The organism is Pseudoalteromonas rubra (assembly GCF_005886805.2).
Taxonomy (GTDB): Bacteria; Pseudomonadota; Gammaproteobacteria; order Enterobacterales; family Alteromonadaceae; genus Pseudoalteromonas; species Pseudoalteromonas rubra_D.
The window spans coordinates 457,844-1,380,589 of record NZ_CP045429.1; the positions used below are offsets into that span (position 1 = coordinate 457,844).

The 922,746-nt window shown below is 48.5% G+C and carries 731 protein-coding genes, 38 tRNA genes, 2 other RNA genes, 2 pseudogenes and 2 riboswitches (2 of these 775 only partly in view); of the genes and pseudogenes, 467 read left to right on the forward strand and 306 right to left on the reverse strand.

The genetic code is table 11. From position 1 onward, the window contains the following. The 7 genes in view from CWC22_RS02050 to murA are tightly spaced (at most 14 nt apart) and all read left to right on the forward strand, a layout consistent with a single transcriptional unit that may run on beyond the window. A protein-coding gene (locus CWC22_RS02050; RefSeq protein WP_081694300.1) for an ATP-binding cassette domain-containing protein crosses the window boundary here: on the forward strand, nucleotides 1–606 show its 3' portion. Its footprint begins 201 nt before the window's first position; only the last 606 of its 807 coding nucleotides appear in the window; its start codon lies beyond the left edge, outside the window; its stop codon occupies nucleotides 604–606. Then, the gene (mlaE, locus tag CWC22_RS02055) at nucleotides 606–1,382 is read left to right on the forward strand and encodes a lipid asymmetry maintenance ABC transporter permease subunit MlaE (RefSeq protein ID WP_010386614.1); all 777 of its coding nucleotides are present in this window, start codon (nucleotides 606–608) and stop codon (nucleotides 1,380–1,382) included. Before CWC22_RS02050 ends, mlaE begins: the two co-directional genes overlap by 1 nt. Nucleotides 1,383–1,396: 14 nt before the next feature. After that, complete coding sequence (mlaD, locus tag CWC22_RS02060; RefSeq protein ID WP_125558531.1) at nucleotides 1,397–1,942, forward strand: outer membrane lipid asymmetry maintenance protein MlaD; 546 nt, start codon at nucleotides 1,397–1,399, stop codon at nucleotides 1,940–1,942. Nucleotides 1,943–1,947: 5 nt separating this feature from the next. Next, the gene (locus CWC22_RS02065) at nucleotides 1,948–2,631 is read left to right on the forward strand and encodes an MlaC/ttg2D family ABC transporter substrate-binding protein (protein ID WP_171045066.1); all 684 of its coding nucleotides are present in this window, start codon (nucleotides 1,948–1,950) and stop codon (nucleotides 2,629–2,631) included. Next, a complete protein-coding gene (locus CWC22_RS02070; RefSeq protein ID WP_010386611.1) occupies nucleotides 2,624–2,917 on the forward strand; it encodes an STAS domain-containing protein in 294 nt (97 codons plus the stop codon). The genes CWC22_RS02065 and CWC22_RS02070 overlap by 8 nt, the downstream gene beginning before the upstream one ends. A gap of 5 nt (nucleotides 2,918–2,922) precedes the next feature. Further along, on the forward strand, nucleotides 2,923–3,180 hold the full coding sequence (locus tag CWC22_RS02075) for a BolA family protein (RefSeq protein ID WP_010386610.1): 258 nt from the start codon (nucleotides 2,923–2,925) through the stop codon (nucleotides 3,178–3,180). 12 nt (nucleotides 3,181–3,192) lie between these two features. Then, nucleotides 3,193–4,458, forward strand: a complete 1,266-nt coding sequence (gene murA, locus CWC22_RS02080; protein ID WP_125558529.1) for a UDP-N-acetylglucosamine 1-carboxyvinyltransferase — start codon at nucleotides 3,193–3,195, stop codon at nucleotides 4,456–4,458. A gap of 69 nt (nucleotides 4,459–4,527) precedes the next feature. On the opposite strand, the gene CWC22_RS02085 is transcribed toward murA, so the two are convergent. The 3 genes from CWC22_RS02085 to CWC22_RS02095 all read right to left on the reverse strand — a co-directional run bounded on the left by CWC22_RS02085 (nucleotide 4,528) and on the right by CWC22_RS02095 (nucleotide 7,800). Next, the gene (locus CWC22_RS02085) at nucleotides 4,528–5,610 is read right to left on the reverse strand and encodes a trypsin-like peptidase domain-containing protein (protein ID WP_138538342.1); all 1,083 of its coding nucleotides are present in this window, start codon (nucleotides 5,608–5,610) and stop codon (nucleotides 4,528–4,530) included. Nucleotides 5,611–5,883: 273 nt separating this feature from the next. Beyond that, nucleotides 5,884–7,236 (reverse strand): DegQ family serine endoprotease, encoded by a 1,353-nt coding sequence (locus CWC22_RS02090; RefSeq protein ID WP_138538341.1) that lies wholly within the window; start codon nucleotides 7,234–7,236, stop codon nucleotides 5,884–5,886. 111 nt (nucleotides 7,237–7,347) lie between these two features. After that, nucleotides 7,348–7,800 (reverse strand): YhcB family protein, encoded by a 453-nt coding sequence (locus CWC22_RS02095; RefSeq protein ID WP_138538340.1) that lies wholly within the window; start codon nucleotides 7,798–7,800, stop codon nucleotides 7,348–7,350. A gap of 143 nt (nucleotides 7,801–7,943) precedes the next feature. Here CWC22_RS02095 and zapE point away from each other — a divergent pair, with 143 nt between their 5' ends. The 8 genes from zapE (at nucleotide 7,944) to CWC22_RS02135 (ending at nucleotide 14,453) form a co-directional block, all read left to right on the forward strand. Then, nucleotides 7,944–9,038: a cell division protein ZapE gene (gene zapE, locus CWC22_RS02100; protein WP_125558647.1), complete on the forward strand. Its 1,095-nt coding sequence runs from the start codon at nucleotides 7,944–7,946 to the stop codon at nucleotides 9,036–9,038. Nucleotides 9,039–9,298: 260 nt separating this feature from the next. Further along, the gene (gene rplM, locus CWC22_RS02105) at nucleotides 9,299–9,727 is read left to right on the forward strand and encodes a 50S ribosomal protein L13 (RefSeq protein ID WP_010386604.1); all 429 of its coding nucleotides are present in this window, start codon (nucleotides 9,299–9,301) and stop codon (nucleotides 9,725–9,727) included. A gap of 12 nt (nucleotides 9,728–9,739) precedes the next feature. Next, complete coding sequence (rpsI, locus tag CWC22_RS02110) at nucleotides 9,740–10,129, forward strand: 30S ribosomal protein S9 (protein WP_049862864.1); 390 nt, start codon at nucleotides 9,740–9,742, stop codon at nucleotides 10,127–10,129. A gap of 504 nt (nucleotides 10,130–10,633) precedes the next feature. Beyond that, a complete protein-coding gene (petA, locus tag CWC22_RS02115; RefSeq protein WP_010386601.1) occupies nucleotides 10,634–11,224 on the forward strand; it encodes a ubiquinol-cytochrome c reductase iron-sulfur subunit in 591 nt (196 codons plus the stop codon). Then, nucleotides 11,224–12,516 carry a cytochrome b gene (locus tag CWC22_RS02120; protein ID WP_049862863.1) on the forward strand — a complete coding sequence of 431 codons (1,293 nt, stop codon included), beginning with the start codon at nucleotides 11,224–11,226 and terminating at the stop codon, nucleotides 12,514–12,516. Before petA ends, CWC22_RS02120 begins: the two co-directional genes overlap by 1 nt. Beyond that, complete coding sequence (locus tag CWC22_RS02125) at nucleotides 12,513–13,250, forward strand: cytochrome c1 (protein ID WP_040644677.1); 738 nt, start codon at nucleotides 12,513–12,515, stop codon at nucleotides 13,248–13,250. The genes CWC22_RS02120 and CWC22_RS02125 overlap by 4 nt, the downstream gene beginning before the upstream one ends. Before the next feature lie 127 nt (nucleotides 13,251–13,377). Beyond that, complete coding sequence (gene sspA / locus CWC22_RS02130; RefSeq protein ID WP_010386598.1) at nucleotides 13,378–14,004, forward strand: stringent starvation protein SspA; 627 nt, start codon at nucleotides 13,378–13,380, stop codon at nucleotides 14,002–14,004. Beyond that, nucleotides 14,004–14,453 (forward strand): ClpXP protease specificity-enhancing factor, encoded by a 450-nt coding sequence (locus CWC22_RS02135; protein ID WP_138538339.1) that lies wholly within the window; start codon nucleotides 14,004–14,006, stop codon nucleotides 14,451–14,453. Before sspA ends, CWC22_RS02135 begins: the two co-directional genes overlap by 1 nt. Before the next feature lie 54 nt (nucleotides 14,454–14,507). On the opposite strand, the gene dolP is transcribed toward CWC22_RS02135, so the two are convergent. The 4 genes from dolP to CWC22_RS02155 are packed head-to-tail and all read right to left on the reverse strand — an operon-like array spanning nucleotide 14,508 to nucleotide 17,925. Continuing rightward, a complete protein-coding gene (dolP, locus tag CWC22_RS02140) occupies nucleotides 14,508–15,074 on the reverse strand; it encodes a division/outer membrane stress-associated lipid-binding lipoprotein (protein ID WP_125558519.1) in 567 nt (188 codons plus the stop codon). A gap of 3 nt (nucleotides 15,075–15,077) precedes the next feature. Next, nucleotides 15,078–15,662: an SIS domain-containing protein gene (locus tag CWC22_RS02145; RefSeq protein ID WP_010386593.1), complete on the reverse strand. Its 585-nt coding sequence runs from the start codon at nucleotides 15,660–15,662 to the stop codon at nucleotides 15,078–15,080. A gap of 1 nt (nucleotide 15,663) precedes the next feature. Continuing rightward, nucleotides 15,664–16,029 (reverse strand): YraN family protein, encoded by a 366-nt coding sequence (locus tag CWC22_RS02150; RefSeq protein ID WP_138538338.1) that lies wholly within the window; start codon nucleotides 16,027–16,029, stop codon nucleotides 15,664–15,666. A gap of 3 nt (nucleotides 16,030–16,032) precedes the next feature. Beyond that, on the reverse strand, nucleotides 16,033–17,925 hold the full coding sequence (locus CWC22_RS02155) for a penicillin-binding protein activator (protein ID WP_138538337.1): 1,893 nt from the start codon (nucleotides 17,923–17,925) through the stop codon (nucleotides 16,033–16,035). 63 nt (nucleotides 17,926–17,988) lie between these two features. Here CWC22_RS02155 and rsmI point away from each other — a divergent pair, with 63 nt between their 5' ends. The 6 genes from rsmI (at nucleotide 17,989) to secF (CWC22_RS02185) (ending at nucleotide 30,401) form a co-directional block, all read left to right on the forward strand. Continuing rightward, nucleotides 17,989–18,852, forward strand: a complete 864-nt coding sequence (gene rsmI, locus CWC22_RS02160) for a 16S rRNA (cytidine(1402)-2'-O)-methyltransferase (protein WP_138538336.1) — start codon at nucleotides 17,989–17,991, stop codon at nucleotides 18,850–18,852. A gap of 59 nt (nucleotides 18,853–18,911) precedes the next feature. Next, nucleotides 18,912–19,294: RNase P RNA component class A (rnpB, locus tag CWC22_RS02165), an RNA gene on the forward strand. A gap of 275 nt (nucleotides 19,295–19,569) precedes the next feature. Beyond that, on the forward strand, nucleotides 19,570–26,745 hold the full coding sequence (locus tag CWC22_RS02170) for a LamG-like jellyroll fold domain-containing protein (RefSeq protein WP_138538335.1): 7,176 nt from the start codon (nucleotides 19,570–19,572) through the stop codon (nucleotides 26,743–26,745). A 263-nt stretch (nucleotides 26,746–27,008) separates the two neighbouring features. Next, nucleotides 27,009–27,569, forward strand: a complete 561-nt coding sequence (locus CWC22_RS02175; protein WP_138538334.1) for a hypothetical protein — start codon at nucleotides 27,009–27,011, stop codon at nucleotides 27,567–27,569. A gap of 113 nt (nucleotides 27,570–27,682) precedes the next feature. After that, nucleotides 27,683–29,497 (forward strand): protein translocase subunit SecD, encoded by a 1,815-nt coding sequence (secD, locus tag CWC22_RS02180; protein WP_138538333.1) that lies wholly within the window; start codon nucleotides 27,683–27,685, stop codon nucleotides 29,495–29,497. Nucleotide 29,498: 1 nt separating this feature from the next. Beyond that, nucleotides 29,499–30,401 (forward strand): protein translocase subunit SecF, encoded by a 903-nt coding sequence (secF, locus tag CWC22_RS02185; RefSeq protein ID WP_138538332.1) that lies wholly within the window; start codon nucleotides 29,499–29,501, stop codon nucleotides 30,399–30,401. 56 nt (nucleotides 30,402–30,457) lie between these two features. On the opposite strand, the gene CWC22_RS02190 is transcribed toward secF (CWC22_RS02185), so the two are convergent. Beyond that, nucleotides 30,458–32,566, reverse strand: a complete 2,109-nt coding sequence (locus tag CWC22_RS02190) for a winged helix-turn-helix domain-containing protein (RefSeq protein WP_138538331.1) — start codon at nucleotides 32,564–32,566, stop codon at nucleotides 30,458–30,460. Nucleotides 32,567–32,770: 204 nt separating this feature from the next. Further along, complete coding sequence (locus CWC22_RS02195; RefSeq protein ID WP_138538330.1) at nucleotides 32,771–33,793, reverse strand: dTDP-glucose 4,6-dehydratase; 1,023 nt, start codon at nucleotides 33,791–33,793, stop codon at nucleotides 32,771–32,773. Nucleotides 33,794–33,976: 183 nt separating this feature from the next. Here CWC22_RS02195 and CWC22_RS02200 point away from each other — a divergent pair, with 183 nt between their 5' ends. Next, a complete protein-coding gene (locus CWC22_RS02200; protein ID WP_138538329.1) occupies nucleotides 33,977–34,414 on the forward strand; it encodes a hypothetical protein in 438 nt (145 codons plus the stop codon). Nucleotides 34,415–34,452: 38 nt separating this feature from the next. On the opposite strand, the gene CWC22_RS02205 is transcribed toward CWC22_RS02200, so the two are convergent. Beyond that, nucleotides 34,453–37,257 carry a PqqD family peptide modification chaperone gene (locus CWC22_RS02205; RefSeq protein ID WP_171045065.1) on the reverse strand — a complete coding sequence of 935 codons (2,805 nt, stop codon included), beginning with the start codon at nucleotides 37,255–37,257 and terminating at the stop codon, nucleotides 34,453–34,455. Nucleotides 37,258–37,266: 9 nt separating this feature from the next. Next, nucleotides 37,267–38,205, reverse strand: coding sequence for a GlcNAc-transferase family protein (locus CWC22_RS02210; protein WP_138538327.1), 939 nt, complete (start codon nucleotides 38,203–38,205; stop codon nucleotides 37,267–37,269). 293 nt (nucleotides 38,206–38,498) lie between these two features. Here CWC22_RS02210 and CWC22_RS02215 point away from each other — a divergent pair, with 293 nt between their 5' ends. The 4 genes from CWC22_RS02215 (at nucleotide 38,499) to CWC22_RS02230 (ending at nucleotide 40,902) form a co-directional block, all read left to right on the forward strand. After that, nucleotides 38,499–39,389 carry a PD40 domain-containing protein gene (locus tag CWC22_RS02215; RefSeq protein ID WP_138538326.1) on the forward strand — a complete coding sequence of 297 codons (891 nt, stop codon included), beginning with the start codon at nucleotides 38,499–38,501 and terminating at the stop codon, nucleotides 39,387–39,389. Nucleotides 39,390–39,562: 173 nt separating this feature from the next. Beyond that, nucleotides 39,563–40,072 carry a hypothetical protein gene (locus tag CWC22_RS02220; protein WP_125558493.1) on the forward strand — a complete coding sequence of 170 codons (510 nt, stop codon included), beginning with the start codon at nucleotides 39,563–39,565 and terminating at the stop codon, nucleotides 40,070–40,072. After that, a complete protein-coding gene (locus tag CWC22_RS02225; RefSeq protein ID WP_125558491.1) occupies nucleotides 40,065–40,289 on the forward strand; it encodes a helix-turn-helix transcriptional regulator in 225 nt (74 codons plus the stop codon). Before CWC22_RS02220 ends, CWC22_RS02225 begins: the two co-directional genes overlap by 8 nt. 151 nt (nucleotides 40,290–40,440) lie before the next feature. Beyond that, the gene (locus CWC22_RS02230) at nucleotides 40,441–40,902 is read left to right on the forward strand and encodes a hypothetical protein (protein WP_138538325.1); all 462 of its coding nucleotides are present in this window, start codon (nucleotides 40,441–40,443) and stop codon (nucleotides 40,900–40,902) included. Nucleotides 40,903–40,946: 44 nt separating this feature from the next. Here the strand turns inward: CWC22_RS02230 and CWC22_RS02235 are convergent, their stop codons facing one another. Further along, nucleotides 40,947–41,516 (reverse strand): DUF4879 domain-containing protein, encoded by a 570-nt coding sequence (locus CWC22_RS02235; protein ID WP_230090613.1) that lies wholly within the window; start codon nucleotides 41,514–41,516, stop codon nucleotides 40,947–40,949. A gap of 274 nt (nucleotides 41,517–41,790) precedes the next feature. Here CWC22_RS02235 and CWC22_RS02240 point away from each other — a divergent pair, with 274 nt between their 5' ends. From CWC22_RS02240 to CWC22_RS02250, 3 genes are all read left to right on the forward strand, one after another. Beyond that, entirely contained in the window at nucleotides 41,791–44,613 is a 2,823-nt protein-coding gene (locus tag CWC22_RS02240; RefSeq protein ID WP_138538324.1) for a WD40/YVTN/BNR-like repeat-containing protein, read from the forward strand. Between the two features lie 212 nt (nucleotides 44,614–44,825). Further along, nucleotides 44,826–45,686, forward strand: coding sequence for a PD40 domain-containing protein (locus CWC22_RS02245; RefSeq protein ID WP_138538323.1), 861 nt, complete (start codon nucleotides 44,826–44,828; stop codon nucleotides 45,684–45,686). A 110-nt stretch (nucleotides 45,687–45,796) separates the two neighbouring features. After that, nucleotides 45,797–45,949, forward strand: coding sequence for a hypothetical protein (locus CWC22_RS02250; RefSeq protein WP_155946254.1), 153 nt, complete (start codon nucleotides 45,797–45,799; stop codon nucleotides 45,947–45,949). 64 nt (nucleotides 45,950–46,013) lie between these two features. Here the strand turns inward: CWC22_RS02250 and CWC22_RS02255 are convergent, their stop codons facing one another. After that, nucleotides 46,014–46,331, reverse strand: coding sequence for a putative quinol monooxygenase (locus CWC22_RS02255; RefSeq protein ID WP_138538322.1), 318 nt, complete (start codon nucleotides 46,329–46,331; stop codon nucleotides 46,014–46,016). Then, the gene (locus tag CWC22_RS02260) at nucleotides 46,321–46,542 is read right to left on the reverse strand and encodes a DUF2798 domain-containing protein (RefSeq protein ID WP_125558481.1); all 222 of its coding nucleotides are present in this window, start codon (nucleotides 46,540–46,542) and stop codon (nucleotides 46,321–46,323) included. Before CWC22_RS02260 ends, CWC22_RS02255 begins: the two co-directional genes overlap by 11 nt. 86 nt (nucleotides 46,543–46,628) lie before the next feature. Between CWC22_RS02260 and CWC22_RS02265 the strand changes: the two genes are divergently transcribed. Continuing rightward, on the forward strand, nucleotides 46,629–47,483 hold the full coding sequence (locus CWC22_RS02265; protein WP_138538321.1) for a LysR family transcriptional regulator: 855 nt from the start codon (nucleotides 46,629–46,631) through the stop codon (nucleotides 47,481–47,483). Nucleotides 47,484–47,645: 162 nt separating this feature from the next. Here the strand turns inward: CWC22_RS02265 and CWC22_RS02270 are convergent, their stop codons facing one another. Further along, nucleotides 47,646–48,677 carry an energy transducer TonB gene (locus CWC22_RS02270; protein ID WP_125558477.1) on the reverse strand — a complete coding sequence of 344 codons (1,032 nt, stop codon included), beginning with the start codon at nucleotides 48,675–48,677 and terminating at the stop codon, nucleotides 47,646–47,648. Nucleotides 48,678–48,960: 283 nt separating this feature from the next. Between CWC22_RS02270 and CWC22_RS02275 the strand changes: the two genes are divergently transcribed. The 3 genes from CWC22_RS02275 to mutM all read left to right on the forward strand — a co-directional run bounded on the left by CWC22_RS02275 (nucleotide 48,961) and on the right by mutM (nucleotide 51,985). Then, nucleotides 48,961–50,604, forward strand: a complete 1,644-nt coding sequence (locus CWC22_RS02275) for a methyl-accepting chemotaxis protein (RefSeq protein WP_125558475.1) — start codon at nucleotides 48,961–48,963, stop codon at nucleotides 50,602–50,604. 83 nt (nucleotides 50,605–50,687) lie between these two features. Then, nucleotides 50,688–51,176, forward strand: coding sequence for a hypothetical protein (locus CWC22_RS02280; RefSeq protein ID WP_125558473.1), 489 nt, complete (start codon nucleotides 50,688–50,690; stop codon nucleotides 51,174–51,176). Next, nucleotides 51,176–51,985 (forward strand): bifunctional DNA-formamidopyrimidine glycosylase/DNA-(apurinic or apyrimidinic site) lyase, encoded by an 810-nt coding sequence (gene mutM, locus CWC22_RS02285; RefSeq protein WP_010383384.1) that lies wholly within the window; start codon nucleotides 51,176–51,178, stop codon nucleotides 51,983–51,985. The genes CWC22_RS02280 and mutM overlap by 1 nt, the downstream gene beginning before the upstream one ends. Here the strand turns inward: mutM and CWC22_RS02290 are convergent. Then, nucleotides 51,982–53,112, reverse strand: a complete 1,131-nt coding sequence (locus CWC22_RS02290; RefSeq protein ID WP_125558471.1) for a M20 family metallopeptidase — start codon at nucleotides 53,110–53,112, stop codon at nucleotides 51,982–51,984. The genes mutM and CWC22_RS02290 overlap by 4 nt on opposite strands. A gap of 189 nt (nucleotides 53,113–53,301) precedes the next feature. Between CWC22_RS02290 and CWC22_RS02295 the strand changes: the two genes are divergently transcribed. The 5 genes from CWC22_RS02295 to CWC22_RS02315 all read left to right on the forward strand — a co-directional run bounded on the left by CWC22_RS02295 (nucleotide 53,302) and on the right by CWC22_RS02315 (nucleotide 61,182). Next, nucleotides 53,302–54,249 carry an ATP-grasp domain-containing protein gene (locus CWC22_RS02295; protein WP_010383382.1) on the forward strand — a complete coding sequence of 316 codons (948 nt, stop codon included), beginning with the start codon at nucleotides 53,302–53,304 and terminating at the stop codon, nucleotides 54,247–54,249. Nucleotides 54,250–54,307: 58 nt separating this feature from the next. Then, the gene (locus CWC22_RS02300) at nucleotides 54,308–55,702 is read left to right on the forward strand and encodes an ATP-grasp domain-containing protein (RefSeq protein ID WP_058797074.1); all 1,395 of its coding nucleotides are present in this window, start codon (nucleotides 54,308–54,310) and stop codon (nucleotides 55,700–55,702) included. A 75-nt stretch (nucleotides 55,703–55,777) separates the two neighbouring features. Continuing rightward, complete coding sequence (locus tag CWC22_RS02305) at nucleotides 55,778–58,369, forward strand: M14 family zinc carboxypeptidase (RefSeq protein ID WP_138538320.1); 2,592 nt, start codon at nucleotides 55,778–55,780, stop codon at nucleotides 58,367–58,369. 82 nt (nucleotides 58,370–58,451) lie between these two features. Further along, complete coding sequence (locus CWC22_RS02310) at nucleotides 58,452–60,926, forward strand: cation:proton antiporter (RefSeq protein ID WP_138538319.1); 2,475 nt, start codon at nucleotides 58,452–58,454, stop codon at nucleotides 60,924–60,926. Nucleotides 60,927–61,008: 82 nt separating this feature from the next. Beyond that, the gene (locus CWC22_RS02315; RefSeq protein ID WP_164517486.1) at nucleotides 61,009–61,182 is read left to right on the forward strand and encodes a hypothetical protein; all 174 of its coding nucleotides are present in this window, start codon (nucleotides 61,009–61,011) and stop codon (nucleotides 61,180–61,182) included. A gap of 59 nt (nucleotides 61,183–61,241) precedes the next feature. On the opposite strand, the gene CWC22_RS02320 is transcribed toward CWC22_RS02315, so the two are convergent. From CWC22_RS02320 to CWC22_RS02330, 3 genes are read right to left on the reverse strand one after another with little or no spacing between them, the layout of a single operon-like run. Continuing rightward, nucleotides 61,242–61,697, reverse strand: a complete 456-nt coding sequence (locus CWC22_RS02320) for a DUF3299 domain-containing protein (RefSeq protein ID WP_416365151.1) — start codon at nucleotides 61,695–61,697, stop codon at nucleotides 61,242–61,244. A gap of 52 nt (nucleotides 61,698–61,749) precedes the next feature. After that, complete coding sequence (locus CWC22_RS02325) at nucleotides 61,750–63,246, reverse strand: ABC transporter permease (RefSeq protein ID WP_195879845.1); 1,497 nt, start codon at nucleotides 63,244–63,246, stop codon at nucleotides 61,750–61,752. Beyond that, nucleotides 63,243–63,929: an ABC transporter ATP-binding protein gene (locus CWC22_RS02330; RefSeq protein WP_010383374.1), complete on the reverse strand. Its 687-nt coding sequence runs from the start codon at nucleotides 63,927–63,929 to the stop codon at nucleotides 63,243–63,245. The genes CWC22_RS02325 and CWC22_RS02330 overlap by 4 nt, the downstream gene beginning before the upstream one ends. 195 nt (nucleotides 63,930–64,124) lie before the next feature. Between CWC22_RS02330 and CWC22_RS02335 the strand changes: the two genes are divergently transcribed. From CWC22_RS02335 to CWC22_RS02360, 6 genes are all read left to right on the forward strand, one after another. After that, nucleotides 64,125–65,228: a phosphoribosylaminoimidazolesuccinocarboxamide synthase gene (locus CWC22_RS02335; RefSeq protein WP_138536705.1), complete on the forward strand. Its 1,104-nt coding sequence runs from the start codon at nucleotides 64,125–64,127 to the stop codon at nucleotides 65,226–65,228. A 150-nt stretch (nucleotides 65,229–65,378) separates the two neighbouring features. Next, nucleotides 65,379–66,164 carry a methylamine utilization protein gene (locus tag CWC22_RS02340; RefSeq protein WP_138536707.1) on the forward strand — a complete coding sequence of 262 codons (786 nt, stop codon included), beginning with the start codon at nucleotides 65,379–65,381 and terminating at the stop codon, nucleotides 66,162–66,164. Continuing rightward, nucleotides 66,154–68,469 (forward strand): putative bifunctional diguanylate cyclase/phosphodiesterase, encoded by a 2,316-nt coding sequence (locus CWC22_RS02345; protein ID WP_125558452.1) that lies wholly within the window; start codon nucleotides 66,154–66,156, stop codon nucleotides 68,467–68,469. The genes CWC22_RS02340 and CWC22_RS02345 overlap by 11 nt, the downstream gene beginning before the upstream one ends. Beyond that, nucleotides 68,456–69,298 (forward strand): DUF3034 family protein, encoded by an 843-nt coding sequence (locus CWC22_RS02350; protein WP_138536709.1) that lies wholly within the window; start codon nucleotides 68,456–68,458, stop codon nucleotides 69,296–69,298. The genes CWC22_RS02345 and CWC22_RS02350 overlap by 14 nt, the downstream gene beginning before the upstream one ends. A gap of 81 nt (nucleotides 69,299–69,379) precedes the next feature. After that, nucleotides 69,380–69,760 carry a group I truncated hemoglobin gene (locus tag CWC22_RS02355; RefSeq protein ID WP_138536832.1) on the forward strand — a complete coding sequence of 127 codons (381 nt, stop codon included), beginning with the start codon at nucleotides 69,380–69,382 and terminating at the stop codon, nucleotides 69,758–69,760. A 161-nt stretch (nucleotides 69,761–69,921) separates the two neighbouring features. After that, complete coding sequence (locus tag CWC22_RS02360) at nucleotides 69,922–70,563, forward strand: beta/gamma crystallin-related protein (protein WP_138536711.1); 642 nt, start codon at nucleotides 69,922–69,924, stop codon at nucleotides 70,561–70,563. 364 nt (nucleotides 70,564–70,927) lie between these two features. Here the strand turns inward: CWC22_RS02360 and CWC22_RS02365 are convergent, their stop codons facing one another. The 3 genes from CWC22_RS02365 to CWC22_RS02375 form a co-directional block, all read right to left on the reverse strand. Then, complete coding sequence (locus CWC22_RS02365) at nucleotides 70,928–71,767, reverse strand: glycosyltransferase (protein ID WP_171044997.1); 840 nt, start codon at nucleotides 71,765–71,767, stop codon at nucleotides 70,928–70,930. 376 nt (nucleotides 71,768–72,143) lie between these two features. Further along, on the reverse strand, nucleotides 72,144–72,884 hold the full coding sequence (locus CWC22_RS02370) for a glycosyltransferase family 25 protein (RefSeq protein WP_230090614.1): 741 nt from the start codon (nucleotides 72,882–72,884) through the stop codon (nucleotides 72,144–72,146). 50 nt (nucleotides 72,885–72,934) lie between these two features. After that, a complete protein-coding gene (locus CWC22_RS02375; protein WP_138536715.1) occupies nucleotides 72,935–73,939 on the reverse strand; it encodes a glycosyltransferase family 9 protein in 1,005 nt (334 codons plus the stop codon). Nucleotides 73,940–74,034: 95 nt separating this feature from the next. On the opposite strand from CWC22_RS02375, the gene CWC22_RS02380 reads away from it, so the two are divergent. Next, entirely contained in the window at nucleotides 74,035–74,865 is an 831-nt protein-coding gene (locus tag CWC22_RS02380; protein ID WP_138536717.1) for a sulfurtransferase, read from the forward strand. Nucleotides 74,866–74,877: 12 nt separating this feature from the next. On the opposite strand, the gene CWC22_RS02385 is transcribed toward CWC22_RS02380, so the two are convergent. Further along, complete coding sequence (locus CWC22_RS02385; protein ID WP_138536719.1) at nucleotides 74,878–76,059, reverse strand: ROK family transcriptional regulator; 1,182 nt, start codon at nucleotides 76,057–76,059, stop codon at nucleotides 74,878–74,880. 294 nt (nucleotides 76,060–76,353) lie between these two features. Here CWC22_RS02385 and CWC22_RS02390 point away from each other — a divergent pair, with 294 nt between their 5' ends. The 6 genes from CWC22_RS02390 to CWC22_RS02415 all read left to right on the forward strand — a co-directional run bounded on the left by CWC22_RS02390 (nucleotide 76,354) and on the right by CWC22_RS02415 (nucleotide 86,463). Further along, the gene (locus tag CWC22_RS02390; protein WP_230090615.1) at nucleotides 76,354–77,439 is read left to right on the forward strand and encodes a substrate-binding domain-containing protein; all 1,086 of its coding nucleotides are present in this window, start codon (nucleotides 76,354–76,356) and stop codon (nucleotides 77,437–77,439) included. 8 nt (nucleotides 77,440–77,447) lie between these two features. Continuing rightward, nucleotides 77,448–78,416: an ABC transporter permease gene (locus CWC22_RS02395; RefSeq protein WP_138536721.1), complete on the forward strand. Its 969-nt coding sequence runs from the start codon at nucleotides 77,448–77,450 to the stop codon at nucleotides 78,414–78,416. Continuing rightward, nucleotides 78,409–79,182 (forward strand): ATP-binding cassette domain-containing protein, encoded by a 774-nt coding sequence (locus CWC22_RS02400; RefSeq protein WP_010383357.1) that lies wholly within the window; start codon nucleotides 78,409–78,411, stop codon nucleotides 79,180–79,182. The genes CWC22_RS02395 and CWC22_RS02400 overlap by 8 nt, the downstream gene beginning before the upstream one ends. Before the next feature lie 197 nt (nucleotides 79,183–79,379). Continuing rightward, a complete protein-coding gene (locus CWC22_RS02405) occupies nucleotides 79,380–80,978 on the forward strand; it encodes a glycoside hydrolase family 3 protein (RefSeq protein WP_138536723.1) in 1,599 nt (532 codons plus the stop codon). 166 nt (nucleotides 80,979–81,144) lie between these two features. Beyond that, nucleotides 81,145–83,748, forward strand: a complete 2,604-nt coding sequence (locus CWC22_RS02410; protein WP_138536725.1) for a TonB-dependent receptor — start codon at nucleotides 81,145–81,147, stop codon at nucleotides 83,746–83,748. Between the two features lie 540 nt (nucleotides 83,749–84,288). Continuing rightward, nucleotides 84,289–86,463, forward strand: coding sequence for a carbohydrate-binding protein (locus CWC22_RS02415; protein ID WP_138536727.1), 2,175 nt, complete (start codon nucleotides 84,289–84,291; stop codon nucleotides 86,461–86,463). An 87-nt stretch (nucleotides 86,464–86,550) separates the two neighbouring features. Here CWC22_RS02415 and CWC22_RS02420 read toward each other — a convergent pair whose 3' ends face one another. Together CWC22_RS02420 and CWC22_RS02425 are read right to left on the reverse strand one after the other, a co-directional pair. Further along, nucleotides 86,551–87,459 carry an immunity 49 family protein gene (locus CWC22_RS02420; RefSeq protein ID WP_138536729.1) on the reverse strand — a complete coding sequence of 303 codons (909 nt, stop codon included), beginning with the start codon at nucleotides 87,457–87,459 and terminating at the stop codon, nucleotides 86,551–86,553. 107 nt (nucleotides 87,460–87,566) lie between these two features. Beyond that, nucleotides 87,567–88,535: a class 1 fructose-bisphosphatase gene (locus tag CWC22_RS02425; protein WP_125558429.1), complete on the reverse strand. Its 969-nt coding sequence runs from the start codon at nucleotides 88,533–88,535 to the stop codon at nucleotides 87,567–87,569. Nucleotides 88,536–88,694: 159 nt separating this feature from the next. Between CWC22_RS02425 and CWC22_RS02430 the strand changes: the two genes are divergently transcribed. Continuing rightward, nucleotides 88,695–91,121 carry a zinc-dependent metalloprotease gene (locus CWC22_RS02430; RefSeq protein WP_138536731.1) on the forward strand — a complete coding sequence of 809 codons (2,427 nt, stop codon included), beginning with the start codon at nucleotides 88,695–88,697 and terminating at the stop codon, nucleotides 91,119–91,121. A gap of 58 nt (nucleotides 91,122–91,179) precedes the next feature. Here CWC22_RS02430 and CWC22_RS02435 read toward each other — a convergent pair whose 3' ends face one another. From CWC22_RS02435 to argE, 6 genes are all read right to left on the reverse strand, one after another. Beyond that, nucleotides 91,180–92,157, reverse strand: coding sequence for a heme-binding protein (locus tag CWC22_RS02435; protein ID WP_138536733.1), 978 nt, complete (start codon nucleotides 92,155–92,157; stop codon nucleotides 91,180–91,182). A gap of 169 nt (nucleotides 92,158–92,326) precedes the next feature. Further along, nucleotides 92,327–94,300 carry an alkaline phosphatase family protein gene (locus tag CWC22_RS02440; protein ID WP_138536735.1) on the reverse strand — a complete coding sequence of 658 codons (1,974 nt, stop codon included), beginning with the start codon at nucleotides 94,298–94,300 and terminating at the stop codon, nucleotides 92,327–92,329. Nucleotide 94,301: 1 nt separating this feature from the next. Continuing rightward, a complete protein-coding gene (locus CWC22_RS02445) occupies nucleotides 94,302–95,390 on the reverse strand; it encodes a ferritin-like domain-containing protein (RefSeq protein WP_138536737.1) in 1,089 nt (362 codons plus the stop codon). Nucleotides 95,391–95,403: 13 nt separating this feature from the next. Next, a complete protein-coding gene (locus tag CWC22_RS02450; protein ID WP_138536739.1) occupies nucleotides 95,404–97,239 on the reverse strand; it encodes a GMC family oxidoreductase in 1,836 nt (611 codons plus the stop codon). Between the two features lie 10 nt (nucleotides 97,240–97,249). Continuing rightward, entirely contained in the window at nucleotides 97,250–97,738 is a 489-nt protein-coding gene (locus CWC22_RS02455) for a hypothetical protein (protein ID WP_138536741.1), read from the reverse strand. Between the two features lie 413 nt (nucleotides 97,739–98,151). Beyond that, nucleotides 98,152–99,315, reverse strand: coding sequence for an acetylornithine deacetylase (gene argE / locus CWC22_RS02460; protein ID WP_138536743.1), 1,164 nt, complete (start codon nucleotides 99,313–99,315; stop codon nucleotides 98,152–98,154). Between the two features lie 173 nt (nucleotides 99,316–99,488). Here argE and argC point away from each other — a divergent pair, with 173 nt between their 5' ends. From argC to CWC22_RS02490, 6 genes are all read left to right on the forward strand, one after another. Continuing rightward, nucleotides 99,489–100,499 carry an N-acetyl-gamma-glutamyl-phosphate reductase gene (gene argC, locus CWC22_RS02465; protein ID WP_138536745.1) on the forward strand — a complete coding sequence of 337 codons (1,011 nt, stop codon included), beginning with the start codon at nucleotides 99,489–99,491 and terminating at the stop codon, nucleotides 100,497–100,499. Nucleotides 100,500–100,502: 3 nt separating this feature from the next. Then, on the forward strand, nucleotides 100,503–101,285 hold the full coding sequence (gene argB / locus CWC22_RS02470) for an acetylglutamate kinase (protein ID WP_125558412.1): 783 nt from the start codon (nucleotides 100,503–100,505) through the stop codon (nucleotides 101,283–101,285). Between the two features lie 8 nt (nucleotides 101,286–101,293). Further along, complete coding sequence (locus CWC22_RS02475; protein WP_010383340.1) at nucleotides 101,294–102,214, forward strand: ornithine carbamoyltransferase; 921 nt, start codon at nucleotides 101,294–101,296, stop codon at nucleotides 102,212–102,214. A gap of 31 nt (nucleotides 102,215–102,245) precedes the next feature. Continuing rightward, nucleotides 102,246–103,460: an argininosuccinate synthase gene (locus CWC22_RS02480; RefSeq protein ID WP_138536747.1), complete on the forward strand. Its 1,215-nt coding sequence runs from the start codon at nucleotides 102,246–102,248 to the stop codon at nucleotides 103,458–103,460. Between the two features lie 24 nt (nucleotides 103,461–103,484). Further along, nucleotides 103,485–105,350 carry an argininosuccinate lyase gene (gene argH, locus CWC22_RS02485; RefSeq protein ID WP_138536749.1) on the forward strand — a complete coding sequence of 622 codons (1,866 nt, stop codon included), beginning with the start codon at nucleotides 103,485–103,487 and terminating at the stop codon, nucleotides 105,348–105,350. Between the two features lie 273 nt (nucleotides 105,351–105,623). Next, nucleotides 105,624–106,139, forward strand: a complete 516-nt coding sequence (locus tag CWC22_RS02490; RefSeq protein ID WP_125558404.1) for a hypothetical protein — start codon at nucleotides 105,624–105,626, stop codon at nucleotides 106,137–106,139. 44 nt (nucleotides 106,140–106,183) lie between these two features. Here CWC22_RS02490 and CWC22_RS02495 read toward each other — a convergent pair whose 3' ends face one another. Beyond that, the gene (locus CWC22_RS02495; RefSeq protein ID WP_138536751.1) at nucleotides 106,184–107,548 is read right to left on the reverse strand and encodes a capsule assembly Wzi family protein; all 1,365 of its coding nucleotides are present in this window, start codon (nucleotides 107,546–107,548) and stop codon (nucleotides 106,184–106,186) included. Then, nucleotides 107,545–108,027 carry a pantetheine-phosphate adenylyltransferase gene (coaD, locus tag CWC22_RS02500; RefSeq protein ID WP_138536836.1) on the reverse strand — a complete coding sequence of 161 codons (483 nt, stop codon included), beginning with the start codon at nucleotides 108,025–108,027 and terminating at the stop codon, nucleotides 107,545–107,547. The genes CWC22_RS02495 and coaD overlap by 4 nt, the downstream gene beginning before the upstream one ends. A 174-nt stretch (nucleotides 108,028–108,201) precedes the next feature. Here coaD and CWC22_RS02505 point away from each other — a divergent pair, with 174 nt between their 5' ends. Together CWC22_RS02505 and thiI are read left to right on the forward strand one after the other, a co-directional pair. Then, nucleotides 108,202–108,858: a TetR/AcrR family transcriptional regulator gene (locus CWC22_RS02505; RefSeq protein WP_125558398.1), complete on the forward strand. Its 657-nt coding sequence runs from the start codon at nucleotides 108,202–108,204 to the stop codon at nucleotides 108,856–108,858. Nucleotides 108,859–108,983: 125 nt separating this feature from the next. Beyond that, on the forward strand, nucleotides 108,984–110,441 hold the full coding sequence (thiI, locus tag CWC22_RS02510) for a tRNA uracil 4-sulfurtransferase ThiI (protein ID WP_138536753.1): 1,458 nt from the start codon (nucleotides 108,984–108,986) through the stop codon (nucleotides 110,439–110,441). 51 nt (nucleotides 110,442–110,492) lie between these two features. Here the strand turns inward: thiI and CWC22_RS02515 are convergent, their stop codons facing one another. From CWC22_RS02515 to CWC22_RS02545, 7 genes are all read right to left on the reverse strand, one after another. Beyond that, nucleotides 110,493–111,506 carry a twin-arginine translocation signal domain-containing protein gene (locus tag CWC22_RS02515; protein WP_138536755.1) on the reverse strand — a complete coding sequence of 338 codons (1,014 nt, stop codon included), beginning with the start codon at nucleotides 111,504–111,506 and terminating at the stop codon, nucleotides 110,493–110,495. Between the two features lie 3 nt (nucleotides 111,507–111,509). Then, nucleotides 111,510–112,442: a hypothetical protein gene (locus CWC22_RS02520; protein ID WP_138536757.1), complete on the reverse strand. Its 933-nt coding sequence runs from the start codon at nucleotides 112,440–112,442 to the stop codon at nucleotides 111,510–111,512. A 70-nt stretch (nucleotides 112,443–112,512) separates the two neighbouring features. Further along, the gene (locus tag CWC22_RS02525; RefSeq protein ID WP_138536759.1) at nucleotides 112,513–114,207 is read right to left on the reverse strand and encodes a thiamine pyrophosphate-binding protein; all 1,695 of its coding nucleotides are present in this window, start codon (nucleotides 114,205–114,207) and stop codon (nucleotides 112,513–112,515) included. A gap of 17 nt (nucleotides 114,208–114,224) precedes the next feature. Then, entirely contained in the window at nucleotides 114,225–115,718 is a 1,494-nt protein-coding gene (locus CWC22_RS02530) for a flavin monoamine oxidase family protein (protein WP_138536761.1), read from the reverse strand. 24 nt (nucleotides 115,719–115,742) lie between these two features. Next, nucleotides 115,743–116,573 carry an alpha/beta hydrolase gene (locus CWC22_RS02535; protein WP_125558386.1) on the reverse strand — a complete coding sequence of 277 codons (831 nt, stop codon included), beginning with the start codon at nucleotides 116,571–116,573 and terminating at the stop codon, nucleotides 115,743–115,745. A gap of 595 nt (nucleotides 116,574–117,168) precedes the next feature. Beyond that, a complete protein-coding gene (locus tag CWC22_RS02540) occupies nucleotides 117,169–118,077 on the reverse strand; it encodes a ketopantoate reductase family protein (protein WP_138536763.1) in 909 nt (302 codons plus the stop codon). Continuing rightward, nucleotides 118,070–118,423 carry a VanZ family protein gene (locus tag CWC22_RS02545; RefSeq protein ID WP_171044998.1) on the reverse strand — a complete coding sequence of 118 codons (354 nt, stop codon included), beginning with the start codon at nucleotides 118,421–118,423 and terminating at the stop codon, nucleotides 118,070–118,072. The genes CWC22_RS02540 and CWC22_RS02545 overlap by 8 nt, the downstream gene beginning before the upstream one ends. Before the next feature lie 169 nt (nucleotides 118,424–118,592). Between CWC22_RS02545 and CWC22_RS02550 the strand changes: the two genes are divergently transcribed. Both CWC22_RS02550 and CWC22_RS02555 read left to right on the forward strand, forming a co-directional pair. Beyond that, nucleotides 118,593–119,075 (forward strand): YajQ family cyclic di-GMP-binding protein, encoded by a 483-nt coding sequence (locus CWC22_RS02550; RefSeq protein ID WP_010383320.1) that lies wholly within the window; start codon nucleotides 118,593–118,595, stop codon nucleotides 119,073–119,075. A gap of 100 nt (nucleotides 119,076–119,175) precedes the next feature. Then, nucleotides 119,176–119,363, forward strand: a riboswitch (cobalamin riboswitch). Nucleotides 119,364–119,400: 37 nt separating this feature from the next. Beyond that, a complete protein-coding gene (locus CWC22_RS02555) occupies nucleotides 119,401–121,272 on the forward strand; it encodes a TonB-dependent receptor domain-containing protein (RefSeq protein ID WP_138536765.1) in 1,872 nt (623 codons plus the stop codon). A 58-nt stretch (nucleotides 121,273–121,330) separates the two neighbouring features. Here CWC22_RS02555 and msrA read toward each other — a convergent pair whose 3' ends face one another. Genes msrA through CWC22_RS02570 form a run of 3 tightly spaced genes read right to left on the reverse strand, consistent with a single transcriptional unit; the run spans nucleotide 121,331 to nucleotide 126,027 of the window. Beyond that, nucleotides 121,331–121,864 (reverse strand): peptide-methionine (S)-S-oxide reductase MsrA, encoded by a 534-nt coding sequence (gene msrA, locus CWC22_RS02560; RefSeq protein ID WP_138536767.1) that lies wholly within the window; start codon nucleotides 121,862–121,864, stop codon nucleotides 121,331–121,333. After that, nucleotides 121,864–124,974, reverse strand: a complete 3,111-nt coding sequence (locus CWC22_RS02565) for an efflux RND transporter permease subunit (protein WP_138536769.1) — start codon at nucleotides 124,972–124,974, stop codon at nucleotides 121,864–121,866. The genes msrA and CWC22_RS02565 overlap by 1 nt, the downstream gene beginning before the upstream one ends. Before the next feature lie 3 nt (nucleotides 124,975–124,977). Continuing rightward, the gene (locus CWC22_RS02570; protein WP_138536771.1) at nucleotides 124,978–126,027 is read right to left on the reverse strand and encodes an efflux RND transporter periplasmic adaptor subunit; all 1,050 of its coding nucleotides are present in this window, start codon (nucleotides 126,025–126,027) and stop codon (nucleotides 124,978–124,980) included. A 245-nt stretch (nucleotides 126,028–126,272) separates the two neighbouring features. Between CWC22_RS02570 and CWC22_RS02575 the strand changes: the two genes are divergently transcribed. The 5 genes from CWC22_RS02575 to CWC22_RS02595 all read left to right on the forward strand — a co-directional run bounded on the left by CWC22_RS02575 (nucleotide 126,273) and on the right by CWC22_RS02595 (nucleotide 130,601). Beyond that, nucleotides 126,273–126,989 (forward strand): DUF2982 domain-containing protein, encoded by a 717-nt coding sequence (locus tag CWC22_RS02575; protein WP_125558374.1) that lies wholly within the window; start codon nucleotides 126,273–126,275, stop codon nucleotides 126,987–126,989. A gap of 12 nt (nucleotides 126,990–127,001) precedes the next feature. Beyond that, the gene (locus tag CWC22_RS02580) at nucleotides 127,002–127,334 is read left to right on the forward strand and encodes a hypothetical protein (RefSeq protein ID WP_010383311.1); all 333 of its coding nucleotides are present in this window, start codon (nucleotides 127,002–127,004) and stop codon (nucleotides 127,332–127,334) included. Nucleotides 127,335–127,474: 140 nt separating this feature from the next. Continuing rightward, the gene (locus CWC22_RS02585) at nucleotides 127,475–129,160 is read left to right on the forward strand and encodes a DUF1566 domain-containing protein (RefSeq protein ID WP_138536773.1); all 1,686 of its coding nucleotides are present in this window, start codon (nucleotides 127,475–127,477) and stop codon (nucleotides 129,158–129,160) included. Further along, on the forward strand, nucleotides 129,160–129,699 hold the full coding sequence (locus tag CWC22_RS02590) for a DUF1566 domain-containing protein (protein ID WP_138536775.1): 540 nt from the start codon (nucleotides 129,160–129,162) through the stop codon (nucleotides 129,697–129,699). The genes CWC22_RS02585 and CWC22_RS02590 overlap by 1 nt, the downstream gene beginning before the upstream one ends. Nucleotides 129,700–129,875: 176 nt before the next feature. Then, on the forward strand, nucleotides 129,876–130,601 hold the full coding sequence (locus CWC22_RS02595; protein WP_138536777.1) for a YggN family protein: 726 nt from the start codon (nucleotides 129,876–129,878) through the stop codon (nucleotides 130,599–130,601). On the opposite strand, the gene CWC22_RS02600 is transcribed toward CWC22_RS02595, so the two are convergent. From CWC22_RS02600 to zapB, 7 genes are read right to left on the reverse strand one after another with little or no spacing between them, the layout of a single operon-like run. After that, nucleotides 130,588–131,430 carry an amidohydrolase family protein gene (locus CWC22_RS02600; protein WP_138536779.1) on the reverse strand — a complete coding sequence of 281 codons (843 nt, stop codon included), beginning with the start codon at nucleotides 131,428–131,430 and terminating at the stop codon, nucleotides 130,588–130,590. The two genes, CWC22_RS02595 and CWC22_RS02600, sit on opposite strands and share 14 nt — an antisense overlap. Further along, complete coding sequence (locus CWC22_RS02605; RefSeq protein ID WP_138536781.1) at nucleotides 131,427–132,155, reverse strand: SDR family NAD(P)-dependent oxidoreductase; 729 nt, start codon at nucleotides 132,153–132,155, stop codon at nucleotides 131,427–131,429. Before CWC22_RS02605 ends, CWC22_RS02600 begins: the two co-directional genes overlap by 4 nt. A 9-nt stretch (nucleotides 132,156–132,164) precedes the next feature. Beyond that, complete coding sequence (locus tag CWC22_RS02610) at nucleotides 132,165–132,659, reverse strand: FKBP-type peptidyl-prolyl cis-trans isomerase (RefSeq protein WP_138536783.1); 495 nt, start codon at nucleotides 132,657–132,659, stop codon at nucleotides 132,165–132,167. A gap of 41 nt (nucleotides 132,660–132,700) precedes the next feature. Beyond that, a complete protein-coding gene (locus tag CWC22_RS02615) occupies nucleotides 132,701–134,194 on the reverse strand; it encodes a transglycosylase SLT domain-containing protein (protein WP_230090616.1) in 1,494 nt (497 codons plus the stop codon). Nucleotides 134,195–134,243: 49 nt separating this feature from the next. Beyond that, nucleotides 134,244–135,212 carry a hypothetical protein gene (locus tag CWC22_RS02620; protein ID WP_138536785.1) on the reverse strand — a complete coding sequence of 323 codons (969 nt, stop codon included), beginning with the start codon at nucleotides 135,210–135,212 and terminating at the stop codon, nucleotides 134,244–134,246. Beyond that, nucleotides 135,213–135,500, reverse strand: a complete 288-nt coding sequence (locus tag CWC22_RS02625) for a cell division protein ZapA (RefSeq protein WP_125558356.1) — start codon at nucleotides 135,498–135,500, stop codon at nucleotides 135,213–135,215. Beyond that, entirely contained in the window at nucleotides 135,500–135,727 is a 228-nt protein-coding gene (gene zapB / locus CWC22_RS02630) for a cell division protein ZapB (protein ID WP_010383296.1), read from the reverse strand. Before zapB ends, CWC22_RS02625 begins: the two co-directional genes overlap by 1 nt. A gap of 223 nt (nucleotides 135,728–135,950) precedes the next feature. Between zapB and CWC22_RS02635 the strand changes: the two genes are divergently transcribed. Next, a complete protein-coding gene (locus CWC22_RS02635) occupies nucleotides 135,951–136,787 on the forward strand; it encodes a 23S rRNA (adenine(2030)-N(6))-methyltransferase RlmJ (protein WP_125558354.1) in 837 nt (278 codons plus the stop codon). A 3-nt stretch (nucleotides 136,788–136,790) separates the two neighbouring features. Here CWC22_RS02635 and CWC22_RS02640 read toward each other — a convergent pair whose 3' ends face one another. Beyond that, nucleotides 136,791–137,594 carry a substrate-binding periplasmic protein gene (locus tag CWC22_RS02640; RefSeq protein ID WP_138536787.1) on the reverse strand — a complete coding sequence of 268 codons (804 nt, stop codon included), beginning with the start codon at nucleotides 137,592–137,594 and terminating at the stop codon, nucleotides 136,791–136,793. Nucleotides 137,595–137,743: 149 nt separating this feature from the next. Here CWC22_RS02640 and CWC22_RS02645 point away from each other — a divergent pair, with 149 nt between their 5' ends. Next, nucleotides 137,744–139,021, forward strand: a complete 1,278-nt coding sequence (locus tag CWC22_RS02645; RefSeq protein ID WP_125558350.1) for an EAL and HDOD domain-containing protein — start codon at nucleotides 137,744–137,746, stop codon at nucleotides 139,019–139,021. Between the two features lie 25 nt (nucleotides 139,022–139,046). On the opposite strand, the gene CWC22_RS02650 is transcribed toward CWC22_RS02645, so the two are convergent. From CWC22_RS02650 to CWC22_RS02660, 3 genes are all read right to left on the reverse strand, one after another. Continuing rightward, nucleotides 139,047–140,534 carry an exopolyphosphatase gene (locus CWC22_RS02650; RefSeq protein ID WP_138536789.1) on the reverse strand — a complete coding sequence of 496 codons (1,488 nt, stop codon included), beginning with the start codon at nucleotides 140,532–140,534 and terminating at the stop codon, nucleotides 139,047–139,049. 10 nt (nucleotides 140,535–140,544) lie between these two features. Continuing rightward, nucleotides 140,545–142,632 (reverse strand): polyphosphate kinase 1, encoded by a 2,088-nt coding sequence (ppk1, locus tag CWC22_RS02655; RefSeq protein WP_125558346.1) that lies wholly within the window; start codon nucleotides 142,630–142,632, stop codon nucleotides 140,545–140,547. A 209-nt stretch (nucleotides 142,633–142,841) separates the two neighbouring features. Continuing rightward, nucleotides 142,842–143,345 carry a glycine cleavage system protein R gene (locus tag CWC22_RS02660; protein WP_010383290.1) on the reverse strand — a complete coding sequence of 168 codons (504 nt, stop codon included), beginning with the start codon at nucleotides 143,343–143,345 and terminating at the stop codon, nucleotides 142,842–142,844. A 455-nt stretch (nucleotides 143,346–143,800) separates the two neighbouring features. On the opposite strand from CWC22_RS02660, the gene CWC22_RS02665 reads away from it, so the two are divergent. The 8 genes from CWC22_RS02665 (at nucleotide 143,801) to CWC22_RS02700 (ending at nucleotide 152,886) form a co-directional block, all read left to right on the forward strand. After that, nucleotides 143,801–146,035 (forward strand): ABC transporter permease subunit, encoded by a 2,235-nt coding sequence (locus CWC22_RS02665; protein ID WP_138536791.1) that lies wholly within the window; start codon nucleotides 143,801–143,803, stop codon nucleotides 146,033–146,035. Between the two features lie 15 nt (nucleotides 146,036–146,050). After that, the gene (gene pstA / locus CWC22_RS02670; protein WP_138536793.1) at nucleotides 146,051–147,700 is read left to right on the forward strand and encodes a phosphate ABC transporter permease PstA; all 1,650 of its coding nucleotides are present in this window, start codon (nucleotides 146,051–146,053) and stop codon (nucleotides 147,698–147,700) included. A gap of 29 nt (nucleotides 147,701–147,729) precedes the next feature. Next, nucleotides 147,730–148,557 (forward strand): phosphate ABC transporter ATP-binding protein PstB, encoded by an 828-nt coding sequence (gene pstB, locus CWC22_RS02675; protein ID WP_010383287.1) that lies wholly within the window; start codon nucleotides 147,730–147,732, stop codon nucleotides 148,555–148,557. An 82-nt stretch (nucleotides 148,558–148,639) separates the two neighbouring features. Continuing rightward, nucleotides 148,640–149,341 (forward strand): phosphate signaling complex protein PhoU, encoded by a 702-nt coding sequence (phoU, locus tag CWC22_RS02680; protein WP_125558340.1) that lies wholly within the window; start codon nucleotides 148,640–148,642, stop codon nucleotides 149,339–149,341. Nucleotides 149,342–149,435: 94 nt separating this feature from the next. Next, complete coding sequence (locus tag CWC22_RS02685; protein WP_164517484.1) at nucleotides 149,436–149,588, forward strand: hypothetical protein; 153 nt, start codon at nucleotides 149,436–149,438, stop codon at nucleotides 149,586–149,588. A 303-nt stretch (nucleotides 149,589–149,891) separates the two neighbouring features. Beyond that, a complete protein-coding gene (locus tag CWC22_RS02690; RefSeq protein WP_010383283.1) occupies nucleotides 149,892–150,569 on the forward strand; it encodes a TIGR00153 family protein in 678 nt (225 codons plus the stop codon). Nucleotides 150,570–150,619: 50 nt separating this feature from the next. Continuing rightward, nucleotides 150,620–151,888 carry an inorganic phosphate transporter gene (locus tag CWC22_RS02695; RefSeq protein WP_125558338.1) on the forward strand — a complete coding sequence of 423 codons (1,269 nt, stop codon included), beginning with the start codon at nucleotides 150,620–150,622 and terminating at the stop codon, nucleotides 151,886–151,888. A gap of 77 nt (nucleotides 151,889–151,965) precedes the next feature. Next, a complete protein-coding gene (locus tag CWC22_RS02700) occupies nucleotides 151,966–152,886 on the forward strand; it encodes a hydrogen peroxide-inducible genes activator (protein WP_125558336.1) in 921 nt (306 codons plus the stop codon). A gap of 291 nt (nucleotides 152,887–153,177) precedes the next feature. On the opposite strand, the gene CWC22_RS24395 is transcribed toward CWC22_RS02700, so the two are convergent. Further along, nucleotides 153,178–153,381 carry a hypothetical protein gene (locus tag CWC22_RS24395; RefSeq protein WP_010383280.1) on the reverse strand — a complete coding sequence of 68 codons (204 nt, stop codon included), beginning with the start codon at nucleotides 153,379–153,381 and terminating at the stop codon, nucleotides 153,178–153,180. A gap of 164 nt (nucleotides 153,382–153,545) precedes the next feature. Next, nucleotides 153,546–156,056, reverse strand: coding sequence for an EAL domain-containing protein (locus CWC22_RS02705; RefSeq protein WP_138536795.1), 2,511 nt, complete (start codon nucleotides 156,054–156,056; stop codon nucleotides 153,546–153,548). A 267-nt stretch (nucleotides 156,057–156,323) separates the two neighbouring features. Here CWC22_RS02705 and queA point away from each other — a divergent pair, with 267 nt between their 5' ends. The 8 genes from queA (at nucleotide 156,324) to CWC22_RS02745 (ending at nucleotide 165,336) form a co-directional block, all read left to right on the forward strand. Further along, nucleotides 156,324–157,364, forward strand: coding sequence for a tRNA preQ1(34) S-adenosylmethionine ribosyltransferase-isomerase QueA (queA, locus tag CWC22_RS02710; protein ID WP_125558332.1), 1,041 nt, complete (start codon nucleotides 156,324–156,326; stop codon nucleotides 157,362–157,364). Between the two features lie 188 nt (nucleotides 157,365–157,552). Further along, complete coding sequence (gene tgt / locus CWC22_RS02715; protein ID WP_010383277.1) at nucleotides 157,553–158,677, forward strand: tRNA guanosine(34) transglycosylase Tgt; 1,125 nt, start codon at nucleotides 157,553–157,555, stop codon at nucleotides 158,675–158,677. A gap of 33 nt (nucleotides 158,678–158,710) precedes the next feature. Beyond that, nucleotides 158,711–159,049 (forward strand): preprotein translocase subunit YajC, encoded by a 339-nt coding sequence (gene yajC, locus CWC22_RS02720; RefSeq protein WP_125558330.1) that lies wholly within the window; start codon nucleotides 158,711–158,713, stop codon nucleotides 159,047–159,049. Between the two features lie 21 nt (nucleotides 159,050–159,070). Then, complete coding sequence (secD, locus tag CWC22_RS02725; RefSeq protein ID WP_010383274.1) at nucleotides 159,071–160,930, forward strand: protein translocase subunit SecD; 1,860 nt, start codon at nucleotides 159,071–159,073, stop codon at nucleotides 160,928–160,930. A 9-nt stretch (nucleotides 160,931–160,939) separates the two neighbouring features. Then, a complete protein-coding gene (gene secF, locus CWC22_RS02730; RefSeq protein WP_138536797.1) occupies nucleotides 160,940–161,881 on the forward strand; it encodes a protein translocase subunit SecF in 942 nt (313 codons plus the stop codon). A 66-nt stretch (nucleotides 161,882–161,947) separates the two neighbouring features. Further along, on the forward strand, nucleotides 161,948–162,541 hold the full coding sequence (locus tag CWC22_RS02735) for a hypothetical protein (RefSeq protein ID WP_138536799.1): 594 nt from the start codon (nucleotides 161,948–161,950) through the stop codon (nucleotides 162,539–162,541). A gap of 87 nt (nucleotides 162,542–162,628) precedes the next feature. Further along, nucleotides 162,629–164,416, forward strand: coding sequence for a bifunctional diguanylate cyclase/phosphodiesterase (locus CWC22_RS02740; RefSeq protein WP_138536801.1), 1,788 nt, complete (start codon nucleotides 162,629–162,631; stop codon nucleotides 164,414–164,416). Between the two features lie 128 nt (nucleotides 164,417–164,544). Beyond that, nucleotides 164,545–165,336: a substrate-binding periplasmic protein gene (locus CWC22_RS02745; protein ID WP_138536803.1), complete on the forward strand. Its 792-nt coding sequence runs from the start codon at nucleotides 164,545–164,547 to the stop codon at nucleotides 165,334–165,336. A 1-nt stretch (nucleotide 165,337) separates the two neighbouring features. Here the strand turns inward: CWC22_RS02745 and CWC22_RS02750 are convergent, their stop codons facing one another. From CWC22_RS02750 to CWC22_RS02770, 5 genes are all read right to left on the reverse strand, one after another. Beyond that, nucleotides 165,338–165,961, reverse strand: coding sequence for a hypothetical protein (locus tag CWC22_RS02750; protein WP_138536805.1), 624 nt, complete (start codon nucleotides 165,959–165,961; stop codon nucleotides 165,338–165,340). Nucleotides 165,962–166,028: 67 nt separating this feature from the next. Next, a complete protein-coding gene (locus CWC22_RS02755; protein ID WP_010383265.1) occupies nucleotides 166,029–166,649 on the reverse strand; it encodes a hypothetical protein in 621 nt (206 codons plus the stop codon). A gap of 461 nt (nucleotides 166,650–167,110) precedes the next feature. Next, a complete protein-coding gene (locus tag CWC22_RS02760) occupies nucleotides 167,111–168,742 on the reverse strand; it encodes a methyl-accepting chemotaxis protein (protein WP_021032737.1) in 1,632 nt (543 codons plus the stop codon). Nucleotides 168,743–168,868: 126 nt separating this feature from the next. Further along, nucleotides 168,869–169,579 carry a pseudouridine synthase gene (locus CWC22_RS02765; protein WP_138536807.1) on the reverse strand — a complete coding sequence of 237 codons (711 nt, stop codon included), beginning with the start codon at nucleotides 169,577–169,579 and terminating at the stop codon, nucleotides 168,869–168,871. A gap of 82 nt (nucleotides 169,580–169,661) precedes the next feature. Further along, entirely contained in the window at nucleotides 169,662–169,994 is a 333-nt protein-coding gene (locus tag CWC22_RS02770) for a 5-carboxymethyl-2-hydroxymuconate Delta-isomerase (protein WP_125558315.1), read from the reverse strand. A 125-nt stretch (nucleotides 169,995–170,119) separates the two neighbouring features. Between CWC22_RS02770 and CWC22_RS02775 the strand changes: the two genes are divergently transcribed. From CWC22_RS02775 to CWC22_RS02795, 5 genes are all read left to right on the forward strand, one after another. Further along, entirely contained in the window at nucleotides 170,120–170,917 is a 798-nt protein-coding gene (locus tag CWC22_RS02775) for a hypothetical protein (protein WP_125558313.1), read from the forward strand. Then, nucleotides 170,898–171,521, forward strand: coding sequence for a LysE family transporter (locus CWC22_RS02780; protein ID WP_138536810.1), 624 nt, complete (start codon nucleotides 170,898–170,900; stop codon nucleotides 171,519–171,521). Before CWC22_RS02775 ends, CWC22_RS02780 begins: the two co-directional genes overlap by 20 nt. Nucleotides 171,522–171,538: 17 nt before the next feature. Further along, nucleotides 171,539–172,039, forward strand: coding sequence for a gamma-glutamylcyclotransferase family protein (locus CWC22_RS02785; RefSeq protein ID WP_138536812.1), 501 nt, complete (start codon nucleotides 171,539–171,541; stop codon nucleotides 172,037–172,039). Nucleotides 172,040–172,054: 15 nt separating this feature from the next. Further along, complete coding sequence (locus CWC22_RS02790; RefSeq protein WP_138536814.1) at nucleotides 172,055–173,632, forward strand: serine hydrolase; 1,578 nt, start codon at nucleotides 172,055–172,057, stop codon at nucleotides 173,630–173,632. An 87-nt stretch (nucleotides 173,633–173,719) separates the two neighbouring features. Next, complete coding sequence (locus tag CWC22_RS02795; protein ID WP_125558303.1) at nucleotides 173,720–174,637, forward strand: histone deacetylase family protein; 918 nt, start codon at nucleotides 173,720–173,722, stop codon at nucleotides 174,635–174,637. A 10-nt stretch (nucleotides 174,638–174,647) separates the two neighbouring features. Here CWC22_RS02795 and CWC22_RS02800 read toward each other — a convergent pair whose 3' ends face one another. Then, nucleotides 174,648–174,941 carry a DUF4144 family protein gene (locus CWC22_RS02800; protein WP_138536816.1) on the reverse strand — a complete coding sequence of 98 codons (294 nt, stop codon included), beginning with the start codon at nucleotides 174,939–174,941 and terminating at the stop codon, nucleotides 174,648–174,650. Between the two features lie 76 nt (nucleotides 174,942–175,017). Here CWC22_RS02800 and CWC22_RS02805 point away from each other — a divergent pair, with 76 nt between their 5' ends. After that, nucleotides 175,018–177,570: an EAL domain-containing protein gene (locus CWC22_RS02805; protein WP_138536818.1), complete on the forward strand. Its 2,553-nt coding sequence runs from the start codon at nucleotides 175,018–175,020 to the stop codon at nucleotides 177,568–177,570. A 15-nt stretch (nucleotides 177,571–177,585) separates the two neighbouring features. Here CWC22_RS02805 and CWC22_RS02810 read toward each other — a convergent pair whose 3' ends face one another. The 12 genes from CWC22_RS02810 to rsmD all read right to left on the reverse strand — a co-directional run bounded on the left by CWC22_RS02810 (nucleotide 177,586) and on the right by rsmD (nucleotide 190,332). Continuing rightward, nucleotides 177,586–178,413 (reverse strand): DUF2797 domain-containing protein, encoded by an 828-nt coding sequence (locus CWC22_RS02810; RefSeq protein ID WP_138536820.1) that lies wholly within the window; start codon nucleotides 178,411–178,413, stop codon nucleotides 177,586–177,588. Nucleotides 178,414–178,529: 116 nt separating this feature from the next. After that, nucleotides 178,530–179,813 carry a phosphoribosylamine--glycine ligase gene (gene purD / locus CWC22_RS02815; protein WP_138536822.1) on the reverse strand — a complete coding sequence of 428 codons (1,284 nt, stop codon included), beginning with the start codon at nucleotides 179,811–179,813 and terminating at the stop codon, nucleotides 178,530–178,532. Nucleotides 179,814–179,828: 15 nt separating this feature from the next. Further along, nucleotides 179,829–180,653: a class I SAM-dependent methyltransferase gene (locus CWC22_RS02820; protein ID WP_138536824.1), complete on the reverse strand. Its 825-nt coding sequence runs from the start codon at nucleotides 180,651–180,653 to the stop codon at nucleotides 179,829–179,831. Between the two features lie 103 nt (nucleotides 180,654–180,756). Further along, a complete protein-coding gene (gene purH / locus CWC22_RS02825) occupies nucleotides 180,757–182,343 on the reverse strand; it encodes a bifunctional phosphoribosylaminoimidazolecarboxamide formyltransferase/IMP cyclohydrolase (protein ID WP_138536826.1) in 1,587 nt (528 codons plus the stop codon). Between the two features lie 239 nt (nucleotides 182,344–182,582). Next, nucleotides 182,583–182,873, reverse strand: coding sequence for a DNA-binding transcriptional regulator Fis (fis, locus tag CWC22_RS02830; RefSeq protein WP_010374122.1), 291 nt, complete (start codon nucleotides 182,871–182,873; stop codon nucleotides 182,583–182,585). Between the two features lie 15 nt (nucleotides 182,874–182,888). Then, nucleotides 182,889–183,860 carry a tRNA dihydrouridine synthase DusB gene (gene dusB / locus CWC22_RS02835; protein ID WP_125558292.1) on the reverse strand — a complete coding sequence of 324 codons (972 nt, stop codon included), beginning with the start codon at nucleotides 183,858–183,860 and terminating at the stop codon, nucleotides 182,889–182,891. Between the two features lie 242 nt (nucleotides 183,861–184,102). Further along, nucleotides 184,103–184,975 carry a 50S ribosomal protein L11 methyltransferase gene (prmA, locus tag CWC22_RS02840; RefSeq protein WP_138536828.1) on the reverse strand — a complete coding sequence of 291 codons (873 nt, stop codon included), beginning with the start codon at nucleotides 184,973–184,975 and terminating at the stop codon, nucleotides 184,103–184,105. Between the two features lie 90 nt (nucleotides 184,976–185,065). Continuing rightward, on the reverse strand, nucleotides 185,066–186,910 hold the full coding sequence (gene rpoD / locus CWC22_RS02845; protein ID WP_058797168.1) for an RNA polymerase sigma factor RpoD: 1,845 nt from the start codon (nucleotides 186,908–186,910) through the stop codon (nucleotides 185,066–185,068). 103 nt (nucleotides 186,911–187,013) lie between these two features. Then, the gene (gene dnaG / locus CWC22_RS02850) at nucleotides 187,014–188,771 is read right to left on the reverse strand and encodes a DNA primase (protein WP_138536830.1); all 1,758 of its coding nucleotides are present in this window, start codon (nucleotides 188,769–188,771) and stop codon (nucleotides 187,014–187,016) included. A 73-nt stretch (nucleotides 188,772–188,844) separates the two neighbouring features. Further along, nucleotides 188,845–189,291 carry a GatB/YqeY domain-containing protein gene (locus CWC22_RS02855; RefSeq protein ID WP_010383241.1) on the reverse strand — a complete coding sequence of 149 codons (447 nt, stop codon included), beginning with the start codon at nucleotides 189,289–189,291 and terminating at the stop codon, nucleotides 188,845–188,847. Between the two features lie 18 nt (nucleotides 189,292–189,309). Beyond that, nucleotides 189,310–189,525, reverse strand: coding sequence for a 30S ribosomal protein S21 (gene rpsU / locus CWC22_RS02860; RefSeq protein WP_010362466.1), 216 nt, complete (start codon nucleotides 189,523–189,525; stop codon nucleotides 189,310–189,312). Between the two features lie 228 nt (nucleotides 189,526–189,753). After that, on the reverse strand, nucleotides 189,754–190,332 hold the full coding sequence (gene rsmD / locus CWC22_RS02865; RefSeq protein WP_125558286.1) for a 16S rRNA (guanine(966)-N(2))-methyltransferase RsmD: 579 nt from the start codon (nucleotides 190,330–190,332) through the stop codon (nucleotides 189,754–189,756). A gap of 288 nt (nucleotides 190,333–190,620) precedes the next feature. Here rsmD and ftsY point away from each other — a divergent pair, with 288 nt between their 5' ends. The 7 genes from ftsY (at nucleotide 190,621) to CWC22_RS02900 (ending at nucleotide 198,440) form a co-directional block, all read left to right on the forward strand. After that, on the forward strand, nucleotides 190,621–192,906 hold the full coding sequence (gene ftsY / locus CWC22_RS02870) for a signal recognition particle-docking protein FtsY (RefSeq protein ID WP_195879846.1): 2,286 nt from the start codon (nucleotides 190,621–190,623) through the stop codon (nucleotides 192,904–192,906). A gap of 80 nt (nucleotides 192,907–192,986) precedes the next feature. Continuing rightward, entirely contained in the window at nucleotides 192,987–193,679 is a 693-nt protein-coding gene (ftsE, locus tag CWC22_RS02875; protein WP_138536066.1) for a cell division ATP-binding protein FtsE, read from the forward strand. Further along, nucleotides 193,676–194,662 carry a permease-like cell division protein FtsX gene (gene ftsX, locus CWC22_RS02880; protein WP_125558280.1) on the forward strand — a complete coding sequence of 329 codons (987 nt, stop codon included), beginning with the start codon at nucleotides 193,676–193,678 and terminating at the stop codon, nucleotides 194,660–194,662. The genes ftsE and ftsX overlap by 4 nt, the downstream gene beginning before the upstream one ends. 312 nt (nucleotides 194,663–194,974) lie before the next feature. Continuing rightward, the gene (gene rpoH, locus CWC22_RS02885; RefSeq protein WP_010383230.1) at nucleotides 194,975–195,838 is read left to right on the forward strand and encodes an RNA polymerase sigma factor RpoH; all 864 of its coding nucleotides are present in this window, start codon (nucleotides 194,975–194,977) and stop codon (nucleotides 195,836–195,838) included. A gap of 135 nt (nucleotides 195,839–195,973) precedes the next feature. Next, entirely contained in the window at nucleotides 195,974–196,711 is a 738-nt protein-coding gene (locus tag CWC22_RS02890) for a 1-acylglycerol-3-phosphate O-acyltransferase (RefSeq protein WP_164517483.1), read from the forward strand. Beyond that, entirely contained in the window at nucleotides 196,686–197,021 is a 336-nt protein-coding gene (gene rraB, locus CWC22_RS02895; RefSeq protein ID WP_010383227.1) for a ribonuclease E inhibitor RraB, read from the forward strand. Before CWC22_RS02890 ends, rraB begins: the two co-directional genes overlap by 26 nt. 165 nt (nucleotides 197,022–197,186) lie before the next feature. Beyond that, the gene (locus tag CWC22_RS02900; RefSeq protein WP_125558629.1) at nucleotides 197,187–198,440 is read left to right on the forward strand and encodes an HD-GYP domain-containing protein; all 1,254 of its coding nucleotides are present in this window, start codon (nucleotides 197,187–197,189) and stop codon (nucleotides 198,438–198,440) included. On the opposite strand, the gene CWC22_RS02905 is transcribed toward CWC22_RS02900, so the two are convergent. After that, nucleotides 198,400–198,711, reverse strand: coding sequence for a hypothetical protein (locus tag CWC22_RS02905; RefSeq protein ID WP_010383225.1), 312 nt, complete (start codon nucleotides 198,709–198,711; stop codon nucleotides 198,400–198,402). The genes CWC22_RS02900 and CWC22_RS02905 overlap by 41 nt on opposite strands. 293 nt (nucleotides 198,712–199,004) lie before the next feature. On the opposite strand from CWC22_RS02905, the gene CWC22_RS02910 reads away from it, so the two are divergent. After that, nucleotides 199,005–200,261 carry an outer membrane protein transport protein gene (locus CWC22_RS02910; RefSeq protein WP_138536068.1) on the forward strand — a complete coding sequence of 419 codons (1,257 nt, stop codon included), beginning with the start codon at nucleotides 199,005–199,007 and terminating at the stop codon, nucleotides 200,259–200,261. Between the two features lie 42 nt (nucleotides 200,262–200,303). On the opposite strand, the gene mutS is transcribed toward CWC22_RS02910, so the two are convergent. Then, nucleotides 200,304–202,889 carry a DNA mismatch repair protein MutS gene (gene mutS / locus CWC22_RS02915; RefSeq protein WP_138536070.1) on the reverse strand — a complete coding sequence of 862 codons (2,586 nt, stop codon included), beginning with the start codon at nucleotides 202,887–202,889 and terminating at the stop codon, nucleotides 200,304–200,306. Between the two features lie 24 nt (nucleotides 202,890–202,913). Between mutS and CWC22_RS02920 the strand changes: the two genes are divergently transcribed. Beyond that, nucleotides 202,914–203,405, forward strand: coding sequence for a CinA family protein (locus tag CWC22_RS02920; protein WP_138536072.1), 492 nt, complete (start codon nucleotides 202,914–202,916; stop codon nucleotides 203,403–203,405). 65 nt (nucleotides 203,406–203,470) lie between these two features. Next, nucleotides 203,471–204,523 carry a recombinase RecA gene (gene recA, locus CWC22_RS02925; protein WP_010383217.1) on the forward strand — a complete coding sequence of 351 codons (1,053 nt, stop codon included), beginning with the start codon at nucleotides 203,471–203,473 and terminating at the stop codon, nucleotides 204,521–204,523. Between the two features lie 1,069 nt (nucleotides 204,524–205,592). On the opposite strand, the gene CWC22_RS02930 is transcribed toward recA, so the two are convergent. Together CWC22_RS02930 and CWC22_RS02935 are read right to left on the reverse strand one after the other, a co-directional pair. After that, nucleotides 205,593–207,536, reverse strand: a complete 1,944-nt coding sequence (locus tag CWC22_RS02930) for a hypothetical protein (RefSeq protein ID WP_138536074.1) — start codon at nucleotides 207,534–207,536, stop codon at nucleotides 205,593–205,595. Nucleotides 207,537–207,779: 243 nt separating this feature from the next. Continuing rightward, entirely contained in the window at nucleotides 207,780–208,436 is a 657-nt protein-coding gene (locus CWC22_RS02935) for a Crp/Fnr family transcriptional regulator (RefSeq protein ID WP_125558268.1), read from the reverse strand. Nucleotides 208,437–208,745: 309 nt separating this feature from the next. On the opposite strand from CWC22_RS02935, the gene CWC22_RS02940 reads away from it, so the two are divergent. Then, complete coding sequence (locus CWC22_RS02940; protein ID WP_138536076.1) at nucleotides 208,746–208,976, forward strand: YgjV family protein; 231 nt, start codon at nucleotides 208,746–208,748, stop codon at nucleotides 208,974–208,976. 53 nt (nucleotides 208,977–209,029) lie between these two features. Here the strand turns inward: CWC22_RS02940 and CWC22_RS02945 are convergent, their stop codons facing one another. Continuing rightward, nucleotides 209,030–210,673, reverse strand: coding sequence for an amidohydrolase (locus tag CWC22_RS02945; protein WP_125558264.1), 1,644 nt, complete (start codon nucleotides 210,671–210,673; stop codon nucleotides 209,030–209,032). A 134-nt stretch (nucleotides 210,674–210,807) separates the two neighbouring features. Here CWC22_RS02945 and CWC22_RS02950 point away from each other — a divergent pair, with 134 nt between their 5' ends. Beyond that, the gene (locus CWC22_RS02950) at nucleotides 210,808–211,308 is read left to right on the forward strand and encodes a DUF1543 domain-containing protein (RefSeq protein ID WP_125558262.1); all 501 of its coding nucleotides are present in this window, start codon (nucleotides 210,808–210,810) and stop codon (nucleotides 211,306–211,308) included. Nucleotides 211,309–211,326: 18 nt separating this feature from the next. Here the strand turns inward: CWC22_RS02950 and CWC22_RS02955 are convergent, their stop codons facing one another. Continuing rightward, nucleotides 211,327–211,530, reverse strand: coding sequence for a hypothetical protein (locus tag CWC22_RS02955; protein ID WP_138536078.1), 204 nt, complete (start codon nucleotides 211,528–211,530; stop codon nucleotides 211,327–211,329). A 178-nt stretch (nucleotides 211,531–211,708) separates the two neighbouring features. Here CWC22_RS02955 and proB point away from each other — a divergent pair, with 178 nt between their 5' ends. From proB to gltX, 4 genes are all read left to right on the forward strand, one after another. Next, nucleotides 211,709–212,833, forward strand: a complete 1,125-nt coding sequence (proB, locus tag CWC22_RS02960; RefSeq protein WP_138536080.1) for a glutamate 5-kinase — start codon at nucleotides 211,709–211,711, stop codon at nucleotides 212,831–212,833. Between the two features lie 128 nt (nucleotides 212,834–212,961). After that, a complete protein-coding gene (locus CWC22_RS02965) occupies nucleotides 212,962–213,915 on the forward strand; it encodes a GGDEF domain-containing protein (protein ID WP_125558256.1) in 954 nt (317 codons plus the stop codon). A 69-nt stretch (nucleotides 213,916–213,984) separates the two neighbouring features. Further along, complete coding sequence (locus CWC22_RS02970) at nucleotides 213,985–214,350, forward strand: glutaredoxin family protein (protein ID WP_010383201.1); 366 nt, start codon at nucleotides 213,985–213,987, stop codon at nucleotides 214,348–214,350. Between the two features lie 101 nt (nucleotides 214,351–214,451). Next, nucleotides 214,452–215,939 (forward strand): glutamate--tRNA ligase, encoded by a 1,488-nt coding sequence (gene gltX / locus CWC22_RS02975; protein WP_138536082.1) that lies wholly within the window; start codon nucleotides 214,452–214,454, stop codon nucleotides 215,937–215,939. Nucleotides 215,940–216,031: 92 nt separating this feature from the next. Here the strand turns inward: gltX and CWC22_RS02980 are convergent, their stop codons facing one another. The 3 genes from CWC22_RS02980 to CWC22_RS02990 form a co-directional block, all read right to left on the reverse strand. Next, on the reverse strand, nucleotides 216,032–216,475 hold the full coding sequence (locus CWC22_RS02980; RefSeq protein ID WP_138536084.1) for a MarR family winged helix-turn-helix transcriptional regulator: 444 nt from the start codon (nucleotides 216,473–216,475) through the stop codon (nucleotides 216,032–216,034). Nucleotide 216,476: 1 nt separating this feature from the next. After that, the gene (locus tag CWC22_RS02985) at nucleotides 216,477–216,959 is read right to left on the reverse strand and encodes a glutathione peroxidase (RefSeq protein WP_138536086.1); all 483 of its coding nucleotides are present in this window, start codon (nucleotides 216,957–216,959) and stop codon (nucleotides 216,477–216,479) included. 85 nt (nucleotides 216,960–217,044) lie between these two features. After that, nucleotides 217,045–217,914: a LysR family transcriptional regulator gene (locus CWC22_RS02990; protein ID WP_138536088.1), complete on the reverse strand. Its 870-nt coding sequence runs from the start codon at nucleotides 217,912–217,914 to the stop codon at nucleotides 217,045–217,047. Nucleotides 217,915–218,066: 152 nt separating this feature from the next. Between CWC22_RS02990 and CWC22_RS02995 the strand changes: the two genes are divergently transcribed. The 3 genes from CWC22_RS02995 to CWC22_RS03005 all read left to right on the forward strand — a co-directional run bounded on the left by CWC22_RS02995 (nucleotide 218,067) and on the right by CWC22_RS03005 (nucleotide 220,823). Further along, the gene (locus tag CWC22_RS02995) at nucleotides 218,067–219,221 is read left to right on the forward strand and encodes an iron-containing alcohol dehydrogenase (RefSeq protein WP_138536090.1); all 1,155 of its coding nucleotides are present in this window, start codon (nucleotides 218,067–218,069) and stop codon (nucleotides 219,219–219,221) included. A 129-nt stretch (nucleotides 219,222–219,350) separates the two neighbouring features. Beyond that, nucleotides 219,351–219,995, forward strand: a complete 645-nt coding sequence (locus CWC22_RS03000; protein WP_138536092.1) for a cytochrome b/b6 domain-containing protein — start codon at nucleotides 219,351–219,353, stop codon at nucleotides 219,993–219,995. A gap of 135 nt (nucleotides 219,996–220,130) precedes the next feature. Further along, on the forward strand, nucleotides 220,131–220,823 hold the full coding sequence (locus CWC22_RS03005) for a DUF3581 family protein (RefSeq protein WP_138536094.1): 693 nt from the start codon (nucleotides 220,131–220,133) through the stop codon (nucleotides 220,821–220,823). A 237-nt stretch (nucleotides 220,824–221,060) separates the two neighbouring features. Here the strand turns inward: CWC22_RS03005 and CWC22_RS03010 are convergent, their stop codons facing one another. Beyond that, the gene (locus tag CWC22_RS03010) at nucleotides 221,061–222,239 is read right to left on the reverse strand and encodes a DcaP family trimeric outer membrane transporter (RefSeq protein ID WP_125558241.1); all 1,179 of its coding nucleotides are present in this window, start codon (nucleotides 222,237–222,239) and stop codon (nucleotides 221,061–221,063) included. 323 nt (nucleotides 222,240–222,562) lie between these two features. On the opposite strand from CWC22_RS03010, the gene acs reads away from it, so the two are divergent. Further along, nucleotides 222,563–224,500, forward strand: a complete 1,938-nt coding sequence (gene acs, locus CWC22_RS03015) for an acetate--CoA ligase (RefSeq protein WP_058797189.1) — start codon at nucleotides 222,563–222,565, stop codon at nucleotides 224,498–224,500. A gap of 86 nt (nucleotides 224,501–224,586) precedes the next feature. Next, nucleotides 224,587–225,240 (forward strand): response regulator transcription factor, encoded by a 654-nt coding sequence (locus CWC22_RS03020; protein WP_138536096.1) that lies wholly within the window; start codon nucleotides 224,587–224,589, stop codon nucleotides 225,238–225,240. Between the two features lie 56 nt (nucleotides 225,241–225,296). Here CWC22_RS03020 and purU read toward each other — a convergent pair whose 3' ends face one another. Then, entirely contained in the window at nucleotides 225,297–226,127 is an 831-nt protein-coding gene (gene purU, locus CWC22_RS03025) for a formyltetrahydrofolate deformylase (protein ID WP_125558235.1), read from the reverse strand. A 271-nt stretch (nucleotides 226,128–226,398) separates the two neighbouring features. Between purU and CWC22_RS03030 the strand changes: the two genes are divergently transcribed. Further along, nucleotides 226,399–229,962 carry an amino acid adenylation domain-containing protein gene (locus tag CWC22_RS03030; RefSeq protein WP_138536098.1) on the forward strand — a complete coding sequence of 1,188 codons (3,564 nt, stop codon included), beginning with the start codon at nucleotides 226,399–226,401 and terminating at the stop codon, nucleotides 229,960–229,962. Nucleotides 229,963–230,033: 71 nt separating this feature from the next. Next, the gene (locus CWC22_RS03035) at nucleotides 230,034–230,522 is read left to right on the forward strand and encodes a DUF1579 domain-containing protein (RefSeq protein WP_138536100.1); all 489 of its coding nucleotides are present in this window, start codon (nucleotides 230,034–230,036) and stop codon (nucleotides 230,520–230,522) included. 43 nt (nucleotides 230,523–230,565) lie between these two features. On the opposite strand, the gene folE2 is transcribed toward CWC22_RS03035, so the two are convergent. Then, entirely contained in the window at nucleotides 230,566–231,468 is a 903-nt protein-coding gene (gene folE2 / locus CWC22_RS03040; protein ID WP_138536102.1) for a GTP cyclohydrolase FolE2, read from the reverse strand. 16 nt (nucleotides 231,469–231,484) lie between these two features. After that, nucleotides 231,485–232,816 carry a dihydroorotase gene (locus CWC22_RS03045; RefSeq protein ID WP_138536104.1) on the reverse strand — a complete coding sequence of 444 codons (1,332 nt, stop codon included), beginning with the start codon at nucleotides 232,814–232,816 and terminating at the stop codon, nucleotides 231,485–231,487. A 198-nt stretch (nucleotides 232,817–233,014) separates the two neighbouring features. Here CWC22_RS03045 and CWC22_RS03050 point away from each other — a divergent pair, with 198 nt between their 5' ends. The 3 genes from CWC22_RS03050 (at nucleotide 233,015) to CWC22_RS03060 (ending at nucleotide 236,967) form a co-directional block, all read left to right on the forward strand. Continuing rightward, nucleotides 233,015–235,168 carry a M3 family metallopeptidase gene (locus CWC22_RS03050; protein ID WP_138536106.1) on the forward strand — a complete coding sequence of 718 codons (2,154 nt, stop codon included), beginning with the start codon at nucleotides 233,015–233,017 and terminating at the stop codon, nucleotides 235,166–235,168. Between the two features lie 120 nt (nucleotides 235,169–235,288). After that, a complete protein-coding gene (locus tag CWC22_RS03055; protein WP_138536108.1) occupies nucleotides 235,289–235,963 on the forward strand; it encodes a DUF1826 domain-containing protein in 675 nt (224 codons plus the stop codon). Between the two features lie 101 nt (nucleotides 235,964–236,064). Further along, the gene (locus CWC22_RS03060; protein ID WP_138536110.1) at nucleotides 236,065–236,967 is read left to right on the forward strand and encodes a GTP-binding protein; all 903 of its coding nucleotides are present in this window, start codon (nucleotides 236,065–236,067) and stop codon (nucleotides 236,965–236,967) included. 26 nt (nucleotides 236,968–236,993) lie between these two features. Here CWC22_RS03060 and CWC22_RS03065 read toward each other — a convergent pair whose 3' ends face one another. The 3 genes from CWC22_RS03065 to CWC22_RS03075 all read right to left on the reverse strand — a co-directional run bounded on the left by CWC22_RS03065 (nucleotide 236,994) and on the right by CWC22_RS03075 (nucleotide 239,577). After that, the gene (locus CWC22_RS03065) at nucleotides 236,994–237,383 is read right to left on the reverse strand and encodes a MerC domain-containing protein (protein WP_058797198.1); all 390 of its coding nucleotides are present in this window, start codon (nucleotides 237,381–237,383) and stop codon (nucleotides 236,994–236,996) included. A 154-nt stretch (nucleotides 237,384–237,537) separates the two neighbouring features. Continuing rightward, nucleotides 237,538–237,909 carry a hypothetical protein gene (locus CWC22_RS03070; protein ID WP_138536112.1) on the reverse strand — a complete coding sequence of 124 codons (372 nt, stop codon included), beginning with the start codon at nucleotides 237,907–237,909 and terminating at the stop codon, nucleotides 237,538–237,540. Nucleotides 237,910–238,077: 168 nt separating this feature from the next. Further along, a complete protein-coding gene (locus CWC22_RS03075; protein WP_138536114.1) occupies nucleotides 238,078–239,577 on the reverse strand; it encodes a calcium-binding protein in 1,500 nt (499 codons plus the stop codon). 222 nt (nucleotides 239,578–239,799) lie between these two features. Between CWC22_RS03075 and CWC22_RS03080 the strand changes: the two genes are divergently transcribed. After that, nucleotides 239,800–241,092: an FG-GAP repeat protein gene (locus CWC22_RS03080; RefSeq protein ID WP_138536116.1), complete on the forward strand. Its 1,293-nt coding sequence runs from the start codon at nucleotides 239,800–239,802 to the stop codon at nucleotides 241,090–241,092. Between the two features lie 113 nt (nucleotides 241,093–241,205). Here CWC22_RS03080 and CWC22_RS03085 read toward each other — a convergent pair whose 3' ends face one another. Beyond that, nucleotides 241,206–241,532 carry a hypothetical protein gene (locus tag CWC22_RS03085; RefSeq protein ID WP_138536118.1) on the reverse strand — a complete coding sequence of 109 codons (327 nt, stop codon included), beginning with the start codon at nucleotides 241,530–241,532 and terminating at the stop codon, nucleotides 241,206–241,208. 129 nt (nucleotides 241,533–241,661) lie between these two features. Further along, nucleotides 241,662–242,048, reverse strand: a complete 387-nt coding sequence (locus CWC22_RS03090) for a hypothetical protein (protein WP_138536120.1) — start codon at nucleotides 242,046–242,048, stop codon at nucleotides 241,662–241,664. Nucleotides 242,049–242,146: 98 nt separating this feature from the next. Here CWC22_RS03090 and CWC22_RS03095 point away from each other — a divergent pair, with 98 nt between their 5' ends. Further along, nucleotides 242,147–243,382: an AraC family transcriptional regulator gene (locus tag CWC22_RS03095; protein ID WP_171044979.1), complete on the forward strand. Its 1,236-nt coding sequence runs from the start codon at nucleotides 242,147–242,149 to the stop codon at nucleotides 243,380–243,382. A gap of 147 nt (nucleotides 243,383–243,529) precedes the next feature. Here CWC22_RS03095 and gorA read toward each other — a convergent pair whose 3' ends face one another. Further along, nucleotides 243,530–244,888, reverse strand: coding sequence for a glutathione-disulfide reductase (gene gorA, locus CWC22_RS03100; protein WP_138536124.1), 1,359 nt, complete (start codon nucleotides 244,886–244,888; stop codon nucleotides 243,530–243,532). 253 nt (nucleotides 244,889–245,141) lie between these two features. Here gorA and prlC point away from each other — a divergent pair, with 253 nt between their 5' ends. From prlC to CWC22_RS03130, 6 genes are all read left to right on the forward strand, one after another. Further along, nucleotides 245,142–247,187 (forward strand): oligopeptidase A, encoded by a 2,046-nt coding sequence (gene prlC / locus CWC22_RS03105; RefSeq protein WP_138536126.1) that lies wholly within the window; start codon nucleotides 245,142–245,144, stop codon nucleotides 247,185–247,187. Nucleotides 247,188–247,346: 159 nt separating this feature from the next. Beyond that, complete coding sequence (locus CWC22_RS03110; RefSeq protein WP_138536128.1) at nucleotides 247,347–248,486, forward strand: response regulator; 1,140 nt, start codon at nucleotides 247,347–247,349, stop codon at nucleotides 248,484–248,486. 82 nt (nucleotides 248,487–248,568) lie between these two features. Continuing rightward, complete coding sequence (locus CWC22_RS03115; RefSeq protein ID WP_138536130.1) at nucleotides 248,569–249,324, forward strand: class I SAM-dependent methyltransferase; 756 nt, start codon at nucleotides 248,569–248,571, stop codon at nucleotides 249,322–249,324. Between the two features lie 419 nt (nucleotides 249,325–249,743). Next, nucleotides 249,744–251,669, forward strand: a complete 1,926-nt coding sequence (locus CWC22_RS03120; protein WP_049863609.1) for a methyl-accepting chemotaxis protein — start codon at nucleotides 249,744–249,746, stop codon at nucleotides 251,667–251,669. Between the two features lie 139 nt (nucleotides 251,670–251,808). Continuing rightward, nucleotides 251,809–252,816, forward strand: coding sequence for a DUF4350 domain-containing protein (locus CWC22_RS03125; protein ID WP_138536132.1), 1,008 nt, complete (start codon nucleotides 251,809–251,811; stop codon nucleotides 252,814–252,816). A gap of 123 nt (nucleotides 252,817–252,939) precedes the next feature. Next, on the forward strand, nucleotides 252,940–254,499 hold the full coding sequence (locus tag CWC22_RS03130; protein ID WP_138536134.1) for a bifunctional GNAT family N-acetyltransferase/carbon-nitrogen hydrolase family protein: 1,560 nt from the start codon (nucleotides 252,940–252,942) through the stop codon (nucleotides 254,497–254,499). Nucleotides 254,500–254,588: 89 nt separating this feature from the next. On the opposite strand, the gene CWC22_RS03135 is transcribed toward CWC22_RS03130, so the two are convergent. Further along, the gene (locus CWC22_RS03135; RefSeq protein ID WP_010383134.1) at nucleotides 254,589–255,014 is read right to left on the reverse strand and encodes a hypothetical protein; all 426 of its coding nucleotides are present in this window, start codon (nucleotides 255,012–255,014) and stop codon (nucleotides 254,589–254,591) included. A gap of 11 nt (nucleotides 255,015–255,025) precedes the next feature. Next, nucleotides 255,026–256,834, reverse strand: coding sequence for a S8 family peptidase (locus tag CWC22_RS03140; protein WP_138536137.1), 1,809 nt, complete (start codon nucleotides 256,832–256,834; stop codon nucleotides 255,026–255,028). A gap of 273 nt (nucleotides 256,835–257,107) precedes the next feature. Between CWC22_RS03140 and CWC22_RS03145 the strand changes: the two genes are divergently transcribed. Further along, nucleotides 257,108–259,516 carry a PAS domain-containing hybrid sensor histidine kinase/response regulator gene (locus CWC22_RS03145; protein WP_138536139.1) on the forward strand — a complete coding sequence of 803 codons (2,409 nt, stop codon included), beginning with the start codon at nucleotides 257,108–257,110 and terminating at the stop codon, nucleotides 259,514–259,516. A 112-nt stretch (nucleotides 259,517–259,628) separates the two neighbouring features. On the opposite strand, the gene CWC22_RS03150 is transcribed toward CWC22_RS03145, so the two are convergent. The 3 genes from CWC22_RS03150 to pepA form a co-directional block, all read right to left on the reverse strand. Continuing rightward, a complete protein-coding gene (locus tag CWC22_RS03150) occupies nucleotides 259,629–262,475 on the reverse strand; it encodes a valine--tRNA ligase (RefSeq protein ID WP_138536141.1) in 2,847 nt (948 codons plus the stop codon). Between the two features lie 23 nt (nucleotides 262,476–262,498). Then, on the reverse strand, nucleotides 262,499–262,945 hold the full coding sequence (locus CWC22_RS03155) for a DNA polymerase III subunit chi (RefSeq protein ID WP_046004999.1): 447 nt from the start codon (nucleotides 262,943–262,945) through the stop codon (nucleotides 262,499–262,501). Between the two features lie 147 nt (nucleotides 262,946–263,092). Then, entirely contained in the window at nucleotides 263,093–264,604 is a 1,512-nt protein-coding gene (pepA, locus tag CWC22_RS03160; RefSeq protein WP_010383127.1) for a leucyl aminopeptidase, read from the reverse strand. Between the two features lie 231 nt (nucleotides 264,605–264,835). On the opposite strand from pepA, the gene lptF reads away from it, so the two are divergent. Both lptF and lptG read left to right on the forward strand, forming a co-directional pair. After that, nucleotides 264,836–265,948 carry an LPS export ABC transporter permease LptF gene (gene lptF, locus CWC22_RS03165; protein WP_040645066.1) on the forward strand — a complete coding sequence of 371 codons (1,113 nt, stop codon included), beginning with the start codon at nucleotides 264,836–264,838 and terminating at the stop codon, nucleotides 265,946–265,948. After that, the gene (gene lptG, locus CWC22_RS03170) at nucleotides 265,945–267,015 is read left to right on the forward strand and encodes an LPS export ABC transporter permease LptG (protein ID WP_125558180.1); all 1,071 of its coding nucleotides are present in this window, start codon (nucleotides 265,945–265,947) and stop codon (nucleotides 267,013–267,015) included. Before lptF ends, lptG begins: the two co-directional genes overlap by 4 nt. 65 nt (nucleotides 267,016–267,080) lie before the next feature. Here lptG and CWC22_RS03175 read toward each other — a convergent pair whose 3' ends face one another. After that, nucleotides 267,081–267,578, reverse strand: coding sequence for an RDD family protein (locus CWC22_RS03175; protein ID WP_138536143.1), 498 nt, complete (start codon nucleotides 267,576–267,578; stop codon nucleotides 267,081–267,083). Nucleotides 267,579–267,828: 250 nt separating this feature from the next. Between CWC22_RS03175 and CWC22_RS03180 the strand changes: the two genes are divergently transcribed. From CWC22_RS03180 to CWC22_RS03190, 3 genes are all read left to right on the forward strand, one after another. After that, a tRNA-Leu gene (locus CWC22_RS03180) sits at nucleotides 267,829–267,913 on the forward strand. A 743-nt stretch (nucleotides 267,914–268,656) separates the two neighbouring features. Further along, nucleotides 268,657–269,058, forward strand: a complete 402-nt coding sequence (locus CWC22_RS03185) for a DUF6746 family protein (protein WP_021032861.1) — start codon at nucleotides 268,657–268,659, stop codon at nucleotides 269,056–269,058. A gap of 277 nt (nucleotides 269,059–269,335) precedes the next feature. After that, entirely contained in the window at nucleotides 269,336–269,764 is a 429-nt protein-coding gene (locus tag CWC22_RS03190) for a BLUF domain-containing protein (protein ID WP_164517481.1), read from the forward strand. Between the two features lie 72 nt (nucleotides 269,765–269,836). On the opposite strand, the gene CWC22_RS03195 is transcribed toward CWC22_RS03190, so the two are convergent. From CWC22_RS03195 to CWC22_RS03205, 3 genes are all read right to left on the reverse strand, one after another. After that, nucleotides 269,837–271,081 (reverse strand): uracil-xanthine permease family protein, encoded by a 1,245-nt coding sequence (locus CWC22_RS03195; RefSeq protein WP_138536145.1) that lies wholly within the window; start codon nucleotides 271,079–271,081, stop codon nucleotides 269,837–269,839. Between the two features lie 10 nt (nucleotides 271,082–271,091). After that, on the reverse strand, nucleotides 271,092–271,721 hold the full coding sequence (gene upp, locus CWC22_RS03200) for a uracil phosphoribosyltransferase (protein WP_010383109.1): 630 nt from the start codon (nucleotides 271,719–271,721) through the stop codon (nucleotides 271,092–271,094). Between the two features lie 132 nt (nucleotides 271,722–271,853). Continuing rightward, the gene (locus tag CWC22_RS03205) at nucleotides 271,854–272,714 is read right to left on the reverse strand and encodes a hypothetical protein (RefSeq protein ID WP_138536148.1); all 861 of its coding nucleotides are present in this window, start codon (nucleotides 272,712–272,714) and stop codon (nucleotides 271,854–271,856) included. Nucleotides 272,715–272,855: 141 nt separating this feature from the next. On the opposite strand from CWC22_RS03205, the gene CWC22_RS03210 reads away from it, so the two are divergent. From CWC22_RS03210 to CWC22_RS03230, 5 genes are all read left to right on the forward strand, one after another. Then, on the forward strand, nucleotides 272,856–273,248 hold the full coding sequence (locus tag CWC22_RS03210) for a hypothetical protein (protein ID WP_125558168.1): 393 nt from the start codon (nucleotides 272,856–272,858) through the stop codon (nucleotides 273,246–273,248). A 154-nt stretch (nucleotides 273,249–273,402) separates the two neighbouring features. Continuing rightward, nucleotides 273,403–273,891, forward strand: coding sequence for a DUF411 domain-containing protein (locus tag CWC22_RS03215; RefSeq protein WP_138536150.1), 489 nt, complete (start codon nucleotides 273,403–273,405; stop codon nucleotides 273,889–273,891). After that, the gene (locus CWC22_RS03220; protein WP_138536152.1) at nucleotides 273,891–275,225 is read left to right on the forward strand and encodes a TolC family protein; all 1,335 of its coding nucleotides are present in this window, start codon (nucleotides 273,891–273,893) and stop codon (nucleotides 275,223–275,225) included. The genes CWC22_RS03215 and CWC22_RS03220 overlap by 1 nt, the downstream gene beginning before the upstream one ends. After that, the gene (locus tag CWC22_RS03225) at nucleotides 275,218–276,921 is read left to right on the forward strand and encodes an efflux RND transporter periplasmic adaptor subunit (protein WP_138536154.1); all 1,704 of its coding nucleotides are present in this window, start codon (nucleotides 275,218–275,220) and stop codon (nucleotides 276,919–276,921) included. Before CWC22_RS03220 ends, CWC22_RS03225 begins: the two co-directional genes overlap by 8 nt. A gap of 15 nt (nucleotides 276,922–276,936) precedes the next feature. Then, the gene (locus CWC22_RS03230; RefSeq protein WP_138536156.1) at nucleotides 276,937–280,086 is read left to right on the forward strand and encodes an efflux RND transporter permease subunit; all 3,150 of its coding nucleotides are present in this window, start codon (nucleotides 276,937–276,939) and stop codon (nucleotides 280,084–280,086) included. A 5-nt stretch (nucleotides 280,087–280,091) separates the two neighbouring features. Here the strand turns inward: CWC22_RS03230 and CWC22_RS03235 are convergent, their stop codons facing one another. Further along, nucleotides 280,092–281,213: a TRAP transporter substrate-binding protein gene (locus CWC22_RS03235; RefSeq protein WP_171044980.1), complete on the reverse strand. Its 1,122-nt coding sequence runs from the start codon at nucleotides 281,211–281,213 to the stop codon at nucleotides 280,092–280,094. A 239-nt stretch (nucleotides 281,214–281,452) separates the two neighbouring features. Here CWC22_RS03235 and CWC22_RS03240 point away from each other — a divergent pair, with 239 nt between their 5' ends. Continuing rightward, nucleotides 281,453–283,264: a sensor histidine kinase gene (locus CWC22_RS03240; RefSeq protein WP_138536160.1), complete on the forward strand. Its 1,812-nt coding sequence runs from the start codon at nucleotides 281,453–281,455 to the stop codon at nucleotides 283,262–283,264. Nucleotides 283,265–283,281: 17 nt separating this feature from the next. Here the strand turns inward: CWC22_RS03240 and CWC22_RS03245 are convergent, their stop codons facing one another. The 7 genes from CWC22_RS03245 to CWC22_RS03275 form a co-directional block, all read right to left on the reverse strand. Next, nucleotides 283,282–285,120: a DUF885 domain-containing protein gene (locus CWC22_RS03245; RefSeq protein WP_138536162.1), complete on the reverse strand. Its 1,839-nt coding sequence runs from the start codon at nucleotides 285,118–285,120 to the stop codon at nucleotides 283,282–283,284. A 131-nt stretch (nucleotides 285,121–285,251) separates the two neighbouring features. Continuing rightward, nucleotides 285,252–286,388 (reverse strand): radical SAM family heme chaperone HemW, encoded by a 1,137-nt coding sequence (gene hemW / locus CWC22_RS03250; RefSeq protein WP_138536164.1) that lies wholly within the window; start codon nucleotides 286,386–286,388, stop codon nucleotides 285,252–285,254. After that, nucleotides 286,385–286,978: an RdgB/HAM1 family non-canonical purine NTP pyrophosphatase gene (gene rdgB, locus CWC22_RS03255; protein WP_138536166.1), complete on the reverse strand. Its 594-nt coding sequence runs from the start codon at nucleotides 286,976–286,978 to the stop codon at nucleotides 286,385–286,387. Before rdgB ends, hemW begins: the two co-directional genes overlap by 4 nt. A 1-nt stretch (nucleotide 286,979) precedes the next feature. Further along, on the reverse strand, nucleotides 286,980–287,426 hold the full coding sequence (locus CWC22_RS03260; protein ID WP_125558147.1) for a DUF4426 domain-containing protein: 447 nt from the start codon (nucleotides 287,424–287,426) through the stop codon (nucleotides 286,980–286,982). Nucleotides 287,427–287,444: 18 nt separating this feature from the next. After that, nucleotides 287,445–287,978 (reverse strand): YggT family protein, encoded by a 534-nt coding sequence (locus CWC22_RS03265; protein ID WP_125558145.1) that lies wholly within the window; start codon nucleotides 287,976–287,978, stop codon nucleotides 287,445–287,447. A 10-nt stretch (nucleotides 287,979–287,988) separates the two neighbouring features. Next, entirely contained in the window at nucleotides 287,989–288,810 is an 822-nt protein-coding gene (proC, locus tag CWC22_RS03270) for a pyrroline-5-carboxylate reductase (RefSeq protein WP_138536168.1), read from the reverse strand. A 15-nt stretch (nucleotides 288,811–288,825) separates the two neighbouring features. Then, complete coding sequence (locus CWC22_RS03275) at nucleotides 288,826–289,509, reverse strand: YggS family pyridoxal phosphate-dependent enzyme (protein ID WP_125558141.1); 684 nt, start codon at nucleotides 289,507–289,509, stop codon at nucleotides 288,826–288,828. 29 nt (nucleotides 289,510–289,538) lie between these two features. On the opposite strand from CWC22_RS03275, the gene CWC22_RS03280 reads away from it, so the two are divergent. Genes CWC22_RS03280 through CWC22_RS03290 form a run of 3 tightly spaced genes read left to right on the forward strand, consistent with a single transcriptional unit; the run spans nucleotide 289,539 to nucleotide 292,641 of the window. Continuing rightward, entirely contained in the window at nucleotides 289,539–290,585 is a 1,047-nt protein-coding gene (locus CWC22_RS03280) for a type IV pilus twitching motility protein PilT (protein WP_010383085.1), read from the forward strand. Between the two features lie 15 nt (nucleotides 290,586–290,600). Further along, the gene (locus CWC22_RS03285) at nucleotides 290,601–291,725 is read left to right on the forward strand and encodes a PilT/PilU family type 4a pilus ATPase (protein WP_125558625.1); all 1,125 of its coding nucleotides are present in this window, start codon (nucleotides 290,601–290,603) and stop codon (nucleotides 291,723–291,725) included. Next, nucleotides 291,697–292,641 carry a hypothetical protein gene (locus tag CWC22_RS03290; RefSeq protein ID WP_230090617.1) on the forward strand — a complete coding sequence of 315 codons (945 nt, stop codon included), beginning with the start codon at nucleotides 291,697–291,699 and terminating at the stop codon, nucleotides 292,639–292,641. Before CWC22_RS03285 ends, CWC22_RS03290 begins: the two co-directional genes overlap by 29 nt. Here CWC22_RS03290 and ruvX read toward each other — a convergent pair. The 6 genes from ruvX to CWC22_RS03320 form a co-directional block, all read right to left on the reverse strand. Next, a complete protein-coding gene (ruvX, locus tag CWC22_RS03295) occupies nucleotides 292,604–293,050 on the reverse strand; it encodes a Holliday junction resolvase RuvX (RefSeq protein WP_010383082.1) in 447 nt (148 codons plus the stop codon). The genes CWC22_RS03290 and ruvX overlap by 38 nt on opposite strands. A gap of 75 nt (nucleotides 293,051–293,125) precedes the next feature. Continuing rightward, a complete protein-coding gene (locus CWC22_RS03300; RefSeq protein ID WP_010383081.1) occupies nucleotides 293,126–293,683 on the reverse strand; it encodes a YqgE/AlgH family protein in 558 nt (185 codons plus the stop codon). An 18-nt stretch (nucleotides 293,684–293,701) separates the two neighbouring features. Beyond that, the gene (gshB, locus tag CWC22_RS03305; protein WP_049863824.1) at nucleotides 293,702–294,661 is read right to left on the reverse strand and encodes a glutathione synthase; all 960 of its coding nucleotides are present in this window, start codon (nucleotides 294,659–294,661) and stop codon (nucleotides 293,702–293,704) included. Nucleotides 294,662–294,736: 75 nt separating this feature from the next. Next, nucleotides 294,737–295,471: a 16S rRNA (uracil(1498)-N(3))-methyltransferase gene (gene rsmE, locus CWC22_RS03310; RefSeq protein WP_138536170.1), complete on the reverse strand. Its 735-nt coding sequence runs from the start codon at nucleotides 295,469–295,471 to the stop codon at nucleotides 294,737–294,739. A gap of 63 nt (nucleotides 295,472–295,534) precedes the next feature. Next, nucleotides 295,535–296,017, reverse strand: coding sequence for a hypothetical protein (locus CWC22_RS03315; RefSeq protein ID WP_164517480.1), 483 nt, complete (start codon nucleotides 296,015–296,017; stop codon nucleotides 295,535–295,537). A 12-nt stretch (nucleotides 296,018–296,029) separates the two neighbouring features. After that, nucleotides 296,030–296,923, reverse strand: coding sequence for a hypothetical protein (locus CWC22_RS03320; RefSeq protein ID WP_010383075.1), 894 nt, complete (start codon nucleotides 296,921–296,923; stop codon nucleotides 296,030–296,032). A gap of 71 nt (nucleotides 296,924–296,994) precedes the next feature. Between CWC22_RS03320 and glnE the strand changes: the two genes are divergently transcribed. Next, on the forward strand, nucleotides 296,995–299,790 hold the full coding sequence (gene glnE, locus CWC22_RS03325; RefSeq protein WP_138536172.1) for a bifunctional [glutamate--ammonia ligase]-adenylyl-L-tyrosine phosphorylase/[glutamate--ammonia-ligase] adenylyltransferase: 2,796 nt from the start codon (nucleotides 296,995–296,997) through the stop codon (nucleotides 299,788–299,790). 38 nt (nucleotides 299,791–299,828) lie between these two features. Here glnE and CWC22_RS03330 read toward each other — a convergent pair whose 3' ends face one another. From CWC22_RS03330 to tolC, 3 genes are all read right to left on the reverse strand, one after another. Continuing rightward, a complete protein-coding gene (locus tag CWC22_RS03330; protein ID WP_125558129.1) occupies nucleotides 299,829–300,437 on the reverse strand; it encodes a TcpQ domain-containing protein in 609 nt (202 codons plus the stop codon). A 28-nt stretch (nucleotides 300,438–300,465) separates the two neighbouring features. Beyond that, entirely contained in the window at nucleotides 300,466–301,392 is a 927-nt protein-coding gene (lpxL, locus tag CWC22_RS03335; RefSeq protein ID WP_138536174.1) for an LpxL/LpxP family Kdo(2)-lipid IV(A) lauroyl/palmitoleoyl acyltransferase, read from the reverse strand. A 164-nt stretch (nucleotides 301,393–301,556) separates the two neighbouring features. Then, nucleotides 301,557–302,903, reverse strand: a complete 1,347-nt coding sequence (gene tolC / locus CWC22_RS03340) for an outer membrane channel protein TolC (protein ID WP_125558125.1) — start codon at nucleotides 302,901–302,903, stop codon at nucleotides 301,557–301,559. Nucleotides 302,904–303,138: 235 nt separating this feature from the next. On the opposite strand from tolC, the gene CWC22_RS03345 reads away from it, so the two are divergent. The 7 genes from CWC22_RS03345 to CWC22_RS03375 all read left to right on the forward strand — a co-directional run bounded on the left by CWC22_RS03345 (nucleotide 303,139) and on the right by CWC22_RS03375 (nucleotide 310,809). After that, complete coding sequence (locus CWC22_RS03345) at nucleotides 303,139–303,768, forward strand: NUDIX domain-containing protein (RefSeq protein ID WP_125558123.1); 630 nt, start codon at nucleotides 303,139–303,141, stop codon at nucleotides 303,766–303,768. A gap of 24 nt (nucleotides 303,769–303,792) precedes the next feature. Further along, on the forward strand, nucleotides 303,793–304,233 hold the full coding sequence (locus tag CWC22_RS03350; RefSeq protein ID WP_138536176.1) for a DUF1249 domain-containing protein: 441 nt from the start codon (nucleotides 303,793–303,795) through the stop codon (nucleotides 304,231–304,233). Next, a complete protein-coding gene (locus CWC22_RS03355) occupies nucleotides 304,220–304,993 on the forward strand; it encodes a metallophosphoesterase (RefSeq protein WP_138536178.1) in 774 nt (257 codons plus the stop codon). Before CWC22_RS03350 ends, CWC22_RS03355 begins: the two co-directional genes overlap by 14 nt. After that, the gene (locus tag CWC22_RS03360; protein ID WP_138536180.1) at nucleotides 304,978–305,574 is read left to right on the forward strand and encodes a YqiA/YcfP family alpha/beta fold hydrolase; all 597 of its coding nucleotides are present in this window, start codon (nucleotides 304,978–304,980) and stop codon (nucleotides 305,572–305,574) included. Before CWC22_RS03355 ends, CWC22_RS03360 begins: the two co-directional genes overlap by 16 nt. Further along, complete coding sequence (gene parE, locus CWC22_RS03365) at nucleotides 305,571–307,460, forward strand: DNA topoisomerase IV subunit B (RefSeq protein ID WP_010383065.1); 1,890 nt, start codon at nucleotides 305,571–305,573, stop codon at nucleotides 307,458–307,460. Before CWC22_RS03360 ends, parE begins: the two co-directional genes overlap by 4 nt. Before the next feature lie 80 nt (nucleotides 307,461–307,540). After that, the gene (gene parC, locus CWC22_RS03370) at nucleotides 307,541–309,847 is read left to right on the forward strand and encodes a DNA topoisomerase IV subunit A (protein WP_125558115.1); all 2,307 of its coding nucleotides are present in this window, start codon (nucleotides 307,541–307,543) and stop codon (nucleotides 309,845–309,847) included. 386 nt (nucleotides 309,848–310,233) lie between these two features. Next, nucleotides 310,234–310,809, forward strand: coding sequence for a hypothetical protein (locus CWC22_RS03375; protein ID WP_138536182.1), 576 nt, complete (start codon nucleotides 310,234–310,236; stop codon nucleotides 310,807–310,809). Here the strand turns inward: CWC22_RS03375 and CWC22_RS03380 are convergent. From CWC22_RS03380 to CWC22_RS03395, 4 genes are all read right to left on the reverse strand, one after another. Then, the gene (locus CWC22_RS03380) at nucleotides 310,790–312,028 is read right to left on the reverse strand and encodes a sensor histidine kinase (protein WP_171044981.1); all 1,239 of its coding nucleotides are present in this window, start codon (nucleotides 312,026–312,028) and stop codon (nucleotides 310,790–310,792) included. The two genes, CWC22_RS03375 and CWC22_RS03380, sit on opposite strands and share 20 nt — an antisense overlap. Next, a complete protein-coding gene (locus CWC22_RS03385) occupies nucleotides 312,018–312,725 on the reverse strand; it encodes a response regulator transcription factor (RefSeq protein WP_138536186.1) in 708 nt (235 codons plus the stop codon). The genes CWC22_RS03380 and CWC22_RS03385 overlap by 11 nt, the downstream gene beginning before the upstream one ends. Nucleotides 312,726–312,737: 12 nt before the next feature. Beyond that, entirely contained in the window at nucleotides 312,738–314,051 is a 1,314-nt protein-coding gene (locus tag CWC22_RS03390) for a serine hydrolase domain-containing protein (protein WP_138536188.1), read from the reverse strand. A 361-nt stretch (nucleotides 314,052–314,412) separates the two neighbouring features. Continuing rightward, on the reverse strand, nucleotides 314,413–315,315 hold the full coding sequence (locus tag CWC22_RS03395; protein ID WP_138536190.1) for a LysR family transcriptional regulator: 903 nt from the start codon (nucleotides 315,313–315,315) through the stop codon (nucleotides 314,413–314,415). Nucleotides 315,316–315,415: 100 nt separating this feature from the next. Between CWC22_RS03395 and CWC22_RS03400 the strand changes: the two genes are divergently transcribed. Next, the gene (locus CWC22_RS03400; RefSeq protein WP_138536192.1) at nucleotides 315,416–316,528 is read left to right on the forward strand and encodes an FAD-dependent monooxygenase; all 1,113 of its coding nucleotides are present in this window, start codon (nucleotides 315,416–315,418) and stop codon (nucleotides 316,526–316,528) included. A gap of 57 nt (nucleotides 316,529–316,585) precedes the next feature. Here CWC22_RS03400 and CWC22_RS03405 read toward each other — a convergent pair whose 3' ends face one another. Next, nucleotides 316,586–316,843 (reverse strand): hypothetical protein, encoded by a 258-nt coding sequence (locus tag CWC22_RS03405; protein ID WP_228553056.1) that lies wholly within the window; start codon nucleotides 316,841–316,843, stop codon nucleotides 316,586–316,588. A 314-nt stretch (nucleotides 316,844–317,157) separates the two neighbouring features. Between CWC22_RS03405 and CWC22_RS03410 the strand changes: the two genes are divergently transcribed. Beyond that, complete coding sequence (locus CWC22_RS03410; RefSeq protein WP_125558101.1) at nucleotides 317,158–318,654, forward strand: Calx-beta domain-containing protein; 1,497 nt, start codon at nucleotides 317,158–317,160, stop codon at nucleotides 318,652–318,654. A 46-nt stretch (nucleotides 318,655–318,700) separates the two neighbouring features. On the opposite strand, the gene CWC22_RS03415 is transcribed toward CWC22_RS03410, so the two are convergent. The 3 genes from CWC22_RS03415 to CWC22_RS03425 form a co-directional block, all read right to left on the reverse strand. Beyond that, complete coding sequence (locus tag CWC22_RS03415; protein WP_138536194.1) at nucleotides 318,701–320,293, reverse strand: hypothetical protein; 1,593 nt, start codon at nucleotides 320,291–320,293, stop codon at nucleotides 318,701–318,703. Nucleotides 320,294–320,342: 49 nt separating this feature from the next. Continuing rightward, nucleotides 320,343–321,488, reverse strand: a complete 1,146-nt coding sequence (locus tag CWC22_RS03420; protein WP_125558097.1) for a hypothetical protein — start codon at nucleotides 321,486–321,488, stop codon at nucleotides 320,343–320,345. A 260-nt stretch (nucleotides 321,489–321,748) separates the two neighbouring features. Then, complete coding sequence (locus CWC22_RS03425) at nucleotides 321,749–322,288, reverse strand: DinB family protein (RefSeq protein ID WP_138536197.1); 540 nt, start codon at nucleotides 322,286–322,288, stop codon at nucleotides 321,749–321,751. Nucleotides 322,289–322,527: 239 nt separating this feature from the next. Here CWC22_RS03425 and CWC22_RS03430 point away from each other — a divergent pair, with 239 nt between their 5' ends. Continuing rightward, nucleotides 322,528–323,091 (forward strand): phosphoribosyltransferase, encoded by a 564-nt coding sequence (locus CWC22_RS03430; RefSeq protein ID WP_046003029.1) that lies wholly within the window; start codon nucleotides 322,528–322,530, stop codon nucleotides 323,089–323,091. 116 nt (nucleotides 323,092–323,207) lie between these two features. Then, a complete protein-coding gene (glsB, locus tag CWC22_RS03435) occupies nucleotides 323,208–324,137 on the forward strand; it encodes a glutaminase B (protein ID WP_125558094.1) in 930 nt (309 codons plus the stop codon). Nucleotides 324,138–324,183: 46 nt separating this feature from the next. Here glsB and CWC22_RS03440 read toward each other — a convergent pair whose 3' ends face one another. Next, entirely contained in the window at nucleotides 324,184–325,488 is a 1,305-nt protein-coding gene (locus CWC22_RS03440; RefSeq protein ID WP_138536199.1) for an inosine/guanosine kinase, read from the reverse strand. Between the two features lie 170 nt (nucleotides 325,489–325,658). On the opposite strand from CWC22_RS03440, the gene tadA reads away from it, so the two are divergent. After that, on the forward strand, nucleotides 325,659–326,180 hold the full coding sequence (gene tadA / locus CWC22_RS03445) for a tRNA adenosine(34) deaminase TadA (protein ID WP_125558092.1): 522 nt from the start codon (nucleotides 325,659–325,661) through the stop codon (nucleotides 326,178–326,180). On the opposite strand, the gene CWC22_RS03450 is transcribed toward tadA, so the two are convergent. Further along, entirely contained in the window at nucleotides 326,171–326,335 is a 165-nt protein-coding gene (locus CWC22_RS03450) for a hypothetical protein (protein WP_010383038.1), read from the reverse strand. The genes tadA and CWC22_RS03450 overlap by 10 nt on opposite strands. A 118-nt stretch (nucleotides 326,336–326,453) precedes the next feature. Further along, nucleotides 326,454–327,842 carry a membrane-bound lytic murein transglycosylase MltF gene (gene mltF / locus CWC22_RS03455; protein ID WP_138536201.1) on the reverse strand — a complete coding sequence of 463 codons (1,389 nt, stop codon included), beginning with the start codon at nucleotides 327,840–327,842 and terminating at the stop codon, nucleotides 326,454–326,456. Between the two features lie 183 nt (nucleotides 327,843–328,025). On the opposite strand from mltF, the gene purL reads away from it, so the two are divergent. The 5 genes from purL to CWC22_RS03480 all read left to right on the forward strand — a co-directional run bounded on the left by purL (nucleotide 328,026) and on the right by CWC22_RS03480 (nucleotide 336,376). Then, nucleotides 328,026–331,910: a phosphoribosylformylglycinamidine synthase gene (gene purL, locus CWC22_RS03460; protein WP_138536203.1), complete on the forward strand. Its 3,885-nt coding sequence runs from the start codon at nucleotides 328,026–328,028 to the stop codon at nucleotides 331,908–331,910. Nucleotides 331,911–332,582: 672 nt separating this feature from the next. Beyond that, nucleotides 332,583–333,125, forward strand: a complete 543-nt coding sequence (locus CWC22_RS03465; RefSeq protein WP_138536205.1) for a hypothetical protein — start codon at nucleotides 332,583–332,585, stop codon at nucleotides 333,123–333,125. A gap of 135 nt (nucleotides 333,126–333,260) precedes the next feature. Then, on the forward strand, nucleotides 333,261–335,852 hold the full coding sequence (locus CWC22_RS03470; RefSeq protein WP_138536207.1) for an intermembrane phospholipid transport protein YdbH family protein: 2,592 nt from the start codon (nucleotides 333,261–333,263) through the stop codon (nucleotides 335,850–335,852). 12 nt (nucleotides 335,853–335,864) lie between these two features. After that, nucleotides 335,865–336,044 (forward strand): YnbE family lipoprotein, encoded by a 180-nt coding sequence (locus CWC22_RS03475; protein ID WP_010383032.1) that lies wholly within the window; start codon nucleotides 335,865–335,867, stop codon nucleotides 336,042–336,044. Nucleotides 336,045–336,055: 11 nt separating this feature from the next. Beyond that, on the forward strand, nucleotides 336,056–336,376 hold the full coding sequence (locus CWC22_RS03480; protein WP_010383031.1) for a YdbL family protein: 321 nt from the start codon (nucleotides 336,056–336,058) through the stop codon (nucleotides 336,374–336,376). Nucleotides 336,377–336,406: 30 nt separating this feature from the next. On the opposite strand, the gene CWC22_RS03485 is transcribed toward CWC22_RS03480, so the two are convergent. Next, nucleotides 336,407–336,952, reverse strand: coding sequence for a DUF1415 domain-containing protein (locus CWC22_RS03485; protein ID WP_138536209.1), 546 nt, complete (start codon nucleotides 336,950–336,952; stop codon nucleotides 336,407–336,409). Continuing rightward, on the reverse strand, nucleotides 336,953–338,224 hold the full coding sequence (gene waaA / locus CWC22_RS03490) for a lipid IV(A) 3-deoxy-D-manno-octulosonic acid transferase (RefSeq protein ID WP_138536211.1): 1,272 nt from the start codon (nucleotides 338,222–338,224) through the stop codon (nucleotides 336,953–336,955). 147 nt (nucleotides 338,225–338,371) lie between these two features. Between waaA and CWC22_RS03495 the strand changes: the two genes are divergently transcribed. The 3 genes from CWC22_RS03495 to hldE all read left to right on the forward strand — a co-directional run bounded on the left by CWC22_RS03495 (nucleotide 338,372) and on the right by hldE (nucleotide 341,942). Then, on the forward strand, nucleotides 338,372–339,820 hold the full coding sequence (locus CWC22_RS03495; protein ID WP_230090618.1) for a capsule assembly Wzi family protein: 1,449 nt from the start codon (nucleotides 338,372–338,374) through the stop codon (nucleotides 339,818–339,820). An 89-nt stretch (nucleotides 339,821–339,909) separates the two neighbouring features. Continuing rightward, nucleotides 339,910–340,503 carry a D-sedoheptulose-7-phosphate isomerase gene (locus CWC22_RS03500; RefSeq protein ID WP_138536213.1) on the forward strand — a complete coding sequence of 198 codons (594 nt, stop codon included), beginning with the start codon at nucleotides 339,910–339,912 and terminating at the stop codon, nucleotides 340,501–340,503. Further along, nucleotides 340,500–341,942 carry a bifunctional D-glycero-beta-D-manno-heptose-7-phosphate kinase/D-glycero-beta-D-manno-heptose 1-phosphate adenylyltransferase HldE gene (hldE, locus tag CWC22_RS03505; RefSeq protein ID WP_138536215.1) on the forward strand — a complete coding sequence of 481 codons (1,443 nt, stop codon included), beginning with the start codon at nucleotides 340,500–340,502 and terminating at the stop codon, nucleotides 341,940–341,942. The genes CWC22_RS03500 and hldE overlap by 4 nt, the downstream gene beginning before the upstream one ends. Before the next feature lie 30 nt (nucleotides 341,943–341,972). Here hldE and CWC22_RS03510 read toward each other — a convergent pair whose 3' ends face one another. Beyond that, nucleotides 341,973–342,707, reverse strand: coding sequence for a 3-deoxy-D-manno-octulosonic acid kinase (locus CWC22_RS03510; protein WP_138536217.1), 735 nt, complete (start codon nucleotides 342,705–342,707; stop codon nucleotides 341,973–341,975). A gap of 134 nt (nucleotides 342,708–342,841) precedes the next feature. Here CWC22_RS03510 and CWC22_RS03515 point away from each other — a divergent pair, with 134 nt between their 5' ends. From CWC22_RS03515 to glpG, 6 genes are all read left to right on the forward strand, one after another. Continuing rightward, nucleotides 342,842–343,885, forward strand: coding sequence for a glycosyltransferase family 9 protein (locus CWC22_RS03515; RefSeq protein WP_138536219.1), 1,044 nt, complete (start codon nucleotides 342,842–342,844; stop codon nucleotides 343,883–343,885). Next, nucleotides 343,882–344,439 (forward strand): D-glycero-beta-D-manno-heptose 1,7-bisphosphate 7-phosphatase, encoded by a 558-nt coding sequence (gmhB, locus tag CWC22_RS03520; protein WP_125558070.1) that lies wholly within the window; start codon nucleotides 343,882–343,884, stop codon nucleotides 344,437–344,439. The genes CWC22_RS03515 and gmhB overlap by 4 nt, the downstream gene beginning before the upstream one ends. Before the next feature lie 172 nt (nucleotides 344,440–344,611). Continuing rightward, entirely contained in the window at nucleotides 344,612–345,808 is a 1,197-nt protein-coding gene (locus CWC22_RS03525) for a glycine C-acetyltransferase (protein ID WP_138536221.1), read from the forward strand. 78 nt (nucleotides 345,809–345,886) lie between these two features. Then, on the forward strand, nucleotides 345,887–346,912 hold the full coding sequence (gene tdh / locus CWC22_RS03530; RefSeq protein WP_138536223.1) for an L-threonine 3-dehydrogenase: 1,026 nt from the start codon (nucleotides 345,887–345,889) through the stop codon (nucleotides 346,910–346,912). 87 nt (nucleotides 346,913–346,999) lie between these two features. Next, complete coding sequence (gene glpE / locus CWC22_RS03535; RefSeq protein ID WP_010383018.1) at nucleotides 347,000–347,317, forward strand: thiosulfate sulfurtransferase GlpE; 318 nt, start codon at nucleotides 347,000–347,002, stop codon at nucleotides 347,315–347,317. Continuing rightward, nucleotides 347,314–348,135, forward strand: a complete 822-nt coding sequence (glpG, locus tag CWC22_RS03540) for a rhomboid family intramembrane serine protease GlpG (protein WP_138536225.1) — start codon at nucleotides 347,314–347,316, stop codon at nucleotides 348,133–348,135. The genes glpE and glpG overlap by 4 nt, the downstream gene beginning before the upstream one ends. Nucleotides 348,136–348,159: 24 nt before the next feature. Here the strand turns inward: glpG and CWC22_RS03545 are convergent, their stop codons facing one another. Further along, complete coding sequence (locus tag CWC22_RS03545) at nucleotides 348,160–348,555, reverse strand: flagellar basal body-associated protein FliL (protein WP_049863946.1); 396 nt, start codon at nucleotides 348,553–348,555, stop codon at nucleotides 348,160–348,162. A 155-nt stretch (nucleotides 348,556–348,710) separates the two neighbouring features. Here CWC22_RS03545 and CWC22_RS03550 point away from each other — a divergent pair, with 155 nt between their 5' ends. Both CWC22_RS03550 and ubiA read left to right on the forward strand, forming a co-directional pair. Then, entirely contained in the window at nucleotides 348,711–349,238 is a 528-nt protein-coding gene (locus CWC22_RS03550) for a chorismate--pyruvate lyase family protein (protein ID WP_171044982.1), read from the forward strand. Continuing rightward, complete coding sequence (gene ubiA, locus CWC22_RS03555; RefSeq protein ID WP_138536229.1) at nucleotides 349,235–350,101, forward strand: 4-hydroxybenzoate octaprenyltransferase; 867 nt, start codon at nucleotides 349,235–349,237, stop codon at nucleotides 350,099–350,101. Before CWC22_RS03550 ends, ubiA begins: the two co-directional genes overlap by 4 nt. Before the next feature lie 185 nt (nucleotides 350,102–350,286). Here ubiA and CWC22_RS03560 read toward each other — a convergent pair whose 3' ends face one another. From CWC22_RS03560 to CWC22_RS03570, 3 genes are all read right to left on the reverse strand, one after another. Then, complete coding sequence (locus tag CWC22_RS03560) at nucleotides 350,287–351,192, reverse strand: LysR family transcriptional regulator (RefSeq protein WP_010383012.1); 906 nt, start codon at nucleotides 351,190–351,192, stop codon at nucleotides 350,287–350,289. A 109-nt stretch (nucleotides 351,193–351,301) separates the two neighbouring features. Next, complete coding sequence (locus tag CWC22_RS03565; protein WP_125558059.1) at nucleotides 351,302–352,828, reverse strand: DUF3369 domain-containing protein; 1,527 nt, start codon at nucleotides 352,826–352,828, stop codon at nucleotides 351,302–351,304. Nucleotides 352,829–352,887: 59 nt separating this feature from the next. Beyond that, on the reverse strand, nucleotides 352,888–353,286 hold the full coding sequence (locus CWC22_RS03570) for a DUF2721 domain-containing protein (protein ID WP_010383007.1): 399 nt from the start codon (nucleotides 353,284–353,286) through the stop codon (nucleotides 352,888–352,890). A gap of 63 nt (nucleotides 353,287–353,349) precedes the next feature. Here CWC22_RS03570 and CWC22_RS03575 point away from each other — a divergent pair, with 63 nt between their 5' ends. The 3 genes from CWC22_RS03575 to tsaD are packed head-to-tail and all read left to right on the forward strand — an operon-like array spanning nucleotide 353,350 to nucleotide 355,313. Next, entirely contained in the window at nucleotides 353,350–353,682 is a 333-nt protein-coding gene (locus CWC22_RS03575; RefSeq protein ID WP_125558057.1) for a DUF2007 domain-containing protein, read from the forward strand. Next, the gene (locus CWC22_RS03580; RefSeq protein WP_138536231.1) at nucleotides 353,666–354,262 is read left to right on the forward strand and encodes a YjaG family protein; all 597 of its coding nucleotides are present in this window, start codon (nucleotides 353,666–353,668) and stop codon (nucleotides 354,260–354,262) included. The genes CWC22_RS03575 and CWC22_RS03580 overlap by 17 nt, the downstream gene beginning before the upstream one ends. Nucleotides 354,263–354,299: 37 nt before the next feature. Further along, nucleotides 354,300–355,313 carry a tRNA (adenosine(37)-N6)-threonylcarbamoyltransferase complex transferase subunit TsaD gene (gene tsaD / locus CWC22_RS03585; protein WP_010383001.1) on the forward strand — a complete coding sequence of 338 codons (1,014 nt, stop codon included), beginning with the start codon at nucleotides 354,300–354,302 and terminating at the stop codon, nucleotides 355,311–355,313. A gap of 10 nt (nucleotides 355,314–355,323) precedes the next feature. On the opposite strand, the gene plsY is transcribed toward tsaD, so the two are convergent. Continuing rightward, nucleotides 355,324–355,914, reverse strand: coding sequence for a glycerol-3-phosphate 1-O-acyltransferase PlsY (gene plsY, locus CWC22_RS03590; RefSeq protein WP_138536234.1), 591 nt, complete (start codon nucleotides 355,912–355,914; stop codon nucleotides 355,324–355,326). Between the two features lie 109 nt (nucleotides 355,915–356,023). On the opposite strand from plsY, the gene folB reads away from it, so the two are divergent. From folB to CWC22_RS03605, 3 genes are read left to right on the forward strand one after another with little or no spacing between them, the layout of a single operon-like run. Next, nucleotides 356,024–356,374, forward strand: a complete 351-nt coding sequence (gene folB / locus CWC22_RS03595) for a dihydroneopterin aldolase (protein ID WP_010382997.1) — start codon at nucleotides 356,024–356,026, stop codon at nucleotides 356,372–356,374. A 1-nt stretch (nucleotide 356,375) separates the two neighbouring features. After that, nucleotides 356,376–356,864 carry a 2-amino-4-hydroxy-6-hydroxymethyldihydropteridine diphosphokinase gene (gene folK, locus CWC22_RS03600; protein WP_138536236.1) on the forward strand — a complete coding sequence of 163 codons (489 nt, stop codon included), beginning with the start codon at nucleotides 356,376–356,378 and terminating at the stop codon, nucleotides 356,862–356,864. After that, complete coding sequence (locus CWC22_RS03605) at nucleotides 356,861–357,664, forward strand: undecaprenyl-diphosphate phosphatase (RefSeq protein ID WP_125558051.1); 804 nt, start codon at nucleotides 356,861–356,863, stop codon at nucleotides 357,662–357,664. Before folK ends, CWC22_RS03605 begins: the two co-directional genes overlap by 4 nt. Nucleotides 357,665–357,700: 36 nt before the next feature. Here CWC22_RS03605 and CWC22_RS03610 read toward each other — a convergent pair whose 3' ends face one another. Together CWC22_RS03610 and CWC22_RS03615 are read right to left on the reverse strand one after the other, a co-directional pair. Next, nucleotides 357,701–358,237 (reverse strand): GNAT family N-acetyltransferase, encoded by a 537-nt coding sequence (locus CWC22_RS03610; protein ID WP_138536238.1) that lies wholly within the window; start codon nucleotides 358,235–358,237, stop codon nucleotides 357,701–357,703. An 11-nt stretch (nucleotides 358,238–358,248) separates the two neighbouring features. After that, nucleotides 358,249–358,602 carry a hypothetical protein gene (locus CWC22_RS03615; RefSeq protein ID WP_125558047.1) on the reverse strand — a complete coding sequence of 118 codons (354 nt, stop codon included), beginning with the start codon at nucleotides 358,600–358,602 and terminating at the stop codon, nucleotides 358,249–358,251. Nucleotides 358,603–358,750: 148 nt separating this feature from the next. On the opposite strand from CWC22_RS03615, the gene CWC22_RS03620 reads away from it, so the two are divergent. From CWC22_RS03620 to CWC22_RS03640, 5 genes are all read left to right on the forward strand, one after another. Continuing rightward, on the forward strand, nucleotides 358,751–359,419 hold the full coding sequence (locus CWC22_RS03620; protein WP_138536240.1) for a tRNA-uridine aminocarboxypropyltransferase: 669 nt from the start codon (nucleotides 358,751–358,753) through the stop codon (nucleotides 359,417–359,419). A 720-nt stretch (nucleotides 359,420–360,139) separates the two neighbouring features. Beyond that, entirely contained in the window at nucleotides 360,140–361,144 is a 1,005-nt protein-coding gene (locus CWC22_RS03625) for a Fe(3+) ABC transporter substrate-binding protein (RefSeq protein WP_125558043.1), read from the forward strand. Next, nucleotides 361,145–362,776 (forward strand): ABC transporter permease, encoded by a 1,632-nt coding sequence (locus tag CWC22_RS03630; protein WP_138536241.1) that lies wholly within the window; start codon nucleotides 361,145–361,147, stop codon nucleotides 362,774–362,776. Next, nucleotides 362,776–363,807 (forward strand): ABC transporter ATP-binding protein, encoded by a 1,032-nt coding sequence (locus CWC22_RS03635; protein ID WP_125558039.1) that lies wholly within the window; start codon nucleotides 362,776–362,778, stop codon nucleotides 363,805–363,807. Before CWC22_RS03630 ends, CWC22_RS03635 begins: the two co-directional genes overlap by 1 nt. Nucleotides 363,808–364,137: 330 nt before the next feature. Next, nucleotides 364,138–365,052, forward strand: a complete 915-nt coding sequence (locus tag CWC22_RS03640; protein ID WP_138536243.1) for a Dyp-type peroxidase — start codon at nucleotides 364,138–364,140, stop codon at nucleotides 365,050–365,052. 6 nt (nucleotides 365,053–365,058) lie between these two features. Here CWC22_RS03640 and argR read toward each other — a convergent pair whose 3' ends face one another. Then, nucleotides 365,059–365,526, reverse strand: a complete 468-nt coding sequence (argR, locus tag CWC22_RS03645; RefSeq protein WP_125558035.1) for a transcriptional regulator ArgR — start codon at nucleotides 365,524–365,526, stop codon at nucleotides 365,059–365,061. 272 nt (nucleotides 365,527–365,798) lie between these two features. On the opposite strand from argR, the gene mdh reads away from it, so the two are divergent. Then, nucleotides 365,799–366,731 (forward strand): malate dehydrogenase, encoded by a 933-nt coding sequence (gene mdh / locus CWC22_RS03650; protein ID WP_125558033.1) that lies wholly within the window; start codon nucleotides 365,799–365,801, stop codon nucleotides 366,729–366,731. Between the two features lie 95 nt (nucleotides 366,732–366,826). Here mdh and serA read toward each other — a convergent pair whose 3' ends face one another. The 5 genes from serA to CWC22_RS03675 form a co-directional block, all read right to left on the reverse strand. Beyond that, the gene (gene serA / locus CWC22_RS03655; RefSeq protein ID WP_138536245.1) at nucleotides 366,827–368,056 is read right to left on the reverse strand and encodes a phosphoglycerate dehydrogenase; all 1,230 of its coding nucleotides are present in this window, start codon (nucleotides 368,054–368,056) and stop codon (nucleotides 366,827–366,829) included. Nucleotides 368,057–368,068: 12 nt separating this feature from the next. After that, nucleotides 368,069–368,722 carry a ribose-5-phosphate isomerase RpiA gene (rpiA, locus tag CWC22_RS03660; RefSeq protein WP_138536247.1) on the reverse strand — a complete coding sequence of 218 codons (654 nt, stop codon included), beginning with the start codon at nucleotides 368,720–368,722 and terminating at the stop codon, nucleotides 368,069–368,071. Between the two features lie 133 nt (nucleotides 368,723–368,855). After that, on the reverse strand, nucleotides 368,856–369,482 hold the full coding sequence (locus tag CWC22_RS03665) for a 5-formyltetrahydrofolate cyclo-ligase (protein ID WP_138536249.1): 627 nt from the start codon (nucleotides 369,480–369,482) through the stop codon (nucleotides 368,856–368,858). Then, nucleotides 369,482–370,018 carry a hypothetical protein gene (locus CWC22_RS03670; RefSeq protein ID WP_125558027.1) on the reverse strand — a complete coding sequence of 179 codons (537 nt, stop codon included), beginning with the start codon at nucleotides 370,016–370,018 and terminating at the stop codon, nucleotides 369,482–369,484. The genes CWC22_RS03665 and CWC22_RS03670 overlap by 1 nt, the downstream gene beginning before the upstream one ends. A 222-nt stretch (nucleotides 370,019–370,240) precedes the next feature. After that, complete coding sequence (locus CWC22_RS03675) at nucleotides 370,241–371,767, reverse strand: S10 family peptidase (RefSeq protein ID WP_138536251.1); 1,527 nt, start codon at nucleotides 371,765–371,767, stop codon at nucleotides 370,241–370,243. Nucleotides 371,768–372,102: 335 nt separating this feature from the next. Between CWC22_RS03675 and CWC22_RS03680 the strand changes: the two genes are divergently transcribed. From CWC22_RS03680 to mrcB, 4 genes are all read left to right on the forward strand, one after another. Beyond that, nucleotides 372,103–373,338, forward strand: coding sequence for a diguanylate cyclase (locus tag CWC22_RS03680; RefSeq protein ID WP_049863930.1), 1,236 nt, complete (start codon nucleotides 372,103–372,105; stop codon nucleotides 373,336–373,338). Nucleotides 373,339–373,530: 192 nt separating this feature from the next. Then, on the forward strand, nucleotides 373,531–373,869 hold the full coding sequence (locus CWC22_RS03685; protein ID WP_010382970.1) for a P-II family nitrogen regulator: 339 nt from the start codon (nucleotides 373,531–373,533) through the stop codon (nucleotides 373,867–373,869). 11 nt (nucleotides 373,870–373,880) lie between these two features. Then, complete coding sequence (locus tag CWC22_RS03690) at nucleotides 373,881–375,110, forward strand: ammonium transporter (RefSeq protein ID WP_138536253.1); 1,230 nt, start codon at nucleotides 373,881–373,883, stop codon at nucleotides 375,108–375,110. Nucleotides 375,111–375,216: 106 nt separating this feature from the next. Continuing rightward, nucleotides 375,217–377,559 (forward strand): penicillin-binding protein 1B, encoded by a 2,343-nt coding sequence (gene mrcB, locus CWC22_RS03695; protein WP_138536255.1) that lies wholly within the window; start codon nucleotides 375,217–375,219, stop codon nucleotides 377,557–377,559. Between the two features lie 23 nt (nucleotides 377,560–377,582). Here mrcB and CWC22_RS03700 read toward each other — a convergent pair whose 3' ends face one another. From CWC22_RS03700 to CWC22_RS03720, 5 genes are all read right to left on the reverse strand, one after another. Further along, nucleotides 377,583–379,421: a methyl-accepting chemotaxis protein gene (locus CWC22_RS03700; protein WP_125558018.1), complete on the reverse strand. Its 1,839-nt coding sequence runs from the start codon at nucleotides 379,419–379,421 to the stop codon at nucleotides 377,583–377,585. Nucleotides 379,422–379,560: 139 nt separating this feature from the next. Next, nucleotides 379,561–380,847, reverse strand: coding sequence for a glutamate-1-semialdehyde 2,1-aminomutase (gene hemL, locus CWC22_RS03705; RefSeq protein ID WP_138536257.1), 1,287 nt, complete (start codon nucleotides 380,845–380,847; stop codon nucleotides 379,561–379,563). Between the two features lie 76 nt (nucleotides 380,848–380,923). Next, the gene (locus tag CWC22_RS03710) at nucleotides 380,924–381,940 is read right to left on the reverse strand and encodes an aspartate carbamoyltransferase (RefSeq protein WP_138536259.1); all 1,017 of its coding nucleotides are present in this window, start codon (nucleotides 381,938–381,940) and stop codon (nucleotides 380,924–380,926) included. 171 nt (nucleotides 381,941–382,111) lie between these two features. After that, nucleotides 382,112–382,546 (reverse strand): CopD family protein, encoded by a 435-nt coding sequence (locus CWC22_RS03715; RefSeq protein WP_138536261.1) that lies wholly within the window; start codon nucleotides 382,544–382,546, stop codon nucleotides 382,112–382,114. A gap of 28 nt (nucleotides 382,547–382,574) precedes the next feature. Further along, entirely contained in the window at nucleotides 382,575–384,257 is a 1,683-nt protein-coding gene (locus tag CWC22_RS03720; protein ID WP_125558014.1) for a chloride channel protein, read from the reverse strand. A gap of 339 nt (nucleotides 384,258–384,596) precedes the next feature. On the opposite strand from CWC22_RS03720, the gene erpA reads away from it, so the two are divergent. Next, nucleotides 384,597–384,935: an iron-sulfur cluster insertion protein ErpA gene (gene erpA, locus CWC22_RS03725; RefSeq protein ID WP_010382953.1), complete on the forward strand. Its 339-nt coding sequence runs from the start codon at nucleotides 384,597–384,599 to the stop codon at nucleotides 384,933–384,935. Between the two features lie 159 nt (nucleotides 384,936–385,094). Here the strand turns inward: erpA and CWC22_RS03730 are convergent, their stop codons facing one another. Continuing rightward, on the reverse strand, nucleotides 385,095–385,271 hold the full coding sequence (locus CWC22_RS03730) for a hypothetical protein (RefSeq protein WP_010382951.1): 177 nt from the start codon (nucleotides 385,269–385,271) through the stop codon (nucleotides 385,095–385,097). A 339-nt stretch (nucleotides 385,272–385,610) separates the two neighbouring features. Here CWC22_RS03730 and CWC22_RS03735 point away from each other — a divergent pair, with 339 nt between their 5' ends. Beyond that, entirely contained in the window at nucleotides 385,611–385,856 is a 246-nt protein-coding gene (locus CWC22_RS03735; RefSeq protein ID WP_010382949.1) for a helix-turn-helix domain-containing protein, read from the forward strand. Nucleotides 385,857–385,946: 90 nt separating this feature from the next. On the opposite strand, the gene CWC22_RS03740 is transcribed toward CWC22_RS03735, so the two are convergent. Genes CWC22_RS03740 through CWC22_RS03755 form a run of 4 tightly spaced genes read right to left on the reverse strand, consistent with a single transcriptional unit; the run spans nucleotide 385,947 to nucleotide 389,753 of the window. Next, a complete protein-coding gene (locus CWC22_RS03740; protein WP_138536263.1) occupies nucleotides 385,947–387,329 on the reverse strand; it encodes an AmpG family muropeptide MFS transporter in 1,383 nt (460 codons plus the stop codon). Nucleotides 387,330–387,385: 56 nt separating this feature from the next. After that, nucleotides 387,386–388,012 carry a peptidylprolyl isomerase gene (locus tag CWC22_RS03745; RefSeq protein WP_125558010.1) on the reverse strand — a complete coding sequence of 209 codons (627 nt, stop codon included), beginning with the start codon at nucleotides 388,010–388,012 and terminating at the stop codon, nucleotides 387,386–387,388. Between the two features lie 11 nt (nucleotides 388,013–388,023). After that, nucleotides 388,024–388,587: a YajG family lipoprotein gene (locus CWC22_RS03750; protein ID WP_138536265.1), complete on the reverse strand. Its 564-nt coding sequence runs from the start codon at nucleotides 388,585–388,587 to the stop codon at nucleotides 388,024–388,026. Nucleotides 388,588–388,589: 2 nt separating this feature from the next. Next, a complete protein-coding gene (locus CWC22_RS03755) occupies nucleotides 388,590–389,753 on the reverse strand; it encodes a methyltransferase (RefSeq protein ID WP_138536308.1) in 1,164 nt (387 codons plus the stop codon). Between the two features lie 85 nt (nucleotides 389,754–389,838). Here CWC22_RS03755 and CWC22_RS03760 point away from each other — a divergent pair, with 85 nt between their 5' ends. From CWC22_RS03760 to ung, 21 genes are all read left to right on the forward strand, one after another. Continuing rightward, nucleotides 389,839–390,441 carry an alpha-ketoglutarate-dependent dioxygenase AlkB family protein gene (locus CWC22_RS03760; protein WP_171044983.1) on the forward strand — a complete coding sequence of 201 codons (603 nt, stop codon included), beginning with the start codon at nucleotides 389,839–389,841 and terminating at the stop codon, nucleotides 390,439–390,441. A 55-nt stretch (nucleotides 390,442–390,496) separates the two neighbouring features. Continuing rightward, nucleotides 390,497–390,814 carry a BolA family protein gene (locus CWC22_RS03765; RefSeq protein WP_010382937.1) on the forward strand — a complete coding sequence of 106 codons (318 nt, stop codon included), beginning with the start codon at nucleotides 390,497–390,499 and terminating at the stop codon, nucleotides 390,812–390,814. A 72-nt stretch (nucleotides 390,815–390,886) separates the two neighbouring features. Then, nucleotides 390,887–392,077 carry an enoyl-ACP reductase FabV gene (fabV, locus tag CWC22_RS03770; protein WP_138536267.1) on the forward strand — a complete coding sequence of 397 codons (1,191 nt, stop codon included), beginning with the start codon at nucleotides 390,887–390,889 and terminating at the stop codon, nucleotides 392,075–392,077. A gap of 381 nt (nucleotides 392,078–392,458) precedes the next feature. Next, nucleotides 392,459–393,802 (forward strand): Na(+)-translocating NADH-quinone reductase subunit A, encoded by a 1,344-nt coding sequence (locus tag CWC22_RS03775; protein WP_010382933.1) that lies wholly within the window; start codon nucleotides 392,459–392,461, stop codon nucleotides 393,800–393,802. A 1-nt stretch (nucleotide 393,803) separates the two neighbouring features. After that, complete coding sequence (locus CWC22_RS03780; RefSeq protein ID WP_010382931.1) at nucleotides 393,804–395,003, forward strand: NADH:ubiquinone reductase (Na(+)-transporting) subunit B; 1,200 nt, start codon at nucleotides 393,804–393,806, stop codon at nucleotides 395,001–395,003. After that, nucleotides 394,996–395,742 carry a Na(+)-translocating NADH-quinone reductase subunit C gene (locus CWC22_RS03785; protein ID WP_010382929.1) on the forward strand — a complete coding sequence of 249 codons (747 nt, stop codon included), beginning with the start codon at nucleotides 394,996–394,998 and terminating at the stop codon, nucleotides 395,740–395,742. Before CWC22_RS03780 ends, CWC22_RS03785 begins: the two co-directional genes overlap by 8 nt. Next, nucleotides 395,742–396,374: an NADH:ubiquinone reductase (Na(+)-transporting) subunit D gene (locus CWC22_RS03790; protein WP_010382928.1), complete on the forward strand. Its 633-nt coding sequence runs from the start codon at nucleotides 395,742–395,744 to the stop codon at nucleotides 396,372–396,374. The genes CWC22_RS03785 and CWC22_RS03790 overlap by 1 nt, the downstream gene beginning before the upstream one ends. 10 nt (nucleotides 396,375–396,384) lie before the next feature. After that, on the forward strand, nucleotides 396,385–396,993 hold the full coding sequence (nqrE, locus tag CWC22_RS03795) for an NADH:ubiquinone reductase (Na(+)-transporting) subunit E (protein ID WP_010382927.1): 609 nt from the start codon (nucleotides 396,385–396,387) through the stop codon (nucleotides 396,991–396,993). A 20-nt stretch (nucleotides 396,994–397,013) separates the two neighbouring features. Beyond that, a complete protein-coding gene (nqrF, locus tag CWC22_RS03800) occupies nucleotides 397,014–398,240 on the forward strand; it encodes an NADH:ubiquinone reductase (Na(+)-transporting) subunit F (RefSeq protein WP_125558002.1) in 1,227 nt (408 codons plus the stop codon). 131 nt (nucleotides 398,241–398,371) lie between these two features. After that, a complete protein-coding gene (locus tag CWC22_RS03805) occupies nucleotides 398,372–399,400 on the forward strand; it encodes an FAD:protein FMN transferase (RefSeq protein ID WP_138536312.1) in 1,029 nt (342 codons plus the stop codon). Nucleotides 399,401–399,509: 109 nt separating this feature from the next. Further along, nucleotides 399,510–399,722 (forward strand): (Na+)-NQR maturation NqrM, encoded by a 213-nt coding sequence (gene nqrM, locus CWC22_RS03810; protein ID WP_010382924.1) that lies wholly within the window; start codon nucleotides 399,510–399,512, stop codon nucleotides 399,720–399,722. 150 nt (nucleotides 399,723–399,872) lie between these two features. Beyond that, entirely contained in the window at nucleotides 399,873–400,400 is a 528-nt protein-coding gene (locus tag CWC22_RS03815) for a histidine phosphatase family protein (RefSeq protein WP_230090619.1), read from the forward strand. 29 nt (nucleotides 400,401–400,429) lie between these two features. Then, nucleotides 400,430–400,549: riboswitch (cobalamin riboswitch) on the forward strand. Between the two features lie 81 nt (nucleotides 400,550–400,630). Then, complete coding sequence (locus tag CWC22_RS03820) at nucleotides 400,631–401,428, forward strand: ABC transporter ATP-binding protein (RefSeq protein WP_138536271.1); 798 nt, start codon at nucleotides 400,631–400,633, stop codon at nucleotides 401,426–401,428. Continuing rightward, entirely contained in the window at nucleotides 401,425–402,417 is a 993-nt protein-coding gene (locus CWC22_RS03825) for a FecCD family ABC transporter permease (protein WP_138536273.1), read from the forward strand. Before CWC22_RS03820 ends, CWC22_RS03825 begins: the two co-directional genes overlap by 4 nt. A 16-nt stretch (nucleotides 402,418–402,433) precedes the next feature. Next, a complete protein-coding gene (cobT, locus tag CWC22_RS03830) occupies nucleotides 402,434–403,501 on the forward strand; it encodes a nicotinate-nucleotide--dimethylbenzimidazole phosphoribosyltransferase (RefSeq protein ID WP_138536275.1) in 1,068 nt (355 codons plus the stop codon). Further along, nucleotides 403,494–404,270: an adenosylcobinamide-GDP ribazoletransferase gene (locus CWC22_RS03835; protein ID WP_138536277.1), complete on the forward strand. Its 777-nt coding sequence runs from the start codon at nucleotides 403,494–403,496 to the stop codon at nucleotides 404,268–404,270. Before cobT ends, CWC22_RS03835 begins: the two co-directional genes overlap by 8 nt. Further along, entirely contained in the window at nucleotides 404,267–404,806 is a 540-nt protein-coding gene (gene cobU / locus CWC22_RS03840) for a bifunctional adenosylcobinamide kinase/adenosylcobinamide-phosphate guanylyltransferase (RefSeq protein WP_138536279.1), read from the forward strand. Before CWC22_RS03835 ends, cobU begins: the two co-directional genes overlap by 4 nt. Before the next feature lie 2 nt (nucleotides 404,807–404,808). Further along, entirely contained in the window at nucleotides 404,809–406,290 is a 1,482-nt protein-coding gene (locus CWC22_RS03845; RefSeq protein ID WP_138536281.1) for a cobyric acid synthase, read from the forward strand. After that, nucleotides 406,287–406,886 (forward strand): cob(I)yrinic acid a,c-diamide adenosyltransferase, encoded by a 600-nt coding sequence (cobO, locus tag CWC22_RS03850; RefSeq protein WP_138536283.1) that lies wholly within the window; start codon nucleotides 406,287–406,289, stop codon nucleotides 406,884–406,886. The genes CWC22_RS03845 and cobO overlap by 4 nt, the downstream gene beginning before the upstream one ends. After that, complete coding sequence (locus tag CWC22_RS03855) at nucleotides 406,886–407,764, forward strand: cobalamin-binding protein (protein WP_171044984.1); 879 nt, start codon at nucleotides 406,886–406,888, stop codon at nucleotides 407,762–407,764. Before cobO ends, CWC22_RS03855 begins: the two co-directional genes overlap by 1 nt. A 2-nt stretch (nucleotides 407,765–407,766) precedes the next feature. Further along, nucleotides 407,767–408,426 carry a uracil-DNA glycosylase gene (ung, locus tag CWC22_RS03860; RefSeq protein WP_138536285.1) on the forward strand — a complete coding sequence of 220 codons (660 nt, stop codon included), beginning with the start codon at nucleotides 407,767–407,769 and terminating at the stop codon, nucleotides 408,424–408,426. A 45-nt stretch (nucleotides 408,427–408,471) separates the two neighbouring features. Here the strand turns inward: ung and CWC22_RS03865 are convergent, their stop codons facing one another. Both CWC22_RS03865 and tal read right to left on the reverse strand, forming a co-directional pair. Further along, the gene (locus tag CWC22_RS03865; protein WP_010382909.1) at nucleotides 408,472–408,663 is read right to left on the reverse strand and encodes a DUF3545 family protein; all 192 of its coding nucleotides are present in this window, start codon (nucleotides 408,661–408,663) and stop codon (nucleotides 408,472–408,474) included. 308 nt (nucleotides 408,664–408,971) lie between these two features. After that, entirely contained in the window at nucleotides 408,972–409,922 is a 951-nt protein-coding gene (gene tal / locus CWC22_RS03870; protein ID WP_138536287.1) for a transaldolase, read from the reverse strand. Between the two features lie 301 nt (nucleotides 409,923–410,223). Between tal and yaaA the strand changes: the two genes are divergently transcribed. The 3 genes from yaaA to CWC22_RS03885 are packed head-to-tail and all read left to right on the forward strand — an operon-like array spanning nucleotide 410,224 to nucleotide 412,520. Continuing rightward, nucleotides 410,224–411,003: a peroxide stress protein YaaA gene (gene yaaA, locus CWC22_RS03875; RefSeq protein ID WP_138536289.1), complete on the forward strand. Its 780-nt coding sequence runs from the start codon at nucleotides 410,224–410,226 to the stop codon at nucleotides 411,001–411,003. 49 nt (nucleotides 411,004–411,052) lie between these two features. After that, a complete protein-coding gene (locus tag CWC22_RS03880; RefSeq protein ID WP_125557975.1) occupies nucleotides 411,053–411,289 on the forward strand; it encodes a hypothetical protein in 237 nt (78 codons plus the stop codon). A gap of 55 nt (nucleotides 411,290–411,344) precedes the next feature. After that, on the forward strand, nucleotides 411,345–412,520 hold the full coding sequence (locus CWC22_RS03885) for an MFS transporter (RefSeq protein ID WP_138536291.1): 1,176 nt from the start codon (nucleotides 411,345–411,347) through the stop codon (nucleotides 412,518–412,520). On the opposite strand, the gene CWC22_RS03890 is transcribed toward CWC22_RS03885, so the two are convergent. Next, nucleotides 412,498–413,292 carry a hypothetical protein gene (locus tag CWC22_RS03890; protein ID WP_138536293.1) on the reverse strand — a complete coding sequence of 265 codons (795 nt, stop codon included), beginning with the start codon at nucleotides 413,290–413,292 and terminating at the stop codon, nucleotides 412,498–412,500. The genes CWC22_RS03885 and CWC22_RS03890 overlap by 23 nt on opposite strands. A 134-nt stretch (nucleotides 413,293–413,426) precedes the next feature. After that, entirely contained in the window at nucleotides 413,427–414,659 is a 1,233-nt protein-coding gene (srmB, locus tag CWC22_RS03895) for an ATP-dependent RNA helicase SrmB (protein WP_010382902.1), read from the reverse strand. A gap of 67 nt (nucleotides 414,660–414,726) precedes the next feature. On the opposite strand from srmB, the gene CWC22_RS03900 reads away from it, so the two are divergent. Together CWC22_RS03900 and CWC22_RS03905 are read left to right on the forward strand one after the other, a co-directional pair. After that, nucleotides 414,727–415,425, forward strand: coding sequence for a tRNA1(Val) (adenine(37)-N6)-methyltransferase (locus CWC22_RS03900; protein ID WP_138536295.1), 699 nt, complete (start codon nucleotides 414,727–414,729; stop codon nucleotides 415,423–415,425). A gap of 134 nt (nucleotides 415,426–415,559) precedes the next feature. Continuing rightward, complete coding sequence (locus CWC22_RS03905; RefSeq protein WP_138536297.1) at nucleotides 415,560–416,093, forward strand: hypothetical protein; 534 nt, start codon at nucleotides 415,560–415,562, stop codon at nucleotides 416,091–416,093. Nucleotides 416,094–416,158: 65 nt separating this feature from the next. Here CWC22_RS03905 and CWC22_RS03910 read toward each other — a convergent pair whose 3' ends face one another. Further along, complete coding sequence (locus tag CWC22_RS03910; RefSeq protein WP_010382895.1) at nucleotides 416,159–416,392, reverse strand: helix-turn-helix domain-containing protein; 234 nt, start codon at nucleotides 416,390–416,392, stop codon at nucleotides 416,159–416,161. 514 nt (nucleotides 416,393–416,906) lie between these two features. Here CWC22_RS03910 and CWC22_RS03915 point away from each other — a divergent pair. From CWC22_RS03915 to CWC22_RS03930, 4 genes are all read left to right on the forward strand, one after another. Continuing rightward, nucleotides 416,907–418,328 (forward strand): hypothetical protein, encoded by a 1,422-nt coding sequence (locus tag CWC22_RS03915; RefSeq protein WP_138536299.1) that lies wholly within the window; start codon nucleotides 416,907–416,909, stop codon nucleotides 418,326–418,328. A 1-nt stretch (nucleotide 418,329) separates the two neighbouring features. Beyond that, nucleotides 418,330–429,366, forward strand: coding sequence for a SpvB/TcaC N-terminal domain-containing protein (locus tag CWC22_RS03920; RefSeq protein WP_138536301.1), 11,037 nt, complete (start codon nucleotides 418,330–418,332; stop codon nucleotides 429,364–429,366). Nucleotides 429,367–429,374: 8 nt separating this feature from the next. Further along, nucleotides 429,375–429,815, forward strand: a complete 441-nt coding sequence (locus CWC22_RS03925) for an SMI1/KNR4 family protein (RefSeq protein ID WP_230090620.1) — start codon at nucleotides 429,375–429,377, stop codon at nucleotides 429,813–429,815. 168 nt (nucleotides 429,816–429,983) lie between these two features. After that, nucleotides 429,984–430,955 (forward strand): transposase, encoded by a 972-nt coding sequence (locus CWC22_RS03930; protein ID WP_195879848.1) that lies wholly within the window; start codon nucleotides 429,984–429,986, stop codon nucleotides 430,953–430,955. A gap of 273 nt (nucleotides 430,956–431,228) precedes the next feature. Here the strand turns inward: CWC22_RS03930 and CWC22_RS03935 are convergent, their stop codons facing one another. The 11 genes from CWC22_RS03935 to xseB all read right to left on the reverse strand — a co-directional run bounded on the left by CWC22_RS03935 (nucleotide 431,229) and on the right by xseB (nucleotide 442,782). After that, entirely contained in the window at nucleotides 431,229–431,567 is a 339-nt protein-coding gene (locus CWC22_RS03935) for a hypothetical protein (protein ID WP_125557953.1), read from the reverse strand. A 371-nt stretch (nucleotides 431,568–431,938) separates the two neighbouring features. Beyond that, nucleotides 431,939–434,554, reverse strand: a complete 2,616-nt coding sequence (locus tag CWC22_RS24530) for a fibrinogen-like YCDxxxxGGGW domain-containing protein (protein WP_195879849.1) — start codon at nucleotides 434,552–434,554, stop codon at nucleotides 431,939–431,941. Nucleotides 434,555–434,855: 301 nt separating this feature from the next. Continuing rightward, on the reverse strand, nucleotides 434,856–435,473 hold the full coding sequence (locus CWC22_RS03945) for a phage tail protein (protein ID WP_138539668.1): 618 nt from the start codon (nucleotides 435,471–435,473) through the stop codon (nucleotides 434,856–434,858). 313 nt (nucleotides 435,474–435,786) lie between these two features. Further along, on the reverse strand, nucleotides 435,787–436,407 hold the full coding sequence (locus tag CWC22_RS03950; RefSeq protein WP_138539667.1) for a phage tail protein: 621 nt from the start codon (nucleotides 436,405–436,407) through the stop codon (nucleotides 435,787–435,789). Between the two features lie 120 nt (nucleotides 436,408–436,527). Further along, nucleotides 436,528–437,028, reverse strand: a complete 501-nt coding sequence (locus tag CWC22_RS03955; protein ID WP_010382871.1) for a hypothetical protein — start codon at nucleotides 437,026–437,028, stop codon at nucleotides 436,528–436,530. A gap of 220 nt (nucleotides 437,029–437,248) precedes the next feature. Beyond that, complete coding sequence (locus CWC22_RS03960; RefSeq protein ID WP_138539666.1) at nucleotides 437,249–437,566, reverse strand: hypothetical protein; 318 nt, start codon at nucleotides 437,564–437,566, stop codon at nucleotides 437,249–437,251. Nucleotides 437,567–437,781: 215 nt separating this feature from the next. Then, nucleotides 437,782–438,510: a purine-nucleoside phosphorylase gene (gene deoD / locus CWC22_RS03965; protein WP_138539665.1), complete on the reverse strand. Its 729-nt coding sequence runs from the start codon at nucleotides 438,508–438,510 to the stop codon at nucleotides 437,782–437,784. Then, nucleotides 438,510–439,274: a deoxyribose-phosphate aldolase gene (gene deoC / locus CWC22_RS03970; protein ID WP_138539664.1), complete on the reverse strand. Its 765-nt coding sequence runs from the start codon at nucleotides 439,272–439,274 to the stop codon at nucleotides 438,510–438,512. The genes deoD and deoC overlap by 1 nt, the downstream gene beginning before the upstream one ends. Nucleotides 439,275–439,601: 327 nt before the next feature. Beyond that, nucleotides 439,602–441,461 (reverse strand): 1-deoxy-D-xylulose-5-phosphate synthase, encoded by a 1,860-nt coding sequence (dxs, locus tag CWC22_RS03975; RefSeq protein WP_138539669.1) that lies wholly within the window; start codon nucleotides 441,459–441,461, stop codon nucleotides 439,602–439,604. 187 nt (nucleotides 441,462–441,648) lie between these two features. Continuing rightward, on the reverse strand, nucleotides 441,649–442,536 hold the full coding sequence (ispA, locus tag CWC22_RS03980) for a (2E,6E)-farnesyl diphosphate synthase (protein WP_138539663.1): 888 nt from the start codon (nucleotides 442,534–442,536) through the stop codon (nucleotides 441,649–441,651). A 3-nt stretch (nucleotides 442,537–442,539) separates the two neighbouring features. Beyond that, the gene (gene xseB, locus CWC22_RS03985) at nucleotides 442,540–442,782 is read right to left on the reverse strand and encodes an exodeoxyribonuclease VII small subunit (RefSeq protein ID WP_125557933.1); all 243 of its coding nucleotides are present in this window, start codon (nucleotides 442,780–442,782) and stop codon (nucleotides 442,540–442,542) included. 241 nt (nucleotides 442,783–443,023) lie between these two features. On the opposite strand from xseB, the gene pomA reads away from it, so the two are divergent. The 3 genes from pomA to CWC22_RS04000 all read left to right on the forward strand — a co-directional run bounded on the left by pomA (nucleotide 443,024) and on the right by CWC22_RS04000 (nucleotide 445,423). Continuing rightward, a complete protein-coding gene (pomA, locus tag CWC22_RS03990; protein WP_049865534.1) occupies nucleotides 443,024–443,791 on the forward strand; it encodes a flagellar motor protein PomA in 768 nt (255 codons plus the stop codon). Nucleotides 443,792–443,793: 2 nt separating this feature from the next. Continuing rightward, complete coding sequence (locus CWC22_RS03995) at nucleotides 443,794–444,726, forward strand: flagellar motor protein MotB (RefSeq protein WP_125557931.1); 933 nt, start codon at nucleotides 443,794–443,796, stop codon at nucleotides 444,724–444,726. 169 nt (nucleotides 444,727–444,895) lie between these two features. Then, the gene (locus CWC22_RS04000; RefSeq protein ID WP_323744707.1) at nucleotides 444,896–445,423 is read left to right on the forward strand and encodes a hypothetical protein; all 528 of its coding nucleotides are present in this window, start codon (nucleotides 444,896–444,898) and stop codon (nucleotides 445,421–445,423) included. A 36-nt stretch (nucleotides 445,424–445,459) separates the two neighbouring features. Here the strand turns inward: CWC22_RS04000 and CWC22_RS04005 are convergent, their stop codons facing one another. From CWC22_RS04005 to putA, 3 genes are all read right to left on the reverse strand, one after another. Beyond that, nucleotides 445,460–446,344: a hypothetical protein gene (locus tag CWC22_RS04005; protein ID WP_138539662.1), complete on the reverse strand. Its 885-nt coding sequence runs from the start codon at nucleotides 446,342–446,344 to the stop codon at nucleotides 445,460–445,462. A gap of 91 nt (nucleotides 446,345–446,435) precedes the next feature. After that, nucleotides 446,436–447,635, reverse strand: coding sequence for an aromatic amino acid transport family protein (locus tag CWC22_RS04010; protein ID WP_138539661.1), 1,200 nt, complete (start codon nucleotides 447,633–447,635; stop codon nucleotides 446,436–446,438). Nucleotides 447,636–447,823: 188 nt separating this feature from the next. Then, the gene (gene putA, locus CWC22_RS04015; RefSeq protein ID WP_138539660.1) at nucleotides 447,824–451,627 is read right to left on the reverse strand and encodes a bifunctional proline dehydrogenase/L-glutamate gamma-semialdehyde dehydrogenase PutA; all 3,804 of its coding nucleotides are present in this window, start codon (nucleotides 451,625–451,627) and stop codon (nucleotides 447,824–447,826) included. A 368-nt stretch (nucleotides 451,628–451,995) separates the two neighbouring features. Between putA and CWC22_RS04020 the strand changes: the two genes are divergently transcribed. The 6 genes from CWC22_RS04020 to CWC22_RS04045 all read left to right on the forward strand — a co-directional run bounded on the left by CWC22_RS04020 (nucleotide 451,996) and on the right by CWC22_RS04045 (nucleotide 465,210). Next, nucleotides 451,996–452,484 carry a winged helix-turn-helix transcriptional regulator gene (locus CWC22_RS04020; RefSeq protein WP_010382851.1) on the forward strand — a complete coding sequence of 163 codons (489 nt, stop codon included), beginning with the start codon at nucleotides 451,996–451,998 and terminating at the stop codon, nucleotides 452,482–452,484. A 132-nt stretch (nucleotides 452,485–452,616) separates the two neighbouring features. Next, a complete protein-coding gene (locus tag CWC22_RS04025; RefSeq protein WP_171045150.1) occupies nucleotides 452,617–455,841 on the forward strand; it encodes a S41 family peptidase in 3,225 nt (1,074 codons plus the stop codon). 95 nt (nucleotides 455,842–455,936) lie between these two features. Next, nucleotides 455,937–456,683: an SDR family oxidoreductase gene (locus CWC22_RS04030; RefSeq protein WP_138539658.1), complete on the forward strand. Its 747-nt coding sequence runs from the start codon at nucleotides 455,937–455,939 to the stop codon at nucleotides 456,681–456,683. Nucleotides 456,684–456,746: 63 nt separating this feature from the next. Continuing rightward, nucleotides 456,747–457,139, forward strand: coding sequence for a hypothetical protein (locus CWC22_RS04035; protein WP_125557919.1), 393 nt, complete (start codon nucleotides 456,747–456,749; stop codon nucleotides 457,137–457,139). Nucleotides 457,140–457,469: 330 nt separating this feature from the next. After that, nucleotides 457,470–464,882 (forward strand): FG-GAP-like repeat-containing protein, encoded by a 7,413-nt coding sequence (locus CWC22_RS04040; protein ID WP_138539657.1) that lies wholly within the window; start codon nucleotides 457,470–457,472, stop codon nucleotides 464,880–464,882. Beyond that, complete coding sequence (locus CWC22_RS04045; protein WP_138539656.1) at nucleotides 464,857–465,210, forward strand: hypothetical protein; 354 nt, start codon at nucleotides 464,857–464,859, stop codon at nucleotides 465,208–465,210. Before CWC22_RS04040 ends, CWC22_RS04045 begins: the two co-directional genes overlap by 26 nt. A 540-nt stretch (nucleotides 465,211–465,750) precedes the next feature. Here CWC22_RS04045 and CWC22_RS04050 read toward each other — a convergent pair. From CWC22_RS04050 to CWC22_RS04090, 9 genes are all read right to left on the reverse strand, one after another. Then, nucleotides 465,751–466,812, reverse strand: coding sequence for a hypothetical protein (locus CWC22_RS04050; RefSeq protein WP_138539655.1), 1,062 nt, complete (start codon nucleotides 466,810–466,812; stop codon nucleotides 465,751–465,753). A gap of 133 nt (nucleotides 466,813–466,945) precedes the next feature. Next, nucleotides 466,946–467,449 (reverse strand): CC0125/CC1285 family lipoprotein, encoded by a 504-nt coding sequence (locus CWC22_RS04055; RefSeq protein WP_138539654.1) that lies wholly within the window; start codon nucleotides 467,447–467,449, stop codon nucleotides 466,946–466,948. Between the two features lie 57 nt (nucleotides 467,450–467,506). Continuing rightward, nucleotides 467,507–468,445, reverse strand: a complete 939-nt coding sequence (locus CWC22_RS04060; RefSeq protein ID WP_138539653.1) for a hypothetical protein — start codon at nucleotides 468,443–468,445, stop codon at nucleotides 467,507–467,509. Between the two features lie 558 nt (nucleotides 468,446–469,003). Further along, on the reverse strand, nucleotides 469,004–470,041 hold the full coding sequence (locus CWC22_RS04065; RefSeq protein WP_138539652.1) for an IS110 family transposase: 1,038 nt from the start codon (nucleotides 470,039–470,041) through the stop codon (nucleotides 469,004–469,006). Between the two features lie 252 nt (nucleotides 470,042–470,293). Further along, on the reverse strand, nucleotides 470,294–470,803 hold the full coding sequence (locus CWC22_RS04070; protein WP_138539651.1) for a hypothetical protein: 510 nt from the start codon (nucleotides 470,801–470,803) through the stop codon (nucleotides 470,294–470,296). A gap of 13 nt (nucleotides 470,804–470,816) precedes the next feature. Next, on the reverse strand, nucleotides 470,817–474,542 hold the full coding sequence (locus CWC22_RS04075) for a DUF637 domain-containing protein (RefSeq protein WP_171045149.1): 3,726 nt from the start codon (nucleotides 474,540–474,542) through the stop codon (nucleotides 470,817–470,819). 12 nt (nucleotides 474,543–474,554) lie between these two features. Then, nucleotides 474,555–477,170, reverse strand: coding sequence for a hypothetical protein (locus CWC22_RS04080; RefSeq protein WP_138539649.1), 2,616 nt, complete (start codon nucleotides 477,168–477,170; stop codon nucleotides 474,555–474,557). Nucleotides 477,171–477,430: 260 nt separating this feature from the next. Continuing rightward, nucleotides 477,431–477,955, reverse strand: coding sequence for a GNAT family N-acetyltransferase (locus tag CWC22_RS04085; RefSeq protein WP_138539648.1), 525 nt, complete (start codon nucleotides 477,953–477,955; stop codon nucleotides 477,431–477,433). Continuing rightward, entirely contained in the window at nucleotides 477,939–478,205 is a 267-nt protein-coding gene (locus CWC22_RS04090; protein WP_138539647.1) for a helix-turn-helix domain-containing protein, read from the reverse strand. The genes CWC22_RS04085 and CWC22_RS04090 overlap by 17 nt, the downstream gene beginning before the upstream one ends. A 518-nt stretch (nucleotides 478,206–478,723) precedes the next feature. Here CWC22_RS04090 and CWC22_RS04095 point away from each other — a divergent pair. Next, nucleotides 478,724–479,068, forward strand: a complete 345-nt coding sequence (locus CWC22_RS04095; RefSeq protein ID WP_138539646.1) for a hypothetical protein — start codon at nucleotides 478,724–478,726, stop codon at nucleotides 479,066–479,068. Between the two features lie 31 nt (nucleotides 479,069–479,099). On the opposite strand, the gene lnt is transcribed toward CWC22_RS04095, so the two are convergent. Genes lnt through miaB form a run of 5 tightly spaced genes read right to left on the reverse strand, consistent with a single transcriptional unit; the run spans nucleotide 479,100 to nucleotide 484,586 of the window. Then, a complete protein-coding gene (lnt, locus tag CWC22_RS04100) occupies nucleotides 479,100–480,680 on the reverse strand; it encodes an apolipoprotein N-acyltransferase (protein WP_138539645.1) in 1,581 nt (526 codons plus the stop codon). Next, entirely contained in the window at nucleotides 480,658–481,536 is an 879-nt protein-coding gene (corC, locus tag CWC22_RS04105; protein ID WP_058797374.1) for a CNNM family magnesium/cobalt transport protein CorC, read from the reverse strand. Before corC ends, lnt begins: the two co-directional genes overlap by 23 nt. Nucleotides 481,537–481,558: 22 nt before the next feature. Then, on the reverse strand, nucleotides 481,559–482,017 hold the full coding sequence (ybeY, locus tag CWC22_RS04110) for an rRNA maturation RNase YbeY (protein WP_046002926.1): 459 nt from the start codon (nucleotides 482,015–482,017) through the stop codon (nucleotides 481,559–481,561). Next, the gene (locus CWC22_RS04115) at nucleotides 482,017–483,099 is read right to left on the reverse strand and encodes a PhoH family protein (protein WP_138539644.1); all 1,083 of its coding nucleotides are present in this window, start codon (nucleotides 483,097–483,099) and stop codon (nucleotides 482,017–482,019) included. The genes ybeY and CWC22_RS04115 overlap by 1 nt, the downstream gene beginning before the upstream one ends. 53 nt (nucleotides 483,100–483,152) lie before the next feature. After that, nucleotides 483,153–484,586: a tRNA (N6-isopentenyl adenosine(37)-C2)-methylthiotransferase MiaB gene (gene miaB / locus CWC22_RS04120; RefSeq protein ID WP_125564387.1), complete on the reverse strand. Its 1,434-nt coding sequence runs from the start codon at nucleotides 484,584–484,586 to the stop codon at nucleotides 483,153–483,155. Between the two features lie 326 nt (nucleotides 484,587–484,912). Between miaB and CWC22_RS04125 the strand changes: the two genes are divergently transcribed. Further along, the gene (locus tag CWC22_RS04125) at nucleotides 484,913–486,076 is read left to right on the forward strand and encodes an FAD-dependent oxidoreductase (protein ID WP_138539643.1); all 1,164 of its coding nucleotides are present in this window, start codon (nucleotides 484,913–484,915) and stop codon (nucleotides 486,074–486,076) included. A 128-nt stretch (nucleotides 486,077–486,204) separates the two neighbouring features. Here the strand turns inward: CWC22_RS04125 and CWC22_RS04130 are convergent. The 18 genes from CWC22_RS04130 to lolB all read right to left on the reverse strand — a co-directional run bounded on the left by CWC22_RS04130 (nucleotide 486,205) and on the right by lolB (nucleotide 492,987). Next, a tRNA-Leu gene (locus CWC22_RS04130) sits at nucleotides 486,205–486,289 on the reverse strand. Between the two features lie 139 nt (nucleotides 486,290–486,428). Then, a tRNA-Leu gene (locus tag CWC22_RS04135) sits at nucleotides 486,429–486,513 on the reverse strand. Nucleotides 486,514–486,550: 37 nt separating this feature from the next. After that, a tRNA-Gln gene (locus CWC22_RS04140) sits at nucleotides 486,551–486,625 on the reverse strand. Between the two features lie 117 nt (nucleotides 486,626–486,742). After that, nucleotides 486,743–486,827: transfer RNA gene (locus tag CWC22_RS04145), tRNA-Leu, on the reverse strand. A gap of 27 nt (nucleotides 486,828–486,854) precedes the next feature. Next, a tRNA-Gln gene (locus tag CWC22_RS04150) sits at nucleotides 486,855–486,929 on the reverse strand. Between the two features lie 42 nt (nucleotides 486,930–486,971). Continuing rightward, a tRNA-Leu gene (locus tag CWC22_RS04155) sits at nucleotides 486,972–487,056 on the reverse strand. Between the two features lie 4 nt (nucleotides 487,057–487,060). Continuing rightward, nucleotides 487,061–487,135: transfer RNA gene (locus CWC22_RS04160), tRNA-Gln, on the reverse strand. A gap of 39 nt (nucleotides 487,136–487,174) precedes the next feature. Then, a tRNA-Leu gene (locus CWC22_RS04165) sits at nucleotides 487,175–487,259 on the reverse strand. A gap of 4 nt (nucleotides 487,260–487,263) precedes the next feature. After that, nucleotides 487,264–487,340, reverse strand: a tRNA-Met gene (locus tag CWC22_RS04170). Between the two features lie 2 nt (nucleotides 487,341–487,342). After that, nucleotides 487,343–487,417 (reverse strand) — tRNA-Gln (locus CWC22_RS04175). Nucleotides 487,418–487,453: 36 nt separating this feature from the next. Continuing rightward, nucleotides 487,454–487,538 (reverse strand) — tRNA-Leu (locus CWC22_RS04180). Between the two features lie 39 nt (nucleotides 487,539–487,577). Further along, nucleotides 487,578–487,654, reverse strand: a tRNA-Met gene (locus CWC22_RS04185). Nucleotides 487,655–487,898: 244 nt separating this feature from the next. Beyond that, entirely contained in the window at nucleotides 487,899–488,990 is a 1,092-nt protein-coding gene (gene ychF / locus CWC22_RS04190; RefSeq protein ID WP_049864749.1) for a redox-regulated ATPase YchF, read from the reverse strand. A 117-nt stretch (nucleotides 488,991–489,107) separates the two neighbouring features. Beyond that, nucleotides 489,108–489,692 (reverse strand): aminoacyl-tRNA hydrolase, encoded by a 585-nt coding sequence (pth, locus tag CWC22_RS04195; protein ID WP_010386547.1) that lies wholly within the window; start codon nucleotides 489,690–489,692, stop codon nucleotides 489,108–489,110. Nucleotides 489,693–489,711: 19 nt separating this feature from the next. Beyond that, nucleotides 489,712–490,320, reverse strand: a complete 609-nt coding sequence (locus CWC22_RS04200) for a 50S ribosomal protein L25/general stress protein Ctc (protein ID WP_010386545.1) — start codon at nucleotides 490,318–490,320, stop codon at nucleotides 489,712–489,714. 199 nt (nucleotides 490,321–490,519) lie between these two features. Further along, complete coding sequence (locus tag CWC22_RS04205; protein WP_010386544.1) at nucleotides 490,520–491,467, reverse strand: ribose-phosphate pyrophosphokinase; 948 nt, start codon at nucleotides 491,465–491,467, stop codon at nucleotides 490,520–490,522. Nucleotides 491,468–491,545: 78 nt separating this feature from the next. Beyond that, nucleotides 491,546–492,403, reverse strand: a complete 858-nt coding sequence (ispE, locus tag CWC22_RS04210) for a 4-(cytidine 5'-diphospho)-2-C-methyl-D-erythritol kinase (protein ID WP_138539642.1) — start codon at nucleotides 492,401–492,403, stop codon at nucleotides 491,546–491,548. Further along, complete coding sequence (gene lolB, locus CWC22_RS04215; RefSeq protein ID WP_138539641.1) at nucleotides 492,400–492,987, reverse strand: lipoprotein insertase outer membrane protein LolB; 588 nt, start codon at nucleotides 492,985–492,987, stop codon at nucleotides 492,400–492,402. Before lolB ends, ispE begins: the two co-directional genes overlap by 4 nt. 83 nt (nucleotides 492,988–493,070) lie before the next feature. On the opposite strand from lolB, the gene hemA reads away from it, so the two are divergent. The 12 genes from hemA to rlmM all read left to right on the forward strand — a co-directional run bounded on the left by hemA (nucleotide 493,071) and on the right by rlmM (nucleotide 504,641). Continuing rightward, the gene (gene hemA, locus CWC22_RS04220; RefSeq protein WP_138539640.1) at nucleotides 493,071–494,327 is read left to right on the forward strand and encodes a glutamyl-tRNA reductase; all 1,257 of its coding nucleotides are present in this window, start codon (nucleotides 493,071–493,073) and stop codon (nucleotides 494,325–494,327) included. 7 nt (nucleotides 494,328–494,334) lie between these two features. Then, nucleotides 494,335–495,420: a peptide chain release factor 1 gene (gene prfA / locus CWC22_RS04225; RefSeq protein WP_125564399.1), complete on the forward strand. Its 1,086-nt coding sequence runs from the start codon at nucleotides 494,335–494,337 to the stop codon at nucleotides 495,418–495,420. Continuing rightward, nucleotides 495,420–496,268 carry a peptide chain release factor N(5)-glutamine methyltransferase gene (gene prmC / locus CWC22_RS04230; protein WP_138539639.1) on the forward strand — a complete coding sequence of 283 codons (849 nt, stop codon included), beginning with the start codon at nucleotides 495,420–495,422 and terminating at the stop codon, nucleotides 496,266–496,268. Before prfA ends, prmC begins: the two co-directional genes overlap by 1 nt. Before the next feature lie 160 nt (nucleotides 496,269–496,428). Continuing rightward, nucleotides 496,429–497,970: a DUF3369 domain-containing protein gene (locus tag CWC22_RS04235; protein ID WP_125564403.1), complete on the forward strand. Its 1,542-nt coding sequence runs from the start codon at nucleotides 496,429–496,431 to the stop codon at nucleotides 497,968–497,970. Between the two features lie 25 nt (nucleotides 497,971–497,995). Further along, nucleotides 497,996–498,370, forward strand: a complete 375-nt coding sequence (locus CWC22_RS04240; RefSeq protein ID WP_125564405.1) for a SirB2 family protein — start codon at nucleotides 497,996–497,998, stop codon at nucleotides 498,368–498,370. 142 nt (nucleotides 498,371–498,512) lie between these two features. Next, nucleotides 498,513–499,316, forward strand: a complete 804-nt coding sequence (locus CWC22_RS04245) for a tetratricopeptide repeat protein (RefSeq protein ID WP_125564407.1) — start codon at nucleotides 498,513–498,515, stop codon at nucleotides 499,314–499,316. A 101-nt stretch (nucleotides 499,317–499,417) separates the two neighbouring features. Next, nucleotides 499,418–500,668: a DUF819 domain-containing protein gene (locus CWC22_RS04250; RefSeq protein WP_125564408.1), complete on the forward strand. Its 1,251-nt coding sequence runs from the start codon at nucleotides 499,418–499,420 to the stop codon at nucleotides 500,666–500,668. 33 nt (nucleotides 500,669–500,701) lie between these two features. After that, nucleotides 500,702–501,556, forward strand: coding sequence for a 3-deoxy-8-phosphooctulonate synthase (kdsA, locus tag CWC22_RS04255; RefSeq protein ID WP_010386533.1), 855 nt, complete (start codon nucleotides 500,702–500,704; stop codon nucleotides 501,554–501,556). Nucleotides 501,557–501,618: 62 nt separating this feature from the next. Further along, the gene (locus CWC22_RS04260; protein WP_125564410.1) at nucleotides 501,619–502,512 is read left to right on the forward strand and encodes a transcriptional regulator GcvA; all 894 of its coding nucleotides are present in this window, start codon (nucleotides 501,619–501,621) and stop codon (nucleotides 502,510–502,512) included. Beyond that, nucleotides 502,509–503,171, forward strand: coding sequence for an alpha/beta family hydrolase (locus CWC22_RS04265; protein ID WP_138539638.1), 663 nt, complete (start codon nucleotides 502,509–502,511; stop codon nucleotides 503,169–503,171). The genes CWC22_RS04260 and CWC22_RS04265 overlap by 4 nt, the downstream gene beginning before the upstream one ends. Next, the gene (locus tag CWC22_RS04270) at nucleotides 503,164–503,532 is read left to right on the forward strand and encodes a DUF423 domain-containing protein (RefSeq protein ID WP_138539637.1); all 369 of its coding nucleotides are present in this window, start codon (nucleotides 503,164–503,166) and stop codon (nucleotides 503,530–503,532) included. The genes CWC22_RS04265 and CWC22_RS04270 overlap by 8 nt, the downstream gene beginning before the upstream one ends. Nucleotides 503,533–503,555: 23 nt before the next feature. After that, a complete protein-coding gene (gene rlmM, locus CWC22_RS04275) occupies nucleotides 503,556–504,641 on the forward strand; it encodes a 23S rRNA (cytidine(2498)-2'-O)-methyltransferase RlmM (RefSeq protein WP_125564416.1) in 1,086 nt (361 codons plus the stop codon). Nucleotides 504,642–504,727: 86 nt separating this feature from the next. Here the strand turns inward: rlmM and CWC22_RS04280 are convergent, their stop codons facing one another. Then, nucleotides 504,728–505,180 (reverse strand): hypothetical protein, encoded by a 453-nt coding sequence (locus CWC22_RS04280; RefSeq protein WP_138539636.1) that lies wholly within the window; start codon nucleotides 505,178–505,180, stop codon nucleotides 504,728–504,730. Between the two features lie 248 nt (nucleotides 505,181–505,428). On the opposite strand from CWC22_RS04280, the gene CWC22_RS04285 reads away from it, so the two are divergent. Beyond that, on the forward strand, nucleotides 505,429–505,941 hold the full coding sequence (locus tag CWC22_RS04285; protein WP_138539635.1) for an AAA family ATPase: 513 nt from the start codon (nucleotides 505,429–505,431) through the stop codon (nucleotides 505,939–505,941). On the opposite strand, the gene CWC22_RS04290 is transcribed toward CWC22_RS04285, so the two are convergent. After that, nucleotides 505,927–511,479 (reverse strand): response regulator, encoded by a 5,553-nt coding sequence (locus tag CWC22_RS04290; protein WP_138539634.1) that lies wholly within the window; start codon nucleotides 511,477–511,479, stop codon nucleotides 505,927–505,929. The two genes, CWC22_RS04285 and CWC22_RS04290, sit on opposite strands and share 15 nt — an antisense overlap. Before the next feature lie 154 nt (nucleotides 511,480–511,633). Here CWC22_RS04290 and CWC22_RS04295 point away from each other — a divergent pair, with 154 nt between their 5' ends. After that, complete coding sequence (locus tag CWC22_RS04295) at nucleotides 511,634–513,163, forward strand: response regulator (protein ID WP_125564426.1); 1,530 nt, start codon at nucleotides 511,634–511,636, stop codon at nucleotides 513,161–513,163. 43 nt (nucleotides 513,164–513,206) lie between these two features. Here the strand turns inward: CWC22_RS04295 and cysZ are convergent, their stop codons facing one another. Then, a complete protein-coding gene (gene cysZ / locus CWC22_RS04300) occupies nucleotides 513,207–513,935 on the reverse strand; it encodes a sulfate transporter CysZ (RefSeq protein ID WP_125564427.1) in 729 nt (242 codons plus the stop codon). 255 nt (nucleotides 513,936–514,190) lie between these two features. Here cysZ and CWC22_RS04305 point away from each other — a divergent pair, with 255 nt between their 5' ends. Both CWC22_RS04305 and CWC22_RS04310 read left to right on the forward strand, forming a co-directional pair. Next, complete coding sequence (locus CWC22_RS04305) at nucleotides 514,191–514,466, forward strand: hypothetical protein (protein WP_138539633.1); 276 nt, start codon at nucleotides 514,191–514,193, stop codon at nucleotides 514,464–514,466. A gap of 221 nt (nucleotides 514,467–514,687) precedes the next feature. Then, nucleotides 514,688–515,290: a CBS domain-containing protein gene (locus CWC22_RS04310; RefSeq protein ID WP_125564431.1), complete on the forward strand. Its 603-nt coding sequence runs from the start codon at nucleotides 514,688–514,690 to the stop codon at nucleotides 515,288–515,290. 81 nt (nucleotides 515,291–515,371) lie between these two features. Here CWC22_RS04310 and CWC22_RS04315 read toward each other — a convergent pair whose 3' ends face one another. Continuing rightward, nucleotides 515,372–515,668, reverse strand: a complete 297-nt coding sequence (locus CWC22_RS04315; protein ID WP_125564433.1) for a hypothetical protein — start codon at nucleotides 515,666–515,668, stop codon at nucleotides 515,372–515,374. Between the two features lie 134 nt (nucleotides 515,669–515,802). Between CWC22_RS04315 and CWC22_RS04320 the strand changes: the two genes are divergently transcribed. From CWC22_RS04320 to msrB, 6 genes are all read left to right on the forward strand, one after another. Further along, nucleotides 515,803–516,534, forward strand: a complete 732-nt coding sequence (locus CWC22_RS04320; protein WP_138539632.1) for a TrmH family RNA methyltransferase — start codon at nucleotides 515,803–515,805, stop codon at nucleotides 516,532–516,534. Between the two features lie 48 nt (nucleotides 516,535–516,582). Next, nucleotides 516,583–519,990, forward strand: a complete 3,408-nt coding sequence (locus CWC22_RS04325) for a chromosome segregation SMC family protein (protein ID WP_138539631.1) — start codon at nucleotides 516,583–516,585, stop codon at nucleotides 519,988–519,990. Between the two features lie 16 nt (nucleotides 519,991–520,006). After that, nucleotides 520,007–520,711 carry a cell division protein ZipA gene (gene zipA, locus CWC22_RS04330; protein ID WP_138539630.1) on the forward strand — a complete coding sequence of 235 codons (705 nt, stop codon included), beginning with the start codon at nucleotides 520,007–520,009 and terminating at the stop codon, nucleotides 520,709–520,711. An 81-nt stretch (nucleotides 520,712–520,792) separates the two neighbouring features. Further along, nucleotides 520,793–522,814 carry an NAD-dependent DNA ligase LigA gene (gene ligA, locus CWC22_RS04335; RefSeq protein ID WP_125564440.1) on the forward strand — a complete coding sequence of 674 codons (2,022 nt, stop codon included), beginning with the start codon at nucleotides 520,793–520,795 and terminating at the stop codon, nucleotides 522,812–522,814. Nucleotides 522,815–522,858: 44 nt separating this feature from the next. Beyond that, nucleotides 522,859–523,344 (forward strand): DUF2919 family protein, encoded by a 486-nt coding sequence (locus tag CWC22_RS04340; protein ID WP_125564442.1) that lies wholly within the window; start codon nucleotides 522,859–522,861, stop codon nucleotides 523,342–523,344. Between the two features lie 170 nt (nucleotides 523,345–523,514). Continuing rightward, entirely contained in the window at nucleotides 523,515–523,970 is a 456-nt protein-coding gene (gene msrB / locus CWC22_RS04345; protein ID WP_138539629.1) for a peptide-methionine (R)-S-oxide reductase MsrB, read from the forward strand. Between the two features lie 24 nt (nucleotides 523,971–523,994). Here the strand turns inward: msrB and CWC22_RS04350 are convergent, their stop codons facing one another. The 7 genes from CWC22_RS04350 to CWC22_RS04380 all read right to left on the reverse strand — a co-directional run bounded on the left by CWC22_RS04350 (nucleotide 523,995) and on the right by CWC22_RS04380 (nucleotide 527,070). Beyond that, nucleotides 523,995–525,629, reverse strand: a complete 1,635-nt coding sequence (locus tag CWC22_RS04350) for a response regulator (protein WP_138539628.1) — start codon at nucleotides 525,627–525,629, stop codon at nucleotides 523,995–523,997. A gap of 606 nt (nucleotides 525,630–526,235) precedes the next feature. Next, nucleotides 526,236–526,311: transfer RNA gene (locus tag CWC22_RS04355), tRNA-Val, on the reverse strand. A gap of 40 nt (nucleotides 526,312–526,351) precedes the next feature. Continuing rightward, a tRNA-Val gene (locus CWC22_RS04360) sits at nucleotides 526,352–526,427 on the reverse strand. 22 nt (nucleotides 526,428–526,449) lie between these two features. Continuing rightward, a tRNA-Val gene (locus CWC22_RS04365) sits at nucleotides 526,450–526,525 on the reverse strand. A gap of 114 nt (nucleotides 526,526–526,639) precedes the next feature. Next, nucleotides 526,640–526,715, reverse strand: a tRNA-Val gene (locus CWC22_RS04370). A gap of 68 nt (nucleotides 526,716–526,783) precedes the next feature. Beyond that, nucleotides 526,784–526,859 (reverse strand) — tRNA-Val (locus tag CWC22_RS04375). 135 nt (nucleotides 526,860–526,994) lie between these two features. Continuing rightward, nucleotides 526,995–527,070, reverse strand: a tRNA-Val gene (locus CWC22_RS04380). Nucleotides 527,071–527,717: 647 nt separating this feature from the next. On the opposite strand from CWC22_RS04380, the gene CWC22_RS04385 reads away from it, so the two are divergent. From CWC22_RS04385 to zigA, 13 genes are all read left to right on the forward strand, one after another. Then, a tRNA-Ala gene (locus tag CWC22_RS04385) sits at nucleotides 527,718–527,793 on the forward strand. A 72-nt stretch (nucleotides 527,794–527,865) separates the two neighbouring features. Further along, nucleotides 527,866–527,941 (forward strand) — tRNA-Glu (locus tag CWC22_RS04390). Nucleotides 527,942–528,093: 152 nt separating this feature from the next. Next, a tRNA-Glu gene (locus tag CWC22_RS04395) sits at nucleotides 528,094–528,169 on the forward strand. Nucleotides 528,170–528,237: 68 nt separating this feature from the next. Beyond that, nucleotides 528,238–528,313, forward strand: a tRNA-Glu gene (locus tag CWC22_RS04400). A gap of 68 nt (nucleotides 528,314–528,381) precedes the next feature. Beyond that, nucleotides 528,382–528,457, forward strand: a tRNA-Glu gene (locus CWC22_RS04405). 68 nt (nucleotides 528,458–528,525) lie between these two features. Continuing rightward, nucleotides 528,526–528,601, forward strand: a tRNA-Glu gene (locus CWC22_RS04410). A gap of 68 nt (nucleotides 528,602–528,669) precedes the next feature. After that, nucleotides 528,670–528,745: transfer RNA gene (locus CWC22_RS04415), tRNA-Glu, on the forward strand. Between the two features lie 76 nt (nucleotides 528,746–528,821). Further along, nucleotides 528,822–528,897 (forward strand) — tRNA-Glu (locus CWC22_RS04420). 209 nt (nucleotides 528,898–529,106) lie between these two features. Then, complete coding sequence (locus tag CWC22_RS04425; RefSeq protein ID WP_138539627.1) at nucleotides 529,107–530,687, forward strand: methyl-accepting chemotaxis protein; 1,581 nt, start codon at nucleotides 529,107–529,109, stop codon at nucleotides 530,685–530,687. Between the two features lie 124 nt (nucleotides 530,688–530,811). Further along, entirely contained in the window at nucleotides 530,812–531,366 is a 555-nt protein-coding gene (locus CWC22_RS04430; protein ID WP_138539626.1) for a hypothetical protein, read from the forward strand. A gap of 58 nt (nucleotides 531,367–531,424) precedes the next feature. Continuing rightward, nucleotides 531,425–532,222, forward strand: coding sequence for a hypothetical protein (locus CWC22_RS04435; protein WP_138539625.1), 798 nt, complete (start codon nucleotides 531,425–531,427; stop codon nucleotides 532,220–532,222). A gap of 149 nt (nucleotides 532,223–532,371) precedes the next feature. Then, a complete protein-coding gene (locus tag CWC22_RS04440; RefSeq protein ID WP_138539624.1) occupies nucleotides 532,372–532,815 on the forward strand; it encodes a TraR/DksA C4-type zinc finger protein in 444 nt (147 codons plus the stop codon). A gap of 54 nt (nucleotides 532,816–532,869) precedes the next feature. Further along, nucleotides 532,870–534,081 (forward strand): zinc metallochaperone GTPase ZigA, encoded by a 1,212-nt coding sequence (zigA, locus tag CWC22_RS04445; protein ID WP_138539623.1) that lies wholly within the window; start codon nucleotides 532,870–532,872, stop codon nucleotides 534,079–534,081. Here zigA and CWC22_RS04450 read toward each other — a convergent pair. Beyond that, the gene (locus CWC22_RS04450; RefSeq protein ID WP_138539622.1) at nucleotides 534,078–535,658 is read right to left on the reverse strand and encodes an L-lactate permease; all 1,581 of its coding nucleotides are present in this window, start codon (nucleotides 535,656–535,658) and stop codon (nucleotides 534,078–534,080) included. The two genes, zigA and CWC22_RS04450, sit on opposite strands and share 4 nt — an antisense overlap. Before the next feature lie 310 nt (nucleotides 535,659–535,968). On the opposite strand from CWC22_RS04450, the gene CWC22_RS04455 reads away from it, so the two are divergent. Beyond that, the gene (locus CWC22_RS04455) at nucleotides 535,969–536,646 is read left to right on the forward strand and encodes a hypothetical protein (RefSeq protein ID WP_138539621.1); all 678 of its coding nucleotides are present in this window, start codon (nucleotides 535,969–535,971) and stop codon (nucleotides 536,644–536,646) included. 58 nt (nucleotides 536,647–536,704) lie between these two features. On the opposite strand, the gene nth is transcribed toward CWC22_RS04455, so the two are convergent. From nth to CWC22_RS04515, 12 genes are all read right to left on the reverse strand, one after another. Beyond that, nucleotides 536,705–537,337: an endonuclease III gene (gene nth / locus CWC22_RS04460; protein WP_138539620.1), complete on the reverse strand. Its 633-nt coding sequence runs from the start codon at nucleotides 537,335–537,337 to the stop codon at nucleotides 536,705–536,707. A gap of 81 nt (nucleotides 537,338–537,418) precedes the next feature. After that, nucleotides 537,419–538,117 (reverse strand): electron transport complex subunit E, encoded by a 699-nt coding sequence (locus CWC22_RS04465; RefSeq protein WP_138539619.1) that lies wholly within the window; start codon nucleotides 538,115–538,117, stop codon nucleotides 537,419–537,421. Continuing rightward, nucleotides 538,110–538,751, reverse strand: coding sequence for an electron transport complex subunit RsxG (gene rsxG, locus CWC22_RS04470; protein WP_138539618.1), 642 nt, complete (start codon nucleotides 538,749–538,751; stop codon nucleotides 538,110–538,112). Before rsxG ends, CWC22_RS04465 begins: the two co-directional genes overlap by 8 nt. Then, nucleotides 538,748–539,806 (reverse strand): electron transport complex subunit RsxD, encoded by a 1,059-nt coding sequence (gene rsxD / locus CWC22_RS04475; protein ID WP_138539617.1) that lies wholly within the window; start codon nucleotides 539,804–539,806, stop codon nucleotides 538,748–538,750. Before rsxD ends, rsxG begins: the two co-directional genes overlap by 4 nt. Further along, nucleotides 539,803–542,643, reverse strand: a complete 2,841-nt coding sequence (gene rsxC, locus CWC22_RS04480) for an electron transport complex subunit RsxC (protein ID WP_195879850.1) — start codon at nucleotides 542,641–542,643, stop codon at nucleotides 539,803–539,805. Before rsxC ends, rsxD begins: the two co-directional genes overlap by 4 nt. Before the next feature lie 9 nt (nucleotides 542,644–542,652). Next, the gene (gene rsxB / locus CWC22_RS04485) at nucleotides 542,653–543,210 is read right to left on the reverse strand and encodes an electron transport complex subunit RsxB (RefSeq protein ID WP_138539783.1); all 558 of its coding nucleotides are present in this window, start codon (nucleotides 543,208–543,210) and stop codon (nucleotides 542,653–542,655) included. A 1-nt stretch (nucleotide 543,211) separates the two neighbouring features. After that, nucleotides 543,212–543,793, reverse strand: a complete 582-nt coding sequence (gene rsxA, locus CWC22_RS04490) for an electron transport complex subunit RsxA (RefSeq protein ID WP_049865909.1) — start codon at nucleotides 543,791–543,793, stop codon at nucleotides 543,212–543,214. 172 nt (nucleotides 543,794–543,965) lie between these two features. Further along, entirely contained in the window at nucleotides 543,966–545,909 is a 1,944-nt protein-coding gene (locus tag CWC22_RS04495; RefSeq protein WP_138539782.1) for an EAL domain-containing protein, read from the reverse strand. A gap of 202 nt (nucleotides 545,910–546,111) precedes the next feature. Next, nucleotides 546,112–546,188, reverse strand: a tRNA-Asn gene (locus CWC22_RS04500). 21 nt (nucleotides 546,189–546,209) lie between these two features. Next, nucleotides 546,210–546,286, reverse strand: a tRNA-Asn gene (locus CWC22_RS04505). Between the two features lie 35 nt (nucleotides 546,287–546,321). Beyond that, nucleotides 546,322–546,398 (reverse strand) — tRNA-Asn (locus CWC22_RS04510). Nucleotides 546,399–546,417: 19 nt separating this feature from the next. Beyond that, nucleotides 546,418–546,494: transfer RNA gene (locus CWC22_RS04515), tRNA-Asn, on the reverse strand. Nucleotides 546,495–547,632: 1,138 nt separating this feature from the next. Here CWC22_RS04515 and CWC22_RS04520 point away from each other — a divergent pair. Further along, nucleotides 547,633–549,012: an MATE family efflux transporter gene (locus tag CWC22_RS04520; protein ID WP_138539184.1), complete on the forward strand. Its 1,380-nt coding sequence runs from the start codon at nucleotides 547,633–547,635 to the stop codon at nucleotides 549,010–549,012. Further along, complete coding sequence (gene uvrB / locus CWC22_RS04525; protein WP_138539185.1) at nucleotides 549,009–551,021, forward strand: excinuclease ABC subunit UvrB; 2,013 nt, start codon at nucleotides 549,009–549,011, stop codon at nucleotides 551,019–551,021. Before CWC22_RS04520 ends, uvrB begins: the two co-directional genes overlap by 4 nt. Before the next feature lie 42 nt (nucleotides 551,022–551,063). Here the strand turns inward: uvrB and CWC22_RS04530 are convergent, their stop codons facing one another. Beyond that, entirely contained in the window at nucleotides 551,064–551,660 is a 597-nt protein-coding gene (locus tag CWC22_RS04530; RefSeq protein ID WP_125564473.1) for a porin family protein, read from the reverse strand. A gap of 121 nt (nucleotides 551,661–551,781) precedes the next feature. Continuing rightward, complete coding sequence (locus CWC22_RS04535; RefSeq protein WP_125564474.1) at nucleotides 551,782–552,618, reverse strand: LysR substrate-binding domain-containing protein; 837 nt, start codon at nucleotides 552,616–552,618, stop codon at nucleotides 551,782–551,784. 104 nt (nucleotides 552,619–552,722) lie between these two features. Here CWC22_RS04535 and CWC22_RS04540 point away from each other — a divergent pair, with 104 nt between their 5' ends. Together CWC22_RS04540 and CWC22_RS04545 are read left to right on the forward strand one after the other, a co-directional pair. After that, nucleotides 552,723–553,376 carry a glutathione S-transferase family protein gene (locus CWC22_RS04540; protein ID WP_138539186.1) on the forward strand — a complete coding sequence of 218 codons (654 nt, stop codon included), beginning with the start codon at nucleotides 552,723–552,725 and terminating at the stop codon, nucleotides 553,374–553,376. A gap of 101 nt (nucleotides 553,377–553,477) precedes the next feature. Further along, nucleotides 553,478–553,954 carry a GNAT family N-acetyltransferase gene (locus CWC22_RS04545; RefSeq protein ID WP_125564478.1) on the forward strand — a complete coding sequence of 159 codons (477 nt, stop codon included), beginning with the start codon at nucleotides 553,478–553,480 and terminating at the stop codon, nucleotides 553,952–553,954. An 11-nt stretch (nucleotides 553,955–553,965) separates the two neighbouring features. Here the strand turns inward: CWC22_RS04545 and CWC22_RS04550 are convergent, their stop codons facing one another. The 5 genes from CWC22_RS04550 to CWC22_RS04570 all read right to left on the reverse strand — a co-directional run bounded on the left by CWC22_RS04550 (nucleotide 553,966) and on the right by CWC22_RS04570 (nucleotide 560,485). Beyond that, entirely contained in the window at nucleotides 553,966–555,162 is a 1,197-nt protein-coding gene (locus CWC22_RS04550) for an iron-containing alcohol dehydrogenase (protein WP_138539187.1), read from the reverse strand. Between the two features lie 145 nt (nucleotides 555,163–555,307). Beyond that, the gene (locus tag CWC22_RS04555; RefSeq protein WP_138539188.1) at nucleotides 555,308–555,667 is read right to left on the reverse strand and encodes a hypothetical protein; all 360 of its coding nucleotides are present in this window, start codon (nucleotides 555,665–555,667) and stop codon (nucleotides 555,308–555,310) included. 158 nt (nucleotides 555,668–555,825) lie between these two features. Beyond that, the gene (locus CWC22_RS04560; RefSeq protein WP_138539189.1) at nucleotides 555,826–556,590 is read right to left on the reverse strand and encodes a YdcF family protein; all 765 of its coding nucleotides are present in this window, start codon (nucleotides 556,588–556,590) and stop codon (nucleotides 555,826–555,828) included. An 82-nt stretch (nucleotides 556,591–556,672) separates the two neighbouring features. Further along, nucleotides 556,673–557,560 (reverse strand): LysR family transcriptional regulator, encoded by an 888-nt coding sequence (locus CWC22_RS04565; protein WP_040645583.1) that lies wholly within the window; start codon nucleotides 557,558–557,560, stop codon nucleotides 556,673–556,675. A 534-nt stretch (nucleotides 557,561–558,094) separates the two neighbouring features. Beyond that, nucleotides 558,095–560,485, reverse strand: coding sequence for an EAL domain-containing protein (locus CWC22_RS04570; protein ID WP_171045124.1), 2,391 nt, complete (start codon nucleotides 560,483–560,485; stop codon nucleotides 558,095–558,097). A 193-nt stretch (nucleotides 560,486–560,678) separates the two neighbouring features. Between CWC22_RS04570 and pyrC the strand changes: the two genes are divergently transcribed. Beyond that, nucleotides 560,679–561,716: a dihydroorotase gene (gene pyrC, locus CWC22_RS04575; RefSeq protein ID WP_138539190.1), complete on the forward strand. Its 1,038-nt coding sequence runs from the start codon at nucleotides 560,679–560,681 to the stop codon at nucleotides 561,714–561,716. Between the two features lie 180 nt (nucleotides 561,717–561,896). Here pyrC and CWC22_RS04580 read toward each other — a convergent pair whose 3' ends face one another. Continuing rightward, on the reverse strand, nucleotides 561,897–562,727 hold the full coding sequence (locus tag CWC22_RS04580) for a substrate-binding periplasmic protein (protein ID WP_125564488.1): 831 nt from the start codon (nucleotides 562,725–562,727) through the stop codon (nucleotides 561,897–561,899). Between the two features lie 234 nt (nucleotides 562,728–562,961). Here CWC22_RS04580 and CWC22_RS04585 point away from each other — a divergent pair, with 234 nt between their 5' ends. Then, nucleotides 562,962–563,267 carry an FHA domain-containing protein gene (locus CWC22_RS04585; protein ID WP_138539191.1) on the forward strand — a complete coding sequence of 102 codons (306 nt, stop codon included), beginning with the start codon at nucleotides 562,962–562,964 and terminating at the stop codon, nucleotides 563,265–563,267. 69 nt (nucleotides 563,268–563,336) lie between these two features. Here CWC22_RS04585 and folD read toward each other — a convergent pair whose 3' ends face one another. Continuing rightward, nucleotides 563,337–564,191: a bifunctional methylenetetrahydrofolate dehydrogenase/methenyltetrahydrofolate cyclohydrolase FolD gene (gene folD, locus CWC22_RS04590; protein ID WP_125564492.1), complete on the reverse strand. Its 855-nt coding sequence runs from the start codon at nucleotides 564,189–564,191 to the stop codon at nucleotides 563,337–563,339. A gap of 394 nt (nucleotides 564,192–564,585) precedes the next feature. On the opposite strand from folD, the gene CWC22_RS04595 reads away from it, so the two are divergent. From CWC22_RS04595 to CWC22_RS24590, 15 genes are all read left to right on the forward strand, one after another. Further along, nucleotides 564,586–564,662, forward strand: a tRNA-Pro gene (locus CWC22_RS04595). Nucleotides 564,663–564,732: 70 nt separating this feature from the next. Further along, a tRNA-Arg gene (locus CWC22_RS04600) sits at nucleotides 564,733–564,809 on the forward strand. A 23-nt stretch (nucleotides 564,810–564,832) separates the two neighbouring features. After that, nucleotides 564,833–564,908: transfer RNA gene (locus CWC22_RS04605), tRNA-His, on the forward strand. 19 nt (nucleotides 564,909–564,927) lie between these two features. After that, nucleotides 564,928–565,004, forward strand: a tRNA-Pro gene (locus CWC22_RS04610). A gap of 19 nt (nucleotides 565,005–565,023) precedes the next feature. After that, nucleotides 565,024–565,100, forward strand: a tRNA-Pro gene (locus tag CWC22_RS04615). Nucleotides 565,101–565,431: 331 nt separating this feature from the next. Next, entirely contained in the window at nucleotides 565,432–566,739 is a 1,308-nt protein-coding gene (gene tig / locus CWC22_RS04620; RefSeq protein WP_125564494.1) for a trigger factor, read from the forward strand. Nucleotides 566,740–567,018: 279 nt separating this feature from the next. After that, on the forward strand, nucleotides 567,019–567,636 hold the full coding sequence (gene clpP, locus CWC22_RS04625) for an ATP-dependent Clp endopeptidase proteolytic subunit ClpP (RefSeq protein ID WP_010386465.1): 618 nt from the start codon (nucleotides 567,019–567,021) through the stop codon (nucleotides 567,634–567,636). Between the two features lie 143 nt (nucleotides 567,637–567,779). Further along, nucleotides 567,780–569,063, forward strand: a complete 1,284-nt coding sequence (gene clpX / locus CWC22_RS04630; protein ID WP_125564497.1) for an ATP-dependent protease ATP-binding subunit ClpX — start codon at nucleotides 567,780–567,782, stop codon at nucleotides 569,061–569,063. A 183-nt stretch (nucleotides 569,064–569,246) separates the two neighbouring features. Continuing rightward, the gene (gene lon / locus CWC22_RS04635) at nucleotides 569,247–571,610 is read left to right on the forward strand and encodes an endopeptidase La (protein ID WP_125564498.1); all 2,364 of its coding nucleotides are present in this window, start codon (nucleotides 569,247–569,249) and stop codon (nucleotides 571,608–571,610) included. 224 nt (nucleotides 571,611–571,834) lie between these two features. Next, entirely contained in the window at nucleotides 571,835–572,107 is a 273-nt protein-coding gene (gene hupB, locus CWC22_RS04640) for a nucleoid-associated protein HU-beta (RefSeq protein WP_010386462.1), read from the forward strand. 330 nt (nucleotides 572,108–572,437) lie between these two features. Then, a complete protein-coding gene (locus tag CWC22_RS04645; RefSeq protein ID WP_138539192.1) occupies nucleotides 572,438–574,351 on the forward strand; it encodes a SurA N-terminal domain-containing protein in 1,914 nt (637 codons plus the stop codon). An 830-nt stretch (nucleotides 574,352–575,181) separates the two neighbouring features. After that, on the forward strand, nucleotides 575,182–575,328 hold the full coding sequence (locus CWC22_RS04650; RefSeq protein ID WP_164517640.1) for a hypothetical protein: 147 nt from the start codon (nucleotides 575,182–575,184) through the stop codon (nucleotides 575,326–575,328). Nucleotides 575,329–576,811: 1,483 nt separating this feature from the next. Beyond that, complete coding sequence (locus CWC22_RS04655; RefSeq protein WP_155946429.1) at nucleotides 576,812–576,958, forward strand: hypothetical protein; 147 nt, start codon at nucleotides 576,812–576,814, stop codon at nucleotides 576,956–576,958. Nucleotides 576,959–576,993: 35 nt separating this feature from the next. Next, entirely contained in the window at nucleotides 576,994–577,548 is a 555-nt protein-coding gene (locus CWC22_RS04660) for a hypothetical protein (RefSeq protein ID WP_125564502.1), read from the forward strand. A 1,131-nt stretch (nucleotides 577,549–578,679) separates the two neighbouring features. Further along, a complete protein-coding gene (locus CWC22_RS24590; RefSeq protein ID WP_125564504.1) occupies nucleotides 578,680–579,357 on the forward strand; it encodes a helix-turn-helix transcriptional regulator in 678 nt (225 codons plus the stop codon). A gap of 77 nt (nucleotides 579,358–579,434) precedes the next feature. On the opposite strand, the gene CWC22_RS04670 is transcribed toward CWC22_RS24590, so the two are convergent. Then, nucleotides 579,435–581,570 (reverse strand): winged helix-turn-helix domain-containing protein, encoded by a 2,136-nt coding sequence (locus CWC22_RS04670; protein ID WP_138539194.1) that lies wholly within the window; start codon nucleotides 581,568–581,570, stop codon nucleotides 579,435–579,437. A 409-nt stretch (nucleotides 581,571–581,979) separates the two neighbouring features. Beyond that, on the reverse strand, nucleotides 581,980–583,074 hold the full coding sequence (locus CWC22_RS04675) for a hypothetical protein (RefSeq protein ID WP_125564507.1): 1,095 nt from the start codon (nucleotides 583,072–583,074) through the stop codon (nucleotides 581,980–581,982). Nucleotides 583,075–583,270: 196 nt separating this feature from the next. Between CWC22_RS04675 and CWC22_RS04680 the strand changes: the two genes are divergently transcribed. The 15 genes from CWC22_RS04680 to CWC22_RS04750 all read left to right on the forward strand — a co-directional run bounded on the left by CWC22_RS04680 (nucleotide 583,271) and on the right by CWC22_RS04750 (nucleotide 653,134). After that, nucleotides 583,271–583,465 carry a hypothetical protein gene (locus tag CWC22_RS04680; protein ID WP_138539195.1) on the forward strand — a complete coding sequence of 65 codons (195 nt, stop codon included), beginning with the start codon at nucleotides 583,271–583,273 and terminating at the stop codon, nucleotides 583,463–583,465. 93 nt (nucleotides 583,466–583,558) lie between these two features. Continuing rightward, a complete protein-coding gene (locus CWC22_RS04685) occupies nucleotides 583,559–586,012 on the forward strand; it encodes a penicillin acylase family protein (RefSeq protein WP_171045125.1) in 2,454 nt (817 codons plus the stop codon). A gap of 3 nt (nucleotides 586,013–586,015) precedes the next feature. Next, nucleotides 586,016–587,749 carry a cyclic peptide export ABC transporter gene (locus CWC22_RS04690; RefSeq protein WP_125564512.1) on the forward strand — a complete coding sequence of 578 codons (1,734 nt, stop codon included), beginning with the start codon at nucleotides 586,016–586,018 and terminating at the stop codon, nucleotides 587,747–587,749. Nucleotide 587,750: 1 nt separating this feature from the next. Continuing rightward, nucleotides 587,751–594,161, forward strand: coding sequence for a non-ribosomal peptide synthetase (locus tag CWC22_RS04695; RefSeq protein ID WP_195879851.1), 6,411 nt, complete (start codon nucleotides 587,751–587,753; stop codon nucleotides 594,159–594,161). After that, complete coding sequence (locus CWC22_RS04700; RefSeq protein ID WP_195879852.1) at nucleotides 594,158–604,096, forward strand: non-ribosomal peptide synthetase; 9,939 nt, start codon at nucleotides 594,158–594,160, stop codon at nucleotides 604,094–604,096. Before CWC22_RS04695 ends, CWC22_RS04700 begins: the two co-directional genes overlap by 4 nt. Beyond that, the gene (locus tag CWC22_RS04705) at nucleotides 604,096–614,058 is read left to right on the forward strand and encodes a non-ribosomal peptide synthetase (RefSeq protein ID WP_195879853.1); all 9,963 of its coding nucleotides are present in this window, start codon (nucleotides 604,096–604,098) and stop codon (nucleotides 614,056–614,058) included. Before CWC22_RS04700 ends, CWC22_RS04705 begins: the two co-directional genes overlap by 1 nt. A gap of 65 nt (nucleotides 614,059–614,123) precedes the next feature. Then, entirely contained in the window at nucleotides 614,124–615,107 is a 984-nt protein-coding gene (locus CWC22_RS04710) for a TauD/TfdA family dioxygenase (protein WP_138539532.1), read from the forward strand. A 51-nt stretch (nucleotides 615,108–615,158) separates the two neighbouring features. Continuing rightward, the gene (locus tag CWC22_RS04715) at nucleotides 615,159–618,605 is read left to right on the forward strand and encodes a non-ribosomal peptide synthetase (RefSeq protein ID WP_138539531.1); all 3,447 of its coding nucleotides are present in this window, start codon (nucleotides 615,159–615,161) and stop codon (nucleotides 618,603–618,605) included. Then, nucleotides 618,602–628,573 carry a non-ribosomal peptide synthetase gene (locus CWC22_RS04720; RefSeq protein ID WP_195879854.1) on the forward strand — a complete coding sequence of 3,324 codons (9,972 nt, stop codon included), beginning with the start codon at nucleotides 618,602–618,604 and terminating at the stop codon, nucleotides 628,571–628,573. The genes CWC22_RS04715 and CWC22_RS04720 overlap by 4 nt, the downstream gene beginning before the upstream one ends. Nucleotides 628,574–628,618: 45 nt before the next feature. Continuing rightward, complete coding sequence (locus tag CWC22_RS04725; RefSeq protein WP_195879855.1) at nucleotides 628,619–639,919, forward strand: non-ribosomal peptide synthetase; 11,301 nt, start codon at nucleotides 628,619–628,621, stop codon at nucleotides 639,917–639,919. A gap of 328 nt (nucleotides 639,920–640,247) precedes the next feature. After that, the gene (locus tag CWC22_RS04730) at nucleotides 640,248–647,690 is read left to right on the forward strand and encodes a non-ribosomal peptide synthetase (RefSeq protein ID WP_195879856.1); all 7,443 of its coding nucleotides are present in this window, start codon (nucleotides 640,248–640,250) and stop codon (nucleotides 647,688–647,690) included. After that, nucleotides 647,668–648,639: a TauD/TfdA family dioxygenase gene (locus tag CWC22_RS04735; RefSeq protein WP_138538954.1), complete on the forward strand. Its 972-nt coding sequence runs from the start codon at nucleotides 647,668–647,670 to the stop codon at nucleotides 648,637–648,639. The genes CWC22_RS04730 and CWC22_RS04735 overlap by 23 nt, the downstream gene beginning before the upstream one ends. Before the next feature lie 98 nt (nucleotides 648,640–648,737). Next, entirely contained in the window at nucleotides 648,738–649,997 is a 1,260-nt protein-coding gene (locus tag CWC22_RS04740) for an efflux RND transporter periplasmic adaptor subunit (RefSeq protein ID WP_138538953.1), read from the forward strand. A 9-nt stretch (nucleotides 649,998–650,006) separates the two neighbouring features. Then, nucleotides 650,007–650,714 carry an ABC transporter ATP-binding protein gene (locus CWC22_RS04745; protein WP_049863393.1) on the forward strand — a complete coding sequence of 236 codons (708 nt, stop codon included), beginning with the start codon at nucleotides 650,007–650,009 and terminating at the stop codon, nucleotides 650,712–650,714. Nucleotides 650,715–650,725: 11 nt separating this feature from the next. Beyond that, on the forward strand, nucleotides 650,726–653,134 hold the full coding sequence (locus CWC22_RS04750; protein WP_138538952.1) for an ABC transporter permease: 2,409 nt from the start codon (nucleotides 650,726–650,728) through the stop codon (nucleotides 653,132–653,134). 63 nt (nucleotides 653,135–653,197) lie between these two features. Here CWC22_RS04750 and CWC22_RS04755 read toward each other — a convergent pair whose 3' ends face one another. Genes CWC22_RS04755 through pspF form a run of 6 tightly spaced genes read right to left on the reverse strand, consistent with a single transcriptional unit; the run spans nucleotide 653,198 to nucleotide 659,602 of the window. Then, nucleotides 653,198–653,959, reverse strand: a complete 762-nt coding sequence (locus CWC22_RS04755) for an ATP-binding cassette domain-containing protein (protein WP_125562182.1) — start codon at nucleotides 653,957–653,959, stop codon at nucleotides 653,198–653,200. Then, nucleotides 653,944–654,951: an oligopeptide/dipeptide ABC transporter ATP-binding protein gene (locus tag CWC22_RS04760; RefSeq protein ID WP_049863396.1), complete on the reverse strand. Its 1,008-nt coding sequence runs from the start codon at nucleotides 654,949–654,951 to the stop codon at nucleotides 653,944–653,946. Before CWC22_RS04760 ends, CWC22_RS04755 begins: the two co-directional genes overlap by 16 nt. After that, nucleotides 654,951–655,844: an ABC transporter permease subunit gene (locus CWC22_RS04765; RefSeq protein WP_125562180.1), complete on the reverse strand. Its 894-nt coding sequence runs from the start codon at nucleotides 655,842–655,844 to the stop codon at nucleotides 654,951–654,953. The genes CWC22_RS04760 and CWC22_RS04765 overlap by 1 nt, the downstream gene beginning before the upstream one ends. After that, complete coding sequence (locus tag CWC22_RS04770) at nucleotides 655,831–656,865, reverse strand: ABC transporter permease (protein WP_010386728.1); 1,035 nt, start codon at nucleotides 656,863–656,865, stop codon at nucleotides 655,831–655,833. The genes CWC22_RS04765 and CWC22_RS04770 overlap by 14 nt, the downstream gene beginning before the upstream one ends. Before the next feature lie 2 nt (nucleotides 656,866–656,867). Next, entirely contained in the window at nucleotides 656,868–658,499 is a 1,632-nt protein-coding gene (locus CWC22_RS04775) for an ABC transporter substrate-binding protein (RefSeq protein WP_419144614.1), read from the reverse strand. Between the two features lie 38 nt (nucleotides 658,500–658,537). Then, nucleotides 658,538–659,602 carry a phage shock protein operon transcriptional activator gene (pspF, locus tag CWC22_RS04780; RefSeq protein ID WP_138538951.1) on the reverse strand — a complete coding sequence of 355 codons (1,065 nt, stop codon included), beginning with the start codon at nucleotides 659,600–659,602 and terminating at the stop codon, nucleotides 658,538–658,540. 181 nt (nucleotides 659,603–659,783) lie between these two features. On the opposite strand from pspF, the gene pspA reads away from it, so the two are divergent. From pspA to CWC22_RS04820, 8 genes are all read left to right on the forward strand, one after another. Continuing rightward, a complete protein-coding gene (pspA, locus tag CWC22_RS04785; protein WP_138538950.1) occupies nucleotides 659,784–660,443 on the forward strand; it encodes a phage shock protein PspA in 660 nt (219 codons plus the stop codon). Nucleotides 660,444–660,518: 75 nt separating this feature from the next. Then, a complete protein-coding gene (pspB, locus tag CWC22_RS04790; RefSeq protein ID WP_010386732.1) occupies nucleotides 660,519–660,752 on the forward strand; it encodes an envelope stress response membrane protein PspB in 234 nt (77 codons plus the stop codon). After that, the gene (gene pspC, locus CWC22_RS04795) at nucleotides 660,749–661,165 is read left to right on the forward strand and encodes an envelope stress response membrane protein PspC (RefSeq protein ID WP_125562176.1); all 417 of its coding nucleotides are present in this window, start codon (nucleotides 660,749–660,751) and stop codon (nucleotides 661,163–661,165) included. The genes pspB and pspC overlap by 4 nt, the downstream gene beginning before the upstream one ends. A gap of 76 nt (nucleotides 661,166–661,241) precedes the next feature. Beyond that, a complete protein-coding gene (locus CWC22_RS04800; RefSeq protein ID WP_138538949.1) occupies nucleotides 661,242–662,648 on the forward strand; it encodes a YcjX family protein in 1,407 nt (468 codons plus the stop codon). Further along, nucleotides 662,645–663,721 carry a TIGR01620 family protein gene (locus CWC22_RS04805; protein ID WP_138538948.1) on the forward strand — a complete coding sequence of 359 codons (1,077 nt, stop codon included), beginning with the start codon at nucleotides 662,645–662,647 and terminating at the stop codon, nucleotides 663,719–663,721. The genes CWC22_RS04800 and CWC22_RS04805 overlap by 4 nt, the downstream gene beginning before the upstream one ends. Before the next feature lie 200 nt (nucleotides 663,722–663,921). Next, nucleotides 663,922–665,100 (forward strand): trans-sulfuration enzyme family protein, encoded by a 1,179-nt coding sequence (locus CWC22_RS04810; protein WP_125562170.1) that lies wholly within the window; start codon nucleotides 663,922–663,924, stop codon nucleotides 665,098–665,100. 213 nt (nucleotides 665,101–665,313) lie between these two features. Continuing rightward, complete coding sequence (gene phhA, locus CWC22_RS04815; RefSeq protein ID WP_138538947.1) at nucleotides 665,314–666,111, forward strand: phenylalanine 4-monooxygenase; 798 nt, start codon at nucleotides 665,314–665,316, stop codon at nucleotides 666,109–666,111. Nucleotides 666,112–666,121: 10 nt separating this feature from the next. Next, entirely contained in the window at nucleotides 666,122–666,466 is a 345-nt protein-coding gene (locus tag CWC22_RS04820; protein ID WP_010386740.1) for a 4a-hydroxytetrahydrobiopterin dehydratase, read from the forward strand. Between the two features lie 87 nt (nucleotides 666,467–666,553). Here CWC22_RS04820 and barA read toward each other — a convergent pair whose 3' ends face one another. Beyond that, the gene (barA, locus tag CWC22_RS04825; protein ID WP_125562165.1) at nucleotides 666,554–669,331 is read right to left on the reverse strand and encodes a two-component sensor histidine kinase BarA; all 2,778 of its coding nucleotides are present in this window, start codon (nucleotides 669,329–669,331) and stop codon (nucleotides 666,554–666,556) included. An 82-nt stretch (nucleotides 669,332–669,413) separates the two neighbouring features. Between barA and rlmD the strand changes: the two genes are divergently transcribed. The 6 genes from rlmD (at nucleotide 669,414) to CWC22_RS04855 (ending at nucleotide 677,380) form a co-directional block, all read left to right on the forward strand. After that, nucleotides 669,414–670,739, forward strand: a complete 1,326-nt coding sequence (gene rlmD / locus CWC22_RS04830) for a 23S rRNA (uracil(1939)-C(5))-methyltransferase RlmD (RefSeq protein ID WP_138538946.1) — start codon at nucleotides 669,414–669,416, stop codon at nucleotides 670,737–670,739. A gap of 4 nt (nucleotides 670,740–670,743) precedes the next feature. Continuing rightward, nucleotides 670,744–672,900, forward strand: a complete 2,157-nt coding sequence (gene relA, locus CWC22_RS04835; protein WP_125562161.1) for a GTP diphosphokinase — start codon at nucleotides 670,744–670,746, stop codon at nucleotides 672,898–672,900. Between the two features lie 2 nt (nucleotides 672,901–672,902). Further along, entirely contained in the window at nucleotides 672,903–673,703 is an 801-nt protein-coding gene (gene mazG, locus CWC22_RS04840) for a nucleoside triphosphate pyrophosphohydrolase (protein WP_138538945.1), read from the forward strand. A 103-nt stretch (nucleotides 673,704–673,806) separates the two neighbouring features. Beyond that, nucleotides 673,807–675,441: a CTP synthase gene (locus CWC22_RS04845; protein WP_125562157.1), complete on the forward strand. Its 1,635-nt coding sequence runs from the start codon at nucleotides 673,807–673,809 to the stop codon at nucleotides 675,439–675,441. A 185-nt stretch (nucleotides 675,442–675,626) separates the two neighbouring features. Next, the gene (eno, locus tag CWC22_RS04850) at nucleotides 675,627–676,919 is read left to right on the forward strand and encodes a phosphopyruvate hydratase (RefSeq protein WP_138538944.1); all 1,293 of its coding nucleotides are present in this window, start codon (nucleotides 675,627–675,629) and stop codon (nucleotides 676,917–676,919) included. 110 nt (nucleotides 676,920–677,029) lie between these two features. Beyond that, nucleotides 677,030–677,380, forward strand: coding sequence for a hypothetical protein (locus tag CWC22_RS04855; protein ID WP_125562150.1), 351 nt, complete (start codon nucleotides 677,030–677,032; stop codon nucleotides 677,378–677,380). Nucleotides 677,381–677,417: 37 nt separating this feature from the next. Here CWC22_RS04855 and mutH read toward each other — a convergent pair whose 3' ends face one another. Beyond that, a complete protein-coding gene (gene mutH / locus CWC22_RS04860; protein WP_230090648.1) occupies nucleotides 677,418–678,053 on the reverse strand; it encodes a DNA mismatch repair endonuclease MutH in 636 nt (211 codons plus the stop codon). A 470-nt stretch (nucleotides 678,054–678,523) separates the two neighbouring features. Here mutH and rppH point away from each other — a divergent pair, with 470 nt between their 5' ends. The 15 genes from rppH to CWC22_RS04935 all read left to right on the forward strand — a co-directional run bounded on the left by rppH (nucleotide 678,524) and on the right by CWC22_RS04935 (nucleotide 692,831). Next, on the forward strand, nucleotides 678,524–679,042 hold the full coding sequence (gene rppH, locus CWC22_RS04865) for an RNA pyrophosphohydrolase (RefSeq protein ID WP_010386751.1): 519 nt from the start codon (nucleotides 678,524–678,526) through the stop codon (nucleotides 679,040–679,042). Between the two features lie 93 nt (nucleotides 679,043–679,135). Beyond that, nucleotides 679,136–681,415 (forward strand): phosphoenolpyruvate--protein phosphotransferase, encoded by a 2,280-nt coding sequence (gene ptsP, locus CWC22_RS04870; protein ID WP_138538943.1) that lies wholly within the window; start codon nucleotides 679,136–679,138, stop codon nucleotides 681,413–681,415. A 66-nt stretch (nucleotides 681,416–681,481) separates the two neighbouring features. Further along, the gene (locus CWC22_RS04875) at nucleotides 681,482–682,294 is read left to right on the forward strand and encodes a sulfite exporter TauE/SafE family protein (RefSeq protein ID WP_125562144.1); all 813 of its coding nucleotides are present in this window, start codon (nucleotides 681,482–681,484) and stop codon (nucleotides 682,292–682,294) included. 9 nt (nucleotides 682,295–682,303) lie between these two features. After that, nucleotides 682,304–683,098, forward strand: coding sequence for a prolipoprotein diacylglyceryl transferase (gene lgt / locus CWC22_RS04880; protein WP_138538942.1), 795 nt, complete (start codon nucleotides 682,304–682,306; stop codon nucleotides 683,096–683,098). Between the two features lie 152 nt (nucleotides 683,099–683,250). Continuing rightward, nucleotides 683,251–684,084 (forward strand): thymidylate synthase, encoded by an 834-nt coding sequence (locus CWC22_RS04885; protein ID WP_125562140.1) that lies wholly within the window; start codon nucleotides 683,251–683,253, stop codon nucleotides 684,082–684,084. A gap of 69 nt (nucleotides 684,085–684,153) precedes the next feature. Beyond that, the gene (locus tag CWC22_RS04890; protein WP_138538941.1) at nucleotides 684,154–684,768 is read left to right on the forward strand and encodes a hypothetical protein; all 615 of its coding nucleotides are present in this window, start codon (nucleotides 684,154–684,156) and stop codon (nucleotides 684,766–684,768) included. Between the two features lie 237 nt (nucleotides 684,769–685,005). Next, entirely contained in the window at nucleotides 685,006–685,578 is a 573-nt protein-coding gene (locus CWC22_RS04895; RefSeq protein WP_228553458.1) for a DUF4402 domain-containing protein, read from the forward strand. Between the two features lie 35 nt (nucleotides 685,579–685,613). Beyond that, a complete protein-coding gene (locus CWC22_RS04900) occupies nucleotides 685,614–686,069 on the forward strand; it encodes a DUF4402 domain-containing protein (RefSeq protein ID WP_138538940.1) in 456 nt (151 codons plus the stop codon). 63 nt (nucleotides 686,070–686,132) lie between these two features. Next, the gene (locus tag CWC22_RS04905; protein ID WP_138538939.1) at nucleotides 686,133–686,945 is read left to right on the forward strand and encodes a molecular chaperone; all 813 of its coding nucleotides are present in this window, start codon (nucleotides 686,133–686,135) and stop codon (nucleotides 686,943–686,945) included. 14 nt (nucleotides 686,946–686,959) lie between these two features. Beyond that, nucleotides 686,960–689,935, forward strand: coding sequence for a carboxypeptidase regulatory-like domain-containing protein (locus CWC22_RS04910; protein WP_138538938.1), 2,976 nt, complete (start codon nucleotides 686,960–686,962; stop codon nucleotides 689,933–689,935). A gap of 12 nt (nucleotides 689,936–689,947) precedes the next feature. Next, nucleotides 689,948–690,634, forward strand: coding sequence for an SPOR domain-containing protein (locus tag CWC22_RS04915; RefSeq protein ID WP_138538937.1), 687 nt, complete (start codon nucleotides 689,948–689,950; stop codon nucleotides 690,632–690,634). Between the two features lie 68 nt (nucleotides 690,635–690,702). Beyond that, complete coding sequence (locus CWC22_RS04920) at nucleotides 690,703–691,299, forward strand: FlgO family outer membrane protein (protein ID WP_125562125.1); 597 nt, start codon at nucleotides 690,703–690,705, stop codon at nucleotides 691,297–691,299. An 11-nt stretch (nucleotides 691,300–691,310) separates the two neighbouring features. Further along, a complete protein-coding gene (locus CWC22_RS04925; RefSeq protein WP_138538936.1) occupies nucleotides 691,311–691,964 on the forward strand; it encodes a FlgO family outer membrane protein in 654 nt (217 codons plus the stop codon). 2 nt (nucleotides 691,965–691,966) lie between these two features. Continuing rightward, on the forward strand, nucleotides 691,967–692,626 hold the full coding sequence (locus tag CWC22_RS04930) for a FlgO family outer membrane protein (RefSeq protein WP_138538935.1): 660 nt from the start codon (nucleotides 691,967–691,969) through the stop codon (nucleotides 692,624–692,626). A 130-nt stretch (nucleotides 692,627–692,756) separates the two neighbouring features. After that, nucleotides 692,757–692,831: transfer RNA gene (locus tag CWC22_RS04935), tRNA-Arg, on the forward strand. A 131-nt stretch (nucleotides 692,832–692,962) separates the two neighbouring features. Here CWC22_RS04935 and CWC22_RS04940 read toward each other — a convergent pair. Next, nucleotides 692,963–694,153, reverse strand: a complete 1,191-nt coding sequence (locus CWC22_RS04940) for a flagellar assembly protein T N-terminal domain-containing protein (protein WP_010386768.1) — start codon at nucleotides 694,151–694,153, stop codon at nucleotides 692,963–692,965. A gap of 135 nt (nucleotides 694,154–694,288) precedes the next feature. Here CWC22_RS04940 and CWC22_RS04945 point away from each other — a divergent pair, with 135 nt between their 5' ends. From CWC22_RS04945 to CWC22_RS04955, 3 genes are all read left to right on the forward strand, one after another. Then, on the forward strand, nucleotides 694,289–694,783 hold the full coding sequence (locus tag CWC22_RS04945; RefSeq protein WP_125562116.1) for an LPP20 family lipoprotein: 495 nt from the start codon (nucleotides 694,289–694,291) through the stop codon (nucleotides 694,781–694,783). A 131-nt stretch (nucleotides 694,784–694,914) separates the two neighbouring features. Further along, nucleotides 694,915–695,406: an ImmA/IrrE family metallo-endopeptidase gene (locus CWC22_RS04950; protein ID WP_138538934.1), complete on the forward strand. Its 492-nt coding sequence runs from the start codon at nucleotides 694,915–694,917 to the stop codon at nucleotides 695,404–695,406. After that, nucleotides 695,406–695,747, forward strand: a complete 342-nt coding sequence (locus CWC22_RS04955) for a hypothetical protein (RefSeq protein WP_125562112.1) — start codon at nucleotides 695,406–695,408, stop codon at nucleotides 695,745–695,747. The genes CWC22_RS04950 and CWC22_RS04955 overlap by 1 nt, the downstream gene beginning before the upstream one ends. Before the next feature lie 23 nt (nucleotides 695,748–695,770). Here the strand turns inward: CWC22_RS04955 and flgN are convergent, their stop codons facing one another. The 3 genes from flgN to flgA all read right to left on the reverse strand — a co-directional run bounded on the left by flgN (nucleotide 695,771) and on the right by flgA (nucleotide 697,315). Further along, on the reverse strand, nucleotides 695,771–696,199 hold the full coding sequence (gene flgN, locus CWC22_RS04960) for a flagellar protein FlgN (protein WP_125562110.1): 429 nt from the start codon (nucleotides 696,197–696,199) through the stop codon (nucleotides 695,771–695,773). Nucleotides 696,200–696,206: 7 nt separating this feature from the next. Next, complete coding sequence (gene flgM, locus CWC22_RS04965) at nucleotides 696,207–696,530, reverse strand: flagellar biosynthesis anti-sigma factor FlgM (RefSeq protein ID WP_049864732.1); 324 nt, start codon at nucleotides 696,528–696,530, stop codon at nucleotides 696,207–696,209. 71 nt (nucleotides 696,531–696,601) lie between these two features. Continuing rightward, a complete protein-coding gene (gene flgA / locus CWC22_RS04970; RefSeq protein ID WP_138538933.1) occupies nucleotides 696,602–697,315 on the reverse strand; it encodes a flagellar basal body P-ring formation chaperone FlgA in 714 nt (237 codons plus the stop codon). A 139-nt stretch (nucleotides 697,316–697,454) separates the two neighbouring features. Between flgA and CWC22_RS04975 the strand changes: the two genes are divergently transcribed. The 5 genes from CWC22_RS04975 (at nucleotide 697,455) to CWC22_RS04995 (ending at nucleotide 702,226) form a co-directional block, all read left to right on the forward strand. Then, nucleotides 697,455–698,387, forward strand: a complete 933-nt coding sequence (locus tag CWC22_RS04975) for a chemotaxis protein CheV (protein WP_010386777.1) — start codon at nucleotides 697,455–697,457, stop codon at nucleotides 698,385–698,387. A 17-nt stretch (nucleotides 698,388–698,404) separates the two neighbouring features. Beyond that, nucleotides 698,405–699,238 (forward strand): CheR family methyltransferase, encoded by an 834-nt coding sequence (locus CWC22_RS04980; RefSeq protein WP_049864740.1) that lies wholly within the window; start codon nucleotides 698,405–698,407, stop codon nucleotides 699,236–699,238. 194 nt (nucleotides 699,239–699,432) lie between these two features. After that, nucleotides 699,433–699,684, forward strand: a complete 252-nt coding sequence (locus tag CWC22_RS04985; protein WP_010386779.1) for a hypothetical protein — start codon at nucleotides 699,433–699,435, stop codon at nucleotides 699,682–699,684. A 196-nt stretch (nucleotides 699,685–699,880) separates the two neighbouring features. Further along, a complete protein-coding gene (locus CWC22_RS04990) occupies nucleotides 699,881–700,753 on the forward strand; it encodes a helix-turn-helix domain-containing protein (RefSeq protein ID WP_138538932.1) in 873 nt (290 codons plus the stop codon). A 78-nt stretch (nucleotides 700,754–700,831) separates the two neighbouring features. Beyond that, nucleotides 700,832–702,226, forward strand: a complete 1,395-nt coding sequence (locus CWC22_RS04995) for a S41 family peptidase (protein ID WP_138538931.1) — start codon at nucleotides 700,832–700,834, stop codon at nucleotides 702,224–702,226. A gap of 69 nt (nucleotides 702,227–702,295) precedes the next feature. Here CWC22_RS04995 and CWC22_RS05000 read toward each other — a convergent pair whose 3' ends face one another. Together CWC22_RS05000 and CWC22_RS05005 are read right to left on the reverse strand one after the other, a co-directional pair. Beyond that, nucleotides 702,296–703,180, reverse strand: a complete 885-nt coding sequence (locus tag CWC22_RS05000; protein ID WP_230090621.1) for an ABC transporter substrate-binding protein — start codon at nucleotides 703,178–703,180, stop codon at nucleotides 702,296–702,298. Nucleotides 703,181–703,532: 352 nt separating this feature from the next. Beyond that, nucleotides 703,533–704,495 carry an aspartyl/asparaginyl beta-hydroxylase domain-containing protein gene (locus tag CWC22_RS05005; RefSeq protein ID WP_138538929.1) on the reverse strand — a complete coding sequence of 321 codons (963 nt, stop codon included), beginning with the start codon at nucleotides 704,493–704,495 and terminating at the stop codon, nucleotides 703,533–703,535. A gap of 138 nt (nucleotides 704,496–704,633) precedes the next feature. Here CWC22_RS05005 and CWC22_RS05010 point away from each other — a divergent pair, with 138 nt between their 5' ends. The 3 genes from CWC22_RS05010 to CWC22_RS05020 are packed head-to-tail and all read left to right on the forward strand — an operon-like array spanning nucleotide 704,634 to nucleotide 707,443. Continuing rightward, the gene (locus CWC22_RS05010; RefSeq protein WP_125562098.1) at nucleotides 704,634–705,470 is read left to right on the forward strand and encodes a MipA/OmpV family protein; all 837 of its coding nucleotides are present in this window, start codon (nucleotides 704,634–704,636) and stop codon (nucleotides 705,468–705,470) included. 22 nt (nucleotides 705,471–705,492) lie between these two features. Beyond that, on the forward strand, nucleotides 705,493–706,167 hold the full coding sequence (locus tag CWC22_RS05015) for a response regulator transcription factor (protein WP_138538928.1): 675 nt from the start codon (nucleotides 705,493–705,495) through the stop codon (nucleotides 706,165–706,167). After that, entirely contained in the window at nucleotides 706,154–707,443 is a 1,290-nt protein-coding gene (locus CWC22_RS05020) for a sensor histidine kinase (RefSeq protein ID WP_171045104.1), read from the forward strand. The genes CWC22_RS05015 and CWC22_RS05020 overlap by 14 nt, the downstream gene beginning before the upstream one ends. Nucleotides 707,444–707,478: 35 nt before the next feature. On the opposite strand, the gene CWC22_RS05025 is transcribed toward CWC22_RS05020, so the two are convergent. Both CWC22_RS05025 and CWC22_RS05030 read right to left on the reverse strand, forming a co-directional pair. After that, a complete protein-coding gene (locus CWC22_RS05025) occupies nucleotides 707,479–707,733 on the reverse strand; it encodes a hypothetical protein (protein ID WP_125562092.1) in 255 nt (84 codons plus the stop codon). Between the two features lie 124 nt (nucleotides 707,734–707,857). Beyond that, nucleotides 707,858–708,313 (reverse strand): hypothetical protein, encoded by a 456-nt coding sequence (locus CWC22_RS05030; RefSeq protein ID WP_138538926.1) that lies wholly within the window; start codon nucleotides 708,311–708,313, stop codon nucleotides 707,858–707,860. A 705-nt stretch (nucleotides 708,314–709,018) separates the two neighbouring features. Here CWC22_RS05030 and CWC22_RS05035 point away from each other — a divergent pair. Continuing rightward, nucleotides 709,019–710,596 (forward strand): S8 family serine peptidase, encoded by a 1,578-nt coding sequence (locus tag CWC22_RS05035; protein WP_138538925.1) that lies wholly within the window; start codon nucleotides 709,019–709,021, stop codon nucleotides 710,594–710,596. Nucleotides 710,597–711,324: 728 nt separating this feature from the next. After that, nucleotides 711,325–712,137, forward strand: a complete 813-nt coding sequence (locus CWC22_RS05040) for an arylamine N-acetyltransferase family protein (RefSeq protein ID WP_171045103.1) — start codon at nucleotides 711,325–711,327, stop codon at nucleotides 712,135–712,137. 188 nt (nucleotides 712,138–712,325) lie between these two features. Here CWC22_RS05040 and CWC22_RS05045 read toward each other — a convergent pair whose 3' ends face one another. After that, nucleotides 712,326–712,820 (reverse strand): MarR family winged helix-turn-helix transcriptional regulator, encoded by a 495-nt coding sequence (locus CWC22_RS05045; protein WP_125562084.1) that lies wholly within the window; start codon nucleotides 712,818–712,820, stop codon nucleotides 712,326–712,328. A 251-nt stretch (nucleotides 712,821–713,071) separates the two neighbouring features. Here CWC22_RS05045 and CWC22_RS05050 point away from each other — a divergent pair, with 251 nt between their 5' ends. From CWC22_RS05050 to CWC22_RS05085, 8 genes are all read left to right on the forward strand, one after another. Next, on the forward strand, nucleotides 713,072–716,947 hold the full coding sequence (locus CWC22_RS05050) for an amino acid adenylation domain-containing protein (protein WP_138538923.1): 3,876 nt from the start codon (nucleotides 713,072–713,074) through the stop codon (nucleotides 716,945–716,947). A 20-nt stretch (nucleotides 716,948–716,967) separates the two neighbouring features. Next, on the forward strand, nucleotides 716,968–717,192 hold the full coding sequence (locus CWC22_RS05055) for an indigoidine synthase IndC (RefSeq protein WP_010386797.1): 225 nt from the start codon (nucleotides 716,968–716,970) through the stop codon (nucleotides 717,190–717,192). Between the two features lie 28 nt (nucleotides 717,193–717,220). After that, nucleotides 717,221–718,168, forward strand: coding sequence for a pseudouridine-5'-phosphate glycosidase (locus tag CWC22_RS05060; RefSeq protein ID WP_010386798.1), 948 nt, complete (start codon nucleotides 717,221–717,223; stop codon nucleotides 718,166–718,168). A 144-nt stretch (nucleotides 718,169–718,312) separates the two neighbouring features. Beyond that, nucleotides 718,313–719,434 carry an efflux RND transporter periplasmic adaptor subunit gene (locus CWC22_RS05065; protein ID WP_138538922.1) on the forward strand — a complete coding sequence of 374 codons (1,122 nt, stop codon included), beginning with the start codon at nucleotides 718,313–718,315 and terminating at the stop codon, nucleotides 719,432–719,434. Then, on the forward strand, nucleotides 719,431–722,520 hold the full coding sequence (locus CWC22_RS05070; protein ID WP_138538921.1) for an efflux RND transporter permease subunit: 3,090 nt from the start codon (nucleotides 719,431–719,433) through the stop codon (nucleotides 722,518–722,520). Before CWC22_RS05065 ends, CWC22_RS05070 begins: the two co-directional genes overlap by 4 nt. 472 nt (nucleotides 722,521–722,992) lie before the next feature. After that, on the forward strand, nucleotides 722,993–723,256 hold the full coding sequence (locus CWC22_RS05075) for a hypothetical protein (RefSeq protein WP_138538920.1): 264 nt from the start codon (nucleotides 722,993–722,995) through the stop codon (nucleotides 723,254–723,256). Nucleotides 723,257–723,493: 237 nt separating this feature from the next. Beyond that, complete coding sequence (locus CWC22_RS05080; protein WP_230090622.1) at nucleotides 723,494–723,718, forward strand: hypothetical protein; 225 nt, start codon at nucleotides 723,494–723,496, stop codon at nucleotides 723,716–723,718. A 187-nt stretch (nucleotides 723,719–723,905) separates the two neighbouring features. Further along, a complete protein-coding gene (locus tag CWC22_RS05085) occupies nucleotides 723,906–724,346 on the forward strand; it encodes a hypothetical protein (protein ID WP_138538919.1) in 441 nt (146 codons plus the stop codon). A gap of 258 nt (nucleotides 724,347–724,604) precedes the next feature. On the opposite strand, the gene CWC22_RS05090 is transcribed toward CWC22_RS05085, so the two are convergent. After that, on the reverse strand, nucleotides 724,605–725,567 hold the full coding sequence (locus CWC22_RS05090) for a transposase (RefSeq protein ID WP_138538918.1): 963 nt from the start codon (nucleotides 725,565–725,567) through the stop codon (nucleotides 724,605–724,607). 261 nt (nucleotides 725,568–725,828) lie between these two features. Here CWC22_RS05090 and CWC22_RS05095 point away from each other — a divergent pair, with 261 nt between their 5' ends. Together CWC22_RS05095 and CWC22_RS05100 are read left to right on the forward strand one after the other, a co-directional pair. Then, nucleotides 725,829–726,437, forward strand: a complete 609-nt coding sequence (locus CWC22_RS05095; protein ID WP_138538917.1) for a hypothetical protein — start codon at nucleotides 725,829–725,831, stop codon at nucleotides 726,435–726,437. A gap of 111 nt (nucleotides 726,438–726,548) precedes the next feature. Continuing rightward, entirely contained in the window at nucleotides 726,549–726,872 is a 324-nt protein-coding gene (locus tag CWC22_RS05100; protein ID WP_138538916.1) for a hypothetical protein, read from the forward strand. Between the two features lie 259 nt (nucleotides 726,873–727,131). On the opposite strand, the gene CWC22_RS05105 is transcribed toward CWC22_RS05100, so the two are convergent. The 5 genes from CWC22_RS05105 to CWC22_RS05125 form a co-directional block, all read right to left on the reverse strand. Continuing rightward, on the reverse strand, nucleotides 727,132–728,454 hold the full coding sequence (locus CWC22_RS05105) for a sensor histidine kinase (protein WP_138538915.1): 1,323 nt from the start codon (nucleotides 728,452–728,454) through the stop codon (nucleotides 727,132–727,134). A gap of 5 nt (nucleotides 728,455–728,459) precedes the next feature. After that, nucleotides 728,460–729,842 (reverse strand): sigma-54-dependent transcriptional regulator, encoded by a 1,383-nt coding sequence (locus CWC22_RS05110; RefSeq protein ID WP_138538914.1) that lies wholly within the window; start codon nucleotides 729,840–729,842, stop codon nucleotides 728,460–728,462. 88 nt (nucleotides 729,843–729,930) lie between these two features. After that, nucleotides 729,931–732,366, reverse strand: a complete 2,436-nt coding sequence (locus tag CWC22_RS05115) for an ADOP family duplicated permease (protein WP_138538913.1) — start codon at nucleotides 732,364–732,366, stop codon at nucleotides 729,931–729,933. Between the two features lie 10 nt (nucleotides 732,367–732,376). After that, nucleotides 732,377–733,105, reverse strand: a complete 729-nt coding sequence (locus CWC22_RS05120; RefSeq protein WP_138538912.1) for an ABC transporter ATP-binding protein — start codon at nucleotides 733,103–733,105, stop codon at nucleotides 732,377–732,379. A 9-nt stretch (nucleotides 733,106–733,114) separates the two neighbouring features. Continuing rightward, a complete protein-coding gene (locus CWC22_RS05125) occupies nucleotides 733,115–734,365 on the reverse strand; it encodes an efflux RND transporter periplasmic adaptor subunit (RefSeq protein WP_138538911.1) in 1,251 nt (416 codons plus the stop codon). A 982-nt stretch (nucleotides 734,366–735,347) separates the two neighbouring features. Here CWC22_RS05125 and CWC22_RS05130 point away from each other — a divergent pair. The 3 genes from CWC22_RS05130 (at nucleotide 735,348) to CWC22_RS05140 (ending at nucleotide 737,474) form a co-directional block, all read left to right on the forward strand. Further along, nucleotides 735,348–735,854, forward strand: coding sequence for a hypothetical protein (locus CWC22_RS05130; protein ID WP_138538910.1), 507 nt, complete (start codon nucleotides 735,348–735,350; stop codon nucleotides 735,852–735,854). Between the two features lie 105 nt (nucleotides 735,855–735,959). Next, nucleotides 735,960–736,430: a hypothetical protein gene (locus CWC22_RS05135; RefSeq protein ID WP_138538909.1), complete on the forward strand. Its 471-nt coding sequence runs from the start codon at nucleotides 735,960–735,962 to the stop codon at nucleotides 736,428–736,430. Between the two features lie 447 nt (nucleotides 736,431–736,877). After that, the gene (locus CWC22_RS05140; RefSeq protein WP_138538908.1) at nucleotides 736,878–737,474 is read left to right on the forward strand and encodes a hypothetical protein; all 597 of its coding nucleotides are present in this window, start codon (nucleotides 736,878–736,880) and stop codon (nucleotides 737,472–737,474) included. Nucleotides 737,475–737,727: 253 nt separating this feature from the next. Here the strand turns inward: CWC22_RS05140 and CWC22_RS05145 are convergent, their stop codons facing one another. The 7 genes from CWC22_RS05145 to CWC22_RS05175 form a co-directional block, all read right to left on the reverse strand. Then, nucleotides 737,728–738,816 carry an alkene reductase gene (locus CWC22_RS05145; protein ID WP_138538907.1) on the reverse strand — a complete coding sequence of 363 codons (1,089 nt, stop codon included), beginning with the start codon at nucleotides 738,814–738,816 and terminating at the stop codon, nucleotides 737,728–737,730. 31 nt (nucleotides 738,817–738,847) lie between these two features. Beyond that, nucleotides 738,848–739,756 (reverse strand): EamA family transporter, encoded by a 909-nt coding sequence (locus CWC22_RS05150; protein ID WP_125562048.1) that lies wholly within the window; start codon nucleotides 739,754–739,756, stop codon nucleotides 738,848–738,850. Further along, on the reverse strand, nucleotides 739,753–740,451 hold the full coding sequence (upp, locus tag CWC22_RS05155) for a uracil phosphoribosyltransferase (protein WP_125562046.1): 699 nt from the start codon (nucleotides 740,449–740,451) through the stop codon (nucleotides 739,753–739,755). Before upp (CWC22_RS05155) ends, CWC22_RS05150 begins: the two co-directional genes overlap by 4 nt. 63 nt (nucleotides 740,452–740,514) lie before the next feature. Next, on the reverse strand, nucleotides 740,515–741,201 hold the full coding sequence (locus tag CWC22_RS05160; protein ID WP_228553552.1) for a phosphoribosylanthranilate isomerase: 687 nt from the start codon (nucleotides 741,199–741,201) through the stop codon (nucleotides 740,515–740,517). A gap of 445 nt (nucleotides 741,202–741,646) precedes the next feature. After that, complete coding sequence (locus tag CWC22_RS05165; RefSeq protein ID WP_138538906.1) at nucleotides 741,647–742,396, reverse strand: substrate-binding periplasmic protein; 750 nt, start codon at nucleotides 742,394–742,396, stop codon at nucleotides 741,647–741,649. A 174-nt stretch (nucleotides 742,397–742,570) separates the two neighbouring features. Beyond that, nucleotides 742,571–743,716 (reverse strand): acyltransferase family protein, encoded by a 1,146-nt coding sequence (locus CWC22_RS05170; RefSeq protein WP_138538905.1) that lies wholly within the window; start codon nucleotides 743,714–743,716, stop codon nucleotides 742,571–742,573. Nucleotides 743,717–743,944: 228 nt separating this feature from the next. After that, on the reverse strand, nucleotides 743,945–744,544 hold the full coding sequence (locus tag CWC22_RS05175; RefSeq protein ID WP_138538904.1) for a nucleotidyltransferase family protein: 600 nt from the start codon (nucleotides 744,542–744,544) through the stop codon (nucleotides 743,945–743,947). A gap of 210 nt (nucleotides 744,545–744,754) precedes the next feature. Between CWC22_RS05175 and CWC22_RS05180 the strand changes: the two genes are divergently transcribed. Beyond that, entirely contained in the window at nucleotides 744,755–745,057 is a 303-nt protein-coding gene (locus CWC22_RS05180; protein WP_010385282.1) for a hypothetical protein, read from the forward strand. Between the two features lie 115 nt (nucleotides 745,058–745,172). Here the strand turns inward: CWC22_RS05180 and CWC22_RS05185 are convergent, their stop codons facing one another. The 5 genes from CWC22_RS05185 to CWC22_RS05205 form a co-directional block, all read right to left on the reverse strand. Further along, complete coding sequence (locus CWC22_RS05185) at nucleotides 745,173–746,468, reverse strand: sensor histidine kinase (protein ID WP_138538903.1); 1,296 nt, start codon at nucleotides 746,466–746,468, stop codon at nucleotides 745,173–745,175. Continuing rightward, the gene (locus CWC22_RS05190) at nucleotides 746,468–747,148 is read right to left on the reverse strand and encodes a response regulator transcription factor (RefSeq protein ID WP_138538902.1); all 681 of its coding nucleotides are present in this window, start codon (nucleotides 747,146–747,148) and stop codon (nucleotides 746,468–746,470) included. Before CWC22_RS05190 ends, CWC22_RS05185 begins: the two co-directional genes overlap by 1 nt. After that, complete coding sequence (locus CWC22_RS05195; protein WP_138538901.1) at nucleotides 747,126–750,269, reverse strand: efflux RND transporter permease subunit; 3,144 nt, start codon at nucleotides 750,267–750,269, stop codon at nucleotides 747,126–747,128. The genes CWC22_RS05190 and CWC22_RS05195 overlap by 23 nt, the downstream gene beginning before the upstream one ends. Then, nucleotides 750,262–751,455, reverse strand: a complete 1,194-nt coding sequence (locus CWC22_RS05200) for an efflux RND transporter periplasmic adaptor subunit (RefSeq protein ID WP_138538900.1) — start codon at nucleotides 751,453–751,455, stop codon at nucleotides 750,262–750,264. Before CWC22_RS05200 ends, CWC22_RS05195 begins: the two co-directional genes overlap by 8 nt. 213 nt (nucleotides 751,456–751,668) lie before the next feature. Beyond that, entirely contained in the window at nucleotides 751,669–753,966 is a 2,298-nt protein-coding gene (locus CWC22_RS05205) for a cytochrome-c peroxidase (RefSeq protein WP_138538899.1), read from the reverse strand. A 308-nt stretch (nucleotides 753,967–754,274) separates the two neighbouring features. On the opposite strand from CWC22_RS05205, the gene CWC22_RS05210 reads away from it, so the two are divergent. Beyond that, complete coding sequence (locus CWC22_RS05210) at nucleotides 754,275–754,433, forward strand: hypothetical protein (protein WP_155946265.1); 159 nt, start codon at nucleotides 754,275–754,277, stop codon at nucleotides 754,431–754,433. Nucleotides 754,434–755,056: 623 nt separating this feature from the next. On the opposite strand, the gene CWC22_RS05215 is transcribed toward CWC22_RS05210, so the two are convergent. From CWC22_RS05215 to rapA, 3 genes are all read right to left on the reverse strand, one after another. Further along, entirely contained in the window at nucleotides 755,057–755,278 is a 222-nt protein-coding gene (locus tag CWC22_RS05215; protein ID WP_138538898.1) for a hypothetical protein, read from the reverse strand. Nucleotides 755,279–755,305: 27 nt separating this feature from the next. Beyond that, the gene (locus tag CWC22_RS05220) at nucleotides 755,306–755,953 is read right to left on the reverse strand and encodes a hypothetical protein (RefSeq protein ID WP_138538897.1); all 648 of its coding nucleotides are present in this window, start codon (nucleotides 755,951–755,953) and stop codon (nucleotides 755,306–755,308) included. Nucleotides 755,954–756,135: 182 nt separating this feature from the next. Next, a complete protein-coding gene (gene rapA, locus CWC22_RS05225) occupies nucleotides 756,136–759,030 on the reverse strand; it encodes an RNA polymerase-associated protein RapA (RefSeq protein ID WP_138538896.1) in 2,895 nt (964 codons plus the stop codon). 386 nt (nucleotides 759,031–759,416) lie between these two features. Here rapA and CWC22_RS05230 point away from each other — a divergent pair, with 386 nt between their 5' ends. From CWC22_RS05230 to CWC22_RS05305, 16 genes are all read left to right on the forward strand, one after another. Then, complete coding sequence (locus CWC22_RS05230; protein ID WP_058797530.1) at nucleotides 759,417–760,817, forward strand: PhoH family protein; 1,401 nt, start codon at nucleotides 759,417–759,419, stop codon at nucleotides 760,815–760,817. An 801-nt stretch (nucleotides 760,818–761,618) separates the two neighbouring features. Next, complete coding sequence (locus tag CWC22_RS05235; RefSeq protein ID WP_171045102.1) at nucleotides 761,619–764,642, forward strand: efflux RND transporter permease subunit; 3,024 nt, start codon at nucleotides 761,619–761,621, stop codon at nucleotides 764,640–764,642. After that, nucleotides 764,643–765,404, forward strand: a complete 762-nt coding sequence (locus CWC22_RS05240) for an efflux RND transporter periplasmic adaptor subunit (RefSeq protein WP_138538894.1) — start codon at nucleotides 764,643–764,645, stop codon at nucleotides 765,402–765,404. A 2-nt stretch (nucleotides 765,405–765,406) separates the two neighbouring features. Further along, nucleotides 765,407–777,745: a non-ribosomal peptide synthetase gene (locus tag CWC22_RS05245; protein WP_138538893.1), complete on the forward strand. Its 12,339-nt coding sequence runs from the start codon at nucleotides 765,407–765,409 to the stop codon at nucleotides 777,743–777,745. Between the two features lie 112 nt (nucleotides 777,746–777,857). Beyond that, the gene (locus CWC22_RS05250) at nucleotides 777,858–779,141 is read left to right on the forward strand and encodes an ATP-grasp domain-containing protein (RefSeq protein ID WP_125562016.1); all 1,284 of its coding nucleotides are present in this window, start codon (nucleotides 777,858–777,860) and stop codon (nucleotides 779,139–779,141) included. Nucleotides 779,142–779,180: 39 nt separating this feature from the next. Next, nucleotides 779,181–780,041: an isocitrate lyase/PEP mutase family protein gene (locus CWC22_RS05255; RefSeq protein WP_125562014.1), complete on the forward strand. Its 861-nt coding sequence runs from the start codon at nucleotides 779,181–779,183 to the stop codon at nucleotides 780,039–780,041. A gap of 157 nt (nucleotides 780,042–780,198) precedes the next feature. Continuing rightward, complete coding sequence (locus CWC22_RS05260; RefSeq protein ID WP_171045101.1) at nucleotides 780,199–784,779, forward strand: non-ribosomal peptide synthetase; 4,581 nt, start codon at nucleotides 780,199–780,201, stop codon at nucleotides 784,777–784,779. Between the two features lie 11 nt (nucleotides 784,780–784,790). Further along, nucleotides 784,791–786,053 carry a lysine N(6)-hydroxylase/L-ornithine N(5)-oxygenase family protein gene (locus CWC22_RS05265; RefSeq protein WP_164517576.1) on the forward strand — a complete coding sequence of 421 codons (1,263 nt, stop codon included), beginning with the start codon at nucleotides 784,791–784,793 and terminating at the stop codon, nucleotides 786,051–786,053. A gap of 10 nt (nucleotides 786,054–786,063) precedes the next feature. Beyond that, nucleotides 786,064–787,617 (forward strand): class I tRNA ligase family protein, encoded by a 1,554-nt coding sequence (locus tag CWC22_RS05270; protein ID WP_138538891.1) that lies wholly within the window; start codon nucleotides 786,064–786,066, stop codon nucleotides 787,615–787,617. A 7-nt stretch (nucleotides 787,618–787,624) separates the two neighbouring features. Continuing rightward, nucleotides 787,625–787,960 (forward strand): cupin domain-containing protein, encoded by a 336-nt coding sequence (locus CWC22_RS05275; RefSeq protein WP_125562006.1) that lies wholly within the window; start codon nucleotides 787,625–787,627, stop codon nucleotides 787,958–787,960. Then, nucleotides 787,957–788,982, forward strand: a complete 1,026-nt coding sequence (locus CWC22_RS05280) for an NAD(P)/FAD-dependent oxidoreductase (RefSeq protein ID WP_138538890.1) — start codon at nucleotides 787,957–787,959, stop codon at nucleotides 788,980–788,982. Before CWC22_RS05275 ends, CWC22_RS05280 begins: the two co-directional genes overlap by 4 nt. A 12-nt stretch (nucleotides 788,983–788,994) precedes the next feature. Continuing rightward, nucleotides 788,995–790,176, forward strand: coding sequence for a CaiB/BaiF CoA transferase family protein (locus CWC22_RS05285; RefSeq protein WP_138538889.1), 1,182 nt, complete (start codon nucleotides 788,995–788,997; stop codon nucleotides 790,174–790,176). 5 nt (nucleotides 790,177–790,181) lie between these two features. Next, nucleotides 790,182–791,465 (forward strand): NAD(P)/FAD-dependent oxidoreductase, encoded by a 1,284-nt coding sequence (locus CWC22_RS05290; protein ID WP_171045100.1) that lies wholly within the window; start codon nucleotides 790,182–790,184, stop codon nucleotides 791,463–791,465. A gap of 79 nt (nucleotides 791,466–791,544) precedes the next feature. After that, nucleotides 791,545–792,858, forward strand: coding sequence for a hypothetical protein (locus CWC22_RS05295; RefSeq protein WP_138538887.1), 1,314 nt, complete (start codon nucleotides 791,545–791,547; stop codon nucleotides 792,856–792,858). Between the two features lie 241 nt (nucleotides 792,859–793,099). Next, a complete protein-coding gene (locus tag CWC22_RS05300) occupies nucleotides 793,100–796,804 on the forward strand; it encodes a PAS domain-containing hybrid sensor histidine kinase/response regulator (RefSeq protein ID WP_138538886.1) in 3,705 nt (1,234 codons plus the stop codon). Between the two features lie 4 nt (nucleotides 796,805–796,808). Then, the gene (locus CWC22_RS05305; protein WP_138538885.1) at nucleotides 796,809–797,711 is read left to right on the forward strand and encodes a diguanylate cyclase domain-containing protein; all 903 of its coding nucleotides are present in this window, start codon (nucleotides 796,809–796,811) and stop codon (nucleotides 797,709–797,711) included. A 43-nt stretch (nucleotides 797,712–797,754) separates the two neighbouring features. Here CWC22_RS05305 and CWC22_RS05310 read toward each other — a convergent pair whose 3' ends face one another. Both CWC22_RS05310 and CWC22_RS05315 read right to left on the reverse strand, forming a co-directional pair. After that, on the reverse strand, nucleotides 797,755–798,120 hold the full coding sequence (locus tag CWC22_RS05310; protein WP_125561990.1) for a DUF3192 domain-containing protein: 366 nt from the start codon (nucleotides 798,118–798,120) through the stop codon (nucleotides 797,755–797,757). Nucleotides 798,121–798,494: 374 nt separating this feature from the next. Further along, nucleotides 798,495–799,442 carry a D-2-hydroxyacid dehydrogenase gene (locus CWC22_RS05315; RefSeq protein WP_138538884.1) on the reverse strand — a complete coding sequence of 316 codons (948 nt, stop codon included), beginning with the start codon at nucleotides 799,440–799,442 and terminating at the stop codon, nucleotides 798,495–798,497. A 132-nt stretch (nucleotides 799,443–799,574) separates the two neighbouring features. On the opposite strand from CWC22_RS05315, the gene zntR reads away from it, so the two are divergent. The 3 genes from zntR (at nucleotide 799,575) to CWC22_RS05330 (ending at nucleotide 802,427) form a co-directional block, all read left to right on the forward strand. Continuing rightward, on the forward strand, nucleotides 799,575–799,988 hold the full coding sequence (zntR, locus tag CWC22_RS05320; protein ID WP_138538883.1) for a Zn(2+)-responsive transcriptional regulator: 414 nt from the start codon (nucleotides 799,575–799,577) through the stop codon (nucleotides 799,986–799,988). Beyond that, on the forward strand, nucleotides 799,975–801,195 hold the full coding sequence (locus CWC22_RS05325; RefSeq protein WP_138538882.1) for an SO_0444 family Cu/Zn efflux transporter: 1,221 nt from the start codon (nucleotides 799,975–799,977) through the stop codon (nucleotides 801,193–801,195). The genes zntR and CWC22_RS05325 overlap by 14 nt, the downstream gene beginning before the upstream one ends. 134 nt (nucleotides 801,196–801,329) lie before the next feature. After that, nucleotides 801,330–802,427: a lysophospholipid acyltransferase family protein gene (locus CWC22_RS05330; protein ID WP_138538881.1), complete on the forward strand. Its 1,098-nt coding sequence runs from the start codon at nucleotides 801,330–801,332 to the stop codon at nucleotides 802,425–802,427. A 195-nt stretch (nucleotides 802,428–802,622) separates the two neighbouring features. Here CWC22_RS05330 and ssrS read toward each other — a convergent pair. After that, nucleotides 802,623–802,805: non-coding RNA, 6S RNA (gene ssrS, locus CWC22_RS05335), on the reverse strand. 220 nt (nucleotides 802,806–803,025) lie between these two features. Between ssrS and CWC22_RS05340 the strand changes: the two genes are divergently transcribed. The 5 genes from CWC22_RS05340 (at nucleotide 803,026) to CWC22_RS05360 (ending at nucleotide 809,172) form a co-directional block, all read left to right on the forward strand. Then, the gene (locus tag CWC22_RS05340; protein WP_010385254.1) at nucleotides 803,026–803,583 is read left to right on the forward strand and encodes a UPF0149 family protein; all 558 of its coding nucleotides are present in this window, start codon (nucleotides 803,026–803,028) and stop codon (nucleotides 803,581–803,583) included. A 5-nt stretch (nucleotides 803,584–803,588) separates the two neighbouring features. Beyond that, the gene (gene pepP / locus CWC22_RS05345; protein WP_125562195.1) at nucleotides 803,589–804,905 is read left to right on the forward strand and encodes a Xaa-Pro aminopeptidase; all 1,317 of its coding nucleotides are present in this window, start codon (nucleotides 803,589–803,591) and stop codon (nucleotides 804,903–804,905) included. A 19-nt stretch (nucleotides 804,906–804,924) separates the two neighbouring features. After that, a complete protein-coding gene (gene ubiH, locus CWC22_RS05350; protein ID WP_138538880.1) occupies nucleotides 804,925–806,097 on the forward strand; it encodes a 2-octaprenyl-6-methoxyphenyl hydroxylase in 1,173 nt (390 codons plus the stop codon). A 9-nt stretch (nucleotides 806,098–806,106) separates the two neighbouring features. Then, entirely contained in the window at nucleotides 806,107–807,273 is a 1,167-nt protein-coding gene (locus tag CWC22_RS05355) for an FAD-dependent monooxygenase (protein WP_138538879.1), read from the forward strand. A gap of 318 nt (nucleotides 807,274–807,591) precedes the next feature. After that, entirely contained in the window at nucleotides 807,592–809,172 is a 1,581-nt protein-coding gene (locus tag CWC22_RS05360) for a hypothetical protein (RefSeq protein WP_138538878.1), read from the forward strand. A 242-nt stretch (nucleotides 809,173–809,414) separates the two neighbouring features. On the opposite strand, the gene CWC22_RS05365 is transcribed toward CWC22_RS05360, so the two are convergent. Beyond that, nucleotides 809,415–810,260, reverse strand: a complete 846-nt coding sequence (locus tag CWC22_RS05365; protein WP_125561976.1) for a LysR family transcriptional regulator — start codon at nucleotides 810,258–810,260, stop codon at nucleotides 809,415–809,417. Nucleotides 810,261–810,389: 129 nt separating this feature from the next. Between CWC22_RS05365 and CWC22_RS05370 the strand changes: the two genes are divergently transcribed. The 4 genes from CWC22_RS05370 to gcvP all read left to right on the forward strand — a co-directional run bounded on the left by CWC22_RS05370 (nucleotide 810,390) and on the right by gcvP (nucleotide 815,684). Beyond that, on the forward strand, nucleotides 810,390–810,980 hold the full coding sequence (locus tag CWC22_RS05370; protein WP_125561974.1) for a hypothetical protein: 591 nt from the start codon (nucleotides 810,390–810,392) through the stop codon (nucleotides 810,978–810,980). Nucleotides 810,981–811,058: 78 nt separating this feature from the next. Then, nucleotides 811,059–812,141 carry a glycine cleavage system aminomethyltransferase GcvT gene (gene gcvT / locus CWC22_RS05375; protein WP_138538877.1) on the forward strand — a complete coding sequence of 361 codons (1,083 nt, stop codon included), beginning with the start codon at nucleotides 811,059–811,061 and terminating at the stop codon, nucleotides 812,139–812,141. Between the two features lie 62 nt (nucleotides 812,142–812,203). Beyond that, entirely contained in the window at nucleotides 812,204–812,593 is a 390-nt protein-coding gene (gene gcvH / locus CWC22_RS05380) for a glycine cleavage system protein GcvH (protein WP_010385245.1), read from the forward strand. 193 nt (nucleotides 812,594–812,786) lie between these two features. Continuing rightward, the gene (gene gcvP, locus CWC22_RS05385; RefSeq protein WP_138538876.1) at nucleotides 812,787–815,684 is read left to right on the forward strand and encodes an aminomethyl-transferring glycine dehydrogenase; all 2,898 of its coding nucleotides are present in this window, start codon (nucleotides 812,787–812,789) and stop codon (nucleotides 815,682–815,684) included. Between the two features lie 79 nt (nucleotides 815,685–815,763). Here the strand turns inward: gcvP and CWC22_RS05390 are convergent. Further along, nucleotides 815,764–816,723, reverse strand: a pseudogene (locus tag CWC22_RS05390) (integron integrase). Nucleotides 816,724–816,966: 243 nt separating this feature from the next. Here CWC22_RS05390 and CWC22_RS05395 point away from each other — a divergent pair. The 4 genes from CWC22_RS05395 (at nucleotide 816,967) to CWC22_RS05410 (ending at nucleotide 820,985) form a co-directional block, all read left to right on the forward strand. Next, complete coding sequence (locus CWC22_RS05395; protein ID WP_138538875.1) at nucleotides 816,967–817,395, forward strand: hypothetical protein; 429 nt, start codon at nucleotides 816,967–816,969, stop codon at nucleotides 817,393–817,395. A gap of 129 nt (nucleotides 817,396–817,524) precedes the next feature. Continuing rightward, nucleotides 817,525–818,037 carry a hypothetical protein gene (locus tag CWC22_RS05400; protein WP_138538874.1) on the forward strand — a complete coding sequence of 171 codons (513 nt, stop codon included), beginning with the start codon at nucleotides 817,525–817,527 and terminating at the stop codon, nucleotides 818,035–818,037. A gap of 134 nt (nucleotides 818,038–818,171) precedes the next feature. Beyond that, entirely contained in the window at nucleotides 818,172–818,399 is a 228-nt protein-coding gene (locus tag CWC22_RS05405; RefSeq protein WP_138538873.1) for a hypothetical protein, read from the forward strand. A gap of 2,244 nt (nucleotides 818,400–820,643) precedes the next feature. Then, nucleotides 820,644–820,985: a hypothetical protein gene (locus CWC22_RS05410; protein WP_138539858.1), complete on the forward strand. Its 342-nt coding sequence runs from the start codon at nucleotides 820,644–820,646 to the stop codon at nucleotides 820,983–820,985. A gap of 292 nt (nucleotides 820,986–821,277) precedes the next feature. Here the strand turns inward: CWC22_RS05410 and CWC22_RS05415 are convergent, their stop codons facing one another. Next, the gene (locus CWC22_RS05415) at nucleotides 821,278–822,909 is read right to left on the reverse strand and encodes a hypothetical protein (protein WP_138539857.1); all 1,632 of its coding nucleotides are present in this window, start codon (nucleotides 822,907–822,909) and stop codon (nucleotides 821,278–821,280) included. 433 nt (nucleotides 822,910–823,342) lie between these two features. On the opposite strand from CWC22_RS05415, the pseudogene CWC22_RS05420 reads away from it, so the two are divergent. The 13 genes and pseudogenes from CWC22_RS05420 to CWC22_RS05480 all read left to right on the forward strand — a co-directional run bounded on the left by CWC22_RS05420 (nucleotide 823,343) and on the right by CWC22_RS05480 (nucleotide 835,627). Then, a pseudogene (locus CWC22_RS05420) lies at nucleotides 823,343–824,319 on the forward strand (transposase). Between the two features lie 200 nt (nucleotides 824,320–824,519). Then, a complete protein-coding gene (locus CWC22_RS05425; protein WP_230090623.1) occupies nucleotides 824,520–824,984 on the forward strand; it encodes a VanZ family protein in 465 nt (154 codons plus the stop codon). A 105-nt stretch (nucleotides 824,985–825,089) separates the two neighbouring features. Continuing rightward, entirely contained in the window at nucleotides 825,090–825,578 is a 489-nt protein-coding gene (locus CWC22_RS05430; RefSeq protein ID WP_138539856.1) for a hypothetical protein, read from the forward strand. 262 nt (nucleotides 825,579–825,840) lie between these two features. Then, the gene (locus CWC22_RS05435) at nucleotides 825,841–826,347 is read left to right on the forward strand and encodes a hypothetical protein (protein ID WP_138539855.1); all 507 of its coding nucleotides are present in this window, start codon (nucleotides 825,841–825,843) and stop codon (nucleotides 826,345–826,347) included. Between the two features lie 1,052 nt (nucleotides 826,348–827,399). Next, nucleotides 827,400–829,040, forward strand: coding sequence for a methyl-accepting chemotaxis protein (locus CWC22_RS05440; RefSeq protein ID WP_125561937.1), 1,641 nt, complete (start codon nucleotides 827,400–827,402; stop codon nucleotides 829,038–829,040). Nucleotides 829,041–829,422: 382 nt separating this feature from the next. Beyond that, on the forward strand, nucleotides 829,423–830,016 hold the full coding sequence (locus tag CWC22_RS05445; protein ID WP_138539455.1) for a Crp/Fnr family transcriptional regulator: 594 nt from the start codon (nucleotides 829,423–829,425) through the stop codon (nucleotides 830,014–830,016). A gap of 168 nt (nucleotides 830,017–830,184) precedes the next feature. After that, a complete protein-coding gene (locus tag CWC22_RS05450) occupies nucleotides 830,185–830,613 on the forward strand; it encodes a hydrogenase (protein WP_230090624.1) in 429 nt (142 codons plus the stop codon). A gap of 661 nt (nucleotides 830,614–831,274) precedes the next feature. Next, nucleotides 831,275–831,634 carry a hypothetical protein gene (locus tag CWC22_RS05455; protein ID WP_138539454.1) on the forward strand — a complete coding sequence of 120 codons (360 nt, stop codon included), beginning with the start codon at nucleotides 831,275–831,277 and terminating at the stop codon, nucleotides 831,632–831,634. 205 nt (nucleotides 831,635–831,839) lie between these two features. Then, nucleotides 831,840–832,274, forward strand: a complete 435-nt coding sequence (locus CWC22_RS05460; protein ID WP_125561929.1) for an acyl-CoA thioesterase — start codon at nucleotides 831,840–831,842, stop codon at nucleotides 832,272–832,274. A gap of 373 nt (nucleotides 832,275–832,647) precedes the next feature. Continuing rightward, a complete protein-coding gene (locus CWC22_RS05465) occupies nucleotides 832,648–833,973 on the forward strand; it encodes a hypothetical protein (protein ID WP_138539453.1) in 1,326 nt (441 codons plus the stop codon). Nucleotides 833,974–833,983: 10 nt separating this feature from the next. Continuing rightward, a tRNA-OTHER gene (locus CWC22_RS05470) sits at nucleotides 833,984–834,059 on the forward strand. A 101-nt stretch (nucleotides 834,060–834,160) separates the two neighbouring features. Then, nucleotides 834,161–834,871: a type II secretion system protein GspG gene (locus CWC22_RS05475; RefSeq protein ID WP_138539452.1), complete on the forward strand. Its 711-nt coding sequence runs from the start codon at nucleotides 834,161–834,163 to the stop codon at nucleotides 834,869–834,871. Nucleotides 834,872–834,925: 54 nt separating this feature from the next. Continuing rightward, nucleotides 834,926–835,627: a hypothetical protein gene (locus CWC22_RS05480; protein ID WP_138539451.1), complete on the forward strand. Its 702-nt coding sequence runs from the start codon at nucleotides 834,926–834,928 to the stop codon at nucleotides 835,625–835,627. 147 nt (nucleotides 835,628–835,774) lie between these two features. Here CWC22_RS05480 and CWC22_RS05485 read toward each other — a convergent pair whose 3' ends face one another. The 3 genes from CWC22_RS05485 to CWC22_RS05495 all read right to left on the reverse strand — a co-directional run bounded on the left by CWC22_RS05485 (nucleotide 835,775) and on the right by CWC22_RS05495 (nucleotide 837,719). After that, nucleotides 835,775–836,089 carry a hypothetical protein gene (locus CWC22_RS05485; RefSeq protein ID WP_138539450.1) on the reverse strand — a complete coding sequence of 105 codons (315 nt, stop codon included), beginning with the start codon at nucleotides 836,087–836,089 and terminating at the stop codon, nucleotides 835,775–835,777. 326 nt (nucleotides 836,090–836,415) lie between these two features. Beyond that, on the reverse strand, nucleotides 836,416–837,159 hold the full coding sequence (locus CWC22_RS05490) for a helix-turn-helix domain-containing protein (RefSeq protein ID WP_138539449.1): 744 nt from the start codon (nucleotides 837,157–837,159) through the stop codon (nucleotides 836,416–836,418). A gap of 224 nt (nucleotides 837,160–837,383) precedes the next feature. Next, nucleotides 837,384–837,719, reverse strand: coding sequence for a DUF3703 domain-containing protein (locus tag CWC22_RS05495; protein ID WP_138539448.1), 336 nt, complete (start codon nucleotides 837,717–837,719; stop codon nucleotides 837,384–837,386). Between the two features lie 215 nt (nucleotides 837,720–837,934). On the opposite strand from CWC22_RS05495, the gene CWC22_RS05500 reads away from it, so the two are divergent. Both CWC22_RS05500 and CWC22_RS05505 read left to right on the forward strand, forming a co-directional pair. Then, nucleotides 837,935–838,237 (forward strand): hypothetical protein, encoded by a 303-nt coding sequence (locus CWC22_RS05500; protein WP_138539447.1) that lies wholly within the window; start codon nucleotides 837,935–837,937, stop codon nucleotides 838,235–838,237. Between the two features lie 357 nt (nucleotides 838,238–838,594). Next, nucleotides 838,595–840,049, forward strand: coding sequence for a serine hydrolase domain-containing protein (locus CWC22_RS05505; RefSeq protein WP_230090625.1), 1,455 nt, complete (start codon nucleotides 838,595–838,597; stop codon nucleotides 840,047–840,049). Between the two features lie 203 nt (nucleotides 840,050–840,252). On the opposite strand, the gene CWC22_RS05510 is transcribed toward CWC22_RS05505, so the two are convergent. The 4 genes from CWC22_RS05510 to CWC22_RS05525 all read right to left on the reverse strand — a co-directional run bounded on the left by CWC22_RS05510 (nucleotide 840,253) and on the right by CWC22_RS05525 (nucleotide 844,939). Continuing rightward, nucleotides 840,253–840,567: a DUF6172 family protein gene (locus CWC22_RS05510; protein ID WP_138539445.1), complete on the reverse strand. Its 315-nt coding sequence runs from the start codon at nucleotides 840,565–840,567 to the stop codon at nucleotides 840,253–840,255. Nucleotides 840,568–840,842: 275 nt separating this feature from the next. Then, nucleotides 840,843–841,346 carry an RNA methyltransferase gene (locus CWC22_RS05515; protein ID WP_125562220.1) on the reverse strand — a complete coding sequence of 168 codons (504 nt, stop codon included), beginning with the start codon at nucleotides 841,344–841,346 and terminating at the stop codon, nucleotides 840,843–840,845. 320 nt (nucleotides 841,347–841,666) lie between these two features. Further along, nucleotides 841,667–843,937: an amidohydrolase gene (locus tag CWC22_RS05520; RefSeq protein WP_138539444.1), complete on the reverse strand. Its 2,271-nt coding sequence runs from the start codon at nucleotides 843,935–843,937 to the stop codon at nucleotides 841,667–841,669. Nucleotides 843,938–844,177: 240 nt separating this feature from the next. Then, the gene (locus CWC22_RS05525) at nucleotides 844,178–844,939 is read right to left on the reverse strand and encodes a substrate-binding periplasmic protein (RefSeq protein ID WP_171045139.1); all 762 of its coding nucleotides are present in this window, start codon (nucleotides 844,937–844,939) and stop codon (nucleotides 844,178–844,180) included. 125 nt (nucleotides 844,940–845,064) lie between these two features. Here CWC22_RS05525 and CWC22_RS05530 point away from each other — a divergent pair, with 125 nt between their 5' ends. Beyond that, on the forward strand, nucleotides 845,065–845,271 hold the full coding sequence (locus CWC22_RS05530) for a hypothetical protein (protein ID WP_138539442.1): 207 nt from the start codon (nucleotides 845,065–845,067) through the stop codon (nucleotides 845,269–845,271). A gap of 165 nt (nucleotides 845,272–845,436) precedes the next feature. Here CWC22_RS05530 and CWC22_RS05535 read toward each other — a convergent pair whose 3' ends face one another. From CWC22_RS05535 to CWC22_RS05545, 3 genes are all read right to left on the reverse strand, one after another. Beyond that, nucleotides 845,437–845,745, reverse strand: coding sequence for a hypothetical protein (locus CWC22_RS05535; RefSeq protein WP_138539441.1), 309 nt, complete (start codon nucleotides 845,743–845,745; stop codon nucleotides 845,437–845,439). Between the two features lie 251 nt (nucleotides 845,746–845,996). Beyond that, nucleotides 845,997–846,899, reverse strand: a complete 903-nt coding sequence (locus tag CWC22_RS05540) for a hypothetical protein (protein WP_138539440.1) — start codon at nucleotides 846,897–846,899, stop codon at nucleotides 845,997–845,999. Between the two features lie 225 nt (nucleotides 846,900–847,124). Beyond that, on the reverse strand, nucleotides 847,125–847,925 hold the full coding sequence (locus CWC22_RS05545; RefSeq protein WP_010385198.1) for an ion transporter: 801 nt from the start codon (nucleotides 847,923–847,925) through the stop codon (nucleotides 847,125–847,127). Nucleotides 847,926–848,320: 395 nt separating this feature from the next. Between CWC22_RS05545 and CWC22_RS05550 the strand changes: the two genes are divergently transcribed. Both CWC22_RS05550 and CWC22_RS05555 read left to right on the forward strand, forming a co-directional pair. Further along, nucleotides 848,321–849,262, forward strand: coding sequence for a hypothetical protein (locus CWC22_RS05550; RefSeq protein ID WP_138539439.1), 942 nt, complete (start codon nucleotides 848,321–848,323; stop codon nucleotides 849,260–849,262). Between the two features lie 486 nt (nucleotides 849,263–849,748). Beyond that, nucleotides 849,749–850,588: an alpha/beta hydrolase gene (locus CWC22_RS05555; RefSeq protein ID WP_138539437.1), complete on the forward strand. Its 840-nt coding sequence runs from the start codon at nucleotides 849,749–849,751 to the stop codon at nucleotides 850,586–850,588. A gap of 179 nt (nucleotides 850,589–850,767) precedes the next feature. On the opposite strand, the gene CWC22_RS05560 is transcribed toward CWC22_RS05555, so the two are convergent. Continuing rightward, entirely contained in the window at nucleotides 850,768–850,986 is a 219-nt protein-coding gene (locus CWC22_RS05560; protein ID WP_138539436.1) for a hypothetical protein, read from the reverse strand. A gap of 231 nt (nucleotides 850,987–851,217) precedes the next feature. On the opposite strand from CWC22_RS05560, the gene CWC22_RS05565 reads away from it, so the two are divergent. Together CWC22_RS05565 and CWC22_RS05570 are read left to right on the forward strand one after the other, a co-directional pair. Beyond that, a complete protein-coding gene (locus CWC22_RS05565; RefSeq protein ID WP_171045138.1) occupies nucleotides 851,218–851,721 on the forward strand; it encodes an RNA polymerase sigma factor in 504 nt (167 codons plus the stop codon). After that, on the forward strand, nucleotides 851,721–852,266 hold the full coding sequence (locus CWC22_RS05570; RefSeq protein ID WP_138539434.1) for a hypothetical protein: 546 nt from the start codon (nucleotides 851,721–851,723) through the stop codon (nucleotides 852,264–852,266). The genes CWC22_RS05565 and CWC22_RS05570 overlap by 1 nt, the downstream gene beginning before the upstream one ends. On the opposite strand, the gene CWC22_RS05575 is transcribed toward CWC22_RS05570, so the two are convergent. The 4 genes from CWC22_RS05575 to CWC22_RS05590 form a co-directional block, all read right to left on the reverse strand. Then, a complete protein-coding gene (locus CWC22_RS05575; protein WP_125562244.1) occupies nucleotides 852,267–853,733 on the reverse strand; it encodes a sensor histidine kinase in 1,467 nt (488 codons plus the stop codon). Further along, on the reverse strand, nucleotides 853,730–854,458 hold the full coding sequence (locus CWC22_RS05580; RefSeq protein ID WP_138539433.1) for a response regulator transcription factor: 729 nt from the start codon (nucleotides 854,456–854,458) through the stop codon (nucleotides 853,730–853,732). The genes CWC22_RS05575 and CWC22_RS05580 overlap by 4 nt, the downstream gene beginning before the upstream one ends. A 76-nt stretch (nucleotides 854,459–854,534) precedes the next feature. Continuing rightward, nucleotides 854,535–855,341 carry a spondin domain-containing protein gene (locus CWC22_RS05585; protein WP_125562248.1) on the reverse strand — a complete coding sequence of 269 codons (807 nt, stop codon included), beginning with the start codon at nucleotides 855,339–855,341 and terminating at the stop codon, nucleotides 854,535–854,537. Nucleotides 855,342–855,351: 10 nt separating this feature from the next. Continuing rightward, the gene (locus CWC22_RS05590; RefSeq protein WP_125562250.1) at nucleotides 855,352–856,053 is read right to left on the reverse strand and encodes a spondin domain-containing protein; all 702 of its coding nucleotides are present in this window, start codon (nucleotides 856,051–856,053) and stop codon (nucleotides 855,352–855,354) included. A gap of 607 nt (nucleotides 856,054–856,660) precedes the next feature. Between CWC22_RS05590 and CWC22_RS05595 the strand changes: the two genes are divergently transcribed. Continuing rightward, a complete protein-coding gene (locus tag CWC22_RS05595; RefSeq protein WP_125562252.1) occupies nucleotides 856,661–856,852 on the forward strand; it encodes a hypothetical protein in 192 nt (63 codons plus the stop codon). A gap of 365 nt (nucleotides 856,853–857,217) precedes the next feature. Here the strand turns inward: CWC22_RS05595 and CWC22_RS05600 are convergent, their stop codons facing one another. Together CWC22_RS05600 and ettA are read right to left on the reverse strand one after the other, a co-directional pair. Continuing rightward, on the reverse strand, nucleotides 857,218–857,580 hold the full coding sequence (locus CWC22_RS05600; protein WP_125562254.1) for a PilZ domain-containing protein: 363 nt from the start codon (nucleotides 857,578–857,580) through the stop codon (nucleotides 857,218–857,220). A gap of 289 nt (nucleotides 857,581–857,869) precedes the next feature. Then, the gene (gene ettA, locus CWC22_RS05605; RefSeq protein WP_010385184.1) at nucleotides 857,870–859,534 is read right to left on the reverse strand and encodes an energy-dependent translational throttle protein EttA; all 1,665 of its coding nucleotides are present in this window, start codon (nucleotides 859,532–859,534) and stop codon (nucleotides 857,870–857,872) included. A 546-nt stretch (nucleotides 859,535–860,080) separates the two neighbouring features. Between ettA and CWC22_RS05610 the strand changes: the two genes are divergently transcribed. The 41 genes from CWC22_RS05610 (at nucleotide 860,081) to CWC22_RS05805 (ending at nucleotide 891,934) form a co-directional block, all read left to right on the forward strand. After that, nucleotides 860,081–860,356, forward strand: coding sequence for a helix-turn-helix domain-containing protein (locus tag CWC22_RS05610; protein WP_125562256.1), 276 nt, complete (start codon nucleotides 860,081–860,083; stop codon nucleotides 860,354–860,356). Next, the gene (locus CWC22_RS05615) at nucleotides 860,331–860,693 is read left to right on the forward strand and encodes a hypothetical protein (protein ID WP_125562258.1); all 363 of its coding nucleotides are present in this window, start codon (nucleotides 860,331–860,333) and stop codon (nucleotides 860,691–860,693) included. Before CWC22_RS05610 ends, CWC22_RS05615 begins: the two co-directional genes overlap by 26 nt. Nucleotides 860,694–860,704: 11 nt before the next feature. Then, nucleotides 860,705–861,124, forward strand: a complete 420-nt coding sequence (locus CWC22_RS05620) for a glycoside hydrolase family protein (RefSeq protein ID WP_138539432.1) — start codon at nucleotides 860,705–860,707, stop codon at nucleotides 861,122–861,124. Nucleotides 861,125–861,160: 36 nt separating this feature from the next. Continuing rightward, nucleotides 861,161–861,406: a hypothetical protein gene (locus tag CWC22_RS05625; protein ID WP_010385180.1), complete on the forward strand. Its 246-nt coding sequence runs from the start codon at nucleotides 861,161–861,163 to the stop codon at nucleotides 861,404–861,406. 129 nt (nucleotides 861,407–861,535) lie between these two features. Beyond that, the gene (locus CWC22_RS05630) at nucleotides 861,536–862,357 is read left to right on the forward strand and encodes a baseplate assembly protein (RefSeq protein ID WP_125562260.1); all 822 of its coding nucleotides are present in this window, start codon (nucleotides 861,536–861,538) and stop codon (nucleotides 862,355–862,357) included. A 9-nt stretch (nucleotides 862,358–862,366) separates the two neighbouring features. Continuing rightward, complete coding sequence (locus CWC22_RS05635; protein WP_138539431.1) at nucleotides 862,367–863,281, forward strand: phage tail protein I; 915 nt, start codon at nucleotides 862,367–862,369, stop codon at nucleotides 863,279–863,281. Nucleotides 863,282–863,295: 14 nt separating this feature from the next. Further along, nucleotides 863,296–863,853: a phage tail protein gene (locus CWC22_RS05640; RefSeq protein ID WP_125562264.1), complete on the forward strand. Its 558-nt coding sequence runs from the start codon at nucleotides 863,296–863,298 to the stop codon at nucleotides 863,851–863,853. A 33-nt stretch (nucleotides 863,854–863,886) separates the two neighbouring features. After that, nucleotides 863,887–864,159, forward strand: a complete 273-nt coding sequence (locus CWC22_RS05645) for a hypothetical protein (RefSeq protein WP_125562266.1) — start codon at nucleotides 863,887–863,889, stop codon at nucleotides 864,157–864,159. A 34-nt stretch (nucleotides 864,160–864,193) separates the two neighbouring features. After that, nucleotides 864,194–865,009 carry a hypothetical protein gene (locus CWC22_RS05650; protein WP_125562268.1) on the forward strand — a complete coding sequence of 272 codons (816 nt, stop codon included), beginning with the start codon at nucleotides 864,194–864,196 and terminating at the stop codon, nucleotides 865,007–865,009. A gap of 9 nt (nucleotides 865,010–865,018) precedes the next feature. Continuing rightward, nucleotides 865,019–865,471, forward strand: coding sequence for a hypothetical protein (locus CWC22_RS05655; RefSeq protein WP_138539430.1), 453 nt, complete (start codon nucleotides 865,019–865,021; stop codon nucleotides 865,469–865,471). A 69-nt stretch (nucleotides 865,472–865,540) separates the two neighbouring features. Continuing rightward, entirely contained in the window at nucleotides 865,541–866,530 is a 990-nt protein-coding gene (locus CWC22_RS05660) for a baseplate assembly protein (protein ID WP_138539429.1), read from the forward strand. Then, nucleotides 866,523–867,332, forward strand: a complete 810-nt coding sequence (locus CWC22_RS05665; RefSeq protein ID WP_138539457.1) for a phage tail protein I — start codon at nucleotides 866,523–866,525, stop codon at nucleotides 867,330–867,332. Before CWC22_RS05660 ends, CWC22_RS05665 begins: the two co-directional genes overlap by 8 nt. A gap of 11 nt (nucleotides 867,333–867,343) precedes the next feature. Continuing rightward, entirely contained in the window at nucleotides 867,344–867,892 is a 549-nt protein-coding gene (locus CWC22_RS05670; protein WP_125562276.1) for a phage tail protein, read from the forward strand. Further along, nucleotides 867,889–868,803 carry a hypothetical protein gene (locus CWC22_RS05675; RefSeq protein ID WP_138539428.1) on the forward strand — a complete coding sequence of 305 codons (915 nt, stop codon included), beginning with the start codon at nucleotides 867,889–867,891 and terminating at the stop codon, nucleotides 868,801–868,803. Before CWC22_RS05670 ends, CWC22_RS05675 begins: the two co-directional genes overlap by 4 nt. 39 nt (nucleotides 868,804–868,842) lie before the next feature. After that, a complete protein-coding gene (locus CWC22_RS05680; RefSeq protein ID WP_125562280.1) occupies nucleotides 868,843–869,811 on the forward strand; it encodes a hypothetical protein in 969 nt (322 codons plus the stop codon). Beyond that, nucleotides 869,811–870,104, forward strand: coding sequence for a tail fiber assembly protein (locus CWC22_RS05685; protein WP_125562282.1), 294 nt, complete (start codon nucleotides 869,811–869,813; stop codon nucleotides 870,102–870,104). The genes CWC22_RS05680 and CWC22_RS05685 overlap by 1 nt, the downstream gene beginning before the upstream one ends. A 164-nt stretch (nucleotides 870,105–870,268) precedes the next feature. After that, nucleotides 870,269–871,105 (forward strand): baseplate assembly protein, encoded by an 837-nt coding sequence (locus CWC22_RS05690; protein ID WP_125562284.1) that lies wholly within the window; start codon nucleotides 870,269–870,271, stop codon nucleotides 871,103–871,105. Continuing rightward, nucleotides 871,090–871,941 carry a phage tail protein gene (locus tag CWC22_RS05695; protein WP_138539427.1) on the forward strand — a complete coding sequence of 284 codons (852 nt, stop codon included), beginning with the start codon at nucleotides 871,090–871,092 and terminating at the stop codon, nucleotides 871,939–871,941. Before CWC22_RS05690 ends, CWC22_RS05695 begins: the two co-directional genes overlap by 16 nt. A gap of 20 nt (nucleotides 871,942–871,961) precedes the next feature. After that, nucleotides 871,962–872,441, forward strand: a complete 480-nt coding sequence (locus tag CWC22_RS05700) for a hypothetical protein (protein ID WP_138539426.1) — start codon at nucleotides 871,962–871,964, stop codon at nucleotides 872,439–872,441. Nucleotides 872,442–872,449: 8 nt separating this feature from the next. Then, nucleotides 872,450–874,426: a DUF4815 domain-containing protein gene (locus CWC22_RS05705; protein ID WP_138539425.1), complete on the forward strand. Its 1,977-nt coding sequence runs from the start codon at nucleotides 872,450–872,452 to the stop codon at nucleotides 874,424–874,426. Further along, complete coding sequence (locus tag CWC22_RS05710; RefSeq protein ID WP_138539424.1) at nucleotides 874,426–875,613, forward strand: hypothetical protein; 1,188 nt, start codon at nucleotides 874,426–874,428, stop codon at nucleotides 875,611–875,613. Before CWC22_RS05705 ends, CWC22_RS05710 begins: the two co-directional genes overlap by 1 nt. 9 nt (nucleotides 875,614–875,622) lie before the next feature. After that, on the forward strand, nucleotides 875,623–875,841 hold the full coding sequence (locus CWC22_RS05715) for a hypothetical protein (RefSeq protein ID WP_138539423.1): 219 nt from the start codon (nucleotides 875,623–875,625) through the stop codon (nucleotides 875,839–875,841). A 45-nt stretch (nucleotides 875,842–875,886) separates the two neighbouring features. Beyond that, a complete protein-coding gene (locus CWC22_RS05720; protein ID WP_138539422.1) occupies nucleotides 875,887–877,356 on the forward strand; it encodes a hypothetical protein in 1,470 nt (489 codons plus the stop codon). Between the two features lie 9 nt (nucleotides 877,357–877,365). After that, nucleotides 877,366–877,791 carry a hypothetical protein gene (locus tag CWC22_RS05725; RefSeq protein ID WP_138539421.1) on the forward strand — a complete coding sequence of 142 codons (426 nt, stop codon included), beginning with the start codon at nucleotides 877,366–877,368 and terminating at the stop codon, nucleotides 877,789–877,791. A gap of 595 nt (nucleotides 877,792–878,386) precedes the next feature. Then, nucleotides 878,387–879,268: a baseplate assembly protein gene (locus CWC22_RS05730; protein ID WP_138539420.1), complete on the forward strand. Its 882-nt coding sequence runs from the start codon at nucleotides 878,387–878,389 to the stop codon at nucleotides 879,266–879,268. Continuing rightward, nucleotides 879,261–880,388: a phage tail protein I gene (locus tag CWC22_RS05735; protein WP_138539419.1), complete on the forward strand. Its 1,128-nt coding sequence runs from the start codon at nucleotides 879,261–879,263 to the stop codon at nucleotides 880,386–880,388. Before CWC22_RS05730 ends, CWC22_RS05735 begins: the two co-directional genes overlap by 8 nt. Beyond that, nucleotides 880,388–880,945, forward strand: coding sequence for a phage tail protein (locus tag CWC22_RS05740; protein ID WP_138539418.1), 558 nt, complete (start codon nucleotides 880,388–880,390; stop codon nucleotides 880,943–880,945). The genes CWC22_RS05735 and CWC22_RS05740 overlap by 1 nt, the downstream gene beginning before the upstream one ends. A gap of 33 nt (nucleotides 880,946–880,978) precedes the next feature. Beyond that, entirely contained in the window at nucleotides 880,979–881,812 is an 834-nt protein-coding gene (locus tag CWC22_RS05745; protein WP_138539417.1) for a hypothetical protein, read from the forward strand. A 2-nt stretch (nucleotides 881,813–881,814) separates the two neighbouring features. Continuing rightward, complete coding sequence (locus CWC22_RS05750; protein WP_138539416.1) at nucleotides 881,815–882,060, forward strand: phage tail assembly chaperone; 246 nt, start codon at nucleotides 881,815–881,817, stop codon at nucleotides 882,058–882,060. 77 nt (nucleotides 882,061–882,137) lie between these two features. After that, nucleotides 882,138–882,719: a hypothetical protein gene (locus tag CWC22_RS05755; protein WP_138539415.1), complete on the forward strand. Its 582-nt coding sequence runs from the start codon at nucleotides 882,138–882,140 to the stop codon at nucleotides 882,717–882,719. Continuing rightward, nucleotides 882,716–883,459: a phage baseplate assembly protein V gene (locus tag CWC22_RS05760; protein WP_138539414.1), complete on the forward strand. Its 744-nt coding sequence runs from the start codon at nucleotides 882,716–882,718 to the stop codon at nucleotides 883,457–883,459. Before CWC22_RS05755 ends, CWC22_RS05760 begins: the two co-directional genes overlap by 4 nt. A 2-nt stretch (nucleotides 883,460–883,461) precedes the next feature. Then, entirely contained in the window at nucleotides 883,462–883,779 is a 318-nt protein-coding gene (locus tag CWC22_RS05765) for a PAAR domain-containing protein (RefSeq protein ID WP_125562313.1), read from the forward strand. Next, nucleotides 883,776–884,111 (forward strand): GPW/gp25 family protein, encoded by a 336-nt coding sequence (locus tag CWC22_RS05770; protein ID WP_125562314.1) that lies wholly within the window; start codon nucleotides 883,776–883,778, stop codon nucleotides 884,109–884,111. Before CWC22_RS05765 ends, CWC22_RS05770 begins: the two co-directional genes overlap by 4 nt. Before the next feature lie 114 nt (nucleotides 884,112–884,225). Further along, the gene (locus CWC22_RS05775; protein WP_125562316.1) at nucleotides 884,226–885,386 is read left to right on the forward strand and encodes a phage tail sheath C-terminal domain-containing protein; all 1,161 of its coding nucleotides are present in this window, start codon (nucleotides 884,226–884,228) and stop codon (nucleotides 885,384–885,386) included. Beyond that, nucleotides 885,386–885,895: a phage major tail tube protein gene (locus CWC22_RS05780; RefSeq protein WP_010385144.1), complete on the forward strand. Its 510-nt coding sequence runs from the start codon at nucleotides 885,386–885,388 to the stop codon at nucleotides 885,893–885,895. The genes CWC22_RS05775 and CWC22_RS05780 overlap by 1 nt, the downstream gene beginning before the upstream one ends. A 102-nt stretch (nucleotides 885,896–885,997) precedes the next feature. Further along, nucleotides 885,998–886,255 carry a phage tail assembly protein gene (locus CWC22_RS05785; RefSeq protein WP_010385143.1) on the forward strand — a complete coding sequence of 86 codons (258 nt, stop codon included), beginning with the start codon at nucleotides 885,998–886,000 and terminating at the stop codon, nucleotides 886,253–886,255. 5 nt (nucleotides 886,256–886,260) lie between these two features. Further along, nucleotides 886,261–886,386, forward strand: coding sequence for a hypothetical protein (locus CWC22_RS24535; protein ID WP_268253660.1), 126 nt, complete (start codon nucleotides 886,261–886,263; stop codon nucleotides 886,384–886,386). Between the two features lie 158 nt (nucleotides 886,387–886,544). Continuing rightward, nucleotides 886,545–890,216, forward strand: a complete 3,672-nt coding sequence (locus CWC22_RS05790) for a hypothetical protein (RefSeq protein WP_138539413.1) — start codon at nucleotides 886,545–886,547, stop codon at nucleotides 890,214–890,216. A 27-nt stretch (nucleotides 890,217–890,243) separates the two neighbouring features. Then, nucleotides 890,244–890,699 (forward strand): phage tail protein, encoded by a 456-nt coding sequence (locus tag CWC22_RS05795; RefSeq protein ID WP_125562320.1) that lies wholly within the window; start codon nucleotides 890,244–890,246, stop codon nucleotides 890,697–890,699. 9 nt (nucleotides 890,700–890,708) lie between these two features. Then, entirely contained in the window at nucleotides 890,709–890,921 is a 213-nt protein-coding gene (locus tag CWC22_RS05800; RefSeq protein WP_010385140.1) for a tail protein X, read from the forward strand. A 2-nt stretch (nucleotides 890,922–890,923) separates the two neighbouring features. Then, entirely contained in the window at nucleotides 890,924–891,934 is a 1,011-nt protein-coding gene (locus CWC22_RS05805) for a phage late control D family protein (RefSeq protein ID WP_138539412.1), read from the forward strand. A gap of 151 nt (nucleotides 891,935–892,085) precedes the next feature. Here the strand turns inward: CWC22_RS05805 and CWC22_RS05810 are convergent, their stop codons facing one another. After that, entirely contained in the window at nucleotides 892,086–892,436 is a 351-nt protein-coding gene (locus CWC22_RS05810; RefSeq protein WP_125562324.1) for a hypothetical protein, read from the reverse strand. Between the two features lie 117 nt (nucleotides 892,437–892,553). Beyond that, nucleotides 892,554–893,645: a response regulator transcription factor gene (locus CWC22_RS05815; RefSeq protein ID WP_138539411.1), complete on the reverse strand. Its 1,092-nt coding sequence runs from the start codon at nucleotides 893,643–893,645 to the stop codon at nucleotides 892,554–892,556. A gap of 140 nt (nucleotides 893,646–893,785) precedes the next feature. On the opposite strand from CWC22_RS05815, the gene CWC22_RS05820 reads away from it, so the two are divergent. From CWC22_RS05820 to CWC22_RS05885, 14 genes are all read left to right on the forward strand, one after another. Continuing rightward, the gene (locus CWC22_RS05820) at nucleotides 893,786–894,730 is read left to right on the forward strand and encodes an ABC transporter substrate-binding protein (protein ID WP_138539410.1); all 945 of its coding nucleotides are present in this window, start codon (nucleotides 893,786–893,788) and stop codon (nucleotides 894,728–894,730) included. Continuing rightward, nucleotides 894,727–897,918 (forward strand): hybrid sensor histidine kinase/response regulator, encoded by a 3,192-nt coding sequence (locus tag CWC22_RS05825; protein WP_138539409.1) that lies wholly within the window; start codon nucleotides 894,727–894,729, stop codon nucleotides 897,916–897,918. Before CWC22_RS05820 ends, CWC22_RS05825 begins: the two co-directional genes overlap by 4 nt. A gap of 112 nt (nucleotides 897,919–898,030) precedes the next feature. After that, nucleotides 898,031–898,978 carry a homoserine O-succinyltransferase gene (locus CWC22_RS05830; RefSeq protein WP_125562332.1) on the forward strand — a complete coding sequence of 316 codons (948 nt, stop codon included), beginning with the start codon at nucleotides 898,031–898,033 and terminating at the stop codon, nucleotides 898,976–898,978. A 55-nt stretch (nucleotides 898,979–899,033) separates the two neighbouring features. Beyond that, nucleotides 899,034–900,056 carry a homocysteine S-methyltransferase family protein gene (locus CWC22_RS05835; protein WP_230090649.1) on the forward strand — a complete coding sequence of 341 codons (1,023 nt, stop codon included), beginning with the start codon at nucleotides 899,034–899,036 and terminating at the stop codon, nucleotides 900,054–900,056. 11 nt (nucleotides 900,057–900,067) lie between these two features. Next, nucleotides 900,068–902,698, forward strand: coding sequence for a methionine synthase (metH, locus tag CWC22_RS05840; protein ID WP_138539408.1), 2,631 nt, complete (start codon nucleotides 900,068–900,070; stop codon nucleotides 902,696–902,698). Nucleotides 902,699–903,120: 422 nt separating this feature from the next. Beyond that, nucleotides 903,121–903,291, forward strand: coding sequence for a hypothetical protein (locus CWC22_RS05845; protein ID WP_164487836.1), 171 nt, complete (start codon nucleotides 903,121–903,123; stop codon nucleotides 903,289–903,291). Between the two features lie 183 nt (nucleotides 903,292–903,474). After that, nucleotides 903,475–904,548, forward strand: a complete 1,074-nt coding sequence (locus CWC22_RS05850; RefSeq protein WP_138539407.1) for a YjgN family protein — start codon at nucleotides 903,475–903,477, stop codon at nucleotides 904,546–904,548. Continuing rightward, the gene (locus tag CWC22_RS05855) at nucleotides 904,548–905,561 is read left to right on the forward strand and encodes a M48 family metallopeptidase (protein WP_138539406.1); all 1,014 of its coding nucleotides are present in this window, start codon (nucleotides 904,548–904,550) and stop codon (nucleotides 905,559–905,561) included. The genes CWC22_RS05850 and CWC22_RS05855 overlap by 1 nt, the downstream gene beginning before the upstream one ends. Before the next feature lie 510 nt (nucleotides 905,562–906,071). Continuing rightward, nucleotides 906,072–906,959, forward strand: a complete 888-nt coding sequence (locus CWC22_RS05860) for a hypothetical protein (RefSeq protein WP_138539405.1) — start codon at nucleotides 906,072–906,074, stop codon at nucleotides 906,957–906,959. Continuing rightward, complete coding sequence (locus CWC22_RS05865; protein ID WP_138539404.1) at nucleotides 906,956–908,794, forward strand: GGDEF domain-containing protein; 1,839 nt, start codon at nucleotides 906,956–906,958, stop codon at nucleotides 908,792–908,794. The genes CWC22_RS05860 and CWC22_RS05865 overlap by 4 nt, the downstream gene beginning before the upstream one ends. Before the next feature lie 104 nt (nucleotides 908,795–908,898). After that, nucleotides 908,899–911,037, forward strand: a complete 2,139-nt coding sequence (locus CWC22_RS05870) for an EAL domain-containing protein (protein ID WP_138539403.1) — start codon at nucleotides 908,899–908,901, stop codon at nucleotides 911,035–911,037. A 210-nt stretch (nucleotides 911,038–911,247) separates the two neighbouring features. Then, nucleotides 911,248–914,730, forward strand: a complete 3,483-nt coding sequence (locus CWC22_RS05875; RefSeq protein WP_138539402.1) for an ATP-binding protein — start codon at nucleotides 911,248–911,250, stop codon at nucleotides 914,728–914,730. A 67-nt stretch (nucleotides 914,731–914,797) separates the two neighbouring features. Beyond that, complete coding sequence (locus tag CWC22_RS05880; RefSeq protein ID WP_138539401.1) at nucleotides 914,798–917,536, forward strand: CHASE domain-containing protein; 2,739 nt, start codon at nucleotides 914,798–914,800, stop codon at nucleotides 917,534–917,536. 102 nt (nucleotides 917,537–917,638) lie between these two features. Further along, entirely contained in the window at nucleotides 917,639–918,571 is a 933-nt protein-coding gene (locus tag CWC22_RS05885) for a diguanylate cyclase (RefSeq protein ID WP_138539400.1), read from the forward strand. Between the two features lie 31 nt (nucleotides 918,572–918,602). Here CWC22_RS05885 and CWC22_RS05890 read toward each other — a convergent pair whose 3' ends face one another. Beyond that, nucleotides 918,603–919,151: a metal-dependent hydrolase gene (locus CWC22_RS05890; RefSeq protein WP_138539399.1), complete on the reverse strand. Its 549-nt coding sequence runs from the start codon at nucleotides 919,149–919,151 to the stop codon at nucleotides 918,603–918,605. A 291-nt stretch (nucleotides 919,152–919,442) separates the two neighbouring features. On the opposite strand from CWC22_RS05890, the gene hrpB reads away from it, so the two are divergent. Both hrpB and CWC22_RS05900 read left to right on the forward strand, forming a co-directional pair. Then, a complete protein-coding gene (gene hrpB, locus CWC22_RS05895) occupies nucleotides 919,443–921,887 on the forward strand; it encodes an ATP-dependent helicase HrpB (RefSeq protein WP_138539398.1) in 2,445 nt (814 codons plus the stop codon). Nucleotides 921,888–922,048: 161 nt separating this feature from the next. Continuing rightward, nucleotides 922,049–922,746, forward strand: partial view of a diguanylate cyclase gene (locus tag CWC22_RS05900; protein WP_138539397.1) — the 5' end (the start) only. The gene runs 961 nt beyond the window's last position; the window shows 698 of its 1,659 coding nt (coding positions 1–698); it begins with the start codon at nucleotides 922,049–922,051; its stop codon lies beyond the right edge, outside the window.

Consider the following 922,746-nt stretch of genomic DNA (forward strand, 5'->3'; position numbering starts at 1 on the left):
AGTATTCCATCTATGTCCCGCCAGGCACTGTATCAGGCGCGTAAGCGAATGAGCATGTTGTTTCAAAGTGGTGCCTTGTTCACGGACATGTCTGTATTTGACAACATTGCTTTTCCACTCCGAGAGCACACTAAGCTCAGTGAAGAATTAATTCGCCTGGTGGTGCTGATGAAATTACAGGCGGTTGGTTTGCGTGGTGCACGCGATCTTATGCCATCAGAGTTATCCGGTGGCATGGCACGGCGTGCCGCTTTGGCCAGAGCCATTGCACTTGACCCTGAGTTGATCATGTATGACGAGCCGTTTGCAGGGCAAGATCCGATATCCATGGGCGTGCTGGTGCGTCTGATTAAATCACTCAATGAAGTGCTGGGTTTGTCGTCTCTAATCGTCACCCACGATGTAACTGAAGTACTCAGTATTGCCGATCATGTTGTGATCATCGCTGAACAAGGCGTGATTGGTAGCGGTACTCCTGAACAAATGCTGGCGCATGACTCGCCACTGGTACAGCAGTTCCTGCAAGGCCACTCCGATGGGCCGGTGCCATTCCACTTCGATGCGGCACCGTATGAGGATGAGTTACTGGCAGGAGGAAGCCATTAATGGATTTTTTGCAGAAGTTAGGTCACAAAACACTGAGCCGCTTTGCGTCGTTAGGCCGGGCAACTCGCATGTTATTGGGGGCCTTGTGCAGCATGCCCAATTTCAGAAAAGGTGGCCCTTTACTGATCCGCCAACTGTATATGGTTGGCCATCAGTCGTTGCTTATTATTATGGTATCAGGCCTCTTTATCGGCATGGTACTGGCGCTACAGGGCTACACTGTATTGGTCGACTATGGGGCAGAAGACAGTCTGGGGCCGCTGGTGGCACTGAGTTTGTTACGTGAACTGGGACCTGTGGTCACTGCATTATTGTTTGCCGGCCGGGCAGGTAGTGCGTTGACTGCGGAGATTGGTCTGATGAAAGCCACTGAGCAACTTTCCAGTCTGGAGATGATGGCCATTGATCCACTGAAACGCGTGATTTCTCCCCGTTTTTGGGCAGGCTTTATTAGTATGCCGCTGTTAGCGTTAATTTTCTCAGCTATTGCGATTCTCGGTGCACATCTGGTTGGTGTGGACTGGTTAGGGGTCGATTCAGGTAGCTTCTGGTCCATTATGCAATCTCAGGTGTCCTTTGAGCAGGATATTGTCAATGGGCTGATTAAAAGTTTTGTATTTGCGCTCATCGTGACCTGGATTGCGCTATACAAAGGGTATGACTGTATCCCAACGTCCGAGGGGATCAGTAAAGCCACCACAGAAACGGTGGTTCATTCTTCTCTTGCTGTTCTGGGCTTCGATTTTGTTCTGACAGCAGTGATGTTTTCAAGTTAAGGGTTTGTAGAAACATGAATACACGGAAAATAGAAATACTGGTCGGCCTGTTCGTGGCTTTAGGTGTGGCCGCCTTCGTAATGCTGGCACTAAAAGTGGCCAATGCAGGGATTAGCGGCAATGGTGAAACCTATACCTTAGAGGCCAAATTTGACAACATCGGCTCGCTTAAAACGCGTGCGCCAATCAAAGTAGGCGGCGTGGTGATAGGCCGCGTTGAGGGGATCAGCATCCACCCGCAAGAGTTTGTGCCGGTTGTAAGCATGAGCATTGATAGTCACTATGAGTGTCAATTTTCGGATACCACGTCTGTGTCGATCCTGACATCGGGCATTTTGGGTGAACAGTATCTGGGTATTTCTCCGGTGATTGCGTCTCAATCTGCGAAACAGACTTGCCTGGGTGAAGAGGTGGTAAGCAATGATGAGCTCGATTTGGGCGACTTGTTTGGTGTTGAAAGTGCAGCCCTGAAAAATGGTGACATGATCACAGATACTAAGTCGGCATTGGTTCTGGAAGAACTGATTGGCCAATTCCTGTTTAATCAAAGTAGTGAGTAATAACCATGATGGCGAAAGTTTTGGGTTTCTTCGCAAGTGTTTTTCTAATTGGACTTGCCAGCACAGTATCTGCCAGTGAGGTAGATATGACCAACCCTTATACTATGGTGCAACAAGTTGCAGACAATACCTTTAAACGCGTGACCAAAGATCAGAATAAGATTGAGCAGGACAAAGAACACCTGCGCGTGATTGTGGAAGAAGAGCTACTGCCTTATATCGACTACAAATATGCCGCTTATCGCGTACTGGGCAGCCACATCCAGAAAGTCCGTAACATTGAGGACAAAGAAGAGAAACGCCAGGCAATCGAGCACATCCGTACGTTTATCGACGTGTTTAAGTCTTATCTGGTTGCGACTTATGCAGGGGTGTTTACTCAGTACACAGATCAGAAGGTTGAGTTTGAACCGGCTCGCGATGCCGATGGTGATAAAATCGCCATAGTTAAAACTAAGATAATTGAAGCGGGTAAACCGGATATTAAAATTGATTTCAAAGTGCGTCGCGACAGTAATGGAGAGTGGCGTGCCTTTGACATGATGGCAGAAGGGATCAGTCTGCTTGACGCAAAGCAATCTGAACTGCATGGCATTTTGCGCCAGCAGGGCATTGTGCGTGTGATTGAGTTACTGGACAAGAAAAGCAAGCTGCCTGTGCAGTTTCGAGGTGACGACGGCAATGCCTAATTTGCAATTTAATAAACCCGCGGCTGACACAGTCGCGGTGGTCGGTGAACTCACACGAGATAGCCTGACAAATGAATCGCTTCTTAACCAGTTGTTAGAAAATGCGCAGTCAGTCCTGTATTTTGACCTTTCTGAGGTATCCAGGGTTGACACCGCGGGCTTAGCTTGGTTAATTCACTCTTTAGGCAAATTAAAACAGCAAGACGTGCGTCTTGAGTTAAAAAACGTGCCTGACCAGCTACAAAATCTGATGGCGCTGGGACAGGTCAGCAACCTATTTGAGTGAGTCCAATGGAAACAAACCAAGTCGAAGCTTTACTACAAGAAGCGCTGGAACTTGACGAAGTCAAAGTTAAATCAGAAGGCAGTCATTATGAAGTGATCGCGGTTGGCGGCTGCTTTGAAGATTTGCGCCGAGTTAAGCGCGAGCAAATGGTCTACGCCCCGCTGATGGAAGTGATTAAAGACGGCACTATTCATGCCGTCAGTATTAAGGCCTTTACGCCAACTGAGTGGCAACGCGAGCGCAAATTTATCTTACCTCAATAATCTGGAGCCACAATGGATCAGTTTGTTATCCAAGGTGGCACCACTTTAAACGGTGAAGTCACTATTTCCGGGGCCAAAAATGCAGCCCTGCCAATTCTCTTTGCGGCGATTCTGGCCGATGGAAAAAGCACATTCAGTAATGTACCCAGACTCAGGGATATAGGGACTACAGAAGCCTTGCTGCGCACCTTAGGGGCTGAGGTAAACTGGCGCGGTCAGTTGTTGGAAATTGATGGTGCCAAAGTCGATAAAGTACTGGCTCCTTACGAATTAGTTAAGCAGATGCGGGCATCCGTGCTGGCCCTGGGTCCACTCCTTGCTCGGTTTGGGAAGGCGCAAGTGTCATTACCGGGGGGGTGTGCTATTGGTGCACGGCCTGTGGATTTACACATCGCCGGACTGGAAAAAATGGGCGCGACTATTCGTGTTGAGAATGGCTATATCAATGCGCATATCGCACAAGGTGAGCGCTTGCATGGTGCTGAAGTCTTCATGGAAACCGTATCAGTTGGTGCGACTGAAAACCTCTTAATGGCAGCAACACTGGCTGAGGGTAAAACGGTACTGGAAAACGCCGCGCGCGAGCCTGAAATTGTCAATTTGGCTGAGTGTCTGGTTGCCATGGGGGCCAAGATTTCTGGTGCCGGTACGAGTCGGATCGAAGTCGAAGGGGTAGAAGCCCTGCAAGGGTGTGAACACAAGATCCTTCCTGACAGAATCGAGACTGGTACCTTTTTGGTGGCGGCGGCGATGAGTCAGGGTGAAGTACTGTGTAAAAACACCGACTACCACAGCTTGGAACCTGTGCTGGATAAATTGCGCGATGCCAATGCATTGGTTGAGGTATCACAAGACAGTATTTTTGTCAGTATGCGTGGCCGGGAATTGCAGGGGGTGAATATCAAAACCATGCCTCATCCGGGTTTTCCAACCGATATGCAGGCGCAGTTTACCGCGCTGAATGTGGTCGCAAATGGCAGTGCAACCATCACTGAAACCATCTTTGAAAATCGCTTTATGCATGTCCCTGAACTGCAACGTATGGGGGCCAATATTCGCCTTGAAGGTAATACTGCGTATTGTGGTGAGACGGCGTTTTTGTCTGGTGCACAGGTGATGGCGACCGATCTGCGGGCGTCGGCCAGTTTGATCTTAACCGGGATCGTGGCCGAAGGTGAAACAGTGGTTGACCGTATTTATCATGTTGACCGCGGTTATCAACGCATTGAAGATAAACTCAGTCAACTGGGTGCTAAGATAAAGCGACGCCATAATTAGGCTGAACAGGTATGCTAAAAAAAGCGAGCAATGCTCGCTTTTTTTGTTGCCTTAAAATTGGTTTAAGGACTAATAAATTGGGGTTTCCAGTTCAGCTACTTCCACCATGAAGGTGAGGTGACGATTGCCCCGATACACTTCAAATTCCAGTTGTGTGCCTGGTGCTGTGTTGCCTATTTTACGCAAAGTCTGCTGCGGGTTTTTAACGGGCTCACCTGCCACTTTTGTGACTATGTCATTTTCTTTCATACCGGCTTGCCAGGCTGGGCCCAGCGGGTCCAAGTCGCTGATCCGTAAACCCACAATAGTGGTGTAGACATTCGTTACTTCCTGACCTGTATTATCGACTGGTGTGCCTCTGAAGCCCAGGTAGCCACGGATAACCCGGCCATCTTTGATCAGTTTAGCCATCACATCTTTGGCCAGCGAGTAAGGCACGGCAAACGAAATGCCCTGAATATCGATATTGTATCGGGCTCTGAATTGTGCAGATGTGATCCCGACTAGATCGCCATTGGAGTTGACCAGTGCCCCACCTGAGTTGCCCATGTTTACCGCCGCATCCATTTGTAGCAGGCTGTTGTACTGGCTGTCAGTCAGGGTTTGCTTACCGGTGGCACTGATGATCCCCTGAGTGATGGTTTGTCCCAAGTTTAACGGGTTACCGATGGCCAAAACAACATCTCCGACTTGCGGGGTAAAAGCATCGTCAACCGGGATAACGGGTAAGTGCTCAGCCTTAATTTTTAACAGCGCGAGGTCTGTAATAGTGTCATACCCGACCAGTTGTACCTCGTTGAATAAACGCCCATCCGGCAGCAACACAATGATTTGATCAGCATTATTTACAACGTGATAGTTAGTCAGGATATAGCCTTCTCGGCTCATGATCACGCCAGAGCCAAGCTCCTGGACGGTATTTTGCCGTTTGAATCTTGGTTGATTACTGAAGCTTTCAGAAAAAATCGATACCACGGCCGGGGCTGCGCGATTCACACCGGATGCAAAGCTCATATGCTGCGCTGTGTAATGACCGTTAAGGTCAAGGCGCAGAGCATTCTGGCGCAACTCGGGCGTGAACCAGATGATAATCAATGCCAGGCCTAAACCGACCAAGACAGGTGGAAGAATGAGCTTGAGTAATTTGAACACGGTTATTTTTTATCTAGTTATCTGTGTAGAGGGTAATAATGGCATAATTAACAGCAATCTGCATTAATACAATCGTTGATTGGAGGCCTAAGACGATCATCAAATGTATAAAAATCACTCATCAGAACAAACGAATAGAAAATTGCCGGGGACCTACCATCACGCTTTTGTCGCCTAAAGGTGGATTGTTTACTGCGGCGGAAAAATAAAAACACAGCGACAAGTGCCGCTGTGTTTTTTGTTACATGTGGTGAAGGGGATGGGATCAGTACATTACTGAATAAGGTAAAATACTGAATCACGCCCGCGTTTAATGCCCAGTACAATATTGCCCTGAATGTCGTCAATCAGGCGCTTCATATCCCGCACTGAGGCAACACGTTGGCGGTTAACCTGCATAATGACATCGCCTTCTTGCAGACCCACTCGGGCGGCAGGTGAGCGCTCTTCGACAGAGACAACGACTATGCCCTGATTACCATTACGTTCACCGCTTTCCAGCACGGCGCCTTGCAGGCTTGGGTGGATACGGTCGGCTTCGGCGCGTTGTTCACTCTGACCTTTTAATTCAACCTTAAGCGTTCGGGTATCGCCATCACGATAGACGTCAATCTTGACTTTTTTACCTTCGCCGAGGGTGGCAATCTTGCCGCGCAGCTCTTCAAAGCTCTCAATCTTGTCGCCATTAAGGGCGATGATCACGTCATTGGCTTTAATGCCCGCTTCATCTGCGGCTGAGTCTTTAACGACCTCCTGAACAAAGGCACCTTGTTTGACATCAAAGCCTTGTGCTTTTGCCAGGCCTGCGTCCAGGGTTCGGCCTCGGATCCCCAGTGAGCCACGACGTACCTGACCATATTCAATAATTTGGTCGACCAGGTTTTTCATCATATTTGAAGGAATAGCAAAGCCGATGCCGACATTCCCGCCTGAGGCACCCAGGATTGCGGTATTAATACCAATGAGTTCTCCACGCAAATTAACCAGTGCGCCACCTGAGTTGCCCTGGTTAATGGCGGCATCGGTCTGAATAAAGTCTTCGTACCCTTCGATGTTCAGTCCACTGCGGCCCAGGGCACTGACGATGCCTGAGGTCACGGTGTGGCTGAGGCCAAATGGGTTACCAATAGCTACTGAGAAGTCACCGACTCTGAGCTTGTCAGAGTCTGCCAGCTTCACTTCGGTGAGATCTTCACCTTCAATTTGTAATAATGCAATATCTGATTCTTTGTCTGTACCAACCAGCTCTGCTTTAAACTCTCGGCCATCTTTGAGGGTGACCACGATATTGTCTGCTTCGTCGATAACATGGTTGTTGGTAACCACATACCCTTCATCTGCATCTATGATGACGCCGGAGCCCAGGCCACTGAAGGGACGCTTTTGAGAGCGCGGGGCAGGGTTACCAAAAAAGAAATCAAATGGATCAACGCGTCGGCGTACTTCTTTGGCACCAGAGACCTGGATGCTGACCACCCCAGGGGTGACCTTTTCCAGCATTGGAGCCAGCGTTGGCAGCTGTTGGCCATCAACGGCCACCGGCAGGCGCGCATGAGCGGTTTCTGGTAATAAAAATAAGCTTGAAGAAAGTAGCGCTGCGGTAAGTAATGATAATTTCAGTTTCATAGTCGTGGAATTCTCCTGGAAACAGCGTTAGTCCGTTGGGCGATGCGCCTTTGCGCATCTCCCATTATTCAATTGCTATTTCTACTGACTATGGGGTCAAAAAAAAGTTCATCAAGAGGCTTTTAATTGCTCACTTTGTGACCCTTCTCCTTTGAACAGGCCGCTTTCTCCTTCAACATAATCACTTGGCGGGGCATCGTGTGTTTGCTCATTGGCACGACGTTTCTCGCCTCGCATGTGTAATGAAGCGTGGAGTTGCTCGGTGGTCTCTTTCGAGAAGAAAGGTTCACTTGGCGCTGATTTTTCCTGGCTAAGGAGCTGTTTACCGTCTTCAAAGTGACGGTTCAGCAGGGTGTAGTTTTCTTCCAGTTTAGCCATCAGCTTTTTGCTGTCTGCAAGATGATCGCTGACATCCTGACGATACTGTTCCAGTGCATGCTGTGCTTCTTGCGCTTTTTGTTCCAGCTCGTCGTGCTTGAAGCGTTTTTTAGTCAATTGCGTACCGGCAATAAATGCGGCCACTGCAACGAGTACAAGGATCCCGAACCAGGCGATTGTCGTCATAAAATACTCCTGTTGATGATGCGACTAAGTGGCGCACCGAATGCAAAAAAATAATCGACTTAGATAGCTTAAATATACGCTGAGTTTCGATGCGTGTTAATATAGCGGGCAAATAAAACTGCTCTTCGACAATAAAAAAGATGATGACGCCCTGGGAAAAGTACCAACAAGACTTACAGCGTGATGATTTTCACCACGACAGCGCGCAGGAAAATGCCGTCCGGCACCTGCAAAGACTTTATGATGATCTGGTCAATCAGGTGCCGGTCAAAAAAAGCCTGCTGGGCAGCCTGTTTGGACTGAAAAAGACACAACAGCCCAAAGTCAAAGGGTTATATTTCTGGGGCGGCGTAGGGCGCGGGAAAACCTATCTGGTTGATACGTTTTATGAGGCTTTACCGACTGAGCGCAAGATGCGGGTCCATTTTCACCGCTTTATGCATCGTGTTCATGATGAACTTAAGAAACTCAAAGAAGTGAAAAACCCACTTGAAGTGGTGGCAGACATTTTTAAAGCTGAAACCGATATCATCTGTTTCGATGAGTTTTTTGTTCAGGACATTACCGATGCCATGTTGCTCGGTGGCTTAATGGAAGCGCTGTTTGAGCGTGGTATTGTGCTGGTTGCGACGTCCAATATCATTCCTGATGAGCTGTACCGCAATGGCTTGCAACGTGCACGCTTTTTACCGGCAATTGCGCTGGTGAATGAGAATACGGAAGTGGTCAATGTGGATTCGGGGATCGATTACCGTTTGCGAACCCTGGAGCAAGCCGAAATCTTTCACAGTCCGCTGGGTAAAGAAGCCGACGATAACCTGTTTGAGTATTTCGATAAATTGTCGCCTGAACCAGGCAAACTGGACGAGCCGATTGAGATTGAAGGGCGTCTGATCCAGACCCGTAAAGTGTCTGATTGCATTGTGATGTTCGATTTTAGTGCGCTGTGCGAAACGGCGCGCTCTCAGGTGGATTATATGGAGATCAGTCGCCTGTATAACACCGTTATCTTGTCTGATGTTAAACAGATGGGGCAGAACAACGATGATGCGGCAAGGCGTTTTATTGCGCTGGTGGATGAATTCTATGAGCGCAACGTGACGCTGATTATTTCTGCAGAGGCACCCATCACAGAATTATACACCGACGGAACACTGAACTTTGAGTTTAAGCGTTGCATCAGCCGTTTACAGGAAATGCAATCGCTGGAGTATCTCGCCCGCGAGCACCTTGCTTAAGGCCCTAATACCGTGAGGTTCACACTCATTTCAGAGAATGGCATGTTTTTTGTGGAAAAAACAGCCATCCCCTAGCATCGTGGCAAAACCCTTGCTATAATCCGCGGCCTGCCACGTTGCGTTACTATTGCCCTCGTCGGCTTAGCCACTGACTTGAGCGGCAAAAAAGTCTTAAACTCGAAGGGGTTAAAGCACCAAAAAGTAGAGCGGTAGTCATTCGGACTACCTGTGGTTTTAACTGAAAACTTTGGATTTTTATAATGAAAACGTTTGTTGCTAAACCAGAAACTGTAAAACGTGACTGGTACGTAGTTGACGCTGAAGGTAAAACTTTAGGTCGCATTGCTACTGAAATCGCTTCTCGCCTACGCGGTAAGCATAAAGCTGAGTACACTCCACATGTTGACACTGGTGATTACATCATCGTTATCAACGCTGAGAAAGTTACTGTAACTGGTAACAAAGCTCAGGACAAAATGTACTATGCACACTCTGGTTACCCAGGTGGCCTTAAATCTGTAAACTTCGAAAAACTTCAAGCTAAAAAGCCTGAAATGATCATCGAAAAAGCAGTTAAAGGCATGTTACCTCGCGGTCCTCTGGGTCGTGAAATGTTCCGTAAACTGAAAGTTTACGCTGGTAACGAGCATAACCACGCGGCTCAACAGCCTCAGGTTCTAGACATTTAAGGAGCACTACTCATGGCAAATCAATACTACGGTACAGGTCGTCGTAAAAGTTCAAGTGCTCGCGTATTCCTACGCCCAGGCACTGGCAACATCGTAATTAATCAGCGTTCTATCGAAGAGTACTTCGGTCGTGAAACTTCTCGCATGGTTGTTCGTCAGCCTCTAGAGCTAGTTGAAATGACAGAAAAGTTTGACCTATACATCACTGTTGCAGGTGGTGGTATGACTGGTCAAGCTGGTGCTATCCGTCACGGTATCACTCGTGCACTAATGGAGTTTGACGAGTCACTACGTCCTTCTCTACGTAAAGCTGGCTTTGTTACTCGCGATGCTCGTCAAGTTGAGCGTAAGAAAGTTGGTCTTAAGAAAGCACGTAAGAAGACTCAGTTCTCAAAACGTTAATTTATTACGTTTCAGAATTGCAAAAACCCAGCCTCGTGCTGGGTTTTTTGTTTTTTGCAGTCATAAATCTTCGCAATTTTTGCTGTCCATTTTCCTTCTCAATGCCACGTTTAATCCTTCGGCCAAATTTATGGTCAAAAAAGTTCAATAATTATAATAATTAGTCGAGTTCGGACGATATCTCAGCGCATTTTTTTGCTACAATTGCGGGGCAAGTAATGAGTCGCGAAAACACTGGTTAAATTTTGATAGCTCGCCTGCTGAGCTTGATCTTAGTCAGTGAAAGGTCGCGTATGACGTTTTACCATAGTAAATCGGCTTCATGCTCGAAGTAACCAATCCCCTAATATTCGTGGGTTTATTCGGGCATGGTGCTGGAATAACCTTGTTTTAATCAAGGGATTTATTTATGATCGCGTCTATTTTGTAGTTTCTTAAAATTAACCTGCTGTAACTGATGTTCTCAATATAGCAAGTGTTGAGATTCATAGTGGAGATAAGTGGATGAGCAATGCGCCTGTAGACAACAGCCGACGTCGCTTCTTAACTATCGCTACCTCTGTCGTAGGTGGCGTTGGTGCGGTTGGAGCTGCTGTTCCTTTTATTGCGTCTTGGAATCCGAGTGAGCGAGCTAAATCTGCAGGTGCGCCTGTAGAAGTAGATATCAGCAAGCTTGAGCCTGGACAATTGATTCGTGTTGAGTGGCGAGGCAAACCTGTATGGGTTGTGTATCGTACGCCTACGATGTTGGATGAAATGAAAAAACACGAAGGAAACCTTCGTGATCCTAACTCAGAAGAGCCACAACAGCTCGACTCTGCCAAAAACCCTCATCGTTCTAAGCGCCCTGAGATTTTTGTCGCAGTCGGTATTTGTACTCACTTAGGTTGTTCTCCGTCGTTCCTCAATGGTGGTTTTGGTGAGAAGGTTGAAGGAACGGAGCACGGCTTCTTCTGTCCTTGTCACGGTTCTAAGTTTGATATGGCCGGCCGGGTATTCCAGGCTGTACCAGCTCCTCTGAACCTGGAGATCCCACCTTATACCTTTATTGACGACACTACCATTTTGGTAGGTGAAGAAGAAGGGGTTGCATAATGACTGCGAAGGTTGATAAGCCAGGCGCAATCGGCGCTGTGATGAACTGGATTGACGATCGTATTCCAATGACTCGTGTCTGGAATATGCATATCGCGCAATACCCAGCACCTAAGAACTTTAACTTCTGGTATCTGTTTGGCTCACTGGCTATCCTGGTACTGGTAAACCAGATCCTGACGGGTATCTGGTTGACTATGAACTATGTTCCTTCAGGCGAAGGCGCGTTTGCGTCAATTGAATACATCATGCGTGATGTAGAGTACGGTTGGTTACTTCGTTACTTGCACTCGACAGGGGCGTCGGCATTCTTCGTCGTTGTCTATTTGCACATGTTCCGTGGCATGATCTACGGCTCTTATCAGAAGCCGCGTGAGTTGCTGTGGGTCTTCGGTATGCTTATCTTCCTGGCGTTGATGGCTGAAGCATTCATGGGTTACCTGTTACCTTGGGGCCAGATGTCATTCTGGGGTGCTCAGGTAATTATTTCACTGTTTGGTGCAATCCCAGTTATTGGTGAAGACCTGACGTTGTGGATCCGTGGTGACTACGTAATCTCAGGTGCTACTCTGAACCGTTTCTTTGCATTGCACGTAATTGCACTGCCTCTGGTACTGGTTATCCTGGTATTCCTGCACATTGTTGCGCTACACGAAGTGGGTTCAAATAACCCTGACGGTATCGACATCAAGCGTAAAAAAGGCACTGTTGCTGAAGAAGACAAGCCTAAATTCAAGTTCCACGAGTACTATACAAGTAAGAAAGACATCGTTGATGCGATCCCTTTCCACCCGTATTATACCGTTAAAGATATTCTGGGTGTGGCTGGTTTCTTAATTCTGTTCTGCTGGGTAGTATTCTTCATGCCAGAAATGAACGGTTTCTTCTTAGAAGCGCCTAACTTTGAAGCGGCTAACCCGCTGAAAACACCAGAGCATATTTTCCCAGTATGGTACTTCACGCCTTTCTACGCCATCCTGCGTGCAATCCCTGATAAGCTGCTGGGTGTTATTGCGATGGGTGTGTCTATCGTGATGCTGGCATTACTGCCTTGGCTAGACCGTGGTAAGGTTCGTTCAATCCGCTACCGTAGTGGTATCCACAAACTGAACATTGCTCAGTTCGTTGTTACCTTCTTCATCCTGGGTTGGGCTGGTGCAACACCGCAGACAGTGACTTCAACAATTCTGTCGCAAATTTGTACCGTAACTTACTTCATGTTCTTCGTACTGCTGTTTGTGTACTCGAAGAATGAAACTACTAAGCCATTGCCTACGAGGTTGACGAAATGATGAAAAAGCTACTAATTGGTTTATTCGCATTGCTGCCTACCTTTGCAATGGCAGCCGGTCCGTCGGTTCCTTTACTGGAGTCGAACCATGACCTGACTGATAATGCGTCTTTGCAACGCGGTGCTAAGTTGTTCATGAACTACTGCTTGGGTTGTCACCAGATGCAGTATCAGCGTTATGAGCGTACTTTCCGTGACATCGGTATCCCGGTTGATATTGGTAAAGAGACCCTAATTTTTGATGGTTCAAAAGTGGGTGGTCACATTCTGAATGCCATGGATACAGATGACGCAGCAAAATGGTTTGGTGCTGCGCCACCAGATCTCACTTTGGTTGCTCGTGTACGTGGTGCTGACTGGATCTATACTTATCTGAAGTCATTCTACGTTGACGAAAGCCGTCCGTTTGGTGTGAACAACTCAGTGTTCCCACTGGTTGGTATGCCACACGTACTGCAAGAGTTACAAGGTGTGCCTACTGCGGAATTTGAAGAAGTAGAAGAGAACGGCGTAGTCGTTCAGAAAGTGAAAAGCATCTCAACAGATGGTTCAGGTGAGCTAAGCTCAGATGAATATGATCAGGCCGTTCGTGACCTGACTAACTTCATGGCCTATGTTGGTGAGCCTTCACGCCTTCAATCAGAAGCAATGGGTATTAAAGTACTTGGCTTCCTGGTTATCTTCTTCATTCTGGCATTCCTGCTGAAGAAAGAATACTGGAGAGATGTCCATTAATCTGGACATTTACCAGCAATTGATGCAATAGGGGCTTAAGCCCCTATTGCTGTTTTTATCGATTTTATTACATAAAATTGGTATTAAAGTGATTTTATTACTTTGTCATTAATTTATGGAGGTAGGCATGGCCGTTGCTGCCAATAAGCGCCCTGTTATGACTCTTTTCTCCGGTGCAAACTGTATGTACAGCCATCAGGTTCGTATCGTATTGGCCGAGAAAGGGGTAAGTGTCGATATTCATCTGGCCGAAAAGGACAACTTGCCAGAGGCACTACATGAGATTAACCCTTATGGTACAGTTCCCACTCTGATCGACAGAGAATTAGGCCTGTATCAGGCAAATATCATAATGGAATACCTAGATGAGCGTTTCCCTCATCCTCCATTAATGCCTGTCTACCCTGTTATGCGTGGTCGCAGCCGTCTAATGATGCACCGTATCGAAACAGACTGGTATAGCCTTGCAGAAAAGATTGCGCAAGGTGGCGCAGATGCTGAACAGGCACGCAAAGAGCTGACAGAAGCGTTACTTGCAATCGCACCTATCTTCAGTGAAGCACCTTACTTCATGAGTGAAGAGTTCAGCCTGGTGGATTGTTACCTGGCACCTCTATTATGGCGTTTGCCACAGCTTGGCATCGACCTGTCGGGTGCTGGTGCAAAAGAGCTGAAAGAGTACATGCTGCGTTTATTCGAGCGCGATTCATTCCAGGCTTCTTTAACTGAAGCTGAGCGAGAGATCCGCAGCTAATGACTTCAAATCGCCCCTACCTATTACGTGCTTTCTACGACTGGATTGTCGATAACCAGTGTACACCCCATATTGTGGTTGATGCTGAGTTTCCGACGGTTGAGGTACCACGTCAGTTTGTTCAGCAGGGGCAGATAGTGCTGAATGTTAGCCCTTCAGCAGCTGCTAACTTTTTAATGGACAATGACGCACTGAGCTTCAATGCGCGTTTCTCTGGTCAGCCCATGCAGGTTTATGTACCAATTGGTGCTGTGCTGGCAATTTATGCGCGTGAGAATGGGGAAGGTACGATATTCTCTGAGCCGGAACATCCGCAGGATGATATGCTCTCAGAAGGCGATGATCAGACTCTTACAGAAGAGCGTGAGGAGTCAGTTGAAGCCACTTCAGCCGATAAAGAAACGCCTGAAAAGGCGAAGAAAACCTCGCATCTGAGAGTGATAAAGTAGCACGTCAAATCATAAAAAAACCTGCCATAGGGCAGGTTTTTTATTATTTATTTCCTATAAGATTTCAAAAGCCTTCACGACTTTCAGCACCCCGTGCACATTGCGTGCAATATCAACGGCCCGTTCGGCTTCTGTTTGATTGACCAGGCCCATCAGAAAGACTTCGCTGTTTTCGGTAACTACTTTAATATTGCTGCCATCTATGTGATCGTCGGCAATCAACTTGGTTTTTACCTTAGTGGTTAACCAGCTGTCATTTGTCTGAGTGGTGATACCAATGTTGCTGCCGATCCGCAGCTGATTGTAAATCTGCTTAATGCCCTGAACACCTTGCAGGGTGCTGTGAGCTTGCTGTTTCATTTCTGTGGTGCTCACCTGGCCCACCATCAGTACGTGGCCGTTGACACTCACCAGGCTAATATTAGCGTGGTTAGCCAGTGCCGGAATGCGCTTAAGTGCCAGGGTTCCTTTGATCTCGATATTGTTATCATCAATTTGTGAGCCCAGTGTTCGTCTGTCATTGGCTGACGTGACAGCGCCAGCGGTACCGGCCACAACCGCGGCTGCGCAGCCCTGGATCAGTAACACGGAGCAAAGTATCAGTGCAGGTCGTTTTAACATCTTTTATGCGTCCTGTGGGAAGAGAATATTGTCGATTAACTGGCTCAGGCAGTGTACGGTAAATAAATGGGTCTCGAGAATGCGGCTGGCACGTTTACTGGGTACGCGTATTTCTACGTCATTGGGTCCCAGCAGTCCCGTTAGCTCGCCACCATCATCGCCGATCAGCGCAATGACATTGAGATCATTGGTCAGCGCTGCCTCTACCGCACTGATCACACTCTTTTCATGTCCGTCGATGGCCACAACAAACAATAGATCATTTTCATTTGAGATAGCGCGAACCTGGCGGGCAAAATAATCTGATCCCTGGTTCTCGTCGTTGTTGCTGAGGTTGATCTGAGTCTGGCTCAGGGTCAGTGCAGGCAGACACGGGCGCTCAGTCTCAAAGTAATTCACCAACAGATTGCTGAAGTGTTCCGCCATCATGTGGCAGCTTGGTACGCCACAACAGATCAGTTTATTGCCGTTGATGAGGCACTGTGCAATTGCATAAGCCGTTGATTCAAGTACCTCAGGGAGCGCTTCACCTGCGGCAATTTGTGCTTGAATACTTTCGGTAAAGATCTCTTTAATTGATTCTTGCATACTAAGTTATATTTCTAATCCATCGGATATCTGGGTTTATATCGCCTTGAATTGCTACAAAGTCGATTCGGACAGGGACATTGTGCAAAGCAGATTGTTGCAGGTAATTATATATACTGCGACGCAATTTTTGTAACTTACTTTGACTCAGCGCCTGTATTGCGCCACCAAAGCCTCCGCCACGGCGGAATTTTACTTCGACGAACACCCAGGTATCGCCTTCTTTCATGATCAGGTCTATTTCACCATAGCGGCATAAATAATTACGCGTTATGGCTTTAAGACCCTGCTTTTTAAGATAAGTTTCAGCAACCTTTTCATAGTGTTGGCCTTTTTCTCGGCTATGACTGAACAGGTTGCCAAACATCGTTTACTGCTGTGCCTGATAATTGTCATACAGCTGTTTCATAAACAGCGGCGTAGGTGGGCGCTGGTCCAGGCTCACCAGTCTGATCTGCTTTTTGTGATATTGTGCCCAGCTCAGCTGACGATCAATCCGGTTCGCTTCTTTGATGGTGAGTGCGCCAGTCAGGCCGTCAAATTCTTTGCCTGGTATTTTACTCAGCTGCTTAATTTCAGGGAGCAGGTTTAGGGCATCATAGGCCATGGCAAACAGGCGTTGCTCAATGTCTGATTGTTCCGGCCATAAGACAGAGTGTTGTTCGCGCAAGTTTTGCAACTTTACCGCACCGGGCAGCATCCAGGGTACTTCAGTGAAAAATAGCCCTTCAAGATCCCCTTTGTCTGTTTTGTCTATCTGCTTGCTGTAACTCCGCGAGCTGGCATAGAGCGGAATACGATCGGCAAAGGTACTGACATTGACGTCCAGATAAGGCTTGAGTAAGCGGGTTTCAATGGCATCCCCTAAGATATAGATGGCATCTATATCACGACGCGAGCGGGTCTCGCTTTCCAGCTCTTTGCGAAACATACGTTTGATGGTGTTGATCCGCTGTTTTGAGCTGTCTACTTCAAGCAGTTGGCCAACCACTTCGGCCATGTTTTCACTGTCTGAGTAAAAGCCGACTTCCGGGCGGGTTTCGCTATAACGCTGCCACTGGGTTTCAAAGTGGCTGATCAGGCGTTTACCAGATGCAGTATCGGGCGCCAGTAGCATCGGCTTTTGATAGCCTTTGGCGAGAAAGTGCACCATGGCCTGCTCAACTTCATGCTCGGGGTCCAGCGCAAAGTAATAATGGTCTGGATTCCCGGCCTGTGAAGCGGTATCCAGGGTATTTAAAAACAGGGCAGGTGTGGTTGTTAAATATGTACTGGCGGTGAGCTTTTCTACATTGCTTTTGAGTAACGGACCAATGACAAATTCAGCCTGACTTTGTTGCAGCTCTTTATCAATTTGTGCAACATCCAGCGTTTCATCAATAAAGAAAATTTCTTCAACCCGGTTGTTGTCCATTGCGGCCAGGAAGCCATTTTTGAGGGCTCTGCCCAGGCGTTCACTGCTGCCAGAGGTTGGTAATAAAACCGCGATGCGGGTCACGTTATAGGGCGCGAGGTCCAGCGTGGTTTTTACCTCAGTGGGGATAATCTCACTGCCCGGATGACTGGTATATCGGCGTTGCCAGTTATTTAACGCCTGATGAAGTTGTACCGTCGACCCGAGGTAGATCTGATGATATTTGGCCAGTTTAACCCAGCCTTGTTGGATAACCGTGCCGCGATCGAAGCGCTCCAGCGCATAGGAGGACAACTGCTGCAATGCCTGCCAGATGTCCTGATTCAGACCGGCAATCGACACTTGGTGTTTGTTGGCCAGGTCGGCACTTTTAAAATAATGGACCAGTGCTTTTTTGGGCAACTGCTGGGCGGCATACACGCTGCCCATTAAATACTGATGCCAGGCCTGATGTTCTGGCAGTTTTAATTTGCTCTCTAACGTTTGCAGTAAGGCCAGCGCGCTGCTGAATTTCTGCTGTTGTTGTCGGGCCAACGCGGTATACAGCTTGTTTTGTACATGATCGACACTGGCTTTGCTTTCAAGTTCGCTACAAGCCTGTTCCAGAATGGACCAGTTTTGCTCGTCAATGGCGGCTTGCCTTGCCAGATAGAGCAACTGGATTTTACTAGCGCCTTGTTTGCTGCTGGCCTTATCGAACAGACCTTGCGCATCCAGTTGTTCAGCTGGTGCGGTAGAGGCTGTGGCCAATGTCTGTTTGTCTTGCGTTGATGCCGTTTTAGGGGTTGTGCCGCAGGCCGATAACCCTGACAATACCGCAATCACTAGACTTATATTTTTCAGTCTCACTCGCAAACCTATACTCATACCTTTTGTTTGTGGATATCTTACTGACTGACCCTGGAGAGCTCAATGACAAATGCCGAAATCTCAGACAAAATTGGCACCTTGTATATCGTTGCCACACCCATAGGCAATTTAGAAGACATCAGTGAACGTGCGCTGAAAGTGCTGGCAGACGTCGATTTAGTGGCTGCCGAGGACACGCGTCACACAGGTAAATTATTGAGTCATTTCAGCATAAAAGCAAAAACCTTTGCTTTGCACGACCACAACGAGAAACAAAAAGCGCAGCAGGTTCTGGATTGGCTGGAGCAGGGCATGGACATCGCGCTGGTATCTGACGCTGGCACACCGCTGATCAGCGACCCTGGCTATGCAGTGGTGAACTTATGTCGTGAAGCCGGCGCTCAGGTTACCCCTGTGCCTGGCGCCTGTGCTGCAATTGCGGCAGTGAGCTGCTCAGGTTTGCCAACGGATCGCTTCCAGTTTGTTGGTTTTACGCCTGCTAAAAGCCAGGCTCGCCAGAGTTTCTTTAAAGAGGCACATGAGTCCGGCATCACCAGCATTATGTATGAAAGCACCCACCGTATCATGGCCAGTCTGGCTGACTTGCAAACAGCACTGGGTGAGCAGCAGCAGGTAGTGTTCGCCAAAGAGCTGACTAAAACGTATGAAACCTTTTTCAGTGGGCCAGTGTGTGAGCTGATTGCTTTTCTTGAAAACGAACCTGAGCGTCAGCGGGGCGAGCTGGTACTGATGCTGCCGGGTAAAACCCAGGTGAGCAGCGAAATGTCGCCGGAAGCCAAACAACTGATCGGCTTGCTGGAAGGGGAAATGCCGTTGAAAAAAGCCTGCGGCATTGCCGCTGAGTACTTCGGATTGAAGAAAAACGCCCTGTATAAAGCCATTATCGCCGAGCGCGAAGGGGAATAATGGTAAGTAACGCAAATTAATGCTGCGTTTTATGGCAAAGGTGCGTATAATCGCCCGCCTGAGTCAGCCGGATAATCGCTGCCTGTGACGAAAATGATCAGGGGGAGGAAAGTCCGGGCTCCATTGGGCAGGGTGCCAGCTAACGGCTGGGGGGCGTGAGCCTACGACAAGTGCAGCAGAGAGAAGACCGCCTAAGTTCTTCGGAACCGGTAAGGGTGAAAGGGTGCGGTAAGAGCGCACCGGGCCACTGGTAACAGTTGGTTGCAAGGTAAACTCCACCCGGAGCAAGACCAAATAGGGTTCCATCTTTTTAATAAGAACGTGTGGCCCGCACGGGAACCGGGTAGGTTGCTCGAGCCTAGCAGCAATGCTAGGCCTAGACGAATGATTATCGATCTCCCTCGGGAGAGAACAGAACCCGGCTTACAGGCTGACTCACCCTTTTTTATATTAGCAAACGCTTGTGCTTGCAAGCGTTTGCTAACCTGCTTTTAAAACCTCTCGGTATTTATACGCCTTAGCAAGCCAACACATTACGTTAAAATGTGCTGGTACATGCCACTATTTTACTTCGGTTAACTTTAGCTTTTAGACATGTTTAAGAAGCATAGAGCTAATGAGAAACGTCTACACTTCCTTATTTTATACATATTTAAATCTCATTTTTGTGAGATAAATTCATATCTTAAGCTGTATTTACCGACTAGGTAGAGGGGTATGAATACTATAATGCGGAACAAACTGTACTTGGCATTACTGACTGTGGGGACTAGTTTTCCCAACTTTGTTCAGGCAACGCCGGCCCCATTGACAATAAATGTTGATGAAAATACTAAAGCGAACACGATCATTGGTACTGTTAGCTTCCTTGATGGCGAATCAGACAAAAAGGTACGTTTAGAAGTTGGTAAAACTGAGATAAAAAACTGGGTAACAAATGGTGAGGCGTTTGAACCCATTTCATTTACTTCAACCTTTACACAAGCACCAATCGTGTTTGGTCAGATCCAGTCAAACAGTGACTATCAGGTAGAGTACGAAGTAAGTACTTATTCTTATTCTGGCGTAACAAGCAAGAACAATAATCGCTTGTTAATGCGCCATCGTTTAGACAATGTGACTGCACTTGGCTTTGAAGCGGTGCTTGAATCAGAGTTAGATAAAAAAGGCACGAGTGTTATACAAAGCTTCCTTGATACTGGTGAAGGTGAAACGCTAGGTTGGATTGCATTTGCTGAGCCTATTTCAGCTTTTTGGAACGACAAGCCTATCGACGTGTCAAGCACAGGCACTTCGGTAACACACAATACCCACGGTCACGCGTTTAGCGTGCCGATGACAGACACTCCGAATATTTTAACTTCTTTATCGACGTACAACGGCACTTCGCAAAGTGGCGTGGCAATTGATGAACTGTCTGCAAATAAAGTAAAAGTTCATATTGATAATCTTGATGATGCTTCACACGCTGCGGAAAACGTAAACGTATTTGCATTACAAGGTACAGGTTTATTGTTTACTGAGACGATGGCTATTGTTGGTGAAACAGGTGTTATCACGGTTGATGATAACGACATCGAAAATCCATTCTCAATTACTTTCTCAAAATCGTATAACAATCCGGTTGTATTCGTTCAAGCGGTTGGTAAAGACAAACAGATTTTTGACGCTGCTGTGCGCTTAAATTTCGTTGCACCTATGATGCTAGAAGGTTACTTGCATTCAAATAACGAGAACATCGTTCCAAATCGTTTTGGCGAGTTTGAACTGCATTATCAAATTTTTGAAGCCGGTCGTTGGGATATCCCCCTTGAGCATTATACATATTCTATCGTGTCTGGTAACGACGCAGGGGTATTCTCAGTTGATCCGATTAAAGGTGAAATTAAAGTTGCTGACCAAACGCAATTAGATTTTGAACTAGGTAATAACCAGTATTCACTGACTGTTCGAGCTACAGATGGCGCGGGTAATTATTATGACACGCCAGTTACGATTAATGTTACTGACATTAACGATTCACTAAACAACAATGCGCAATCCATTGATGGTCTGGCAGCGGATGACTGGGCTGGTTGGTCAGTAGCTCCTGCTGGAGACGTAAACGGTGACGGTTTCGACGATATCATTGTAGGCTCTCCACAAGCAGATGTTTATAGAAATGACGGCACCTTTATGTACGAAGATAATGGTGCTGCTTACGTTCTGTTCAGTGATGCAACGGGCACATTCCCATCACTAACAGAAGTGATCGGTGGTACTCGCGGTTTTGGTATCATGGGGGCAGAGTCTGGCGACAACGCAGGTTTTGCTGTTGCTGGTGGTGTTGATATTAACGGTGACGGATTATCAGACGTAGTAGTTGGTGCTCCTTATGCGGGAACTAATGGCGATAACTCTGGTTCAGTATATGTTGTATTTGGTAAAGCTGGTACTAACTATGTGCCATTATCTGATATGAATGCTGGCGGGAGCGACTATGGCTTTGCTATTCACGGTGCATACACAGAAGATTATGCAGGTGGTACGTTAGTTGTTGGTGACGTTAACGGTGACGGTCTGGGTGATATTGTTATTGGTGAAACGGTTACTCGTTTCTTAGCGGGTACAGGCTCTTTTGCATTAAGAGATTTACTTGAAGATGGTACAGCTGATCCAAACCTAGCGTATGTTGTTTACGGTAAAAAAGACAACAATGTTGTTCAGTTAGCTAACGTTGCGACTGACTACAACGAGCAAGGTTTTGCGATTACGCGTCCAAGCAGAAAGTTATTTAGCGACTGGTATTATGGCGCACAAGTTTTACCAACGGGCGACTTTAATAGCGATGGCTTAACAGATTTTATTGTTAGCCACGGTTTATTTGTTGATACCTCTGGTACAAGTTATGTTGTTCATGGCCGTATCGGCGGAGAGGCTGTTAAATATAATAGTATTAAGTCCGCAGGCAACGGCATCAAGATCACGCCACAAGGCAGCGGCAATTATGGTTTCGATTTTGGTGATGCAACTCTTGATGCACTTCCTTCATTTACTACTTCTCATGTAGGTGACGTAAACGCAGATGGTGTTGACGATATCGCATTATTATTGACAGACACAGGGTGTTGCTCTGGTATTGAACACCCTCGTGCATACATCTTATTTGGCGGTGTTGACGTTGCTGATGAAATCAATCTTGCGGATATTGCCAATGGCAATGGCGGTTTTGTAATTCACAATGACGCGTCAAATATCGACCACAGTGACCTACAAGTTATTTTAGGTTCAATCGGTGGTGCAGGCGACTTAAATGGCGACGGCTTTGATGACATCATCATCGGTGACCCATTTGCAGAGGACAACAAGGGTCGTGTATACGCTGTTTATGGCCGCGCAGGTACAGAGCCTGTTTATCTTAGTGAGATCATTGAAACCCAACAAGGTTTTTACTCTGAAGGTAATGGTGGTGAGCAACTTGGGCAATTCATTGCAAGTGCAGGTGACATTAATGGCGACGGTATCAAAGACATTCAATTTGGTACGCCTTCTGCGAACAAAAACAATTTAAACAACACAGGTGCTGTGTATGTTCTAAATGGTGACGGCAAGTTAGTAACTCTTTGGGGGACTGAAGGTAACGACACAATCACAGGTACTGCTTCTGCAGATAATATTGCCACTGGTACAGGTGACGACGTCATTCGAACTAACGGTGGCACTGATGCCGTTTACGCAGGTCCAGGTGAAGATACTATTTACATTTCTGATAACACCTTCACTCGTATTGATGCAGGCGGTAACACAGATACATTAGTATTTGACGGTTCAGGTATTAATCTAGACCTTGCAACTCAAGCTTCTCGTGTTCGTAACGTTGAAGTATTTGATATCCGTGGTTCAGGTGCTAACTCAATTACGCTTAATAAGAGCGTGAGCAGTAACTCAAACTTACGTATTTTAGGTGACAACGACGACTATGTTGGTGCAGCAAATAACCAATGGGTTGACTCTGAAACAACACAAGTTATCGATAATGTAACTTATAAAGTATTTACGTCTGGCTCAGCGACTATGTTGGTGCAAGATGGTTTAACAGTTACGGTTAATAATGCCCCAACGATAGAAGATCAAACGTTTACTGTCAGTGAAATTGCTGCCAGTGGTACAGGAATTGGCATACTTGCAGCCGATGCAAATGATGTTGGTGACTTCGTTACGTTCCAAATCTTGAGCGGTAATGAAGATGGTGACCTCGTATTAGATGCACAAACAGGTGTATTAAGCATTAGCCCGACTATCTCCCGTTTAGATTTTGAAAAAACCGCAACTTACACATTACAAGTGATTGTGTATGACCAATACAATACGACTGACACCGCACAGATTACTGTTGACGTATTAGATATGGACTCAATGGAAATTACGTTGGAAGGTGATGTAAGTGGTGAAGGTAGCTATTGGGGTGATAACACTGTACTTGAATTATTAGGTATGAGCTCTCCTCAGTGGGCATCAACTGAAACGAAGCATACTTGGAATGTGCCAGAAGAAAATCTGCCGGATGATCCTGCGATTATTCGAATTGAATCACATGGTAAAATCCATTACGTGGGCGGCATGGACCTTTTCGGTGGATGGGTTGAAGCTGACATTCCTCTTGAGATGGATTTACGATTCCCGGATGAAATTGCAGCAGGTCAGCCGGTTAATTTAGCAACCAAGTTTACCGTTGGTGAAAACGCAAACTTCATTGCGTCGTCTCCTGGTGTGCAAATCTCTGCTGAGTTAATTTTTGAAGACTATTTAATTAAATATGAATCAGCGCTGTTTGAAAAACTAAATGGTCAAACCAAAATTGATTATGCTTCTTATGAGAAAGTCGTCGGTTCAGAATCGTTTGGTGTATACGGTGACAACTGTGCCAATGCGCTTAATCGTGCCGATTGCTATGAATTGGAAGACGGTGTAGAAGTTTACGATTTAACGCGTGAGTTGACTGATGAGAAAATAACTTCATTAATTGAAAACAACTTTTATGAGTTATCTGTTGTTACAGCGGAAGATCACGCTAGAGGTGTTAGTGACAATATCACTCATGGTACGAGTTTTGTTAATGGCGTTGATATTATTGATGTTGTATATGCTCACAAAGGTGCAGTTGATGGTATTGAAATTATCAGTACTGATGTCTCAGATCCAACAGCCACAACAATCTCTTTCATTCCTGCAAACATGACGAATGAACAGATCATCTATTTCATTAAGAATCTAACACGTGACTCTTTAGCTGAGGTGCCTTCAAACGCAAGAAAGGCGATTGAAAAAGCGATTGGTTTAGAAGTAGATAAGCTGCGTTTCTTAGCTGGTCACGATTTAACTGACTGGGTATCCGAAGAAATTTACTGGGGCTCTAACTGGACTAAGTGGCACGCACAAGCTGGCATGGAGTCGATGGAAGGCACGTCTGAACAATGTATTGATAACTATTTTGCACCTGCTGGTGAAGATTTATATCGCAGATACAAATTCAGTACACTTGATACTTTTGTAAGTGCAGCGCTTGATTTACACCAAGACTTTGAGTTGAACATTGAATCTACGGCTATTTTAGTTCTTGAAGATGGCACTGAGGTTTACTTTGACCCGGAAGAAGACATTACCTTTACGCCAGAGCTTACGCATGACGTTAATAACGACGGTATGATTGACGCGACATTAACCGTCAATGCTGCATCAAAATTTGTTAACAACACAAAAATGAATGCATTCTTTAGAATGCCATTTAAATTGCTTGAGTTTGAATACAATGTCCAAGAGGCCGTTTGTACCGCAGATAACATCTACACTATGGGTAACCAAGGTTTGATGTTTGAAAAAGGTTCTTACGGGCCATTGTTAGACAGTGAGAAAGAGATCCAGTTTGACACCACAGACTTTGGTGGACCAACGGAAATCACTATCGCGCAAAACTCATTCACAACGGCGTTATCATTTGACTTATGTAGTAACAGTGCAGCATGTGGTGAACCGGTATTGTCATATGGCAACAATGCCCCAGTGGCTTCTGAGGTAACATTAGCTGGCGATTTCATCGGTAAATCTACAGTATCTGCGTCATACACTTATACTGATCATGAAAGTGATATTGAAGAGAGCTCACGTTATCAGTGGTATCGTTCTGCGACCGGCAGTAATGATGATGCGCAAGTGATTGAGGGTGAATTCTATCAATCATACACCTTGTCATTGGAAGACATTGATAGCTATGTTGCTTTTTGTGTAACCCCGCATGATGGTACTGATTTTGGTAACCCTGAGTGTAGTGAGTGGAGCCCTGTTGAAAGCCCGTATCATCAAGACTTATCTATCATGAGCGGTTTTGGCCAATCTATTGTAATCAACGGTACTGATCAGAGCATGGTTCAAACTATGGACTCTGGTTTTAATCCAAATAGTTCATACACGATTGAAGCGTGGGTAAAAGTGAACTCGTTGAATCCAGAGGAAAACTCTAATTTATTCACTTTCTCAGAAGACGCAAACTCTTCAAAGGCTGCGGTGAGAATATTCTCTGATGGTCGTTTACGTGTGAAAGCAACAAACACCACGTTTAAGTCGACTAAAACAATCACTGTTGGTCAGTGGCAGCACTATGCTGTGAGTTATGATCAGCCGACTCAGCAGTTGTCAGTATACTTAGACGGTGAACTAATCATTTCTGAAATAGATGCTGCAAAAGATAGTAACGTTTACTTTGTGTGGGGTTCTGGCAACGATGGTATTAGCAAGAAGTTAGATGCGAATATTGACGAAGTTCGTATTTGGGATTACGCAAAATCACAAGAGTCTATCGCTGCAAATCGTTACTTAGGCGCTTCGTTAAGTAACTCAAACCTAGTTTCTTACTATCACTTTGACAGTATGGTTAACGGTGAATTAGAAGATCTAACAGGCGAGAGTACGATGACGTTAGTGAACGGCCCAGAGCTTGAAAAGCATAATACATATTTAACGTTTGACGGTAATGGTGATTATGTTGACTTTGGTGACCCTGTCGATGGTTCACTTGACTTCGGTGGTGACAACTTCACAGCACAAGCTTGGATCTATTTAGAACCAGGTTCTGGCAACCAAACTCGCATTATCCTCAATAAAAAAATTGGTGGTGCCAATGGTTATAAAGGCTGGACGTGGAGTGTTAACACAAGAAATCGTTTAACGTGGAATCATGATGCGTACAACAATGGCAAAAAAGGATATGAAGCGACGGGTCAAAAACTTACTACCGGACGCTGGTACCATGCTGCAGTTGTTGTTGATTGGGAAAATGCCGCTAAAGTGACAATGTATCTAGACGGCAAGAACGTTGGTAGCAGTGGTTTAGGTACAAAACGTAACTTGAACAACCACGTACCACTTCGTATTGGCGCTTACAGTTCGACAGATACAACAACAAACACCTTTAAAGGTCACATTGACGATGTTGCGATATGGACTCGTGCACTATCTGAAGATGAGATAAATGCTTGTAAAGAGGAAATGGCACTAGGCTGTCAACAAGATTTACTCTTGTATCACGACTTCGAACAAGATGTCCGAAAAAATAAAGCGATTGATAGATACAACGGTACTATTTTTGGCGCGGTTGAAGTAGATAACAGCCTTGATGTTAAGTTTACAACGACTGAATATGCTACTTTTGCTGGCAAGCTACCAGGTGGCAATGGGGTGACATTTGGGTTGGCAGATGCGCCAGCCTTTGGCGACGTCGCCATCAGTGAATACTCTGGTGAATTTATTTATACACCAAATGGCAGTGCAAATGGCGCAAGTGACTCATTTAGTTATTACATTTACACTAGTAGCAATGGTCAAAGCCAGAAGCAGATTGTCACTATTGAGTTTGAATAAGCTCATTAGCGTATAAAAAGTTTGAAGCCGCGATACCAAAAAGTGTCGCGGCTTTTTTGTTTCGATAATATTTATGAGATCGTTACGCTAAAAGCTGTGATTTATTTGGGCCGTTGGTAGGGCATATTTTTGTACTAAATGCGTGCGCAGAACAGGGGGTAATCGAATGGTGCATGGTGGTTTTGACTAAGATTAAGCGCAACATAATTTCTCGTCAATTTTACGCTGCTATGCTTTGCCCGGTATCACGGTCATTTTTTGTGATGGCTATTGAAAAACCGTTTTGCCGTCTATATCTTCACCCCATGAGTTATGAGACATTTGCCAAAATACTGCGGTGTTTAGTGCCGCTTTTGCTACTATGTACGCTACTGAATATGGGTAGTCGTGATGCCGTGGCCGCAGATTGGCAAACCCAGAACGTTTCATTGACAGTGTTGTCACTGGCTGTGAGTGTTGATACCGAACCTGACACCAATGACCTCTGGCATAAAGCCACCGACACTGCGCTGGTAAAGCACTTGTCTGCGCCAGGTAGTGAGGTGTCGCATTCACAACCGGCAAGCTATCCCGCGCAACTGCCGTCACAGAGCCGATTAACGCATCCCAGTTACTTTCTGCATCCGGACCAACAGCCAGATTATGATCTGCTCTATGTCTTTGCTGATCCCGACTTGTACCGGGTGAGCCAGCAATATATTCACCAACCTTTAACACGACCCTGGCATCAGTGTGCCTCGCGTATGCGCACAGGTCTTATTAATGACTGCCAGCCTGCTAATTTAACTTACCGTGCAAGACTGACTTATCAGCTGAGCACCTGATCTCACGATACGCAGCGACCAGAACTCTGGTTGGGCTGCGACATGTTTTATCAGGTAAATAGCTAAAGTGTGAGCTGCTCAGCGGTGCAGCTCACCGATAAGTGAGTCTAATTATGAATAGAAGAACGAACGCTGCGAGTGCGGCCTGGCCGGCGCGGCTCAAACGGTTGTTGGTGGTGGTTGTGATCCTTGTATTGGGTCTGTGTGCTATGCCCAATTTATATCAAAACAAAACCCAACTCAGTATCAGTGCGCTGCCACAAGCGCAGACCTTGCCCAGTCCCGACACGCTCGTGCAACTGCTACAAAGCCACGGCTTTAGCGTTGCACAGATAGCTTCGGGCGAGCCAACGTTGGTGACGTTAACGTCACAGACTGCCTCAGCCTCAGCACAAGCGGTGTTGGCCGAGGCGTTGCGGGATCAGGCGTCTGTAAAAGTGGTTGAACAAGCCACTGCGCCATATTGGTTGCAACGGCTGGGGTTATCACCCATTAAGCTGGGCCTGGATTTAAATGGTGGGGTGCTGTTCGTGTTGAAAGTCGATACCGACAAAGCACTGGAAAAGCGCATGGAAAATATCGCGCTGGAAGCAAAGTCTCAGCGCATCCGCGATAAATTAAAAGGCGTGCGTATTGAACGCAGTTTGGTTGCAGGTCTTGAGTTGGTGGCGCTCCCCCAGGGAGCAGCGGCATTGCAGCAGTTACAGACGGCATTGCTGGCCCAGTTTCAGCACCTGAGCGTCCAGACACATAAACACGGTAATTTATTGCGGGCAACACTCAGCTACGATGAGGCTGGCAAAGCAGCCTTTGAAAAACAAACCATGACCCAGGCGCTGACCACACTCAGATCGCGGATCGAAGAGTTGGGCATTACAGAAGCTGTGACCCAGCTTCAGGGGGCCAATTACATTCGTATTGAACTACCCGGGGTTCAGGATCCGGCGGCAGCAAAACGGATCATCGGTGCGACAGCACAACTGTCTTTCCATGCGTTGCAGGAGTTCGGTGGCAAGCGCGTCAAAGCTGAGCATGGCATGGTGGGGTTAGACCCGCTGGCTATTTTTACCGGGGCTGATATTGACTCGGCGCAGGCTGGCCGTGACGAGTATGGTAAACCTCTGGTGCAGTTATTTTTATCATCCCGGGGCGGCGATAAAATGTTGCGTTTTTCCCGTGCCAATGTGGGTCAGCCTATGGCGACTATGTACAGTGAGTATATCGCCGATAGCCGGGGTGAGATCCACCAAAGTAGTCAGGTGATTTCAGTCGCCACCATTCAACAGGTGTTGGGACAACGCTTCAGCATAACGAACCTGGGGTCGTGGCAAAAGGCACAGGATCTGGCGCTGTTATTGCGGGCAGGATCTTTAGATGCGCCCTTAACCATAGTAACCGAACGCACCATAGGGCCTAACCTGGGTGCGCAAAACATCGCAAGTGGTTTTGGTGCACTGGCACTGGGCCTGTCGCTGACATTGGGGTTCATGTTGTTGTGGTATCGCAAGCTGGGTGTCATTGCCTGCATGGCGCTGGTGGCGAATCTGGTATGTTTAGTGGGCCTGATGTCGTTACTACCGGGCGTTGTGCTGACCTTACCCGGCATTGCCGGCCTGGTCCTGACGATAGGTATGGCGGTCGATACCAATGTGATTATCTTTGAGCGGATCAAAGAAGAAAGGCGACAGGGAAGCAGCATGCGCGCGGCGCTAAAACGTGGTTATCAGCAAGCGCAAAGCAGCATCATAGATGCCAATTTGACGACCATGATCACCGCGCTGGTGTTGATGTCCATTGGCTATGGCCCGGTTAAGGGTTTTGCCATCACTCTGGCACTGGGGATCATCACCAGTATGTTTTGCGGTGTAGTGGTCTCCGGCCAATTGTCGCAGTGGTTCTATCGCACCAAATCGGAAAAAGGAGCCTGATATGCATAAACTCTGGCAAACACTTCGCACCTCAGGATTACTACTCAGTCTGATAGCGGTCATACTCAGCGCGGTGCTCATCAACCAGCATGGACTGGTGTTTGGACAGGACTTTACGGGTGGCTATGTTAGTGAGTTCCAGCTCGCTCAGGATATCTCCAGCAGTGAGTTACGCGACCAGCTGACGCCCTATGTTTCCGGGGAGTTTCGATTATCTGAGCAAGGGGCGCTTCATTGGCAATTATTTCAGCCACCGCACAATAACAGCCCGACACCGCTCGATTGGCACACTCAGTTGTCCGATGATCTGGGGATGGAGATCCTTGACAGCCGCTATGTGGGTGCGCAGATAGGCGCAGAGCTTATCGATCAGGGCGGGCTGGCATTGCTCGTAAGCCTGTTGGCAGTGGGCCTGTATTTGATAGTACGATTTGAATGGCGACTGGCTGTGTCGGCAAGTCTGGCCTTGCTACATGACGTGCTTATCACACTGGGCTTTTTCGCTGCGACCGGAATGGAATTTGACCTGACAGTACTGGCCGCCTTGCTGGCCATCATTGGCTACTCATTGAATGATTCTATTGTCATTGGTGACAAGGTCAGAGAGCTGGTTCGTGCCCGTCCTGATAGCACCGTGAGTAACACCATTAATGCGGCGTTGGGCAGCACATTGGGCAGAACCGCCATCACCTCGCTGACGACACTGACTACCATAGCCGCACTTTGGTGGCTCGGTGGGGCCAGTTTGCAGGGATTTGCGAGTGCTTTATTCATTGGGGTTGCAGTAGGGACCTGGTCTTCCGTTTTTGTCAGTGCAACCTTACCGCAGTGGCTGGGCCTGAGCCACAGTAACTATCAACGCACGCTTAGCGAGCAGGAAAAGCAACAGCTTGCCGAGCCTTAACCCGTGCATTGTGTTGCTCAAGGGGCTGATCGTAGCCCGCCCCTTGAGTAATGCTGTTAATCAGCCAGTAGTAACTCCACCACTTCTTTACGCGATGTAAGTTGTTTGATGAGGAGGATTTGCGCATCGTTGACGGCTGAAATGCGGATAATATCGTTTGCCACAGTGGTGATGATCTCAAAATCACCGCTGTGCAGATCGTAAGACCACAATTGGGCATCCTCGTTGATCCCATACAAGGTATTGCCAAACGCGGTAAACAGTCGCTCGCTGCCTTGCGTCAATAGCGGCTCAATCAGTTGGTCTTCAACCGGGCCGGATCGCCAGAAACGATCCATGTGATCGGTATAAATCAGGCTCCCGTCGGCGGTTTTGAGTGCCCAGGTTACGTCGCGGTCTTTGAGAATACGCACATCAGCGGTGTTCAGATCCAGCTCTGCAAAGGTGAGTATGCCATTGACCCGGATCAGAGATAAGGCTGTCTGGTTGCGACTGTCCCAATGAAACAACTGCACCACCGGGTAGTCCAGTGGCACAGTGTGTTGGCTGCCATCGAGGTTGAAACGCACCAGTGTTTTGTCGGTATTGGCTAACAGCTGTGTCCCATCGGCGGACCAGTGGGTTTCATATAAAGAGGTGTCCATAGGGAAATTGCTAAGCTGACAGGGGACTTGTCCGTCACTGAGCCAGATCTGCATTTGTCCGGAGCGCGCAGAATTAAAGGCGAGCAGATCGCCCCCTGGCTGAAATAGGGCGTTGCTTTCTTCCCGGTTCGAGCGTTCTAAAATTTGATGTGTTTGTGCCTGTGTTGCCTGGTGTAAAGGCATGGCATAAATATCGCTGTCGTATTGTCCCTTGATCACCAGCATACGGCTGCCACTGGGATGAAACACCGGTGAGCCCATAGGTTCATCCACTGGCAGGGTCACCGGGTTAACCTGCCCCTGATAGGTTAGGGTGTATAACTGGCGGCCGGTGCTGAAGGCGAGTTGATTTTCATAGGGCGAAAAGTTGGGGTAGATAGACTTAAAGGGGGCAATGGTATTGGGGTAGTGAATGCGGTGGCTGGATACCTGCTCGCCATTGGGCTTGAGCATATCAAGATAATGATGTGACCCTTCGCCGAGGCGCACAACCGCCAGCAGGCCGTCTTTACGCGAGTAATCATAGCTGATGATATCGCCATCGCTGACCTCATAAAGAGGGGTGCTGGTGTTATCTTTCAGAGAATAGCGAATTAACTTCCAGCGCTCATGGGTTTTTTGCAGCAGCGCAATGTGGTCGCTGTCCAGCCATTGCGGCTCTCTGATCTGCGAGTTTTTGCACTCCAGCACGCGAGTCGGCGTTTGTGGTGTTTGCAGTGCTTTATCGAAATCCAGCGTCATCAGGTGATAGCAGAGCTTTTGTGTTACGGGCTGAATACAGTTAGAGGTTTGTACGAAGGCCAGCGTTTTGCCATCGGGCGAAAACTGATGTTGTCCGTTGATATCCAGGTTGTCCGTGAGACGAAACTCCTGCTGGGTATCGATGCGTTTTGCCCAGATATTATTACGGCATACTTCCGTGGAATAACGGTGAAATACAATATATTCGCCGTCTGGAGAATATATTCCGGCCACTTCTCGGTTATCTGTGGCAGTCAGTGGCCGGAATTCGCTGATAGTAAGCTGTGCGCTTGAGCTTGGTTCGAATAAGACCGATGCTGCGAGGCCAACAATAAAAAACGCCGCTGCAAACAGGGCAAAACCAAATTGAGAGCGGGAGCGTACCTGAGCGGGCGCAGGTGTGGGGTTTGGTTCGGGTTGAGTGCTCTCTGTGTGCTGTTCAGGTGTCGTACTTTGCGGTTGTGCTTGCCAGCGTACTTCGCATTCCAGGCTGTAGCCCTTCTTGGCATGGGTCTTGATGATATGCTGTTCTTTGCCATCATCACCTAATGCTTTTCTTAACTGCGCAATGCAACGCTGAAGGGTGTTAGGCGAGACCACTGTATCTTGCCACACGTGATCCAGTAGCATGTCCTGACTGAGCACTTGCCCCTGATGTTTTGCCAGCACCGTGAGTACAGACAGTGCCTTGGGCGCTAAGGTTTTTATCTCTTCTTCGACGGTGATTTGATTACGTGATAAGTCTACAAAAAACTCACCTATCCAGTATTGCTGTGTCATAACATCCCTAATGCGCCTGGCGCTTTTACTACTCACCCACCGACGTTTGGTCAATGCGGATTTTCTTATGTTTATTCTTATTGTGTGTTTGGCTCACCCATTATCCTAACTCGGTGATTTGTTCAGGTTGTGAATAAGCGCACCACAGCAGAATATAACATCGGCGTTGAATTACCAGTGTTACCCTGTCTCATTTTTCATAAGCTAACACCATCTGGGATTAAGTAAGGTCCAATGTACAACTTGTTCTAAGCGGCTGAGTAAGTCAACTTTTGGTGTCCAGCCTAATTGCTTCATTTTTTCACCGCATAAGGCGTACCTCAGATCGTGTCCGGGCCGCGAAGAGTGAAAGTCGACGAGTTCGTAACGCAGCGGTTTGTTTTGCACCTGTGCAATGATTTGGGCCAGCTCCAGGTTATTTAGCTCCCTTGCGCCAACGATATTGAATTTAGGGCAAAGGGTTTGTTCATTGTCTGTCTTCTCAGACCAGTTGCTATCAACCAGAAAGAGCAGGGCATCGGCAACATCCTGCGCATGAATATAAAAGCGAGAGCCTGGGATGGTACAGGTTTTGTCACTGTGGATCGTGACGGTTTCTCCTTGTTGTATTTTTCTGATGCTTTGCGGAATAAATTTCTCCGGGTGTTGCCGCTGACCAAAAACATTCATGGTATGGGTGATCACGACAGGTACTTTATATGTGTTGTGGTAGGCTACTGCAAGTTCCTCACCTCCAGCTTTGGTTGCCGAGTAAGGATTGGTGCTGTTATAGCGGTCATTTTCTTTGTAGCGCACCTCGGCGGGGGCCGGACCAAACACTTCGTCTGTACTGAAGTAAAAAAACCGTTTGAGGTTATCCTGGCTACGGGCAAAGTCCAAAATGTTACAGGTGCCCACGACGTTATCCAGCACAAAGCTCATTGGATAGGCAATGCTTCTGTCTACATGAGATCCTGCAGCCAGATGAAAGACATAATCTACCCGGCCAATTTCCTGAATAATTTGTGGGTTTAATGCCGCTTTTAAATCGTGAAAAACGATTTTTACCCGGCGTGTCACAGCCGGAGGAAGCTCACTCAATGCATCCTGCAGTCGGTTGAGGTTACCGCTGTAGTCGAGCCTGTCCAGTGTAGTAATGTGCCAGTCTGTTCGCCGCAGGATCTCCAGCACCAGATGGTGGGCAATAAATCCGGCACCCCCAGTGATTAAAACACGCGTTTCAGCCATAAATATCGCTCGGTGGATAAGTGATATGTCTAACTATAGCTGCTCATTACGGGTGTACAGATCAAACTGTAATCGGAAGCGACTAAGTAAATAGACCATGCAAAAGATTGTTCAGTTTTTTGCATTGAACTTGGCGAATTATTGGCCATACTGTATGAGTACCCAATTACCTTGGAGGTACTCATGAACTCAAACCTAACACGTGTTGCAGTGGCCGTGCTGATGGCAACATCGATGCAAGTCGCCGCCAAAGGCGAAAAAATCGATGTGTGCCACCACAGTCGCTATGATGTACACGTGATCACGGTATCGATTAAAGCGGCGAATAAGCTGATACGTCGCGGGGATTTTTTACCCTACACACTCTATCAGGATAGTGATTATGATGGTTTTGGTAATGCGGATGTCAGTATTCAAAGCTGCGTAGATTACGTAGATGGGTATGTTGATAACGATACCGATCTGGATGATACAGACCCTAATGTGACTGACCAGCCTGTGGTGACGCCCCCTCCACCACCTGCACCCACAGCCATGCCGCCACCACCGCCAACCACATTTGGCATACCACCACCTCCGCCGCCCACAACCTTTGGCGGGGCACCGCCTCCACCAGTATAACTTAGCAAAGCATCATTCGTTGTAATGGTGCTTTCTTATTATTGCTTTTTATTAAATGGTTTTTCTCTAAACCAGGCGCTAATGATGTATTTAAATCCCGACTCAACCGGCTGGCCGCAGTGGTAGGTGTATTCGTTGGGCTTACCAAGCGGTGACAAGTTGTTCCAGCACAAGGCCATGCCGGTGCGGGGCGTGACCGTGATATCCAGCTGGGTAAAGTGCGTGTTTCCGCCGCTAAAATCATCGTTTAAATAGACAACGCATGTCCAGGTACGCTGGCCGACACTGTCGATGCATTTTTGGTAGCTGGGGGACGACTCGTGAAAGAAATCGCAGTGCACTTTGTACTCTTGCCCGGTGCCATAGCGCTGGATCTGTAAAGACTCCAGATACGCGCTATCAATACCCATCAGGGCACTGATTTTATTTTTTATTTTGATATTTTCCTGGTGACTGATCTGTTCCAGGCAGGCGGTGCAGGAGGTACGGTAACCCTGATTGCTGTCGCCCTGCTGGTCAACGACGGTCGAGGGCTGAAAGTGGCCCTCCAGGCGGGTAATCAACGACTGGCATTCCTGCTCAGAGAAAGCTCCCTCAAAACGGAAAATTTGTGCGCGTACATCTGCAATGCGGATGCTTTTTGGGTTTTGCGTGATGGCGATGTTGGCAAAAGCAAAATAGAGACTCGGTTTGGTGTGTGTGCTTTCACGCAGGCTGGCATCTTCTATTTGCTCGGTCTTTATTTTCGGCTTGAATCCATACATGGCTTTTTCGGCCATTTCCATGGCGTAGCCAGATTCAATCAGATCTCTGTATACCTGCGCCTTGCTTTCACCGGCCTCAAGCTTTTGGCTAACCCATTCAATTAAGTCAACAGAGGGGTTGATGTTAACCTGGGCATACCGCTGTCTGTTGTCTGCTCTTTGTTGATTTGTGGGCAAAACGCCGGGTAAAGTCAGCTGAGTGCGTTGTTTATCAAAGCGCTTAAACTGGGGGATCTGCAAAGGAGACAGCGCAGAGCTATCGGTTTGGGCTGTATCCAGGCGTAGTGGCAGCGTGCTGAGCGTCAGAGCATCGGGCGTAACGGCGACGGGATGGGCTGAGACTAACCAGCTGAGCAGGTGCGCTGTCTGAGTCTGACTCAAATAAGGGCTTCGGATCAGCCCTTCGTTTAAAAGTATTGATAACGCCTGCGCGGCAGCGCACTGACCTGAAGGCAGATGTTCAGTGGCAATAATACAGTGATCAACCTGATAGCGCGTTTGCTCGTCGCAGGGCAGGGGCTCACAGATATGATGCAACTGGTCATTAAAATAGGCGCTGGTAACGGGTTGGATGTGCAATGCTTTGCGCTGTTGCGCAGGGATTATGTGTGGGGCGCGAACGGCCTGAACATCGCCATTAGTGGTTAACTGAAAGCGGCCGTAGCTTAGGACCTCGACTTGCTGTGCATCCAGGGTCTCAAGGCTGACAGCGTGGTGGCTGAGATCCGAGTGGCAGATAGCAATCACCTGATTGTTTACCCTAAGTAACAGACCTTGGAGGTAAGTGGCATGTTGCGTGGTTGAGGCCTGGAACGTCTGCAGCAATTCAATTAAACGGTACAGGGCCTGATCTGCGTAGAGTAACTCCGCATCCTGTTGAGCATCCAGATACACACTATAAAATTCCCGCTCTTCGCGCAGCTCTAGAAGGTGATCCCAGTTGACGGGCCAGTCACACTGGAGCTGGGTAAAGAGACGCTTAAAGTCATTGCGCAGCCTGTCCTGCTGGATGACCACGACGACGGCTTGCCCTGCCACATCGAGCCAGAGCGGTTCGCACCAGTCGCGCAATAAGCCTTCCTGGCTAAAGTTTGCCGTAATAGCTTGGATATCGGCTTTGGCATGGACCACATCGGTCCTATACTGACGATGTAACGTGAGCGCGATGTCGGATACTGACTGATTCGATTGCAGCCCCTGCCAGATGGTGCTCGCTAAGGGGTCGAGTAAAAACCAGGTGTCGTGAAGTGGGCTGTTAATAAACACCTGTTCGTCAATCTTAAAACCCCGGGTGACAAGGCACGTGTTTGGCTGCGTCTCGGTTACATATGGCGGCGATGGTGAGCGGGTCGGAATACTGGCACACCGACTGAGTGCAACATAATCTCTTTGCCAGTGAGGCTTAAGCTGTACGTCTCCCAATGGCAGTTTCCCCGAGATGGCCAGCTGATTAACAATATAGCCGGCATGATCGCTGATACTGGCGCAATGTCCGCCGACCTCGGATGCATGAAAAGCGCCTGATGACTGCCAGCGATACACATAAAAAATATCCTCTTGCGGTAATGTTTGCGTGTGTTCATTACCTCCCAGCGCACGAAACAGCGCCAAATCAATTGCACTGACATCATGCTCTAAATAGCCGCCAATTTGCTGCCAAACAGTGCGTTCAATCGCCAGGTTACACTGATAGAGGTTTTCAGAATATTCAAGCTCATGGTCGCTGTTTTCCAGCCAGGCCTGACGGGTATGGAAAACGCCATCACGGATCTGCGCAGCACTGACGCTGAGCCGCCAGGGCAGATAAATGTCATCGTCCTCCCAGGGCATTAAGATGTCACCCGTGCAGTAACTTGCCGCCAAATTGAATTTTTTACCCAGGGGAACAACGCGGACCGGCAGATTGATAACGGTCACTTGCGGGTGTTCGAACAGTAAGCGATGCCCGCTGAAGTCATTGAGAACAATCAGCTCTTTCTCACCGGCATAATCCTGGCGCAGAAACGATTCAATGGCCTCTTCTAACAAATGTGGGCGACCAAAGGTACAGCAAAAGCAGGAAATTTTAGGTAATGACATAGTGCTCATCTAACGCGTCGCCTTAGTATCTGTGCCTAAAGGGCAAAGCTCGCCATTTCGGTATTCGAGTGCCAGCAAAGACAGAAATTGCGAGGTTGTTCGGGTCTTTCCCAGCGGGAAGTGTTCGACAGGAAAGCTGTCATGGGCTGGGTCAAACGTATGTTCAATCAATGCACGTAGGCGGATCTGTGCGCGGGTATTCAGCGCCACCCATTTAGTGTCGTCATTCCAGTGTACATGCTGCTCGAACACGGGTTTTTCTTTACCGTATTGATGTAATACAAGGTGCTGAGACGGGATAAAACAATCGTACCCTAAGGTCCAGAGTTTCAGCGAATGGGTAAATTCTTCCTGATTAAAGTACATGACAGGGTCTATCGGTAAATCGTGATTGAGCTGGCCCTGTGCGAAGTAAAAACCACAGGCACACAAGTGACTGGCAATGGGGCTTGTGTGCTGTGTCGTATCAGCGTCAAAAAAAGGCTCGAAACGGACACTGCCATCCATGATTGGCCCCACTTTTAATCGGGCAATGGGCGTATCTGCGAGGGACGTCTGCGCCCGAAAAGGGGCTGGATAGGTGGTGAGCACAGGTTTGTCACTCGGGCAGCGTGCTAACTCTTCTATCATGAGCCTGTCCCAGTCGGCGACGAATCGGGTGTGACTGTCTATGGAGAGTACATAATCTTCGTTGCGATATAAGTTTTGTGCTACATGGCGTGCCCAACATACGCCTTGCGCTTGCTCAACGGGCACCGCAACCAGTCTGATATCGGCATCAAGCTCAGAGGGGAACAACAAGTACTCATCCAGCCCCGGGATATATTGCCAGCACACACCAAAAACAAGCCGCTGCGGGTTGCTTGCATTATCGACAGCGCTCCTTATGGTGGCCAGTAATTCAGGATCCCGATAGGCCGCAATTTGCACGAAAATAGACGCATTCATAACAGAGTTACCCTATCTACTGTACATAAAGCGTAGATTAAAAAACCACTGGCATCACGGTGTGTGTTTGCGTTCAGTTGTTTACCCCCCACTCGATTTTTTTGCTAACAGCATCTGCATATCTCAACTCATACCAGTAGAAGCATCACTCTGAAGTTTAATAAGGTTTTGATAAATATTATTTTAATTATGTGAAGGACAAAATCAGCGAGAAGTCATCGTCAGGTCCGGTGTTTGGCTCAGCCATGGGTAATGTAAGGGGGATATTTATCCATTTACCAGGAGAACACAGAATGAAGCCTCAACGACTTACGTTAATTTTGCCCACCGTGAGCTTGTTGTTATGCAGTAACAGCGATGCACAACATGTCTTTTCTGATTTGCGCGGCCCTTACCTGGGTCAGGAGCCACCCGGATTAACCCCAAAAGTGTTTGCTCCGGGGATAGTGTCTACACCCGACTGGGGGGATGCGGTGCATTTCGCGCCTGATAAAGACGTGCTCTATGTGTCTCGCTGGCGGATGAACAATGGGCAGCGTGAAACGGCATCTGTGACTTTTAGCCGGGTGGCTGGTGGTTGGCAGAAGGTCATTAATACGCAAACGGGAAGAGCGCCTTATTATGCGCCGGATGGACAACGGGTGTTTTACGGCAAGCAATATAAAACGCGCACCCCGGACGGGTGGTCTGAGATGAAAAAGCTGGGTCCGGCCTTTGATGATATTCCGATGATGGGCCTGAAAATGTCGCTCAAGGGCACAATTGTGTTTGACGAGTTTACCCGGGATGGTAAGGGAGTACTGAGGTACTCTAAATGGGAAAATGGTGAGTGGCAGGAGCCAAGGGCCCTCAGCACAGTAATCAATACTGGTAAATGGAATGCGCACCCCTTTATCGCCCCAGATGAATCTTATGTGATGTGGGATGGTCATCGGGAAGCCGGGTTTGGCAGTGCTGATCTGTATATCAGTTTTCGCCAGCCTGATGGGTCATGGGGCGCGGCGATTAATCTGGGGGAGCAGGTCAACACGGCCGCCGAGGAAGGTGGACCACAGGTAACTCCTGATGGCAAGTACCTGTTTTTCAATAGAATGGTTAAGGCTGACGGAAAGCAGAGCCAAGCGCAGTCCGACTTATTCTGGGTCGATGCAAACATCATCGAAGCGCTCAGGCCCACTCAATAAGCCAATTCAATAGGGTAATAAGGGTTGCAATGGCCGGACGTGCGCAGTCAATACGCTTTGAACACCTGATGTAGTCATGTATTTCTAACCAAAGGAAAAAGATATTTGACATTGGGTGAAGTTTTAACCAATATGGGTCAAAGATTTTTTACCTTGAGTTAAGGATGGTATTCATGACAAGCAATGAAAAACTGAAAGTGCTGAAAGCATTACTCGACTCTCTGAGTTTTCGGGACCTGACGCTGACGTTAGATCTGCTGGTGACCGGAGCTGTGGTGTACTTCTATGCCACCAGCCTGATGGCGGCCAGTGCTGAGCAGCTGGCCAGTGGCACCTGGATATCTCAGTTGTTGATTAAGGTGGTAGGGATCTCTATCGTCCTGTCAATTATCAGTCAGTTGTTGCTGGAGCTGGTCAGCGACGGGGATGTCGAAAAACCGCTGGATGAGCGTGAAAAACAGGTGTCGCTGGTAGGCAATAAGTATGCGCTTTGGATCCTCCAGGCTGGGGTGTGTTTTGCAATTGGCCAGTATGCATTTGAGCAAAACGGCCTGGGTGCTGCGCAGCGTGCGGAGCTGCCGTTTCTGACTTTGCACATTATGGTAGGTGCATTTTTACTGGCGGAATTGGTCAACTATGGCACTCAACTTATCCAAAATCGGATGGGAACCCTCCATGGCTGAATGTGTAATCACTAACCAGATCAGAATGTTGCGATTTATGGCCGGTGAGATGACCCAGAAGGAACTCGCTGAGCGTGTTGGGGTAACCCGCCAAACCATCATGGCGATTGAAGCAGCCAAGTACTCACCATCACTGGAAGTGGCATTTAAAATTGCTGAGGTTTTCGATCAGCCACTGGAGTCTGTCTTTCAGTATAAACACCGCACCGAGCCGTGAAAAAGGTTTGTATCAGGAGGTACGTTGATCGGTAGAATGTATGATATTTCTGGCACTCTAATTGCATTAACAGAATGTAAATAGCGGGCCTGCTTAGTGTGCTGTAGAGAGATGACCCGCCTTAATCTCCCCCAAAGGAAGGATATCATCTATGAATGCAATCAACGCAAGCGCTGGCGCCAGCGCAGCCAGCCAGGTCTACGCAACACGTAATACTTATACCGCCGAGGAACCATCTGACAATCCGCACAAAGCTGGCGCAACAAGTGACACGGTCACACTCAGTGACAAAGCCCGGCAAGCGGAAAATAAGTGGCAAGAACTTGCAGCCAAGTATGATGTGCATAACATGTCGGCAGGTGAAATGCGCAGCTTGTCCAGAGAATTATTTGATGGTGGATTTATTGGTACGGGTGAAATGATGGTCATAGGCGCACCCACCTCGATGAATGAAGATCCGTTCAAGAAACACGATCTGCTGAATGATATGAAACATACCTATCAGCTGTCATCAGCTATGGGTGGGCATAGCAAAGAATCGAGCGAGTTGTATCTGAAGTCCATTGAGATAATTCAAAGGCTGGGTCAAACCAGAAATGGCTCAGTAGCCTAATCAGATGGGTGCATAACTGCACTATGCACCCGTGCTACTCTGTATTAGTTGATATACAAAGAGTCACTCCAGTAACCAAACGGGGAGGCAACCGAGTTGGCAGAGGCTTTCACCTGACCTGCAGACTGGCCGGTGAAGTCCCAACCGTATAACCAGCCTGTGACTGTTTCACCAGCCTGGCAACGGTGCAGGTCTGAGCCACATCGTGCTTCTCTGAGCGCCGCAGACTTTGACACACCATTCATGGTTGCGTTGTTTGGATTGCCGTAGCCGACTTGCCAGGCATATACATACAAGTAGCTACCACCGTGATTGGTGCCCGTAGAAAAATCTCCGGCAAGAATCCTCTGATCGCCACCAAGCTGTGAGCGAACCAGGCCAAATTCAAAGTAGGAGATGCCTGTGGCAGGAGCCATTGGTTGAACATCAAAGCGTGGATATTGCTGAGGTGCTGTTTTGTACTCAGGTGCGTGTTTAGCAATATCGGCAACCTGGTGCGCGACGCCGTAGTAATTCTCTGCATTTTTCATAATGCCATTTTCAATATCACCTGCCAGTGCTGATCCTGACATGACGGCAACTAACCCTAATACTGCATTTCGTAGATTGTTCATTAAATTATCCTTTTACAAAGTGTGTTTCACTGCGAGGCAGAACACCCCGCAGAGTTCTATTGTTTACTTTTTGTGAATCTTTTTAAACTTTTATTTTACATTTTTTGTGCGGGATTGTTTTGGATCAACAAAGCTGTGGTGTCTGAGCCCGAGCGCAGAGGCGGTAACGCGTTGCTTAATCGGTATACAGAAATGTTAAGTATCTGATAAGGTGACAAGTGGCCTGTCTGTCAGGTAGTCATAACAGGATAACAACACATAAAAAGGAGTGGATATGAGTGATAAAACAAAAGTAGGCTTGTTCGGTGGTATTGCCCTGTCGGCGATTGCTGTTGCCGTACTTTATGCCAGTAACAAGCCATCTATCAACGATATAACCCCAAAAATCAAAGTACACGAGAAAAATATTCGTGAACCGGATAAGTCGATGCAGGGCCTTATTCGGGTGAATCCGGCACATCAGTTAGATATGCAGGCTAAGTATGATGAAGCATTCAGACAGGTTCAGGCATATCGTGCGCGTGAGTCATCAGAGTATCAGTGGGAGAGCCTGGGTCCTGAGCGTGTGGGTGGGCGTACGCGTACTTTGGTATTTCACCCGCAAAACCCCGACATTTTGTTTACGGCAGGTATTTCCGGGGGAATATGGAAGTCTGTGAACGCCGGTGAAAGCTGGCAACCTGTTGCCAGTGAATTGCCCAGTATGGCGATTGGTACCTTGGTCTTTGACCCCGATGACAGTGAACGCTTGTTTGCAGGCAGTGGTGAAGGTGTTTATGTTGGGCGTGGTTTTACTAACAGCATCGGGTTTGCCGGTGATGGCATTATGACGTCTGAAGATGGCGGTGAAACCTGGTATCAGCTCGAAAGTACCAATAACAATGTCAATTTTCAATATGTGAACAAGCTACGCTTTGGTGCGCAAGGTCGTCTGTATGCAGTCACAAATACGGGGATCTGGGTGTCTGATGACAAAGGAGAGCACTGGCAGTTGGCGCTCGATCAAAGTGATGTACTGGGTGGATGTCTGGAGTTGGCTGTGAGTCCTTTAAGTGCTGAGCAGGATCGGGTCCTGGCCAGCTGTGGTAACTTTGGTGAGGGCGGCGCGGTTTATCTGAGTCAGGATTCCGGGCAAAGCTGGCAGCCCGTGATTGCCGAGCTTAATCAGGGCCGTACAACGCTGGCTTTTGCCCCATCAGATCCCTCTATTGTGTATGCGCTGGCAGCTTTTAATGCCCAGGGGGATATACCGCATGCGTTGCAAGGTCTCTACAAGTCAGTGGATGGTGGCGAAAACTGGGCACTGGTGACCGGACCACAACACCCGGACATATTTGGACGCTATGTGCTCTCAAATCCCAACGGTTTGTATTGTCCCGATCCGGAACAAAGCTTCATTTATGGTCAGGGGTGGTTTGATAACACACTCACCATAGATCCTACCGATGCCAGTGTGATCTGGGTGGGTGCTGTTGAATTGATGCGCTCAGAAGACGGCGGCCAAAATTGGCAACAGATGTCCTTCTATTACGGTGACGCTGATGCACCGCATGTCGATCACCATGGCTTATATTTCCATCCAGAGTATGACGGCGTGAATGAAACGCGCTTATATAATGTCAATGATGGTGGTATTGCATTGACCAGCAATCCTTTTGCGACAGGCATGAGTGCCTGTAGTGAAGAGCCCGCAGAGATTGTCTGGCGTTCGTTGAATTCAGGCTACAATGTGACCCAGTTTTATCATGGAGATGTTTCTCACGATGGCAGCCGGTTAGCCGGTGGCGCCCAGGATAACGGTAGCTGGCTATATTCACCAGATGCGGGTTGGCAAGATGTTGGACCTGGTGATGGCGGTTATGCCTTTTTTATTGATGAGGCGCGAATGCTGGTATCAAGTCAAAATGGCAGCTTGTTCCTGCGGGAAAATGGTGAAAATCGTTACCTGGAAAAGGCCGAGTACGAAAGTGGTCTTTTTATCGCGCCCTATGCCGTGGATCCAAATTACCCCGACCGTATCTGGTTGGGTGGGCAAAGTTTGTGGCGGCTGGATGAGTTGTCAGACGGGATGTTCGAGCGTGCTTCAGAGCGCTTTACTGAAGAGTATCGCCGGGGGATCACGGCGTTAGTGGTGAAACCAGGCGACAGTAATACCGTGGTTTATGCACAGACGGATGGCGCGCTGAAACGTCTTAACAATGCGCTGAGCTCCGACAGTACAACCACACCACAAGATATCAGTTTCTCCGATACCGCCTACGTACGCGAATTACACTACAGCATGCACAATAGTTCGGACATGTATGCGGTTGTGTCAACGTTTGGCGAAAAGCACATCTGGAAAAGTGAGGACGAAGGGTCCAGCTGGCGTGCACTCGATGGTGAAGGCGAGGGAGCGTTTCCAGATTTACCGGCGCATACCCTGGTAGAGCTAAGAGAAGATCCGGACACCTTATTTGTGGGCACTGATTATGGTGTATATCACACAGATGATGGAGGAGTGAGCTGGCAGCCCTTCATTCATGGTCTGCCCAATGTAGCGGTATACCGCATGGTGTTAAGACGGATTGAGCACGTTAACTACCTATATGCCTTTACCTATGGCCGTGGGGTGTATCGTATCGCATTGGATGTCGCTAACCAGGCACCGCAGTGGCGTCAACAGCCTGATGCACTCAGTGTTAAGCCTGGTGAAGCCATATCCATGGAACTGATTGAGCTGGTGGTTGACCGCAATGGTGACAACTACTTCTTCAGTGCGCCCGAGCTACCTGAGGGCTTTGAGCTGACGGACTGGGGTAAACTGACCGGACAGTTTGCGAGCGCGGGAGAATACCCGGTACATATAGAGGTGAGTGATGGCCAGCTGAGCCAGCAACTGACATTGCTTTTTGAAGTGGAAACATCGAATGATGATTCAGGCGGTGACTCAGATGGTGATTCAGGCGGTGATTCAGCAGATAACCCGGATACGCCGAGACCGGACGGAAGCAGCGGCATGTTAGCGTATCTGCTTGGATTGCTCAGTGTTGTATGCTGGCAGCGCAGAAGAAGCACGCGGCGTGCTGCGAATACGAAATCGCCATCGCTTCAGTAGACATTGCTAAACTCGGTATAGATTGGCTAAGCCACCTTATAGCTGGGTGGCTGGCCTATGATATTGCTGTAATATATCAATAACTATCTAATTTAATTGCTTTTTAACTTTTCAGCGAAACATCAGCAAAACTTCAAGTTATCTCCGGAGCAGTCGGTAAGCTGGGTCTGTGTGACAGAACATTAGGGCGGCTTAGCCAAAGGAATTTTATTATGAAGTTAACCAGATTACTGCTGATGCTGTTTTCAGCGTCACTGACGAGTACCATCAGCCAGGCCGAGCAGGTTTCTGATGTGCTAACTGGCCCTTATCTGGGTCAACAAAAGCCAGGTACTACGCCACAAGTTTTTGCGCCGGGTGCCGTATCAACACAACATCGTGATTACAACGCGTTCTTTTCACCCGACATGAAGGAGTTTTATTTTACCCGCAGGGATAACCACACTGGGAGGTGGACTTTAATATCTTACATCCAACGTAACAATCAATGGCACGAGCAGGTGGTGGGTCCACGGGTGGGGCGTCCGTTTTTAGCGCCTGACGGGAAAACCATGCATTTGGGAAAATACTATATGACCCGTACAGCCTGTGGCTGGGGGTCGTTGCAGGTATTGGGCCCAATGTTCGACAGGGATGACTGGGGGATTATGCGTCTGACATCATCCAGCAAAGGCACGTATATACTGGATGATTACAAGAGCGGTGATGTGATCCGCATCTCTGAAGTTGTCAACGGCAAGCGCCAGCCGGCGAAGGCTTTGGGTCCCGAGGTGAATACGGGTAAATACAATGCACACCCGTTTATAGCGCCGGATGACTCCTACATTATTTGGGATGGCCAGAGAGAATCCGGTTATGGAGAGAGTGATTTGTATGTCAGTTTCCGTCAAAAAGACGGTAGCTGGGGTGAGGCGATTAACCTGGGGGATAAAGTGAATACGTCCGGCCGGGAGGCATCAGCCAGCGTGACCCCGGACGGTAAGTATCTCTTTTTCAATCGTGATACGGGCGATGAAGAAGGGGATGTTTACTGGGTTGATGCTCAGGTCATTGAGGTGCTCAGGCCTCAATAAGATCCCGCCGAAGTAGAGTATGTGTGTTCTTTTTTTGTACCATTTTACTTGGGCCTGTGTTAAATCTGGATGGCCCTCTGAGGCACTAACATTAAGATTAAGGACAGAATATGAAACTGAAATTAAATAAAAAAGCAGTGAAAACCTTACAGAGCAAAGGGTTAAATACAGAGCAGACACAAGCTATCGCGGGTGCTGGTAATCAGGCCAGTGTTGATATTTGCTGGACACACCCGGCCTATGCCGCTTGTCGAATGCACTAAGCTGTAAACGCAATAAATTAAGTATGATGCCCGCGATTTTCGGGCATTTTACCGTGCGTTAAACCTAGGCTTCTGTCAAAAAGTGCAGTTCCGGAGGACACGTTAATGCGTCCTGATATAGTCGATATACAGCCTGGGTATACGGCTGGCGGTGATGGAAATCAAATGCGCTTTGCCGGGCAAATCGTTCTATCAGGATCAGCTGAGTGTGCGTTGTGTTTTCATACAATTCAAAGCGCTGGCACCCGGGCTCCTGTCGTGTTATCTCCATGATCTCTTCTATCGCAGACTTACAGTTTTGGTAGTAGGCGGCTTTTGGATTAATATAAGCAACCAAATTGATGGCATCGTCGTTCGGGGTGTGTTCAGTGTCATTTGACATGGTTTCGCTCCAGAATAAAGTGAGTGAGGGAGTGGATTGGTCCGCTGAGCAGATAAGCCGTGACTAAAGCAACGGGCCAGGCATGAACAAACGCCCTGAACCAGTGCTGCAAAAATCCGGGCGCTACACCCAGATTGACATAGGTGACCCAACCCGACACCAGTGTCGACAGGCAAAATGAAAATAAAGTCGTGAATATCAGTTTTCGCATCGCGTTCCTCCGTTTCATGCCCATCATAGCGGGCGCGAGCAGAAGCGGAATGTCAGAATAAGCAAGCTAAGATTAAGGAAAACCACATGCTCGATAATCTGCTGCTCTTTGTTGAAGTGGCTCGCCGGGGCAGCTTTGCGAAAGCTGCTGATGCGTTAAGTCTCAGCGCACCAACCATTTCTAAACGGATTGCCGCGCTGGAAGCTCGGCTTGGTTATAGTCTGTTGAATCGCTCAGCGCGCGGTGTGTTAGCCACATCTCATGGCCAGGCCGTCTATGAAAAAATGGCCCCGTCGCTGCTGGCCCTGCAAGCTGACTGCACCGCGTTGTTAAGCCCGCAAGTCAGCGCATTTCACTTATTGTGTCCGCAGAATTTGATCAATGGCCCTTTATATCCTGTGGTTGAGTCTTTTCAGCGCACCCATCCGGACCTTGTGCTGCACATTGAACCGGACAATACCAATGTGTTGCTGAGCCAGAAGCGTTTCGATGTGATTATTCGGGTAGGCACATTGCAGGATTCCAACTGCTATCACACGCGTATCGGCGAGATTGCACTAAAGTGTGTGGTGCCAGAGCAGGCTAAAGAAACGAACACTTTGTTCATGCCATTTAAAAAGGATCAAATTCCGGATTCTGCACTGTGGCGCGATCTATTGTCCCGCTTTGACCAGTTCTCTTACGTGGGAGACATCACATTAGCCAGGCAAATGGTTGCATCCGGCCTGGGGGCGGCCGTCTTGCCGATGACAGAAGTCGCTGAACTGGACAAACCGTTTTGCTATGTGGGTGAGTGGCAACATATGCGCCCGGTTTATGCATTGTGGGCCAACGCGCAGCAACCGCCCCCTCTTACGCAGGCGTTTATTACTTTGTTGCGTCAGGCGGGTCAGTGCTCAACTGTGCTTCGGGGTAATCTGGTTGATGTGGTGAGCAAATAAGTTTTTATCGCTTTGATAAAAGAGAAAACGCGCACTTAAAGTGCGCGTTTATCAGTGCCGTCGCGAAGGGGATAGTTTGGTACACCGTACCGCGAACCCTTCATCTTATAAAACGAGCGGCCTGGATATTCGGATCACTGGTTTTTCATTTTTTTGTCAAAATTACAGATAAAGTCCAAAGCGGGCATCACCCTCTTCGCGATAGGTGATTTGAGTATCTGTCTCACCTTGCACTGCCAGATAGCAGCTCCCGTAAGCTTCAGGAACTTGATAGTTTTTCACCGGCAGCTCGTTAAAGCGCTGATAGCCATTTTGACAGTACAAAGCGACAGTGCTCAGATTACCGTTTTCTGCACTGAATGTGATGGTGCTGCGATTAAGCGTATGGCGCCAGGTGCGTAATTCGGTCAGTTTGGCTGTAACCGTGATGACCGGGTTGTCGGTGAGTTGTGCCTGTAATTGGTCTTTAAACTCGGTGATGGTCTGTTTAGGCAGTTGCTTGCCTTTGATTTGCTCCATACAGATCAGCGTTTGAAACGCATCACCGTATTGCTTGTGATAGACCTCTAAGTTCATCAGGCTTTGTGTCGACATCAATGCCATGTCTGGTGTCAGTAACTTGCGCAGCTGTACCGCCTCCCTAAGATGATACTCATACTGATGCCAGTCCTGTACATTGTAATAATACGCACTCAGTAACCAGGCTGTATAGGCTTGTTCCGTAAGGTTCTTGGTGTGAGCCTCTAACAGGCTATCTAGCGCGGGCTTGGCTTTGGTCATTTGATTACTGACCACCAGGCGTTTTGCCTCGTCAAAGTACTTAGCAAACACAGTGGAGACATTGTTGTTGGTAAACTGCCTGAAAGCTTTATTAAAGTGCATCGGTATTTGTTTGGAAGAAGCAACGGCCTTGCCATAGAGACGGGCTGGTTCATAGGCCCGTTGAGAGAGAACTGACTGTGCTCTGTGAGCCATGCGTGGCGACGACCCTTCGACCAAAACATGTATGGATTGACCTTGCTCGTCTACGACATAATCGACCAAAGCCCAGTGTTCCCGTCGAGTGTTTTCTAGCGCACTTGAGTGGGGCCCTGAATCGTTGTGAGTAAGCAGTTTGGCTGGCACAAATCGCGCATCGGCAAATGTAGGTGAAGAGAGTAGGCCCGTGATCAGGCAAAGTAGTGCTTTTTTCATTGTGAGTATTCCAAATTCTTGCTCCGACAACCATATCAGAGCATAGCGCCAGATATGCTGGTTAGGCGCGAAGCGAAAATTATACACATGTCATCCGTGTGCGATAAGTAAAACTCATAACTAAGTTCCTAATATAGTTTCAACTGGATCTTGCAGTTTAATGTCTGTGGCTAAAGCAACCAGCTGTTTTTTCTATCATAGTAATTCGTTTTATCCACTTTACAGCTTCATTTCCTGCGACTAACTTTGAACTTTCAGTATGTTGCTATCATGGAGGCACAATATGGTGCAGTGGTTAATGGGATTGTCGGTAAAAAGCCGATTGGTGGTCGGGTTTGGTATTGCGCTGGCATTATTGGTCGTGATGACCATTATTGGCAGTAATCGCGTGGCATTTATCGATCAGACGCTCACAGAGATCACGGACGTCAATTCGGTGAAGCAACGTTATGCAATTAACTTCCGAGGCAGTGTGCACGATAGGGCAATTGCTATTCGGGATGTTGCGATTGCCAGAAGTGCATCTGAAATAGCTGAATATGAAAGGGAAATTGATCAGCTCGCCCGTTTCTATCAGGATTCAGACGCAAAAATGACGCAAATGATCAATTCAGGCGGGCACTTTAGTGCTCAGGAGCGTGAGATCCTGACCCGAATAAAGCGCATAGAAGCTCGGACATTACCGCTTATCCGCACCATACTGAGCAATAAAAAAGCCGGCCAGAGCGTCGATGCCCTGGTACTGGATGAAGCGCGCCCGGCCTTTATCAGCTGGCTTAACGTGATCAATGAGTTTATTGATTACCAGGAGCAGCAAAATCAAACGCTGACCCCTGCAGCGCGTGAAGCCGCGGGTGGATTTTCCCAACTTATGTTGTGGTTCACCTTTATTGCCGTGGCCATTAGTGTGCTGGTGGGCTGGGCGATAGAGCGTAGTTTCCAGCGCTCACTTGGCGGTGAGCCTCAGGATGCGGCGGCTGCGGTTACGCGGATCGCAGGGGGCGACCTGACTATGCAGATTGACACCGACTATCCAGATAGCATGTTGGATTCTGTCTGTCGAATGTCTGGTGAATTAACGCGGATCGTCACCAGCATTAAAGAGGTGTCTGAGCAGCTTTCAGTGCAGGCCAGCACCGTGACTGGCGCATCTGGAGAGATTTATGATGCCGCGCAGCACCAGGCAGAAGCCACCAGTAATACGGCGCAGATGCTCGACTCGTTGCGGGAAAATATGATGCGGGTGAGTGACATTGCTAAGCAAACGGAAGAAAATTCAACACAAACGGTGACTTTTGCTGATCAGGGGCGCCAGGCCATTCGTAATACAGCTGATGCAATGGATACCATTGCCCAGACGGTTGACGGCACAGTATCGCAGATCCAAAAGCTGGCAGAGCAGACCAAACAGATAGGTGGCATCGCCAATGTGATCAGTGGTATTTCTGAGCAGACCAACTTGCTGGCACTGAACGCTGCCATAGAAGCGGCACGAGCCGGTGAGTCGGGGCGCGGGTTTGCGGTGGTGGCAGATGAAGTCCGGCAGCTGGCGCGCAGAACCTTTGAAGCGACGGATCAAATAGAAACCATGATCCGGGAAGTGCAAAGCGAGACCGCTGCCACGGTTGCTGCGATGGAAAAGACGCAACCTCAGGTAGAGCATGGCCGTACACTGACGTTTGAAGCCACTGAGCTACTTGAACAGATAGATACTCAGGCACAAAATTCACTGTCTCAGGTGGGCGAAGTGGCCAGTGTTGCACAGCAACAAGCATCGGCCATTAATGACGTGGCATCGAATATGGAAGAGATCACCCTGGCAGCTCAGGATGCGATGAGCGCTTTGAATGACAATAAACAGGCCACCGGAAAACTGTCGGAAATGTCTGGTGTATTGAGTAAAAACATCGGCTTCTTTCGGATCTGAGTGTACTTAACTGACAGCGCAGGATATGATCCAGAACCTCATCAACCCGCAATATTGCGGGGTAAACAAGCCGTGGAGTAGTTATGCGTTTGAGCCGTAAAGCATGGAATAATGTGGTGATCTTCTCTATGTTGATCATGATCTTTTTCCTTAACGGCATACACCAGAAAATTAATCCGCCAGCGGAAGAGCGCGGGAGCATGCCGCTTTTTGAACAGCAAAGTTTCGTACTGGCACTGGGTTTTCCTGGCTATAAGATTGAGCGTATAGGTACATCCTGGCGACTGAGTGCCGATGCTCAGGCCGATTGGCAGGCGCAACCGAGTACCTTAGAGGCGTTGATCACCCAGTGGCAGGAAAGCGAGCTGACTGTCACTGATAACCCAGGCTTGCCAGCCAGCGCTGCACTGAGTGTTGCTCAGTTCTGGCTGGCCGGCAGTGAACTGCCGATCGGTTTTCAGCTGTATCATCAGCAACAAAGCTATTATCTTTTTGCCAGACAATCACAGCGTTGGTTTAGTATCAGTAAAGCACAGGCGCAACAGCTATTTGCCCCAATTGAGTTGAAGTAATGCCAGAATTACCAGAAGTCGAAGTCAGCCGTTTAGGCATTGAACCCCATATCCTGAGCCAGGGTGTCAGTAAAGTTATTGTGCACCAGCGTCAGTTGCGCTGGCCGGTCCCTGAGCAGGTAAGCCTGTTAGAAGGGCAAGTCATCAGTGCCGTGAAACGCCGGGCAAAATATTTACTGCTGGAAAGCCCGCTGGGCACGGCCATCTTACACCTCGGCATGTCGGGCAACCTGCGCGTTGTGGCGCAGGATACGCCGTTAAAAAAGCACGATCACATTGAGTTTCATTTTACCAATGGGCTGGCACTGCGCCTGAATGACCCGCGGCGTTTTGGCGCCTGCCTGTGGCAAGGGGCTGCTGAGGAACACAGCGTATTTGCAAAACTGGGACCGGAGCCGCTTACGGAAGCGTTTACCGCCGATCACTTGTATGCAGCCAGTCGTGGTAAAAAGGTGGCAATCAAACAATTCATTATGGACAACCATGTCGTCGTCGGGGTGGGTAATATCTACGCCAATGAATCTTTGTTTAAGGCCGGGATCCACCCTAAACGGGAAGCCGGTAAAGTGTCATTGCAGCGCTACCAGCGCTTAACTCCCATCATTAAGGAGACCCTGGCCAGTGCCATAAAACAAGGTGGCACCACCCTGAAGGATTTTGCGCAAAGTGACGGTAAACCGGGCTACTTTGCGCAAGAGTTACTGGTCTATGGACGCAAGGGCGAACCTTGTGTCAGCTGCGAAACAACCCTGAAGGAGATCCGTCTGGGTCAACGCAGCACGGTATATTGCCCACAGTGCCAGCGTTAATCGTTGTCGCTTAGTGCAGCTTCTGGCTCGGCCTGATAGCACAGGCTGGCCAGGATCTGTGTTACTTGTTCAATACGCAGTGCAAAGCTGGACTTCAGTGCCCGCTCATGGATGGTGTGATCGCCATCGCCGTAGGGCCCAAAACCATCCAGGGTTGGCGTCCCTGTTGCGGCTGCGGTGTTTGCGTCGGATACCCCACCGCGATGTTCCACTGGCAGCTCGTATCCCAGGATCTCATTGATCTCAGACAGTAAAGCGGATTGTTTATCCGTTGGTGCCATCACACCGCGTTGCAACCCGCCCTCTAACTTAACCGATACACCGGTCACTTCAATGGCCAGACAAATGTTCTCTATGCCTTCGAGTAAGCGTTGCTGTTCAGAAGCTTTGGTGAAGCGGGCTTCGACGACCATAGTGGCAGAAGGTGAAATGGTGTTGGCACCAATGCCACCCTGGATTTTGCCCACATTGACCGTGCTGCCTCGTTTCAGGTCGGTCAGGGCGGACATTTCCATTAGCATGTTTGCCAGTGCGAAGTTGGCATCAATGCCATCCCGATAGTGGTTACCTGCATGAGCTGCTTTGCCGGTAATGGTGATGGTAAAGGTCGCAATGCCTTTGCGGGCCACAACCAGTTCATGATTTTTACCTGCAGCTTCAAAGACCAGACAGGCATCATACTGCTTGGCGATTTTTGTCGTCAGTGCTTTGCTGTCATCGCTGCCAATTTCTTCATCGCTGACCAGCAACCAGTCAATGTTATGGAGCTTGCCATATGTGCGTTTAAGCTGGCGCAATGCGTTCAGTGCAACCCAGTTGCCGCCTTTCATATCACAGACACCGGGACCATAAACACATTCTTCGTCCTGGCTAAATTCGACAAACGTTTCTGGCGGATACACAGTGTCCAGATGGCCCAGTAACAGGATCTGTTTGCCTGCGCCTCTGGGGGCGCGCAATAACAGATGATCGCCAATATGCTCCCTTTGATATCGAGTCAGTGTGTAGCCCAGAGGGGCGGCCAGTTCAATCATCTGCTCGCCGTGTGCATCAACACCCGGTTTGTGTTTACTGTAAGAATTACAACGAATTAAAGACGCGAGCTCATTAAAGTCAAGACTATCCATAACAGGTCCCTGCGGTAATTTTGGGCCCATCGTGGCGATTTTCGATGACAGTTGGGTGACGGAATTATGAACAGTTTTTGGATCCCGGGAGGTACAGAGGAACGATCAAAAATCTGTCACACAGTGCCCTGTAGAATAGCCTTCCTGACCAAATTTTATGCACCTGTTCAAGGACCAAGGAGACACTTTATGACACGCTCTGTTGCGGCGCCGCACGTTGGCATCTGGATGTACGAAAATGGTGGAGGGCGCGAGATTGAGCAGCGCCTGGTTCACGCTCTGGCTGAGCGTGGGATCCAAACCAGTACCGGGCTCAATTTACGAGATGCCCGGGCAAAAGATGGCCAGATAACCTGTAATGGTGTTGTGATGGAACAGCTGGATACGTTTTTGAGTTACAACGCCGGCCAGCAAACCCAGTTTCAGGTGTATCTCTATCAGGCGCTGAGCCAGGCCATTCCCACGTTAAACAACTATGATGCGTTTGCGCTTGCCGAAGACAAATTTCGCACCTCGCACCTACTCAACAGCCAGGGGATCTGCACCGCAGACTATCGTCTGTGTCACAAAAACGACATGGATGGGTTGAAGCACGCACTCAGAGACTTTGGTGGCAAGCTGATCTATAAGCCCACAGATGGCTGGGGTGGCGTCGGCATTGTCAAAATCGACAGTGAGCAGGCGCTGGACATGTTGTTGCCATTTCTGAGTCGTACCGACTTACGTTACTTTTATGTTGAGCGGTTTATTGACTACGACAATACCGACTTCCGTATCGATGTGGTGGATGGCAAGTTTGTCGGCTGTTATGGCCGAAAAGCGCCCAAGGATGACTGGAAAACCAATATCACCAGTGGTGGCTCTGTGTTTGTCCGTGAGCCAGACGACGAAGTGGTCGATCTGGCTATCCGCGCCGCGAACACATTAGGTCTGGAGATAGCGGGCGTTGATCTGATCTACGATCGGGAGCGGGAGGAATATGTGGTGCTGGAAGTGAATACCATACCGGCTTTCGCAACACCTGAGCAAGAAGCACTGGGGATCAATTTTAACCAGGCCAAGATCGACGCCATGGTGGATTTGATTGAGCGCACTGCGACTCAAAAGCATGCCCTGCATACGCACAAAGTGGCCTGATGGCCAAATTACTGACCCATTTTACTAACCCATTAATTTTGCCAAGGTGGCCCGAGCAATGACTGCAAAACCCAAACTCCCAAAGATTGGACTTCTCTATCTGGATTACGTGTTACGTTTTTTTGATAAATCCAACTTCAAAGGTTGGCCAGATAAAATCGAAACTGTGGTATATCACTGGGGCAATGACAAAGCGCGCTTTATTGCCGAAGTGAAACAAAAGCAAATTGATGTGCTGATTGGCAATATACCCGCAACGGCCTATGAAACGTTCCGCGAAATTGCCCGTGCCTTGCCGCATGTGCGCTTTTTGCCCTCGCTGGACAGTCAGTTTTCCAATAAGTCAAAAGAGAACGTGACGCACTTTTGCCGTAAGTACAAGTTACCGGCACCGCATACCGAAATTTTTTACGTACCTGAAAAAGCAAAGCGTTATCTCAGTCAGGCCACGTATCCTAAGATCATCAAGCGCTCGTATGGTCCGTCCAATTACGGCGGCTACTTTGTGCATAAAGTGGATAACTACGATGAAGCGATGGCATTGCTGACGGAGAAAAAATACTACCCGGCTTATGTACAAGATTTTGTACCGATGGAAGCAGATATTCGTGTCATGCTGGTGGGTCATAAACCCGTATGTGCTTTCTGGCGTCGTCCTCCTGAAGGAGAGTGGTTAACCAACACCAGCCAGGGTGGCAGCATGGATTATCAGGCAGTCCCTAAGTCGGTACTTAAGCTGGCGACCGCAGCGTCAAAAGCTGCCAATGCGGAGTACTGGGCCTGCGATATTGCGCTGGGCAAAGATGGCAAGCTACGCATTTTGGAGTGTGCCACGGCATTTGCTGCATTCCCTTACATTCGAGATTGGATAGGCCAGTATCTGATGTGGCTGCTCTCGGATGGTCACTTCCGCAAGCCAACGATCCCGCTGTATAACTGGGAAGAGCTTGGCAAAATCGATTCACGTCTGCTGCGTACGATGCGTCATATCGGGTTTTCCAGTTATACACCAAGCCAGGACTGTGGCGAGGTATTTCATGGTATGGATGAGCAGCATTTTCCTATCCTGGATACCCAGTATCAGCGTCTTGAAGAGTGGCCAAGTGAGATCTGGAATTTGCAGGACAACTTTGTGTTACACGCTAAGTCGGCCGCAGCCAAAGCCTGTCAGCCCATTCCTGGCAGTGATGAGCAGGCTGGCCTGGAGCTGAATAGTTACCCTGCGCCGGTGTTCGATGATGCTCAGATCCGGGAGATCCTGGCACAGGTGAAAGGCATTGGCGACAAGATGATCGATGAGATCATGTCGACCTTTGGTGCACATGGTGTCGTTGAAGCACTGAACACTGAGCCGCAACAACTTTGTGTGGTGAAAAACCTTAAGGACAAAAAACTAGAAAAGATCGTCGCACACTGGCAACAAGTCATGCCGTCTGGAATGACCACACATTAGTGTCTCTTGCTGTACCGGATCAGGTTGGCCTGATCCGGGTTATAGCTTTTCGTTTTCCGCAACTGAGCAACCGCTATGAAAATCCAATACGCGTCCTATCAGGACACCATAGAGTTCCTGCAAAGCGCCATGAGCGCGCACCCCCATTTGATCCGTTTACAGAGCATAGGTGAAACCTGGGAAGGTCGACCGATCATGCTGGTGACTATTTCGCTGGATGTCACCTACGCCGATGATAAACCTGCGTTACTGTATACTGGGTCGATCCATGCGCGGGAGTGGATTGGCAATGAGCTGGCGGTAAAGTTTGTTCAGTATGTGATTGATAACTATCGTTTCAACCCGAAGCTGCAAAATGCTTTGACCCGTAATACTTTGTATATGGTGCCGTGCCTGAATCCAGATGGTTTTGAGTACTCCCGTAACCATTTCTCATTCTGGCGCAAGAATCGGCGTAACAATGGCGATGGGACGTTTGGGGTGGACTTAAACCGCAATTTTGATGCGAAGTTTATGCGTAATCAGAACACAGGATCGAATACCTATGGCGGGCCTCACGCGTTTTCTGAGCCAGAAACGTGTGCCATTCGTGATTTTGTAGAAAGCCACGAGAACATTCGTATCGCACTGGATTATCACTCCCAGGGCAATGTGTTTTTTCCGGCGCATAAGTTCAATCATGAAGTAGAAATCGAAGGGACCGATCTGAATGTGCTGTGCGCCAATATGAATCACGAGATCAAAAAGGTGACTGGCCGCCAGTATGGGATCCACCGGGGCAAACCGCCGGCTCAGCTGATCCACGGCAGTGGCCGCGAGTACTATTATCGCAAGGGGATCATTGCCACCGTAGTGGAAGTGGGCACGCGTAATATTCCGGATTATATGAAAAATATGTCTGAGAGTGTGGCCGAGAATATTCCGGCCGTACAATATGCGCTGAGTGAGGCGATCAATTACTCGCCGCTGGCCCCCAAGCGAGTGGAAGGCTTTACCATCAAATCCGTGTCCCATGACAGTGTTGAGCTGGAATGGCAATATGAGGATCGTGATGACATCTATTTTGAAGTCTATCGCAGTCAGCATAACAAAAACCCATGTGGCGAAGAGACCTTAGTCGCCATTACTAAAACGCTGAGCTTTACGGACAGTCAGCTGCTCAGCGGACACAGTTATTTTTACAACATTCGTGCCGTGGATAAGGTGACCAAGATAAAATCGCCATTCAGCCCTGAGCTGCGGCTGAAAACCCGTCTGGCACGAACCGAAAGCGCCCGTACTTTATTCCCTGCCCGTGAGTCGGTGGGCTACTTATCGCAAAATAATCAGGTCAAAAATAAAGAACACTTTGGTTATAACTCTATGTTTATCGGGGTTGATAAGAAGCGTGGTGTTAGCATGGGCGTGGTGCAGTTTGATCTCAGCAGTATCAACGCAGGATCGCAGATCTTAAGCGCTCAGTTCTTTATCTATCCCATGAATCGGGTGGCGGCCAAAATTGAAAAATATGGTGAATGGTCGGTGGCGATCCTTGATGCTGATCAGATTGAAGACATCTATGACTACGCTGCCATTGCAGAGGCTAAGCCTTTGCATACGCTGGGGCAAACCATTGAGTCTGACAAACTGACTCAGGGGATCTGGCTGAAATGGCAGTTTAATGGCGTTGAGCGTAGCTTGCTGGCCAAACTCTTAAAACAGCAGCGTCTGTTACTGCGGTTGCAGGGGCCTAAAAAATTGCCGCTGGGTAAAGACTCTCAGGTGATGCAGTTTGATATCGGCTATGGGCCATTTGGTAGCGGCTTACATTATCGGCCCAATCTGGAGCTGGTTTATCAGTTGCCCGAACAGCAACTGGTCCTGAGTCCATTGGCCTGTAATACCATTTATAAAGACAAGGTGGTGGCCGACAAATTGGCATCTGGGTTCGATACCGAAGGCGATATTGTGTACGGACAGATGTCGTTTGACTTAAATGTGGACTTGCCTGTGGAGCGTACCGTGTTTACTAATGCCTGTCTGACGGTGCGCTCGTGCAATTCCATCGCATCCGCGCGGGACGTGCGCTTTACCATAGAATTGGTGGAATTGCGGGACGTGGATTATCAACACGTTAAACAACGGCAGAAAATAGAGTATATCGGCTATGAGGTCAGCAACGAACAACTCAGAGAGCGTGCAGAACATCACTTTATTTTCGATAGCTACAGCTTGCAGGAGCTGGAGCGTTTGCATCAGGCACAGACGCCTTTTTACTTTATTATTCGCGCCACGGCGGAGTCGCAGGCAACGGATGCACTGGTAAACTGGACTAACTGTCAGGATCAGCAACCCGCGCAGCTGAAAATAGACTATATCGCACGACGCAAACATCCGGTGGCTGCACCACATAATCTACAAACTCAGGTCGAAAACGGCGTGGTGAAACTGACCTGGGACAATGAAGAGGATGAGGATCTGGTGGGCTTTTTCGTGGTACGAAACCGCTTCCATCCGCCACGTTCTCCGTTTGATGGCGTAAAGCTGTATGGCGGTCGAGACAACTATACCCTGGATAATTTTGGTACGCCGGATATTGCTAAGTACTATGCGGTGTTTAGCTATGATGATGTGCCCAATTACTCGCAGCCAGTGACGATTTACTATCCAGGCAAAGCTGAGGACTGAGTTTTTTGCCCATAAACTAACAGGGCCAGCCTGAGTGAACTAAGCTTACTGCATTCTGAGCCTATCGGTTAAGGTGGCTGGTATGCAGTTTGAATCTGGCATTCTGGTCCTGGTTTTTTTGATCCTGGCCCTGTTTATAGGGGCGCTGACCCGGCATGTCCTGAAAAATACCCAGATCCCCTATACCGTAGCGCTGTTGGTGATTGGGATCTGTATTGGTCTGGCACAGCGCGGCGATGTCTTTAGTGGTGACACTCAGATGGTCGGCGATACCTTAGCCCTGGTTGCCGACATTGAACCGCACCTGTTTTTATTTTTATTCCTGCCTACGCTTATCTTTGAGAGCGCTTTTGCGATGGAAGTGCACTTATTCCGCCGCATGTTTACCCAGATTGCTATTTTGGCCGTGCCTGGCCTGATGCTGGCCATCTGGCTGACGGCCGAATTATTACATATGAGCGTGCCTGAGCACTGGCAATGGAGCTGGGCCATGTGCCTGATGTTCGGTGCCCTGATCAGTGCTACCGACCCGGTTGCTGTGGTGGCCTTACTGAAGGAAGTGAGTTCGCGTAAACGCCTCGAAACCCTGATTGAGGGCGAGTCTTTGCTCAATGATGGTACCGCCATCGTGTTTTTCAGTTTGTTCTATGTCTGGGTGCTGGCCAGCAGCGGCGGAGAGGGAGCCATGATGGCTTCACCGTTGCAAGCTGTCGGGCAGTTTGCCGGTGTGGTACTGGTCGGTTTGGCGATAGGTCTGGTACTGGGTGGGTTATGCATTATATGGATCGATCGGGTATTTAACGATCCTATGATAGAGATCACGCTAACCATCGCGGCGGCATATTCAGCCTTTTTTATCTCCGAGTCGTTTCATGTCTCCGGTGTAGTGGCTGTGGTGACGCTTGCGCTGGTACTGGCTAGTGTGGGACGAACCCGAATCAGCCCGGAAGTAGCTGGGTTTTTACATCATTTCTGGGAAATGATGGCGCACATTGCCAATACCTGTATTTTTCTGCTGGTGGGGATCCTGGTGGCCATTCGGGTGCCGCTGGATGATCTACAGGCGTGGCAGACCCTGGGCATTTTATATGTTGGGATCATGCTGATCCGCGCGACATCCATCACTGTGTTTACACCGCTGTTGAGCCGCATAGGGGTCGGTATTACTTTTGAAAAAGCCAGTGTCTTATGTTGGGGCGGGTTGCGAGGGGCTGTGTCACTGGCGCTGGCTTTGACGGTGGCTGCGAGCGAGGCGATCCCAAAAGAGATCAGTGATCGCATGTTGTTTTTATGTGCCGGGATTGTGGTTCTGACGATTTTAATCAATGGGGGCACTATGGGCATGTTGCTGAAGTTCCTGCGCCTCGACAGCCTGCCTCCAGCCAAACAGGCTACGGTTGACAAAGCCAATCAGCAAGTGGCCAATACCCTGCAAACCATGCTGCCGACTATGATGGACAGCCCATTTTTACGTGGGGCTGACTGGCAGCAGGTGAAAACCCAGGTCAAGCTCGGGGCTATGGCACAAACAGATGCAGATGCGCCGATCGATCAGTCGGACTTAGACACGGCTTTTTTGCGTCGTTTACTGGAAACCGAACGTAAACACTACTGGACTCAGTTTGAGCAAGGTACATTGGGTAAACGGGCAACCAATTTGCTGGTTGAAGCGGTTGAACTGGCACTGGATGGTGAGCCCTGCATCGGTCAGCGTGATAGCTTGTTGGCAACCTGGCAAGTACCCGGCTGGCTAGAGCGAATGCGGGGTATCGCCTGGTTAGAGCGGACGTTATTACGGTTGTATTTTGAGCGTTTGGTAGTGGGGTATGATGTGGCCAGGGGCTTTATTCAGGCGCAGGAAGCGCTGGAAAGTCATATTGATACTTTGTCGCCGAATGCACAGATAGCGACACATGTGCGCCAGCAGGTGCAGGATAATATGGCTCAGACCATCGCGCGGATCAATGAGCTTCAGGAAACGTTTCCGGATATAGTGCAGGCGCTTCAGTCACAGGCTGCAATCCGGTTACTGCTGAACCGTGAGCGGGCTGTGATTAAAGAGCAGCTCAAGCTGGCGGTGCTCGACAAACCCGAAGCCAGCCGGTTGCTGGAAGATGTCGAAAAACGTATGGCGGCGCTGCAACAGGTATCGATTTTTCGCCAGACGGAGGCGGCACAATTGGATCAGCAGATCCCCTGGTTACATGGCGTCACACAGAGCACCCGCGAACAGATCAGCAGCTGCCAGGAGCGCGGTATTTATGATGTGGGTCAGGTGTTGATAAGGCAAGGTAAAGCGCTGAATAAACTGGGTGTGATTTACCGGGGCAGTGTACGTGAAGTGGTTGCCGGTAAGCAGGGTAATAGCCAGGTTGTTGTCAGAGGGCCGGGCGAGACACTTGGCATAACGGCTTTACTGACGGGGTCATCTGCTCTGGATTATCTGGCTGAAACGCCCTGTGAAGTGGTGTGGATCCCGGTTGATAAGCTGAAAGCACTGATGCAGGAAGACCCCACATTGATGTATATCCTCTGTCAGCAGCTGGCTCAGAGGTAACTTTACATTTGACTAAAATGTGTGCAAAAGTGGAAAGGTGCTAAACAGCACATCTTTAAAGACAACAATAAGGAAATACACTATGAAATTACAATTAAACAAAAAATCGATCAAGCAGTTGGGTGGCCAGACGCGTTTACTGGATGGTGCACAAACACCGCAGGTTGCCGGTGGCGTGCGTTATACTGAGCGTGACTCGTGTAACACGATTGCTGTTATATGCGATACCTATCATTTCAGAAGCTGTCTGTGCTAAGGCTGGACTGACTATCTTGTGGCTCATCATTGAGCCACTTTCAGACTGATAACCGACGTTTATAATTCAAACGGCGCGACGCCAACTGCTTCCATTTTATAACCGGTTTGTGCCAGATCGCCTTTCCAGGTGGCGACCTTCATAGTACCCGTCACGGTAATCGCATCATACAGGCTGTCGATGGGCACCCCATTCTTGATTTTGACATGCACGATCTGGTTGGGCGGCGGTGGTGGCACGTGAATACAGGCTCCGAAGTAAGGCACCAGTAAGAACTCAGTGATCACTTCACTGTCTCCTTCAAGCGGGACTACAAACCCGGGTAAGCTCACCTGTTTACCATCTAAGCTTTTAACAACCGGGGCATCGAGATCCGGCTGTACCCAGTTTTGCTGATCGCCATCATGACTGGCCGCGGCGTCCTGATTGCTGATTTGGACATGGCCTTTTGGGATCAGATCATCCCAGAAAATTTCTTTAGGCGGTGCTGCCTGCGCCTGCACGCAAAACAGCATCAGCGTTGTGCAAAGCCAGAAAATAGTGCGTAATGGTGTCATTCAAAACCTCTTATAGCTTGATGCTCATGCCATCGCTGAGCGAATAGAAATAGGCTCGGGTTGCAGGCAATATGCCCATCAGTGTGCCGGCCGCCATAATAACCCCGATCAACATGAGTTCATAGTGACTGAGCAGTGAAATGCTCAGGCTAATTCCGAACTGACTTTGCAGCGTGCCTTGTGCCAGTGCAATCAGGGCGTAAAACAAGGCAATGCCTAATGTGCAGCCTGCTGCGGTAATTAAGATAGCTTCGCTGCTCATTAGAGTGAAAATGTGTCGTGGTCGCGCGCCCACAGAGCGCAAAATGGCCAATTCTCGGCGGCGCTGGTTCAGCGTCGCCAACAAGGTGGTCAGCATGCCCAGAAGGCTGATCAAGACCACCACGGCAGAAAACAGCAGCAGGATCTTTTCTACCAGGCCCAGCATGCGCCACAGCTCACGTAATGTAACGCCGGGCATGATGGCCAGCAGCGGCTCTGCTTTGTAATTATTGATATTACGGCGGATCTGCAAAGTGTATAGCGGGGAGTCCAGCCCCATTAAAAATGCCGTGATCTGTTTGGGTTCACCAATCAGATCGCCATGCAGATCTGCGGGGGCTGGTACCGCAACTGCGACGGTGTCGGGTTTATCGTGTCCATGACCGTGGTCATGGCTGTCATGGTGCTCATGTCCATCTGCATGGCCGTGGTCATGGCTGTCATGGTGCTCATGTTTATCTGCATGACCCTGGTCATGGCTGTCATGGTGCTCATGTTTATCTGCATGGCCGTGGTCATGGCTGTCATGGTGCCCATGTTCATCTTGATGGTCATGCTTGTGTCCAGCAGGCTGTTTTGGCTTACCTAGCATGCGGGGAGTTGATTTAGGCTGGCTATGCATGGCCTCGATGGCCGCCAGTGGCACATGCACGGTTTTATCGACCGGCGTGCCGGTCGGTGCCAGGATCCCAACTATAGTCATCGGATTATCATCGTGATGATGGAAGCTGGTATTGCCCATACCGTGTGAAATCACAATTTGCTGACCAAGCTGGTAATGCATTTTTTGGGCGACGTCACTGCCCAGCACCACTTCCTGTGCATTAACAAAAGCGCGGCCTGCGGTGAAAGCCAGTGTTTGTTTCTTACCATAGCGAAAGTGTTCAAAGTAAGCGCTGTTGGTGCCCAGTACCGCATGACCTTTGTGGCTGTCGCCCAGGCTGATGGGAATAGTCCAGCTCACACCTCGCTGAGCTTTTATGTCCTGATAGCTGTCCCAGCTTACACTATTATTGGCATGACCAATGCGAAAGACACTGGAGAGCAGCAGCTGGATGTCGCCACTTCGGGCACCGACGATAAGATCGGTACCTGATACGGTATTGCTAAAGCTGCTTTTCGCTTCCTGACGCACCCTTTCAATGGTCAGCAGCAGCATCACACTGATGGCAATGGTGAACAGGGTCAGCAGCACGCTGGCCTTGCGGTTGAGCATACTTTTGCTCGCCAGACTGATTAATCTCATTGGCTTGCTCCGTTTAATTCAACCAGACTCAGGTGTTTGTCAAACAAAGGGGCCAGGCTGCTGTCATGACTGACGAACAAAATGGTTGCGCCATATTGGCTGGCCTCTTTAAATAGTAACTCGATAAAGGTATTGCGATTGTCGGCATCCAGTGCGGAGGTGGGCTCGTCAGCAATGATCAACTCAGGCTGACCAATAAAGGCCCGGGCTGCGGCAACACGTTGTTGCTGGCCAATACTCAGCTGAGCCACAGAGCGCGACATGATGCTGGCATCCAGACCAAGTTCCTGTAACAACAGTTCGGCCTGCTGAGCCAGGGTTTTGCCCGACGTCTTAATACGGTCGGTACGGCTGCGAGAAAAATGGCAGCCGAGCATGACATTTTCAACCGGACTGAGGTAAGGCAGTAAATTGAAGTTCTGAAAGATTGTGCCGATGTGATCGGCTCTGAATTTGTCTCTGGCGGCATCGCTGAGCTGTGCCAGATCACTGTTAAGCAAGCGGATGCTGCCGGCTTCTGGCTTGTTAATTCCGCTCAGCAGTCCCAGCAGCGTTGATTTACCACTGCCGCTTGGGCCATGTAAAAAGACCCGCTCACCGGCGGCGACTTCAAGTTTGGGTATGTTGAGGGTGGCGTCGGCGGCACCGGGCCAGCGAAAAATCAGGTCGTTAATCTCTAACATAGTCTCACATCAATGGCGGATCACGCCCGCATCATAAAATACTTGCGCCGCAAGCTAAACCCACCTGCGGCATATCGCTGTTCAGTGCGGTAAAGCAATTGTGATTTGTTGGCTGCTCGACTATCATACACCGCTCTAACCCCCTCTGTATTTTGCGTCCTTTAGCAAGACGCAGCCGTTCTCTATGGAGATACAATGAGTAGCTACAAAGTTCTAGACGTCAATGACGATCTACCCATTCGCACCAAAGGTGCTGTGCACAGTGGTAAAGTACGTTCAGTTTATTGGTTAACCGACCAGGACAGTGCCCGTTTGATCGAAGAAAAAGGCTATGATGTGCCTGCCGGAACAGAGCTGGCGATCATGGTGATCTCGGATCGCATCTCGGCCTTTGACTGCATCTGGCAGGGCGAAAATGGCCTCAATGGTGTACCGGGCAAAGGTATCGCACTGAACAGTGTCGCCGCCCATTGGTTTAAACTATTCGATGAAGCGGGTCTGGCAGGTAATCACATTGTGGATATACCTCACCCATACGTGTGGATCGTGCGTAAAGCCAGCACCGTGCGCGTCGAAGCCATCGCCCGCCAATATATCACCGGCAGCATGTGGCGCGATTACAGCAAAGGTGTGCGCGAGTTCTGTGGGATCAGTTTGCCAGAAGGCCTGACTGCGCATCAAAAGCTTGACGATGTGCTGATCACGCCGTCAACAAAAGGGATCATTCGTGGCCTGCCAGATGTGCCGGAAGTCGATGATGTGAATATCACACGTCGCAATATCACGGATAACCTGGATGCGTTTAACTTTAAGTCAGACGCCGATGTGGCCCGCTATGAGCAGCTGCTGAGCGAGGGCTTTGCGTTGATCTCTAAAGAGCTGGCCAAGCTGGATCAAATCTTTGTGGACACCAAATTCGAATTTGGTTACGTAGAAGATAAAGATGGCAGCGAACGTTTGATCTACATTGATGAGGTAGGCACGCCGGATTCATCACGGATCTGGGATGGCCCGGCATACCGTGACGGTAAAATTGTGGAAAACTCTAAAGAAGGCTTCCGCCAGTTATTGATCAATAATGTACCGGACAGCGATGTTTTGCTGAACAAAGACCGCATGAGCGAGCGCGAACAGCTGGCTGCCAGTTATAAGTTGCCTGAGCTGGTGATGATGTCGGTGTCAGATACGTATGTGGGCATCGCCAGTAAAATTGTTGGCCAACAGCTTAGTATTCCTCAGAACCCACGTGATGAGGTGATTGCCGTACTGGATAAAGAGTATGGTCTGATCGACGCCTGAGCCGTCTGAAAAACATAAAAAAAGCGGCGATAAGCCGCTTTTTTTATGGCTGTTTAACCGCTGGATGCAGGCGTGAATGTGTATTCGTCCTTGCTTTTCTTTTCAGCGTCACTTTTACTTAAGGTAAGCAAGTGGCTCAGGCAAATTTCCATGAACGTCAGCGGGCATAACCCGGTAAGGATCGCACAAGGGCACCTGATCTTGATCAGGCGAGCGCTGGGGTGTGCACGAAAGATAGTTGGCGTGCGTATTTTTGCCTGGTCTGTGTGCGCCTGGATACTTGCCGGCTTAGGTGGTCCTGTTTATGGGGCTGATAATGCACTCGACAATAGTGCAGGTAAGGGGGGCGGTAACGGCTCCGGTAACGGATACACCCTTCAATTGCGTGATCAGCACAGTGCACCCTTATCCGGTGTGGTGGTTGAAGTGGTTGCCCCCTTACGTGCGGGCCAGGTGCAGCAAGTTGCCGTAATGGATCAGGTCAATAAGCAATTCCATCCCAGACTACTGACCATAATGCAGGGTCAGGCGGTGAGCTTTCCCAACAGTGATGATATTCGTCATCATGTCTATTCTTTTTCTGAGACCAAGCGTTTTGAGCTTAAATTATATGCGGGTACACCTATTCAACCGATACGATTTGAACAACCGGGTGTCGTTGTTCTAGGATGTAATATTCATGATTCAATGGTGGGCTATATCTATGTTTCTCAATCAAAAGACGTGCTTACCAGCGATCAATCGGGCACAGTGCAGTTACCTGCTTATGCGCAGCAAGTGGCTATCTGGCATGCACAACAAACACAGGATATCGACACTCGCAGGATAGTGACGGTGACAGAATTACAACAATCCGGGTCTGCTATTGTAGAAACACAGGCACCGGCACCCAGAAACACATTCTCGGAGATGTTTAAGGATCATCATGGGCACTAGTTTTAAAAATCGTATTATCGCCTTGTGCGTCGGGTTGGTACTGCTGACAGCGGTTGCCAGCTTAGCCAGCTTCTGGTGGTCTACCAGCCAATTCAATGAGCGCAAGGTGCAGCAGGATATTCAGACGGCGCAAAATGTCTATCAGCAATATCTCAGTGCTAAAGAGCGTTTGCTGGTGACCGCCGCTACGGTACTGACGCAAGATTTTGGCTTTAAACAGGCGGTTGCAACGCGCGATGCACCGACCATTGAAAGCGTGCTGTTTAATCACAGTCAGCGTATCGATGCTGATCTGATGTTGCTGCTGGACGTGCGCGGTCAACTGATCTCTGCCAATCAGGCCGAAATTGAGCTGGCTGAAGATCTGCGCCCGTTGCTCAGAGAGTTGTTAAATCATACCGAACAGTCTGCTTTTGTCAGCCTGGATAAACAATTGTATCAGGCCATTATTTTGCCCGTGAAGGCACCACGTACCATTGCTTTTGCGATTGTTGGCTTTGCCGTTGATACGGAAGTGGCGGGTCAGCTGCGTGAACTGACTGGAATGGAAATGAGCTTTATTGGCCATGGTGAGCAGATCAAAGCCAGCTCGTTGCGTTTGCCCGAATCCCAGGATCTGTTCGCCTATCTACATGAGCAAAAAATCACCCGCTGGCTGAGCGAGTTTCCGGTTTATATTAATGCGGAGGTTGCTTTGCCCGCGTTGAACTCTTCTCCGGTTAGTTTGGTATTAAGCGCTGATATGACCAAAGACTATCAGGAATTCGATCAGCTGGTGTTGACCATTATTTTATCGTCCTGTGTGACCATGCTGTTTGGCTTTGTGGCCAGTGGCTTTTTAGCGCGGAACCTGGCCACCCCGTTACAGCAGTTAACGGTGATGGCACGTCGATTTGCTTTGGGTGACTACGAAGCCACCGTACACGAATCGAGACCGACTAAAGAGATCTGCCAGCTGGTTGATGCCTTCCATGAAATGGGCGATGACATTCAGGCGCGGGAAAAGCAAATTCGTTATCAGGCCAGCCACGATGGTCTGACACGCTTTTACAATCGGGCGGCCGCCATGGAGAAGCTTACCCGCTTGTTGCAAGATGGCCGTGTCTATTACCTGCTGGTCGTGGATATTAAAGGTCTCAGGCACATTAACGATAAGCTGGGTCCACGTGTGGGCGATAGCTGTATTCAGGCCGTTGCACAGCGGATTGAACAAATCGGTGCCAGTTTTGAAGGGCTGAATGCCCGGCTCGGTGGGGATGAGTTTTTAACTGTGCTGGCGGCCAAAGAAGACAGTTCAATGGAAGGCTGTGTCGCGGGATTTCTGAGTGCGCTGAACCAGCCCTACCAGGTACAGAAACTGGAGATCAATCTGCGCTTTAGTGTGGGGGTAGTCCATTACCCGGAGCAGGCAGACGATCCGGAAGATCTGGTACGCCGTGCTTTGATTGCAGCAGACAATGCGGCGCAGCAGGGCAGTAATTCAGTGTATTTTTATCAAACCGGCGAAGACGAAGCCTACCTGGAGCGCTTATTGATCATTGATGAGCTCAAAGCGGCGCTGCAAAGTGACGACGGCCAGCTGTTTATGACTTATCAGCCTAAGCTCAACATGCACAGTCAGCAGGTCGATAAGGTGGAATCACTGATCCGCTGGCAGCGGCGCAATGGCGAGTGGGTCTCGCCTGAGTTTTTTATTGATCTGGCAGAGCAGTCTGGGCTGATCGTCGAGCTGACTCAGTGGGTGCTTAAAACGGTGGTAGCGCAGGTTGCCAACTGGGTTGAGCAAGGGATCACCATGAAAGCGGCCATCAATGTGTCGGCACAGGATATTGCGGATCCCGACTTTGTACCCCATCTGGAAGCCATGCTGGATCGCTATCAGATATCGCCTTCATTGATCACCATAGAGCTGACAGAGCGAGATATGATCGAGAATGAAGAGAAAGGGATTGCCGCACTTAAAGTGCTCAAAGAGATTGGTGTACATATTTCACTGGACGATTACGGTGTCGGGCAGACCTCACTGGGCCGCTTAAAAATGCTACCGATTGATGAGCTCAAGCTGGATAAGGTGTTTATTCTGAAGCTGGCCGAAACACATCAGGATCAGTGTATTGTGCGCTCCACTATCAGTCTGGGTCATCAACTTGGTTTCTCTGTGGTTGCTGAAGGGGTCGAAGATAAAGCGTCTTTGGAGCTGCTCAAAGAAATGGGGTGTGATTATGCTCAGGGGTATTATCTGAGTAAACCACTGAAGGCGGAGCTGTTGACACAATGGCTTGGCCAGTATCATGAAGCAGGCTAGTCTCTGTTTAGTCGTTTTATCAGGCTGCGCACTATGGATAAGTGCCACCTGTATGGCAGGCTCCGGTAAGTTACTGGCCACACCCGGTGTTTCTCAGGTAGAAGGCAGTGCGGGTGGCGGCATTGTGCCCTGGGCACAGCTGTCGGGGTATGCGAGTGACGAACAATGGAGTCTTGGCGGCTTTTGTAGCCGCGCCAGCGTCGATGATTATCGACTGGATGTGTGCGGTATTCAGGCCAACCTGTTTGACCGTGTCGAGCTGAGTTATGCCGAACAAGCTTTTGCTGTGCCTGCACTCAATACAGAAATAGAACAGTCTGTAAGCGGCGTTAAAGTACGCCTGTATGGGGATATCGTCTACAGTGCCTGGCCACAGTTGAGTCTGGGGATGCAACATAAATCACTCAAAGATGATGCCGTTGCCGCTTTGCTGGGCGCCGAGGAAGACAGTGGCACCGATATCTATCTGGCTGCCAGCAAGCTGCACCTGGGGGCACTGGGCGGCTTGAACGCATTTTGGAATATCACGGCGCGCCATACCGAGGCCAATCAACTAGGTTTGCTGGGCTATGGTGGTCAGCAGGGCAGTGAACGCATTTACCTCGAAGCCAGTGCGGCCATTTTTCTCAACAGGGAGCTGGCGCTGGGCTACGAGTATCGCGAAAAGCCCGACAACCTCGGGTTGGGTGAGCAGGCATGGCGGGATGTATTTGTTGCCTGGTTTATCAATAAGCAGGTTAATGTCACCGCGGCCTGGCTGGATCTGGGCAGCATTGCCGGTCAGCCAGATCAGACCGGTTGGTATGTTTCTGTCACCGGCTATTTTTAAGGAGTTAGGGTGTATCAGCGCATCACATACTATGCTCGCAACGCACTGTGTAGTTTGATAATACTACTGACCGGTCTTTCCATGGGAGGATGTCAGTCCAGTACCACACCAAGCTTATATCAGCAGATTGGTGGTCAAGCAGGGTTGGAGCGCCTGGTCGATTTGTTCATTCAGCAGATAGGGCGTGATAAAGCCATTCTGCCTTATTTTGCCAAAGCTAATGTGAGCCATTTCCGCCAGGGTTTTATCACTCACTTATGCGATACCCTTGATGGGCCCTGTGAGTATCAGGGCGATTCTATGGTCCAGATCCATACCGGAATGAAGATCACCGAAGCTGATTTTAACCGTGTGGTTGAGCTGTTGATCAATGCCATGACCGAAGCCGGAATAGCCCATACTACGCAAAACCAAATCCTCTCAAAGTTGGCACCATTACGCAGTGAAATGATAAAAATATAGATATAAAATCCGATGATTTTTACCTTTTTTTAATTTCAATCCATAAAAATACATTTTTTGGTTTTTTTATTTAATATAAAAATAATCATATTGATGTTGCAATATGGGTACACGTTCTCTAGAATTGCGCCCCCAATTTGTAGTAATAAAGGAAACATGGAATGAAATATTCATTGGCAGCTTTGTTGGCGACTCTGTCTTTTGGTGCGACCGCAGGCGCAACAATTTATGAGCACGGTTACTTTAAAGGTAAGTCAAGTTACATTGGCGATGGGGAAATGATTGATGAGCTGAATAAGCGTCGTATCTTCGCGAATGACAGTGTCTCATCCTTAAAAGTAGATCACGGTACTTGTGTTGTTCTGTATAAGAATGCAGGTTACAGCTCAACTGCGAAATACTTTTCTGGCGGAGAGTATGCAGACTTGGTTGACTACCGTTTTAATGATGAAACCACGTCAATTCAGGTATTTAAGAGCCACCGTTGTGAAAGTGCTATCATGACTCACTTCTACAACCATGGTGATTACAATACACGTGGCGGACATTTCTCATTACCACCAAATTCTTTCATTCGTGATTTGGACAAGGGACACGATGCTACATACTGGCACAAAGAGTGGCATGCAAATGATGTGGTTTCTTCTATAAAAGTTGGCATTAACTCATGTGTTACACTGTACAGAGATCATCACTTCAGAGGTGCGAGTAAAAAGGTTGGTAAAAACGCGCCGACATTGCGCGCATACAACTTTAACGATGAAGCTTCCTCTATTCGAGTAACATCGGGCTCTTGTAAGTAACGACAAGAGTTTAAAGTAATGAGTATGGGCGTATTGCCCGTACTCATTCTTGCCCTACCTATATTCATTATTTTTTCTGGCGTTGTTGTATTCTCTGTGACTTAGTGATCCGCTACTGCCCTTTTATCAATATACTCACATCATAAACAGAGTGAACATGCCGGCACCGTGGCTCTATAGCATGATACTCTATACTTTTTCGCCAACAGCACTGTTTTTACTGTGAAGTTACTTTTCTCAGTGACCCCACATAGTCCGCTCTGTCTAAGTCATGCTTTCGTCACTAAATAAAACGCGCAAGTATCAGAGCCAAATTGCTTAATCACTATGACCGGGAGTGGCAATAAAAATGCCTTGCTTCCAATTATCTGGGTACATACCATTGACACAGTTGAGTTAAAATGAAGTTTGGAAGTGGGTACTTCTTGTGGATCTTTTCCAGGTAAAGAGTCCAGGCGTGTGCCTTTAGTGTCGCTATTTCTGCGTCATCTACGATTCCCTTGTAGAACTGAGCGAAGTCCCGGATAAACTGTACATCCCGACGGCGGTTATTTTTTGCGTAGCCTTTACCTGCGTAGTGAATAAAATCAGCTTCAAGGTAGTCATCATGACCGAACATATCCATACGATTAAATGACCTGTCGAGTGTTTCATGAGCAATGTTATGTCTATGCAAAGTGTAGTTAAAATAGCTTTGGTCATAGTGAGTGATCTTGTTACAGATTTTTTGTAAGTCATTCAATTCAGTTTTTTTGAAAAGTTCGCACTGTTTTGAAGTAAGAATGATTCCGGCATTGTAGTAGACAGGGCGATTGTCTTGCTGTGGCCAGTTAACCTTGCCGAGTTCCTGTTGGATCATCTCAATATCAGGCGCTCGCTCTTGTTTTACCCCTTCGTTAAACCAGTACGCTTTACTCGTATCAGGGTAAAGTTCAAACACATCCCTTGCATGAGGCGTGATCAACACGTCGGCATCAACGTATAGCACTCTGTCATATTCCTCAAGGAGCGCGCCAATTCTTAACTTCTCAGTCCAGGCCGGGCTGGCGTTATATCGTGGGTTATCTATTTTGATGGGGTAGCGCAATGAGTCTGAAATGATGAGATCAGCACCTACCTTTTTAGCATATATTTCGAAGGTTTTAAGTGCAGCACGATACATAGGGTTATTACCTATGGCCAATGTAAATATTGCTTTTTTCAAGTGTTTTCCCCTGATATTGATGTGAATGCTGCTGTATTGTACCTGTGCTTTGCACAAGGTTGTCATTAGATATGAAAATGCTCATTTTGGCAATGTTGTAACTGAACATCCCAGTTTAGCGTTCATTAGAATGACATAGGGCTAAAATAGTTCAGATAACGAAGTGCAAATAAGTTATCACACTCCGCCAGTTCATAGTCGTATTTATATCCGTATCGCAGTTGGATTTGCGACACATGTTCAGTGGGTAGCCAAAGTAGGATGCTGTAACTAAGTTTGCAAAGTCTATAAACTTAGCGCCAGTATCCTAATGAGGGGACTAGCCTAATGGGAGAGGCGTGACTAGATGCTAAAGCAGGTCGTTACGCAGCGGATATCAGAGAATATCCTTCAATGTCGCTGAGCGAAATTGTCTTTGCAAAAATAATCTGATCCGGTGTTTTGCGTTCCGAGTAAAGGTGCTTCTGCCGGAATGTTGTCCTTTGTTCAGGATGGCAATCTCACTTTCGAAGCTAATATCTTCTGAGACGGGATACGGTTTGATACCGACTACGCGTAGTCCGATTTCACCGTGAAATTGCAGGTCGACATCCACAGGTCGATAAAAAGGCTTGCGGTTGAGTAATTTCTTAGCGCCAGCCAGGCTGATAAGATAGCCTTGAGTGCCGTTTGGTACTTTCTTGTAGTTACCTAGGGTAAATTGTTCATTGAGCGCTCGCGTATCAATAAAAGGGTTGGCGCGATTATCGGATAATTTGATCATATCCCAGCCTTTCAGGTCTGGAATGAGAGCCAACAATGGTGCCAGGCTGTCTTCAATATGCAGATCATCTTCAAGTACGAGCGCATAAGGCAGGTTTTCGTTGACTACTTTTTCATAGATACGATAGTGGCTAATGTAGCAGCCAATTTCACCTGGTGTCAGGTGTCTGTGATAGCGTTGCAAATTAGCTTCTTGGTCATACCAGGTTGCTACTTCTGATTCAGGCAGCTGCTTGCCGTTGGTGGCAGAAAAACGGCTAGCATCCAGCCCTACTTCTTGTAAGCGAGTATAGGTTGTTTGCCATCTGTCTTCACAGCCATCCATATTGATAATAAAAATAGGAGGTTGCATCATTGTGTTTACTACGAAATTACTCAGGACGATGTCATTAAAGTGTCACCTGCTTATTTGAACAGATCCAGGTATCGTTCGGCAAGGTATTCTGGCTCTATTGCGCAAATAATCTCAGCTTCATTAAGGCTTGTTGAGTGACTGGTAATAACTTGACAATGGGTCGTTAGAGGGGCGACCAGTGAAAAAGGAGAAGTGCCCAGACCAACTAATGCCAGCGTCGGTATATTGCATGCGGATGCAATATGCATTGGTCCTGAATCTATAGTAATCATTGCATCCATGGCTGAGATTGTATCGACTAGCTCGCCTAATGAGGTTGTACCGGCGAGATTAGTTGCTTCAATATTTTTTCTAGCAAGCTGTTGCCTCAACTCTTCAGCGTCATGGTGTTCGCTGCTATCGCCCAGTAAATACAAATGTGTCTGAGTCTGAGCAACAATTTTCGTCAACGCGTTTGCTGCAAGATGCACCGGGTAGTGACGCGTGGCCTTGTTCTTGCCGCCAATATAAACTGCGGTTGCATGAGGCTCCGGGTGTGTCAGTTGAGCTTTGTTTGCTCTAAGTCGCGGTAAAGAGAAACTCTGCAGTGGTTTCCCATGTGCGTCATTTACCAGACGACAATAGCGAAAGATATAATGATGACATTCATTGAGTTTAAGCGGATGAGAAAGTAAAGGTTTGCGGCCATTCTGAGCATAGCCAACCACATAACGGATCCCTGCCAGTTTTGCCAATACTGCTTCTATGAATGAACCACGTAACAGTACCGCCATGGAGAATTGAGAGGCTTTCAGTGTTTTGGCGAAGCGATATAAACCGATACGCTCATTTGGATGATAGCGAGCATCTTCTATCAACTCAAAGTCATATCCTTCAGCCCTTTCCAACACGTCGCGCATGTAGGGGCGAATAAGTAAGCACACCTTTTTTCCTGGATACAAGTTATTGAGCAGCTCGATCGCAGGTAATGAGTTGATAGCGTCGCCAATAAAGCGAGGAAGTATCACTAAAATGGGACCATTGATGTTATTAGGCTCGATGGCTTTCTTGGACATGGGTTTTCTTGTTATGGGCACTGATCCAAACTAGTATACCCAAAGCGAATGAACAAAATCATCCTTGTCCTACAAATTTATACAAAAGTTAAAAAATGAAAAACACTAAAAGTTGTCACTGGTTACTGAAAAACCTCAGTCGCGTCACTGTGCTTGATTGCGGCATGCTCAAACCAGGAACAAAAGGAAATTATGTGCCATCGGGGATCATTGCGGGGGCAAAACGTTTTGATATCAGCCACGCCTTTAGTGATGTCACTGGCGCATGTCCCAATACAATGTGCAGCGCAGCGCAATTTCAGCGTGGCGTCAGGGCATTGGGAATTAACCAGCAGGATACTGTGGTTGTTTACGACAATTTTGCTTTATTCAGTGCTGCCCGGGCCTGGTGGATGTTTAAGGCTATGGGGTTTGAGCAGGTTTATGTGCTGGACGGGGGCTTAGTCAAGTGGCTTGAACTGGGCTTACCTGTTGCTACTGACTATGGGCATAGCAGTGAACCCGGAGATTTCGTCGCCGATCCTCAAAGAGGTTACTTCATTGATAAGCATGACGTGTTAGAAGCGATAGATAGCCCTGAAGTATTATTACTGGATGCACGCAGCCCGGCGCGGTTTAGCGGCCAGGAACGAGAACCCCGCGTGGGGATACGCAGTGGCCATATTCCGGGCAGTGCGAATGTCCATTATGCGAGCGTGCTGGATGACAGTGGGTTAATTAAACCGAAAGCGCAGTTACGGGCTTTATTAACGGAAGCCGGGGTTATTAACCAGGCCTTACAATTTAGCTGTGGCTCCGGGGTCACGGCCTGCATTTTGGCCATGATTGCGGATGAGTGTGGGTTTTACCCTTTATCTGTTTATGACGGGTCCTGGAGTGAATGGGGGCAAGACGCAAGTCTGCCTGTTGCCACTTGCCCCACATAACACTTTACTAATCTAGTAGACCAGCTCCTGAAGTTCACTGGGCTGGTTGAGAGCTGGAAAGTACAAGGTCTGCATGTTTTTAGCGCTGAGTGCACTGTGCAACGGCAAGGTAGCAATGCCCTTGAGGGCAATGTTGGCGACGTCCGGGGTTTTGACCAGTCGCACCACCTGGCGTTCGCCAAACTGCGCAATGGACGGAATGAACGGGCGTAATTCAGATGTGAGCTTATCAAGCAGCCAGTCATTGATGTCACCGCCCAAAATGATGGTTTGGGTATTCAGCAGGGACTCAATGCTGTGGATTGCTATTCGCATCGGCTCCGCAGCCTGTTCGAGCCAGCGCTCTATCACCGGGTGTTCCTGTAGTTGGTGATGCAGCTCTTCGGTACTGCAACCTGGGCGTCCGAGGCTGTTTTTTAGGGCACTTAACGAGGCAAAGTCGTTCAGCCGACCCAGTTCAGCGGTGTCATCATCTGTTTCAGGGGTCACAAACAGCTCACCCAGTGCGCCGGTCAGGCCATTCTGACCGAGCAGGATCCGTCGATCGTATACCACCGCCGACTCCACCTGGTTACCCAGATGTACATAGACAAAGCTGTCCAGCAGCCGGGCTTCGCCAAACAACATCTGAAAACTGGCGCAGGCAGATGCCGTTGTTTCCAGTGCCACGGGTACGCCCAGCGTATCGGCCAGTTGCTGCTGAAGTTCCCGATTGTGGGCAAAAATTTCGACGCCTTTAAGATGGCTCAGTTGTACCGATAGGCCGCAGCCAAGCACCTGAGAAACGCTCAGGTTGGCGACGGTCAATAAGGTGTCAATCAGATATTTGGCCTTATCGAGCAGGGTATCGCCTGTATCAAGGTGGGTGTGTAGTCGGTTGAGTAGTTCACCGTTGAGATAAAACAGGCCAACTTCCAGCTCGCGATCAACGATGCGTATTGCCAGCGTATATGCCGCCTTTTTATTCAGAATCAGCATTTTTGAAGGCTTACCCGCACCTTCTGATTTTTTTATACCGGTTTCTTCAACAAGTTGAACGCTCAGCAGTTCTTCCACCATGTTGGTTATGGTTTGTTTGGTCAACTGGGTATTGCGGGCAATCTCAACACGGGAGATTGGCCCCTGAGTGACAATCTGAGAGAGTACAAGACGCAAATTTATCGATTTATTCTGTTTTGCGTTGGAGCCTTTCAATGTGTTCGCCTTACTATTTGAATCTAATTTGGGGGTTTTATCATGATATCACCCCAGTCAATGTGCCGTATGTACCTGCTTACACAACACATTCTCCCTGAACTAAGCCGATTATCTTACTCGATCATGAGGCTAAACCGAATAAAAAATAATTAGTCAAACTAATTGACATAAACGGTTTGTTGGCTGAATATGACTATAAATACAACAAAACAGATCCTAAATGCCAGTATAAAAATGGCAGTTAGGGCGTTCGCAAGCGCGAATTTTAATAATCAACAGCAGGATCTACCTATGTCTACAGGAACTCAGATGAATGGCCACCGCCGTCGGACGTGGTTTAGCGGGATGTTTGCCGCTGCTGCGCTCTGTGCAACGTCGATGAGCTGGGCAGCACAAAGTATAGACTGGAGCAAAGCGGCAAAATCCAGTGATATCCACCTGACAGAGCAGCAGAGTGAGCAAATTAAATCAAAAGATTTGACTGCCGCGCTTGTTTGGCATGGAGCCAGTCCGTGGGTGGCTGCAGTATCGCGCGGCGCACGTGCCGAATTTGAAAAACTAGGCATTAGAGTGGTGGCTGCGACTGACGCCCAGTTTGATCCTGCGAAGCAAGTGGCCGATCTGGAGAACATTGCCGCGCTGAAACCCGATATTATTCTTTCGCTCAGTGTTGATGGAGTTAGTACCAAGCAAAGTTATACCAAAGCCATTGAGCGTGGCGCTAAACTGGTATTACTGAGCAACCCCATCCCGGGTTTTGAGCAAGGCAAAGACTTCGTCGGTATCGTGACGGATGACATGTTTGGTATGGGCAAAGCGGCGGCTGATCTGACGGCCAATGCGTTGGGAGATAAAGGCAAAATCGGCATGATTTACCACGATGCCAGCTATTTTATCACCAATAATCGTGATAATGCCTACCGCAAGGGACTAACAGCTTACCCCGGGTTGAATGTGGTTATCGAAAGGGGATTCATTAAAGAGCATGAGACCAGTAATGTCGCCGCGGCGATGGTACTGCAACACCCTGAACTGGAGGCCATTTATGTGTCCTGGGATGCCGCCGCGGAAGGGGTGGTAGAAGCACTGCGTTCTTTAGGTCGACGCGACATTAAAGTGATCACCCATGATCTGGGAGTGAATAACCTGCTGGATATGGCGATGGATGGCAATGTGTATGGCACCATTGCAGACAGGCCATTCGACATCGGGCAGACCATGGCCCGACTTGGCGCTGCCTCTACATTGGGTTTACCGGCGCCACACTTTACCTTAGTGCCGTTTGACACCGTTAAGCGAGACAACATTGCTGAGATCTGGCAGCGCGCATTTCAGTCGCCACTGCCAAGACTCCTGAATTTAGCGTTAAAACAATAAGGAATACCATGAGCGTTAATCAACTACCTATGCAGCAACTCAAGTTGCTGGCTGTGAAACGAGAGTTTTTTATCTACTATATATTCCTTGCGGTGATGCTGATTTTTGCAGTCGCACTGCATGATACAGGCTTTTTTAGCCTGACCAACTTTATGAACATCGTGCGTCAAACTGCGCCTATTACGGTGATGGCCGTGGGGCTGACCTTTGCGCTGGCAGTAGGTCATATTGACTTATCAATAGGCTCTGTGGTGGCGCTATCTGCCCTGGTTGGTGCCTTGTTGTTACAACATGTGGGCATTCCTCTGGCCGTGCTGGGGGCACTCAGTGTCGGTTTGATCGTCGGCCTGATCAACGGTTTGCTGATTGAGCGTTTGCAGGTGTCATCTTTGTTGATCACCCTGGGCACTATGGGCGTGATCACCGGTTTGTCGCGCCAGCTCACGAACCTGGAGTCTGTGCCAATCATAGATCAAACTTTTACCGCCTTTTTTGGTGCGGGTGAACTGTTTGGTATTCCTTCCTTATTTATCTGGACTCTGGTAATTGCGGCACTGGGTTATGTAGCCCTGACTAAGCTCGCCTTTGGTAAGCACTTACTAGCAGTGGGAGGAAGCCCTAAAGCGGCTCTGGCCATGGGGATTAAAGTGACTCAGGTGCGTATTTATGCCCTGGTTATTTCCTCTATGGCGGCAGCGCTGGCCGGACTCTTGTATGCGGGACGTCTGCATGGCGCGCGTTATACCCTGGGTGAGGCAGATCTGCTGACCGTTATTGCAGCAGTTGCGATTGGTGGCACCAGCTTGTTTGGTGGCCGCGCGTGTATTATCGGCGCCATTCTGGGGTCCTGGTTAATGGGCATGATCAACAACGGTCTGATCTTGTCTGGTTTTTCCACAAACGAACAAATGATAGCGCGCGGTGCCATCTTGATTGTGGCTGTGGCAATTGGTGTCAAGGAGTTGAAAAATGGTTAGAAGTGCATTGGATCAAATCGCCCTCGAAGTGAGGGACGTACATAAGCGTTTTGGTGGTGTACATGCGCTTAAAGGCGTGAGCTTTACCATCAACAAAGGCGAAGTTGTGGGATTGCTCGGCGACAATGGTGCTGGTAAATCAACTCTGGTGCGCTGTATCTCTGGGATCCATCCACCCGATGAAGGGGCCATTCTGGTCAATGGTCAGCCGGTACATATTGACTCTCCTTTGGCATCACGTGAAGCGGGAATAGAGACGGTGTTTCAGGATCTGGCCATGGTGCCGGAGTTCGATATCACAGAAAACCTGTTTCTTAACCGAGAGATCCGCCATAAGAATCCAATCTTACGCCGACTTGGTTGGCTGGATAAAAAAGCCATGGAGAAGCGTGCGAAGAAAGCCCTGAACCGACTGAACAGTCGTATCCCCAGTTATCAGGAACAGATCCATCGTCTGTCTGGTGGTCAGCGTCAGGCTGTTGCCATTGCTCGTGCGGTGAACTGGGGAGCTGATATTGTGATCATGGATGAGCCGACGGCAGCGCTGGGAGTTGAGCAGAGTGCGCAGGTCAATGAACTGATCAATGTGATCAGCTCTCAGGGGGTTGCTGTGCTGCTGATCAGTCACAACATGCAGCATGTGGTTGAAACCTGTGATCGTGCGGTGGTGTTGTATCAGGGGCAATCGGTGGCAGATGTGTCGGTCAGCGATGTGACCAAAGAAGATCTGGTCGGACTGATCACGGGCGCTAAGTCCGCAGCCTAACATACTATCTGTCCGGGTTCATGCCTGGCCAACGAGCTAAAGGTGGGTGTGTATTGCTCCGCCTCCTGCTCTGGCCTGGCATATAAACGGATCAGTTTCACCCGCGAGGTGCCAGACAGGCGCTTCCTTATCTGAACGAATAATAAATCGGCGCCGTGGCGCTGAGGGCTTTGTTTTGCCAAAAAATCGAGGGCAGTATGGATATTGAAAAGAAAGTAGCACAGCTTATCGACACACTTTCTATCGAAGAAAAAGTCGGACAGCTGTTTGTTCTGGCATTTGCCGGAGAAGACCGTGACTACGCAAAGACGCTGGTCAAGGAGCGGCATATCGGCGGCTTTTACATTACGGATGATAATGCTGCTAACCCGACTAGCGCGGCGCAGTTAGCTCATGAGTTACAGCATGAAGCAGCGTTGAGAGCCTGTGATGCCCCTTTATTGTTGGCTGTTGATCAGGAAGGTTCCTGGGGGATCCTGACTCAGTATACCGATCTGGGCCCGGGTAACCTGGGCCTGGGTAAGGCGGACAACACGGCACTGACTGCAGATATGTATCAGGTGTTTGCCGAGCAGATGCAGCAAGTTGGCTACAATACTCTGCTATCACCCTGCGCTGATGTGAATGCTAATCCGGATAACCCGATCATTGGACTGCGCGCCTTTGGCGAGCAGACCCATCACGTTGCTCGCCATGTTGCTGCTGCGGTTCGTGGTGTGCAGCGCAGCGGCAGTCTGAGTTGTGCCAAACATTTTCCGGGTCACGGAGACACCCACAATGACTCGCACCAGACACTACCTGTAGTAGACAAGTCTTTGCAGCAATTGATGCGTGAAGATCTGCTGCCTTTTAAGGCGGCGATTGAGTCTGGTGTTCCGCTGATCATGACCAGTCATATCAGCTACCCGCAAATAGATGCCGACTATCCGGCGACCTTATCGTCCACAATTTTGCAGGGGGTCTTGCGCCAGCAGTTGGGGTTTAACGGCATTATTATCACCGACAGTATGAATATGTGGTCCATGCGCAAAAACTATGCGCCAGAAGAAGCAGCTATCCTGGCATTGCAAGCAGGCGCCAACCTGGTAATGCTCAGTGAAGAGCACTACGAAAACAGCACCACCCCTTACAAAGCGATTCAGGCACAAACCATTGATGGCGTTATCGCTGCGGTTAAGCAGGGTAGCTTAAGTGAATCGGTTATTGATGCTCGCTTGCAACAGGTTCTGGCATTTAAGTACCAGCATTTTGCAACCTCATCACAAACATCGGCCAGTGTACTGGAAAGTGCGAATGAACTGGCGCGAGAGGCGGCAAATTCGGCCATTCGAGTATTACGCAATGACGACCAGCTATGGCCACTCGAAGGGCGCGCCTTTACGTTGGCGTTTGCTGCTGATCCCAAAGGGTACGACAACATTGTCAACAGCCGGGGGATAGGTCCTAACGACCCGAATTCGGCCCGGGATGTGATTCTGGAGACACTGGCAGAGCGTGGGCGGGAATATCGACTCTGGCAGCATGATCAGTTTATGGCGGCGCTACAGGCCCCTACTGAACCTCTGGCTGAACCCTTAGTGCTGATCACTGAAGATTACCCCTTGCCAGGAGAAAGCTTTGACGTGGCAGCCCAACAGCAACGTGTCCAACAGGCGCTACAAAAATGGCCTGACAGGGTCATTGTGGTTGCCATGCGTTCTGATTACGAAATATCGCAATATGCTGATCTATCAACTTATGTTTGTGCTTACTCGAGCAGGGCCGTGAGTGCCCGAGCCATCGCAGAGCAACTTTAAAAAGATCAGTAAAACGGAATAATAAGTGCTTGACAATTAGTCAAAATGATTTAATAAATACTTAGTATATCAATTTTACTAATAAAAAATGACAGTTTGATAATAACACAAGCCAGTCGACTCACTGGGAATGAACGGCTTGGGATAAGGCAAAGGGGAGAAGAGCATGAAAAATCAGGGCTCAAAGGTAAAAACCAAGTATCTGAATAACTATCTGAAATCCAGTTACGTGGCAGTATGTGTGGCAACAGCGTTGTCGGGTATGTCGTTTGGTGCTGCGGCAGAGGAACAGGATGGTGCGAATCAGGCAATCGAAACCATTGAAGTCAGAGGGATCAGACGGAGCCTGACTGAGGCGCTAAATACCAAGCGCTTTGCAAACTCTGTTGTTGACTCGATTTCGGCTGAAGACATAGGTAAATTCCCCGACAAGAATATCGGTGATGCGATGCAGCGTATTCCAGGGGTGACCGTAGTCAGAACCTTTGGTGAGGTAAGTGGTGTGACTGTGCGTGGTACTGCGCCTGAGCACAGCATGGTGTTGCTGAACGGTCAGAACGTTGCCAGTGTTGGTTGGTTTGATTTGGGTGGTGTGAACCGTAGCTTTAACTTTGAAATGCTTGCCTCAGAGCAAATCTCCGGTATGGATGTCTACAAGTCGGTTGAATCGGATATTAACGAAGGCGCGATGGGTGGTACGGTTAACCTCAAGACTCGCAAGCCCCTTGATATGGATTCAGGTACTGTGTTTGCATCTGTAGAAAATGCCTATCATGGTAATGCCAAAGAGTGGTCGCCAGCCTACTCTGGTTTGGCAAGTTGGAAAAACGAGCAGGAGAACTTTGGTATTCTTGTTGCCTATTCAAATGAAGAGTCGAAAGTATATCGTGAGACGTTATCCACATTCGGACCACCTGGTGCAACGGAGCTGGAAGACAGTAATGGCGTGCTCAGAAAAACGTCTTGTTGTGCGGCATCTATTCTGTTCGATGAGGACAGAGAGCGCAGCAGCAGCCAGATCAGTGTTCAGTATGCGCCGAGCGATGCGCTGACACTAGGCTTGGATTACAATTTGTTTGAACTGGAAAACGACCACATTAACTCGGCTTTGTTCACCATCATGGGCTACGGTACCTTGCAGGGAGATTCGGTCAGAGTGAATGAGCAAGGGATTGTTACTGCTGCAACGGTCACAGCCTCAGGCCCGGGTCGCGCACCACTTTTCAACAACACGGTATTGCGTACTCCGGATATGCAAACGGATGTCATTAACTTTACTGCAAATTATCAAGCTGAAGCCTGGTCCGCCGACTTTGTTATTGGTCAGTCAACTGCTGAAGGCCGTATTGGCCAGACAAGTACGTGGTGGGGCGATATCAGTGAGCGTGCCAATTCCGGTTTTTCTTACGATGTTAGCGGCCCGCTGGAGCTTATTCCGGTTAACCCAGACTATATGAGTAGTCATGATAATTTTGAACTGTTCCATGAATATACCTATATCAATTATCAACGCGATAATGAAATAGATTACATTCAGGCCGATTTTACCTTTGAGCTGGATTCACCTGTGATGACCTCAATCCAGGCTGGCATTAAGTTCCAGGAACAAGTGTTTTCATACCAGGAAAATAACCAGGATCTGAATGTTGACGCCATCCGTGAAGGAGGTGAGCGACTGACACTTGGCGACTTTAACGGTGGTTTTGTGTCGGGCCTGCATAGTGCCGAAGGGCGTGCGGGTAGCTTGTCAGGTTTTCCAATCGGTACTCGCGGGTTGTGGGATTATGCGCGTAGCAATGCACCGGGCACTGTCACAGTGAAAGATGCCTTCTCTATTGAAGAGGACATTGCCGCTGCGTACGTCAAAGCCAACTTCTCAGGAGAAGGCTTCCGAGGTAACTTAGGCTTGCGTATAGTCGAAACCGATATTCTCTCCAAAGGTGAAATTAATGGGGTGAAGGGAGAAGTCGATAAAAGTTATACGAATTATCTTCCCAGCCTGAACCTGGCGATCGATCTGAGCGAAGATATGATCTTCCGATTTGCGGCGGGATCAACGGTATCACGACCAGACTATGACGACATGAAAGTCGCGGACATTATTTCAGAGAGCTTTAAAACAGCAAACGTCGGTAGCCCGGACCTGGACCCGTATAAGTCAGACCAATATGACATGGGTGTTGAATGGTACTTTAATCCGTCTTCCGTGCTAGGTGCGACCTTGTTTGTGAAGAACATCAGTGACTATATTGAGCAAACGACCGCTGCTGAATTCTACCCTGGATGTGGTGAAGGGTGTCTGGTGACGCGCTCGCGTAATGTAGGTACAGCCGATGTACGTGGTATTGAATTACAGTATCAGCATGCGTTTGAAAGCGGCTTTGGTATACAGGCAAACTACACCTACACCGATAGCAGCCGCACTGACTCAACGGGTAAGGAAATGCCCATCGAAGAAGTATCACAAAACTCCTACAACTTGTCGGGTTACTACGAAAATGACCTGTTTAGTGTGCGCCTGGCTTACAACTACCGTGATGACTGGGTACGCCAGTATAACGGCAGCAGCCTGGATAGCCTGAACGATGCATACGACCAGGTTGATGCTTCTGTGGTGTGGCATGTCACGGACAACGTTGATGTGTCATTTGAAGCGATTAACCTGCTCAATGAGGCGCTGGTGCTAAGACAGCCAACAGCAGGCAATATCGTCCACGCTGTTGATGAGTTTGGTACGCGTTACTTTGTGGGTGCCAGCGTTCGTTTCTAATACTGACCTTCCGCATGGCTCCCATACTGTGCGGCCTCAGAATAAGGGAAGTGCCCGCTTCCTTTAGGCCAGTTCGGTTTTAACTGGTCAATCTGCACATCACCTGGCAAGGAAGGTTGCCCAGGTGTGCGGATAAGGGGACATACACTCAATACCCAGGCCCTGTTTGCCGGGAAGGTGCGATGTGCCCACACTTCTACTCGGTTAAGGCGAGTTTGCCCGGCTTGCCTTATTTCACCTGTTATTGTCTGATCCTACGCATGAAACTTTATTGCAATAAATTTTGTAAAAACAATTGACTTATTATTTTGTGAACGCTAGCTTGTATATTAGTTGAGCAAATAGAAATGCCTGTTTTGCAGATTCAGCAAGATAGGTTAGCTCACTGCTTCAGCGATATAAACCCGGTGTGGATAATTAATGCGGGTTTATTGGTAGGCGGCTTAGGGTTGGGTCGCGGATGTTCATTAAAATTGTTGCTCTGATCGGGTTGATATTGCTGGATTTGTTTCGATTAAAAAAATAATGAGGAAACACCTAATGAAATTGAAAATGACAGGATGTGCAGTAGCCGTAATCTTAAGTTGTTCTGCGTCAGCGGGAACAGGCGTACAGGACTTTTTGGATAGCTTAAGAAACTTCGAATCGGGAATTAACCCTGCTCTGGCAGATTTTTACCTTGAGAACCTGAATAACCCGGTTTACAAGTATGCCAAAGTGTCAGCGCCAGGTCGTATGGTACGTGACTGCTCAACAGGCAGCATGATCCCGGAAGATACCACCATTAATCAATTCTTCACTAAGCTGGGCATTGACGGCATCTATAACTCACAAACTCCGTATAGTGCTGAGATGTTCAAAACCATGCAGTATAACTCTATGAATGCCTGGGGTTTCGTGGGTTATCAGCTGGGTGAAGCGGTACTGATCGATGCCGGTTACTATAGCCCGAAAGTGGTGACAGTGGATGGTAAAGAATACGACAGTTTCTATGTGTTTGTGGAAGACAGCACCTGGATTGGCTGTAAAACAGAAGCCCTGGTTGAGATCGTCGGCTCGGGCGGTAACCAAATCCAGGCAACAGATGTAAACCGCTGGGAAGGGACCTTTGTTGGTAAGAATGGCGTCAATTCGTTTGCTGACCTGTTGATCCCGGATAATCAGGAATTGGTTATGCGTGATGCCATGCGTTTCAATTATGGCGTGATGACGCAGTTGCTGACCGATGCCAACATGACCTGGGAGCAGGCACTGGCGAAGAGCTGGCCTGGCACAGACGACAATGGTAACGCCATCACAGTACAAGCAACCATGTCTGGCCTGCTGGCTGCGGCACACTTACGTGGTGCCTGGGGTACAGCACGCCTGTTGACCAAGGATGAGATCACTTGTGATGAACTGGGTACCTGTATCACCAAATATGTACACAAGTTTGGTGGCTACAATACCATCTTCGACACGCCAGCGGATGACGTTATCGAAGGTTCTAAATACGATGAAAAGCTCTCCGCTGGTTGGGGTAACGACTTAGTACTGCCTGGCGGTGGTGCAGATACCATTGAACTGCATGAGCAAAGCGGCTCAGTGACCACAGTACGTGACTTCACTGTTGGCGAAGATCGCATCATCTTGCGTGACTGGCAGGCTGCTGCACCACTGAGTAACCTGTCTGTGTCAGATGTACCAGCAGGTGTTGAATTAGCGTTCGCTGGTCAGCGTGTGGTGCTCGAAGGCGTGTCGGCTGCGGCTGTGAACGTCAATACCGAAGCGGTGATCGCCCAGTCGGATATCTATGAAATTGCGTGGTCAGGTAAGCAAACCGTAACAGGCTTTAACCCTCAGCTGGATAAGATCCGTGGTACCGCTGGGATTGGCTTTAAGCACCTGAAAGCATACGAAACAGACACTGCTTTGGTCGTCGGTGTACAGGCTAAAGATGGTGGTATTTACAGCTCGGTTGAGCTGGTCGGTCTGACAGTAGCTGATCTGACGCCTGAGATGTTTGATAACGTCACCGGTGGTTATGACCGCCTGGGCTTCATCGTGCCGCTGAACAGCCAGAACTGGGGCTGGAATATGGCGCTGACAGTGAACAGCTTTGACCCGGCAAAAACCGTGATCAGCATGCCACTGTTCAACTATACCTTCTCTATGTTGGTGCTGACGCAGGAAGGTGCTGATACGGTGATCACGCTGGATGAGACCGCATCAAAAGGTGATCAGAAGCGTCTGGTACTGAAAAACACCGATGTGAACAGCCTCAGCGCTGCAAACTTCGATTATGTATCGGGTAACTTTGTCGATGCAGTGATTGACGTACCGGTATTCTACGATATCACGGCGACGGTTGTAGGCACGGGTGGTAGCATTTCACCAGCGCCGGATGCAAGCGGTGTGATCAGCGCTAAAGGCAACACCGACTTTACCCTGACCTTTGTACCAGACAGCGGCTATCGTGTTGCTACATTGAAAGTCGATGGCGTGAGCGTGACAGCGCAGTCAAGCTACACTTTCCCGGCACTGTCTGCTGCACACAGCGTACAGGTGACCTTTGAACCTGGCAATTCTTGCCCTGCCCCCTGGAATGAAACTCAGGTATACACCGGCGGTGATCAGGTGACATTTGGCGGTAAAACCTATGAAGCGAAGTGGTGGACTCAGGGTAACAACCCGGCCTCACTGGGCCCATGGAAAGAAATTGCACCTTGTCAGTAACGACACGCTAGCATGGTTTGATTAAGCACACGCCATGGTACGCGCAAGCGGCCATGGCTTTTTTGTTTTGTGTGGCAAGGTACCCGCTTACAGCGAATCTGGCTGAGGTGGGGGTGCCATTTCGTGGAGATCCTCGGTGATCAGCCATTGCGGCAGATAAGGGTGATCCGGGATCAGATAGCCTTTATTACGATAGGCTAGGCGAGCTGGCCCGAGTAGTGCTAGGGCAAAGTCCGGGAACAGGTCGTCATCTTGGTCTGCTTTTTTTGCGCTTGCTGCAAACTTATCTAGAGCGTCATTCATTTTTTGCAGATAGGTTTGTTCGTCCTCATGGCAGAAAACACTGAGCAAGCAGTCGATCTTAGGCAATGAGTGGTTGTGTGCATAGAATGCATCTTTGTCCGCTCCTCCTGAAACATCAACTTGCATATAGGCCTGGATGGTTTGCACCAGATCCCGGGACTGCGGTTTTAAAATGGCTTTAACAATGTGAAACTCAGCCAGTTGTAAGGGCTGTATAAACCGGGCATTGGCATCGTAGTCCATTGCCTGCTTGTCAAATTTATCCAGCCAGGCTAGTGCCTCACCTTCGTTGTAAGCCAGTGCAAGCATAATGGTATCGTACCAGTCAGACGGGTGAATACCATGACTGAGCCTTTCTCCCGGGCGATTGATTGTTACGTCCTCAATACGCAGTTCATGGCTCTGTTGCGGGAATAAATGACGCTTAAAGTGCACTAGTCGGTAATTGTAAGCTTGACGTAAAAACCAGCGTGCTTCGTTGTGGTGACGCTGGGCATGCAGGGCAAAGTTAAATCCACTCTCCCAGTCTTTAGCTTGAGAATACTCCCAGCTATCGCCAGTCATGGACTCCAGGTGTGTCTTATGCGCGATAAAAGCATTTTTGGCGAAATATGCACTTCTAACGTAGGAACGATAACGTTCAATATAAAAGTCCAGCTCTTTGGCACTGCCATAATGGTGTACTTGTGTCATTGAGTCTCCAGGCTGCAAGAGCAGGTGATGATGAAATAAAAGGGGAGAAACAAAAACGCCATGGCGAGCTCACCATGGCGTGTAAAGTATGTAGCTAGATAAGGGTCTTATTTATGATACCCAATACACGCTTCGACTTCGTTTTTCGAGCCTAAGATCACGGCTACGCGCTGGTGGATATGCTCCGGGTCGATATCCAGAATGCGTTGCTCACCGGTATGGGCCAGACCGCCGGCTTGCTCTACCAGCATGGCCATCGGATTGGCTTCGTACATCAGGCGCAGTTTGTACGGTTTTTCCGGGTTTTTAGTGTCTGCCGGGTAAGTAAACAGGCCGCCGCGACATAGCACGCGGTGTACATCACCTACCATGGCAGCAATCCAGCGCATGTTGAAGTTTTTACCGCGCGGGCCTGTGTCGCCTGCCAGCAGGTCGTTGATGTAGTTTTGCATGGCCGGTTGCCAGTGACGCTGGTTTGACGCGTTGATGGCAAACTCCTGAGTGTCGGCCGGTACTTTGGCAAACTCTTCGGTCAGCAGGAAGCTGCCGTGGGTTTTATCTAGCGTGAAGATACGCGTGCCTTTACCTGTGGTCAGGGCCAGCGTGGTGCACGGGCCATACAGGACGTAGCCTGCGGCTATTTGCTTGTGGCCCGGCTGCATAAAGATAGCCGGATCAGCCGGATCGGCATCTTCCGGGGCTTCCATGATAGAGAAGATGGTGCCTACCAGAGAATTGATATCAGTATTAGATGAACCATCCAGCGGGTCGAATGCGACAATAAATTTGGCATCCGGGCTGCCCGCTACCGTGCCTTCTTCTTCTTCTGAGGCAATGGCTTTTACATAGCCAGACTCCAGCAGAATGTCTTTGAGTAGCTGGTTAGACAGTACGTCGAGTTTCTTCTGAGTTTCGCCCTGAATGTTTTCATCCAGTGTTGAGCCCAGCACGCCTGACAGCGCGCCCTGACCTACGCGGAAAGAGATTTCTTTACAGGCAGCCAGAATGGTTCGGATCAGAGAAACCAGTTCACGGGAACAGCCGTCTTCAATTAACACCGGTGGAAGTCTACGCATAAATTTTAGTCCTGATAACGGTTATGTTGCAGCCCTGATAGAGTGAGAGAGCAGGCCACAAACAGCGCTGAATTTTGTCCTAAATAACTGTATTTTGTATACGATTTAATATACAAATGAGGTACCAGTCATCTAACCTAACACAACAAAGATAAGAAAATGCGAAAAACACGCTTTGCACCTCACATGCTCTCGGCTTTGCTGCTGGCTATGATACCCCAAGCGCACGCTGCAATTAAGTCTATTGATGAATTTACTGACAAACTCAACCATTTCCCCGGGTTTTATGCGTTCTATAGCGACCCTGCCAGTGGCAAAATTTACCTGGATGTGGATAAACTCTCGCAGCCGTTCTTACTTCAGCATAGCCTGCCGTATGGCGTCGGATCCAACGACATAGGGTTAGACCGCGGCCAGCTGGGTAGTACTTACCTGGTGCAATTCGAGCGCTTTGGTGACAAGGTGATGTTGCGCGCACTGAATACCTATTTTCGTGCCAGTGCCGATAATTCGGCGGAGCAGCAAAGCGTCAAAGAGGCGTTTGCCTCCAGCATTTTAAATGGCTTTAAAGTGGTCGCCGAAGATGATGACAGTGTCTTGATCGATTACACCCCTTATCTGTTGTCGGATGTCCACGGTGTGTCCCGGACGCTGGCGGCGCGCAAGCAGGGCAGTTACAGCCTGGATGCCAGCCGCAGCGCCACTTATATGCCACGTTCCAAAGCCTTTATGAAAAACACCGAGCTGGAAGCGGTCCTGACCTTTAAGGGCAGCAAGCCTGGTGAGTATGTGAAGCAGGCGACGGCCAACCCTTATGCGGTGACGATCCATCAGCACCACTCGCTGATTGAGCTGCCGGATGAAAATTATCAGCCCCGCGCATTCCATCCGCAGTCAGGTTACTGGAGTATTGAGCACAAGGACTACTCGGCACCGCTGAGCGAGTCTATGTATGTGCGTTATATTCCGCGCCATCGCTTAAATAAAAAGGACCCGACTGCAAAAGTCTCTGAGCCGGTCGAGCCGATTGTGTATTACCTTGACCCGGGTGTGCCCGAGCCGGTGAAGACTGCATTACTGGATGGTGCACGCTGGTGGGATCAGGCTTTTGAAGCGGCGGGTTACAAAAATGCCTTTCAGGTCAAAGTGCTGCCGGAAAATGCTGATCCCATGGACATTCGTTACAACGTGATCCAGTGGGTTCACCGCGCGACCCGTGGCTGGTCATATGGGGCATCGGTGATAGATCCGCGTACCGGCGAGATCATTAAAGGCCATGTCACCCTGGGCTCATTGCGCGTGCGTCAGGACATCTTGATTGCCGAAGCGTTAGCTGCGCCATTTGTAAAAGGTGATGAAGTGACCGCGCATCTGCACGCCATGGCGCTGGACCGTATTCGCCAGCTCAGTGCCCACGAAATTGGCCACACGCTGGGGATTGCTCATAACTTTTCGGCGTCTGTGAAAGACCGTGCCTCCGTGATGGATTATCCGCATCCGCTGGTGGGCATGAACGATCAGGGTGAGCTGGATATCAGCAAAGGCTACGCATCAGGCATGGGGGAGTGGGATACCCAGGTGATCAAGTATGGCTACAGCGACTTTACCGCGGTGGATGAATCCCAGGGGCTGGCTGCTATTTTGGCAGAGAACAAGAGCAAAGGGCTGGAGTTTATCTCGGATGCCGATGCCCGTCCTAAAGGCGGTGCACATCCGACTGCCCACCTGTGGGATAACGGCGGTGACCCGGCAGCTGAATTAACGCGAGTGCTGGATATTCGTCGTAAAGCGCTGGCCCGTTTTGGCCTGAATAACATCAAAACCGGTGAGGCCTTATCTCAGCTGGAAGAAAAGCTGGTGCCGTTGTACTTGTTCCACCGTTATCAGGTGGAATCGGCAGTGAAACTGATCGGTGGCGTAGACTACGACTATGAAGTGCGTGGCGCGCAGACTGCCAAAGGCGCACAAGTGGTAGGTAAGGCACAGCAGCAGGCAGCACTCTCGGCTCTGCTGGATACCTTATCTCCTGAGCAACTGATGATCCCGGAATCAGTGCTGGCGTTGATCCCGCCTAAAGCCTATGGCGAGTATAAAACCCGTGAAAGCATCAAAGGGCGTACCGGTCTGACACTGGATGCGATGGCGTTGCCAGAAGTGGCGGCTCAGCATACCCTGAGTTTATTGCTGAACCCGCAGCGGCTAAATCGATTGGCGCAACAGGGGGCTCGTAATCATGCCAACCTGAATAGCGATGATCTGCTGAACACGGTTTATCAGCATGTTTTTCAGCCGAAAGCGGAGTCGGGCATGGCAACAAAACTGGCGCAGCGTGTGCAGTTTTTAACAGCCTATCGTCTGGCAGAGCTGGGTAGCAGCGATAAGCTGGCACCGGAAGTCCAGGCCCAGTTGCGTTACTACCTGAGTCAGCTGGTAGAGCAATACAGTGACGACTCTTTGTTTGGTGGCAGCAGCAAGGCCGATGCATTCGACACCTATCTGGCAGACTTAGTGGCGCAGTATCTGGAAAGTGGTCAATGGCCGCAAGGCTTTAAAGCCTTGCCGATGCCGCCAGGCTCGCCTATCTAAATCTTGCAAAAGAGAAAACCGGACTGACATCAGTCCGGTTTTTTTATGCCCGCTGTACTTAGGCCTTTTTGACTAAGGTATTGGTAGTGATGTGCGGGAAGGTGACGGTTTGCCCCTGAATAGGGATCTCCATGGTAATATTTTGCGAGTACTGAAGCTGAGTGAAATTATCACTGCCATCGAGTGACTCGAGCCAGTAGCTGATGGCATAACGGCTGACGTTGGCATGCTGTTGCTCAAAGCCAATATTAGTTACGGGGATGCCCGAGTGGGCGGTATCCACTTCCAGTAAAATGAATTTCTTCGGTGGAGATACTTCCAGTGCATTATTCAGTGGCTGATTGGGGTTCAGGGTAAAGTCTGGGTTCAGGTTACCAACACTTTTGGTGCTGTACTGATCGGTGCTGACATCATGGGGCAGACCCATAGGGAGCACGTCACTTTTGCTCAGCATCGGAATGGTGGGCACACCTGTACCTGACTGGAAATGCCCGCTGGCCAGAATTGAGTTACCATGTGGTACCGACATTTGCTTGATAAAGTCATAGTTTTGCGTCGGTGGCACACTGTTAGGCACAGTTTCAGTTCCGATCCCCGGCTTTTCTCCGTTGCCATAAGGCCCCAGCAATTGTTTTCGATCGGTCAGGAACAGCAGTGAGCCATTTTCGGCATGCACCAGCTGATCTTTTGCCGGGCCATCGGCAAAGTAAACGCGCTGCTCGTAAAACAGGGTGTTGGCAACTTGCGTGCCTAAGCCACCGCGGTTGGGCGCTGTGCCGTGAATGGCTGAAAAAGTTAATTCTTCATAGTAAGCAAAGTTTTTCAGGATATAGCTGGCTTCCTGAGGCAGAGGCATCAGGCAGTAAGAAAACGGTTTGTCCGTTCCCCCCATACCAGAGTTACCCAGAGGTTGATTGGTCCAGGTGCCGACCAGGTGTTGTAGCGGGCCCAGCTCTGTTGTCGGCGCTGGCGGGTTTTCCTGTGCCGGGTCGATCAGCAAAGGTCTTGAAAGATCAGGGGGCGTTACGTCAGTCATGATGGTTTCCTCATTAATTGCTACTGGCATCCCATGGGTTATTCCAAAGTGCCGTAGGCTTGATCCCTACAGTGACTGCTCGAAGGCGGCGGGATCCCTGGCTGCCTTCGTCTGTACTTAATGGTTCATCTTAAATTGATCGTCATTGTCCGTTGCCTCTGCATGCGCTTTATGTGGCGCGACAATCTGTCGATAAGTAAGCGGCTACATGGGCCCGCAGCTGCTGGTCATGGCTACTCAGATAGAAGCACCAAAGCTGGTCCTGATAGCGCGTAGCGCACAGCGGGGTGCCTGGATCCCGATGGGCATTGTTGAGCATCTGTTGCTCACTCCAGCCTGCTTCGGCCATGGTGCCATAGCCGTTGCTGGTGGTATCGGCTTTGGCTGGATCGTAGGAGACAGCCTGCTGACTGGTGAGTACACCTGGAATAGAAAAGCAGGCGCTCAGTAGCTGCTGGCTGTTGGGGGCATTGTGAAACAAGTGGATCACGCCATCGAGCGTCGCTGCGGCCAGGCTGCCTTCACTTTGATAACTGTGTTCCTGTGGCTCTGGCTCATCGGGCGTCAGTTTGCTGGGGGCCTGGGAGAAATGACCAATGCCAAACCCATTGGTCGACCACTGATGACTCACTGCATTGTCTTGTGGTCCGGCATAGGTGCTGTTACTCACATCGGTGACATTAAATTCTGCACTGTTATAGCTCAGACAGGCCTGCGCCTGACTATTGCCTTCGCGATATATCAGCAGGGTATTGCTGCCCAATGAGGCTAAAGTGAATGGGCCTGTGGGTTTGCACACCAGTGGTTGCGGCTTAGGTTGCCACGTTTGCTGGGTATAACGCTGTGCTAGCATGCAACTCTGCTGATCGCGATACACCAGTAACAGATCGTGGCTATCTGGCAACACCTGTAATGCCAGGGCTGATATGCTTTCATTGCTGGGAGCAGGTAAGGTTTGCCAGCCCTGATTGGTCGTTAGGGTGTGCAGGGTAATACGTAAGTCCAAATCACGGTATCCCAGCACCAGTATATTGTCCTGCGCACTGAGCTGAAGTTGATCTTTGCAATTTGCCTGAAGTCGCAATGCTGATGACCAATTATGGCCGTCAAAACTGGTGCAGTACAACTGACCGGGCTGATCATGCCGTGTATAGAAGAGGTAAAGTAGCTCACCCAGGCTGGCGGCTTGCAAATCGCAGATCTGTTCCAGGTGCGGCACGGACTGAGCTCGTTGCCAGTGCAGCGATTCATCCCACAAAAAGCGGAAATAGTTAGCATGGCGGTCGTTCTTGCCCAGCGTACCGAGCGAAAAGTTCTCTTCAATGGTCCGCAACAAAGAGTAATGGTTGTACCCTTCGTGTTGCTTTGAGGGTGTCAGGGTATCGCCCAGTAACACCGTATAAATCTGATTCGGCCCGTCGTAGTAATATTTGTACTTTTGGCTGGTGTCATAATCCGACTCAAAATCGGCCTCGTCGTAGGTGACGACCACCAGGGTGTTATCGGGGAGCTTGCTATCCGGACCGGGGAAATTAATCGAGGCAAAAAACGACTTCAGCCAGTCTGCTTGCTGATCCACCAGCACGGGCGCGCGTTCGCCTTTGAGGTCATTGTCTTTGGTGCCAAGCAAATAATGCCCATCGTGCCACATGTTGGGTGTAAACCAGGCAAACTCGGGCAGGTTATCGTTGAGTAAATCCTGGTAGAACTGTGCCTCATTGCCAATTTTCTGCCAGCGCGCTTCGCTGTCGAGAATGCGGGAAAATGATGAAAAGGGGTCGTGCTTGAGTACATACGGATAGCTGTTTACGGGCGTGAAGTTGTTCGCTTTCCAGGGCGTCCACCCTGCCACATAGCTTTCCATGTAGGCACGCCAGTCAAGGTTTTGCGCTGAATCTTCTATCAGGTCCACCAGGGTGCGTTGCGGCAACCTGGGTGGCACCTCATCGTCGGTCACATTGCACAGCTCACCCGCGAGTGAGGCGATATAATTGGTTTGCGACGGGTGCATCACGCCAAAACTGTTGGTCAGCTCAATGCCCTGGGCGGCGAGGTTGCGCATGTAAGGGTTATTCATCACATAACCGCGATACTGGTTTTCAAACATGATCACGATAATGTGATCGAAGCGTCTTGTGGTCATATCAGCATGCTCCAGGGCGTTTATCTATGGGGATGTAGCGCCAGGTGGGGGCTGCGTGGTGACCGCTGCCATCAGGCAGTGGCACGCGCATCATATTCTGGGCTTTCTCTTTGAGTCCAAACATGGTGCCTACCGCAGCAACCAAGATGTCAGGCTGGCCATTGAAGGCAAGGTGAAGTTGATCCAGTAGCAGGCTTAGGGTCAGGTTAAATTCTGTATCCAGCCGGGCAATGGCCCCGAAGGCATGATAGTTTTCTGGCTGAGGGTTTTTCAAAACCGGATAAACTTGCCGATAATCAATGGGAATCGCGGGGCCTGTTGGTCCCGAATCGGGCGTATCTCCTTGCACATAGCGATAACCCAGCAGTAATTCATTAAAGCGATAATAATGAGACAGCTCTCTGGGTTGCATGAAGAGCTGATGGTCGCCGCTGTCTATGCCAGTGGTTTCACCGAGCGGGAAAGGCTGGGTTGGGTTCCAGTGTTTTTCTGGTACGCCTTCACCCTGGGCAACGATGGCATTGAGTGCAAAATTGGCTGAATCCAGATCAGTGATCGGTGTGATCTCTCCGCCGCCACCATAGTAATACTTATGCGCGATTTGCTTGTCATGACAATCTGCGGGGAACAGCGCGGGACCATAGCGGTTATGCAGAGTTTCTAAGCCTTTTTCAATGCCGACATAAAACTCGCCTATGGTGATATCATCGGCTTTTGCCAGATCGGCAGGCATTTCAATTTTGAGGAAGTTTCGCAGTGCTGCTGGACTGAATGGTTGCAGATCTGCTTCAAACCAGGTTTCCCCGTCAGGCAGTTTAGTTGGAAAGGTGGGCAGAAACTCTGGGTTGTTAATTGCCGGACTGCCTCCGGTGGCGATCAACAGATTTGCGGCATTGGTCAGGTGAAACATCTCCTCCATCACGACTGAGCGGATCACGGTATAGGCACACTGATTGGTGCCTTCCCTTATGGAGTATAAGGCGCTGAGGTAGACCGGTAGTGTAGAGAACTCCAGTTCAATGGCCAGTTGCAGGTCATGATGCAGCTGTTCGAGCGTTTCTATTGGGCGTTTTTGTAGTTTGTGATACATGGCTGGTCCCTCCTCAATACTGGTCGAGTGCGTTTAACACGTTGTCAGCAGCCCAGAAGGTCAATGCTGCCATGGTCAAAGTTGGATTACTGGTCGCAATGGTGGGCATATTGCCGCAGCCAACCAGGTAGAGGTTGGGGTGATCCCAGCTGCGCTGGTCGCGATTAACCACAGAGTCTTTCGGGTCCTTACCCATCAGGTGTGTCCCGACCAGGTGTCCGGCACCGTTGTAGACATAGCCTTTGCCCTGATATTGCACATAGCCCGGATCGCTGGTTTTGTATTGGGTGAAGGGTTCAACACCGAGCCGCTGGAAAATGGCATCCGACACTTCTTTGGCCTGTGCCATACCGGCGCGGGTGTAGTCTGTCACTTTGTAATGGATAACGGGCCGATAGTTGCCCAGCTGATCCCGGTATTGATCGTCTATGGTGACGCGGTTATCAGGATCCGGTAACTGCTCGACCAAAAAACCAAAGCGGAACATGCGCGGGTATTCCTCTGCGATTTTGTGCCGCAGCGCCGGGCCAAACAACCCGTGTTTGTCGATCAGATCAGGTACTGTGGCAATGGGGGCGCCTTCCGGCCAGCTCCAGCCCCAGTTGCCTATCTCAATGCGAAATGCAGCTTGATCGGCACGAAATGCGCCACCGCGCAGCGACGGGATCCCGGAGGTCGAACCAGGTCCCCGGAATGCGCCAATTTTGCACGGCATCAGACCCCAGGTCAGCATAGTTGGATGGTCCATCAGATTGCGACCAACCTGATCACTGGAGTTCGCAACATTGGAAGCCAACAGGAGTTTGGCATTTTCGACGGCATGGGCAGCGAGGACCACGATTTTGCCTGTCACGGCTTTATCTTCGAAAGCTGCAGAATCTGAAGAGTGGTAGCGCTTGTAGTGCACTTTGGAGATGTTCTGGGTGTTGTCATCTACGGCCAGGTGATAGGCCACGGCCTGTGTTTCTATGGTCACATTGCCGGTCTGTTTGGCCTGTTCCAGTGTTTTTAAGGCAGAATATTTAGCCTGAATAGGGCAAATGGGCACACAGTTTGAGTTACCTGCGCAGCGCTGGCCAAGGTCAGGGTTACCGACAGCTCCCACCGGGCGATAATCCCCGCGTGGCATGCCGTTGCGCCCTTGTGGTGTGGCAACCACATCAATGGGGTAGGTTTGATTATCAATGTTAACTTGCATACCCTGAAGCCCTTTGGCGAGGTACTGATCAAGAAAACTTTGTGGTATTTGCTCCATCGGGTAATTGTAATTTTCTTCAAATGGCAGCTGCACACTGGGATTGTCAATTTGATGATAGTTTTGCACGTCGGCATTTGCCGAGACCCCAATATGCTGCTCTGCTATTTCGTACCAGGGTTGTAATTCCTGATAGCTGATTGGCCAATCCCGGCCCCGACCGAACCGGCTTTGTAGTTCAAAGTCTTCGGGCAGCATACGCAAACAGGTGCCCAGCCAGTGTAAAGTCGTGCCGCCTTCGCTGCGGGTGTAGGTGCTGGCAAAGGGATCCGGGCCATACTGGACAAAATACCCATGGTCGCTAACGGGTTTATCGAGCGGTGGTTTCTGAATATCTGTCACTAAGGGTTGAGGGGCATTGGGGTTATTAGGATAGGGCGCATTTGGGATTTTGGCCATGGCTGTGAAAAAGCGCTCCATGTAGGATTCATAGCCCTGCTCTTTACCCTGATCGAAGAAACGCCCGTCAGTGCCTGTACCGGCTTCTAAGATCAAGACTTGTTTGCCTTGTTCACCCAGTTGTTTAGCCATAATGGCACCTGCAATACCGGCACCGACGATGACGACGTCGTAGTCGTTATGATGATGTGTCATGTTTGGCTCCTTAATCCAGGTTATGTGTTTTTGCTGTGTGCCCGGGGAAGGCCCAGGTACCATATCCAGGCTGCTTGGCACCCATAGGGTGACTGCCCAACGCATTCCAGACCAGGCCCTGAATATAGGCATTGCTTGAAATCACATAGTCTTCAACGGGCGGTTTATCGGCGCTGAAGTCATCGACTCCATAGAGGGCATTCCAGTCAGCTGGCAGCTGATACCAGATGGAGAGGTACCACATCTTGATGATGTTTCTGGCAACGGGCCCGAGTTTGGCACTATTCCAGATCTGGTCGTAAAAGCGCGCCTGATTGGTATCATTGTCGAGTGCACCAATCTGCTCTGCCTGAGCGTAAAGTGCTTCAATTACGTCCTGACGGACCCATTTACTGAGTGTCTGACAGTAAACCGGACCGACGCCCGTGCCTTGTAACTCGACTTCTTGGTAGCCAGTCAGTGCGGCACTGAGGCGATAAAAGTCGCTCAGTCTGTACATAAGTTTGCCCCTGATAGTGTAATGAGAAAAATCTGCGAGCGGCACGCATCAAAGGAGGGAGACAAACGTAACTGACAGCGATATGCCTGCCGAGACAAGCACGGCTAAACACATAGCAGATACTATCTGGATTGTGATAATAAGAGAGTAGATTGCACATCTTTTGCCCCTTCCTTGTCAGTAGACAGATACTGCGGCGTCCTATGCTGACAGTCGATGGCCCCGAACGGCCCTAGGTGCATCCATGGCGGACCATACCGCGCAAATGGGCACACCTTCACGGATGGCGACCTGTTGCGCTTGACGGGGCGCATATTGACAGGCCGTTACCGATCTTGTGTTACATCTGTTCAGGTATAGTGTCTGGTTGAGTTTTGTGCAAATTACACCTTATTACACGGGAGCTGAATGATTCAGCTAAAGCATTGTTGGCGGATTAATTCAGTCAGAATTTGCTGACTGGGTTTGATTTTTTCCATTGCGAGATATTCATCTGGCTGATGTGCCTGAGCAATTGAGCCCGGTCCCATGACAATGGTCTCGCATCCAAGCTGCTGTAAAAAGGGCGCTTCTGTACAGTAATTCACGGCAACGGCCTGTTGACCTGAAATTTTTTCAGCCAGCTTCACCAGTGCGCAATCCCGGGTGCCATGAAATGCGGGAATGGGGTCATGCAGATCTATGACAGACACGCTATCTGGATAGCGCTCATTGATAGGGGCTACAGCCTGCATTAATAAGGCCTGCAGCTCGGTAATGCTGAGTCCGGGCAGTGGACGCAGGTCGATATGTAACTCGCAACAGCCGCAAATGCGGTTGGCATTGTCACCTCCATGAATATGACCTAAATTCAAGGTAGGGTAGGGAATGACGAAATCAGATAGTGAATATTTATTCTTTAAATCTTCTTTTAGTTGTAACAGATTGGTAATCACTTGCTGCATGACTTCAATGGCATTGAGACCTCGTTCGGGATCTGAGCTATGGCCAGATCGACCGGTGATCCGAATGGCCGAAGACATGTGCCCTTTGTGCGTATAAACCGGCACCATATCGGTTGGTTCACCGATAATACAGCGTGCCGGTTTGAGGTTTGCGTGGCGCGCGATTTCTTGTGCACCTGCCATGGTGATCTCTTCATCTGCGGTGGCCAGGATCATCACCGGAGCACTTTGCTGTACTTCTTGCAGCTCCTCCAGTGCTTTCAACACAAAGGCAAAAAAGCCCTTCATGTCAATGCTGCCTAAGCCATACAAGCGATTGTCTTTTTCACTGAGCTGGAAAGGGTCAAAATTCCAGCAGCTGTCGTCAAAGGGCACCGTATCTGTGTGTCCGGCCAGCATCAGCCCCCCTGCTTGTTCTGCCATACCGGGCGGGCACTTGCGGGCGAGCAGATTGAATTTACCGGGTGCGCTGTGTAGCTCGGTGATTTCGGTACTAAAGCCCAGTTGTTCACACCAATGTGCAAGCAGCTCAATGACTGCGCGGTTACTTTGATTAAGACTGGGATCGAGCGCACTGACTGAGGGGCGGGCGATGAGCTCGCTGTACATAGTTTTAAAGTCGGGAAGTGGCATGTATTTATCCTAAAATATTTATTCAAACCTGTTGCATAAAAATCTATATGTATGTAAGGTGAATATCAATTCATTTTTTTAGCATAAATATAGAGGGTGCAACAATGCGACGATAACATCATCAATAGCAGATTTATATGGTCTTTGTGTTTACTAATTTATAAGAGTTATCGATGTTTAACGTAGCAATTGTTGGCGCCAGCGGATATAGCGGCGCAGAGTTGGCCAGTTTGGTGGCCCGTCATCCGGGTTTGCACCTCAGTGGCTGTTATGTGTCCGCACAGAGTTTAGATAAAGGGAAGTATCTGAGTGAGTTATATCCTGAACATACAGGTTTACTTGATGTCTCCCTGCTCCCTTTGACGGATGAGACGTTTGCAGACATAGCCGACAGTGATGTCGACTATGTCTGCCTTTGTACCGATCACAAGGTAAGCGTTGAGCTTGCCCAGACTTTTCTTGCCATGGGTAAAAAGGTCTTCGACCTGTCCGGTGCTTACCGGCTCAAAAGCAGTGCTGATTACGAACAATATTATGGATTTAGCCACCCTTATTCGCAGTGGCTCGATAAAGCACAGTATGGTCTGGTTGAATGGTACGGTGACGTTTTGAGCGAGGCCCAGCTGGTGGCTGTGCCCGGCTGCTATCCAACCGCCGCATTAAATGCGCTGAAACCTCTTAAACAGGCCGATTTACTAAGCGATGACACCATTATTATTAATGCGGTCTCAGGCGTCACGGGTGCCGGGCGTAAAGCGAGCCTCACAACGCATTTTTGTGAAGTTTCTCTGGCGCCCTATGGTTTGTTTAATCACAGACATACACCTGAAATTGAGCGCTATCTTGCGCATCCCGTTTTGTTTACGCCACACCTGGGAAATTTCCCCCGTGGGATCCTCGAAACTATTTATGTTTCGCTCAAGCCAGGTGTATCTGCACATCAGGTAGCACAGGCCTATCAGGTGCTGGCAGACGAGCCATTGATCCGGCTTAAAGGTGATGCGCTGCCTTCTATCAAAGGGGTGGCAAACCGGGCCTTTGTCGATATTGGCTGGCAACAACAGGGGCAACAACTGATTGTCACAGTGGCCATAGATAATTTATTGAAAGGTGCGGCAGGACAGGCGCTGCAATGTATGAATCTGGCCAGTCAGTATCCGCATGAACAAGGGTTGATGGGGTAATTCATGACAGATAAAAAAACCTGGGTGATCAAACTTGGTGGTGCTGTGCTGAATTCAGAGCACGCCGCGCATGATTTATTTATCGCGCTGAAATCACTGGCTCAGCAAGGTGATAAAGACAACTTTGTAGTAGTGCATGGCGGTGGTGCATTAGTAGACCGCTGGCTCAGTGATGCCGGGTTTGCGACCGCTAAACATCAGGGGCTGCGGATCAGTCCCAAAGAGCAGATGCCTTACATAGTCGGTGCATTAGCTGGGTGCGCAAACAAACAGTTAATGGCACAGGCAATTACAGCGGGTCTGGTGCCGGCAGGGATCAGTTTATACGAAGCAGGCCTGCTGACTACGCAGAAACTCAAGGCGTTGGGGCAGGTTGGCACCTGTGAAGCAGCGCACGAAAGCCTGATCCCCGAGCTGCTGGCTGCTGGAAGAATCCCCTTAGTTAGCTCGATTGGCATTGGTGCAGACGGCGCGCTGTTTAATGTCAATGCGGATGAAGCAGCAGCTGCGCTGGCACATCAACTCGGTGGTGAGCTGATTTTTATGACGGATGTTGAAGCTGTGCTGGATGGCACAGGTCAGCCATTAGCGCAACTCAACAGTGACCAGATAGAACAACTGATAGCACAGAAGGTGATTGTGGGCGGGATGGAGGTCAAAGTTAAGACCAGTCTTCACGCTGCCCGACATTTACGACGTGGGGTGTATATCTCAAGCTGGCAGAAGCCAGATAACCTGCTTGCCCTGATTGAGGGCCAGCACGTCGGAACCCATATTCTACCGTAGGAAGCCTTATGTCGAGTCATTTTATTACTGGTCTAGAGTTGGATAAAAGCCAGATCCTAAAACTGCTTGCGCTTGCAAGTGACATTAAACAACAGCCGCAGGAATTTGCCCACGCACTGGCGGGTAAATCTGTGGTCACTTTATTTGAAAAGCCCAGCCTCAGAACCCGTTTGTCATTTGATATTGGGATCAACAAACTCGGAGGACACGCCGTTTATCTGGATCAGCAAAACGGTGCTATGGGCAGCCGTGAGTCTGTGCAGGACTTTGCATTGAACATCGCCACCTGGGCAGATGCACTGGTCGCTCGTGTTTCGTCTCATCACACTTTAGAGGTGCTGGCTGAATACTCTGATATCCCGGTGGTGAATAGTCTCTGTGATTTGTATCACCCTTGTCAGGCGCTGGCCGATTTTTTGACGTTGCAGGAGGTGTTTGGCGATGTTAGCCAGATCAAGCTGGCCTACCTGGGCGAAGGCAACAATGTTTGCCAGTCATTATTATTGCTGGCCGCGACTCTGGGGGCCGATTTTGTTGCGGTTTGTCCCAAAGGACACTCTCCTGATGCCCAGATTGTTAAGCAGGCAGAGCAAATTGCGGCGGTAAACGGGGCATCGGTGCTGATCAGCGATCGTATCGAAGCGGCGGCAGGTGCCAATGTGTTGTACACAGATACCTGGGTGTCTATGGGGAGTGATACCTCACTGGAACAGGCGAAAGCGACCTTTATGCCGTATCAGCTCAATCAAACATTACTCGAACAGACCGGGGCCAGCACGGTACTGCATTGCCAGCCTGCTCACCGTGGTTATGAGATCACGTCTGAGGTGATGGACGGGCCTAAAGCACGGATCCTGCAACAGGCTGAGAACCGCATGCATGCGCAAAATGCCCTGTTACTCGCGCTCATGAACAAACAGATCGTCTGAGCCAATCGATTTAAGTATTAAGGTAAATATTATGGAAAACATTAAAAAAGTAGTGCTGGCTTATTCCGGTGGTCTGGATACCTCAGCGATTGTGCCCTGGTTAAAAGAAAACTATGGCTGTGAAGTGGTCGCGTTTGTAGCCGATGTGGGCCAGGGTGATGAGGAGCTTCAGGGCGTGGAAGAGAAAGCCCTGGCGTCGGGGGCCAGTGAATGTCATATCGTTGATCTCAAAGCTGAACTGGTCAGTGAGTATATTTATCCTACTTTACAAAGTGGTGCGGTGTACGAGGGTACCTATTTACTGGGTACTTCAATGGCTCGACCTATTATTGCTAAGGCACAGGTAGAAATTGCGCGCAAAGTGGGCGCGGATGCACTGTCTCATGGCTGTACGGGTAAAGGCAATGATCAGGTGCGGTTTGAGTCCTGTTTTGCCGCACTAGCACCCGATCTGGCAGTGATTGCGCCATGGCGTGAGTGGTCTCTGTCCAGTCGTGAGTCTTTGCTGGATTATCTGGCTGAACGCAATATTCCGTGTGCAGCTTCTGCAACTAAAATTTATAGCCGTGATGCCAATGCCTGGCATATTTCCCATGAGGGAGGCGAACTGGAAGATCCCTGGAATCAACCGAGTGATCAGGTCTGGACCTGGACGGCTTCGCCTGAGCAGGCACCCAATGAAGCCGAGCTGGTGAGTGTGCAAATTGAGTCTGGGCAGGTGGTGGCGGTTAATGGTCAAGTCCTGACTCCCTATCACTGTTTGCTCACGCTCAATGAAATTGCTGCAAAGCATGGCGTGGGGCGAATTGATATTGTCGAAAACCGCCTGGTGGGTATGAAGTCACGGGGTTGTTATGAAACGCCGGGAGGCACAGTAATGGTGGCCGCATTACAGGCTATTGATGAGCTGGTGCTGGATAAAGCGAGTCGCAAATGGAAAGAAACAGTCGCCAATGAATTTGCCCACTTGGTATATGACGGGCGCTGGTTTACGCCGTTGAAAGATTCTCTGTTGGCTGCGGCGCAATCTCTGGCCCAGGTTGCGACGGGTGAAGTGGTACTGAAGCTATACAAAGGACAGGTCAGTGCCGTGCAAAAACGTTCTGTGAACAGCCTATATAGTGAGGACTTTGCAACCTTTGGCGAAGACGATGTGTACAATCAGTCTCATGCCGAAGGTTTTATTCGCCTGTTCTCTTTGTCCAGCCGTATTGCGGCATTGAACAAACAAAAGTCAGTCAAGTAAAGGTAACCAGAGGAGTAAAGTAACATGGCATTGTGGGGTGGGCGCTTTTCGTCTGGGCCGGATGAGGCCTTCAAACAATTTAATGATTCCTTGCCGTTCGATTATCAGCTGGCTGAGCAGGATATTGTTGGTTCGATTGCCTGGGCTGGGGCACTTAAGCAGGTTCAGGTCCTGACTGGCGATGAGCATGCCCAACTGGTCGCGGCGTTGCAGGCGCTACTCGAGGAAGCCAGTGCTGATCCGCGTGCCATTGCTACGGCCGGCTATGAAGACATTCATTCTTATGTCGAGGCGCGCCTGATTGAAAAAGTCGGCGATCTGGGTAAAAAGTTACACACAGGTCGTAGTCGTAATGATCAGGTGGCCACCGACTTTCGCTTATGGTGCCGTGATAGTGGTTACAAAATCCTGGACGCACTGACGACGTTAAAAACGGCTTTCGTTGCATTGGCAGAGCGTGAGCTGGGCACTATTTTACCAGGTTATACCCACTTGCAGCGGGCACAACCTGTGCTGTTCAGTCACTGGTGCATGGCCTATGTGGAAATGCTGGAGCGCGATACGTCGCGCCTGCAAGATGCCATAACACGGTTGAATGAATGTCCACTTGGCAGTGGGGCGCTGGCAGGCACAGCCTATGCTATCGACAGAGAACGGCTGGCTGCTGAGCTGGAGTTCAACTGTGCCACCCGCAATAGCTTAGATGCCGTGTCAGATCGGGACTTTGTCCTGGAGTTGCTGAGTTGTGCCTCGATCTCTATGCTGCACCTGTCACGTCTGGCCGAGGATATGATTTTTTATAACTCCGGCGAGGCGGGCTTTATTGACCTCGGTGACAATGTGACATCCGGCTCCTCTTTAATGCCACAGAAGAAAAATCCCGATGCACTGGAGCTTATTCGGGGCAAAACGGGGCGTGTATTTGGGGCCTTCAGCGCCATGATGATGACGTTGAAAGCCTTGCCACTGGCTTATAACAAGGATATGCAGGAAGACAAAGAAGGGGTGTTCGACGCCATGCCAACCTGGCTGGCGGCACTGCATATGGCGCAGTCTTGCATTGAAAGTGTGAAGGTAAACGCCGATAAAACCAAACAGGCGGCACAAGGTGGTCATGCCAATGCCACAGAGCTGGCCGATTATCTGGTTGCAAAGGGGATCCCTTTCCGTGAAGGCCATCATATTGTGGGTCAATTGGTACAGCTGGCGCTGAGTGAACAAAAAAACCTTGAAGATCTTAGTCTTGCACAGTTTCAGTCGGTGTGTCCGCACATTGAGCAGGATGTTTATCCGGTATTACAACTTGATGCCTGTATTGCAGCACGCAGTGCGAAAGGTGGTACGTCGGTGACTCAGGTTTCTGCGGCCATCGGTGTGGCGAAAAAAAAACAGCGAATCACGGTGCGTGATGCCTCTTTAAACGATGTAGAGGCCATCGCAGGGTTGATCCAGTACTGGGCCAAAGTGGGCGAAAACCTACCGCGTGCCAAAAGTGACATGATCCACAGTATCAATGAGTTTGCTGTGACTGAGGTCGATGGCAAGGTCACCGGTTGTGCATCGCTTTATATTTACGATACGGGGTTGGCTGAGATCCGCTCCCTGGGCGTCGACCCGTCGATACCAGTAAAAGGACAGGGGCAGCTGCTTGTAGCGCACCTGCTTGCCAAAGCCAAGCGTCTGGCGTTAAAGCGTGTCATTGTGCTGACCCGGGTGCCAGGTTTTTTTGATAAGCAAGGGTTCAGTGGGTGTAACAAAGACAGCCTGCCCGAAAAAGTCATGAAAGACTGTGAACTGTGTTTGCGTAAAAACAACTGCGATGAAGTGGCTATGGAATACATGTTACAGGTTGCAGAACCTGCACGTATACCCTGTCAGTTTGTGGCGTGAGTGACAGAACATTGATTTAGCGAAAGTGTCTTGCGGGCACTTTTTTCATTTCTGCGCCCATCTGCACCAGGGATCGTTTGTTAGCCATGGCACTCAAAGTCAGTAAAGTCCTCCCACAAAGCTGGTCAAAGTGTGGCAGTGTTTGATAGAGTAGCGCCACACAATAAGAGTTTGAAATACTTGACGAAGTCTTATACCAATTTCACTTAATTAAGCAAATTTGTATTAAATGGCTTGGTCTATGTTCGCACAAACCACAAAACAGCGATACTTATGATATTTGATTATTTTGGCTTAAGTACCGGTGCCATGGTGCTCTGGGGCTTTTATATGGCTTTTTTGCTCAGTGCCGGGCTGGCAGTACTGGGTATAAACATTAACAAGCAAGTTCTGTCTGCTTCTCTGATCCTATCGTTGTCGTACAGCCTGAGCGATCTTTTTATGTCTATCGACATGGTCGCCAGCGATTTTATCTACTGGGCGAGTTATGATGTCCTGACCGTGGTGGCTTTGTTCATTGCCCGGTATAGGTGGTTCAGGCATGCACCGCTGCAACCCGCTTTTTTTTATTGCGTGCTAGCGCTAAGCATAAATGCCTCGATGTTTTTCATGATGTACGTGGACTCCTACATACTTGGTACGATGGATCCCTGGCTGTTGTGGTACATTTATTCGTGGACAGTGATCAGTGCAGACTTTGTGATGGTGGGGGCTCTGATAACGAATCGTGATTTTTTAGCATTGTATCGTTTGTTTTATCCGCAACCGTATACGGCACAAAAAGCGTGATGACAAGCGTTGGTACCGCCCGAATAGGATCGGGCGGAAAAAGCTTAGAATCGATACTCCCAACTGACGGATGCTGACGTTTCGTTGTTTGAATCGGTCGTACCTTTATCACGCCAATACGCCAAATCCAACTTTAGCAAGCCGCTAAACAGACCTTGTTGATAACCAACCTGAATTAAATCCCGATCGAGATTGAGCGTCTCAAATTCTAGTCGTTTTAGCTTGGCGTAACCGCCTATGCCGCCCATACCGTAATAGTTTGCGCCTAAGCTGACAGAGGTTGCCTGTGGTCCCATGTGTGCACCCAGCCAGCGGCCCCGTTCGCGGTAATCAGCGCCTTTGCCAGTGGTGGCAAAGTCACACTGAAAACTGGCTTGCTGAGCCTGGCAATCCGTTTCTGTATCACTGTATTCAAGATAGGATTTAATGCGATATTCTGATGTGCTCCAGAAAGCTTCTGCGCCTAAGGTGAAAGCCCCATTGTCTGGTAGCGCCCCTTGGTCATTGTCGCCACTTACTTCACCGTAGAAAGCCACAGGCACACCTGCAATACGTGAGGCGTATTTGACATCCATGCTGCTCAGGCGTTGCTGGTTCTGAGTTTTATCCTCCGGGTCTGTTCGGTATACGAAATCGCTGGCTGTGGTGGCATAAGATACTTCCAATCCCGGTAAAGGAAAGGCCGACACTCTGACGCCCCAGAAGTCTTTTTCGCTGGCGTCAGCTAACTGCGGACGCTGCTTTGCTGCGATTGCGGTAATTTGCCAGGGGCCAATAAATGATAAGAAGCTTGGGCCGCTGTAATTGGTATTGGCCCGGCTGATACGCAACGCTTTCATCGGGGCCGCGTTATTAGAGAGTAACAAGGCGTTTTCATTACCCGGACCCCACCAGTAATCGAGTCGCTCTGCGCTAAACGCCCAGTCTCCCAGCAACACTGCCAGATGGCTGCCATGATGATTGACCTTTTTGCCGTCTTGTGGGTCTTCGGCATAGTTAACTTGTACGCGTGCACTGACATTGCTGCCGGTGATCTGACCATAACTGCTAACCCCGCCGCGAGAGCGGGATTGCTGACCAAACCCCGCCGGCATCGTTTGTTCATCACCATAATGCGTGACTATGCCTGAGTGCTTGTCATTCTTGGCCTGATCCAAGGCATGGTTTACATGTTGCAGCGCAAACTGAGCATCTTCGGGCAGCTGAGCCGGATCTGCTTTGGCCAGATCATCCACCAGGCCATTCCACATCAAAGGGTACTGGTTAACTGGGCGTTGAATCACGCCTGCGCTGACAAGCAAGTCAATCGAATGCTTAAGATGGCTTTGCCCGGCATCAATCCAGGGAGCAGAATAGGCAGATGCTGAGGCCAGTGCCAGACTGCTTAACATAAAACAGGAGCGCATCATCCGTGTAATTTTTCCTCTAGAGCTTTAGCCACTAATGGGCTGACAAATTCGCTGACATCACCATGATGTAAAGCGACTTCTTTGACCAGTGTAGAAGAGATAAAAGAGTTTTTCTCAGAAGGCGTCAGAAACACACTTTCCAATTCAGGAAATAAGCGACGATTCATGTTTGCCAGCTGAAATTCATAATCGAAATCAGAAACCGCTCTGATCCCACGGATCAGCACATTGGCTTGTTGCTGACGGGCCAGGTCGACGAGTAGTCCGCTAAAGCCAATGACTTTAACATTGTCATGTTCCGCCAATACATCTTTTGCCAACGCAACACGTTCATCCAAAGTAAAGCAGGGTTTTTTGTTTGGGTTATGTGCGATGGCTAAAATGACAGTGTCGAACATTTTGGCCGCGCGTTTGATTAAATCGGCGTGTCCATTGGTGAGCGGATCAAAGGTGCCCGGATATAAAGCGGTTACTTGCATGTCTGGATCATAAAAGTTCAAATTCGCTCTATATTATCAAGCTTACGGCACAATATCACTGGTCTGATTTCAAAATGAAAATTTAATGTTATTCCCATTTAGTGCTATTTTCACTGGGCGTTATAACCGAAAGGTTACTTGCTTCATTAATTACGTGTTATCAGAGAACCGAATATGAATACCAAGGAAAAAATTATTCGTACCAGTATCGCCTTGTTTAATTTACATGGCGAGCGAACAATCACCACCAACCACATCGCTTCTAATATGGGGATCAGTCCTGGCAATCTGTATTACCATTTTAAAAATAAAGAAGACATTATTCGCAATATTTTTGCTTTGTATAGTGAGCACTTAAGTACCCACTTCAAGCCATTAGAAGCCCATGATGAACCCGTTGAACAGTTGACCCAGTATCTCGATTCGCTGTTTGAGCTGATGTGGCGTTATCATTTCTTCTACGATAACCTCAACGATATTTTGGTGCGCGACGATGTCCTTAAAAAAGACTATATTGCGTTTCAGGCGCGATTGTTTGAGCAGGTGAAAGCAGTCGTTATTGGTCTGCGACAGGCCGAAGTCATCGCGATCAGCAATGAGGATGCCAATGAGCTGGCACACATGCTGAAAATGGTGGTGAGCTTTTGGACACCTTACGTGAAAGCCCGCAGAATGACCGGGGTATTGGAGCAACAGGATATCTACAATGGCATTGTGAAGGTCTTGATGCTGTTTAAACCCTATGCCACCTCACTGAGCCGGGACAAAATCCAACATCTACAGCAACACTATCAGGCAATGGCGGATGCGTCTTTACCCAGCATAGCTTGATCCCACAGACCAGAAAAGCTGGTTATCCTCTGTATATTTCCTAGTCTTTAATAAGTCTGCTATAATCGCGCGCCCGTTGTCGGCGCGCCAATTGCGCATTCATGTCCAAACCAAGAGTGACTTCTATGTTTAAATTTATCGTCAAATTGCACCCTGAAATCGTGATCAAAAGTAAATCGGTTCGCAAACGCTTTACTATGGTACTCGAACGAAACATCAAACTGGTGCTGAGCCGCTTTGACGAAAAAGTGACGGTAAAAAATAACTGGGACAACATCACAGTGGTAACGCACAGCGAAGATCCTAAGATCCGCCAAGCGTTTATCAGTGGTTTGGGCCGCATTCCAGGCATTGTGCAGTTTCTTGAAGTGCAGGAAACCACTTTTGAAACACTGGACGACATTTATCAAACCGCACTGCCTTTGGTGGGCCCGCAAATCGAAAATAAGACGTTCTGTGTTCGGGTGAAACGTCAGGGGGATCATGACTTTACTTCCAGTGACGTAGAAAGGTATGTCGGCGGTGGTTTGAACCAGAACGTGCCGGGCGCACGGGTGCAATTACGCAAACCTGAGGTCACGGTTAAAATTGAAGTAAAAGGCGATCGTGCTTATATTGTCACAACCAAACATTTGGGTATGGGTGGTTTCCCATTGCCAACACAAGAAGACGTGTTGTCTCTGATGTCGGGTGGCTTTGACTCGGGTGTGGCCAGCTACCAGATGATCCGTAAAGGCGCGAGAACCCACTTCTTGTTCTTCAACCTGGGTGGTGCGGCACATGAGATTGGTGTAAAGCAGGTGAGTCACTACTTGTGGAAGCAATACAGCTCAACGCATAAGGTACGTTTTATCACGGTAGACTTTGAACCTGTGGTGGCAGAGATTTTGGAGAACATCGAAAGCAGCCAGATGGGCGTCGTGCTCAAACGTATGATGATGCGTGCTGGTTCCGCCGTTGCTGAGCGCTTTGGTATTCAGGCATTAGTGACTGGTGAGTGTATTGGTCAGGTGTCGAGTCAAACGCTGGCAAACCTGAATGTGATTGATCGTGTCACCGAAACCCTGATCTTACGCCCTCTGATCCAATATGATAAAGAAGAGATCATTCGCATTGCGCGCCAGATTGGCACCTGTGAAATGGCGGAGTCCATGCCTGAGTACTGTGGTGTGATCTCGAAAAAGCCGACGGTTAAAGCGAAGCTGGAAAAAATCGAAGCTGAAGAAGGCAAGTTTGACTTTGATGTGCTGGATACCGTGGTGGAAAACGCCATCGTGAAAGACATTCGCGAGATTGAGGCTGAGGCAAAAGAAGAAGTTAAAGAAGCTGAAAATGTCAGCGATCTGCCTGCGGGTGCCGTGGTGGTTGATATTCGCTCTCCGGAAGAGGAAGATGCCGATCCACTTGAGCTGGAGGGAATTGAAGTGATCCACTTGCCATTTTTCCGCCTCGCGACGAAGTTTGGCGATTTACCACAGGACAAAGATTACTACCTCTATTGTAATAAAGGCGTGATGAGCCAGTTGCAGGCCCTGATCCTGCACGAAAATGGCTTTGCCAACGTCAGAGTCTATCGCCCATAAGGGTTTACCCCCTACAGGTGTGGCTGAGCAACGGCTCAGCCACACCACATGTTACCCCAGCGTTACCTTTTTCAATGCCACACCGGAACGGCTCAGAGCTGATTCAACCAACCGGATAGTCAGCGGATCGCGGCTACTCCCTTGTTGCATCCAGACTAATGACTGAGCAGTGCGCGCTGTGACCTGTGTCTTATCGTGCAGCGCACTGAGGTAATGACGCGCGAATATCGCCTGGCTGGTCATATCATTAGAGATATTCAGGATCCCCGGATGGACACATTTTTCCTCGCACTGCGCAGTATCAGTGGTTGCGACAAATCGCGTTGCGTTGTTCGCCACTAGCCTGACTTTGGCAAACACCGCGCGGTTGAGCACGGAGATTTTGGTGACATCATCCAGTTGCCCGGCATACTGAGCCAGCCCATCAGCAGCCAACAGGGTTTGTGCAATGGCATGTTCGGGGATGACAGGCTGACCATGCTGATCGGTCAGCTGGCCCAGGTATACGATATGATCGGCACGCTTAGCACTGTGCAAAACGCGTAAAGCCGGTAAACCCTGAGGGAGCGTCAATGTCTCCCAGTGTGTATTGCCCAGGGTATTAACAAAATGTTCCGGTTTAAATGCCTTGCCCAGCGCCTTGCTTGCCGAGACCACCAGTGACGAGGTTGTCTGGAGGTCGTGTTCACTGCGATAAGCAATGGTGATTTGCTGCGCCTTCACCCCTTGTGCCAGCAGATGCTTCAGGCTTGCATGCAGGAGTTTGCTGTCAACACTGTAAGGAAATGGTTTATCCGACACGACACCCAGAACAATCAGAACCTGATGGCCTGTCCGGATCGGCAAATCCAGCGTGTCAGCCAGTGCCATGTACTGATCCTGCATGTGGGCTTGTTCTTGTAAGCCAGCATTTTTCAGCGTGGCTGTGGCGACGACGCCCTGATGCACATCAATGGTGTTTTGCCAGGCAAACGTGGGGGTGCTGGTTGCCAGCGCGCCCAGTCCCAGTCCGGTCCCTTTTAAAAAGGAACGCCTGGACACAGTGGTGTGTTGCTGATTTTTCATAGATTAAGAAACCTTTTGATAGAGAGCCAGGTATTCAGGAAGCGCCTGGTGTGAGTTCAGCGCGTGCATATCGACCAGTTTGAACCCATATTGCGCAATTTCCCGGTGCCATGTTGTTGCGGAGCGCAGTCGTGTGCGTTGCGCGGCAGCTTGCTGCCAGGGTTGCCCTTCAAACAGATTGGTCCAGTCATTCAGCACTGCCGCAAAGTGCTGTTGCACAGGTTTTTGTACGTCATAGAGGCGCATGGCAAGGTGACCACCAGAGGTCATTTTTCGACTCAGCCCTGACATCATCCCGGTAAACATCCCTTGGCTGTAACAGTGTGGGCCGTCATAAATGGCAGCCAGTTGCAAATGGGTGTCTTCGTTCAGCGCCTGTGCGTGTTGATCTACTTCAGTGGTTGTGGTGATACTGATCACATCGGATCGCGCGATGGGACTGTAACTTGCCGGCATAGGCCGGGTAACAGTCAATTTGCGACCACTCACTTGTGGCAACTGAGCAATGGGATCAAAGCTGCTGTTGGGTAAGCCAAAACTGATGTAACCGTCTACCGGGACTGCAGTGATGAGATCTTGTAATGACTCAATACACTGGATTTGACGATCCTGATAGCGATGCATGTTGATCAGATTCAGGTTCATTGAGTCCTGCGTCACTAGTTCGTTAAGGCGCGTGTAGATAGCGTGTTCACTCTCTAGTTGCGCGATACATTGGATCGCCTGTGTATGGATCTCAGCATCCTGATAAAGGTGTAGTTGCTGAGCCAGAATGGGCAGCAATTCAGTCAGTCGATTTTTGTCCAGGTAGAGTGCATGATAGCTATTCTCCTGATTTAACAAGGCCCTGACTAACGGAGAGGCTGCAACCTGACAACCAGTCAGTCCTGCAAGTGCGAAACTGCTTTTTAAAAACGTACGCCGCGACAATGTCATCCTTATACCCTTGTGCTGAAGAGGCGTAAACGCCTCTTGAAACGATTAAAAGAATAAATACCTGATTGGCTTAAATACCCAAGAAAGCACGGTTTTCGGCCGGCAGATCTTTCATTGGGATCTGTGCTGCAATAACGCAGGGTTGATCCGGACGAGCATGTGCGTGATGCAGTGCGCCCAGCAGATCATCATAACTGGTGACCCTGAGGCCAATTCCGCCATTGTAGACATGGGGCATGTTTTCGTACTTCCAGCCATTGAGCATCACGTAGTCCAGTGGGGCTTTGTTCGGCTCAGTAAAGAAAGTGCCATCGATCAGGAACTGCTCAATGGCATACGAACCGTTGTCGATGATCACTATGATGCCAGGTATCTGATTCTGGACGAATGACGAGAAGGCTTGCGACACCATTTGGAAACCGCCATCACCTGTCACTATCAGTGGCCGTTTGCCAGTTGCAAAGTAAGCGCCGATTGCGGCGGGTGTGCCCTGACCGATTGACAACCAGATGGGGTTTGAAAGGAAGCATTGGGTATCCAGTACCGGAATATCTGCTCCTGGGAAACTGGCCAGGCAAGTGTCCAGGCTGATGTAATAAGGATCAGGTTGTTCCGTCAGGAAGTCACCAATCGCAGCAAAGATGCCGTCGTGACCGAGCGTGCCGTTATACGGGTCATCACCCAGTTTGGATTGCCATTGTGCACGGCGATCCTGGTACGTTTGTCCTGCTACGGTAGGGATTTGGCGATCTGTGTGAGTCAACTCAGGTAATTGATTCAGTGACTCTAAAGAGGCGCCCAGTGACAGTTTAGGCAGCACCTCGGTCCCTATCATGGCTTTATTGAATGCGACACGAAGCAGTTTGTCGCCCAGAGAGGTGACCATGTAGCGATGGTCAATACCGAATAAACACCCGAGGGCAATGACGCAATCTGACGATTCAACGCCCTGAGTCACAGTGGACGGTGCCAGATCGCTATCATAAACGCCGCAGAACAGCGGGTGAGATTCACTAACCAGTGATTTGGACAATAAGGTGGTATAAAACGGCAAGTTTTGTGCTTCAACAAATCGCATGGCCTCATCGATTAAGTCAAAACGCACCAGCTCAGCTCCTAACAAGACCACCGGATTGCTTGCTTGAGCAAGTTTGTCGGCGACGGCCTGCGTGAAGGGTCTTGCTCCTCGTTTAAAGCGCTTCGGACTGTAAGCCAGGTTAGGAGAAAAATGACCAATCGGTTGCTTCCATAGATCTTGTGGGATCTCGATGTAAACCGGACCTGAGCGTTCAATGGCCATGATCAACAAACGATCGATGCGGTCTGCTGCGCCTTCCAGAGTGCGGATCTCCGCTGCACCCAGAGTTAGCTTACGAAACACTTTCAGGTCTGTTTTGCCAAATCCGGTTGAGTGGGAGAAGAGGACGTCATATTCTGCTTCCAGGCGTAAATCTTTGTCTGTTGGGCCACCATTGATCACTGCCAATGGCACGCGTTCAGTGAGGGCACTGGCAATGCCGTTTGCCATACTGAGCGTACCAACGCCATACGCGACCGATACCGCACCGATTGCCCCTTGTCTGCCGTAGCCATCAGCAGCATAGCCGGCTTCCAGCTCGTTGACTGTATTCACAAACTGCATATCCGGGTCGGCTACCAGGCTATCAATAAAATCTGAGCATGAAGTGCCGGGCACCCCAAATACGTGATAACAACCAAGTTGCTTTAGTCTGAGCGTAATAAACTCAGCAACAGTGTAAGACATGTTCTTTCCTTAAATAGTTATGCTTTTTGACTTATGTACTGGACGGCTTCCAGCGCCGATACCAGGGCACCCTGGATCCATGAGTGGTAAAGGGAGCAATGTTCCCCGGCGAAACATAAGCGCTGTTCAGGCGCACTCATCAGTGCGTAATAATCCTGATGATCTCTGGGGTTAAAAAAGGCGTAAGCGCCTGCTGAATGGGTGTGGTTCGTCCAGCTCCAGCGCAGCACACTCAAAATATCGTCGCGTTCGATATAGGGATGCACTTTCTTCAGCTCAGTGTAAATAAACTCTTTAAGCTCGAAGTTATTCAGTGTGTCGACCCGGCGTGCATGCTGGCCCCAGGTGTAAGATGCCAACAAGTAACTGGGAGAGCGCGATACCTGAGGATCTTTGCTTTGCGCGTTGTCTGCCGGGAACCAGGTATGGCCCAGGCCCACATCATAGATGGTGCTGCCGCCATAAATCCCTTCGTTGAGTTCCCAGAAACGGTTTTTCGTTCGGATAAGCACTTTGGTTGCTGAATCATAATTGACCTGTGCAAATGCCCGGGACTTGAGCGGGTTGATGGACTGGTTAAAGTCTACCTTGCCGAGCACACCAAAGGGCAGTGTACAAATGGCAAAGTCTGAACGCAGTGTGTGTTTAGAGCGATCTCTGAGCTGGTACGTGACAGCAACGCCACTGGCCTGGTTGTCAATAGCGATTACCCGCGCACCCGCTTTAAACTGCACGCCATGCTGGATCTTTTCGAATAGCTTGCGAGGTAACAAGTCGGTGCCCCCAACGACTTCGTCGAAGCCATCAAACCAGACGCGCTCCAGCTCTTCTCTGAGGTGCTCGGAAAAGGACGTTTGCATCAGTGTGGATACACCATAAATGGCACTGACATATTCCAGTGCATCGAGACTTAAGCCGGCTGCAACGAACGCGTCTTTTAATGACATGTCATCCAGTGCTTTGAGCCTTTCGCTGTCTAGTGTTCTGTTATAAAGCGCCTTTTTTTCATCACTGCTGAGTGAATTGAGGACCTCGGTGACCGCGATTTCCCACATGTTGTCGGCAGACATTTTTTGCTCCGCCGGACTGAGGGTAAAATGCTGTTTTAACTGTTCGAACCCGGCTTCACTGCGGGGGACTTTCTGACCTCGGATCATGGCAAAGGTCTTGTCATTTTCCTGAACGAAATGGCGCATTTTCAGTCCCATTTCGCGAATGTAATGACGAGTCAGGTGATGCTCTGTGGGGATCCGCATTGCGCCCAGCTCCGCGTATAATTTGTCAGACTCTCGCAGTGTTCTGACCCGTCCGCCAATGTGACTAGGGTCGGCCTCCAAAAGGGTGACTTTTGCCCCCAGTCTCAACAGCTCATAGGCTGCGCTGAGGCCTGCGACACCTGCACCAATGATAGTCACAGTAGGTCGTGTGGTAAGACTGTTGTCTTGCAATGCTCGCACCTTGTTGAGTACAACCAGCGGATCAGGAACAATGTTTGAAATACCTTTTTGCATACTTTTCAATCCTTGTCTGCATGTTTAAAGTTGCAAAGCCTGAGTGATGACTTCAGCCAGTTCAAATGGTTTGGTGAGCATGGGCAAATGGCCGGAATCCAGGCTATAGGTCTGCGTAATACCAATGGATTCAGCAATTTTCTTTTGTGAGGACAGAGAAATAATCTTGTCCTGAATGGCGAAAACATAGGCTTTATTAATTGGCGCCAAAGTGGCTTTGCTCAGCATCACTTTGCCATCTCCGGTAATGGCTGGCTCATCGACTGAGTTATCCAGTACAAACTGTTGCTGGGATTTGCTGTGTGTTTCAGTGAATGAAGATAAATAGGCTGAAGTATCGGAAATCTTCATCCAGCCATCTTCATATGTGATCCCGGAAAAATAATGATCTTCATCCTGTTTGCTTAGCAGCGCAAAAGGCTTAGCGCCTTCTATCGGTGCAACGGCACTAACATAGACAATGTCACTGATGTTGACATCATTACATAGCGTGATGGCTTTGTGTACAACGGCACCGCCCTGGCTATGTGCAACCAGTGCCAGTGGTTGGGGATACGATCGTAAATGTGTACACAAACTTTGAGCTGCATGATCTAAGGTGATGGATTTAGGATCTATGGTGGTTTTGCGCCCGGGTAAGTCAACGACGTAGTTGCTGATCCCTTTCTTTGTCAGTTGAGATTGCACCGTTGACCAGGCGGTTCCTTTCGAATGCGCGCCATGAATAAATATGACAGATTTTTTATGGGCGTCTGTCTCTTGAGTAAGAGATTGCACAGGTGCTTGTTGAGAAGTGCTATTACAGCCACTCAAAATAACAGCACAGCTCAACGGCAACCAAACCTTTGAGTTCATATTAAATCCTTCTTGATTAAAGTAAAGGCTGTTGAAATCGCGGGCATGGTAGCAAAAAAAATTCCCAATATTAAGCTCGGTTTATACTGTGTTTTCTTGGTGTTTACATTCTGTAAACCTATGAATTGCGTATTATGTTTTGAATGCTGATTGAGTAGGTAAGTTAAAAATGCGGTTTTCCTGGGTAATTATTCAGGTTGGATTGGGCGTTATAAAATAGACTTTTGTCTAATCGATAAGAAAAAATATTTCATGCTTACCGCGTCGCTTGCAGGACCTGATACTAAATTAGTCTCCATTATCGAACCATTTACATGCTTTTTATTCACGAGCATCATTTGACAATGAATAATTCATGCATGCTCTGTAGCGTGACAAATGTGTCATTTTATCGCTTGACGACGACTCTCTGTCTGGGAGTGCATAAAGTGACATTGCATCATGACAGCTGATTGTTGTAAAAACTGCAGAAAATCTAAATAAAAATCATTACCAAAAATTTTGAATTTTGTGAGCCAGAGGCATTTTTTGGTCGCTCAGGTTACTTTTTACAGAATAAAGTAGTGAAAATAGTGCGCTGAGAAAGGTCTTGGTACTACTTATGAATGGGATGTAGTGATTGTACTTGCTTGAGCAGGCGAGCATTGTGGGGGGCGGTGATCCCCAATTGTTTTGCCAGTTCGGTGACATAGCCGCACATAGCATCGATTTCCGTACGTCTGTGGTTGCTGACATCCTGAGCCATTGAAGAAAAGTTGCCCGCCGTCAGTGTCATTACTTGATAGGCACGCGCAAGCTCTTCGTTAAGTTTCAGTGGTACTCCGATATGATTGGCAATCGTGCAGGCCTCATTTAACACAGACAATACCTGACTGGCGTAGCAAGGTGCACGCAGGCGACCGTTTTTGAGCCCGGTAAGGGCGCTGAGCGGATTGATAGCAAGATTGACACACAGCTTTTGCCATCGCAACAACTGAATATCATTGGCCAGTTCTGCGTCTTGTAATGTAGGTTCAAGAAGGTGTTTAAACACCCTTTGTGCGCGCTGCTGTGCGACTGGGTTACAGGGACCAAACAGGCTTTTACCGGGGCCGGTATATTCAACTGTTGTGCTGTCAGGCTTCCACCCACCCATACTGGTAGAAAGAAAAAACAATCCTTGCTGCTCGTTAAGTGCATCGGTGATGGGCGCCAGCGCCTGGATCCCGTTGTGGCTCAAAATGACATTGGCATCCTGAGTAAGATGAGGCTTCAGCGATATAAAGGCGTCAGTAAGCTGATAGGATTTAACCGGGATAATACACAGTGAAACAGGCTGTTGTTGTTGCGTCAGGGCTTGCCAGGTCACGCACTTTACGGCCAGTTGCTTGCGCTGTAGATGCGTTTGGAAAAATACCGCCTCAGTAGGTGTTCGGGTGATCAGGGTAACCTGATGGGTGTTTGCCAGTTTTTCGGCAAGTAACAAGCCTATCGCCCCTTTGCCGACTATAAACAACTCAGACATATGATTTGCCTGTTTTGCGGCAGTAGATCCAATAGGCGGCAAAGTAGCTGATGGCGCCCGCAAGATCGGCCATAAAGTCTCCCCAGGAAGCTTGACGATAGGGGAGTGAGTCCTGCATCCACTCAATGCCAGCACCGTAAAGCGTTAGCAGTACCAGATGAAACCAGATCTTAAAGCGAAATGCATGGTGAGAGAAAAACGCCAGTATGAAAAATACCCCAAAGTGGGCGACTTTGTCGGCGTGTTCAAATCTAACAATTTGATTGGTCTGGATCTCTTTGGCAAACAAAAAAGTGCAAACGGCTAAAGAGAGTAATAACAGGCATTGATAAAGTCGACGCGCCACAAATACTTCCAAATCATTAGGGGTGAAAAATCCAGTATATCATTGAAATCTGAAAATGGGATGAAGCTACGCAATTCCGTTCCGAATTATAAAACGCGTGTTCAGAGGGTGGTCGCGCCGTGGCCTTTGGGTTGCTATAATCCGGAAAAACATTATCCAGGAGCTAGATATGCCTTCTTTTGACATTGTGTCTGAAATTGATATGACTGAGGCGAGAAACACTGTTGATAACGCCGATCGTGAATTGAGCACGCGTTTTGATTTTCGTGGTGTAGAAGCCTCATTTGAGCTGAACGATGAAGTGATCACGCTGAAAAGTGAGTCAGAACAACAAGTGATGCAATTATTCGATATGTTGGTAGGGAAAGCGGCAAAGCGTGGCTTGGACGTGGCTAGTTTTGAGCTTAAAAATGTCGAAAAGTCGGGTAAGTACGTGTCACGTAAAGTGATGCTGAAGCAAGGTATCGACAAAGATATGGCAAAGAAAGTGGTTAAGGCCATCAAAGACTCGAAGATCAAAGTGCAAGCTTCAATTCAGGGCGAAACAGTGCGCGTGACTGGTAAAAAGCGTGATGATTTGCAAGAAACCATGCAATTGATCCGTGGCGCAGAGCTTGGTCAGCCTTTCCAGTTTAAAAACTTTCGGGATTAATCACGTAAGTTGAACCTTTCTTGTGTTTGGCATGCTAAAGATTAATAAATATTTTTAGCATGCTAGACGTCCGTTGCTTTTTATTCCCAGATCTCCGACAATAGCGCCAATTTTTCAGGGTGTCAGATCAGGAGCCTGGAGCCTCTTAAAGATCTGAATAATCGGGAAGCTGGTGCATGCCACAGGAACAGGCATTAGTCCGGCGCTGCCCCCGCAACGGTGAGCTTATCGCAACTAAGAGGTTGTGGTAAGTAAGTCCGGAAACCGGCCCTGAAGCACACTCAATAGTTGTAATTCACGCGGTGGGCGTGGATCAGGGGAACCCATGTTTAAAAAATCTACTTTAACCACAGCCATGCTGGCTGTGCTGCCTTTCTCAGTGTTGTCTGCGCAAGACATTGAACATATCACGATTACAGCGAACAAATTTGAACAAGCCAGTGTGGATACATTGACCTCTGTAGCGGTTGTTGAGCGTGCTGAAATTGAGCGTGCTAATGTGCGTGATATACCTACTTTGCTTAACAATTTAGCTGGTATTGATGTGGTGCGCAGTGGTGGTTATGGCCAGAAGGCCAGCGTCTTTGTACGTGGTGCCGCGACTAAATATACCTTAGTGTTGGTGGACGGTGTGCGGATCAGTGATGCCAATTCGGGCGATGTGTCTTTTACGAATATTCCGGTAAACAGCATTGAGCGCATTGAAGTACTCAAGGGCGCACGCGCGGCCATTTATGGCTCTGACGCGGTTGCCGGGGTGATTAACATCATTACCCGTGAACAGAAAGGTCATCAACTGGCACTGACTTCGGGCAGTCGCAACTATGGCGGTGCTCAGTTGGCTGGCCAATTTGAGGCAGATAAGCTGACAGTGAATTACCATTTTGGCTATGAGAGCACAGATGGTTATGACGTAACCGCCAAAGACCCGGCAGCGCCGCGCTCTAAAGAGCATGACAGTGATGCGTATGACAACACCAATATGGGCATTAAACTGGGCTACGACCTGGCACAGTACGGCCAACTTGCGCTCTATGCACAACACAGTGAGGGAGAAGCGGATTACGACTCATCATTTGGCAATGACGCGTACAAGTTTGATAATTACACCACTAAGCTGGCGTGGCAGAAGCAATCGGATGTCTTGGTCCAGGAAGCCTCTATCAGTCTGGCCCAGGAAGAAAATACCCAGTTCCTGTCGGTTGTACCAGATGGCACCCCCCCCCCACCCAATGACGTTTACAGCACCAAGCGGGATGAAATTGAGTATCGCGCTCGCTACAAACTGACACCAGCTGTTCAGCTAATGGGCGGTGTGAGTCGCCTCAATGAGGACCTGTCTTCATCCAGCGCACAATTCTCGATTGCTGAGCGTGATAATACCGCTGTGTTTGCTGCTGCTTTTTACGATGACAAGCGCTGGTTGCTGAATGCTGTCGTGCGCAGTGATGACTATGAACATCACGGACGTGCGAACACGTATACGGCTGATGTTGGCTTCAGAGCATCCGACATCGTTACCTTTAGGGTCAATCATGGCACCGCATTTCGTGCCCCCAGTCTGACCAATGCGTTTGTCAAAGACAGCCCCTGGTATCTGCCTAATATCGATATTAAGCCGGAAGAAGGTACCTACAATGAGTTAGGGGTGACGGTGGATACAGCCTCGGTGCGCTATGATGTGGCCATCTTCGATAACCGCATTGATAACCTGATCAGCAATGAGTTTGATGCACAAACAAACAAGTATATTCCTGCTAATGTGGGCCGTGCGCACATGAAAGGGATTGAGTTAAGTGCACAGTTTTCGGCGCTGGGCCTGGAGCATGCAGCCAATTTGACTTTGCTGGATGCCAGAGACAAAGAAAAGCGTGAAGACTTACCTCGTCGCCCGGGCAAAGCATTTAACTATGTCCTGTCTAAGCAGTGGGATAAACTGGATGTGAGACTGGCGATGCAATACCGTGATAAACGTCCGTCGATCAGCTACTTTGATACCGATCTGCCGTCTTACACTGTCTTTAATCTCAGTGCCAATTACCAGTTGCTTGAACCCGTTGCATTGACAATGAGACTGGAAAACCTGACTGATAAGGAATACTTCACCTCTGTTGCCAGCAAAACGGCCGACGGTACCTTGTTACCTTATGAACCGCCGGGCAGACAGATCTATGTGGGTACCCGGATCACCTTCTAATATATAGGGGGCATAAAAAAGGAGGCTTAGCCTCCTTTTTTGATCTGAAGCGCTGAACTCATGAGTTGAGATGCTCAGCAAACTTCTCCGCGAATGCGGCTAGTTTGGGCGCTATCATCACACTACAGTAACCCTGGTTGGGGTTATTGGTGTAGTAGTCCTGATGATACTGTTCAGCCGGGTAAAAATGCGTATGGGCCGTCACTTCGGTCACTATCGGTGCATTCAGGGTGGGGGTTAACTGTTCGATATGGTGCTGAGTTAACGCCCGTTGCTCTTCTGAGTGATAAAACACCACGCTGCGATACTGAGTGCCAATGTCATTGCCCTGACGATTCAGCTGGGTTGGATCATGGAGCGCAAAGAACATGGCTAATAAAGCTGAAAAATCGATCTGCTGAGGATCAAAGCTGATTTGTACCACTTCGGCATGACCGCTTTGACCGGTGCAGATCTGCTCGTAGCTGGGATCGTCCGTGTGGCCGCCAGCATAACCTGAGGCCACGTGCGTGACGCCTTTGACTCTGCGAAAGGCGGCATCAATACACCAAAAACAACCTCCACCAAAGGTGGCAATACACTGATTCATCATTAAATCTCCCGTTCCTGTTGTGTTTGAGGGTGGGCATCATGTTGTTCAAGCAACTTGTCGCTGGTGGCCTGTGGTGACTGAGTACGGCGTGCGAGCATGCTGTATGCACAAGGGATCACAAACAGGGTTAAAATGGTTGCAACACTGACCCCGGCAAACACCACCACCCCGATCACCATACGGCTTTCAGAGCCCGGACCCGACGCCAGCACCAGTGGGATGGCGCTCATTACCGTTGTCAGTGAGGTCATAATAATGGGCCTGAGTCGCTGTACAGCAGCATCTATAATGGCCTGTTCGAATGCAACCCCTTTGTCTCTGAGCTGGTTGGCGAACTCTACGATCAGGATACCATTTTTAGCACTGAGGCCAATCAGCATGACAATCCCTATCTGGCTGTAAATATTCAGCGAGCTGTCGGTGGCGTACAGACCAAACATAGCACCCACCAGGCCCAGCGGGACCGTCAGCATGATCACCAGAGGATGAATAAAGCTTTCAAACTGTGCGGCCAGCACAAGGAATGTTACGGTCAGGGCCAAAATAAAGACGTAGGTCATGGCCGATGCCCCTTCATAAAACAGCTGGGATTCGCCTTTATAGTCAATGGCACCGTCAATGTCATTTTCTTCCGTAGCGACCTGATTCAGGAAGTCCAGCGCCTGCTCCAGCGTGTAGCCAGGTGCCAGGTTGGCCGTGATGGTGATTGCACGCATTCGATTGTAGCGATTCAGGCGAGAGGCCGTCGCTTCTTCACGAATGGTGATCAGGCTATCCAGCGGCACCAGCTGATCGCTCCGTGAAGTAACATAAATGTCAGCAATGTCATGGGGCGCACTGAAATCGGCCTTAGTTCCTTTGAGGATCACATCATACTCCTCACCCCGGTCTATGAAGGTGGTGACGCGACGCTGGCCCAGCATGGTTTCGAGTGTGCGACCAATATCACTGACTGAGACACCCAGATCGGCAGCCTTCAGCTTGTCGATACTGATCAAAAATTGTGGAAAGGTTTCTTTGTAGTCATGGTCGAGTCTGACCAGGCCCTGATTTGTGCGTGCACGTTTTAGAATACGATCCCGCCAGTCGACCAGCTCGTCGTAGTCATTGCCTTGCAACACGAACTCGATGGGACGAGACTGGCCCCCGCCACCTATGCCGCGACGCATGATGGCAAAGGCTCGCACGTCAGTGACGTCACGCATTTTTCCGCTTATTTCACCCATGACTTCCCAGGTTGAACGTTTACGTTCGTCCCAGTCCGGCATGCCCACAATTGCCACGCCGCCACGGCCTCCCCAGCCGGGCACCCTGACCAGCACGCGGCTCAGTTCTTCCTGTTCAACATAAGGCAGTAAGCGCTGCTCAATTTCAGCCATATTGGCAGCGTTATTTTCATAACTGGCCCCTTCAGGACCATTCATCATGATGAAGAAGGTACCCCGGTCTTCTTTGGGCGTTAGTTCTGAGGGGATCTGCTGGAACAGCGCATAGCTGGCAAAACCGGCCAGTGCAAGGGTAAGCAGCAGGCTATAGCGACGGGTAATGTTGTCGCTGATCACATTACGATAGCCAGATTCGAGGCGGCCAAACTGCCTGTCCATCCATTGCGAGAATTTGCTTTCTTTATTGCTGGCCTTCAATACCTTAGAGCACAAGGCTGGTGACAGGGTGAGTGCCGTGATACTCGAGAAAATCACCGCCGCACTGACGGCTAAGGCAAATTCGGTAAACAAGGCACCAATGCGTCCTTCCATAAATACCAGCGGGACGAACACGGCTACTAACACGAGTGTGGTAGCGATAATAGCAAATCCGACCTCGCGGGCACCCCGGTAGGCAGCAAGTAATCTTGGCTCACCTAGCTCGATACGGCGGTGGATGTTTTCCAGCATCACGATGGCATCATCAACCACCAGGCCGATGGCGAGCACTAATGCCAGCAGGGTGAGCAGGTTGATGGAATATCCCATGGCGAACAAGAAAGTAAAGGTCGCGATCAATGCAATTGGCACGGTGATGGCTGGGATCAGTGTGGCACGAATGTTACCGAGAAACAGAAATATCACTAGTACCACGAGGCCCATGGCTATGCCCAGGGTGCGATACACTTCAATGATGGACTCGCGAATAAACACCGATGAGTCATAGCTGTCCTGAATGGTAGTTCCTTCAGGCAGGTTACGCTTGATTTTTTCCAGCTCTTTACGGGCATTGTCGACCACGTCCAGGGTATTGGCTTTGGCTTGTTTGACGATGCCCAGACCTATCATATTCTTGCCGTTACCACGGAAAGTGCTTTCCACATCGGCCGCTTCCAGACGCACATCGGCAACTTCACCCAGCCTGACCAGGTAACCCTGCGCGCCGCGCTTGATCACCAGGTTATCAAAATCTTCCTGAGTTTTGTAGCTACGTGCAATACGCACCGCGAAGTCGCGATCCAGAGACTCAATTTCACCGGCGGGGAGCTCGACATTTTCATTACGCAGCACCTGCTCAATATCGCTGGCGGTAATGTCTCGGGCTGCCATAGCACGTCGGTCCAGCCAGATCTTCATGGCATATTTACGTTCACCGCCGATCCGTACGTTTGATACACCATCGACCACCGCCAGTCTGTCAACAATAAAGCGCTGGGCGTAATCTGACAGTTGCAGCGTATCCATGGTTTCACTATTGAGTACGAACCAGGCAATAGGGCTTTCATCGCTGTTCGATTTGGACACCTCCGGCGGACGAACTTGCTCAGGTAGTCGGTCCAGCGCACGTGATACACGCTCTCGCACGTCATTGGCTGCGGCGTCGATATTACGATCTATGTTGAATTCAATGGTGATATTCGAGCGACCATTGCGGCTGGAAGACGTGATGCTTTTAATGCCTTCAATGCCCGAAATGCGATTTTCCAGTACCTGAGTGATCTTGGTTTCAACCACTTCGGCAGACGCGCCAGTGTAATCGGTGCTGACGCTGACGATGGGGGTTTCGATATCTGGATATTCGCGCAGCGGCAACATGGTAAAGGCCACTAAACCAAAGGTGAGCAGTAGCAAATTGATTACGATGGCAAAAACGGGCCGCTTTACGGCTGTATCTGTGATCCGCACGATTTACCCCTTAACCACAACGGCACTGCCGTTACGAATTTTGGTGGTGCCTTCGGTGATCACCTGCTGGCCTGCAGACAGGCCATCGACAGCAACCCAGCCCTGGAAGCGAGACAGTACACTAACTTGTTGTTGTTTGGCTTTGCCTTCACTGATGGTATAGATGAAGTGCTTATCTTGTCTTGGGATCAGGCTCTTCTCCGGTACCATCAACGCATTTAGCTCACCCAAAAACAGCGATACGTGTAGCAACATGCCGGGTCTGAGCTGGTCTTGCGGGTTGTCAAAGCTGGCTGTGACGCGAATACTGCGGGTGTTGTCATCAATACGCGGGTCTATATGGGTAATGATGCCTTCAAACGTTTTATCAGGGTACGCATCACTGGCGGCCGATGCACGCATCTCAAGCTGGAGCTGTGCCAGATACTTTTCCGGGACCTGAAAATCGACTTTAATAACGCTAATATCATCCAGTGTCGCCAACACACTGTTGTTGTCAACAAAGCTGCCTACAGACACTAAACGTTGACCCAATATACCGTTGAATGGGGCATAAATGGCCATTTCGGCGAGTTTAGTACGTGCTGTTTGCAACTGAATTTCCAGCGCATCGACGACGGCATGCTGACTGTCTAGTTGGGAGCGGGCTGCGGACTGGGTTTTGGCTAGTTCTGTCAGGCGTGTTAACTGACGGTGTTCTTCTTTGAGGTTGACTTCTAGCTCTTGCACTGCCAATTGCTCTTTAAGATCTTGCAGTTGGGCAAGTTTATCGCCACGCTTCACTCTGTCTCCATCATCAAAGTACAATGCACTAATGTAATCACTTTGGGCGCTGGTCACATTCAGAGCGTGATTGGCGCGTGCTGAGCCAATGGCATTAATCGTAATATCCCGGCTCTGCTTTTCTATCGTAACAGCGGCTACTTGGGTTGGTGTGCCAGAAAATGATTTACTATTCCCATTGCTGGCAGGCAAATAGAGATAGCCGCAAAGGGCAATAAGCACTAAAATTATAAAAGGAAAGAGGGCTTTACCCGATTGACTGGCGCGCATAATTGATTCTCGTTGACTGCGGGGCTTTAGTGTACAAAAATTCCAAATAGAGCAAATCGTCGAACGTCCTGTATATTTGTGCGTTAACCGAAAAGCGGGTGGTCGGGTTCGCTATATGTGGAATTTTGTACCCAAAAATTAAGGCATTATGAAAAAGTCTAAGCCATGCCCAAGATGTTTGAAAATACGTAAAATGGTGTTCTGGGGGATCATTATGTACGGTTTTTATTTGTGGTTTTATAGTTATGGTTGAGCCGGTCCGATTACGTGCATTGGCTAATCGCCACAGCATTGAGTTTATGCTGGTTGGTGCAATAGCGCTGATTGTTATCATGGTGTTTGTCACCTTACGGGCGACGCCGATTTCTGTGCTTGAAATTGCACTGGCGAGTGCCGCGATTGTTGCGATTATGCTGGGCTTTCTGAAAAGCCAGCAACCTTATTATAGTATTGAAATGAGCCCCGGGCAGCTGGTGTATCACCACAAATTTGGTGAACTCTTGCTTGAGCATAGTAATTTTCATTCCAGCGGGGTACCAAGTGTCACTCAAGGAGTTGAAACACTTGAGTTAAATGTCGTAGGTATTAAACTAAAGGATATTGATGTATTTTTATCCCACCTGACGCCCAGGTTGGCGGGAAAATTACTGATAGAACAGCGGAATATTTTTTTACAAGCTGTTAAAATACATTGCAGTAATGGCAATTGCCCATCAGAATGGTTGATAGAAGAGGCGAGTTACACCTCTGAAAACGGTCAACATTATTCTGGATTAATGGCGATGTTTGCAAACCGGATGCAAAACTTTAAGACGCTGACAGGCTACGATTTAATGTTGCCTGCCAATGTACTGGACAGGGATATTTGGCAATTTGCCACTGTCATGAATCGTTGGAAGTTAACACCCGAAGAGGTGGTCAAAAACTTGCATAGTGAGTTGGCTACCTCAGCAATGAAGTAACAGGATAGATAGATGAGCTTTGATAAAGCTTTTATTAAAAGTGGTCGCAATACCCTTATCCACAAAGAGAAAAAGCTCGATTTAGTGATCGTGAACGGAGAGAATCATCCGAAAATTAAGGTGACTCCTACTGGCTTGGTGCCGTTTAAAGAAGAACTGCCAAGAAACCGTCGCGAGGCAAAAGAGCGTTACTTAGAGGTAGTTCACGTGGCCAGCGTGGATGTGTTCGGTGAAGTTAAGAGGCTGTTGTTTATTCAGGCGCTTGATGGGCGTGAGTATAAGGTAGATTACAGCAAGATAGGCACAAAGTTGTTTGTTCGTATCCACCAGGATAGTTACCTCTAAGCTTTTCAATGTTCACCACTTTGCACGTACAGTAGAGGCGAGCCTCGTCTGTTGCGCACACTCCCCTGGCATAGACCAACTATTTTGTTTGCAGTGAACACATCACTGTGCAACGAATAAGTAACTTTTTAGGAGTTACCATGCTGAAGAAATCAGTACTGGCTTTAGGGCTTACAAGTGTCTTAAGTGCATGCGGCGGGGGCTCTGATGGTAATGAAAATCCGACAATCAGTGTTAGCGTTAACGCCGGCTCGGACATTACCGTCAACGAAAAGACAGAATTTACACTTAAACCTTTGGGTTCACCTTCAGGTGGGGTGTTCAGCTGGCAGATTGTTTCCGGCCCGGCTGTGGATGGCTTTCCGCAAGAAGGGGCTGAGCTGGCGGTCACTGCGCCGGATGTAAAAGGAGACAGCGAGATCGAGCTTAAGGTGAGCTATATGGCACCTGATGGCACCTCTGCCAGTGACACCCTGATCGTGAAGGTGCTGTCTGTTAACTTATTACCTAGCGCTAAAATTACCCAAATAGCACCTGAAGACGGGGCCGCAAAATATGCAGATACCATTACCTTATCTGCGGCAGACTCCAGTGATAATGACGAAAACGGCAGCATAGTGGCATATCAATGGAAAATGCTTGAAGGACCTGCCACGGTTAAAGCTGAACGCACCGATCAGGTCACGCTGAGTTTTGTTCACCCCTTATTGGCTGAGGCTGATACCGTAAAGTGGCAGCTTACCGTGACGGATGATGAAGGTGCCAGCGCAACCTCAAGCACGCAGCTTTCTTTGGCGGCCAATGATGAATTGGTACTGGCGAACGCTGGTAGCGATCAACAAGTTCAAGAATTGGATACTGTGACGCTGGACGCCACCAAAAGCGTGACTGTTGACGGTCAGTTTTCTTGTCTTTGGGAGCAGGTCAGCAATGGCAGTACAGTCAGTCTGGCTGATGAGCGCGCTTGTGAAACCACCTTTATGGCACCGCTGAAAAGTGGCAATCAGGCCACCTCAATTGATTTTAAAGTGGCGGTCACCGATAGTGCACAGCGCACCGGTTCAGATACGGTGAACATTGAAATTCTACCCAAACCTCTGGGCAAGTTGAATGATACCGGGACCTCTAAGTGTTATAACAACAGTGCAGAGATCAGCTGCGGGAATAGTGACTTTCCAGGCCAAGATGCTGAACTGGGACGTGACGCTGTGGTGCAGTTTTTACCCAAAAGTGGTGAGGGTAATCAGGCCTTTGATTTTACCAAATTCAGTGCGGAATTTGAGCCGCTGACAGCCGATGCCACAGACTTCAGTTGTGTACTGGACAATGTTACAGGCCTGATCTGGGAGGTCAAAGAGGTAACCGCAGGGATTTTGCCCAATACCAGTGAACGCAATGCGCAAAACCACTATACCTGGTATCTTTCTGAGGGGGCCAATGTTACGCCGGGTGCAGCAAACTCAACGTGTCCACAGGACACACACTGTGGTGTACAAGCTTTGATTAGTGCTGTTAATGACGCCAGTTTCTGTGGTGGTAACAACTGGCGTTTACCGACCTATATGGAGTTGGCGAACTTGCTAGATCACAATAGCAGTGGTGAATATTTACTCGACCCCGATTATTTCCCTCACGTTCCGGCTGAAGCTTTGTTGGGCCATCAGTATTATTGGACGACGCAAACCAGTGTGGACGGTACTGATGGTAAAGATGATAACCTGGTCAGGGCGCTCGTTATTGATATGAAAACGGGAAATGATGTAACACGTAATAAGTCTCAGACCGCCTATGTCAGGCTGGTCCGTCGTTACGGGGAGGATGACTAATGAAAAAGTTGATTCTATGTGCCGTCGCGCTGGGTGGTTTGAGCGTCAGTCAGGTAGTCAGTGCATCGCAAATTTGTGCTTCTGAAGGGCCTGTGCCAGACACAACGCCCTCGGAGCAGTTTGTGGTTAATGCCGATGGCACAGTGTGTGACAAACAAACCAATTTGATGTGGCAACGTTGTACATTTGGACAGGTATACAATAGTGAGAGTAGCAGCTGCGATAACGTTGCACAGGAGTTAAGCTGGCAGCAGGCACTGCAAACCGCCAGTGCGCAGGAATTTGCGGGTTACAGTGACTGGCATTTACCCAATGTGAAGGAACTGGCCAGTATCGTTGAGCATCGCTGCGTTAAACCGTCCATTAATGAAACCATTTTTCTCGAGACACTGGAAAAGAATTACTGGTCAAGTACCACCGTTGAAGGGACACCAGCGAATGCCTGGTTGTTTTCTTTTGGTGATGGCAAGGTCAGTAATGTGTTTAATAAAAGCTCTCAGGCCTATGTCAGATTGGCCAGATATGCTTTCTGTGAATAGCTGAAACGGTTAATCGTCCTGTGTTCATGCCGTTAGGCGCAAAAATTGGCCAGTCCTGCCGCAAACTGGTGGGTTGGCCGCATTAAATTTGCTACGCTCACGTTATCTTAAGGTGGAGGTGGCACGTGTTCTCCCTACGTATTAAACAATTCCTTTTACTACCTGTATTGTGGCTCATGTCCACACCGCTTCATGCTGCAGGAAAGTGTGATGTTGAGCTGGGCCATGGCCTGATCATCACAGATTCAGAGATCCGGATTGTGGATAAAAACCAGACCCGGGTGCAGATTAATAATGATAATCAGCTGCTGATTAGGGGTAAGTGGATCCGTTTGAGTGATCAGGATACGCAACTACTAAATGAGTATGCACTTGGGATCCGTGACACAGTGCCTGAGCTGGTCAATCTGGCCACGGATGGTGTGAATTTGGGTCTGAGTGCCATAGAGCAGGTGGTTGAGGGGATGTCAGACAACGATCCAGAGGTGTTAAAAACCCAATTGCAATATGTTGAGCGTGCCTTAATGGATAAGTTTAAACGGGGCGAGGATTTCTATTTTATTGCCCCTCAGTCGCTGTCTAAAATTGATGATTTTTTTACCAAAGAGATCAGCGAACGTATCCACTCTGCTGTCCACGGCTCTTTGGGGGCCATTTTAGTGTCGGTGGGGGATGCATTCAAAGCCCGGGAAGGCAATATCGAAGATCGTTTCAGTGATATGGGTCAGCGTATGGAGATCATCTCCAGTGAGATAGATAAATCTCTGAAAAAAAAGGCCTATCAGCTGGAAGAGAAAGCCGATGAATACTGTGAGTGCCTGAATGCGCTGGATAAAACAGAAACCCGTCTGCAAAGCATCGTGCCCAGTCTCGCGGCTTACGATTTAGTTAAGATCCGTTAAATCCATACCAGCGTTTGGCATTGGCATAACTAAGCTGGTGCCACAGCTGTTCATCGTGCTGGCACAAGGCCTGGTAGCTTTGCCAAATCGCTTCATAACTATGTTTGATCAGGCATACCGGGTGATTTGACGCAAACATCACCCGCTCGCAGCCAAACAGGGCCAGCAAGTTGTCTAACTGGGTTTGCAATGGCAAAGGTTGGTTCAGCAATTCATGCCCGGAAAATTTGATGGCGCAGTGCGGGAGTTTTGCCAGTGTTTTGGCATTGTCCAGCCAATTATCGCCCTGACCAACCAAGCCACTGTGGTTCAGGACAATCCGCAGCTGTGGCAGCTGGTGCGCGATGTCATACAGATGTTGCGCTACGTCCTGATGGGTAAGCTCAAATTGAGCTTCAAAATGTAACCCACACTCACTGAGATAAGCCAGGTTCTCGGCAACCTGGGGATTGAGCAGGCGTAGTGCATCCTGACCTTCAGTAATGTCCCGAATGGCAACCAGTTTAGGGTGTTTCAGGGCATCCAATTGGGTGCGAAACTGTGTGGCCGGGGCATCTATCTGAGCATAACTCACCGCTTTATAGCGCGGGGCTGGTAAGATCTCAGCCAGCCAGTCAAGCTCTCGACTGGGCTGGTCGTTATCAAACCCCGCCTCGATGTGGACACATCCCTCTAGGCTAAAACCGCTCAGGTTTAACAGCGCATCGGGAAGGTGGTCCTGACGGATCAGTTCTAGATTGGGCCAGGGGGGCGGCGTGTGTTTCAGCCAGTGATATTGACCCTGTTGGAGTGAAAAGAAATGGAGATGTGGGTCAATAATCTTATTCATCGTGCTGTATATCCGCCGTCTATGGTTTGCAAACTGCCAGTAATAAAGCTGGCCTCGGAACTGAGTAAAAACGCCACCAGTGCAGCGACTTCATCCGCCTGACCGAGTCGGCCCAGAGGTTGAAGCGCGGCCTCTTCGGCAACTATCACTTGCTTATCTGCACCACTTTTGTCGCAGTAACGGTCGATGGCCTGGTGAAACAATGGCGTTTCTATGGTCCCCGGGCACACGGCATTTGCACGAATATTGTAGCTGGCATAATCCAGTGCGGTGGTTTTCGCCATAGAGGCTAACGCAGCCTTGGTCAGGTTATATGCAAAAGAGTTGGGTTTGCCAACCAGCGCCTGATCAGAAGAGATTAAAACGATACTGCCATCGCCTTGCGTCTTCATGGTTGGCAGTACTGCCTGAATGGCGCTGTATGCGCCTTTGACATTCAGGGCAAAAAGTTGATCCAGGGTGTCTTCATCCGTGTCCTCTATGGTAGCACTGAGGTGTTTGCCTGCGTTCGAAACCAGCGCATCAACGCGTCCGGTGGTGGCAATAACCTCTGCAATGGTATGGCGTACTGCATTGACGTCACTGACGTCACAGTGACGATATTCACCATGCGGTGCATTTTGAATGTCCAGATTAAAAACCTGATAACCTTGATTGAGCAAGCGTTCGACAATAGCTTTACCAATGCCGACGCTGCCACCGGTTACAATGGCAACTTTTTGCATATGTATTCCTTAATGGTTGTGACCGCAACCGCCTTCGGCATGCGCATGACCATGTGAGACTTCCTCGGCTGTTGCTTCGCGCACAGACAGAATCTCAATGTCGAATGTCAGTGTTTTGCCGGCAAACGGGTGGTTCAGATCGCAATCTGCATTGAAGCGGCCCACTTTGATGATTTGTACCTGGTGACGACCCTGATTTGATTCAACGATCGCTGTCATACCTGGCTTCCAGACTTTGTTGTTGCCCAGACCTTGCAGGTGTTTGATTGGGATACGCTGAGTCAGGCCTTCTTGATATTCGCCATAGGCGTCTTTTGGCTCCAGCGTCAGGGTCAGTTTATCGCCCGCGGCTTTGCCTTCTAACCCAGCTTCTAGCCCCGGCAACATGCCTTCGGCGCCGTGCAGGTAGACCAGTGCGTCTTGTCCGGTGCTGGTTTCCAGTTGCTCATCTGCTTCGCTCAGCGTGTAGTGGAACTCAACCACCGTATTTTTTGCGATCTGCATAGTAATCTCTTTATTTTCGTAGTGTTGTAGTGACAGGCATTCTACGGATCGCGTTTCGGCTTGACCAGTGTTTTTAACTCATCCAGATAATCTTTAGAAGCGTCAGCCTCCGCACCTGTTGATGGTGTCGAGGCTGTTTCGACCGGTAAGTGCAGGATCAATGTATCGCCGGGAGATAGTAAACTTTGCGTGGTTAGTTTATTCCAGTCGAGCAGATCTTTCATCGGTACCTGGTACTGACGGCTGACAGCCCACAAAGAGTCGCCATCCTGGATCACGTGATGCTTTTCATAGGTTGCCACTTTTGCGGGTCGTTGCTGCTGCAAGTAGGGGCTGATCTCATAATCTACCGTAAGGTCGTCTTTCGCATGGGCTCTGTGAATAAGGAGTATTTCGCCAACCTGGATCAGGTCCCGGGTTTTGTTATTGAGTTGTTTAAGCTGTGCCACACTGGTGTTGTGGCGTCTGGCGATACCATACAAGGTATCATTGAGCTTAACCTGATAGTGGGTACTGAACTGGCGACGATAGAAGTCAGTGGCAAACAATTGTTGTTGATCCATGGGCAACAGGACCTTAAATGGGCCCTTGGCCGGGCTTTGATGGCGCAGGTATCCGGGATTGAGCTGATGTAACCGTTGCTTATCAATATTGAGCAGACCGGCAAGAATGCCAAAATTAAATGGCTGTCCGACATCCAGTACCGTTGTTTGTGCCTGGTTCGCCAAACTAGGGCGTTGCAGCCCAGTCTGGGGGTGTTGCAACAGGTAGCTCAGTGCCAACAGCTTGGGGACATAGTCGGCAGTTTCTCTGGGTAACTTCAGGTGCCAGAAGTGGCTACTGCGATTGTGCTTCTGATTATAGCGAATGGCAGCTTTGACGCGCCCCTCGCCACTATTATAGGCCGCCAGTGCATGTAACCAGTTGCCATTAAACCTTTGTCGCAGATACTGCAAATAGTCGAGTGCAGCGTCCGTCGCAGCCAATACGTCCTGACGGCCATCATACCAATCATTGCTTTGTAACCCGAAGTGATAAGCGGTGGCATCGACCAACTGCCAGACACCGACAGCCCCTTGAGAGGAGCGTGCAGTCGGTCGAAAGTCACTTTCTACAAAGGGCAATAAAGCGAGCTCCATAGGTAACTTACGCTGTTCGACTTTCTTCACTATGTGGTAGAGATAAGGTGCAGCTCGCTCATTAACACTTAACAGATAATTAGGTTGTGACAGGTACCATTCTACGCGTTTTTGCAATCGCGCATTCGGTGAGATATCAAAGCTCAGATTTGCCGCGATGTATTGCCACAACTCCTGATACGTTTGTGGCTGTTCAGTGACCGCCGGTAGCGGCGGTGAAGTTTCAGGTGGTGTTGTGACAGCAGGTGGTGTTGCCTGGGCTGGTTGATTCAATACCTCAGTGATCTCAGTTGGGGTTGCGCGCTGAGGTGCAGTGCTGAGACATGCCGTCAGCACCATTGAGCATAATACGATGACACCGCAGCGTAACGGACTAAATACGCGCCACCAAGACATAGAAAAACCGGTCTGAAATTCTCATAAGCTTCACTATACTGGCTGTCGATTATTTATTCAAAGCCTTCTTGTGACTGAGTACTTTGATCGCTTGAGTAAAATGTTGCGTCAGTTGCGCTTCGTTGTAGGGTTGGTTCTGGTACAGGGTGACGACGCGTTTTGGCATCTGCGTATTGCTCCGGGTCAGCTGTTGCTGTGCCAGATCCATAAATGTGATCGGCAATTCCAGCTCTTCGGCTTGATAGGGCTTACCAAATGCGGGCATGACCCAATTTAGTGCTGGTGTGTTTTTGAGTGCTTGTAAACTGCGTTGCCAGGTGGTGTTGCGCACGTAGGGAAGCAGGTTTGCACTGTGCCCGGCAAAAAGTGCGCCGTGCTGTGCAATAAAGACACTCAGATCATGGCCGCTTTGGCCCTGAAATTGGGTTAGCTGGAGTGTCAGGCCACCGAGCTTCAGCTCACGGGGTTGCACCGCTGGGTTTGTCACAGCGATACTGTGGAGTGTTTGCCAGCGGGTCAGTCGTTGCTTGGCCAGTGTCACGCGCTTTTGCCACGGAGCCTGTTGCTCAGCAGGGAGTTTACTGAGCCGCTGTTCACTGAGTTCAATGCTTTTTGCAAAGTTGGCAAGCTGTGTATCGAGTGCTGTTCGCATTGTGTGATCATTCAATTGCGGGGCGTCTGGCAGGTGGACACTGGCATCAGGAAAGGCCTGTTTTAGCAAAGCCAGCCCGGTAAGCTGGTGCGGTTCGCTTGACGTTGCAATGAGGTGACATAGCGGAGTGGTAAGGCGCGTTTTGAGCTGATTGATCAGTTGTTCCAGTGCAACAAAATCGCCGTGGCTGTCAATTAAGGCACTACAGGTCTTGCCTTTGATTAAAGCCATATTGGGTAAAATATAGCGTGCTTTTGCCTGAGGAGCGATTAGCGTGACCTGTGGGGAAACAGTGTGCCAACTGGCGGCGATGACGGGAGGCGTCAGTGTTAACAGGAGAATGAAAACAGAGAGCAGGCGAAACACCTAGTTGCTCTCTACTTGGTTACTGATACGTTGCGTGAGTTGCAGCAGCGTTTGCTGGGCTTGTTGGGTATCACTTTGCAGTGCTAGCAACTCATGGCAAAGGTGCAAGGCAGCAAGCAACAGAGCGTTGTGATCGCTGCGCACGGTGTCGCGTTGACGCATTTCGTCAACCCTGCCATTTAGCAGGTCAACGGCGTCAATCAGCGCTTGTTGTTGTCCTGGTGTACAGGAAAACTGGTGGCTTTTTCCCAGCAGGGTAACGGTGACCTGTTCGGGCGACTCTGACATTAGCCTGCCTGACTAGCACTCTGTAATTTTTCTAGCAGCCCACTTAGCGTTGAGCTGGTTTCTTTTTGTTTTTCTTCGCTTTCTAGTACTTCTAGCTGAAGCGTCTCATTTTCGTCAATTAGCTTGCTATTTTGTTCTTTCAGTGAGTTTACCTGTTCGGTCAATGTATTGTTTTGTGCAATAAGTTGATCAATCAGTTGCTCGAGTTGAGGGAGAATTTCTTTCATATTAAATGCGCTCATTATCACTGTGTTTATGTCATGCAAATGTAAAGCAAAGTGGGCTGCAAAGCTAGTGATTAGGGTAGGTTATGCTGATTTTTGTCTCGTTTTGAGCGATAATAACAGTTACTAACTATTTTGTTCATTTATGGTTCAGCTATAGAGGCAACAACGGGCCTCTCTGAGCGCATACACGATGAACAATGCCCACCTAAATTAGGAACGGATAATGCTCAGTTATCGACATTCATTTCATGCAGGTAACCCTGCTGATGTCATTAAACATCTGGTACTGGCACAAGTACTGGAATACATGACGCGCAAAGACAAGCCTTTTGACTATATAGATACGCATTCAGGTGCCGGGTTGTTTGAGCTGGCGGCCAAAGATGCGCAAAAGACACAAGAGTATTTACAGGGCATTGCCAAGTTGTGGTCGTATGCTGGCCAGGTCGATGCCATTCGCGGTTATGTGGATGTTGTTAAGTCGCTGAACAAAGACACACTGGCGTATTATCCTGGCTCTCCAAAAGTCGCTGAGCAGTTTTTGCGCAAACAGGACAAAGGTTGGTTTTTCGAGCTGCACCCGCAGGATCTTAAGCTGCTGGAAAAAAACACCGGGCATAAGCGTTCTTTGCGTGTTAAAGGCGAAGATGGCTTTAAGGGCTTAATGGGGTTAGTGCCACCGCAATCTCGCCGTGCCTGTGTCCTGATGGACCCGCCTTATGAAATAAAGTCGGATTATGAAGTGGCTGCTCGTTCAATCATCAAAGCGCACAAACGTTTTTCGTCAGGCACTTATATGATTTGGTATCCTGTGGTGGAGCGTGCCCGGATCGATCAGATGGAGCAAACCCTGATTGGATCTGGGGTGCGAAATATTCAGCTGTTTGAATTGGCTACGGAAGCAGATACTGAGGAACGGGGTATGACGGCGTCGGGCATGATTGTCATCAACCCACCCTGGACCCTCAAAGCGACGATGGATGAAGTGCTGCCTGAGCTCGTTCAGCATTTGTCTTCAGAAACGGGGTTTTTCCGCAGCGAACAGCTGGTGGCTGAATAATCCTTACTCGTTGCCCGGTGCCTGCGCGGTGGAAACATGTTGCAGGTAATCGGTTTCGATTTGGGTGATTTGCCCGCTGTCGCGCAATGTCTGGATCGCTTGGTTGAGCACAGGTAAGAGGTGTGCATGTTCAGCGCGCAGGCGAATGTGCAAGGTGCCATGTGAGTGCAATTGGTTAAAGTGCAGCGCCACATTGTCCTGAGCAGACCAATATTGGGCAGGCAGATCACCCAGGATGGCGATATCGATCCGTCCTTTGTTTAGCGCTTGTATCAGAGCGCGCTCAGATTCAAAGTCAACCCGGACAAACTCATCGTCGTCATGGTAATAATAACCTCGTACTGTCCCCACCATTCGACCCGACAAATTGTTTAACGAGGGGGCGGGGGCGCGTGTCACCACATATTCACGAATGGGGAGCATGGCGTCAGAAAAGACAAACCGCGGATCAGTGAGCTGTGAGGCTTTCAACCAGGCAGGGCTGATCAGGTCAAAGTCTATTTTGCCTGATTCCAGATAGCGGTTAGTGCGCTTTGCGGGTAAGACAATATTTTCGCCTTCAATTGCCGACTGTGTGAGGATCCGTGCCACTAAATCAGGCAGTATGCCAGGGTGCTGTGGGTTGTTGGTGAAGTAGGGGTAGAAGGTGCCAGAGCCACTGATACTGTATTTTAAGGTTACAGCTTCGCGCGCGGTGGGGGTGTGAGTGCCCTGGTCAACAGGCGCAGCGATGACGCCCTGGCTAGATAAAAGCCACGAAGTAAGTAAAAGCAGGATGCAAAAAGGCGAAATAAGTGTAAAACTCATAAGACCTATGATAGTAAAAGAGAGGCTGTCCCGGCAACTGCCTGATGCACAGTTTCATGATACCCCAAGTAGTGAGGAAATAGTTTGCTCAGGGGCGTGAGTTTTCATATGCTGGGACAATGGAAGCCTTTAAAGTACAAGAGTTAAGGATGTTAATGAGCGGTCATATTGCCAAGTCAAAAAAAGACGCGGTGCAATATATTGCACGCCAGGCCATTTTCAATCGTGAACAGAGCGTGGCTGCCTATGAATTGTTGTATCGGGACTCACATAATAATGCCTTTCCAATCGGGGTCAGTGATGGCCAGGCGACAGGACGGTTGTTTTTTAACTCTCTGCTTTTTATTGGTGTAGAACGGCTTGCCGCAGGCGTGCCTGCATTTATCAACTTATCAGATGAAACCTTACTCCAGGAGCTGCCTAAGTTACTTCGGCCACAGGGGCTCGTGATTGAAATCGTTGAACGTTCAACCAATCTGGACGAACTGGTGATGACAGTCACTAAATTGAAAAAGCTAGGATATCGCTTTGCGTTAGATGATTACGACGGTGACGAGCGCTGGGAAGTCTTATTGCCTCTGATGGATTACATCAAAATCGAAGTGCTTGAGCCGGTGATTAAAACCACCATGATGCTGAAAAAGCTTAAGCGACGTTTTCCCACCACCAAAGTGATTGTTGAGCGTATTGAAACCCTGGAGCACTACAGCTTTATCAAAAGTGCCGGGGCTGATTACTTTCAGGGCTTCTTCTTTGCTGTGCCTGAAATGCTCAATCATGGTAATGTCGAGCCCTCTAAAATGGTGGTGCTTGATTTATTGCGTTGTACGGCCAAAAAGTCCCTGTGCTTCAAAGAAATCCAACAGAGAATTGCCAAAGATCTCAGCCTGACAGCGCGGGTGCTAAAGCTGGCCAATGCCAAAGCCGGAGAAGATAAAATCGAGATCCGCTCAATTGCGCAGGCAGTTGTCTATTTGGGTGAGGATGCGATCCGTCAGTTCGTAAAGGTACTGGCTTTAAGTGAGTTAGGGGCAGATAAGCCCAGTGAACTGACTAAGCTAGGGCTGGCACGGGCGAAGTTTCTTGAACAATTCTTGCTGCCAGGCGGTGATGAAATGGCACAACAAGGCTATCTGATTGGCTTGATGTCAGTGCTCGATGCGGTGCTGGATGTTGAGTTGTCGGTTATTGTCGATGAGTTTTCACTGGATCCAGACCTCAGCAGTGCGTTATTGAGCTACAAAGGCTTGATAGGGGGAGCATTACGCCTAGCGATTGAAGTTGAGCGCAATAATATTCAGGAAGCTGAGCTGATCCTTAATGCGATCCGCCCGGCGTCCAGTCTTGAACTCCTCTTCTCGCTGGCGCTGGACAGCCGGGTCTATGCCGATGAAATTTACGCTGTTGTAAAAGAAGACGTCGCCTGAGCCCGCAGAGCGGGCTTAGATCGGGTTAGCCCACGGAGGGGAACATTAGCGTCATATTGAGGGTTTTCCAATAGGTTTGCTCTTGTTGAAGATCAGCCACAAACAGGGAGTGTTGGGCGAGCCAGTCAGGCTCGAATGTAAGTAGTAAGCTGTCGTCCATCGCCTCGAGTGTGAATTTGGCAACCTGATCGATTTGTCGTTTTTGGTGCACCAGGATAGCCAGTCGCAGCAAGGTAAGCAGCCGGGCGAAATGGGTCAGATCGGCCTCGACCATGGCGGACAGTTCAGTGCGTTTAATTTTCTTACGATGAAAACGGATCAGGGTCCCCAGCAGCTGCTGTTGCTCCTGAGTAAAACCGGGTAGTTGTGCGTTGAGCACGATGTAAGCGCTGTGTTTGTGGATCCCCGAAGAGTTAATCGCTAACCCCACTTCGTGTAATCTGGCGGCCCAGCGCAGCACTTGCAGGTCGAATTCACTGAGTGCCCAGTTCTGGCGCACCATGTCGACCATCTGATTAAGTGTCTCGCAGATATGTTCAGCATGTTGCTTATCAACGGCATAATGGTCACCGACTGCACTGATGGTGCGGGTGCGAATATCAAACTCATCATTTTGCGCCATCTCCTGTAACAGACCTTCACGCAATGAGTTATCGCAATAGGTTAGCTCGTCAATATTGAGCTGTCTGAATGCCCCGATCAGAATCGACAAACCGCCGGCAATGCTGGCATAACGCTCCTCGGGTAACGCTTTGAGGTTGAGTGTATGAGGTGAGTCGGCCTCAATCAGACGTTGTTTTATCTGCTCCAGCACAGCCAGGGTCAGGGTATCCTGCGCAAATAGCTCCTGGGCAATGGCACACAAGGTTTTGATGGTGCCGGAGGTGCCAATACAGGTTTGCCAACCGGCTTTACGGTAGCTGGCAGAGATGGCCTCAATGTTTTGTTCAGCTTTAATTTCGGCTTTGGCAAAGCGTTTTGCTGTCATTTTCAGGTCTTGAAAATACCCGTTACTGAGCGTGACGCAGCCGATATTACGACTGGTGAGTAATTTGTGATCCAGGTGTTTGCCAATGATAAGCTCAGTGCTGCCACCACCAATGTCAATGACCAGGCGGTTATCTTCACTATGAATGTGGTTCGCTACACCCTGATAGATAAGACGGGCCTCTTCCTGACCAGAAATGACGTTGATTTTAAAAGGAAATACTTTTTTTGCTCGGGCCAGAAAATCGCGAATATTGCGACAATTGCGCAGCGTATAGGTCGCGACAACCTGTACGCTGTGCTTATCAAAACCCTGTAAAGTGGCAGCAAATTGTTGCAGTACATGCAGCGCCCGCTCAATGGCTTCTTCGCTTAAGTTGAACTGTTCGTCCAGACCGGCGGCCAGAAACACACGCTGCTTTTCTTTGTGCAACAATTGCAGACGACCATCGACCTCCCGCGCGACGACTAAATGAAAACTGTTCGAGCCTAAATCAACGGCCGCGATGGAAGGGTATGTGGTCATAAAGCTGCCCTTATGTATTGGATTGATTACTTTCCCACTTTTTCAGATGGTCATAGATAGCTATCTGGGAGCGGATCTTCTTCTTATTACCGCGACGAACATAGAGATTCTTCTGTTCGCTGTCAATGATCCGAGCTTTGGCCCTGTCTTTGAATTGCAGCTCGAGAATATCGATGATCAGTTGCTTGAGTGATTCATCATAGATAGGCGCACCGACTTCAACCCGGTGATCCAGATTGCGGGTCATCCAGTCGGCAGAAGAAATGTAGACCTGCGGATCACCTGCATTTTCGAAGACCATCACCCTGGGATGCTCTAAAAAGCGGTCGACAATACTGATCACTTTGATGTTCTCACTAAAGCGGGGTAACCCGGGTACCAGGGCACACATGCCGCGAATGATCATGCGGACTTTTACGCCGGCCATTGACGCATTGTACAAGGCGTCGATGAGCTCTTTGTCTACCAGGTTATTCACCTTGACGGTGATCTTGGCTGTTTTACCTGCCTGAGCGTTTTTGCTTTCCTGATTAATCAAAGTCAGAATTTTCTCTCGCGCATTGAGCGGAGAAATCATCAGGTGCTTAAAATTAAAGGGTCGGTAGCTGCTCTCGATAAACTTGAACACGTCGTCACACTCATCACAGATCTCCGGGTGTTTTGTGAATAAGCTGAAGTCGGTGTAAATTCGTGCTGTTTTTTCATGGAAGTTACCGGTTCCGATGTGGGCGTATTTAACTATCTGGCCCTTTTCTTTGCGGTGTACCACGCACAGTTTACTGTGTACTTTCAGTGCCGGGATCCCCACCATGACCTTGATGCCATAGTCGCTGAGCATTTTCGCCCATTCAATGTTGTTTTGTTCATCAAAGCGGGCTTTGAGCTCAACCATCACGGTGACTTTCTTTCCGTTTTTGGCTGCATTGATCAGCGAAGACATCAACCTTGAGCGAGACGCGACACGGTAAATATTGACCTTAATCTGAGTCACTTTGGGATCAAAGGCGGCCTGGCGCACATATTCAAGCATGTGATTGAAAGTGTGGTAGGGGTAATAAAGCAAAATATCTTGTTTTGAGATAGCCCGGAAGATGCTTTGGTGTGCGTTGAAGGCTTCACTTTGTAGCGGTGGCAGTGGTTTATTTTCCAGATAGCCACGGCCGACGTTAGGAAAGCCGATGAAATCGCGGAAGTTCCGGTACGGGCCGCCCGGGATCAGGGCGTCCTGACTGGTTACGCCAAGGCGCTTTTTCATCACTTTCAGTATTTCTTCTGGCATCGCTTCGTCATAGGTCAGGCGCACAGGCTCGGCATATAAGCGCTGTTTGAGACCCTTCGACATTTTATCCAGCAGACCTTCTTCAATTTCGTCGTCGAGGTTGTACTCGGCATCCCGGGTCAGTTTTATCTCATAGCCTTCAATGCTGTCAAAACTGAGAAAGTTCCTGAATACTTCGTGGAGGTAGAAGCGTACGACTTCATCAAGCATGACAATGGTTTTGTGACGACGGGTTTTCTCCGGCGGTAACAGAATAAAGCGTTCCAGACGATCAGTGGGCAGCTCAAGCAGAGCATGATGTTGCTTATCACCGCGCATTTCGACAAACAAATAGGTCAGGGCGTCATTGATGTGATCTGAGTAATCTTTGTTCTCGCTAAGCAAAATAGGGCACATATGCTGTAGCACTTGATCCTGAAAATACTTAGCCAGCCATTGCTGGTGAAAATCCGACAGCTCAGCAGGCTTTTTGATATGAATGTTGTGCTCATTCAGGTCAATCAGGATCTGATCGTAAATGTGTGAGAACTTCTTGCCCAGTTCCAGTACTTTCTTGTTCATCTGGTTAAGCAGCGCTTCGTCTTCGTCAAAGTCCGCCTCGGGCAGGTTACTTAATAAGATACGACGTTTTACATCGGCAACACGGACACGGAAGAATTCATCTAAGTTATTGGAAAATATCCCCAAGAATCTGATCCGTTCAATAATTGGATTGCTTTTGTCTTTGGCTTCTTGAAGCACACGTTCGTTAAAAGAGAGCCAGCTCAGCTCCTTGGCAAAGTAGCTGATGGTAATGGGATCGTTAGATAATGCCTGCATCTTTCTGTCCATGGTAATTTAAAGCTGCGCGTAGAATATGTCGGTAGTGTGACACTTATATGACATGCGCTGTCATGTCACCAAATTATCAACAAAGTGTAGACCACTCTGCCTGGTTTGCTTTGTTTGATATCAAAGTGTCTGTACATTGAAAGAACATAGGTGGAATGACCGGTAAGGCACCGTAACGACCTTACCGGATAACGCTATTAAGGTTGTTCAACATCCACGATCAGATCGCTGGTGATCGCCTCAAGCGCTTCGACAACGTTGTCTTTTAGCATCCCTGCAGGCAGGCTGACGGTGGCAAATGCGCTAAATATCGGTACTCCCCAATTTGGTGCGCTTTGTTGTTTAGAATTAAGGTGGGTAATATTCGCCCCCTTATGACGGATCACCGCTGCCAGCTCCTGTACAATGCCAGGTCTGTCATTACCTGTGATCACCAGGTTGAGTGTTTCCGGCTCTGTGCTGTCGGTTTGCTCGCCATTGGCAATCCGCACTTCCAGCTCCGGGATATCAAGTACGGCGTTTTGTAGCTCTTGCAAGTGCTCCTCTGCTACTTCAACCTGTACTATCCCTGCAAACTGTCCGGCGAAGTGGCTTAGGTTACTGGTTAGCCAGTTACCGTGATGGTTAAGAATGGTTGAGGAAACCCTTTCAACGAGACCTGGTTGGTCCTTGCCTATAAGTGTTAGTACTAACTGCTTCATATCACATGTCTCTTATTATTGGTGGCTCGGTATCTAAGCCCTGAATGAAAGCGAATAATCGCTCTATAAGCCTAGTAAATGAAACTTATTTGTCTACTTCCGATAATGGATACAATGTAAAAAATTGCAAAAATCACCGGTGTCACTGTAATCCAGACCTTACTTGGGGTGTTAAGTTCCTTTGACAGCACGCAATATCATTATTTCCCGGCTGTCGGTATGCGGTGTCTTTCTTTGTGTGTGGGAGATTTTTTTTGAGGCAATATCGGTACTTTGGTGTAAAGTTGGGAACGGTTTGTCCGTGGTTTGAAGCGGTCAGGCTGAGAAAATACGCCAAGGACAGTACAGAATTACGGCCAGTCTGTAAAAGCGGGCAGACTTGGGTTGAGGTGTAACACAACTGTCATCTTGATGAAATATAATGCGCCGCAGTTTGATTATGAAAGGGTATTTTGATGACTTCCAATCCGCAAAAACCATCCTTTAAAACGGATAGAAGCCGTCTCTTAAAGGACCGCTTTGCCCAGTTTGGCATTACCTCAGGTGGGGTAATGGTATTGGTCGCTTTGCTATTGATATTCTTCTATTTGCTTTATGTTGTTCAGCCTATTTTCGAATCCGCTAAGGTCGAAAAACGGGTTGATATTGCATTGTCTGCCGAGAAGCGCTACTTCGCGCTGGGTGTAGAAGAGCAAACAGAGATTGCGTATCTGCTGGACAACACCGGTCAGGTTGATTTTTATCAGGTAAAGGGCGACAACACGGGCTCGCTGCTGAGCACTTTGCAAACACAGCTTGATGGCCAGATCACCAGCTTTGCGAAAAGTGCACCATTTCTAGGTCAGTATGCATACGGCCTTGACAACGGTGAGGTGCAAATCCTTAAGCCCAATTTTGTGGTTACTTTCCCGGGTAATCAGCGTGTGATGAAGCCACGTCTGGGTTATCCGCTGGATGGCCAACAATTGTTGGTTGATGAGCAGCGTCAGGCGCTGAAAAAGTTTGCTTTCAGTCATTACGAAGACAAAACTGCCGTGGTTGCACTGACAGCCGACAAGCGCGTGATCTTCGCGTCGTTTGCGGCTGAAGAAAATATGTTCTCGGGTGAAATGGAATGGCAGGTAACGCGTACTGAATTACCTATTGAAGGTCGCATTGACGATCTGCTTATTTCGCCAGACACAACGCGTACTTTTGTACGTTCTGCAAATCAGATTTATATCTTTGACACTCGCTTTGCGGACGATATCAAGCAATTCCAGTTATTGGCAGCCAACGAAGAAAATGCCAACCTGGTCAGCATGGCGTTGCTGGCAGGTGCCAACTCGCTGATGCTGGCAAACGACAATGGCGAAGTGTCGCAATGGTTTGAAGTGAACACGGACGATGGCCGTGAGTTTGCCAAAATTCGTGCTTTTGACAGCGATAAGAGTAAGCACATGAGAGTGCACAGTGAGTTTTATCGCCGTACTTTCTTTACCACCACAGAACAAGGTGAGCTGGGCGTTTACTACACCACCAGTGAAGCCGAGCTGTGGCGTGGTAAGGTGGCTGAGCAGGCCATTGATGCCTTCGCGATTTCACCGCGAGCCAATGCAGCGTTATTGCTGACGGGCAACCAGGTGAGCGTATTTGAGATCCACAATGAGCACCCGGAAGTGACCTGGTCGGCATTGTGGCAGGAAGTTTGGTACGAAGGTTACCCGGAGCCGGCGTATACCTGGCAGTCTACATCTGCCAGTGATGATTTTGAATCCAAATTCTCATTAGTACCAATTTCGTTCGGTACGATTAAGGCAGCGTTCTACGCCATGCTGTTTGCGGTTCCGATTGCCCTGTCTGCGGCGATTTATACTGCTTACTTTATGTCGAGTGAGTTGCGCCGTGTGGTAAAGCCAACGGTTGAAATCATGGAAGCACTGCCTACCGTTATTCTGGGTTTCCTGGCAGGTCTGTGGTTAGCACCGCTGATTGAAAGCCACTTACCAGCGATTGTTGCTCTACTGCTATTACTGCCATTGGCCATTCTGGGTACGGCGCTGGGTTGGACTAAGCTGCCGAAAACCATCCGTCACCTGATCCCGGACGGTTGGCACTCAATCTTGCTGATCCCGGTCGTTTTGCTGGTTGGCTGGTTATCATTTGCCATGAGCGACGTGATTGAAGGATGGATGTTCGGCGGTAACGTACGTCAGTATCTGACCAACGAACTGGGCCTGACCTTTGATCAGCGTAACTCTCTGGTTGTAGGTATTGCGATGGGCTTTGCGGTTATCCCGACGATTTTCTCAATTGCTGAAGATGCGGTATTTAGCGTGCCTAAACACCTGTCTAATGGTTCACTCGCACTGGGTGCAACTCAATGGCAAACCCTGGTTCGTGTAGTCCTGCTGACAGCCAGCCCAGGCATCTTCTCGGCGGTGATGATGGGACTTGGTCGTGCCGTGGGTGAAACCATGATTGTACTGATGGCGACGGGTAATACACCGATTATGGATTGGAGTATCTTCCAGGGGATGCGTACTTTGGCGGCGAACATTGCGGTAGAAATGCCTGAATCGGAAGTTGGCAGTTCACACTATCGGATCCTGTTCCTGGCAGCCTTTGTATTGTTTATTTTTACTTTCGTATTTAACACGATGGCTGAGTTTGTACGTCAGCAGCTGCGTGAAAAATATAGCTCAATGTAACTGGAGTGAGATGACATGGTAAGACAGTGGTTTAAGTCAGGATCTCCGTGGATCTGGATGACAGGTGGTGCGGTCAGCATCAGTTTGATCTCGGTACTGGGTCTGCTTGCGATGATTGCGTGGAAAGGGCTGAGCTTTTTCTGGCCTTCCGAAGTGGTGGAAATGCACTTGCAAGGCTCGGTTCAGAAACAAACCGTCATTGGTGAAATCTACGACAGAGAGTTAGTGCCTAAATCTCGACTGGAAGCGACGGGCCTGGATTTTTCTAATCACCCAGGCGAGTACATCGAGCGCTTATTGGTAAAAACGGGTAACCGTGAGTACGTTGAGCTGGATTTCCGTTGGATCCTGTCCACCGATATCCAAAGTCAGTCAAAACCGGCGCAGCTAGCGGTCTTTGAACGTACTAAAAATGGTAACTTCTACGGCTACGTTGAGCGTGTTATTCGCGACGGTCAGGTTGTCACTGACAACCCGGTAGAAGCGCTGGAAGAGATGGTTGAACGTGCTGTAGATCTGAACGATGAAGCACTTGACCTGCAAAACGGTGAGATTGGCCACATTAACTATGAGCTGGAGCGTTTGCGTCTTAAAGAGCGTGCTTATCAGCTGGATAATGAACTGACGCCTGAAATCATCGCAGATCTGGAAGCGCAGCGTGCTGCCTTGCGTGATGAATACAAAGTGCTGGAAAAGACGCTGTTTGAACTGCGTAACGGTGCGAAGCGTGACCAGGTCGTGGTGCGAGACATGCGTGGTGAAGAAGTAACGCTGCCTTTGTATCAGGTATTAGACTTCTGGTTCCCGAATGACATGGGTTTCTTTGCTAAACTGGGTCACTATATGTCGCAAATTGGTAAGTTCATCAGCGATGACCCACGTGAAGCGAATACTGAAGGCGGGGTATTCCCGGCCATCTTTGGTACTGTGTTTATGGTTATGCTGATGGCGGTAATTGTGACCCCATTTGGTGTTGTTGCTGCGATTTACCTACACGAATATGCTGCGAAAAATGCTGTGACTAAAATGATCCGCATTGCGGTGATCAACCTGGCAGGTGTTCCGTCTATCGTATACGGTGTATTCGGTTTAGGTTTCTTCGTTTATATGCTGGGTGGCTCACTTGATGCTCTGTTTTACCCAGAAGCTGCACCGAGTCCGGTATTTGGTACGCCAGGCGTGATTTGGTCAGCACTGACACTGGCAATCCTGACGCTGCCTGTGGTGATTGTATCGACCGAAGAAGGCTTGTCCCGTATTCCAAGCACAGTGCGTCATGGTTCGCTGGCACTGGGCGCGACCAAAGCCGAGACCTTATGGCGTATTATTATTCCTATGGCCAGCCCGGCAATTATGACCGGTCTGATCCTCGCGGTTGCCCGAGCAGCCGGTGAGGTTGCACCGCTGATGCTGGTGGGTGTGGTGAAAATGGCACCGACCTTGCCGCTGGATGGTAACTTCCCGTATATTCACCTTGACCGGAAGTTTATGCACCTGGGTTTCCATATTTATGATGTGGGCTTCCAGAGCCCGAACGTAGAAGCGGCACGTCCTTTGGTGTATGCGACCGCCTTCTTACTGGTAACCGTGATCATTGCACTGAACATCACTGCAATTGGGATCCGTAACCACCTACGTGAAAAATTCAGAGCTTTAGAGCACTAATAGTAAAGTATTTAAATAGGTAAACATTTATGATTACAGTAGCGCCACAGGTAAATAATGCAGATACCAGCAAAAAGTTGGATCTGGAAAACTTGAGCCCGGAACTAACCGCGTTAGAGATCAAAAACCTTGACCTTTACTATGGTGACAAACAGGCTCTGAGCAATATCAACATGTTGATCCCACGCGGTCAGGTAACAGCGTTTATCGGCCCGTCGGGTTGTGGTAAATCGACGCTATTGCGTTGTATTAACCGCATGAATGACCTGGTCGACACGTGTCGTATTGAGGGAGAAATTAATCTCAACGGCACCAACATTTATGACAAAAGTGTTGATGTAGCGGCTCTGCGCCGTAATGTTGGTATGGTATTCCAGCGTCCAAACCCATTCCCTAAGTCTATTTACGAGAATGTTGTTTACGGTCTACGCTTACAGGGTGTAAAAGACAAACGTAAGCTAGATGAAGTGGTGGAGCGCTCACTGCGTGGTGCTGCTTTATGGGATGAAGTAAAAGATCGTTTGCACGACAGTGCATTTGGTTTGTCGGGTGGTCAGCAGCAGCGTCTAGTTATTGCACGCTCAATTGCGATTGAGCCAGAGGTATTATTGCTGGATGAGCCAACCTCGGCACTAGACCCTATCTCAACTTTGGTTATTGAAGAGCTGATCAACGACCTGAAAGAAAAGTACACCGTGGTGATCGTTACTCACAACATGCAGCAGGCAGCGCGGGTATCCGATCAAACAGCCTTTATGTACATGGGTGAACTGATCGAATATTCAGATACTAATACTCTGTTTACAACACCGACCAAGAAGAAAACCGAAGACTATATTACCGGTCGTTATGGTTAATTCATCGGGCTCAGCAAAGCGCTGAGTCAGCGCCTCCACAAGGAGGCGCCTATGCCGTGTTGAAACAAATTAGGAACTGACTATGGAACATAATATTAATAAGCATATCTCTGGCCGCTTTAACGAAGAGCTGGAGAACGTTCGTAACCATGTACTGAGTATGGGCGGACTGGTTGAACAACAGCTAAACTTGGCCCTCGATGCAGTGAGCCATTGTGATGAAAATAAGGCCCGTAAAGTCAGCGAAAACGACTATCAGGTGAATGCCATGGAAGTGAGCATTGACGAAGAATGTACTCGCATTATTGCTAAGCGTCAGCCGGCGGCCAGTGACTTACGATTGGTTGTTGCCATTGCAAAAACCATTGCAGATCTGGAGCGTATTGGTGATGAAGCAGAACGCATTGCGAAAGTAGCACTGGACTCTTTCACGAAAGATCAGCAGGACTTGTTGGTGAATGTGGAAAACATGGGTCGTCTGGTTTCTCAGATGCTACATGATGTGCTGGATGCATTTGCCAGAATGGATGCGCAGCGGGCATTTGAGGTACATAAAGAAGACGCTAAAGTTGACCGTGAATATGAAGCACTTACGCGTCAGATCATGACCTATATGATGGAAGACCCGCGTTCAATTCCAAAAATTATGGACCTGATCTGGTCAGTTCGCTCACTCGAGCGCATCGGTGATCGTTGTCAGAATATTGCAGAATATGTAATTTATTTCGTTAATGGCAAAGATATTCGCCATACTTCTCAGGAAGACATCGAAAAGTCACTGTAGTACTAAAAATAAGCAAGTACCAATAGTAGACACTGTGTTGTTTTTTATTTATAACTGTTTGTGAGTAAAAAGTAATCAATAGAAGGAATGAACTATGAAACTAGCTCTGAACAAAAAAAGTATGAAACAACTTGCGATGAAAAGTAAGTCACTCAATGACAAAATGACGCCCCAGATTGCAGGGGGAGTCGGGCCCATGCATACGGAGTTAACTTGCTATCAGGATTGTTTTGTAAAGGAAGTATGATCTGGTGCGGGCATGAACATGAGCGAGCTATATGCTCGCTTTGTTCGAGTTAATTCCGCCCAGGCTTGCTCATACGTTACAAAATTATCCAATCTCGTTAGGGGATTTATCTGACTATTTTTTCTATGTTTATTGTAGAGTTAAGCAAACAGAAGGTTGCTGTCTTTGCGTGACAACCTTACAGTTTGTTAAACGTGATTGTGCCGTTAATCAGAACTTCACACGAAAAAGCGTTCACAATTTGGCTTAATACTGTAAAATTGCGCCCTGCACATGCATATTAATATGATTTAAGGGTCAGTTATGCCTAGTAATGCATTTTTAGGAGTGTTCGCAAAGTCTCCTATTAAGCCGATTGAAGAGCACATAAAGATCGTCCATCAAGCCAGTGAAACCTTGATCCCGTTCTTTAATCATGCCTTCAAAGGGGAATGGACCGAGGCCGATGCGCTTCGTGTGCAGATCCGTAACCTGGAAAGAGAAGCAGATACATTAAAACGTGAAGTGCGCCTGCACTTGCCACGTGGTCTGTTTATGCCAGTAGAACGTACAGATTTACTGGAACTCATTACCCACCAAGACAAGATCGCCAATAAAGCCAAAGACATCGCTGGACGTGTAATTGGTCGTGAACTGGAGATCCCTGAATCAATTCAAGCCGACTTTTTGGCGTATCTGACACGCTGTGTTGATGCGACAAAACAAGCCTCAGAAGCCATCAACGAATTCGATGAACTACTGGAAACCGGTTTCCGTGGTCGCGAAGTTGCACTGGTCGAAAAAATGCTCGTTGAACTGGATGCCATCGAGGAAGATACCGATGAGATGCAGATCCGTATTCGTATGGGATTACGCAGCATTGAAAGTGAACTCAATCCAATTGATGTGATGTTCTTATATAAGATCATCGAGTGGGTTGGTGAGCTGGCAGACATTGCTGAGCGCGTAGGTTCACGACTGGAGCTGATGCTGGCGCGTTAAGCGTGCACCATCTGCCTTCACACAATTAGTTAAGAATTAAAGGTTTTACAATGGATATCATTGCATCCTATGGCACGCTATTGATTATTATAGCGGCCGCAGTTGGTTTCTTTATGGCCTATGGTATTGGTGCGAACGACGTAGCCAATGCAATGGGTACATCGGTTGGTTCTAAAGCACTGACCATCAAGCAGGCGATCATCATCGCGATGATTTTTGAATTTGCCGGTGCCTACCTGGCCGGTGGTGAGGTAACGTCAACGATCCGTAAGGGGATCATCGATTCAACCCCATTTATGGACGTACCTGAACTGATGGTACTGGGCATGATTTCGGCCCTGTTTGCCGCTGGTACCTGGTTATTATTGGCTTCAATGCTAGGCTGGCCGGTCTCGACCACGCACTCTATCATTGGTGCCATCATAGGTTTTGCGCTAGTCGCTGTGGGCAGCGAAGCCATTCAGTGGGGTAAAGTCGCAGGTATCGTGGGCAGCTGGATTGTCACCCCGGCCATTTCTGGCTTTATTGCGTACCTTATCTTTATGAGTGCGCAGAAGCTGATTTTCGATACAGATAAACCGCTTGAGAACGCGAAGCGCTTTGTGCCTGTGTATATGGGTCTGGCTGGTTTCGTGATGTCACTGGTGACAATTAAAAAAGGCCTGAAGCACATCGGTGTTGATCTGGGTGCTGTAGAAGGGTATGCGCTGGCTATCGGTATTGCAGTGATTGTTGGCTTGATTGGTAAAATGGCCATCAACCGTCTGAAAATCGACCCGAATGCGGATAAACAAATGCACTTCAACAACGTTGAAAAAGTGTTTGCTATCCTGATGGTATTAACGGCATGTTGTATGGCGTTTGCGCATGGTTCGAATGATGTTGCCAACGCGATTGGTCCTTTGGCTGCGGTGGTAAACATCGTGGAGCACAATGGTGAAATTGCCAAGAAGGCTGCATTGGCGTGGTGGATCTTGCCTCTGGGTGGTCTCGGCATCGTAGTCGGTCTGGCTGTATTGGGTAAAAAAGTAATTAAAACCATTGGTGAAGGCATCACGCACCTGACGCCAAGCCGAGGTTTCGCTGCCGAACTTGCTGCTGCGTCGACCGTAGTGATTGCATCGGGCACGGGCCTGCCAATCTCAACCACGCAAACGCTGGTTGGTGCGGTACTGGGTGTTGGTATGGCACGCGGTATTGCCGCGCTAAACATGGGTGTGATCAGAAACATTGTGGTTTCGTGGGTTATCACATTGCCAGTTGGCGCTGCCCTTGCTATTGTTATATTCTACATTCTGAGAAGCGCGTTCGGCGTTTAACAGAAAGGACAGACTTTTAGCTTGAAAAGATCTCAATGCCTTTGGTGTTGGGGTCTTTTTATTTGTGGGTATAAAAAGTGAATAACTTACCAAGCATTAAACAGTTACAGTATCTAATTGCCGTACATCAGCACCAGCATTTTGGTCGTGCTGCGGAAGCTTGTTTTATTGGCCAGTCAACCCTGAGCAGTGCCATTCAGAATCTGGAAGAAACCCTGGGATGCCAACTGATAGAGCGTGAAAACCGCAGCCTGATGTTTACGGATGTGGGCGAAGAGGTCGTTGAGCGTGCTAAGCGCATCATTGGTGACACCATCAGTGTGGTGGAATTGACCAAGAGCTTTAAACACCCGCTATCGGGCAAACTGGTTTTAGGGATTATTCCTACCATTGCTAGTTTTATTGCCGCGCCCTTATATCGCTTTTGTAAAGATGCTTTCCCTGAATTGCAACTGGTTTTGGTAGAGGATACCAGTGACCGCTTACTCGACAAGTTGGAGCAGGGGCATATCGATATGGGCATGCTGGCACTGCCCTACCGGACAGAGAAATTTCATACTCAAGTGATAGCCCGGGACCATTTCTCTTTGGTACGTCACCTGGACTACCAGGTACCTGAGCAGCTGGATGATTTTAATGTGTTGCCTGAGCAAAGTGTCTTTTTGCTGGAGCGGGAACACTGCATGACCGATCATGCGCTCAGTGCGTGTCACCTTAATCGTAGTGCGTGTATCAACCCTTTCGAAGCTGCCAATCTGCATACCTTGTTGAGTATGGTGGAATATCAAAATGGCGTGACCTTTTTGCCACAGATGGCACTCAACGCCGGGATCCTGGATGGTAAGCCAATGGTCGCGACGGCGCCGCAACCAGATGCCTATCGAGAGATTGGCTTGTTATGGCGCAAGACCACCGGACGGATCCGTGATTTTCGATTGTTCAGTGACAAAGCGGGCGAGTTTGTAGCGCAGCATTGCAGTGAGACGAACAACCGATAATATTACCAATTTCACTTAATACCTTGTTCGATTTGAAGGAGCAAATAAGACGGTAACGGCGTTAAAAACTTCTCATTTAGAACCTTATACCTTAGACATAGGTTCACAAATTTTAGCCTCGCCTATATGGACGTAGGTGCCTCAGCGATAGCAGGACGCGGGAGCGGTGTTACCGACCCTATTTTTTCACCTCAAAATAGAACTCTTAATTAAGCAAATTGGTATAAAATCATGAAGGGCAGTTGCCCTTCATGTGTGATAGTCAGTGCTGAAATGGGCCGTGAAGTGCGGTTACGACTCCAAAGAACCCAACTGGCGGCTTGATTTGAGGTCGGGCAAGAATAATAAGTAAACCCACACCACCAGGTTAAAGTAAGGCACTAAGCCCAGTAAGGTAAAAAACAGTTTAGGGTAGCCTTTGTGGCTTGCGCTTCGGTAACATTGTACGGCGATAACAACGTATATGAGCAACAATATAATAGACAGCTGTACCATTGCGATTCCTCCATTTCCATAGCCAGACGTGTCCAAATCCGTTGAATGTCTTGTAAATACCTGTGTTTCAGCTATTTAAAGTGACACGTCAAAATGTACGCTTAATTATAGATGAGAATTACCCAAGAGGCAGCTATATTTTAGTCGAATTTTGTACAAAAAGACTAGCAGGCTGTTTTCTCAGATAAAATAGTTTGCAGTACTGCAGTAAGCTGTTCAACCGGTAATGGGCGCGAAATATAGTAGCCCTGACCATAATCAATGCCAATCTCTTTGAGTGCGTCAAAAATCTCTTTGCTCTCCACATACTCAGCCACTGAGCGCTTATCCAGCGAGTGACTGATGTCATTCACGGCTTTCACCAGCGCTAAATCTATCGGGTCATTGAGCATGTCACGTACAAACGAGCCGTCAATCTTAACATGTTGAGCTGGCAGCTGTTTTAAGTAGCTGAAGGTACTGAATCCGGTGCCAAAGTCATCGATAGAGAAGTGACAGCCGAGCTCATTGAGTTTGGCAATCATCGCCTGTGTGGCACTGAGGTTATTAATACTGGCCGACTCGGTGATCTCAAAAATAATCGCACTGGCCGCGACCTGGAACTCCGCCAGACAAGACTGAATATGCGGTAACAAGCGTTCATCGAGGAAAGACTGTGCGGATAAATTGACGGAGACCTGATGTAATTCGGGGTGACTTGCGATGGCGCGAATGCACTCGCGGATCACACACTGATCCATCAGATAGGTATCGTTTAGCAACTCCAGCGCCGGGATAAACTGGTTTGGGTAAACCAGGTTGTCATCTATACGTAATCTTAATAAGGCCTCGAAGTAGGCCACCTGATTGCGTTTAAAATCCCAAATTGGCTGGTAGTGCAGTTCAATGTGATTATTTTGCAGAGCCTGACGCACATTGTGCCCCCACTCCAGGCCAGTTTGCAGGGTGCTGTTTTGCGCATCTTCTTTGCTGTAGCAGTGAACCAGATTACGGCCTAAGTTTTTAGCAATGTATAGCGCAATATCGGCCTGCTTTAGGCACTCACTGGGATCACTGTTCTGATGTGTTATCTGTGCTAAACCAATAGAACAACTGATAGTATAACTGGCTTCCTCAGAATGAAACTGATGATGCTCAATGGCGCTACAGACACTTTCAGCCAGCATATGTGCATCCAACAGGGGAGTATGTTTCAGTAAAATCGCAAACTCATCACCTCCAATTCGGAAGATCAGGTGTTCATCTGCAATGTGTTCACCAAACAGTTGGGCGACCTCTTTGAGCACAATATCACCTTGCTGGTGACCTTTGCTGTCATTGATGATCTTAAAGTGGTCCAGATCAATATAGATTAGCGCATGTTCAAGGTGTGCGTCTTGTTTTGCCTGTTCACAGAATAGGTTTAATTGCTGATCGAAGTAGTAGCGGTTATGCAGTCCCGTCAGGGTGTCGTGTAAAGCAAGATGGCGTAACTGAAGCTCAGCCTGCTTGCGTTCGTGAATGTTGTCTATGGTCGCCGTTATAGTGGCAGTACTGGTGACGTTTTTTATGAGCTGAAAACGACATTCTACCCAGAGTGAGCATTGGTTACTTTGCATCACTTGTAGCTCAAGCAATGCCGATTGTTGCTCACCCTGCTGGACCTTAGTCAAGACTGTCGCCAGTTTTTCCCGATGCTCTGCCAGCACGTAGTCAAACATACTGGTATGCATGCTGGCCTTGAGTTTGTGGCCTACCAGCTGTTCCCAGGCTGGATTTAAAAAGCGGATCACGCCCGCGGTATCCAGCTCCATCACAACCGTATTGAGGTGCAGCAAAATGCGCTGGTGTGCTGAGAACAAGTCTTTGTAGCGTCGCTCGCTACGACTCAGTTGCTCGACTTTTTCGGCAAATTCCGCATAACTCACCATAAAGTCTTCACGACGGGCCGCATGGTCGCACACTTTGCTGAGTAAAGACAGATCATAAGGCGCTCGGACAAAATCGGTGACGCCCAGCAAGAGCAGTTGCTCGGCATAGTCGGCATCACGGTTGTCTATGATGGTCACAATGGCCTGACTGGGTTTGTGCTGTAAAATATTGGCGACCAGTTCTTTACCCGAGTCACTGTGTGTTGCAGTGGCATCCAGCAAAACAATTGCAAACTCATTTTGCAAGAATTGCGACAGTGCCCCATTGGTGGTGGTGACATGAGTGGTCGTAAAGTTCAGGGATAAATGCTGACAGATCTCATCCGCACGGGTTTGATCCGGCTCGAGCAACAGCAGGTTTAAGCGACTGCTTTTTTCCAGGTGTGTAGATAACACATTTGCCAGTACCTGAGGCAGTACATCCTGACGCTCCAGAGGCAGCACTGCATCTATGCTATAACTGCGTGCTGTGGTTTCAGCAATACGTTCACAATAAGTGGGGGGCGTCAGTACAATTGGGGTATTTTTCGGGGTTTTTAATAGTCCGGAGCGCACCATACGAGAAAATCGCCAGCCATCAATTTTTCCGACATTTAGCCCGGTAATGATTAGATCTACGGCTTGTTGCTTTAATACACCCAGTGCCGCTTGCGTATCACTGTGCTCAACGATGCGAAAGACATTCAGCGAGGACAAGGTTTTGACGATCAGCTGGCGCTCTTGTTGATCCGCATTAACCAGCAATAATGTGAGTTGCTTTGCCATGGTGTTACTACCTTAAACCCATGAAATAAGTAAACAAGTTTTTGCCCTTACAGTCAGTGATATGTCTCGCTTTGTGCACTTAGGATGTGCCCGGAACTTTAGGGGGCACGATACGGCGCGTTTTAGCTGCGAATTTTCGTACAATAGCGACTAGATTAAAGCTATTTTTCTATACTGACAAGCGTTACATAGTTTTACCTCAGCACTTGATTTAGCGTAGGTGGATCACTAGACTTGGCGCCTATTTGCATTAATTTGAGGTCTTCTATGCGCGTTGCTGACTTTAGTTTTGAACTCCCTGATGAGCTGATTGCTCGCCACCCTAAAAAAGAACGCTCCAGTAGTCGTTTGTTGACACTGGATGGCAACACTGGTGATTTACAGCACAAAGTGTTCAAGGACATTGTCGATTTGATCAATCCGGAAGATCTCATTATTTTCAATAATACCAAAGTGATCCCGGCGCGGATGTTCGGGCAAAAAGCCACGGGTGGTAAGCTGGAAGTGCTGGTTGAGCGAGTACTGGATGAGCACAGTGTGTTGGCACATGTACGAGCGAGTAAATCGCCAAAAGAAGGCGCAGAGATACTACTTGAAGGTAAAGCCAAAGCGACTATGGTTGCCCGCCACGGGGAGCTATTTGAGCTCAAGTTCCACGGTGACGCTTCGGTGTTATCGATTCTGGACGAAATCGGTCATATGCCGTTGCCACCTTATATTGATCGTCCTGACGAAGAAGAAGATAAAGAGCGCTACCAGACTGTGTATGGGGAGAAGCCGGGCGCCGTTGCAGCGCCTACCGCCGGCCTGCATTTTGACGACGCGCTGATGACCCAATTAAAAGACAAGGGCGTCGAGATGGCGTTTGTGACGCTTCACGTTGGTGCGGGAACCTTCCAGCCTGTGCGTGTGGATGATGTGAATGACCACCAAATGCACTCTGAATATATTGAGGTACCTCAGGAAGTGGTCGAGGCAATTGCCGCTGCGCGTCAGCGTGGTGGTCGGGTTATCGCAGTTGGCACAACCTCTGTGCGTTCACTGGAGTCTGCTGCCAAAGCGCACCCGGATGAGCTGAAGCCGTTTTATGGTGACACCGATATCTTCATTTATCCGGGCTATCAGTTCCAACTGGTTGACGCCATGGTGACCAACTTCCATCTGCCTGAGTCAACATTGATCATGCTGGTGAGTGCCTTTTCGGGACAGTCGCATATTATGCATGCCTATGAAACTGCGATTGCCGAGCAGTATCGCTTCTTCAGCTATGGTGATGCCATGTTCCTGACCAGGCAGGACAAAGCGTAATTGTAAAAACCCAGCATTAAGGCTGGGTTTCTCTATTTTAACCCCTGAATTCTGTGGCTTGGCGCTTTAAAGTGCTAATTTAGCCCCAATATTATTGCCACTATGGTAGAATCGGACGGTTTTCAGTATAGCCAGGTGTCGCATCTGGTTAAGAGTAAGTTGGACTGTTTTTCCGACCAGAGGTAAGTATGAAATTTGAATTAGATTGTACACAGGGTAAAGCGCGTCGTGGCCGCCTGATTTTCGATCGCGGAGTGGTTGAAACACCGGCATTTATGCCTGTGGGTACGTACGGTACCGTAAAAGGTATGACGCCAGACGAACTAAAAGACACTGGTGCACACATCTGCCTGGGTAACACCTTCCATTTGATGTTACGTCCGGGCACCGAGATCATCAAACAACATGGTGATCTGCATGATTTTATGAATTGGGATAAGCCAATCTTAACTGATTCGGGCGGTTTCCAGGTATTCAGCTTAGGGGCTATGCGTAAGATCAGTGAAGAAGGCGTGTTATTCCAGTCTCCGGTCAACGGTGAGCGGATCATGCTGTCTCCGGAAAAAGCGATGGAAGTTCAGCGTGATCTGGGCTCTGACATTGTGATGATTTTTGATGAATGTACGCCATACCCTGCCACTGAAAAAGAAGCGCGCGACTCAATGGAGTTGTCATTACGCTGGGCTAAACGCTCGAAAGAAGCACATGGCGACAACCCATCTGCTCTGTTCGGTATTATTCAGGGCGGCATGTACCCGGAGCTACGCGCTGAATCTCAGGCTGGGCTTGAGGACATTGGCTTTGATGGCTATGCGCTGGGCGGTCTGTCTGTGGGTGAGCCAAAAGAAGATATGATCAATATTCTGGATCATTGTGCTTACAAGATGCCAGAACAAAAACCGCGTTACCTGATGGGCGTGGGCAAGCCAGAAGATTTGGTTGAAGCGGTGCGCCGTGGTATCGACATGTTTGACTGTGTGATGCCAACCCGTAACGCTCGAAATGGTCACCTCTTTATCACTGGCGGTGTGATTAAAATCCGTAACGCGGTGCATAAAACAGACACTGGTCCGTTGGATCCTGAGTGTGATTGCCACACTTGTAAAAATTACTCACGTGCTTATTTGCATCATTTGGATAAGTGCAACGAGATCTTAGGTGCGCGTCTTAATACTATCCATAACCTGCGTTATTATCAGCGCCTGATGGAAGGGATGCGTGAGGCTATTGCGGCCGGTACATTTGATCAGTTTGTGGCTGATTTCTATGCCCGACGTGACAGACCGGTTCCGCCGTTGGCCGACACCGAATAACAGTTTGCAATAAAAATTAAATGAGGAAGAGCTATGAGCTTATTTATGTCTAGCGCGCATGCCAGTACGGCAGCCGCAGCACCAGCCGGTGGCGAGTGGAGCATGTTGATCATGCTGGGTATTTTTGGTCTGGTATTCTATTTCCTGATCTACCGCCCACAAGCGAAGCGTGTCAAAGAGCATAAAGATCTGATGAGTGCGCTGACCAAAGGTGATGAAGTACTAACTCAGGGTGGCCTGGTTGGTAAAATCTCTAAGGTTGCAGAAGACAAAGATTTTATCGTTATTGCCCTGAATGATCAGGCAGAAGTAACGGTACAAAAATCAGCGATTTCAGCTGTGCTACCAAAAGGCACAATGAAGTCGCTATAAACTAGCAATAAGGATGATCCAGTGTTAAACAAGTACCCAATGTGGAAATATTTACTTGTGCTCGCTGTATTGGCCGTAGGTATTTTATACGCTACACCTAACCTGTATGGTCGTGATCCGGCCATACAGGTTTCTGGTACTAAAGGTACCAATGCCGATCTCAGTGTGCTCGACCAGGTAAATAAAACACTTAAAGACAATAGCCTCACCGTAAAATCGACTGCCCTTGAAAATGGCCAGGTTTTGATCCGCTTCACGAATGTTGAAGATCAGCTAAAGGCGCAGGATCTGCTGCGTAATACTCTGAGTGACGATTATATCTCCGCCATAAACATGTCACCTGCACAGCCTGACTGGTTAAAGAATTTAGGTGCTAACCCAATGAAACTGGGTCTGGACCTGAGCGGTGGTGTTCATTTTACGATGGAAGTGGACATGGCAACGGCCATGGACAAAGCATTTGAGCAGATGGAGCAGGATTATAAGAGCGATCTAAGAGAAGAAAAACTACGTTATCGCTCGATTCGTCGTGTTGCCAACAGTGACCGTATTCAGGTGGTCATGCGTTCTGATGAAGACCGAGATGCCGCTGAGCGTTTTCTTAAAAAGCGTTACCCGGGTAATCTGTTTATCAATGACAGCAGCAACGGCCTGGCGTTTTTCTCAACGCTGAGCGAGTTGAAAATCAAAGAACTGCGTGACTACGCCATCAAACAAAACGAAACCATCATTCGTAACCGGATCAACCAGCTGGGTGTAGCAGAGCCGAACGTACAGCGCCAGGGTGCGGAACGTATTATCGTTCAGCTTCCAGGTGTACAGGATACCGCGCGTGCGAAAGAGATTTTAGGCGCGACGGCGACGCTGGAATTCCGTGAAGTTGACCAAAATGCTGATGCCCGAGCGGCAGCCCAGGGTCGCGTGCCTCCGGGTTCTGAAGTGATCATGCACCAGGCCGGTTATCCCGTTGTTGTGAAAAAACGTGTGGTACTGGAAGGGTCGCACATCACAGGCGCACAGTCTGGTCTTGATGAGTATCAACGCCCTAAAGTAAGCATCAACCTGGACAGCAAAGGTGGTGCGAAAATGAGTGCCTTTACCAAACGTGCGATTGGCAAACCGATGGCAACTGTTTTCATCGAATACAAGCCGTCAGGTAAAGTCGACAAGAATGGTAAAGCGCTGCCGCCAATCAAAGTGGAAGAAGTCATCAATGTGGCAACTATCCAGGCGCGTTTGAACAGTTCTTTCCAAATCACCGGTATTAACACGCCGGCAGAAGCCCATAACCTGAGCCTGTTGCTGCGAGCAGGGGCACTGGTTGCGCCGATCCAAATTGTTGAAGAGCGTACGGTGGGTCCGAGCCTCGGTCAGGAAAACATCCAGGCAGGTATGACTGCGGTTGTTCTGGGCTTTGCATTCGTACTGGCATTTATGCTGATGTACTACAAAGGCTTTGGTCTGGTTGCGAACCTGGCGTTGGCTGCCAACCTGGTCATGATTGTGGGCGTTATGTCGATGATCCCAGGGGCCACACTGACGTTACCTGGTATTGCTGGTATCGTACTAACCGTCGGTATGGCAGTTGATGCTAATGTACTGATTTTCGAGCGTATCCGTGAAGAGTTGGGTGAAGGACGTAGTCCTCAGCAAGCCGTTCATCATGGTTATGACAGTGCCTTTAGCACCATTTTCGACGCCAACATCACCACGCTGATCGCTGCGGTGATCCTGTTCTCAGTGGGGACAGGTCCGATCGCAGGTTTCGCAGTGACACTGGCTATAGGTATCTTAACGTCGATGTTTACGGCTATCGTCGGTACTCGTGCGGTGATCAATGCGGTCATCGGTGGCAAGCGAATTAACTCGCTTTCAATCTAGGAGACGGACATGCAGTTATTAAGAATTAAAGATACCATCCGTTTTATGTCGGCACGTAAAGTGTCAATGGCATTTTCTGCGCTACTGATCCTGGCCTCTATTTTAAGCCTGACGTTCAAAGGCATGAACATGGGTCTGGATTTCACTGGTGGTACGGCAGTAGAGGTGGGTTTTTCGCAGCCTGCGGATTTGCCAAAAGTACGTAGTACGCTGGCAGAGAATGGCTTCCCGGATGCATCGGTCACGCTGTTTGGTTCAAGTCAGGACGTGCTGGTACGTCTGGCTCCGCGTGATGATGTGAAAGCTGAAATCCTGGGTAACCAACTGGTTGATGCGCTGAAGCAGGTCGACAGCAACGTTGAAATGCGTCGTATCGAGTTCGTTGGCCCGAGTGTGGGTGAGGACCTCAAAGAGCAGGGCGGTCTGGCAATGCTGACTGCATTGCTGTGTATCCTTATCTATGTTGCGTTTCGATTCGAGTGGCGTTTTGCTGTCGGTGCGGTTGCCGCTTTGTTCCACGATGTGATCCTGACCATGGGTTTATTCTCATTGCTTGGACTGGAGTTCGACCTGACGATTCTGGCCGCGATCCTCGCCGTGATAGGTTACTCACTAAATGATACCATCGTTGTATCTGACCGGATCCGCGAAAACTTCCGTAAAGTTCGTATTGATGACACGTTGGAGATTATTGATATCTCGCTGACACAGACACTGAACCGGACGTTAGTGACATCAATCACAACTATTCTGGTATTGGTTGCCCTGTTTGTCTGGGGTGGCCAGACCATCCATGGGTTTGCAACGGCCTTGTTATTCGGTGTATTCATCGGTACTTACTCATCAGTCTATGTCGCCAGTTCAGTGGCGGTTGCGATGGGCGTGAGTAAGGAAGATCTGATCCCGGTTGAAGTGGAAAAAGAAGGCGCCGATCTGGATGCCATGCCATAATCAACCAACTAGCTAACGGAAGCCGCGATTGTATCGCGGCTTTTTTGTGAGAACGGGGGAAATACTATGCGTAAGGAATGTGCAGCGGCATTCGTTTGCTTATCGCTATTCGGGTGTTCTGAGCCATCAGGGCCGGCGGCTAATGCCCGGGCTGCGACATCTGCTGTGCAGGGCAGTGGCATTGAACCGTATGCGTTGTTAGCCAGCGAGTTACTGACAGACATTCGTATCCAGCGTGATGCAGGGGTGATCCAGGCTCGTGCGGATGACCTGATACAGCAAAGTGATGTGGTCCTGGATGCCTTTAAACGGGCTTACCCACAGTGCCGGTCTTATCTGGATGCGGTATTGACACTCAGAGCGTCTTTGGCTGAGATGTCTCTTGCAGCACTGGAACAAGACTATCATGGCGATGGCAAGTTACCTGAGTTACCTGAGTTACCCGATCCGGTGTGCTATCATAGCAAAGATTTAGTGGTGCATCCTGCGACGGTTTTGGTGATGGCAAAAGGGGGGCTTGCAGGCGACGACGCGTATTTGGAAGCGGAACTGGAAATGGTCGAGGTGATGGCCCATATTGAACAGGTAAAACAAGCATTTAAACGCGTTGAGGTGAGCATAGAGCAACAGGGAGTTGCAAATGATTCAACATCAAATTAGGTACAATCGTCTTTTTGACATATAACTGTCATGTAAAATTGATAATTTGCTCGATTATCAATCAAACCTCATCTTGGTCATCGAGCAGTGGACTCAACGCAGATCCTTTTGGATGAAATCATCGCTAACAAAGCCGTTTATACGGCATTCCAGCCAATCTATGACTTGGCAAAGGAGCAGGTGCTGGGCTTCGAGGCTTTAAGCCGCGGTAAGCGTGGTTCTGTGTTGGAGCAACCAGATAGTTTGTTCGCGGCAGCCAGTCGCTACGATCGTCTGTCGGAGCTGGAATTGTTGTGCCGTCAGAGGGCCATTACTCAGTTTGTGGCGCAACAATTGCCCGGCAAGCTGTTTCTTAATGTTAGCCCAAAAGCACTGCTGGACCCTCGTCATCCGAGGGGGGAAACCTTACACCTGGTTGAACAGGCTGGATTGGCAGCCAGCCGTATAGTGATTGAAGTGACTGAGCAAGATAAGGTCGATGATGGTTTTTTGTTGTTAAAGACCATAGCCCACTACCGTCAGCTGGGTTTCACTATCGCCATTGATGACTTAGGTGCAGGCTATTCCGGGCTAAAGCAGTGGTCAGAACTCTGTCCTGACTTTGTTAAAGTGGATCGTTATTTCATCGACTATTGCGATCAGAGTATCGTTAAACGAGAGTTTCTCAAGTCTATTATTGAACTGGCTAAGGCAACCAATACTGCGGTGATTGCGGAGGGCATTGAGCGGATGGAAGAGCTCGCTTTACTGGAGCAGTTAGGGATTGTGAATGCGCAGGGATATCTGTTGGCTAAACCAAGTGAGCAGCCGGCTCTGGAGATGATCAATCTGGCACAGCATCGTCACAGCAGCAGTAAGGATAATCCATTTGAGCAGTCTATTGCGATTGGCTGGCTGGCGAAGGACGTTGCTGCAATCCACACCTGTACTCAATGTCTTGATGCCCATCGACATTTTGAGCGTGATAAACGACTGATGAGTTTGACTGTAGTGAATGATGCAAGACAGCCTGTTGGCTTGCTGCATCGGGATCAGTTGACGGAAGTGTTTGCTGCCCCCTATGGTCATGCCTTATTCGATAAAAAGCCAGTGACTGAGCTAATGGACAAACAACCGCTGATTGTTGATGAGCAAGAGCAACTCGACAGTGTCAGCCAGCTGATCACTGAGCATGAATTCGACATCCGACGTCATATTATTATTACCCGGGAAGGACGCTATCTGGGTTTGGCACCTTTAAGGGATATCCTGAAGCACATTACCGACGAAAAGATCCGCCATGCGCAACATGCCAACCCGCTAACCATGCTGCCGGGCAATGTGGCTATCAATGAGGCCATTGAACAACGCCTACGTGCTATGCATGGCTTTTCGCTCGCCTACATCGACCTCAATCATTTTAAGCAATTTAATGACCTTTATGGTTACGCCAGTGGCGACAGTGTGATTAAGTTGCTGGCAGAGGTGACAGTCGCTGTGTGTAAACATAGCCACTGCTTTGTCGGCCATATTGGCGGCGATGACTTTATGGTGGTGTTTGACAACGACGATGCTGAAAACCTGTGCCATGAGATAATTCAGCGCTTTGAAGCCCAGTCTAAAGCTTTCTTTACGCCAGAGCATGTTGCGGCTGGCGGTTACTGGGCCAGTAATCGTGAAGGTCAGAAGCAATTTGTGCCGTTACTGACGTTATCTATCGGGCTGGTATCACCGGATGTGGAATCCTGTAGTAACAGCCATCAGGTCGCTGCATTGGCAACCGACGCGAAAAAAGAGGCCAAGCGCTATCGCAACAGTTATTTGTTTGTCTGTAATCGTCGCAAGCCCAGTGCTCCGGTCGTGCGGTTAGAAGCGGTCAGTAGCTTGGCTACTTAATTCAGCGATTTATGACAACACAATCTCGGTTGAGTATTGTTGCAGTTAGGTGTAGTTTGGAGGTCAGGGTGATATGTCCTTGGATTGCACAATACAGGACTGACAATTCAATATGAGCTAGGTGGTGTATGGTAAAACGGGTTATCTATCTGATGCTGTTACTGCTTGGTGCGGCGGTCGAGGCAAAGTCCACCATTTATGTTGCAAAAGAAATGCGGCCCCTCTATGACCGGGATTTGTTTCTTTATGAATTGCTCGACTTATCGCTAAAAGCGGCTGAATACCCCTTTGATATTCAACATGTTAAGGTCCACCCACATCAACAAAGAACGTTACTGGCATTGAGCAAAGGTGAGGTTGACCTGCACTGGAGCATGTCGAGTCCGGCGCGAGAAAAGCTGGCCATCGCGGTTAAGTTTCCACTCTTTGATGGCCTGATTGGCAAGCGTGCGCTGCTGGTACATCGTGAGCAACTGACCCGGTTTGAGGCTGTTCAAAGCAAAGCCGGGCTAGCTAAGCTGGTTGCTGTGCAGGGACATGACTGGCCGGATACCAAGATACTGGCTGCTAACGGATTAAAGGTCAGGCCGATAGTGAATTACCAGGCGATGTTTGATTTGGTGATCAATCAAAAAGCAGACTATTTTCCCCGTTCAGTGGTTGAGGTGGATTCTGAGCTCGCAGCTCAATCTGCCGCTGAACTGGTCAAATTGCCCGGTGTTTATTTGTCATACCCAGCACACTTCTACTTTTTTGTGAACAAGCAAAAACCAGAACTGGCAGAAAAGCTGGATCAGGGTTTGAGGCGCCTGAAAGACAATGGTCAGTATGAGCAGTTACTGGCGCGCTATTTTGATCTCTCCTTCTTAGCGACAGCACAGCCGATATATCTGGATAACCCATTCTTTCACACTGATTGACCTATTTGGCGCTACCTTGCGGGCTCAGACGCTGTTGTTGGCAGGTGATCATGGTGAGCACTAAGAGGATGCCACACACCGATGAATAAAACAGATAGCCCGTTACCTCAAATGCATAGAAGAAAAGGGTGATGTCATATCCTCTGCCATTACGCAGATAGTTCTCGAATAAGGCTAAAAAGCTAAATATGGCGGTGAGCAAACATAGCCATGGCAGCAGGGTATCCGCAAAAGTATAATAGATACTTCTGTTTGGAAAGAGGCGTTTAGTTATCTCCATCCGGTAGATTAGCAGCACTAGTAAAATAAGCTCTTTGATAAAATGCAGACCAAAAATCAGACTGTTTTGGAACAGACGGTTTTGCGTCTCTGAGGTCAGGCTGATCAGGCCAGTTGAGAATAGCAAGTTTTCATAAATAATGGGAAACAGGGCCAGTCCTGTTAACCCGCACAGGTTCACATCTTTCAGTCGGACACCAATGATAAACAGGCCGCTAAGTAAGAGAGAGTATGCCGAAAAGACGTAGAAAGTTGCGTCGCGAAGAATGATCAATATCAGACTGAGTGCGACTATGGCCATCAGCAAGGGGCTATTGATATAGCGAAAGTGGACCGCGAAGGCCATGCATCAAATCCCTGGATGTTATTCAGACAAACCTGTCGATGGACTATACAGGTTTGTCTTTCGAATGTTAACTCCGTTTTTTAATGGTCGGAACTTTCAGCTCATAGGCTTCTTTATAAGAGATCACCGTTAGCGCAACCAGCATGGCACATATGGTGGAAAAGATCAGATAGCCTGTAATTTCAAAGGCGTAAAAGAAGAAGGTAATATCGTATCCTTTACCATTACGGAAGTAGTTCTCTATCAGTGCGAAGAAGCTGATGGCTGCGCCTATGAGGTAGAGCCAGGGCATGATGCTGTCAGCAAAGGTGGCACGGATCTGATGCTTAGGAAACAACCATTTGGTGATTTCAACGCGATAGGTGAGGAGCACCAAAATCAGAAGCTCTCTGGCCATGGAAAGGCCGAATATAATGCTGTTTTGTAGCAGGCGATTTTCTTCGTCCGAGTAAAGGCTTATCAGGCCTGTGGAAAACAGCAGATTTTCGATCAGTATGGATGACAAATTCATCATAGCGAGGACGCAAATATTAATGTCTTTGATCCGCAGTCCGATCAGGAAAACCAGGGAGATGATTGCAATACAAGAGAGGATGAACACATAGGTTGCATCCTGCATAATAAAAATGACTACTACCATCACGACGTATGGTAGTAGCAGGTCTTTAATCGATAAATCCTTTGTCATGTCGAAGTACGTTTTGTCTCTAATTTTTGGGAAGTTTGTTGGCCTTTGGGTCTAACAGGGTGTAACACACTGGAACCGGCAGCGACTTTTTGGCAATCAGTGAATGAAAGAGATTTCATATTGATGTTCCTTATGTCATTGTTGTTTGCCTAACCAAAACGACTGCAATAACTGGCTAGTCAGCTTCTAGAGTATAGGCACTGCATCCGCCTTTGCTCATTCATCTGTAAATTACGTGCACGTCACGCAAACGTAATTTAGATGAACTGGGTGTGCTTTAAGACCTATCATATATGATTTATTTCATACAGCACAACATAAGGTCTATTAAGCTCTGGTTAATAAATTTACCACCTAGTCCAGAAAAGTGAAATGAAATTTTTCATATAACTTTAATTAATTGTTAATTATATTGTTCGTTTCACTTTTTCTTCTTGAAAATCTGAATATTAACTACGTTGCTAAACTTTAAATTTTGCCATTTCTTTTTCCAGTTGATGCGTTAATGCCGTGATGCTGTCAGTTGCCTGATGCGCATGGTGTGAGACCTGGGCTGTCTGACTGGCAGTATCTGATATGGTTACCACACGGTGTGCGGTGTCTTCTCCGGCTGCAAGCTGTTCTTTTGCGGCTTGGGCAATCTGGTCACTCATTTGCGATATTGCACTGAGCGATTCAGCCACCCGTTTCAGTGCTTCACTGGCTTCGTTAGACATTGTCACGGTTTTTTCACTGGTGGCAATACTCAGGGTAACTGATGCTTTGGCTTCCTGAGTTGCAGATTGAAGATTACCAATCATGGTATGGATTTCTTCTGTGCTGCTTTGGGTGCGTTGTGCCAGCTGTCTGACTTCGTCGGCAACGACTGCGAACCCGCGACCTTGCTCTCCGGCACGTGCCGCCTCAATCGCAGCGTTCAATGCCAGCAGATTGGTTTGCTCCGCAATACTTTGGATCACACTCAGTACATTGGCGATGTTTTTTACTTCTTCATCAAGCACCTGAATATTATTACCTGCACTGTCGATTTGCTGCTCTAATAGGACAATGGCTTCAGACGCTTTAGTCGTGAGCTTATCGGCACTTTGCCCCTGGCCTTCTGCTTGTTGCACAGAGTCAGCTGCTTGCTCTGCGTGCTCAACCACGGTTTGCGCAGAGGCGGTGAGTTCGGTGATTGCTGATGCCACCATTTGGGTTTCTTCGCTCAGGCTGCGAGTGAGTGACTCCAGCTCATTAGAACGAGCTTCACCATTGTGGCTTTGTTCATTAAGCGAATCGCTGACAGATTTTAGCCCGCCAACCACACCTTTTAGTCCTTCTTGCATGTATTCCATGCCAGCCAGAATACTGTCTGGTTTGGCGTTGTCGTTGTGGATCTGTGAAGTGAGGTTACCGCGCGAAACTTCCTGAACGATGTCGAGGACGTCATCCAGCTCTGCGCCTAGTTTGTTCGACAGAGACAAGCCAAAGCGAGTTAAAGCAAAGGTCAGTGCGACGGCGATAAGTAATGACAAAGACGCGAGCCAGCTTGCAGTATCCCAATAGCGCTCATCGACTTCCTGATAACTGATACCAGTTCCCACATACCAGCCGAACAGAGGGGTTTTTTGCACGACTGAAGTCATGGCTGCGACGGTGCCATTGCGCTGTGATGTCCAGTTGTAGGTAATGATACGATTTGTTTGCGAGCCGACCAAACGTTCCACCATGCGCCCGATACTATTACCGTTGGCATCTTTAAAGTCGTTGAAGCTGGTGTCGTGTAAATGCGGGTCATGTGGCGCAGCGATGAAGTTGAGTTCACTGTCCACCACGTACACGTACTCAGAGTCGTGATATTTGTTTTCTCGTAAAATCTGCGATGCGAGTGTTTTGGCCTGTTCCTCTGTCAGGGCGCCGCTGCGCACAAACCCTTCAAACTGCTGCACTATATTGGCTGTGCTTTTCATCAGTTGATTGATACGCGCAATATTGTCTGTTTCGCTTGCATGTCTGAGGGATTGCAGCCCCACAATTGCCACCAGAATGAGGGCAACAAAAATAGAAGCTGCAAATAGGATGATTTTTGTTCTTAAAGTAAGTGATGAAAACACGTGATGCCCCTGTAGCAGAATCTGATTTAATGATTTAACACGAATTCCGTATTGTGGAAAGCTGAAAAAGGTCATTATAACAGTAATCTTAGATGATTTTTCCTCACTATAGGGGGTGACAGCGTTTTACCTTGCATTAATTATGTTAACTTCCGTATCGCTGAGTAAGCGGTACTCACCGGCCGCCAGTTTCGTATCCAGCTCAATACCAGCAACATTTTCTCGGTGCAGTTCTACGACCTTATTACCGACCGCTGCTAGCATACGCTTCACCTGATGGTACTTTCCTTCGCAGATAGATAAGCGTAGCGCATACTTATCCAGCTGCTCTGCTATGGCGGGCTGAGTGAGGCTTTTTTCATTGTGCAACGCGACACCCTGACGTAGTTGCTCGAGTGCTTCTTCGGTGAGTGCTTCTTGTGTTTCAACCAGGTAAGTTTTGTACTTTTGTTTCTTAGGTGAGGTGATTTGATGAGACCAGTCGCCATCATTGGTAATTAAAACAAGTCCTGTGGTATCCAGGTCCAGCCGCCCCGCAACATGAAAATCTTTTAAGTTGTGCTCGTCCAAAAGCTCAAAAACGGTGGGGTGCAGGTCGTCCTGATTGGCGCACACATAACCAGTCGGTTTGTTCAGCATATAGTAACGCTTACCGAGATAAACCAGTGGCGTCTGGTCCCATTCGACTAGATCATCCTGCCCAACAGAATAATCTGCTTTGCTGATGGTGACTCCATTGACAACGGCCAGGCCTTTTTTGATCCCTATTTTGACTTTACTGCGAGGCAGCTCCTGGATGTGGCTGACAAACTTATCTAAACGACAGGGGAATTTCATAGTGATTGCTCTGTAAAGTGAAAATGACCCGCACGTCAATGCGGGTGAGCTGAGAGCAGCTCTGATTAAGGGCTATTATACGTCAGTTCTTGCGGTAGATCTCTGGCTCTAAGTCATAGGGGTGAACACTGAGGTGGAGTTGCTCGCCATCGACTACTGCGTTCAGCGCATGTAGTAGCGTCTCACTCAGCAGTTGCTTTTGTGCTATCGTTCTGCCGGAAATAATGTGGGCTTGCACGTGAATAAAGCCTCTGTGGTCGCTACCCAGATGATAGTCGTGATAAGCAATTGCCCGGGTTTTAATGGACGAAGGATCAAACAGCTGAGTACGTTCAGCACCTTGATGGACGGCCTGGACAAGTTCAGAAACGGAAATATTCAGATGGGCAGAGTGTTCAATGATCAGATGAGGCATGGTATCACAGGGTAATTGTCGCTAATATGGCAATATGATATGAATCTTTTCTTGCAATGCCAAGTGATAAGTGGGCGGTGAGAGCGCCCGGAACTGGCATGTTTTGATACAGAAGACAGGATATTATGCTGGCGATATTTAAATCTAAACCGCTACTGGAAGACGCTCAGGCTCAGCAGTTAATTCATTTGTTTGGCTGGGCGGTTGAGCATTTTGACGTCGATTTTTTTCTCCGTCACACACGGATTGTTGAGCCTACCGTGCAGGACTTCCCGGATCAGGTTAATAGTGTTGAGCAAATGGCACAAACTGTGTTTGGCCGGGTGCGCGATTATGCCGGGTTGCAGCACTGGCCTGTTGCTTTATTACCACCGCAGCAAATGCCGTTGCAGCAGACCTTCCCAAATTTTACACTTAGTGGTGGATTGCGCGGAGAGCAGGTGTCGGTGTCGGAAAAACCAGCTATGCCGATTGCTCTTTCCTATAACCCTAATCAAATCAACCAGCCTCAGGATATGGTTGCAAGTTTAGCTGGTTCTCTGGCGATGATTTTGATTCATCAGGTGGGTAAATTACCACCAGGCGGTCAGGAACATTTACCCGTTGCCGCAGATGTGCTGGCTGTGTACATGGGGTTTGGTGTGATGTTGAGTAACAGTGCTTACCATTTCAGAGGTGGGTGTGGCTCTTGTTATAATGCCTATGCCAATCGGCAGGCTGCCCTCAGTGAGGCAGAAACGATCTTTGTGCATGCCTTGGTGTGTCATTTCAAGCCACAATATAACGGTGCGAAACACCTTAAACCCCACCTCAAAGGATTGTATAAAAAAGCCTGTAAACAGCTTCAGGGCATTTTAAAAACGTCTCCGGATCCCGTTTTACTGGCACTGGAGGATCGCAGTCGTGTCGCCTTATCTGGATGAGTTTGTTTTGATTGCGCTGGCACATTTTTTTGCGGTTGCCAGCCCCGGGCCTGACTTTGCCGTTGTACTGAAACAAAGCATTAGCTTTGGTCGCCGTAATGCTCTGATGACCAGCGCAGGAGTAGGGTTAGGGATATTGGTGCATGTCACTTATTGTCTGCTTGGTGTCGCGTTGTTGTTAGCGCAATCGCCGGAGTTATTTAATGTCTTTAAATACCTAGCTGGCGCTTACCTGGCGTACATGGGTATTCAGGCTTTACGTGCAAGTGCCAATCCGGCCTCACAGCAAACAGCTACCCCATCTGCGACCGAGGAAAGTGCCATGCAGGCACTGCGGCGCGGCTTTTTGGTGAACGCATTGAACCCAAAAGCGACATTGTTTTTCCTTTCCTTGTTTACCTTGGTGATTGATCCTGGCACCCCTCAGTCCGTACAAATCTTGTACGGATTATATATGGCTGTGGCAACTTGGTTGTGGTTTTCTTCCCTTTCCATGGTGCTGAGCAAAGCCACTGTCCGCAGCTTTTTTCAACGTGCCGGGCATTGGTTTGATCGCGGAATAGGGGTAATTCTACTGCTGCTGGCGCTTAGGGTAATACTTTAATAATACCAGGAGTCATGATGGCAGACAGAGACATACTTAACTTTGCTTTTGGATCAAATTTAACCCCTGCGCGCCTGCAGGCGCGTTTACCAGCAGCCCAATTGCTTGGCACCGCCCGCCTGCCAGGCTACACCTTGGGTTTTCGTCATCTTGGTCAGGATGGCTCGGCTAAATGCTCCATTGAACCGGATGATAGCGCTGTGGCATGTGTGCATGGCGTTTTGTATGCCTTAACCGAGCAAGAGATAGCACAGTTAGACCGCATAGAAGGTGAAGGCTATCAGCGACAAGGTGTTGAGGTGATCCGCGCTTGCGGTTCGCGGCTCACTGCGCACTGTTATATCACACAACAATTTTACGACGACCTGCTGCCGTTTTCCTGGTATCTGGAGCATGTGCTGCGGGGCGTGCAACATCATCAATTCCCTGCGTCGTATCAGCAGCTGCTCGCTAAGCAGCCATGTACTCTGGACCTGGATTTCCACAGAGCGCGACGGGAATTGTCCATTCATCAATAAGGAATAGCAATACACATGAAGTACCAAATTGGTAAAGGCTTGATCGCCACCGTAATGTTGTCGGTGAGTAGTTTTTCTGCGTTGGCTGAGCAATATGCGCCAGGCGTGAATATCGCGGATGTTGAGCAGGCTGTTACTGAGGCCATGGAGAGGTTCCATATACCTGGCATTGCACTCGCTGTGGTTGAGCGCGGTGAAGTTGTATTGAGCAAAGGATATGGGTTACGCCATATTGCTCACGAGGATAAGGTGGATGAGGATACCTTGTTTGGGATCGCTTCAAATAGTAAGGCATTTACCGCTGCGGCTCTGGCAGTATTGGTGGATGAAGGCAAGCTGAGCTGGAGTGATGAGGTCATCAAACACATCCCGGAGTTTCGTTTGTCAGACCCTTATGTAACGCGAGCAATGACGATTGCTGATCTGCTCAGCCATCGTAGTGGACTGGGGAAAGGAGCTGGTGATCTAATGATCTGGCCAGATACCGACAAAACCATGGCTGATCTATTGGAAGGGATAGCACACTTACCAATAGAGAGCAGCTTGCGCAGCACTTATGCCTACAACAATCTCATGTTTGTGGTTGCAGGTGAAGTCGTCAATCGCGTAAGTGGAATGGGGTGGCGAGATTTTGTTGAGCAGCGATTGTTTAAACCAATGGGGATGGATACTTCACGTGCCGGATTTTCACGGATCCCACAGGAGAACCAGAACTGGGCGACCGGGAGTATATTTTGGCAGGGTCAACTCACTCCTTTCTTCGTGGACTACCTGGAGGATTTTCGCGGAGCGGGTGCCATTGCTTCCAGTGCCAACGATATGAGTTTGTGGCTAAAAACTCTGTTAGCTGCAGGCAAAATGCCAAATGGCAACGCGCTGTTTAGCGAAGTTCAACAGGTTTATATGTGGCATCCATACATCATGCGTTGGCCAAATGAAGCGGGCAAAGCATATCAGCGGCAGTTTCGGGGGTATGGTTTAGGTTGGGCGATAGAAGATTATTTCGGTCACAAAAAAGTGTGGCACGGGGGTGGGATCCCTGGCATGGTCTCTCAAGTTGCCATGATACCAGGCAAGCAGCTGGGTGTAGTGGTGCTGTCTAACCAACAGGCTTTTCCAGCTTTGACGGCCATTATTAATGAGGTGTTCGAGGATGCGTTGGGATTGCCTGATAAGGAGTGGGTCAAAGAAGCCGCTGAGAAGTATCAGCTGAAGCGTGAAGAAGCATACCGCTCTGCAGGGGCTGTGAAGTTAGACAAGCGACAACCACAACTGGCAAATCAAGTATACACAGGCACGTTGGTCAGTCCATGGTACGGCAATGTGATTGTGGAAGAGCTCAATGGTGAGCTGTATATTGATTTTACCCATACAGCAATGCTCAAAGGGAAACTGCACCACCATACGGGTAACACCTTTGTCGTGAGATGGCAGCACCCTATGTTAGAAGCAGACGCTTACATTGATTTTACTCTGTCTCCGTCACAACAGGTTGAAGCTGCGAGTATGTCCTGGGTGAACCCGGATGTTACCGATTTCAGTTTTGATTTTCATAACTTGCAGCTTAAAGCTAAGGCGCTTTCAACAGAGTAAGCCGGCAGGTTACACCAAAGTATCAGGGCCCGCGCTACACGGCTCTGATACACTCATATTATGACTCTACGAAGGACTGATTTTGCTATGCGTACTGCATTGATCACTCACCCGCTTTGTCGTAAACATAAAATGATTGCGGATCATCCTGAATGTCCGGAGCGACTGGACGCCATTTCAGATCGAATTCTGGCGTCTGGATTAGATGTGGCCATTGAATATAAAACGGCACCCAAGGCGACACTGGAAGACATTGCGCGCGTGCATGACCAGGCGCATATTAGTCGGGTGTGTGAGGCATTGCCCGAGTCAGGCCTGGCTGAGCTGGACGGTGACACCTGGTTATGTCCCGATTCTATGAAAGCAATTGAGCGTGCGGTCGGGGCTGGTTTATTGGCCGTTGATGAAGTACTTGCAGGCAAGCTTGATGCGGCTTTTTGTGCCGTGCGCCCGCCAGGACATCATGCTAATCAAAATAGTTCTTCCGGATTTTGCGTATTCAATAACCTGGCCATTGCGGTTGCTTATGCCCAGCAGCAGGGCGTGGAGCGAATAGCGGTGCTCGACATTGACGTACACCATGGTAACGGGACGCAGGACATAGTGCGCGATGACCCCCGGGTACTGTTTTGTTCATTATTCCAATACCCTTTTTATCCTAATACAGCGATTGAAAACACGGATTCTATCTTGAATTCCCCGCTACCCGCTGGCAGCGATGGGCGAGATTTTCGTGCGCTGGTGGAACAGCAATGGCTACCCAGGCTGGTGGAATTTTCGCCTCAGCTAATCTTCATCAGTGCCGGGTTTGACGCGCACCTTGAGGATGATATGGGAGGACTGGGCTTTGTGGAGCAAGATTATGTGTGGTTTACAGAGCAGGTGATTGCCTTCGCCAGGGCACACTCATGCCTGGGTATCATTTCCTATCTCGAAGGGGGCTATGATTTGTCATCGCTGGGGCGCAGCGTTGAGTGTCATGTTCGTGCGCTGGCAGAAGCCTGAACCACCTCAATTAGCTGATACTTTCTAACAATTCGAAGGCCTCTTTGACGCTGCACTGATTGAGTTTAGACACGCAGCATTGACCTTCCTGTACTAAGGTTTGTTGCACTAATCGGGTGAGTGCATCGGCCGATAGAGAAGGGGCCTGTTGGCCTGAGCGAGTCAAATACTGGCCATCAGGATAGATACAGATCCCCTCGTCAGGGCCCGCATAATGGCACATTTCCGCCAATTCAGTCTCATTACTGACATAAGCTAGACTTTGGTCTAACCATAATAGGAACGGGTACGACTTTATTGTCATTATTTGTTCTTGGTCAAGGTTGTTTAAATTGTCTTCATTATACTCGATTAGATTGGCTGAAAGCGAGGCTGTGCTTATGATGGGCGATACACGTCAACTGCAAATTAAAGATGTTTACTCTAATAACCTGCTGTGTTGTGACTACACAACGCGTTTGTATGATGCGTTGAGTTTGATGCGTGAGCGGCGGGTCAGTTCGATATTTATTGAGCAGGACGGCAAAATCGTCGGGATTTGGACAGAGTCAGACTGTGTCAGTCTGGATTTTGAGCACACTGGTCTGGCACAGACTGCCATTGGTAATATTATGAACTCACCGGTACATGATATTTTGATCAGTCAGACGCTGAGTGAAGCCACTATCAAGTTTCACCAGCTGGGGATCCGTCACCTTTTGGTAAAAGACGCCCATAATCAACCGCTGGGTGTAGTGTCTCTGTCTGATATTGTGCGCAATCAGGGGCTGGACCACTATCTGCACTTTCGCCCCATAGAAGATCATTTCGAGTCACAGATCAGCACCCTAGATGCCCAAGCCTGTATTTCCGAAGCGATTCACGCGATGCGCCGGGACAAGACCACCGCAGTGCTGGTATATAACCAGGTATTGGCTGAGTATGGCATTATCACCCAACGGGATGTGGCCTATGTGATCCTGAATCAGGACTGGCGTATGCCCTGCTGGGAATTGGCCAGCTATCCGATGGAATCCATGACCCCCAAAGACAGCCTGTTCGATGCTTACCGTCTGATGACGGCACGTTCAATTCGTCATCTGGTGATCCGTGAACCTGGCTCTGGTGCTGTAATGGGCTTACTGGCTTTGAAGAATGTGCTGACAGAAATAGAAACCGCTTATTGTAGTGAGCTGGAGAAAGTGCTGGCTCAGCGGGACTTGGCATTACAAAAGTCGGAAAAAAACCTCTATTTGGCTAACCGCATTATCGACGCCTCACTCGATGGCATTATGATCACCCGGGCCAATGGCGAAATCATCCAAATCAACCCTGCGTTCAGCGCGTTGACGGGGTATCAGGACTATGAGGTACTGGGCAAAAACCCCAGCCTGCTGAGTTCGGGTGTCCATGGTCAGGATTATTATGAAAGGATGTGGTCGGAATTGTCGCATAAGGGGGTTTGGCAGGGAGAGATCTGTAATAAGCGTAAAAGTGGCGAAGTGTATGTCGAGTGGCTGACCATCATTGAAATCAATGAACCCTACAGTGATGATGTGCTCTATGCCGCCATTTTCAGTGACATCACCGAACGTAAAAATGCGGAAGAGAAAATTGCCCGACTGGCGTATTTTGATGAACTCACAGGGTTGCCTAATCGCCGGCTATTTTACGACAGGTTGTCTATGGCGCTAGCCTCGGCGCAGCGAGATAAACACAAACTCAGCGTGATGTTCATAGATTTAGATCGCTTTAAGGAGGTCAATGACACCTTAGGTCACAGTGCCGGGGATAAACTGCTCAGCCAGGTTAGTGAGCGGATAAAAGCCATTCTTAAGCCAGGAGACACACTGGCCCGTCTGGGCGGGGATGAGTTTGTTGTGCTGCTTACCGAAGTCGAGCATATGGAAGATGTGGTGGGCTTTGCCGATCAGGTACTCAGTGAGCTCAGTGTGCCCTTTGCGTTGGGTGAGCTAAATGTGGCGGCGACGGCATCACTGGGGGCGGCAATCTACCCTGAGGATGGCCTGGACAGCGAAAGCCTGCTCAAGCATGCTGATGTGGCCATGTACCGCTCTAAAGAATTGGGACGCAATTCTTTCCAGCTGTATAAAGCATCGATGAATGCGCGCTCGCTTGAACGCTTGTCTATGTTGAGTCGCTTTCAAAGCGCCCTCGAAGGCGGCGAGTTTGAACTCCATTATCAGCCATTGCGTTGCCTGACGAGCGGTCGGATCATGAGTGTAGAGTGTTTGCTGCGCTGGCAAGACCCAAACCTGGGCACCATCTCGCCAGCCCAATTCATTCCGCTGGCAGAAGAGCTCGGTTTGATTGTGAAATTGGATCAGTGGGTGATCAACGAAGCCTGCCGACAAATGACTCAATGGTTGAATGAAGGGCTGGACATGCGTCGCATCGCGATTAATATTTCTGCCAGTCACCTCAGTCAGGGAGATCTTGTGATGACCATGGCCAAAGCGCTGGAACAGCATAATCTGGATGGTCATTATGTCGAGCTGGAGCTGACCGAGACCAGCTTCGTTAGCAATTTGCATGATGCTAAGGTGATGCTTAACAAGCTGAAAAGTCTGGGGGTCTCGATTGCGCTTGATGATTTTGGCACTGGCTATTCGGCGCTGAGTTACCTGACTAAGCTGCCCATCGACATACTGAAAATCGATGCCAGTTTCATCGCCAAAATACCAGATGAATATGGCAACAGTGAGATTGTGACGGCGATTGTTGCGATGGCCAAAGCACTGAACTTACATGTGGTGGCGGAAGGGGTTGAGAAATCCGTGCAGCAGAAGTTTTTGCAAAAGCTGGGTTGCCACACGATGCAGGGATATCACTATTGTCGGCCTCTGCCTCAGTCAGACTGGCTGAACTTTTACCGTTCCGAGCGGGGGTTGAGTGAGTTCACTCCCCCGCAACGACGGGTGAGCGGCCGCTAAATGGCCGCGCACGAGCTAGTCCAGACTCACCGAGACTTCGTATGAGGTGAACTTGCGGATATTGATCACACCCGTGTCGAAGATCAGATACTGGCCTTTAATACCTTGTAGTATGCCACTGACTACGGGCTCTTTATCAAAGTTAAAAGAGCTGATCTTGCTTGGATAGTCGGTTACCGGGAAGTTCAGGTCTACCACGTCTTCATCGAGTCGCTTAATCGCGGTGGCACCAAACAGTTCAGCCAGCTCATCCAGCTTAGCCTGGATCTGTGGGATCAGCTCTGCCGCGGATGCTTTAAGGTCCAGCTCTGGATTAATGCCTTTGAGCATATTGCGCCAATTGGTTTTATCAGCAATAAATTCCGCGAGCGCTACTTCTACCAGGCCCGATTGCAACCGGGTCTGCACTTTGAAGATGGGGACTGCCTGCGTGGCGCCCTGATCTATCCAGCGTGTCGGGATTTGGGTATGACGGGTGATCCCCACTTTCAGGCCTGAGGTGTTTGCCAGGTATACGTAGTGCGGGATCATACAATGTGTTTCGCCCCATTCTGGCTCACGGCAGGTACCCTGATCATAATGACAGGTCTCTGGCTTCATGATACACATGTCGCAACTCGCCAGTTTTTTCATACACACAAAGCAGTGGCCCTGAGAGTAACTCTTCTTGGTTTTCTTACCACAATTACAGCAGAAAATGTTGCCACTAAATGTGAGCGTCAGACGCTTGCCAATCAGCTCGTTCAATGGCAACAAATCGTCGCCCACAGGCAGCTGATAGTTTATGGTTGGTGCTGATGCACAATTCAATTGTGCCTGCATCTTACGTAGAGTACCTTGCATCTTTACGCCCCTAAAGATGGTTGAAATAGGCGATCCTAGCAAAGCGTGACACAGAGGTGAAGGAAAGAGGGAGAAATAAAAAACCGGGTCACAGACCCGGCTTTGCGTTATGCGCTTTACTGTTCGCGTGCAATGGCACGGTAGGCGATGTCAGTACGGTATTCGACACCGTCCCAGTTAATCTCCTGTACCAGTGCATACGCGCGCTTTTGTGCTTCTGTGACGGTGTGACCCAGCGCAGTAGCACACAGGACACGGCCACCAGCTGTCACGACGGCGTCACCATCTTGCTTAGTGCCTGCATGGAAGACTTTTTCACCTTCCGGATAGGTAACACGTAAACCAGAGATAGCATCGCCTTTCGGATAGCTGGCTGGATAACCCTTGGCTGCCAACACCACACCCACTGCGGCGCGAGGATCAAACTGAATTTCAGTCTGGTCCAGCTCTTGTCGGTTAGCCACTTCAATCAGGGTCACCAGATCAGATTGCAGACGCAGCATGATAGGTTGCGTTTCCGGATCGCCAAAGCGACAGTTGTATTCGATCACTTTTGGCGTGCCATCAGCTGCAATCATCAGACCTGCATACAGGAAGCCCGTGTAAGGGTGGCCTTCTGCCGCCATGCCCTCAACGGTAGGTGTGATCACCTCATCCATAATGCGCTGGTGGATCTCTGCGGTTACAACCGGAGCTGGCGAGTATGCGCCCATGCCGCCCGTATTCGGACCTTCGTCGCCATTATAAGCGCGCTTGTGGTCCTGACTGGTGGCGAATGGTAAAACGTTCTTGCCATCAACCATCACGATGAATGAGGCTTCCTCACCTTCGAGGAACTCCTCGATCACAACGCGGCTACCAGCGTCACCAAATGCATTGCCTGCCAGCATATCACGAATGGCGTCTTCAGCTTCGGCTTCAGTCATTGCCACGATCACGCCTTTACCGGCAGCCAGGCCATCTGCTTTTACAACGATTGGTGCGCCTTGTGCTTTAACATAAGCCAAAGCAGGCTCAATTTCTTCAAAGGTCTGATAAGCTGCCGTTGGGATCTGATGGCGAGCTAAAAAGTCCTTAGTGAATGACTTAGAGCCTTCTAATTGAGCTGCCCCCTGAGTTGGGCCAAAAATGGCCAGACCGGCTTCACGGAAGCGGTCAACGACGCCGATCACCAGTGGTGCTTCGGGGCCAACAATCGTGAGCTCAACTTTGTTGTCCTGGGCAAAAGCCAGCAGGGCATCGATGTCTTCAACACCAATGGCCACATTTTGCAGTTTTGGCTCAAGGGCCGTGCCTGCGTTGCCTGGGGCAACAAATACAGTTTTTACAGATGGGTTTTGCGCAGCCTTGAACGCCAGTGCGTGTTCACGGCCGCCGCTGCCAATGACAAGTATATTCATGGCAATTGATTCCTATTAAAGCTTTTTGAATTTCAGGGTCATTCGATCGCTTTCCCCGATGGCCTTGTACTGCTCGGCCTTTTCATCACCCAAAGCTAAACGTGGTGGTAAAGTCCACACACCTTTCGGGTGGTTGGCGCTGTCCAACGGGTTGGCGTTGATTTCACTGCTTGCAACTAATTCGAATCCAGCTTGTTTAGCCAGGTTGATGACATAGTTTTGCTTCATATAACCAGAACGTTTCTGGTCTTCATCATCACGGTGTTCAGGTAAACGGTGCGCAACAACGCCCAATGTACCGCCTGGTTTCAGCGCTTTATTGAAAGCCTGTAAAGCAGCCAGCACACCCTCGTCACCCTGACGCATGTACCAGTTATGAACGCTACGGAAGATCAGTACCATGTCAGCGCTACCTGCAGGGGCAATATCAACATGTGTGCCTGGTGCAAACTCGGTGATTTTGACTTCACTAAAGCGTGCATCTTCAGCGACTTTTTTCTTGAAGCCGTCCAGAGAGCGTTTGAAGTAGCCTTCACTGTTTTCCGGGAAGTGTGCTGCGTAGTAAGTCCCCTGGCCCTTAACAACCGGTGCCAGAATTTCACTGTACCAGCCACCACCAGGAGCAATTTCAACAACGGTCATGTTTGGCTGAAGGCCAAAAAATGCCAGCGTTTGCTCCGGGTGACGATACTGGTCGCGTGCACGGTTCTCAGCCTTACGTTCAGCGCTTGCCACTGCTGAGCTAAGCTCGCTGGACGCACCGCTTTCAGACGTGCTGTTACAGCCACTCAGGGCGGTCAAAATACCTGCTGCGATGATAGATTTAATGGCAAATTTCATAGTCAGTTCCTTCACTGTCATTATTGTGATTGTCTTTTACTCACAATACTGGAAATTAGCGCAAACAAAAAGCGCGAAACGGTGAAGGTTTCGCGCTCATCGATTAGTGACGGAAATGACGCATGCCAGTGAAGACCATGGCCATGCCCGCTTCGTCGGCTGCGGCAATGACTTCTTCATCGCGCATTGAGCCGCCAGGCTGGATCACCGCAGTGATACCAGCTTCCGCTGCGGCATCGATACCGTCGCGGAACGGGAAGAAGGCGTCAGAGGCCATAACAGATCCTTTGACTTCCAGGTTTTCATCGGCGGCTTTGATACCAGCGATCTTCGCAGAGTAAACACGGCTCATCTGGCCAGCACCCACACCTATGGTCATGCCATCGCGTGCATAAACGATTGCATTCGACTTAACGAATTTAGCTACTTTCCAGCAGAACATCAGATCTTTCAGCTCTTGCTCGGTTGGCTGGCGCTTAGACACGACTTTCAAATCGCTCGCCTGAACCATGCCCTGATCGCGATCCTGAATGAGAACACCACCATTGACACGCTTGATGTCAACGCCGGTTGTTGCCGTTTGCCATTCACCACATTCTAGCAAACGTACGTTCTTCTTTGCTGCCACAATTTGTGCCGCAGCGTCAGAGATTTTAGGGGCAATGATCACTTCAACGAACTGGCGTGCAATGATGGCTTCAGCCGTATCGGCGTCCAGCTCGCGGTTGAAAGCAATGATGCCGCCAAATGCAGACGTCGGATCGGTTTTGAAGGCGCGGTCATAGGCGCTCAGGATGTCTTTATCTTCCGCAACGCCACATGGGTTAGCATGTTTAACGATCACACAGGCCGGTTCTGAGAAGCTTTTTACACACTCCAGGGCCGCATCGGTATCCGCGATGTTGTTGTACGACAGTGCTTTACCCTGAATTTGTTTCGCTGTCGCCACAGACGCTTCTTCAATGTCGTTTTCAACATAGAAGGCTGCGTCCTGATGCGAGTTTTCACCGTAGCGCATATCCTGCTTTTTAGTGAACTGCATATTGATGGTGCGTGGGAACTTAGTGTCTTCGGCTGCTTCTTCGGTATAGTCTGGGACCATTTTACCGAAGTAGTTCGCGATCATGCCATCATACTGAGCTGTGTGCTCATAAGCAGCTATCGCCAGGTCAAAGCGCGTTTTGTACTCAGTTGAGCCATTATTCGCTTTCATCTCGTTAATAACGCGGCCGTAGTCAGCTGCATTCACAACAATGGTCACATCTTTGTGGTTCTTCGCAGCAGCGCGAACCATAGTTGGACCGCCGATGTCGATGTTCTCAATGGCATCTTCCAGTGAGCAGTCAGCTTTTGCAACGGTTTGTGCAAAGGGGTATAAGTTGACTACGACCATATCAATGGCTGAGATGTTGTTGTCTGCCATCACGCCTTCGTCCTGGCCGCGACGTGCAAGAATACCACCGTGGATTTTCGGGTGTAGGGTTTTGACCCGGCCGTCCATGATTTCCGGGTGACCGGTATGGTCAGATACTTCAGTAACAGGAATGCCGTTCTCGGCGATGAGTTTACAGGTGCCGCCAGTTGACAGGAGTTCAACGCCTTGCTCACTCAGAGCGCGGGCAAATTCAACGATACCGGTTTTGTCTGATACGCTTAGCAGCGCGCGACGAATTGGACGATGTATATCCATGATGGTTCAGGTTTCCTCAATGATAAGTTAAGGGCTAGCTTAGAAGTGCTGTATTTTAGCCTAACTTGGCTCAGAAAACGATTGAAAATGCGTGAGTGAGATTGAGAAAAACGGGGTTGCTTTTGGCTGTTTGTCATTTATTGCGGATGAATGTTCGGGTTACGACAATAATTGCATGACAAAAGTGATGTAAACAAAAAAGCACCCGAAGGTGCTTTTTTTGTTTGGCTATGAACTGATTAGTTCATACCGTACTTTTTCAGTTTCTTACGCAGAGTACCACGGTTGATACCCAGTAAGATTGCAGCACGAGTCTGGTTACCACGTGTGTAAGTCATTACTTCTTCAAGTAGTGGTGCTTCAAGCTCAGAAAGAACCAACTCATAAACGTCTTGTACGTCCTGACCGTTAAGCTGTTTCAGGTAGTGGTGTACAGCTTTTTTCACTGCATCGCGAAGTGGTTGCGGTTTCTCTTGTGACTGAACATGAGCGTTAGTGATAAATGGAGAAGTCACATTTTGTTCGAACATCTTTATGTCTCTTTCTTAGTTAGCTGCTAGTGTTTCAAAATAGTGTTCTAATGTCTCGACTTGCGCATTGGCATCATCCAGAGCATTGAATACTCGCCTAAATTGACCTTCTTGGTCATGGGCCTGCAAATACCAGGACACATGTTTGCGTGCGATGCGTACACCCATTGGCATACCGTAGAACTGATGGAGGTTTGTCAAATGCTCCATCAAAATGCTTCGCACCTCGGATAATTCCGGCGCTGCAAGCGTTTCTCCAGTACGCAAATAATGGTCAATCTCCCGGAAAATCCAGGGGCGACCTTGGGCTGCTCGACCAATCATGATGGCATCTGCGCCCGTATATTCCAGAACCTGCTTGGCCTTTTGCGGAGAGTCAATATCTCCATTAGCCACCACAGGAATGCCAACCGCTGCCTTAATCGCCTTGATCGTGGCATATTCAGCATCGCCTTTATACATACATGCACGGGTGCGTCCATGTACGGCCAAAGACGCAATGCCATTGCGCTCAGCAATGCGGGCAATCTCAATACCATTGCGATTTTCCGGGTCCCATCCTGTACGGATTTTAAGAGTGACAGGGACGTCGACTGCGTTGACCACCGCCTGAACTATCTCTTCCACTAGTTCCGGATATTGCAATAGTGCTGAGCCTGCCAGCTTTTTATTCACTTTCTTAGCGGGGCAGCCCATATTGATATCTATGATCTGCGCGCCATTACTGACATTGAACTGAGCGGCTTGTGCCATCAATTCAGGATCGGCTCCGGCAATTTGCACGGAACGAATACCCGATTCACCGCTGTGATCCATGCGGTTCATTGATTTATCGGTTTTCCATACCTTCGGATTTGAAGACAACATTTCTGACACCGCCAGCCCGGCACCTAAACGCCGACACAATTGTCTGAAAGGCCTGTCGGTGATCCCCGCCATTGGCGCGACCATTAAGTTGTTTTCAAGTTGGTAAGGACCAATACGCACTGCTGTTCAATCCGCCTCTTTTCAAGGGGCGCTAAGTTTACGGTTTTTTTTGCAAAAATCAAAGGCTATAAATTGAACATAAGTGCTTTTTTTTTGAGCTTGATGGGTTGACTTTTTATAACAAACTGACTGAAGGCCATAATTGTTTTAAAATTAACCGTTTTACATTTCAATGAGGTGGGTATAACGCTGTAAAAAATGCGTAAAGCCTGTTAACTAAGGGCTTTACGCGTGATAAGGCACTAACCTTTTTTTCCGCTCACTCGGGTCCATTCACCTTCCTGCGCAATGGCATCAAGTGCAAGGAAAGGGGCATAGACATCGGCAACAGATTGCGCCTGCTCATCCAGGATCCCTGACATGGCAATTTCACCGCCTGGTTTAAGAAAACCGAGGATCACTTCGTGAAGCTCTCTGAGGGGCTGAGCGAGGATATTTGCAACTACGATATCTGCAGAAAACTCAGGCTGGTTCTCTGGCAGATAGACTTCCAGCTGCTCGGCTACGCCATTACGAGCGGCATTATCACGACTGGCAACCAGTGCCTGTGGATCGATATCTATGCCGATCACGCGCTCTGCACCCAATTTGATTGCCGCGATCCCAAGGATCCCGGAGCCACAGCCGAAATCGACGACAGTTTTGCCACTCAGGTCTTGCTGCTCTAGCCATTTCAGGCACAGCGCAGTGGTTGCATGGGTGCCTGTACCAAATGCTAGTCCAGGATCAAGTAAGACATTCACTGCGTTCGGATCGGGTACATCACGCCAACTGGGGCAGATCCATAAACGCTCGCCGAATTTGATCGGGTGGAAGTTGTCCATCCACTCTCGTTCCCAGTCTTTGTCTTCCAGCTGTTCCAGTTTGTACTTAAGCGGCACATCACTGGCCGTCTTTAAATAGTCCACAACCGCTTGCATGTCGTGATTTGCTTCAAATAAACCAATTACTATGGTTTGTGGCCATAACAATACTTCGCCGGGCTTAGGCTCATATATGGGATTGTTTTGTCCGTCTATATACGTCACGGACGGACAGCCGATTTCCATGAGCAAATCGCTGTAATGGTCGGCGCTGGTTTTGTCGGCATCAATGCGGATCTGGATCCAAGCCATAGTTGTTACCTATTTATAAATCGGGTCTTGAGACCTGTGAGTAAACTAAAAAGGCCGCAAATGCGGCCTTTAATGATTTTGAATGGGCGCTTAGCCTTTGACATCCAGGAAGCTCTTCAGCAAATCAGAGCGCGATGGATGACGCAGCTTTCGGAGCGCTTTGGCTTCAATCTGACGAATACGCTCACGTGTAACGTCAAACTGTTTACCAACTTCTTCCAGCGTATGGTCGGTATTCATATCGATACCAAAACGCATGCGCAGTACTTTTGCTTCACGAGCCGTCAGGCCAGCAAGCACCTCATTGGTGGCGCCGCGCAGGCTTTCCATTGTGGCTGAATCCACCGGCGACTCAATCGTGGTGTCTTCGATGAAATCACCCAGATGCGAATCTTCATCATCACCGATTGGGGTTTCCATGGAGATTGGCTCTTTGGCAATTTTCAACACTTTGCGGATCTTGTCTTCTGGCATCATCATGCGCTCTGCCAGCTCTTCCGGACTCGGCTCACGCCCCATTTCCTGTAGCATCTGACGCGAAATACGATTCAACTTGTTGATAGTTTCAATCATATGTACCGGAATACGGATTGTACGTGCCTGGTCCGCAATAGAGCGGGTGATTGCCTGACGGATCCACCACGTCGCATAAGTAGAGAACTTATAACCACGACGGTATTCAAACTTATCAACGGCTTTCATCAGGCCAATGTTACCTTCCTGGATCAGATCCAGGAATTGCAGACCACGGTTGGTGTATTTCTTGGCAATTGAAATAACCAGACGTAAATTGGCTTCAACCATTTCTTTTTTCGCACGACGGGCTTTCGCCTCACCAATGCTCATACGACGGTTGATGTCTTTGATACGTTCAATGCTCAGGCCTGTGCTTTCTTCAATGGCCGTCAGCTTGTTCACACAGCGCTCGATCTCTGGCTTAACTTGTGCCAGCTTAGCTGAGTGTTTGTCACCTGCGGCAATTTCTGCATCGACCCAGGCCATATCGGTTTCATTGTTGGCGAAGTGCTTGATGAAGGTTTTCTTCGGCAGTTTCGCTATCTGGCAAGCTTGTTTCATGATGATACGTTCTTGTACGCGAACGCGATCCATCATGTCACGCATGTTATTTACCATGCGGTCAAATTGCTTTGGTACCAGCTTGAACTTACGGAATAACTCGCCAATTTCGGCGATCGCAGCTTGTGAATCCGGATGCGCACGGCCTTTTACTTCAAAACACTTACGTGCATTGTTGTACAGGGTTCTTAATTCTTCGAAGTGCTCGCGCGCAATTTCAGGATCTGGGCCAGTATCAGCGTCTTCCGAATCGTCGTCGTCTTCATCGCCATCATCATCTTCATCGTCGAGATCTTCTTCGCTCAGCTCTGAACCGATGTGCGTTGCTGAAATAGGGGCTTCGTCGTCTTCCAACGAATCAAAGAAACCAGATACGATGTCGCTCAGGCGCATCTCCTCGGCTTCGTACTTGTCCCATTGTTCCAGCAGGTAAGTAATGGCTTCAGGATACTCGGCAACCGAGATCTGAACCTGATTAATCCCTTCTTCAATGCGTTTAGCGATTAGAATTTCGCCTTCACGCGTCAGCAGTTCAACCGTGCCCATTTCACGCATATACATACGTACTGGATCTGTGGTTCTGCCGATTTCTTTTTCTACCGTTGCCAATGCGGCAGCCGCTGCTTCGGCTGCATCCTCGTCGGTCGTGGTTTCCTGCATCATCAGTTCATCGGCATCGGGTGCAGATTCTGCTACCTGGATACCCATATCATTGATCATGCTAATGATATCTTCTACTTGATCCGAATCTATGATGTCTTGTGGAAGGTGATCGTTAACTTCTGCAAAAGTTAAGTAACCTTGCTCTTTACCTTTCTGAATCAGAAGTTTGAGTTGTGACTGAGGAGATTGATCCATAGAGATTATTGCTTCCACTCTGATAAAGTTGTTACAACGGGCGTCAGCTAAAAACCACACTATTTTGGTTGACGCAGTGAATAGAACATTATAACAGCAAAAATTAATTTTGACCAGTTCTTCGCGCACCTAACGCTTGAGTCAGGAGCGCGCATTCCAGTCGTTCATCGCTGTTTAAACCTTCTGTTTTGTCTTTTATTAATAAGGTCTCAAGGCGCAAATTTAAACACTGATCTTCAATAAACTGAAAAGTGTTTTTAAATTCATCAATAAGCTTTTCTTCATCAATGTTATGTTGCCAGGTTGCCAGTTTATTGAGTGCCGAATATTCAGGCGTGTCCCTAAAAGCTTCAAGGATATGCGCCGTTGTATAATCAGGTCGTGATAAACAGGTGGCCTGTAAAGTCAGGAACAAGCGCATACCGGGTAAAGGGAGTTCTGCCAGATCCGGTAAGTGTTCGACAACCGACGCCAGACCTGGATGCTGTAGCAACAGACCAATCGCCCTGCGCATTGGCGTGACTTTAAATTTACGTTCAATGGCATGCTGTTTTCGCGGTGTCGCCAGCTTGGCACTCAGTTGCTCGCGGGTACGGCCGATCAGGCGCGCTAGAGTCGTCAGTAAAGACTCCTGATAATACTCGCTGGGTACTTTTTCTATTAGTGGCAGAGCTTCACTGAGTAACTTAGCTTTACCGGCATCTGTGGTTAAATCACATTGTTCTGACAGCCGGGAAAAGAGCACTTTGTCATAGTCTTGTGCGTCAGACAGGCGTTGTTCAAATGCTTCTTTACCTTCCTTTTGTACCAAGGAGTCGGGGTCTTCACCATCGGGCAGAAAGACAAAGCGCAATGACTTGCCATCCTTTAAGTTGGGCAGTGCATGCTCCAGCGCGCGCCAGGCGGCATCTTTGCCGGCTCGGTCACCATCATAGCAACAAATGACCTGATCCGTGTTACGAAATAAGGTCTGCATATGTTCGGCTGTGGTCGCTGTGCCCAATGCAGCTACGGCATAGTCGATGCCATATTCAGAGAGGGCGACGACGTCCATATAGCCTTCGACTATCAGTACCTGTGCGAGCTGACGATGCGCTTGTTTGGCTTCATAAAAGCCATATAACTCAAAGCTCTTATGAAAGATCCGTGTTTCCGGTGAGTTAAGATATTTAGGGCCCTGATCTTGCCCCATGATACGACCACCGAAGGCGATCACCCTGCCGCGCTTATCACGAATAGGGAACATCAGCCGGTCGCGGAAAAAGTCGAATTGGCGGCCAGGTGATTTCTCTGTTGCGAGTTTTAACTCAACCAGTTGCTGGCGTTGTGCCGGGTTGCGCGCTAGGGTGCGAATGAGCTGATCCCACTCAGGCGGTGCAAAGCCAATCTGAAATTTATCAATGGTTTGCTGTGACAGGCCACGCCCGGTGACGTAGGCTTTAACCTCCGCTGATTTCTGATGCTGATTAAGCTGCTGCTGATAGTAACGCGCAGTTTGCTGCATCAGATCGTAATCGGACTTTTTCTCTTCAAAGCTTCTTTGTGGTCCGCCCAGGCCTTGTTCTCTGGGGATTTCCAGGCTGAACTGACCCGCTAATTCTTCAATGGCATCGACGAATTCGAGCTTGTCGTATTCCATTAAAAATGAAATGGCATTGCCATTCGCACCACAGCCAAAACAGTGATAGAACTGCTTATCACGAGAGACGGTGAAAGAGGGGGTTTTCTCGTTATGAAAAGGGCAACAGGCCTGATAATCTTTGCCGGCTTTTTTCAGACCGATACGGTTATCGATTAATTCAACGATGTCGGTTCTGGCCAACAGGTCGTCGATAAATTGTCTTGGGATTTTTCCTGCCATTTTTACCCTATCGCTTAGACGAAGAAACCGAGCGCGAGGCTCGGTTTACTTATAATCATACTTGATGCGGGGCTTATGCGCTAAGTTTCTGTTTAATTAAACCTGAAACTTTACCCATATCGGCACGACCTTCAGCTTTTGCTTTGATCACGCCCATTACTTTGCCCATATCCTGCATACCAGCGGCGCCGGTATCGGCGATTGCAGACTCGATCAAGCTTGCTATCTCTTCTTCGCTCAAAGGTTGAGGTAAGAAGGACTCAAGCACTATGATCTCACCCGCTTCTACGTCCGCTAAATCTTCGCGGCCAGCGTCTTTATACTGAGTATAAGAATCGCGGCGTTGCTTTACCAGCTTCACTAAAACGGAGGTAATACCTGCGTCGTCCAGTGTGGTCTGGTTGTCGATTTCTCGTTGCTTAACTTCAGCAAGGGCAGCACGAATAGCAGTAAGACGAGGTTTGTCTTTGGCTTTCATTGCCGCTTTTTGCGCGTCTTTTAACGTAGCTAACAGGCTCATATGCAAGACTCGCAGCGATTAGTATAATTTAACGCGACGTGCGTTTTCGCGAGAAAGCTTTTTCATGTGACGCTTAACAGCAGCCGCTTTCTTACGCTTACGCTCAGCTGTTGGCTTTTCATAGTGCTCGCGACGACGAACTTCTGAAAGGATACCTGCTTTTTCACATGAACGCTTGAAACGACGAAGTGCTACGTCAAACGGTTCGTTCTCTCTTACTTTAATTACTGGCATTAAAAATTCACCTACCTAATTAGTGAGCTTTGCTCTAACCGACCAAAAAACGGTCAATTGGTTCAAAAATGGTGCGGTATTGTAAGCCGAAGCATCACCGCATGTAAAGACCAAATTATAGTTAAAATTGCACCAGCTGTCATGCCACAGCCCCGAAGTCGCGGTCAACATGAGCATTTATACTAAACTGTCCATTAATTCAGCAAGTTAGTGTAAATGCAGAATTGATTAAGTGCGTTGGTAGAGACGACAACAAACCTGTCCGGCTTGTTTTTCTTTCAAAATGGCCCAGTTTTCGGGAAATGTGGGCGTACTCTCACGCTCAAACTCGACATAAATGAGGGCATTTTCACTTAGCCACTGATTGGCTTCCAGCAAAGCACAGCAGGATTGCACCATGTCGCGTCTGAACGGTGGGTCAACAAATACCAGGTCAAACGGTTGTGCCGCTGGGGTAGCCAGTTTAATCAGGGTATCGCCCTGTTCGACCCTGGCATTGTCAACCTTGAGGGTATCGGCGTTGTGTTGCAGCTGTTGTGCAACCTGCTTATCAAATTCGAAGAAGGTGGCGCTGTGAGCAAACCGTGACAATGCCTCAAAGCCCAAGCTACCAGAGCCCGCAAAGCAGTCTAGGACCTTGGCGTCTCTGACATCCTGCATCAGCCAGTTAAATACGGTTTCTTTGACTCGGTCGGTGGTTGGTCTGAGCCCTTCAACGTTTTTTACGGGCAATTTGCGGCCTCGGAATCGCCCACTGATCAATCGGATATGCCCTGACACCGGCTTTTTAGACTGCTGCTTTCTCATTTTTTATCAACTAAGCACAAAAGATAGCGTTCAGTATACCGCATCGGGTGAGGTGCATAGCAAGGTTTATTGCGATGCCATGCTTTTATCAGGCAGATATCACTAAGCTGTGATTTTTCATCCTATTGGAACATGTTACACTGTCGCCCCAGTAATGATAGAGCTTGTTATCAGCCATTTACCTGGCCTGTCAGGTTTTCCTACAGAGCGCGGCCAGTGCATTTGGAGTATCTGCGCAAACAAGTTCTCACTAATTTGATTGCACACTAAAACGGTATTTAGCGAGTTATGGGTAAAAAGAACAAAATTCTATCCTGGTTAGGATTTGGAAAATCAGATAAAAAGCAGCAAGAAGCTGAACGAGAAGCCGCTCGCTTGGCCGAAGAGCAGGCTCAGCGAGAAGAAGCCGAGCGATTAGCTAAAGAGCAGGCTCAGCGTGAAGAAGCCGAGCGATTAGCTAAAGAGCAGGCAGAGCGTGAAGAAGTCGAGCGTTTAGCTAAAGAGCAGGCGGAACGTGAAGAAGCTGAGCGTTTAGCTAAAGAGCAGGCAGAACGTGAAGAAGCCGAGCGTCTTGCTAAAGAGCAGGCAGAACGTGAAGAAGCCGAGCGTCTTGCTAAAGAGCAGGCAGAGCGAGACGAAACTGCGCGTTTAGCTAAAGAGCAGGCAGAGCGTGCAGAAGCTGAGCGTTTAGCTAAAGAGCAAGCAGAACGTGAAGAAGCCGAGCGTTTAGTTAAAGAGCAGGCAGAGCGTGCAGAAGCTGAGCGTTTAGCTAAAGAGCAGGCAGAACGTGAAGAAGCCGAGCGTTTAGCTAAAGAACAGGCAGAGCGTGAAGAAGCTGAGCGTCTTGCTAAAGAGCAGGCAGAGCGAGAAGAAGCTGCGCGTTTAGCTAAAGAGCAAGCAGAGAATGAAGAAGCTGCGCGTTTAGCCAAAGAACAGACCGAGCGTGCAGAAACTGAGCGTTTAGCTAAAGAACAAGCAGAGAATGAAGAAGCTGCGCGTTTAGCCAAAGAACAGGCCGAGCGTGCAGAAGCTGAGCGTCTTGCCAAAGAACAGGCTGAGCGTGCAGAAGCTGAGCGTCTTGCCAAAGAACAGGCTGAGCGTGCAGAAGCTGAGCGTCTTGCTAAAGAGCGGGCAGAGCGTGAAGAAGCTGAGCGTTTAGCCAAAGAGCAGGCAGAACGTGAAGAAGCTGAGCGTTTAGCCAAAGAACAGGCAGAACGTGAAGAAGCTGAGCGTTTAGCCAAAGAAAAGGCAGAGCGTGAAGAAGCTGAGCGTTTAGCCAAAGAAAAGGCAGAGCGTGAAGAAGCTGAGCGTTTAGCCAAAGAACAGGCAGAACGTGAAGAAGCTGAGCGTTTAGCCAAAGAACAGGCCGAACGTGAAGAAGCTGAGCGTTTAGCCAAAGAACAGGCCGAACGTGAAGAAGCTGCGCGTTTAGCCAAAGAAAAGGCAGAACGTGAAGAAGCTGAGCGTTTAGCCAAAGAACAGGCAGAACGTGAAGAGGCTGAGCGTTTAGCTAAAGAGCAAGCAGAGCGTGAAGAGGCTGAGCGTTTAGCTAAAGAGCAAGCAGAGCGTGAAGAGGCTGAGCGTTTAGCTAAAGAGCAAGCAGAACGTGAAGAAGCTGAGCGTCAGGCTCAGGAACAAGAAAAACCGAAGAAGAAAGGTTTTTTTGCTCGTCTGAAGCAGGGCTTGCTGAAGACTAAGAGCAACATAGGTTCCGGCTTTGCCAATATTTTCCGTGGTAAAAAGATTGACGATGAGCTATTCGAAGATCTTGAAACCCAGCTATTAACAGCTGACATTGGTGTCGAGACAACCATGAAGCTGATAGATAACCTGACTGATGCAGCGGACCGCAAACAGCTCAAAGACGGTGAAGCGCTGTATGACCTGATGAAGCAGGAAATGGCAGATATCCTGAAGGATGCAGAAAAGCCGCTTGAGATCCCGACCAATAAAAAACCATTTGTCATTTTGATGGTGGGTGTGAATGGGGTTGGTAAGACTACGACAATCGGTAAAATGGCGAAGCAGTTCCAGGCTCAGGGCAAGTCTGTGATGCTGGCAGCAGGTGATACCTTCCGTGCTGCGGCGGTGGAGCAGCTGCAAGTGTGGGGTGAGCGTAACGATATACCGGTCATTGCCCAGCATACCGGTGCAGACAGTGCATCAGTTGTATTTGATGCCTTTCAGGCAGCGCAGGCACGAGACGTTGATGTCTTGATAGCAGATACGGCAGGTCGACTGCAGAATAAAGATAACCTGATGCAGGAGCTTGAAAAAATAGCGCGCGTTATGAAAAAGCTGGATCCGGATGCACCACATGAAGTGATGCTTACCATAGACGCTGGTACGGGCCAAAATGCGATTAGTCAGGTGAAACTATTTGATCAGGCTGTGGGTCTGACTGGCATCGCCTTGACTAAGCTGGATGGCACGGCAAAGGGTGGGGTGATCTTTGCGGTTGCAGATCAATTTAAGGTACCTATCCGTTATATTGGGGTTGGTGAAAGTATTGACGATCTGAGAACCTTTAAGAGCGATGACTTTATCGAAGCACTGTTCAGTCAGGATAATTAAGTCTGGCAGACAGGTGCTGCTCTGATCCCGCTTGTCGGGATCGGGTAAAGTGGAAGCAGTAAAATAATACAGGGCAGGCAATGATCACGTTTGAGCAAGTCAGTAAAACCTACCCCGGTGGACATCGGGCGCTGGAAAAGATCAGTTTTGAGCTTACGAAAGGTGAGCTGGCGTTTCTGACTGGTCACAGTGGCGCGGGTAAGAGTACCCTGCTGAAGTTGATCAGCCTGATGGAACGCCCCTCAGCCGGGCGTGTCGCCATCAATGGTGTCGATCTGAATCAAATTAAAAATAGCCAGGTGCCGTATATTCGTCGCGACATTGGCATTATTTTTCAAAATCACCGCCTGCTGGAGCGCTATAACGTTTTTGACAATGTAGCACTGCCATTGGTTATTGAGGGTACCCATCATAAACATATGACCAAGCGAGTACATGCGGCACTCGACAAGGTCGGTTTGTTAGACAAAGTAAAGTGTCAGCCGAGTACTTTGTCTGGCGGTGAACAGCAGCGCGTGGGGATCGCCCGCGCAATTGTCAATTCTCCCCCTTTATTACTGGCAGATGAGCCAACCGGTAACCTGGATCCGGAATTGTCGATGGAAATACTCAAATTGTTTGAGGACTTTAACCGTCATGGCACCTCAGTACTGATTGCCACACACGATCTTGGTTTAATTGCACGGATGAAATACCGCAGTCTGACACTGGACCATGGCCGTTTAATTCAGGATCCGCTGCTGGGCACTTCGCTGCCGGGAGGCGCGCTATGAGTCTATTGTTTAAAGGTCGCGGTACGCAAAACGACAAACAAAGCAAATCGGTGATCCTGAAGTGTTACTTCTTCATTATTACCATACTGCGTCAGGGCGTACACAGCTTAGGTGAAATGTGGCGCACCCCATTAGCGTCGATGATGACCATTTTGGTGTTGGGCCTGAGTCTTACGTTACCCACCACACTCTATGTGGTGGTTAAGAATGTGCAGAAAGTCAGTAGCGGTTTTCAGGAAGCTGCTGAGATTTCTTTGTTTGTCAAAGACAGCGTCAGTGAGCAGGCAACACAGACTTTGGTAAAGCGACTGGCACTTTACCCTGAAATTGACACTGTCAGCTTTATTGGCAAGGATAAAGCGCTGGAAGAGTTCAAATCCATTTCCGGGTTTGGTCAGGCGTTGGATTATCTCGAAGAAAACCCATTGCCCAGCGTTGTTCTGGTGACTCCGACAGTTCGTCATCGTAGCGCACAGGCTGCTAACGCTCTGCTAAATAAACTCGAGCAGGAAAGGGAAATTGAGTTTGGCAAACTAGATATTGAATGGCTTGAACGCCTGAATGCCTTGCTCAGCTTGCTTAAAGAAAGTGTGATCACCATCGGTTTACTGCTGCTTAGTGCAGTAGTTCTTATTATTGGTAACACCATTCGCCTGTCTATTATGGATAAGAAAGAAGAGATCCAGGTACTTAAGCTTGTTGGTGCGACCAACACATTTATTCATACGCCGTTTTTATGGACTGGGATCTGGTATGGGATTATTGGCGGCTTGATCGCCTTTATTTGCGTCATGTTGATGCTGTGGTGGCTGGAGTCAGCCGTTGCCCTGGTGGTGGGTGTGTATCAAAGTAACTTTGTACTACAGGGGTTATCTGGCTCAGAGCTGCTGTGCCTGCTATTGCTGGCCGTGGCATTGGGCTTTATCGGGTCTTTTCTATCGGTAAGAAAGTACATTAAAGACATCGAGCCTGATAAAGTGTAGAACTGCGCTCAGTTGTAATGGCTAAGAGAGTGCTAACTGACGAATACTTTAGCACTCTCTTAGCGCTGATTAGCACTCTAAACCTGCCAAATTAGCACTGTCAGATATCGCAGCTGGCATTATCTGAATATCCGCTTACCATAAGCACTTTTCCATAAAATAAAATCCCATTTTAAATCAAAGGTTTAATTGTTAATTAAAGTGTAATAATAAAAAGCTTGATCTTTTAGGGGAAAAAGTAGTAGATTGCATTTAGCACTCTAAGGTAAAGAGTGCTAAAATTGGCAAAACGAATTATCACTGAGGTGAAAAATGAGTAAAGACATATATGCGATGGCACTGACCGCTGGGCAACAAAGCGCGAGTATAGAGGGCTACCTACAATCGGTAAGTTCTATTCCGATGCTGGACGCTGAGCAGGAAAAAGCGCTGGCAACCCGCCTGCATGAGGATGGGGATTTGCACGCAGCTAAGCAGCTCATTATCTCTCATTTGAGATTTGTCGCACATATTGCCAAAAGTTACTCTGGTTATGGTTTACCGCAGGCAGATTTAATCCAGGAAGGCAATATTGGTCTGATGAAAGCAGTAAAGCGTTTTGATCCGACAGTTGGTGTGCGCCTGGTGTCGTTTGCAGTACACTGGATCAAAGCCGAAATTCATGAATACGTGTTAAAGAACTGGCGTATCGTTAAAGTTGCCACGACTAAAGCGCAACGTAAGCTATTCTTCAACCTGCGTAAAAATAAGAAACGCCTGGGTTGGTTTAATCAGGAAGAGATCACCACAGTTGCAAATGAACTGGGTGTGAGTGAAAAAGAAGTACGTGAAATGGAATCGCGAATGAGCGGCCAGGACATGGGCTTCGACTTAACTGCGGATGACGATGATAACAGTCCAAGCAGCAGTTTCTCTCCGGTTCAATATCTGACAGATGCAAGCAGTGATGTTGCAGAGGTCATTGAAGAGGAGCAGTGGCAGGAACAGTCTCAAAATCGTCTCATCGCCGCAATGAAGACGCTAGATGAACGTTCTCAGGATATTGTTGCTGCACGCTGGCTGTCCGAAGATAAGGCCACCTTACAAGACCTGGCGGATAAATATCAGGTTTCAGCAGAGCGAGTTCGTCAGCTAGAAAAATCGGCGATGAAAAAGTTACAGGCAGCAATGAGCTAATCGCTTAAGCTAGATGAATAAATTTTAAGATGCCGCTCATGTTAGCGGCATTTTTTATGGCTGTAACAAAATTGAGCTTACAAGTGTAAGCCTATTTGATTATAATGCGCCGACTTGATAATAGGAGTCTCTATTTTGTTAGCTGTAGTTCGAATTCTGGCAATGGCGCTGTTTATCATCCTCAGTTGTCTGGCTGGCCTGACATTGAGCCTGATCCGCCCTTTCCATGCTAATAACGTGCACGTGGTCGCTTCCTGGTTTGGTAAGATGTCGCGTGTGATCGGGGTTAAGCTCGAGATCTCAATCGATCCCGGTGCAAAAGATTTGGGCCCGGCAATGTACATTGCCAATCACCAGAATAATTATGATTTATTTACCTTACCAGCTGTGGTGCCGCACAATACAGTGAGTATGGGTAAGAAAAGTCTGAAGTGGGTACCTTTTTTCGGCCAATTATATTGGTTATCCGGTAATATCCTGATCGACAGGGCGAATCGTACTAAAGCGGTGAACACCCTGGACAAATCCATTGCAAAAATTAAGCAACGAGGTATGTCATTGTGGATGTTCCCGGAAGGAACGCGTAGCTATGGCAGAGGCTTACTGCCGTTTAAGACCGGTGCGTTTCATACGGCCCTGAGTGCTGATGTGCCCGTTGTCCCTGTCTGTATGAACAGTACGGCTGGCCAGATTAAACTCAATCGCTGGAATAATGGGACGGTATACATAGATATTCTGGCACCAATCAGTCTGGATAAAGACATACCAGCGCGTGAGCATGCCAAACAGATCCATGCTAAAATGGCAGCACATATTGCACATTTAGACGAAAAAGTGAGAGCAGCAAGTGGAAAATTGGCAAGAGATCAGTGAAGACATCGTTGATTCGTTGTTAGAAGATGGATCAAACCCAGATACCTTGTATGAGGTAGAACATCATTTTGTCAGCGAAGAGTTTGAAAAGCTGGAGCAGGCAGCACTGGCTGCATTTAAGCTTGGTTATGATGTTGAAGATCCGGCAGAACTTGAGCTGGAAGATGGCAGTAAAATCTGGGGCTTTGATGTTGTCGTTGAAGCTGAGCTGGATGCTGCAGTGATTATGGAAGATGTCACTAAGCTGGTTGAAATTGCCACGCATTGTGGTGTTGAGTACGATGGCTGGGGCACCTATTTCCAGGAGTAACCGCGCGCTGTGACATCAGGTCAGTGCCAAGGCTGCTCTGACCTGACACTTTTGTTCATAATCTCTCATTCTTTTTTCTTAAACTCACTCCAATGACTAGACAATTAAGTCTAGCCTATGCATATTAATGCAATTTATACTGCCGCCAGGCATCATGCGAGCGATATGCGAGTCACCCTCCCTATTGAAGAGTTAAAACCCGGCATGTTTGTGGACAGCGTTCATAAACAAAAGTCAGGCGCTGAAGTTAAGATTAAATCTCGGGGTATGGTTCGGGATGATGCGATCATTGCACGTCTTGCTGCGAATGGGGTGGTTGAGCTGAATATTGACTTTGCCCAAAGTGATATTCCAGTTCCTGAAAAATACCAGCAACCCCAGGCAAAACCTGAAGTGGCTGAGGCTGAACCCGAAAAGCAGGCGATACAGCAGAAGCCGGATAAAACCACCAAATCTCCTCTCGTTAAAGAGAAAACCATTAGCCTGGAAGATGAATTTGCGAATGCAGCCAGGCAATTTGAACAGCACAATAAGCAATTGCAAATGCTGTATGGCAACCTGGCAGCTGGCATGCAAGTTGACATGACGCTGATTAATGACATCAGTCAGGAAATTGTTGGTTCGGTGCTGAGAAACACCAATGCGATGGCGATTTTAACGCGGATTAAGGATAAAGAAGGCTTTAATTGGCGGCATATGATCAATTGCGCCATTTTGGTGACTGTGTTTGCAAAGTACCTTGGCCTGGGAAAAAAGGTGATAGAACAAATGGCCATTGGTGCCATGCTTCATGATGTCGGGCATACCAAAATACCCCAGGGCATTATCGATAAGAGTGGTCCACTTAATAAGTTAGAAATGAAAACCATGCAACGCCATGTCGCACAGTCTTTGGGGCTGACGCGCGATGCACCGGGGATCACACCATTGATGCTGGATATGATAGTCAGCCATCATGAGCGCCTCGATGGCAGCGGTTATCCGCGCCGTTTGCAAGGCATGCAGATCAGTAAAGCTGCACGCATTATGGCCATTGTGGATGTGTACGAGGGCATGACTGCGGAACGTCCTCACCGTGATGGTGATGAACCTTTGGTTGCGTTACGTTATTTACTGGCCAATAAGGCACAGTTTGACCCTGTACTGGTACAACACTTCATTAAGTGCATTGGTGTGCACCCGGTAGGTACCATAGTGAAGCTCAGCAATGAGCGTCTGGCTTTAGTTTTAGAAGGGAATCGTGGTGCGCCGACAGCACCTAAAGTGCGGGTGTTCTACAACACTAAGCATATGCACCATATTACGGCCAAAGACATTGATTTAAATGAGCAGGACAAAATCAAAATCGCGTCTACAGTCAGGCCACTGGACTATCAGATCAATTTATCCCGTCTGTTAAAAGATCATCTGCTTGCTTAAGTTTGCGTTTCTGCCATTGCGCAGATAGCAAAGCGCCGGCCAGGCAGCTGGCCATCATCAGGATCCACACTAACGTGCCTTTTTCGGTATGTAATGCCAGGCAGCTGCACACCAAAGCCAGCAGGGCGCTCAGTATCGCAGCCAGCCAGTAATGGTTGAGTGGGTTGTCGCATTGTCCGGCCCGCTTGCAAGCGCAGTAGTTAGCTTTGCACAGGCTGAATACGCTAAGTCCACAGAATGTCAGTGCACCGATCATCAATACTGCCAGCATAGACCTAATCTCCCTACAAGTGCCTCAATATCGCAAGGCGGTGAATGTGGCTAAGAGTATATGCGAATCAGTATCTCGATTCAATAGTAATGAGAATTAATATCATTTGGGTGTGTGAAGCTGAAGTTAGAGTAATTGCTCTTCATCTGATCTGATCTGTAAATAACTTGCTTAATATGCTTTAAAGTTGTTCGATTGAGTTGCTAAAAGTGCTTAAGTTGCGGATTTTTGCTTTTCTTTTCTGTACTGTGTGAGCAATTTTTTATTCTTGTGAATAACATTTGAGGTTGAGAATGAACACAGTACTACGCGCATTAATGGCGACAGGTTTGATGGTGGTGTCTTCACAGTCACTGGCCGCTGCATTTCAGTTGGCGGAACAAAACGTTTCTGGATTAGGTCGTGCTTACGCCGGTGAAGCAAGCGCTGCTGATGATGCATCCGTTGTTGCACGCAACCCGGCATTAATGAGTCAGTTTCAAGGGATCCAGGTGAGTGCTGCGGCCATGTATGTAGAACCGGATGTAAGCTTGCAAGGCACATCAACCAATAATGGTTTGCCGGCGAACTTGCTTGATGATGACAGCATTGCCCCCAGTGCCGTGGTACCAGCCGTGTTCATGACAGCACGCCTCAATGACCAGTGGTCTGTTGGTGCAGGTATGTACTCCCAATTTGGCTTGGCAACTGAGTTTGATAAGGATTACGCTGCGGGTCAGTTAGCAGGTGATACTGAAATTGTGACCATCAATACTGGTGTCTCTGTGGCCTATGAAATTGATCCACAATGGACACTGGCATTGGGTCTGAACCATGTCTATGCCGATGCCAAAGTGATCCGTCATTTGGGTGCTAACCCTTTACAAGCGCCTGCCAGCACAGAGGTGGTTAATCTAGAAGGTGATGACAGTGGTTATGGCTGGAACCTGGGTTTGAGTTATCAGATTGATGAAGACAATCGCCTTGGTTTTCACTACCGCAGTGAAACGGACATTACCTTTGATGGCCATTTCAGCAACCAGTTGCCAGTGTCATTTGGCGGTACCAATGGCGTCGCGTTGCCTGGCACACTTGAGCTGACCTTACCTGCAATGGCCGAAATCTCAGGAACACATAAACTGACCAAGCCAATGACCTTACATTACAGTGTACTCTGGACAGGCTGGAATAGCTTCCAGGAGCTTGAAGCTCAAGTCGCAGGTACGCCGGTGTTTAACAAAAAGGAGCTGTTTGATAACTCATTACGCTTCTCTGTTGGTGGGGATTATCAATGGAGTACGTCATTGAAGTTGCGTGCAGGTCTGGCGTATGACAGCTCGCCTGCCAATGAGTCGCATATGTCTATCTCAATCCCGGATACTGACCGGACCTGGTACTCGTTTGGTGCAGAGTATCAGCTGAGTGAGACTGCCAGTGTAGATTTTGGCTTGAGTATTTTGCGTGGTAAAACTCAGACCTTTGTTGAGAAAGACAGCCTGGGTAGCGAGTGGGGCTTTAAGTCTAAAGGTCATGCCACGGTTGTGGGCATTCAGTACAACCATAGCTTCTGACTTGAATAGAAAAAAGCGGCTTGAGAGCCGCTTTTTTTATGCTTAAAGGAGTGCTTTTAGCTGATAGAGCAAGTCGTGTGCTGCACGAGGCGAGAGCTCGTCCGGGTCAAGCTCTGCGAGCATTTGTTCGACTTCAGACGGTTCACTGACCAAAGGCAGAGTTTGCTGCATCTGGGCTGCTGGGGCTGCCTGCGGGTTTTCGACTACACTCTGGTGTTGTTCCAGCAACGCCAGCTTACGTTTTGCCATGGCCAACACCGCTTTGGGTACTCCTGCGAGCCCGGCGACTTGTAAACCAAAGCTCTTGCTGGCGGCCCCTTCCATCACAGTATGTTTAAAGGCAATGGTATCATTGTGTTCAATGGCATCCAGATGCACATTAACCAGGCCAGACTGTTGCTCTGCCAACTCGGTCAGTTCGAAGTAATGGGTGGCGAACAGGGTCTTGGCTGCAATTTTTCCGGCCAGATAATCGGCAGTGGCATAAGCCAAAGACAAACCATCATAGGTACTGGTACCCCGACCAATTTCGTCCATTAAGACTAAAGACTGTGCTGTCGCATTGTTGAGTATGGTGGCTGTTTCCGTCATTTCGACCATAAAGGTTGAGCGTCCAGAAGCCAGGTCGTCACTGGCACCAATCCGTGTAAAAATGCGATCCACTTTGCCTATCTGTGCAGCACTGGCAGGCACGTAACTACCTATGTGTGCCATCAGCACTATCAAAGCTGTTTGGCGCATATAGGTCGATTTACCGCCCATATTGGGACCCGTAATGATCAACATCTTGCGATCAGCATTGAGGTGAACCGGGTTAGCAATAAAGGGCTCTTTGCTGACCTGCTCAACCACCGGGTGACGACCCGCTTCAATGTGGATCTCATCGCCATTACTCAGCTCAGGTTGACAGTAATCCAGCGTTTGTGCGCGTTCTGCCAGCGTATTGAGTACGTCGAGATCAGCCAGCGCTGCCGACATGGTTTGCAGCTGCTCGATGTAGGGCGCTATCAAGGTGAAGAGCTCTTCGTACAGTTGTTTTTCTAGTGCCAGCGCTTTGCTCTGGCTGCCTAGTACCTTGTCTTCATGCTCTTTAAGCTCGGGAATAATATAGCGCTCATTGTTTTTCAGCGTCTGGCGGCGAATATATTCGGGCGGTGCCAGGTGTGAGTTTGCTTTGCTGATCTCAATATAAAAGCCATGTACTTTGTTATAGCCAATTTTGAGTGTGCTGATCCCGGTGCGTTCACGTTCACGCTCTTCCAGTTGGTCCAGTACATCAGTGGCCCCTTCACTGAGGGCCCGCCATTCATCCAGCTCGGCATTGTAACCCGGGGCAATGACGCCGCCATCGCGGATCAACACCGGTGGGTTATCAATGATAGCCCGCTCTAATAATTCCTGGAGCTTTGGTAAAGTTGGTGAATGCGCACAGATCTGCTGCAACCTGGGGTCGCTGCTCTCTCCTAACAGTTGATGTAGTGGGGGAAGTGCCTGCAGTGCATTGCGCAGTCGTGTTAAATCTCTGGGTCGGGCATTACATAACGCCAGGCGTGCGACCACCCGCTCAATATCACCGATCTGGCGCAGACCGTCATAGACCTCAATATTGAGCTGTGACTCAATTAAGCTGGCAATGGCATTGAGCCGTGCGTTGAGCTCATCACGGTTGCGCACTGGTGTGTGAATACGACGTTTTAGTAATCGAGAGCCCATTGGTGTGGCGGTTTTATCCAGCACTTGTGCCAGGGTGTTTTCGATACTGCCAGACAGATTCACGGTCAGTTCAAGGTTTTTACGGGTGGCTGCATCCAGAATGACGGCGTGTTCGTTTTTTTCCAGAGTAATGGCACGGATATGAGGCAGTGCGGTGCGCTGCGTGTCTTTTACGTATTGCATGACACAGCCCGCGGCGATTAATCCTGCCCTGGCGTCTGCGACGCCAAATCCTATCAGGTCTTGTGTGCCAAATTGCTGGCAAAGCAAATGGGTAGCCGTATCCAGATCAAATTCCCAATCCGGGCGTCGTCTGGCGCCTTTTACTTGCTCGAGTACCAGCAAGTTACTGAATGACTCTGGGTAGAGCAGCTCTGCCGGCTGCAATCTTTGCAGTGTTGAAGTGAGTGCTTCATCAGTGGCTAACTCGACGATGTTAAAGCGCCCCGAGTTAATGTCTAAATAGGCGACGCCATAGTGTTGCTTTTCTTGCCATAAGGCGGCGAGTAGGTTGTCCTGACGCTCCTGTAACAGCGCTTCATCAGTCACTGTACCTGGTGTGACGATGCGTACGACTTTACGTTCAACGGGTCCTTTACTGGTGGCCGGATCGCCGACCTGCTCACAGATAGCAACGGACTCGCCCATCTGAACCAGGCGGGCCAGGTAATTCTCAACTGCGTGATAAGGGACACCTGCCATTGGAATTGGCGCACCGCCAGCCTTACCTCGGTGCGTCTGTGAAATATCCAGTAACTGCGCAGCGCGAATGGCGTCATCAAAGAACAACTCATAGAAATCACCCATACGATAAAACAGCAGAATATCAGGGTGTTGTGCTTTGATCCTAAGATACTGCTGCATCATAGGGGTTTGTTGTTTTATAGTATGTTCGGAATAAAGATCTAACGACATTACTTATACCTAAAGGAAATGAGTATGGAGCTTCATACTGAGATAGCCAGCCTGGCGGCACAATTGGGGGCTATTCTAACCAATAACAGGCAGACAATCACTACCGCAGAATCATGTACTGGGGGTGGGATCAGCTATGCGCTGACCGATACGCCCGGGTCATCGGCGTATATTGAACGTTGCTTTGTCACATATAGCAATGAGGCCAAATCCCAGTTGCTGGGGGTGACGCCAAACACACTGGCTGAGTTTGGTGCGGTTAGCCAGCAAACGGTTCAAGAAATGGTGCAAGGGGCGGCGAATGCTGCCCGGGCGGACGTGGCCATTGCGGTATCTGGCATTGCCGGGCCTGGTGGCGGATCATTGGAGAAGCCGGTGGGTACTGTATGGTTTGGCTTCTATTTACAGGATAAAGTACTGTGTGAAGTCTGTCACTTTACCGGAACACGAGCTGAAGTTAGAGTGCAAGCTATTGAATTTTCAATTAGAAAAATAATTTCTCTGCTAAATGGTTAAATTAAGCTTGATACTGTAATTTCATACAGTATACTTGTCGTCAATACGCTAGATTGGAGAAGCAAATGAACGATAACAAACAAAAAGCGCTCGACGCTGCATTGTCTCAAATTGAGAGACAATTTGGTAAAGGCTCTATCATGAAGCTGGGCGATAGCCAGGCATTAGATATTGAAGCCGTTTCTACAGGCTCCTTGGGACTGGATATTGCTTTGGGTATCGGTGGCTTGCCAACTGGTCGTATTGTCGAAATTTATGGGCCTGAGTCATCAGGTAAAACAACCCTGACGTTACAAGCCATTGCAGAAGCGCAAAAACAAGGTAAAACATGTGCCTTCGTTGATGCAGAGCATGCCTTGGACCCGGTCTATGCAGAAAAGCTGGGCGTGAATGTCAACGACCTTCTGGTCTCTCAGCCAGATACGGGTGAGCAGGCGCTAGAGATCTGTGACATGCTGGTACGTTCAGGTGCTGTAGACGTGGTAGTTGTTGACTCCGTAGCTGCATTGACACCGAAAGCGGAAATTGAAGGTGAAATGGGTGATACCCATGTTGGTTTGCAGGCTCGTTTGATGTCTCAGGCATTACGTAAGCTGACTGCCAATATTAAGCGTTCGAACACACTGTGTATTTTCATCAACCAGATCCGTATGAAGATTGGTGTGATGTTCGGTAACCCGGAAACCACAACAGGTGGTAACGCGCTTAAGTTCTACGCTTCTGTACGTTTGGATATTCGTCGTATTGGCTCTGTTAAAGAGGGTGATGAGGTTATCGGTAACGAAACCCGCGTAAAGGTTGTTAAGAACAAAGTTGCGCCGCCATTTAAGCAAGCTGAATTTATCATCATGTACGGCGAAGGGACGTCGAAGCAGGGCGAACTTATCGACCTGGGTGTGAAGCACAAACTGGTTGATAAAGCTGGTGCTTGGTTTAGCTACAATGGCAATAAGATTGGCCAGGGTAAAGCAAACTCAATTAAGTTCCTGAAAGAAAACACTGCCATTGCTGATGAGATTGAAGGCAAGTTGCGTGAAATGCTGTTGCTTCAGGCAACCATCAAGCCTGAAGAAGGCGAAGATCAGGGTCTGGCAGACGTAAAAGACCTGGAACTATAACGACTACTAGCGTAGCGGAGCACTCAGCAGTTCATATGGGTGCTCCTTTTGTTTTTAAGAAGCAGGCCTTATGTATTTAATTGGCTGCTTTTAAAGTGCTGATAGTGCAGCCCTCCGATAACTCCTAGTTTTTAATCTCATTGGTCTCACAGCTAGTTTTAGCGTATTGCCCTTAGTCTTAGTCTGCAGCTGTCTGGCCCTTTCTGAAACCTTTCCTCTTATTAGTAATACCAATTTGCTTAATTAAGTGTTCTATTTTGAGGCGAGAAAATATAGTCGATAACTAGGCAAAAATTTTGCTATTTAGTTGTTCTAAATGAGAAATTTTTAACGCTGTTAGCGTCATATTTGCTCCTTCAAATAGACCAGGTATTAAGTGAAATTGGTATAATATACTTCGCTCAGAGCAGGCCTTTGTGTCAGAAGTTAAGCCATTATATATGTCTGTCTTGAAATGCGATGCTTAAAAGTGATCAGGTAAGCATGTGCTAACATCAATCTGTATGAACAGACTGCCAACTCCAGTGGTCAATCATCCAAGAATTGCGTCTGAAGTTTCTTTTAGAACTGTTAAATAGCCGTATTTCCTTTGTTCCTGTCTCAAGTTCAGGCCCTTCACTGCTGAATAAGTATAAACACCTGGATGATATCTTTAAGAGGCCCGTATGCTACTCATTACTAGCTAGGTAAACTCATTAGCTTGTCGTTCTGGATGATACAAGGCCAGTGATAGTGCGTCAGAGCTCCTTAAGTGTAGGGAGTTTTTAAAAGTTCGATTTAGATCCGACAAAACAGGCGAGCTCTGGGCGGTATAGTGTGATCCGGCTGCATGCTAGTTGGTCAGGTATCGAGAGGGTTTGTACCGTACTGGGTCGCTTCAGATCTTGCGTAAATTTAATAAGCACTGAGTTTTTTTATGTCAGCGCCGGGCCAGGCGAACATATGCAATCATTGGCACGAGATTTCACTGTTCAAAGCTACTTGCTAAATTGTGCTGTGGTGGTTTTTGTTTGGCACTCAAATAAAAAAGCCGCGTTTAACGCGGCTTTAATTCAGTTTACTTTAGTGATTAGTTACCACCGGTACCTGTTGCAGGTTGGTCGGTGATAGTACACGTTACTGGGATATCAAGTGTTGCAGCAGTTGCGTTAGCAGCAATGTCTTGAGTAAACCAAGTGTTGTTGTTCGGGTTTTTGAAGCGTACAGAGTAAGCTGCATCGCCTTCTTCCAGTGTTACGTCAAACGCACCTGAAGGGTAGAAAGTTTTAACGAAACGGTTTTGACGGAACAGCTGAACAACAGTTGGTGTTGTAACTGGTGTTGCTGGAACGTCAGCATCACTGTTGTTAGAACAAACTAACTGAGGAGTCAGTGTCTTAGTGATTTCTGTAGCAGCTGAAGTAGTTAGTTTCAATGTACCGTTGTTCAGGTCACACAAGTTAGAGAAAGTAACACCTGTTGCTTCACCATCAGCAGCGCCGCCAACCACGTTGCCTTCACCGTCAGTTGCGTTATCCAGAATGTTTACACCGTCTTTCATCATCTTCAGTTTAACTTCAAATGATGGTGGGTTTCTGAATGTGCCTTTAGTTAGGTCAGAACGGTTGTATGCGCCGATAAGTAGACGGTAGCTGTTCGCTTCAACCAATACGTCTGCGTATTCTTGGCTTGGCTGATCGTTAGCATCAACAATGTTGAAGTTTACGCGACGGTTGTCACACTTCTCTGCATTCAGGATATAAGTGAAGAAATCCAGGTTCCAGTAAGACAAGTGGTTTACGTCAACAACAACGTTGAACGTTGAAGCATTTTCATCTTCGTCAGCTGTAACTACGCCATAGCTTTCAAAAGACCACTCACCAGCGTCTTCGTTGTAGCTCCATACAGGGAAGATATCATCTACAGCGATTTGACGAGGTGTAGGGTTGGTTTTACATACGCCGTTTTCAAACAGACCGTTGTCACCTTCCGCAGCTGCTGCAACAGTGCCTTCACCGTCGAATACTTGTGGACAAGGGTTGCTGGTCGCTTTGTCTACTTTCATTGCAACCTGAATTGAGTTGCCTTCACCAAATTTTGAAACTTTGTTGCCTTCTTCATCAACCATTTCAATCGCAACGAAACCACCTGTAGAGAATGCACCGTCAATGTTAGTCGTTTCATTCTGCGCTACTGTAAGCGCCAGGCCGCCAGGGAATGCATCAATCGCAGATTCAGTTGCTGCAACGTCATCTGTTTCGTTAGCGTTACGCTGTGCTTCGTTAGCGAAGTAAGCTACAGTCACAGTTGGAGCTGAAGTCAGAGGTTGGTCATTTGCATCTAAGAACTGTGTACCGTTCTTAACAGTTACAGTTACACCACCAGCAGCTTTCTTTTCGTTCTTTGCAGCGTCTAGGTTCTTTTCAAGTGTTAGTGCATCAGCACCTTCAATCGCTAAACCTGCTTCAGCGGTGTATGTAGCTGTTACACCTTCACCTGCAAGGTCACCAATAGCTGAAGAAGTCGCGATGATTGGTACCGCGCCGTCTGCTTGCTCAAGTGAGCGAGGAGTTAGACGTACCAGCTCAGCGACATCAGCAGCATCTGCAGTTAGTTCAACAGTGCCTGAATTTGATAGGAAGCCTTCTGCCGTTACGACGAAGTCAATTGAAACACCTTCCGCTGGTACTTCGGCTACAGTAAAGCCGAAAGAGCTTGCTTGCGAAGATGTGTCGTCTTCACCAAGTGCAGCACCGGCTGTATTCAAGACACCTTCTGAACCATCAGGGAAAGTAATAGTTGCAGTAACAGTATCCGCCAGTGGGTTACCTTGCGTGTCAGCTACAACGATAGTGAATGAACCAGCTTGTTTTTCAACAACCTGATCCGTAGGAGGAGTCACAACTTTAACTGTGTCCGTTGGTGGCGGCTGGATATCAACGTTATTGTCATTGTCGCTAAAACAGCCTGCTAAACTAACTGTAACGCCCAATGCCAGGGCAAGTTTTGTTAGTTTGAATTGTTTGTTTCCCATGATTTTTACCTTTTCCTTTAAATCCAAGTAAACTGAGAGTAGTCACTAATGCTTTGCAGATGTAAGTGAGCCTTGCCCCGCACGCAAATTAGTGTTTAGAGGATAAGCCCACATTAATTTTTCGTCAAGTGAACTGCTCGATCTTTATCCAAAATTTCACATAAAATAATAACCTACTGATGTACTTTTAGGTTATCACGCTACTTCTGTTAATAATCCACTATTGTGAAGCATTATAAGTAATTAAATTTGCGCAAATGCGTCGATAAATTCCTGTAATTTTGCCATGTCTACGGGCTTTAAACCCTCCGACGTTCTCACAATTAACCCTTTTTCAACAAGTTCACTAACCACACGGCGATAGGCACGTTCTGTAGTCGCAAAGCGCTCTGCTTCAGCACTAACGGTTGAATAGGCCCGCAACAAAGCTGGATGGTTGTTCTCTGCTCTGAGTAAGCAATCTTTGGCGATATTGTAACTTAGCGGTAGTAATAGTTTGTCGAGGTTTATTTTTTGGTTTTCTGTGAATTTTGCCGCAATCGTTTGTGCCGTGTATAAGCTTAACTCCGGCTGCTCGAGCAAAAGCTGCCGCCAATGCTTCAGCTCGATTAAGTTATATTGTACGTCATTCAGGCAGGTGACCGTGTATATACATGGCTGATTATTCAATGCTTCAATCTCACCTATTAAGGTGTTGTTGCAGTCTAGCTGGCCCAGTAGCAGGCGCCGACCATTACCCACATCGTAACTAAAAGACACCGTACCACTTCTCACCAGGATCAGCTTTGTGAGTGGTTCATCCTGATGGATGAGCACTTCTTTTTTTGTGTGCTGAAAACTATTACCAGCGAAGCTGAGTAGTTGTTCCACCAAAGTGGTTGAAAAATGATATTGAAACATCTGGATGGCTCTTCGGACAATTGTCCTATTTATTAATTTGTTATGAAGATAGCATGCGTGTCATCGGTTTCATGCTAACTCACCCGATTGAGAGGCTAAATGCTTTTCACCCCGTTCCCGTGTTAGAGCTTATTTCAGGTCCTAATTTCTATGGGGTTTAGTGAGTTAGCCTTTTTATTCAATGTTGCTTGCATGACGACAGTGTGCTTTATGCAAGCCAACGCCAATTTAGACAAGTGCTATTATCCTGCATTCTGAGTCTTGGTGTCTACACTGAATAATGCTAACTCAACTGCGAGGAGAGAACAAATGACTTGGGAACTTTTAGGTTACGTTGCGTCCGCTTTTTTAGTCGTTTCTCTAATGATGTCCAATGTAGTCAAGTTACGTTGGTTCAACCTCGCAGGGTGTATTTGCTTCACCATTTATGGGGTAATGATCACTGCCTGGCCTGTTGCATTAACCAACGGATTACTGGCGCTGGTAAATATTTATCACCTGGCTAAGCTACACCGCTCAGATAGCGACACTTCCTCCTGACAGGGCATATCGAGCGGCTGTCGCGCCGCTCTGAGTTTCAGTCTGATACAAGCCTAATCTTGTGAATAACGTAGCTGACCTGCAATCCAAGTCTGTTTAACCTGGATGTCTCTGATCTCCTGCTCTGGCACTTTAAAGTAATCTTTATCTAGCAAGATAAAATCAGCCCATTTACCCTGTTCAAGACTGCCCAGCTTAAACTCCTGAAAAGCGGCATAGGCTGCGTCTAACGTGAACGCCTGCAAAGCCTGTGTTCGTGTCAGTCGTTCATGATTTCGCCAACCCTGCTGCGGGTGTTGTTGCGCATTCATGCGAGTGATTGCAGCATGCAGACCATGAAACGGGTTGGCTAGCTCTACCGGGAAGTCCGACCCAGCGGCAACCTTGCTGCCCTGTTGTAAAAAGGTTTGCCAGGCGTACGCCCCTTTTAACTGCTCATCGGTCAGCCTTTGTTCAGCCATGTGCATATCTGAGGTGGCATGCACAGGTTGCATTGAGGGAATGATATCCAGGGTTTTAAATCTTGGAATGTCATCTGGCTCAACAATTTGAGCATGTTCTATTCTGTTTCTTAATAATTTACCACCGGTGGATTTAAAGACGTTTTCATAGCTGTCCAGCACCAGCCGATTGGCGCGGTCGCCAATGGCATGCGTGTGCGCACTAAAGCCATGTTTAACGGCCTGTGTTATCAATTGTTCGAGGTGTTGCGGCTGCTCAAGCATCAGGCCTCGATAGCCCTGACGGTCTTTGTAGTCTTTCAGTAGTGCAGCACCTCGGCTACCCAAGGCACCATCCGCGTAAATTTTAACACTGCGTACAGAGAGCATATCGCGCTTATCTTTATACACACCCGCTTTTAACATACTGTCCAGCTGAGGATCTGCGGCGCTGAGCATGGCATAGATACGCAGCGGTAAGGTCTGACTCTGTGAGCGGCTTTGGTAAAGCTTCCAGGTTTGTTTATCGATACCTGCATCGTGTGCACTGGTTATGCCCAGGCTGAGCAAATGATCACCGGCTTTATTCAGAGCCTGATTAAGGTGTGCGGTGGACGTGGGTGGAATGTGTTTTTTTACTAAGTTCTCTGCTTTGTCGATAAAAATACCGGTCGGATTGCCTGAAGAATGCCGAAGGATCTCACCGCCAGCAGGAGAGGCCGTTTGTGCATCAATCCCCGCCAATGACATTGCCATGCTATTGACCCAAATTGCATGTCCATCAACCCGCGTCAGGACCACAGGTCGATCTTTGACAAATTTGTCCAGATCAGCCGCAGTGGGAAAACGATTAGGCGTCCAGCGTGTTTGATCCCAGCCGCGCCCAAGGATCCAGCCCTTGGGGTTTTGGGTGCTAAATTCCTTAAGTTGCTGACCTACCTGCTCGACTGAATTGGCTTCACGAATATCAAGCCGGGATAGGTTATTGCCCAAGCCAATGATATGACCATGCGCGTCTATTAGCCCTGGTAGTAAAGTCATCCCCTGGCCATCAAATTTGCTGGCTTTTGGGTATTGGGCTGTAAGCTGCTTGTTGCCCACCCGAACGACTTTACCATCCTTAATCACTAAGGTTGCAAAGGTCTTGATTTCGCCGCTGCGAGTGGGGGTATAACCGTTGACATTGTGTATCAGTGTAAACTGAGCCATGCTGATCCCACTGTACAAAGTCAGGGCCAGGCAAATAAACCGGATCATGGCGGGAGTTTCCTTGTGTTATTTTATTTGTTTAGCAACCAATACCGCATTTTGTCTTAAAAAGACATCGAACTGAGACAGAAAAGCCACTGTGGTACCATAAACTGGTATATGTTCATTTTATAGGGTCAATAATGCAGTTATTTATGGTTTATCTGGGCGGCCGTTTGAGTGGCTGTCACATTGAAATGCATGATATTCGTTTCGTGGTTGGTACATGTATTGAAGACACATTTGGTGCGCTAAAGCAGCAATGGGTCGGTGACAAAGACAAAGTACACATGGACAGCTATGTGGCGCTCAAACATATCGATGGTTACCAGTTAGACCTGGTCAGTGAGCCGCCCCTTCAACAGCCCAATTTATATTTTGTGAATCTGGGAGGCTATCGCCATGACAGTCTGGCTGAGCAGCATGAATTTGGCTTGTTTGTCGCCCCAACAGCACAAGCGGCCAAAGCCCGTGCGCTCAACACATTACTGCCTGATACCGAATTGCGCCATAAAGATGATTTGTATGCCGTGGATGACTGTATGGTGTTAGATCTCATCGATGGAAAGCACTACGTTCAGCTGACGCCCAGCGGTCAATCCCAGCCCATCGCCCCGCAGTGGTTTGGCTATCATAAGTTGTGATGGTGCCGCTGCCCCGGTTTATTCTTCTTTATCTGCTTTAATGGCGATCTTGATGGCAATAATGACAATCGCAAACATCAGAAAAGGCAGCGCTGCTAAGGCATATTCTGCAATATGACTGTCCTGATAGTTAGGCTGCAAAATAAAGTGGCCACCAATACACAAAGCGATGCTTACAAAGAGTAAAGGTAACATTTTTAGTTCTTTATTTGGTTTGCTCATGATCCCAGCCTGTCATTACTTTTCGTCACAGGCTTTTTAAACGAGTTGGCTCGACAACGCAAGTTAATGCGGGCGTTTCTTTGATCCAACCCCTTTTTTGCAGTGCCATTTTTTTGCACCCCTCTTCGTGATATAACAAAGCTCAATGCCTGTCATTTATACAGTGAAGGAATGAGGAATGAAGAAAAGTAAGGTTATCGTGATTAAATTGGGGACCAGTGTGCTTACTGCCGGTACAGATAAGCTCAATAAACCACGTATGATCGATATTGTCACTCAGTGTATGGCACTCAAACAACAGGGTTATCTGCCCGTGCTGGTGTCCAGTGGGGCGGTGGCTGCGGGCAGAGATGCGGTTGAGCACAGCGTCGGCGTTTCGATAGCAGAAAAACAAATGCTGGCGGCCATTGGCCAGGGTCAATTAATCCACTTATGGCAGTCTCTGTTTGCGCTATTTGATCAGCCTGTGGCACAACTACTGCTCACTCGCGCAGATGTAGAAGACCGGGAGCGCTACCTGAATGCACGCGATACTATAACCCAGTTGCTGAAACATCAGGTGATCCCCATCGTTAATGAAAATGATGCTGTTGCCACATCAGAAATAAAAGTAGGTGATAATGACAACTTATCTGCGCTGGTGGCGATTCTGGCCAACGCCGATAAGCTTATGTTGCTGACCGATCAGCCCGGACTGTTCACGGCTGATCCTCGCAGCAACCCCAAGGCCACGTTAATCTCTGAGGTCGAGTTTATTGATCAGTCACTGATGGCGCTGGCGGGTGGGGCTGGCAGTAAGCTGGGCACTGGCGGTATGTATACTAAGCTCGAAGCCGCACGTACAGCACAGCGGGCCGGGATTGAGACCATCATTGCTAAAGGGGCTGAGCCTCAGGTAATTGAACAGGTGATGGCGGGTACTGCACAAAGCACCACCTTTGTGCGCTTTGATGCGCCACTTGAGGGGCGTAAAAAATGGCTCTTGTCAGGCCCTAAATCAACGGGTTATGTACAATGTGACCCCGGCGCGGTGGCTGCCATCGCGCATCAGGGGGCAAGCTTGCTGGCGAAGGGCATTGTGGCCATCGGCGGCGAGTTTGCGCGGGGCGATGTAATCGAAGTACGCGACCTTGACAATCAACTGCTTGCCAAAGGGCTGGTCGCTTTTGATCATCAGGAAATGGACCAAATCAAACGTCTGCATAGCAGTGAAATCCCCCTGGTTTTGGGGTATCCGGCGTCTAATGTAGTGGTACATCGTGACGACCTGGTGTTACTGGATATCTACGCCGGCTCACTCTAAGTTTTACTCGTTGCTACCTGGCTGAGTCTGTTATTCGCGGGCTCAGGTCAGGCCCGTTTTGAAGGTTGGATTGAAAGCTGGTAAATAAGCGCTAATCTTTAAGTTGGGTCTGAATACCGGGCAATTACGTGACTACCTCCACTTGCGGACACGAATACACCATTAGCTTGTTAGAGCTGAAAGAAGAGCAGGCATTGTATCAGCAGTTTTGCGACATTCTACAGTCGCTGCTGCCAGAACAACCCTTGAGTTTTTTTATTCGCCCTAGCTTGTCTAACAAAGAAGCGCTAAAGCTGATTTATCAGCAACATGTCAGCGAACCCATGGCATTGCAAGAGATGCTCGAGAAAGCCCAACTGTGTATGGGCAAACCTGTGCTCATCAGTAAATCCTACACCTGTATGCCGTTACGGCTTGATGACCAGGTGATTGGATTGCTGTGGATCTATGAGGCGTTAACCCCGGCTAGTTGCAATCTGACTGCACATTTGATGAATGTGTTTTTTCATCAGCTACATACACTGGCACTGGCCCGTATTGACCCCTTATCTCAATTACTCAACCGCCAGACCTTTGATGAGAAGGTCCTCGAAATCGCCTCAGGCCAGGGCTTTTTGCAGCCCCGAGAAGAGCCGGATCCGCGTCGCTGGTATCTGGCCTTGTTCGACATAGACCATTTTAAGCGCGTCAATGACTCCTTTGGTCATGTCATAGGGGATGAAGTGATTTTATTGACCGCTCAGCATCTGAAAGAGAATTTTCGAGCCGAGGACTATGTGTTTCGCTACGGAGGCGAAGAGTTCGCAGTCTTGTTTCAGGCGCACAATGATAGCGAAGCTCAATCTTTGTTAGATCGCGTACGCGGCGTGATCCGTTCTGTGACGTTTCCTCAGGTGGGCCAGGTGACCCTGAGTGTTGGCTTTACGGATGTGACGGATGTGATGCAAGTGTCCGAGCTGGTTAACCAGGCCGATATGGCGCTGTATCATGCCAAACAACATGGCCGGGACCGGGTCGTTTTTTATGGCACGCTGGAGGGCGTCTCTTTACAGGTTACGACCTCAGATATTGAACTTTTTTAAGTCATTCGGTGCCAATTTTCCGGCAATTCTGTGGTATTCTACGCGCCACAAGAATTCTGGAGTATGACAATGAAATTAATCCGTATGCTGCTTGGCAGCCTGATTTTACTGTTTGATTTTATCTTTACCCCGCGCAGTAAAAAGCGCCCTGCAGAGGCGCAAGCCAAGTTGGATGCGCAAACCGCCAAACTGAAACTGTATCAATTCAAAGGGTGCCCATTCTGCGTTAAGGTGCGTCGTGCCGCCAAGCGGGAAGGCCTGAAACTGGAAACCCGTGATGCCAAGAATAATCAGGCATATCGTCAGGAGCTGCAAGAGCAGGGGGGCAGAATCAAAGTACCTTGCCTGAGAATTGAAGAGCAGAACCAGGTAACCTGGCTATATGAATCGAACGACATTGTTGACTATTTACAAAAGCTTGAGCAAGCCGCTTAATCTCGACATCCGGCATACTGGCTGTCAGCGGTTTGCCCGTACAAGGGGCTATGCTAGCATTAGCCCCATGACCTCATTAGACACAATTTAAGAGAAAAAACATGACTATCCGCACGCGTGTTGCACCGTCACCGACGGGCGATCCCCACTTAGGCACAGCCTATATTGCGTTATTCAACTACTGTTTTGCCAAGCAGCAAGGTGGTGAATTTGTTCTGCGTATCGAAGATACCGATCAGCAAAGAAGCACCCCGGAGTCAGAGCAAGCAATTATGGACAGCCTGCGTTGGCTTGGCCTGGAGTGGGATCACGGACCGGATGTCGGCGGTGATTTTGGTCCTTACCGTCAGTCTGAACGCAGTGACTTATATAAAAAATATGCTCATCAGCTGGTGGAAGAAGGCAAGGCGTTTTATTGTTTTGCGACGGCTGAAGAACTCGACGAAATGCGTGAGCAGCAAATGGCCGAGGGTTTACGTCCTAAGTATGATGGCCGTGGTCTGAAACTGACTCAGGAAGAAGTACAGGCAAACCTGGATGCGGGCAAACCTTATGTGATCCGTATGATGATCCCAGAAGAAGGCAGCTTTAAATTTAACGACTACCTGCGTGGTGAGATTGAGATCCCGTGGGAAAATGTCGACATGCAGGTGCTACTGAAAGCGGATGGCTTCCCAACTTACTTCCTGGCCAACGTGGTTGACGATCACCATATGCAGATCAGCCATATCTTCCGTGGTGAAGAGTGGATCAATTCAGCGCCGAAACTGCTCAAGCTGTACGAAGACTTTGGCTGGCAAGCGCCGGTTCTTGGCCACCTGCCATTATTACGTAACCCGGACAAGTCGAAGTTGTCTAAGCGTAAGAACCCGACTTCTATTAACTACTATAAAGAAATGGGTTACCTGCCAGAAGCGGTCCTGAATTATCTGGGCCGTATGGGCTGGTCTATGCCTGATGAGCGTGAGAAGTTTACGCTGGCTGAAATGATTGAACACTTCGACATGAAGCGCGTGTCTTTGGGTGGTCCGGTATTTGATATCGATAAGTTAAGCTGGCTAAATGGCCTGTGGATCCGTGAAGATCTCAGCGATGAACAGCTGATTGAACGCTTTGTTGACTGGAAGCTCAATGGCCAGATGTTGGCGCGAGTGCTGCCAGAAGCGAAAACCCGCATTAATACCTTGTCTGATTTGGTTGGTCTGGCAGGTCACTTTGTTGGTGGGATCCCTGAGTATGATCCGGCACTATTAACTGCGGGCAAAGCAGAAGAAGACACCGTGCGTCAGGCACTGCAGTTCTTTATCTGGGAACTGGACAAGCTGCGTCAGTGGAACAAGAGTGAAGTTTTCGCCGTGGCTAAGTCTGTAGCGACCTTCCACGAATTGAAGATCAAGGACTTCCTGGAGCCAATCTTCGTTGCCATTACTGGCAAGACCTCGTCGACCTCTGTGGTGGATGCCATGGAGATCCTGGGATCAGACTTGTCTCGTGCGCGTTTACGGGTGGCATTAAATCACCTGGGTGTGTCTAAGAAGCAAGCGAAGAAGCTGGAAAAAGCATACCGTGAATACCCAAGCATAGGGTAACGGCGAACAACTCACATTATGCCCTTCCGATTGACGGGGTAATGAAACGGGTTGGAATAGAAGGCTGAACTGAGGTTCAGCCTTTTTTATGGCTAATCAGCATCTAACTGACTCGTTAAAAAGCCATCCAGGAGTGCCTTGAGCTGTTGCAGATCTGCCAGTGGCATTTTGGTTTGTGCCAGCATTTGTTGGGGAATGCAGCTACAGTCAGCCTCCAGTGCTTTGCCTTTTTCTGTGAGGTAAATATGACACTGACGCTCATCACGTTCTGAGCGCTCCCGCGTGACTAATGCTTGCTGGGCCAGCCTTTTAAGCAGTGGCGTAAGTGTATTGCTATTGAGTTGCGCGCGTTTGCCAATTTCTCCCACCAGTAACCCATCCTGCTGCCAGAGGATCATCAGTACAATATATTGCGGATACGTCAGGCCGCGCGCCTTCAACAGCGGTTGATAAAGCCGGGTGACCTGCCGCGATGCGGCATACAGGCTAAAACACAATTGATTGTCCAGACGTAGTTCCGAGGGCTGCTCTTTCATTCTATGCGCTTAATGCTTTTTCGATGTCTTTACTTATTTTCTCAGGTTTTGTTGTTGGCGCATAGCGTGCTAATGGCTGGCCATCTTTACCCAGCAGGAATTTAGTAAAGTTCCACTTAATTTTATTACCAAACAGGCCGGGCAGAGCGTCTTTAAGATAAGCATACAACGGGTGTGCCTGTGCACCATTCACGTCGATTTTTTCCATCATCTGAAAATCCACGCCATAGTTGATCAGGCAGCCTTGCTGAATCTCGCTGGCACTGCCGGGCTCCTGCTGGCCAAACTGGTTACAGGGAAAGCCAATGATGCTCAGACCCTGCGAACCATATTGCTCATGCAGCGCCTGAAGTCCCTCATATTGGGGGGTCAATCCGCACTGGCTGGCAGTATTAACAACCAGCACGACTCGGCCTTGCAGGCTGCTAAACTCAAACGGCTGTCCTTGCAGTGTATTTGCACTGAACTCATATAGTGTTGTCATTTAAAATCTCTCAAGATTATATCGTGTGCGATGTAATTTAGAGTAACAGACCACATAGATCAAGTTTTATTCAGTCAAAGCTTTTCTATGTGGACTGAAACCGCTCCAAGAGAAAGTCGATAAGCAGGCGCACGCGGTAGGGCATGAGATCTTTACGCGGATAAACCAGCCAGGAGGCGTTGTCGGTGACCTGAAACTCATCCAGCAGGCTGATCAGTGCACCTGAGGCGAGATGCGGCTCGACAATGTCGCGTGCCAGATGAGAGATCCCCAGTCCTTGCAGGCAGGCCTGTAACAGGGCATGTGGGTGATTCGTTCGCCAGTTGCCGTTGATTTTGACTTCTTCAATCTCACCATCAATGATAAAACGCCATCGATTATTTGCGGCCAGCAGGCAATTATGCTGAGCCAGCGCATGCGGATGTGTGGGGGCTGGGTGAGCATCAAGATAACGAGGGCTGGCAGCCAGGGTCATTGGTCGGGGTGTTAGCTTACGGGCGATGAGACTGGAGTCACGCATGCGGCCAAAGCGGATCGCCAGATCAAAGCCATCTTCAACCAGGTCAACGTTGCGGTTGTTGAAATCAATCTCAACGGTCACTTCCGGATACTGAAGGCAAAACTCGGCAATCACCGGCGCAACCGTATTGGCGACGAAATCCCCGGCACCAGTAATGCGAATGTGTCCTTTCGGTATTTGCTGGCCACCCAGCAGCTGATCATTGGCTTCGCTGAGTTCTTGCTGGATCAATTTGAGTTTGGCTGCGTAATGCTTGCCTGCGTCGGTCAGGTTAATGCTGCGTGTGGTGCGTTGCAGCAACAAAGTGCCCAGTCGCTGCTCCAGTTGTTGGATCTGGCGGCTCACATGTGAAGTTGATACATCCAGTGCCTGAGCGGCTTTACTGAAACTGCCCTGCTCAACGACGGCGAGAAAGATATCCAGCCCTTGCCACATTTTTATTTCTCCAGTGCAAGTAAGATTAATATGGTATTAGTATTGTTGCAGTATGGCAAAATTAATTTGCCAGTGAACTAATGATCATGACAGTCTGTCAGGCTAGACTGAGAGTCGTTTTATATCGAGTCACAAACTAACAGGAACAAAGCATGCTGAATTTCAGTTTTCATAACCCAACGAAGATCCTCTTTGGAGAAGGTCAGATTGCCGCTATGTCGGACAGTATTCCTGCTGACGCGAAAGTGTTGGTCATCTATGGTGGTGGCAGCATTAAAAGCAATGGCATATACCAGCAGGTAAGTGATGCGCTGGCCAATCATCACTGGGGTGAGTTCAGTGGTATTGAGCCAAACCCCAGCTATCAGACCTGTATGCAGGCGGTCGAGGTCATTCGTCAACAAGGATATACCTATTTGCTTGCTGTTGGCGGTGGCTCGGTCATTGATGGCAGTAAGTTTATTGCGGCGGCGGCTGAGTTTAAGGGTGAGCCTTGGGACATTCTGGCCAAAGGGGCGCAAATCGAATCGGCACTGGATCTGGGCGTCGTGCTGACCTTACCTGCAACTGGCTCTGAGTCGAACAGCTTCAGTGTGGTCTCAAACAAAGAAACCAACGACAAACTGCCGTTTGCCTCACCGCAGGTACAGCCTAAATTCGCGGTGCTGGATCCCACAGTAATGAGCTCATTGCCTGAGCGTCAGTTGATCAATGGTGTGGTCGATCCGTTTGTACATGTGATGGAACAGTATCTGACTTACCCCATTGATGCGAAAGTCCAAGACCGTTTTGCAGAAGGTCTGTTGCTGACTTTGATGGAAGACGGCCCGAAACTCTTCTCAGACGAGGTGGACTACAAAGTTCGCGCTAATGTAATGTGGTCAGCGACCATGGCTCTGAATGGGCTGATTGGTTCGGGGGTACCGCATGACTGGGCAACTCACATGATTGGTCATGAATTAACAGCCGTTTATGGATTGGACCATGCTCAGACTCTGGCCATTGTTTTACCACGTGTAATGCATGAACAACGTGACAGTAAACAAGGCAAATTGCTGCAATACGCAGAGCGTGTGTTAGGCCTGGATATCAGTGACGAAGCACAGGCGATTGATCAGGCGATTGAGAAAACCGAAGCCTTCTTCCAGTCGTTGGGCATGAAAACGCGTCTCAGTGACTATGGTGTCGGTGAAGAGGCGGTGGATAAAATCGTCGCTCAACTGGAGCGTCATGGTATGGTTGCACTGGGAGAGCATCAGCAGGTTGACCTGAGCAAATCACGCGCCATTGTGGCTGCGTGCCTGTAACCTCAGAATCTTGCATATTAATCTCACTGTTCGGGGCGATGAGCGCAAATCTTCGCCCCGAATTCACGTATTTTTCCCGGCTGTGATACCCTTCGGGGGTTGTAACTAATATCACGCGGGGTAAATAGCATGGCAACTAAAGTTTGGGACGGATTCATACGTGGCTTTCACTGGCTACTGGTCATTGGCATTGCGGTGCTGTATTTCAGTGGCGAAGAAGGCTGGCTGGAAATCCACTTTGTAACAGGCTACCTGTTATTGGCACTGATGGCGACGCGTTTGATTTGGGGCCTGATCGGGAGCCAGACGGCAAAACTCAGCAGCTTATTCCACTCTCCAAAAGCCGTGCTTGCTTCGCTGAAATCTTCAGCCCCGTTTGTTGGTCATAATCCGGCAGGTAGCCTCATGGTACTGGCATTTTTTGTGTTGATCATGGTGCAGTTGATCTCTGGGTTGTTCACTACCGACGATATTTTGGTTGAAGGGCCACTGGTTTCATATGTGCCTTATAGTTGGGCTGAGTTGGCGGGTGATATTCATCATACCAATATCGACATTTTGCTGATTGCCATTGCCGTGCATATTAGTGCGATTGTGCTCTATCGTCTGAGAGGCAAAAACCTCGTTAAGCCGCTGCTCACGGGTAAGACAACTGAGCCAGTTGCAGCAGCGCCGGCGATGCGCAGTGGTTTGTTGGCTTATGGTATCTTTGTTGTATTCAGTGCGGTGTTGTTGCTGACGTGGGGGTATGAACCCCTTATGGCTTTATTTTGATTTTGTTAACTTGTTGCAATTACTAAACTTTTAACAGATAAAAACGTCTTTTTAAGGAAACTTAAACAGATATGACCTCTGTGGGTCATAATTCTGCTAACATAGTGCGGTTTTAACGCAATACAGAAGTGAATTATGCTAACTCCTTATTACCAGCAAGAAATGGATAGCGTGGCAATTAGCCGCGAGCAGGCCAGTCAGTTCGCTAAACAAGTGGCGGATGACTTTAACCCTTTGCACGATGTGGATGCTAAAAAATTCTGTGTACCGGGTGATCTGCTGTTCTCACTAGTCCTGGAACGCTACGGTGTGAGTGAGAATATGCATTTTGATTTTGTCGGCATGGTGGATGAAACCAGCCGTCTACAGTTTCCACCGCTGAGTGATGCTTTTGATATCACCTCAGAAGACAAGGTCATGCTGTCGGTGAAACGCAGTGGTGAAATCAAACAATGTGACAGCCTGACCAGCAGCCTGATCCGTAACTACGTAGAGTTTTCGGGCACGACTTTCCCACATGTGATTATTCCATTGATGGGCAAACAAGACGTGATGATCAACCCTGCGCGTCCTATGGTGATCTACGAATCAATGTCGATTCACCTGGATAAGCTGGACATCGAGTCGGTGACTCTTGAACCGGCGGAGCCTGAGTTTTCCTTTGAAGGGAAACGCGGCAAAATCGTCCTGCGATTTAATCTGTTCCACGGTGATGAGCTGGTCGGTCAGGGCGAAAAGCACATGGTGGTTGCAGGCGTACGGGAGTATTGTCAGGAAGCTGTCGATAAGCTGATTGAGTATTACAACGAGCGAAAAGCAACCTTGTAAGCACTGAACACACAGTTTAAAAATAAAAAGCCCGCATCATGCGGGCTTTTTGTTGCGGGAGTTTATACCAATTTCACTTAATACCTGTTCAATTTGAAGGAGCAAATAGGACGCTAACGGCGTTAAAAATTTCTCATTTAGAGCCTTATACCTTAGACATAAGTTCACAAATTTTTGTCTTGTTATCGACCCCATTTTCTCGCTTCAAAATGGAACACTTAATTAAGCAAATTGGTATTAAAAAACATACTTTACGGAGAACTGGAGGCGGTCCAGATCGCCTTCTGCGCCACTTTCAGTTTCACGTGTTGCGACTTTATATTCCGCACCAAAGGTCAGCTTTTTAACCGGTGAGTAGAGGATATTCGCGCTATAGCTAGTGGTCGACTCTGTGGGATCTATGGTGATACCAAGTAGATCTTTGTCATTATCCGCAGACAAGAAAGAATACAGGAAGGTCGAACGCCACTGTGGGTTCCAGTAATGCTGGTAGGCGATAAATCCGGAGGTCGAATCAATTGCATGCAGGTCTTTGCCATCATAGACCGCACCATGTGCTGCATTGAGGCCCACATAACGACCCAGGCCCTGGCCTTGTGTCAGCATAAACTTAAGGTTGTTCTTACCAAAGTTGATACGACCAGATGCGCTGATCCCGAATGAGGTCTCGCTTTCATCTGCCGTGGCGACTTTATAGGTCAACTCGCGACCTAAGGCGGCAACCACCAGGTGTCCCCAGTCCGCTTTATAGGTATATCGAGCGGTAAAATCAGGCATACTGGCGTCGTCTGTTACCACGCGCGCGCCACCTTCAGAGGTAATGGTACTTTCCGGGTTTTCCGCTGAAAAAGACCAGTTACCAATGGTGTATTTGGCCATAGCTTGGCGAACAAACACGGTGCCATCAGCCGGGCCGACAAAGTCCAGGGTTTCAGGCAGGGCGCTAACATTTTGGAAGTTAGACCAGGCCTGACCAAACAACCAACCTTTGTAAGTGACATACGCCTGACGAATTCGTGGTGAGTAAGAATTAGTCACACGCTCGTTGCCGCCGGTTGAGGCGATAAAATCCAGCTCAATTTTTGTTTTAATACTGCTACCATCATCCAGCTTGGTATCTGTAGACAGGTTGAAGCGCGACTGACGGGCATGCATATCGAAGACCGCATCTTTAGGTTCGCCGCCACTAACAGGAGTGGTACCAGGGACATAGAAATCCCGGCCAATATGCTGTGAGCCTAAACTGCCATCGGAAAAGTCACTCCAGATAGCATCCAGCTTAATGTATCCACCATATTTTACTTCAGTACTGCCCAGCTCAGCCGCATTGGCACTGGCTGTGAGCAGGCCGCCAAGTAACGCGGTTTGCACGGCCAGGGCACTAAGCGTTAAGTTATTTTTCTTTGCTGTTGTCATAGTTGAATTCCTGTATACATTGCTCCGGATTGCGCAGACAAACCCGGGGTGAGGTCAGCGAATGTGCTTCGTGTTCTTCAATGTTGTTGATGACGGCTTTTTACTCAATTAACCTTTGGTCTATACGACTAAGGTGGGATGTCAGAAGGAAACGACTCTGTATTGTGTATCTTGCGCCTGTCGTACATCTGCAGAAGTGCCCGGTTTGTCTACTATGTTTGCAATACAGGTGCAAGTACAACTAAGGTCTAATACTTAATATAAAAAGAGTGGGCGATCCTTGGTGCATCGCCGTCTGGCCAAAAATCAACATGGAGATGACTATGTCACAGAGCATTTATCCGGTTCCTGAAGCCATCAGGAACGCAGCGCTGGTAGATAACGATCAATATACAAAGCTATACCAAGAATCCATTGACGATCCTCAGGCGTTTTGGGCGGAGCATGGTAAGCGCCTTGACTGGTTTACCCCTTACAGCAAAGTAAAGAATACGTCGTTTGACAAAGGCCATATCAGCATTAAATGGTACGAAGATGGTGTATTGAATGCCTCTTACAACTGTATTGATCGTCACCTGAAAGACAATGCAGACAAAGTCGCGCTGATCTGGGAAGGCGACGACCCAACGCAAAGTGAGCATATCACCTTCCAGCAACTGCACGATGAAGTGGCAAAACTGGCCAATGGCCTGAAGAAGCTGGGTGTCCAAAAAGGCGACCGTGTTGCCATCTATATGCCAATGACGCCACAGGCAATTTACGCCATGCAGGCGTGTGCCCGTATTGGTGCTATTCACTCGGTTGTGTTTGGTGGCTTTTCACCTTCAGCGATTGCTGATCGGATCAAAGACTCGGGTGCAAAAGTTGTGATTACATCAGATGAAGGCCGTCGTGGTGGTAATTGTGTGCCGCTTAAGGCAAATGTGGATGAAGCGGTCAGCCAGGACGGTGTTAGCATTGAACATGTAGTTGTGCATCAGCTCACCGGTGGAGAGGTGGAATGGCAAGCGCACGATGTCTGGTGGCATGAGCTGGTGGCTGATGTTGCCAGTGAGTGTGAGCCTGAGCCAATGAATGCCGAAGATCCTCTGTTCATCCTTTATACGTCTGGTTCAACCGGCCAGCCAAAAGGGGTCGTACATACGACCGGTGGCTATCTGGTTTATTCATCCATGACACATGAGTATGTGTTTGATGTTAAAGCCGACGATGTTTACTGGTGTACTGCCGATGTAGGTTGGATCACCGGCCACAGTTATATGGCTTATGGTCCGCTGGTAAATGGCTGCACTCAGGTTATTTTTGAAGGTGTCCCGACTTACCCAAGTTCAGGACGCATCGGTGAAGTTGTGGATAAGCACAATGTCACTATCCTATACACAGCACCGACTGCTATCCGTGCCTTAATGGCGAAAGGCGATGAGCCAATTGCCAGCTCAAAACGCACCAGTTTGCGCATTATGGGATCAGTAGGCGAGCCGATTAACCCGGAAGCCTGGAGCTGGTATTACGAGAAGATTGGTAACAGCCAGTGCCCCATCGTGGATACCTGGTGGCAGACTGAAACTGGTGGCATCATGATCACGCCACTGCCGGGCGCAACGGATATGAAACCGGGTTCGGCGACCCGTCCATTCTTTGGTATCGCGCCGGCCTTGTTCGATGCAGAGGGCAATACATTGCAAGGTGCGACGGAAGGGAATCTGGTGATCCTGGACAGCTGGCCTTCGCAGGCACGCACAGTGTATGGCGATCATGAACGTTTCGAACAAACTTACTTCTCGGCCTATCCGGGCGTGTATTTCACGGGGGATGGCTGTCGTCGCGATGAAGATGGCTATTACTGGATCACCGGTCGTGTGGATGATGTACTCAATGTGTCAGGTCACCGTCTGGGCACCGCTGAGATTGAAAGTGCCCTGGTTGCACACGAAGCAGTCGCAGAAGCGGCGGTTGTGGGTTATCCCCATGACATTAAGGGTCAGGGCATTTATGTATACGTGACGCCAAACGAAGGGGTTGCCGTCACCGACGAGCTGACTAAGGAAGTGCGCAACTGGGTACGCAAAGAGCTTAGCCCGATTGCGTCACCGGATATGATCCAATGGTCACCGGGTCTGCCTAAGACGCGTTCCGGTAAAATCATGCGTCGTATTCTGCGTAAGATAGCGGCCAATGAGTATCAACAATTGGGTGATACTTCGACTTTGGCCGACCCTAGCGTGGTCGATGAATTGATCGAAAACAGACTAAACCGTTAATTGGGCGTTAATCGCTTGAATTATGACAAAATATTGACCTACTATATCGGCTGTCGAAATGACAGCCGATTTTTTAGGAGCCAAGCATGAACCAGTTTTTAATTGCGGACGATCACCCTCTGTTTCGCGAAGCATTAAAGGGGGCACTGCAGAATCAGTTTGACGGGTTAGAGATTTTCGAATCTGAGAACTTTGAGCAAACCTTGCAACAATTATCCGAACAGGAAGAGCTGGATCTGCTGTTGTTGGATTTACATATGCCGGGCAATGGCGATTTATATGGCCTGATCCGGATCCGTGAAGATTACCCGAGTTTGCCTATCGTGGTGGTGTCGGGTAGTGAAGACCTGAATGTGATCTCTAAAGTGATGGGCTATGGTGCCATGGGCTTTATTCCCAAGGCGTCATCATCACAAGAAATTGTTGAAGCACTGAATCAGGTGCTCGAAGGGGATGTCTGGTTGCCTGCCAGCCTGAAAGATCAGATTGCCGAACTCGACGGCGAAGACAAGCAGCTGGCACAGCAAATTGCTTCTTTGACACCCCAGCAATACAAGGTTCTGCAATATCTGCACGAAGGCCTACTCAACAAGCAAATCGCTTATGAACTGAATATTTCAGAAGCGACGGTCAAGGCACATATTACCGCGATATTCCGTAAACTGGGTGTCTATAATCGGACACAGGCCGTGCTAATTGCTGCTAAGCTGCAACTGGAACCGGTTGAAAGTACGAGTTAGCTGCGAGCCAGGAGCGTGTCAAACGCCAGCCCAGGATGCTGGCGTTGTGTTGTGTGCTAGGCAAACACGACGGTTTTGTTGCCGTTGATAAACAGCTTATGTTCTGCTGCCAGCTGAATGGCTTTGCAAAATACCACTTTTTCAATATCCCGACCCATTTTTGCCATGGCTTCTGCGCTATCTGCATGGCTCACCTGGGTGACATCCTGCATAATGATTGGCCCCTCGTCCAGCTCATCATTAACGAAATGTGCAGTCGCACCAATGATTTTTACCCCTCGCTCAAAGGCCTGGTGATACGGCTTTGCGCCAATAAACGCAGGTAAAAAAGAGTGGTGAATATTAATGATTTGATTGCTAAAGCGCGCAACAAAATCAGGGCTGAGGACGCGCATATATTTAGCCAGGCCGATAAAGTCGGGCTGATAGTGCTCAATCACTTTGGCCATGGCATCGTCATGTTGCTCCCGGGTCAGGCCGTGGTGAGACACCAGATGAAAAGGCACGCCAAAGCCTTCCACCAGTGGCTTAAGCGTATCGTAGTTAGCGATCACCGCCTGGATTTCGACATTAAAGGCATTTTCGTACTGTTTCAGTAGCATACCACCCAGGCAATGGGCTTCTTTGGTTGCGAGCAGGACTACTTTGGTTTTTTCATTACCGTGTAAATGCACCTGGGCACCGTCTGGGAGTGCATTACGAAGCTGTGGTAAAAATGCTTCACTGACTGTCCCGGTCAGTTCTGTGCGCATAAAAAAGCGCTCGCCTGCGTTATCAACAAACTCATTGTTGCGCACGATATTCAGATTATGCTCAAAGCACAGCCCGGTTACTTTGGCGATCAACCCCACATCATCTCGGCACTGGGTCGTTAAAACTATACTCATATCCTCATTCCCATACGTTTTTATGAATTCTTCACAATACCCCGTTGAACGTAAAAAACAAGCAGACAAAAGTCCGTACCCGGTCAGGGGGGTTACTGGCTTATTTGATTAAGTAAATGTTAATGTCTGTGTTGAATTTATGTGTATAAAAATAGCGCTTTTATAGTGCCTGTTGTCACATCAAACACCAATACTATCGTTAAGCTGCGTAAATCACTCCGCTTAAATTCGAAGAGTGACAAGGTTGACAATAACAATAAAGGAAATAGGTATGGACCATTTAACTGGCACTTCAGTTTCATCCGATCAGCACACACATCGGGAAAAAGAGCTGAGAGTGTGTGATACATCAAGCATCACGCATTCTATTGCCGCTACATTGACCGCCCTGGTACAGCGTAACCCAGAAAAAATCGCACTGATTGATGGGACGAAGGAGATTAGCTATCAGGTATTGTGGGGGCGTGCCGGGGCCATTGCGGCTAAGCTGGTGAGCCATGAGATAGAGCCCGGTGCATTAGTCGGTGTGTGTATGGAGCGTAGCTGGGAGCTGGTGGCTGCTTTGCTCGGGGTGTTGAGAGCCGGGTGTGCTTATGTGCCGTTGGATCCGAGTTATCCGCGTACCCGAATTGACTATATGCTAGCACATAGTAAGGCTGCCGCAGTTATCGTTGATAGCAACACGTCGGCTGAATTATGCCAGAGTATGCCTGGACAAATTTCGCTGGCTGACATCGGTGATGAGTTGCCCTCTCTGCCATCTCCTGAACTGGAGTCGCAGGCCCTCGCGTATGTGATTTACACCTCAGGGTCGACCGGTGAGCCAAAAGGTGTGGCAGTCACACAGAGTAACGTGCTTGCCATGACACAGGCCATGGGCACGCTGTTAAACGAAGAGGAGCTGAGTGGTGTACTGGCGGCGACGTCGGTGTGCTTCGATCCCTCAGTGATGGAGATCTTAGGCACCTTATTGCTGGGGGGGACCGTGATCCTGGCGAAAAATATTCTGGCACTGCCAGATTTACCGAGTGCTGGCCGGGTTCGAACCTGCATCGGTGTGCCCTCAGCCCTGCGGGCCTTACTCAGTGGCTATACCTTTCCAGACACACTGCGGTGCTTGATTTTTGGTGGTGAAGTACTTAAACCCGCATTGGTAAAACAAGTCTATGCGCAGCAGCCTACTCTGCGTGTTATCAATGTTTATGGGCCAACAGAAGACACGGTATTTTCAACGGCTGTACAATTGCATCCGGACATGGCAGAAATCCCCATTGGGCAGCCTGTCGTTAACACCCGTGCTTATGTGCTTGATGATGCGTTGCAGCCTGTTTCCAAAGGTGAAGCGGGTGAGTTGTATCTGGCGGGTGACAAACTGGCTGCCGGGTATCTGTTTGACGACTCACGCACAGCGACGCGTTTTATCACACCAGCGCCGGATAGTGGCATTGTGGAGCCACGTTTGTACAAAACCGGCGATGTGTGTCAGTGGACAGAAAGCGGAGAATTGCGCTTTATCTCCCGTGTCGATCAGCAGGTCAAAATTCGCGGTTTTCGCATCGAGCTGGAGGAAATCGAAGCGATTCTGAACACTATGCCGGGTATTGCCGCCGCCGCTGTGAATGTGTTACAGCGAGGATATGTGCAGGCCAGGTTACAGGCCTGTGTTGTCTGCGATGAGGGAGAAGTTGTAAGTACAGATGTGATTTTATCTTACGTGGCGCGGCATTTGCCAAAGCACATGGTGCCTCAAAGCGTATGTTTTCTGACGGCCTTGCCGTACCTGCCCAACGGTAAGTTAGATCGCAACAGCTTACCTGAGCTGTCGGCAGAGCCAGAGCCACGGCGATCCGCCAGAGTTGCCGACTCGGAGCAGGCACTGATTGCTGTGATCTGTGACGAGTTAAGTACTCTGTTGGGCCACAGCGCTCATGCTGTGCAATCGCAGACTTTTGAGCAGGCGGGTCTGGATTCATTAACCTCGCTGGAGCTGAGCAACCGTCTGAGCAATCTGCTTGAATTGCGCTGCCCGGTGCAGGCCATTTATCAATTCAATACGCCTCAGCGTCTGGCTCAGCACCTAAAGGCGTCAAATGGTCATGAGGTATTGCAGATTCAGCAACCATTGCGTGACACTTTGGCTGAGTTGCAATTTCAATTACGCGCCAGCCATCCGACGTTTGCTGTGGCCAAGGCGCCGTCCTGGTCGGCTAGCGATAAAAGTAATGTGGTACAGGCAGCCACGCAATTGGTCAACAAGCGTCGAGCTAACCCCTATAGCAAAGTGCTGCGCTCAGGAAGTGGCACTCGTGGCACGGTTGCAGATGCGCATCATAGCGATGCACGCGAGGCGATTATCTGGACCACAAATTTATACCTTGGCCTGAACCGGGATGCAGAGGTAGTCGGTGCCGCATGTCAGGCCGTCACTGAGTTTGGCACCGGCATGGGCACTTCGGCGGCTGCGTCCGGGTTAACCGATCTGCATCTGGCATTTGAACAACAATTTGCTGCGCTGGTGGGTAAACCCGCCGCTTGTTTATTTCCCACCGGGTATACCGCCAATGTTGGGGCCGTCGCGGGCTTATTGGGTGAAAACGATGTGGTGGTGATCGACCAGCTCTGTCACGCCTCTATTGTTGATGGCGCACGCTTGTGCGGCGCCAAAGTACGCACCTTTAAGCACAACGATGTGGATGATCTGGCCTGTGTGCTGGAGAGCGAAACTTCTCCCTATCGCACTGTGTTAGTGATTATCGAGGGCGTGTACAGCATGGGGGAAGGCGCGGCACCTGTGGCAGAAATTGTACGCACCGCTAAGCGTTATCAGGCTTTAATACTGGTTGATGAAGCCCACTCCTTTGGGTTTTACGGGAAGCATGGCGCGGGGATCTGTGCGGCAAAGGGGGTCAGCGAAGAGGTTGACTTCATCATGACCACGCTGAGTAAGTCATTGGGCAGTCTGGGCGGTGTAGTGGCCGCCCGAGCTGAGTATGTTGATTTACTCAAGGCGTCTGCCAGAGCCTATATCTTTCAGGCTTCTGTAAGCCCGGCTGACATTGCAGCGGCACTTAGTGCACTGCAGCGCATCAGCCAGGATGATTCGCTGCGTGAACGGCTATGGGAGAATGCCCGCTACATGCGAGCTCAATTCAGTGCCGCCGGCTTTGATTTAGGCAGTGGAGACGGGCCGATTGTCACGCCGCATTTTGCTGATAAAGACAAGCTGTATGCGATTGTACAGCGCTTGTATGAAAAAGGTATTCAGGCCTCAGCGGTGACTTATCCGATTGTTGAAACGGGGCGTGGCCGCTTAAGGTTTATCTGCTCTGCGGCACATACTAAACAAGATGTGGATGTCACACTGGTGGCACTGCGCGAAGCCGTGCAGGAGGTAGAGGCGGTATTTGCCAGCGCTGCGGCTGTACAACCAAAATCCTGGTTCGAAACAACGCGACTGAATGACTGGTGGTGCTCCTTTGCCGCTTACCTGGAAAAGTGGCGAGAAACGCAGTCAGGCAAAGTCCCTGAGTTACAGCTTGAATTGAGCACGCCAGACAGCAGGTATACTTTGACTTTGTCGCAAGATGCCGTTACCACGAATGAGGCGACAAAGGCTGGGTTACCGGTGTGCCGCATACATTGCCTTAATAGCAATGCGCTGGCTGCATTGATGCGTTTGGATGTGCGGATGCTACTGCAAAGTTTGTGTGACGGGGAATGTGAGTTAAGCGGCCAAAGCGAGGTGTTTATTTGGTTTATGAGTCGTTTACTGACCTCGTCTACCGGGCTAAAACCGACTCATACCTTGTCTGAAAATGTCGAGATTTCGTCGTAAAAGTACTGTTTACTTATACAGTCCAAGTGCTAGAGTAACGCTCGATAATGATAATAAAACAAGGGATTATTATGCTTGAAAGCAATGCACCTGGCGCACCTGGAGATTTCGATTTTATGGTTGGCCAGTGGTCAGTTCAGCACCGCCGTTTAAAAGACATACTGAATGGAGGAGATGAGTGGATTGAGTTTAAAGGGGAGTCATCAACACTCCACACACTCGGCGGATTTGGCAATGTAGAAGATAACCACCTGCATTTTCCAGAGGGATCTGTCAGAGCCAAGGCAATCCGTTCATTCAATGCAAGCACCGGCCTGTGGTCTATCTGGTGGCTGGATGGGCGTAATCCTGGCATGCTGGATACACCGGTGGTGGGCGCGTTCACCGATGGCATAGGGCGTTTTTATGCCGACGAGGAGTATCATGGTCAGGCCATCAAGGTATGCTTTATTTGGGATGCCACGAACCCGGAACAACCAACCTGGGCACAGGCATTTTCTAAAGATGGTGGTGAGCATTGGGAAACCAACTGGGAAATGACGTTTACCCGCATCCAGTAGCGATAAACACCCACGTAATTCGTTACGTGGGTGTGCTAGTGCCTTAAGATTTACGGTCGTAAACCACAGCATTGTGTGCATGCAGGCTTTCCTGGTGCTCAACTTTAAACTGGTAGTCTGTGACTTCTGTGACTTCTGTGATTGACTCCAGTGTTGCTTTGATACGCCGTGCGGCGTCTTCACAAAACATCAAGTTTTTCGCATTCAGTGCAGCAAACGCCTGCTCATCTTCGCGCTTAACCGCCGTTTGAACTGGCGTTGCCAGCGTTTCCTCAAACAGCGCAAGCCAGTGCGCCAGATCGGGTAAGTGACCGCCAGCCAGATCGGCTTCAATGTAGGCAAATGAGCGCTGGCTGTGTGGCGTTGCGACTGACCCCTGTGGCCCTTTGAGCCATGCCAGTAACTGCGCTTTGTCTATGTTGTCCTGATCGGCAAACTGCTGCTCGACCGTGTCGCTCAGTAATTGGCGAGACAAAGCTGCTGAACAAGGGCAGGTGCTGCTGTAGGTAATGGTGCTGATAAGTTTGCAGTGGGTTTTGCCTTCAAGGTGCTCACAATGCAACTCAATCGGATAGGCATTGTAGCCGCTGTAGTTGCTTTTCAGAGCCGGTCTGTTCAGTGGCAGCTCAAACTTTAACACCAACTTGGCAGACTGACTGAGACCCTGTTGAGACGCGACTATCCCTTTGAGTACTTTGTCCAGCTGTGCGAACGTGAGTTCAGTCCCTACCAATGCCTCGTTGGCAAGCAGGTAAAGGCGTGACATATGAATGCCTTTTGCGCCAGTGTCCAGGCTGACAAAAACGTCCATCAGAGTGTTAATGTTGACGCTGGTCTGATCGCAGCGCACCTGCATGGGTAGTGCGATTTTTTCCATCCCAACCCACTTCAGCGGGCTCTGGCTGTCTGGCTCAAAATGGGTCGCAATATCGGGGAGTTGCATCATTATTTATGAGTCTCACTTAACGGTTAAAACGTAACGCCTGCGCGGCATTGTGCTCGGTATTGACCTTGTCACCATCAAACACCATTGCACCATTAACAAAGGTCGCACGGATCTGATGTGAGAAAGTGGTGTTATGAAACGGACTCCACTTACACAGGTAACGGGTTTGTTCGTGTTGTACGTGAGTTGCGTGATTTGGATCAACCAGCACCAGATCGGCAAAATACCCTTCTCTGAGGAAACCCCGTTTATCAATGGCAAAGCGGGTTGCAACATTATGTGCTGTTTTCTCCACCACCTGCTCAAGCGTCATTGCACCACGTTTAACCTGCTCCATGAGGGTCAGTAAGGCATGTTCAACCAGTGGCAGACCTGCCGGTGCTTGCGGATAGGGCACGTTTTTCTCTTGCCAGGTATGCGGGGCGTGATCGGTGGCAATGATATCAATGCGGCCGTCATGCAGGGCCTTTAACAACGCGAGCCGGTCCGATTCAGCTTTTATGGCCGGGTTACATTTGATGAGGTTGCCCAGGGCCGGATAATCTTGTTGGTTAAACCATAAATGATGAACACAGGCCTCGGCTGTGATGTGCTTTTCTGCCAAAGGTGCCGTGCTGAATAAGTTCAGCTCTTTTGCCGTGGTTAAGTGCAGGACGTGTAGCTGGGTACGGTATTTTTTTGCAAGCGCAACGGCATAAGAAGACGACTGATAGCAGGCTTCATCATCACGGATCATTGGGTGGTGGATGATTTGCGGTGTGCCATATTGCTGCTCAATGCGTGCATTATTTTGCTGGATCACCGAACCTTGTTCACAGTGTGTGGCGATAAGGGTGGGGCATTCTCTGAAAATTGCGTCCAGGGCTGCGGGGTGCTCCACCAGTAAATCGCCAGTAGATGCACCCATAAATACTTTTACACCACATACCTGGCGTGGATCAACGGCTTTGATCTCATCTAAATTATCAGGCGTGGCGCCGAGGTAAAATGCATAGTTTGCAACGGAATCTCGTTGTGCAATGGCTTGTTTGTCTGCCAGTGCTTGTCGGGTGGTGGTGGAAGGGGAAACATTGGGCATTTCCATAAAACTGGTGATCCCGCCGGCTGCGGCTGCGGCCGATTCACTGGCTATTGAGCCTTTGTGGGTCAGGCCGGGCTCTCTGAAGTGTACTTGATCATCTATCATGCCGGGCATCAGCCACATGCCCTGGGCATCGATGACTGTTTCATTGGGCTTGGCCGATAAATCCGGGCCAATTTCGGCAATGTACTGGTTTTCAATTCTGAGATCAGAAACGTAAAGCTTACCTTCATTCACTAAGGTGGCGTGTTTAATTAAGCGTGCCATTGGTATCCTGATTAATTGTAGAGATAAACAAAACTAAAGGCCGTTTCTATGGGCCACGACGCAGGCCCAATCAACAGTGCGCGTGCTTTTCTTTGCGTACCCAACTCACATATAGGTCTGTTTAGCGCAACAAAGATTGTTGATTGTTTTGTTATATTATAACATATCCGTTCTATTTTACAGATGAGAGAATCGACGATGAAAAAGTTACTTGCACTGGCAGTGAGTTCTGCCTTACTTGTGACGGCCTGCACGGGCGGGGATCGTACGTCAGGCTTGCAAAAAACGGCGGCGTCTGCGACGGTAACTGAGGGCAATCCATTACTGGTAGCAAGCACCTTGCAATATCAATCACCCGACTTTAACCGCATTGATGACGCACACTTTATGCCGGCCTTTGAGCAAGGCATGGCTGAGCAAATGGCCGAAGTGAATGCCATCATTAGCCAGACAGACTCTGCCAGTTTTAGTAATACCATTGTTGCATTAGAGCGAAGTGGTGAGTTACTAAAGCGCACGCAGGACGTGTTTTTCAACTTATCAGGTACCGACTCAAACGCGAAGCGTCGTGAGATCCAGTCTGAAATGGCACCTAAGCTGGCGGGCCACTACGATAATATTTATCTGAACAAAGCACTTTATAAGCGAGTGGCAGAGGTGTACGGCCAGCTCAATGCGCTTAACCTGAGTGCAGAAGAAAAGCGCCTGACAGAAGTCTATTATAAAAATTTTGTCAGAGCAGGCGCCAAGCTGACTGAGTCGCAACAAAAAGAGATCCGTGAAATTAACGCGGCTTTGTCTTCACTGACGACGCAGTTCTCGCAGCACTTACTGGCCATGTCAAAGAGCAACGTGGTGTTGGTTAAAGACAAAGCAAAACTGGCTGGCCTGACAGACGCATATATCGCGCAGCTGGCACAAGCGGCTGAACAAGCCGGGCATCCGGGTCAGTACTTGATCAAAATTACCAATACCACGCGCCAGCCTATTTTGGCTAAGCTGAAAGACCGTCAGTTGCGTGAGCAAGTATGGCGTGCTTCTGCTGAACGCGGCTTAGCTGGTGAGAATAACAACCGTGAAATTGTTGCACAACTGGCACAGCTGAGAGCGAAAAAGGCTGCTTTATTGGGCTATCAGAGTTGGGCTCACTATGGTCTGGATGCACAAATGGCTAAAACACCAACTGCGGTTTACGACATGTTTGCCAGCATGGTCCCAGCTTTGCTGAAAAACGTTGAAGCGGAAGCGCAGGCCATCAAAGACAAAATTCGCGCCACGGGTGGCGACTTTGAACTGGCTGCCTGGGACTGGTTGTATTACGCCGATCTGGTGCGTCAGGATAAGTTCGACCTGGATGAATCTGAGGTGAAAGCTTATTTTGAGTTTGATCGGGTTCTGGAAGATGGCTTGTTCTTCACTATGGAGCGCCTGTATGGCGTGACCTTTAAGCCACGCACCGATATTCCGGTCTATCACCCGGATGTGAAAGCCTATGAAGTGTTTGACGCGGACGGTACCAGCCTGGCTATCTTTATGGCCGACTACTTTGCCCGTGAAGGTAAACGCGGTGGCGCCTGGATGAGTTCGTTTGTGAAGCAATCAGGCCTTGACCAGGAGCGCCCGGTGGTGGTGAATGTGATGAACATTGAAAAAGCCCCCGAAGGTCAGCCGACCCTGCTGAGCTATTCTGAAACCACCACTATGTTCCATGAGCTGGGTCACGGCCTACACGGTATGTTGTCTCAGGTTAAATATCCGACGCTGTCGGGGACGTCTGTGTCGCGTGATTTTGTTGAGTTCCCGTCAACTTTTGAAGAAGACTGGGCTATCCACCCGGAAGTCATTAAGAACTACGCTAAGCATTATCAAACTGGAGCAGCCATTCCGAAGGCATTGCTAGAAAAGGTTATTGCCAGCCGCAGTTTCAATATGGGTTTTGACACGCTGGAATATGTGGCGGCTGCGTTGCTGGATATGGAGTGGCATGCACTGGCAGCTAATGCGCCGTTGCAGGATCTGGTTGAATTCGAGCAAGCTGCATTGAGCAAGCATGGCGTGAACATCGACTATGTACCACCCAGATACAAATCGGCTTATTTTGCGCACTCAATGGGTGGCGGCTATTCAGCGGGTTACTATGCCTACATGTGGAGTGAGATCCTCGCGGCGGATGCCTTTGCTTATGTACAGTCTCAGGGCGGGCTAAACCGTAAGATTGGTACGCACTATCGCAAGAACATTCTCGAAGTGGGTAACTCTCGTGACCTGATGGAGTCTTATAAAGCGTTCCGTGGTGCAGAGCCAACCACCGAAGCGCTGCTTAAGCGTCGCGGACTCAATGTCGCACCATAAAACCCGCAATTGAAGGGCTGCCTGCGGGCAGTCCTTACTCTGTTTGAAATTCTCTGATATGTTATACTGTATCTTTTGTTGTGAATGCCGCACAACTCGGTTCAGATGTAGGAGAAGACCATGACCCGTGCTTTAGCCACCAATGACAATTCAATGATCCCTGCCAATCGGTATGCTGCCATATCCCCTGAGCCGAACGTTCTGACGGATATCTATCGCGAAGATATTAACCTGAGTGTCTGGCAATGCACGCTGACTCAGGCGCTTAATTCAGAAGTGACGAATTTACTCAGCAGTACCAGCGAGTTGCAGCTGTCGATTGCGGCGACTCCCGAGCAAACGATAGGCGAATTGCACGCCGCCTCGGCGTTGCTTGTTGATAAGCCCGCGCTGACTGAGCACCTGGCGATGCTGGTGGATATGTTTTGTACTCTGTTTGAGTTAAAGCGCGCCGGACTCAGGCTCACGATACTCAATAAAGCCATGTGTCCTAAGTTCCATGTCGATCACATACCTTGTAGGCTGGTGAGTACGCTGGGCGGTGTGGCCTCTCAGTGGTTGCCTCACGATACAGTCGATCGCAGCAAGCTTGGTGCCGGTAGCAAAGGTAAAAAGGACCAGGAATCCGGAATCTACGCATCTGAATCCGACATTCAGCAACTTAATACAGGTGATGTTGCGCTATTGAAAGGATCTGGCTGGCTTGGCAATGAAGAGGGCGCCCTGGTGCACCGTTCACCTGCCCCCGCAGCGGGAGAAGCGCGCTTGTTGCTCACGCTGGATTTTATTGACTGAGTGGTAAAGTCACAGTGTGTTACTATTTGACTGCACTGGATTATCGTCAGATGACTATCAGGTCATGAGTGTTTGTAAGTTGGCAGGAGAGCAATGTAAGTATGGAACCAATCCTTGTACTGGTTGGCTTTTTGGGTGCGGGTAAAACCACGCTGTTAAAACGTCTGCTGCTTGAGGTTCAGCAAGCTGACTGGGACCCTTATGTGATCCTGAATGATTATGAACATGCCGAGCTGGATGCCAGACAACTGGCCGAACAGCTCAGCGAAGGGGCGTTAAAACCGCTCGACGGCAGCTGTATTTGTTGCAGCGGCATCACGGCGCTGCGCGACAGCATTAATCGTATTCCACAGCGCAAGCGAGGGATCACCTTGATTGAAGCGAATGGCACATCCGATGCCTGTCGTTTAATGGGGTTTCTTGGTGTGGGGCTGGACGAACGCTTCAAGCCCCCGGTACAGATCGCGGTGGTCGATGCCAAAAACTGGCAGTGCCGAGGTGAGCACAATGCGCTGGAGGCAAACCAGGTGCAGGTCTCTTCGCTCATTGTGCTCACACATACCACCGGCTTATCTGAAGCACGTATACAGACGGTTAAGGATGAACTTCACCAGGTGAACCCAAACGCGACAATTCAGGGTGTCAGTGAGCTTGCACTTTGGCAGCTGCCGGAGTTGTCACCTGTGTCGGGTAATGTCGATGCATTTGAGCATCAAAAATCACACTGGGCGTCCTGCTCTGTGGCGTTACCTGCTTTACCTGATGAAACCTGTATTGAGGCTTTGTGTGCGCGAATACCCGAGAGCATTTTGCGCGTGAAAGGCTGCACTCGAATTGGCACAAGTTCTGATTATACTTACTTTGAGCGATGTCCGGATGGGGCTGTGTCGATACGGCCATTCAAGGGCGAGCTGGTTACGGGGAGTAAATTGCTGGTCGTTGGACCGGGGAGTGACCCAGGCAAATTGAATGAGCTTGTCACACAGGTTTTGGCCGCACATTGATTGTAAAGGCGGCCATGCAGGGTGGATTAGTGGCAACGCCCGGTCTGACACAAATTAAAGTTTTTATAGTGGCTGATCACCAGCAACACGCTGCCCAAAATGGTCAGCAATTTCTCCCCTTCCTCTGCCATTAAGTCATGGGCAAAAAATGCGGCGAAGAATAACACGCCGATGCCTGCGGTGCCGTAGCCCAAAATACGCCACTGGTTGTGCTTTTTACACCCCAGAAATAACGCGCTGCTGCTGGTCACCAGCACACCAACGAGTAACCAGCGATGAAATGCCTCATCTGAAAAGAAGGTCGCACCGAACGCCGGCAGCAGGGCAACCAGCAGGGGCACAAACAAGCAATGAACGACGCACATCGCAGACAAGCCGATGGCGTATTTGTCTAACCTTTCAGACAGGTTTCTCATGGTTTCCTCACCTTGATGATTAACGCAAGCGCTTGCGCAGGCTGATCATACGAGCCGCTGAGCGCCTTGAATAAACTGTTATATTATATCATTTGCGGGATGTTGAATAGCTTGGCGGAGATGAAAGCACCACGGGAGTCGGGGCTGAGGCCAGCTACATCGCGGCCACAGCAAGCAACACACTCACCACAGCAAATAATATCCATGACCAGTGCCTTCCCTTTGATAGACCCAAAGCCAGTAAACTGTGTAGCGCAAATGTCAGTGCGGTGATGTGCAGCAGCGTAGCCGAGGTGAATCCAGGTGATGCCAGCGCAATCAAAAGTGCGGCAAACCCCAGCCACGCAATGGAAGTCAGGTGCCAGGCAAAACGCAGCGTTCGGATGGTAAAATCGCTACTGCCAAACAGTTGGGGCAGATTATCCCGCTTAAACAGCCGCATCAGAATAAAGCGCTCACCGAGGTAAGAATGCGCCAGCGAAACTAAAACGAGCAATGTGGCGGCGAGGTAGAGCAGTAGAGCCATAATCACATCCAGGTGTTGTCAGGTTGTTGCGTGACTTTATTTGTACCGTAATTATTCTATTATGACCAGAGGGCAGCCATCTGAAAAAGCGTTTGGTGAGCAGTATGCTCCTAACTTCCTTGTCAGGCAGTATGCTCCTAACTTCCTTGTCAGGCAGTATGTTACAAGTTAACTACAGCTAATGGAGTCACCACTGCTGTTATAACAGGTCTCAACTTGCTGGAGCACATGTCTGCACATGTACGCTACGTTGTTTTCCATACAGTTAAAATAAGTACCGTAAATGGCTGAACCGCTAACATTGTAATCAACTCGCCACTCATAGTAGGAGTATGGCAGAGTGGATTGGTCGCTCAGCCAGCGCGCAAATACGGCGCTCGATACAATGTCGTATAGCGGAGTCGGGCGTACCCCTACACTGCGCCAGCCATTGTTGTAGCCAGAGTACTCACCAGGCATTTCAACCACAGCGTTGGCTGCCTTATAATATGGGTTACTAAAGTTACTTTTCTTATCTACCTTAGACAACAGACCCTGATAGTCTTTAACCCAGGTGGTACCTTCACAGCTGTTCAGAAATACCATGCCCTTATCATTGCCTTTACCACAGGTACCCTGAGGAGCCGAATCCGCGCTCCAGATGAAGTCAGCACTTTTACCGCCATGAATTTTTGCTTCATAGCCACTCGAAGAAGTGATGATCACATCATTGTCTTTACCGCCTTCCTGGTTGGAGTTTTCGCCATTGGTAAAGAGGATGTCATCGCCATTGTTACCCCAGGCTTTGTGCCAGCGCAGGCTGTTTGGATTACCATCGCCATTTTCATATAAGGCATCATTACCATTGCCACCATGAAGGCGGTCTTCCCGGCCGCCATTACCAGTCAGGTAGTCGTTGCCATCTTGACCATAGAGGGTGTCGTTACCTTTATCGCCACTGAGCACATCGTGGCCTGCGCCGCCGTAGAGTTTATCGTTGCCATCGCGATTGCTGTTACAGTTACTCTGCTCATAAATATAGCCATTGTTAGCATTGGCCAGACGACAGCCACCGCCCAGGTAGTCGTTGTCATTGCCTCCGTAAAGTACATCGGTCCCCTGACCACCCATCAGCAAGTCGCCGCCATCATCACCCCATAAGGTGTCGTCATTGTAGTCACCAAACAGTTTGTCATGGTGGTTGCCGCCTTTGAGCTGATCATTCCCCCAGCCGCCGTGCAGCGTGTCGTTGCCATCTTCACCAAACAGCTGGTCGTTACCACTGTTGCCTTTTAAGGTATCGTTACCCCGGCCACCGTACAGCCGATCGTTCTGATTACCAGAGATCAGGGTGTCATTACCATATTGTCCGTATAGAGTTTGTGATACCGCAATATTGCTGGCATCGAACGAATCAGCACCGTTACCCAGGTGTGCTTCAAGCGCACTGATCTGGCTCATAAAGAAGGTCTCACAGCTGCTACTGTTACCCACTTTACGGGTTACGGTCAGGGTATCGCCTGATTTACTGAGGGTGAACTGTTCGCTGTGGCGTGAGCCCTTAACTTTCAGTGTCTCGCCGTCCAGGTAAGCCGAAGCGCCGCCCGCCAGCCCGCTACAGGCTGCCACTGCCTGCCCCGAGGCACCCAGCGCAACCGCCAGACAGAGCGCATTTAACTTGGTGTTCATTATGAAATCCTTAGATTTTTTATTTTGAATTGTTCCAGCCTCAGGGTAGCGGACAAATCTGCATGGAATATGGAGTTTGCTGATTAGTGAAGGGGAAGGTTCATATGACGAATACAAGTTGTTTCTCTGTATGCAACAATTTGTGGGGTTCAGACCATTGAAAAATAATCAAAAATCAGACAAGTTATACAAGGTTAACTGGAAATAAAAAGGAAGGAACGAGTGAAATTACAATCAACCATGAAGTATAGCCTGTGCGCTATGCTGACAGCATTGGCTGGTCATAGCTTTGCGGCGCCAGACAGGTTACTTGCCAATGATGGCAAGGCGGAAGACTATTTTGGCTATGGTGCAGCGATTGACGGCAACACGGTTGTGGTGGGCGCGCACAAAGCGGATATCAATGGGATTAATGATGGCGGCGTGGGCTATGTCTACGTATTAGGGGAGAAGGGCTGGCAGCAACAAGCTAAGCTGGTTGCAAAGCCACTGTCTGCTGACGACACTCTGGGTGGTAAGGTGGTCTTAAAGAACGACATTGCCATGCTCGGCGGTATGAGACGAGATGACAAAGGCAAAGACGCCGGTGCGGTGGTGGCCTTTGCGCGTAAAGCGGACACATGGACACAAACTGAGATTTTTACCGCGCCAGATGCCAAACCGGGCGATGCTTTTGGTCAGAGTGTGGCATTTACCGACAAATTGCTGGTGATCGGCGCCCCACGTAATGATGCAAAGGCGAATGATGCCGGTGCTGCGTATATTTATACCCGCTCTGGTGATACCTGGCGCTATCAGAGCAAAATCATGGCCAGTGATGGCGCGGCAGGCGATCTGTTTGGCATCGACGTCGCGGTTGATGGTAATACAATAGTCGTTGGCGCTGACTTGCATGACAAAACGGCAGAAAACGCCGGAGCCGTATACATTTACGTGCAAGACGGGGAGCAATGGCATCAGCAGGCCAAGTTGATGGCGTCCGATGGCGGTGATACCGATATCTTTGGCGTCAGGGTCGCAATTTCAGGAGATACGGCACTCATCTCGGCACGACGCGATGACGTAGAGGGTCTGGGCGTGGATGCCGGCTCTGCCTATATTTTTGAGCGCAAAGGCACACGCTGGACCGAGGCGCAAAAACTCACTTCTCCTGATGGCGCAGCCGATGATCGCTTTGGCCGCGGCGTGGCACTCAGTGGTGATACGGCGATTATCAGCGCGATGAACCATGACGCACAAGGCAAAGACACCGGCGCATTATATGTCTACAAAAAGCGCGCCGATGGCTGGCACTATTCATCCAAAGTGGTTGCTAACAATGCGCAGCCAGGCGATCAACTCGGCTGGAATGTCGGCCTTTCCGACGGTAAGGCAGTGATCGCGACCCCACACCATGACGCCAATGGTAAAGAGTCCGGTGCGGTCTACGTTCAGGATCTGAATCAGTACAGCACATTTCATATTGAAAACCGTATTTCTGTTGCGGAGAAAGGAAAAGTGAAGTCTTCGCAGTAATTAAACTCAATACAAACAGAGGTTAGAGTGGCTTATGTTCTGAACAGAAGTCGTAATCTGACGTCTGGCCAATTGCCAGGATCAACAATGGTGTTTTTGACTGTGTGCTTGATTTATGGTGCCCATGCGCCCTGAGAGTGACTATGGCTTAAATAGGCCAGCCACTCTTTCACATTGGCAATGATAAACTCATAGCTATGACCGTTTATCAGCGTAATTCTGATTGCCTCAGTCGTTACAGGTAATAAACCTGCGCCTTTACCATAACACCTTTCTATTTTTGATATGGCACTTCGCTCAATATAATACGGTCCTAACCCAAACTTTTTATTCAACGGCTCGAAAATCAAGACATCTTTTGTTGCTGAGAGTTTACCATCAGAGCGGGCGACGCCGTTTTGTACTGTTGCAATAGAAACGCTTGTTGAAGTTTTATTCATGACTTTCCTTTTAATGAATAAGTGGGTTTTTATTACGGGTGGTTTTGATAAGTCAGCAATGTAAAAACTATGGGGATTTTAACAAGCAGAGGTTAATATCCGCCTCTGCTTGTCTGTGTTTGTGTCCCTTCAATGCTGGGTACTATATGTTTTTTGATTGGCTGCGCTTTTTTTCAACTGAATGGTGCCAGATAACGAAAACGCCAGTATTAACCCCATTAAAATAGTCGTGACGATTTTCGCTACCCATGGATCTTGCACCGCGAACGCTGCTGCGTAACTAAACGTGAGTATGTTCGCGAACAGAGCTGTAAGGTGAATTCTAAAGCTTGTTGTTTTTTCTTTTAATCTTGCAATGTTGAATGTGCAGGAGATTAAAAATGCGATAACCATTCCCGGGTTGCTCATCTGCTCTGGAGTAAGTTTAAAATTAAGGCTTATAAATACCGCAGCGCCATAAGCCACTGCGATTACGATAACAATGTAATTCAATAACAACTCTATCTTTGACTTCATACTTAACCTTTGATTTGTTGGTGTGGTTTTGTATGTTAAGCTCGTGCCAGGCGCTTTTCGGTGATACTGGCCAGTATGGACCGTTTATTTTTATCTTTTTGATTTATCTGTTTTTTATTTTTCTTTGCAAGGTGCAAAGAGGCCAGATTGGACGTGTTTTTGAATACAAGGGAGTCTTGATGTTCAGTTTTAGTAATATCGTTGCCTTGGGCTGTATTCAAGCCTGCATTCAATCCTTGTATCTCTTGAGGTTTTCTGGCCCGGGCAGATTGCTTGCTGTTTTTATACTGCTTGTTTCAACCAACATGTGTGTAGGTTTCTATGTAGACAGTGGTCTTTTTGAACCCGATATGCTGCTCATAACGATGTGGGAGGGGTTAAACAGCTATTTGTTGTTGGGCCCCATTTTTATGGCGTTTGTTATGACAATGACAAATTCAGCGCATCGGTTTGATAAAAAAGATGTAATTCACTTATTACCTTTTCTTGTGTGGGTCGGGTATTTCGGTTCAATCTCATTGTATGAGCAAAGTGACTTTCTGGCTGAGCAAGCTGTCAACTTACAAACAGTATCCACCAGACCCTTTTCTGAGCGGTTTTCCATGATACCTCTGTTAACCGCAGGGCATTTTTGTCTTTATCTGGCCTACGGTAGCTGGCAAATTTTTATGTTTTGGTGGCAACAACGCGGTAGCCATATTTTTCGCCAGCTGTGTTGGTTGCTTTGTGTCACTATGATTTGTTACCTGATGATGGTGAGTGTTTTTATCGTCTCAGTGACAGCAGTCATTATGGAACTTGAAAAATCAGATAAGCTGATTGCGTTGAGTTATCTGTCTACTGTGGTGGGCATATTTTCTATCAGTTATTTGTTGATTTGCTATGGGAGGCCTGCTGGCTTTAATCGTGCACTCGTAAAGGAGGGCATAACTGATAAAGACTTCGCAGAGCAAATCAAACCTGAAGTATCAACACAACAGAAAGGCCTTTTGATGTTGGTCGAGCAAGAACTCAGGACGAACAAACTTCATTTACATCCTGATTTCAGCCAAATTCAACTGGCAGAAAAACTGAATATAAGCAGGCATCAGCTTTCTGATGTGTTGGCTCTGCATTCTTCAGGCGGGTTTTATGAGCTGGTAAACCAATTAAGGGTGGATGCGGTAATTGAGGAGCTGGGAAAAAGACCTAAAAGTGACAGGTTAATTAATATTGCCTACGACTGCGGATTTAATTCAAAGTCTAGCTTTAATCAGGTATTTAAAAAGTATACCGGAAAAACGCCGAGTCAGTACCGTGATCTGGTTAAAGCAGGTGAGGCAGTATCACGCTAAGGGGAAAATGTGCATAACGCACCGTTGCGTTCCATTCATGCTTGGCTGTCGTGTGGGGCTAATTCTTCCCCATCGTTTCACAGCCGTTAAAAAACGCGAGCTGATGTATCAGACTCGCGCTTTTACTTTACTGACTAACGCTGAGCATTATCTCATAGTAACAAACTCTTCAGATCCCGTCGGGTGAATAGCCACAACCGAATCAAAGTCGGCTTTGGTTGCGCCCATCTTCATGGCAACACCAAAGCCCTGGATCATTTCATCAACCGCGAAGCCGATGCCGTGCAGGCCAACGATTTTTTCGTCTTCACCGGCACACACCAGTTTCATTTTACAAGGCTGACGGTGCTGGGTCACAGCTGTATACATGGCTGCAAAGGTTGAGGTGTAGACCTTGATGTTGTCTTCACCGTATTGTGCAACAGCTTCTGGCTCGGTCAGGCCGATAGTGCCGATTGGCGGGTGACTGAAGACCACAGTCGGGACCAGGTTGTAGTCCATTTTTGCGTTGGGCATATCCGGGTTAAACAGGCGCTCGGCCAGCATACGACCGGCTTTCACTGCCACCGGCGTCAGTTCAATGCCGCCTTCCATGATGTCACCCAGGGCATAAATGCCAGACACTGAGGTGTTCTGGTATTCGTCTACTTTTACGTAGCCGCTGTCTGTGATGGTCACATCGGTGGCAGCCAGGTTGATTTTATCAGTCACTGGTTCACGACCAATGGCCCAGATCACTTGCTCAACTGTGTGTGACTCGCCATTTTCCAGGTGTAAAGTGACGCTGCCGTCGTCGTTCTTGCTCAGCGACTCAGGGGTGCTGTGGGTGTGCAGGGTTGGCCCTTCTTTGTCCATTACCTCGGTGAGGGTGTCAATCAGGATAGGGTCAAAGTTGCGCAGCGGGGCATGTTTACGTACGAACAGGTGTGTGTCTGTACCCAGGCTGTGTAATACGCCCGCCAGCTCAACGGCAATATAGCCTGCGCCAATCACGGCCACGCTCTTAGGCTGTGCCTTAAGCTCAAAGAAGTCATTAGAATCAATGCCCAGCTCTGCGCCCGGAATATTCGGAATAGACGGGCGACCGCCTACGGCGATACAGATGTGGTCGGCGGTGTAGTGTTCGCCATTGACTTCAACCGTATTGTTATCAACGAATTTGGCAAAGCCATTGATCACAGTGACACCATTGCTGGCCAGGTATTTGTTATAACCCTGGTGGATGCGGCCAATGTAGGCTTCGCGGCTTTCAACCAGTTTGCCCCAGTCAAAGTCCTTCACCTCTACATCAAAGCCATAATCTGGTGCATACAGTTTAATGGCTTCGGCCACTTGTGCGCCATGCCACATGACTTTTTTGGGCACGCAGCCCACGTTTACACAGGTGCCACCCATGTGCTTAGCTTCGATAAGGGCGACTTTTGCGCCACGCATTGCTGCCCGGTTGGCCGAGGCAATACCACCACTTCCGCCACCAATGGCGATATAATCAAAATGTTGTGCCATGCTTTAATCTCTATAAATGCTGATAAATGGCCCTAGCTTAACACTATATCTGCCGGGGCAAAGTCTGGTGGGATGAATTTTTCCGATGATAGCCATCGCTTTTTCCGATGGCATGGTGATGTTGCACGTGACCAGAGAGTGTGACGTCTTAGGATGGCCCTGATTAATTTTTCTGGATTGACCGGGGAGCCTTGTTTTTTGTCAGAAAACACCCCAAATACATGAGATAAGCAAAGATCTACTGAGAGGCGTTATGACTAACCCGTTAATTGGCATGGAAGGCTTGCCACCGTTTTCACAAATTAAACCAGAACATGTTGTAGAGGCACTTAAGCAGGCAATCGCGCACTGTCGTGACACCATAGAGGGGGTGCTCAAAAACGATTCATATAGCTGGGAAAACCTGGTCTTGCCGCTCGAAGAGGCCGATGACAAACTATCTCGTATGTGGTCGCCGGTGTCTCACATGCACTCGGTTGTCAACAACGATGCTTTGCGTCAGGCCTATGATGCCTGTCTGCCGTTGATCTCAGATTACAGCACCTATGCCGGACAGCATCAGGGACTCTACGAAGCCTATAAATCTCTGAAAGAGTCCGACAGCTTTGCAGCACTGAGCACGGCACAGCAAAAAACCATCAACAATGCACTGCGCGACTTTCAGTTGTCGGGCATTGCCCTGGCCCCTGAGCAGCAAAAGCGTTACGGCGAGATCAGTGCTCGATTATCTGAGCTGGCAGCCAAGTTTGGTAACAATGTGATGGACGCCACTCAAGCCTGGACCAAGCATGTGACTGATAAAGCCGAATTGTCTGGCTTACCTGAATCAGCATTGGCACTGGCGGCACACACGGCGCAGAGCAAAGAACTGGAAGGCTGGGTATTTACCTTGGATATTCCGTCGTACCTGCCAGTAATGACCTATGCGGACAACCGATCGCTGCGAGAAGACATGTACCGTGCTTTTGTGACGCGTGCGTCAGATCAGGGCCCGAATGCCGGAGAGTTCGATAACTCAGAGATCATGCGTGAGGAGCTGGCTTTGCGTTATGAACTGGCGCAGTTGCTGGGCTTTGACAGTTATGCAGATAAATCACTGGCCACTAAAATGGCGCAGTCACCTGAGCAAGTATTTGCCTTTTTAAATGACCTGGCGGTGCATGCCAAGCCACAGGCAGAGAAAGAGCTGGCCGAGCTTAAAGCATTTGCAGAAAAAGAGCATGGTGCCAATGAGTTGGCGGCATGGGACTACGGTTATTATGGCGAAAAGCTAAAACAGGCCAAATATGCCATCTCTGATGAGCTATTACGTCCTTACTTCCCGGCAGATACCGTACTCAAAGGCTTGTTTGAAACCGTTAACCGTCTGTTCGGTATTAAAGTCACAGAGGTTCAGGATTTCGATACTTATCATCCGGATGTGCGTTTTTTCGCTATTCATGATGCACAAGATACTTTGCGCGGCCATTTCTATCTGGACCTGTATGCCCGCGAACATAAGCGCGGCGGCGCCTGGATGGACGACTGCATGGGCCGTAAGGTACGTGCCAGCGGTGAGTTGCAAACACCGGTTGCTTATCTGGTGTGTAACTTCAACAAAGCGGTAGGCGATAAACCAGCGTTGTTCACGCACTACGAAGTCACGACGTTATTCCATGAGTTTGGTCATGGTATTCACCATATGTTGACTCAGGTCGATGCTGCACCGGTTGCAGGTATCAACGGGGTTGCCTGGGACGCGGTAGAATTGCCAAGCCAGTTCCTGGAAAACTGGTGCTATGAGGAAGAGGCGCTGGCCTTTATTTCTGGCCACCATGAGACTGGCGAGCCGTTACCTAAAGCATTGCTCGACAAACTGCTGGCAGCGAAAAACTTCCAGTCCGCGATGCAGATGCTGCGTCAGCTGGAGTTCTCTTTGTTTGATTTCCATATTCACAGCGATTTTGATGCAGATAAACCGTGTCAGATCCAGCAAACACTGAACGCCGTTCGCGAAAAAACAGCGGTTGTAAAAGCGCCGGAGTTTAATCGCTTCCAGCACAGCTTTAGCCATATTTTTGCTGGTGGTTACAGCGCAGGTTACTACTCCTATAAGTGGGCTGAAGTACTCTCAGCGGATGCATTCTCCCGGTTTGAAGAAGAAGGGATTTTCAATCGCCAGACCGGTGCGGACTTTATGCAGCATATTCTGGAGAAGGGGGGCTCAGAAGAACCAATGGCTTTGTTTACCCGTTTCCGTGGTCGTGAGCCAAGTGTAGACGCACTGCTGCGCCACAGTGGTATCGAAAAAGCGGCATAATCGCCCTTATGCTGGTGGCGTTTTGAACATCTGTTCCCCGCGTGCCACCAGCGCCGACTCAAAAACACCACATAAGTACTTTGTGTGGTGTTTTCCATTCGCAAATTAGACAGTTCACGCTATGCTGTTCTAAAGAACAAACCTTGTAGGGAATGCTGCATGAGCAATCTAGTACTGGCCATTGATGACGATAAACTGGTACATCACATTGTTGAACAATCTTTACTGCACAGCTGCAAAGTCATCCATGCCTACAGTGGCGAAGAAGGGCTGGAAATGGCAGCACAGCAGCGCCCGGATATTATTTTACTCGATATTGAAATGCCTGGTCCTTCGGGGTTTGAGGTGTGTGAGCGACTCAAAGCCAATCCTCAGTTGTGTGATATCCCGGTGATGTTCTTATCTTCCAAAAGTGCTACCTCTGAGCGCATGCGAGGCTATAACGCCGGTGGTGCCGACTACATTGTCAAACCCTTCGACAGCGATGAAATGCTGGCCCGTATTAAAGTACTCGATGAGTATCGCCGCCAGTCACTTAAGCTGAAGCAGGATGTTCAAAAAGCGCAAATCACGGCCGAAATTGCTATGTCGGATTCGGGTGATATGGGCCGCATTATGCGGTATGTCGGCCAGTCTTATCATGCCCATGACCTGAATACGCTGTCGGAGTATTTCTTTGAGTTTTTTGTGCCTTTGCAGCTGCAAGTTGCCGTCGCATTTTGGTATCACGACAGCGAAGTGTTTTATTCTCAGGAAGGTGCTATTCAGCCTTTGGAGCAGGAGCTGCTCGAAAAACACCGTGATGGCGACCGGTTTGTTGACTTTGGTCGTCGCACCATTATTAACTACCCCAAAGTCTCACTGCTGATCAAAAACATGCCAACCGATGATGTGGGCTTGTACGGACGTTACAAAGATCTGCTGCCGCATATACTGGAAGCCACCAATGCCAAAATCAAAGATATGGAGGTCAGCGAAGTCGCCCTCAATAAAGTGGAGCAAATTGGTCTGGCATTTGAAGAGCTGAGCGATCAGCTGGGTGAGGTGGCCACAGCGTATAATGACAAGCTGAGCCAGTTTTCTGACTATGTGAGTGGCGGGCAGGCCAATGGCAAACAAGCCGAAGTAAAGCAGTTGTATGAGCACTTTTCACTGATCAATGACGACTTTTCGATTATCCGCTACAAGCTGGGAGAAATCACAGAAGTACGCCATGAACTGATCCAGAGCCTCAACCAGATGGCCAAACCCTGGAGCGAGGAAGATGTGCCCGCCCAGACCGACATTGAATTGTTCTAATCAGTTCAGGCACAGACACAAAGATTTCATAACCGGGATGATCCAGATATAATCTCTGCGTTACTATTTGCGGAGCCTGCTGTTGATCATCCACACCCCTTTTGCCGAAAACCGACCTTATCTTGAGCGTATAGAGCAGCAGTTTGCGCTGCACGACTGGCAGCAGGCCAATCCCAATTTCCGTCTGACTTATGATGAAGCGGGTTTGCAGTTGCTAAAACTGGATGAGCCAAAGCTCGGTGGCATACGGGTAGACTTTGTCACCGGCGCCAGTGCACATCGTCGTAAGTTTGGCGGTGGTAAAGGGCAGGCCATTGCTAAGGCAGTGGGGCTGAATAAAGGTGCAACCCCAGTGGTACTTGATGCAACCGCTGGACTGGGACGCGATGCGTTTGTGCTGGCTGCGTTGGGGTGTGAAGTGATATTGCACGAACGCCATCCGGTGGTGGCTGCCTTGCTGTTTGACGGTCTGGAGCGCGCCTATCAGGATAGTGAAATCGGCAGCTGGATGCAGCAAAATATGCGGATGATCTTTGGCTCCAGCCATGACTTGTTAGCGCAAAGTGCGTTAAACCCGGACGTTGTTTATCTGGACCCCATGTTTCCGCATCGTGAGAAATCAGCTCAGGTTAAAAAAGAAATGCGGGTGTTCCAGTCCCTGGTCGGGGGAGATGATGACGCCGATGCTTTATTGCCATTCGCTTATGCACTGGCCACCAAGCGGGTTGTGGTTAAACGCCCGGATTATGCGCCTTTCCTGAACGAGCAAAAACCCAGTATGCAGATAGAGACCAAAAAGAATCGTTTTGATGTTTATGTCAAAGCCGCGATGAAGTAGCACTATTTACGCGCCACTTTTCGTGTCTTTCAGTCACCCCGCATTGGATACGGACACTGCTTAACGGCAACACGGCAAGCCTGCGCTTTATTCATTTATTGCATTCAATGCAGCCACTCAGGCTTTAGCCGGACAACCTTTTGTTTATGTGTGGCTAAAAAACAAGCTGAAAATAGAAGAAGCTACTCCCCGTTTTGTGCTAAAAATGGGCTTTTAAAGCAAAAGTAGAGTCTGAAATTGACCATTCTGAGCAGGCTGTCATCTGTATGAAGTAAAGTTCCTGTAAAAGGTAGAGAGTTCTCCTACGCCAAAAGTATGTTTTTAAAATCGCCTGGCTACTTTCTGAGCAATCTACATCAAATTGTCATAAAACATTAATAGTCTACGCCCGAATTTGAATCAATATGGCTGTAGTATCTATGCGTGTTTCTACCTTTACCCGGCTGCTTGCCGTGTTACTGGCCTTGGCCAGTATCGTGCTTGCTGCCACTTTGTTTTGGGCCAGTCAGGTCTTTAGTGAATTAGACAAACAAAACAACGCCTATGTTACGCTGAAAAACACCATACTGATCGATTTAGCCGGTACGATCGAAGACTATCTGAGCAGTGGCGACAGCCAGGAGCTCAGTAAAGCCAGCGGACAAATAGCGCAACTTAAACAACAGCAATTGACAGCGTTGCCTTCAACCCTTGCCAGCGATATGACCAGTCAGCTTGATGCACTCGATGCGGACATCAATGGCAAGTATCGCGCGTTGGGCAAGCTGTCGGGCAATGAAATGGCATTACTGGACAATGCCATCAGGCAGATGTCAGGCTCGGCGTCATCATTAATGAGTTACACCGCCAAAGCCCCTGAACATCCGCTTGCACCGCGTTACTATGCACTGGCTTCAGACTATTATGGTGAAGTGACCAACCTGAGCATTTACACCTACCAGCTCGTGATCCATTTTGAGCAGCAAACACGTCAGAACCTGATGAACAGTGTGCGTCGTCTTCAGGAGCTGGCGCAACAAATCGATCGCCTTGGCAATCTGGGCGTAATGAGTGAAATTGATGAAGATGAGCTGTTTTTGGGCGCGGAAGCTGAAGATTTGGCTTTAGAAATTAAGGCCGAGCTGATCAGCTGGCCTAAGCGGTTTAGTCGCGATCTGGAAAACACCCTGGCCCAGGCCGAGCAGCGTCAGCAGGGTATGGCGCAGTTAAGAGGTGATATTAAGGATATTTCGGCACTGGTGCTGAGTGCTGAAGTGGCACTACAAGCCGAGCAGAATTCACTGAAGAAAAACGTGTTTACTATCTTTGGCGTGGCGATCGGCTTGCTGGTACTGTTGGCCATTGCTGTTTACATCGTCCAGTTTAGCCAGGTATTGACGCCACTGCGTCAGTTACGTAATGGCTTTGCGTTCCTGATAGAGAGCAATGAGTTGAAAAACATCGACAGTCAGAATGCCAATACTGAAATTGGTGAAATCGCCAGTTACTTTAACCAACTGATTGAACGTCAGCGCGGTGAAGCTGAGGAGCGCGAACAAATGCTGGCGGTGATCAATGACTTTATGCAGGATATGAATACCAACCTGGCCAGTATCAGCGAACTGGCTGAGACCACCTCAACACAAGTAGAGCAGAACCAGGACCAGCTGGATGAGATTAAAGCGCTGGGTCTGGAAGCCAGCGAAATCAACCAACAGGTATCAGATAATGCGGGTGAAACCTTCTCTGCGATGAAACAAAGTGTCGGTTACGCTGAATCGATGCTAAGCGCAAGTTCCAGCACACAACAACGGGTAGAGCAAGGCTTGTCCAGCCTTAATGAGCTACTCAATGGCGTTGCCGATGTGGGCAAAGTGATCGAAATGATCCGCACCATTGCAGAACAAACCAATTTGCTGGCACTGAACGCCGCCATTGAATCAGCGCGTGCGGGTGAGCATGGGCGCGGGTTTGCTGTTGTGGCCGATGAGGTGCGTAAGCTGGCGCAGCAAACGCAGGATTCACTCTCTGATATCAATGAACAACTGAATATTCTCAGTGATAACTCAAGCAAAGTGTCTTCACAGATCAGCGCACTGGCTGATGAAGCACAGCAACAGACAGAGCATGCTCAGGAGTTAAAGGGGAACTCTGAAGGCGTCGCAGAGCGCGCGCAAAGTGCCAGTCAGGTCGCTGAACATGCCATGGAACTGGCGCAGCAGCAAAGTACATTGGTCGATAACTTCAGCAGCGCAATGGCCACGATGAAGCAGCAGGTGAATGGCTCTAACCAGCAGGTACGTGATATTCAGCACAGCCTGCAAGAGCAAATGGCCAAGATCCGTGAGAGTATCGGGATTCGATAACCGTTGCGGTCATTGAGTTAACTTATCTGCTCGCCTGACGTGTTAAGCGAGCAGAGGCCCTGGCTGTTCTTTTCTGGTAAGTCGTCGGATCTTTGCTAATACTTGCCAATGCATGATGGAAAAGTAAGGACAGCACACAATGAATTGGCTAGCCAAAGCGCTGACTGCGGGCATGCTCTCCGTGAGCGTCGGGTCAGGCTTGATTGCCTGTACTGACAGTACCCAGCAGGGCGACCCGGACTTCACACCCCAAAATACTGAACGGCGTTTCTCAGCAGATAGTAGCCCATTGGTGTTGTTTGATGAGGCACACCATAACTTTCTGACTATGCATGGCCGCTATCGGGCCTTCACTCAGGTATTGCAAAGTGATGGCTATACTGTGAGAGCCAGCAGTCAGCCATTCAGCACAGCACACTTAAACCAGGCTGATATTCTTGTGATAGCCAATGCGCTGGACCGTAATCGCACAGACTGGAGCCCTCCCTTTGGTAAGGCGTTTACAGCGCAAGAGGTGAGCGCCGTTATCGGCTGGATAGAGCAGGGCGGATCGCTGTTTTTAGTGGCGGATCATACGCCGTTTCCCCGCGTGATCGATAACCTGACAACAGCACTGGGCGTTGAATTCAGTCATGGTCATGTGGGTGAAGCGCAGTTTAGTACCGCTGATAATACCCTCGCACAACACGCCATCTCACTGGCCGTGGTGCCCGCATTGAGAACCTTGCCCGGCGCGGTGTCTATGACCGGGTTTGGCGTTACCAGTGCGGTTGGCGGGGCTGCATCAGCCGCGGCAGAGCAATCGACAGGTCAAATCGAGCAGGTGCGCTCCTTTGGCGGGTCGGCATTCAAAGTACCACTAGGTGCTGTTTCGTTACTGACGCTTGGCTCAGGGAAGATAGCGGTGACACCAGAGGTCCCCTTTCAGATCACAGCCGACAGTCCTCGTGTGGATGTCGCAGGCTGGAGCCAGGGCGCCGTATTCGAGCTTGGGAAAGGCCGCGTTGCGGTATTTGCTGAAGGCATGATGTTCTCATCTCAGGTTGATAGCAAAACTGGTAAAAAATATGGTCTGGCTTCTGCCGGTGCTGAGCACAATGAGGGGTTTTTGCTGAATGTCATGAGCTGGCTGGCCCGCGCTGAGTAAACCAGAACACCCTCATGCCTAACTTTGCTACGCTAATTTGTGCGCTTATTTTGCAGCGACTATCTTTAACTAAGGTGGTCGTATAACACCGTAAACAGTGAATATTGCAAAGCAGGAGCCACAATGAGCGACGGTAATTTAACGGAGAACTTTGAACATAAACTCAATCTGCGCAGCCTGGAGGCAGGTGACTACGCAGATCTTAAAGAAGTCATGGCCATTGTTTACCCTGATTTAGGCGGGGCACCTTCAGAAAAGCAGTTTAAGGCTCAGCTCTCTAGTTTTCCCGAAGGCCAGATCTGTATTGAGGATCATGGTAAAGTCGTCGCAGCTGCGTTCTCATTGATTGTGGATTACGACAAGTTTGGCGATCATCACACCTATGAGGAGATCACCGGCGATGCCTATCTGACCACTCATGACCCACTCGGCGACGTGTTGTACGGCGCAGAAGTCTTTGTGCATCCCGATTATCAGGGGATGCGCCTGGGGAGGCGGTTATATGAAGCCAGAAAAGAGCTCTGCCAGAGTCTCAATCTTAAGTCGATTGTGGCAGGCGGGCGTATTCCCAACTATCAGCACCATGCCAGTGAGATGTCGCCACAGAAATATATTGAACTGGTCAAAAAGAAAGAAATTTACGACCCCATTTTGAGCTTTCAACTGTCCAACGATTTTGAGGTTAAACGGGTGCTTAATAAATACCTCCCCGAAGACAAAGAATCGAAAGGCTATGCCACTTTACTGGAATGGACCAATCTTTACTACGAACGCAATGAAGTGCCGCTGTTTGGTGCGGTGAAGAAGTCGGCCAGGGTCGGCTGTGTGCAGTGGCAAATGCGGCCATTGCATTCTGTGGAAGAGCTGACACAGCATGTGGAGTTTTTTATTGACGCGCTGGCTGACTATCAATGTGATCTGGCGTTGTTACCCGAGCTGTTTAATGCGCCCCTGATGGGTATTGAAGCACACGAAAGTTCACTGGACTCAATCAAAGCGCTGGCTGAGTTCTCGACAGAAGTGGTGGAGGCTATTTCGCATCTGGCAGTGAGTTATAACATCAATATCATCGCCGGCTCCATCCCGGTGATTGAAGACAAAGCCCTCTACAATGTGTCCTATTTCTGCCGTCGTGATGGCACCATTGAATCGCAAACCAAGATCCACCCGACTCCCTATGAAAAAAGTACCTGGATCATGCAAGGTGGCGACAGTCTGAACGTGTTTGATACCGATTTTGGAAAAATAGGCATCCTCATTTGCTATGATGTGGAATTCCCTGAACTGGGGCGGTTACTCTCAGAGCAGGGCATGCAGATCTTGTTTGTCCCATTCTGGACAGATACCAAAAATGCTTATTTACGGGTACGCTGTTGTGCCCAAGCCCGCGCCATAGAGAACGAATGCTATGTGGTGACGGCAGGCAGTGTGGGTAACTTACCTAAGGTCGATGGCGCAGATATCCAGTACGCCCAGTCTGCGGTGTTCTCGCCCTCAGATTTTGCATTTCCTCACGATGCCACTATGGCCGAAACCACCCCCAACACAGAGATGACTCTGATAGTCGACTTGGATCTGGAGAAGTTACACGAGTTGCGTCACGAGGGCTCCGTCAGAAACTATCTGGACAGAAGGCGGGACCTGTATCGAATTAACTGGCTGGGCGAGCAAAAAGTTAAGTGATTGGGATAGGCGCATGTGGTGAACATGCGCTGAGACTATGGCTGCTCAGAAGAGCTACCCAGCACCTGAGTGCTGGGTTTGTATACCCGCTACTCTGACTCCAGGCCCTCGATATCAATACCAAATTGGGTGCTGGTCACCCCTGCCAGGCCCTCGATATGGGCTTTAAAGGCATTCAGCTCTGTACCAGGTTGTGCTGCGAAGATGGCACGATTGGCCCGTACATAAACCAGTTCCAGGTTATGTGCCGCAGCAAATTCCTGTGCATTGATGAGCGGCTCCAGCTCTGCAACCACTTCACCAGTTAAAATGTAGGTGGTGCCGGTTTTCGCATCTGTGATTGCTACACCTGTTAGCAAGTGCTCACTGGCAGACAAGTAACTTTTTCCATTGAGCGTCACGCTATGGCTGAGTGTCGCACTGAGCGGTTGTGCTTCATACACTTCGTTACTGGATGCACTGGCAGTTGAAATTCCGCAGGCAAGTAATGCGGTGGTGAGTAAGTATTTTTTCATGTCAGTACTCCTTATTTACGACCGATGAAGCGAATGTCCCACGACTTCAGCAGGCCATTGTCTGAATTGTTTCTGTGCACCATGTTGACGTTGGGCGCACCAGCTGCACGCGGGTCGAAAACATAGAATTCGTCCTGAGCTGCTGTATCGATGACACGAAGGGTCCATTCACCTTGTGCCTGCTCACCATAGAAGTGATGTGTCAGCATTTGTGTATTTTCCATGCCGTTTTGCCCCAGGATGGTGCCTGTGCGTGGTGTCATGATCACACTGCGCGTACCTGATGGAGAAATCAGTTCAATGGCTAAATCTCTAGTGCTGGTGTGGTCGATGTTAACACGTACCTGAATGGCATCGACTGTCATCACTTCTGTTGACTGATAAGTGCTTGATACCCCATTGATATCGCCATCTGGAATGGCACTGTTAGCTGTCACTGTAAAGCGTTCAGTTTGTGTGAACTGACCCAGCTGTTGGTCATAGAAGCGCGCCATGTTGACGGCTGCGTCAACGTCTACTGCACCGAAGCCATAGAAGTTATGGAAGGCATAGCCTGCAGCGTTGGTTTGCCAGGCGTCAATGGCCTGATAGCTGACCGTGTCACCTTGCGCAGTTTCAAACGACAGTGCCACACCGGCGTTATCCGGATCGATTTGTCTGGCGGTGCTGGCCAGTATGTGACGCACATCTTGCCAGCTCAATGCCGGGTTGGCAGACATGATCAGGGCAATGGCACCCGCGGCACTTGGGGCTGCCGAAGACGTCCCGTTGAAGCGCGCGCCATAATCACAGTTCGGATCTAATGGATGGCCACCATGTAAGTCATTGCGACCATAAGCCGGGTTGTAGCCAGCATCACAGCCGGTCAGATCGGTCGTGACCATTGCCGGGGTATAGACACCATATTGACCGCCCGTGGCTGATACGAATACTGCTGAACCAACGGTGGAGTATGAAGACAACTGGCCATCGGCGTTGTAGGCCGACACAACCATATTCCAAAATGAGGTATCCATTTGCTCCAGGTTGACGTTCTGTAAAGGCAGGCCATGGTTGTTGTTTTCAAAGCGCAGATAGCCGGAGCCAAAACGAGGGTCGGTAAAAGTTTGTCTGGCGTAGCCATTACCCGCAGATTTGACGAACAGGGCACCACGTCCACCATGAGTGGTACGGGTGATCTCTTCCTGGGCATCTTCATAGGTTTTCAGCCAGGGATCGACTGTGTAGTCAAAGCTGTCTGGTGCAGACATAGTGCGGCCATAGCTTTGGTTAAAAATTCTTGGGAAATCAAAAGAATGTTTATTATAGCCATCTGAGTACATGCCGTGCGATTGTAGCCAGTTGGCGGTATTGTAGTTGCCTGATGAGATCAGATTAAAGCCCACAATACCGGCGCGTGGTGCGATGCCTCGTCCACCAATGCCGTTAAAGGCACTGGCAGCAATGATCCCGGCAACCGACGTGCCGTGACGATCTGTGGGGCCACCAGGGACCAGATCCGGTGTATCAGTGGTAAAGTTCCATGAACCAGGGCGCACGTTGTCGCGCAGATCCGGGTGGGTTAGCTCTACGGCGCCATCGATCACCGCGGCTGTCACACCTGTGCCCAAAATGCCCAGCGCATGGGTCAGTGACAAGTTCATGTCTTCACCGGCTTTACCACCTCTGTCAGAGAATGCTGCCTGACCTGTATTTTGCAAATGCCACTGATGAGAGACCAACGGATCGCCAGGCATTAGTGGATAGTCGTTAGCCGAGACGGCTACGCTGTGGGTAGCAGCAATACAGGCTGCCAGTATTGTAAGCTTAGTTCTTATCATAAATTAGTTTCTTCTTATTTACATTTGTACCTGTTGTTTTGCGTACCCTATATTGTCACATTTGAAAATGCAAGGTTGCGCCTTGTTTTCTTTATGGGTTTTTTTATTTGTTTTTTTGTTGCTTTTGACTGGTTGGTGTGGCTTTTTGCTTCAATCGCAAATGAGGCTGCTGGAACTGCATCAGATTGATCTAGCCAATGCAAAAGCACCCTGACTTTATCATCCGTTTTTTTTCGCCTACATTTTTAGCATGAACACTTCTTTGACTTCAGTATGGCTAAATTACCGGATGTAAAAATTTTGGACGGAACACCACAATTCGATGCTGAACCTGCACAGTTTCCGCGCAGTATGAGTGAAACTGAGTTGCTTCAATTTCTGAAGTTGTCAATGGAGTATACGACCGATGAAATCTTATGGATAAGTTCTGACTCTGAAATCCTGTATCTCAACAGTGCTGCAAGTAAAAAACTGGGTTATGCAAAAGGTGAACTGATTGGATCGCAAATTTGGGTGTGCAACCCCAGTTTCGCACCAAAAAGCTGGGCTGAGTTTTGGTTGAGGGTGCAGAGTAACAAGCACATCGATTTCGAAACTCAACATCAGCATAAAACAGGCGCGCGTTTTCCTGTCAGGGTCCGTGGACATTTGGTTGAACATGGCGCTAAGAAGTCTTTGCTGGCATTTGTCTCTGATCTTGAAGTCCGTATGCATACATTGGGTGGAGCCAGTATGCAGATTGAAACTTTGCTCGAACAAGAAAGGCAAAAGTTTGCGGAGTTTGTGGATCTTGCACCGATTGGTATCGCCATTAACTATCTGGAAGATGGCCGGTTCGATTATATCAACGCAGAATTTAGTCGTTTTACGGGGTACAGTGTTGATGAACTAAATCAGATGGATTACTGGCAACTCACGCCAAAAAAATATGCTGATCAAGAAGCTAAGCAACTTGCTGACATGGCAGAAACGGGGCGTTATGGTCCATATCAGAAAGAGTATATTCATAAGCTAGGACACACCTTACCCGTATTGTTATCAGGCATTTTGATAACCGACGTCACTGGACAGGACTTTATATGGTCCGTCGTTCAGGACATTTCAAAACAAAAAGAAGTGGAAGAGCAAATTCGTGCGGCCAAGGAAAAGGCAGATGTCAGTGCATTTAGAATGCAATTAGCGAATGATTCTGCCGGGATAGGTGTATGGGAATGGGATTTGCTGACCAATGCACTGGTATGGGATGACTGGATGTATAGGTTGTATGGTATCTCGGAAGAGACATTTTCAGGTGCTTATGAAGCCTGGGAGAACAGTGTTCACCCTGATGATATTGCCTCAGCTAGAGCTTTGCTTGAATCGGCAATCGCAGGAACAGGTTACTACGATACTGAGTTTAGAGTGGTCCATCCCGATGGGCGGATAAGAACCATGAAAGCGACAGCTGAGGTGATCCGAAATGAGCAAAATCAGGCCGTTAAAGTCATTGGTGTTAACTATGATATCACTGAAAAAGTAACAGCAATGAAAACCATGATTAAGGCTAAGCAAGAAGCGGAAAACGCAGCTAAAGCTAAAAGTGATTTTCTTGCCAATATGAGCCATGAGATCCGGACGCCGATGAACGCCATATTGGGCGGGTTGCAATTGCTTGATCAGGCCAGGTTGGAATCTGATTTAAAAGTTATCTTGGATAATGCGGCTTTTTCAGCGCAAAGCTTGCTGACAGTTATCAATGATATTCTGGATTATTCTAAAATTGAGTCTAATCAGTTAACACTTGAGCAGGCGCCCTTTTCGTTGATCGATGTGTTGGATTCAGTGAAATATGACCTCGATAGTATTGTAAGCAAAAAAGGCATTGAATTGATTGTGAGCATTGAGTCGTCCTTTACAGACGGCTGGCTGGGCGATCTTGTCAGAGTCAAACAGGTGTTGCTCAATCTTATCTCTAATGCGGTGAAATTTACGGATCAGGGTTGTGTTAAAGTGATTGTGAGCTGCACAGAGCAGAATAACCAACAGGCGCTCTGTATTGATGTGATTGATTCAGGGATAGGGATGAGCGTAGAAGCTCAGCAGCGGATTTTTGAGCGTTTTGCTCAGGCGGATAGTTCAACTACACGAAAATATGGTGGAACAGGTTTAGGGATGTCTATCACGCTGAGCCTTGTTAAGTTAATGAATGGCTCTTTGGATTTAATCAGTAAAGAGGGAGAGGGCACCCAAATTAAGGTTGTATTACCCCTGGAGAAAACAGTACTTAAATCGAGTGGCCAAAAAAGTGAATCGTTATCGCCGCCAGATTTGACGGGGAAACACATTCTAGTTGCCGAGGATAATAAGATTAACCAAATGTTGATCAAGGCAATTTTAAAAAGTACACAGGCAGCACTGACAATTGTCGAAAATGGCACTCAGGCTGTCGACGCGGTACTACATACTCACTTTGATTTAATACTGATGGATATTCACATGCCAGAAATGGATGGCAACGAAGCGCAGCGTCAAATTAGCAAGAGTCATGCGGACATGCCTGTTATTGCACTGACTGCGAATGTGATGACAGAAGATGTGAAAGGGTATTTGGCACAGGGATTTGTGGCGCATGTTGGCAAGCCTATAGATATGAATAATCTATATCAGGTGTTAGCGCGTTTTTCGACCTCTTCAGAGCTGTGAGCCGATATGATTACGTAAGCAACACGCACAATGAGTTGTAAAAAAAGAAGCCGCTTAGCGGCTTCTTTTTGAGATTTAACTTTGGGTCAGTTAACTGACTCAGGTTTAAATTTTACAGGCTTTCGATTTTGGCTTTTTGCTCAAGTAGCTTGGCTTTGGCGTCGCTGTACTCGGCCAGTTTGGCTTTCTCTTTATCAAGTACCGCAGGAGGAGCGTTGTTGACGAACTTCTCGTTTGCCAGCTTTTTCTCAACCTGTGTCAGGCCTTTTTCTGCCTTTTCCAGCTGTTTGGCGATACGGGCCATTTCGGCTTCGACATCAATCAGACCTGCCATAGGGATCATGATCTCAAGGTCACCAATAAAGGCGGTAGCGGATGCCGGGGCCTCGTCTTTGCTTGCCAGCACCTTGATGTCTTCCAGTTTAGCCAGTGAGCTCAGGAATGCCTGGTTGTCGTCAAGACGGCGTTGATCCTGCTCAGAGACATTGGCCAGTAACACGCTAAGCGGTTTACTTGGACTGATGTCCATCTCACCGCGAATGTTACGGATAGCCAGAATGAATTGTTTAACCCACTCCAGGTCTTCCATTGCTTGCGTATCTACCTGCTCAGCATCAAACTGCGGGAAGCGCTGCAACATGATGGTGTTTGCTTCGATACCAGCCAGTGGTGCAACACGCTGCCAGATGGTTTCTGTGATGTAAGGCATCAGCGGGTGCATCAGGCGTAGCAGGCCTTCCAGAACCGTGATCAGGGTGTGGCGTGTACCACGTTGCTGGGCTTCGTTGCCCTTGAACAGAATTGGCTTAGTCAGCTCCAGGTACCAGTCACAGAACTGGTTCCAGGTGAACTCGTAGATGGTATTCGCGGCCAGGTCAAAGCGGTAGTTGTCTAGGTGCTCAGTGAAGGTTTTCACTGTGTTCTGGAACTGACCCAAAATCCAGCGATCCGCCAGAGACACCTGCATCTCGCCACCGTTGAAACCACAATCCTGTTCTTCGGTGTTCATCAGCACGTAACGGCTGGCGTTCCACAGCTTGTTACAGAAGTTACGATATCCTTCCAGACGGTTCATATCCCAGTTGATATCACGACCGGTTGAGGCCATAGCAGCCAGGGTAAAGCGCAGCGCATCGGTGCCGTGTGCTTCAATACCATCAGCAAAAGTCTTACGAGTGTTCTTTTCAATCTTTGCGGCCAGCTGCGGCTGCATCATGTTGCCGGTACGCTTCTGAACCAGGCTTTCCAGATCGATACCATCGATCATGTCCAGCGGATCCAGTACATTACCTTTTGACTTAGACATCTTGTCGCCATTTTCGTCACGGATCAGACCGGTCACGTAAACGGTTTTAAATGGCACCTGAGGTTTGCCTTGGTCGTCTTTCACAAAGTGCAGTGTCATCATGATCATACGGGCAACCCAGAAGAAAATGATGTCGAAACCAGTCACCAGCGTGTCTGACGGGTGGAACATCTTCAGGTCGTCAGTATTTTCTGGCCAGCCTTGGGTTGAGAAGGTCCACAGCGCAGAAGAGAACCAGGTATCCAGTACATCATCATCCTGGCTCAGAACGACATCGTCTGCCAAGTTGTTATCGCGGCGTACTTCGGCTTCATCGCGACCAACGTAAACATTGCCTTCGTTGTCATACCAGGCCGGGATACGGTGTCCCCACCATAGCTGACGAGAAATACACCAGTCCTGAATATCGCGCATCCAGGAGAAGTACATGTTTTCGTACTGTTTAGGCACGAACTGAATGTCACCGTCTTCTACGGCTTTGATTGCCGGCTCAGCCAGTGGCGCAACGCGTACATACCATTGGTCAGTTAGCAGTGGCTCAATGACCACACCAGAGCGGTCGCCGTAAGGAACCGTCAGGCTGTGGTCGTCGATTTTTTCCAGCAGGCCAGCTTGTTCAAACTCATCAACAATCAGTTTGCGGGCATCGAAACGGTCAAGACCATGAAAGCGCTCAGGTAATGGTGCATCCAGCTCCAGTGGCTTACCATCAAAAGTGAAGGTTTCGCCTTCACTCAAAATCGCCGCATCTTTGTTGAAGACGTTGATCATGGGCAGCTGATGACGCTTACCAACTTCGTTATCGTTGAAGTCGTGCGCTGGTGTGATCTTCACACAGCCTGTGCCTTTTTCCATGTCTGCGTGTTCGTCGGCAACGATTGGGATACGACGATTGACGATTGGCAGTAAGATCTCTTTGCCGATCAGGTCCTGATAACGCTCATCATCCGGGTTGACTGCCACACCGGTGTCGCCCAGCATGGTTTCCGGACGCGTTGTTGCCACTACAATGTAGTCTTTGCCGTCTTTGGTTTTAACACCATCAGCCAGCGGGTAACGCAGGTTCCACATGTGGCCCTGCTTGTCTTTGTTTTCTACTTCCAGATCAGAAATCGCGGTGTGCAGTTTTGGATCCCAGTTAACCAGGCGCTTACCGCGGTAGATCAGGTCGTCTTTATATAAACGAACAAAGACTTCTTTAACTGCTTCAGACAGGCCGTCGTCCATAGTAAAGCGCTCACGATCCCAGTCTACCGATGCACCCAGGCGACGAAGCTGCTTGGTGATGGTGCCACCTGACTCGTTTTTCCACTGCCAGATACGGTTGATAAACTCTTCGCGGCCCAGGTCGTGACGGGTTTTGCTTTCTTCAGCGGCCAGCTTACGCTCAACAACCATTTGGGTTGCGATACCAGCGTGGTCTGTTCCCACCTGCCATAAAGTATTTTTGCCCTGCATACGCTGGTAGCGGATCAGGGTGTCCATGATGGTGTCCTGGAAGGCGTGGCCCATGTGCAGGCTACCCGTGACATTCGGTGGTGGGATCATGATCGAATAGGCATCGCCCTGACCTGATGGCTTAAAGTAGCCATTCTCTTCCCAGCCTTGGTACAAAGACTGTTCGATATCTTGCGGATTATAGGTTTTATCCATTACACAGAACCTTAAAAAATACTTTAGTTGTCAATTTCTTTGGTTGAAATTTCAGCGCCGAGCTGACGCAGTTGCATGAACCGCTGGCGTGCCGCGTGTTTGGCATTGCTTTCAACCGGCACAAAATCGTAGATCTTGTCGAATCGGCGCACAAAATCCGGCAGCTGTTGTGCCAGATTAATTAAAATGGTGCGTCTGCCAACTGGTGGCATCTGGCCGATCTCGACCGGTGCGCCCCCTTTGGGGCCTTCGCCTTGCAGGTTGTGAGGTACAAAACTGTCGGCCTCAAAACACCACAAGTGCTCGTCAACCGCATGGGCATCTTCAACGCTGTCCACGTAAATAAAGACACGTTGTCCGGCGCGGTACAGCTTTGCGGCGCTGCGTGCGGCGAGATCAAAATGAGCCGGCACTGGCTTGCCCGGCTCATTGTCCTGCTTTAATACAAAAAAGCGTGCGTTGATGGTCATGACATGTGGTTTTCTAGCTAGCGAAACGCCCTGTCACAAGGGGAAAGCCTTTAAATGACACGGCGTTCAAAATAAAGCCGCATTCTGACACAGAATACGGCTATCATCAATCAACGTGGTGCGCGACATCGGCTGTCACAGCATGAATTAGTCCTGAGGTTGCTCAGTCACGTCCACGCGGTTAAGCAGGTATTGCATTAACATAGGGACCGGGCGACCGGTTGCGCCTTTATTGGCACCACTGCGCCAGGCTGTCCCTGCGATGTCCAGGTGTGCCCAGTTGTACTTCTTGGTGAATTTAGACAAGAAGCAGGCGGCGGTAATCGTCCCGGCAGGGCGACCACCCAGGTTGGTGAAGTCGGCAAACGGGCTTTTCAATTGTTCCTGATAGTCATCCCACAACGGCAGTTGCCATGCGCGGTCGCCACTTTGCTCAGACGCTTTAAGTAAGTCATGCGCCAACGGGTTGTGGTTCGATAACAAACCGGTTGCATGATGGCCCAGGGCGATAATACAGGCACCGGTCAGGGTGGCCACGTCAACGACCACTTCTGGTTCAAACGCTTCAACATAGGTCAGTGCATCACACAGGACCAGTCGGCCTTCTGCATCGGTATTGAGTACTTCAACCGTCTGGCCAGACATAGTAGTCAGGATGTCACCCGGGCGATAAGCATTGCTGCTCGGCATGTTTTCACAGCCAGCCAGCACGCCGATGACGTTCAGAGGCAGTTGCATTTGCACGACGGCACGCATCAGACCCAGTACACCGGCGGCGCCACCCATGTCGTATTTCATCTCGTCCATGCCTTCGCCTGGCTTAATAGAAATACCGCCTGAATCAAACGTCAGGCCTTTACCGACGAACACGATAGGCGCTTGCTTTTGTGGGGCGCCGTTATAATGGATCACCGACATCACGGATTCATTGTCACTACCGCGACCAACTGCCAAATATGAGTGCATACCCAGCTCTTCCATTTCCTTTTCGCCAACCAGATTAACCGTGACGTTGTCGAATTCATCGGCTAATGCCTGAGCCTGCTCACCTAAGTAGCGAGGATTACAGATATTTGGCGGCATGTTTGCCACGTCTTTGCATAAAGTGGCACCGGCCGCGATGGCCAGTCCATGCTCGATGGCGCTCTCGCCAATCGGCAATTCACGGCGTGTTGGTACGTTAAAAACAATTTTACGTAGTGGACGACGTGCTTCGCTCTTTTTGCTTTTCAGCTGATTAAAGGTGTAAAGGCTGTCCTGAGTGGTTTCGACGGCCTGGCGAACTTTCCAGTAAGTATCGCGTCCTTTAACGTGCTGTTCAGTCAGAAAGCAAACGGCTTCCATTGAACCTGTGTCATTTAAGGTGCTGATGGTTTTGGCGATGATCTGTTTGTACTGTTTGTCGTCTAGTTCACGCTCTTTACCACAGCCCACAAGTAGCACACGTTCACTCAATACGTTTGGTACATGGTGAAGTAAAAGCACCTGGCCGGGTTTACCTTCTAGGTCTCCGCGGCGCAGCAGATTAGAAATATACCCTTCGCTGATTTTATCCAGCTGCTCCCCTACGGGTGAAAGGCGGCGTGGTTCGTATACGCCGACAACAATACACGCACTGCGTTGTTTTTCTGGGCTACCACTTTTTACGCTGAATTCCATTGCGACTCCTGAGTCAATGTGCTGTCTTTTTTGAACTTTTTATGCCTCAGCCACTCCATTTCTAGGTGCTGAACTAAAAAACGGCTAACTGACGCGTGCATTTGGCGCTTTAGCCTGTTGCTTTAGTAGGATATTTGGATCCGATGGCATATAATAAAGTGATTAAAATAACCAGTTTACTCAAAATTTCCTACTATTCCAGTGAAATGAGACGTTTTATAGGGGCGGACATTGCTTATTTTTCGATATCTGACTGCTGAGATATTAAAATCTCAGGTCGCCGTTTTTATGACCCTTATGACCATCTTCATCTCGCAGAAGTTTGTCCGGATTTTGGCTGAGGCCTCAGGTGGCAGCATTCCGGGAAAACTTGTTATGTCTTTTCTGGCCCTAAACTTACCTAAGCTGGCGGTATATATCCTGCCATTAAGCTTATTTTTGGGCATTATCCTCGCCTATAGTCGGGTCTATGCTGACAGCGAAATGACAGTGCTTAAAGCGTGCGGCGTCAGTGAATGGTATGTCGTGCGCGTGACTTTGGTGTCCAGTTTTGTGATTGCGTTGATGGCTGCTGTGCTGAGCTTATATCTGGCGCCCTGGGCGGGTGAAAAAGAAAATCAGCTGCGCGAACAAGCCAATGCAGAATCCGGGCTCAGTCAGATCCGGGCCGGGCGCTTCCAGCAAACGGGCAATGAAAAGGCGGTGGTATTTGTCCACAACACCAGTGATCAGGGCAAAGAGCTAAATCGAGTGTTTGTTGCTCAGTTACCCGATCGCGATTCAAATCAGGCTGCACGTATCGTGTTTGCTCAGAATGGCCGGGTTGTTGAAGAGGGAACCGGTGAGCAGCAGCTGGTGCTCAGTGAGGGAAAACGATTCGAAACCGACGGTTTCAGTCAGGCGCTGAACAAAACTGAGTTTAGCAGCTACCAGGTGCAGATCCGTGAGCAGGAAATTGAACAGCGACGTCGTAAGCTTGAAGACTTGCCCTCGTCCAGCCTGCTGCAGATGGGCACACCCGAGGCTATTGCCCAGTTCCAGCTACGTTTATCTGTGCCAATTTCTATTATTTTGCTGACCTTACTGGCGGTTCCGCTGAGTGTCGTTAATCCCAGACAGGGTAAGTTTGCCAAACTGGTTCCGGCGATTTGTATTTATCTGGGTTACTTTATCATGCTCAATGCGGGTAAATATCTGGTCGCCGAAGGTAAGGTACCAACCTCGGTTGGCTTGTGGTGGATCCACTTGTGTGTGTTATTTATTGGTGCTTACCTGATAGCCAAAGGCCGGCCTTTTGGTGTTTGGGTGCGCGCTATGCTGTTAAAACGGGAGCCACAGCAATGATGAAAACCCTGGATTGGTATCTCGGGCGCAGCATTTTACAAACCACAGGCTTTGCCTTGTTGGTGTTTGTGGGGATCAATACCTTAATTAAATTTATTGAGCAGTTACGCTCTGTGGGTCGTGGCACCTATGATGTCATGGATGCGTTGCTGTTCACGCTGTACAGCATGCCCAGTGATATTGTGGTGTTCTTTCCAATGGCGGCTCTGATTGGTGGCCTGACCGGGCTTGGGGCTTTGGCTTCGAGCAGCGAATTAGTGGTGATGCAGGCTGCGGGGATGTCGCGATTACAGATCATTGGGTCGGTGATGAAATCGGCAATTGTGCTGGCATTATGCATGATGGCATTGGGTGAGTGGGGCGCGCCACAGGCCGAAAAAACGGCTAAACAACTGCGTAATCAGGCAATTAATGGTGGTGAGGTGTTTGAGGCGCAGCAGGGCGTGTGGGCCAAAGATGGCAGTAATTTTATTAATATTGCTAACATCGAAAAATCCGGCAATCTGCAAAATATCAATATTTATCATTTCGATGATGATCTTAACCTGCTGAAAATCACCCGTGCTAAGTCTGGTACTGCGACCGATGACGGTTGGCAGCTTAAAGCCATTGAGGAAGTGACCATTGAAGAGCAACAGATCACTACGCAATACGCTCAGACACTTAATTATGCATCACAGCTGACGCTGGACCGACTGGACGTGGCTTCGGTAGAACCAGACGCATTGTCTTTCTCTGGATTGTGGTCGTATTTGCAGTATCTGAAGCAAAATGAGCAGGACACCAGTAACTATGAACTGGCGCTGTGGCGCAAAGTGATGCAACCGGTCACGATTGCAGTAATGCTGCTGGTAGCTCTGTCTTTTATATTTGGGCCACTACGTTCTGTGAGCATGGGCGCGCGTATTATCATGGGGGTGATCACCGGGCTTATCTTCCACCTGAGCAACGAAATTTTCGGTCCAATCGTTATGGTGTATCAGATCCCGCCGGTCGTAGGGGCTGTGATGCCTAGCGTCTTATTTACCGCAACGGCGTTTTATCTTCTTAACCGCCAACGCGGGTAAGAAAGAGGATGAAAACAAAAAAGCCTGACTGAGTCAGGCTTTTTTGTTGCAATGCTATGACCTTCTTAATCCAGGCTGTCGTAAATGCGTTTGTTCTCTTCTTTGCTCAGCACCACGACTTCAGTGCCACAAATCATATCTTGCAGAGCGCGTTTGTGTTTAAAGTCGAGTAATACCAGCAGGTTACCCAGCCCCAGCAATGCGCATAAGGCCCGTGCACAAGCTCTTGGCCAGCCGAGTAGCTCACCATCTGGCGTTTGTACTTTCAGTCGCCAGGCGCGCATGCCGATGGTTTGACCGCTTTTAACCCAAAAGTAAGCAAAAAACAGCACAGATACGGCAATCAGCACAAATCCGCGGAAAAATGACAACAGGGGAGAGGCCTGAATCAGCGCTGACACGTCTTCATGGTTTCCTTGTGAGATCCAGCCCAAAGAGATAAAGCCTTCAATTATCAATAAAAAAACCACCATGGATAGCATTGCAAATGCAATCACAACCAGACCATCATAGATCAGAGATGCAAGACGACGGGTTAAGCCCGCACGGGGAAACGAAGCCATTTAGTTCACTCATTAAAGCCGAAATATGACTTATTCTACCTGATTTTTAATCTAACACTAAAAAACCCGACTAGTTTTCAGCGACTGTTCATTTACCAAGCACTTAAACGACGTTTTGTAAAAAATGCTTGCTACCCTCCCGCCAATTTGTATAATGCTGGGCATAGAGACGAAGGCATATAAAACAAAGCCTAAGCTCAAAGTGGTTTTTCTTTATTTTCTCTTGGTTAGAAGATTAAAGAAAAATTATGCCAGTGTGATGGAATTGGTAGACATGACGGATTCAAAATCCGTTGCCTTCGGGCGTGGCGGTTCAAGTCCGCCCACTGGTACCACTTTTTATAACCCTGACCGATTAGGTCAGGGTTTTTTTATGCCTGAATTTTAATGTTTTGTTGAGTGTGGTGTAGGACTTGAGCCCCACGCCGGGCGTGGCACTGATATAAGTTAAGAGTCCGCTCAAGGGTACCACTTTTTATAACCCAGCTTTTTAGCTGGGTTTTTTTATGCCTAAATTTTAATGTTTAGCCGAGTGTGGTGTCGGACTTGAGCCCCACGCCGGGCGTGGCACTGATGTAAGTTAAGAGTCCGCTCAAGGTTACCACTTTTTATAACCCAGCTTTTTAGCTAGGTTTTTTATAGCTGAGATTCAAAGAACCATGCTGAAGTTCGAAGCAGTGTTTGGACTTGAGCGCATGGTGGGTTAATTCAATCTCCTCTTTGCTCGCTGAACGCGTACCTTAGCCAGCAGGTACCAATGCTGTTTTCACTCAGATCATTATGTCAGTAAGGTGAGCTCAAACCTTTATCTGAGGCGGGCTCAAATTCAATAATCGGCGATTTTTGAGAAAATGATAAATTTTTTCCAGTATTGAACGTCTAGTAAGATCAGAGCAAAGCGGTTTTTGGCCTGTGACGTTTTAATATCGCAACGCGCGCTGGCTATCAGGTGCAATCCCGACAACTTTTAAAGAGGCTCAGGGATTGTTAAAATACACCTCCAGTTGCCGGTTTTATCAGTACCCAACAATTAAAAACCGCCCTATTGACCCTTATACTTCAACAATAGAGAGATAAAATGAGAACTTTAATTGTATTACTTATGGCTGCTGTTTTTTCAACAACGGTACAAGCGAGTGATGAATCGGGCGAAAAATCTATTCAACACCTTAAAGTGGCAGACGTGACTTCCATCGAAGATGCAAGAAAGATTTTCATTGAAAAAACCTCAGAAATTAGAAGCAAACGAGATCTGGACGAAGCTGAGTTACAGCAGATCCACGTGATCACGTATACGCTTGAGAAAAGCGTTGAATTTTTCACATTTAACCTTATCGGCGACAACAAAAAGCTCGCAGATGATCTTGCGGTTGTGGTAGAAAACATCCACCTTAATTCAGAAAGAAACCGTAAAGAGCAGACTAAAAAGCACCTTAATCAGTATTTTGTGTTAGCAGACAGACTGATTGCGAGTTTTTAATTTAGCACGCTGAGCACGCCTTTCTATACTGACGAGGCCGGGTGAACCTGGCCCCGTTGTCCTCCCCACAGCTCCACAACGTATATTCATCGCAAGCGCAAATTAAGCAGGCTGGCGGATTGGGCCTATAGCGTCCTGGCAGCCGTGTCCGGCCAATTGGCGTTTACATTATTGATACATATAAGGTGTTCGGGCCGGCCCTTTTGTTCCATTGATTGGTTTTGCGCAATAACTGCGTTCGACTATGCTTATCTTCAGGGTGAACAAGGGGGTTTCCATGGCCTTGATAGAGCTTATTTATGTCAGCACTGTAACGGCACCTCTGTCTGATGAGCAGTTGGTTGAGTTAAATCGTTTTTGCAAATCGACTAATCAGCTCAATGGCATTTCCGGCATGTTACTTTATGATGGACATCACTTCATGCAAGTGATTGAAGGTGAAAGAGATCATGTTGAGCGTTTGTATAAGAATATTCAACAAGATCCAAGGCATACCGAAGTGGTCGCGTTGATCATTAACGACCTGCCAAAGCGTAATTTTTCGCGTTGGTCCATGGGGGTGATTGATCTCTCCAAACATCCGAGTTATCGCAAGGTCAAAACGACACGGCCACACCGACGGCTGCCGCTCAGTTATAAGTTGCTTAAGTCATTTCGCGATCAAGAAATGGAGTTTGAAGAGCGGGTCAGAAAATCGTTTGGTTGAAGTCTAAATTGGTGCTTCATAACGGACAGAGCGACCTTGGAATGGTCGCTCTGTTGTCACACCAATTAAGCGTTATGCGGCTGGTTTTGGGTGAGGCAGCACCAGGTTAAGCACAATGCCAAGAATGGCGCAAAGGCTTACCCCTTGTAGACTAAACTCTGTACCACCCAGTTGCATTCCACCAATACCAAATACCAATATCAGTGCAATGATGCTGAGGTTACGGGGGGCACTGAGGTCGGTTTCTGATTTCACTAAAGTGTTTAAACCGACGACCGCGATTGAGCCAAACAACAGGGTCATGATCCCGCCCATCACCGGCGTTGGAATGGTTTGCAAGCTGGCGCCCATCTTACCGACAAATGCCAGCACGATGGCTATCACCGCTGTCCAGGTCATTACCTGAGGGTTGAAGTTGCGGGTCAGCATAACGGCACCGGTTACTTCTGAGTAGGTGGTATTGGGTGGGCCGCCAAACAAAGAAGCCGTTGAGGTTGCCAGGCCATCTCCCAGCAAAGTGCGGTGCAGGCCGGGTTTTTCGAGGTAATCTTTACCTGTGACGTTACTGATCGCCATCATATCGCCGATATGTTCAATGGCCGGGGCAATGGCCACAGGCACCATAAACAGAATGGCCGGCCAGTAAAACTCTGGCCAGACAAAGGCAGGGACGGCCAGCCAGCTGGCATTGTGCACCGCATCAAATTGTACGATACCAAATGTCAGAGATAAGCCGTAACCTGTGATGATACCCGCCAGAATAGGGATCAGGCGGAAAATTCCTTTGGCTGTCACTGCCACGATTAAGGTGACTATCAGTGAGGATAATGAAATGATCAATGCCTGATCGTAGGCTACCAGCTGAGCACTGCCGTCACCACTTTTACCCATGGCCATGTTCACCGCAACAGGCGCAAGGGCCAGTCCGATGACCATAATGACCGGGCCAACCACCACGGGGGGTAAGATCTTATGCAGAATATCGGCACCTTTAAAGCGTACCAGCAAGCTCAGCAGGATATAGGCAAACCCGGCTGCCATGAGCCCACCCATAGTGGCGGGGATCCCCCACACCTGCACGCTGGCAATGATTGGGGCGATAAACGCAAAGGAAGACGCCAGAAAGACCGGCACTTGTCCGCGGGTGACAAACTGAAACACCAAAGTACCGAGGCCTGCTGTAAACAGCGCGACATTGGGGTCCAGGCCAGTCAGCAGAGGCACCAGCACGAGTGCTCCAAAGGCAACAAAGAGCATCTGAGCACCGCTCAGTATGGTCTTGAGCGATGTCAGAGAATTAAGGGAGGTGTTGGACATTCAGGGCGTCCTACACAGTGCCAAAAATTTTGTCACCGGCGTCGCCCAGTCCAGGCACTATGTAACCTTTTTCATTCAGGTGACTGTCCAACGAGGCGGTAAAAATCTCGACATCAGGGTGTGCCGCCAGAGTTTTTTCCACCCCTTCAGGCGCGGCGACCAGCACAATCACTTTGATCTCTTTACAGCCCGCTTTCTTTAACATGTCGATTGTGGCAATCATTGAACCACCGGTGGCCAGCATAGGGTCAATCACCAGGCCCATGCGCTCTTCAATGTTACCAACGAGCTTTTCAAAGTAAGGCACAGGCTCAAGTGTTTCTTCGTTGCGTTGCAGCCCGACCACACTGACCTTAGCGCTTGGGATCAACTGCATCACACCTTCCATCATCCCCAGCCCTGCGCGCAGGATAGGCACAACGGTGATTTTCTTGCCTTTGATGTGCTGTACGGTGAGGTCATCACCCTGCCAGCCTTTGATGGTAATATCTTCTAATGGGATGTCTTTGGTTGCCTCATAGGTCAGCAAAGTGCCCACTTCCTGACATAACTCGCGAAAGCTTTTTGTGCTGATCCCGTGCTCGCGCATCAGGCCAAGTTTATGCTGTACAAGTGGGTGTTTGATTACATGAATACTCATTGAAAAGATACTCCAAATAAAATTTAACGCTATTTTAGCTTAGCTATTTGAGAATTACCCTGAGATAACGCAAATAATTTATTCAATGAGTTAGGTGTAGTTTACAGCACTCAATGTAGATAGCTTAAAAGCTTAGTATGCTGGCAGAGGCAGCTGTACGGCCTGAGCAGCGGCGGGTAGTGTGAGGTGAATAACGCGTCGTTCCGACAACCGGTGGCGTTGTTGTAAGTAACCAAAATGCTTGCGCATTAGGCGGGTTTGCAATCCATTCCTTTGCGCACGTTCCAGTGCTCGGGTGAGAATGGAAATATGGGCTTTGTTTTGTGGGTGCAGATAAAAATGAAAATCCAGCGGGTAGCTGAGTACCAGATTAGGTTCGATGATCAACCCATCGCTCAGTGGGTAATCATCTATTTCATTGATGCCCCGAGAGAAGTAATCAAACCCCCGATTGCCGCCTGTGAGCATACGCACTATCGTGCCGTGGTCGCTGGCACTTTCAATATAAGGCAGCTGATTGGCCTGCCAGATCTGCGTGTCATACCAGCCGGGCGCAAAAACGCCGACTAATTTACTGTCCCGAAAAGAGTCCAGTGATTGCACGGCATCAAAGCGTGCCTGGGTTCGCTGATGGATCAATAGCAGCCTTTTGCCAATCAAACTTTGTGTCAGTGGCACATTGATTTTGTGAAATGTGGCATCGCGTTGCGGTGTTGCCAGCCGCATTATCATGGTGATTTGGCCACTGTTTAGTAATCTGGATTCACGTTTATATAAAGGGTTAGGGGTCATGGTGAGTGTCAGGTTATAGCCAAGGTCTGCCAGCGAGACATGCAGCAGCTCACTGATGTACTTTTGCAGCTTAACCTGGCGGACAGGGAGGGTGATATGAAGTTCCGGGGGCGTCGCGTCTTTGCTTATTTGCTGTGCCCTGACGGGCGAGAAAAGCTGCACAACGACAAGTAAAAAAATAAGGCTTTGTACTATCCACACAAATTGACTACCCAACCACACAAACTGACTACCCAAAAACCACCGTCACAATTAGTATAGGCAATTTATCGCTATTATTATGCGATGCTTTTCTTTTTTTATTGTTTATGTGAGAATCTGACCCGTTACCCTGAGGGCCTTATGAATAAATTCACCGCAACATTACTGATGATACTCGCTTTGTTTGCCTTTGTTGTGCAAGGTATGGCGAATGCTGTGGTGGCGTGTGAAGCACATATGCAGGGCCACGACATGCCAGGGACCATGATGACACATCAGCATGCGTCAATGGACAATCACCTTATGTCGCACAGTGAGTCAAATATGATGAGCCATTCGCAGCACGCAATGGATTGCTGCGACGATGACAGTGAGTGTGTATGTCTGACTCATGCTTGCGGTAGCGCCCAACTGCTGCCTGTGGCTGAATTCTCTTTGGCAACAGACCTTAGCTATACGGCTGCTTTATGGCAGGAAAACCAACCCCCGGTTGCTGTCGCTCGATCTCTTTATCGTCCCCCCATTTTTGCCTGACCCAGGTGAAGTGCGTCTGAAATTCGGCATCTGAGCCTGTTTATCCAACTTCTTTTGATGATTTCACTGCATTTTGCAGTGTGATGTTTACATTGATTCTGACCCGGGCATGCCATATCGAGTTGCTGTGGGCCAGAAGGAGACGGAGGCAAGTGTGTCCTTTACTACCAATAAATATTTTCTATTTCTGAGTGCCTGTTTGTTTTGGTTGCTGAGCCTGAGTAGTTACGCTCAGAGCAGCCCGAAGCAGGCTTTAACTGTGTATAAAACGCCAACCTGTGGCTGTTGTAAAAAATGGCTGTCGCACCTGCTTGAGCAAGGTGTAAACGCACAAGGGCAGGAACTGGCATCGCTCAGTGCAATTAAGTCACGGTATGGGATCGCTGCGCGTTATCGTTCATGCCACACCGCTGTCAGTCACGATGGCTGGGTATTTGAAGGGCATGTCCCGGCCAGGTTTATTCAACAATTTTTAGCCAATCCCCAGAAGGACGCTATCGGTCTTGCTGTGCCAGCCATGCCGCTGGGATCGCCGGGTATGGAGGTGGGCGGCCGCTTCATGCCCTATCAGGTTCTGCTTTTGATGAAAGACGGCAGCCACCAGATCTATGCGCAGGTGAATACCTATAAGGAGCAGTTTTGATGCAACCTCTTACTATCCGGATAGTCAGTTTGACACTGTTGAGTGCACTGACATTGAGTGTCACTGCCGTACAGGCGTCGGAGCGATTGTCATTACAAAAAGCAATTGAGCTGGCAACGAAACAGGATCCGATATTACAAAAGCAGCATTACCAGCAGCGCGCAACACAAGCGCAAAGCGTTGCTGCCGGTACCTTGCCGGACCCCAAAGTGGCTTTATCTATGATGAATCTGCCTGTAGATGGCTGGCAGCATGACCGTGAAGCAATGACGCAGCTCAAAGTGGGCGTGAGTCAGCAGTTTGGTCGGGGTGACGAGCTGGCACTGAAACGTCAGCAGCTGATGATTGCCAGTAGCAAATATGCCTTGCTGCGAGCCGACCGCACTGCGCAGATCCGCGCTCAGGTGAGTCAATTATGGCTCGATACGTACCTGGCAGAGCGCACCATCGCTTTGATTGAGCAGGACAAAGCACTTTTTGAGCAACTGGTTGATGTGAGTAAGGCCAGTTATGCCAATGCCGTGGGGCGTACCCGTCAGCAGGATGTGATCCGCGCTCAGCTGGAGCTGGTGCAGTTGGATGACCGTCTCAATGTCGAATATCAAAAACGCGACGCCGCACGTGCTCAGCTAATGTCCTGGCTACAAAGCGGCCAGATACAAACGGCCTGGTCTGATACCCGCTTAGCTCAGGGGCTTCCATCACTTCAGGTTGCGGTTCCGACGCTGTTTGTACAAGGCAAGCCGGATATGCAGCGGTTGCTAAACCGGCTAACCAGTCACCCAGTGGTGCTGGCGCAGGACGTGCGTATTGAGGTCGCCGCAAAAGGCGTCGCGATTGCCCGTCAGCAATATAAACCGCAGTGGGGCGTGAACGCCAGTTATGGTCATCGCAGTGATATGCCTGATGGCAGCAGTCGGGCGGACTTTTTCTCAGTGGGAGTGAGCGTTGATGTGCCTTTGTTTACTGCTAATCGTCAGGACCAATGGCTGAGTGCCTCACAGGCTGATCAGGAAGCGATCAAAACGGACAAGCTGTTGCTGCTCAGAGACTTGTCAGGTCAGGTTGAAAAAGAAGCGAGCCAGCTGAGGCGCCTGTCTGAGCGTCAGGTTTTGTACCGGGAGCAACTGTTACAGCAAACCTACGAGCAGGCCGAAGCCGCTCTGACGGCCTACACCAATGACAGTGGCGATTTTGCCGAAGTGGTGCGCGCTCGGATCGCTCAGTTGAATGCCAGAGTGGCCGCAAAACAAATTGACGTAGATGCGCTGAAAGCCGTTGCTCGATTGAACTATTACCTCACGACTTACCAGCCAGGAGCTGCACATGAATAACACACTTAAACTCTTGCTGGCTGGACTATCTGGGGGCGCACTGAGCTATGTTGTGATGACGATGAGCACAGCTCCGTCTGACACGCCGCAAGGTGAAGATAACAGTAAGCAGCCACTCTACTGGGTCGCACCAATGGACAGTAATTACCGCCGTGATAAGCCCGGTAAATCGCCGATGGGCATGGATTTGGTGCCTGTCTATGCAGAGAGTGAGACGCAAGAGGCCGGCGCGGTCACTATCTCACCTGAAGTGGTGAATAACCTGGGGATGAGAACGGCTATCGTGGAGACCGGCCCGCTGCACAGCATGATCTCGACAGTCGGTTACGTACAATATGATGAAGATAAGCTGGTGCACATTCATCCGCGCGTTGATGGTTGGGTAGAAACCTTATACATCAAAGCCGCCGGAGAGCCGGTGGAGCAGGGGCAGCCTCTGTACTCGCTCTATTCACCGCAGCTGGTAAATGCTCAGGAAGAGTTTCTGATCGCCCTGAACCGCAACAATGCCGCGCTGATCAAAGCAGCACGGGAGCGTTTAATGGCATTGCAATTGTCGGCTGATTTTATTCGCAGTTTAGAAGCGCAGCGTCAGGTACGCCAGACCATTACTTTTTATGCCCGCCAGAGCGGTGTAGTCGCCGATCTGAAGATCCGTGAAGGTTTTTATGTCAATCCGGGCAATACCCTGATGAGCATTGCTCAGCTGGATCAGGTTTGGGTGGAAGCCGAAGTGTTCGAGCGGGATACTGCGCTGGTTAAGGCTGGCCAGCCGGTTGTGATGACACTGGATTATTTACCCGGTAAGCGTTGGCAGGGCAGCGTAGACTATGTTTATCCGACGTTGAATGAAACGACCCGAACGCTGCGGGTGCGGCTCAAGTTCGACAATGCTGCACGGGAGCTGAAACCCAATATGTTTGCTCAGGTGCAGATCCAGGCGGGCAGCAAAGCAGACACCATGTTGGTGCCTAGTGAGGCGGTGATCCGCACCGGTAAGCAGGACAGGGTGGTTGTTGCGCTGGGCGAGGGACGCTTTAAGTCCGTCGCAGTGACCTTGGGTCGGGTCGGTCTCGAACAGATTGAGATCCTGGAGGGGCTGCAACAGGATGATCGGGTCGTTACATCGGCTCAGTTTCTGATTGATTCAGAGTCCAGCAAAAGCTCCGACTTTAAGCGTATGAGTGCTGATGCAAAACCGACTCAGGTCTGGATGGCCGGTACGGTGAATCACTATGAGGCGCAGTCAAACGTGATCAATATTACCCATGATGCCGTGCCCGAGTGGGAATGGCCAGAAATGACCATGGACTTTCAGCTGGCTGATAAGCTCGATAGCAGTGCGCTTAAAACCGGACAGTCACTACATTTTGAGGTCACCAAAACGGATGCCGGGTATGAAATCACCACCATTCATATTATGGCTGAACCGACCCTTCCAACGGCAACCGTGGGGGGCCACATCAAGGCAATAGACATCGCGTCTCGCATCGCCACAATCCATCGCGGCGCGATTGAAAAATGGGGGCGTGACCCCGCCACGATGGACTTCGTCATAGCCGAGGATATCGACTTGAAGGCGTTTAACGCTGGCGATCAGATAACCTTTACCTTTGAGGTGGGGGATGACTTTGTTGTAACCGAGATGCAGCACGGTGAGCAAGCCCCGGCTATGTCTGATCATGCACACCATTAAGCCAGGAGGACAATCATGATAGCAGCAGTCATAACCTGGTCTTTGCACAATCGTGTGCTGGTCCTGCTGAGCACTTTGATGCTGGTGGCTGGCGGTTTATTTGCCGTTAAGCAAACGCCGGTTGATGCCATTCCGGATCTGTCGGATGTGCAAGTGATCGTAAAAACCAGTTATCCGGGTCAATCGCCACAGGTGGTCCAGGATCAGGTGACTTTTCCGCTCACCACCGCCATGTTGTCGGTGCCCGGCGCAACCACAGTGCGGGGTTACTCCTTTTATGGTGATTCCTATGTGTATGTGATTTTCGATGACGACACCGATCTCTACTGGGCGCGCAGTCGGGTACTGGAATACCTTAGTCAGGCAGCCAACTTATTGCCATCAACCGCCAAGCCACAACTTGGGCCGGACGCGACCGGCGTAGGCTGGGTGTATATTTATGCCCTGACCGACCGCTCGGGTCAGCATGACATCAGTCAGCTGCGTAGCCTCCAGGACTGGTTTTTGAAATACGAGTTACAAACGGTACCGGGGGTATCCGAAGTCGCGTCGGTGGGCGGCATGGTAAAGCAATATCAGGTACAAGTTGATCCGGATAAACTGCGTGCCTATGGGTTGCCTTTGAGCCATATTCAGCAAGCACTGCAGCGGGGCAACCAGGAAACCGGGGCGTCTGTGATTGAAATGGCGGAAGCCGAATATATGGTCACGGCTACCGGATACATTCGCTCCGTGACTGATATTGCTCAGATCCCTCTTGGCCTCAATGCACAAGGGACCGCACTGACCATGGGAGATGTGGCACAGATCACGCTTGGCCCGCAAATGCGCCGGGGCATTGCCGAACTCAATGGCGCAGGCGAAGTAGTCGGTGGTGTCGTGGTGATGCGCTTTGGTGAAAATGCTCAGCAAACCATTGCGGGCGTGAAGACCCGGCTCGCTGAGTTGCAAGCGTCCTTACCTGAGGGGGTTGAGGTCGTTACTGTGTATGATCGCAGTCAGCTGATTGAGCGGGCAGTGGATAATTTATGGCAGAAACTGCTTGAAGAGTTGCTGGTCGTAGCTGTGATTTGTGTGGCCTTCCTGTTCCATTTACGCTCTTCGCTGGTGGCCGTGATCACCTTACCGCTGGGGATATTGGTGGCCTTTATCGTGATGTACTTTCAGGGGATCAACGCCAACATCATGTCGCTTGGCGGCATTGCCATTGCCATTGGTGCGATGACGGATGGCGCCATTGTGATGATAGAAAACCTCCACAAGCACATGGAAAAGACCCCGTTAACCGATGACAATCGCTGGCAAATAGTGGCAAAAGCGGCGACTGAAGTCGGGCCTGCCTTGTTCTTCAGTTTGCTTATCATCACCGTATCGTTCTTGCCGGTGTTTATTCTTGAGGCGCAGGAGGGGCGCATGTTTGCACCTTTGGCGTATACCAAAACCTATGCCATGGCAGCTGCGGCCGGACTGGCCATTACCTTGGTGCCGGTGCTGATGGGATATTTTATTCGGGGAAAAGTCACGCCTGAGCGCAAAAATCCGCTTAACCGTTTGCTGATTGCTGCGTATATGCCGTTGCTTCGTCAGGTCATGCGTTTTCCTAAAACCACGTTGTTAGCGGCAGTGACGCTGACCGTGGCAGGGTTTTACCCGCTGAATAAAATTGGCAGCGAGTTTATTCCGCCGTTGGATGAGGGCGACCTCATGTATATGCCAACTACGTACCCGGGGATTTCTATCGGCAAAGCGCGTGAGCTGTTACAGCAAACAGATAAGCTTATTGCCACGGTGCCGGAAGTGGATAATGTATTTGGTAAAGTCGGGCGTGCTGAGTCGGCCACCGATCCGGCACCATTGACTATGATTGAGACCTTTATTCAGCTTAAGCCCCGCAGCGAATGGCGAGCGGGGATGACGACCGACAAGCTTAAAGCAGAGCTGGACCGCCTGGTAAAACTGCCAGGTGTTAGTAATGCCTGGGTGATGCCAATCAAAACCCGTATCGACATGCTGGCAACGGGGATCAAAACGCCGGTGGGGGTCAAGATTGCAGGTCCGGATCTGGCCGTGATTGAATCACTGGGCCAGCGTCTTGAAAGCATTCTTAAAACAGTGCCTGGCACCGCTTCGGTGTATTCAGAGCGCGTTGCTGGTGGGCGCTATATCAAAGTGGATATTCGTCGCGAGCAGGCTAGCCGCTTTGGACTTAATATTGCTGACGTACAGCAGGTTGTGGCCACCGCAATTGGCGGCATGAATGTCACACAAACTGTGGAAGGACAGGAGCGATATCCGGTTAATCTGCGCTATCCACAGGATTACCGCAGCTCGCCTGAACAGCTGGCTCGTTTGCCTATCGTAACGCCCACTGGGCAGCGGATCGCCCTTGGTGATGTCGCGGATGTCTACGTTGAAAGCGGTGCGCCGGGGATCAAAAGTGAAAATGCCAGGATCAATGGCTGGACCTTTGTTGACATCGATGGGGTTGACTTGGGCAGTTATGTTGAACAGGCGCGTAGTGTGGTCGCCGAGGAACTGGATTTACCTGCCGGATACTCACTGAACTGGGCTGGCCAGTATGAGTATATGATCCGCGCACAGGAAAAGCTCAGCTATGTACTGCCGCTGACATTAGCGATCATCATGTTGCTCTTGTACCTCAATTTCCGTCGATTTGGAGAGGTAGCGTTGATCCTGCTGACTTTGCCCATGGCTACCATCGGGGGCTTGTGGTTAATGTACTTGCAAGGCTTTAACTTCTCCGTTGCCGTTGGTGTCGGCTTTATTGCACTGGCCGGTGTCGCGGTTGAAATAGGGGTGATCATGCTGGTATATCTGGAACAAGCTTTTAAAGACTTACAAAGTGAGGCGCAATCCCGCCAGGCGCCTGTCAGTGAGTCGCAGTATATCGACGCTTTGCTGCAAGGGGCTGCGCTGCGGGTTCGACCTGTGATGATGACGGTATCGACGATCATTATCGGCTTACTGCCCATCTTATATGGTACGGGCACGGGGTCTGAAATTATGAGCCGGATTGCCGCGCCTATGGTGGGTGGCATGTTGAGTGCGTTGGTGTTAGCGTTATTGGTATTGCCTGTGTGCTATAGCCTGATGAAAAAGCCGGCGTTGCGACAGTTCAACGCGCACATGCAACAGCATAATTAACTGCATTAAGTTGGGAAAGTCAGCCCATTGTTGACCTGAGTGGCTGCCACAAAGGCATCAAAGGCGCTGAGTTTCCCTAACAATGCCACCTTGGTCGCGTGCCATTCTCTGCGCTGATAACCGCCAATCTCTTGCCAGCTGGCCATCTCATCGGCGCTTGGATAATAAATCGTGGCACCATTTCTGAGCAGGCCGCGCTGGCAGTATAGCGCAGCCTGACGGGCCATAGATAAATGCTGCACAAAGGTTTTTTCTGCCCCTTCCCAGACGGCAATACGCAGCTTGCGCGGTAAGGATTTAAGCCACCTTTGATTGATCACTGACACCCAGCCATCTTGTACTGAATTGATTAAAGAGACGGCCCCGATATGTTGATTCAGACCATTTGGTCCATTGTATAACCCAGTCACAGAGGGGTCGAGGGCATCAAAGCGTTTGTTGGCGGCCAGCATCGCCGCTTTGTGCCAGGCGACCTGGACGGGAGTGGTACCACACAGCTGATAAAATTGTCTCAGCACCTGGCTCACGGGCACGCGAAAAACCACATCAATGATATCACTGGGTGTTTTCAGCAGCTTGCCATACTGACGGGTGGAGGTCAGTGTTCTGGCGCCGGGTAAATGATATAGCAGGATCGCGACATCGCTCCGGGTGCGGATCTGCTCGGTCACCTGCTGCTGCCACAAATCGGAAGTGATCAGATTCAGGTAAGCCTGAGATTCAGCGGCCCAAAATGGAATGTTTAATATATCCAGTTTAGGCACTATGGGGGAGAGATTAGACACACTCAGCAGCGCCCCCTGGATCACGCCTCGTGAAACTTGTACTGCCAGGTCATGACCAACTCCCTGACTGCCTTTATCGCGGATTTCGACACAAATCTTACCGTTAGAAAAGTCTTCAATGTTGTGTTTGAGTTGCTGATGCATATGAGGTGATGAGAGCCAAAGTTCGCTGTTATAGGGCGAAGCAAATATCAGTTTGTAACGAGCGCCAGGACAGGTTTGTGGTAGTGCCATCGCTGTGGGTGGCCACGCACTGACTAGCGGCAGTAGCGCGGCGCTTTGGCGTATAAAGGTACGTCGACTTGGGGATGGTGGGCTTTCGGTTTTACTCAAGTTGCTCATGCCTTCATTCATGGTAACGACAGCCCAAACAACATCGATTTGCATAAGCCACAATGTTAAAGTCTAGACGCCATTGCAATAAATGGAAAACCGGGCTTTGGGTGATAAGTTAGATGTGTATTTTAAGCGGGTACATATGAAACCGAAAAGCGGAATGGAGCAAAGTCCGTGGCTGGGCTCGCCGAACCTGCCGATGTTGTCTAAGCTTAGGAAGAACGGGGCAAGTCGGGAACTTATTTGTGCAGCTAAAACAGTCACTTTTGTTATTTAAAGTGGCCGCAGTTGGTGCGGCGGTGATCATTGCGACGGTGAGCTGGTTTCTTTATCGGGAGCTGGACCACAGTAAGCAACTCAATGATCATCTGTTCAAATTACAAACCCAGATCCAGCGCTTGTTGGATCAGGAAGAGCGGTTTGTGATTGAAAGACAAAAAGCCTCACTGTTGTCCATTGATGATTATCGCTATGCATACCGCGATAGCTTTAACGAGTTAGTTGCGTTACTGGTCACCGATCATCAGCACCTTGAGCTGATGTTTAAACTGGATGAGCAGGTTAACCGCTTTGCTGAGTTGTATGAACAGTTGGCCTCCATGCAGGCATTATTAGGTTACGACAAAGACGATGGCGTTTATGGCGAATTCCGCAGTAAAGCGCATGCCCTGCAGGCACTGGCCAAAGAAGCACAAGATCCGCAATTAGAAATTCTGCTGCTGGAGCTGAGGCGGCGGGAAAAAGATTTTTTGCTGAGGCTGGACAGAAGCTACCTGAATCAGCATGGTGATTTGATCCAGCAAGCCAAGAACCGCATCCGGGCGCAATTTCCGGCGCGTGCTGATGCCTATTTAATGACGCTGGAGCAATATCAGAACGGCTTTATCGTTTATACCAATGTGTTGCAAAAGCAGGGGCTGGACCACAACCAGGGAGTGCGTGGTGAGCTGGGCGAGTTGAAGTTGGCTATTCGCGGCCACTTTACCATAGTGGCCAAGCAACTCTTCAGCGCTTATCAGGAAGAGCAGCAACAGCTGATCCTGATCAGCTTATTATCGATCGTGTTAAGCAGTGGTTTTAGCTTGTTACTGCTGTACTATCTCAATAGCCGGGTGTCCGAGCAGGTGATGGCGATCGGTCGGGTACTGGTCAGAGTGGCTAAGCATGAAGACTTTTCTTTGCGGGTTAACCTGAACAGCGAAGACGAAATTGCCCAGATTGGTCACCACCTGGACGAGCTGCTGGACTTTATTGAGACACTGATGGCACGACTCAGCGCGGCTCAGCAGCGGCTGATCGAAGAGGCTAAAATGGCCAGTCTGAGTAACATGGTGAGTGGCTTTGCCCATGAGCTGAATACACCGCTGGGTATTGCCATTACCAGCCAGTCGCATCTCAAAGAACAGGTGGAGAGCATGCGCCGTGATCTGGACAGTGGGCAGCTGAAAAAACAGACCTTGACCAACCTCATCGGAGAGGCCGAATCGGCGTTGTTTTTGCTCGAAAATAACTTACACCGCACGGCATCTCTGATTGATGACTTCAAAAAAGTATCGGCGCAGCAGCATTATGATACGGAAATGGAGTTTGATCTGAAAACCCTGGTAGAAGGCGTGTTTGATTGCTATCGCAGTGATTTATCGGAGGATGAATACAAAATTGAGGTCGAAATACCGGATAACCTGATCCTCAGTAGTTACCCCAATGTGTTCAATCAGATTATCAGTTACAGTCTGAATAACAGTATTTTGCACGGCAAACACCCGGACAGACCGTTGACCATCATTGTGTCGGCGCACATAGTGAATGACTATGTGCATTTTTATTTTAAAGACGACGGGCAGGGCATAGACAAAGAACTGCTGCCTGTGATCTTTGAGCCCTTTGTGACGTCGAAACGACATTCGGGCGGGACCGGACTGGGTCTCAGTATTATTTATAACCTGGTGACGCAAAAGCTGGGCGGGGAGATTAAAATACAAAGCCCCGCACATGGCGGGGCTTGTTTACACATCATTCTGGCGAACACACAATTTAAGCTGGTGTCGCCAGAGTAACGGGTCATCGGGGCTGGTTACGCTTTTTTGCTGGCAACCCACTCGTTGACGAACTGCTCCAGTACATTCAGTGGTACCGGGCCGTTTTTCAGTACTACGTCGTGGAACTGACGGATATCGAACTTATCGCCCAGTTCTTTTCTGGCCGCTTCACGAAGTTCAACAATTTTCAGCATACCAATCTTATAGGCTGTTGCCTGAGATGGGATCACGATGTGACGTTCTACCATTTTAACTGCGTCTGATTTCGCGTTTGGCGTGTTGTTCACGTAGTAATCAATCCCTTCCTGGCGAGTCCACTTCATTGCGTGGATACCTGTGTCTACCACCAGGCGGCAGGCACGCCACAGTTCCATGGCCAGTCGACCGAAGTCAGAATACGGGTCTTCATACAGGCCCATTTCTTTTGGTACCAGCTCAGAGTATAGTCCCCAGCCTTCAGTGTAAGCGGTGTAGCGACCGAACTTACGGAACTTAGGCATGTTTTCCAGTTCCATCGCAATGGCGATTTGCATGTGGTGACCAGGTACACCTTCGTGGTAAGCCAGCGCTTCCATTTGATAGGTTGGCATGGCTTCCATGTCATACAAGTTTGCGTAGTAGATACCCGGGCGTGAACCGTCCGGAGAAGGCTGTTGATAGAAAGCTTTACCCGCTGATTTTTCACGGAAGGCTTCAACGCGCTTAACGATCATGTCGGCCTTAGGCTTCACGATGAACAGCTCGTCCAGGCGATCTTTCATGTTGTCGATCATCGCCGTGGCATCAGCCAGGTATTTGGCTTTCCCTTCTTCACTATTTGGCAGGTAGAACTGCTTGTCGGTGCGCATGAATTCCATAAAGGCTTTCAGATCGCCCTTGAAGCCAACTTTTTCTTTGATTTCACGCATTTCATCATGGATACGTGCAACCTCAGACAAGCCGATTTTGTGGATCTCTGCGGCAGTTAAGTCTGTGGTCGTAGTACGTGCCAGTGCGTTGTTGAAGTATTTCTCACCATCAGGGAACTTCCAGGCACCGTCACGGGTGTCAGCGCGCTTTTCAAGTTGTTGCAGGTAACTGATCAGTTTGCTGTAAGCTGGCTTCACGGCTGCTTTTAATGCGTCAGTTGCTTCAGCGATCAGCGCTTGCTTTTCGTTGTCTGCAATTTCCAGCTTTTCTACTTTGCGTTTAAAGTCAGCCAGTAAGGTTGAATCTTCACCGTCAACAAACGGGGCACCCTTAATGATGTTTTTGCTTGAATCAATGACATGTGGGAAAACAAACTTGGGCGCGATGATCCCTTTGTCAGCGCGAACTTCAAGGTTTACGATCAACTGCTCAAAGACAGCAGGAATGCCGTTCAGGCGTGAAATATACGCTTTGGCGTCTTTTACGTCTGTGATCTGATGTTGGTTGATCAAAAATGCCGGTAGCATTGAGTGCGTACCATACATCTGGTTAACCGGGTAGTTATGGAAGCGCCATTGGAAGTCGGCGATTTCATTTTCAAGGTTTTGCTTGAACAGGTCGTAGCTGACCTGAGTTTGGCCATCCAGTTTGCTGCGATCAATGGCTTGCAGGGCAACCAGGTCTTTCTTCGTTAGCTCCAGATCTTCGAGCCGACGCGCTTCTGAGTCATCGTCCCATTTGTCATAGTCTTGTTTGATGCCCAGGTAAGTTTGATAAACCGGGCTGCGCATTACACCGCGCATGAAGACTTCATCGAAAAAGGCATTGGCCTTCTCGACTTCACTCTGGACTACTTGTTGTGTTGTTTCCGCTTTAGCGGAGTTGGTTGGTTGCTCTGCTGTTTGCTGACAACCAGATAGAAGCGCTGCTGCCACGGCTGCGGCAAGGAGTGTCATTTTACGCATGGGTTACCTTTTTTATTTTATTCCATTGGATTCGGGTGTTGGTGCAATGTTACCAACAAAACTGTATCGCGAAAGATGTCTTTCATCTATTGGGCGAATTCACCTGTTCAATCTTATCCTATGAACAGGTATCAGACGAACAATTCTAGCAGGTCATTCAAATATCTGTGGCCCTTAATTGTTACCAACCATGAATCTCCCTGGTCAATCAACAACCCTTGTTCAAGTGCCCGGTTAATCGCGGGCTCAATATCGCTGAGTGTTAAGCCGGTATAATCGCAAAAATCCTGTTTAGCACAAGGCGCATGTAAGCGGAAACAATTCATAAAGAACTCAAATGGCCGATCGGCTGGCTCTACCTGCCAGCTGTCGTATAAATACGACTTGCTAAGATCCATGTAGCCACGGGGGTGCTTAACTTTTACGGTACGCAGTATCTGGTTACTATTGGGTTGAGTGATTTTGCCATGTGCGCCACAGCCAATCCCCAGATAGTCGCCGAATTGCCAGTAATTCAGGTTATGCTTACACTGATAACCCGCTTTAGCATAGCCTGAGATCTCGTATTGATGGTAGCCATGTTTGGCCAACAAAGCTTGCCCTTGCTCCTGAATATCCCACAAAATTTCGTCCTGGGGCAGCTTAGGTGGCTTAGACGCAAACTGTGTGTTTGGCTCAATTGTGAGCTGATACCAGGATAAATGCGGGGGGTTGAGGTCAATGACTTGCTGCAGGTCGCTCAAGGCATCTGCAACGGATTGGTTTGGCAAGCCGTGCATCAAGTCCATATTAAAGCTATTAAGGCCCGCGTCGTGCGCTTCTAAGGCGGCGTGGCGGGCTTCCTGCTCGCCATGAATGCGCCCCAGTGCTTTGAGCTTATCCGCCTGCAGGCTTTGTACACCGATTGAGATACGGTTGATACCGGCTGCAACATAATGTTTAAAGCGGTCGGTTTCTACCGTCCCAGGATTCGCTTCAAGTGTGATCTCTATGTCATCACTAAAGCCAATCAGTGCTTCGATTTCGCCCAACAGGTGGGTGTATGCTTCGCCACTGAGCAGGCTGGGCGTGCCCCCGCCAATAAAAATGCTATGCAGTGTGCGTCCCTGTACAAGGTGCAGGTCAGCACGTAAATCTGCGAGCAGATGCTGAATATATTCCTGTTCAGGGATCTCGCCTTTCTGGCCATGACTGTTAAAGTCGCAATATGGGCATTTTTGCACGCACCAGGGGACATGAATGTATAAACTTAACGGAGGGAGATTCACAGCTGGCCTTCAAAGTGTGCCAGCAGCTGCTGCAATGCCTGGCCGCGATGGCTAAGGGCATTTTTCTGCGCTTTGCTCAATTGTGCTGAAGTGCATTGAGCTGCTTCAACCCAGAATACGGGGTCGTAGCCAAAGCCTTGTAAACCTTGCTGATCTTCAGTGATGCGACCTTCCCAGCTGGCCTGGCAAATGACCGGCGTAGGATCATCGGCATGGCGCATATAGACGAGTACGCACCAGAAGCGTGCTGTGCGCAGTGTTTCGCCGCTCATCGCTGCAAGCAATTTTTCGATGTTATCCTGATCGCTGGCATCCGCACCGGCATAACGGGCAGAATACACACCCGGTGCCCCTTGCAGGGCATCGACTTCCAGACCCGAGTCATCCGCAATGGCGGGTAATCCTGTGACTTTAGCGGCGTGACGCGCTTTGATGATGGCATTTTCTACAAAAGTAGTGCCCGTTTCTGCCACTTCGCTCACGTTGAACTGGCTTTGTGGCAGGATTTCGATATTCAGGTCTTTAAGCATGCTGTCAAGCTCGGCTACTTTACCCTGATTGCCGGTGGCAAGAACAATTTGTCTGGTCATATTAATCTACATAAAACTTTTGCTGAAATTTAAGCACGTGTCGGGTATTCCCCTGACGGATTGTGACTTCAAAGCGATAGGTGTCTTCGTGGTCAACATCCATCTGCGCCAGGTAATAAACGGCGTCACCTTCCACCACTTCTTTAAAAGTCAAAGTGGTTTTATTGCCTATCAGGTTGCGCGCCTGGCCTGTTAAGGTGGCGCGTTGTGCGGTGTTGTTGGCATCATCAGCCAGCACTGAAATGTTGATAATGGCCTTGCTGTTGCTACGGGTTAAACCGTAAGCACTGGCAATGTTAGGCTGAATAAAGGTCGACGGAAAGGCGATGTAATGGACCTGCCAGTCACCCAGTTGTTTATATTGCCCACCTTGTTCATTGGTGGCATGCGCTGGTTGTGCTAGTAGTAGCACGGCCAGTATTGAAATCAGTGTAAATAAGGTTTTCATTGTGACGACTCCGAGTGCTTAACGTAGCAGATCCATCATTAAAATTTGTAAGAACTGCATACCAATCAGAACGACCAGGATCGATAAATCCAGACCACCCAGTGGCGGAATTATTTTACGAATCGGACGCAGCATAGGTTCAGTGAGCTGATCAAAGACCGCAGCGATTGGGTTGTAGCCCTGAGCCACCCAGCTGAGAATAGCGCGGATAACTAACACCCAGAATACTAATGAAAAGGCTTCTTTGGCCACGGTTAACGCACCATCAATAGCAGCACCCATTGGGTCCCAGTATCCGCCCAGCATGAGCATCAATACGGACACCTTGGCAAAACCAACCAACAGCGCCACAACCAAAGACGCCAGATCTAAACCGCCCAGTCCGGGAATAAGCTTACGGAGCGGGTTCACGGCAAACGATGTTGCTTTAATTACGGCCTGGCTCAGCGGGTTATAAAAATCTGCTTTGACCAATTGCAGCCAAAAACGCAACAGTACGACCATCAAAAACAGGTCAAAAATAATCCCTACCAAAAAATGCATGGCGTTCATTGTATGTCCTCTAGATTTGTTGTTCCATTTCCTCGGCCCGCGCAATGCAGGCGTCCATGGCATCGGCCACGGTTTGCGGTAACTGGTTTGCTTTCAAATGTTCAACAGCTTCGTGGGTCGTGCCGCCTTTTGAGGTGACGTTAGCACGTAATTGCGCAATGCTGATGTCTTGCTGAGACAGGGCCATTTCTGCGGCACCCAGTGCGGTTTGCTGCACTAGTGCGCGTGCCTGCTCTGGGGAAAAGCCCAGTGCAATGGCTTTTTCTTCAATGGCTTCCATAAACAGGAAGAAATAGGCGGGTGAGGAGCCCGTAACGGCAATGACATCGTTGATTTGTGATTCTTGCTCCAGCCAGATGGCAATGCCCGTTGATGAAAAGACCTGTTCGATATAGGCTTTTTCCTCACCGTTGATATCTGCGGCAAACAGACCCGAAACACCACGTCCCAGTAAGGACGGAGTATTGGGCATACAACGCACCAGTTTAACATCTTCTGCCAGCATTTCGCGCAGGCGCTTAACGGTTATCCCGGCAGCGACAGAAACAAATAGTTTGTTGCTGAGATCCAGTCCTCCATCCACAAACGTCTGACATAGTTCGGCCATCATTTGCGGCTTCACAGACAGCACCACGACATCGGCTTGCTCAACCGCTTTGAGATTATCCTGTTCGGTACGCACCCCGAAATCGGCGTGAGCCTTAGCCAGCTTGTCAGCGTTGCGGTTGGTTGCAATGATACTGTGTGGGGCAAATCCGTTTTTGATCATGCCACCAATGATGGCATAGCTCATATTACCAGTGCCGATAAATGCGATCGTTTTATTAGCCATTAGGAGTGTGTCACCTTATTGTCGTTTACCAAAAATATCCGTGCCGATACGCACCATGGTCGCGCCACCTTGAATGGCCATTTCCAGATCGCCACTCATACCCATCGACAAGGTATCCAGCTGTTGATATTGAGTCTTTAGTTTATCAAAGCAAGCCTTCATTTGGCTAAAATATTGCAATTGCTGTTGTACGTCCTCAGTTTGCGCTGTAATTGTCATCAACCCACGCAGTTCAAGCTGACGCGCGCCATCAATGTATGCGGCCAATTCGTCCAGTTCATCCAGCGCGCATCCGGATTTTTGTTCGTCGTTACTGATATTCACCTGAATTAACACTTTGATCGGCATCAGGTTAGTAGGTCTTTGTTCATTCAAACGACGTGCAATTTTCAGGCGGTCGACACTTTGCACCCAGGAGAAATGTTCGGCGATCTGGCGCGACTTATTAGATTGGATGGGACCGATGAAATGCCATTCAATGTCTTTTTGCTGTTGAAAGTGGCGAACTTTATCGACGGCTTCCTGGACATAGGATTCACCAAATAAGCGCTGACCTGCCGCATAGGCTTGTTCAATGAGTTCGACAGGTTTGGTTTTCGATACGGCCAGTAATGCGACCTCGTGGTCTGTGGCACACTTTTGCTGTGCTTTTGCTATGCGATCATAGGCGTTGTTCAGCCGTTCTGCTATTGTAACCATATTATTATTTGCTCGTTGTGGAGTCTGAAATGGATATTACTGAATTATTGGCCTTTAGTGTGCAACACAAAGCATCGGATTTACACCTTTCATCGGGAGTTTCACCGATGATCCGGGTTGATGGCGATGTGCGCCGGGTAAACATTCCTGCACTGGAAGCGAAGGACGTTAACAGCCTCGTTTACGATATTATGAATGATAACCAGCGTAAGGACTATGAGCAAAATCTTGAGGTAGATTTCTCATTTGAAGTGCCTAACCTGGCTCGCTTTCGTGTTAATGCTTTTAACGCCAGCCGTGGTCCGGCGGCGGTGTTCAGGACCATCCCCAGCTCAGTGCTGACTCTGGAAGACTTGGGCGCACCGGAGATTTTCCGGAAGATTTCGGATTGCCCGCGTGGTTTAGTACTGGTTACGGGCCCAACCGGGTCGGGTAAATCGACGACGCTGGCTGCCATGGTGGATTACATCAACAGTAACAAGCATCATCACATTCTGACGATTGAAGACCCCATTGAATTTGTTCACGATAACAAATTAAGCCTGATCAATCAGCGTGAAGTGCATCGTGACACACACAGTTTTAACGCCGCGTTGCGCAGTGCGTTGCGTGAAGACCCGGATGTCATTCTGGTTGGTGAATTGCGTGATTTGGAAACCATCCGATTGGCCATGACTGCGGCTGAAACAGGTCACCTGGTGTTTGGTACTTTGCACACCACCTCGGCGCCTAAAACCATTGACCGTATCATTGACGTTTTCCCGGGTGAGGAAAAAGACATGGTGCGTTCTATGTTATCTGAGTCCCTGCAAGCCGTTATTTCACAAACGCTGGTGAAAAAAGTGGGCGGTGGTCGGGTCGCTGCACATGAGATCATGATGGGGATCCCGGCTATTCGTAACCTCATTCGCGAAGATAAAATTGCGCAAATGTACTCGTCTATACAAACCGGTGCGATGCACGGTATGCAGACCATGGACCAGTGTCTGACTAACCTGGTTAACCGCGGCCTGATCACCAATCAGGATGCCCAGGCGAAAGCCCATGATAAGAGCCAGTTTGGCACCACCTATTAATCCCGGGAGGCTATGATGGAGCTTGTACATTATCTGCAAACGATGAAAGACAAAGGGGCATCGGATCTGTTTGTATCTGCCGGTCTGCCCGTGAGCGCCAAAATCGATGGTGAGCTGCGTGCACTGGATGATGACCAATTGGATGCTGAGGCGGCATTGGCCATGGTCGAATCAGCCATGAGCGAGAAACAAAAACAGCAGTTTCATGGTGAGAAAGAGTGCAATTTTGCGGTGGCCAATGAAATAGGTCGTTTCCGGGTTTCTGCTTTTTGGCAACGTGATTGCGCCGGTATGGTGATCCGGCGCATTGTCACGGATATCCCTGAGGTGACTGACTTAGGCCTGCCTTCGGTGCTGACTGATGTGATCATGTCTAAGCGTGGCCTGGTGCTATTTGTCGGCGGTACCGGCACCGGTAAGTCGACGTCTCTGGCAGCCTTACTGGGCTATCGCAATCGTAATCAACGCGGTCATATACTGACTATCGAAGATCCCATTGAATTTGTGCATCAGCACCGCAAGAGCATTATTACTCAGCGTGAAGTCGGGCTGGATACGGAGAGCTTTGAGTCGGCACTGAAAAGCTCGCTGCGTCAGGCGCCGGATGTGATTCTGATTGGTGAGATACGCTCTCGTGAGACCATGGAATATGCGTTGAGTTTTGCTGAAACCGGCCACCTGTGTGTTGCAACGTTACACGCCAATAATGCCAACCAGGCCATCGACCGTATTATGCACCTGGTACCAAAAGAGAAGCACGATAAGCTAAAGTACGACTTGGCGCTTAACCTCAGGGCCATTGTCGCGCAACAACTGGTTCCATCAGCTAAAGGGGAAGGGCGTGTAGCGGCCATTGAGGTGTTGCTCAATTCACCTATGGTGGCTGAGCTGATTAAGAAAGGTGACATTGGCTCAATTAAAGAAACTATGTCTAAGTCGAAGGAAATGGGGATGCAAACCTTTGACCAGGCGCTGTTCGATTTGTATAAGCAGCAAAGGATCAACTACGCGGATGCCCTGCATCATGCTGATTCACCGAATGACCTGCGCCTGATGATTAAACTGCAAAACAATGAGCAAAAAGGAGCGGGCTTCTTGCAAGGGGTGACCGTTGACGGCCTGGACGATAAAAAGCGCTGATTGGGCCAGGCACGGGGCCATATTGGCCCTGTGTTGCTTAGCCGCTTTATTTCCGGCAACGGCGAGTGAACGTGTTGCTGAGCAATCTGCCGCTCACAATGTGGTGGATATGTATATCCGCGATGACGTGTATGCCGATTATCTGCGCTTTTTGAATGGCCGCGCCCCGCTCGAAGTTTCCCAGTTTTCGGGCAATTATGTGCGCAGAGACGTTGTTGATATGGTATTGGTGCAACAGGCGCTGGCACTGGGCGGATTTAAAAAATCATTCACCTATCGGCCGGGCAATGTGAGCTTTCGCCATTCTAATTTACTGGAGCAGGGTAAGTTGCTGCTCAGCTTTGACAGTTATTGGTTGGATGATGCGAAGGCAAAAGTGGATAAGCTATTTATTAGCGATGCGGTGATCCGCCGGGGAGAGTATTTTGCCGGGATTTTTTATGCCCCCGAGAATCTGGCAGTGGCACGGATCACTCAGTTAAACGAATTACGTGAGTTGAGTGCCGTGTCTACCAGTCGCTGGCGAACAGACTGGCAAACCTTGAACAACCTGGGACTTAAGCATTTGATGAATGAGCCTGTCTGGGCGTCACAAGCACAAATGGTTAATCGCCAGTGGGTGGATTTTATGTTGATGCCGTTAATGCCAAGCCTGAATAATGAGTTCAGGCTGGATGATATTCTTTTGGTGGCCCATCCCAATTTAGTGGTGCAGTTTGATGGCAGTCGTCACTTTGTGGTGTCGCGGCTTCATCCTGACGGAGAGCGTGCATTTAAGGCACTGCAAAGTGGCTTAAAGCAACTCAGGTCACAAGGTCGGATCCGTCAGGCCTATCAGCAGGCCGGATTTATCCCTGATCTGCAACGCTATCGGGTACTTAACCCCATTGCGCCTCAAAAAAACTCTCCAGAATGATTATGGCCGACATGCCATCAATCTTGTCTTTTGCCAGCGAGCGATAACCCCCTTGTTCAAACAGTCGGGCTTTGGCATCTGCCGTGGTCAGGCGCTCATCCTGAGTCTCGACAGGTAAGCGAAACTGGTTGTGCAGCCGGTTGGCAAACTTTTTAGCGCGAAAGGTCAGATCCTGATTCGTGCCATCCATATTTAATGGCAAACCAACAACCAGCAGATCGGGTTTCCACTGTTCGATATACGGGGCGATATCCTGCCAGTCGGGAATTCCGTCACGGGCTTTGACTGCCCCCAGACTGCTGGCGGTGCCCGTTATTTCCTGACCGACTGCCAGGCCGATGCTTCGGGTACCAAAATCAAAGCCTATGACCGTACGCTGGCCGGGTGCTGTTTTATCGTTATTACTCATGGTGTATTCTCAAGTGCATACAGCTTGTCGCCAACAAATGTAAGGGCGACAGGCTATTAACTGGGGTGGTCTGTTTTAGGCGTGTCCCGCCTCAGTGCTCAGTTGCCCGGCATCGATGCCGAGCATTTCGACTGCTTTTTCCCAGCGTTTTTCTGGGGGCGTATTAAAAATAATGGCCGGATCGGCTTCAATGATCAACCAGGAGTTTTCCAGGATCTCTTTTTCCAGCTGTCCCTGTTCCCACCCTGAATAGCCCAGAGTAATGATAAAGGCATCCGGACAGTTATGTGAGGTCAGTGAGGCCAGCACATCTTTGGAAGTGGTGATCATCATGTCTGAACTGAGTTCCCGGCTAGACGCGTAACCGGGTTTGGGTGTATGTAATACAAAGCCGCGGTCAGTATGTACTGGCCCACCGGCAAACACAGACTGGCTTGCCGCGTTACTGGATTTATCGTTATCAATTTCTATCTGATCAAGCAGTTCACCCACAGTCACGTTAATGGGGTGATTGACGACCAGGCCCATTGCGCCTTCTTCGTTGTGCTCACAAATATAGGTGACTGTGTGCTTAAAGAAGGGATCTTGCAAATTTGGCATGGCGACCAAAAAATGATTTGCGAGTGATTGCATAGCGAGACCCCCTTTTAATTACCCTTTAGTATGGTCGAGTTTTGCTGCAATGGCATCAAAAAACTTATCCATAATCGAAATATCATACGCCGCCTCAATTTCTTTAACACAGGTTGGCGCTGTGACATTAATCTCGGTGAGCTTGTCACCAATGATGTCCAGACCGACAAAAATCAGACCTTTTTCTTTCAGGACAGGGGCAACCGCTTCTGCAATTTTTCGGTCGCTATCGCTGATAGGGCGCGCTTCGCCACGACCGCCTGCGGCGAGGTTGCCACGTGTTTCGCCCCCTTGTGGGATGCGGGCAAGACAGTAGGGCATGACTTCTCCGTCGACCACCAGGACGCGTTTGTCGCCGTCTTTAATGGCTGGCACGTAATTTTGCGCCATCGCAAAGCGACTGCCATGTTCGGTGAGGGTTTCACAGATCACGCCTATGTTCGGGTCATCCTGACGTACCCGGAAAATTGAGGCGCCACCCATGCCATCCAGCGGCTTAAGAATGATATCTCCGTGTTTGGTCAAAAACTCACGGATCTGAGACGCAGAGCGTGTCACTAAGGTATCTGGCGTATGCTCGCTGAACCAGGCGGTAAACAGCTTTTCATTGGCGTCGCGCAGGCTTTGTGGTTTGTTGATTACCAATGTACCGGCTTGTTCAGCGCGCTCCAGTATGTAGGTCGCGTAAATATATTCAGTATCGAACGGGGGATCTTTGCGCATTAAAATCACATCCAGATCGCTCAGTGCTATGTCATCTTTGTCTGCCAGTTCATACCAGTGCTGTTCATCGTCAAACACGGTGGCCTTAGCGGCGGTTGCCCGGGCTTCACCCTGATACAAATACAGATCCTGCATTTCCATGTAGTAAAGCTCATAACCACGTGCCTGCGCTGCCAGCATCATGGCGAAGCCAGTATCTTTTTTGATATTAAAGCCACTGATTGGATCTGAGATGATCCCGAGTTTCGCTGCCATTGGGGTTACCTTATGTAAAGTTAATCAATTCAACTGCTAAGTGTCTGATTAGGATATAAGGGCGAAACTGACTTTTTAAAGGGCCAGGTCGCCGAACTCAAGCTGTAATGCGCTGAGTACGGTCAGCGCTGCGGTTTCTGTGCGCAATACGCGCGGGCCGAGGCGAATATCGATGAAGCCTTGCTGGGCTGTGGCAGCTATTTCTTCGTCGGTAAAGCCGCCTTCAGGACCAACTAGGAAACGGATACCATGCTCAGGGGCAGGCAGGGTTTTAATGGAGTGTTCGGCTCTGGGGTGCAGTGTCAGCTTTAAAGCGTCACTCGTCTGTGCCAGCCAGTCATCAATTGAAATCGGCGGATGAATGGTGGTTATGGTATTTCGTCCAGACTGTTCCGCGGCTGCGATGGCGATTTTCTGCCATTGCTGATGTTTCTTTGCCAACCGTTCGCCACTGAGTTTAACACCGCAGCGGGTAGTGAATAAGGGAGTGATCTCAGTGATCCCCAACTCCACTGATTTCTGAATGGTAAAGTCCATTTTGTCGCCGCGAGAAATGCCCTGACCGAGATGAATGGACAGTGGTGACTCAACGTGCTTATCAATGAATTGCTCAGGCATTACCCGAACTTTCTTTTTACTGACCTCGCTGATGGTTGCCAGATACTCGCCGCCCTGGCCATTGAACAAGCTGAGTTTGTCACCTTCTCCCATACGCAGTACACGGGCAACGTGCCCGGCGGCATCATCGCCAAGGTCAATTGCTTCGCCAATAACAAGGTCGGAAGGCTGGTAAATATGAGGTATGCGCATGGAGGACTATTCCGCTGTTAAATAGCCGTAATGGTAAGGGGTTATGTACAGTGAGTCCAGCACCTATTCGGCTTTGTCCGTGTGATGTTGGCTGAAGTCGAGCACGGAATCCTGGGTCGTCGCAGAGACGGTTGAGTGGCAGGTCAGGTGGTTGTTGTTAAAGGGATCACGAAGTGGATGATAGACGTATCCCCGGTCGCTTTGTTCAACCGTAATACGCTGACGGTGAAGCGAGTTAAAGATAAAACGCTGAGTCTCGTCTGCCAGATGATAGTCGAGTGCATAAATTAACACCCCTTTCACTTTGTGATGCTCATGCAGATAGGACGCCAGTTCCGAAACGCTGATTTCATTCGCAAAGTCACAGTAACAATAGTCTTTGACTTGCTCCTGAAACATCATTTTCAGCATTTGCTTGGTATTGTCACCGGCAATCAGCAGCTCACTGGGCGCATCAGGATGTTGCGCCTTGAGGTGTGCAGCAAACTCTCTGCTGAATTCCCAGTTGCTGTCGACCAGCAAGAAGTTTTCTAGGTTTAAACGCACTAACAAGCCTGGTTACATTGAGAACATGTTAATAAGTAAATAGCCTATTGCGCAGAAAACAGCAAACTCCAGACAGGCAATACCGATATTATCCTGATGGTCGACTTCCAGCCCAATGTCCACTCTGGGCAACGCCAGCTGCAATAACAAATGGCTGATACCGTATAGTAACAGCCACATTACGCCACAGTGCATGACAATTACAAAGAGGTTTTCTACCACTTTGGCACCATGATAAGGGGCACTGTGCAGACCTGCATAAATGGCCAATGCCAGGCCAATGCTCTTACCCGCATAGCGGATCCCAATCGAGGTGTTAGCCAGATTGAAATTTTGCTGTAAGGATGCGCCCTGATTGTAGCGGGCAAAGCGCCATTCACGAATTTTACTGTCCAACGCGCACATTAACTGCACCACCAAAAAGCTGAGGGTGACCACCAGTAAGTTACCAAAGCCCTGAGGGTGGATCCAATGATACAGTCCGAGCACCAAAATGGTGTTGCCGACCAGCATGCCGGAGTCGACTACCGCAGCACAGACGTTCTGTTTTAGGATTGCCTGTTCCTCGTTGAAGCGATGGAGGATCCACTTGCGATGAATGTGCTGGCCAAAATAAATAAACACCAGGATCAGCAGCAGAATAATGCCGCTGCGCAATGATTCGGCCTGCAACACCATCATGCCGGTGTCATTGAAAACGTAAGCACAGCAGATCACCAGTACGGCCAGGTGTGTGGCATAGCTGATCCCCAATGCAAAGTTGTCTCGTTTGGCCAGTTCATCTTCCAGCATTTGTCTGGCGCTGAACTGCACGTACAAACGCAGCGCAATGGTGAACAGGCAAATAACAATAAAACTGACTAAGATGGCGAAAAAGTTGATATTGGCTAAAGACAAATAACTCATGCTAAGTGTATGGTGATGGCAATTAAGTTTACTATAACACCGCTTTTTGCAATTGCACTGGAGATTTTTCTATGGATTTCGGTGGCTTGCCCCAGGCTCTTGGGGAGCTGGCAGAGGAACGCTGTCAGGCACTGTTTGCCCAACACACAAGCAACCCAGCCGTGCTCAGGCTACTTGGATTGAGTGATTTTGCGTATCGTATATTGCAGCGTCATCCAGACTGGATTGAGTGGTTGCTGGATCACGAACAAATGCAACAAAGAGCCTGCCCGGCACCACTCACGGAACCGCTCGCGGAACTGGATGAAGCCAGCTGCTTCAGGCAACTGCGTGAATACCGTCAGCGCTACTGGCTTAAGCTGATGTGGCTTGACCTGGTGGAGGGGAATTCAATCGCTGACAGTATTGCCTACCAGTCACGGCTCAGTGAAACGCTGATCGATTGGGCAAACCGTTGGGCACAAGCCAATGTTGCCAAAAGCAATGGTCAGGTGTGCGATGAACATCAAACGCCTGTGCCTATGCTGGTGTTGGGGATGGGTAAGTTGGGTGGTGGTGAACTGAATTTTTCTTCGGATATTGATCTGATTTTTACCTATCCGCTTGCCAAATCGACTGAAGGTGGACGCCGCAGTATTGAGGCACAGGTGTTTTATACAAAAGTGGCGCAAAAACTCATTGCTGCGCTCGATCAATGTACCGCCGATGGGCAGGTGTTTCGTGTTGATATGCGCCTGCGGCCTTTTGGCGACAGTGGCCCTTTGGTTATGAGCTTTGCTGCCATGGAAGATTACTATCAGGATCAGGGTAGGGAGTGGGAGCGCTATGCGATGCTCAAGGCGCGTCTGCTTGGTGAAGAAAACCCGTACTGGGATGAGTTTAAAACCCTGATCCGCCCTTTTGTGTTTCGTCGTTATATTGACTTCTCGGTGATTGAGTCCTTGCGCAAAATGAAGCACATGATTGCTCAGGAGGTTCGGCGTAAAGGGCTGACGAATAACATTAAGCTCGGCGCGGGCGGGATCCGCGAAGTGGAGTTTATTGTTCAGGCACTGCAAATGATCCGTGGCGGTCGCGAACCGGAATTGCAAACCCCATCACTATTGTCAGCATTAGAGCAGCTTCAGCACTTGTCTTTGATCCCACCGGAAGTCGGTGAAGTGCTGTCTCAGCAATATCTGTTACTGCGTCGTACAGAACAATATTTACAGGCGTTTGATGACTGTCAGACACAGACTTTGCCGGATGATGAGCTAGGTCAGCAGCGTCTGGCGGTACTGCTGGAGTGCACTCAGTATAGCGATGTATTGGCTATGCTCGAGCAGGCCCAGGTTGCGGTACGGGCCGAGTTTACTCAGGTTATAGGAGAAGAGCCTGAGCTTGGCGAGGCGCTGGCACCGGAATATGTCTCTGCCTGGGAGCAACGCGATATCAGCTATCTGGAATCGCCGCTACCAGAGGCTGTCAGTGCTGCCTGGCAGCAGTCTCTGGAGCAATTTCACCTCGGATTGAGTAAAACGCAAATGGGCACGCGCGGCAGAGATGTGCTGGATAAACTGATGCCGGCTTTGCTCTGCGAAATAACCCGAGCCCCGGTGGCTGAAATACTCGACAGGGTGTTACAGGTGATCCTGAAAATCGCCTCGCGCACGGCTTACCTGGAATTACTGTTTGAAAATCGTGGGGCATTACAGCAATTGATTAAGCTATGTGCGCACAGTGTCTGGATAGCTGAGCAGGTAGCACGCTATCCTATCTTGCTCGATGAGTTGATCGATCCAGCGGTATTGTACCGGCCGCTGCCGCTGAGCGCCTATTATAGTGAAGTTCAGCAGTACTTTTTACGTATCGACAGTGAAGATCTCGAATTACAAATGGAAGCGCTGCGTCAGTTTAAGCAAACTCAGGCATTACGGATTGCCGCTGCAGATGCCACTGGGGTGCTGGATATCATGAAAGTCAGCGATCACCTGACTGCACTGTCCGAAGCCATTATCGCCAAAGCGGTGGATATCGCCTGGCAACAAATGGTGAGACGTTATGGGGTACCCGAAGGGGCTGATGCAGAGCACAAAGGTTTTGCCGTGGTGGCCTATGGTAAAGCGGGTGGGCTGGAGCTGGGATACAACTCAGACCTCGATCTGGTGTTTGTGCATAATCGCGATGGTAACAGTGTCACCACCGGGGACAAATCGATTTCATCACGTCAGTTTTATTTGAAACTGGCGCAGCGCTTAATGCACCTGTTCAATACCCGTACTAATTCCGGCATTTTGTATGAACTGGATACCCGCTTGAGACCGGAAGGGAACTCGGGCCTGCTGGCGATTAACATCGAGAGTTTTTATCAATATCAGCAAGAGCAAGCCTGGACCTGGGAGCATCAGGCACTGGTGCGCTCGCGTATGGTGCTGGGCGAGCCCGAACTGGTCACGCGGTTTAATGAGATCCGCCACGAGATACTGTGTCAGCATCGCGATAACAGCACACTGAGCAAAGACATTGTTGAGATGCGCGAAAAGATGCGCGGGCATCTGGACAAGAGCACTGAGGTGGAGTTTGATTTAAAGCAGGGTGTTGGCGGGATGACGGACATCGAGTTTATTGCGCAGTACCTGGTGCTCAACTACGCGCATGCCCATCCGGAGCTGGCAAGATTCCCCGATAATATTCGGATCTTTGAAATGGCCCATCATGCCGGAGTGATTGACAATGCCACTCAGTCAGCCCTGACTGAGGCATATTGTGAGTTCCGCGATCGTTATCACCTGCATAGCCTTAACGCAGGCGGTCGCGGTGTGGCCATGCATGAGGTGGCTGAGTGGGTGGATACAGTGAAGGTCGCCTGGCAGCGCCTGTTGGGTTAATCGCAGCCGGAGAAGAGACTTTTCTCCGGCCAGAAAGCTTATTTGGTTAACCGACGGCAGTTTTCACGCACAAAGCGAGAGGGCTTTTGGGTGATGATGGCGGCGCGCTGGCGGTGACAAAAGAAAGTGAATACTTCAAACTCAAAATCATCGTTGATGGCGGTGCCGACCTGATACAGGGTCGAAACAAAGTTGGTATCGACACGGAAATTGTGTTTCACCACATAATCTTTGTCCAGGTACCAGAACAGCTCGATGTCTTCTTGTTTGGCATAGTTGGTCAGCACGCCACGCAGGGTATCGCCACTATCAAAGCGACGCGGTTGGATCTCTCCGGTCCAACGCTGTGGTGCTGGTTTGACTACCAGGCCACGCTGCGCAATTGCATCATCCAATGGGTAAGTCGGTTTGCCCAAGTCCAGTACGTATTTTTCACGCTCTGTATTGCGCTCATTAAAATTGCGTTTAAACCCTTCGTAAAACTGGGTAAATCCGCGTGCGGCGGCATTGGTAGTGTCACGAAATTCCATTGACGGGACATTGCCATACAAAAAGTAAAAGGCGGCCCACACCAACAACACGCCTAACGATAGGTGTTTGGTCCAGAACCACAGATTTGATAAGCGTTTTGAACGTTTTTTAGCCATACTGTCACGACACACTTTATGCTAACGGTTACTCATAATACGATGGCGCATTTTCATCCGGACGTGTTTTAAAGCGTCGGTGTAGCCACATGTATTGTTCCGGGGCCTCACTAATGGCCTGCTCCATACGCTGATTGACTCGGGTGACGTCGGTAAGCGGGTCGTCACTTGGGAAGTCAGTTAGCGCAGGTTGGATTTCTATGTGGTATTTACCCTGCTCATCACGAACGCCATGTAAGCTTAATGTCTCACAATTTTTGCTTCCTGCAAAGAGCAGTGTTCCTGTTGTAGAGGCAGCGTCGGGCACGGCAAAGAAAGGCGCAAATTCGCAGCGATTGCGACCATAGTCTTGATCAGGCAGGTAGTAGCACATTTTTTTGTTTTTCAGCGCCTGTAATAAACCTTTGACATCGCGCTTGCCAATCAGGTACTCATTGGAGCGCAAGCGACCTTTGGTCATAAAGTACTCCATCAGTGGATTGTTGTGTGGGCGGTAAAAACCGATCCCCGGCTGTGCAATACCCAGCACTCTGCCCAGCATTTCCAGGTGTAGCATATGCGGGACTAGCAACAGAACACCTTTGCCATTGGCTTGTGCTTGCTCAACGTGTTCTATTCCCTTTATTGAGCCGACGACCCGATTTAGTCGCCATTGGGGCCACCACCAGGCCATTGAGGTTTCGAAGGTAGCGATACCCGTGTTTTCCATATTTTTCAGTACCATATCAGCACGCTGTTGCGCATCCATAGTAGGAAAACATAAGCGTAAATTGACATCCGCAATACGGCGACGCTTTTTTAACAGGCGGTGCACCAGGCGACCGAGCATTTTTCCCAGCCACAACTGAATACCTTGCGGTAGCCAGGACAGAGCATACAGAAAAAACACACTCAGCCAGGTTGGCCAGAATTTTGGGGCTAAAAATGCCAGCTTAAAGGTGGGGTTGTTAACCAAAGGTGCACTCTCTTTCAAACTTCAAACGGTTAGTTTAGCGATATCGGCTGAACAGCTCAAGAGAGTGATGATGAGCGCGGACCTGATGCGACCTATCTGGCAGGGTAAATCGCAGACAGAAAAAAACCGGCTTGCACCGGTTTTTTGCTCGAGCGAAATTTGGGTTAGCCTGCAACTAAGCCTTTGTTGATGGCCTCTAAATCGCTGCGATTCAGTGTACCAGCCGCTTGTTTCAGCTTCAGGGTTGATAACACATACTGATAACGCAAGTTAGCTAGATTACGCTTAGCGCTATATAGGTTACGGGTGCTTACCAGTACGTCAACAATAGTACGAGTACCTACTTCAAAGCCCGCTTCTGTCGCCTGTAATGCACTTTCTGCTGAGACAACCGCTTGCTCTAGTGCGCGATAGGTTGCTACGTCAGACATCACCTGGTTATATGAGGTGATCACCGAGCGTGTAACGTTACGCATAGAGGCTTCCAGATCTTCACTGGCTGCTACGTATAAGGCGCGTGCCTGGTCGGTTGCTGCGACTGTTTTGCCACCCGAATAGATGGGCACATTGAAACTCAGGCCGATGCTGGTGCCATCTGTACGAGGTGACAGTTCAGCGCCTTCCGTGTTACCCAAAGAGTCAGAATACGACGCTTGTAAACTCAGCGTTGGATAGTGACCTGCTTGCGCCAGGTCGATTTGATCCTGTGCAATATCCAGCGCCGATTTAGCGACCTGTAATGACAGGTTTTGTTCTTTAGCTAAGGTAATGAAGTCGTTGGACTGTCTGTTTGGCTTCACGGTAGAGAAGCTGTCAGTATTTAGCTTATCCAGTTTGGCATGGTACTTACCTGTGATGGTACGCAGGGTTTCGCGAGCCGTTTCAACGGTGTTTTGAGCAACAATTTCGTTGGCCACAGATTGGTCGAACTGAGCCTGAGCTTCGTGTACGTCTGTGATGGCGGTCAGACCTACTTCATAGCGTTGCTTGGTTTGCTCTAGCTGACGCTCGATGGCGCGTTTTTCAGCCTGTACAAATTCCAGGTTGTCCAGTGCACTCAGTACATCAAAGTAGCCTTGTGCAACACGCACAATCAGGTCTTGTTGCTGCTGCTCGTAGCTGGTCAGCGCCTGCATCGCCTGTTTCTCAGCAATGGTCAGATTCTGCCAAGTGGCCATACTAAAAATAGTCTGGTTCAGAGTGATACTACGCGTGATTGAATCACTCCAAGTATCCACTACGGTGTAGCCTGATGCATCGTTTTGACCGGGTAATGTAGACTCACCATCGTTATCGGTGTAGCTCATTGAAAAACCCAATGAAGGCAACAGATCGCCTAACGCGGAATCTTGGGCATATTTTTGTGCGTCGGCTTGGGCCTTAGCTTTTAATACCGTTGGATCGTTAGCGGTGGCAATTTCGTACACTTGCAACAGATCTTCTGCCTGTGAAGCTGTGCTGGACAGGGCGCAGGCAACACCGATAAACAGAGATAGAATGCTTTTTTTCATTGTTTGCTCAGTCCTTAGACAATTTTTCGTTGTCGGCATGTTACCTTGTTTTAGTCAATTCCCATATAAGGAAAATAGTAAATCGGTCAGAACAAGTGTAACAGAATATAATACTGTGCCACCTGAGACTTCTGGCAGGTAACGAGCAGTAAAATAAGATAAAATTCGAGAATACCTATGATGGGGGTTCAGGGTTAAAAATTAAACCCCGATCAAGAAAAAAATGAGATGAAACATGAAACCAATTGCACAATTTAATCATCAGGACGTCGCATTAGAAGCGCCTAAGCGGTGTTATGACGAATTCTTTAAAATTGACCTGTATAGCTTTAAACATGCGTTATTTGCCGGTGGTCAGTCCCAGACTATCCACCGTGAGATACTAGAGCGCGGTCATGCCGTGGCGGTGTTGCCTTATGACCCTGTGACGGATCAGGTATTACTTATCGAGCAGATCCGCATTGGAGCACTGGCAACCAAAGACTCTCCATGGTTACTCGAATGCATTGCAGGTATGGCTGAGGGCAGTCTGGATTATGAAGGGGTGGTGCGCAAAGAAGCGATGGAAGAAGCTGGACTTGAGTTAGATGAGCTGCATTACATGACATCTTACCTGTCCAGTCCGGGCGGCACGACGGAGCGTTTGTATTTGTACCTAGCTAAGGCTGATCTGAGCCAGGCGGGGGGCATTTATGGTTTACCAGAAGAAGGGGAAGACATTAAAGTGCATGTGATACCCTTTAGCGATGCCATGGCGAGACTGGAAAGTGAGGAAATTGATAACGCTGCCACTGTGATTAGTCTACAATGGTTGGCGTTACACAAACCCAAGATGTTGGCGCAGTGGCAATCTCAGCCGGTATAAAGTGAGGTCGTTTGATCAGCGGTTATGCAAAAAGAATACATCCAGTCTTTACCGAAATACATTACCCTGTGTGAGCGCAATTATTTGCGGGCACTGAAACTCCTGCCTGAAGAAACCGTCGGAAATAGTCGGGAGTTGCACCTTGGGGCCGCAAGTTATCAGATCCGCATTGATGGTATTGCTCGCTATACCACGGATATTGCGGTGGTTCAGAAGCAACAGATCAGCGCCCATCTGGATGATTTTGTGTTGTCTGTGCGCCTTTACCACGATGCCAAAGTGGCAGAGGTGATCCATCACGATTTTCACCAGCGCATTAAGCCATCTTATCGCTACCCTAATCCGGATATGCATCATAAAGATGAAAAATACCAGCTCAATGCGTTTTTAGCGGACTGGCTGATGGCGTGTCTCGAAAGTGGCCGGATACCACTCAACTGGGATGTCAATAATGGCTTGGTTTGAACAACGTCATCAGTTTTACGGGGCAGAGTTACGTCTGGCACATATCACAGACAGCCACCTGTTTGGCAGCCGCGATGGATGCTATTTTGAAGTCAATACGGCGAAACACTTCATCTGGGTGCTCAATGCTTTGGCGCAGGAGCAACTGGATGGAGTGGTATTTGGCGGTGACTTAACTCAGGACCACAGTGCGGCCTCGTATGCATTATTCGCTGAGCTGGTGGCGCAATCGGCGCTTGAATGTCCGTTGTTTTGGGTACCAGGGAATCACGATGATCTGACTTTGCTGACACAGATCAGTGAAGGGCAGATCAGTGCTGCCAAGCTTTTACAATGCGAACTGGGTGATATTATGTTGCTCAATAGCAAGGGGCCAACGCCTGCAGGCTGGTGTGAGGCTGAACACCTGACGGAGTTGCAGCGACAATTAAGTGACGGTGATCACGCTGTTTTGACCTTTTGTCATCATCACCCACTGCCGATTGATGGTTATCTTGACAAGCATATGCTGGAAAATGGGCCTCAACTGCTGAATACGTTGGTCAACAGCCAACGTGTTGAGGCGCTTATTCATGGTCATGTACATAATGCGTATAGCCAGTCGTTTCGTTCTTTACCTGTCTACGCCACGCCGGCGACTTCTATCCAGTTCGCTAAGCATACAAGTGACTGGCAGCAGCACAACACAGGCCCTGCTTACCGCCTAGTTCACTGGACAGCACAGGGGTTGCATACTGAGGTCAAATGGCTCACAAACTAATTTATATTCATGGCTTTAATAGCTCAGAGCAGTCCTTCAAAGCGCAACAGTTAAGGCAGTGGCTTGCGCAGCAAGCGTTTCCCTGTCGCTATCTGACGCCGCGTTTGCACTACGATCCGGCGGTTGCTATTGTGCAGCTTGAGCAATTAATAGATGCAGACACCGCGCTGATCGGTAGCTCCCTGGGCGGGTATTACGCCACCTATCTGGCGCAGCGGCACGGTTTGCGCGCTGTGGTTGTGAACCCGGCGGTAAGACCATTTGAATTGTTGCATGATTATCTCGGTCCTCAGTATAATCCTTACCAACAACAGCATTACACGCTGACGCACCAGCATGTTGAAACTTTGCGTCAGCTCTACGTTGAGTCTCTGCACTCACCAGAAAATATTTTATTGCTACAACAAAGCGGCGATGAAGTGTTACCCTATCAAGAGGCGGTGAACTACTTCAGCGCCAGCCCCGGCCACATTGAATTTGGCGGGGACCATAGTTTTATGGGTTTTGAGCGTTACTTTGAGACCCTAGTCAGGTTTCTTAACATCACCAACACAAGCGAAGAAAATCAGATCCAATTATGAGTCAGCAGAATTATAATGCCGAAGCCATTGAGGTGTTGAATGGCCTGGAGCCGGTGAAACGCCGACCTGGCATGTATACCGACACCACACGACCGAACCACCTGGGTCAGGAAGTGATAGACAACAGTGTCGATGAAGCCCTGGCCGGTCATGCCAGTAAGATCGATGTGATCTTGCATGAAGATAACTCGCTGCAGGTGATCGACGATGGCCGCGGCATGCCCGTGGATATCCACCCTGAAGAAGGGATCCCGGGGGTCGAGCTGATCCTGACCAAACTTCACGCTGGTGGTAAATTCTCCAATAAAAACTATCAATTTTCCGGGGGTCTGCACGGGGTAGGTATCTCGGTAGTGAATGCCTTATCGACCCGGGTTGAGATCACGGTTAAGCGCGATGCTCAGGTGTATCAGATGGCCTTTGAGCACGGCGACAAAGTCGAAGATTTAGAAGTCACAGGCACAGTTGGGAAACGCAATACCGGCACTTCAGTCCAGTTTTGGCCTGACGCCAGCTATTTTGATTCTGCTAACTTCTCACTCAGCAAGCTCAATTATCTGCTGAAAGCCAAAGCGGTATTGTGTCCTGGCCTGCGTATTCGTTTTATCAATAAACAAACCAAAGAAACGCAGGAGTGGTGCTACGAGTCGGGTCTGGAAGATTACTTAAAAGACAGTGCGAAAGGGTATGAGACCTTGCCGCAAAGCCCGTTTGTGGGCAGTTTCAGCGGTTCAACCGAAGGGGTTGACTGGGCATTACACTGGTTGCCTGAGGGCGGCGAGTCTATTACCGAAAGCTATGTGAACCTGATCCCAACTGCGCAAGGTGGAACACACGTCAACGGCCTGCGTCAGGGCCTGCTGGAAGCCATGCGTGAGTTTTGTGAATTCCGTAACCTGTTACCACGCGGCGTGAAATTGACTCCAGACGATGTGTGGGACAAGTGCAGCTATGTATTATCGGTGAAAATGCAGGATCCGCAATTTGCCGGTCAAACCAAAGAAAAACTATCATCACGCTCTTGCGCTACGTTTGTTTCGGGCATTGTAAAAGATGCCTTCAGTCTGTGGCTGAATGAGCACACAGACACCGCCGAAGCCCTGGCTGAGTTGTGTATCAGCAATGCGCAGAAACGTATGCGAGCAGCTAAAAAAGTGGTGCGTAAAAAGGTCACCAGTGGCCCGGCATTACCCGGTAAACTGACCGACTGTTCTGGCTCAGAAACCGAGCGCTCTGAGCTGTTTCTGGTGGAAGGGGACTCGGCGGGCGGTTCAGCCAAACAAGCGCGCGATCGTGAGTTTCAGGCCATTATGCCGTTGCGGGGTAAAATCCTGAATACCTGGGAAGTCGATTCCGGGCAGATCTTGGCCTCGCAGGAAGTTCATGACATCTCAGTGGCCTTGGGTATTGACCCGGACTCTGAAGACCTGTCAGCGCTGCGCTACGGCAAAGTCTGTATTCTGGCTGATGCTGACTCCGACGGACTCCATATTGCTACTTTGCTGTGTGCCTTGTTTGTTAAGCACTTTCCGGAGCTGGTACGTCGTGGTCATGTGTATGTGGCCATGCCACCGCTGTTCCGTATCGATGTCGGTAAAGAGGTGTTCTATGCGCTGGACGAAGATGAAAAGCGCGGCATATTAGACCGCATTGAAGCAGAGAAAAAGCGCGGTAAAGTCAATGTACAGCGCTTTAAAGGATTGGGTGAAATGAACCCGATGCAGCTGCGTGAAACCACTATGGATCCAAATACCCGCCGTCTGGTGCAACTGACCCTGGATGAGCCAGAAGAAACGCTCGAAGTGATGGACATGCTACTGGCGAAGAAGCGTGCCGGCGACAGAAAGAGCTGGCTGGAACAACATGGTGATAAAGCAGAAGTTTAAGCTTGCTGCCAAGAATTGAATTCGGATGATTACGCCAACGCGATAACTCGTGTGCGGTACAACAAACAATAAGGTGTATCATGACAGATCCGCAAACCCTGTCCTTGCAGGGGATTGAACAACTGGCGATGGGCCGCTTCACAGAAGACGCCTATCTCAATTACTCCATGTATGTGATCATGGACCGGGCTTTGCCGCATATTGGCGACGGTCTGAAGCCAGTACAAAGGCGTATTGTGTATGCCATGAGTGAGCTGGGCCTGTCGGCCGCGGCTAAGTATAAAAAATCAGCCCGTACTGTGGGTGATGTGTTGGGTAAATACCACCCACACGGTGACAGCGCCTGTTACGAAGCCATGGTGTTGATGGCGCAGCCGTTTTCTTACCGTTACCCGCTGATCGATGGCCAGGGTAACTGGGGTGCTGCTGACGACCCTAAGTCATTTGCAGCAATGCGTTACACCGAAGCGCGTTTGTCAAAATTCTCAGAAGTCTTATTGAAAGAACTGGGTCAGGGCACCGTTGACTGGATCCCTAACTTTGACGGCACGATGAATGAGCCTATGGTGCTGCCAGCTCGGCTGCCACATATTCTGCTCAATGGCGTTACCGGCATTGCGGTAGGCATGGCTACCGACATTCCACCGCATAACGTACGCGAGCTGGCTGAAGCCTGCTGTACTTTGCTGGATAAGCCGAAAACGACTCTGGAAGAAGTACTGGAGATGGTCCAGGCGCCAGATTATCCGACCGAAGCTGAAATCATCACACCGAAAGCAGAGATCCAGAAGATTTACACCACCGGACGTGGTTCCATCAAAATGCGTGCGGTGTATGAAGAAGATCAGGGCGAAGTGGTGATCACTGCGCTGCCGCATCAGGTGTCTGGTGGCAAAGTGCTGGAGCAAATTGCTGCACAGATGACTGCCAAAAAGCTGCCTATGGTCGCCGATCTGCGCGATGAATCAGACCATGAAAACCCCACCCGTATTGTGGTGGTACCGCGTTCAAATCGCGTCAAAGTTGAGCCGCTGATGGCGCACCTGTTTGCCACCACAGATCTGGAAAAGAACTACCGGGTTAACCTCAACATGATTGGCCTGGATGGTCGTCCTCAGGTCAAAGATTTGCGCACTATCCTGGCCGAGTGGCTGGTGTTCCGTCGTGATACGGTGCGTCGTCGCTTGCAGCATCGCCTCGATAAGGTGCTGGCACGCTTGCATATTCTTGAAGGTTTAATGATTGCCTTTTTGAATATCGACGAAGTGATTGAGATCATTCGTACCGAAGACAAGCCAAAAGAAGAGTTAATGAACCGCTTTGGGCTGTCGGACAAACAGGCTGAAGCCATTTTAGACTTAAAGCTGCGTCACCTGGCGAAGCTTGAAGAAATGAAGATCCGCGGCGAGCAGGATGAACTGAGTGCTGAGCGTGACAAGCTGGAGCAGACACTGGGCTCAGAGCGCAGAATGTCGACGTTGCTGAAAAAAGAAATTCGTGAAGCCGCCGAGTTGTACGGCGATGAGCGTCGTTCACCAGTTGTTGAGCGCCTTGAAGCTAAAGCTCTAAGTGAGAAAGATCTGATCCCGTCGGAATCAGTCACTGTGGTGCTGTCTGAAAAAGGCTGGGCCCGGGTTGCTAAAGGTCACGACATTGATGCTGAAGGGCTTAATTATCGCGCCGGGGACAGCTATAAAGCGTCTGCGAAAGGCCGTAGTAATCAGCCTGCGGTATTCCTCGACAGCTCCGGCCGGGCATTTGCTACCGATGCGCATAGCCTACCATCCGCTCGTAGCCAGGGGGAGCCGATGACAGGTCGCTTTAATCTGGCTGCGGGGACTAATTTTGAACATGTAGTGATGGGAGAAGAGCAGTCGCTCTACCTGATGGCGACTGATGGGGGTTATGGTTTTATCGCTGAGTTTAACGACCTGGTCAGTAAAAACAAAAACGGTAAGGCCCTGGTCAGCATCCCGAAAGGGGCAGAGCTGATGGCACCCATCACCGTAGGCGATGTGGCTACCGATCGTTGTATGGCGATCTCTAACGAAGGCCGGATGTTGATCTTCCCATTGCGCGACCTGCCCAAGTTGGCCAAAGGTAAAGGCAATAAGATCATCTCTATCCCGAGTGCCAAAGTGCAGGCCCGTGAGGAGTTTGTGAAAGTGCTGGCAGCAATACCTGATGGCTGTGCCGTGACCTTACATGCTGGTAAGCGAAAACTTACGCTTAAACCTGGCGATCTGGAGCATTACTATGGTGAACGAGGTCGTCGCGGTAATAAGTTGCCCAGAGGCTTGCAACGGGTCGATGGGTTTGAAATTGAATTCAATGGCCAGGATGCCACAGACTCGCAAGACAACGAGCAGTTATCAGACGAATCTTAATCTATTAGCAGGCATAATGCTTATTATGCCTGCTTGTTTCCTCTTTACTCACACTCGCTGACATTGACCTCATTACCCGATTTAGGATCCATCTTCACATACCCAGGTATTTCAAAGTCGTTGTCTTTTATTATTTGTTGTTCGAAAGACTCTATTTAATACCAATTTCACTTAATACCTGGTCTATTTGAAGGAGCAAATATGACGCTAACAGCGTTAAAAATTTCTCATTTAGAACAACTAAATAGCAAAATTTTTGCCTAGTTATCGACTATATTTTCTCGCCTCAAAATAGAACACTTAATTAAGCAAACTGGTATAAGTGTTTGATTAAAATAGCTGTATGTTCAAAAATATTGCTGTGAACAGGACACAGTAAGGCGATTATGCAGAGGTTAAAGGCACCACTAAAATTGGTATGTCTGACCATGGCGGGCACTGTTTTGGCTGGGTGTAGCTACTTTTGGGATCATGATATCGAGCTAAAGGGCTGTTTTCCTGCGCTTGAATACCGTATCTCAGCCGCAGATGAGCCCATTTACCGAGCATCATTCATTGATAGTCACAATTCACTGATTGCTGCAGGTTACGATTTCTATGTGGTCAATTATTATATGCCGTCATCTTATGCCGGAGAAAATGGGGAGTCACTGCGGCAAAAGGTGATACAGATGTCAGGCAACTACAACATGAATGGTGACATGGTTATATCTGTACCTAGCTGGGGTGAGAGGTATCTGGGTGGGAGTGCAATTGCCTTGAATTTCTCCATTGTCTATCAAGGAGAAAATGGCGTGCTTGATGCCTACACAATGGGAGACAAGGGTATCGCATTACCGCAAGGGCTCAGTGCGCACTGCAAGGAGAGGATTGCCGATGCATGCGAAGGGCGGCTCTGCCGGTTTTTAAAATATCTGGATATAGAGCCTTCGCGCCAAACGTTCAGGGGCCAGGTTTCTTAATACTCAGTGAAACGCTAAATACCTGGTTGTTGTGTTGGGCTTCAAAGCCCACATTAAATTTATCCATCAACGCGGTTACTAACTGCAGTCCCAGACCAAAGTTTTCATGAGTCGATGTTTCATCCGGCGTTTGCACCGTGGGATTGCAGAAACGGATCTGGGATGGGCTGATGCTAATCTGCCAGTATTTATCGGCCTCTGATGTTTGGCAATGATGGATCACATTGGTTAATAGATTCAATATAACCAGTTCTAAAACGGTCTCAGGGACTGGCAATTTGAGTGCATTGAGCGGATCCGGCTCATTAATTCGCACATCAATTTGATGCAGGGCTATCAGTGCCTGAGACTCCGATAGAACGGTGTCGAGTATATGGCGGACCTGTGTGGTATGTTGCTCTTCTGCATCTGATGTAAGCCACAGCAATGCACTGCTGATCCGGTGCATTCTCGCAATGGCCTTGTCGAGACGATGATATGACTTTAGTGAGGCTACTTCGGGTGTTGAGGCACTGATCAGCTCCATCGAGTGCGACATCACTTGTAAGGGCGTTCTTATCTCATGGGCCATACCTTGATTAAAGGCAATTTGCTGCTGCAACAGGTGTGTTTTTTGTTCCAGTGCAGTCACTAATTTTTTTGCAATGACTTGAATATCTTGTTCTTCAATGTCGCACAGTGCGGCTTTGAACTCATTGATGTGCAAGTGCTCAGAAGCAATGGCATGGTGGATTTTGCTAAATGGCTGCAGTGCTTTTGCAGAGAGCTTATTAGAAAACCAGTAGGTCAGAAGTAATGTGGGCAGCAACATCAACAATAAAATTACCAAAATATCATCGATAGCGCGGGATATGATCCCCAACTCTGAGCTATTGAGGAGCAGGACGCCAAGATCGGTTTTCATAAAATGAAAATGCTGATCACCCTGGTTAAATTCTCCAAAGTGCGCGTCAAACTCAAAGTATTTAAGCTGCTCACTGTCAGACAGAGTGAAGGTATCGGTTTGTGTGACTAAGGTCATGTTAGCGGGTAATGATCCACCTTGCTGGATCACGTGATAGGTCTGCTTAAGTTGATCTTTAAAAACGGCATCTTCCAAAGCAAAGACAATAAACAGGGTCATACCTGAAAAGAGCAAGAACAGCGTTAATGCGAGCCATAAGCTGTGTTGCCTGACACGTGAGAGTAAGGTGGGTTGACTTGATGAATTAAACAACATGATTCCTGGCCAGGGTAAATTTGTATCCGACTCCTTTGATCGTCTCGATAAAATCTTGATCGAAGTGGGCTTTGAGTTGTTTTCTCAGTTTGTATATGTGTGCTCTGAGTGGGTCGCTGTCTGGCGTTTCATCTGGCCATAAATGGGCATGGAGCGTTTGTGTTTTTACCACGCCTGGAGCCTGAGAAATAAGCAACTTTAATATCTCATAACCGATATTATGTAGCTGCAGACTTGTGTTCTGATAGGTGAGCAGCAATGTCTCCGGGTCGAGTATCACGTTGTCAAAGGTAATGACATCGGTTGGCGTGGTTGGTGGCATTGATTTCATTAATCCAACGTCGATCCGGGCAGTCAGCTCGGCAAAAGAGAAGGGCTTTTTTAAGTAATCCCAGGCACCACTGGCAAAGCCTTGCAGGATGTCTTGCTCGTGGCTACGAGAAGACATCATGATCACCGGGATTTTGGCTAAATGCTGGCCCAGTGCGTTGTCTGACAACTGACGGCAGACATCGTAACCATTCACAAATGGTAAGTTGATATCTAACAAAACGAGTTGATAACGGTTTTGCTCCAGTAAAACGAGGGCTTGTTTACCTGTGTAGGCAAAGTCGAGTTCATGTCCTTTGGGTTCCAAGAACTCAGCAATGCCTTGTGCAATATCCATATCATCTTCAACTACCAGAATATGCGCCATGTTTAATTCACTTTATAACTCGGTATTAGCGTTTTGAGCACGCAAATGAGGTGCGTCAATAAGGGTATAAATGTGGGGGATTAACCACTTTTCGAGTGCCACCCAGCCATCTTCTACCTGCATCATGGCGACCACTTCAAGCTGAGATTTTGGGTCGCTCCAGAATATTGTACCGCCCATACCACCCCAAAAGAAGGTGCCTTCCTGACGAAGATCGTCGGTAGCTTCTTTAACTCCTACACCGTAACCAAAACCCACGCCTTTGTATACCCGAGGCATAAAGTGGGTGTCCAGCCCCTGCGTTTTCGAACTGAGCATAGTGTCAACCAAGTGCTCTGATAACAGGGTCTGGCCATTAAACTTCCCCTGATTGGAGAGCATAGAAACGAAGTTACTGTAATCTTGTGCTGTTGAGACCAACCCGCCACCACCCGAAAGTAACACCGGCTTGTTTAAATAGTCGCTATCTGCGCCTTTTTCACTAAAGAGAATTTTGTCTTTGTTGAATACGTAGGCTTCTTCAAAGGTTGTCGCGTCATACTCATACATATCAACCAGCCGGTGCTCGCTGCCCTTTGGCACTGAGAAATGGGTGTCTTGCATGTTGAGTGGCTCAAAAAGATGGCGTGTCAGATAGGTATCTAAAGGCAGGCCTGACACTTTTTCGATAATGGCACCTTGAATATCGCTGGCAATCGAATACTCAAAGCGTTCCCCCGGCGTAAACTTAAGGTCTATGCCAGACAGGTCATCAATCATCTCGTCCAGGGTATTGCCGCGGCTCAGTGGGTTAGCCAATAAGTAGCGAATATCAACCCAGCTTTTTAGCCCACCGCCATAACCAAATCCGGCGGTATGCGAGAGCAAGTGATGGATGGTGACCGTATGTGGTTGTCCATCAACTTCGAGCACATCCAGCTCAGGTAAAAATTTGCGAATATCATCCGTTAAAGCGATCTGACCTCTGTCTACTAACTGTAATAAAGCCACTGAAGTGATGGGTTTACTCATTGAAAAAATACGGAACAGCGCATCTTTTGACATCGGCTTGGATTTCTTGACGTTTACTTTGCCGTACGCATTGTAATGTACCAGTTTATTTTGGTGTTTCACCATCAGCACTAAACCCGGTAAGTGGTGCTCTGCGAGTAAGTGCTCTATGTGTGTATCGAGCGTGTGTGAGGCCGTGTGCGCTGCGATTGGCGCCGTGGTTTTGGTAACTGTTACGTCAGACGCTGTCACCGTATGTGATGCCAGGCTGAATAGGGCCGCGGAGATCAGTGTTGTCAGTGCGCCTTGTTTTGGCTTGATAGTCTTTGTACGCATGGTGTTTCCTTGAATTGGGTGGTTGTTAGCTGTTGAGTCACAGATTAAATCAACCCAGGTAAACTCAATGTAAAATGGCTAACGTCACTGCGAGAAAATCATACATTTGCTTTGAGAGCCGCGTATGGGAAGGTAAGTCAGCGTTTGTTGAAGCTTATATGTTGATGAAAAACAAAGTATACAACTGAGTGGGGGCTTGAGAGATAAGGAGCTTTCTGGGCATATCCAGGCAACGCGCGGTAGTTATGGGTGGCACTGGCCTTTTCTTCGCGGATCAGGGCTATCAGGTTCAGTCCCTCGTGCATGCTCCTTGAAAGATGTGTATTTGAGCCCCGTCTGACCGTTGTTGATTTGAATATGTTTACTTTGCCGGTGTATCCATTAGCTCACTTAACCCTGTTTTAAGGTGTGATAGGAGCGCAGTGACTTTTTTCTGCGGGTATTTACGACCTGAGTAAAATGCATATAACACCAGATCTTCCGGCTCATGGTCTAACGTGAGCTCCACTAAAGTGCCTGCCTCCAGCTCTGCCTGGCACATATGTCGCGGTAAAATGGCAAAGCCCAGTCCCTGGATTGCGGCAGCTTTGGCCATGTGGCCACTATTCACTTTATAACTGGATTGCACATGCAAGGTTCTATTGTGTTTGAATCGCCACGGGGTGCCCTGTAGCGCGGTCAGGCTGGTAATACAGGGCACTTTACTGAGTGTATCCAGCGAGTGCACATGTGCATGACGGTGCAGCAGCTCAGGTGCACCCACAACACAGCTGGGCAGATGCAGAAGGGCTTGCGCTACCCAGCCCGAGTCTTCCAGTGTGCCCCGGCCAAAGCGCACCACCAAATCTAATCCCTCCAGCATGCCTTCAGTGGGGTTTAATTGTGTATCACAACTGAGTTGTATATCAGGGTGTTGGTGGCAGAAATTGGCAATAAGCGTTGCCAGTACAGGCAAATCTGGCATGACCAGATTGAGGTGGCCAGACAACGCGTCATGGTGCTGAGATACCTCTGTCAGTGCATCATCCATTGTGTGAATGAGCGGCTTAAGTGTCAGATAAAGTTGTTTGCCTGCCGCTGTCGGGCGCATTTTTCGCGTTGTTCGCTCCAGCAGCCGGGTGTTTAAGTGTTGCTCCAGCTGGGCCACATGGCGGCTGATATTGGATGTGGGCAGCTGGCGATGTTGTGCAGCCTGCTTAAAGCTTAACTTTTCATAGACTGCCGCAAAGCTCAATAGCCACTGAATATCAGTCCTTTCGATCATTTACTATCTCATAAAATGGGATTTATAAAGCCATTTTATCATATTTATCCCATTTAGCTGCTTTGTCACACTGCACTCAAGATATTGAATGGAGTGAATAATGCAGAAAAAGCGAATTGCGATTATAGGGGCTGGCGTTGCTGGTATGGCACTGGCTCTGCTGGCAAGCAAACAAGGGCATGAGGTGCAGGTGTACGAGCGTGCAGCCGCGCACAGGGTGATGGGAGCTGGCGTCACGTTGTGGCCTAACGCGATGTTTGTGTTAGAGCAAATGGGGTTAGCATCGGACATCATTCGAGCCGGTGGAACACCCGAGTTTGTGTGTCAGTATGACCGCAGTGGCAACCGGCAAAATGCGCTGGATATTGATGAGTTAAATCGGCTCAGTGGTCACGCGACCGTGACCATATTGCGCCGTGATTTGATCCACGTATTGGGTGACGCACTAAGCGCGCAGGGGGTATCTATTGCATTTGCAACCACAGTGACTGAGCAGGATATAGATAAGCTCAGGCAGACATATGATTTAGTCGTTGGTGCTGATGGGAGAATGCATTCGGTGGCGCGTGAGGCGCTATTTACTTCGCCAGTTTCACCGTGCTACCAGGGATTTATCAATGTGATAGGGATCAGTCAGCTTGAACCTGGCACCTTACCAAACAGTATTGGCGACTTCCGTTATCCTGGTGAACGTTTCGGCATTGTGCCCGTAAAGCCTCAAACGTGTTATTGGGCAGGGGCGTGGCGCACACCGCTCGATAAAAGTTGTAGTCAGCGCGACTGGCTGTGCGAGTTAAAGCAGCGATTTGGCGGATGGACTGAAGCGGTTCAATCTGTTTTGAGGCATGCTGAGCCGGGATCTGTCAGGGCTATTTTTGTGCATGATTTAGATCCACTTCCATACTGGCATAAAGGCAATGTCGTTGTAATAGGTGATGCGGCGCACGCTGCATTACCGACTTCAGGGCAAGGGGCGTGTCAGGCACTGGAAGATGCCTGGTTGTTGAGCTGCCTGATGTCACAGCAGCACGATCTCAGCGTGGTACTCGGCAGGTTTTATCAGCTGCGGATTGAAAAAGTGACAATGGCCCAGAACGCTGGTCGGCAATTAGCGCAGCAGCTTTTTTCCGGACACCGTGAGGAATCGACTGCGCCGTCAGGCGTATCTCTTGCCCAGCTGAGCCAGTTATGGATGCAGGGGCTGAATGCATAGCATAGGGAATTGAAATAGGCCTGCTGGCGTTGCAAGAGGGGGCTATCTTAAAGATGGTTATTCTGGCGGGTCACCGGGCACTTCTTTACGCTTACGCTGCTCTTGTTTCGCCTTTGCCACATTTTTAAATACGGGCGGTGGAATAGGAAACAAAGACAGCAATGGAAAGATTGCCATCACCAGATAAGCGGCTTTGGGCATCCCTTTGGCCCATTTCACTATCCTGATCAGACACCAGAGGCTGAGCACACTCATTGTGAGAATCAGCCCTGCTTTTAGTATTATCTGTATCAGGGTCAGGTCGTCGTTGTTCATCAGCGTTATTCCTTTTGCTTAATTAATCTTCTTAATAGGTACGCGCTGACTAAAAGTCAAGCGGCTTGTATTGTACTGAGATTGTTCAGAAAATCTGATTATGGTGTTTTTATGGTACTAAATTAATCCATTGTTCTTATTTTTTTGTTGATTTTTTGTGTTTTGACGCGCATCATGGCCTCAGATTGCAAAGATAATAATGGAAGCACTCACTCCTAATGGAATAGGAAATCGCATCATACAGCGGAGGTAGATGTGTCATTACTTTGTGTTGTATTAGCCTGAATTTGGATGAACCGAACGAGTTTATTACCATGCTAAAAACATCACTTTCTTTGATTGCCCTGGTGGCGTCTTCTGTTTCTTACGCGAACACTTGTAGTGGCCAGCTATATGGCATTAATGCGGGTCGTGGCGATGTGGGGATTTTATTTGGTCTGAATGAACAAGATAACAGTGCCTATGCACAAACGCTGGCGGAATTTAGTGCCTCAGCATTGGCTTATGACCCGGCCAGCAAACGTATGTATTATGTGTCAGCGCCCAGACCGTTTGAATATCAGGTTGACGTGAGTCACCTTAACCTCAGTGCAGAGCAGTTAACGCACCTTCCAATAGAGGGCAAGCGCTTTAAATATTTGCGCCTGGCATACTATGATTTTGCTACCGATACGCACACGCTGGTGGGCAGAACCTCTCAGGTGCTGAGTATGGTGTATGATCCCGAGCGCGATGCGCTGCTGGGCACCGATTTTAAAAAGCTCTATGAAATAAATAAAAACACGGGTGAAGCGACAGAGCTGGGTGCACTGGGCTCGCTCAAAGGCAAGTTTCGTGGCGACTTAGTGATCCAAAATGGCAACTGGTATTTGATCACCAGTCGCAGTGTTTATCAGATAGATAAAACCACCTTCGAGGCCACTAAACTGGCGAACCATAGCCTGACCGCAGCCACAGGGGCTGCGTTAAATCAGGCCGGTGAAGTGGTTGTCAGCCGTACCTTGATCAACGATTATGGGCATGTGAATCGCTCCAAGCTATACAAACTCAACCCTCAGTCGGGTAACACCTGTTTACTGGCTACGGTGCCCGTGCGGCTCAACGATTTGGCAGTCAATACCGATCAGGCTGTGGCCTGTTACACCACACCCAGTTGTGAAACTGATCCTGAACCGACCTTCACGGTCGAAGCAATCACGGATACGGTATCGGAAGGGGGGCAGCTCGAATATCAAGTAGCTTTAAGTAATGCCTATTATCAGGATGTGACGCTCGACGTCAGTGTGCTGGATGACACTACCTCTGCCGGCGATTACACCTCGCCATCTGCCAGCGTCACGATTGCTGCGGGCGAAACCAGTGCGACCATTAATATTGCCACCCTGGATGATGCCAACCATGAAGACAGCGAGGCGCTGACCTTAGTGGTTGAGGGGGCAACATATACCAGTGGTTCCGCGTCTGTGTCGGGCACCATAGAAGACAATGACCCGGCTTGTACGCCGGATAACTACACCCGTATTCATTATCAGTTTGTCAGCGAAAGCGCAGGCTACAATAATGACTGGGGTATCCGGGTGAATGGTAGCTATGTGAAATTGCTGGACGAATACGGTGGCGCAGGCAGTTATGATGTCATTGAAGGGGCCAGTTATGACTATGTGTTATCCATTAATGGCAATTCTAACCAGCTGACCACCAATTATCGTGTTTATGGAGATAAGCAGTACTGGGAAGATCAAAACGACCGCGACTATAACGACTTTATAGTGAAGGTTTGGACATCCAGTATTCAAAAAGGCTGTGACTGATAAGCTCAGGACTGCTTAGGGCAGTCCTGACAATCTTGAAAGGGGGTTATTCTCCTTGTATAAAAGCCCTATACTCCGAGCCCAGGTGCCGTAGCAATTGCTCACGTCGCACCTCGGTGTCATTGCCTTTCAAATAGCCTTTGATGGCATATCTTAGCGTCATAGGCTCTTTATCTTCCGGCCCGAGTATGTAATTTGCTAATGTTTCGTCACTTTGCGTGTAGCCCAGTGCAGCCAGGTTTGCAATACCATCCATAGCCGCGGCGCGAATACTCAATTCACGAGATTCGTAGGAAGGACCATGACTGTGATCAGAAGAGATTTTTGGTGCAAATGTGTAGTCTGGTTTGGAGATCGCAATCTCATATAGTTTGTCATTAGCCAGTGGGCTGTTCAGTTCACTCAATATATGCACCGCAGACCAGCGCCGCATCTGACCTTCAACTGTAAGTGCAGTATCATCATAGATTTTGAACAGTTCAGGCACAACGAGATGGGCGTTTTTGCGCAGGGTCTCCAGGGATTTAGCATACTGTTGATTTGCGTCTTCTCCCATACCAAATAAGTTGTTGAAGTGGGCCTCAATCATTTGCTCTAGTTGAACGCTGCTGTAATTTATTGCACTGAGTTGAGACTGAGGATTCAAGTCTTCTGCTTCAGCAACAAGCTCGGCAGGGATCAGGCTGAATAGATCGAACGGGTAATGTTGAATATGTACCCCTGCTTCTACCTGGATGCTTTTGGCTCTGAACTGACCGACCTGTAGCTTATTATCAGGCAAGGTTGTCAGAGTGAGGTTGGCATCTGGTGAAAACCACACGCCGTCAAAGGTGTGAGAGAGCTTGATGTCAGTTGAACCCAGATATATGACTGCCAGTGCGCCATGCGTGCGATTATCGATAACTGGCAGAGTCTCCAGGTCGCCATGAACGTAAAGTACGGTGTTGTTTGTGTTTTCAGGGTTGCTTTCTATTACAATTTTAGAGTTTTCACCTGCGTTGAGTGACATCAGGTGAAAAGCTCCGGGCGTTATATGCCAGCTGGAATTCGGCTTAATAGTCACATTTTGATAGCTGCCGGGTTTGCTGACCTGTTTCGCATTTTGCTTAGCGCCCGTTGCTGTCACATGGACATTGCTTTTCGGTGTGTTAATTTGCCAGTTTAATTCTTCAATGCTCATGTCCAGTGCTGCAAGTTGTCGCAGGTTTTCAGGGGAAGTCGGCAGCGGACTATTATAGTGCCTGGCATAGAACTGGGTGTTGCTCGGTGGTTTATGTGAAAAGCGCATTTCTTTAAATGCCAGTGCATGTTGCATGGCATGGCCTTCACCCGTTATATCGAGAGTTTCAAAGCTAACGACGGATCCCGGGACTTGGCGAATATTGCCCGATACCAGGTGTTCAATTGCACTCAACTGCAATGTGTTGGACAGTTCGATAGATCTTGATGCAGTCAGCGGGACATGCTTTAACGCCATGGCATTTAATTTGAACAGCGCCACCGAGCAAGTAATATTCGCCTCTGTTACTTCGCACGTTAAAGGTTTAAGTAAATCTTCAGCGGTGGTTTTACTGCTAGCGGTTGCGCAAAATGGCAGGCCTAATGCTGTGACCACAAACAGAAAATAGGAGTACTTCATACGATACCTTTTAAAGCCCCTTTGCAGGGGCTGAATGTTAAAACGAGCGTTATTTAGGGCCTGTCGCGACACAGATCCACGGAGGAGGTCCCATGTTATGTGGATTGTGACGGCATTCAACTTTAGTTGGTTGTTTACCATATTTATTCACAAAGCCAGATGTTGCTTGTGAGCGCACCGTTGATTCTACCCCGCCTGCTGCGGTGAAGGTTACTGTGTTTGATGGTTCTATAGGGCGACTTAAACCAGATGCCGTTGATTTATTGATGATTTCAGCATCTTTGTCTGCATGATACGATGGCGGTGTAACGAAGCGGCGATTGATTGTGTAGTTTGCCTGTTGCTCAGCACTGGCCCGCATTGCCGGGGTTGCATCGTTAGCATTGACCGCAAACCACCATAACCATAAAGCTTCATAAGTATTTGAGCCGTTATAGCTCCAGTTGGGGTCACAGCTTGAGCCGCTGCACGCACCGCCGGCGCTACCATGTGATTTGTCCATATGCCTGGCTTCGTGTACAAGTGTTGCAGCTCGTCCAATCACATCCTGATCGTACAGGCCTGGGCGGCTGATGCTCATTTCTGAACGTTTTACCCATTCCCAGCTGTAGAACTTTTTCTTCCACTTAAATCTGGCAAAGACACTCTCGTCACAAATTGAATGGGTGTTGTGAACGTCTTTTTGTGATTCGTGATAGGCCCAGCCTAAAATTGAGTTGTCACCTGATTTATCAGCGTTGTCCAGTAACCAGATACTGTTGAACAATCGTCCTTTCGGTGACGTGTAATCACACGCACTGCCGGCAAAGCTACTTTCATTGACTGCAAAATTTGAGCGATAAGTTGATTGCTTGTTGCTGTCACAAAATTTTCGACCAATTGCGGCTTCGAACCGGGCGTCCGTATCGCTTTTACTGTGTGAGCGGCCACACATTTCATAGCTGTCACTGCCAAAAGAGAGCGTTGCAACTTGTGCGGTAGCAGTACAATACCAGGGGAGTGGATAATTAGTTGAGCGGCAACTGGTGCGCACGTTGGACAGTGGGTTACCATTTGCTTGTCGCTCAAGTGCAGAAATTGCAGCGATTTTGCCTTGTTCTTGAGTGTGGCCATAGGAGCCGGAAGAAATTGTTTTAGCAGCGTTTGCGGCAAATGGGGCCACCGTAATTGCCGCTACCAGTAGGGTATGTTTCATTCATTTTCCTTATTGATTTTGTAGTGTCACAGAGAACCTGATTAGGGTACATTGTGTGGAATTTAAACACAATGTATTAATTCCAAAGTTACATTAGTTTTATTCATGTATCTAAATGTAATAACTTGACGGCAATGCCATAAAGAAGTCGTGGTCTTGCCGTTCAGTCTGGATAGCACCGATTTGGCAGGTGGACACCCAAAATAGCGAATCAAACAGGGTAAAGTGGTTTGAAGTTGTCAGGACAAGGTCTGGTATACCTAGATGTCGACATCGTCAATGAGCAGTAATAGGTCTGTATCACCTATGTCTTCGTCCAGTTGAGAAAACAGAGTTGTAACTTGTCCTCTGTGATGAGTCTGGTGGTTAAAAAAGTGCATCAGCAGGCTACTTAGAGGTTTGCTGAAGCCGATACCTCTAGTATTGCGGTAAGTCAGGATGGTACCCAAATCGGACTCCTGCAGCTCATCAATAAAACACAAAATTTGTTTGTCGAGCCATTGACGATGTGTAGTCAGGTGCGAGAGGTCTTGAAAAAGGCACTGGGCCAGGCTGGTGGGATTGGGCTGTTCCAATATGGATTGCAGAGCGCTGGAGCCCGCCTGGTTTGAAGCAAACCGTTTTAGCCAGATAATGTCTGCCACTACAAGGTGGTTTAATGTGCCAAATATTGAGCCGAAAAAAGCGCCTCGCTCTTGTTTTAATGCCTCTTCGCTCAGGCGCGTAGCTGCCTGATAAATTTTTTGATTCATCCATTGGTTATAGTCGGCCAGCAGTCTGAACTGGGTTAGTTGGCTCATGAGTGTTTCCTTCAGTATATTTGAATAGAGTTATAAACCCGGTAAGTGGGGAAAACAAGCCTTTCTCAGATTCATCATCCTGTAAAAAAACTGCGCTAGCGCAAGCAATTTTTTTTCGACTCAGCTAAAATACTCGGTTATACGTTATTCTCAGCCGTGCTGATTGCTGTGGTGTCTGTAGCGGCACTTTAAAAACACAGGTTTGCGCGGTGTTCTTTGCTCAATGACACGGGGTTTGTATGTCTGACAAGTGCTATATCACGGCGCAACAATTACTTGAAGATTCATTTCGACTGGCCGCTCAGGTTTATGAAGATGGATTTCGTCCTGACTTTATTATCGGCATTTGGCGCGGTGGCGCGCCTATCGGGATTGCAGTTCAGGAATATTATGATTACAAAGGCATAGAAACCGATCATATCGCCGTGCGTACCTCGTCTTACTATGGCATTGGCAAGCAGTCGAAAGAGATCAAGGTACACGGCTTACACTATATTGTTGAAAACGCTAATGCGGGTGACTCGTTGCTGATTGTGGATGATGTATTTGACTCGGGCCGCAGTATTTATGCACTACGTGAAAAACTCGAAGAGCTGATGCGTCTGAACCTGCCTAAAGACATTCGTGTCGCCTGTCCATATTACAAGCCGACCAATAAAAAAGTTCCTATGACGCCGGATTACTTTATTCACGAGTCGGACGAATGGCTGGTGTTCCCGCACGAATTATCAGGTTTAACGCCGGATGAGCTGATCGCTGGTAAATCAGATTTGGCCAATATCAAAGAGCTGTTTACCAAGTAAGCCGGGCCAACAGGTATCAAGAAAAAGCCGCACAGACACTGCTCTGTGCGGCTTTTTTGTGGCCACAGATCTGTTACACTCGCGCTATTGTGCTTTTTGAGATGATGACCGTTTTTATGACAACAGCCTCGCCCGATTATCAGGCTATTTTGCAACACGTTGCACAGCAGGTTCAGCCCTTGTCCCACCAGGGAAAGGTCGCTGATTATATTCCTGCGCTGGCTGAGCAGCCACTGGGGCAATTTGCCATTGCACTGCACACTGCCGACGGACAGACCTTCAGTGCCGGCCACTGTGATAGCCGTTTTACCATTCAATCTGTCTCTAAGGTCATGACCTTGACGCTGGCGTTACAGCGTTATGGGGATGAGTTGTGGCAGCGGGTGGGTAAAGAGCCGTCGGGCACCGCATTTAACTCCCTCACTCAGCTTGAGTTTGAAAATGGCACTCCCCGTAATCCCTTTATTAATGCCGGAGCCATTGTTACCTGTGATGCCTTGTTCAGCCGCCTGAGTGCGCCTATCCACACTATGCTGGAAAGTTACCGTAGTCATACAGCGAATCCAAAAGTGGCTATTAATAAGTTGGTAGCGCAATCCGAGTATGATCATCGTTATCGCAATGCCGCCATGGCCTATCTGATGAAGTCATTTGGTAACTTTGATAACCAGGTTGAAGAGGTACTGTGGTCGTACTTTAATTTTTGCGCCATTGAACTCAATGTATGCGAACTAGCACGGGCATTTTCTTATCTTTCAACGGGTGGGGTATGTCAGCAAAGTGGTCAGCAGGTGCTAAGTGCACGTCAAACCCAGCAGCTTAATTCTTTGCTGTTTACCAGTGGTTTGTATGATGCTGCCGGGGACTTTGCCTATCGGGTGGGGATGCCGGGTAAGTCCGGGGTATCAGGCACCATCATTGCCGTCGCTCCGGGTCGATTTACCGTGGCGGTATGGTCGCCGGGGCTGGATAAAGTAGGCAACTCTGTTGCGGGTATTGCGGCGCTTGAGTTACTGGCTGAAAAGCTTGGCACCGCTTTATTTTAGGTGACAGTGAGATACAAAAAACGGGAGCCATGGCTCCCGTTTTTGCTTACTGGTCCCAGTAAGTTTGTTCGAGCGAGTCTTCGCGCTCTGGCAGGCCACGCGACAGGCGTGGTGAGTGCTGTACTAATACCTCATAGCTGGCACGGTTAGCATACTTACTGATCTGTGCCAGTGAAGAATAGGTAATGGCATGCTGTTCGTGTTTGGCTGAGTTTGGCACGTTGAGCTTGTGGTATACGTTCGCTGACAGGTCGTGTAAGACTGCCGCCAATGCACAGTCTCCGGCTCCATTGGTATTTTTAATGGTATCCGGGCCACCCATGTAAGGAGCGGTGTGGCTGTATGCCTTGATTGGCTGTTTACACGCGCTACGACGCATTGCCCGTGAGAATTCATACTGGTTGAATTCTGGAATAGCGCCAGGCAGCAGCGGGTACTCGGTTTCGCGCTTTTTCTCATCATCCACGTAACCGGCCATAAACAGGCCCTTAGGCCCGGCTGTACAGATCACTAAGTCAACCCAGTCCAGCGCTTTGTCAGCGGCCAGCAACGGATCGTCAAAACCGGTGATGGCTTCGCCTTCTTCCTCATTCATGGCCAGAATATCGACGTGTTTCTCTACGAATTCAGCCCACCAGGTCGGGTCTTGCTCAATCAGGAATTTAGTACCCAGCGTTAATACCACGGGCACACCGGCATCGTTGGCATATTTCACTGCCTGCATGGTGGCCTGGGTCATGGTTTCTTCGCCTGAAGTACGCATCAGATAAGCGCTGATCACCAATGCTGAGGCGTGTTCAATCAATGACTTGTCAATGGACTCAGGTTTTAGGTGGTTCATCATGCCGGCACTGATGGCGAAGGTCCGCTCACCACTGTCGTCAATCAGTGTAAAGCAACGGCCGATGGGACCCAGGACGGGTTGCAGGTAATCGAGATCGACCCGGCTGGAGGTGTTGCACAAAAACTTATACGCATAACTGCCGATTTGAATGTTTTCGCTCATGACGCCCAGTAACACCGAGCGGCTATCAGCCAGCACCGAGTAGTTGTGCATGGTATTGCCAATGGTGCCGCCAGCAAATTCATAGTCAATCATGTCATCACGTTTCAGGCGATCGTAAAGCGCATTGGTGACATCATTGTCTATCACTTGAGACATACCGCGTTGCAACCCAAACTCATCTAGAAAGGCCTGATCGACCTTAGCTTCGATGTCTACTACGATTTGGTCTATACCACAAATGTAGTTGCGTTTAAGTCGATCAACGACATGTAACTGGTTAATTATAGGGTCTTTATCTTCGACTGGAAAATAATGTTTATGTCTTCTGCGGCCCGGAAATTTCATGTTTTACCCGTGTGTGTTGAGCTCGTCAAATAAAAAAAGCGGCGAATTATAGCTTAAATTGATGTCATTGAGCCATGGCAATTTGCTAATTTTAGCAATATAACTGTCACAGTGCGCAGTTCGCGACAATACGCTAGAATATCCCCCATTTTGTACCCAGGAGCATTTAGGTGGACGAACAACAGCAAGATCTGTATTGGATGCAGCGTGCATTGGAGTATGCCGACAAGGCCGAACAGGAAGATGAGATCCCGGTTGGCGCCGTTGTGGTAAGAGATGGTGAGCTGGTTGGCGCGGGCTGGAACCGCTCCATTTGTTGCCACGATCCTTCGGCCCATGCGGAAATGCTGGCGATCCGGGATGCCGGTCAGCGCATCGAAAATTATCGCCTGGTAGATTGCACTTTATATGTCACGCTGGAGCCGTGTCCTATGTGTGCTGGTTTGCTGGTACATAGCCGGATTAAACGGGTGGTGTTTGGTGCGTCGGATGCGAAAACAGGGGCCGCAGGGTCAATCATGAATTTGTTGCAGGAACCAAAACTGAATCACCAGGTCGAGGTGAGCGGCGGGGTATTAGCCGAGCAATGTGGCGAGAAGTTATCAGCATTTTTTCGGCGTCGGCGCAAAGAGATCAAGGCGCAGAAAAAAGCCAGGCAAGCGGGGTCAAACGACCAAGCAGCTCAGGATTGAGCCGCTCTTTCGTCTGCCGCTATCTGGATCAGTGCATAGATGCGGCGGCGTAATAATATCTTACGGTTGATGTTGCGTAACATAATACGGCGACGATTTGGATTCGTGTTGCGCGTGTTACGTTTAAACTGATGAGTTCGACGTCTTCTTAGCATCGTAACCTCCATTTTTAGTGAGAGAACAACTACGCGCGACAGCTATAGCGTATTCGTGTGTCAACTTGATGACATACTCTGAATAGCGTACCGGATACTTACCAGAGCGCCTTGTCGATCATTGGGTTGGTTGCTCTGAGTCTGTATTGACTTGAAGGGCCCCATTTTCGTCTAACCAGATCAGGGCGTCGTAGTATCGGCGAATATTATCTACATAGGTTACTGCCACATCGCCGCGCGCATATCCATATTTTGTCTCTCGATAGTAGCGCTTTTTAGTCAGCAGTGGTAGTCGTTTTTTCACCTCTGCCCAGCTAGTTGGATTGCCCCCCTGACGCATCGTGAGTTTGCGTGCATCATTCACGTGACCCCACCCAACGTTATACGCTGCAAGCGCAAACCAGGTTCTGTCTGGTGCACCGATCTGTTTGGGGATGCGATTAATGAGTTTACGTAAGTAGCGGGCGCCACCGCGAATATTTTGTTCTGGTTTGAGTCTGTGCGTTACGCCAACTTGTTTGGCTGTGCGCTGTGTGAGCATCATGATCCCGCGTACACCGGTGGGCGATTTGGCTCTGGGATTCCACATCGATTCCTGATAGCTCAGTGCGGCGAGTAAGCGCCAGTCCAGCTGGTGCTGCTCAGCGTATTGCATAAACCAGTCCTGATATTTAGGCAGCGTGGTTTTACTCGCTTCGACAAAAGCCAGAGTGTTGACGTAATTAAAGCGCCTGACATGACCAAAGTACTTCTCCTCGAGCGCGGCCAGTTGCTGAGATTGTTGCACCTTGGCAAAAAATGGCGGCAGCAGTGCGTATAAAGAGTCGTCTTTTTCGTTGCGCAGCACCCAGGAAACCGGATCGGCCTGAGTGACGGAAAATGCAATGCTGACATTGGGGTGGTAACGTCGGAACAGGGCTAGCGAGTGCGAGTCGACAACTGTGTATTGTATGTCACCGTCGATGATCCCCTGCAATAGCTCTTCCTGATCCCGGTCATCGACTTCATGCCAGCTAAGCTCGGGGTACTGCTTTTGTGCCGCCTGCAAAGAGATCACATGATGGCTGTCCGCTAAAACGGTGATAGGCCCAGTTAACTGGGCAAAGTTGCGTGGTCGGGTATTGCCTTGTTTAAAGACCAATTTTTGGCTTATCTCCCGATAGCTCGGGCCAAAACGAAAATGGACAGCACGCTGAGGGTGGTAGCTAAGTCCCGCCGCAGCCATATCCAGATCGCCACTTTGCAGGCGTTCGAACAGTTTTTTCAGGCTGAAAAAAGGCACCATTTGCAACTCAACGCCGAGCTCATTGGCAAACTGTTCAGCCAGTTCGTACTCAAACCCCTGTTCACCGCCAATGCCCTGATAAAAGGTTGCGGGTCCCACCAGGGTGCCAATGCGGATCACTTCCTGCGCTTTGATCTGTTGTAATTGAGTGGCGGGCATTTTTTCACAGCTGCTCATTAGCAATAAACAGCACAGTACCAGCACAGAGGAAAGCAAACGCATAAGTGACTTTTGGCTCCTTGGTCAAATGAGAGTGACAGACCGCTCCATGCTCGCAATTAACGGCGCTTTTGTGAAGGGGCTTTTTTTCGATAATTGCTAAATTTGAGTTAAATAAGGAGGGCAAATCGACTATAATAGCGGCCCAAAATATCGTTCAATCCTTAACCCCGGATGAAAATACCTATGTTGATCCTACGTGGTGCACCTGCACTTTCTGATTTCAAAGTTCAAAAAATCCTTAAAAGCTGTAACGATGCGCAATTACCAGTGACTGGTGTGTATGCTGAGTTCATGCATTTTGCTGATCTGACAGCGGAACTTTCTGAGTCTGAACTGGACAAGCTGAGCAAGCTTTTAAAGTACGGCCCGACCATTGCCGAACATGCGCCTGAAGGAACCCTGATTTTAGTCACACCGCGAATTGGTACGATTTCGCCTTGGGCATCGAAAGCCACTGACATCGCCAATAATTGTGGCTTGGATAAAGTACACCGCGTTGAGCGTGGTATTGCTTACTATGTCGAGGGCGCACTGAGTGCAGAGCAGATCGATGAGGTAGCGAAACTTTTACATGATCGCATGACAGAGTCAGTACACAGTTCACTGGAAGATGCCGGTCAGTTATTCCGCGTTGAAGAGCCTCGCCCAATGTCTTCAGTTGACATTCTTGGCGGTGGCCGTGAAGCACTTGCTACTGCAAACGTTGAACAAGGCTTTGCTCTGGCGGATGACGAAATTGATTACCTGGTAGAGAATTTCCAAAAACTAGGGCGTAACCCGAACGACATCGAGCTGTTCATGTTCGCACAGGCGAACTCTGAGCACTGTCGTCATAAAATTTTCAACGCCGATTGGACAATCGACGGTGAACAGCAGCCTAAGTCGCTGTTCAAAATGATCAAAAATACATACGAAACGCACCCTGAAAATGTACTGTCTGCGTATAAAGATAACGCTGCGGTAATGAAAGGATCAAAAGCGGGTCGTTTCTTCCCAAATAAAGACGGTGAGTACAGCTACAATCAGGAAAACATTGAAATCCTGATGAAGGTTGAAACCCACAACCACCCAACCGCGATTGCCCCTTTCTCTGGTGCATCAACGGGCTCTGGTGGTGAAATTCGCGACGAAGGTGCGACAGGCCGTGGTTCTAAGCCAAAAGCGGGCCTGGTCGGTTTTACGGTATCTAACTTGCGAATCCCTGGCTTCGAGCAGCCGTGGGAAAGCAACTTCGGCAAACCTGGTCGCATTGTTAATGCACTCGATATCATGATCGATGGTCCTCTGGGTGGCGCGGCGTTCAATAACGAATTTGGTCGCCCTAATCTGCTTGGTTACTTCCGTACTTACGAAGAAAAAGTGAACAGCCACAACGGTGAAGAAGTGCGTGGTTACCACAAGCCAATCATGCTGGCAGGGGGTCTGGGCAACATCCGTACTGAGCACGTACAAAAAGGTGAAATCCCTGTCGGTGCTAAGCTAGTTGCACTGGGCGGCCCTGCGATGAACATCGGTCTGGGTGGTGGTGCTGCATCATCAATGGCATCTGGCCAGTCAAATGAAGACCTGGATTTTGCGTCTGTACAGCGTGAAAACCCAGAAATGGAACGTCGTTGTCAGGAAGTGATCGACAAATGTTGGCAGTTGGGTGACGAAAACCCCATCGCGTTTATCCACGATGTGGGCGCAGGTGGTCTTTCTAATGCATTCCCTGAGCTGGTAGATGACGGTGGTCGTGGTGGTAAATTCCAGCTACGTAACATCCCGAACGATGAGCCAGGCATGGCACCACACGAGATCTGGTGTAACGAATCTCAAGAACGTTATGTACTGGCCGTAGCTGCTGAAGACTTTGACCGCTTTGAAGCCATCTGTCAGCGTGAACGTGCACAATACGCAGTCATTGGTGAGGCAACGGAAGAGCGTCACTTAACTGTTGCGGATAGTCATTTCGACAATAATCCAGTAGACCTGCCGCTTGAAGTCCTGCTTGGTAAAGCTCCTAAGATGCACCGTGACGTAGAGTCGAAGAAAGTCGAAGGTGAAGCCCTTAACACTGACAGCATCGATGTAGAAGAAGCGGCTAAGCGTTTACTTCGTCTACCTACTATCGCTGAGAAAACATTCCTTATCACGATTGGTGACCGTACGGTGACAGGTCTGGTAGCACGTGACCAAATGGTTGGCCCCTGGCAGGTACCGGTAGCAAACTGTGCTGTGACAGCAGCTGCGTTTGACACTTACCACGGTGAAGCAATGTCAATGGGTGAACGCACACCTGCGGCACTTCTAAACTACGGTGCTTCTGCACGTTTGGCAGTAGCAGAAGCGCTCACTAATATTGCTGGCGCAAACATTGGTGGTCTTGAGAATATCAAGCTATCTGCAAACTGGATGGCAGCAGCGGGTCACCCAGGTGAAGACGCAGGTCTTTACGAAGCGGTTAAAGCCGTAGGTGAAGAGCTATGTCCGGCGCTGGGTCTAACTATTCCGGTTGGTAAAGACTCAATGTCGATGAAAACCACCTGGCAAGACGAGGGTGAAGACAAAGCGGTAACAGCACCACTTTCTCTGATCATCACTGCGTTTGGCCGTGTTGAAGACATTCGTAAAACGGTAACGCCTCAGCTTCGCACTGATAAAGGCGAATCAAGCCTGATCTTAGTTGATTTAGGTGCAGGTCAAAACCGACTGGGTGCATCAAGCCTTGCACAGGTTTACAAGCAGCTTGGTGATAAGACGCCTGACGTAGATAGCCCTGAGCTATTAAAAGGCTTCTACAACGCGATGCAAGCTCTTGTAGCTGAAGAAAAACTACTGGCTTACCACGACCGTTCAGACGGTGGTCTATTCACAACCGTTGCTGAAATGGCATTCGCAGGTCGCACCGGTGTCACGGTAAACCTTGATAGCTTAGTTGGTTCTGACATCGAAGTACTTTACAACGAAGAGCTGGGTGCCGTTATTCAGGTTCGTAACGATGACCTGGCTGCGGTTGAAGCAATTCTTGCTGACAATGGCCTTGCAACAATCAGCCACACTATCGGTGCACTAAACACTGAAGACAAAGTAATCTTCAACCGTGGCGGTGAAGCAGTACTGGCAAATACACGTACTGAACTACGTACTATTTGGGCTGAAACCACATATAAGATGCAGGCACTTCGTGACAACCCAGAGTGCGCTAAACAAGAATTTGATGCCAAGTTTGATGAAAAAGACCCAGGTCTGAACGTGAAACTAAGCTTTGATTTAAATGAAGACGTTGCTGCACCTTACATTGCAACAGGCGCTAAGCCTAAGATGGCTATCTTGCGTGAGCAAGGCGTTAACTCACACGTTGAAATGGCCGCCGCATTTAACCGTGCAGGGTTTGCAGCAGTAGACGTACACATGAGTGACATCCTTGAAGGTCGCCTGACTCTGGAAGAGTTCAAAGGCCTTGTAGCGTGTGGTGGCTTCTCTTACGGTGACGTGCTGGGGGCGGGTGAAGGCTGGGCTAAGTCAATCCTGTTCAATGACATGGCACGCGATCAGTTCCAAACCTTCTTTGAACGTCAAGATACGTTCAGCTTAGGTGTCTGTAACGGTTGTCAGATGTTATCCACTCTGAAAGAGCTTATCCCGGGCACTGAACACTGGCCACGATTTGTAACCAATAAGTCAGAGCGTTTTGAAGCACGCTTCAGCCTTGTAGAAGTACAAGAAAGCCCGTCGGTATTCTTCCATGGCATGGCAGGCTCTCGTATGCCAATCGCAGTCTCACACGGTGAAGGCCATGCTGAGTTTGCCAACGATGCAGCAGTAAAAGCGGCGCTTGAATCTGGCACAGTAGCCGTTCAGTACGTTGACAATTTTGGTAACCCAACAACGCAATACCCGAACAACCCGAATGGTTCACCAGAAGGTATTACAGGTATTACATCAACTGATGGTCGTGCAACAGTCATGATGCCACACCCAGAGCGTGTATTCCGTGCCGTAGCGAACTCTTGGCACCCGGATGAGTGGAAAGAGGACAGCCCTTGGATGCGCATGTTCCGTAACGCACGTAAGAACGTGAGCTAATTGAGAGCATTTTAACTTTTGAAAAGGGTCACTTCGGTGGCCTTTTTTATTGCTTGAAGAAAGCGAACTCTTGGCAGCGATACCCATGACAAGAGTGGAAAGAGGACAGCCCGTGGATGCGCATGTTCCGTAACGCACGTAAGAACGTGAGCTAATTGAGAGCATTTTAACTTTTGAAAAGGGTCACTTCGATGGCCTTTTTTATTGCTTGAAGAAAGCGAACTCTTGGCAGCGATACCCATGACAAGAGTGGAAGAGGACAGCCCTTGGATGCGCATGTTCCGTAACGCACGTAAGAACGTGAGTTAATTGAGAGCATTTTAACTTTTGAAAAGGGTCACTTCGATGGCCTTTTTTATTGCTTGAAGAAAGCGAACTCTTGGCAGCGATACCCATGACAAGAGTGGAAGAGGACAGCCCTTGGATGCGCATGTTCCGTAACGCACGTAAGAACGTGAGTTAATTGAGAACATTATAACTTTTGAAAAAGGTCACTGCGGTGGCCTTTTTTATTGCCTGTCACATCACTGTGTTCATGGTTTGGTATTATTCATGCCGTATGCTTTCTCTCCTCAAGTATTCTATGTAAATACCGATACAATGGTTGAATTAGAGGTACCTCCAGGCGCAGAGCGACGCCTACAGACCAATAATGACAGTCAAGGAGTGAGTATGGACATACAAGTACACCCAGGTAGTGCTTCTGTAAGCAAGCCGGTATCGCATGTGCAAGTGCGCAATAACAGTGATAAAGCGTCTGATGCTAAGGTCAGTGTGGATATACAGAACCGTGATGAGATTGGTACCGTTCCCCCCTTGCTGTCACAGGAACTGGATGAAGAGGCGGGTCAGTACAAAGAAGACAACCCGGTATTCAAAGAGGACTACGAGGAACTGGAAAAAGCCATGGCATTGATCCAGGCGTTTATCCGTAAGCTACAGGCACAGCTCAGTAAGCTCATGCAATCTGTGCAACAGCGCCGTCTTCAGGTGCAGGAACATGTAGAAGCAGAAGCCTCACCGGATGGGGCGATTGTTGAGCACATTGGCTTAAAACAATATCGTGACAGTACTAAAGTGGATGAAATTGCACTGCTGGAGCAGCAGCTTTCAGAGTATAAGCAACTCGAAGCTGATATTCGCGTTAATATGATTAAAATGATCCTTGCAGAGCGTGAACGACTCGAAGAGCTCAAGCGCAAAGGTAAGCTGTAAAGCCGTTAGAGGACGAAGTAATGACCTATTTGTAAGAGATTTTTGCGAACTTAACATCTTCTTACCTGGGCAAGCATTACATCGTTAGCAAGATCCCTTACACTTAAGCCAGTTTTCACTGAATACCAGGTACCGATGCGGCGCTTTTTTCTTATTCTGTTATTTGCCCTGTTTACAATTGGGATCACTGTTTATTATTTTCGCGTGCCACTGACGCTCACGATTGGTAAACAGATACTGACCGAGGAGCAGGGGTTGCTTGAGTGTCTGGACTGGTCAGTAGACAGTTGGGACAGGCTTGCAGTAGAGCGTATGTGCTGGCGCAGTGAAGCCGTATCCGTTGAGCTCAGCGATGCTACCTTTGATGGCGACCACTTCCAGGTGGGGAACATGAGGGTGGTTCATCAGCAAACTCAGACGGATAACAACACTCAGGTGACCTATGCGCCTGCACCTTTACAGCTTGATTTACCTGAAGGTATGCCCACGGTTGAGGTTGAGAAGCTCACCGTATCCAGTCCATTATTACCTGAGTCACTGAATTTAAGCGTGAAGCAAACTGATGATTTCGCCTTTACCGTTGACGGGGATGTGCAAGCCGACCTTGCCCTGAGTGATACAAAGCTGCATGCGGCACTGAGGTTAACCAGTCCGGTTGTGCAGAGGTTTTTACGTGAGGCGAAACTCCCTGTGAGCGTGTCGGCACTGACTGGCAAAATTGAAGCCGAGTTCAACGGTCAAGTTATCAACGCTGATATCCAGTTACAGAGCATATTAAACTATACCCTACCTCAATGCCGGCCCGAGATTCAGGTCAGTGGGGTGGCTACCGGGCAATGGGACTTTACAGACGAGCGCGCAACGCTGGATTTGCGTCAGCTACCTGTTGATTTGGCCGTTGCTGAGTGCCAGGCGTTGCTGGCTGAGTTGCCACAAGGCTGGAAAGACAGCATTTGGTCCGGACGTTGGCAAGCGCGTGTATCAGAGCCAGTGATAATCAACGCGCAGACTCTTACACTGCCTGCCTTGAGCGTACAGGATGTTGCGCACGTTAGCACAGTCACCTTGAGTGAGTTTGTCTATCAGCTGCCTGAGCAGCAGATGCAGGGCAAACTGATGGTGTCGCATCACAGTGAGGCATTTCCGTTGCTGGATGCGCAAGTTGATTTTCTGCTCGCAGGAACACAACTGGAAAGTCAGGGCATCGCGACTTTTGAACTTGCGCAGGCACCTGAGGAGCTCCCCTTCAACTGGCAGGCATTGAGCATGCGCAGTGATTTCTCATTGCAGGGCAAAGTGAACGAACAACTGATGCTCAACATCACAGCAAAACCACAGGCTCAGTCTGTCGTGACGGAAGCAATGATGCTAGACAAGTTAACTACCTCTGTGTCGGCCCAAGCCCTATTCGCGATGAGCGAGCGTCATATTAAAACGCAACAGACACCGTTTGAACAATTGCAATGGCAGCTTGACGCTGAGGCAGAGCGATATCAGATTGATGGGGTTCAGGGACGCAATCTGAGCGTGTCTGGCCATGGTGATATTGATGCCTCGCTGGCGGCTAACGTAAACGCGGATATTCGGGTTGGCTCGTTCAAGCGCGAGAATGTACGGGGCAAAGAGTTACATCAACAGCTTGGCTTTAGCGGTACGCTTCGACCTGAGGGACCTGTTGGTAAACTCAAGGGTAACTCGACCATTGAGCTGGTGGCACATCCTCAGCTGGTGCTTAGAGATGTAGTGCTAAACAGCGAAGGCGACATCAAAGGTGTAGAGCAGTTAGCGCTTACTCACAAGCTGACGCACGACAGTCTAGAACTACAACTGACACATCGTCTTGAAGCCGGGTTAATGCCGTTTACCCTGACACTGGGTGAGCATGGCCTGGGGGCGATTCAGTCTGTGGCCAGCCAGTTTGTGCCTAAACTTAAAATAGAAGAGGGCCTGATTAGTGCCAGTGTTTCAGGTGAATTGTCGCGTCAGGTTTTTGACTTCGAAATAGGTGTCGGTGATGCCTCGTTTTTGTATGATCATCACTACGTATCTGGACTTGAATTGCCTCTGAAGGGCAAGTGGCATGCGGGGGAGCTTATGATAGAGCCCGCACCACTGAGTATTACGGAGGTACGGTCAGGGCCAGTGTTAACAGACGTACGAGGTCAGATAACTTCAGACAACAACTTGCTTGTGTTGCGTCAGTTTAGCGCCAATATTTTCAGTGGCCAGCTCGCGGCTGAGCAGGTTTTACTCGACAAGCAGGATCAGGAAGTTTTAGTGACGGCCAGCGATCTGGATTTGATGCTGATCTCTGAAGCTGGCCGTGAGGCTGGAGTTGAGCTTTATGGCCAGGTTTCAGGCAGACTACCTGTGTTTATTCGCAATGGGCAGGCAGAGATCCGCGATGGGTACCTGAGTAACATAGTAGATAGTATGTTGAAAGTAGAGGACAATGCTTCATTTAATGCGTTAAAGTCTCAGCGCCCGGAGTTGCAGCCTGTATTCGATATGTTGGACGAGTTAAGTATTGAAACATTAAGTGCCGATGTGAATATGTCACAAGATGGGCAATTGGAGTTGGCTGTAAAAATTGCTGGCGAAAACAAACAGAAACAACAACCTGTGAATTTTAATTATACGCACAGTGAGAATATTTATACCCTGTTCAGGGCGTTGCGTCTGAGTGATGAAATTACTCAGGCAGTGGAAAAAGCGTTAAACCAATAGGAGCAACTCAGCATGAAATGGATGCTAACTTTGGTGTTTGCTTGTTTGGTGTCGGCTTGTACACATAAAGTGCAGGTAGAGACCAAAGAGCCTATCACCATCAACTTAAACGTCAAAGTTGACCACGAGATCCGTGTTAAGGTCGACAAAGAGCTGGACGATCTGTTCAGCGATGACAGTGAATTATTCTAAGGAGCCAGATCATGAACGCATCTAAGTTACTGACCACGATTGCCGCCGCTTGTATGAGCTTTTCGGTATTTGCCATTACTCTGGACGATGCTAAGTCACAGGGCTTAGTGGGGGAGACCGCAGCGGGTTATTTGGGCGTGATCAAGGGCAGCAGTGAAGTGAAAAAGCTGGTGAAAGAAGTAAACAGTAAACGCAAGGCGAAGTACCAGCAACTTGCTAAGAAAAATGGCATCAGCCTGAGTCAGGTTGAAGCCATGGCTGCCAAGAAAACATTTGCGAAAACGGCGCCGGGCCACTTCGTAAAAGTCGATGGGAAGTGGGTTAAAAAATAGCATTCAGGGCGGAATTCTCCGCCCTGACTGTTAATCTGTTTGATGGCATTGACGTAACAGTTGTTGCCAGAAAGCCGCACCTTTTCGGCGTGCAAGCCTGATGTTGTTATCCGGAATAGACTCTGGATCATCATAACTTTCCAGTGCCTCAGCCATACTGGCCTCGCGGATCACATGTAAAGCTGGGTAAGGGGCTCGGTTTGTGTAGTTGGCCGGATCATCTTGCTCTGACTCTGCAAAAACATAATCCGGGTGGAAGTTGGCGAGCTGGAAGGTGCCTTCATAGCCCTGGGCAACTAACAGTGCGTTTGCCAGGTCTACCAAATCTAAAAATGCATCAAAATCGGTAAAACCCTCAGTAAAAATGAGCAAGCTGGTTTCCCGCGCCGGGTTCTCAGTCAGTGCCTGACATTCATCTAGCATATCCATCACGGCATCTTCGGGTTTTTGTGACGCGCAAACTCGGTAGTGGATTGCGTTTTGTTCCACTTCTTTGCGGGCAAACGGGCAGAAGTTGTATTTTACAATGACTGAGCTGACCCAGTTTTGCATCGCTTTGACGGCAATATGGTGCATTTATTTTCCCAAAAGAGAGTTGATCATAGTAATACTGCGTGCAATGGCGCCCTGATTGCGTGTCAGACACGCTTTTGCATGTGTGCCTAATTCCATTGCACTTTGCTGTGAGCGCAAGTAAACCAGCAAAGTATCGGCCAGCGCTTGCTGATCCGCTACTTCAATAGCACCTTTCAGCGCAAACAGTTCAGGATAAATATGGGCAAAGTTATAGGTATGTGGTCCAGTCAGTACACCGACCGAACAGGCCGCCGCTTCAAGTGGGTTATGACCGCCTCGCTCAATCAGACTGCCGCCAATGTAGGCAATTTGCCCACACCCGTATAACAACTTTAGTTCGCCCAGTGTGTCTGCCAGCAAGACTTGTGATGACGGCGTGTAATTCTGGCTGCGACGACTGTAGCTGAGTGCTCGTGTTTCAATTAAAGTGGCAACTTTATCGAACTGCTCAGGATGTCTGGGCGCTATGATCAACAGAGCATCGCTCTGGTGGGTCAATAGTTGCTGGTGGGCTGTTAAAACCTGTTCATGCTCCGCGGGGTGGGTAGAGCCTGCAACCCACACTGGTCGTGCGCCGAGCTGTGTTTTTATTGCCTCAATCTTGTCCTGCTGAGCGTTATCCAGGGCGATATCAAATTTAATTGAGCCCGTTACTGTGACTTTGTCTGGCGTCAGTCCCAGCTTAATAAAACGCTCGGCATCTTCCTGATTATGGCTCGCCAGCATACTGATTTGAGCCATCAAAAAACGGCTCAGAGACGCCACTTTTTGATATCCCATCAAAGATTTTTCAGACAGGCGGGCATTGATGACGGCGACCGGGCAATGTGCCTTGTTGGCGTAATAAAATAGGTTCGGCCATAGCTCAGTTTCCAGTACTAATAAGATTCTGGGCTTAATTCGTCTGACGAAGCGCCGGGCTGCAAAGGCAAAATCGATAGGTAAGTAGCAAATTGTGATGTCATGTGCACTGTTGCCAAACAGCTGATTAAGCTGTTCGCGACCTGTGGGGGTGTTACAGGTAAGTACAAAAGGTGCTTCAGGGTGTTCTTCTAACAGCGCTTTTATAAGGGGCGCTGCGGCCAGTACTTCCCCGACGGAAGCGCAGTGAATGACCACGGCATGCTTTGTGCGGATTGAGGGAGTAAAGCCAAATCGTTCGCAAAAATGCGCTTTATACAGCGGGTTCTTTTTTCCTCTGATAACGTACAGATACAGCACGATGAATGGACATAAAATCAGTAGTACCAGGGAATATAAATGTCTAATCATGACAGCCAACAGTATAAAAAACGCCTATTTTAACTTGTCAGCCTGAAAAAGCGATAACACGCATACAAATTATCACAGTTGTTGAGGTGCTCAGCGGACGGGAATTTGCTAGGATCTGGCAAAATTTCCAATTTTAAAGGTTTTAAGTTGTCCTTTCGTAATATCACGTTTTCTACTTTGTGTCTGCTGGGCGCAGCGCAGGCCGTCGCTATGCCAACCGCTTTTTTACCTTTGGGTAAAGACAACATCCTGGAATACCAGATTGATCAGATGTTTGCTTTGATCGGTACGACACCAATGTCTAAGCCCTATCGTATCACTGAAGTTAATAAGACTTTATCTGAACTTGAGCGTGTTGACCCAGCATTACATCAAAGCATCAAAACACGATTGGCACCCTACCTGGAAAGAGACGCAATCACACGTCGCGGGATTAAGTTACGGGTTGACTCCGGCGACGTGCAGCAGCTTGCGAATGACCGTGGAAATTCTAGTAGCGAATATGCTGAATTGTCATTTGATGGGATATGGCGTGGTAGTGACACAAGCCTGGTTCAGCTTGGTGCTGAATATCGCGTCGATGCGGGCAAAGTGGTGCCTTATAATACGTTCTACGCCTTGGGTGGAGATAACTTACAACTTACTTTGGGCTATAAAGAGCATTGGTTTTCGCCGTTCAAACATGGTGCTCAGGTCTATTCAAATAATGCACAAGCGCCACTATCTGCATCAGTGGGTTTGAATCTGCCATTGGAAAACTGGTGGAACTTTGACTTTGAGCTTTTCTATTCTGAATTGGAACATGTAGAAGAAGGCATTCTTTATCAAGACACACTGCATGACGGTACTCCTAAGCTGGCGGGTACGCATATTAGCTTCGAGCCGTTGGATAATTGGAAAATTGGTATTAACCGAATCATGCAGTTTGGTGGAGGCCCACGAGAGGTTGGAATCAAAGACGTGGTAAAAGCTTATTTTGACCCGGCCGGTAACGATAACGTAGGCCTGGTTGGTAGTTCCGACGAAGAGCTTGGAGATCAGTGGGCAAGTATTACATCGGTGTTCAAAACGAATTGGTTGATGCCGATTGAATGGTACCTTGAATACGGTGGAGAAGATACAAAAGAGCACAAGAACTATCAGTTTGGTAATATTGCGTCCAATTTTGGATTCTACCTGCCTGCACTTACTCACAGCCTGACATTCAGGTATGAATACTCCAATATGCACAGCTTATGGTACAAGAACTACATTTTTCCGAAGAATGGCAACACGAGAGATGGGTTTGTAGTGGGGCATGCTGTTGCGAATCAGCGTATATTTCAGGATGGCGTTCCCAGCCAGGGTCACCTTGTCGAGCTAACTTATCGAGAAAATCTGGACTCAATGTGGCGTTTGGAGCTATCCACGGTTAAAAATAGCAATCACTTTGTGACGTTCGATGTAGTGAATACTCGAAACTATGAGCAAGCCCGACAGCTTCAGCTAGCTAATACCCGACGTATTTATGACAAGCAAGTAGAGACATCGCTGACCTATGGCAAAGATGTCTTTGGCGAAAGCTACACTTGGTTGTCTGTCAATGTATACTGGTAGTCTGGCGCACAGCGTCACCAATTAATTTAACACGGGTTAGTTTTGACTTTGTATCGATTACAGAGTCGCATTATTTATTAAGGATCACTATGTCAATCAATGATCACATCAAACAAAGCTATCAGGCCAGTTTAGAGCGACATATGGCGTTGTTCGCAAAAATGGCTGATTATCATATCCAGTCCGTGGAATTACTGGCTGCCTGCAAAGCGACCCTGGATGCGGGTGGCAAGGTGATTTGGTTTGGTAATGGTGGCAGTGCGGCCGATGCTCAGCATTTGGCAGCTGAGTTTGTGGTTCGCTACAAGCTCGAACGTGGTCCACTGGCGTCGATTGCTTTGACGACTGATACATCGATTTTAACGGCACACAGCAATGACTACCATTTCAATTCGGTTTTTGAACGTCAGGTGCAAGCGTTATGTAAACCACAAGACTTGGTGATTGGCCTGACCACGTCAGGAACCAGTGAGAATATTAACCTGGCATTACAGGCTGCTAATGAGATTGGTGCATTCACCGTGGCTTTGACTGGGCGTACAGGTGGTACAGTGAAAGACATCGCTAAGTTGCCAATTATCATCGACTTTGATGAGACCGCGCGGATCCAGGAAGCCCATATGTTTATCGGGCACTGGTTATGTGAGGCGGTAGACATGGTCATTGCGGAGCAGTCGGCATGAACCTGAGCGCGCTGAGAAACTTGAATCAGGCGAAGGTCCTGGTGGTTGGTGATGTCATGCTGGATCGCTACTGGCATGGTGATACTGGTCGTATTTCACCAGAAGCGCCTGTTCCCGTCGTCAAGGTAAGCAGCCTTGAAGATAAAGCGGGTGGTGCGGCAAACGTAGCGAAGAACATAGCGCATCTGGATGGTCAGGTCGGGTTACTGGGTCTGATTGGCGAAGATGACAATGGCCGTCAGCTAGAGTCTATTCTGGCAAAAGAACAAATCGCTTCACAACTTGTCAGCGTTGCTGAGTTGCCGACGATTGCAAAAATGCGCGTTATCAGTCGTCACCAGCAAGTCGTGCGACTAGACCTGGAAGAGCCCTTTGTACAGTCTCACAGCAAATTGTTGTTAACCCGATTGGAACAAGTCGTCAATGACTATGATTTTGTTCTGTTTTCAGACTATAACAAAGGCGCTTTAAGTTGCATCGAAGAGATGATTAGTGTGGCAAAGAGCGCGGGCAAAACGGTCCTGATTGACCCGAAGTCGTCTGATTTGACCCGTTATCGGGGCGCCGATTATATTACGCCAAACCTCAATGAATTCCGCCTGGCCGGCGGTGATTCCAGCAGTGAAGAAGCATTGACGATGAGTGCCCGTGCATTGATAAAGCAGGCTGGCATTGGTGCTATGCTGCTGACTCGCTCTGAGCAGGGCATGTCACTGATCACCCAAGACGAGAAACATGACTTCGCTGCGCAGGTCCGGGAAGTCAGTGATGTTACCGGTGCGGGTGATACCGTTATTGCGACATTAACGACTATGTTGGGCGCAGGGTTATCGCCAAGTGAAGCGGTGGAGCTGGCAAATCTGGCTGCGGGAATTGCGGTGGCTAAACTGGGCGCGGCTACCGTGACACCAGAAGAGCTGAGCCGGAAACTGGGGCAATATTTGCGTCAGACTGGTGAACACTACCAAACCCCGTATGAAGAAGTACTAAAACACATTGAGTTTGCCAAACAAAATGGTGAAACCATTGTGTTCACCAATGGCTGCTTTGACATTCTGCATGCAGGTCATGTTCGCTATCTGGCACAAGCCAAAGCCAGAGGAGACCGATTAGTGGTCGGGTTGAATAACGATGACTCCATTTCTCGTTTGAAAGGTCCTGAGCGTCCAATTAATCCACTGAACGAGCGGGCCATGGTTTTGTCTGCACTGGCTTCTGTTGACTGGGTGATCCCATTTGGTAAAGAGAGTGAGGGTGACACACCGGCTAAACTGATAGAACAGATCAGTCCACATATACTGGTCAAAGGTGGTGATTACCAGGTATCAGAGATAGCAGGAGCAGATCATGTCCTTGCTATGGGCGGCCAGGTAGAAGTGTTAGCGTTTCTGGATGGTTGCTCAACCTCTAATATCATTGCGAAAGCAAGAGAGACATAATAGCGACGTCTGACGATTAAGAAGCCGGTTTCACACCGGCTTTTTTTTCATTTCACTTTGATAGACATCGATAAAACTCTGCCAGTCTTGTGGCGGACAAAAGAACTGCGCAGAGCGGCTGGCTTCTTTTTTAAGTGAACGCGCGAGTCGGTCAATATTCGCCATTTGCCATTCTTTTGCAGGCGTTTTGAGCGCGCCTTTATCGAAATCAATGAGGTACACTTCTCCGCAATCATCGAACAGAATATTGTTGCAGTTCAAATCATCATGATAGGCGCCAGCGTGATGAAAGCGTGCCAGCGTGGAGGCAACCTGCTGCCAGCCTTGTGCACTGAGTGGCGCCGACTGCAGTCGTTCACACAGGCTTTGTGCGCCAGAGATGGCATGCGTCAGGATATCAGCGCGATAAATACCCGCTGATACGGTTACTTTGGCGCCTAAAGGAATGGGGACTGGTAAGCCCAAGTCGGCGAGTTGGTTTAGCAGGTGCAGCTCAAGGTATACCCGGGTGTGCTTAAGGCCTGTAAACACGTATTGATCTTTGAGTAACTTACCAATTAACCCGCCACGCCAGTAGTGCTTTAGAACGGCAACATCCTGGTCGGTATAGCGAACGAACCAGGCTGCTGCGCGACCTTGTTTCGAGGTCACAACAGCATTTTTCTGCTGCCAGAATACCATATCGAACCAGTCCAGAGATAAAGTATCTGGGGTATGGTTAGTTTGCAACAAGTAGTGATTGTGATGTTGTTCTATTTTGAGCATGGCCGATTAATAGCAGGACTGAATTGATAAACGCTCAGTGTAACGGCTTTTGTTGTCTGGGAGAATCTCATAGGTTGCAAAATAGTGGGTTTTATTTAAGATCGGGTGCTTATTTTCAGTTACAGGCGAAATGTGTGTCTCAGGCAATTTCTTCCATTTGTATTCTCCGGCTTTCGGCCATTGGTGACGTGTGTCATGCCGTAGCGGCCGTACAAGCGATCCAGCGTGCGCACCCACAGGCGAAAATCACCTGGGTTATAGGCAAGGTTGAAGCCATGCTGTTAGCCGGCTTGCCTGGGGTTGAGTTTGTTATCTTTGACAAGAAACAAGGTAAAGCGGCATTTAAGCAGCTTAAAGCACACTTTAAAGGGCACAAGTTTGATGTGCTTTTGCATATGCAAGTGGCGTTTCGCGCTAACCTTGCAGCACGTTGTATCCCGGCTAAAGTCAAAGTTGGGTTTGACAAAGGGCGTTCTAAGGAACTTCACTCGCTGGTTATTAATCAACGCATTGGTCCACAGCAGGAGCCGCATGTGCTGGAAGGGTTCCAGAACTTTGCCCGAGCGATAGGCGCTGAGTGTGACACGCCGAGTTGGGACATGCCCGTTAGCGATGAAGATAAACGTGAAGCGGAAGTTTTACTTGCCGGACTGACACGTATCTTTGTGATTTCTCCCGCTGCCAGCAAGGCGGAGCGAAACTGGCTACCTGAGCGCTATGCTGCGCTGGCTGAACATGCTGCGGGACAAGGCTTTAGTGTGGTCCTGACAGGAGGCCCAACCGAATTGGAGCGCAATCTGAGTGAAGCCATCATTGCGCATGCGCAGTGTGATATTACTAACCTGGTTGGTAAAACCAAATTAAAAACCTTGCTGTGTGTGCTAGCGCAGGCACAGCTGGTTCTGGCACCGGATACTGGGCCTGCCCATATGGCGGTGACCGTTGGCACCCCGGTTATAGGTTTGTATGCGCATTCTAACCCCAAGCGCACGGGTCCGTATTTGTATCAGGAATATGTGGTAGAGGTCTATCATGACAACCTGATGGCGCAAAAGGGTAAAAGTGCTCAGCAACTTAAGTGGGGAACACGCGTAAAGGGCTGTGATTTGATGAGTCAAATTTCGGTTGAGCGGGTAGCAAAGATGTTTGACCAGGTAGTAAAGCAGGAACAAATATGACACATAAAGCCGTATTTCTGGACAGAGATGGGGTGATCAATCAGGATCATGCCTATGTGCATAAAATTGAAGACTTTGAGTTTATCGATGGCGTGTTTGAGGCCTGCCATCAGTTCCAGGTGTTGGGCTATAAACTGATCGTGGTGACAAACCAGTCCGGTATTGGCCGGGGGTACTATGACGAAGCTCAGTTTGCGCGACTGACAGAGTGGATGTGCCAGCAGTTCAAGGCTCATGGTATCACCATTGATGGCGTCTATTTTTGCCCCCACCACCCGCATAAAGCGCAGCCGCCTTATCAGCGTGAGTGTGCGTGCCGTAAACCGAACCCCGGTATGCTTTTAGAAGCCATTGCGGAGCATAACATTGACCCGAAACAAAGTATTATGGTGGGTGATAAGGGGTCGGATATTCAGGCGGCATTGGCTGCGGGAGTTAGTACTAAAATACTGGTTGAGTCGGGGCAGACTTTCAGTGAACAAGTGCGTGACTCAGCAGACTATGTGTGTGGATCACTATATCAGGCACTTGATCTGCCTCCGTTTATCTCATAAGCGTTTACAAAGCGTCTGCGAACAAGATAATCACAATCCGTGCATTTAAGGTGCGAACCTTTTAAAATATAAGCAACGAATTTTATGACACAGCCGATATTGAGCATAAAGGATATCGGCATTTTAGTGTGTGCCAGGGGCACACACCCCGTGCAACTAATGGAGACTCCCGATGAGAGCAGCGGCATTTTTCAGCCAGCTTCAGCAACAGATTGAAGAAGTAAAAGCTGAGGGTTTATACAAGAAAGAACGTGTGATCACTTCTCAGCAGCAAGCAGAAATTGCAGTATCAACTGGCGAAAGTGTTATTAACTTCTGTGCCAATAACTATCTTGGCCTGGCTAATCACCCGGATTTGATAGCGGCTGCTCAGGGTGGTCTGGATGAGCATGGATTTGGTGTTGCGTCTGTACGCTTTATCTGTGGTACTCAGGATATCCATAAAACACTGGAAGCTAAAGTCAGTGAGTTCCTGCAAACTGAAGATACCATCTTGTACTCTTCTTGTTTTGATGCCAATGCAGGTCTGTTCGAAACCATTTTAGGCCCTGAAGATGCCATTATTTCGGATTCACTGAATCATGCATCTATCATTGATGGTGTGCGCCTGTGTAAAGCGAAACGTTTCCGTTATGCCAATAATGACATGGCAGATCTTGAGAAGCAGCTGATTGCCGCTGATGAAGCAGGCGTGAAAACTAAATTGATTGCGACCGATGGTGTGTTCTCAATGGACGGGGTGATTTGTAACCTGTCTGAGCTGTGCGATCTGGCAGACAAATACGATGCGTTGGTTATGGTTGATGATTCGCACGCAGTTGGTTTTGTGGGCGAAAATGGACGTGGTACGCCAGAGTACTGTGGCGTGATGGATCGCGTTGACATCATTACGGGTACTTTAGGTAAAGCGCTGGGTGGTGCATCAGGCGGTTATACCTCAGGTAAAAAAGAAATTGTTGAGTGGCTGCGTCAGCGCTCGCGCCCTTATTTGTTCTCAAACTCACTGGCCCCGTCTATTGTGACTGCGTCAATCAAAGTGCTGGACATGATGAAAGAAGGTGAGGCACTGCGTAACAAGCTATGGGAAAATGCTGCACACTTCCGCAGTAAAATGGAAGCGGCAGGCTTTACCTGTGCTGGTAAAGATCATGCGATTATTCCTGTCATGCTGGGAGATGCGAAAGTGGCCTCTGATATGGCGGATCGCTTATTAGCCGAAGGCATTTACGTGATTGGCTTCTCATACCCGGTTGTGCCTAAAGGTCAGGCACGTATCCGTACTCAGATCTCTGCGGCGCACACCACAGAGCAGCTGGACAAGGCGATTGAAGCCTTCATTCGCATTGGTAAAGAACTGGGCGTGATTTAATCACAGCCCTACAGCCTGGGCTGTGAGCGATTTTTAACGCAAGCTGATGGCTTGCGTGTTTCTAATGAGTGAAAACACATGAAAGCACTATCCAAGTTAAAAGCAGAAGAAGGGATTTGGATGACGGATGCGCCCAAACCGGAAGTTGGGCATAACGATCTGCTGATCAAAATCCGTAAAACCGCCATTTGCGGTACTGATGTACACATTTATAAATGGGATGAATGGGCGCAAAACACCATTCCAACCCCTATGGTTGTTGGACATGAATACGTAGGTGAAGTCGTAGACATGGGCCAGGAAGTACGTGGCTTTGAGATTGGCGACCGTGTATCAGGTGAAGGTCACATTACTTGTGGTCATTGTCGAAACTGTCGTGCCGGTCGTGTACATTTGTGCCGTAACACCGTAGGTGTGGGCGTCAATCGTGAGGGGTCGTTTGCAGAATATCTGGTTATCCCTGCATACAATGCGTTTAAGATCCCTGATAACATCTCCGATGAACTGGCATCTATCTTTGACCCATTCGGTAATGCTGTACACACTGCCTTGTCTTTTGACCTGGTGGGTGAAGATGTGCTGATCACAGGTGCAGGCCCAATCGGAATTATGGCCGCCGCTGTTGCAAAACATGTGGGTGCACGCCATGTTGTGATCACGGACGTAAATGAATATCGTCTGGAGCTGGCTCGTAAAATGGGTGCAACCCGGGCTGTAAATGTGGCCGAAGAGCAACTTGAAGACGTGATGGCAGAGTTAGGCATGACAGAAGGGTTTGATATCGGCCTGGAAATGTCGGGTGTGCCTGTGGCGTTCAATAGCATGCTGAACAACATGAACCATGGTGGTAAAATTGCCATGCTGGGTATTCCACCAAGCGATATGGCTGTTGACTGGAACCAGGTGATTTTCAAAGGGTTGGTGATCAAAGGTATTTATGGTCGCGAGATGTTTGAAACTTGGTATAAAATGGCGAGTCTGATCCAGTCCGGTCTGAATTTAGACCCGATCATCACTCATCAGTTTCACGTTGATGAGTTCCAGCAAGGCTTTGATACGATGATCTCTGGTCAATCGGGTAAAGTGATCTTAAACTGGGACTAAGGTCTACATGAGCCTGTTTTAAAACACCTCGGGTCCGTGACCGCTAACGAGGTGTTTTTTGTGTCTGCTTATTAATTAGAGAGTACTATGAGTTTTAAACATATTTCAGTCGCCCAAACCAAAGAAATGTTGGCGCAATCTGAGCTGGTTATTGCTGATATCCGTGATGCTAACTCGTTTGCACAAGGACACATTCCGGGGGCGGAACATTTGTCGAATGATAACCTGGGACATTTTTTACAGGAAAAAGAGTTCGAGCACCCAATTATCGTGGTGTGCTATCACGGGATCAGCTCTCAAGGTGCTGCAAATTACCTGGTTGAACAAGGGTTTGAAGAGGTATACAGCATGGATGGCGGTTTCACACAGTGGGCGCAAGAACTTCCGGATAGTGTAGCAAAATGAAACTGTTAGGCTCCCACAATAACCCACGCGCGGTTCAGGGAGTTGCGGACTATCTGAAAACGCATCATATCGAGTGCCGGGTGACCAGTGAAGATGGGCAGCAGGCTTCTGTGTGGGTTGCTGAGCAACACTGGTCTCAGGCCAGTGAGATCTGGCAGGAATTTGTCGCAGATCCCTATCAGGATAAATACCTGGCAGCGTCCTGGCAACTTGCACCGAAAGAATCTCCGCTTGTATATCAGGGCACCAAACTGAACTTGTGGCAGCGTTTTACCCAGCTAAGCTGGATGCTCAAAGCCGTTTTTATCCTCTCTTTGGGGATATTCATGAGCTTCTTTGTGTATGGCGTTGAGCCGGTGTTTGACACTTTGCAGTTTGACCCTCATACCCCCTGGCGCTGGATCACTCCCGCTTTTTTGCATTTTGGCCTGCTACATTTGGTTTTTAATCTGTCCTGGTGGATTTATCTGGGTAATATGATTGAGCGTCGCTTGGGTAATTGGGTGCTCTGGACTGTCTTTGTGGCTGGTGCATTGCTGAGCAACTGGATGCAGTATTTGTTAGCCGATGCGAATTTTGGCGGTCTCAGTGGTGTGGTTTATGCCTTGCTGGGCTTTTGCTGGATCCATTCTGTTAAACATCCACAGTCTCCTCCTTTGATAGGAACCCCTGTCGTTGGCTTTATGTTAATTTGGATGGTGTTGGGCTTTACGGACGTATTATTTGTCAATATGGCGAACTGGGCACACTTGTTTGGCTTATTGGCTGGTATGGGGGTCGCAATGCTGTTGCGTGTTCGCGATTCTGGCCAGGTTTAACGCGAGGCGAATAACCTCGCGACTTTAGTGGTACAAATACTTGGTGAACAGCACTTCGCGGATGATTTCTTGTCCGGTTTCTTCTTTGAGGAGTGTTTTCAGCTTTTCTGCACAACGTTGGCGTATTTCTTCACGCCCTGTCAGTGACTTGATGGTTTCTTCTGGTTCCTTACTCAGGATTTGCACTATGGCATCTCTTAGTAGGGGAGTGTGATGCTCAACAACGGCAATATTGCTGACATCATCAAGCATTAAATCTACCGTCACCCGAACGTAGCCGAGCTTTTTATTGGACTGCCCGATATAGTTGGTAATGATGTCAGGCTCAAATCCAAAGTAGCCAACGGTTGATTCAGCGCGTGAGTTTGTACTCACACAAACTAGCAAAAATGCCATCAACGCGATACAGATCCGATTCATAATAGCCTGAAAATACTTAACTAAATACCAACAATAGGATTAGTTTATACGTAAAATCAGGTTATGAACAGCAGTGAGTAAGGGAAAGGTAAACTTTTTTGCCGGAGTAAGCTTTGCTATTATGGCGCGGTTATTTCCTGAATTGAATTACTGACTTGTTTAATCTGCCAAATTTATTGCAATCAAGCTGGGAACCACTTGCCCGGCATAAGGACATCCCGGACGCCCTGCGCTCATTGCTATGCGAAACTGGCTCTCTGACAGCCTTACTGCGCTCACATTGCAGTATACTGCATGTCGAGGTACTCAGTGAGCAGGTGCGTCAGCTTGATGGGGAAGTACAAGCGATTCTGAACTGTGACAGCGCCTTGTGTCGCGAAGTCGTGCTATATTGTGATGATATTCCCATGGTTTACGGCCAGAGCTGGATACCTGATAGTGCCAATGCACTGGGGTTAGATAACATTGGCACTACCCCGTTAGGTGAACGCTTGTTTGACCAACAGGCGTGGCAAAGAGGCGACATTGAGGTTGCGACACTGGAGCAAAAGCTGCTCCCCTCATTTTTCCCGACCAAAGAGAGACTATACAGTGATCCTTGCTTTGCAAGACGGAGCGTTTTTACGCGTCAAACTTGCAAGGTACTGGTGTGCGAAATCTTCCTGAATGGAGTTATGGTATGAAGCTATCGCGGCTGCGAGCAGACCACGTAAACGAATACAAGCAGCTAATGCGTGTTGAAAAGCCCATTGGTACTTTACTGCTGATGTGGCCAACGCTTTGGAGTTTGTGGATAGCGTCTGGTGGTGTTCCTCAGTGGCATTTGTTACTCATTTTTGCTCTCGGCACGTTTATGATGCGTAGTGCAGGTTGTGTGATTAATGACTTTGCAGATCGTAAGGTCGATGGTGCAGTCAAAAGAACGGCTCAACGGCCACTTGCCAGAGGCGCAGTCAGTGAAGGTGAAGCGCTTTCTTTGTTTTTATTATTGATCGGTGCCTCTTTTGCGCTGGTATTGATGCTGAACTGGCAAACCATCTTATTGTCATTTGGCGCGCTCGTGCTGGCCAGTGTTTACCCTTTCATGAAACGCTATACCAATCTACCCCAGGTTGTTCTTGGCGCCGCGTTTAGCTGGGGAATACCCATGGCGTTTATGGCTGTTCAGGAAACGGTTCCTGCCATTGCCTGGGTGTTATTTATTGCTAACTTGCTCTGGACGGTTGCTTACGACACTAAATATGCCATGGTGGATAAGGACGATGACCTTGTCGTCGGTATTAAATCAACCGCCATCTTGTTCGGTCGTTGGGACAGACACGTTATTGCTGCCCTTAATCTGGCATTTTTGGGCTGTATGGCTTGGGTTGCAACCCAGGTCACTTTGTCTGTGTGGTTTTGGTGTGGCTTTGTGGTTGCCGGAGGGTGGCTGGTTAGGCTGCAATGGCAGATCAATGACAGAAGCAGAGAAAAGTGTTTTCAGGCATTTTTGAGCAATAATTACGTTGGTCTGGCGATGTTTGTCGGAGTGGTTGTTGGTATTTGAGGGGGATCCCCAGTCAATAGCCTAGAGGCTCGTGAGGGGTTATTGTTGAAAGGAAGCGAGTGAGGGTGAGCGAATTTTTTGACTCCATTACCGCGGGTTTATACTAAACACCCGAATAGAATACCTAAAACTCGCTCTAAACTCCCATTTAACCAAACAGTATAAGAAACCTAGTTAGCTAATCGTTAACTATTCACCGCTGTAGCAACGGCGTTTTTCTGTGCTGTTTGTTCAATTAATGACAACAAGTTACTGACGTGTGAACCACTGCCAAGTTGGTGACTGGTCTGCACGACAATTTGCTCATGACTAGCGTCCTTGTTAGTCTTCAGTAAGATCAGTTCCGGGTCTTGCGCGATGACCTTAGAATGTTCAATGCTTGCAATGGCAAAGCTCTGGCTATTCTTCAGTCCGTCAATCACCTGGCTGATATTACCAATTTTGACATTGGTTGATTTGTTAAGCCCTTCAACCGCCTCATTTAGCATGTTCTGCACCTGTTTAGACTGAGAGAAACAGCCGTACATTGGGTACTGAGCAAGCTCACTGCGACGAATACTGTCTTGTGTCGCGAGTGGATGTTGTTTAGCAACAAACAAAACAAGTTGGTCAGGCAGATGGATATCACTCACTAAGCTGGTTGCAGACTCTAGGTAAACACTGATGTCAATTTCACCAAGCTGTAGCTTGCGAAGTAGATCGTGTTCATTCAAAAGTTGCATCTCAACTTTGACGTTAGGGAAATCCGCCAAAAACTGTCCACATGACGTTGGCACTATGCTACTGGCCTGTGCGGTGTAACCAACGACAACACGTTGTTGATCACGACCAAACAAGCTTTGTTTGATAGTGTTTCTGGTTATGTCTAATTCCGATAAGGTCGACTTACAATAATTCAGAAAAAGTTCGCCCTGTTCGGTCAGTTTGACGGAGCGGGTAGATCGTTTGACAAGTTCACAGCCAATTTCATCTTCCAGTGTCTGAATGCTTCTGGTGAGTGCGGAAGTACTGATATTGGTTTGTTCTGCGGCTTGCCTAAAGTGGCGTAAATTGCCTAAAGCAACGAATTGCTCGAGTTGTTCAAATCTCATGTGAAATTCCTTTTATTTCAACAAAAATGCAATGACAACGTTGATTCCCTAATACTAATACAGTTTAGAGAAACATCCAAGTGAATTTTTTACATTTCGCTTACAAAATTTAGTCTGGGTACTGATCGCGTATTGCGATGAATTGTTCCAGATTTTCTACAAACAGATCAACCAGTTTGGGATCAAATTGTTGGCCTCGCTGGGATTTTATCTCTGTTAGAATTTTTTCAAGTGTCCAAACCGGCTTGTAACAGCGAACACTGCCCAATGCATCGAACACATCAGCGAGTGCTGTAATTCTTCCGGCAATGTCTATTTGTTCACCTCTGAGCCCTTGCGGGTATCCACTACCGTCCCACTTTTCATGGTGTTGGTGTGCGATAATTGCGCCGCATTGCAAAATATCATTTGTTGAGTTTTTTAGTATTTCATAACCCTGCTGGGCATGAGTCTTCATTATTGCCCATTCATCGTCATTCAGTTTTCCTGGTTTATTGAGAATGACATCTGGGATGCTAATTTTTCCAATGTCGTGCAACGGTGACGCTAGTTTAATAATTTCGGCTCTATAATCGTTCAATCCGACTAATTTAGCCAGTAATAAACTGTAATGTGCCACGCGCTTAACATGTGACCCTGTTTCTTTAGAGCGTTTCTCTACAGCTTCTCCGAGTATATAAGACAACTCTTTTTGTGATTCTTTTACCGTTTCTCTGAGGTTCAGATTGTCGTATGCTAGCGCAATGTTGTTAGCAAAGAAGGCCAGCAGCTGACAATCTGTAGGTTGTAACAGGCCTTTTTTACTTACGTATAACATGGTCTCGAGGCCTGCCTGACTGGTAAAATAACCGACATACTCGTGGTCGGACTTACTGGACGTTTTACGATTGTGTGTTTCTATAAAGCGACTTTTTACCTTATCCGGTAATGCGGTTTGTTCCGGCTCGATCCCTGCGCCAGACGCAGCCAGTAGCTGAAATTCAGCTCCTGCGCCATTCTGTTTATTCACCGCAGCTGCACAATAAATATCGGAATCAGTGAGACCCATCACATCGGCAACATGGGACAGAATAGTCGAGGCAAAGTCCTGAACATTATTACATTTTAGAAAGCTCGAAGAGGCATCAATAATTCGCTCCAGTCCCCGCTTATGGCGCTCTATAGTCTGAATATCGCGGTGGGAACGCAGTGCAGAGTAGAGCAAGGTCTTTAACTTTACTGCGGTGAGCTCGGTTTTATTTTTGTAATCATTGATATCATAATCACGAATAACTGATTCTTCTGGCGCTTCTCCGGGCTGCCCGGTGCGCAAAATCAGGCGAATGTCATGATTGGCCATGTCGTTGCGAATGAACTTAATGAGATCGAGCCCTGCGTGGTTGCTTTCCATAACAACGTCGATCAGCCCAACAGATATGGACTCTTCGGAATTTAGGATATCCATTGCCTGCTTTGCAGAGTAGGCATGGTGAAAACGCAAGGGTTTTTGTTCAAACCTAAAATCAGATAACACCAATTTGGTTACCTGATGGATATCCTCTTCATCATCAACCACCAGGATATCCCAGTGGGCATTATCCACTGTAATTTGCTCCTCATCCTTAAGCGGCTCATTTGTAAAGAGAAAGCTGCTCACATAGAACCTCTGCTTAGTGCCTGTTCCCTGTTAGTATAGCCAGCAAAAAAGTGAGTTGCTTAATCTTGTATTGGCTTTTTTTCAATATTGTTGAGTTCAATCTCTATGGCATCACAAGAAATGTGTATCTCATAGAGTGAAAGTAGCAAAGAAAGTGCCAAGCAGCAGAGGCTAGCGCCAAACAAAATGACCCCTAAAAGTGCTACTTCAATGAACAGGGCAAACATGGACATAGTGCAGAGTAAAAAGGCGATGACGCCCCATACCTGCATCAGGCGGATAAGCTTGATACGCTTTTTGAGGTTGTCGATTTGGGCGACAACCAATGGTCTGAGTTGGTCACCTTCTCTGGCGTTTAATTCTCTGATCAGTTGCGCCAAAACTAAGAATCGATTGGTGTAGGCAAGTAATAACAAAGAGATTGCAGGGAACAACAATCCTGGTGTGGTGAGCGTCATTTTTGTACTCCGTCTAAGCACGCTACAATAGTGATTATCATAGCAAAATTTTGGAGTCCAGTGATGAGTAATACAATGTTTGACTGGACGTGCGTATATCGCACGGATAACCCATTGGAAGCCCACATTGTACTGGGGTTGCTGGCACAGGCCCGACTTAAAACCCACGTCGAAGGAGAGGCACTGGCAGCTGCTCTGGGAGAAATGCCCTTTGCGCAAAATACAATAAAAATATTTGTCTGTGCGATAAAAGTACCCGAGGCAGAAGAAATCTTGGTAAACTATCAGCAAACTAATTTATCGGAAGATTGGCAGTGCAGCAGCTGTTCTGAACACAATGGTTCGGGGTTTCAATATTGCTGGCACTGTGGAAAAAGCTATGACGAAGGCAAATAACTTTCAGCGCATCAGAGAGCTAAATTATTTACAAAAAGCGGTGCTTGCGGCTGCGATATTAGAACGTATGCTGCCAAATTATGGTTTGTTCAGTGAAGCGACCGGGTTTGGGGATGAGACGACCCTACGCAGTGCACTGAATGTTTGCTGGGAAAAAGTGTTGCTGCCGAAAAGTAAAATCAGCTTAGAAAAACAAATTGAAAAAATTGAGCCTAATGTTCCGGAGCTAAAAGACTTCGACATGTTCGGCGCCTATGCCGCAATCGACGTGGCTACGGCGTTACTCGGCTTTATTCAGGGTGTAATGAGTAAAGATGAAAGTGAGTTTGTCAATGTGGCTAAAATATCTCAAGCAACCGTGGCCAGATACATTGAATTCTTACTGATGGCAGAAGACATTGAGCCGAATAATCAACATGTGAGAGAGCATCCATTGATGCAATACGAAATCGACGTGCTTGGTGAACTCATCGATTGTGTTGCACAAATGCCGAGGATTGATAATCAGTCGGTTAAAACACTTAAGGCATTGGCATTGAGCGACGGCCAGACAAACATTGGTTTGGCAATCGACGCTTGAATCATTTGTCCAAATTTTTAGTAGTGGAGAATCAACATTGCGAATTCTAGGTATCGAATCTTCTTGCGATGAGACGGGGATTGCCATCTATGATGATGAGCAGGGACTTTTGGCGCATCAGTTGTACAGTCAGGTAAAAGTTCACGCGGATTATGGTGGCGTAGTACCGGAACTGGCATCGAGAGATCACGTTCGCAAAACCATTCCTTTAATTGAAGCCGCTTTTAAACAGGCCGGCTGTGGCCCTGAGTCGCTCGATGGCATTGCTTACACAGCAGGGCCTGGCTTGGTGGGGGCTTTGCTTGTAGGCACTTCCATTGGCCGCTCACTGGCGTTTGGTTGGAATATTCCCGCCGTTGCTGTACATCACATGGAAGGGCATTTGCTAGCGCCTATGCTGGAAGATGACATGCCAGAGTTTCCATTTGTTGCTTTACTGGTATCTGGTGGCCACACTATGATGGTGAAAGTGGCAGGCATTGGTGAATACGAAGTACTCGGTGAGTCGGTGGATGATGCCGCTGGTGAGGCCTTTGATAAAACGGCGAAACTCTTAGGGTTAGACTATCCGGGTGGTCCCATGCTGGCTAAGTTAGCAACACAGGGCGTGGCTGGCCGGTTTGTGTTCCCAAGGCCTATGACAGACCGCCCTGGCCTGGATTTTAGCTTTAGTGGTCTGAAAACCGCAGCGGCGAATACCATTAAGTCTGCAGGGGATGACGAGCAAACCAAAGCTGATATTGCCCATGCATTTCAGACGGCCGTAGTTGATACATTGGCGATTAAGTGTAAACGCGCCCTGAAAGAAACTGGCATTAATCGCTTAATCATTGCTGGCGGTGTAAGTGCGAATACTGAGCTGCGCACTAAGCTTGAGCGTATGATGCAGGGGATGAAAGGCAAAGTGTATTACCCTCGTACTGAGTTTTGTACTGATAATGGTGCGATGATCGCTTATGCAGGCATGCAGCGTCTTAAAGCGGGGCAAACTGCTGAGTTAAGTATGAAAACTCAGCCACGTTGGCCACTGGATAGCTTACCGCCACTGTAATGGTCTGACGTTAGTCGACGTTTTTCTTACCGAGCTTAGGCTCGGTCCCACTCAGGAGCCGACGAATGTTGGCTCTGTGGCGAAATATTATCAGTAAAGTCAAAAAGCACACGGGCAATGTGTACATAGGTTTGATGAGCCAGGTGTATGCCGGCGCGGCTAATACGGTTACAATCGCTGCGAGTGACGAGTAACGTGTTAGTGCCAACACGAGCAGCCAGGTACCGATCAGCATCCCCCCAAGTGATAGTCCGATTGGCAGTAGTGCCCCAAACGCTGTCGCAACCGCTTTACCGCCGTTAAAATGGAAAAATACCGGGTAAATATGGCCCAGACAGGCACACACTGCGACAATGCCCAGCCAGATGGGTTCAATGCCCAGAAAATAGGCTCCCCACACTGGGATAGTCCCTTTGAGAATATCAAATACCAGGACCAGAGCGGCAGGAAGTTTACCGCCAAGCCGTAGCACATTGGTTGCGCCAGGGTTATTTGAACCAGAAAAGCGGGGATCGGGCAATGAAAACAGCCTGGAAATCAAAATCGCGGAAGAGATTGAACCAAATAAATAAGCACAAATACATATTAAACTGACTATCACAAGCTTCCTTATTTTTTCTTGCCGTTATTTGGGCTATCATCGTCGCTTTATTTTAAGGCGGCTGAGTACGTGAAAAAGCCGATCCGAATCAGTCATGTCAGGAGTTTACATGGACACGGTCTATATCTCGCAATTACACGTCGAGACCATAATAGGAGTTTACGACTTTGAAAAAGAAAGTAAACAAAGCCTTTTCTTTGATATAGCGATGAAGACTGATATCTCTGCAGCTGCGCGACAGGATGACATTACGTTGGCCGTAGATTATGCCAAAGTCAGTGAGCGGGTGATTGCTCATACTGAGGCGAGTCGGGTTGAACTGCTTGAGACGTTGGTCGAGCAATTGGCAGCCATTATTCTACAAGAGTTTGCTATTGAGGCTATCACTATTCGGGTCAGCAAGCCGGCAGCTGTGCCTCAGGCACAAACTGTTGGCCTGGAAATCACGCGGAACCGATAGTATGGCGCATGTGTTTATCAGTATAGGGTCCAATGTTGATCGCGACCGTCATTTCCGTCAGGGTCTGACAACGCTCATTAAGCATTTTCCGGATTATGTCCATTCGGATGTGTATGAAAGTGAGCCTGTGGGGTTTAACGGTAAAAACTTCTATAACTCTGTGTTTGCGACGCATACCGACATGTCGCTGACAGACTTATGCATTTTGTTAAAACAAATAGAGCGCGATAACGGCAGGACGCCTCAGGACAAGAAATTCAGCCCCAGAACTCTGGATCTGGATATCTTGTTCTACGACGATGTGATTTGTGATTCTCCTGCTCAGCTACCACGTGATGAGGTCACTAAGAACGCCTTTGTGCTCCGGCCTCTGGCTGAAATAGCCCCAGATTTTATTCATCCCGCGCTGGGCTGTCGCATGGTCGAGATCTGGCAAGCTTATGACAACCAAGCGCAAAAACTATGGAAAGTGGAGTTTTCTTTACCATGAGTATCATCGAAATTATTGTCCTGGCATTGATCCAGGGATTAACCGAATTTCTGCCGATTTCCAGCTCAGCACATTTGATATTGCCGTCTCAGATATTCGGCTGGCAAGATCAGGGGTTGGCATTTGATGTCGCCGTGCACGTTGGCTCATTGGCTGCTGTACTCATTTACTTTCGCAAAGAAGTTGCCGACATACTGGGCGCCTGGTTTAAATCTTTCGGCAAGCAAGGTTCGACGGATGATAGTCGCCTTGGTTGGTGGATTATCGTGGCAACGATCCCGGGTCTTGTTATTGGGTTTTTGGCCAAAGATCTGGTCGAAGACTTTTCCCGAAGCGCCTGGGTTATCGCGGCAACGACGGTCATTTTTGGCTTGTTACTTTGGTATGCTGATGCCACTGCAAAACAGACCAAAACCATTTATCAACTGAACTGGCGCAGCGCCTTGATCATTGGCTTTGCCCAGGTCGTAGCAGCTTTGCTACCGGGCACGTCGCGTTCAGGGATCACCATGACGGCAGGCATGATGCTGGGGCTGAATAAACAAAGTGCGGCCCGCTTCTCTTTTTTAATGTCTATTCCAATCATTGCTGCAGCGGGTGGGTATTACACATTGAAATTGGCCACGGGAGATGAGTTGATCGACTGGAGCGCCATAATTACTGGAGCTGCGTTGTCCTTTATCGCAGCTTATACGTGTATTCACTTCTTCTTGAAAGTGATAGAACGGATGGGGATGCTGCCATTTGTGATCTATCGTTTGCTGTTAGGTTTGTTCCTGGTGATTTTCCTGATGGTGTAAGCTGACATAAAGCGGGTATGTTTACCCGCTTTATTGTTATACCGCTTTTCGATAATACACTACATCCATCGGTCCAGCCGGGCTTTCATGAATACCCTCTCGTAAGAAAGTCATGGAGAGCTTTTTCATGATGTTAATTGAGCCCAGGTTCTCTTTGAGTGCCTCTGCGCTGAGATAATCCATTTTATCCTGCTCAGCCAGGTGCGTGGCAATGTGTCTGGCAGCTTCGGTTGCATAGCCTTTTCCCCAGGCGATTTGTTTGAAGCGCCAGCCTATTTCCAGATCCCGCTCGTCCATTTCACCATTAAAGAAATACATGGGACGGATCAACACCCAGCCCAGAAAAGTCTCGTCATCAATCAAGCTACAATGCCACAGGCCCCAGCCCTGTTCCGGGTTCGTAAACTTAGCCAGGCGAGGCAGGTAGAATTGCTCAATTTGTTCACGAGAAGTCGGTTTGCCATTGGTTAAATAGCGCATTACCGCCGGGTCACTGTCCAGTTCAGTGAGTAAATCACCATCATTTTGAGTCATGAGGCGGTATTTCAAACGTGCTGAAGGGGAAATGATCATGTTGTTTCTCTTTATTGACACCACATGGTATCGCACATATAAACCTGCGTAACTCTTGGGTACTTGCTGCTTGCATTCTGAGTGAAGCAACCGTTCAGTTCCATGAACAGTTTTTGCTTCGCGAATTTAGCTGCCAGTAAAGAGGAGTAAATATGCTGGCTGCCTTCCTTAGTTAGATCTAAGTGATACCATTTGGCGCTGGTGGGAGAAGATGAGCATTCAGAAAGTTCGTTCATTACAGATAACTTAACACGCACTGTGTTGTGACTAACGGTCATATCTTTAATTGTTGCAACTTGTGTGTAAGCTGTCGCATTTGCGAATAAAGGTAAGCATAAAAGCGCGGGCAAAATTAGCTTTTTCATATTATTTCAATTCCATTTCGAGATTAGTGAAGCGCGCAATTATAGTTAAGTCTGTTACTAAAAAATAGACTAAGGCTACGAGCAGTTCTATTGAGACGTACTTTTTGCTAAAATTGGCATTTTTATGCAAAATGGGAGCTGCGTGGGCGTGGAAAACTCGGTACTGGCATTACGAGCCCAACAAATCGCATCCGCACGGCGGGAATTCAAGGCTCGGGGGTCAAAACTACCTCGTTGTGAACGGTGTTTACTGGCACAGCCGCTGTGTATTTGTGCGGGTGTTCAGGTCGCCGAGTGTGATAGCGCAGTGTGCCTGCTTATGTACCATAATGAGAGCTTTAAGCCGTCTAATACAGGTCGACTTATCGCGGATATTGTACCAGATAATCATGCATTTCGCTGGGACCGCACTGATCCTGAGCCAGGCTTGCTGACTTTACTAGAGGATCCGGCTTATCAGCCAGTCGTGGTCTTTCCTGCCGAAAATGTGGAACCGGAACGCGTAGTGCACAGTGTAACTCGGCAAAGTGGTAAAAAACCGCTCTTTATTTTCCTGGATGGTACCTGGCGTGAAGCGAAAAAGATGTTTCGTAAAAGCCCTTATCTGGATCAATTTCCGGTGTTGTCGGTAACGCCTGAAAGCTTATCGGATTACAAGCTGAGAGTGGCTCCGCACGCCCATCAACTGGGCACCGCAGAAGTCGCTTGTGTGGTGTTGGCTGAAAATGGCGAGGCGCAGGCCGCAGAGTACCTGACTCAGCATTTTGTGGATTTTCGAGATGCCTATCTGAAAGGGAAAAAAAGTAAGCTTTCTTGAGTCAATAAAGCACGCGAAGTGACAGTCAGTCAAAATAAGAAGAGCGCGACCCTTGCGGGCCGCGCTTGACGGAATCTTCTAAATAGCATCCTGCTATGTTGATGAGATCAACTCCTTACATGCTCGTCCATGTCTCGCCTTGCGTTGTCATTCTGCGAGATGTACATCCTGTACTGTCCTTTAAGCAATCAGCAGTCCCAGTTGCTGAATTAGTCCATGCTAACCATCCTTTGTGTCGTCATCCTGACTTGTTCCTATCTCCCTGTATTCCAATGCACCATCCACCTGTGCATCAACGTCCTTACTTAATCGGCATTTCCTGTTGTCCGAAGCCTAATCCTAGTTCCTGACACTCCTACCGCACAAACTCCCTGATAAGCAACTCAATCCGTTTCCATGTTGCTTTGTGCTCTCCCCTTGAGATGACTAAAGTATATGGGAGTCTGGGTGAGATGACAGCACGAAAAAACGCTTTGAATTTCGGGTAAAGGCATTGGCTATAAAAAAACTTGTTATCTAACAAAGACCTTTTTATATTTTGCTGATAAAGTCAGCGGTATCTTCATAGATTGCGACATGCTTAGTGAGAGATCTCTCACAACTAAATGTCCGGATGTCGCTATTTAATAAAATTGCAATATGTTGAACTATCGGCTGTATTTTGTCGGGATCCGGGTTACCATAGCCTGAGAATAGTTATTGTTATTATTTGGAGCTTATATGAAAAGTGCAATCGCAACACTGCTTGCTGCTGTAACCAGTTTATCTGCTGTCGCTGCGGATGAAGTGAACATCTATTCCTATCGTCAGCCTTTCTTGATCCAGCCGATCCTGGATGACTTTACTAAACAGACCGGCATTAAGACCAATGTTGTATTCGCGAAAAAAGGTTTGATTGAGCGGGTTAAACGCGAAGGCAAACACGGTCGCGCCGATCTGGTTCTGACATCAAACTTTAGCGCCATGATCCAGTTAGAGGAAATGGGACTGACCAATGCCATTGAAAGTGACAAAATTGACAAAAATATCCCGGCCAGCTTTCGTGATCCGGATGGTCACTGGGTCGCGCTGACCAAACGCGTACGTAATGTCTATTCTTCTAAAGACAGAGCGGGCAAGTTGACTAGCCTGAGCTACGAAGAGCTGGCTAACCCTAAATACAAAGGTAAGATTTGTACACGTTCGGGCAAACACCCATACAACTTGGGTCTGGTCGCTTCTATGATTGCACACCATGGCGAGGCTGAAACCAAAACCTGGCTGCAAGGGGTTAAAGCAAACCTGGCACGTAAGCCACAAGGTAATGATCGCGCTCAGGTAAAAGCCGTAAAAGAAGGTTTGTGTGATCTGGCGCTGGGCAACAGCTATTACTTCGGCAAAATGCTTGAAGACAATAAGCAAAGAGCCTGGGCAGATGCCGTCTACATTAACTTTCCAAACCAGAGTGATCGGGGTTCACATCTGAATGTTTCGGGTGTCGTGATGACCAAGTACTCGAAAAACAAAGAAAATGCCTTGAAACTGATCGAGTTTATGACCGACAATAAAGCACAGAACATGTACGCCTCGATGAATATGGAATATCCGGTTAAACCGGGCGTCGAATTGTCGAAATTAGTGGCATCCTGGGGCACTTTTAAGGAAGACAGCCTACCTTTGTCCGAGATCAGTAAATACCGTCCGATGGCGCTTAAGCTCATCGATGAGGTAAAATTTGACCTGTAAATGCAATTAAAACAAAGTCTGTCCTCGTGGCAGAGCATGGCGTGGTTGATAGGCATTGCACTGTCAATCCCGCTGGCATTTTTGATTTTCGAGGCGCTGCAAGGCGAATCGGAAGTATTCAGCCATCTATGGCAGAGTGTGTTATGGGACTACACCCGTAACACCCTGGTGCTGATCGCCGGCGTTGTGACGCTCAGCGCCTTAATAGCCCTGCCTTTGGGGTGGTTAACAGCCTATTGTCGTTTTCCCGGTAAGCGGGTGTTTGAATGGGCGTTGATGTTACCTCTTGCACTGCCTGCTTATATTATCGCATACGTTTATACCGACCTGTTGGATTATGCGGGCCCGGTTCAAATTTGGCTACGGCAGCAATTTGGCTGGCAGGGACCGGATGATTACTGGTTTATCGACTTGCGAACTTTGCCCGGTGCGATTGTAATGATAGCACTGGTGCTCTATCCCTATCTCTATTTGATTTTTAAAACTGCATTGCGAGAACAGTCTTTTAAACTGGTTCAGGCAAGCCAGCTGATGGGCATGAGTCCGGCGCAAAGTTTCTTTAAAGTCAGCCTGCCTCTGTCTCGTGGTGCGATTGTCGCAGCACTTGCGCTGATCAGTATGGAAACTATGGCAGACTTTGCCACAGTCCATTATTTTGCGGTCAGTACCCTGACGACGGCAGTGTATGACACCTGGCTGGGGTATTATTCCCTGACAGCGGCGGCCAAAATTTCGGGTATTATGCTGCTGTTTTTATTTGTTGCCTTGTTACTTGAACGCATGAGCCGTAAAACTCAGGTGGTGCATGAGCGTCAGTCTGGTGTTAACGACACTCACTTATATGACCTGACGGGTTACCAAGGATGGCTGGCCTGGGGGTTTTGCATGCTTATCCTTGGCATCGCGTTTTTTGTTCCGGTCGGAATATTACTCAATTATGCTTTTCATTATTTCGAACAGGCTTGGAATGCTGAGTTCTTTACCTATGCGCTGCAAAGCTTACAGATCAGTTTGTATGTAAGCGTGATTGCCATGTTTATCAGTTTACTGGTGGTGTACTATCAGCGCATCGAGCCGGGTAAGTTCACCAACCTGCCAGGACGTTTTGCCAGTACAGGTTATGCCCTGCCAGGTACTGTATTGGCCATTGCGGTCTTGCTACCGTTGACACTGATGGATACCAAACTCAATGACTGGCTGGATGGCAGTGGTTTTGAGCCAGGACTGTTACTGAGTGGTACCTTGTTCGCGATGATTTTTGCTTATGTGGTGCGCTTCTATGCCATTGCACATGGCGCGGTTGAATCCAGCTTTGTACGGATCAGCCCAAGTATCGACATGGCCAGTTTGTCACTCGGGAAGGGGCGCTTTCAGACCCTGACTCAGGTTCATTTGCCCCTGCTCAAGCGAGGCTTGCTGACGGCTGGCTTACTGGTCTTTATCGAATGTATGAAAGAACTGCCTGCGGCGCTGTTATTGCGTCCCTTTAATTTTGAGACCCTGGCCACCCATGTTTATCAGTATGTCAGTGATGAGCAGTTGGAGCTGGCTTCGATTTCAGCGCTGTTTATCGTCCTGGTCGGGCTTATCCCGTTATATTGGGTCAACCGCTCAATGGAGCAACATAACTAATGCCAAGTTTAGAAATTCAATCGTTAAACTATCACTATGACGGCCATCCTGTAATCCAGCAGCTTGATTTAACTGTGGATGAGAATGAAATAGTGTGTTTGCTTGGCGCCAGTGGCTGCGGCAAAACCACCACCCTGAAAGCGATTGCAGGCCTGTTGCACCCTCAACAGGGGGAAATCCGAATCAATGGTAAAAGTGTCAGCAGTGAGCGGCACTTTGTCGCTCCTCAGCACCGTAATATAGGCATGATGTTTCAGGACTATGCGTTATTTCCTCACCTGACGGTGGCACAGAATATTGCTTTTGGTTTGAATAAGCTGAGCAAGACAGAACGACAAAATCGCGTTGCGCACATGTTAGAGCTGGTCCACCTTGAAGGCTATGCTGAGCGCTTTCCTCATGAATTATCTGGTGGTCAGCAGCAGCGTGTGGCCATTGCCAGAGCGCTGGCATATCACCCGAACTTGTTATTGTTGGACGAACCCTTTTCGAATATTGATGCACAGGTGCGCTTTCAGCTGATCAAAGATATTCGCGATATTATTAAGGATCAGCAGGTATCCGCTATCTTCGTCAGTCATTCAAAAGATGAAGCGTTTGCCTTTGCCGATCGGCTCGCTATCATGCACCAGGGGCAGATCGCCCAGTTAGGCACACCCAAAGAACTCTTTCAGCATCCGAGCAGTCGCCAGGTTGCTGAGTTTTTGGGACAGGGTGCGTACGTTTCGGCACAGCGTCACAATGGTGCGCAGGTTGAAACCGCGTTTGGTTCGGTAGAGTCTCTGATTGATATTGAGAGCCCGGCACGGGAAGGGCAGATTTACCTTAGGCCCAGTCACATTGAGCTGTTTAATACCGAGCAGGGACAAGTTGATGTGGCACAACACCGCTTTGTTGGCACTGAGTATTTATATGCCATCGAGCTGGAAGGCCAAATGTTGGAGGTTGCTATGCCATCAGATAAACCACTGGATCTAAGTCGGCCGGTAAGTTTGAAAATTAAGCCCCATGCGATAAACTTCTTTTCTTAATGCATAACAATTCGTTACATTAGTTTAAAGCGTTTTGGATTAGTGCGATGAGCTGGGCGGCGGCAGGAAGTGTCTAATAACAAACTGGCACAACCGTACCGCTCAGGTGCAGTATTGTTGGCGCATATAGAAATCAGCACTTATGCACAACCACTGTGAGGGGTTAAATCAGCCGCTGACTGTGTAAAAAATTTCTCATTTAGAGCTGCTAAATGAGAAATTTTTGCTTGGTTATCACCGAGATTTTTCCGTCTCAAGACGAGCTACTTAATTATGCGGATTGATATTATGTCAGATTTTCGCGTGTTGATATAATGATAGGATGGGGTGATGGCGCAAGCACAATCAGGGGTATGTGCCGAGGCAAATCTGCATGGTTTGCACTTATTTTTTAATGTACTGGATGGTCAGGATGAGGCGGTGCGCTCGGCACTCAGTCAGTCTGGCAGACTACAGGACGAACTTAGTGACCGCTTTTCAGAGGCCATGCTCAGCAGCTTTGTGGCTGTTGGGGCGCAATATTGGCCCCATATTTATCCCGAGTTCATTCCCCCTCAGTTGAAAAGTTTTCCCCTGATTAAAAGCAGTGAGCATTTGTGTAACAGTCAGCCTTTTGATTTGCTTTATGTGATCCGCTCAGATCGGGAAGACGTGAATCACCTGTTTGCCCAGAGTGTGCTTCACATGTTGTCCGGGTGTGTTGAACTGGTTGCGCAGGTACGCGCTTTTCGTTTTCTCGATGGTCGAGATTTTAATGGGTTTGTTTATGGTGCCGATATACCTCACGGGCGGTTTAAACGTCAGGTAGCCTTAGTGAATAACACTGGAGGCCTGGATGATCAGGGCAGTTATATCCATATTTTGCGGACTCAGTTCGATTTGGCCCGCTGGCAGGCGTTACCTTTGTCAGATCAGGAGCAACTGATGGGGCGCACTCGGCTGGACAACGAGTTGATTGATGATGCGCCACCATACAATCATGCTCGATTGAATGAAATAAAAGACAGTGAAGGCAGGCCATTGTTGTTGAATCAGAGTATGCCCTATGGGGATGTTTATGAGCAGGGGAGCCTATGGCTCAGCTGCGCTGCAAAAGGCAACGCGTTTGAGCAGCTATTACATAGTCGCTTTGGATTGTCTGGTGATGGGGATTATGATCCGTTACTGGATTATTCACAAGGCGATATGGGGGCCGCATTTTTTGCGCCATCGTTACAGTTCTTGCAACAAATGGCGCAGTCATAATCGTTATCAGACGTTGTCAAACAGTGTTTTGACCCGCTCCAGCGTCGCGTCGATTTCAGACACTTTGGCGGGTGCGATAAAAATGGTGTCATCGCCAGCGATGGTCCCTAATACACCGTCGGCAGATCCCAAAGAATCCAATAAGCGTGCAATCAGCTGGGCGGCGCCCGGGCTGGTGCGTATGATGATCATCATCTCGTTGTGCACTATGTCAATGACCAGCTGGCGTAATGGGCTTTTTGCCGTTGGTACGCCCATCTCGGCGGGCAAACAATACACCATTTCCTGTTTGGCATTGCGGGTCCGGACGGCACCGAACTTACTTAGCATACGAGAGACTTTACTTTGGCTGATATTGTCAAATCCCTGTTCTTTGAGGGCATCGACAATTTCACCTTGAGAACCAAAATTTTCTTCTTTTAACAGGGCCTTAAAGGCTTTAACGAGGGCTTCTTGTTTTTCCTGCGGCTGCATACTTAATACTTCTTTGTGACTCGACTGTTAGGATTTTACACAAAACCAGTCTGTTACCCAAATTTCAGGACAAGAAGATTCTTCAAGCGGTGTAGATTATCTATATTAGAAACGCAGCGCATGCGTAAACCATTAGTAGCAGAATTTGTCGCGAACTTTACAACTATAGTCGAAAAAAAGACGAAAATTGCGCGTATAAATTTGTTTTTGGCGGCGCTTTTCATTATCTTTACAGCACATTTAATTCCACCTTCAAATTATGGAGAATTCCAATGAAAGTTGCTGTATTAGGTGCCGCTGGCGGTATCGGTCAAGCATTGTCTCTTTTGCTTAAAAACGGTTTGCCTGCTGGTTCTGAGCTTGCGCTATATGACGTAGCGCCAGTAGTACCTGGCGTAGCGGTTGATCTGTCTCACATCCCAACAGCGGTAACAGTCGCTGGTTTTGGTAAAGACGACCTGGATGCAGCGCTGGTTGATGCAGACATCGTATTGATCCCTGCAGGTATGCCACGTAAACCAGGTATGGATCGTGCTGATCTGTTCAATGTAAACGCGGGCATCATCAAGACTCTGTCTGAAGGCATCGTTAAAAACTGTCCTAAAGCTCTGGTTGGTGTGATCACTAACCCTGTGAATGGCACTGTGCCAATCGTTGCTGAAGTATTCAAAAAAGCGGGTACTTACGATCCAGCTCGCGTTTTCGGTGTAACAACACTGGACGTGATCCGTGCAGAGACTTTCATCGCTGAGCTGAAAGGTCTGAACGTAAACGACGTTAAAGTACCTGTGATCGGTGGTCACTCAGGTACAACTATCCTGCCTCTTCTTTCTCAGGTTGAGGGCGTTGAGTTCTCTGACGAAGAAGTAGCTGCATTGACTAAACGTATCCAGAATGCGGGTACTGAAGTGGTTGAAGCGAAGGCGGGTGGCGGTTCTGCAACTCTGTCTATGGGCGCAGCGGCAGCGCGTTTCTGCTTCTCACTGGTTAAAGGTCTGCAAGGTGAAAACGTGGTTGAGTACGCTTACGTTGAAGGCAACACTGGTGATGCAACTTTCTTCGCACAACCAGTTCGTCTTGGCAAAAACGGCGTAGAAGAGCTGCTACCTTACGGCGAGCTGAGCGCGTTTGAGCAACAAGCAAAAGACGACATGCTTGCGACTCTTGAAAAAGACATCAAAGAAGGTGTTGATTTCATGGCATAATTGCCACATTGCAGTGCAATAAATTGCACCGCAATTGAAACTAAAAAAGCCTGTCTTGTGACAGGCTTTTTTGTGTCTGCGGCATATGCGGTTTATTAGTGCAGGATCCGGGCGCGGATAGTACCTTCTACTGCGCTTAGCTCTTTTAATGCAACTTCAGAGTGGTCGCTGTCAACATCGATGACCACGTAGCCAATGCTGTCATCCGTTTGCAGATACTGCGCGGCAATGTTGATGCCATGTTGTGCAAACGCCTGGTTAATTTGTGTCAGGACGCCTGGGCGGTTCTCGTGCACATGGAGCAGACGACTGCGGTTTGATAGCTCAGGCAGTGACACTTCCGGGAAGTTGACTGCGGTGACGGTGGAGCCATTGTCTGAGTACTTAGTGAGTTTACCCGCGACTTCAATGCCAATGTTTTCCTGTGCTTCCTGCGTAGAACCACCGACATGTGGCGTCAAGATCACATTGTCGAATTGACGCAGTGGGGAGACAAACTCTTCCTCATTAGACTTAGGCTCGACCGGGAATACGTCGATAGCAGCACCAGACAGTTTTCCAGCGCTAAGTGCCTCGGCCAGTGCATCGATGTCTACCACTGTACCGCGAGATGCATTGATCAGAATCGCACCTTGCTTCATCACTTCCAGCTCGGCCATACCGATTAGGTTTTTAGTTTGTGGCGTTTCTGGGACATGCAGGCTAACTACATCGGCACGTTGAAGCAGCTGGGTTAAGCTCTGGACCTGTTGTGCATTACCCAGGGTCAGTTTGTCTTCAATGTCGTAAAACTCGACTTTCATGCCGATGTTTTCAGCCATGATCCCCAGCTGAGTGCCTATGTGACCATATCCGATGATCCCCAGCGTTTTACCGCGGGCTTCAAAAGAGCCGATGGCCGATTTAAACCATTCACCTCGATGTGCCATGGCGTTGCGTTTTGGAATGCCACGCAACAATAGCAGGATTTCACCCAAAACCAGTTCCGCCACTGAGCGAGTATTTGAAAATGGGGCGTTAAAGACGGCAATGCCGCGCTTTTTGGCTGCACTGAGATCGACCTGATTAGTACCAATACAGAAGCAGCCAATCGCGACCAGCTTTTCAGCCGCTTCTAACACCGTTTCATTAAGGTGAGTGCGCGAGCGGATCCCCACAAAGTGGACATTCTTGATCCGCTCAACCAGTTCATTTTCAGGTAGCGATGTCTTCACGTACTCGATATTGCTATAACCGTTGCGTTTGAGCGTTTCAACTGCGCTCTGATGTACGCCTTCCAACAATAAAATGCGAATTTTGTCCTTAGACAAGGATACCTTACTCATGACTCATTCCTGTTACTTAATTTGTGGCCCCTCTGGGGTACCAGTGATGACGATGTCGGCACCGCGCTGAGCAAACAGGCCATTGGTAACAACACCGACGATTTGATTAATTTTCTCTTCCAGTTCAGTTGCTTGTGTGATGGACAGCCCATGCACATCCAAAATCACATTGCCGTTATCCGTTACCACACCCTGACGATAGACGGGATCGCCACCGAGCTTAAGTAATTCGCGGGCAACATAGCTGCGTGCCATTGGGATCACTTCAACCGGTAACGGGAATTGTCCCAATACGTCTACATGTTTGGTGTTGTCGACGATACAGATAAACTTGCGGGCAACAGCAGCGACAATCTTTTCGCGTGTCAGAGCTGCGCCACCGCCTTTGATCATCTGATTGTGAGCATTAATTTCATCTGCGCCATCCACATATATATCCAGTTCAGAGACGTCGTTGAGTTCGAACACGTCGATGCCCAGTGCTTTGAGCTTTTCCGTAGAAGCCTCTGAACTTGAAACTGCTCCTTTTATGGTGTCTTTGACACTTCCTAGTGCGTCTATAAAGTGATTGACGGTGGAACCTGTACCTACACCAACGACTGTACCGGCTTCTACATATTGTAATGCCGCCCAGGCAGCTGCTTTTTTCATTTCATCTTGAGTCATAACGCGATCACTGTTTTAGTTGATTATTGGTTCGCAATTATACGCTCAAAGCACAAAAAAAATATGTCATATGCCATCAATGACTGAAATTATGATCAGGTGCTCAAGGCTTGTTTACAGTGACAACGCGTTATTACACGTTTTGCCACTGATAGCAGTGCTGTGGCGTGATTATGGTTGGTAAAGGCACATCCCAGGCTTCGGTTGGTAGTGCTGAAACTTTCTGACATTCATGAGCCAGACCAATCAATTTAGGCTGTTGCCAGTTCTCACGGTAATAACGCGCCAGCGTACGATCATAATAGCCACCGCCCATACCAAGGCGGTTCCCTGAATCGTCAAATGCCACCAAAGGGAGCAGCAAGTAGTCTAGCTGCGCCAGTGGACAAATTTGGCTACAATTCAATTCTGGCTCTAAGATAGCATAGCGATTCCGCTTCATGGGTGAGTTTTTTTCATACTTCTGAAAGAGCAAAGTAACGCCGCTGAAGGGGTGTATTACAGGCAAATAAAGGTCCACACCTTTGGACCAAAGTGATTGAATTAAAAGGTTAGTTCTTAGTTCGCCATCGTTCTCGAGGTAGACCCCGATGCGGGCGTTTTTAGTGGGTTTCACATGTTGAAAAAAATTAATAGTTAGTTTTTTGCTTGCCTCTATTTGTTGTTGTTCAGTTAGGCTGTTACGCAATTTCCTAATGCTTTTCCTGATATCTTTCCTTGATGATGCAATTTTTTCATTTTCAAGTGAGGCTGCTTTCATTACATAGGTACCAATTCAGGGAAAGCAAGACTGAGCCCCAACACAATCAGTAACAACACTAATAATGACAGGAGAATATACAGCAGCTTCTTAGAGCGTTTGGGGGGCTCATTGTCGAGTTCCAGTTCACTAAACAAAGCTTCATCTTCCCACTCATCTTCTTCATGCTGTTCATCCTGGACCTGCTTACCATCTATGCGTTGCTCCAGTTCATCGAGCTTTTCTTCGATACGGATGAGACTGCTGGTGATGTAATCTAGAGCATCAAATACACGTTCATTAGCTGCATTTTGAACGTTTTCTACGGGGGCTGAGGCCTGTGATTGCAGCTTACTCTGGATCCCGTATACGGCGAGTAATTTGGCCTGCTTTAGACATTTTTGCTTATCACCTGGGCCAAATAAGGGTTTGCCGGCAGTGAAGTCGACGACCTTCTGCGTCGGTACTTTTAACTTGGCAGCGAGTTGCTCTGTGGCTGCCTGGCTGTCAGTGTCGGGCTTAAAGCCGGAAAACACGACGCGAAAATGTTCGCTCATGAGGTTTCCTCAAAATTGTTACTTCGGGTCCATTATATACTCCGCGCCCCTGTGAATTATCGTTAACTTATTGCTGGGTAAGCGGAATAAAGAATATGGACATCGTCAATTGTTGTTTTGAGTATACCTAACTTTTAAGCATAGTGTGTGAAGTAATCACAATGGTCATGACGAGACAAGAAACGGCGCTGCATTGCAGCGCCGTGGGAGAGGTCTGGGAGATTAGTATTTAGCAGGTTGATTGTACTTTAATGCGTCAGTAATGAATGCCCGCAGATCCTGATTGGCCTGGGTGAGATCCGGGCGACGCAGATACATCATGTGGCCAGAGCGATAGCCTTTAAAACGCAACCGGTCCTGCATTTTACCACTGGGGTCGAGGTGCCAGAGGTTATACTTGCCATCAAAGTAGTTTGTAGCACCATCATAATAGCCTGATTGTACCATCACGTTCAGGTAAGGGTTTTTTGCCATTGACAAACGCAATTGCTCACCCACCTCGTTTTTGCTGCGATCCCAGGGGCGTACATCACCAAACATATTGTACTTAATATCAGTTTTATAATTTAGCTCATGGCGGAAGTAATGATTAATTGCCGGCGTAAAGGCATGCAGCCAGGCATCCAATTCAGGCCAATAGTCGGGGCCTTCACCGGCGTCTCGTTTATCAATACCCAGATAGCGGGAGTCGAGTCGGCCGATGGTATAGCCACGCTCGCGCAATAGCTCTTTCCAGAAAGCGTGGTTGGGTATGTCGAGGTTATTTTGTAGTATAAACTGTTCCGATAGTCCGCTGAAGTGTGCGACTTGCTTTGCTACTGTCAGGCGCTCTTGCTCACTTAACATAGCGCCTTTGGCCAATGCGGGCAGGTAATGATCTAAGGTATAAGCTTCCACCTGCTCCAGTACATTCAGTAGATCTTGATTTTGCAGGGCCTCGGGGAGGGCTTTGTGATACCAGGCGGTTGCTGCAAAATAGGGAAGACGGTTGGCACTTTTTACCGGTCCCTGACGCTTAATCCCAATATCCGTTGGAGAAACCAGCACCACGCCGTTTAAGAATAACCACTGCTTGTTTTGCAGTTCATGGGCCAGGCCAGAAACGCGAGTTGTGCCGTAGCTCTCACCAATCAAAAATTTCGGTGACAGTGCACGGCCATGTCGATTGATAAAGGTATTGAGCCACCCAGCCAGATATTTGATATCAGCATTGACACCGAAAAAGCGCGATTGCAGAGTTTGCTTGTCAGCCATTGAGCCATCTTGCTCTGGCAGAACGCGAGAGTAACCAGTGTTGACTGGATTGACGAACAGAATATCAGCGACATCCAGCACAGAATCCGGATTATCTTTTAAGCCATAGGGCTGCATTGGGTAACCTTCGTCGTCAATCTTCAGCACCCGAGGCCCTGTGTACGCAATGTGCATCCATACAGACGCTGAGCCTGGACCACCGTTAAATGAGATCAGCAGAGGACGGGTGGCGGGATCTTTGACTTTGTTCTTTTTATAGTAGGTATAGTGGAGTGTGGCTATCGGGTGGCCTGCTTTATCCCATACTGGCTGAGTACCTGTGGTGGCTGTGTAGGCGATCCGCTCCCCGTTAAAGTTTCCTTTGTGTTCAGTGATGACCTGAGCATCAATTTGCTGGGTTAATTGACCCTGTGTATCGGCTTGTGCCGATGCCGTGTGAGGGAGTGTGGTAATAATAGTCGCAGAAAGAGCGAACAGTAATGGCTTCAACAACATGTTTTTATTTTTTGGGTGAAATCGATCTGCTTATTTAAGACGCATCCAGGACAGAATTCAAAAAACTTGAGACTAATAGCCAAAAAATAGGCTATGCGCAAAGCGTGTTAATTTTTATGGTGTTTTTGGTTTGTTTTTTGTGTTTTAAATGGCCCGATGAAGCCAAGTTTAGGCGGGCTTTTGTTGCGGTCTGTTTACAATTTTATTGGCCGGTGAGTTTTTTTTGTCACAGAAATCGCGTATATTTAATCCTTATGTCTGTAGTATGAAAGTATTTAGCGCTGTTAAATTCTTGTATCTCTTCCCTTTTCTCGTAGTTTTAGTAGAGCATCGTAATGCAAAGAGTATTAGTCGTCGAAGACAGTAAGGTAGTGCAACAAATCCTTCGCCACCTTGCATCACAACACCTGGATGTGGAAATTGATTATGCCTGGTCTCTGAAAGAGACCCAGGCATTACTCGAGAGCCAACATTACACTCTGGCTTTGGTCGATCTGACCTTACCAGACGCCCCCGATGGAGAGGTCGTGCAGCTTACGCTAAGCCGCAACGTACCCACTGTGGTATTGACGTCTAAAATTGATGAATATAGCCGTCAGCAAATGCTTGAGATGGGCGTCGTTGATTATGTGATTAAGGACAATCGGGATTCTTATCTCTATGCCATTAAACTCGTATCACGTTTATTACGCAACGAAGGGTGCCAGGCACTGATCGCTGATGATTCAATGATCAGCCGAGCTGTGATGAGACAGATGCTGGAAAAGCAGCTGTTTACGGTGTTTGAGGCGCAAGATGGTGAGCAAGCTTTGAATATGCTCAATGCCAAGTCGGACATTAAATTATTGCTGACAGATTATGCGATGCCCACCATGGATGGCTTTGAACTGGTTAAAGCTGTGCGCAACAGCCGTGGGCGCGATGATCTCGCTATTATTGGTCTCTCTGGTGCTGGCAGTCATGGTTTGTCTGCCAAGTTTATCAAATATGGCGCCAATGACTTTTTGACGAAACCTTTTATGAATGAAGAGTTTCATTGCCGGGTGATGCAAACCATGGATCAGTTAAATCTGATCGCAGATATTAAAGAGTACGCACACAGAGATTTCCTGACGGGTCTCTATAATCGTCGTTATTTTTGCCAGCACATGGATAAAGTGCTCAAGAATAAGCCGGATCAGTTCACGTTGGCGTTACTGGATCTGGATCATTTTAAGGCAATCAATGACCAGTACGGCCATCTTGGCGGGGACAAAGTTTTGTCTCAAGTGGCTGAGCTGCTTAATAGTTCTTTCAATCACTGCCTGGTGGCGCGTGTCGGAGGGGAGGAATTTGCCGTGCTAATGCCGGGTAATGACCTGGCTGTGGCTAAAAATAGCTGCCAGGATTTCAAAGAACGCTTTGCCAACACGCAGTTTATGATCCAGGAGCAGTCATTACACTGCACACTCAGTGTGGGGATTGCCCGGTGTGACAAAGCGACCCTCAGTGACGTCATGCGTGCGGCAGACAGCGCTTTGTATCGTGCCAAAGAAGCTCAGCGTAATTGTGTCATGGTCAGTGAAAGCTAATCTTCAGATTACCCCACCCGATATTGCACCATTTCAAGTCAGACAATAAACAGGCGCACCAGCACGGTGCGTTTGACGTTCACTCTATATCTCTGAATTAATCTAACCACATGTAAAATAATTACTTTTATTATTGGCATAAAGGTTGGATTACCTCCCCCGACAGGATCATCTGCCCTGGGGGGGCAAATAATGAAAATGATAAGCGCAATAATTAAACCGTTTAAGCTGGATGAAGTCCGCGAAGCCCTGGCTGAGCTGGGTATCGAGGGCATGACTGTGGTCGATGTGAAGGGTTTTGGTCGTCAGAGGGGTCATACCGAGCTATATCGAGGAGCTGAATATCAGGTCGACTTTATTCCTAAAATTAAGCTTGAAATAGCGACCCGCAGTGAAAATACCCAGCGTGTCGTGGAGGCGATTACTGAGATTGCCAGTACTGGCAAAATTGGCGACGGCAAAATATTTGTCTATGACCTTGAGCAAATTGTCCGGATCCGTACCGGTGAACTCGACGAAGAAGCGATTTAAGGGGTGAACTAATGGAAAATACGGTAATTGAATTACAATTCTCTCTGAACACCTTTTACTTTCTGGTGTCTGGTATTCTGGTGATGTGGATGGCCGCTGGCTTCGCGATGCTTGAAGCGGGGCTAGTACGCTCAAAGAACACCACCGAAATTCTCACTAAAAATGTCGCCCTGTATGCCATCGCCTGTACGATGTTTCTATTGGTTGGATATAACATCATGTACGTGGATAACGTTGAAGGTGGGGTAGTGCCTAACTTTGGTGCGCTTATTGGCAGTGCTGCCGACGATGCTGACCATGCACTGGAATCAGATTTCTTTTTTCAGGTTGTGTTTGTGGCAACCGCCATGTCTATCGTCTCCGGAGCGGTTGCAGAGCGAATGAAGCTCTGGGCATTCTTGTTGTTTACTGTGGTCCTGACAGGGTTGATTTATCCTATTGAAGGCTATTGGACTTGGGGCGCTGGGTTCTTGTCTGAAATGGGCTTTGTTGACTTTGCAGGCTCTGCGATTGTGCATGGTGCAGGTGCCGCAGCCGCTTTGGCAGGCGTTTTGTTACTCGGGGCACGTAAGGGCAAGTATGGAAGAAACGGTGAAATCTATCCTATTCCCGGTTCAAACCTGCCTCTGGCAACACTGGGAACCTTTATTTTATGGATGGGATGGTTTGGATTTAACGGTGGATCTCAGCTATTTATTGCAGACAAAAGCAATGCCATCGCAGTCAGTCAGATCATGGTAAACACCAATGCTGCGGCGGCGGCGGGTGCGATTGCAGCACTGGTGGTGTGTAAGCTGATGTGGAAAAAAGCCGACCTGACCATGATCCTGAACGGTGCATTGGCTGGTCTGGTGACCATCACCGCTGAGCCTGCGTCACCGACACCGATGCTGGCCTGTATTTTGGGAATGCTGGGTGGTTCTTTGGTGGTATTCAGCATCGTGGCACTGGATAAACTGCGTATTGATGATCCGGTTGGTGCTATTTCCGTGCATGGTGTGTGCGGGGCGTTGGGCATTATGATGGTGCCTTTCTCGAACAGTGATGCCAGCTTTATGACTCAGGCCATCGGGCTGGTGACCATACTGGGTTTTGTGTTTATTGCGTCTTACATCGTCTGGGGGATCATCAAAACCTTGATGGGGATCCGGGTAGGTGAAGAAGAAGAACTCAGTGGTATGGACCAGCACGATTGCGGCATAGATGCGTATCCTGAATTTGTGACCATTCGCAATAAGTAAGCAAGAATTCACCAAAAAGCGCGGCTTATCGCGCTTTTTGGTTTAAGCGGCAGTTAATCTGAGATAATCTAGCATCTATTCACTCTCAGTAAGCATTCCACGGTCAATGGCAGACAATAAAAAAGCAGCAGGCAAACCTCGCAAGTCCACCCGTAAATCACCGGCCAAATCAGGCAAGAAAAAGACCGCTAACTCCACTTCCTCATTTAAGCAACGCTTACGGGCATTACGTAACCGGACACTGAGCACGCTGTGGTCGTTGTGCTGGAAGCTGAGTCTGGCCATGGTATTTGCGGTTGCAGGGTATGTGGTTTATCTCGATGCCAAAGTCAGCCGTCAGTTTGAAGGGAACAAGTGGCAGTTACCTGTACAGGTGTATGCCCGCGCTATGGCGTTTTATCCGGATCAATATCTGGCTGAGCAGGAAGTGATCTGGGAACTTGAGCGGCTCAATTACTCTCGGGTAAACCGCATTAAACATACGGGCCAGTTTGTAGTGCAGGGTCGTACGATTACCGTGTATCGCCGCTCCTTTGAGTTTTATGACGGGGTTGAGCAGGCGCGTATCTTTACCCTCAATTTTGCTGGCAAAAAACTGGCCAGCATTGTGAATGATCAGGGTCGGCGAGTTGAGAGTGCCAGACTTGAGCCGGTACAAATTGCTCGAATAGGCAATGAAAGTCGTCAGGATCGGGAATTTGTGCCACTGGACAAAATACCGGATATTCTTAAAAACACCTTGTTGGTGGTTGAAGATCGGGCTTTTTATGAACATCACGGGGTGTCTGTGTGGTCCATTATGCGTGCCTTGTACCACAATATTCGCGCAGGACGCACAGTGCAGGGGGGGAGCACCCTGACCCAACAGCTGGCAAAGAACTTTTATTTAACCCGGGAACGCTCTTTGCTGCGCAAGATCAATGAAGCTTTTATCGCCCTCATTCTTGATTTCCGTTACAGCAAAGATGAAATTCTTGAGGCTTATCTCAACGAAGTCTACCTCGGCCAGGCTTACAACCAGGGCGTCCATGGCATGGGTCTGGCAGCGGAGTTCTACTTTGCTAAACCCGTTGATGAGCTGGAGTTTGATCAGATAGCCATGCTGGTTGCTATGGTGAAAGGCCCGTCTTATTACAACCCGCGTCGATATCCGGAGCGAACCATGGAGCGACGCGACCTGGTGCTCAGGTTGATGGCGGAAAATGGTCTTATCACCACCAATGAGTACCGTCAGGCGTTAGAGCGGCCTGTTGCCATTCAGCCTCTGAAAGAAAGTCTGATGCAAACTTACCCGGGTTATCTGGAGTTGGTGAACCGTGAACTTCAGCAATTGTTGCCAGATGAAAACGTCGTGAATGCGGGGATTAGAATATTTACGTATTTTGACTTGCAGAAGCAATCCGCCATGGAAGAGGCGGTCAGTGAAGGTTTGCCTTACCTGGAACGACGCTTTTCGACCGCTCAGTTGGAAGTGGGGATGATTTCTGTGAACACCGAAAAAAGCGGCGTATCGGCTCTGGTGGCGGGGCGTCAGCTTCGTTATTCTGGGTTTAATCGGGTGCTGGACACACGTCGTAATGTGGGCTCTCTGGTAAAGCCTGCGATATACTTGTCAGCACTTGAGCAGCCTGGCTATAACCTGGGCACTTTGCTGGAGGATGCCCCATTACAGGTGACCAATGCGGCGGGGAAAACCTGGCAACCGGAAAACTTTGACCATCGATTCCGGGGATCGGTGCCTTTGTATCGTGCGTTCAGTGAGAGCATCAATATTCCAGCGGTTAACCTGGGTCTGGATGTTGGTGTCGACTCTGTTGCTCAAACCATAGGACAGCTAGGTGTCGACAGTGATATTCCTTTGTATCCCTCTATGTTGTTAGGGGCTGTGGAGTTATCGAGTTTTGATGTGGCTCAGATGTACACCACATTGGCTGCCAATGGCCAATATGCGCCACTTACGAGCATTTCGGCTATTACCAATACCACAGGTAAGCGTTTGTATCAGCATCGTGTTGCTAAGCAACCTCGGTTTTCTCCGGAAGCCATGTACATGACGCGTTATGGGCTGAAGCGAGTCACCAAGAGCGGCACCGCTAAGCGACTAACTCAGCATTTTCCCTCTATTCAGTTGGCGGGAAAAACGGGCACAAGTAATGAACTAAGAGACAGCTGGTTTGCCGGGTTTGATCATAATACAGTGACGGTCACCTGGATTGGCCGGGACGACAATAAGCCTGCAAAATTGACTGGCGGGCGCGGCGCGCTGGAGCTTTATATCCGTTATTTAAAACCTTTGAATCCACAGGCAATTGCAGATCAGCGACCCGCAGGCGTCCGCTGGGCATTTGTGAACGAACAAACGGGTGAGCAGGCTGCGCCGCATTGTGGGCCAACAATTCAGCTGCCTATTCGCATTGAGGAGTTTAACCCCCGGCCAGGATGTGGCTGAGCCACAGGCCGGTACGGAGTCAGTTAAGTTCTGAATTTAGCGATGAGTTGCTTTAAGGTTGCTGCCATATCGCTGAGTTGTTGAGCATCGCCCCGAGTGGCCTCTGCTGAGCTTAGCGTATGATCGGCCAGGTGACTTATTTCACTCGACTCCACCAGCGCCTGTTGGGTGGCGACAGCCTGACGTTTTACTTGATCGCTGATCACATGACCTTGTTGGTCGATGTCAGCCATACTTTGCTCAGCGGCGCTAAGCACCTGGTTAGTCTCAGTGGCTGCGCTGACGCCTTGCTCCATCTTTTCAACACTACTGAGCATTTTCTTCTGGGTGTCGTTAGAAGCTTGTTGTAGTGAGTGGATAATAGAGTGGATCTCTTCGGTCTGTTGCTGCGTTCTTTGTGCAAGCGTACGCACTTCATCCGCAACAACCGCGAAACCCCGGCCCTGTTCACCGGCCCGGGCAGCCTCAATAGCCGCATTGAGCGCCAGCAAATTGGTTTGTTCAGCAATTTCACTGATCCCCAGACTGACTTTACTGATGTCCTGGCTGTCTTGCGCAAGCTTATCCAGTGCAATGCGACTCTCTTCGAACTCACGTTGTAACACTGTCATATGCTCTGCCAGTCGGGTGGTATTTTCACTCCCTTGTTTGACTTGTTGTGCTGCGGTGGCTGCCAGTTCTGTGGCATGGTGTGCGGAGGTTTCAACAGCATCGGCGGCATTGGCCATTTCACTGAGTGCCTGATGCACGGTCTGGATTTTAGCTTGCTGCTGTGCCACATCTTCTCGGGTGTCCTGGCTTATCTGGCGCAGTTTATCTGTGGCGCCATATAAATCGGTTGAAGTGGTTCTGACATTGCCCAATAAATGGACAAAGGCATCCAGTACAGCGTTATACTGGCGCAAGATGTCGCTGAGCTCATCTTTGCCACGCGGTTGGGCTCGTGCTGTTAAATCACCACCTGATGCCTGTTGTGCTGAGGTTGAAAATTCCGCAATGGTGTCGACAACTGCAAAATAGAAGCCCAACATCAGATACAAAGCGAGCAGCAAGCTGAGTATGGATGCCAGAGCGACCAGATTTCGGATCCGACGTTCATTGGTGAGCTTTTCATCGAGCAAGGTTTTCAGAGTGGGTGTGGCTGCATTAATCAGGCCAGTCAGCTGGGTAAGTACATCGCGATGCACGCTGCTGAAGGCCCCACTGGTCAGTTCGATGTCGTCGGGCTCAAGCAGTTTATCGTTGATGGTGCGGTGATAGTTATCCAGTGCGCGGTTTAACGCTGTAATTTTATCCTGAAGTCGCTTGGTAACTTGTTTGTTGTTGGCCGTTGCAACTTCCAGCTTGTTGTTCAGTTGCATTTTTACCAGCGGGAGTACTTTATTCAGATTTGACAACGCGATGAAGGTATCGGGCGTGAAACGGCCACTGCTGATGATCTTATTTGCCTGCTCAGCGATGCCATTCACCTGAGTGATCACATTAGGCAGTGATTCCACTAAAGAGCGGTTGAGGTAAGAGCGGCTTAAATCATTGTCTATCGCGAGCTTCGAAGCAATGGACAAGTGCTCCAGCTCGTCACCTGGCTTAACGCCTTTAGCAAATGGACTTCGTGCCAAAACCTGAGCATTGCGCTGGGCTTGTTGGTTTAACAGGTTTTCTAAAATGGGCGGATAAAATTGTAAGCCTGCGCGCTGTTGCTGACTCACCTGAATTGACTGAGTCAGGGTTGAGTTAAGAAAAAATAAGCTCAGGCTGAGTGGTACTAAAAGAATACCAAATACCAGGCTGATTTTGGTTTTATATTTTAGCTGTGCCATAAAGGCAATCGCGGGGCTAGCGGCTGATCTGAGTCCTGTCATAATTTTATCTTTGTTTATAAGTCATTAGTAAGAGACCGGGTATAAACAAAGAATAGTTCAAAGCCCTGAAAGTTTTTACTGCCAAAAACAAAAAAAGCCCCGTAGGGCTTTTTCATATCACTGAACTGAGCGAGTTTGTTTAAGCTTGCAGCTTAGCAAATGCGCGCTCAGCCGCTTTGATTGTTTCAGCAATGTCTGCATCACTGTGCATAGTGCTGACAAATCCGGCTTCGAATGCGGATGGTGCCAGATACACGCCTTCTTCCAGCATCAGGTGGAAAAAGCGTTTGAAGCGTTCCAGGTCGCACTCTGTTGCTTGCTGATAGGTATCAACACGCTCGGCATCGGTGAAGAAGAAACCGAACATGCCACCGGCATAGTTGGTAGTCAGGGCAATGCCAGCGTCATCTGCAGCACGCTGGAATCCATCACACAGTTGCTTACTCTTACTTTCAAGTGCATCGTGCAGACCAGGCTCTGACAATAGCTCAAGTGCCTTGAGGCCAGCCGCCATAGCGATAGGGTTACCAGACAGGGTGCCTGCCTGATAAACCGGGCCTACCGGTGCAATGTAGTCCATAATGGCACGTTTACCACCAAAGGCACCCACAGGCATACCGCCACCAATAACCTTACCCAGGCAGGTCAGGTCCGGCTCGATATTGTAATAGGCCTGAGCGCCACCCAATGCCACTCGGAAGCCTGTCATGACTTCATCGAAAATAAGCACGGACTGATGTGTATCACAGATCTCGCGCAGACCCTCCAGGAAACCTTCAACTGGTGGGATACAGTTCATGTTGCCAGCTACTGGCTCGACGATAATACAGGCAATCTGGTCCGGGTATTGGGCAAAAATGGCTTTCACTTCGTCCAGATTATTGAATGACACGGTAAGTGTGTGTTTCGCAAAGTCTGCCGGAATGCCCGGTGAGTTTGGTACACCCATAGTCAGCGCACCAGAACCTGCTTTAACCAGCAGTGAATCGGCATGACCGTGGTAGCAGCCTTCAAACTTCAGGATTTTATCTCTGCCCGTGTAGCCACGTGCCAGGCGGATCGCACTCATGGTGGCTTCGGTCCCTGAGCTGACCATACGCACTTTGTCGATAGAAGGAACCAGTGCTTTGACTTTTTCAGCCATCAGAATTTCGCTCTCAGTCGGCGCACCATAGCTCAGACCATTTTCTACCGCATCCAGCACAGCCTGCTTAATTTGCGGGTGGTTATGGCCGAGGATCATCGGACCCCAGGAGCCAACATAATCGATATAGCGTTTACCATCGGCATCAAACGTGTGTGGGCCTTCTGCTTTGTTAATGAACAGCGGCGTGCCACCGACGCCGTTAAACGCGCGGACCGGTGAGTTGACGCCACCCGGGATAGATTCCTGGGCACGAGAGAAGAGGTCTTGACTGATTGTCATAATGTGTCCTTTGTTATGTACATAAGGTATCGGTAATGAAACTCGATACCTCAGGTCATGAAACGAATTTGGTAGATTAGGCTTCGCGTTTGCGACTGAACCAGGGCACGTCTACTTCGTATTGCTCAACCTTGTCGGCAACGCCCAGTGTCAGTGCAAACAACGCCATACGGATCAACACGCCGTTTTGAACCTGACGGAAGATGGCCAGGTTGTCATTATTATTTAAGTCGTTATCCAGTTCATTGGCATCGCCACGACTATCACGGGGCAGCGGGTGCATCAATACGGACTCTGGCTTACAGTGTGCATCGTAAATGGCCTGGCTGATACGAAAACCACCGCGATATTTATTGGCTTCTTCCTGTGACGGGAAGCGTTCTTCCTGAATGCGGGTTTGATAGACGATGTCTGCTGCCAGGTTGCCTTCCATTTTTGAGACCAGTTCAATGTGGTGACCTGCGTTGCTGACGGCATCCAGAATATAGTCCGGCATTTGCAAACCGTCCGGGGCGACCATCGAAAAGCGCACATTTTTATAGTGGCATAGCAGCTTAGACAGTGAGTGAACGGTACGGCCATATTTCAGGTCGCCAACCAGGGCGATGTGCATCCCGTCAATGCCGCGTTCGAAACGACCCAGTTCTCGCTCAATGGTTAACAGATCCAGCAAAGCCTGGGTTGGGTGTTCATTTGGACCATCTCCGCCGTTGATCACCGGGACGTCTGAGCCTGTGGCAAATTCCGCAACGGAGCCAGCATCCGGATGGCGCATTGCGACGGCATCGGCATAAGCGGAGATCACGCGGGCGGTGTCATACAGGGATTCCCCTTTTGCTAAAGCGGAACTTTGCATACCTGTGGTCTCACGGACCGTACCACCCAGCAGATTAAAAGCGGTTCCGAAACTGACACGCGTTCGGGTACTGGGTTCAAAAAACAGATTGGCTAAGACAGCACCTTCGAGCACATTGGTGCGTTTGTACTTTTTAGCGTAGGGTTCCATTTTCTTAGCAACATTGAAAATCAGCTCAATGGCTTCTCTGTCGAGTTCGTTGACGGAGAGGATGTTTTCACCTTGGAAACTTAACATGCGGCGATTCCTAATCACAGATTGACAACAGGAGGCGGGGAGCACTCCTAACCGAGCTCGCAAAACAGGGCGCATCAGGCACGCTGCGTTGAGTAACTGGAGCGACATAATAGCACAATTCTGTTTTTTAGGCGTGGAAAATGACGGCTAAGTCGCCGTCACAGACTGATATCAGAAAACTGGTTTCAAGATGGCGAGCAGGATGATGATCAGCAGTAATATCACCGGAAACTCGTTAAAGATGCGATAGAATCGGTCACTGCGTTGATTGCGGTCATGTTTAAAATCTGCCAGCAGCTTGAAGCAATAAGCGTGATAAAAATAGAGCATGATGACCGGTATTAATTTGTAGTGCAGCCACAGGTTGGCGCGAAACCACTCTCGACCATAACTGGTGATGAGTAATACGCCAAATACTGCGGTGAGTATCGCAAAAGGTGTGACAAAATAGAGCAGGCGTCGCTCCATGATTTTAAGCATCGCGGAGCAGGGCTTTTCGTCAGTCATCGCATGATAAACAAACAGTCTTGGCAGATAGAATATCCCGGCAAACCAGGCAACCATAAAAAAGATGTGTAGCGCTTTGTACACAAGTATCGTCGTCATAAAACCTCTGGGTTGTCTAAAATCACAATTACAGCAAGCTGTTTCTCATAGTAAGAATATGGCGGATCTGATCCCACCGGAGCAGGCCCATAATTTGTTCGTTATTTTTTTGATTATACACATAGACGGCGCCAGAGCGCTTGTCTTTGAGGATATCAAATGCGTCAGCCAGCGTAGCTTGTGTGCTCAGCCCTTGCAGTTCGATATAAGTGATGGTCATGCTCTGCTCTGAAATCAGGCTGAGATCATATTCTGCCAGTCGATAACCATGCTCCTCGTCGTACACTATTAGTGGCGTCTGACTGTCGATGGCCGACAAGGTTTCTTTTATTTGGTCTTTGTCATCCGAATAGAGGAGTTTAAAGCCCTCGTCCATTTCCTCCATAATCCCGACCTTTTGCAGTGCTTCTTTGGCTGGGGAAACCTGATAGGGGAGCTCCTGGAAATCCAGTTGCTGTAGGAAAATTGAACGATTCCCAAAGACTTGTAATGCAGTGACATAAGCGCAGGAAATTACAATCATGGCGGGCACGACAATCTGAGGGCTGGAGGTCAGCTCCATGACTGCGGTGAGGGCCGCCAGGGGAGCATGCAGTGTTGCTGCCAGCAACCCGGCCATGCCCAGAACGCCGTAGGTCCCAGCGACACTGACGTCAGGAGAAATATACTGAGCAAAATACGCCATCAAGGTACCAATTAAGACTCCCAGTCCGATGACCGGGCCAATGATCCCGCCGGGGATCCCCAGGCCAATGGCAAAGATGGTTGCCAGTAGCTTGGCTATCAAAATGGTGGTCAGTAGTTGTAACTCGCCGGGTGTTTCAACGGCTATTTTGATGGCGCTCATTCCCGAGCCCATGGCTTCCGGCACCAGGTAGCCTATCAGTCCGGCCAACAACCCGGCCAGCATCAGGCGCGGAAACATGCTGATGGGCTTAAAGGTTTTAATGATCATCATCAGGTTCTGATTAAATGCAAAAGCAATGGCACCCAGCACAAAACCACACAGAATCAAAAATGGATAATGCCAGAATGACAATGCCGAGACGCTGATGAGTGATAACTCCAGATCGTGACCAAACACGTATTGCGTTGCCAAGGCACCGGTCACTGCTGCGAGCATAATTGGCACGAAGATGTGAATTTTGTATTCCCGCAGTACCACTTCCATAACAAAGATGACGGCGGCCAGAGGGGTATTAAACGAAGCTGCAATGCCCGCTGCAACACCGCATCCGGCCAATGTCCGCGCGGCGTTCATTGGCAAATGCAGGCGCTCGGCCAGAATACTGGCACCCGTCGCACCCATGTGTACGGACGGACCTTCGCGTCCGACTGAAAAGCCACTGATGAGTGCCACAGCACCCCCGAAAAATTGATTGACGGAGTTCCAGATGGGCATTTGTCCATAATGCTGTTTGATACGATAGATCACAAACGGGATGCCGAGGCGATAGTGTTTAAACCCGGTCAGGCTGGCAAACAGGGCGATCAGTAACGCGGCACCAACCGGCAGCAGCACGCGCTGATGTTCAGGCAAGGTGGTGAAGTCATCGGGACTGTCTAAAAAAGTGCTTTGCACCAGCATGATGGTGAGACGAAACAAGATGATCAATATTGCTGCAATTAAGCCGGCACCAATTCCCAATAAGCAAAGCTGGATGGAAGTTTTGGGTTTCGCTAAGCGACGGCGTACATTATCGAACGACATACAATATTGGCCTGTTGAGAATCTGATTTGTTGCGAGTGCAGTTGTCCTGCCTAGCTGCCTGTACTAGCTCAATCCTGAGGTTTTTCATAATGCCCGAACACTCGCCAAAGTCAGCGCTGTGGTGCTTGATTTCCGGGAAGACAGCAGAAGTAGCATAGTACACTTGGTGGATAAGTGTATCAAATAATCTAAGTCCTTGTAATTAAGTAAATCAAACGACTAGTAAACGCAGGATAGAGAAGATGGATCTCGTTGCCGGATGAGTGCCAGTCTATACTTGATTAAAATAGTCAGGTATTAGATAATTCCGCTATTAAATGTACAGGGGTCGAATACACATGTCTGATCAGATACCAATTAAATTTTCCGACGCGGCAGCAAGTCGTGTGAAAGAACTTATCTCAGAAGAAGAAAACCCTAACCTTAAGCTGCGAGTGTATGTGACCGGCGGTGGGTGTTCTGGGTTTCAGTACGGATTTACCTTTGACGAAAAAACCAATCCGGGTGACCTGGAAATTGAGAAAAACGGGGTGTCCATGGTCGTTGATCCAATGAGCATTCAGTATCTGGTTGATGGTGAGGTTGATTACACTGAAGGTCTGGAAGGAGCACGCTTTTTTGTCAGTAATCCTAACGCAACCACTACGTGCGGTTGTGGAGCGAGTTTCAGCGTATAAAGTCATCCTGATGTATCACTTCTATTCTCAAAGGCCATGCACAAGCATGGCCTTTTTGTATCTAAAATTAGACCAAAAGCGACCATCTTTTTTCTGCACAGTTTGATAAAGTACCCGTGTGAGAGCAAAATGCTGGTGTTTAAGCCAGCACGGTGCTGGCTATCCTGGGTTGGTAAGGTGGATCATCAGAACAAAAAATCCCAGTACCAGAGTGGAAAAAGCGAGAATATAGATGAATCCGCGTTTGCCTTGTTTGAGTGGCACGCCATTTACACGTAAAAAGTAATACCAACCCAAACAGAGCAAAATGGGTAGCAAAAATATGAGCCGGATCATCAAAAATTCTCCCAAAATTTGTTACTTTATGACAGATTAGCGCTAAACCACTATTTTTTAAAGAAAAAATAAATTATTTCGTATACTGGTACAAGATATAAAATTTTTGTTAAAGTGTCACAGTAATCTTACCTCTCTATTTTAGGTAAGAAAGTTGCAAATTTAATTAGGTGTTAGAGAAAAGATCGTCTATACCTAATTTGGTACATAGGAACAGGGCAGACAAATTGGGTGTTTTATGCCCAGATTATGTGTCCTGTTATAAAACAAGCTGTCGGTCGAGACGGGCAAATTTCGTACGGCAGCATTAATTAATCATCGAGTAGGAGATGTTTTATTATGATGGGGAAAACGGTTTCTTCTGAGGAAAACAGTAAGTTGACTAAGTGGCTTAAATCAAAGCGTCACGAGAAAGGTCATACAATGCGCAGTCTGGCCCAGGTGTTAGGTACACCACATTCTTTCATTGGCAAAATTGAGAATCAGGAACGCCGTTTAGATGTGATTGAATTTCTGCGTTACTGTGAAGCGCTGGAAGTCGACCCATATGAAGGTCTGGCTCTGATCAAAGAAGAGCAGATGTAACCCGCTGGCATTGCCGGTATAAGTGAAGGTGCAAGGAACAGCACCTCTATCTTTTAGCATGGACCAGATATACCACGCTTTTTTCTTTCATTATTTTCCCTGATTGTGATAATTCTGCTCAATTTGATAAAGCTTATGGCGGATTACGTATAAGAATATCAATGAAGGCACTACCATCAATGCTGTCAGCGCGAAAAATACCGCCCAGTTACCCCCTAACCAGTCATCAATAACGACTCCACTGTAGCTGGAGAGCACCGTACGACCGAGGCTACCGAGTGAGGCGAGCAATGCATAATGGGTTGCACTAAAAGCACGATCACATAACATCGAAATGAAGGCCACCATAGCGACCAGCGACCAGGCCTGGGTAAATCCATCTATGACAATAGCGAGGGCATACAGATGCTCCTTGGGGCCTGCAACGGCTATCCAGGAAAACATCAAATTAGATGCTGCCATGGCAACACCACTGATAAACAGGCCTTTTACAATGCCGTATTTGTGATTGAAGATGCTGCCCAGAAACGCAAAGATAATTGTGATAAGGCCGGTTCCCAGTTTTGAATACTGAGCTATCTGGCTGTTGCTAAAGCCAATCTCTTTGTAGAACACGATAGACATGCGTGCCAAAAAGGCCTCACCAATTTTAAACAGAAAAATAAAGGCCAACAGGGCCAGGGCCGTTTTGACTCCATTGCGGCTAAAGAAGCTGCGAAACGGCTCAACCAGGGTGACAGCCAACCAGGCCAGAATGCGCTGCAGTCGATTGTGTTCCAGCCCGCCAAGTCGTGACTGATATTGCGCTTGTAGTTGTTGCTGTGTGTGCTCCCGGTGAGACTGAGGTTCATGGGCACTGAGCGTGACCACAAGTAGTGCCAGCATGATGGCTGCGAGCAATGTATATATCTCAGGCCAGCTGACACCCGGTAAATCTGCCGCAAAAAACGGGATGGCTCCAAGCAGGGCATAGCCACTCCACCATCCTGATGTTGCCATTGCAGCGGCCGCGGTGGACTTTTCACTTTCTTCTGGTGGCAGGATGTCAATCCGGTAGGCGTCTATTGCAATATCATGGGTAGCCGCGCTCAGAGCAATAATGAAACACAATAATGCGGCTTGATAAAGATCGGTTTTGAGGTCAACCTGACTTAAAGCCAGTGCTGACAGTGCAACAATCAGTTGTCCGGCAGCGATCCAGCTGCGTCTCTGCCCCAGCCATTGGGTCAGTAATGGCAGACGAACCCGATCCAGTAGTGGGGACCATAAGAAGTTAATGGTGTAGGCACTGAATACAATGCCAAATAACCCTATCATACTGCGGCTAAGCCCTTCGTCTTTGAGCCAGGCGGACATCACTGAGCCAATTAAAACCCAGGGGAAGCCCTGACTGACCCCAAAAGCAAAGACAGTGAGCAGACGTCTGTCGCGATAGTAACTTACATAATCACGCAGGCTGGATGAAATGATCATAGTGTTTTCCAATGCAGCATCGCCCCGTTATGAGGCGGGGCGATGCTGACAAGCGATTACTCGAAGGTCTCTTCCGGCAGCATTTCAATGCTGTGGATGATCACAGGTTTTTTGGGTATAAAGGTATAACCCAGTTTCTTGTTGTAGTCTGTTTCGACTTGCATGATTTTGTCCAGTGTATCGAAGCCATCCGCGACACTACCAAATACCGCAAAGCCCCAGCCACGTCCAGGGTTGAGGTGGTCATTGTCATCCATATTGAAAAAGAACTGACGGGTACCTGAGTGCGGTTTATTGTCCTGATAAGCCATGGCAATGGTGTACATATTGTTTTTCAGGCCGTTGCCGCTTTCGTTAAAGATTGCCGGGCGCTCGAACATGCCATCATAGTCTTTATCATAGCCACCACCCTGGATCACGAAATCACGCTCATTAGCCTCGTCCCGCTCTACCCGGTGAAAGACTGACCCTTTATAGTCACCATTGATCACATAAGTGAGAAAGTTATTGACCGTAATAGGCGCACGTGAGCGATCCAGTTCTACGATCACTTTGCCCATCGAGGTGTTAAGCTGAACTTTGGGAAACAGGTTATCTTTTTGGACAAAGCGTCCTTCTTTATTGTTTGCAAATGAGAAACTACTCGTCAGTAGCAATGTCAACAGGATCAGGATACGAAGCATAACTTAGCCTTTTATTGTTGCAAAAAGTTGATCAATTCTTTGTCCGACAGCATGCGAGTGACTACCTGCTCAGCAAGGCGGTTTAATTGCCCCTCTACCTGAGCTTGGTCATGTTTTAGAGGCTTACTGAATGTTGCTTCACCGGTGAAGGGCTTGGTAAATGTGCGTTGCCCTTTGCTTGCCTCTATAACAAATTCGGCCTGTGCTGTACTTTCGTGGCGACTAAGCGTCTCATCGACTTTGGCAATAAAGGTGCGAATACGCAGGGTTAGCTGTGTATCGCTCTGTGGTGATAGTGTCACCCCGTTGGCCTCAAGCGCCTGTGTCAGTAATTTGTTTAAGGTGACTGGTAGATCTGCATTTGGCAGATAAACTGCTGGTTCCTGTTCCAGTACTTTAATGGTGAACTTGGTTGTCCGGTTATCGATCACCTTAATCGCTAGGGTTTGCGACAATTGAATGATATTACCACCCTGATAGCTGGGGTTGAGGATCACTGTTTTAGGTGCACTGCTGCACCCTGCGAGTAAACTGAGGGCTGCACCAAAGAGAGATGCAGAAAATGCTAAGCGCATGATTAGCTCCTTTTAATAGAACTTAATACGGTAAACTTTTTATTATTGCCTATCACCTTACAATTCCCGAACAGGCGCTGCAACTTATCAAGATAATCAAGGTGGCGATTGCCAATGATCCGCAACTCCCCGCCATTTCTCAGGGTGTGCTTAGCTTGTAAGAACATTTGCCAGGCAATGTGATCGGTAATGGCCTGTGCCTGATGAAACGGCGGGTTGCATAACACCAGATCAGCGGTGTTGGGAGAAAAGTCGCTGAGACAATCATTTTGAATAAACTGGCAGTCATCGACTCTGTCAGAGAGGTTGTGAGTGACGTTTTCGCGAGCACTGGCAACGGCCATCGCTGATTCATCGACAAATGTTACCTGTGCATTTGGCAACCGCGCCAGTGTTTGCAAGCCAATTACACCGTTTCCGCAGCCTAGATCTATCACCCGCAATGGCTTTTTACCTGCCGGCAGATAGTTCATAAAGAATCGGGCGCCGATATCCAGAGAGTCTCTTGAGAATACATTGGCATGGTTATGTATTGTGAAAGGGGTGTTTTCCAGCGCCCAGCTGACCGGAAATTTATCTGCAACGGGTTTACCTGTGGTGGTACAAAAGATCAATCGGGACTTTTTAACTGCCAGGCTGGTGGTCGGCGGTTGCATAAAGTGGCTGAAACTCTTGAGTGTCGAGGTATGGATCTCTTTGGCTTTGCCCGCTGCTACAATAGGGATACCTGCAGCCAGGTGGCTGAGTTGGGATAATTGATGTTGCAGCAACCCGGCATTTTTGGGCACTTTTATGAGGATCAGATCGCACTGTTCCGGCAAGGTTGCGAGACTATCTAGCTGAGTGAGTTTAGTTTCATCCAGTACCCACTCCAGCTGGTTTTCTGCCAAATTGTGGCGGGTTGCCTGTTGCGCCACAAAAGAATCACTCACTTGGGTAATATGCCACTGCGCGTGATCTTTTAGCCGTGCAGCCAGCGTACAGCTTAATGCGCCAAAGGCATCATTCAGGATTAGTATATCGCGTGCATCCGGATAGGCTGTGGTAATATGATCCAGTAGATATTCGTCAGCCGCATCCCAGGCTTGCAGACTACGGTTTTTTTGCTCAAGGGGAAAACGATGCAGGGTCAGAGCCGTGCCAGCCAATACAGCGTCGGTGATCATGATGGGGTGAATCTCACTCAAGGTTGGTGCTATCACCTTGCACACTAGCAAAGCGCAGCAGAACTAACAGAACACGTAATATAGCATGTCGAGACTGAACAAAGAATGTTTGCCCGGGCAAACACCACAATTGCCGCCGGGTTTTGAATATCTGCCAGCTTGTCTGAGCTTTGAAAAAAGCCTTGCGCTTTATACCCACCTGGCATCCTCCTTGGATTGGCAACAGCCCACCATTACCTTGTTTGGTCGAACTACACCGATCCCCAGATTACAGTGTTTTATTGCCGATAAGTCTGTGTCATATGGTTATTCGGGCACTGTGCTTGAGAATGCCCCCTGGCCGGATGTACTCAGCGCCATGCGCGCACGCCTGAGTCGTCAGTTTGGTCACGACTTTAATGCACTGCTTGTTAACTGGTATCGGGATGGGCAGGACTGCATGGGCTGGCACAGTGACGATGAAGCTGAGCTTGGACTGAATCCGACGATTTTCTCTATGTCGCTGGGGGCGACGCGCAATTTCAAAATTCGCCATAAGCAGACTCAGGAAACCCTGACTCTGCCTTTGCCGACGGGAAGTGGGTTACTGATGACGGGGCGCAGTCAGCATGACTATCAGCATGCACTGCCGAAACAAGCGCGCGTTACTCAGGGACGGATCAACCTGACATTCAGAACAGTTGGTTAATGGTGCATAAGTGCGTATAGTATGCGCTAAATTTTCTCCGCATCGGGAGTGAGTTATGTCAATGCAACAACAAATCTACAGTAAGCTTGCAGACGCCATCGCGTGCAAACATCTCAATGTTATTAACGAAAGTCATATGCACAGCCGGGGTAGCGAGTCACATTTCAAAGTGATTGCTGTCAGCGAAAAATTCGCGGGACAGCGTTTACTACAACGCCATCGCTTGATTAATGAGGTATTAAAGGAGGAGTTGGCACATCATATTCATGCGCTAGCCATTCACACTTATACCCCGGAAGAATATGCCGAACAGCATGGCGAAGTCCCTGATTCACCGAGCTGTCTGGGCGGCTCGAAATTTGATAGTGAGTGATCAGACCTGTGTTTGCAGGATCTGCATTTAAACTAACGCAGTTTTCATAATACAGAATATGTAGGAATAGACATGGTCATCAAACCTAAGATCCGTGGTTTTATCTGTACCAATGCTCACCCGGTGGGCTGTGCTGAGCACGTAAAAGAACAAATTGCTTATGTTAAGGCTCAGGGCCCAATAAATAATGGTCCTAAAAATGTCCTGGTGATCGGTGCTTCCACCGGTTATGGCCTGGCTTCTCGTATCACCGCTGCTTTTGGCGCTGGTGCAAAAACACTGGGTATCTTCTTCGAAAAAGAAGGTACAGAGAAAAAGCCGGCGTCAGCGGGTTGGTATAATACCGCTGCATTTCAGCAGGCTGCCGATGAGGCTGGCCTGTGGTCAAAAAACATCAATGGTGATGCATTCTCGGATGAGCTTAAAGCCAAAGCGATTGAGACCATCAAGGCTGAAATGGGCAAAGTTGATTTGATCATCTACAGTCTGGCATCACCGCGTCGTACTGATCCTAAATCGGGCGAGACCTTTTCATCGGTGCTAAAGCCAATTGGTCAAACCATCACAACCAAGAATCTGAATACGTCTAAGCGGATCATTGATGAAGTGACCGTTGAAGCGGCCAATGAAGAAGAAATCGCCAATACAGTGAAAGTGATGGGCGGTGAAGATTGGGAGTTGTGGCTGGAGGCACTGAAAGAAGCGGATGTGCTTGCTGAAGGATTCAAAACGACGGCATATACTTATATCGGTAAAGAGCTGACCTGGCCAATCTATGGTCATGCGACCATAGGCAAAGCCAAAGAAGACTTGGATCGCGCGACAGATGCAATTAAAGCGTCAACTGCGCACTTAAACGGTGAAGCCTATGTTGCTTCATTGAATGCGGTCGTGACTCAGGCAAGCTCTGCTATCCCAATTATGCCTCTGTATATCTCTACTTTGTTCAAAGTGACCAAAGAAGACGGTACCTATGAAGGGACAATTGAGCAGATCCAGGGGTTGTTCAGTGAAAACCTATACGGAGATACCCCACGCTTTGATGACGGTGGTCACCTGTTCCAGAACTACAAAGAGCTGGAAGACGGAGTTCAGGCGCGCATAAAAGTGATCTGGGATAAAGTCGACACAGACAGTATCGATGAGCTGACTGATTACGTCGGCTATCACAATGAATTCCTGAAGCTATTTGGTTTTGGCATCGAGTCAGTTGACTATGATGCAGACGTGGATACGGCGGTTGAGATTAACCACCTAATCTAGTCGTTAGACGGGCGAAATCGCTGATTTCGCCCGTTTCATTGCGTACCCTTCATTGAGAATATTCCCCCCAGCAGTACTGTCAATTTCTCATCAATACCACTTTGGTCTATATTTAGATTCTTGCAGTGACACCTGATGAACTAAATCCATTGTTAAGTCGTATTATTTTCATATTTCCACTCGCATAGTCAGTACGATTAATGTTAAAATTGCGGAAATATGTAAGGACTATATACCACGGTGCTCGTTTCCCGTTGCGGACAGGTTGGCCCGACTTTGTGTATGTTGTGCCAGCTCTTTGACTCCAATACAACTCAGAGAATAGTGCCGTGGTAAGTAAAGATTTATCAATTTCTTTCCGTTAATGTAATGCAAGTGCGTATGATCAACATAAAAAAAGGTCTGGACTTACCCATAGAGGGCGCACCACAGCAAGTTATTCATGATGGTTCTGCTGTCAAACGAGTAGCTGTGTTGGGTGAAGAGTTTATTGGTATGCGTCCAACCATGCGAGTTCGTGTGGATGACCAAGTCAAGAAAGGCCAAGTTCTTTTTGAAGACAAAAAGAATCCTGGCGTCAAGTTTACTGCGCCAGCCTCTGGTGTAGTAAAAGAAATCAACCGTGGAGCCAAGCGTGTTCTTCAGTCCGTTGTGATTGAAGTACAGGGCGATGAGCAAATCACTTTTGAAAAGTTCCCGGCTGCTGAACTCGGCAACCTGGATCGTGAGAAAGTGAAAGAAGTGCTGATCGAATCGGGTCAATGGCCAGCGTTGCGTGCACGTCCTTTCAGTCGTGTAGCCGTACCTAGCGCGTCGCCAAGCTCGATCTTTGTTACCGCAATCGACACTAACCCTCTAGCTGCGGATCCTGCCGTCGTGATCGCTGAAAACGTGGAAGCGTTTGAAGCTGGTCTGGCTGTGGTTTCGCGTCTGACTGACGGCAAAGTGTTTGTTTGTAAGCAATCTGGCAGTAAGGTGCCGAGCTCTTCGCTTTCTCAGGTAGAAGTACATGAGTTTGCGGGTGTTCACCCTGCTGGTCTGGTTGGTACACACATCCACAATCTCGATGCTGTCGGTCCAAACAAGCAAGTATGGCACCTGGGTTACCAGGACGTAATTGCTTTCGGTAAGCTATTCCTAAGTGGTGAAATCTACTCAGACCGAGTTGTTGCTTTAGCCGGTCCGAGCGTGAAGAACCCACGTCTTGTTAAAACTCAAGTTGGTGCGTCGTTAACCGATTTAGTTGCAGGTGAAACTGAAGATGGTGAAAACCGGGTCATTTCTGGCTCTGTGTTAGCTGGTAAAACAGCCGCTGGTCCTCATGCTTACCTGGGTCGTTATCATGTACAGGTTTCTGTGCTGTCTGAAGGTCGCGAGAAAGAGCTGTTTGGCTGGATCGCACCAGGTAGTACTAAGTTCTCTGTAACGCGTACTTTCATCTCTCACTTTGCGCCAAGTCGTCTGTTCAAGATGACCACCTCTACCGGTGGCTCAAAGCGTGCGATGGTGCCAATTGGTAACTATGAGCGTGTAATGCCGCTTGATATCCTGCCAACTCTGTTGTTGCGTGACCTGATCTCTGGTGATTTGGACAGCGCGATTTCACTGGGTGCGCTAGAGCTGGATGAAGAAGATCTGGCGTTGTGTACTTTCGTTTGTCCAGGCAAATACGACTATGGATTAATCTTGCGTGATTGCCTGACTACAATCGAGAAGGAAGGTTAAAATGGCCTTAAAGAAATTTTTAGAAGACATTGAACCTCACTTTGAACCTGGCGGTAAACACGAGAAGTGGTATGCCCTGTACGAAGCAGTAGCAACTGTTTTCTACACGCCAGGTTATGTCAACAAAGGCGGCACTCACGTACGTGATAATATCGACCTGAAACGTATCATGATCTTAGTTTGGATGGCGACATTCCCAGCTATGTTCTTCGGTATGTTCAACATTGGCCATCAGGCTGCGATTGCGATTGGCAATGGTTTTGAAATCGCAAACACTTGGCAGGCGGCATTATTCCAGCTGTTTGGCGGTGAGCTAACAGCCGATTCTGGCTGGGGCGCAAAGATGTTCTACGGGGCCTGTTTCTTCCTACCGATTTACGCGACAGTGTTTATTGTCGGTGGTTTCTGGGAAGTGTTATTTGCTTCTGTGCGTAAGCACGAAGTAAATGAAGGTTTCTTCGTAACATCAGTACTGTTTGCCCTGATCTTGCCTGCAACGATCCCGCTGTGGCAAGTTGCGCTGGGTATCACCTTCGGTGTTGTGGTAGCAAAAGAAGTCTTCGGTGGTACAGGCCGTAACTTCCTGAACCCGGCACTGGCTGGTCGTGCATTCCTGTTCTTCGCATACCCAGGTGACATCTCAGGTGACACTGTGTGGACAGCGGTAGACTCTTTCTCAGGTGCAACTTACCTGGGTCAGGCTGCAACAGGCGCGCTTGATTATGACAACATGGTACTGTGGTGGAACGCATTCTACGGCTTTATTCAAGGTTCAGTAGGTGAAACCTCTACACTGGCTATCATGATTGGTGGTTTGTTCCTGATTTACGTTCGTATCGCATCGTGGCGCATCGTCCTGGGTACTTTCCTGGGTATGGTAGTGATGTCTATGCTGCTGAACATGATCGGTTCAGAAACTAACACTGTATTCGCTATGCCTTGGCACTGGCACTTAGTACTGGGTGGCTTTGCATTCGGTATGTTCTTCATGGCAACCGACCCGGTATCTGCGTCTTTCACAGACAAAGGTAAGTGGGCATATGGTGCATTGATTGGTGTAATGGTTGTACTTATCCGTGTTGTTAACCCGGCATACCCAGAAGGTATGATGTTAGCAATTCTATTCGCAAACCTGTTCGCACCACTTTTCGACCACATGGTTGTGCAGTCTAATGTGAAGAGGAGATTAGCACGTGTCTAGTAACAATGAATCTATCGGCAAAACGCTAGGCGTTGTTGTTGGCTTATGTTTAGTGTGTGCGGTTGTCGTATCTTTTGCGGCAGTACAGCTTCGCCCACTACAACAGGCAAACAAAATCGAAGACGTGCAGCGCAACATTTTGGCGGCTGCTGGCGTTGAGAACGTTGAGAACGTGTCAGAAACCTACAATCAAGTGATTGACGCACGCGTTGTAGATATGAAGACCGGTGAGTTTGTAGACACAGATCCTAACTCATTCGATTTCACTATGACTAAGTTCGATGCGGCGCGCAGTGTTGCTTTGCCAAAAGCAAAAGACGTTGCGGGCGTTCAGCGTATGACGACTGAGTCTCCGGTTTACCTTGCTAAGAACAGCAATGGTAAATTTGAGTCTGTGATCCTGCCAATTCAGGGTTACGGTCTTTGGGGTATCATGTACGGCTTCGTAGCATTGGACCTGGACGGTGAAACCATTCAGGCAATCAAATTCTACCAGCACACTGAAACTGCGGGTCTGGGTGGCGAAATCCAAAACCCAAGATGGACTGCAACTTGGCAGGGCAAAAAGCTACCAATCGACGTAGTAAAAGGCACTGCGGGTAGTGATGTGCATAAAGTAGATGGTCTGTCTGGTGCAACGTTAACGTCTAACGGTGTTGAAAATACATTTACGTTCTGGACAGGCGACGATGCGTTTGGTCCATTCCTTGCGAAAGTACGTGAAGGGGCATTGAACTAATGGCTAACTCAAAAGAAATGAAGCAAGTCCTGTTTGGACCTGTCTTTGCAAATAACCCAATTGCACTGCAAGTACTGGGTATCTGTTCTGCGCTGGCAGTAACTTCAAGCCTGAAAAACGCATTGATCATGTCAATTGCATTGACTGTGGTAACTGCGTTCTCAAGCTTGTTCATCTCTATGATCCGTAACCACATTCCGTCAAGTGTACGGATCATTGTTCAGATGACCATCATCGCGTCTCTGGTTATCGTTGTAGACCAGGTGCTACAGGCATTTGTTTATGCCACGGCGAAAGAACTGACGGTATTCGTTGGTCTGATCATTACCAACTGTATCGTAATGGGTCGTGCCGAAGCATACGCAATGAAGTCGCCACCTCTGATGTCATTCCTGGATGGTATCGGTAACGGTCTGGGCTACTCAGTTGTACTGATCGCAATTGGCTTCGTACGTGAACTGTTCGGTGCCGGTGCACTGTTCGGTGTTGAAATTCTGCCGCTAATCTCTAACGGCGGTTGGTACCAGCCTATGGGTCTGTTGGTTATGCCATTTAGCTCGTTCTTCTTAGTAGGTATCTTCATCTGGGTACTGCGTACTTGGAAGAAAGACCAAGTAGAAGCTAAGGCATAAGGGGAGAGAGATGGAACATTATCTGAGTTTATTTGTAAAAGCGGTTTTCGTTGAAAACTTAGCGCTATCTTTCTTCCTGGGGATGTGTACTTTCCTGGCTGTATCTAAGAAAGTCACTACCTCATTCGGTCTGGGTGTTGCGGTAATCTTCGTACTGGGCGTTGCTGTACCAGTAAACAACGTGGTTTATCACGCTATTTTGGCACCGGGCGCACTTGAGTGGTTAGGTTTCCCTGAAGCTGATTTAAGCTTCCTGAAGTTCCTGACATTTATCGGTGTAATCGCGGCACTTGTACAGATCCTTGAGATGACTCTGGACAAGTTCTTCCCGGCACTTTACAACGCTCTGGGTATCTTCCTGCCACTGATCACAGTTAACTGTGCAATCTTTGGTGCGGTATCCTTCATGGTTGAGCGTAACCTGAACTTCGGTGAGTCAGTGATCTTTGGCTTAGGTTCCGGTGTGGGCTGGGCACTTGCTATCGTATTGCTAGCAGGTCTTCGCGAGAAAATGAAGTACGCTGATATTCCTGATGGTCTGCGTGGTCTGGGTATTACCTTTATCACTGTAGGTCTGATGGGCTTCGGCTTCCTGTCATTCTCTGGTATTTCACTTTAAGGTAGCGAGGAAACTATACGATGGAAACTATTGTATTAGGTGTAAGTATGTTCATCGCTATCGTTGTGGTGTTGGTACTTATCATCATTGCAGCGAAATCTAAGCTGGTACCTAGCGGTGACATCATGATCGGCATTAATGGCGATCCTGAAAAAGCAATTAAATCTGCACCAGGCGGTAAGCTGTTGAGCTCACTGGCTGATGCTGGCATCTTCATTTCATCTGCCTGTGGTGGTGGTGGTTCATGCGGCCAGTGTCGCGTCCACGTACACTCTGGTGGTGGTGACATTTTGCCAACTGAACTTGATCACATCACCAAAGGTGAAGCCCGTGAAGGCTGTCGTCTGGCGTGTCAGGTTGCAGTGAAAACAGACATGGAGATTGAAGTTGAAGATTCAATCTTCGGTGTGAAGAAGTGGGAATGTACAGTTATCTCTAACGATAACAAAGCAACCTTCATCAAGGAGCTTAAACTGGGTATCCCTGACGGTGAGGTTGTACCTTTCCGCGCGGGTGGTTACATTCAGATTGAAGCGCCTGCACACCATGTTAAGTACGCAGACTTTGATATTCCTGATGAGTATCGTCCGGACTGGGAGCGCTTTGGCTTCTTTAACCTGGAGTCTAAAGTTGACGACGAAACAATCCGTGCATACTCAATGGCGAACTACCCGGAAGAGTACGGCATCATCATGCTGAACGTACGTATTGCGACGCCGCCGCCTAATAACCTGAGCCTGCCTTGTGGTAAGATGTCATCGTACATCTGGTCTCTGAAAGAAGGCGACAAAGTCACAATTTCTGGTCCGTTCGGTGAGTTCTTCGCCAAAGACACAGATGCAGAAATGGTCTTCGTTGGTGGTGGTGCTGGTATGGCGCCTATGCGTTCACACATTTTCGACCAGCTTAAGCGTCTTAACTCAGATCGTAAGATGTCATTCTGGTACGGTGCACGTTCTAAGCGTGAAATGTTCTACGTGGAAGACTTTGACGGCCTGCAGGCTGAAAACGATAACTTCCAGTGGCATGTTGCTCTTTCCGATCCTCAGCCAGAGGACAACTGGGAAGGCTACACAGGCTTCATCCACAACGTACTTTATGAAAACTACCTGAAAGATCATGAAGCACCAGAAGACTGTGAATTCTACATGTGTGGACCACCGATGATGAACGCGGCGGTTATCAACATGCTGAAAGACCTGGGTGTTGAAGATGAAAACATCCTGCTTGATGACTTCGGTGGTTAAGCTGAAATACATATGATCTTAAAGTGGTTTTTAAGATAAAATAGAAGCCCCTTAGCAGTCATGCTGAGGGGCTTTTTTTATGGGTAATGCTCCGTTCAGAGCGGGGTTTACTGGCAAACGAAATACAAGGGATGACACTGATGCTAAGACAGAGCCAGTTCTGTTTCATTTTCTTATTAAGTATGCTGCTTGTGGCGTGTGGCCAGGCAAGCAAATCAGCTGAGCCTATTGTGTTACAGGGCAGTACGATGGGTACAACCTATAACATTAAGGCTTTTCCACAGCAAAGCACACTGACTAAAGAGCAGTTACATACTGAGGTTGAGGCCGCGCTTAAAGCGGTGAATCAATCTATGTCGACCTATATTCCGGATTCAGAGATCAACGAGTTTAATCGTCTGGCTGCCAACCAGGTCATGCCGATCAGTGATGATTTCAGGAAGGTGATCGCTGAGTCAATCCGACTGGGTTTGTCAACTCAGACACTGGATGTCACCATGGGACCTTTAATCGATTTGTGGGGGTTTGGCCCTGACAAGCGTCCGACCAAGCGACCTTCTGAGCAGCAGCTGGCGCAAATGCGTGAGCAAATTGGCCTCGATAAACTGACTCTGACAGAAGAAGGTTTGGCCAAAACGTTGGATCATCTGGAATTGTCTTTCTCTGCCACGGCAAAAGGTTATGGCATAGATAAAGTGGCAGAACTGATTGAGTCGCACGGGATCAGCAACTATATGGTTGAAATTGGTGGTGAGCTGAGATTGTCGGGCACTAAACCTGAGGATGAGCCCTGGCGTATTGCCATTGAAAAACCGGATGCACCGGTTGGGCAACGACAAATCCATAAAGTGATTGAGCCAGGTAAGAACAGTGTTGCAACTTCAGGCGACTATCGTATTTTCTATGAAATGGATGGCGAGACCTTCACCCATCTGATTGACCCGGGCACGGGTAAGCCTGTTAAACACGACCTGGTGTCTGTAACAGTATTGCACCCATCTGCTATGACAGCCGATGGTCTTGCTACGGCCCTAACTGTGATGGGGACTGAACGGGCGAGAGCATACGCGGAGTTACATAACCTGCCAGTCTATTTGATCAGCAAAAGTGATGAAGGCCTGGAGGTTTACCCCAGCAGTGCGTTCATACCTTATTTATAATGAGATCTGCATCGCGAACGTTTTAACTTAGGTGCGTTTAGTTATATAATGAGCACAATTAACCGTCACCAGTCCGCGATAGCGGATGGATATGCAAAAGAGGCCTGAAATGTCACTATTTTTACTTACCTTTGGGTTGTTGTTATTGATCGCCGTTGCGATGGCAGTCGGGGTCATAGTACAAAAGAAATCAATGGCCAGCAGTTGTGGCGGTCTGGGCTCTATGGGTATCGACAAGATCTGTGATTGTGATGACCCGTGCGACAAGCGTAAGAAGCGTCTAGCAAAAGAGCAAATGTGGAAAGAAAACCAAATTCTCTAATCCACTAACATCATCAAAAACGCAAGCCCAGGCTTGCGTTTTTACGTTTCGGATCCCGAATAACAGTGCCCAAGCTTAATGCAACGAACCCTGTATTTTATTCGCCACGGTGAACCCCGGGAAACCGGCCGTTTGCTCGGAAGTACTGATATGTCCGCAAGCGCGTCGGGCAATGAACAAGTGTATGCCCGCCTTGAGGCGTGTGATGGGATTGCACAGGTGATTGCCTCTCCATTGCAGCGGTGCCAGGCGGTCGCTCGTACGTTTTGTGAAACCACCGGTTTGCCACTGCAGATAGAACCTCGACTCAGTGAAATGCATTTTGGTGACTGGGATGGTGAACGCTACGACACGCTCTGGCAGTCAGCACGAGCACCTGGCATCGGCGACTTTTGGCAAAGTCCCTGGCAGCACACCCCGCCAAATGGGGAGTCCATGTCGGCATTCCATCTACGTTTATATGATTGGTGGCAGCAGTTCACCGCAAGCCCCTCATGTGAGCCTGTGGCGATTGTCACTCATGCGGGCGTTATTAAGCAATTACTGGCTATCTGGCTGGGCTTACCTGTTGAGTTTGATGGTCACTTGTCTCGTGCAGAGATCGGATACGCCAAAATGGTTAAAGTCTCGGTCTTCTTCGATGAGACCGGTCAAGTCTGGCCGAAAGTTGTGTTTTAGACGTCTGGACTTCATAATAAGGCCTAAATTTAGCATCGTATTGTATTGGCAGTCATTGGGAATGAGGTGTAAATCCTCAGCTGTCCCCGCAACTGTAATAGACTGAGAGTCTGAAGCCAGATACCAAGGCCAATACCTACACTTAAGCGGGCGCACTTAAGTCAGTTCAGAACGTCAGTCGTGACAACGCGAATGGCTGGCTCTGCGCTGCTGCCTGCATTTGAGGCGGTATGACTTCACCACAAATCTCCGTGCATAACCTGAATCTGACTTTGGGTGACAAACCTATTCTGACGGCGCTTAATTTTGCCATTCAACGTGGCCAGTTTATTGGTCTGATTGGGCCGAATGGGGCAGGAAAGTCCAGTTTATTACGTTGCCTGTATCGCTACTGGCATCCCAGCGAGGGGGAGATACGCTATGCCGGCAAATCTTTATCCGATTATCCTCGCCGTGCCTATGCGCGCCAGGTGGCGGTGGTATTGCAGGAGATCCCCAGCCAGTTCAACCTGGCGCTGTTCGAGGTAGTTGCCATGGGCGTGACGCCGCATAAAACGCTGTTTTCAGCTGTTAATACAAGGGATAAGCAACTGATCCTGGAAGCCCTTGAGCGGGTCGGCCTGAGCCACAAAGCACAACAGCAATTTGATGCTCTGTCGGGCGGTGAAAAGCAACGGGCGATGATCGCCAGAGCCATGGTACAGCAGCCTGAACTGCTGATCATGGATGAGCCCACCAGTCATCTGGATGTGAAGTATCAGATCCAGATCATGGAGCTGGCTAAGGCCATGGGGGTGACCGTGATTGCTTCATTTCATGATCTCAATCTTGCAGCGGCACTCAGCGATGAGTTGCTGGTACTGGAGCAAGGTCACTTGCTTGCTCAGGGAACCCCGTTAGAGGTGATAACGCCGGGCTTACTGAGTGATGTTTTTGGCGTCTGTGCTGACGTTGAGACAGTCCCCGGGCCAGATCGCAATGCGTCGGGTGTGCCACACATTCGTTATCACTATGGGTATCAACAATGAAGGCCTTGCTTATACCCGGGTTGCTCTGTGCCTGTTTGGCCAGCATGCTCACTGCACTGTCTGTCGGGGCGGTGTCACTTAGCTGGAGTGAGGTCTGGCAGGCTTTAAGCAATTATGACAACAGTGTGCTGAATCAAAAGATTGTGGTTGAACTGCGATTACCACGTACCTTGCTGGCTTTTTTTGCGGGGGCCGGGCTGGCCATTGCCGGGCTTATTTTGCAAACCGTGACCCGCAACCCGCTCGCCGATCCGTATTTATTTGGCATTTCCTCCGGGGCGTCATTTGGTGTGGTGTTGTTGGTTGCATTATTTGGTGTACAAAGCGCACTGGCCTTATCCGGTGCGGCGTTTGCTGGCAGCGCAGTGGCCATGAGCCTGTTGTTGCTCATTGCGTTTCACAAAGGCACAGCACTGGTCGAGAACATGTTGTTGTCAGGTGTCGCGCTGACCTTTTTATTTTCTGCCTTTACCAGCTTACTGCTCTATTGGAGTGACCCGCAGGCCATCAGTGCCATTATATTCTGGAGTCTGGGCAGTTTCAGCCGTGCAGACTGGCAATGGCTGTGGTTACCCGCTCTGGTCGTGTCGATAGGCTGTACAGTGATGTTACTGATGCGCCGCAGCCTGAATGCGTTGTTAGTTGGCGATGAGAGCGCGGTAACCTTAGGTGTGAATGTACACAAGCTACGACTGGGCATGTTGATCCTGGCATCTATGCTGACCGCCGTGATTGTCGCTGCCTGCGGTGGTGTTGGGTTTGTTGGCTTGATGATCCCCCATATTGTGCGCTTTTTTATTTCGCAAGTTCGTACACTGGGTATGTTGGCAACAGCTTTATCAGGTGGGCTCATGATGCTGTGGGTCGATGTGCTGGCCCGTACCCTGATAGACAATCAGGAACTTCCGATTGGGGTGATCACCTCCGCCATCGGCAGTGTGTTTTTCTTATCGCTGCTAATCGCCAAAAAGCGCGCTGCCAGCATCTGACCTAACAGGAGACTTTATGATCCCACCACTCAATCGCCAGCATGACGCTTATATTCAGCACACCATAGATATGAAGACCAAGCCTCAGGGCGCGCTGGGTAAGCTTGAGACATTGGCACATCAGCTAGTGAGCATTTTGAGTCAGGGCATGAGTCGCGCCCAACTTGAAGCCGAAAAACCCGCCATCGTGCAGCCGCAGATGCTGATATTTGCCGGCGATCATGGCATTGCTGCCGAAGGTGTTTCCATTGCACCCAGCGAGGTGACCGGTCAGATGGTAGCCAATTTTGCCACGGGTGGCGCAGCCATTAATGTCTTGTGTACTCAGCTTGGCTGGCAACTGAGTGTGATTGACTGTGGTATTTTGGTACCGCCAGCTCCGGAGTTGGGTGTTGTATCACAGCGCCTTGGCCACATTACCCGACCATTACATATTGAGCCCGCTCAGAGCAAAGCACAGCTTGATCAAGGCCTATTGTACGGTCAGGAAGCTGTACAGGCGGCACTGGACTCGGGGTCAAACGTGTTTGCGTTGGGCGAAATGGGGATCGGCAACACCACGGCCGCTGCGGCCATTTTCTCGGCTCTGAGTGGGTTGACTGGCGCTGAAACGGTTGGGCGTGGCACCGGCGTTAGTGCAGAAGTGGTGGAGAAAAAACAACAACTGATCGATCAAGCTCTGCTGTTACATGGTGACGCCCTTCATGATCCACGAGAGGTGTTGCGTCGCCTGGGCGGATATGAGATCTGTCAAATGGTTGGTGCTATGCTGGAAATTGCCCGTGCACAAAAGGTCATTCTGGTGGATGGCTTTATTGCAACAGCCGCGGCTATGCTGGCGTGTCGCATTGAACCCGCCAGTCAGGACTATATGGTGTTTGCCCATTGCTCAGGTGAGCAGGGACACCGGCGCATGCTGAATGAGCTAAATGCCGAGCCATTGTTGGATCTGAACATGCGCCTGGGTGAGGGATCCGGTGCGGCAATGGCATTGCCCCTGTGCCAAAGTGCGCTGGCATTTTACTATCAGATGGCCAGCTTTGAGTCGGCGGCTGTCACTCAGGTGGTAGACACCCATGAGTGAGCTAAGGCAATTCAAGCTGGCGGTGATCTTTCTGACCCGTATTCCCGTTAAAGTGTCGGGCGAGGTCAGCGAGCAGGATATCAACCAGGCCAGCGGCTACTTTGCCTGGGTTGGTGTGCTCTTGGGTGCCCTGTTAGCCTTTCTCTATGGTGTGCTAGCCTTTATGTTGCCAGCTGGCATTGCGGTAATAATAACGCTGAGTGCCGGGCTGATCATAACGGGTGCATTTCATGAGGATGGCTTCGCGGATGTCTGGGATGGCTTTGGCGGTGGCTGGAGTGTGGCCGATAAGCTGACCATTATGAAAGACAGCCGACTGGGCACCTATGGTGCGGCGGCATTGGTTCTGCTACTGCTTACCAAGTTTCAGGCTTTACTCTCCTTAAGTGAGCAACTTGCTTATGTATGTGCAGCTATCCTGCTTGGCCATGGTCTGAGCCGGGTTATGGCCACCAGTATCATTGGTAAACTGGACTATGTTCAGGCAGATGCGCAAAGTAAAGTTAAGCCTGTTGCCCAGTTTCTTTCTACAAAAAGTAAGCAGTTACTTTATAGCTGTGGCTTAGTTTTATTAATAGTGAGCTGGTTTGCCGGACTGTTTACTCTATGGCAGAGCGTTGCGCTGTTTGTCGCACTGTGGTTATGCCGTACAGGCTGCGCTTACTGGTTTAAACGCCAGCTCGGCGGTTATACGGGAGACTGTCTGGGCGCGGCACAGCAACTGGCGGAAGTCACGGTGTATTTATTTTGTCTGGTGGTCTGGTTATGACGGGTCGGGTCGAATTTATTCTGGGTGGTGCGCGCTCTGGAAAGAGTCGGTTAGGTGAGCAAAGAGCCGAGCGCTGGTTCAGCGACGGTAAAGTGGCCCGGTTAATTTATCTCGCGACTGCACGACCCGGGGATGAGGAGATGGTTTCGCGGATCGCCCATCATCAGGCATCGCGCCCGGCATACTGGCAGCTTATAGAAGAGGCCTGGGCGCTGGATCAAGTGTTAGCCAGCCTTGCGTCCGATGATTGTGTGGTGATTGATTGTCTCACCTTGTGGTTAACCACGGCATTATGTGACTACTCTGACTCAGCATTTCAACACAAGCGCGCGGCGCTGCTGAGTGCTCTGCGTGCCACTCGTGCTCGGGTGATCCTGATCAGTAATGAGGTGGGCCACGGCATAGTGCCGCTTGGTGAACTCAGTCGCCGCTTTGTTGACGAATCCGGCTGGTTGCACCAGGACATCGCCGCTTTGGCAGACAGAGTCGATTTTGTGATGGCGGGTTTGCCACTGACGCTAAAAGGAGACAATTGAGTATGAACACGTTAATGGTGCAGGGCACAACGTCAGATGCCGGAAAAAGCACGTTAGTGGCGGGCTTGTGTCGGGCATTGCAGCGCCGTGGTATCGAGGTCGTACCGTTCAAACCGCAGAATATGGCGCTCAATAGTGCGGTTACTCCAGATGGCGGAGAAATAGGCCGTGCCCAGGCATTACAGGCCATGGCTGCAAAAGTACCCTTGAGCACAGATCTAAACCCGATTTTACTCAAACCGAATTCAGATACGGGTGCCCAGGTCATTGTGCATGGCCGTGCGCTCAGTAATATGGAAGCCGGAGGGTATCATGACTACAAAAAAGTCGCGATGCAGGCGGTACTGACCTCACATCACAGGCTCAGTGAACAGTATGGCCTTTGCGTGGTCGAAGGGGCCGGCAGCCCGGCGGAAATTAATCTGCGAGAGAACGACATTGCTAACATGGGGTTTGCCTGTGAGGTTGATTGCCCGGTGATCATCATTGCCGACATCGACAAAGGCGGTGTGTTTGCTCACCTGGTTGGGACCCTGGCGCTGCTGAGCGACTACGAGCAATCTTTAGTGAAAGGCTTCGTGATCAACCGGTTTCGGGGCGATATTGCGTTGTTACAGAGCGGGCTGGACTGGCTGGAGCAGCATACCGGCAAACCTGTGCTGGGTGTATTGCCTTACTTGCACGACCTGGCATTGGATGCGGAAGATGCCGTGACGATAGCAAATCGCATGAATAACCCCGAAATTAAAGTGGCCGTATTGCTGCTGCCACATATTAGCAATCACACCGATTTTGATACTTTGCGGTTAGATCCCAAAGTTGATCTGCGTTATGTGCGCCACACCGAAACCATAGGTGCAGCCGACTTAGTGATCATCCCGGGCAGTAAGAATGTGCTTAACGACCTGGCTTTTTTACGCGCAGAAGGGTGGGACAGTGAGTTGCGACGCCATCTGCGTTACGGCGGCAAAGTACTGGGGATCTGTGGAGGATATCAGATGTTGGGGAATACCATTTGTGACCCTCAGCAGGTTGAGTCAACACAGGGTAGTATCTCAGGCCTGGCGATGGCAGATTTTGAGACCCAACTGACAACAAATAAAACCCTGACTCAGGTGCAGGCAAGCTGTTTGTTGAACGGTCAGCAGACCCATTTGAGCGGTTATGAGATCCATTGTGGGATCACTCAGGGGGCGGCCTTAGCGCGACCTTTTTTACAGTTTGACGCGCACCCATCAGGGTGGCAAGTTGATGGTTTTATCAGTGAGGATAACCTGCTGGCTGGCACCTATTTGCACGGACTGTTTGATAGTCCCGAGGGACTGACCAGTGTGTTGAGCTGGGTCAGCGATGGCCGCTACAGTGGCAGTGGATTCAACCTGGCAGAACACCGTGAGCAGCAACTGGAACGGCTGGCAGATATGTGCGAAACCCATTTAGACATAGATAAAATTCTGGCAATCAGTGAACAGAGGACAGCATGAGCGAACATAATCAGGATAAACATAAGGCAAGACAGCAAAAAGTGAAAGAGCAGGTCGATGCCAAAATCGAGCAGGCACAGGAAGAAAAAGGCATCTTGCAGGTGATCACTGGCAATGGCAAAGGTAAGTCTACCTCAGGCTTTGGCACGGTTGCACGGTGTGTGGGCCATGGCATGAATGCTGCCGTGGTACAGTTTATTAAAGGCATGTGGGAATGTGGTGAGCGTAATTTGCTGGAACGTGCGGGTGTGCCGTTTGCTGTGATGAAAACGGGCTTCACCTGGGAAACACAAAACCGCGAGACAGATACCCAGGCGGCGCAGGCTACCTGGCAACAGGCAAAGCTGTGGCTGCAGGATGACAGTATCGATCTGGTCTTGCTGGATGAACTCACTTATATGGTCAGCTACGACTATCTTGATCTGGATGAAGTGATTACGGCGTTGGAAAATCGCCCAGCGATGCAGTCGGTGATCATTACGGGTCGTGGGGCACATCGTCGTCTGACAGAGTTGGCCGATACGGTCAGTGAAGTGCGTAACGTGAAACACGCGTTTGAAGCGGGGATCAAAGCGCAAAAAGGGTTCGATTTCTGATGAAAGCAGTCCTGAATATCTGGCTGGGTATGCTGGTTTGTCTGATTACAAGTCAGGTCAGTGCAGCTCAGGCCTCTGGACAGCCGGCTAAACGGATCGTGGCCCTGGCGCCGCATATTGTTGAGAACTTATATGCTATAGGGGCAGGCGAGCGGATTGTCGGAACAGTTGAGTATGCGGACTTCCCGGCTGAGGCCAACCAAATCCCCCGTATTGGTGGCTTTCATGGCATTGCGCTGGAAAAGTTACTGGCGTTGTCCCCCGATCTGGTGATTGCCTGGCAGGGTGGCAATCAACAAACCGAGCTGGATAAGCTGGAGCAGCTCGGAGTGAACGTGGTGTACAGCGAAACCAAAGCCTTGCAACAGATCCCGCATTCTCTGCGCTGGCTGGGCCAGTTAACCGGGCTGGAAGAGAACGCTGAACAAGTGGCCCGGCAGTTTGAACAAGGCATGGCTGAACTGCACGATGAGTATCGTTCTGCAACGTCTTTGTCCGTGTTTTATCAGCTATGGCCAGCTCCGATGATGACGGTCAATGGCACCACCTGGATCCATCAGACGCTTGAGGTGTGTGGCGCCAGCAATGTGTTTGCTGACGCAACGACATCCTATCCGCAGATCAGTATTGAAAATGTGCTCCTGAAACACCCGCAGGTGATAGTGATCCCGCAGGAAAAATCTAAACAAGTCCAGCCCACCATAGACTGGCATAAGTGGCCAGAAATTCCGGCGGCCAAGCATGCACAATATATTGAGGTGAATGCGGATCTGTTACATCGTTATACGACCCGTGTGCTTGATGGGTTAACTCAGTTATGTGATAAACTGGATGCTTCGCGAACTTACTATCAGCAACTTAAACTAGCCGGGAAATAAATATGACAACCTGGAATGACGTGCTCGGGCACGAAAAACAACAAACATATTTTCAGGACACCCTGGACTATGTCGCCGAGCGTCGGGCGCAGGACGTCACCGTCTATCCTCCTGAGGATTTGGTGTTTGAGGCATTCAAGACCACGCCGTTCGATCAGGTCAAGGTTGTGATCCTGGGACAGGATCCCTATCATGGGCCGAACCAGGCACACGGGTTGTGCTTCTCTGTACTGCCAGGTGTTAAGGTGCCCCCGTCATTGGCCAACATGTATAAAGAATTGGCACAGGACATCGCGGATTTCCAGATCCCCAATCATGGCTATCTGCTACCCTGGGCTGAGCAAGGCGTACTGCTACTCAATACTGTGTTAACAGTCGAGCAGGGACAAGCACACTCCCACAAACACCTCGGTTGGGAACGCTTTACCGATGCCGTGATCGAGCAGCTCAATCAGCGCACTGAGGGCGTGATCTTCCTGCTCTGGGGTGCACATGCACAAAAGAAGGGCAAAGCGATCGACACACAACGTCATCACGTATTGCACGCACCACACCCTTCTCCGCTTTCAGCACACCGCGGCTTTTTCGGTTGTCAGCACTTTTCGCAAACCAACACGCTATTGCAAAGCATGGACAAAACGCCCATCAACTGGCAAGTCTGAGTTTAGATTTAAAAAACAAAAAAGGCGCTCAATGCGCCTTTTCAGTTAAATAAAGTCAAGCTCGTCCAGATCGATGCTGTCTGCGAATATGTCCAGTTCTTCCAATTCCTTACGCAGGCGTTGTTTGTCCTTCAGCGCTTCAATTTCGCGCCACTTTCTTTTTTTGCCTTTAGATGAGGTTCTTTTCTTTGGTGCAGGACTTTCTAGTGTTGAAATAAAATCGTCTAGGCTATCCATGAATTTCTCCTATTGATGTACTAACCTCAAAGATTTGTGTTTACGCATTACTCAATTTGAATGAAAAACACACTTCAAGTAATGCTGGTATACCACAGACAGGAGAAAAGTAAAATAAAAATGTGTCCGTTAGGTTAAAAGCAGGTGACAGTTTGATGAAGCTCAAATTTGCTTCAAGTTTTGCCGAGGCCAGAAGAACAGAGTGCTGCGAGCGGGGAGGTGGATGAATTGGGTCATCATTTTCAGGGCATAAAAAAACGCCACATCAGGTGGCGTTTTTTAATCAATATGCTTAGTGCAGTGTCTGCTTACAGCGCCTTAAAGCGAGTTTCCAGCGTTTCCTGGGCAGCTGCAAATGCACGAATACCTTCAGCCAGCTTTTCGGTGGCCATGGCATCCTGGTTGTGTAACCAGCGGAATTCGCTTTCGCTCAGCGGAGCAGGTTTAGCCACAACTTCGTAGTTGTTGTCTAGCAGGTACGCTTCAGTGGCTGGCAATTCACCCAGTTCCTCTAGCAAAGCAGGGCTGATAGTCAGCTTGTCACACCCTGTCAGGGCTACGATTTCGCCTGTGTTACGGAAGCTGGCACCCATCACAACGGTGTTATAACCGTGGCGTTTGTAAAATTCGTAAATGCTGCGTACTGACTGCACACCCGGGTCTTGCAGTGGATCAGTCGGCTTTTCCAGACCATTGGCCACGTGCCAGTCAAGGATCCGACCTACAAAGGGTGAGATCAGGAATACATTTGCGTCAGCACATGCGCGTGCCTGAGCCTGGCTGAATAGCAATGTCAGGTTACATTTAACGCCTTGCTTTTCCAGAGCTTCTGCGGCTTTAATGCCTTCCCAGGTAGAGGCGATTTTGATTAAAATTTTGTCTTTGCTGACACCCAGTTGCTCATACAACGCCAGTAACTGCTGCGCTTTAGCAATGGTCGCTTCGGTATCGAACGATAAGCGTGCATCGACTTCGGTTGAGATATAACCCGGTACAATGTTAGCAATCTCTTTACCAAGCAGAACGGCAAAGTAATCACAAGCCAGTTCCAGTTGTTGTGCCGCATCGTCATGCTGGCTCTTAGCGTAGTCCCAGGCTGCTTTCAGGTAATCCTGATAAGCAGGCATCTCGGCTGCTTTTAATAGCAGAGACGGGTTGGTGGTGGCATCTTCCGGTTGGTGTTTACGGATTGCCTCGATATCTCCGGTGTCGGCGACGATAGATGAATGCTGTTTTAGCCTATCTAATGCTGAAGTCATGCTGTCCTCATTCCAATTCATTGCAGCGTGTCAAAAAGTCTACTGTCCCTATGTTGCATTACCGTGACCTGTGTGAATAGGTCATATGTCCTTATCTGCGAGGTCGTGCCGCGAGAAAGTCCGAATGCGTGATGCAGGGGCGCACTTCGTCAGTCGGGGGTCTGCGTGACGAACTGCAAACAGGCTGGTCTGCCAGCAACTGGGCAAGCAGTGTCGAGCCCCCGAAAAATATTGCGCTTGCGCTCACCGGGGGATAGTGTTGAAATTGACATTTATCAATAGTTAAGTCAATAGGCAGGCCATGATCACTCTCGTTTCCCCGGCAAAAAATCTCGATTATGATACCCCGGCGCACACCGCGCGTTTTACTCAGCCCGAGTTGCTCACGCACAGTGAAGAATTGATCAGCGTGTGTCGTGACTTGTCGCCGCAACAGATTGGCACCTTAATGAAGATCAGTGACAAGCTGGCGGGCCTCAATGCCGCGCGCTTCGCCGAGTGGTCACAACCTTTCACCTCTGATAATGCTAAACAGGCTGTGCTGGCCTTTAATGGTGACGTGTACACTGGTCTGGATGCATCGAGTATGGACGACGCCACATTGGACTATGCGCAGCAACATTTGCGTATTCTGTCTGGCCTTTATGGGGTACTGAAGCCATTGGACCTGATGCAGGCGTATCGTCTGGAAATGGGCACTAAGCTGGATAATCCGCGCGGTAAAAACCTCTATGAATTTTGGGGCAGGATCATTGCCGACAAGCTCAACGAAGCGCTGGAAGCCGCCGATAGTCAGGTACTGATTAATCTGGCGTCCAATGAATATTTCAAAGCGGTAGATAAAAAGGCACTCAAAGCAGAGATTATTTCGCCTGTGTTCAAAGACTGTAAAAATGGTCAGTTCAAGGTCATTAGTTTCTATGCCAAAAAAGCCCGTGGCATGATGGCTCGGTATATTCTTGACAATCAGGTGGAATCACCGGAGGCACTGAAGGCGTTTGATGTTGCAGGTTATTACTACAGCGAAGAAGCAACGCAAAAAGCCAGTGAGCCGGTATTTTTGCGCGCAGAGCAAAACTAGTTCGGAGTCTGAGACGATGAGCAGGATAAGGATAATCAGAGGCTTAGGTATGCTTGCTGCAATAGGGATGGTGGCAGGGTGTCAGGGCCAGCTCAATACGCGTGTTGGCGGTGTGCAGGTAGAGTGTGAGCACAATGAACGCGCCTGCTTACAACATTGCCAGGAAGATTATATCAGCGCAGATCCACTGCAAACGCAGTGTATCCAACGCTGTTATGAGCAGGCGAATCAATGTCGTTTGAGTAAGCCTGCTGAACCCAGAACAAACTCGCCTGAGTGGGAGTGATCCCCTCTGCTTTGGTGTATAAACACCGTGTCTCTCATCTTTGGAGTATGTCTCATTGAATAAAAATGTCTTGCTGCTGGCCTGTTGTCAGGGCCTGATCACAACAGGGAACATCCTGCTTGTGACCATTTCCGCATTGGTGGGTCAGTTGTTGAGCCCGTCGGCGGCGCTGACCACTTTGCCGGTGGCAATGCAGATGGCTGGGCTATTAATGGCGACCATTCCGGCGTCGCTGATTATGGCGAAAACCGGACGCAAACTGGGGTTCTCATTAGGCAATCTGATTGGTATTAGTGGTACTTTGCTGGGGGTCTGGGCGCTCAGAGAAAGCGACTTTGCACTTTTTTGTGTGGCGACCACTTTAATAGGGATAGGGATCGGCTTTGCCACCTTGTATCGATTTGCGGCCATAGAAGCCAGTGATAAGCCCGCCACGGCCATTTCGATCATCATGGCCAGTGGTGTTGTCGCAGCGGTTTTAGGGCCGAACCTGGCCGTCTGGGTGAACGAGGTGTATCCGGCATTGAATTATGCCAATTCCTTTGTGGCACTCAGTGGGTTGTACATTCTGGCCTTGCTATTGTTGCAGGGCGTGCGCTTTACTGAGGTCGACACACACTCCTCCCAGGCACCGGCCCGAACATTGAAAGAAATTATGACACAGAAGCAGTTTCAGCTGGCGGTGCTGGTGGCCATGATTAGTTATTCCGTCATGAACTTTTTGATGACTGCGACGCCATTGGCCATGCATCGCCATGGATTTGACCTGGCAGACTCCGCACTGGTCATTGAATGGCATGTACTGGGGATGTTTCTGCCATCTTTCTTTACCGGCAAGCTCATTGAGCGCTTTGGTGCGCGAGTCATGATCCTTGCGGGCTGTGTGCTGTATCTGATCTGCGCCGGGATTAACCTGCTGGGGTTGACGCACTGGCACTTTTTGTTGGCTTTATTTGCGCTTGGCGTGGGCTGGAACTTTATGTTTATCAGCGCCACACAACTGGTGAGTCAGACTTATGCGCCGCAGGAGCGCGCCAAAACACAAGCCTGCAACGAGTTTTTGGTCTTCAGCATGGTGGTGGCATCATCACTCAGCGCCGGGTTTTTGGAAGCCACCGCGGGTTGGCAGGCGTTAAATGTGTGGAGTATGCCAGTGGTGTTGGTCGCTCTGATTGCGACCGTTTTATTGTCCAGAGGAGCTTCGCCGCTTACACGTTCACCGGCAGGCTGAGATAAGCAAGCACCACTTCATCGCGAAAGCCGATGTCCTGATGTTTACCTTCGTTGCGATAATGTCGGCACATGGCTGTTGCATCCCGTGTCTGTGTTTTCAATAACGGACTGGGCATATCAACGCGAAGTGCGACACGGTGCCATTTCTCAGTTAATTCGTCAGGAGGGGAGGGCAAAGAGGGCAGCACTTGCTCTACCAGCTCAAAGGCACTGTCCTGAGCAACAAGTATCATATCGTCGTTGGCGGCGGCAAACCAGCTAACACCGGCTTTGTTCACACATACTAAAGGGATAAAAGGGGCCAGCGCCGGAAAAATATCATTGCGATAGATATCGACCTCCCAGTAGCTGCGAGCGATTTTAACGAACTGCTCAAAGCTGGTGATGGCACCAAACCCAGATTCTGCGAGTAAGCGGATCTCCGCCCGCGGTTTATTGGGATTGACGGTATCATTGGCTGCATCTATGTACCAGGGCCCAACCACCAGCGCATTCTGAAAGTATTCATCGCGCAAAGATCCCCATACCGGTTCGAGCGTCAGGCCACTGTCCAGCAGCGCTTTAAGCGGTTGTAGTGCCACGTCGACCTGCGGTTTGGCCAGAGCCACTTTGAGTGCATCATGAATGGCATTGCGGACTTCTTTGCACCGTCCCAGTGGGTAGGGTTTACCTGCAAAGGTCGGGTATTTCTGCGCTAATGCGGGATCGATATTTAGGCGCAAATGGGCTAGATAGACTTCCAGGGCGGTAACTTGGTCGGGTGTGAGCATTGAGCTTCCTGCGATAGAGCATGTTTATACGCAAGTGTAACTGCTTGCTCCATGTGAGAAAAGGGGCCTGAATATAAAGGGTGAGGCCTGAGCAAAAAGAAAAAGGACGTCTCAGACGCCCTTTCGCTTATGGGTTACTTTTTCTTTTTTGTTTTGGCCTTAGCGGCTTTTTTCTTCGCTTTGATTTTGACTGGATCTTTTTTCTTTTTCGGTAACTTGGCTTCTTTGTGTTTCGGCTCCAGCCCTTCAACCACACGGCGTTTCAACTTTTGCTCCGTGTAGCGCTCAACTTTACCCAGGATCTCGGCATCATGGGCTTCAACCAGTGAAATGGCGGTGCCTTTTTTACCGGCACGACCGGTACGGCCAATACGGTGTACATAAATGTCGGCAGTACGCGGCATATCAAAGTTAATCACATGGCTGATATCCGCGACGTCGATACCACGCGCCGCCACATCGGTGGCGATCAGGATGCGGGTGCGACCACTGTGGAAGCTGGCCATGGCGGCCATGCGCTTGTCCTGGGGCATTTCTCCGCGCAACCAGGTGGTCTTAATGTCCTGGGTATACAGCTCGCCAACCAATTTTTCCAAACGCTCACGGGTCTTCACAAACACGATGGCCTTGGTCACTTCTTCGCTTTGTAGCAGGTTAGCGAGAATGGCCAGCTTGTGCTGATAGTCATCTGCCAGGTGGATCCACTGGTGGATTTTGCCCTTTTCTTTACGTGATGACTCGGCCTCAAGTAGTGCCGGATCTTTTAAGATACGCTCGGCAAACAGCTCGACGCTGTCACCTTCCAGCGTGGCAGAAAACAGGAAACACTGACGGCGGTTCTTTGCTTCGTTGCAGATCTTAAGCATTTCTTTTTTAAAGCCCAGGTCTAGCATGCGGTCGGCTTCATCGAGGATCAGCAGCTCAACATTGTCGGCATGGAAGTTTTCGGTCTCAAGATATTCCATCAGACGGCCCGGTGTGGCTATCAGAATGTCGTTGTTCTTTTCGAAGATTTCTTTGTGACTACCATAGTTAATACCACCGGTTACCACACCGATTTTCAGGTGCGTGCCTGCTGCCAGTGCTTCGCATTGCTCAAACACCTGATAGGCTAGCTCACGGGTGGGCGTCATGATCAGCACTCGGGCAAAGCCGGGATCGCGACGCGGAAAATCCATCAAATACTGAATTGCCGGGATCAGGAAGGCTGCTGTTTTACCTGTGCCCGTTGGCGCAGACGCCAGTATATCACGGCCCATCAGAGCCTCCGGAATGGCCAGCTGTTGAATGCTGGTGGCCTGCTCAAAGCCCATTTTTTTTATGGCAGTCAGTAGCGTGCCGTCGAGATCGAATTCAGTAAATTGCATAGTGCATCACAAATAAAGGACAATAGCGGAATTATACTTGGCAATCCGGGTTTCTCAAAGGAGCAAAATGGCAAGCTTTGCATTTAAGCAATTTACGGTGGCACAATCGCGCAGTGCAATGAAGGTGTCGACCGATGGGGTGTTATTCGGCGCCTGGGTTTGCGTGACGGGCACACAACGCATGCTGGACATCGGTGCTGGTACCGGGTTACTGAGCCTGATGTGCAAGCAGCGCGCTCCATCACTGATGATCGATGCGGTTGAGATTGATGCGCAGGCCTGTCTGGATGCCCGAGACAACGTCCATGCCAGCCCCTGGCAGGGTATTCGGGTGCACCAGACTCCCATTCAGACATTTGCTGCAGATCAGCCCTATGATTTGGTGATCAGCAATCCACCGTATTTTAATCACAGCTTAAAAGGGCCGGATGTTGCCCGAAATACCGCCCGCCACACTGACAGTCTGAGTTTTTTGCACCTGATTGAGGCGTTTAAGCTGCACAGTCACGCACAAGGTCGGCTTGCGGTCATTTTACCGGCTCAGGAAGGACTTGCGTTTATCGCACTGGCACAGCAGCATGGCTTGTACCTTGCTCGTCGCTGTGATGTCACGATGACGCCTGGCAAGCCCGTTAGCAGGCTGATGCTGGAATGGCATCGAGCACAGACTGGTCTGGTTCAGGAAGCCTTGTGTGTGAGAACGCAGGATGGCGCATACAGCGCAACGTTTATTGATCTGTGTCGTGATTTTTATCTAAAAATGTGACCCTCAATGGCGGCGTAATGGGCACTCATGCAGTAATCTTATGTAATATCTAAGCTGTTTGAAAAACGCTAAACTCGCAAATATAGAAATAAGACTGAACTGGATCATTCCGGACTCAGTGCAAGGAGCCGATAATGGATCAAGATACTCAAATCATTTGTAACTTTCTGAGCGACATTAACTTGCCCCATGCGCTTTGCCCCGTGGAGGGGAAGATGTTTCTGCCGGGCCTGCAAATCGTACATGGCGTACTCCACATCGACATTGAACAGCTGGTTTGCCCCGGAGACATATTACATGAAGCAGGGCACATTGCGGTATGTGAGCCGATTTTTAGGCCTCAATTGCATGAAGATGTTTATAAAAACGGGCTTAAAAATGGGCGCGAAAAACAGGCAATGGAAGGCGAAGAAATGGCTGCGACTGCCTGGTCTGTCGCTGCGATTTGGCACCTTGGGCTGCCCATAGATCTGGTGTTTCCGGAAAACAGTTATCAGGGCATGAATCAGGCACTGAAAGAAAACTTCGAAAAGGGTGGAATATTTGGCGATCCGTTGCTGACGGCCTGGGATATGACCTGTCCGGATAAGGGCTTTCCTACCATGACAAGTTGGATCAGGGAAGTGCGCTGGTTGAATGAGTTACCAGAGCCGCTGGCGCAGGCTTAATGTGGGGATGAGTGTAATTAAAAGTCCTCAGAGCTACTCGCGCGGAGTGCTCTGAGGGCAGAATATCAGGCCTGGCCGTGCTGACGTATCTTAGTCAGAAAATCTGAGACGTCGACAGAGCAGAAAGTGACCATGGCAAAAAATTGGTTGAGTTTTGGTTGACCCACATCGCGCTCCCAATTTTCATACGTTTTACGACACACGCCAAGCTGAGTCGCCATTGCTTGTGTTGTCACACCTTTATTTTTTCTCAACTTCCTGAGGTCATCACCAGTGATGTAGCGGGAAAAAAATTCCATATTGTTAGTTCCTTTGATTATTGTTTTAAAGGTAAAGCCGGGTGTGTTTGATGCTGTTTTGCGGATGATCTAAAAGACACCTGCCCGGACGCCTATTGCTATTTCCTGCAATGGGTAATTTGTAACTCAGATTGCAATGAAAAAAATAATAATGTGCAACTTTTTTTCAGGTTATGAAATGATTCATTGATAGTAAGGATTTCGCGAATCTTGCCAGCGGATAGGTAAGAGACATAATCGTTATTAATATGAGCTTTAAGACTTTGTGATAAGTTAATTGCTTGCGCAAAGACAGATGTTCCTTTTTGATTGACCTGAATACGGGGTGAACAATACAATATGCCACCATTTTCTGGCCTATTGAATATTGTTAGTAGGTTGTACATCGGCAGATGGGCATTATGTTGGCCTCTGTCTCTAAACCTGACACATTTTATGTATAGGTTGAGGTCAATACAGTTGCTGATTTTAGCATTAACCGGGCCTTGAATTTTATCGTTAAGGGATATCTATCGTGAAGTTTTTCTTTCAGGGAGGGAAGAAATTGTCTCCTCTGTGCGCATTGATCAGTATGTGTATACTCTATCCGCTTTGTTCAAATGCCAGCGAAGGGTTTGAGCAAGCGTATAAGCCAGTTATGGTGGGAAATGTCCGGATCTTTAAGCCAATAAAGCTACGCCCTGACACGGTGGTCAAACTTTCCAGCCAAGTAGATGGAGAGTATACCAATCTTGCCTGGACCCCTTCACGACAAGCAAAGTACTATCAGATACTCAAATTCGATGGTCAAACCTGGCAGGTTGTGGTGCCAAGCACAACGGCCAGTTATTACCGATATCATGGTACCGGCAGTTTTAGAGTCGTGGCCTGCCATCGCTATGGTTGTTCATCAGATAGTCCAGATAACACCAAGGTGGAAGGTGGGTTAGCAATTAAAGCTTTGTACACCGAGGGTGATAGTGCAGTCATGGCTGGCAGTACGATTAGGGTTGGCTGGCAACTTTCTGGTGCAACAAATGCGGTGATTCATTATAGCCAAAATGGCGTCAGCAACGCATTTCAAGCATCGTCTTTCACCAAAGGCACACGCACGTTTTACGTGCATAGTAACTCTAGCGTTACTTTGACGGCCTATGGGTTTAACGGAGCAAGTGCATCTACATCGATTAATATCGCGACGCTCAGAGAGAACCCGTTTTTAAGCAAGAGAATCCAAAGTGAATACAAACAGCCTTTGTTTGATCTAAATCTGGATATTATTGAGCGTACAATCTTTCAGAACGAGCACCATCTTTTTTTCTCTACGCATGATGGAAAACTATATTTCTTTAGAGCACACAAAGAGCTGGATAGCCCCGTTTCATGGCATCAGGAGTGGTCCTTAACATTGGATGGGGTGGTAAATAGTGCACCGACCATCACCGAGCATTACTTGTATTTTAATGAAACCAATTCGAACAACCAGGGGCGGATCTGTCAGGTTCGTTTATCAGATAAACAGCTCCTTAAATGTTCAGTTTATGAAGATGATGCTTTGCTGACCAGTCCGGTCATTGTTAATAATGATGGTGACTACTCAGCCAAATTTATGGATTCACTGTCAGGAGAGCAAAAAGCAGCGGGCGTCTATGCATTTTACCAAAGCGGTAAAGTGAAAATTTTTGACCAGCAGGGGTTAGCCCCTCAGCCGCAGAGCTTTACGCTGACTGAGCATATCGAGCAGCCCGTTATTAACACCCCGACTTTATTTCTCAATAAGAAGAATATTCAGGGCCTTTCTGAGCTGTTCCTGGTTAAAGACCAGGATCAGGTGCTGGGTGTAGCCATCCCGACTTCTGGGTCTGTGCAACAACAGTCTCGCAGTGTTGGTGTGTTGTCACTCAGCGCGTTGAGTGAATCAAAGCCGATGACCGTGCTATGGAGAGGAGCGCTATAACATGGGAAAAACGATGATGACTAAAGCCTGCACCTGGTTAGCGTTCGCATTGATGAGTGGCATGTCTGCGTCCGCTTTAGCGGGTGCATGTACCGATGTCACTAATTTGTCATTTGAGTCGGGTAACAGTGAGCCCTACAGGATTGACCTTACTAATATGATCTTCAGGGAGTTTCAAAGTCATGATGGTCATGCAGTTGAATTTGAGGGCATTGTTGAAGTAAAAAGTGGCAGCACGGCTTTGTCACGTAATTACTGGGGAGATGGAGAGACCGAAATTAATGATTATGGGGATGTTTTACCTTATCTTACATTAAAAAGCTTGCCTGCATTTGGCACTTTTACTCTTAACTTAACGGCTAAGTCATTTTCAGAATCGGTTCAAGAAGGCAACGATAAGACTGAAAGAGAGCATAAATGCTACATGAAGGTCACTTACGTCAAAAAAACAACGCCTACTTTTAAAAACATAGCCCACGAAGATACTTATCGAAATAGGGCGGTTTCTATCAGTTTTACCGCCAATGATAAGGGCAGTGATTTAACTAAGGTCGAGATAAAAAAAGGGAAGAATCTTTTAAATGATTGCGATAACAATGGCACATCGTCCTTAAGTTGCAGTTTTAGCTATCGTGCTAACTCACTGCCTCTGGGGAGCCATACCTGGACTGCAATAGCGACAGATAAATACGGAAATACAGCAGCAAAAGACGTCACTTTTTCCATATTAGAACCCAACACTCCTCCGGTTATTTCTGATATCACCATAGCAAACAATCATGTCTTGTTGCCCGGTGATGATGCCCTCGTGTCATTTTCTATCACTGATGAAGACAATAAGTCTTACAATCAAATGAATTTAGACACGTTTAAAATTAACGGAATTGGATATAAAGGCAGCAGTCACTGTACTACTTCAGAGAGCGAGATTACCTGTACCAACGTACCAATCTCTGCTACGCCAGGCCAGGGCAGCAATGAGTTTCCTATTACTGTTAGTGTGAGTGATAAGCAGAACGCTTCGGTATCCAAGCAAGCTAAAGTGAGCTTCAATTATGCGCCCAGTGTCAGCTTGAATGATTTACCGGACATAGTGGCTAAAGATAAAACTATCAGGGTAATTGCATCTGCCAGTGATGCCAGTGGTTTAAAGCAGGTGAAGATCTGCTTAAACTCAAAAGGGAGCAATGAGCCATCGGTCAGCGCTTGCGCAAAACAAATAAAACACTGTGACTTTTCTAATGCTCCGGGTACAGGTGAGTGTACAGTTGACTTTTCTTACCAGAGTGTTGCTGGCCTGACCAACTCAAACGAATGGTATGTGTCTGTGCTTGCAAAAGATATCCATGACGTTGGGTTGAGCACGCCAGCTAACCATTTACTCATCTTTAAAGAGCGCTTCTCCTTTGCTATATCTCAAGTGCCCGCTGGAGACACTAGCCCCATCCGCGTTGGTGATATTGTCACGGCTAAAATTAAAGTTGCCGCTTTCTCTCCCGATTCAAGTCAATTAACTGATCTCAGGCTTACCAGCAACCAGGTTGCCCAAGCTGTGACTGTGAGCCCTACATTGCCAATGACACTACCACAGGCGACCGATCAAGGTGAGGCGCAGGAAGTCATACTTTCCTGGCCAGCAAACGCCGTTGGCGAGCAAGAAATTCAACTGACACTGACAGACAATACCGGTGAGTCTGTAACCAATAAGCTGGGTAATATTGCTGTTGAATATGAAATGCCAACAAAACCCGCAGGACTGACACTCAGTTCGGACAGAGTTGAAGGGGGCGAACAGCTCACTATGAAGGGCTTTGAGGCTACCAAGCTGTTGATAGTAAAAGTTTACCTTGGTGACAAGGACACCCCAGAGGAGGAGGTAACCTTAAGTGCCACAGGCATTGAGAAAAGCTATACCTTTTTCACAACCCCGGCATTACATGATAAAGAACTGACATTTAAAGTAACACCGGTTAACTTTTATCCCAATAATCCGAATAAGGTCTACGGCGACCCACAAACAGAGACGCGTACAATTGTTCATCGCACGCCAGATCCTGTACCGCCGCGTTTTAATGATCACACGCGACAAGTTGATGGCCGCTATATTCTCAGCTGGCCTGACAATGCAGATGGTGTCACAGAGTATTATAAGATGAACATGTGGCCCGGGTTACCGAGTGACAAAAACCATGCACCAAATAAGCTATCCGCTCAGATAACGTCAAATCAGTATTCGGTAGTGTACTTAAATCAAGGTCAGTTTACGTACGAATTGATCGCATGTAACAACATGGATGGGTGTACTGCGGGCCAACAGATCACCATTGCTCATATGGCACCGATACTGCAATCAGCGACCATCTCTGCGTGCTCCGCAACGCAATGTAATCTGGCTATTACAGGGTTGTTTTTAGGTGGTGCCGAGAGCCTGATAAAGGTTCGTAATCGTGCAACCGGAGAGGTCTTTACTGCCAGCAACTATCAGGTTATCAACAATACTCATATTACAGCTAAGATCGATAAAAAAGTCGAGGAAGGGTTCTTACATGGCGGCTTGCACGTTATTGCGACCAACGGGGTATTCAAAGACGGTAAGTTAGTGCAAAGCAGGCTGATGGTGGATTCCACAGGCAGCAGCGGCCAGCCTGACCTGCTTGAAGGTCAGATAGTTATGAGTGACAACGGTTACCTCTATGTTGGTGAAGACACTGGGCTCGCAGGTTACAGTGCTTTTAACGATGAGTTTGAAAAGTTATGGGTGTATGAGCCGCAAACCAATAATAGTGGGCGCGATGATATTCCTGCCAAGGTAACCGCGCGACCGCTGGTAGAAAGTGTTGCGGATGATGACCATATATATTTTGGTTCGGTGAATCATCAGTTCTACAAACTCCGCCACAGACCTAAGCAGAGCAGTGACTCCCTGAGAAAAGTTCAGGACTGGCTGTTTACCTCCAAAGGACCCATTATTGCTCCGGCGCAACTGGACCAGGACGGCAATCTCTACGTTGGCTCCATGGGCCGCAATCTGTATTCATTGGATAAGCAAACAGGTCACGTGCAGTGGCAATACGAATTTCCGGCCGGTATCAATCATCAGGTGGATGTTGCTGCATCCGGGCAAATCTATGTTAAGACGGCAGATGGTGAGCTGCATGTTATCGACAGAACTATGATTTCAGCCAATGCGATTAAATGGCGAGATTTAGGCGTATTACATGATGCCTTCCGAGAGCATATTGCACTGTGGGAAGCCAGCCGATGGGAACCCAATCAGGAGCACACTCAGCTAGTTGCATTGACCAAAGCCATGCTGGTGTTGTTACAGCGTGCACCAAGCAAAGACCAGTTAAGCTTACTGGCATTCCTGTATGACAACGGGTTTTCATTTAATGAAATCATCAGCGCTTTAATTAACGCTAACCCTGAGCTGGCGAATGCCGATGATGTGGCCTTTATCAACACCCTGTTTAAATATTTTCTGGGTACACTGACAGGCGACGAAATCCTGGCTGGAGGCGATCGGGCCTACTGGGTTGCACAGCTCAGATCAGGTGCGACCCGTACAGAAGTGTTTATAGCATTGCTGGAAGCTGGCGCCGCCAGAAGCCAGTATGACAGTGTCACATTCAATTTACTCTACTATTTCTATGACTACTGTCGGGTGGTGAATGGCTGTATCTATGACAATGACTCAGACAATGATGGATTAAGCGATCGGGTTGAGATTGAATTAGGGACCAACCCCGTTGACCCGGCTGATGGAATAAGTGCGCCAACATTGGCGTTAGTGAACACCGGATTCGGCACAGTTGAGTTGACCATCTCATCGGATAGCCTGGTGGAAGAGTATGAACTATATGTCTCACAACATAATGATGCATATTATCGCGCGGACGTAATCGCAGCGCAAAATGCAGAAGATGGGCCGGTGAGTGGTGATGTCACTACCTGGGTAAATGACTACGACAATGGAGAATATCGCTTTAAGGTTAAGGCGTGTGTTCGAGTTGCCCTGAAGGGGAACCCTCAAGTACTACATTGTAGTAATAATTTCTCGAATGAAGAACGCGTGCTGATCAATGACAGCACGCAAACTACGTCTCCCAGTATTTCATTGCCATTTGTCCAGGCTGAAAATGCGGCTCCCTCTGTGGATATTTTAACGGCACACGCTCGTCTTACCCCGACACTGGGTAGCTTCCGGGTCAGTGAATCAGGATCCGCAGCGTACAATGTGCCTATTGAACTACCAGCAGGTAAGACGGGTGTTAAACCATCCGTCAGCCTTGATTACAACTCGCAAACACCCCGTACCAATGTTGCACTTGGCTGGAGTTTAAGCGCGGCCTCCAGTGTTAGCCGGTGTCGTCAGACCAAAGCACAGGATGGCCAATTTAAGGGGCTCACCCTGAGTGACGAAGATCGATACTGTTTAGATGGTCAGCGCCTGATCCAGCTGGATGCGAATGAGTCTATTGACGGGCTGACAACCATCGCCACCTTTGAGACAGAGATTGAGAGCCATCAGACGATCATTTTGGCAAACAATGCAGAGACCGGGTTGGAAATGTTTGTCGTCATGGGCAAAGACGGCTCGTACAAATATTATGGCGGTACTGAAAACAGTGAAGTACGTATCATTGATGCCGAACAACAGACGCATGTATTGACCTGGATGCTCCAGAAAGTAACAGATAATCTGCAAAAAGATGAGACTTCCATTTACTACACCTATACAACGGAAGCATCTAACGGCCAGAAGCTAGGCAGCAATGAAAAAGTACTGAGTACGATTAAATATAGCGATAATACTGTGCAGTTTAGTTACTCTGTAACAGACACTTATCGCTCAAGTTATATTGATGAGGCTAGATTAACCCAGGCCTCTCAACTTGATGGTATCACAGTAACCAATCACAACGGCTTTGAGCTCAGTGATTATTCACTGGTATTCAACACTGAGAATAACGGCCTACGCACACTGAAAAGCATTGCGCAGTGTCGTAACCAGATATGTAAACTCCCGATAGAGTTTGACTACACACCGTTTGCCAGTGATTTAGAGTACAAATCCTATGCTCAGGTCTTTACGCCATCAGGGGACAACAAACTGGCCGCTATGACGTTGATTGACTCTCAGGGCGACGGAACCGCAGAAGTGGCCACTTTGGAAAAAATTGGCGATAAACAGTATGAGCTGTGCTTATGGGAAGGTAATACTTTTGCACCTGCGAGCGAAATAGCGTGTGGCCGTATTTCTCGTTATGACGATTCAGACACCGTGGATATGCAGGTGGTTGACGCCAATGGGGATGGTAAGCAATCGTTGTGGATCAGTAAGCAGGATAAGCACAATGGCGATCATAAAACCAATGCTTACTACTGGACGCGTGCATCTTTAAATGCTGGGGTGATTGAGTGGTCGCCGATACCACTTTCTGACAGCTATGGACCATTCATCAAACATAGCAAGTTTGCTGATTTTAATGGCGATGGATATGCTGATCTGGTATTCCAGCAAAAGGAAGCCAGTTTATCGGGAGAGAGTGAGTGGCACGATAAGTTCAGTGGCAAGAATGAGATTTTTATCGCGCTTTATGACCCTCAAACGAGTGAGTTTTTAGCGCCGCATGTCGCGACTTCAAATCAGCCGGGCAATTATTCGCAGATGACGCGCAAGAATACGCCCTGGTATGCAATGGACGTCAACTTCGATGGTTTGGCGGATATTGTGTCGCTTAAGTGTCCTCGTGATAACTGTGGTGAGGGCGAAGCAAGCCACATTTATGTCAATCTGAACAAGGGTTTGAGCATAAGTGGCAACCTGACGGGCTTTGATTCGAGTGCAATTACTAACACCGGCGCAAATCACATTGAGCACCTCACGCCTGCGGATGTGAATGGCGATGGGCTGATTGATCTTATTTATCTTAAAACGATACGTTACCCAGATGAAGTAAAAAGCTGGCGTGTTTTACTGAACCGGTCGAGTGAGCGTGTTTCGTTTGATGAATCGTATATCGACTGGTCGAAAACAGATTCTGCTGGAGTACGTTTACTGAGCGACAAACTTGCGCCTATGGTCATGGATGTGAATAAAGATGGCCGTACTGAGTTGTATTTCTCAACTAAAAATATCAACACAGAGTCGCCTTCATGGGTGCAGTACGAATGGCACATCGAAAATGAAGAATTTGTTAAGACACAAAATTATACGCCATTTTTGACGCCTGACGTGCAATTTGACAAAGGGGACTCTGCGTTTTTCAGTGATTACAATCGCGATGGTGTGTCTGATCTGATGTTTAAAAATGGCGACAAGGTACTGGTGAAGTTTAACCTGGACCAATCACCCTATGAAGGGTATCTGTCGGGCATTACTCAGGGTTACGCTAATAAGACTCAGATACACTATGCGTTAATGTCAGATAGCACAGTTTATACGCCATTCTCGTCAGCATTTGTGGGCTCTTTGTTTGCGGAAGATAACAAAGACCGTATTGCCTTTGCAGACCAAAAATTGAAAGTAACACCTATCAATGGCGGGGGCATGGTACTGGTCTCGCGGGTTGAGACGGATAGCCCAAGTTACTCTGATGACACCCTGAAAAGCGCTATTGAATACAGCTATGCCGGAGCTCAGGTTCAGTTTGGTGGCAGAGGCATGCTTGGCTTTAAGTCACTGACAACCGTTAATGTCAAAGATGGCCAACAGTTCAGCACCACAACGCGTTATCACCAGGCATACCCGTTTTCAGGAATGCCAGCCAGAACCATTAAAACTTACAATGGCACGGTGATCAGCAGCGCGCTAAATGACTATAAGGTGAAGCCTAATCCACATACAGCGGGAGTGACGTATCAGGTCTATAATCAGCTGGCGAAAGAATGTACCAGCCTTATTAATTTTGACCAAAGTACGTCAATTGGCTCAAGCCAGTGCGCCAGTACTCAAATAGAGCAGGACGTGTTTGGCAATGTCACCACAACCATTTCTCAACAGCTACCAGATAACCGGAACACGGCCATTGTTAGTTTTTACGAAAGCGATGCCTGGCGTAGTATTGATAGTTTAAGTCTAACTAATCCTCTTTCGAGCGTGACGACGAGCAATAACTATGGTGTCAGTGATAATTATAAAAAGCGCGGCCGCTTGGTTTCATCAACGGTTACGCATTCAGCCGATGGTAAAGCGAATCATTCGCTGACGTCAAACTTTACCTACTATGGGTCTAGCCATGCCAATGCTTATATGCTCGAAAGTGAAACGATTGCACAAGGCAAAGGGTGTCAGTACGAGCTCAAAACCCACTATCAATATGATGATTTGGGCAATCTAACGCAAAAGAGTGCGTCTAACTCAGGGTGTGAGGACGACAAGCAAACCCGGATCTCTGAAACCAGTTACGATTCAGAAAAGCGTTATCCGGTTTATTCAAGACAAAAAGCAAAAGCAGATCAGGAACTGTGGGCAAAAGGGGCAGAAGTTCTGACACGCAACGCCTTTGGGCAGGCAATTGAAGTTCGCACTGTTAACGGCACAAAAGTGACCACGCTGTATGACGTGTTCGGTACTAAAATTGGCAGTTATAGCGCCTCTGGTGCGCAAAGTTATCTGTATTTGTCAGCTTGTCAGGACAGTGACAAATGCGTTGCTCAGGCCAACAAAGTTGTCAACGGTGAATTGGTTGAAAAACAATTCATGGACAGAATGGGCAGGGTGTATAAAACCAGCTCAATAACGGTGTTGGGTACCTGGCTGGATACGAAAGTAGCGCATGACCAGTATGGTCGCACGCTGGCGCAAACAGCACCGGGAAGTTCTGAAGTGACTTATAGCTATGATGCTTTTGATCGGGTGACGTCGACAACGGATAACAATAGTCAGGTGACAACCACTTACACTCAGAATGACCTGACTAGTGCTGTTGAGCTAAGCGGCGCAGGTGTATCTACCGGTAAGCAAACTACCACGACTACTAAAAATGCGCTTGGACAGATTGAGTTTGTTACAGACGCCAAAGGTAAGAAGCTGGAATATACCTATGACAGTCGCGGTAATCAGCTGACGGTATATTCATCCGCGGACAACATGGTACTGATTGACAACAGTTATGATTTGTTAGGCCGCAAGGAGACTACCAAAGATGTTGATCGCGGTGACTTTCATTATGAATACAACGCGTTTGGAGAGCTCACAAAGCAAACCGATGCGCGTGGTGTTGCGACGCATCTAAGTTACGACCTGCTGGGACGTAAAGTCCGTCAGTGGCATACGCAACCGGATAGCACCACTACCAACTCTACCTACATTAACCAGACCAATATTGTGTATGAAGGCGAGAGCCTCTGGAATTTTGGTACAAAAGTAGACGATGTGCATCAATTGCAGTCTGCCACTCAGGGCGATAACTGGGCGCAGTATTATTACTACGATACTTTTGGTCGTACTGCCGCAACCCTGACGGCGCTGGAAACACAAACATGTGTGAGTGGCGTTGTGTTTAATACACGCCTGAACGATTTGCGTATTAAACCAGGCTATAACGACCCGAGCCATCCGAGCCGTGACCTGTCTGACCCCTTGTCTTCGCGATGTGTGATCCAACAAATGGCCTATGATGAATTTAGCCGGATCAGCTATCAGTTTGATGATTATCGCAAACTGGAAAACGGTAAATACATCGATGCCCGAGGGGTAAGAAATACCTATCAGCACGGCCTGGTTGTGCAAAAACATGAAGCGAGAGAGGGGCTGTATGGTCAGCAATATTATGAAGTACAGTCTCTGAATACCCGTGGACAAGTGACCCAGTATAAAAAAGGTAACGCTGTCATGTCGGTATCGTATGACGATGCTGGTATGGTAAAAACCATTGCAAGCACTAACTATAATCATATTCAGGCAGACTCTTACAGCTTTGATGGCCTGGGCAACTTACTGAGTCGTGCACAGGTTGCGCTCCCTAAACAAAATTATAAATATGATTTACTTAACCGGGTGACGCACATCGAGAATAAGGAATTATTCAAATACAGTGCCAACGGCAATTTATGGTTTAAAGCAAGTTTTGGTCGCGGGGTCATTGCTGCATGTAACTCGATCCGTGATAAGTGGTCCCAATATTTTGGCCAGGGTGAAGCCCCCAGACATGCTATAACAAGCCGCTCGACCAATACCGGAGATGTAGACAATAGCTGTGGTGCAACTGAGCTATTCCCGTCTTCCATTACTGGTTCTCCTATCCCCCTATCGGGTGAACAGCTGTCTGGTGCTGATTTAGCGGGGCAATCTGCGTCGACCAACACAGCGCGGACGGTGACCGAGCGGTTTGCCTATGACAAAAACGGCAATCAAACCAAGCTTTATATCGATGGTACAGATTACCGGACTATTGAGTATACAGCTCGAAATAAAGCGGCCAACATCACAGTTGATGGCAAAGTTGTCAGCTTTAATTACGATGCGAACAACCGCCGTTATAAGCGAGTAGATGAAAACCAGACGATCTACTATGTTGGTGCGCTGGAGCTGACCGTGAGTTCGACGGAAAGCGGCGACAACACACCATTTATAAAGCGTTATATCGGCAATGATGCACAGCAAAAGTACTTTATGAATGGCAACAGCGCCATGCAGTGGATGTTTACAGACCATCAGGGCTCAGTAATTGCAATTACAAACCGTAACTATGAGTTACTGGCCCGTTATTCCTATGATGTATTTGGTGCACAAAAGTCTGAGGGACCTCTGAATCAGGTTGACACACTGAACTTTGCAACAGCGCAGCGAATCTTCGACTCGGTGTCTGATAACTTCCGTGGTTATACAGGGCATGAGCCCGTCAAGATTGGTAATGACAGCCGTATTATTCATATGAATGGTCGGATCTACGATGCAGACACCGGACGATTTATGCAGGCGGATCCGGTGGTGCAGGCGCCTTTGAATCTTCAGAATTACAATGCTTATAGTTATGTGTTGAATAATCCGCTGTCATATACGGATCCTAGTGGGTATTGGTTTGAGCACTTAAAACCGGTCAAAAAAGTACTTAGAAATGTCATCAGAGCTTCCAGTAAAATTATTGGACCGGAACTGACAAACATTATCGGTAATATAGCATTTTATAAGGCGGGTGGTCCTTTGGGCTCCGCTTACTGGAGCTACAACTTTACCCGCGCGATGGGTGGGGCTTCGTCACAAGCGTTTAAAGCTGGGTTGACGTCCGTTGCCTCAGCTGCAGTTTTTTATGGAATTGGTCAGGGCTTTTCTGGGACAGTTTACCTGAATGGGTTTTGGCATGTTTCAGCTCATGCACTTGCTGGCGGAATTCTATCAGAAGTTCAGGGAGGGAATTTTGGCCATGGTTTCTGGAGTGCTGGTTTGACTAAAGGTGCTCAAGTTAGTGGGCTTGTCGACATGAACAACGTCATCGTTGGTACGATACAATCAATGGTTATTGCAGGTACTATTTCAAAATTAACAGGAGGTAAATTTACCAACGCTGCTATAACAGGTGCATTCCAGTATTTGTATAATGCAAAAGGTGGCAAAGGGTTTGCCAAGCTTGGAACAGATTTGGTTAGATTATTTACAGGTGATAATCGAACAACAAATCAAAAGATAGTTGAGTTGGCTGCTGAGTTTATCGATGCAGGAGTTCCACGAGAAGATGCATTAAGGAGAGCAAATGAAAGGTATGGTGGTACAAAGAAAACAGGATACGGTCCGAACGATTCCCCAGTAAGGATTGAAGGAGATTGGTCTGTTAATGATATGAAAGCTGCTCTTTTGGGGCATCCACCTAAAGGTCTAGGTAAACCTGATTTGCATCACGCAGATCAAATGCCAGGGTCTGCAATTCATGAGATACTTCCTGAATTGCATCGTGGAAACAAGCAACTACATCCCAATAAGTTCAACCAAGGAGTAACTCCTGAAATGAGGGACGCTGATAGGAAATTACATTGGTGGTATCGCGCAAGAGAGCAAGGTGCTGACGATGTATTACCAAGCTGGATTTATAATTAAAGGGTTAAATGATGGATTTCGATGCGTTTAAAGAGTTAGTAGAAAAAACAAAAAATGACCATCCTATTTGGTTTGGGATGGAATCGGATGAAAGCCCCGATAACGAGGCTTTAGCGGAAGCTGAAGACAAACTAGGCGCTAAGCTTCCTGTGGACTATAAAAACTTCATATTGGAATACGGTGGAGGGTATTTTGCATTCTCAAATGTATTTTCATTAGAAAGAAGAAGTGACTGGAATTTGGTTGATTTAAATGAAAAGTATAAAGCTATCCGAAATGGTCATTTGCTGATTTCAGAAAATAGTTCGGGTGATTTTTATGGGTTCAGGCTTGTCGATGGTGTCTTTGAACCAAGAATATATTTCTATGATCATGAAGTAGAGACATGGGAAGAGTCACCGTATAGTAACCTTTTTGACTACTTGGAGAAATTCGCGCTTTCCAACTAACAAAAACAACAAATTACATGGAGAGGTTGAATGGACACCCACCCTAAAAGTGGAGGTTGAATGGATAGGTTGAATGGATAGGTTGAATGGACACCCACCCTAAATTGGCGTATGTAAGGTACGCCGTCTACCTTTAGGTAATACTCAATGGATTGAGGATGCTGGATTATGCCAATGGCAAGGAAGAGACAGGTCAGCTTATCAGATACAAAGTTTTACCACTGTATATCCCGGTGTGTTCGCCGGGCATTTCTGTGCGGCGTAGACCGCGTAACGGGCAAGTCTTTTGAACATCGTAGAGATTGGGTTGAGGAAAAATTACTGACCCTTGCGAAGGTGTTTTGCATTGATGTGTGTGGCTACGCGGTGATGAGCAATCACACGCATATCGTGCTGTATGTAGATGATAAGAAAGCACAAAGGTTATCAGATAAAGCAATCGTTCTTCGATGGCATAAGTTGTTTAAGGGCAACTGGTTGACGCACAAATTCATCAATGGTGATGCGCTGAGCGAGTCAGAGCGCAATATACTTGATGGAGACATCAGAGAGTTCAGAATACGCCTTGCGAGCATCAGCTGGTTCATGCGGGTGTTGAATGAAGACATAGCCCGCAGAGCCAATAAAGAAGATGGTTGTACAGGCCGGTTTTGGGAAGGGCGATTTAAGTCACAGGCCTTACTGGATGAAGCGGCACTGGCAGCGTGTCTGGCTTATGTTGACCTGAACCCAGTCAGAGCCAAAATGGCAGCGACACCGGAAACGTCTGATTATACCAGCATTAAAAAGCGTATTGAGTATGCACGGCAAGGAAAGCAACCTAAGAGCTTACTGCGCTTTGCAGGTAACCCAAGAAAACACAAGCCCAAAGGATTGCCCTTTGAGCTGACTTATTACATACAGCTGGTTGAGCTAACAGGCCGATGCATGCGTGCAGATAAGCGGGGTTACATCTGCGATAGTCAGCCACTGCTGACACGATTGCAAATAGAGCCGGATAGCTGGCTCAAACTAACTACGCAGTTCACAAAGGTGTTTCATGGCGCGGTAGGGCGAAAGCAAGCGATGACAGATTACTGTGAGCACCTTCACAAAAGGCGACGCGCTAACCTGAGTCAGTGCGAGCGGTTACTGGGTTGATATAGTGTTATCTCGGTATATTTAATTTTAGGCCGAGTGTGCTTTGGTATTGCCCGGCCCGGACGATTTGTCGGGATTTCGAGTTTATACTTACGGCTTTAACTATTCAGAGCTTATCAGGAAACGTGGAGCTACATATTGAAAGTGCTCTCAATTGACCTGCCAATTTACCAATTATGCCGGCATCCACTTGTAAACGGGCAGTGTTTTGTCTGCCCTATACAAAATGCTCGCTGCGTCTGTAAAGTCTGGGATTGGCTTTATAGGTAATATCTACATAGATACGTTTGCGTGAATTAGTTCAGGGTAACCATGCTGATCACAGCCATTGACGTAGTAGTTTACTTTTTGGTCGGTTGCAAATGCAGCCAATATGAGCGAGTACAATTCAGAAAATACTTTGTTGGACTTCTTCAGAGCGATTAAATCAGACTGCTCGCAATTGTATGGATTTTTCATTGAAGCGAATTTGAAGTATATCGTTCCATCAACATTATTTGTTGAGTGAGCATAGATTTCCTTAACATAAGTCGTACCGCTCCAGGAGCCTGCATGAGTAACAAATGAACAAATCGCCAATGTTGAACTTATAACGAGTGCTTTAATTTTCAAAATTTACCTCATAGTTAGCTTTTAACTTAACGCCCTAATAAGGGGCTGATAATGCGTGGCCAAACGGTGTAGTGAAGCGCAGCTGAGCCAAGCTTTAGCGGCCCCGCGCCTAATTTTTTATTATATAGAACCAAGCTTTTTCTTACGATCTTTTAATGTAAAGAAGTACCAGATAATCATCTCAAGTTGGTAGGTAGAATGTATGCTATCTGTCGTTAGGTTGTATTTAGTATACATTGCCGGAGCGCCCATATATGGACTAGAAAGATATGTAAGAAATGTTTGCCGTGGGGCGTGTCAATGTAAGTCTTGGAATTGGCTGAGAGGTTAACGGTGCTGTCTAATGTGTTTATTAAACAGCACCTGTTGCGTTATTTAATATAGTACTTCAGCACATCCTGTTCTGTGTGAGAATACAGCGTAGAGTATGGCCAGATGGTAAATTGTCGCTCCGGATTGCCATTAAAAATAGCCGCACCGGCAATATCCCATTGATAATATCCGGTATTGTCAGCCAGAGCAGCCATGGTGAAAGTGCCGCTATCGACATAACTACAGGGCACGCCGGTGGGCTCAGATCTGAAAATATTCAGGCCCTCTATATGAGGGGTGTTGTCGAAAGTTGCCGTTAAGTCTGCCGCGGTGTCGTCCAGTAGCCCCTGACATCCTACGCCAGTTGGGTTGGTGACATTGAACGCCGAAATCATCGATACTTTGCTATGCTCATCAACAAACATCAGTCCTTCCGTCATCGCAGCGCGCAGTGCCTGCCATCTTGACGACTCAAGCACACCATATTGGTCGACTCTGACCGGCTCGCGGATCAGTTTTCTGTCAATACCATCGGCATGGTTGGCAAACAGTGTCCAGCCACCGCCCAGGGTTTCCATATCACAATACGCCACAAACGGGGCAACACTGCCCGCGCCATCCGGGTCTATGGTGTAGTAGCCTGACTGGCTGGTCGGGTTGGTTTGTTGAATATCATGGCAGGTTTTACCCTGTGCCTGCGGGCTGTTATCGGCAAATTCGTCGATAAAAAAGCCGTAATATTCCATTTCATCGATTTGAGTATAGTCGCCAGAGCCATGGGTGCTCAGCACGAGTAGCCGGAAGCTGCTCCCTAACGCCGCTTTAGAGAGCTTAACCTGACTGGTTCCTTTTTCCATGGTAATGGTTTCATGATCGGTGAACGTGATGCCATCGTCTGATACCTGAAAAATCACCTCTTTGGGTGTCCGGGGCGAAAACTCTGCGTGTTTCATCGACACCTGAGTGCTAAAACCGGTGATCACGGCTTTTCTGGCAAAAGAAACCTGCAACCACTCGTTGCTGTTGGTTGGGCCAAGCCAGATCCCGTGCGTCAGCAGTTCACCTGCCTGAGGGTTGATTTTCGGATTTGGATCCGTGTAATACAGGTGGCCGTCAAATGCACCAGCCGGACTGAACTGGTTAACGGTGCCACTGGCGGTGTAATTACCCGGTGAAAGTGAATTCGTGTAGACCAGGGCAATGTTATTATTAGCGCCAGTGGTATCACCATCGGTGACAACCGGGCGGGAGAGTGTCAAGTCTTCAAAGTGACAGAAGTACTGGATAGCAGGTGCGCCACCGGGACCGTCCGCATCAATCAGATATAAGTTGGATGTTGCAGTTGGGTCACTGAGGGCAATGCTTTCACAGCTGATCCCATCACTGGGATACACTTCCTGATTGAGGACGTTAACCATGTCAAGTAAACGGGCATATTTGGCTTCCAGAGACTGACTGGCATTATCAACATACCGTTTGGTAACCAGATGGTTTGGCGCGATAGGATCGTTGGCGATGGCATTACCAATGACTTCCAGCGCTGCACTGGGTGACTGGGTGCCCACACCGACGGAAACGGTGGTTGATACGGTTGTTGCACCATCACGCCAATGTGTGGTGCCAGGCAGGCCCTGATCTCCTTTGGGTCCTTGCAGGCCTTGTTCACCTTGTGGCCCCTGTATGCCTGGTTCTCCTTGTTGTCCGCGCTCACCTTGTGGCCCTTGCAAACCTTGTTCACCTTGTGGCCCCTGAAGCCCTTGCTCACCCTGTAACCCTTGTTCACCTTGTAATTCGCGCCAGAGTGCGCCATCACAGCTAAAAATTTGCTTATCTACACTGCTGTAGTATATCGAGCCTGTGTGCTCTGGGTTGCAAGGGACTGGCGCACTGGCATTGGGCGTTAATCTCAGGGCGCCGGGTATTTCCAGGTTGGCCTGCGCCAGTGGCTCAAATAATGCCGGGTAACTGTTGGGATCAGTGGGGTCAGTATTGGCCAGAAACTCAGCTAAGTTACTGGCGCTATCCTGATCTATATCTGCACTGGCATCACTTGCATCTGCCGGATTGAATCCATAGCGAATTTCCCACTCATTGGTCATGCCATCGCCGTCATCATCCAGTGGTTTAGCCAGGCTAACTACGGAGATGGCATCTACGTCAATGGTGTTGGCATCAATGCTGGTATTGTGTATTTCCAGTGCCATCGTATCAGTTAACTCAGCAAGCGCACGATGCGCCTCGGTCGGCTCAAAGGTCACATCGAGCTGGACAAATGCCCCTTCGACTAATGTGAGATCAGGAGTGACATCAACAAAGTGCTCTGCAATGCGAAAGCCAACTCTAAAGTTGGCCGGGTTAACACTGGCGCGCACGCCCAATTTAGCCTGGATCATGTAGTTGTTGGTTAAACTCAATGGCACAGGCAGGGCCTGGCTCAGGGATGCACCCTGACCAATGAAGGCGACGTTGTTTACAGCCTGATGATCGGCATAATGAGCTGAGGAGAGGTTAATGATCCCCGCCTGACTATCGGAAAATGTCCAGACATCAGAGGTGTGGCTTAACTGTGCTTCAGCCAGTGTTTGTTGCTCGAACTGGCCATCCTGTACCAGTTCAGTTCCCGATGCGTGCCAGCATAATGTGGCGAGCATGGCAGGTAACACTCGTTTTTTCATGTTTTTTCCTGTGTAAGAGTAGAGTTGGATTAATGTGCGATGAGTATTGTACAGGATTACGGATTAATGATTGCTATAAATGTTTTTTATCATTCTTTAGTGCGGTCTTTGTGGTGCGAATAGATTCGTTGCCGTGTGAGTGTGAAGCAACGGAGAGGGTCTGCGAATCGATGAGTTTGTTGAAGGTGACTGAGAGCGGGAGAGTAAGAAGAATGACAGGCCAATCCGGGTGCATTGCACCCGGTTAGTATTAATTATGCGGGCTTAGGGTAAGCACCCAGGATACAGAACTGTCCATTCATTATGCACGGGATGGGAAAAGTCCATTCAAACACATTTGCCAGTTAATCGTGGTAAATGGGCTTAGTAAGCCAACTTCCTGACCTAAACCCGTGTTGTCTACCGTGACTGTTGCGTTGTCTATTACTGATTGCACCTGCACTTCTGGCCCCTGGATCTCTACCAGTTGCTCTGCTTCAAATGCACTGGGCACAAAGAAACTTGAATCTTGCGGTTTTCCAAGGTAGGCAGCTGCGGTCGGTACAGGGCTGTTGGCATTGTTGGAGGCTACCGACAGGGTGGACGTGGCGGTGCTTGAGATACCGACACTGGCAGTTGCTGTATGAGAGTGCGCTGGGAGGTGAGCGGTTGTCAGTTTTACTGTTTCGCTACCGCCTTTACTACCTACTGGGTAATGGGATAAACCTGGTCCTTGCCCGTAGCTAACAGGACTTCTGCCACGCAAGTCCGGCATAGCAAAGGTGCTTCTTCCATCACCGCCATAATATGTACCCAGGATGGCATACGCAGCTGAGTATTGTGAGATTGAAATGAGTTGCCCACCGCACTCTGCGAATTGGCGTACTGCAAATATACCTGTAAACGGCATCATTTCACCGATAAATGCGTCGGCTGCCATAACACGCTCTCCTTAAATGATTGTTGTTAATAACGTTATAGTTATTGACAACCATAACTTATCACCTACCAGAAGTATATTACTTAATATTACAGCATAGATTGAACACGGTATTGGTGAGGTGCTGTGAACAGATAAGAGTGATAAGTGAGGGGCCAGCTTGATGATGGATCGAGAGTAGCAAGCCAGCGATGCTGGCTAACAGATTTAATCGTTCATTAAAACAGGGAAGAGTTTGATATCAGTTTGTGTCTACCGAAACAGACAGGGTGTAGCCTGGTCATGGGTATCTCAGAGCGAAGCCATATTATGATCAGGAGCGTGGCGGATAGAGATTGTCTGCACAAATGAGCCAGTTTATGGCCTGAACCGGGTTACGGATATCAATAGACTCACTCTGACCAGTGTTATGCAGTTCAACGTTGGCCCAGGCCGAAGAATGAACGTCTACATTCACGCCCTTTATTCCAACCGGTTGAGCCGTCTCAAATGCGTTTGGCACAAAGAAGCTTTGATCCTGTGGTTTGCCGAGGAACGCGTTGATATTCGGAGCCGGTGTGTTTGCGTTATTGTTCGCAACCAACATTGATGATGTCACACCGTTATTGATGGTTGGCACCTGAGCCGATGCGGCATGATTGTGTGTGGGTAAGTGATATCCAGTGAGTGTTTTTGTTTCAATGCCACCTGTCATACCAACTTGATAATTATACGTTAAGTCGGGTGCCTTTCCGTGGCCAATAAGGCTGCGGCCGCGTAGATCTGGCACGCCAAAAGAGACCCGGCCATCACCACCATAAAGTGTCCCTACTAAAGAGAAAAGGGACGAATATATGCCTATGCTGACTAGCTGGCCGTCACATGGCAGATACTCTCTTACGACAAAATTACCGACAAAGGGCATGAGTTCGCCCGTAAATGCTTCTGTTGACATAAAACAATCCCTAGCGCTTTGATATTAGATACTTACATCAATCTTTATCCTACATGCTCGAATGCCGCAAGTATATTACTTTGTATTACAGGGGGTGCAAGAAGCGCGCTGGGATTAGGCTTAAAGCTGATGTGCTTCTATGTCAATGGCCGCTATTCTGTAGGCTGCTTTGAGCATCACAATGAGTGCAACCACATTAAATACCAGGCTAAAAATGGCTTCAAATGCCATAATATTAATATTGAATGTGCTCAAATACCTTGTGATTTGATCAACAATTTCGATGGCAATGCCTATCACGATCAGCATAAAACCATAGTATTCAGAGGTCGCATTCAGCGCACTGTGTTGCTCAAGCGTTGGGTCGTTTTTACTTTCCAGCATGCGTTTTGAAAAAATTTTCCGGCCATCCATGATAGCCCCAAAGCCAATTAGCAAAATGGTGATGGTCGACTCGTTTTCAATGACTTTCTGATAGCCATGCTGATCCATATGGCCGAGCAGATAGCGTATGTCTTCTGCGGTGATACTACCAACCAGCAGGCTGATCAGCACCAGTGGAAACAGTAAAAATCCCCGGTTGAGTACAACCGCGTAAATGATCTGTCGGGTTTTGGTCATAGTTTTAAAAGTATGTAATTAAAGAAAAAACGGGCTCTTGGGCTTTATGCTAGCGTGGTGCATTTTAGATATCAGCGATAAAGTCCCGGCTCAGGGAGGAAAGTATAAAACAGGTCGGGGTAAAAAAGTATCATGATTTGGCTATCAGACACGTCGTGACTCGCTGTTTTTGGTCAAAGAAGCTTGCGTTAGCAGGCTTCCTGAAGTGTATCGTAACTGACTAGTCAGAATAAACGGCGGCGACTTTTACCCAGGCCCCGCCCGCTGTGCATCCCGATATTGAGAGTGCGACATTCGTTTTAGATGCATGTGCAGCAAGCAAGGTGGACTTAAGAATTGGATCTGCCGATACATTACCTGCCCAACCATTAAATCCAGGGCACTCTTGTTTGGCAGAGTCATTGTAATTTTTGTCTAGCCTTACGGCAATACTCCCCGTTTCACTGACAAAAAGCCTGATGATTTTGCCGCTCATTTCGAAACTAGCAAGTGCTGAGCCAGAGAAGAGTAAAGCGGCAATGGGTAAAATAGTTCTCATAGTAATACTCCCAAATTGTGGTTGTGTATGTTCCTTTCACGGGGATATTAACAGCGCCAGTAGCAGTTCGCAATGGATGGTGTCTGGGTCGCAGATTTGGGTATTATCTTTAGTGAAGGAAACAGCTGTTGAATTGTTTCGTGTTTGGCAAAAAATTATGGCAACGAACAGGCTATTAGGGTGTGCCTGCTGGCACACCAGGTAGTGGACTGTGATTATATTTCTTTTGCTGTCAGAAGTGCCAGTTGGATCATCTCTTCGAAGGAAGATTGCCTGGCGTCACTGCTCAGGTGTGTATCCAGGGTAATGTGGTCTGCAACTGTTAAAATGGTCAGTGCTCTGGCACCATATTGCGCGGCGACACCATATAATCCGGCCGCTTCCATTTCTACACCCAGGATCCCCATGTTATCCATCAGCTCAAACATGTCTGGCTGTGGCGTATAAAACAGGTCGGATGAAAAAACATTGCCAACCTGTACTTTTAGCGTCAATGCTGAGGCAGTGTGGACACAGGCATTGAGTAGGCTGAAGTCGGCAATGGCTGCAAAGTCATGATCTTTAAAGCGCATTCGGTTTACCTTTGAGTCGGTACAGGCACCCATGGCAATAATAATGTCGCGCAGTTGCATGTGCTTGGAAACGGCCCCGCAGCTGCCTACGCGGATCAGGTTTTTCACCTTGTATTCGGTGATTAACTCTTTGGCATAAATGGAGCAGCTGGGGATCCCCATGCCTGTGCCCATCACCGAGAGTTTGCGACCCTGAAAAAAGCCAGTGTAACCAAGCATATTGCGCACTGTGTTGACGACTTTAACATCATCCAGAAAGTGCTCTGCAATGAACCTGGCGCGCAGTGGATCGCCCGGCAGCAATACTGTGTCAGCAAATGCATCGTCAGGCGCATTAATGTGAACCGTACCATGCGGGTTTGTGTGCATCATCAGTAACCTCCCTTGTCTTCGCAGGGCGCACCTGTCAGGGTTGAGCGCACATCATTGAGCAAGCCAGAAGCGCCAAACCGGAAGTGCTGCTTGTTCACCCAGTCCGGGCCCATAGTTTGCCTGGCTTGCATTAGGTAAGCGTGAGCATCGACAACTGTGCGTACGCCCCCAGCGGCTTTAAAGCCTACTTCTTTGCCACTATTCTTGATGGCATTGAGCATCACCTGCGCGGCCTCTAAGGTGGCATTCACGGCAACTTTGCCGGTACTGGTTTTAATAAAGTCAGCCCCGGCATCGATTGCGATGCGCGATGCCTGTTCAATCAAGTGTGACGTTGGTAGCATACCGGACTCAATAATGACTTTGAGTTGCACGTGTGTACCACAAGCTTGCTTGCATTGCTCGATAAGCTGATGGCCGATGTCAGCGTTACCAGCCATCAGAGCAGTGTAAGGAAAGACCACATCGATCTCATCGGCACCAAGTGCAATAGCTGTGCGAGTTTCTTCAACTGCTTTGACTATGTTGTCGCTACCGTGCGGAAAATTCGTGACAGTGGCGATGCGGATCCCTGTGGCCAGGTGTTTTCTGGCCAGTGCGATATGTTGAGGGTAAATACAAACCGCAGCCACATTGCCCAATCCTGAGCTGGCCTGCTGGCAAAGCTGGATGATATCTTGGTCGCATTCTGTGCCAGTCAGGCTGGTCAAATCCATACAATCCAGTGCCAGTTGTGCGGCTTCTTTGCGTGTTATTGAAGACATAGGAAACTCCTGATGTGCTGCCAGGATAACCGGCAGCAAAGAACCACTAACCCGAAAGGCGAGGGGAGGACATTCGTTGGGCCTTGGTCACTCGCACTTTGGGTAATCGAGTGGACTTGGTTCCGTGAAGACGCATCCCGGCGGGACACGTTAATTCCATTTAATCACCGCTGTATTGTCAGTGAGTTGGCTTATATTTACTAGTCTAAAGGCTCCTTTTCATGACCTGGCGCAAGGATTGGCATGTTTGGAACAGTCTGTGTTTGGCAGGCAGAAAATAAAAAAGCCACTGCGATGACAGTGGCTCAATTTAAGGTGGTGAAGCGGTTACAGGACGGCTTCTATCCGTTTTTGGATCCCGTCTGCATCCAGGCCCATTTCGGTGTGCATCTGGTCTTGTGTACCATGTTTGATGAACTCATCAGGAATGCCCAGATGCAAAATGGGTTTGAGGATCTGCGCAGCGGCCAGATACTCGCTGACCGCACTGCCTGCACCGCCTGCAATGGCATTGTCTTCCAGTGTCACCAGCAGGTCATGCTCAGCTGCCAGCTTAGTGACCATGTCGCCATCAAGTGGCTTCACAAAGCGCATATCAACTAAAGTTGCATCCAGCGCCTCTGCGACTGGTTTTGCGTTGTGTAACAAGGTGCCAAAGTTAAGAATGGCGACCTTTTTACCTGAGCGCAGCTGGTTGGCTTTACCCACTTCCAGTTCTGTCATCTGTGCTTCGATTTCAGCCTCACCTGCGGACCCTCGCGGATAGCGCACAGCGGCAGGTTGTTGCAGGCGATGGCCGGTATAGAGCATCTGACGGCATTCGTTCAGGTCGCTGGGAGCCATAATGACTATGTTGGGAATACAACGCATAAAGCTCAGGTCGTAGGCTCCCTGGTGTGTTTCGCCATCTGCGCCAACAATCCCAGCGCGGTCAATGGCAAACAACACAGGCAGGTTTTGCAGTGCCACATCGTGGATCAGCTGATCGTAACCACGCTGTAAAAAGCTGGAGTAGATGGCCACGACCGGGTTAAGGCCTTCACAGGCAAACCCTGCCCCTAAGGTGACGGCATGTTGCTCTGCAATGGCCACATCAAAGTACTGGTCTGGGTGCTCTTTAGAGAAACGCACCATGCCTGAACCTTCGCGCATGGCTGGCGTGATGGCCATCAGCTTATTGTCTTGCTCTGCCATGTCACACAGCCAGTCACCAAATACTTTAGAAAATGTTGGTGCGGCAGGTTTTGATTTGGGCAGGCTATGCACGCTAGGATCGAACTTTGGCACGCCATGATAGCCAATTGGATCGGCTTCAGCTGGTTGGTAACCTTTACCTTTTTGGGTTTTTACGTGCAGCAACTGCGGACCTTTAAGGTTGCGCATGTTTCTGAGTGTGTCCACCAACATATTGACGTCGTGGCCGTCTATTGGGCCAATGTAGTTAAAGCCGAGTTCTTCAAAGAAGGTGCCCGGAATGACCATGCCCTTGAGATGCTCTTCAACTTTGCTGGCCAGTTCTTTCACCGGTGGTACACCGGAAAGTAGCTTTTTACCGCCTTCGCGGATATTGGTATAAAAGCTACCCGATAAGATCCGTGCAAAGTGGTTGTTCAATGCGCCGACATTCTCAGAAATAGACATTTCGTTGTCGTTAAGGATCACTAGCATGTCTGATTTCACATCACCGGCATGATTCATGGCTTCAAAAGCCATACCTGCGGTCATTGCACCGTCACCAATCACAGCGACGACTTTACGCCCCTGTTGTTCTTTTTCAGCGGCAATAGCCATGGCCAGCGCGGCAGAGATAGAGGTGCTGGAGTGACCAACACTGAATGTATCGTACTCGCTTTCTTCACGAAACGGGAAAGGATGCAGGCCATCTTTTTGTCGTATGGTATGCATTTGATCGCGGCGACCCGTGAGAATTTTATGTGGATAAGCCTGGTGGCCTACATCCCATACCAGGCGGTCAGCGGGTGTATTGTAAACGTAATGCAGCGCCACTGTCAGTTCAACCGTGCCTAGACCGGAGGCAAGGTGACCACTACTTTGCGAGACCGAGTTGAGCAGATAGTCACGTAGCTCATCGCTGAACTCGGTCAGTTTATGTTGCGGCAAAGTGCGCAGCTGCTCAGGCTGCTCAATCAATGCCAAAAGGGGATACTTGCTGTTATCAAGACTCATATTGATTACGTTATCCTGGGCAGAGTTCGCTGACTTGGTTGTCATTGTTATCCGCCATTAAATTTATAAATTCTGTGCTGGGTGCTCGGCGCTTTGTTCGGCGTGCAGTGTGCAATGCACCACAGTATAACTTAACTAGTTATTAATTTAGCGACTTATCAGTTGATTGCTAGTCGGTTTATGGTCATTAATGGTCTCTGGCAATAATATAGTCTGCCAGCAAAGCCAAGGTTTGTGTGTCTGCATCAATGTTGTGCAGCGCCTGCTTTGCCTCTTCTACGAGTGCTTGTGCTTTTTGTTTGGCACCCGATAATCCTAATAGAGCAGGATACGTAGACTTATTGTGTTCCAGATCAGACCCCTGAGGTTTGCCCAGCACTTCAGTGTTACCTTCTATATCAAGAATGTCATCCTGAACCTGAAATGCCAGACCAATATTCTGACCATAGTCACGTAGTCGGGCAAGGGTATGTGGCGACACATCTGGGGCACACAGCGCGCCCAGTTCAATAGCACAAGTTAGCAGCGCGCCCGTTTTTAAGCGATGGATCCGCTCCAGTTCTGCCAAGCTGACAGACTTGTCCGTTGCTGCCAAATCCAGCGCCTGACCACCGACCATGCCTTGCAACCCGGATGCCTTTGCGAGGGTTTTGATCATCGCAATCTGATTTGCCGCCGGAACAGAGAATGTGTGCGCTGATAACAGCTCAAAAGCCAGGGTTTGCAAAGCATCACCTGCTAGGATTGCTTGTGCTTCATCAAATGCAATATGGCAAGTCGGTTTACCACGGCGCAGGTCATCATCGTCCATAGCCGGGAGGTCATCGTGAACCAATGAATAACTGTGAATACATTCGACGGCAGCTGCGGCGATATCGAGATCGCGAGGTGTGGCGCCAAAGATTTGCCCGGTTGTGTAGACCAGAAATGGGCGCAACCGTTTACCACCATTACTAATGCTGTAGCGCGCTGCAGCAATGGCGGTGTCGTCACTGTCCAATTCTTGAGCGAAATACGCGGCTACAGTTTCTTCGACTTGCGCTCTGGCATGAGCAAGTTGTGCTTGTAAATCCAATGTTTATTCCAGCTCGTCCGTAAATTCACTTAGCGGGCTTTGCTCGTCATTGCCGAGCAAAATCGCCACTTTCTGTTCTGCCTGTTGCAGCTTTTGCGAGGAAGCGTTGGCCAGCTTTATCCCGCGTTCAAATTGTTTGAGCGACTGTTCCAGGGTGAGTTCGCCCCGTTCCATGCCCTGTACAATGCTTTCAAGCTCGTCAACAGCTTCTTCAAAGCTCATGTTTTCCGGTTTTTTTGTCGCCATGTGCAGTATTCACTTTGAGCTAAATTAAAAAACGCCTAATTTTATGAGTATTACAGATTGAGGTCAAAGATCTCTCAGAATTTTTGCGTTATACAGTCAGGATGACTTGCCATTGGTTTATGGATTCGCAATTTCAAGGCAATTTAATATAATTGAGTTAAGTTATTGCAAAACTGGCCGATAACTCTGTCGATAATAATAACTGCGTGATAGATAACGGGTAATTTCCTTTGGAGGGTGTGTGGATTTAGCAACCGTGATTGGTATCTTAGGGGCCATAGGCTTGATTGTGATGTCCATGGTACTTAGTAGTGATGGCCAGATTGCCATGTTTTACAACACTCCATCAGTGGTTATTGTATTTGGTGGCTCGATTTTTATCGTGCTGTCGAACTTTACCATGAGCCAGTTTTTTGGCATCGGTAAAGTGGCCGGTAAGGCCTTTATGTTTAAGCTGGAGACCCCGGAAGAGCTGATTGAGAAAGCGGTTGAGCTGGCGGATTCTGCGCGTAAAGGCGGCTTTCTGGCATTAGAAGAGGCCGAAATTCCCAATTCCTTTATGCGTAAAGGTGTTGACATGCTGGTGGATGGTCACGATGCGGATGTGGTCAGGGCAACCCTGCAAAAAGACATTGCGCTCACTTCGACGCGTCATGAAATGGGTGCTGGATTGTTTAAATCTTTGGCGGACATTGCCCCTGCAATGGGGATGATTGGTACCTTAATCGGCCTGGTAGCCATGCTATCGAACATGGATGACCCGAAAGCGATTGGACCCGCGATGGCCGTTGCACTATTGACGACATTGTATGGTGCGTTCTTGGCTAACGTGGTGGCTATTCCAATTCAGGTAAAACTGGAGCTGCGTAAAGACGAGGAAGAACGAAATCAACGCTTAATCCTGGATGCTATTTTGGGGATCCAGGACGGCCAGAACCCGAAAGTGATAGAAGGTATCTTGAAAAACTACCTACCTGAGTCCAAACGGGGTGCTGAGGCCGAGGAGTAATTATGTCTGACGAGAACGAATGCAAATGTCCCCCCCCAGGCTTACCTGCCTGGATGGGGACTTTTGCCGATCTGATGTCTCTGCTGATGTGTTTCTTCGTACTGCTACTGGCGTTTTCAGAAATGGATGTACTCAAATTTAAGCAGATCGCGGGCTCCATGAAATTTGCATTTGGCGTGCAAAACAAGATTGAGGTAAAGGACATTCCAAAAGGGACCAGTGTGATTGCCATGGAGTTCACGCCGGGCAAGCCTGAACCCACTCCTATCGAAACGATACAGCAACAGACAGTTGAAATGACGCAGCAGATGTTGGAGTTTCAGGCTGGTGATGAAAGCTCTGCGGGTGGACGACAAGAGCAGCGTGGTAACAAGCGCGGAGGTGAGTCTTCCAGTACCGCACAAGAGCAGTCGATGACACAGGCAATTGCGGCTGCGGAGCAGGAGCAGGTCAATGAGCTGGTGAAAAAAATCGCCCAGCAGCTGGAAAAGCAAATCATGGATGGTGCAATTGAACTGGAATCATTGGGACAGCAAATCATTATACGGATCCAGGAGAATGGCTCTTTTCCTTCTGGCAGCGCATTCTTACAACCTAAGTTTAAACCTGTGATTCAGGATATTGCCCAACTGCTCAAAGATGTGCCTGGCGAAATAACGGTGTCCGGGCATACGGATGACTTCCAGTTTTCGAATGAGCTATATAGTAATAACTGGGATCTGTCTGCGACTCGGGCGGTTGCGGTTGCGACAGAAATGCAGACCGTCACTGGATTCGACAAAAACCGTATGGTCGTCGTCGGGCATGCAGATACTCGGCCGCTGGTGCCCAATGAAACTGATGAAGACCGTCGTCGCAACCGGCGTGTCGAAATCTCTATCATGCAAGGTAAGGCTAAGGAATCTGACCCAATTAATGTACGTGGAAACAACTAGAAGTATTGCGTGGTACCGATTCTTGGGCTAGGCTATTCAGCGGAATTTAATCTGATAATGTTAATGGAGAAAACAATGCTTAATAAATATGCTTATATGCCGGGTTCAAATGGTGGCGGTGACGATGGAAGCGAAGATCCGAAATAAGTTCTAACGGTTTCTGATAGCCATGTTGGCGAATATCGATATCAACGGTGACACGATAAGAGCACTTCTGAATACTATTTTTGATAGTCAGATGGTCCTTGTTTCAGTTGCCGTTGTTTTGTTTTATTTCCTGAAAGACAGGCAAGCATTACGGTACTCGCTATTGTGTTTTGCGTTTTTCGTTAACGGCTATTTGACTCACGATTTGGTCCTGGAGCTTGATAGCAACAAAGTCTACCGTTACATTTACTGGGCCGCGGCCGACATTCTTTTTATTGCCATTGTTGCTTATTGGGCCCTGAAAGACAAAATGTATATGTGGCAGAGCATCATCTGCCAACTGGTTGTTATTCCTGCGCCTTTACTACAGCTGTTCAGGCTGGTTGACCGGCATCTTATGGAACTTAGTTATTCAGGTTACCTGTATAAAACTATCCTGCCTTTAGTGAACTACGCGACCGTTTTCTTGTGTTTTGTTCCGCTGATATATCTGTTGGACAGAAATGCAAAAGCGAATTCATCGACCCGCCCACAGCAAGATGCCGGGTAATGCGTGCCCAACCAGGCACGGCATTAGAGGGTCTTACTACTTTACATCAATCTGAGTAATCTTTAGTTCAGCGTCCCCTGTAACAATATTCAGCTCACCGGCGACTTTGACGGATGTTTTGTTGCCAGTGTTGTCTGGTAAAGCCACACTGGTTGCGCCAAATGTACATGACTCCAGTTTATCCGTGGTGGTAAGTGCAACACTCAGGCATTGAGTCACTGCGTTTTCTCCGTTGCCTTGGGTTTCACAGAAACTGGGATTGAGTGTATCTATTTGACTTTGAGCAACCTGCGACAAAGAGTAAGACAATGCAAATCCGTCTTGATCACAACTCAGTATGACTGGATTTTGGTTACTTTGTGTCGTTCCCAAAGTAAAGCGGTTTTCATCCCGGTTGCGATACCAAATAGTGATCTCGCTGTCTGGGGTTGTGACTGGGGTTTGTGTCGGCGCACCCTGGCTGCGCCAGTCATCCAGTGACGTGAAAGACGGTAAAGCCCCTGTAAAGGTCATCGCGGGGCTGTAATAGTACAGTTCCCCCGGTTTTACCGAGCCATTGTCATTCCCTTGCCAGGTCTGAGCACTACTGGAACCAAAGATATTTGCGGCCAGCAGACACAAGGTGTCATCTGAGCTAAGTTCGTGAGATGCAGAAAGAGAAAACTTGTCGGCTAATAGGGTGAGTTGGGATTTGGATTGTAACCTGGCTCCTTCAATTTGCCAAAACACCGAGGTGCTTTCAAACTTGTTCAGCGACCGTTGCGCGTTGAAATCACTGCCGCAGCTTTGTGTGAGGTTGCTGGTATCCTGGGTATTGTTATCTGTGGAAGAGTCCGGGTTAGCCTTTAATGGCTCACTATTCTCTCCGCCACAGGCGATAAGTAAAGTGGCTGGCAGAATGAGGGGGATCAGATGCTTCATACGGTCCTTCTTAACTACGGCTGATAATGTCTTTATACGGGCATTATATCGCCAGCCGCAGTTAAATCGAGGCAAAAAGTGTGGTGATTTGTTAAAGTGGAGGGATAACCCCGAGCATTTGCAAACATTGTGCTGAGATGATCAATACGCCGCAAAGTCCCGCGCACACCAGACCCAAGTTTCCACCAACAACCTGGTAGCCGTCCATTTGCTGGGTTTTGCGCTGCTGCCAAACCATAGTAACCGGCAGGAAAATGGCCAGCACCACTAACGCAATGGCCGCATAACCCAGTGCCATAATAAATCCTTGCGGATAAAACAGTGCAAAACCAAGTGGCGGTAAGAAGGTGATGAGTGCCGTGATCACCCGCTCGGACACCGTATTACGCTTTTTAAAGGCATCAGCAAAAAAGTCAAACAGACCCAGGCTTACTCCTAAAAATGAGGTCGCCAGAGCCAGGTCTGCAAACAGTGTCACAAAGGTGCTTACCTGTGGGCTATGCGCGATACTGGAGATACTGGCTACAAACCCAGGCAGCCCTTCGCTATCTAGTAAAGCACTTTGTGCCATCACACCCTGACTGAGCAATTGCCAGCCTATATAGATCACTAAAGGCAGTGAAGCGCCCACTATCATCACTTTTCTCAGTGTGCGGATATCAAGGCCAACATACTTAACGATAGAGGGAATGGAGCCATGAAAGCCAAATGACGTGAAGATGACTGGTAACGCAGAGATGATAAGCCCTTGTTCGACGGGCATATCTAGCAAATGTTGACCGCGTACATAGGGCGTAAGAACAAAAAACAAACTGGCCAGCACCAGGATTTTGATCGTGAATAAGACGCGATTGAGCTTATCTACGGTGCTGGTACCCAAAGTAACAATTGTTGCGACTATGATGGCCAGCAGTACTGAGCCTGCCTGAGGTGCAATATCCATACTGGTTAATGCAGTCAGCTTCTCCTGAAGCTGAGCACCGCCGCCTGCAATGTAGGCAGCACACAGTGCATAAAACAAAAATACCATGGAGAAGTTTGCCACATACTGGCCTTTTTTACCCAAAATGCGTTTAGCGAGTGTGTTGAGTGTGGCTTCTTTGTTGGCGTATTGATGCAGTTCCAGCATCAGTAAGGCGGTGTAGGTCATCAAGGCCCAGGTTGCCAGTATTAAGAGTAACGCGGTGGTGAATCCTAGTCCCGCAGAAGCGATCGGCAGCGCCAGCATGCCTGCTCCGATGGTGGTGCCGGCAACGATTAACATGCTGCCGATAGTTTTGTTCTTTTGCACACATAGCCCCTAACTTTGTGAGAGAAGCAGGCACAATATAACGGTTCAATAAAAAATGAAATAGTTTTGCTACAAATCAAGGTACAGGCTTGTAATTTGTGCATTACAGCGCCGTTTAAGGTGATTGAAATTGCATAAAAAAAGCCGGCGAATGCCGGCTTAGATTGAATGAGGTTTAACGCATTCGGTTATTCGTCATCTTCTACCAGAGTCATCAGTGAAGTATTACCGCCCGATGCGGTGGTATCAATACTGATTGTTTTCTCAGTAACCAGACGGCTGATCAGTGTGTCGTAGTATTCAGCACTGATCACTGGCAGGATAGCGCCTTTACGTGCAGCTAGCTGCTGACTGAAGTAGCCCAGGCGTGATGAACGTGCAGCAACCACTGCGCCTGACAGGTGTGGGTGTGCCAGAATAGCTTGCAACTGGTTTGGCTTAGCGACCTGGAATACACCTTCGGCAACCCCGGTGGCGATAAACTTGTCACGGAATGCCTGTGCTTCCTCGTAGAATAGCTCAGATGCTACCGTGATCACGGTATTACCTGCTGCCAATGCAGTGATGACCGACAGCGCCCAGAAGTTAAACGAAGTACTCTTATCGGCATAACACACAACACAGCCACGTGGTTCGAGGTGTAAGGTGTTAGATTCACCCGTTGGCCCAGGTAACACAATGTGTGAACGCATGCGCTTTTCCAGGCGGTTAAGCTGGGCACGGGCATCCGCCAGTGTCAGGGCTAAATCGTCCGCCAGGTCATCGATGATCTCAACCGTTGCCACTTTAGCAAGTAGCTGACGTACCGCAGACACACGGTCATTAAGCGGGGTTGCACGCCAGATTTTTTCATCGCGAAGCGAGTTTTGCATTAGGGCTTCAACTTGCTCAACCGCACCCGGGAAGTGGTGTGTTTCTAGTTCATCAGGTGTCAGGTTAGTCATCTGAACGTTGTCCGGAGACGCTTTCTCTTTCACCAGGCGCAACAAGTAGTTTGGACCACCAGCTTTAGGGCCTGTGCCTGATAAACCACGACCACCGAATGGCTGCACACCTACGATGGCACCGATCATATTACGGTTGACGTAGACGTTACCCGCGCGAGACATTTTCGCCAGATATTCACAACGCGCTTCGATACGAGAGTGGACACCCATAGTCAGGCCGTATCCCGTGCCATTGATTTGGTCAATGACGTTGTCCAGGTCTTCGCCTTTGAAGCGGATGATGTGAACAACCGGGCCAAACACTTCGCGTTTCAATACTGACAAGTCAGAGATCTCATACAAGCGCGGCGCAAAGAAGTAAGCACCATTTTCGCTGTTGTCCGGGATCTTAGCTTCAAACAACAACTTGCCGTTGCCTTTCATAAACTCAACGTGTTTAGTCAGGGCATTTAGTGCTTTTTCGTCGATCACCGGGCCTACATCTGTGGACAGCAGCGCCGGGTCGCCAACATGCAGCTCTTGTAGTGCACCTTGCAGCATCTTGATAATGCCATCAGCGACGTCTTCTTGCAGGAACAATACCCGCAGGGCTGAACAGCGCTGACCGGCACTTTGGAAACCAGAAGAAATAACGTCATCCACAACTTGCTCAGGCAACGCCGTTGAGTCGACAACCATACAGTTTTGACCACCAGTCTCTGCGATCAGGGGGACCTGGATGTCATTACGCTCGGCCAGGATTTGTGAAATCAATGTACCGGTTTCAGTTGAACCGGTGAACATCACAGCCTGAATACGCTCATCTGGAACAATGTGTTTACCTACTTCGCTACCGCGAGCAATAACTGGTTGAACAACATGCTCAGGCAGACCAACGGTACGCATCAGCTCGATACAGCGAACAGCAATCATACTTGTTTGCTCGGCAGGCTTAGCAATAACAGTATTACCCGTCACGATGGCTGCGGCAACCTGACCCAGGAAGATCGCCAGTGGGAAGTTCCATGGGCTGATACACAAAATCACACCACGGGCTTCAAAACGCTCGTCTTTAGATAGCTCTTCGGCACGTGCTGCATAGTAACGACAGAAGTCTACAGCTTCGCGTACTTCATCAATACCATCTTGTGTGATCTTACCGGCTTCTTTAATACAGATTGCGACCAGCTCGTCATGGTGACGCTCAAGAATATCACCCACACGGCGCAGCAGGTCGGCTCGCTCTTTCACAGGCGTTTGCGACCACTCTGCAAAGGCGTTTTCTGCATTGCTCAGGATACCTTGCATGTATGTTTCATCATGCACAGGCACATGGCCGACAATCTCTGTGTGATTAGCTGGGTTGCGTACTGCCATGCGACCCTCTGGCACATCGCTTTCTTCAATGCGATGTTCGTTGAACCAGTTGTCCAGGTTCTCTTTGAACGGGGTTAGTACATTAATGTCAGTCAGGTCCATTCCTTTTGAGTTCGGACGCTCATCGCCGTACAACTCGATAGGCAGGCTGATCTGCTTGTTATATTTGTTGCGCAGGCCTTGCAAGGTTTCAACCGGATCAGGCAGCAAAGATTCTACCGGCTTGGTGGTATCGACAATGGCATTAACGAACGAAGAGTTGGCACCGTTTTCGAGTAGACGACGTACCAGGTAAGCAAGTAAGTCTTCGTGATGGCCAACTGGCGCGTATACACGACACTGGATCCCTTCGCTTTCTACGATTTGGTCAAACAGGGATTCACCCATACCGTGCAGACGCTGGAATTCGAACCCTGTGTTGTCGCCTTTGGCTACTTCAAGAATAGTAGCTGCGGTATAGGCATTGTGTGTCGCAAACTGCGGAAACAGCACATCACGGGCTTCCAGTAGTTTGATTGCACAGGCTTTGTAAGAGACATCAGTGGTCGCTTTACGAGTAAATACCGGGAAGTGATCTAAACCGTCTTGCTGTGTGGTTTTGATTTCGGTATCCCAGTAAGCGCCTTTTACCAGGCGGACCATCAGTTTACGACCTACGCGACGAGCCAGATCAGCAACCCATTCCACTACAAAAATAGCGCGTTTTTGATACGCTTGTACCGCCAAACCAAAGCCATTCCAGCCATCCAGCTCCGGTGTAGAGAATACGGCTTCAATCACATCTAAAGAAATATCCAGGCGATCCGCTTCTTCAGCATCCACGGTAAAGCCAATATCATACTGCTTTGCTGCTACTGCCAGCTCTTTCAGTTTAGGGACTAACTCTTCCATCACGCGGTCGCTGTGAGAAAACTCATAACGCGGGTGGATAGCAGAAAGCTTAACTGAAATGCCCGGGCTCTTAACTGGACCACGACCGGCAGCTGCTTTACCGATGGCGTGGATTGCATTCATGTAGCTTTGGTAGTAACGCTCGGCATCTGCCATGGTACGGGCACCTTCGCCCAGCATATCGTAAGAGTATACGTAGCCTTTTTGTTCTTTTTCTGCGGCGCGGGTAATCGCATCCTGAATGGTTTCACCCATGACGAACTGTTTACCCATGATCTTCATAGCGAAGTTAACAGACTTACGGATCACAGGCTCGCCTAAGCGACCAATGGTGCGCTTCAGGACACCAAATTGTTCTTCTTGTTGTTTGTCACTGTAGTTGACCATTTTACCGGTGACCAGCAAACCCCAGCTCGACGCGTTTACAAACAGAGAATCGCTGCTACCTAAGTGAGAACTCCAGTCACCTTTAGCGAGTTTATCGCGGATCAGCTGGTCCTGAGTTTCTTTATCTGGCACACGCAATAAGGCCTCTGCCAGACACATCAATACCACGCCTTCTTCTGATGACAGAGAGAACTCGTTAAGCAGAGCATCTACCCCATTTTGACCATCCTGATCGCGACGGATGTTCACGACTATCTGGCGGGCTCTTTCCCAGGCACGGCTACGCGCCGTTACGCCAACTTCTGCCAGAGGCAAAATATGGTCGATAACTTCGTTCTCATCGATGCGGTAAAAATCGCGGATCTTCTGTCTGATAGGACAAGTGGTTGTCAAATCGCCGTTATAAAGCATAACTCAGCCTCATAAAATAAGAGTCAAAAATGATTGTAAATTGAACAGCTTAAAGCAGTGATAGCAAGTTGTATGTAAGTGCTCGCTATGTGGGTGGCCTTTTAATATGAGCAGGCCTTTGCATAAAGCGTCAATTACGACAATATGATGCGGTCATAGTGCTAACCTTAACACACCTTTAGAGGTGTTCAACTTTTAGCCAGTCTCGCGTTCTAATAAATGGTTTGCCACGAATAAGTCTCTGGTGTGGCGGTTACGTCAAATTTCGGGGACATTCTATCGAAAAGGCAGCAGAATATGCTGTCTTATTTTTTTTGATTACGGTAAATTTGCGGGTAATTGCCAAGCTGTGCAGAATTTTATGCTGAATGACCACTTCAATTAAAACCCGGGTGCTCGACAGGATTGATTTAGCTATCCTGGATATCCTGCAAAAGAATGCCCGTATTTCCAATGTAAACCTGGCCAAAGCGGTTAATTTGAGCCCCAGCCCGTGTCTGGATAGGGTGAAAAAGCTCGAAGCGGAGGGCTATATTGAAGGCTATGTTGCCAGATTAAATGCCGCTAAGCTGGGTCAGCACCTGGTGGCCCATGTCGAGATCACCCTGAAAAGCTCGACCGAATCAGTGTTTGAAACGTTTAAGGAACATGTACTGGAACTCCCCAACGTGGTCGCCTGTGACATGGTGGCGGGTGGGTTCGACTACCTTCTAAAGATACGGGTACAGGATATGCGCCAGTACCGAGAGGTATTGGGGCAGATCGTCGAGATCCCCGGTGTTGGCACCAATCACACTTATATGGTGATTGAACATGTTAAAGAAGACATGGGCGTTGAGGTGTTGAACTTTCAGTGATAGGCGTTGAGTTGGGCAATATCATTGGGGTTTCATATTTTGTAACAAGCTTTTGACCGCAAGTTAGCTGTAATTAGGAACAGAGTTGTTATTATAAATGAGATAAAATAACAAAACTAACTTGTGAGGCTTATGAAACTCAAGCACCTAGTTGCCGCCATTGCGGCTGTGGCAGCACCGCTGGCCGCTGCATACCAAACAGAGGACACGCGTTTACTGCGCTTTCCTGATATTCATCAGAACAAGGTTACCTTCGTATATGGTGGCGATATCTACATTGCCGACACTAAATCGGGTAACAGCACTCGCCTGACTGACCATGTTGGCTTTGAGACGTTTCCCAAATTCTCTCCCGATGGCAAACGCATCGCCTTTGCTGCCGAATACAATGGTAGCCGACAAATTTATGTGATTGACGTGGATGGCTCTAACCTGAAGCAGCTGACGTATTACAATGATGTGGGCCCAATGCCACCGCGCGGCGGTTTTGACTATCGTGTTTTTGACTGGACGCCGGACGGCAAACATATCGTATTCCGTGCCAATCGTACTCCTTGGGGGAAACGCATGGGTCGCCCTTATATGATCCCCGCAGATGGTGGCCTGGAGCAGCCTCTTGCAATCCCTGAAAGTGGTGGGGGTATGCTGTCACCCGATGGCAAAAAGTTTGTATATACACCGATAGATCGTGAATTCAGAACCTGGAAACGCAGCCGGGGCGGTCGTGCACAGGATGTCTGGGTGTATGATTTAGAAAACAACACCTCTGAGCAGCTTACAGAGCATAGAGCAACCGATCAGCAGCCAACCTGGGTGAATGACAGTATTTACTTTGTTTCTGATCGCGATTATACGCTGAACTTATACAAGCACCGGAAAGGGAAAGCGCCAGTTAAAATGACTAACCACAGTGACTATGATGTGCTGTGGCCCTCAGCTGGACCTGATGCCATCGTGTATGAAAATGGCGGTTACCTGTATCGTTTTGATGAGGCAACCAAAGCCACTGAAAAGCTGACTATTAATGTGCCAGGGGTGCGTAAGTACGCCATGCCTTATACCAAAAATGTCAGCAAATTCATTGATTCAATGGATGTGTCTCATGACGGTAAGCGTGCCTTATTTACTGCACGTGGTGAAGTTTTTTCAGTGCCAGTAGAGCAGGGCACGACTCGTAACTTGAGTATGACGGACAAGGGTCGTGAAATTTCAGCCAGTTGGTCACCGAATGGCCGTTATATCGCTTACATGAGTGATGTATCGGGCGAATATGAGATCTATCTAAAAGATCGCGCCAACAATAACGAAGTCACACAACTCACCAGCAACGGCACTATCTGGCGATTTGACCCTATCTGGTCTGCTGATAGTTCAAAGCTATTGTTTGCTGACAAGAACCACACTATGTGGTGGCTGGACGCTAAATCGGGTGAGCTGCATAAAATTGATACCGGTAAATTTGATGACGATGGTATCACACAATATACCTGGTCTCCCAACAGCGAAGATCTGATCTTTGTGAAGAACAATGCCAACCGGTATGCATCGCTGTGGCATTACAACACGCAGAGTAAAAAGCTCAGTCGTCTTACAGATGACATGACTAATGAGCAGAACCCTGCATTCTCACCAGATGGCCAATACCTGTATTTCACGTCAGAGCGCGATTTCAATCTGACTTTCAGCTCGTATGAATTTGCTTATTTGTATAACAACGCAACCCGTTTGTATGCCGTTGCGGTGAATGACCAGGTTACTTCACTAAGTGCGTTCAGCAGCGATGAAGCGGCAATCGTAAGTGAAGAGAAAGGCAAAAAGGCCGACGACAGCAAAGCAGATAACCAGCTACAGGTTGAGGGCTTTATGTCACGGGTTGTCGCATTACCAGCGAAAGCGGGTAGTTATGGTGACCTGAGTGGTGTGAAGGGCGGTGTACTGACATTGTCTGAAGGCTCACTAAAGCTGATCCCCACCAAACAGGATGGCAAAGTACAAACAGTTGCTAAGGGCGTACAGGCCTACAAGCTGGCTGCTGGTGGTGAACATCTGATTGTCAGGGCTGGCGGAAAATATAGTGTGATTAAGCCCGAAGCCAAGCAAGATCTGAAAGCGACACAACTTGACCTGAGTAACATGGTGCTCAAGATCGATCCGAAAGTTGAATGGCAACAAATGTATGTCGAAGGCTGGCGGACGCTCAGAGACTGGTTTTACGATGAAAATCACCATGGTCAGGATTGGGATGCCATTTTGAAGCGCTATCAGCCTTTGGCCGATGCGGTGGCACATCGCAACGATCTGGATTATGTTCTGAGTGAAATTGCTGGTGAAATCAATGCGGGTCACATTTATGTTCAGTCTGGTGACGAGCCGAAAGCCAAGCGCAAAAAGCACGGTTTATTAGGGGCTCAGATCAGTGCCCACAATTCAGGTTTTGTGCGCATTGAAAAAATCTATCAGGGTGAGAACTGGCATGAAGAGTTCCGCTCGCCGCTAGATGAGCCGGGTGTGAACGCCAGTGTGGGCGATTACATTGTATCGGTGAATGGTCGAGCGGTTAACTCCGTGAGTAATTTCTATGAGCTGCTTGAAAATACTCAGGGGACTCAGGTTGAACTGCGTCTTAATAACACACCAAGCCTGGATGGAGCCTGGCAGGTAACAGTGAAGCCAAGTGCCAGTGAAGGCGGCCTGCGTTACCTTGAGTGGGTTCATTCTCGCATGGCATATGTCGATAAACTGTCAGGCGGCCGTATCGGTTACGTTCATCTACCAAATACTTTGTTTGAAGGTAACCGTGCGATGTTTAAGCACTTTATGCCGCAGACAACCAAAGATGCACTGATCATTGACGATCGTTACAATGGCGGTGGCTTTATACCTGAGCATATGATTACCTGGCTGGCTCGCAAACCATTGAACTATTGGAAACGCCGTGGTGTTGAGCCAACTAAAACACCGCAATTTGCCCATGATGGACCGAAAGCCATGTTGATCAATGGCTATTCAAGTTCGGGCGGGGACGCGTTACCTTACTACTTCCGTCAGGCGGGATTAGGTAAACTCATTGGTACTCGTACCTGGGGTGGTCTGATCGGTATTTCGGGTAATCCTCGTTTGGTTGACGGTGGTCAGGTAATTGCTGCGACTTTCCGTATTCTGGACAATGAGGGTAATTGGATCATCGAAGATGTGGGTGTGAGCCCGGATATCGAAGTCATTGATCGCCCAGAGCTGATCCACGCCGGTAAAGATCCGTCAGTAGAGCGCGCTGTTGAGGAGCTGCTAAAAGAAATGAAAGCAAATCCGAAGACGCCACTTACTGTGCCGCCAGCACCAACTGAATTTGGCCGGTAACGGCCGCATTAGCTGAGTCTGGACAGTTGTCCAGACCGTTAAAAATGAATCTAAAGGGGTGCAGAGCACCCCTTTTTATATGGGAAATAACAACAATGAAAAAAGTCGTTTTAATCACGGGAGGCAGCCGAGGGATCGGTGCGGCTAGCGCCAAGTTGCTTGCCGGACAGGGTTATCAGGTAGCCGTTAATTATAAATCTAACCATGCGGCTGCTGAACAGGTGGTTGCGCAGATCCGCGCACAAGGGGGCATTGCGGATAGCTTTGCCGCTGATATTTGCGAAGAGGCACAGGTGGTTCAGCTATGCGAAGACATCAAATCACAATTGGGGCCTATCTCACATCTGGTCAATAATGCCGGAGTGCTGGCTACTCAAATACGCGTGGAAGACATGACAGCTGAACGCATTAATCAGATGTTGTGCACCAATGTAACGCCCTACTTTATCTGCGCCAGAGAGGTGCTTAAGCAGATCCGTGCATATCATCAGGCGGACATGTGTGCCATCGTGAATGTGTCATCGGCGGCTTCCTATCTTGGAGCCGCAAATGAGTACGTAGACTATGCGGCAGCCAAAGGCGCCATTGACAGCTTCACGCGCGGCTTATCTCTGGAGCTCGCGTCAGACGGGATCCGTGTGAATTGTGTCCGTCCGGGATGTATCTATACCGATATTCATGCCGATGGTGGTGAACCAGGCAGAGTCGACAGGCTGGCTTCATACTTGCCACTGCAACGAGGTGGTAAACCCGAAGAGGTGGCCAGTGCCATCGCCTGGTTGCTCAGTGATCAGGCAAGCTATGCGACAGGTACCTTTATTGATTTAGCTGGTGGGAAATAGCTTAAAGAGATAGCCGATGGAAGCGAGCAACATAATAAATGAGATAATAACGGGATAAAATGAATGCGTACAGTGTGCTTCTGGTGTTGCTTGATGTGTCTGGCTCTGTTGATTCTGAGCTTTTCGTTGTTGTTCAATTATTGGAAGCAAGAAGCACTTCATGACAAACGCATCATCGCCTTGTGCCAACTGATCAATGTCGCTGATGTACTAAAGCAACGTACCGACAAACTGGAGTTATTAAAAAGGCCAGACTGGCAAAGTGATATATACCCGCAAATTAAGCAGGGCGAATGCCGAGAGCGAGTCGTGCTTTTGAATGGTGCCATGATCGATATCTTTGGGAACAGTTACCTGATAGCCAAAGACGGAGAAAAGCTGATGGTACTATCTGATTTGAGCGCGTACAGCGATGAAATATTGATGAAACATTTTGTTGTGGCGCTCAAGCTATAGGTTGCCAGTGGGAAGGTTTTTGTGGTGCGGAACTGCTTCAGTCACTCTGTAACTAACTTGGCTTCTGTGAGGGCTGAACAGGTCCTGGCGCGAGTAAGGATTGCCTGGTTACTAGGCTGTTTTGTTACCGGCACGTTTATCCGTTGGGCAAAGTAAATATTTATATTGTTCATTTGTTATCTGTCATGTCTTTCTGTTCGTGAAATTTAATTCATTATTAATCATTTGTTCATTTTCCTGCTTTAGGTATAATCATCGTCTGAATTTTGTTCAGAGAGATTGTCTTTTGTTTCTTTAAGGTAAATAAAATCAGTCAGGGATTTTGAAAATATGAAAACAATAATACAAATAATAAGCTTGTTATTTCTGTTTTCCTCACTGGCACAGGCGAGTGTTGCACAGTCGCCCAGTGTCTATGAGGATAGCTCGGGAAATATCTATATTCAGTCGCCTAAGCAGTTTGTCTTAATTGCCGGTGAAATAGACGTGCCTTTATACGTCTACCCCACAATGGGGTTACTCAAACTGAGATACAGTAACGGTCAGTGGACCCGTGAAATACTCTATGAATCACAGTTTAGAGCCATAGAATCTCAGCTTCAGCTTAGCGCCTCGCTAACAGAGCGCCTGCGCTGGCAAGACATAGATGGTGACGGTACCAGAGATTATGTCCTTTTCACCGATGCGTCTTCTCATCATGATGCGAGTCTCATTTCGATTGGCACCAAGTCGGGCGCGATCCGTGCACTTAAGCTGCCGTCGGGTACCAATTTAGCTAATAATTATCAACTTATTGATGTCAATGGTGACGGTCGATTGGATGTGAAGTCCGGCTCAGAAGTTTTCCTGGCATCGGCAAATGGCACTTTCTTATACACCGGACAAGGCGCAGTAGAGCCAGCCAGCAAAATAGATACCACTGCGGGCAACTTTAGGGTTGATGAGACGGGTCAGGCAACCTACTCAATACCTGTGGCTTTACCTAAGGGCCCTGGTGGCATCAAGCCGTCGGTTTCTATCTCTTATAGCTCTGCTGCGGGCGTCGGTAATGCCGGGTATGGATGGAATGTCGCAGCTGCTTCTGCCATTACCCGATGTACAAAAAACATTGCAACAGACGGTAAGCAACAAGCGGTCAGAATGCAAAAGAGCGACGGATATTGTTTAGATGGTAATCGTCTGATCCTGGTCAGTGGCACTTATGGTGCGGCAAACAGCACCTATCGCACTGAGCTGTCTAACTTTATGACCATTAAAGCAATCGGTACAGATAGCAGTAACACCGGACCCAAAGGCTTTGTTGTTGAATCCAAAGATGGCGATACAAAATACTACGGCGACACGTCGTTAAGCAGTGACAGTGATGCGTTTGTCAAACCGGCTGGCAGTTCAGCGAAAGGGGCACACACCTGGGCGCTGAAACAAGTCAGTGATATTTTCGGCAATAAAATTACCTATCACTACACCACCAATACGAGCCTTGGCTACCACCTGTTGAACTATATTGCTTATGGAAAAGTAAAAGTTAACTTTGATTACACTGACCGTAATACCCGCCAATATGGTTACGCCTATGGGGGTAAGGTGGCGAATGTAAAACGCATCTCGGGAATTGAGGTTACACGCGGCGGTGAGGCATACCGTTATTACAATATCAATGGTGATGGTAGTAAGCATGACTATATTGACAGCATTCAGGAATGTACCTCAATCAGTGCTGATAAGTCATGTAAGTATGCACTTACGTTTGATTATAAAAAAGACACCAGCGATGTTGGGTTTGCTGTCGCTGCAAACCAAACTTCAGGAATAAGAACAACGACCTTACTGACGGATTTTAACGGCGATGGTCGCTCGGACTTCTTATATACCAATAGTACGGGCAAAGTACTGAGCGTTAAGATCGCAGGTCATGATACAGATGTGATCACCTCAAACCTGAAGTCGGTTAATGATTTTAAACTGACGGATGTGAACGGTGACGGTTATACCGATATCATCTATGCACAAACGTCGGGCTCGACAACCAAGTGGTATGCAAAGGCCTATCAGCCTGCTACGCAAACGGTGTCGGATATGATCTGTGATGATGGTGTGCAGCCTTACGGTGCAGATCTGATGCATGCTGATTATTTAGAGCAAGTACAGTCAGCAGATAGCGTACGTACCGAAGCGTTTTCTCAGCCAGCCAGCCTGAGCGCTACGCAATTGCAAGGCAGAGGGATTTGTTATCCAAATGAGTATGTTGAACGACTCTCGTTTAGCTCGGCTGTGGCACTGGCGCCTGGGTATTCAAGTTCTACTATGTTCGTCGATATTGACGGTGATGGCTTGTCTGACTGGTTATCCAGCTATGGCAGAAAGCTGGCCTATCGTAAGAACATAGAATCTAATAACGCACTGGGCCGGGACTACGGCGCACTTGATTATTTCTATGAGTTTAGCACTGCAGACTTTTCTCCAGATAGGAGTAGCCAGGGGTGTAACTCGTCTTATTCAATAGAGCGTAAATTCACCAAAAGTGCGGATATTAACGCAGATGGTGTGTCCGACTTTATTGTTAGACTGAAAACGACTTACAGTCCACGCTATCAAGGAGTACCTGGGTGCTCTACAACTGCCTACAAAGACAAACTATTACTGAGTAAAGGCACGGATGAGTATAGCAAGTTCGAGTATGACTTCAGTGGTGTGGAAGACATTCGGTTTGCTGACTTAAATGGTGATGGCCTGTCTGATCTGGTATTTGCTAAAAACAATGGCTGGCAGTATCGCCTGGGTACCGGCAATGCGGCAGCACCGTTACAATCGGCAAAAAGTTTGTCGATACTCTCTGAAAAAATGGGCACTGAGAGTTACCGGGGCAACGTTCACTTTGCTGATGTAAACCAGGATAATATTGCTGATATTATCGCGCTTAATCATGCTCGAGTAGTAGATCGTGAGGGGTATTGCCGCTGGGTAGGCGATGGCCAGCCCCATGGTATTGAGCCTGAAGTACCTGCGTTAGCAGAGGAAGTGGCAACCACGTCATGGCGTAATTGTGACACGGGCTATATCTGGGTTGACACGACCTACACTGATGGGATGCAGGCGACGGTCTGGACAGGGAAAACAACCAGCGCCACCAGTATTGGCTACACGGAAATCAAACTGGGTGGTGAATTAAAAGGCACTGGTCATACGCTTAAAATTGGTGACATAGATGGTGATGGCCTGGTTGATGTGTTGCGCAGTAGTACTGCTGCGACGTCCAATGCAACTTTTGCGCATTATCGTAATACGATGCTGAGCGCCAGTGTTGCCTCACATAAGCTGACTAAAATCACCACGGGTTTCGGTGTTGAAACGGATATTAACTATAAGAAGATATCAGACGACGCGGTGTACACCCATTTACCGGCGTTTAATACCTTAGGTAAGGTAAATGCGAACTTCTTCTCACCAAAATTTGGTATGTGGCTGGTGAGTAGTGTTTATTCGGACTCTAATGGCAGTGGCTCATCGGCCCAGCAAGTGGGTGTTAAATACAAATACTCAGGGTTTAAGATTGATAAACTGGGTCGAGGGCCTCAGGGTTTCTATGAAATAGAAACTACCGATCCGCAAACGAACATCAAAACGACGACGCGCTATCATCAGAGCTGGCCACTGACGGGCAAGCCTCAGTTCACCAAGTCTTATGCCGGCGATCATCTGATCACGCATGCAACCTCTACCTGGAATCAGCATACCGATAAGCTGGGGTCATTATTCGTTTATCTTCGCCACAGTGATGAAAAAGGCTGGCAGGTAGGCTCCGATGGCACCCGTCGTCCCATCAAGCGGATTATGGTCACCAACAGCTATGACTCAGGACTGACTGACAAGTGGGGTAACCTGACCAGTAATACGACGGCGACCTATATGCCAACTGGCAGTGGTCAGGATAGCTGGACTGTGGCGCACATCACCAGTTCAACTAACGCCTATTATACGGGTGCGGACTATCTGAGACATGGGCGCTTAAAGTCAAGCTCGGTGAGACAGCTGCAATATGCTAAGCAGGGTCTGGCTTATTCCAATCTGACCCGTAAAACCGAGTTTACTTACTACGATAACTTGATGCTGCAAAGCGAAACGGTTGCCCCAGAATGCTCTGACAGCGTGACTAGCCGCAATGATGTGAATCACTGTGATGCCAGTAACAAGTACACGAAAACACTGCATTACGATGCGTTTGGTAATGTGAAGCAAACTGATGTCACCGCGGGCTCAGAGACGCGTTCTACGTATACTCAGTATGATAGTACGGGTGAGCTGATTGTCAGAAAGACGAATGCGCTAAACCAGGCAGTCACGTTTTTATATAATGGTGTGAGCAACCCGGATGGGCGCATTGTTTCTGTGACGGAAACCAGCCCCAATGGCTTGTCAAAAACACAGCTTCTGAACCAGTGGGGAGAAGTGGTAGAGATTCACTTTGCGGATGGTAATTATCAGAAGAGTGAAACCTTATCGTGTGGCAGCAGCTCGCTGTGCTCATCAGTGAACGGACGCTACTATACTAAATCCACTCAGCCAGGTGTGGCTGCGCAGTATCAGGTATTTGATATATATGGCCGCAATGTGCGCAATACCAAAGCACTGGTCGATGGGAGTGTGGCGTACGAGGATATCACCTACGATAAGCACAACAACCCGATCACCAAGACATTGCCTTATAAATTGGGAGAGACTAAGTACACGACGCGTTTTGATTTTGACAGCTACAATCGTCTGGAAAAAACGACGCTACCTAGTGGCAAAGTGACAAGCGTTCAGTATCTGGGTCATTTAACCCGTACCACGGATGTGGGTGGCAGTAATGATAACTACAGCGCAACCAGTTACAAACGCGATGAAATGCAGGATGTGCAGGGCCGTACATTGTATAAGACAGATCCTTATACGGGCTCTAATCCGGATATTGTGAACCGTGTTAAATTTAACTACAACGCGTTAGGTAACGCAGTGAGCACAACCAATGCGGTTTATAATAGTAGCTCAGGACAGTTCAAAAACACTGTAACCACAACTCACTACGACCGTTATGGCAGAAAAATTAAGGTAGAAGATCCCAGCCGAGGAACCTGGAAACAGTATTACAACGGTTTCGGAGAGGTTGTGAAAGAGGTGAACGGCCGCTCTGAAACAAAAGAGACCTTCTATAATAAGTTGGGTCAGGTATCACGCACCGTTCAGCTGGATAAAACCGTATCTGGTCGTTCCTTGGTCAGCTGTAATGTGTATGGCAACAGCAAATCTGCGCGTAACATAGGTAAACTGACAGACGCTTATCAGTTCCGTGTGACAGGCTCAGCGGCAAGCTGCGAAAACTTAATTGCCAATAATACGGCAAGCATCAGCAAGCATTACACTTTTGATGATTTAGGTCGTCCTGAAAGCAGTGTGACTAAAAATGCTGGTGGTGAGTTTAAGTCTGTTTCCAGCTATAACAGCCTGGGTCAGGTTAGCCAGGTGGCGCTGCCAAATGGCATGTTTGTGAAGTCGTATTACACAAATGGTCAGTTGCGCAGTAACTATGATGCCGCCACGAATAAGTTGTTGAGCAAAATTGAGCGTGTTGATGCACAGGGACGGGTGACGCAGCAGACGTTTGCTGGCGGGGTATCCCGGACCCAGTCGTTTGAAAAAGACAGTGCCTTTATTGACTCAATTTCTATTTCAAATGCTACTCAGACGCTGTATACGGTGAATTATAAGCATGATATCCGTGGCACTACGCGTCATCGTATCAGTCAGTATTATGAGCCGGGCGTGGGTAACGATTCGTTCAAATTTACCGAGTCATTTGGCTATGAAAATAACGGCCTGCAGCGCCTGGAAACCCGTACGGTAAGCCATGCCAGCACCCGTTATGGTGTGTCATTGCGCCTGGCGAATCAAACCTATAGCTATGATGCATATGGCAATATCAAAACCAATACCAATGTCGGGACTTACCACTATACGAATACCAATAACCCGTATCAGCTGACGTCTGTTTCCGGGGCAAGTGGTAAGCGCAGCTACAGTATGTCGTATGACAGCCATGGCAACATTGTTAACGATGGTCAGCGCCGTTTTTACTACACCCAGTTTGATAAGCCTTATAAAATCTCCAAAGACAGTAATACCTATACTGAATTCCGCTATGATGAGGCGGGTAACCGCTATTACCGTAAAGACGTACAACTGGTGAATGGCAGTTCACAAACAAAACAGGTGTACTACGTTGATAAGGTCTATGAGCTGATCAAGCAGACTGGGGGTAAAGACAGCAGTGGCAGTACTTTGCCATCGCAAATTGAGCATCGCTGGTATGCCGGTGGTGTGGTTATCAGTCAGGTTGAGGGTCAGGCACAAAAAACCCAGGTTGCACACAGCGATATGCTGGGCTCAACCGTACTGGTGACCAATGACAGCGGCAGTGCGATTGCACAGTACATTTACGACCCCTGGGGTAAACAGCAGCGGGTGTATGCGGCCTCTGAAATGGGCAGCAGTTTGTTACCACTGACACAGATGCGCGCCTTTACCGGGCACGAGCAGGTAGACCAGCTCGAGGTCATACATATGAACGGGCGTATCTACGATGCTAATCTGGGTCGATTCTTACAGGCGGATCCGTTTGTTCAGTTTCCGGATTTAACGCAAAGCCATAACCGTTACAGCTATGTGCTGAATAACCCATTGACTTACAACGACCCGAGCGGTTACTTCCTGAAGAAGTTAATGAAGATCACGGGACTGAGCTCATTACTTAAAGCCATTGCGAAGATCCCAATTCTGGATGCGGCGGTCAGTATTGCATTGGGGATATATGCGCCCTGGGCATTGCCGTTATATCAGGGACTAAAAACCTATGCGGTAACGGGCAGTTTCGGTGCAGCACTGAAGGCATATGTTATCTCCAGCGTGACAATAGGCGTTTCTGAAGTGATAGGTACTGCCCTGCCATTTGAGACGGGAGGGCTCACTTCTTTGGCCAATGTGGCTTCCCATGCCATGGTTGGCGGGATCACGTCAGTTCTGCAAGGGGGTAAATTTGGTCATGGTTTTGTCAGCTCGATGGTGTCGGCGAGTATGAAAGGGTTTATGAATCCTAAGACCACGAACTTTGGCAATGCCTACACCCGGACTATCATTGCTGGGCTCGTTGGAGGTACGGTCTCTGAACTCACGGGTGGTAAGTTCGCTAATGGCGCGGTCACCTCAGCGATGCAGTGGTGGTACAACGCTGAAGGAGGAAGTGCGGTTAAATATGGAAGCCGGGAACGTCCTTTGGGTTATAAAGCAGAAGGGTTTGTTAGCAGGATGGGTAAGGATGGCAAGTATTACTGGGTAGACCCACTTTCAAAACCTGCAAGTTTCTCGGAGAGTTATCTGCCTTCACAAACTGGTGAAGATATGAAGAGTTACAATGAAACAACCAATGAAGAATGGGCTTCTGCTGTTGGCGTCGCTGCACTGGTTGTAGGTGCTCCTGGGACTATGACGGCTATGTTAAGTTCGACATTCTTGTCATTTATCGCGTATGGCTTAGTGCCTAATACCCAAAATGCAATCGGTATGCTGTTAGGCCCTGTAGGCAAATCATACCAGTATATATATAAACCATTAGGTCAGACAATGGACAATATTGGTGTAGTTAATGGAGTGCATGGTACAGGCGTTATTCAGGGTATGACAAATTATGTCGAAAAGCCTCCCGGAGAATGATGGCCGGACAATCGCTTCTGCTATTGCTTTGGCGTGTCTGTTCTTTTTACCTTTGATAGCGGCTACAAAAGCCGCTATCGAAACCTATTTATTCTTATTGGTCGGAATTGTTGTACTGGCAGTTTGGAAAAGGTTAAGGGTATTGATTTTGGAGGACAGCACCTTAAAGTTGGCACTTACGGCTAACTACCTCCTAGCATTGGTAATATGCTCATTTAGTATTTTTTATGAGTACCATATTCCAATGTTACTAGGGGTGGGCATATATATGTTTGCTTTCAAAAGTAAGCTTATTGGTTTAAGTGACAAACTCAGCAGTGATACTTAACATTTAGTGTTGAATACAAGAATTATAGGCTCATACTCAAAGTATAGAGTGAGCCTGTCTCTTTATTTTGCATCTATCTAAAAATGCTCCTGTTAACAGGGGCATTTTTTATATCAGAGTGATGCGTTAGTCACGCTGCATTTGTGTCACAGGCTGAGAACCTGTGTGGTAACGGGGAGTTTTGGTGCTGCCTCCAGGTTTATGTTATTTTCAGCGCTACGATTAGGGTTTCCAAAGCTTACAAGTGGCGTCCCGCCTATTGAATCACAACAGGGGGGTAGTTTTTACGCTAAAACTTTGCCGCTTTAAACATAACCCGGCGAGCATATCGGGTTATTTAGCTGCTGAGTACTATAAGCCTGTCTATTGGGTGGGCTTATAATACGACATGAGCATCCACCCTAAACTGGCACTTGAATGAAAGCGCATAGCTTGTACGCCAGTTTGGGTAGATGTCCATGTGGTGATTACACAACTTTAGCTAGAATTCCGCTGAGTGCGGCTGTCCTTGTATCACTCTCCACTTGAGGAGAAATTAGTTCAGCCAAGAGCGCCGGCTTCAAAATGGAAAAGTCGAATACAGTCACTGTTTTCAGCTGGGTATTTGATGCCATGCTTTTCTATACTTTTAGCACGCTTTCCTAGCATATCTGAAATAGAGTCGAATTCTTTGTAGAGTTCGTCAGCATTACTGTTTATGTAGTAAACACCTTCATCGTGCTGTGTATAGAATAAGAAGCAATCAAGCTCTTCATCAAAATCGAAGGCAAATACAGCTTCAGCTAAGTCAGGTCTGTCGTATTCTTCCAGCCATTCTCTCAACTCCTTCATTGCATGCAGATGTGAGGACATACTATTGTGTATGGCTGGTATTGGAGGTAGTGCTCCCCCTTGGTTTATACCCATTGTATAGAGAAAAAGAAGAAGCTCTCCTTTCGCTTCAATATTATATAACGCTTCGATTTTGGCTATCTCCTGCATACTGTACCCTTTCAGTCGGGCTATGCCTGGAAAGACCTGTGTATGATTCATCAAATTCAGAAAGTCTGAGACTTGCTTTTCAGTAGGCGCGTTTTTTATGGCTAGCAGCTGCTCAGGCACAACTTCCCGGTAGCGGGTGCAACGTTTGGTGGGATGAAATCTTGATTTATCTGCAGCACAACGTTTGTCCAGGTATGTGAAGAAATCCCAGCCGGAATCCCGAACACTTTTACTAGCTTTATTATATATGTACACGTGCTGATTGTTATGCTCACAGTCAAAATAAAAATATTCTGCATCACAGATTTCCAACAGGTAGATTCCAGCTTGCGGAATTGAGTGGTTGTCACTCAACTCCTCAAAAAGGAACTCAGACAGGTTGTTTACTTCCATGAAACTCTGTCTAGGGTGAAAGTGGAGCAAAGTGTCCGAGTCTAACAATCCGCCATCTTCCAATCCCATGACAGAAAGAAACGTAATAAACTGTGTATATCTATTTAATGAAACAGGGCCGCACGTCAGGAGCTTTTCAATATCACTAGCTGAAAAGCCAATACACCTAGCCTGCGCTGGGTCTCTGGGACCCAGCAGTTTATTTAGTAACACTTTAGATTCATTCATTTATTACTTTTTCTCTCTAAATACATCATCGTACATAGTGATATCTGCCCCAGCCATCTTATTTGCGAAATCTGCTTTACTATAGTTACAAGACTGACACATCCCAGGGTTAGTTTCGCTGGTATGCGACCGCTCACTTTTTATCAAATATCTGCTGCTCAGTGAGCTGGTATTTTTGTTGCACCTGCTCGATACAGCGCTGGGTATCATGTGTAACGGGGCGGGGGGCTTCTTGCATTGCCATAAGCCTAAACAAACTGGCAAACTTGTCACAGGCTACGGATTTATCTGTCGCTTGTTCATTGCTCAACGAGATATCCAGATACGCGCTGGGCTTATTCACATAAACACCCGGTGTACCAGCATAGGTGCGCGATACATTGGCTGAATACTTTGCGCTGGTGAAGGTATCAACCCCTTGCTGATGCGCAATGACGGCGCTGCGTAATAACGCAAACTCAATCGCCTGCTCTAGCGTCACGCTGCCATTGCCTGAATAATGTACCCGGTAAGTGTACTCATTGATTTGCTTTTCAGAGTAACCGCCACGGATCCCCATAGACTGGTAAGAAACGGTGCTGCACCCAACGGCAGTCAATGTTAAACACGCTAAACCTAAATTTTTTAACAACTTCATTATGTTACTTCTCTTTTCTAAATAATGGGCAAATCAATTGACTCGCCCGGTTCCTTTTTACGCTTGTAGCGCGGTTTCTTCATCAAAGCCCTGCGCACGTATGCGGGTGAGGAGCTGACTGAGTAGCTCGTCTTCAACGAGGGCGACTGGCGCATCTGGCTGCAGCTGTGTGACATTGCCAAATCCGGGGTGGCTGAAATCCGGGTTAGACAGACCATGCTGAGCACGTAGTGCCAATAACATCAGTGCGGCGTAGGGGGTGAACCCCCAGTTCATATTGTTAAACTCAAAAAAGTCCTTGCTGGGCGGCGCGGACACCTGCGTCACCTGATCGTCGCATAAGCGAGTCAGATGGGTTGTCAGGCGGTCAAAATCCTCCGTATTCCAGTCCGCAACAATATCGGCATAGGCAAACCCATCCACTATCGGGGTCATGGATTTGCTACCGTTGGCGGCATCAAACAGCAAAATCATGCAATCCCCGATATGACTTTTTGAGCGGTTAACCCAGTGCCTGGCATAGCCCACTTCAAATAGTCTGAAGATATGGCTGGCATGTTTAGGCTGTTGCAGGATCACCGCCATGGCCAGGTAGAATACGCTGTCTGGCGCTACGCCTCCATCATGTTCCCGGTCAAACCTGGTTACAAAACGCTGTTGCGTAAAGTAGGAGATAATACATTTCAAGTAGGCATATCCCAGACTGTGCGCCAGCATCTCTGTACAGAGTTTATTTTGCTCAATTAACGCCGTTTGCGCCGACATTTCGTAATAGTCAATTGGAATGCCTAGCTCTGATGTAAACTCCTCCCAGGGTAAAAATGGCAAACGTTCATTCTCCTGCACAATAAAGTCAAACTCTATATGCCCTTTATCTATATATCTTTGAATATCATTTTGATTCTCCTCAAATACACTTTGGTATTTCTGAGGGTTTTTTATCGCCCTTTTACGTTTACGCAAAAATTTACCTAATTCTTTTGGATTACTATTCATATTTATTACCCTGCTGGAACCATGACACTGACGCAACCCCGGTTTGGCCTGGCTTAGCTTAGGTACCTTTACTTTGACCAGAATGGGTTTCATTTTATAGCCTTTGCTTCGCAGAAACTGCAGTTTTTCCGCATAAGCTTTGGCTTTAAAACAGAAAGAAAAACCGAAAAGAAGAAAAACCGAAGACATATATGGACGCTCCAGCGATGTCAAGCCGAGTAGGCCTGCGGGGTAGCGAGTTTTCGTTATCCCGTTTGTTATGTTACCTGTGTTGCCATGCCTGATGCTTGGTCCAGTCCGCTATAAATGTGTTGCTCTGACATATATCCGGACTTGACTGGTTATCCAGCGCCCCTAATGAGTTCCGAGCCTGCACACCCTAAAATTAATACACCCACTCGGTCTGTAACGACCGTGCCTTTGTCGGGTTTAGCGCAGGCAGGGTTGGACCTTTTTTCATCGTACTTTGGCAAACAGATAAGCGGTTGTCAGTGGCTCACTACACCCACACGGGTTCAGTGACCCTTGTCCATGCCGAGCTTAACTGACAACCTAACCCTAGATGCATTGTGTCGCCCCCGATTGTGTATATTGCGGCTGATAAGGTTCATTCTTCTGTAGTAATATCCACATCAACCTGGCCAGCCGGTGGGCAGTTGCCACAATTGTTTTATTGACACCAACACGCTCTCGCAAAGCGGTAACCCAGCGATTTAAATCATCGTCTTTTTTATGTGCATGTGTGACCACAGTACGAGCACCGTGGATTAATTGCTTGCGCAGATACCTGTCCCCTCGCTTGGTGATATGGCTCAGAACGCTTTTATCGGCGGAAGCATATTGTCTGGGCGTGAGCCCTAACCAGACACCGAACTCTTTGGCATTATTAAATGCCTGGCCTTTATCTATGCTGGCACTAAAAGCAGACGCGATGATTGGGCCTACACCTGGCAGGGATTGCATGATTTCAGCAGCCGGACTGCGTTGGTTTGCACCTCGAAACAAAGAATCGAGCTGTCTTAACTGGCGTTCAAAGGCTCTCAACTCGGCGCAAGTTTCGTGTATAAGCAACAAAATGACCGGTTGCAGTTGTTGGTCGAGTAAGGTCTGAATGTGATTGTAAAAAGCGCGATAACTTTTAGGTGTTTCAATGCCAAATTCAAGCAGGAAACTGCGGGTCTGATTCAGGCATGCGGTACGCGCCTTCATTAACCTTTCCCTCATCCGGTGCAGTAATAAGACGGCTTGCTGTGATTCTGATTTCACAGGCACAAAGCGAATGTAAGGTCGCTGACTAGCTTCATAAATGGCAAGGCAATCATTTTTATCGTTTTTATTTCCTCTGACAATAGGGAAAACGTGTTGCGCACGCACCAGATGTGCTTTATGACCTGCTTTGATACACATTCTTCCCCAGTAGTGGGCGCAGCCACAGGCCACCATGACGACTCTACAAGGTGGTATATTCTGAATGGTTTCTTTTAGCTTCTGACGGTTCACCCGTCGAGAAAAGCAGGGCTTGCCGTGCTTATCCACAGCAAGTAATTGGAAAACGTTTTTAGCCAGGTCTATAGATAATGTGCTAACTTGATTCACGATGGATGCTCCTGTTAACTGTAAATATCACTCTCAGTTTGGCGCATTGACGCCGATTTAGGAGCGTCCATCTCATCACCCACCTTAAACTATAGTGGTGCACTTCAATCTAGAACATCATGTACGCTAGTTTAGTGGTGGGTGTCTTCTTTAATTCTCCCGCCTCTTTGGAGTGGATGTCCATACAACCCAGGCACTTAATTAACGAAAAAGCCAGCAAATAAGCTGGCTTTCGAATCGCGGGTAAGCTGTTTAAGCAGTGTAGTCAAAGGACGATGTATCTGCGGATGTAGGCACGGTATAACCGGGCAAGGTTTCTCCCGGGAATAAGACATCCCAGACACAGCACTTGACCAGCAACTTGAGCATTTCAGGGTGGTACTTATCAAAGTACTCATCAAACTTATCTTGATCCATGAACTCCTTACCCAAACCAAAATATTCAACCCAGAAAAGGACACTGGCGGATTGCACGCCCATATCAGGCTCGCGCTGTGCTTCATGTGGGACGCAGTCAGTGTTAAAGCTATAACAATTCAGGCGCCACCAATACTCAGTACTCTCCTGATAAGCACTAACCAACGTCTCCTTCGCATCGACAACTCTAAAACGACCTCCTTGAATATCAAACGCCTGAAGATGGTCATTTATCGCCTCCTGCATCATGCCAATTGGTGTTTCTTCACAATCGCCTGGCACATAGTAGTCTATAAAAGCCGAGACCACCCACTCCAGAATTTCATGTTGCTTCGATTCACGCATTTTCTTAACCTTTTTAATTTGGATTAACGCCTTTATCACTAGGGTACATTGTATTTATATACCATACACCATTATTGTCCTTCTTGTATCTGACAACCACTTTAGTCAAGTTGCTGACCTTTTGCATCTGACCATTTACCTTTTTATAGCCATGACCCATGCTCTTGCCTGCATCAAAAGAAATAGCAATTACGCTCTGCGCATCCTTATTTAAAGCCAACGCTTGCTGAAATAAATCACCAGTAGGCGCCGCCTTTTGTAGAGATTCTTTCAGTGCCTCGTCAGATCCAAACTTTGAAGACAATTGTGGCGGCCTCTGAGTTCTAGAATTATCTGGCGCTACACCTGTACTCGCTCTGTGCTTCAGGTGCTCATCGGTAACATGAGGACCATGTCTTTCAACCGTGTGTGCACTTGCATTATGCTTAAGAAGACTCCACTCAGCAGGCGTGTATTTATCTCTTGGTATGACACTTTTTTTAAGGGTATCGTGGCCTCTAATTCCACTATCACTGTAACCACCAGGAGCCGTTTGATCCGGGTTGTTGTAGTTTGCCGGTGCATAGCCTGCAACTTTAAACTCAACCTTGCGCTCGATTGAATCAATCACTTGATCCAACTGCATTGACAACTCAGCACCAATTTTGGTCTTGTTTGCCAGCTTCTTAATTGCCTTAAACACCTGCTCTGGCGCTTGCCCCAGCACCACATCACCGAGCAGGGTAAAGCCTAACTCCATGATCAGCTCATTGCGAGCTGCTGCCTGTTGACCCGCAGGCAAGTTTTTGACCCTGTTCAGTCGCTGGCCAATGGCAATCACCTTTCTGGCAGCTTCTATCGCGTCATAAGCTTTCCAAAGCAGATAAGCCCCTTGCAAAACAAACCAGAAACCGTTGTTTTCGGCCGCATTCGCCCCTGCATTAGCAGCGATATTAACTTCACCACCGGCAATAAAGGCCGCCAGACCTGCGCCCAGCTTAGCAAGGTCAACCCCTTCGGACTGTAACTGCATTAGCTTGGCTTTACTGTAGTCGAGGTTACCCAAGACCATCAGGTTATCTTCCAGCGTCTGCATTTGCGCAGGAGTCAGACTGTTTATGTCATCAACCCCTTCTACACCCAATAATTGCTGGAGTTTTTTATCTTTGTCTTTAAGCTCTTTTTCTAAGTCGGAGTAACCACTGATTTCTTTGTGTGCATCAGCAACCAACTCACCCACTACGGCACCACCAGCGCCACTGCTACAACCCAGCCCTTTGTCGCTGTTACTGGCTGCTGCGGTAAGTGTACCCGTTAAGCACCCGACGCCAGCATGTGCCAGATAACGCGTAACCTGGTTAATTTTTGGTGGATCAGAGTGAACTGCATCACCAATCTCTGACGCAAGTTGTTTACCCAGTTCAGCAATGGCATAAGAGGTCAGGTTACCGAGGATTTGGCCTTTGAAATCACCTAAATCGCCACCATCGATAATGGTAGAAATAGCGGCGCTCGCTGTGGCATTTAACAGTGCCTGAGAAGCCTGATTTGCAATGCTAATTGCTGTCTGACTCTGCTCAGCAACATTAGTTAAATTAGCGCTGTTGAAAAATTCGAGGCTTTTGAAAGTTTCGCTATTAAGCACACCTGCTGTAACCATCGACGTCGCAAGTGCACGAAGGTTGTCAGACTCAAGCATAGACTTGATGGTACCGTCGATCCCCTTACCACTTGCTAAACCAGTTGCAGCCTGAGTGGCAAGCGTCACAGCCCCCGCCTGCATTGCAGCTTGTGAAACTAGCCCATTAAAAGCAGGGCCAATGGCATTTGCACCACTGCCAATCCATCCTGCGCCAGCTGGACCCATGGCAACGGAAACGGCAATCGCAATAACAGCCATGGCTGCCGGACTCAAGTTACTGGTTTTTTCATGCTTATGAATTTTCAGTAACTCGGTTGAAACGATTTTTAGATTGTTATTAAAACGGTTGTCGTCATAAAGATCAGCCATCCACTCAAGATTTTCTTTCCCTCTGAAATCTGAGATGACATCTTCAACAAGTTCTCCATCATACTGACCTAACTCGAGCGTAATACCGTGGGAAGCATGTACTTTAACCCCACCGATCACCTCATTGTAAATGGCAGTATCGACCTGATCTTGCTTAGTTTCCGTCTTTATCTTCCAGGTGCTTTTTCTCACCTTGTTGTAAAAGTAATGATCCTGCTCTTTGGCAAGTAAAAGATTAACACGACCGTTGTAGGCATTGATCTCTGTGCCGCTTTCTGAGGTAAGCTTGGTTGCCTGTAGCGTTACATCACCATAATCCGAGGCAATCAGTATTCCCTTGCCAGCTTGTAAAGCCGAACGAATGGCAGCCGTCTGAAGAACTTGTTCCTGTTCTGTTGTCTTGCCCCATTTGACATTACTCGACTTTTCAATTTTATTAAACTCGTTGGAGATAAAGATCCCCTGGCCCGCAAGGAGTTCGATAACGCCTTCATCTGCATACAGCTCTGCGGCTTTAAGCTCGATACCGCCCGATGCCATCAGGTAAATACTGTCTTTGGCAGAGAGCTTAGTCGTCAGGTGTTTAATTTCAGAAGTGGACTGTGAATACTCGCCAACGGGTTTATTGTTCACATAGCTGGTTTGCTGCGAAATTAATCGAATATTACCGTCGGCACGCAGCCCGATGGTGTTGCCTGTTATTGTCCCGCCCTGAACAAGGATGTCACCCATACTGTGGATACGGATATTGTCACCATTAACCGATGCAATCTGGCCAAATCGGGAGCCGCGCTCATAGCGATTAGAAAAGCGGTGTACCAGGGTTTTTTGGATATACTGCCCGGCAATAATATCGACATTTTGTTGCGCCGTCAGACTGCCGGATAGGTTTCTTAGGGTGCCTCCAACAAACAGGTTCAGGTCGCCGTCAGACGCCACTTCTGCACCCGGGTTAACCGTTAGATCGCGCGCCGTTCGCAAATAGGTATTTTTGCCGGTGCGCAGAGTACCGCTATTAACGGTGATATCTCTGAAGTTGACATCGCTACCGGTAAACTCAACCATGTGTCCGTTTACGGACCGTGTTTTCAACGTGTTGGCACTGAGGTGCACAACTGGCGACAGTACCTGTTCTCCATTGATTACTCTTAACTCTGGCCAGATAAAGTCTTTACCAAAACTGTCATACACAGATTTGGAGATCTTCTCACCAAAGGTAACACTGGCTTTGCCAGCCAGTTCATAAGCATTTTGATACAGCTGAATTATCTGAGCTGTTTCGTCAGCATAAGATGGCGAGATCATGTTCCGGTCCAGCTCAGCATAAATTTGTGAGCGGATCAGGCGTGCCTGAACGAAGCGATCACCAATTTGTTTTGCCAGCGGGTAATGCGGAAAGATAAACCTGATGTCCTCATGCATTATTGGAATGTATTGCGGTGCAGGCAGCGCTTGTTTTCTGTTGTTTAGCAAGGTCTCATGAAAGCCAGCGATGGTTTGAGCTGACTTAGCGCGTGTTTGCTCGACAATATGTTCTGATTTAGCATATTGCGTTTGGCTACTGCCTGTGATTTTTGTGAATGCAGGCTCGCTATTAAGAAAATGCGTCGTATCCATTTTATCAAACGCATTATAAGCATATGCCAGGGTTGGCAAACTCATCTGCCCCAGCAGCATAAAAATGTTTAAATAAGCGATGGCTTTCTTATAAAAGGGCACAGGCTTGTCAGTTAATTTGTTTTTTTTCATTGTCAATTCCATTTACTTCCCAGCCATCAAATTAGCCACTGTCACCAGGGTCGATTTGGAAACCATACGAATAAAAGGTTTGTCAAAATCATCTAGTTCATCATCAATCGAGATTTCATACTTGTAGCTTATGGTGATTTTTTTACCTGCTTCACTGACTACAGCATTTTGATATGAAAAGTTTTGTGTGGTGCAGCGGTAGCGACGATTAGAACAACGATAATCTTCTGCGCCTGTGGTATTTTGTCGGTATCGTGCGTAAGCTGTCGCAGCGTCGGTAATTTGCTGGAAGGTGTAGCCTGTGTTTTCAAAGTCGGCCGTCGAGGTTGCGCCAACCACGGTGCTTAATGGAACCGTTACTGAGGAGTATTGACAGTCTTCAGTTTTGGTCAGGCCATGATCTTGATCGCGGAATCCGTCACATTTATAGAGGTTTACTTTTACCCACTTATCATCGATGACTCTGGGCCATGAGTATCCCTCATACGTGTCTTTATCAACGTATTTTACATACCTTTGGAAATACTCTTTGATTTTGGCATTTATGGTCGCATCCAGTGAGTCAGAGTCTGTTTTGGTCAGGTCGCTTTGAGTTGCGATATTGGGGTTAATACCGTAAACACTGCCATGAATGGCCAGCAAGGTTTCACCTTCTACAGCGGTTGTAACAGACACTCCGCCACAGTTACCAAAGGCAGTACACTGTTTGATTGCATAAAAGTCTTCTTTTGCAATTGTTTTCCCTAGTTTGATACCGATTGATTCCAAATCAAGCTTTTGGAATCGGGCGTTGTCGAACAATTCAACATAAGAAAACGCATTAACAAAACGACGCCGGGTTGAGGGGGGGGCCTTGCTGCCGATCTCAAACTCTCCAAAGCTGACTATCCGCCCTGGGGGAGAGTAGGCAGCCACTTTTGTTCCGATACCTTGCTCTACCGTATCTTGGCTACCTTTGTTGTTTTCGGTATAAGCATAACGAGAGATGATGTAAGCCGTTGTCTCCAGGCGGTAGCGCTCATTGAATATCAATGGTGTATCAATGTGAAACAAGCCTTGTTGATTCAGGCGCAAGATGGCTGAGGTGTTGCGAATGTACTTGCTCGCTTTGAGCTCCATCTTCGACTCTGCCGCAATCGATACTTGCTCAGATTGTGTCGTGTTGACACTGATGCCTTGACTCCAATCAACTCCCGTTGGCTCTTCGATATGATAAGGGTTGATGTTTTCTATGGCTTTGGCGACGATTTTTATCGTATTTGCATGGATTTTTGCACTGAAGCGGCTTTGTGTTACTCCAGCAGTACCATAAGTGGTGTAAGGGCCGTGTTTAAGGCTATTGATGTTAATTGAGGGCGCTGCAAGAGATTGCTTTGTCGGTCTGTGTAGTTTATGAGTGCGTGAGCCATTGGTGAACACGCCATCTTTCAAATCCAGGCTTAAATTGCCTGCCTGAATCACACCACCAAATGAATTGTACACATCCCCTTCTGTTTCTGCGGTGATATTCACCCCATTGAGTGTACCGGAGTTGATAAGGCGATCCGTAGAAACTTTGATATTGTCCGCATCAATATAGCCCTGATTCAACAGGTATCCGTCTGCGAAGTGCTTAACTGTTTGAGCAATAACCCGGGCGCTCGAATATACAATCGTATTACCTATTGTTTTTGTGGTAATAATACGATCGCTATAAAGCTTGCCATAGATTTTTAATGCCGCGCTTTCATGTTCAGCTATCTGAATAAACACCCCTTCTGCCGGGGCATGGAAGTGGCCTTGTCGCGTGCTTGTAGAGAGCGCGTCGGACATAGTATTGAATTCAGTACCAGATGGAATCGTCACAGGTTGCGCTGCAACGATTCCAATGCTCGCCGCTTTAAAGATACCGCCAGGTTGGTAAGTGGTGGTTTTGTTGCTCGCGCTCAGAACATCCAGATCTTGATATTTGATGGTCAACAGGCCCGGATACAGGTTAACCCCGCCAGAACCGAGTACATATCCGCCATTTTCAGCGAAAATAAACCCACCCTGAGGGTGACGCTGTGCGCGCAGGTTAAGATCGATAGTACCCGAGGTGCTGATCAGATCGGCCATCACTTCAAGTGAGTGGGCGCCGGGAGCGCTGAGGCCATTGATGGTAACGCGCCCGGATGCTCTGGTTGTTATATTATCGCGACTGGAGCTGCTGCCATATCCATAAGTGCCGTTCACAAGTGTGATGCGTTCAACATTTTCGAATGAACAGCTAGTACAAGTGATTGTTCCGTATGCAGAAACAAACATAATATTGACGGGTTTACCCACCACCGAAATTTTCTCTCTGAGGGAAAAGTAGCGAGACTTGATAACCAGTGTCTTAATCTGGCTGGTGTTTGCAAGTTTAATGAGGAGCGGTTTGTTCGTGACTTCAAAGCGCTCAAATGCAAGTTGCACTGTTTCTGAATCGCTGTTTATCACTAGAAAGTCGCTGCTTGCACTGACATGACTGGATACAGAAAAAGCCGATGTTTTCGTGAATTGGAACCCTGCCACCTGCTCAGTTGTTGCGTTCGCATTAAAAGCACAGTGCCACAGTAAGCATGTGAATAATAATTTCCATAGGAAGGCTGATTTATTAATGATCATCCCTGTCTCTTTTGTTTTTTAACTATTGGGTGCTGTATTTTCACATGGTTTTATTAAGGGTACAATGTTGACGTTAAAGAAATTATGGGTGGTGTGACAAAGTAAAATGCTTTTACTTTGTTGATAAATGCTAAATAGTCTTGTGGTTTAATTGAAATACAAATTTTTGGTTTTAGTAGGGCAGATTGCAATGAGTCGAGCTTACTTTATTCACTATTTCATAGGCTTTATGAGAGCCAACTGTTGCAAAGCTGCTGGAGTTAGTGAGACCCCAGTTGCTTAAAATAATAGCTGGTTGCGTGCATGGCACCTTGTGAATCACTGACAAAATGCGGGATTTCACCACTTTTGGTAAACCCGACAGCCTGATAAAACAGTTCTGATTTATCGCCGCTTTGTGTATCCAGCACCAAGAGCGTCATACCGAGTTGATTGGCATATGTCTCAAGATATTGCATCAGTGCTTGGGCAATCCCCTGACGTTGATAATCCGGGTGAACCAGTAACTTTTCCACCTCACCTCGGTGTCTACCATTTTGTTTTTTACAAGGAATGAGTTGTACCGAGGCAACTAAATGTTGCTCCAGATAAGCTGCCAGTATGACGCGTGTATTCTGCCCAAGTTCTGTATTTACCTGTGACCAGTAGTTGGTCATTTGTGCGTCAGAGGTGGGGTGGTAAAACCCCAATGATGCGCCCTGAGCGATACACGCTTGCAGTTGAGATGCAAGCATTTGCTGTTGTAACGGGGTGAGCTCGGCGAGGGGTTCAATTATGAGTGGCATAGCCACACTCCTTTATGGTTGCTAACTCTTCACAGATCTGGTTTAACTGAGATTCCAGACGCTGTTTTTGTTCTAAAAGCTGCGCATAGTGCGACTGATTTTGGGGCTGTTTGCTTCGCAGTGCAGCATAGAGTGTTCGCTGTGACAAGGCAAACTGGCTGGCTGCTTCGTGAATGGTCAGCTGCTGACTCTGCACCATATGAACAGCTCGTTGGACACTGGGGTGGGCGGGGGAAAGTTTAGTCGCCATGTCAACGCTCCAAACTGTGATTGAACAATGAGTCACAGGGTGGCCATACACTGTAGTCTATCCGCCAGATGAGGGTGAGTGTGTCTAACCAGGATTTCATTTCATATGCTCCTATTACGCGTGTTTACACAGGAGTAAGAAAGTTACATGCCAAAATTTAAAGTTGTTATAAATTAATAGGTTGAATTTTTCATTAGTGTGTAAAGTGCCAAGTGTGCACCGAAAAAGCGCACACGCTTCCCTTTATGGCGCAAGCTCTATCGAACACTCACAAAGCGACTTTTGCCGTTGTACAAGCCACCATAGTGCGAAGTGATAGTGACGAGTTATCCTGATACGAACACAGCATGGCGTCCTGGGGCGGGGTTTGTCTTTCGGTGTACTTTGCGAGTTGTTCTTGCGTGGGTCAGGCTGTTCGGTTCGTGAGAGAATAGACGCTGTTTGTTTCTACAATGGGTGTGCTATGATGTGCGCTTGCTAATACAGCAACCCTAAAAATCAGAACAAGGAAATCATAGATGAAAAAGATAATAACAACGTTAGCGTTATCAGTTGCAAGTTTATCTGCCCAGGCATATGACTGTTGGGGAAAAGTTAAAACGGTCGATATAACTCCTGCCGGATCGGTTTATCTGAGTGTCACGGGCTTAGGCGAAGCGAATTATGTATGTAACGTCACACAAAAATCAGGCTCATTTACACCAGAAGCGTGCCGTGTCATCTTTAGTCAAATGTTGGCGGCGAGCATGGCTGATAAAACAGTCACTCTGTGGTTTAAGAATGGTGAATTTAATAGCTGTACTGCCACAAACTGGAGTAGCTTTCACAGACACGGGCTTTATCATTTACGTGTAAATCAGTAATCCCCTGATCGTTGCCCGGAGCGTGCGCTAACTACAGATAGTCACGCTCCATGCTAGATTTCAGCTTAGATGTACTTCTTTTAAGCAATACCAGCCCCACTAAAGTGGCTACCAAGAGCCAAACCCACTTATTGCCATGCTGACTATAAAAGCTGTCCCCGCGCATCAGTTTCACGTCCAGTAACATTGTCTCCTCAACAAACTGAGGCAAGGTGTGCTGTGTCTGACTAAGTGGATCATAAATCCCACTGATCCCATTGTTGGTTACCCGAACCAAAGGACGTTGTAGTTCCAGCGCGCGCATCCGGGCAATTTGCATATGCTGATGCGGGCCGTGTGAATCCCCAAACCAGGCGTCATTGCTAACGGTAAAGAGAATATCAGACTGACTGGTGTAGTTGTTTCTGACCAGTTCACTGAAGGCAATTTCGTAGCAGATAGCAGGCAGGACATGTAACCCATTGGCTATTAGGTTTGCTTGCTGTGCGTCACCCCGGGAGAAGGAAGACATAGCCAGGTTGAATAAGGGGGCAACCGGCCGTAACCAGGCTTCAAAAGGGACAAACTCTCCTATGGGGAGCAGCTGATGTTTTTGATAGCGGTTTGTGTGCAGATATTGATAATGACCCTGTTCGTCATCTGTCTGTTGCTTACCCACGACAATCAGGGTGTTGTAGACATTACGGGTGTCAAACTGATAATCAGGAATGCCTGTGATTAACGCACTTTGATTAAAAGCAGCAGCTTTGTCCAGGTTGTGCAAAAAGTCGAAGGCTAAGTCTTCAAGCTCCGGAATAGCTGCTTCTGGCCAGACAACCAGATCAGCCTGCTGCCACAGTGGTCGTGTCATATCCTGGTATTTTGACATGGTCGGCCAGAATTGTTCTGGTTCCCAGCGCAGGCTCTGCTGAATATTGCCCTGAACCAACAAGATGCGGGTTTGTTCGCCTGTATATTCAACCGGGTTATCTGTCGTACGAGTCAAAAAAGAGAGCGCAAACAGAGGCAGCAGGGTCATTAGAGTTAACTGATAGCGTTTATACCAGAGCAGGTAGTATAAAAGAGCACCAAACAACACACACACCAGAGTCAGACCAAATTCACCAATCCAGGGGGCGAGCACGTTTAGTGGGGAATCGGTCTGACTATAGCCAAAACTGAGCCAGGGGAACCCGGTCAGTAAAGTGCCGCGCAGATATTCAAATATCGCAAACCCGCTGAGCAGCAATGCGACACGTTGCCAGGGCTTGTCTGAGAAGCGTGTTGCCAGCGCAAAGGCCAGTGCAGGGTAAATAGCCAGATACGCACAAAGCAGGCCCATTAATAACAGCGAAGCTGGTAGGGGTAAACCACCGAACTGAGCAATTGATACATGCACCCAGCTTATTCCGGCCGCAAACCAGCCAAAGCCAAATAAAAAACCATACTTGGCTGCTTGTCGGGTCGTGGGCTGATCCGTTACAAAACACGCAACTGCGAGCGCGACAAAGATGATTGGCCATAGTCCAAATGGCGCGTAACTGAAGGTCAGTGAGGCACCGCTAAGCAGTGCCAGCCACGTAAACTTGTCTTTCAGTAGGGCGGTGAGTTTATTCGAGAACGTCTTCAACATGTTCGGTTTTTGGCATCGTCACCTGTAACTGCAAAATGCGGCGATTGTCCGAGTTGGTGACCTTGAATTGCAAGGGGGCAATGTCAATGGTTTCGCCGCGGCTTGGCATATGGCCAAATGCATGCAAGATTATCCCGCCTATGGTGTCTGCTTCCTGTGTATCATATTCCGTTTTGAAGTACTCGTTAAACTCATCCAATGGTGTCAGAGCCTGAACGTTAAACACGTGCTTAGACAACTGGCGGATGGCCTGTTGCTCGTCTTCATTATCGTGTTCATCTTCAATCTCACCGACGATGGTCTCAAGAATGTCTTCAATGGTCACCAGGCCTGAAACACCTCCGTACTCATCAATGACAATCGCCATGTGGTAACGTTTTTGTCGAAATTCATTGAGCAGCGCATCAACACGTTTACTCTCAGGAACCACAACCGCCGGGCGCAAGTATTCACGAATGGTTGGTAATTCACTGTCACGCTGAACAATCAGGGGTAACAGATCTTTGGCCAGCAAAATGCCTTCGACATGATCTTTGTCTTCGCAAATGACCGGGAAACGCGAATGGCTGGATTCAACCATTGCGGGTAACTGCGACTCCAGGTCCTGATCAATATCCAACGTCACCATTTGTGAACGCGGGATCATGATGTCGCGGACTTTTAACTCAGAAACACTGAGTACGCCTTCCATCATGTCTTTGGTTTCAGGATCGATCAGGGCTCTTTCCTGTGCGTCGGCAATTACCTCTACCAACTCTTCTTTGTTTTGGGGTTCCCCTTGCAGCATCTGTGTGATGCGTCCCAGCCAGGTCTTGCTCGAAGAACCCTGACTACTTTGCGAGTTTTCGTCGCTCATTGCGGTGTGTTACTCCAGTCGGTTAAACGTCATCTCGATATGGGTCAGCAATGCCCAGATCGGCTAAGAATTCTTTTTCAAGACTTTCCATTTCATCGGCGTCCTGTTCATTTATATGGTCAAAGCCCAACAAATGCAAGCACCCGTGTACCACCATATGAGCAAAATGATCGTGGAAGGTTTTTTCCTGTTCTTCGGCCTCTCGAAAAACAACCTGAGGACAAATAATTAGGTCACCAACCAGTGGTAGCTCAATCCCAGGTGGTGCTTCAAAAGGAAAAGACAGCACATTGGTGGGCTTGTCTTTTCCGCGGTACTGGCTGTTCAGCTCCTGGCTTTCTGCTTCATCTGCAATTCGTATGGTAACCTCGGCCTCTTCCTTATACGCAAGGAGTGCTTTTTCGGCCCACAACTGAAATTGTTCCGCAGAAGGCAGGTTGGCGAAGTCACTGGCAATCTGTAGATCTACCTCAAGCGACATTATGAGCGCTCCTCGTCGTTGGCGTTTGGATGTGTATCAGCCGGTGTGGTATTGGCCTGTGCCTGTAATCTTGCCTGCTGTTTGTTAAACTTTTCCTTTCGCTCGGCTTCTTCTTTTTTCTCGTAGGCCTCAACAATGCGTGCGACTACTGGGTGACGTACCACATCGTGAGATTTAAAGAAGTTAAACGAAATCTCGTCAACCTCTCCCAATACATCAATGGCATGGCGCAGACCAGAGCGCGCACCGCGAGGTAAATCCACCTGAGTGATGTCACCCGTGATCACGGCTTTAGAGTTAAAACCGATCCGGGTCAGAAACATCTTCATCTGCTCTGTGGTGGTGTTCTGGCTTTCATCGAGAATTATAAAGGCATCGTTCAGTGTCCGGCCACGCATATACGCTAGCGGTGCAACTTCAATCACGTTCTTTTCGATCAAACGCTCGACTTTTTCAAAACCCAGCATCTCAAATAGCGCATCGTAAAGCGGACGTAGGTAAGGGTCTATTTTTTGTGTTAGGTCGCCAGGCAAGAAACCCAGCTTTTCACCCGCTTCAACGGCCGGACGAGTCAACAGAATACGACGAATTTCCTGGCGTTCCAGGGCATCTACCGCCGCCGCTACTGCCAGGTAGGTTTTACCTGTCCCTGCCGGACCGATACCAAAACAGATGTCATGGGTCAGAATATTGGCCACATACTGACTCTGATTGGGGTTACGAGGCTTAACCACACCACGGCGTGTTTTTATAAAGACTTCTTTTTCCCACACATCTGGGGCTTCCTGCTCCAGGCAGTTGGCCTCAGTGATAGCCAAATGAACTTGGTCTGGCTCAATATCGACAAACTTGCCGCGTACGGGCTGAGTTTCTACATACAGGGATTTTAAAATGTCGACCGCAGCCTTAGCCACAAGCGGTTGGCCTGTGACTTTGAACCAGTTATCTCTGTGGGTAATTTCAATGCCCAGACGACGTTCAATTTGCTTCAGGTTGTCATCAAAAGGCCCGCATAAAGAAGATAGGCGGTGATTGTCGGAGGGTTCCAGATAAAATTCGATATTCTTGACTTGGTTACTCAAAACAACTTCCTAATAACAAGACGCCAGCATCAGCTGGCGTCGAAATTCCAAGACTAAGGCGTAAAGGTGGCAACACCCAGCTCATTGGCTTCTGGTTCTGCTGGTGCACGATTTAAGATATCCGAAGGTGCAACATCTCGGCGTAAGTCCATCTCAGTTTCAGTTCTGATCAGTTCACCACGCAATGAATTGGGCAGCGCCTCAGTGATACGTACGTCAACGAACTGACCGATCACTGAGTGTGGACCTTCAAAATTCACAACCCGATTATTCTCGGTACGGCCACGTAATTCCATTGGGTTCTTTTTCGAAGGACCTTCAACCAGGATGCGTTGCTCAGTATCATGCATTTTACGGCTGATGTCCTGTGCCATCTGATTGATGCGATTTTGCAGCAAGTACAAACGCTCTTTCTTTTCTTGTTCGGTTACATCATCAGGCAGATCCGATGCCGGCGTACCTGGACGAGCTGAATAGATAAAGCTGAAGCTCATATCAAAGCCAATGTCGTTGATCAGATTCATGGTCGCTTCGAAATCCGCTTTACTTTCTCCCGGGAAGCCAATAATGAAGTCTGAGCTCATGCTTAGGTTCGGGCGGATCTTACGCAGTTTGCGGATCGTAGACTTGTATTCCAGTGCTGTATGGCCACGCTTCATCAGGTTCAGAATGCGGTCTGAGCCACTTTGAACCGGTAAGTGCAGGTGATCTACCAACTCTGGTACGTCTGCGTATGCATCGATGATGTCAGGTGTAAACTCAACTGGGTGTGAGGTGGTGTAACGAATGCGGTCGATGCCATCGATAGCCGCGACAAAGCGCAGCAGATCAGAGAAGTAGCAAATTTCGCCATCATGCATTTCACCGCGATAGGCATTGACGTTTTGACCCAGCAGGTTGACTTCACGCACACCTTGCTCTGCCAGTTGCGCAACTTCAAGTAAAACATCATCTAGAGGACGGCTCACTTCCTCACCACGCGTATAAGGTACAACGCAGAAAGTACAGTATTTAGAGCAGCCTTCCATAATGGATACAAACGCACTCGGGCCTTCTGCTTTTGGCTCTGGCAGGCGATCGAACTTTTCGATTTCCGGGAATGAAATATCGACCACTGAGCCTTGCTTGCTTTGGACCTGTTTGATCATTTCAGGCAGACGGTGCAAAGTTTGCGGACCGAAAACGATATCGACAAAGGGCGCACGCTGGCGGATTGTGTCGCCTTCCTGAGAGGCCACACAGCCACCCACACCAATAACCAAATCTGGATTATCGTCTTTTAGCAACTTCCAGCGGCCCAGCTGGTGAAATACTTTTTCCTGTGCTTTTTCACGAATTGAACAGGTATTGAGTAGGATCACATCCGCTTGTTCAGCTTCTTCTGTTAGCTGATAGCCATTGGTGGAATCAAGCAGATCCGCCATTTTCTGGGAGTCATACTCGTTCATCTGACAGCCCCAGGTTTTGATATGCAACTTTTTACTCATTGAAATAATGCCTCGTTTTCAACTCGGTGAATAGCACGATGTGCGACGCTAAAACAACTAATGTCACTAAGCCGACCCGCTCATCTCCTGAATCAATACAGAGCATAGTCTGTATCCTTGCCAGGATCTTGCGTGAAATTAGTTTAAAGGACGCGTATTTTATATGACCTAATGACACTAGCCAAGTATAGTTTTTAACTTTAAAAACCAAGATCAAGGCATCTTGTATTTGCTCAGCTACAATATGCAGGGCAATAAACCTTTCAGAACGAATTGGGTTACAATAGCGGGATATAACTTAGCAAGCTGAACTAAGGAGAAAGGGTATGAAAAACAAAGTGCTGATAGTTGGTGGTGGCATGGTTGGCGCAGCAGCTGCCGTGAAGCTCGCACAGCAAGGTCTGGCAGTCACAGTGCTCGAAACGCACCCATTGGATGCCATGCTGGCACTGACAGACGAGACCATTGATATTCGAGTCTCTGCCATTAATCGCTTTTCAGAAGCCTTGCTGGATGAGCTGCAGGCAATGCCGATGCTTCGCAATGCCAGGCTGGCACCGTATCAACAGCTTGAAGCGTATGAGCAGGAAAATAACAGCCTGTTATTTGATTGCGAGGAGCTGGCTGCAACGCATTTAGGCCACATTGTCGAAAACCGTCTTATTCAGGCCAGTTTATGGGTACAATTCGAACGCCTTGGCATTCAGGTCGAGCAGGTTTCTGGCACGCCTCAGGCAATCAAGCAAGATACTGATTCGGTTGAGTTGATTTACCCGGAGCAAAGCTATCAGGCCGATTTACTCTTAGCAGCTGACGGAGGGCGCTCTGTGGTACGCAAACTGGCTGGCATTGGGGTGACCGGTTGGCAATATCAGCAGCATTGTATGGGTGTGCTGATCAAACTGGATGCGCCGCAGCAGGTAAAAACCTGGCAGCAGTTTAAGCCGTCCGGACCGATTGCCTTTTTGCCTATGCAATACCCGTACGCCAATCTGATCTGGTATCACCATGGCAATGAGCTGGCGCAGATGAAGACGTTATCGAATGCACAGTTAAAGGAGGAGATACAAAATCACTTCTTCGATTTACCCGGTGAGTTTGAGGTGTTGCAAAGCGCGGTATTTCCGTTAGCCAGACAACATGCTAATCAATACCATCAGGGGCGTGTTGTCTTGATTGGCGACTCAGCACATACCATTAATCCACTGGCCGGGCAGGGCGTGAATTTAGGATTCAAAGATGTGGCTGCGCTGGCAAGCGTACTGGAAGGCGCTGACGATATTGGTAACGCCGCCTTGCTGCGCCGCTATGAGCAGAGCCGTCGTAACGATAATCTGATGATGATGAGTATGATGGATGCGTGTTATTTTGGCTTCTCTAACGAAATTGCACCATTAAAGCATTTCCGCAACCTGGTGTTAAAAGTGGCTAATCATGCTGGTCCAATTAAACGTGAAGTATTGAAACATGCAATGGGTGGCGTCGTTTAGACGTCATTCATAATAGGAACAACAGATAGCAAAGCAATAAAACTAAATGGAAATTATAGTGAAAATGGATAAATAATTAGGATGTTTCGGAGGAATAAAAATGGAATTTTGGATGTCTTAGAACTAAATGGTGCGGAAGGAGAGACTTGAACTCTCACAACCGAAGTTACAGAAACCTGAATCCTGCGCGTCTACCAATTCCGCCACTTCCGCATCGTATATTTAGCTTACTAATGAAAAAGAAACCTGAATCCTGCGTCTCATTCGACAACAGCCAATTCTGCCACTTCCGCATCGTATATTTGATTTTTAAAAAAAAGAAAAGTTTTAAGATTTTAAGATAAGAGTTAAATGGTGCGGAAAGAGAGACTTGAACTCTCACAACCGAAGTTACAGAAACCTGAATCCTGCGCGTCTACCAATTCCGCCACTTCCGCATCGTATATTTAACTGAATTTTCATCTCTTGAAGAGATGGCTGGAGTACCAGGATTTGAACCTGGGAATGGCGGGATCAAAACCCGCTGCCTTACCGCTTGGCGATACTCCAGCAATAATTCAAATCTTGAATCCAGATAAATCTAAATCGATAATATCCTTCTTCTTAACGCTTGATACTACAGAAATAAAAAGCGTAATCAAGTGTTTTAGTTCAACTTGAAGAACATGGTGCGGAAGGAGAGACTTGAACTCTCACATCCGAAGATACTGGAACCTAAATCCAGCGCGTCTACCAATTCCGCCACTTCCGCATCAAATTGTATCTCTCAAAGAAGAGATGGCTGGAGTACCAGGATTTGAACCTGGGAATGGCGGGATCAAAACCCGCTGCCTTACCGCTTGGCGATACTCCAACAAAGGTATTAAAAGTTGTTTCAGTTCAAACTTTAAGAACATGGTGCGGAAGGAGAGACTTGAACTCTCACATCCGAAGATACTGGAACCTAAATCCAGCGCGTCTACCAATTCCGCCACTTCCGCATGTTGGCTGGAGTACCAGGATTTGAACCTGGGAATGGCGGGATCAAAACCCGCTGCCTTACCGCTTGGCGATACTCCAACGAAACTAAATCTGTTTTAGTTCTGACTTAAAAGAACATGGTGCGGAAGGAGAGACTTGAACTCTCACATCCGAAGATACTGGAACCTAAATCCAGCGCGTCTACCAATTCCGCCACTTCCGCAACGTGGTGGCTATGCCCTGATTTGAACAGGGGACCCCATCATTATGAGTGATGTGCTCTAACCAGCTGAGCTACATAGCCATTGGCTGGAGTACCAGGATTTGAACCTGGGAATGGCGGGATCAAAACCCGCTGCCTTACCGCTTGGCGATACTCCAACGAAAAGTTGATTATTTTAGTTCTTATCGAGAACATGGTGCGGAAGGAGAGACTTGAACTCTCACATCCGAAGATACTGGAACCTAAATCCAGCGCGTCTACCAATTCCGCCACTTCCGCGTCTTGCTAGCTAGATGAGTTTTGGTAGTAATTAAAGCATGGTGGCTATGCCCTGATTTGAACAGGGGACCCCATCATTATGAGTGATGTGCTCTAACCAGCTGAGCTACATAGCCATCTCTTTAATTTCTCATCATCGCTGATGCGGGGCGTATTATGCGTATATGGCCGTATGTCGTCAACACCTTTTTTGCAAAAAAATACCTAACACAGTTTGTTTGCAGATAAATTAAGCGAACCAGCGTGTTTTTAATGCAATTAGGCTAATAATTTCGCGTCCAGTGTAATAGAAAGACAAAAAAAGCGCCATGAGGCGCTTTTTGTAAGACAGGTTTTGCCTGCCATTATTGAGTGCGTTACTTAGACATTGAACAAGAAGTTCATCACATCGCCGTCTTTAACGATGTAATCTTTACCTTCCTGACGCATTTTACCTGCGTCTTTAGCACCGCTTTCGCCTTGGTATTCAATGTAATCATTAAAACCAATGGTTTGTGCACGAATAAAGCCGCGCTCAAAGTCAGTGTGGATCTTACCTGCTGCTTGTGGCGCAGTTGCACCGACAGGAATGGTCCATGCACGTACTTCTTTTACACCAGCAGTAAAGTAGGTTTGCAGTTTTAGTAGCTCGTACCCACCGCGGATCACCAGGTTAAGCCCCGGCTCTTCCAGACCAAGGTCGGCCATAAACTCAAGCTTGTCTTCTTCTTCAAGTTCAGACAGCTCAGACTCAATCGCAGCACAGACTGGAATTACAACAGCGTCTTCCGCTGCGGCAATTTCACGTACTTTGTCTAAAAATGGGTTATTTTCAAAACCATCTTCAGTGACGTTGGCGATATACATAGTCGGTTTGATCGTTAAGAAGTTCAGTGGCTTGATTGCAGCCAGCTCTTCTTTAGTCAGTTCCAATGAACGCAGTGTTAAACCTTCATCAAGGTGTGCTTTGACTTTTTCCAAGACTTCGTTTTGGAATTTAGCGTCTTTATCGCCACCTTTGGCCTTTTTAGCATTTCGCTGCGCTGCGCGGTCGGCTGCTTCCATGTCGGATAACACAAGCTCTGTGTTGATGACATCGATATCATCCGCCGGGTTTACCTGACCAGATACGTGCACGATGTTTTCATCTTCAAAGCAACGAACTACATGACCAATCGCATCGGTTTCGCGAATGTTTGCGAGGAATTGGTTACCCAGACCTTCACCTTTTGATGCGCCTTTTACCAGACCCGCGATATCAACAAATTCCATTGTTGTGGCAATGGTTTTTTGTGGATTAACAATCGCAGCCAGTTGATCCAAACGAGGATCCGGAACGGCAACAACGCCCGTGTTTGGTTCGATAGTACAAAAAGGGAAGTTCGCGGCTTCGATGCCCGCTTTGGTTAATGCATTGAATAGGGTTGACTTACCAACGTTAGGTAGGCCAACAATGCCACATTTAAAACCCATAGTTTAAAACCTTTAATTTGCTATCAATCGGACAAAATCCGGCATGGCCGGATTTTTATATCTTGCGACTGATATTAAGCGATCAATCACAGCTGTAACGGGACGCGTACGTCGGTGTTACGGCTTAAAAGAATGTAGTCTATTTTGTGCTTTTAACACACCGTCTTTGGCCAGGATTTCCATGCAACGTACGGCTTCATCCACCGCAGCATCAATTTTTTCCTGATCTGCCTGAGGCGCCTTGCCCAGTACCCAGCCTGTCACCTTATCGCGGTGTCCAGGATGGCCAATCCCAATGCGTAGACGCATAAACTCTTTGTTATTGCCCAGCTTGGCGATAATGTCTTTCAGACCATTGTGTCCACCGTGACCGCCGCCTTTTTTGAGTTTGGCGACACCGGGGTCCATATCCATTTCATCATGTGCAACCAGGATCTGCTCAGGCGGTATTTTATAAAAATTAGCCAGGCTACCTACAGCTTTACCGCTCAGGTTCATAAAAGTGGTTGGAATAAGAAGCTTAAATTCCTGATTGTTCAGGAGCAGCTTGCCGCTAAGGCCATGATGTTTGGAGTCAGGTTTGAGAGGGACGTTGTAGCGCCTGGCCAGTTCTTCGATAAACCAAGCCCCGGCATTGTGACGGGTGTTTGCATATTCGGGGCCTGGATTTGCCAGGCCCACTAGCATTTGAATAGTATTCAAGGTGCTAACACCTTAAAAATTATTCAGCAGCTTCTTCAGCTGTTTCTTCAGCAGCGCCGCCTTTAGGTGCGTTTACAGTCACAACCGCTTGGTCGTGGTCTGCACCTTTAGCAAGCTCAACAGAAACTACACCAGCTGGAAGTGCGATGTCTGAAAGGTGTACAGTTGCGCCAACTTCGATAGCTGCTACGTCAACTTCTACGAACTCAGGAAGCTGAGCTGGCAGACATGTGATTTCGATTTCAGTTACGTGGTGAGCAATCGTGTTGCCGCCTTTAGTTGCTGCTTCTTCGTTGATGAAGTGTACAGGAACTTTAGTGTGAAGCTTCTGAGAAGCGTCAACGCGTTGGAAGTCAAGGTGAGTTACCTTAGGCTTGTACGGGTGACGTTGGATGTCTTTCAGGATAGCTTCAACAGACTCACCACCGATGTTCAGAGTCAGGATGTGCGTGTAGAAACCTTCGTCTTCTTGCATCTGGATAACTTTGTTGTGCTCAAGAGTAAGCGAAACAGCGTCTTTGCCTGCACCGTAAAGGATAGCAGGAACTTTATCAGCGCGACGTAGGCGGCGGCTCGCACCAGTACCCAGAGTTTCGCGTACTTCAGCGTTTAATACGTATTGTGACATGAGTGTCTCCAATTATTTTAGTTAATACTTCGAAGGGCTCGCGACCAAGCACTTCGGTAAATCACCGAACTCACCGTGGTTGTATCCAAAGCAAGCCCAGTAAAAAGGCGCGCTAATATACCACTTACCAGCAGCCTTGCAAACCTTTGGACATAAAAAAAGCACCCTGAGGTGCTTTTTATTTGCGGATAAACACAGATTAGTGTTCAAACATCGCAGAGATAGACTCTTCATTGCTGATGCGGCGAATGGTTTCAGCCAGCATATCAGCCAGAGTCAGTACTTTGATCTTGTCAACAGACTTCAGTTCGTCAGACAAGGTGATTGAGTCAGTGACAATCACTTCGTCGATTACTGAGTTACGCAGGTTTTCAGCTGCATTACCAGACAATACCGGGTGAGTTGCGTAAGCGAATACACGCTTAGCGCCATGCTCTTTTAGTGCCGCAGCGGCTTTACACAGTGTGCCACCGGTATCAATCATATCGTCAACGATGATACAGTCACGACCTTCTACGTCACCAATGATGTGCATGACCTGAGACACGTTCGCTTGTGGGCGACGCTTGTCGATGATAGCCAGGTCTTTGTCATCCAGAAGTTTCGCGATTGCACGCGCACGAACTACACCACCGATATCCGGTGATACGACAACAACGTCGTCGAAGTCACGCTCTTTCATGTCTTCAAGTAGTACCGGGCTACCAAACACGTTATCAACAGGTACATCGAAGAAGCCCTGGATCTGCTCAGCGTGCAAATCAACGGTCAGTACGCGGTCGACCCCAACGCTTGACAAGAAGTCTGCGACAACTTTAGCTGTGATTGGTACACGGGCAGAACGTACACGACGGTCCTGACGGGCGTAGCCAAAATATGGGATAACAGCTGTAATACGACCTGCTGAAGCACGACGTAACGCATCCACCATAACAATGAGTTCCATCAGGTTGTCATTGGTTGGTGCGCAAGTGGACTGAACGATGAAGACATCAGAACCACGAACATTTTCATTAATTTGAACGCTGATTTCACCGTCGCTAAAACGGCCTACAACGGCATCACCTAATTCGATAAACAAACGTTTTGCAACTTTTTGAGCTAGCTCAGGTGTTGCGTTACCAGCGAAGAGCTTCATGTCGGGCACGGTAGGGTTCCTCAGGCACTGTAATATTATGTATGCAATGACGTCGTCTGTGACAGTGTCAAAACAAGCTAACTTAAACTATTTTACTTCATCTTTACGCCATGCAGCCAGTTGCCTGTGGGCAATTGACTCGCGAGCGTTTTGGCTAATAAAGCCTGTCCAGGGAGAGGGAAGTTGTTCGAGGACACGCTGTGCGGCTTGCGCAGATTCAAATTCTGCAAAGCAACACCCTCCTGTCCCTGTCAGTCTGGACGGCGCATATCTTAACAACCAGCTCAGGGTTTTATCAACCTCGGGGTGGAGCTTTTTAACTAATTCCTGACAGTCATTGTGTGTTTGCTCTAATGTCCAGTTAGCTGATAATTTGGGAGTTTTCCGGGGTAAATCTGGATGTGTAAAGACCTCTACGGTGCTGACATGGACATTAGGAAATACCACCAGGTAGTATTTTTCGGTGATAGGGTATGGACTCAATTTCTCTCCAACTCCCTGAGCTAACGCCGTTTTTCCGTGTACAAAAACAGGCACATCAGCCCCGAGTGTCAACCCAATATCGGCGAGTTGGGCGATGGACAGGTTACATTGCCATAAGGTGTTGAGTGCGAGTAATGTGGTGGCTGCATCCGATGAACCACCGCCAACACCGCCACCCATAGACAAGTTTTTAGTCAAGTGAATACGAACCCCCCTAGCTGCGGATTTATACGGACGCAGCGCGTTGGCAGCTCGAAAGATTAAATTATCCTGCAACGGGATATCCGCAACATCACCGTGGATCTCGATGGTATCTTGTTCCAGCGGGACGAAGGTTAATTGGTCGCCGTACTCTAGCAAGGTAAACAGGGTTTCCAGCTCGTGGTAGCCATCAGCACGGCGGCCATTGATGTGTAAAAACAGGTTGAGTTTTGCCGGAGCGGTTAATTTTAGTGGTTTCATAAGGTCTCAAAGTGCCAGTTACTGATACGGATTTTGATGGTGATGTCATTGTGCGTCAGTGTGAGTCGGGTTGGCAGTTCGAGCCCGTTGACGCGTTGATATGTCTGGTAGGCGACCTGCCAGCGCAAGCCCTGCTTATCTTGCCAGGTTGCCTGGGTAAGTTGTTGCTTTTGATTATATTGGTTATCGGGCGCGTCTATTTGACCTGTCAACCATTGCGGTGCCTGCGATACCGGCAGTTGCCAGCCACTCAGACGATATACCAGTTCACTGCTGTCGTCGCTGGTGTAAGTTTTATCTTCGAGCGTGAGTGTGCTGTACTGATCAAGCTCTTCGAGTTTTAATACCTGGGTACCAATAAATGTATTTAGTGTCAGAGTTTGTTTTTGTTCGCGGTATTGCCAGTTAAAATTGGCGGACTGGCGCTCTTCGGGAGAGATAAATGCGAGCTTACCCGTTGCCCGCCAATTGTTATAACTTTCGGGACGATTTTGCTGTGTATGCTCATCAGACGGCGTAATACGCTGTGCACACCCACTCAGAAACAATAAAAACATGAGCAAAATCAAATGAAACTGTTTCAAACTAAGTTCCTTACTTTCCATATTCGATTGATTTTTGGTAAAATTAGCGGCTTTAAAGCAGGGCTTGAGCAATACTGGCAGTTATGACCATCATCGCACTTGGGATCAATCACAAAACCGCGTCCGTCGAATTGAGGGAAAAAGTCGCTTTTTCTCCGCAACAACTATCGGATGCGCTACAGCAGCTGTCTGAGTTACCGCAGTTTAATGAGTCCGTGATTGTTTCTACCTGCAATCGGACCGAAATCTATTGTAGCCTTGGGGACCCGAATTCCCAAGCGCTTCTGGGTTGGCTTGCGCAATTTCACCAGATAGAAGAGCACGAATTGGCTGAGAACGTCTATGTGCACCACAATCAGGACGCCGTTAACCACCTGATGCGCGTTGCTTGTGGATTGGATTCGCTGGTATTAGGTGAGCCACAGATCCTGGGGCAGATTAAGCAAGCTTATAATAGTGCAAAGGCACACAATGGCATTCAGCCTGTGTTTGAACGCTTATTTCAGAAAACCTTCTCAGTAGCAAAGCAAGTTCGTACCGAAACCGAAATTGGCGCTAGTGCGGTATCTGTTGCGTATGCCGCCGTTAATTTGGCAAAGCATATCTATGGCCAGCTGGAAAAGACCAATGTGTTGCTAATTGGTGCGGGTGAAACCATTGAGTTGGTTGCCAAGCACTTATCTCAACATAACCCAAAAGCTATCACCGTGGCCAACCGTACCATTGAACGGGCGCAACTGCTGGCAAATGAAATCAGTGCCAATGTCATTTCTTTGGCTCAGTTGCCGGAGCAATTGCATCAGGCTGATATTGTGATCAGCTCCACGGCCAGTACCTTGCCCATCATAGGTAAAGGCGTGGTAGAGCAAGCACTGAAAAAGCGTAAACACAAGCCGATGTTGTTCGTTGATATTGCGGTACCGCGTGATATTGAAAGTCAGGTGAATGACTTAGATGCTGCGTATTTGTATACCGTGGATGATCTACAGGCGATTGTGAACGAAAACATGGCTTCGCGGGAACAAGCTGCACGTGACGCACAACAAATCATTGACGATAAAACGCATGAATTTGCGCAGTGGCAGCGTTCACTGACCTCTGTGGATGTGATCCGGGAATATCGTGAATCCGCACAGACGATTAAATTAGAGCTCGTGGAAAAGGCGTTAAATCAGCTACAATCGGGTAAGAATTCAGAAAAGGTCTTGTTAGAGCTGGCAAACAAGCTCACCAATCGGCTCACTCATGCACCGACCCGTGCCATTCAGGCGGCGGCAAAAGAGGGCGATATAGAGCGTATTGCAGTATTAAAACAAGCATTAGGTATTGAGCAGGAATAAAAGTTAAATGAAAGAGTCCGTCTATCGTAAATTGGAAACGCTGGTAGAGCGCCACGAAGAAGTGGAAGCCATGCTGGGGGATCCGGAAGTTATTGGCGATCAAAACCGTTTTCGCGCGTTATCAAAAGAATATTCAGAGCTGGAAGATGTCGTTAAGGCGTTCACTGCCTACCAGCAGGCCCAGGAAAACGTTGCTGCGGCTGAAGAAATGCTAAAAGACTCAGATCCTGACATGCGTGAAATGGCTCAGGAAGAATACAAAGAAGCAAAAGAACAAATTTCAGAGCTGGAGGAGCAACTCCAGATCCTGATGCTGCCAAAAGACCCGAAAGATGACAATAACGTATTCCTTGAAGTTCGTGCCGGTACCGGTGGTGATGAAGCTGCGATTTTCGCAGGTGATTTATTCCGTATGTACAGTCGCTATGCAGAAGCACAAAAGTGGCAGGTCGAAGTGGTCAGTGCCAATGAAGGTGAGCACGGTGGCTATAAAGAGGTGATAGCCAACATCAAAGGGGATGGCGTTTACGGTAAGCTGAAGTTTGAGTCGGGCGCACACCGTGTACAACGTGTACCAGAAACAGAATCTCAGGGCCGTGTTCATACCTCAGCGTGTACAGTTGCTGTGATGGCAGAAATTCCAGAAGCAGAAGCCATTGAAATTAACCCATCGGACCTCAAGGTCGATACCTTCCGTGCATCTGGTGCCGGTGGTCAGCACGTTAACAAAACCGATTCTGCAATTCGTATTACTCACATTCCGACCGGGGTTGTGGTTGAGTGTCAGGATGAGCGTTCGCAGCATAAAAACCGTGCGAAAGCGTTGTCAGTACTGGGCGCCCGACTGCAGCAGGCTGAAGATGAAAAGCGTCAGGCAGAAGAAGCCAGCGAACGTCGAAACCTGGTTGGCAGTGGTGACCGCTCTGAACGTATCCGTACGTATAACTATCCGCAAGGACGTATCACGGACCACCGCATTAACCTTACGCTGTATCGTCTTAATGAAGTGGTAGCCGGCGACCTGGGTGCCGTTATCGATCCGTTAGTGTTGGAGTATCAGGCTGATCTGTTAGCAGCCATGGGCGACGACTAATGGCGCAGAATCCCAATCTTGCTCAGGCGATTGCCTGGGCGAGTTCGCAACTTCAAAGTAGCTCAGAGTCAGCGAAACTCGATGCCGAAGTGCTGCTTTTACACATTCTTCAGAAGAACCGCAGTTACTTATTCGCGTGGCCAGAAGCCGAGCTGAATGCAGAGCAATATCAATTATTTGAATCACTCATTGCACGTCGAAAAGCGGGTGAGCCAGTCGCCCATCTGACGGGGGAACGCGAGTTCTGGAGTTTGCCTCTGTATGTCAATAATAGCACCCTCATTCCCCGGCCAGATACGGAAACCCTGGTTGAGCATGCATTGACCTTACCCCTGCCGACAGGTGCTCGAGTCGTTGACCTGGGGACTGGTACGGGCGCTATTGTGCTGGCGCTGGCGTCGGAGCAGCCTGACTGGCAGCTTATTGGTGTAGACTACTCTCATGACGCGGTGGCTCTGGCAGAGAAAAACCGCCAACGGCTGGGTTTTGAGCATGTACAGATCCGCCAGAGCGACTGGTTTTCAGCCTTGTCAGATCAGCGCTTTGATTTGATTGTCAGCAACCCCCCGTATATATGTGAAACGGATGAGCACCTGAATCAGGGCGATGTCCGTTTCGAACCTTTATCAGCCCTGGTGGCGCCGGATGAAGGTTATGCCGATATCCGTCATATTACTGAGCAGGCACTGCAATATCTGGCACCGGATGGTTATCTGATGTTTGAACACGGGTATCAGCAAGCTGCTGGTGTTCAGCAGATTTTTGCACAAATGAACTATCGCAATATACTTACAATAAAAGATATGGCAGGCTGTGATAGGGTAACGATGGCGCAAAAGCCACAATAATCGTTGCTGATTATCTAAATTGCCTTGTGCAGGCATTATGCATAGTGCAGTGATACTGTATTGTGGTGGACAGCTCGGTTATCGCCAACCTGCTTCATGACCGTCAGCGTGCGCAATACTGGCGAGATACGAGTACAAAAAGAGTGTTAAGGACTCTCCAATGGATGATTTTTTGTTTTCAGACGAGCCAAGTGATTCGGAAGTACAGGAAAAAAGTGGCACCTGGAAGGTGATCATTGTTGATGATGAACCTGAAGTGCATGCGGTGACCAAGCTCGCGCTCAGCGATTTTGAGTTTCAGAAAAAGCGCCTGGAGTTCCTCAGTGCCTATTCCGGCGAGGAAGCAAAAAAGGTGGTTATGGACCATCCCGACGCCGCGATTGTATTGCTTGATGTGGTGATGGAAACGGATGATGCAGGCCTGAGGGTAGCACAGTACATCCGCGAAACTGCCAAGAACAATAATATCCGCATTATTTTGCGTACGGGTCAGCCAGGCCAGGCACCGGAGCGTCAGGTCATTGTTAATTATGATATCAATGACTACAAATCTAAAACCGAGCTGACGGCGCAAAAGCTGTTTACCGTGGTGATGTCGAGTTTGCGTTCTTATCGGGATATTTTGTCAATTGATCAGTCTCGTCAGGGGCTGGAAAAAATCATCACAGCATCTCGTAATATTTTTGCTTCCCATTCTATTGACCAGTTTATTGAAGGCGTTATACAGCAGCTGACGTCTTTGCTTGGAACCGTGGATGAAGCGATTTACGCCACCTCTTTGGTGGCCAGTAATGATCCCAGCAATAGCAGTGACAAACTGGTGGTATTTACCGGCCGTGGCGAATTTGCCCGAAGTGAAGGCAAGCCCATAGAAGATGTACTGGATACTGAGCAAATGGAAGCATGCCGACAGGCTTTGCAGGACAGAGGGATCGTATACAAGGACAACTATTTGTTTGCCTATTGTTCAAGCGAATATAATCATGCCTCCATGCTATTTGTTTCGGGGATCCCGGAGTTTCTGACCGACACGCAAAAACACCTGATCAAAATTTTCTCGCAAAACGTACAACTGGCGTATGAAAACGTCCAGTTGCAGGCTGAGATTGAAGACACCCAACAGGAACTGGTTTACCGCCTGAGTGAAGCGCTTGAACAGCGTTCTACTGAGTCGGGAAATCATGTAAAGCGCGTTGCCAACATATGCTATGTAATGGCCAAGCACTATGGCCTGAGCTACCGTGAAGCTGAGCTGATCAGACTGGCTTCGCCCTTGCACGATGTAGGGAATGTGGGTATTCCCGATGCCATTTTAAACAAGCCCAACAAGCTTGCGCCAGAAGAATGGGACGTGATGAAATCTCATACCCAAAAAGGGTATCAGATACTGCGCGACTCGCGCCGTGAAATCGTTAATGCCGGAGCGATGATTGCCCGAGATCATCATGAAAAGTGGGATGGCAGCGGCTATCCGAGCGGCAAAAAAGGCGAGGAAATTCATATTTTTGGTCGTATTGCAGCGATTGCCGATGTATACGACTCTATGCGTCATGAGCGCTGTTATCGCCCAGCATTCAGTCTGGAAGAGGTGATCGCAGAAATTAACAGCCAGAAAGGCAAACACTTTGACCCAAAACTGGTAGACGTATTTAATGAGGTTACAGACGAGCTGGAACAGATCCTGACTCGCTTACAAGATTGATTTTAAAATTTAATAAGGGGCAATTTTGGATTACATGGCACTTAAACACACGCATGTGATGTTTGCAGTTTTAAGTATTATTTTGTTTTATACCCGTGCTATTTCGCGTTTGGCCAGTGGTAAACTGGCAGCCAACAAAGGGGTCTTCATCGCTAGCCACAGTGTGGATACTGTACTGTTGATTTCGGCGGTATCGCTGGCAGTAATGGCGAGTCTGAACCCGGCACAGCAACCCTGGTTGATGGAAAAAATTGTTTTAGTCATTGCATATATAGCGCTAGGTTTCGTGATTGCGAAATCTACAACAAAAGCTAAGCAGGTTGGTGCACTGGTCATGGCAACTGTCACACTGCTGGCCGTTGGTTACCTTGCCAGTGCTAAAAATGCGCTGATACTCTGATAGACATGCGGGCAGCAGCGTTGCCCGCTTTCCCTGCCCACATCGTCAATTTTCCTCAAAATAAAAATCCCCTTGGGAATGTGTTGAAAAATGTTACACTAGCCCATTATGACTATAGACAGTAGAAAACAGTTCGTTATTTATGACTGATATCTGGTTCGATGAACACGACACAAGTACGGATCATTTTTCGACGCCTGCCTTGTTACGTTGTATCTGGGCTGAGCCGCACTGGGATGCTCAAGCGGATACTTCACACACGCTATGTTTGCTCGCTGAACTGGAGCAGGCCGTTGACGCTATTTGTTATCAAAATGATGACAAGCACAAGTGTGTAGATGCATTGCTTGATGCGTTTTATACCCAGTGGTTGTTCAGCGGCACAGACCAAAAAGTGCCTGAACACTTGCTCAATAATGTGTGCTATGTGCTTAAAATGCACAGCGGTACCAGTATGGCGTTAGCCCTTATTCTGGTGCATTTGCTGGAGCGAGCACGTCTGAACGCAAGCCTGGCCATTAATCAGGGTGATGTGCTGGTTCACATCGCGTTGAGTGACGAAGAAGGGTACATTATCGACCCAAGCTCCGGCCATCAGTCTTGGTATGTGATCCCGGAAAACGGCGACGACAAAGAGCAGGAACCCATGGAGTTGGTATTTGGCGAGGAAGCTTTTAAGCTTTACCTGGCTCAACAAAAATGGTCCTTTATTGCTGCGGAGAAGTTTGGTCATGCACTGAGCTGTGTGGAGATGTTGATGGAGCTTCTGGGCGATGACCCCTATGAGCGCCGTGACCGAGGCTACCTGCTGAACCAACTTAATTGCCCTAAAATGGCCAAAGATGACCTGCAGTTTTTTGTTGATGAGTGCCCGGATGATCCAACCATTGAACTCATTCAAAATCAAATCGCAGAACTGGCCGATCACAATAATATCCTCCATTAAGTGAGATCAGCGCACTCTGTATGATGGGACCTCTGGGTCAGTCAGTGATCTGGCACGGTCCCCAGGCGGTTTTTGTATAATCAAGGAAACAGAGAGATCCTATGCAAGAGAGTAGTGTACTCATTACCAATAATGCTGTAGTGCTTGGCCTGTTGGCCGTCATTCTGGGGTTCGTATTTTATACCTCCAATCTGAAAACCGGGTTTTGGGCTAAGTTTTACCGCTATGTGCCTGCCTTATTGATGTGCTACTTTCTGCCATCTTTATTGAATACCTTCGGAATTGTCGATGGTAGTGGCAACGACGTGTATACGGTCGCTAAGTATTTTTTACTGCCAGCTTGTTTGGTACTCCTGACCTTAAGTATCGACCTGAAGTCGATTATGGGTTTGGGTAAACGCGCGATTATTATGTTTCTGACCGGCACGGTTGGCGTCGTACTGGGCGGGCCGATTGCACTGCTCATCACTGCTACATTTATGCCTGAGTTGCTTGGCGTGGCGGGGCCAGAAGCCGTATGGCGTGGCATGGCAGCATTGGCCGGTAGCTGGATTGGGGGCGGTGCCAACATGGTAGCAATGAAAGAAATTTACGGTGCCGGGGGAGAAATCTTTACCATCATGGTGACCGTGGATATTGTTGTTGCCAACTTATGGATGGCTGGGCTGTTATTTTTGGCCGCCAGACACAAAGAAATAGATGCGCGCACCGGGGCTGATACGGCATCGATTGAGCGTTTGATTAACAAAGTACAGGCCTTCGAGGCGGAACACGCAAGACGTCCGGAACTGCAAGATTTAATGTTGCTGATTGCCTTTGCCTTTGGTGCAACCGGTCTGGCGCATTTTGCTGCCGATCTCCTGGTCCCTTATTTCGCCAGCAACTTCCCGGAACTGAAAAAGTTTTCTCTGCATTCAAAGTTGTTCTGGATTATCGTGTTGGTGACAACCATCGGCCTGGCATTGTCGTTCACTAAGGCCCGTAACTTCGAGGCTGTGGGGGCCTCCAAGGTCGGGAGCAGCTTTTTGTACATTCTGGTCGCAACCATAGGTTTGCACATGGACATCACCAAAATTGTTGAAGCGCCTAAATATGTGGTGATCGGTCTGATCTGGATGGCGGTGCATGTGGGACTATTATTTCTGGTGGCTAAACTGATCAAAGCGCCCGTGTTTTACGTGGCCGTTGGCAGCAAAGCCAACATAGGTGGTGCGGCCTCGGCCCCCGTTGTTGCGTCAGCATTCCACCCGGCACTGGCCCCGGTAGGCGTGCTGTTGGCGGTATTGGGCTATGCATTGGGCACCTACGCTGCCTGGCTGTGCGGACAAATTTTACGTGTGATTGGCAGCTAGCGCTGCCAGTTAGCGACTATTTTAGGAAAGACAATGAATACACAGATTATTAAAGTAGCAGACATCGAAGTTGCTAACGACAAACCTTTTGTGCTGTTTGGTGGCATGAATGTGCTGGAATCACGTGATTTGGCAATGCGCATTGCTGAGCACTATGTTGAGGTGACCAGCAAGCTGGGCATTCCTTATGTGTTTAAAGCCTCGTTTGACAAAGCTAATCGTTCTTCTATTAACTCCTACCGTGGTCCAGGTATGGAAGAAGGGCTTAAAATTTTCGAAGAAATCAAAAGCACTTTTAATGTGCCGTTGATCACTGATGTGCATGAGCCGCATCAGGCGGCTCCGGTTGCTGAAGTCGTTGATGTGATCCAGTTGCCAGCCTTTTTGGCACGTCAAACCGATTTGGTTGTGGCAATGGCCAAAACAGGCAATGTTATTAACGTAAAGAAACCACAATTTCTGGCGCCGCACGAGATGCGTCATATCATCAAGAAGATGAGTGAAGCGGGTAACGAGCAAGTGATCCTGTGTGAGCGTGGCACCAGCTTTGGTTACAACAACCTGGTGGTTGATATGCTGGGGATGGATGACATGAAGCATATGGCACCGGTGATTTTTGATGCCACACATGCGTTGCAGCGCCCGGGGGGGCGCAGTGACTCCGCGGATGGGCGTCGTGCTCAGGCGGCGGAACTGGCACGCAGTGGTATGGCGTTGGGCCTGGCGGGCCTGTTTATTGAAGCGCACCCGAATCCAAATGAAGCCAAATGTGACGGCCCTTGTGCTTTACCTCTGGCTAAGCTGGAAGGCTACCTGCAACAGATGAAAGCCGTGGACGATCTGGTCAAAGGGTTTGCTCCGTTAGATACCAGCGCTGCTGATCTGTAACCCGATAATTGTAGGCGGAGCGTGTTCCGCCATTTCTATCAGCCTGGTTCGGAATTTGTGCCATGTCACGACGATTACCCCCATTAAATGCACTGAAAGCTTTTGAAGCCGCAGCCCGGCATCTGAGTTTTACCAAAGCTGCCGAAGAGTTGTTTGTGACTCAGGCAGCCATTAGTCACCAGATCAAGATTCTGGAAGAGCACCTTGGGGTTAAACTCTTCTTACGTAAAAACAGGTCCTTGCTGTTAACGGAAGAAGGGCAGGGTTACTTCCTGGATATAAAAGAGCTGTTTTCTCAGCTGATCGATGCCACAGAAAAATTACTGGCACGGGGAGCGAAAGGCTCGTTGACGGTTAGTCTGACGCCGAGTTTTGCGATTCAGTGGCTGGTGCCCAGACTGAGCTTGTTTAATGAACTACATCCAGACATTGATGTGCGGATAAAAGCGCAGGACATGGATGAGAACTCATTAACGGATGATGTGGACGTGGCCATCTATTATGGCCGGGGTAGCTGGAGTGGGGTGCAAACGCATAAGCTGCACACTGAGTATCTGGTGCCCATGTGTAGCCCGTTATTGCTCAATGGTCCTAAGCCGCTTAATCAACCAAGCGACCTGGCGAATCATACCCTGTTGCACGATACCACCCGACGTGCCTGGAAAGCCTGGCTCAAAACCGCAGGAGTACGGAATGTCCCTGCCAATACCGGACCTATTTTTAGCCATTCTTCGATGGTGACTCAGGCGGCTGTGCATGGTCAGGGGATCGCGCTGGGCAATAGCGTACTGGCAAAACCCGATCTGGATGCAGGGCGTTTGATCATTCCATTTAGTCACCATCTGGAAAGTAAAAATGCCTACTATCTGGTATGTCGTGAATCGCAGGCTGAATTAGGTAAAATTGTGTCCTTCAAAAACTGGATGCTGGAAATGGTAGAGCAGGAACAACAATGACGCAGAGCGAAGTAAAAATTGATATAGAGTGGCACCACGCTGAGCAACCTCAGGCGCAGTTGGTCCTGGCTCATGGCGCGGGCGCTGGCCGGGACAGTGGTTTTATGCAGGATATGGCCACCCGACTGAGTACTCTGGGGGTCACCGTTGGGCTGTTTGACTTTGGTTATATGCAGATAGGGAAGGCACAAGATAAGCGTCGTCCGCCTGAGCGTGCTCCTAAGCTGTTGTCACATTACCGGGATGTCCTGAGTGCTCAGCTGGATACCTTACCTGTGTTTATTGGTGGTAAGTCGATGGGCGGACGAATGGCTTCGATGCTGGTGTGTGAAGAGGGTATTGAGGTACGGGGTGTGTTTGCGTTGGGCTATCCGTTTCACCCACCGGGCAAACCAGAGAAACTACGTACCGAGCACTTTGCTGACATCCCTTGCCCTTTTGTGGTGTTGCAAGGAGAGCGTGATACCTTTGGTAATCATGCTGAGGTCAGTGCTTTGGCAGCGCAAGCTGAAGATCAGAGCTGGCCTGAGCTGGTATGGCTTAAAGATGGCGACCATTCCTTGAAGCCGCGCAAAGCCAGTGGCCTGACAGAAGCGCAAAACCGCCAACTGGCAGCTGAGGCCATTGCGGCTAAAATTGCGGAGATACTCAATGGCTAAGCTATTCTTATTGCTGGGTGGAACATTTTGTATGCTATCCGTCATGCTGGGGGCTTTTGCTGCCCACGGTCTGAAAAGCCGTTTGAGTGACTACGCCATTGGCATTTTTAAAACCGGCGCTGAATATCAGATGACGCATGGTCTGGCTCTGCTGGCCGTGGCCCTGCTGTTGAAGTGGGGCGTGAAAGTTCAGCTGTCGGGGTATTTATTTGCGACCGGGATTGTCCTTTTCAGCGGCAGTTTGTATTTGCTGGCGCTGACCGGCGCTAAGTGGCTGGGACCGATTACGCCACTGGGCGGACTGTGTTTTATTCTTGGCTGGGCCTGGCTGCTGTTTCAGGTTGCCCGTCAGCCCTTTTAATTGATTAGAGACTTTTTATCACTATGTCTAGTGTGGTTATTTATTGCCGAAGCGGCTTTGAAAGCGATGCAGCGGCCGAAATTACGCATCATGCTGCGTTACATAATGTTGCCGGTTACGTGAAAGCGAAGCCTAATACAGGCTATGTGACCTTTGAGTGTTTTGACCCGGCTCAGAGTGAGCTGCTACTCAAGCAGGTTGATTTTTCTAGCCTGGTATTTGCCCGTCAGTGGTTTGCTGGTGTGCTGTTAAGCAAAATGCCTGTTGAAGACAGGGTGTCTGAGATCAAACAGGTGGTTGGTGATTTTCCTTTGTGTGGCGATCTGCGGGTAGAAACTCCGGATACCAATGAAGGCAAGGAGTTGTCGAAGTTCTGTAAGAAGTTTTCGACGCCACTTGCCAAAGCGCTGGAGAAGCAAAATAAGCTGACCCGCGACCACAAAGCCCATAAGCCAGTCCTACATGTGCTGTTTCTGGCTAACGATACTGCCTATGTTGGTTACTCATTTAGTAACAACAACTCGCCTTTCTTTATGGGGATCCCCAGGCTTAAAATGCCGGCCGATGCCCCCAGTCGCTCAACGCTCAAGCTGGATGAAGCGTTCAACGTTTTTGTCGGTAAAGAAAACGAGCCAGACCGAGTCCGCTCTGGTATGCGTGGCGTAGATTTGGGCGCTTGCCCGGGTGGCTGGACCTATCAATTGGTGCGCCGTGGGTTATTTGTGGCGGCAATCGACAATGGACCGATGAACGATGATTTGATGGAAACCGGGCAGGTAAAACACTTCCGCGAAGACGGCTTTAAATATCGTCCAGAAAAGCGCAACATCGACTGGCTGGTGTGTGATATGGTTGAAAAACCAACCCGCGTCAGCGAGTTGATGGTCGACTGGATAGTGAATGGTTTTGTTCGCGAGCTTATCTTCAACCTTAAGCTGCCAATGAAAAAGCGCTTTGATACCGTCTACGAATGTTTGACGCTGATCCGTGATGAGCTGAAAAAGTACGGCGTAGGCTATGAGCTACAGGCCAAACACCTCTATCACGACCGCGAAGAAGTGACCGTGCACATTCAGGTACTGAAAGTACCGCAAAACCTCTACAGCTAAGTTCTGTTCGGCGGCAGTCTTGTTGATTGTCGCCTGTTCCACTCTTAGCAAATTGCCACTCATAAAACGAAAAACGGCCTCTGATATTAAGCCTTTTGATCGAGCAGCGTGATTAAATGGTGCAGCCGAGGTTGTAAATTACCGTAGATATCGGGGTCGGTATTAAATTCATCCAGTCTGTTCGAGATAAAAAGTAACGCATCTTTACTTTTGTGTAAGAGTTCTATGGTGTTGATTGTATCGTCACTTAGCTTGCCCTCCAGTAAGGAGAAAAAACAATTTGCTATTGCTGATTTATCAAATTCGTCGTGTCTGCATGTGACGATAAAGCGAACAAAATAGGGTAAATAGGCCATCATTAAATTGGCTGGCATAAACCTGAGCTCATCTGTACGCTCAATAAAATTGATTTGAAACCGCGTTATTATCTTTCGCTCAGGCTGGTTAAAAAACACAGATTTCGCATAGATTAAATCAGGGCCCGCTTCACTGTTTTGAATTGCGTCATTCCATTGTTTTTCAGATATATTGACTGGCATTTCGTATTAGTCCTGATTGTATACGCAGGCCCATGGCCGATCCCTGCAAAAGAGTACTTATAATATTCCATATGAAGTCGTATCCAAGATCTTTTACTTAATTTAGTCTTACAAATCTACAGGTACTTTGTCGTTTGGTAATCCAAAGGCCATGACTTATCGACTCCTGTTGAGGGTGAGACATTGACTGGGCAAGCAAAAGCGCTGACACTCAGGCTTTCGATTTTATATTATTTAAGGAAGAATCTATGATATCACGTGGCACACTCTATTATTTATGCGGCAAGATGGGGGCTGGTAAATCCACCCTGTCGCGCCAGCTGGCTCAGGAGCATCAGGCAGTGGTGCTGTCTGAGGATGACTGGCTGGCGGCGCATTACCCGGGCCAAATCAATACCTTTGATGATTACATCGAGAAATCTCAGTTAATCAAACCTTTTATCAAAGCCCATGTACAAAGCCTGTTGCAACTAGGTCTGAACGTGGTAATGGATTTTCCGGCTAATACCCGGCGACAACGCGCCTGGTTTGTTGAGCTGAGTGAAGCGGTACAGGCCGAACATCAGCTTTACTACCTGGATGTCAGTGATACACAGTGCCTGGCACAATTGGCCAAGCGCCGTATTGAACAGCCAGCGCGAGCACAGTTTGATAACGAAGCGGTGTTTTATCAGGTCAGCCAGTATTTTGAAGCACCTGAAGTAAGTGAAAACCTGACTTTAGTGCAGGTAAAGAACGTCATCGGCTCAGGCGTCCAGTGAGGATGCTAGCTGCGACAAAGTCTCACCTGCACCATCAAAATCAAAATCCTCAATCTGGGTAAACAGTTGTTCTGCCAACGCTTGCCGAGGGGTCCCGCTGAGCGCCTCAAGCAGCGTTTCAGCCCGGTCGCTGGCATCCATATCAGAATCACTGATCATGCCTTTGAGCTCTGCGAGTAAGGCCGCGATATCAATATCCTGATGTGCGTTTGCTGGGAGGCTTGTTTCGCTGCTGTGTTCACGGGCTTGCTGCTCATTCAATGACAGCTTAAGTGCATCAATAAGCGCCGTCAGGCTGATCAATAGCTCATCCAATGCGGATTGTATAGGAGCATTGTTAGCACAGGCGGTTTCTAATTCAGCGGCCAGCTGCGCCACCTGAACCGCCCCAATATTTCCAGCGCTGCCTTTGAGCGTATGGGCACACCGCATCGGCCCCTTTGGATCGACATCTGTCTGCGCTTGCGCCTCGGCGAAGGCGTGTGCAAATTGAGTCTGTTTGTCACAAAAGCGCATCAGCAGCTTTTTGTACAGGGCTATGTCGCCTTCACTGATGGCGAGTCCTGCCTGGGTATCCAGCCCGGTAATCGTCGATAAGTTCCCTGGTTCATCTGGTTTTACTGAAGGCAGACGTTCGCTGCTGGTGGATATATTCGTTGGCTGTGCTGGGGTTATCCAGCGAGCGAGTGTGGCGAACATTTTGCGTGGATTCAGGGGTTTTTCAATGATGTCATTCATGCCACATTCCAGCGCCTTTTGACGATTATCGAGCATCACACTGGCGGTCATAGCAATGACTGGCAGGTTCTGCCATCTTGGCTGTTGACGGATAGCTTCGGTCGCGCTGTAGCCATCCATCACTGGCATCTGGCAGTCCATGAGCACGCCGTCGTAATCACGCTGTTGCAGCATTTCTAGTGCCAGCTGACCATGTTCGGCGACATCAACCCGAATGCCATTTTTTTCCAGTAAGGCAATGGCCAGCTCCTGATTTAGGTCATTGTCCTCTACCAGCAGTAAGTGAGCGCCAGCGACAGAATCGGGCTGTTCATCAGTGGTTGTATCGTGTTGCTCGTAGGTACTTGGGTCGCCGAACAGACTGAGCAGGCAGGCGGCAAGCGGCTTGGGGAAAACTGGTTTTGATAGGGTATAGCTGACATCGGCTTCTGTGCTATCTCCGTTATGATTCAACAGCACAATGGGCAGTTTTGCGCGCAGCGGGTCGGGTAAGGCATCCACACAGCGGCTGTCTGCCAGAATGAATTGGGCGTTCACCAAAGCTTCTGCATCCTCGTTGAGGCAGTCTTTGCTGACAGGCTCTGCGCTGATCTCAAAGGCGTGCAGGTAGCGTTTCAGGGTCGCCGCAGCATACTGATTGTCATCGACAATGATGGCATGCTGCACGGACAGTGCCGGCAAAGTTGCGTTGTTGCAGTCACACAGTTGCACCACAATCTCAAACGCAAAAGTACTGCCTTCACCGGCAATACTCTGGCAGCTGATCTGACCGCCCATCAGCTCCACCAGCTTTTTACAGATGGCGAGCCCCAGACCGGTTCCACCATATTTACGGGTTGTTGAAGTATCCGCCTGGCTGAAGGATTTAAACAGTTTTTGCTGTTGCTCCTCGGTCATACCAATGCCGGTGTCTATGACCGCAAATGCCAGTGTGAGGGTTTCTTTGTCGCCTGCCTGTGGCGATACATCAATGATCACATCACCGCCTTCATCGGTGAACTTGATGGCATTGCTACCTAAATTTAACAATATTTGTGAGATCCGCAGTGGGTCGCCTATCAGGCGTGCCGGGATCCCGGGATCCAGCATGACACACAGCTCAATGTCTTTTTCCCGGGCTTTGATGGCTAACAGGTCAATGCTCTGAGTGAGGGTTTCTTCGAGGTCAAACTCGATGGCTTCAATATCCAGCCGGCCAGCCTCAATTTTAGAAAAATCGAGAATATCATTGATGATCCCAAGGAGTGACTCGGCACTGCGATTGATCTTCTCCACATAGTTGCGTTGCTGACGATTCAAAGCCGTTTGCAGTGCCAGGTAACTCATACCAATGATGGCGTTCATGGGGGTGCGGATCTCATGCGACATATTTGATAAAAAGTCAGATTTAGCCTGAGTGGCACTTTCCGCTTTATCTTTGGCTTTTTGCAGAGCTACCTGTAGCGCTTTGGCGTCGCTGATATCCATGTGGATCCCAAATACTTCCTTGCCACCTGGACCATGTTTGGCCACCACACTGCGGCCAATACTGAGGATCCATTTCCAACTGCCATCGGCACATTTCATCCGCATTTCATGGCGAAAGGTATCGCTTTCGCCCCGCGCATGGACCAGTAACGCGTCTTCGGTGGCACTCAAGTCGTCGGGGTGAATGAGTTGGTGCCAGCGGGCAATACTGGGGCCATAGCGTTGCTCAAGCTCATCACACTGGTAGCCCAGCATTTCTGACCAGACCTCATTGGTGATCAGCTGGCCACTGCTGATATCCCACTCCCAGGTTCCGGCGTTGGCGCCAGACATTGCCAGTTCCAGCCGTTGTTCTGCTTCTTTGAGTTCGCCATAGGACAAGGAATTGGCCAGGGCGACGGCAAGGTGGTTGGCCACCACCCGTAATATCGCCCGTTGCGCGCGGGTGAGCGCATGCTCATGGTTAAATTGCAGGGTAAATACGCCCAGCACCTCACCGTCGACCACCAACGGGGCACAAAAAACACTTTGTGTGGCGTCACCGTGGAGATTGTCTGCGGCATCCAGCGCCAGTTTCTGCCAGTCCTGAGGGCAGGCCGCATACACTTGGGTAGCTTCTTTGACACAATACACGTCGGCACCGCGGCTGGTGGTGAGCTTGCTGATCAAGGCTGAAAACGGTTCATCATCCTGCACGGCATAGATGTAATCAATATACTGCTGGTCGCGGTGGTAAATACCTACTGCGCAAAACTCACAGGGTAAGGTTTGCTTTAAGTGTTGATAGATGGTTTCGCAAATGACCTTCATGTCATAGGTTGCGGCGACTTCTTTACCTACTTCACCCAGTACCACCAGGTCCTGAGTGCGCTGAGCAACTTTTTGTTCCAGTTTTAAGCTGGCCAGACGCAGTCTGCGCTCTCGGATGTGCACTATAGTGACGATCGAGATAATGAGCACTGCAGGCAATAGTACTTTAAACCACAAGGTTTCATACCAGGCTGGCAGCGAAATGATCTGTAGCCCAATCGGCGTGTCATTCCACACACCATGATTATTACTGCCTAACACTTGTAACACGTACTCTCCGGGTGGCAGCGACCGATAATTGGCGCGTGGCGTATCTGTGATTGCACTCCAGTCGGCATCGTGTCCCAATAACTTATAGCGGTAGCGGTTATCTTCAGTCGCATGGTAATCCAGTGCGGCGAAATACACGGCCAGATTTCTGTTTCTATGGGTAAATTCAATGCCGGTATCAAGTTTGTCCAGCCGTTCGCCATCCAAATCGGCATGCGTGAAGACCAGCGGTGGCGGTGAGATATTGACATAGACAGTAAGCGGATTAAATCCGGTAATGCCATCTATGCTGCCAAACAGGATCTGTTCATCAAAGGTCACAAATGAGCGTGCCAGGAAGTGGTTGTTACCCAGTCCGTCATGGGTGGTAAACTGATGAAAGATCCCACTGAGCGGGTCAAGTTGAAACACACCGCCAGAGGTTGCCAGCCACAACAGTCCCAGTTCATCAGCAACAATGGATTTCACCGCAAAATTGGCTTGTGAGGTGGTATTACTAAAGCGCCGAAACTGGCCCTGATCGAGTGCGAAACGGGTAATGCCGTTATTGCTGGCAAACCACAGGTTACGGCCGCTCTGAATACCCTGATTGATATGGCGACCATCCAGACTGGTGGGGGTGTTATCGGGCAGGTAGTGCTGTATTTGTGTTAAGTCCGGGCTCAGGCGAAACAGACCATCCCCGTCACTGCCTACCCAGACCTGGTCATCGCTGTCAATCAACACAAAAGTAGGGTCTGTATTGGGTAAGAAGTGCTGTACTTCACCGCTTGGTGGATGCCAGCGTGTGACTCTGCGTTCACCGGCAATGATTAGCCAAAGCCATCCCTGAGTATCAAAATTAATGTAGTCGACGGGGGAGTTTTCTCGCACGCCTGGTGGCAGAAAGGGCGTCAAAGTGCGCGTTAGCTCATCGACTTTAAACAGCCCAAAACTGGTACCTGCATAAAGCTGGCCATCAATGTCCCGGTTGAGGTGGTGTACTCTGAGCCGATAATCACCCGTCAGCTCCTCAGACGAAGCAAACGGGATAAATTGTCCATGGCCATCAAAATGGACCAGACCGCGACCGGTGCCAAGCCAAACGCCGCCTTCAATGGCCTGAGCCATACTCAGTACCTGATTAAATAGTCCGGAAAGCTGCTGATCTGCCAGAAAGTGATGCCAGGCCTTAAAGGCGGGCGGGTGAGGGAATACTTTAATGACGCCAGAATAGCGCGTTGCGGCCCACATCAGCCCGGTCTGATCAATTAACACCTGCCGCACGTCACGGTTTTGCAATAAGGCCAGTTTGCCATCCTGTGCAGTAGGGATGAACTTTTCCTGTATGGGTGAGAAGCGATAGATACCCGCAAAAGTCGATAACAGAATGTCACCTTGATGGTGCAACAGACTGGATACGCTCGGCAGGCTGTGTTCATTGAGCTGATAGGTATGAAAGCGCTGCGTGTCCGGATCAAAGTGGCCAAAGCTTGTGCGCGTGGCTACCCACAGTCGGCCATCTGTGGCAACGGAGACCTGCCTGACCTCCGGATGGTCGAGTGACTGTGGTGCCACTTTAAACGCACTAAACTGGCCACTTTGGCGGTCAAGCCGGTAAAGTCCATCTGAGGTACCACACCAGATATTGCCCGCATTGTCTTCGGTTATGCTCCAAACCCGGTTGTTACCCAGGCTGCTTGGGTTGCCCGGTTCATGGGTAAAACGCTCAAACCCGCTGCCATTTGCTTTGAGACGGTTAAGACCGCCGCCATTGGTGCCAATCCACAAGTTGCCATCCGCACTTTCAAACAGGGCTTGTACTTTGTCTGCACCCAGAGACTGCGGATTATCCGGATCATAACGAAAGTGCTGAAACCCTTGCTGAGCGCCTAAAAACAGATTCAGGCCGCCGCCCCAGGTGCCAGCCCATAAACGGCCACGGGTATCAAATAGTAAGACACTGACACTGTCAGCAGACAGTGAATGAGGATCGTTCGGGTCGTGTTTAAAGTTACTAAATTGATAGCCATCATAGCGTTTAATGCCGTCGGCGCTGCCAAACCACATAAACCCCTGCTGATCTTTACTGACAGCGTAGATCTGCGGGGTATTCAAGCCGTTATAAGTGGCGATATTCTCAATTTTCAGTGTCGTGGCCAGTACTTTTTGAGCGAAGAGCACACACAAGAGCAATTTCACCGCTAAACTAACAGTGAGTGCAAAACCGTAGCGCAGTGTTTGGGTCGGGCATAAAACTGAGGTGACGGACATAGCGTTGGCCTGCTGGCTGGTCAGTTAATTCGTTGTACAAATGTTAGACAGATAATAATAACATGTGCACAATAACAGCAAATAAATTTTCTGACCTTGCAACACCTTAACTGTGCCGGCCTCATTGGGAGGCAGTTGGCTTTAGGAGAGAAGAATGGACAATGGCAGTGCAGTAACCACTATGACTATCCTGGTTGTTGAAGCGCACGAGACCATTCGCTCTATGGTGGCTAATATTGTGACCGGTCTTGGGCGGGTCAATGTGTTACAGAGCCCCAATGGTGCCGATGCCCTCGATAAGTTGCAATATCAGGATATTCACCTCATTATCGCCGACTGGATGCTGCCCAAGCTGGCGGGGATCGACTTATTAAAAGAAGTGCGGAAAAACCCGCGTACGGCAGCCATCCCGTTTGTCATGACTGCCACCTCTATACAGCAATCTCAGGTGCTACAGGCCATTAAATGTGGTGTGTCTGAATATGTGGTAAAGCCTTTTTCCAGTAAAATCATGTTAGAACGGCTGCGCAGGGCGCTGAATAAACCTGTTCGGCCCTACCATGGAGAAATGGGCGAAGAAGAAGCAGTTGTGGAGCAGCCCATTCAGGTGCTGGTGGTTGATGATGTCGCAGACAATATCAAAATTATTGGTGATGTGCTGCGTAAAGAGTACAAGGTCAAAGCAGCGCTGAGTGGTGCAAAAGCCTTGCAGATCTGCGCTGCAGAACCGCAACCCGACTTGGTCTTACTGGATATTATGATGCCGGGTATGGATGGGCTGGAAGTATGCCGTCGCCTCAAAGACGACCCACATACTCAGCATATTACCGTGATTTTTTTAACCGCGCTGGAACAAACCGAGCACGTTGTGCGGGGGCTTGAGCTTGGCGCGGTCGATTACATTACTAAACCGGCCAACCCATCAGTGGTGAAGTCTCGGGTACGAGCCCATTGCCGTAATATTGAATCGAATCGCCTGATGCGTGCACAGATAGATGCGATGCTGGATAATGCCAGGCTGCGGGACGAGTTTGACAGCCTGACCCAAACAAACCTTGCAAAACCGGTGTCGGATATTCGTAGCTCAACGGCACTGCTTGCACGGCACATTAAAGATCCGGAGCGAGCAAAGCGGTATCTGAGCTATATTCAACATAGTTGTTTGCGTCTCCAACATGCCATGGACAGTATGTCAGCGCTGGCAAAAATCGAAGCGAATGAGTATCGGCTCAACCCGCTCAATCACCCCCTGCACAAAGTGATTGAATCCGTGCTGGAAGATTTAGCCCCGTTGGTAGAAGAACACAAAGTTCAGTTACGTACCGTGGTGTCTAAAGATCTCATGTTTTTTGGTGAGCCAGCGCTGTGTTATACCTTATTTCATAACCTCATCACTAACGCGTTGGAGGCTGTGAATGCTAAGCCCCTGGTGACCATCAGTGCGCAGCCAGCGGAGCAGCAACTCACGGTGATCATTCAAAATCCAGACCCCATACCGGACGGCGTCAGAACGCGTTTCTTCGACAAGTTTGTGACCTTTGGTAAGCCTGACAGAGCAGGGGTAGGCACTTACACCGCCAAATTACTTGCCGAAGCGCAGCATGGACAGATAGCGTTTAATACCGATGAGCAACGCGGCACTGAGGTGACGGTGAGTTTGCCGTTAGGAGAAAAAGTAAGTTAGTCTCCCGAGCAGCTGATGTTGCCCGGGAAGAAAGTGCAGAGAGTTAATTGCGATATTTAGGGCGATAATTCTCGACCCACAATTTCGTGGCCCCGCACACCGCGGCCGGCATCACAATCAGATTCACTATTGGAATGCTGGTCAGCACCATGACAGCAAAGCCAAAGCCATATGACAGGCCCTGATGCGCTTTTAAGGTATCCTTCATCTCTTTGAAAGAGATTTTATGATTATCAAACGGGTAGTCGTTATACTGCACATTGTACATCCAGCACGAAAATAACACCCAAAGTATCTGGCCAATCAGCGGCAGCATCCACAACAGGATGAAAAAGCCAATGGCACGCGGCAGGTAGTAAACCAGCTTGCTCCATTCGCGCCCCAGCATACGTGGCACATCTTTTACCAAATCGGCAAAGCCATCATCGTTAATTTTTTGCCCGGTCAGAAACAGCTCGACCTTCTCAGAAAGCAAGCCATTGAATGGCGCAGCGATAAAGTTAGTGATCACAGAAAATACCAAACTGTAGCTGAATAAAATCACTAGTACGGCAATGGGCCACATTAACCATTCCAGCCAGCTGAGCCAGTCAGGTAACAAATCATTGAGATAAGCAAAGCCTTGTGTCAGCCAGTCATATAGGAAAAACAATGAGCCGCCAAACAACATCACATTGATAAGTAGTGGAATAAACACAAAACGTTTAAGCCCTTTTTGGCTCAACAATGAAAAGCCCGCGACAAAATATTCCATCCCCTTGGTAAGTTGCATTGAGATACCTCTGTACTGAAAGTTCTGCCTTCATTATAAATCCGGGCAACATAAAAATGGCAGTCTAATCAGTAACAAATTGTGCATGCTTTGCCATCTTATTGTGTTTTAGTCAGTTTTTTGAGTAGATGGTGGTTTTGCCAAGGGCTTTGGCAGGCCCGGGGTACAATTAATTTGCAGATTATTGCACTTTGCTGGTTGAAACAGCATCTGCTTGCCTATACATTGAAAATATCGTCCTGAGGGAGTTTGCCCATGCAATCGCGTTTTTGGTTATTAGCATTGTGTCTGATGGTGTCACTGACAGTGAACGCCGCTGGCAGCAGTGTGTCAGTCAAAACCACGCAGCTGGCAGAGCTTTTAACCGATCCGGACGAAGGTAAGCTAGACAGTGACCTTGATATTCCTTTACCTAGTGCAGCCAAACAGGAATCCATTCAGCCTGTCCGTGATTTTCTCGATATCGTTAGCTTATACCATCCGTTTACTCACTATCACCAGGGGATCCGAGCCCCACCTGTCGCCGTTTAAGCCACTCATTTTTAATTTGAATGTACACGCCTGACTGACAGGCCGTGTCGTGATGTGCTTAAAGTCAGCGCTACTGTTTTAACAACTAAGCGACTGACAACGACCAATGTGAATATACTTAGCCAAAGGCAAGCATCAATCGATTTGTTTATTTGAGATTGATTCGCTGTCTGCTATCAGTGGCAGAGCACCTTGGTCGATTCCCGAAACAGAGGTGAATAATGAATACGTTTAACAGACTCAATACGCTTGATGTGACCACCGACATGCCTGTACAGGCTAATCCATTGATAAATGACGTTGATAACAATGGGCTTGATCGCTTGTCTGTATCGGCACAAAAATACATGCATAATCTGGATGGTCAGAATTCGGTGTGTCTGGACCCGGATACCAGTGTGGATGAAGCCACGCTGGTGCTCAACAAAACCCATGTGGCCTCAATGTTTGTCGCGCAGGATGGCGCATTACTGGGGATTATTTCGCAAGCCCGGCTGGGGAGTCGACATATTTTAAAAGAAGCCCAGTTGCGAGGTTGTCAACGCAATGAGCTGGTTGCCACCGATGTCATGTTGCCATTGAAAACACTCAAGCAGGTGAGCCTGACCGAACTTCGTACCGCGCGTGCTGGTGATGTATTGGTGACCATGGAAGCGCATGGCCTGGATTACTTATTGGTGACAGCACCTGAAACCGGTCAGATTTGCGGTTACTTTGATTTGGTCGAATTGATCAAGGCTGGTGGTCGCTCTGTTAATCAGTTGCGGCCAGCCGAACACTTTAACGACATTGTGGTGTCTGTGTTGCACCACAGTGAGTTGTAACCCCAATCAACATAGTCCAACCGATTTATTTCCTAAAGTTAATGTAAATTAACGCCAAGGCACCTGCGGGTGCCTTTTTTATTACTCTGGAAATTTAACACCATGACGTTTGGCGTACCAGTAGCACAAAGGTAGTTCAATCAGGGTAAAGGAAATAACGGTAAACCAGGCCCAGTTGACCTCGAACAAGACCAGAGAAAACGATAACCCGGAGTCGTAGTAGACCGAGCCGACAATAGCCAGTGAGACGGCGGTTGCGATTAAATCCTGAACAGAGACCTTTTTCAGATCATTACCAGCGTAGCGGGGGTAAATGACAAAGTAGGCCAAACATAAAATGATGACGTTGAGCAGGATGACCTGAAGTTCAATGGACATAAATACAGCTTATAGGTATGAAGAAGTCCCTATTTTAAGGTGCGCAACGGGACTTTGGCAAGCAAGCTGATGGATGACTCTGCCTTTTCTGTGTCATTGCGGTTATACTTCGCGGGTAAACCAATGAGGTAGGTATGCTGTCGAAAAATCAACAAAAGCTGCTCCGCGCTCTGGCGCAAAAAAAATATCGCAAACAACATGGTCTGTACCTGGTGCAGGGGGCGAAAAATGTCCAGGAGTTGCTCATTGCAGGTAAGCCGGTTAAACACCTCTTTGCCAGCGCCGATTTTATTGCCGATAACCAGGCTTTGTTGGAAGGTTATGACGTGGTGCTGTGCGATGAGGCTGAGCTGAGTAAGGTCAGCACGTTAGTCAGCAACAATGCGGCTATTGCCATTGCCCAGACTGAGCCACAGGCAGAGCTGAACACGCAAGGGTTGATCCTGGCGCTGGATGATGTATCAGATCCGGGCAACCTAGGTACCATTATTCGAGTTGCGGACTGGTATGGTTTGAGCCAAATTGTACTCAGTGAGCACTGTGCGGACCATCTGAATCCGAAAGTGATCAGCGCGACCATGGGTTCTTTCGCGCGTGTTGCGGTGATCAGAACGGATCTGTGTGCTTTACTGCAAGATTATGATGGCCCGGTTTATGGGGCTTTTTTAGAAGGTGAGAGCGTGCATACGACGCCTTTTGCTGCGCGTGGCATACTCGTGATGGGCAGCGAATCTCATGGTATCAGCGATGCAGTGGCACAGCATATTAATCAGCCCATAACCATCCCGGCATTTGGTGGTGCAGAGTCACTAAACGTGGCGATGGCGACGGGGATCATTCTTGATAACATTAAACGCCACAGCTAAGGTGGTGTGACCTTGAACTCTTGTGTTTGCACTTAAGCTATTGTTTATATGCGTCTGAGCAGCATCAAACTGGCCGGCTTCAAATCCTTTGTTGAGCCGACCAAAATTCCCTTTCCAGAGCCGATGACTTGTGTTGTTGGCCCTAATGGGTGTGGCAAGTCTAATGTCATTGACGCCGTACGCTGGGTGCTGGGTGAAAGCTCCGCAAAAAACCTCCGCGGCGATGCCATGACGGACGTTATCTTTAATGGCTCAACTCATCGCAAGCCTGTGTCTCAGGCTTCGGTAGAGCTGCTTTTCGACAATACTCAAGGGCGTCTGCCAGGTTCTATGGCCGATAGGACACAGGTGGCGATCAAGCGTCTGGTAACCCGAGATGGCCAGTCACTGTATTTCCTCAATGGCAGTAAATGCCGTAAACGCGACATCACTGACATCTTTCTTGGCACCGGCCTTGGCCCGCGCAGTTATGCAATTATCGAGCAGGGGATGATTTCGCGACTTATCGAGAGTAAGCCGCAAGAGCTGCGTATCTTTTTGGAGGAGGCCGCCGGTGTCTCCAAATACAAAGAGCGTCGTCGGGAAACGCAGACTCGGATCAAAAGTACTCGAGAGAATCTGGAACGTTTGCTGGATATGCGTCAGGAGCTGCAAAATCAGCTTGACCGGCTGTCTAAACAGGCCGATGCGGCTCGTCAGTATCGAGACCTAAAGGCACAGGAGCGGACTCTGAAAGGCCAGCTGGCGGTGTTAAAGTGGCAGGAGTTACATGCCAGACAGCAGGAAAAAACCATTCAGATCACTAAACTGAATGAGCAATTGACCTTTTTGGAGCAAGCCCATGGTGGTCATGATGATGTGCTGGCCACGTGTGAGCAACAAGTTACCCACTTCAGCGAGGCGCAATCGGAATTACAACAGCAGCTTCATACCACCCAAACTCAGTTAACCCGCCTGGAGCAGCAGAAAATCTATCTGAGCGAAAAACGCCGTGACTTAGAGGATAAACAAGCACAGTTGAACGAAGAGATTGCCCAGGCTCAGGCGTTATATGAACAGCAACAACAACATTGTGCAGAATTAGCCGAGCAAGCTGAGATACATCAGGAGGCTGCGCAGATAAGTGCTGAGAAGCTGGCTGAAGCAGAAATATTAAACGAAGAAAAAATCCAGCAGCTGCAAGCATCAGAAGCGGCTAATCAGCAGAATCAGCAGGTACTTGAGCAGGCACGACAGCATGCTCAGCAATGTCAGTTAGCGTTGCAACGTTTAACTCAGCAACAACAGCACTTGACGCAGCAACAAGCGCAATTGGCACAGCAGTTGGCGCAGCATGGTACACAAAACCCGGCTGAGGCATTAGCACTGCAACAAAAAGCGCATCAGGAGTTGGTGCATGCTATGGCCATCTCACAGCAGGAAAACCAGCGTCTGAGTGCCGAGCTACACCGTTTGAACGAGGCAAAAGCGGCGCTACGGCAACAGGTTCAGACGCAGCAGGTCAAACTTGGGCAGGTTCAGGCTCAGGTGCAGGCGCTGGAAAAACTCACCCATGCTCAGCAAAGTGACAGTGAAGATGCCCCCGGTGTGCCTTTGCTCAGTGCTTTAAGGGCCGAATCAGGCCGCGAACAGGTTGTGGAACGTGCGATGCTGGGGCTGGGCTCGCTGCGGATCACAGAACAAGACTATGTCAACCGGATCTGGGCCAGTACAAAAAGAGAGAAAACCCCGAACAGTGTGGCGATGTTAGTCCATTCAGACGTTTACCCCGAGTTTCTCAATCAAATTGAGTGGCTCGGTGAGGCGCGTCACTTTAGCGCACACACAGCGTTTTTTGCCGCCATTGATGATGAAGGCAACTTGTATGGGCATAACTGGCGGGCGCAAGAGACAGATACGCAGTCGGAGAATTTGCTGGCTCATTATAGCGAGCTGCGTGCCCATCAGGCGGCATTGCCGGAGATTGAAGCGCGGCTTAGCGAACTGGAAGCTGCGCTTGGGCCACTGGAAGCGTCAGCGGTGCAATGTGCCGAGCAGCTTGAAACCAATAAACAGGCTGTTCATGAAGCGGCCAAACAGGTCGCCAGCAGCCAGACTCGAGTGGACATGCTGGTGGCTCAGCAAGCCAACTGGGAACAACAAAGCCATCAGCTAGAAAGCAATCAACATGAATTGGCTGAGCAGAGCGAACTGCTGGTGGCACAGCTCGAAGAAAGCGAGCAAATTTTGTGGCAGGCAGAAGAAGCGCAGGAATTACAGCAGCAACAGATGGATCAGGCGAGCGAATCACTGGATACACTCAAGCGGGCACAGCTTCATCAACAGCAACAACAACGTGACATTCAACAGCAGTATCATCAGGCGAAACTGAAACTCCAGCAGGTTGAAAGTGATGTGCAGCTTGGCCAGACTAAACTCAGCCACCTTGCCCAGGCCCTGACGCAGGGCACAGAATCACTTGCGCAAGTGCAGCAACAATTACACAGCTGTGAAGAGCCCGGTGTCGAGCTGGAGCAACAGCAAACCGAATTGTTGATCCGCCATACCGAGCTGGAGCAAGCATTACAGGATGGCGCGGCAAAACTGGATGAAGCAAAGCAGCAACTGAGTGATAAACAGCTGGCGCTGAAAGATGCTCAGGCACAGAGCACTAAACTCAAAGAGCAACGTCAGCAGTTAGCTTTACAGGAACAAAGTTTAATGGTGAAGGCACAGGCCGTGCTTGAGCCATTGACAGAGCTGCGTCAGACACTCAAAGACGTTTTGGCTCAGTTACCTGAAGAGGCACAGGCCAGCAGTCATCAGGGTAAACTGACTCGCATTGCCCAGCAGCTGAGTCTGTTGGGGGCGGTGAACCTCGCCGCGATTGAAGAATTTGATGAAGCCCAGCAACGCAAACGGTATCTTGACGAGCAGCTGGACGATCTCAGTGCCGCGCTGGAAACGCTTGAAGGGGCTATTCGTAAGATTGACCGTGAGACGCGTAGCCGTTTTAAAACGACCTTTGATCAGGTTAATCAGGACCTGGCGGAACTGTTTCCCAAGGTGTTTGGCGGTGGTAGCGCCTATCTGGAACTGACCAGTGATGACTTGTTAGAAAGTGGTGTCACCATAATGGCAAGACCGCCGGGTAAGAAAAACTCGACAATTCATCTGTTAAGTGGTGGAGAAAAAGCCCTGACCGCATTATCATTGGTATTTTCAATATTTAGACTAAATCCGGCCCCATTTTGTATGCTGGATGAAGTAGATGCACCGCTGGACGATGCGAACGTAGGACGCTTCTGCCGACTGGTCGAAGAAATGTCGCAAACGGTGCAGTTTATATACATCAGCCACAATAAGGTCGCAATGGAAATGGCAGGCCGGCTGACGGGGGTGACCATGGCGGAACCCGGAGTTTCACGTATGGTTGCCGTAGATATAGAACAAGCAGTGCAAATGGCGCATGCATAATAAGTAAAGGTGAGCAATGGCCACAGAATTAAGATGGGCATTAATCGTGATCAGTGCACTGATCATTGGTGGATTATTGATACATGGCTTATGGTCGGTGAGAAAAAAAGAGAACCAGGACACCGATAGCCCCGCACCCGCAAAAAAACCGGAAACGGTCCCTCAGCCACAACGCGAAGAAGAGCCTCAGCTGGGCGAAATGAGCTTTTCTGCGGTTGATGAGGATAAGCAACCGGCCTCTGCTGAAGCCGATACCGAAGCGACCGAGCAAGCGGAGACTGAGCAGCAGGAATCACCGCAGGAAATGGCGCCGCAGGAGTTTATTATTCTGCATATTGATATGCCTGAAGGGCTAACCATGGCCGGCTCTAAGTTGCTACCTTGCGTATTGAGCCTGGGCTTTAAGTACTCTGATGAAGGTTTTTTTAATCGTCATGTTGAATCATCAGGTAATGGTCCGGTCTTGTTCCGTTTGGTCAATATGTACAATCCAGGCACCTTCGATATCGACAATATGGAACAGTTCAGCACAGGTGGCGTGAGTCTGTTTATGACCTTGCCTTGTGAGGGGGACAGCATGGCTGCGTTCAATATGCTACACAGTGCCGCGAAGAAACTCGCCGATGAATTTGGTGCCAGTGTGCTGGACAGCAATCGAGAGCCACTCACTGTGAATACCACCCGTGCCTATGTAGAAAAGGTACGAGAATATACCGTATAAGCGTTAAAGCTGCCTTCGGGCTCAGACGCGACAGAGCCACGGACCCGGGTCCGTGGCTTTTTGTGTTATTAAGAGGTTGTAATGTCAGAAACTATCAGCAAACAAATCAAAGAATTAAGACAGCAATTGGAAGTCTATAATTACCAATACTATGTCTTGGATCAACCAACGGTACCCGATGCAGAATATGACCGTGTAATGCGTGCCCTGATTGAGCTGGAAACTCAGCACCCTGACTATGTAACCCCGGACTCACCGTCTCAGAAAGTAGGCGGTGCGGCGCTGAGTAAATTTGAGCAGGTCACCCATCAGGTCCCTATGCTGTCGCTCGATAACGCGTTTGATGAAGCTGAATTCACTGCTTTTAATCGCCGTATCAAAGAACGCCTGCTGCACAACGAAGAATTGGATTTCTGTTGTGAACCTAAGCTGGACGGTCTGGCTGTCTCTATTCTTTATCGGGATGGTGTGCTGGTTCAGGCAGCAACACGTGGTGATGGCCAGGTGGGTGAAAATATCACCGAGAACGTCAAGACCATCCGCAATATTCCATTGCGCCTGCGTGGCGATGATATTCCCGCGGAGCTGGAAGTACGTGGCGAAGTCTTTATGGACAAAGCGGGGTTTGCTCGCCTGAATGAAACCGCAGCGAAACGGGACGAAAAAACCTTTGCTAATCCACGTAATGCCGCAGCGGGAAGCCTGCGCCAGCTGGATCCTAAAATTACTGCTAAACGGCCACTGATGTTTTACGCCTATTCAATGGGTGTTGTGCAGGGGGCCGAGCTGGCTGATACTCACTATGCTCAGCTACAACAGTTAAAAGAGTGGGGTTTGCCAATGTGCCCGCAAACAAAGCGGGTGACGGGCGCCAGTGCGGCTTATCAGTATTACGAGGCCATCATGGCTGAGCGTGATGCGCTGCCTTACGAAATAGATGGTGTGGTGATCAAGGTCGACCATAAGCCATTTCAGGAGCAGCTCGGTTTTGTCGCACGTGCGCCGCGCTGGGCCATTGCGTTTAAATTCCCTGCACAAGAGGAATTAACTCAATTACTGGATGTCGAGTTTCAGGTCGGTCGTACCGGAGCCATTACACCCGTAGCTCGGCTTGAGCCCGTATTTGTCGGTGGTGTCACAGTGTCTAATGCGACGTTACATAATCGGGATGAAATCGAACGTTTGGGCGTAAAAGTCGGTGATACTGTCATCATTCGACGTGCCGGGGACGTGATCCCGCAGATCACCCAGGTGGTGCTGGAAAAAAGGCCTGCGGATGCCCGTGAGATTACTTTCCCGGCTACCTGCCCGGTGTGTGATTCCCATGTAGAGCGGGTAGAAGGTGAAGCGGTTGCGCGTTGTACTGGTGGCTTAGTGTGCCGTGCACAACGCAAAGAAGCGATTAAACACTTTTCTTCGCGTAAGGCGCTGGACATCGATGGACTGGGTGACAAGATTGTTGAGCAGCTGGTTGAGCGCGAGTTGATCACGACGCCAGCTGAATTATTCATATTACGTCAGGGGCACTTCGAGTCGCTGGAGCGTATGGGCCCGAAATCAGCCAAAAATTTGGTTGCGGCATTGCAGGCAGCTAAACAAACGACTCTGGCCAAGTTTATGTACGCACTTGGGATCCGTGAAGTGGGCGAGGCCACAGCACAAAACCTGGCGAATCATTATCTGACGCTTGAAAACGTGATGAATGCCTCCATTGAGAGTCTACAGGAAGTCAGCGATGTTGGCGTTGTGGTTGCCCAGCATATTCATGCGTTCTTCTCTGAGCCTCACAATCAGAAGGTGGTGAGCGACCTGCTTGAACAGGGGCTGCATTGGCCTGAAATTGCGGCGAAGGAAGAAAGTGAGCAACCGCTTGCTGGTTTAACATACGTTCTGACAGGTACTTTGAGTCAGTTAAACCGCAATGATGCTAAGGCACGATTGCAGGCGCTGGGTGCCAAAGTATCAGGCAGCGTGTCAAAGAATACCCATGCGCTCGTTGCAGGCGAAAAAGCGGGTTCTAAGCTGACTAAGGCGCAGGACCTCGGGATTGATATCCTCGATGAAGCGGCGCTGATTGCACTGCTTGATTCACATCAGGGGTAATTAACAGGCAGGCTGCTAGCCTGCCACAGAATGAGAGAAGTGGTATGAGCAAGTTACAGGCGGGGTATGGGCCCGAGTATTGGGATAAATATGGGGTATATCGCACGCCTGTAGGGTTTAATCTGACTTTGTTGGTGTTGCTCAGGCCCTTTTTTCTGTGGCTGGTTTCAGCCCTCACATGGCGTCCTGATCTTGATCTCATGTCATTGTTTTTTCATTCAAAGCAGCACTTCTTTGTGGCAGTGATGATAGCGAGTCTGGCACTGATCCCGACTGTGCTGTTTTCATTGCGCAGGCCAACAAGTTCTCCCAAACTCGCCAGCTTTTGGCGTCATATGCGCTGGCCACTGCTGCTGGCAGCCTGTCTCGACCTGGCCTGGCTGGGGATGCAAATTGTTCAGGCGCAGTATCAGTTTTCTTTCTATCTGGCCATTCAAGCAGTGTTGGTGTCTTGGGTAATTTTATATTTGCTCAAAAGCCGATACTTAACGTGTTTTTTTGGGGATTGGCCTGAACCTGAAAATAATTGACTTGACGCTGACGGGCTAACAACTAAACATTAGGGCGATCGTGGCTTTCATATTGGCGTAAAAATAACACGCTAGTCTGATCCGGACTGGCTGTGTGACTCTATAACAATAAGACAAATCTCATGTGTTTGCCAATATGGAGTAACCCTACATCAAGCGGAGAAAGAGACATGTTAACTTGGCGAGATATTCTGCAGTTCGCAGACAACGGCAATCCACAACCACCCAGGCGCGTCGAAAAAAATCTGATGCAATGGCAGGCATTGCTGGAACCTTCAGTTTTTCATATCACCCGCAACCGCGGTACAGAGCGTCCGTTTAGCTCGCAAAGTTGCACTGTATTTTCACCGGGTAAATATCATTGCGCCTGTTGTGATCAGCTGCTATTTGATGCAGAAGAAAAGTTTGATAGCGGCTCAGGCTGGCCCTCATTTACGCAGCCATATTGTGCTGATTCAGTCGCTTATCAGCTGGATCGCTCCCATGGTACGGACAGAGTGGAGATTGTTTGTAATGTCTGCGATGCGCACCTTGGACATGTTTTTCCGGATGGGCCTAAGCCCAGTGGTTTACGCTATTGTGTCAATGCACTGGCGTTGAAAAAACACGAAGAAGGCACCCACTAACCTAACAGGGCGGGGCGTTTGTCGTTAGGCATTAAAGTCCAGTTTCATCTCTGCCAGCTGGGCTTGTAGCTTGTCGAAACGCTCCTGCTGCTCTGTCTCAAGTTGTGCTGCACTCAGTGTTTTGTAGCATTTTTCTGCCAGATTTGAATTAAACGTGGTGGCTTGCTTTCCGGTTGCATCAGCCAGACACTGCAGTAAATTGAGTGCGATACTGGCATTTTTAGGCATCACTCTGAATGCTTGTGTGAACGCTTCTAACGCCACGTCTAACTGCCCCTTCTGGAACTGCTTTACAGCATGGTTATTGAGCTCTTTTGGCCCCATTGTGATGTTTTTGCGTTCATCCTGTTGTTGTTGAAGCAGATGCATTAAGGTTGGGTCTTTCTGCTGCTGATGGCGTTCGCAGTGCGTAATTATTTGACCAAACAACGCTTCTGCTTTGTGCTGAAACCCCAATTCGTGGAAGGCTTTGGCTTTATCTAATGCAGCATCAACCGAGCGTATTTGAGGCTCATCTTCCAACTGTTCCATGAGTTGCCGCGCTTTGGTATGTTCATCTTTCAGATAATGAAGCCGCGCATTTAATACGTCAATTTGAGTCTGGTTGTTGGCATTGGGAAACTGCTTTTTGAGATCACTCAGATATTGCTGAGTTTGTCGGGTGAGACGGGTGATCTGGTCATGCTGATCTGTGCTGAGCGCAAAGTCAATGCCAGCTCGGGCTGCATTCAAATAGACTTCCGGGCTGTCATGCATTGAAAAGCGGGCAAAGTTAGCGATTTCTTTTTGTGCATTGTAGCTGCATTCATAATCATGGTTAATACGTGCAACGGTACTGAGAGACTTCTGACGCTCAATATTGCGCGGTGCAATCTGAGAGGCTTTTACCAACGACTCCTGTGCTTCTTCAAATTGGTTGAGTTTGAGTTCCAGGCGAGACAATAGATCTAATGCGGCAAGTCGGGTTTCGCTTTTCTCTATCAGTGACTTGAGCATTTTTTGCGCCATGATGTCTTCATTATTTGCTATCAGAGTTTCGACTAAACCGAGTTTGGCCCAGGTAAACTTTTGCAGCTCAAGTACGGAGCGATAGAATTGCTTGGTTTCGTCAAACTGCTTAAGTTTTAACAGGGTCTCGCCTTTAAGCTTTAGTAATATCGGGCTGTAAGCGTGCTCACCGCTCTCAAGTTCAGAGTTAATGAGTTTGAGCGCTTTAGAGTAATTCTCGTCGTCAATCAAGTTATAGAGCGCCTTAAGGCTACGTTTACGCTTTAACACTCGCTCAATACGCGCTTTAAGCTCCTTTATGCTAAAAGGCTTCACCAGGAAGTCATCTGGTTGCAACTCAACGATACTGTGAACTAATTCTGGACTGGTTTCTGCGGAGGTGAAAATAAACCCGGTGCTTTGGCGGATCAGGCGTTTTTTAAGCAGCTCCTCGTATAGCTGATACCCATTCTGACGTTTACTCAGATCAAACGAGCAAATAATTAAATCGAATTTATGATGGATACAACTTTCCTTTGCCAGCTGGGCGTTTTCGGCAAACTGGACGTTTTTGTAGGCCAGCTGGTCTAGCGACTGCTTAATGTAGCTCAGCGCTAGCTGCTGTTCTTCCACGATCAAAATTTTTGCATTTACAAAGGGTTGAACAGGCATAGAGTAAAGGATAAAGGAATAAATTCTGCATGCTTTTAGTCTAGACGTTTATTTTTTCTTTTGAAACATAAGGATTAAAAAGCTTGCTAAGAATGCATAGAAAGTAGGGGGGGACATTGTTAGAACGAGTCCAGTGCTGAATTGACTGAAGTATACGAGAAAAATAATAAGAATTTAGATAATGGTGGGTTGTAATGAACTTGATTGGGTAATGCTCGCCTTGGTTAGGAATGAGTGCGATGTGGCATCGACCAATGTACACGAGGTAAATAACAGGGATTTAGATGATGGTGGGTTGTAATGAACTTGAATTGGTAATGCTCGCCTTGATTAGGAATGAGTGCGATGTGGCATCGACCAATGTAAACGCGGTAAATAGCAGGAATTTAGATGATGGTGGGTTGTAATGAACTTGAATTGGTAATGCTCGCCTTGGTTAGTAATGAGTGCGATGTGGCATCGACTAATGAACACGAGGTAAATAACAGGAATTTAGATGATGGTGGGTTGTAATGAACTTGAATTGGTAATGCTCGCCTTGATTAGGAATGAGCGCGATGTGGCATCGACCAATGTAAACGCGGTAAATAACAGGAATTTAGATGATGGTGGGTTGTACTGGACTTGAACCAGTGACCCTCGCCTTGTAAGGGCGATGCTCTCCCAACTGAGCTAACAACCCATGCATAGATGCAGGTATATACTCTGTATTTCCGAAGAAATGGTGGGTTGTACTGGACTTGAACCAGTGACCCTCGCCTTGTAAGGGCGATGCTCTCCCAACTGAGCTAACAACCCAGAGTATTATTTTTTATTAAGATGGTGGGTTGTACTGGACTTGAACCAGTGACCCTCGCCTTGTAAGGGCGATGCTCTCCCAACTGAGCTAACAACCCATCTTAAATTTACAGCAGCATTCAAAGTTATGGTGGGTTGTACTGACTTTAAATCAGCCCCTTGCCTTGGTAAGAATGAGCGCGATGCTGCATCGACCAAAGTTCACCAATTAATGGTGGGTTGTACTGGACTTGAACCAGTGACCCTCGCCTTGTAAGGGCGATGCTCTCCCAACTGAGCTAACAACCCAGAACTTGTTTATTCTGCTTTGTGCGTATTGAGCCATAATTTTTAATCTAAATAGACCACTTAAATTATGGTGGGTTGTACTGGACTTGAACCAGTGACCCTCGCCTTGTAAGGGCGATGCTCTCCCAACTGAGCTAACAACCCAATACGCTGTTTCAAATGTGAATGACTATGCTGTCTTTTCACCGAATTAATGATGAGTTGTACTGACCTTAAGTCAGAAAACTTGCCTTGGTAAGAATGAGCGCGATGCTGCATCGACCAAGTTCACCAAAATTATGGTGGGTTGTACTGGACTTGAACCAGTGACCCTCGCCTTGTAAGGGCGATGCTCTCCCAACTGAGCTAACAACCCACATTCGAAACCAACAACACCTTGCCGTGTCGTTGTGGGGCGCTATTATATGTTTCCTTTCAAAGGAGTCAACACAAAATCTTGATTTTTTATCTGCATGCTTCTTTTATGTTCACCTGTTCATTTTTTTGGGTATTTCCCTTCATTATATGTCCAGGCGATAAATGAAGCATAGATATCTTATGAAAGTGATAGAAATAGAATCGGGAGTTGTGGGGGATTAGGCTACAGGTTGAATTAAAGAGGGGGTGAGTTGTCGGGCAATATTAAAAGGCTTATTTTTGTGCTGAGTATCTTTGAGCCTCAGCTCAAAACACTTGTTGCATGTGGCAGGGCATTAATCTGCGCTTTTTAATTTAACTACAGCTTGGAGAGAATGATAGAAGATGTGGGTAACAGTGGCCTCAAAATACTGATGGGGAAGTGCCATGACCCGTGTTTGATAGGGTGAACTGGTTTTAAATTGAGCAAAAACATAGACTTCTATTGATTGCACCCTGAGTTTCGCTTATATTCTGTTCTTTCGGGGTGTTTTTCCAGCAGTTAAGAAAAACTTGCAGAAAAGGTGTTGACTTTGTTTTCTGTGATGCATAGAATGCGCCCCGCACTCAGCGATGCGACGGTGACGTTTCATTGCGAATAGGTGAGGGGCTATAGCTCAGCTGGGAGAGCGCTTGCATGGCATGCAAGAGGTCGGCGGTTCGATCCCGCCTAGCTCCACCAAACCTAGTGTAAATATGTCCTAGTGATATAATGTTCGGATGTGGCTTCGAATGCCATACTTCGAAATGTTGTGTCCCCTTCGTCTAGAGGCCTAGGACACCGCCCTTTCACGGCGGTAACAGGGGTTCGAATCCCCTAGGGGACGCCACTTACTTAGGTAAGTATTTAACTCATATGGTAAGAGTCTAAATAACCAGTCCTAGTGACAAAAGATTTTGTTAAAGGAGGTTCAGTCTCGCTGGCTCGACTTTCACGCTAACAAAAAATTATTGAAGCGGTGCTTCAATAAGCAAATTTTTTGTCCCCTTCGTCTAGAGGCCTAGGACACCGCCCTTTCACGGCGGTAACAGGGGTTCGAATCCCCTAGGGGACGCCACTTACTTAGGTAAGTACTAAACTCATATGGTAAGAGTCTAAATAACCAGTCCTAGTGACACATTCTGTGTCCCCTTCGTCTAGAGGCCTAGGACACCGCCCTTTCACGGCGGTAACAGGGGTTCGAATCCCCTAGGGGACGCCACTTACTTAGGTAAGTACTAAACTCATATGGTAAGAGTCTAAATAACCAGTCCTAGTGACACATTCTGTGTCCCCTTCGTCTAGAGGCCTAGGACACCGCCCTTTCACGGCGGTAACAGGGGTTCGAATCCCCTAGGGGACGCCACTTACTTAGGTAAGTACTAAACTCATATGGTAAGAGTCTAAATAACCAGTCCTAGTGACACATTCTGTGTCCCCTTCGTCTAGAGGCCTAGGACACCGCCCTTTCACGGCGGTAACAGGGGTTCGAATCCCCTAGGGGACGCCACTTACTTAGGTAAGTACTAAACTCATATGGTAAGAGTCTAAATAACCAGTCCTAGTGACACATTCTGTGTCCCCTTCGTCTAGAGGCCTAGGACACCGCCCTTTCACGGCGGTAACAGGGGTTCGAATCCCCTAGGGGACGCCACTTACTTCGGTAAGTAAAATACTCGTATGGTAAGAGTCTAAATAACCAGTCCTAGTGACACAGGAAAAACACCTGCGTCCCCTTCGTCTAGAGGCCTAGGACACCGCCCTTTCACGGCGGTAACAGGGGTTCGAATCCCCTAGGGGACGCCACTCTTCTTAGAAATGTCATTCTTTTTTAATTCATACTCATAATTTCCCCACTAGATTTATCCTCCTCTGTTTCGTTATTTTCAATATTCTAATGAATTTTTTCATATATTTCATTTACTTGAATTATTTGATTTAAAACAAAGTTAAGGCTTTATTAACAAGCTCACCTAAGAAAAATGGGTTAGTATCGCGTTTTTTAGGTGAGTATCATGGCCAAAAGATCTACCGATTATACGGATAAAGAAAATGATTATCCGGTCTCTTATAACCTCTTATCTACCACAGATACAAAAGGGCGGATCACATACGCGAACCAGAGCTTTTGTGATGTTGCTGGCTTCGCATTAGATGAGCTGGAAGGGCAGCCACATAACCTGGTACGTCACCCAACTATGCCCAAAGCCGCATTTAAAGATCTCTGGCAATTCATCGGGTCAGGCAAGCCCTGGATGGGCATAGTAAAAAATCGCTGTAAAAATGGAGACCATTACTGGGTCAATGCTTATGTGACGCCAATCAATGATGAGCTTGGTCAAACTGCTGAGTATCAATCCGTGCGAACCAAGCCCGAACGGAAAGTGGTGAAACGAGCTGAAAACATCTACCAGCAACTTGATAAGGGGGTTGATGCGGCAAAATTGACGCGTTCATCTATGTCTTTGTCAGCTCAAATGATGTTGATCCTATTGGTGTCTTATATATTGAGCATGATTTTTACCAGCTTACCTGCACCATGGAACTACATCCTGGAGACCTTACTGCTTGTTGGCGTACTTACGCTGACTTATCAAAGGCTGTCACCGGTGCGTCGTTTGAGTCAAAAAGCCAAACAAGTTTACGACAATCCCCTGATGCAAAAAATCTACCTCAATAAAGTGAATGATGTCGCGGCCATTGAGCTAGCGTTGCTGGCACGCGGCTCTGAGCTACGCGCCGTGCTGGGCAGAGTACAAGATGCCAGTCAGCTTGTTGACCAGCATGCACAAGCAACCGTGTCAGAATGCCACAGTAATACCGAGCTATTGCAGGAGCAACAAAGTCAGACTGGTTCTTTGGCGACAGCGATGAACGAAATGACCGCTGCGATTTCTGATATTGCAGGCAATACCAGTGATGCTGCGAACCGCTCTGAAGGGGCGTTGCGCTCAGTATTGGATTCGAACTCTGTGGTGCAGGCCAGCATGCAAACAAACCATGCTTTATGTGAAGAGTTGAGCCGCACTCAGCGTGATATTGCTGAGCTAAATGAACAAACCGTGCATATTGGGGGAGTGGTTGATGTGATACGCGATATTTCGGAGCAGACTAATTTGCTAGCTCTGAATGCGGCAATAGAAGCAGCCAGGGCTGGTGAGCAGGGCCGAGGTTTTGCCGTGGTGGCTGATGAAGTAAGGGCATTGGCACAACGAACTCAGGATTCGACCAGAGAGATTGATGATATAGTCGCCGGGCTCAAACAACGGGCTGAGCGCGCGGTAGCGGCGATTCAAAATGGGGTTGAGAAGTCGACTGAATGTGTGGCTCAAGCTGAGCAAACAAGAGAAAACTTGGCCTCGATAGAGCATATGGTAAAAGATATTTCTGCACTGAATTACGAAATAGCCACTGCGACTGACCAAATGTCGGGTGCTAGTAATGAGATCAACGACAAAGCCGTGAATATCTCCGGGCTTGCGAATGCCTCAATGCAAAGTGCAGACACCACCACTGCAGCGATGAAAAATACAGAGCAAGCGCTGGCAGATCAAGCTGCATTGGTTGATCAGTTTCTGTTGAGACTCAGCAATTAAAAAAAATTAAGAAAATGTGAATAAGCAATCTCTTGCTGGTATTATTTAGAATAGTAACTTTATATGTCCAAATCACAGATTTTGACATTGATATGCGTATATAAATCACACATAGGGATAACAAATGAGCAAGTTACAGAAAGCCTCAAAAATGGGTGTTGCAGCACTGATCATGGCACTGGCGAACACGCAGGTGAGCGTAGCAGGAGTCGATGGAGGTTACTTCTCAGGTAAAAAGCAAGATTGCGAGATCTGGCGAGACGTTGCGCCTTATAACTGGGCAAATACGACCCGTGGTAATCAATCCATGATTTTTTACTGCAATCGTGGCGGCTACACAGTGACCACGGTTGAGCTAAAGATCAAGCGTATTAGTGATAATACAGTTGTGTTTCGTGAAAAAAGAAAGCAAAACCTGACATCGGGTTATGGTCACGGCTTTTATCCAGATCTGAGTGCGAACATCAACGAAGAGTATAAAATGGAACTGGACTATACCTTCGTTAAACTCAAGCATGGCAAGCCTGTTTGGGACAACAAAAAAACTAAAACGTGCAAACGTACATTCACACCAACCAATGCGAATTCAACGCGCGGAGAGATCTTCTGGTCTATTAAGAGTGCGGGAACGGCCTATCACAACAATGGCTGTCAGGGCGTACGCTTCGATATCCACTAATATAATCAGGCAGGCTGACCGTTTCAGGTCAGTCTGCTAACTGGTATTGGGATGTAGCATGAAAGCTAAATACCTACTGATCAACATCTTGTGCTTTATGCTCGGTTTTCTGATAGCGGCGATGTCACTGTATGAACCCTCCCCGGGGAGCGGCGCGTATGCAGGTAGCGCTGAGCGCCCGGCTGCACAATCAGCACCTCATTTTGAGACAGGTACCCCGCTTTTGAGCGAGGTAAAGGAGAGACCGAAAGAACAGGTAAACACCACAACAGCATCTACACCTAATAGCGGGCGCATGCCGAAGCAGGCGAGCACTGACAAGGCTGCTTTACTAGCGATAGCACAGGACATAGGCTTAGACAGTCATGTGTACCCAGACTTAGCGGATTATGCAAGTCAGGATATTGCCAGGCTCATTGAACAGCATTTGCTGACAGACTTTCGCGTTTCAAGCGCGGATATATACACACAGTTTGATGAGATAGAACACTATCTCGAAGAAATGCCACAGCTAGTATCTCAGTACTTTTTCGCGGACTTAATGACACAAAGCCAGTACAAAGGTGAATTATTTCAGAGTTTTGCGATTCACTTAATGGCACAAAATGTAGAACAATTTGAGGCAAGCACTGAGCGTCTCAGCCAGATACAGGCTCTGATCGCAACAGCCAGCGACAATGAGAGTGAGTTAGTGCGTTTAAGCGTGCTAGAGGCGCTGGCAACAATGAGTTCAGACAAAGCCCAGCTGCAGCAAATGTTGAGCCAGTTCACAGAGGAAGAAAGCGCGGTGATACAGGCAAAAATAACTTTGCTAAATTATCATATGTCTTTAGTAAATAAGCTAAATATTGATTGATCTTGTCCTGGCTTGTAATGCAAAGCTCTACTAACTTACCCAGGCAATATGGCATCGCAAATAAATAAATTTTATCGGGTGATCCTTTTAAATGTGGTTTTGTTATAATATAACGTTGTCAAGTTCAATGTTCTGACAAGGCGCCTGATATGCAAGCACTTAATTCCACTCCTTCAACGCTCACAACTGAGCAAATTCTGGCTGCACCTGAATCCGATTATATGAATGCCGATCAATTGGCATTTTTCAGACAATACCTGGTTGAGTTACATGACTCTACCAGAGCGCGTATTCGCGATACTAAAGCACAAATTATGGATCCGCCTGAATTGGTTGATTTGAGTGACAGAGCATCATGGGAAGAGCAATGTATGATCCTGATGCGCATTGTTGACCGTGAGCAGAAGCTGTTACCTAAAATCCAGCAGGCACTGGAGCGGATCCGGCTCAATGAGTACGGCTATTGTCAGGAAACGGGTGAGCCGATCGGCATTGCCCGCTTGCTGGCAAGACCCACTGCTGAATTATGCGCTGACGTAAAACTGTGCTCTGAACTGAAGGAGCACATGTACGTTAAAGACAGAGATGTCTGACAGAACTTGAACCCACACAATCTACCGTCAAAAACTGTGTAAGGTAATCAAGCAATGGCAAAGTTAAATACATCAAGTTTATTGCCCGTAACCGTGTTGTCAGGTTTTCTAGGGGCAGGAAAAACCACGGTGCTGAACCATATTCTAAGTAACCGTGAGGGGCTAAAAGTAGCCGTTATTGTCAATGATATGAGCGAAATCAACATTGATGCTGCGACGGTTCAAAATGAAGTGAGTCTCAATCGGGCTGAAGAAAAATTGGTTGAGATGAGTAATGGGTGCATTTGTTGCACACTCAGAGAAGATCTGCTTGAAGAGGTCGACCGGCTGGCGAAGTCGGGTAAATATGATTACCTGGTGATTGAATCAACCGGTATTTCTGAACCATTGCCCGTAGCTGAAACCTTTACTTTTGCAGATGAGCAGGGGGTAAGTCTATCTGACATCGCCACTTTGGATACCATGGTCACAGTAGTGGATGCGGTGAACTTTCTGAAAGACTACGATCGGGCTGAGGCGTTGCAGGATGTCGGTGAGAGCTTAGGTGAGGAAGATGAGCGTAGTGTGGCCGATTTACTTGTTGAACAGGTTGAATTTGCCGATGTATTGCTGATCAGCAAAACAGATTTGATCTCAGATACTGAGCTTAAACGTTTGCAGAGCATTCTGCGTACACTTAATACCGATGCTGAGCAAATACCAATGGCACATGGCAAGGTCCCTCTGGCGCAGGTGTTAAATACCAAAAAATTCAGTTTTGAAAAAGCCCAGCAGGCACCCGGCTGGCTCAAAGAGCTCAGGGGCGAGCACATTCCGGAAACGGAAGAGTTTGGCATCAGCAGTTTTACTTTTTGTGCCAGAAAACCCTTCCATCCGGAAAAGTTCTATGACTTCTTACACAGTGACGAGCTGGCCGGCAAGCTTATTCGCTCAAAGGGATTTTTCTGGCTGGCAACCCGGCCTCACTTTGCCGGTAGCTGGAGTCAGGCTGGAGGGATCGCCAGACATGGCGCGGCAGGGTTATTTTGGAAAGCCGTGCCACGAGATCAGTGGCCAGAAGACCCGGAATATATTGCTGCCATTGAAGAGCACTGGGTTGAGCCTTTTGGTGACATGCGACAGGAATTAGTGTTTATTGGCCAGGGGCTGGATAAAGAAGACATTATCCGCCGCCTGAACGCGTGTTTGCTAAGTGAAGAAGACGTGCTAAAAGGCCAGCAAGCGTGGAAAACGCTGCCGGATCCTTTCCCTTCCTGGGAGCACTAAATAAAAATCAGCCAGGCAACCAGGCTGGCCGTCAGACAGTAATAGAGCATGGGAACCAGGGTGTAACGAATAATATCACCCTCTTTACCATGCAGGCCGACGACACTGGCGGCTGCCACCACATTCACCACCGCAATCATATTGCCGCCATTCGCGCCGAGCATTTGTAGGGCCAGCACCAGCTGCATATTCAGCCCGGCTTCTGCTGCTAATGCTTGCTGAAAACTGGCAAACATCAGATTAGAAAAGGTTGCAGAACCAGCGATAAAAGCCCCTAACGCACCCACCAGAGGCGCAATCAATAACCAAAAGTCACTCAAGTGTATTGCGACAGACTCTGCCAGTGCCATAGGCATAGCGGGCAGGGCTGCATCGTTTACGTCGGAGTGCAGAAATATGCGTACCATAGGCACGGCAGCGCTCAATGCAATGACAGAGGGTAATAACATGCTGGCACTGTTTTTCAGGGCAAGGCGAAAGTGTGACATTGTGCCACCTTGCAGCCACAATGCAAAAAGTGCAGTTACGACAAACACACTGCCAGGCAGGTAAAGAGGCATGACATTAACCGAAATGGCTGATCCCAGGATATGGGCCCATTCAAACTGAACACTTTGTAGTGTTGCCTTGAATGGCAGTGAAGGGATCCGGGTTAGCACGAGCAATGCGGCAACTAATAAATAGGGCAACCAGGCTTTGATCAGGCTCAATGAAGGAGTGTCAGTATTCGACGTCGTCGATATTGTTGTGTTTTCGGGTTTAGGCAATAAAAACCCTTTTCGTGCTAAGGGGCAGACAATAGCTAATCCCGCCATAGCGCCCAGCACAGAGGGAAATTCTGGCCCCAATAACCAGGCAACGCTATAAGCGGGGAGGGTAAAAGCCAGTGCACTAAATAGAGCAAAAGGCGCCATCGCAAATCCGGATCGCCAGCTGGGGGCGTCACTGAAAAAGCGACAATAAAGCACAACTAAAATCAACGGTAGCAGGGCTGCAACAACAATATCAATACCAATGGCGGTTAAAGCAATGTGCTTAACTTGTGTGTAATCGATATTCGCTGCACCCTGACCAATACCGACAATCGCCGGTGTACCAACGGCACCAAATGAGACCGCACTGGAGTCTGCCACCAGTGCCAGTACAACCGCGCTCAGCGGCGTAAACCCCAGGGCAACCAGCAATGGCGCTGCGATGGCCGCGGGTGTACCAAATCCGGCGGCCCCCTCCAGAAAGCTGCCAAATAACCAGGCAATGATAATCAGTTGTACCCGTTTATCAGGGCTGATCCGGGCGAATCCGTATTTAATGGTGAGAATAGCTCCGGTCTGTTGTAGCACCTTAAGTAAAAAAATTGCCCCGAAAACAATCCATATTATGGTCAGTGCGATGATCAAGCCCTCCAGTGCGGCGGCTGAGATTTGTTGCCAGGGGACTTGCCAGACCAAATAAGCGGATAAAGCGCTAAGCAGCAAACTAAACGGCATAGCTTGCCTCGCAGGTAACCTAAATAACACCAGCAAGAGAAACACGCTAAGGATGGGCACCAGGGCCGTGAGTAGTTGCGGTAGCGTCATCAGAGAATAACCAATCCGTTGCTTAATAATGTGAGCTTAGCATGTGAATAAGACACTGAATATATGGAGTTTGTAACACTTGTTCTAAAGGTAACGCAGGCATGCTGCTCAAACAAATTGGTCAGCCACGACACAAATGTAATGGTTTGTAACACTTCATTTGGATTTATCGTTCAATTGATGTACTAAATTAACACGCGTCTTGTTAGTGTTAATTTCAGTCAGGGAAGGCTTGGATAACTCCTGACTTTGGCGAGCAACGGTGCACAAAAGCAATGCTCACAGATATCAGATATAACAAGGAGGCGACATGCTGACGTTGCATATTATTGCTGGGTCATTTTTATTGTTGTTTGGCATAGGCGCGTTGAGTTTTGCCAAAGGAACGACCAGACACAGATGGTCCGGAAATCTATTTTTCTTTTCTATGTTAATTATGGCGGGCAGTGCCGCACTGTTTAATGGCGGCCTGACGATGGCGTTACTGACCTTGTACTATGGCTCAACAGCCTGGGCGGTTGTGTTGAGAAAAGAGCGTTCAGTGGGCGCTTTTGAGTTCATTGCAATGCTGGTGATCATCTACATCAGCTTTGACTTGTTTTACTTCGTTTATACCGCAACCGAGCTTTCGGCAACATTCAAAACCATATTTACCCTTCATGCGGTGATTGCCGCGATGGCTGCGTGTCTAGATGCCAAAATGATATTGAGTGGTGGACTCAGCGGCAAGCATCGCATGGTCAGGCATACGTGGAGAGCGTGTTTTGCGTTATTAGGTGCGGTGATGTCTTTCTCAGCCAATACATCAGACAGTTGGCCGGATTTCATAGACAGTAATGCGCTGATATATCTGATGATAGGTGTACTTTTCTACTGGGTGATCCGGGTCTTGTTCACCAACTGGTACAATCAAATCACAGATGTGCTGGGCAGCAGTGTGTTGCTTAAAAGACTAATGATGATCAGGCGACCAGCAAACAGCGAATAATGTGGGTGGCAGTGATGCGTGGTGGGCTTTGAGTTGCGCCCACTGTGCACCAAGGTGTTTACTCTGTTTTCTCTTTAAACTCGCACAAGTCTTCGATGATACAGCTGCCACATTTAGGCTTGCGTGCGGTACACACGTAGCGACCGAGTAAAATCAGCCAGTGGTGAACGTCGACTTTAAACTCTTTGGGCACCACCTTTTCTAGTTTTTTTTCAACTGCGACCACATCTTTACCCATGGCAAATTTAGTGCGGTTTGAAACGCGAAATATGTGTGTATCAACAGCAATGGTGGGCCAGCCGAAAGCACAATTAAGCACCACGTTAGCGGTTTTACGACCGACGCCAGGCAGGGCTTCAAGAGCCTCTCGGTTCTCCGGGACTTCACCGCCATGCTGTTCCATCAGAATATGACACATCTTGTAGACGTTATTGGCTTTAGAGTTAAATAAGCCGATGGTTTTGATGTAGTCCCTCAGGCCATCGACACCCAGGTCGATAATCGCCTGTGGTGTGTTAGCCACGGGGAACAGCTTACGAGTGGCTTTGTTGACACTCACATCAGTGGCCTGAGCCGACAAAGTGACGGCGACCAGCAGCTCGAATGGTGAGGTGTATTCCAGTTCAGTCTCCGGGTTAGGATTGTCATCCCGCAGACGGGTGAGAATTTCGAGTCGTTTTGCTTTATTCATAGTACTGACTTACTTGCTGTATGGTTGTGCTGTTGATTTTATCGGTGTTGAGCGGGAAAGTGACGGCTTTCCCGCAACGAATTAATCTAAGCTGGTGACCCTGGCTCGTGGCGCCTTTTCAGGGTTGCCGACAGGTTCAGCCTGGGCTTCTTTGCGTGCATCGACATAATTTTTGGCTGCAATGATTAAACCGAGTCCTAAAAATGCGCCGGGCGGTAAAATGGCCACCAGAAATTGACTGTCGAACTCGATGACTTCGATCCGCAGTACCGTAGCCCAGTCGCCCAGTAACAGGTTTGCACCATCAAACAGGGTGCCCTGGCCAAATAACTCGCGCATGGCGCCAAGTAACACCAGCACAGCACCAAAGCCCAATCCCATCATAATGCCATCCCATGCCGAAAGTAGGGGGGTATTTTTAGAGGCATATGCTTCGGCACGGCCAATGATGGCACAGTTGGTGACGATAAGCGGAATAAAAATCCCCAATGACTGATACAGACCGAACGTGTATGCGTTCATGAGTAGTTGTACGATAGTCACGAAGGCGGCAATGATCATCACAAAGACCGGGATCCGGATGTCTTTGGGGACCCAGTTTCGCACAATTGAGACTGTGACATTGGAGCCAACCAGTACCAGTAAAGTGGCCAGCCCCAGGCCCAAAGCATTGGTGATGGTGCTGGTGACGGCCAGCAACGGACACAGGCCCAGCAGCTGCACGAGTGCGGGGTTGTTTTTCCACATCCCCTCGTGGGCGAGTTGTTTAAATTCACTCATCGATGGCCTCCTCACAGTGGTTTGGCGCTGCAAAGAGTGTGTCAAAATTGCTGCGGGCATACCAGGCTGCGGCATTAACACTCTGAACGACGGCGCGTGGTGTGATAGTCGCACCGGTGAATTGATCAAACTGCCCGCCATCTTTTTGGACATTAAAAGCCGGGTCTTTTTCCTGAGTTACGGCCGTTCCACTGAAACGGGTTATCCAGTCAGACTTTGCCAGCTCGACTTTATCGCCAAGACCGGGGGTTTCTTCATGGCGCGTGACGCGTACGCCGGCTATCTCACCATTGTTGTAGACTGCGCTCAGAATGTCGATATTGCCGCTGTAGCCACGCGGTGTAATATGTTGTACCAGCAAGGCGACAGGGGTATCTTGCAGACGCGCTCGGTAGATAACATGTGGTCCGTTAGGACCCAGCTCCGGCGCACTGCTTACCGTGCAGTCCAGGTAGAGCTCGTTATCGTATTGCGCCTGTGGAATGACCTGAGTGAGGACGCGCATCAGGTGACGTTGTTCCTGTTTGGCAATTTCTGGCGCCGTAAAGGTTTGTACCAGTGCGACGCTACCTGTGGTCGCCAGTGCAAAGGCGGTCAGAATAAGGCCATTTTTCTTCATTGATGACAGGATCATGAGCTTGCTCCATGCCCGTAAGTACGAGGCTGCGTATAGTAATCAATCAAAGGCACCGCCATGTTCATGATCAAAACGGCAAAGGCAACGGCGTCTGGATAGCCACCAAAATGACGAATAAGATAAACCAGTAGCCCAATCAGTGCGCCATAGATCAGACGGCCGCGGTTGGTGGTACTGGCTGACACCGGATCGGTGGCAATAAAAAAGGCGCCCAGCATAGTTGCGCCGCTCAGCAGGTGGAACAGGGTACCTGCTTGCGTTGCCGGAGACAGTGCAAACCCCAGGCCGCTGCATATTGCCAGGGTCACAATAAACGCCACCGGGATATGCCAGTTAATGATTTTGGCTTTTAGCAGGTACAAACCGCCTAACAAGTAAGCCAGGTTAACCCACTGCCAGCCTTGTCCTGCATATTCCCCGAACGCGGCACTATCAGTGGCTTCTGAGACAGTCAAATTTTGCGATACGGCCGTTTTGACATGATCAAGTGGGGTTGCTGAGGTCGTACCATCAATGACCTGGCGTGCTTCCGCAAGCGGCACTCCTGCAAGGGTTTGTTCAGTAAAAATGAGTGCCAATTGGTCAAGTACAGACAGCGGTGTTGCTTGTATGTCTATGATTGGTGTCCAGCTGGTCATCTGTACCGGAAATGAGATTAGCAGTAAAACGTATGCAGCCATCGCGGGGTTGAACAGGTTAAAGCCCAGACCCCCATAGAGCTGCTTGACTATGGCAATGGCAAATACACAGCCAATTACAGTGACCCACCAGGGGGCCAAAGGTGGAATACTCACCGCGAGCAGCACTGCGGTCAGCCAGGCACTGCCATCACTGAGTGTTGGCCAAACAGGGCGACCACGTAGTTTCACCATAGCGGCTTCGGTCGCGCTGACAGTCAGCAACGCCAGTAGTAGCTGGAGTAGGGTACCAGGACCGAAAAAGTAACTTTGCACTAAAATGCCTGGGACACACGCAGCGAGCACTGTCAGCATCAGACGGCTAAGTGTTTTATGGCTGTGATTGTGGGGCGATGAAGCCATGGTTAATTTCATGACAGATCATTTCCTTCTTGGTCTTTGGCGGCGGCCTGCTTTTTCGCTTTTGCGCGTGCCACGGCGGCTTTAATTGCCGCTTGACGTTTTTCTTCCGCGCTCAGGGGCGCTTCATTTTCGGGCGCTGAATCGGCCGGTTCTGCGTCTGCTTGTTGCTCGGCCTCTTTTGCGGCTTTCTTTGCCTTGGCACGGGCAATGGCAGCGGCGACGGCGGCCTTACGAGGATCTTCCGGTTCAGCGTCAATCTCAGCAGGCTCTGAGTCTGCTTGTTGCTCGGCCTCTTTTGCGGCTTTCTTTGCCTTGGCACGGGCAATGGCAGCGGCAACGGCGGCCTTGCGAGGGTCTTCCGGTTCAGCGTCAATCTCAGCAGGCTCTGCGTCTGCTTGCTGCTCGACTTCTTTGGCGGCTTTCTTTGCCTTAGCGCGGGCAATGGCAGCGGCAACGGCGGCCTTACGAGGATCTTCCGGTTCAGCGTCAGTCTCTGCAGGCTCTGCGTCTGTTTGTTGCTCGGCCTCTTTGGCGGCTTTCTTAGCCTTGGCACGGGCAATGGCAGCAGCAACGGCGGCCTTGCGAGGATCTTCCGGTTCAGCGTCAATCTCAGCAGGCTCAGAGTCTGCTTGTTGCTCGGCCTCTTTTGCGGCTTTCTTAGCCTTGGCACGGGCAATGGCAGCGGCAACCTTGCGAGGATCTTCCGGTTCAGCGTCAGTCTCTGCAGGCTCTGCGTCTGTTTGTTGCTCGGCCTCTTTGGCGGCTTTCTTAGCCTTGGCGCGGGCAATGGCAGCGGCAACAGCGGCCTTGCGAGGATCTTCCGGTGCAGCGTCAGTCTCTGCAGGCTCTGCGTCTGTTTGTTGCTCGGCCTCTTTGGCGGCTTTCTTAGCCTTAGCACGGGCAATGGCAGCTGCAACAGCGGCTTTGCGCGGATCGCTGTCTGCCTCGTCGCTTTGTTGTTGCGCTGGTTGATCATCCTGTTGCGCCGCTTTTTTGGCTTTAGCACGAGCTATTGCGGCAGCGACAGCTGCTTTACGCGGGTCGTCGGTTGCTGTTTTCGGTTCAGCTGTATCACTTTGTTGGGCCGCTTTTTTGGCCTTGGCGCGAGCTATTGCGGCAGCAACGGCATCTTTGCGTGATCCTTCTCCACCCGCATGCATTTCAGGTGAAGCCTGGGCGTCTTTTTCTGCTTTATACTGACGCGCTTTTTCTTTTCGCTTAGCGCGCTCCAGCGCGACCTCTGAATTATCTGGTTCCAATGTGCCATCGGCGGCTTTTTTGGCCTTAGCTCGTTCGATGGCGGCCTGCACTGCCGACTGACCGTCTTTTTTCTGTTTAACGCGTTCCATTGCTGCACTGACTTTGTCTTGTTGCTCGGTATTTCGAGGGGTGCTGCGCGCTGGCCGTTTGTGACGATTTTGGCGTTCTTCCTGATCGCGTTCCAGTCGTTCTTTACGTGCTTCAAAACGTTCTTTAGCCCGTTCAGCTTTTACTTTTTCGAGCTTCTGTTCACGGATCTCGGCTTTGGCAACCCGATAATATTGTACCAGTGGAATTTCACTTGGACAGACATAGGCACAGGCGCCACATTCAATGCAGTCAAACAGGTTGTGCTCTTCGAGTTTGTCGTACTCTTTACCTTTGGCAAACCACTGCAGCTGTTGTGGCAGCAGCGTTTGTGGACAAGCGTCAGCACAAGCACTACAGCGAATACAAGCTTGCTCGGGGCCTGCAACGGCAAGCTCCTGATTATCCGGGGCCAGAATACAGTTGGTGGTTTTTACCACTGGGATCCGTACCGTTGGTAAAGTAAAGCCCATCATAGGCCCACCCATGATGACGCGTTGCTCAGTTACGGGTTCAAAGCCTTGACAAGTAAGTAAGTGCTTAATCTCAGTGCCCAGCAAGGCCCAGACATTTTGCGGAGTCTGGATGGTGTTGCCAGTCACGGTCACAACACGCTCAATCAGAGGTTTTCCTTTAGACACGGCTTCGCTGACAGCAAACAAAGTGCCGACATTCTGCACCAGAACACCGACATCAGCAGGGATCCCGCCACTGGGGACCTCCTTCGAGGTAAGTACTTGTATTAACTGCTTTTCACCACCTGAAGGATATTTAACAGGCAGACTACGGATGAGAATCTTACTGTTGTGTGCTGCGGCAGCTGTCATTGCCTCGATGGCTTCGGGTTTATTAGTTTCGATACCGACCAAGACATATTCTGGATTAAGCAGATGCTGCATAATCTCGATACCCTGCACAATTTGCTCGGCATGTTCGCGCATCAACAGATCATCGGCGGTGATATACGGCTCACATTCCACGCCATTGACCACTAAAAACTCGATGGGTTTATGCTTGGCGCTGTCGGCTTTTACATAGGTTGGAAAACCTGCACCACCCATTCCGGCAATACCGGCATGGTGAATAATGTCGATTAAGGTCTGATTGTCTATCTGCGTATAGTCTGCCACCGGGTTAAGCTCACACCAGCAGTCCTCGCCATCTGGGGTGAGGACGATACTTAGCTCTGGTAGCGCAGAAGGGTGCGCTGAAGGCATTGGTTTAATATCACTGATCACACCGGACGTCGGGGCATGCACCGGTAATGACCAGTTTGCACCCGGGCGGGTTAATGCCTGGCCTTTAAGTACGGTATCTCCTTTATTGACCAGTAGCTGGCCATTGGCACCTATGTGTTGTTTCAGAGGTAGCACCAGATAGTCGGGCAGGGGAATACGACCAATACTCGCCTGATTTGACACAGATTTTTGCTCCGGCGGATGAATGCCACCGGGAAATTGCCACAATTTACCGTGTTCAATTTGTTCAAGTAAAGTTTCCACTTAAACCTCTTAGTCGATTTGCTTTACAGGAATAGCATCAATTTGCCATTTCCAGGTTTGTACGGTTTGTGCCACCGGGATCATATCAATACAATCGACAGGGCAGGGGTCAACACACAGGTCGCAGCCAGTACACTCATCGGCAATGACGGTGTGCATCTGGCGGGTTGCGCCAACAATGGCATCAACTGGGCAGGCCTGGATACACTTAGTGCAGCCAATGCATTCATCTTCGCGAATATAGGCGACCTTTTTAATGGGTTCGGCTTCTTCACCACCTGCAAGCGGTTTAGCTTCAACGCCCATTAAATCAGCGAGCTTTTTAACCGTTGCTTCACCGCCTGGCGGGCACTTATTGACATCATCGCCATTCGCAATAGCTTCTGCATAAGGGCGACAACCCGGATAGCCACATTGACCACATTGTGTTTGTGGCAAGATGGCATCCACCTGATCAACAATGGGGTTGCTTTCAACTCGATATTTTACGGCTGCGTAGCCGAGGATAAGGCCAAATACCAGCGCCAGAGCACCGATGGCGATAATTGCGTAAAAAAACAGTGTCATCTCAGAACTTCACCAATCCAGAAAAACCCATAAAGGCTAGTGACATCAGTCCGGCTGTGATCATCGCGATGGATGCGCCCTTAAACGGCGTAGGCACATCTGCTACAGCGAGACGTTCTCGCAATGCGGCAAATAAAACCAGCACCAATGAAAAGCCTACAGCAGCACCAAAGCCATACACCGCCGAACCGATAAAAGTGTGGTCATTTTTGATGTTAAGTAGTGCGACCCCTAACACCGCACAGTTGGTGGTGATCAGAGGTAAAAATATACCGAGTAGCCGATATAAGGTTGGGCTGGTCTTGCGTACGACCATCTCTGTGAATTGCACAACCACAGCAATCACCAAAATAAAGCTCATCGTGCGCAGAAAAGTGAGATCCAGGGGAAGCAAAATGTACTGATTAACTAAATAACTGGTGACGGATGCCAATGTCAGTACAAAGGTGGTCGCAAGTGACATGCCGATGGCTGTTTCAAGTTTGCCCGACACACCCATAAATGGGCACAAACCGAGGAATTGCACCAATACAAAGTTATTTACCAACACTGTGCCAATAAGCAACAGAATATACTCTGTCATGCTTGCCCCTTAGTGTGAATGAATTTACAGAGAACCAGAATAGACTGAGAATTCTAACAATTTCGGGCCGGAGATCACAGTATTTAGCCAGGTGTTAAGGGGGAAAGTTTGTTAAAAATGGCTATTAAAGTTGACAATAGGGCAATAGGCTTGCCCTATTGTCATCAGAGTATTAAATTTCTTTTGGCTTTTCGATGTAGTAACCCTGAACGCCATCCAGGCATAAGGTCTCAACGATGTGCTTTTCTTCCTGACTTTCGACCCCTTCTGCAAACACACTGACACCAATTCGGTGGGCAAGGTCGACCATTAGACGCATAAAGTACTGGTTGTTTTTATCTTCTTCAAGGCCACGAGTGTAGCTTGCATCCATCTTGATAAAGTCTGGTTTCAGATCGCGGAAGAACTTAAAGGAGGTGAGTCCAACACCGAAACGCTCAACTGTAATACGGGCACCAACCCGGTGTACCATATCAATAAAGCGCTTACTGGCTTTTATATTTTGTTGCAAACCGAATTCACTGACTTCAAAGATGAGCTTGGACGCCAGATTAGCCTCTTTTAGCAGACGGCGTTCAAGCCAGATAACAAACTGATCACTGTGGGCGCTGGACGCTGTGACATTAATACCAAAGAACTTTTCATTGAAATTACGTGATTTAATCATCTCGATTGAGGTATCAATGATAAGCTGATCAATCTCTACTGCCATTTCCAATTTTTCGGCCATTGCCAGGAAAGAAGCCGTTGGCAGCATTTGTCCGTCTTCGGTTTTAAATCGGGCCTGAATTTCGGCATACGCTTTAACATTTTTACCGATCGGCATGATGTTTTGCATCATCAGCATAACCCGACGGCTTTCAATGACTTCACGGATAACACGTCGCCAGTTCTGGTTACCAAATCCGGCGCCGACATTATTAACCAGGTCTGTTTCTCGCTGCAGGTGCCAGGCATTGGCTTGCTTGCTCTGTGCCATACTCATGGCGTTATCCACAACAGATAGCAATTCGCCTAATGGCTTACCTGATTCGTAAGGCACAATACCTGTGTTGGCAACCGAACTTAGCTCTTGGTTTTGCTGATATTGAGTGAATCTGGCTTGCAGGGTTTCACCAAATCGCTCTGCTTCTTTTGACGGAATATTCGGTAAGATAACGGCAAAGTCGGAGCTGTTGAGACGGAACACCTGACTGCCCGTATAGGTACCACTAACGTGCTTAACGATGTCAGCAATCCCTTTGATATATAGATCGCCTTTTTGATACCCCCGGGTCTGGTTAATCATTTGCAATTCGCTACAACGAACCATGGCAAGTGAACCAAAGCTTTTATCAGTGGCAGACTCAATCTGGTGTTCGTAATATTCAACAAACATATTACGGTTGCCAAGACCGGTCACGACATCTTTATAAGCTTCTTGCTTTATTGACTGAGCAGCCGACTTAATGTCTTCCTGTTTGCTTTTAAGAAAGTGGGCAAGTCGGTTGAATGAAGGGGCCAGCTCAGCGCCCAGATCAGCCACTTTATTGGTATTGAAATCCTGATCTATGCTTTCAGACACTTGGTTTTGTGTGATGTAGATATCCACTGCATCGGCAACCGTCATGCTAACATTGCGATTTAGCTTGCGATAAATGGTCTTCATATAAAAGATAGGGAAAAAGGCCATCAGTGCTGAGATGATGATCATAAAAATCAATGCTTGCTGTAGCAGTTCTGCTTGACTCTCTACATTGATCAGAAACTCTATTTTTATGTCTTTACTCTTATTGACTGCAAATTGCGGCCGGATGGAGTTCATCGTATCTGCGATGATACCCGCCAGTACAGGCATTTCACCTTGAGTATTGATGTTCAAAACGGTTTGTCCGGCAAAGTCGCGGACAATAAAAGAAGAAAATACGTTGCCACTGCCCAAAGATAAGCGTATGTGCTCAGGCGTGACATCCGCCATGGTTTTTTCCTGGATGTAATTACTCACCATGCTCTGTGCATTTTGCTGGGCTCTGCTGACGGCATTATCAAAGCTGCTTGCGATCAAGAAGCTACCAAGCGCAGAAAAAACAATCCAGGAAATGAGCTGGAGAAATATGAGTTTTTTAAAACCTGCCATTGTTATTCATCTACCTGAAATAGGGATTAAATTCCATTCGTCGACTGACTTGCATCAGCAGCTTTTTGAGGAGTGAAATAGCCGCCTAGAATGCCTGTAGGGTAGAGCATTCATTGGAAAAAGTCTAATATATTCGAACAATTGCCAAAAGATATACAATGAAATAAAAGGTGATAAAAGAAAATATAGGAGTGAAGTAGGTTGGCTCCCCCTCCCCGACTCGAACGGGGGACCTGCGGATTAACAGTCCGTCGCTCTAACCAACTGAGCTAAGGGGGAACAATATGAATTTACTCTAAATGGCTCCCCCTCCCCGACTCGAACGGGGGACCTGCGGATTAACAGTCCGTCGCTCTAACCAACTGAGCTAAGGGGGAACTTCTTAGAGTAGAAACGATAAGCCTATAAAAATTGGCTCCCCCTCCCCGACTCGAACGGGGGACCTGCGGATTAACAGTCCGTCGCTCTAACCAACTGAGCTAAGGGGGAATCGTTTCCATTGAAAGATTGGCTCCCCCTCCCCGACTCGAACGGGGGACCTGCGGATTAACAGTCCGTCGCTCTAACCAACTGAGCTAAGGGGGAAGCATGTCTCTCAACGGGGCGAAATATTAATGACCGCTAGGCAAGGTGTCAACAATAAAAATCATTGAATTGTAAAAAAGCAGTCCGTTCGTTGAATTAATGCGCGATTTGCCCCTTTTTTAGCTGCCTGATAGGCCTCTTGATGCTATTAAGAGCGACCAGGAATCCTGAGCAGGGAATTCGGCTCGATCACAAAATGTCTAATTTTTGGTGTTTATGTCTTATTTTTGTTCGAAGAGAGTTTTTTTTACACTTTAGTTGGGATCAATAATTGTGACACTGTGAGATCCGGAGAAGATCTCAGAAATGATCGAATAACAATCCAGTATAATTGGAATTTATTGCACAAAAATTACTCAATATATGCAGAATTATTGCATATAAATGTTGTGAAAAATACAAACCCTTTAATAGTCAATGGTTTAAGTGTTTTTTGCTCGTGTCGCCTCAAATTTGCAATATTCTAATATTGGTCTAATGGAGTGCGATCTTGCTTTGAATTGTTACTTGATCCCAGCCCGTTAGTGGCAGGATCATCGTATATGTTGCGATCCTTTGTCTGGATCGTAGGCTAGGCCTTTATTTTTAAAGGCTGTGATAAGTTATCCACGGAATCTGTGGATAACATTGTTTATTAAACTTTAAAAAGTCTTACAAAGCCAGTTATTCCGGGGTATAGCGACGATGCAAGGGTTTTGGTGAAAAATATTTTGTTATTATTATTCAGTAATTTATATAAATCGAGTCAATCTGGAATGAGAAATGCAAAATATGACGGATTTATTTCGTATCAGCACCAACAATGTGCAAAAAGTGACCCGAATCAAGTCCTGGTGCGATAAAAAACCGACTTTTTCCTAAAGTAAGTTTGAGTTGATGTGAAATACCCCAATAAAACAATTTTATTGCCCTATCCGGGCGTGGTCAGCATCGAGGCATAGCTTACTTTCTTTGTTATGGGTCCGTGTATGGCCAATTTAGTACAAGCACATTGAGATAGAAGCAAAATGCAACAAGGTATGACATCTATATAGGCAGGTTGTACGTATCGTATCTACATATAAATGGCTGTTTAATTGAGTGCATCACAGAGGGTGATCCATTAGAATACCCGCTTCTACATGAGGTAAAGCAAACTATGTCCGAAGTTCGTCAATCAAGTCCAGGTAGTGATATTCTCAATGGGTCAATCGCCCTAACGCTAAGACGTATGACCGTCCCTATGATTTTTGGCATGATCACTCTGATGAGTTTTAACTTAATTGATACCTTTTTCATTAGTTTGCTAGGTACTGAGCCGCTTGCAGCAGTCAGCTTTACTTTCCCTGTTACCTTTACCGTCATCAGTCTTGCAATCGGACTTGGTATTGGTACGTCGGCGGTCATTGCTAAAGCTCTGGGCGCTAATAATATGGATGAAGCTAAGTTTGATGGGTTTGTCGCTTTATTAGTCTCCGCGGTGATGGTTGCTGTTTTGTCGGCCATTGGTTATGTGTTAATTGAGCCTATATTCACTGTACTGGGCGCAAGTCCGCAAACCATGCCTTATATCTATGACTATATTTCGATTTGGTTTGCAGGGGCTGTATTCTTGATTATGCCGATGATAGGCAACTCTATTCTCAGGGCCAGTGGTGATACAAAGACGCCAAGCCTGATTATGGGATTGGGTGGACTTATTAATGCGATCCTGGACCCTTTGCTTATTTTCGGCTACGGTCCATTTCCAGAATTAGGCGTGAAAGGTGCAGCGATAGCCAGTGTGATAGCCTGGAGCGTTGGCGTTGTATTTATTTTATACTTACTGACTGTTAAGAAGCGCTTACTACAATTCTCCAGCCCACAGCAGAGCATCTTCCAGGCGACTAGTAAAATACTCAAGATTGGCTTGCCAGCCGCCGGAGCAAATATGCTCACGCCAATCGCCATGGCAGTCATGACTGCAATTATCGCCACTTATGGTGCTGAAGCTGTGGCGGCATTTGGTGTGGGCAGCCGTATAGAGTCTATTGCCAGTCTCGTAGTATTGGCGCTGTCTATGACCTTACCGCCGTTCGTCAGTCAGAATTTTGGTGCTCAGAAATATCAGCGTGTTGAAGAAGCTTATCAGACTACTTTGAAATTTGTGATGGCATGGCAATTTGCTATCTACATCTTGCTTATTGCATCTTCACACTGGATTAGTCAGGCATTTGGTGATGAGCCTCAGGTAATCGACATTATTAAACTATTTATCTATACCTTGCCACTGAGTTATGGTTTGCAAGGGGTGATCATTCTCACTAACTCGTCATTTAATGCATTACATAAGCCAATGCGGGCATTAGTATTGAGCATAGTCCGTCTGTTTGTCTTTTATGTGCCTTGTGCCTACCTGGGGTCACATTTTGCGGGTATTCAGGGGCTGTTTATCGGTGCTGCAGTTGGTAACCTTTTCACTGCAATACTGGCGTATAAATGGTTTACAAGCACCCTTAATGCGATGCGAGTGAGTCAACCTTTGGAGAAAACAGTATGAGTGATGTATTTGACCTGGTTTCCGAGTTTTCACCCAATGGTGATCAGCCTACAGCCATTGCACAGTTGTGTGATGGCTTAGAAGCAGGTCTGGCACATCAGACCTTGCTGGGTGCAACTGGTACAGGTAAAACCTTTACCATGGCCAATATTATTCATAACTTGAACCGGCCAACCATTATTATGGCGCACAACAAAACCCTCGCGGCGCAGTTGTATGGTGAGATGAAAGAGTTTTTCCCCAACAATGCGGTGGAGTATTTTGTCTCTTATTATGATTATTATCAGCCTGAAGCCTATGTTGTTGCCAGTGATACGTTTATAGAAAAAGACGCTTCAATCAATGAACATATCGAGCAGATGCGTTTGTCTGCAACAAAAGCCTTGTTGGAGCGTCGGGATACGATCATTGTTGCTTCGGTTTCTGCGATTTATGGTTTGGGCGACCCTGACTCTTACATGAAAATGATGCTGTTGCTTAAAGTGGGTGAAACTATGGAGCAACGAGCTATGCTGAGACGTTTGGCGGAGCTTCAATATACCCGTAACGACATGGATTTTAGCCGTGGTACGTATCGGGTCAGGGGAGAAGTCATTGACATCTTCCCTGCAGAATCAGATGCCTATGCGATCCGGGTGGAAATGTTCGATGAAGAAATTGAACGGATCAGCATGTTTGACCCACTCACCGGAGCGGTTGAAAAGCACTTAGTGCGTGCCACGATTTACCCAAAAACTCACTACGTCACGCCGCGCGAGAAAATCTTAGATGCGATTGAGAAAATCAAACTGGAACTTAAAGAGCGTCGCAATAAATTGCTGACCGATAACCGGCTAGTAGAGGAGCAGCGGGTTGCTCAGCGCACGCAATATGATATTGAAATGATGACCGAGCTTGGCTATTGCTCAGGCATTGAAAACTATAGTCGTTATTTATCTGGGCGAGCACCCGGCGAGCCACCGCCAACCTTACTGGATTATTTGCCAGACGATGCACTAATGATCATTGATGAGTCTCATGTCACTGTGTCACAGATAGGTGCCATGTATAAGGGAGATCGCAGCCGTAAAGAAAACCTGGTTGAATATGGGTTCAGATTGCCTTCTGCCATGGATAACCGGCCTCTCAAATTCGAAGAGTTTGAGGCAATCGCACCGCAAACGATTTATGTGTCTGCGACGCCGGGTGATTATGAAATCGAGCGCTCGTGTGGGGAGGTAGCTGAGCAGGTGATCCGTCCGACAGGATTACTCGACCCTATATTGGAAGTGCGCCCTGTTGCGACTCAGGTTGACGATTTGCTCTCGGAAATCTATCGGCGGGTTGAATTGCAGGAACGAGTCCTGGTTACAACCTTGACCAAGCGTATGGCGGAAGATTTGACTGACTACCTCAATGATCATGATGTCCGGGTACGTTATTTACACTCGGACATAGATACCGTGGAGCGTATGGAGATTATTCGTGATTTACGTAAAGGTGTCTTTGATGTGTTGGTCGGTATTAACTTGCTGAGAGAGGGGCTGGATATGCCCGAAGTGTCTTTGGTGGCGATCCTGGATGCAGATAAAGAGGGCTTTTTACGCTCGACCCGCTCTCTGATCCAGACGATTGGTCGGGCTGCGCGACACATTAACGGTAAAGCGATTTTGTATGGTGACGTGGTAACCAAGTCTATGCGTCAGGCAATCGATGAAACTGAGCGACGTCGTGCTATTCAACATGCTTATAATGAAAAGCATGGCCTGAAGCCACAAGCTTTGGTTAAAAAGATCACTGATGTAATGGACTTAGGTGAAGAAGTGTCGCCGGAACAAGCTGCGAAGATTTCCAAAGCTGCGAAACAGCCGGCGGTTGTCAAGCAGGGTCAGAGTGTGACAGAGCTCACAGAGCAGATTAAGCAACTGGAGGCTCAGATGATGCAGTATGCGCGCGAGTTGGAGTTCGAGAAAGCCGCGAGTATACGTGATGAAGTCCAGCTATTGCAGCAGCAATTGTTGCAGAGCTAATACTAAACGCGCAGCCTATAGCTGCGCGTTTTGCTGCTTCATTTAGAAGCGATAACTGATACCTACACCCAGACTTGAGGTATCTAGGTCGCCCATATCCATATATTGAATAGCAGCATTAACTGACAAACCATTGTCCCAGTCGTATTGCCAGCCTGCCTCAGCTAAAAAGCTGACCCCATCTTCCTCAACCATGTTTTTACCTTTGTAGCCAATTTCGTAATCGTAATAATGTGCACCGACCTTGCCATACAAGTAGTTATTCTCGGTGAGCTGATACTGGCCTTTTACCGCAAGTACAAAGTTGTCATAATCTAATTCGTTTGCGCCGATTTCAAATAGCGCCTTGTCATTGCGTGTACACGTAAATTTATCGTCGTTGTCATCTGTACACTTCCACTCATCGGCTTCCATACCTGTGTTGATACCCGCTTCCAGCGCCCAGGTAGAATCATATTGATAGTTATAATATGCATAAACATGCGTAACGCCATCCCCATCCTGATCAGAGCTTTTATACGAAGCGCTGCCGCCGAATAGTTGTGCACCTACGCGGTGTTTTTCATCATGTTGTGCAGCCTGTGTTGCGAAAGAGGCTGAAACTGCAAAAACGAGTGTGAGGAGAGATAAAGATTTCATTGCTGTCATTCCGTTTGATTAACTTGCTGACAAGTTTAAGCTGAGTCCTTGTGAGAGTCTGTTTGTGGCCTGTCATAAAATGTAAGCGCATGTAGAGTGAATGTGAGCAAAGATTAATAGACTAATCAAAACGTTGGATTGCATCACAGAGAGTGCGTAAATCATCTTCTTTCACCGGGTTAGCCGTTGTATTGCTTCTGATCAGCACCACTTCAATAGCCGGCAATGCAGGAAGACCTGAATGTGTAATGATATTAAGATCCTGTGCGCTACTTCTTGCCAATGCGCCCACTGCCAGTCCCGCCTTAACCAGTGCGCGTAAAGCGGATGCACTGCCACAGTTTGCAATGATCTTGAATGGTCGCTCTTGTTTCATCAACCCCTCAGTGGCTGCCTGATGAAAGCGGCAGTCTCGTTGAAATATGGCCAACGGTAAAGGTGCTTTCGAATGAGGTTTTCCAACCCAGACGCCCTGATCATGGTATAGAAGTAACCCTTCTTCAGAATCCGGACTGCGAGTAATGATGCCCAAGTCTAATTCGCTCTGGTCCAGTGCATCCTTTATTCGGTTGCTTGACATACAGTGAATGTCCAGTTCCAGGTTTGGCCAGTGTTGATGTAATTGGTTGACAAGTCTAGGTAAAATAGTCTCAGCATAATCGTCAGGACATCCGAGTCTAAGCTGAGTGATTCGCTCGCTGCTGCGCATGTAAGTCAGGGTATCGTCGTGTAAGCGTACTAACCGTCTGGCATAACGCATCAAAGTATGGCCATCCTGAGTCAAGTGTAGCTTGCGACCTGACTTTTCAAATAAGGGTTTACCTACGTCCTGCTGGAGTTTTTTCATCTGCATACTGATTGCTGATTGAGTTCGGTGCAGTTGGCTGGCTGCCCGGGTAAAGCTGCCGTTTTCGACACAGGCGATAAAGCTACGTAGAGATTCTATGTCCATACTCATAAGAGATATTGATGTTTGATATCAGAATTATCCGCTGGTTTAAGATCAATTTGCAACCTAAAGTAGAGCAACTAACAAAGACATGCAATGACTTGAGGGCGACAATGAAACTCTATATCGGAAATAAAAACTACTCCACCTGGTCACTAAGAGCTTGGTTAATGATTGAAAGATATGAATTAAATTTCGAGGAGGTGGCACTTAAATTGGAGACTGAGGGATTCTACAAGGCGCTGTCCGGACTTAGCCCGACACAAAAAGTCCCATTATTGGTTGATGGTGAACTGGTTGTGTGGGAGTCACTGGCAATTTGTGAATATATCAATGAAGCTTATTTATCAGGGGAGGCCTGGCCTGCTTGCCCTAAGTTGCGTGCCAGAGCACGGGCGCTGAGTTCAGAAATGCACAGTGGCTTTTTGGCACTCAGAGCAGAGATGCCAATGAATATCAGGGCACAGAGGCATGTACAGTTATCGGCGGCGGCGCAAAAAGACATTGCGCGGATTGGCCAAATTTGGCAAGCGCAGCTGAGTGAATTTGAAGGACACGGTGGTTGGCTATTTGGCCGCTGGAGCATTGTTGATGCCATGTTTGCACCTGTAGTGATGCGCTTCATCACCTATGGCATTGACCTCGGGCCACTAGCCAAAGCTTATATGGACAAAGTGGCGACATGTCCTGCGATGCAAAAGTGGTGTGCCGAAGCGCTGCTTGAACAGGATGTTGTCCCTGGTGATGAAGCAGGTTTGCCACGTTAATAACTCAACCAGCATCCCATGTGCCGGAGTGTGCTGCACATTACATCCTTAATTTCGTAATATACTCACCGTTGTATATTAGTAAATAATGGAGGTGCCGCATGCTTATTCCGGTCGACACTCATAACCTGCCTGTTTACCTGAACTTAGCCCAGGCTTATGAGGCTGAGTTTTCAGCAATCACAAATAAAAACCCCGGCGCGGATGGCTTGTTCGCGCTAGATACTGTGCTGGAGGGGAATGTCACAGGCTATTTATGGTATGACAATGAAACGCCGGTAGGTTTGGCGGCAATCGCGCAGCATCAGATAGATGAATTTGAGGTGTGTGAGTTTTATATTGTGCCGCGATACCGTAAAGCAGGGCAAGGTGCCCAATTTGCTCATACTCTTTGGGCCAATCAGCCGGGTTTATGGACTATTAAACAAATCGCTGGTGCTGAGTACGCAACGCAATTTTGGCACCGCGCAATTGCGTCTGCCGGGATAGAGGGCGTGCAAGAGGACACTTATCAGGATCCATATTGGGGCAAAGTGGCTCGCCAGCGGTTTCGCAATGATACTAGTGTGGTGAGCTAGTTTGTCGCAGGTCAGGCCCGGATCTGTGCCAATATATGCTGGCAATCCGGAAGTGCCATAAAGTGCGGTACCGGGTAATCCGGGTGCGCTTCGTCAAGTGCCATTCTTGCCAATGATTGAATGTCGTCTTTGAGCACCTCATTAAGTTGAGTCTGAATATTCAGCTGCGCAAGTAAGCGAGTGATATGAGTGATGAGATCCTCAGCCTGTTGCGCTTCGGGGTAGTCCAAAGAAGTCAGACTACAGTGGCGAGCAATCTTTGCCAGCTGAGGATGTATTCTGCTGCCATACCAGTGCAGCACAGGTAATAACAGCACCGCATTTGCAAGGCCATGCGGCGTGCCATATCTGGCTGTAAGTTGATGTGAAATGGCATGAATATAGCCAACCGAAGTTCGAGTAAATGCCTGTCCGGCCAGAAATGATGCATACAACAGCTTTTCTCTTGCATTCAAATCCTGGCCGTGTTGATAGGCGGTTGGTAAATGGGTAAATATGAGTGAACATGCCTCAAGTGCTTTGTCATCGGTGCGCTTAGTGGCATTGATACTCAACAAAGCCTCAATGGCGTGTGTCAGTGCGTCTATCGCCGTGGTAGCTGTGATCCCTGCGGGTAAGCTTGTGGTGAGTTGACTGATCAAAACTGCCCGCTGAGGTACCAGGCAAAAGTCTGCTGCGGCGAGCTTTTTATTATGTTTATTATCGTTAAATACTGCTGCAACTGTGGTTTCTGAACCTGTGCCTGCCGTTGTGGGGATGGCGATGTTCGGGGGCAGTGTTTTAAGCACCTTAAATAACCCTGAAAAAGCATCGACTGAACGAGTTGGTCTGACAACACGGGCACCGATTAACTTTGCGGCATCCAGTACTGATCCGCCTCCTACACTAATGATGGCCTCACAGCGATGTTGCTTATAAGTCTGATATCCTTGTTCAATGTTCTCTATTGTGGGATTGGCTTGAACCTGATCGTATATAACCGGACACAAGTTGCGAGTGTGTAGGGCATTAAGCACAGGTTTAATGATCTCTAACTTGTGTATCACTGTGTCTGTGACAACCATGACCTGAGCCTTATCGGGTAAAGATAAGTCGGCAATAGCATTGTCCAGCCCTTGTGTACCCTGGTATAGCTGAGGTGCGGGAATACCAAAAAATCTGACAATCGATTTCAGTAAAAAATGATAGCAGCGGTAGAGAAGGTACATTGCTTACTTTGCTCAAGTGATGTTTTATTGCACAAAAGCATAGCCGAATGTGTCAGGAAATAGCAAAGTTTTAGTGACAGGTGACTGAATAGTCGAAACTTTAGAAGAGAATGAGCCAGCATGTGCTGGCCCACACAAAAGGTGATTACACAACGCCACGTGGCAGGCGGCAATCATGATCCTTTTCAGCCAGCTCAATGATCCAAGCTTCTTCTGCGGTATAGCCATCATCATTGGCTTTAACAACCGTAAACGGCGCTGCTTTTTTAACAGCAGGCGTAGTGGCCTTCGTTGTTGCTTTTTTCTTTGGCGCAGCTTGTTCTGTTGCGGCTGTTCCTGAAGTTAGCTCTTCGGTTAAAGCTGCTACATCTGCCAGACGCATATTTTTGCCACCGTCAATGCTGTACCAGCCAGGCTTAGTGGTGATCTCAGGCTTTTTGCCGTTGGCGGCTTCATATGCGGCTTCAAATGCACTTAAAACTTCAGTTTTATCTAGTTTACTCATCGTAAATCCCAGTCGTGTTATACGCGGATACGCAGGTTAAGATTAAACGATATTTATACCTATTTTTGAGGAATTTTTCAATTTTTTGCGCTTTTAAGCTCTGATTCATCGCTAATCAGTGTGTAATTAGGTGCAATGTGTCCGACTTTTGGACTAGTTTATAACGCCTGAGGGTCAATCATACGACGCAACGCAATCCACTGCAGTCCCAACACTTCGTGTGCATAGGTGGTGACGGCCTGCAGCACGGATGCACTGGCAATAAAACGTTTATAGTCAGGTGTATTTGTGAAGCTATAAAATTGTACCGGTGCTGCAATGGTATCAACGCCCTGGGCGGCAAACAAATTCTGTGCACGTGTCATATGGCTGGCAGATGTGACCAACGCCACTTTACTGTCAACCAGTTTGCTTGCAAGTAACAAAGCTTCGTCCGCCGTGTCTCTGGCCTTTGGGTTTTGGATTATTTTGCTAGCAGGCGTACCTAATGCGATTGCTGTGTTAGCCATTAATCGACTGCTGGTAGCTTTGCTGTGACCTGCGCCTGATACAATCAGGTAGGCATTAGGATACTGATGACTGAGTCTCAGACCTTCTGTGAGGCGAGATAAGGCACAACCGGATAGCTGTAAATTGGCCGTTAGTCTGTCATTCGGGCTAAGGCTACACCCAAGCACAAGGATATAGTCGACATCCTGATGCTTATCAATCGAAAAAGGGCGCAATTTTGCTTCAATGGGGCTTATCAGTTTGGCTGCAACAAAAGGGGTGCTGATAGCCCAGAGACTTAGCACGGCCAGCCAACTAAACAAATAAGATTTGCGATTTGTTTTTGCAACAAACAGTAAAGCAAGCGCAATCAATAGTAGCGTTAGTGGTAAGGGCATCAATAGTGAGCCAATGACCTTTTTCGCTTCAAACATAAAAGTATCCGTTTATGTAGTTTGCGCTTAGTTTACTCCTATTGCCTGGCAATTGCGTAGTGTAAATCCACTCGATTGCGGATTAACGACTCACAGATTGCTTGCAGGTGTTCAGGAAGTGTCGGTACACCGGGTTATCCTTCATGTTCTTTTTCATTGCTAAGTACATAGGACGGTTTAGTCCAAGTGCGCCTAATGGAATTGACTTGATCAGACCCTGGCTTTCGTAGGGCGTAACCAGCCAATCTGGCAGGGCCGCAACACCCATACCGGCGCTGACTAGCTGAAATATCAGTAACCCTTGGTCGACGGTTTTTAGTGTGCCGTCAAAGCGAGCGTTTTGAATAAAGTGTTTGAATATGTCCTGGCGCTCTTTTGGAATAGGATAAGAAATAATGGTTTCGTCTTTGAGATCAAGTGCCGTGACATAGGCTTTTTTAGCCAGCTCGTGATCAGGGGCGACAATAAGCTTGAGCTTAAAGTCGAAAATATGTGCATATTCAACTTGATCTGGTTCGCGAATATCTGAAGTCAAAACCAGATCAAGTTCGTCGCTGAGTAGCTCCGGAATTGCGTCATAGCTAAAACCGCGCTCATAATCGACTTTTATGTCAGGCCAGAAATTATTAAATTCTTTAATCGTTGGCAGCAACCAGTGAAAACAAGCATGGCATTCAACACTGAGTCGTAGTTGTGAAATAGGTTGATTGAGGCTTTCCTTGAGGCGACATTTGGTCGCTTCTACTTTGGGGAGTACGTCATTTGCCAGTTCCAACAATAGCATCCCCTGAGGGGTAAATCGCACGGGTTGAGTCTTGCGTTCAAATAACTGACAATCCAGTTTGTTTTCCAGATCTTTGATCTGATGAGAAAGTGCTGACTGAGTAAGGAATAACTCACGCGCTGTATTGACCAGTGATCCGGTTTCTTTCAGGGTCGCTATGGTTTTTAAGTGCTTTATATCTATCATCATCAACAAATCTCATTCTAAACGTGAGTAAAACTCAGATTACACCCATATTACGCTGTGAACCCTAGCTATTCAACGTCTAGACGTCTATAAATCCAGCAGCGATTGACTAAATATTTACAAAATTACTATAGCATCATTTTTGACAGCGTTGTCATTCTTTATTTGACTTTTTTTAAAAAAAATACAATTTAATTTTACTCATGTTGATGTCCTCAGGCTTCAGATGAGAAAATAAACACTCAATGGGGATTTCTTGTGTCATCTGATGAAGTAGCAGGCGGGAGCGTCAAGGCATGGTGAATATCTAATGTGGTGCGTCATTATGCCTGCGGAAGTCAGACGTTCATTGTGTCATCAGTTGAAATGTGGTTTGGCATTAATACGTCAGAGATAAAGCGTATCTTGGATTTACCTGAGTGATGATGTTAATAACCTGCAAAGAGTGAAATAATGTCCAGGCACTGGGTAATTTGGCATACACTACCCAGCGTCGCTCTTGTCAGTCTACTGTTGCCAGTTCCGCTGTGCTCCTCAGGGAACATTCTTTGTTGCGAATTTGACCTGTTCCGACTGTAAAAAGGCCAGAGCTTGATCTGCCTGAAGCGGGTGAGAGATTAAAAAGCCTTGTCCGTACTGACAGGCTTTACCACTGAGTATCTGCAATTGCTTGTGCGTTTCTATCCCTTCGGCTACGACTTCCAGGTCCAGTGATTTTGCCAGTGATAAAATGGCATCGACCAGAGGGTTGTTATGATCTGTGAGTTGTTGAATAAAGCTTTTATCAATTTTAAGCACATGAATCGGCAGCTGATGCAAGTAACCCAGCGCAGAGTATCCGGTACCAAAGTCATCAAGGTAGAGCTTCACCCCAAATGGAGACAAGCCATGAATGACTTTTGTTGCCAGGTTGAGGTTTTCAATCAAGCCTGATTCGGTAATTTCGAGGCTGAGTGCCCCCTGGTGCAGGCCGTAGGCGCGATATAAGTTGGCAATCTGCTCCACAAATTCCAGGCTGGCGAAATGGCGTGATGAGACATTCACCGTCAGGCTGATGTCCTTGATCCCGATACTCTGCCACTGCGCCACCTGTTTTGCTGCCAAATCGAGTAAATGCAAATCGAGCTCAATGATCTGGCCGGTTTGCTCTGCAATAGGAATAAAGTCATCAGGCGTGACCAAGCCGTTTTTTGGGTGATGCCAGCGCACCAGGGATTCAAAACTGACAACCCTGGGCTGGGCCAGTGTGAATATGGGCTGGTAATAGAGCTCAAATTCTCCATTTTTAATGCCATTTTGCAGATCGTTTTCTATGTCAGCCTGCTGCTTCAGTTTCTTACGCATTTCATTATTGAAATATCGGATCTGACTGCGCCCTGCCGATTTTGCTTCATACATGGCTGCATCGGCTTGTTGTAACAGCGCGATGGCATTGTCCGAATCACTGGAAGTGAATGCCACACCAATACTGCTGGAGGCTTGCAGCAGGTGACCATCGATTTGGATGGGTTTAGCAATGGCGTTTGTGATCCGCTCCAGCGCTAATTCAACCTGTTGTTTATCGCCTATATTCTCCATGAAAATGGCGAACTCATCACCGCCCAGACGTGCAAAGGTGTCCGTTTTTCGAATACAGGTCTGGATAAGATTAACGATAGCGACGAGAAAGTGGTCGCCAACATCATGCCCCAGTGCATCGTTAATGCTTTTGAATCTGTCTAAATCAAGATACAGAAGGCAGTGCTGACGTGACGGTTTACTGCGTCCCAGAGATAAAATGGCATGTTTTATCCGTTCCAACATCAAATAGCGGTTTGCCAGGCCGGTCAGGTCATCATGCAATGCTCGATGTTCTAATGCTTGACGGGCAAGGCGCCTGTCTATGGCCATACTGAGCTGACGACTAATATAGGTCAAAATGGCTTTATGGTGGCGGCTGAATGCCCGATCGTTGTCGTAACTTTGCAGCACAACGACACCCTGATATTGGTCATTTACCACGAAGGGGACCCCAAGCCAGGAGCGTGGCGAGCGGCCAACCATTTTAAAGTTCTGTTTTTCAATGTGGGTCAGAAACTGCTGGTGGTCGCACAGCAAAGACTGCTGCTGTTTGATGATGTAGTAAGAGGCAGTATGTTTTATCTGCTCTTTAGACACTCGCTGATGTGCGCTGCATTTGACACCAGCTTCTATCAGGTAATCAATCTCGAGCACATCCTGCTGGGTATCGTAGAGTCCAATAAAACAGTTCTCAGCAGGAAGTTGTGAACAGATGATGCTGTACAGCTCATCGTAAAAAGCTTCCAGGTTACGGGATTGATAAGTGATGTTGGCGATTTTCAGCAGGCACTTTTCCAGCTGTTGTGCTTCATGCAATTGCGTCACAGTGGCGGTCAGATGGTCCAGTGTTCTGACCTGATGAATTTTAGCACTGAGTAAATGTGCCACGGTTGACAGGATCTGCAAATGCGCCTGGGTAAAGTAGTCCGCTTCCGGGTGCTCACAGTCGATAACACCCAGTAAGGAGTTTTCATACACTAAAGGAACACATAACTCTGATAGGGCTGGTCGAGTGTCGGCAATATACATGGGTTCCAGGGCAACGTTACCAGAAAGGAAGGGTTGCTTAGTTCGTGCAACATGGCCTGTGATCCCGGCGGCAACGGGGATCCGTTGCTGGCTGACCTGGTGACTGATGTCTTTATGTGCAACGCCCATACTGGCGACGACATCGAGATATTCGCCAGCCGGATCCGTGAGGTAAATCACACAATCCACAAACCCCAGGCGACTGACCACTTGGCTGGTAACATAATCAAAGAGTTCATCGAGGTGAGTTATCTGAAGCAAAGACGATGAAAACTGGTTAATGATGCTTAACTGTTCGGTTTTTGATTCTAGTTTTGTCTCTGACAGTATTGGCATGACACGGGCCTGATTACTTAATCTCCGACTATGTTAACGCTCTTAAATCATGCGTTACAGTCAATGTTGCAATTTAATTGCTATTTACTGTAAACCTGATGACACTTTTACGACGCGGGCTATTAGGCGTAAAAACTTTACTAACCTGCTGGCTCAGCCTATGATCGGGCAAATTCAGTAGTGGGAAAGAGCAATGACAAGTAAACAGACCTTAACAATCACTCGTCCGGACGACTGGCATGTGCATCTTCGTGATGGCGCTGTACTCGTTGACACTGTGCGCGATATCAGCCGTTATATGGGTCGGGCAATCATCATGCCTAATTTGGTACCACCTGCAACTTGTACACAGAGTGCATTGGCTTACCGGGAGCGCATTTTGGCTGCGCAGCCAAGCGGGCAGTTCGAACCTCTGATGGTATTATATTTGACTGATAACACCAGTGCTGAAGAGATCCGAGCGGCGAAAGCCAGTGGTCATATTGTCGCTGCAAAATTGTACCCGGCAGGCGCAACAACCAATTCAGATTCGGGTGTTACCGACATTGAGAATATCTATCATATTCTGGAAGTTATGCAGGAAGTCGGTATGTTGTTGTTGGTGCACGGCGAAGTGACAGATTCCTCGATTGATATTTTTGACCGCGAAAAAGTATTTATTGAAACCAAGCTCAAAAAAGTGGTTGATGCATTTCCTAAGCTCAAAATTGTACTGGAGCATATTACCACACAAGATGCGGTGGAGTTTGTAGAGTCGGCACCGGAGAATATTGCTGCGACGATTACAGCGCATCACCTGTTATACAACCGCAACCATATGTTGGCGGGTGGTATTCGCCCACATTATTACTGTTTGCCTATTCTCAAGCGTAATACCCATCAACAGGCGCTACTGCGCGCAGCAACCAGTGGCAGTAAAAAGTTCTTCCTGGGTACTGACTCAGCGCCTCATGCGAAAGATAAGAAAGAAGCAGCTTGTGGATGTGCTGGGGCTTACACGGCTCATGCCGCAATTGAGCTTTATGCAGAGGCATTTGAAGAAGCCGGTGCATTGGATAAACTTGAGGGCTTTGCCAGCCACTTTGGTCCAGACTTTTACGGATTACCTCGTAATACTGACACCATTACTTTAGAAAAAAATAGCTGGCAGGTGCCGGATTCTTACCCATTGGGTGATACTCAGGTTGTGCCAATTAAAGCTGGCGCCAGTATCGACTGGCAGGTAGTTTAAGACACATTTATAAGGGCAGCTTGGCTGCCTTTTTTACGTCTTCTCTTTTCCCTGAGCACACAAACAGACACATCACTATTTGCAGCAATAGGCTGATATCCATTTTGATACTGCGATGACTCTATCAACAAGGGGCTTGCGCAGTTCATGACTGAAACCAAAAAAGCTGCGATCGCGCAGTTATGGCGATGGACTTTTTTGTAATACGGTACTCAGGGCCTTATCCATTTTCTCGATGAAGTCATATTTAAACGGATATTGACCTTCATATCCTTTGAGGTATCCGATATGGGCACTGCGACTGAGGACTACGCGGTCTTCAACAAATGATTGCGCGGTTATGCCCGTAAGCTGTTCTTGCAGCTCACTGATACCGATTAAAGTTGAGAGCCTGTCATTGATGTAGCAGTCAACCCTCTTTTTATACAGTTTGATGATGTTGGCTCGGGTATTTTTGTTTTCCCAGACTACAATTCGCCCGGTTTTTCGCGCTTCTTTGAGTGCATCGTCAAGGATGAGAAAGCCTGCGTTCAATCCAATATTAACGGGTGCTTGCTGGGCATTACGTTGAGTGATGTTTTGTAACGTGATACCTGGATTGCAAAACGCCACGACTTCTTCTTGTTTCAGGGCAATGGAGTAAGGCCAGATAAAGGGCCGGGTGTCACGATGGATATAAGGGGGCATCAGTGCGAATGCTTCCCCATTCTCGAGTGCTGAGACGCCTCTTTTCCAGGGAATAGGGCGAAGCTCCACCAGGTAATCTTCTTTGATTAGTTTCGCTGCTTCTCGGATCAGTGTGGGGTAAATGCCAACTAATTTACCATCCTGGACATAAGAGTAAGGCGGGTAGCTGTCGTCAGCTAATATTGTGACGCTTATCGGGCTGGCGGCACGGACTATAAAACACGCAAATAAGCCCAAAACACATGCCAGCTGCTTCACCCGGTGGTACCCAAAACCGCCGTTATCTTGGTTTCTGCACTGTCTTGCACTAACTACTCCTGACACTGCTGTAGTTCCTGTAGGAAGCCCTAGTCTAACTGTAGATAAGATCTATTCAGATGTCAGCATTAGATCTGACGGCATACTCATTTTGCTGAGAAAACCAGCAGTGTAAGGTCGCGTAATGTCATCATTATGACCCAACGATTACAATCTTGTACTCACAAGTAGGGTATTTTTTCCTCCTGTAAGACGCACTGTAGCAAGATTCGACGTCAGGACACTCAGATAGGCACAGGCATGGCACATCTTTTATTAGCGCAAACCAATGATCACATCCTTCTTAATTCATATCACCGTTTTGGTCGTGCAGAGGGGGAGGTTGATACTCAGTTATTAGGGGTAGAAATCTCACGCCATCATGCCATTATCGTCTGGACAGGGGAGCAATGGACACTTCGGGATACCAGCAAAAACGGTGTGTTTGTGAACCAAAATAGAATAGTGTCGAAAACAGATTGGGTGTTGAGTATTGGTGACGTAATCTCTTTTTCAGAGCTTCACCCTTACAGCTTTATTGTGAGCTCACTGACCCCGCCGGAGTGAACTTATTTGCTGTTGCTATTCTAAAAAGAGGGATGAAGCAGGTGTGGTGCACACCTGCTATGCGAAGCGTTAGCTATGATAATTTTCGCACGCTTCGAGTGTATTCTCGATGAGACTTGCGACGGTCATTGGCCCTACACCACCTGGTACTGGCGTAATGAAGCTCGCTCGTTGTGCGGCAACGTCATATTGTACATCACCTACCAGTTTGCCTGACTCCAGTCGGTTAATGCCTACATCAATAACCATTGCACCTTCTTTGATCCAGTCGCCAGGAATGAATTCTGGCTTGCCCACCGCTACGACCAGTAGATCGGCCCGGCGCACGTGCGCTTCAAGGTCTTGGGTGAATTTATGGCAAACAGTCGTTGTACAACCTGCCAGCAACAGCTCCAGAGACATTGGGCGACCTACAATGTTAGAAGCACCTACAACGACAGCATGCATACCTTTGTATCTGACACCTGTTGAATCGAGTAAAGTAATGATCCCTTTTGGCGTACAAGGGCGTAACGCAGGCATTCGTTGTGCCAGTCGTCCGACGTTATAAGGATGGAAACCATCAACATCTTTATGTGGGTGGATACGTTCCAGTACTTTCTCGGCATCTAGTCCGTCAGGCAGTGGTAACTGGACCAGGATACCGTCAACGTTTGGATCTTGATTAAGTGTGTCCACCAACTCCAGTAATTGCGCTTCACTTGTGTCTGCGGGTAGATCATATGACTTAGATACGAAGCCTACTTCTTCACATGCTTTGCGTTTTGAGCCTACGTATACCTGGCTGGCAGGGTCCTGGCCAACAAGTACAACTGCTAGTCCTGGTGCTCTGAGCCCTTGATTGATCCGCTCTGCAACGCGGTTGGCTACGGTACTGCGAACTTGTTTCGCAATGACTTTACCGTCGATGATGTTTGCCGTCATGACTGACCTTTAAATTTAAGGGTTAATTACTTGAACGATTATAGAGTGTATTTAAGGGGGTACTCTATTTTATAGGAGTTCACTGAGTCATCTGTATCAGCGTGAGGGCGTGCTCAGGACTGAGTACTGAAAAACTTAGGAAGCCGCTACTATTTTCGCAAAAATCCCCCAAATAGCCAAGCTGGATCCGACACCGGGCAACTTTATTCTCTTTGAGTAAGGCAAAATTGCTGAAAAACCAGTCGTCTTGTTATATAAATTAAACGTTTTGGAGTAAAAATAGTCAGTTGGCATGTTTTTAAAAAAAAATGTTTGACCTCATCGGGGCAAATCACTATTATGCACCCCGTTGTCAACGAGGGGCTCGCAAGAGAAACTCTGAAAATAACACAATCGGCGATTAGCGCAGCTTGGTAGCGCACTTGGTTTGGGTCCAAGGGGTCGCAGGTTCAAATCCTGCATCGCCGACCACTCTTTTTTACTTTAAAGAGAGTAAATCAACGAAAGTTGGTGGTATGCACGAAGAAGCATTCTTTGCGCCGCGCCCGTAGCTCAGTTGGATAGAGCAACGGCCTTCTAAGCCGTCGGTCGAAGGTTCGAATCCTTCCGGGTGCGCCATTTTTAAAATCCACATTGTAGTGGCGGCTGTAGCTCAGTTGGTAGAGCCCCGGATTGTGATTCCGGTTGTCGCGAGTTCAAGCCTCGTCAGTCGCCCCATCTACAAAACCTATATGTTCGGCGATTAGCGCAGCTTGGTAGCGCACTTGGTTTGGGTCCAAGGGGTCGCAGGTTCAAATCCTGCATCGCCGACCACTTTCAAAATATATATATTCGGCGATTAGCGCAGCTTGGTAGCGCACTTGGTTTGGGTCCAAGGGGTCGCAGGTTCAAATCCTGCATCGCCGACCATCTCTTTTCTTCTTTATTTTTCAAAACTTATTTTATCTGTCTAATTTTGTCCTTAGCAACATCAATTATTTGCTGCGATTGCTCGACTCTCCCGTTTTATAGGTTATAATGCCGCGTCTATTATTTAACATAGCGCCCTGTCTGGGCAGGCAGCAAGTCTGACAGAGATCAGCACTGATTCTTAAACATCAAATGTTGGGAAGTTTTAACGGTGATTTGCTTAATCGAAATTGAGCAAATATGATGGTCTGCTGTCATCTGATCTGATAAAAAGTCGACTTGTTTGTAAGGAAGGCGCGTAGTCGCCAAAAATGAAAATTGAGGTTATATCATGCAAGTTTCTGTTGAGACGACTCAAGGTCTTGAGCGCCGTCTGACTATCACAGTTCCAGCTGAGAACGTTGAGACTGAAGTAAAAAAACGCTTACAACAACTGGCTAAAACACAGCGTATTGACGGTTTCCGTCCGGGTAAAGTACCAGTTTCTGTTATCAAAAAGCGCTACGGTGCTGCTGTGATGCAAGAAGTTGCTGGTGAGTTGATGCAACGCAACTACATCGAGGCAATTGTTTCTGAAAAGATCAATCCTGCTGGCGCACCTACTTTTGCTCCTAAGTCACTGGAAGTGGGTAAGGACCTTGAGTTTGATGCAACTTTTGAAGTTTATCCAGAAGTTGAACTGAAAGATCTTGAAAAGATTTCAGTAGAGAAGCCTGTGGTTGACGTAACAGAAGATGATCTGGCAAACATGCTGGAAACTCTGCGTAAACAACACGCAAGCTGGACTGAGAGCGATGCTGTAGTAGGCGAGAAAGATCGTGTAACGATTGACTTCTTGGGTACGGTAGAAGGTGAAGAGTTCGAAGGCGGTAAAGCTGAAGACTTCCCACTTGAACTTGGCCAAGGTCGCATGATCCCTGGTTTCGAAGATGGCATCATCGGTAAGAAAGCAGGCGAAGAAGTTGTTGCTGACGTAACTTTCCCTGAAGAGTATCACGCTGAAAACCTGAAAGGTAAAGCGGCGCAGTTCAAGATCACTGTGAAGAAAGTTGAAGTTCAGGAACTACCAGAACTAACTGATGAGTTCGCAACTAAATTCGGTGTTGCTGAAGGCGGCGTTGACGCACTGAAAGAAGAAGTGAAGAAAAACATGACGCGTGAACTTGGTCAGGCTGTGAAAGCTCAGATCAAAGATCAAGCGATCAAAGGTCTTTTAGAGACTAACGAAGTTGACGTACCTAAAGCGCTTATCGACCAAGAAATCGATGCACTACGTCAGCAAGCCGCACAACGCTTTGGCGGCGATGCGAAGAACATGCCTGAGCTACCAGCTGAGCTGTTCCATGAGCAAGCTGTAACTCGAGTTAAAACTGGCCTTCTGTTAGGTGAAGTGATCAAAGCAAACGAGATCACAGTAGATGATGCAAAAGTTGAAGAGCTAATCGAAACTGTTGCTTCTGCTTACGAAGATCCAAGCGAAGTAGTTGCATACTACAAAGGCAATGATCAGTTGATGCAGCAAATGCGCAACGTTGCGATGGAAGAGCAAGCTGTAGATGCGATTCTGGCAGCTGCTGAGGTTGCTGATGTTGAGAAGTCTTTTGACGACATCATGAACCCACAACAGGCTGCTCAGTAAGCACTTTTGATCTCGTCAAAGACGAAATTATTGACTTACTGTTAAGCTAACGTTTAAATGGCTCGTATTGCTCTGTGTTTTGCAGTGCTGCGAGCCATTTTTGTTTTATTTGCTCAAAGCAACACGGTTGTGTGTATACTTTTGTTTATCAGCATCTTTTGCATAAACTTCTGTCTATAAACTTCTTGTCAATTGAGTAAACAAATTGTGCTTGTCCTTTGTATGAGACAGGCGGCCAGGTTTTGCAGTGCACTTCCCTGTTTATAAGGAATCTATAAAATGAATGACGGTATGTTTGATCCTCTAAACGCATTAGTCCCTATGGTTGTTGAGCAAACAGCGAAAGGTGAGCGTTCTTATGACATTTATTCTCGTTTGCTAAAAGAGCGGATTATCTTCCTGACAGGTCAGGTTGAGGACCATATGGCAAACCTGATCGTTGCTCAGCTGCTGTTCTTGGAATCAGAAAGCCCTGAAAAAGACATTTATTTATACATCAACTCACCAGGTGGCTCGGTGACTGCGGGTATGTCTATTTACGACACGATGAATTTTATCAAACCAGACGTTAGCACTGTGTGTGTTGGTCAGGCAGCCAGTATGGGCGCCTTTTTACTCTCTGGTGGTGCCAAAGGCAAACGTTATTGCCTGCCAAATTCTCGCGTCATGATCCATCAACCTCTTGGCGGTTTCCAGGGCCAGGCGTCGGACTTTGAGATCCATGCAAAAGAAATTCTGACGATCAAAGAAAAGCTGAATCGTCTGATGGCTGAACATACTGGCCAACCTTATGATGTGATCGCGAATGACACTGATCGTGACAACTTTATGAATGCTGAGCAAGCCGTGGATTACGGTTTGGTTGACGCTGTTCATAGCAGCAGAAATATTAAGTAATCTATATTGGGCTGGCGTGTTTCTGATCGCTGTTAGATAAATGCATCTGGCCCGGCTATACCAAAGGCAAAATTCTTTGGTATAGTTAAAACATGTATTGTGTTATCGAAGTAGATAACTGACCAAATTTAAGAGGTAGCTGAATGTCAGACACTCCTACAGACGGCGACAAGAATAGTAAGCTCTTATACTGCTCATTTTGTGGTAAGAGCCAACATGAAGTACGCAAGTTGATCGCTGGTCCGTCAGTGTACATTTGTGATGAATGCGTCGAACTGTGTAACGACATCATTAGAGAAGAAATCAAGGATATAGCGCCGCAACATGATTCGTCTGATAAATTGCCGGTACCAAGAGAGATCCGCAATCACCTTGATGACTATGTGATTGGCCAGGAGCACGCTAAAAAAGTGCTCTCAGTTGCCGTTTATAACCATTACAAGCGACTGAAAAACCAAGGTTTAAAAGGCGATGTTGAGCTAGGCAAGAGTAACATCCTGCTTATCGGTCCAACAGGTAGTGGTAAAACACTGCTTGCAGAAACACTGGCACGCTTACTGGATGTGCCCTTTACTATGGCGGATGCAACCACATTAACCGAAGCGGGTTATGTGGGTGAGGATGTCGAGAATATTATCCAGAAGCTTTTACAGAAGTGTGACTACGACGTAGAAAAAGCACAGCGCGGTATCGTTTATATCGACGAAATCGACAAAATTTCGCGTAAATCGGATAACCCATCTATCACGCGCGACGTGTCTGGTGAAGGCGTTCAACAGGCGCTACTCAAACTCATCGAAGGCACGGTAGCTTCGGTGCCGCCACAAGGCGGACGCAAGCATCCTCAGCAAGAGTTCTTACAAGTAGACACATCGAAAATCCTGTTTATTTGTGGCGGTGCCTTTGCTGGTCTGGACAAAGTGATTGAGCAGCGTAGCCATACCAACACTGGTATTGGTTTTGGCGCTCAGGTTAAATCGTCGGATAGCGAGCGTTCTTTAAGCGAAACCTTCAAAGATGTTGAACCCGAAGATTTGGTCAAATACGGTCTAATTCCTGAGTTTATCGGCCGATTGCCCGTGGTTGCGACCTTGGCTGAGCTAGATGAAGATGCCCTCATTCAAATCCTTAATGAGCCTAAAAACGCACTAACGAAACAATATGGTGCGTTGTTCAAAATGGAAGGGGTTGAACTTGAGTTCCGAGAGGATGCACTTAAGGCCATCGCGCACAAGGCAATGGAGAGAAAAACAGGTGCCCGTGGATTGCGCTCTATTGTTGAAGGCGTGTTGCTGGATACCATGTATGACCTGCCTTCAATAGAAGACGTAAGTAAAGTTGTGGTAGACGAAACCGTCATTAAAGGTGAGTCTGACCCAATTTTAATTTACGAAAATAACAGTCAGGATAAAGCTGCGTCGGAGTGACGATTTGGTTTTATCGCAAAAAGGAGCCTCAGGCTCCTTTTTTTGTCTACAGTTTAGTTGTTCCAGCAATCAACAAACTCAAACTAGAAATTGATATGGATTGGTATATAGGTTGAACTTTTTGAAGGCAATCCCCATATACCTCCCTAATCCTTGAAACTAATGAAGTGCGAAGAGAATATAATGACGCTTGAGAGAATGGATCGAGTCGAGATACCCGTATTGGCACTGCGTGATGTGGTCGTATACCCTCATATGGTGATCCCGCTGTTTGTAGGCAGAGAAAAATCAATAAAATGCCTTGAAGCAGCGATGGAAAATGACAAGCAAATTTTTTTGGTGGCGCAAAAAGAAGCGTCAATTGATGACCCCGACACGGATGATATTTATCAAGTCGGTACCGTCGCTACTGTATTGCAGTTATTAAAGTTGCCTGATGGCACCGTCAAAGTGCTGGTTGAAGGTACTCAGCGTGCCAAAATCGAACGATTTTTGGTGACTGATGATTATTTCCTGGCCGAGGCGCAGTTTATTGCCTCTGAGAACATTGAAGGTCCTGAGCAGGATATCTTTATCCGCAGTGCCATCAGCCAGTTTGAAGGGTATGTAAAGCTTAACAAAAAGATCCCGCCCGAAGTACTGACGTCCGTCTCCGGTATTGACGAAACGGCACGTCTTGCTGACACAATGGCTGCGCACATGCCGATTAAAGTACCAGAAAAACAAAAGGTACTTGAGTTGTACAACGTTACTGACCGGTTAGAGTACCTGATGGCCTTAATGGAAGGCGAGATTGATCTGCTTCAGGTAGAGAAAAAGATCCGTTCTCGGGTCAAAAAACAGATGGAAAAGTCTCAGCGCGAGTACTATCTCAATGAGCAGATGAAAGCCATTCAGAAAGAATTGGGTGAGCTGGATGATGTGCCAGATGAATTTGAAGCATTGAAAAAGCGCATCTCAGAGGCACAGATGCCCAAAGAGGCTGAAGAAAAGGCGACCTCTGAGCTAAATAAGCTAAAGATGATGTCACCGATGTCGGCTGAGGCAACAGTGGTGCGCTCTTATATTGATACGCTGATTGGTGTGCCTTGGAAAAAACGCTCAAAAGTTAAAAAAGACCTGGCCAATGCCCAAAAGATCCTGGATGCAGATCACTATGGCCTGGAGAAAGTCAAAGAGCGTATCATCGAGTATTTGGCAGTACAGCAACGAACAAATAAGCTCAAAGGGCCTATTTTGTGTCTTGTAGGGCCTCCAGGGGTAGGTAAAACCAGTTTGGGGCAATCTATCGCACGGTCAACAGGACGTAAATATGTGCGCATGGCGCTGGGCGGCGTGCGCGATGAAGCGGAGATACGAGGCCACAGACGTACTTACATTGGCTCAATGCCAGGCAAGCTGGTACAGAGCATGACCAAAGTGGGCGTGAAAAACCCGCTGTTCCTGTTAGACGAAATCGACAAAATGTCTTCGGATATGCGTGGTGATCCGGCTTCAGCCTTACTAGAGGTACTCGACCCGGAGCAAAACAGCAGTTTTGCCGATCACTACTTGGAAGTTGAGTATGATTTATCGGATGTGATGTTTGTTGCTACGTCTAATAGCTTCAACATTCCGGGCCCTTTGCTTGACCGAATGGAAGTGATCCGCTTGTCAGGCTATACCGAAGACGAGAAGCTCAATATCTCTAAGCAGCATTTGATCCCGAAACAAATTAAGCGGAACGGATTGAAGGAGCAAGAGATTGAGATTGAGGACAGTGCCATCATTGATACTATCCGCTACTACACACGAGAAGCTGGCGTTCGTAACCTTGAGCGAGAGCTGTCAAAATTGTGTCGCAAAGCCGTCAAGAGCATTTTGCTGAGCAAGTCAAAAGATAAGGTTGTGATCAGTGCTGAAAACCTGGAGAGCTATCTGGGCGTACAGCGTTTTGATTACGGTAAGGCCGAAGATGGCGATCGCGTTGGTTTGGTTACTGGATTGGCCTGGACTGAAGTGGGTGGCGATTTACTGACCATCGAATGTGCGGCAGTGCCCGGCAAGGGTAAGCTGGCGTATACAGGCTCTTTGGGTGATGTAATGCAGGAGTCGATCCAGGCTGCTATGACTGTGGTACGCAACCGGGCTGAAAAGCTAAGGATCAATGGCGACTTCTATGAAAAGCGCGATATTCATGTACATGTTCCTGAAGGTGCGACGCCGAAAGATGGTCCAAGTGCTGGTATTGCCATGGTCACAGCACTGGTTTCAAGCTTAACGGGTAACCCGGTACGCAGTGATGTTGCAATGACCGGTGAAATCACATTACGTGGTGAAGTTCTGCCGATTGGTGGACTCAAAGAGAAGTTGCTGGCAGCTCACCGTGGTGGCATCAAAACCGTCGTCATTCCTAAGAAGAATGAGCGGGACCTGAAAGAGATCCCGCAAAACGTACTGGAAGGTCTTGAAATCCATCCTGTGAGCTGGATTGACGATGTTTTATCTCTGGCACTCGCTCACCCGGTAGACAGTTTTACGGTTGAGTCACAAAAGTCGCTTGGGTAAAGCAGAAAAAGTACATAAAAGTGCGTAAAAAGGGTTTTCAAATCTACATGGTATGCTAACTTAAGCACTGTATTAGCCTGGTAGCTCACAACCCCCGTGGTTACTAGGCTTTGAGACATTAGATGAAATAGAGAATCGTCAGATTTCTCTGAGTTAACTACAAAAGTGATGTTAGTGGTAAGCCCTCATCGCTCTTGATAATAACAATGTAAGAGGATGATATTGTGAATAAATCTCAATTAATCGATCAAATCGCAGCTGATGCTGATATTTCTAAAGCGGCTGCTGGTCGTGCTCTGGATTCATTCATTGAGTCAGTAACTGGTGCGCTAAAAGACGGTGACTCAGTTGCCCTAGTCGGTTTTGGTACTTTCTCAGTGCGTGAGCGTGCAGCGCGTACCGGTCGTAACCCACAAACTGGTGCGGCAATCGAAATCGCTGCAGCTAACATCCCATCTTTCAAAGCCGGTAAAGCTCTGAAAGACGCGGTAAACTAAGCAGATTTCGCTCAGTCTGCCCAACAACCTATGTTAAAATAGTGTGATTGGGCCAGATAAGCTTCAAGATAAAAAGCGTATCTGCTAAGATACGCTTTTTTTATATCAGTTGGATAGTGTCGCACATTGGCGAGGCTAATGGAGATGAAGCTAAGCGCGATATCACATATGCGCTTCGAAAAGTCTGCACATAAATACTTGCAATCGCCGCGCATATCCATATTAATAGGTACAGAAACAGGGCGCTGGTGTGTCATACTCAGCGGAACTGGGTACGCAGATAAACCCAAAGTACTGAGCGTGCTTTGACTTAGATAAGAGATAGAATAAATGCTAGAAAAGATTAGAGAAGGCTCACAAGGCCTGGCAGCCAAAATTATTCTTGGTGTAGTGATCTTGTCTTTTGCGTTGGCAGGGATCGGTGGTTACCTAGGTCAAACCACAGAGCAAGCCGTAGCAGAAGTAAACGGAGTCAAGATAACGCAAATGGAATTTTCCCGCGCCTATGAAAATGAGCGTGCACGCCTTGAGCGTCAGTTTGGCGAATATTTCACACAAATCTCAGCAGATCCGGCATATATGGCTCAGATCCGCAGTGGTGTTATTGACCGTCTGGTACAACAAGAACTACAAAACCAGTTAGCCATTGAATTAGGGCTGAGAGTCAGTGATGAGCAAGTTAAGGAAGCTATTTTTGAACTGCCTTACTTTCAGCTAGGTGGCGAATTCAGTAACGACAGATATTTACAGTTGATCCGCCAGATGAACTTCAAGCCTGATACGTTCCGTGAATACATGCGCGAAGAAATGACTCGTAATCAATTGGTTTCAGCGGTTGCAGGATCAGATTTTGTTTTAGATAACGAATTAAAGCAAACGTTGGCATTGCAGCAGCAAACACGTGATATTGACTACATGCTATTGAGCAAAGAGACCGTCAAAAGTGAAGTGGCTGTAACAGAAGCGGAAATTGCTGATTACTATGAGCTAAATCAGGAGCAGTTCCAGGCACCGGAGCAAATTGCTTTGCAGTACCTTGAGCTAACATCTGGCGATGTGACGCTGGATGAGCCTGTGACGGATGAACAAGTCCGCGCTTACTATGAAGAGAATCAGGCTCAGTACCTGGAAGAAGAGCGTCGTCGTGTAGCGCATATCCTGATTGAGAGTGCTGAAGATGCACAAGCGGCACAGCAAAAAGCGGAAGCTTTGTACCAGCAATTACAAGAAGGTAAAGATTTTGCTGAGCTTGCTGCAACTGAATCAGATGATGTCGCGTCTGCGGAAGTCGGTGGTGATCTGGATTGGATCGAGCGTGACATGATGGAGCCTGAGTTTGAAGAGGCTGCATTTGCTCTCGCTAACGTCGGTGACTTCTCTCCTGTGGTTGAAACTGAGTTTGGTTTCCATATTATCCAGTTGACCGATTTACAGGCACAGCAGTCAAAAGCGTTTGAAGAAGTTGCCGTTGAGTTGCGCGCTGAGCTAGAGAACACAGCTAAAGCCAATGCATTTTATGAAAAACAATCGCAAATCGCAGAGCTGGCGTTTGAAGTGGCAGATTCATTAGAAGATGCAGCGGCTGTTGCAGATATTGAGTTGAAGAGCACTGAGTTGGTATCACGTGCGGCGCTACCTGCTCCGTTAAATGATCCAAACATCGCTAATGCCATTTTCACACCTGAGCTAATCGAAGACCGAGTGAATTCAGAAGTGCTGGAAGCGGGGAGTGAGCATATTGTTGTTGTACGTGTTTTGGACCATAAACCAGCCACTGTGAAGCCTTTGGAAGAGGTCACTGCGCAGATCAAAACGCGCCTTGAGAACGAAAAAGCGTCAGAGCTTATCAAAGAGAAAGCGAACACCTTGTATGCACAGCTGGAAGATGGTAAAGCACTGAGTGACATCGCAGCGGCAGAATCTACGGAAGTGAAAACGGAAGCAGCCCTGAAACGTCAGAGCTTTACTGTTGCTCCAGAAATTGTCCAACAGGCATTTAAATTGGCACACCCGGATAGCGAACAGACGCAGTCAGCTTTGGTTGAACTAAATAGCGGTGATGCCGCGCTGTTGGTGCTGAAAGCCGTTACAGTTGCTGAGGTGACCGGTGAAGTTGAACCACAGCAGAAGCAGAATATCACTATGTCAGTGGTTAATAAGAACTTCTTAGCACTGCTTGGTGCATTGGAATCTGATGCTGAAGTAGTGCGTCCAACGCTGCAATTTAGCGACGAGATGCAGTAATCACAGTATCCGCTTACTGGTTGTGAGTGCCAGAGCTTAGCGTTAGTACTTACAATTAAGCAGCGACTGCTAAATGAATAATCCGATATCAGTGTCCTGATATCGGATTTTTTTATATCTTTTGTCTTGCAAACCAAACCCCATGGTGACATTGCTAAAGTGGTCATTTATATCAATTTCACTTAATACCTGGCCAATTTGAAGGAGTCGGTATGACGCTAACGGCGTTAAAAATTTCTCATTTAGAATCTTTGCCTAAGGTATGAACTCGCAAATTTTCGCCTCACCGACATATATGTAGGCGGTGCTATTGACCCTATTTTCTCGCCTCAAAATAGCGCACTCAATTAAGAAAATTGGTATCACTTGCTTAGAGGGCAGCTCCAGCCGTTTTTGAGGTGATTCGAGTGCGCTGACATTGCGTTGAGCAGATTCGTTTTCTTTCGCTTTCTGTGCACCATTTTAAAGCAATATACATCCACGTAGTCATTCAGGTGAGCCTACAGTGTCGTTGTATTAGCACTAACAGGTGCCTTACCTGTAATCACTAAGCAGTGTTTTGACGTAAAAAACGTACTGGATTTAGCCTTAATTACTCTGCAAACCTATGCTGAGTGCTGTGAAACAGCGGCTTTCTTAAATGTTATGTTTTTTCAAACTGGTATCGTTAGTTTTATTGCTATTTAAATCAGGTGTTTATGTCTAATTATTATGAAAAACGATAAGTTTTGATAATTAGTGTATTTCTGGGGTATTCGCTAAGGTTAAACATGTCACCAGGCAGGTGAACACGATACAACTAATTTGCTATAACAACAGGAAATCTGGTCATGTTTAAGTTGAAAGCCAAAAAGTTAAAAAACCTTACTACAAAAGTGCTTCTTGCTCCTGGTAAAACACAGCTTGTCGCTGGCGGGGCTGCTCAACAGATAGATACACATAGCATCACACAAATAGACACGACTACAAACCCCTGAGTGTGGCACCTAGTGGTGCATGTTACGGGTTTAGCAATGCCGGTCATCGTCTTGCCTTAACCTCTCTAACGGTGCACCTGATACATTGGTACGCAGTTTAAAGAAGCTAAAATAATGCATAAACTTCGTTTTCCCTTATGTTCGATCGTCTGGGCCTGTCACCTGAGGGAATACCTTATACGTATCGTCCGAACTACCCAGGCTGTCAAACAAGCCGATAAGCCACGACTCGATAGTTGATTGAACACAAGTGTATTCAGGTTCAATAGCATTCCTTTTGGTACTGATAAGGACAACCAAATACACATAGTCCTTCACTGATATCTGGACTCATCCGGCACATCTGAACGCACTCTAATAGCCGACCTCAATCCAATAGTCGGCTTCAATCTTACAGCTGACCTCAATCTAACAGCTGACCTCAATCTAACAGCTGACCTCAATCTAACAGCTGACCTCAATCTAACAGCTGACCTCAATCTAACAGCTGACCTCAATCCAATAGTCGGCTTCAATCTAACAGCCAACCCCAATCTAACAGCCAACCCCAATCTAACAGCCAACTTCAATCTAATAGCCAACCTCAATCTAATAGCCAACCTCAATCTAATAGCCAACCTCAATCTAACAGCCAACCTCAATCTAACAGCCAACCTCAATCTAACAGCCAACCTCAATCTAACAGCCAACCTCAATCCAATAGCCAACCTCAATCTAACAGCCAACCTCAATCCGGTAGTCGATCTCAATCCGGTAGTCGATCTCAATCCGACATCTGGACCCGGTCCACCATTTGGGCGCCGAATTTGGGTTTGCGTTGTAGGAAAACTTGAATGAGCCTGCTGTGCAAAAGGAAGTGCAGCACTGACCGGGTGAGCAGAGAAGTACTTTGTTAGTCAAGTCAGGCGGGACATTGCGCTCCAAATCTTGTGTGCCTCTTTGATTTCATTAACTGCCTGGATCTTTGAGACGAAGTGGTGTCTGGTCTTTGTTGGGCTTGGGCTTGGGTTTGTGAAGCAGGATAAACCGGCTGATGGAATAAGTGATGTGTTTTGCAATATATTTCAGTATTAGGCCAATATGATAAATTAAAGCCTGTTTAACTCTTTTTTTTAATGTCGGCAAATGTTTTCTTTTGGTTCTTGCTCTGAGTTTTTTCAAGATGTTTTTCACTTCCATTTCGCCAGGTTGTAGCAAATTTCATTTTTAACGTGTCTGTTTTCTTTGTTTTTCTTGCGTGATTTGGCTCACTTTTCTTGTTCTTTTTTGTATGTCGGTCAATACAAAGCTTATCATGTGAAAAGGTCTGGGTAATGTGTTTTTATATTCATAAAAAACAATGGTTTAGTGTGTAATGTTATCTTCAAGAATAACGTTTCATAACTAGGTTTTTTAGCATCTCTGGTCAATGATAGTTGCATCACCACAACGGTGTTTAACATTTAAAAATTAATTGAATAAACATTAAATAGAGATTGTCACGATGCTTAAACTTAAAACAAAAAAACTAAAAGAACTTACTAATAAAGAAATTAAAGATAATCGCCAGACTAAGTTTATTGCAGGTGGTACAGATACGCATAGTATTACTCAGGTAGGATTTATTAACCCTAAAAACATCACTGGTTAATTAGAATATAAATAGTAATAGGAGTTGATAAATTGATGGGATCCTATCTTGTGTTGGCAATGGGGGCCGGATTGCAGTCTGTTTCAGGTAATCTTGTGTTGCAAGAGCCCGCCAGTGAGTATCATTACTCCAGGGAAACTGGCCGAGTTGTAGAATTGGCTATTAAGGTTGGTAGTGAAGTAGCCAAGAAAAAAGTGATGCTTGAGTATGTCTCTGAGGACAGCAAAAAAACGAAAACACTTATTTCTAACGAAAACGGGTATGTTGACTATGTAAACCCGAATGCCGTGCCCGGCAAGGTGTTCGCGCCTGGCGAGTTGTTGTTGAGAGTACAAAGCAACCGGGTTTTTGGCGCCCATTACTTCGAGCAAAAAGAAATTGAAAGTATGGAGTTTGCTCTGGAGATACAAGCAAAAGGGCGTCTGTGGTTGTGCTCAGATGCAAGACCTATTGAGGTTAGGGTGGATGATATTGCAAAAAACAGCCTGTTGGTCTCGATGAAGCTAAAAAAAGAAGAGTATAGTCAGCTACAGCATACTATCACGGAGGGCAGTATTGCACTTCATCAGTCAATGCAGGCTTGTTTATAACCCCCATTTTTACCTCCAGCATTCTGTGAGGCGGTCAGTGCTTGCTAGCATGCCATGTTCAAAGTCATTGTGTCATGTACATTCGTACTTCTCATTTGGGTCCACTTTCAAGTAGTGGATCTTTTTCCTTTTTGAAAAACTTCACACAAATTTGAATGGACTGAATCGGCGGTGTGACCCGTTAGTGTCCAAACTCCGAACGTTTTTGCCTGTTAAAAGATTACAGCAGGTAACCTGGTACCGATGTTTGTCAGGTGCTATTCTCTGTTATCCAGTTGCGCCACCTAGTTAACTGAACTAAACATCTAACTAAGTCACAGTCATTGAATCCTTTCGGTTTGTGTTTTTGTCTTTTGAAACGCGGATTGTTAGGTATGTCGTTGGCCTGTTATCCATAGGGTGCCATTAGTCTTTTGATGTGTGTTTGCGTGGCTGACTTATGTTTGCACTGTACAACTTTTCCTGGTGCTGTTTACACTACCTCGCCCTGGCCAGATTGAATTGCCACTATTCAGTGTCAATCTAGCTATCACATCTGCCGCCAGCGTGATTCTCTTTCTTGCCGCAATCAAAATTCGGTCTGTTTATTTGACCATGCACGACAGCACATTTTCGATAGCTGTACGTACTCAAAAGGTTATACCAATTTCACTTAATACCTGTTCTATTTGAAAGAGCAAATATGACGCTAACGGCGTTAAAAATTTCTCATTTAGGATCTTTACCTAAGGTATAAGTTCGCAAATTTTTGCCTCGCCTATATGGACGATGGTGCCTCAACGATAGCAGGGCGCGGGTGCTGTGTTATCGACCTTATTTTCTCGCTTCAAAATAGAGCACTTAATTAAGTAAATTGGTATTAGAGTTTATTGCACAATTTGGATGCATATGAAATGGGATAAATTAGTAGTAAATAAGCTCTCACATCGAGTCGTTACGGGATCCTCTGCGGGGTGATATCAATCAATATATAGCCAGTATTTCACCATAATAATTGGTATTAAAGTGTTGATTTTATTGGTTATGTTTTTATTTTTCGAGATTTGATTGCACGCGTTTGCTGGGGCACTATGAGTTCCATCAAAACAATAAACACGCTTTGCTTACTTGGCGCAAATTGAGGAGCTAACAATGCAACAAAATACGACCCTTGGCCTGTTTGACACGCAGCACGAAATTAAACAGATGATTACTAAATTTGAGGAAGTAAACATCGCTGAAGAGCTAACAAGTACATTGAAGTCTATCTCAAAAGAGTCAGGCTACAATTGTCTGGGCTTTATCGATTTTTGCCCGGTATCTGCGTCCTCATACGAAGAAAAAGTTTATGGTGAGATTTCTGCCGAGTTGGCAGAGGAAATGTCAGACACTGCGATCTTTGAACATTGTAAGTCAGGTATTCGATTGTTGCCGTTGCACAGTATACTCAATCACAGCAATCAGAAAGGCCAGGTGTATGTGATGCCTATGCGGGGTGTGACAGGCATTTATGGAGGCTTGGTATTCGATATCCCAGAGAGCTTTTGCCAGCAGAAGAGTATTGAGTTTGTTGACTGGTGCTGGACGATTATCTCTCCCTATTTGCTGCAGGCTGCGTTGCGCTGCAGGGATAAAAAGTTACATATTACAAAACGCGAAAAAGACTGCTTAATGTGGGCTTGTGAAGGTAAAACGTCTTGGGAAATCAGCCAGATACTTGGTATCTCTGAGCGCACGGTTAATTTTCATCTGTCTAACTGTATTGTGAAAACAGATAGTACAAACAGGCAGCAGGCGATCGTAAAGTGTATTATCAACAATTTGATCTAATCACGATGACTGACGTGCTTTTCGGTGTTGTATATCAGCGTTCATGGTTGGGGAGGTGTCCTCCCCAGTACGCCAGATCATTCAGACTGGGTGATTTCTGCTTTGACCAGCTGGTTTTCAACGACTTCAATAATGTCGAGGTAAAGCGCATTGGTTTGTTGAGAAAAGCTGATCCTGTCTATGACATAGCTGGAACTGTCAATTTTGTATAATTCCTGCCTGGGCTCGGTATGGCTGAAATTAATCTTAAAGACGGTCTCACCGTCGGAGTGATACAAGGACCCATTGCCCGCAGCAATCGAGTGTTTATATTTGGCTTTTGACAGCTCAATTCTGTCAGTCTTTTCACCCGTATTGATATTGTATAAAGACACTTCATCATGTGATGATAAACTGGCATAAAACTCACTATCAAGCTGCCCAAACCACAGTGGGCGTTCAATGGGTAATGGAATGCTCTTATCCGAATCGAGAGAGTGCATAAAGGCTTTTCCTCTCAATGTTCTTGCATCCACAACGGTATAACCGATGCTATTTTCTTCAAGGTACTCAGCCGACACTATGGTGCCATCAACCTTGATAGAGCCAGTAAGCGTCAGGGTCTTACTATCATAGGTTTCGAGCCTATCATTGTAGTGGAGCAATAGTTCTTGTCTTTGCGCGCTATAATGAATTGATTCATAAGTCGACGCCTCAAGTGCAAGCGGTTCATGCTGACCATCAGGTAAAGCACGATAAATGGAACGCAGTCCACCTTCCTGACGCAAAAAAATCACACTGTCTTCAAAGTCAGTAGCTTGTACGTCATCATACTCACTTTTAACTAAAGGCTGCAGTTCGCCGCCCTCGGGGCTTAAGGTATATATGTCCTGTAAAAAGGGATAAGTCACTGCCAGTAAGGCGTCGTGGGACAGTGGCTGATTACTGGCATATTTAACATTATTTGGCAATTTCGCCGCTGAGGTAATGGCTTTCTTATCCAGCGAATAGGTAAACAAAATATTCTCAACATTATCTAGCCAAATCAAAGAATTAATTTTCTTCTCGTAGGATAAAGTCCAGATCCGGTTGTTGGTGTCATGTAGTTTAACCTGGTTTCCACCATCCAGGTCTGTCATGTAGAGTTCACTGCCCTGATAGTGATGCCTTTCAAAAATAATAACTTCCATATCAGGGATATAAGTCAAAAACCTATCTCCATATGAATTCAAATTTGGTGATGTAATTTGAAATTCCTGGCCTGTTTCTATATCACGGCTGGCAAGTGCTGCGAGTTCATCCCTGTCGCGATAACCGCTCTTTGAATAAATGAGTCTGCCATCGCTGACACCTGCACCTGTGAAACCTTGCAAGCTACAGTCAAACAGGTATTTATTGGTACCGTCAAAACTGGTGTTTATCAGCCATACTTCGCATTGTTCATTGTTAATGGCCCGATAGAAGACCTTATTGGAATCTGCTGACCAGCCGATAGGGAAGTAGTTAGTTCCTTCTTCTGCAAGGCGTTTTTCATGGCCTGTTTGTAGCGTTTTGACCACCAAAGAATAATTCTGACTATTCTTTTGAATAATAGAGAAGGCAACGAAGTTCTTATTGGGCGAGATATTTGGTCTGGTATACCTGCCATTGACCCAGGACAGTACTGTTTCCTGCACTTGCTTTTCTATGGGGCTAACAGAGGCGTCACTCAGCGCTGTGTCCTGGTTAATAAATGCCAGACTAATGCTGGCTGCTAGAGTACTGATGACCGCAGCAAAAATCCACGGGGCCTTTTTCCGCTTTACTGATCGTTCGGCTGGTGTCACTTTTGTGTTTAATTCGGTTGTAACCGCAGGGCTGGGTTTAGATTGGTCAACTGATTCCGTTTTGTGGTATTCAACAAACGGTTCAATGGCTAAGCTGTAACCCTTTCTATAGTGAGTTTTAACTATGATGCCCTTTTGGTTCTCTGATTTCAGTGTTTTCCTGAGTTCAGAGATTGCCCGGTTTATTGCATTGTCATCAACATATTTCTGACACCAGACATCGTCCACTAAATTTTGTCGAGTGATGATAGTATCCGAATTTAAGATCAAATAACTAATGATGCGAAACAGAAGCGGTTCGAGTTCTTTTTCGATGTCGCCGTCAGTGAGCACCTGACGCTTTGGGTCAAGTTTCCAGGATCCAAGTGTGATCGATTTAACTGTTCTAGAGAAGCTGACTTCGTTCATTGTCCTGAATTTGTTGTTATTAGGAATATGTCAAGCGTTCAGACTATATCTATAGTCTTTTAAAAACTCAACAGAAAGATGGATAGGCGGTTTTATTTTACAAGTGTTATTTTCATTGTTGCCCAATGTTAAGAAAGTGAGGGTGAGAAACGATTTCTATTAAGTGTTTGATTGGTATGTGATTGTTCTGTTTTTTTGAATGGCTTGGTGGACCAGTGGTCGAAATGGTGAATATATAATTTCTTACAATATCGGGTCGGAGCGGACTCTAAGGCCGCTAAGCGACCATTAGCATTTAACAAAGCCTGGAGGAACTATTGCAAAACACGAACCATTTTTTGCCTGATATGTTTTCCTGCAACAGCGTCACGTCCATTGTTGAGTGAGTTATTCCATGCGCCATTGGCTACTAACTGTCAGTTTCCTTAGTCTTACTATCCAATACCTCAATGACTTTTGCCAGGGTGTCCGTTACGGCTTTTCGATTGTCCCAGTCCACAGCTTGCCAATCTACCTCATCCACTAATTCTGTAATGTTGTGGGTCAGGAGCATTTTAATTGTTTCCACATGCTGAATGGGTTTTACCCTGAAAGCTTTTGTCTTAGGTTTGGTTGTCAATTTTTGCCCAGTGAGTTTGGCATGTATCCGTTTATTGATCTCGGCTTTGTCTGTCACGGTTAGCAGGGTTTTATCAAACTCGCTGTAATAGTCATTCTCAACCTGTTTAACGATTTTTTTAACGTTGATAAAAGGCAGCGTGACCAGCCCCTGTTCATACGCCTGAATAACGCATTTATACCGGGTAAGCACATTGTAGTTATCAAAACTCCCCATGGAGATACCTAAGTTGGCCGCCATTTCTTTAACGGTTAGCTTTTTCTCACCGACTTTTAATCTTGCCTGACTAAGGCTTTCCAGTTCCTGCATTGCACTGAGAAAAGCTTGCAGCTTGCCATATTGAGGCAGGTCGTCTCTGCTGGCATTCTCCTGAAATTGTTTAACTTTCGATAGCAATGGTTTGGCATCATACACTTTAAACTGGGCGCTTGAGTCATAACCATTGCTGTAAACCATGGCAAAAAATCGGCGATGTCCGGTCAGTATTTGATACTGTCCGTCCTCTAAAGGGTAGACGGTCGGCACTTGAATAACCTCGGCTACAGAGATGTTTTCGGCCAGTTCAAGCACGGACTCTAGGGTTTGGTTCGCTTTTTTCCACTGGGCGGTGCCGTAGGCAAAGCAGTTTACAATGCAGTTCTTTCCTATTAGTACGTGGTCTTTTGCATCATACATTTCAACTAGCTGGTTTTTGGTTAGCCAGCGTGAAGTGAATTGTCGTGCATGATCATCTTCCATGAACTTGGCTGGCAGAAATCGTGCATTGTGTGGATCAGGCGTCACAGAAGATAAGAATAAAGAGGTGTACTCAAAAGTTTCAGAATTCAGCCCTTTTCGACTGTTCACGTTAGCCAGCATCAGCTGGTCTAATTTTAGCTTATTCATAGGGTTAGGAACCTTTTACTGCACTTAAGGTTAGTGGTGAACACCTTAGTTGGTAGATCTAACAGGTATACACTCAAGGGTTATCGATGCACCATGTGAACCATACTAACTAATCGCTCTGGTGTGAAGTCTTAAATCGACGCACAGCACAGCAGAATAAATTTAAAGCGCAGTTTACAAGCGGTGGAGTGAAGGTATGAATATTGATTTAAGCATCATTGAATGGGCGTTTGAGAAGGGATACAACCTGGGCTCTGCAGATATGAGAGAGGGCGTTTATATCTCAGAGGAGGGCAGACGCTCCCTGTTAATGGCTGACATCAAAGCATTTGTGGAAAGCCATCAGGTGATTGCCTCCGAACAGGAAGCCCTTGCCGCAAGCCTGAATTGACGATGACAGCACGCTGACGCATATCCGGTCGATGTCAGCGGAGACTCATTCCGACCTTAAACCTTGTTTTAATCAGTAGCAATGATCTCATGCATGAGATCTCAAACTTCTGTTGGTAGTGAATACATGCAAATAAGAAATTGGTTTACACGACATCCTCTGTTGTGCCGGTTTGGCACCTTTATTTTGGCACCGTCAGTACTGTGTGCTTATGTGGCATATCAGCAACAGGTCATTTCAGCTTTACCGCAAGCGGGGGCAAGTGCGGTCTCGGTTGCTGTCCAGGAGCAGGTTACGGTAACGCGCGACGCACATGGTGTGCCATATATTGATGCGGATTCAATGGCAGATGCTTATTTTGCGATGGGCTATCTGCATGCACAAGACAGGCTGTGGCAGTTAGAGTTACAACGCAGGCTCAGTGCCGGTAAGTTGAGTGAGGTGTTTGGCAAAGAGAGCCTGAACTATGACGTTTGGGTTCGCACGTTGGGGCTCTATGAGGTGGCTGAACAAAGTAAGGCTTATTTGTCTGAGCAGGCTTTGGCGTCATTGCAGTCTTATACGGCCGGGATCAATGAATTCCTGAACCAGCAACCTACACTGCCAATTGAGTTTACTATGCTCGGGATTACGCCAGCGCCATGGCGTGTTGAAGATTCACTGGCATGGATGAAAATGTTTTCTCTCAGTATGTCGGGCAACCTGGAAGAAGAGATCCAGCGTAGTGTGGCATTAAAAACATTACCCAAAACCTTGTTCGCCGAGTTTTTCGGATCTGAACTGGTGCCGTCAGAGTCACTGGGCGAAGGGCAGGTTGCCAGCCTGTCGGGGTTACATCACACCATTAAGCAATTGGAAACCGACTATAAGATTGGCGGTAAACATATAGGCAGTAACGCTTGGGTGGTTTCTGCTGAAAAAAGTGCATCTGGCAGTGCTATCTTGGCCAATGACCCGCACCTGGGTCTGCAAATTCCCTCTTTGTGGTATGCCGTATCGCAGCAATTGCCAGACTCTCAGTTACAGGGTATGAGTTTGGTCGGGTTACCTGTCATTGTATTTGGTCAGAATAATTACATTGCCTGGGGTGGCACCAATATGGAGGCTGACCTGCAAGATCTGATTGTGGAACAAATCCATCCGGAAGACCCCACGCTGTATCGCTACCAGCAACAGTGGCTACCTTTTACAGAGCGCACTGAATATATCAAAGTGAAAAGTGATTTTCCGAGTCTACTTAAGCCCACCTATCGGGATGTTGAACTGAAGATCAAAGAAACGCTGACCGGTCCCGTGATCAGTAAAGCCGGTTTGCCTCAGGCAGTGTCTCTGCGCTGGACGGCATTGCAGGCACAGGACACCACTTATGAAGGCTTTTTTCACATTAATCATGCCCAGAACTGGCAGCAGTTTAAGCAGGCTGCGGATAAAATTGCATCACCCAGTCTGAATCTGTTTTATGCAGATAAGCAAGATAACATTGGTTTTACTGGCGCGGGTAATATTCCGGTTCGCGAGCGTGGCACAGGTATATTACCGACTAAACGGGGTGCTGAGGGAGATGTATGGCAAGGGTTCATTCCAAAAGATGAGATGCCGAGCGAATTCAATCCACCACGAGGTTACATCATTAATGCCAATAACCGTAATGTGGCATCGAGTTACCCTTATCATATTTCTTCCAGCTTTGCGGACCCTGCCCGTGCAGAGCGCATTGAACAGCTACTCAATACACAGCCACTGGATGTGAATTACATCAAACAGATGCAGATGGATGTAAAAGACCTGACGGTTATCAAGTTAAAGAGTGTGATGGAAACGGTCGTCGCGGAAGACCTGTGGCAGCAAGAAGCGCTTGACCATCTGAAAACCTGGCAAGGAGATGCTCCGACCGACAGTATTGCCGCAACGATTTTTTATACCTGGGCGAGACAAATATACCGAGTCTTACTCAATGATGAGCTCATTCCTGCATGGAATGAGAAAGCGGCAACGCGCCAGCTACTGGGTCTGCGTGGCAGAGTGAGTTACGACCAGCTGGCTGAGCTGCTGGCGCAAAACACCCCGCTATGTGACGACACCAACACGCTAGAAACAGAATCTTGTGAAGAAGTATTACTCTCAGCGCTAGACAGAACTTTAATCCTGAACAGTAAGTTACAGGGGGATGAAATTGACAACTGGCAATGGGGTAAGTTTCAGACGACTCGATACGACCATATGCCGTTTGGCAAGGTGAAGCATCTCAATAAGGTGTTCTCACGAGAGGTAGCGACCGGTGGTTCCACCAATACCGTTAATGTAGCGGCAGGTTTCTACGAAAAAGACAATGGCTTTATTCAGAACTATGGTGCCGGGTTCAGACAGATTATTGATTTGGGCGGACGCTATGAGTTTATGAACTCTACGGGGCAGTCTGGTCAGGTCGCCAGCGCGCATTATGACGACATGATCACTCTGTTCGCTAAGGGACAGTATGTGTCATTTGAATCACCCACAGAGGCATCTCGCAAGCTAACGCTAACCCCGAATCAAGGGCAGGAGTAAACCGTGAATTTATTAAAACTATTTAGTGAGAGCTATCCCAACCGTGTGTTTATCTCGGTGTTGTTGGGAGCCATTTCAGGGATTTTATATTCGGGGCTTATTCCCTTTGTACTGATGAGTATTGAGAGTCCGACACCCGGATTGCAGTTGGCTGAAGTTCCGCATGCACGATATGGGCTACTGGAAGTCGCAAACTATAAACTGGCTGCGTTGTTTTTTCTGGCCTGTACATTCATTCTGATCATGAGAAGCCTGTCAGAGATTTTACTGCAGCGCGTTGCAACGGATGTTGCCAGAAAACTTAGAGTGAGTTTTTACGATAAAATTTCCAGAACGCCTTTGTATGCCATTGAGAAAATGGGCTCGTCTAAACTGGTTGCTTCTGTGAATCTGGATGTACCAAGGATCGTTAATGGCGCACGTGCATTACCCCTGTTGCTGATCAATCTGGTGACTTTAGTCGGTATGCTGGGTTTTCTGGTCTACCTCAATGATGAAGTCTTTAAGATGGTGATGATCGCTATTGCGTTTGGCATCCTGGCGTATCAAGTCCCCATGTATTTTGGCAACAAGCTGCTGACGCGTTCTCGAGAGTACCGGGATGCAATTCAGGAAGGTGTGAATGGTTTGCTCTCTGGCGCAAAGGAGCTCAAGCTCGATGCGCAAAAGCGTGCTTATTTTCATCAGGACGCTTTGCTGAGCAATGAAAAAAACATTCTTAAAAATGAGAAAGCCGCGCAATCTGTGCTGATATCAACCATCAACTTTGGTGATTTAATTTGTTTCTTTGTCATCGGTGCGCTGTGTTTTATTTTCGTGAATTACCACTCCATCAGTAATAGCGAGTTGGTCGCGGTAATCATGGCTTTATTGTACGTGACCGGCCCCATCGCTGTCTTGCTGAATGCTTTGCCTCAGATGATGATGGCGACGATTTCATACAAGAAGTTTAATACGCTGCTCAATGAATTACCTGAAGAGGAAATCGAGTATCAGATTTCAGATGTGCCTAGCTGGCAGACACTGCGCTTCGATAAAGTTGAGTTTGCTTATCCCAGTGATCAGGATGAGGCTGGCTTCGCTGTTGGTCCAATCGACCTGACACTGAATCGTGGCGAAATCGTCTTTATAGTTGGCTCGAATGGCTCCGGCAAATCAACTCTCAGTAAATTGTTGACGCTGCATTATCAGGCGGTTGGCGGGCACATTTATTTCGATGATGCGGCACTGAACAACACCAATATCGAAAGCTACAGACAAGGGATCAGTGCTATCTACTCTAACTACTACTTGTTTGCAAAAATTCTCAAAGAGTTGGATGACGCCACGATGGAGCTGATCCAGCATTATCTGAAACTGTTACACCTGGATCACAAGGTCACGATAGAAGACGGTTATTTCTCTACCGTGTCGTTATCTGATGGTCAGCGTAAACGTCTCGCTTTGCTGGTGGCCTTTTTAGAAGACAAGCAGGTGTATTTGTTCGATGAATGGGCCGCTGATCAGGACCCAATTTTCAAAGAAGTCTTTTATAAACGCATCTTACCCAGCCTCAAAGCAAAGCAGAAATTGGTCATTGCCATCACGCACGATGATAAGTATTTCGACCTGGCAGACAGGGTCATTGTGATGGAAGGCGGCAAGGTCGTAGAGCAGACCTCATACACACAATACTTCGACAAATTACAGTTAAACCAGTCCGCCAAAAACGATTTTCTGGCAGAGGTAGGAGCTTAAGATGACACACTCTCAATGGCAATTAACCGCTTCGCAGCGCGACATACTATTAGATCAGCTCTATTTCCCGGATAGCCCTATTTACAACATTGGTGGCTATATCGTCTGCGACAACATTGACTGCACCCAACTGGCACAGGCACATAAAGCACTGATTCACAGTCATGAAGCATTTCAGATGCGTATTAGTCAGCAAGGCGAAGAATTCACCGCTTATCTGAGCCAGGATCTGGATGACAGCCTGCCAGTGATTGATTTTAGCGCCGAAGCAGAGGCTGAGCGCAGTGCTAAGGCCTGGCTCGAAACGCAGTTCGCTCGCACTCAGGCAGTGTTTGATACGCAACTGGCCAAAGGCTTCCTGCTTAAAATATCTCAGCAACAGCACTGGTATGTTGGCTTAAGTCATCATCTTGCAATGGATGGTTTCGGTTTTGCGATCTGGGTTCAGCAGTTGGCTCATTTGTATAACGGTGAGCAGACACAGGACGATGCCAGATTGTCGCTCGATGGGATAGCACAGTTAGATAATACTTATCGTGAGAGTGCTAAATATCAAAAAGACGCGGCATTTTGGCAGGAGTATCTCGACGATTATTTGGGGGAACGCCTGCCTGAACGCTACTTTAGTGATACGGATCAGCAACACAGCACCCGGGCCATTTATCCGCTTTCCAGAACGGTTTTTGATAGTTTGCATGCGCATGCAGGTCGTCATAAGTTAGGGGCCGCTCAGGTGTTGCTGGCAACACTGGCTTACTACTTTTCTTTGCATACCAATCAGGCAACCCTGTTGTTTGGCAATCCGAGCCACAACCGTAAAACGGCGCTGCAAAAACAAAAGCTGTCAGTCTTTACCAGCATTAGTCCATTGCTGATTTCCACACAGGGGGTGGACGTCATGAGCGAGCTGGTAAAACAGGTTGCGCAGACGCAAAAAGCAACCTACAGGCATCAGAAGTACCCACTGGGCCAGCTCCTCAAAGACCAGCAACACAGTGGTGAGCAGGGTAGCTTCTTTGATTTTAGTTTTAACTATCTGACGCTGAATTTTGCCGATATTCACTTTTCAAATCAGGCTGCACGTTTTCATTACCTCAATGCCAATGCTGAAAAGATCCCCTTCACTCTAACGGTATGGGATAACAATGACACGGACCTGGAACTACAAATTGATTTTAACCATCGTTACTTTGAGCAGGCTGATATTGATGCCATAGAGCAAAGATATCAACGCGCACTGGCCTATCTGGGTGAGCATGGCCTCGATTGTGCACTGACCGACTTGCCATTTTCGAGCCCGGCGGAGCAGCAATGGTTGCTGGGACGTTCGGCCAGCCCACTTAGTTATGACACAGAACTCAGCCTGCACGAACAAATCAGCCGTCAGGCCCAGCTAACACCGGATGCCATCGCCATTGATATGCCTGGCGGTCGCACACTGAGCTATGCCCAGCTGGACGCCGGTGCCAATCGCATTGCCGCGTACTTGCAGCAGCACTATTCACTCAGCGCCGACAGCATGGTGGGCGTCAGTACTGTGCGACATGCCGAGATGGTGATGGCCATACTGGCCATCCTGAAAACCGGTGCCGCCTATTTGCCGCTCGATCCGGGCTATCCCAGTGCCCGACTGGCACAGATCATTGATGACGCTAAACCAGTCGTGACCCTCACCGATAACCCGGCCATCCTGCAAGGCCTGGCCACCGACACGCTGAGTCTGGCGACGCTGAATGATGCCGCTGTCTCCACTCCTTACCAACCGGTGGCACATCAGGGCGGTAATCTGGCCTACGCCATTTATACCTCAGGGTCGACCGGTAAACCTAAGGGCGTGGCGATCAGCCACCGTAACATCAATGCACTGCTGAGCTGGGCTGACACAGTCTACAGCCGCGAGGATTATGCCCGGGTGCTGTGCAGCACCTCCATCAACTTTGACCTGTCGGCGTTTGAATTGTTTTTCACCCTCACTCGCGGCGGCACCTGTGTACTGGTCGACAATGCCCTGAGCCTGCTGACGCAGCCGGTTGAGGTCTCCCTGATCAATACGGTGCCGTCGGCCATTAAAGCCCTGCTGGAGCAGGGGGGGATTCCGGCTGGCGTGCGGGTCGTGAACCTGGCCGGTGAGCCGCTGGGTCGCGACGTGGTCAATCAGTTACTGCGCGACGGACACTGCGAGCGGGTCTATAACCTTTATGGCCCCTCGGAAGACACCACCTATTCAACCAGTGCCTGCTTCACCGAGGAAATCGACCATGCGCCGGGGATCGGCCAGGTGATCAGCAACACCCAGGCGTTTATTCTGAATGACCAGCTGGCGCTGCTGCCGTATGGCGCAACCGGTGAGTTGTACCTGGGCGGTGACGGCCTGGCACGGGGCTACCTGAACCAGTCTGAGCTGAGTGCCGAGCGCTTTATTGATAACCCTTTTTATGACCCTGAGGTGGCAGGCAGTTCAACACGCTTGTACCGCACCGGCGACTTAGTGCGCTATCAGAGCGATGGTACGCTGGCGTTTGTGGGCCGGGCAGACGATCAGGTTAAAATTCGCGGCTTCCGGGTGGAGCTGGGTGAGATAAGCGAGCAGCTGAGCCGTCAGGCGGCCATCGACAGTGCCGTGGTACTGGCGAAAAGCGGTGCCAACGGCACCTACCTGGTGGCCTATATTCAGCCAGCAGAGGCGCTGGATGAGGCGGCGCATTCTGACTTTATCAGTGCGGCACTGAGCGAGCTGGCAGGGTGTTTACCCGATTACATGGTGCCGAAACTGGGCCGGGTGATCCCACACTGGCCACTGACCGCCAACGGTAAAATTAATAAAAAGGCGCTGCCAGAGGTGGACCCGGGGGCGCAGCAGGACCACTACGTTGCCCCGCAAACTGACCTCGAGCAGGCGGTGTGTGAGATCTGGGCTGAATTACTGCACCTTGATGCCACGCAGATCAGCACCACAGCGAGCTTCTTTGCATTGGGCGGACATTCCCTGTTATCGGTTAAGCTGGCCGCCACATTGCGCGCACAGCTGGCAGTGGAGCTGCCACTGAGTACGTTATTCAATGCCACCACCGTGGCTGAGCAGGCCAAAGCCGTTGCCGCAGCACAGGGGCAGGCATTGCGCGAGGACATTAAAGCCCTGCCCAGAGTGATGCAGGATGACCCTCGGCTGGGTCAGCATCGTGTTGCCCCGTTGTCTTATGCTCAGCAGCGGTTATGGTTTATCGACCAGCTGGAGCAGGGTACACCACAATACAATATGCCGGCGGCCTTTGCGGTTGACGGCGAGCTGGACCTGACGGTGGTTGAGGCCGTCCTGCAAACCATCATTGCCCGTCATGAGGTGCTCAGAACCGTATATCGCGATGACGTGCAGGTGATCCGCCAGGACGCCGGCTTCACCCTGAGCTATGAGGATGTGCGGGCTCTGAGCGAGACGGCGCAGCAACAGGCGATTGCCGGGGCGATGGCGCAACAGCTGAGCCAGCCGTTTGACCTGACCCGCGAGGTGATGGTGCGTGCAGGCTATATTCAGACCACTGAGCGCAGCGGCGTGCTGCTGTTCAATATGCACCACATTGCCTCCGACGGCTGGTCGATGCAGGTGCTGATCAACGAATTTACAACACTCTATCAGGCATACAGCCAGGGCGAGGACAACCCGCTGGCCCCGCTGAGCATTCAGTATGCAGACTACGCACAGTGGCAGCACACCCACTTAAATCACGAGGTGCTGGATACGCAGCTGGGTTACTGGCAGCAGCAACTGGCTGACTTGCCTTCTGTGCACAGTCTGCCGTTAGACTACCCGCGTCCGGCACTCAAGCAGCACCAGGGGGGGCAGGTGAAAAGTACCCTCAGTGCACAAGTGGCGCAGGGGCTGAGTAAACTGGCCAGTGCACAGGGGCTGACGCCTTTCATGTTACTGCACGGGGCCTTGTCGCTGTTGCTGTCGAGACACAGTAATGCCCGGGACATCGTCATCGGGACACCGGTGGCCAACCGCATGCAGGCCGAGTTGGCACCGCTGATAGGCTTTTTTGTTAACACCCTGGTGCTGAACGTCAACACCGACCAGCCGAGCCTGGCAGACTACCTGGCCCATGTGAAAGCCGTCCATTTAGGTGCTCAGTCACATCAGGATGTGCCGTTCGAGCAGCTGGTTGAACAGCTGAATGTGCCCCGCAGCAGTGCCTACACGCCACTGTTTCAGGTGATGCTGACAACCCGCACCGACTATGCGGTAACGGAGCAGGCTACCAGTCAGGGCTGGTCTTTAGGCGAGGCGCAGCTGAGCCCGCTGGCAGAGGATGCGGTGATTGCCAAGTTTGACCTGGACATCGACCTGACACTGAGCGACGCCGGGGTAGAGATGTGCTGGACCTACGACAAGGCGTTGTTCAGCGCAGCCCGGATTGAGACGCTGAGCCGTCATCTGGGTACCTTACTGACAACCCTGGCACAGCAGGCACCAGCCACCTTGCTGGCGCACGCTCCGGATACCCTTGCGATGTTGTCGGCAGCCGAGCAACACACGCTGCTGTCAACACTGAACGACAACACACTGAGCTATGACACCACGCAGAGCATTCATGGCTTATTTGAACAACAGGTGCAGCGTACGCCACAGGCAACGGCACTGATTTTTAACGGGCAGCACATCAGCTATGAGGTGCTGAACCAGCGTGCCAATCAGCTGGCGCATTATCTGCTGAGCGAACATCAGGTGACACCGGAAACGCCGCTGGGCGTGTGCAGCAGCCGCTCGGTTGAGATGGTGGTGAGTATCCTGGCGATACTAAAAGCCGGTGGGGCGTATGTGCCGCTGGACCCGAGTTATCCGGCCAGCCGGTTAGGCTATATAGCCAAAGATGCGGGGCTGACACACATTCTGGCGTATGACGCAGGTCTGCCGGTTGCACAGGCGCTGATGGCAGAGCAGGGCGGCAGTGCCGTGGATATTGCGACGCTGACACTGAGCGCTTATGCGCAACACAACCCGGCGTTGACGGCCCTTGGTGGGGATAAGCTGGCCTATGCCATTTACACCTCAGGGTCGACCGGTCAGCCTAAGGGCGTGGCCATCAGCCACCGCAATGTCAACGCACTGCTGAGCTGGGCCGACACCGAATACAACCGTGAAGATTATGCGCGGATGTTATGCAGCACTTCAATCAACTTTGACCTGTCGGCCTTTGAACTGTTTTTACCTCTGACCCGTGGTGGCAGCTGTGTGCTGGTTGACAGTGCCCTGAGTTTGCTGACGACGCCGGTGGAGGTCACGTTAATCAATACGGTGCCCTCGGCGATTAAAGCGCTGCTGGAGCAGGGAGGCATTCCGGCGGGTGTACGGGTGGTGAACCTGGCAGGCGAGCCGCTGGGCCGCGACGTGGTGAATCAGTTACTCGCCGGTGAGCACTGTGAGCGGGTGTATAACCTCTACGGTCCGTCAGAAGACACCACTTATTCAACCTGTGCGCGCTTTACTCAGCCCCTGGACGAGGCGCCGAGTATCGGACGGGTGATTAACAACAGTCAGGCGTTCATCCTCAATGATAAGCTGGCGCTGCTGCCGTATGGCACCACCGGGGAGCTATACCTGGGCGGTGACGGGCTGGCGCGGGGTTATCTGAATCAGCCACAGCTGAGTGCCGAACGCTTCATCGACAATCCATTTTATGATGCCAATGTGGCAGGCAGCTCAAAGCGCCTGTACCGCACCGGCGACTTAGTGCGCTATCAGGCGGATGGCAACTTAGCCTTCGTGGGACGCGCAGACGATCAAGTGAAGATCCGGGGTTTCCGGGTGGAGCTGGGCGAGATAAGCGAACAGCTGAGTCGTCAGGCGGCCATCGACAGCGCGGTGGTGCTGGCGAAAAGCGGAGCCAACGGCCTGTATCTGGTGGCTTATGTTCATCCTGCTCAGACACTGGATGAGGCTGAGCACGCCGACTTCATCACGGCTGCACTGACGAGCCTGGCAGCGTGTTTACCGGAATACATGGTGCCGAGGCTGGGCAAGGTGGTCCCTGAGTGGCCGCTGACAGCCAGTGGCAAGATCAACAAAAAGGCGCTGCCGGAGGTGGATGCCACCGCACTGCAGGGCCGTTACGTAGCGCCGCAAACAGACACAGAGCAGGCGGTATGTGAGATTTGGGCGCAGCTGCTCAATGTAGAGGCCAGCCAGATAAGTACACAGACAGACTTTTTCGAGCTGGGCGGACATTCACTGCTTGTGATGCGCCTGGTAACCCGACTTAACGACACTTTTGCGATCAACCTGGCTATTCAGGATTTATATCAGCAAATGACCGTCGCCAACATCAGTCGCCATATCGACGACATCTTCACTTTGCATGCCAGTGACACGACGCACAGTCCCGCTGCATCCGACTTCGAGGAATTTACCCTATGATGATCCAAGAATTATACCGCGCTTTGCTGGAGCAAGGCGCCAGTGCACAGCACCACCAAGGCGAAGTGAAGCTACACCTTCCAAAAGCCCTGGATGCAGCGCTGAAACAACAGCTAATAGCAAGAAAAGACGAACTAAAACAGTATCTGTTGGGGTTATATGCCAGCGCTTCTCAGGCCCCTGTGATCACGCCAGTTGAGCGGACGCAGGCGCACTTTCCATTGTCATCAGCGCAGCAACGCTTGTGGTTTCTTGATCAGCTTCAGGGCAATACCATTGAATATAATATGTCAGCGGCATTCACTGTATCGGGTGAGTTTGACCTGGCGGTACTAGAGCAAACCATGCAGTCCATAGTGGCGCGTCATGAAGTACTGCGCACCCGGTTTATTGAAGTGGGAGGGGAAGGCAAACAGCAGCTGGTGAGCGCACCGGCACAGCTTGTGTCCTCGCACGACCTGAGTGACCTGACAGCGTCGGCGCAGCAAACACAGCTGGACGCTTTGCTGGCACAAGAGGCCGCTTACGCTTTTGACTTAAGTACAGACAGCTTGATCCGGGTTCATTACGTCACCCTTTCCCCGCAGCAGGGCGTGTTGATGTTCAACCTGCATCATATTGTGTCGGATGGTTATTCTGTGGCACTGCTGGTGAAGGAGTTTTCTCACACCTACAGCGCACTGGTTGCAGGCCAGGAGCCTGAACTGGCGCCACTGCCATTACATTACATTGATTACGCGCACTGGCAACAAAATGAAGCCCGGACACATTATCAAACTCAGCTGGACTATTGGGTGAAGCAGCTTGCTGATGCGCCAGAAGTACACACTTTGCCTGTGACGGGACAGCGAGACACTCATCAACATCCAGCACAAAAACTCACGCAGCAATTACCTGAAAACCAGGCCAAAGCCATTGCTGACAGTGCTGAAGCATTGCAGCTAAGTCCATTTGCATTTTTACATGCTTTATTGTCCTTGGTGGTCGCCAGACACAGTCATAGCCAGGATATCGTCATCGGCACCCCAGTTGAGAACCGGCTGCAAAGCGGACTGCAGTCGTTGCAGGGCTTTTTTGTCAATACCGTGCCACTGCGAGTGTCGACGGAATTTGACACTCTGACGGAGTATTTTGAGCACGTTAAAGGTATCAATCAGCAGGCGCTGGCGAATCAGGAGTTACCACTGGAACAGCTGATTGAAGGGCTTCAGATCTCACGTAGTCAGGTTCATGCACCATTATTTCAGATCCTGCTGACGGTAGAGGGCACGCCTGCTCAGCCAGTGAGTACGCAGTTTAATGTTGCTGATGTGCAGTTAACGCAGCAAGCCTTACCTGTGACCAGTAGCAAATTCGACCTCGACATCAACCTGGTTTTTAACGAGCAGGGACTGGCGCTGAACTGGGTGTATGACAGTCACCTGTTTACTGCCGACTATATTACTAAGCTCAGTACGCATCTGAGTCAGCTTATTGCCGCTTTTGTGCCACAAAACCTGGCTTCGCTCAGTCAACAGTCGCCGCAGCAGATCGATATGTTGAGTGAGCAGGAGCGCCAACACCTGGTGTATGATGTACAAAGCGAGACACTGGCTTACAACGCTGAACTCAGTCTGCACGAACAAATCAGCCGTCAGGCCCAGCTAACACCGGATGCCATCGCCATTGATATGCCAGGTGGTCGCACGCTGAGCTACGCCCAGCTGGACGCCGGTGCCAATCGCATCGCCGCGTACTTGCAGCAGCACTATACACTCAGCGCCGACAGCATGGTGGGCGTGAGCACTGAGCGACATGCCGAGATGGTGATGGCCATACTGGCCATCCTGAAAACCGGTGCCGCCTATTTGCCGCTCGACCCGGGCTATCCCCGTGCCCGACTGGCACAGATCATTGATGACGCTAAACCGGTCGTGACCCTCACCGATAACCCGGCCATCCTGCAAGGCCTGGCCACCGACACGCTGAGTCTGGCGACGCTGAATGATGCCGCTGTCTCCACTCCTTACCAACCGGTGGCACATCAGGGCGGTAATCTGGCCTACGCCATTTATACCTCAGGGTCGACCGGTAAACCTAAGGGCGTGGCGATCAGCCACCGTAACATCAATGCACTGCTGAGCTGGGCTGACACAGTCTACAGCCGCGAGGATTATGCCCGGGTGCTGTGCAGCACCTCCATCAACTTTGACCTGTCGGCGTTTGAATTGTTTTTCACCCTCACTCGCGGCGGCACCTGTGTACTGGTCGACAATGCCCTGAGCCTGCTGACGCAGCCGGTTGAGGTCTCCCTGATCAATACGGTGCCGTCGGCCATTAAAGCCCTGCTGGAGCAGGGGGGGATTCCGGCTGGCGTGCGGGTCGTGAACCTGGCCGGTGAGCCGCTGGGTCGCGACGTGGTCAATCAGTTACTGCGCGACGGACACTGCGAGCGGGTCTATAACCTTTATGGCCCGTCGGAAGACACCACCTATTCAACCTGTGCCTGCTTCACTCAGGAAATCGACCATGCGCCGGGGATCGGCCAGGTGATCAGCAACACCCAGGCGTTTATTCTGAATGACCAGCTGGCGCTGCTGCCGCATGGCGCAACCGGTGAGTTGTACCTGGGCGGTGACGGCCTGGCACGAGGCTACCTGAACCAGCCTGAGCTGAGTGCTGAGCGCTTTATTGATAACCCTTTTTATGACCCTGAGGTGGCAGGCAGTTCAACACGCTTGTACCGCACCGGCGACTTAGTGCGCTATCAGAGCGATGGTACGCTGGCGTTTGTGGGCCGGGCAGACGATCAGGTTAAAATTCGCGGCTTCCGGGTGGAGCTGGGTGAGATAAGCGAGCAGCTGAGCCGTCAGGCGGCCATCGACAGTGCCGTGGTACTGGCGAAAAGCGGTGCCAACGGCACCTACCTGGTGGCCTATATTCAGCCAGCAGAGGCGCTGGATGAGGCGGCGCATTCTGACTTTATCAGTGCGGCACTGAGCGAGCTGGCAGGGTGTTTACCCGATTACATGGTGCCGAAACTGGGCCGGGTGATCCCACACTGGCCACTGACCGCCAACGGTAAAATTAATAAAAAGGCGCTGCCAGAGGTGGACCCGGGGGCGCAGCAGGACCACTACGTTGCCCCGCAAACTGACCTCGAGCAGGCGGTGTGTGAGATCTGGGCTGAATTACTGCACCTTGATGCCGCGCAGATCAGCACCACAGCGAGCTTTTTTGCATTGGGCGGACATTCCCTGTTATCGGTTAAGCTGGCCGCCGCACTGCGCGCACAGCTGGCAGTGGAGCTGCCACTGAGTACGTTATTCAATGCCACCACCGTGGCTGAGCAGGCCAAAGCCGTTGCCGCAGCACAGGGGAAGGCATTGCGCGAGGACATTAAAGCCCTGCCCAGAGTGATGCAGGATGACCCTCAGCTGGGTCAGCATCGTGTTGCCCCGTTGTCTTATGCTCAGCAGCGGTTATGGTTTATCGACCAGCTGGAGCAGGGTACACCACAATACAATATGCCGGCGGCCTTTGCGGTTGACGGCGAGCTGGACCTGACGGTGGTTGAGGCCGTCCTGCAAACCATCATTGCCCGTCATGAGGTGCTCAGAACCGTATATCGCGATGACGTGCAGGTGATCCGCCAGGACGCCGGCTTCACCCTGAGCTATGAGGATGTGCGGGCTCTGAGCGAGACGGCGCAGCAACAGGCGATTGCCGGGGCGATGGCGCAACAGCTGAGCCAGCCGTTTGACCTGACCCGCGAGGTGATGGTGCGTGCAGGCTATATTCAGACCACTGAGCGCAGCGGCGTGCTGCTGTTCAATATGCACCACATTGCCTCCGACGGCTGGTCGATGCAGGTGCTGATCAACGAATTTACAACACTCTATCAGGCATACAGCCAGGGCGAGGACAACCCGCTGGCCCCGCTGAGCATTCAGTATGCAGACTACGCACAGTGGCAGCACACCCACTTAAATCACGAGGTGCTGGATACGCAGCTGGGTTACTGGCAGCAGCAACTGGCTGACTTGCCTTCTGTGCACAGTCTGCCGTTAGACTACCCGCGTCCGGCACTCAAGCAGCACCAGGGGGGGCAGGTGAAAAGTACCCTCAGTGCACAAGTGGCGCAGGGGCTGAGTAAACTGGCCAGTGCACAGGGGCTGACGCCTTTCATGTTACTGCACGGGGCCTTGTCGCTGTTGCTGTCGAGACACAGTAATGCCCGGGACATCGTCATCGGGACACCGGTGGCCAACCGCATGCAGGCCGAGCTGGCACCGCTGATTGGTTTTTTTGTTAACACCCTGGTGCTGAACGTCAACACCGACCAGCCGAGCCTGGCAGACTACCTGGCTCATGTAAAAGCCGTCCATTTAGGTGCTCAGTCACATCAGGATGTGCCGTTCGAGCAGCTGGTTGAACAGCTGAATGTGCCCCGCAGCAGTGCCTATACGCCACTGTTTCAGGTGATGCTGACAACCCGTACCGACTATGCGGTAACGGAACAGGCTACCAGTCAGGGCTGGTCTTTAGGCGAGGCGCAGCTGAGCCCGCTGGCAGAGGATGCGGTGATTGCCAAGTTTGACCTGGACATCGACCTGACACTGAGCGACGCCGGGGTAGAGATGTGCTGGACCTACGACAAGGCGTTGTTCAGCGCAGCCCGGATTGAGACGCTGAGCCGTCATCTGGGTACCTTACTGACAACCCTGGCACAGCAGGCACCAGCCACCTTGCTGGCGCACGCTCCGGATACCCTTGCGATGTTGTCGGCAGCCGAGCAACACACGCTGCTGTCAACACTGAACGACAACACACTGAGCTATGACACCACGCAGAGCATTCATGGCTTATTTGAACAACAGGTGCAGCGTACGCCACAGGCAACGGCACTGATTTTTAACGGGCAGCACATCAGCTATGAGGTGCTGAACCAGCGTGCCAATCAGCTGGCGCATTATCTGCTGAGCGAACATCAGGTGACACCGGAAACGCCGCTGGGCGTGTGCAGCAGCCGCTCGGTTGAGATGGTGGTGAGTATCCTGGCGATACTAAAAGCCGGTGGGGCGTATGTGCCGCTGGACCCGAGTTATCCGGCCAGCCGGTTAGGCTATATAGCCAAAGATGCGGGGCTGACACACATTCTGGCGTATGACGCAGGTCTGCCGGTTGCACAGGCGCTGATGGCAGAGCAGGGCGGCAGTGCCGTGGATATTGCGACGCTGACACTGAGCGCTTATGCGCAACACAACCCGGCGTTGACGGCCCTTGGTGGGGATAAGCTGGCCTATGCCATTTACACCTCAGGGTCGACCGGTCAGCCTAAGGGCGTGGCCATCAGCCACCGCAATGTCAACGCACTGCTGAGCTGGGCCGACACCGAATACAACCGTGAAGATTATGCGCGGATGTTATGCAGCACTTCAATCAACTTTGACCTGTCGGCCTTTGAACTGTTTTTACCTCTGACCCGTGGTGGCAGCTGTGTGCTGGTTGACAGTGCCCTGAGTTTGCTGACGACGCCGGTGGAGGTCACGTTAATCAATACGGTGCCCTCGGCGATTAAAGCGCTGCTGGAGCAGGGAGGCATTCCGGCGGGTGTACGGGTGGTGAACCTGGCAGGCGAGCCGCTGGGCCGCGACGTGGTGAATCAGTTACTCGCCGGTGAGCACTGTGAGCGGGTGTATAACCTCTACGGTCCGTCAGAAGACACCACTTATTCAACCTGTGCGCGCTTTACTCAGCCCCTGGACGAGGCGCCGAGTATCGGACGGGTGATTAACAACAGTCAGGCGTTCATCCTCAATGATAAGCTGGCGCTGCTGCCGTATGGCACCACCGGGGAGCTATACCTGGGCGGTGACGGGCTGGCGCGGGGTTATCTGAATCAGCCACAGCTGAGTGCCGAACGCTTCATCGACAATCCATTTTATGATGCCAATGTGGCAGGCAGCTCAAAGCGCCTGTACCGCACCGGCGACTTAGTGCGCTATCAGGCGGATGGCAACTTAGCCTTCGTGGGACGCGCAGACGATCAAGTGAAGATCCGGGGTTTCCGGGTGGAGCTGGGCGAGATAAGCGAACAGCTGAGTCGTCAGGCGGCCATCGACAGCGCGGTGGTGCTGGCGAAAAGCGGAGCCAACGGCCTGTATCTGGTGGCTTATGTTCATCCTGCTCAGACACTGGATGAGGCTGAGCACGCCGACTTCATCACGGCTGCACTGACGAGCCTGGCAGCGTGTTTACCGGAATACATGGTGCCGAGGCTGGGCAAGGTGGTCCCTGAGTGGCCGCTGACAGCCAGTGGCAAGATCAACAAAAAGGCGCTGCCGGAGGTGGATGCCACCGCACTGCAGGGCCGTTACGTAGCGCCGCAAACAGACACAGAGCAGGCGGTATGTGAGATTTGGGCGCAGCTACTCAATGTAGAGGCCAGCCAGATAAGCACACAGGCAGACTTTTTCGAGCTGGGCGGACATTCACTGCTGGTCGTTAAGCTGGCCGCTGCACTGCGCGCCGAGCTGGCGGTTGAGCTGCCAGTGAAAACGCTGTTTAACGTAACCACGCTTGCTGAGCAGGCCAAAGCCGTTGAAGCCCACCAGGGACAGGCGATACGTGCAGAGATCACTGCCCAGCCAAGAGTTATGCTGACAGACCCGCAATTGGGTCAGCACAGTCTCCAGCCACTGTCTTTTGCTCAGCAGCGCTTATGGTTTATCGATCAGCTCAACCAAGGCTCGGCGCAATACAATATGCCGGCGGCCTTTCATGTTCAGGGCGAACTGAATCTGGCTGTGGTTGAGGCTGTGTTGCAGACCATCGTTGACCGTCATGAAGTACTCAGAACCGTGTATCGCGATGATGCTCAGGTGATCCGCCAGCAGGCATCTTTTGAGCTCAGTTATGAGGATGTCCGCATGCTGAGTGAGACGGCGCAGCAACAGGCGATTGCCGGGGCGATGACGCAACAGCTGAGTCAGCCGTTTGACCTCAGCTGTGAGGTGATGATGCGTGCAGGCTATATTCAGACCTCACAAAGCAGCGGAGTGCTGTTGTTCAACATGCATCATATTGCCTCCGATGGCTGGTCAATGCAGGTACTGATCAAAGAATTTGTTGCACTCTACCTTGCCTACAGTCAGGGACAGGAGAATCCGCTGGCACCTCTGACTATTCAGTACGCAGATTACGCGCAGTGGCAACGAACCTATTTAGAAGATGGCGTGCTAGACGAGCAGCTGGGTTACTGGCAACAGCAACTGGCACAATTGCCGGCAGTACACAGTCTGCCTCTGGACTTCCCTCGTCCGGACGTCAAGCAGCATCAGGGTGGCCAGGTTAAAAGTACACTCAATACTGAGGTCGCTCAGGGGCTGGCGGCGCTGGCAAAAGCGCAGGGGCTGACACCATTTATGTTACTCCATAGTGCGCTATCACTGCTGCTATCCAGACACAGTAATGCCCAAGACATTGTGATTGGCACGCCGGTAGCAAACCGTATGCAAGCAGAGCTTGCTCCTCTGATTGGCTTTTTTGTCAACACGCTGGTGCTGAATGTAAACACTGCACAGGCCACTTTGGCTGATTATCTGGCGCACGTTAAAGCAGTTCATTTGGATGCCCAGTCAAATCAGGATGTGCCATTTGAGCAGCTGGTAGAGCAGCTCAATGTGCCACGTAGCAGTGCTTATACCCCACTGTTTCAGGTGATGCTGACAACCACCACGGATTATGGGGTCACCGATCAGTCGATAGACAACAACTGGTCGTTAGGCGACGCACAGTTGAGTCCCCTGGCTGATGACGCCGTGATTGCCAAGTTTGATCTCGATATAGATATGGCGCTGAGTGATACCGGAGTGGATATCTGCTGGACCTATGACAAGGCGCTGTTCAGCCAAGAGCGGATTGAAACCCTGAGTCGTCATCTTTGCACATTGCTGACAACGCTTGCCCAACAGACAACTGAGACATTACTCGCACAGGCACCAGGCGCACTCACCATGCTGTCAGGGGCAGAACAACACGAGTTGCTGGTGACCTTTAATCAGCAGGTAGAAAGTTTTGATGCGACACAGTGCATACATACATTATTTGAACAGCAAGCCCAGGCCACGCCAGACGCCACTGCATTGGTCTTTAACGAGCAACACATTAGCTATGGTGCGCTGAACCAGCGCGCGAATCAACTGGCGCACTATCTGCTGAACGAGCATCAGCTGACACCAGAAACTTTAGTGGGTGTGTGTAGTAGCCGCTCTGTTGAGATGGTGGTGAGCATTCTGGCGATACTGAAAGCCGGGGGTGCCTACGTACCGCTCGACCCAAGCTATCCGAACAGTCGTCTGAGTCATATGGCATCAGATGCGAAGTTGCAACACATTCTTAGCTACGACACTGGCCTGAGCGTGGCTGCTGGACTGATGACTGAGCTTGGCGGCACAGCCATAGATATTGCGTCGCTTGGCCTCAATGGATATCCGCAGGACAACCCTGCTCAGGTAGAAGTGTCCGGTAACAACCTGGCCTATGTCATATATACCTCAGGTTCTACCGGAAAACCCAAAGGGGTTGCAGTAGAGCATAGCTCGCTGGTCAATTATCAATGCCACTGTCGCACGCAATATGAGCTGACCGCTGAAGATGTGATGTTGCAGTTCTCAACCATGAGCTTCGATATTTTTGTTGAAGAGTTGTTTGGGGCCTTGTGCCAGGGGGCTTCTCTGGTACTGCGTAATGAAGAGTGCCTTGGCAGCGCAGCGGCGTTCAACGCATTTTGTAGCACGCTTCAAGTTACAGTAATGAGCCTGCCAACCGCGTTCTGGAAGCAAATGACCGATATGGAGGGGGCATTTGCCATTGCAACACTGCGTGCGGTGATCATCGGTGGTGAAGCCATGGGGCAAACCCACATGGAGCGCTTCTTTAGCGCAGCACCTACAGTGACTTTGTTCAACAGTTATGGACCGACAGAAGCAACGATAACGGCGACCACATCACGTTTGCATGCGGCGTCGGGCGCTGAGCTTGTCACCATAGGCAAGGCTAATGTCAATAACACTTTGCTAGTACTCAATGACGACGGCGGATTAGTGCCTAAGGGCTGTGAAGGCGAGTTGTACATTGGTGGACCAGGTGTGGCGCGAGGTTATCTGAACCAACCTCAGCTCAGTGCCGAGCGGTTTATCAGCAACCCTTATGCTGATCAGTGTTTGGCGATAGAGGCACCACGCTTGTATCGCACCGGCGACCTGGTGCGTTACACCGACCAGGGGGAGCTGATCTTCATTGGTCGTAACGACGACCAAGTCAAGCTACGAGGATTTCGTGTGGAACTGGGTGAGCTGAGCGGGATTTTAGCCCAGCAGCCTCAGGTTCAGGATGCCGCTGTAACTGTCTTTAAGGTTGATACAGAGCAGCACCTGGCCGCTTACCTTAAGTTGCATGCGAGCGATTCAGAAGCCGAACCACAAGACACCTTGCAGGCGATACGCAATCAGCTGGCAGAGCAACTGCCACAGTATATGCAGCCAGGCAGCCTGAACATTGTCGATGAACTGCCGCTGACAGTGAACGGCAAGCTAGATGTGGCTGCTTTGCCTGAGCCCAAACTCAATATGCAACAAAGCGAATACTGTGCGCCAACGACTGAGCTGGAGCATCAACTGGTTGCAATCTGGGCGCAGTTACTGTCCCGCGAAACGCAGGACATCGGGGTCACAACCAGCTTCTTTAATCTCGGCGGCCATTCGCTGCTGATCTTAAAAGCCGTCTCTCAGATCCAGACACAATTTGAAGTATCTCTGACGGTACAAACCATTTTTGAAAACGACACGGTAGCCACACTGGCTGCCCAAATCGAGCGCCAACGCAATCAACAAGCATTAAAACAACAAATTAACGATGCCAGCGCAGACCAAATTGAAAGGGTAGAATTCTAATGAACACACAAGCAATTATCGATCAATTAACTCACAACCAAATCCTACTTTCTGTTAATGGTGACCGTCTTGCGGTGGAGGCCAAAAAGGGCGCATTGACCGCTGAGCTGGCTAGCTTGATCCGTGACAATAAGCCGGCATTGATGGAGTATTTGTCACAGCAGCAAGCGCCCCTAGCGGTTGCGAACCCGATTCAGCCTGTGGTGCGTGAAGCCGGGAAAAGCTACCCTTTGTCTTCTGCACAAAAACGTTTCTGGTTTATTGACCAGCTGCGCGGTGGTTCCAGTGATTACCATATGCCGCTGGCATTCACCCTGACCGATGCTGTGTCTATGGCACATCTTGAGAGCGCGCTTAATCATGTGTTGAAAAAGCATGAAATCTTGCGCAGTCGTTATGTGTTGGCCGCCGATGGTGCCACTGAGCAGCAACTGAGCGACGAGTCGATCAGCATTCGCTATCACGACAGTGCCAGCTGCGATGAACAGACGTTTAAAGCTGACATCCAGGCCTGCATTGCGGCCCCCTTTGCACTGGACAGCGACCTGATGATCCGTGTTGATCATTTCCGCACCCCTGACGCACTGCACGCAGATGCCTTGCTCATTATCAATATTCACCATATTGCTTGTGACGCCTGGTCTTTAGATATTCTGAAACAAGATTTGATGACCGCATATATGCAGTTGCAAGGGGGTATGCAGCCTCAGGCTGAGTTGCCTCTGCAGTACCTGGATTACGCCAGCTGGCAACAGGACTGGCTGAACGGTGAGCAATGTGTACAACAAACCGATTACTGGCGCAATAAACTGGCGGGTATGGCGCAATTACACAGTCTGCCGCTGGATCATGCGCGTCAGGCAGATAAAGCCAACTTTGGTAAGTTATACAGTGAAGCGCTGCCTGCTGAGCAGGTACCCGTGTTGCACTGCATTGCCAGGGAATACAAGTTAACGCCCTTTATGCTGCTACACAGTGCGCTGGCACTGGCGCTCTCTCAGTATGGCCAGTATCAGGATGTGGTAATGGGCACCACGATCTCCAACCGTGACAGCGAACAATTACATCCTATGATTGGGTGCTTCCTGAATCGACTGGTACTGCGTTTGGATACCGACAGAGCACAGTCGCTGTCTGATTATCTGAAGCAGGTTGCGCGCACGCATATAGAGGCGCAGAACAATCAGTTACTGCCGTTTGATAATCTGGTTGAAGCGCTGGATATCAACCGAGCTGCTAATTACAGCCCGTTGTTCCAGATCCAGTTTACACTGGGCTCTGAGCTGGGCGAACTCTCAAGCCAGGATGCCGCTTTGCTGAGCAATGCCGGATTTGCAGGCTTTGAGCTGAGTAAAGAGACAGTCGTGGTGCGTGGCGACCTGGATATTCATGCCCGTATATCTGAGCAGAACATGGTCATTGACTGGTCCTATGACAACGAATTATTCGATACCCAAACCATTGCCACGCTGAGCAGTTTGTTTCAGCAGATCTGCCGTAATCTGACCCAGGCATATCAGCAACAAACCATCACGACAGCCTGTGTTGCCGATGTGATGTTTAATCAGCCTCAGACTTTATATACCCAGGCGGGTGAGTGTCGTCTGGATGATGCCACAGGCCTGATTGAGCGATTTGAGCAGCAGGCTGCACTGACACCGGATGCGATTGCCGTACACAGTGACACCGAACAGCTTAGCTATGCGCAGCTTAATGCGCAGGCGGCTAAACTGGCTGACTGTTTGCAGGAGCAGGGCGTTGAGCCCGGCGATCTGGTGGGCGTGTGCATGCCACGCAGTGCCTGCCTGATGGTGAGCTTACTGGGCGTACTCAAAGCCGGGGCAGCTTATATTCCGTTTGAACCCAGCAACACCAAAGCCCGCAACCAGCAGATTATCGCTGATGCCGCTCTGGAGTGGGTGATTGTCAGTGACGCACTGGCCGCCCGCGTTCCGGATGCCGGGGTTGACCTGTTGTTACTGGAGCAGGATGTCACTGATGCGAACTGGCTCAGTGGCTATGACAGCGATTTTGGCACGGAAACGGTTGCCCATGACAGTCCCGCTTATGTGATTTACACCTCAGGCTCTACGGGTACTCCCAAAGGCGTGGAGATAAGCCACCGGGCCCTGATGGATTATTTGAACTTTGCCCTCAAAGGCTACTATGCCGACCACCTTAACGGTTCACTGCTGGTGACATCACATGGTTTTGATATTGGTGTTCCGAGTTTGTACTTACCGCTATTGAGTGGTGGCAGTGTGCAACTGCTGGATAATCAGGAGTTGTTACCGGCCCTGAGTAAAGCCCTGAATAAAGCGGATGAGCCACGACTGGTGCGGATGACGCCGCATCATGTGGAAGGGATACTGGCCTTGCAGGAGGCGCCGCTTGCAGGTGTGCAGCACGTGTTTGTGATTGGCGGTGAGCGCTTTGAGCGCGATGTGGCACTGGCCTTACAAACCCAGTTCCCGGACAGTCAGGTATTTAACCACTATGGTCCGTCTGAGGCCACGGTGGGCTGTGTGATGTATGACATCAGTGCCAATCAGGCTGACTTACCGGCGGAGCTGCCCATTGGTCGGGCCATGGACAACACCTATGCCTATGTACTGGATGCGCAGCTTAATGCCCTGCCACAGGGCGCCCGGGGGGAGCTGTTTGTCGGCGGGCCGTGTCTGGCCACAGGTTATGTGAATAACCCGACGCTGAGCGCTGAGCGCTTTATTGAAAACCCATTTTATGACCCCAGTGATGCGACCAGCCCGGCGCGTTTGTATCGCACCGGCGATCAGGTGCGCTATCAAAACAGTGGCGAGCTGATGTTTTTAGGGCGCATAGACGAGCAGGTTAAGATCCGGGGTTTCCGGGTGGAGCTGGGTGATATCAGCAGCCAGCTGCAGCAAATTACGGGCGTTGAATCTGCAGAGGTGTTGTGTAAAGCCCTGGCTACCGGCCCGGAGCTGGTCGCCTATATCAAGGCACAAGACTCGGCGCAGCTGGGTGCTCTGCTGAGTGACTGCGAGCGTCTGCTGGGTGAGCAGTTACCTGCTTATATGGTACCGGCCCACTTTGTCGGGCTGCAAAACTGGCCGCTGACGGCGAACGGTAAACTGGACAAAAAAGCACTGCCAGACCCGCAGGAAAAAGCCGCGGCCCAACACGTTGCGCCACGCACAGCAACAGAGCAGCAGCTGGTTGAGCTGTGGTCTTCATTATTAAAGTTAACGCCGGAGCAGATAAGCGTAGACAGCAGCTTCTTTAAGCTGGGCGGACATTCTTTGTTGTCGGTGCGTTTAGTGGCGGCAATCAAACAGGCCTTCGGGGTTGAATTCAGTATCAGCGAGTTGTTCGAACATGCGAGCATCGCCAGCCAGGCACAACAGGTCGAGCATAAACAGGCACAGGGAGGCAGCACAGCACAGCGCATAGAAGTGCAGGCCCGTCCGCAAGATGGTCGCATGGCCGCATCCTTTGCGCAGCAACGACTGTGGTTCATCGACCGCTTACAGGGTGGCTCGGCGCAATACAATATGCCAGCCGCATTTGAAGTGAGTGGTGAACTGGACCTGGACGCTGTTGAAGCAGCACTGAACACCATAGTTGCACGCCACGAAGTACTGCGCAGTTCATATTCAGAGGTGCAGGGAGAGATCTATCAACAGGCACAGGCTCCTTACGATTGTCAGGTTGAGCGTTTCGATCTCAGTACCCTGGAGGCGTCGGCGCAGGCTGAAGCTTTAGAGCAAAACCTCATTACCTTTAGTCAACACGCTTTTGTGCTGCAAGAGGCACAAATGTTATCGGCGCGCTATCTGATCTTGTCGGATCAAAGCGGTGTGCTGGCGTTGAATATGCCGCATATCGTATCAGACGGCTGGTCAATGCAATTACTGGTCAAAGAGTTTACGGCCCTGTATACCGCGCATCTGTCTGGTCAGCATGCCCAACTGGCACCCCTGCCCATTCAGTATGCTGATTATGCCCACTGGCAGCGCAACTGGTTGGCAGGAGATGCAGGGGTAAGTCAGCTGGACTACTGGAAAAAGCAATTAGATGGTGTGCCAACTGTACATGGTTTACCGATACAGGGACGCCGTGGGGAGATGAAAAACCACACTGGAGAGTCACTGGAGATGACCTTGTCTCAGTCAGTCAGTCGCCGTCTGACCGAGCTGGCCAGCACCCTTGAGATCACTCCGTTTATGTTGTTACATGGCGCGCTGGCGATTGTGCTTTCACGTCACAGCAACAGCCATGATATTGTGATTGGTACCCCGGTGGCCAACCGTCAGCATGCTGATTTGACGTCGCTGATAGGGTTTTTTGTTAACTCACTGGTATTGAGACTGAACACCAGTGACAAAACCCTCGCGGCTTTCTTTGAACACGTTAAACAGACCCATATTGCTGCGCAGGAAAATCAGGATATTCCATTTGAGCAGCTGGTTGAGCACCTGGACATAGAAACCAACACCAGCCAAAGCCCGCTGTTTCAGATTATGCTGCTGACGGACAACGATTATGGTCTGGATGCACCCAAAGCTCAGTCTACGCGACTGGGCGATGCGCAACTTAAGCCGATAGAAGATCCACAGGTCACAGTGAAGTTTGATCTGGACATTTTTATGTCAGTCAACGAGCACGGCGGCAAACTGAAAATCAACTTCGATAACCACTTATTCAGTGCGCAATACATTGACAGCTTAATGAGTCACTTGGCGAATACACTGACTAATCTGGCACAGGCTGATATCACTCAGCAATCGGTGGCACGTCTGCCGATGCTGAGTGAGCAACAGAGCCAGGAGCTGATCTTTGGCCGTAACCAGACACAGCGTAGTTATGATGATGAGGCCTGCATTAACAGCATTTTTGAGCGTCATGTTGCGGCACAGCCTGACGCGCCGGCGCTGCAATTTGGTGAGTCGGTGCTGAGCTATCAGGCACTGAACGAGCGTGCAGAGCAGCTTGCCAGCTATCTGGTTGCGCAGCACCAAATCGTGCCAGATACGATAGTCGGCCTGTGTATGGAGCGCTCGGCAGACATGATCATTGCAATGCTGGCTATCCTTAAAGCGGGCGGGGCTTACTTACCGCTAGATCCGGATTATCCGATAGAGCGCCTGGAGTACATGGTCGATGATGCCAAAGTCGCTCAGATCTTAAGTTATGGTCGGGGTGTTGAAGTGACTGACGCACTGTGTCAGGACAGAGACATCGCTAACCTCAATGTCAGCAATCTGTCAGAGGCTGCAGCGTCAGACGAACAGCCGCTGGGAATACTTAAATCGAATCATTCACTGGCGTATGTGATTTATACCTCAGGCTCAACAGGGCGTCCAAAAGGCGTGGGGCTGAGCCACAAAGGTGCGGTGAACCTCGCTGCCAACCAGCAGGTGCTGTTTGATATCACGCCTGCCAGTCGGGTATTGCAATTTGCATCAATCAGCTTTGATGCCGCGACCTGGGATTGGGTCATGGCTCTACTCAACGGCGCTACCCTAGTGATCTGTGATGAGCAGGCTCGTACCGAAGGGGGTAAGTTAGGTGAGGTGCTGAAACAACAAGCTATTACGCACGCAACCTTGCCACCGGCCTTGTTGAGCACCATGGCGTTACAAACAGACTTAGCCTTGCAGTGCCTGATTGTGGCGGGTGAAGCTTGTGAAGAGCAGGTTGTAGAGCGCTGGAGACGCCATTATCGCTTCTTTAATGCCTATGGTCCGTCGGAGACCTCTGTGTGCGCTACGGTGGGTGAAATTACGGATAACAGCATTCATATCGGGCGTCCTTTGTATAATGTGCAAACCCTGATTTTGGATGAGCATCAAAGCCTGGTGCCATTTGGCTGTGCCGGTGAACTGTATGTCGGTGGTGACGGCCTGGCACGTGGTTATCTGAATCAGCCACAGCTGACGGCTGAGCGTTTCATTGACAATCCTTTTTATGATGCCAGTGTGCCCGGCAGCTCTGAGCGTTTATACCGAACCGGTGACCTGGTGCGTTATCAGGCTGATGGTAACCTGGCCTTTATTGGCCGTACTGATGATCAGATCAAGATCCGCGGCTTCCGTGTTGAGCTGGGTGAAGTTGCCCAGCAGCTGAGTCAGCAAACGGGTGTTGAATCTGCCCTAGTGGTTGCTAAAACAGGCGCCATCGGCACCTATCTGGTTGCTTATTTGCAGCCAGCTCAGGCCGTTAGCGAGCTATCTGACAATGAATTTACTCAAGGTGCATTGGCCGAATTGGCCAGTCAGGTGCCCGACTATATGGTGCCCAAGTTGGGTGTGGTGGTCGCTGAGTGGCCTTTGACAGCCAACGGCAAAATTAATAAAAAGGCCCTGCCTGAGGCAGATACAATGGCATTGCAGGGTGAATATGTGGCACCTGCCTGTGAGACTGAACGCGCCATTTGTCAGATCTGGGCTGAGTTGCTCGACATGGCACCGGAAACCATCAGTACCACGGCGAACTTCTTCCACTTAGGAGGCCACTCGCTGTTATCTGTCAGACTGGCTGCGGGACTGCGTGAGCAGCTGGGTGTTGAGCTGCCAGTGAAAACCCTGTTCAATGCCGCTACCGTTGCGGAGCAGGCTGAAGAAATTATGGCTCGTCGCGGGCAAGCGGTGCGCGAAGGCGTTAAAGCCCTGCCCAGAATCACCATACAGGATGAGCAACTGGGCCAGTATAGTGCATTGCCACAGTCGTTTGCGCAGCAACGTCTATGGTTTATCGATCAGTTACACAGTGACTCGGTACAATATAATATGCCAGCAGCTTTTGAAGTTGAAGGGGAGCTGGAGTTGGCCGTGGTTGAAGCGGCGCTGCAAACCATCATTGCCCGACATGAAGTGCTCAGAACGGTGTATCGTGATGGTGAGCACGGTGCTGAGCAGCTGATCCTGGATGAGGCACAATTTAGTCTCAGTTATGAAGATATCCGTATGTACAACCCGGCACAGCAACAACAGGCGATTGCCGGGGCGATGGCACAGCTACTAAGTCAACCATTTGATTTGACCAAAGATGTGATGGTGCGTGCAGGGTATCTGCATACTTCACAGAGCAGTGGGGTGCTGCTGTTTAACATGCACCATATTGCCTCGGATGGCTGGTCAATGCAGGTGCTGGTGAAAGAGTTTGTGGCCTTGTATCAGGCCTACAGTCAGGGTCATGGTAATCCGCTGGCACCGCTGACCATTCAGTACGCCGATTATGCACAATGGCAGCGGGCATACTTAAGTGAGGCAGTGCTGGAGCAGCAACTGGGATATTGGCAGCAACAGCTGGCTGATGTACCACCGGTGCACAGTCTGCCTCTGGATCACCCACGTCCGGAAGTGAAGCAACATCAGGGGGCGCAGGTAACAGGCTCGCTTAGTAAAGAGATTGCACAAGGGCTCGCTGCACTGGCTAAGGCTGAAGGGTTGACGCCGTTTATGCTGCTGCATGGGGCACTGTCATTGTTATTATCCAGACACAGTAATGCACAGAATATTGTGATAGGTACCCCGGTTGCCAACCGTACTCAGGCCGAGCTGGAGCCTCTAATTGGTTTCTTTGTTAATACCTTAGTGCTAAATGTCAATACTGATCAGGCGACACTGGCTGAGTATCTGGCACATGTTAAGAGCGTGCACCTCGATGCCCAGTCAAATCAGGATGTGCCGTTTGAGCAATTGGTTGAGCAACTCAATGTACCACGCAGCACGGCACATACGCCGCTGTTCCAGGTCATGTTGCGCACCCAGACCGATTATGGTCTGAATACGGGGATGGATGAGTCGGTGTTGTCTCTGGGAGACGCGCAGTTGAGCCCACTGGCAGAGGACTCTGTGGTGGCCAAGTTTGATCTCGATGTGCATATGGCGTTGAGCGAGTCGGGTGTCGATATCTGCTGGACTTATGACACAGCCCTGTTCAGTGCGGCGCGTATCGAGACCCTTAACCGTCACTTGGGTGAGCTGTTGAGTGTACTGACGGCGTCTGAGCCGCAAGAGGTTCTGACCAGGGGGCCGGGCACCCTCAATATGCTGTCACAGGCAGAGCGCCAAGAGTTGCTGGTATCACTGAATCAAACAGAGCAAGACTATGATACACAGCTGTGCATCCATACTTTGTTTGAGCAACAGGCACAGCAGCAGCCGCAGGCGATGGCCCTGACAGGACCGCAGCGCACCTTGAGTTATGAGGCACTGAATACGCTGAGTAACCAATTCGCACATCATCTGATTGACGAGTACGGGATTGCACCGGGACAGCGTGTCGGTATTTGTGTAGAGCGCTCGGAGTATATTTTGGTCACTATGCTGGCAGTACTTAAAGCCGGAGCTGCCTATGTGCCCTTCGATCATCACAACACGCTGCATCGTAATCAACAGATCATAGACGATGCGCAGTTAGACGTGGTGTTTACCGACCCTGAGCGTATCGCAACCTTGCCGCAAAGCTGTGCACGCCTTGAGGTCGCGGCACTTGAAGCTTTGCTGAGCGGCCAGGGTAAGCGGGATAACCCACAACAGACTGTCAGTGCCGGTGATCTGGCCTATGTTATCTACACGTCGGGCACCACGGGCAAACCAAAAGGCGTTCAGCTGCGTCACTCTAATGTGTGTGACTATTTACAGTCGGTACAGCACAGATACTATACGCAGCCGCAGTCGTCATTACTGGTTACGTCTTATGCCTTCGATATCAGTGTACCTAGCTTATTCCTGCCGTTGATCAGCGGTACATCGGTCAATATCCTGGCCGGCGAAGCGCGCTTTGAAAGCATGAAACACGAATTACAGGAACAGTCCTATCTGCTGCGCATGACACCGCATCATGGTAAAGCCCTGGTGGCCTTTATGGGCGAAGAGGTGTGTCAGCTGACTCACACTTTCGTGATTGGTGGTGAAGCCTTCCCGCTGGAACTTTATGATCAACTGCAGGCGAAATTTCCAAACAGTGTTATCTACAACCATTATGGTCCGACAGAAGCAACCGTCGGGGCAATTGCATTGAATGTCACGGCTCAGCGTGACCAAATCGGTGCCACTATGCCCATAGGTAGACCGCTTCCAAATACCAAAGTGTATATACTAAACAAAGAGTTAGGGCTTGTTCCTAAAGGTGCGATGGGCGAGCTGTATATTGCCGGACCAAGTGTTTCTAAAGGATACCTAAATCGAGATGAACTAACTCAAAAGAGCTTTGTTGTCAATCCATTTGAAGACGAAAATTCGCAATATAACCTGATGTATAAGACAGGTGACTTGGCTCGGTATATCGGCGAAGATTATCTCGAATATTGCGGACGCGTTGACGAGCAAATCAAGATCCGAGGCTTCAGAATTGAAGTGGGTGATATTGAGAGTCAGTTGTTGCAATTGCCTGAAGTCGATTCTGCTGTAGTGCAGGCGAAAGAGTTGGCCGGGCAGCTGCAGTTGGTGGCTTATGTCAAATTTGATCTCATGCATGAGATCAAATTTGCCTCGAGTGAGTCGCAGCTTCAGGATAATGAACGCAAGCTGGCAGCAATCAAGCGCAGCCTGGCGGGTCAATTGCCTGAGTATATGCTGCCCAGTCAGTATCTGGTGATGACTGACTGGCCATTGTCGGCAAACGGTAAGCTGGATAAGAAAGCGCTGCCGGAGCCATCGCTAACTGAACTCTCCTCAGTGGCGGTGCAGCCGGTCAGTGAGACAGAAGTGCGTTTAGTGCAGATTTGGTCTGAGGTTTTGCAAACCTCGGAGGAGCACATCAGCGTGGTTGAGAGCTTCTTCTCACTGGGAGGCAACTCCTTGTCCCTGATGTTGTTGCTGAATAAATTGCGCAGCGAATTTGGTGCAGCATTGCAACTGCGTGAGTTGTACCAAAGTTCAGACATTCAGAGCATGGCCAAGCGCATTGAGCACCTGCTGTGGATGGAACAAGACGATGATGATGAGTATGAGGGGGAGCTACTCGTACTTTAAATTGATTTATCGGTGCGTCATGGGAGTCATGGCGCACCGACTTATAATGACAAAAAGGAACCCGTATGGCTTTGACTATCACTATGCCCGAGGTCGCAAAATTAAACGACCAGGCACACAGTCCGGTAGTGATACAGTTACATCAGGATAGTGCACCGTATGAGCAAGTCGTTGCTTTGCAAGACACGATTGAGCAACACCTGGCGGATGCCGGGGCGGTACTGCTGCGTGGTGGTAACTTTGGCTCACCCGCTCAGGTCGAACAACTGGCTGCCTGTTTTATGACACAGGTGCTGACCAATAATACCGAGCATCGTCCGGCAAGCACCAATGGTAATGTGCAACGACCGGTTGAATACTCAGAGTCTGAATTCCTTCTTTGGCACAATGAAAATACCTTTAATCAACGCTTTCCCGGCCGTGCGATTTTTGCCTGCGAACAACCCGCGCTGAGCGGTGGGCAAACACCGATAGCCGATGCCCGCTCTGTGCTGTCCCAGTTACCCGCCGATCTAGTTCAGGAGTTTATCGACAAACAGGTTATGTATGTCCGTAACTACCAGGCCGACGACTTTGTTGGGCTGGGCTGGAAAACCATTTTTCAAACGGAGAATAAGGCTGAGGTAGAGGCGAAATGTCGAGATCAGGCACTGGAGTTTGAGTGGCGCGGCGAGCAATTAACCACGCGCGCGATCCGACCGGCCGTGGTTATTCACCCTGCCACTCAGGCACCTTGTTGGGTGACCCAGGCACAGCACTGGCATTTCAGTTGCTTGAATGAGGATCTCAAGGAAAACCTGGCCATTATGTTTGACGATGAGGCCGATTATCCGCGCAACTGCTATTTTGGCAATGGCGACAGAATTTCCGATCAGACCATGGCCCAGATACTTCAGGTCTATCAGGCCAATCATCAGCAGTTCGACTGGCAGCAAGGTGATGTCATGTTGGTCGACAATATATTAAAAGCCCATGCCCGAAACCCGTATCAGGGTGCCAGAAAAATTTTGGTGTGTTTTGGCGATCCCATCAGTTTCTCTCAACTGTAATTCAGGGTCTCCCTTAGCCGTAATCAACCGCATTAAGTCAGGAATAGCGAAGTGAATATAACAGCATTAGTCGATCAGCTCATCGCAGCTGGCGTTAAACTCAAAATCAAAGACAATAACCTTGTCGTGAAGTTACCTAAAGTCATCTCGGCCGACCTGCGTGAGCAGATCATTGCGAATAAAACGCAATTGAAGGAGTACTATCTGGCAATGGCCAGCAGCGAAAGCCCGGCTGATCAGATTACTGTGCAACCACATAGCGAAGCCATGCCTTTGTCATTCTCTCAACAGGCGTTGTGGTTTTCAGAGCAAAGTGATAGTCAGGCCAATTACAATGTGCCTGTTAACTTAAAAATCACCGGTAAGTTTGATGTCGAGCTGGCACAACAAGCACTGAATGGCATTATGGATCGCCACCTGATCCTCAAAACGACGTATTCAACAGATGCCCAGGAGACACTCCGTCAGGTGATCCATCACGATGCTCAGCTGAGCATTCATCGTGAGACGTTGCCAGCAGCCCAGCTGGATGATGCAAAAATACAGTGTATCGTCAATGAAGAAGCACAACGCGGCTTTGATCTGCAGAATGAATTGCCGATCCGGTGTCGCGCGATAGCGCTGACGGGGGGATCAGAGCCGGTGACTTTATTGCTGTTAACCCTCCACCATATCGCGACGGATGGCTGGTCGATGGCCTTGCTGGTCAAAGAATTCACAACCCTGTATGAGAGCCTGATTAAAGGGGAAGCAGCACAGCTGACTGCGATGGACATTCAATATGCCGACTTTGCCCAGTGGCAGCATCAATATAACTCAGATAAATCAGCTAAGCAGTTAGACTACTGGCGCGCGCAGCTGGATGGCCTGCCGCATACTCATAGTCTGCCTCTGGATGGTCCGCGTGATAGCCAGGCCAGGGGGCAGGGGGGGATACTGAACAGAGTCCTGCCTGAAACAGTCAAACAGGGCTTGCAGACGCTGGCAAGTCGCTTTGATATGACCACCTTTATGCTATTGCATGCCGCTCTGGCACTGGTGTTTTCCCGTCACAGTCGGAGCCATGATATTGTTATTGGCAGTCCGCAGGCGAACCGCCAGAACCCACAGTTACATAACCTGATTGGTTTCTTCGTCAATACGCTGGTCTATCGGGTCAATACGGATCAGGCGTCTCTGGCGGATTATTTACATCATGTCAGACAGGTGCATATTGATGCACAATTGAATCAGGAGGTGCCGTTTGAAGCCCTTGTTCAGGCACTGACACCCTCCCGAACATCAGGCCAGACACCCTTATTTCAAATCATAGTCGACACCGACAATGATTATCAGCAGTCCAACACGTCAGGCCTGCCGGGTATTAAACTGGAGCCACTGACTCACAGTGCGGTCACAATTAAATATGACTTAGACTTAGCGCTGAAGATGACCGAGAGCGGAGTCAGTTGTTACTGGGCTTATGATCGGGGGCTGTTCACTGAGCACCATGTCGGCCAACTGGCGGACGATCTGTGCAATGTCCTGACTCATCTGAGTCAGCCATCACCAGCTTCTGACATGACACTGCAAGCGCTCTACGCCAGTATGGCCGGGAACACACTGACACCGGAGATAAATACCTCGTCATCAGCAACGCATTCAATCCTGGAGCAGGTTTCACAGATTGCACAGTTCGCACCTGAGCGTGTGGCTGCACAGTACCAACAACACAGTCTGAGCTATGCGGCTTTGGAGGCGCGGGGGAACAAGCTGGCTGACTGGCTGATAGCACAGAACTACGGTGGTCGTGACAAGATCATTGCCATTGAAGCCAGCCGCACACTCGATACTCTGGTTGCCATTTTGGCTATCTGGAAAGCGGGGTGTGCCTACCTGCCGATTGATCCGGCACATCCACAACAGCGGATCCAGTTTATGCTTGAAGACAGCTGCGCGATTGCGGTATTAGGTCGTGCAGGTACGAGCGCCCTGCAAACTGCTGCCGGTCAAAGTGCAGTCCCGTATCTCGATATGACGCAGTGCGATGAAGCAGACCTTGTTGCGGGCAGCGTAAGACAAACTTCACCGGATGCAGACAGCCTGGCCTATGTGATTTATACCTCAGGCACCACCGGGAAGCCGAAAGGGGTGATAATTGAACACGCTAACCTGAATCATTATCTGACGCACCTGAACACTCAGTTAGCAGCACAAGTGACCGATGGTGTAGTCAGTACATCACTGAGCTTTGATGCTACCGTAACAAGCCTGTTTATGCCGTTACTCAGAGGTGGCGTGGTTAACCTAACCTGTGACGAAGATAAAGCATGTGAACAGGTGGTACAGGCGCTGGAGACGGCACAAGCCGCATTGCTATTTAAACTGACACCCGCACATCTGCAACTGATAGCCGCTAAAATGACACAACAAAATTCCCACAAGCACGTCATTATTCTAGGTGGAGAGCAGCTCAATTTAGACACCATTGCGCAGTTACGCAGCTACCTGCCTGAGACGGTGTTTGTAAACGAGTACGGGCCTACAGAAACGACGGTCGGCAGTCACTGGAAGTGTATCGAGGAAGGCCATCAGACGCCTATTTCTATGGGCGCACCGATAACAAATATGCAAGGTATTGTGCTGGATGAAGAAGGCCAGCCAGTTCCCCCTTACGCCATCGGGGAGCTATACCTGACGGGGCCGGGAGTGGCCCGTGGTTATCTTAATCGACCTCAGTTAAGTGCCGAGCGGTTCATTGATAACCCGGCCTACCAGAGCGGCCAGCCGGCCTGTTACCGCAAGCTATATAAAACCGGTGACCTGGTCAGAACGCTGGGCAATTCAGAAATGACTTTTATCGGGCGTATCGATGAGCAGGTTAAGCTCAACGGATACCGAATTGAGCTCGAAGAAGTGAAGCGCCAGATAGCAGAGCAGGGGTTAGTCGAGCAGGCAGAAGTTCTGTTGGTTGAACAACAAGCGCAGATGCGACTGGTGGCCTTCATTGAACTGACTTCTGAAGGGACACTGCTGGTAAATCAGCAGGGCGAGGCGGCTATGACCGAAGGTCTGATACAGGCGTTGGCCGAGCAGCTACCAGAATACATGATCCCGGCTGACTATCTGGTGATTGAGCACTGGCCTTTGACGGTCAATGGCAAGCTCGACAGCAATCAGTTGGCGCAACTGGCAACAACTCAGCAAAGCGCGGTGTATGCAGCGCCAGAGACGGAAATGGAAGCCCATATTAACCAACTCTGGGCCGATATTCTGTCGTTGCAGGAGCGGGAAATTGGTCGTGACGGACATTTCTTCAAGCTCGGTGGTAACTCTATTTTGCTGATAAAAATGCTCGGTAGTTTGAAAAAGCAATGGGGCATTTCGCTTGCATTTAATGAGGTCTTTAATCGCGTGGTGCTGCGAGATCTGGCCCAGTACGTCCAGCAGAAAGTGACTGAAAAGCAAGCCCAAGAGGCATTGGAAGAAAAAGCCACAGAGGCGGAGGGGTGGTTATGATAGCCAAGCAAATTATTGATGAAGCGATTGCCAGTGATATTTTACTGTTTACCGAAGCGGGTAAGCTGGGCTTTAAGCAAAAATCCGCAGCACCTTTTCCAGAGGCGCTGAAAAAGCAAATTCAGGCCCATAAAGCGGACATCATCGCGTTTCTGGCAAACCAGCACAATGACCTCGACATTCCACAGCGGCCTGCTGACAAGACGCGACTGCCCTTGTCGAACGCGCAGCAAAGGCTGTGGTTTATCGACAGCCTGAAGCAGGGGTCGGCCGAGTATAACCAACCATTGGCGTTTACGGTGAGCGGGCAACCGGATCTGACAAAGATTGAAGCCGTTCTGAATGTCATTGTTGAAAGGCATGAAATCTTACGAACGACTTACCATCAGGATGACACGGGGGCTTACCAACAGGTGAACACCAGTCAGCCATGCCGGGTAAAGGTCCATGACTTGTCACAGGTCGATAACTGGCCGTCACAGATAGCCGAGGTGATCGCCACTGAGTCGGCAAAGTGTTTTGACCTGAGCGCGGATCTGATGCTCCGGGTCGACTACTTTAAGGCACCTGCCACTGAAGAGACGAGCGGTGTGCTGTTATTCAATACCCATCACATTGCCTCCGATGGCTGGTCACAGCAAATTTTACTGCGTGAGTTTGTGACTGTGTATGAGCAGCTCAACGCCGGGCAAAGTGCTGAACTGGCCCCGCTGGAAATCCAGTATGGCGATTTTGCACTGTGGCAGCAGCAACGCGCAGAGAATGGTGCGCTGGATGACGCCTTGTCTTACTGGCAGCAGCAGCTGGACGATGCGCCACTGGTGCATGACCTGCCATTGTGTCAGACGCGTCCGGCGACCAAACAACATGCCGGTGGCCATGTTCAGGGTCGGCTGGCAAGCAAGGTTGCGCAGCCTTTGCTGGCCCTGGCACTACGCCTTCAGGTCACACCGTTTATGCTGATGCATGCCTTGTTGTCGTTATTATTGAGTCGTTATAGTAACAGCACTGATATCGTGATTGGCACACCCGTGGCGAACCGCATTTTGCCGCAACTGGACAAGCTGATCGGCTTTTTTGTCAATACTCTGCCATTGCGTGTGGACACTGACCAGCAGAACTTGCATGAGCTGGTGGCGCACGTTAAAGAGGTCCACCTGGCAGCTCAGCAGCACCAGCAGGTGCAATTTGATCAGCTGGTAGAGCACCTAAATATCCCGCGCAGCGTACAGTATGCGCCTCTGTGTCAGATTATGCTCACCACAGCAAGCGAGTTTGGCATTAATCAGAACCGCAATATGTTGGCTGCTGCACTGGCCTCTGACGGACTGGCACTGGCGCCTTTTGGAGTAGAGCGGGTGGTTGCCAGGTTCGATATTGATATGCATATCAATATCAGCGATGGTGGCGTTGAGCTGGACTGGCTGTATGACAGCAGCATTTTTTCTCATGCTTTTATTGCCCGGTTGAATCAGAACTTTGCAGCCTTGCTGTGTCAGGTGAGTGCGCAAGGTGAAGCGGATCTACCATTAGGCGACATTTCGACCTTGTGTGACTCTGAGCGTCAGCAATTGGTTAGTACAGGGGAGCAGCAGCGTCTTGAGTATGATACCAGCCGCTGCATTCACCATTTATTTGAACAGCAGGTGGAGGCTGCACCGGAGGCAACTGCCCTGGTGTTCCAGAACCAATCCATCAGTTACGCCGAGCTAAACCAGCGGGCCAATCAGCTGGCCCATTACCTGTTGAGTGAGCAACAGATCACACCTGAAACCCTGGTAGGGGTATGTAGCAGCCGCTCTATGGAGATGATGGTGAGCATGCTGGCGATACTCAAAGCAGGCGGAGCCTATGTCCCACTAGACCCGGATTATCCGGCCAGCCGTTTGAGCTATATGGCAGCCGACGCGGGTCTTAAGCAAGTGATTGGGTATGGCAGTGGCCTGACCGTGGCTCAGACCTTAATGAGTGAACAAGCCGGCACCGCCATAGATATTGCAGCCCTGACGCTTGATGACTATCCACATCACAATCCGGCGCTGGATGAGATTTGTAACGACAGCCTGGCCTATGTGATCTATACCTCAGGTTCAACCGGCCAGCCCAAGGGCGTGCAGCTTATTCATCAGGGCGCAGTAAACCTGGCTCACAACCAGCAGGCCCGTTTTGCTACCTGTGGCGACAGTAAGGTGCTGCAATTTGCATCCATCAGTTTTGATGCGGCGACCTGGGAGTGGCTGATGGCCTTGATCCCGGGGGGTACTCTGGTGATTGCCGACGAATCACAACGTACGGATGTACAGCAGCTGTCTGAGCTGTTAAAAACGCAGCAGATCACCCATGCAACTTTGCCACCGGCGTTGTTGTCGACCATGACGTTGCAGACAGATCTGGCGCTGCAATGTTTAATTGTGGCAGGGGAAGCCTGTGAAGAAAATGTGGTGGCACGCTGGCGCGCACATTATCCTTTCTATAATGCTTATGGCCCGTCGGAGACCTCTGTCTGTGCGACTGTGGGTGAAATTACCGATGACACCATACACATCGGCACACCTTTGTGTAATGTTCAGACCTATGTGCTGGATCAGCAACAGAACTTATTGCCTCAAGGTAGCTTAGGCGAGCTGTATGTCGGTGGCGACGGTCTGGCGCGTGGCTATCTGGGTCAGCCTGATCTGACGGCTGAGCGCTTTATTGACAATCCATTTTATGACCCCGAGGTGGCAGGCAGCTCGAAACGCTTGTATCGCACCGGCGATTTAGTGCGCTATCTGGCCGATGGCAACCTGGCCTTCGTGGGTCGTGCCGACGACCAAATTAAAATTCGCGGTTTCCGGGTTGAGCTGGGCGAGATAGCTCAGCAGCTGAGCCGCCAGACACAAGTAGACAGTGCACTGGTGCTGGCCAAGAACGGTCCGGCAGGCACCTATTTGGTGGCGTATGTCCAGCCTGTTGAGACCATCGCAGAGCAAGCACAGCCTGAGTTTATGGCTCAGACGCTGGCCACGCTGGCACAATCCTTACCGGATTACATGGTGCCTAAGCTGGGTGTGGTGATTGACGACTGGCCGCTGACTGCCAACGGTAAAGTAAACAAAAAAGCCCTGCCTGAAGCAGATACGTCGGCATTGCAGGGCACTTATGTGGCGCCGCAGGGGGAACGCGAGCAATTAGTGGTTACGCTGTGTGGCGAATTGCTGGCACAGCCTGCTGAGCAGCTTAGCGTCACGGCAAACTTTTTCACTCTGGGTGGGCATTCCCTGTTGCTTATGCAGCTGGCCAGCCGACTCAGACAACAAGGTTTTGAGGTGGATGCGCAGGCGTTGTTCGCTGCCCAGTCCTTACAGGAAATGGCACAGGGACTGAGCCGTGCCACAACAAGCGACGCAGATGAAAGCCGCAGCCTGATCCCGGCTGGTTGCACCGCCATTACGCCGGATATGGTGCCGCTGGCTTCACTGAGCCAGGCTGAGCTGAACGACATCGCCGCCGAGATCCCTGGGGGCATGGCCAACATTCAGGATATCTATCCGCTGGCGCCGTTACAGGAAGGGGTGCTGTTCGTACACAGTATGGACCCGGATAACGACCCTTATGTCACTAACTATCTTTATGAAATAAAAAGTGATGCGGCACTGACTCAGTTTACTGACAGCCTGAACTTTTTGCTGGCCCGTCATGATGTGCTGCGTACTGCCATTCTCTGGCAGGGTAAGCGTCAGGCATTGCAGGTGGTACAGCGCACAGTTACGCTGCCAGTGACACAGCTTGCCTGTGCTGAGGGACTGAGTGCACAGCAGACCATCACCGCGCTGGCCGATGGTCCACAGTGGCTGGATCTGGCTCTGGCACCATTGTTACGCTTGCAGGTGTGTCAGGATCCGGACACGGGTTCCCACTATGCACTATTACAGGCACACCACCTGATCATCGACCATGTTGCCATGGCGGTGATCCAGGATGAACTACACAGTTACAGCGCAGGTAAGGCACAGAGCTTGCCTGCGCCGGCGTCTTACCGCCAGTTTATCAGCGATACTCTGGCGCGCATGGAAACGCTCGATATAGAAGGGTTTTTCTCTGAGTCGCTGGGCCATATCAGCGAGCCGACACTGCCTTTTGGGTTGCAGGATACTCAGGGCAACGGCGACACTATTCAAGAGCATAAAGTGGCTCTGAGTGACGCGCTCAGTACCGCCATCCGCACTTATGCAAAACAGCATGAAGTCAGTCCGGCAGCGATTTTCCACGCCGCCTGGGCACTGGTGCTGGGGGCTTGCAGCAACCAGCAGGAAGTGGTGTTCGGCACCGTGATGAGCGGTCGGATGAATGGCGGCGCAGGTGTAGAACGCCTGCTGGGGATGTTGATCAACACCTTACCCGTGGCGGTTGAGTTACAGGGATCTTCGGTCGCAGACTATATTAAAGACGTGGACAAACGACTGAAAGCGTTGCTGCCTTATGAGCAGGTATCGCTGGCACAGGCGCAGAAACACAGCGCGGTGGGCTCAGATGGTCCGTTATTCAGCGCGATGCTGAACTATCGTCACACCGAGCGGGATGAAGCCGATACGCCAGCACAAGACAGCGATATTCAGGGTCTGAGCGCACAGGAGCGCACCAACTACCCGTTTAACTTATCAGTGAATGATTATGGCGCAGCCCATGTGTTCAGCCTGGACTTACAAATTGATGAGCAGGTCGAGATCAGCCGCATCGCAGAGTATGTGATTACGGCGCTGAGTCAGCTAACGGAAGCAACCCAAACACAACCAGTAAGTGAACTGAGCGTACTGCCGACGGATGAAGTGGCCAGATTACTGACACAGGGTCAGCGCAGCTTAGGCTACGACGACACGGCCTGTATTCACCATTTATTTGAACAACAGGCAGAGGCAGCGCCTGAGGCAACCGCCCTGGTGTTCCAGAACCAATCCATCAGTTATGAGACGCTCAATCAGCGTGCCAATCAGCTGGCCCATTATCTGCTGAGTGAGCAGCACATCACACCTGGCACCCTGATTGGGGTATGCAGCAGTCGTTCGGTAGAGATGGTGGTGAGCATACTGGCGATACTCAAAGCCGGTGGGGCGTATGTGCCACTGGACCCGAATTACCCGGCCAGCCGCCTGAGCTATATGGCGGTTGATGCAGGTCTGAAGCAAGTAATTGGGTATGGCAGTGGTCTGGCAGTAGCCCAGAGCCTGATGAGCGAACAGGCAGGCACCGCCATAGATATTGCGGTCCTGACGCTTGATGATTATCCGCTGCACACCCCCGCTTTGGAAACGCTTAGCGGTGATGCGCTGGCCTATGTGATTTATACCTCAGGCTCAACCGGTCAGCCCAAAGGCGTGCTGACCCCGCATCGTGCGGTACAGCGTCTTATTAGCATGCCGCATTTTATGACCCTGGACAGCGACACGGTATTCCTGCACAGCGCCAACATTGCCTTTGATGCGGCAACCATAGAGCTGTGGGGACCCTTACTCAATGGTGGACGTTGTGTGCTGTATCCGCAGGACCAGCTGGACATTCATGCACTCAATACACTGATTGACAGTCAGGCCATTAACAGCATGTGGCTGACGGCCGGTTTGTTCAGTGAGTGGAGCAACCACTGTGACGGTCGCACTTCTCTGCGTTATGTGCTGGCTGGCGGCGACATAGTCCACGGCGCCGATGTGATGCGGGTGCAGCAAGCATTGCCGCAGGCACAAGTCATCAACGGCTATGGCCCGACGGAAAACACCACCTTCAGCTGTTGTTACGCGATACCGACATTACATCAAAGTCAGGACATTGCCATAGGTACGCCACTGAATGGCGATCAGGCCCTGGTGCTAAGCGATGAACTGAGTTTGGTACCGTATGGCAGTGTGGGTGAATTGTGTGTGGGCGGCGACGGTCTGGCACAGGGTTATCTGAATCAGCCTGAGCTGACGGCCGAGCGCTTTATTGACAATCCATTTTATGACCCCAAGGTGGCAGGCAGCTCGAAACGCCTGTATCGCACCGGCGATTTAGTGCGCTACCTGGCCGATGGCAATCTGGCCTTCGTGGGCCGTGCCGACGACCAAATTAAAATTCGCGGCTTCCGGGTTGAACTGGGCGAGATAGCTCAACAGCTGAGCCGCCAGAGTGACATAGACAGTGCGCTGGTGCTGGCCAAAAACGGCCCGGCAGGCACCTATTTAGTGGCGTACGTCCAGCCAGTTGAGGCTGTTACAGAACAAGCACAGCCAGAGTTTATGACTCAGACGCTGGCCACGCTGGCACAATCCTTACCGGATTACATGGTGCCTAAGCTGGGTGTGGTGATTGACGAGTGGCCACTGACCGCCAACGGTAAAGTAAACAAAAAAGCTCTGCCTGAAGCGGATACCTCGGCGCTCCATGGTACCTATGTGGCACCCGCAAATGAGGTTGAACAGGCATTATGCCAGATCTGGGCGCAATTACTGGATTTAGAGGCCGGTCGTATCAGTACCACGGATAACTTCTTTGACCTCGGAGGGCACTCTTTACTTTCGGTAAGACTGGCCGCCGAGCTGCGAGCGCAGCTGGCCGTCGAGTTACCCATCAAAGTGCTGTTTAATGCTGCGACGATTGCAGATCAGGCCCGGGAAGTGGCAGCGCATCACGGAGAGCAGGTTCGCGAACAGATCACTGCACTGCCCAGAGCACTGCAGACAGATCCGCAGCTTGGTGAGCATAGCGCGTTCCCACTGTCTTTTGCCCAGCAACGTTTGTGGTTTATCGAACAGCTCCATAAGGGCTCGACGCAATACAATATGCCAGCTGCCTTTGATGTCAGCGGTACGCTGGATCTGACAGTGGTGGAAGCAGTGTTACAAACCATCATTGACCGCCACGAAGTACTTAAAACCGTTTATCGTGATGGTGAGCAGGGCGCAGAGCAGCTGATCCGTCAGGATGCCCGCTTTATCCTCAGTTATGATGATGTGCGGATGTGCAACGAAGCGCAGCAACAACAGGCCATCGCCACAGCCATGACGCAACAGCTTAATCAGCCGTTTGATCTGACCCGCGACGTGATGATCCGCGCCGGCTATATTCAGACTGCAGACAACGAAGGGGTGTTGCTGTTCAACATGCACCACATTGCCTCCGACGGTTGGTCGATGCAGGTATTGATCAAAGAATTTGTCCAGCTGTATCAGGCATACAGTCAGAAGCAGAGTAATCCACTGGCTCCTTTGGCCATTCAGTACGCGGATTATGCGCAGTGGCAACGGGATTACCTCAGTGATGCGGTGCTTGAACAACAGCTGGCGTACTGGCAGCAGCAACTGGCAGATGTGCCGCCGGTACACAGTTTACCGCTGGACTATCCGCGCCCGGATATCAAACAACATCAGGGTGCACAGGTTAAAAGCACGCTGAGCAAAGAAGTCGCACAGGGGCTGGCTGCACTGGCGAAGGCCGAAGGGCTGACGCCGTTTATGCTCCTTCATGGCGCTTTGTCTTTGCTGTTGTCGCGACACAGTAATGCCCGGGATATCGTCATTGGTACGCCGGTGGCCAACCGCATGCAGGCCGAGCTGGAACCGTTAATTGGGTTCTTCGTCAATACCTTAGTTTTGAATGTGAATACCGCTCACACAACCCTGGCGGAGTATCTGGCACACGTTAAAGCCGTCCATCTGGGCGCGCAATCAAACCAGGATGTGCCGTTCGAGCAGCTGGTTGAGCAGCTGAATGTACCGCGCAGTACGGCGCACACACCGCTGTTTCAGGTGATGCTGACAACCCGCACCGATTATGGTCTGACCGGAGAAGTCGAAGACAGTGCCTGGTCGCTGGGTGGGGCTCAGCTGAGTCCTCGCAGTGATGGCTCGGTCGTGGCCAAGTTTGACCTGGATGTGAATATGGCGTTGAGTGAGACCGGGGTTGAACTATGCTGGACCTATGACACGGCCTTGTTCAGCGAAGCACACATTGACACCCTTAATCGTCACCTGGGCACCTTACTGACGACGCTGACACACAGCGACAGTGTGAGTCTGCTCGCTCAGGCACCGGGCACCCTGACCTTGCTCTGTGATGCAGAGCAGCAGGCTTTGCTGGTATCACCAAATCAGAGCGAACAAAATTATGATGCCACACTGAGCATTCATCAGGCCTTTGAGCAACAGGTTGCGGCAGCGCCCGAGGCAACCGCCCTGGTGTTCCAGGATCAATCCATTAGCTATGAGGCGCTCAATCAGCGGGCCAATCAGCTGGCTCATTACCTGCTGAGTGAGCAGCACATCACACCTGGCACCCTGATTGGAGTATGCAGCAGCCGATCGGTAGAGATGGTGGTGAGCATACTGGCGATACTCAAAGCCGGTGGCGCATATGTGCCACTGGACCCGAATTACCCGGCCAGTCGCCTGAGTTATATGGCAGTTGATGCAGGCCTGAAGCAAGTGATTGGGTATGGCAGTGGGCTGGCCGTGGCCCACTGCCTGATGAACGAACAAGCGGGCACCGCCATAGATATTGCGGCCCTTGAGTTGGATGATTATCCGCTGCACAACCCCGCTCTGGAAACGCTTAGCGGTGATGCGCTGGCTTATGTGATTTACACCTCAGGCTCAACCGGTCAGCCCAAAGGCGTGCTGACCCCGCATCGTGCGGTACAGCGTCTTATTAGCACGCCGCACTTTATGACCCTGGACAGCGACACGGTATTCCTGCATAGCGCCAATATTGCTTTTGATGCGGCAACCATAGAGCTGTGGGGACCCTTACTCAATGGTGGACGTTGTGTGCTGTATCCGCAGGACCAGCTGGACATTCATGCACTCAACACACTGATTGATAGTCAGGCCATTAACAGTATGTGGCTGACGGCCGGTCTGTTCAGTGAGTGGAGCCACCACTGTGACGGTCGCACCTCTTTACGTTATGTACTGGCTGGCGGCGACATAGTCCACGGCGCCGATGTGATGCGGGTGCAGCAGGCATTGCCGCAGGCACAAGTCATCAACGGCTATGGCCCGACGGAAAACACCACCTTCAGCTGTTGTTACGCGATACCGACATTACATCAAAGTCAGGACATTGCCATAGGTACGCCACTGAATGGCGATCAGGCCCTGGTGCTAAGCGATGAACTGAGTTTGGTACCGTATGGCAGTGTGGGTGAATTGTGTGTGGGCGGCGACGGTCTGGCACAGGGTTATCTGAATCAGCCTGAGCTGACGGCCGAGCGCTTTATTGACAATCCATTTTATGACCCCAAGGTGGCAGGCAGCTCGAAACGCCTGTATCGCACCGGCGATTTAGTGCGCTACCTGGCCGATGGCAATCTGGCCTTCGTGGGCCGTGCCGACGACCAAATTAAAATTCGCGGCTTCCGGGTTGAACTGGGCGAGATAGCTCAACAGCTGAGCCGCCAGAGTGACATAGACAGTGCGCTGGTGCTGGCCAAAAACGGCCCGGCAGGCACCTATTTAGTGGCGTACGTCCAGCCAGTTGAGGCTGTTACAGAACAAGCACAGCCAGAGTTTATGACTCAGACGCTGGCCACGCTGGCACAATCCTTACCGGATTACATGGTGCCTAAGCTGGGTGTGGTGATTGACGACTGGCCACTGACCGCCAACGGTAAAATAAACAAAAAAGCCCTGCCTGAAGCAGATAGCAGCGCGCTTCAGGATACCTATGTGGCACCTGAAAATGACATTGAGCAGACCTTGTGTGAGATCTGGTCTCAGCTGTTGGGCATAGCGCATCAGGACATTAGCACGCAAAGCCACTTCTTCGACTTGGGCGGCCATTCGCTGCTGGTCGTGAAACTGGCAACTCAGGTGCGTGAAACCTTCAACATTGAGTTCAGTATTCAGGAGCTCTACGACGCAACCAGGATCTGCGATCAGGCGGTCCACATTGAATATTTGCAGCTTAAGTCTAATCGCGACACGCAAACAGAAGCGTGTGAAGAGCTGGAATGGTAACCACGGCGTCCGACATTTAATCGACAGAATTTTAAGAAGAAAACAATGAATACAATTAAAAAGTTAATCATAGAACTAGAAAAACAGGGCGTCAGTTTTTATCTCGACAATGGCAAGCTCAAGTCAAAAGCCAGACAAGGTGCAATCACACCTCAGATAGCCGCTCAGGTAAAACAAAATAAGGCGGCATTGATTGAATTTTTAGCCTCAGAGCAACAGCAAAATACTCAGGTGCGCGCTAAAGTCACACCCAGAGTCGCATCGGATATCGCACCACTGTCTTTTGCCCAGCAGCGCCTGTGGTTTATTGATCAGCTCCATAAGGGGTCGTCGCAGTATAATATGCCGGCTGCCTTTGATGTCAGCGGTACGCTGGATCTGACAGTGGTGGAAGCAGTGTTACAAACCATCATTGACCGCCACGAAGTACTTAAAACCGTTTATCGTGATGGCGAGCAGGGCGCGGAGCAGCTGATCCGTCAGGATGCCCGCTTTACCCTCAGTTATGATGATGTGCGGATGTGCAACGAAGCGCAGCAGCAACAGGCTATCACCACAGCCATGACGCAACAGCTTAATCAGCCATTTGATCTGACCCGCGACGTGATGATCCGCGCCGGTTATATTCAGACTGCAGACAATGAAGGGGTGTTGCTGTTTAACATGCACCACATTGCCTCCGATGGCTGGTCGATGCAGGTCTTGATTAAAGAATTTGTCCAGCTGTATCAGGCATACAGTCAGAAGCAAAGTAATCCACTGGCTCCTTTGGCCATTCAGTACGCGGATTATGCGCAGTGGCAACGGGATTACCTCAGTGATGCGGTGCTTGAACAGCAGCTTGAGTATTGGCAGCAACAACTGGCAGATTTGCCCCCGGTACACAGCTTACCGCTGGACTATCCGCGTCCGGACATCAAACAACATCAGGGTGCACAGGTTAAAAGCACGCTGAGCAAAGAAGTGGCACAGGGGCTGGCTGCGCTGGCTAAGGCCGAAGGACTGACGCCGTTTATGCTCCTTCATGGCGCTTTGTCTTTGCTGTTGTCGCGCCACAGTAATGCCCGGGATATCGTCATTGGTACGCCGGTGGCCAACCGCATGCAGGCCGAGCTGGAGCCGTTAATTGGCTTCTTCGTCAATACCTTAGTTCTGAATGTTAATACCGCTCAGGCAACCCTGACGGAGTATCTGGCACACGTTAAAGCCGTCCATCTGGGCGCGCAGTCAAACCAGGATGTGCCGTTCGAGCAGTTGGTTGAGCAGCTGAATGTACCGCGCAGCACGGCGCACACACCGCTGTTTCAGGTGATGCTGACAACCCGCACCGATTATGGTCTGACCGGGGAAGTCGAAGACAGTGCCTGGTCGCTGGGTGGGGCTCAGCTGAGTCCTCGCAGTGATGGCTCGGTCGTGGCCAAGTTTGACCTGGATGTGAATATGGCGCTGAGCGAGACCGGCGTTGAGCTGTGCTGGACCTATGACACAGCCTTGTTCAGCGAAGCACATATTGACACCCTTAATCGTCATCTGGGCACTTTACTGACGACGCTGACACACAGCGACAGTGCGAGCCTGCTCGCTCAGGCACCGGGCACCCTGACCTTGCTCTCTGATACAGAGCAGCAGACTTTGCTGGTATCACCAAATCAGAGTGAACAAAATTATGATGCCACACTGAGCATTCATCAGGCCTTTGAGCAACAGACTGAGGCAGCGCCCGAGGCAACCGCCCTGGTGTTCCAGAACCAATCCATTAGTTACGCCGAGCTCAATCAGCGGGCCAATCAGCTGGCCCATTACCTGCTGAGTGAGCAGCAGGTCACACCTGAAACCCTGATAGGGGTATGCAGCAGCCGCTCGGTAGAGATGGTGGTGAGCATACTGGCGATACTCAAAGCCGGTGGCGCGTATGTGCCACTGGATCCGAATTACCCGGCCAGCCGCCTGAGCTATATGGCGGTTGATGCAGGTCTGAAGCAAGTAATTGGGTATGGCAGTGGTCTGGCAGTAGCCCAGAGCCTGATGAGCGAACAGGCGGGCACCGCCATAGATATTGCGGCTCTGACGCTTGATGACTATCCGCTGCACAACCCCGCTTTGGAAACGCTTAGCGGTGATGCGCTGGCTTATGTGATTTACACCTCAGGCTCGACGGGTCAGCCCAAAGGCGTGCTGACCCCACATCGTGCGGTACAGCGTCTTATTAGCACGCCGCATTTTATGACCCTGGACAGCGACACGGTATTCCTGCACAGCGCCAACATTGCCTTTGATGCGGCAACCATAGAGTTGTGGGGACCTTTACTCAATGGTGGACGTTGTGTGCTGTATCCGCAGGACCAGCTGGACATTCATGCACTCAACACACTGATTGATAGTCAGGCCATTAACAGTATGTGGCTGACGGCCGGTCTGTTCAGTGAGTGGAGCCACCACTGTGACGGTCGCACCTCTTTACGTTATGTACTGGCTGGCGGCGACATAGTCCACGGCGCCGATGTGATGCGGGTGCAGCAGGCATTACCGCAGGCACAAGTCATCAACGGCTATGGCCCGACGGAAAACACCACCTTCAGCTGTTGTTACGCGATACCGACATTACATCAAAGTCAGGACATTGCCATAGGTACGCCACTGAATGGCGATCAGGCCCTGGTGCTAAGCGATGAACTGAGTTTGGTACCGTATGGCAGTGTGGGTGAATTGTGTGTGGGCGGCGACGGTCTGGCACAGGGTTATCTGAATCAGCCTGAGCTGACGGCCGAGCGCTTTATTGACAATCCATTTTATGACCCCAAGGTGGCAGGCAGCTCGAAACGCCTGTATCGCACCGGCGATTTAGTGCGCTACCTGGCCGATGGCAATCTGGCCTTCGTGGGCCGTGCCGACGACCAAATTAAAATTCGCGGCTTCCGGGTTGAACTGGGCGAGATAGCTCAACAGCTGAGCCGCCAGAGTGACATAGACAGTGCGCTGGTGCTGGCCAAAAACGGCCCGGCAGGCACCTATTTAGTGGCGTACGTCCAGCCAGTTGAGGCTGTTACAGAACAAGCACAGCCAGAGTTTATGACTCAGACGCTGGCCACGCTGGCACAAACCTTACCGGATTACATGGTGCCTAAGCTGGGTGTGGTGATTGACGACTGGCCACTGACCGCCAACGGTAAAGTAAACAAAAAAGCCCTGCCTGAAGCAGACACATCGGCATTGCAGGGGACTTATGTGGCGCCACAGGGGGAGCGTGAGCAATTAATGGTTACGCTGTGTGGCGAATTGCTGGCACAGCCCGCTGAGCAGCTGAGCGTCACGGCAAACTTTTTCACTCTGGGTGGGCATTCCCTGTTGCTTATGCAGCTGGCCAGCCGACTCAGACAACAAGGTTTTGAGGTGGATGCACAAGCGCTGTTCGCTGCCCAGTCCTTACAGGAGATGGCACAGGGGCTGAGCCTTGCTACTACAGGCGACACAGATGAAAGCCGCAGCCTGATCCCGACCGGTTGCACCGCCATTACGCCGGATATGGTGCCGCTGGCTGCACTGAGCCAGGCTGAGCTGAACGACATCGCCGCCGAGATCCCTGGGGGCATGGCCAACATTCAGGATATCTATCCGCTGGCGCCGTTACAGGAAGGGGTGCTGTTCGTACACAGTATGGACCCGGATAACGACCCTTATGTCACTAACTATCTTTATGAAATAAAAAGTGATGCGGCACTGACTCAGTTTACTGACAGCCTGAACTTTTTGCTGGCCCGTCATGATGTGCTGCGTACTGCCATTCTCTGGCAGGGTAAGCGTCAGGCATTGCAGGTGGTACAGCGCACAGTTACGCTGCCAGTGACACAGCTTGCCTGTGCTGAGGGACTGAGTGCACAGCAGACCATCACCGCGCTGGCCGATGGTCCACAGTGGCTGGATCTGGCTCTGGCACCATTGTTACGCTTGCAGGTGTGTCAGGATCCGGACACGGGTTCCCACTATGCACTATTACAGGCACACCACCTGATCATCGACCATGTTGCCATGGCGGTGATCCAGGATGAACTACACAGTTACAGCGCAGGTAAGGCACAGAGCTTGCCTGCGCCGGCGTCTTACCGCCAGTTTATCAGCGATACTCTGGCGCGCATGGAAACGCTCGATATAGAAGGGTTTTTCTCTGAGTCGCTGGGCCATATCAGCGAGCCGACACTGCCTTTTGGGTTGCAGGATACTCAGGGCAACGGCGACACTATTCAAGAGCATAAAGTGGCTCTGAGTGACGCGCTCAGTACCGCCATCCGCACTTATGCAAAACAGCATGAAGTCAGTCCGGCAGCGATTTTCCATGCCGCCTGGGCATTGGTGCTGGGGGCTTGCAGCAACCAGCAGGAAGTGGTGTTCGGCACCGTGATGAGCGGTCGGATGAATGGCGGCGCAGGTGTAGAACGCCTGCTGGGCATGTTGATCAACACCTTACCCGTGGCGGTTGAGTTACGGGGATCTTCGGTCGCAGACTTGATTAAAGATGTAGACAAGCGATTGAAAGCGTTGCTGCCTTATGAGCAGGTATCGCTGGCACAGGCGCAGAAACACAGCGCGGTGGGCTCAGACGGTCCGTTATTCAGCGCGATGCTGAACTATCGTCACACCGAGCGGGATGAAGCCGATACGCCAGTGCAGGACAGTGATATTCAGGCGCTGAGTGCACAGGAGCGCACCAACTATCCGTTTAACTTATCGGTCAATGATTACGGTGCAGCCCATGTGTTCAGCCTGGACTTACAAATTGATGAGCAGGTCGAGATCAGCCGCATTGCAGAGTATGTGATTACGGCGCTGAGTCAGCTAACGGAAGCAACCCAAACACAACCAGTAAGTGAACTGAGCGTACTGCCGACGGATGAAGTGGCCAGATTACTGACACAGGGTCAGCGCAGCTTAGGCTACGACGACACGGCCTGTATTCACCATTTATTTGAACAACAGGCAGAGGCAGCGCCTGAGGCAACCGCCCTGGTGTTCCAGGACCAATCCATCAGTTACGCCGAGCTAAACCAACGGGCCAATCAGCTGGCCCATTACTTGCTGAGTGAGCAGCAGATCACAGCTGAAACCCTAATAGGGGTATGCAGCAGCCGCTCGATGGAAATGATGGTGAGCATGCTGGCGATACTCAAAGCCGGTGGGGCGTACGTGCCACTGGATCCGGATTATCCGGCCAGCCGTCTGAGCTATATGGCAGCCGACGCGGGCCTGAAGCAAGTAATTGGGTATGGCAGTGGTCTGACCGTGGCTCAGAGCCTGATGAGCGAACAAGCGGGCACCGCTATAGATATTGCAGCTCTGGCGCTTGATGACTATCCGCAGCACAACCCGGCTCTGGATGAGATCAGCAGTGACAGTCTGGCTTATGTGATTTACACCTCAGGTTCAACCGGTCAGCCTAAGGGCGTGCAGCTTATTCATCAGGGCGCAGTGAACCTGGCTCACAACCAGCAAGCCCGTTTTGCTACCTGTGCCGACAGTAAGGTGTTGCAATTCGCATCCATCAGTTTTGATGCGGCGACCTGGGAATGGCTGATGGCCTTGATCCCGGGGGGTACCCTGGTGATTGCCGACGAATCACAACGTACGGACGTACAGCTGCTGTCTGAGCTGTTAAAAACGCAGCAGATCACCCATGCGACTTTGCCACCGGCGTTGTTATCGACCATGACGTTGCAGACAGATCTGGCGCTGCAATGTTTAATTGTGGCAGGGGAAGCCTGTGAAGAAAATGTGGTGGCTCGCTGGCGGGCACATTATCCTTTCTATAATGCTTATGGCCCGTCGGAGACCTCAGTCTGTGCGACTGTGGGTGAAATTACCGATGACACCATACATATCGGCACACCTTTGTGTAATGTTCAGACCTATGTGCTGGATCAGCAACAAAACTTATTGCCTCACGGTAGCTTAGGTGAGCTGTATGTCGGTGGTGACGGCCTGGCGCGTGGCTATCTGGGTCAGCCCGAGATGACGAACGAGCGCTTTATTGACAATCCATTTTATGACCCTGAGGTGGCAGGCAGCTCAAAACGCCTGTATCGCACCGGCGATTTAGTGCGCTACCTGGCCGATGGCAACCTGGCCTTCGTGGGCCGTGCCGACGACCAAATTAAAATTCGCGGCTTCCGGGTTGAGCTGGGTGAAATTGCTCAGCGACTCAGCCAGCTGACTAAAATTGACTCCGCGGTTGTGGTGGCCAAAAAAGGCGCATCGGGCAATGACTTGGTTGCTTATATACAGCCGACAGAGGTCGTCACAACTGAGGAGCAGAGTGACTTTATCAGTGCGACTTTGGCACAGCTTGCCGCTCAGGTGCCAGAGTATATGGTGCCTAAGCTGGCGGTGGTCATCGACGAGTGGCCATTGACGGCGAACGGAAAAATTAACAAAAAGGCGTTGCCTGAGCCGGATAAGGCACTGTTGCAAACCGCATATTGCGCGCCAAGAAACAACACCGAAGCCACGCTGTGTGTAATCTGGCAGGATTTACTGGGCGTAGAGCAAGTGGGAATACAGGATAACTTCTTTACTTTGGGTGGCGATTCCATCATTGCCATTCAAATGGTCGGGCGCGCCAGACAACAGGGTTTACACCTGAACGTAAAACAGCTGTTTGCTACTCCAAGTATTGCGACCTTGAGTGAACATGTTGAGTTTAGTACCCGAATCAATGCGCAGCAGGATGCGGTGACCGGGGAGATGCCATTGCTGCCAATCCAGCAGCGCTTCTTTGCGGCAAACCGGGCTGCGCCAAGTCATTATAATCAGTCATTATTGCTCAGCGCGCCGGGTAACTTAACAAGCCACTTTTCTGAGCTGGTAAACGCATTAGTTGAACGCCATGACGCGTTGCGACTGCGGTTTGCAGAGGTCGCCAGCTTTGTACCACTGTGCGACACGCAGGTGGCCAATATGCATCAGGTAGTTGATTTGAGTGACCTGAATGAGGCGGACTTCAGTGCTGAGGTTGAGCGTCAGTGTGATGCCTTGCAGCGGCAGCTGGATATAGAAAAGGGGCCATTGTGCAAGTTTGTGTATTTTTATGCCGGTGATGATAAGCCTGCACGGCTGTTTATGACCATTCATCACCTGGTTGTGGACGGGGTATCCTGGCGTATTCTGCTTCAGGATCTGGAAACCGCGCTGCAGGCAATCGAAACCGCACAGCCTATCCAGTTGGCGGAAAAAACCAGTTCTTATCAGGCCTGGGGCGAAGCGGTGAATGCGCTGGCGCAGTCCGAGGCTCTGAGTGAACAACAGACTTACTGGCGTGACAGACTGTCGTTGTTCCCAGCTCAGCCTTCAGCCAAAGTAGCGGCTGAGCAGTGGCAAAATGTGTCTTTCTCTTTGGATGAATCGGACACCCGGATATTACTGGCAGACTGTCAGCAGGTATTCCACAGTAATGTGGACACGCTGATGCTCAGTGCTTTCCTGCTGGCTTATCAGACCACCTTTGACAGACCTTTGCTGCGTGTTGATATGGAAAGTCACGGCCGGGAAGAAGCCTTGTTTGACGGGCTGGATGTGACTCAGACAATGGGCTGGTTTACCAATCTTTATCCGTTGATCCTCGGGGGTCAGCAAGATGACCTCATCGCAACCGTAAAGTCGGTAAAACAGACGCTGCAACAATTGCCTATGCATGGTTTAGGGTATGGATTATTAAAGTATATCCGGCAGGACGCTGAGATCTGTGCGTTGGATAAGCATAGTGTTGACCAGGCAATCGTCTTTAACTATCTGGGTAAACTAGACAATGTAACGGGCACGCAGGGGCGTCTGGCAATGGCGCAAGAATCGCGTGGCGCAGAGTCAGCCCCTGAGGCAGCCGACCTGCATCACTTAATGGTCAATGGTCAAAGTCAGGACAATCAGTTGAGATTTGATTTGAGCTTTGCGATGCCAAGTTATTCAGAGGCACAAATTGAGGCATTATCAGCCCGGTTTAAAGCGGTTTTACTTCAGCTAGTAGCTAAGGCCAAAGCCGGTGCTGAGTGTCAGACTTTGATTGTCGAGGATTTCCCGGCTGCGACACTGGAACAGGCTCAGCTGGACTCAGTGCAAGCTCAATACTCAGATATAGAAAGAGTGTATGTGGCAACGCCGATGCAACAGGGGATGATTTACCATGACTTACTTCAGCAAGATGCCAGTCTGTATACCACGCTGACACACTTTGAGCTTGATGGTGAGGTAGACACACCTGCTATGCAGCAGGCCTGGCAGAATGTGATTGCACGTCATGCAATCCTGCGCACCAGTTTCAGTGTGTTTGATGATGCAGATATTCATCAGGTGGTACATAACAATGCGCTCATTGAGATGGAAGTACTTGACTGGCAACATAAGTCCGCTGAGTTACTGGAAACCCAGCTCAGTGAGTTGCATCACGCCATTAAAGCCAAAGGGTTTGATTTTAATCTGGCCCCGTTGATGAGTCTGACACTGGTGCGTTTGCCCGCTCAAAAAGCCCAGCTTATCTGGTCTCATCACCATGTCTTGACCGATGGCTGGTGTCAGGCCACCTTGTTCTCTGAGGTACTGGGCTATTATCAGAGTCTGACCGGTGGGCAGCCTCTGACCTTGCCACCTGCTGCGAATTACGAGGATTACATTCAATGGTTATGTAGCCAAAATAGGGATGATGCGCGGGCTTTCTGGAATGCTGAACTGGCAGGAGTTAGTGCACCGACTACGTTGCAGTTACCTGCTGCAGCCAGTGACGTTCCGTGTTATGACGAAATCAAATGGAGTTGTGATGAAACGCTTACCCGTCAGCTGAGTCAATTTGCGCAAAATCAGCAGGTCACTGCGAATGCTGTGCTGCAACTAGTGTGGGCTTATACACTGCACCGCTACAGCGCGCAATCGGATGTATGCTTTGGCACCACCTTATCCGGGCGTCCGCCGGAAGTGGCAAATGTGGAGCAAATGATAGGGCTGTTTATTAATACGGTGCCGGTCAGAGTGCAACTGGACCATCAGGCCAGTATTGGTACTCAGCTTCAGCAAATGCACAAGGCACATAGTCAGCGTGAACAGCATAGTTACCTGCCGTTGCCGGAGATATTAAGTTGTGGCGGGCATGGTATTCAGGGGGCAATGTTCGATAGCTTGTTTGTGTTTGAGAATTTCCCGGCCGATCTGCATGATACCGGAGCTCAGGCGCAGCACAGCGGAGCAAGTCAGTTACAGGTGAACAGTGCTGCATCGATTGAATACACCAACTACCCGGTTGCTATGACTGCCTCGATGCAGGGAGTATTGAGCTTACGACTGAGCTTCCATGGCCATCAGTATGAGCGCGCCGATATGGAAGGTTTGTTGGGCCACTTTAATACGGCACTGAGCAATCTTATCGCACTCGATGCCACAGCATCGCTTGGCGAGATGGAGATTATGCAGCCTCAGGAGCAGCAAGCACTGCTCGCAGCACCGAAAATGGCCTATGCCGATGCGCAGTTGCACAGTGTGATTGCGCAGTTTGACCACCATGCCCGCGTGACGCCTGAGCGTCCGGCGCTGGTCATGGATAATCAAACGCTCAGCTATGCGGAACTGGATAAAATGGCAACCACTCTGGCTGCTCAATTAGTTCATGAATATGGTATACAACAGCGTGACCTGATAGGTTTATGTGTTGAGCGCTCAATCGACACTGTGGTGGGGATTTTGGCAATTCTCAAAGCCGGTGGGGCATATGTACCGTTAGATCCAAACAGTCCGGCAGAGCGTCTGAACTATATTATTAATGATGCCCACATTGCCCTGTGTCTGGCACAGCCTCAGTGTGCTGCAGCGCTCGACGAGGCGCAGTGTCAGGTGGTGAGCCTGGATGGCAAGGCATTGCTGAGTCAGGACCACGGCTTGACACTTGTGTTACCTGAGGTGTTACTGAGCGACCCAGCCTATGTGATCTATACCTCAGGATCGACAGGGGCGCCGAAAGGCGTGGTTCAGACTCATCGTAATATGGCACGCTTATTCGCCAGTGCGGCGGAGGACTTTTCGTTTAGCAATCAGGACACCTGGTGTTTGTTCCACTCCTATGCATTTGACTTCAGTGTCTGGGAGATTTGGGGAGCGCTTATTCACGGTGGTAAATTGTTGATCCCAACTCATCATCAGACTCGTGACACGGCTGCGTTTGTTGAGTTATGTCAGCAGCACCAGCTCAGTGTATTAAATCAGACTCCGAGCGCCTTTGGGGTGTTTGCTGAACATGTGGTTGCGCACGATATCAGCCTGCCGGCACTACGCTATGTGGTATTCGGGGGAGAAGCACTGCAAACACAGCATTTGCAAAGCTGGTGTCAGCATCCGGCAAATGCACAGGCCGAATTGATTAACATGTATGGGATCACCGAGACCACAGTGCATGTCACCTTTGCGCCTATTGCGCGCCAGGAGATTGATCAGATCCACATTGGCAGGCCGCTGGCGGATCAGGCTGTCTATATTCTTGATGCACAGCTGCAACCTGTGCCTGTGGGGGTCGCGGGTGAAATGTATGTCACAGGGGCCGGACTTGCCGATGGTTATTTGGGCCGTGAGGCTTTGAGTGCCGAGCGCTTTATCGACAACCCGCACTGTGTCGGTATGGGCTGCGAAAAACTGTATAAAACCGGAGATCTGGGTCGCCACCAGCGCGATGGGCGAATTCAGTTCATCGGTCGCATGGATGATCAGGTGCAGATCCGGGGTTTCAGGATTGAACTCGGTGAAGTCACGCATCAGTTAAGCAGTATCACCCATGTAGACAGTGCCGTAGTGATTGCCAGACAGAGCCAGGGGACTCAGGTTCTGCATGCTTATCTGAAGCTGGAACACAGTGTCGATGAGCAGCAGCATACACAGGAGATTGAGCGTATCAAGCGCGCAGCAGCGGCTTTCTTACCCGCATATATGGTACCTGAACAAATGACGCTGATGCAGGACTGGCCGCTGACGGTGAATGGCAAAATCGATAAAAAAGCACTGCCGCAACCGGGCGAAGGGGTGTCAGGCAGCAAGCAGGTTGCACCGTCCACAGAGACTGAGTGTCAGCTGCGGGATATCTGGGCGGAGTTACTGGATTATGATGGTGCACGGATCAGTGTTAATCAGTCTTTCTTTGAGCTGGGTGGACACTCACTGAGCTTAATGAAGCTGGTACAACGCCTGCATCAGGCCTTTAACGTCTCTGTGTCGATTAAAGAAGCCATTGAGCACGCACAAATCGATCAACTTGCGCAGCTCCTGGATAAGAAAATACTGGACTTGCAGCTGAGTGAAATTAACGAAGCTGAGCTGGACGAAGTCGAGTTCTAAGCAGTTATTCCTGGCTGCCAATGGCACCGGGATACCTGTTCATGATTGACAGCCTTGATCTCATGCATGAGATCAAGGCTGCTGTGCCGTGTTTGCACGGATAAAATGTTGTACAACTCTGTTCGAGCAATGCAGTATGAAAGCGCTCAACCCCGCCTGGCTTACGGGTCTTTTCGTTGTCAAGAGAGGTGACAGATCAGTGGCCTTGTCAAATCTTACAGGCAGTCATCACCATCCCGGTTCTGTTATAAATAGTCGTATGTAGTGACCACAGAAGTAACATGAAGTCAGTCTCTGGCGCATGTCTCGACTAACAGGACTTGAATGAATGGTTGAAATCAACAAATTATTAGCTGAACTGGTTGCTCAGGGAGTAGCAGTTTACCTGGATAATGGCAAGCTCAAGGCCAAAGCCCAGAAAGGGGCCCTGACCGCAGAGCATAAAGCGCTTATTAGCGCGAATAAGCATGACATTATTGCAACGCTGTCCCAATCAGCCCCCATTGAGCAGGTTGAACGCATTCAGCCGGTGGCAGAGCAAGAAAAACAACATAGTTTGTCGTTTGCTCAGCAGCGTCTGTGGTTTGTCAATCAACTACAAGGCGGTGGCAGTGAGTACAATATGCCGATGGCGTACTCGGTGTATCAGCCGTTTGATGTATCACGCGCCACGCGTGCGTTGCGCACCATTATCGCGCGTCATGAGATTCTCAGAACGGGCTATGAAGCCAGTGACGAAGGACCCCGGCGCCTGGTACGTGAACAAGTCAGCAATGAGGTGCAGTTTACCGATCTGAGCGCGCTGGCGGAACCCGTGCAACGGGACGAGGTCAAGGCACTGGCGCTGGCCCATGCCGGACGGGAATTTGATCTGCAACACGATGCACTGCTGGATATTCACTATGTCAAACTAACCGATACGCCGTGTGGTACTCAGCCTCATGGTATTTTGCTGTTTAACATGCACCATATCGCGTCCGATGCCTGGTCGATGGACATACTTAAAAATGAATTTATGACGCTGTACAGCAGTGAACAGGGGTTACCCCCTTTATCGGTGCAGTACAGTGATTTTGCTTATTGGCAGCAAAACTGGGCAAAGTCGCAGGACTATCAGGACCAGTTAGCCTACTGGCGTTCACATCTCACGGGCTTACCAGAATTACACAGCCTGACCCCAGATCATCCCAGACCTGCGAAGAAAAAGTTCAGTGGCAAAAAATGCAATCAGACACTCAGTGCTGAACTGACGGAAAAATTAGTAACCATTGCCCGTCACTATCAGTTATCACCCTTTATGTGTCTGCACAGTGCGCTGGTATTGCTACTCCATACTTTTACAGCCAGCCGGGATATTGTGGTGGGCACCACCGTTGCTAACCGGGCTCAGGCCGAAGTAGCGCAGTTGATAGGGTGTTTCTTAAATCGTCTGGTATTGCGGGTGGAGCTCAAAGCCCAGTCCCTGGACAGTTATCTGCAACATATTCGGCAAGTTCATTTGTCGGCTCAGGCCAATCAGGATGTGCCTTTTGAGCACCTGGTTGAGCAGCTCGATGTAACCCGCTCTAATAGCTATACGCCGCTATTTCAAATTCAGCTGACCTGTAATGACAGTGGTTTAGCTGACAGCCCACAGGCGCCGAAAAGCACGCCGTTCAGACCGTATGTGCCCGAAGATATGACCATGACAATTCGCGGTGATATCGATATCCATGCAGAGCTTGGTCAGGAGGGGACCGTGATTGGCTGGTCATATGATGATGCCTTGTACAGTGAACAAAGCATCACGACCATGATGGCACATCTTGAAACTATCTTAGAAAACTATGCCCGTTGTCTGGACACTGAGCATGGATTTACCACTTCTATTGATGCTTTGACGGCGCTCAGCGATACGCAGTTTAGTCAGTTACAAACCCAGTTGCCAGTCACGCACAGCGCTTACGACGCGCGCAGTTTGACAGAGCGCTTTGAGCAGCTGGCTGTGCTGACACCGGATGCGATTGCCGTGCACAGTGACACCGAACAACTTAGCTATGCGCAGCTTAATGCGCAGGCGGCTAAACTGGCTGACTGTTTGCAGGAGCAGGGCGTTGAGCCCGGCGATCTGGTGGGCGTGTGCATGCCACGCAGTGCCTGCCTGATGGTGAGCTTACTGGGCGTACTCAAAGCCGGGGCAGCTTATATTCCGTTTGAACCCAGCAACACCAAAGCCCGCAACCAGCAGATTATCGCTGATGCCGCTCTGGAGTGGGTGATTGTCAGTGACGCACTGGCCGCCCGCGTTCCGGATGCCGGGGTTGACCTGTTGTTACTGGAGCAGGATGTCACTGATGCGAACTGGCTCAGTGGCTATGACAGCGATTTTGGCACGGAAACGGTTGCCCATGACAGTCCCGCTTATGTGATTTACACCTCAGGCTCTACGGGTACTCCCAAAGGCGTGGAGATAAGCCACCGGGCCCTGATGGATTATTTGAACTTTGCCCTCAAAGGCTACTATGCCGACCACCTTAACGGTTCACTGCTGGTGACATCACATGGTTTTGATATTGGTGTTCCGAGTTTGTACTTACCGCTATTGAGTGGTGGCAGTGTGCAACTGCTGGATAATCAGGAGTTGTTACCGGCCCTGAGTAAAGCCCTGAATAAAGCGGATGAGCCACGACTGGTGCGGATGACGCCGCATCATGTGGAAGGGGTACTGGCCTTGCAGGAGGCGCCGCTTGCAGGCGTGCAGCATGTCTTCGTGATTGGCGGTGAGCGCTTTGAGCGCGATGTGGCACTGGCCTTACAAACCCAGTTCCCGGACAGTCAGGTATTCAACCACTATGGTCCGTCTGAGGCCACGGTAGGCTGTGTGATGTATGACATCAGTGCCAATCATGCCGACTTACCGGCGGAGCTACCCATTGGCCGGGCCATGGACAACACCTATGCCTATGTACTGGATGCGCAGCTTAACGCCCTGCCACAGGGTGCCCGGGGTGAGTTGTTTGTCGGCGGGCCGTGTCTGGCCACAGGTTATGTGAATAACCCGACGCTGAGCGCCGAGCGCTTTATTGAGAACCCGTTTTATGACCCCAGTGATGCGACCAGTCCGGCCCGTTTGTATCGCACCGGCGATCAGGTGCGCTATCAAAACAGTGGCGAGCTGATGTTTTTAGGACGCATAGACGAGCAGGTTAAGATCCGGGGTTTCCGGGTGGAGCTGGGTGATATCAGCAGCCAGTTGCAGCAAATCTCGGGCGTTGAATCGGCTGAGGTGTTGTGTAAAGCCCTGGCCACCGGCCCGGAGCTGGTCGCCTATATTAAGGCGGAAAACTCGGCGCAGCTGGGGGCTCTGTTAAGTGACTGCGAGCGTCTGCTGGGTGAGCAGTTACCGGCCTATATGGTACCGGCCCACTTTGTCGGGCTGCAAAACTGGCCGCTGACGGCGAACGGTAAACTGGACAAAAAAGCACTGCCGGACCCGCAGGAAAAAGCCGCGGCCCAACACGTTGCGCCACGCACAGCAACGGAGCAGCAGCTGGTTGAGCTGTGGTCTTCATTATTAAAGTTAACGCCGGAGCAGATAAGCGTAGACAGCAGCTTCTTTAAGCTGGGTGGACATTCTTTGTTGTCGGTGCGTTTAGTGGCGGCAATCAAACAGGCCTTCGGGGTTGAATTTAGTATCAGCGAGTTGTTCGAACATGCGAGCATCGCCAGCCAGGCACAACAGGTCGAGCATAAACAGGCACAGGGAGGCAGCACAGCACAGCGCATAGAAGTGCAGGCCCGTCCGCAAGATGGTCGCATGGCCGCATCCTTTGCGCAGCAACGACTGTGGTTCATCGACCGCTTACAGGGTGGCTCGGCGCAATACAATATGCCAGCCGCATTTGAAGTGAGTGGTGAACTGGACCTGGACGCTGTTGAAGCAGCACTGAACACCATAGTTGCACGCCACGAAGTACTGCGCAGTGTCTATCGGGACGGCGACTCGGGAACAGAGCAGGTGATCCAGACTGACGTACACTTCACACTGGATTATGAAGATCTCAGGCTGTTGAACCCGGCAACACAGCAGCAGACAATTGCGTCACTGATCCCACGCTTACAATCACAGCCGTTTGACCTGAGCAAGGACCTGATGATCCGGGCAGCGTATATAGATACGGGTGCCGATTCTGAGCATGCGTCTGTGCTACTGTTTAATATCCACCATATCGCCTCTGACGGATGGTCATTGCAGTTGCTGGTGAAAGAGTTTGTGCAGCTGTATCGGGCTTACACGCAAAATCAGGACAATCCGCTGACCCCGTTACCGATTCAGTATGCTGATTATGCCCATTGGCAACATAGCTATCTGAGCGGCCCGGTTCTGGAGCGCCAGTTAACCTACTGGAGTGAGCAATTATCTGATCTGCCTCCGGTACACAGCCTGCCGCTGGACCACCCGCGTCCGCAGGTCAAGCAGCATGTCGGGGAGCTGGTGCAGGGTAAACTGGATAGTGATGTCGCAGCTGGGCTGGCCGAGCTGGCTCAATCGCAGGGACTAACCTCCTTTATGCTATTACACAGCGCGCTTTCATTACTGCTGAGCAGACACAGTAACAGTAAAGACGTGGTGATAGGCACACCGGTTGCGAATCGCACACAGACTGAACTTGAGTCCTTAATCGGCTTTTTTGTCAATACACTTGTACTGAGAGTGAACACGGCTCAGCCCGACATAACGCGTTACTTAGAGCATGTTAAAGCGGTGCACCTTGGTGCACAGTCGCATCAGGACGTGCCATTTGAACAGCTGGTTGAGCGCTTAAACGTGCCAAGAAGTACAGCACATTCGCCACTATTTCAAATTATGCTCACCACGCAGACCGATTATGGCCTTGATGAGCAGGCCACTGAGCAGGGGGAGCTGGACCTGAACGGGGCGGCACTGACCATGCGTGGTGCAGCACAGACCGTGGCCAAATTCGATATTGAAGTCAACATAAGTACGTCAGCGCAGGGGGTTGCGATTAACTGGGTGTATGACAAAGCCTTGTTTACGCATGCGCACATCAGTACGCTCAATCGCCATCTGATGCAGATATTAACTCAGCTATCACAGCTGCAATCCACGTCGGTGCCGTTAAGCAGCATCGCGTTGTTATCCGCACAGGAGCGAACGCATTTACTTGAGACACTCAATCCGGCACCGGTTGATTATGATACGACGCTGACGATGGCGCAGTGGATTGAACGTCAGGTCGCTAAAACCCCGACGCAAACCGCGCTATGTTACGAAGGACAGACACTGAGTTATCAGTCTCTCAATGATAAAGCGAACCAACTGGCCAGACACCTGCGTGCGGAACATCAGGTTGTTCCCGGCACTCTGGTGGGCGTGTGCATGACCCGCTCCCTGGAAATGGTGATCGGCATACTGGCCATACTGAAAGCTGGTGGTGCCTATGTGCCGCTTGACCCAACACTGCCAGAAACACGTCTGGACTATATGCTGGCACACGCAGGTATTACGACCATCTTGACGCAAAGTGACCATCAGTCTAAGTGTCAGGCAAACAATGAAAATACGCCTGCACTGATCCTGATGGATGGGTACGCGCAGGACGTGACACGTTTTGGAGATTATGCAACCCAGGATCTGAGTCCGCAGGAAACCGGGCTGAGTGCTCAGGATATGGCCTATATGATTTATACCTCAGGGTCGACAGGAAAACCCAAGGGGGTGTTAGTCAGCCATCAGGCTTTGGTTAACCGGGTTGACTGGATGGATAAGCAGTATGGTTGCGATCATCACGATGTTATTTTGCAAAAAACGCCGTTTGGCTTTGATGTCTCGGTCTGGGAATTTATGTGGCCGTTATGTCGCGGAGCCCAGATGGTGCTGGCACGGCCTGAGGGACATAAAGATCCGCAGTATTTGTGTCAGTTAATCCGCCAAAGCGGTGTGACTAAGTTGCACTTTGTTCCTTCCATGCTGGGCATTATGCTGGATTATGGCGCGCTGGCACAGTGCACCAGTATTCGTCAGGTATTTTGTAGTGGGGAGGCGTTACAGGTTAAACAAGTGCAGGGCTTCAGAGCCAGTTTGCCTGATGCACAACTACACAACCTCTATGGGCCAACCGAAGCGGCAATTGATGTCAGTTATTGGGATTGCTCGCAGCCAATCAGCACCACAGTGCCCATAGGTAAACCCATTCAGAACATCCAGCTGTTGATCCTCGATGACGACTTGCAGCTGGTGCCCTTTGGCAGTGCCGGAGAGTTGTTTATCGGCGGAGATGGTCTGGCCTGGGGATACCATAACCAGCCAGAGCTGACTGCTGAGCGGTTCATTAACAATCCATATCAGAGCGAAATGGGCGCGCGGGCCAGTACCCGACTGTACCGAACCGGTGATTTAGTGCGTTATCTGGATAACGGCGATATTGAGTATCTCGGACGCAGCGATGATCAGATAAAAATCAATGGACTACGCATCGAGTTGGGAGAAATAGAAAGTGCGTTACTGGCGCAACCTGAAGTGGATTCCGCCCTGGTTACCACCATTGAGCTGGATCAGGCAACCCCGACTCTGGTGGCCTATTTTAAAAGCACACTAAGTGCCACTGAGCTGGATGAAGCACAGCTGACAGAGCAGTTACAGGCGCGACTGAGTCAGAGTTTACCGGCCTATATGGTGCCAACTCTGTTGTGCCATGTTTCACCCTGGCCGGTGACTGCAAATGGCAAAGTCGACCGCCGCGCTCTGCCAACGCCAGCATGTAAAAATGTGGCGGCACACGCGCCACAAACGGATATGGAAAAGCAGCTGGCGACCTTGTGGCAGCAGGTTCTGCAGTGCCCGATCCAGACGATTTATAAAGAGAGTGACTTTTTTGCGCTCGGAGGCAGCTCACTGAAGCTGATCACGCTGGCGATGCTGATTGAAAAGTCTTTCGCCTGTGCAGTTTCACTGGAGCAGTTGTTTAAAACGACGCTGCTGGCAGCTCAGGCAGACTTGATTGCAGCGGGTGGCACCGAACAGGCGACGCCACAGCTGAAACCATTAAACAGCAGCACCGATGCGGCATTCACTGTGTTGTGTTTGCCGGGCGCAGCCGACCTGGCGCGCAGCTTTATGCCGCTAGCTCAAGCCCTGGAGGGAGAAATGACGGTTTATGGCTATGAACACTTGCCTGAACACGCAGCGGCCTCAAGCATTCAGGCCTATGCAAATGAATATTGCGCGCATATTCGTAGCCATTTTATGCAGCCACTTAAAGCGGGTCGCCTGGTGCTATTAGGCCACTCTATGGGCGGACTATTAGCGGCTGAGATCAGCAAGCAGCTGGCACCGACCCCGCCTGCGCTGACCATTTTGCTGGACAGCTATATAGCCTGTTCGGATGTCAGCGAGACAAACACGGAGCAGGCTTTACAGGCATTGATTAAACAGCTGGCGATCCCTGCTGGTTTTGCCGAGCAGTTTGAGCGTCTGATGTTACGTCACACCAGTCTGGCCGAAGGCTATCAGCTGACGAGCGAAGTAGCACAACGCTGCTTCCTGATTGGTGCCCGGGCAAACCCCAGCTGGACCGAAGCTTATCAGATATTTTTGAGAGATAAATTACAGCTACCTCACAGCAGTGTGGCCGGCGATCACTATTCAATATTGTGGCAGGAAAATATCAAAGAACTCACTGCCCAGATAAAACAGCATATTGATCAGCGTATTGGCAAACAACAGTTACAACAAGAGAGATTTGAAGATGACAGTGTTAGAGAAGTATAGCGTGGAGGATTTACAGTCAGTTAAGGGCATGCCTCTGCTACTGGAAGTCGCCTTAGAAGGACAAAGAGCCACTCATTGGGCTGCTGAGCATGCCGGGCAAATAGATGCCCTGCTTGATGCCAATGGCGCAGTCATGTTACGTGGCCTCAATATTATGAGCAGTAAACAGTTTGGTCAGGTGCTGAGCACGCTATTTGACGCTGAATTGTTGAATTACTCTTATCGCTCAACACCGCGCACTGAGCTGAAAGGCAATGTGTACACCGCGACGGAATATCACCCAGATGAAGTGATCCCGCAACATAATGAGCATGCTTATTCAAACAAGTGGGCGATGCGACTGGGGCTATGTTGTTTGCTTCCCCCACAGGCCGGAGGTGAAACCCCAATCGCTGACAGCAGGGAGGTATTTAAACGTATTCCGCAGGAGATCCGTGAAAAGTTTGCTGCGAAAAAAGTGAAGTATGTACGTAACTACGGTGATATCGATTTGCCCTGGAGCGAGGTATTTCAGACTACGGACAAGCGTGAAGTTGAGCAGTATTGTTTCAACAATCAGCTCGATTTTGAGTGGATTGGCGAGCATCGTTTGCGTACCTCGCAGATTAACCCCGCCATTGCCAGACACCCTAAAACCGACGAACAAGTGTGGTTCAACCAGGCGCATTTATTCCATGTGTCCTCGCTGGGTGAAGAAACCTGTGCCCAGTTGCTCAGTGCCTGTGGGGAAGACGGTTTGCCGCGTAACGCATTCTATGGTGACGGCGAGCCGCTGGAACCTGAAGTACTGGACATCATTCGTGCCGCATATGACGAAACAACGCTTTACACCCCCTGGCAAAAAGGCGATTTGATGCTGGTTGACAATATGCTGTTTACCCACGGCCGAAGACCCTTTAGTGGCGACCGTAAGGTTCTGGTTGGCATGGCCAGAGAATATGGCTGGTAAGTACTCACTGTATGCTTTTGTTACTCAAAAGCAGGCATTACTAAGAAAACACATAAATTGAATTGGACAGCGGGTCCAGTCCGCAGTGGAGAACATAGATGGACATTACCATTGAAGAGCAAAAGAAGTTTAACTGGCGGTACGTCAAAATTGCGCTAGCCGCAGTGGTGATTATTTCCGGCGCCTGGTGGCTGAAGAGCTACTTTGGACAGGCAACCGCCCTGGTTGACAGCACGGATGTGCGTACTGCCAAAGTGCAAAACGGGCAGTTTCAGGTCAGCGTGAGAGGTATGGGCGTACTGAAACCCAAAGAAGTCATCTGGGTGGCGTCTGAAGTGGCCGGGCGAGTAGAGAAGGTCTTTGTTAAGGCGGGGGCGGTAGTTGAAAAAGGGCAGCCCATTGTCAAACTCAACAACCCCAAACTGTCGTTGGTACTGGCCAATGCACAGGCCAAACTGGAAAAAACGATTGCTGAAAATACCGCACAGTATGCTCAGTTTGAGTCTGATTTGCTGGATGCGGAAGCCGCGGTAAAGCGTGCAAAAATGACCCACCAGGGCAATGAGCTGGAACTTAACGCACAGCGCAAACTGCGCGAGATGGGCAACAGCAGCGTATCGCAAATTAAGTTTAAGCGCACAGAGTTTACAGTGCAAAGCAGCAAGCTGGACCATGAGTTACAAAAGCAACGACTGGAAAAGCTGAAGCTCAATATTGAGGCACAAAAGCTGGCTCATAAAGCACAGCAGCAGACCCTGCAACAGGAGCTGGCCCGGGCACAAGAGCAACTCGACAACCTTTATGTCCGTGCGGCAATGGATGGGGTATTGCAAAGCATGGATCTGGAGTTAGGTCAGGATGTGGCAGAAGGTGGCAGTGTGGGCAAGATTGCCAATCCGCGTAGCCTGATCGCAGAAATAGACGTACAGGAACTGCAAATTAAGGATGTGACACCGGGTTTAGGGGTCACTATAGATACCCGTAAATCACAGATCCAGGGCGTTGTGTCTCGGGTCAGTCCTCAGGTGGAAAAGGGCCTGGTTGCGGTAGAAGTAGATCTGATCGAGGCACTGCCCAGTGAAGCCCGTCCGGAACTGTCAATTGAAGGGGTGATCAACATCACCGACAAGCCCAACACTTTGTTCGTTGCGAAACCTGCGTTTGCTGAGGAGTACCAAAGTGCCAAGATTTTCAGAGTCGATAGCAAAGGCAATATTGCACAGGCCGTACAGGTCAGGTTTGGACAAAGTTCAGTGAATTTTATCGAGATTACAGAGGGGCTGAATAACGGCGATACCGTGATTATTTCCGCCACCGACAATTTTGCTAATAACGAAAAAATATTTTTACATAATTAGGACAGCACAATGAGCAATATACTAGAACTTAAGAATATCAGTAAGTATTTTCAGTTCGACGAGATGAAGACGATGGCCCTGTCAGACATCAGCTTTTCGGTGAAAGGGGGAGAATACGTTTCTATTAATGGGCCTTCGGGGTGCGGTAAGTCAACCCTGTTGTCCATTTTGGGCATGCTGGATACGCCTTCTGGTGGCCAGTACTTTTTGTCGGGCAATGATGTGTCAAATCTGAGCCGGGATCAGCGCGCCACGGTGCGCTGTAACCACATCGGTTTTGTATTTCAGTCCTTTAACCTGATCAGTGATCTGACAATAGAAGAAAACGTTATTTTACCGCTGACTTACCAGGATAAATACAACGCCAAAGAGGCCAAAGAAAAAGCCTTGTCAGTGCTGGAGCAGGTTGACATGTTGCATCGGGTGAAACACTTTCCGTCGGCCCTGTCCGGCGGTCAGCAACAGCGTATTGCGATAGCCAGAGCACTGGTCAACGACCCCAAATTGATCCTGGCGGATGAACCAACCGGTAACCTGGATTCAAAAAATGCCGACATCGTATTGCAGCTGTTTGATGATCTGCACCAGCAAGGGCGCACCATCTGTATGGTGACGCACGATCCTCGTTCATCAGCCTGCGCCAGTCGCAGAATTGATATTTTTGATGGCAAGCTGGTCAGTGATAAACCGCTGCCTGAGTTGGCAAAAAGCGCCTGAGGTAATGAGTTATGGGTTTCTTAATTGATATTCGCTACGCCCTCAGGCTGTTAGCGAAAGCGCCGAAGTTCACCATGCTGGTGACTTTCATACTGACCGCAGGTTTGACGATCAGTTTGCTGACTTTCAACATGGTTTACACCATTTCATTTAAGCCGTTACAGGGTAAAGATGCCAGCAGCATTGTTACGCCGCACCTGACCGGCAGTACCCGGGTGCTGACGTTTGAAGATGTCACGCAACTGGGTCAGTCGCAATTCAGCGCCGTGTATAATGAATATACCTTGCACTATCGTGAAGAAGTGCGCATGGAGAACCAGGGCCAGGGCGTGAGCCTGCTGGGTGAGAAGGTGATGCCAAACTTTTTCTCCTTCACCCGCACCGAACCGCTGCTGGGCAGAGCCTTTAATAATAACGATGGTGCGGCGGGGCAGGCACCGGTCGTTGCGCTGAGCTATCACGTGTGGCAAACCTTATTTGCAGGTCGCGAGTCTGTGTTGGGCGAGCATGTCCGACTTGGCGGCAAAAGCTACGAAGTGGTTGCGGTTATGCCTGAGGGTTACAAGTTCCCTGTGACTTCTGATCTATGGTTGCCGCTGGATACCAAGCAATTCGCTCAGTTTGACTTAAAAGACAAGCAGGTGAGTGTGCTGGGTCGATTGCATGCCAGTGTCTCTGAGGCGCAGGCCAACTCCGAGCTGGCCAGCGCTCTGACCGCCGTGCGCGAAAGACGTTTATCGCAAAGTGACAGAGTGCAGTTTATCGCACCGACTGTCACACACATGAGTCTGCAACAGCAAAACATTGAAGGCATGGGGGCATTTATTTTTGTCGGGCTGCAAAGTTTCGCGCTGGCGATCCTGTTTATGGCCTGTATCAACACAGGTAACCTGCTGTTTTCCCGTTCTATTGAACGTCAAAAAGAAACCGCCATCCGGGGTGCCCTGGGCGCTAAAACCAAGCGTCTGGTACGTCAGCTAGTGTGTGAAGGTGGACTGATCACTTTGCTGGGTGGGGCACTGGCCATTGTACTGACGGCTGTTCTCTTGTCTGTGATTAATGGCACGCTGCAGGCGAGTCTGGGCAGTGGCATGCCGTTTTGGTGGAACTGGCACCTTGACTGGCAGACCTTAACAATGGCGGTATTATTTATTCTGTTTACCTTTTTCTTTGCCAGTGTTTTACCGGCAGTAAAAGCCGCTAAGATGGACATTAATACGGTATTGCGTGACGGCACCCGTGGGTCGCTGGGCAGAGGCGCAGGTCGTTTATCCCGGATCATTGTGACCATTCAGGTTGCGATTATTGCGGTCTTAATGTTGTCAGGCAGCCTGGGCAGTTCGGTTATCTTCAATATCACTGATATGGTGACGGCAGAAAAAACCCAGGGGCGTTATTCTGCTTATTTCAATCTGGTGGGGGCTGAGTTTGAAAGCCCGGAACAAAAGGTCAATTTTGTCGAAACTGCGGTACAGGACCTGTCGAAATTAAGCAGTGTCTCAGAGGCTGACATGATGCAAAACATGGGACTGAAAAATGTCCGTATGGATGCTGAATCGCGCGTGCGTGTCGATGTAATGGGCACACTTGGTAAGCTGGCGTTTTTTGATCAGACTCTGGTTGCCGGACGCGGCATCGATGCCCGTGATAACAGTGAAAACCTGCGTGTTGTGCTTGTCAGCGAATCATTTGCCAAGCGTCACTTTAATGGCCAGTCTGCACTGGGCAAGCAACTGGATATTGAGTTGTCCGATAAATATGTCACTCATACTGTGGTGGGCATAGTCAGTGATCGCAGTGGTAACACTCAGGGCATGTATGCGCCATTAGCTGAATATGATGAACTCTATGTCTCTTATCTGCAATCGCCTTACGAGTGGGTACAGCTGATCTTTGAGCAGCAGGCCGGCATGCAGTCAGCACAACAAGACTTTTACACCTGGCTTGGACGCAGTGATTATCAGGCACACTTCTCGTTTATTGTTGACCTGGAGAAAAATGCCAACCTCTATGCAGATATGCTGGGGATTATGTCCAACGGGGTGATTTACTCCGGCGTGTTCTCTTTGTTCCTAGCATTGATGGGCGTGTATGGCGTGTCTGCGGCATCGGTGAGTATGCGTAGCCACGAGATAGGTATTCGCCGTGCATTGGGTGCCAAAGACACGGCAATCACCATTTTATTCCTGAAACGTAATATGGGTCCCTTGCTGATTGGCCTGGGCGTCGGTCTGGTCGTGTATGTACTGAGCTGTATGGTATTTGCGTCTATGATAGGCTCTAAGATTGGTCTGAGCACCTATATCGCGATAGCCCTGATCACCAGCACTTTGCTGACCAGCATGTTGTTGTTATCGGGTTATGTGCCAACGCGCCGTGCCGTTCAAGACGAGCCGGTTGCAGCACTCAGAGCTGAGTAAGTAACCGGGCGGGCCAGACAGAGGAATGAGGTGTCTGGCCCACCTGCATAATGTTTTTATCAGTTAAACAGCCAGCAGTTTTTGCATTACTTTAGACTGCGGGGCACGAAAAATCGCTTCGCTTTGCCCGTATTCCACGCTTTTTCCCCGGCTTAACACCAGCAATTTATCACTCATGTGGCGCACCAGACTGAGATGATGGGTGATCAGAATATAACTCAACCCGGAATCGCGTTGCAGTGCCAGAAGCAAGTTTACGGTTTGTGCCCGAACCGATGGATCGAGGGAGGACAGCGCTTCGTCCAGTACCACAACTTTGGGATCGAGGATCAGCGCACGTGCCAGCGCAACCCGTTGTAACTGACCACCACTGAACATATGGGGGTAATAGTCATAATGTTCAGACAGCAAACCCACGCGAGATAAAGTCGCATTGATTTTCTTGTCGCGCTGACGCTGGGTAAGCTGGGTATTTAAGCGCAGACAATCATCCAGCATATCACCTATGGTCAGGCCTGGATTGAGCGAGCGAGTGGGGTCCTGAAAGATAAGTCGGATATGACGACAGTCATGGTTTTGGTGGCCATTGTCTTCAATCATTTCACCATTAAGCAATATCTGTCCCGAATCAGCGTGCTCAGCCCCCGCCAGTACGCGGGCTAAGGTACTTTTCCCTGAGCCGGTTTCGCCAATCACAGCCAGCGTTTCGCCCGGTGCAACGGCAAAAGATACATCCTTCAGCACTTTAACACGCTTGCGTTTGAACAGGCCTGCCCGGGTATTAAAGGTTTTATTCAGTGATTGTACCTTCAGCACGGGTTGCATTTTTTCTTCTCCTGCAGCAAGGGAAAGTGGCAGGCATAGGCATGCCCGTGCGATTTCACCTGAGCCGGTGTAACAACACACTCACGCTGTGCCTGTGGGCACCTTGGGCCCAGTCGGCACCCAATAGGTAAGTGTTGTAAGGGAGGGATGGTGCCTTTGAGCGCAAAGAAAGACGCCTTGTGACCGATCCCATGCGCGTAATCTGGCAGAGATTTTACCAGCGCCTGTGTGTAAGGGTGGTAGGGGTGGCAAAATACTTTCGTCGTGGGTCCCGCTTCGACCATCTGGCCACAATAGAGTACATGCATGGCATGGGACCAGTCGGCGATTTCTTCCAGCTCGTGGGTGATCATCAAGATTGACATGTTTTTAAGCTGGTTGAGGCTTTTCAATAAGCGGAAAACCTGTGCCCGGGTGGTGGTTTCGAGTGCGGTGGTTGGCTCATCTGCAATCAGTAGTTTAGGGCTTCTGGCAATGGCCATCGCTATCATTACTTTCTGGCAGACGCCTTCCGACAGCTCATGAGGGTAGCTGCTCGACACCCGGCGGTGATCCCGGATCCCTACTTTGTGCAGCAGCGCCTTCACCTTTTCTTTGCGCTCATTACGGCGACTAAAAAATCCGCCTTTAAAACAATTATCAGGCAGCGATTCAGCAACCTGATCAAATATTTTGGCGGTGGGATCCAAGCTTCGACTTGGCTCTTGGTAGATCATCGCAATATCCCGGCTCACCAGTTTACGGCGCTTTTCCGGGCTCAGGCGCATTAGGTCCACACCCTGCCAGTGCATCCGGTCGGCAGTGACGCGCCAGCGGTGGTTTAATACGCCAACAATGGCTTTGGCTATTAGGCTTTTACCTGAACCGGATTCACCAACCAGGGCGTGTACTTCACCTTCTTTGAGACTTAAACTGACCCTATCAACAGCGCGGATCACGCCATTGTCTGTGGGTAGTTCGATGGTGAGGTTTTTGATATCAAGTAATTGCATTAATCCGCCTTTCTTGCCTGCAAAGCGTCACGTAACCCATCACCGACAAGGTTAGTCGCAAGCACCGATAAAAACAACAGTGCTCCGGGTAAGCCGACGGTCCAGGGGGCAAGGTAAATTAGTCCCAGGTTTTCTGCCAGCATAGCGCCCCATTCAGTCGTGGGAGGCTGCGCCCCGAGTTTCAAAAAGCCCAGTGCCGCAATGTCCAGAATTGCGGTGGACAAGGCCAGCGTGAATATCACCACAATGTGCTCATAAATATTAGGCAGTACGCCTCGTATGATCAGTTGCCAGCGAGTGGCTCCATCCAGTCGGAATGCACTGATATAGTCTTTGTTCAGTTCTTCAACCACCAGGTTGCGGATTGAGTGAATATATTGCGGAAGCAGCGCGAAAATAATCGCCCACACAGTATTGAATAAGCCAGGGCCCAGAATCGCAATAATGATGATGGCCAGTAACAATGACGGGATCGCCAAGGTGATATCCAGCAGGTGATTGAGCAAACTGGATTTAAAGCCCTGGCTACATCCGGCCAGGGTGCCCAGTACCACACCCATCAGGGTGGTTAACAATGCTGCGACAATCGATAAGCCAAAGGTGTAGGTGGCTCCGCGCATCAGGCGGGATAACACGTCACGACCTAAATCATCGGTGCCCAGAATGAAATTCACATTGCCCTCATCGTGCCAGGAAGGAGGCAGTAACAAGGCATCGGCATGTTGCTGGTCAATGCCATAGGGGGCCAGCAAGGGGGCCAGCAACGCGAGCAAGGTGAGCGCAATAAACAACCACAAACCGACCAGAGCCGGGTGATTGGCTTTAAATTTCCGCCACAGCCGCGATAACGGAGAGCGGTTTGACTCTTCTGTAAAGAGGTTAAACTTTGCCATGGGCCTGGTTCCTGGCTAGCGGGTCAAGGAGCGTGTGGATCACATCAGCCAGCATGTTGGCGAAAATGACAAAAAAGGAGACCGCAAGCAGGCCGCCCTGAATGGCCGGATAATCACGCTGATAGATACTTTCGATCATCCAGCGGCCAATCCCCGGCCAGGAAAAGATCACTTCCGTCACCATCGCGAGCGTGATGAGCGTACTAAATTGCAGACCTATTTGTTTAATCACCGGCAACAGCGCATTGCGCAGTGCGTGGTCGAGGATTAACTGGCGACGGTTGAGACCCTTAGCGCGTGCTGTTTTGATGTAGTTTTGTTCCAGCACAGTTAACATTGAATCGCGGGTAAAGCGCACTAACACTGTGGTGGGATACATGGCCAGCACTACGGTGGGCAGCGTCAGATGGTGCAGAGCATCAGCAAACGCCTGGCCGCCATACGGGAAGTCATGTAGCCAGATATCCAGCAGGATAAAGTTGGTGACGGGTGGGATCTCATATAGCAGGCCAATGCGGCCAGACATGGGAAACCAGCCAAAGCTGAGGCAAAAAATCATGATCAATAACAGCGCCAGCCAGAATACCGGAATAGAAAAGCCCAATAAGGTCAGCGAGCTGATCACTTTGTCTGGCCACTTATTATGATAGGCACTGCAAATCACACCGGCTGGGATACCCAGGCACAGCGCCACGATGAGCGCATAAACACATAGCTCAATGGTGGCGGGGAACAGCTGCTTTACGTGGCCGAATACGGCCTGACCGGAAGACAGTGACAGTCCCCAGTCGCCCTGAAATAGGCGCACCAGGAAGGCCTGATACTGGATCAACAGGTTGTCATCGATATGGTACTTTTGTTCCAGAATTTGTGTCTGGCTGTAATTGGCGTTCAGTTCACCACTGAAGTTGGTAAGCAGATCTCCGGGAAACAAATAATTCAGTGCAAAGGTAAATGCTGTGAGCGCAAACAACATAAACAACAGCAGGCTGAGGCGGCGAAACAGAAAGTCAGCAAACATAGTTAGTTTTTCCTCGCGTTCGCCAAAGAGATCCCGCCAAAGGGACGTAATTCTATGCCCATGACGCTGGTATTACTGGCCTGAAAGCGCATGCCATGGGCGATTGGCACCACTGGTAGTTCAGCAATCAGCATTTGCTGGGCCTGCTGATAAAACTGTTTACGCTGTTGCAGATCTGTGGTGTCGAGTGCCTGAGTCAGTAATAAGTCAAACTCAGGATGACACCAGTTCGCAGGGTTTTTACCGCTAAATGTGGCTGTGCAGCTCAACAAAGGGCTGAAAAAATTGTCCGGGTCGGGTGTATCCGCAGCCCAGCCAAGCAGTACGCTGTCATGTTCATGTTTGCCCACTCGCTCCAGGAAGGTATTCCATTCGTACTCAACGATGGTGGCCCGGATGCCGATTTCGCGCAGATCGCTTTGGATCAACTCGGCCATTTTACGCGCGTTGGGATTATAAATACGTGACACCGGCATGGCCCATAAGTCCATTTCAAAGCCGTCAGGGTAACCTGCTTGTATCAAAAATTCCCGAGCCCGCTCGGGGTCATAGCTGGGCATTGCCTGAGTCTGAAATGCCCAGGAAGAAGGTGGCAATATGGAACGGGCCTGGATCCCGTTCCCGTAAAACACCGCTTTCATGATTTTTTGAAAGTCGATACTGTGTGCCAGTGCTTTACGCACCAGGACATTATCAAAGGGCGGCTTTTCAGTGTTAAACGCCCAGTAGCCGACATTCAGGTTGACGGCCTTATCGACCCGAATATCGCTGCGCGCCGCCAGGGTTTCCAGCTGCGTGGCGCTCGGGTGAGCGGTTATGTCGCATTCTTTGGTCAGCATTTTGGCAATACGGCTGGTATTATTGGTGGTGATGTCATACACCAGCTGGTCCATGGCCAGGTCATGTTTCCAGTAACCTGGGTGCTTGTGATATCGGATCAGGTTATCACGCAGGAAGCCTTTGTATTTATAAGGGCCTGTACCTACCGGCAGCATATCGAAATCCTGTTTGTTTTCCTGCTCTACCAGTTGCATGGCGTATTCCTGTGACAAGATCACAGCAAAGTCAGTGGCGATATTAGATAAAAAACTACTTTCACTACTGAATAGCTCAAACCGTACCGTGTAATCGTCTACTTTGACTATCCGGCGGATCAACTGGTCCATGCCGACACTCTGAAAATAGGGATAATTGGCATCACCGACAAAGTGAAAAGGATTGTAGACGTCGAACAGGCGATTGAACGAAAACACCACATCATCCGCGTTCATCGTGCGCGTTGGCGTAAAATAGTCTGTGCTATGAAAGGTAACGTCTTTGCGTAGTGTAAAGGTGATTTGTTTACCATCTTCACTGATCTCCCACGCTGTTGCCAGTTCCGGACGAAATTCAGCGGTGAGGGGATCTATACTGATCAAGGTGTTGTAGAGCTGGTTGGCTATGATATCTATGGTTGAGCCTGTGGTCGTTACCTGTGGATTAAACGAGATCGGGTTGGCCTCGGCGCAATAGACGATGCCCTGGATTTTACGCTGGGCTTGTGCGGTTCTGTCACCACAGCCACTTAGCAGGGTACAGAGTAAAGCGGTAATGGGCAGCAGCCAGCGTATGCCCAGGTGCGCTGGGAGGGGCATCTGGGTTGATGTTTTATCAGTTGCTCTGTTAGCCACGGCTAAGCCTCTTGTTGCGAGTCCAGTAGGTTGTACTTTTTCAGGTAGCCTCGTAACTGGTGATAGGTTAGCCCGAGGTTCTGAGCGGTTTTTTTCTGGTTAAACTGGCTGTGCTCTAAAGCAGTACGCAGCAGGTCGATTTCAAATTCATTAGACAGCGTTTTTAAATCGCAAGGAAACGCGGCCGGTGCGGGTTTGGTTTGCGTTGCTTCAGGCACGACGACAGGGGCAACCGCTGCCGGAGCTGGTGTATCTGTGGCCTTTTTAATTCTCTGTGTGGGTCGATAAGGACTGGCGAACGGGTCGAATACAATCTGGTGAACGGCCAGCTGTTCGCTGCCATGGCGATATAAACTTCGTTCTACTACATTCTTGAGTTCACGAATATTGCCCGGCCAGGGGTAATCGAGCAGCAACTCTGTAGCGCTGCGGGTAAAGCCACTGAACAACGACCAGCCCAGATCGCGGGCCATATTAATGGCGAAATGTTCGGCCAGTAGCAGGATATCTTCTTTACGTTCGCGCAGCGGCGGTAAGGTGATGACGTCAAACGCTAAGCGATCCAGCAAATCGTGACGAAACTCACCATTATCGGCAAGGGTTGGCAGGTCTTCGTTGGTCGCGCAAACAAGGCGGGTGTCCACTTTGACCGTTTGTTTACCGCCCACCCGTTCGAATTCGCCATATTCAATCACCCGCAGCAGTTTTTCCTGCACCATGGCGGATGTATTCGCAAGTTCATCGAGGAACAGTGTGCCGCTGTTGGCGCGTTCAAAGCGGCCTTCGTGGCGTTTGCTGGCCCCGGTAAATGCGCCACTTTCATGGCCAAACAGTTCACTCTCCAGCAGGTTTTCATTCAGTGCGGCACAGTTGAGTTTGACATAGTTCTGGTCCCACCGCTCTGACAGGTAGTGCAAACGGGCTGCGATCAGCTCTTTACCGGTACCACGTTCTCCGATGATCAGTACTGGCTTTTCCAGAGGTGCCAGTTGCGACACCTGATCTAATACAGCTAAAAAGCTATCCGATTGGCCGAGTAAATTATCCTGTTGGCGAAACTGGCTCATATTGCCTAACTCTTAGTATTTTTGACTAACATCTAGTGTATTTTAAAAAATGGTGAAGCGAAAGTCTTTTTCTATAATTATAACTTGTTGATTTTAATAAAGTAATTTTATTGAAAAGTTGGCAAGCTAATTGATACATCTAACCAGCAAACTAAATTACTAACCAAAGAGGTAATAGATTATGGGAATCTTTTCACGTTTTGCTGATATTGTTAATTCTAATATCAATGCGATTCTGGATAAAGCGGAAGATCCAGAAAAAATGGTCCGTTTGATCATTCAGGAAATGGAAGACACCTTAGTTGAAGTACGTTCGACGTCGGCAAAGACGCTGGCGGAGAAAAAAGAGCTGGAGCGTCGTGTTGAACAGCTGCGTACGCAGGCCGATGACTGGCAGCAAAAGGCAGAATTGGCACTGACTAAAGACCGCGAGGATCTGGCACGTGCGGCGCTGCTAGAAAAGCAAAAAGCCACGGATGCAGCAGACAGCGTGTCTCAGGAATTGTCACATGTTGAGTCACACATTGAGAAGCTACAACAGGAAGTGACGACGCTGCAGGAAAAGCTGGCCGATGCAAAAGCGCGTCAAAAAGCCATTGTACTGCGTCAGCGCTCTGCCGAATCACGTCTGGATGTGAAAAAGGCGCTGGACAGCAGTAAAGTCGAGGATGCACTGAATCGTTTCGAACGTTACGAGAGCAAAATCGACGGACTGGAGTCTCAAGTTGAGTCATACGATTTAGGTAAAAAATCGCTGGCTGATGAGATTGCCGATCTGCAAAAAAATGAAAAAATAGATGATGAGCTTGAGGCGTTGAAGAAAAAGTTAGCCGATAAGTGAATTTGACTGCACCTGCTGTTAAGGTAGGTGCAATAATGAAAACAACAACGTGCCCAGGTTAGACAGGAGAGGAATATGTTTGATGCAGAGATTTTAGTCGCCCCGATCATCATTTTTATGATTGTTGTGGCGCCGCTATGGTTGATCCTGCACTATCGCAGCAAAAAGCAGGTGAGTCAGGGGCTGAGCGAACACGAACACCGCCAGCTGGTAGAGTTGGCACACAAAGCAGAGAAAATGGCGCAGCGCGTTGAAACGTTGGAGGCCCTGCTTGACCAAGAGTCACCAGAATGGAGACGCAAAGTATGAGTAAACGTAGACGAGAATTATACCGCGACCCGAAAAGGGGCAAGTTAGCGGGCGTATGTGCCGGACTCAGTGATTACTTTGATATGGAGCTTTGGCTGGTTCGGATCCTGTTTGTAACCGCTGTGTTGTTATCAGGTGGCCCACTGTTTATTGTAGTTTATATTGCCTGTTGGTTTATTTTGGACAAAAAGGCAGAAACACCATCGACATCAGGTTCAGACAGTAACTACTCGAGCAAAGATGAAGATCCTGTTTCGGTCAAGTTTAAAGTCTGGCAAAAAGGTGAGCCGCCGCGTCAGGCCCTGTTTGACCTGAAAGAACGCTTAACACGCCTGGATGGCCGTATCCAGCACATGGAAACGTACGTCACCTCGAGTGAGTACACGGTAAAACGCGAGATCAACAAACTCTGATCAGAGTGCGAAGGGGCGCTGCCTGATATTGGCAGCCCTGCCACCTTTGCCTACAAAATAAGGAAGATGTGTCTTTATGAGTGTATCGGGCTTGACTGCCAGGGCGCTGCAAAAGCTACAGCAAACCACCCATAAAACCCTCACCCGAAGCCTGGACAGACATGTCAAACTGGCTGTGACCGGATTCAGCGGGAGTGGTAAAACGGCCTTTATTACGGCGTTAGTGAAACACTTAACCACTCAGGCGACAGCACAGAACCTGCCTTTTTTTGAAGTTGTGCGAGAGCAGCGATTAATTGCCTGCAAGCAGGTACCACAAAGTGCACTGGACATTCCCCGGTTTGAGTACCAACATGCAGTGCAGCATTTACTGGCCGATCCACCCAGCTGGCCACCTTCCACGCAGCGGATTAATACCCTGACTCTGGCGTTGAAGTTTCGCTCGGCGCAGGGGGTCAGACAGCACCTCAGTGAAACCCACACTGTTTACCTGGAGTTGATCGATTATCCGGGTGAATGGCTAATGGATTTGCCGATGTTGAATCAGGATTTTGCATCCTGGAGTGAGCAACAACTCAATCGTTTGAAAAAAACCGATTATGCACAGGTCAGTGCGCCTTTTTTACAGCAATTAGAACAATTTGATGCATGCGCAGCGGTGAATGAAAGCGAGCTCACAACGATGGCCGGTCTCTATGCGGGTGTGTTAAAGCAGCTTAAGGCACACACTCAACTGGCGCAGCTACAGCCCGGCCGCATGTTGATCCCCGGAGAGCTCGACGGTGCACCAATTTTGCAGTTTTTTCCATTACCAGCCCCACAAAATGCATCTGAGCAGAGCCAGTATCACCACCTCGAACAGCGCTTTGAAGCCTATAAAAAGCAGGTTATCACCCCGTTTTACCGGGAGCATTTTTGCCGCTTCGACCGCCAACTGGTGCTGGTGGATTTGCTCAGCGCGCTTAACGATGGACATACCACATTAACGGAAACTCAGGCTGCATTAAGCGATACGCTGGCGATGTTTCGTCATGGTAAAAGTGGTTTACTGGGGCGTTTATTTCGTCCCAGCATAGATAAGGTGCTGTTTGCTGCCAATAAATGTGACAGTGTTGCGCTGGCAGATCAGGATAAGCTGACCCGGTTGTTACACGCTTTACTGATCCCCAGCGAAAACGAACTGAAATTCTCAGGGGTTGATATAGATACGATGGCGATTTCTTCAGTGAAGAGCACGCAGCCAAAACAGCTCACTGAGCAGGGGAAACCCCTGTCTTGTATTTATGGTAAGCCGGTTGGTGAATCGAACTATATCAGTTATTTGCCGCCCATTCCGCCTGAGCATCTGCCGACTGAGCAGCAGTGGCCAAAACAGGGCTATGAGTTTTTGTCTTTTGAGCCTTACCCGGCTTATCAGGGGCAAATTGAACATATTCGTCTGGATCATGTATTACAATTTTTATTGGGAGATAAACTTTTATGAGTGAGCCTGCCCAGTCACCCAGAGGACGGCGAGTTCGGGTTGAAGCAGCCCCACAGGCTGCCCAGCCAGCAACAGAACCCGGCGATACGCAACAAGCCCGACGAATAGACGAGAGCGCGGAACACATCGAGGTTGGGACATCACATGTCCCGGAAGCGGCTCTGGACACTCAGTTACAGTCGCTCAATGTGGAAACCGTCACAAAACCGGTCAGCACCGGGCTGACCTGGCGCAAATTATTGCTGCTGGGACTGGCCATTCTCATTCCGGTAGAAATGGGTCTGACATTGATTGAGGCGCTCAGCCGCAGTTGGTTGCTGGCCGGGTTGTACGGGGTGGTCATCGTGAGTGCGCTGGTTGTGCTGGGCAAGTTTTGCTGGTCGGAAGTACGCGCACTTGGCAGACTGAAAAAGTTGCAACAGCAACGCATCGGGGCGCAAAGATTAATGAGTAGTAACCAGATTGGTGAAGCGCAGGCCTGGTTGAAGCCGCTATTAAAGCAGCATGATTCACAACAGGTTAGCCAGTTTATGGCGACAGTCCAGCCTCATTTTACCGATCAGGAAGTACTGACCTTATATGATGCGACTTTATTAAAAGACCTGGACGAGCAGGCCCGGGCTTTGATAGCCCAGTTTGCCAGTACGTCAGCACTGATGGTGGCGATTAGCCCAATGGCCATTACCGATATGCTGGCCGTGTTATGGCGGGGTGTTACACTGATTGAACGGCTCAGCCAGTTGTATGGGATTAAATTGGGGTATCGTAGTCGCATTGAACTTTACCGCTTGCTGTTCAAGCAGATCGTCTTTGTCGGTGCCAGTGAGCTGCTGAGCGACCTGGCGGCCACCAGTCTGGGTGCGGAGCTGTTGGGTAAATTATCTGCGCGTTCAGCACAGGGACTCAGCGCCGGCGTGTTCACCGCCCGACTGGGCTATAAAGCCATGGACTTATGTCGGCCTATACCCGCTAAGGCGCCGGCTGCTGGATACTTGTCGCAAACAGCGCGGCAACTTGCAAACCTGTTAATTCGTCAGTCCCCTGACAAGTCGGAGGAGACCAATAAAGTTTAGTATGTAAGCACATACTTTTCTCTTGGGGTTTGATATGAAAGGAAACCCTGGCTTTTCCTATTTTTCATGACAACTTATGTGTACACCCGAGTGAATTTAACCGGCTCGGGTTAGCCATCTGCGCGTCCGGCACGCTTGTACATTTTTGTGCCATGGAATATCTAATTAGTATTCATCCGAATAACAAAAATAGGCAAGCAATGAAGAAGTTACACGATCAGACCAACTGTATTCATGGTCCACACCACTTTGATGATCCACATGGTGCACTGACGGCGCCTTTGTATCAGAGTTCAACATTCAAGTTTAAAGATGCGGCACAGGGAGCTGCGCGTTTTGCCGGTGAAGAGGCAGGTTATATCTATACTCGCCTTGGCAACCCTACCACCCGAGAGCTGGAAGAAAAGCTCGCTCAGCTGGAAGAAATGGAAGATGCTGCGGCCACCGCAACTGGCATGGGCGCTGTATCCGCTTCCGTGCTGAGCTTTTTACAGCAAGGCGATCACCTGATTGCATCCAAAGCCTTGTATGGATGTAGCTTCGCTTTATTTGCGCACATGTTGCCCAAATTCGGTATCGAAGTGACCTTTGTTGATATGACCGATCCACAGGCACTGGCCGACGCGGTGCAGCCAAACAGTAAGATGTTATTTGCCGAAACACCGATCAATCCAAATATGACGGTATTGGATTTGGCAATGTTGGGGCAGTTTGCTCAGCAGCATAAGTTGATCAGTGTGGTAGACAACACCTTTATGACGCCATTACTGCAAAAACCCAAGCATTTTGGCATCGACATTGTGATCCACAGTGCCACTAAGTACCTCAACGGACATGGCGACGTAGTCGCAGGCATTGTGTGTGGCAGTGCAGAGCATATCGAACTTATCAAACTGACCGTATTGAAAGACATCGGCGCGACCATCAGTCCACACGATGCCTGGCTTATCAATCGTGGCCTTAAAACCTTGCATGTGCGCGTTGCACGTCACTGCGAAAATGCACAGAAAGTGGCTGAGTTCCTTGATAGCCATCCGAAGGTGGATACCGTTTACTACCCGGGCTTGCCGTCTCATCCAGGTTATCGATTCCTTGGTGAGCAAATGAAAGGGGCAGGTGGTGTCATTGCATTTGAGATCAAAGGCGGAGTCAGTGAGGGTGAGAAGTTTATTAATGCCACTGAGCTTTGCACACTGGCCGTGAGTCTGGGTGATCCAGAAACGCTGATCCAGCACCCGGCATCGATGACGCACTCACCCTACACACCAGAAGAGCGTCAGGCAGCTGGGATTTCTGATGGTCTGATCCGCATTTCTGTGGGACTGGAAGCGGTGGAAGATATCATCGCTGACCTAGAGAATGCGTTTTTATGTATATAATAATTTACAGTTGCTCGCTCTGTGAGCCCTGTAAAATATAGGGTGTATGTTTTTGTGTCTATTTGTGTAATTTAAAGTGTACAAAAATGACCTTTCTGGCCAGGCCGATTTCAGGCCTGGCTATTAAACTTTTCCTCACTTTTACATAGTATCCGGATAACACTTTGACGCGTTGTTTTTGTTCATACACGACGCATTACCAAGAAGGTTACTATGGCTAAATCGAGTAAATACACGTCTAAGCAGCCCAACGAGCAGGGCCTGATCGAATGGACAGAAGAAGAAAACCAGATCTGGTCTGAACTGGTTGCCAGACAGCTTGAGTGCATTAAAGGCAAAGCGTGTGATGAGTATCTCGAAGGCCTGCAAAAAATCAATTTACCTCACGATCGTATTCCGCAGTTGCATGAGCTGAATGAAGCACTGGAGCGAGAAACTGGCTGGCAGGTTGCGCCAGTCCCTGCGTTGATCGACTTTGATGAGTTTTTCCGCCTCCTTGCGAATAAACAATTTCCGGTTGCAACTTTTATCCGTAGCCGCGAGGAGTTTGATTATCTTCAGGAACCGGATATTTTCCACGAAATCTTCGGCCACTGTGCCATGCTGACCAATCCAGCTTTTGCTGAATTTACGCATAGATACGGTCAGTTAGGCTATGCAGCTGAGAAAAAAGATCGTGTCTATCTGGCTCGTCTTTACTGGTTCACCGTTGAGTTCGGTTTGATGCAAACTGATGATGGTCTGCGCATTTATGGCGGTGGGATTTTGTCGAGCCCGGGTGAGACTCAGTATGTTTACAGTGGTGAACCAGAGATTAACCCGTTAGAAGTACTTGATGTACTGCGTACGCCTTATCGAATTGATATTATGCAGCCTTTGTACTACACCATTAACGCCATTGATGATTTGTTTGAGATCTCACAAATGGATATTATGGCGCTTGTACGCAAGGCCAAAGAGCTGGGCCTGTTTGAGCCTAAGTTCCCACCTAAAAACAAACTAGCAAGTTAAGGATTTATTGATGTCTGATTTAAGTGCACAAAAATGTGAAGCGTGTCGTGCGGATGCGCCTAAAGTGTCAGATGCCGAATTAGCTGAACTGATCAAGCTGATCCCGGATTGGGTGCCAGAAGTACGTGATGGCATTATGCAGCTTGAGCGTGTTTATAAGTTCAAGAACTTCAAGCAAGCCATTGCATTTACTAACAAAGTGGGTGATATGGCGGAAGATGAAGGTCATCACCCTGGTCTGCTGACCGAATGGGGCAAAGTGACGGTAACTTGGTGGAGCCACTCTATCAAAGGTCTGCACAAAAATGACTTCATCTGTGCTGCGAAAACTGACGAGATCTTTGCCGCACTATAAGTGTCGGGCAAATAAAAAAGGCGCATCAGCGCCTTTTTTAATGCCTGTAAGGTTGCCGAAGTATAGCGGACAACCTTCTTATTTTCGCTAATGTGTGAGTGTCGGTCCCGATACTGTTTGTGAATCTCGCTCTAAATGTTCCAGTTCGTCAATCAGCTCCAACAATTCCGGTTCAATGTAATCAAAATCGCGTGATTGTTTTAATGCCGTTTCCAGCGTTTCGGCCAGGTTCTTGAGCGTGGGGACGCCGGTATAACAGCAGGCACCATGAAACTTATGGATCACGGTCAGCAAAGTTTGGGTGTCTTCCTGTTGTGCAGAGCCATTCAGCTGCTCTAAGGTTTCGGGAACACTCTGCAACAGCATATCCAGCATCTCCAGCGCCAGTTCAGGTTTATTGCCTGCACGTTGCAACGCAAGCTCCCAGTCCAGCAAATGGCTTTCAAACGGGGCAATACTGGCAACCTGAGGCTGTTGTGTTTTTTGTTTTTCCGGTGGCAGCGAGGGGCTGTGATCACAAATGATCTGACGTAACATGTCTTCGTCTATGGGCTTTGTCATATAGCCGTTGAAGCCGTCTTTGATCAATTGCTCTTTTTCACCGGTCAACGCATGGGCCGTTACTGCAATGATCGGGGTATCGTCATTGAGTGAGGATTCTTTGATTGTTCGGCATGCCGTGATGCCATCCATAATCGGCATCTGAATATCCATAAATATCAGGTCATACTTTTGTGATTTACATAAGCTGACGGCCTGTGCGCCGTTGTGGGCGGTGTCTATGGTGTCTACTTGTTCTTCCAGCAAAGTATAAAGCAGCTTTAAATTGGCATCATTGTCATCGGCTATCATGACTTTGAGCGGTAAGTGCGCCAAATCCGTATCGTCAATCGACACACTGGGGTGATCTAAGCGGTAAGGTGCAGCGAGCATATCGCACAGTTTACGGTGATGCATGGGTTTGCTAATACAGGCGTCTGCACCACTGCCAATTAACGACTCGCGCATGTTGTGAGAGATGGTATTCACCATCAAATACAGGTAATCCGCCATCTCTCTGGCCTGAGTGATATAGGCCTTTACGGTTTGCATGTCGTCTACCGTTGCCATATTGCCTATCAGGCAGATGTCATACCTAAACTCTTGCTCTAATGCGGCGAAGAAAGTGTCTTCATTTTTACAGCAGGTGACCTGCATTGCCCAGTCTTCCAGCTGAGCCTGAACGGCATTGCGGGTATGCTCTTGTGGTTCAAAATACAACACGCGCTTGTTCTCAAGCGGCTTAGTTGGCAGGTCATCGTCGAACAAGCGGCTTGGCAGGTTAAAAATGGCATTAAAGGTAAAGCAGGAGCCATTGCCCGGGGCAGAGTTCAGCGTGATTCGACCACTCATGGCTTCAACAATGTGTTTAGTGATGATTAAGCCAAGCCCCGTGCCGCCGAACTTACGGGTAATGCTGGAGTCGGCTTGCGCAAACGGGGTAAAGAGAGTGTCTTGTTTCTCCTGAGCAATGCCCAAACCGGTATCACTAACAGAAATCAGGAGTGATGTCTGGCTATCCCCTTTGAGGCGGTGGCTGATGTCGACTTTGACTGAGCCTTTTTCGGTAAACTTCACGGCATTGCTGATCAGGTTGATCAGCACCTGTTTAAAGCGCGTAGGGTCGCCGACCAGGTTGTCCGGTACCTGGCGATTAATGGCAATCGACAGTTCCAGTTGCTTTTCGTAGGCACTGGGTGCAAGCAGCGTCATGACCTCATTGACCGCATCCCTGAGCTGGAATTGGATACTTTCAAGCTCCATCGCGCCGGCTTCGAGTTTAGAGAAATCCAGAATGTCACTGATGATGGTCAACAGGCTATTGGCAGACAACTCTATGGTATCCAGATAGTCTTTTTGGTGTTTGTTGAGTGGGGTTTTATACAGTTGGCGGGTAAAGCCGATAACGCCGTTAAGCGGGGTTCTTAATTCATGACTCATTTTGGCCAGGAAGTCAGACTTAACCCGGTTGGCGACCTGTGCTTCTTTTTTGGCAATATTCAGCTGAATGTTCTGAGTTTCATATTGCTCCAGGGTTTCCCGGTAATCGCAGGTTGCTTGATCGATGTGCTTTTGCATTTCATCGCGTTGGAGCACCATTTTTTCGCTGATGGTGATCAGGCCTTCACGGAGCAAGTCAAACTCGCCCTGCATCGGCTGTTCTACACCGATTTTGGTTTTGCCTTCAAGGAGTTTGTCTGTGGCCAGCAACAAATGAGACAGGGGGGTTGAGAACATCCGACTCAGTCGGGTTGATACAAAGGCACTGAGCAACAAGGCCACCATGATAATAGCACCACTGAATAGCAGGGCCTGTTGTTGGCCAATGATTGCTTGATCTTTACTCAGTTCTATCATCAACACGGCGGTGGTGCGGGTATGGGCATTTTGCCAGTCGGAGGCGGGTTGTTGTTGTAGTTTTACCGGCGCAAAAATAATGTATCTGTCGAGGTACTGGACGATTTCTGTCGCATGCAGCTCGGTTACATTGCCACGATAATGCAGCTGATTAAAGTCATTGTGGTAGTTACTGGTTAAAAGCAACTGATTGTCTTCATTGAACAGCGCGATGCTATTGACGAAATTGCCATGTTGATTATGCGTAGTGGTGATCACCCGGTGCAATCTGGCTTTATCTCTTTCGGCCAGCGGTTGCTCCACTGTCATTGCCAATGTATTGGCCAGACTGGTGCCTTGTTGCTTGAGGATTTGTTCAAGCTCAACGTAGCGATTTATAGTAAAATAGCCGCCAAGTACCAGGCCGATTAACACCGTCGGGATCAGGGTCAACACTAATACGCTGTCGCGTAAACTCAATTTAGACATAAATTGGATGTAAAACAGTAAGTAGTCTGAGTCCTAGAGTATCGAGTTAACAGGTGTTTAGCAATCTTATAGGGGCGGCAATATGGCACAAATATTTCGTGCTGGAAAATCTTCTAAACAACGTAGTAAGCAAGTCGAGACAGTGGAACTGCAGATCGACTCATTAGATCACCAGGGACGAGGTGTATGTAGGCACCAGGGCAAAGTTGGCTTTGTCGATGGCGCACTGAGTTCTGAGCGGGTTAAAGGGCGCATTCACACCCAGAAAAGTCGTGTTTTCGAAGCGCGCACCGTCAAAGTGCTTACGCCAAGTGAGCAGCGGGTCACGCCATTTTGTGAGTACTATCAGCACTGTGGTGGCTGCTCATTACAACATCTGGACGCCAGTGCGCAGCTGGTGCACAAACAGCAAGCGGTGAGTGCGTTGTTTGACAAATTTGCAGGTACAACTGAGCTGCCCTGGATGTCACCCTTGACAGGCCAGGCGCGGCATTATCGTCGTGCAGCGCGCATCGCCTGTATTTATGATAAACAAAACGATCAGGTAAAATTGGGTTTTCGGGCAGCAGGGTCGAAGAAGATCATCGAAATTAACCACTGTTCGGTGATGGTCGATGCCTTTGCTGGTGGCTTTGACGCGTTACGGCAAGTGTTAAATAGTCATCCGGAGCTACGCAGCGTCAGCCATATTCAGCTGTGTGCGGCTGACAACGGCGCATTTGTGCTGTTTCGTCATATTCGCGCAGTCAGTGATCAGGCTAAAATGCATGTCGCTGAGCGCCTTGCGGCGCATAACTGGCAGCTGATCTGGGATGATGGCAAGACGGAGCCGAGTTATGACAGTTTGCCAGCTTATCAAAGTGCCGGTGTGACGTTTGAATTTAAACTGAGTAACTTTATTCAGGTTAATCGGGACATTAACGAGTTGATGCTAAAACAGGCGCTGGACTGGCTGGCTTTGACAGGCCAGGAGCGTCTGTTGGATCTGTTTTGTGGGATTGGTAACTTCTCGCTATTGCTGGCAAAACAAGCGAACGAAGTGGTTGCTGTCGAAGGGGTAGCTGAGTCGGTTGCAATGGCACGACAAAATGCGCACACTAACCACATCGACACAGTCAGTTTTCATCAGTTTGATCTGACTCAGCCACTGACAGAAGCAACTTGGTTTCATGAGTCGCTGGACGTACTGGTGTTAGACCCTTCACGCACAGGTGCGTATGAAGTACTACGCCAGTTGCCGTTGACGCAATTTAAACAGGTTTTGTATGTGTCCTGCGATCCGGTGACTATGGCCAGAGATGCGGCACTGTTACTGGAAGCTGGCTTTGTGGTCGATAAAATAGGCTTAATGAATATGTTCCCACACACAGGACATATAGAAACCATGGCGTTGTTCCAAAGGAGGTAGTTATATGGTTGCGACTCGCCAGTCTCATCAATCCGGTCTGCCAGCTGATTTTCATGCTCGGCTTGCGTTACTGAACTTAGCGCAGGAAAAACGAGACCGACTGGATCAGGTTTATGCTCTGTGTCCACAAGATGATTCAACCACCACCCTGGCCAAAGCCATTGAAATGGTTGAGATACTGGCAGAGCTGAATTTTGATTCAGAGTCGCTGGCTGGCGCATTTTTGACCCCTTACTTCCTATCCGGGCAAGTTGAGCTTGATGCCATTGAGCAGGCACAAGGTGAAAATGTTGCCTTGTTGCTCAAAGGCGTTGAACAAATGGCGTCGATCAGTACTTTGGCACACCAAGGGAAAGGCAGTCTGCAAATCGACAAAATTCGTCGCATGTTGTTAGCCATGGTAGAAGATGTGCGTGCTGTGGTGATCAAGCTGGCCGAGCAGATCTGCTACCTGCGCGCGGTAAAAAATGCTTCTGAAGAAGAACGCGTGGTGGCCGCAAAGGCCACGGCTAATATCTTTGCGCCGTTGGCAAACCGGTTGGGAATAGGGCAACTCAAGTGGGAGCTCGAAGATCTCTCATTTCGCTATTTGCATCCAACAACCTATAAAAACATTGCCAAGCAGCTGTCAGACAAACGCCTTGATCGTGAAGCCTACATGGCCAGTATGGTGGAGTTAGTCCAGAATAAGCTTAAAGACGCCGGTATAGAGGCTGAAGTGTACGGCCGTCCTAAGCATATTTACAGCATCTATAAAAAAATGATGCAAAAGAATTATGAGTTTGATCAGCTGTTTGATATCCGCGCCATGCGGGTGGTGGTCAATGAAATTCAGGATTGTTATGGTGCGCTGGGCATAGTGCATACCAATTGGCGACATCTGCACAAAGAATTTGATGACTATGTTGCGACGCCTAAACAGAATGGTTATCAGTCAATTCACACGGTGGTTTTTGGCCCTGAAGGTAAAACCGTTGAGATCCAGATCCGTACCCAGGCCATGCATCAGGATGCAGAACTGGGCGTAGCGGCGCACTGGATGTACAAAGAAGGTGCTTTGCCGGGTCGTGGCTCGGGGTACGAGCAAAAAATCAGCTGGCTGAGAAAACTGCTGCAATGGCAAGAAGAAGTGGTTGATGGTAGTGAACTGGCGGAAGAGTTAAAAAATCAGGTTGTGGAAGACCGAGTGTATGTCTTTACACCCAAAGGCGATATTTTTGATCTGCCACTGGGCGCCACCCCATTGGATTTTGCCTACTATATTCACTCCAATGTTGGCCATCGCTGCATTGGTGCCAAGGTATTTGGCAAGATAGTGCCGTTTACCCATAAGTTATCGACTGGCGATCAGGTCGAGATACTGACTCAGAAAAACCCTTCGCCAAGTCGGGATTGGCTTAGTCCGTCTTTGGGGTATGTTCATTCATCCAGAGCGCGCAGCAAGATACATCACTGGTTTAAGCAACAAGACAGAGATAAAAACCTTCAGGCTGGTAAAGAGATCCTCGATGGGCACCTGCAAAAGCTGGATTTGACTTACAAGGATCTAGACTCAGCCATTGAACGGTTTAATTTTAAAGAGCTCGACGATTTGATGGTGGCCATTGGGGCCGGTGATATTCGTATTAATCAGTTCCTGAACTACGTGCAGGACAAACCTGAGCCTATGCCTAAGCTCAAAATGAGCGCGCCGAAAAAACACAAGGGCGATAGTAATGGCATTGTGGTGGAGGGCGTTGGTAATCTGATGAGCCATGTTGCCAAGTGCTGTCAGCCCGTACCCGGTGATGAAATCGTGGGTTATATCACCCAGGGGCGGGGCATTGCGGTGCATCGCGCCGATTGTGATTCTTTTGCCCATATTTGTGAGCAGCACCCAGAGCGGGAAATCGCTGTCAGCTGGGCGGACGAAGTCCGTTCCAGTTATGCCGTTACCCTACATATTGAAGCTAATGACCGCCATGGCCTGATCCGCGACATCAGTTCGGTGCTGGCCAACGAAAAACTCAATGTGATGAATATGAACGTCAATACCCTGGATGACAAAGATGTCGCGATTTTCACGATGAAACTGGAAGTGGGCGACCTAGGTGCAATGAATCGCTTACTCACTAAACTGATGCAAATTGAAGGCGTGTTTGAAGCCAGGAGACAACACTGAGTATGAGTGCCCCGTTACAGCAGTTGCTGGATATCATGGCGACCCTGCGCGATCCACAAAAGGGTTGCGCCTGGGATCAACAACAGACCTTCGAAAGCATAGTGCCACATACACTGGAAGAAGCGTACGAAGTGGCCGATAGCATAGAAAAGCAAGATTTTGCCGGGCTCAAAGATGAGTTGGGGGATTTACTGTTTCAGGTGATATTTTATGCCCAGTTGGGTAAAGAAGCCGGGTTGTTTGAGTTTGAAGACATAGTGAAGGGGCTAAACGATAAGCTGGTACGCCGTCACCCCCATGTTTTTGACACACCGGATGCGACATTGAGTGACGCCGAATTACAGGCGCAGTGGCAGGCAATCAAAGACACTGAGCGTGGTGCTCAGTCTACGGGCTTTGGTGACGATGTGCCACTAAACCTGCCCGCTCTTTCGCGGGCGGCGAAAATTCAAAGGCGCGCGGCTTCTTTGGGGTTCGACTGGCCTACTTATCAGGGCGCGCTGGATAAAGTGGCTGAAGAGGTCACTGAGGTGAATGAAGCACTGAGTCAGGACCCGCTGTCTGAGCACAGTGCTGAGGAGCTGGGAGATTTGTTGTTTGCCACCGTGAATGTAGTGCGACATGTAAAACGTGACCCGGAACAGCTATTACGCCGTGCGAGTGACAAATTTATTGGCCGTTTCAGCGCCATTGAAGGTATTCTGGCGGAACAACAGATTGCCTTATCTGACGCCAGTTTGGCGCAAATGGATGATGCCTGGGAAGAAGTCAAACGACGCCAGCGCTTAGGTGAGAATAATTAAAGGGGGTGATTTTTCGCTGGATTGCCCCTAGCGTTTTTGCTATACTATTGCCCCGTCTTGATTCTTATTTAAATTCCATTTTTCCTGATATTCTAGGGTTCGCATGAGTACAAAATTTATCTTCGTAACGGGCGGAGTTGTTTCCTCCTTGGGTAAAGGTATTGCTGCTGCTTCATTAGCTGCAATATTAGAAGCGCGTGGTTTAAACGTCACTATCCTTAAGCTGGATCCTTATATCAATGTTGACCCTGGCACGATGAGCCCGATCCAACATGGTGAAGTCTTTGTGACAGAAGACGGCGCAGAAACTGACTTGGATTTAGGTCACTATGAGCGTTTCATTCGCACCAAAATGACCAGCCGCAACAACTTCACACAAGGTCGTGTTTTTGAAGATGTGCTGCGTCGCGAGCGTAAAGGTGAATACCTAGGCGCGACTATCCAGGTGATCCCACACATCACCAACGACATTAAACGTCGTGTACTTGAAGGCGCTGAAGGCCACGATATCGCCATTGTTGAAATTGGTGGTACTGTGGGTGACATCGAGTCACAACCTTTTCTTGAAGCGATCCGTCAGCTCGGTACTGAGCTGGGCCGTGAGCACGCTTTATTTATGCATTTGACCCTAGTACCTTTCCTGGGCGCTGCGGGCGAAGTGAAAACTAAACCAACTCAGCATTCTGTTAAAGAACTGCGTTCAATTGGTATTCAACCGGATATTTTGGTTTGTCGTTCAAACTGCAAATTACCAGCCAATGAGCGCGCTAAGATCGCACTGTTCACGAACGTAGAAGAAAAAGCCGTTATTTCATTGCAGGACGTAGATAGCATCTACAAAATCCCTGCGCTGCTTAAATCTCAGGAATTGGATAACCTGGTATGTCGTCGTTTCTATCTGGATGTACCGGAAGCGGACCTGTCAGAGTGGGAACAAGTGTTATATCAGGAGTCAAACCCGACTGGTGAAGTGACCATTGGTATGGTTGGTAAATACATTGAATTGCCAGACGCATACAAGTCAGTCAATGAAGCGCTTAAGCACGCGGGACTTAAGAATCGAGTGACCGTAAACATCGAGTATGTTGATTCACAGGACATCGAGAGCAAAGGCACTGAACTGCTCGAGCATCTGGATGCGATTTTGGTACCGGGTGGTTTCGGTAACCGTGGTGTTGAAGGTAAGATCCTGGCGGCCAAATATGCTCGTGAAAACAAGGTACCTTACCTGGGCATATGTTTGGGAATGCAGGTTGCACTGATTGAATACGCACGCAATGTAGCAGGTTTGGAAGGTGCTAACTCGACTGAGTTCGATACCAAATCACCTCATCCGGTAGTTGGTCTGATCACTGAATGGTTAGATGCTGATGGTAAGGTTGAAACCCGTACCGAAGAGTCGGATTTGGGCGGCACGATGCGCTTAGGCGCTCAGCTGTGTCACCTGAAAGAAGGTTCAAAAGTACGCGACGTATATGGCAATGCGGAGATCACAGAGCGTCACCGCCACCGCTACGAGGTGAACAACCATTATGTTGAGCGCCTTGAGCAGGCTGGTCTGGCATTCACTGGCCTGTCAGAAGACAAAAAGCTGGTTGAGATCATCGAAAATAAAGATCACCCTTGGTTTATTGCCGCTCAGTTCCACCCTGAGTTTACTTCTACGCCACGCGACGGCCACCCGTTATTTGAGGGTTTCGTTGCAGCTGCGTTCAGCTACCAAAAAGCTGACTCTTAATAATAAAAAGCCGTGCCTCAGTGCACGGCTTTTTTAATTACCGAATGCGTTAAATAATCCAGCGCATTGCTATGTAACTGTCAGGCTCCACTTTGCATGGGCCATCAATAAACCCAGCGCGGTTATATAGCAATGCGAAAGCAGACACACAACACACTCACCACTTTGGGAAAAGAGGAATCAAGATGTCAAAAATCGTAAAAGTGATTGGCCGTGAAGTTATGGACTCACGTGGTAACCCTACCGTTGAAGCCGATGTTCATTTAGAGTCGGGCGCATGGGGCCGCGCATGTGCACCATCAGGTGCATCAACAGGAACTCGCGAAGCACTTGAATTACGTGACGGAGATAAAGCTCGTTACCTGGGTAAAGGTGTACTGACTGCGGTAAACTATGTGAACAATGAAATTGCAGCAGCCCTGAACGGACACAATGCCCTGGAACAACGTGCAATCGATCAGCTGATGCTGGATTTAGACGGCACTGAAAACAAAGAAAAGCTGGGTGCAAACGCGATTCTGGCAGTGTCTTTGGCAACCGCTAAGGCTGCTGCTCAGGAAAAAGGTGTTGCACTGTACGAACACATTGCAGACATCAATGGCACTGCTGGTCAGTACTCTATGCCTGTACCTATGATGAACATTCTGAACGGCGGTGAGCACGCAGACAACAACGTTGATATTCAGGAGTTCATGGTTCAGCCGGTTGGTGCGAAAAGCTTCCGTGAAGCACTGCGCATGGGTGCAGAAATCTTCCATAGCCTGAAAAAAGTACTTAAGTCACGTGGCCTGAATACCGCTGTAGGTGATGAAGGTGGCTTTGCACCAGATCTTAAATCAAATGAAGAAGCTCTGGAAGTGATCGTTGAAGCGGTTGCCGCAGCAGGTTATGAAATGAACCAGGATGTGACGCTGGCGCTGGATTGTGCAGCTTCTGAGTTCTACAGAGACGGCAAATATGACCTACAGGGTGAAGGCAAAGTATTCGATTCTGAAGGCTTCGCAGGCTTCCTGGCCGATCTGGCAGCACGTTACCCAATCGTTTCTATCGAAGATGGCCTGGACGAAAGTGATTGGGCTGGCTGGAAGATCCTGACAGATAAGATCGGTGATAAAGTCCAGCTGGTCGGTGACGATTTGTTCGTTACCAACACGAAGATCCTTAAGCGTGGTATCGATGAGCAGATCGGTAACTCTATCCTGATTAAGTTCAACCAAATTGGTTCACTGTCTGAAACACTGGATGCAATCAAGATGGCGCAGGATGCAGGCTTCACAGCGGTTATTTCTCACCGTTCAGGCGAAACAGAAGACGCAACGATTGCAGACTTAGCTGTGGGTACAGCAGCTGGCCAGATCAAGACAGGTTCACTGTGTCGTTCTGACCGCGTTGCTAAGTACAACCAGCTATTACGTATCGAAGAAGCGCTTGGCGATAAGGCTGTCTACAAAGGTCGTAGCGAGATCAAAGGTCAGTAATCAATCTGACCAGATAAAAAAGCCGCGTAATTTAACGCGGCTTTTTTGTGCAATTTACTCTATGTTCCTGTATCATACCCGGCCAGATAATAACTAATAAAGGACTAATTATGAAATTCAAAAAACTTATTGCGTCTATTTCTTTGGTTGCAGCCAGCATTAGTGCACCTGCATTTGCAAACTACTCATGTAAAGGTAAAGTGAGTTCAGTATCACTGGGAGCGAATAGTCGATTGTATGCTTCTATAGATGGTGTAGTAAGTAATGGTGGGATCTGTTTTTTAAACGATTCGGAAAAAGGCAAGTTCTGTAACGCGGTATACAGTAGCTTATTGGTTGCACTTGGTGCACAAAAAGAGGTGGTAGTATACTTCAGCAAAGGGACTGCAGCGGACTGTAACAAAGGAAGCTGGGTTACTTTTGAAGATCATGGCTTTTACCATATCAGTTTGAAAAAATAGTCATTTGATACAGGGAGCCTGACATATTCAATCAGGCTCAACCAGCATACTGTTGCGACAAAATCCCCTGTGTAAACTGCATTTTCAGATAAAACCCGCGTGGCAGGGTTTTTATCAGTTTACCTTGTGGACCAATGGCGTCTGTCAGCGCTTTACTATTGGCGGCTTTTGGTCGGATCTGCATTACTTCACCAAGTTTGCCACTAATTTCATCTACACGCCCAAGTGCAATTAATTCAATTTGTTCTTCCCAGTCTCGTTGTAGCTGATGCTCCTGAATCGCAGTTGGTTGCCATAAAAAGCCTGTCCCTATGGTGCGATCAACCGGGGCTATGTCTCGTTCCGCTAAAATCGGTAGCCACAATACATGAGTAAGCTTTTTCTTTACGGTACTGTCTTGCCAGCGTAAACCGGTCAGATTGGTGAGGGGAACCACTGACACATAGGTGGTTTCGAGTGGTTTGCCGTTATAGCCTATGGGCAGGGTTTTTAGTTCGACACCGATAAACTCAAAGTCAGGCACTGGTTTAGAGCCTGCACTGGCTCCCAACACATATTCAATGAGCTGGCCAGGCCAGCCTTTTTCCCGGGTCAGATCTTGTGGGGTTTTAAAATGAAACTGCGCAGCCAGTTCCCCCAGGGTCTGCCCGGCAATGGCATCTACACGGGTCATGAGTTCAGCAATGGATTGGGGTGGGGTGGGCTTTTGCACAGTCTGGCTCGTTACTATCTGATTGGCCTCGTATGGTAACAAAAATAATTAGGAAATGTGGATTAATACAGGTTTGTGTGTTTTTTGAACGTCTTCTCTGTGGGTTATTCTTTAAGCTGTGACTTTCCCACTATCTAGATTTAATTTTCTGATTTATATGGCTTTTTTAAATTTCATCCAACATCATTTAGAGTCAAAAATGGCCATCCATTGGATAAATACAAGTATATAAACATAATTATCCACAGATTCTGTGGAGAAAATGCAAATTTGACTAGGTTATTGTGGATTTGTTTGTAAAATCATCATGATTAGTCAAACTTATGCACAAGTTGTGGGTAAGTTGCGTAAAAGCAGGAATTAAATTTGCCCAGTGCTCTGAGTTGTGGAACAATCAAAATCATATCAAACAAATATACGAGGCACTTAAGGTGATTGATGCCGAAGGATTTCGTGCCAATGTAGGAATTGTTATTTGTAACAATCAGGGGCAGGTATTTTGGGCGCGGCGCTATGGCCAGCATTCATGGCAGTTTCCGCAAGGGGGTGTGGATGAAGGTGAAACGCCCGAGCAGACCATGTACCGTGAACTGCATGAAGAGGTTGGGCTACGACCGGAAGATGTGGAAATCGTTGCCAGCTCAAAACATTGGTTACGTTATAAATTACCAAAGCGACTGATCCGTAAAGACTCAAGTCCAGTGTGTATTGGCCAGAAGCAAAAATGGTTTCTGCTGAAACTCAAGTGCAAAGATGAAGATGTAGACTTAATGCGCACACATCACCCTGAATTTGATGATTGGCGTTGGGTCAGTTATTGGTATCCTGTGCGCCAGGTTGTGTCGTTTAAACGCGATGTATACCGCAGGGTGATGAAAGAGTTTGCCCCCTTTGCGATGCCTTTTAATCGTAAAGAACATGCACATAAAGACCACTGGCGACGTCGTTAGATAGCATAGCGTATCGTCACCAGTGTTGGTTATGCTTAACAGAAAGAGTAAATGAGCAGTACAGAGCGATTTCTACCAATTTAGGAGTCAGGTGTGTTAGCAACATTACGAACCATCGCGGAGGTAGTCTCACAGCAGGATAACCTCGAAACGGCCTTATCTCGCTTTGTGATGATGGTTAAGGAAGCAATGCACACTGAGTGTTGTTCCGTTTACTTTGCCGATTATAGTCAGGACAACTTTGTACTGATGGCCAGTGACGGCCTCAATCCGGACGCCGTTGGCCAATTTCGGGTCGGCTTTACAGAGGGTCTGGTTGGGTTGGTTGCCCAGCGTGAAGAGCCCATCAATATCGCGCATGCCCAGAGTCACCCCAGATTCAAATTACACGCCGAGGTGCACGAAGAGGGCTACAATGCCTTTTTGTCTGTACCTGTTGTGCATCAACGAAAAGTGCTGGGCGTGATTGTAGTTCAGCAACGAGAAGAGCGCGTCTTCAGCCATGATGAGGAGTCCTTCTTAATTACACTGTCTGCCCAGCTGGCCTCACAACTTGCGCAGGTGGAATTACAATCTGTCCTGAAGCAGGATGCTTCCAGTCATAAAACATCGGTGCTTAAAGGGGTTGCAAGTGCGCCTGGTATTGCCCTGGGTGAAGCCTTTGTCGTTATCCCTAAACTCGACTTTGCCAGTATTGAATCTCAGCAGTGTGAGCAAATACATCAGCAGCGACAATTATTCCAGCAGGCGGTTGCTGCGACCCGACAAGAGTTTCATGTGCTGAAAAATACTCTCAGCGATTCGTTACCCAAAGAAGCTCTGGCTGTGTTTGAAGTGTATCAGCAACTGCTGGATGCCCGCAGTCTGGGGCAGCGTGTTGAACAGCAACTGGAGCAGGGGTGGAATGCTAAATCTGCGCTAAAGCATGTGATTACTGAGCTGGTGACGCAGTTTGAAGCCATGTCTGATCCATACATACGAGAGCGGGCGGTCGATGTTCGAGATCTGGGGCTCAGAGTTCTGCATCACCTGGTCAGCACCGAGAGCATGGTTAAGAGCTACCCGGATAACACCATTTTAATTGCCAATGAACTGACACCCGCGATGCTGGCCGAGGTCCCTAAAAACAAACTCAAAGGGGTCATCAGTGTGCACGGTTCGGCAAACTCACATGCCTCCATTTTGACTCGGGCAATGGGGATCCCTGCTATTTGGGGGATTGAAGACATACCCTTGTTGCAGTTCGATGGCAAAGATATGATCCTCGACGCCTACGCCGGGCGTGTTTATATTTCGCCTTCCGACGTGTTACGTAATGAGTACTCCGCACTCAAGCTCAAAGAGGGCCAGCTACACGACAAATTTGAAGCTGAACACCATTTATCCTCTGTCACTGCGGATGGTGAACGCATCAGCCTGTTGCTCAATGCCGGCCTGGACTTATCGACCGAGCATCTCAGTGCTAAGTACTGTGATGGTGTGGGCTTGTATCGTACCGAAGCCTGGTTTATGCAGCGTGGACAATTCCCTTCTCAGGCTGAGCAGGAGAGCTGGTATCGCGATGTGCTGGCTCGTTATCATCCTGAGCCTGTCATTATGCGTACGTTGGATATAGGGGGCGATAAGGTACTGGACTACTTTAATATCAATGAAGATAACCCCTTTCTTGGCTGGCGAGGGATCCGGGTTACGCTTGATCATCCAGAGCTGTTTTTAGATCAACTCAAGGCCATGCTTAAAGCCAATGCGGGCCTGGGCAATTTACGTATTATGCTGCCTATGGTTAGCCATACCGAGGAAGTTGATGAAGCTCTGGGTCTGCTGGAACAGGCCTACTTTGAACTACAAGAAGAATGGGCCGACCAATTTTATACCATAGATAAACCCGACATCGGCGTGATGCTTGAAGTGCCATCGAGTATCTTTTTATTGCCTGAATGGGCTGAAAAAGTCGATTTTTGCTCGGTGGGTAGCAATGATTTAACGCAATACCTGCTGGCGGTAGACAGGGCCAATGCACAGGTGGCTGAGTTGTTTGAGCCTTATCATCCCAGTGTGCTGCGGGTACTGAAAAAAATTGCCGATGACTGTCAGCAGCTAGAGCTACCATTTAGTTTGTGTGGTGAGCTGGGTGGTGAGCCGGAAGGTGCCATCTTACTTGTGGCAATGGGATTTCGTCGTCTTAGTATGAATATTTCCTCCCTGAATAAGATAAAGTGGACACTGCGCCGGCTTGCGGTAAAAGATATGGAAGCCTTGCTCACTCAGTGCCTTATGGCATCCAGTGCCAAACAGGTTCACCGTCTATTACGTGAATTTCTGATAGCGCATGGGCTAAGTGAGTTACTTTATACCAAAAGTGATACTGTCTGAACCGCGACTGGAGGCGTTCGCTCAGATACGTTACTATAACGCGCCCATAATAATAAGAGCGTCTTTATGACAATCAGTGTGTTACTCATTTTGAGCTGCGCCTTGCTTGGCTGTGTGGTTGGTTTCCTTGCAGGGTTATTAGGCATTGGCGGCGGTTTGATCATCGTCCCGGTACTGTCGGCAATTTTATTGTATTTCGAGGTACTGGCTAATGAACATGTGATTGTTGTGGCCATTGCGACGTCTTTGGCGTCAATATTATTTACGTCAACCTCCTCCGCGCTGGCGCACCACCGAAATCACAATGTGCCCTGGGAGATTGCGCCCTGGGTGATGACGGGCGTGGCTCTGGGCGCTTTAGTCAGTGGCTTTATGGTTTCACTGATCCCGGTGCACTGGGTAAAGTGGACGTTTGTCATTTCAGTGTTGCTTATTGCCGTTAAAATGGTCTTCAGTTCTCAATCATCAGCCCCTGAAAAGCCGCGCGATTTGCCGCCTGGCCCGGTTTTAACCGCTATCACCACCCTGATGGGCGCTTTGTCCGCGATGATAGGGATTGGCGGTGGCGTATTGATTGTGCCACTGTTGAGCTACTTTTCTGTGGATATGCGCAGAGCGATAGGCTGCGGGGCAGTCAGTGGGATTGTGATTGCCTTATTTGGCTCTGTTGGCTATGTCGTGTCGGGTGGACAGGCATTGAAATTAACAGACGGGTTTGCCGGTTTTGTGTATTTGCCGGCATTATTTGGTATTGTGCTGACATCCTGGTTTGTCGCGCCAATGGGCGCCAAAGCAACGCACTATCTGCCGGTGCCAGTGATTAAGAAAGTGTTCGCGTTACTGCTCGTGGTGATTGCGGGAAAAATGTTATTTTATTGAGGGAAAGCGATGGCTTTGCAGTTTCCAGAAATCGATCCAATTATCTTTTCGATTGGACCCCTGAGTGTGCGCTGGTATGGCGTGATGTATTTAATCGGTTTTGCGTTTGCCATGTGGTGGGCGAATAAAGAAGCCGATAAGCCCAATTCGGGTTGGACTAAAGATGAAGTCAGTGACTTGCTATTTTATGGCATGTTGGGGGTTATCCTGGGTGGACGAATTGGCTACGTATTTTTCTACCAGTTCAACCTCTTCCTTGAAAACCCGATGTACCTGCTGCGCATCGATCAGGGTGGCATGTCCTTCCATGGCGGCGCATTGGGTGTCATTGCAGGTATATTTATCTTTGCATGGCGATTTAAGAAGTCACCGTTGGCCGTGGGCGACTTTGTAGTACCTATGGTCCCTGTGGGCCTGTTGGCCGGGCGTATTGGTAACTTCATCAATGGTGAGTTGTGGGGTCGCCCCACAGATGTGCCCTGGGCGGTGGTTTTCCCGACAGGCGGCCCGCTTGCTCGTCACCCGTCGCAACTCTACGAAGCCTTTTTGGAAGGCTTGGTGTTATTCATCATGCTGATTTGGTATCGCAAGCAGCCGCGTCCGGCTGGCAGTATTGCTGGTTTGTTCCTGGTTGGCTACGGTACATTCCGCTTTATCGTTGAGTACTTCCGTGAACCGGATGCGCATATTGGCTTGTATGCTGGCATGATTTCTCAAGGTCAAATTTTATCCTTACCTATGGTGATAGGTGGCCTTGGCTTGATGCTTTGGAGCCACAAGCGCACCTCGACAGCGAGCGCTTAAACTACTTCGGGACCCCGAGCTCGGGGTCCCTGTCTGCCTTGCAATAAATCCCACCGTGAATTAGTTACCCCGGCGTGCGAACGTAGTATACTTTTGTACCAGACAAACCCCTTGTGTAGGGTCAATAGAGAGATCATTTTGAGGAGTAAAGCATGAAAGTGTATTTGGAGTTGTTGCGAGATGTATTAGAAAACGGCACCCAGAAAGGGGACCGAACTGGTACAGGTACGCGCTCCGTATTTGGCCGTCAGATCCGTCATAACCTCCAGGATGGTTTTCCGTTGCTGACCACCAAAAAGTTGCACTTTAAGAGTATTGCCAATGAGTTGATCTGGTTCTTAAAAGGGGATACCAATAAAACTTGGTTGAATGAAAACGGCGTTAAAATCTGGGATGAATGGGCGCTGGAAAACGGAGATCTGGGCCCGATTTATGGTAAGCAGTGGACGGCGTGGCCGACCAAAGAAGGTGGTGAGATTAACCAGATTGACTATGTTGTTGATACATTGAAAAACAACCCGAATAGCCGCCGTATTTTATTTCATGGCTGGAATGTTGAGTATCTGCCTGATGAGTCTATGAGTCCACAGGAGAACGTAGAGGCTGGTCGTATGGCGTTGCCACCTTGCCACTTGCTTTATCAGTTCTATGTGGCAGATGGCAAATTATCCGGCCAACTGTACATCCGCAGCTCAGATATCTTCCTGGGACTGCCGTATAACATCGCCAGTTTGTCTCTGCTGGTGCATATGCTGGCGCAGCAATGCGACCTAGAACCTGGAGAAGTGATTGTGAGCTTTGGTGATTTGCATGCCTACTCAAACCATATGGCGCAGATTGAGCAGCAGTTACAGCGAGAGCCGAAAGGCCTGCCGACGCTAAATATCCTGCGTAAGCCAGACTCTATCTATGATTACCGTTTCGAAGATTTTGCAATAGAGGGGTATGATGCTGACCCTAACATTAAAGCGCCTGTTGCAATTTAAGGTACTAAAGACGTAATATGTTGTAGGCGGCCAGTGAAGGCCGCTTGTTTTAGAAGGAGCACGACATCGATGTTGATCCATTCCGGCATGTGTCATCGACGCACCACAACGCGTGCGATAATGTATGCGATATTACTTGCAGTCACTGTGCTCTTATCTGCTTGCAGTTCAAACCCATCACCGGATGAAGAGGCCGAGGCGCTAGCCCGGGCTGAATTAATCAAAACCTACAATCAGCACAAAGCTAGTATTGAACGAGTGGCTAAGATGGAGCAGGACCTGACTCAGCTGCTGACTTTGTTATCTGATTCCAGTGGGATTAAGCCAATTGAAGAAAAGCTGACTCAGTCAGAAAAGCCTGTTACTACCCACCGGGTGGAGCCGACAGCGGTCACGAATACCTTTGCTACATCGGGACATAGTCAGTATGTGGTGCAATTTGGTCGTCATCTGCTAGATACGCGTGCACAGGCACAGAATCAACGGATCAAGATATCTCTTTCACTCATACAAAGTTATTATCCTGAGATATTTAATACTGTTACAGTTTATTCACAAACACCTGCGCAAAATGGCTCCCAGTTCTTCCTTACACAGGCTTCGGGGTTTGGGTCAGAGCAGGAAAGTATCTTGTTTTGTCGTTTAATTAAGGCCAGTGGCCAACCCTGTAAATTAGTTAACTAACTAAAAACACTTGAAATAAAGTTGGAAGTTTTATATTTAGTCACGATATATTAGACATCTGAGTAGTGTTTTTATTCAAATTGAGCACCTTTCTACCCAAGGGCGTTCGATTAATGATAAATAATCACTATAAAGTTGTAGTTTTACGTGTTTGGTGACCATGCACTGTGCACGAAATTTGTTGGCCGATTACGGATACGGCTATTTGATAAAAAGGACCTACTGATGGAAAAGTTAATGAAAAAGTACTCTCTACTCTCAATCCTGGCTGCAATGCCGGTACTGACTACTGCACAGCCTGCGGAGTTTAAAGCGTCAGTAACAGTAAAAAATGTTTTCACTTTTGAAAATACTGAGCCGCTGAGCTTTGGTACGATCCGTGCCAGTGGTGATGTGGGTGGTGTAGAAACGGCTACTTTGATTATTTCTGCCAATCCCAATACGGCACCACGAGCCGCTTCAACTGACGTGTCAAAAGCCGAAATTGCGATTCTGGAGCCAGGTACTCCTGCTAAGTTTACTGTTGATGGTGTCGCACCCTATGCCTCTTTGACCATTACCAACCCGACTGAGACGGATGTGTTGCCACAAAGTTTGCCACCAGGTACACCAAGCTTCAAGTTGAGCGCTTTTACTTATTATGTAACTTCTGGCACCACCCCCGCTGCTGCAACGACTACGCTTCAGGCTGATGCCGACGGTAAAATCGCCTTTAATGTGGGCGCGACGCTTACGACAGAAAGCGCGGATAAGGGCAATTACCTTGATGGTCAATATGAAGGCACTTTTAACGTAGAGCTAAGCTACTAGTGTGTATAGGCGGGCAAGGTGTCCGCTGGTCTCCTATGAAAATGCTGGCTGTGCTTTTGGGCTTGTTCTGCAGCTGGAGCGGTCAGGCCAATATTGTACGTAATGCGGATCTGAGTTTTGGCACTATAATCGTGGCAGACCCCAGTGTTGCGAGCAGTGTTGTGGTGTCACCAGGCGGTGGCACAAGCTCATCGGGCAGCATTCATGTGATCAAAAAAGGACACCCGGCTGAACTTCTGCTGGAATCGTTTCCTGCGGGTGTTTATCTGAATATATCGACTGATTTGCTCAATGATCAGTTAGCGCATAGTAACCTCATCACCGAGGGAAAACTGAGTGTGACTAAATTACATCATCCTGCCAGGGTATTCACTGACCGGGATGGCCGCGCCCGCCTGTTAATTGGCGGTACGTTACAAAGTCAGGGGTCAGCAGCGCTTTATGTCGATGGTCAATATGCAACTACAGTCAGTGTCGAAGTAAGCTATTGACTTAGCTAATAGCTGGGAAACACCGGTACTCGCCTCTATGAGCAGTAAAATAGGCAAATTTCAATGAAGTATATTACCCACGTCGTGTTGTTCGCAATACTGTCTTGGACAGCACAAGTTTACGCGAATTTATTGATTTCACCCACTCGGGTTGTCTTTGATAAGCGTCAGCGCAGTGCTAAGGTGTTTCTGATCAACAGTAGTCAGGAATATAAAACCTATCGTTTGAGTTTTAAAGAAAAAATGGCGTTGCCACAAGGTGGCTACACAGATGTGTCTGAGCAGGAAAATCCCATGCGCCTGAGTGGGTTGCTCAGAATGACACCGAAACAGGTTCGTCTTGCGCCAGGTGAGCGTCAGGTCGTTAAGCTGGCGTTGCGCCGCCAAAGAAACATGGCTGTGGGAGAGTATCGCTCGCACCTGTTCTTTCAGGCATTACCTGAGAAAAAAGATCTGGATCAGGAAGGGGTAGGGATCAGGCTTAATATGATCATGAGTTACAGCATTCCGCTGCTCTACCGTCAGTCCGCATCCACACCTCAAGTGTCTATTGATGAAGCCACTCTGAGCCGTGGCCAGACGGGTCAATTAGAAACGGTCAATCTGACTTTGTCACGCAAGGGAGGTGCGAGTCCCTTTGGCGGAGTGCGCGTTTTCTGGCGTGCCCAAAGTGGAGCAAACTGGGAGGAGGCTGCACTGGTTAACAGCTTCAGTATTTACCCGGAACTTAGTCAGGCACAATTGCAGCTGAAACTGCTGGAACCGAGCATGTTCCAGGGAGTGCGCTCCGGGCAGTTAAAAGTGGTTTATACAGGCAGTGATGAATATCAAGGACAGTCATTTGCTGAGCGCATTTTCTCTATTACTGTGCCCTGAATACAGGCTGGTTAATGGCTAGAATCGCACCATGCGTGGTATTCGCTTTGATTTGCGCAAGTACAATGCCAGCACATGGGACCTCACAACAGGATTTCTCTGAGGTTCTCAATACGCTGCAACGCATACAGGCAAAACTGTCGCAGTCACAGGCCAGTCTGACGGTGAATAATCAGCCTGAGCAGGCCGGGATCCCGGAAGGTGAAGACCTGTTCTTGTCTGTTTATGCTGACGGGGTGTATCTGGGTGAGGTGTTTGCGGTCAAAAGTAAGCGCGATGCGCAAGTCGAATTACGCAGCTTGTTTGCCGTGCTGGACTTTGCCATCAGCGATGACAATCAGCCTGACTATTTTACCGGCTGGTACCTTAGCCCTGAGCGTACTTTTTTACTTGATAGTGCGCAAAAACGAGCCAGGGTCAACGAGCAGGAATATCGGTTTTCGGAGCAGGATATTTCCCATGTACAGGGCGAAGTCTTCGTTGAGTCTGCGCTGATTGCAGACTGGTTTGGGTTGCATCTTCAGTTCAACTATAGCGACCAAAGATTGTTGGTACAGTCTCCTTTGCCGTTGCCTGCTTTGGAGCGTCAGGCACGAGCTAATCGCAAGGTTGCACAGTATAACGTCGGCTCAGCTTCTAGACTCGCCTGGAAACCTAACCCTTACCAAATATTATCTTCTCCCTTAATGGACACGCAGTTCGGGTATCGTCGCGACAATGATGAAGATGCTTTTTATTATTCGGTGTTGGGCGCACATGACCTGGCATTCTGGAATGTAGAGTACTTTATTGCAGGCACAGAGGGAGATGCGCTGGATCAGGGTCGCTTTAAGGGGAAGAGGGAGGATGCCCAGGGGCGGTTGTTAGGTCAGGTGCAGGCCACACAGTTAGAGGTTGGTGATATTCAGGCGACCCATATTGGTACCGGGCAGTCCACCGGACAAGGTATTGGGGTGCGAGTGTCCGACAAGCCGCTGAATTCTGAAATACAGGAGCAAAGTGTCCAGATCAGTGGCTCGGTGCAGGCTGGCTGGGACGTCGAGTTGTATCACAATGATTTGTTGGTTGCGCAGCAACTCCAGATCCAAACAGGTCGTTATGATTTTGACCGTATCCCGTTGTACTTTGGTAGTAATCAATTTGAACTGGTTAAATATGGGCCACAAGGACAGGTAGAGCGTGAGCAGCGCAGCTATTTTGTTGAAGGCACCGGACTGAAAAGTGGTCAGGGCTACTTTGATGTGTCCGTCACTGACAACGGCAGTTCAATATTAAATAAAGATTTTGCCCTGACTACGCAATCAGGTCTGCATTTTCACGGTCGTTACGACCTGGGTCTGTCTGACTCCATGTCGGTCTATGCCGGTATTGCTCAGGCGCTGTCGAATGAAGCGCTTATTGAGCGCACAGTCACGACGGGTGGTACGCTAAGTCTGTGGAAAAAAATGCTCCTCAATCTGGACTTATCCCACGACAGCGAATCGCAGCACCGTGCCAGACTCAGTGCCAGAACTGAATGGGCTGGACAGGCCATCAGTGCGGGCTGGCAGACACAGCGTCGATTGCTCAACACGTCAAAAGTGAATAATGACCATCGTGATACTCGAGGGCTGTATATGCGTATGTCGGGCATGTTTAATGTCCTGAATAAGCAGCTATCTTATCAAAATCAGGTGCAATGGAATCGCTCCGATCAGGATACTGAATATACTTTGCTGACCAATCGAGTAAGTCTCTCTTTAGGTCGTGTGAATATCAGCAATCAGATGCAGTGGCAATCTAACAATGCTGCTGGCAACCACGCAACGTCGGGTCAGTTGAGATTTCAGACCCGCTTGGGGCGTATATTTGGTCGCCTGATTTTTGATTATGATTTGCACCCACACACTGAGTTGATAGCCTATGAAACGCGTTTTTATCGCAGTTTAAATGAGCAATTTAACGTTGAGTTGAGTTTCAGAGAGACGCTTGAAACTGATTATCAAAAAGGCGAACTGGGTTTGAACTGGCTGGGCGACAAAATTCGTTTGAACAGCCAGCTCAGTTATGACAGTTACGATGAATGGGAAGTGGGGATAAATGGGCAGTTTAGCTTTGGTTATCACCCTCAAAGCGAACGGCTGTTGTTCAGTCAGCGACGATTGGCCAGCAATGGTGCGGTGTTGGTCAAGGTTTATCTGGACCACAATGCCAATGGGGTGTTTGACGAGTTAGATGAAGTGGTACCCGAAGTCAGAGTGCGGGCATTACAAAACTATATGCAGGGCACCACCGACGAGCAGGGGCTGGTGTTACTCAGTGGTATGCCGGTTAATCAAAAAACCGATATGGTGATTGATACTGACAGCCTTGCGATGCCTTTTGTTACCCCTGCGATTGAAGGGATGGCGATAACACCACGGCGAGGTTATGTTGAGTATTTGGAGCTCCCTTTGGTCAACACCAGTGAAGTAGAGGGGGTCGTGTATCAACAAACCGATACTGAAAACGCCCCTGTGCCCTACGCCGATGTAACTTTGCTTGATGAACAAGGAGCTCAGATTGCACGCACCCAGGCGGCGTATGACGGATATTATGTATTCACAGATATTAAGCCGGGTCGCTATCGGGCAAAGGTTGCCAATGCGACCAAGCGCGGGCTGACGCACAGCGAGCAAGTGGAAGTGGCGTTATCACAGCAGGGGGATGTGCTGGTGGAAGTTGACTTGCAGCTTGCACCTCTGTCAACCCAGGCTATCACGGTGCTCTCTGTCGGGCGCTTTACCTCTCTGCCGGTATTAAAAACCTACGCCATGTTACTGCGTCAGCGACACCGTCAATTGATCACTGCTCCCCCATTTTATCTCTTTGACGACAAGACAGAGACTTACATGCTGGGGATTGCATTCACGCAAAATGATGTTGATACAGCGCCACTGCAACTACGTTGTAATGCATTGCAAACAACTGGTGTGCCGTGTCAGCTTGAACAAACAGAAATAAAACAATAAAGGGAGCGAGCTATGAAGTTATTACCTTATCTGGTATGGCCTTTGCTGGGCTTGGTCAGTGGGTGCGCCAGTAATGGTCAGGATGACCAGCGACTGGCCGAATTAGAGCTGCAAATCACGCAGCTGAATGCAGAAGTGCAGCAGATGAAGCACAGTATTGCGCTGTGGCAACAGGTGGCGCCGCAAGTGAATGAGTTACTGGCCATTGAGCAGGACCTTGACTTGTTAAGCACACAGTTGCAGTTGGCGCTAAATCCACAACGGACAAAGTCTGAGGTGATGGTCGCCCAAGAGAGTAAGTCGCCAGGCATCGTCGAGCAGCGCCTGACTGCGCCGACGCCACTTGTTGAAGTACCTGAAGTCTCCGTACCCGAACAAGCACCTGTCAAGGAAGCGTTCGCTGAAAAGAGGCCTACAGTGGCTGGTAAAAAAAAGGTTGAGTTTGCAGTACAACTGGCTTCTACCAGAAAGCAAAGCCAGCTAAAAACCGTGCACCAACGTCTGGTAAAAGACTATCCACCACTGCGGCAGCATCCGGTTAATGTCGAGCAAGTGGAGGTCCGTGGTCAACGGTATTTCCGGCTAAAACTTGGCGCGTTTGAAAATAAGGCGCAGGGGCAGGCATTGTGCGCTGAGCTCAGACCGTTTCACCCACAGTGTTTGTTAAGTCACTACACGGACAATCCAACCGTGTTATAACATGCCCGTAAACCGCATAATGGATCGCTTCTTGCATTTGTCTCGTCAAATAGAAAGAGGTGATCATTATGCAACTTCCTGCCGTGATAGTCGCACTGGCCCTGTCGGTGCTGCTCAGTGGCTGCGCTGGAATAATGAAAGCGCAGGAACAAGACAAGGTGGAGCAAGCGCCCCCCTTGCCGACATTACATCAGTATATGGGGCAACTTGCTGCCGCTTTGGGGGAGCACAGTCGCCCGCTTAAGCCCGGCGCCACTGTCGCAGTGACGAGCTTTTACCTTGCTGACCAGCTGGGTAATGCTGTCGCGAGCAACCAGGGCAGTGGCTTAAGCACTCAGGTTCAGGAAAGTCTGATCAGCTATGTAACGCAAATGGGGCTGGAAGTGGTAGAGTTTCGGTTGCAACGCACTTTAACTTTGTCGGAAAGTGCCGATAACCTATTAAACCGTGATATAACGCTGTTGCGTGAACGTCATAAATTTGACCTCGCGCTAACGGGCACCATCAGTGAAAGCCATGACCATTACACGATCAATGCGCGATTGATCACTATGCTTGACAGCCGCACTGCATCCGCTGCGACCATATCTGTGCCCAAAGCGGTATTGTGGGGAAATGAAAAAGCCCAAATGCGAGACGGTAAGTTACATCGCGGCCAGTATTAGTGGAGACAAAGATGAAAAAATCTGTGATAGCGCTTGTGTTACCTGCCCTTGCCTTGGTTGGGTGTGCACAACTGGGCATGACAAAGCACCAGGAAATAACAGCGGCGCCTGGCAAGTTTAGTGCTGCGGAGCAGTTTCAGGCGCACCCCAGGGGGGTGCAACAAATGACAGTATCACAACGTATGGCGGCCAAAAACGTGACGCATTACGTACAAAAGCTGATGCAAGACATGGTCAGTAATGTGAAATACATTAATGATCAGACACCAGTAGCGGTATCGAGCTTTGTCTTTTTAGATGAAGACTTTAATCATGCTACTTTGCTGGGTAATCAGATTGCTGAAAGTTTCATACACGAGCTGCATAATTTTGGCGTGCCGGTCATCGACTTTAAAACAACGGATTTTATGCGAGTCACCAAACATGGTGATTTCATTTTCAGCCGTGACTTTTTAGAGCTGTCTGACGAGTTGCCGTTTAAATACGTGCTGGCAGGCACACTGTCGCATCACCAGGGCGGGATCTTAGTCAACGCTCGGATAGTGGGCATGCAAAGCAAAATGGTGGTCGGTACAGCACAAGGGTTTTTACCTCAATCGGTGGTGAATGCACTGAGAGACGGTGCGATCCACGACGGGATCCGGTTACAAAGAGCGGGTGAGTGATTATGAAAACACGCATTTTGAGTGGCTTAACGCTGTCGGTCGTGATGTTGAGCGGCTGTCAGATGATGGGCAATCAACCTGCTTCGTCAACAGTGACGACCACAGCCATGACGCCTAAAGTGGCTAAATTTCGTGAAATAGAAGTGTTGTACGAGGCTTTGGAAGAACAGGCGCCTGAAGCTGAGCATCCGGTTGACCCTGGGTTTGTAAGCGAGCGACATCGTAAACAGGTCGCCAACTATGCATCTCAGATAGCGCTGGAGTTATCAGACTCTTTGCTGGGCGTACATCCACATTCGGTGGCGGTGACGAGCTTTGTGAGCTTTGACGATACGCTGCGAAGCAGCAACCAGTTGGGTAATCAGCTGTCTGAGAACCTGATCCATGCTTTTCAGAAGCTCGGCTATGCGGCCCTGGATTTTAAGTCGCAGCAACAGATCCAGGTCACACGTAGCGGTGATTTTGTTTTTTCTCGGGATAGCAGAGCCTTGCCGGGTAAACCCGACCCCAGTCATGTGCTCTCTGGCACGATGATTTATCGTGATAGGGGTGTTGAGGTCAATGCGCGCTTGCTAGATTTTGAGAGCCGTCTCGTGGTTGCAAGCTGCATGGTGACGATCCCTTATTTTGTGTTGGATCACGGTGCCACGGCCGCCAGATAATCTCAATCCGGCAGGGCGCGTATTACGTCACTGCCGTCCTCACTACTCATAAAAGCGTATTTAATTTTTATTAAGAATCAATCGGTTGACCAATAAGCTGAAAAGGCTTACTATTTTGGCGCAGTGTTGTGGCCCCTTAGTTAAATGGATATAACAGTCCCCTCCTAAGGGATAGTTGCAGGTTCGATTCCTGCAGGGGCCGCCAGCGTTTTTCTTTTACAAATCAACTCTGATATAGCAATCACACTTCAGTAAAAACGGCTTTAAATGGGATAGGTAATCCAAATTATCGGTGGGTTATTAACCCTCACTGTGTGTTCTATCTGAGTATCGCGCTTACAGCGCAAAGTCTTCCTGCTTTTGTACCATGACTTCCACCAAATCATTGATCTGAATATTATTCAGCGGACGTTTTGAGATGTTTTCGGCGATCGCATTTTGAGCATTCACCTGAGTGACACGGACTTGATTGAGTGTTTTGATACTTTGTGCAAAAAACTGGTTGGTTGCGCTTTGCATATCCCGGCGATGAGAGATCGTCAGCAACTGGCCTATCTCAATACCATGGTTGCTGCCCAGATTGATGACCAGCTTGCCCTGCTCGCGATGTAAAATCTTGCCTCTGCTGGGCAAACAGGACAGGGCTGAGTCCAGATCCTGTGCCACGCTGTTAAAAACGCTCTGGATCTGTTTGGCATAATTGGTACGCCAAAAGGTGTCGCTATAGACGTCAACAATCTTGGTCTTTTCGTAAGGCCAGACGCCACTGACGGCATAGTGCTTTTGCCACACTTTATCCCGGGTAAGGGCATCGAATGCGACAAAATCGATTTTAAAGCTGCGCACGTATTCCTCATCCTGCCAGAATGCGTAATCATCATTCATTTGTTCCCCGGCAGCGACGTCTGTGATCTGACTCATCAACACATACTGACTATTGCTTAACGTGGTCAAAGAGTCGATCAGTTGTTCATCATATTCAAACCGTTGAGTGAAAAAGGGCCGGGCGTTGATCGCATGATCCAGATAAGGAATGGGCTTCACCGTCAGTTTGCGTTGTGCCAGGGTATGATACAGTCGTTCACTGGTGGCCTTGGCAATGTCAAAAATTTGACCCAAGCGTGCCTGATGTGGCTGAATGAGCTGGCTTTGTGTGATGGTTACTTGTTTTGCAACAGCGGCCTGAGTGCATTGTTCCAGCTTGGGGAAAATATCTAAGTGCAACGTTACACTGACGATACCATCTTGTTTTTGCTCAGATACCAGGTTGATCTGCTGGATCTCGCCATGACTTTTAATCTTGATCTGATCTTGTGTTAACACTCCGTCAGCCAGTGTCTGGACACTGGATACGGTCGCACCGGAGAAGATCAGTGCCTGCGTAATGGCGTCCTGCACGGCTTCTTGTCGTGCTTCGGCCATATCTTCGGTGTGGGCATTGGCATAGCCTGTGACTTCAAACCACTCTGCGCTGGCCCCAAAACTGGCGGTAGCCAGTAACACACTCATAATACGCGACAATTTCATGACTTTATTACCGAACTGATTGCAAATCTCTGTTCTAACTGAGCAAGTCCCGTGCCAATGGTGTTGGCAAGGTTTGTGCATACAGAATATTTACTTGATGATACGGCCAATGGGTCACACAGAGGAGTTACCCCTATGAATCAGTTTAGAGCGCTTTGGCATCAACGGGTAGTCGGCCTGCTCAAGTCCTGTGCTGTTGCAACGGTACTGGGGCTGGCAGGATGTAGCTCTATCATAGATAAACATGTTGAATACAGCTATGTGAAACCCGACTCTTACCCGGTTCTTAAGGCCGTTGGCTATGCTCCTTTGAGTTCACAGCCAGGTAGCAGTGAGAGCGAAAAAATGTTGATGGCTATTAAGGTATCCAAACTGGAAGCTTACCGTGAGTTGGCTGAACAGGTATATGGCCACAGATTAAGTGCCAGTACAACGGTACAGGGGGCTGTGGCGCAAAATGATGGTCTACGCAGCCAAGTGCAGGGTCTTATTCGTGGTGCTAAGGTCATGAAGAGCTATGCGGTCGGGGATATTTACACCACTGAGCTGGAGCTGGATATGAAGCGTGTTTACGATTTGTATATTGGTGAGGTTAAGCCACGCAAGGTGGAACGGGTAACGTATTACTGAGCGCAGCTTAGTCAATAAAACCGGCAAATTATGTCCTTTGCTTTCAGTGTGCCTTCAATTTATACTGTTTAAATATACACACTACCTCAGCGTGACTGAGGCGAATGGTCAGGTCAATAGGAGGTTTGTCGGTGCTGGACCCGAGAAATGAAGCTCAAAAAGTGCTTAGTCGTTTATGGTGTGACAGCCAGTTTCCGGTTGATCCTGTTACTATCTGTAAGTCACTTGGGCTGGAAGTTGTTGAGATGGCGTTGCCGGATAAAGTGTCCGGGGCGTTGATCAAAGAAGCCGGCGTCGATCCTGTTATCGTGCTGCATCAGGACGATCATTTAAATCGTAAGCGGTTTAGCTGTGCCCATGAGCTGGGTCATTATATTTCTCGCATCGAATCTGACAACACAGATAAAGAATACGAATACATCGACCTCAGAGGACCGAGTGCGTCAACTGGCGAAGACGAAGAAGAAGTGTTTGCTAATCAGTTTGCGGCAAACTTGTTAATGCCCAATGAAGAAGTGAAAAGACTGCATCGTAAGAAAATCGCCCATTTTGAGATGGCCATTCACTTTGGTGTTTCTGTTGAGGCACTCAAATATAAGCTCAATGCGCTGGAGCTGTTGTAATGACACAAAGCAGGGAAGCACAAAAGGCAGAGCACTCATCACTTGCTGCACAAATTAAGCATAACTTTAAAGAAAATAAGTTTACCAATGTGGACCCCATGCAGGTTCAAAAGGTCAAAGATGCAGAGTCAGACCGTGGCCTGAAGCAGAGATACGCCTGGTGGTTTATCGGTATTCTAGTTGTTCAGTTATTCATTATGAATTTGGTACTGGTGCTGGTTGGTATGGATAAATTGCACTTTGAGGAGTGGACGCTTAACTTATATATGGCAGGGACTCTGGCCGAAGTATTTGGCGTGATCCTGGTGATCACCAAAAATTTGTTTCCCACAAAAGCATAACCTGATCAACCTGACCTAACGGATCAGGCTTTGAGGTTTTTAACCAGCTCACCCATGTTAGAGACAACACTACCATCCTGGCCATACGTCATCGAAGTTGGTGCACCAATTAAAATATCTTTAAGCTCACGCACGGTGAGTTGTGCCTGATGTGCCGCTTGTGCGTTTACGTCATTCTGTTTCTTACAGTGATATAATAACTCTTTAACCTGGTCGGTTAAGGGGACTATTTCGTCATGGCTAAACGTGCTTTGCGGATATTTGGACAGATCTTTGTCTAGTTTTTGAAGCTGATTTAAGGTCGTGAGCTTAGTGCGTGCGATTTCCTTCAGGTTGTCACCGTTGCGAGAAGCTAGCGCCTCCAACTCATCATCCAGAAGCTGGGTCAGAGCTTCCAGAAGATTAATTTGCGCTGTTAGCTGGTGGGCACACAGTGCCGTTTGATCGTCCACTTATACTCTATCCAAATAAATCGAACTCAAAGGCAGCAATATTTTTAGCCAACTTTTCACCATCTACCTGATATTTGCCTTCGGCAATGGCTTTTTTCAGCTCATCGACTTTTTTGCTGTCGAAAGAAGGTGCTTGTTGCGCTTTTTCTTGCAGCCCCTTGAGTTGTTGTGCTTGTGGCGTCAGACTCACTGAGTCGGCAGCCGCTTTTACCTGTGCTTGCGGTTTAGCAGCGGTATTACTTGCTTCATTTCTTTGTAATTCAGCACGTTGTTGCTTTGCATTTGTTGCAACATTGTTCGGCTGATTTTGACCGTTAATGTTGTTTACCATGATGATGACCCGTTAGTTAAATTGCTTCAGCCTTTATATCGGCAAGCCGTACGCTTACTTTAGCAAAAAAATCAGATTTTGACTGCTACTGAATCAACATCTTTCACCCGTGCAAGCACCGTTTTTCCTGACCTTGCATTTTTGACTCGGATTTGTTCTCCTAAGTTCCCATCCTGCAAGGCAATACCACTGGTTTTAATCATAAGTGTGCCATCACTGGCGAGGATTGTCACGTTATCTCCCTTGCAAATCATGCAAATCTGAAACATGCTAATCGGTTTGCCCTGTTGGATGCGGCGTTTGGTTTTACTGCCAACAAGCAAAGCTATATCGTCAATATTGGCAGCCCGAACAAAGTGCTTGGGTCGCATCTCGATTGTTACATCCTCTGCAGTTAATAGCACCCCTTTGTCTATCATCCGGGTACTCACTATGACAGGTAACAGTGTTTCGATTTTTACATGAACAAACTGAACCCAGGACTCGAGGTCGTCACAGCGCACCATGACCGTGACCTGGCGGTTAAATGGCGGGCTAGACTTACTGCCGACTTGCAGTGGACGCAGGCATTGACGTTCAGGGATGCGTGTATCCAGTGGCAGTGCCGACACATGTTGTTGCTCTTCTGCCTGAGTTGGCGTTGGGAGCTGCGCCGAGATAAAGTCTATTGCCAATTTTTCAATGTCTTTTGACTCATAGGTTTGACCATAAGCAAATGACGTGGCTAAAAAATATGCCACTATGGGAAAGAAATAAGCGGATAATGTAATTTTTAACAAACTCATGATGTTTCGACTATGCTTATGGGGTGAAACAAGGTATAAAGATTTTGCGTGATTTGCCTCACCGCTTCAAGGGCGACTTTGAATGGTAGAGTACAAGCAAACATTGTTCCGATAAGCAGTTTTATAGCAGGAGAATGACATGGCAGGTATTTTGGACTCAGTAAACCAACGAACGCAGTTGGTGGGTCAAAACCGACTTGAACTTTTACTATTTCGCCTCAGAGGGCGTCAACGCTTTGGGATCAATGTATTCAAAGTAAGAGAAGTACTACAATGTCCACCCCTAACGGCAATGCCTAAGTCCAATGCTTTCATTCGCGGCGTTGCGCACATCCGGGGGCAAACCATTTCCGTGATTGACATGTCGTTGGCTGTCGGCGGACCACCTATTGAGAATATCAAAGACTGTTTCATTATCATCGCTGAATACAACCGTTCGGTGCAGGGCTTTTTGGTCGGTGCGGTTGAACGAATCGTGAATATGAACTGGGAAAAAATTATGCCACCGCCTTCCGGTGCGGGTCGTTACTCCTATCTGACGGCAGTGACTGAAATCGAAAATGAATTGGTAGAGATCCTGGATGTAGAGAAGATCCTGAATGAGATCTGTCCGATCAATACCGAGGTCAGTCAGGAAATCGTCGCTGATGGGGAAATGCAACGTGACCTTGGTGAGCGTATCGTCTTTATTGCCGATGATTCTGCGGTTGCACGTAATCAGGTCAAACGGGCATTAGAACCTTTGGGGGTTCAGACTGAGCTGGCCAAAAATGGTAAAGAAGCCCTGATCCGGTTAAAAGAGATTGCGGAGATGGACTGTCAGAATGACGTCACTGAGCGTGTAGGCTTGCTGATATCAGACGTTGAAATGCCTGAAATGGATGGTTATACCCTCACCGCCGAGATAAAAGCGGATCCTAAGCTGGCGCCTTTGCATGTTATTTTACATACTTCATTGAGTGGCGTATTTAACCACGCAATGATCGAAAAGGTCGGTGCTGACGACTTTATTGCTAAATTTAACCCCGATGAATTGGCAACAGCCGTGAAAAAATGGGTTCATTGCGATTAATTAGTGGCGGTAATACTTTGGAAAATAAACACTTAGAACAAAGCGAGTATGATCAGTTTCGCACTTTTTTAGAACAACAGTGTGGGATTGTACTGGGCGACAATAAACTGTATTTAGTGAAAAGCAGACTGGCGCCTCTGATGTCTCGTTTTAGCGTTGACTCTCTGTCAGCTTTGGTAAGCAAAACGCTCAGCCCGCATGAGCGGCAATTGCGTGCCGCCGTCGTGGATGCGATGACGACCAACGAAACTTTGTGGTTCCGCGATCAATACCCTTTTGAACTGCTCAAGACCAAGATCTTTCCTGAATTTAAGGACCTGCGTCGTCCTGTTAAAATTTGGTCTGCGGCGAGTTCGTCCGGGCAGGAGCCTTACTCAATAGCCATGTCTGCCAATGAATATCAGACCTCAAATCCCGGCGCGCTCAAAATGGGTGTGCAGATTGTTGGTACTGATATCTCAAACACCATGCTGGATATGTGTAAAAATGCAGAATATGACGCATTGGCACTGGCACGTGGCCTGTCACCGGAACGCAAGAAAAAGTTTTTTGCAGACAGTGGCAATGGTATGGCCAAAGTCAATGAGCCAATTCGCCGCATGGTTAACTTCAGGCATTTAAATTTGCTTGATTCCTATGCCTTACTGGGTAAGTTTGACGTGATTTTTTGTCGTAATGTACTCATCTATTTTTCGCCTGATGTAAAAGCGAAGATCATCAGCCAGTTTGCTCAGGCACTTAACCCGAATGGGTATTTGTTCCTGGGTGCATCTGAATCTATGGCCGGTCTTAATAACGACTTTGATATGCTGCGTTGCAATCCCGGCATCATCTATCAGAAAAAATCGTAGCACTTTCGGCAGGTCGCTCAGAGTGGCCTGCTTATTTCTGTCACCTCCCCCTGAATCTGCCCAAACCCAAACGATCCTACGACAGCCAATAGACTACTAAAGTGAACATTGCCGGCACGCTTGCCAGCTGTCTTGCTGAGATTAAAGCAGATATACTTTAGTACATGACGTATTGCCTCTATGAACTCTGAACTATGGCTAAGCCAAATAAGAAAGGCCCTACTAAAACAGTCGATATTTTCTGTGCCAAATGTAAAGCACCGCTGTATAAATACCGAAAAGGTGGAAAAGGCGCGCTGGTTAAGTGTTTTAAAGAGCGGATTGTGACAGATTATACCGAGCAAGGGGGGCAGTGCCCAGGTTGCGGCACTGAGTTTGCCCGGGACACATTGGTCCGTGGCACTCCTGCATTTAAAATGATTGGTGGTAAAGTGTGGTTTAAGTAGTGACCAGACAACCCGTAAAATATTTTGCGGTTTCTTTGAGAATATTCTCTTCACATTGACCTGTTATTGATAACTAAATGGGCGCGTGTCTGAGGGTATGCTGCCGCCTTAAGTGCCATCTATAAAAAACAGGCTGGTATGCAGGCGCTTTCGTCTATTAAGATAGCAGACAACAAGAATGTATTGATGCAGTAAAATGATGGACCAGTCAGATTATAAAGAATGCTTGCCACCCGGTTGGTTGTCTCCTTTTTTGGAGCCTTTTTGGGTTCGTCGTGTGTCTGGTTCCGTCTCATTTTTTCCACAAGGTGTGTTTGAACTCTTGTTTCATAGTATGCCATTGACCTACTCATCCGCTTCTCATGAACCAAAAACAGTCCCCGCAGGGGGGAGTCTTGTCGGGCAACAGCTATCAGCTTATGAGATTTCGAGCATGCAGCCACAATGGGTGCTAGGCGTGAGACTAAAACCTTTTGCGTACTTTCAGCCACATCAGTTGGCAGCCTCAGAGGTTAAAAACACCCTTGAAAGTATGCAATATATATTTGCTGCCAATCGGGAGCTCGAATCATTACTTTTGAGCTTAAATACCTGGCCAGCGCAGTTACTGGAAGGTCAGTTTCAGAGCGCCTTGACCAAGTTAATGCCCTGGCTCAAAAGGCTGTTCTATAACCATGATTTTGTTCTTCCGGAGCTGTTGAGAGCGAAAACAAATACCATTCTCGATGCGCGTGGCAATATACAAGTTGCAGATATTTGCCAGCAGTTTGAGATTAGCAAAGTCACTTTGCGTAATCACTTTGTGTCAAAAATTGGTATGTCACCGAAAGAGTTATGCAAAGTGTGGCGGATGAACAGCTTTTTACTTAATGCATCGCACTATCCGGGTGACCTCACGAGTTCTGCGCTGCTATCCGGATATTTTGATCAAGCTCATTTAAACCGAGAGTTTAAGGCGGTAATTGGTCAGACTCCGAAAGCTTATTTAACGGCCCAAAGCGGCTACGACAAACATCAGTCATCTCAGGTGGTTTACAGTCGCTTTATTGGCGACTATGACCCTTTTTAAGCCCTTTACTTTTTTACAATTCTTTTTCGTCAATAAAGTTAAAAATAGGGAAAACAAACAGCACAGTGAGTTTAACCTATGAGTCTAAAATACCTATCAACAGCTGCACTCGCATTATTTTGGGGGCTGGTCGTTACACCATTACAGGCAAGTGCGATATCACAAAACGAAAAACAAGCCGCGATAGAAAAAATTACTCAGTTGATGACCGAGCATTATGTTTTTCCAGAGGTCGCAACCCAAACCAATGATAAACTATACAAGGCATTTCAAGCGGGCCACTTCGCGTCTGCACAAGACCATACATCATTTTCCAAAGCCCTGACCGAGTGGTTAAGAGCAACGGCAAAAGACCGTCATTTAAGAGTGCGAGCTAACCCTGTGGGTGAAGAGGTGAGCGGAATTGAGTCTTCAATACGTGACAACTTACTCAAACCAACACGACATAAGTTTCTAAATTACGGCGTCCTCTCCGCGAGAGTATTAGAGAACAATATTGGCTATATAGATTTACGTGCTTTTTATCGACTGGCCGACAGTAAACCTTATATTGATGCGGCAATGAAGCTGATGGCAAAAACCGATGCGGTGATCATTGATTTGCGAAAAAATGGTGGGGGCTCACCGCGTACTGTCCAGTATATATGCAGCTATTTTTTTGATGAAAAGCTGCTGCTGAACAGTCTTTATTTCCGAGACGGCGATGAGACAACCGATTTCTACGTGTTGGATGAAGTGGGTGGCAAGAAAATGCCTGATGTTCCTTTGTATGTATTGACCAGTAGTAAGACCTACTCAGGTGCAGAAGAGTTTAGTTATAACATGCTGACCAGAAAGCGGGCGACGCTCGTCGGTGAAACAACAGGAGGCGCTGCCAACCCTGGGGGGATGTTCACAATAAATGATGAGCTGCGTATGTTCATTGCCACAGGCACAGCCATCAACCCGGTCACTCAAACAAATTGGGAAACCGTAGGCGTAAAACCTGATGTGGCTATTGGTGCTGATGAAGCACTGGAAAAAGCGGTTGAAATGGCAAATAAGGTAGTTGAGACCAACTGGTTAACTGAAAAGGCCAGACGAGAAGTTGAGATAGACAGGTTGTTTGCTGTACTGAAAAAAGTAAGACTGAGCGATAAACCCCTGTCAGACATCAAGTCTATTTATGCCACTAAGGTTTCAGAATTGGTAAAGCAATTACCTGAACCAGATCGGGTGGTTGCCGAATTGGCTTACGAATATTGGGATAAAGAGCCTAAGTACGCTGTGTTTCTATTTGATGTAGCTGTGCAACTGAATAATCAAAATATGTACTTTTTTGCCTACTGGGCCAGAGCGCTCGCTGAGCTGAATGATATGCAGCAGGCAACAAGTGTTATCAAGCGGGGATTAAAGTTGGCGTCTGATGAGGAAGACAAAGACATGTTGCAAGATACTTTAGCTGAGCTGGAACAATCTACAGTCGGACTTTAGCTGTCACCTCCTTCGGCAAATAACTTCGTCATTAAGCAATTTATTGCGCGGTCATTGCCGCGCAGATTGCTAGTTTAAACAAGCAGGATCCAGCCAGTGTGCTATTTCAGGGGCGTATTTGGTTTGCCATAGTTGGGCAGCCTGCAATTCCGTATGCCCCTCGATAATAGACAGAGCCGACGCATCAGCAATCATGTTTTGTGAAAAGTTGACTTTCTTTAGCAGGTTATAGATACAAGGGTAAGTCTGCTCCAGACCTGGCCAGCCTGCTTTTCTTAACCAGCCTTGTTGCGGATTACCGCAGTCATTGATCAGGTTGCGATTGATACCCCAGCCAGCTTCGGTCTCACAGGCTTTTTCATACGCAGGAAACTCGACAAACTGTCCGGGTCGGTAAAAGTCCGTCCAGTTAGGAGTCCAGTTTATGAGTACAATTGGCTGATTGCGCTCACTGGCTTGTTCCAGTTTCTGCCAAAGTTCTGCTTCATTACTGAGGCGTTCTATTGTGAAGTTAAGTCCTAATGCGCGTATTAAGTCCGCGTCCTGATAATCCCAGTCAATTGTATAGAAGGTGCCTTTGGCCTCTTCAGGTTTGGCTGAAAACAAGGAAGCACAGGCATTGAGTGCTTTCCAGTCGGGTAGCCCGGGGCAAAGCGCTGCGACATAGTCGGGGTACCACCATTCCTCGCGGACCATCGCGTCGTGCATGCCTAAATCAACAATATACTGGTTATCCAGCATTCTGTTGAATGACCCCGCCATGGATTGCTGCCAGATCTCAATCTGAAAGTGAATTAACCCTTTTTGCAAAGCTCCCCATTGGTCGCGCGCAGGCATATCGCGGTAGCTAACGGCAAATCCATAGCGTTTGACCATGTCACCTACGGCATGTGACAGTACTCGTTGGCTCGCCCAATTGTTCAGTGGAATAACAATCTCGGCTGATTTGTTCATTGCTGATATAGGGCCGGGTAGTACACAAATGAGGAAACCAAGCACCCAATGGATAAATGCCCTACTCAGATCAACCAGTGCAGGCTCCTCAGCGGGTTTTTCAGTGTGCATTATTGATATACAACTTTTCTAACATCAAATAAGTATAGAAGTGATTAACTTAATGACCAAAGTCACGCCCCCTTTGGGAGTTGCCTCCTCACATTAAGGTGCCAGGCTGTTTATCACTTGCATTGCACTCAGTAGTGACCCATGACATGAATGTCATTATTCGTACCCCTAAAGCAAGCTATATTCCAGAGGCACTTGCGAACACCTGCATAAATCAGGTATCCGCATCTGGTAAAGGCATCTAATTAACCACCGCAATTATCAACCTAAATATCAAGGCAAGTACCAGTAACAGGGTACCGAGCAGGCTGAAGTTGACTAGCCACTTCAGCGGGTAATAGAGCCTGGGATTGGTTCTTTTTAGTTTTTTTGCCCGGCTCAGCGTGGGCATGAGGCGAGCAAATAGTCGGTTAAATGGTCCGGATTGATCGCCCGGTAAATTTGGCACGAGTAACAAGCGTACAAACTTTTTATAGAGCCAGTTGACCGGGCGGCCCAGTATATTCACTGGCCGATCGATATCACACATCAGTATCAGTCGGTACTGCCTGGTGTCGTTTTTCACGTAATGCAGGTAGGTTTCATCAAACATAAATGCGTGACCATTGCGCCAGAACGCCCTTTTTCCGTCGACAGAAATAAAACAATCGGGATCGTTCGGCGTGTCCAGCCCCAGGTGATAGCGTAAAGAGCAGGCAACCGGGTCAAGGTGACGGGTAAGCTGGGCATTCGGGGGCAACAGGGTAAACATGGCGCCGTTTACACTGGGGATCGATTTTAAGAGTGCAACGGTATTGGGGCACAACGCTTTAGCTGAGTGGAGTGTTTCTCCGTACCAGGTGCAATAGAACTTACTCCAGCCATATTTATAAAAAGTACGAAACCCGACATCATAATAGCTGGCGTTCTCCTGCGCAGTCGTTTGAATAAACTGGCCGCTGGCCATTAACTGTGACGCCTCGGCAGCAATGATTTGCCAGTTATCCTGTAGCAGCTTCAGTTCCGGGTAATCATCCACACTGGTAAAAGGTGCCCGCGCACGTCGGTGAGATGTCACATAGAGAAAAACATTTAACGGCGCAAAAATAGGCCAGCCTTTACGCAGATATTCATGCACAGTGGTAAATCGCGCACAGCCCCGGAAACGGTAGACGTAAATCATGGCACAGACACTCAGAAACAGCAGAAATAAAATAGGCATCATAGGTTTTAGCCCGAACAGTTAAAGGAAGTCTCAGCGTACCCATTTAATTGTCGATGAAGTGTCAATGCCTGGTTCGACATTTCATTGACATTCTCTCTGTCACAGTGCCCAGTAACCGTATCAGAGGATGACTGACCAATGAAACACCACGCTATTTTATTATTATCTGCTTTGTACGCTTTACCTGTGTTGGCAAACTCAGAGCCCGAAATGATGTCTATGCCAATCGACATCGCCGGACCTGTCGCTGTATTTGAGCCACCAGCAGGTTGGCGATATGCCCTTGGGCTTGGCATTGAATCCGAACCTGAATATCACGGCTCGGGCGAGACGGTGACAGAGGCTGACCCCTATATTGAAGTTGCTTATCGATCCCAACGTTGGGCGTTTCAATCCAACCTGATGAGCAACGCGGTATTCTATCAACTTCAGCCTGATCTTGTGTTGCGTGGCTGGCTCAACTTTGAAGAGGGAAGGGAGCAAAACGAGGCCAGTGACACGAGTTTAGATGGACTGGGTGACATAGATGAAATGATGGAGTGGGGCGCAGGGGCTGCATGGCAAATTCATGGGTCACTGACATTGGGCGTGTTTGCGCAAACTTATACAGGGGGAGATCCCAAAAAGGGCAGTGTGGGGTTTGTGACAGTCCACTATCGAATAGTGAATGAGTCAGATTTAAAACTCGAGCTGGGGGCTGATATCAGTTTTGCAAACGGTGACCACATGCAAACTGAGTTTGGTATTACGGCTGCACAAGCCAGGGAGAGTATTTACTCATCTTATCAGCTCGGTGGTGGATTAAAGTCTTACGGGATAAGTGCAAACGGGGTATACGCGTTTAACAAAAGCTGGTTATTATCGTTCGCAGTGGATTATGAGGTGTATGCCTCAAAAGTGGCAGACAGTCCATTAGTGAGAGCGGGCAGTGACAATGAAGTCGAGGCCAGCCTTGGTCTGATCTATCGCTTTTAATTGAGAACTGAGGTGTAACGCGGTGTTGCGAATATTAATAGCAGAAGATCATCTGGATATTGCAGAGAATATCGGAGATTACTTAACGGCCAAAGGCCATCAGGTTGACTTTGCTTATGACGGGGCAATGGCTGTGAGTCTGGCACAATCGCAAACGTTTGACGCGATTGTGATGGACATCATGATGCCCAAACTGGACGGGTTAAAAGCCACGGCTCAGATACGCCAGGGGCAGCAGCCTCAGGTGCCCATTTTAATGCTGACAGCAAAAGATCGGCTGGATGATAAGCTGAACGGATTTGATTCCGGGGCGGATGATTATATTCTTAAGCCCTTCGCCATTGCTGAATTATATGCCAGGTTGCTTGCCCACACCCGTAAGGCACAAAATGATTACCACTCTGTTTTGGCCGTGAATGGTCTGGCGTTAGATCAGAAGAACAAAACGGCATGTTTCAATGGCCAGGCCCTGAAGTTAAACCCAACCACCTTTAAAATTTTGACTTTACTATGTAAAAGTCACCCAAACCTGGTGGATAAAGCAGAGCTGGAGTTTCAACTCTGGGGCGACCTGCTGCCAGAGAATGATGTATTGAGAAGTCATGTTTATAATCTGAGAAAGTCGTTGGCGGGGTGTGCGGAACACTTAAAGATCCAGTCAAAACATGGTCAGGGGTACCAGCTTGTTTTTATCTGATTGTCAGTCAAAGTTAGCTCGCTTTGCTCGTACTTTGAGCCTGAGTCAGCGTGTTAAGGCCACGTTTATCGCCAGCTTTAGTGTGTTTTGCATGCTGAGTTTGCTGGTGGTATTTGCCGCAACCAAAGGCACAGAGGATTATATTTTTGAAAAGCAACTGAGCCGGGCTGTGACTCAGTTTAGTCAAAACTATGCTCAGAGACACACGTTTTTATTCCCTGAAGGGATAGTGGCCTATGCCCGGTTTGCTGATATTCCGCCATTGCTTGCTGAGTACATCGACAGCACCACACCTGGCGTGTTTGAGCTGGAACATCCCGACGAACAAGACTTTCATTATGCCGTTGCCAGAATGCCGGATAATTCTTTGTATTACTTCATTTATGATGTCAATGAGGTGGAAATTTCTGAAAACCTCGAGCGCATGATGATGCAGATTATTTTTTCCAGTTTTACGTTGTTTATTTTGCTGTTTTTTGTGATTTTTCATCTTGTGTTGAAACGCTCGCTTGCGCCGATGTTTACTTTGATTGAGCAGGTTAAAAAAAGTGACGGGTCGTCAGATGCGCGATTTATCAATGAATACAAATATGAAGATGATGAAATCGGCCTGCTGAATAAAACACTGGCTGACTATGCGCAGCGTATTGAAGCGTTCGTTCAGCGAGAGCGCGAGTTTACCAGTTTTGCCAGTCATGAATTACGCACCCCAGTGACGGTGATCAAAGGCGCCAATGAGCTGTTAAAACTGCACAGTGAAAGGGAGCCGGCGCTGGCAAAACCGCTGGCACGACTGGAGCGTGCAGTTAATAGTATGGAAGACATGATCACCGTACTACTTGAATTGGCAAGAGAGGATAAAACAGGACAAACGGCGCAGGCTGAGTTGGCCTCAGTGGTTGAGGAAGTCTTGTTAGCGTTTCAGTGTCAGGCGGATAAAAATGGCAAAACGCTGTCTTTGATCGCATCGTCGCAAAATAGCCCAAGCATCACACGCGTGAATGGACTGATTGTGATTAGCAACCTGGTCAGAAATGCCATTCAGCACTCGACAGATGCGGACATAGAGCTGCGTGTGACAGACAGTACTTTTAGCGTGAGCAATACATTACAACCCGGGCAATCGGCGCATGTCCGCGAGTTTTTTTCTGGCACAGAGCAAGGGTATGGGCTCGGAAAAATCATTGTTGAACGTGTTTGTCGCCAACAAAACTGGCAATACACGCAACGCATAGAGGGGAGTCAGATCTGTGTCACAATCGATTTTTCCGGGTGAGTCTAAGGTGAAACAGGGTATAAGCTTGTGCCTGTTTATTTATCCCATTTCTCCAAGATTTTAATAAAAAGGTAAAGGACAACAAATACAAACAGCGCAATTTCCAGTGCCAGTATGCCCGTGTTGCCGCCTGAGATTGCGCGAAGAAAGTCGCCACACTCGCCACTGCACTGACCGACTCGCCAGGCCCAGGCGTTGTTTGATATCAGTGCAAGGATTAAGAAGAAAAATGGATATTTCATTGAGTCAACGCCTGTATCGACAATCAGTCCTTCATTATGCCAGGTCATCGCGGGCTGCTACACCAGTTTTGAACCTGTCTGCATAGATGAAAGCTAAGAGCAGGTGATGTCAGGCTGGCAAGATATAAGCCGAGCTCGTTCATAGATTAGAAGCAGAACTTGCTGGCAGCCATCACTGCATTAGCCTGTCTGCTAAAAACTTAAGATGTTGAATTTTGACGCCGCCCTCTTCAGTGTGCAGTAGAATAAGTCTGGCATGTGCGGGACCCGTGCTGAACTGTAATGAGAGCAGATAAACCGCGGTCGTTGTCGTATTGCCTGTAAAGGAAGTTCTTGTATTCATGTTTTCAAGTTGTATACCTTCAATATGCTCAAGCTTACCCAGTGTCGAGATTTTCTCTATGTACATTTGCCATTGTTCTGGTGTTGCGGATGATACGGCTTGTTCAATCATAAGGCTCTGAATAAAATCAAGATCCCAGTTCGTGACTTGTGGCATTTGCTGTTCTAAGAAGGGAATAAAGGTCTCGTCCGGATCTGCTTTGTTTAAACCCGTAATAATCGCTATCCCAATAAAGAAGACAAAAATGCTACTAATCCCAATACCCAAAACCTTTAGTACTTTCATATGGTGACTGCCTATAAACCAAAATGATTGATTGCAAAGTGAGGGAAAAATACAGACCCTGCTTATGCTATTTATGTGAAGTCCCCAGTTTATCACTAGGTACAATTTGAGTGTACTGTGATAAACAAAAAGCTATGGGTAAGGTATCGGTAAACGCGGTGTGGGTTTTGGAGCCAGTGAGTTCGTGGTTAAGGTGGCCATGGGTGGCTGAGTTTTATGCCGATGATAGTTGTATCCACTCCAAATGCAGCACAGCGCCAAGTGTGGTAAGAGTCGTGTCGGTTTTTGGGGGGAGTTGCGTTATTACTGTCATTTTTCTCGCTGAATAATATTCATCATGAGCATTACATTTTTAATTTTCGTGCGACCAGTATTGTTATGTTCCTTCAGTTTCCCTCAAGTGCAGATACATAAATTTCAATAAATTTACATTAAATATCAATCTTTATGTCATTTTTAACAGTCTGCTGGATGAAATATTATAACAGTTTTTTTGAATACATGTTGAAATTGGACCGTTCCAGTTGCTACCTTTGTTAACAGTTTCACAACACAGTACTGACATGTTTATCGCAGTAAGTGACCTTGTTGTATAGGTACAAGTAGTTAAACCACTTGTTTGCCCGGTGGCTATGGGCGGTTGTTTAAGTGCATTGTCAGTTAGAAAAAGAGTAACAATACAACAAGGTACAACAAGGAGAAGACATGAGTATCACACGTTTTAAACTATCAACCCTATCCACCCTAATGTTTACTGCATTGAGCTTGCCAGCGTTCGCACAAGAGCCTGTTTTTCAGGGGCATACCGAAGAAGCAAAACTACAAAGCAAATCTAAAAAGAGTGCCAGCAATCGTTACATAGTGCGCTTTAAAGAGACATTGTCGGGGGGCAAAAACAGTTTTAATAATTATATTGCACTCAACTATCTGTTTACTGCAGGTGCGGAGCCATTGTTTGCACTCAATGGTCAGCAAGCGATGGTGGCAGAGCTGGATGAGTACAGCCTGGAGACACTGCGAGGCTTTTCGTCCGTTGACTCAATCGAAATAGACCCCAAGCGTTATGTGTTACCCTTAGCTAAGTCTGCGAATCAAATCGTACCTTTTGCACAGAGCACACCGTATGGGATTACTATGGTGCAGGGTCACTTATTGCCTCAGTCCAATACCTCTGCAAGAAAAGTCTGCGTGATTGATACAGGCTACAACCTTGGCCACCCCGATTTACCTTATGGTAATGCAACCGGGGTTGCGAACAACAATGCGGTGGGTCGTTGGAACAATGATGGCAATGGCCATGGTACACACGTTGCGGGAACCATCGCGGCAGAGGATAACAATCAGGGCGTGGTCGGTGTGTATCCCGGTGTGGATCTGCACATTGTCAAAATTTTCGATGACAACGGGCAATGGACTTATGCTTCGAACCTGGTGAATGCAATTCAGCAATGTAAAGATGGCGGTGCTCAGGTTGTGAATATGAGTTTGGGTGGTGGTAATTACTCCAACAGTGAAAATACTGCGATGCAGAATTTCGTTGATGGGGGCATGATATTAGTGGCTGCTGCTGGTAACGATGGTAACAGCTCTAAGTCTTATCCGGCTTCCTACAACTCAGTTATTTCTGTGGCATCTGTTACTTCAAGCGAAAGTCGTTCATCGTTTTCTCAGTACAACGATCAGGTTGAGCTTGCGGGTCCTGGTTCCAGCGTTAACTCAACCTACCCGACTAATACTTATCGGAGTCTGAGCGGTACATCCATGGCCTCACCTCATGTTGCTGGTGTCGCAGCATTGGTGTGGAGCCACAACAGTCAGTGTAATAACCAGCAGATCCGGGCCGCCCTGAACGCAACTGCCAAAGACAAAGGTGCGGCGGGTCGCGACAATTATTATGGCCATGGTATCGTTCAGGCCAAAGCCGCATCAGACTACATTGCTGCCAATGGCTGTCAGGGAGGCGGTGATCCGGGTGGTGTAACGCCTGTGAATGGTTCATTGCCAAATTTACAGGGCAACCAGAATGGCTGGACGCACTACACCTGGGATATTCCACAGGGGGTTAAAGAGATGGCGCTGACCATCACCGGTGGTACTGGAGATGCTGATCTGTATGTAAGGTACAACGCTCAGCCAGATGCAAACAATTACACCTGTCGTCCCTGGAAGAATGGCAATGAAGAGCAATGCTTATTTACTAACCCAAGCTCGGGTGTATGGCACATAAGCCTTTATGGCTACAACAATTACAGCGGTGTGACGTTGAATTATTCTTATAAATAAACGCCTGTTAGGCCAGGTTTACCCATAAAAATCCAAGGCGCTCATTGAGCGCCTTTTTACAAGCTCAGATTATCGAATCTAAAGAAATCCCGATAAGTTGACGTTGCCTATGGTAGTGCCACTATATCGAGGCAAGTTTGCTAAGGTTTGGCTTTATTCGTCATGTACTTTTTACCAAAGGCTGGGGTGTTCCAGTGATTGTGAGTCAGAGGGGGCATGTCTAACATGAGTTGCTGGTGGCAAATGTAACACCTAAATGTATGCCTTTAACGTGCCCACATAATGAAGTGGGTGTGAAATAAAAAGAAGGGCAGATAAGAGGTCGTGTCTTTAATTTAGTCATGAACAAGCACTATCCTTATTTTGGTTATAATAATCCGTTTCGGCACAATCGGCATTAGGTGCAATAATCAGTACTTTTACAGTGACTGAGGTGTGAGTAGAGTGTGATTTATATCAAGTGATTGGCTGGTTCATCAAAAAAAACGTCGCAATGAGCAGACAGTTACCGTGAAAGCGTTCAAAATTCTTTGTTAGCAGGAAGTGACAGGCCACCTGGGGAGTTGACGTTGTCCAGGATAACCATGTGTAGGGTGAGATAACTCAGGTAAAATCCAGGCAGAGTCACTTTTTCGCGACTGCTGGCAAAAAATTTAGTTTGTTTTCTTGACCTTAACTTAAGTTGAGGTTCTAGCCTTAAGTTAATCTCAAAGAAAAGGAAAATGATCATGATGATTCAAGATTATATTAAATCGCTTCAGTTGACTCAGCAGCATGCCTGTTTGGCACAGCTCAGGGAAATCCAGGAAAAGCATCTTGAAATGTATAGCTTTTCAAGCATTAGTGCACTGGGCGCAGAGATAATATCGCTTCAGGAGGAAGCCTTGCTGGATCGTCTGGTACTCAGGAAAAAAGGAGGCTACTGTTTTGAGCAAAATAAGCTGGCTTACCTGGCACTGGAACACTTGGGTTATGAGGTTCAGCCATTGCTGGCCAAGGTACTGTTAAACGGCAATGAAGACAATGCCAGAACTCACCGGGTTACTTTGGTGAAGATCGGGGATGACAGTTACTTATTTGATGTGGGTTTTGGCTCAAAATCACCGAAAGAGCCATTGTGTATTTCTCAGTCCGGCACCATCGAGGTCGGAAACTATCATTATAAAATAACCCGCACAGCGTCAGACGTGCGTATTGAGCTGTTACAACCTGAGCAGGTTAGCCTTTACAGTGTCTCGCTGGTTCCCGTTACGGAGAAGGACTTTGATGTGGTGCACTTTTACAGCCACCAGCACCCTGAGTCTAATTTTGTGAATAACCTGGTACTTTCCCGAGTGACGGGCGGGCAACGCTTTACCTTGCGCAACTTGCTCTACAGGGAGCTGCACGAAGTAAGTCAATTCAGTACAGTCATCGAAGTCACGTCAGCACAGCAGCTATTGTCTCTAATACGGCAAAAGTTTCTGCTTAATGTTTGTACCTCTGAAGCGGAGCGTTTATTTGCCCGTGCACAGAAAAGCATGAGAATGCAAAGCGCATAACCTATTGAATGGCCATCGCAGCGTAGTGTTTAGTTTTAACTACGCCGCTGTGATGGCAGACTTTTTTTGAGAGATTAGGCACAGGTAATGCGTCCACTAAGCCATTACCACAGCCAAAAAAAAGAGGTAACGTTAAACGTTACCTCTTTTTTATTTATTTCCAGGTAGCGCCATCATGGGCAACCTGATTAGTGATGCAAATTGACAAGTAGTTTCTTTAACAGATTTGCCAGCTGCTGTTTTTCTTCCTCTTCCAGTGGTGATAACAAGTAATGGCCTTTGGCCACATGCTCGGTGACCACTTCGTTGATCAGCGCCAGCCCTTGTTCTGTCAAACTGACCATGACTCCGCGGCGATCATTGGGGTCCGGATTACGTTTAACTAAATCCTTTGCTTCAAGCTTATCAATGCGGTTGGTCATGGAACCAGAGGTCAGCATTAATGTCTGTAATAACTGGTTAGGCGTTAATGTGTATGGTTCACCTGAACGACGTAATGTCGCCAGTACATCGAATTCTCCCCCATTTAGGCCAAACCGGCTGAATACACCATGCAGCTCTTTGCTGAATATAGCATCCGTTCTGACCAGGCGGCCCATTATGGCCATAGGTGAGGGATCGATATCGGGCCTTTCTTTCTCCCATTGAGCAATTACGGTGTCGACTAAATCATGTTTCTGCATAAAAACTACTTCTCTGTTTTCTTTGATGCGTTAAAGATACTGTAAAACAAACTTGGTGGCAAGAGTTATCACATCAAATATCTTCACAAAAAGTATGTTGACATTAAGATATATTTATTTATCTTAGTATGGAACTTGTTGCATAGGATTTAGCTACTAGGCTTTAAAAGCTAAAGATGGGAAGTGGCATCAAGTGGATTTGTGAAGACTTAGAAACTTAGATGAACGAAATTTAATTAAGGGATTTAAAAATGAACTTACTAAACTCACCAAACACGCATCAATCAGCCAGTGGTGTTGCGCTTGCTGAAGCGGAAATAAAAGCAATAAATCTAATTGAATTAATGCGCCATCAGGTTGCAACACAACCTGATGCGACCGCAGTTGTTGGTCATCATGAGAGCATGACTTTTGCGCAGCTGGATCTGCGAGCACAGCAGATTGCTGCTACATTACAGCAACTTGACGCTAAACCAGACGACTATATAGGCCTATTTGTTGAGCCTTCCGACGACTTGGTAGTCGGCGTGTGGGGCAGCTTATATGCCGGATGTGGTTATTTACCGCTGTCACCTGAATACCCGGACAAACGGGTATTACACATGATCACTGACTCAAAAACCCAGTTGATACTGACGCAATCACACCTGAAAGAAAAAATCATCTCGCTTGTTGGACCTTCTGTTACGGTCATTTGCCTGGAAGAGCTGAGTAATGAGCAGACATACTGCGCAGAGGTTGCCCCGGAAAATCTGGCATACATGATTTATACCTCGGGCAGTACTGGGACGCCAAAAGGCGTCATGATTGAGCACGGTAATATCGTTAATCAGATGCGCTGGCTGCGTCAGCAGTTTGGGTTTAATAATAGCACACGCATCATTCAAAAAACGCCATTTAGCTTCGATGCGGCACAATGGGAAATCCTGGCGTGTGCCATGGGCGCATGTGTGGTGGCGAGTGAGCCTGGCATGTATCGCGATCCTATGGCATTGATTGATGCCATGATTGAAAACGAAGTTACCGTTTTACAGTGTGTACCCACCTTGTTGCAGGCTCTGCTGGACACCCCAGGGATCCAACTTTGTAGCTCGCTACAACACGTCTTTAGTGGTGGTGAAACACTGACAAAACAGCTTGCCGCACAGTTTTTTGAAGAGCTTCCGGGTCTCAAGTTAACCAACCTTTATGGCCCCACTGAGTGCACCATTAACTCATCCAGCTATACAGTAACCCAAAGCACACTGGAGCAGGACTTCGAGGCCATTTCAATTGGTCAGGCCGTAGCAAATACGCACTATTATGTGCTGGATGATGAGCTACAATCGGTTGCAGCAGGTGAATCAGGCGAGCTGTACATCAGTGGTGCGCAGATCGCGCGTGGTTACTTTGACAGAGCTGATATCACCAAGGAGCGTTTTATCTCTAACCCGCACTCTGATGAGCCGCAGCACAGCGTACTTTATCGAAGTGGGGATGTCGTTAAGCTCGATGATCAGGGCAATGCACACTTCCTGGGTCGCGTTGACAATCAGGTCAAACTACGTGGTTATCGGGTTGAGCTGGATGAGATCCGCCTGGCGATAGAAAAGCACGATTGGGTTAAAAACGCGGCTATGGTGATCAAAAATGATGAGCGAACTGGATTTCAGAATCTGATTGCCTGTATTGAGCTGAACAAACGTGAAGCGGCGGTGATGGATCAGGGCAATCATGGTGAGCACCACCAGTCGAAGAAAAACAAACTTCAGGTAAAAGCGCAGCTCTCTAATGCGGGTTTCCGCTCAGAGGCGGTACTCAAAAATGAACCATCTTTTGAATTACCAAATAAACAACCAACACAAGGTCAGTCAGAAACGGTGTTTGCACGCAAAACCTATCGTTTCTTTGAAGGGGGAGAGCTGACACAGCAGGACATCGTTGAGTTACTCGCAACACCAGAGCGTGCGGGAAAGAGTATCGATGTAGCCCAGTTAAGCTATGGTCAGTTCGGTCAGATCATGCGCTATTTTGGTCAATTCAAAAGTGAGGAGCGTTTGTTACCTAAATATGGCTATGCTTCGCCAGGTGCGCTATACGCAACTCAGTTATTTGTTGAAATTCATCAGCTTTTCGACTTGGATGCCGGTATTTACTACTACCAGCCAGAGCAACACACACTGCATTTAGTACGCCCGGTTGCCGAGCGCAGTGAAGCTCAGCTGAAAGTTCATTTCCTGGGTAAGCAGCAGGCAATCGAGCCGGTTTATAAAAACAACATTCTGGAAGTGTTGGAAATGGAAACTGGACACATGCTGGGGCTGTTTGATCAGGTATTGCCTTTATTCGGGCTGGCTGTTGGCAAAGGGGAATTCACTGAGTCACTGCAAGAGTGCCTCGCGGTTGAGCACGATGATCAATACCTGGGCAGTTATGAAATTACCCCGGCGGCGCAAGGCGTGCCACTGCAAGAAGTCGAGTCAATAGTGCAGATCCAAGGTGTTGAGGGTCTGGAGAATGGTCAGTATTCGCTGCAAGGCGGTGAATTTGTGCCACTGTCTGAAAAACTCATAGAGAAGAAAAGCGTCATCGCGATTAATCAGCAGGTCTATGAGCGTTCCAGCTTTGGTGTATCTATGCTCAGCCACACGACTGAAGCATGGCGACACTATGTTGACCTGGGCAGACGCTTACAACAGCTACAAATGAACAAGCTGAATATTGGTCTGATGTCATCCGGTTACAGCTCGAAAAGTGGGAATAACCTGCCATCAGCGGATCGCTTCGGCGCTATCCTGGCTGAACAAGGCAAAGAGATGAAGCCGTTCTATTTCTGTATCGGCGGCAAAGTTTCTGATGAACAGATGCGTAGTGAAGGGATGAAAGAAGACGCTATCCACATGCGTGGTCCGGTAGAAATCCTGAAGGATGACCTGCAAAGTCGCTTACCGACTTACATGGTGCCGAATCAAATCGTGGCGTTTGATGCATTCCCGCAAACTGCCAACGGCAAAGTGGATTATATCGCTTTACGTGACAACGAGAAGCTGTCTCAGCTAGGTAATGACGTGCCTTATATCGAGCCACGTAACCCGCTTGAAGAACACATTGCAGAAATCTGGAAGCAAACACTGAAATGGGATAAAGCGTCTGTTAAAGACAACTTCTTCGAAAGCGGCGGTAACTCACTGACAGCGGTGACCTTACTTAACCGCATTAATAAGGAACTCAGCTTGAACCTGCCTATGCAGACGTTGTTCCAGGCCCCCAGTATTGAGGATTTGGCCCAGCATATTCAGGAAAGTGATCACGACACAGACAATCGACTGATCTCATTAAATAATTCATCAAAAGACAGCAAAGTATTCTGCTGGCCGGGTCTGGGTGGTTACCCCATGAGCCTGAAGCCTCTGGCAGAGAAAGTGGCTGATCAGGCTGAATTCATTGGTGTTCAGGCACATGGTATCAATGAACAGGAAGTACCGTACCAGACTATTAGTGAGATGGCGCGTGCAGACATTAAATTGCTAAAAGAAGCACAGCCAGAAGGTCCTTACACATTGTGGGGGTATTCATTCGGTGCCAGAGTGGCGTTTGAAGTAGCACACCAGCTGGAGCAGGCAGGGGATGAGGTGAAGGATCTATACCTGATTGCACCTGGATCGCCGGAGCTGCCGCAGTTTGCCAGCCGGGCACGCGTACCGTGTTTCAGTTCAGGAGCATTTGTCACCATCTTGTACTCAGTGTTCTTCCAGAAGATCAGCGGTCCGGTGCTTGAAAAGTGTCTGGAAGTCGTGACCGACAAAGCCAGCTTTATCGACTTTGTTTGCACCAACCACAGAGCACTCAATCAGGACATGGTGAAACGCATTGTTGATATCGTGGTGCAAACCTACGAATTCAAATACACCTTTAACGAATTGCTGGAGCGTAATGTGAAGGCACCTAAGGTGATATTCAAAGCGCAAGGAGATGATTATTCATTCCTGGAAAACATTCCGGGATATGCAGAAGACGAAACTCGCACAATTCACCTGGAGGCAGACCACTATGCCTTGCTTAAACACCCGGGTGTTGAAGAGTTGTTTGACTGTATTGTTGATTACCAGAGTGAAGCAGAAGCCTTTAACCGCTTGCTGACCGCCTAACGTATTTAAGGAGAAAAACCATGCCACATGTAGATATTCATTATTTTGCGTGCCCGGTTTCTGACATAGCGAAAGAAGCCATTGCACAAACCATTACGGCAATTTTGAGTAAAGAGCTCAATTGCGGTGAAGAAGTGATTTCAGTTGCCTTGTGCCCTCAAGTACCTGAGGACTGGCAGCAAAACGTATACCAGCCGTTAATTACGGCGCAAAAAGATAAACTGATTAAATTTCCGAATTACTAAATTTACGAATTATGACAAGGACAAAATTATGAACAACTTATCAATCCCATTAGTTATTAAACCAGAAGTTCAAGCAGCACTGAGACAAGGCAAACCTGTTGTCGCACTTGAGTCTAATGTTATTACCCATGGACTGGATTACCCGGATAATCGCCTCACTGCTTTGAAGGTTGAAGCCGCGGTGCGTGAATCAGGTGCTGTGCCTGCTACCATTGGTATTGCAGACGGTAAATTCCTGATAGGCATGAACGAGGAAGAAATTGAGCTGTTCGCAACAACGGCCAATATTCCTAAAGTAAGTACTCGTGATTTGCCTGTGGTACTGGCCAAGAAACAGCTGGGTGCAACCACCGTAGCCTCATCGCTAATCGCGGCAGAGATTGCGGGCATTGATTTCTTCTCTTCGGCAGGGATTGGCGGGGTACACCGTGGTGCACAGGAAACCATGGATATTTCATCGGATTTAATTCAGTTCACCCAGTCGCGCGTTGCTGTAGTGTGTGCCGGTGCGAAGAATATCCTGGATTTGGGCCTGACGCTGGAGTTCCTGGAAACCCATAACGTACCCGTGATCTCTTATCAGTTTGATGATTTCCCCGCTTTTTACTGTCGCTCGAGTGGCTTTAAAGCACCACAACGTATCGACGATGCTGATTTGCTGGCCGAAATCATTGAAACGCAGTGGCGCCTAGATGAAGGACGCAGTGTAGTTATCACAACGCCTACCCGTGAGGAAGATGCGATTGACAGTGAAGAAGTCAATGAAGCGATTAATGATGCTGTGCGTGCCGCTGAGGCCGAAGGTGTGAGTGGAAATGCGGTCACTAAATACATTATGAAAGCCATTGATAAAGTAACCAATGGTCGTTCAGCACAAGCTAATTCCGCGGTTTTGATTAACACGGCACGTGTGGCTGGCTATCTGGCTGTAGCACATGCAAATCAAAAGCAGCGCGAGCACGATAGCGCAGCATAAGGAAATACGCACAAAAGACATTGACAAATTTTTTTGGTCATATATCTTTATATAAAGATTCTTTGCTTGATGTATCTTTTTGCAAAGTTTTATTCAGGAGCAGCCTTCGGGCTGTTCCCCAAGGTAAAGGAAAAGGAGAAAGTCATGAATATTAAACCCTGGATTTCAACAGCAAGTGTTGTTGCCACTTTGGTAGTAGGAAGTATTGCCCTTAAAGGGCGCATGATCGAAGCACGTAATACCGAGTTTTCAGAGCAAGCCGCGACGGTAGAAGCAATGCGTGTAGAGACAGTACCGTATCAGTCATACATAGATATCAGTGGCGTGATTAAAGCACCACAAACCATCAATCTGGTGAATGAGGTATCGGGAAAAATTACTCAGCTGCACTTTAAGTCGGGCGACTTAGTCAAAGCGGGTGAGCCCCTGTTAGAGATTGATCATGCAGAAGAGCTGGCACAACTGGCCGCGGCCAGGGCGCGCGTCACGCAGCAGGAAAGCACGCTGGTCCGTTATCGCAACCTGCACGAGCGCAAAAAGTTCAGCGACCAGCAACTGGAAGAAGCCATCACGCAGCTGGCTGAGTTCCGCGCACAGGTCGACTTACTTACAGCGCGTATTGATAAGAAAATCATTAAGGCACCGTTTACCGCATATGTTGGGATACACGACCTGCAAGTCGGCCAATACCTGGCACCTAACACTACACTGACCAACATGGTTGGATTGCAGGAGCACATGTGGGTTGATTTCTCGGTACCACAAACGTATCAGGCACTGGCAATCAATACCCCGATTCGCGTGTCTCTGGTTGGTGACAACGCAGCCCCACAAGTGGCTTACGTTGAGTCGGTAGAGCCTGGTATGACAGCAGCATCCAGACAACTGAAATACCGTGCGCGCATCGAGCGTACCGAGCAGCTGAACACGAATCAGCTGGTTAAGATAAGCTTGCCGATAGGCACTAACCAGGAAGTCATTGCGGTGCCTTACCTGGCCATCGTTAAGGACCAACTGGGTGACTATGTTTACCTGCTGGAGAAAGACGAGCAGGGCACACTCAGAGCAACACGTCAGCAGGTCGAGCTGGGTGAGCGTCTGGGCGACATGGTCATGATCACGGATGGCCTTGAGGAAGACCGCCTGATCGCCAGCGCGGGGGCATTCAAACTGCGCAGCGGCCTGAAAACGTTTGTCTCAGAGCCTCAGCAACCCGAACAGTCTGTTGCAATGGAAGACACTCAGAAAGAAGGAGTTTCGCTATGAAAAATAAAGCCCACTTTATGGATAGATTTGTAACTATGCCGGTGCTGGCCGTGGTGTTATCTGCCATGATTTGCATCGGTGGGCTATGGTCTGTGTTGAAGATCACCGTCCTGCAATTTCCTAAAATTGAAAGCTCGTCCTTGGTGGTCTCGACCACTTATATCGGCGCATCGGCAGATACAGTAAAAGGGTTTGTGACCGAACCCATAGAGCGTGTAACAGCCACGGTCCCCGGTATTGACTATGTGGAATCGACCACAACGGCTGGGGTCAGCACTGTGACTGCGTACCTTAACCTGAATGAAGACAGCTCCAAGGCACTGGCGGAGCTGACTGCTCGGCTGGGTCAGGTCAGCTACATGTTGCCGTCAGAATCCGAAGATCCGGTTGTGACTGTACAGCGCGCTGACAGACCTCATGCCTTGTTCTATCTGAATATTGAAAATGAAGGCGTGTCGCTTATTCAGCTAACGGATTACTTATCACGTCAGGTTACACCAGTGCTTAATGGCATTGAGGGTGTGCAACGTGTCGCGATAGAAGGTAGCCGTACCCCAGCGCTGCGAGTTGACCTGGATTCAGCGAAACTGGATGCATTTGGCCTGAGTGCTGACGAAGTGTACAGCGCACTGGCTGCAAACAACACTATAGCTACTCTGGGCTTTACCGAGACCAGTAAGCAACGCATTGACCTGGTGGCCAACACCCAGCTGAAAGATTTAAATGAATTCAAGCGTATGGTTATCAGACAGTCGAACAACGAAACCATTTATCTGCGCGATGTCGCCACTGTCAGACTGGGTTCTGAACAGCCAACTATCAGTGCACGTTTAAGCCAGCAAGATACCGTGTATATCTCGGTCTGGCCGCTGCCTGGTGCGAACGAAATTGCCATTGGTGACGCCTTATATGCGATGACCGACGAAATCAATGAAACCCTGCCTGATGGCATCCGCATTAACTATGCCTACGACGGCACCTTATATATGCGTGACGCACTGAACGAAATCTTTAAGACGCTGGTTGAAACGGTTGTGTTGGTGGGGGCTGTGGTCTTGTTCATGATGGGCTCATTCAGAAGTGCCGCTGTGCCCCTGGTGACCATTCCTATTTCAATTCTGGGCGCGGTTGCAGCCATGTATGTGGTCGGTTTCTCAATGAACTTACTAACGGTACTGGCCATCGTGCTCTCAGTTGGCCTGGTGGTGGATGATGCCATCGTCGTAGTCGAAAACGTTTCGCGTTACATTCGTGAAGGTAAGCCTAAGTTACAGGCTGCACTGGAAAGCTCCAGACAACTGTTTGTGCCCATTGTTTCGATGACGCTGACATTGGCGATGGTATACCTGCCAATCGGCTTCCTTTCAGGGCTGACCGGGATCTTATTTAAAGAGTTTGCCTTTACACTGGCCATTGCTGTCGTGATTTCCGGATTTGTTGCTGTGACCTTATCGCCTATCATGAGCGCTTATGTAACGCCTCCGGGTGGTAAAGAAACTAAGCTGACACGCAAAGTAAATGGTGGGTTCGACTGGTTACGTAAGAAGTATAAAGCGGTATTGAGTGCTTCATTGAACTGGCGCAATCAAATTCTGTTAGGCGCCATGGTATTAAGCTTGATGGTCGTGCCATTTTTCACCGGCTCGAAAAAAGAGTTGGCCCCGGTTGAAGATCAAAGCCAGATTTATGTACTGGTACAGTCTCCGCCTGAGTCATCACTGACTTACAACGAAGACAACATGCATGGTGTGGTTGATACTTTACTGGAAATGCCGGGCACAACGCAGATGTGGCAAAACATCTTCACTAACAGTGCATTTGGTGGGGTAGAGTTCATCAGCGCATCGGAGCGTGACTTCACAACGATGTCACTCATCCCTCAGGTGTATGGTCGTCTGGCACAATTACCGGGTATTAATCCGCTGCCAATTTTGCCATCACCTTTACCGACTGCGGGTCAGTTTGATGTGGAAATGGTGGTCAAATCGTCAGCCAGTTATGAAGAAATGAAACAGTATGCGGACCAGTTGATAGGCAGAGCGTTTGGCAGTGGCCACTTCCTGTATGCAGACACAGACCTGAAAATTGACTTGCCACAAATTGAAGTAACTCTGAAGCGTGAACAAATTGCAGATTTGGGTATGGACCTGGCCCATGTCAGTCGTCAGCTGGGTATCCTGCTTTCGAATAACTATGTGAACCGCTTTGACGCCAGGGGTAAGGCGTACCAGGTCATCCCTGTGGTAGACAGCCAGATTAAAACGGATCCGTCGAAATTACTGAGCCTGCAAATTAAGGCGCACAACGGCACTATGGTTCCTTTGTCTGCCATTGCTGAAATCAACTGGACCACAGTACCGCGTCAGCTGAGCAGCTTTGGTCAACAAAATGCGTTTCGTATCTTCGGTGGTGTGCTGCCAAGCTCAACCAAAGAAGCGGCACTAACGGCGCTGGAAGAAGCCGCTAAAGAAGTTCTGCCTCCTTCTTACATGATTGATTACGCGGGTGAATCAAGACAGATCAGACAGCAAGGCAACAGCCTGTTGGGTGTCATGGCGGTGTCTTTGGTGATTGTTTATCTGCTACTGAGCATTCAGTTCAACAGTTTCAGAGATCCGCTGGTGGTCTTGCTGGGCAGCGTACCGCTGGCAATGATGGGCGCACTGGCACTGTCTTACTTTGAACTGACAACGATGAATATTTACTCTCAGATTGGTTTAATTACTTTGATAGGCTTGATTGCGAAAAACGGTATCTTGATTGTGGAATTCGCGAATCATTTACAAGAGGAAGGGCGCAGTAAACTGGATGCTGTGGTTGAATCAGCAGCAACCCGGTTACGTCCTATCCTGATGACTACTGCAGCAACGGTGTTGGGTCACTTCCCATTGATGCTGGTAACCGGAGCAGGTGCTGAAGCACGTAACAGCATAGGTATTATTCTGGTTGCAGGCATGATGGTAGGCACTTTATTTACCTTGTTTGTATTACCGGCCTTCTACGTAAAACTTGCGACACGTCGCGAGGCACGTAAGGTCAAAGCCCGCGCAACTGCGAAAGCAACCCCCGCACTTGCCATGAGCTAATCAGTACACCCAGTAACATGCCGCAGAATTCGGGCTTCTAAGGCCCTAAGTCGCAGCAAAGCGCCAGCTTCACCTGGCGCTTTTTTGCGTTAGCGGACAACACAGAAATTTGTTCAGGGTGCAATCAAAGCTGACAAACAACTCAGTCATCCCAGGCGCGTGCGAGCCAGTATCTACTTAAGCATCACGCTGAAGCAAATTGATGAGAAGGTGAGATAGAGCTAAAGCTAAAGTTGGTGTCTATACAAATCCCCCGCAACTTTCAAGTGCCACAATTCTCGCTTTCTCCGAACTTTTAAGTCTCGCTAATACCTGGCCTCGTTTCCTACAGACAGCTATAGACTTGAAGGCAAGGGTTTTAGGTGGTAGGTTACTGTTCTTATTAAGAATAAACTGTTTTAGTAGTGGGCTGTAAAAGCATTGGAAACGGGCTTAAACCGGCATGCTCACTAATATACTGTTAGGCATACCGATGAAGTTTTATGTAAGCTCTCTATTGCTCTGTTTTACTTTTAATGCTTTTGCTTCCTGTACTGAAGCTGTTGATCAAATTGAATTTAGGATGTGTGTGGCTGAAAAGTCAGAAAATTCGGCTATTAAGTTAAAAGAAAAACAAGCTAAGCTTCTAAAAAAATTAAGTCCTGGGATCAAGAACCAGAATTTATTAATGAAACTATTAAATTGCTCGAAAAGTCAGTTGAGTCATTTGAGCTATATAAAAAACACCAATGTATGAATCATCAGCCGCTGCTGGAGGTAATGGCGGTGGTGCTATGGGTGCAGATTGCACAACAAGACTCAATGCTGAATATCTAAACTCTTTAGAAAAACAATTAGCTTGGTATGAATCTAACTATTAGAGTGCAGTATGCCTAACAAGGCAAATCAAAAAGTGCGGACAAAAAACAGTTGGCTTTGTTCGTGCTTCACAAATTATAGCCAATTATTTTTAGCCGTTTATTTGCGGCGTTAAGTGTCGATCAAAGATATGAGAGAACCTCACGAAATACTAGATGAAGTAAAGGATGAAGAGAGCTTTCTGCTTTTCGTAAAATCACTATTTGCAGATCGCGAACTTCATGAAGGAAAATCAAAAGATAAAGTTAGCTTCACTGAGGATTGGGCTAATGATTCTATCAGAGGGTTCTTAGAAGCGGCTGTAGCTTGGGCGGAAGATTCCGATTTTGGAATCCATTAATATTCAGAACTAAGGACAAATAAATGGAAACAGTTTGCAGTATTCTTATATTGCGGGAAAATTTATGAGTAAATGAAACTAACAAAATATTAGATAGGGGCAAAGCTCAGTTGGCGTTTCGCTAATTTTAGCCAATAAAATTCAGTTCATTAACAAGGGCGTTATAAGATCTAGGTAAATCGATTATATGGAAGAAGAACCAAAAGAATTAGATCCAATAGAAGAAATTAAGATTGTTCAGGATATAATTATTACTCAAGAGCAATTTTGTTTTAAAGTTTTTAGTTGGGCTGCCGGTTTCATTACAGCTCTAACATTAGGTCTATTCCACAATTCGGTTAATATACCTTATTTTCTATACATAGCATGTGGCTTAACCATTGTTTTTGGGTTTTATATTGTAGGTCGTCATCACTGGCATACTTTCTCTTCAGCGATTGAGCGCTCTAGACAAATCGAGAGTGCGATTAATGCTGGAAGCTATAATTCCTTCAAATTAAATCATGTTCTAGAAAACGATAAATCTATGGGCATATTAGGTGGGTACAAACTATGGCTTCCATACCTGATTTTATCAATTGTCGTAGTCGTGGCTGGGGTTGGCAAATATTATAACGAGGCGCTGTAACCGACCTCTGGGAAAACACAGAAGAGTGGGAAAACACAGACAGGGAAAACACAGACACCCAGCGTTGTCTGTGTTTGTTATAGGTCCTCAACTAATGAATGTGGTAGCTTTGTCGAATAAGCGAGCGTGAAATCACGAGAGACGGCTCTCATGGGTGGGCAATTTCAGTTGAAATAGTAGCTATTTAGTATTTTGTGGCACGGTTAAGCACTGCCAGAGTGCGGCAGTTATCATTTGTACTTCAGATAGTGGGCTATTCTATCTCAACAATTGCTCACAGTTAGCGAGGTTAGGACGCCGTCTTTTTTGCAGATGTGCACAGTACTCAGTAAGAGCATGACGCCTGCCGGCTGCACCGTGGAATACTTTTGTAAATTGTGTGGTGAGTTTTAGCCAGTTTTCGGGCTCTATTTGCAGTCGAGCGAGAATGGGCTGAGCATCGCTGATGTGGCCTCTCTTGTCTGCACGAATGCGCCGACCAGTGAGTTCAACCAGTTCAATGTAGTATTTAAGCTCAAAGGGTAATCCTTTGGGCATGTTCTGTCTTGGGTTACCAGCAAAGCGCAAAAGGCTCTTTGGTTGTTTGCCGTGTTCAAGGCGTTTTTTGATGCTGGTGAACTCAGATGTTTCGGGCGTGCAGGCCATTTTGGCCCGGATAGGGTTGAGATCAACATAGGCCATACAGGCACCCAGTACGGCTTCATCGAGCAATGCCTGGGACTTAAACCTGCCTTCCCAGAATCGGCCTTTGCAGCCATCTTCTTTGTTTGCCCGACGGGCAATATCTTCGTTAAGCACACGCATAAACCAGCTGATACTCGCCAGTCTTTCGCGATATTTATCGATAATATCATCTAGCATCATACGCTCGGATGGATTGAGCTCGTTACCTTTCACGAATTTGTGCGTTAGCCAGTTCCCCTTAAATAGTTTATGCCATCGGATAACGATAGCTTTGCTATTTAACCGGTTAGCTTTTTTATCATCTACATGCAAAACGATGTGAGTATGGTTGCTCATCACAGCGTAAGCGCATATATCAATACAGAAAATGCTTGCCAGCAGGAGTAGCTTTTCTTCAACCCACTCACGGCGATGTTCATAGGACTGCCCTGTTAACGGGTCCTTACCGCATAAAAAGGCCCTTCTTACGCAACGAGAGATACAATGGTAGTATTTTGTGTCAACTAAGCTGACCTGGCTTTTCCGTGCCGCTGGCATTTGCTTCGTCCTTATTCTTGGAGCAGATTAAAAGCATAGATGTTGGAAGTGTGGCAGACAAGTTTTGGAATGGGTGTCTGCTATTTGTGTCATTGGAATGGGTGTCTGCTATTTGTGTCAATATAAGCTAATTGAGAAAATGAGTCAGTTTGAAACATAACAAGTTAATCAATAAAGAAATGAAATCATAGGCTTGCTGCGTGGCGGTAGCGTAGCTTATAATTTTCTGCCTATTATTAAAGCGTTATAATGTACTAAGTTATGTACCTAATATCTACCAATATTGAACAAGATGAGTATGGGCAAGATTCATTATCTACTTTCGTTAATAGTGATGAAGTCTATTTTTGCCTAGCTGATGGCTCTGGTGGTATAAGCGGTGGAAAAGAAGCCTCTTTATTTGCTACAAGCTTAGTTAACATAGCTAAAACTGAGAAATTCAACTCTCCCGATGAATTTGAAGCATTCCTTTTATCGCTAGACGCTACAATATCTAGTGATTCAATTCTAGGTGAGACTACGATAATTGTTGGAAAGGTTTCAAATAATGAGGTTTTTGGTGCTAGTGTCGGAGATTCCGAGTGTTGGATTCTGAGCAACGAATTTGACTATGAATTGTCGAGTCATCAAATTCGGAAGCCATTGCTTGGTTCAGGTAACTCAAAACCAATAGGCTTCGGCCCTATAAATTTCAGTGGCACTTTATTAGTCGCATCAGATGGCTTATTTAAGTATGCTGTGCTATCTGACATTAAAGAGCTTGCGCATTCAAACCATTTGCCGCAAGCAATTGATTACACTCGTTTGGCTCAGCTAAAATCAGGTACTTATTCTGACGATATTGCGGTAATAGCAATCAGCGCATTATAACAAACGCATCGAGCATAAGGACGCAAAAAGCTAGTCTTGCGCTCCTACGTCACTTAAGTTTAGCCTAGCTTTTTATGCCGCTCATGCGAGCGTTAGCTTAAAGGTTCAGATATGAAGCATAATTTAACCTTACAAGAGGTTCACGTCGAGCTTGAAGAGTCAGAACGGCGTATAAATATGTCTGAGCTTGGACGTACGTGGGAGTCCATAAAAATAGAGCCTAGCCTTTGGAAGCAAAATCAATACGATATACCTGTGCGGTTTTGGGTTATTGCTATTGCCGGTAAGCACTGCTTGTACTTTAACTTTATAGAAGTTGGCTGGGGTTGGGGGAAATTCGAGCTAATGGGTGAAATAATCGAATATCAATGGGAACAAGAAGAGATCTATGAAGCATTTCTTTGGCGTTATCATGAGCTTCGAATCGAAAGCTAACAAGAGACTATGGCGTCAATATAGTGAAAAGTTCATGTGTCCACGCTTGTTTGGGCGTTACTTTGGTAAGGATGTATAACAAAAGCTGAAACCACAAAGGACGCAAAGCCGATTTGCGTTCTTTCGTCGTTACTTAGCTTGCTAATCTGCGCCGGTTGAGCGAGGCGTAGTAGGGTTGGTATAAAAGATACCTTGAGGTTTATTAGCCTGAACAACGCCACAAATGACGATTGCTCTCGACTTCACTAACACCAGTCCACTATGAATATTCCAGCGCCAGCACGGCGCAGCACCCTTGCTGTGTCTGGCGATTGTGTAAAGACAAACGCCCCTGATGAGCTTCAATGATTTGCTGGCAAAGTACCAGGCCAATACCTGAGCCTTGTTGCTTAGTGCTGTAAAAGGGCACGAATAAGTTGTCGGTGTTTTTTATGCCAATGCCATTGTCGCAAATGGTAATGCGCACTTGCTGATTGATAAGCTGCCAGTCAATCTCTATCTGGCAGTCTACATTGGCTTGCTCTGCGGCATCGCAGGCGTTTTTAAAGAGGTTGATAAACAGTTGTTCAAATTGCACAGGGTCGACACAGAGCGACAGGTCATGTGCATTGAGCTGATTGAATTCACACTGTGGAAATAGCTTCTGGCTATTAGCGATAAGCGCGTTTAGTGAGCAAGTTTTACACTCGGGTTCTGGCAGTCGTGCCAGTTGATTATAGCTTTCGATGAATTTACTGAGCTCGCCGGCGCGATGCTGAATAAAGTTTAGGTTCTCGGTGAGTGGCGTCTGGATGTCTGGCTCACAGCGTTTGTTGACGATTTTCGCTAAGGTTTGCGAAATAGAGGTGATCGGAGAGAGTGAGTTGTTTATCTCATGGCTCATCACTCTGATCAGCCTTTGCCAGGCGTGGCGTTCTTCGCTTCGCAGTAATGAATGCACATCGGTAATAAACAGCAATTTAAATGCTTTGCCTTCACTTAAGTATTGTTCTGCATGCACATTGTAGCGTTTGGTTTGCAATGCCACCGGCAGTTCAATTACCTGGCTTTGCCCGGACTCCAGTTGACTGACTACGGTTAGTGCCTTTGGCAGAGTCTGTTTTGTACGGGTGTCGTCCAGTGCGAACAGGGTTTGTGCAGCAGGGTTAGACAGCGCAATGGTCTGCCGGTCGTCAATGGCTAAAATCGCCACATCGATATGCTCAAGTACGGTTTGCACCAGCTGCTGAGATTCCGCTGATTGCCAGCGCTGTGCACTCAAACGCTCGGCAAGTCGGTTGATGGCATTAAACAGGGGCGTTAATTCATTTTCATGGGGGCCTGTGTGTGCCCTGAGTGTGTAGTCACCTTGTGCGAGGGCCTCTACCAAATTGGTTTGGGTTCGCAGCTGGTACACTACTTTTTGTTTGATATACAAGGTACTCCAGGTCAGCACTATCACACCCAGCAAAGCGCACAGTGCCACCAGCCACACAGATATGTCGGTGAGCAACATGGTGGTAATGAGCAAAAAGAGCAAAGGCACAGCACTGGCAAGGTACAAATAGCAAAGCTGAGACTCGTATGACGCTGACTTAGGCATAAGTGTTATTTACCTGTTTTATTTAAACGCCGGTAAAAGGTACTGCGGCTCAGCCCTAAGGAGTGCGCAGCGGCAACGGCATCCCCCTGAAAGTGGGACATACGGCGTTCCAGGGCTTTTTGTTCCAGTTCAGCCAGCGTCATCAGTGGCTCTTGCTCTGTGCCCTCACTGCTCGGCGCGCTCTGGCGCGGCTGCTCAGAAGATAAATTGAGGTGCGTCACATCAATTTGCTCGGTGGGCGCCAGAATGTGTGCCCGCTCCATCAGGTGAGCGAGCTCTCTGACATTACCGGGCCAGTGATACGCTTGCAAGGCACTTTGTGCTTGTGGCGTTAAAACGCGCCCTTGTGCCGCGTATTTATCTATTGAGCGCCGTAAAAAGTGCTGCGCCAGCGGCAGGATATCGGCCTGGCGTTCTCGCAATGGCGGAATATGTACTTGTACGGTATTGATGCGATATAGCAGATCTTTTCGAAAACTACCTTGATGCACGGCGTCATCCAGGTTGGCATTGGTGGCGGTAATCAAACGAATATTGACTGACTGTGTTTTACTGGCACCGACTTTTTCAAATTGCCTTTCTTCGAGTACGCGCAGAAGCTTGGCTTGTTGAGAGTAGGGGGTATTGGCAATTTCATCTAAAAACAGTGAGCCCTCATCGGCCAGTTCAAAGCGGCCAATGCGGTGCGACTTGGCATCGGTAAAAGCGCCTTTAACATGGCCAAACATCTCGCTTTCAAATAAGTTTTCGCTGACTGCGCCCATATTTACGCTGATCAGCTGCTCGTCTTTTCGGGGCGATAAATCATGTAAATACCGCGCAAACAGGCTTTTTCCTGTGCCATTTTCTCCTGTCAGCAGCACACTGACATCGCTTTTGGCCACCTGAGATAAAGTCGACAGGACGTGTTTGATGGGCTCGGAATGGGCAATCAGGCCTGATAAAACACCCAGCTCATTTTGTAGCAGCTGATTGTGAACGGCTAACTTTTGGGTGCGTTTATGGGCTTTTGCAAGCTGTAGTTGGGTGCGAATGATCGTCAGTAATCGCTCGTTTTCCCATGGCTTTTGAACAAAGTCGTTGGCACCCAGTTGCATTGCTTTGACTGCAATCTCGATACTCCCCCAACCGGTAATGGCAATAATTGGCAAATGTTCATCGTCCGCTCTAATTTGCTCTATCAATGCCAGCCCTTCCTGGGCGGAGGTGGTATCTTGAGTAAAGTTTAAATCCGTGATCAGTAGGCTAACGGTATGCTGTTTGAGTAGTCGTGTTGCCTGATCTGGCGAGCTGGCCTGTAAACTGGCATAGCCTTCTTCCAGCAACAGCAGGCTCAATGCATGTCTGATGCCTTCATCGTCATCAAGAATTAAAATTGGGTCGTTCATAAATGTTTGTTATCAACCGCTTAAGTGAACTCAGTGTACAACAAAAGCGCAGCGAATATATAAAAAGCTGCGCTTAGTTGTGGGTGTATTAGTGGTTATGCAGCGCGTGCGCTGGCTCATTGCTGAGTGCGCGTTGCGTCGGCAGGTAGGTTGCCAGCAATACTACCAGGCTAAGTACGCCAGTAAGCACGACCGCAGTTACAGCAACATCGAAGAACTCCACGCCAATGGGCACCGACATGGCGTATCCCAGTGCTAAGCCGATTGCCAGTCCGGGCACTGCCCCGAGCAGCAACTGCGTGGTGCCTGATAGCAAAAACTCAACGGTGATACGATTTTCGCTGGCGCCCAGAGCGCGTTTTACCCCAATCTCCTGAGTGCGCTGCGAAATGGTGTTGGCCATTACCCCGTAAATGCCGCTGGCAGCCAGTAACAGCGAAGCTAAACCAAACAGCACAAATACGCCTCCAACAAATCTCAGTGGTGCAACACGTTGCGTGAGGCGATCATCCAAAGTGGCGATATTGAATACAGGCAGCTGCGGATCAATCTGATTTACCACCCGGGTTAGTGCGGTTTTAGCACTCTGTGTGTCGCTTTGCAGTTGCACACTGATGAAAACAGAGGCGCGCGGCGATTGTGCAAAAGGCAGATAGACGGACGGAGTCCTCACTGCTTTATCTCTGTTAGGCATGGTTTGTACGACATGTTTAACAACACCAACAATCGTAAACCACGGCCCTTTGCTGCCATCTTCATTGATAAATTGCACGCGTTGCCCAACCGGTTGCTCCGAATTCATATACTGCTGTACAAAACTGTCTGTGACAATCACGGTGCGTTTATCCTCGGTGTTGTCTGAGTCGCTAAAAAAGCGGCCTTCGAGTAACTTTGCCTTTAAGTGTTGCAATGCACCCGGGACTACGGCTACCTGGTTGGCTCTTGGGTAGCTGGATAAACCTTGCTGACCATATTCCTGACCGGCTACCGCAACAGCGGGGCGTTTATCCCCAAAACCCGGTAACGCTGATGTGAGCATGTTGCTGCTAAACCCACTTTGGGCGTCTAACTGCGCTTTAAGCGTTTGTACAAACTGGTGTCTTTGTTCATCCGTCTGATATTGCTCAGCGGGCAGGGTAATTTGCCCGACCAGTTTATCCTGGGTATTAACACCATAATCTGCATAAGTGGCCTTATAGCTTGCAGAGATCATCACAGCAGCAACAATCAAAATGGTGATAGATAAAAATACCTCGCCAATTACCAGCGCTTTGTTGAGTTTACCTGCGCCTTTGCCCAGCGCACCGCGCGTGCCATCGCGCAGAACCGCATTAAAGTCGCCGTTGATATTTCGCCATGCGGGCAAAAAGCCAGTGACAAAAATCGTACCCACCAGAAAACTAAAAAAGACTTTCAGGGTGTATGCGTCTATGCCAAAGTCCCACCAAAATGGCGGTCTGTCGGTAAAGAACTGATTGGTAACTGTTTGTGTGATTTCTAACCCCCAGCCAACGAGCAACAGTCCAATCAAACCACCCAAACCACAGATCAACAGGCTTTCCCATAACAGCTGACTCAGTAACCGTCCAGTTGGTGCGCCCAGTGCAACACGAATGGCCGTTTCCTGAGAGCGTTCAACGGCGCGTGACAACAACAAGTTGCCCACATTGACGGACGCCAACACTAAGATAAGGATTGCAGCAGTATGCATAACATAAACCACCGACATGCCGCCATCCGCGGTAGACTGGTGCATGGTGAGTGCATACGCGCTCAGGCCCGAATTGGTTTTTGGGTAACGTTGCTCCAGGCGCTGCATGATCAGCGTTAGCTCGTTGTCGAGTTGTTCAATCGATACGCCAGGTTTTCTCAGTGCTAATCCCGTTACATGTGCGTTTTGATCTCGCGAGACTTGCTGCGGATTATCGCGCAGAGGCCGCCAAAGCTGAGCCCGGCGTGGGTAGTAATAGCCCTCTGGCATCACGCCAATGATACGATAGGGCTGGCCGTTAATATCGACACTGCGTGACAGGATCTCCTGATCTGCACCAAAATGGTTTTGCCAGATATCGTAACCCAGTACCACCACATTCTGCGCGCCAACCTTATCTTCTTCGGCTGTAAATGTTCTGCCTAACAACGGGGCAGTGCGGGTGAGTTCAAATAAGTTGGCACGCGCATCTGCGCTTTGGTATCTGCGTGCGCCGTCACGCCCGGCAATATTAACGATTGCGCTACGATAGGCGCTAAACTCACTGGCTCCGGATAACTGCGCTTCGACCTCGGCAAAATCATGAATATTAAAGTCACCAAAATTACGCTGGCCATTGGTTGAGGTGGTGAGCTCAATTAAGTGCTCACCGTCTTCAAAGGGTAAAGGCTTAAATAGCATCGTATTCATAAATGAGAACAGGTAAACACTCAAGCCAAGACCTGTTGCCATCACAAACACGGTGAGTGCGCTAAAGCTGGGCTTTTTTGCCAGCAGGCGCAGGGCATATTTGATATCGCTGCGAATACTCATCATCTTCCCCTTAACTGTGCACGACGTCTGCAAGCTCAGGCTGTGCAGCATGGGTCTTGTGATCGGCAATGATCCGGCCATCAAGCACTTCAATTTTGCGTTGTGCCCGCTCGGCGGAGCGCGGGTCGTGCGTTACCATACAAATGGTGGCTCCTTCCTGATGAAGGGTATCAAGCAGCGCCAGTACATCGTGGGCATTTTTAGAGTCCAGATTGCCGGTAGGTTCGTCCGCCAGAATTAAGCTGGGCGAACCGGCGATGGCGCGGGCTATGGCAACACGTTGCTGCTGACCACCTGATAGCTGCGATGGGTAATGATTAGTACGGTGGCTCATATTGACCTTGGCTAACGCGTCAGCCGCCATCTGCTTAACCTGCGACTTACTTAAATCTTTACGGTAGGTCAGAGGGAGCTCGACGTTTTCCATCACATCTAAATCACTGATCAAATTAAAAGACTGAAAAATAAATCCTATTTGATTGTTGCGAATCCGGGCGCGCTCAGTTTTGCTGATATTCCCCACTTCATGTCCTGCCAGCTGGTAACTCCCTGAGGTTGGTGTATCCAGCAGACCTAACAGGGATAACAGGGTCGACTTGCCAGAACCAGATGGCCCGGAAATGGCAATATATTCTTGTTGGTGCACTTGCAGTGATACATCGTTAAGTGCATGGGTTTCCAGGTCGTCAGAGAAAAAGACTTTACTGAGATTTTTTAATGCTAATACAGGCTGAGTCATGGCGGTTTCCTAGTTGATTCTAAATTGGTTATAACTTTCGAAGCGGCTTGGATCAGAAGTGACTATCTGATCACCCTCTTCAAGTCCTTGAATAATTTGTACATAGTTGACAGAGCCCAACCCGAGTTGCACGGCTGTACGCGTGGCCATTAAACCATCTGAGCTGAGTTTGTAAATACTGGATTGGGTCTGACTTTGGGTAAATAAGGGGCGTGATACGTACAGGGTGTTATCAAGCTCTGCGATGGTGATTTCACCATCTACGCTAAGCGCAGGTCGCGCATCGCTCGGTAATGGCTCGCTAAAGGCAACATCGACCTGCACATTGCCTTGCACAACTTCAGGGTCGATACGTGTGATCTGGCCCAAAACCTGGTTGTTTTGGGTATCAATGGTGACCTTCTGGCCCACCTTGATTTGCTGAATTTGTAGCTCAGGGACTTGCAGCTCAGCGATGAGCGCCCCCTGGTCGGCCAGCTTGGCAATGTTGCTGCCCATACTGACATGCTGACCAACTTCAACGGGTAGCGCTAAAATAATGCTATCAATGGATGCGCGGACATTCAGCTCATCCACTTGCGTTTGAATGCGCGACACCCGATTTTTTAGCTGGTTGAGCCTGGCAAAGCGGGCATGTTGCTGCGCTTTTAAGCTTTTAGCCGATTCAGCCATTTGCTCTTTTCTGGATGCCAGTATTTGGCGCGCCTGTTCAAGTGCAATTTTGGCGCGCTGAAAGTCCAGTTTTGAGACAGCGCCAGTTTCAATTAACTCAAGGTGCGCCTGATATTCGTGTTCAGCACCGTCAACTGCCATTCGAGCATTGAGCATATCGGCGCGCTGTTGTGCAATCGCGGCTTGCTCAGCTAAATCACTGGCCTGGTGCTCGGCTTCCAGCGCAGAGAACTCCCACTTGGCTTCAGCCAGCTGTTGCTCTAAGCGGGGATTCGTTAAGCGCACAATCTCGTCGCCCTGGCGTACCTCTTGTCCTGGCTTGTACAGCAGCGCCTCTACTTTGGCATCGCCACTGGCCGACAGCCATTGCACATTCTCAGGAACCAGCACGCCATTACCACGCACGGTTACCGTAAAACTACCCCTTTTGACCTGATTAATGATCAACGAGTTGGCTTTGAGCGTAAGCTCCGCGCGAGAGTACTGCCACACTTGGTAGGTACCAAAAGCCACCGCCACTAGCGCGATAAGTGCTATGACTAAGGTCCGCGGAGATCTTGTCTTTTTTGTCGTTACTGCAATGTCCATTTTCACTCCTGGTCGAATAAGAACAATTTGAGAGTAACAGAGCAGGCATTGTGCCAATTTTTAAATGATTGATATTTAAATATTTTTGCTTTTCATGGATTCTTCAGTCCCATATTTGGGATTTAATTTGGGACTAGGCTCAAAGATGAGACTGGCGGTGTGAAGGGTATTACTAAGGTGGTTAATCAACCAGGAATGCGGTTTGATGTTTAGGTCGTTGAAGCATTTTTTTGCAGGTATATGTCTTTGCAAATTTTAGTGCTTTTTTGTTTTTACAGCTGGGTGCCATTGTAACAACCGTAAGCAAGCCATTGATTTTGTCGTGTTACGTTGAATGCCACTCCGTTTGGCTCGTTTCAGGCAAAACCGATAAACCACTCCGTCATTCCGGACGCGTGCGAGCCGGGATCTGCTTAAATACCACACGGAAGTAAACCGATGAGAAGAGGAGAGACATATTTCGAGTACACCCACCCAAAATTCGTGTGCACATGAAACGTCGTTTATCTTCAGCCTATACTCAATGGGTTTGAGCGTGACCCACATATTTGGTTTCTACAAGTGGACGTCCTTACACCGGCCAAGAGGCTAGCCACAGGTTTTGACGCGTTTTAGCGGGCGTTTATATAAAGTCCTTTTGAGAACCCTCGTATGTTGTTTATTTATACAGGTATAAGTGCTGGAGCTCATTTTATCAGTCGTATTTCTCGCTTTCTCCGAATTCTCAAGTCTCGTTTATGCCGCAACTATTCTTAAGTATATGAAATTAATAGAGCTAGTTGTTTTACATAACGAGACCGTAAGTCTCGCTAATACCAAGTCTCGTTTTCTACAGACGGCTATAGACTTGAAGACAAGGGGTCTTGGTGGTAGGTTATTGTTATTAAAATGAATAAATTAATTTGGCAGTGAGTTGGTTGAGCTTTGGGGACGGAGTTTAACCGGCATTCACGCTAATACACTGTTAAATTTCTGAGGAAGTATGAGCAACAAAGAGCTGGTAATATTCTCATCGATAATTTCAGCAGGCTTAATTACTCCTGAAGAGTATATTTCGTGCTGTGATGAAATTATTTTAAGCGAAGAGGAGCCTTCTCAGCTTGTTATGGATCTTTCACTGCTGAAAGATAAGGATGAAGCAGCGAGAAGATTGCTAAATGAAGCCTACGATAATTTTGAAGAAAAATATCCTGTTCCAGAGAGTGGTTTCTTTGAGATATGCTCGGAATACCTTAAGTATCAATCCAATCACATTAGCTGGGGGGGATTTCTTCGTTCCGCAATGCTTATAGCCGAGCATGGCCCTTGCCAGTGGACTACAAATGACTTTAATAGATTCTATGAGGCATTTTTAGCGAATGATGAAAGTGAAGTATTGGAAAAAAGGCAATCGGAACATTTATTAGGCGTTTTGATAGAAGATCTTGAAGAAGTAGAATTCTATCGTCAAATGGTAGCAAAACGAAATTTAACAAGTTTGTCCAGTTGACGTTTTGGTCTACGCTTCGTTTTGGGGTGGCTTCGCCATTTTACCCCAAAACTCCACTACAACCAAAGCGCAACTGACAAAAGCGTTATGTGCGTAGGAACTAATGTGAAAAAACTGCCATTTGTGTTTTTGATACGTTTGTTGTTTTCATCTAGTAGCTTTGCATGTCAATGTAAGTTGAAATCCGTGGAAGAGTATTTTACTGATTCAAAAGCAGTTTTACTTATCGAAGTTCAATCACTTGAAGTAGTTAGGGAAACAGACGAGAGCCTAAAAGCAGGCTCTATTAAGTATCTTGAAGCGACTATTAAAACAATTGAAACATTCAAAGAAGCGGATGCAGACATTAGCTTCTTAAGAACTTATAGTAATTGTGGCTTAGAGCTTTACCCTTCTCAAAATTACTTAGTTTATGTGCCAAAAGACAGCAGAGTTGAAAACTATGCCTCTCGTTGTCATGGTTCGTTTAAATACCTTCCGCAACTTGAGTACTCTCAATCGAAGCTAGATGCGGTTAGAAAATACGCACATAACAATCAAATGCAGCCGACGCCAAACAACGGCTCGGCTGATTAGGGCGTTAAACGTCAGAAATGAAAATCGTACACGGATTTTCACGAGAGGATTTTCACGAGACACCCACATCAAAATTGATGTGCGAAGGGCAGTTTCTAATTGGATGTCCTCGCAACTCTCGCAAATTCACCCGCAACGTCATCTTGCGGCAAATCGCTGATTTCCGGATAGAGCATTTTTCGAAGGTAATCTCTTCAAGACCCATAGCAGATGATACACCTTCTATTTTTTGCGCGTGCTGACATACGATTGTGAGTACGGTCTTATTGAGCAATGTCAGAGGGTTAATCTTCTCTGTATCTGTGGGGTCTTTAATGTAATTGAAGTGTAGTATTTTTATGCATTTTGTTAACTAATCTCTGTTGCAGGTTGTTCAGGGCCTTGTTTTATAGCCTCATAAAATGAACAGCTTTGAATGTCCACAACACGAGATCTTAGGAAATAGATATGAAAAATATTATTTTTGGTAGCCTGGCATTGTCATTAAGCGTCGCAGCCTGGGCTGATACAACTCCTCAAAGTAAAGGAAATGACGGCAGTCCATACGTTATATATGGTGGCGATCAAATCAACAACTCGGATGGCTTTGCCTCTTTGTCTATTCATATTGCAGACACAGATGCAATCGACAGGGATGGGTGTACTACCACCGATTTAAATAGTGGTGCAGGGGGAGATTATATTTACTTATGTGCTGATGGTAACAATAACCCATCTTCACCTAAAGTTACGCAGTTAAAAATATTTCAAAGCGATAGTAGTGCAGAAGACACCGATATAGTGACTGCATGCGGGGGGACTGGTTGGATTGCACTAGTAGAAGATCTCAATCAAGGTTCCGGAGGTGATTGGATTTATCTGTGCTATAAAACGGGGTCCAGTAATAAAATAACCAGTATCAGGACTAGTAACCATAGCGGCAAGAATACAGCGATGAATCATTGTAAACTTAACGGTCATAAGGTTGTGAAAAACACAAGCTCAGAAGCGGCTGATCTTAACAGTGGTGCTGGCGGCGATTACATTTTTGTATGTACGAAGTAATCATTTGAAAACACTGGGGTCAGGTCTTAAATTGTGCACCTGGCCTTGGAATACTGACTAAGTCACCCAGTCTAATTTTTTCTTTTCAGGTGCAGTTCAAGATACAGATTTGGTTTCTGGCAAATGTCTTTTTAAATCGCCTCACCTGCAAACTCGCAGTTACAGCACCGCTTTTTTGTTTTTAAAGCAAAACAAAAAAGGGTGATAAATCACCCTTGCGGTCAGTAAAGGAGAGTCAGACCATAAAATAGACTCAGGCGGTCAATTCTGCCTCCTCAAGTGTCGGGTAGTCGGTATAGCCTTCGGCTCCGCCACCATAAAACTTACTGTCATCCACTTCGTTATATTCAGCACCCACTTTGGCTCTTTCTACCAAGTCCGGGTTAGCCACAAACAGGGCACCAATGCCGACGCCATCACACAGGTCTTGTTCCAGTACCTGAGTGGCGATAGCTGGCGTTGCCGGGCCGTCTTCCCATGACTGGTGTGGGTTAAGGATCAAAGGACCTTGCCACAGTGCTCGGATTTTCTGACTGGTCTCACGGCACGCCGCTTCCATGATATGCAGGTATGCCAGATTCGTCGGTAATGCTTCAATCAGTGCCTGATATAAAGGCAGGGTATCGGTTTCATTAATGTCATTGAACTGGTTATGTGGTGAGATACGAAGGCCAACTTTATCCACGCCGATGGCATTGGCAACGGCGGCAATGACTTCAAGGGTAAAGCGGATGCGATTCTCAATGCTGCCGCCGTATTCATCGTCGCGCAGATTGGTGTTGTTGGCTAAAAACTGATGCGGTAAAAACCCGTTGCCTGCGTGGATCTCAACGCCGTCAAACCCGCCGAGTATGGCGTACTTAGCAGCCTGCGCATAGTCAGCAATGGTCGCCTGGATCTCTTCATAGCTCAGTGCTCTTGGTGGTGCAAAATCTTGCATGCCATCTGGGGTAAATATCTGGCCATTTGCCGTGACCGCTGAGGGCGCAACAGATTGGTGTGCACTGGGATACAGACTGGGGTGGCCAATGCGACCACAGTGCATAAACTGGGCAACGATTTTGCCTCCTTTTTCGTGCACCGCGTCGGTGACTTGCAACCAGCTTTGTGCCTGTTCATTGGTGTGTAGACCCGGTGAATTCATGTAGCCCTGACCAACCTGGTTGGGTTGTATCCCTTCAGTGACAATGAGTCCGGCGGTTGCCCGCTGGCTGTAGTAGGTCGCCATCAAAGGGGTTGCCAGGCCAAGCTCTGTGGCACGGTTACGGCTCATCGGTGCCATAACGAAACGGTTGTTTGCTTTGATGCTGCCGTATTGAGTTGCGTCAAATAAAGTGTTCATTGCAATATCCTTAATTATTTAAAAGTCTTTGTTACGCCTTAGAAAGCGACTTATCCGTTGATGGACTCGCAAGTGTTCGGTTAAACAGCTGTTGCTGCGACACGGCTATCGCCACTACGATGACACCGGCCCCCAGTATTTGGCTGAATGTCAGTACTTCGCCGAGTATGAAGTAACCCAGTAGTGTTGCCGATAATGGGCTGGCGAATGAGATGAAAGACACGGTGACCACAGGTAGCTTTTCAATCGCCTTGAACCACAGTACATAAGCAACCAATGCGCCTATCAGGCTCAGATAGGTGTAGCCGATAACATTGTTGAGCGTTAACTCGGTCGGGAAGCCTTCCTGAACTAGCCCTATTGGTAGCAAAAACAGGCCGCCGACAACCAGCTGCCAGCCGGTGAATGTGTATAAAGACACACCTTCGGGTTTACCCCATCTTTTGGTCAGCACAATGCCTGTTGCCATGGACATGGCCCCTGCAAGTCCTGCTAATACGCCAGCGGTTGGCAATTCCATATTGGGCTCAAGTACCAGTAAAGATACACCTAGTGCGCCTATCAGGCAGGCGACGAATTGACGCGCTTTTAACTTGTTCTTTAGCAGCAGTGCGCCAAGTAACATTACAATGATTGGCTGGCATGACATGACTAACGCTGCGACACCACCTGGTAATAAGTAAGCGGCGACAAATAAGCAGTAAAAGAAGCCACCGATGTTGAGCAAACCAAGAATGATTGAGCGCATCCACCACACACCTTGTGGTAGCTTACGGCCCAGTAACACCAGCAGGATGCCTGCTGGTAGCGCCCGTAAAACGGACGCAATCAGTGGCTTGTCTGCTGGTAAAAGTTCAGTGGTAACAATATAGGTGCTACCCCAGATGGTGGGTGCGATCATCGCAACCACCATCCAAAAAATTAGCTGCTTGTTGCTCATACAGCCCCCAGGTCTGTAGTGCCAAAGTAGCGGTCGCCGAAATCTCCGATACCGGGAATCATAAAGGCGTGTTCGTTCAGTCGCTGCTCGATAGATGAGGTCACTATGGTGACGTCCGGGAATTGAGCTGTGACTTTTTGCAATCCTTCTGGTGAGCACAGTAGGTTTACGAAGGTGATGTTTTCTGGTTTAACACCGGCCTTGGTCATCACGTCCAGGGCACAAATGGCCGAGCCACCCGTTGCCAGCATTGGTTCGAAAAGAAGCACGTGGAACTTTTCAACGTTGTCCGGCAGTTTGGAATAATAGAGTTTTGGTAATTTGGTTGTTGGGTCACGTTGGATGAGAATTTTCCCAATTGGAATATTGAGATCCAAGCGACGTAATTCGTTTTCCATACTTTCGCCTGCACGTACCACAGATACACCGCACAGAGGCTTCGCAAATTGTTTGCCCTCATAAGTTTCGCCAACCGGCGTAGTGACATTCAGCCCTTCAAAGTTCAGTCTTTCCAGGCTTTTTTCCAATAGCAGACGAATGATCTGATCGGCGTAAAAGGTAAACTGACGTTTGTTGGCTGTTTTATCGCGCACCTTAGTATGCAAATAGTGCAGTCGATCCGTTTGCTCCAGTTCAATAACGTTTGCAGTGTTATAGTCGGGTCTGGATAGTGACCTTAGGTTAGTTGCAAGCATGGTATCTCTCCTTAGTGATGAGAGTCAGGTGCGCTTGTAGAGCACCTGACTCAGATATGATGATTAAGCATTGATTTCTGCGAAGGCTTTTTGTGCTTCACTGATAAACTTCTGGACTTTAGCGCGGTCTTTACGACCGTTTGCGCCTTCCAGGCCTGTGTGCGCGTCAATGGCAGCTGGTTTAACTTTGCGGATTGCGTCTGCCACGTTGTCTGGGTTCAGGCCACCAGCCATCATCAGAGGCTTAGGCGAACGGCGAACCAGCTCAGCACTCACGTCCCAGTTATGCGTCAGGCCAGTTGCACCTTTGGCACCAGTTTTAGGGTCAAACGTATCTGTGATGAACATGTCTACGTATTCGGCCACTTCATCAACCAAGGTCAGAAGCTCATCTGCGTTATCTTCCTTAACAACCAGGCTCTTCAGGATGTAGAGATCAGGGCGAAGTGCGCGTAGTTTTTTCATTTCAGCAACGCTGATGTCGCCATGTAGCTGTACAGCTTTTACACCCAGCTCTGAACAAAAACCGCTTACTTCGTCTGCGTCTACCATGTAGCTGATTAGAACGCCTGCCTGAGGTTCACTGAGATCTTTGATGATGCTGATTGCGTCACCTTCAGTGATGTCGTCTTTACCAGATGGCAGACGTAGTGGGAAACCCAACCATTCAATGCCTTCTGCCAGACACAGTTCTGCTTCTTCACGGTCAATGATGCCAGCTACTTGGATGATGTTAGTGATGTTATTCATGGTATATCTCCTAATTGTTTAAAGTTAAGTTTGTTTAAAGAATCTTGAGTTAAAGATATAGGTTATTTCTGATATCGTCAAGTATCTTTGCATAAAGATATTTGTTTTTTTCTCGTTTTTTTACATGGAAATTACTTTTTCATTTAAATTCATATGGTTATATGATTAAAGAAATTTTGGCTTGGTGAAGCTTCTCGTTGCAAGTGTTAGTTCAGACCCCTCAGGGCAAAGAAAAAGCCCGTTTTTTGGGGTGGTGTATGGAGTCCGTGAGAGGGGGCGGGATTGTGATCGTGTTAGAGTGGCACTTTTGAGATGTCTTTACTGTGTAACAATCTGAACGAGGACTTTGGGCGGGGAATGTTATCGCTAACTCAGCTGTTGGCATGACAGGGTAGTTGCGAATGAGGAGAGATGTCATCGCCCGGGCATTTAATCGGGCCCGTGCCTAGCGGTATTTCTCCAAAACGCTTTGCTCACCCCCTTGCTGGCGAAACTGGGTTATCTTTTTTGAAAAGGCCGCCAGTATGCCGAGATGGGGTGATTGATTAGAGATACACAGTGAGAAAGAGACAATGTCGAGGGTTGTGGGTATTTCAATGATGGCATCCTGTAATTGGTGCTTTGCGATAAAATACCGCGCAACCACTTTGTCGGTTACCACCACATCGCCTCTTTTCTTTGCCAGCATCTGCAGTGCATTCGAGATATTGGGTGTCAGACTACGGGTATATTGATTTTGCGGCAGATTGGCTTCTCCCCAGCCATTACCTATATAGTCGAGGATCTGAAAAGCGCGCAGGCCTTCAGTGTCCGATACACGCATCAGAATGTCCAGGCCAGGGTGATGACGGTAGGTGAAGAGGTTGATGGGCCCGACAAATACCGGCGTATCAGAGATACTGACATGCTGGAGTCGCGCATCGGTGGGCACAGAGATAAAAGCATCTGCCTGTCCGTTGAACACCATTCTTTGGGCTCTGCCCCAGGGGTAGCCTTTATGCACTACATTCAGGCCCATTTGCTTTTCAATGACTTCAGTGACAATGTCGACCAGAATACCTGTCATCTGGCCTGCCTCGTTTTTATAGGAATAAGGTGGGAAGCCGTCATAATAAACCACTTTAAAATTGGGTGTTCCCATCACTAAAGGGGTAACGAGCACAAGCAAAATCGTGATTAAAAGACGATAGATCATGTTATTCCGGGCAGAGTTCTGTCGAAGGTGAACTCTTGTAGTGTAGTTGGCCCACCATAAATAGGCGAGTTGGGGCTATCTGAGTAAAAGAAGTGATAGCCCAGAGTCGATTAGTCATGCGTGCCACAATTCAAGTCCAGGTTTGTATCCGGCACGCACCTGCACAGGTCAAAGTTACTTTTCTTCAGACAATCTCGCGCTTTCAGGGACCTTTGATTGCGTCGTTTTCAGGCCAAACAGGTAACGCGTGAGGTTAAATGGCCTGATGACAAAATAACAAATCGCAGCGCAAATGATGAGCGACGAAAACAACAGGCTTAATGATTTGACGGCAATACCCGCGTCCCACTGCACAATATAAAAAGCGAGCGCAACAATCACGGTTTGATGCACAATATAAAAGGGATAAATCAATTCATTAGTCCGACGCAGCCAGTTGGGCGTTTTTTTGCACCATGCACTGGCATAGCCGACGAGGGTTAATAAGCCTGACCAGGAAACGAGTGCACTGATCAGCCACCAGAGTTGCCAGCGCACTTCTACCGACGTATATTCGTTAATGTCAGGTCTGTAATACCAAGCATAGAATGTGACTGAGCTAAAGAGCAACCACTTAAAATTAGTGGCGCGGTTATGTTCCAGAGCGAGCCAAATCCCGGGGCTTTTTATAAAGCACATACCGGCCAGAAAAAACAGCAAGAAGAACAGTGAGACTGACAGGTTGAATAAGCTTGGGTCTTGTGAGGGCATAACGGTTTTAAGGCACAGCCGCACCCCAATGATAACTAACCCCAGCAACATCAGGCCATGTTTATGTGCCGTGATGCGTTCCAGTACGCTAAGTAGCGCGCGGCCAGATGATGCACCGAGCGCCAAATTAACCGGCACAGCCAGTAACATAAAAACAAACAGAAACTCAATAAACCACAGGTGATTAGCATTAAAAGCAAACATTAGGCTACGATATGCGTCTGCTAAACTGTGATATTCAGTGATGTTTTCGAAGTAATTCTGGGGTGGCACGACAATCATCATTGCGAAGATGAGCGGGATAAGTAAGCGATGCAGCTTGGTGGTCAGGAAGGTGCCTGCTGATACTTTATTAAGCAGTAATACCGATCCTGCTCCCGCTATGAAGAATAAGGTGTGCAGTCTGACTTGTTCAAAGTACACCATGATATCATCGAGGGCCTTGCTGGATTCACGGTTCATAACGTGCCAGCCATCTCCGTTAAATGGCATAAACACATGATGCAAAAATACCGCAAAAATTAATAAGACTCTGAGCCAGTCCAATTCTGAGTAGCGAGATTTATTCATGTAAATTAAATCCTTTATGATGTGATTTTCCCAGCTATCGACGACCCATTTCAGTACTTCTTATTATGCTCTGAGGCAGCGTCGGGCTGTTGCAGGTTTTAGCATATTATGAATACCTAAAAGGATCAAAGCAGAGAGTGCGTTATGAAGGGCATTGATCGTGGGCGGTATGGGGAAGTCATGTAACTCTAATAACTTAGTGTTTTGTTGTGTGGCATTGTCTCGTATCTATAGTGAAATGCAATCGTGCTCGTGTGATTTCGCTAGTTTTAGCGCTGGCCATTTGGTTAGCCATTGTTTTGAATGTACGCGACTGTCAAAAATAGCCCTCGATCTTTTTGGGTTGTGCGTAATACAGAGGCTGAACAGTGAGTCAAATCCAAAAGCTGCGATAAGTTCGTATGTGTTCGGTGAGATCTGTCTGGCTGCCACAGCTGTTTCTTTTTCTGGCCAGTGATGCATCGCGTCCAGAGTACTGTGATAAGCTGGATCCCCATTATACTGATGCATTTTAGCTTGATTACGTACTTGCCAGTTAAGCCGGGGCATGCACTTGGTGAGTTGTGCTTCGTACTTTTGATACGCATTGGGGTCAGACTCAGCAGGGTCGAAGTAGATTACGTCTACATCATGTAATGGCGTGGAATGCTTAAATTTGTGCAATGCGTCCCAGACTAAGTTTCGAACAAAACCGGCTGCGATATAGCATTGCGGTAAATCTAATTGCGCCACCAGATTGAGCGCTTCGACTCTGAGTCTATCTCGTCGAATTAGTGAGGTTATCTTACCCTCTGGTGTCTCATATGAGCGCTGGTTGCAGCAGTCCATCAGCTTTCCTTATAGATAAATTACATGCGCATAGTTCAATGAAGTCAGGCACCTGTCTTATGGTTTTAGACAGTCTAGCTGGTTTGTTTGGGTGATGTATACCTTCAAGTGAAAAGACGCTGTGATGCGTGAGGTGCTATTAGCCTTAAGATCCAAAGTGCAGTGCCTCTCGTAGTAAAGAGTGAACTAATATCAGACTGTGAGGTAGATATGAAACAGTTCGCACTCAAAGTATATGACGCCTACACCTATATCTTTGACTCCACCAGAAACCCGCTTCGGCATATCCCGGACCCTGTGAGCCGTTTTCACATTATGACTGTTTTAGCCTGTATGTGGAGCTTCACCTTTGCAACCTACATCGGCAGTATGATTGTCTTTGGCATCAGCCTGGCTGCCCATATAATTCTGTTTTTGATGTTCTTTTTTACAATCTCTGTGTTCTATGATGCAGAGAAGAACAAATCCTCCTGGTTGCTAAAATTGCGCCGGGATAAGCTGAAACAAAGTTAAAGCACGCGGCTTGGCGGGTAAAGCGCGCCGGAACGCCCGGACAATCTTGTGCAATTGTGTGCCGCTCCTTGTGATGTGCGGCACACTTCTTTGTAGATAACTTTTTTCAGGCAGCTTAGTAGCGCGGTGACAAAACCAAAGTTACACAAAAGCGCCTGGTGTCATGGGCAATGTTGAGTTGCCATTGCAGCTCGTCACACAGTCTGCGTGCTAAGTCCAGGCCCAGCCCATAGCCCGACCCATTGTTGAGTTCATCATCCTGGCCCGGGTCTTGCCCGGTTTTAGTGTGCTCATCGTCATTTTCTCGGTTTTCAATCTCGATAATATGCTGTGTTTGTGTGATTGAAATTGTGCCATGATGGGTGTGTTGTAAGGCGTTTCTGAGCAGGTTACCAATGACGATGGTTGCGCCGGATTGTGACAATTCACACTGATAGCCATCGCTGTGCACAGCCAGAACAATGTGTTTTCCCTGCTTAAGGTAAGCCAGATCCTCCAGCTGGGCATCTATCAGGTCAGCCAGTCTAACTGCTTTTAAATCTCTCAGCGGTTGCCCCTTTCGGCTTAGCCACAGCAAGGTCTCGGTCAGTGCTACCATCGCCTGGCTGGCGTGGTCGATGCGCATCAGTGCTTTTTTACCTTTGTCATCAGGCGTGCTGCCAAGGCGATGCAGCAGCTCCACGCTGCTGCGGATCACTGCAATGGGGGTGCGTAGCTCGTGACTGGCATAGCTGACAAACTCCTGCTCCCGATCAAGGCTGTGCTTGACCTGTTGCAGGCTTTGCTGGATCAGCTCGGCAAGAGTGGTTAACTCGTGATAGCGAAAAACCGGGGGTGGGTCGTTGAGCGTCTGATGATCCAACCCGGCAGCCCAGTCATGTAGCTTTGCCACAGGCCGGGTGACAGTACGCAGCAGTATCACCAGCACGGCGGCAAACAACGCGAGAGTGCCCAGCGCAAATAGCACCCCTAAGATTTCCGGTCCCTGGAACCAGGTTTTAGGTGGCATTTTCGGCGCAGTAAAATGGTGAGCAACATAGCCGGACTGACCATCCGGCTTTTTAAAATACAGTACAAATCGGGCTTCACTGGGGCGGGTAAACATATTATCCCGGGTTACCTGTTTGTATAAGGCATTTGCTTCAAGAGCCTGACGCGAAAAGGTGGCACGAATGGTCTGGGGTAAATCCTGCCACTGACTGGCCACCACAAAGTTGTGAGCCCTTACTGGTCGACCGGGTTGCGGGTGGTGCGCCTGGGCGACATTCAGCATAGTGCCTTTCATCATGTCATCGAGCCCGGTAAAAAAGCTGTTGGTCCACAGTACGGACAACAAACTGATCACTAAGGTGGCCAGCACCAGCAGGGCAGCAAGAATGTAGCGGCGCAGACTCATATGTATGGGGGCCATTAAACGCGCTCCTTGTGGCAATGGAGTTTAAACCCTTGTCTCGGGATGGCGTCAAGGGTGAGCATCGGGTTGCATATTGAGAGCGCTTTGCGCAGGTGATGAATATGTACTTTAAGCGCATTACTGTCGGGTTGTTCATCGCCCCAAACGGCCTGCAATAGCATCTGTCTCGTAACCATATTTGGATAAGCACGAAGCAGGGTCTCGAGGATGATTATGCCTGTCGGGCTGAGTTTGAGCTGTGCTCCCTGGTAAGTGGCTTCCCGGTTATCCAGATCCAGGTGTAATTCAGCCAGTTCCAGCCGTTTAACTTCACCACTTTTACGTTTGGCTAAGGTTCTGACCCGCACCACCAGTTCTGCCATGGCAAAGGGTTTGACCAGGTAGTCATCACAACCGGTGGCAAAACCTGCCAGTTTGTCTTCGAGTTGATCCCTCGCTGTAAGCATAATCACTGAGGTATCATTGCCCTCGTCGCGCAGTGCCTGGCAGATCTGTAAGCCATCCATGCGCGGCAGGTTCAAATCCAGAATGATCACCTGATACAGATTGTCGCGGATCAGGTTGAGTGCGGCAATGCCATTGGCTGCGTGGTCGCAGATGATGTTTTCCAGTTCAAAGTAATCAATAATGTTCCCGGCCAGCGCCAGGTCATCCTCAACTAAAATGACGTTGATCATGAGGTACATACTCCGTACGGGTGGGGCGGAACCGGCTCAGCAGGGCTGAGATATCGTGGCTGATCAGCAGCAATACCGGGATTAAAAATAACGTAATGGCCGTGGCAAACAAAATTCCGTAACCGAGGGATGCCGCTGCGGGTATCAAAAATTGCGCCTGCTGAGAGGTTTCACCCAAAATCGGGTATAGTCCGGCAAAGGTGGTCAGTGACGTCAGTAATATTGCACGCAGTCGGCCGGTGCAGGCTTCAAGTAACGCATTGTGCATGGTTTTCCCCTCACGGCGATGGCGATTAAACTGGCTTACCAGCAGCAGGCTGTCGTTGATCACCACGCCGCTGAGCGCCAGTATGCCATTTAAGGATAGAATACTGAGCGTTAAACCTAAGCCCCAGTGACCTAAAATCGCGCCTACAAAGCCAAACGGAATAACCGACATGATGATCAGTGGCTGCCAATATGATTTCAGTGGGATTGCCAGCAGTGCATAGATAGCCAGCAGTGCCAGCAGATAGGCGGAGCTCATGGAGTCGGTGGCTTCTTTTTGGTGCTCGGCTTCCCCGGCAAAATGTATGTTCAGATCCGGGTACTGAGCACGCAATCCAGGTACCACGCTGTGCTCGAGCCTGGCCACCAGCTCGGTGGGTGTCAGCAGGGCTTTATTGACCGCAGCGGAGAGCGTTACTGCTCTGATGCCGTTGATCCGGGTAATGGATTGCACTTCGCTGGTGTAGGTTACGTTTGCTACGTTGCCAAGCGGTACGGTCCGTCCGTCGGGGGCACGCACTCTGGCTGCAAGCACATCAGCCTGCTCGCTGCGCGCAGCCAGTGGATAACGCACCCGCACTTTCACTTCGTCTTTGTCCCGCATATAACGTTGTACGACCTCTCCACCAAATGCTTGTAGTAGCTGGCGTGCCAGCAATTGGGTGTTAAACCCGCGCATTTCGCCTTCTTCGGTGACTTCAAAGTGCATGGTGGCTTCGCCGGGTGCCAGTGAGCTGTCGATACTGTGTACACCCTTTATCTCACGCAACGCCTGTTGCAGGTTTGCTTCGGCACCCTCTAACGTGTCGTCGCTGCTACTTTTTAACTCCACCTTAAAGTTGGAGACGCGTGCAAGTTGCGCCTGAATATGCAAGGTTTTGCTGGCTTCCGGGGTGCCCGCCAGAGTCCTCCAGCGTTTCGCCAGTTCGCTCAGGGTATAGGGTTGAGTGCCAGCCAGCTCCACATTGAGTGTGCCGCTTTGATCGCCAGTTGCGCTGACCGACACGCTGGCGATGTGGCTGAGGTTTTGCTCGTCCAGCAGTTGTTGCTCGGCCTGATATAGCTGTGCCTCAAGCTGATCCAGATTGCGGGCGGTCTGGCCAAAACTGGCGTCGTTATAAAGAGTCATGGTTGCGGTGATCGTATCGGCGGGCAGTCCTGGGAAAAAGCCGACCCTGACAATCCCCTGAGTGATCAGGCTGGCAGTCAGAAAAAATAGCGCAAGAAACCCCATCAATGCGGCGTAACGAAAGTGCATAATGTGTTCCAAAGCAGGCCGATAAAGTTGTTGATTAAAGCCAGTAAGCAGCGCATCTGCGCTTTGCTGCACACTATGCCAGAGTGCCTTGAGGCGGTTCGGCTGATGTTTTTGCTGGGTGTTAATGTGGGCCAGGTGTGCCGGTAAGATCAATTTAGACTCCACCACCGACAGTAGCAGGCATAGGGTAACCACAGTACCAAACTGGGCATACAGCACACCTAGCCCGCCGGAGATATTGGCCAGCGCAGCAAAGGCTGCCACAGTGGTTAATACGCCAAACAAGGTGGGGACGGCGACCAGCTGGGTGCCTTTGATGGTGTTGCTGAGTGTGTCACCAAAACGTTGCCGGGTTGAATAGATGCTTTCACCCACTACTACGGCATCATCCACGACGATCCCCAGCGCCATAATAAAGCCAAAGGTAGTCATTTCATTGAGCGTCATGCCGGTGTAGGGTTCGGTCATAAAATAGAGGCTGCCGAAGAACACAAAGGGCAGGCCCGCGGCGACCCAAAAGGCAACTTTCAGATTTAGAAACAGTGCCAGTACCATAAACACCAGGGCAATGCCGCTCAGTGCGTTCAGGCTCAGCAGACTCAGGCGCTCCGTGATCAGCTTAGAGTTGTCATACCAGGTGATCAGTGAGGCCCCCTCGGGCAATTTGCTTTGCCACTTTGCTACGACGGCTTTGGCTTGCGCCACACTGTTGCTCATGTCGCCGTATTCGTCCATAACTATGGTGATGCCGTAAGTGGGATGCCCATTAAATCGGGCCAGGTGAAAACTGTCGTTCGCAAAAGTATCTTGCAGTGTGGCCACATCGCGGAGTCGAATGCTTTTACCTGTTTGTGAGGTTGCTACGACAATCGACGCAAAGTCTGCGGCATAAAGCGCCTGCTCGGCGGCTTTCAGGCGCAGCACTTTATCGGGGTTACGCAGGCTGGTGGTCAGTGCTGTGCCGGAATATTGATTGATGGCTTCGGCTACCTCGCTGAAACTAAGCTGATAGGCTTGCAGGCTGGCTTCGTCTATTTCAATGGCCACCAATGGGTCACGGTGATCGGGCTGACTGAGTGTGGCGATATTAGGCTGAGCCAGTAAGTCATCCGCAAGCTGGCTCCCAAGGGTTTGTAGTGTCTGAGCAGACAATGCGCCAAATAGCTGCACCCGGATCACCTCTTGCTCTCGCTGTGCGGTGGTGATCACGGGCTGCTCTGCATCCTGCGGCAGATTGTAGATGGCATCCATCTGGTTTTTTACCTCTCTTTGCAAGGTATCCAGATCGTGTTGCGCGGTCTTTTCTACCAGTACCTTCACACTGCTGGCACTGGCCGTGGTCGTGATGCGTTTTATCCCTTTCACAGACTCCAGCGCATTTTCAATTGCAACGGCAATGCCTTGCTCGGCCTGGGCGGCACTGCCACTGGGGTAAGCGACACTGATCTGTATGGTATCCGGCTCCTGTTGCGGGAAGCCCTCCTTGCGCAAATTACCGGCGCTGCTGAGTCCGAGTAAGATCACCGCCAGCATGAGCAGGTTGGCTGCCACCGGGTTTTTCGCAAACCAGGCTATCAGGGAAAAACGCTCAGTCATTGCTGTGCTCCTGTTGAATTGGGGTAACTTTCATGCCGTCGAGATAGGCACTTAAAGGACGTACGACGATATTGGCCAGGTGTAAGTCTGTGGGGGCATTAATATACAGGTCACCGTGCTGGCGAAACTGGATCTGCGGGGTAAAGTGCGCCAGGCGATTTTCCTTGTCGACATACCAGATGAGGTTTTGTTGTGACAGGGCTGAGGCGGGAATGCGCCACAAGTCATCTTGCTTAACCCCCTGTATCTGAGCCTTAACATAACTGCCAAAATACAATGGTTGTGTTTGATCCAGCGGCCTATCGACGATGATAATTGCCAGACGTTGGCGCGATTGCGGATCAACATACTGGCTCAGGCGCGATACACGGCCATGCCATTGGGTTTGCTCATCGGTATTGGTTGTATCTCTGAGGGTGACATGCCAGCCACCTTCTGGCATCAACTCTGCGGGTAAGTGTCGCCATTGCTCGGCGCTGAGTTCAATCGTGATTTCGGCCTGTGCGGTACTGTAAAGTGTGGCAATGGCGCTGCCCGGTTGCACATAACTGCCAGGCTGAACTGAGCGTTTTACTATGGTGGCATCAAAGGGTAGGGTAAATTGACTGGCTGCCAGGTTATACCGTGCGCTATTCAACTGTGCTTCGGCCAGACTCAGCTGAGCCGCGACAACTTGCTGTTGTGGTGCACGTAGCGGCTGCAATACATCGTGGCTGTCAGTGCTAGCCAGTTGTCGCCACTGCATCTTATTTGGGTCGCCCTGGAGCTTTTCTGCTTCCGCATCGAGCCTGGCTTGTGCCAGTGAGACTTCGGCGTTCGCCAGCGTTTGCTGAAGCTGTGTGTCATCCAGTCGTGCCAGTACGGTACCCGCCGACAGCCGCTCTCCCTGTTTAAAGTCTGGGTGGAGCCGGGTCACCCGGCCGCCAACTTCGCTACTGAGTGTCAGCGTATGCGTGGCGCTTACGGTACCGTGACCAGTAATGATGTGGGTGTAGCTGGCCGCTTTTACTGACGTAGTTGTGACCTGAGGCGGTGTAACGAGTGCACTTGCTCCCTGAGAGGGTTCTGCGGCCGGCGAGTCTTTCGTGTCGGCGCCCCCCAGAGACGGGATCGCAAAGACAATAGTAGCGCACAAGCCACAAAAGGCCAGCTGTGTGATGAGTAAACGATTATTGAGTAACGTCATGGTGAACTCTCTGAATAATATACCCGTTGATGTTCTGTGCGGGCGAAAAGTAACCGCCAGTGTAGAGGGTGATTGGTTAAAGGCGGGTTAAGTACACCGGGTGATGTGGGTAATGACCGGGCTTCACAAAAAAGCCGCAGGTAGGACTGCGGCTTGGGAGGCGATATCACAGCGAATACCAGTTCGCCGATGTAGACCGACTGGTATTGGATATCAGTTGGGCAAAGTTGCGTTGTTTGCCCGGTTTGGCTTGCGGTTTCCTTTTTCGCGAGAAGCGCTATCAGCCTTGATGACATCGACCTGAATGCTGACGCCCTCATTCTGGCCATCCCCTGAGACCAGCAAGTAGTACCAGCCAGGCACTGGGCTATCTATTCTGAGAAATTCACTGTTGTGGGCGCGACGTGAAGTAAAAGTGTACATATCTTGACTAGGCCAGAATGTGCCAGCAAACAGATCGCTGTTACCGCTACCGTGTCGGGTGCGGACTTCCAGTGTACTGCCCGGCTCTGTCACTTTAATAAAAAAGTAACTGTCACCGGGGGCGGCGCACTGAGCTTTGCCTGATAAGAGCTCGGCATAACCACTCGGCAGCCCCTCAACACAGGCATTGACTATGTCCCGAGGCAGCTCTCCTGGTTCTCGTAATGCACTGTCGATGCCTGCTGCAACAGACAGCCCCTGGTAGCCACTTGGATCTAACACTGAAACGAAATGGCGACCCCGGTTCACCGTGACTTTGAGTACCTGCTCAGTGCCGGTGCCGTGGGACGTAGCTTGTGCATTTTGCGGGTCTGCCCATTGGTAGGCATTATAAAACAAGCGTGGTTGCCCTGTGCCACTGCGGCTGCTGAAGTATAAAGTGGTATTGTCGTGCGCCACATCGACATAGAAGTAATGGGCTTTACCTGAGATACATTCTTCCTGGTCCAGCATCAAGCGGCTGCCTGTGACTGCAGTATCACCCTGAGCGCAATCCGCGGGTAAGTACAATGGCACGCCCTGATAATTTTTGGCGTACAGTTGCAAGCCGTCAGGGTCACCTTCGTGAGGTTGTGGCAACCAGGCGGCAAGGCAATCTGCCTGTTTTACACAGGGATCGGTCAGCGCTTTCATAAAGTTGACTAAATCGGCTTTTTCCTGGGTACTGAGTTCTAATTTACGCAGAACCGGTGCACCATCGGCGATTTCATCATCGATGATTTTAGCGGCGGCATCGGTATGCTGGCGGGTATCAGGAAATAAGTCGACACAGTTTTTGATGTCTTTAAACTGAGGTTGTTTGCACCAACCCTGGTTGTCTATGTAGTCATCTAAAATGGCATGGTAGTCATCGTAATGCTCAATCACCTCTTCCAGCGTATCGTAATTGCCCGCATGACCGTAAGGGCCGGTGACTTCGACGTTCAGCAAAGTGGTAGAGCGAAAGCTGTAGATGTCAGCCAGGTTTTGATTGCGCAGGGTGCGGCCACGATCATTGCTTTCATCACCGGCTTCACCAATGCCTGGGCCTATTTGTGCGAAGGCTAACCTGTGATAATTAGTGCCTTTGGTCTGGCTAAAGCTGTCGGTGTTGTGGCAGCCAATGCACTGGGTTGGCAAAAAATCGGGCTCACTACCGCCATCAGACGGGGGCGGCGGCATGTAAAGATATAAAAAGGCACCGCGCTTTTGTGACCTTGTCAGTGCGGTTTTATCTCCCTGCACGTATCTGTTCCAGGAATTATCCGTCATATTCATTGATTGCTGGTAGGCTGCCAGCGCACGGGTGATATTATCAAAAGTGACAATCTCTTCAGCGCTTTTATCACCATATACTGCTGCGAAATAATCCCGCCACTGATTGCGAAATAACTCGCCCTGGGCATTGCCATAGTTGCCTATTCGGGCAGCCAGATGGGCTCTGACGGCATCATTAGGCGCACCTTCCATAAACTCAAAGCCTTGCATTTCTGAGGGGGTGACCACCGGAAAGCGTGCTTGCGCTGCTAACAGCGAGTCGCCTGCGTTTGGATCGGCTTCACCATAAGGGACATCCGGTGTACTGATCCCCCGCTCAGGGTTTAGCCAGTCCAGAAACTCTACCCGGGCATCACGAAACAGGCTGCGTTTATGCACCCAGGCATTGAAGATACTGGGCGAGTTGCGCGGCACGTAGAATTGTCCTGTGGTGGTTTTACGGCCCGGCCCGAGTATATCCGGATCTTGTGCCAGGGTACCTACGGGCAGGGAGAGGCCATCGCCGCCACCCAGGTAGGGGTGATGGCAGCTGGCGCAGGCCACTTGCTTGTCACCACTGAGTGCTTTGGTGAAAAACAGTAGTTTTCCCAGCTTAACCTCAGGGTCATCGACACCGGGTAAGTCAAACCCGTTAGCCGGCTTGCCAGTCAGGCCATGCTGAATAATTAACTCTGTGAGTGCCTGGTCTAAATCATCGGGTATGGGCAGCGCGCAGGTGCTAAACGCACCGCCCATCAGCAGTGCATATGCACTCGTTTTAACCTTTATCATGTTGATCTTCCTTTCGCTACAGTTGTTCTTGGGGGCGGACGAAGCCGATTCAAAGGTCAAATTAACGTGTACAGGGTTAAGTAAAGGTTAAAGTGAGAGTGGGAGCAAAAATTCCCAAATTGGTAATAATGCGTATGAAAAAACGGTCTGATCAAAACATGAGCTATTTTTATAAATGTTTTTTAACGGAAGATTATTTATTAATCTCTAATTGATTTAAATAAATATTTCATTAATTAAGGCTTTTTAGGGATATTAAAACCTGATACTGTTACCGCGACTTATGTAACTAACCAAAGGAAATTAAGATGTTACTTAAACTAAGCAAAAAGACCGTTAAAAACCTTAACACCTCTTCTGCTAAGCTCAACCCACAGCAAACCCCACAGGTTGCAGGTGGTACTAACCTGGACACGCTGATGTGTCTGAAAACCATGCAGTGCCCGCAAACCTGGCAGTGCGCTTAATCGCTAATTTATGATCGACTCGGGGTGACCTGAGCGGTTATATCTTTAGTTTCTTGCTAGACAATGTTGTTGATCGTAGGCCAGTTTACTGGCCTGCTTTGTGTCTCTGCGGGTATCGTAGCGATTTATCTAATTGTGAAGTGATTTTCCCTCTATCTCATCTTTTGATACTAATTTGGTAGCGTCTGCCTCAGCCGTGATCCGGTTACATTTCTTACATCATACTAAGTAATTGCTTGTGTTTATAAAGTGCTGTTTGGCAAGCTAATGCTCATAACTTGTATGTCAGGTAATGGTCCGGGTTATCTTCAGAGTGTGATAGATAACTTTTTAATGAGTCGGTATCTACACATATTTTGACCATGCCATCAATTGAGTTTGATCATACTCCAAATTAGTTCTCAACATGGGGGCTTATATGAAAGTAAAAATCACGTCTACACCTGACCATAAAATTAAAGAGGTGGTTTCAAAAGGTAAGGCAAACAGTGCAGAGCTACTCAGGTGGGGCGGGCAGCGCCCACAGAGACAAAGCCTTCAGAAAGCCCAGAGAGTCTCAAAAAACACGACCTCAGTCAGTACCAAGACGCAAAGGCATTGCCAGTCAGATAATTAGACGTTTGTTATTTGGTTAGCTCCTTGCGAGAGTTAAGAATAACTATGGCGATATAGACCAGGGTGACATAAAAATTTACGAATGGGATCATTGAGGCCATCAGCGCCACTTTCTTACTGTAGTGGTATTTATGTGCAATGGTTAAGTTCACGATAACAAACAAGATAGCCTGAACTGCGAATACAAAGGGGGCAAGCGATAACTCGCCATTTCTGAGCATGTCTAACATAGTCGGGTCTTCATTTTTATAGTGGTTTTAATTGATGGGCGTTATTTCAATACGCAGATGCTGCGCCGTGTCATTCAGGTGTTTCACCCTGAAATCTGAATGATACTCAGCCGCTTTTTCCAGAAACTGTTGCTGCCTGGCGTGCGAAGAAAACGCATAAATGCCCTTAAAAGTCGTGCCTGCATCAGCAATCGGGTTGCCGTCTGCGTCTGACGCACTGCCGGGCACATAACTGAATCTGAGCCTGGCACTGGCAAGCGTTGGGGCTTTCATCAAAATGTGAGAGCCGTCGGCAAATTCAAACAGTAATTCCATGCCTGCCAAATCGATGAACGGATTTAATGCGCCGAACATACTATCCATGATGGAGGTGAGTTGAGTGCCATAATAGGTTATCGCTTCATTGTCTTTTATCCAGTCGTCAAATCTTTGCCGGCTGCTGGGGTTTCGTGCCAGCTCCCATGCTGAATTAAACGGGTAATATTCGGGTCCCGCACTGGCATTACCCGGCACCTTGATCTTGGCGACCATTCGAAGGTTATTGCCTATGTGGGCATTCGGCTTAGCTGCCGTGATAACAACTGGGGCGTTTATGTCTGCGGTATTGTGCTCAGATGCAGCAACAGGGCCTGCAAGTGAGAGCATGACAAGCACGGGGAGTCTGTTTAAAATCATCGTTGCTTTTTTTAGTATTCTTAGTGGCGTATTAACGGATAATGTTACTGTTTTGTACCAACAATATCAAAGATCATCGCTCGGGGTTTCGAACTGTGGCTTGTGGCGTACTATTTGACTGATAGGGGAGAATCTGGGGCACGCACAAAGCCGTGCCCCGGATGGTTTTTAAAGGCTGTGCCTTAGTGCGCCACTACAATCAGGCGAATGGCGTCTAGTTTGACCTGAGCCTTGCTGATGTGCTCGCTGAGCGCGCTGCGTTGTTTATCGAACACCTGAATTTCTTCGTCACGGATATTCGGGTTAACCGCTTTCAGTGCCTGCAAGCGGGCCTGCTCGTCGCTCAGGCGGGTTTCCATCTGTGCTTGTGCAGCTTGTTGCAGGTCAGCCATCTGTGCTTTGGCCTGCTCTTCGGCTTTGCTGATCAGCGGATGGATACCCGATTGCAGTGCATTGGCCAGTTTACTGGCGGTCTGACGACCAACGGCAGAGAGCTGGTTGTTAAAGGCATCAAATGCCACGTTTTGTGCCAGATCGTTACCGCTTTTATCCATCAGCACCCGGATCGGTGTGGGTGGCAGGAAACGGCCAATTTGCAGTGATTTCGGAGCCGATGTTTCGGCCACAAAGATCAGCTCAACAAAGAAAGTACCTACCGGCAGTTTGTTGTTTTTCAGCAGAGCAACAGAGGCACAGCCAAAATCATCGTCACAGATCATGTCCATCACACCTTCCACCATAGGGTGATCCCAGCTGATAAACTGAGCATCTTCTTGTGACAGCGACGTAGCACGGTCAAACGTTACTGTGATGCCGTCGTCTTTCAGACTTGGGAAAGACGGGTTGAGCATATGCTCGGTGGGCTTCAGGATAATGGTGTTTTCACCTTTGTCTTCCTGATTTACCCCAAAGATGTCGAACACATTGATCATGTAAGTGGGTAAGACAACGTCGTCGTCGAGCGCTTCAATTTCTTCTGCAATGCCATCGGCTTTGCCCATACCGCTAGAGTGAAGTTCCAGCAGACGGTCCCGGCCTTGCTCCATTTTGGCACGCAGCACTGTGTTTTGCTTTGCAACTTGTTCTAGCAACGGATCCAGCTCTTCTTCATCACAGTTATGCGCAGCAACCAGTTCGAGTAAATCTTCAGAGAATTCTTTGTAAAGCAACTGGCCGGTGGTGCTGGTGGTTTCGAACGCATCCAGTGCTTCGTCATACCAGCGTAGCAGCACTTCCTGGGCTGTATTGGCAAAGTAAGGCACATGAATATTCACATCCTGCTGCTGACCAATGCGGTCCAGACGACCAATACGTTGTTCCAGCAGATCCGGGTTCAGCGGCAAATCGAACAGCACCAGGTGGTGGGCAAACTGGAAGTTACGACCTTCCGAGCCAATTTCTGAACACAGCAGCACCTGGGCAGAGTCATATTCATCGGCAAAGTACGCCGCAGCGCGGTCACGCTCTAAGATAGACATCCCTTCATGGAATACGGCTGACTTAATGCCTTCGCGTTCACGCAGGGTTTGCTCCAGGCTGATGGCGGTTTGTGCTTCAGCACAGATCAGTAGCACCTTTTGCTGTTTAAGCTCTTTGAGCTTATCGATCAGCCAGGCAACACGCGGGTCGAATTGGGTCCAGCTGGCGCTTTCACCTTCAAACTCCTGAAAGATTTTTTCCGGGAACAGGGCACGCAGAGCACTTTTATCTGCACTTTGAATGCCGCCCAGATTACCCATGACAGAGATAGCGGTTTTGTATTGCTTTGGCATCTCAACAGGACAGGCATGCAGTATACGGCTTGGGTAGCCGTCAATACCACTGCGGCTGTTGCGGAATAAAATACGGCCGGTGCCATGGCGGTCCAGCAGGTTGTTTAGCAGCGTTTGTTTGGCCGACTCCTCGCCCTGTTCAACCTGGCTAAGCAGATCGGTGATGTCGGTTTCTTTTAACAGCTCAGTCAGGGTTGCTTTGGCTTTGTCGTCCAGCGCGGCGTCTTGCAGCAGTTTGTTGGCGGCATCGGCGACTTCTTTATAATGGCTTTCTTCTTCCACAAAGGCGTCGTAATCGTAGAACCTGTCCGGGTCAAGCAGTTGCAGACGAGCGAAGTGGCTGCGGTGGCCAAGTTGATCTGGCGTGGCGGTCAGCAAGATCAGGCCTGCGATGTCCTGGCTCAGTTCCGCAATGCGCTGGTACTCGGTGCTTGGTTTGTCTTTTTCTACCGTCAGATGGTGCGCTTCATCAACAACCAACAGATCCCAGTCCGCTAATGTTGCCTGCTCAAACCAGCGGCGTTTCTTGGTGATAAATTCCAGGCTCACCAACACCAATTGCTCGGTTTCAAATACGTTTGGTGAATCCGCAAAGGCTTCGTCACAGCGGTCTTCATCAAAAATAGAGAAGTGCAAGTTGAAGCGGCGCAGCATTTCAACCAGCCACTGATGTTGCAGGCTTTCAGGCACGACGATCAGTACACGGCTGGCACGGCCCGTCAGAATTTGCTGATGTAGGATCATGCCGGCTTCAATGGTTTTACCTAAACCAACTTCGTCCGACAGTAAAACTCTGGGCGCGAAACGTTTGCCTACTTCATCGGCTATATAAAGCTGGTGAGGGATCAGGCTGGCACGCTGACCAATGAGGCCTTTTAAATGAGACTGCTGGCGATTGAACTGATGTTGCCAGGTTTGATAGCGCAGCGTGTAACGGTCAAATCGATCAACCTGACCTGCAAATAGACGGTCCTGAGGCTTATTAAACTTAATGAAGTGATCCAAAAAGGTTTCTTTCAGTGTGACCGGTTCTTCATTATCAATACGTTCACCGTGATAGCACAGCAAGTCGCCTTGTTCTTCGACTTTTTCAACACGCATTTCCCATTCGTCAACACAGCGGATCACATCGCCGGGATTAAAAATCACGCGGGTAACCGGGGCTTCCTGTACAGAATACACGCGGTTTTCACCACTGGCAGGAAACAATATGGTCACCTGGCGACCTTCCAATGCCACTATGGTGCCCAATCCTAAATCTGACTCAGTATCACTGATCCAGCGCTGACCTAAGGAAAAATTCATGCTTGTCTCGTCTCGCGGAAAAAAGGCGGCCATGGTACCGAGAAGCACCGCCTTGTTCAAGGTTGTGAGACAACGATAAACGTACATAAACTGTGATTTTTTTCACATTATGCTATTGACCTGAGCGAACACAGGAGCCTGGGATACTTGTTGTCCTGTTTGGCGTTATTTTCGGCCACAGTGTTTACGTCCTCACGACGAAAAATAAGCATAGCCCAAGTGTTCAAAATTGACGTAGCGATGGCGCATTGTCTTACCGGGTGGTTAACGCGGCTGTCATAAAAACGACTTTTGTGACAAATAGACTAAACTTAGGGTAAGAGCATTGGCTTGCTTGGCGACCAAGTCTTTGTTCAGTAGTAGTTTTCACTAAATAGGAATGCACTATGGGAAATGATGACCTCGACCGTAAAATGTATGTGTTAGATACCAACGTACTCCTTCACGAACCCCTCGCTTTCTTTTCATTTCAGGAACACGACGTAGTAATCCCCATGACAGTTCTGGAAGAGCTGGACCACATAAAAGACAGAAAACGCGACGTCAGCAGCGATGCCAGGGTGGCCATTCGCAGCCTTGATGACGTGTTGCGTAACGCCTCACCAGAGCAAATGCTGGAGGGGGTTTCTTTGCCCAAAGTGCAGCGCGATACGCATAAACCCGCGAGCAGTGGCAAGCTCATCGTGATCAACGATCACTTGTATCCGGATAGCATCTCTGGTTTACCGGGTAACGAAAATGACCACCGAATTATTAACTGCGCCATTCAATTACAGAAACAATACTCAGATAAAAAAGTGGTGCTAGTCACCAAAGACATTAATATGCGCCTCAAGGCCAAAGGGGCCGGCCTCAAATTTGTAGAGGACTACCGCACTGACCAGCTCATTGATGACATTAACCTGCTGACCTCGGGGTATAACAAGTTTACCGGGGATTTCTGGGCCAATGTGGGCGAGTGCCAGACAGAGCAGCAGGGCCGTTACACTTTGCATCAGGTGCCCGCAAAACTGATGCCGGAAGTCTTTGTCAATGAATACCTGATAGATGATGGGGAGCACTTTGCTGCCCGGGTGGTGGGTTATGATACAGAGCACGTGACACTAAAAGACATTAGCGTTGAGCGCCTGATGCACCAACAGGCCTGGGGCGTTGCGCCTAAAAATGTCTATCAGGGTATGGCGCTGGATGCGTTGCTGGACCCAAATATCGAGCTGGTGATCCTGACAGGCCCGGCTGGTTGCGGCAAAACCTTACTGGCGCTGGCCAGTGCGTTGGAAATGATCATTGAAAAAGGCGTATACGATAAGGTGATTGTGACCCGCAACACCCCGGAAATTGCCGAAAGCATAGGCTTTTTACCTGGCACGGAAGAAGAAAAAATGGCCCCATGGCTGGCGGCAATCACGGATACGCTGGAGGTATTACACAAACACGACGAAAGCCCGATTTCGAGCCGTAACTACATTATGGAAAAGGCCAACATTCAGTTTAAGTCGGTCAACTTTATGCGTGGACGTAGTATCCAAAATGCGGTGGTGATTCTGGACGAGAGCCAGAACCTGACCGCCTCTCAGTTAAAAACCATTATCACACGCTGTGGCGAGGGCACTAAACTTATCTGTACCGGAAACCTGGCGCAGATAGACAGCAATTATCTGACCCCTGTGACTTCAGGGCTTACTTATATTGTTGAGCGCTTTAAAGATTTTGAAGGCTCTGCGACGATTAATCTCAACGGAGTCGTTCGAAGTCGTCTGGCCTCATTTGCTGAGCAAAACCTGTAAGCGAGACAGCGCAGTGGCGTCAAGCCATTGCGCTGCATCAGTGCAGTATGTGTATTGCTCTTCTTGCAGATGGCACGTTTATCCGCATGGAAAATTACCAGTTATCGGCTGAGTATCTCATTCTACCCGAAACGTATTGCAGTGGTTACTTGCCTATTTTCACACCAACGACTTCGCAGTGGGTAAATTATACCCATTTCACTTAATACCTGCTCCATTTGAAGGAGCAAATAAGACGCTAATGGCGTTAAAAATTTCTCACTTAGAACCTTCACCTAAGGTATAGGTTCGTACATGTTTGCCTCGCCTACTTGGACGTAGGTGTCTCAGCGATAGCAGGACGCGGGAGCGGTGTTATCGACCCTATTTTCTCGCCTCAAAACAGAACACTTAATTAAGTAAATTGGTATTAGCAAACTCACCGACCAGAGTGAAAGCACACTCGATGCTTTAAAACATACCTCATTAATCTTTGTAAATGAGCTGGTGACTTTAAAGAATTTAAAGTGCTATATTTTTTACATCTCAGGGAATGGATAGCGCTTTTCTGAGCGCCAGCTTGAATATCATTATTGCTAAACTTGGCTTTTTTTGTTTTATTTATGTTTATTAAGTTAATTTTGTGGTGTTTTGTTTCTATTTTTGATAATGCAAGGTTTGTCCAGTTGTGTATCCTAGCTCTATTTTATTGACATTTGTTTTTCTCATGATACTTTTTTTGCGTTAAGTGAATGTAGTGTAGATGGACTTGTAGTGTTAAGTAGTTATCTTTATTCCAGAACATTGCTCTTTGTTACTTGCGTGTCCATATTCCTCTTCGGTTTAATTGGTGCCTATAAAAACAAAGTTCAGTTGTTGCCAGATGTTGAGCCTCCCAGGATCTCTTTTTCAGTGAAATGGCCTAATGCCAGTGAAGCATTTTTACTGGCCAATATCGTTGAGCCTTATGAAAAAGTGCTCAACAGTAAACTTAATACGCTTGAAACTATAAAAGTTACGTTTAGTGATGAAAGTGTCAGGTTCGAAGTTCAGTTTGAATACGGAACTAATCTTGAAACTACAGAGCAAAAGATGCGCACTTTGTTGTCTGGGGTGCGAGCATTTCCAACCTATGTTGCTCCGTTAAGGTTTCATCAAGGCGGTAACAATGTGTCGAATCAAGTTGTCGGCAGCTACTTCTTTACTTCAGAAAATGGTCAATTCACTCAGGCTCAGACTCAGTTAATAAAAGACATCGCTAAAAAACAGCTAGTCAGTATTTCGGGAGTGGAAAAGGCAGAACTGTTTCCTAACCTCGAGCAGCGAGTTGTTATCCGGCTTAAACCTGAGCAGCTAACGGCATTTGGGTTAACTCTTGGAGATGTACAGTCACGTGTTCGGACACTCTTGCAGGATTCAACGGGCACATTCGAACAAGATGCGTATTTATACACAGCAAGCTATCAAAGTGTTGACTCAATCAGTTCATTACAAAATGCAACTCTGGCAACCAAACTGGGGACTGTTATTCGTCTCAATCAAATCGCCAATGTCTCAGTTGAAGCTACACCTTCAAAATGGATGACTCGATTTAACGGACAATCGGGGATCCTTGTACGTGTTTTACGTCAGAAGCAGGCTGATCTGTTGACCATTCAAAACGCAGTTGACGAACAGCTTGCGCTTAATACCACTGCACTCGATGTGGTTGCGTTAAATTATGAAATCACCTTTGATACTGGCCTGTTTATCAAGCGAGCAGTGTGGATGATGGTAGAAGCCATTTCACTAGGATTTGCTTTGTCTTTGCTGGTGTCGTTTATCTTTTTTCGCAGGGTAATACCAACTCTGTTGAGCAGCCTTATCACCCTGTTATCGATTATGGGGGTCCTTGGTGTCCTTTATCTGTTCGATGTTTCAATCAATGTTATCTCTTTGGCCGGGATCACTTTCGCGATAGGTATGTTTGTAGATGGTGTCCTGATTTTAATTGAGTATCTCGACAGACAGCCACACGCACTCAAACAGTCTCCGCAAGCAATTTTTAATGCGATATCGACCATGATCCCTGCTTTATTAGCGTCTACGGTGACGTCTGTCGTGGTGTTTTTACCCATTATCTTTAGTGAAGGAGCAGAAGGGCAGTTATTTTCTGGTTTGTCACTGGCGTTTGTATCTGGGCTACTTATTTCTCTGGCATTGACCATTCTGATTGTGCCTGTGTTTGTGCACGCTTTTATGTCCGGCGAAGCAGGCCAAAAGGGTCGTTCTTTTGTGGCTGGTAAGTTGACGCATTTGGTTTTAAATAACATACCCGCCAGATTGGCGGTGATAGTTGTATCTACGGTGGTTTTTCTTTCATCGGCAATAATGTTGCTGCCCTCTTTGGGCTATTTACCTGATATTAAGCGTGATGCAATTGATGTTTATATTCCGCTTAAAAATACGGAGTCTAAGGAAAAAGTCAAAGAAGAGCTTGTTGAGCCATTAAATCGCCTTATTCCTCAATTAGTTGATGGGGATATTAAAAACTATTATGTGATTAGTCTGGGTCGGCTTGTTACCGTAGGTTTGCGCCTTGAGGACAATGAACAATTGCCTCAGACATTGGCGAAATTGAAGGCTGAGTTACCAGATGCATTTGCAAACTATAATGTCATCACAATCCATGGCAATTTATTCGGTGGAATTGAAGCAAAAAACAATCTAAAGATATATCTGCATGCGCATGATAAACAGTGGCTGGCGGCCAATCAGGACAATATTAAAGCACTATTTAATAAACACTTATCTGGCGTATCACTGCGTTTCAAACCCGATTTAACGGCACAAAAGAGTGTTTATAAAATTATCCCTAAATTCGACAACGCCAGTTTCATTGGTGTCAGCGAAGTCGAGCTTAAACAGTTATTTAAATCATTAACTCAGTCAAATTATCTTGAAACCTGGTCAATGAATGGCGAGGCCATCAACGTTTATATGACCCTAGGTGAGAGACAGTCTTTAAGTGAATATGCCAATGTGCCTTATGTCACACAGGCCGGGCGGCAGACCTATATAGGTGAACTTTTGGCGTTCGAGCAGACACAAGTCATTCCGTCACAAGTTCGCTTTAATAGCAGCTATGCCATTGAACTCAATATTGGGATCACCGATAAAGCCCTGTCTGTCAGTGACGTAATGAGCCAAATTGAACAACATATTGCGCCTGAGTTAACGGCGTTATTTGGTGACAAGGGACGGTTTGAATTAGAAGGCAGTGCTGCGAGCATCACGAAAGCTAAGCAGGCACTCAGCGGTATGTTTTTGTTTGTGGCTTTATCCCTGTTTGCAATTGTCACGTTCACCCTAAAAAACTATAAAGCCGGCTTGTATGTGCTTGCGAGTCTTATTACGCCGTTACTCGGAGGGGTGATAGCCATCATTTTACTTGAAGTGATGACTGGGATCCGACTCGATGTACTGAGTGTGATCGGGTTTATCATTATGCTTGGCACGGTTGCAAATAACTCAATTTTGCTGGTCGACACGGCTGCTCGTCTGGCAGAGTCTGGGTTGGCGCAATCACAGGCTATATTGCAGGCCATTGCGCAAAGGAAACGTGCAGTATTGATAAGCTCTTTGACAACCATTGCCGGGATGGTGCCGTTATTACTATTCCCGTCGGAAGCGGGACAGCTTTACAAGGGAATCGCCGCAATTATTATTGGCGGAATGGCGTTTAATTTACTCAGTATTTTTACAGTCGTTCCTGCTTTTATGGCCCAATTTGGCTGTAGCTCAAATAAATCCCCTGAAATCGAACAACAAGAAAAACATCAAAACGAGTATCAAGGAGCTGCTTAGATGAAATATTTGGTGGTCATGGCACTGCTTTGCCATGCAATCGGTGCTGCGTGCGCGTCAGAACTAAAACAGAGTCGTTTCCCTGCACAGGTCTACTCTAAACATAATTATGTTTTGTCTGTGGAGCTTTTCGGAACGTTAGAGATGGTGTTAGATGAGGGCGCTAAGTTTAAAAAAGGTGATACGGTGTTCCGCCTTGATACGTCCCTGGAGCAGGCTCAGTTAAAAGCATATCAGCAATTGGAAGTGCTTACACAAGATCAGCTGGCGATCAATCGTACGATCTTTGCTAATTATAAGCAGATGCATGAAAGAAAGGCACTGAGTGAAGATCTGTTATCTGAAAAAGAACTTTCAGTCATTAACAGCGAAATTCAGCGCACGCGCAACTCTGTAGACATCGCACAAATGCGCAGTGCTATCAAAAGAAAGCAATTTATAGCGCCGTTCGACGGTGTCGTACTTGAACGCTTGTCCAGCCCTAGAGAAGTTGTTCAGCAGGGTAAAAAAGTGGTCAGAATACTCAAAGACAATGATCTTTACCTCAAGGTAAAATTGCCTGTCTCCAGCCTGTCTAACTATGCACTTGGTAAAGCGTCTGTGATCAACGGGCAATTGTCTTTGCCAATAGAGTTGGACTATGTATCCCAACAAGTTGATAAGCAGACGAATACTGTAGAGGTCAGCTACGCATTACCTGATGCGCCGTTTAGGGTGAATGAGACCGTGATGATCACCATGCCGTTGAACAAGGAGGTGTGATCATGACAACACAACTTAATGAAGCTCAGGCGCATTTTTTGTCTTTTTTTGTGCAGGTGCTTGGGCAGCCTCTGGGCTGGCAAGAGAACTTTTTTGAAGCCGGTGCCGACTCTGTTGATGTGATCACGCTAGTCGAACGACTCGAAGATGAGTGTGCTTTGTATGTTCCAGATAATCTGGTGTTTGAATATGAGACGCCAATGGCCATTTGGCAAGCGCTCGAAGAGAATGCACCGTTGGCACCTTTTCAGTCACCTGAGCATGCACAGGGAGATGTCCCAATTTCTGCCAGTCAGTATTCTTTCTGGCCCATCTATCAGGACCCGGATAAAACGCCCGCATACAATGTACCTTTGGTACTAGAGTTGTCAGGAAGGGTGGATCTGGACAAACTCAAAGCGGTATTTCGTGATATTTATCTGGCACATGATGTGCTGCACAGCGTATTTCGCTATCAGCACAATGACGTGGTTATGTCTACGGCCGTTGACCCGAACTGGTGTGTGACTGAGGTTGAAGCATCTGAGGATGATTTTGCTGAGTACATTTCAACTGAGATGGCCCATATTTTTGATCTGTTTTCAGGCCCTTTGTTTCGTGTCCAGATTGTCCGCTCTGGATCCGAGAAAGTGCTGGTTCAGCTCAATGCACCCCATATCATAATGGATGGTGTTGCTATGAACCTGCTTTGGCGTGAGTTCATCCAAAGGTATGAAAATAATTATAGGCCTGGCCCTGAACAATCAGATTACTTTGCTTATCTGGCAACTCAAAAAGTCGAAGACAACGCATTCTGGCAGCAGTACCTGAGTGGGTATCAGCCTTTTGCATTGCACTCCTTTGCGGAGCCTGCCAGGGACAACGCGTTTAACTGTCAACTGGCCTTAGGTAACAAACTGAGCTCTCAGCTGGAGACGATGGCCAGTGAGCACAAAGTGTCAGTATTCACTGCTGCAATTCATGTTTTTGCTCACACTCTGGCACAGTATGTTGGTGAGCAAGAGGTGGTAATAAGTACCCCTTACGCTAACAGAACACAGCGCCAGACAAGAGCAACGATTGGTCAATTTGTGGCAATGTTGCCATTGCGTTTTCGCACCGCGTCTCAATCGATATGGCAGCATGTGGACGAACAGGATAAAGCCATAAAGCAGGCAATGGCCTGCGCAGAGTTTGATTTAGCTGCACTCAGTGAGCAACTGGGACTAGCCAGTCAGGGAGGTATTCATCCTCTTCAGCAAGCCGTTTTTTCCTGGAAGTCTGGTTTACTGGAAGCTGACGATTTCGCTGCCGTTAACGTATCTCGGCGTAATGACAGTCGGGCTGCGAGTAAGTTCCCGATTGCCCTAACCATGTACAAAGTGGGTGAGCAGTATCAGATGGACTGGGAGTTTGATACCCAGTTATTATCAAAATCAACCATTCAGGTGCTGCAATCTCGTTTTGAGCAGCTGGTAGCGCAAAACGGTGCACTGAGTTTTCTAGATCAGACAGCCATTCCAGCAGACCCTGGGGTGACCGTCACACTGCCAGAACAGTTCAGTCAGGTTGTCGCACAATATGGTGATAAAACAGCTGTGCGACATGAATTACGCTCACTCAGTTATATTGAGTTAGATAAACACAGTAGTGCCATTGCTGCTTACCTTCAAGCACAGGGATACGGTCTTGGGGCGCCGATAGCTGTGGCCTTACCTCACGACTTGGAACTAATCATTGCCGTACTGGGTATCATCAAAGCGGGATGTGTATACGTCCCCTTATCGCTGAGGAACACGCCTGAGCAAAACTTAAAGATGATGCGCATGGCACACTGTGATATGTGCTTCAGTGCACAGCAGGATTATACCGACATTACGCTCGCGTCGGTGTCGGAGATAATCGCAGCCGGTGCCGTCGATTACACTGATCCTCTCATTGCGCCTACCGCTGCGGCCTACATCAATTTTTCATCGGGAACCACTGGGGAGCCAAAAGGCATTGTATGCCCGCATCAGGGCATTACCCGGATGGTGCTGAACCCCAATTATATGTCACTGAGCAGCGACACTATCATGCTCTGTACTTCCAGTATTGCTTTCGATGCATTTACGTTTGAGCTTTGGGGTGGGCTGCTCAATGGGGGCACTCTGGTTCTGAAAGAAAACGGCACCTTAGACACGCAGGGTTTACGCCAACTGGCAGCCGAGACTCAGGTCAATACTGCCTTACTGACCTCAGCATTGTTTAATACATTAGTCGATATTGATGTTGGGGCATTTGAGGGGATAACTCAACTCCTGGTGGGAGGGGATGTCGTCAGTGCCGGACACGTAGCCTCTTTGTATGCCAGCAATGAAAATATTCAGGTTATAAATGCCTATGGGCCGACCGAAAATACCACGATGACCAGTTGCTTTTTGATCCCCAGAAGTGTTGCGGCAGGGAGTAAATTGCCGATTGGCAGGCCGCTAAATGGTACTCAGGTTGTGATTTGTGATCCGCAAGGTCAGATCCTGCCGCCAGGTTTTACGGGTGAAATAGTGACAACTGGTGCTGGGTTGGCACTTGGCTACCTGGACAACGCGTTAAACGCAGGCAAGTTTATCGAGTTAAACATTGCCGGAGACACAGTACGGGCTTATCGTACCGGTGACTTGGGCTACTTTGATGCGCAACATACTCTGCAATTTCTGGGGCGACGCGATCAACAGGTTAAAGTGAACGGCCAACGAGTTGAATTGGAGGCTGTCAATCACTGTGTCGCCCAACTGACCGGAACGCACACTGTTGAAACCTTGGTTATTAAAGCAAATGGTACGGGATTTTTAGTCAGTTTTGTCTCTGGCCAGAGTGTCGATATGGACGAAGATACGCTATTGTCGGCTGTTTCTGCACAGCTTCCTCCTCATCTGACACCGAACAGTATTCTGGGCATGGATACCTTGCCTGTCACCTCAAATGGTAAGGTCGATAAACGTGCCCTGGAGCAGCATTATTATGCCCATACCGTGCGCCAAAATGCCGAGCCTGTCAGCCTTACGCCGGCGCAGTCTGAACTGGCCGATATGTGGCGTGCAGAGCTGGGAGACGTTGCCTTACATCCTAGAGCGCACTTTTTTAAACTCGGTGGTAATTCTATTCTGGCACTGAAAGTAAAAAATCGGATCGAGCAGAAGCTGGGGCACAGTATTGCGTTTTCTCGGTTGCTGACAGCACCGTTATTAATGGATATGGCGAAGCTGTTGCAAGCGAGGCAGCCGGAGCAACCTAGGTTCAATGAGTCCATAGATGAGGTTAACCGTGGCGTTGCCTTGTCGGCGCAACAGCAGGGGCTTTGGCCAATCTACCAGGATCCGACACTGAGTCCGGATTACAACATTGTATTTGCCATCGCCGTAGATGGTCCGTTGGACACGGCCAGGCTGGAGCAGGTACTAAAAGATGTTTATGAGCAGCACGATGCGCTCCACGGCAGGTTTGTGCAAGATGGCGAGCAAGTATGGTTTGCCAGCCACTCCACTTCTGAGTGGTGTGCCCAGACCATCAGGGTGACACCTGAGACACAACAGGAGCACATTACGCTGGAGTGTCAGCGGGTGTTTGGGTTATGCACTGATCCCTTGTTTGTCGCAAAAATTCTAAAGCAAGACACAAATACGCATACCGTGTTACTTAATATGCCGCACATTGTGAGTGATGGCTGGTCGATGAACAAATTATGGGCGGATATTGTGGCTCGTTACGAAGGGCTGGATAAGCCGGCACCTCAGTCTGGCTTCAAAGCGTATCTTGCCCAACGGGTCACTCGTGCAGACAATGCTGTGTGGCGCGATGTATTACAGGGTTATGAACCGTTTAGCCTGCATAGTGTCTCAGTGCCACAACAGACTGGGCAATACGTTGTTCACTCGACTTTATCCGCACAACAGACTGAGGCATTGCGAAAACTTGCAGAGCAGTACGAATGCTCTGTATTTTGTGCTGCCCTGAGCGTGTTTGGTCAGAGTATTGCTCAGTATACGGGCAAAGACGATGTTGTTATTAGTACGCCTTTTGCCAATCGCCTTGACGCCCAGTTTGCTGAAGTCCTCGGTTTTATGGTCACTATGTTGCCGATCCGGATGCGGTGTGGCAATTTAACTCGGGATCAGCGTTTTACTCAGCTAAAACAAGACTTAACAAGTTTGTTTGATCACACTGATGTGGATATTAATCAGCTGGTGTCTGACCTGGCTTTAGCGGTTACAGAGGGGCACAATCCGCTTCAGGAGGTCGTATTTTCGTGGCAGGAGAGCTTGTTATCGCTGGACGCATTCACTGATACGACAGTGTCCAAACAGGAGGTGATGCTATCTCGTGCTAAGTTCCCGGTATCACTTACGGCGTGCCAAAATGGTGATGAGACTGCGCTGAGGTGGGAGTTTGATACGACACGTATTTCCGTGCAGACTATCGAGCTATTGGATGAGTTGTTTAAGGCCAACCTGCTGGAGACATCTCATGTTAAAGCACTGGATGTATCGTTTGATGAACCACTGAAAGCAGACCTGAATCGCCGTTTTGCAACGGTCGCTGCTGAAAACGCCAATGCCATTGCCCTCAGGCAGGGCACACAAACACTGACTTACACACAGCTGGATGAGCTGTCGAATAACGTATGTGCTCATTTGCAGGCCGCGGGCGTTACTGCTGGCACCCGGGTAGGGATCACCCTTGCCCACGGACTTGAACAGGCGATTGCCTTGCTGGGGATTGTGAAAGCGGGTGCTGTTTACGTGCCATTGGATATGTCAGATCCTGATGAGCGGTTAGTGAGCCTAATTGAGCTGTGTGAGATAACACATCATATTCACGCCGAACAACCAATTGTGCATATCATTCACAATCACCCTATCTCAGCCTTACTTGAGCCGTCGGCTCAGCCTGTGTTAGTTGCTCAACTTGATGGTCCTGCGCCGTTATACATAAACTTTTCATCTGGCACTACGGGCGAACCCAAAGGCATTGAATGCTGTCATCAGGGAGTATTACGTCTGGTGGATCAGCCGAACTTTATGCGTTTAGATGCCGCTACTACCATGCTGTGTTCAGCACCACTGGCCTTTGATGCTTTTACTTTGGAATTCTGGGGGCCGCTACTCAACGGTGGTCAGGTCAGTTTTCGTCAGGCTGGACAGATCGACAATGCTGAGTTGAGCTACCAAATCCAGACATTGGGTGTTAATACAGCCTGGCTGACTTCGGCCTTATTTAACACCTTGGTAGACATTGACGTGAGTGCATTTAAAGGCCTTAAGACGCTCCTGGTTGGTGGGGATGTTGTGTCTCCTGCGCATGTTCAGCGTGCTTACCGTGAACATAGTGAGCTAAGCATTATCAATGGTTATGGCCCAACGGAAAATACTACCTTCACTTGTTGTTTTCACATTCCCAGAGACTGGCCACAACAAGCAAGCTTGCCTGTAGGGCAGCCTATTCAGGGGGGGGCAGTGTATGTACTCAATAATCGGGGAATGCGTTTGCCGGACGGTTGTGTGGGGGAAATTGCCGCTGCGGGACTAGGGCTGGCAACGGGCTATCTGGATAGCGCCCAAAATACCGGGCGATTCGCTTACCTTGAAGAGCAGGGTATACGCACTCGTATCTACAAAACCGGCGACCTGGGCTTTATTGATGTTCAGGGAGACGTGCACTTTATGGGACGCCGCGATGGCCAGCTTAAAGTGAATGGATTCCGGGTGGAGCTGGATGCCATTGATCGAGTGCTGGCTGAGCAACGAGGAGTCCAGCAGGCACAGACAATCGCATATAAGCAGCAAACTCAACAGCAGTTGATTAGTTTCCTGGTTCTGGACGCAGAGACTATGTGCTTCGATGCAGATGAGGTCGCGCGGCTTGTCAATGAGTATAAATCAGACATCAGTACTGCTTTGCCATCTTACATGCTGCCAAATGCCATATTGGCTATACCGGCCTTGCCTGTGACGGCCAATGGTAAAGCGGACCGTCGTGCGCTGAAGCGTATTTATCAGCAATGGCTGACAACACGAACTCAGACAAGTCATACCGGGTTTTCTGCACTGCAAGCCACTGTTGCCCAGGTTTGGTGTGATATTCTGGGTTGCGTCGATGTCACGCTTTACGATCACTTTATGCAGCTGGGAGGGACGTCTCTTCTGGCGCTGAAAGTATCTCACCAGTTATCACAACAACTTGGTTTTGAGGTCAGCTTTATTGATGTGATGCAGAACCCCGTTTTGCAGCAGTTATGTGATGAGCTAGCTGCTCGCAAGTTGACGTTTAACCACACCAAAGAAGCCATTTTTAAACGCAATATCACAGCTGCACAGCTGGATGCACGGCAGATGCAGTTGTGGCCTTTGTACGTGCAAAAACAGGCCGCACATTACAATATACCATTGTGTTATGACCTCAAAGGGTCACTGAATACCCGCAGATTGTGCAGTGCATTTAAATATGAATATCTGCACAGGCAGGCGCTGCACAGTGTGTTTGAACAACGTGGCGATGCTATTTGTATGGTGCCCAGACCACAGCTTGACTGGCAGGTTGAGCTTCATCAAGGGACAGAATCAGACTGTGTTGCCTTGCTACACCGCGAGCAGCATAGAGTGTTTGATCTCAGTTCGGACCCTTTATTAACCGTGCACCTTATAAAACTGACGGACGAGCACCATGTACTACTGATGAATACGCCACATATTGTCACCGATGGCGTGTCGCTTGATGTGCTTTGGCAAAGCGTCGCTGAGTCATATAACTCGGGAATAGGCCGCAGTCAGAGTATTGATTTTTATGACTATGTGGATGCCAGTACACAAGGTGATTTGGATCAACATTACTGGCAAAGTCGGTTAGCAGGTTACGACCCTGTGACGTTACACAGCTTTGGCCGGACAAATACATCGGGACCTCGTCGCCATCGGGTGACTGTCTCGGCTGAGCATACCCGGTTGCTGAAAGAGGCTGCTCAATCCCATGATGTGAGCCTATTCAGCTATACATTACAACAATGGGGTCAGACGGTTGCAAGGTACCTGGGTGAGCAGGATTTAGTGATCAGTGTTCCCCTGGCCAATCGTCAGGACGCTCAATGGCAGTCAGTGGTCGGCTATCTGGCTTCGGTCGTGCCAGTCAGGTTAGATACCAGCCTGGCAGCACAGCCCTTTTATCAGTCTCTGCTGCGCGATTTAGATGCCCCGGCATGTGACTATCGGGCAATCTTACCCGAACTTGGGCTGCAGATGGCCGGAACAAGCCACCCTCTGCAACAGCTGGTGTTTTCCTGGCAAAGTGGTTTACAGCTATCAGCTGAATTAGACCAGCTAACCACATCGCGAAGGGATACATCGGGTGTCAGTGCCAAGTTCCCATTGAGTGTGTCCGTTACGGAGCAGGATGACACGCTCGTGATGCACTGGGAGTTTGATAATCACACTCTGAGCTTGTCAACTATCGAACAGTTACAGCTCATGTTCGTTGCGCAACTCGAAAATGCGTATTGTCGGGAGCTGCCAAAGTCTGTACCTCAGGCAAACTACCCAGACGTGATCTCGGTCTTTGCAAAGCAGGTTGCACAGCACCCGGAGGCTATCGCCCTCAGAGCCGGTACCATGTCAATGACCTATCAAGCACTGTGGCAGCAAAGCAGTCAGGTGGCACATTATTTAGTTGCTCAGCAGGTTAAACCCGGTGAGCGCGTGGGTATCTGTATGGCACGTGAGAACAGTCTGGTACCTGCTATTATCGGTATTGTGATGGCCGGAGGCGTGTATGTACCTATGTCGGCAGAAGACCCCTCAGAGCGCTTGTCCGAACTAGCGACGCTGGCAAAAATAAGCCATTGTCTGGTTGATTTACCTCGGGAAGGGGCCTTTACGGCACATCAAATATCTGAGGTGCTTGCACAGACCACCGCGGTGCAGCCTCTGCCAGAGCGTTCCGGAAATGACCCAATTTATATTAACTTCTCGTCCGGGACTACAGGCAAGCCCAAGGGAATTGAATGTGTGCATCAAGGGGTGACACGACTGGTGTGCGCGCCGGACTTCATGCAGCTGAACACACACACCCAGATGTTGTGTGCAGCGGCTCAGACGTTTGATGCTTTCACCCTTGAGTTCTGGGGGCCTTTACTGAATGGCGGTTGCTTGCATTTGCTGACAGAGCCGCAGCTCAATGGCGCATTATTAAACACCTACAGTGAAACCAATGGCGTGTGTACCGCATGGCTCACAGCTGCGCTATTTCATACCCTGGTAGACATCGACCCCAGTGTGTTTAAACACCTTAAACAATTGCTGGTCGGTGGCGACGTCGTTTCGCCTGCTCATGTTCAGAAAGTTTATGCAGTCAACCCGCAGATTGACATTATCAATGGTTATGGACCAACTGAAAATACGACCTTCACGACCTGTTATCGGATCCCAAGAGATTGGCCAGCAGATGAAGCATTACCCGTGGGCAAGGCCATTCAGGGGACTGCTGTTTATGTTATGGATGCACACGGGCAGATACTCCCTCATGGCTGTGTAGGTGAGATAGTGACGTCAGGTTACGGTCTGGCTAAAGGCTATCTGGAAATAGCATTGAATCAGGATAAGTTTATTACCCTGTCGCTACCCACAGGAGACGGTCGGGCCTACAGAACCGGTGATTTCGGTTACTTTGACAGCGAAGGGTTGCTGCGTTTTGTCGGGCGTAAGGATCATCAGGTCAAAGTGAACGGCTACCGTATTGAGCTGGATGCCATTGATAGAGCGTTACAAACGCTGGAGCCGGTGGAGTCAGCACTGACACTGGCAATAACTCAGGGGAATAGCCAGATCCTGGTAAGCTTCGTGGTTGCCCCCAATTTGCCTGTACAGCCGGACGGGGCGGCACAATTGCTGCACCCGTTGGCGAATCTGCTACCTGGTTATATGCAACCAGGCACGCTAATCCAGTTACCCGCACTTCCTTTAACTGCGTCCGGTAAAGCGGATCGCAAACGACTCACTGACATTTACGCTCAGTGGCAGGCTAACACCCAGCAAAGCGATCGTCAGATGACACCGACAGAGTGCTGCGTGGTATCCATCTGGAAGGAGGTGCTGGGTGTTGAACAGATCTTTGCACAGTCACACTTCTATCAATTAGGCGGTAACTCGTTGCTAATGTTGAAGGTACATGCGGCGCTCAGCGAGCAGTTGGAGCAAGATGTTCCTCTGACTACGCTGATGCAAAATCTCACCGTAGCCACCTTGGCCTGTGCGCTAGAGGCGTTAACGAGTCAGGCTGTGGCAGTGTACCCGGAGGGCATCGATGACTTTGAAGACGGTGCCGCTTTACGATTGACTGCCCAGCAGGAGAGTCTGTATCTGGCAATGGCCAAACATCCTGACAGTGCCTATAACGTCCCTTTATTTGTGCCAGTGGATACGACATACAGCACGGCACATATTTTGGCGTGTGTCACAGCGTTGCTAGACGCATACCCTTCACTGCGTTTGTGCCTTTCGGAATCTGCAAACGGTGTTACGCAAACGGCACTACCAAGTCATGAGGTTGCATTGAATCATACTCGTATGAGCCAGCAACAGTGGCAGGAGTTTAGGCATATAGCTAACAGTGCACGTATTGACCTGAGCCAGTGTGTTTCCGATATACAGCTGGTTGATGTGGATAATGGTACGCGCTGGTTGTGTTTGAATGTGCACCATATTGCGATTGACGGACAGTCCGCTGCGCCACTGATTAATGCGCTTTCCTGCGTGCTACAGGGTGAGTCTTTACATCGGGATACGGGCTTTATGCGGCAAGCGAAATGGCAACAAAGTGACGACTACCAGGCATTGCTAGCTACTCAGTTGCATTACTGGTCAGACAGACTTGCAGGATTAACAGAGTTTACCGGGGTAAGCTACCTGAGCACGCCGGATAACGCCCGCCCCGCTGCATATCTGGATACTACATTCTCCCCTGAACTCAGCACAGCGGTGACGCGTCTGGCTCAACGGCTGGAGATCAGTGAATTTACCTTTTGGTCCGCTATTGTGACTTATGTGTTGGGACGTCTAAATCAGACGACTTACGCCAGTGTGCTAACGCCGGCTGCAAATCGTCAGTTTGCTGAAGACCGCAACAGTGTTGGGTATTTTGCTAACACCGTTTTACTTTATGCTCATTGGGATGAACAGAGTAGCTTCTCCAGTTACTTACAAAACTGGCAATCCCAGATCACTGACGATCTGTGTCATCAGGCTGCTCCCATTGATCGTGTTCTGGCGCAAAGAGCACTGCAACAGGCTGCACCAGAGGGGGCGCCGGGCGTCATGTTTAGTTTCCTGGCAGGCGGAGAACCTCCGTTTGAAACAGGGCGTAATAGTGAAGTGAAGGTTGATCTGGGGATTAGCATTCGTAAAGGTACCGACAGTACCCACTTAACGCTCGAATACAGAGCTAATGCATACAGTGCACAGATGCAACGTGCATTGGCTGATACAATTAGCCTGGTTGCTGAGCAGTTTGTCTCTGCAGATACTTTGACGTTAGGTGAAGTAGCTTTATATCAGGGGATGATGGCAGGTGATACGCTGGCACCTGACTATGTGCATAACATTGCTGATGTGATTCTGACCAGGGCGCTGATGCAGCCTCGTAGTTTTGCATTGTCATGTCAGGCTGAGCGATATACCTATCAGGAAGTCGCTGAGCAGGCGCAGAGCATAGCAGCCAGCCTGCAGCATCGGGGAATTGTAAAAGGCGACCGTGTTGCGGTGCTGATGGGACGCCATGCTGGACTGCCTATTACGCTGCTGGGGATCTGGCTTGCGGGAGGAGTTTATGTGCCACTGGATCCGGACTACCCTGAGTCACGAACAGAATACATTTTGCAAGATACTCAGCCCAAGTTGGTGATTTGTGACAGTAAGACACAGTATCAGTCTGAGCAATTTACCCTGGTTGAGCAGTCCATGCTTACCTCATCGACTGGACAGGCCCTGCGCACGTTAGTGCGTGTTACTGAGTCCGATCTCTCCCATCTGATCTATACATCAGGATCAACCGGAAAGCCCAAAGGCGTTATGGTTCGTCATGGCGGCGTACTGGCGTTGTATCAGTGGGCCAAAGCTTACTACACACCGGCGGAGCTGGCTCTGGTTTACGGTGGTACATCTGTTTGCTTTGACTTATCCGTGTTTGAGATTTTTATTACCTGGAGTCTTGGCGGGCAGTTGCACTTTGCGAACAACGCACTGCAATTGCTGGATGATGCATCTGAATTGCCGATTACTCTGCTTAATACCGTGCCTTCAGTACTCAAAGAAGTGCTGAAACACCAGCCTCTGAGTGACACTGTGAAAGTGGTCAACCTGGCTGGAGAGCCTTTGCCCCCTGAACTGGCAACTACACTCTATGAGCAGCAGCCAAAGTGTCGGGTGGTCAACTTGTATGGTCCGAGTGAGGACACCACCTATTCTACCTATTATCAGGTACCGAAAGAACAGTCTGAACCTATGCTAATTGGTGCGCCACTGACAGGCACACAGGCTTTTGTGGCCGATCAGTCAGGCCGGTTGATGCCGCCTTTATTCAGTGGCGAATTGTATTTAAGCGGTGCCGGATTGGCACGAGGTTATTGGGACCGGGAGGACCTGACAGCCGAAAAATTCGTCACTTTACACGGCAGCCTGAGCTATAAAACGGGCGATCTGGTGCGTGATATGGGCCAGGGGCAATATGCCTACCTTGGCCGTATTGATAACCAGGTTAAGCTCAATGGATTTCGCATAGAACTAGATGAAATTGATAATGTGTTGCTCCGTTGTGACGGTATTGTCGAATCCTGTTCGATTGTGGTTGAGCTGCCCGCTGGCAAGCAGATAGTGTCTTTCGTTGTGACAAATGGGATGTTCATGGACCTCAATCTTGCTTATCAGAGGGCAGGTGAGTACTTACCACCATACATGGTGCCGGCGCATATTCAGCTGATAGATACTATGCCTAAGACGCTGTCTGGCAAACAGGATCGTAACGCATTGCAGCAACAGGCTCAGACGCTTGAAAGTCCGGTCTGTGAGATAGACTGGTCTAAGTATTCAGCAACGGTCAAGTGGTGCTGCGAGCTATACCGTGAGCTGCTCGGCTCAGACGTGATCACGCCGCAAAGTGGGTTTCTTGCTTGCGGAGGTAACTCATTGTTGGTGGTGTCGGTGATTAAGCGTATCAACTCGGAATTTGAAGTTGAAATATCGTTTGCGGATGTCTTTGCTGCCTCAACACCTGAGCAGCTTGGAGCCGTTATTGATGGCCTTGGCGTGGAAGATAACGCCGACGACGAGTTAATTTTGATTTAAGTGTGCACCGGGGTATCCGGTAAATACATCCGATTGACAGGATATAGAGTGGCGCTCAGGTAGCCACAAAAGCAAAAATAGTGAAACAAAAACAACCCAATAAGGAACGTCAATGTTAGACAAGTACCAACAAAATGGAAGCAAAGTACTCTTATACTTAGATACCCGGGAGCTCCCTCTGGAGAGAAAACAGGAGATAGCTGCGGCAAAACAACAGGGTTACAAGATACTCATGGCGACCCCAACCCCGCGCGCTTACGATGCGTATTGTCTTGACTACGTGCTGGACGTAAATGTCGGTAATTTTGCTGAAGCTGAGCCGGTGATTCTCGACTATATCGCGACACATAAACTCAATGTGACCGGTATTTTGGTCTGGAAAGATCGCGAAGTCGTACTGGCATCCAAACTAGGACAGGCACTGGGATTACCCCATACCACACCTGAGCATGCTGAAAATGTTCGTGATAAAAGTAAAACACGTGCCTTACTGGAGAAGTTTCCGGGTCTGAATCCTCGCTTTTCAGTGGTAAGAGATGAAGCTTCTTTCATGAGCGGATTAGCTGAAGTAGGCGTTCCCGCAGTATTAAAACAAGCTGGTAATTCAGGTAGTCGTGGTATGTGTGTGATCACTGACCTGGAAACGGCTCTGGATAAGTACCGCGAAGTGGTTGCTGTTAACAAACAGCAGGCCGGTGATATGTATCATTACTACGAAGATATCATGCTACTGGAGCAACGCCTGACAGGCAGTGAACACTCTCTAGCTGGGGTTGTGGCCGATGGCGAGGTGATCACATTTACCATTGCTGATAAGAAGTTTGATACAAGTCTGCCTTTGCAGTATGAAAATGTAGTACCCTCTAAGTTAGCAGTTGATCTACAAACAGAAATTGTAGCACAACTGAAACAAGCTGTAGCTGAAACAGGTATAAATTGGTGCGGCTTCCATGTCGATTTTATGATCACCGAAGCAGGCCTGAAGATCCTGGAAATTGGCGGTCGTCTGGGTGGTGAGATGATTAACTCTCATCTTATCCCACTGACCCTGCCTGGTGTCAGCAGTTACGCTGCACTGATTGAGGTTGTGCAGGGTAATAACCCGCTTGCACATACGGATTACACCCAGCTTGCTCACTCCCGTGCTGCATCTCGTGTTGTGATGCCAACAGCGAAAGGCGTGATAAGTAAGATCGAAGGGGTACAAAATGTGATCAAAGATCCCCGTTGCCGCGAGTTTATGCAAACCTGGGGTGTGGGGGATGAAATGGTCTATCCGGACGTCAAATTCAAAGGGTATGAAATCGGCTACTTTATCGCTCAGGTTGGCCTGGATGACGATATTGAACAGGCTATCGAAGCACTGAATAACAAAATAACAATCACAATTGAATAGAATTTTCTCACAGGATAGTTCTACACAGAGGCAAGCGAAATGAAAAAAACAACTCTTTTAAGACAAATGCTAAATGACCAAAACATCCACATTGCACCGGGTGTCTTTGATGGAATGAGTGCACGACTGGCAGAGCAGACAGGCTTTGATGTCATTTATGCCAGTGGTGGTGCGATTGCCCGAAGCTGTGGTTTCCCGGACATTGGTATCATCAGCTTTACTGAAGTCATGAATCGCGTTGGTCAGATGGCGGAAGTTACGAAAGTCCCTGTGATTGCGGATGCGGACACAGGGTTTGGTAATGCAATTAATGTTAGCCGAACAATCAAAGCGTTCGAGCGTGCTGGCATTGCTGGTGTGCACCTGGAAGATCAGACGTTCCCGAAACGTTGTGGTCACCTTGATGATAAATCACTGATCAGTGCAAAAGAAATGGCACACAAAATTCGTGTAGCTAAAGACAGCCAAACTGATGAAGACTTTGTGTTGATCGCGCGCACCGATGCCATCGCCGTTGAAGGGTTTGATGCGGCTATTGAGCGCTCACAAATGTATATGGAAGCGGGTGCTGATGTGATCTTCGTTGAAGCGCCTGAAACTATCGAGCAGATTGAGCTGATCGCTAAACATATTCCACAACCTAAACTTATCAACATGTTCCACAGTGGTAAAACCCCTCTGGTACCAAAAGAGCGCTTACAAGAGCTAGGCTACAAGTTTGTTATCATTCCATCCGACTTGCAGCGTGCCACGATTCAGGCTTGTCAGAATACTCTGAGCACCATTTTAAAATATGGCGACAGTGGCAGTATTGCTGACAGCATGGCGTCATTTTCTGACCGAGAGCAAATCATCCGTACTAAGGATTACCTGGCCATCGACGACGGTTATGAAAAATAACCGTTAGCTCGGGATAAACGAGCCAGGGGGGCTCAGCTAAGTTAGCTGAGCACTTCTCCCAATACGTTAATGAAAAAAATCATGGGCCTGCTTGGCTTCGGCCTCATGCGGCCAAAATTTAATGATTTATCAGCTCTGTGGGAAAGTGGAGTTAAATGTGAAAAAAAGAACAATAAAGGAATTGTTGCAGCGAGTATGGCAGGCAGGTTGTCAGCTGACGCTCAAATCGCAACAGCTAGCTCTAAGTGGAAATACCAAGAATATCGACCGTGCACTGTTACAGGAAATCAAAGATCACAAAAGCGATATTATCAGTTACCTGAGTAACACGAGTGACAACCTGGTACTGACGGAACAACGACCAGCTCAGTTACCACCGACTGCTAGTCAGTCTTCACTGTGGATGGCGCACAAGCTGGCTGAACTGGGTAACGCCTATTCAATGCCGTTGGTTAAAACATTCGATAGCTTGCTGGATATTCAGCGGGTTGAGCAGGCTTTTCATGCCTTGCAGATTCGTCATGAAGCGTTACGTACGAATCTTGAAGACACAGACGGCGATGTATACCAGGTGATCCATCAGACGGCGAGAGCCTCTGTAGTGCATCTGACGCAGGAAGCAGATTTATCTGCACAGGTACAAAGATTATTGGCGGTGCCTTTTTCGTTGCAACAGGAACCGTTGATCCGGCTGTATTGCATACGGGGTGAAGCGCAGACGACCCTAGTGTTTAATATGCACCATGTCATCAGTGATGGTGTGTCTTTGGGTATTCTTAGCCAGGAATTCGCAAAATTATATCATGGCGAGGCCTTGTTACCGCTGACCTACCATTATGCGGATTATGCTGTTGCACAGGCAGCCTGGTTGGACTCGCCTAAGTTGCATGCTGCGGTCAGTGCCCTATGCGGGCCTCTACAAGATCTGCCTGATTACACTAACCTACCGATAAAAACGGCGCGCACCGCTGAGCGTTCAACACTCGGGGAAACCTATTCGTTTGCCATTGAGGCGGCGCATACCAAGCTGGCTGGTGAGGTGGCTAACCGCGCGCAAGTAACCCGGTTTACAGTCATGATGGCAGCCTTTTTCGTGATGCTGAATAAGGTCAGTAGCCAGGACTCTCTGTGTATCGGTGTGCCATTTTCAAATCGTCAGGCAAACCACACCGACGACATGCTGGGGTTATTTGCCAACACGCTGCCAATTGCCGCTCATATTTCTGGCCAGCTGGGCTTTAGTGAGTTTGTTGAGCAGTTGCAGACGCAAATTCTGGATACCTATGAATGGCAGGGTGTACCACTTGATCTCATGCTTAATGAGCTGAAACTCAAACGCAGTGCGACTTATGCACCGCTGTTTCAGGTGATGTTTGCTTACCAGAATATCGCGGCGGATCCTTTAGTGCTGGACGGTGTTAGCAGCAAAGACATTGAGTTTGATGTTAGCCATATCAAGTACGATTTGAAGTTGACAATAATTGAAGAGGGCGACGAGTTGCGCGCTGTGTTTGAATACAGTAGTGCATTGTTTGAACGCGACACCATAGTGCAGCTAGGTCATAACTACCTGCAAGTGTTGTCTAACCTTGCATCGGCCGCTCCGTTGTCTCAATGGTCGCTGTTAAGCGAAGCTGATCAGAGTCAACTATTGGAACACACGAGCAATCGCTCGAATGACACGCCTGTTAGCCCCTTGTGCTTACATCAGCTTTATGAGCAGCAGGTCAAGGCACAACCAGACTTTACAGTATTGAAGTGTGGTAGTGAGACTTTGAGTTACGCGGCGCTTGATAGCAGAGTAAATCAGCTTGCCAATGGGCTGATCGCACTGCCCGGTTACCAGGCTGGCAAGCTCATCGGTGTGTGCACCGATCGCAGTTTTGACATGGTTGCGGCCATCCTGGCTGTACTCAAAGCCGGCTGTGCTTACGTGCCTTTAGACCCGGAATATCCGTCTGACCGCATCGCTTATATTTGTAAAGACGCAGCGTTGGAGTTGGTGCTGACTCAGCCAGAATTGAGTGCACAGTTTGAGGCCATGGGAGTTACGCCGCTGAATGTCAGTGATACTCATGGCGAACACTGGTATCAGGCTTATAGCAGTACAGAGCCTGATACAGCGGCTCAGGTAACAGCAGATCAACTTGCCTATATCATCTATACCTCTGGTTCAACGGGTAATCCGAAAGGGGTGATGGTTGAGCATGGTAATGCAGTGGCAATGCTTGAATGGGCAAAGCGTACGTACTCAGAGCAGGAGCTGGCTAAGGTATTGGCTAGCACGTCGTTATGTTTTGACTTGTCTATTTATGAGTTGTTCTTGCCGCTGTGTTTCGGTTCTCAATGTGTGATCGTCGATAACCTAATTGCGTTGTTGGCGGAGCCGGTCGAAGTAACGCTGATTAACTCAGTACCTACCGCCATTGAGCTGATCCTGGAACAGGACGGATTACCGTCCGAAACATTGGTAGTGAACTCCGCTGGTGAACCTTTGTCAGCCACGTTGGTGAATAAATTACTATCGGCTGGGGTGACTAAAGTGTGTAACCTCTATGGGCCTTCTGAAGACACCACTTACTCAACGTATGCAGAGTTTACATCACCGCTGAGCGCTGCGCCCAGTATTGGCCGGGTCATAGACAATACTCAGGGTTACGTATTGTCAGAACACAACCAGCTGCTGCCTTTTGGGGCGGTAGGAGAGTTGCATTTGACTGGTAAAGGGCTGGCCCGTGGCTACCTGAATCAGCCACAGCTAACAGACGACAAGTTTATTACGAACCCTTTCTATCACCCTGAATGTGCCTCGACCAGTGATCGTATGTACAAGACCGGTGACTTAGTACGCTATTTGCCCAGTGGTGAGCTGGAGTATATTGGCCGTGCTGATGAGCAGGTAAAACTGCGCGGCTACCGGATAGAACTCAATGAGATTAAAGCGCAGGTTGAATCTCAGCAGGCGGTTGAGTCAGCACTGGTGGTGGTACGTCAAAGTGGCACTCAAAAACAGCTGGTGGCATATCTAAAACCAGCTTGTGAGGATTTTACCCCTTACTTGGCACCGCTTAAGGCAGCACTTGAATCCCAGTTACCTGGTTATATGGTGCCGGATGCTTTTGTGGTACTCGAGAACTGGCCGCTATTACCAAATGGTAAAATTAATAAACGCGCCTTACCCGAGCCGGAGCTTACTAACCTGACTGACAATTATGTGGCGCCACAGACGCAACTGCAGACTGAATTGGTGGCCTTGTGGTCGGCGCTACTGAGTCTGCCTGAGAGTGAAATTGGTATCCGTCACAACTTTTTTGAGCTCGGAGGTAACTCCATTTTGGTGGCCAAAATGTTGTCTTCTATCGCCAAGCAATATCAGGTTTCTATATCGTTTACCGATGTGTTTAATAACGCAGCGATTGTTGAGCTGGCTCGCTATATTGAACAGGGTGAATTGTCTGATCTGCCGCAGCTATGCAATACAGATCCTGTTGATTCATTACCTGCATCACCGCAACAGATCCGTTATTTCGAAACCTATAACATAGATGCCCCAACGTCTAAGCGGATGACGAATACCTTTGACTACTGGGAAGACATTGAGATTTTGCAGCAGGCGGTTCAGGTTCTGGTTGAGCAAAACGATATTTTCCACACGGGTTACGACTTTGATGAGCAAGGCAAGTTGCGCATTTCATTCAATCCTAACCCGGTGGTAGAGCCCATTTTCTTTACACAAGAAGTGGAAAGCGACCATGAATTGCAAAAAGCCATGTATGGACGCATTGCTCAGGAAACATTTGAGCTGGCTCACCCACCGCTACTCAAACTATTGATCTGCAAGTCGCCTAACGGTGGTGGTCATGCGGTGATAGGGATCTTTAATGGGATCCTGGATGCCTACTCGGGCGGTCTGGTGACGACTGAAGTTCGACGACTTTATAACCTGATTGCTGAAGGGAAAACCTGTGCAGCGCCGGATGTTGCCTATCGGGACTTTGTGCAGTGGCAATATGCCCTGACGGACAGTGAAAAATACACTGAAGCCCGCACATTCTGGCGCACTCAATATCCTGACGGGTTCACGCCTTTTTATCTGACCGATCACCCTCAGGGTAGTCAGGGCGGCACCATGTTCGCGTTTTTACTGGGCGAAACTTTGTCAGAGCAGGCTGCAGCAAAAGCAAAGCAAACGGAATCAAGCTTGTTTAACTTTTTGCTTGCTAACTTCGTGGAAGTGGCAAGCGGCTGGTATAAGCGCGATGACGTGTCTGTAGGTCTGTTATATCACGGCCGCGATCAGGCCGAACTGGAAGATAAAATTGGTTACTTTGTTGACTTGTTATGTCTCAAAGCAGAGTACCAGGCAGGCCAGCCATTTGCGCAGTTGGTAGAGCAGGTTAATAAAAACCTCTTTGAAAGCATAGATAATCGCATTTATCAGTACCAGGATTTGGCTGCTGATTTTGGTCAGTCACTGACGGAGCCACGTTTTCCATTGACGGGATTTCACGTCAACAATGTCATCGTACCTGGCGAGGAGAAGCAAGTCCCGGCGCACTTCGAACAGCAAACAGCGCCGCTGCCCTATGAACCTAAGTTTGACTTCAACATTTATGTTCATGAATCAAACCGCGGCATTTTAATCCGCATGGCGTACGCAAACCGCATCTTAACCGCAGAAGAGGCAGAGCAGTTTGTTACCACCTTCAAAAATACCGTTAATAAAAATAGTCAATAAGGAAGTCTTACGTGAATAATAATAAGGTATATGATCTCATCGGGATTGGCGGCGGCGTGTTTAACCTGTCGCTTGCAGTTATGTTAGAAGAGCAGGGCTTTGAAAACGCCATTTTCTTCGAGCGCAATGAAACCATCCATTGGCATCCTGGGTTACTGCTGGATACCTCAGAGCTTCAGGTTAACTTTATGAAGGACCTGATCCTGCCGGTGTCGCCCACCAGCAAATACACTTTCATTAACTATCTGCACCACAGGAACTTGTTGTATCAATTCTTGAACCGTAAAACGGATACGATCTCCAGAAACCAGTTCCAGGCGTATTTTCGTTGGGTGGCTGACATGTTGCCGTCACTGAGAATGAATAGCACCGTTGAGCAGATCCGTCATGATGGTGAGCTATTCATTGTGACGGTGAATGGAGAGGATTACTTCGCCAAGGATATTTCGATTGCGGCGGGGATTAAGTCAAATGTCCCTGAATGTGCTAAAGATGTTATCTCTGATGATGTTTTTCATGTCACAGAGTTTGCCAGACGTCGAGATGCACTGGCGGGACAAAGAGTATCCGTGATCGGTAGTGGTCAGAGTAGTGCTGAAGTTTTTGCAGATGTTTTCTCGCAAAATCATTGTAAATCCATTCACTGGCTGGGAAGACGTTATTCCTTTGCTCAGCTTGAAGATAACTGCTTTGTGAACGAGTTTTATTCGCCAAGTTTTATCAAGGTGTTTAAGGGACTGACTACAGATAAGAAGAAAGACTTCATTCAGCGTATGGAAATGTCCAGTGATGGTATCAATCAAGGCCTGCTGGACAACATCTATCGCAGTATCTTTGACAGAAAGTTCTTTACGGAGCACGACTGTGATTATGCGATCCGTCCTTATCATGAGCTTCAGGCCATTGAAAAGTCAGGTAGTGCTTATGTATTGACCTTCAAGAACCTACTTCAGGGTGACACCTATACGCTCGAATCTGACAAAGTGATATTGGCAACCGGATTTAAGTCTGCGTCCTGGGATCTGTTGCAGTCTTTGGTGAGTGATGAATATCAAAGCGTGGACGAACTAAAAATTTCCGACGACTATGAGTTGCACTGGCAGCACATGGGGAAAAATCGAATTTACGTGCAAAACACCAGTAAAATGCAACTTGGACTGGGTGATCCGAACCTTAGTATCTCAGCTTATAGAGCTGCGATGATAGCGAATTCTATCTTGAAAAAACCGGTATTCCAGACCCAACCTGATACGCCGTTGCTAGGCTACATGTAGGAGCTGAGCGATGAAAAAGAAACAGTACTTACTGATTTCAGCTAAGCCTGCGCCAAATGGTCAGCTGCATTTGGGGCATTTGTCAGGTCCTTATTTGTCACAGGACATGTACTACCGCAAGTTGTGTGCAGACGGACACGATGTGAAGGTGATTTCAGGAACCGATGCGATTGACTCGTTTATTCAGTTGAAAGCTGTCCAGCAAGGTGTGCAGCCCGCACACCTGGCTGCGCAGCACTTTGCAACGATTGTTGACAGCTTCGCAGGCTTTTCAATCCATTATGATAACTTCATTAATCCTTTCTCCGAACAGTGGCAACCTCGTTATGTCGCCACGATGCAGGAGGTGGTGACGGTTGCCGAACGTGAAGGCAAAGTCATCACAAAGGAAGCTCCGTTCCCTGAGAATGAGGCGGGCGAGCCTGCATCGGGTGCCTGGATTGAGGGAATTTGCTGTGATTGTGATTCCCCCATGAGTGGCTACTTCTGTGAGCAATGCGGCGCGCATCTGGAACCAGGTGAAATCCTCGATGCTCGGCACAGAAACACTGCTCATACCTTGTGTTTTGAGCCGCAGAGTGACGTGTTTTTCCAGATAGCGGACAGTGATGGCTTATTGCAATCGCTACAACAGGCTCAGGTTCGTGAACAGGAATATGCCATTGTCGAAAAACAGTTCCAGAATAACCGTACTCAGGTGCGGTTGACGGAACGTGCTGCTTGGGGTGTCTCGTGTGGCGATAATCAACAGGTATATTTCGGGCACGGTATGCTGTATGCCTACTGCCGTATGATAGGTGAATCTTATCAGGCGCTGACCGGGTGTCAGACTCATCCATTTGATGCAGAGTCTGAAGTGACCACCATCAACTTCTTCGGCATGGATAACACGGTATCACACATGGTTAATATTAATGCCATTGGTGCAGAGATCCCTCAGTGGAAAGGGTTTGACCACTTTGTGGTGAACCAGTTTTATCTGCTCAACGGCCGTAAGTTTTCCACCAGTGCTGGCCATGTTGTGAACGGTAATGAAGTCATTAGTAATCCGATGATACAGGCCGAAGGCGTGCGTTTTGTACTGGCAGCTACCTCACCGGCAAAACACACGATGGACTTTACTCAGGCGTCTTTGCTGCATTGGTATAACAATGTATTGATCAACGAGCTGATGCAGCCACTGGTGATGGCTGCGGAGCAATTGAGCGGTAAAACCTGGCCAGTATTACCAGCTGGACAAGACTTCGCGCCGGTGTGGGAAAAACTCACACATATCTATGAATATCACAACTTTGACCCGCAAGAGGTTGTAGCCATTGCGCGGGATTATATTGCTACTGGTGCGGGGATTAAGCGTGAGGATGCACTGGCACAGTATCTTGCTCAGTCGGCGTTACTGCTGTATCCGCTGATCCCCGAAACGGCACGCACCCTATGGCAGGCCTGCGGCTTGTCGGGCGACCCAAGCCTTGCCGGGTTGGCCTGTGACAGTGCGGCTTTTAACGCATTTCCTTGTCCGTTCGAACGGATCTCTATGCATATGATTGATGGATTATTTAGGTAACAGCACTATGTTGAACAAATTTACATTACTTCCGCCCACTTCAAGCCGTCCGGGCGTTGAACTTAAGATGGTGGATTTTGACCAGTTTGGTGAGCAGCGTATTCCGTTTGAAGGCGGGCAGTTTTTTGTCGAGCCTGGTAAAACCTCTAAGCCGGATACGCATGATGTTTCTGAATGTTGGTTTATTGCACAGGGTCAGGGGATCATCAATTACGATGGTCAGGAGTATCACATTACGCAGGGAGATTACTTGTATTTTGAGCCGCGCAAAACCCATTTTGTCCATAATGATGGTGAGCAGCAGCTGGTGATTTTCACTGTGTGGTGGATGGCACAGTCATGATGCAAGCATATGATATTGCTGTGATAGGCGCGGGTGTCATGGGCACCAATGTCGCCTATCAGGCAGCACGAGAACATCCTGATAAACGCATTGCCCTAATTGACAGAGATAAAATTGGAGCTGGCTGTAGTGGTTATGCAGGGGCGATTATTTCACCTATTTCATTGACTGCAGCTCATCAACAGCAAACCGCTTTGTCGAGGGATTGGTATGAAGATCCGGCATTGGGTTGTCAGCACTTGTTACGTCAGCTAGATACACTGATTGTATATAGTGATGCATCGCAGGAGACACTGAATCAAAAAACCGATCTGCTGACGCCGGTGCAGTGTGAGGTACCAGGGTGGTTGTCGCCCCCGTCTGATCTCCAGCTGTCGCAAAGTCGTGCCACGTTATGGGGCAATGTGTTTGAGATCTGTCAACATCTGGCGTACGCAAACGATAGTGTCGATGTCTATGAATGTCTGGCTGTTCGAGATTTCAAGCGCTCTGACGACGGTTGGCAGTTATCTATGAGTGACGGCAGGACGTTGCATGCAGGCCAGGTCGTGGTTGCCAAAGGTGCCTGGCTTAGCGCAGAGGAACAGTCTTGCGACTTGATTATAAACCGCAAGAAAGTCGTTGCCTATGAAATTGATGCACCTGTTGATGAAACCAGTCCACTGGTCTATCTCTATGATCAGGGGGCATTTTTATTGCCCTTACTGCATAAGCAACGCTGGATCATGAGTATTACCTCTCAGCAGTGGGGTTGCATGCCTGAGCGTCATGAATGCGAAATCTCACAGGAAGACCGTCAGATTGCAGAAACCATTTTGCAACAGCATGCTCCCAGCCTGATTGGCGCTTTACGTGGCGGACGGTGCCACAGCGACGGTTATGTTCGTGAGCGTCGTCCTCAGGTAGTGGCCAGTCAACCGGGTCAGCTGGTTATCGGAGGTGGCTCGGGGAGTGGCTTTCGTTTTGCCCCAGCGGTAGGGCGGCAGGCTTGTGAACTGCTATTTTCGAATTCAACAGTTTAAAGAAGAATAATAATGATAAATCAAACTCAAGAAAAACCGCTTAGTGGGATCACGGTGATCGATCTTACCCGGGTGTTGGCCGGTCCTTTTTGTACCATGATGCTGGCCGACCAGGGGGCACGTGTTATCAAAGTTGAGCTCAGCGGCAGTGGTGATGATGCTCGCCTGTATGGTCCCAATGTGAACGAGATGTCTGGCTATTTTGCTTCCATTAACAGGGGCAAGGAAAGCATAGCGTTGAACCTAAAAGATGAAGAAGATCGGAAGGTCTTTGAAGCCTTACTGGCCAAAGCGGATGTACTAACCGAAAACTTCAGGCCGGGCGTAATGGAGCGGCTTGGTTATGACTGGCCGACTTTACACAGTAAATTCCCTCGCCTTATTTACGGTGCGATATCAGGGTTTGGTCAGCATGGCAGCCCTCACCGTGATAAGCCAGCGTATGATATGGTGGTGCAGGGCATGGGTGGCATTATGACGGTGACGGGACACAAAAATACCCCTCCGACCCGTGTGGGTGTCAGTATTGGGGATCTCAGCTCGGGCTTGTATCTGACCATTGGTGTTCTGATGTCACTGAACATGCGTCATCGCACTCAGGTTGGCAACCAAATTGATATCGCGATGCTGGATTGTCAGCTGGCATTACTGGAATACTCTATTATGCGCCATCACGCAACGGGAGAAATTCCCAGTCCTGTAGGTACTTATCGTCCAGCAATTGCCCCACCATTTGGCATGTTTGCTGCGCGCGGTGGTTACATGGTCATTGCTACGGGTAACGAAACCTTGTTTGGTAAATTATGTGATGTGCTGGGTCACAGTGAACTGAAAACAGATCCGCGCTTTAATGGCCCTGAGGCACGTAAAGATAACGAAGAGGAATTACAGCAGCTGTTGGAAGACATCTTGTCTCAGGCAACACCCCAAGTCTGGGTCGAGCGGCTGAGTGCACATGGGGTACCGTGTGGACCAGTTAATAATGTTGCACAAATGCTGAGTGATCCACATGTGCAGTTGCGCAATATGCTGGTGACTACAGAGGGCGGATTTGGGCCTGAGCAGATAGTGGGTACGCCGCTGAAGTTTTCCAATGTGGCAGACATGACCAGCGTACGTTGTGCTCCGACACTGGATCAGGACAGAGACACTATCCTCCGAGACTTTGGTATTGTTGAGGAGGCACTAGGGTGAAACCCGTGAACACTCAACCTCTATGGCTTGAGGAAGCGGTTACGCTCGAGACGCAAGCGCCATTGGCTAAGGCCGATGCCGTTTTCGTCGGTGGCGGTATCACGGCATTGAGTGCCGCGATACCTTTGCTCAAAGCGGGATTTACGGTACAAGTTCTGGAGGCAAATGCACCACTCTCAGGGGCCAGTAGCCGGGCCTTTGGTAACCTTGATGTGGGTGTATCTGTGTCTAACAGTGCTTTACGCGCGCAGTATGGTACTCAGTTGGGTGACGAATTGTGGCTCGAAGCGGCAAATGCAGCAATAGAATTGCAGGCATATATCGCTCGGTGCCAGATCGCGTGTGATCTGGATACCAGCGGTCATTTGAAAGTTGCCTTCAATTCGCGCCAGGAAGCGGGGCTGGTGAACGAGTACCATGAGCTTAACGCAGTTTTTCCTCACTCGCAGGCAAAGTTAGTGCGTGGTCAGGAAGTGAGCCACTATTGGCCGGGCCGTAAAGCAACTTTGGGGTTTTTTAATCCGCTGAGTGCGACCGTCAATCCCTACAAGTTTGCCAGCGCGCTGTATGCACAGTTTTTAGCGCTCGGTGGTCATTATAGCGCCTATTGTGCTGTCAAACAGGTGAGACCAGACAAAGGTGAAGGCTATACTGTGGTGCATCAAGCAGGACATACACAAGCGGAGCATGTCGTGCATACCACCAATGGTTATACTTCTAAAGTTTCGGGTGCGCTAAGGCAACACATATTGCCCATTGGTAGCTACATTATGGCCACCAACCCTTTAAGCGAGCAGGAGTATAAAGCGTTTACCCATCCCCATCAGGTCGTAACCACAGCCTATCATTTCAAACAATATATGCGACTGGATCAGCAGCGCCGTTTGATTTTTGGCGGACGCCTGGGGCTGTCCACTGGATTACAGGAACACAAAGTTGAACGGGAATTACGCAATCTCGCGACTCATTTGTTACCGTTTGTGGACATCCAAAGTAGCCATGTGTGGGGCGGGAAGCTAGCCATGACCCGAACTATGTTACCTTCTATGGGAGCGCTGGCACACAATCAATACTATGCCATGGGGTACTGTGGTCGCGGGATACCTATGGCCTGGTGGTGCGGTATTAAGCTTGCCGAAATGATCGTTCAGGGGTCCACGCGCAACATTACCAGCTTTACACGTGCACCCAATCAGTCTTTTCGGTTACTCAATCTTATCCCGTTAAGAAATGAGCTATTGTCTGGCTATTTTTACCTAAAAGACCGTGCATACCGGGAGTTTCAGTAAGCACTTCGGGGCCAGTCAATATGCGCTTCCTGGGCTGGCCTGCATCATCAATTACAATAAAAAATAAAGGCATACATATATGTCACAAGAAAAAAGTTGGCTCTCTAACGGCCTTGTTGTGTTTATTTCCTCTGGCGTTATTGCTGTCAAAGCATTGCTGGACAGCTTTTTACTGGAATCCGTTGATCAGGTTTTCCTGCAGGCGTTTGCATTGGTGTTTCCGGTGATTATCTTGTCCAATATCGCATCTGTGTCTATTTCAAACGCGGTAATAGGTACAGCGTCCAGCTGGATAGACAAGGAGCGCGTCTCAGGTTCTGTGATAGTGCTGAGCATATCAGCCGCCGCTTTGCTGGGGCTAAGCGTATCCGCAGGGCTCTATGTGTTGCAAAGTAGTTTGATTGAATGGTTTGGCGCACAACAATTAGGTACTGCAATCGGTAGTTTTCTCGACCACCTGGCACTGTGGTTGCCTCTTCAGTTTTGCTCCGCCGTATTGTTACAGATTGCCCGATACCTTGGCCTGTTCAAATCATCAGGTTTATTGCAGGTTAGTTCAGGTGCCGTGGGTATGCTGACGAGTGTGGTGTTGCTTATGTGGTTGCCGCTGTTGCCCCCTTTGGTGAGTGTGGTGGTTTCCAATGCCATTATCGCTTTTTGTTCTGTATGTACGTTGCTGTACATGATGAAGTCGCGAATCCACTGGCAAGCCTGTGAGCGAGAACCTGCCCAACGTGGGGTGGTTGGCAAAGCACTGAGTATCTGTAGTACGACTTTCCTGGGGCAGAGCGCTGCGGTGGTGTTTATTTTCTTTATTACCAAATCAGTATCAGAGCAGGGAGAGGCTATGGTTGCTGTGTTTGCCTATCTGACCAGATTAGAGCAACTTATTTTGATGCTCGCGGTGGCATTTATGAATGTCATGCTGCCAGAAGTGGCCAAGTTGATTAAAGATGAACAGGCTGATTTACAAAACTACTTGAAAAAAGCACAGCGATTTTTATTGATAAATGGCGTTATTGTTGCGTGTCTTCTGACCGGGTTGTTAGTGATGAAAATTAACCTGGAATATTCAATGTCAGAGCAAGCCTGGACACTGAGCTTGGTGTCAGTTATCTGGCTGAGCGGCACAGTGCTGCAGGGCATCACGGTATTCTACTCTCAGTTACTGAATGTTTTACTGTCGCCTAAAGTTGCCGTTGTGCTTAACTTGTTCCGCTTTACTTTGCTTGGTATGCCTTTGGTGTATGCTGGTAGTGTGTGGGCGGATGCAATTGGTATAGCAACGGGCTTGCTGATGATGCACACCATATCTCTGCTTATTTATCAGCACAAAGTCAATCAGCATATCGTGGCGAATAATGGCATTTCAAGAGCAGGCTTGAACACCTAATATGTGAGGGCGTATAACAGTAGTTTATAAATGGGCTGGCGGATGCAGCCCTTTTTTATTAAGCAAATTGGTATTAGTGTGCATTTATTCTCATTGGCGTGTCCATCCGTTGCACTGTCTTGATGTCGGGCTCTGAGTATGACAATCGAGCGGCTTTCCACGGTGATGAATGCTCGCACTTGAAAGATTGGCATGTGCTAGTTACTCTTGCTAAAACAAGGAACTAACGTCGAGCCACTGCGTGCCGGAATTTCTCCCTCTTAAGAACTATCGTAAGGCGATCAGTATTGCCTTGCTGGTGCCCATGTTGCTGGCCGTGGTGCTGTGTTTTCACCTGTACCAAATTAAGCTTGAGCGTCAGTATCAAGTGTATCAGGCCCAATTTTTTGTACTTGCCGGCCAAGTTGAGCAAGAAACGCTGGCTGCGCAAACGGTCATCACCAGTGTCCGCAATAGTCTCGCTGAACCTATCCGCTATCAGCTCGATGCACAGTGGCAGCAGAATATTCGTCAGCAGGCAGGTTATTTTTATCGCCAGCTGCCAGATAATGGAGGCGAGGTGGTGGGACTAGGCCGTTTTGTGCCAACGCCACAACTGATAGACCAATGGCAGCAAATTATGGCATTGGGCCCCAGTTTTAATACCGCGCTTGCCCTAATCGATGAGCTTGAAGCGGTGGTCTTTATTCAGGAAAACGGCTTTGCGTTTGTCAAACGGCGTGATACCAGCCAGAGCAATCTGCTAACAGCCATTGTTGAATCGCGTTTCACGCCACAATTTAGTCAGGGGATCACAGCCACTAGCATGCCTACCCGGGTATTTGGTAAGCACTATTTTGCACTGGGACAGCGCCTTGCCAGTGGCTCGCAGTCGCAGATCCTGTTGATTTATGATGTTGATAAGCTTGCCAGCAGGCTACAACAGATGACATTTGGTGGAGGAACTTTGGCACTTAGAGGCACTCAGCCGGGTGTCATATTGGCTTCCAGCAAAGGTTATCAGGATCTGGACGATGACCTGATACGAAACGCTAAGCTACCCTGGGAGGGGGGCGTTCTCTTTAACTATCGTCCGACCGGGCAGCCTTTTACCTTAAGGTTTGTCCAGGAAGAAGCCCGTTTTTCTGCACCGGCGCGATATGAAGTGTTACTGGAGCTCGGGTTTTTGATCATATTTATTGTGTTTACCTTTGCCGCTTACGTTTGGCTTAACGCACAAGTATTTATCCGACCACTTAAGCATTTTGTCAGATACCTGACTTATCAGGAACATACCCCGGAAGCGACGATGAATTATGCTGTTCCGAGAGACTGGCAGCCATGGTTCAGAGAAATCAAACAGGTCGTGACACAAAAGCGGCATGCGCTACAACAGTTGCAGGAAAACAATACCAAACTGGATGAGCAAGTACAGCGGCAAAAGAAAGCCCTGTCGCGCAGTTTAGAAGCCAAAGAACGCCAGGCGGCCTTACTAAAAACGGTCCTGAACTCAGTGCCTGATCTGGTTTATTACAAGAATATTGACGGCTCATTTATTGGCTGTAATGAAGCGTTTGAACGGTTTATGGGAATACCTCAGGTTGACCTGGTTGCGCGAGAACATCAGGAAGTGACAGAGCGTCACCTGGCTTTGCTGGATCTTGAGCACACGATGAATTTCCAGGGACAAAGCCTCACCGATACTTTGGTTCTGGAGGGGAGTAGTTATCTGATCACCGTTTCACCTTTGTATAACGACCAGCGTAAACGCATTGGGACTTTGGGGGTGGCACGGGATATCAGTGAGCAACAGCAAGCGTTGACGGCTTTGCGGGCGTCGGAGCAGAATTTTAAAGCTGCTATTGAGTACGCCCCTAATGGGGTCATTTTACTGTCTATTGACCGGCTTGTGCTGGAACTCAACCGAACAGCACGTAAGTTATTTGTACGTGTTGATATTGGCAGTAGTTTGTACAGCGTGTTTGAAGATGCCGATGTTGAGGCGCTGAACGATGTGCTGGATCATTGCTTACAGGAACGACAGGGGGCCAGTGAACTGAGTCTGGCGCAGCAAGATCCCAAACGCTGGTTGCACCTGAGTGTCTCTCTGGTTTGGGACAAACAAAAGAACCCCAAATACTTTGTTATTCACGTGCAGAATGTGACTGCACTGGTGCGCGCCCGGTTGGATGCCGAGCGGGCCAATCATGCCAAAAGCCGCTTTATTGCTAACATCAGCCATGAGATCCGTACGCCCATTAATGCCATTTTGGGTATGGTAAGTATTCTCAAGCCCGAGCTGGATAGCCAAAAAGAGCAACGGAAGCTCGGACAAATTGAAAGCGCCGCACAACAGTTGTTGACCATGCTGAATGACATTCTTAATTTTGCCCGGCTGGAAAGCGGGCAGGGTAAACCCAATAACCAACCGTTTTGTCTGGTCGATCTAATCGCTAGTTTGAGTGGTCTGATTGCACCATTGAGCAGTGCCAAACAACTTGAATTCGAGATAGAAGTTGACCCTTTTATCTGGCCTAGATTGATCGGTGATGAAGCACGTATCAAGCTGGTATTAATGAACCTGTTGGGCAATGCAGTTAAGTTCACAGAGCATGGCAGGGTGGGACTGAGCCTGTCTTTACAACCTGGCATACAGGCACCTGAACAGACTATCCGGTTTTGTGTCTGGGATACTGGCCCCGGGATCAGTGAGCATGATCAGGCGCGTTTGTTCGATGCCTTTACTCAGGGCAATGAAACGAGCTCACGTCCCCATGAAGGCATTGGGCTGGGTCTGGCGATTGTGAAGCAGGTGCTCCAGTTATTAGGGGGTGAAGTGACGCTATCGAGTAAGCCTGAAGTCGGCAGTCGATTTGAGTTTACCCTGCGATTGGAGCGTGCGGCGTTATCTGATGAGCAAAACCGAAAGTCGCTCTTTTTGATTTTGGACGGGCAGGCACCTTTGCCTTATCTGACCCATCAGGGTATCCACCAGGGCAGTTTGGCTGATTTGAAGTCGCTCACTCAGTCGACCCCGGTTCATTACCTGGCGTCTAACGAACCTGCCCATGTTCGTGCTCTGAGTCAGTCGGAACCTGCGTTGGACGCACAGTGGTTGGTGCCTGACACAGCCGCATTTTCACAGCTGTTACCCGCTGATTCTGAGGCGATCAGGTTAGCTCAGCCGGTGTTTTACCAGAGCCTGAGTACCTGCACTTTAGAAGTCCCAAAAGCGGCGTTACCGAATACCTGCATCTTATCGCCTTTGCTGTGTATTGTGGTGGACGATAACCCGGTTAATCTGGATATCAGCAGGACGGTACTAGAGCAGCGCGGTGCCACGGTGGTTGCACTAAGTAGTGCTGAAAATATCGTTGCTATTTGTCAGAAGCTGCGCCCGGATGTGGTGCTGATGGATTTGTACATGCCTAACATTGATGGCTATGAAGCTAGCCGACAATTACGTAGTCAGTTTGATCGACAAAGCTTGCCCATTATTGCATTAACCGCCAATGCTCATGAGCAGGAAAAGCAGCAGGCTATGGCGACCGGGTTAAACGGTTTTTTAGTTAAGCCTGTGGCCCCGGTTGATCTGTGTGCTGCGCTTCAGGAGTATGTGCCCAGTAACGACTTGATATTAGATAGTTCGTTTGCGCTGACACAAATGATGGGCAATGAAGCGCTGGTGCGCGCCATGTTGGAAAAGTTTGCTAAGCTTGGTGAAGAGTACATCGTATCTTTACAACAAACGCTGAGTGCATCCGAGTTATTTAGCCTGGCTCACACCATAAAAGGGTCAGCAGCAGGATTAGGATTACATCGATTAGCGGCTCAGGCACGAATATGTGAGGCCGCCGCGAAGCAAGTAGATGAAGGTGTATCAGATCAATTACCGTGTGATCAAGCACAGTTACTGGCAGCTGTAGAACAAACTTTGTGTTTTATTTCGTTTTGGCTAAAAGGATAAGAAAATGCACAAATCGGCTCATATTTTGGTCTTAGACCCGGACCCGCTCAACCGGGTGGTGTTACAGAACACCCTGGAAGAAACCTATCTGGTGACGTTGAGTTCGTCACCTGAACAGGCGTTGACACAGCTGCAAGGCACCCGTATTGACCTCATCATCATGGACAATCAGCAGCTTGGTGAAGAGGCTGAGGCGTTTTTGCAAACGCTAAAGGCAAACCCGGAAACAGTGCAATTGCCTGTGATAGTGATCTCCGCAAGCGCCAGCTTTTTGGATGAAGCACAGAGCTTGCAACAGGGCGCAGTCGACTACATTACCAAGCCGTTTAACCCCAATATTGTTAAGGCGCGGGTAAAAATTCACCTGGGCATAAAGCAGCGCAGTGACCAGCTCAGTCAACAAGCTTTGATAGATGGCATGACATCATTACCCAACCGACGGGCACTGGATAAAACTTTGGCAATGTTCTGGCGGCAGTGCGCTTCGGGGGTTCGGCCACTGGCCGTGTTTGTATTGGGTATTGATCATTTTGAGCGTTATAACAAGTTATTCGGCCATGCCCGAGGCGACGAGTGTCTATATAAAATCGCCCAGGTAGTGGCGGGTATTATCAATAATATGGATGGCTTTACGGCGCGCTATGATGGCGGACGTTTTGTGGCGTTGCTGCGTGATATCAGTGAAGTTGAAGCTCAGGAAGTGGCCGAGGCTATTCATATGGCGGTTGCAGCCTTAGCTATTCGGCATCCTGAATCTCCGACTTGTGCCCATGTGACAGTGAGTGCGGGCATTTGCTATACCAAAGCCGATTTTGCCCGAGCTCACCGGGATCCGCTGGACTTGGCTGCTACAGCCCTGAATGATGCACGCGAACGGCAACAAAAAGCGGTGTTGAGTGTGGTTTGAAGGTTCAGTGTTGAGTTGCACTGAACCGGGTCAGTTGTGCTGGCTACAGCAGTTGCGCCAGGGCCGTGTCACCAAATCCAACGAGTTTGCTGTCTTTAAACAGTAGAGGGGTGCACTCATCTTTGGTGACAACGCCATCTGAATGTTTACTGTTGGTTGCGAAATACAGTACCTGATAGACAGTATCTCCCTTGGACAGCATATCTGTGAAGTCAGGTGTACCAAGCTTGTTCAGTACACTTTGATATTCAGTGCCCATTTTAAGTTGGCTGATTTTCTCGCGATTTTGTTTTTGCTCTTTTTTCCAGCCATAGTGGCTGCCGTTAACTTCACCATCCGTGACCGCGACTACACAGCCTGTCAGTACGGTTGAACTTAATAGCGCAGTTGCAAGTAGTAGTTTTTTCATCTTTTATATCCCAGGCTTAGCCGTCTTTGTTTTCTTTGAAGTGTAGTCTGCAAAGAGTTTGCCAGTTTTTAATTTCTTAAAAAATCAAACGGTTACTATTTTAAGTGAAATGGGTGTTATTTAAAAGTACTAAGTTTTGAATAAAAAAACTAATAGTTAGTTAAAATAACAACTTGCGATTTCGCGCCAGATGTCATTACTACTCGTTACCGGATATCGCTTCGGATGATTTGTTGCTGGGCGGGCACTCACCCGTTGTACGTGAATAGTTCCCGGCTCGGAAGCCGGGGATGATGGTGCTGAGCTGGCTGGGTCAAGTGCTCAATGGCGTTGAGCTGACTCGTTGTTGAGCGTAAACACCAGAAGCGACCTGTTTACACCAGGCGATTGCGCTCACTTCCTTGTAAAAAGCTGGTGATATTCGCGGCAATACCGTCAATCAGACGTGTGATAGACTCCTGACTGGCCCAGGCGATGTGAGGGGTCAGTAATAAGTTATCGCCTTTGTACTGCACCAGCGGGTTTGTCGCTGTTGCAGGCTCAACACTGAGTACATCAACGCCTGCACCGCCAAGCTGCTTCTGGGCTAATGCATCTGCCAGTGCCTGCTCATTGACAATGCCGCCTCGCGCGGTATTCAATAAAATGGCGTGAGTCGGGAGTAAGGCCAGCGTACTGGCGTCAAATAAATCTCGGGTGGTGTTCGTCAAAGGGCAGTGGACTGAGACAATATCTGCGTTTCGCAGTGCTTCTTCAAATGCAACGCGTGAGTCACGTATCACCTCTTGTCTGGGGCGCTCTGCGATAATAACCTCGGCACCAAAGGCGGCGGCAACCTTTGCCACGGCCTGGCCAAGATTACCATACCCGACGATCACAAAACGTTTGCCCGACAAGTCGTGTATGGGGTAGTCCAGACGACAAAATATGTCACTCTGTTGCCAGGCGTCATTCGCACAATCTTGTGCATACCGGTGAATATTGCTCATTAAGTTGCCGAGCAGCGTAAAGGTGTGAAGGACCACAGAGGGAGTGGAGTAACCAGCGACATTAGTTACGGCGATATTGTGACTACGCGCGGCTTCCAGATCGATATTGTTGGTGCCGGTTGCGGCCACACAGATCAATTTGAGATCAGGCAGCTTACTCAGTGTGTCGGCATTGAGCACGACTTTGTTCGTCACTACCACATCTGCACCGTTAAGGTGGGATAGTAGCTGGCTGGGTGACGTGGTTTGGTACTCGGTGACGGTACCGTGTTTTCTCAGAGGATCCAGGCTGACGCCCGCTAATGTGGCGGCATCTAAAACTACAATATTCATGGGGCAAATATTCCTTACTAACAGATGGCGTGAGTGTATCATTTTTATGGTTAGTTTATCTTTGCACTTGACCTTGAACTCAACTCCAAGGTTTATACTCTAAGTAGATTCATAAGGACGGCAAAACTGACGATGTATAAGATTGGCCATATTGCAAAACAATTGAATGTGTCTACCGACACACTGCGTTATTATGAACGCCAGGGCCTGCTGCAAGCGCGAACACGCAGCTCGGCGGGCTATCGGTTGTATGATGACAGCGCGGTTGAACAGATGCGCTTTATCGTACGAGCCAAAACTGTGGGCTTCAGTCTCAAAGATATTCAGGAGTTGCTGGCCATTAAAATTGATAAACATAATCACAGCTGTGAAGAGGTTAAATCACTCACTGTGCAAAAACTGGCACAAACCCGGCAAAGGATTGAAGAACTGGTGAAGTTTGAGCGTTCTTTGAGTGTGCTCGCTGAGCGGTGTTGTGGTGGTGAGGAAAGCGCTGATGATTGTTCTATTTTGACTGCGTTGGAGGATATAGATGGCTCTGCTTAGTAATTTTTGGCAACTCTTTTTGGTTTCGGCACCCTGGCTGATGCTGGGCTTGTTACTTGCCGGGTTGCTTAATGTATTTATTCCCAAAGACTTTTTACAAAAGCACCTGGGCAAAGAAGGGCTCTGGACCACCATAAAAGCCGCCTTGATTGGGGCACCCATGCCGCTGTGTTCTTGTGGTGTTATTCCGGCTGCGATTGGACTCAGGCGTGCAGGCGGGTCAAAAAGTGCTACCACGGCCTTTTTAGTGTCGACACCCGAAACCGGGGTGGATTCTATCTCTGTGTCCTATGCACTGTTGGGTCCATTCATGGCTGTGATACGGCCCATTGCGGCCGTCGCCAGTGCCATTACGGCCGGTGTACTGGTTGGCAAAGATGAGGGCAAAGCGCCGCAAAATGCAGCGAGCAACTCAGCGGGGGGCTGTTGTGGCAGCTCGGTAAAAAAAGTCCAGCCTGAAAAAAGTAGTTGCTGCGCCAGCGAGCACACTCCGGTTGCAACGCAGTCTGCAAGTTGTTGCGCTGGTCAAAATAAGACTGAACCAGAGTTTGAAAAAGGCTGTTGTGATAGTGAGCCTTCACACAACAAGGCAGAGCCTGTGGCTTCCTGCTGCGCGCCAGCTGAGTCTAAGCCGGGGCTGTGGCAAAAACTGGTTTCTGCTGTGCAATTTAGTTGTAACAAATTACTCGCAGATACTATGCAATGGCTACTGATTGGTCTATTCTTTGCGGCTTTAGTGCAAACCTATGTTCCCGAAGCCTTTTTGGCTCAGTGGGGTAATGGGATCCTGGCCATGATAGTGGTTATTCTGGTCAGTATTCCGATGTACATTTGTGCCACAGCGTCTACCCCGATTGCAGCCGGGTTGCTACTGGCAGGTGTATCTCCGGGTGCTGTGCTGGTATTTATGCTGGCCGGGCCGGCCACCAATGTTGCCACCATAGGGGTGGTCGCTAAAGAGCTGGGGCGTCGTGCCGTGTTTGCTTATCTGGGTGCAGTCATTGGGGTCGCGATTGTATTCGGATTCTTGACCGACTGGTTGGTTGCTCAGTTTGGCTTTACCGTTTCTCCAATGATGGGGCACGACCATGAAGTCTTACCTGGTTGGCTGACGTTGGCCAGTGGTGTGGTATTGGCTTTATTAATGATCAGGTTGATGCTGATGGGAATTAAGCAACGCTTTGCACCAACACAGGTTTCGGCATAGTAAACGTGAGCCGGCATCAGGCAGCGCGTCGTGCTAGGACTTCTGGTCAGACTTGATATTCTTAGCTTCCGATCCGGGCACACGATAGAATAAGACGTTTTGATGACAACCACCAATAATAAAAGAGTAGTTTAGTGGATAAATACGCAGATATCAGACCTTACAATGACGATGAAGTCCCCGCAGCTTTGCAGCGTTTGTTGGACGATGATCAGTTTATTGATGTGATTGCGGAGCATAACCTGCCCAAATGGCTGGCAGGATGGGCGCTGATATCCCGGCCACTAGTGCGCAGCCGGTTGAAGAAAAAGTGGCAGTCTGTGAACAGTGTCGATGCGGTTCAGGATGAGGTAGCAGGGTATCTGGCGGTGTTGATTGAGCGCACCACCAGCAAGGTGACCTATTCAGGGTTAGATCAGCTTGATGGCCAGGGGGCTTATCTGTTTATCTCTAATCACAGAGACATTGTCCTGGACCCGGCCCTGGTTAACTGGGGTTTGCATCAGCAAAAAATGAAAACAGTGCGTATCGCCATTGGTGATAACCTGCTTCAGGTCCCTTACATCACTGAGTTAATGCGCTTAAATAAGAGTTTTATTGTTAAGCGCTCTGCCAAAGCACCAAAAGAAATGTTACGCGCTTTGTCTCAGCTGTCGGCTTATATTTATGATTCACTGACTGAGGGTAATTCAATCTGGATTGCACAAAAAGAGGGCCGCGCTAAAGATGGTGTCGACTTTACCGATCCGGCGTTGCTGAAGATGTTGCAACTACAAGGGCGCAAGCTAAAACTGCCGTTTGCTGAATATGTGCGCCAGCTTAAGATTGTACCGGTATCGATTTCCTATCAGTACGAGCCATGCGCCGTGTCAAAAGCGCGTGAGCTGTATCATAAACAGCAGTTTGGGGAATATGTTAAAGCTGAAGGTGAAGACATCAACAGCATCATCGAAGGATTTAGCAGTGACAAAGGCCATGTACACGTGGCATTTGGTACGCCCATTGATGATGACTTTGAAACACCGGAGCAGCTTGCTGAAATTATCGATCAGCAGATTGTCAGCAACTACTATCTGCATTCCAGTAACTATCTGGCTGCGGGCGACGAAAGCCAAAGCAGTGAGCAGGATAAAAACCATTTTACGAATGCGCTGGAGCAGGTGCCGGAAGAGTTACGTCAACTGGTGCTGTCTATTTACGCGCAGCCCGCCAAACGCAAATTGTCGCAGTAACGTGACGATTTAGCGATTCAGTTAAAAACGCCTCTTGGGGCGTTTTTTTGTGTCTATCAAAAAGCACTTACCAAAATTAATACCTCAGCTGAATATGGAAACCAAGTCGTCATCATGCTGGGTGGTTAGCACTGAGTAAGCTAGAGCTGAATTATTCGGAGTTTTTGTATCTGATTAGACAATGAGAGTGGGAAAGGTGTCCCCGGCAACGCGGATGCAGATGTCAGTCCTTGAACCCTAAGGTTCAAGGCGGAAAGCAACAGCCTACCGTAGGCTTCTCGGTACCTGCCGAGCCTGCGCAATAGTAAGCAAACTGCGTTCCTAAGAAAAAGTTATCGGCTCAGGGACATCATCCACTGTCCGACGTGCTAGGGAACGATTTCAGTATATAAGACCCAGCCGCATCTAGAAACCTTTATCCGTAAATATCTGCAAAAAGTCGTTCGACTGGCTGCGATTTATGCACTTTTTGTTTGCCATCTGAGCAGGGCAAAAAAGTGCGCAGATTATTTATACACAAACAGACAAGTCGTTGCTGTTGCTATACTTCGGGTGGTAGCATTAACGAAGCAGACGAAAGCAAACGAGAACAATATCCATGAGTGAATTTAGAGATTATCAGCAAGCGCAGCTACTGCTGGAACAACACGATATCTACATTGCCCCGGCTGAAGTGCACGGTACCATCAGCGGGTTACTTGCATGTGGCCTGAATATCGAAGAGCAGGAATACCTTGGGCTGCTGAGCGATGTCTTTAACGATGGTCAGAAGTTTGCCGCGCCATTGAAAGAATTTTTTGCCGAGCTGTATAAGCTGGTGGTTGCACATTTTAATGATCCAGAGCACCACTTTGAACTGTATTTACCACTAGAAGAAAGCCTGAGCGATCAGGCCAATGCACTGGTAGCCTGGGTGTCCGGGTTCTTGCTTGGCTTTGGCCTTAAGCAAAAAGACTATGGTAAGTTTTCGGCTGACGTAAAGGAAGTGATTGGTGACTTTAGCGAGATCACTAAATTAGATACTCATTTCGATGAAAGTGAAGAAGACAAACAGGCGCTGCATGAAGTGATTGAATACATCCGTGTATCGGCACTGCTGTGTTTTGCTGAGCTTGGTAAAGACGCCGCTTCATCGACCTCTAAAACAGTGCATTAATTATGATGATAGCCAACCTGGAATTTGTAACGCGCCGCACTCAGTTGCTGGCGCAGATGGATAACAACGCCGTGGCGGTGATCCCCGCTGCCGTTGAGCTGACCCGCAGCCGCGATACTGAATATCCGTTTCGTCAGGACAGTGACTTTTTCTACCTGACCGGGTTCAAAGAACCGGACGCGGTACTGGTGCTGAGCAAAGACAAAGACGGCGCAACACAACAGACACTGTTTTGTCGTAACAAAGATAAGCTGGCGGAGATTTGGCATGGTCGACGTATGGGCCATGAAAAAGCTAAAGCAGCGCTTGAGCTGGACCAGACTTTTCCATTGAGCGAGCTGGACGACGAGCTGCTGGGGTTGGTGAATGGTCGTAAGGCACTGTATTACGGTCAGGGCACATACACAGCGTTTGACGATAAGATCTGGACCCTGCTTGGTACATTACGCAGTGCACCTAAAAAAGGCTATCGGGCACCTGAGATCATCAAAGATGTACGCCCACTGCTGCATGAAATGAGACTGTTTAAGTCCGACGCTGAAATAGCAGTGATGCGCAAAGCGGGCGAGATCAGTGCGCATGCACACAAGCGTGCCATGCAATTTGCTAAACCCGGTGCCACCGAGTTCCAGCTGGAAGCTGAAATCCACCATCATTATGCCATGAATGGGGCCCGGCACCCAGCCTATGGCACCATCGTGGGCTCGGGTAACAACGCTAATATTTTGCACTATACCGACAACTGCGATGAATTAACCGACGGAGATTTGATCCTGATCGACTCCGGCTGTGAGCTTGAAGGGTATGCTGCCGACATTACCCGTACCTTCCCGGTAAGTGGCCGCTTTAGTGCGCCACAAAAAGCGGTGTACGAATTAGTCCTGGCCTCACAACTGGCGGCTTTTGAGCAGGTTAAGCCGGGTGGCACTTTGGTCAAAGCCAATGAAGCGGCCATGCGAGTGATGACCGAAGGGTTGATTGATTTGGGCATTCTCGCCGGTGAAGTGGACGAGTTACTCGATAAACAGGCTTGTAAAGCGTTCTACATGCATGGTCTTGGCCACTGGCTGGGACTGGATGTGCACGATGTTGGCGAATACAAACTGGATGAAGCCGACAGACCATTTGAACCTGGCATGGTACTGACCATAGAGCCGGGCCTGTACTTTGATGAAGATGCCGAAGTGCCGGAGCAATTTAAAGGGATTGGAGTGCGAATTGAAGATGATTTACTGGTCACCCCGGATGGCTTTGAAAACCTCACCGCAGCGGTGCCTAAAACCATTGCTGAGATAGAAGCTTTAATGCGTTCAGGCGAATAACGATAAGCAGGAGCAAGACTTGCAACACTTTGATGTGTTAATCGTGGGGGGCGGCATGGCAGGTGCTACGGCCGCCGTCACGATAAAAAAACAGCAACCCGATAGCCGGATAGCGGTTATTGAAGCCTTTGAACCTAAAACTGCACATCATCCCAGCTTTGACGACCGTAGCCTGGCATTGGCCGAGCAATCGGTATCTTATTTGCGTGCTTTAGGCTTGTTTGATCCAAACTGGGATTTTGCTGAGCCTATCACTCAGGTACATGTGTCAGATCGGGGTCATTTTGGCAAAGCCACAATTACCCATGATGAGTTTGCCGTTGATGCGCTGGGCTATGTGGTTGAGGTCAACCCTTATGGCGCTTATCTGCATCAGCAGCTCAGCAAGCTGGATATAGCATTGTATTGCCCTGCTAAGATAGCCAAGCTGACGCAGCAACAGGCGCAGGTCGAGGTGTTGCTAGACAGTGGCGAGAGCCTGTCGGGTAAGTTACTGGTTGTGGCCGATGGTGCGCAATCGCCGACTCGCAGCAAGCTGAATATTGGCTTTGACAGTGTCGCATACACACAAGGTGCCCTGATTGCTAACGTACAGATCAGCGACAAGCATCACGGGCAAGCGTTTGAGCGTTTCACAGAGCACGGTCCGATGGCGCTGTTGCCCATGAGCAGCAACCGCTACTCTCTGGTGTGGTGTATGCCTGAGCAGGCACTGACGTCTTTAAGTGAGTGCGAAGAGTCTGAATTTTTGACTCGTTTGCAAGCGGCCTTTGGCTATCGTGCCGGGATGTTTGAACGGGTTGGCAGACGAACCAGTTATCCACTGGTACTGGGGCGGGTAGAGCAGCTGGTGCATCATCGTTGTGTACTTATAGGGAACGCCGCACATGCCATTCACCCGATTGCCGGACAAGGCTTTAATTTGGGGCTGCGTGACATTCAGGCGCTGGCTGAGCAACTGCAAAAGATTGACCGACAGGAGTGGGGCAGTCATGGCTTTACGCACGGCTATAAAATCGCGCGCGAGTCAGATATCCGCCGTGTTATGACGCTAACCGATGCACTGGTCAGGCTGTTTTCTAATGATTCTCGTATGTTGGCATTGGGACGCAGTTGCGGCCTGTTGTCGATGAGCCTGTTCTCACAACTGAAAGCGCCACTGGCGCGACAACTCATGGGACGAACCCTGTAAGGAATAATCATGCAACAAGTACAAGTGTGCATAGTCGGTGGTGGGTGTGTTGGTCTGGCGCTCGCGCTGGGCCTGGCAAAGCACAATGTCTCGGTGATGGTGCTGGATGCCGGTCCTGAGCCGCAGCCACTCAATGAGGCGTATGCCGCGCGGGTCAGTGCCATTAGTTTAGCCAGTCAGAGTTTGTTTGAATCGTTGGGTGTATGGGACGCCATCAAAGCGCAGCGTGCTACGGCTTATCGTAAAATGTCGGTGTGTGATGCCGATAGCTTTGGCCGTATTCAGTTTAATGCACAGCAACTGGCTTTACCTGAACTGGGTCATATCATTGAGAATGATGCGATTCGCTATGCTCTATACCAGGCTTTGCAGCAGCACAGTCAGGCAAGTTTGATGTTTGGCAGTCGTTACCAGTCTATTCACCAGACCGACAGTGACGTGCTGATCACGCTGGAACAAGGGATGCCGGTAATGGCCAAATTGCTGGTTGCAGCAGATGGGGCAAACTCAGGAGTACGTAGTCAGTTTAAGTTGCCGATCAGCTTCTGGGATTACGATCATCATGCCATTGTCGCGACCATCAAAACCGAGCAGCCTCACGATGCCACAGCGCGGCAAGTGTTCCTGCCGGAAGGTCCGCTGGCACTGTTGCCTTTATCTGATCCGCATACCCATTCAATCGTCTGGTCAACTGCACCTGAACATGCCCGTGAGTTAATGGCGATGGACGAGCTGAGCTTTAATAAAGCATTGAGTGCTGCCAGCGACTTGCTGTGTGGTTTGTGTACGGTGCAGGGCGAACGTGCAGTATTTCCGCTAACAATGCGCTACGCACAACAGTGGTTAACCGGAAAAGTGGTGTTAATGGGCGATGCGGCACATACCATCCACCCACTTGCCGGATTGGGCATGAATCTGGGCCTCAAAGATGCCGCGCATCTGATCAAAGCACTCAGTGGAGAGAGTGAGGAGTTTGCCTCTCACCGAACACTGCGTGAGTATGAGCGCAGCCGCAAACTCGATGCACAAAAGCACATTGCGATGATGCAGGGGTTAAAGGAGCTGTTCAGCGGCAGTCACCCGCTGAAAAAGTTAGTCCGCGGTGTGGGTCTGAATGTGGTAGATAACCTCGGCCCCATTAAAGACTTATTTGTACAACAGGCCATCGGCGAATAGCAGGTGCCTAAGGGCTACTGTGTGCAAAGCAGTGGCCCTTTCAAATCGGCAGATTCATTACCCGGTTATCAAGCTCAAAACGCGTTATCTCGTGTTCATTCTCAGCCATCCCGCACTTGATGCGGAAACTACCATCTGTCATTTTTTACTGTGATATGCAAAAGAGGCATGTAAGCAAGTGAAATATCTTTTTGGTGTGGGTTAGTTAATAATATCAATAAGTTAATCCATTGCCTATCTTGATGTGTATAGCAATACGTCAGAGTGGCTAAGATCGCAGTAAACAGTATCGCCGAATTAAGTAGTCCAGGAGCAGATATGTCAGAGACAAAAACCAAAGTAGAAGAAAACCAGCAAAAACTGGTGGATGGTCTGGTCAGAGCCGTAGTGGGCACCTATACCGGGGTGCGTTCAAAGAACACCATGCTTCCCATACTGAACGGAGCGCAGGCTTATAGCAAAGCTTTGCCTAAAAATCGCCTGAGATATGGTTTTGGTATGGGGGGAGCCGTGTTATTTAGCTTTTTGTTGGCGAGTATTTTTGACAATGAAGTAACGGAAAGCGAAAAACTAAGTGAGGCACTGAATAAGCTGGATGATCTCCACATTGCTATGCTCAAAAATCAGCAAAAATTGGTACAGTTAATTGCCAACTATCATACTTATCAGGAAGTTCTGAGGTTTAATGACCTGATGCGGGGGATCCACAGCATCAGCAGAGATCTGTACAAATTCAATAATTTGGAAGATAAAAGCCAGACAGCCTGCCAGGATTTACTAAACAAAATAGAAATCGCCAGAAACCTGGGAGTGGTCTCTAATTTACTTTACCCGCTCGTTGAGAAAAAGAACTATACCAAAGACCTCATGCATGAAGTCATTGAGCCTCTGATTGAGTGCCATGGCACCATTACCAGGCATGAAGAGTTTGCAATGAATTTGTTTTTTCTACAATTTTTTACCAATCTCGGCGCTTTTATTAGAATCGGCCGGGTACTATTTGAAAACATGCAGAGTGTGATCCACTCTGATATGCCGTGTCGTGAGCGGAACCTGCTGATAAGGCAGTACCTTGACGACTCACTGGACTACAGAGGCTCCACAAACACGGTATATGATCTGAAATATCGAGATTCACTGATGTTGCAATCTGTGGTTTATGATGAATTGCGTTACTCAGAAAAAGGCATACAGGCTCTGAGTGAGAAGACCAGCTTGCGGATCCAGCAAGTCTGTGAAGCAAGTATCAATCAAAATATCCAGGATTACGTTACGACACACATTAATTTTGGCAAAATGAAATCGAACGGTAAACATCTCTATGAGTTTCAGGCCCAGCTTGAGAAAAACTATCCGTCTTACGCTTTCTTTTCTGTGATCACGCCCGCAACTAGAGGTACACACAGCTTTGATATTGGAAGTGATAAGTTTAACAGTATTTTGTTTCTCAATAAAAAGTTATCCGGCGACGTGCGCAATATTCAGGTCTTTTTTATTCACAAACGTCATCTGAACAGTGCCACACAGGAATTTGTTAAACAAGGATTAGAGCGCAGGCAGCCAGAAAGCTATAAGCACATTGTGCCCAAAAATAGTCACACACGTAAGGGAGATAAAAACCTTGATGCAGCGGTAAAAAAGAGCCGAAATTATAGTGAAGCGCTGTCTTTATACTGGCACTACAACTCCTCTAATATGCTGCTGAAGACCTATGATCCCAAAACATGCTCCAGTGTAGTGACTTGCGCTGCGGGTAAGGAGCACATAAAAATCAGACGGGGCAAGAGTATTTACTATTACATGGGCAACGATTTTATGTTTGAGCCCATCTCCACGACAGAGACTGGTATGTATGGTTACGAAGGTCTTGCATTGCACTTCTTCCCCAAATATAAATAAGTGACTGCCAGGGGAGAGGACCCTTCAGTCAGCTTCGAGTAGTTCCCGGCTCTCTGTCCGGGATACCGAGTTGCATTAATACAAAGCCAGATCTGCTTAAAGCCACACAATGGGGTTGTTAAACGCCACCCCTGCATTCACTGCCGATCACCTCGCACCACTTTCTGTCATCCCGCACTTGATGCGGAAACTACGAACAGGCAGCGCCTCGATACACTATGAGCGGATCTCAAAAGCAGTGCTTACCCCAAGCGCAGTGCAATAAACTCGGCCAGCTTATTCACCGCGTGCGCAGACTCCTGGGTGTTTTTAACCAGGCTGATACCAATCTGACCCAGCTCTGGCAAAAAGGACGTTTGCGCCTGGTAACTGAGCGTAGCCGGCACGGTGCTTTTGGCCAGTACCGTAATGCCCAGGCCTTCTTTGAGGGCTGCCGTCAGGCCGGTTAAATCCGCATTACTATATACAATGCGGTATTGCAGCCCGGCCTGTTGTAATGCTTCGATGGCACGGCGACGATAAATGCAGCCTTCTGGTGCTGTCACCAAAGTGACAGTTTGTTGTTGTGCCAAAGACAGGTCGCCCACCCACACCAGCTGGTCCTGCATAAACACCGGGTAGTTAGACGAATTAAGGTCTTCGTTTAGCGCCAGGACCAAATCGAACTGATCCTGGCGTGATACGGATAGTAAATGCTTACTAAGTCGGGATTTCACTTCCAGCGCGACATCCGGATATAAAGACACAAAGTCGCCGATAATGGCGGGCAGAATACGCGCGGCAAACTCACTGGGGATCCCCAGACGCACCCGGCCGGTGACGCTCTCTGAGGTAAATTGCTGAATGATCCCATCGTTGAATTGCAGCATTTGCTTGGCCTGAGGCAGCAGTAGCTCACCATACTGATTGAGTACCTGGCGCTGACCCTGTTTTTTAAATAGTTTACAGCCCAGTTGTTCTTCAAGACGCTTGATCTGCAAACTCACAGCGGGCTGAGAGAGGCCCAGCAGCTCACCTGCTTTGGCAAAACCGCCTACTTCAACCACAGTCACCAGGGTGCGCAGGCCATCAATCGATAAGTTTTTCATATTAATAAAATCAATTTATAAAACCCAAATACATTAATATTATTTATCAAACGATAAATAAATACAATTTGTTGTTGCGCAGGCGGATCCCTATACTTTTCTCCATCTTAATTTCATCAGGATAGTCGCATGATGAGCACGCCAATCATCTTCGCTAAACACCGTCAGGGTACGGTGGCGGCGGAAAATCGCCTTTTTTCGCCACAGGATCTGGTTGTACTGGATTTCAGCGGATTTGAAACCACGCCTTTTCTTAATCAGGAATTGGGGCTGAACCTCAATAAACTGATGGCACCCGGACTGGGTGTACAAGGACTGTTGGTTGGCGGTCAGTCTTTTGCCGTGTATTACTTCAGCGAAACAGCCTACCGTTTTGTGCTGAGTGAAAGCGCTGCTCAGGCCCTTTCTGCGCTGGTAAGTAAACATGACAGTGACTACGATATTGAACTGGTACGTCGCAGCGACCTGGCGATTGCTCAACTGAGTGGTCAGGCAGCGCTTGAGACGGTGCTGAACAGTTTTTCGCTGACGCCGGGTCTGCAAATTTCAGATGAACTGGCCTGCTATGGTAAACAAAGTGGCGATGTGTTTGTGACCACTTTAGTACAGCAGGGTCAGCAGCACTATCAGCTGATTGCAAATCAGGAATCTTTGAGCCTGTGGCAGGCTCGACTGGTTGAGCAGGGTTTTGCTCATTCAGACGAACACGCCCCAAATTAACCCCAATCGCCAGTGTTGCGCTGGTGAACACAATCTGGACCTTGCCGGATGTGTGATGACAATAAGTGAAGAAAGAGTATGACTTCTAAAACAGTACTGCATGCCAAGCATCTAGAAGCTGGCGCGAAAATGGTCGATTTCCACGGCTGGGAAATGCCAATCAATTATGGCTCACAAATCGAAGAGCACAACGCTGTGCGTGAAGACGCAGGCATGTTTGATGTATCTCACATGACAATCGTTGATGTGAAAGGCGCAGGTGCACAGGCGTTCTTGCGTAAGCTGGTTGCTAACGATGTGGCAAAGCTCAAAGTAGCGGGTAAAGCACTTTACACTGGCATGCTGAACGAGCAGGGCGGCGTGATTGATGATTTGATCATCTACTTCTTCACTGAAACTGAATACCGCCTGGTTGTAAACTCTGCTACACGCGAAAAAGACTTAGCGCACATGAACGGTGTTGCAGCTGACTTTGATGTGGCGCTCACTGAGCGTCCAGAGTACGCGATGATTGCGGTACAGGGTCCAAATGCCAAAGCAAAAACAGCGACCATTCTGAGCGATGCGCAAAATGCAGCAGTAGAAGGCATGAAGCCTTTCTTTGGTGTACAAGCCGAAGAGCTGTTCATTGCGACCACGGGCTACACAGGTGAAGACGGCTACGAAATCGTTGTACACAACGATGATGCTGCGCAACTGTGGCAAAAATTATTAGATGCGGGCGTCCGTCCGGCTGGCCTAGGTGCACGTGATACGCTACGTTTAGAAGCAGGCATGAACCTTTATGGCTCAGATATGGATGAAAGCGTTTCTCCATTGGCTGCTAACATGGCATGGACCATTGCCTGGGAGCCGGCAGAGCGTGACTTTATCGGTCGTAAGGTGATAGAGCAGCAACGTGCAGACAAGAGCACTGATAAGCTGGTTGGCCTGGTACTTGAGAGCAAAGGCGTTCTGCGCGGCGGCTCTAAAGTTATCGTAGAAGGTGGCGAAGGTGTTATCACTTCTGGTACATTCTCGCCGACGTTAGGCTTTAGCGTAGCTTTGGCCCGTGTACCTCGCTCTACGGGTGACACAGCTCAGGTTGAAATGCGCAAAAAGCTGGTAGACGTTAAAGTGGTTAAACCTTGCTTTGTACGCAATGGTAAGTCGGTTCTGTAACGAACAGAGCATTAAAGAATAACGGGCGATGGCCCACATAAATCGACCAAAGGAACAAAAAAATGAGCAACATTCCTAGCGAGTTAAAGTACGCAACGTCACACGAGTGGGTTCGCGCTGAAGGCGACGGCACTTACACAGTAGGTATCACTGAGCATGCACAGGAACTTCTGGGTGACATGGTATTCGTAGACCTACCTGACGTGGGTGACGAAGTTGACGCTGGTGAAGACTGCGCGGTTGCTGAGTCTGTAAAAGCAGCTTCTGACATCTACGCGCCAATCGGCGGTGAGATTGTTGCTGTTAACGAAGAGCTGGAAGACTCTCCTGAATCAGTAAACAACGACCCTTACGGTGACGGCTGGTTGTTCCGTGTTAAAGCGTCTGACGAAAGCGAGCTTGAAAACCTGCTTGACGCAGAAGGCTACGAAGCCAACATCGACGAAGACTAATTCGTTGTAGATACCATAAAAGCCCCCTGCGTGGGGCTTTTATAGTTGCGCCCAGTGTGGGGCGTGGCAACACCGTTAAACTCTGTGACTGTTACCAAGGTAATTTCGTCGTTCCGGAAGGCTAAGCCAATCTCCGGCCGGTCGAACAACAGTGACACCCCCATTTTTACTTGGATCATAGGAATCTGGACACATGTCAAACGCCAAATCTCTTGAACAACTAGAGCAAAAGCAAGACTTTATTCGTCGCCACATTGGCCCGAGCCCGGCTCAGGTGAGTGACATGCTTGCTGCGCTTGGAGTATCGAGTGTTGAAGAGCTGATCGGTCAGACAGTACCTAGCTCAATTTTGTTAGAGCAAGGCCTGCAAATTGGTGAAAGCCGTACCGAAGTAGAAACGCTGAGCTACCTGAAATCTGTAGCAAGCAAAAACAAGGTCTTCAAATCTTACATCGGTCAGGGTTACCACCCGACACACGTGCCAAACGTTATCTTGCGTAACGTACTGGAAAACCCAGGTTGGTATACTGCGTATACGCCATATCAGCCAGAGATTGCACAAGGCCGCCTTGAGTCTTTGCTTAACTTCCAGACTATGACCATGGACATCACCGGCCTTGACCTGGCCAGTGCGTCATTGCTTGACGAATCAACCGCAGCAGCCGAAGCCATGGCGCTGGCTAAGCGTGTTTCTAAAGCGAAAAAAGCAAACCTGTTCTTCATTGCTGAAGACGTACACACACAAACCATCGACGTAGTCACAACCCGTGCCGAGCAGTTTGGTTTTGAAGTGATCGTTGGCCCTGCAAGCGATGCGGCAAATCACGAGATCTTCGGTGCCCTGTTCCAGTATCCAACTACGTCAGGTGAAGTGGTTGACATCACGGACATCATCGCACAAGTACAAAGCAAAAAAGCGATTGCCTGTGTGGCCGCTGACATCATGAGCTTAATGCTGCTGAAAGCACCAGGTAAACTGGGTGCAGACGTGGTGCTGGGTTCTGCACAGCGCTTTGGTGTACCTATGGGTTACGGTGGTCCACACGCTGCTTTCTTCGCAACACGCGATGCATACAAGCGTTCACTGCCAGGTCGTATTATTGGTGTATCAAAAGACCGTTTAGGCAACGATGCGCTACGTATGGCAATGCAAACACGCGAGCAGCACATCCGCCGCGAAAAAGCCAACTCAAACATTTGTACAGCGCAGGTACTTCTGGCCAACATGGCTGCATTCTATGCGGTGTACCACGGTCCTCAGGGCCTGAAAACCATTGCTGAGCGCATTAACCGTTTCGCCAGCATTCTGGCAACTGGCCTGAAAGCCAAAGGCGTAGCACTGAAGCACGACACCTGGTTTGACACCATCACCGTGGTTGCTAACGATGCTGACAAAGACGCGGTAGTCGCGCGCGCCGTTGCAAACGAAGTGAACTTTGCCATCAACCACGCTGGCGAGTACTCAATTGCACTGAACGAAACCACCACACGTGCTGACATCGCTGAACTGTTCAACATCATCCTGGGCGAAGGCCATGGCTTAGATGTAGCTGCACTGGACAGTGAAGTTGCTGCAAATGGCATTACTGGTATTCCGGCGAGCCTGGTACGTGATGACGAAGTACTGACACACGACAACTTCAACAGTTACCACAGCGAAACTGAGATGCTGCGTTACATCAAGCGTCTTGAGAACAAAGATTTGGCACTGAACCACTCTATGATCTCTCTGGGTTCTTGTACCATGAAGCTGAATGCGACCGCTGAGATGATCCCGGTCACCTGGCCTGAGTTCGCTGAACTACACCCATTCTGCCCGCTAGAACAGGCACAGGGTTATCAGGTAATGATGACTGAGCTGCACGACTGGCTGGTTAACATCACAGGTTACGATGCAGTGTCACTGCAACCTAACTCAGGTGCTCAGGGTGAATACGCGGGTCTGATCGCTATTCGTAAATACCACGAGTCACGTGGCGAAGGTCACCGTAACGTGTGTCTGATCCCAAGCTCTGCACACGGTACTAACCCGGCGTCGGCGCAAATGGCCAGCATGAAAGTGGTTGTGGTTGGCTGTGACAGCGACGGCAACATCGACCTGGACGACCTGCGTGCGAAAGCAGAAGACGTATCTGAGAACCTGTCTTGTATCATGGTTACTTACCCGTCTACCCACGGTGTATACGAAGAAGCTATCCGCGAAGTGTGTGAGATCGTTCACCAGCACGGCGGCCAGGTTTATATGGACGGCGCGAACATGAATGCACAGGTTGGCGTAACCAGCCCGGGTTCAATCGGTTCTGACGTATCGCACCTGAATCTGCACAAAACATTCTGTATCCCGCACGGTGGTGGTGGCCCGGGTGTTGGTCCTATCGGTGTTAAATCACACCTGGCACCATTCATGCCTAACCACAGCGTGATCAAAGTAGCTGGCACCAACGAAGGTAACGGCGCAGTTTCTGCGGCACCTTACGGCTCAGCAGCTATCCTGCCAATCTCTTGGGCGTACATTGCCATGATGGGCAGCGAAGGTCTGAAGCAGGCCACTGAAATGGCCATCGTGAACGCGAACTATCTGACAGAGAAGCTAAGCAAGCACTACCCGGTACTCTACCGTGGCCGCAACGACCGTGTTGCCCACGAATGTATTATCGACCTGCGTCCGCTTAAAGAAAGCTCAGGCATCACTGAAATGGACGTGGCTAAGCGTCTGATGGACTATGGTTTCCACGCACCGACTATGTCATTCCCGGTTGCTGGCACGCTGATGATCGAGCCAACGGAGTCTGAGTCTAAGGTAGAAATCGACCGCTTCATCGAAGCCATGATCTCTATCCGTGCGGAAATCGCCAAAGTAGAAAACGGCGAATGGTCAGTAGAAAACAACCCACTGGTGTTCGCACCACACACCCAGGCAGACGTACTGGGCAACGAGTGGGATCGCGCCTACGACCGCTTCTACGCAGCCTTCCCGGTCGCATCAGTAGCAAAAGACAAGTTCTGGCCAACGGTAACCCGTATCGACGACGTATACGGCGACCGTAACCTTATTTGTTCTTGCCCAGCTGTAGAGACTTATGCTGAGTAATGAATTGTAGGTCGGGCTAATCCCCGACTTAGATTTGTGAAAACCGCCTTAAGAGATTAAGGCGGTTTTTTATTGTCTGTTATTTGATTCGCTGTGGGAGGTGAGAAATTGGACTTACCACTCCTTGGCCTCCTTGCTGGATAATATGCGTGTAAATCTGAGTTGTCCGGACGTCACTATGGCCAAGTTGAGTTTGTATTGTTCTTTTACCAGCGCCATTTTGCAGCAGATGTGTCGCAAAAGAGGGCCGTAATGTATGCGGTGTTACCTGCTTAGTGATCCCAGCTAAATACGCTGCTTTTTAACTGCTCTTTGAACTTGCTTCTCATCAATGTGGTGCCGTCTGAGTTGTTTTGTTTCTGGGTCAACACTTAGCTTGTGAGAAGGAAATATATACTGCCACATCAACTGCTTTTCGTGACCATTGTATTTGTGCCTTAGTCTGTGGGGTAACCATACGCCACAGTACTGAGGATTTTGTAGGTCAAGTTACAGATAATTTTCTACTTGGAGGATTTGGCTTCTTAGTAGGGGAATTAACTCTTTAGCGAGCGTCACAACTCTGTTTTTACCGCCTTTACCGTCCCATACTCGAAGACAGAGATAATCAAAATCGATACCTTTAACCCGAAGCCTTTAGGCCACTGCCATAAAGTAAGGCGCAAGACAGGTAATGACGAGTGCTACACATTGTGAGTAATGAACTAACCTCTTCTTTTGTCAATACAACAGGTAACTTACGAGGACGTTGGCTTTTGATAAAGTTTAGTCGTAAAGACAATGGCATTTTGAGTATCTCTTTATACAAAAAACATAAGGCGTTTAATGCCTGCGCTTGTGTGCCTTGAGCAACATTTTGTTCATTTACCAGGTGGTTAAGAAATAGTTCAACTTCTTTATCCCCCATAGTTGTAGGGTGTCGCATATTGTTAAAGCGAATAAATGCAGCAGTCCATTTTAGGTACGCTTCAATGGTGCGTTTGGCATAACGTCGCAGGTACATCTGCTCTTGCAGCATGAGTAGAAAAGGTGATTTCATGAGCGTTCCATTTGGTAAGGTTGATACTGGATGTATAGACAGTGTTTTGGCTGTTGTCCAATAACATTATTACGTGCCGTTTTGTCCGATTTTCACACAAGTGTGTTTTTGCAGGTTGCAACCGATTGTTTACTTTGAGTTTGTTCCATGGGACTATGAGGGTATGTAATACAGCCCGTTTTGTCGGTTTATATTCCGACATTTTGGGGTAGAATAAATTGTTAGCAAGCAATGGAGAGTTCGGTGTTAAAGAAAGTAGGTAATGGGTTCATTACATTAATAGGTTTTATTATTATATTGAAATATTTAGTCGGTTTCTTTGGGTGGGAATTGAATTTTAATGTGGAAGCAGTTCAAAAAGTTGAAATTTCCCAGACGCAACTATCTTATTTTCCAGATTCTAGTATTGAGGGAGTGTTAAACGGCTTTATGGCTGAACAACACGAAAAGGAGTGGTTAGCTAAAACAGCTAAGAAGTATAACGTAACACCTCAACAGCTATCAGATTCTTTAACTATTAATTATCTACAAAAAGAAGATGAAAATTGGACGGTTGAAGTCATATCATCTATCTCAGGCAAAGGAAAATCCAGTGTGGCTAAAGAGGTAAAGCTCAACCTAACGAATTATGTTAGTCGTGTAGTCCAGCATGCTAACAAACCAAAGCACTAGGACGTATTTTTGAGCGCTTTTTACTGTTGTTTTGGTGAGTGATTAAGTTGTAATCTTCTGTTTTATTTATCAAATACGCCTGTGTTTGGGGCGTTATATATACAAAATCACTATTGGAGTTAAACCTAAATGGATGCAGAAACTTTATCTTCATATGAATTGTTATCAGACTTATGCAAGCAAGGAATTATTGGTTGGCCAATAGACTTTGAGCTATCTTCTTTATCAGAAGTTGCTGCAGATGAAGAGTTGTCTTCTTGGGGACTTATCGCTAATTGGAAAACAGAGAACGATAAATTCATTAAATTTGGCCAAGATGGCTCAGGTTCTTCATACTTACTATGGCAATATGCCGAGGATTTTCCACCAGCAGTTGTCTTTTTAGGCTCTGAGGGTGAAACATATAATGTTGCTCCAACATTAAGCTTTTACATGCGATATTTAGCTTCAGGTTGTGATTTTGGCTACGGAGAATGGTTTGAACCTGAGCCAGAGTTAGACCCTGATGCAATAGACAGAAACCTACTCTCTTCAAAAATATCAACTGTGTTACCTCAAATTACTGAGCATGCGAATGAACTTAATCAAAAATCATTAATGGCCATTCCTTCGTTTGAAAGTTGGGTAAAAAGTAAAACGTGATTATCAGCGTTTGTATATATAACAAGGTGCTCAAACGGACACAAAAGTTTGGCTTGTGCTCGTTCCTCGCTAATTTTAAGCCAAACTTTTCTGCCGCATAGCACGGCGTTATATAACACTCGGGAATCGGAGAAATGAGTAAAATATTACTAATAATCGGTATAGCTCTAGTAGTTGCTGGTGCGCTGATGTTTATTGCTGATTTCTTACCAGTTGATTTCTTAAAACAGAGCTCAGAAGAAAGTTATCTAAAAATTGAAGATAGTAAATCATTTTCTCTAATAAGTTTCAGGTTGTATTTTCTTGTTGTGGGTATTGTCTGTTTGGTGGCTTATAAATTTAAAAATGTAATCGGTTTTTAATGTGTTATATAAGAAATTAATTAAACCGTGGACGCAAAAGTTAGAAGTTTTGAGAGACACCCACCGATATCTGTACCTTTTCTGTGGAGGGAAGCCGCAACTTCGAATGGGTGTCTTCAATTATTACTCTTTTGGGTGGGAGTGTCCGGAAACCCCTTATGTGCCTCAATGGATAGTGAAAAAAGCATTCACTTTACCCATGACAGGCGCACCATTACCTGTGTTAGATTAACTTGTAGAATATGCACATATGTGTCTTTGGTTTTTTTATTTCCATGGCACAGTGTGTCACTAGAGGGGAAGTGGGCAGCTGGGAAGTCCATATTATTCGTTAATATAGTAGGTACTTGTTTGAAAAAAATTGAAAAATTTACTTTGTTATTGTTCGTGTTATTGCTTGTCCAGCTTTATCCGCTTCTTAGATTTGATGTAATGCTAAACTCTGAATATGAAAGCCTTGCGATACAGATTGGTTTGTGGATAGCTATTTCTGCAATGCTCACTTTTGTGTTTTTTTTCATAAAGTCACTCAGAAAATCCTACGCAAAGATCAAATATGATGTTGATAAAAGGTCTTTATTTGCGCTTTTTTTGTCGGGCTATCTCTGATTAGCCTGAATATTGCAAATTTTTTGGGCATCACTTTCCCATACGGTTATGCAAGGTTGTTTGGTGAAGTAGAGGTAGTTGAATTGAGGGCTACAATAAAGTTTTGAGAGACACCCACCGATATCTGTACCTTTTCTGTGGAGGGAAGCTGCAACTTCGAATGGGTGTCTTTAATTATTACTCGGTGTCTTTAATAGAAGTTTTGAGAGACACCCACCGATATCTGTACCTTTTCTGTGGAGGGAAGCCGCAACTTCGAATGGGTGTCTTTAATTATTACTCTTTTGGGTGGGAGTGTCCGGAAACCCCTTATGTGCCTCAATGGATAGTGAAAAAAGCATTCACTTTACCCATGACAGGCGCACCATTACCTGTGTTAGATTAACTTGTAGAATATGCACATATGTGTCTTTGGTTTTTTTATTTCCATGGCACAGTGTGTCACTAGAGGGGAAGTGGGCAGCTGGGAAGTCCATATTATTCGTTAATATAGTAGGTACTTGTTTGAAAAAAATTGAAAAATTTACTTTGTTATTGTTCGTGTTATTGCTTGTCCAGCTTTATCCGCTTCTTAGATTTGATGTAATGCTAAACTCTGAATATGAAAGCCTTGCGATACAGATTGGTTTGTGGATAGCTATTTCTGCAATGCTCACTTTTGTGTTTTTTTTCATAAAGTCACTCAGAAAATCCTACGCAAAGATCAAATATGATGTTGATAAAAGGTCTTTATTTGCGCTTTTTTTGTCGGGCTATCTCTGATTAGCCTGAATATTGCAAATTTTTTGGGCATCACTTTCCCATACGGTTATGCAAGGTTGTTTGGTGAAGTAGAGGTAGTTGAATTGAGGGCTACAAAACGACTTGACTACAGTTCAAGTAAAGGAAGAAGAAAATACAATGTTGATATATTAGATAGTCAAGAAAACTATTCGCAGCTTACTTTTCCTATATCAGAAGAAGCTTATAACAGGCTTTCTTATGATTTCTCTGTTAGTGCCAAAGTTCATAAAAGTACAGTCGCAATAGCAGTAAGTAATCTATCTTTTTAGCTTTTTATAATTAACACCAACAATACCATCAAAGCCTAGACGCATATAGGTTGGGTCCAATCAGCTGCGCCCTGAAGCGATGATCAAAGTGAAAGTACTCGATAAAACGGCAGAGCTAGGTGGGTGAATTTTGGGGAATTTTGGGAGACTCCCACCGATATCTGTACCTTTTCTGTGGAGAGAAGTCACAACTTTGAATGGGTGTCTTTAATTTTCACTTAGTAATCTGTCTTTTTAGCTTTTTACAATTAGCATTAACAATACCATCAAAGCCTGGACGTATATAGATTGGGTCCAATCAGCTGCGCCCTGAAGCGATGATCAAAGTGAAAGTACTCGATAAAACGGCTGGGCTGGGTGTGCCTGAATATCAGAGGAAGCAGCTGAAATCCCGGTGTTACCGGAAACTATCTGGGGTTGGTCAGCAAGGCCTTAAGCTAGCATACAGTGGCATTTGTTAAAGCTGGCTCAGTTTCGCTTCGCCACACCATTTAGCCAAGTATTATTAGCTTCCCTTTTTGGAATGTTATGCTATTTAAAAGGGGGAGATGTTAGATATAATCGAAATATTAAAGGTGAATGTATGTATAAGCAATTTAATGCGGTGGTATTCATTCTGAGCTTGGCTTTGTCGTTTAATTCGTACTCCTGGGATAAAATTGTTTCGGGAAAGGTTTTACGTATCTCGGTAAATAGTCCTGCAAGCTCGAAAAGAAATGTGATGGTCAAGCTGGAGGGGGGAGATTCTATGTGTAGCTTGTCTAGCAACAACGATACGGCCTATATCAATAAGAGTGAAGCACCTGACACTTATGATGTGTTTGTAAGTATGCTTTTAACAGCAAAAGCAACTAGCACTGGAGTAAAGCTGTATATCGATAAGGGACAAGAAGGCTGTCAAATACATAGCCTCGATTTGCTGTAAGTTTTGTAGCAAGAACACATGAAAGACACCCACCGAGATTTATAAATTTTTCCCGAGGGGAAGTCCCATGTGGAATTGATGTCCTTGGCTTTTTTGGCGGCTTCGGGGTAAGAGGTGAAGTATTACTTAAGGTCGGCTTTGCTGTCGGAGATAGCGCGGATATCCAACATGAGCCAGCCCCCTTAGGGAATTTCAATCTGGAATGGGTGTCTTTGATTTTTTATTTTTTGGATTTTACGTTTATGGTTTTTAGAGTAAAAGAGCCCAATTGATGGGCTCTTTTATTTTAACCTTAATTTAATAGGTTGCTAATCACTGGTATTAGGTAGGCTAAATCGTGCCTGCCTTGTAACTCTGAATCTAGCTTAGACATGTCAGAAGCATTAAATTCGTAATCGTGTGTACGGCTATTTACATGATGAATTCTGTCGAACGGAGAAGCCGCCTCAAGCTTTTGAAGTGTTTCAGAATGACTTGCTCCTTTAAGCCTGTTTAGGTCAGTCCCATACACGGCCGGATCAATGTCTAGAGCACTAAAAGTAGGAATAAAATTCGGCTCTTGACAATTATGGCATCTAGCATAGGCTGGATGGGAAGGCGTCGCCTCTAATATATTGTTATTTATCGTATTCAACATACTTCGGGTAAGGCCAATATTAGTGCCGGGAGCACTGTTTACATACTGATAATAAGGAAACTCATTCAATTTTGTGTCTTCTTTTACATGCTTATCGTTGCCGAAAGGTCGATCTACACGTGTGTAAGACTTGAATAGACTCTCGTTTCGATTGCCATTAGGTGTGTTTTCCTTAAAAGTAAAATCAGCAGCTTCTAATTCGCCGGGATTCCCCGAATGTGGTGCAACAATAAATTTTGATGCATTCCAGTTTGAAGGTGTATTATAGCTGTTTACAAGAGATGTATTAGTAAATACAACTTTGCGTATATCGTTAGGGAGGGGCATCGAGTTTAACTCTCTTAATAAAGTTGAGCGATAGCTCCCATTTTTATCAACAATATGGTTTATCAATAGTTGCTTAGATGAGGTGGAATGTATATTTTCGTATGATACTTGCACCATCGAACGTATATCACGTATTGCTCGCTTGGCTTCGCTAGTTAGTTCAGACAACTCAAGGAAGAAAAGTGGTGTATAATCTAGAGCTGAAGTGAGAAAATCAAAAGTCGATAGGCTAATTACACCAATACTACCGAAATCATCGAGCATTGAGTCAATAAATAAAGGTAATCTTTGATAAGCTAGTGGTATGTTTGCTCCCTTAAGTGGGGAATCTATGGTAACCCATGTTCTAATGTTGGTTTCGATACCATATTTGTGCGCATAACCGATGGCATATTTAGATACTACACCACCCAAGCTTGTACCAAGTACTGAAATGCTTGGTTTATGGTTATTGGTTTGATTGGCTTCGTTTATCATTTCAATACCTTGTAGCACCGTGAAGGCATTGAGCTGTATATGGTCACCTGAGCCAAACCTTTTACCTTGTTCATATTCATAGGCAAAAAGAAAAATATCAGAGTTTGGATATCTTGCTTTAATTTCTGACGGACTAGCACCCATAAAAGCATTTCTAAATACTAGGTCTAGATCTTGGTAAATAGCTTCTGAGTTATTGTTAACTGCAAGCAGTGCGCCAGGATAAGGTGCTACTACAATTATTGGTTGATCATAAGCTTGAGCACCAGAGTCATTGGTATACAGTTTTAGCTGCATTGAGCCTCGTTTACCAGCATAGGATCTGGTAGAAGACAAAATACAGCCATTTGCGTTTAGAGCATAGTTAATATTATAGCAAGATTGAGGTAAGCTGGTTTTTGAGCTATTAAATAGTGCGAATGCATCCGCACTAGCTAAAAAAGCTGCCATGCTTAATAAAGCAAGTTTTAATTTGTAAAACACAAAATATCCTTTTGTTTATGATTGTTTAGATAAGCCAATAAAAATTGAATTTCATCTGATATTTATAAAAATTCAACAGTTTTGAAACTGGAAATTATAAAGTACCTAGTTTAAGTCAGTCTTGTACCTTGATCAAGAGCATGAGTTGGCGTCATGCTTGTCCTAGTTTTTGGAGAGGTCTAGGAGGTTACAAAAAGTTACATTAGGGCCCCTTGTATTCACAATTAAATTTCAAAAAAGTCACAATAACATCCTCCTTAAAAGATAAAACGTACCGATCCTGCTATTGGAGCGTAAAGTTTAGGATAGATACAGGATCGAGTCTTCCAGATGGATATGCTAAGCGCTATATGGATACCCTTCAAAAACTTGGTATGCAGATGATACGTTGTCTATCTTTAGAACATGCTCAATGGACTGAGGATGCTAGATTATGCCAACGGCAAGAAAAAGGCAGGTTAGCCTATCAGATACTAAATATTACCACTGCATATCCCGGTGTGTTCGCCGGGCATTTCTATGCGGAAAAGACCGTCTCACGGGCAAGTCATATGAACATCGGAGAGATTGGGTTGAGGAAAAACTGCTGACCCTTGCTAAGGTGTTTTGCATCGATGTATGTGGCTACGCGGTTATGAGTAATCACACGCATATTGTATTGTATTGTATGTTGATGATAAAAAAGCGCAAAGGATATCAGACAAAGCAATCGTTCTTCGCTGGCATAAACTGTTTAAAGGCAACTGGCTGACGCACAAATTCATAAATGGAGATCAGCTGAGTGCATCCGAGTACAGTATGCTGGCAGCTGATATTGCTGAATTCAGACTCCGGCTTGCGAGCATCAGCTGGTTTATGCGGGTGCTTAATGAAGACATTGCCCGCAGGGCTAACAAAGAAGATGGTTGTACAGGTCGATTTTGGGAAGGGCGATTCAAGTCGCAGGCTTTGCTGGATGAAGCGGCATTGGCAGCGTGCCTGGCTTACGTTGACCTGAACCCAGTCAGAGCCAAAATGGCAGAGACACCGGAAACGTCAGACTACACCAGCGTTAAACAGCGTATTGAGCACGCACAGCAAGGAAAGCAACCCAAAAGCCTATTGCGTTTTGCAGGTAATCCAAGAAAGTACATGCCCAAAGGGCTGCCGTTTGAGCTGACCTATTACATTCAACTGGTAGAGTTAACAGGTCGATGCATGCGTGCAGATAAGCGAGGTTATATCTGCGATAGTCAGCCACTGTTGGCGAGGTTACAAATAGAGCCGGATAACTGGCTCAAACTAACTACGCAGTTCACGAAGGTCTTTCATGGCGCGGTAGGGCGAGAGCAAGCGATGACAAATTACTGTGAGCATCTTCATAAAAGGCGTCGAGCCAATCTGACACAGTGTGAGCGGTTACTGGGTTAATGCTTTTTTTCAGTATTAGTTTGAATTCTCTAAATTCAGGTTTGGTGCGCTTTTGTACAGCCGGGCTCTGGCTATTTTTCCGTGGGGCGAGTTTAAATTTATGACACTCATTGCTACTGGCTAATAAGTATGGAATTCAATCGTCTAGTATCGTCAATTTAGAACATACCATGGTATCAAGCTCGAATGGGCTGTAATATATGGCTATGATCCAAGCCATGGGCATCGCAGAGTGTTTTTTAATCAAAAAACTCATCAGGATAAGCTGGTTTGGGGCTATTGTTGATTCGGAGTATATCTTGAAACCTTTATTAAACTTAGTTCAACTTCATTGGCTTTCATTCACAGCCTTAATAGCTTTGCTAATTACAGGTTTGTCTTTATATCCAGTAGATAGCCTTCCTGCGGTTCCTGGTACAGACAAAACTCATCATTTTATTGCTTATGGTGCTTTGGCATTTCCAGTTGCGTTAGCGAGACCTGAAAGGTGGTCGCTGTTTATAACAGGTTTTTTAGTTTATAGTGGAGTTATTGAGTTAGTTCAGCCTTATGTTAATCGCTATGGAGAATGGCTCGATTTAGGCGCTAATGGTTTAGGACTATTGGTGGGTGTTTTATTAGCTTCTTTTTCTAGGTCAATTTTCTTAAAAGAAAAATTTTTATAGATATCTAGCACCATTTTTTCATTTCCAAGTATAACACATAGGCTTTAGCGTAGGTGATGAGATGAACGTTTCTAAACTCGGCTGTTTTTTTAAGGTATTGGATGTATGAAGACACTGCTTTTGTACATAAGTCTGCTCTCAGTAATTTTCATATTATTAATAAAGTCAATGTATTATTGGCCAGAAAGTAAAATTAAGCATTTTACTTTTGTTTTTACTTATTCTGATCAATTTGTTGAAGCTATGCGTGCCACAGAGGACGCCGGGTATGTTTCTATCCAATGGCATGACAAATCCCAACAGCGTGATGAAAGCTCAATGGCCTGGGAAGCTGGCGAACCCAAATATAAAAAAGTGGTTAAGCCAGATTTGAGTAAAATTATTGGGCCATATAAAGAAACCGGTTTACAATCACTCTGGCTTCAATACTACCAGGGGGCCTGGTTAATTAGGAAAGCGTTTTCATACAAAGATGAAAATGGAACAGGCGAAGGCATTTATGCTTTTGGTACAGTAAACCCCAAAGATGTGTGTTTGCCAAACACCCAATGTGTGGAGCACCTTTTTGGACAGTGGCATGTGATAAAGAATTAGCAAATCACAGGCTTCCAATCAAACACACCTTGTTTCAATATCAACTCAATGACAAACTCTGGCGGGTCAATTTTTTTATACTCGGATTGCACAAGTGGCAGAAAATTGAAGAGACACTTCGGCTAAAACAATATAGACTTCCGGCGCACAGATTTAAGTAGGGTATACCAACGTAACCATTCCGAATTGCCTAAATATTAATCTGTTAATTTGTGCCTTATATTTAGGTGTTGGCTTTCTTTCAGAGTTTTGAGATAACTTAATGATCCGCTGTATTTTTATTTTTTCTTTGATAATTTTCAGTTCAGCTTCTTCTGCTGGCAAAAGAGAATCTGCTGACTTAATGTTGAAAAGCTTGGCGGCCAAGGCCTGTGAAAAGTCAGGCACAGATTGTGAAATAATAAAAAGGCGCTGCCCTCAGATGGTTCCAATGCCAAATACCTGTATTGTTATGGAGTATTTTGACTTGGAAGTGGCAAAAGAGCGGTGCGGTGCTGATACATATATGACATGTTATCAAGACAATATTCGCTTTAAGGGAAAAGCCCTTCATGAGTTTACGCTTCCCAATCAAGGTAAACCGATTCTAAAAAGAGCCTTCAAAGAGTGTGGTTCTGTTGGTTATTATGAGGTCAAATCAAGTCAGCTAAAGAATATCGAGTGGGCGATTATCGGTGTTATGAATAGTGTGATGGAACAAGCAGAGCTTTACCCACCAACTTATCAAGATAGTAAAGTGTTTTTTGATTGCTTAAGTGTTGTCAAATAGCCTTATAAAACACCAATTAATTAGTATTTAAAGGTTTCTAGTGGCTTAACCCTTGTTTCATAACATAAGTCTCTTGAAGTGTCGGGGTTCACTTATCACTTAAAAGCGTCAGAGCTAGCCTGGTTGCAAAGCAAAAAGTCATTGAGTGGTCGATATGATTTTTCATCCAGCCCATTGAGTTGGACAGATCCCAAATGCAGGCTCTGCTGGTTAACAATATGTGTCTGTACTTACGTTCTCTGTACATCGTGTGAGACTCATTGCACGGTAAAAGCGTTCAGCGAGTGCCACTTCTGCAATTTATGATTTAATCAGAGCCTTTTCTTTCCCGAAATTTACAGTGCATAAGATAGTTGCAGTACATAAGAGATGCATAAGTAAGTGAAGAGATAAGTAAGTGAAGAGACACCCACCCCTATTTGCAAATGCGAACAGCTGGCAGTTTCACTTTAGTAAGTATAAGTAAAGAGACACCCACCCCTAGTTGTTATAAAACACCAATTAATTAGTATTTAAAGGTTTCTAGTGGCTTAACCCTTGTTTCATAACATAAGTCTCTTGAAGTGTCGGGGTTCACTTATCACTTAAAAGCGTCAGAGCTAGCCTGGTTGCAAAGCAAAAAGTCATTGAGTGGTCGATATGATTTTTCATCCAGCCCATTGAGTTGGACAGATCCCAAATGCAGGCTCTGCTGGTTAACAATATGTGTCTGTACTTACGTTCTCTGTACATCGTGTGAGACTCATTGCACGGTAAAAGCGTTCAGCGAGTGCCACTTCTGCAATTTATGATTTAATCAGAGCCTTTTCTTTCCCGAAATTTACAGTGCATAAGATAGTTGCAGTACATAAGAGATGCATAAGTAAGTGAAGAGATAAGTAAGTGAAGAGACATCCACCCCTATTTGCAAATGCGAACAGCTGGCAGTTTCACTTTAGAAATGTATGAAGCACTGTCCTCTCTAGACAAAGCTATTTTTGAATAGAGAAATAAAGAGTTTGAAAATTGTTCTATCCTTACTAACTGAGTATCAGTGTGTTGTGGGGTAGTCCATGAAAAGCTCCTTAAAAGTTAAGCTGTTAACACCAATGTCTGCAATGTTAGCTATGTTTGCTATTGTCGTACTTGCAATGTTGTTTACTTTGCATACGCTTGAATCTCAATTTGTTGAGCTTAAAGATAAGAATATACATGCGGCCAACCAGGGGCGGTTGGCGCTATCGCTGTTTAAAACACAAGTGCAAGAATGGAAAAATGTACTGATCCGCTCTAAATCAGTCCAAGAGCGAAATAAATATTGGCAGCGTTTTTTAAACTCAGAAAATGAAGTGAAAAGGGTACTCGAGAACATTGGGCAGTCAAAACAGCACTCTATGGCGGTTAAAACACTTATCTCTAAAATATTAAAAGACTATAGTGATGCGACAGGAAAATACAAAGCTGGCTATGATATTTTTCTGTCTTCTGATTTAAATATAGAAAAGGCTGATCAACACGTTAAAGGCATAGACAGGGCCTTGAGCGAATCACTGGTAGAGCTTGTTCTGAAAATAGATGAAAGTGTGGATGATAATTTTGAAAGTTTAAAAGATTTTTCATCACGCACTAGTTTTACAGTAAGTTTGATCAGTATGTTGACCGCAATTATTGGGGTTGCGTTTGTTCTGCTATATATTCAAAAAATAATTGTCAGGCCGATTGGCGATCTCAATGAAGTATTAAAAGCGATTGCGGAAGGGGATTACACAAAGAACATTTCGCATTCATCAAGTGATGAGATAGGAGAGTTGGTTCAGAGTGCGCGATATATGCAAGAAAAGTTATCTGACAGTGTTGGGCTCATTAATTTAGTCAACCATGAAGTGAGTACTGCTTTTGCTAAGCTATCAGAAATTTCCGATGAAATTGGTCATAGCTCAGTATCGCAAAGCAAAATAGTCGATAGTTTAAACCAGGCTACTGCACGCTTATCCACCATCGCCGAGCAGAATAAAATGGACTCAAAACAAGCGTTCGATTCTTTTAAATCAACAAGCGAAGCGACAGCACAATGTGCAGCTTCTTTGGACTTAGCCGATAAAGATATGGGCGAGTTGGTTGGTGAAATGCAAGCAATTGCAGGTAATATTGAGCAGTTAGAAAGCCGGTCTTCTGAAATTGTTAATGTGTTACAGGTTATTCAAAATATTGCAGAGCAAACCAACTTATTGGCGCTCAATGCCGCAATAGAAGCCGCTAGGGCTGGTGAACAAGGGCGAGGGTTCGCGGTGGTTGCCGATGAGGTGAGAAGCCTTGCAACACGAACCCAAAATTCAACACTTGAAATAAAAGACATTATCGACGGCACTTTGCTAAGTTCTAAACAAGCGGTGGCCTCGATACAATCAGGTCTATCTAAAACAACGCAAACCGCGCAATCAGTTGCACAGGTGAGCAGTGTGTTGGGTCAAACCTCGACTTCGTTTGATAGCCTGATCACGGTGACCCATTCAGTAGATGATAATGCGGTGCACCAACAAGATATTTCGCAAAGTATTGTTGAAGACGTTGCGCAAATGCTGGTGATTTCTGAAACGCTAGAAAAAATGGCACAAAGCGATGAGGTCTCTGTCGCAGTGAACAAAGCTTCTGTCGATTTGCAGTCATTGGTTGAGCGGCTGTCAACCAATAAAGGTGACGTGAGTTTGTTTTAATGATGGAACCAGTCGAGTCTCATAGGCCAGGTCTCCCAGCATGCCATTTAACAGCACATATTCGCGATATATCCGACGTATCCACTTCACTGTTATAAAATAACTTCTTCTGAGCCTGACATCTTTGCCTGGTTCTGTACTGCTAGTGCGAGGGAGCACTGGAAATCTGAATGTTTCAAAGTGCTTAGTATCAATATCGGGGCAGTTTTTTCTGAGCACTTCGTGTAGGATTGTGAAATAACGCATAATGTGGCTATTTTTTCTTTTGACGAAAATGAATTCGCTCAGGCTATACCGTGATTTTTTATCAAATTGATTTTCATTAAGTATCGGAGAACCTTAAGACCACGGCGTAATTTCAAAAACCGACAACTGTAGCTTTATGAAATATTTTAGAAAAATGATTGAGCAGTATATTCCTGTCACTGATGACGAATGGGGGGATGCTTGCGGAATGTTTGATATCAAAAGTGTTAAAAAAGGAACGACGGTTCACCATGCAGGTGATGTGTTTAGTGAAATATGGTTTATAAAAAGCGGTTTAGCCAGATCATATTTGATTGATATGAATGGCAAGGAGCACACCTGGCAACTCTATTTTCGCGGGAAAAGTAAACATGGTTTGAATCACTTTATGGACGATAGTGTTAGCTTCTACGAAAAAACAGGCTCAATGCTTAACTTTGAAACCCTTGAAGATTCGGTCTTTTACGTAACGTCTCTGAATAAGCTTGATAAGTTCATATCACAAGAGAAAAAGTGGGAGCTTTTAACCAGAATATGGATACATAACACCTATTATTCTGCCACATACAAACGTGTTCTTTCTCTCATGTCAGAGACTGCTGCCCAAAGATACGCGCGCTTACTTGAAGAGTACCCTTTTATATTTAATCAAGTTAAGTCATATCATATCGCCTCTTACCTGGGGGTTGCTCCCCAGACTTTGAGCAAATTAAAAAATGAATCTAGGTGAATGAATTCACGTATTTCGTTGTTTACCATGTGCTTTTTACTGGAGACTAACAATGAATACCTTTCAAAGATGTAAAAAACAACCTGAACAAAGTACTTCGCTTTACATTGCCAGGTGTGTATGCCGCACTGTTAATACTGCCGCTGAATATATGCAAGGAGTGAGGTGATGGAGCTTACACAAACAGGTGCACAACTTATATTTATTGGAATTGCCTTTTTTCTCATTGGTTTAATACAAGGTGCATTGATACCTGCTGTAAAAAATTCCCGGATGGCGCTTTCTGGTCACTTGACGGCTGTTCAATGTGGTATGGCAGTGGCCCTTTTTGGTGTTATCTGGTCACTCGTGGAGCTGTCTTTATTTTTGGAATTGCTTGCAGCCTATGGCTCCGTATTTGGGTTCATGCTTATCTGGCTGGGAATAACCATTGCGTCAGTAACCGGTGCAAGTCAAGTGCTTCCGATCGCGGGTGCTGGATTCACAGCTAATATTACAGCTGAACTCGTTGTTATGATGACGGTACGTATTGGATCACTCCTTTCACTAATCGGGTGTACGGTACTGGTTTTTGGACTACTGCCAATACTGGGGTAGAGTTATTGCAGGACTTTTTCAAGACACCCATGCTAACATTGGGCGATATTCACATTAGTTTGTGATGGGGGTCAGGTCTGTAATATGCACCTGGCCTATGAGCAAATTAGTGTCTTCTCTCCATATTGAGATATGCATTGTTGAAAACTGACTTGCATTCATGACAGCAAAATAAATCAAAGACACCCAATCGAACAGATGATTCAAAGATCTCTTTCTTTGTGCAGACACCCAGTGTAATTAGGTCTTTGTAATGGGAGTGATTATGCGGGAGTAATGTGAATCGGATCTGCATATCAAGTGAATGTAAGTATGCCATTAGTTCAGATGGTTTCCCTGCTCACTGTGTCCACTATTTTGTTCAAAAGCATACTATTTCTATGCATTTTCTGAGTATCAAAAATGTTGGATGCTTGCTGTCGATACAAGTAGTTAGTTAAGAGCTGCAGCGACTTAGCTTACTAGGATATTTAAATGTACCTGTCTAGTCATCTCGTGATACAGTCCCAGTTTATTAAACAAAAAATAACCGGATGCATCATTCTGAGTCGTGATTGTTGCCAAAAAAGAAGTTGCACTTGCAAACACACAGCCTTCGGGCTTCGGTAGCAGCGTTCAGCCTTATGTGTCGGTATATGTTGCTCAATTGGATTAAGGAAATATGAAAAAGAAACTACTCGTACTGTTTACTTGTATGCTGGCTAGTACAAGTGCATTTGGTAAATATATTACTCATTTAAACTCTAGTGGTGTAGAGATTACACGATTTTTTACTCATGAAAATGGGGCTGTCAGCTTGTATATATCGGGTGCTGTAGACAATCTGGATGAATGTACGTCAACATTTAGAGTTTATATCCCTCACGATCTTCCTGGAAAAAATATAATGGTTTCTAGCGCATTAGCAGCATTTGCATCCGGTAAAAAAGTTGGTTTTCATGGTTCTGGTTGCCGTACCACTTCTTTTTGGGGGGGAACACAAGACGTGCCGATCGTAAATAATATGTGGATCATAAAGTGAGGATATCGCAAGTCATACATGATGAGCCATACAGACACCTGATAGTATGAGCCTTCAACGCTGGCGCAGTCAGAGCTTAGAACCTTCGGAGAAGCTCTGACTCCGCCACTCTTATCTGCTTGCGGTTGGTGTGTCGAATAGTGCTTGTTGCTGGTACGATGAGTTGTTACTCTCAAAGTCATTAATCATAATGAGAGGCAACATCATGCAGGAATTTTTCGAGAAGTTTGCAATTAAGACCAAGATCAACGTTGTATGGGGTGAAATGGATGCGCTGGGACATGTCAACAACGTGTCGTACTTTCGTTATTTTGAAACCGCACGGATCGATTTTTTAAAGCAAACAGGACTACTTTCTATCTTATCAGAACCCACCCATAGTCCTGTATTGCGCGATACTTATGCCCAATACAAACGACCAGTTACTTTTCCGGATACCCTCTATATTGGTTCGTATATTACCGACATTAAAGAAGATCGTTTCACCATGCGCTATGAAGCGTTTAGTGAGTCACAGCAGGCGATATGCACAACGGGGTATGCGAATGTGGTGATGTTTAATATGAAAACAGGGCAAAAATCTCCAATACCAGAGAATATGTTGTCGATACTTAAGCAGTACGAGATGGAAGGTGAGTAACAGAACCGGGTTGTTGTTGGCTAAGCCTGTTTTTGTTCAATTCTGCTAACTGGATCCGGTTAACGTTTTCACTTGGGGCTTATTTATGAGCCGCTCTTTTAGCTACGGGTTTGTTGGTGCTTTTGAAATGGTGAGCGGGCAGCGCCCGCTGTAATTGGCAGCTGCCTTGTCCAAATATTGTTAATGATTCTGACTGTTCTCGTATTCCCTCGTCACCGCTTTTTGATGGCAAATGATGTATGATCAATTTACTATTCTTAGGATAAAAGTGTTGTCTGGTTCGTCTAATGGCAGAGTAATATAGCCCTTAAAGCGAAGCGTAATAATCAAAAAATTCCTGAAGGCGCATGCCGTTAACAATGTAGATAAGATTATGTATAGCAAGCAATATAAAACGCTCTTTACATCGCTCAATAGCCGGAAGAGGCCTGAAGATATAGCGCAGGTGATACTAGAATTGCCCGAGCTGCAATTAACTCAAGAAACGATGAGTAAGCTTAAGCTGGCCGCTGAGGGCGCATTGTCAAATAATCAATTTGGTTACTCATCAATGTCCGATGAGTTTTTCAATCCCATAGGATGTGAAAAGCAATTGAATAAAGGTAAAGAGCTATTTCCGTCCGTGGTGTTTGAACCTGATAATGGAGCACTGCCGCAGCATGCAGATACACTGATTGAACAAGCTTGCCCTTTATTAGGGGGAGCGCCATCCAAGTTAGACTTTAAACATGACAGACTAAACAAGCTTGAAAGAAAAGCGGCAAATCTGGATATATCTAAACGACAGTACAATAAAAAATTCAGATATTTGCGCAGACTTCAAGCAAAAAGAGCTCGCCTTGCCAGGGAGCTTAAAAAAAGAGAGTTTACGCTGATAAGCAAATCTGGACTGGCCTTTACAATTGATGAACACCACTTTTTCGATGACGCTTTGACGGCAGCATTTATCGCTTACTACGTGGCCAGATGCAATTTAAGAAGTGAATATACAACCGATAAACAGCAAAGACCTTACGATGAAATAGCACATCAGCTATTTCAGGATTGTATGCGAGCCAACTCTACAAATTGGTGGGCAATAAGCCATGTTTATCCCGCGCCATTTGTGCTTAGTAAGTTAACCGACGAACAGAAAGGAAAGATGCTGGGTACCTGGTATTCAGTGCTGTGTGAATTAGCGGAATTTTTGAAGGAGCTTTGGGGCAAATCTGACATTTCCAGAAAGACAATGATCGTAAAACGCGGAAATGACTCAACGACATGGAACAACACCGCAGGTGCATGGAATAAAGTGCGCGATGCCTGGTTCAGATTTCTTTTTGATTTGGGTATGCAAGATATTGTTGATGTCTTATGCCCTGGAAAAGTACTGAGATTGATGGCTGCGGATGTTGTTGCATGGCACCACCATGAAGAAGGGACACTTGAAGTGGATACCAAAATCTGGAATGAAGTGCCGTTGCCCTGGGAGGTTCTATCTGGAGAGGCTGAATGTAGTAGGCACTTCGTGGAGCGTGTGTGTCGTCGCTATGGCGTTGATCCGGTGCATAAAGGTTGGACTGCACCACCACCTGATATTCAAGTCGCCAAGTTTAGATTAACGCCGGAACTTGTTCATGGTGTTACAGTCTCAAACCCGGGTCTGGCAAAAGTATTAAAGAAGGCTGGTGTTTTTTCAGGAAAACCTGTAAAAAACTAACCTGACAGTCTCCGAGGTAGCTCAGTGGTAGAGCGCCCGGCTCTTTTTCCGGGTGGACGTAGGTTCGAGCCCTGCCCTCGGAGCCAAATTTCACACAAAGCCTGTTGAGCATCCTGCTTCACAACCCATTTCACTAAAAATTAATCAAAGACATTTAGTCGAGTGAATTTATCGTCAGGATAGATTCATGTTGTTAGGTTTACAACTTGTGAGATTGGGTTTCTGGTTAGCATTGTCTGGCGGCTGGGTATCCAGCGCAAGTAATGGGAGCAGGGGAGCAGTAATGCAAATAATTAAAGTTATAGCATTAATCACTATGACTCTAATTTCTGGCTTTATTCATAGTTCGACTAGAGATCTATCGCCGGAAGAGAAAGCGTCTCTGGACATTAAACAGCTGGCTAAAGCCGTTGAGTATTATCACCAGGAATTTGGCAGATATCCTACCGATGAACAAGGTTTAAGCGTATTAAACCGGGAAATATTTGTAAGTAAAGATTGCCCCTGTAAAAAAGTAAAACTCCTTAATGGGTTGCCAGAAGATCCTTGGGGGAGAGACTATTTATATCTTATGCCTGGAGAAAACAATTCGGAAGGATTCGATATATGGACAAACGGAGCGGATGGGCTTTCTGGTGGAACAGGCATAAACAGGGGATGCGGAAACTGGGATGACCTCAAGTGCGAGTTAACCGAACAAAATGACACTCTGGAGGCTGTTTTTCTTCTCCTGACCATTGGCTTTGGGGTTGGTTTGCCGCCATACATTGCTGGTGTATACCTATCTTACAGAAAAGGGAATTCAATCAATAGCTCCCTATTTGGTTATCACTTGGGTGTGCTATTTTACTTGGTGTTCGTGTTGCTCCTGAGTGTGATTTTACCAAGTGCACTTTAATGATAGAGAAGCGCAGCCCATTAATAATTAAATGAAGGTTAAGAAAGGAATACAATGAAAAAAATATATGGCGTCTTTTTTTGTGTATTATTGCAGGCCTGTTCAACTGTCGGATCGGTTGAGCGCCCGTCAAGTTATTATCAGGAACAGGCATCGAACTCTCAAAATAGTCTAGTGGGTGATCCAGTTTTAGGTAATAACAACGACAGGATCCAGGAACTACTCAATTATCAGGTTAGGTTGCCCGAGAAAAATAGAATCGCAGTGCTTAAGCTCAGTCAAGATAAATATTGGCGTGCTTATTCTAATGACTTTACTGTACTAAATGACTCACTGGTGAAGTCACTGATCACTAAGTTGCGTTCTTCTGATAGGGTTTATGATGCCTCTTTTTTACCAGCCATGCTGGTTTCAGAAAAAAGATCGGTCTCGACGTTAAGGGAAGCTGCAGCCAGGTTTCAGGCAGATTTACTGTTGGCTTATACTAGTTCTTGTTATTCATACCAGAAATACAAATTCATTGATCCCAACAATTCGAAATCTTACTGCTCGGTCGAGTCCATATTACTGGATATACGCTCCGGAGTAATCGTTAAGTCAATTGTCAGTACGGAAGATTTCATAGCTTCAAAGGCATCAACGGATACGAATTTTCGTGAAACGATGAAACGGGCCGAGCTCGAGGCTGTTGCCGCCGCACTGGGAAATGTCGCCAGTGAAGTGACTTCATTTTTAAATGGTGTGCCAAGAATATAGCGTTTACAACGCGCCAAGCGTAAAACCGCCAGAACGGTATGACATTTGTCTTAGTACTTAGCATCACAGGAGTTTGTTTTGGCAAACTCCTGATCAAGGCTAATCTCACTAAGACTCTGCGGGCTAGCTACTCTCTAATTCGTAACCCTAATGCACTGTAATAGGGTGATCATTAACCACGAGCGATTGACCATTTTTCTGAGCACGATGAAAACTGGATATTAAAACGTCATTCGATAAGGTGTTAATGTCGTCAACTTCTTCCACCATACAAAACATAATGGATTCCCACCCTAAGTCCTTAATAAAGGTCTTAAGCTGATGCATATTGTTCTGATAGTTTTCATCGGTTGTTAAGAGGCCAATGGAGTGTTTATTGCCGAGTTTGTACTTCCCTGTGTGAGAGGTTGAACATTTCGCATATCCACTTAACACATAAACTGTATTGGTGCTTTTATTCATGTTGGTAACATTCTCTGGATTGACTTTGACCCATATATGCATTTTTCGAACCAGGCTGAGCAGTATGCTGATGTCGCTTTTCTATGCCTTGAAAATAGAGGGTTAAAATCACTATCTGGTGACTTTATTGGTTGATGGCACGAGTTGGTGTCAATTTTTTGCCAGAGAACACAGGGAGTAAATACAGAACACCCTGCGTTATTGTTCTCTGTTTTAGGTTCGTGAGGTGGGGGCACTTGTAGTGCAGTTACCAAATAATGGCTTAGCGGTGAAGCGAGCCTTTTCTAACCGACGCTGTTGACGGAAAATGGCATAAACTTGCTGGGTTATTTAGCGAGCTTTTTTGCTTGCATGATGCTCATACCAAATGTAGAGCGAAAAGTACGACTAAGATGTGCACTGTCAGAAAATCCAGCCACGTATGCCGCCTCGGTTGCGGACATTCCTTTTAGGAGTGTCTGTAGCGCACAAATCAATCTTCGCCACAACAGAAAAGGGCGCCACGCAATACCAACCTGATCTTTGAAGATGTGCAGAAATCGACTTTCTGAAAGATTAAGGGTTTGTGCGACGCTTGCTGCACGCCATTGCTGCGGCTTAATACAGTCGGCCACAAAACAGGCATCCAGGTTTTCAAGTAACCTTTGGATACGTTCATCAGTGACTGAGCTCTGATTACAGTTTAGTAAAGTCTGGTCAATTGACATTACTCGGAATATTGGCGCAACAAGCTGAAAAGCGCTTTCCTTGTCTAAGGGGGGATATGCCTTGCAGTCAGCGTTAAGTTCAAAGGAAACCATAGACTGACCTTGTAACTTTGCTTCTAACTGTTCTCCTAACAGGCTGTGTGGCTCTACTAATAAGATCCATCCTTTGGACATTTTAAGACAATGACTGTGTTTAGACGCGATCACGACCAGGCCCCGGAGCGTCTCTCCATTCAATTCAGAGGATGAGTCACAACATGGCCATACTATCTGTATAGCAACATGCTGGTGATAGTTGGCATCTAGCTGTGAGCCGTAAATGAGCACAAGGCCTGTGTCTATCCATACATTGGAGGTTATCACACCAATCGTCTCCGGTTTTTTTTGCGTTTCTTGGGCGCTGGAGGGGCTGGCAATGTCCCTGCATTACGCATTAATTGTATCTTAATTTTCAGGCAAATGGCTGGTCACTTGCCTGACACAGTATCATATTCGCTAGGCCAGTCCTGCGCCTTCCCAAACTGAATCGTATGGTGCTTTTATCGATGCTGCATTTTGTGCTAAGCGCGTTAGGTGCTCAGGTAAAACTATTTCAAGTATTCAGCTAGATCGGCTGGAATTGGCATAGGTTTGATGGGGCTCACATTGGTTCCGCCGGTATTTCCTTTTGGCACCCAAATTCTGGAGAAGATAACAGAAGCAAAGATCCGGGCTATTTGCCCTATTACCTCCCTGGCGCTATATCTTTTGAAGCCTAATTTGAGCATCCACCAGTGCGACTGCGTGTGAGGAATAATAAAGGATTGTCCTAATATGTGTGCTCTTTCTAAGTGATAAAAGCTCTTACTGTATTGGGTGTTGTCATACTGCTCTTTAGCCGCGGCCATTTCCTTTTGAAACGCTAGTTTCAGTTCTGATTTCATGGCTAAGTACCTTGTTGGTTATGGTTGATAAATTACCTGCTCTCAGGATCATTCTAAACGCTGAGGATTTGGATGAATTGAATAAACTGGCTGCAAAGTTGTTCTGGTTCAGGGGCAAGGTTGCATCTGTAATCCGTGTGTAATAGCCCGTACTTTTGATTCTGATTAGGCTAGGGCTGTGAACAAATAAAAAAGCGTAATTAACGGAGAATCAGATGAACACAAGTGAACTTTATAAACACATGTTAGAAACAACATTGAAAGCGGTTGGTGAGGAAGCAAAGCCACTTTTGGCGCCATTGGAAAAGGCATTAGAAGCTCAAAGGGAATCAATTCAGGCTCTTGTGCAAGCGCATTTGAACAATGAGATCAGTGGTGAAGACATGGAAAGTGAGTTGCTAAGAGAGCAGAAAATTTTGGAGGCTGAACTTATCTCATTAGAAATTTGTGCAAAAGCGGTAGTTCAAAAAGCCGTAGCCGCGGCTATGTCGAGTCTGACTTCGCTATTAACACGTTAGTTTGTTCCGTTCGCACTGTGTATTGACTATTTCGCAGCACAGTATCGAGGGGGAGAAGCGCCCGGCAGAAAGCATTCATCAGAGGTCCTACGCCATAGTTTTCTTTTTTGGGCATAGCTTATAACAATTGGAGTGGGTGTTCGCAGTGGCTCCTGCACACATGCCTACCCAAACGGGTCGTCATAAATAATTTGTAAAAGTGCCTGCATGTTGAATGGCATGTATGCAATTTTAATTACAGAAAGAGCTTTGTTAGTAGTTGAGTGGTTGGCAAATTTTCTAAACATTTTTTAAGGAAATAAAATGAACCAACCCTGTTACCTGCAATTAAGAGTCATACTGTTGTGTTGCTCCTGTGTGTTTTTGAGTGCGTGTTTTAAAAAAAGCGTTGCCCAGGACGACAGAATTGGGCCGAAAAAAGTAGATTTGTTTAAACAAATACTGGCGGATTACTGTGGTAAGTCGTTTTTTGGCACTGTCTATGTCACCTCAGGTGATGATGTGGTGTATGAGGCCAATTGTGGGCCAAGAAATATCCCAAGCTATACGCAATTTATGACGTTTGCGACGCAGCATAATATTGATACAAATACCTTGGGTGCAAAGTATCAAGTTGGCTTCAATACGTCTGACTCCAAATACCGCATTGGCTCAAATACCAAAGAATTTACGGCGGCGCTGTTGCAAAAAATGCTTCTGCAGGAAGAGATTGAAACAAAGACTATCGGTGATTATTTATCTTGGTTTCCTAAGAATGCGTGCAAGGATGTGACGCTTCACAATTTATTGACTATGTCGTCAGGCATAGATAACTATAGCGATAATCCTGAAGTATATTTGAACTGGGGGTGGCGGCCATTCCTATATGAACCAGGCCTAAATTTGAATGGACCTGAGGCGTTCAGCAATCGTTTTTGTACCTGTCAAAAACAAGGGGGTGTCCCCAGCTTTACACCCGGTGAGAAGTTTGAGTATAGCAACTGCAATTATTATCTCCTTGGTAATATTATTGAGCAGCTCGCAGCTGGAAAGCAAGGTAAAATTCCCTCCGAGTTTTACTTTGGCAACATCTTGAAGCGCAAGATACTAGACAAACTGGCAATGGCCGACAGCGGCACATTTAATGCGATTGGTGTCTATGAAATCATGACGACTGGCTATGTTGATAAAGATAATCCGCTCTTGTCTGACACTACGGGTCGTTTACCGGACACGGGTTTGCCTGATTACCCAAATATTTTAGAAAGCCCTTATAGTAACCCAATGGTGCTCTATTCTGCGGGCAACATGTATTCCACTGTCAAGGATATGCATCGCTGGGATAAGGGTTTGTATGGTAATTTGATCCTTGATCATGATCAGAAAGAAATAGCGTTTACGCCTTACCAGAAGGCTGACAATGGCGCTCAGGATGGCAATGAGCCTCAGGATACACAACCTGATAGTGTGTCTCAGTGCGAGTATTTTGGCTACGGCTGGTTTGTTAATTACATTCCTAAAACTTATACAGAGGAACTGGACTGTCCAGATACGCCTATTTCACCTGATGAGATGGAAAAATTGCAAGGATATGAAAAGTTTGTAAGTTACTCTGGTAATTACCCTTATTCCTGGGTGACGAGTTTTTCAAGATTGCTGGATCGCAATCAAGCCGTGATGGTATTTAGTAATTATAATAAAACGGGATATGAGACAGATTGTATAGCCCAGGAGATCCGTAATGTTATTTTTTATAATAAGGCGTATCGCTCAAAGCATTGCCAAAATGTTTTGAATGGTGGTATGCGAAAACAACTCTTTGAATGGTACTAAGCAATTTGCGTGCTTCTCAGTGCTTGTGGGCTGGATCCGGCTTTTATTTGCGATGCATTGTCGATGTCAGCGAAAGGCTTGTTATGTAGCGTAGTCAGAATCGTTGCCTTTGACTGTGCAAGGACTTAATTCCGAAATGCCTTGCTGAATCTGGTTCAGCAAGGCATTTATTAAATCAGGGCAATCCAAGCAGGTGCTTTGGATTAATACTCTTCTGACTCATCGTCAGACATATTACGCGCTTTTCTGACGGCTGGCTTTGCCAGGATTTCTACATAGAAAGAGGTAAGGTTTTGTTCCTGGGTTTTGTCGATCAGCTTATTAAGCTGTGAGACGTGCACAGGCTCAGCTTCTGCTTCTGTGTTACCAAATTGGCAGTCAAAATCCCAATAGTCAGCGCCTGCTGGTAGCGTTTTGTTGCGCTCACGCTTAAGGTACTTTTTAAGCTCATGTTTTACAGCATCAACGCGTCGTGCAAGTTTGATTTTCGGGTGAGTTAGTTCAAATGTTTTTTTCATAGTTGCCTTCAAGCAAGAGATACTCAATCAGCAAAAAGCTTGCCTGAGTAGATAAAGTGTATTCATTTAGCGTCAAAGACGAGTGGATAAATACAGACATGTAATAGACCATTTTACGCTATATTCAGCGAACTGGCGAGGGGTGAAGGCTTGTCTTAGATAATGCGTACTCAAAGCGAAACGCTGTCAGCAGACTGCGCGCCCTGATTATCCATTTAAGTGCCCAAAGCCGGGGTAACCAGTCTGGTGTTCGCCAGTATTTTCCAACCGCGTGCTTATCCAACCACCAAACGATTATTGGTATCCCGACTGGTCAGGATTTGGCCTGCATCAAACCCGGTGGTGCGTTTTGCCATGCGGTCATACAGCAGCACGTTAACCGTTGCAGCCAGATTCATGCAACCGGTTGTTGGTACATACACAACGGCATCGGCAGCATCCACAATGTCTTGTGGCAGGCTGCCATCTTCGGGGCCAAAAACGTAAATTGCATTATCGGGATGCGTAAATTGTGGCAATGGTGTCGCACCTTCAACCAGCTCAATACACACGAGCGATCGGCCAGGCACTTTCAGGCTGGTAAGATCATCAACCTGTTGAATGGGGATATTATCGGCGATGTTTTTTGTGTCGGTATGGTATTTAGCAGCCTTTGCGTAGCGATTACCATTAAAATAAACGGCTTGTGCTTGATAGCAGCCCGCAGCTCTTAATACGCCACCTACGTTAGTCGGCGATTTCGGATTAACTAATCCAATCGCGGCAAACGACTCACTCATACTCTTTCACTCTCAATATACGGCAGCGAGGCTACCAGGAACGCTTAACACAGGCAGCTTAGCTACCAAAATATCTGGCAGGCGATTGTATCATGTGGATGATTTTGTGCCAGCCAAAAGCCTAGTACGGGCGCAGTACAGAGATATTATCACGCAATCCGGGCTTTTTTGTGGGTAGCAATGCTGCTTACAAATGTGCATTGGTGAGATTACATTTATCTGCGCTTATAAAAAGCGGCTCCGAACGGATTGATGAGTGCGTTCGAAAACCGCTTAGTAACCTTATTAAATAGAGATACAACGCAATTTATAGGCCGAGTTTAAAGGTTATCTATTTTACATACTGTTTGGTCCTGGCTTTCATTTACTGTTTGCTCCAGGCTTTCATATACTGGGTTACTATGACCATTCACAAAGGTATAGCAGGGTTTGATGGTATGGATCTGATCGACCTCTTCTGCGAGTGGATTACGGTCTAAGATCACTAAATCAGCCACTTTATTAACCTCTAACGTGCCTATTTTCTCATCGAGCAGGTTTTGCTGTGCAGGTACTATGGTTACACCTCGTAAAGCCTGATAGACATCGATATTTTGCTGTCCGGCAACAGGGTTGTAAGGCATCGGCTCTTTTTGAGCCGTTGCCAGGCGAGGATAAAACCAGGTATCGCGATTGACCATTTGCTCGACATACCACAGTGGGTTAACGGGTGAGACGGGCATGTCACTGTGTAATGAAAATGGAACATCATAACTGTGTTCAAATTTCGCTGGGTCAAGCATAGTTGCACGACCTGTCGAGTCCGATTCTCCCTCGTGACCTTTGCCATCCAGGATTGATTGGAATGCGCCGCCCCAGTAAGCAACGTGGGCAGGCGTATGGCTGACGGTAATGTTCAAATGCTGTTTCAGTTCAGCATCATGAGAATTTATACAGGGTATGGCTTCATTACGTGCTTGTACAATCAGGTCAACAGCCGACTCGTTTGCAGCCGGATTTCCACCAACGGTGGCATGATGCAACGTGATTGGAAAAGTGTTGTTGCCACTGTCTCTTTGGCATTGTGCTTTTTGCAGCTCCTTGAATGCAGTCAATGCTTGTTCTATAGCTGCATCGCCATTGGCATGGACCTGAATGAGCCAGTTTTCCCCCCAGTAATTTTTTAGTTCTTCCACAAAGCTATTATACTCATAGTTTTTGCCGCTATCGCCGCTTTCACCATTACAAATTCCGTTATTGGCATAATCGTCTTTAAGGTATGCGCTACAGCCCTGAGTCGAGCCATCAGCCCAAATTTTAACGCCATACGCACCGTAAAGACCGTTGGTTCCGCTATCCCAGGTGTCGGTGTGCAGTGAATTAGCGACCTCAAGTGAGCTGCGATCTGCACCCGTTGAGTCTGCAATGTCTGTGGCGACAAGCGTACGATAGCGCATGTTTGGAGTGTCCTGGTTTTTCTTAGCCAGCTTTTTGAAAAATAGCGCTTCTGATGACTGAAAGGCACCGGCATTGACCAAGGTAGTGACACCGGTTTGAGCTATTCTGTGTATAAAATCTGGCGCTATATCCATTCCTTCGTCCTCAGAGAGGTAGACGAACGGGCTGCCAGGTTCAGCACCTATACTTAGAGAGATAGCTTGCAGGAATGGGACAAAATTGGGAGACTCTAATACTCGACCAGTAAAGGTGCCGTCGCTACTAACTGCAAAACCACCGGTTTTTTGTTCATTGTAACAAAAGCGCTCTGAGTCTTCAGGGCAGTAGTCTTCAGGTATGGTGTTCTCTTCTTTACTGCACTCTTTAACCGAGTGACATAAACCCGCTGCTACAAACGCTCTCAGATTAACATAGGCCACATGTCCGGACTGGTCCAACAGCATTATGGGGGATTGCTGTCCTGGCTCAAATGAATTAATGGGTTGTTTCGCATCCGCATTGAATACATTTTCATTCAGTTCAATCGCTGGGTTATTGATAAATTGACGAATATCTTCGATATTTTTATCACTGTTGCCCAGTCGCGATGGGTCAATGCCATTTCCCCATACCCAGACAGGAAGTTTGGGTTGGGGTTCACCACTTATACGTTTTTTGCTGTCATTGAGTGTGTCATAGGTCTCTTGCAATGAGGTCGGGCACTGAAAATTGTCATTGTCATCCTTGTAGTAGGTGGTTTTGTAAGGTTCTGGTAGACACGGTGATAAGTCGGTCATGACAGAAAGGCCAATCACAAATGCCAGATGAGTATGTGGCTCAATAAACCCAGGCATTAGCGTCTTGCCTGCTAAATCCAGTTTACGTGCGCCTTGTCCTGCCTGTTGTTCGAGTGTGTTGAGGTCGCCGAGGGCCTTAATAATGCCATCTTGTATCCATATGGCTTCAGGGTATGGCTCTTGTGTTGCTGATTCATACGCCATAGTGACTATCTTACCATTATGGATGATATAGCTGTCGGAGCCTGACGGTTCGTTTTGTTCTGCGGTGCCATTACTCATACAGGCTGTTAAGAGTGAGGCAGTACAAGTCACTAGCAGTGCACTTTTGAGGTGCCTTAGCAGCGGTTGCGTTATTGAAGGTAGTGTTAGTTTCATACTGAGATTTCCTTGTTTTACGGGTCTTTAAACCCTGATGCTGGACAGCACCTGATTGCGTAGTCATCCATTTTGTCTGTCGGTAGGTCGAAAAAACATTACACTTTGTTACATGAGCAGCGTATGGAGGGGGTCAGCATTTTTATCACAGCAAATCTAGCTGGGAAGTGGGGATCTGGATTATGTAAATCTGTAGTAACACTCGCCACGATAGGAAAGGCTGGTATACAGGTGGTAAGTTCAGTGGCTTAAGTCATCTAAATTTAACTGATATTCAGTAGATAACTGGTCAATCAAACCTGTTTGCCTGGCTTTGTTGAGAGAGCGCTGCATTTTGTTGAAAAAGGCTGTGGGGTCAGTGATGGTTTCTGAGCGTTTGGATACAGTAATATAATACGCTTTTTCCTGAACCACATACGCACCGATTGAGAGTGCTTTCGGATAGCCCAGTGCTTTTAGCTCTGAGATCAGCGTATGGGTTGAGGCAGCGGTAATATCACTTCTGTTGGCCATGATTTTTTTCAGGGCATGTTCCAGCGTCACTGAGGTGTACACATCTCTTTCAAGTGCATTGGCTTTTTCTCTGATCTCTTGGGTGTATGACACACCCCGCACAAACTCAAACCTGAGCGGCGAAATGTCGTTTACATGGCTGATATTGGCGTGCTCAGGCCTCGAGATAAATCGCAAGGAGACAGTAAACAAAGGAAAGTCAGCATAGCTGACAAACTGGGCGCGTTCAGGCCGATAAGAGAGTATCGAGACATCGAGTTTGCCCGTTTTAATATATTGATTGCCGCGTTTAATAGGTAAGGGAACAAAACGATAGGTGTAGCCATTGTCTTCCAGCAGATACCTGAGGAGCTCTTTGGCATAGCCTGTGGCAGTGTCATCATAGGTGAAGTAGGGGCGCCAGTCAGGGCTGTTAATCAGCAGTGGTTTGGTATGCGCAATATTTAAAAATGCGCTTAGTGCGCAAAACAAGATGATTGTAAGACGCATCAGCAGGATCCTAAAGGCCACCATTAAGCAAGTTTAGGTCATTTTTATAGCTGATGCATTGTGTATTGAAAATGCAATAAATTGTTTGTATTCTGGTTTTTTATTTAACAAAAGGAAATTACAAAATGAAGATGAAGCTAACATTAAGTAAGAAAAACATTAAAATGCTAAGTGCCGACAGCCAAAAATTGCCAACCCAGGCAACGCCGGCTGTTGCTGGTGGTGGTTTTAAAACCTATCGCTGTACGTTTGACTGCCTGACAGAAACGCCATTTTGCAGAACTTACAACCCAACTAATCAAACTGGTTGTTGTAATTCAACAATTTGTTAAGTGATATTTAAAGGCAAGCTCGGCTTGCCTTTTTAATGCAGTTCCTGATATTTGGCGGTTTTACTTAAGCCAATGCAGATCTGCTGAACGTCTCATTCACCGCTAAATACCGTACATCGAGCTCTAAGCGGTAACCTATAGAAAGTAAACTGCGCCTTTCATACCTCAATCTTCCGGGCCTTCCAGCGTAAAAGTGAGGTGTTTACGCATATCTTTCAGGATCACCCCTTTTTTCAGCATTGCGGCGCTCAAGCGCTTTTGCCATTTGAGTAAATCAGGTTTGGCGGCATCCAGTGTGGCTTGATCTTCAAATTGAAAATACAGAAGCAGGGAGCCAGGAAAGAGGTGGTATTCCACATCAAACCAGCATTGCACCATGCCAGGGATTTCTGCGCGTGCTTGTTCTTCGATTGCGTCGGCTACCGTGAGCACCAGTGCCTGTTGTTTTTGCTGAACTTTAGAGAGCTTTTTCATGAGGTTTCCAAATTTAAAGCCTGTATGGCGATAACCGCGAATTATACCTAACAGGCTATCGGTAAAGGAAGTGAGAAGTGTGTCAGGCTGATAGTTCCCGGATGTTTGCTGTCCGGGATTGATCACAGCCCAACATGGTATTGATGATGAACTGAATGTTTTTATCTGAAGAAGCACAACATTCATACTGATTGTTGTGCGATAAATGTCCGATACCTGTGTGATTAATCACCGGTAAATGTTTGAGGTGCTTAACCAGCCTCAGCCAGTTTACGCACTTCTGCTCTGGTGGGGGCGTCTGTTGTGTTATAGTTACTCAACTCAATACCGTCACCAAACACCTGATTTAATAGCGCTTGATAGTCTTCAGGTGAACGCTCAGGGGAATACCTGAACAGCTCTTTAAGCGCTTCTCTTTCTATGCCTCGCGCATCTGCTACGTCTAGCAGGGGCAGGCCAACGTCAACAAAGCCTTTGTCATCTCTGCTTGCTACAACCTGGCCATCAACGCTGAACACACTGGTTTGCGGCGTTTGTTCAAACATCAGTTTTCTGCGGTAGTTTTCTTCGGCAGCAATCTGGTTGGTCAGATACTGATCGCTATAGTTGCGTACCTGTTCGTCTACATAGTCCTGATAGGACTCGCCGTAGCGTAATTCAAACACTTCGGCATTGGTTGGGCCTTCACCTTTGGGGTAGACCTCAATGTGGGCATCAGGAAATTGTTCTGAAATGCGTTGCTGTCGTTTTTGTGGGTCGTTGCGCGTTTCTTTGAATATCTCAGCCACCGGACCATGGCCGTATACAGTGCCGTCATAGCCTTCGGACACAACGGCTTTGCCATCAATAAATACGATGCGCTCAATGTCTTGTTGCTGACCTTTGTGGTGATATTGCTGCGCCAGGTCGTCCTGATTCTTAAAGCCGCTGAAAAAATTGTTGAGGTCAGGCATCTCACCCTTAAACTCGCTAATGTCTTCGGGTTTTAAGAGGTATATCAGGTTGACTTTACCCGTTAAGTCAAAGCCAGTTTGGGGCACATCTATTTGATTTGTTTGTGACTCAGACGCTTCTGTATAGCCCGTTTCTTGTGTGTTACTTGAAGTTTTCTGATAGGTGTTGTGCGTGTGATAAGGGATCGATGTCACTTGCATGTTCAGCTCCTTTGGTCAATGGGTTAATTGGCTACGAATATTCCGGTATTCGTGGGCCTATCTACTGAGCTTTTATAAGCAAGCTACGTTCCAGACTCAAAAACATACCGAGAGGGCACGTGTTGCACGTTATGACTTGGGGAGAGTAACAGCACAGCCGCTGTATAAAGGGCTGTGGGGGCAAGGACTTGCCGCTTAGGGGTAAGCGGCAAGCTTCTGGCAGAGCTAGTCTTTTTGTTGTTTTAGCAGCGCATCTAGTTTGGCTTCAACGCGCGCGATATCCTCACGTGTGGCCATGACCTGATCGGGTTTGCCTTCTTCTTCATGCATTACCTGCATGGCATCGACTATGATACCAATAAAGAGGTTCAGTACTGCGAAGCTGGTAATAATGATAAAAGGTACGAAGAACAACCAGGATTGCGGGAACAGCTCCATGGTCGGACGTACAATGCCCATAGACCAGCTTTCTAACGTCATCACCTGGAACAAGGTATAAGCAGAAGCACCGATACTACCAAACCACTCTTGCATATTAGGATCCGGATGCTGACCAAATAGTTTGGTTGTCAGAACCGCTGAGACGTAAAACACTATACCCAGCACGCCAATGACCGAGGCCATACCCGGCAGAGAGTGGCCCAGTGCCCCAATAACCCGGCGCATCTGCGGTACAATGGAGAACAGTCGTAACACCCGCAGGATCCGAAACGCACGCAGTACGGAGAGCGGCCCACTGGAGGGAACCCAGGAAACAGCAACAATAATTAAGTCAAACCAGTTCCAGCCCGACTTGAAGAATTTAAGGCGATAAACCACCAGCTTAAGTATCAGCTCAATGGTAAATATCAGCAGGATCACAAAATCAATTTTATGCAAAATGGCTGCATTGTCTTTACCAAACTGTGTGGTTTCCAGCCCTAGGGTGACCGCATTAAATAAAATGACGGCGACCAGGAAGTTCTGAAACCACTGCGCTTCGACGAGCGACGTCAGTTTCGACATAAAGGAAGTAGAGGTTGTCATGGCTCTTTTTTAGGTAATTGTCCAGGCCAGTTATCATGTCGGGAAAATGTGACTTTTTCAAGGTTTATAAAGCAGTAAATGGGCGGAAAGAGTACCGCATATCAAGTTGTTCAGGGAGTTGATAGTTACTCAAATCTTTATTCCAAAAGATTAGAATAGATAAATATGGTGGATAACTAGAGAACACGCTCTGTGGGGGGGGATCAACGTAAATAGTTGGGTAACAACGCGATAGGATATTTGCATATTTTCGATGTTTAGCAACTAAGGAGACATCAATCGACCTTCTAGACGGAATTCTAATCCTTAATTGTTTTTTTTGTAAATTTAGCGTTTACAACTTTGGGTTATGGTGTAACTATAAATCAAAAGGTTTGTTTTTGGGGAGTGTTCGGTTGATAATTAGTTTCACACTAGGTGTCATTTTTGGTGCAATGGCACTCTTAAACGTTGTACTTTTTGCTATCAAGAATATTAGGGAGCTACTTAGGTGCTCTTTGTTTTTAACGCTTCCTCTTCTAATCCATTTTGTTTTTCCGTTAGTATCAAAGCTAACAATAGGTGAGCCTAAGCAAATTGATTTATCGGTGCTCTACCTCTCTTTTATCGTCACGTTAGCACTAGGTTTAGCTGTTGTTTATCTATCTTCATATAAAAGTGCTATAAAAAGATATCCTGTTACCTCTCGAGATTTCCTAGACTTTTTGCTGCTTAGTAACACTGAGTTTAAAGACCTACTGAGATCTGAACCACACCATCTGAGTGATATTATTTCAGTTATAAATAAGAAAACACCAGGTTTTGTTGATGACCTTTATTCCTTGCTAAGTAGTGGAGAAGACGTTGTTGATGATCTGGATGGTGAAGAGATGTTAATATATGTACTATTTTTATTTAATGATACTTTTTTAGAGACAGAGTTTAGCCGTTTCACGATCAGAGAGTTAGATGAAGACAATTTAGTGATGAAAACGATTAAAACAACACGAGAAGACTCCCCCCCTGGAGATATAGACATTACAAAAATAAATATAATTACCAAGTCAATGCAAGAAAAAAAGCCTATACTTTATTCCAAACATAAAGCAAACCACTTTAAAACCAAACAGAATAGCTTAGAAATGGGCCTCTATGATGACTATGCTTCATACTGTCTAATGACTAAGTCTGTAGAAGGTGAAGATCTTCCGTGGTACAGTGTTTGTATCGATGTTAAGGGTCATGATCTTGTAGCTAAGCTGAATGCTTTGGTGGATCATCCTGTATTTGAAATTATGTGTGCTCGGTTATCTGAAAAGCTACATGATGAAAAGTTCGCAAAACAGGGGGCAATTTGAAATGCAATGCAAATTGGCTAAAAATGTTGTTTCAACCAGAGAAAGAAAGATCAGGAGCGCCAAGCTCAAAGCAAGGTCAGTTGCCTTGATTTTAAAAAATGAAAATAACGTAACCATTTCAAAGCAAGCAATAGAGCAAATTTCGACAATAATTCATGATAGTAATTTCACTTATTTAGGCTCGAAACAAAACAATACAAAAAAACTGTAATATTCGACCACACTTTAGTGTTTAAGTAGCTAAAACTATTCACTTAATTAAATGGCGTATTGCTATAAATACCTGAAGCATAATCGGAACTAGCCAATCAAACCCCCAGTACTTTTTTATAGGTCAACAAGTAATGACAATCTAATTGGTACATGACAACTATATCTAAGAGCATCTGCCTTATAACTCAGAGTGATTGTATGTATTAAGCCAATAGCTGGTAATGCTAAATGTGATAGAAGGTGTTTGAATTATTAACAGGATGTTCTTGCTCGATGTACACACTATTTAAAGTCAATTTAAATATCGTATTCTGTATTTTGGCGCTTTTCCTGAGCGCCTGCGGAGGCGCTGATAACTCGGACACAGGCACAGCACAGCAGGGCCTGTCTGATCAGGTGGTTCAGTCTTTTGTGCCTGGTGAGCGGTTACAGTTGGATGCGATTGCTTCCAGTTACACGGGTGTGTCGTATCCCCTGAAGATTTATCTGCCACAAAACCGGGTTGCCAATAAAACGTACCCGGTGATCTATGCGCTGGACGCTGAATGGCGTTTTGACACCATTGCAGATAGTCTGGATGATAACAAGATGGAAGTGATTGTAGTCGGTGTGGAAAATTACGCCGATGATAATTACAAACATCGAGAAGGTTATTCACAGTGGCCATTGGCCAGAGATTACTTTGATTTTATTAATAACGAGCTGGCACCGAGTATTGAAGCCCGGTATCCGGTGAATCAATCTGATAGGACGATCATGGGACACTCCAATACAGGTTTGTTTGTTGGTCTTGTCTTATTGATGGATGATCCTCAGCAGCCTTTTTTCCACCGCCACGTGTCGTTTGATGGGAGTTTCTGGGCACATCCGGAAACTACCTCGCAGCTCATTGATGATCGCAGGGCGCAGAGCCAGGCCTTAAAAAGCCGAACTATTCTGGTTGGTGCCAATGGCAGTATCGGCAATGTACTTTATGTACGACAGTTTGATGCGTTACTGGAACGTGCTAACTTTGCACAGCTGGATCTGACTTACCTTGAATATAAACAAGATCATATTCCAGTGGTGGCGCACTCGATGGATGACGTGTTGACGGCTTTGTATCAAAATTGATGCTAAGCCAGTCGAAGAGATTGTGTGCAATCCGTTTTTCATCATCACAACAGGTGAAATATAACACGTCTCTTAGCAGATGTGTTTGCTGTCTAAAAAGCATAGGCTTAGCGTTATCAGTTTACGGCCTTATTCAATAGGCAGTAACGCTCCGCGAACTAAGGCAAAAATAAACTTACTCATACCGAAAAATAGGCTGCCAGACGTTTTGATTTTATTGAACGTCTGGTCATCACCATAGCTAGCTCTGTGACGCCAACAGCTAAAAAAGTTGCACTGATTTTGAAAACCACAAACGGAATAAAGGCCAGGATCAGCCCCATATTGATCAAGCAGAGTAAGGCCACCAGCCAAACAACGGCAGTGAGTTGAAGGTGGTTTGTAGTAATTGTTTGCATTGGGTGCTCCACAGTTATATTGGATGAAGATTTATAAGCCTTAGTCGATGTACCGGCTCTGGTCTTACAAAATTTTTTAATAATTTTTAAGTGCCTGATAGCTAATTGCTGGCTTCTGTAGCGAAGAGTTAGTTGCATTGTGAGAATTAAAAATAAACAAAAAAATGTTGTAATAGATGCGGATCCCAGCCGACTAATACGGGCACAATCATAAAAGTGGGGTAACTGAGATTGAATGAGCGGGGCAGGGAGCTGGACAGATCGGCCATCGTCGAAACTTACTGGCCACAGATCAATCGCGCAGCAAGGGGCTACGAAAACCGGCCTTCCCTGTGTGAAGAGCTTACGCAGGATATGGCCTTTGCGCTATGGCGCGCCCTTGGACATTTTGACGGCAAGTGTCAGTTAAATACCTACGTGTACCGGGTGATCCACAATGTTGCGGTCGACCACATTCGTAAGCACAGCAGACAAAAAGAAGATGAACTGAGCGAAGCGCATACGCTCAGTACGGATTCACCTGAGTCAAACATACAAAAATACCAACAGCAACAGCAGCTGACCAGAGCTATACATCGGCTGCCATTGAGTCTCAGGCAGGTGATGCTGCTCAAACTTGAAGGGGTTGATACGGCTCAAATCAGTGATGTGTTGGGGATCAGTGATGCCAATGTCGGGATCCGACTGCATCGTGCTAAAGCACAACTCGCTGAACAATTGAAGGAGAATAGCTGATGGATAATCATGACTTTTCGGATTTAGCACAGTTGTGGCAGTCGACGCCAACGTCATCACTGGCACTGGAAAGGTGTATTCAGCGTCACAAAAAGCAGCGTTTCAGGCTTTGGTTTAGTATTGTCATTGAGACACTGATATTGCTGTTGGTGAGCGTCTGGTTTGTGCGTGCAATACTTGAATCCGTCCCTCTGGTGACGCAACTGTGGCTGGGCTTTGGCTGCTTCTGGGGTGGGAGTATGTACATTATGGTTAATAAAAGCCGTGCGGCCAGTTTAGGTATAATAAAAACTCAACAGCTATCAGCGGGACTCAAAGTGCATCAACAGCTGCTCAGGGAGGAGATTTTTCGTTGGGATCTCAGCATAAAGGCCACGCTACTGTTTGTTCTGGTTCTACTACTATATGCCCTGACTCCGTATCTTGTAGGAAGCGTGGAGATGGTTAAGGGGGTGATTGGACTGACAGCATTGCTTATGGGGATAGGCGTGTTTACGTTTAAAAAACGCCAAGCGGAACAGGTACTAAAAACACTGAGTGAGTAATCACTCAGTGCCACGCACCTGAAACACAAATTCGCTACCTTCACCAAGTTGGCTGTTGACCTTAATCTCCGACTTCAAAAGCCGTAATAACCTGGCTGTGATCGCCAGTCCCAAACCTGCATGGGTTTTTTTACAGCCTTTGCTGTTGCTAGCCTGGTAGCGTGCTTCAAAGATATAGGGCAGCTCTTTGGGGCTGATCCCCACGCCGGTATCCTGAATAGCGATGTCATAGCCACCGTCTTTGGCGGTCACCACAATGGATATGGTACCACCAGCCGGCGTATGGCGCAGCGCGTTTTCAATCAGGTTACTCATTATCCTTTCCAGTTTGGCGATGTCTGAGTAGACCACAAAGTCACACTCGGTTGGGGTGACGCACAACGTGATGTCCGCCTGTTGTGCCTTGAGGGCAAATTTGGCCAGCACATCATATATCAGTTCACCCATGTTAAATACTTCAAAGTGCACCTGAGTGTGGCCGGATTCTAGGTGTGCCAGTTCAAATATTTGATCAATCAGGTTTTTAAGCTGCGTACAGTTCTTTAATGCAATACTCATATAGCGTTGCATTTCACCTGATGAGGCAGCACCTCGCTCCACCAGCTCCAGGTACCCCTGCAAAGAGGCCAGCGGTGTGCGCAGGTCGTGTGACAGGTGGGCAAGCAACTGGCGGCGTTGTTCATCCACTGCGGTCAGTTGCGACATCTGTTGATTGATGGTTTGCAGCATGGTGTTAATGCCATTGCCGAGCTGGTGGATTTCGTTATCCTGCTGCTGCCAACTGAGCAGGGGGGCTTGTTTGATATCAAATTTATGGTGTTCAACGGTATGAATATATTGATTCAGCCGTTTCAGTGGTTTGGTCATAAAACGGAACAGCAGTAGCAGCGTGAGAAACAATAGCAGCAGAAAAACCCCTAACCACACAGCCTGTTTCACCAGCTGATCTGAACTATTGAGTTGCGCCACAATCGAATCATAAATTGACGAGCCTATAATGACATACAGATACCCCTGCAATTTCTGCTCGTTGTACACAGGTGCTACAGAAAAGATTTTACTGCCGTCAAGCGAACGGGGGTCATCCCCATAAACCGGGAGCTTAGCAGGTGATTTGATCAGCTGCACTAGCGGGCCCAGGTCAATTGACTCACGTTTTACCTCACCAGGTTTTGCCGAGTAGGTCAGCAACTTTCCGCTGGGGTCGACAAAGTAAAATTCAAACGCCGGGCCCAGTACCATTAAGGTATGAAACAGGTTTTCCAGTGCTTTATAGTCGTATACACCCTGTTGCAACAAGGGGTTATCCTGCGCCAGATGCTCAGCCAGTCCAATGTGCAGCTGTTGTTCTGCCTGCGCACGGGAAACGGAGGACAGGTTCTGTGTCCACCATACAAAGACTGACACGATCAGCATAAAGACGGCCGTAATAGTCAACGCCAGACGGTGATAAAGTGAAAGGGTCATTGCATTTCCTGCTGTAGCGGTTTGGCATTGAGTTTATAGCCGACACCCCACACCGTTTCTATGATGGCGTGCTCAGTGATTTGCTCAAATTTGTTGCGAATACGATTGATATGAGAATTGACGGTGTGCTCATATCCCAGATGATCATAGCCCCAGACTGATTCAAGTAGTTGGGCCCGGGAAAACACCTGGTTGGGATGCCGGGCAAAAAACAGCACTAAATCAAATTCAGTCGCGGTGAGGTCGACAGGCATTTGCTTGAGGGTTAGCTCATGATAATGGGGATCAATATGCAGCTGGCCAATGACCACCGGGTTGGTTGTGCTTGAGCTAGGTTGTTGCTGTGGTTCTTGCAGCAGCTTGATGTGCCTGAGCTGGGCCTTGACTCGGGCCTGAAACTCCCGGTAGCTAAATGGCTTGCAAATGTAGTCATCTGCGCCCATTTCAAGACCAATGATCCGGTCCATTTCACTGCTTTTGGAGGTCATCATGATCACGCTAATTTTAGGGTAGCGAGTTTTGATTTCCCGGCACAGTGTCAGACCGTCCACTTCAGGTAGCATGATATCGAGTATCACGATGGCATAATGTTGATTGGTCAGTTGTGGCATAACCAGATCTCCACTGGCAAGGTGATCAACGCCGAGATCTAGCTCGTTCAGGTGAACGCGTAATAGATCGGCAATATCAGCATCGTCTTCAACGATAAGCACTTTTTGCTGCATAGCAGGTCTCCACACCGGTGTTTGCTACCGGTTGTCAGTGCTCCGTGACCGCAACGGTCACGGAGCGGCTGGGAGACTACTTGGTTCTGGTAATGGTAACCGTCATTAGCGGGTTGTCGAATTTATGGCTGCTTGTTAACACCGACGTTGTCAGCCCGTCATCCATACCAACCACACCTGGGTGCATGGCCACCTTGTTTAACGCTTCTCTTTCGGCACTAAACCCTGTACCACCATCGGCTGGGCCAGGTATGGTGCCCTGGGCTTCCGTATTGGCCTCTGTGCCCGCGTCATAGGCATGTGTCGTGTATGTCATCACTTGACCTACAGTCATTGCAGACACATCCAAAGCATTAAGACCGGTAAAGCCATCATTTGTATTCACCATCATGGAAATCAAAGACAACTTTTGTCCATCCAGGGAATCATGGGTCAGCGTCAACTCGGTTTTTTGCCCAGGTGGTAGGGGCGCGGTTGCAGAGGTCTGGCTTTGCACGACGTCGAGTGCCAGCAGGCCGCTGCTATCCCCGCCTTCTGCTAATACTTCCAGTGCATCGATTGCCGGTTCGCCCAGTTGCCAGAATTGTCCTTCCTGATGCAGCGCAACGGCAATGGGAGAAAGCGGCTGAGCGTAAGTCAGGTTAGTTGCAGTGATCATTAACTCCACTGTGGTTGGCGTGGGGTCTGTTGGATCTGTCGGATCAGTTGGGTCAGTCGGGTCCGTTGGATCTGGGTCAGCAGGATCGGGATCTGCGGGAGCCGGGTCATCGACCATGTTCATATCATCATCGGGCATAGTAACGGGCATGTTATCGTCGTTATCGCTGCCACAGGCAGCCAGTACTAAGCAGGCCGCAGGCAGGGTGAGTCTAAATAATTTCATGGCGGGCCCCTTACTTAACGGTTACGGTAACTTTGGCAACGGGGTTCAACCAGCGGTGTACTGTGTTATGTAGGTCACTTTTTCCACCGGTTGCGTCATCATCGCCCAGATTGCCGCGGTGAATATGTACAAACGCATTTTCTTCCATATCCGTAACACCACTGCCCTGAGTACCTGGGTCAACGCCCGGAGAGGCGGGAATACCTGGCGTGCCTGGTGCACCTGAGCCATCTACAATTAGTTCATTATTTGCTTCGGTACCTGCATCATAGGCATTCAGATAGATATGATAAGTACCAGGTGTAGTGGGGATCGGCCAACTGTTCAGGCCAACAAATCCATCATTGGTTGGCAGCATCATCGCGACAATTGACAAGCGGTCATTGCCTTCATCGGTTTCCAGGCTGGTCATGGTTGAAGTGACCGGTGCGAGTAGTCCTGCGGCTGGATTTTCCATTGTGTTGGCGTTGATGCCTGTCAATATTTCGCTTAAACCGGCCAGTGATCCACCTTCTGCCATGGCTGTGAGTGCTTCAGATGCGGCTTCGCCAGCATTGAACAACATGGCATCGCTGGTGTGTGCGCTCACTAATAACGGGGTGAAATAGATCCCCTGTGTCAGGTTGGTGATCTTCACGTCGAGTGATGCAGCGTTGGCTGTACCGGATGCTAATAAAATACCTGTGATGAGGGGGATGATGCGTGTTTTCATAATTTACTCTTGTTGTTTGGATTTGACCCTAACAAGCATGCAGGTAAATTATTGAGAATCACTCCCGCAATTATCACAAAACCATCACAATACGGTGACGTTTTTGTCTGAGAGCATAATCCTTATTGCTAAAGTGCAACACCCATGAATCCGCCATTTGTAGCCAAATCTCCATTTATTATTAATAATCATTAAGTTAAGTGTGGTGGAGCAGAGCGAATCCAATGCAGTAATACTGCCATATAAAAGTGTCAGCTAACGTGGGTAGGAATGTATAAAGCGATATGTTCTGATAAGCCCGCCTGATGAGTTCAATTTAGCGAGTCTGGTGCATTCCTGTTTGATTAGTGTTGCCATGTGACCGGTAGTCGTAAGTTTTACTGCACTGCCCGCAGTTTTGATGTCATTTTTGCAGGTAAGCGTACATTTTCATTTGATAGAGCTTTCATTGGTTGTTTGTGTAGTCTCAGGAACTTAGATATCCCCGTTTTTTGTTTCAAAAGCAACGTAAAAATAAGTCCAGAGTGAAATAAAAGTAAAATATTAACCCGGGTCGCTCATGTTATGCTCAACTGTCATTACCGAAACGAACTACAAGGAAACAGTTATGAAGCTTAACCTCAACAAAAAACAGTTGAAGCGTTTAACTTTTGAACAAAAAAAACTGGAAGGTCAGACACCTAAGGTTGCTGGTGGAGCTGGGTCTTACTATGCCTGCTGGTCAGATCAACCATACTACTGTATGACCTGGGATGCAGACTGTATTACCGAGCGTCGTTGTAACACCTGGCCAAATTAATACCAATTGCACTTAATACCTGTTCTTTTTGAAGGAGCAAATATGACGCTAACGGCGTTAAAAATTTTTCATTTAGAACAACTAAATAGCAAAATTTTTGCCTGGTTATCGACCCTATTTTCTCGCCTCAAAATAGAACACTTAATTAAGCAAATTGGTATAAGACGGGCAGAGGTTTAAACGAAACACTGCAGAAAAGGGCTGTTAGTCACCCTTTTCTGTCTTTAGCCTGGCTGGGGCGGTGGAAATAAATACTAGTCTGCACACTTTAATTCGTATCCGAATAGTAAAGTGTTATCAGTAGGGAGCCCATTACTTCTGGCTGCGACAAGCGAGTCAGATAGAAAACTCAGCTAATGCAGTGCTTAGTCGTGTAGCAGTAGCTGTTCCAGATCGCGGTGAAGTACGTCATCATCCCCCAGGTTGAGTTCAATCAGACGCTTGAGATGCGTGACGCTGTCGAGGTCGATCTGATTACAGTGTACACCGAGGTGACATTCCTCAATATGACGGACCTGTACTTCCATGGCTATCTGTATGTCACTTTGCGGCAGGGCAAAGCGCAGGCTGGCCGGCTCATCTCTAAGGGGCACATACCCAACAGGTAAAGTCACTAAAGCGCCATTGAGTGACAGGTCGATGACTTCGCACTTGTAATCGCCGCTGGCCGTCATCAACACCGCCGGGTTAGAAAACAGTACGCGTGAAAATCGTCTACGTTCTTTCATCAGTATTCTCTTAGCTTGTTTATCTATAGCTTAGCTAGTTTTTGCCCCAGTCTCCACTAATACCAATGCCACTTACAACTTGTTCGATTTGCAGGCGAAAATTTGGCACTAGCGGCGTTAAAAGTTTCTTATCTAGGTGCCTAAACCGCAAAATCTTTACCTGGTTAACGATACTCTTTTCTCGCCTTGAAATAGTACGCATTAGTTATGTAGATTGGTACAAACTCTCGTTCTGAGTAGGTATAAAAAAGCCCTGAAAGTCAGGGCTCATATCTGGCATTATTGGCGATTAACCAATTTTTTTGTACTTGATGCGCTTAGGCTCTGCGGCCTCGGCACCATAGGTCTTTTTCAGCCATTCTTCATATTCTGTGTAGTTGCCATCGAAGAAGTTCACCTGACCTTCGTCACGGTAATCCAGAATATGGGTTGCGATACGGTCAAGGAACCAGCGGTCGTGCGAGATACACATGACACAGCCCGGGAATTCCAGAATCGCGTTTTCCAGTGCACGCAGGGTTTCCACGTCCAGGTCATTGGTAGGCTCATCCAGCAGGATCACGTTACCACCGGCCTTGAGCAGTTTGGCCAGGTGCAAACGGTTGCGCTCACCACCAGACAACTCTTTCACAAATTTCTGCTGGTCATTGCCTTTGAAGTTAAAGCGGCCAACATACGCACGGCTGGGCACTTCAAAGTTACCAATTTTCAGGATGTCCTGGCCATCAGATACTTCCTGGAATACGGTGTTGTTGCCATCCATGTCGTCGCGGAACTGCTCAACGGTCGCCAGCTCTACGGTTTCGCCCAGTACAATGTCGCCGCTGTCCGGTTGGTGTTGACCACTGAGCATTCTGAACAGGGTTGATTTACCCGCACCGTTGGCACCGATAATACCGACGATAGCACCTTTAGGCACTGAGAAGCTTAAGTTGTCAATGAGGACGCGATCACCAAAGCTCTTGGTCAGGTTATTGACTTCAATTACCTGATCACCCAGGCGAGGCCCTGGTGGGATGAACAGTTCATTGGTCTCGTTACGTTTTTGGTAATCAGACTGCTGAAGTTCGCTGAACTGTGCCATACGAGCTTTAGATTTAGCCTGACGGCCTTTCGGGTTTGAACGTACCCACTCAAGTTCTTTCTCAATAGACTTCTGGCGTGCTTTTTCAGATTTTTCTTCCTGTTTCAGGCGGGCATCTTTTTGCTCCAGCCACGAAGAGTAATTACCTTCCCACGGAATACCATGGCCACGGTCTAGTTCCAGGATCCAGCCCGCCACATTATCAAGGAAGTAACGGTCGTGGGTAATGGCAACGACAGTGCCTTCGTAGTCATGTAAGAAACGCTCTAACCAGGCCACTGACTCAGCATCCAGGTGGTTGGTTGGTTCGTCCAGTAACAGCATGTCTGGTTTTTCAAGTAACAGGCGACAGATTGCAACCCGGCGACGTTCACCCCCTGACAGGTGCTCAATTTTAGCATCCCACTCAGGTAAGCGTAGTGCATCTGCGGCACGTTCCAGCGCGTTGTCCAGATTGTGACCGTCGTGTGCCTGGATAATGGCTTCCAGCTCACCTTGCTCTTTAGCAAGGGCGTCGAAGTCGGCGTCTTCCATTGCATACTCTGCGTATACTTCGTCGAGACGGCTCAATGCACGCTTTACTTCGCCCACTGCTTCTTCAATGGTTTCGCGCACCGTTTTGCTTTCATCCAGCACCGGCTCCTGAGGCAGGTAGCCAATTTTTGTGCCTGGCTGCGGACGTGCTTCCCCTTCAAACTCGGTATCTACCCCGGCCATGATACGTAGCAGGGTTGATTTACCTGCACCATTTAGACCAAGCACACCAATTTTGGCACCTGGAAAAAAGCACAGAGAAATATCTTTTAAGATTGTGCGTTTGGGTGGTACGACTTTGCTCACCCGCGACATTGTATAGATATATTGAGCCATGAATTTTGCTTCTCTTTATTTAGATGTGGTTATTTTAGTGAATGCCGTGCACGGGGGCAATGTTTGTCTGACACACTGGCCAATTTGTGAAGAAAATCCTTTCAAATTTTACAATTGTTAATCTGGTTTGCTTTTATCGCGAGTCGCTAGTTAGCTTTTACAAGATTCAGGGATAAATTTTAACTTTATAATTGTTAGGGCATTTTTGACCTGTTTCGGGCCAATGAAAACGGTATTATAGCCCTAAGCTTGATAAAGCTACGACATGGAGTTGTAAACATGTGATGCAGTTTTGGCATCAGCGCACTTTTCCTTCATTCCCTGCGCCAGCACATTCAGAACAGCGGATGTTACATGGGGCTTGTGACCAGTAAGCCAGGTTCACATACGCACCAGTTTAATTCAATGACCAGAGAAATAAACAGTGGCCACCATTGTCTACAACCGCTTATCTTCGCGGCCTGGCACATACGAGTGCTGCAATTTGTTAGCCATTTAAGGGACGCTGTTTTGTTTGATGAATGACTTCACAGTATAAGGAAAACGATGAAGCAATATATGTATGCAAAGCCGCGGTTAACGCAGCAAAAAAGAACCCCGATGGGGGCAGATATCCTGAGATTTGCCCGTCTCTTAAGAGGTTATACGCAGGCTGAGTCAGCAGCACATTATGGCGTCGAAGAGCGCACGCTGAGACGCTGGGAAAACAAAGAATACAGCCCTAGGTGGAACGACGTTGTCGGTCTGGTCGAGGATGTTTATGCACTCGATATTTTAGAAGTAATAGGAAAGATCAATGATGATGACACAACCAACCATTAAGCAGTTACGCGCCGCTTTAAAACGCTGGGGTCGTTTCTGGCGTGCAAAAGAACTGGGTAAAGGGTTTAGCCGTCAGGCCGTGACCGAGCGAGTAGGTGATTCCAGTGCCCGTTATGTGAGCAGCGATATGATGAGCGTGCCTGAAGAAATAGAGACATTGACACAGCAGATTGCACAACTTAGGCCTGAATGTATCCGTGCACTGCGCGGTAAGTATCTGGTTGAAGGAGACATAGCACAGGTTGCAAAAACGCTGGGTTTTGACTCAAAACGCTCGTTAGAGTTTTGGCTCGTTAAAGCTGAGCGTAGTCTGCTTCAGAGCTTGTGTCAGCCATAAGGAGGAACACAATGACAATTATGAATACGGTTGAGCAGATAAAAAAACATGAGGGATTCCGTCGTTTTCCTTATTACTGCACCGCTGGCAAACTCACGATAGGGTATGGCAGAAATTTGGAACAAAATGGTATAGCTGAGGAAGAAGCGGAGCAGTTATTGGCACAGGATGTGGCCAATGCTCAGGCTGGTGTGCGGCGTCGTGTTGATATCTCTCATTGCAATGAAGCTCGTCAGGCAGTGCTGACAAATATGGCCTTCAACCTCGGTGTGCGAGGGTTGCTGGGTTTCAATAACATGCTTGATGCGGTGCAACATGGCGACTTTGAGCGAGCAGCACTGGAAATGCTGGATAGTCGCTGGGCCAGACAAGTTCCTGAGCGCGCAGAGGAGCTGGCGCAGCAAATGTTCAGTGGGCAGTGGCAATCTTAAATTGGGGGAAACTATGAATGAGGAGGTGGCCAAACCATGCAAGCCGACCAATGGCAAATGAAAAAGGAGCTGAATCTGGCTCATATCCTGACCACCATTGCACTGTTGGTGTCAGGCATTTTATATCTCAATGATCTGGACAAGCGGATCACCACGAATTCGCAGGAGCTTGCACATCTCAAGCAAATCCGCAAAGAGGACCAGAAGCGCATTGAAAAGCGTCTTGACTCTATCGATAAAAAGCTCGACGCATTGTTGAGTGCTAAACGAAACAACGGTTAGCCAGCAGGGCGGTCGATACCGACACGCGTATCGTGAAGTACCGTCACCACATTTCTACACATTGACTGAAACTGACTTACCTGAGCAACGCTGTTCGGGCCGGACAGTTTTTGCCTGAGGAATTGACCTATGAATACCGCGATAGATCTGTCACGCCTGGCACCACCAGCGGTGATAGAAACATTGAACTACGAAGAGATCCGCGCTGAGTTAGTTGAGGCGATATCGGAACGTTTGCCTGAACACAGCTTTTTGGCATCTGATCCTGCCATCAAAGTGCTGGAGGTTGCTGCCTACCGGGAATTGCTTCTGAGACAAAGGGTGAACGACGCTGCACAAGCGGTGATGCTGGCCTTCGCCTCAGGCAGTAATCTTGATCACCTCGGTGGCTTGTTTGGTGTTGCACGGGCTGATGCAGAAGATGATGAGCGTTATCGGGCGCGTATTCCGCTTTCTTTAGAAAGCCACAGTATGGCCGGTACGACAGGTGCTTATCAGTTTCAGTCTTTGCTCGCAGACGCTCGGGTACGGGATGTTCATGTTACATCGAGCACACCCGGCGTGGTTGAAGTAACAGTACTGACCGACATAGGTGCTGATCTGGCAGCGGTACAAAGTGCAGTGTCAGACCATCTGAATCATGAGGATGTTCGGCCATTGACGGATCAGGTGCAGGTATCGGCCACCAGGCCAACCAGTGTGCCTGTTGAAGCCCACGTTTATCTTAACCCGGGTGTGAATGAGTCGCAGGTCAGACTGGCGATTGATACTGCACTGGATGCATTTAATCAGGCGCATACCCGGTTGGGTAAAGAGATCCCGCACTCTGCAATTATCGATCTGTTACATCAGGGCGGGGTGCGCAAAATTAAATTATTGTCACCTTCGGATGACATAACGCCCGAAGATACGCAGGCCGTGAGTTTGTCGCTGCATTTGAGTTTTTTCTAGGAGGTCTTCGTGACAGTCAGTACTGATTTACTGCCGCCAGGTGCCTCTGAATTAGAACGCAGCCTGAGTGCAGGCACACACTATGCGGAGCGGGGTGTCACACCTGAGCATGTGGCCAAGCTCTGGGATCCGCAAACGTGCCCGGAGTCTCTGCTGCCCTGGCTGGCATGGGCCCTGTCGGTGGATGAATGGGATGAAAACTGGCCGAGCGAAACCAAACGGGCGTTGATCGCTCGCTCAGTTCCGATCCACAAGCACAAGGGAACCGTCGGCTCAGTGAAACGAGCGCTCTCTTCGCTGGGTCTGGAGCTGGAGTTTTTCGAGTGGTTTGAAGATACCGATGATGTTTATCTGGCGCCTTACTTAAGCACGGAGCCACATACCTTCGTTTTTATTGCCTGGGCCAATGCGCTGCCTTACACCAGCCGGGCTGTCAAGCTGGATCAAAGCCTTTACGATGCTATCCATCGGGTGACCAACCAGACTAAGCCACAAAAGGCGCACTTTGATTTCCTGGTGGGGATGAAAATGGCGAGCGCTGCGGCGGCGGGGGCAATTGTCCATCCGATCACGCATAAGCGCTTATATGGTGCGGTTGAGCCCTGTATTGGCGACAAAGCCAAACAGCGTGACAGCCAGGCGAGTGTGTCTGTGGCTGCGTCTTTATCCGATAAGCGTTATCAGGTACTCAGGCACCGTGCTGGAGTGGATAAACTACGTCACCGGATCTCTCAGTGCGGTTTACGCCAGGCATTTTGTATGACACGCCGACCTGTGCAGGTTGTTCGTTTCAGAGGACTGTCGGATCAGCGTATTCCCGATGAATTTATTAACAGTGTCAGTTGCGCCGCCCCGGTGATGCATATCAGTCGCCGTCGGGTGAGTGCAGTGCGTTGCTATGGCACGCTTGGCGCACCTGCATAAAGGAGTTTCTAACAATGAGTATTTTACTTCAGCCCGTGATCACTTCGGCGGGCTTGTCGGCGCTGTTCAGAGCGCAACAAGGTGGTTTTAAAGCCAAAATCAGTAAAGTGGGTCTGGGCAGCGGTAGTTATCAGCCCCATGAAGGGATCACTCGTCTGCAGGACGAGAAATACAAACTGGATCTGGCCAGTGCCAAAACACTCGCCGATGGCAAACAGCTACACCTCACGGTGCGTGATGCTGAGCCGATAGCGGGAGAGGGGTTTTTCGTCAATGAAATCGGTTTTTACACCGAAGAAGAAGTCGATGGACAAATACAGCATGTGTTGTTCGCTGTGTATTCCTCCCCAACTGAGTCAATTGCTTATAAATCCAATGACGTTGAGTTGCTACTGGCGTTTGACTTGACCCTGACAGGCGTGCCATCAGACTCAATCACAGTGATCGATCAGGGGGTTGAGTTCAATATTTTGGTGGCCCCTGAGCTGGCCAAAATGGGCAAGGCACAAATCGGCAATATGCATCGACATCTGAAACTCAAGTTTGCACTGATGGACAACGGCGTGCTTTAGGCACCAGAACAGAATACACAAGGAGGCACTACGATGACGCAATACAGCACGGCTCCTGAGCGGGCACAACAGCTGGCCGAAGAGGCCATAAAATTACTCAAACAAGCCAAAGCACTGCAACATCAGGCGCACGTTGATGCTGCCCGGGTGCAGGCCTATCAACAGCACAGTGACGGCCTCGCATTTCAGTTTTTGGCGGCATGCGCTGAGTATGGTGAACACAGCCCGCAGGCTGGCAAGGCCCGTGAGCGCTGGCTGGGCGCACGTAACGCCATTAAAGCGCAGTTTCCAAGAACTTCAATTTAGACACTTTTTAACTCAAATTTAAACGGAGAAATATATGGCATTAGAACACGATATTGCCAGCCTGGTTGAAGCCTCAGAAGCCCTGACCAGCACGGTAGACAACAAAATTCAGAGTATTGATAGCGCGCTCAATGCGGCTATTAGTGCTTCACAGAGCAAAACGGATCAGCATCTGGCAAAAGTGGATGCGAAGCTGAGTTCGTATACGGAATCTCAGTCGCATTTTCGAGTGACAAAGAACCAGGCCCTTGTTCCAAATACAGATGGTTCATTTCCAAAGGACTGGGGCGCAGGGATTTTAAAACAAGCCAGGTTAGTTGAGACTGTAGAAACCGGGGTTGAAGTAAACGACAGAAGCGAGCTTGCACGTGAGTTTTTACGCGCAATCGGCTCAGACACGAAGTATTTTGCCAAGAACTTTAATATCTGGGAGCTGGAGTTTGCCCCTTACCGCAATATCACCAATGCGCAGGGGAATACTGAGAAAGCACAATCATACATGATGTATCAATACGTGCGTCGTCCTACCTTCATGACGTGTGCAGCGGTTGTAAAACACATTCGTGGTGTGGTGCCAACTGGGTTTTGGTGTAGCGGTTTAGAAGCAAATGCGCCTGCTAAGGTGTGCGGCGGTGGTATAGGCCATAGTAATCGTAATTTGTACACACATTGCCACCCTTACATCAATGGTACGCACCTTGATCTGTCTGAAACAACGGTGATTCAGGTTGCATTGCCTGCGGTAGTCACTGGTAATGTCCCAATTGCTAGCGCCTGGGGTCAGTTCCCATACTTGGGTGACAGTGCAGTGTCTGCTTATGAACATCAACCAACCCCAACTTTACCTTAGGAGTGCAACATGGCAAAACTTATCGTCAATAATCAAATAGCAGAGCAATTCTTTGACCCATTTACCCCACCCGCGGTGATTGCGCAGTTTGTGGAGGAAAACTTCGGACAACATAGTGAGTACTCCATTGAGCTGAGTGAGGCTGAGCAGCAAATGATAAATCGTATTCAGGTTCGTAGTGACGTAGAAAAGCAAGTAGCAGACAGCCAGTCCTTGCTTGGTACAACGTCGGACACGACACACTTATTACTCAACGAACTCAGTGGATTCGTCAACAAACTGTCGGAAGCCAATAGCCTGGAAGACGTGAAAGCGTCTGTGACCTCTCTGAAAGCCAGCATTGGTGATATTGAAGGGAAAGTGGCAACGGGTGAGCTGACTTTTCCATATCAGAGCAAAGGGTTGGACACTGTAAAGCAGGAGATCATTGAACGCGCCAATGGCGTTAACAACCTGCTGTAACCCTTGCCCGCTCGCTACATTTTTTCGCTGCCCGCCTTAATTTCCAAACTTGTAATATCAGGAGCTGCTATGTCTCTGACCAATTTTAGTGCCATAGATATGGCCCGTTTACCTACGCCTAAGCTGATAGAGCAGCTGAGTTTTGATGAGATAAAAACCGCGATTGTGGCGGATTTTTCCCAACGCTATGACGGGGCAGTGCTGGATTATGCCAGTGATCCCGCCATTAAGCTCATAGAGGCCTTTGCCTATCGAGAAATGCTGTTGCGGCAGCGTATAAATGAGGCGGCTGAAGCTGTATTACTGGCCAAAGCCAGCAGCACTGAGCTGGATTACTTGGGGGCACGTTTTGGCGTTGAACGTGCTGTAACCTCACCAGGCAATGCCAAAGCGGTTCCTTCTGTGTCTGCGGAGTATGAAAGTGATGAGCGCTATCGTGAACGCATTCGCCTGGCACTGGAAGGATTCAGTACTGCGGGACCCGCGGGCGCTTATGTGTTTCATGCTATGAAAGCCTCACCGAAGGTACGGGATGTGTATGTATCCGCACCTGAATTCGAGCGTGCTTCAGTGACTGACGACAGCGCGACAAGCGCATTCGTACTGACCTGTACATCAAATGCGGGATTAAGCGAGCCGATGCCGGGTGATGTGGCAGTGACCATTCTCAGTGATGAGGGCTCGGGCCTGGCATCGGACGCTTTATTGAATACAGTCCAGACGTATCTCAACCAGGATGAGATCCGTCCACTGACGGACAGAGTCAGGGTGATACCCGCTTCTATCCGCAGTTTTACCATCAATGCTCGCTTGTATTTATATCCGGGGATGGATAGCGATGCTATTAAGCAGCTGGCCATAAAAACCACCTCAGATTGGCTCAATGAGCACCGCAAACTCGGTCATGATATTTCTTTATCTGCTCTGTATGCGGTATTGCATCGTGAAGGCGTACAGCGGGTTGAGTTACTCGAACCACAGTGGGACATCACGGTGGATCAGGATGAAGCAGCTTATTGCACCGCAATTGAAGTTGACATCGGAGGCGAGCATGTCTGAGTCACTGCTACCCAATCAGGCAAGTAAGCTTGAGCGGGCATTGGATAACGCAGCAAGTCGCATCACCCAGGTGCCTGTATCACTTTCGCAACTTTGGGACCCATGGCACTGTCCGGTGCACTTTTTGCCCTGGCTGGCAGATGGGTTAAGCGTGGATAGCTGGGACAGTCTCTGGCCTGAGCATATTCAGCGTCAGGTGATTGCCGACAGTGTGCCTAATCACAGAATTAAAGGCACCGCGGGGGCAGTTAAGCAGTCGCTGAGTAGCCTGAATGCCAGTGTTGAATTGCAGGAATGGTGGCAAACCGGTGGTGCACCACATAGTGCTGAGTTACTGGCACTGGCCCATGACAATCTGGACCCGCAAGGGGACACATTACTGACGCCAAAACTTCAGGCACAGCTGTGGCAAACAGTGGCTGCGACTAAACCATGTCGTAGTCAAATTCAGTTTCGCGTTGGGGTTGCGCAATCTGCTGAGTGTTCGCTAACCAATATGGCAGCCTCGCACTCCATGAGCCAGCTCAACATGCAAGCAAGTCCTGCTTTTACGTTCAGGACTGAGTTATTCGCGATAGCTGGAACAGACAAACCTTCAATATCAGACAGTACAAACCTGCTGAACGATGAGGGGGCTGAGTTTGATGAGCATAGCATAGTGCTCGCAGCGCGTTCTATGGGGTCCTGTATTGGAACCGGCAACTTTGAACAACAGAGCTACATGCGGTTTGAAGGTGAGTCAGAAGTAGCATCAAAGGCTAATACGCTATCAATTCAAAGTGTAAAAATGACGCTTATTTAAAAGGACATTATATGAATACGTATACACCTGTCATAACACAGCAGGGGTTAAATGCCGCTGTTAGCGCACATGATCAGGGGATCAAGATTGAAATTGCGCAGATAGCAGTGGGAGATCAAGGATATATCGCTCATCGTGACCAAATTCAGCTTAAAAACGAGCGAAATAGAGTCGATGTGAGTGGTGGTAAGGTCGTCGGTGCAGGTCATTACAACGTGACTGGGACTTTCAAGGATACAGCGCAATATGCCGTGCGTGAAGTGGGGTTTTTTCTTAATGATCAAAATAGAACATTGTTTGCGGTGTGGTCTCACCCCGAAAATGCATTGTTCTACCAGACTCCCTTGGCACAAATTGTTCAGGGGTTTGATCTGATCTTGAATGCTGTGCCTGGAGATAGCATTGATATCCACGCATCGGGTGACCTCAATCTGTTCTACGGTGAAGAGTTTCTCACCATGGCACTGGCTCAGACAAAAATGGCCAGTGCTCAGATCCAATCAAATTTACGACAAATAGCTTTTAATGAGCAGTTAATTCAAATGAGGAAAGCATTATGACGACGCTGAGTCAGAAAATTGCAGAGCTAATTGATGAAAATGCCAACCTTGTCGCCGGCGCTCAGTTATTAACGAATGAAGTTAATAGTCAGCTGGGTCTCATTGATACTGCCCTGAATTCAGTGCCAGATACCGCAATTAATGCCATCAAGTCGCACTTGGAAACCGAACTGTATGTAAATGCTGACCCCAATATCGGTAGCGATAACCATGATGGTAAAACGCCGGAACAACCGTTACAAACGTTGACTGAGGCATGCCGCCGTTTAACAGCCGGCTGCTCGGCACGCATAAAATTGGCGGCTAACGAAAAAACGCATTATTTCAGTGGTGTTATCCTACCAGACTGTAATGTTCAATTTGAAGCATACACACAAACGGATTGGCTCCATTACGGTCTGAAATTACACTGTACAGGTGCAGTGGCATTTAATACGCGGGGTATTAATACCCGAATTGCGCTGCAGTTTGATGGTGACTTTGAAAAGCATATTACGTTAGAGCACAATCGCTTGTTTGAGAACATTGGCAGAGCGAATTACTCACTTTCGAGCAGCAATGATTTTTACCCTGTGATTGTACTTTACGGGGGAGAAGGCGCACTGTTTCCGCACTTTGTTGCCGTTAACTACAGTCGCTTCGCCGGGGTTGGTACGGTTGCCATGCAAAATGTTACTTTTGCGGCAGATGTCAGCATGGTAAATGGTGAAAGAAGCTTCACATATATGCCACAGTTTAGAGCAGATATCTCGCCGACTGGTGGTGGCATTCTGGCATTTTATCGAAATGTAGAGGTATACGCCGAACAGTTCACTCCTCCGGATATCGAACTGGCTCCGGGTTGCTACCTGATAACCCAAACCAGTCCTGACAATTCGTGGCTGGTACATAACAAGCCTTCTCAGCCTTAAGCATACCCGCCGTACATTTTAACTATAAGGAATTGAATTGTGTCAACCAATACAGAAACGTTGGAAGGACGTCTCGTTTCATTAAACGAGGAAATTGCCAAACTGACTGAAGCCAATAATGCACTGACCGGTCAGGTTATTGCTAAGTCGTCAGTAATAGACAAAGAAGTAGCAGAAGCCCGTACGTCTTTTCAGGGCTTTATGAAAGAAGCGAACAGTCGCTATTTGAGTTCAGCATATAATATTTACACTAAAGTAGATGCCCTCAGTGACGTCGATGTTGCCGAGCAAGTCAGGGAACAGTTTGAAGCAGGGCACCAGAGTGTTGAGATTATCATTCCTGAAAACACCATCTGCACTTGGAAAACGGAATTGTATGTCCCTCCTGGTCGTAACTTGTTAATTTCAGGACGAAATAAAGAAACTTCAATTATCGAGTTTAAGGCCTTTCGACAATATAGTGCGGCCGGTGAGTTGTGTGACTTTATTAATCCAATCAGGATCACAAATGGGGTGAATCTGGCGACGAAGAATATCACACTCAGACAAGTTGCTGAAATTGGTAAAAAGTCTGCTCCTTACCGCCACGGTATGGTTACTCTACAGGGGTACAACGAACACAGTGGCACCGTTGATTTATATTTCCGGGACACGCAATTTGAGACGTACGACTGTATCGTCCACCCAGAGGGGATTGGATTGGGCACTGCCTCAATCTTGTTTCAGGGTTGTCACTTAAAGCAAGTGGCAAATCCACAGTGGTTTACGGCCCATAATTGCGGATGGATTGGCTGGCATTCCTGGTCGTTCATCGGAAAGTACCTATCGGTGATTAAGAGGAAGTGCACGCAGGAACCTTTGAATGTAGATGTTGATGTCTCTGATGGTAAAGTGCTTGATTTTATCGCCGCATGGGGCTTTAGCGATTCGGTGAAATCCGGAATGGATGTCAGTGAGAGATTAACACCACAGACGAATACGAGTTTACAATTTTGGGGAGCAGTCTAATGCTGGCTAATATTAAGTATCAGGGAATCGAATATATTAACTCAACAAAAGCGGAATTGCTGGAGGCGGGCGTACCGGAAAGTATTGTGGATGATGCCTGTCGGACCCAGTTACTGGATGAACTAAGAAAACGACGCAATATGCTACTTCAGGAGTGTGACTGGACGCAGATCCCGGACGCACCGATCGCGCCAGAGCAGCAGCAAGTATGGGCTGAATATCGTCAAGCACTCCGTGACTTACCGAATGGATTAACGGATCCCGGGCAAGTTACCTGGCCAGAGCTACCCTAAGATAAATTGTTTGTTTACCTAATCAACTGGATTTCTTGCCATTCCTTGGGGCAATGTGCTGGTTATTGTAAGTGTGTCAGCAGCCTTACTGTTTTTGGCTGATGATTACTACAGTCCAGCGCATCTTCGCTTCACACTTATGTTCACTTAAAACAGGTTGTACTATGACCGACCTTTTCGATTTTACGGCGCTCCCTGCGCCCGATATTTTAGAATCTATTGAATTTGAAGACATTTATCAGGCGCGGGTGGCGCGGTTTAAAGCCCTTGCGCCGCAGTATGCAGACGCATTGGCCCTGCAAAGTGATCCGTTATCGGTATGCTTGCAGGTCGAAAGTTACCGCGAATTATTGTTACGACAGCGCATAAATGAAGCCGTACAGTCTAACTTGCTGGCAACAGCGCAGGATGCCGATCTGGACCAGCTTGGGCTGTTTTATGGTGTCCTGAGGGCAGCCAATGAAGCCGATAGCGGGTTCCGTCAACGGATCCGGCAAAAGACTCTGGCATCAAGTACGGCGGGTAGTAAAGACCACTATCGCAACGCAGCATTGACCGCCGCGCCCAGTGCGATCCGTGACGTGGAAGTAGATAGTCCCGAGTCCGGTAAGGTTCGCGTGGCGGTGCTATTTCATGCGGATCAGGATCCGACAGCGGCATTGCAGCAAGTACGCAGCTATGTACTCAGTGATGAAGTCAAAGTATTGACCGATACAGTGGACGTAGAGCTGGCAGAGGCCATTGAGGTGGATGTCCACGCTGATATTTATCTCAACTCAAATACGCCTTTACGGGTGTTTGAGCAGCTGGAAGCGAAGCTGCGTGCTGCGTGGCAGACAGAGCTGGCGCTCGGCACGGTAATGACACCCAGCTGGCTCAGTGCCCAGTTGCATGTTGCGGGCGTTAAGCATGTTGAAATCCATACCCCAGCTTCTTTGGTCGAAGTGGCGGCAAATCAATATGTTCAGCTGAAGCAGGTAAGTCTATGTCTGAAAACTTAACCGCTAATACACCTTTGGTACCACCCAATCACACCCCATTACAACGGGCGTTAGATCAGCACGGGCAGCTTACACAAACACTGGAAGCAAGTATTTCGTTGCTCAGAGGCTTTAAGTCTCATCCCAATCCCAATTTGTTGCCCTGGCTGGTCTGGGAATATGGTTTGGATCCTCTGGAACCTTATCTGGATAACCTGGATCAAGTGCTATTGCAGGGGCTGAGCTGGCAGCGGATCCGAGGTACGCGGGCGAGTCTGGCGATGGCGGTTGGCTGGCTTGGAGAGCCCTTATTACACATTGAAGAGTCGGGATCACTTCGGCACTTTTATCGTTATCAATTGCACCTTGATAGTGTACCAGGTGAGTGGCAACTCAACCGGCTGGCACAACTGAGTGAGCTAAGTGCACCGGCCCGCAGCGAGCTGGTTCGGATCACTTATCAGCTCGATATTCGCGAGCTGGCGCTGTCATCAGGTCAGTTTGGCGATCTGCTCAGTGATCAGTCAGGCTTTCATTATACTTTGAAAGATGGCAAGCAAGTGAGGTTGTCTCGCCAGCGTACTCACAGTGAACGAACGGAACTGTCTGCGCAGGGTGGGAGTAAAGTGTTGCGCAAGCGAGGCCAGCTGTGGGGTCATGTCCACAATCACCGTCTGGGCACGCTGGTGCTCAGTGTACCGCCTGTAAGTCACCTTCAGGCTGGTATTTCGCATCAACGTGCCATTGTCAGTCATATCCAAACCCAACCCGGACTCTGGCAAGCAAGCTGGTCAACAGTGAGCTGGTCTGACAGTCAGACACCTCAGCTTGTTCAGTGCCATTACTCACTTACCTAACCACTCAACAAGGAGTTACATTGTCTATTTTCACCTTTAACGGGCGGACTCTGCTTGCGCGCAGCGTAGCCCAAACCTCACTTTATCTGGCCTGGGGCCGCGGTGATGGCAACTGGCAGGCGCCACCATCCGAACCCATCAGTGCCACGCAACTGGCCGATCCCTTAGGGTATCGAAAAGTTAAATTTCAGGGTTTTTGTGAGCCGGATGAGCAAGGCGACATCGATGTGCAGGGGGCGCGTTATCGCCACAGTGCTGAACCTACGCGTCATGTTTATTGCCAATTCGTTTTCGATTTTGAAGATGCACAGGGCGAAACTGTTCGCGAACTGGGGATCTTTTCAGGCACGACGTTCACAGCTGATGTGGCTGCGGGGCAGGTCTATGTACCGCCGGAGCAAATCGCATCAACGGGGACTTTGTTGTTGTTGGATCACCGGGCGCCTTTGGTCAGAGAGCCAGGCGTCCGGGAAAGTTTTGAATTTGTGATGAGTTTTTAGGAGAGCCCATGCTACAGGATTATTATCACAATTATGATAAAGCCAATGGCTATGAGCGGCTGCTGTTTCGTTCTGGGCGTGGTTTGCAAAGCCGGGAGCTGAACGATTTACAATCTCAGGTACGGGATCAGGTGAAAGGAATTGCCGATGTCTTGCTCAAAGATGGCGATTTGGTGTCTGGCGACGATGTCGTGATAGACGCCGTATCCGGAGAGGTTCAGCTGAGCGCGGCCCAGGTTTATCTGGACGGTCATATCAGAGAGATACCCGCAGCCACATTTACTATTACGCTGCAAGGTGGTGTTGATATAGGTGTCTGGCTAACTCACAGTGTTGTAACGGAAATTGAAGATCCATCGCTCAGAGATCCGGCCGTCAATGCCCTCAATTATGATGAGCCCGGCGCTGCCAGATTGCAGCAGCATTGTCAGTGGGGGCTGCGAGAGGACGCGCTGGCCGAGGACGATGCGTTTTATCCTGTACACCGCATTGAAGATGGTGTGCTGATCATCAAGCAAGCACCGCCTCAGCTGGATGCGGTGACTCAGGCACTGGCCCGTTATGATCGCGAAGCCAACGGCGGCAGTTATGTCGTTGAAGGGATGGCGCTGAGTTATCGTGACCGCGAAGCCGATCAGCAGGTCTTTAGCCTGCAAGAGGGGAAGGCGCATATTCAGGGATATGAAGTGGCCTTTGATACTGCGCGCAGCACTGCCTTTGACTGGGACCCGGATATTGGCACGGTCAGAGAAGAGCCCAAGGCGTTTATCAGTGTTCCGGCATCAGACGATGGCGCACGCAGTATGCGGGTTGACCTGGACTTCTTTCCGGTTAAAGCCGTAGAAGAAGTGAATGTCAGCATTGAAAAAAGCGCGATATTGACTCGGGCTCAACTGGCAGGTGGTGAGGATCTGCTTCCGGATGAGTCAGTACTGGAGATCCTGAGTGTCACGCAGGGAGAGACGACCTTTGTTGCCGGCGTTGATTTCCTATTCTTACGGAATCACATCAGCTGGCAGCTCAGTGGTGAAGAACCAGCCCCAGGCAGTCAGTTTGAGGTGCGATACCGCTTTCGTACTCAGGTGGCAATTGAACATGATGAGTTTGGCTTCACCTTGCAAAAGCAGCAACCACAGGGAGAACTGGTTGAAAATGCTCTGATCACTGTGGATTATCAGTGGTATCGGCCACGCATTGATCTTGTGGTGCTGGACCGCTTTGGTCAGCTTAAGCGCATTAAAGGACAACCGGCACATCAGCTGCCCGTTGCGCCAAAAGTGCCGGCCAATCATCTGCCACTGGCGCAGGTGAGTCAGAGCTGGTTTACCGATCAGGCACCGGAGATTGAAAACCTTGCGGTCAGGGCGGTGTCTATGTCTGAGCTGGAACAAATGCAGTCTCAGATCAGTGATTTATATCAGTTGCTGGCGATTGAGCGGTTGCGTAATGATGCCAACAGTGAGGAATCCGCCAGCAAGTTCGGCGTATTTGTCGACCCTTTCATTGATGATGATATGCGTGATGCCGGTATTGAACAAACGGCAGCGATTGTCGATGGTGAGCTTATTTTACCCCTGAGTGCCGATATCGTTGAACTGCCTTTGCCAAGCGGTAATGTGCTGACCTTGCCTTATGAACTTGAAGATGTGCTGGCGCAAACTAAACAAACTGGCAGCATGAAGGTCAATCCCTATCAGGCGGTTGAACCTATTCCTGCCACGGTGCGTTTGACACCCAGTGTCGACCACTGGACCCAGACAAGCCGCAGCTGGACCAGCCCCATCACCCGACGTTTTGATATCGGCCGGGGGCTACGCAGGTTAACGCGCACACGCACCAGCACTCAGGTACTGAGCCGCACCACGCGTCAGGCTCAATTCATGCGTTCACGTTGGGTGAACTTTACTATTTCCGGATTTGGTCCACAGGAAACCCTGGAGCGGGTGACCTTTGATGGGATCAGTGTCCAGGCTCAGGAGGTTTAATGATCAAGGCAGACAGCAACGGCCAGATACGTGGCCGTTTTTTGATCCCAGGCAATGTGCCGGTAGGCAGTAAAGATGTACGTTTCATCGGTGCGAAAGACTCGATGGGGCAGGCGCGTTATACCGGCAATGCCACTATTCGTAGCGAAACGGTACGCCGTATCAATTCAATTGTGACGGTGCGTTATGATCCATTAGCGCAAACCTTCACCTTGCCAGAGCGCCGCTTTATAGCCGCCGTTGAGTTGTGGTTTAAAAAGACAGGAAAGGAAGCGGTCCGCGTGCAGATCCGCGAAACCGAACTGGGGATCCCCAACCAGACAGTGCTGGCAGAGGCGACATTAGAGCAAGGCGACATTAAACTTGGGGGTGAACCAACTTTGTTTGAATTTACTCCGGTGTCGCTTAATGCCGGTGAAGAATATGCGATAGTGGTGCTCACAGATGGTGACGAGCATGAAGTGGCGATTGCAGAACTGGGCAAGTTTGACAGCGACAGTGGATGGGTAACCAGCCAGCCTTATCAGGTCGGTGTGTTGCTGTCTTCAAGTAATGCGTCAACCTGGACACCGCACCAGAACCGCGATCTGGCGTTTCGTCTTAAAGCCGCCCGCTTTACGCAAACAGAAAGTCAGGTGGCTTTGGGCGAGGTGGCGCTGGATGGCCACACAGACTTGCTTGCGCTGGCTGTTGCAGAGCGCCCGGGAAGTGACACTCAGCTACAACTTGAGTTTTCAGGCGAAAGCACAGGCACGTTCAGCTTGCAGGAATTACAGTCCGTCCGGCTAGCCAACAAAGCCACAGAAACAATCAATGTCAGTGCCAGGCTGACCGGTACCGCGACCCAGTCTCCGGTATTGTTTGAAAGCGTCCAGGCTGCACTGGGCACAGTGGCGGAGCAGGCCGACTACGTGACTCGGGCGATCCCCTGTGAAGTGGATGGCAGTCTTAAAGTGAGCTTTGAGGCCCAGCTGCCAGGGGTTGCGAAAGTCACGGTACTGATTGAGCAGGGCGACAGCTGGCTTGAAGTGCCGCTGAAATCGACACAGGCCGCGGATGAAGGCTGGCAGTTGTGTCATTACCAGCTGGATAGCCTGACCGAGCGCAGTGCCCGGGTAAAATTATTGCTTTCTGGCAGCCATACGGAGCGTCCTCGAGTGCGCGCTTTACGGGCATTTTCTATCTAAGGAGGCGGTATGCATAATCCACTTACCCCGCATTTTTCACTGCCTCTGCCGCATCCGGACAATTTGCTGCAACAAGATGTAGTGCGGCTGGCTAATGCCCTGACGGCAGTAGACACGCAGTTATTTCAGCAACAACACATTCAACAGCAACAGTATCTTGCGGTGCAGGAGAAGCTGCGTCGCAGTCGCCTGAACCAGCTATTAGGTGAACCCCTGCTTGTGCTGTAGTGCAGGCCCCTTCATTTACTTTCAAAATCATTCAACGAGGAATTTATGGCAAGTATACAAACTGCCGTGCAGGTCATGGTCGACAAACTGGTCGCCGACATGCAAGGCGAACAACCGCTTAGTGCCGAAGAGCAGGCGCTGGTCAGTAATGCAATCACCAAACTGGCCGATAACGAAAAACTGGAACAGGCTGTTGTGGCCGTGGCAGAATCGCATATTGATGAGGCCACCACAGCACTGCAACAGGTTGCTCAGGTCAGCCAGACCAGCCTGCAACAGGCAGCACAGACACTCAATGACAATGGCACCGCGCTTGAAGGCAAAGCGGCTAAACTGGATCAGCTGGATGCAATGGCGCCGAGCCTGGCTCGGGTTGAAGCATTGCAGGGACGGGCTTTTACCAATCAAATACGACCCTTGTTTGGGATTAATTCGATAGAAACAAATCACACTTCAGCCAACTATGCGCGTACCACTTCGGTATTTGCAGTCTATGACCACAGTGGCGAAACGTTTCTAGTCAGACCATGCTTCACTTATAACAACAGCTATGAGCAAAGCCGGCTGGAGTACTTAAAGCTATTCGCTGATGGAAGTGGCAGAAGCATTACACATAGCAGCTTTGTACACGCAAATTCGTTTGCACAAAACCCGACTAGTACGACTTATCTTTATGGTGCCAGCGCTTATTTACCACTGGGCAGTAAAGACAATCCGGCGGATATTGAGTATGACATTGTCTATAGTACTCAGGACTCTCAGGCTACTGGAGTGGTAAACTATGGGGGGGTCTACGTTCGTTCGCAAGGCTTTACGTCAATGAGTAAGCCTAAAAAAAACCTGAATGCGACGGACCAATATGGTGTTCCTTCCATCACCAGTCATAGCTACGCTGATGTAGCAGTATTGTACGACAATCAGAAGCATTGCCTGCTTATGGTCGACGAAAACACGTCTTTACTGATTGAAAAATATCGTGATGGAAACGTTATCACTACGACAGCTATTGCGAACGAGTCAGAACTACAGGCATATGTGGACAACGGTGATTTTACTACGGTTAAAATGATACATCATTACCTGAATTACCCTTATGGTATCAGACGCTTAACAGGCCAGGAAGCACAGCTGAGTCAACCTTGGGATTATTATGGGTATTTCGGTGTATTTAACAATACAGTGAAAATGGGAGGGAGTCGCTACTGCGCGCATTATCGCTTTACACCTGAACTAAAATTAGAACCCGTAAACTATTTCTTTATGAATAGCTCTCGGGCGGCTACAACTTCAGGGAATGCAACTGGCACCGGAGAGGCTACCGTGGCACTTGAGAGTATGTCAGGTGAGTTATTGGGTATGTACTCTTATCGCTCAGAACCAGATACGGCGGGGTATCATGGTGGCATAATGGCTAATGCCATTATGTGTATCAATCCATATAGTCACACTGGGGTGATTAATGAGCACTTCACCCACAATTATCACGGCCTCGGCCGTACCTGTCGCGCATTTTAAGGAGAGAACATGAGTTGCGAATATTTTGCCGATAAAGGCATGAAAATCGAGGGAAACTACTGGCTGGTGCATCCACAGACCGGCGAAGCCTGGAATGATGAGTCTGCAGCCGCCTTTATTGCTGGTTACGTGCCGCCGCACCTGAGTGAAGATGCCATTGCTTCACGTAAGGCTATGTTGATCGATGAGATTAAACGTGCTGTGTATGATTGCCTGGAGGCGCAGGTGTGGCGTGTCACCAAAGCGCATGAGCGAGTGCTGCTCGCGCAGCTGGGTGGCTCAGAGGTTGAAAGAACAGAGGCAAATGCGGCCTATAAGGCAGAATTGGAAAAGCGTGAAGCGCTGCGTCAGAGAAGTAATGAGGCGGAGTTACAGGTGGCAGATCTGGCATCCATCGACGCGCTGGACGAATTTTCCTTCAAAGCTGAGTTGTAATACCAGGCTATTTGCATAAAAAGGTAGGAAAAAGTCCAATCCGGTCAGAATTGACCGGTTTTCTTCCCTTTAAATCAGTAAGATACACCTAAGCTTGAGAAAGTTAAGTCAAGAGATACAGTAAGCTGTCAGAGAACAGCAAGATTCCGCAAGTTAAAAACCACCGGCTCAGAATGATGAGCGGTGGTTTTTTTATGTCTGAATCCGGAGGGTTTACTGTGTCGAGTTTAAACCGGTCAAAGTTGACCGTTTTTACTCCCTTAAAATCAGTAAGATACACCTAAGCTTGAGAAAGCTAAGTCAAGAGATACAGTAAGCTGTCAGAGAACAGCAAGATTCCGCAAGTTAAAAACCACCGGCTCAGAATGATGAGCGGTGGTTTTTTTATGTCTGAATCCGGAGGGTTTACTGTGTCGAGTTTAAACCGGTCAAAGTTGACCGTTTTTACTCCCTTAAAATCAGTAAGATACACCTAAGCTTGAGAAAGCTAACGAAAGAACAAATCGTACTTCCCGTGATAAACCCGATGCGGTACTGCCTTATGCAGTGCCAAGTCGGGTTTTTTATAACTTAATTTTGTAAGACAGAGGATGAGATGAGCCAATTTGCGACACCAGACCTGTCCCGGGTGCCTTTACCTGAGCTGCTACAGGATGTGGATTTCGAACAAGAGTTTAAGGAAATCAAACAGCGTTTTTTAACCGCTCATCCTCACTATGCCGATGCGTTGGCGCTTGAAAGTGACCCGTTGACTGCCTTGTTGCAAACGCTGGCTTATCAGCAAGTCTTGCACACTCAACAGGCAAATGATGCGGTTCGGGGCGTGATGCTGGCAACGGCCACTGGTGCAGACCTGGATGCCATCGCCTCGCGTTATAACCTGTTGCGAGGCGACGCAGAGGAAGATAGCCGGTTTCGTCAGCGTATTCAACTGGCCTTTGATGGCTTGAATACCGCAGGTAGTGCCTCGGCTTATACCTTTCATGCTTTGTCACTTGATACGCGCATTCGCGATGTCACCGTGTCCAGTCCGGCACCCTGTGACATTGCCCTGACCATTCTCGGTACTGAAGGAGATGGCACGCCGTCTCAGGCATTGCTTGAAAAAGTAGGTAAACACTTTGCTGCCCAGGGATGGGAGCACCAAGGGGGGTCACAAGTGAGACCCCTGGGCGATAGGGTCACCGTTCGTGCCGCTGAAATTGTGCCTTTTACCGTTAAGGCGGAGCTGGTGGTGTTACCAGGGCCGTCTGCTAACGCAATCCGTCAGGCTGCCGAGGTCGCATTACAAGATTATCTGGTGAGCCGTCAGGCGCTTGGGAAAAAAGTGACCCGGGCCGGATTGTTTGCCGCGCTGCATCGCGAGGGCGTCGATGAGGTTCATTTGCTGTCTCCTGCAAGCAATGTATCCGTCACGGATGTGCAGTCGGCTTGGTGTGAACACGCACAAGTGACTGTGGCGGTGAAAGATGAATGAGTTATTACCAGGTAGCGCATCAGCACTAAGCCGGGCTCTTGCCCGACAGATGAAAAAACCAGGCAAAGTAAGATTATTACTGTTTGATACACTGGATATCAGTAGCAGGACCCAGGCTGAGCGGCAGCGACTTGCAACGCAGTGGCAGCTCGATGCGATGACCAACAGTGCTTTTTTTGGTGCAGATATTAATCAGCTGCTCACTGTGGTTTGGGACAGCACCCTTTGCCCGGTGACTAAGCTCACTGAACTTGCCCAGGCACTTAACATCCCCAATCTGGATGATGCTCCGGATGAACAGGCGCTGCGTCGCAGTGTGCAGGATGCTTGTATTTTACAGGATATCCGTTTGCTGCTGCGTGCATTATGGGATCCGATGCTCTGCCCCACGCCGTTATTGCCCTGGCTGGCTTGGTCTATGTCTGTGGATGAGTGGGACGAAGCCTGGTCAGAAGCACTTAAGCGCCAGGTGATCCGCGATGCGTTTACAGTTCACCAATATAAAGGCACGCCCTATGCGCTGCAAAAAGCACTCGACAGTTTAAACATTGCTACTGAGATCAGGGAATGGTGGCAGTCCGAAGGAGCGGACATCCCCTCAGAAGAGGCCATGCCGCCCGGTACGATTAAAGTGTGGGCATTAGTGAATCAGAATTTGGACGACTATCAGCAAGGACTGCTGACACCCCAGATGTTGAAAAAAGTCCGCCGGGTGATTAACGCGGTCAAGCGCGGTGCCATCCATGTCGATTTACAGCTGGGCATTTCACTGAGCGAGTCTGTAGCACCTTTTGGGACTGTGCAAGCACCGCTCAATCTGATTGTTCATGAAGCGGCGGGCCTGGGTATCACGCCAGATCCGACACAGGGCTCGGTGGCAACCTCAGCGGCAGGACACATGCTTAATTGCCAGCACTGGCGTTTACAAGGCGAAGGCCTTACGCCAGACCGAACTGAGTGCGGGATCACATCTTGTGCTCTGCTTCATTCATTGAACCGCGCTGATATTGTGGCTGGAAGTTTGGGTATTACACCTGAACTGGTGGCTGGTGAGTTGGCGCTGTTGTCAGGGATTCAAGCTCTGAATATTCAATCTTTTCATTTACAAGGAGTGACTTAATGTCAGCATTAACCTTGCAATTTACTCAGGCGGGGCTGGATGCCCTATTGTCTGCACGCGCCAGAGGTTTTAAAGGGCAGATAAGCCATATGGCCTTTGGGGACGCAAGCTATACCCCGTCGAAAAATCAAACTACGCTGCGCTCTCAAAAAGAGCTGGTGGAAATTGCCGATTCGGACTACACCGACGGTGAAAGCAGCAGCCTGAAAGTGGCCGCCAAATTCGAGGCGCCCCTGGAGTACGCAATTGGTGAAATTGGCGTATTTCTGGATTCCGGCGAAAAGCTGGCAAACGGTCAGCCTAAACTGATTTTACTGGGTGTGTATTCTAAACCTAACACCACGCTGGGGTATCGCACGCCGGACGTTAAAGTGTTGCAGTGGCTAACTTTGAGTCTGACACAGCTGCCCTCAGACAGTGTTGAGGTCAAACTCGGTGTCGATAACCTCAACCTGATCCTCGATAACGAGCTGGCCGAATTAACTTTGGCCCAGATCGATACCATGCATCGCCAGATTGAACAAGAATGGCGCCTGACGGCCCTGGAACATGCCTGATGAAAGTGACTTACAAAGTTCAAAGGAGACTATATGACAACTGAAACTAAACCAATCTCGCAGCAGCTAACAGAGGTCGCAGGGCGTGCTAACGCATTGTGTCAGACTGTGGCCGATAAAGCAGGTGAGATCACAACGACACTGAATGCGAAGTTAGCGCAAGTTGATGCGCGCATTACAAACGCTGAAGCGTCGCTCAATACTGAAATGGCTCAGGCTCAGGCTGAGTTTAATAGCTGGAAAAGTGGCCATACTGAACTGGTTAATGGCTTAGAAGTTCATAAGCAAGGCAAAATAAAGCGTTACTTCTTTGCGACTAATCTCGGTAATGGTGGGTATACCGCAGACAGAGATGGGCCAGATGCTGAATTTCCGCATTGCGCCGCGCCACAGGAACCTTATTACATCAACTTACTTGAATTTGATGCACAAAATGGCGGTGGTTTCGGCGCAGGCGGGGACTACTTTAAATGCGAAGTTATTATGACCCACCGGGGGATGTTTGCAACGAGTTACACTGAACACTTGGTATTTACCGGCACGTCATTTTCGGATTGTGTTTCTGCCGTGATGGAAGCAAAAAGTATTGTTCACAATAACCATCTCAGCCTGTTTATTTCAGAGCCGGACAACCCGGCGAAAGAAATTCCTTTGGGTCCGGACCTGAAAGGGTCTTCAGTCCCTGTGAATTTCAGGGCAATTGGTCAGGGGGGTGACTCGGGAATCGCGAGGTTAACCCTTAAAATTGACCCGAGATACCACTGCGGCGCATCCCGAGCTATTGGCGTCAGTACTGAGTATACGTCGGAGCGTGGTCGCCCAAGTGCAGAGCGCATCAGTCATAACCAACCAACATGGGAGCGATAAACATGGACAGAATAGAAAACGAAGCTCAGATGCCAGTTCAGCAACTTGCAGAGGAGAGTCAGTGGCACTCAATCAGAGCAATGCGCGATGCCTATCTGCGTTCAACAGACTGGCTGGTACTTAAATATCAGGAAACGAAAGGTGCGGTACCTGATGAGCTGAAGCACTATCGTCAGGCATTGAGGGATTTACCGCAAGCATTTGACTCGCCAAACGACGTCGTCTGGCCGGTCAAGCCTGAGCTGTAATACCATCCGACTTCGGGCACGTCGCCCGCCCTGACTCACTGATCGTCTTCGAGTCTTTTTAATCTAAGAGCAAGTCTATGCAAAGAACTACCTTAATCACCCAGGTGCTTGAGCGTCTGACGACGTCCCTGGCGGCTGTGGCTCAGGTAAATTATTTAATCCCGAGCCAGGTTGCCCCGGACCTGACCCAGCAAGCCCAACTGACATTAACGCCTATACTGGAACGACAGGCCAGCGAGCTGCAAAGTAAAGGCACCGAAATCGGTGTCAGCTATGGACCGGCATACAACAAAAACCTCAGCCCAAACCCGCTGGACAGGCGGGTGCTGAGTGTGCAGCTTGATATTGAGTTGATGGATGGCGATAAAGCCAGGCTGCTGGAGCGGCTGGATGAGGTACTCAGTAGAGGCGAAGCCGCAATGATGGCGGACGACGTGCCCACCCATTGGCAACACTTTATTGCCGATAAAACGACCTTTGCCTTTAGTCAGCAAAGTGAGGGCGTGAAAGCTCAGTTACAGTTGAACTGGTCATTTTACTATCAGGTTGAGCAGAGCGAATCGCCAGGCGTGTCAATTACCGACGTGTATTTGGGGCAACACGGTCATGAGCATAAATTGGTCTACAGCACCCAAACGCCCGCAGGGGAGATATTATGATTCCGGACCCTGCTCAATCAGAATTAGCCTTATCTGACTTACAGCATCGTTTAAGTAAGCTGATCACGCTTGGTACAGTACATGAAGTTGACTACGAGGCAGCTCGTGTGAAGGTCAAAATCGGTGACTGGATCACAGCTAAGCTGCCCTGGCTGACCGATATGGCGGCACACAACATGACCTGGCGTGCCCCCGAGGTCGGCGAGCAGGTTATCGTCCTTGCGCCTTGTGGTGACACCGCTCAGGGCGTGATTTTGGGCAGTGTATATAGTGCGGCCGCAGATCATCATAAGCCAGACCATGTATTAGGTGCGGGTGAAGGGGAAAGCTATGCAGCGGCAAGCAGTCGTGAACATGTGCACCGCACCCGCTATCAGGACGGCGCGCTGGTTGAATATGACACTCAAAATCACACTTATCATCTCTATGTGCCGGATACTGATGGTGAAGAAACCGCAAAAATAACGGTACACAGTGAAAGAGACCTTCGTATTGAGTGTGGCTTCAATGCCACGGTAGAAGTGGGCAACAACGCCTCAATCAATGTCGTTAATGATGCCAACCTCACAGTGGGCAATGACGCTTCTGTCAGTGCAGTAAAAAACATTCATGTAACGGCAGAAGAAACACTGAATTTAGCGGGCAAGCAGGTCAATATCAGCTCATCGGAGCAGGATATTGCCATCGCGGCGACGGGCAATCTGTTGCTCAATGGTGCAATGATCAAAGCGCAGGAGTAACCATGCCAGCCATTTCATTAAATAAAGCCCAAACCAATTTGCACGATGATTACAACCCGGCCACGGTGGCTGCAGCACAAAATACCTTTAAGGTCGGTGGAGAAGCGGTGTTGTGTGTTGGTGACGTATTGTCCGTGCACTTACACAGCAAAGACAGCAAGCTGCCGCCTCATGCGGGGCAGACGGTAACAAAAGGGGCGCCGGGCTTTACCATTGGGCGCAAAGCAGTTGCCCGAGTGGGTGATGTCAGCAGTTGTAACGCAAAGATTGAAGATGGGTTTGCGCAATTCATTGTGGGCAACAAAGGAGGTGCCGCATGATAGGGATGAATGCCCAGACGGGCAAGCCACTCAGTGGCGTTGAACATTTAAAGCAAAGTATTCAAGACATAGTAACGACGCCCAAGGGAAGCCGGGTGATGCGTCGTGATTATGGCTGCGGCTTATTTGAATTAATTGACCGACCATTTTCACATTCTCTGGTAGGCGACATTACGATTGCTATATCCAACGCACTTGAGCAATGGGAGCCCAGGTTCTCACTTGAAGGGGTGGCGGTGCACCCGGTCGGAGACGGCAAATTATCAATCGCTATTGAAGGGTTATACCTCATCAATGGTGAACCGGTAACCATCGAAGGGATCCAAATCTAACTTCTGTTTTTTTAATTTATTTCAACTTAAGCCACAGTACTGTGGGGCCAATTCATTGCCTCACGTCTGTGGCTTTTTTATTAGCTAATTGACATACCTTTAAAGGAGATATCTATGTCTGAATTTCTACACGGTGTAGAAGTCATCGAGGCGCAATCTGGTACGCGCCCTATTAAAACTGTAAAAAGCTCGGTAATTGGTGTTATCGGTACTGCACCTGATGCTGATACAGACGCATTTCCTGCCAATACACCGGTATTGATTGCGGGTAAGCGCAGTGAGGCTGAAAAGCTCGGAACCCAGGGTACGCTGCCTGACGCACTGAACGGGATTTTTGACCAGGCGGGTGCCGCTGTGGTTGTGATCCGTGTTGAAGGTGCAGATGAAGCTGCTGTGATGGCTGCGATGACAGACAGTTCAACGGATGATGGCAAATACAAAGGGGTGTTTGCATTCCTGGGTGCTGAGTCTGTACTGGGCGTTGCACCACGAATTCTGGTTGCACCGGGTTATACGCATCAGCGCGATGGTGGTGCGAACCCTGTTGTTAGCAAATTGGTGGGTGTGGCAGAGCGACTGCGTGCAGTGATCATCGCTGACGGTCCGAATACCACAGATGCCAAAGCCATTGAGTATCGAGGTGATCAGAGCTCACGTCGTGTCTTCCTGGTCGACCCGCATGTCCGCGTATTCAAAGACGGTGTTGAAAAAGTTGAGCCAGCCAGTGCCCGAGTTGCGGGTATGATTGCCAAGTCGGATAACGACCGTGGCTTCTGGTGGAGCCCGAGCAACACGGCAATGAATGGCATTGTAGGCACTGCTCGTCCAGTGGACTTCCAGCTGGGTGACCGACAAGCTCGCGCAAATCATCTGAATGAAAACCATGTTGCGACGATTATTCGTCAGAATGGTTTCAAATTGTGGGGTAACCGCACTTGTTCTGGTGACCCGAAATGGACTTTCCTGTCAGTCGTACGTACTGCGGATATGATCAACGATTCACTGCTGCGTGCACACATGTGGGCGGTTGACCGCAACATCACCAAAACTTACATCGAAGACGTAAAACAAAGTGTGCAGTCTTATCTGGACAGTCTGAAGGCGCAAGGTGCGATTTTGGGCGGTGAGATTTGGGCAGACGAAGAGCTGAATTCGCCGGAAAACCTCCAGGCTGGCAAGGTTTACTTCAGTTTTGACTTTACGCCGCCAACACCGGCTGAGCACATCACCTTCAAGAGCATTCTGACAAACAACTACCTAGAGGAAATCGTATAATGGCAATGTCTCCTAAAATCCTTAAAAAATTCAAACTGTTCGTTGATGGCAAAGGCTACCTGGGCATTGCGGACGAAATTCAGCTGCCAAAAGTCACAGTCAAAACCCGTGAAGTCACATCAGGCTTTCAGGCGCCTATTGAGCTGGACGTAGGTCAGCTTGAGAAACTGGAAGGCAACATTACGTTACTTGAATACAACGCTGACATGATGAAGCTGCTGGGCGACTGGAGTGGCGCAACCACACCTTTGACAGCGCGTGGTGCGATTCAGGCGCAAGGTCAGCCGCCACAGCCTGTGGTTGTGACTCTGGAAGGCTTCTTCAAAGAAGTGGACATGGGTAACTGGAAAGACGGCGAAGAAGCTAAGTTGACGCTGCAATACACCGTGCAGAAGTACAAGCTGGAGATCAATAACGAAGTGATCTACGAAATTGATTTGTACAACGATGTACGCAAAATCAATGGCACAGATCAGATGGCGTTGTTACGCGCAGCGATTGGCGCTTAATTCGCGTTCTTGCCTAGATGTTAGCGGGTACACCTTGCCAGTTTAGCGACCGGTAAGGGGCACCCGCCTATGCGCTGAGTAAATAATAATAGGAGCAAAAGCATGAAAGAAATCATTACCCTGGCATTTCCAATTACGGTTGATGGGCATGAGTATGCCGAACTGACAATGAGACGACCAAAAGTACGTGACCGGTTAATGGTGGATAAGGCAGATATCAGCGAATCGGAAAGTGAAATTCGTTACTTCTCCAATTTGTGCGAAGTCTCGCCGGATATCATCGAAGAGCTTGACTGGAGCGACTTTGTGAAGCTCAGAGAAACCTTACAGGCTTTTCTCGTATCCCGCCCAGGCGCTTAAGAGCCATGGTTATCGCCTTAGCCAAGTATACCGGCTGGGGCCTGGCCGAGCTCAACGCATTGACCGAAGATGAATTAATCGACTGGTTCAATGCTGCGGTTGACTATAAAGAGGCAACCGCTGTGTCCTGATCCGTTGCGGGTCAACATTTGCAGGCATGCGCCTTTGCGCATGTTTGGCACTCAATATTCGGGCATTGCTCAGTGGCTTTTTTAAGGCTGCTGAGCAATGCCACACAACATCTCCCTTCACTCCCTGGTATCACCTCTTAACTCTTTCAGGTAAATCTATGAAACAAGGAACTGTCGAACATCTTCGTGCTCCTGGCGGAGCCAAAAATAAAGTTAAACATCGCCTGGCGCAGAGCAATGGCGTGGACCAGCGACTGGCGAAACTGGGTCGGACGCTGCACGCTTTGCAAGTACAAAGTGATGCCAGTGCAGCCTCTGTGGGACAATTACTGGCGCAGCTTCAGGCGCTGGCATTACTCGCGCCTCAAAGCAGCGATTTGCAAAAACGCCTGCAATCTGCGCTGGCACAACAGGGGTCGTCGGGTCAGCCTGCGCCAGCCGAAGGAACGGTTAACCTGAGTGTTGACAACCCGGCTTCTGCTGAGGTGTCAGACGCTTTGCTGGCGTCTATAGATAACCTTGGCGCTGTGATTGCTCGCCTTACAACTCAGAATGAGTATGTACCTCAGCCTGGCGGAGTAAGCCAGATTTCAACAGTTACGGCACCTGGCTTTGTTGCGGCGAGTGCGTCTGAACAAAGTCAGGATCCGGTTGAATTGGGTGGCTCGCATAGCGCAGGTGGTGAGGTTGCTGCCCCTGAGCAGGCATCGGATGTGTCCAGTGTGACTGCACTGTCTCAGGCAGTGAACGCTGATTTGAGCCGTCTGAGCAGTTTGATGCCCCAGGTGAGCCGCTCTTTAGACCTGAGTCCGACAGTCGCCGCGTTTCAGTCCGCATTACCTGCACTTCAAAGTCAGGATCTTAAAGCGTTGCTTGAAGGCGACCTGGATGGTCTGAAGACAGCATTGCCAGCGCTGATTGAGGCAGTGGATTTGCCTCAGCTGCAGCAGGCCTTGGCAGCAGAATTGCCTGCATTGGCACAGTTAGATTTGTCAGGTGTGCTGCGCGGTGACGTACAAGCGTTAGCATCGCAGGTCCCTCAGATGCTTAGTGCGTTGGGTCTGGACGGCCTGTCGGCCGGTGTCGCACAAGCGTTACCGGCACTTCAGCAACTGGATATGCCAGCGCTGGCTTCGGGAGAGCTGGACTCACTGATCCAGGCTGCTCCACAGCTATTTCAGGCACTGAACATGCCTGGCGCTTCTATGGCGATGGAAAAAGCCCTGCCTGTGCTTAGTAAACTCAATGCGCCTGCAATCATTGAAGGCGATCTCAGCAGTTTACTGGATGCCGCGCCAGAGGTACTGCGCGCGTTTGAGCTGGAAGGGGCCGCAGACAAATTGCAGGCAGCTATTCCAAGCCTGACACAACTTGACCTCAAAGGCATTGCTCAGGGCGATGTTTCCAGTCTGATGAAGGTTGCTCCCCAGTTACTAAACGCGCTGGAGCTGGGTGACGCTGGCACAGCTATGGCCGCGGCGCTGCCAGCTTTGCAAAAGTTTGATGTTGATGGGTTGCTTAGTGGTGATCTGACTTCACTGGCCGAAGCCGGACCTGAGTTGCTAAATGCGCTGGGCATGGAAGATGCTGCGGCTGTGTTACAACAACATGCTGGCATAGTGCAAAAACTGGATATTCAGGGAGTCATGCGTGGCGATCTGGCTTCACTGGGTGAGGTTGCTCCGGCTGTGTTTGAAGCACTGGACATGCCAGGGGCGTCGGCTGCGATGCAAAAGGCCATGCCGGTGCTTAACAAACTCAATGCGTCGGCGATTATGGAAGGCGACCTGAGCAGTTTGCTGGACGCTGCGCCTGAGGTATTACGCGCCTTTGAGTTGGATGATGCCGCAGACAAGTTGCAAACTGCAATTCCAGGTTTGGCTCAGCTTGATTTAAAAAGCATTGTGCAGGGCGATGTCTCCAGCTTGATGAATGCCGCGCCGGATCTGCTCAAAGCACTGGACTTGGGAGATGCCGGCGCCTTACTTGAGTCGGCTTTACCAGCACTACAAAAATTCGATGTGGACGGGCTTTTGAGCGGCGATTTGTCGTCTCTGACCGAAGCCGGCCCTCAGCTGCTGAGTGCTTTTGGTATGGATGATGCGGCTTCATTGCTGCAACAGCATGCCGGGGTGTTCCAGAAACTGGATGTGAAAGGCGTGCTGGATGGCGACCTGTCTTCGCTGGTCTTGGCAGCACCGGATCTGCTGAATGCGTTTGGTATGGACGGCGCAGCATCTTTGTTGGCGCAACATCAAGGAGCGCTCAGCAAGCTGGACTTTAAAGGACTGATGAGCGGCGATTTATCCTCTTTGGGTGATGCCGCATCTGAGTTTTTAAGTGGCTCGGGTTTATTTGGCGATAACGATGGCGACGCAGAGGGGGCCAGTGTCTTTGATGAACTCGACGGGCATTTAGAGGATGAGCCTGAAGAAGAGAAAAAACAGCCACGTAAGCGCAAAAACAAGGGCAAGTCAAAGGGCAAACCTGGTGGTAAGCGAGGGCGTAACAAAGGGCAACGCAAGGGCCAGACAGACTCCGAACCGGAGAAAAATGCAGCCAGTCAGCATAAACGCAAGCCCGCAGCACAGGGCAACGCTATTCGCTCGCTCGATGCTGGCAGGCAGCTCCCTAACGCGACATCTAAATCGATACCGGTTCAGGCTGCGGCAAATGACGCAAAGGCCGGCAAACTGGGGCAGTTCGCAGGGAAAAAAGGCGGATTATTCAGTCGTCTGCCCGGGGCCAAAATGCTCGGTAAACTGGCTGCCCCTTTGAGTGCGGTGATGGGCGCCGTGGACGTTGCAACTACGTTGTCGGATGACAGCCTGAGTGCAGAGCAAAAAACGCAACAGGTTGGCAGTGCAGTAGGGGGGGCCGGTGGTGCCTGGGCTGGCGCAGCCGCTGGGGCTGCGATTGGCTCCGTGATCCCAGGTATTGGCACTGCCATAGGTGGCCTGGTCGGCGGCGCATTGGGTGCGATGGGCGGTGAGTCTGTTGGTGGCTGGCTGGGCGAAAAGCTGGGAGGCTGGTTTGCTGATGATGAACCTGTCAAACCCCAGACAACACCAGAAATCAACAGCACTGTTGGGACACCCCATCTTGCAGCGCAGGAGGCTGGCAAGTCCGGCACTGTGTCTCCAGGTGGCGATGGAAGTAGTTTGCTGAATGTTGCCGAAGGCTTTATCAAAAACCAGTTTATCAATCCGTTTAATCTAGCCGCGGGCACGGCGTCTGCGTTTGCTGAACTCAGCGGGAATAACAAAAGCCGTGCGCATACAGTGGCCAGAGTTGGCAACTTTGTCGGCGATGCGCTGAACTATCACACCGTCTGGCAGGCTGCCAATGATGATACTTTGAGTGGCTCGCAAAAAGCACAGGTGATTGGCGGCACGCTCGGAGGTATGTTTTCCGCGAAAGCGGTGAGTGGTTTGATGGAGAAAAGCCGTAATCCCTGGTTGAAGATGGCTGCGCCACTGGCTGGGTTTATCACTAATGCGGTAGTCGGCACGCAAATCGGTAGTTGGTTTAGCGAAGAGAACGCGGATGAGTCCGGTGAAGGGGCAGCAGATAAGGCTAATCTGGTAAACACGCCAGAGGCTCTGTCAGGTTCACAAGGTCCTGCAACACCGCACACAACGCCTGGGTCTGAAAATGGTGTCAAAGCTCACCAGGCGGCGCAGGTAACGGTCAACGCCAATATCACAGTCAACGCACGCGGTGGTGAGCAGGCTCAGGACATCGCTATTCAGGTTAAGCAGATCCTTGAACAGCAACAACAACAGGCCATTCGGGACTTGAATGCGCGTTATTTTAATCAGGTGGCTTGAGCCCACATTTCATAATTCAGGTGAACAATGAGCAATACCAATCATGCCAGACACATGATGCAGCTGGGCAACTATAAGTTTTCAGTCAGTACAGCGGCATTCAATAAATTGAAATACGACACGCAATATCGCTGGAAATCACTTGATGCTCCAACTAATAAAAACAGCCCCTTGATGCAGTTTATTGGGGTTGGCGAGCAAACGCTGGATCTGGAAGGCACCATCTTTCCGCAAATTGTCGAAAACGGGCTAAAACAGCTTGATTACATGCGTGAAGAGGCGGCCAAAGGGCAGCCTCTGACTCTGGGTTATGTAGAAGAGAGTGGCAAGACCAACCCCAGTGTTGGTCGCGTACTGGGCAAATGGGTGATCAGTAGTATCAGTGAGACTCGAACCTTGTTCTTTAACGATGGTATTCCCAGAGAGATCCAGTTTTCAATGCGATTAAGTCGTTATCAGGCAGCATTGAAGGAACCCGAATAAGGAGACGTTATGAAAGGGGTCAATTATGTAACACGCGACGGCGATTGTCTGGATTTGATCTGTTACCGACATTACGGGCAGAGCTCAGGAACCGTGGAAAAGGTGCTCGGTGCAAACACCGGGCTAGCCGGGCTAGGTGCTATCTACCCGGCTGGCATCGAAATTTTCCTGCCAGAGTTACCCAAGCCTAAGACCAAGCATGTGATTAATATTTGGGATTAACTATGAAGCAACAACCCTATTTTTCTATCAAAGCAAACGGCAATGAAGTCACTCAAAGCCTTAAAGATCGGATTGTTGAAGTTAGTGTCACACAGCGAACCGGGCTGCTCAGTGATGTATGTGTCGTGCGCTTCGACAACCTGGAGGAGTTACCAATTCAACTGCCCGAGCCCGGTAACATACTTGAAATCGCATTGGGCTATAAAGATGGCACGCCTGACAACCATGTCGCACTGACGCCGGTAGGAAAGTTTGATGTGGGCGCTTACGAACTCAGCGGTCCTGCGCGGGCACTCACCTTATATGGCAACAGCATCATGTGGGATGCCGACTTTAAGTCGCCAAGGTATCGCTCCTGGCCTGAGCAGGGTAATGATACACCGGTCACTCTGGGCGAGCTGGTGGAGCAAATAGCGTCAGAGTATGGCTTGCAAAGTGGTGTGGATGACACGTTGCAGAGTATTAGTTTGCCTCATTTGGAGCAAAGTGAAAGTGACATGCAGTTGCTTACTCGCCTTGCCCTGCGTTATGACGCAGTAATGAAAGTGGCTGCAGATAAACTGCTTTTCGTTGCCAAAGGGACTGGACGGTCTTTGTCCGGACAAACCGTGACATCAGCGACTTTGGGGAAAAACCACATCATCCACTGGTCCCGGGTCAGCAATCATTGTCATTTAGTGGGGGCGGTTCAGAGCTGCTATCATGATCCGGAGCAGGCACTGCGGATCGCAGTTCAGGCAGGGGGTGGGGCACCTGTGATCACATTACCTTACCTGTATCCGGATGAAGCCAGCGCCCAGGCGGCAGCACATAGTCAACTGACACGCCTTCAACGTGCTCATGGCGCCGTAAAGCTGACGGTACCAGGCAACCCAGACATAGTTGCCGGGGCATTAATTTCGGTTGATAAAACGGTCGATCATCTTGAAGGTGAATGGTTTATCAAAGAAGTCACACATCAGCTGACGTCACAGGGCTTTATGACTCAAGTTACAGCTGAGCAACCCAGTTAATCCCGCCTTTGCATCTGCCTGATGTGAATAAGTCCTTTCCTTTTTCCTTTCAATACATCATTTGGCGCTGTTATGCGCCAAATGATGTCCTGCCATCTGGCTCGACAAAGACAACGTATTTATCGGGCTATCTGAGCAATTTGCATATCACTTAATACATACGAAGGATGCGTGAATAAGCTGAGCTGTTTGAATCCCAAGGTTCACATGCCGCTGTAGAGTCATAAGTTAGACTCACTGCCTGGCCGCTCGCTTTTTTGGCCAGCAGCATAGAGTACATGCGGTTACGTCTTTCTTCGGTCAACCCGGAGCTGATAGCCAGCGTAGGGGATTTAGTTGTGCATTTGTTATTTAAGTTGCTTGTACCAGCTTGTAGCGTGACCAAAATGGTATTGGTATTTGCGTAAACCACAATCGTATCTATGCTTCCACCAGCAGTCAACCAGGCCGCCTGTGCCTGCCCTGCGATTAACATTGCGCAGCCTAAAATGAGTTTTTTCACTTTGTTTCCTTATGCTTATTATTGAGTTATCCAATATTGTATATATAAAAGGTAAATGAAACTAGGCTTTTGTTTTTGATAATTAGGTTAACGCGTTTGAGGTGACAGTCAGAGGGGTTAAAACAACTCGATGTCAGTGGTGTTTGTACCGGTAGGTTGCTCATTTAGGATATCGATGAGGCTTGCCAGTTGTTGCTCAATCTCTTTACCGGACTCTAATTTGGTGCCCGCAGAGGATCGAGCAGCTTGTATAAGGGTAATGAGCTGTTGCTCGGCTTCCTCTGACAACTCATTGTCGATACTCATGCTGGAAAATAAGGTATCGAGCTGCACTTCAAGATCGTCAATCAGCGTGACAATGCCCGTTTTAATGTCTGTATTTTGCGCCTTAAATTGGATAATGGTCTGGCGCAACTGCTGCTCCAATAACACCTTGTTGACGCATTGCTCCACACCATCCATTACGTAAGCGAGATAATCCCGCATAGTGCCCACTTTGTCGGCATGCACTGGCATGTTTTTAACCAGTAAAGAGGCATGACGCCAGTTAAATGCCGCCCTGTGCTTGCCAAAGGCCATGATCCTGCCAGCGCCTTGCAATGATTCCAACAATGCTGCATCGATATTCTTGGTTATCCCGTCGTCAAAAAAGCAGGGGTTGTTTTTTTGATCGCGAATAATCAACGAGCACTTCAGGCCAAACCCTCGGGTGAGCTTGAAAACGGCCTGAGCGAGATGAGGCAAATCACCACATTGAAAACTATCCCGATAAAACCCCATCACATAACCGAGCGACGATAAATCCGACAGTGCTTTAACCGCGACTTCCTCTGCATTGCCCGGATGGGCTTTGTGTGCTTTGAGCAGCACAGAGATTTTCTTGAGTAGCTCCTGCTCATCTACTGGTTTGGCAATAAAGTCGTTACCGCCCGCATCATAGGCCTTTAAGCGCTCTTCCAATGAATTCAGATTAGAAAAAAACAAAATGGGCATAGTGTGACCAGCAAGCCTGATTTTATAGGCAGCCTCATAGCCGTTCATACGGGGCATCTGAATGTCCATTAAAATCAGATCAGGCGGACATGAATCGACCAGTTTAAGTGCGGTTTCGCCGTCCTTTGCAACCTCTGTATGATAGTGTGATGACAGCATATGTGTGTGGTATTCAACAACAAACTCGTCATCATCAACGATCAGTATGGTCTCCATTCAGTTCACCTGTTTAGTTTACTTCGCGCTGGCTGACAGCTTAATTACACTGCTATTTCTCTCGTCAGCCCCCAAGTTCTCAAATCAAGACTAGAATACAAAAAGAAACTTTACCAATGACCTAATGGACGGGGCACGAAGTGAAATTTTTGTTGTTAGTACTCACATTTGCACTGATTGTCGGGTGTTCTGATGCGCCGCGTACCCAGCTTAGGGTAGGGTTCAATTTGTGGCCGGGCTATGAGACCCTCTATTTGGCCAAGCAAAAGGGCCTGCTGGCAGATAACATTGAGTTGGTAGAGTTACTGTCTGCCACTGACACCATGGATGCGTTTCGGCATGGCCGTATTGAAGTAGCTGCACTGACGCTGGATGAAGCACTGCTTCTGGTGTCTGAGGGTATTGCGCTCAAAATCGTATTGATTATGGATGTCTCAAATGGGGCTGATGCGGTCGTTGCCAGAGCACCGATTGCTGAATTAGCACAACTCAAAGGAAAGCGTATCGCTTACGAGCAAACGGCCGTAGGTGCGCTGATGCTGCATGAAACACTGGATGCTGCGCATTTGACGATGGCTGACATTGAAGCGGTGCACTTACCTGTGAACCAGCACCTTCGGGCCTTTCAGTCACATGAGGTCGATGCCGTCGTGACGTTTGAGCCGGTCACAACTCAGTTGGTCAATCAGGCGCATCATATTATTTTTGATAGTGCGCAAATTCCGGGCAAAATTGTTGATGTGTTGGTGGTTCGGACCGCACAGCTCTCTCATCATTTTGATGCCCTACAAACACTTATTTCTGCTCAGTTTTCAGCCCTCGCTTTTATAAAAGGTAATCCTGAAACAGCTGCGCAATTGATGTCTCCCAGACTTGGATTACAGCCCAATGAACTATTGGCAGCACTTGATGGGATAGCATTGGCCGATATGCCTACCAATCGTGACTTGTTGGTGGGTACAGGCACACTCCCTCCCTTGCAAGTTACTGCTGACCAGCTGCTAGCTGTTTTACTCGAGCATAATATGATTGCACAAATTAACGATGTCGATGATTTGGTTGACGCGAGGTTTGTGACTCAATGAGACGCCCGGGTGTGCCAACGTCCCTGGCATTTTGGGTACCTGTGGGGATATTAGTGCTTTGCTTCGCAGTACTGAGCCTGAGCACTATGGTTATTTATACGGGGAGTCGGGATGCAGCTCAATCAAGCCACAAATCACATGCTAATTACCTGCTACTGACATTGAAACGTCATGTCGAAGTGAACCTGAGTTCGAATAAAGCTGAGGAAATTCGGCATGATTTATCTATTATCGGCACGGTTCCGGAAGTTGCAAACATTGCGGTAGCTGATGAGGCGGGGAAAATATTATTCAGCAACCAGTTTGCTGATATAGGCAAATCGTTACAAGACGTGGCCAGTCACCACACCGGTCAGGCGTTTAAAATCGCGCTGACTAACAACATGCCGTCAATGGTGTTCTCGGCGGACCATAACACACTTGAAGCGTTGCAAAGCTTTGCCTTGCCCTCTGACACTGAGATTCGTTCTACCCGTCGTGGGTTGATTTACTTAGATTATAATCTGGCATTGAGTGAGCAAATGCTGTGGCGCAATATTCGCCTGAATCTGGCGTTGATGTGGGCAGGCTGTGGTGGGTTGATCTTAATGGTGATGGTACTGTTAAGGAAAGGCGTTATTGCGCCATTGGGGGAGCTGGCCAGACAGGCGACTTTACTTGCAGATGGCACTTATACACATCAGAGCGTACGTTATGGGTTTAAAGAAATTGCAACGCTGACAGAGACATTTAACTGGGCTTCCAGTGCTATTAGTGAGCACATTGCACAATTGGACAAAAATAAGTGCGAGCTTGAATCCAGAGTCAAGTTACGCACTGCGGAATTGCAAAGTGCCAACCTGAATTATGAGCAGGCACAAAAAATGGCTCGTCTCGGTCGCTGGGAGCTCGAATTGGAAAGTGGTTTGGTACATTTATCTCAAGAGGCCTACGATATCATTGGAGCGTCACCCGCACAGCCTGTGACGTTAAGTACATTGTTTGGCCACACAGATGTTGTATCTGAGCCTGCGTTACAGGCTATTTTTGATAAGCAGCAACAGCACCATGACTTTAATTATGAGCTGCAAAGCGACGACGCATGCCGTTTCATTCGACTCGTCGCTGAGCGATGTGAAGACAGTAATACCGGACACTACAAAATGGTCGGTATTGTTCAGGACATATCGGAGCAGATGCACAAAGAGCTGTCGCTGATAGAAAATCAGGCGATGACGCGGGCCATCATAGATACAGCTGCGGATGCCATTATAGTGATTAATATGCAAGGAGAAGTACAGGAGTTTAGCCCGGCGGCGGTGGAGATGTTTGGCTATGCGCCTGATGAAGTATTGGGTAAAAATCTGCGAATGTTGATGCCTGAGCCCTATCGAAGTAGCCATGATCAGTATATGCAAAATTACTTTGATACCGGCGTAAAAAAAGTCATCGATAATAAGCGTGAAGTGACAGCACGCAATAAAAGTGGCCGGTGCTTTCCCATCGACCTGGCTGTTGCCGAAACTAAGGTGGGAGAGGCTAATTATTTCACTGCCATTATACGTGATATTACGGAACGTAAAGAGGCAGAGCAAAGGCTCCTGGAAGCGATGCAGGCCGCTCAAAGTGCGACCCGTGCGAAGTCGGAGTTTCTCGCCAACATGTCTCATGAAATTCGCACCCCTATGCATGCGATAACTGGATTAACGCATCTGGCACTCAAAATGGATGCGCCTCCCAAAATGCATAACTATCTGAAAAAGATACGTTATGCAGCAGATAACCTGCTGGTACTTCTGAATGACATTTTGGACATTTCTAAGATAGAGGCAGGTAAACTGAGTGTGGAGTCTGTTCCGTTTGGTTTGCAGACTTTGATTGAGCATGTCTGTGGTTTGATTGCGGCCCGGGTTGACGAGAAACAACTGAGCTTTGAGGTAAAGCAAGACCCTCAACTGCCTGAAGTCCTTATGGGGGATGCGCTCAGGCTCAGTCAGGTATTGCTAAATTTGCTCAGTAACGCAATCAAATTCACCCCCCATTTTGGCCGTATCACCCTGCAATTGACTGCAAAAGCGTCGACAAAATCCAATGCTCAGATACTATTCTGCGTGTCTGATACCGGCATCGGTATTTCACCGAGTCAGCTGCAAACTTTGTTTGCCCCGTTTACTCAGGCTGACGCTTCTACCACCCGACAATATGGAGGGACTGGCCTGGGTCTGGCGATCAGTAAAAACCTGGTGAAACTCATGGGGGGCAGGGTTTGGTGTGAGAGTAGCGAAGGAGAAGGTGCACGTTTCTTTGTCGAGATTACATTTCCAGTTGGTGAGACTGCAACAGAACCGGGCGTACAAATCGGTGCCAAAATTGAGCCTGGGGCAGTATCAGCAGTACTTGAAAGGGCAACTGTGTTATTGGTGGAAGATAATGATATTAATCGGGAAATCGCACAGGAGATACTAACTGATGTGGGTATGCAGGTGTTCACGGCGGAACACGGAGAGGAAGCGCTGGAGCGGGTACGTGAAGCGGATGTTGATTTGATTCTAATGGACTGTCAGATGCCCGTGATGGATGGATACACCGCGACCCGGGAGATTAGAAAAATACCGACTTATCGCCAGGTGCCAATTATTGCCCTGACGGCGAATGTGATGCACCATGATTTGCAAGAGATAAAAGCGTGTGGCATGGACGATCACATCGCCAAACCAATTAATGTTGAGCTGGCTTATCAAAAGATTTACCAATGGCTGTGTCGTCAATCCCAGCTAAGTATGCCTGAGGGGCTCGTTGTTATGGAGCCTGTGAAGCCTTACTCGATCGTAACCGAGCCGATGGCATCACATGAAAGTGCAGAGAGTGATTTGCTTGATATGGCGCAGGGTCTTAAGCATGTTAATGGCAACAGAGACTTTTATCGTAAAATGTCCGATAAGTTTATTGTGGCACAAAGCACGTTTTGCACGCGCCTTGAACAAAGCTTGCAGGAGAAAGATATTGAAGCGGCTGCCAGAATGGCACACACATTGAAAGGACAAGCTGGATACCTTGGGTTGTTGCGCTGTGCTGAGCTTGCGGCGCAGCTGGAGCAGTCAATTACGCAACAAACATCGCAGCAGGCGAGTTTGCTTGAGGCGCTGGATGCCGTTTTGGCACGTTCTTGCCAGATGCTAAAAGCCGCATTGGCAGAGCCTGATGTGTGAATTTTAATTTTAGACGGCTAAACATCTAGAAGTTGAAATTTATTCCCATTGCTTCATAATGTCGCTGGAAAGTGGATCGCGCTACGGAGATCCAGTCACTGAGGGGAATACCATGCCAATCACAGTAACCGACGATTTACCTGCCATCAGCCATTTACGCCATGAGAATGTTTTTGTGATGCCGCAAAGTCGCGCCAGCACGCAGGAGATCCGGCCAATGCGGCTGGCCATACTCAATCTGATGCCGAATAAAGTAGAAACTGAAGTACAGTTTATTCGCCTGTTGGCGAATTCGCCGCTTCAGGTTAATGTTGATCTGTTGCGCCTGGATACTCACCGTAGTTCAGAAAATTCTGAGCAACACCTCAATATGTTTTATCGCTACTTCTCCGATGTAAGAAAAGAAAACTATGATGCGCTGATTGTCACAGGTGCGCCACTTGCGCACCTTGAGTACGAAGACGTGACCTATTGGGAAGAGTTACAGGCATTCTTCGACTGGGCCGAGCATCATGTAACGTCGACCCTGTTCTCCTGCTGGGCAGCGCATGCAGGCTTGTTCCACCATCACGGCCTGAAACGTGAGTTGAAAAAAGACAAACTATGTGGGGTGTTTCGTCATCAGTGTTACTTTGAACACGGCGCTTTGACGCGCGGGTTTGACGATGAATTTTTGGTACCCCACTCACGCTATGGACATATTGAGGCCAGTCAAATTGATGCGTGTGAGGAGCTGGTGACGCTGGCGGGGTCCGAGCGAGTTGGCGCTTATTTAATTAAAAATGTGTCGGGTAGCCAGGTTTATATTACTGGACACCCTGAATATGATGCCGATACCCTCAGTAAAGAGTATTTCCGCGATTGCGAAAAAGGCCCGGATGCGCCGAAGCCGGAGAACTACTTTCCAAAAGATGACGCGTCTGCAAAGCCATCCAAGACATGGCAAAGCCATGCTTTTTTGTTATTCTCCAACTGGTTAAACTACTATGTTTACCAGACTACTCCGTACGATATTAATCTGGTTAGCCAGGATGTTAGGACTAACAATTATGCCGAATAAACATATCACCACTGCGGCCGACGGCGCAGCCATTGCTGAGGCGCTAAAAACGGCCATGCAACAGCGTATTTTGATCCTCGATGGGGCCATGGGCACCATGATTCAAAAACATAAGTTTGAGGAAGAGGACTATCGGGGCGAGCGCTTTAAAGACTGGCATGTATTGATCAAAGGTAACAATGACCTGCTCAGCCTGACTCAACCTGAGGTGATCCGTCAGATCCACCGCGAATATCTTGAAGCGGGTGCGGACATTATTGAAACGAATACTTTTAATGCCACCACCATTTCGATGGAAGACTATGACATGGCCAGCCTGAGCCGTGAGATCAACGTCGAATCGGCCCGGCTTGCACGCGCAGTATGTGATGAGTTCACTGCTAAAGACCCTGGTAAGCCGCGTTATGTGGCCGGTGTTTTGGGGCCGACTTCAAAAACCTGCTCTATTTCACCTGATGTGAACGATCCGGGTTATCGGAATGTGTCGTTTGATCAGCTGGTGGAAGCGTATATTGAATCTACGGAAGCCTTGATTGAAGGCGGCGCGGATCTGATCCTGATTGAAACCATCTTCGACACGCTTAACGCCAAAGCGGCAGCGTACGGGGTGGAAGAAGCGTTTGAGCGAACCGGTATCACTTTGCCGGTGATGATCTCCGGTACTATCACGGATGCGTCGGGGCGTACTCTGTCGGGCCAGACAACCGAAGCGTTTTACAACTCTATTCGTCATATTAAACCTATCTCTATTGGTTTGAATTGTGCGCTGGGTCCCGACTTGTTACGTGCTTATGTCGAGGAATTGTCGCGGGTATGCGAAACCTACACGTCCGTGCACCCTAACGCCGGCTTGCCGAATGAATTTGGTGAGTATGATCTCGAAGCCGATGACATGGCAAAGGAAATCATCGACTGGGGTAAAGAAGGCTTTATCAATATCGTCGGTGGCTGCTGTGGTACCACGCCTGAACATATTAGCGCCTTTGTAAATGGACTCAAGCAGGTCGCGCCGCGTACCTTACCTGAGCTTGAAGTCAGAATGCGCTTGGCGGGCCTTGAAGCCTGTAATCTTAATTAGGAAGTACTGATATGACGCAATCTACAGCCATTTTTACCAACGTCGGTGAAAGAACCAATGTTACCGGCTCGGCGCGTTTTAAGCGTTTGATCCTGGAAGAAGATTACGAAACAGCACTTGATGTGGCGCGCAGCCAGGTCGAGAACGGCGCCCAGGTGATCGACATCAATATGGATGAAGCGATGCTGGACTCTAAGGCCGCCATGGTTAAGTTTTTGAACCTGATTGCCTCGGAGCCGGATATTTCCCGTGTGCCAATCATGGTTGACTCATCCAAATGGGAAGTGATTGAAGCGGGCCTGAAGTGTATTCAGGGTAAGGCTATTGTTAACTCCATCTCGCTGAAAGAGGGCCGTGAGCCGTTTGAGCGCCAGGCGAAAATCATTAAGCGCTTTGGCGCGGCAGTGGTGGTCATGGCATTTGACGAAACGGGCCAGGCCGAAACGGCCGACCGCAAGTTTGAGATCTGTGAGCGCTCTTATCGCATTTTGGTGGATGAATTGGGCTTCCCGCCTGAAGACATTATTTTTGACCCCAATATCTTTGCTGTTGCGACCGGTATTGAAGAGCACGACAATTATGCGGTCGAGTTTATTGAAGGCACGCGACGTATCAAGCAGAACCTGCTGCACTGTAAAGTGTCGGGCGGGGTGTCGAACGTGTCTTTCTCATTTCGGGGCAATAACCCGGTGCGTGAGGCCATTCACTCGGTATTTCTGTACCACGCCATTCAGGCCGGTATGGATATGGGGATAGTGAATGCAGGTCAGTTGACGGTATACGATGATATTCCGGATGAACTGCGCAAAGCCGTTGAAGACGTGGTCCTCAACACTGACCCCGGCGCCGGTGAGCGTCTGGTAGAGATAGCGCCAAATTACTCAGGAATGGCACAGGCTGAGAAAGCGGAAGATCAGGAATGGCGTAGTTGGCCTGTGGCCAAACGCCTGGAGCATGCGCTGGTTAAAGGCATTACTGAATTTATTGAAGAAGACACCGAAGCTTGTCGTCAGCAGTTTGATAAACCCATTGAAGTGATTGAAGGTCCTTTGATGGACGGCATGAATGTGGTCGGCGACTTATTTGGTGCCGGTAAAATGTTCCTGCCTCAGGTGGTTAAATCTGCACGCGTGATGAAGCGAGCGGTGGCCTATCTAGACCCTTATATTGAGGCTGAGAAGCAGGCCGGCTCAAGCAACGGTAAGATCATCATGGCCACGGTCAAGGGCGATGTTCATGACATAGGTAAAAACATTGTCGGTGTGGTGCTGCAGTGTAATAACTACGAAGTTGTAGATTTAGGCGTGATGGTGCCGGCAGAAAAAATCCTGCAAACGGCCATTGATGAAAATGCCGATGCTATAGGTTTGTCGGGTTTGATCACGCCTTCGCTGGACGAAATGGTGCACGTGGCGAAAGAGATGACGCGTCGTGGTTTTGAGATCCCATTGCTTATTGGCGGTGCAACCACGTCGAAGGCACATACCGCGGTGAAGATTGAGCCGCAGTATGATAAAGGCGTCGTTTATGTGAATAATGCCAGCCGTGCGGTTGGTGTGGTTTCCAGCCTGCTTAGTGCTACACAAAAGCCGGTATTTTTGGAAAAAACCGCCAGTGAATACGTCAAGGTACGTGAACAACAGGCGCGTAAAAAGCCTCGTTCCAAGCCGGTGACGCTGGCGCGTGCACGTGACAACGCCGTTAAGCTGGACTGGGACAATTACACCCCGCCTGTGCCTAAAAAGCTCGGTATTACCGAGTTTAAAGATGTCAGTATTGCCACTTTACGTGAATACATAGACTGGACGCCGTTTTTCATGACCTGGACACTGGCGGGCAAATATCCGCGTATTCTGGAAGATGAAGTCGTGGGTGAAGAAGCGAAGAAACTCTTTGCCGATGCAAACGCCATGCTAGATGAGTTAACCGCCAAAGGCAGCTTGCAACCACTGGGTGTGATTGGTCTGTTTCCGGCCAACCGGGTAGGGGATGACATAGAAATTTATCGTGATGAAAGTCGTGAGGAAGTCCTTCTAAGATCTTGCCAGCTACGTCAGCAAACCGAGAAAACTGATTTTCCTAACTACTGTCTGGCTGATTATGTTGCACCAAAAGGCACGCCGGACTATTTTGGGGCGTTTGCCGTTACGGGGGGTCTGGAAGAAGATGATCTGGCGGATGTATTCGAACAGCAGCAGGATGATTACAATAAGATCATGGTAAAAGCGGTTGCAGACCGCCTGGCTGAGGCTTTTGCAGAATACCTTCATGAACAGGTTCGTAAGCAGTATTGGGGTTTTGCCAGTGATGAAAACCTCAGTAATGAGCAGCTGATCCGTGAGAATTATCAGGGGATCCGACCTGCGCCTGGCTATCCTGCTTGCCCAGAGCACACCGAGAAAGACAAGATCTGGCAATTACTGGATGTGGAAAACCGTATCGGTATGAAACTGACCAGCTCATATGCCATGTGGCCCGGTGCTGCGGTATCTGGCTGGTATTTCTCCCACCCAGACTCCAAGTATTTTGCGGTAGCGGCTATCCAGCAAGATCAGGTTGAAGACTATGCCAAACGCAGCAATATGACGTTGGCTGAAGCCGAACGCTGGTTGTCACCTAACTTAGGATACGAGCCACAATAGTGGACAATAAAAAGTAAGGGCCGATAGGTCCTTACTTTTAGCCAAAAAAACAACCGTTTTTCTTGCATTTTTTTTATTATTTCGTTATTATTGCTCTCTTGCTTTAAATAATCTCTTATTTAAAGCGTCATAGAAGTAATGCCCTCTTGCCTTGATCCAGTAAGCCCGCATTAAAAATTAAGAAGTAGAGCTTATTATAGTCAGGCGATATACCACTGCAGTTACCCCACCGGGGTCGTTGTGAATGCAGCTATTAAGATCGCCAGTACCATTTCCTTTTAAGCGCGCGTCGGTTTGTTGACTCCAAAGTGTCGAAAAATTGATCGCAGATTTTTTCAGGTATGGTATCAAACTGTCATAAAGCTCGTTTATTGTTTAAAGCGATAGCCGACAGGCTGCGCATTATAAAAGTGAGTTTTATTATGTCTTATACATACAACGGAACAGAGATCCGTGTTGAGCAACCAATTCGCTCAATTTCGGTCAACAAATCAAAAGTCGTTTTTGCTGATGGCTCAGGCCGCAAACAAACGCAATTTTCAAGTGGCAGCGAAGCGCGTCACTTTATCAATTGGTTGACTCGTGTCTGCTAAGTAATACCGCAGCACCAATCAATACCGAACGCCGAGGTGACTGATAAGTTACGTCGGCGTTTTGCTTTTTATACATTGCGCTGATGCGCGTTGTGGTGTATTTTTTCGTAGTTTTCACGGGGACATTGCCGTGAATGCATCAATCGTGTGAAAACATTATAATAACGAAAAAGGAAGCCAACAATGGATTCGACTTCTACTCCTTCCGCTGCCGAACCTGGCAGTCAAACCGCTCCATCTCAATTGCAATTTACCGGTAATGCCAAAGAGTATTTTGGTATTTGGATTGTCAATATCCTACTGACGTTGCTGACATTGGGTATTTATTCGGCCTGGGCAACGGTGCGTACTAGGCAATACTTTTACGGTCATACCGTACTGGACGGACATCGCTTTGATTATCTGGCTACGCCGATTCAGATCCTAAAAGGCCGTTTGCTCGCTGTTGGCCTGTTTGTTATCTACAGTGTGGTGTCTGGCTATTTTCCACTTGTGGGCGCGATGATGGCATTTGCACTGGTATTTCTGGTGCCCTGGATGATCAATCAGGGGCTTAAATTCAGCATGCGCATGACCCGTTACCGCAATATTCGCTTTGCCTTCAAAGGCAATTTGGGCGAGGCGATGGTGAACTTTGTGGTGCTACCATTTGTCAGTATTTTTACCTTGTATCTTTTGATGCCCTGGGTGCTCAAGCGCATTGATGCGTATATTCACAGCAATATTCGATACGGCGATAAGCCAGTACAAGTACAGTTAGAGGGCAAAGAATACTATGTAGCTGCATTATTGGTGATATTACTGGGCATCCTTGTGATGATGTTGCTGGGTCTTGCATTCAGTCTGGTAGGTGGTATCAACATTAACCCTGATGAACTGGGCACGGTCAATTTTGGCGTGTTTCTGATTGTGCCTCTGTATTTGTTTGTGATTTCTGCATTACAAGGCATCTACCAGGCGCAGATCCGCAATCATATTCTGAACAACGCACAAATAGAAGACGTGGCTGAATTCGAATCGAATTTAGCGCCTCAGCGCTATGCGCTTATTCTGGCAACTAACGCAGCTGCGATTGTGCTGACTGCCGGCCTGGCCTTCCCCTGGGCGAAAGTACGTAAAGTCAAAGCTCTGGCCGGAGCAACTCAGGTTATGTTATTGCCTGGTGCAGATCAGGTGTTGGATAATGCGCAGCAGGCTGATTCCTCTTTTGCTGAGGAAGCCGCGAATGTGTTTGACGTTGATATTTCGTTGACCTGATGATTAAGGGATATTTTTATCTGCCAAACAGCAGTCGGGTGCAGCAGAGCTACGCCCGACTGAGTGGTGAGCGCATTGCTATTTATGTTGATGATGAATGTGTGTGTGAAAGCATGCAAACGGCGCTTAATGTAGCTGCTCATCTGCCTGGGCAGGCCAGCGAATTGAACTTTGCTGATGGCGCACGCTTTGTGCCCCATGACGTTGCATATCGCTGGCCATTTCAACAACGCAAGAGCGGATTGCTGGCGCGGCTGGAAAGTAATCTGGTGCTGATCCTATGCGCGCTTTTCGCCACACCTGTACTGCTCTATGCTTTGTTGTTTAAGCTGGTCCCCAGCATTGCAGTGACTGCGGTAAAGGCCATGCCTGATGTGGTTGTTGAACAAATGGGTCAACAATCCATGGTGCTCATTGAGCGCACTATGTTATCGCCCAGTGAACTTTCAGCACAAGAGCAGCAAGCCGTTTTTACTTTATGGCACGACACTGTCTCTCAGCTTGGCCTGTCCGCAGAAAGGTATCGTATTGATGTGTATCGTTCGGATCATTTTGGCGCCAATGCCTTTGCTTTGCCCCATGGTCAGGTCGTGGTAACCGATGAGCTGGCGCGACGTCTGGCCGACCACCCTGACGCGCTCAGAGCGATTTTATTGCACGAAATTGGTCATGTAGAGCGCATGCATAGCGTGCGTCTGGCATCTCAGGCCGCCGTTGCCAGTATTGCGATTGCGATGCTGTTGGGGGATATGGACATAGTTGCTGAGGTGGTGCTTGGGTCGGGCAGTGCTTTGATGGATCTGCAGTTCTCACAAAATATGGAGTGGGAAGCTGACAACTATGCCTTGATGCAACTTGAGCGTCTGGGCTACAGTGGCGAAGACTTTGCACAGGCTCTGGAGTCACTGGTACCGCTTGATGAAGCGCAATCGCAAAGTTGGTTAAAGTACCTGTCTACTCACCCAAGCCTGCAAGAACGTATAGAACATGCCAGAAACCACACTACACCCTGATAGCCCGGTTAGATATGGGCTTCTGGTAAAGGGGACTGAGTGACATTGATTTACCCGCAAAACGTGTGTTTATTACTATATCTCTAAAGGCCTCAACGAGGCCTTTCATACCAATTTCACTTAATACCTGGTCTATTTGAAGGAGCAAATAGGACGCTAACAGCGTTAAAAATCTCTCATTTAGAACCTTATACCTTAGACATAGGTTCACAAATTTTTGCCTTGTTATCGACCCTATTTTCTCGCTTCAAAATAGATCACTTAATTAAGCAAATTGGTATTATTTTTCTGGCCCGGAATTGATTTGAGTTTCTTGTTGCACCAGAACCCCAGACTTTCAAATGACGTTTTTTTCTCTCTTGTAACTCTTTATTATTGTTTCAATAATTGCGATTTGTGCGCAGTTTTTACTGCATTGTATTGGTTTTTTGTTATTGTCAGGTTAACTTATGTTCGTGCCTTCCTGTATACTAAGGCACACTGTGCGTGATTTGTGTGCTGGGGAGGCAAATGAAGTTTTTGGTGTTGTTATTGCTCGTTGTGTCGCAATGTGCCAAAGCCCACAACCCTTTGGTTGTAGATATCATTAGCAGTGAGAACTTTTCTCAGCGTTATCAAGCATTTCTACAGGGGCGCTCGGTGCTTGATGTCACTGACTTTCGCCCAACCACACAGGGATCTCATATCGAGATCATCGAAATGGTGTTATTGCAACAAGCGCTGTTTCTAGGCGGTGAAACCCGTGAGGTGGTTTTCAATCCTAAGCCCTCAGTCAATATTCTTGAATTCACAGATATGGTTGCCGGAGAAAGCCTGATATTGGCACGTACCGTTTGGCATGAAGATGTCATTAATTATCGTGGCTCAGTGTATGTCAGTGATCCAGTCGTGAAATTCGGAGAGTATGAAGCCGGTATATATGTGGCAAAGCGCAATCAGGCGCTGCATCAGACCACCCAAGATGGACTGGAGCAACTGACGCTGGTGGCCAACCCTCGCTGGCGGGTAGACTGGCACGCCCTGACAAATAGCAACATGAATCTGGTGAGCTTTATCGGTCCCTGGGAAAGCATGCTGAACATGGTGGAAACTGACATCGTCGATGGCATGCTGGTCAATTTTAGTGTCAGCGAATCTTTGCAGTTAGTGTTTGAAGGCCGAGATTACGTGCCCATAGAAGGGGTAAAAATGGTGCTGCCTGATTCACGTCACTTTATCGTCAGCAAACGTCACCCCGAAGGGGCCCAGATTTTTGCTGCCCTGAACCGGGGCCTTAAAGAACTCAGACGTCGGGGGAGGATCCGCAAAGCGTTGACGGAGTCTGGCTTCATTAATCGTAAGGTACAAGATTGGGCCGTCATTAATCGTGCTATGCTGCCGCAGGAGTCCAGACCATGATCCGGCTCGGTGCGCCTTTAAGCTGGCTGTTATCTCTGTTGTTCAGTGTGTCTGTGACGGCCACTGAGCTCGCTTCGCCCGAGCAACTGGAAAAATCGCTGGCCGGGTTGAACGAAACACTCAAAAGTGATTTCGATCTGTCGCTGCTCCCTGAATTAAGAAAGTTGCGGCGCGATGCTCAGGCGATTGATGCACTGGAAATTGTCGCTCAAACCTTATTACTGGAGGGGCAGATCCGCCAGCAATACGGCGACTATCAGCAAAGCCTGGTGTTGCATAATGATGCATTACAGCTGGCTGTAGAGCGTCAGGATCTGGCGCTGATGGCGCAAAGCCGATTAGCCATTGCCAGATTAGAAATGGACCTTGAGCGCTATAACTATGCGCAACGTTCACTGGATGATGTACATCAGCTAATCGTTCAGCTGCATGACAAGTCTCAGGCAACACCGCATGTGGCTCACCGATTATTATTGGCACACAGACTATGGCAAGGCTACCTATATGTCTTGCTGGGGAGCTATCATCAGGCCGTTGCGGCCCTGCATACGGAAGATCTGGTGGTAACTGGCACGCCGGAACTCCTGGATAAACTGCTGCTGGTCAGGGCCTGGGCATTGCTAAAACTGGGCCGTTATCAACAGGCACAACCTATCCTTAATCAGGTTGCTCAAAGTAACATTCTCATTCGTAATCAGCGTATGCGGATCCGCTTTAACTTGCTGCAATCCATGGCCTGGTTGCAGGCCGGGGAGTTTCAAAAAACACTCGGTACGGCAATGCCTGCGTTAATGGAAACCTTTACAACCCGATTTTTAGAAGAGCAGGCTGATTTGCAGTTTGTGTTGTCTAATGCCTACGTCCAGCTGGGCGACTACCAGCAGGCGCATTTATATCTGAAGCGCTATGCCCTGAGCAAAGATGCACTTAACTTTCAAAAGCGCAACAATAAGTTGTTGCAACTGGAGTCGCAGTACGCGCTGGCAACACAAAAACAGCAGTTGAGTTTGCTGGAAAAAGACAATGCGATACAGGCACAAGAGATTTTCCGTCACCAGCAAATTTTGGAAAATACGCGCCTGGCGCAGCAGCGTGGCGCATTGTTGCTTATTCTGGCGTTGGCATTGTTGGGTTTCTTATATTGGCGTTGGCAGAACAAGCGTTATTTGTCTTTACTGGAAGAGCAAGTGAAGCAAAGAACGGCTGAGCTCGATGAGCGAAATCGTCGCCTACAAGCGCTCAGTTATTCAGACAGCCTGACGGGTTTGCACAACCGGCATTACTTTTTTAGCGCGGCAGACAAATTACTCGCGCAATCCCGGGATGTGTCGCAGAACACGATTTTTTGCCTGATAGACATCGACCATTTTAAACAGATCAATGACAGTTATGGTCATGCCATTGGTGATGTGGTGTTACAGCAATTTGCCGAGGTGGTCACGAGCCAGCTCAGGGCGCAGGATGAGTTGGTGCGTTGGGGCGGCGAAGAGTTTTTGCTGGTAATGCCTCAGACTGACATGACAACAGCACAACAGGTTGTTGAAAGGCTCCACAATGCAGTGGCGCAGTATGTGTTTAGTCACGATGATCAGCCGCTGAGCTGTACTTGCTCGATTGGTTTTGCAGCTTACCCCCTGCGTCTGGCTGATGCACAGCTTGCGAGCTGGGAGCAGGTGCTGGAACTGGCTGATAATTGTCTGTATCGTGCAAAGAATGGCGGGCGTAATGCCTGGGTAGGGCTGAAATTACCTGCTCAGCCACTGGCTATGACCTTTGAGCAACTGCAGCAAAATATGGAAACATTTACCGTCACCAGTACGCAGCTTGCGGGCTAGTGGTGGTGTTTTTTATATTTTTCTAATAATAAAGTATTTAAATAATTAAGCTTGTTCGGTTTAAAACACGCCTGCTTGGTCTATGCTGATTAGATTAAGGAAATGTGGAAGGTTTATACGTGAGACTGAACTTGCCCGACAATGCGAGAATACTGATCGTCGATGATGACCCCAGTAGCATACTGATCATCAAAAAAGCCGTTGGTGATTTAGGTGAGGTGTTTTCAACCTCTGAAGCCAGCTATGCTTTGGTGCTTATCAAAGAGATACAGCCCCATGTGATTTTGCTTGATATCGACATGGGTGAATATAATGGCGTGGATATTTGCCGCACACTGAAAAGTGACCCTCAAACAGCCCACTACACAGTTGTTTTTATTACTGCAAGTCGCGACCCCGATACAGAATTCCAATCTCTGACTGAAGGCGGTGCTGACTATATTTCGAAACCGATTGACCTGAAAACCTGTCGGATGCGGGTTTATAACCAGCTGGCGATCGTGGCTTATCAGGATGCACTGGAATGTACCACAGAGTCATTATTGCGAGAGAAAGAGCTCTTTCAGGTGACGCTCAACTCGATAGGTGATGCCGTTATCGCCACAGATAAAGCAGGCTACGTAAGTTATATGAACCCGGTGGCGGAACGCTTGACTGGTATTGCGGCCAGTTATGCTTTGGGCTCACCGATAGAAGCGGTGATGGACTTACGTGATGCAACCACACAGAGCGAGTCAATCAACCCTGCCAGAAGAGCGTTAACCGAAAAGCGCAATGTGGCAATGGCCTTGAACTGCCAACTACACAGTAAAGATGGCCAGATTTATCGGGTTGAAGATACTGCTTCACCCATTCGTGGTGAAGATGGCTCGGTATTGGGGGCAGTGATGGTGTTTCATGATGTGAGCGAGTCGGTTGCCATGGCGGTACAAATGAACTTCTTAACCAACAATGACCAGTTGACTGGCCTGCCAAATCGGGTACTCCTCCACGACAGGTTACAACATGCAATAGCCAGTGCCCGGACATCGAATATGCACATAGCTGTCTTATTGATAGATATAGATCACTTTAAGTATATCAATGATGCGTTGGGTCACCATCTGGGCGATGAATTGATTAAGAAGGTAGCGAAGCGACTGGAGTCGGTGATTGACCCCAATGCGTCACTGGCACGGGTGGGCGGTGATGAGTTCGTTTTACTCCTGGAAGAGGTTCGTTCTGCGAGTTATGTGTCGGTTGTTGCAAACAACCTGATTGCCAGTTTTAAAGAGCCATTTCTGCTTGAACAAAAGGAGTATCAGATTTCAGTCAGCATAGGGGTGAGTATGTCATTGTTGGATACCCACGAAGAAGAAGTGCTGATGCGCCATGCTGATGTTGCCATGTATCGGGCTAAAAACCAGGGCCGAAATACGGTGTGCTTTTTTTCTCAGGAGCTTGAAGCCGAGTTAATGAAACGCCATGAGCTGGAGTTGTTGTTGCGTGAAACGCTGGATGCAGATGCGTTAACGGTGTTTTTTCAGCCTCAGATTGCCATTGACTCCGGTCGCGTGTGTGGTTTTGAAGCCCTTGTGCGGCTCAAAGAAAAATCAGGCGCACTGGTTGCACCCCAGGAGTTTATTTCGCTGGCCGAAGAGTTGGGTCTAATCGACGAATTGGGTGAACAGGTTTTGCAAAAAAGTTGTGCATTCGGGCGTCGTTTGCAGGACCAGGGGGTGACGCTTAAAGTCAGTGTTAATGTGTCATCTCAACAATTGAAGCATGCTCTGTTTGTCGATCAGGTTGCAAGATGCCTGGAGAAGCACAAGTTACCGAGCCGGCAGTTAGAGCTGGAAGTGACAGAAAGTGCGCTGGTTGAGAGTTTTGAACAAGTGCAATGCAAACTTGCTGAGCTGGCTGACATGGGGGTTACGATTGCCATTGATGATTTTGGAACGGGTTATTCCAGCTTATCCTATTTAAAAGTTTTCCCCCTGGATGTACTTAAAATTGATAAGTCATTCATACAAGACATGGGATCAGGGGAGCACCACTTTGGCATTGTACAGACCATCGTATTATTAGCGCGCTCCCTTGGCCTTAAGCTGGTGGCCGAGGGCGTGGAGACAGACACCCAGGTCAGTGAGCTCAAATCCCTGAAATGTGACGTGGCACAGGGCTATTTTTATGCCAGGCCCATGGATAGCCAGAGCGCATTTAAGTATGCACTGGCGCATGCTCTCGGCAAAGATCAAGTTTAGGGAGTAGAGTGTATGTTGGCGGTCCATCTGTGAGTGGAAATATCGTGGAGTGTCAGGGCTTTTCAGCTTTTCTTGAAAAAAAATGACTGTGGCCCTGTAATGCCGGTTGCATAGGCTATAGTTTGCATATGCATACCATTTTGGTGGGGTGGTTGCGGTCTTGCACTTGAGAGCCGCCAAAAACTCGTCTGCTGGGTTAAAAGGTCATATATGATAGGGATTCTGTCTGTTAAGAAAAATAAGCAAACGCGCTGGTTTGCGGGCGCATTCAGTGTATGTTTGTTGTTGATGATAGTGTTGGCTTTAATTTTCTTCGAGCGCAAGCTGCAAGGAGAAGTGCAGTTTGAAGTAGAAAACCAACTCAGGCAGAGTGCTGCTCATATCGCTGAGCAATTCGAGCGGCGTTACCGGGCAGATTTAAGCTATTTGCACTTTCTAAAAGATACGCCACCTTTTCCGGGCATTGCCCGCGCACTGAAAAATAATGGGGTTGATCCACAGGATAATCAGCCTATTGAGCTGTGGAAGTCTCGCATTGCCACTATTTTTAGGTCTTTGATTTTTAACAATGCGGAGCTATTACAGCTGCGTATTATCATGCCGGACGGTCGGGAATTTGTCCGGGTTGATCGGCGTCGGGGTAAAGTTGAGCAGATCCCCGAAGCTAAGCTGCAGGACAAATCGCATAAAGATTATGTTCAGGAAACCCTGGACTTGTCTGAAGAGATGCACTTTGCATCACGTATTTCCCTGAATTTTGAAAACAACAAAGTACAGCGACCATTTACTCCTGTCCTGCGTATTGCTATGCCTCTGTTTGATTCGGATAATGACCTGTTTGGTCTGTTGGTGCTCAACTCCAGTGCGAAACAGTTAATCGAATTACTGGACAGTGACACGGGTGAGTATTACCTGACTGACCATCAGGGGCATTATATCTACGGCCCTGACACGGTGTTTCATTATACCCGGGACCTGGCCAGACCACGGATGTTTGACGATGACTTCAAACTACATAGTACTGCCAAGGGTCGCGTTGATGGGGTGTATAAGCACGGCACAGATACCCTTCAGGTCGCCATACAGCAGGAGTTAAATAGTGGCTACCAGGGCCCGGGGCATGAGATGTTTATCACCGCAATTGCGCTTCCGCAACAGTCCTCGGCATTATTAAATGAACGACGCTTGTCGAGTTATATGTTGTTAGCCGTCGTGACCTTAGTGCTACTGCTGTTCATGGGCGGCATTGTTGTTTTCTATCGTAATCGTGAACGCTACCAGGAAGATAAAGCCGTCTATGAATCGATCATTGATGGTGCGGATGAGCCCATTATCAGCTTTGACACACAGCTTAACGTACAGACATATAACAGTGCGTCTTTGTTGATATTTCCCAGTCTTGCGGCCAGTGAGCGACAGCATAATATTACCGATCTGATTGAGCTGCCTATGGACCGTTTGCAGGGCGCTGTGTGTTATTTTAAGAGTGAGGGGGCACCTAAGGATACCGACTGGTACGAGCGCTACACCGTACAGGATGAAGTTCGGCATGTGAATTTCAAAGTTTCGCCGGTGCGAGGTCCTGATAACCAGCTGGTTGGGGTTACTTTGTTCGGTCGTGACACAACAAAAGAAAAGCTCAGTGAACAGCAGGTAAAAAGTGCGAATGAAAGCTTGGAGCGGCAGGTTAAAGAGCGCACCGGGGAGTTGGAGGCCGAAAAAGCCAAAGCGGTCAAAGCGTCTGCGGTTAAAAGCGCCTTTATCTCTACCATCAGCCATGAAATGCGCACCCCGCTCAATGGTATTCTGGGTACACTCAACCTGATCCGCCGAGAGCCGCTGACCAAGAATCAATTATCGTATCTGGAAATGACAGAAACCAGTTCTTCAACGCTGGCTTCTCTTATCAACGACATTCTAGATTTGTCTAAAATCGAAGCGGGCAAACTAGAGCTTGAGCAAGAGCCGCTTAACCCTATTTCAGTGGTGGAGCATGTTGTGACATCCATTTCTTTAAAAGCCTATGAAAAGCAGCTCACTTTAGTGGTCGATGTTGCAGATATTGATTTTATTGAACTGGTGGGAGATGCTGGTCGGATCAAACAGGTCATTTTTAACCTGGTGAGCAACGCCATTAAATTTACCAGCAAAGGCTGTGTTTGCGTGCGGGCAGAGACGACAGAAGATGCAGGCAAGATATATTTGACGGTGGCCGTAGAAGATACCGGGGTGGGGATTGATAAAAATAACCACCATAAGATTTTCTCTGCTTTTACCCAAGAAGACAGCGGTATCAGCGCTGAGTTTGGTGGCACAGGACTTGGCTTGTCAATTTGTAAAAACCTCTGTGAATTGATGGGGGGACAAATTGGCTTTGAGTCGCAAAAGAACATTGGTAGCAAATTTTCATTTACCTTACCGTTTGCTTTGGATACGGCAAAGGCTAAACCTCACAACAACCTGTTGGACGGATATCGGTTTGAGCTGCATGTGGCTGATGGGCGGGAGCGTAGTTTCCTTTCACATGTCATTACTAAGTATGGCGGTACTTTGGTGGAACGTAACGGTGAGTATCTGGTTGTGGATCATAATCATCCGCATATTGAAAACCTGACTGATACCAAGGCATATTCTCGCACTATCGTTCTGTACAGTGAATTTACCCAACAAAATATCGCTCTTGGGTGTCTGGCGAAACTGGTTAAACCTATTCGTTTGGGTCATTTTTTGTCTGTATTTGATCAGAATGCGATAGAAAAAATGCTTAAAAATCAGCATCAGGTGCATGTCCCCAACATACAACATCATGCGCACAATGATTTCAGCGGTGTGACAGTGATGATTGTTGATGATAACCAAATTAACCGAGAAGTTGCCCGGGGGATCCTGCATGGTATCGATGCAGATGTGGTGACATACCAATCTGGCCATGAAGCCTTGAGTGCCTTGCTTAATTTTGAAAAAAACAACCTGCCGGTATTCGCCGTTTTGATGGATTGTAATATGCCAACAATGGATGGGTATCAGGCAACGCGCTTGATCAGAGAAGGGAAAGGAGGCGAGTCTTTTCGCCATATTCCGGTGATTGCAATGACAGCAAATGCGATGTCGGGGGAGCGGGAGCGCTGTCTGGCGGCAGGCATGGATGACTATGTGACCAAGCCCATACAGCCTAAGCTACTGTTTGATGTATTGTCTAAGTTTATGTCATATCAAAAACCGGATGAACGGCAAATGCAGAGTTTGCCCAACAGCCATACTTCAGAAGAGACAGAGGGCCAGAGTGCGTCAAATCAGGGGGAGTTGGTGTCTGATTTAGTGGGTCAAGTACTTGATGTAAGTGGCACCATCGAGCGATTGCAGGGTGACATTGAGTTATATCAGCAAATCTGCAGGTTGTTTTACGACGCTGCGTCAGAGAAGTTATTAGCACTGAAAGAACACTGTGATGAGCTTGCCCATGCTCAGGTCAAGCAGGTCAGCCATGCATTGCGAGGACAAAGCGGTGACATCGGTGCTCAAAGGCTAACCCAGTTACTGGCTAGGCTGGAAGAGAAGGCGGATCAGCAAGATGGTACCGATTATGGTGCTTTGGTGGAATGCATTTCTGTCCAATTTGAAGCGCTTGAACAAGCGCTCCGGAATGAGGTGTTTGAAACGTCGGCCGTACCGAAGAGAAGTAACGAGAGTTAATACGCAATGATTCAATAGCAGGGAGTTATCTGCAAATGCAAATAACCAGACGGCGGACCAGACTAAGATGAGTGATGTGACAAAACACTCAGATGGGGCTCTAAGAGAAAACAGACCTCTTTGGCAGCTTATTTGGCCTTTGTTGCTTGTCATTGTGCTGGGCGCCCTGGGTGGTTGGTATAGTCACCAATCCCATTTGCAACGTATTGATGCTCGAATAAAAGGTGCTATGGCAGATGATCTGACCCGTCTTACTCAGGCGATGGAAGAGCGAATGGCCTTGTATCGTTATGGACTGGCGGGAATGCGCGGTGCTATTCAGACAGTGGGGGCGCAGAACTTTACTTACGATCTTATGCAGCGCTACACAAGCAGTCGCTATCACGAACGAGAGTTCCCGGGAGTGCGAGGGTTTGGGTTTATTCGCTTTGTTCCCACTGAAAGCAAAGCGGAGTTTGTTCAGAGCACCCGACAGCAAAGGCCTGATAAGCAGTTTAGCATTAAACAAATAACACCACATGAACAAAGCCTGTATGTGATCCAGTTTATTGAGCCTGAATCGCGTAACAAGCAGGCAGTAGGCCTGGACATTGGCTCAGAAGCTATGCGTCGGATTGCGGCGACTGAAGCCGCCAGACGCGCTGCAGTTACATTAACTGCGCCAATCACCTTAGTACAGGCAAATCAAAAAGCGCAGCATGGCTTTTTGATACTTATGCCAGTGTATACACAAAACGATATCCCTAAAAATCCCACGGAGCGTATGGCTCAACTTGCAGGCTGGAGTTACAGCCCGATCCTCATTGATGAAGTGCTGGACTCGCTGAAAGGAATTAAGCGTAACCTGGTCCTCAATGTCAGGGATGTCGACCGTCATAATAGCACTTTGTTCTTTAGTCACGGAGAGCTGCAAGCAGAACTGAGTCAGTATCGAGTCCACAGCGTTAGTCAGCTGTATGGCAGAACCTGGCGGCTGGAACTCAGCCCCACCACGAATTACATCGAGGCACTGGGGTTACCGAGTCAATACAGAGCGGTGCGAGAAGCCGTGATGATCACACTGGCATTAATGCTGGTGGTGTTTTGCGTACAGTTGCTGATATTACGTGTGCACCAGTCTAAAGCACATCAGCTGGATTTATCTGAAACACGGGAAAAAGCCCTGTCAGAGGCCAATGCGGTGCTGGAACAAAAAGTACTTGCCCGAACAGCTGAAATAGAACAAGTGGGGGTATTACAGCGCAGTATTTTAGCCAGTGCGACCTACTCAGTGATAGCAACCGATGTTCAGGGAGTGATCACGGTTTTTAACCCTGCGGCGGAGAAGCTCTTGGGTTATAAAGCGCAAGAGATGATAGGTAAATGTACACCCGCTGTGTTTCATCTGGAACTGGAAGTGGCACAGCGCGCTGAACAGTTAACCGCCGAGCTGGGTTATCCTGTAGAGCCCGGTTTTGAAGCCTTTGTGGCGAAGGCGTGTCTTGGCAAAAATGATGTAAACAACTGGACTTATGTCAAAAAGAGTATGCAATTGACGCCGGTGCGCCTGAGTGTGTCGCGCCTTCAGGACAACCATGGTAAGTTGGTTGGCTTTTTGGGGGTTGCTTACGACCTGACTGAACAGTTGGAGCATGAACAGGCACTGGCGGAAGCGAAGCAAGTGGCCGAGCATGCAACGCGGGCCAAATCAGAATTTTTGGCCAATATGAGCCATGAGATACGCACGCCCATGAATGGCTTGTATGGCACTTTACAGCTATTGAGTGAAGAGACACTATCAGGCAGAGCCAGGGAGTATCTGGATAAAGCCACTTATTCGGCTAAGGCATTAATCACCATCATCAATGATATTCTGGACTTTTCTAAGATTGAGGCAGGAAAACTCTCATTGGAGGTTCGGCCATTCAATTTGACGGAATTAATTAGCCATATTCAGGCAGACTTGCAGGCTGTGGCCGCTCAGAAAGGGATTTATCTGAGTGTTGTTGAGCATTCTGGTCATGCCTGCTGGGAAGGGGATGCCGTCAGGGTTCGACAAATACTCCTCAACTTAATATCTAATGCGATTAAATTTACTCAAAAAGGGGGAGTGGACCTTGAAATCGAGGAGGTACAGGGCGAACCCGGTGTGGTGTTTAGTGTGCGCGATACAGGCGTGGGCATCGGTAAAGAAGCATTAGGCCGGCTGTTTCAGCGTTTTGAGCAGGCCGACAAGTCCACGACTCGCAAGTTCGGGGGAAGCGGGCTGGGGCTATCCATTACGCATTCTCTGGTTGAACTGATGGGGGGCACCATTGAGGTGCAAAGTATGGAAAACGTGGGCAGTGTTTTTACGGTGTACCTGCCACTTGAGAAAAGCGCACAGTCGCAGGCCGAGTTGTCCGAGGATGGGATCGTACTCCCAGATCTAACGGGTGTGCGGGTGTTAGTTGCAGAAGACAATGAAATTAACCAACTGGTGGTTCGTGCGTTGCTCAATAAATGTAATGCAGACATCACTATGGTATGGAACGGTCAAGAGGCTGTCGAGCAGGTAGCGCAACAGTGCCCGGAGTTTGTGTTAATGGATATCCAGATGCCTGTGATGGATGGGGTCGAGGCATGTAAACTCATAAAACAGCAACACCCGGCATTGCCAGTGATAGCCCTGACTGCTAATGTGTTAACCGAAGACAGGCAAAAGTATCAGCATGCAGGTTTTGATGGCTATATTGCAAAACCAATTGAACAAAAAGTGCTTTGGCAGGTGATTTCAGCACATGCACCGCAACCCAATAGAATACCGGGTCGGCTGAAATCCCTATAATGAGCTATGATAGTATTACCCTCGTTAATTAACTCAGGCAGTCCGACCTGTCTTAGTGTGGGTGTAGAGTGGCAGAACCCTGGGTAAACGGGATGGAATTCGATGTTTGAAATTGTGCGCAGTATCGAGAGTTGTACGGTATTGGTGGTGGATGATGCAAAAATGATCCGCAAGTTGATAAGTGCGATATTAAAGCCTGTTTGTCGCACTGTGAGTTTTGAAAGTGCTGAAACTGCCTTAAAAGTATGTCATAAAATTAAGCCAGATTTGATTATCATGGATATCAATCTTGAAGGTATGTCTGGACTACAGGCCTGCAAAAAACTTAAGTCGCAACCGGAGCTGGCCGATATTCCTGTGATCTTTATTACTGCAAGCCAGGAACCCCAAGTACAGGAAAAGTGCTGGGATGCAGGCGCCGTCGATTTCATCGAAAAGCCCCTAGTTGCCAGTACGCTGGTTAAACGGATCTCCACCCATCTGAAGTACAAAGTACAGGCGGACATTCTCACCAACCAATCCTTCGTCGATGGCCTGACAGAATTATATAACCGCCGTTTTTTCGATATTGAAATTGTTCGCCTTTTAAAGGATAGCCTGCGTCGGCGAGTGCCTCTGGCATTACTGCTTATTGATATTGACTACTTTAAAAAATTTAATGACAGTCAGGGGCACCTCGAAGGGGACAGAGCGTTGAAAGACGTGACCCGGCAAGTGTCGCTGTGTACTCAGCGCCCGGTCGATCTGGTGTGTCGTTATGGCGGCGAAGAAATCGCGGTGTTGTTGCCCGATACTTCAGTACATAGCGCGCAGGAATTTGCCTCCAAGGTCGTGCAAAGTGTGGCAAAGCTCGCCATTGCTCATCCAACATCGCCCCATAATTTTGTCACTGTGAGTGTGGGTTTGTCCTGTACGGGCAGCGCAAAAGCTACTACGCCAGCCAAGCTCATTGAGCAAGCTGATGTTGCTTTGTACAATGCAAAAGAATCTGGGCGAAATCAGTATCAGGCCAGTATGGCTGTCCCCTCTTACTAATTCCCGCCGGGCTGGTGCCTCACTGCTTGGTTTATCTTGACAATAATCTGGTACACAGTGCACGTGCTGCGCTGTCTAATTTATCGCCGAAGAGCTCAAAGAAAGAGATGTTTTTACGTTTTATATAGCCAATGCAAACCAGTAGGAGCAGCAACCATATTAGCTGGTTTTGCCAGGCATTCAGTGCCCACTGTCCTTGCCAGGTAAACCCGGTGTTGTTGAATGGGTAAAAGTACTGGATGGGCCATTGATAGCCATCCGGCCCTTTGGAACCAATTAAGTCAGTGAATAAATGCAAATGGATGGCGATAAACGACATCAGCCAAACGCACCCTCGCCGGGTACGTGCCAGCAATCCAGCACAGGTTGCAATACCTATCGCAAACAACAGGTTGTGGCCATAGATATGATGCCATTGTTGATAGTATCGGGTTGTCCCTGAGAGCCAGTCAATGAGCAATCCGGCACCGTCTAGATCTGGGGTTAAGCCCGCGACAGTAATGAGTATACGTTCACGTTTTGTAGTCAGTGTGCTGGCACCACATAGCCAGCTCATCATCAGGTGTGCACTGGGTGTCATAGGGCCCCTTTGATTAATATGTTTGTCTGGTTTTGTTTTTTCGACCGTTCAAATTGAGTGAAGCGGTGCGTCCCCTTTCTGGATCATCCCATCAAGCTTTACTGGTTGTCCATTTATATGAGGTAAAGTCGTCCATTTACTGTGAAAATACGACCAAAACAATGTGGAGAATGGGGGCCAGATAAGATGCGGGGCAGTTGGAGAATGAGAGACGAGCTAGTCAGAATGAGTCACTTAATTTGTGGGATTAGTATAAACTAGCCTTATATTGGACTTAAAACAGCAGTAAAAATGAGCTCAGCGCTACCCATTCAGGCCGTCTACAATGAACTTGTCTCGCAATTAACTACGCAGCCCCGTGTTTTGTTACAGGCCCCTCCTGGTGCTGGTAAGTCCACCTGGCTGCCGTTACAGCTTATGTTGGATGGGCATTTTAAGCGTATCATTATGCTAGAACCCAGGCGTCTTGCAGCACGTAATATTGCGGGCTTTCTTGCCGCACAGCTGGGGGAGTCTGTGGGTGAGCGTGTGGGGTTGCGGATCCGTCAGGAGGTCAAAGTCTCAGCTCGCACTCAGCTTGAAATTGTCACTGAAGGTACATTAACGCGTTTGCTGCAGGCTGACCCTGAACTGGATGGCGTTGATTTGCTCATTTTTGATGAATTTCATGAGCGTTCTTTGGCGGCAGATACCGCGCTGGCGTTTGCGCTCGAGTCGCAGATGGCGTTACGCGATGACCTGCACGTGCTGGTGATGTCGGCGACGCTGGACAGTGAACGGTATCAACAATTTCTGGCATGTCCTCTGGTGCGCTCTGATGGGCGCAGCTTTCCCATTGATGAAATTTATGTGCCGTTAAAAGATGAAAGCCGTTGGCTGGAGCACATCCCGGCAATGGTACGTCAGGCCCTAAAAGATCAGACTGGCAGCATCTTAGTGTTCTTACCCGGACAAAAAGAAATTCGTTATGTTTCAGACGCGTTGCGGGATATCTTTAATGCTCAGCCGGAGCTGATGTTAGCCACACTGTCAGGTGATCAGGACAAACAAGCTCAGCAGGCTGCCATTGAGCCAGCACCAGCGGGCATGCGCAAAGTGGTGCTGACGACAAATGTTGCCGAGACTTCCCTGACCATAGAAGGGATCCGCATCGTTGTAGACAGCGGCAAGCGCCGGGCTGCTCACTATAACTTGCGCACAGGTGTCAGTGAGTTGGTGACACAGTCCATTTCACGTAGTTCAGCGGTGCAACGTGCCGGGCGTGCAGGCCGTATTGAGGCTGGGGTAGTATACCGTTTGGGCAGTAAGGCCTTGTTTGAGCGTCGCGATGCCCATGACCGGGCGGATATTCTGTGTAGTGACCTGAGTGGTCTGATGTTGGAAGCTAAGGTGTGGGGCAGTGAGGTAACTGAACTGGCCTTGCTGGATGCCCCGACAGAGGCTCAGCTGTCTAAAGCACAAGCTTTGTTGCGCAGCCTGGAGTTAATTGATGACCGTGACCGCGTCACTGTGCTGGGCAAACAGGTTCAGTCATTGGGCGCAGACCCCAGATACGGACATATGTTATTAAAGTCAAAAGCGCTTGAAGCCGATTACCCGGGAATAACTCGCCTGGGCTGTTATTTTATCGCGTTGCTGGAAAGCCGGGTGTCAGTGTCTGCTGAGTTGAGTATCGCATTGCAACAGCAAGCGCTAAAACCACATGGTGCTTTTCGTCAGCAGCTGTCATATTGGTTGCGTCGGGCACAACTGCAGCAAGCACAAGGGGAGCTGGCGGTTGAGCATCTGCCAGTCGTGATTGCGCTCGCGTTTCCCGATCGGCTTGCAAAACGTCGCGGGCAGGGCTGGGTATTAGCCAATGGTGCCGGGGTGAATGCACACAAAGAATACTGGCTGGATGCCAATTATCTGGCGATTGCCGATCTCGGCGGCCACAAAGGGCAGCAAATCTTCAGTGCAACGGCATTTGAACCTAAACAGTTATACACTGCGTTGCCCTATTTGTTTACTGAGCAGGATGTGTGTGAGTTTGAGCAAAAGTCAGGGCAGTTTATCCATGAACACCGCATTTGTCTCGGTCACTGGGTGTATCTTGCAAAACCCGCAACGGGGCCGGTCGACACAGCATTACGCACTCAAGCCTGGCTAACTCTGTTGCGTCAGCAGGGGTTGCTGATTTTTAATGCCTATGTAGATTGTGAAGATTTGCTAACCCGAATGACGCTGGCTCAGCGGCTCTATCCGGAGGAGTTTCGGGCTCTGGATGAACAGAGTTTGCTGAAGCATCTTGAGTCTTGGCTTGGTCCCTATTTAGATAATATTAAGCAATTACCTCAGTTGAAAAAACTCGATCTTCATGCTGCTTTGTTAAGTACACTGGAATGGTCTCAGCAGCAGCGTCTTAATGCGTTACTACCTCAGCGTATTACGGTGCCTAGCGGATCAAATATACGTATTCAGTATCAGCTTGATGGTCCCGCACGTCTGGCGGTAAGGATGCAGGAAGTATACGGCATGAGTCACAGCCCTGTGTTATGTGAAGGGCGTTTACCTGTGCTGATGGAGTTGCTCTCACCCGCTCAGCGGCCGCTGCAACTGACTCAGGACTTAGCCCACTTCTGGCAATCCAGCTATCGTGAAGTACAAAAAGAAATGAAAGGACGCTATCCAAAACACTTCTGGCCGGATGATCCCGCAACTGCTCAGGCTACCAATCGGGTAAAGAGTCGTATGTAGACTTAATTCTGATTAGTATTACGAACTTTTGATTAGGCTTGTTGCTACCTGTGTGCCGGATAATGGGTTAACTAAGGTTTTTGCTAAATTGTTGCTTTATTCGCAATTTTATTGATGTGTGCTAGTCTAAAAAGTCTAATCAGACTGTGTTTCGGGTGCATGTGAAGTTAAAACACTTGCTCATTGCCACCTTCATTTTAGTGACGGCATTCCCTTTGTTTATCGGACTGTATTCTCTCAACAGTTACACGGGTGTGCAGTATCGTGAGCAGGTCAAGTCCCACCTGAGTGCGATTTCGCAAATCGCTAAGCTACGGATACTAGCGGGGGTAGAGCGCGCAAATGACAATGTGGCGCAAATAGCAAGCAGAACGCAGTTACGTCGGTCGCTGGCACAATGGAGTGATACTCGCAGTGATCTGGCATTTGTGCAAATTACCCGGATCATTAATGATGCAGCCTTAGATAGATCCTATCTCAAAAGTATAGGGGTGTTTGATCAACGGGGTCAGTTCGTGACCGCAACCAATGGGTTTGAACGGCTTGATAATCTAGTCTCAGCCCAATTTGAAGATCGCCCTGTTCGTCTTGAGCAGCATCAAGGTGTGGTGCAACTAAGTCGGGTTGCCCCGTTATTGTTAGACGGACGATTAACCGGTTATGTGAAAGTGGACTTTTCCACTCAATTTCTGAACCAACTGGTGAGAGATCGCACGGGACTGGGTCAGACAGGCGAATGGCTGATTGCAATGCAAAACAGCAATGGTGATGCCTTATTTGCGACGCCTTTGAAATATGACCCCAAGGCTGCATTCACACGTACAGTATCCTTTACCCAAGGCACAGTGCCCATTATTCA

What these genes read in the sequence shown, in the direction of transcription:
- glnE (WP_138536172.1), top strand. Translation starts at nt 296,995, where the DNA reads ATGGATTTCGGTGGCTTGCCCCAGGCTCTTGGGGAGCTGGCAGAGGAA.
- CWC22_RS04000 (WP_323744707.1), top strand. Translation starts at nt 444,896, where the DNA reads ATGTTGGCGAATATCGATATCAACGGTGACACGATAAGAGCACTTCTG.
- CWC22_RS03920 (WP_138536301.1), top strand. Translation starts at nt 418,330, where the DNA reads ATGGGAAAAACGATGATGACTAAAGCCTGCACCTGGTTAGCGTTCGCA.
- CWC22_RS03150 (WP_138536141.1), bottom strand. Translation starts at nt 262,475, where the DNA reads ATGGATAAAACCTATAATCCGCAAGATATCGAACAGTCTTTGTACCAA.
- CWC22_RS03790 (WP_010382928.1), top strand. Translation starts at nt 395,742, where the DNA reads ATGGCTAACTCAAAAGAAATGAAGCAAGTCCTGTTTGGACCTGTCTTT.
- CWC22_RS05050 (WP_138538923.1), top strand. Translation starts at nt 713,072, where the DNA reads ATGAACTTACTAAACTCACCAAACACGCATCAATCAGCCAGTGGTGTT.
- CWC22_RS03950 (WP_138539667.1), bottom strand. Translation starts at nt 436,407, where the DNA reads ATGTCAACAGAAGCATTTACGGGCGAACTCATGCCCTTTGTCGGTAAT.
- CWC22_RS05780 (WP_010385144.1), top strand. Translation starts at nt 885,386, where the DNA reads ATGGCAATGTCTCCTAAAATCCTTAAAAAATTCAAACTGTTCGTTGAT.
- rsxG (WP_138539618.1), bottom strand. Translation starts at nt 538,751, where the DNA reads ATGATCCTGTCATCAATGAAGAAAAATGGCCTTATTCTGACCGCCTTT.
- CWC22_RS05750 (WP_138539416.1), top strand. Translation starts at nt 881,815, where the DNA reads ATGGACAGAATAGAAAACGAAGCTCAGATGCCAGTTCAGCAACTTGCA.
- CWC22_RS02575 (WP_125558374.1), top strand. Translation starts at nt 126,273, where the DNA reads ATGGTTGAGCCGGTCCGATTACGTGCATTGGCTAATCGCCACAGCATT.
- CWC22_RS02370 (WP_230090614.1), bottom strand. Translation starts at nt 72,884, where the DNA reads ATGATGCAACCTCCTATTTTTATTATCAATATGGATGGCTGTGAAGAC.
- CWC22_RS05845 (WP_164487836.1), top strand. Translation starts at nt 903,121, where the DNA reads ATGTCTTATACATACAACGGAACAGAGATCCGTGTTGAGCAACCAATT.
- CWC22_RS05355 (WP_138538879.1), top strand. Translation starts at nt 806,107, where the DNA reads ATGCAACAAGTACAAGTGTGCATAGTCGGTGGTGGGTGTGTTGGTCTG.
- CWC22_RS03280 (WP_010383085.1), top strand. Translation starts at nt 289,539, where the DNA reads ATGGATATTACTGAATTATTGGCCTTTAGTGTGCAACACAAAGCATCG.
- CWC22_RS04875 (WP_125562144.1), top strand. Translation starts at nt 681,482, where the DNA reads ATGACAATCAGTGTGTTACTCATTTTGAGCTGCGCCTTGCTTGGCTGT.
- CWC22_RS04235 (WP_125564403.1), top strand. Translation starts at nt 496,429, where the DNA reads ATGGATGATTTTTTGTTTTCAGACGAGCCAAGTGATTCGGAAGTACAG.
- CWC22_RS05340 (WP_010385254.1), top strand. Translation starts at nt 803,026, where the DNA reads ATGAGTGAATTTAGAGATTATCAGCAAGCGCAGCTACTGCTGGAACAA.
- CWC22_RS03265 (WP_125558145.1), bottom strand. Translation starts at nt 287,978, where the DNA reads ATGAACGCCATGCATTTTTTGGTAGGGATTATTTTTGACCTGTTTTTG.
- CWC22_RS04775 (WP_419144614.1), bottom strand. Translation starts at nt 658,499, where the DNA reads ATGCCCCTCCCAGCGCACCTGGGCATACGCTGGCTGCTGCCCATTACC.
- gmhB (WP_125558070.1), top strand. Translation starts at nt 343,882, where the DNA reads ATGACACATAAAGCCGTATTTCTGGACAGAGATGGGGTGATCAATCAG.
- CWC22_RS03245 (WP_138536162.1), bottom strand. Translation starts at nt 285,120, where the DNA reads ATGCGTAAAATGACACTCCTTGCCGCAGCCGTGGCAGCAGCGCTTCTA.
- tolC (WP_125558125.1), bottom strand. Translation starts at nt 302,903, where the DNA reads ATGAAAAAAAGCATTCTATCTCTGTTTATCGGTGTTGCCTGCGCCCTG.
- CWC22_RS05500 (WP_138539447.1), top strand. Translation starts at nt 837,935, where the DNA reads ATGAACACAAGTGAACTTTATAAACACATGTTAGAAACAACATTGAAA.
- CWC22_RS03030 (WP_138536098.1), top strand. Translation starts at nt 226,399, where the DNA reads ATGGACCATTTAACTGGCACTTCAGTTTCATCCGATCAGCACACACAT.
- CWC22_RS04315 (WP_125564433.1), bottom strand. Translation starts at nt 515,668, where the DNA reads ATGTCCATTGAACTTCAGGTCATCCTGCTCAACGTCATCATTTTATGT.
- tig (WP_125564494.1), top strand. Translation starts at nt 565,432, where the DNA reads ATGCAAGTTTCTGTTGAGACGACTCAAGGTCTTGAGCGCCGTCTGACT.
- CWC22_RS05150 (WP_125562048.1), bottom strand. Translation starts at nt 739,756, where the DNA reads ATGAGCAACAAGCAGCTAATTTTTTGGATGGTGGTTGCGATGATCGCA.
- CWC22_RS05280 (WP_138538890.1), top strand. Translation starts at nt 787,957, where the DNA reads ATGATGCAAGCATATGATATTGCTGTGATAGGCGCGGGTGTCATGGGC.
- CWC22_RS03020 (WP_138536096.1), top strand. Translation starts at nt 224,587, where the DNA reads ATGAACCAGTTTTTAATTGCGGACGATCACCCTCTGTTTCGCGAAGCA.
- CWC22_RS04260 (WP_125564410.1), top strand. Translation starts at nt 501,619, where the DNA reads ATGTCACGACGATTACCCCCATTAAATGCACTGAAAGCTTTTGAAGCC.
- CWC22_RS02235 (WP_230090613.1), bottom strand. Translation starts at nt 41,516, where the DNA reads ATGAACAATCTACGAAATGCAGTATTAGGGTTAGTTGCCGTCATGTCA.
- CWC22_RS05675 (WP_138539428.1), top strand. Translation starts at nt 867,889, where the DNA reads ATGACGACGCTGAGTCAGAAAATTGCAGAGCTAATTGATGAAAATGCC.
- CWC22_RS02275 (WP_125558475.1), top strand. Translation starts at nt 48,961, where the DNA reads ATGGTGCAGTGGTTAATGGGATTGTCGGTAAAAAGCCGATTGGTGGTC.
- CWC22_RS05690 (WP_125562284.1), top strand. Translation starts at nt 870,269, where the DNA reads ATGACCGACCTTTTCGATTTTACGGCGCTCCCTGCGCCCGATATTTTA.
- CWC22_RS03625 (WP_125558043.1), top strand. Translation starts at nt 360,140, where the DNA reads ATGAAAAGTGCAATCGCAACACTGCTTGCTGCTGTAACCAGTTTATCT.
- CWC22_RS04200 (WP_010386545.1), bottom strand. Translation starts at nt 490,320, where the DNA reads ATGTCACAATACGTATTAAACGCTGAAGTACGCGAAACTCTGGGTACT.
- msrB (WP_138539629.1), top strand. Translation starts at nt 523,515, where the DNA reads ATGTTAACTTGGCGAGATATTCTGCAGTTCGCAGACAACGGCAATCCA.
- CWC22_RS04685 (WP_171045125.1), top strand. Translation starts at nt 583,559, where the DNA reads ATGAGATCTCAAACTTCTGTTGGTAGTGAATACATGCAAATAAGAAAT.
- CWC22_RS02380 (WP_138536717.1), top strand. Translation starts at nt 74,035, where the DNA reads ATGAAAAACACTAAAAGTTGTCACTGGTTACTGAAAAACCTCAGTCGC.
- CWC22_RS03060 (WP_138536110.1), top strand. Translation starts at nt 236,065, where the DNA reads ATGGAACCAATCCTTGTACTGGTTGGCTTTTTGGGTGCGGGTAAAACC.
- CWC22_RS05515 (WP_125562220.1), bottom strand. Translation starts at nt 841,346, where the DNA reads ATGAGTGAGTCGTTTGCCGCGATTGGATTAGTTAATCCGAAATCGCCG.
- CWC22_RS05475 (WP_138539452.1), top strand. Translation starts at nt 834,161, where the DNA reads ATGTTGTTAGGTTTACAACTTGTGAGATTGGGTTTCTGGTTAGCATTG.
- CWC22_RS02970 (WP_010383201.1), top strand. Translation starts at nt 213,985, where the DNA reads ATGAAATTAATCCGTATGCTGCTTGGCAGCCTGATTTTACTGTTTGAT.
- CWC22_RS02590 (WP_138536775.1), top strand. Translation starts at nt 129,160, where the DNA reads ATGAAAAAGTTGATTCTATGTGCCGTCGCGCTGGGTGGTTTGAGCGTC.
- CWC22_RS03330 (WP_125558129.1), bottom strand. Translation starts at nt 300,437, where the DNA reads ATGGCTAAAAAACGTTCAAAACGCTTATCAAATCTGTGGTTCTGGACC.
- CWC22_RS02210 (WP_138538327.1), bottom strand. Translation starts at nt 38,205, where the DNA reads ATGAATGCGTCTATTTTCGTGCAAATTGCGGCCTATCGGGATCCTGAA.
- CWC22_RS03570 (WP_010383007.1), bottom strand. Translation starts at nt 353,286, where the DNA reads ATGACGCTCACCACACCAGGATTGTTGTTCCCTGCAATCTCTTTGTTA.
- CWC22_RS03120 (WP_049863609.1), top strand. Translation starts at nt 249,744, where the DNA reads ATGCGTGTTTCTACCTTTACCCGGCTGCTTGCCGTGTTACTGGCCTTG.
- CWC22_RS05360 (WP_138538878.1), top strand. Translation starts at nt 807,592, where the DNA reads ATGTCAGAGACAAAAACCAAAGTAGAAGAAAACCAGCAAAAACTGGTG.
- CWC22_RS05850 (WP_138539407.1), top strand. Translation starts at nt 903,475, where the DNA reads ATGGATTCGACTTCTACTCCTTCCGCTGCCGAACCTGGCAGTCAAACC.
- CWC22_RS05760 (WP_138539414.1), top strand. Translation starts at nt 882,716, where the DNA reads ATGATTCCGGACCCTGCTCAATCAGAATTAGCCTTATCTGACTTACAG.
- CWC22_RS02770 (WP_125558315.1), bottom strand. Translation starts at nt 169,994, where the DNA reads ATGCCTCATCTGATCATTGAACACTCTGCCCATCTGAATATTTCCGTT.
- CWC22_RS03140 (WP_138536137.1), bottom strand. Translation starts at nt 256,834, where the DNA reads ATGATAAGAACTAAGCTTACAATACTGGCAGCCTGTATTGCTGCTACC.
- CWC22_RS02550 (WP_010383320.1), top strand. Translation starts at nt 118,593, where the DNA reads ATGCCTTCTTTTGACATTGTGTCTGAAATTGATATGACTGAGGCGAGA.
- CWC22_RS04660 (WP_125564502.1), top strand. Translation starts at nt 576,994, where the DNA reads ATGGGATCCTATCTTGTGTTGGCAATGGGGGCCGGATTGCAGTCTGTT.
- CWC22_RS05785 (WP_010385143.1), top strand. Translation starts at nt 885,998, where the DNA reads ATGAAAGAAATCATTACCCTGGCATTTCCAATTACGGTTGATGGGCAT.
- CWC22_RS02445 (WP_138536737.1), bottom strand. Translation starts at nt 95,390, where the DNA reads ATGTATCACAAACTACAAAAACGCCCAATAGAAACGCTCGAACAGCTG.
- CWC22_RS02695 (WP_125558338.1), top strand. Translation starts at nt 150,620, where the DNA reads ATGGATATCATTGCATCCTATGGCACGCTATTGATTATTATAGCGGCC.
- CWC22_RS02290 (WP_125558471.1), bottom strand. Translation starts at nt 53,112, where the DNA reads ATGGATAGTCTTGACTTTAATGAGCTCGCGTCTTTAATTCGTTGTAAT.
- CWC22_RS02400 (WP_010383357.1), top strand. Translation starts at nt 78,409, where the DNA reads ATGGTTAGAAGTGCATTGGATCAAATCGCCCTCGAAGTGAGGGACGTA.
- CWC22_RS05835 (WP_230090649.1), top strand. Translation starts at nt 899,034, where the DNA reads ATGCAACAGCGTATTTTGATCCTCGATGGGGCCATGGGCACCATGATT.
- deoC (WP_138539664.1), bottom strand. Translation starts at nt 439,274, where the DNA reads ATGTCTTCAATAACACGCAAAGAAGCCGCACAACTGGCACTGGATTGT.
- purD (WP_138536822.1), bottom strand. Translation starts at nt 179,813, where the DNA reads ATGAATATACTTGTCATTGGCAGCGGCGGCCGTGAACACGCACTGGCG.
- pepP (WP_125562195.1), top strand. Translation starts at nt 803,589, where the DNA reads ATGATAGCCAACCTGGAATTTGTAACGCGCCGCACTCAGTTGCTGGCG.
- CWC22_RS03390 (WP_138536188.1), bottom strand. Translation starts at nt 314,051, where the DNA reads ATGCGTACAAAGACTATCAAGCCAAAACAAGGCGCACTGACAACACTG.
- CWC22_RS02375 (WP_138536715.1), bottom strand. Translation starts at nt 73,939, where the DNA reads ATGTCCAAGAAAGCCATCGAGCCTAATAACATCAATGGTCCCATTTTA.
- CWC22_RS05710 (WP_138539424.1), top strand. Translation starts at nt 874,426, where the DNA reads ATGATCAAGGCAGACAGCAACGGCCAGATACGTGGCCGTTTTTTGATC.
- CWC22_RS05685 (WP_125562282.1), top strand. Translation starts at nt 869,811, where the DNA reads ATGCTGGCTAATATTAAGTATCAGGGAATCGAATATATTAACTCAACA.
- CWC22_RS03125 (WP_138536132.1), top strand. Translation starts at nt 251,809, where the DNA reads ATGAATTGGCTAGCCAAAGCGCTGACTGCGGGCATGCTCTCCGTGAGC.
- CWC22_RS02525 (WP_138536759.1), bottom strand. Translation starts at nt 114,207, where the DNA reads ATGTCTTACACTGTTGCTGAGTTTATTACGCTCAGACTAAAGCAACTT.
- ybeY (WP_046002926.1), bottom strand. Translation starts at nt 482,017, where the DNA reads ATGTCGCTTGAGGTAGATCTACAGATTGCCAGTGACTTCGCCAACCTG.
- CWC22_RS03380 (WP_171044981.1), bottom strand. Translation starts at nt 312,028, where the DNA reads ATGTTGTTTAATTCATCAAGTCAACCCACCTTACTCTCACGTGTCAGG.
- CWC22_RS05435 (WP_138539855.1), top strand. Translation starts at nt 825,841, where the DNA reads ATGATCCGCTGTATTTTTATTTTTTCTTTGATAATTTTCAGTTCAGCT.
- msrA (WP_138536767.1), bottom strand. Translation starts at nt 121,864, where the DNA reads ATGATGAATCAGTGTATTGCCACCTTTGGTGGAGGTTGTTTTTGGTGT.
- eno (WP_138538944.1), top strand. Translation starts at nt 675,627, where the DNA reads ATGTCAAAAATCGTAAAAGTGATTGGCCGTGAAGTTATGGACTCACGT.
- CWC22_RS02245 (WP_138538323.1), top strand. Translation starts at nt 44,826, where the DNA reads ATGAAGTTAACCAGATTACTGCTGATGCTGTTTTCAGCGTCACTGACG.
- cobO (WP_138536283.1), top strand. Translation starts at nt 406,287, where the DNA reads ATGAGCGAACATAATCAGGATAAACATAAGGCAAGACAGCAAAAAGTG.
- CWC22_RS04295 (WP_125564426.1), top strand. Translation starts at nt 511,634, where the DNA reads ATGGACAATGGCAGTGCAGTAACCACTATGACTATCCTGGTTGTTGAA.
- pspC (WP_125562176.1), top strand. Translation starts at nt 660,749, where the DNA reads ATGAGTAAACGTAGACGAGAATTATACCGCGACCCGAAAAGGGGCAAG.
- recA (WP_010383217.1), top strand. Translation starts at nt 203,471, where the DNA reads ATGAACGATAACAAACAAAAAGCGCTCGACGCTGCATTGTCTCAAATT.
- CWC22_RS02430 (WP_138536731.1), top strand. Translation starts at nt 88,695, where the DNA reads ATGCGAAAAACACGCTTTGCACCTCACATGCTCTCGGCTTTGCTGCTG.
- CWC22_RS03035 (WP_138536100.1), top strand. Translation starts at nt 230,034, where the DNA reads ATGCTTGAAAGCAATGCACCTGGCGCACCTGGAGATTTCGATTTTATG.
- CWC22_RS05000 (WP_230090621.1), bottom strand. Translation starts at nt 703,180, where the DNA reads ATGAACAAATCAGCCGAGATTGTTATTCCACTGAACAATTGGGCGAGC.
- CWC22_RS03905 (WP_138536297.1), top strand. Translation starts at nt 415,560, where the DNA reads ATGGATCAAGATACTCAAATCATTTGTAACTTTCTGAGCGACATTAAC.
- CWC22_RS03110 (WP_138536128.1), top strand. Translation starts at nt 247,347, where the DNA reads ATGAGCAATCTAGTACTGGCCATTGATGACGATAAACTGGTACATCAC.
- argC (WP_138536745.1), top strand. Translation starts at nt 99,489, where the DNA reads ATGTTTAACGTAGCAATTGTTGGCGCCAGCGGATATAGCGGCGCAGAG.
- CWC22_RS02095 (WP_138538340.1), bottom strand. Translation starts at nt 7,800, where the DNA reads ATGACGACAATCGCCTGGTTCGGGATCCTTGTACTCGTTGCAGTGGCC.
- argB (WP_125558412.1), top strand. Translation starts at nt 100,503, where the DNA reads ATGACAGATAAAAAAACCTGGGTGATCAAACTTGGTGGTGCTGTGCTG.
- CWC22_RS05765 (WP_125562313.1), top strand. Translation starts at nt 883,462, where the DNA reads ATGCCAGCCATTTCATTAAATAAAGCCCAAACCAATTTGCACGATGAT.
- CWC22_RS04560 (WP_138539189.1), bottom strand. Translation starts at nt 556,590, where the DNA reads ATGTTTGAAGCGAAAAAGGTCATTGGCTCACTATTGATGCCCTTACCA.
- CWC22_RS04650 (WP_164517640.1), top strand. Translation starts at nt 575,182, where the DNA reads ATGTTTAAGTTGAAAGCCAAAAAGTTAAAAAACCTTACTACAAAAGTG.
- gshB (WP_049863824.1), bottom strand. Translation starts at nt 294,661, where the DNA reads ATGGCAGCGAAACTCGGGATCATCTCAGATCCAATCAGTGGCTTTAAT.
- rapA (WP_138538896.1), bottom strand. Translation starts at nt 759,030, where the DNA reads ATGAATTTTTCCTTAGGTCAGCGCTGGATCAGTGATACTGAGTCAGAT.
- CWC22_RS04765 (WP_125562180.1), bottom strand. Translation starts at nt 655,844, where the DNA reads ATGGCAAAGTTTAACCTCTTTACAGAAGAGTCAAACCGCTCTCCGTTA.
- CWC22_RS04755 (WP_125562182.1), bottom strand. Translation starts at nt 653,959, where the DNA reads ATGCAACCCGTGCTGAAGGTACAATCACTGAATAAAACCTTTAATACC.
- hrpB (WP_138539398.1), top strand. Translation starts at nt 919,443, where the DNA reads ATGAGCTCAGCGCTACCCATTCAGGCCGTCTACAATGAACTTGTCTCG.
- dnaG (WP_138536830.1), bottom strand. Translation starts at nt 188,771, where the DNA reads ATGGCAGGAAAAATCCCAAGACAATTTATCGACGACCTGTTGGCCAGA.
- CWC22_RS04975 (WP_010386777.1), top strand. Translation starts at nt 697,455, where the DNA reads ATGGCAGGTATTTTGGACTCAGTAAACCAACGAACGCAGTTGGTGGGT.
- tdh (WP_138536223.1), top strand. Translation starts at nt 345,887, where the DNA reads ATGAAAGCACTATCCAAGTTAAAAGCAGAAGAAGGGATTTGGATGACG.
- rpiA (WP_138536247.1), bottom strand. Translation starts at nt 368,722, where the DNA reads ATGACTCAAGATGAAATGAAAAAAGCAGCTGCCTGGGCGGCATTACAA.
- CWC22_RS02985 (WP_138536086.1), bottom strand. Translation starts at nt 216,959, where the DNA reads ATGACAACACTATATGAGTTCAGTGCAAATACACTGCAAGGACAGCCG.
- CWC22_RS05740 (WP_138539418.1), top strand. Translation starts at nt 880,388, where the DNA reads ATGTCAGCATTAACCTTGCAATTTACTCAGGCGGGGCTGGATGCCCTA.
- CWC22_RS03345 (WP_125558123.1), top strand. Translation starts at nt 303,139, where the DNA reads ATGAAACCAATTGCACAATTTAATCATCAGGACGTCGCATTAGAAGCG.
- CWC22_RS02395 (WP_138536721.1), top strand. Translation starts at nt 77,448, where the DNA reads ATGAGCGTTAATCAACTACCTATGCAGCAACTCAAGTTGCTGGCTGTG.
- CWC22_RS04530 (WP_125564473.1), bottom strand. Translation starts at nt 551,660, where the DNA reads ATGAAATCTTTATCTCTCCTCACACTCGTTTTTGCAGTTTCAGCCTCT.
- CWC22_RS04735 (WP_138538954.1), top strand. Translation starts at nt 647,668, where the DNA reads ATGACAGTGTTAGAGAAGTATAGCGTGGAGGATTTACAGTCAGTTAAG.
- CWC22_RS04945 (WP_125562116.1), top strand. Translation starts at nt 694,289, where the DNA reads ATGAATCAGTTTAGAGCGCTTTGGCATCAACGGGTAGTCGGCCTGCTC.
- CWC22_RS02230 (WP_138538325.1), top strand. Translation starts at nt 40,441, where the DNA reads ATGAATGCAATCAACGCAAGCGCTGGCGCCAGCGCAGCCAGCCAGGTC.
- dolP (WP_125558519.1), bottom strand. Translation starts at nt 15,074, where the DNA reads ATGTTAAAACGACCTGCACTGATACTTTGCTCCGTGTTACTGATCCAG.
- CWC22_RS05185 (WP_138538903.1), bottom strand. Translation starts at nt 746,468, where the DNA reads ATGGCCCCCATACATATGAGTCTGCGCCGCTACATTCTTGCTGCCCTG.
- CWC22_RS05705 (WP_138539425.1), top strand. Translation starts at nt 872,450, where the DNA reads ATGCTACAGGATTATTATCACAATTATGATAAAGCCAATGGCTATGAG.
- coaD (WP_138536836.1), bottom strand. Translation starts at nt 108,027, where the DNA reads ATGCAAGTAACCGCTTTATATCCGGGCACCTTTGATCCGCTCACCAAT.
- CWC22_RS03835 (WP_138536277.1), top strand. Translation starts at nt 403,494, where the DNA reads ATGAGTGAGCTAAGGCAATTCAAGCTGGCGGTGATCTTTCTGACCCGT.
- CWC22_RS03075 (WP_138536114.1), bottom strand. Translation starts at nt 239,577, where the DNA reads ATGAACACCAAGTTAAATGCGCTCTGTCTGGCGGTTGCGCTGGGTGCC.
- CWC22_RS02310 (WP_138538319.1), top strand. Translation starts at nt 58,452, where the DNA reads ATGCAGTTTGAATCTGGCATTCTGGTCCTGGTTTTTTTGATCCTGGCC.
- CWC22_RS05625 (WP_010385180.1), top strand. Translation starts at nt 861,161, where the DNA reads ATGCAAGCCGACCAATGGCAAATGAAAAAGGAGCTGAATCTGGCTCAT.
- CWC22_RS05730 (WP_138539420.1), top strand. Translation starts at nt 878,387, where the DNA reads ATGAGCCAATTTGCGACACCAGACCTGTCCCGGGTGCCTTTACCTGAG.
- CWC22_RS05040 (WP_171045103.1), top strand. Translation starts at nt 711,325, where the DNA reads ATGATGATTCAAGATTATATTAAATCGCTTCAGTTGACTCAGCAGCAT.
- CWC22_RS02250 (WP_155946254.1), top strand. Translation starts at nt 45,797, where the DNA reads ATGAAACTGAAATTAAATAAAAAAGCAGTGAAAACCTTACAGAGCAAA.
- CWC22_RS05025 (WP_125562092.1), bottom strand. Translation starts at nt 707,733, where the DNA reads ATGACCTGGCATAATGAAGGACTGATTGTCGATACAGGCGTTGACTCA.
- CWC22_RS02065 (WP_171045066.1), top strand. Translation starts at nt 1,948, where the DNA reads ATGATGGCGAAAGTTTTGGGTTTCTTCGCAAGTGTTTTTCTAATTGGA.
- CWC22_RS03580 (WP_138536231.1), top strand. Translation starts at nt 353,666, where the DNA reads ATGACGAAGGCAAATAACTTTCAGCGCATCAGAGAGCTAAATTATTTA.
- CWC22_RS05555 (WP_138539437.1), top strand. Translation starts at nt 849,749, where the DNA reads ATGTACACACTATTTAAAGTCAATTTAAATATCGTATTCTGTATTTTG.
- CWC22_RS03485 (WP_138536209.1), bottom strand. Translation starts at nt 336,952, where the DNA reads ATGCACCATATTGCCGTCAAAGCGATGCAAAACTGGGTCAGCTCAGTC.
- CWC22_RS02530 (WP_138536761.1), bottom strand. Translation starts at nt 115,718, where the DNA reads ATGCAAAAAGGTATTTCAAACATTGTTCCTGATCCGCTGGTTGTACTC.
- CWC22_RS03320 (WP_010383075.1), bottom strand. Translation starts at nt 296,923, where the DNA reads ATGAGTTATTTGTCTTTAGCCAATATCAACTTTTTCGCCATCTTAGTC.
- CWC22_RS04915 (WP_138538937.1), top strand. Translation starts at nt 689,948, where the DNA reads ATGAAGTTATTACCTTATCTGGTATGGCCTTTGCTGGGCTTGGTCAGT.
- CWC22_RS02390 (WP_230090615.1), top strand. Translation starts at nt 76,354, where the DNA reads ATGTCTACAGGAACTCAGATGAATGGCCACCGCCGTCGGACGTGGTTT.
- pspF (WP_138538951.1), bottom strand. Translation starts at nt 659,602, where the DNA reads ATGAGCCAGTTTCGCCAACAGGATAATTTACTCGGCCAATCGGATAGC.
- CWC22_RS05460 (WP_125561929.1), top strand. Translation starts at nt 831,840, where the DNA reads ATGCAGGAATTTTTCGAGAAGTTTGCAATTAAGACCAAGATCAACGTT.
- proB (WP_138536080.1), top strand. Translation starts at nt 211,709, where the DNA reads ATGAAGAAAAGTAAGGTTATCGTGATTAAATTGGGGACCAGTGTGCTT.
- rsmD (WP_125558286.1), bottom strand. Translation starts at nt 190,332, where the DNA reads ATGAGAAAGCAGCAGTCTAAAAAGCCGGTGTCAGGGCATATCCGATTG.
- CWC22_RS02600 (WP_138536779.1), bottom strand. Translation starts at nt 131,430, where the DNA reads ATGAATAAGATTATTGACCCACATCTCCATTTCTTTTCACTCCAACAG.
- mltF (WP_138536201.1), bottom strand. Translation starts at nt 327,842, where the DNA reads ATGCGTTTGCTTTCCTCTGTGCTGGTACTGTGCTGTTTATTGCTAATG.
- CWC22_RS04820 (WP_010386740.1), top strand. Translation starts at nt 666,122, where the DNA reads ATGTCTGATTTAAGTGCACAAAAATGTGAAGCGTGTCGTGCGGATGCG.
- CWC22_RS02440 (WP_138536735.1), bottom strand. Translation starts at nt 94,300, where the DNA reads ATGACCACAAGACGCTTCGATCACATTATCGTGATCATGTTTGAAAAC.
- CWC22_RS04720 (WP_195879854.1), top strand. Translation starts at nt 618,602, where the DNA reads ATGATAGCCAAGCAAATTATTGATGAAGCGATTGCCAGTGATATTTTA.
- CWC22_RS03145 (WP_138536139.1), top strand. Translation starts at nt 257,108, where the DNA reads ATGGCTAAATTACCGGATGTAAAAATTTTGGACGGAACACCACAATTC.
- CWC22_RS03710 (WP_138536259.1), bottom strand. Translation starts at nt 381,940, where the DNA reads ATGTTAAGTTTCCAAGGTGAAAACATCCTCTCCGTCAACGAACTCGAC.
- CWC22_RS03475 (WP_010383032.1), top strand. Translation starts at nt 335,865, where the DNA reads ATGAAATGGATGCTAACTTTGGTGTTTGCTTGTTTGGTGTCGGCTTGT.
- CWC22_RS03845 (WP_138536281.1), top strand. Translation starts at nt 404,809, where the DNA reads ATGAACACGTTAATGGTGCAGGGCACAACGTCAGATGCCGGAAAAAGC.
- CWC22_RS03635 (WP_125558039.1), top strand. Translation starts at nt 362,776, where the DNA reads ATGCCAAGTTTAGAAATTCAATCGTTAAACTATCACTATGACGGCCAT.
- rpoH (WP_010383230.1), top strand. Translation starts at nt 194,975, where the DNA reads ATGAGTAAAGACATATATGCGATGGCACTGACCGCTGGGCAACAAAGC.
- CWC22_RS04535 (WP_125564474.1), bottom strand. Translation starts at nt 552,618, where the DNA reads ATGAGTATGGACATAGAATCTCTACGTAGCTTTATCGCCTGTGTCGAA.
- CWC22_RS03855 (WP_171044984.1), top strand. Translation starts at nt 406,886, where the DNA reads ATGAAAGCAGTCCTGAATATCTGGCTGGGTATGCTGGTTTGTCTGATT.
- purU (WP_125558235.1), bottom strand. Translation starts at nt 226,127, where the DNA reads ATGAGTATAGTTTTAACGACCCAGTGCCGAGATGATGTGGGGTTGATC.
- argR (WP_125558035.1), bottom strand. Translation starts at nt 365,526, where the DNA reads ATGCAGCCGCAGGAAAAACAAGAAGCCCTCGTTAAAGCCTTTAAGGCC.
- CWC22_RS03350 (WP_138536176.1), top strand. Translation starts at nt 303,793, where the DNA reads ATGCAAAAAGAATACATCCAGTCTTTACCGAAATACATTACCCTGTGT.
- mlaD (WP_125558531.1), top strand. Translation starts at nt 1,397, where the DNA reads ATGAATACACGGAAAATAGAAATACTGGTCGGCCTGTTCGTGGCTTTA.
- CWC22_RS02540 (WP_138536763.1), bottom strand. Translation starts at nt 118,077, where the DNA reads ATGTCTGAGTTGTTTATAGTCGGCAAAGGGGCGATAGGCTTGTTACTT.
- CWC22_RS02610 (WP_138536783.1), bottom strand. Translation starts at nt 132,659, where the DNA reads ATGCAGATCGCAAAAAATACGGTGGTTGAGTTCCACTACACGCTGAGC.
- ppk1 (WP_125558346.1), bottom strand. Translation starts at nt 142,632, where the DNA reads ATGCAGGCATTATCTAACGATCCCATTACCATCAGCTACTTTGCCAAG.
- CWC22_RS05140 (WP_138538908.1), top strand. Translation starts at nt 736,878, where the DNA reads ATGAAAAATATTATTTTTGGTAGCCTGGCATTGTCATTAAGCGTCGCA.
- CWC22_RS03740 (WP_138536263.1), bottom strand. Translation starts at nt 387,329, where the DNA reads ATGATCATTTCATCCAGCCTGCGTGATTATGTAAGTTACTATCGCGAC.
- CWC22_RS03680 (WP_049863930.1), top strand. Translation starts at nt 372,103, where the DNA reads ATGCAAAGAGTATTAGTCGTCGAAGACAGTAAGGTAGTGCAACAAATC.
- CWC22_RS04810 (WP_125562170.1), top strand. Translation starts at nt 663,922, where the DNA reads ATGAAGAAGTTACACGATCAGACCAACTGTATTCATGGTCCACACCAC.
- secF (WP_138538332.1), top strand. Translation starts at nt 29,499, where the DNA reads ATGCATAAACTCTGGCAAACACTTCGCACCTCAGGATTACTACTCAGT.
- CWC22_RS04250 (WP_125564408.1), top strand. Translation starts at nt 499,418, where the DNA reads ATGCAAGAGAGTAGTGTACTCATTACCAATAATGCTGTAGTGCTTGGC.
- CWC22_RS02735 (WP_138536799.1), top strand. Translation starts at nt 161,948, where the DNA reads ATGCGTAAGGAATGTGCAGCGGCATTCGTTTGCTTATCGCTATTCGGG.
- CWC22_RS02790 (WP_138536814.1), top strand. Translation starts at nt 172,055, where the DNA reads ATGAAGTACCAAATTGGTAAAGGCTTGATCGCCACCGTAATGTTGTCG.
- CWC22_RS02280 (WP_125558473.1), top strand. Translation starts at nt 50,688, where the DNA reads ATGCGTTTGAGCCGTAAAGCATGGAATAATGTGGTGATCTTCTCTATG.
- CWC22_RS05115 (WP_138538913.1), bottom strand. Translation starts at nt 732,366, where the DNA reads ATGAGTATTCGCAGCGATATCAAATATGCCCTGCGCCTGCTGGCAAAA.
- CWC22_RS05325 (WP_138538882.1), top strand. Translation starts at nt 799,975, where the DNA reads ATGGCTCTGCTTAGTAATTTTTGGCAACTCTTTTTGGTTTCGGCACCC.
- CWC22_RS02135 (WP_138538339.1), top strand. Translation starts at nt 14,004, where the DNA reads ATGACTTCAAATCGCCCCTACCTATTACGTGCTTTCTACGACTGGATT.
- ligA (WP_125564440.1), top strand. Translation starts at nt 520,793, where the DNA reads ATGTCAGAAACTATCAGCAAACAAATCAAAGAATTAAGACAGCAATTG.
- CWC22_RS05255 (WP_125562014.1), top strand. Translation starts at nt 779,181, where the DNA reads ATGAAAAAAACAACTCTTTTAAGACAAATGCTAAATGACCAAAACATC.
- CWC22_RS02900 (WP_125558629.1), top strand. Translation starts at nt 197,187, where the DNA reads ATGCGAGTCACCCTCCCTATTGAAGAGTTAAAACCCGGCATGTTTGTG.
- CWC22_RS04920 (WP_125562125.1), top strand. Translation starts at nt 690,703, where the DNA reads ATGCAACTTCCTGCCGTGATAGTCGCACTGGCCCTGTCGGTGCTGCTC.
- CWC22_RS02935 (WP_125558268.1), bottom strand. Translation starts at nt 208,436, where the DNA reads ATGTTTCAATATCATTTTTCAACCACTTTGGTGGAACAACTACTCAGC.
- CWC22_RS03825 (WP_138536273.1), top strand. Translation starts at nt 401,425, where the DNA reads ATGAAGGCCTTGCTTATACCCGGGTTGCTCTGTGCCTGTTTGGCCAGC.
- CWC22_RS05270 (WP_138538891.1), top strand. Translation starts at nt 786,064, where the DNA reads ATGAAAAAGAAACAGTACTTACTGATTTCAGCTAAGCCTGCGCCAAAT.
- CWC22_RS02800 (WP_138536816.1), bottom strand. Translation starts at nt 174,941, where the DNA reads ATGACAATAAAGTCGTACCCGTTCCTATTATGGTTAGACCAAAGTCTA.
- thiI (WP_138536753.1), top strand. Translation starts at nt 108,984, where the DNA reads ATGTTTAAATTTATCGTCAAATTGCACCCTGAAATCGTGATCAAAAGT.
- CWC22_RS05650 (WP_125562268.1), top strand. Translation starts at nt 864,194, where the DNA reads ATGGCATTAGAACACGATATTGCCAGCCTGGTTGAAGCCTCAGAAGCC.
- CWC22_RS05630 (WP_125562260.1), top strand. Translation starts at nt 861,536, where the DNA reads ATGAATACCGCGATAGATCTGTCACGCCTGGCACCACCAGCGGTGATA.
- CWC22_RS04710 (WP_138539532.1), top strand. Translation starts at nt 614,124, where the DNA reads ATGGCTTTGACTATCACTATGCCCGAGGTCGCAAAATTAAACGACCAG.
- CWC22_RS05540 (WP_138539440.1), bottom strand. Translation starts at nt 846,899, where the DNA reads ATGCAAGTGACATCGATCCCTTATCACACGCACAACACCTATCAGAAA.
- CWC22_RS04055 (WP_138539654.1), bottom strand. Translation starts at nt 467,449, where the DNA reads ATGAAGTTGTTAAAAAATTTAGGTTTAGCGTGTTTAACATTGACTGCC.
- corC (WP_058797374.1), bottom strand. Translation starts at nt 481,536, where the DNA reads ATGAGCGACGAAAACTCGCAAAGTAGTCAGGGTTCTTCGAGCAAGACC.
- gcvP (WP_138538876.1), top strand. Translation starts at nt 812,787, where the DNA reads ATGTCAAACGCCAAATCTCTTGAACAACTAGAGCAAAAGCAAGACTTT.
- CWC22_RS02855 (WP_010383241.1), bottom strand. Translation starts at nt 189,291, where the DNA reads ATGAGCCTGTTAGCTACGTTAAAAGACGCGCAAAAAGCGGCAATGAAA.
- CWC22_RS04890 (WP_138538941.1), top strand. Translation starts at nt 684,154, where the DNA reads ATGTTGATCCATTCCGGCATGTGTCATCGACGCACCACAACGCGTGCG.
- CWC22_RS03930 (WP_195879848.1), top strand. Translation starts at nt 429,984, where the DNA reads ATGCCAATGGCAAGGAAGAGACAGGTCAGCTTATCAGATACAAAGTTT.
- CWC22_RS05065 (WP_138538922.1), top strand. Translation starts at nt 718,313, where the DNA reads ATGAATATTAAACCCTGGATTTCAACAGCAAGTGTTGTTGCCACTTTG.
- CWC22_RS04095 (WP_138539646.1), top strand. Translation starts at nt 478,724, where the DNA reads ATGAAAAAGATAATAACAACGTTAGCGTTATCAGTTGCAAGTTTATCT.
- CWC22_RS03420 (WP_125558097.1), bottom strand. Translation starts at nt 321,488, where the DNA reads ATGAAACATACCCTACTGGTAGCGGCAATTACGGTGGCCCCATTTGCC.
- CWC22_RS03400 (WP_138536192.1), top strand. Translation starts at nt 315,416, where the DNA reads ATGCAGAAAAAGCGAATTGCGATTATAGGGGCTGGCGTTGCTGGTATG.
- upp (WP_010383109.1), bottom strand. Translation starts at nt 271,721, where the DNA reads ATGAGTATTCATGTAATCAAACACCCACTTGTACAGCATAAACTTGGC.
- rsxB (WP_138539783.1), bottom strand. Translation starts at nt 543,210, where the DNA reads ATGACACTGTTTTTTTACGCAATTATCGCCATCGGTGCTCTGGCGCTG.
- CWC22_RS05275 (WP_125562006.1), top strand. Translation starts at nt 787,625, where the DNA reads ATGTTGAACAAATTTACATTACTTCCGCCCACTTCAAGCCGTCCGGGC.
- CWC22_RS05755 (WP_138539415.1), top strand. Translation starts at nt 882,138, where the DNA reads ATGCAAAGAACTACCTTAATCACCCAGGTGCTTGAGCGTCTGACGACG.
- CWC22_RS02170 (WP_138538335.1), top strand. Translation starts at nt 19,570, where the DNA reads ATGAATACTATAATGCGGAACAAACTGTACTTGGCATTACTGACTGTG.
- CWC22_RS04645 (WP_138539192.1), top strand. Translation starts at nt 572,438, where the DNA reads ATGCTAGAAAAGATTAGAGAAGGCTCACAAGGCCTGGCAGCCAAAATT.
- CWC22_RS03235 (WP_171044980.1), bottom strand. Translation starts at nt 281,213, where the DNA reads ATGAGCAACTTGAGTAAAACCGAAAGCCCACCATCCCCAAGTCGACGT.
- CWC22_RS03085 (WP_138536118.1), bottom strand. Translation starts at nt 241,532, where the DNA reads ATGAATAAAACTTCAACAAGCGTTTCTATTGCAACAGTACAAAACGGC.
- CWC22_RS04465 (WP_138539619.1), bottom strand. Translation starts at nt 538,117, where the DNA reads ATGAGTGAATTTAAACAACTCGCCCACGAGGGGATGTGGAAAAACAAC.
- CWC22_RS04565 (WP_040645583.1), bottom strand. Translation starts at nt 557,560, where the DNA reads ATGATAGATATAAAGCACTTAAAAACCATAGCGACCCTGAAAGAAACC.
- miaB (WP_125564387.1), bottom strand. Translation starts at nt 484,586, where the DNA reads ATGAGTAAAAAGTTGCATATCAAAACCTGGGGCTGTCAGATGAACGAG.
- CWC22_RS04075 (WP_171045149.1), bottom strand. Translation starts at nt 474,542, where the DNA reads ATGAAAAAAAACAAATTAACTGACAAGCCTGTGCCCTTTTATAAGAAA.
- cobU (WP_138536279.1), top strand. Translation starts at nt 404,267, where the DNA reads ATGACGGGTCGGGTCGAATTTATTCTGGGTGGTGCGCGCTCTGGAAAG.
- CWC22_RS04730 (WP_195879856.1), top strand. Translation starts at nt 640,248, where the DNA reads ATGGTTGAAATCAACAAATTATTAGCTGAACTGGTTGCTCAGGGAGTA.
- CWC22_RS02240 (WP_138538324.1), top strand. Translation starts at nt 41,791, where the DNA reads ATGAGTGATAAAACAAAAGTAGGCTTGTTCGGTGGTATTGCCCTGTCG.
- CWC22_RS05860 (WP_138539405.1), top strand. Translation starts at nt 906,072, where the DNA reads ATGAAGTTTTTGGTGTTGTTATTGCTCGTTGTGTCGCAATGTGCCAAA.
- CWC22_RS03715 (WP_138536261.1), bottom strand. Translation starts at nt 382,546, where the DNA reads ATGACGACGATACTTGTGTACAAAGCGCTACACATCTTTTTTATGGTT.
- CWC22_RS02480 (WP_138536747.1), top strand. Translation starts at nt 102,246, where the DNA reads ATGGAAAACATTAAAAAAGTAGTGCTGGCTTATTCCGGTGGTCTGGAT.
- CWC22_RS03175 (WP_138536143.1), bottom strand. Translation starts at nt 267,578, where the DNA reads ATGGCTTCGTTTCCCCGTGCGGGCTTAACCCGTCGTCTTGCATCTCTG.
- CWC22_RS03005 (WP_138536094.1), top strand. Translation starts at nt 220,131, where the DNA reads ATGCTAACTCCTTATTACCAGCAAGAAATGGATAGCGTGGCAATTAGC.
- CWC22_RS04750 (WP_138538952.1), top strand. Translation starts at nt 650,726, where the DNA reads ATGGGTTTCTTAATTGATATTCGCTACGCCCTCAGGCTGTTAGCGAAA.
- CWC22_RS03780 (WP_010382931.1), top strand. Translation starts at nt 393,804, where the DNA reads ATGGCCTTAAAGAAATTTTTAGAAGACATTGAACCTCACTTTGAACCT.
- CWC22_RS02225 (WP_125558491.1), top strand. Translation starts at nt 40,065, where the DNA reads ATGGCTGAATGTGTAATCACTAACCAGATCAGAATGTTGCGATTTATG.
- CWC22_RS02300 (WP_058797074.1), top strand. Translation starts at nt 54,308, where the DNA reads ATGACTGCAAAACCCAAACTCCCAAAGATTGGACTTCTCTATCTGGAT.
- CWC22_RS05220 (WP_138538897.1), bottom strand. Translation starts at nt 755,953, where the DNA reads ATGATTTTAAACAGACTCCCCGTGCTTGTCATGCTCTCACTTGCAGGC.
- clpP (WP_010386465.1), top strand. Translation starts at nt 567,019, where the DNA reads ATGAATGACGGTATGTTTGATCCTCTAAACGCATTAGTCCCTATGGTT.
- CWC22_RS05815 (WP_138539411.1), bottom strand. Translation starts at nt 893,645, where the DNA reads ATGGAGACCATACTGATCGTTGATGATGACGAGTTTGTTGTTGAATAC.
- lgt (WP_138538942.1), top strand. Translation starts at nt 682,304, where the DNA reads ATGGCTTTGCAGTTTCCAGAAATCGATCCAATTATCTTTTCGATTGGA.
- CWC22_RS03510 (WP_138536217.1), bottom strand. Translation starts at nt 342,707, where the DNA reads ATGCTCAAAATAGAACAACATCACAATCACTACTTGTTGCAAACTAAC.
- CWC22_RS05715 (WP_138539423.1), top strand. Translation starts at nt 875,623, where the DNA reads ATGCATAATCCACTTACCCCGCATTTTTCACTGCCTCTGCCGCATCCG.
- CWC22_RS05370 (WP_125561974.1), top strand. Translation starts at nt 810,390, where the DNA reads ATGATGAGCACGCCAATCATCTTCGCTAAACACCGTCAGGGTACGGTG.
- CWC22_RS05030 (WP_138538926.1), bottom strand. Translation starts at nt 708,313, where the DNA reads ATGAAAGTACTAAAGGTTTTGGGTATTGGGATTAGTAGCATTTTTGTC.
- CWC22_RS05670 (WP_125562276.1), top strand. Translation starts at nt 867,344, where the DNA reads ATGAATACGTATACACCTGTCATAACACAGCAGGGGTTAAATGCCGCT.
- CWC22_RS03880 (WP_125557975.1), top strand. Translation starts at nt 411,053, where the DNA reads ATGCTTGCTGCAATAGGGATGGTGGCAGGGTGTCAGGGCCAGCTCAAT.
- secF (WP_138536797.1), top strand. Translation starts at nt 160,940, where the DNA reads ATGCAGTTATTAAGAATTAAAGATACCATCCGTTTTATGTCGGCACGT.
- rpsU (WP_010362466.1), bottom strand. Translation starts at nt 189,525, where the DNA reads ATGCCAGTAATTAAAGTAAGAGAGAACGAACCGTTTGACGTAGCACTT.
- CWC22_RS02705 (WP_138536795.1), bottom strand. Translation starts at nt 156,056, where the DNA reads ATGGCAAAGCAACTCACATTATTGCTGGTTAATGCGGATCAACAAGAG.
- CWC22_RS05695 (WP_138539427.1), top strand. Translation starts at nt 871,090, where the DNA reads ATGTCTGAAAACTTAACCGCTAATACACCTTTGGTACCACCCAATCAC.
- CWC22_RS04985 (WP_010386779.1), top strand. Translation starts at nt 699,433, where the DNA reads ATGGCTAAGCCAAATAAGAAAGGCCCTACTAAAACAGTCGATATTTTC.
- CWC22_RS05885 (WP_138539400.1), top strand. Translation starts at nt 917,639, where the DNA reads ATGTTTGAAATTGTGCGCAGTATCGAGAGTTGTACGGTATTGGTGGTG.
- rpoD (WP_058797168.1), bottom strand. Translation starts at nt 186,910, where the DNA reads ATGGATCAATCTCCTCAGTCACAACTCAAACTTCTGATTCAGAAAGGT.
- secD (WP_138538333.1), top strand. Translation starts at nt 27,683, where the DNA reads ATGAATAGAAGAACGAACGCTGCGAGTGCGGCCTGGCCGGCGCGGCTC.
- CWC22_RS03300 (WP_010383081.1), bottom strand. Translation starts at nt 293,683, where the DNA reads ATGCAATCACTCGCAAATCATTTTTTGGTCGCCATGCCAAATTTGCAA.
- CWC22_RS05580 (WP_138539433.1), bottom strand. Translation starts at nt 854,458, where the DNA reads ATGCAGCAAAAAGTGCTTATCGTTGAAGACGATGCTGATATTGCCGAT.
- CWC22_RS05145 (WP_138538907.1), bottom strand. Translation starts at nt 738,816, where the DNA reads ATGAACACTTTATTTGACGCAACTCAATACGGCAGCATCAAAGCAAAC.
- CWC22_RS02200 (WP_138538329.1), top strand. Translation starts at nt 33,977, where the DNA reads ATGAACTCAAACCTAACACGTGTTGCAGTGGCCGTGCTGATGGCAACA.
- CWC22_RS05160 (WP_228553552.1), bottom strand. Translation starts at nt 741,201, where the DNA reads ATGAATAACATCACTAACATCATCCAAGTAGCTGGCATCATTGACCGT.
- CWC22_RS03560 (WP_010383012.1), bottom strand. Translation starts at nt 351,192, where the DNA reads ATGAGATTTGAACAACTCGAGCAATTCGTTGCTTTAGGCAATTTACGC.
- CWC22_RS03745 (WP_125558010.1), bottom strand. Translation starts at nt 388,012, where the DNA reads ATGCTTCGTATCCTGATCCTGTTGACATTGCTACTGACGAGTAGTTTC.
- CWC22_RS02435 (WP_138536733.1), bottom strand. Translation starts at nt 92,157, where the DNA reads ATGACTGACGTAACGCCCCCTGATCTTTCAAGACCTTTGCTGATCGAC.
- CWC22_RS02955 (WP_138536078.1), bottom strand. Translation starts at nt 211,530, where the DNA reads ATGAGCAAACCAAATAAAGAACTAAAAATGTTACCTTTACTCTTTGTA.
- CWC22_RS02360 (WP_138536711.1), top strand. Translation starts at nt 69,922, where the DNA reads ATGAAATATTCATTGGCAGCTTTGTTGGCGACTCTGTCTTTTGGTGCG.
- tgt (WP_010383277.1), top strand. Translation starts at nt 157,553, where the DNA reads ATGAAATTTGAATTAGATTGTACACAGGGTAAAGCGCGTCGTGGCCGC.
- CWC22_RS05645 (WP_125562266.1), top strand. Translation starts at nt 863,887, where the DNA reads ATGACGCAATACAGCACGGCTCCTGAGCGGGCACAACAGCTGGCCGAA.
- argE (WP_138536743.1), bottom strand. Translation starts at nt 99,315, where the DNA reads ATGCCACTTCCCGACTTTAAAACTATGTACAGCGAGCTCATCGCCCGC.
- CWC22_RS05485 (WP_138539450.1), bottom strand. Translation starts at nt 836,089, where the DNA reads ATGAATAAAAGCACCAATACAGTTTATGTGTTAAGTGGATATGCGAAA.
- CWC22_RS03690 (WP_138536253.1), top strand. Translation starts at nt 373,881, where the DNA reads ATGGAAAATACGGTAATTGAATTACAATTCTCTCTGAACACCTTTTAC.
- CWC22_RS05745 (WP_138539417.1), top strand. Translation starts at nt 880,979, where the DNA reads ATGACAACTGAAACTAAACCAATCTCGCAGCAGCTAACAGAGGTCGCA.
- CWC22_RS05615 (WP_125562258.1), top strand. Translation starts at nt 860,331, where the DNA reads ATGATGATGACACAACCAACCATTAAGCAGTTACGCGCCGCTTTAAAA.
- CWC22_RS04320 (WP_138539632.1), top strand. Translation starts at nt 515,803, where the DNA reads ATGCTGTCGAAAAATCAACAAAAGCTGCTCCGCGCTCTGGCGCAAAAA.
- srmB (WP_010382902.1), bottom strand. Translation starts at nt 414,659, where the DNA reads ATGCAATTTACTGAATTCGATCTCGACGGCACGCTACTGACTGCCATA.
- rpsI (WP_049862864.1), top strand. Translation starts at nt 9,740, where the DNA reads ATGGCAAATCAATACTACGGTACAGGTCGTCGTAAAAGTTCAAGTGCT.
- CWC22_RS04265 (WP_138539638.1), top strand. Translation starts at nt 502,509, where the DNA reads ATGACGCAGAGCGAAGTAAAAATTGATATAGAGTGGCACCACGCTGAG.
- CWC22_RS05055 (WP_010386797.1), top strand. Translation starts at nt 716,968, where the DNA reads ATGCCACATGTAGATATTCATTATTTTGCGTGCCCGGTTTCTGACATA.
- CWC22_RS05530 (WP_138539442.1), top strand. Translation starts at nt 845,065, where the DNA reads ATGAAGATGAAGCTAACATTAAGTAAGAAAAACATTAAAATGCTAAGT.
- CWC22_RS02455 (WP_138536741.1), bottom strand. Translation starts at nt 97,738, where the DNA reads ATGTACAGACTGAGCGACTTTTATCGCCTCAGTGCCGCACTGACTGGC.
- CWC22_RS02490 (WP_125558404.1), top strand. Translation starts at nt 105,624, where the DNA reads ATGATATTTGATTATTTTGGCTTAAGTACCGGTGCCATGGTGCTCTGG.
- petA (WP_010386601.1), top strand. Translation starts at nt 10,634, where the DNA reads ATGAGCAATGCGCCTGTAGACAACAGCCGACGTCGCTTCTTAACTATC.
- CWC22_RS05195 (WP_138538901.1), bottom strand. Translation starts at nt 750,269, where the DNA reads ATGACTGAGCGTTTTTCCCTGATAGCCTGGTTTGCGAAAAACCCGGTG.
- acs (WP_058797189.1), top strand. Translation starts at nt 222,563, where the DNA reads ATGTCACAGAGCATTTATCCGGTTCCTGAAGCCATCAGGAACGCAGCG.
- CWC22_RS02425 (WP_125558429.1), bottom strand. Translation starts at nt 88,535, where the DNA reads ATGCGTAGACTTCCACCGGTGTTAATTGAAGACGGCTGTTCCCGTGAA.
- CWC22_RS02660 (WP_010383290.1), bottom strand. Translation starts at nt 143,345, where the DNA reads ATGAAGCAGTTAGTACTAACACTTATAGGCAAGGACCAACCAGGTCTC.
- CWC22_RS04070 (WP_138539651.1), bottom strand. Translation starts at nt 470,803, where the DNA reads ATGCGTGAATCGAAGCAACATGAAATTCTGGAGTGGGTGGTCTCGGCT.
- CWC22_RS05620 (WP_138539432.1), top strand. Translation starts at nt 860,705, where the DNA reads ATGACAATTATGAATACGGTTGAGCAGATAAAAAAACATGAGGGATTC.
- CWC22_RS03070 (WP_138536112.1), bottom strand. Translation starts at nt 237,909, where the DNA reads ATGGCTCTACTGCTCTACCTCGCCGCCACATTGCTCGTTTTAGTTTCG.
- prmC (WP_138539639.1), top strand. Translation starts at nt 495,420, where the DNA reads ATGGCGCAGAATCCCAATCTTGCTCAGGCGATTGCCTGGGCGAGTTCG.
- CWC22_RS03385 (WP_138536186.1), bottom strand. Translation starts at nt 312,725, where the DNA reads ATGGCGCATATTCTGGTAGTTGAAGATGATATGGATATTGCACAAGGC.
- CWC22_RS04285 (WP_138539635.1), top strand. Translation starts at nt 505,429, where the DNA reads ATGATATCACGTGGCACACTCTATTATTTATGCGGCAAGATGGGGGCT.
- flgM (WP_049864732.1), bottom strand. Translation starts at nt 696,530, where the DNA reads ATGGTAAACAACATTAACGGTCAAAATCAGCCGAACAATGTTGCAACA.
- CWC22_RS04025 (WP_171045150.1), top strand. Translation starts at nt 452,617, where the DNA reads ATGAAACTCAAGCACCTAGTTGCCGCCATTGCGGCTGTGGCAGCACCG.
- CWC22_RS05465 (WP_138539453.1), top strand. Translation starts at nt 832,648, where the DNA reads ATGTATAGCAAGCAATATAAAACGCTCTTTACATCGCTCAATAGCCGG.
- CWC22_RS05250 (WP_125562016.1), top strand. Translation starts at nt 777,858, where the DNA reads ATGTTAGACAAGTACCAACAAAATGGAAGCAAAGTACTCTTATACTTA.
- CWC22_RS04740 (WP_138538953.1), top strand. Translation starts at nt 648,738, where the DNA reads ATGGACATTACCATTGAAGAGCAAAAGAAGTTTAACTGGCGGTACGTC.
- CWC22_RS03865 (WP_010382909.1), bottom strand. Translation starts at nt 408,663, where the DNA reads ATGGATAGCCTAGACGATTTTATTTCAACACTAGAAAGTCCTGCACCA.
- CWC22_RS05890 (WP_138539399.1), bottom strand. Translation starts at nt 919,151, where the DNA reads ATGACACCCAGTGCACACCTGATGATGAGCTGGCTATGTGGTGCCAGC.
- CWC22_RS05855 (WP_138539406.1), top strand. Translation starts at nt 904,548, where the DNA reads ATGATTAAGGGATATTTTTATCTGCCAAACAGCAGTCGGGTGCAGCAG.
- CWC22_RS04895 (WP_228553458.1), top strand. Translation starts at nt 685,006, where the DNA reads ATGAAAAAGTACTCTCTACTCTCAATCCTGGCTGCAATGCCGGTACTG.
- CWC22_RS03210 (WP_125558168.1), top strand. Translation starts at nt 272,856, where the DNA reads ATGAATAAATTCACCGCAACATTACTGATGATACTCGCTTTGTTTGCC.
- CWC22_RS05800 (WP_010385140.1), top strand. Translation starts at nt 890,709, where the DNA reads ATGAAAGGGGTCAATTATGTAACACGCGACGGCGATTGTCTGGATTTG.
- CWC22_RS02785 (WP_138536812.1), top strand. Translation starts at nt 171,539, where the DNA reads ATGGCAGACAGAGACATACTTAACTTTGCTTTTGGATCAAATTTAACC.
- CWC22_RS02205 (WP_171045065.1), bottom strand. Translation starts at nt 37,257, where the DNA reads ATGTCATTACCTAAAATTTCCTGCTTTTGCTGTACCTTTGGTCGCCCA.
- CWC22_RS05535 (WP_138539441.1), bottom strand. Translation starts at nt 845,745, where the DNA reads ATGAAAAAGCTCTCTAAAGTTCAGCAAAAACAACAGGCACTGGTGCTC.
- CWC22_RS05585 (WP_125562248.1), bottom strand. Translation starts at nt 855,341, where the DNA reads ATGAAATTATTTAGACTCACCCTGCCTGCGGCCTGCTTAGTACTGGCT.
- CWC22_RS02150 (WP_138538338.1), bottom strand. Translation starts at nt 16,029, where the DNA reads ATGTTTGGCAACCTGTTCAGTCATAGCCGAGAAAAAGGCCAACACTAT.
- CWC22_RS05295 (WP_138538887.1), top strand. Translation starts at nt 791,545, where the DNA reads ATGTCACAAGAAAAAAGTTGGCTCTCTAACGGCCTTGTTGTGTTTATT.
- CWC22_RS02765 (WP_138536807.1), bottom strand. Translation starts at nt 169,579, where the DNA reads ATGAAATTCCCCTGTCGTTTAGATAAGTTTGTCAGCCACATCCAGGAG.
- CWC22_RS03260 (WP_125558147.1), bottom strand. Translation starts at nt 287,426, where the DNA reads ATGAAAACCTTATTTACACTGATTTCAATACTGGCCGTGCTACTACTA.
- CWC22_RS05795 (WP_125562320.1), top strand. Translation starts at nt 890,244, where the DNA reads ATGAGCAATACCAATCATGCCAGACACATGATGCAGCTGGGCAACTAT.
- CWC22_RS02995 (WP_138536090.1), top strand. Translation starts at nt 218,067, where the DNA reads ATGCTGAATTTCAGTTTTCATAACCCAACGAAGATCCTCTTTGGAGAA.
- CWC22_RS05495 (WP_138539448.1), bottom strand. Translation starts at nt 837,719, where the DNA reads ATGAAATCAGAACTGAAACTAGCGTTTCAAAAGGAAATGGCCGCGGCT.
- CWC22_RS04680 (WP_138539195.1), top strand. Translation starts at nt 583,271, where the DNA reads ATGAATATTGATTTAAGCATCATTGAATGGGCGTTTGAGAAGGGATAC.
- CWC22_RS05640 (WP_125562264.1), top strand. Translation starts at nt 863,296, where the DNA reads ATGAGTATTTTACTTCAGCCCGTGATCACTTCGGCGGGCTTGTCGGCG.
- CWC22_RS03090 (WP_138536120.1), bottom strand. Translation starts at nt 242,048, where the DNA reads ATGAAGTCAAAGATAGAGTTGTTATTGAATTACATTGTTATCGTAATC.
- CWC22_RS05440 (WP_125561937.1), top strand. Translation starts at nt 827,400, where the DNA reads ATGAAAAGCTCCTTAAAAGTTAAGCTGTTAACACCAATGTCTGCAATG.
- zigA (WP_138539623.1), top strand. Translation starts at nt 532,870, where the DNA reads ATGGCAAAGTTAAATACATCAAGTTTATTGCCCGTAACCGTGTTGTCA.
- CWC22_RS03735 (WP_010382949.1), top strand. Translation starts at nt 385,611, where the DNA reads ATGATGGGGAAAACGGTTTCTTCTGAGGAAAACAGTAAGTTGACTAAG.
- CWC22_RS05215 (WP_138538898.1), bottom strand. Translation starts at nt 755,278, where the DNA reads ATGTTAGACATGCTCAGAAATGGCGAGTTATCGCTTGCCCCCTTTGTA.
- CWC22_RS03430 (WP_046003029.1), top strand. Translation starts at nt 322,528, where the DNA reads ATGTCTGACAAGTGCTATATCACGGCGCAACAATTACTTGAAGATTCA.
- CWC22_RS03055 (WP_138536108.1), top strand. Translation starts at nt 235,289, where the DNA reads ATGACCCGTGCTTTAGCCACCAATGACAATTCAATGATCCCTGCCAAT.
- CWC22_RS05005 (WP_138538929.1), bottom strand. Translation starts at nt 704,495, where the DNA reads ATGATGCCTATTTTATTTCTGCTGTTTCTGAGTGTCTGTGCCATGATT.
- CWC22_RS04905 (WP_138538939.1), top strand. Translation starts at nt 686,133, where the DNA reads ATGAAGTATATTACCCACGTCGTGTTGTTCGCAATACTGTCTTGGACA.
- yajC (WP_125558330.1), top strand. Translation starts at nt 158,711, where the DNA reads ATGAGCTTATTTATGTCTAGCGCGCATGCCAGTACGGCAGCCGCAGCA.
- CWC22_RS02945 (WP_125558264.1), bottom strand. Translation starts at nt 210,673, where the DNA reads ATGATCCGGTTTATTTGCCTGGCCCTGACTTTGTACAGTGGGATCAGC.
- CWC22_RS04045 (WP_138539656.1), top strand. Translation starts at nt 464,857, where the DNA reads ATGTCGAAAAGCCTCCCGGAGAATGATGGCCGGACAATCGCTTCTGCT.
- CWC22_RS02645 (WP_125558350.1), top strand. Translation starts at nt 137,744, where the DNA reads ATGTTAATGAGCGGTCATATTGCCAAGTCAAAAAAAGACGCGGTGCAA.
- CWC22_RS04760 (WP_049863396.1), bottom strand. Translation starts at nt 654,951, where the DNA reads ATGCAATTACTTGATATCAAAAACCTCACCATCGAACTACCCACAGAC.
- CWC22_RS05875 (WP_138539402.1), top strand. Translation starts at nt 911,248, where the DNA reads ATGATAGGGATTCTGTCTGTTAAGAAAAATAAGCAAACGCGCTGGTTT.
- CWC22_RS04245 (WP_125564407.1), top strand. Translation starts at nt 498,513, where the DNA reads ATGACTGATATCTGGTTCGATGAACACGACACAAGTACGGATCATTTT.
- CWC22_RS03630 (WP_138536241.1), top strand. Translation starts at nt 361,145, where the DNA reads ATGCAATTAAAACAAAGTCTGTCCTCGTGGCAGAGCATGGCGTGGTTG.
- CWC22_RS05880 (WP_138539401.1), top strand. Translation starts at nt 914,798, where the DNA reads ATGAGTGATGTGACAAAACACTCAGATGGGGCTCTAAGAGAAAACAGA.
- CWC22_RS05445 (WP_138539455.1), top strand. Translation starts at nt 829,423, where the DNA reads ATGAAATATTTTAGAAAAATGATTGAGCAGTATATTCCTGTCACTGAT.
- gcvH (WP_010385245.1), top strand. Translation starts at nt 812,204, where the DNA reads ATGAGCAACATTCCTAGCGAGTTAAAGTACGCAACGTCACACGAGTGG.
- CWC22_RS02595 (WP_138536777.1), top strand. Translation starts at nt 129,876, where the DNA reads ATGTCCACACCGCTTCATGCTGCAGGAAAGTGTGATGTTGAGCTGGGC.
- CWC22_RS05180 (WP_010385282.1), top strand. Translation starts at nt 744,755, where the DNA reads ATGAAACAGTTCGCACTCAAAGTATATGACGCCTACACCTATATCTTT.
- CWC22_RS02295 (WP_010383382.1), top strand. Translation starts at nt 53,302, where the DNA reads ATGACACGCTCTGTTGCGGCGCCGCACGTTGGCATCTGGATGTACGAA.
- ettA (WP_010385184.1), bottom strand. Translation starts at nt 859,534, where the DNA reads ATGGCTCAATATATCTATACAATGTCGCGGGTGAGCAAAGTCGTACCA.
- CWC22_RS05600 (WP_125562254.1), bottom strand. Translation starts at nt 857,580, where the DNA reads ATGAAAGAACGTAGACGATTTTCACGCGTACTGTTTTCTAACCCGGCG.
- nqrE (WP_010382927.1), top strand. Translation starts at nt 396,385, where the DNA reads ATGGAACATTATCTGAGTTTATTTGTAAAAGCGGTTTTCGTTGAAAAC.
- CWC22_RS05070 (WP_138538921.1), top strand. Translation starts at nt 719,431, where the DNA reads ATGAAAAATAAAGCCCACTTTATGGATAGATTTGTAACTATGCCGGTG.
- CWC22_RS02305 (WP_138538320.1), top strand. Translation starts at nt 55,778, where the DNA reads ATGAAAATCCAATACGCGTCCTATCAGGACACCATAGAGTTCCTGCAA.
- CWC22_RS03775 (WP_010382933.1), top strand. Translation starts at nt 392,459, where the DNA reads ATGATCAACATAAAAAAAGGTCTGGACTTACCCATAGAGGGCGCACCA.
- fis (WP_010374122.1), bottom strand. Translation starts at nt 182,873, where the DNA reads ATGTTCGAACAAAATGTGACTTCTCCATTTATCACTAACGCTCATGTT.
- CWC22_RS02070 (WP_010386611.1), top strand. Translation starts at nt 2,624, where the DNA reads ATGCCTAATTTGCAATTTAATAAACCCGCGGCTGACACAGTCGCGGTG.
- folE2 (WP_138536102.1), bottom strand. Translation starts at nt 231,468, where the DNA reads ATGATGCAACTCCCCGATATTGCGACCCATTTTGAGCCAGACAGCCAG.
- clpX (WP_125564497.1), top strand. Translation starts at nt 567,780, where the DNA reads ATGTCAGACACTCCTACAGACGGCGACAAGAATAGTAAGCTCTTATAC.
- CWC22_RS05365 (WP_125561976.1), bottom strand. Translation starts at nt 810,260, where the DNA reads ATGAAAAACTTATCGATTGATGGCCTGCGCACCCTGGTGACTGTGGTT.
- CWC22_RS04655 (WP_155946429.1), top strand. Translation starts at nt 576,812, where the DNA reads ATGCTTAAACTTAAAACAAAAAAACTAAAAGAACTTACTAATAAAGAA.
- CWC22_RS05105 (WP_138538915.1), bottom strand. Translation starts at nt 728,454, where the DNA reads ATGCCTAAGTCAGCGTCATACGAGTCTCAGCTTTGCTATTTGTACCTT.
- CWC22_RS04910 (WP_138538938.1), top strand. Translation starts at nt 686,960, where the DNA reads ATGGCTAGAATCGCACCATGCGTGGTATTCGCTTTGATTTGCGCAAGT.
- CWC22_RS04125 (WP_138539643.1), top strand. Translation starts at nt 484,913, where the DNA reads ATGAAAAACAAAGTGCTGATAGTTGGTGGTGGCATGGTTGGCGCAGCA.
- lnt (WP_138539645.1), bottom strand. Translation starts at nt 480,680, where the DNA reads ATGTTGAAGACGTTCTCGAATAAACTCACCGCCCTACTGAAAGACAAG.
- ftsE (WP_138536066.1), top strand. Translation starts at nt 192,987, where the DNA reads ATGATCACGTTTGAGCAAGTCAGTAAAACCTACCCCGGTGGACATCGG.
- CWC22_RS03000 (WP_138536092.1), top strand. Translation starts at nt 219,351, where the DNA reads ATGGCAACTAAAGTTTGGGACGGATTCATACGTGGCTTTCACTGGCTA.
- ftsX (WP_125558280.1), top strand. Translation starts at nt 193,676, where the DNA reads ATGAGTCTATTGTTTAAAGGTCGCGGTACGCAAAACGACAAACAAAGC.
- hldE (WP_138536215.1), top strand. Translation starts at nt 340,500, where the DNA reads ATGAACCTGAGCGCGCTGAGAAACTTGAATCAGGCGAAGGTCCTGGTG.
- CWC22_RS03750 (WP_138536265.1), bottom strand. Translation starts at nt 388,587, where the DNA reads ATGCGCTTAGCATTTTCTGCATCTCTCTTTGGTGCAGCCCTCAGTTTA.
- CWC22_RS02585 (WP_138536773.1), top strand. Translation starts at nt 127,475, where the DNA reads ATGCTGAAGAAATCAGTACTGGCTTTAGGGCTTACAAGTGTCTTAAGT.
- CWC22_RS04855 (WP_125562150.1), top strand. Translation starts at nt 677,030, where the DNA reads ATGAAATTCAAAAAACTTATTGCGTCTATTTCTTTGGTTGCAGCCAGC.
- flgA (WP_138538933.1), bottom strand. Translation starts at nt 697,315, where the DNA reads ATGAGTTTGTTAAAAATTACATTATCCGCTTATTTCTTTCCCATAGTG.
- erpA (WP_010382953.1), top strand. Translation starts at nt 384,597, where the DNA reads ATGTCTGATCAGATACCAATTAAATTTTCCGACGCGGCAGCAAGTCGT.
- CWC22_RS05035 (WP_138538925.1), top strand. Translation starts at nt 709,019, where the DNA reads ATGAGTATCACACGTTTTAAACTATCAACCCTATCCACCCTAATGTTT.
- CWC22_RS05770 (WP_125562314.1), top strand. Translation starts at nt 883,776, where the DNA reads ATGATAGGGATGAATGCCCAGACGGGCAAGCCACTCAGTGGCGTTGAA.
- CWC22_RS04520 (WP_138539184.1), top strand. Translation starts at nt 547,633, where the DNA reads ATGTCCGAAGTTCGTCAATCAAGTCCAGGTAGTGATATTCTCAATGGG.
- CWC22_RS02495 (WP_138536751.1), bottom strand. Translation starts at nt 107,548, where the DNA reads ATGATGCGCTCCTGTTTTATGTTAAGCAGTCTGGCACTGGCCTCAGCA.
- CWC22_RS04800 (WP_138538949.1), top strand. Translation starts at nt 661,242, where the DNA reads ATGAGTGTATCGGGCTTGACTGCCAGGGCGCTGCAAAAGCTACAGCAA.
- gcvT (WP_138538877.1), top strand. Translation starts at nt 811,059, where the DNA reads ATGACTTCTAAAACAGTACTGCATGCCAAGCATCTAGAAGCTGGCGCG.
- CWC22_RS05125 (WP_138538911.1), bottom strand. Translation starts at nt 734,365, where the DNA reads ATGGACATTGCAGTAACGACAAAAAAGACAAGATCTCCGCGGACCTTA.
- CWC22_RS02450 (WP_138536739.1), bottom strand. Translation starts at nt 97,239, where the DNA reads ATGACACATCATCATAACGACTACGACGTCGTCATCGTCGGTGCCGGT.
- CWC22_RS05400 (WP_138538874.1), top strand. Translation starts at nt 817,525, where the DNA reads ATGGATGCAGAAACTTTATCTTCATATGAATTGTTATCAGACTTATGC.
- CWC22_RS02270 (WP_125558477.1), bottom strand. Translation starts at nt 48,677, where the DNA reads ATGAAAAAAGCACTACTTTGCCTGATCACGGGCCTACTCTCTTCACCT.
- CWC22_RS02690 (WP_010383283.1), top strand. Translation starts at nt 149,892, where the DNA reads ATGCCTAGTAATGCATTTTTAGGAGTGTTCGCAAAGTCTCCTATTAAG.
- queA (WP_125558332.1), top strand. Translation starts at nt 156,324, where the DNA reads ATGCGCGTTGCTGACTTTAGTTTTGAACTCCCTGATGAGCTGATTGCT.
- CWC22_RS04450 (WP_138539622.1), bottom strand. Translation starts at nt 535,658, where the DNA reads ATGACGCTACCGCAACTACTCACGGCCCTGGTGCCCATCCTTAGCGTG.
- CWC22_RS05285 (WP_138538889.1), top strand. Translation starts at nt 788,995, where the DNA reads ATGATAAATCAAACTCAAGAAAAACCGCTTAGTGGGATCACGGTGATC.
- relA (WP_125562161.1), top strand. Translation starts at nt 670,744, where the DNA reads ATGGTTGCGACTCGCCAGTCTCATCAATCCGGTCTGCCAGCTGATTTT.
- lon (WP_125564498.1), top strand. Translation starts at nt 569,247, where the DNA reads ATGACGCTTGAGAGAATGGATCGAGTCGAGATACCCGTATTGGCACTG.
- CWC22_RS03820 (WP_138536271.1), top strand. Translation starts at nt 400,631, where the DNA reads ATGACTTCACCACAAATCTCCGTGCATAACCTGAATCTGACTTTGGGT.
- nth (WP_138539620.1), bottom strand. Translation starts at nt 537,337, where the DNA reads ATGAATAAAGCAAAACGACTCGAAATTCTCACCCGTCTGCGGGATGAC.
- CWC22_RS02980 (WP_138536084.1), bottom strand. Translation starts at nt 216,475, where the DNA reads ATGAAAGAGCAGCCCTCGGAACTACGTCTGGACAATCAATTGTGTTTT.
- CWC22_RS24590 (WP_125564504.1), top strand. Translation starts at nt 578,680, where the DNA reads ATGCAACAAAATACGACCCTTGGCCTGTTTGACACGCAGCACGAAATT.
- CWC22_RS03675 (WP_138536251.1), bottom strand. Translation starts at nt 371,767, where the DNA reads ATGTTGTTGAAGCCATTACTGTTCGCTCTTTCTGCGACTATTATTACC.
- CWC22_RS03155 (WP_046004999.1), bottom strand. Translation starts at nt 262,945, where the DNA reads ATGACCATCAACGCACGCTTTTTTGTATTAAAGCAGGACAATGAGCCG.
- putA (WP_138539660.1), bottom strand. Translation starts at nt 451,627, where the DNA reads ATGCTTTATAACGGCGATTTGACAACCACTTGTCCTATCAGACAGAAG.
- CWC22_RS05520 (WP_138539444.1), bottom strand. Translation starts at nt 843,937, where the DNA reads ATGAAACTAACACTACCTTCAATAACGCAACCGCTGCTAAGGCACCTC.
- CWC22_RS04990 (WP_138538932.1), top strand. Translation starts at nt 699,881, where the DNA reads ATGATGGACCAGTCAGATTATAAAGAATGCTTGCCACCCGGTTGGTTG.
- nqrF (WP_125558002.1), top strand. Translation starts at nt 397,014, where the DNA reads ATGGAAACTATTGTATTAGGTGTAAGTATGTTCATCGCTATCGTTGTG.
- CWC22_RS05130 (WP_138538910.1), top strand. Translation starts at nt 735,348, where the DNA reads ATGAGCAACAAAGAGCTGGTAATATTCTCATCGATAATTTCAGCAGGC.
- CWC22_RS05095 (WP_138538917.1), top strand. Translation starts at nt 725,829, where the DNA reads ATGTACCTAATATCTACCAATATTGAACAAGATGAGTATGGGCAAGAT.
- CWC22_RS04310 (WP_125564431.1), top strand. Translation starts at nt 514,688, where the DNA reads ATGAATACGTTTAACAGACTCAATACGCTTGATGTGACCACCGACATG.
- CWC22_RS02775 (WP_125558313.1), top strand. Translation starts at nt 170,120, where the DNA reads ATGCTGGCGATATTTAAATCTAAACCGCTACTGGAAGACGCTCAGGCT.
- CWC22_RS02940 (WP_138536076.1), top strand. Translation starts at nt 208,746, where the DNA reads ATGACTTGGGAACTTTTAGGTTACGTTGCGTCCGCTTTTTTAGTCGTT.
- CWC22_RS03375 (WP_138536182.1), top strand. Translation starts at nt 310,234, where the DNA reads ATGCAGAGGTTAAAGGCACCACTAAAATTGGTATGTCTGACCATGGCG.
- CWC22_RS05865 (WP_138539404.1), top strand. Translation starts at nt 906,956, where the DNA reads ATGATCCGGCTCGGTGCGCCTTTAAGCTGGCTGTTATCTCTGTTGTTC.
- CWC22_RS02330 (WP_010383374.1), bottom strand. Translation starts at nt 63,929, where the DNA reads ATGTTAGAGATTAACGACCTGATTTTTCGCTGGCCCGGTGCCGCCGAC.
- CWC22_RS05010 (WP_125562098.1), top strand. Translation starts at nt 704,634, where the DNA reads ATGAAACACCACGCTATTTTATTATTATCTGCTTTGTACGCTTTACCT.
- CWC22_RS05045 (WP_125562084.1), bottom strand. Translation starts at nt 712,820, where the DNA reads ATGCAGAAACATGATTTAGTCGACACCGTAATTGCTCAATGGGAGAAA.
- CWC22_RS03440 (WP_138536199.1), bottom strand. Translation starts at nt 325,488, where the DNA reads ATGAAATTTCCGGGCCGCAGAAGACATAAACATTATTTTCCAGTCGAA.
- CWC22_RS04060 (WP_138539653.1), bottom strand. Translation starts at nt 468,445, where the DNA reads ATGAATAGTAATCCAAAAGAATTAGGTAAATTTTTGCGTAAACGTAAA.
- CWC22_RS02520 (WP_138536757.1), bottom strand. Translation starts at nt 112,442, where the DNA reads ATGACATTGTCGCGGCGTACGTTTTTAAAAAGCAGTTTCGCACTTGCA.
- CWC22_RS04700 (WP_195879852.1), top strand. Translation starts at nt 594,158, where the DNA reads ATGATGATCCAAGAATTATACCGCGCTTTGCTGGAGCAAGGCGCCAGT.
- dxs (WP_138539669.1), bottom strand. Translation starts at nt 441,461, where the DNA reads ATGAGTCTTGATAACAGCAAGTATCCCCTTTTGGCATTGATTGAGCAG.
- CWC22_RS02505 (WP_125558398.1), top strand. Translation starts at nt 108,202, where the DNA reads ATGAATACCAAGGAAAAAATTATTCGTACCAGTATCGCCTTGTTTAAT.
- CWC22_RS03190 (WP_164517481.1), top strand. Translation starts at nt 269,336, where the DNA reads ATGGCCTTGATAGAGCTTATTTATGTCAGCACTGTAACGGCACCTCTG.
- CWC22_RS03360 (WP_138536180.1), top strand. Translation starts at nt 304,978, where the DNA reads ATGGCTCACAAACTAATTTATATTCATGGCTTTAATAGCTCAGAGCAG.
- CWC22_RS02260 (WP_125558481.1), bottom strand. Translation starts at nt 46,542, where the DNA reads ATGCGAAAACTGATATTCACGACTTTATTTTCATTTTGCCTGTCGACA.
- CWC22_RS05720 (WP_138539422.1), top strand. Translation starts at nt 875,887, where the DNA reads ATGGCAAGTATACAAACTGCCGTGCAGGTCATGGTCGACAAACTGGTC.
- glpE (WP_010383018.1), top strand. Translation starts at nt 347,000, where the DNA reads ATGAGTTTTAAACATATTTCAGTCGCCCAAACCAAAGAAATGTTGGCG.
- CWC22_RS05510 (WP_138539445.1), bottom strand. Translation starts at nt 840,567, where the DNA reads ATGAAAAAAACATTTGAACTAACTCACCCGAAAATCAAACTTGCACGA.
- hemA (WP_138539640.1), top strand. Translation starts at nt 493,071, where the DNA reads ATGACCATCATCGCACTTGGGATCAATCACAAAACCGCGTCCGTCGAA.
- phhA (WP_138538947.1), top strand. Translation starts at nt 665,314, where the DNA reads ATGGCTAAATCGAGTAAATACACGTCTAAGCAGCCCAACGAGCAGGGC.
- CWC22_RS03605 (WP_125558051.1), top strand. Translation starts at nt 356,861, where the DNA reads ATGAGTATCATCGAAATTATTGTCCTGGCATTGATCCAGGGATTAACC.
- CWC22_RS02340 (WP_138536707.1), top strand. Translation starts at nt 65,379, where the DNA reads ATGAACGTCAGCGGGCATAACCCGGTAAGGATCGCACAAGGGCACCTG.
- CWC22_RS05590 (WP_125562250.1), bottom strand. Translation starts at nt 856,053, where the DNA reads ATGAAAACACGCATCATCCCCCTCATCACAGGTATTTTATTAGCATCC.
- CWC22_RS03925 (WP_230090620.1), top strand. Translation starts at nt 429,375, where the DNA reads ATGATGGATTTCGATGCGTTTAAAGAGTTAGTAGAAAAAACAAAAAAT.
- CWC22_RS03665 (WP_138536249.1), bottom strand. Translation starts at nt 369,482, where the DNA reads ATGAAAGCAGCCTCACTTGAAAATGAAAAAATTGCATCATCAAGGAAA.
- CWC22_RS03410 (WP_125558101.1), top strand. Translation starts at nt 317,158, where the DNA reads ATGCTAAAAACATCACTTTCTTTGATTGCCCTGGTGGCGTCTTCTGTT.
- CWC22_RS05410 (WP_138539858.1), top strand. Translation starts at nt 820,644, where the DNA reads ATGTATAAGCAATTTAATGCGGTGGTATTCATTCTGAGCTTGGCTTTG.
- CWC22_RS04725 (WP_195879855.1), top strand. Translation starts at nt 628,619, where the DNA reads ATGAATACAATTAAAAAGTTAATCATAGAACTAGAAAAACAGGGCGTC.
- CWC22_RS02125 (WP_040644677.1), top strand. Translation starts at nt 12,513, where the DNA reads ATGATGAAAAAGCTACTAATTGGTTTATTCGCATTGCTGCCTACCTTT.
- gorA (WP_138536124.1), bottom strand. Translation starts at nt 244,888, where the DNA reads ATGGCACAACATTTTGATTATATCGCCATTGGTGGCGGAAGTGGTGGT.
- CWC22_RS04550 (WP_138539187.1), bottom strand. Translation starts at nt 555,162, where the DNA reads ATGTACCTTCTCTACCGCTGCTATCATTTTTTACTGAAATCGATTGTC.
- CWC22_RS03890 (WP_138536293.1), bottom strand. Translation starts at nt 413,292, where the DNA reads ATGCTCACACCCGACCAAGTTACCGCCCTGGAAGTCTATCTAGCCCAT.
- CWC22_RS05075 (WP_138538920.1), top strand. Translation starts at nt 722,993, where the DNA reads ATGAAGTTTTATGTAAGCTCTCTATTGCTCTGTTTTACTTTTAATGCT.
- CWC22_RS03670 (WP_125558027.1), bottom strand. Translation starts at nt 370,018, where the DNA reads ATGAGCGAACATTTTCGCGTCGTGTTTTCCGGCTTTAAGCCCGACACT.
- CWC22_RS05610 (WP_125562256.1), top strand. Translation starts at nt 860,081, where the DNA reads ATGAAGCAATATATGTATGCAAAGCCGCGGTTAACGCAGCAAAAAAGA.
- CWC22_RS05245 (WP_138538893.1), top strand. Translation starts at nt 765,407, where the DNA reads ATGACAACACAACTTAATGAAGCTCAGGCGCATTTTTTGTCTTTTTTT.
- CWC22_RS02665 (WP_138536791.1), top strand. Translation starts at nt 143,801, where the DNA reads ATGACTTCCAATCCGCAAAAACCATCCTTTAAAACGGATAGAAGCCGT.
- CWC22_RS02255 (WP_138538322.1), bottom strand. Translation starts at nt 46,331, where the DNA reads ATGTCAAATGACACTGAACACACCCCGAACGACGATGCCATCAATTTG.
- CWC22_RS05230 (WP_058797530.1), top strand. Translation starts at nt 759,417, where the DNA reads ATGGGAAATGATGACCTCGACCGTAAAATGTATGTGTTAGATACCAAC.
- CWC22_RS04430 (WP_138539626.1), top strand. Translation starts at nt 530,812, where the DNA reads ATGAGCAAGTTACAGAAAGCCTCAAAAATGGGTGTTGCAGCACTGATC.
- CWC22_RS05790 (WP_138539413.1), top strand. Translation starts at nt 886,545, where the DNA reads ATGAAACAAGGAACTGTCGAACATCTTCGTGCTCCTGGCGGAGCCAAA.
- CWC22_RS04040 (WP_138539657.1), top strand. Translation starts at nt 457,470, where the DNA reads ATGAAAACAATAATACAAATAATAAGCTTGTTATTTCTGTTTTCCTCA.
- CWC22_RS03755 (WP_138536308.1), bottom strand. Translation starts at nt 389,753, where the DNA reads ATGATCACCGACGCTGTATTGGCTGGCACGGCTCTGACCCTGCATCGT.
- mazG (WP_138538945.1), top strand. Translation starts at nt 672,903, where the DNA reads ATGAGTGCCCCGTTACAGCAGTTGCTGGATATCATGGCGACCCTGCGC.
- CWC22_RS05560 (WP_138539436.1), bottom strand. Translation starts at nt 850,986, where the DNA reads ATGCAAACAATTACTACAAACCACCTTCAACTCACTGCCGTTGTTTGG.
- CWC22_RS05120 (WP_138538912.1), bottom strand. Translation starts at nt 733,105, where the DNA reads ATGACTCAGCCTGTATTAGCATTAAAAAATCTCAGTAAAGTCTTTTTC.
- CWC22_RS03225 (WP_138536154.1), top strand. Translation starts at nt 275,218, where the DNA reads ATGAATAACACACTTAAACTCTTGCTGGCTGGACTATCTGGGGGCGCA.
- CWC22_RS02910 (WP_138536068.1), top strand. Translation starts at nt 199,005, where the DNA reads ATGAACACAGTACTACGCGCATTAATGGCGACAGGTTTGATGGTGGTG.
- CWC22_RS03275 (WP_125558141.1), bottom strand. Translation starts at nt 289,509, where the DNA reads ATGGTTACAATAGCAGAACGGCTGAACAACGCCTATGATCGCATAGCA.
- CWC22_RS02420 (WP_138536729.1), bottom strand. Translation starts at nt 87,459, where the DNA reads ATGACACAAGTACACCATTATGGCAGTGCCAAAGAGCTGGACTTTTAT.
- CWC22_RS02335 (WP_138536705.1), top strand. Translation starts at nt 64,125, where the DNA reads ATGAGTAGCTACAAAGTTCTAGACGTCAATGACGATCTACCCATTCGC.
- CWC22_RS05205 (WP_138538899.1), bottom strand. Translation starts at nt 753,966, where the DNA reads ATGATAAAGGTTAAAACGAGTGCATATGCACTGCTGATGGGCGGTGCG.
- mutS (WP_138536070.1), bottom strand. Translation starts at nt 202,889, where the DNA reads ATGTCGTTAGATCTTTATTCCGAACATACTATAAAACAACAAACCCCT.
- CWC22_RS03765 (WP_010382937.1), top strand. Translation starts at nt 390,497, where the DNA reads ATGTCAATGCAACAACAAATCTACAGTAAGCTTGCAGACGCCATCGCG.
- CWC22_RS02535 (WP_125558386.1), bottom strand. Translation starts at nt 116,573, where the DNA reads ATGAACTCAAAGGTTTGGTTGCCGTTGAGCTGTGCTGTTATTTTGAGT.
- zipA (WP_138539630.1), top strand. Translation starts at nt 520,007, where the DNA reads ATGGCCACAGAATTAAGATGGGCATTAATCGTGATCAGTGCACTGATC.
- CWC22_RS02215 (WP_138538326.1), top strand. Translation starts at nt 38,499, where the DNA reads ATGAAGCCTCAACGACTTACGTTAATTTTGCCCACCGTGAGCTTGTTG.
- mutM (WP_010383384.1), top strand. Translation starts at nt 51,176, where the DNA reads ATGCCAGAATTACCAGAAGTCGAAGTCAGCCGTTTAGGCATTGAACCC.
- CWC22_RS05665 (WP_138539457.1), top strand. Translation starts at nt 866,523, where the DNA reads ATGTCTGAGTCACTGCTACCCAATCAGGCAAGTAAGCTTGAGCGGGCA.
- CWC22_RS03610 (WP_138536238.1), bottom strand. Translation starts at nt 358,237, where the DNA reads ATGATCATTTCCCCTTCAGCACGTTTGAAATACCGCCTCATGACTCAA.
- CWC22_RS05060 (WP_010386798.1), top strand. Translation starts at nt 717,221, where the DNA reads ATGAACAACTTATCAATCCCATTAGTTATTAAACCAGAAGTTCAAGCA.
- CWC22_RS02120 (WP_049862863.1), top strand. Translation starts at nt 11,224, where the DNA reads ATGACTGCGAAGGTTGATAAGCCAGGCGCAATCGGCGCTGTGATGAAC.
- CWC22_RS02635 (WP_125558354.1), top strand. Translation starts at nt 135,951, where the DNA reads ATGCTCAGTTATCGACATTCATTTCATGCAGGTAACCCTGCTGATGTC.
- waaA (WP_138536211.1), bottom strand. Translation starts at nt 338,224, where the DNA reads ATGATTAGACATTTATATTCCCTGGTACTACTGATTTTATGTCCATTC.
- CWC22_RS04005 (WP_138539662.1), bottom strand. Translation starts at nt 446,344, where the DNA reads ATGAAGCATCTGATCCCCCTCATTCTGCCAGCCACTTTACTTATCGCC.
- CWC22_RS05210 (WP_155946265.1), top strand. Translation starts at nt 754,275, where the DNA reads ATGTTACTTAAACTAAGCAAAAAGACCGTTAAAAACCTTAACACCTCT.
- rlmD (WP_138538946.1), top strand. Translation starts at nt 669,414, where the DNA reads ATGGCACAAATATTTCGTGCTGGAAAATCTTCTAAACAACGTAGTAAG.
- CWC22_RS02265 (WP_138538321.1), top strand. Translation starts at nt 46,629, where the DNA reads ATGCTCGATAATCTGCTGCTCTTTGTTGAAGTGGCTCGCCGGGGCAGC.
- CWC22_RS04280 (WP_138539636.1), bottom strand. Translation starts at nt 505,180, where the DNA reads ATGCCAGTCAATATATCTGAAAAACAATGGAATGACGCAATTCAAAAC.
- parE (WP_010383065.1), top strand. Translation starts at nt 305,571, where the DNA reads ATGAGTCAGCAGAATTATAATGCCGAAGCCATTGAGGTGTTGAATGGC.
- upp (WP_125562046.1), bottom strand. Translation starts at nt 740,451, where the DNA reads ATGCTTGCAACTAACCTAAGGTCACTATCCAGACCCGACTATAACACT.
- cysZ (WP_125564427.1), bottom strand. Translation starts at nt 513,935, where the DNA reads ATGCAACTTACCAAGGGGATGGAATATTTTGTCGCGGGCTTTTCATTG.
- mrcB (WP_138536255.1), top strand. Translation starts at nt 375,217, where the DNA reads ATGGCAGACAATAAAAAAGCAGCAGGCAAACCTCGCAAGTCCACCCGT.
- CWC22_RS05100 (WP_138538916.1), top strand. Translation starts at nt 726,549, where the DNA reads ATGAAGCATAATTTAACCTTACAAGAGGTTCACGTCGAGCTTGAAGAG.
- zapB (WP_010383296.1), bottom strand. Translation starts at nt 135,727, where the DNA reads ATGAAAGAAATTCTCCCTCAACTCGAGCAACTGATTGATCAACTTATT.
- CWC22_RS02555 (WP_138536765.1), top strand. Translation starts at nt 119,401, where the DNA reads ATGTTTAAAAAATCTACTTTAACCACAGCCATGCTGGCTGTGCTGCCT.
- CWC22_RS04940 (WP_010386768.1), bottom strand. Translation starts at nt 694,153, where the DNA reads ATGAAATTGTCGCGTATTATGAGTGTGTTACTGGCTACCGCCAGTTTT.
- ung (WP_138536285.1), top strand. Translation starts at nt 407,767, where the DNA reads ATGACAACCTGGAATGACGTGCTCGGGCACGAAAAACAACAAACATAT.
- CWC22_RS05725 (WP_138539421.1), top strand. Translation starts at nt 877,366, where the DNA reads ATGAGTTGCGAATATTTTGCCGATAAAGGCATGAAAATCGAGGGAAAC.
- CWC22_RS04020 (WP_010382851.1), top strand. Translation starts at nt 451,996, where the DNA reads ATGACCACTTCAATTAAAACCCGGGTGCTCGACAGGATTGATTTAGCT.
- CWC22_RS02090 (WP_138538341.1), bottom strand. Translation starts at nt 7,236, where the DNA reads ATGAAACTGAAATTATCATTACTTACCGCAGCGCTACTTTCTTCAAGC.
- cobT (WP_138536275.1), top strand. Translation starts at nt 402,434, where the DNA reads ATGATCCCACCACTCAATCGCCAGCATGACGCTTATATTCAGCACACC.
- CWC22_RS03900 (WP_138536295.1), top strand. Translation starts at nt 414,727, where the DNA reads ATGGCAAGCTTTGCATTTAAGCAATTTACGGTGGCACAATCGCGCAGT.
- CWC22_RS03425 (WP_138536197.1), bottom strand. Translation starts at nt 322,288, where the DNA reads ATGAGCCAACTAACCCAGTTCAGACTGCTGGCCGACTATAACCAATGG.
- CWC22_RS03220 (WP_138536152.1), top strand. Translation starts at nt 273,891, where the DNA reads ATGCAACCTCTTACTATCCGGATAGTCAGTTTGACACTGTTGAGTGCA.
- CWC22_RS02810 (WP_138536820.1), bottom strand. Translation starts at nt 178,413, where the DNA reads ATGCAAGGTACTCTACGTAAGATGCAGGCACAATTGAATTGTGCATCA.
- CWC22_RS05450 (WP_230090624.1), top strand. Translation starts at nt 830,185, where the DNA reads ATGGAGCTTACACAAACAGGTGCACAACTTATATTTATTGGAATTGCC.
- CWC22_RS05735 (WP_138539419.1), top strand. Translation starts at nt 879,261, where the DNA reads ATGAATGAGTTATTACCAGGTAGCGCATCAGCACTAAGCCGGGCTCTT.
- CWC22_RS03285 (WP_125558625.1), top strand. Translation starts at nt 290,601, where the DNA reads ATGGAGCTTGTACATTATCTGCAAACGATGAAAGACAAAGGGGCATCG.
- barA (WP_125562165.1), bottom strand. Translation starts at nt 669,331, where the DNA reads ATGTCTAAATTGAGTTTACGCGACAGCGTATTAGTGTTGACCCTGATC.
- CWC22_RS05425 (WP_230090623.1), top strand. Translation starts at nt 824,520, where the DNA reads ATGGCTATGATCCAAGCCATGGGCATCGCAGAGTGTTTTTTAATCAAA.
- CWC22_RS04585 (WP_138539191.1), top strand. Translation starts at nt 562,962, where the DNA reads ATGGCACATCTTTTATTAGCGCAAACCAATGATCACATCCTTCTTAAT.
- glpG (WP_138536225.1), top strand. Translation starts at nt 347,314, where the DNA reads ATGAAACTGTTAGGCTCCCACAATAACCCACGCGCGGTTCAGGGAGTT.
- CWC22_RS05480 (WP_138539451.1), top strand. Translation starts at nt 834,926, where the DNA reads ATGAAAAAAATATATGGCGTCTTTTTTTGTGTATTATTGCAGGCCTGT.
- CWC22_RS02350 (WP_138536709.1), top strand. Translation starts at nt 68,456, where the DNA reads ATGAAGCAGGCTAGTCTCTGTTTAGTCGTTTTATCAGGCTGCGCACTA.
- CWC22_RS03470 (WP_138536207.1), top strand. Translation starts at nt 333,261, where the DNA reads ATGCGGCGCTTTTTTCTTATTCTGTTATTTGCCCTGTTTACAATTGGG.
- CWC22_RS05570 (WP_138539434.1), top strand. Translation starts at nt 851,721, where the DNA reads ATGGATAATCATGACTTTTCGGATTTAGCACAGTTGTGGCAGTCGACG.
- CWC22_RS02750 (WP_138536805.1), bottom strand. Translation starts at nt 165,961, where the DNA reads ATGGCCTTCGCGGTCCACTTTCGCTATATCAATAGCCCCTTGCTGATG.
- CWC22_RS05430 (WP_138539856.1), top strand. Translation starts at nt 825,090, where the DNA reads ATGAAGACACTGCTTTTGTACATAAGTCTGCTCTCAGTAATTTTCATA.
- CWC22_RS02190 (WP_138538331.1), bottom strand. Translation starts at nt 32,566, where the DNA reads ATGACACAGCAATACTGGATAGGTGAGTTTTTTGTAGACTTATCACGT.
- CWC22_RS02990 (WP_138536088.1), bottom strand. Translation starts at nt 217,914, where the DNA reads ATGTGGCAAGGGCTGGATATCTTTCTCGCCGTCGTTGAGCAGGGCAGT.
- CWC22_RS04670 (WP_138539194.1), bottom strand. Translation starts at nt 581,570, where the DNA reads ATGAACGAAGTCAGCTTCTCTAGAACAGTTAAATCGATCACACTTGGA.
- CWC22_RS05310 (WP_125561990.1), bottom strand. Translation starts at nt 798,120, where the DNA reads ATGAAAAAACTACTACTTGCAACTGCGCTATTAAGTTCAACCGTACTG.
- CWC22_RS05455 (WP_138539454.1), top strand. Translation starts at nt 831,275, where the DNA reads ATGAAAAAGAAACTACTCGTACTGTTTACTTGTATGCTGGCTAGTACA.
- pspB (WP_010386732.1), top strand. Translation starts at nt 660,519, where the DNA reads ATGTTTGATGCAGAGATTTTAGTCGCCCCGATCATCATTTTTATGATT.
- fabV (WP_138536267.1), top strand. Translation starts at nt 390,887, where the DNA reads ATGGTCATCAAACCTAAGATCCGTGGTTTTATCTGTACCAATGCTCAC.
- sspA (WP_010386598.1), top strand. Translation starts at nt 13,378, where the DNA reads ATGGCCGTTGCTGCCAATAAGCGCCCTGTTATGACTCTTTTCTCCGGT.
- CWC22_RS02220 (WP_125558493.1), top strand. Translation starts at nt 39,563, where the DNA reads ATGACAAGCAATGAAAAACTGAAAGTGCTGAAAGCATTACTCGACTCT.
- CWC22_RS04030 (WP_138539658.1), top strand. Translation starts at nt 455,937, where the DNA reads ATGAAAAAAGTCGTTTTAATCACGGGAGGCAGCCGAGGGATCGGTGCG.
- CWC22_RS05305 (WP_138538885.1), top strand. Translation starts at nt 796,809, where the DNA reads ATGCACAAATCGGCTCATATTTTGGTCTTAGACCCGGACCCGCTCAAC.
- yaaA (WP_138536289.1), top strand. Translation starts at nt 410,224, where the DNA reads ATGATCACTCTCGTTTCCCCGGCAAAAAATCTCGATTATGATACCCCG.
- CWC22_RS02685 (WP_164517484.1), top strand. Translation starts at nt 149,436, where the DNA reads ATGAAACTAGCTCTGAACAAAAAAAGTATGAAACAACTTGCGATGAAA.
- CWC22_RS24535 (WP_268253660.1), top strand. Translation starts at nt 886,261, where the DNA reads ATGGTTATCGCCTTAGCCAAGTATACCGGCTGGGGCCTGGCCGAGCTC.
- CWC22_RS03730 (WP_010382951.1), bottom strand. Translation starts at nt 385,271, where the DNA reads ATGATCCGGCTCATATTTTTGCTACCCATTTTGCTCTGTTTGGGTTGG.
- CWC22_RS04340 (WP_125564442.1), top strand. Translation starts at nt 522,859, where the DNA reads ATGAGCAAGTTACAGGCGGGGTATGGGCCCGAGTATTGGGATAAATAT.
- pspA (WP_138538950.1), top strand. Translation starts at nt 659,784, where the DNA reads ATGGGAATCTTTTCACGTTTTGCTGATATTGTTAATTCTAATATCAAT.
- CWC22_RS03195 (WP_138536145.1), bottom strand. Translation starts at nt 271,081, where the DNA reads ATGTCCAACACCTCCCTTAATTCTCTGACATCGCTCAAGACCATACTG.
- CWC22_RS03640 (WP_138536243.1), top strand. Translation starts at nt 364,138, where the DNA reads ATGGCGCAAGCACAATCAGGGGTATGTGCCGAGGCAAATCTGCATGGT.
- CWC22_RS03465 (WP_138536205.1), top strand. Translation starts at nt 332,583, where the DNA reads ATGGACATACAAGTACACCCAGGTAGTGCTTCTGTAAGCAAGCCGGTA.
- pstA (WP_138536793.1), top strand. Translation starts at nt 146,051, where the DNA reads ATGGTAAGACAGTGGTTTAAGTCAGGATCTCCGTGGATCTGGATGACA.
- CWC22_RS04900 (WP_138538940.1), top strand. Translation starts at nt 685,614, where the DNA reads ATGAAAATGCTGGCTGTGCTTTTGGGCTTGTTCTGCAGCTGGAGCGGT.
- CWC22_RS04290 (WP_138539634.1), bottom strand. Translation starts at nt 511,479, where the DNA reads ATGTCCGTCACCTCAGTTTTATGCCCGACCCAAACACTGCGCTACGGT.
- rsxD (WP_138539617.1), bottom strand. Translation starts at nt 539,806, where the DNA reads ATGAAATTAACCATGGCTTCATCGCCCCACAATCACAGCCATAAAACA.
- CWC22_RS02930 (WP_138536074.1), bottom strand. Translation starts at nt 207,536, where the DNA reads ATGGGAAACAAACAATTCAAACTAACAAAACTTGCCCTGGCATTGGGC.
- CWC22_RS04035 (WP_125557919.1), top strand. Translation starts at nt 456,747, where the DNA reads ATGCGTACAGTGTGCTTCTGGTGTTGCTTGATGTGTCTGGCTCTGTTG.
- CWC22_RS03450 (WP_010383038.1), bottom strand. Translation starts at nt 326,335, where the DNA reads ATGCTAAGAAGACGTCGAACTCATCAGTTTAAACGTAACACGCGCAAC.
- ychF (WP_049864749.1), bottom strand. Translation starts at nt 488,990, where the DNA reads ATGGGTTTTAAATGTGGCATTGTTGGCCTACCTAACGTTGGTAAGTCA.
- CWC22_RS05175 (WP_138538904.1), bottom strand. Translation starts at nt 744,544, where the DNA reads ATGGACTGCTGCAACCAGCGCTCATATGAGACACCAGAGGGTAAGATA.
- CWC22_RS03910 (WP_010382895.1), bottom strand. Translation starts at nt 416,392, where the DNA reads ATGGAATTTTTTTCCCGCTACATCACTGGTGATGACCTCAGGAAGTTG.
- CWC22_RS04770 (WP_010386728.1), bottom strand. Translation starts at nt 656,865, where the DNA reads ATGTTTGCTGACTTTCTGTTTCGCCGCCTCAGCCTGCTGTTGTTTATG.
- argH (WP_138536749.1), top strand. Translation starts at nt 103,485, where the DNA reads ATGGCATTGTGGGGTGGGCGCTTTTCGTCTGGGCCGGATGAGGCCTTC.
- CWC22_RS05090 (WP_138538918.1), bottom strand. Translation starts at nt 725,567, where the DNA reads ATGCCAGCGGCACGGAAAAGCCAGGTCAGCTTAGTTGACACAAAATAC.
- CWC22_RS03700 (WP_125558018.1), bottom strand. Translation starts at nt 379,421, where the DNA reads ATGACAGGACTCAGATCAGCCGCTAGCCCCGCGATTGCCTTTATGGCA.
- mutH (WP_230090648.1), bottom strand. Translation starts at nt 678,053, where the DNA reads ATGACCCGTGTAGATGCCATTGCCGGGCAGACCCTGGGGGAACTGGCT.
- CWC22_RS02580 (WP_010383311.1), top strand. Translation starts at nt 127,002, where the DNA reads ATGAGCTTTGATAAAGCTTTTATTAAAAGTGGTCGCAATACCCTTATC.
- CWC22_RS03045 (WP_138536104.1), bottom strand. Translation starts at nt 232,816, where the DNA reads ATGGCACGCTTAATTAAACACGCCACCTTAGTGAATGAAGGTAAGCTT.
- CWC22_RS02475 (WP_010383340.1), top strand. Translation starts at nt 101,294, where the DNA reads ATGTCGAGTCATTTTATTACTGGTCTAGAGTTGGATAAAAGCCAGATC.
- CWC22_RS04080 (WP_138539649.1), bottom strand. Translation starts at nt 477,170, where the DNA reads ATGATCATTAATAAATCAGCCTTCCTATGGAAATTATTATTCACATGC.
- purH (WP_138536826.1), bottom strand. Translation starts at nt 182,343, where the DNA reads ATGGATATACATCGTCCAATTCGTCGCGCGCTGCTAAGCGTATCAGAC.
- CWC22_RS05085 (WP_138538919.1), top strand. Translation starts at nt 723,906, where the DNA reads ATGGAAGAAGAACCAAAAGAATTAGATCCAATAGAAGAAATTAAGATT.
- CWC22_RS04435 (WP_138539625.1), top strand. Translation starts at nt 531,425, where the DNA reads ATGAAAGCTAAATACCTACTGATCAACATCTTGTGCTTTATGCTCGGT.
- folB (WP_010382997.1), top strand. Translation starts at nt 356,024, where the DNA reads ATGGACACGGTCTATATCTCGCAATTACACGTCGAGACCATAATAGGA.
- CWC22_RS05830 (WP_125562332.1), top strand. Translation starts at nt 898,031, where the DNA reads ATGCCAATCACAGTAACCGACGATTTACCTGCCATCAGCCATTTACGC.
- CWC22_RS02805 (WP_138536818.1), top strand. Translation starts at nt 175,018, where the DNA reads ATGATGGGCGATACACGTCAACTGCAAATTAAAGATGTTTACTCTAAT.
- CWC22_RS02195 (WP_138538330.1), bottom strand. Translation starts at nt 33,793, where the DNA reads ATGGCTGAAACGCGTGTTTTAATCACTGGGGGTGCCGGATTTATTGCC.
- CWC22_RS05660 (WP_138539429.1), top strand. Translation starts at nt 865,541, where the DNA reads ATGTCTCTGACCAATTTTAGTGCCATAGATATGGCCCGTTTACCTACG.
- CWC22_RS04305 (WP_138539633.1), top strand. Translation starts at nt 514,191, where the DNA reads ATGCAATCGCGTTTTTGGTTATTAGCATTGTGTCTGATGGTGTCACTG.
- kdsA (WP_010386533.1), top strand. Translation starts at nt 500,702, where the DNA reads ATGAATACACAGATTATTAAAGTAGCAGACATCGAAGTTGCTAACGAC.
- CWC22_RS05190 (WP_138538902.1), bottom strand. Translation starts at nt 747,148, where the DNA reads ATGATCAACGTCATTTTAGTTGAGGATGACCTGGCGCTGGCCGGGAAC.
- CWC22_RS05405 (WP_138538873.1), top strand. Translation starts at nt 818,172, where the DNA reads ATGAGTAAAATATTACTAATAATCGGTATAGCTCTAGTAGTTGCTGGT.
- phoU (WP_125558340.1), top strand. Translation starts at nt 148,640, where the DNA reads ATGGAACATAATATTAATAAGCATATCTCTGGCCGCTTTAACGAAGAG.
- CWC22_RS02145 (WP_010386593.1), bottom strand. Translation starts at nt 15,662, where the DNA reads ATGCAAGAATCAATTAAAGAGATCTTTACCGAAAGTATTCAAGCACAA.
- lptG (WP_125558180.1), top strand. Translation starts at nt 265,945, where the DNA reads ATGATGAAAACCCTGGATTGGTATCTCGGGCGCAGCATTTTACAAACC.
- CWC22_RS02650 (WP_138536789.1), bottom strand. Translation starts at nt 140,534, where the DNA reads ATGACCACATACCCTTCCATCGCGGCCGTTGATTTAGGCTCGAACAGT.
- CWC22_RS03130 (WP_138536134.1), top strand. Translation starts at nt 252,940, where the DNA reads ATGAGCGACGGTAATTTAACGGAGAACTTTGAACATAAACTCAATCTG.
- prfA (WP_125564399.1), top strand. Translation starts at nt 494,335, where the DNA reads ATGAAAGAGTCCGTCTATCGTAAATTGGAAACGCTGGTAGAGCGCCAC.
- CWC22_RS04675 (WP_125564507.1), bottom strand. Translation starts at nt 583,074, where the DNA reads ATGAATAAGCTAAAATTAGACCAGCTGATGCTGGCTAACGTGAACAGT.
- CWC22_RS04050 (WP_138539655.1), bottom strand. Translation starts at nt 466,812, where the DNA reads ATGAATGAATCTAAAGTGTTACTAAATAAACTGCTGGGTCCCAGAGAC.
- pyrC (WP_138539190.1), top strand. Translation starts at nt 560,679, where the DNA reads ATGACAAGTAAACAGACCTTAACAATCACTCGTCCGGACGACTGGCAT.
- folK (WP_138536236.1), top strand. Translation starts at nt 356,376, where the DNA reads ATGGCGCATGTGTTTATCAGTATAGGGTCCAATGTTGATCGCGACCGT.
- CWC22_RS03525 (WP_138536221.1), top strand. Translation starts at nt 344,612, where the DNA reads ATGAGAGCAGCGGCATTTTTCAGCCAGCTTCAGCAACAGATTGAAGAA.
- xseB (WP_125557933.1), bottom strand. Translation starts at nt 442,782, where the DNA reads ATGGCGACAAAAAAACCGGAAAACATGAGCTTTGAAGAAGCTGTTGAC.
- CWC22_RS04845 (WP_125562157.1), top strand. Translation starts at nt 673,807, where the DNA reads ATGAGTACAAAATTTATCTTCGTAACGGGCGGAGTTGTTTCCTCCTTG.
- CWC22_RS03185 (WP_021032861.1), top strand. Translation starts at nt 268,657, where the DNA reads ATGAGAACTTTAATTGTATTACTTATGGCTGCTGTTTTTTCAACAACG.
- zapE (WP_125558647.1), top strand. Translation starts at nt 7,944, where the DNA reads ATGACGCCCTGGGAAAAGTACCAACAAGACTTACAGCGTGATGATTTT.
- CWC22_RS04885 (WP_125562140.1), top strand. Translation starts at nt 683,251, where the DNA reads ATGAAAGTGTATTTGGAGTTGTTGCGAGATGTATTAGAAAACGGCACC.
- CWC22_RS02515 (WP_138536755.1), bottom strand. Translation starts at nt 111,506, where the DNA reads ATGAAAAATCAGCAACACACCACTGTGTCCAGGCGTTCCTTTTTAAAA.
- CWC22_RS02355 (WP_138536832.1), top strand. Translation starts at nt 69,380, where the DNA reads ATGGGAGGATGTCAGTCCAGTACCACACCAAGCTTATATCAGCAGATT.
- CWC22_RS05525 (WP_171045139.1), bottom strand. Translation starts at nt 844,939, where the DNA reads ATGCGTCTTACAATCATCTTGTTTTGCGCACTAAGCGCATTTTTAAAT.
- CWC22_RS04350 (WP_138539628.1), bottom strand. Translation starts at nt 525,629, where the DNA reads ATGCCTGTTCAACCCTTTGTAAATGCAAAAATTTTGATCGTGGAAGAA.
- CWC22_RS02325 (WP_195879845.1), bottom strand. Translation starts at nt 63,246, where the DNA reads ATGAGATTAATCAGTCTGGCGAGCAAAAGTATGCTCAACCGCAAGGCC.
- CWC22_RS02075 (WP_010386610.1), top strand. Translation starts at nt 2,923, where the DNA reads ATGGAAACAAACCAAGTCGAAGCTTTACTACAAGAAGCGCTGGAACTT.
- rsmI (WP_138538336.1), top strand. Translation starts at nt 17,989, where the DNA reads ATGACAAATGCCGAAATCTCAGACAAAATTGGCACCTTGTATATCGTT.
- CWC22_RS02795 (WP_125558303.1), top strand. Translation starts at nt 173,720, where the DNA reads ATGCGTACTGCATTGATCACTCACCCGCTTTGTCGTAAACATAAAATG.
- CWC22_RS03480 (WP_010383031.1), top strand. Translation starts at nt 336,056, where the DNA reads ATGAACGCATCTAAGTTACTGACCACGATTGCCGCCGCTTGTATGAGC.
- prmA (WP_138536828.1), bottom strand. Translation starts at nt 184,975, where the DNA reads ATGGCTTGGATCCAGATCCGCATTGATGCCGACAAAACCAGCGCCGAC.
- CWC22_RS02320 (WP_416365151.1), bottom strand. Translation starts at nt 61,697, where the DNA reads ATGCTGTTTTGCGTGCAGGCGCAGGCAGCACCGCCTAAAGAAATTTTC.
- CWC22_RS05200 (WP_138538900.1), bottom strand. Translation starts at nt 751,455, where the DNA reads ATGACGTTACTCAATAATCGTTTACTCATCACACAGCTGGCCTTTTGT.
- parC (WP_125558115.1), top strand. Translation starts at nt 307,541, where the DNA reads ATGACAGATCCGCAAACCCTGTCCTTGCAGGGGATTGAACAACTGGCG.
- rsmE (WP_138536170.1), bottom strand. Translation starts at nt 295,471, where the DNA reads ATGCGCATACCTCATATTTACCAGCCTTCCGACCTTGTTATTGGCGAA.
- CWC22_RS05110 (WP_138538914.1), bottom strand. Translation starts at nt 729,842, where the DNA reads ATGAACGACCCAATTTTAATTCTTGATGACGATGAAGGCATCAGACAT.
- CWC22_RS03500 (WP_138536213.1), top strand. Translation starts at nt 339,910, where the DNA reads ATGTCAATCAATGATCACATCAAACAAAGCTATCAGGCCAGTTTAGAG.
- CWC22_RS03955 (WP_010382871.1), bottom strand. Translation starts at nt 437,028, where the DNA reads ATGACCAAAACCCGACAGATCATTTACGCGGTTGTACTCAACCGGGGA.
- CWC22_RS05240 (WP_138538894.1), top strand. Translation starts at nt 764,643, where the DNA reads ATGAAATATTTGGTGGTCATGGCACTGCTTTGCCATGCAATCGGTGCT.
- ubiA (WP_138536229.1), top strand. Translation starts at nt 349,235, where the DNA reads ATGAAGCTATCGCGGCTGCGAGCAGACCACGTAAACGAATACAAGCAG.
- CWC22_RS05315 (WP_138538884.1), bottom strand. Translation starts at nt 799,442, where the DNA reads ATGAATATTGTAGTTTTAGATGCCGCCACATTAGCGGGCGTCAGCCTG.
- ftsY (WP_195879846.1), top strand. Translation starts at nt 190,621, where the DNA reads ATGGGTAAAAAGAACAAAATTCTATCCTGGTTAGGATTTGGAAAATCA.
- CWC22_RS04440 (WP_138539624.1), top strand. Translation starts at nt 532,372, where the DNA reads ATGCAAGCACTTAATTCCACTCCTTCAACGCTCACAACTGAGCAAATT.
- CWC22_RS02625 (WP_125558356.1), bottom strand. Translation starts at nt 135,500, where the DNA reads ATGTCAGAGTCGCCCGAACAGGTCACCGTTACCCTGCTGGGAAAAAGC.
- CWC22_RS03545 (WP_049863946.1), bottom strand. Translation starts at nt 348,555, where the DNA reads ATGAATCGGATCTGTATCGCGTTGATGGCATTTTTGCTAGTTTGTGTG.
- CWC22_RS04090 (WP_138539647.1), bottom strand. Translation starts at nt 478,205, where the DNA reads ATGGCGACTAAACTTTCCCCCGCCCACCCCAGTGTCCAACGAGCTGTT.
- CWC22_RS05595 (WP_125562252.1), top strand. Translation starts at nt 856,661, where the DNA reads ATGAAGCTTAACCTCAACAAAAAACAGTTGAAGCGTTTAACTTTTGAA.
- CWC22_RS04085 (WP_138539648.1), bottom strand. Translation starts at nt 477,955, where the DNA reads ATGCCACTCATAATTGAACCCCTCGCCGAGCTCACCCCGTTACAACAG.
- CWC22_RS04495 (WP_138539782.1), bottom strand. Translation starts at nt 545,909, where the DNA reads ATGGCAGGTTTTAAAAAACTCATATTTCTCCAGCTCATTTCCTGGATT.
- folD (WP_125564492.1), bottom strand. Translation starts at nt 564,191, where the DNA reads ATGACGGCAAACATCATCGACGGTAAAGTCATTGCGAAACAAGTTCGC.
- CWC22_RS04555 (WP_138539188.1), bottom strand. Translation starts at nt 555,667, where the DNA reads ATGAGTAAACTAGATAAAACTGAAGTTTTAAGTGCATTTGAAGCCGCA.
- CWC22_RS03050 (WP_138536106.1), top strand. Translation starts at nt 233,015, where the DNA reads ATGAAAAAGTTACTTGCACTGGCAGTGAGTTCTGCCTTACTTGTGACG.
- ruvX (WP_010383082.1), bottom strand. Translation starts at nt 293,050, where the DNA reads ATGAGTAATAACGATAAAACAGCACCCGGCCAGCGTACGGTCATAGGC.
- CWC22_RS04425 (WP_138539627.1), top strand. Translation starts at nt 529,107, where the DNA reads ATGGCCAAAAGATCTACCGATTATACGGATAAAGAAAATGATTATCCG.
- CWC22_RS02615 (WP_230090616.1), bottom strand. Translation starts at nt 134,194, where the DNA reads ATGTCTTGGTGGCGCGTATTTAGTCCGTTACGCTGCGGTGTCATCGTA.
- CWC22_RS05775 (WP_125562316.1), top strand. Translation starts at nt 884,226, where the DNA reads ATGTCTGAATTTCTACACGGTGTAGAAGTCATCGAGGCGCAATCTGGT.
- CWC22_RS03720 (WP_125558014.1), bottom strand. Translation starts at nt 384,257, where the DNA reads ATGTCGTTCGATAATGTACGCCGTCGCTTAGCGAAACCCAAAACTTCC.
- CWC22_RS04745 (WP_049863393.1), top strand. Translation starts at nt 650,007, where the DNA reads ATGAGCAATATACTAGAACTTAAGAATATCAGTAAGTATTTTCAGTTC.
- CWC22_RS03945 (WP_138539668.1), bottom strand. Translation starts at nt 435,473, where the DNA reads ATGGCAGCCGACGCATTTATCGGTGAAATGATGCCGTTTACAGGTATA.
- prlC (WP_138536126.1), top strand. Translation starts at nt 245,142, where the DNA reads ATGACTAACCCGTTAATTGGCATGGAAGGCTTGCCACCGTTTTCACAA.
- hemL (WP_138536257.1), bottom strand. Translation starts at nt 380,847, where the DNA reads ATGACAATCAGTCAAGACCTCTTCTCTCGTGCCCAGGAATCTATCCCG.
- CWC22_RS04995 (WP_138538931.1), top strand. Translation starts at nt 700,832, where the DNA reads ATGAGTCTAAAATACCTATCAACAGCTGCACTCGCATTATTTTGGGGG.
- CWC22_RS03415 (WP_138536194.1), bottom strand. Translation starts at nt 320,293, where the DNA reads ATGAAGTACTCCTATTTTCTGTTTGTGGTCACAGCATTAGGCCTGCCA.
- CWC22_RS02415 (WP_138536727.1), top strand. Translation starts at nt 84,289, where the DNA reads ATGAAATTGAAAATGACAGGATGTGCAGTAGCCGTAATCTTAAGTTGT.
- CWC22_RS02905 (WP_010383225.1), bottom strand. Translation starts at nt 198,711, where the DNA reads ATGCTGGCAGTATTGATGATCGGTGCACTGACATTCTGTGGACTTAGC.
- pepA (WP_010383127.1), bottom strand. Translation starts at nt 264,604, where the DNA reads ATGGAATTCAGCGTAAAAAGTGGTAGCCCAGAAAAACAACGCAGTGCG.
- CWC22_RS04540 (WP_138539186.1), top strand. Translation starts at nt 552,723, where the DNA reads ATGAAACTCTATATCGGAAATAAAAACTACTCCACCTGGTCACTAAGA.
- CWC22_RS02410 (WP_138536725.1), top strand. Translation starts at nt 81,145, where the DNA reads ATGAAAAATCAGGGCTCAAAGGTAAAAACCAAGTATCTGAATAACTAT.
- purL (WP_138536203.1), top strand. Translation starts at nt 328,026, where the DNA reads ATGTTGATCCTACGTGGTGCACCTGCACTTTCTGATTTCAAAGTTCAA.
- CWC22_RS05575 (WP_125562244.1), bottom strand. Translation starts at nt 853,733, where the DNA reads ATGACCCTTTCACTTTATCACCGTCTGGCGTTGACTATTACGGCCGTC.
- rplM (WP_010386604.1), top strand. Translation starts at nt 9,299, where the DNA reads ATGAAAACGTTTGTTGCTAAACCAGAAACTGTAAAACGTGACTGGTAC.
- CWC22_RS05805 (WP_138539412.1), top strand. Translation starts at nt 890,924, where the DNA reads ATGAAGCAACAACCCTATTTTTCTATCAAAGCAAACGGCAATGAAGTC.
- CWC22_RS24530 (WP_195879849.1), bottom strand. Translation starts at nt 434,554, where the DNA reads ATGAAAAAACGAGTGTTACCTGCCATGCTCGCCACATTATGCTGGCAC.
- CWC22_RS02605 (WP_138536781.1), bottom strand. Translation starts at nt 132,155, where the DNA reads ATGCAAAAAGTTGCCATTGTAACCGGTGGCAGCGTCGGCATTGGTAAA.
- CWC22_RS03010 (WP_125558241.1), bottom strand. Translation starts at nt 222,239, where the DNA reads ATGACAACAGCAAAGAAAAATAACTTAACGCTTAGTGCCCTGGCCGTG.
- CWC22_RS02405 (WP_138536723.1), top strand. Translation starts at nt 79,380, where the DNA reads ATGGATATTGAAAAGAAAGTAGCACAGCTTATCGACACACTTTCTATC.
- CWC22_RS02640 (WP_138536787.1), bottom strand. Translation starts at nt 137,594, where the DNA reads ATGAGTTTTACACTTATTTCGCCTTTTTGCATCCTGCTTTTACTTACT.
- murA (WP_125558529.1), top strand. Translation starts at nt 3,193, where the DNA reads ATGGATCAGTTTGTTATCCAAGGTGGCACCACTTTAAACGGTGAAGTC.
- CWC22_RS05165 (WP_138538906.1), bottom strand. Translation starts at nt 742,396, where the DNA reads ATGATCTATCGTCTTTTAATCACGATTTTGCTTGTGCTCGTTACCCCT.
- CWC22_RS04570 (WP_171045124.1), bottom strand. Translation starts at nt 560,485, where the DNA reads ATGCCAATACTGTCAGAGACAAAACTAGAATCAAAAACCGAACAGTTA.
- CWC22_RS02950 (WP_125558262.1), top strand. Translation starts at nt 210,808, where the DNA reads ATGCAGTTATTTATGGTTTATCTGGGCGGCCGTTTGAGTGGCTGTCAC.
- nqrM (WP_010382924.1), top strand. Translation starts at nt 399,510, where the DNA reads ATGTCACTATTTTTACTTACCTTTGGGTTGTTGTTATTGATCGCCGTT.
- mlaE (WP_010386614.1), top strand. Translation starts at nt 606, where the DNA reads ATGGATTTTTTGCAGAAGTTAGGTCACAAAACACTGAGCCGCTTTGCG.
- CWC22_RS04805 (WP_138538948.1), top strand. Translation starts at nt 662,645, where the DNA reads ATGAGTGAGCCTGCCCAGTCACCCAGAGGACGGCGAGTTCGGGTTGAA.
- CWC22_RS02745 (WP_138536803.1), top strand. Translation starts at nt 164,545, where the DNA reads ATGGTAAAACGGGTTATCTATCTGATGCTGTTACTGCTTGGTGCGGCG.
- deoD (WP_138539665.1), bottom strand. Translation starts at nt 438,510, where the DNA reads ATGATGCACACAAACCCGCATGGTACGGTTCACATTAATGCGCCTGAC.
- CWC22_RS03615 (WP_125558047.1), bottom strand. Translation starts at nt 358,602, where the DNA reads ATGAAAAAGCTAATTTTGCCCGCGCTTTTATGCTTACCTTTATTCGCA.
- gltX (WP_138536082.1), top strand. Translation starts at nt 214,452, where the DNA reads ATGACTATCCGCACGCGTGTTGCACCGTCACCGACGGGCGATCCCCAC.
- CWC22_RS03065 (WP_058797198.1), bottom strand. Translation starts at nt 237,383, where the DNA reads ATGAGAAACCTGTCTGAAAGGTTAGACAAATACGCCATCGGCTTGTCT.
- mdh (WP_125558033.1), top strand. Translation starts at nt 365,799, where the DNA reads ATGAAAGTTGCTGTATTAGGTGCCGCTGGCGGTATCGGTCAAGCATTG.
- CWC22_RS02920 (WP_138536072.1), top strand. Translation starts at nt 202,914, where the DNA reads ATGGAGCTTCATACTGAGATAGCCAGCCTGGCGGCACAATTGGGGGCT.
- CWC22_RS03395 (WP_138536190.1), bottom strand. Translation starts at nt 315,315, where the DNA reads ATGATCGAAAGGACTGATATTCAGTGGCTATTGAGCTTTGCGGCAGTC.
- CWC22_RS03575 (WP_125558057.1), top strand. Translation starts at nt 353,350, where the DNA reads ATGAGTAATACAATGTTTGACTGGACGTGCGTATATCGCACGGATAAC.
- CWC22_RS02570 (WP_138536771.1), bottom strand. Translation starts at nt 126,027, where the DNA reads ATGCGCGCCAGTCAATCGGGTAAAGCCCTCTTTCCTTTTATAATTTTA.
- CWC22_RS02820 (WP_138536824.1), bottom strand. Translation starts at nt 180,653, where the DNA reads ATGAAATTTGCCATTAAATCTATCATCGCAGCAGGTATTTTGACCGCC.
- CWC22_RS03135 (WP_010383134.1), bottom strand. Translation starts at nt 255,014, where the DNA reads ATGAAAAAATACTTACTCACCACCGCATTACTTGCCTGCGGAATTTCA.
- rsxA (WP_049865909.1), bottom strand. Translation starts at nt 543,793, where the DNA reads ATGACAGAGTATATTCTGTTGCTTATTGGCACAGTGTTGGTAAATAAC.
- CWC22_RS04705 (WP_195879853.1), top strand. Translation starts at nt 604,096, where the DNA reads ATGAACACACAAGCAATTATCGATCAATTAACTCACAACCAAATCCTA.
- serA (WP_138536245.1), bottom strand. Translation starts at nt 368,056, where the DNA reads ATGAGTAAGGTATCCTTGTCTAAGGACAAAATTCGCATTTTATTGTTG.
- CWC22_RS03995 (WP_125557931.1), top strand. Translation starts at nt 443,794, where the DNA reads ATGTCTGACGAGAACGAATGCAAATGTCCCCCCCCAGGCTTACCTGCC.
- CWC22_RS02345 (WP_125558452.1), top strand. Translation starts at nt 66,154, where the DNA reads ATGGGCACTAGTTTTAAAAATCGTATTATCGCCTTGTGCGTCGGGTTG.
- CWC22_RS04545 (WP_125564478.1), top strand. Translation starts at nt 553,478, where the DNA reads ATGCTTATTCCGGTCGACACTCATAACCTGCCTGTTTACCTGAACTTA.
- CWC22_RS04270 (WP_138539637.1), top strand. Translation starts at nt 503,164, where the DNA reads ATGGCTAAGCTATTCTTATTGCTGGGTGGAACATTTTGTATGCTATCC.
- CWC22_RS03230 (WP_138536156.1), top strand. Translation starts at nt 276,937, where the DNA reads ATGATAGCAGCAGTCATAACCTGGTCTTTGCACAATCGTGTGCTGGTC.
- CWC22_RS03760 (WP_171044983.1), top strand. Translation starts at nt 389,839, where the DNA reads ATGTCGAGACTGAACAAAGAATGTTTGCCCGGGCAAACACCACAATTG.
- CWC22_RS04455 (WP_138539621.1), top strand. Translation starts at nt 535,969, where the DNA reads ATGCTGACGTTGCATATTATTGCTGGGTCATTTTTATTGTTGTTTGGC.
- CWC22_RS05655 (WP_138539430.1), top strand. Translation starts at nt 865,019, where the DNA reads ATGGCAAAACTTATCGTCAATAATCAAATAGCAGAGCAATTCTTTGAC.
- CWC22_RS03685 (WP_010382970.1), top strand. Translation starts at nt 373,531, where the DNA reads ATGAAAATGATAAGCGCAATAATTAAACCGTTTAAGCTGGATGAAGTC.
- CWC22_RS03355 (WP_138536178.1), top strand. Translation starts at nt 304,220, where the DNA reads ATGGCTTGGTTTGAACAACGTCATCAGTTTTACGGGGCAGAGTTACGT.
- metH (WP_138539408.1), top strand. Translation starts at nt 900,068, where the DNA reads ATGACGCAATCTACAGCCATTTTTACCAACGTCGGTGAAAGAACCAAT.
- pstB (WP_010383287.1), top strand. Translation starts at nt 147,730, where the DNA reads ATGATTACAGTAGCGCCACAGGTAAATAATGCAGATACCAGCAAAAAG.
- zntR (WP_138538883.1), top strand. Translation starts at nt 799,575, where the DNA reads ATGTATAAGATTGGCCATATTGCAAAACAATTGAATGTGTCTACCGAC.
- CWC22_RS05545 (WP_010385198.1), bottom strand. Translation starts at nt 847,925, where the DNA reads ATGACAACCTCTACTTCCTTTATGTCGAAACTGACGTCGCTCGTCGAA.
- CWC22_RS04695 (WP_195879851.1), top strand. Translation starts at nt 587,751, where the DNA reads ATGACACACTCTCAATGGCAATTAACCGCTTCGCAGCGCGACATACTA.
- rdgB (WP_138536166.1), bottom strand. Translation starts at nt 286,978, where the DNA reads ATGACCAGACAAATTGTTCTTGCCACCGGCAATCAGGGTAAAGTAGCC.
- tal (WP_138536287.1), bottom strand. Translation starts at nt 409,922, where the DNA reads ATGACTTCAGCATTAGATAGGCTAAAACAGCATTCATCTATCGTCGCC.
- CWC22_RS05170 (WP_138538905.1), bottom strand. Translation starts at nt 743,716, where the DNA reads ATGAATAAATCTCGCTACTCAGAATTGGACTGGCTCAGAGTCTTATTA.
- rlmM (WP_125564416.1), top strand. Translation starts at nt 503,556, where the DNA reads ATGTCTAGTGTGGTTATTTATTGCCGAAGCGGCTTTGAAAGCGATGCA.
- CWC22_RS03960 (WP_138539666.1), bottom strand. Translation starts at nt 437,566, where the DNA reads ATGAGAACTATTTTACCCATTGCCGCTTTACTCTTCTCTGGCTCAGCA.
- glsB (WP_125558094.1), top strand. Translation starts at nt 323,208, where the DNA reads ATGACAACAGCCTCGCCCGATTATCAGGCTATTTTGCAACACGTTGCA.
- proC (WP_138536168.1), bottom strand. Translation starts at nt 288,810, where the DNA reads ATGGCTAATAAAACGATCGCATTTATCGGCACTGGTAATATGAGCTAT.
- uvrB (WP_138539185.1), top strand. Translation starts at nt 549,009, where the DNA reads ATGAGTGATGTATTTGACCTGGTTTCCGAGTTTTCACCCAATGGTGAT.
- CWC22_RS04955 (WP_125562112.1), top strand. Translation starts at nt 695,406, where the DNA reads ATGACACAAAGCAGGGAAGCACAAAAGGCAGAGCACTCATCACTTGCT.
- CWC22_RS03815 (WP_230090619.1), top strand. Translation starts at nt 399,873, where the DNA reads ATGTCCGCAAGCGCGTCGGGCAATGAACAAGTGTATGCCCGCCTTGAG.
- CWC22_RS04930 (WP_138538935.1), top strand. Translation starts at nt 691,967, where the DNA reads ATGAAAACACGCATTTTGAGTGGCTTAACGCTGTCGGTCGTGATGTTG.
- ispE (WP_138539642.1), bottom strand. Translation starts at nt 492,403, where the DNA reads ATGAAACCACTAAAATTAACCGCTCCGGCAAAACTCAACCTGTTTTTA.
- CWC22_RS05825 (WP_138539409.1), top strand. Translation starts at nt 894,727, where the DNA reads ATGAGACGCCCGGGTGTGCCAACGTCCCTGGCATTTTGGGTACCTGTG.
- CWC22_RS04925 (WP_138538936.1), top strand. Translation starts at nt 691,311, where the DNA reads ATGAAAAAATCTGTGATAGCGCTTGTGTTACCTGCCCTTGCCTTGGTT.
- CWC22_RS24395 (WP_010383280.1), bottom strand. Translation starts at nt 153,381, where the DNA reads ATGGTACAGCTGTCTATTATATTGTTGCTCATATACGTTGTTATCGCC.
- CWC22_RS03405 (WP_228553056.1), bottom strand. Translation starts at nt 316,843, where the DNA reads ATGAACAACGACGACCTGACCCTGATACAGATAATACTAAAAGCAGGG.
- CWC22_RS02755 (WP_010383265.1), bottom strand. Translation starts at nt 166,649, where the DNA reads ATGACAAAGGATTTATCGATTAAAGACCTGCTACTACCATACGTCGTG.
- CWC22_RS03805 (WP_138536312.1), top strand. Translation starts at nt 398,372, where the DNA reads ATGACACTGATGCTAAGACAGAGCCAGTTCTGTTTCATTTTCTTATTA.
- CWC22_RS02175 (WP_138538334.1), top strand. Translation starts at nt 27,009, where the DNA reads ATGGCTATTGAAAAACCGTTTTGCCGTCTATATCTTCACCCCATGAGT.
- CWC22_RS02315 (WP_164517486.1), top strand. Translation starts at nt 61,009, where the DNA reads ATGAAATTACAATTAAACAAAAAATCGATCAAGCAGTTGGGTGGCCAG.
- CWC22_RS04325 (WP_138539631.1), top strand. Translation starts at nt 516,583, where the DNA reads ATGCGTCTGAGCAGCATCAAACTGGCCGGCTTCAAATCCTTTGTTGAG.